The 922,746-nt window shown below is 41.7% G+C and carries 700 protein-coding genes, 14 tRNA genes, 3 rRNA genes, 4 pseudogenes and 1 riboswitch (2 of these 722 running past the window's edge); of the genes and pseudogenes, 439 read left to right on the forward strand and 282 right to left on the reverse strand.

The window, feature by feature from the left end:
• Together C2869_RS08420 and C2869_RS08425 are read left to right on the forward strand one after the other, a co-directional pair.
• A protein-coding gene (locus tag C2869_RS08420; RefSeq protein WP_108602511.1) for a GAF domain-containing protein crosses the window boundary here: on the forward strand, nt 1-902 show its 3' portion. The gene continues 184 nt to the left of window position 1, outside the view; only the last 902 of its 1,086 coding nucleotides appear in the window; the start codon falls outside the window, past its left edge; the stop codon is at nt 900-902.
• Nucleotides 877-1,065 carry a hypothetical protein gene (locus C2869_RS08425; protein ID WP_108602512.1) on the forward strand — a complete coding sequence of 63 codons (189 nt, stop codon included), beginning with the start codon at nt 877-879 and terminating at the stop codon, nt 1,063-1,065. Before C2869_RS08420 ends, C2869_RS08425 begins: the two co-directional genes overlap by 26 nt.
• 58 nt (nt 1,066-1,123) lie before the next feature.
• Here C2869_RS08425 and trkA read toward each other — a convergent pair whose 3' ends face one another.
• The 4 genes from trkA to def are packed head-to-tail and all read right to left on the reverse strand — an operon-like array spanning nt 1,124 to nt 5,331.
• Nucleotides 1,124-2,500 (reverse strand): Trk system potassium transporter TrkA, encoded by a 1,377-nt coding sequence (trkA, locus tag C2869_RS08430; protein ID WP_108602513.1) that lies wholly within the window; start codon nt 2,498-2,500, stop codon nt 1,124-1,126.
• Nucleotides 2,501-2,510: 10 nt separating this feature from the next.
• Nucleotides 2,511-3,809 carry a 16S rRNA (cytosine(967)-C(5))-methyltransferase RsmB gene (rsmB, locus tag C2869_RS08435; protein WP_108602514.1) on the reverse strand — a complete coding sequence of 433 codons (1,299 nt, stop codon included), beginning with the start codon at nt 3,807-3,809 and terminating at the stop codon, nt 2,511-2,513.
• A 10-nt stretch (nt 3,810-3,819) separates the two neighbouring features.
• A complete protein-coding gene (gene fmt, locus C2869_RS08440; protein WP_108602515.1) occupies nt 3,820-4,785 on the reverse strand; it encodes a methionyl-tRNA formyltransferase in 966 nt (321 codons plus the stop codon).
• Nucleotides 4,786-4,815: 30 nt separating this feature from the next.
• A complete protein-coding gene (gene def, locus C2869_RS08445; protein ID WP_108602516.1) occupies nt 4,816-5,331 on the reverse strand; it encodes a peptide deformylase in 516 nt (171 codons plus the stop codon).
• A gap of 399 nt (nt 5,332-5,730) precedes the next feature.
• On the opposite strand from def, the gene C2869_RS08450 reads away from it, so the two are divergent.
• From C2869_RS08450 to hemF, 6 genes are all read left to right on the forward strand, one after another.
• On the forward strand, nt 5,731-6,834 hold the full coding sequence (locus tag C2869_RS08450) for a LysM peptidoglycan-binding domain-containing protein (RefSeq protein ID WP_108602517.1): 1,104 nt from the start codon (nt 5,731-5,733) through the stop codon (nt 6,832-6,834).
• Between the two features lie 61 nt (nt 6,835-6,895).
• Nucleotides 6,896-8,023, forward strand: coding sequence for a DNA-processing protein DprA (dprA, locus tag C2869_RS08455; RefSeq protein ID WP_108602518.1), 1,128 nt, complete (start codon nt 6,896-6,898; stop codon nt 8,021-8,023).
• Nucleotides 8,016-8,489 carry a DUF494 family protein gene (locus tag C2869_RS08460; protein ID WP_108602519.1) on the forward strand — a complete coding sequence of 158 codons (474 nt, stop codon included), beginning with the start codon at nt 8,016-8,018 and terminating at the stop codon, nt 8,487-8,489. The genes dprA and C2869_RS08460 overlap by 8 nt, the downstream gene beginning before the upstream one ends.
• Before the next feature lie 75 nt (nt 8,490-8,564).
• The gene (locus C2869_RS08465) at nt 8,565-9,143 is read left to right on the forward strand and encodes a DNA topoisomerase family protein (RefSeq protein WP_108602520.1); all 579 of its coding nucleotides are present in this window, start codon (nt 8,565-8,567) and stop codon (nt 9,141-9,143) included.
• 45 nt (nt 9,144-9,188) lie between these two features.
• The gene (locus C2869_RS08470; protein ID WP_108602521.1) at nt 9,189-9,782 is read left to right on the forward strand and encodes an L-threonylcarbamoyladenylate synthase; all 594 of its coding nucleotides are present in this window, start codon (nt 9,189-9,191) and stop codon (nt 9,780-9,782) included.
• On the forward strand, nt 9,779-10,693 hold the full coding sequence (gene hemF / locus C2869_RS08475; RefSeq protein ID WP_108602522.1) for an oxygen-dependent coproporphyrinogen oxidase: 915 nt from the start codon (nt 9,779-9,781) through the stop codon (nt 10,691-10,693). Before C2869_RS08470 ends, hemF begins: the two co-directional genes overlap by 4 nt.
• Before the next feature lie 242 nt (nt 10,694-10,935).
• Here hemF and C2869_RS08480 read toward each other — a convergent pair whose 3' ends face one another.
• Entirely contained in the window at nt 10,936-12,102 is a 1,167-nt protein-coding gene (locus C2869_RS08480) for a substrate-binding domain-containing protein (RefSeq protein WP_159084101.1), read from the reverse strand.
• A 230-nt stretch (nt 12,103-12,332) separates the two neighbouring features.
• Between C2869_RS08480 and C2869_RS08485 the strand changes: the two genes are divergently transcribed.
• The 4 genes from C2869_RS08485 to C2869_RS08500 all read left to right on the forward strand — a co-directional run bounded on the left by C2869_RS08485 (nt 12,333) and on the right by C2869_RS08500 (nt 18,410).
• Complete coding sequence (locus C2869_RS08485) at nt 12,333-13,109, forward strand: OmpW/AlkL family protein (RefSeq protein ID WP_108602524.1); 777 nt, start codon at nt 12,333-12,335, stop codon at nt 13,107-13,109.
• Between the two features lie 241 nt (nt 13,110-13,350).
• Complete coding sequence (locus C2869_RS08490; protein WP_108602525.1) at nt 13,351-14,073, forward strand: magnesium transporter CorA family protein; 723 nt, start codon at nt 13,351-13,353, stop codon at nt 14,071-14,073.
• A 60-nt stretch (nt 14,074-14,133) separates the two neighbouring features.
• Entirely contained in the window at nt 14,134-15,951 is a 1,818-nt protein-coding gene (locus C2869_RS08495; RefSeq protein WP_159084102.1) for an Lcl C-terminal domain-containing protein, read from the forward strand.
• A 476-nt stretch (nt 15,952-16,427) separates the two neighbouring features.
• Nucleotides 16,428-18,410, forward strand: a complete 1,983-nt coding sequence (locus tag C2869_RS08500) for a reprolysin-like metallopeptidase (protein ID WP_159084103.1) — start codon at nt 16,428-16,430, stop codon at nt 18,408-18,410.
• Between the two features lie 7 nt (nt 18,411-18,417).
• Here C2869_RS08500 and C2869_RS08505 read toward each other — a convergent pair whose 3' ends face one another.
• Nucleotides 18,418-18,678 (reverse strand): DUF3081 family protein, encoded by a 261-nt coding sequence (locus C2869_RS08505; protein WP_108602528.1) that lies wholly within the window; start codon nt 18,676-18,678, stop codon nt 18,418-18,420.
• Nucleotides 18,679-18,912: 234 nt separating this feature from the next.
• Here C2869_RS08505 and C2869_RS08510 point away from each other — a divergent pair, with 234 nt between their 5' ends.
• Nucleotides 18,913-19,422, forward strand: a complete 510-nt coding sequence (locus C2869_RS08510; RefSeq protein ID WP_108602529.1) for a hypothetical protein — start codon at nt 18,913-18,915, stop codon at nt 19,420-19,422.
• Between the two features lie 63 nt (nt 19,423-19,485).
• Here the strand turns inward: C2869_RS08510 and lysA are convergent, their stop codons facing one another.
• Both lysA and lptM read right to left on the reverse strand, forming a co-directional pair.
• On the reverse strand, nt 19,486-20,730 hold the full coding sequence (lysA, locus tag C2869_RS08515; RefSeq protein ID WP_108602530.1) for a diaminopimelate decarboxylase: 1,245 nt from the start codon (nt 20,728-20,730) through the stop codon (nt 19,486-19,488).
• Nucleotides 20,731-20,734: 4 nt separating this feature from the next.
• A complete protein-coding gene (gene lptM / locus C2869_RS08520; protein WP_108602531.1) occupies nt 20,735-20,893 on the reverse strand; it encodes an LPS translocon maturation chaperone LptM in 159 nt (52 codons plus the stop codon).
• Between the two features lie 122 nt (nt 20,894-21,015).
• Between lptM and cyaY the strand changes: the two genes are divergently transcribed.
• The 11 genes from cyaY (at nt 21,016) to C2869_RS08575 (ending at nt 32,172) form a co-directional block, all read left to right on the forward strand.
• Nucleotides 21,016-21,375, forward strand: coding sequence for an iron donor protein CyaY (gene cyaY / locus C2869_RS08525; protein ID WP_108602532.1), 360 nt, complete (start codon nt 21,016-21,018; stop codon nt 21,373-21,375).
• 20 nt (nt 21,376-21,395) lie between these two features.
• A complete protein-coding gene (locus tag C2869_RS08530) occupies nt 21,396-22,067 on the forward strand; it encodes an alpha/beta hydrolase (protein WP_108602533.1) in 672 nt (223 codons plus the stop codon).
• Between the two features lie 12 nt (nt 22,068-22,079).
• Nucleotides 22,080-23,075, forward strand: coding sequence for a DUF2914 domain-containing protein (locus C2869_RS08535; RefSeq protein ID WP_108602534.1), 996 nt, complete (start codon nt 22,080-22,082; stop codon nt 23,073-23,075).
• A 78-nt stretch (nt 23,076-23,153) separates the two neighbouring features.
• Nucleotides 23,154-24,080: a hydroxymethylbilane synthase gene (hemC, locus tag C2869_RS08540; RefSeq protein ID WP_108602535.1), complete on the forward strand. Its 927-nt coding sequence runs from the start codon at nt 23,154-23,156 to the stop codon at nt 24,078-24,080.
• Nucleotides 24,070-24,846 carry a uroporphyrinogen-III synthase gene (locus tag C2869_RS08545; RefSeq protein ID WP_108602536.1) on the forward strand — a complete coding sequence of 259 codons (777 nt, stop codon included), beginning with the start codon at nt 24,070-24,072 and terminating at the stop codon, nt 24,844-24,846. The genes hemC and C2869_RS08545 overlap by 11 nt, the downstream gene beginning before the upstream one ends.
• 27 nt (nt 24,847-24,873) lie before the next feature.
• Nucleotides 24,874-26,424 (forward strand): uroporphyrinogen-III C-methyltransferase, encoded by a 1,551-nt coding sequence (locus C2869_RS08550; protein ID WP_108602537.1) that lies wholly within the window; start codon nt 24,874-24,876, stop codon nt 26,422-26,424.
• A complete protein-coding gene (locus tag C2869_RS08555; RefSeq protein ID WP_108602538.1) occupies nt 26,421-27,593 on the forward strand; it encodes a heme biosynthesis HemY N-terminal domain-containing protein in 1,173 nt (390 codons plus the stop codon). The genes C2869_RS08550 and C2869_RS08555 overlap by 4 nt, the downstream gene beginning before the upstream one ends.
• A gap of 400 nt (nt 27,594-27,993) precedes the next feature.
• Nucleotides 27,994-28,818: an arylamine N-acetyltransferase family protein gene (locus C2869_RS08560; RefSeq protein ID WP_108602539.1), complete on the forward strand. Its 825-nt coding sequence runs from the start codon at nt 27,994-27,996 to the stop codon at nt 28,816-28,818.
• Between the two features lie 120 nt (nt 28,819-28,938).
• Entirely contained in the window at nt 28,939-30,870 is a 1,932-nt protein-coding gene (locus tag C2869_RS08565) for a lytic transglycosylase domain-containing protein (protein ID WP_159084104.1), read from the forward strand.
• Between the two features lie 278 nt (nt 30,871-31,148).
• The gene (locus tag C2869_RS08570) at nt 31,149-31,973 is read left to right on the forward strand and encodes a DUF4097 family beta strand repeat-containing protein (RefSeq protein ID WP_108602541.1); all 825 of its coding nucleotides are present in this window, start codon (nt 31,149-31,151) and stop codon (nt 31,971-31,973) included.
• On the forward strand, nt 31,966-32,172 hold the full coding sequence (locus tag C2869_RS08575; protein ID WP_108602542.1) for a hypothetical protein: 207 nt from the start codon (nt 31,966-31,968) through the stop codon (nt 32,170-32,172). The genes C2869_RS08570 and C2869_RS08575 overlap by 8 nt, the downstream gene beginning before the upstream one ends.
• Before the next feature lie 552 nt (nt 32,173-32,724).
• Here C2869_RS08575 and metJ read toward each other — a convergent pair.
• Nucleotides 32,725-33,057: a met regulon transcriptional regulator MetJ gene (gene metJ / locus C2869_RS08580; protein ID WP_108602543.1), complete on the reverse strand. Its 333-nt coding sequence runs from the start codon at nt 33,055-33,057 to the stop codon at nt 32,725-32,727.
• A gap of 291 nt (nt 33,058-33,348) precedes the next feature.
• Between metJ and metB the strand changes: the two genes are divergently transcribed.
• The 7 genes from metB to argA all read left to right on the forward strand — a co-directional run bounded on the left by metB (nt 33,349) and on the right by argA (nt 42,464).
• The gene (gene metB, locus C2869_RS08585) at nt 33,349-34,503 is read left to right on the forward strand and encodes a cystathionine gamma-synthase (protein ID WP_108602544.1); all 1,155 of its coding nucleotides are present in this window, start codon (nt 33,349-33,351) and stop codon (nt 34,501-34,503) included.
• Nucleotides 34,504-34,765: 262 nt separating this feature from the next.
• Nucleotides 34,766-35,779, forward strand: a complete 1,014-nt coding sequence (argC, locus tag C2869_RS08590; RefSeq protein ID WP_108602545.1) for an N-acetyl-gamma-glutamyl-phosphate reductase — start codon at nt 34,766-34,768, stop codon at nt 35,777-35,779.
• Nucleotides 35,779-36,561: an acetylglutamate kinase gene (gene argB, locus C2869_RS08595; RefSeq protein ID WP_108602546.1), complete on the forward strand. Its 783-nt coding sequence runs from the start codon at nt 35,779-35,781 to the stop codon at nt 36,559-36,561. The genes argC and argB overlap by 1 nt, the downstream gene beginning before the upstream one ends.
• 34 nt (nt 36,562-36,595) lie before the next feature.
• Complete coding sequence (locus C2869_RS08600) at nt 36,596-37,504, forward strand: ornithine carbamoyltransferase (protein ID WP_108602547.1); 909 nt, start codon at nt 36,596-36,598, stop codon at nt 37,502-37,504.
• Nucleotides 37,505-37,643: 139 nt separating this feature from the next.
• Nucleotides 37,644-38,855 carry an argininosuccinate synthase gene (locus C2869_RS08605; protein WP_108602548.1) on the forward strand — a complete coding sequence of 404 codons (1,212 nt, stop codon included), beginning with the start codon at nt 37,644-37,646 and terminating at the stop codon, nt 38,853-38,855.
• A 238-nt stretch (nt 38,856-39,093) separates the two neighbouring features.
• Nucleotides 39,094-41,022 (forward strand): argininosuccinate lyase, encoded by a 1,929-nt coding sequence (argH, locus tag C2869_RS08610; protein WP_108602549.1) that lies wholly within the window; start codon nt 39,094-39,096, stop codon nt 41,020-41,022.
• Nucleotides 41,023-41,153: 131 nt separating this feature from the next.
• On the forward strand, nt 41,154-42,464 hold the full coding sequence (gene argA, locus C2869_RS08615) for an amino-acid N-acetyltransferase (protein ID WP_108602550.1): 1,311 nt from the start codon (nt 41,154-41,156) through the stop codon (nt 42,462-42,464).
• Nucleotides 42,465-42,752: 288 nt separating this feature from the next.
• Here argA and C2869_RS08620 read toward each other — a convergent pair whose 3' ends face one another.
• Complete coding sequence (locus tag C2869_RS08620; protein ID WP_228710801.1) at nt 42,753-45,488, reverse strand: penicillin-binding protein 1A; 2,736 nt, start codon at nt 45,486-45,488, stop codon at nt 42,753-42,755.
• A 151-nt stretch (nt 45,489-45,639) separates the two neighbouring features.
• On the opposite strand from C2869_RS08620, the gene C2869_RS08625 reads away from it, so the two are divergent.
• From C2869_RS08625 to C2869_RS08665, 9 genes are all read left to right on the forward strand, one after another.
• Nucleotides 45,640-46,719, forward strand: coding sequence for a pilus assembly protein PilM (locus C2869_RS08625; protein WP_108602551.1), 1,080 nt, complete (start codon nt 45,640-45,642; stop codon nt 46,717-46,719).
• Nucleotides 46,707-47,294, forward strand: a complete 588-nt coding sequence (locus tag C2869_RS08630; protein WP_108602552.1) for a PilN domain-containing protein — start codon at nt 46,707-46,709, stop codon at nt 47,292-47,294. The genes C2869_RS08625 and C2869_RS08630 overlap by 13 nt, the downstream gene beginning before the upstream one ends.
• The gene (locus C2869_RS08635) at nt 47,294-47,932 is read left to right on the forward strand and encodes a type IV pilus inner membrane component PilO (protein WP_108602553.1); all 639 of its coding nucleotides are present in this window, start codon (nt 47,294-47,296) and stop codon (nt 47,930-47,932) included. The genes C2869_RS08630 and C2869_RS08635 overlap by 1 nt, the downstream gene beginning before the upstream one ends.
• A complete protein-coding gene (locus C2869_RS08640) occupies nt 47,929-48,465 on the forward strand; it encodes a pilus assembly protein PilP (protein WP_108602554.1) in 537 nt (178 codons plus the stop codon). The genes C2869_RS08635 and C2869_RS08640 overlap by 4 nt, the downstream gene beginning before the upstream one ends.
• A 5-nt stretch (nt 48,466-48,470) precedes the next feature.
• Nucleotides 48,471-50,510 (forward strand): type IV pilus secretin PilQ, encoded by a 2,040-nt coding sequence (locus C2869_RS08645; RefSeq protein ID WP_108602555.1) that lies wholly within the window; start codon nt 48,471-48,473, stop codon nt 50,508-50,510.
• Between the two features lie 115 nt (nt 50,511-50,625).
• Nucleotides 50,626-51,141, forward strand: a complete 516-nt coding sequence (gene aroK / locus C2869_RS08650) for a shikimate kinase AroK (RefSeq protein WP_108602556.1) — start codon at nt 50,626-50,628, stop codon at nt 51,139-51,141.
• A 21-nt stretch (nt 51,142-51,162) separates the two neighbouring features.
• On the forward strand, nt 51,163-52,227 hold the full coding sequence (gene aroB, locus C2869_RS08655) for a 3-dehydroquinate synthase (protein ID WP_108605014.1): 1,065 nt from the start codon (nt 51,163-51,165) through the stop codon (nt 52,225-52,227).
• Between the two features lie 31 nt (nt 52,228-52,258).
• Entirely contained in the window at nt 52,259-53,587 is a 1,329-nt protein-coding gene (locus C2869_RS08660) for an SPOR domain-containing protein (RefSeq protein ID WP_108602557.1), read from the forward strand.
• Nucleotide 53,588: 1 nt separating this feature from the next.
• Nucleotides 53,589-54,419: a Dam family site-specific DNA-(adenine-N6)-methyltransferase gene (locus tag C2869_RS08665; RefSeq protein WP_108602558.1), complete on the forward strand. Its 831-nt coding sequence runs from the start codon at nt 53,589-53,591 to the stop codon at nt 54,417-54,419.
• 294 nt (nt 54,420-54,713) lie between these two features.
• On the opposite strand, the gene C2869_RS08670 is transcribed toward C2869_RS08665, so the two are convergent.
• From C2869_RS08670 to C2869_RS08680, 3 genes are all read right to left on the reverse strand, one after another.
• On the reverse strand, nt 54,714-54,890 hold the full coding sequence (locus C2869_RS08670) for a DUF2970 domain-containing protein (protein ID WP_108602559.1): 177 nt from the start codon (nt 54,888-54,890) through the stop codon (nt 54,714-54,716).
• A 674-nt stretch (nt 54,891-55,564) separates the two neighbouring features.
• Entirely contained in the window at nt 55,565-56,284 is a 720-nt protein-coding gene (locus tag C2869_RS08675) for a TorF family putative porin (RefSeq protein WP_228710802.1), read from the reverse strand.
• A 352-nt stretch (nt 56,285-56,636) separates the two neighbouring features.
• Complete coding sequence (locus C2869_RS08680; protein WP_108602561.1) at nt 56,637-57,338, reverse strand: TorF family putative porin; 702 nt, start codon at nt 57,336-57,338, stop codon at nt 56,637-56,639.
• Nucleotides 57,339-57,585: 247 nt separating this feature from the next.
• On the opposite strand from C2869_RS08680, the gene rpe reads away from it, so the two are divergent.
• Together rpe and C2869_RS08690 are read left to right on the forward strand one after the other, a co-directional pair.
• Nucleotides 57,586-58,263, forward strand: coding sequence for a ribulose-phosphate 3-epimerase (gene rpe / locus C2869_RS08685; protein ID WP_108605015.1), 678 nt, complete (start codon nt 57,586-57,588; stop codon nt 58,261-58,263).
• 57 nt (nt 58,264-58,320) lie between these two features.
• Entirely contained in the window at nt 58,321-60,918 is a 2,598-nt protein-coding gene (locus C2869_RS08690; RefSeq protein ID WP_108602562.1) for a S8 family serine peptidase, read from the forward strand.
• A 256-nt stretch (nt 60,919-61,174) separates the two neighbouring features.
• Here C2869_RS08690 and tesB read toward each other — a convergent pair whose 3' ends face one another.
• On the reverse strand, nt 61,175-62,035 hold the full coding sequence (tesB, locus tag C2869_RS08695) for an acyl-CoA thioesterase II (protein WP_108602563.1): 861 nt from the start codon (nt 62,033-62,035) through the stop codon (nt 61,175-61,177).
• 325 nt (nt 62,036-62,360) lie between these two features.
• Here tesB and ssb point away from each other — a divergent pair, with 325 nt between their 5' ends.
• On the forward strand, nt 62,361-62,981 hold the full coding sequence (ssb, locus tag C2869_RS08700) for a single-stranded DNA-binding protein (RefSeq protein WP_108602564.1): 621 nt from the start codon (nt 62,361-62,363) through the stop codon (nt 62,979-62,981).
• Nucleotides 62,982-63,324: 343 nt separating this feature from the next.
• Here the strand turns inward: ssb and C2869_RS08705 are convergent, their stop codons facing one another.
• The 6 genes from C2869_RS08705 to gpmM all read right to left on the reverse strand — a co-directional run bounded on the left by C2869_RS08705 (nt 63,325) and on the right by gpmM (nt 69,765).
• Entirely contained in the window at nt 63,325-63,888 is a 564-nt protein-coding gene (locus C2869_RS08705; RefSeq protein ID WP_108602565.1) for a phosphoribosyltransferase, read from the reverse strand.
• Nucleotides 63,889-63,924: 36 nt separating this feature from the next.
• Entirely contained in the window at nt 63,925-65,325 is a 1,401-nt protein-coding gene (locus tag C2869_RS08710; RefSeq protein WP_108602566.1) for an MATE family efflux transporter, read from the reverse strand.
• Nucleotides 65,326-65,442: 117 nt separating this feature from the next.
• Nucleotides 65,443-65,916: an EVE domain-containing protein gene (locus C2869_RS08715; protein WP_108602567.1), complete on the reverse strand. Its 474-nt coding sequence runs from the start codon at nt 65,914-65,916 to the stop codon at nt 65,443-65,445.
• Between the two features lie 12 nt (nt 65,917-65,928).
• Nucleotides 65,929-66,669 (reverse strand): divergent polysaccharide deacetylase family protein, encoded by a 741-nt coding sequence (locus C2869_RS08720; RefSeq protein ID WP_108602568.1) that lies wholly within the window; start codon nt 66,667-66,669, stop codon nt 65,929-65,931.
• 366 nt (nt 66,670-67,035) lie between these two features.
• Nucleotides 67,036-68,205, reverse strand: a complete 1,170-nt coding sequence (locus tag C2869_RS08725; protein ID WP_108602569.1) for a murein hydrolase activator EnvC family protein — start codon at nt 68,203-68,205, stop codon at nt 67,036-67,038.
• Nucleotides 68,206-68,220: 15 nt separating this feature from the next.
• Complete coding sequence (gpmM, locus tag C2869_RS08730; protein WP_108602570.1) at nt 68,221-69,765, reverse strand: 2,3-bisphosphoglycerate-independent phosphoglycerate mutase; 1,545 nt, start codon at nt 69,763-69,765, stop codon at nt 68,221-68,223.
• Nucleotides 69,766-70,271: 506 nt separating this feature from the next.
• On the opposite strand from gpmM, the gene C2869_RS08735 reads away from it, so the two are divergent.
• From C2869_RS08735 to hemN, 6 genes are all read left to right on the forward strand, one after another.
• On the forward strand, nt 70,272-70,793 hold the full coding sequence (locus tag C2869_RS08735; RefSeq protein WP_329604299.1) for an REP-associated tyrosine transposase: 522 nt from the start codon (nt 70,272-70,274) through the stop codon (nt 70,791-70,793).
• A 182-nt stretch (nt 70,794-70,975) separates the two neighbouring features.
• Nucleotides 70,976-71,404 carry a rhodanese-like domain-containing protein gene (locus C2869_RS08740; RefSeq protein WP_108605017.1) on the forward strand — a complete coding sequence of 143 codons (429 nt, stop codon included), beginning with the start codon at nt 70,976-70,978 and terminating at the stop codon, nt 71,402-71,404.
• Nucleotides 71,405-71,412: 8 nt separating this feature from the next.
• A complete protein-coding gene (grxC, locus tag C2869_RS08745; protein ID WP_108602571.1) occupies nt 71,413-71,667 on the forward strand; it encodes a glutaredoxin 3 in 255 nt (84 codons plus the stop codon).
• Nucleotides 71,668-71,687: 20 nt separating this feature from the next.
• Nucleotides 71,688-72,191, forward strand: coding sequence for a protein-export chaperone SecB (secB, locus tag C2869_RS08750; RefSeq protein ID WP_108602572.1), 504 nt, complete (start codon nt 71,688-71,690; stop codon nt 72,189-72,191).
• Complete coding sequence (gene gpsA / locus C2869_RS08755; RefSeq protein WP_108602573.1) at nt 72,191-73,198, forward strand: NAD(P)H-dependent glycerol-3-phosphate dehydrogenase; 1,008 nt, start codon at nt 72,191-72,193, stop codon at nt 73,196-73,198. Before secB ends, gpsA begins: the two co-directional genes overlap by 1 nt.
• 349 nt (nt 73,199-73,547) lie before the next feature.
• A complete protein-coding gene (hemN, locus tag C2869_RS08760; protein ID WP_108602574.1) occupies nt 73,548-74,927 on the forward strand; it encodes an oxygen-independent coproporphyrinogen III oxidase in 1,380 nt (459 codons plus the stop codon).
• A 168-nt stretch (nt 74,928-75,095) separates the two neighbouring features.
• Here hemN and C2869_RS08765 read toward each other — a convergent pair whose 3' ends face one another.
• Nucleotides 75,096-76,784, reverse strand: a complete 1,689-nt coding sequence (locus C2869_RS08765) for a methyl-accepting chemotaxis protein (RefSeq protein ID WP_108602575.1) — start codon at nt 76,782-76,784, stop codon at nt 75,096-75,098.
• Nucleotides 76,785-77,071: 287 nt separating this feature from the next.
• Between C2869_RS08765 and C2869_RS08770 the strand changes: the two genes are divergently transcribed.
• From C2869_RS08770 to C2869_RS08790, 5 genes are all read left to right on the forward strand, one after another.
• Nucleotides 77,072-78,202 carry an S-(hydroxymethyl)glutathione dehydrogenase/class III alcohol dehydrogenase gene (locus C2869_RS08770; protein WP_108602576.1) on the forward strand — a complete coding sequence of 377 codons (1,131 nt, stop codon included), beginning with the start codon at nt 77,072-77,074 and terminating at the stop codon, nt 78,200-78,202.
• Between the two features lie 14 nt (nt 78,203-78,216).
• Entirely contained in the window at nt 78,217-79,065 is an 849-nt protein-coding gene (gene fghA, locus C2869_RS08775) for an S-formylglutathione hydrolase (RefSeq protein WP_108602577.1), read from the forward strand.
• Nucleotides 79,066-79,671: 606 nt separating this feature from the next.
• Nucleotides 79,672-81,822 (forward strand): fatty acid oxidation complex subunit alpha FadB, encoded by a 2,151-nt coding sequence (fadB, locus tag C2869_RS08780; protein ID WP_108602578.1) that lies wholly within the window; start codon nt 79,672-79,674, stop codon nt 81,820-81,822.
• 18 nt (nt 81,823-81,840) lie between these two features.
• Nucleotides 81,841-83,004, forward strand: a complete 1,164-nt coding sequence (fadA, locus tag C2869_RS08785) for an acetyl-CoA C-acyltransferase FadA (RefSeq protein WP_108602579.1) — start codon at nt 81,841-81,843, stop codon at nt 83,002-83,004.
• Between the two features lie 493 nt (nt 83,005-83,497).
• On the forward strand, nt 83,498-84,250 hold the full coding sequence (locus C2869_RS08790) for a TIGR04219 family outer membrane beta-barrel protein (RefSeq protein ID WP_108602580.1): 753 nt from the start codon (nt 83,498-83,500) through the stop codon (nt 84,248-84,250).
• Between the two features lie 261 nt (nt 84,251-84,511).
• On the opposite strand, the gene C2869_RS08795 is transcribed toward C2869_RS08790, so the two are convergent.
• Nucleotides 84,512-84,925, reverse strand: a complete 414-nt coding sequence (locus tag C2869_RS08795) for a VOC family protein (protein ID WP_108602581.1) — start codon at nt 84,923-84,925, stop codon at nt 84,512-84,514.
• Between the two features lie 84 nt (nt 84,926-85,009).
• On the opposite strand from C2869_RS08795, the gene C2869_RS08800 reads away from it, so the two are divergent.
• Nucleotides 85,010-86,200: a mechanosensitive ion channel family protein gene (locus C2869_RS08800; protein WP_108602582.1), complete on the forward strand. Its 1,191-nt coding sequence runs from the start codon at nt 85,010-85,012 to the stop codon at nt 86,198-86,200.
• A gap of 23 nt (nt 86,201-86,223) precedes the next feature.
• On the opposite strand, the gene C2869_RS08805 is transcribed toward C2869_RS08800, so the two are convergent.
• Nucleotides 86,224-87,714 carry a GGDEF domain-containing protein gene (locus C2869_RS08805; RefSeq protein ID WP_108602583.1) on the reverse strand — a complete coding sequence of 497 codons (1,491 nt, stop codon included), beginning with the start codon at nt 87,712-87,714 and terminating at the stop codon, nt 86,224-86,226.
• Nucleotides 87,715-87,852: 138 nt separating this feature from the next.
• On the reverse strand, nt 87,853-88,485 hold the full coding sequence (gene crp, locus C2869_RS08810) for a cAMP-activated global transcriptional regulator CRP (RefSeq protein ID WP_108602584.1): 633 nt from the start codon (nt 88,483-88,485) through the stop codon (nt 87,853-87,855).
• Nucleotides 88,486-89,001: 516 nt separating this feature from the next.
• Here crp and C2869_RS08815 point away from each other — a divergent pair.
• The 6 genes from C2869_RS08815 to lepB (C2869_RS08840) all read left to right on the forward strand — a co-directional run bounded on the left by C2869_RS08815 (nt 89,002) and on the right by lepB (C2869_RS08840) (nt 96,706).
• Complete coding sequence (locus C2869_RS08815) at nt 89,002-92,637, forward strand: diguanylate cyclase (RefSeq protein ID WP_108602585.1); 3,636 nt, start codon at nt 89,002-89,004, stop codon at nt 92,635-92,637.
• Nucleotides 92,638-92,835: 198 nt separating this feature from the next.
• Complete coding sequence (locus C2869_RS08820; protein ID WP_159084105.1) at nt 92,836-94,077, forward strand: retropepsin-like aspartic protease family protein; 1,242 nt, start codon at nt 92,836-92,838, stop codon at nt 94,075-94,077.
• Nucleotides 94,078-94,149: 72 nt separating this feature from the next.
• Nucleotides 94,150-94,620 carry a GNAT family N-acetyltransferase gene (locus tag C2869_RS08825; RefSeq protein ID WP_108602587.1) on the forward strand — a complete coding sequence of 157 codons (471 nt, stop codon included), beginning with the start codon at nt 94,150-94,152 and terminating at the stop codon, nt 94,618-94,620.
• Nucleotides 94,621-94,679: 59 nt separating this feature from the next.
• On the forward strand, nt 94,680-95,015 hold the full coding sequence (locus C2869_RS08830) for a ribonuclease E inhibitor RraB (RefSeq protein ID WP_108602588.1): 336 nt from the start codon (nt 94,680-94,682) through the stop codon (nt 95,013-95,015).
• Between the two features lie 13 nt (nt 95,016-95,028).
• Nucleotides 95,029-95,976, forward strand: a complete 948-nt coding sequence (locus tag C2869_RS08835; RefSeq protein WP_159084106.1) for an endonuclease/exonuclease/phosphatase family protein — start codon at nt 95,029-95,031, stop codon at nt 95,974-95,976.
• A 55-nt stretch (nt 95,977-96,031) separates the two neighbouring features.
• Complete coding sequence (lepB, locus tag C2869_RS08840; RefSeq protein WP_108602590.1) at nt 96,032-96,706, forward strand: signal peptidase I; 675 nt, start codon at nt 96,032-96,034, stop codon at nt 96,704-96,706.
• An 8-nt stretch (nt 96,707-96,714) separates the two neighbouring features.
• Here lepB (C2869_RS08840) and C2869_RS08845 read toward each other — a convergent pair whose 3' ends face one another.
• From C2869_RS08845 to glnA, 8 genes are all read right to left on the reverse strand, one after another.
• Nucleotides 96,715-97,536, reverse strand: coding sequence for a transglutaminase-like domain-containing protein (locus C2869_RS08845; RefSeq protein WP_108602591.1), 822 nt, complete (start codon nt 97,534-97,536; stop codon nt 96,715-96,717).
• Between the two features lie 11 nt (nt 97,537-97,547).
• Nucleotides 97,548-97,778 (reverse strand): DUF350 domain-containing protein, encoded by a 231-nt coding sequence (locus tag C2869_RS08850; RefSeq protein WP_108602592.1) that lies wholly within the window; start codon nt 97,776-97,778, stop codon nt 97,548-97,550.
• Nucleotides 97,779-97,816: 38 nt separating this feature from the next.
• The gene (gene trmL, locus C2869_RS08855; RefSeq protein ID WP_108602593.1) at nt 97,817-98,302 is read right to left on the reverse strand and encodes a tRNA (uridine(34)/cytosine(34)/5-carboxymethylaminomethyluridine(34)-2'-O)-methyltransferase TrmL; all 486 of its coding nucleotides are present in this window, start codon (nt 98,300-98,302) and stop codon (nt 97,817-97,819) included.
• Entirely contained in the window at nt 98,296-99,267 is a 972-nt protein-coding gene (locus C2869_RS08860; RefSeq protein WP_108602594.1) for an alpha/beta fold hydrolase, read from the reverse strand. Before C2869_RS08860 ends, trmL begins: the two co-directional genes overlap by 7 nt.
• Nucleotides 99,268-99,365: 98 nt before the next feature.
• The gene (glnG, locus tag C2869_RS08865) at nt 99,366-100,772 is read right to left on the reverse strand and encodes a nitrogen regulation protein NR(I) (RefSeq protein WP_108602595.1); all 1,407 of its coding nucleotides are present in this window, start codon (nt 100,770-100,772) and stop codon (nt 99,366-99,368) included.
• 8 nt (nt 100,773-100,780) lie between these two features.
• Nucleotides 100,781-101,821, reverse strand: a complete 1,041-nt coding sequence (gene glnL / locus C2869_RS08870) for a nitrogen regulation protein NR(II) (protein WP_108602596.1) — start codon at nt 101,819-101,821, stop codon at nt 100,781-100,783.
• 99 nt (nt 101,822-101,920) lie between these two features.
• Nucleotides 101,921-102,436, reverse strand: a complete 516-nt coding sequence (locus C2869_RS08875) for a DUF4124 domain-containing protein (RefSeq protein ID WP_108602597.1) — start codon at nt 102,434-102,436, stop codon at nt 101,921-101,923.
• A gap of 137 nt (nt 102,437-102,573) precedes the next feature.
• Nucleotides 102,574-103,983 (reverse strand): glutamate--ammonia ligase, encoded by a 1,410-nt coding sequence (glnA, locus tag C2869_RS08880; RefSeq protein WP_108602598.1) that lies wholly within the window; start codon nt 103,981-103,983, stop codon nt 102,574-102,576.
• 477 nt (nt 103,984-104,460) lie between these two features.
• Between glnA and typA the strand changes: the two genes are divergently transcribed.
• Nucleotides 104,461-106,281 carry a translational GTPase TypA gene (gene typA / locus C2869_RS08885; protein ID WP_228710803.1) on the forward strand — a complete coding sequence of 607 codons (1,821 nt, stop codon included), beginning with the start codon at nt 104,461-104,463 and terminating at the stop codon, nt 106,279-106,281.
• Between the two features lie 230 nt (nt 106,282-106,511).
• Nucleotides 106,512-106,736, forward strand: coding sequence for a hypothetical protein (locus C2869_RS08890; protein WP_108602600.1), 225 nt, complete (start codon nt 106,512-106,514; stop codon nt 106,734-106,736).
• An 81-nt stretch (nt 106,737-106,817) separates the two neighbouring features.
• Here C2869_RS08890 and C2869_RS08895 read toward each other — a convergent pair whose 3' ends face one another.
• The 4 genes from C2869_RS08895 to C2869_RS08910 form a co-directional block, all read right to left on the reverse strand.
• On the reverse strand, nt 106,818-108,008 hold the full coding sequence (locus C2869_RS08895) for a hypothetical protein (protein WP_108602601.1): 1,191 nt from the start codon (nt 108,006-108,008) through the stop codon (nt 106,818-106,820).
• A gap of 175 nt (nt 108,009-108,183) precedes the next feature.
• On the reverse strand, nt 108,184-108,999 hold the full coding sequence (locus C2869_RS08900; protein ID WP_108602602.1) for an outer membrane lipoprotein-sorting protein: 816 nt from the start codon (nt 108,997-108,999) through the stop codon (nt 108,184-108,186).
• Complete coding sequence (locus tag C2869_RS08905) at nt 108,968-111,295, reverse strand: efflux RND transporter permease subunit (protein WP_108602603.1); 2,328 nt, start codon at nt 111,293-111,295, stop codon at nt 108,968-108,970. Before C2869_RS08905 ends, C2869_RS08900 begins: the two co-directional genes overlap by 32 nt.
• 149 nt (nt 111,296-111,444) lie before the next feature.
• The gene (locus C2869_RS08910) at nt 111,445-112,236 is read right to left on the reverse strand and encodes a TetR/AcrR family transcriptional regulator (protein WP_108602604.1); all 792 of its coding nucleotides are present in this window, start codon (nt 112,234-112,236) and stop codon (nt 111,445-111,447) included.
• Between the two features lie 308 nt (nt 112,237-112,544).
• On the opposite strand from C2869_RS08910, the gene C2869_RS08915 reads away from it, so the two are divergent.
• Entirely contained in the window at nt 112,545-114,059 is a 1,515-nt protein-coding gene (locus C2869_RS08915) for a YifB family Mg chelatase-like AAA ATPase (RefSeq protein WP_108602605.1), read from the forward strand.
• Between the two features lie 96 nt (nt 114,060-114,155).
• On the forward strand, nt 114,156-114,920 hold the full coding sequence (locus C2869_RS08920) for a DUF3108 domain-containing protein (protein WP_108602606.1): 765 nt from the start codon (nt 114,156-114,158) through the stop codon (nt 114,918-114,920).
• Nucleotides 114,921-114,985: 65 nt separating this feature from the next.
• Here the strand turns inward: C2869_RS08920 and prlC are convergent, their stop codons facing one another.
• Nucleotides 114,986-117,025 (reverse strand): oligopeptidase A, encoded by a 2,040-nt coding sequence (prlC, locus tag C2869_RS08925; protein ID WP_108602607.1) that lies wholly within the window; start codon nt 117,023-117,025, stop codon nt 114,986-114,988.
• A 252-nt stretch (nt 117,026-117,277) separates the two neighbouring features.
• On the opposite strand from prlC, the gene C2869_RS08930 reads away from it, so the two are divergent.
• The gene (locus tag C2869_RS08930; RefSeq protein ID WP_108602608.1) at nt 117,278-117,694 is read left to right on the forward strand and encodes a helix-turn-helix domain-containing protein; all 417 of its coding nucleotides are present in this window, start codon (nt 117,278-117,280) and stop codon (nt 117,692-117,694) included.
• A gap of 561 nt (nt 117,695-118,255) precedes the next feature.
• On the opposite strand, the gene C2869_RS08935 is transcribed toward C2869_RS08930, so the two are convergent.
• From C2869_RS08935 to pepQ, 4 genes are all read right to left on the reverse strand, one after another.
• Nucleotides 118,256-118,936, reverse strand: coding sequence for a DJ-1/PfpI family protein (locus tag C2869_RS08935; RefSeq protein WP_159084107.1), 681 nt, complete (start codon nt 118,934-118,936; stop codon nt 118,256-118,258).
• Between the two features lie 344 nt (nt 118,937-119,280).
• Complete coding sequence (locus C2869_RS08945; protein WP_108602611.1) at nt 119,281-120,732, reverse strand: TrkH family potassium uptake protein; 1,452 nt, start codon at nt 120,730-120,732, stop codon at nt 119,281-119,283.
• A 25-nt stretch (nt 120,733-120,757) separates the two neighbouring features.
• Nucleotides 120,758-121,363 (reverse strand): YigZ family protein, encoded by a 606-nt coding sequence (locus C2869_RS08950; RefSeq protein WP_108602612.1) that lies wholly within the window; start codon nt 121,361-121,363, stop codon nt 120,758-120,760.
• Nucleotides 121,364-121,635: 272 nt separating this feature from the next.
• The gene (gene pepQ / locus C2869_RS08955; RefSeq protein WP_108602613.1) at nt 121,636-122,961 is read right to left on the reverse strand and encodes a Xaa-Pro dipeptidase; all 1,326 of its coding nucleotides are present in this window, start codon (nt 122,959-122,961) and stop codon (nt 121,636-121,638) included.
• 213 nt (nt 122,962-123,174) lie between these two features.
• Between pepQ and C2869_RS08960 the strand changes: the two genes are divergently transcribed.
• A complete protein-coding gene (locus C2869_RS08960; protein ID WP_108602614.1) occupies nt 123,175-123,558 on the forward strand; it encodes a diacylglycerol kinase in 384 nt (127 codons plus the stop codon).
• Nucleotides 123,559-123,577: 19 nt separating this feature from the next.
• Here the strand turns inward: C2869_RS08960 and C2869_RS08965 are convergent, their stop codons facing one another.
• Genes C2869_RS08965 through C2869_RS08980 form a run of 4 tightly spaced genes read right to left on the reverse strand, consistent with a single transcriptional unit; the run spans nt 123,578 to nt 126,675 of the window.
• On the reverse strand, nt 123,578-124,105 hold the full coding sequence (locus tag C2869_RS08965) for an RNA methyltransferase (protein ID WP_108602615.1): 528 nt from the start codon (nt 124,103-124,105) through the stop codon (nt 123,578-123,580).
• Nucleotides 124,102-125,025 carry a sulfite exporter TauE/SafE family protein gene (locus tag C2869_RS08970; RefSeq protein WP_108602616.1) on the reverse strand — a complete coding sequence of 308 codons (924 nt, stop codon included), beginning with the start codon at nt 125,023-125,025 and terminating at the stop codon, nt 124,102-124,104. The genes C2869_RS08965 and C2869_RS08970 overlap by 4 nt, the downstream gene beginning before the upstream one ends.
• A 30-nt stretch (nt 125,026-125,055) precedes the next feature.
• A complete protein-coding gene (locus C2869_RS08975; RefSeq protein ID WP_108602617.1) occupies nt 125,056-126,282 on the reverse strand; it encodes a hypothetical protein in 1,227 nt (408 codons plus the stop codon).
• 12 nt (nt 126,283-126,294) lie between these two features.
• Nucleotides 126,295-126,675 carry a hypothetical protein gene (locus C2869_RS08980; RefSeq protein ID WP_108602618.1) on the reverse strand — a complete coding sequence of 127 codons (381 nt, stop codon included), beginning with the start codon at nt 126,673-126,675 and terminating at the stop codon, nt 126,295-126,297.
• 109 nt (nt 126,676-126,784) lie between these two features.
• Here C2869_RS08980 and ccoG point away from each other — a divergent pair, with 109 nt between their 5' ends.
• Genes ccoG through C2869_RS09000 form a run of 4 tightly spaced genes read left to right on the forward strand, consistent with a single transcriptional unit; the run spans nt 126,785 to nt 130,420 of the window.
• Nucleotides 126,785-128,218 (forward strand): cytochrome c oxidase accessory protein CcoG, encoded by a 1,434-nt coding sequence (gene ccoG, locus C2869_RS08985; protein WP_228710804.1) that lies wholly within the window; start codon nt 126,785-126,787, stop codon nt 128,216-128,218.
• 40 nt (nt 128,219-128,258) lie between these two features.
• Nucleotides 128,259-129,275: a serine/threonine protein kinase gene (locus C2869_RS08990; protein WP_108602620.1), complete on the forward strand. Its 1,017-nt coding sequence runs from the start codon at nt 128,259-128,261 to the stop codon at nt 129,273-129,275.
• 52 nt (nt 129,276-129,327) lie between these two features.
• Nucleotides 129,328-129,942: a thiol:disulfide interchange protein DsbA/DsbL gene (locus tag C2869_RS08995; protein WP_108602621.1), complete on the forward strand. Its 615-nt coding sequence runs from the start codon at nt 129,328-129,330 to the stop codon at nt 129,940-129,942.
• Between the two features lie 13 nt (nt 129,943-129,955).
• Nucleotides 129,956-130,420 (forward strand): DUF523 domain-containing protein, encoded by a 465-nt coding sequence (locus tag C2869_RS09000; protein ID WP_108602622.1) that lies wholly within the window; start codon nt 129,956-129,958, stop codon nt 130,418-130,420.
• A gap of 101 nt (nt 130,421-130,521) precedes the next feature.
• Here C2869_RS09000 and C2869_RS09005 read toward each other — a convergent pair whose 3' ends face one another.
• A complete protein-coding gene (locus tag C2869_RS09005; protein WP_108602623.1) occupies nt 130,522-131,595 on the reverse strand; it encodes an MJ1255/VC2487 family glycosyltransferase in 1,074 nt (357 codons plus the stop codon).
• 20 nt (nt 131,596-131,615) lie between these two features.
• Nucleotides 131,616-132,116, reverse strand: coding sequence for a phosphatase PAP2 family protein (locus tag C2869_RS09010; RefSeq protein WP_108602624.1), 501 nt, complete (start codon nt 132,114-132,116; stop codon nt 131,616-131,618).
• Nucleotides 132,117-132,290: 174 nt separating this feature from the next.
• On the opposite strand from C2869_RS09010, the gene rraA reads away from it, so the two are divergent.
• Nucleotides 132,291-132,800: a ribonuclease E activity regulator RraA gene (rraA, locus tag C2869_RS09015; RefSeq protein ID WP_108605018.1), complete on the forward strand. Its 510-nt coding sequence runs from the start codon at nt 132,291-132,293 to the stop codon at nt 132,798-132,800.
• Nucleotides 132,801-132,968: 168 nt separating this feature from the next.
• On the opposite strand, the gene C2869_RS09020 is transcribed toward rraA, so the two are convergent.
• The 8 genes from C2869_RS09020 to C2869_RS09060 form a co-directional block, all read right to left on the reverse strand.
• Nucleotides 132,969-135,416, reverse strand: a complete 2,448-nt coding sequence (locus C2869_RS09020; protein ID WP_108602625.1) for an EAL domain-containing protein — start codon at nt 135,414-135,416, stop codon at nt 132,969-132,971.
• Nucleotides 135,417-135,593: 177 nt separating this feature from the next.
• On the reverse strand, nt 135,594-138,437 hold the full coding sequence (locus tag C2869_RS09025) for an EAL domain-containing protein (protein WP_159084108.1): 2,844 nt from the start codon (nt 138,435-138,437) through the stop codon (nt 135,594-135,596).
• 223 nt (nt 138,438-138,660) lie between these two features.
• Complete coding sequence (locus C2869_RS09030) at nt 138,661-138,954, reverse strand: DUF3630 family protein (RefSeq protein WP_159084109.1); 294 nt, start codon at nt 138,952-138,954, stop codon at nt 138,661-138,663.
• Nucleotides 138,955-139,169: 215 nt separating this feature from the next.
• Nucleotides 139,170-139,463: a hypothetical protein gene (locus C2869_RS09035; RefSeq protein WP_108602628.1), complete on the reverse strand. Its 294-nt coding sequence runs from the start codon at nt 139,461-139,463 to the stop codon at nt 139,170-139,172.
• 96 nt (nt 139,464-139,559) lie between these two features.
• Entirely contained in the window at nt 139,560-139,850 is a 291-nt protein-coding gene (locus tag C2869_RS09040) for a hypothetical protein (protein ID WP_108602629.1), read from the reverse strand.
• Between the two features lie 664 nt (nt 139,851-140,514).
• Nucleotides 140,515-143,319, reverse strand: a complete 2,805-nt coding sequence (polA, locus tag C2869_RS09050) for a DNA polymerase I (RefSeq protein WP_108602631.1) — start codon at nt 143,317-143,319, stop codon at nt 140,515-140,517.
• Between the two features lie 543 nt (nt 143,320-143,862).
• On the reverse strand, nt 143,863-145,590 hold the full coding sequence (locus C2869_RS09055; protein ID WP_108602632.1) for a sensor histidine kinase: 1,728 nt from the start codon (nt 145,588-145,590) through the stop codon (nt 143,863-143,865).
• 10 nt (nt 145,591-145,600) lie between these two features.
• Nucleotides 145,601-146,149: a YfiR/HmsC family protein gene (locus C2869_RS09060; protein ID WP_108602633.1), complete on the reverse strand. Its 549-nt coding sequence runs from the start codon at nt 146,147-146,149 to the stop codon at nt 145,601-145,603.
• Nucleotides 146,150-146,346: 197 nt separating this feature from the next.
• Between C2869_RS09060 and C2869_RS09065 the strand changes: the two genes are divergently transcribed.
• Nucleotides 146,347-147,027, forward strand: coding sequence for a DNA-3-methyladenine glycosylase I (locus C2869_RS09065; protein WP_108602634.1), 681 nt, complete (start codon nt 146,347-146,349; stop codon nt 147,025-147,027).
• An 88-nt stretch (nt 147,028-147,115) separates the two neighbouring features.
• The gene (locus C2869_RS09070; protein ID WP_108605019.1) at nt 147,116-147,829 is read left to right on the forward strand and encodes a class I SAM-dependent methyltransferase; all 714 of its coding nucleotides are present in this window, start codon (nt 147,116-147,118) and stop codon (nt 147,827-147,829) included.
• 7 nt (nt 147,830-147,836) lie between these two features.
• On the opposite strand, the gene rsmD is transcribed toward C2869_RS09070, so the two are convergent.
• Complete coding sequence (gene rsmD, locus C2869_RS09075) at nt 147,837-148,427, reverse strand: 16S rRNA (guanine(966)-N(2))-methyltransferase RsmD (protein ID WP_108602635.1); 591 nt, start codon at nt 148,425-148,427, stop codon at nt 147,837-147,839.
• Nucleotides 148,428-148,573: 146 nt separating this feature from the next.
• Here rsmD and ftsY point away from each other — a divergent pair, with 146 nt between their 5' ends.
• The 3 genes from ftsY (at nt 148,574) to ftsX (ending at nt 151,745) form a co-directional block, all read left to right on the forward strand.
• A complete protein-coding gene (gene ftsY / locus C2869_RS09080) occupies nt 148,574-149,920 on the forward strand; it encodes a signal recognition particle-docking protein FtsY (RefSeq protein WP_108602636.1) in 1,347 nt (448 codons plus the stop codon).
• Nucleotides 149,921-150,072: 152 nt separating this feature from the next.
• Nucleotides 150,073-150,759: a cell division ATP-binding protein FtsE gene (ftsE, locus tag C2869_RS09085; protein ID WP_108602637.1), complete on the forward strand. Its 687-nt coding sequence runs from the start codon at nt 150,073-150,075 to the stop codon at nt 150,757-150,759.
• Nucleotides 150,756-151,745: a permease-like cell division protein FtsX gene (gene ftsX, locus C2869_RS09090; RefSeq protein WP_108602638.1), complete on the forward strand. Its 990-nt coding sequence runs from the start codon at nt 150,756-150,758 to the stop codon at nt 151,743-151,745. Before ftsE ends, ftsX begins: the two co-directional genes overlap by 4 nt.
• A gap of 27 nt (nt 151,746-151,772) precedes the next feature.
• Here the strand turns inward: ftsX and C2869_RS09095 are convergent, their stop codons facing one another.
• A complete protein-coding gene (locus C2869_RS09095; protein WP_108602639.1) occupies nt 151,773-153,005 on the reverse strand; it encodes an EAL and HDOD domain-containing protein in 1,233 nt (410 codons plus the stop codon).
• 557 nt (nt 153,006-153,562) lie between these two features.
• Between C2869_RS09095 and rpoH the strand changes: the two genes are divergently transcribed.
• Together rpoH and C2869_RS09105 are read left to right on the forward strand one after the other, a co-directional pair.
• On the forward strand, nt 153,563-154,417 hold the full coding sequence (rpoH, locus tag C2869_RS09100) for an RNA polymerase sigma factor RpoH (RefSeq protein WP_108602640.1): 855 nt from the start codon (nt 153,563-153,565) through the stop codon (nt 154,415-154,417).
• Between the two features lie 69 nt (nt 154,418-154,486).
• The gene (locus C2869_RS09105) at nt 154,487-154,738 is read left to right on the forward strand and encodes a YkgJ family cysteine cluster protein (protein ID WP_108602641.1); all 252 of its coding nucleotides are present in this window, start codon (nt 154,487-154,489) and stop codon (nt 154,736-154,738) included.
• Nucleotides 154,739-154,828: 90 nt separating this feature from the next.
• Here the strand turns inward: C2869_RS09105 and C2869_RS09110 are convergent, their stop codons facing one another.
• The 5 genes from C2869_RS09110 to C2869_RS09130 are packed head-to-tail and all read right to left on the reverse strand — an operon-like array spanning nt 154,829 to nt 160,672.
• Nucleotides 154,829-155,965, reverse strand: a complete 1,137-nt coding sequence (locus tag C2869_RS09110; protein ID WP_108602642.1) for an MFS transporter — start codon at nt 155,963-155,965, stop codon at nt 154,829-154,831.
• Between the two features lie 5 nt (nt 155,966-155,970).
• Nucleotides 155,971-157,347: a histidine kinase gene (locus C2869_RS09115; RefSeq protein ID WP_108602643.1), complete on the reverse strand. Its 1,377-nt coding sequence runs from the start codon at nt 157,345-157,347 to the stop codon at nt 155,971-155,973.
• Entirely contained in the window at nt 157,344-158,441 is a 1,098-nt protein-coding gene (locus C2869_RS09120) for a ligand-gated ion channel (RefSeq protein WP_108602644.1), read from the reverse strand. The genes C2869_RS09115 and C2869_RS09120 overlap by 4 nt, the downstream gene beginning before the upstream one ends.
• Before the next feature lie 13 nt (nt 158,442-158,454).
• The gene (locus tag C2869_RS09125; protein ID WP_108602645.1) at nt 158,455-159,141 is read right to left on the reverse strand and encodes a TorF family putative porin; all 687 of its coding nucleotides are present in this window, start codon (nt 159,139-159,141) and stop codon (nt 158,455-158,457) included.
• A gap of 13 nt (nt 159,142-159,154) precedes the next feature.
• The gene (locus C2869_RS09130; protein WP_108602646.1) at nt 159,155-160,672 is read right to left on the reverse strand and encodes a pyridoxal-dependent decarboxylase; all 1,518 of its coding nucleotides are present in this window, start codon (nt 160,670-160,672) and stop codon (nt 159,155-159,157) included.
• Nucleotides 160,673-160,925: 253 nt separating this feature from the next.
• On the opposite strand from C2869_RS09130, the gene C2869_RS09135 reads away from it, so the two are divergent.
• Nucleotides 160,926-161,771, forward strand: a complete 846-nt coding sequence (locus C2869_RS09135; RefSeq protein WP_108602647.1) for an HDOD domain-containing protein — start codon at nt 160,926-160,928, stop codon at nt 161,769-161,771.
• Between the two features lie 125 nt (nt 161,772-161,896).
• Here the strand turns inward: C2869_RS09135 and C2869_RS09140 are convergent, their stop codons facing one another.
• The 3 genes from C2869_RS09140 to C2869_RS09150 all read right to left on the reverse strand — a co-directional run bounded on the left by C2869_RS09140 (nt 161,897) and on the right by C2869_RS09150 (nt 167,012).
• Nucleotides 161,897-163,324: a PQQ-dependent sugar dehydrogenase gene (locus C2869_RS09140; RefSeq protein ID WP_108602648.1), complete on the reverse strand. Its 1,428-nt coding sequence runs from the start codon at nt 163,322-163,324 to the stop codon at nt 161,897-161,899.
• A 152-nt stretch (nt 163,325-163,476) separates the two neighbouring features.
• A complete protein-coding gene (locus C2869_RS09145; RefSeq protein ID WP_228710805.1) occupies nt 163,477-165,561 on the reverse strand; it encodes an alpha-amylase family glycosyl hydrolase in 2,085 nt (694 codons plus the stop codon).
• Between the two features lie 413 nt (nt 165,562-165,974).
• Entirely contained in the window at nt 165,975-167,012 is a 1,038-nt protein-coding gene (locus C2869_RS09150) for an alpha/beta hydrolase (protein ID WP_199915642.1), read from the reverse strand.
• A 283-nt stretch (nt 167,013-167,295) separates the two neighbouring features.
• Here C2869_RS09150 and C2869_RS22830 point away from each other — a divergent pair, with 283 nt between their 5' ends.
• Both C2869_RS22830 and ltrA (C2869_RS09160) read left to right on the forward strand, forming a co-directional pair.
• Nucleotides 167,296-171,582 carry a thrombospondin type 3 repeat-containing protein gene (locus tag C2869_RS22830; RefSeq protein WP_228710806.1) on the forward strand — a complete coding sequence of 1,429 codons (4,287 nt, stop codon included), beginning with the start codon at nt 167,296-167,298 and terminating at the stop codon, nt 171,580-171,582.
• 916 nt (nt 171,583-172,498) lie between these two features.
• A complete protein-coding gene (ltrA, locus tag C2869_RS09160) occupies nt 172,499-173,734 on the forward strand; it encodes a group II intron reverse transcriptase/maturase (RefSeq protein ID WP_108602649.1) in 1,236 nt (411 codons plus the stop codon).
• A 98-nt stretch (nt 173,735-173,832) separates the two neighbouring features.
• Here the strand turns inward: ltrA (C2869_RS09160) and C2869_RS09165 are convergent, their stop codons facing one another.
• The 7 genes from C2869_RS09165 to C2869_RS09195 form a co-directional block, all read right to left on the reverse strand.
• Nucleotides 173,833-175,242 carry a sensor histidine kinase gene (locus C2869_RS09165; protein WP_159084110.1) on the reverse strand — a complete coding sequence of 470 codons (1,410 nt, stop codon included), beginning with the start codon at nt 175,240-175,242 and terminating at the stop codon, nt 173,833-173,835.
• A gap of 11 nt (nt 175,243-175,253) precedes the next feature.
• Nucleotides 175,254-176,618: a sigma-54-dependent transcriptional regulator gene (locus C2869_RS09170; RefSeq protein WP_108602651.1), complete on the reverse strand. Its 1,365-nt coding sequence runs from the start codon at nt 176,616-176,618 to the stop codon at nt 175,254-175,256.
• 209 nt (nt 176,619-176,827) lie between these two features.
• Nucleotides 176,828-178,045 carry an ABC transporter permease gene (locus tag C2869_RS09175; protein WP_108602652.1) on the reverse strand — a complete coding sequence of 406 codons (1,218 nt, stop codon included), beginning with the start codon at nt 178,043-178,045 and terminating at the stop codon, nt 176,828-176,830.
• A 22-nt stretch (nt 178,046-178,067) separates the two neighbouring features.
• Nucleotides 178,068-179,393 (reverse strand): ABC transporter permease, encoded by a 1,326-nt coding sequence (locus C2869_RS09180; protein ID WP_108602653.1) that lies wholly within the window; start codon nt 179,391-179,393, stop codon nt 178,068-178,070.
• Between the two features lie 11 nt (nt 179,394-179,404).
• The gene (locus C2869_RS09185; protein ID WP_108602654.1) at nt 179,405-180,094 is read right to left on the reverse strand and encodes an ABC transporter ATP-binding protein; all 690 of its coding nucleotides are present in this window, start codon (nt 180,092-180,094) and stop codon (nt 179,405-179,407) included.
• 151 nt (nt 180,095-180,245) lie between these two features.
• On the reverse strand, nt 180,246-181,508 hold the full coding sequence (locus C2869_RS09190) for an efflux RND transporter periplasmic adaptor subunit (RefSeq protein ID WP_108602655.1): 1,263 nt from the start codon (nt 181,506-181,508) through the stop codon (nt 180,246-180,248).
• A gap of 258 nt (nt 181,509-181,766) precedes the next feature.
• The gene (locus tag C2869_RS09195; protein WP_108602656.1) at nt 181,767-182,669 is read right to left on the reverse strand and encodes a LysR family transcriptional regulator; all 903 of its coding nucleotides are present in this window, start codon (nt 182,667-182,669) and stop codon (nt 181,767-181,769) included.
• A 119-nt stretch (nt 182,670-182,788) separates the two neighbouring features.
• Between C2869_RS09195 and C2869_RS09200 the strand changes: the two genes are divergently transcribed.
• From C2869_RS09200 to cydB, 6 genes are all read left to right on the forward strand, one after another.
• Entirely contained in the window at nt 182,789-183,412 is a 624-nt protein-coding gene (locus C2869_RS09200) for a glutathione S-transferase family protein (protein ID WP_108602657.1), read from the forward strand.
• A 130-nt stretch (nt 183,413-183,542) separates the two neighbouring features.
• The gene (locus C2869_RS09205; protein WP_159084111.1) at nt 183,543-184,460 is read left to right on the forward strand and encodes a pyridoxamine 5'-phosphate oxidase family protein; all 918 of its coding nucleotides are present in this window, start codon (nt 183,543-183,545) and stop codon (nt 184,458-184,460) included.
• Nucleotides 184,461-184,476: 16 nt separating this feature from the next.
• A complete protein-coding gene (locus C2869_RS09210; RefSeq protein WP_108602659.1) occupies nt 184,477-184,680 on the forward strand; it encodes a tautomerase family protein in 204 nt (67 codons plus the stop codon).
• A gap of 453 nt (nt 184,681-185,133) precedes the next feature.
• A complete protein-coding gene (locus C2869_RS09215; RefSeq protein WP_108602660.1) occupies nt 185,134-185,673 on the forward strand; it encodes a GbsR/MarR family transcriptional regulator in 540 nt (179 codons plus the stop codon).
• 358 nt (nt 185,674-186,031) lie between these two features.
• Nucleotides 186,032-187,414 (forward strand): cytochrome ubiquinol oxidase subunit I, encoded by a 1,383-nt coding sequence (locus C2869_RS09220; protein ID WP_108602661.1) that lies wholly within the window; start codon nt 186,032-186,034, stop codon nt 187,412-187,414.
• Nucleotides 187,407-188,411 (forward strand): cytochrome d ubiquinol oxidase subunit II, encoded by a 1,005-nt coding sequence (cydB, locus tag C2869_RS09225; protein WP_108602662.1) that lies wholly within the window; start codon nt 187,407-187,409, stop codon nt 188,409-188,411. Before C2869_RS09220 ends, cydB begins: the two co-directional genes overlap by 8 nt.
• Nucleotides 188,412-188,866: 455 nt before the next feature.
• Here the strand turns inward: cydB and C2869_RS09230 are convergent, their stop codons facing one another.
• Entirely contained in the window at nt 188,867-189,181 is a 315-nt protein-coding gene (locus tag C2869_RS09230) for a heavy metal-binding domain-containing protein (protein WP_108605023.1), read from the reverse strand.
• Nucleotides 189,182-189,539: 358 nt separating this feature from the next.
• On the opposite strand from C2869_RS09230, the gene C2869_RS09235 reads away from it, so the two are divergent.
• The 11 genes from C2869_RS09235 to arsJ all read left to right on the forward strand — a co-directional run bounded on the left by C2869_RS09235 (nt 189,540) and on the right by arsJ (nt 204,344).
• Entirely contained in the window at nt 189,540-190,838 is a 1,299-nt protein-coding gene (locus C2869_RS09235; RefSeq protein ID WP_108602663.1) for an MFS transporter, read from the forward strand.
• 198 nt (nt 190,839-191,036) lie between these two features.
• Nucleotides 191,037-191,957 (forward strand): antitoxin Xre/MbcA/ParS toxin-binding domain-containing protein, encoded by a 921-nt coding sequence (locus C2869_RS09240; RefSeq protein WP_108602664.1) that lies wholly within the window; start codon nt 191,037-191,039, stop codon nt 191,955-191,957.
• Nucleotides 191,958-192,084: 127 nt separating this feature from the next.
• Nucleotides 192,085-193,365: an exonuclease subunit SbcD gene (gene sbcD / locus C2869_RS09245; protein WP_108602665.1), complete on the forward strand. Its 1,281-nt coding sequence runs from the start codon at nt 192,085-192,087 to the stop codon at nt 193,363-193,365.
• Nucleotides 193,362-197,192 carry an AAA family ATPase gene (locus tag C2869_RS09250; protein ID WP_108602666.1) on the forward strand — a complete coding sequence of 1,277 codons (3,831 nt, stop codon included), beginning with the start codon at nt 193,362-193,364 and terminating at the stop codon, nt 197,190-197,192. Before sbcD ends, C2869_RS09250 begins: the two co-directional genes overlap by 4 nt.
• Before the next feature lie 168 nt (nt 197,193-197,360).
• Complete coding sequence (locus C2869_RS09255) at nt 197,361-197,648, forward strand: Bor family protein (RefSeq protein WP_108605024.1); 288 nt, start codon at nt 197,361-197,363, stop codon at nt 197,646-197,648.
• Between the two features lie 443 nt (nt 197,649-198,091).
• Nucleotides 198,092-198,586 (forward strand): 5-(carboxyamino)imidazole ribonucleotide mutase, encoded by a 495-nt coding sequence (gene purE / locus C2869_RS09260; RefSeq protein ID WP_108602667.1) that lies wholly within the window; start codon nt 198,092-198,094, stop codon nt 198,584-198,586.
• Nucleotides 198,583-199,716, forward strand: a complete 1,134-nt coding sequence (locus tag C2869_RS09265; protein WP_108602668.1) for a 5-(carboxyamino)imidazole ribonucleotide synthase — start codon at nt 198,583-198,585, stop codon at nt 199,714-199,716. The genes purE and C2869_RS09265 overlap by 4 nt, the downstream gene beginning before the upstream one ends.
• Before the next feature lie 529 nt (nt 199,717-200,245).
• Nucleotides 200,246-201,253 carry an ArsJ-associated glyceraldehyde-3-phosphate dehydrogenase gene (locus C2869_RS09270; protein ID WP_108602669.1) on the forward strand — a complete coding sequence of 336 codons (1,008 nt, stop codon included), beginning with the start codon at nt 200,246-200,248 and terminating at the stop codon, nt 201,251-201,253.
• A 106-nt stretch (nt 201,254-201,359) separates the two neighbouring features.
• Nucleotides 201,360-202,499, forward strand: a complete 1,140-nt coding sequence (locus C2869_RS09275; RefSeq protein ID WP_108601389.1) for an IS110 family RNA-guided transposase — start codon at nt 201,360-201,362, stop codon at nt 202,497-202,499.
• Between the two features lie 361 nt (nt 202,500-202,860).
• Nucleotides 202,861-203,019, forward strand: a complete 159-nt coding sequence (locus C2869_RS22475; protein WP_159084112.1) for a hypothetical protein — start codon at nt 202,861-202,863, stop codon at nt 203,017-203,019.
• An 83-nt stretch (nt 203,020-203,102) separates the two neighbouring features.
• Nucleotides 203,103-204,344 carry an organoarsenical effux MFS transporter ArsJ gene (gene arsJ, locus C2869_RS09280; protein ID WP_108602670.1) on the forward strand — a complete coding sequence of 414 codons (1,242 nt, stop codon included), beginning with the start codon at nt 203,103-203,105 and terminating at the stop codon, nt 204,342-204,344.
• Between the two features lie 244 nt (nt 204,345-204,588).
• On the opposite strand, the gene C2869_RS09285 is transcribed toward arsJ, so the two are convergent.
• Nucleotides 204,589-204,960 carry a hypothetical protein gene (locus C2869_RS09285; RefSeq protein ID WP_108602671.1) on the reverse strand — a complete coding sequence of 124 codons (372 nt, stop codon included), beginning with the start codon at nt 204,958-204,960 and terminating at the stop codon, nt 204,589-204,591.
• A 160-nt stretch (nt 204,961-205,120) separates the two neighbouring features.
• On the opposite strand from C2869_RS09285, the gene C2869_RS09290 reads away from it, so the two are divergent.
• Complete coding sequence (locus C2869_RS09290; protein WP_108602672.1) at nt 205,121-205,366, forward strand: hypothetical protein; 246 nt, start codon at nt 205,121-205,123, stop codon at nt 205,364-205,366.
• Between the two features lie 35 nt (nt 205,367-205,401).
• Here the strand turns inward: C2869_RS09290 and elbB are convergent, their stop codons facing one another.
• A complete protein-coding gene (gene elbB / locus C2869_RS09295) occupies nt 205,402-206,052 on the reverse strand; it encodes an isoprenoid biosynthesis glyoxalase ElbB (RefSeq protein WP_108602673.1) in 651 nt (216 codons plus the stop codon).
• Between the two features lie 554 nt (nt 206,053-206,606).
• On the opposite strand from elbB, the gene C2869_RS09300 reads away from it, so the two are divergent.
• The 8 genes from C2869_RS09300 to C2869_RS09335 all read left to right on the forward strand — a co-directional run bounded on the left by C2869_RS09300 (nt 206,607) and on the right by C2869_RS09335 (nt 236,761).
• Nucleotides 206,607-208,379, forward strand: coding sequence for a ShlB/FhaC/HecB family hemolysin secretion/activation protein (locus tag C2869_RS09300; protein WP_108602674.1), 1,773 nt, complete (start codon nt 206,607-206,609; stop codon nt 208,377-208,379).
• Nucleotides 208,380-208,399: 20 nt separating this feature from the next.
• Nucleotides 208,400-228,934, forward strand: a complete 20,535-nt coding sequence (locus C2869_RS09305) for a YDG domain-containing protein (RefSeq protein ID WP_108602675.1) — start codon at nt 208,400-208,402, stop codon at nt 228,932-228,934.
• Nucleotides 228,935-228,952: 18 nt separating this feature from the next.
• On the forward strand, nt 228,953-230,341 hold the full coding sequence (locus tag C2869_RS09310) for a hypothetical protein (protein WP_108602676.1): 1,389 nt from the start codon (nt 228,953-228,955) through the stop codon (nt 230,339-230,341).
• Nucleotides 230,342-230,350: 9 nt separating this feature from the next.
• The gene (locus C2869_RS09315; RefSeq protein ID WP_108602677.1) at nt 230,351-231,526 is read left to right on the forward strand and encodes a CsgG/HfaB family protein; all 1,176 of its coding nucleotides are present in this window, start codon (nt 230,351-230,353) and stop codon (nt 231,524-231,526) included.
• Complete coding sequence (locus C2869_RS09320; protein WP_108602678.1) at nt 231,519-232,889, forward strand: tetratricopeptide repeat protein; 1,371 nt, start codon at nt 231,519-231,521, stop codon at nt 232,887-232,889. Before C2869_RS09315 ends, C2869_RS09320 begins: the two co-directional genes overlap by 8 nt.
• Before the next feature lie 9 nt (nt 232,890-232,898).
• Nucleotides 232,899-235,214, forward strand: a complete 2,316-nt coding sequence (locus tag C2869_RS09325; RefSeq protein WP_108602679.1) for a caspase family protein — start codon at nt 232,899-232,901, stop codon at nt 235,212-235,214.
• Nucleotides 235,215-235,742 (forward strand): CsgG/HfaB family protein, encoded by a 528-nt coding sequence (locus C2869_RS09330; protein WP_108602680.1) that lies wholly within the window; start codon nt 235,215-235,217, stop codon nt 235,740-235,742. It abuts the gene before it with no gap.
• 626 nt (nt 235,743-236,368) lie between these two features.
• The gene (locus C2869_RS09335) at nt 236,369-236,761 is read left to right on the forward strand and encodes a hypothetical protein (RefSeq protein ID WP_108602681.1); all 393 of its coding nucleotides are present in this window, start codon (nt 236,369-236,371) and stop codon (nt 236,759-236,761) included.
• A 220-nt stretch (nt 236,762-236,981) separates the two neighbouring features.
• On the opposite strand, the gene C2869_RS22480 is transcribed toward C2869_RS09335, so the two are convergent.
• The 4 genes from C2869_RS22480 to C2869_RS09350 all read right to left on the reverse strand — a co-directional run bounded on the left by C2869_RS22480 (nt 236,982) and on the right by C2869_RS09350 (nt 239,944).
• Nucleotides 236,982-237,152 carry a hypothetical protein gene (locus C2869_RS22480; RefSeq protein WP_159084113.1) on the reverse strand — a complete coding sequence of 57 codons (171 nt, stop codon included), beginning with the start codon at nt 237,150-237,152 and terminating at the stop codon, nt 236,982-236,984.
• Nucleotides 237,149-237,958 carry an ExeA family protein gene (locus C2869_RS09340; protein WP_108602682.1) on the reverse strand — a complete coding sequence of 270 codons (810 nt, stop codon included), beginning with the start codon at nt 237,956-237,958 and terminating at the stop codon, nt 237,149-237,151. Before C2869_RS09340 ends, C2869_RS22480 begins: the two co-directional genes overlap by 4 nt.
• A complete protein-coding gene (locus C2869_RS09345) occupies nt 237,955-239,193 on the reverse strand; it encodes a DDE-type integrase/transposase/recombinase (RefSeq protein WP_108602683.1) in 1,239 nt (412 codons plus the stop codon). Before C2869_RS09345 ends, C2869_RS09340 begins: the two co-directional genes overlap by 4 nt.
• 172 nt (nt 239,194-239,365) lie before the next feature.
• A complete protein-coding gene (locus C2869_RS09350; RefSeq protein WP_108602684.1) occupies nt 239,366-239,944 on the reverse strand; it encodes a hypothetical protein in 579 nt (192 codons plus the stop codon).
• Between the two features lie 114 nt (nt 239,945-240,058).
• On the opposite strand from C2869_RS09350, the gene C2869_RS09355 reads away from it, so the two are divergent.
• Nucleotides 240,059-242,785: a SpvB/TcaC N-terminal domain-containing protein gene (locus C2869_RS09355; protein WP_159084114.1), complete on the forward strand. Its 2,727-nt coding sequence runs from the start codon at nt 240,059-240,061 to the stop codon at nt 242,783-242,785.
• A 51-nt stretch (nt 242,786-242,836) separates the two neighbouring features.
• On the opposite strand, the gene istB is transcribed toward C2869_RS09355, so the two are convergent.
• Nucleotides 242,837-243,610, reverse strand: coding sequence for an IS21-like element helper ATPase IstB (istB, locus tag C2869_RS09360; RefSeq protein WP_329604269.1), 774 nt, complete (start codon nt 243,608-243,610; stop codon nt 242,837-242,839).
• A gap of 17 nt (nt 243,611-243,627) precedes the next feature.
• Entirely contained in the window at nt 243,628-245,148 is a 1,521-nt protein-coding gene (istA, locus tag C2869_RS09365; RefSeq protein WP_108601201.1) for an IS21 family transposase, read from the reverse strand.
• Nucleotides 245,149-245,244: 96 nt separating this feature from the next.
• Here istA and C2869_RS09370 point away from each other — a divergent pair, with 96 nt between their 5' ends.
• The 4 genes from C2869_RS09370 to C2869_RS09385 all read left to right on the forward strand — a co-directional run bounded on the left by C2869_RS09370 (nt 245,245) and on the right by C2869_RS09385 (nt 251,120).
• Nucleotides 245,245-249,486, forward strand: coding sequence for an RHS repeat domain-containing protein (locus tag C2869_RS09370; protein ID WP_159084115.1), 4,242 nt, complete (start codon nt 245,245-245,247; stop codon nt 249,484-249,486).
• Nucleotides 249,483-250,154, forward strand: coding sequence for a hypothetical protein (locus C2869_RS22485; protein WP_159084116.1), 672 nt, complete (start codon nt 249,483-249,485; stop codon nt 250,152-250,154). The genes C2869_RS09370 and C2869_RS22485 overlap by 4 nt, the downstream gene beginning before the upstream one ends.
• Before the next feature lie 279 nt (nt 250,155-250,433).
• Nucleotides 250,434-250,697, forward strand: coding sequence for a hypothetical protein (locus C2869_RS09380; RefSeq protein ID WP_108602688.1), 264 nt, complete (start codon nt 250,434-250,436; stop codon nt 250,695-250,697).
• The gene (locus C2869_RS09385) at nt 250,698-251,120 is read left to right on the forward strand and encodes an ABC transporter ATP-binding protein (RefSeq protein ID WP_108602689.1); all 423 of its coding nucleotides are present in this window, start codon (nt 250,698-250,700) and stop codon (nt 251,118-251,120) included.
• 214 nt (nt 251,121-251,334) lie between these two features.
• On the opposite strand, the gene C2869_RS09390 is transcribed toward C2869_RS09385, so the two are convergent.
• The 3 genes from C2869_RS09390 to yihA form a co-directional block, all read right to left on the reverse strand.
• Nucleotides 251,335-253,524 carry an adenylate/guanylate cyclase domain-containing protein gene (locus C2869_RS09390; protein WP_108602690.1) on the reverse strand — a complete coding sequence of 730 codons (2,190 nt, stop codon included), beginning with the start codon at nt 253,522-253,524 and terminating at the stop codon, nt 251,335-251,337.
• Nucleotides 253,502-254,104, reverse strand: coding sequence for a hypothetical protein (locus tag C2869_RS09395; protein WP_159084117.1), 603 nt, complete (start codon nt 254,102-254,104; stop codon nt 253,502-253,504). The genes C2869_RS09390 and C2869_RS09395 overlap by 23 nt, the downstream gene beginning before the upstream one ends.
• 240 nt (nt 254,105-254,344) lie before the next feature.
• Entirely contained in the window at nt 254,345-254,971 is a 627-nt protein-coding gene (gene yihA / locus C2869_RS09400; RefSeq protein ID WP_108602692.1) for a ribosome biogenesis GTP-binding protein YihA/YsxC, read from the reverse strand.
• Nucleotides 254,972-255,332: 361 nt separating this feature from the next.
• On the opposite strand from yihA, the gene C2869_RS09405 reads away from it, so the two are divergent.
• From C2869_RS09405 to C2869_RS09435, 7 genes are all read left to right on the forward strand, one after another.
• The gene (locus tag C2869_RS09405) at nt 255,333-255,956 is read left to right on the forward strand and encodes a c-type cytochrome (protein ID WP_108602693.1); all 624 of its coding nucleotides are present in this window, start codon (nt 255,333-255,335) and stop codon (nt 255,954-255,956) included.
• An 840-nt stretch (nt 255,957-256,796) separates the two neighbouring features.
• Nucleotides 256,797-257,357 carry a Der GTPase-activating protein YihI gene (yihI, locus tag C2869_RS09410; protein ID WP_159084118.1) on the forward strand — a complete coding sequence of 187 codons (561 nt, stop codon included), beginning with the start codon at nt 256,797-256,799 and terminating at the stop codon, nt 257,355-257,357.
• Entirely contained in the window at nt 257,357-257,833 is a 477-nt protein-coding gene (locus C2869_RS09415) for a DUF2489 domain-containing protein (protein ID WP_108602695.1), read from the forward strand. The genes yihI and C2869_RS09415 overlap by 1 nt, the downstream gene beginning before the upstream one ends.
• Before the next feature lie 371 nt (nt 257,834-258,204).
• The gene (locus C2869_RS09420; protein ID WP_108602696.1) at nt 258,205-260,028 is read left to right on the forward strand and encodes a coiled-coil domain-containing protein; all 1,824 of its coding nucleotides are present in this window, start codon (nt 258,205-258,207) and stop codon (nt 260,026-260,028) included.
• On the forward strand, nt 259,997-260,347 hold the full coding sequence (locus C2869_RS09425) for a putative signal transducing protein (RefSeq protein ID WP_108602697.1): 351 nt from the start codon (nt 259,997-259,999) through the stop codon (nt 260,345-260,347). The genes C2869_RS09420 and C2869_RS09425 overlap by 32 nt, the downstream gene beginning before the upstream one ends.
• A gap of 10 nt (nt 260,348-260,357) precedes the next feature.
• On the forward strand, nt 260,358-260,948 hold the full coding sequence (locus tag C2869_RS09430; RefSeq protein WP_108602698.1) for a YjaG family protein: 591 nt from the start codon (nt 260,358-260,360) through the stop codon (nt 260,946-260,948).
• A gap of 659 nt (nt 260,949-261,607) precedes the next feature.
• Entirely contained in the window at nt 261,608-261,823 is a 216-nt protein-coding gene (locus tag C2869_RS09435) for a hypothetical protein (RefSeq protein ID WP_108602699.1), read from the forward strand.
• Nucleotides 261,824-261,917: 94 nt separating this feature from the next.
• Here C2869_RS09435 and fre read toward each other — a convergent pair whose 3' ends face one another.
• Nucleotides 261,918-262,640 (reverse strand): NAD(P)H-flavin reductase, encoded by a 723-nt coding sequence (gene fre, locus C2869_RS09440; RefSeq protein ID WP_108602700.1) that lies wholly within the window; start codon nt 262,638-262,640, stop codon nt 261,918-261,920.
• A 52-nt stretch (nt 262,641-262,692) separates the two neighbouring features.
• Between fre and C2869_RS09445 the strand changes: the two genes are divergently transcribed.
• A complete protein-coding gene (locus C2869_RS09445; RefSeq protein ID WP_108602701.1) occupies nt 262,693-264,069 on the forward strand; it encodes an ATP-binding cassette domain-containing protein in 1,377 nt (458 codons plus the stop codon).
• A gap of 141 nt (nt 264,070-264,210) precedes the next feature.
• Here the strand turns inward: C2869_RS09445 and C2869_RS09450 are convergent, their stop codons facing one another.
• Nucleotides 264,211-264,495 (reverse strand): 2Fe-2S iron-sulfur cluster-binding protein, encoded by a 285-nt coding sequence (locus C2869_RS09450; protein WP_108602702.1) that lies wholly within the window; start codon nt 264,493-264,495, stop codon nt 264,211-264,213.
• A 166-nt stretch (nt 264,496-264,661) separates the two neighbouring features.
• On the opposite strand from C2869_RS09450, the gene C2869_RS09455 reads away from it, so the two are divergent.
• From C2869_RS09455 to C2869_RS09505, 11 genes are all read left to right on the forward strand, one after another.
• Nucleotides 264,662-266,746 carry a M13 family metallopeptidase gene (locus C2869_RS09455; RefSeq protein WP_108602703.1) on the forward strand — a complete coding sequence of 695 codons (2,085 nt, stop codon included), beginning with the start codon at nt 264,662-264,664 and terminating at the stop codon, nt 266,744-266,746.
• A gap of 54 nt (nt 266,747-266,800) precedes the next feature.
• A complete protein-coding gene (gene proB / locus C2869_RS09460; RefSeq protein WP_108602704.1) occupies nt 266,801-267,901 on the forward strand; it encodes a glutamate 5-kinase in 1,101 nt (366 codons plus the stop codon).
• Between the two features lie 79 nt (nt 267,902-267,980).
• Nucleotides 267,981-269,231 (forward strand): glutamate-5-semialdehyde dehydrogenase, encoded by a 1,251-nt coding sequence (locus C2869_RS09465; RefSeq protein WP_108602705.1) that lies wholly within the window; start codon nt 267,981-267,983, stop codon nt 269,229-269,231.
• Between the two features lie 898 nt (nt 269,232-270,129).
• Complete coding sequence (locus C2869_RS09470; protein WP_108602706.1) at nt 270,130-270,312, forward strand: helix-turn-helix domain-containing protein; 183 nt, start codon at nt 270,130-270,132, stop codon at nt 270,310-270,312.
• 370 nt (nt 270,313-270,682) lie between these two features.
• A complete protein-coding gene (locus C2869_RS09475; protein ID WP_108602707.1) occupies nt 270,683-272,197 on the forward strand; it encodes a TolC family protein in 1,515 nt (504 codons plus the stop codon).
• Entirely contained in the window at nt 272,194-273,390 is a 1,197-nt protein-coding gene (locus C2869_RS09480; RefSeq protein WP_108602708.1) for an efflux RND transporter periplasmic adaptor subunit, read from the forward strand. The genes C2869_RS09475 and C2869_RS09480 overlap by 4 nt, the downstream gene beginning before the upstream one ends.
• Entirely contained in the window at nt 273,387-276,500 is a 3,114-nt protein-coding gene (locus C2869_RS09485) for an efflux RND transporter permease subunit (RefSeq protein WP_108602709.1), read from the forward strand. Before C2869_RS09480 ends, C2869_RS09485 begins: the two co-directional genes overlap by 4 nt.
• A gap of 188 nt (nt 276,501-276,688) precedes the next feature.
• Nucleotides 276,689-277,228 (forward strand): cupin domain-containing protein, encoded by a 540-nt coding sequence (locus C2869_RS09490; RefSeq protein ID WP_159084119.1) that lies wholly within the window; start codon nt 276,689-276,691, stop codon nt 277,226-277,228.
• 4 nt (nt 277,229-277,232) lie between these two features.
• Nucleotides 277,233-278,348, forward strand: coding sequence for an ATP-grasp domain-containing protein (locus C2869_RS09495; RefSeq protein ID WP_108602711.1), 1,116 nt, complete (start codon nt 277,233-277,235; stop codon nt 278,346-278,348).
• A 386-nt stretch (nt 278,349-278,734) separates the two neighbouring features.
• Complete coding sequence (locus tag C2869_RS09500; RefSeq protein ID WP_159084120.1) at nt 278,735-279,331, forward strand: chemotaxis protein; 597 nt, start codon at nt 278,735-278,737, stop codon at nt 279,329-279,331.
• A 23-nt stretch (nt 279,332-279,354) separates the two neighbouring features.
• On the forward strand, nt 279,355-280,089 hold the full coding sequence (locus tag C2869_RS09505; protein ID WP_108602713.1) for an oxygen-binding di-iron domain-containing protein: 735 nt from the start codon (nt 279,355-279,357) through the stop codon (nt 280,087-280,089).
• A gap of 68 nt (nt 280,090-280,157) precedes the next feature.
• Here the strand turns inward: C2869_RS09505 and C2869_RS09510 are convergent, their stop codons facing one another.
• From C2869_RS09510 to C2869_RS09520, 3 genes are all read right to left on the reverse strand, one after another.
• Nucleotides 280,158-280,763 (reverse strand): DUF1287 domain-containing protein, encoded by a 606-nt coding sequence (locus C2869_RS09510; protein WP_108602714.1) that lies wholly within the window; start codon nt 280,761-280,763, stop codon nt 280,158-280,160.
• A 134-nt stretch (nt 280,764-280,897) separates the two neighbouring features.
• Complete coding sequence (locus tag C2869_RS09515) at nt 280,898-281,368, reverse strand: hypothetical protein (protein ID WP_108602715.1); 471 nt, start codon at nt 281,366-281,368, stop codon at nt 280,898-280,900.
• 45 nt (nt 281,369-281,413) lie between these two features.
• Nucleotides 281,414-281,761 (reverse strand): cupin domain-containing protein, encoded by a 348-nt coding sequence (locus C2869_RS09520; protein ID WP_108602716.1) that lies wholly within the window; start codon nt 281,759-281,761, stop codon nt 281,414-281,416.
• A gap of 437 nt (nt 281,762-282,198) precedes the next feature.
• On the opposite strand from C2869_RS09520, the gene C2869_RS09525 reads away from it, so the two are divergent.
• Complete coding sequence (locus C2869_RS09525) at nt 282,199-283,206, forward strand: IS110 family RNA-guided transposase (RefSeq protein ID WP_108602717.1); 1,008 nt, start codon at nt 282,199-282,201, stop codon at nt 283,204-283,206.
• A gap of 511 nt (nt 283,207-283,717) precedes the next feature.
• Here C2869_RS09525 and C2869_RS09530 read toward each other — a convergent pair.
• The gene (locus C2869_RS09530; RefSeq protein WP_108602718.1) at nt 283,718-284,638 is read right to left on the reverse strand and encodes a sugar phosphate isomerase/epimerase family protein; all 921 of its coding nucleotides are present in this window, start codon (nt 284,636-284,638) and stop codon (nt 283,718-283,720) included.
• Between the two features lie 149 nt (nt 284,639-284,787).
• Between C2869_RS09530 and C2869_RS09535 the strand changes: the two genes are divergently transcribed.
• Nucleotides 284,788-285,540, forward strand: coding sequence for an AraC family transcriptional regulator (locus tag C2869_RS09535; protein WP_108602719.1), 753 nt, complete (start codon nt 284,788-284,790; stop codon nt 285,538-285,540).
• Here the strand turns inward: C2869_RS09535 and C2869_RS09540 are convergent.
• Nucleotides 285,537-285,839: an antibiotic biosynthesis monooxygenase family protein gene (locus C2869_RS09540; RefSeq protein ID WP_108605025.1), complete on the reverse strand. Its 303-nt coding sequence runs from the start codon at nt 285,837-285,839 to the stop codon at nt 285,537-285,539. The genes C2869_RS09535 and C2869_RS09540 overlap by 4 nt on opposite strands.
• A 312-nt stretch (nt 285,840-286,151) precedes the next feature.
• Here C2869_RS09540 and C2869_RS09545 point away from each other — a divergent pair, with 312 nt between their 5' ends.
• Nucleotides 286,152-287,273, forward strand: a complete 1,122-nt coding sequence (locus C2869_RS09545) for a polysaccharide lyase family 7 protein (protein ID WP_108602720.1) — start codon at nt 286,152-286,154, stop codon at nt 287,271-287,273.
• Between the two features lie 60 nt (nt 287,274-287,333).
• Here the strand turns inward: C2869_RS09545 and C2869_RS09550 are convergent, their stop codons facing one another.
• The 3 genes from C2869_RS09550 to ilvY all read right to left on the reverse strand — a co-directional run bounded on the left by C2869_RS09550 (nt 287,334) and on the right by ilvY (nt 290,756).
• On the reverse strand, nt 287,334-287,903 hold the full coding sequence (locus tag C2869_RS09550; RefSeq protein ID WP_108602721.1) for an outer membrane beta-barrel protein: 570 nt from the start codon (nt 287,901-287,903) through the stop codon (nt 287,334-287,336).
• 83 nt (nt 287,904-287,986) lie between these two features.
• Entirely contained in the window at nt 287,987-289,453 is a 1,467-nt protein-coding gene (gene ubiD / locus C2869_RS09555) for a 4-hydroxy-3-polyprenylbenzoate decarboxylase (protein WP_108602722.1), read from the reverse strand.
• Nucleotides 289,454-289,871: 418 nt separating this feature from the next.
• Nucleotides 289,872-290,756, reverse strand: a complete 885-nt coding sequence (gene ilvY, locus C2869_RS09560) for an HTH-type transcriptional activator IlvY (protein ID WP_108602723.1) — start codon at nt 290,754-290,756, stop codon at nt 289,872-289,874.
• Between the two features lie 331 nt (nt 290,757-291,087).
• On the opposite strand from ilvY, the gene ilvC reads away from it, so the two are divergent.
• The 5 genes from ilvC to C2869_RS09590 all read left to right on the forward strand — a co-directional run bounded on the left by ilvC (nt 291,088) and on the right by C2869_RS09590 (nt 300,778).
• Nucleotides 291,088-292,575 carry a ketol-acid reductoisomerase gene (ilvC, locus tag C2869_RS09565; RefSeq protein ID WP_108602724.1) on the forward strand — a complete coding sequence of 496 codons (1,488 nt, stop codon included), beginning with the start codon at nt 291,088-291,090 and terminating at the stop codon, nt 292,573-292,575.
• A 787-nt stretch (nt 292,576-293,362) separates the two neighbouring features.
• On the forward strand, nt 293,363-294,634 hold the full coding sequence (gene ltrA / locus C2869_RS09575; RefSeq protein ID WP_108602111.1) for a group II intron reverse transcriptase/maturase: 1,272 nt from the start codon (nt 293,363-293,365) through the stop codon (nt 294,632-294,634).
• Between the two features lie 232 nt (nt 294,635-294,866).
• Nucleotides 294,867-298,637: a DUF1592 domain-containing protein gene (locus C2869_RS09580; RefSeq protein ID WP_228710807.1), complete on the forward strand. Its 3,771-nt coding sequence runs from the start codon at nt 294,867-294,869 to the stop codon at nt 298,635-298,637.
• 20 nt (nt 298,638-298,657) lie between these two features.
• Nucleotides 298,658-300,022: a DUF1552 domain-containing protein gene (locus C2869_RS09585; protein ID WP_108602726.1), complete on the forward strand. Its 1,365-nt coding sequence runs from the start codon at nt 298,658-298,660 to the stop codon at nt 300,020-300,022.
• A gap of 156 nt (nt 300,023-300,178) precedes the next feature.
• Nucleotides 300,179-300,778 (forward strand): MFS transporter, encoded by a 600-nt coding sequence (locus C2869_RS09590; RefSeq protein ID WP_228710808.1) that lies wholly within the window; start codon nt 300,179-300,181, stop codon nt 300,776-300,778.
• Between the two features lie 143 nt (nt 300,779-300,921).
• On the opposite strand, the gene C2869_RS09595 is transcribed toward C2869_RS09590, so the two are convergent.
• On the reverse strand, nt 300,922-302,184 hold the full coding sequence (locus C2869_RS09595; protein WP_108601012.1) for a hypothetical protein: 1,263 nt from the start codon (nt 302,182-302,184) through the stop codon (nt 300,922-300,924).
• 268 nt (nt 302,185-302,452) lie between these two features.
• On the opposite strand from C2869_RS09595, the gene C2869_RS09600 reads away from it, so the two are divergent.
• The 5 genes from C2869_RS09600 to C2869_RS09620 all read left to right on the forward strand — a co-directional run bounded on the left by C2869_RS09600 (nt 302,453) and on the right by C2869_RS09620 (nt 306,595).
• Nucleotides 302,453-303,187, forward strand: coding sequence for an MFS transporter (locus C2869_RS09600; protein ID WP_199915643.1), 735 nt, complete (start codon nt 302,453-302,455; stop codon nt 303,185-303,187).
• 178 nt (nt 303,188-303,365) lie between these two features.
• Complete coding sequence (locus tag C2869_RS09605) at nt 303,366-303,887, forward strand: sigma-70 family RNA polymerase sigma factor (protein ID WP_108602727.1); 522 nt, start codon at nt 303,366-303,368, stop codon at nt 303,885-303,887.
• Complete coding sequence (locus C2869_RS09610; protein ID WP_108602728.1) at nt 303,880-305,607, forward strand: LamG-like jellyroll fold domain-containing protein; 1,728 nt, start codon at nt 303,880-303,882, stop codon at nt 305,605-305,607. Before C2869_RS09605 ends, C2869_RS09610 begins: the two co-directional genes overlap by 8 nt.
• A 58-nt stretch (nt 305,608-305,665) precedes the next feature.
• On the forward strand, nt 305,666-306,178 hold the full coding sequence (locus tag C2869_RS09615) for a hypothetical protein (RefSeq protein ID WP_108602729.1): 513 nt from the start codon (nt 305,666-305,668) through the stop codon (nt 306,176-306,178).
• A 63-nt stretch (nt 306,179-306,241) separates the two neighbouring features.
• Complete coding sequence (locus tag C2869_RS09620; RefSeq protein WP_108602730.1) at nt 306,242-306,595, forward strand: hypothetical protein; 354 nt, start codon at nt 306,242-306,244, stop codon at nt 306,593-306,595.
• Between the two features lie 815 nt (nt 306,596-307,410).
• On the opposite strand, the gene C2869_RS09625 is transcribed toward C2869_RS09620, so the two are convergent.
• From C2869_RS09625 to C2869_RS09635, 3 genes are all read right to left on the reverse strand, one after another.
• Entirely contained in the window at nt 307,411-312,552 is a 5,142-nt protein-coding gene (locus tag C2869_RS09625; protein ID WP_108602731.1) for a DNA repair ATPase, read from the reverse strand.
• Between the two features lie 311 nt (nt 312,553-312,863).
• Complete coding sequence (locus C2869_RS09630) at nt 312,864-314,867, reverse strand: flotillin family protein (RefSeq protein ID WP_108602732.1); 2,004 nt, start codon at nt 314,865-314,867, stop codon at nt 312,864-312,866.
• 224 nt (nt 314,868-315,091) lie between these two features.
• Entirely contained in the window at nt 315,092-315,724 is a 633-nt protein-coding gene (locus C2869_RS09635; protein ID WP_228710809.1) for an OB-fold-containig protein, read from the reverse strand.
• A gap of 469 nt (nt 315,725-316,193) precedes the next feature.
• Here C2869_RS09635 and C2869_RS09640 point away from each other — a divergent pair, with 469 nt between their 5' ends.
• Complete coding sequence (locus tag C2869_RS09640) at nt 316,194-317,174, forward strand: ThuA domain-containing protein (protein WP_108602733.1); 981 nt, start codon at nt 316,194-316,196, stop codon at nt 317,172-317,174.
• Nucleotides 317,175-317,456: 282 nt separating this feature from the next.
• Here the strand turns inward: C2869_RS09640 and C2869_RS09645 are convergent, their stop codons facing one another.
• From C2869_RS09645 to C2869_RS09665, 5 genes are all read right to left on the reverse strand, one after another.
• A complete protein-coding gene (locus C2869_RS09645) occupies nt 317,457-318,257 on the reverse strand; it encodes a CLCA_X family protein (RefSeq protein ID WP_108602734.1) in 801 nt (266 codons plus the stop codon).
• A 326-nt stretch (nt 318,258-318,583) separates the two neighbouring features.
• Nucleotides 318,584-320,116, reverse strand: coding sequence for an alpha-L-fucosidase (locus C2869_RS09650; protein WP_108602735.1), 1,533 nt, complete (start codon nt 320,114-320,116; stop codon nt 318,584-318,586).
• Nucleotides 320,117-320,421: 305 nt separating this feature from the next.
• A complete protein-coding gene (locus C2869_RS09655) occupies nt 320,422-321,663 on the reverse strand; it encodes a malic enzyme-like NAD(P)-binding protein (RefSeq protein ID WP_108602736.1) in 1,242 nt (413 codons plus the stop codon).
• Nucleotides 321,664-321,847: 184 nt separating this feature from the next.
• The gene (locus C2869_RS09660; protein ID WP_159084121.1) at nt 321,848-322,648 is read right to left on the reverse strand and encodes a thermonuclease family protein; all 801 of its coding nucleotides are present in this window, start codon (nt 322,646-322,648) and stop codon (nt 321,848-321,850) included.
• A 527-nt stretch (nt 322,649-323,175) separates the two neighbouring features.
• Nucleotides 323,176-323,865: a hypothetical protein gene (locus tag C2869_RS09665; RefSeq protein WP_108602738.1), complete on the reverse strand. Its 690-nt coding sequence runs from the start codon at nt 323,863-323,865 to the stop codon at nt 323,176-323,178.
• Between the two features lie 423 nt (nt 323,866-324,288).
• On the opposite strand from C2869_RS09665, the gene C2869_RS09670 reads away from it, so the two are divergent.
• The 10 genes and pseudogenes from C2869_RS09670 (at nt 324,289) to C2869_RS09715 (ending at nt 336,584) form a co-directional block, all read left to right on the forward strand.
• The gene (locus tag C2869_RS09670) at nt 324,289-325,452 is read left to right on the forward strand and encodes a Druantia anti-phage system protein DruA (protein ID WP_108602739.1); all 1,164 of its coding nucleotides are present in this window, start codon (nt 324,289-324,291) and stop codon (nt 325,450-325,452) included.
• Nucleotides 325,453-325,524: 72 nt separating this feature from the next.
• Nucleotides 325,525-328,191 carry an ORC-CDC6 family AAA ATPase gene (locus C2869_RS09675; RefSeq protein WP_108602740.1) on the forward strand — a complete coding sequence of 889 codons (2,667 nt, stop codon included), beginning with the start codon at nt 325,525-325,527 and terminating at the stop codon, nt 328,189-328,191.
• Nucleotides 328,192-329,373: a hypothetical protein gene (locus tag C2869_RS09680; protein ID WP_108602741.1), complete on the forward strand. Its 1,182-nt coding sequence runs from the start codon at nt 328,192-328,194 to the stop codon at nt 329,371-329,373.
• A 55-nt stretch (nt 329,374-329,428) separates the two neighbouring features.
• On the forward strand, nt 329,429-329,842 hold the full coding sequence (locus C2869_RS09685; protein WP_159084122.1) for a hypothetical protein: 414 nt from the start codon (nt 329,429-329,431) through the stop codon (nt 329,840-329,842).
• Nucleotides 329,843-329,895: 53 nt separating this feature from the next.
• Nucleotides 329,896-330,633, forward strand: a pseudogene (locus C2869_RS09690) (IS982 family transposase); the annotation flags it as partial.
• Between the two features lie 388 nt (nt 330,634-331,021).
• A complete protein-coding gene (lexA, locus tag C2869_RS09695) occupies nt 331,022-331,645 on the forward strand; it encodes a transcriptional repressor LexA (RefSeq protein ID WP_108602743.1) in 624 nt (207 codons plus the stop codon).
• Nucleotides 331,646-332,296: 651 nt separating this feature from the next.
• Complete coding sequence (coxB, locus tag C2869_RS09700; protein ID WP_408011894.1) at nt 332,297-333,445, forward strand: cytochrome c oxidase subunit II; 1,149 nt, start codon at nt 332,297-332,299, stop codon at nt 333,443-333,445.
• A gap of 15 nt (nt 333,446-333,460) precedes the next feature.
• A complete protein-coding gene (ctaD, locus tag C2869_RS09705) occupies nt 333,461-335,056 on the forward strand; it encodes a cytochrome c oxidase subunit I (protein ID WP_108602745.1) in 1,596 nt (531 codons plus the stop codon).
• Nucleotides 335,057-335,107: 51 nt separating this feature from the next.
• Complete coding sequence (locus tag C2869_RS09710) at nt 335,108-335,719, forward strand: cytochrome c oxidase assembly protein (protein ID WP_108602746.1); 612 nt, start codon at nt 335,108-335,110, stop codon at nt 335,717-335,719.
• Nucleotides 335,703-336,584, forward strand: coding sequence for a cytochrome c oxidase subunit 3 (locus C2869_RS09715; protein WP_108602747.1), 882 nt, complete (start codon nt 335,703-335,705; stop codon nt 336,582-336,584). The genes C2869_RS09710 and C2869_RS09715 overlap by 17 nt, the downstream gene beginning before the upstream one ends.
• Before the next feature lie 83 nt (nt 336,585-336,667).
• Here C2869_RS09715 and C2869_RS09720 read toward each other — a convergent pair whose 3' ends face one another.
• Complete coding sequence (locus C2869_RS09720; protein ID WP_108602748.1) at nt 336,668-336,874, reverse strand: DUF2909 domain-containing protein; 207 nt, start codon at nt 336,872-336,874, stop codon at nt 336,668-336,670.
• Between the two features lie 27 nt (nt 336,875-336,901).
• Between C2869_RS09720 and C2869_RS09725 the strand changes: the two genes are divergently transcribed.
• The 15 genes and pseudogenes from C2869_RS09725 (at nt 336,902) to C2869_RS22845 (ending at nt 359,256) form a co-directional block, all read left to right on the forward strand.
• Nucleotides 336,902-337,744 (forward strand): SURF1 family protein, encoded by an 843-nt coding sequence (locus tag C2869_RS09725; RefSeq protein ID WP_108602749.1) that lies wholly within the window; start codon nt 336,902-336,904, stop codon nt 337,742-337,744.
• Nucleotides 337,720-338,253 (forward strand): hypothetical protein, encoded by a 534-nt coding sequence (locus C2869_RS09730; RefSeq protein WP_108602750.1) that lies wholly within the window; start codon nt 337,720-337,722, stop codon nt 338,251-338,253. Before C2869_RS09725 ends, C2869_RS09730 begins: the two co-directional genes overlap by 25 nt.
• Before the next feature lie 8 nt (nt 338,254-338,261).
• Nucleotides 338,262-339,332, forward strand: coding sequence for a COX15/CtaA family protein (locus C2869_RS09735; RefSeq protein ID WP_108602751.1), 1,071 nt, complete (start codon nt 338,262-338,264; stop codon nt 339,330-339,332).
• 29 nt (nt 339,333-339,361) lie between these two features.
• A complete protein-coding gene (gene cyoE / locus C2869_RS09740) occupies nt 339,362-340,297 on the forward strand; it encodes a heme o synthase (protein WP_108602752.1) in 936 nt (311 codons plus the stop codon).
• Nucleotides 340,298-340,346: 49 nt separating this feature from the next.
• Nucleotides 340,347-340,907: an SCO family protein gene (locus C2869_RS09745; RefSeq protein ID WP_159084123.1), complete on the forward strand. Its 561-nt coding sequence runs from the start codon at nt 340,347-340,349 to the stop codon at nt 340,905-340,907.
• Nucleotides 340,908-341,027: 120 nt separating this feature from the next.
• Complete coding sequence (locus C2869_RS09750; RefSeq protein ID WP_108602754.1) at nt 341,028-341,306, forward strand: STAS domain-containing protein; 279 nt, start codon at nt 341,028-341,030, stop codon at nt 341,304-341,306.
• Nucleotides 341,307-341,325: 19 nt separating this feature from the next.
• Nucleotides 341,326-341,688 carry a response regulator gene (locus C2869_RS09755; RefSeq protein ID WP_108602755.1) on the forward strand — a complete coding sequence of 121 codons (363 nt, stop codon included), beginning with the start codon at nt 341,326-341,328 and terminating at the stop codon, nt 341,686-341,688.
• Nucleotides 341,689-341,695: 7 nt separating this feature from the next.
• The gene (locus C2869_RS09760; protein ID WP_108602756.1) at nt 341,696-343,846 is read left to right on the forward strand and encodes a chemotaxis protein CheA; all 2,151 of its coding nucleotides are present in this window, start codon (nt 341,696-341,698) and stop codon (nt 343,844-343,846) included.
• 1 nt (nt 343,847) lies between these two features.
• Nucleotides 343,848-344,342 (forward strand): chemotaxis protein CheW, encoded by a 495-nt coding sequence (locus C2869_RS09765; protein WP_108602757.1) that lies wholly within the window; start codon nt 343,848-343,850, stop codon nt 344,340-344,342.
• Nucleotides 344,343-344,623: 281 nt separating this feature from the next.
• The gene (locus C2869_RS09770) at nt 344,624-348,130 is read left to right on the forward strand and encodes a methyl-accepting chemotaxis protein (protein WP_108602758.1); all 3,507 of its coding nucleotides are present in this window, start codon (nt 344,624-344,626) and stop codon (nt 348,128-348,130) included.
• Nucleotides 348,131-348,367: 237 nt separating this feature from the next.
• Entirely contained in the window at nt 348,368-349,222 is an 855-nt protein-coding gene (locus C2869_RS09775; RefSeq protein WP_108602759.1) for a type IV pili methyl-accepting chemotaxis transducer N-terminal domain-containing protein, read from the forward strand.
• An 873-nt stretch (nt 349,223-350,095) separates the two neighbouring features.
• Nucleotides 350,096-350,617: pseudogene (locus C2869_RS23180) on the forward strand (HAMP domain-containing protein); the annotation flags it as partial.
• Between the two features lie 294 nt (nt 350,618-350,911).
• Nucleotides 350,912-353,293: pseudogene (locus C2869_RS23185) on the forward strand (methyl-accepting chemotaxis protein); the annotation flags it as partial.
• A 453-nt stretch (nt 353,294-353,746) separates the two neighbouring features.
• Complete coding sequence (locus C2869_RS09785) at nt 353,747-354,754, forward strand: IS110 family RNA-guided transposase (protein ID WP_108602717.1); 1,008 nt, start codon at nt 353,747-353,749, stop codon at nt 354,752-354,754.
• Nucleotides 354,755-355,278: 524 nt separating this feature from the next.
• Nucleotides 355,279-359,256, forward strand: a complete 3,978-nt coding sequence (locus C2869_RS22845) for a methyl-accepting chemotaxis protein (RefSeq protein ID WP_108602761.1) — start codon at nt 355,279-355,281, stop codon at nt 359,254-359,256.
• A 121-nt stretch (nt 359,257-359,377) separates the two neighbouring features.
• Here the strand turns inward: C2869_RS22845 and C2869_RS09795 are convergent, their stop codons facing one another.
• From C2869_RS09795 to C2869_RS09825, 7 genes are all read right to left on the reverse strand, one after another.
• Complete coding sequence (locus C2869_RS09795; RefSeq protein ID WP_108602762.1) at nt 359,378-359,731, reverse strand: rhodanese-like domain-containing protein; 354 nt, start codon at nt 359,729-359,731, stop codon at nt 359,378-359,380.
• 204 nt (nt 359,732-359,935) lie between these two features.
• Nucleotides 359,936-361,222 (reverse strand): phosphoribosylamine--glycine ligase, encoded by a 1,287-nt coding sequence (gene purD / locus C2869_RS09800; RefSeq protein WP_108602763.1) that lies wholly within the window; start codon nt 361,220-361,222, stop codon nt 359,936-359,938.
• A gap of 14 nt (nt 361,223-361,236) precedes the next feature.
• The gene (locus C2869_RS09805; protein WP_159084124.1) at nt 361,237-362,079 is read right to left on the reverse strand and encodes a class I SAM-dependent methyltransferase; all 843 of its coding nucleotides are present in this window, start codon (nt 362,077-362,079) and stop codon (nt 361,237-361,239) included.
• A 454-nt stretch (nt 362,080-362,533) separates the two neighbouring features.
• Nucleotides 362,534-364,120: a bifunctional phosphoribosylaminoimidazolecarboxamide formyltransferase/IMP cyclohydrolase gene (purH, locus tag C2869_RS09810; RefSeq protein ID WP_108602765.1), complete on the reverse strand. Its 1,587-nt coding sequence runs from the start codon at nt 364,118-364,120 to the stop codon at nt 362,534-362,536.
• Between the two features lie 88 nt (nt 364,121-364,208).
• On the reverse strand, nt 364,209-364,499 hold the full coding sequence (gene fis, locus C2869_RS09815; protein WP_108602766.1) for a DNA-binding transcriptional regulator Fis: 291 nt from the start codon (nt 364,497-364,499) through the stop codon (nt 364,209-364,211).
• A gap of 23 nt (nt 364,500-364,522) precedes the next feature.
• Nucleotides 364,523-365,482 carry a tRNA dihydrouridine synthase DusB gene (gene dusB, locus C2869_RS09820; RefSeq protein ID WP_108602767.1) on the reverse strand — a complete coding sequence of 320 codons (960 nt, stop codon included), beginning with the start codon at nt 365,480-365,482 and terminating at the stop codon, nt 364,523-364,525.
• 299 nt (nt 365,483-365,781) lie between these two features.
• On the reverse strand, nt 365,782-365,970 hold the full coding sequence (locus tag C2869_RS09825; protein WP_108602768.1) for a hypothetical protein: 189 nt from the start codon (nt 365,968-365,970) through the stop codon (nt 365,782-365,784).
• A 157-nt stretch (nt 365,971-366,127) separates the two neighbouring features.
• On the opposite strand from C2869_RS09825, the gene murB reads away from it, so the two are divergent.
• The 22 genes from murB to C2869_RS09935 all read left to right on the forward strand — a co-directional run bounded on the left by murB (nt 366,128) and on the right by C2869_RS09935 (nt 388,252).
• The gene (gene murB, locus C2869_RS09830) at nt 366,128-367,126 is read left to right on the forward strand and encodes a UDP-N-acetylmuramate dehydrogenase (protein WP_108602769.1); all 999 of its coding nucleotides are present in this window, start codon (nt 366,128-366,130) and stop codon (nt 367,124-367,126) included.
• A gap of 53 nt (nt 367,127-367,179) precedes the next feature.
• On the forward strand, nt 367,180-368,172 hold the full coding sequence (gene birA / locus C2869_RS09835; protein WP_108602770.1) for a bifunctional biotin--[acetyl-CoA-carboxylase] ligase/biotin operon repressor BirA: 993 nt from the start codon (nt 367,180-367,182) through the stop codon (nt 368,170-368,172).
• On the forward strand, nt 368,169-368,957 hold the full coding sequence (locus tag C2869_RS09840) for a type III pantothenate kinase (RefSeq protein WP_108602771.1): 789 nt from the start codon (nt 368,169-368,171) through the stop codon (nt 368,955-368,957). Before birA ends, C2869_RS09840 begins: the two co-directional genes overlap by 4 nt.
• A 113-nt stretch (nt 368,958-369,070) precedes the next feature.
• Nucleotides 369,071-369,146: transfer RNA gene (locus C2869_RS09845), tRNA-Thr, on the forward strand.
• A gap of 18 nt (nt 369,147-369,164) precedes the next feature.
• Nucleotides 369,165-369,249, forward strand: a tRNA-Tyr gene (locus C2869_RS09850).
• 39 nt (nt 369,250-369,288) lie between these two features.
• Nucleotides 369,289-369,363: transfer RNA gene (locus C2869_RS09855), tRNA-Gly, on the forward strand.
• Between the two features lie 19 nt (nt 369,364-369,382).
• Nucleotides 369,383-369,458: transfer RNA gene (locus C2869_RS09860), tRNA-Thr, on the forward strand.
• 81 nt (nt 369,459-369,539) lie between these two features.
• Entirely contained in the window at nt 369,540-370,724 is a 1,185-nt protein-coding gene (tuf, locus tag C2869_RS09865) for an elongation factor Tu (RefSeq protein ID WP_108602772.1), read from the forward strand.
• Between the two features lie 80 nt (nt 370,725-370,804).
• Nucleotides 370,805-370,881 (forward strand) — tRNA-Trp (locus tag C2869_RS09870).
• 179 nt (nt 370,882-371,060) lie between these two features.
• Nucleotides 371,061-371,441, forward strand: coding sequence for a preprotein translocase subunit SecE (secE, locus tag C2869_RS09875; RefSeq protein ID WP_108602773.1), 381 nt, complete (start codon nt 371,061-371,063; stop codon nt 371,439-371,441).
• A gap of 3 nt (nt 371,442-371,444) precedes the next feature.
• Nucleotides 371,445-371,987, forward strand: coding sequence for a transcription termination/antitermination protein NusG (nusG, locus tag C2869_RS09880; RefSeq protein WP_108602774.1), 543 nt, complete (start codon nt 371,445-371,447; stop codon nt 371,985-371,987).
• Between the two features lie 166 nt (nt 371,988-372,153).
• Nucleotides 372,154-372,582 (forward strand): 50S ribosomal protein L11, encoded by a 429-nt coding sequence (gene rplK, locus C2869_RS09885; RefSeq protein WP_108602775.1) that lies wholly within the window; start codon nt 372,154-372,156, stop codon nt 372,580-372,582.
• 4 nt (nt 372,583-372,586) lie between these two features.
• A complete protein-coding gene (gene rplA, locus C2869_RS09890; RefSeq protein ID WP_108602776.1) occupies nt 372,587-373,291 on the forward strand; it encodes a 50S ribosomal protein L1 in 705 nt (234 codons plus the stop codon).
• Nucleotides 373,292-373,553: 262 nt separating this feature from the next.
• Nucleotides 373,554-374,048: a 50S ribosomal protein L10 gene (rplJ, locus tag C2869_RS09895; protein WP_108602777.1), complete on the forward strand. Its 495-nt coding sequence runs from the start codon at nt 373,554-373,556 to the stop codon at nt 374,046-374,048.
• Nucleotides 374,049-374,108: 60 nt separating this feature from the next.
• Nucleotides 374,109-374,477: a 50S ribosomal protein L7/L12 gene (gene rplL, locus C2869_RS09900; protein ID WP_108602778.1), complete on the forward strand. Its 369-nt coding sequence runs from the start codon at nt 374,109-374,111 to the stop codon at nt 374,475-374,477.
• Between the two features lie 194 nt (nt 374,478-374,671).
• Nucleotides 374,672-378,700: a DNA-directed RNA polymerase subunit beta gene (rpoB, locus tag C2869_RS09905; protein ID WP_108602779.1), complete on the forward strand. Its 4,029-nt coding sequence runs from the start codon at nt 374,672-374,674 to the stop codon at nt 378,698-378,700.
• Between the two features lie 111 nt (nt 378,701-378,811).
• Nucleotides 378,812-383,044 (forward strand): DNA-directed RNA polymerase subunit beta', encoded by a 4,233-nt coding sequence (gene rpoC, locus C2869_RS09910; protein WP_108602780.1) that lies wholly within the window; start codon nt 378,812-378,814, stop codon nt 383,042-383,044.
• Between the two features lie 238 nt (nt 383,045-383,282).
• On the forward strand, nt 383,283-383,657 hold the full coding sequence (gene rpsL / locus C2869_RS09915; protein WP_108602781.1) for a 30S ribosomal protein S12: 375 nt from the start codon (nt 383,283-383,285) through the stop codon (nt 383,655-383,657).
• Nucleotides 383,658-383,731: 74 nt separating this feature from the next.
• Nucleotides 383,732-384,202, forward strand: a complete 471-nt coding sequence (rpsG, locus tag C2869_RS09920) for a 30S ribosomal protein S7 (protein ID WP_108602782.1) — start codon at nt 383,732-383,734, stop codon at nt 384,200-384,202.
• 139 nt (nt 384,203-384,341) lie between these two features.
• Complete coding sequence (gene fusA, locus C2869_RS09925; protein ID WP_108602783.1) at nt 384,342-386,438, forward strand: elongation factor G; 2,097 nt, start codon at nt 384,342-384,344, stop codon at nt 386,436-386,438.
• Between the two features lie 62 nt (nt 386,439-386,500).
• On the forward strand, nt 386,501-387,685 hold the full coding sequence (tuf, locus tag C2869_RS09930; RefSeq protein WP_108602772.1) for an elongation factor Tu: 1,185 nt from the start codon (nt 386,501-386,503) through the stop codon (nt 387,683-387,685).
• A gap of 111 nt (nt 387,686-387,796) precedes the next feature.
• Nucleotides 387,797-388,252, forward strand: a complete 456-nt coding sequence (locus C2869_RS09935) for a cyclic nucleotide-binding domain-containing protein (RefSeq protein ID WP_108602784.1) — start codon at nt 387,797-387,799, stop codon at nt 388,250-388,252.
• A 175-nt stretch (nt 388,253-388,427) separates the two neighbouring features.
• On the opposite strand, the gene fusA (C2869_RS09940) is transcribed toward C2869_RS09935, so the two are convergent.
• Entirely contained in the window at nt 388,428-390,509 is a 2,082-nt protein-coding gene (fusA, locus tag C2869_RS09940) for an elongation factor G (RefSeq protein WP_108602785.1), read from the reverse strand.
• A gap of 236 nt (nt 390,510-390,745) precedes the next feature.
• On the opposite strand from fusA (C2869_RS09940), the gene arcB reads away from it, so the two are divergent.
• The gene (arcB, locus tag C2869_RS09945; protein WP_108602786.1) at nt 390,746-393,085 is read left to right on the forward strand and encodes an aerobic respiration two-component sensor histidine kinase ArcB; all 2,340 of its coding nucleotides are present in this window, start codon (nt 390,746-390,748) and stop codon (nt 393,083-393,085) included.
• A 269-nt stretch (nt 393,086-393,354) separates the two neighbouring features.
• Here arcB and arcA read toward each other — a convergent pair whose 3' ends face one another.
• Both arcA and C2869_RS09955 read right to left on the reverse strand, forming a co-directional pair.
• Nucleotides 393,355-394,065, reverse strand: a complete 711-nt coding sequence (gene arcA, locus C2869_RS09950; RefSeq protein ID WP_108602787.1) for a two-component system response regulator ArcA — start codon at nt 394,063-394,065, stop codon at nt 393,355-393,357.
• 90 nt (nt 394,066-394,155) lie between these two features.
• On the reverse strand, nt 394,156-395,808 hold the full coding sequence (locus C2869_RS09955) for an ATP-binding protein (protein WP_199915644.1): 1,653 nt from the start codon (nt 395,806-395,808) through the stop codon (nt 394,156-394,158).
• A gap of 234 nt (nt 395,809-396,042) precedes the next feature.
• On the opposite strand from C2869_RS09955, the gene C2869_RS09960 reads away from it, so the two are divergent.
• Nucleotides 396,043-396,471 carry a DUF3293 domain-containing protein gene (locus tag C2869_RS09960; RefSeq protein WP_108602788.1) on the forward strand — a complete coding sequence of 143 codons (429 nt, stop codon included), beginning with the start codon at nt 396,043-396,045 and terminating at the stop codon, nt 396,469-396,471.
• An 88-nt stretch (nt 396,472-396,559) separates the two neighbouring features.
• Here C2869_RS09960 and glgA read toward each other — a convergent pair whose 3' ends face one another.
• The 3 genes from glgA to C2869_RS09975 all read right to left on the reverse strand — a co-directional run bounded on the left by glgA (nt 396,560) and on the right by C2869_RS09975 (nt 400,295).
• Nucleotides 396,560-397,990, reverse strand: a complete 1,431-nt coding sequence (glgA, locus tag C2869_RS09965; protein ID WP_108602789.1) for a glycogen synthase GlgA — start codon at nt 397,988-397,990, stop codon at nt 396,560-396,562.
• A gap of 2 nt (nt 397,991-397,992) precedes the next feature.
• Nucleotides 397,993-399,225, reverse strand: a complete 1,233-nt coding sequence (gene glgC / locus C2869_RS09970) for a glucose-1-phosphate adenylyltransferase (protein ID WP_108602790.1) — start codon at nt 399,223-399,225, stop codon at nt 397,993-397,995.
• An 80-nt stretch (nt 399,226-399,305) separates the two neighbouring features.
• Nucleotides 399,306-400,295: a methyltransferase gene (locus tag C2869_RS09975; protein ID WP_108602791.1), complete on the reverse strand. Its 990-nt coding sequence runs from the start codon at nt 400,293-400,295 to the stop codon at nt 399,306-399,308.
• A 255-nt stretch (nt 400,296-400,550) separates the two neighbouring features.
• On the opposite strand from C2869_RS09975, the gene cysD reads away from it, so the two are divergent.
• The 5 genes from cysD to cysC are packed head-to-tail and all read left to right on the forward strand — an operon-like array spanning nt 400,551 to nt 406,201.
• A complete protein-coding gene (gene cysD / locus C2869_RS09980) occupies nt 400,551-401,459 on the forward strand; it encodes a sulfate adenylyltransferase subunit CysD (protein ID WP_108602792.1) in 909 nt (302 codons plus the stop codon).
• A gap of 2 nt (nt 401,460-401,461) precedes the next feature.
• A complete protein-coding gene (locus tag C2869_RS09985; protein WP_108602793.1) occupies nt 401,462-402,421 on the forward strand; it encodes an acetyltransferase in 960 nt (319 codons plus the stop codon).
• A gap of 12 nt (nt 402,422-402,433) precedes the next feature.
• Nucleotides 402,434-403,849 carry a sulfate adenylyltransferase subunit CysN gene (cysN, locus tag C2869_RS09990; RefSeq protein ID WP_108602794.1) on the forward strand — a complete coding sequence of 472 codons (1,416 nt, stop codon included), beginning with the start codon at nt 402,434-402,436 and terminating at the stop codon, nt 403,847-403,849.
• A 3-nt stretch (nt 403,850-403,852) separates the two neighbouring features.
• On the forward strand, nt 403,853-405,577 hold the full coding sequence (locus tag C2869_RS09995; RefSeq protein ID WP_108602795.1) for an SLC13 family permease: 1,725 nt from the start codon (nt 403,853-403,855) through the stop codon (nt 405,575-405,577).
• A 27-nt stretch (nt 405,578-405,604) separates the two neighbouring features.
• On the forward strand, nt 405,605-406,201 hold the full coding sequence (cysC, locus tag C2869_RS10000; protein WP_108602796.1) for an adenylyl-sulfate kinase: 597 nt from the start codon (nt 405,605-405,607) through the stop codon (nt 406,199-406,201).
• A 136-nt stretch (nt 406,202-406,337) separates the two neighbouring features.
• Here the strand turns inward: cysC and trmB are convergent, their stop codons facing one another.
• Nucleotides 406,338-407,060, reverse strand: a complete 723-nt coding sequence (gene trmB / locus C2869_RS10005; RefSeq protein ID WP_108605029.1) for a tRNA (guanosine(46)-N7)-methyltransferase TrmB — start codon at nt 407,058-407,060, stop codon at nt 406,338-406,340.
• Nucleotides 407,061-407,196: 136 nt separating this feature from the next.
• Between trmB and mutY the strand changes: the two genes are divergently transcribed.
• Both mutY and C2869_RS10015 read left to right on the forward strand, forming a co-directional pair.
• Complete coding sequence (gene mutY, locus C2869_RS10010) at nt 407,197-408,225, forward strand: A/G-specific adenine glycosylase (protein WP_108602797.1); 1,029 nt, start codon at nt 407,197-407,199, stop codon at nt 408,223-408,225.
• Nucleotides 408,226-408,245: 20 nt separating this feature from the next.
• Nucleotides 408,246-408,518 (forward strand): oxidative damage protection protein, encoded by a 273-nt coding sequence (locus C2869_RS10015; protein ID WP_108602798.1) that lies wholly within the window; start codon nt 408,246-408,248, stop codon nt 408,516-408,518.
• Nucleotides 408,519-408,847: 329 nt separating this feature from the next.
• Here the strand turns inward: C2869_RS10015 and C2869_RS10020 are convergent, their stop codons facing one another.
• A complete protein-coding gene (locus C2869_RS10020) occupies nt 408,848-411,652 on the reverse strand; it encodes a hybrid sensor histidine kinase/response regulator (protein WP_108602799.1) in 2,805 nt (934 codons plus the stop codon).
• 136 nt (nt 411,653-411,788) lie between these two features.
• Here C2869_RS10020 and C2869_RS10025 point away from each other — a divergent pair, with 136 nt between their 5' ends.
• The 6 genes from C2869_RS10025 to C2869_RS10050 all read left to right on the forward strand — a co-directional run bounded on the left by C2869_RS10025 (nt 411,789) and on the right by C2869_RS10050 (nt 417,658).
• Nucleotides 411,789-412,916: an EAL domain-containing response regulator gene (locus tag C2869_RS10025; RefSeq protein WP_108602800.1), complete on the forward strand. Its 1,128-nt coding sequence runs from the start codon at nt 411,789-411,791 to the stop codon at nt 412,914-412,916.
• A gap of 603 nt (nt 412,917-413,519) precedes the next feature.
• Nucleotides 413,520-413,595, forward strand: a tRNA-Phe gene (locus C2869_RS10030).
• 25 nt (nt 413,596-413,620) lie between these two features.
• Nucleotides 413,621-413,696 (forward strand) — tRNA-Thr (locus C2869_RS10035).
• Between the two features lie 44 nt (nt 413,697-413,740).
• Nucleotides 413,741-413,827 (forward strand) — tRNA-Leu (locus tag C2869_RS10040).
• A gap of 18 nt (nt 413,828-413,845) precedes the next feature.
• A tRNA-Phe gene (locus C2869_RS10045) sits at nt 413,846-413,921 on the forward strand.
• A 659-nt stretch (nt 413,922-414,580) separates the two neighbouring features.
• Nucleotides 414,581-417,658 carry a DEAD/DEAH box helicase gene (locus tag C2869_RS10050; RefSeq protein WP_159084125.1) on the forward strand — a complete coding sequence of 1,026 codons (3,078 nt, stop codon included), beginning with the start codon at nt 414,581-414,583 and terminating at the stop codon, nt 417,656-417,658.
• A 634-nt stretch (nt 417,659-418,292) separates the two neighbouring features.
• On the opposite strand, the gene C2869_RS10055 is transcribed toward C2869_RS10050, so the two are convergent.
• A complete protein-coding gene (locus tag C2869_RS10055) occupies nt 418,293-418,898 on the reverse strand; it encodes a Uma2 family endonuclease (protein WP_108602802.1) in 606 nt (201 codons plus the stop codon).
• A gap of 820 nt (nt 418,899-419,718) precedes the next feature.
• On the opposite strand from C2869_RS10055, the gene C2869_RS10060 reads away from it, so the two are divergent.
• The 14 genes from C2869_RS10060 to C2869_RS10125 are packed head-to-tail and all read left to right on the forward strand — an operon-like array spanning nt 419,719 to nt 435,073.
• Nucleotides 419,719-420,867 carry a polysaccharide export protein gene (locus C2869_RS10060; protein ID WP_108602803.1) on the forward strand — a complete coding sequence of 383 codons (1,149 nt, stop codon included), beginning with the start codon at nt 419,719-419,721 and terminating at the stop codon, nt 420,865-420,867.
• Between the two features lie 13 nt (nt 420,868-420,880).
• On the forward strand, nt 420,881-421,315 hold the full coding sequence (locus tag C2869_RS10065; RefSeq protein WP_108605030.1) for a low molecular weight protein-tyrosine-phosphatase: 435 nt from the start codon (nt 420,881-420,883) through the stop codon (nt 421,313-421,315).
• A 14-nt stretch (nt 421,316-421,329) separates the two neighbouring features.
• Complete coding sequence (locus C2869_RS10070) at nt 421,330-423,570, forward strand: polysaccharide biosynthesis tyrosine autokinase (protein WP_108602804.1); 2,241 nt, start codon at nt 421,330-421,332, stop codon at nt 423,568-423,570.
• A 38-nt stretch (nt 423,571-423,608) separates the two neighbouring features.
• On the forward strand, nt 423,609-424,361 hold the full coding sequence (locus C2869_RS10075) for a hypothetical protein (protein WP_108602805.1): 753 nt from the start codon (nt 423,609-423,611) through the stop codon (nt 424,359-424,361).
• Entirely contained in the window at nt 424,351-425,238 is an 888-nt protein-coding gene (locus C2869_RS10080; protein WP_108602806.1) for a hypothetical protein, read from the forward strand. The genes C2869_RS10075 and C2869_RS10080 overlap by 11 nt, the downstream gene beginning before the upstream one ends.
• The gene (locus tag C2869_RS10085; protein WP_108602807.1) at nt 425,231-425,905 is read left to right on the forward strand and encodes a hypothetical protein; all 675 of its coding nucleotides are present in this window, start codon (nt 425,231-425,233) and stop codon (nt 425,903-425,905) included. The genes C2869_RS10080 and C2869_RS10085 overlap by 8 nt, the downstream gene beginning before the upstream one ends.
• A gap of 22 nt (nt 425,906-425,927) precedes the next feature.
• Nucleotides 425,928-427,568 carry a hypothetical protein gene (locus tag C2869_RS10090; protein ID WP_108602808.1) on the forward strand — a complete coding sequence of 547 codons (1,641 nt, stop codon included), beginning with the start codon at nt 425,928-425,930 and terminating at the stop codon, nt 427,566-427,568.
• Nucleotides 427,562-428,791: a lipopolysaccharide biosynthesis protein gene (locus C2869_RS10095; RefSeq protein WP_108602809.1), complete on the forward strand. Its 1,230-nt coding sequence runs from the start codon at nt 427,562-427,564 to the stop codon at nt 428,789-428,791. Before C2869_RS10090 ends, C2869_RS10095 begins: the two co-directional genes overlap by 7 nt.
• A complete protein-coding gene (locus C2869_RS10100; protein ID WP_108602810.1) occupies nt 428,784-429,578 on the forward strand; it encodes a glycosyltransferase family 2 protein in 795 nt (264 codons plus the stop codon). The genes C2869_RS10095 and C2869_RS10100 overlap by 8 nt, the downstream gene beginning before the upstream one ends.
• Entirely contained in the window at nt 429,571-430,689 is a 1,119-nt protein-coding gene (locus tag C2869_RS10105) for a glycosyltransferase (protein ID WP_108602811.1), read from the forward strand. Before C2869_RS10100 ends, C2869_RS10105 begins: the two co-directional genes overlap by 8 nt.
• Nucleotides 430,667-431,839 carry an O-antigen ligase family protein gene (locus tag C2869_RS10110; RefSeq protein WP_108602812.1) on the forward strand — a complete coding sequence of 391 codons (1,173 nt, stop codon included), beginning with the start codon at nt 430,667-430,669 and terminating at the stop codon, nt 431,837-431,839. The genes C2869_RS10105 and C2869_RS10110 overlap by 23 nt, the downstream gene beginning before the upstream one ends.
• Entirely contained in the window at nt 431,820-432,815 is a 996-nt protein-coding gene (locus C2869_RS10115) for a glycosyltransferase family 4 protein (RefSeq protein ID WP_108602813.1), read from the forward strand. Before C2869_RS10110 ends, C2869_RS10115 begins: the two co-directional genes overlap by 20 nt.
• Nucleotides 432,802-433,893 (forward strand): glycosyltransferase family 4 protein, encoded by a 1,092-nt coding sequence (locus C2869_RS10120; RefSeq protein WP_108602814.1) that lies wholly within the window; start codon nt 432,802-432,804, stop codon nt 433,891-433,893. The genes C2869_RS10115 and C2869_RS10120 overlap by 14 nt, the downstream gene beginning before the upstream one ends.
• Nucleotides 433,883-435,073 (forward strand): glycosyltransferase family 4 protein, encoded by a 1,191-nt coding sequence (locus C2869_RS10125; protein ID WP_108602815.1) that lies wholly within the window; start codon nt 433,883-433,885, stop codon nt 435,071-435,073. Before C2869_RS10120 ends, C2869_RS10125 begins: the two co-directional genes overlap by 11 nt.
• A 14-nt stretch (nt 435,074-435,087) precedes the next feature.
• Here the strand turns inward: C2869_RS10125 and wecA are convergent, their stop codons facing one another.
• The 4 genes from wecA to C2869_RS10145 all read right to left on the reverse strand — a co-directional run bounded on the left by wecA (nt 435,088) and on the right by C2869_RS10145 (nt 441,493).
• Nucleotides 435,088-436,158 carry a UDP-N-acetylglucosamine--undecaprenyl-phosphate N-acetylglucosaminephosphotransferase gene (gene wecA / locus C2869_RS10130; protein WP_108602816.1) on the reverse strand — a complete coding sequence of 357 codons (1,071 nt, stop codon included), beginning with the start codon at nt 436,156-436,158 and terminating at the stop codon, nt 435,088-435,090.
• 373 nt (nt 436,159-436,531) lie between these two features.
• Nucleotides 436,532-437,698, reverse strand: coding sequence for a nucleotide sugar dehydrogenase (locus C2869_RS10135; protein ID WP_108602817.1), 1,167 nt, complete (start codon nt 437,696-437,698; stop codon nt 436,532-436,534).
• Nucleotides 437,699-438,032: 334 nt separating this feature from the next.
• A complete protein-coding gene (locus tag C2869_RS10140; protein ID WP_108602818.1) occupies nt 438,033-439,472 on the reverse strand; it encodes a phosphomannomutase in 1,440 nt (479 codons plus the stop codon).
• A gap of 608 nt (nt 439,473-440,080) precedes the next feature.
• On the reverse strand, nt 440,081-441,493 hold the full coding sequence (locus C2869_RS10145) for a mannose-1-phosphate guanylyltransferase/mannose-6-phosphate isomerase (RefSeq protein WP_108602819.1): 1,413 nt from the start codon (nt 441,491-441,493) through the stop codon (nt 440,081-440,083).
• Nucleotides 441,494-442,178: 685 nt separating this feature from the next.
• On the opposite strand from C2869_RS10145, the gene C2869_RS10150 reads away from it, so the two are divergent.
• The gene (locus C2869_RS10150) at nt 442,179-443,558 is read left to right on the forward strand and encodes an MBL fold metallo-hydrolase RNA specificity domain-containing protein (protein WP_108602820.1); all 1,380 of its coding nucleotides are present in this window, start codon (nt 442,179-442,181) and stop codon (nt 443,556-443,558) included.
• A gap of 114 nt (nt 443,559-443,672) precedes the next feature.
• On the opposite strand, the gene galU is transcribed toward C2869_RS10150, so the two are convergent.
• Complete coding sequence (gene galU, locus C2869_RS10155; protein WP_108602821.1) at nt 443,673-444,575, reverse strand: UTP--glucose-1-phosphate uridylyltransferase GalU; 903 nt, start codon at nt 444,573-444,575, stop codon at nt 443,673-443,675.
• 558 nt (nt 444,576-445,133) lie between these two features.
• Between galU and C2869_RS10160 the strand changes: the two genes are divergently transcribed.
• From C2869_RS10160 to C2869_RS10180, 5 genes are all read left to right on the forward strand, one after another.
• Complete coding sequence (locus tag C2869_RS10160) at nt 445,134-446,009, forward strand: hypothetical protein (RefSeq protein WP_108602822.1); 876 nt, start codon at nt 445,134-445,136, stop codon at nt 446,007-446,009.
• Between the two features lie 92 nt (nt 446,010-446,101).
• Nucleotides 446,102-447,415, forward strand: coding sequence for a DEAD/DEAH box helicase (locus C2869_RS10165; RefSeq protein WP_108602823.1), 1,314 nt, complete (start codon nt 446,102-446,104; stop codon nt 447,413-447,415).
• Between the two features lie 966 nt (nt 447,416-448,381).
• Nucleotides 448,382-448,720 carry a P-II family nitrogen regulator gene (gene glnK, locus C2869_RS10170; RefSeq protein WP_108602824.1) on the forward strand — a complete coding sequence of 113 codons (339 nt, stop codon included), beginning with the start codon at nt 448,382-448,384 and terminating at the stop codon, nt 448,718-448,720.
• Between the two features lie 39 nt (nt 448,721-448,759).
• Nucleotides 448,760-450,034, forward strand: a complete 1,275-nt coding sequence (locus C2869_RS10175; RefSeq protein WP_108602825.1) for an ammonium transporter — start codon at nt 448,760-448,762, stop codon at nt 450,032-450,034.
• A 158-nt stretch (nt 450,035-450,192) separates the two neighbouring features.
• On the forward strand, nt 450,193-452,523 hold the full coding sequence (locus C2869_RS10180) for a TonB-dependent receptor plug domain-containing protein (protein WP_108602826.1): 2,331 nt from the start codon (nt 450,193-450,195) through the stop codon (nt 452,521-452,523).
• A gap of 614 nt (nt 452,524-453,137) precedes the next feature.
• Here C2869_RS10180 and C2869_RS10190 read toward each other — a convergent pair.
• Nucleotides 453,138-453,674 (reverse strand): YfiR/HmsC family protein, encoded by a 537-nt coding sequence (locus tag C2869_RS10190; protein ID WP_108602828.1) that lies wholly within the window; start codon nt 453,672-453,674, stop codon nt 453,138-453,140.
• Between the two features lie 334 nt (nt 453,675-454,008).
• Here C2869_RS10190 and C2869_RS10195 point away from each other — a divergent pair, with 334 nt between their 5' ends.
• The 5 genes from C2869_RS10195 to dtd all read left to right on the forward strand — a co-directional run bounded on the left by C2869_RS10195 (nt 454,009) and on the right by dtd (nt 460,133).
• Nucleotides 454,009-456,708 (forward strand): ATP-binding protein, encoded by a 2,700-nt coding sequence (locus C2869_RS10195; RefSeq protein WP_108602829.1) that lies wholly within the window; start codon nt 454,009-454,011, stop codon nt 456,706-456,708.
• Nucleotides 456,709-456,777: 69 nt separating this feature from the next.
• Nucleotides 456,778-457,698, forward strand: a complete 921-nt coding sequence (locus C2869_RS10200; RefSeq protein ID WP_108602830.1) for a Dyp-type peroxidase — start codon at nt 456,778-456,780, stop codon at nt 457,696-457,698.
• Between the two features lie 3 nt (nt 457,699-457,701).
• A complete protein-coding gene (locus tag C2869_RS10205) occupies nt 457,702-458,496 on the forward strand; it encodes a YihY family inner membrane protein (protein ID WP_108602831.1) in 795 nt (264 codons plus the stop codon).
• Between the two features lie 176 nt (nt 458,497-458,672).
• Nucleotides 458,673-459,629 carry a prolyl aminopeptidase gene (gene pip / locus C2869_RS10210; protein ID WP_329604255.1) on the forward strand — a complete coding sequence of 319 codons (957 nt, stop codon included), beginning with the start codon at nt 458,673-458,675 and terminating at the stop codon, nt 459,627-459,629.
• A 66-nt stretch (nt 459,630-459,695) separates the two neighbouring features.
• A complete protein-coding gene (gene dtd, locus C2869_RS10215; RefSeq protein WP_108602833.1) occupies nt 459,696-460,133 on the forward strand; it encodes a D-aminoacyl-tRNA deacylase in 438 nt (145 codons plus the stop codon).
• A gap of 300 nt (nt 460,134-460,433) precedes the next feature.
• On the opposite strand, the gene C2869_RS10220 is transcribed toward dtd, so the two are convergent.
• Nucleotides 460,434-461,345, reverse strand: a complete 912-nt coding sequence (locus tag C2869_RS10220; RefSeq protein WP_108602834.1) for a hypothetical protein — start codon at nt 461,343-461,345, stop codon at nt 460,434-460,436.
• Between the two features lie 512 nt (nt 461,346-461,857).
• On the opposite strand from C2869_RS10220, the gene tatA reads away from it, so the two are divergent.
• The 6 genes from tatA (at nt 461,858) to hemB (ending at nt 466,599) form a co-directional block, all read left to right on the forward strand.
• Nucleotides 461,858-462,088, forward strand: a complete 231-nt coding sequence (tatA, locus tag C2869_RS10225) for a Sec-independent protein translocase subunit TatA (RefSeq protein WP_108602835.1) — start codon at nt 461,858-461,860, stop codon at nt 462,086-462,088.
• Nucleotides 462,089-462,093: 5 nt separating this feature from the next.
• Nucleotides 462,094-462,426 (forward strand): Sec-independent protein translocase protein TatB, encoded by a 333-nt coding sequence (tatB, locus tag C2869_RS10230; RefSeq protein ID WP_108602836.1) that lies wholly within the window; start codon nt 462,094-462,096, stop codon nt 462,424-462,426.
• Nucleotides 462,416-463,159: a twin-arginine translocase subunit TatC gene (gene tatC, locus C2869_RS10235; RefSeq protein ID WP_108602837.1), complete on the forward strand. Its 744-nt coding sequence runs from the start codon at nt 462,416-462,418 to the stop codon at nt 463,157-463,159. Before tatB ends, tatC begins: the two co-directional genes overlap by 11 nt.
• 158 nt (nt 463,160-463,317) lie before the next feature.
• The gene (locus C2869_RS10240; RefSeq protein WP_199915557.1) at nt 463,318-464,112 is read left to right on the forward strand and encodes a TatD family hydrolase; all 795 of its coding nucleotides are present in this window, start codon (nt 463,318-463,320) and stop codon (nt 464,110-464,112) included.
• A 21-nt stretch (nt 464,113-464,133) separates the two neighbouring features.
• Nucleotides 464,134-465,570: a sensor domain-containing diguanylate cyclase gene (locus C2869_RS10245; protein WP_159084126.1), complete on the forward strand. Its 1,437-nt coding sequence runs from the start codon at nt 464,134-464,136 to the stop codon at nt 465,568-465,570.
• A gap of 21 nt (nt 465,571-465,591) precedes the next feature.
• Nucleotides 465,592-466,599, forward strand: a complete 1,008-nt coding sequence (gene hemB, locus C2869_RS10250; protein ID WP_108602840.1) for a porphobilinogen synthase — start codon at nt 465,592-465,594, stop codon at nt 466,597-466,599.
• Nucleotides 466,600-466,647: 48 nt separating this feature from the next.
• On the opposite strand, the gene C2869_RS10255 is transcribed toward hemB, so the two are convergent.
• On the reverse strand, nt 466,648-467,595 hold the full coding sequence (locus C2869_RS10255) for a bifunctional GNAT family N-acetyltransferase/hotdog fold thioesterase (protein WP_108602841.1): 948 nt from the start codon (nt 467,593-467,595) through the stop codon (nt 466,648-466,650).
• 56 nt (nt 467,596-467,651) lie between these two features.
• On the opposite strand from C2869_RS10255, the gene C2869_RS10260 reads away from it, so the two are divergent.
• Entirely contained in the window at nt 467,652-468,320 is a 669-nt protein-coding gene (locus C2869_RS10260; RefSeq protein WP_108602842.1) for a spermidine synthase, read from the forward strand.
• Between the two features lie 259 nt (nt 468,321-468,579).
• Nucleotides 468,580-468,786, forward strand: a complete 207-nt coding sequence (locus tag C2869_RS10265; RefSeq protein WP_108602843.1) for a cold-shock protein — start codon at nt 468,580-468,582, stop codon at nt 468,784-468,786.
• Nucleotides 468,787-468,958: 172 nt separating this feature from the next.
• Here the strand turns inward: C2869_RS10265 and glnE are convergent, their stop codons facing one another.
• The gene (gene glnE / locus C2869_RS10270; protein WP_228710651.1) at nt 468,959-471,880 is read right to left on the reverse strand and encodes a bifunctional [glutamate--ammonia ligase]-adenylyl-L-tyrosine phosphorylase/[glutamate--ammonia-ligase] adenylyltransferase; all 2,922 of its coding nucleotides are present in this window, start codon (nt 471,878-471,880) and stop codon (nt 468,959-468,961) included.
• Nucleotides 471,881-471,967: 87 nt separating this feature from the next.
• Here glnE and C2869_RS10275 point away from each other — a divergent pair, with 87 nt between their 5' ends.
• The 7 genes from C2869_RS10275 (at nt 471,968) to C2869_RS10305 (ending at nt 478,240) form a co-directional block, all read left to right on the forward strand.
• A complete protein-coding gene (locus tag C2869_RS10275) occupies nt 471,968-473,008 on the forward strand; it encodes a hypothetical protein (protein ID WP_108602845.1) in 1,041 nt (346 codons plus the stop codon).
• 15 nt (nt 473,009-473,023) lie between these two features.
• The gene (locus C2869_RS10280; RefSeq protein ID WP_108602846.1) at nt 473,024-473,926 is read left to right on the forward strand and encodes a DUF350 domain-containing protein; all 903 of its coding nucleotides are present in this window, start codon (nt 473,024-473,026) and stop codon (nt 473,924-473,926) included.
• Nucleotides 473,927-474,021: 95 nt separating this feature from the next.
• The gene (locus C2869_RS10285) at nt 474,022-475,734 is read left to right on the forward strand and encodes a polyamine aminopropyltransferase (RefSeq protein ID WP_108602847.1); all 1,713 of its coding nucleotides are present in this window, start codon (nt 474,022-474,024) and stop codon (nt 475,732-475,734) included.
• A 297-nt stretch (nt 475,735-476,031) separates the two neighbouring features.
• Entirely contained in the window at nt 476,032-476,445 is a 414-nt protein-coding gene (locus C2869_RS10290; protein WP_108602848.1) for a YjfI family protein, read from the forward strand.
• Between the two features lie 16 nt (nt 476,446-476,461).
• Nucleotides 476,462-477,145 carry a PspA/IM30 family protein gene (locus C2869_RS10295; RefSeq protein WP_108602849.1) on the forward strand — a complete coding sequence of 228 codons (684 nt, stop codon included), beginning with the start codon at nt 476,462-476,464 and terminating at the stop codon, nt 477,143-477,145.
• Between the two features lie 103 nt (nt 477,146-477,248).
• Nucleotides 477,249-477,893 carry a hypothetical protein gene (locus C2869_RS10300; protein WP_108602850.1) on the forward strand — a complete coding sequence of 215 codons (645 nt, stop codon included), beginning with the start codon at nt 477,249-477,251 and terminating at the stop codon, nt 477,891-477,893.
• Nucleotides 477,893-478,240, forward strand: coding sequence for a hypothetical protein (locus tag C2869_RS10305; RefSeq protein ID WP_108602851.1), 348 nt, complete (start codon nt 477,893-477,895; stop codon nt 478,238-478,240). The genes C2869_RS10300 and C2869_RS10305 overlap by 1 nt, the downstream gene beginning before the upstream one ends.
• Before the next feature lie 388 nt (nt 478,241-478,628).
• Here the strand turns inward: C2869_RS10305 and C2869_RS10315 are convergent, their stop codons facing one another.
• Nucleotides 478,629-480,017 (reverse strand): hypothetical protein, encoded by a 1,389-nt coding sequence (locus C2869_RS10315; RefSeq protein WP_108602853.1) that lies wholly within the window; start codon nt 480,015-480,017, stop codon nt 478,629-478,631.
• 134 nt (nt 480,018-480,151) lie between these two features.
• Here C2869_RS10315 and C2869_RS10320 point away from each other — a divergent pair, with 134 nt between their 5' ends.
• The 3 genes from C2869_RS10320 (at nt 480,152) to C2869_RS10330 (ending at nt 483,414) form a co-directional block, all read left to right on the forward strand.
• Complete coding sequence (locus C2869_RS10320) at nt 480,152-481,003, forward strand: hypothetical protein (RefSeq protein ID WP_108602854.1); 852 nt, start codon at nt 480,152-480,154, stop codon at nt 481,001-481,003.
• A gap of 135 nt (nt 481,004-481,138) precedes the next feature.
• Nucleotides 481,139-482,125, forward strand: coding sequence for a glycosyltransferase (locus C2869_RS10325; protein WP_108602855.1), 987 nt, complete (start codon nt 481,139-481,141; stop codon nt 482,123-482,125).
• 11 nt (nt 482,126-482,136) lie between these two features.
• Nucleotides 482,137-483,414 (forward strand): 3-deoxy-D-manno-octulosonic acid transferase, encoded by a 1,278-nt coding sequence (locus C2869_RS10330; RefSeq protein ID WP_108602856.1) that lies wholly within the window; start codon nt 482,137-482,139, stop codon nt 483,412-483,414.
• Here C2869_RS10330 and C2869_RS10335 read toward each other — a convergent pair.
• Nucleotides 483,409-484,137, reverse strand: a complete 729-nt coding sequence (locus C2869_RS10335; RefSeq protein ID WP_159084127.1) for a 3-deoxy-D-manno-octulosonic acid kinase — start codon at nt 484,135-484,137, stop codon at nt 483,409-483,411. The genes C2869_RS10330 and C2869_RS10335 overlap by 6 nt on opposite strands.
• Before the next feature lie 318 nt (nt 484,138-484,455).
• On the opposite strand from C2869_RS10335, the gene C2869_RS10340 reads away from it, so the two are divergent.
• The 3 genes from C2869_RS10340 to C2869_RS23045 all read left to right on the forward strand — a co-directional run bounded on the left by C2869_RS10340 (nt 484,456) and on the right by C2869_RS23045 (nt 489,120).
• Nucleotides 484,456-485,544 (forward strand): glycosyltransferase family 9 protein, encoded by a 1,089-nt coding sequence (locus C2869_RS10340; protein WP_108602858.1) that lies wholly within the window; start codon nt 484,456-484,458, stop codon nt 485,542-485,544.
• Between the two features lie 316 nt (nt 485,545-485,860).
• Nucleotides 485,861-486,262 carry a c-type cytochrome gene (locus tag C2869_RS10345; RefSeq protein WP_108602859.1) on the forward strand — a complete coding sequence of 134 codons (402 nt, stop codon included), beginning with the start codon at nt 485,861-485,863 and terminating at the stop codon, nt 486,260-486,262.
• A 359-nt stretch (nt 486,263-486,621) separates the two neighbouring features.
• Nucleotides 486,622-489,120 carry a sensor domain-containing phosphodiesterase gene (locus tag C2869_RS23045; protein WP_159084128.1) on the forward strand — a complete coding sequence of 833 codons (2,499 nt, stop codon included), beginning with the start codon at nt 486,622-486,624 and terminating at the stop codon, nt 489,118-489,120.
• Between the two features lie 155 nt (nt 489,121-489,275).
• Here the strand turns inward: C2869_RS23045 and rep are convergent, their stop codons facing one another.
• Complete coding sequence (gene rep, locus C2869_RS10355) at nt 489,276-491,294, reverse strand: DNA helicase Rep (protein ID WP_108602861.1); 2,019 nt, start codon at nt 491,292-491,294, stop codon at nt 489,276-489,278.
• 1,013 nt (nt 491,295-492,307) lie between these two features.
• Here rep and C2869_RS10360 point away from each other — a divergent pair.
• Complete coding sequence (locus C2869_RS10360; RefSeq protein ID WP_108602862.1) at nt 492,308-494,521, forward strand: response regulator; 2,214 nt, start codon at nt 492,308-492,310, stop codon at nt 494,519-494,521.
• On the opposite strand, the gene recG is transcribed toward C2869_RS10360, so the two are convergent.
• The 11 genes from recG to C2869_RS10415 form a co-directional block, all read right to left on the reverse strand.
• A complete protein-coding gene (gene recG, locus C2869_RS10365) occupies nt 494,518-496,599 on the reverse strand; it encodes an ATP-dependent DNA helicase RecG (RefSeq protein WP_108602863.1) in 2,082 nt (693 codons plus the stop codon). The genes C2869_RS10360 and recG overlap by 4 nt on opposite strands.
• A 99-nt stretch (nt 496,600-496,698) precedes the next feature.
• Nucleotides 496,699-497,604, reverse strand: a complete 906-nt coding sequence (locus C2869_RS10370; protein ID WP_108602864.1) for a DUF6492 family protein — start codon at nt 497,602-497,604, stop codon at nt 496,699-496,701.
• 54 nt (nt 497,605-497,658) lie between these two features.
• A complete protein-coding gene (trmH, locus tag C2869_RS10375) occupies nt 497,659-498,369 on the reverse strand; it encodes a tRNA (guanosine(18)-2'-O)-methyltransferase TrmH (protein ID WP_108602865.1) in 711 nt (236 codons plus the stop codon).
• Nucleotides 498,370-498,750: 381 nt separating this feature from the next.
• Nucleotides 498,751-499,143 carry a RidA family protein gene (locus C2869_RS10380; protein ID WP_108602866.1) on the reverse strand — a complete coding sequence of 131 codons (393 nt, stop codon included), beginning with the start codon at nt 499,141-499,143 and terminating at the stop codon, nt 498,751-498,753.
• 12 nt (nt 499,144-499,155) lie between these two features.
• The gene (spoT, locus tag C2869_RS10385; RefSeq protein ID WP_108602867.1) at nt 499,156-501,261 is read right to left on the reverse strand and encodes a bifunctional GTP diphosphokinase/guanosine-3',5'-bis pyrophosphate 3'-pyrophosphohydrolase; all 2,106 of its coding nucleotides are present in this window, start codon (nt 501,259-501,261) and stop codon (nt 499,156-499,158) included.
• 304 nt (nt 501,262-501,565) lie between these two features.
• Nucleotides 501,566-501,838, reverse strand: a complete 273-nt coding sequence (gene rpoZ / locus C2869_RS10390) for a DNA-directed RNA polymerase subunit omega (protein ID WP_108602868.1) — start codon at nt 501,836-501,838, stop codon at nt 501,566-501,568.
• An 85-nt stretch (nt 501,839-501,923) separates the two neighbouring features.
• Nucleotides 501,924-502,547, reverse strand: a complete 624-nt coding sequence (gene gmk / locus C2869_RS10395) for a guanylate kinase (RefSeq protein WP_108602869.1) — start codon at nt 502,545-502,547, stop codon at nt 501,924-501,926.
• Between the two features lie 138 nt (nt 502,548-502,685).
• Nucleotides 502,686-503,030 (reverse strand): c-type cytochrome, encoded by a 345-nt coding sequence (locus tag C2869_RS10400; protein ID WP_108602870.1) that lies wholly within the window; start codon nt 503,028-503,030, stop codon nt 502,686-502,688.
• A 21-nt stretch (nt 503,031-503,051) separates the two neighbouring features.
• Nucleotides 503,052-503,630 (reverse strand): Tll0287-like domain-containing protein, encoded by a 579-nt coding sequence (locus C2869_RS10405; protein WP_108602871.1) that lies wholly within the window; start codon nt 503,628-503,630, stop codon nt 503,052-503,054.
• A gap of 23 nt (nt 503,631-503,653) precedes the next feature.
• Nucleotides 503,654-504,985, reverse strand: a complete 1,332-nt coding sequence (locus tag C2869_RS10410; protein ID WP_108602872.1) for an ammonia-forming cytochrome c nitrite reductase subunit c552 — start codon at nt 504,983-504,985, stop codon at nt 503,654-503,656.
• An 11-nt stretch (nt 504,986-504,996) separates the two neighbouring features.
• A complete protein-coding gene (locus C2869_RS10415; protein WP_108602873.1) occupies nt 504,997-506,940 on the reverse strand; it encodes an FAD-dependent oxidoreductase in 1,944 nt (647 codons plus the stop codon).
• Between the two features lie 431 nt (nt 506,941-507,371).
• Between C2869_RS10415 and C2869_RS10420 the strand changes: the two genes are divergently transcribed.
• The 4 genes from C2869_RS10420 to C2869_RS10435 all read left to right on the forward strand — a co-directional run bounded on the left by C2869_RS10420 (nt 507,372) and on the right by C2869_RS10435 (nt 509,800).
• Entirely contained in the window at nt 507,372-507,824 is a 453-nt protein-coding gene (locus C2869_RS10420) for a GNAT family N-acetyltransferase (protein ID WP_108602874.1), read from the forward strand.
• A gap of 11 nt (nt 507,825-507,835) precedes the next feature.
• On the forward strand, nt 507,836-508,414 hold the full coding sequence (locus tag C2869_RS10425) for a sugar O-acetyltransferase (RefSeq protein ID WP_108602875.1): 579 nt from the start codon (nt 507,836-507,838) through the stop codon (nt 508,412-508,414).
• Nucleotides 508,415-508,440: 26 nt separating this feature from the next.
• The gene (locus tag C2869_RS10430) at nt 508,441-508,890 is read left to right on the forward strand and encodes a DUF3574 domain-containing protein (RefSeq protein WP_108602876.1); all 450 of its coding nucleotides are present in this window, start codon (nt 508,441-508,443) and stop codon (nt 508,888-508,890) included.
• Between the two features lie 328 nt (nt 508,891-509,218).
• Entirely contained in the window at nt 509,219-509,800 is a 582-nt protein-coding gene (locus C2869_RS10435; RefSeq protein ID WP_159084129.1) for a hypothetical protein, read from the forward strand.
• A 321-nt stretch (nt 509,801-510,121) separates the two neighbouring features.
• Here C2869_RS10435 and ubiB read toward each other — a convergent pair whose 3' ends face one another.
• The 5 genes from ubiB to C2869_RS10460 all read right to left on the reverse strand — a co-directional run bounded on the left by ubiB (nt 510,122) and on the right by C2869_RS10460 (nt 515,318).
• Nucleotides 510,122-511,756: a ubiquinone biosynthesis regulatory protein kinase UbiB gene (ubiB, locus tag C2869_RS10440; RefSeq protein WP_108602878.1), complete on the reverse strand. Its 1,635-nt coding sequence runs from the start codon at nt 511,754-511,756 to the stop codon at nt 510,122-510,124.
• An 11-nt stretch (nt 511,757-511,767) separates the two neighbouring features.
• Complete coding sequence (locus tag C2869_RS10445; protein ID WP_108602879.1) at nt 511,768-512,394, reverse strand: ubiquinone biosynthesis accessory factor UbiJ; 627 nt, start codon at nt 512,392-512,394, stop codon at nt 511,768-511,770.
• On the reverse strand, nt 512,394-513,176 hold the full coding sequence (gene ubiE / locus C2869_RS10450; protein WP_108602880.1) for a bifunctional demethylmenaquinone methyltransferase/2-methoxy-6-polyprenyl-1,4-benzoquinol methylase UbiE: 783 nt from the start codon (nt 513,174-513,176) through the stop codon (nt 512,394-512,396). Before ubiE ends, C2869_RS10445 begins: the two co-directional genes overlap by 1 nt.
• Nucleotides 513,177-513,438: 262 nt before the next feature.
• A complete protein-coding gene (locus tag C2869_RS10455; protein ID WP_108602881.1) occupies nt 513,439-514,335 on the reverse strand; it encodes a DMT family transporter in 897 nt (298 codons plus the stop codon).
• 131 nt (nt 514,336-514,466) lie between these two features.
• Nucleotides 514,467-515,318, reverse strand: coding sequence for a helix-turn-helix transcriptional regulator (locus tag C2869_RS10460; RefSeq protein ID WP_108602882.1), 852 nt, complete (start codon nt 515,316-515,318; stop codon nt 514,467-514,469).
• A 167-nt stretch (nt 515,319-515,485) separates the two neighbouring features.
• Between C2869_RS10460 and C2869_RS10465 the strand changes: the two genes are divergently transcribed.
• Nucleotides 515,486-515,794, forward strand: coding sequence for a SemiSWEET transporter (locus C2869_RS10465; protein WP_108602883.1), 309 nt, complete (start codon nt 515,486-515,488; stop codon nt 515,792-515,794).
• 465 nt (nt 515,795-516,259) lie between these two features.
• On the opposite strand, the gene C2869_RS10470 is transcribed toward C2869_RS10465, so the two are convergent.
• A complete protein-coding gene (locus tag C2869_RS10470; protein ID WP_108602884.1) occupies nt 516,260-517,033 on the reverse strand; it encodes an outer membrane protein OmpK in 774 nt (257 codons plus the stop codon).
• Nucleotides 517,034-517,120: 87 nt separating this feature from the next.
• Entirely contained in the window at nt 517,121-518,386 is a 1,266-nt protein-coding gene (locus C2869_RS10475) for a multifunctional CCA addition/repair protein (RefSeq protein ID WP_108602885.1), read from the reverse strand.
• 112 nt (nt 518,387-518,498) lie between these two features.
• Between C2869_RS10475 and C2869_RS10480 the strand changes: the two genes are divergently transcribed.
• Both C2869_RS10480 and C2869_RS10485 read left to right on the forward strand, forming a co-directional pair.
• Entirely contained in the window at nt 518,499-520,205 is a 1,707-nt protein-coding gene (locus tag C2869_RS10480) for an ExeA family protein (protein WP_108602886.1), read from the forward strand.
• A complete protein-coding gene (locus tag C2869_RS10485) occupies nt 520,205-521,257 on the forward strand; it encodes a general secretion pathway protein GspB (RefSeq protein ID WP_108602887.1) in 1,053 nt (350 codons plus the stop codon). Before C2869_RS10480 ends, C2869_RS10485 begins: the two co-directional genes overlap by 1 nt.
• A 28-nt stretch (nt 521,258-521,285) precedes the next feature.
• Here C2869_RS10485 and C2869_RS10490 read toward each other — a convergent pair whose 3' ends face one another.
• Complete coding sequence (locus C2869_RS10490) at nt 521,286-521,756, reverse strand: DUF4442 domain-containing protein (protein ID WP_228710652.1); 471 nt, start codon at nt 521,754-521,756, stop codon at nt 521,286-521,288.
• Between the two features lie 208 nt (nt 521,757-521,964).
• Between C2869_RS10490 and C2869_RS10495 the strand changes: the two genes are divergently transcribed.
• Entirely contained in the window at nt 521,965-522,249 is a 285-nt protein-coding gene (locus C2869_RS10495; protein ID WP_108602889.1) for a GIY-YIG nuclease family protein, read from the forward strand.
• 621 nt (nt 522,250-522,870) lie between these two features.
• On the opposite strand, the gene C2869_RS10500 is transcribed toward C2869_RS10495, so the two are convergent.
• Nucleotides 522,871-524,340, reverse strand: coding sequence for a hypothetical protein (locus C2869_RS10500; RefSeq protein ID WP_108602890.1), 1,470 nt, complete (start codon nt 524,338-524,340; stop codon nt 522,871-522,873).
• A gap of 468 nt (nt 524,341-524,808) precedes the next feature.
• On the opposite strand from C2869_RS10500, the gene C2869_RS10505 reads away from it, so the two are divergent.
• From C2869_RS10505 to C2869_RS10520, 3 genes are all read left to right on the forward strand, one after another.
• On the forward strand, nt 524,809-526,263 hold the full coding sequence (locus tag C2869_RS10505) for a sugar porter family MFS transporter (protein WP_108602891.1): 1,455 nt from the start codon (nt 524,809-524,811) through the stop codon (nt 526,261-526,263).
• Between the two features lie 586 nt (nt 526,264-526,849).
• On the forward strand, nt 526,850-527,089 hold the full coding sequence (locus tag C2869_RS10515; RefSeq protein WP_108602893.1) for a hypothetical protein: 240 nt from the start codon (nt 526,850-526,852) through the stop codon (nt 527,087-527,089).
• Between the two features lie 376 nt (nt 527,090-527,465).
• A complete protein-coding gene (locus C2869_RS10520) occupies nt 527,466-527,993 on the forward strand; it encodes a hypothetical protein (protein WP_159084130.1) in 528 nt (175 codons plus the stop codon).
• A 136-nt stretch (nt 527,994-528,129) separates the two neighbouring features.
• Here the strand turns inward: C2869_RS10520 and C2869_RS10525 are convergent, their stop codons facing one another.
• From C2869_RS10525 to C2869_RS10555, 7 genes are all read right to left on the reverse strand, one after another.
• Complete coding sequence (locus C2869_RS10525) at nt 528,130-528,837, reverse strand: phosphatase PAP2 family protein (protein ID WP_108602895.1); 708 nt, start codon at nt 528,835-528,837, stop codon at nt 528,130-528,132.
• Nucleotides 528,812-530,449, reverse strand: a complete 1,638-nt coding sequence (locus C2869_RS10530) for an ArnT family glycosyltransferase (RefSeq protein ID WP_108602896.1) — start codon at nt 530,447-530,449, stop codon at nt 528,812-528,814. Before C2869_RS10530 ends, C2869_RS10525 begins: the two co-directional genes overlap by 26 nt.
• Nucleotides 530,409-531,290 (reverse strand): phosphatase PAP2 family protein, encoded by an 882-nt coding sequence (locus tag C2869_RS10535; protein ID WP_108602897.1) that lies wholly within the window; start codon nt 531,288-531,290, stop codon nt 530,409-530,411. Before C2869_RS10535 ends, C2869_RS10530 begins: the two co-directional genes overlap by 41 nt.
• On the reverse strand, nt 531,283-532,854 hold the full coding sequence (locus C2869_RS10540; RefSeq protein ID WP_108602898.1) for an ArnT family glycosyltransferase: 1,572 nt from the start codon (nt 532,852-532,854) through the stop codon (nt 531,283-531,285). The genes C2869_RS10535 and C2869_RS10540 overlap by 8 nt, the downstream gene beginning before the upstream one ends.
• Before the next feature lie 2 nt (nt 532,855-532,856).
• A complete protein-coding gene (locus tag C2869_RS10545; RefSeq protein ID WP_108602899.1) occupies nt 532,857-533,894 on the reverse strand; it encodes a glycosyltransferase family 2 protein in 1,038 nt (345 codons plus the stop codon).
• A gap of 160 nt (nt 533,895-534,054) precedes the next feature.
• Complete coding sequence (locus C2869_RS10550; RefSeq protein WP_108602900.1) at nt 534,055-535,029, reverse strand: lysylphosphatidylglycerol synthase domain-containing protein; 975 nt, start codon at nt 535,027-535,029, stop codon at nt 534,055-534,057.
• Complete coding sequence (locus tag C2869_RS10555; protein WP_108602901.1) at nt 535,026-536,000, reverse strand: NAD-dependent epimerase; 975 nt, start codon at nt 535,998-536,000, stop codon at nt 535,026-535,028. Before C2869_RS10555 ends, C2869_RS10550 begins: the two co-directional genes overlap by 4 nt.
• 332 nt (nt 536,001-536,332) lie before the next feature.
• Here C2869_RS10555 and C2869_RS10560 point away from each other — a divergent pair, with 332 nt between their 5' ends.
• The 4 genes from C2869_RS10560 to C2869_RS10575 all read left to right on the forward strand — a co-directional run bounded on the left by C2869_RS10560 (nt 536,333) and on the right by C2869_RS10575 (nt 540,571).
• Nucleotides 536,333-537,175, forward strand: a complete 843-nt coding sequence (locus tag C2869_RS10560) for a histone deacetylase family protein (protein ID WP_108602902.1) — start codon at nt 536,333-536,335, stop codon at nt 537,173-537,175.
• Nucleotides 537,176-537,330: 155 nt separating this feature from the next.
• The gene (locus C2869_RS10565) at nt 537,331-538,137 is read left to right on the forward strand and encodes a UDP-2,3-diacylglucosamine diphosphatase (protein ID WP_108602903.1); all 807 of its coding nucleotides are present in this window, start codon (nt 537,331-537,333) and stop codon (nt 538,135-538,137) included.
• Nucleotides 538,138-538,336: 199 nt separating this feature from the next.
• Nucleotides 538,337-540,055, forward strand: coding sequence for a GNAT family N-acyltransferase (locus tag C2869_RS10570; protein ID WP_108602904.1), 1,719 nt, complete (start codon nt 538,337-538,339; stop codon nt 540,053-540,055).
• Between the two features lie 129 nt (nt 540,056-540,184).
• Nucleotides 540,185-540,571, forward strand: coding sequence for an MmcQ/YjbR family DNA-binding protein (locus C2869_RS10575; protein ID WP_108602905.1), 387 nt, complete (start codon nt 540,185-540,187; stop codon nt 540,569-540,571).
• Between the two features lie 292 nt (nt 540,572-540,863).
• Here C2869_RS10575 and C2869_RS10585 read toward each other — a convergent pair whose 3' ends face one another.
• Nucleotides 540,864-541,127 carry a prevent-host-death protein gene (locus C2869_RS10585; protein ID WP_108602907.1) on the reverse strand — a complete coding sequence of 88 codons (264 nt, stop codon included), beginning with the start codon at nt 541,125-541,127 and terminating at the stop codon, nt 540,864-540,866.
• A gap of 380 nt (nt 541,128-541,507) precedes the next feature.
• On the opposite strand from C2869_RS10585, the gene folE reads away from it, so the two are divergent.
• Nucleotides 541,508-542,146 (forward strand): GTP cyclohydrolase I FolE, encoded by a 639-nt coding sequence (folE, locus tag C2869_RS10590; RefSeq protein ID WP_108602908.1) that lies wholly within the window; start codon nt 541,508-541,510, stop codon nt 542,144-542,146.
• The gene (folM, locus tag C2869_RS10595; RefSeq protein ID WP_108602909.1) at nt 542,143-542,853 is read left to right on the forward strand and encodes a dihydromonapterin reductase; all 711 of its coding nucleotides are present in this window, start codon (nt 542,143-542,145) and stop codon (nt 542,851-542,853) included. Before folE ends, folM begins: the two co-directional genes overlap by 4 nt.
• 19 nt (nt 542,854-542,872) lie before the next feature.
• Here the strand turns inward: folM and argR are convergent, their stop codons facing one another.
• The 3 genes from argR to C2869_RS10610 are packed head-to-tail and all read right to left on the reverse strand — an operon-like array spanning nt 542,873 to nt 544,637.
• Complete coding sequence (gene argR / locus C2869_RS10600) at nt 542,873-543,343, reverse strand: transcriptional regulator ArgR (RefSeq protein ID WP_108602910.1); 471 nt, start codon at nt 543,341-543,343, stop codon at nt 542,873-542,875.
• Between the two features lie 22 nt (nt 543,344-543,365).
• Nucleotides 543,366-544,298, reverse strand: a complete 933-nt coding sequence (locus tag C2869_RS10605) for a diguanylate cyclase (protein WP_108602911.1) — start codon at nt 544,296-544,298, stop codon at nt 543,366-543,368.
• A 15-nt stretch (nt 544,299-544,313) separates the two neighbouring features.
• Nucleotides 544,314-544,637, reverse strand: a complete 324-nt coding sequence (locus C2869_RS10610) for an Hpt domain-containing protein (protein ID WP_108602912.1) — start codon at nt 544,635-544,637, stop codon at nt 544,314-544,316.
• A 207-nt stretch (nt 544,638-544,844) separates the two neighbouring features.
• Between C2869_RS10610 and C2869_RS10615 the strand changes: the two genes are divergently transcribed.
• Complete coding sequence (locus tag C2869_RS10615; protein ID WP_108605031.1) at nt 544,845-545,039, forward strand: DUF1289 domain-containing protein; 195 nt, start codon at nt 544,845-544,847, stop codon at nt 545,037-545,039.
• A 62-nt stretch (nt 545,040-545,101) separates the two neighbouring features.
• Nucleotides 545,102-547,102 carry a DNA topoisomerase III gene (locus tag C2869_RS10620; RefSeq protein WP_108602913.1) on the forward strand — a complete coding sequence of 667 codons (2,001 nt, stop codon included), beginning with the start codon at nt 545,102-545,104 and terminating at the stop codon, nt 547,100-547,102.
• Nucleotides 547,103-547,470: 368 nt separating this feature from the next.
• On the opposite strand, the gene C2869_RS10625 is transcribed toward C2869_RS10620, so the two are convergent.
• On the reverse strand, nt 547,471-548,859 hold the full coding sequence (locus C2869_RS10625) for a PhoH family protein (protein ID WP_108602914.1): 1,389 nt from the start codon (nt 548,857-548,859) through the stop codon (nt 547,471-547,473).
• 376 nt (nt 548,860-549,235) lie between these two features.
• Between C2869_RS10625 and rapA the strand changes: the two genes are divergently transcribed.
• Nucleotides 549,236-552,148 (forward strand): RNA polymerase-associated protein RapA, encoded by a 2,913-nt coding sequence (rapA, locus tag C2869_RS10630; RefSeq protein ID WP_108602915.1) that lies wholly within the window; start codon nt 549,236-549,238, stop codon nt 552,146-552,148.
• A gap of 63 nt (nt 552,149-552,211) precedes the next feature.
• Here the strand turns inward: rapA and C2869_RS10635 are convergent, their stop codons facing one another.
• A complete protein-coding gene (locus C2869_RS10635; protein ID WP_199915558.1) occupies nt 552,212-552,505 on the reverse strand; it encodes a DUF1244 domain-containing protein in 294 nt (97 codons plus the stop codon).
• A 369-nt stretch (nt 552,506-552,874) separates the two neighbouring features.
• A riboswitch (molybdenum cofactor riboswitch) is annotated at nt 552,875-553,061 on the forward strand.
• Between C2869_RS10635 and moaA the strand changes: the two genes are divergently transcribed.
• Entirely contained in the window at nt 553,056-554,030 is a 975-nt protein-coding gene (gene moaA, locus C2869_RS10640) for a GTP 3',8-cyclase MoaA (RefSeq protein ID WP_108602917.1), read from the forward strand. (Overlaps the previous riboswitch by 6 nt.)
• Nucleotides 554,031-554,185: 155 nt before the next feature.
• Here the strand turns inward: moaA and C2869_RS10645 are convergent, their stop codons facing one another.
• The 3 genes from C2869_RS10645 to greB all read right to left on the reverse strand — a co-directional run bounded on the left by C2869_RS10645 (nt 554,186) and on the right by greB (nt 557,929).
• The gene (locus C2869_RS10645) at nt 554,186-556,057 is read right to left on the reverse strand and encodes a DEAD/DEAH box helicase (protein ID WP_108602918.1); all 1,872 of its coding nucleotides are present in this window, start codon (nt 556,055-556,057) and stop codon (nt 554,186-554,188) included.
• A 502-nt stretch (nt 556,058-556,559) separates the two neighbouring features.
• Complete coding sequence (locus C2869_RS10650) at nt 556,560-557,222, reverse strand: glutathione S-transferase family protein (RefSeq protein ID WP_108602919.1); 663 nt, start codon at nt 557,220-557,222, stop codon at nt 556,560-556,562.
• Between the two features lie 233 nt (nt 557,223-557,455).
• Nucleotides 557,456-557,929 carry a transcription elongation factor GreB gene (gene greB, locus C2869_RS10655; protein ID WP_108602920.1) on the reverse strand — a complete coding sequence of 158 codons (474 nt, stop codon included), beginning with the start codon at nt 557,927-557,929 and terminating at the stop codon, nt 557,456-557,458.
• Nucleotides 557,930-558,058: 129 nt separating this feature from the next.
• Here greB and C2869_RS10660 point away from each other — a divergent pair, with 129 nt between their 5' ends.
• Entirely contained in the window at nt 558,059-560,407 is a 2,349-nt protein-coding gene (locus tag C2869_RS10660; protein ID WP_108602921.1) for a Tex family protein, read from the forward strand.
• A 262-nt stretch (nt 560,408-560,669) separates the two neighbouring features.
• Here C2869_RS10660 and C2869_RS10665 read toward each other — a convergent pair whose 3' ends face one another.
• Both C2869_RS10665 and metK read right to left on the reverse strand, forming a co-directional pair.
• Nucleotides 560,670-561,575 carry a DUF4760 domain-containing protein gene (locus C2869_RS10665; protein ID WP_108602922.1) on the reverse strand — a complete coding sequence of 302 codons (906 nt, stop codon included), beginning with the start codon at nt 561,573-561,575 and terminating at the stop codon, nt 560,670-560,672.
• A gap of 782 nt (nt 561,576-562,357) precedes the next feature.
• Nucleotides 562,358-563,509, reverse strand: coding sequence for a methionine adenosyltransferase (metK, locus tag C2869_RS10670; protein WP_108602923.1), 1,152 nt, complete (start codon nt 563,507-563,509; stop codon nt 562,358-562,360).
• 342 nt (nt 563,510-563,851) lie between these two features.
• On the opposite strand from metK, the gene napE reads away from it, so the two are divergent.
• Genes napE through C2869_RS10700 form a run of 6 tightly spaced genes read left to right on the forward strand, consistent with a single transcriptional unit; the run spans nt 563,852 to nt 568,452 of the window.
• Entirely contained in the window at nt 563,852-564,010 is a 159-nt protein-coding gene (napE, locus tag C2869_RS10675) for a periplasmic nitrate reductase, NapE protein (RefSeq protein WP_108602924.1), read from the forward strand.
• 43 nt (nt 564,011-564,053) lie between these two features.
• Nucleotides 564,054-564,554 carry a ferredoxin-type protein NapF gene (gene napF, locus C2869_RS10680; RefSeq protein ID WP_108602925.1) on the forward strand — a complete coding sequence of 167 codons (501 nt, stop codon included), beginning with the start codon at nt 564,054-564,056 and terminating at the stop codon, nt 564,552-564,554.
• A gap of 7 nt (nt 564,555-564,561) precedes the next feature.
• A complete protein-coding gene (locus C2869_RS10685) occupies nt 564,562-564,834 on the forward strand; it encodes a chaperone NapD (RefSeq protein WP_108602926.1) in 273 nt (90 codons plus the stop codon).
• A gap of 17 nt (nt 564,835-564,851) precedes the next feature.
• Nucleotides 564,852-567,350 (forward strand): nitrate reductase catalytic subunit NapA, encoded by a 2,499-nt coding sequence (napA, locus tag C2869_RS10690; protein WP_108602927.1) that lies wholly within the window; start codon nt 564,852-564,854, stop codon nt 567,348-567,350.
• 10 nt (nt 567,351-567,360) lie between these two features.
• A complete protein-coding gene (locus tag C2869_RS10695; RefSeq protein WP_108602928.1) occupies nt 567,361-567,852 on the forward strand; it encodes a nitrate reductase cytochrome c-type subunit in 492 nt (163 codons plus the stop codon).
• Nucleotides 567,853-567,864: 12 nt separating this feature from the next.
• Complete coding sequence (locus C2869_RS10700) at nt 567,865-568,452, forward strand: cytochrome c3 family protein (protein ID WP_108602929.1); 588 nt, start codon at nt 567,865-567,867, stop codon at nt 568,450-568,452.
• Nucleotides 568,453-569,034: 582 nt separating this feature from the next.
• Here the strand turns inward: C2869_RS10700 and rpoD are convergent.
• The 4 genes from rpoD to rpsU form a co-directional block, all read right to left on the reverse strand.
• Nucleotides 569,035-570,867 (reverse strand): RNA polymerase sigma factor RpoD, encoded by a 1,833-nt coding sequence (gene rpoD, locus C2869_RS10705; RefSeq protein ID WP_108602930.1) that lies wholly within the window; start codon nt 570,865-570,867, stop codon nt 569,035-569,037.
• 164 nt (nt 570,868-571,031) lie between these two features.
• A complete protein-coding gene (gene dnaG / locus C2869_RS10710) occupies nt 571,032-572,792 on the reverse strand; it encodes a DNA primase (protein ID WP_108602931.1) in 1,761 nt (586 codons plus the stop codon).
• Nucleotides 572,793-572,921: 129 nt separating this feature from the next.
• Complete coding sequence (locus tag C2869_RS10715; protein ID WP_108602932.1) at nt 572,922-573,368, reverse strand: GatB/YqeY domain-containing protein; 447 nt, start codon at nt 573,366-573,368, stop codon at nt 572,922-572,924.
• A 16-nt stretch (nt 573,369-573,384) separates the two neighbouring features.
• On the reverse strand, nt 573,385-573,600 hold the full coding sequence (gene rpsU / locus C2869_RS10720) for a 30S ribosomal protein S21 (RefSeq protein ID WP_108602933.1): 216 nt from the start codon (nt 573,598-573,600) through the stop codon (nt 573,385-573,387).
• A gap of 176 nt (nt 573,601-573,776) precedes the next feature.
• Here rpsU and tsaD point away from each other — a divergent pair, with 176 nt between their 5' ends.
• A complete protein-coding gene (tsaD, locus tag C2869_RS10725) occupies nt 573,777-574,799 on the forward strand; it encodes a tRNA (adenosine(37)-N6)-threonylcarbamoyltransferase complex transferase subunit TsaD (RefSeq protein WP_108602934.1) in 1,023 nt (340 codons plus the stop codon).
• Between the two features lie 14 nt (nt 574,800-574,813).
• Here the strand turns inward: tsaD and plsY are convergent, their stop codons facing one another.
• Entirely contained in the window at nt 574,814-575,452 is a 639-nt protein-coding gene (gene plsY, locus C2869_RS10730; RefSeq protein WP_108602935.1) for a glycerol-3-phosphate 1-O-acyltransferase PlsY, read from the reverse strand.
• 220 nt (nt 575,453-575,672) lie between these two features.
• Here plsY and folB point away from each other — a divergent pair, with 220 nt between their 5' ends.
• From folB to C2869_RS10755, 5 genes are all read left to right on the forward strand, one after another.
• A complete protein-coding gene (gene folB / locus C2869_RS10735; protein ID WP_108602936.1) occupies nt 575,673-576,050 on the forward strand; it encodes a dihydroneopterin aldolase in 378 nt (125 codons plus the stop codon).
• Nucleotides 576,050-576,535, forward strand: a complete 486-nt coding sequence (folK, locus tag C2869_RS10740) for a 2-amino-4-hydroxy-6-hydroxymethyldihydropteridine diphosphokinase (protein WP_108602937.1) — start codon at nt 576,050-576,052, stop codon at nt 576,533-576,535. The genes folB and folK (C2869_RS10740) overlap by 1 nt, the downstream gene beginning before the upstream one ends.
• Nucleotides 576,536-576,797: 262 nt before the next feature.
• On the forward strand, nt 576,798-577,604 hold the full coding sequence (locus C2869_RS10745) for an undecaprenyl-diphosphate phosphatase (RefSeq protein ID WP_108602938.1): 807 nt from the start codon (nt 576,798-576,800) through the stop codon (nt 577,602-577,604).
• 26 nt (nt 577,605-577,630) lie between these two features.
• A complete protein-coding gene (locus C2869_RS10750) occupies nt 577,631-578,302 on the forward strand; it encodes a pseudouridine synthase (RefSeq protein WP_108602939.1) in 672 nt (223 codons plus the stop codon).
• Between the two features lie 65 nt (nt 578,303-578,367).
• Nucleotides 578,368-579,243, forward strand: a complete 876-nt coding sequence (locus tag C2869_RS10755) for a DUF3530 family protein (RefSeq protein ID WP_159084131.1) — start codon at nt 578,368-578,370, stop codon at nt 579,241-579,243.
• Between the two features lie 74 nt (nt 579,244-579,317).
• Here the strand turns inward: C2869_RS10755 and djlA are convergent, their stop codons facing one another.
• The 3 genes from djlA to C2869_RS10770 are packed head-to-tail and all read right to left on the reverse strand — an operon-like array spanning nt 579,318 to nt 581,855.
• Entirely contained in the window at nt 579,318-580,166 is an 849-nt protein-coding gene (gene djlA, locus C2869_RS10760; RefSeq protein WP_108602941.1) for a co-chaperone DjlA, read from the reverse strand.
• 4 nt (nt 580,167-580,170) lie between these two features.
• Nucleotides 580,171-580,833, reverse strand: coding sequence for an N-acetylmuramate alpha-1-phosphate uridylyltransferase MurU (gene murU, locus C2869_RS10765; protein WP_108602942.1), 663 nt, complete (start codon nt 580,831-580,833; stop codon nt 580,171-580,173).
• Nucleotides 580,833-581,855, reverse strand: coding sequence for an aminoglycoside phosphotransferase family protein (locus C2869_RS10770; protein WP_108602943.1), 1,023 nt, complete (start codon nt 581,853-581,855; stop codon nt 580,833-580,835). The genes murU and C2869_RS10770 overlap by 1 nt, the downstream gene beginning before the upstream one ends.
• A 323-nt stretch (nt 581,856-582,178) precedes the next feature.
• Here C2869_RS10770 and C2869_RS10775 point away from each other — a divergent pair, with 323 nt between their 5' ends.
• The 6 genes from C2869_RS10775 to C2869_RS10800 are packed head-to-tail and all read left to right on the forward strand — an operon-like array spanning nt 582,179 to nt 588,766.
• Nucleotides 582,179-584,479 (forward strand): LPS-assembly protein LptD, encoded by a 2,301-nt coding sequence (locus C2869_RS10775; RefSeq protein WP_159084132.1) that lies wholly within the window; start codon nt 582,179-582,181, stop codon nt 584,477-584,479.
• A 7-nt stretch (nt 584,480-584,486) separates the two neighbouring features.
• Entirely contained in the window at nt 584,487-585,776 is a 1,290-nt protein-coding gene (surA, locus tag C2869_RS10780; protein ID WP_108605032.1) for a peptidylprolyl isomerase SurA, read from the forward strand.
• 6 nt (nt 585,777-585,782) lie between these two features.
• Nucleotides 585,783-586,766 carry a 4-hydroxythreonine-4-phosphate dehydrogenase PdxA gene (gene pdxA / locus C2869_RS10785; RefSeq protein ID WP_108602945.1) on the forward strand — a complete coding sequence of 328 codons (984 nt, stop codon included), beginning with the start codon at nt 585,783-585,785 and terminating at the stop codon, nt 586,764-586,766.
• Between the two features lie 17 nt (nt 586,767-586,783).
• Nucleotides 586,784-587,608 (forward strand): 16S rRNA (adenine(1518)-N(6)/adenine(1519)-N(6))-dimethyltransferase RsmA, encoded by an 825-nt coding sequence (rsmA, locus tag C2869_RS10790; protein ID WP_108602946.1) that lies wholly within the window; start codon nt 586,784-586,786, stop codon nt 587,606-587,608.
• The gene (gene apaG, locus C2869_RS10795) at nt 587,589-587,969 is read left to right on the forward strand and encodes a Co2+/Mg2+ efflux protein ApaG (RefSeq protein WP_108602947.1); all 381 of its coding nucleotides are present in this window, start codon (nt 587,589-587,591) and stop codon (nt 587,967-587,969) included. The genes rsmA and apaG overlap by 20 nt, the downstream gene beginning before the upstream one ends.
• Before the next feature lie 2 nt (nt 587,970-587,971).
• On the forward strand, nt 587,972-588,766 hold the full coding sequence (locus C2869_RS10800; RefSeq protein ID WP_108602948.1) for a symmetrical bis(5'-nucleosyl)-tetraphosphatase: 795 nt from the start codon (nt 587,972-587,974) through the stop codon (nt 588,764-588,766).
• 256 nt (nt 588,767-589,022) lie between these two features.
• Here C2869_RS10800 and C2869_RS10805 read toward each other — a convergent pair whose 3' ends face one another.
• From C2869_RS10805 to C2869_RS10825, 5 genes are all read right to left on the reverse strand, one after another.
• Nucleotides 589,023-590,207: an alginate export family protein gene (locus C2869_RS10805; protein WP_108602949.1), complete on the reverse strand. Its 1,185-nt coding sequence runs from the start codon at nt 590,205-590,207 to the stop codon at nt 589,023-589,025.
• 96 nt (nt 590,208-590,303) lie between these two features.
• Complete coding sequence (locus C2869_RS10810) at nt 590,304-591,152, reverse strand: ABC transporter ATP-binding protein (protein ID WP_108602950.1); 849 nt, start codon at nt 591,150-591,152, stop codon at nt 590,304-590,306.
• A gap of 110 nt (nt 591,153-591,262) precedes the next feature.
• Complete coding sequence (locus C2869_RS10815) at nt 591,263-592,243, reverse strand: ABC transporter permease (protein WP_108602951.1); 981 nt, start codon at nt 592,241-592,243, stop codon at nt 591,263-591,265.
• 240 nt (nt 592,244-592,483) lie between these two features.
• Nucleotides 592,484-593,884 (reverse strand): CmpA/NrtA family ABC transporter substrate-binding protein, encoded by a 1,401-nt coding sequence (locus tag C2869_RS10820; protein ID WP_108602952.1) that lies wholly within the window; start codon nt 593,882-593,884, stop codon nt 592,484-592,486.
• Nucleotides 593,885-594,494: 610 nt separating this feature from the next.
• A complete protein-coding gene (locus tag C2869_RS10825; RefSeq protein ID WP_108605033.1) occupies nt 594,495-596,036 on the reverse strand; it encodes a DUF3369 domain-containing protein in 1,542 nt (513 codons plus the stop codon).
• Between the two features lie 383 nt (nt 596,037-596,419).
• Between C2869_RS10825 and C2869_RS10830 the strand changes: the two genes are divergently transcribed.
• A complete protein-coding gene (locus C2869_RS10830) occupies nt 596,420-597,760 on the forward strand; it encodes a sensor histidine kinase (protein WP_108602953.1) in 1,341 nt (446 codons plus the stop codon).
• 55 nt (nt 597,761-597,815) lie between these two features.
• Here the strand turns inward: C2869_RS10830 and C2869_RS10835 are convergent, their stop codons facing one another.
• Both C2869_RS10835 and C2869_RS10840 read right to left on the reverse strand, forming a co-directional pair.
• On the reverse strand, nt 597,816-599,033 hold the full coding sequence (locus C2869_RS10835; protein WP_108602954.1) for a glycosyltransferase family protein: 1,218 nt from the start codon (nt 599,031-599,033) through the stop codon (nt 597,816-597,818).
• Nucleotides 599,034-599,050: 17 nt separating this feature from the next.
• Nucleotides 599,051-600,829, reverse strand: a complete 1,779-nt coding sequence (locus tag C2869_RS10840; RefSeq protein ID WP_108602955.1) for an HAD-IIB family hydrolase — start codon at nt 600,827-600,829, stop codon at nt 599,051-599,053.
• A gap of 367 nt (nt 600,830-601,196) precedes the next feature.
• Between C2869_RS10840 and C2869_RS10845 the strand changes: the two genes are divergently transcribed.
• The 4 genes from C2869_RS10845 to C2869_RS10860 all read left to right on the forward strand — a co-directional run bounded on the left by C2869_RS10845 (nt 601,197) and on the right by C2869_RS10860 (nt 606,668).
• The gene (locus C2869_RS10845) at nt 601,197-602,909 is read left to right on the forward strand and encodes a sugar phosphorylase (RefSeq protein WP_108602956.1); all 1,713 of its coding nucleotides are present in this window, start codon (nt 601,197-601,199) and stop codon (nt 602,907-602,909) included.
• Nucleotides 602,910-603,206: 297 nt separating this feature from the next.
• Nucleotides 603,207-604,349, forward strand: coding sequence for a methyl-accepting chemotaxis protein (locus C2869_RS10850; protein ID WP_108602957.1), 1,143 nt, complete (start codon nt 603,207-603,209; stop codon nt 604,347-604,349).
• Nucleotides 604,350-604,397: 48 nt separating this feature from the next.
• A complete protein-coding gene (locus C2869_RS10855) occupies nt 604,398-605,237 on the forward strand; it encodes a nitrate- and nitrite sensing domain-containing protein (protein WP_108602958.1) in 840 nt (279 codons plus the stop codon).
• 102 nt (nt 605,238-605,339) lie between these two features.
• Nucleotides 605,340-606,668 (forward strand): EAL domain-containing protein, encoded by a 1,329-nt coding sequence (locus C2869_RS10860; RefSeq protein WP_108602959.1) that lies wholly within the window; start codon nt 605,340-605,342, stop codon nt 606,666-606,668.
• A 195-nt stretch (nt 606,669-606,863) separates the two neighbouring features.
• On the opposite strand, the gene C2869_RS10865 is transcribed toward C2869_RS10860, so the two are convergent.
• Nucleotides 606,864-607,469: an ANTAR domain-containing response regulator gene (locus C2869_RS10865; RefSeq protein WP_108602960.1), complete on the reverse strand. Its 606-nt coding sequence runs from the start codon at nt 607,467-607,469 to the stop codon at nt 606,864-606,866.
• Nucleotides 607,470-607,737: 268 nt separating this feature from the next.
• Here C2869_RS10865 and C2869_RS10870 point away from each other — a divergent pair, with 268 nt between their 5' ends.
• Nucleotides 607,738-608,736, forward strand: a complete 999-nt coding sequence (locus C2869_RS10870; RefSeq protein ID WP_108602961.1) for a glycosyl transferase family protein — start codon at nt 607,738-607,740, stop codon at nt 608,734-608,736.
• A 338-nt stretch (nt 608,737-609,074) separates the two neighbouring features.
• Here the strand turns inward: C2869_RS10870 and C2869_RS10875 are convergent, their stop codons facing one another.
• The 3 genes from C2869_RS10875 to C2869_RS10885 form a co-directional block, all read right to left on the reverse strand.
• Nucleotides 609,075-611,735, reverse strand: coding sequence for an ATP-binding protein (locus tag C2869_RS10875; RefSeq protein ID WP_108602962.1), 2,661 nt, complete (start codon nt 611,733-611,735; stop codon nt 609,075-609,077).
• 9 nt (nt 611,736-611,744) lie between these two features.
• Entirely contained in the window at nt 611,745-613,016 is a 1,272-nt protein-coding gene (locus tag C2869_RS10880; protein WP_228710653.1) for an ABC transporter substrate-binding protein, read from the reverse strand.
• 81 nt (nt 613,017-613,097) lie between these two features.
• The gene (locus C2869_RS10885) at nt 613,098-613,370 is read right to left on the reverse strand and encodes a hypothetical protein (RefSeq protein ID WP_108602964.1); all 273 of its coding nucleotides are present in this window, start codon (nt 613,368-613,370) and stop codon (nt 613,098-613,100) included.
• A gap of 286 nt (nt 613,371-613,656) precedes the next feature.
• On the opposite strand from C2869_RS10885, the gene C2869_RS10890 reads away from it, so the two are divergent.
• The 3 genes from C2869_RS10890 (at nt 613,657) to yegD (ending at nt 617,307) form a co-directional block, all read left to right on the forward strand.
• A complete protein-coding gene (locus C2869_RS10890) occupies nt 613,657-614,919 on the forward strand; it encodes a valine--pyruvate transaminase (RefSeq protein ID WP_108602965.1) in 1,263 nt (420 codons plus the stop codon).
• Between the two features lie 206 nt (nt 614,920-615,125).
• Complete coding sequence (locus C2869_RS10895) at nt 615,126-615,830, forward strand: phosphoglycolate phosphatase (protein WP_108602966.1); 705 nt, start codon at nt 615,126-615,128, stop codon at nt 615,828-615,830.
• A gap of 73 nt (nt 615,831-615,903) precedes the next feature.
• Entirely contained in the window at nt 615,904-617,307 is a 1,404-nt protein-coding gene (yegD, locus tag C2869_RS10900; RefSeq protein WP_108602967.1) for a molecular chaperone, read from the forward strand.
• Here yegD and C2869_RS10905 read toward each other — a convergent pair.
• Genes C2869_RS10905 through coaBC form a run of 3 tightly spaced genes read right to left on the reverse strand, consistent with a single transcriptional unit; the run spans nt 617,304 to nt 620,084 of the window.
• Nucleotides 617,304-618,260: a WD40 repeat domain-containing protein gene (locus tag C2869_RS10905; RefSeq protein WP_108602968.1), complete on the reverse strand. Its 957-nt coding sequence runs from the start codon at nt 618,258-618,260 to the stop codon at nt 617,304-617,306. The two genes, yegD and C2869_RS10905, sit on opposite strands and share 4 nt — an antisense overlap.
• Nucleotides 618,261-618,269: 9 nt before the next feature.
• Nucleotides 618,270-618,872, reverse strand: a complete 603-nt coding sequence (slmA, locus tag C2869_RS10910) for a nucleoid occlusion factor SlmA (protein ID WP_108602969.1) — start codon at nt 618,870-618,872, stop codon at nt 618,270-618,272.
• A 12-nt stretch (nt 618,873-618,884) separates the two neighbouring features.
• Nucleotides 618,885-620,084, reverse strand: a complete 1,200-nt coding sequence (coaBC, locus tag C2869_RS10915) for a bifunctional phosphopantothenoylcysteine decarboxylase/phosphopantothenate--cysteine ligase CoaBC (RefSeq protein WP_108602970.1) — start codon at nt 620,082-620,084, stop codon at nt 618,885-618,887.
• 169 nt (nt 620,085-620,253) lie between these two features.
• On the opposite strand from coaBC, the gene radC reads away from it, so the two are divergent.
• From radC to C2869_RS10945, 6 genes are all read left to right on the forward strand, one after another.
• Complete coding sequence (radC, locus tag C2869_RS10920) at nt 620,254-620,928, forward strand: RadC family protein (protein WP_108602971.1); 675 nt, start codon at nt 620,254-620,256, stop codon at nt 620,926-620,928.
• A 198-nt stretch (nt 620,929-621,126) separates the two neighbouring features.
• Nucleotides 621,127-621,363: a 50S ribosomal protein L28 gene (gene rpmB / locus C2869_RS10925; RefSeq protein ID WP_108602972.1), complete on the forward strand. Its 237-nt coding sequence runs from the start codon at nt 621,127-621,129 to the stop codon at nt 621,361-621,363.
• A gap of 11 nt (nt 621,364-621,374) precedes the next feature.
• Nucleotides 621,375-621,530 carry a 50S ribosomal protein L33 gene (gene rpmG, locus C2869_RS10930; protein WP_108602973.1) on the forward strand — a complete coding sequence of 52 codons (156 nt, stop codon included), beginning with the start codon at nt 621,375-621,377 and terminating at the stop codon, nt 621,528-621,530.
• Between the two features lie 95 nt (nt 621,531-621,625).
• On the forward strand, nt 621,626-622,108 hold the full coding sequence (locus C2869_RS10935) for a hypothetical protein (RefSeq protein WP_108602974.1): 483 nt from the start codon (nt 621,626-621,628) through the stop codon (nt 622,106-622,108).
• Between the two features lie 10 nt (nt 622,109-622,118).
• Nucleotides 622,119-622,934: a bifunctional DNA-formamidopyrimidine glycosylase/DNA-(apurinic or apyrimidinic site) lyase gene (mutM, locus tag C2869_RS10940; protein ID WP_108602975.1), complete on the forward strand. Its 816-nt coding sequence runs from the start codon at nt 622,119-622,121 to the stop codon at nt 622,932-622,934.
• Nucleotides 622,935-623,360: 426 nt separating this feature from the next.
• Nucleotides 623,361-623,633, forward strand: a complete 273-nt coding sequence (locus C2869_RS10945; protein WP_159084133.1) for a hypothetical protein — start codon at nt 623,361-623,363, stop codon at nt 623,631-623,633.
• A gap of 123 nt (nt 623,634-623,756) precedes the next feature.
• Here C2869_RS10945 and coaD read toward each other — a convergent pair whose 3' ends face one another.
• From coaD to C2869_RS10960, 3 genes are all read right to left on the reverse strand, one after another.
• Entirely contained in the window at nt 623,757-624,257 is a 501-nt protein-coding gene (gene coaD / locus C2869_RS10950) for a pantetheine-phosphate adenylyltransferase (RefSeq protein ID WP_108602977.1), read from the reverse strand.
• 540 nt (nt 624,258-624,797) lie between these two features.
• Nucleotides 624,798-627,425: an ABC transporter substrate-binding protein gene (locus C2869_RS10955; protein ID WP_108602978.1), complete on the reverse strand. Its 2,628-nt coding sequence runs from the start codon at nt 627,423-627,425 to the stop codon at nt 624,798-624,800.
• 131 nt (nt 627,426-627,556) lie between these two features.
• The gene (locus C2869_RS10960) at nt 627,557-628,438 is read right to left on the reverse strand and encodes a LysR family transcriptional regulator (protein WP_108602979.1); all 882 of its coding nucleotides are present in this window, start codon (nt 628,436-628,438) and stop codon (nt 627,557-627,559) included.
• 410 nt (nt 628,439-628,848) lie between these two features.
• On the opposite strand from C2869_RS10960, the gene C2869_RS10965 reads away from it, so the two are divergent.
• Together C2869_RS10965 and C2869_RS10970 are read left to right on the forward strand one after the other, a co-directional pair.
• Complete coding sequence (locus tag C2869_RS10965) at nt 628,849-629,373, forward strand: SRPBCC family protein (RefSeq protein ID WP_108602980.1); 525 nt, start codon at nt 628,849-628,851, stop codon at nt 629,371-629,373.
• A 276-nt stretch (nt 629,374-629,649) separates the two neighbouring features.
• Nucleotides 629,650-630,183, forward strand: a complete 534-nt coding sequence (locus tag C2869_RS10970) for a phosphatase domain-containing putative toxin (RefSeq protein ID WP_159084134.1) — start codon at nt 629,650-629,652, stop codon at nt 630,181-630,183.
• Nucleotides 630,184-630,209: 26 nt separating this feature from the next.
• Here the strand turns inward: C2869_RS10970 and C2869_RS10975 are convergent.
• The 4 genes from C2869_RS10975 to C2869_RS10990 all read right to left on the reverse strand — a co-directional run bounded on the left by C2869_RS10975 (nt 630,210) and on the right by C2869_RS10990 (nt 633,109).
• Nucleotides 630,210-630,284, reverse strand: a tRNA-Arg gene (locus C2869_RS10975).
• A 104-nt stretch (nt 630,285-630,388) separates the two neighbouring features.
• Complete coding sequence (locus C2869_RS10980; protein ID WP_108602982.1) at nt 630,389-630,724, reverse strand: hypothetical protein; 336 nt, start codon at nt 630,722-630,724, stop codon at nt 630,389-630,391.
• A complete protein-coding gene (locus C2869_RS10985) occupies nt 630,725-632,278 on the reverse strand; it encodes a diguanylate cyclase (RefSeq protein WP_108602983.1) in 1,554 nt (517 codons plus the stop codon).
• Nucleotides 632,279-632,566: 288 nt separating this feature from the next.
• Nucleotides 632,567-633,109, reverse strand: coding sequence for a hypothetical protein (locus C2869_RS10990; RefSeq protein ID WP_108602984.1), 543 nt, complete (start codon nt 633,107-633,109; stop codon nt 632,567-632,569).
• 52 nt (nt 633,110-633,161) lie between these two features.
• On the opposite strand from C2869_RS10990, the gene C2869_RS10995 reads away from it, so the two are divergent.
• Entirely contained in the window at nt 633,162-633,839 is a 678-nt protein-coding gene (locus C2869_RS10995; protein WP_108602985.1) for a response regulator transcription factor, read from the forward strand.
• A gap of 422 nt (nt 633,840-634,261) precedes the next feature.
• On the forward strand, nt 634,262-635,482 hold the full coding sequence (locus tag C2869_RS11000; RefSeq protein ID WP_159084135.1) for a sensor histidine kinase: 1,221 nt from the start codon (nt 634,262-634,264) through the stop codon (nt 635,480-635,482).
• A gap of 748 nt (nt 635,483-636,230) precedes the next feature.
• Here the strand turns inward: C2869_RS11000 and C2869_RS11005 are convergent.
• Entirely contained in the window at nt 636,231-639,425 is a 3,195-nt protein-coding gene (locus C2869_RS11005; RefSeq protein ID WP_108602987.1) for a TonB-dependent receptor, read from the reverse strand.
• A 447-nt stretch (nt 639,426-639,872) separates the two neighbouring features.
• On the opposite strand from C2869_RS11005, the gene C2869_RS11010 reads away from it, so the two are divergent.
• From C2869_RS11010 to C2869_RS11035, 5 genes are all read left to right on the forward strand, one after another.
• Complete coding sequence (locus C2869_RS11010; protein WP_108602988.1) at nt 639,873-644,486, forward strand: alpha-1,6-glucosidase domain-containing protein; 4,614 nt, start codon at nt 639,873-639,875, stop codon at nt 644,484-644,486.
• Between the two features lie 506 nt (nt 644,487-644,992).
• On the forward strand, nt 644,993-645,304 hold the full coding sequence (locus C2869_RS11020) for a helix-turn-helix domain-containing protein (RefSeq protein WP_108602990.1): 312 nt from the start codon (nt 644,993-644,995) through the stop codon (nt 645,302-645,304).
• Nucleotides 645,291-646,511, forward strand: a complete 1,221-nt coding sequence (locus C2869_RS11025) for a type II toxin-antitoxin system HipA family toxin (protein WP_456238816.1) — start codon at nt 645,291-645,293, stop codon at nt 646,509-646,511. Before C2869_RS11020 ends, C2869_RS11025 begins: the two co-directional genes overlap by 14 nt.
• Before the next feature lie 316 nt (nt 646,512-646,827).
• Nucleotides 646,828-649,956: a DUF3427 domain-containing protein gene (locus C2869_RS11030; protein ID WP_108602991.1), complete on the forward strand. Its 3,129-nt coding sequence runs from the start codon at nt 646,828-646,830 to the stop codon at nt 649,954-649,956.
• 44 nt (nt 649,957-650,000) lie between these two features.
• Nucleotides 650,001-650,255, forward strand: a complete 255-nt coding sequence (locus C2869_RS11035; RefSeq protein ID WP_159084136.1) for a hypothetical protein — start codon at nt 650,001-650,003, stop codon at nt 650,253-650,255.
• A gap of 94 nt (nt 650,256-650,349) precedes the next feature.
• Here the strand turns inward: C2869_RS11035 and C2869_RS11040 are convergent, their stop codons facing one another.
• Together C2869_RS11040 and C2869_RS11045 are read right to left on the reverse strand one after the other, a co-directional pair.
• Nucleotides 650,350-651,660, reverse strand: a complete 1,311-nt coding sequence (locus C2869_RS11040; RefSeq protein ID WP_108602993.1) for an ATP-binding protein — start codon at nt 651,658-651,660, stop codon at nt 650,350-650,352.
• A gap of 260 nt (nt 651,661-651,920) precedes the next feature.
• Nucleotides 651,921-652,787 carry a YicC/YloC family endoribonuclease gene (locus tag C2869_RS11045; protein WP_108602994.1) on the reverse strand — a complete coding sequence of 289 codons (867 nt, stop codon included), beginning with the start codon at nt 652,785-652,787 and terminating at the stop codon, nt 651,921-651,923.
• 136 nt (nt 652,788-652,923) lie between these two features.
• Here C2869_RS11045 and rph point away from each other — a divergent pair, with 136 nt between their 5' ends.
• Together rph and pyrE are read left to right on the forward strand one after the other, a co-directional pair.
• The gene (rph, locus tag C2869_RS11050) at nt 652,924-653,637 is read left to right on the forward strand and encodes a ribonuclease PH (protein WP_108602995.1); all 714 of its coding nucleotides are present in this window, start codon (nt 652,924-652,926) and stop codon (nt 653,635-653,637) included.
• Nucleotides 653,638-653,859: 222 nt separating this feature from the next.
• Nucleotides 653,860-654,501: an orotate phosphoribosyltransferase gene (gene pyrE / locus C2869_RS11055; RefSeq protein WP_108602996.1), complete on the forward strand. Its 642-nt coding sequence runs from the start codon at nt 653,860-653,862 to the stop codon at nt 654,499-654,501.
• Between the two features lie 237 nt (nt 654,502-654,738).
• Here pyrE and C2869_RS11060 read toward each other — a convergent pair whose 3' ends face one another.
• Entirely contained in the window at nt 654,739-655,191 is a 453-nt protein-coding gene (locus tag C2869_RS11060; RefSeq protein ID WP_108602997.1) for a YaiI/YqxD family protein, read from the reverse strand.
• 79 nt (nt 655,192-655,270) lie between these two features.
• Here C2869_RS11060 and C2869_RS11065 point away from each other — a divergent pair, with 79 nt between their 5' ends.
• The 7 genes from C2869_RS11065 (at nt 655,271) to ilvN (ending at nt 660,862) form a co-directional block, all read left to right on the forward strand.
• Nucleotides 655,271-655,762, forward strand: coding sequence for a LabA-like NYN domain-containing protein (locus C2869_RS11065; RefSeq protein ID WP_108602998.1), 492 nt, complete (start codon nt 655,271-655,273; stop codon nt 655,760-655,762).
• A 118-nt stretch (nt 655,763-655,880) separates the two neighbouring features.
• On the forward strand, nt 655,881-656,777 hold the full coding sequence (locus tag C2869_RS11070) for a phosphoribulokinase (protein WP_108602999.1): 897 nt from the start codon (nt 655,881-655,883) through the stop codon (nt 656,775-656,777).
• A gap of 245 nt (nt 656,778-657,022) precedes the next feature.
• On the forward strand, nt 657,023-657,418 hold the full coding sequence (gene maoP / locus C2869_RS11075) for a DUF413 domain-containing protein (protein WP_108603000.1): 396 nt from the start codon (nt 657,023-657,025) through the stop codon (nt 657,416-657,418).
• Nucleotides 657,419-657,526: 108 nt separating this feature from the next.
• Nucleotides 657,527-658,300 carry an AmmeMemoRadiSam system protein B gene (gene amrB / locus C2869_RS11080; protein WP_108603001.1) on the forward strand — a complete coding sequence of 258 codons (774 nt, stop codon included), beginning with the start codon at nt 657,527-657,529 and terminating at the stop codon, nt 658,298-658,300.
• Nucleotides 658,301-658,341: 41 nt separating this feature from the next.
• Complete coding sequence (locus C2869_RS11085; protein WP_108603002.1) at nt 658,342-658,539, forward strand: DUF1289 domain-containing protein; 198 nt, start codon at nt 658,342-658,344, stop codon at nt 658,537-658,539.
• A gap of 109 nt (nt 658,540-658,648) precedes the next feature.
• Nucleotides 658,649-660,364 (forward strand): acetolactate synthase 3 large subunit, encoded by a 1,716-nt coding sequence (locus C2869_RS11090; protein ID WP_108603003.1) that lies wholly within the window; start codon nt 658,649-658,651, stop codon nt 660,362-660,364.
• Entirely contained in the window at nt 660,365-660,862 is a 498-nt protein-coding gene (gene ilvN, locus C2869_RS11095; protein ID WP_108603004.1) for an acetolactate synthase small subunit, read from the forward strand.
• Nucleotides 660,863-660,889: 27 nt separating this feature from the next.
• Here the strand turns inward: ilvN and C2869_RS11100 are convergent, their stop codons facing one another.
• From C2869_RS11100 to C2869_RS11115, 4 genes are all read right to left on the reverse strand, one after another.
• Complete coding sequence (locus tag C2869_RS11100; RefSeq protein ID WP_108603005.1) at nt 660,890-661,705, reverse strand: spermidine synthase; 816 nt, start codon at nt 661,703-661,705, stop codon at nt 660,890-660,892.
• 197 nt (nt 661,706-661,902) lie between these two features.
• A complete protein-coding gene (locus C2869_RS11105; protein ID WP_108603006.1) occupies nt 661,903-662,931 on the reverse strand; it encodes an LPP20 family lipoprotein in 1,029 nt (342 codons plus the stop codon).
• Entirely contained in the window at nt 662,912-663,523 is a 612-nt protein-coding gene (locus C2869_RS11110; RefSeq protein ID WP_108603007.1) for a penicillin-binding protein activator LpoB, read from the reverse strand. Before C2869_RS11110 ends, C2869_RS11105 begins: the two co-directional genes overlap by 20 nt.
• An 84-nt stretch (nt 663,524-663,607) precedes the next feature.
• On the reverse strand, nt 663,608-665,353 hold the full coding sequence (locus tag C2869_RS11115) for a hypothetical protein (RefSeq protein ID WP_159084137.1): 1,746 nt from the start codon (nt 665,351-665,353) through the stop codon (nt 663,608-663,610).
• 452 nt (nt 665,354-665,805) lie between these two features.
• Between C2869_RS11115 and C2869_RS11120 the strand changes: the two genes are divergently transcribed.
• The gene (locus tag C2869_RS11120; RefSeq protein WP_108603009.1) at nt 665,806-666,381 is read left to right on the forward strand and encodes an LPP20 family lipoprotein; all 576 of its coding nucleotides are present in this window, start codon (nt 665,806-665,808) and stop codon (nt 666,379-666,381) included.
• A gap of 89 nt (nt 666,382-666,470) precedes the next feature.
• On the forward strand, nt 666,471-667,988 hold the full coding sequence (locus C2869_RS11125; protein ID WP_108603010.1) for a transglycosylase SLT domain-containing protein: 1,518 nt from the start codon (nt 666,471-666,473) through the stop codon (nt 667,986-667,988).
• A 99-nt stretch (nt 667,989-668,087) separates the two neighbouring features.
• On the opposite strand, the gene asnB is transcribed toward C2869_RS11125, so the two are convergent.
• Entirely contained in the window at nt 668,088-669,761 is a 1,674-nt protein-coding gene (asnB, locus tag C2869_RS11130) for an asparagine synthase B (RefSeq protein WP_108603011.1), read from the reverse strand.
• Nucleotides 669,762-670,276: 515 nt separating this feature from the next.
• Between asnB and C2869_RS11135 the strand changes: the two genes are divergently transcribed.
• The 12 genes from C2869_RS11135 to C2869_RS11190 all read left to right on the forward strand — a co-directional run bounded on the left by C2869_RS11135 (nt 670,277) and on the right by C2869_RS11190 (nt 714,819).
• A complete protein-coding gene (locus C2869_RS11135; RefSeq protein ID WP_108603012.1) occupies nt 670,277-698,719 on the forward strand; it encodes a tandem-95 repeat protein in 28,443 nt (9,480 codons plus the stop codon).
• Between the two features lie 123 nt (nt 698,720-698,842).
• Complete coding sequence (locus C2869_RS11140; RefSeq protein WP_108603013.1) at nt 698,843-700,993, forward strand: type I secretion system permease/ATPase; 2,151 nt, start codon at nt 698,843-698,845, stop codon at nt 700,991-700,993.
• A complete protein-coding gene (locus C2869_RS11145) occupies nt 700,990-702,432 on the forward strand; it encodes an HlyD family type I secretion periplasmic adaptor subunit (RefSeq protein ID WP_108603014.1) in 1,443 nt (480 codons plus the stop codon). The genes C2869_RS11140 and C2869_RS11145 overlap by 4 nt, the downstream gene beginning before the upstream one ends.
• Nucleotides 702,433-702,605: 173 nt before the next feature.
• On the forward strand, nt 702,606-704,054 hold the full coding sequence (locus C2869_RS11150) for a TolC family outer membrane protein (RefSeq protein ID WP_108603015.1): 1,449 nt from the start codon (nt 702,606-702,608) through the stop codon (nt 704,052-704,054).
• Nucleotides 704,044-705,249: an OmpA family protein gene (locus tag C2869_RS11155; RefSeq protein WP_159084138.1), complete on the forward strand. Its 1,206-nt coding sequence runs from the start codon at nt 704,044-704,046 to the stop codon at nt 705,247-705,249. The genes C2869_RS11150 and C2869_RS11155 overlap by 11 nt, the downstream gene beginning before the upstream one ends.
• Nucleotides 705,250-705,343: 94 nt before the next feature.
• Nucleotides 705,344-706,675: a TolC family outer membrane protein gene (locus tag C2869_RS11160; protein WP_108603017.1), complete on the forward strand. Its 1,332-nt coding sequence runs from the start codon at nt 705,344-705,346 to the stop codon at nt 706,673-706,675.
• A 98-nt stretch (nt 706,676-706,773) separates the two neighbouring features.
• A complete protein-coding gene (locus C2869_RS11165; RefSeq protein ID WP_108603018.1) occupies nt 706,774-707,073 on the forward strand; it encodes a hypothetical protein in 300 nt (99 codons plus the stop codon).
• Nucleotides 707,074-707,148: 75 nt separating this feature from the next.
• A complete protein-coding gene (locus C2869_RS11170) occupies nt 707,149-708,099 on the forward strand; it encodes a hypothetical protein (RefSeq protein ID WP_108603019.1) in 951 nt (316 codons plus the stop codon).
• An 18-nt stretch (nt 708,100-708,117) separates the two neighbouring features.
• Nucleotides 708,118-712,887, forward strand: coding sequence for an RHS repeat-associated core domain-containing protein (locus C2869_RS22865; protein WP_108603020.1), 4,770 nt, complete (start codon nt 708,118-708,120; stop codon nt 712,885-712,887).
• A 66-nt stretch (nt 712,888-712,953) separates the two neighbouring features.
• The gene (locus tag C2869_RS11180; RefSeq protein WP_108603021.1) at nt 712,954-713,289 is read left to right on the forward strand and encodes a hypothetical protein; all 336 of its coding nucleotides are present in this window, start codon (nt 712,954-712,956) and stop codon (nt 713,287-713,289) included.
• A gap of 273 nt (nt 713,290-713,562) precedes the next feature.
• Entirely contained in the window at nt 713,563-714,222 is a 660-nt protein-coding gene (locus C2869_RS22870) for an RHS repeat-associated core domain-containing protein (RefSeq protein WP_228710654.1), read from the forward strand.
• A 21-nt stretch (nt 714,223-714,243) separates the two neighbouring features.
• A complete protein-coding gene (locus C2869_RS11190; RefSeq protein WP_108603022.1) occupies nt 714,244-714,819 on the forward strand; it encodes a hypothetical protein in 576 nt (191 codons plus the stop codon).
• A 529-nt stretch (nt 714,820-715,348) separates the two neighbouring features.
• Here the strand turns inward: C2869_RS11190 and C2869_RS22490 are convergent.
• The 5 genes from C2869_RS22490 to C2869_RS11210 form a co-directional block, all read right to left on the reverse strand.
• Nucleotides 715,349-715,519 (reverse strand): hypothetical protein, encoded by a 171-nt coding sequence (locus tag C2869_RS22490; RefSeq protein ID WP_159084113.1) that lies wholly within the window; start codon nt 715,517-715,519, stop codon nt 715,349-715,351.
• Entirely contained in the window at nt 715,516-716,325 is an 810-nt protein-coding gene (locus C2869_RS11195) for an ExeA family protein (protein WP_108602682.1), read from the reverse strand. Before C2869_RS11195 ends, C2869_RS22490 begins: the two co-directional genes overlap by 4 nt.
• Nucleotides 716,322-717,560, reverse strand: coding sequence for a DDE-type integrase/transposase/recombinase (locus C2869_RS11200; protein ID WP_108602683.1), 1,239 nt, complete (start codon nt 717,558-717,560; stop codon nt 716,322-716,324). Before C2869_RS11200 ends, C2869_RS11195 begins: the two co-directional genes overlap by 4 nt.
• 172 nt (nt 717,561-717,732) lie before the next feature.
• Complete coding sequence (locus C2869_RS11205; protein WP_108602684.1) at nt 717,733-718,311, reverse strand: hypothetical protein; 579 nt, start codon at nt 718,309-718,311, stop codon at nt 717,733-717,735.
• Between the two features lie 347 nt (nt 718,312-718,658).
• Nucleotides 718,659-720,212, reverse strand: a complete 1,554-nt coding sequence (locus C2869_RS11210) for a sulfatase-like hydrolase/transferase (RefSeq protein ID WP_108603023.1) — start codon at nt 720,210-720,212, stop codon at nt 718,659-718,661.
• 298 nt (nt 720,213-720,510) lie between these two features.
• On the opposite strand from C2869_RS11210, the gene C2869_RS11215 reads away from it, so the two are divergent.
• Both C2869_RS11215 and C2869_RS11220 read left to right on the forward strand, forming a co-directional pair.
• Entirely contained in the window at nt 720,511-721,176 is a 666-nt protein-coding gene (locus C2869_RS11215; protein WP_108603024.1) for a transglutaminase-like cysteine peptidase, read from the forward strand.
• Between the two features lie 13 nt (nt 721,177-721,189).
• A complete protein-coding gene (locus tag C2869_RS11220) occupies nt 721,190-723,142 on the forward strand; it encodes a bifunctional diguanylate cyclase/phosphodiesterase (protein WP_108603025.1) in 1,953 nt (650 codons plus the stop codon).
• 26 nt (nt 723,143-723,168) lie between these two features.
• Here C2869_RS11220 and C2869_RS11225 read toward each other — a convergent pair whose 3' ends face one another.
• A complete protein-coding gene (locus C2869_RS11225) occupies nt 723,169-724,305 on the reverse strand; it encodes an anhydro-N-acetylmuramic acid kinase (protein WP_108603026.1) in 1,137 nt (378 codons plus the stop codon).
• Nucleotides 724,306-724,526: 221 nt separating this feature from the next.
• Between C2869_RS11225 and C2869_RS11230 the strand changes: the two genes are divergently transcribed.
• Nucleotides 724,527-724,850 carry a translation initiation factor gene (locus C2869_RS11230; protein WP_108603027.1) on the forward strand — a complete coding sequence of 108 codons (324 nt, stop codon included), beginning with the start codon at nt 724,527-724,529 and terminating at the stop codon, nt 724,848-724,850.
• Between the two features lie 161 nt (nt 724,851-725,011).
• Entirely contained in the window at nt 725,012-726,631 is a 1,620-nt protein-coding gene (locus tag C2869_RS11235) for a methyl-accepting chemotaxis protein (RefSeq protein ID WP_108603028.1), read from the forward strand.
• Nucleotides 726,632-726,703: 72 nt separating this feature from the next.
• Here C2869_RS11235 and C2869_RS11240 read toward each other — a convergent pair whose 3' ends face one another.
• Nucleotides 726,704-727,006 (reverse strand): YebG family protein, encoded by a 303-nt coding sequence (locus C2869_RS11240; protein WP_108603029.1) that lies wholly within the window; start codon nt 727,004-727,006, stop codon nt 726,704-726,706.
• Nucleotides 727,007-727,268: 262 nt separating this feature from the next.
• Here C2869_RS11240 and panP point away from each other — a divergent pair, with 262 nt between their 5' ends.
• Nucleotides 727,269-728,918, forward strand: coding sequence for a pyridoxal-dependent aspartate 1-decarboxylase PanP (gene panP, locus C2869_RS11245; protein ID WP_108605035.1), 1,650 nt, complete (start codon nt 727,269-727,271; stop codon nt 728,916-728,918).
• A 25-nt stretch (nt 728,919-728,943) separates the two neighbouring features.
• Here panP and C2869_RS11250 read toward each other — a convergent pair whose 3' ends face one another.
• Nucleotides 728,944-729,654, reverse strand: a complete 711-nt coding sequence (locus C2869_RS11250; RefSeq protein WP_108603030.1) for a hypothetical protein — start codon at nt 729,652-729,654, stop codon at nt 728,944-728,946.
• Between the two features lie 210 nt (nt 729,655-729,864).
• Here C2869_RS11250 and rnr point away from each other — a divergent pair, with 210 nt between their 5' ends.
• Nucleotides 729,865-732,336, forward strand: coding sequence for a ribonuclease R (gene rnr / locus C2869_RS11255; protein ID WP_108603031.1), 2,472 nt, complete (start codon nt 729,865-729,867; stop codon nt 732,334-732,336).
• A gap of 12 nt (nt 732,337-732,348) precedes the next feature.
• Nucleotides 732,349-733,092, forward strand: a complete 744-nt coding sequence (rlmB, locus tag C2869_RS11260) for a 23S rRNA (guanosine(2251)-2'-O)-methyltransferase RlmB (RefSeq protein ID WP_108603032.1) — start codon at nt 732,349-732,351, stop codon at nt 733,090-733,092.
• Between the two features lie 95 nt (nt 733,093-733,187).
• Here rlmB and nadE read toward each other — a convergent pair whose 3' ends face one another.
• The gene (gene nadE / locus C2869_RS11265) at nt 733,188-734,015 is read right to left on the reverse strand and encodes an ammonia-dependent NAD(+) synthetase (protein ID WP_108603033.1); all 828 of its coding nucleotides are present in this window, start codon (nt 734,013-734,015) and stop codon (nt 733,188-733,190) included.
• A 230-nt stretch (nt 734,016-734,245) separates the two neighbouring features.
• Here nadE and C2869_RS11270 point away from each other — a divergent pair, with 230 nt between their 5' ends.
• Complete coding sequence (locus tag C2869_RS11270) at nt 734,246-734,584, forward strand: P-II family nitrogen regulator (protein WP_108603034.1); 339 nt, start codon at nt 734,246-734,248, stop codon at nt 734,582-734,584.
• A 279-nt stretch (nt 734,585-734,863) separates the two neighbouring features.
• Here the strand turns inward: C2869_RS11270 and C2869_RS11275 are convergent, their stop codons facing one another.
• The 9 genes from C2869_RS11275 to bioH form a co-directional block, all read right to left on the reverse strand.
• Entirely contained in the window at nt 734,864-737,254 is a 2,391-nt protein-coding gene (locus C2869_RS11275; RefSeq protein ID WP_108603035.1) for a PilZ domain-containing protein, read from the reverse strand.
• Between the two features lie 196 nt (nt 737,255-737,450).
• A complete protein-coding gene (serA, locus tag C2869_RS11280) occupies nt 737,451-738,677 on the reverse strand; it encodes a phosphoglycerate dehydrogenase (protein WP_108603036.1) in 1,227 nt (408 codons plus the stop codon).
• Between the two features lie 113 nt (nt 738,678-738,790).
• The gene (rpiA, locus tag C2869_RS11285; protein ID WP_108603037.1) at nt 738,791-739,444 is read right to left on the reverse strand and encodes a ribose-5-phosphate isomerase RpiA; all 654 of its coding nucleotides are present in this window, start codon (nt 739,442-739,444) and stop codon (nt 738,791-738,793) included.
• Nucleotides 739,445-739,635: 191 nt separating this feature from the next.
• Nucleotides 739,636-740,247, reverse strand: coding sequence for a 5-formyltetrahydrofolate cyclo-ligase (locus C2869_RS11290; RefSeq protein ID WP_108603038.1), 612 nt, complete (start codon nt 740,245-740,247; stop codon nt 739,636-739,638).
• Nucleotides 740,248-740,270: 23 nt separating this feature from the next.
• Entirely contained in the window at nt 740,271-740,759 is a 489-nt protein-coding gene (locus tag C2869_RS11295) for a hypothetical protein (RefSeq protein ID WP_108603039.1), read from the reverse strand.
• A gap of 227 nt (nt 740,760-740,986) precedes the next feature.
• Complete coding sequence (locus tag C2869_RS11300; RefSeq protein WP_108603040.1) at nt 740,987-741,988, reverse strand: putative metalloprotease CJM1_0395 family protein; 1,002 nt, start codon at nt 741,986-741,988, stop codon at nt 740,987-740,989.
• Between the two features lie 61 nt (nt 741,989-742,049).
• Nucleotides 742,050-742,343, reverse strand: a complete 294-nt coding sequence (locus tag C2869_RS11305; protein ID WP_108603041.1) for a hypothetical protein — start codon at nt 742,341-742,343, stop codon at nt 742,050-742,052.
• 279 nt (nt 742,344-742,622) lie between these two features.
• On the reverse strand, nt 742,623-743,885 hold the full coding sequence (locus C2869_RS11310; protein ID WP_108601012.1) for a hypothetical protein: 1,263 nt from the start codon (nt 743,883-743,885) through the stop codon (nt 742,623-742,625).
• A gap of 273 nt (nt 743,886-744,158) precedes the next feature.
• On the reverse strand, nt 744,159-744,917 hold the full coding sequence (gene bioH, locus C2869_RS11315; protein ID WP_199915559.1) for a pimeloyl-ACP methyl ester esterase BioH: 759 nt from the start codon (nt 744,915-744,917) through the stop codon (nt 744,159-744,161).
• A 27-nt stretch (nt 744,918-744,944) separates the two neighbouring features.
• Between bioH and C2869_RS11320 the strand changes: the two genes are divergently transcribed.
• Complete coding sequence (locus C2869_RS11320) at nt 744,945-745,694, forward strand: ComF family protein (RefSeq protein WP_159084140.1); 750 nt, start codon at nt 744,945-744,947, stop codon at nt 745,692-745,694.
• 36 nt (nt 745,695-745,730) lie between these two features.
• Here the strand turns inward: C2869_RS11320 and C2869_RS11325 are convergent, their stop codons facing one another.
• Nucleotides 745,731-748,256, reverse strand: a complete 2,526-nt coding sequence (locus C2869_RS11325) for a M14 family zinc carboxypeptidase (RefSeq protein WP_108603043.1) — start codon at nt 748,254-748,256, stop codon at nt 745,731-745,733.
• A 137-nt stretch (nt 748,257-748,393) separates the two neighbouring features.
• On the opposite strand from C2869_RS11325, the gene nfuA reads away from it, so the two are divergent.
• The 3 genes from nfuA to C2869_RS11340 all read left to right on the forward strand — a co-directional run bounded on the left by nfuA (nt 748,394) and on the right by C2869_RS11340 (nt 750,641).
• Nucleotides 748,394-748,990 carry a Fe-S biogenesis protein NfuA gene (gene nfuA, locus C2869_RS11330; RefSeq protein ID WP_108603044.1) on the forward strand — a complete coding sequence of 199 codons (597 nt, stop codon included), beginning with the start codon at nt 748,394-748,396 and terminating at the stop codon, nt 748,988-748,990.
• A gap of 12 nt (nt 748,991-749,002) precedes the next feature.
• Nucleotides 749,003-749,272, forward strand: a complete 270-nt coding sequence (locus tag C2869_RS11335; RefSeq protein WP_228710655.1) for a hypothetical protein — start codon at nt 749,003-749,005, stop codon at nt 749,270-749,272.
• 310 nt (nt 749,273-749,582) lie between these two features.
• The gene (locus C2869_RS11340; protein WP_108603045.1) at nt 749,583-750,641 is read left to right on the forward strand and encodes a polysaccharide deacetylase family protein; all 1,059 of its coding nucleotides are present in this window, start codon (nt 749,583-749,585) and stop codon (nt 750,639-750,641) included.
• 15 nt (nt 750,642-750,656) lie between these two features.
• Here the strand turns inward: C2869_RS11340 and C2869_RS11345 are convergent, their stop codons facing one another.
• A complete protein-coding gene (locus tag C2869_RS11345) occupies nt 750,657-751,613 on the reverse strand; it encodes a hypothetical protein (protein ID WP_108603046.1) in 957 nt (318 codons plus the stop codon).
• Nucleotides 751,614-751,860: 247 nt separating this feature from the next.
• Here C2869_RS11345 and C2869_RS11350 point away from each other — a divergent pair, with 247 nt between their 5' ends.
• The 7 genes from C2869_RS11350 to C2869_RS11380 all read left to right on the forward strand — a co-directional run bounded on the left by C2869_RS11350 (nt 751,861) and on the right by C2869_RS11380 (nt 787,354).
• Complete coding sequence (locus tag C2869_RS11350; protein ID WP_108603047.1) at nt 751,861-755,052, forward strand: hybrid sensor histidine kinase/response regulator; 3,192 nt, start codon at nt 751,861-751,863, stop codon at nt 755,050-755,052.
• Nucleotides 755,053-755,300: 248 nt separating this feature from the next.
• Nucleotides 755,301-756,662 carry a porin family protein gene (locus C2869_RS11355; RefSeq protein WP_108603048.1) on the forward strand — a complete coding sequence of 454 codons (1,362 nt, stop codon included), beginning with the start codon at nt 755,301-755,303 and terminating at the stop codon, nt 756,660-756,662.
• 14 nt (nt 756,663-756,676) lie between these two features.
• Nucleotides 756,677-758,416, forward strand: a complete 1,740-nt coding sequence (locus C2869_RS11360; RefSeq protein ID WP_108603049.1) for a FecR family protein — start codon at nt 756,677-756,679, stop codon at nt 758,414-758,416.
• A complete protein-coding gene (locus tag C2869_RS11365) occupies nt 758,416-782,403 on the forward strand; it encodes a putative Ig domain-containing protein (RefSeq protein ID WP_108603050.1) in 23,988 nt (7,995 codons plus the stop codon). Before C2869_RS11360 ends, C2869_RS11365 begins: the two co-directional genes overlap by 1 nt.
• Nucleotides 782,404-782,460: 57 nt before the next feature.
• Nucleotides 782,461-783,309: an MBL fold metallo-hydrolase gene (locus C2869_RS11370; RefSeq protein ID WP_108603051.1), complete on the forward strand. Its 849-nt coding sequence runs from the start codon at nt 782,461-782,463 to the stop codon at nt 783,307-783,309.
• A 106-nt stretch (nt 783,310-783,415) separates the two neighbouring features.
• Nucleotides 783,416-785,653, forward strand: coding sequence for an adenylate/guanylate cyclase domain-containing protein (locus tag C2869_RS11375; protein WP_108603052.1), 2,238 nt, complete (start codon nt 783,416-783,418; stop codon nt 785,651-785,653).
• A gap of 21 nt (nt 785,654-785,674) precedes the next feature.
• The gene (locus tag C2869_RS11380) at nt 785,675-787,354 is read left to right on the forward strand and encodes an HD family phosphohydrolase (protein ID WP_108603053.1); all 1,680 of its coding nucleotides are present in this window, start codon (nt 785,675-785,677) and stop codon (nt 787,352-787,354) included.
• Nucleotides 787,355-787,404: 50 nt separating this feature from the next.
• Here C2869_RS11380 and C2869_RS11385 read toward each other — a convergent pair whose 3' ends face one another.
• Nucleotides 787,405-787,842, reverse strand: a complete 438-nt coding sequence (locus tag C2869_RS11385) for a hypothetical protein (protein ID WP_108603054.1) — start codon at nt 787,840-787,842, stop codon at nt 787,405-787,407.
• Complete coding sequence (locus C2869_RS11390) at nt 787,842-788,132, reverse strand: hypothetical protein (protein ID WP_108603055.1); 291 nt, start codon at nt 788,130-788,132, stop codon at nt 787,842-787,844. The genes C2869_RS11385 and C2869_RS11390 overlap by 1 nt, the downstream gene beginning before the upstream one ends.
• 225 nt (nt 788,133-788,357) lie before the next feature.
• Between C2869_RS11390 and C2869_RS11395 the strand changes: the two genes are divergently transcribed.
• Nucleotides 788,358-789,062 (forward strand): DUF445 family protein, encoded by a 705-nt coding sequence (locus C2869_RS11395; protein WP_108603056.1) that lies wholly within the window; start codon nt 788,358-788,360, stop codon nt 789,060-789,062.
• An 80-nt stretch (nt 789,063-789,142) separates the two neighbouring features.
• Here the strand turns inward: C2869_RS11395 and hemL are convergent, their stop codons facing one another.
• From hemL to C2869_RS11415, 4 genes are all read right to left on the reverse strand, one after another.
• A complete protein-coding gene (hemL, locus tag C2869_RS11400; protein WP_108603057.1) occupies nt 789,143-790,429 on the reverse strand; it encodes a glutamate-1-semialdehyde 2,1-aminomutase in 1,287 nt (428 codons plus the stop codon).
• A 14-nt stretch (nt 790,430-790,443) separates the two neighbouring features.
• On the reverse strand, nt 790,444-791,466 hold the full coding sequence (locus tag C2869_RS11405) for an aspartate carbamoyltransferase (RefSeq protein WP_108603058.1): 1,023 nt from the start codon (nt 791,464-791,466) through the stop codon (nt 790,444-790,446).
• A gap of 125 nt (nt 791,467-791,591) precedes the next feature.
• Nucleotides 791,592-792,023, reverse strand: coding sequence for a protoporphyrinogen oxidase HemJ (gene hemJ, locus C2869_RS11410; RefSeq protein ID WP_108603059.1), 432 nt, complete (start codon nt 792,021-792,023; stop codon nt 791,592-791,594).
• 41 nt (nt 792,024-792,064) lie between these two features.
• Complete coding sequence (locus tag C2869_RS11415; RefSeq protein ID WP_108603060.1) at nt 792,065-793,750, reverse strand: chloride channel protein; 1,686 nt, start codon at nt 793,748-793,750, stop codon at nt 792,065-792,067.
• 302 nt (nt 793,751-794,052) lie between these two features.
• Here C2869_RS11415 and C2869_RS11420 point away from each other — a divergent pair, with 302 nt between their 5' ends.
• Both C2869_RS11420 and erpA read left to right on the forward strand, forming a co-directional pair.
• Nucleotides 794,053-794,796 carry a DUF6776 family protein gene (locus tag C2869_RS11420; RefSeq protein WP_108603061.1) on the forward strand — a complete coding sequence of 248 codons (744 nt, stop codon included), beginning with the start codon at nt 794,053-794,055 and terminating at the stop codon, nt 794,794-794,796.
• A 73-nt stretch (nt 794,797-794,869) separates the two neighbouring features.
• Nucleotides 794,870-795,211 carry an iron-sulfur cluster insertion protein ErpA gene (gene erpA, locus C2869_RS11425; protein ID WP_108603062.1) on the forward strand — a complete coding sequence of 114 codons (342 nt, stop codon included), beginning with the start codon at nt 794,870-794,872 and terminating at the stop codon, nt 795,209-795,211.
• A 159-nt stretch (nt 795,212-795,370) separates the two neighbouring features.
• On the opposite strand, the pseudogene C2869_RS23145 reads toward erpA, so the two are convergent.
• Nucleotides 795,371-795,619, reverse strand: a pseudogene (locus C2869_RS23145) (group II intron maturase-specific domain-containing protein); the annotation flags it as partial.
• Between the two features lie 94 nt (nt 795,620-795,713).
• Here C2869_RS23145 and tnpA point away from each other — a divergent pair.
• From tnpA to tnpC, 3 genes are read left to right on the forward strand one after another with little or no spacing between them, the layout of a single operon-like run.
• The gene (tnpA, locus tag C2869_RS11435; RefSeq protein WP_108602337.1) at nt 795,714-796,013 is read left to right on the forward strand and encodes an IS66 family insertion sequence element accessory protein TnpA; all 300 of its coding nucleotides are present in this window, start codon (nt 795,714-795,716) and stop codon (nt 796,011-796,013) included.
• Complete coding sequence (gene tnpB, locus C2869_RS11440; RefSeq protein ID WP_108602336.1) at nt 796,010-796,345, forward strand: IS66 family insertion sequence element accessory protein TnpB; 336 nt, start codon at nt 796,010-796,012, stop codon at nt 796,343-796,345. Before tnpA ends, tnpB begins: the two co-directional genes overlap by 4 nt.
• A gap of 27 nt (nt 796,346-796,372) precedes the next feature.
• A complete protein-coding gene (tnpC, locus tag C2869_RS11445) occupies nt 796,373-797,920 on the forward strand; it encodes an IS66 family transposase (RefSeq protein WP_108602335.1) in 1,548 nt (515 codons plus the stop codon).
• Between the two features lie 7 nt (nt 797,921-797,927).
• On the opposite strand, the gene ltrA (C2869_RS11450) is transcribed toward tnpC, so the two are convergent.
• A complete protein-coding gene (gene ltrA, locus C2869_RS11450) occupies nt 797,928-798,932 on the reverse strand; it encodes a group II intron reverse transcriptase/maturase (RefSeq protein ID WP_108603064.1) in 1,005 nt (334 codons plus the stop codon).
• 900 nt (nt 798,933-799,832) lie between these two features.
• On the opposite strand from ltrA (C2869_RS11450), the gene C2869_RS11455 reads away from it, so the two are divergent.
• Both C2869_RS11455 and C2869_RS11460 read left to right on the forward strand, forming a co-directional pair.
• Nucleotides 799,833-800,936 (forward strand): efflux RND transporter periplasmic adaptor subunit, encoded by a 1,104-nt coding sequence (locus tag C2869_RS11455; protein ID WP_108603065.1) that lies wholly within the window; start codon nt 799,833-799,835, stop codon nt 800,934-800,936.
• Between the two features lie 2 nt (nt 800,937-800,938).
• Complete coding sequence (locus tag C2869_RS11460) at nt 800,939-804,130, forward strand: efflux RND transporter permease subunit (RefSeq protein ID WP_108603066.1); 3,192 nt, start codon at nt 800,939-800,941, stop codon at nt 804,128-804,130.
• Nucleotides 804,131-804,216: 86 nt separating this feature from the next.
• Here C2869_RS11460 and C2869_RS11465 read toward each other — a convergent pair whose 3' ends face one another.
• From C2869_RS11465 to C2869_RS11485, 5 genes are all read right to left on the reverse strand, one after another.
• The gene (locus tag C2869_RS11465; protein WP_108603067.1) at nt 804,217-805,116 is read right to left on the reverse strand and encodes an MOSC domain-containing protein; all 900 of its coding nucleotides are present in this window, start codon (nt 805,114-805,116) and stop codon (nt 804,217-804,219) included.
• A 72-nt stretch (nt 805,117-805,188) separates the two neighbouring features.
• A complete protein-coding gene (locus C2869_RS11470) occupies nt 805,189-806,022 on the reverse strand; it encodes a DUF2797 domain-containing protein (protein WP_108603068.1) in 834 nt (277 codons plus the stop codon).
• Nucleotides 806,023-806,117: 95 nt separating this feature from the next.
• Nucleotides 806,118-808,199 carry a GumC family protein gene (locus C2869_RS11475; protein ID WP_108603069.1) on the reverse strand — a complete coding sequence of 694 codons (2,082 nt, stop codon included), beginning with the start codon at nt 808,197-808,199 and terminating at the stop codon, nt 806,118-806,120.
• 2 nt (nt 808,200-808,201) lie between these two features.
• On the reverse strand, nt 808,202-808,747 hold the full coding sequence (locus C2869_RS11480; protein WP_108603070.1) for a polysaccharide biosynthesis/export family protein: 546 nt from the start codon (nt 808,745-808,747) through the stop codon (nt 808,202-808,204).
• Nucleotides 808,741-809,835 (reverse strand): hypothetical protein, encoded by a 1,095-nt coding sequence (locus tag C2869_RS11485; RefSeq protein WP_108603071.1) that lies wholly within the window; start codon nt 809,833-809,835, stop codon nt 808,741-808,743. The genes C2869_RS11480 and C2869_RS11485 overlap by 7 nt, the downstream gene beginning before the upstream one ends.
• A gap of 480 nt (nt 809,836-810,315) precedes the next feature.
• On the opposite strand from C2869_RS11485, the gene C2869_RS11490 reads away from it, so the two are divergent.
• Nucleotides 810,316-811,305: a Gfo/Idh/MocA family protein gene (locus tag C2869_RS11490; RefSeq protein ID WP_108603072.1), complete on the forward strand. Its 990-nt coding sequence runs from the start codon at nt 810,316-810,318 to the stop codon at nt 811,303-811,305.
• A 77-nt stretch (nt 811,306-811,382) separates the two neighbouring features.
• Here C2869_RS11490 and C2869_RS11495 read toward each other — a convergent pair whose 3' ends face one another.
• From C2869_RS11495 to dgt, 4 genes are read right to left on the reverse strand one after another with little or no spacing between them, the layout of a single operon-like run.
• Nucleotides 811,383-811,904: a TlpA family protein disulfide reductase gene (locus C2869_RS11495; RefSeq protein ID WP_108603073.1), complete on the reverse strand. Its 522-nt coding sequence runs from the start codon at nt 811,902-811,904 to the stop codon at nt 811,383-811,385.
• A gap of 1 nt (nt 811,905) precedes the next feature.
• Complete coding sequence (locus C2869_RS11500) at nt 811,906-812,346, reverse strand: hypothetical protein (protein ID WP_108603074.1); 441 nt, start codon at nt 812,344-812,346, stop codon at nt 811,906-811,908.
• 1 nt (nt 812,347) lies between these two features.
• Nucleotides 812,348-813,133 (reverse strand): hypothetical protein, encoded by a 786-nt coding sequence (locus C2869_RS11505; protein WP_108603075.1) that lies wholly within the window; start codon nt 813,131-813,133, stop codon nt 812,348-812,350.
• Nucleotides 813,126-814,574, reverse strand: coding sequence for a dGTP triphosphohydrolase (dgt, locus tag C2869_RS11510; RefSeq protein WP_228710656.1), 1,449 nt, complete (start codon nt 814,572-814,574; stop codon nt 813,126-813,128). The genes C2869_RS11505 and dgt overlap by 8 nt, the downstream gene beginning before the upstream one ends.
• Before the next feature lie 153 nt (nt 814,575-814,727).
• Here dgt and C2869_RS11515 point away from each other — a divergent pair, with 153 nt between their 5' ends.
• A complete protein-coding gene (locus C2869_RS11515) occupies nt 814,728-815,276 on the forward strand; it encodes a hypothetical protein (RefSeq protein ID WP_108603077.1) in 549 nt (182 codons plus the stop codon).
• 1 nt (nt 815,277) lies between these two features.
• On the opposite strand, the gene C2869_RS11520 is transcribed toward C2869_RS11515, so the two are convergent.
• The 5 genes from C2869_RS11520 to C2869_RS11540 form a co-directional block, all read right to left on the reverse strand.
• Complete coding sequence (locus C2869_RS11520) at nt 815,278-815,751, reverse strand: DUF4124 domain-containing protein (RefSeq protein WP_108603078.1); 474 nt, start codon at nt 815,749-815,751, stop codon at nt 815,278-815,280.
• A gap of 143 nt (nt 815,752-815,894) precedes the next feature.
• A complete protein-coding gene (locus C2869_RS11525) occupies nt 815,895-817,178 on the reverse strand; it encodes a sensor histidine kinase (protein ID WP_108603079.1) in 1,284 nt (427 codons plus the stop codon).
• Nucleotides 817,166-817,867, reverse strand: a complete 702-nt coding sequence (locus tag C2869_RS11530; protein ID WP_108603080.1) for a response regulator transcription factor — start codon at nt 817,865-817,867, stop codon at nt 817,166-817,168. The genes C2869_RS11525 and C2869_RS11530 overlap by 13 nt, the downstream gene beginning before the upstream one ends.
• Nucleotides 817,868-818,158: 291 nt before the next feature.
• Nucleotides 818,159-819,844 (reverse strand): ATP-binding SpoIIE family protein phosphatase, encoded by a 1,686-nt coding sequence (locus C2869_RS11535; protein ID WP_108603081.1) that lies wholly within the window; start codon nt 819,842-819,844, stop codon nt 818,159-818,161.
• A 40-nt stretch (nt 819,845-819,884) separates the two neighbouring features.
• On the reverse strand, nt 819,885-820,190 hold the full coding sequence (locus tag C2869_RS11540) for an STAS domain-containing protein (protein ID WP_108605038.1): 306 nt from the start codon (nt 820,188-820,190) through the stop codon (nt 819,885-819,887).
• 409 nt (nt 820,191-820,599) lie between these two features.
• On the opposite strand from C2869_RS11540, the gene C2869_RS11545 reads away from it, so the two are divergent.
• Genes C2869_RS11545 through ychF form a run of 3 tightly spaced genes read left to right on the forward strand, consistent with a single transcriptional unit; the run spans nt 820,600 to nt 822,929 of the window.
• Nucleotides 820,600-821,217, forward strand: coding sequence for a 50S ribosomal protein L25/general stress protein Ctc (locus tag C2869_RS11545; RefSeq protein WP_108603082.1), 618 nt, complete (start codon nt 820,600-820,602; stop codon nt 821,215-821,217).
• A 14-nt stretch (nt 821,218-821,231) separates the two neighbouring features.
• On the forward strand, nt 821,232-821,819 hold the full coding sequence (gene pth, locus C2869_RS11550; RefSeq protein WP_108603083.1) for an aminoacyl-tRNA hydrolase: 588 nt from the start codon (nt 821,232-821,234) through the stop codon (nt 821,817-821,819).
• Between the two features lie 18 nt (nt 821,820-821,837).
• Complete coding sequence (ychF, locus tag C2869_RS11555) at nt 821,838-822,929, forward strand: redox-regulated ATPase YchF (protein ID WP_108603084.1); 1,092 nt, start codon at nt 821,838-821,840, stop codon at nt 822,927-822,929.
• Nucleotides 822,930-823,006: 77 nt separating this feature from the next.
• On the opposite strand, the gene C2869_RS11560 is transcribed toward ychF, so the two are convergent.
• Complete coding sequence (locus C2869_RS11560) at nt 823,007-823,492, reverse strand: RNA recognition motif domain-containing protein (RefSeq protein ID WP_108605039.1); 486 nt, start codon at nt 823,490-823,492, stop codon at nt 823,007-823,009.
• 569 nt (nt 823,493-824,061) lie between these two features.
• Here C2869_RS11560 and C2869_RS11565 point away from each other — a divergent pair.
• The 5 genes from C2869_RS11565 to rrf all read left to right on the forward strand — a co-directional run bounded on the left by C2869_RS11565 (nt 824,062) and on the right by rrf (nt 829,410).
• Nucleotides 824,062-825,591, forward strand: a 16S ribosomal RNA gene (locus tag C2869_RS11565).
• Nucleotides 825,592-825,688: 97 nt separating this feature from the next.
• A tRNA-Ile gene (locus tag C2869_RS11570) sits at nt 825,689-825,765 on the forward strand.
• 140 nt (nt 825,766-825,905) lie between these two features.
• Nucleotides 825,906-825,981: transfer RNA gene (locus C2869_RS11575), tRNA-Ala, on the forward strand.
• Between the two features lie 308 nt (nt 825,982-826,289).
• Nucleotides 826,290-829,162 (forward strand): 23S ribosomal RNA (locus tag C2869_RS11580).
• Nucleotides 829,163-829,295: 133 nt separating this feature from the next.
• Nucleotides 829,296-829,410 (forward strand): 5S ribosomal RNA (rrf, locus tag C2869_RS11585).
• The 16S, 23S and 5S rRNA genes sit together here with 2 tRNA genes alongside, the layout of an rRNA operon.
• Nucleotides 829,411-829,542: 132 nt before the next feature.
• On the opposite strand, the gene C2869_RS11590 is transcribed toward rrf, so the two are convergent.
• The 12 genes from C2869_RS11590 to thpR all read right to left on the reverse strand — a co-directional run bounded on the left by C2869_RS11590 (nt 829,543) and on the right by thpR (nt 844,395).
• Nucleotides 829,543-832,620: an error-prone DNA polymerase gene (locus C2869_RS11590; RefSeq protein WP_108603085.1), complete on the reverse strand. Its 3,078-nt coding sequence runs from the start codon at nt 832,618-832,620 to the stop codon at nt 829,543-829,545.
• Nucleotides 832,621-832,631: 11 nt separating this feature from the next.
• Entirely contained in the window at nt 832,632-834,047 is a 1,416-nt protein-coding gene (locus C2869_RS11595) for a Y-family DNA polymerase (RefSeq protein WP_108603086.1), read from the reverse strand.
• A gap of 19 nt (nt 834,048-834,066) precedes the next feature.
• Nucleotides 834,067-834,792, reverse strand: coding sequence for a hypothetical protein (locus tag C2869_RS11600; RefSeq protein ID WP_108603087.1), 726 nt, complete (start codon nt 834,790-834,792; stop codon nt 834,067-834,069).
• Between the two features lie 491 nt (nt 834,793-835,283).
• The gene (gene panC, locus C2869_RS11605) at nt 835,284-836,132 is read right to left on the reverse strand and encodes a pantoate--beta-alanine ligase (protein ID WP_108603088.1); all 849 of its coding nucleotides are present in this window, start codon (nt 836,130-836,132) and stop codon (nt 835,284-835,286) included.
• 33 nt (nt 836,133-836,165) lie between these two features.
• Nucleotides 836,166-836,963, reverse strand: coding sequence for a 3-methyl-2-oxobutanoate hydroxymethyltransferase (panB, locus tag C2869_RS11610; protein ID WP_108603089.1), 798 nt, complete (start codon nt 836,961-836,963; stop codon nt 836,166-836,168).
• Between the two features lie 23 nt (nt 836,964-836,986).
• On the reverse strand, nt 836,987-837,469 hold the full coding sequence (gene folK, locus C2869_RS11615) for a 2-amino-4-hydroxy-6-hydroxymethyldihydropteridine diphosphokinase (RefSeq protein WP_108603090.1): 483 nt from the start codon (nt 837,467-837,469) through the stop codon (nt 836,987-836,989).
• A complete protein-coding gene (pcnB, locus tag C2869_RS11620; protein ID WP_108605040.1) occupies nt 837,469-838,770 on the reverse strand; it encodes a polynucleotide adenylyltransferase PcnB in 1,302 nt (433 codons plus the stop codon). The genes folK (C2869_RS11615) and pcnB overlap by 1 nt, the downstream gene beginning before the upstream one ends.
• A 203-nt stretch (nt 838,771-838,973) precedes the next feature.
• A complete protein-coding gene (gene gluQRS / locus C2869_RS11625) occupies nt 838,974-839,816 on the reverse strand; it encodes a tRNA glutamyl-Q(34) synthetase GluQRS (RefSeq protein WP_108603091.1) in 843 nt (280 codons plus the stop codon).
• Nucleotides 839,817-839,888: 72 nt separating this feature from the next.
• Nucleotides 839,889-840,338 carry an RNA polymerase-binding protein DksA gene (dksA, locus tag C2869_RS11630; RefSeq protein ID WP_108603092.1) on the reverse strand — a complete coding sequence of 150 codons (450 nt, stop codon included), beginning with the start codon at nt 840,336-840,338 and terminating at the stop codon, nt 839,889-839,891.
• A gap of 769 nt (nt 840,339-841,107) precedes the next feature.
• Nucleotides 841,108-841,683: a YceI family protein gene (locus C2869_RS11635; protein WP_108603093.1), complete on the reverse strand. Its 576-nt coding sequence runs from the start codon at nt 841,681-841,683 to the stop codon at nt 841,108-841,110.
• A 13-nt stretch (nt 841,684-841,696) separates the two neighbouring features.
• A complete protein-coding gene (locus tag C2869_RS11640) occupies nt 841,697-842,218 on the reverse strand; it encodes a cytochrome b (protein ID WP_108603094.1) in 522 nt (173 codons plus the stop codon).
• Nucleotides 842,219-843,765: 1,547 nt separating this feature from the next.
• Nucleotides 843,766-844,395 (reverse strand): RNA 2',3'-cyclic phosphodiesterase, encoded by a 630-nt coding sequence (gene thpR / locus C2869_RS11645; RefSeq protein ID WP_159084142.1) that lies wholly within the window; start codon nt 844,393-844,395, stop codon nt 843,766-843,768.
• A gap of 1 nt (nt 844,396) precedes the next feature.
• Between thpR and hrpB the strand changes: the two genes are divergently transcribed.
• The 7 genes from hrpB to ubiK all read left to right on the forward strand — a co-directional run bounded on the left by hrpB (nt 844,397) and on the right by ubiK (nt 852,601).
• Nucleotides 844,397-846,850 (forward strand): ATP-dependent helicase HrpB, encoded by a 2,454-nt coding sequence (gene hrpB / locus C2869_RS11650; RefSeq protein WP_108603096.1) that lies wholly within the window; start codon nt 844,397-844,399, stop codon nt 846,848-846,850.
• A complete protein-coding gene (gene mrcB, locus C2869_RS11655) occupies nt 846,847-849,192 on the forward strand; it encodes a penicillin-binding protein 1B (RefSeq protein ID WP_108603097.1) in 2,346 nt (781 codons plus the stop codon). Before hrpB ends, mrcB begins: the two co-directional genes overlap by 4 nt.
• A gap of 26 nt (nt 849,193-849,218) precedes the next feature.
• Nucleotides 849,219-849,536 (forward strand): GIY-YIG nuclease family protein, encoded by a 318-nt coding sequence (locus C2869_RS11660; protein ID WP_108603098.1) that lies wholly within the window; start codon nt 849,219-849,221, stop codon nt 849,534-849,536.
• 118 nt (nt 849,537-849,654) lie between these two features.
• Nucleotides 849,655-850,242 carry a D-sedoheptulose-7-phosphate isomerase gene (locus C2869_RS11665; RefSeq protein WP_108603099.1) on the forward strand — a complete coding sequence of 196 codons (588 nt, stop codon included), beginning with the start codon at nt 849,655-849,657 and terminating at the stop codon, nt 850,240-850,242.
• Nucleotides 850,242-851,690: a bifunctional D-glycero-beta-D-manno-heptose-7-phosphate kinase/D-glycero-beta-D-manno-heptose 1-phosphate adenylyltransferase HldE gene (gene hldE / locus C2869_RS11670; protein ID WP_108603100.1), complete on the forward strand. Its 1,449-nt coding sequence runs from the start codon at nt 850,242-850,244 to the stop codon at nt 851,688-851,690. The genes C2869_RS11665 and hldE overlap by 1 nt, the downstream gene beginning before the upstream one ends.
• A gap of 24 nt (nt 851,691-851,714) precedes the next feature.
• Nucleotides 851,715-852,272, forward strand: coding sequence for a D-glycero-beta-D-manno-heptose 1,7-bisphosphate 7-phosphatase (gene gmhB, locus C2869_RS11675; protein WP_228710657.1), 558 nt, complete (start codon nt 851,715-851,717; stop codon nt 852,270-852,272).
• A 50-nt stretch (nt 852,273-852,322) separates the two neighbouring features.
• On the forward strand, nt 852,323-852,601 hold the full coding sequence (gene ubiK, locus C2869_RS11680) for a ubiquinone biosynthesis accessory factor UbiK (RefSeq protein ID WP_108603101.1): 279 nt from the start codon (nt 852,323-852,325) through the stop codon (nt 852,599-852,601).
• A 133-nt stretch (nt 852,602-852,734) separates the two neighbouring features.
• Here the strand turns inward: ubiK and C2869_RS11685 are convergent, their stop codons facing one another.
• Both C2869_RS11685 and ygfZ read right to left on the reverse strand, forming a co-directional pair.
• Nucleotides 852,735-853,250, reverse strand: coding sequence for an FKBP-type peptidyl-prolyl cis-trans isomerase (locus C2869_RS11685; RefSeq protein ID WP_108603102.1), 516 nt, complete (start codon nt 853,248-853,250; stop codon nt 852,735-852,737).
• Complete coding sequence (gene ygfZ / locus C2869_RS11690) at nt 853,247-854,122, reverse strand: CAF17-like 4Fe-4S cluster assembly/insertion protein YgfZ (protein WP_108603103.1); 876 nt, start codon at nt 854,120-854,122, stop codon at nt 853,247-853,249. The genes C2869_RS11685 and ygfZ overlap by 4 nt, the downstream gene beginning before the upstream one ends.
• 191 nt (nt 854,123-854,313) lie before the next feature.
• Between ygfZ and C2869_RS11695 the strand changes: the two genes are divergently transcribed.
• Together C2869_RS11695 and C2869_RS11700 are read left to right on the forward strand one after the other, a co-directional pair.
• Complete coding sequence (locus C2869_RS11695) at nt 854,314-854,568, forward strand: FAD assembly factor SdhE (RefSeq protein WP_108603104.1); 255 nt, start codon at nt 854,314-854,316, stop codon at nt 854,566-854,568.
• Nucleotides 854,552-855,013 (forward strand): hypothetical protein, encoded by a 462-nt coding sequence (locus C2869_RS11700; protein ID WP_159084143.1) that lies wholly within the window; start codon nt 854,552-854,554, stop codon nt 855,011-855,013. The genes C2869_RS11695 and C2869_RS11700 overlap by 17 nt, the downstream gene beginning before the upstream one ends.
• Here C2869_RS11700 and nadB read toward each other — a convergent pair.
• Complete coding sequence (gene nadB / locus C2869_RS11705; protein ID WP_199915684.1) at nt 854,997-856,625, reverse strand: L-aspartate oxidase; 1,629 nt, start codon at nt 856,623-856,625, stop codon at nt 854,997-854,999. The two genes, C2869_RS11700 and nadB, sit on opposite strands and share 17 nt — an antisense overlap.
• A 189-nt stretch (nt 856,626-856,814) precedes the next feature.
• On the opposite strand from nadB, the gene rpoE reads away from it, so the two are divergent.
• The 13 genes from rpoE to C2869_RS11770 all read left to right on the forward strand — a co-directional run bounded on the left by rpoE (nt 856,815) and on the right by C2869_RS11770 (nt 868,742).
• Nucleotides 856,815-857,393 (forward strand): RNA polymerase sigma factor RpoE, encoded by a 579-nt coding sequence (gene rpoE, locus C2869_RS11710; protein ID WP_108603107.1) that lies wholly within the window; start codon nt 856,815-856,817, stop codon nt 857,391-857,393.
• Nucleotides 857,394-857,409: 16 nt separating this feature from the next.
• Nucleotides 857,410-858,024 (forward strand): sigma-E factor negative regulatory protein, encoded by a 615-nt coding sequence (locus C2869_RS11715; RefSeq protein WP_108603108.1) that lies wholly within the window; start codon nt 857,410-857,412, stop codon nt 858,022-858,024.
• Nucleotides 857,972-859,102 carry a MucB/RseB C-terminal domain-containing protein gene (locus C2869_RS11720; RefSeq protein ID WP_108603109.1) on the forward strand — a complete coding sequence of 377 codons (1,131 nt, stop codon included), beginning with the start codon at nt 857,972-857,974 and terminating at the stop codon, nt 859,100-859,102. The genes C2869_RS11715 and C2869_RS11720 overlap by 53 nt, the downstream gene beginning before the upstream one ends.
• A gap of 46 nt (nt 859,103-859,148) precedes the next feature.
• Entirely contained in the window at nt 859,149-859,598 is a 450-nt protein-coding gene (locus C2869_RS11725; RefSeq protein ID WP_108603110.1) for a SoxR reducing system RseC family protein, read from the forward strand.
• A gap of 54 nt (nt 859,599-859,652) precedes the next feature.
• Nucleotides 859,653-860,699, forward strand: a complete 1,047-nt coding sequence (locus tag C2869_RS11730) for a phospholipase A (RefSeq protein ID WP_108603111.1) — start codon at nt 859,653-859,655, stop codon at nt 860,697-860,699.
• Between the two features lie 159 nt (nt 860,700-860,858).
• The gene (lepA, locus tag C2869_RS11735; RefSeq protein WP_108603112.1) at nt 860,859-862,664 is read left to right on the forward strand and encodes a translation elongation factor 4; all 1,806 of its coding nucleotides are present in this window, start codon (nt 860,859-860,861) and stop codon (nt 862,662-862,664) included.
• 83 nt (nt 862,665-862,747) lie between these two features.
• Nucleotides 862,748-863,674 carry a signal peptidase I gene (gene lepB / locus C2869_RS11740; protein WP_108603113.1) on the forward strand — a complete coding sequence of 309 codons (927 nt, stop codon included), beginning with the start codon at nt 862,748-862,750 and terminating at the stop codon, nt 863,672-863,674.
• On the forward strand, nt 863,675-864,361 hold the full coding sequence (gene rnc / locus C2869_RS11745; RefSeq protein WP_108603114.1) for a ribonuclease III: 687 nt from the start codon (nt 863,675-863,677) through the stop codon (nt 864,359-864,361).
• On the forward strand, nt 864,351-865,256 hold the full coding sequence (gene era, locus C2869_RS11750; protein WP_108603115.1) for a GTPase Era: 906 nt from the start codon (nt 864,351-864,353) through the stop codon (nt 865,254-865,256). Before rnc ends, era begins: the two co-directional genes overlap by 11 nt.
• 33 nt (nt 865,257-865,289) lie before the next feature.
• Nucleotides 865,290-865,982, forward strand: a complete 693-nt coding sequence (recO, locus tag C2869_RS11755) for a DNA repair protein RecO (RefSeq protein ID WP_108603116.1) — start codon at nt 865,290-865,292, stop codon at nt 865,980-865,982.
• Nucleotides 865,983-866,047: 65 nt separating this feature from the next.
• Entirely contained in the window at nt 866,048-866,779 is a 732-nt protein-coding gene (gene pdxJ, locus C2869_RS11760) for a pyridoxine 5'-phosphate synthase (RefSeq protein WP_108603117.1), read from the forward strand.
• 2 nt (nt 866,780-866,781) lie between these two features.
• Entirely contained in the window at nt 866,782-867,165 is a 384-nt protein-coding gene (gene acpS / locus C2869_RS11765) for a holo-ACP synthase (RefSeq protein WP_108603118.1), read from the forward strand.
• A gap of 77 nt (nt 867,166-867,242) precedes the next feature.
• Nucleotides 867,243-868,742: an aminoacyl-histidine dipeptidase gene (locus C2869_RS11770; RefSeq protein ID WP_108603119.1), complete on the forward strand. Its 1,500-nt coding sequence runs from the start codon at nt 867,243-867,245 to the stop codon at nt 868,740-868,742.
• An 89-nt stretch (nt 868,743-868,831) separates the two neighbouring features.
• On the opposite strand, the gene tcdA is transcribed toward C2869_RS11770, so the two are convergent.
• A complete protein-coding gene (gene tcdA, locus C2869_RS11775; protein WP_108605042.1) occupies nt 868,832-869,626 on the reverse strand; it encodes a tRNA cyclic N6-threonylcarbamoyladenosine(37) synthase TcdA in 795 nt (264 codons plus the stop codon).
• A gap of 103 nt (nt 869,627-869,729) precedes the next feature.
• On the opposite strand from tcdA, the gene C2869_RS11780 reads away from it, so the two are divergent.
• From C2869_RS11780 to greA, 5 genes are all read left to right on the forward strand, one after another.
• Nucleotides 869,730-870,344, forward strand: a complete 615-nt coding sequence (locus tag C2869_RS11780) for a flavin reductase family protein (protein ID WP_108603120.1) — start codon at nt 869,730-869,732, stop codon at nt 870,342-870,344.
• Nucleotides 870,345-870,770: 426 nt separating this feature from the next.
• Complete coding sequence (gene dapB, locus C2869_RS11785; RefSeq protein ID WP_108605043.1) at nt 870,771-871,571, forward strand: 4-hydroxy-tetrahydrodipicolinate reductase; 801 nt, start codon at nt 870,771-870,773, stop codon at nt 871,569-871,571.
• A gap of 275 nt (nt 871,572-871,846) precedes the next feature.
• Complete coding sequence (gene carA, locus C2869_RS11790; protein ID WP_108603121.1) at nt 871,847-872,977, forward strand: glutamine-hydrolyzing carbamoyl-phosphate synthase small subunit; 1,131 nt, start codon at nt 871,847-871,849, stop codon at nt 872,975-872,977.
• A gap of 18 nt (nt 872,978-872,995) precedes the next feature.
• Entirely contained in the window at nt 872,996-876,214 is a 3,219-nt protein-coding gene (carB, locus tag C2869_RS11795; RefSeq protein WP_108603122.1) for a carbamoyl-phosphate synthase large subunit, read from the forward strand.
• Nucleotides 876,214-876,693 carry a transcription elongation factor GreA gene (gene greA, locus C2869_RS11800; protein WP_108603123.1) on the forward strand — a complete coding sequence of 160 codons (480 nt, stop codon included), beginning with the start codon at nt 876,214-876,216 and terminating at the stop codon, nt 876,691-876,693. Before carB ends, greA begins: the two co-directional genes overlap by 1 nt.
• A gap of 86 nt (nt 876,694-876,779) precedes the next feature.
• Here the strand turns inward: greA and yhbY are convergent, their stop codons facing one another.
• On the reverse strand, nt 876,780-877,076 hold the full coding sequence (yhbY, locus tag C2869_RS11805; RefSeq protein WP_108603124.1) for a ribosome assembly RNA-binding protein YhbY: 297 nt from the start codon (nt 877,074-877,076) through the stop codon (nt 876,780-876,782).
• Nucleotides 877,077-877,188: 112 nt separating this feature from the next.
• On the opposite strand from yhbY, the gene rlmE reads away from it, so the two are divergent.
• From rlmE to C2869_RS11905, 20 genes are all read left to right on the forward strand, one after another.
• Nucleotides 877,189-877,818 (forward strand): 23S rRNA (uridine(2552)-2'-O)-methyltransferase RlmE, encoded by a 630-nt coding sequence (rlmE, locus tag C2869_RS11810; RefSeq protein WP_108603125.1) that lies wholly within the window; start codon nt 877,189-877,191, stop codon nt 877,816-877,818.
• A 98-nt stretch (nt 877,819-877,916) separates the two neighbouring features.
• The gene (ftsH, locus tag C2869_RS11815) at nt 877,917-879,848 is read left to right on the forward strand and encodes an ATP-dependent zinc metalloprotease FtsH (RefSeq protein WP_108603126.1); all 1,932 of its coding nucleotides are present in this window, start codon (nt 877,917-877,919) and stop codon (nt 879,846-879,848) included.
• Nucleotides 879,849-879,931: 83 nt separating this feature from the next.
• Entirely contained in the window at nt 879,932-880,759 is an 828-nt protein-coding gene (gene folP, locus C2869_RS11820) for a dihydropteroate synthase (RefSeq protein ID WP_108603127.1), read from the forward strand.
• A gap of 18 nt (nt 880,760-880,777) precedes the next feature.
• Nucleotides 880,778-882,121: a phosphoglucosamine mutase gene (gene glmM / locus C2869_RS11825; RefSeq protein ID WP_108605044.1), complete on the forward strand. Its 1,344-nt coding sequence runs from the start codon at nt 880,778-880,780 to the stop codon at nt 882,119-882,121.
• 68 nt (nt 882,122-882,189) lie between these two features.
• Nucleotides 882,190-882,954 carry a triose-phosphate isomerase gene (tpiA, locus tag C2869_RS11830; protein WP_108603128.1) on the forward strand — a complete coding sequence of 255 codons (765 nt, stop codon included), beginning with the start codon at nt 882,190-882,192 and terminating at the stop codon, nt 882,952-882,954.
• A 24-nt stretch (nt 882,955-882,978) separates the two neighbouring features.
• Nucleotides 882,979-883,323 carry a preprotein translocase subunit SecG gene (secG, locus tag C2869_RS11835; protein WP_108603129.1) on the forward strand — a complete coding sequence of 115 codons (345 nt, stop codon included), beginning with the start codon at nt 882,979-882,981 and terminating at the stop codon, nt 883,321-883,323.
• A 7-nt stretch (nt 883,324-883,330) separates the two neighbouring features.
• Nucleotides 883,331-883,416: transfer RNA gene (locus C2869_RS11840), tRNA-Leu, on the forward strand.
• 122 nt (nt 883,417-883,538) lie between these two features.
• A tRNA-Met gene (locus C2869_RS11845) sits at nt 883,539-883,615 on the forward strand.
• An 81-nt stretch (nt 883,616-883,696) separates the two neighbouring features.
• Nucleotides 883,697-884,152 carry a ribosome maturation factor RimP gene (gene rimP, locus C2869_RS11850; protein ID WP_108603130.1) on the forward strand — a complete coding sequence of 152 codons (456 nt, stop codon included), beginning with the start codon at nt 883,697-883,699 and terminating at the stop codon, nt 884,150-884,152.
• A gap of 25 nt (nt 884,153-884,177) precedes the next feature.
• Nucleotides 884,178-885,683: a transcription termination factor NusA gene (gene nusA, locus C2869_RS11855; RefSeq protein WP_108603131.1), complete on the forward strand. Its 1,506-nt coding sequence runs from the start codon at nt 884,178-884,180 to the stop codon at nt 885,681-885,683.
• Between the two features lie 30 nt (nt 885,684-885,713).
• The gene (gene infB / locus C2869_RS11860) at nt 885,714-888,389 is read left to right on the forward strand and encodes a translation initiation factor IF-2 (RefSeq protein ID WP_108603132.1); all 2,676 of its coding nucleotides are present in this window, start codon (nt 885,714-885,716) and stop codon (nt 888,387-888,389) included.
• A gap of 73 nt (nt 888,390-888,462) precedes the next feature.
• Nucleotides 888,463-888,888 (forward strand): 30S ribosome-binding factor RbfA, encoded by a 426-nt coding sequence (gene rbfA, locus C2869_RS11865; protein ID WP_108603133.1) that lies wholly within the window; start codon nt 888,463-888,465, stop codon nt 888,886-888,888.
• Nucleotides 888,888-889,784, forward strand: coding sequence for a tRNA pseudouridine(55) synthase TruB (gene truB, locus C2869_RS11870; RefSeq protein ID WP_108603134.1), 897 nt, complete (start codon nt 888,888-888,890; stop codon nt 889,782-889,784). Before rbfA ends, truB begins: the two co-directional genes overlap by 1 nt.
• Nucleotides 889,785-889,888: 104 nt before the next feature.
• The gene (gene rpsO, locus C2869_RS11875) at nt 889,889-890,158 is read left to right on the forward strand and encodes a 30S ribosomal protein S15 (protein WP_108603135.1); all 270 of its coding nucleotides are present in this window, start codon (nt 889,889-889,891) and stop codon (nt 890,156-890,158) included.
• 328 nt (nt 890,159-890,486) lie between these two features.
• Nucleotides 890,487-892,586, forward strand: a complete 2,100-nt coding sequence (pnp, locus tag C2869_RS11880) for a polyribonucleotide nucleotidyltransferase (protein WP_108603136.1) — start codon at nt 890,487-890,489, stop codon at nt 892,584-892,586.
• 130 nt (nt 892,587-892,716) lie between these two features.
• Complete coding sequence (gene nlpI / locus C2869_RS11885) at nt 892,717-893,580, forward strand: lipoprotein NlpI (RefSeq protein ID WP_108603137.1); 864 nt, start codon at nt 892,717-892,719, stop codon at nt 893,578-893,580.
• Nucleotides 893,516-895,258, forward strand: a complete 1,743-nt coding sequence (locus C2869_RS11890) for a hypothetical protein (protein ID WP_159084145.1) — start codon at nt 893,516-893,518, stop codon at nt 895,256-895,258. The genes nlpI and C2869_RS11890 overlap by 65 nt, the downstream gene beginning before the upstream one ends.
• A 132-nt stretch (nt 895,259-895,390) precedes the next feature.
• The gene (locus tag C2869_RS11895; RefSeq protein WP_108603139.1) at nt 895,391-895,711 is read left to right on the forward strand and encodes a ComEA family DNA-binding protein; all 321 of its coding nucleotides are present in this window, start codon (nt 895,391-895,393) and stop codon (nt 895,709-895,711) included.
• 146 nt (nt 895,712-895,857) lie between these two features.
• Nucleotides 895,858-896,952 carry a hypothetical protein gene (locus C2869_RS11900; protein WP_108603140.1) on the forward strand — a complete coding sequence of 365 codons (1,095 nt, stop codon included), beginning with the start codon at nt 895,858-895,860 and terminating at the stop codon, nt 896,950-896,952.
• Between the two features lie 326 nt (nt 896,953-897,278).
• Nucleotides 897,279-899,393: a YjbH domain-containing protein gene (locus tag C2869_RS11905; protein WP_108603141.1), complete on the forward strand. Its 2,115-nt coding sequence runs from the start codon at nt 897,279-897,281 to the stop codon at nt 899,391-899,393.
• A gap of 65 nt (nt 899,394-899,458) precedes the next feature.
• Here the strand turns inward: C2869_RS11905 and C2869_RS11910 are convergent, their stop codons facing one another.
• Genes C2869_RS11910 through pspF form a run of 6 tightly spaced genes read right to left on the reverse strand, consistent with a single transcriptional unit; the run spans nt 899,459 to nt 905,876 of the window.
• On the reverse strand, nt 899,459-900,238 hold the full coding sequence (locus C2869_RS11910; protein ID WP_108603142.1) for a peptide ABC transporter ATP-binding protein: 780 nt from the start codon (nt 900,236-900,238) through the stop codon (nt 899,459-899,461).
• Between the two features lie 2 nt (nt 900,239-900,240).
• A complete protein-coding gene (locus tag C2869_RS11915) occupies nt 900,241-901,227 on the reverse strand; it encodes a peptide ABC transporter ATP-binding protein (protein ID WP_108603143.1) in 987 nt (328 codons plus the stop codon).
• A gap of 12 nt (nt 901,228-901,239) precedes the next feature.
• On the reverse strand, nt 901,240-902,127 hold the full coding sequence (locus tag C2869_RS11920) for an ABC transporter permease subunit (RefSeq protein ID WP_108603144.1): 888 nt from the start codon (nt 902,125-902,127) through the stop codon (nt 901,240-901,242).
• Nucleotides 902,128-902,135: 8 nt separating this feature from the next.
• The gene (locus tag C2869_RS11925) at nt 902,136-903,152 is read right to left on the reverse strand and encodes an ABC transporter permease (RefSeq protein ID WP_108603145.1); all 1,017 of its coding nucleotides are present in this window, start codon (nt 903,150-903,152) and stop codon (nt 902,136-902,138) included.
• On the reverse strand, nt 903,149-904,771 hold the full coding sequence (locus C2869_RS11930) for an ABC transporter substrate-binding protein (protein ID WP_108603146.1): 1,623 nt from the start codon (nt 904,769-904,771) through the stop codon (nt 903,149-903,151). The genes C2869_RS11925 and C2869_RS11930 overlap by 4 nt, the downstream gene beginning before the upstream one ends.
• Before the next feature lies 1 nt (nt 904,772).
• Complete coding sequence (gene pspF / locus C2869_RS11935) at nt 904,773-905,876, reverse strand: phage shock protein operon transcriptional activator (RefSeq protein ID WP_108603147.1); 1,104 nt, start codon at nt 905,874-905,876, stop codon at nt 904,773-904,775.
• A 185-nt stretch (nt 905,877-906,061) separates the two neighbouring features.
• On the opposite strand from pspF, the gene pspA reads away from it, so the two are divergent.
• The 5 genes from pspA (at nt 906,062) to C2869_RS11960 (ending at nt 910,062) form a co-directional block, all read left to right on the forward strand.
• Nucleotides 906,062-906,724, forward strand: coding sequence for a phage shock protein PspA (gene pspA / locus C2869_RS11940; RefSeq protein ID WP_108603148.1), 663 nt, complete (start codon nt 906,062-906,064; stop codon nt 906,722-906,724).
• A 15-nt stretch (nt 906,725-906,739) separates the two neighbouring features.
• Nucleotides 906,740-906,976: an envelope stress response membrane protein PspB gene (gene pspB / locus C2869_RS11945; protein ID WP_108603149.1), complete on the forward strand. Its 237-nt coding sequence runs from the start codon at nt 906,740-906,742 to the stop codon at nt 906,974-906,976.
• Nucleotides 906,969-907,373, forward strand: coding sequence for an envelope stress response membrane protein PspC (gene pspC, locus C2869_RS11950; RefSeq protein WP_108603150.1), 405 nt, complete (start codon nt 906,969-906,971; stop codon nt 907,371-907,373). Before pspB ends, pspC begins: the two co-directional genes overlap by 8 nt.
• 89 nt (nt 907,374-907,462) lie before the next feature.
• Complete coding sequence (locus C2869_RS11955) at nt 907,463-908,890, forward strand: YcjX family GTP-binding protein (protein WP_108603151.1); 1,428 nt, start codon at nt 907,463-907,465, stop codon at nt 908,888-908,890.
• Nucleotides 908,887-910,062: a TIGR01620 family protein gene (locus tag C2869_RS11960; protein ID WP_108603152.1), complete on the forward strand. Its 1,176-nt coding sequence runs from the start codon at nt 908,887-908,889 to the stop codon at nt 910,060-910,062. The genes C2869_RS11955 and C2869_RS11960 overlap by 4 nt, the downstream gene beginning before the upstream one ends.
• A gap of 5 nt (nt 910,063-910,067) precedes the next feature.
• On the opposite strand, the gene C2869_RS11965 is transcribed toward C2869_RS11960, so the two are convergent.
• A complete protein-coding gene (locus tag C2869_RS11965) occupies nt 910,068-910,445 on the reverse strand; it encodes a hypothetical protein (RefSeq protein WP_108603153.1) in 378 nt (125 codons plus the stop codon).
• Nucleotides 910,446-910,733: 288 nt separating this feature from the next.
• Here C2869_RS11965 and C2869_RS11970 point away from each other — a divergent pair, with 288 nt between their 5' ends.
• Nucleotides 910,734-911,081 carry an EF-hand domain-containing protein gene (locus tag C2869_RS11970; RefSeq protein WP_108603154.1) on the forward strand — a complete coding sequence of 116 codons (348 nt, stop codon included), beginning with the start codon at nt 910,734-910,736 and terminating at the stop codon, nt 911,079-911,081.
• 14 nt (nt 911,082-911,095) lie between these two features.
• On the opposite strand, the gene C2869_RS11975 is transcribed toward C2869_RS11970, so the two are convergent.
• Nucleotides 911,096-912,310, reverse strand: coding sequence for a hypothetical protein (locus tag C2869_RS11975; RefSeq protein ID WP_108603155.1), 1,215 nt, complete (start codon nt 912,308-912,310; stop codon nt 911,096-911,098).
• 220 nt (nt 912,311-912,530) lie between these two features.
• Here C2869_RS11975 and trpS point away from each other — a divergent pair, with 220 nt between their 5' ends.
• The 4 genes from trpS (at nt 912,531) to C2869_RS11995 (ending at nt 915,587) form a co-directional block, all read left to right on the forward strand.
• Complete coding sequence (trpS, locus tag C2869_RS11980) at nt 912,531-913,535, forward strand: tryptophan--tRNA ligase (RefSeq protein WP_108603156.1); 1,005 nt, start codon at nt 912,531-912,533, stop codon at nt 913,533-913,535.
• Nucleotides 913,536-913,700: 165 nt separating this feature from the next.
• Nucleotides 913,701-914,519 (forward strand): ion transporter, encoded by an 819-nt coding sequence (locus C2869_RS11985; protein WP_199915560.1) that lies wholly within the window; start codon nt 913,701-913,703, stop codon nt 914,517-914,519.
• A 75-nt stretch (nt 914,520-914,594) separates the two neighbouring features.
• Nucleotides 914,595-915,074 (forward strand): DUF3016 domain-containing protein, encoded by a 480-nt coding sequence (locus tag C2869_RS11990; protein ID WP_108603157.1) that lies wholly within the window; start codon nt 914,595-914,597, stop codon nt 915,072-915,074.
• Between the two features lie 39 nt (nt 915,075-915,113).
• Nucleotides 915,114-915,587: a peroxiredoxin gene (locus tag C2869_RS11995; protein ID WP_108603158.1), complete on the forward strand. Its 474-nt coding sequence runs from the start codon at nt 915,114-915,116 to the stop codon at nt 915,585-915,587.
• A 66-nt stretch (nt 915,588-915,653) separates the two neighbouring features.
• Here the strand turns inward: C2869_RS11995 and C2869_RS12000 are convergent, their stop codons facing one another.
• From C2869_RS12000 to priC, 3 genes are all read right to left on the reverse strand, one after another.
• Nucleotides 915,654-915,995, reverse strand: coding sequence for an outer membrane protein assembly factor BamE (locus C2869_RS12000; RefSeq protein ID WP_108603159.1), 342 nt, complete (start codon nt 915,993-915,995; stop codon nt 915,654-915,656).
• 104 nt (nt 915,996-916,099) lie between these two features.
• Complete coding sequence (locus C2869_RS12005; RefSeq protein WP_108603160.1) at nt 916,100-916,609, reverse strand: hypothetical protein; 510 nt, start codon at nt 916,607-916,609, stop codon at nt 916,100-916,102.
• Between the two features lie 122 nt (nt 916,610-916,731).
• Nucleotides 916,732-917,247, reverse strand: a complete 516-nt coding sequence (gene priC / locus C2869_RS12010) for a primosomal replication protein PriC (protein WP_108603161.1) — start codon at nt 917,245-917,247, stop codon at nt 916,732-916,734.
• 188 nt (nt 917,248-917,435) lie between these two features.
• On the opposite strand from priC, the gene tyrR reads away from it, so the two are divergent.
• Nucleotides 917,436-918,995 (forward strand): transcriptional regulator TyrR, encoded by a 1,560-nt coding sequence (tyrR, locus tag C2869_RS12015; protein ID WP_108603162.1) that lies wholly within the window; start codon nt 917,436-917,438, stop codon nt 918,993-918,995.
• A 3-nt stretch (nt 918,996-918,998) separates the two neighbouring features.
• On the opposite strand, the gene mutH is transcribed toward tyrR, so the two are convergent.
• Nucleotides 918,999-919,673, reverse strand: coding sequence for a DNA mismatch repair endonuclease MutH (gene mutH / locus C2869_RS12020; RefSeq protein ID WP_108603163.1), 675 nt, complete (start codon nt 919,671-919,673; stop codon nt 918,999-919,001).
• Nucleotides 919,661-920,515 carry a putative RNA methyltransferase gene (locus tag C2869_RS12025; protein ID WP_228710658.1) on the reverse strand — a complete coding sequence of 285 codons (855 nt, stop codon included), beginning with the start codon at nt 920,513-920,515 and terminating at the stop codon, nt 919,661-919,663. Before C2869_RS12025 ends, mutH begins: the two co-directional genes overlap by 13 nt.
• Before the next feature lie 297 nt (nt 920,516-920,812).
• Here C2869_RS12025 and C2869_RS12030 point away from each other — a divergent pair, with 297 nt between their 5' ends.
• Entirely contained in the window at nt 920,813-921,553 is a 741-nt protein-coding gene (locus C2869_RS12030) for a SapC family protein (protein ID WP_108603165.1), read from the forward strand.
• 156 nt (nt 921,554-921,709) lie between these two features.
• On the opposite strand, the gene rsd is transcribed toward C2869_RS12030, so the two are convergent.
• Entirely contained in the window at nt 921,710-922,186 is a 477-nt protein-coding gene (gene rsd, locus C2869_RS12035; RefSeq protein ID WP_108603166.1) for a sigma D regulator, read from the reverse strand.
• A gap of 142 nt (nt 922,187-922,328) precedes the next feature.
• Between rsd and nudC the strand changes: the two genes are divergently transcribed.
• Nucleotides 922,329-922,746, forward strand: partial view of an NAD(+) diphosphatase gene (gene nudC, locus C2869_RS12040; protein WP_108603167.1) — the 5' portion only. Its footprint extends 398 nt past the window's final position; 418 of the gene's 816 nt are visible here — the first part of the coding sequence; it begins with the start codon at nt 922,329-922,331; its stop codon lies beyond the right edge, outside the window.

The raw sequence follows: 922,746 nt of genomic DNA on the forward strand, positions 1-922,746 counted from the left end.
AGCCATTTTTTTATGCATTTGGTCTAATTTTTCTCTTAGTTCATCTTACTGTCGCTTATGTTGTTCATCAGAACAATAGTAAGTTTTCACTATATTCTCAAGCTGTAGAATTAGAACAAGAGTACTCATCTTCCCTAAGTGAGTTAAGAAGCGAGCTTGCTAGGTACAAGCATGGAGTTAAAACTTTATCTAAATTGTATAGTAATCAGCTAACTTCGCTCTACATTATTTCTTTTACAACGGATCAAGCAATTGGTTTATTTCAAAAGCTAGATAATAGTTTTAACGGAGTAAAGGAGAAAGACTTTTGGGATACTGTTAGGGAGCATCTTAATTCAATAATGATGCCTATTGTTATTGAGAGGGAAGCTTTATTTGATTTTAAGTCTGAGGACTTATTCAATGTAGCGCTATATTTCTACAATGAAGATGATGATCGACTCTTTGTTGTCTCAAGAGAGTGTGATAGTAGACTTCCACAAAGGAATAGACAGTGGAAACCGGGACATGGGCATGTAGGTTTATCTTTTTTACATAAAGAAGCAAAAATTTGCCCGGACATTACTTTAAGCCATGAACTAGCTAAAAGTGCTGAAGATGCTGATGATAATAGAAAGTATCGTAGCTTTATCTCAATACCGATATTGCGATGTGATGATAATGGAGATGTTAACAATGGGATTAATCCGTTGGGCGTCATTGTACTGACAAGTGCAAAAGTAGAGCAGTTTATTGAGGCAAGAGACTTACAGTTTCTAACTATTATTTCAAAGTTTCTTGCAATATACTTATCATCAGTAGATTCTTTTATTACTCATAATGATTTACATGCGGATGAGCTAGAAGAAAAAGCATACAGTAATCAAGGGGAAGAGCATGAAGTCGATATCAAATCAGAATAACCGCAAGGAAAGTAATTTGCGCTCTGTTAGTTTATCTACTGGGTATGACTTAGCTAAGGCAACCAATAGTGGCGAAAATTACAACCCATCTAAAATTGATAGCTGGTTTAGTGAACAACGAAAAAAATCCCTGAAATTTGCTCAAAAGTTTATTGAAAGCTAGTTATTTTATTAGTTGTCGTGACTGACAGTTTGTCGGGCTAACTTTAAGCCCGATCTACCTAAAAGAACAGTGCGCTTGGCTGGAACAGCTTTTCGACTTCCGTAATATACTTCTTATCAACTAAAAACATCACTACGTGATCATCGGTTTCAATAACCGTGTCACTGTGAGCAATCAGTACTTCGTCTTTGCGTACAATCGCACCGATAGTGGTTGCCGGTGGTAGCTTGATATCAGCAATTCGACGTCCGACAACTTTTGAGGTTTCTTGGTCGCCATGGGCGATAGCTTCAATCGCTTCGGCTGCGCCTTTACGTAACGAGTAAACGTTAACAATGTCGCCTTTGCGCACATGGGTTAGTAGCGCTGAAATCGTCGCTTGTTGTGGCGAAATGGCAATATCTATTTCGCCACCTTGCACTAAATCGACATAGGCACCGTGTTGGATCAACACCATGGTTTTTTGCGCGCCAAGACGTTTTGCTAGCATGGCAGACATGATATTGGCTTCATCGTCGTTGGTGACAGCGATAAAAACGTCAACCTGTTCGATATGTTCTTCGTTTAATAACTCGGGATCGGAAGCGTCTCCGGCAAAGACAATCGTACGTTCTAAGGTTTCTGATAAATAGGTGGCGCGCTCTTCATTGCGCTCAATCAGTTTAACGCGATGCGTTTGTTCTAATTGGCGTGCCAAACCGGCTCCAATGTTACCACCACCAGCAATCATCACGCGTTTATATGAAGCTTCAAGCTTTTGCAATTCACTCATGACAGCACGAATGTGTTTGGTGGCCGCGACAAAAAATACTTCGTCATCGGCTTCGATTATGGTTGTACCCATAGGGCGAATAGGTCTGCCTTGACGATAAATAGCCGCTACTCGGGTATCTACATGCGGCATGTGTTGCCGTAAAGCGGATAACGCATGGCCAACTAATAAGCCGCCATAGTAGGCTTTAACCGCCACTAAAGAAACTTTGCCACTGGCAAATGCCATGACTTGCAGTGCCCCAGGGTAGTCGATTAAGCGGCGAATATATTTAGTCACCAATTGTTCAGGGGCAATAATATGATCCACAGGGATATCGTGGTTTTTAAACAACTGTTTGCGAAATTGAATATATTCTTGTGAGCGAATTCGAGCAATTTTAGTTGGCGTGTGAAACAAACTGTACGCTATTTGACAAGCTACCATATTGGTTTCATCGCTACTGGTTACCGCGATCACCATATCCGCGTCTTCTGCGCCAGCCTTTTCTAAAATCGCTGGATGTGAGGCATGGCCAACAACCACTTGTAAGTCGAACTTATCTTGCAATTCACGCAGACGAGAAGTGCGTGAGTCGACAATGGTGATCTCATTTTTTTCACCAACTAAGTTTTCTGCAAGCGTGCGTCCTACGCGGCCAGCGCCTAAGATTATGATTTTCATATTGTTGTTTTTATTTCAATTTACGCAAGCGAGCGTAATAGAAACCATCCATATTCTGGCTACCTGGCAAAATCTGCCATCCGGGATCGGTTGCCGTTTCACTATCAAAAATAGGTACAAGCTCGGCGTCGCTTTGCTCTTGCAAAAAGCGCGTGATTTGCTGTTTGTTTTCAATAGGCAGCACCGAACAAGTTGCATATAGCAATATGCCACCGGGCTTAACAATTTGCCACATTTGCTTGAGGATTTTTTGTTGCAAATCAGCTAATACGCTAATGTCTTCTGGACGGCGTAAATACATAATATCGGGGTGACGACGGATCACACCAGTGGCAGAGCAAGGTGCATCAAGTAATACGCGGTCAAAAAGTTGGCCATCCCACCACTGATTGACCTGACTGGCGTCACCAGCCAATATTTCGGCTTGCAGTTGTAAGCGGTGTAAGTTTTCGTTAACCCGATTTAAGCGCTGCATATCTATATCTAACGCCACAACTTGGCCGACATCTGGGGTATGGCTGAGTATATGGGCTGTTTTGCCACCTGGGGCTGCACAGCAATCTAAAATACGCTCGCCGGCTTGCGCATCTAATAATAGTGCGGCTTGTTGTGCGGCTTTGTCTTGTACTGTACAGCTACCTTGGGCAAACCCAGGTAATTTATCTACATTCACAGCTTGCTCAAGCAATAGAGTGTTCGGGTGCTTGTCTTGCTGATACGCGATTTCGGCATCGGTCAATGCTTGGCAAAAATCTTCAGCATTGGTTACTTTGGTATTAACTCGTAACCAAAAAGGTGGATGCTTGAGGTTGGCTTTAAGTATTTTTTTAAAGCCTTTAGGGTAAGCTTGCTTTAACTCTGAGATCAGCCACTGTGGGTGATTACTCGATACCTGCAATCCAGCGTGTTGGGCCTTAGCAAGTAAATCATCTTGTTGACGTTGAAAGTTACGCAATACGCCATTGACCAAGCCAGTTAATTTTTCAAAACCCAGCTGTCGACAGGCTTCTACTGTTTCAGCAAGTGCAGCATGTTCGGCGACTCTTTCTGTACTTAATTGGTACATGCCCAAACAGATCAGATAACGAATAAGATTCAGCTCTTTCGCTAGGTTTTGCTCAGTTAATTGGTTTAAGCAAAACGAAAATGTTGGTAGCTGGCGCAAAGTTGAAAAAACCAGATCTTGGATCTGGCCTTTGTCTTGGGATTCGAGCTGATAAGTTTGCTTAGCAAGACTTTGACTGAGAGAAATGCCTTGGTCAAGGACTTGCAAGATAAGCTTAGCGGCTATGGCTCTATTATTTAACAAATTGTTTTCTCTAACTCGAAGGGTTCAGGTTACGCCCGACAGCAAACCACGCTTGACGAGCATTTAGCGCATCGGCCGCCGCAATGGCTTTTTTGCCTGGTAATTGAATTTGTAGCAAGCGCAAGGCTGCTTTACCGGTTTGAATAACGATGCCTTGTTTATCCGCTTGTACAATAGTGCCAGCGCTGTGTTGGCCATCGCTTTCTATAACTTGTGCTTGCCAAACTTTAATGGTTTGTTGTTGGCCTTTTTCATCTTCCAGTGTGAAATAACTGCAAGGCCAAGGGTTAAACGAGCGCACGCAGCGTTCAATAAATTCGGCTTCATGTTGCCAATCTATTTGCGCTTCTTGTTTTGACAGCTTCTTAGCGTAAGTGGCCAGCGTGTCATCTTGCTTAATCGGTTTTGCTTTTCCTGCCGCAATTAGGCTGAGCGCGTCGATGAGTGCATCTGGGCCAGATAAAGCAAGCTTGTCATATAAACTGGCAGAGGTATCTTCGGCTTCAATTGGAGTTTTGACAATGTGTAACATGTCTCCAGTGTCTAAACCTATATCCATTTGCATTATGGTCACCCCAGTTTCTGCGTCACCGGCCCAAATTGCACGCTGGATAGGGGCAGCGCCACGCCACTTAGGTAAAATGGAACCGTGTACATTGATACAGCCTAGCTTTGGTGTTTTAAGTACCGTTTCCGGTAATAACAGACCGTACGCGACAACGACCATGATATCGGCATCAATTGCCGCAAGTTCCTGCTGGGCGTCTGCTGATTTTAATGATTCAGGTTGATAAACGGCAATATCATTGTCCAGTGCCAATTGCTTTACAGGGCTGGCTTGCAATTTTTTACCGCGACCAGCGGGGCGATCCGGCTGGCTATATACTGCAACCACCTGATGCTCAGACTCGATTAGTTTGGCAAGGTGGCGAGCGGCGAAATCTGGTGTGCCAGCAAAGATAATTTTAAGCGCCAATGTTTAATTCCTTATGATTTGACAGGCTATTTACTTCGCTCGGCGAGCAGCTAATTTGGCTTCTTTTTCTAGCTTGGCTTTAATACGTTGACGTTTTAAAGGTGATAAATAATCTACAAAAAGTTTGCCATCCAAATGATCAAGTTCATGCTGTATGCAAATAGCCATAAGGCCGTCGGCATCCATACTAAACTCGTTGCCATCTTTGTCTAAAGCTTTAACCGTGACTTCATCTGCGCGCTCAACTTTGGCATAAACACCAGGAAACGATAAACAGCCTTCTTCATGTTGACGAATGCCGCGTTTGTCAGTAATTTGCGGGTTAATAAAAACTAACGGTTCATTTTGTTCATCACTACAGTCAGCAACAAAAATCCGTTCTATAATATCTACCTGAGTTGATGCTAATCCAACCCCCGACGCTTGATACATAGTTTCTATCATATCTGCGACTTTGGTTTGAATTTCAGGGGTGACTTGTTCAACGGCTTTGGCTACAGTGCGTAAGCGTTCGTCTGGATATTTAAGTACTTCTAATACGGCCATGGTGAATTTGGTTACTCAAAACTTTCATACTGGGTAAGGATGTGCTGTAATTCTAGCAAATATCGCTGGCGCACACGAGTGTAAAAAGATTGGCTTTTGAACCTTCTTCAATAGGGCATCAGCGCTTTCTATACAGTCTGGTATAGTCAAAGCGATCAGGTTTTAGGGGCAGGTTTCTAGTTCCAGACGAAACCTAAGTACCTACATCCATGTAGGCAAAGCCGTCAAGCTTTGAGACCCCATGAGCATATGCTCTATTATGTGATTGGGGCTGCCTAAAGGGATTTAGGTAGTAGGACGACGCAGGAGCCAAAGTCGAGAGCAAGCGCAGACAATGAACCATAAAATCTGAGTGAGAAGACTATAATAATGATAACAAAACGGGACAGGTTAAATTTCATGATTAAGTTGCTTCAAATAATAGCGTTGACCTTTTGCGTTCTTGGGGCTGCCCTTGCCGATCGCTTGACGATTAAAGATGATGCGCCAAGCCAATACATCGTGAAAAAAGGCGATACCCTATGGGATATTTCAGCGCTGTATTTAAATAGCCCTTGGCGCTGGCCAGAGCTGTGGGGGCAAAACCCACAAATCGACAATCCGCATTTAATTTACCCTGGGGATATTCTGCGCTTGGTCTATGACGCCGACGGCAACCCAAGGTTATTTATTGCCAATAGCGGAAAAGATATTATCAAAGTATCGCCAAGTAAGCGCACAACCATAAAGCGCTATCAACCTGTTGCGACTTTGCCGTTAAGTGTTATTACCCCTTATTTAAGTTATGAACGCATTTTAGTCGGCGAAGAGTTTGACCGTGCACCTATGCTGATTGGTGGCGATACTAACAGTAAACGTAAAGTCAGTGGTGATTTGGTATATGTTCAAGGCACCATGGATAAAGACCAAATGTATGGTGTTTACTCTATTAAACGCCAATATGAAGTAGATGAGCAAGCCTATTACGAGCTGAACTTAGCGGGAACTGCTCGCGTGGTTAACTTAGCCAAAGATGAAGATAATAAGCCTTTGCATTCGGTTAAAATATTGACCAGCCGTTTCGATATAGCCCAAGGCTTTCGTTTAGTGCCGTTATTGACCGACAAATCACTGCCTGCGAATTATACACTGACTCAACCAAGAGAAGGTATTCAAGCCAATGTGATTGGCTCTAGTTTAGATATTAGTGAGTTTGGTAAATTAGATGTCATCGTGTTAGATGCCGGTAAGTCTCAAGGTTTAGAGACCGGCAATGTACTGAGCATTTATGCCAAAAGCCCGACTGTGATGCTGCAAAAAGGCACACCTGTCTATGAAGAAGATGCTAGCCAGTTCACTAAAATCATCAACTTTTTTAAATCAGCAGTCACCTTTGAAGGTCAGCAAGAAGATGTTGGTAAAGTGGTGGTTTTTAAAGTGTATGACGACGTGAGCTATGCGTTAATCACAGAGGCTAAGCGTGCTGTGCGCAAGCATGATTCAGTGGGAATGCCGCGAACTTAAAAATTAATTTTTTTGCCTGAATATTTAAAATATTTAAAGGCTTGAATGTAAGGAAAACTCAATGACATTGCAGACGGAGCTGCGCAACTGGATTGTGATCAATTCGGTTAAATATCTTAAATTTAATCATTTACAGCAAATTTTAACTTGCCACTCGCCAACTGAATTATGCTCTCTTAGTCAAGCTGAGCTAAAGCAACTGGGATTAAATGAAAAACAGATCCATCAGCTACTTAACCCTGATACACAACTAATTGACGAGCTCATTGCGTGGCAGCAAGTGCCCGAGCAACATATTATTTATTTTGATCACCCCGCTTACCCTGAACAACTAAAGCAAATTGTCTCAGCACCCTTATTGTTGTTTGCTAAAGGTAATATTGATTTATTAGTTCAACCACAAGTGGCTATTGTTGGTTCGCGCAGTGCTTCGCATTATGGCTTAGATAATGCGTTTCAATTTGCCGCCGAGCTTGCCCGCAAGGGGATCGTGGTAACCAGTGGTTTCGCGACAGGGGTTGATGGCAAAGCGCATCAAGGCGCCTTGAGTGTCGAGGGCGCGACTATTGGTGTGCTAGGGACAGGGGTCGATATCGTTTATCCAAAGCGTCACCATGCATTAGCTCATCAAATTGTTGATAATGGTGGATTACTCTTGTCTGAATTCAAACCAGGCACGCCAGCGAGGGCTCAGCACTTTCCAAGGCGTAATCGGATTATTAGTGGCTTAAGTCTTGGGGTGTTGGTGGTTGAAGCTGCATTAAAAAGTGGTTCGTTAATTACCGCGCGATATGCAGCTGAGCACAACCGTGAAGTGTTTGCTATCCCTAACTGTATTCATGACCCCAGAAGTCGAGGTTGTCATCAGTTACTGCGCGATGGTGCTAAATTAACCGAGACGGTCGCCGATATACTAGAAGAGCTACCCAATACGCTTAGCGAGCAGCAGAGTTTGAATTTTGAGTTGCCTAGTAGCAATTTGATTGAAAAAAGTTCAAATAAAAACTTCACAACTGACGAATTGTTGGTTAACTTAGACTATAAGGCCACATCAATTGACGAGCTGGCATTTCGGAGTCAATTGCCAGTCGATGTTGTCTTAGCGCGACTACTAGACCTTGAAATGCAGGGCCTTGTAGCTGCAGTCTCCGGCGGCTATGTGAGAACGAGGAGAGATGAATATGTTTGATATCCTTCTATATCTGTTCGAAAACTACATCCACAGTGAAGCGGAAGTTTTTGTGGATCATGACGAGCTAACTGAAGAGCTAATTAAAGCCGGTTTTGAATCCGACGATATATATAAAGCTTTGGGTTGGTTGGAAAAATTGGCCGACTTGCAAAATGTTGAGACCATTCCTTATCTAACTAAGCATACCTCTGCTTCAGCGCGTATTTATACTGAAGATGAGTTATTGCGTTTAGATACTGAGTGCCGAGGCTTTTTATTGTTCTTAGAGCAAATTAATGTCTTGGATTTAGAGACTCGCGAAATGGTGATCGATCGGGTCATGGCGCTCGATATTCAAGACTTCATGCTTGATGATCTTAAATGGGTCATTCTTATGGTGCTGTTTAATGTACCGGGTCATGAATCAGCTTATACCCAGATGGAAGAGTTGATTTTTGATGAACCAGAAGGGCCGTTGCACTAAACAACAGCCTAATCTTGCATAAAGCGGAGTAGCGTTGTACGCTCGGACTTAGTGTAAATATATTTGTTGGTTTGCATGTCTGACGACACTCCGCTGTTTAACGCCAAACAACAGGCATTAGAAAAAGCCTATCAAACATGCCCTAACTGTGGGCAGCATCTTGTAATGAAAAATGGCAAGGCCGGTGCTTTTATTGGCTGTAGTCAATATCCCACGTGTAGCTATACTCGGGCACTGCATCCTGAGCATGATGATTTCGAAGCCAAGGAGATCCCAGGCAGTCAATGTCCTAAATGTGCTTCACCACTCGCTATTAAGAATGGCCGCTATGGTATGTTTATTGGCTGTACTAATTTTCCGGCTTGTCATCATATTGAGCATGAACACGATCCGGTTAATGAAAAGCACGTTCCTTGCCCGAAATGTGTTGGCGGAGAGTTAAAACATCGCACCAGCCGCTACGGCAAAAGCTTTTATGCTTGCGACCAATATCCTAAATGCAAATATCTCGTTAACTTTAAACCCGTGGCGCAATCTTGCCCTGACTGTGCTTGGCCCATTTTAGTTGAAAAATCGACACGAGGGGTTAAGCGCTTAGTTTGTCCACAGAAAGGCTGTCAATACAAGCAGGATATCGCCAGCGAAACGCTTTGACGTTATACTGACGCGCATTCAGTCTTTGTTCATGTATTTATTTTTATGTCTGACCGACTTAATTTGCCAAGTGACTTTGCAAGCCTGCCACCAATAGAACAAGCTGCGCAGATTTTTCAGCAAGGTGGTGTACTTGCTTACCCAACAGAAGCCGTATTTGGTGTTGGTTGTGATCCTGACAACCAGCAAGCGGTTGAGAAGTTATTGCAAATTAAACAACGGCCAATAGAAAAAGGCCTTATTTTATTGGCAGCGAATTACTCGCAACTGTTGCCTTATATTGATGATAAATCAATTCCACAAGATAAGCGCTATACCGTATTATCACGTTGGCCAAATGGCATAACCCAAATCATCAAAGCCAATGACAATACACCTCGTTTTTTAACTGGGCAGTTTGATGCTATTGCGGTGCGTATTACTGATCAACCCGATGTTGTCGCATTATGTAATTTGACCAATAAACCGATTGTTTCTACCAGCGCCAATTTAACAGGTGAAGAGCCGGCGCGAACATGGCAAGAACTGGATCCAAAATTGCTTGAAAAACTCGACTTTGTCATTAAAGGACAAACGCTGGGTTATCAGCAACCCTCGCAAATAATTAATGCATTAACCGGAGACGTTATTCGAGCATGATAGACATCAACCCTGTTACCCAATTATTACAGCAGCTACAAGACAATATTTGCCAAGCATTAGAGAATGCAGATGGTACAGGTAAGTTTGTTGAAGACAATTGGCAGCGCGAAGAAGGTGGTGGTGGTCGCACTCGAGTATTAACCGATGGCACCGTGATAGAGCAAGGTGGCGTTAATTACTCTTATGTGTCTGGCAGCCAACTCCCACCGTCTGCGACCGCTCATCGACCTGAATTAGCTGGGCGAAGCTGGCAGGCTTGTGGTGTGTCTTTAGTGATCCACCCGAAAAACCCTAATATTCCGACATCACACGCCAACGTGAGGTTTTTTATTGCGGAGAAAGACGGAGATGCACCGGTTTGGTGGTTTGGCGGTGGCTTTGATTTAACGCCTTTTTATCCGATTGAAGAAGATATTATTCATTGGCACCAAACCGCATATGATTTGTGCAAACCGTTTGGAGACAAGGTTTATGCTGAGCATAAAAAGTGGTGCGATGATTACTTTTATTTAAAGCATAGAAAAGAAACGCGCGGTGTCGGCGGGTTGTTTTTTGATGATCTTAATCAGTGGGATTTTGCAACCTGTAAAGATTACATTCAAGCGGTTGGTAATGGCTTTATCGACGCTTATGTGCCAATTATTAACAAGCGTAAGTCAATGACTTATACCGAGCAACAGCGCCAATTTCAGCTTTATCGTCGCGGGCGTTATGTTGAGTTTAATTTGGTGTTTGATCGCGGCACATTATTTGGTTTGCAATCAGGTGGACGTACAGAATCTATTCTTATGTCGATGCCGCCGTTAGCTCGCTGGCAATATAACTACCAGCCTGAAGCGGATAGTGCGGAAGCCAAGTTAAACGAATACTTAAAACCCATCGACTGGACTAATAAATTAGAACTGTAATGGTTATAGTCTTCTCTCTCAGGTCTTATGGTTCATTGTCTGCGCTTACTCACCCCAATCACATAATAGAGCATATGCTCATGGGGGTTCGAAGCTTGACGGCTTCCCCTAAAACCTGATCGCTTTGACTATATTAGTCTTCTCGCTTAGGTTTTATGGTTATACGAGCAATCTCGCGCCACTGTGTTTATGCCGAACAAAAATGCTTATTCAGTACAGAACGGTGGCCGCGAGGTTTAATATTAAGGGTTAACGCCAACACCGGCTTGCCGAATAAAATGCTCGGCGCTAAATAAATAGCGTTTTAAATTGGGGTTATAACGTTTAGCAAATGAGCGCAGACGACCTTCCTGCCATTCTGGTTGTTTAATGAATTGGCCTAAGCTATAAAGCGAACTTCTATCTAGTTTACTTAATTTGGTTTTAATCAACACGCCGCTATCTTGTTTAAAATCACGGCCACTTAAGTAGTCTGTCATTAATATTAATGCCCAGCCTGCCAACATAAAGTCACCACCTAAACTGAATTCCAGATTACCAAACTCGATTAAGTCGACAACATCATTTGACCAGCCGATTGCGCCCACTAGCGCGTGTTCACCAGCAATAAAATTATTGTAGCCCAAGCTGGTAACGGTTGCGCGGGCTATATCGGCGTCGGCAACCCAAAAAAGCTCCGCAGAGTTCTTTTGTAGCGCTTGATTCATCAGGCCATAGGCTGATTCCGGCGACCAATCAGAATTGATGGTTTGCACTAAATTGACTTGCTGACTGTACTTTAACGCTCTGCGTAACCCAGCTTCGCGTTGTTGGGCAATAGGACTGTATTGTTCACCACTAATTGCCATTAGATTAAAGCGGCATTCGGCTGGCTTGCATCCTGTGTGTTTAGCTGCATGATTGATTAGTTGTTTGGCCGCGACAAAGCCAGCGTATACATCGTCGATGGTGATATGACCTAACCATAATGGATAAGCTTGGCGTGGGGAGCTGACTTGATTGTCAAGCTGGCTCAAATTACTCTTGATAGACAACAGAGGAATTTGGCGCTTTTCGAGCGCTTGTAATAAGGCATTCTCATTTTGCTGGGGTAAGGTACTAATTACATAGTCGAACTTAACTTGGCTGGTGTCGAGCGTTTTACTGATGTGCTCAACTTCTCTTAAATGAGCGCGAACTTTAGGTGAAATATACTCGACGACGAGTTCTATATTGAAGCTTAATGCTACCGCTTGGGCAAAACCCACTTGTCTCTGCCAATAAGCATTTTTTTCGTCTGCATTAACAAACAACAAGGCACGCGCTTCCGGTTGAGCTTGGGCTGATGTTTGGGCTAGCAAGCTAGGCGCAAGCAAGCCGCTTACTAGATAAATACAATAGCTTAATAAAATGCGGGTAATTCGTTTCATAGCAACGCTTTTCTTCAGGTACAACTTTTTCCTGATAGTCATCTTGCCGACGATATCAATAGGTGCTCAGTTAATCAGTATAGCGGTATTGTCTTGTAGGTATAAACTGATCTCGATCAAATGTCTGATTTATCTTAAGTTTTGTGAACTAAGCAACTTGTTCTAAATCAATAATTTTTTATGGCTGGTGATTATTCTAATAACAGTTTTGAATATTAAAGGTAACTGTTATGAAAAAATCACTTGTTTGTTTGGCCTTATTGGCTGGAGTTGGTAGTCAATCGGCAATAGCTTATGAAGCTGGTGATATCATAGTGCGTGCGGGGGTGACTAGTGTACAGCCAGCTGATAATGATGCCATTATTTATGCTGCAAATAGTACAGTGCATTTATCGCAGGCTAGCCCAGCGTTAACAACCAGTGTCGATAGTAATTCGCAGCTTGGGCTTAATTTCGCTTATATGTTGACAGAAAATTGGGCGATTGAGTTACTTGCTGCCACCCCTTTTCAGCATGATATTAAAGTTAAATCTGGGGCTACCGAGCTTAAATTGGGTGAAACTAAGCATCTTCCTCCTACACTTAGTGCAATATACTTTTTTAAAAATCTAACCCCTAGCGTTACGCCTTATGTTGGGGTAGGTATCAACTATACGGTGTTCTTTGAAGATAATTTCGCGGCTAATATGCAAGATGACTCGATACAAGTTGGTGGCTTAAATAACACGGCAATTGCTGATTTGGCCAGTACTTTGGGGTTACCCGCGGGGACTCAGTCCGTTGGATTACGCGCTAAAGACTTGAAGCTGGACAACTCTTGGGGACTAGCGGCTCAAGTTGGTCTTGATGTTGCTGTGAATGATGATTGGCATATTAATGCGTCTGCGCGTTATATCGATATTAATACTACGGCGCATTTTAAAGCCACAGCATTAGAAGTTGCAGGCCAAGCGGATGTTGCAGTCGATCCTATGGTTTATACCTTATCCGTGGGGTATACATTCTAATATAGTCTTCTCACTCAGATTTTATGGTTCATTGTCAGCGCTTACTCGCCCCAATCACATAATAGAGCATATGCTCATGGGGTCTCGAAGCTTGACGGCTTCCCCTAAAACCTGATTGCTTTGACTATACACTGTAAGATAATATTGCGCGTCGAGCCACAATCGACTTATTGACAATAACGTGGGCTTTTCCCATTATGCCTAGCTAATTTTTATCTTAAACTGGATAAGGAAGCAAAACGTGTTGCCACGTAAATGGGATGTTGATAGTCGAATTTTGGCTCGATTGGGCAAAAGCGTTGGTAAACAACGTGTCATTTCTGAAAATGGTCAGCACTTGCTGATTTTACACGCCTTACCTGATAAGTCTGATAAACAACGAGAAGGCGTGTTTTTTTGGTGTAATGCCGCAGGAGAGTGGCAGTCGACATTGCGTGGTAGAGGGCTTGCACCTTTAATGGAGCATATCGCTAGCTTTGCGCAAAAGGAAGTGGAATTAGAAAAGACCTACCAGCAAGCTCAATCAGCTAAAACTTACTTTCAGTTAGTTGAGCAAATTGCGCCTGTGTTACGCGCGGTGAAAAATATGTGTTCCACATTACAATCAGCCCGCGAACAAATTGGTGACGAGTTAATTGATTTTCGCAATCAAGCAGAAGAGTTACAGCGCACATTTGAATTATTGTATCAGGATTGTCAACATGGTTTGGAGTATGCCATGGCACGAAAAGCCGAAGAGCAATCCGAGTTGCAACGCAAAGCATTATTGGCTGGTCATCGGCTTAATATTCTTATGGCGGTGTTCTTACCCTTAACCGCTTTAGCGAGTTTGTTGGCTATGCAAATTCCTGACAGTTTAGAACAGTTATTTAGTTTGGGCTTTGTTAGTGCGCTAATTATTGGTTTAGGCTTAGGCTTGCTATTGCGCTCTTGGGTAACTAAAACTCAACCGCAAGTCGAGTAATGAACTTTTTCTAGCTTATTGCATCTATAAAAGCTGTGTTGTCAAAATGGAATATTAACTGTGTATTTATGGAAGAAGTTTCAAGTTCTGAGTCGGCTTGGTCGTCTCAGCCCTTTTGCGCTTGTTTTTGTCTTATGTAGTTTGCTGAGTGCTTGTGGGTGCAGCTCTGGCTCCAATACACAAGGTGAAACTGAAGACAAATCCAATTCAAACGCGATAAACAGCGCAGCATCTTCGCCTTCCTCGTCTGCCTTTGAACAAGAAAAGCTTGAGCAAGCAGCGCGCAAATCAGAGTTCAGTACGGATCAAGCAGAACTAACGTATTTTGACATTCAAGGTGAGCAACATTTTGTGTCTGGCCAGCAAGTTGAATTGCCAGCTAAATGGTTAGGAAATACCGAAGCCAGTCATGTTGAATACCGTTGGCAGCAATTAACTGAGTTTGAGCTCGCCCAGCTAGTTGATGACCAAGCAGTACTGAGTTTTGTTGCACCGCAAGTAAACCATACAGAGCTGGTCATTTTTAATTTTTCAGCCCGTATCGGTGCTAAATTCATACAACAGCCAGTCCGACTTTTTATTACTCCTAAACCTAAATCAAATACTGCCGAGTCAAATGTGGCCCCTTGGCAGATAAACTTACCGCATGGATTAGTGATGCAGCCGGCTCAACAAAAAGTGCTTCGGCCTGAAATTTTAAGCCAAGACGAGGGGCTGGCCGTTAGTGCTTATACCTACCTTTGGCAGCAAGTATTGGGCGAACCCATTTTGTTAGAGCAAGCCAAAAGAGAAACACTTAACTTAAAAATCCCTGAAGACTATGAAAATCAGTTAGTTGAATTGAGCTTAACCGTGACTAATGAGCAAGGGATAAGTCAAGTCGCTTATATGCAAATTGATGTTGTTGCACCCGATAAGCCCCCACTCGCTCACGCTGGGCATACACTGTATGTTTCTGGCGGTGAAACTGTGATCCTTGATGCCAGCAAAACCCAAGATGAGTTGCCTGAATATCTGGAATATTACTGGCTACAAACCGATGATAGCGGTCTTGATGTAAACCTGAATGATCCTTATCAGCAAAAAACTAAATTTGTCGCACCTGAAGTGGAACAACAAACACGCTTGAATTTCAGCTTGGAAGTGACGGATCGCATGGGGCAACTCGATAGCGCGCTGGCTCATGTGGTGATCTTACCGTTTAACAAACCACAGAATAAAATTGATCGCCAAGTTCTTGCTGAGTGTGTTGATTTTGCCGCGTTTAATCGTGCTGATTGTCAGAGCATTCGCCAAGGTGGTGAAAGTGCGAATGCCATTTTCGGTAGTGAACGCAATATTGGCCATGGCTGGGTTGGTTTTTCTAAATTAGATGAGCAAGGGCGACCATTGGCAGATGATGCCCCAAGCTGGCATTGTGTTCGCGACAATAGCACAGGGCTAATTTGGCAAGTGAAAAAAGCCAATATTGACGCACTGCTCAGTGCTCATCATCGCTATTTTTGGCGTAAAGTAGACGAGAAAGTTAAAGCACGGCAGAACTTAAGCCGGTGTCGCCAGCAAGAAACTTGTTATGTTGAAGACTATGTGCGATGGATCAATAGTCAAAATTTTTGTGGCTTAAGTGATTGGCGCGTACCCAGCGTGGTGGAAGGTATGACGCTCTTGCATAACCATTATCGAATGTTACCCAAAGTAAAACAAAACTATTTGGTACCTGCTGGCATACGCAGTCGTTTTTGGGCTACGACTAGCAGTAACGCTTATTCACGGTTGCGCGTGCTTGGCATAGATAAAAATGGTCAGTTATCGATTGGTGTTGGTGCTTATTATGGTTCTCATGGACTTAGGCTTGTGCAGGGACATTTAAGCCAATAAATTTAAGCCAACAGTTACAAAAAATGACAATTTAATTGGCGGCTTTTTTTGAGCTTAAGGTTATAGTCAAAGTGATCAGGTTTTAGGGGCAGCTTCCGCATCCTGCTCACGCCCCTCGCTTAAAGCGCCTACTTTTGGTACCTGCATCCATGCAGGCAAGCTTCGAGACCCCATGAGCATATGCTCTATTATGTGATTGGGGCTGCCGCTCTTAATGGAAGAAAGTGAATTTAGGTAGTAGGGCGACGCAGGAGCCACAGGTTTCCTGTTCCCGACGAAACCTAAGTACTTACATCCATGTAAGCAAAGTCGAGAGTAAGCGCTGACAATGAACCATAAAACCTGAGCGAGAAGACTATATGCTCAATGCTAGCGACTTAGTAAGGATATTTTATTCAATTATGCGACATTCCCGACGGGCTATATGGATTAGAGCTCTGCTGGCTATCACAGGGCTATTGTTTAGCGGACACGGTTTGGCTGACATTCTTTTGAGTCAAGCAACTCAACAAAAGCTAGTGTCTCTATTAAATGCTTGGCAGCAAGATCCGTTTATTGACGCGCAAACTATTTATTTGCCGGATGCGAGTGGCCAACAGTGGTTTGCGTTTCAAGTGACTACAAGCAAGGTGTTATCTCAGCGCTCTCAGCAAAAATGGCCGAGCCTAGGTTTTTATCATGGCCAAAGTGAACATACCCCGAGTGACCTGTTAAGTCTGTCTTTTAGCTCTGACGGTATGTTTGCCAGTTATCAAATTCAAGGCGTGGCATTAGAGCTAAGCGTTGTTGATAACCAAGTCGAATTGAAAAAATTACCGAGCCACAACAATCGTATAAATGAAGAACTCCACACAGCTTATTGGCCTAGCTATCAAGCGCGTGGCCCGTATGCCACGCCGAGCCGCCGCTTGTATCATTCAACTTATCGGCTGGCGATCACGACTACCGGGGAATGGGGACAGTTTTTTGATAACCAGCAACAGGCGATAGCGGCAGTTGCGCGCATGGTTAATCAAGTTAACTTAGTATTTAAACGTGATCTGAATGTGTCATTTCAATTGGTCGATGATTTTGAACAATTGATTTTCGTTGATCCGCATACCGATCCTTTCACCAATATTTATGGCGAAGCTGAGCGGATAAAAGCCCAGCAAGTGATAGATGAGCGGATCGGTAGCGAAAACTATGACTTAGGGCATTTATTTCAAGTGACTGAATATGGCTATACTCTGATCGGTAATTTGTGCAATGCGACAACTAAAGCTCGCTCATCAAGCGGTTTCAAACAGATTTGGGGCGACAGTCGCGATAGTTTATTGCTTATGCATGAATTAGGGCATCAACTGGGTGCGAATCATTCGTTTAATGGCACAAGTGAAATTTGTCGCTGGCAAAACAAGGCCACGGCCATAGAGCCTGGCAGTGGTACCAGTTTGATGAGTTACGCCGGCAATTGTGGAGAGGAGAATACGGCTGTACGTCGCAATACCTATTTTCACGCATTCTCGATTGATGAAATTAATACTTTTTTGAATCAACCAGCCTTTATTTTTGCTAAATGTGGCATCGTTGAACAAAGTGCTAATCAGGCTCCAGATATCTTGCCGGTTGTTGATATTGTGGTGCCGGCCTTTACCCCTTTTTATTTAACTGCCGAAGCTGAAGATAGGGATGGCGATGAACTTACTTATAGTTGGGAGCAGATGGATATTGGCGAGCCGACAACATCAGCAGCGGAGCTTGAACTCGATAATGGTAGCCGCTCTTTGTTTAATAGCTATGACCCGCAGAGTCACTCTGTCCGAGTATTTCCAAGCTTATCTGGCGTGGTCAGTGGTAACTTAGCGAAGGGTGAGGCTTATCCTCAAACCGATCGCGACTTAAACTTTCGTTTGTCAGTACGTGATGGTCAAGGCGGTATCGGCAAAACCGATGTTAAAGTGACAGCAGTTAATACCGGTAAGGCATTTGAGATCACATCAGCTATCGCTATTAAGCAGCTTAACGCGGGTGAGTCATTAAGTCTTAGTTGGCAAGTGGCGAATACGGATTTAGCCCCAATCAATTGCCAGCAAGTAAAAATAGGCTTGTTGACTGAATTAGTAACCGCTCAGACCGTTATTCAACCCCGTTTAGATATTGTGGTTTTAGGACAGTTTGCTAATAACGGCCAAGCAAGCATAACCATGCCAAACCTCGATAGCCAACAGACGCGAGTGGTTGTTGAATGTGCGACTAGCCCATTTTTTGCGATTAGCCAAGACAGCTTTATTCTTATTGCCAATAAGCAAAACTCGGGTGGTGTATTGTGTTGGTTGCTCGGAGTGATGTTGTTATTGGCTTGTCAGCGATATTGCTTGGCTTATAGGGTTAAGGCGAGCCTTTATGCTTGTAGAGCTCGCAAACGATCCAATCTTTCGGAACTTAAATTAAAACTAAGCATTGTAAAAAGTCACTGATTAGCACTTAGTACTCATGAGTTTGAATGTAAGTCAGTTTATTGAGTAGTCGCTCTGAGGCGGCATTATCTGGTGTATCTAGTTGATATTTATTATGAAAAAACACGGTCAGTTGGCTAACGCCGTCAGATAAATAAACGGTGTAGCCATCAAAATCGCTGCTGGCCTCAATACCATCAAGCTTGTAGCCACTTTCGGTTCGTTGGCCGTATTGGCTAATTTTATTAAAAGCGGCTAACAGGCCACTGACATCTAACTGGTTTTTCATAATTTAAACTGCTAATTAGCAAAAGTCATTATCGTACTACGTAACAAACCCTAGGTTAGATTGATCTATTTTTCCAGTTTTGTGGATAAGTTTGTGGGTATCTTGTAGTTAACGTGTGCTTTCCTGTGATTATTTAACATAGATTAGCCTGAATTAAAAAAGGGGAAAGACCTATTGATTTAGAGGAAATAAGTCAATCATGGCCTTTTTAATACTTTAACAAAGGCAATACTTATGATGGGACGGCAAACTGATGCTCCAATTCCTGAAAAGTTGGAGTTTAATAGCGCAACGATGAATACTACATGTGCGTTAGTTGTACTTGATAGAAATGGCAATAGCACTGACGAAATGACGTTTACGAGTACAGGGGGGAACCATGCTGAAGAAAATGCAATTAATTGGCTGCAGGAACAGGTCAATAGTGGCTATTTAACGTCAAACGATGACGGTGATGCAGATTATCAGTTATTCTTCCAAGTATCTAAAAGCCCGTGTTCGTCCACAACCATACCTGCAACTCGAACAGATGGTCGCCTTGGTTGCAGCGAACGACTAGATAATTTGAGGCGGTATGGGCTTATTCGACCAGGTTTGAATGCAACTGCGGTTCGGTTCGTCGTATTAGTTGCAGCAACGAAAATTTATCAGCCGAAAATTAAAGGTGGTAAAGCAGCGGCTAAGGGGGATTATGATGACTTTGGTGATAACAACGGAAGTGGCAGTTACCCAGTCGTCAGATAAAGAGGTCAAGGATGAGTAACCAAGGTAGTTGATCTACCTTGGTTAATTTTATACTGCGTTTGCTTACAAGGCGCTTTCTCCGCGCCATAAGTCTTCTAGTTTTTCACGCTCACGTACCACATGGGTTTGTTCACCATCTACTAATAACTCAACAGGGCGAACGCGGCTGTTGTAGTTACTGGCCATGGTAAAGCCATAAGCACCTGCAGAACAAACCGCAAGTAAATCACCTTGCTCTAATCCCAGTTCGCGGTCTTTACCTAAGAAGTCGCCGGTTTCACAAATAGGGCCAACAATGTCATAGGTTTTGCTATCACGGGTTAAGCTAGCATCAACCGGTACGATACGTTGATAAGCGCTGTAGAGTGAAGGGCGAATTAAGTCGTTCATGGCCGCATCGACAATAGCGAAGTTTTTCTCTTCACCTTGTTTTAAAAATTCGACTTTAGTGACTAATATACCGGCATTGGCCATAATAGCGCGCCCAGGTTCAAAGACCAGCTGTAGATCGCGGCCTTTGATTTTTTCTAACATGACAGCTACATAGTCATCAATGGCTGGTGGTTGTTCATCAGTATAGGTTACCCCTAAGCCACCGCCGATATCTAAGTGCTTGATCTTGATGCCAACACTCGCTAATTCATCAATTAACACAAGTACTTTGTCTAACGCATCTACGAAAGGCTGTAATTCGGTTAATTGTGAGCCGATGTGGCAATCAATACCTACCACGTTTAAATGACTCATCGCCGCGGCTTTTTGATAAACTCGTTTCGCTTGCTCGCGTTCAATACCAAATTTATTGGCTTTTAAACCGGTTGAAATATACGGGTGGGTTTTGGCGTCAACATCAGGGTTTACGCGGATCGAGATCGGCGCTTTTTTACCGACTTCGGCAGCGACTTTGTTAATGCGATCAAGTTCAGCTTCCGATTCAACATTAAAGCAGTGGATCCCGGCTTCTAGCGCGTATTCTATTTCGGCTTCAGTTTTACCTACGCCACTAAAGACGACTTTCTTAGGATCGCCGCCGGCTTTTATAACGCGAGCCAGCTCGCCGCCTGAAACAATATCAAAGCCAGACCCTAACTTGGCTAGAACACTAAGTACGCCAATATTAGAGTTAGCTTTTACGGCATAACAGACTAAATGCGGATGTGATTTAGCAGCATTATCAAATGCTTGCCAGTGGCGCTCGATTGTCGCGCGCGAATAAATATAACAAGGTGTATTGTAGTTGTTGGCGATATCAGCAACGCTAACATCTTCAACAAAAAGGCGGTCATCGCGGTAATTGATTAAGTCCACGCTCTTAGTTCCCCTTTTGCTCAGACTGGGTTTCAGGTTTTACAGGTTGTTTGTTTTGCTCTGGCTCTTTAGGCATATACAAAGGGCCTTTTTGACCACAAGCGCTTAGGTTTATTAGCCCGAATATTAGGCAAATAGTTAAATAAAAAGCGCGATTTCTCATCGATAGGTCTTATATTGTCGAAAACAGCGCACTATAATCGCATTCAATAATAGAAAATCAAGCAATAACCGCGTGTAACACGCTATAATGTTGCCTTCTTACGCTAGAGCGAGATCCATTCGATGCTGGAATTCAAAAGCAAGCTTACCGATACCCAATATCACCAGATGGTTGATGCCATCATTTTGAAAATTGAAGAAGCGCTAGATGTGCTAGATGAAACTGATTTAGATTTTGACTATGAGTCAACCGGCGGCAAGTTAGATATAGAATTCGCTGATCGCAGTAAAATCATTATTAACAAGCAAGAGCCTTTGCATCAAATATGGGTAGCAACAAAGTTTAATGGTTACCATTTTAACTATCACCCTGAGCAAGATGCTTGGATTGACGAGCGTTTTGGTGATGAGTTTTGGCACTTTATAAACGAAGCGGCGACTAAACAAGCGGGTCGTGCAATATCGTTAAAAATTTCTGATTAATTTAGGACAATACAAACTAGATGGCTGACTTACTTCCTTTTGTCGATGTTGAAACGGCAGAGCAACCTGAATTTTTAGTTATTTGGTTACATGGGTTAGGCGATTCAGGACATGGATTTGCCCCCATAGTTCCAGCGTTTAACTTACCGGCAGGTTGCAAAGTTCGCTTTGTTTTTCCACATGCGCCTACCCGTCCTATAACGATTAATAATGGCATGAAAATGCCAGGTTGGTATGACATAGCCAGTATGGATATTGTTAGTCGAGCAGATGAAGCCGGCGTGCGTGAATCAGCCAGCCAAATTGAAGCATTAATTGATGCTGAATTGGCTAAAGGCTTTAAACCTGAACAAATGGTGTTAGCTGGATTTTCACAAGGTGGTGTCATGGCTTATCACATAGGTACGCGTTTACCCTTTAAAATTGCTGGAATTTTGTCGTTGTCGACTTATCTGGCTGTGCCTGAAAAATTAGCTGATGAAGTCGTTGCAGCTAATAAGCAAACCCCTATTCTAGCTATGCATGGAACTGGTGATGATGTGGTGCCGTTAAAAGCAGGGAAAATGGCAGCAGATACTTTAAAAGATTTAGGGTTTAATGTGACTTGGCGTGAATTTGCTATGCAGCACAATGTTTGCCCTGCACAAATTGCTGAAATAGGCAGTTGGTTACAAAAAGTTTTGAAAGCTTAAGGTGTAGCAGCGATGGCCAAATCGTCCATTCAGATTAAAATTAACCTGAATCATAGGCCCTCGCTGGCTGACTGTCCTGAGCCTGAGCAACCTCTACCGCCATTTTCAAAACGTAAAATTGCGATAGGTTTGCTTAGTGTGACTTTGTTAGTTGGCGGCGTGACGAGTGGTATTGTGCATGCATTATCCAGCAACTCGGCTGATGTTAAATTGGCTAAAGGGACTAATCCAGTTTCTCCTTCTAACCAAGCTTCTCAGCCACTTGTATCGGCTTCACTAGATGCTAATGCCAGTTTAGCTACTAATACACAACAAAATAGCCAATCTATGCTGGCTAAAGTGGATCATCAACCTGCGGCTAGCCAACCCAATACGGAGGAGCCGTTGTCAGGTGATCGCAAGAATATTGGTGAGCAACCTCGCCACAGCAATGACAAAAACAGTGGCGAAAATAATGACGAAAAATCCACTGGCACACAGGTTAATAGTGCTAAGCAAGCGGAGCAACAGCTAGGAGAAACGACTCAGGTGGAACAGGTGTTGGACTCTGTTGTTGGTGAAGTTCAGAGCCTTATCAATAAAACGGCTGAAGTCGTTGGGATCAAAGAAAAGCCCTCTAAAGCCAAAATTGACAATAAGCCCGGTGAAATAGCGTTGAGCAACAATGTTTCAGCTGAGCTAAATCAAATCACCCGCGTACAACTGGCCTACAATGTAAAAAATAAAGAACCAGTCGGTGAAGTACCTAAGTTTTTAGCGGCACAGAATAAAACCATTAAACTGTATTTTTTTACTGAGCTGGCCAATTACCAATTTCCCGTTGTTACCCATCGCTGGATCTGGCGTGATAAAGTGGTTTCAGAAGTCACACTGGATGTTAAAGCAAAAAATTGGCGTACTTGGTCAAATAAAAGGGTGTTATGGCGCTGGCAAGGCGATTGGCGGGTAGAGGTACTGGACGGCAATAATAACATTATGTTTACTCAACACTTTACATACGGCTCTTAAATTACCTGCCGTTTGTCTAGTATAGTCAAAGCGTTCCTTAATTAAATTCACGAAATTAACAAACACATTAAACCTATTATGAGCAAAACGTTACGTATCGCCACTCGAGAATCAGCACTCGCCATGTGGCAGGCAGAATTTGTTAAAGCTGAGCTAGAAAAGCATCATCCTGATCTAAACGTTGTGCTTCTGCCAATGAAATCGCAAGGCGATAAAATATTGGATACTCCTTTAGCGAAAATTGGCGGTAAAGGTTTATTTATTAAAGAGCTCGAGCAAGCCATGCTGGAAGGTAAAGCAGATATTGCTGTGCATTCAATGAAAGACGTACCCATGGAGTTTCCTGAAGGGTTGCAATTGGCGGTGATCTGCGAGCGCGAAGACCCGCGTGATGCTTTTGTATCAAACCAATACCAGAGTATCGACGAATTACCGCAAGGTGCTATTGTTGGCACTTCAAGCTTGCGTCGTGAATGCCAATTAAAGGCTTATCGACCTGATCTACAAATCAATTTTTTACGCGGTAACGTTAATACCCGCTTACGAAAATTAGATGAAGGCCAATACGACGCGATTATTCTGGCTTCTGCTGGGTTAATTCGTTTAGAAATGCCAGAGCGAATTAAGCAATACATTGCGCCTGAATTGATTTTACCAGCGGTAGGTCAAGGTGCTGTGGGTATCGAAAGCCGTAGCGGTGATGATGAAACATTAGCCCTGTTGGCACCATTAGCCCATGCGCAAACTACAGCGCGATTAACCGCCGAACGAGCTTTTAACAAGACCTTGAATGGTGGTTGCCAAGTACCCATTGGTGGATTTGCAACATTAGCGGGTGATGAAATCACGTTCCGTGGTTTAGTGGCTTCAATTGATGGTAAGCAGCGATTTGAGTTTCAAGCCAAGGCTCCAATTAGCCAAGCGGAACAGTTAGGTCAAAATGTGGCAGAGAATTTGTTGGCTCAAGGTGCTGGCGAGGTCTTAAAAGCCGTTTATGGCGACTAAATTACTTAGCGTTTTCAATCCAAGGTTTGGCTCCAAAGGTCAAGCCTTACATCAAGCACTGCAGAATGAAAACTTTACGCCCTTGTCGATCCCATTGTTGGCCATTGAAGTTGGTGTAGATAAAACGTGCTTTTACCATGCTATTCGCGATAGCCTTGCTCGCAATCTTGCACCAAGATTAATTGTTACCAGTGCTAATACCTTATCCGCTTTTGAACAGTGTGATGCTGCAATAAAAAAACAATTAATTAATTGGCCCTGTTTTGCTATAGGTAAAGCCACTCAGCAGGCTTTGTTAGCGTATGGTTTTAAACAGGTTTGCTGCGCCGATAGCGATACATCGGAAGCGTTACTCGCTAAAATTAAACTTGGATCTACTGATCAACAAACATATTGGATAATTAAAGGCGAAGGCGGTCGCAATACTTTGTTGCAAGGACTCAAACAACTAGACCATCAAGTTGCAACATTTGCTGTTTATAAACGCTGTTGGTTATCTATTAGTTATCAACAAGCTCAAGCAATTGCGCAACAAGATGCTTGGCTTATTACAAGTGGCGAAATGCTGTTACACTTACAACAAGAATTGCAAAATCATGGCGTAAGTTGTCGAGCTTCTACGTTAATTTTTGTACCGAGCCAACGTATTGTCGACATCGCTAGACAAAATCAAATTGAAAACGTGATCAATTGTCAAAGTGCATTAAACTCAAACATGATCACGGTATTAAAAAGTCTTAATAAGGGTTTTAGAGGTACAAATTAAGCCAGTGCCGCTAAGCAAGGTAAATGCATGACTCAAGAACAACAAAAGCAAGATACTGAAACAAACAACAAGCAATCCATTGAACGTGTTGAAAGTGTTGATAGTACTGATGCGCAAGGTGGACAGTCAGAAGCGGATGACAAACCGTCTCGCCAAGCCAGCAGCGAGGCGACTGCTGAACAAACTCAGGCACCGTCAGTTGACAATGCAGCTAGCAAAACCAAACCGGCAGTTGCTGTCGAGTCTGAGTTGCGTGGTGCAGCGCAAACTGTAGTGGTTAAAAAAGGCGGTGCCATTGCCTGGTTTGCCTTGCTATTGGCTTTATTCAGTATCGCGGCTATTGGTTTTCTAGGATGGCAGTTTTGGCTAAACCAACAAAAGTTTGATCAAAGCCAAGCTTTGCTTGAACAGCAACAGCAAAAGCAATCAGAGTGGCAAGCAACTCAAGTTAAAAATCAACAGGCATTTACCCAGCAAGTCGAACGCTTTATTGAGCAGTTTCAGCAACAAGCCCAACAGCAAGCGAGACAAAATCAAACTCAGCTTGATGCACTCATTAAAGAGATCAAGGCAAAAAGTGCTAGCAGTGATGAAGCTACTGCCAGAGCGGATGTTAAGCAACTGGTTTCAATAGCGGGACGAAAAATCTGGTTGGCGCAAGACTTAGTCGGCGCTATCAATGCGTTAGAAGCGGCGCAAGCTAGGATCAGCAAATATAAAAATGCTAAATGGTTACCTTTACGCCAAGCGTTAGCCAATGATATTGGTTTGATCCAAGGCTTACCTCGCCCAGCCACCGAGGACACTTACCTCCAGTTAGTCACCTTGGCTAATGAAATGGCCAGTTTTCCAATTTTTGTTGTCCCTGAGCCGCAGCAACCTAAAGAAGATTTAACCTTATCAAATTCGGTAGAGCATTGGTGGCCTAACTTACTTAAGTCAGCACGCAGCATGACCATAGGCTTTTTTGAAGTGAGCCAGCGGCAAAATATTCAGCCATTGGTATCTCCGAGCCAAGAAGCGAATTTACGCCATAATTTAGCCTCGAAAATGGTTTCGGCACAATTGGCTTTACTTAACAATAAGCAATCAGTGTACTCAGCGTCTTTACTGGATGCGGCAAAGTGGCTTAACGAGTATTACGCGCAAAATTACCCTCCGGTGCAACAAGCGATTAGCAAGTTGAATGAACTAGCGCTAATGCCGATAGTGACAAGCTTTGATCAAGTGAAACTAAGTAGCTTTATCCATGTTGAATCAACGCAACCTAAAATTATAAAAGCCTTGGCCGCACCTAAGTTGTCACAGCCTGCATCGCCGGCATTATCTCAGCCAGAATCTATGCCCGAGGCAGCCGGAACAAAACAAGGGTTGCAAGATAGCCAAGAGTCTCAAAACGAAAACAGTGACAATGCAACCCAAGCGAGTGAGCCACAAACTGGAGTCAGTTCTGAAGATGAGAAGCAATCAGACACACTTGAGCAACCAACGCAATCCAGCGATGGCGGGCTAGAACTGCAAGTAACTCCGAATCAGCCAGGCTCAACCACTGAAGATGAGAGCGAGGCTATTTTATGATCCGCTTAATCGGTCTTTTTCTGGTTTTTAGCATTGTTTTGTTTATCGGCTCGACTTTTTGGGGTGATAAGGGCTACGTGTTAATTGCGATGGGGCAAACCACGTTGGAAACAACTGTGGTCGCATTAGGTTTGATGATGGTGTTTGGTTATTTCGCTTTGCGCATTGTACTAAATATTGTTTTTGGACTTTTTCATGCTGGGCAATTGACCCGAGATTGGCGTAAAAAACGCCGCTATAGCAAAGTCTTAACTAAATTTGAAACGGCGTTTGAGGCGTTGTTAAACCATGAATATGCAGCAGCTGAGAAGTTAAGTTGTCAAACGGCAGAAATAAGCCCTATTAAAAAATCACATTATCTGTTGGCTGCGGAAGCTGCTAAGCAGCAAGGCGAATATGAACGTCAAGCGCAATACAGTTTACGCGCAGTTGAACAAGGTAGTGAAATTGAAAAACAGCTGGCCATTGCGCATACATTAAAAGAAGAAGGGCAAATTAATAAGGCAATCGAGAAAACCGAAGCTTTATTGAAAAAAGATCCCAAACAAAGCCAAACCTTAGTATTACTGGCCATGCTGTATAACGAAGCAGGGCGCTATTTGGCATTAAGTGAGTTGTTAAAGCGTGTAAAACAGTACACTAACTTGCCGAGTGAAATATTTGAAAACTTTGTAAAAAATGCCTACCAAGGCTTGTATCAAGATGCAGTGCAAGTTAAGGATTTAAAGCAAATACATCGTTTGTATGCGGCGGTTAATAAAATCAGTGAGTGGCCAGATAAGTTAAGTTGCTTGTATGTCAATGCAATGATCCAAGCTGGATTTGCCGCCGATGCGGAAAAGTTTATTTTGAAAGCCGCGAAAAGCCAATTAACTCCAGAGTTACTTGAAACAATTAAACGAGTACCCTTTCCGCAACCGTTAAAGTTAATTGCTTGGTTAGAGCAAGAAATTAAGAAATCGCCAGATAATATGTTACTTGTTTCCGCTTTAGGTTATGTCGCCTGTGGTGCACGTGATTGGCAATTAGCACGCAAAGCGCTAGACATAGTGATCCGTCACGAGCCGAGTGCCGAGCATTACTTTAAATTAGCTGATGTGTTAGAGCATTTACAACAGCCACAACAAGCACTTTCTTGTTATAAAAAAGGGGTTAAGCTCGCTGCTTAGTCTTTGGCTTTTATGTAAGTCGAGTACGACAGGTTTAATTAATTCAATTTACTTTAATACGTATTAGAGCTATCGAGTTACTGGATTTTGTTTCATACAAGTCCTAACTATTTACTAAGGGATCGTGGTTATTAAGGATCTGATTTTTTACAAAAATCGATAGGACAAGAGTTTGAATCTAAGCCAAGTTGTTGTTATTTTGTTAAGAAACGCGGTTTAGCATAACCAAAAAATCTAACTACACCTCCTGTTCAACTGATATTGCATAACATATATTTTATGCTTATTTATCACTCTCGTTCGTGGTTATAATCGCCAATTATAGATCATGGTATTGCTAGTTTTCGTCGTCATTGGGTTGATAGTGGCATTTCTAGCATAGTGATAATGGTTATAGAACATGAAATATCAGGCTTACTTAAAACGTATTGGTTACGTAGACCAGCCGCAAGCAGATTTAGCCACTCTAACCGAGTTACATCGTTTACACGCCTTTGCGATCCCGTTTGAAAACTTCGATGTCCATTTGAATAAGGGCGTTGAGTTAAATAAGCAGCATGTGATGAAAAAGCTGGTAGAGCTTAACCGTGGTGGTTATTGCTATGAATTAAACGGTGCGTTTCATGATCTACTGTGTGAAATCGGCTTTAATGTTAAATATCTAACCTCTCGGCCTATGTTTGGCTATGAAGAGGTTCGGCCGAAAACCCATATGATCTTGTTGGTCGATATTGATGGCGTCGATTATTTGGTCGACCTCGGATTTACAGGGCTCAACATAATTGAGCCCATTCCGCTGAGTTTTAATATTGAGCATTGGCAAGCTGGATTTGGCTTTCGCATCATTCAACAACACGATCCGGCATTTTGCGAGAAGGCGGAAGCGACTTACATTATGCAAACCTGTTTAATGGACAGCTCCGATTGGCTTAACTTGTTTAGTTTTGATTTGGTCGAGCAAGCTTATGTCGATTATATTTTACCTAATCACTTCAATTGCACGTCACACCTATCTATTTGTACTCATAAACTCATAGCGGCTATTTACAAACCTAATGGTCGTGTGCGTTTGGTCGATAATCAAGTTAAGTGTGAGCTTGATAATCAAGTGAGTACCTATGTCATACAATCCGCGGCAGAGTTAAAACAGCAATTATTACAGTGGTTTGGTTTAGCGGTTGATGATGAGCAAAGCCAAATTTTGTTTGATGTGGCGATGACATAGCTTGTGATTGTCAGTCAGCAATATCACTACACAAAACTTTACGCGGTTATTTAAGTCAATGGTAGTAGAGTATAGCTATAGTTATTACGACGCCTGTGAAGTACTTGATAAGAGAGGATTGTGCATTTGATTAAACAACGGCTTATTACGTTATTCTTAATCTTGGGTGTGGCTTGGAGTGGCCCAACACTGGTAGCGAAAGAGCTATCTTTACAAGAAAAACGTAAGCTATTTGCCGCCGCAGAATATGACGCCAGTAAAGGCCGTACCCAATCTTATCGTTCCGCTTTACAAAAATTGGGTGATTACCCGCTTGCTCCTTATGTTGAGATGGCTTACCTCAAACGCTATCCGTCATTAAAAAATAAGCAGCGGGTTCGAGAGTTTTTAAATCTGTATACCGGAACACCATTAGAGTGGCCGGTACGCAGTGCTTGGCTGAAGTACCTTGGTAAAAAAGGTGAAGCTGTCACTTACCTGTATGATTTTCGTAAAACCTCTAGTGCTGAATTAAACTGTTATAAGCTGCGTTCCGAATTAGCGATTGGTGGCAAGGTGAGTGTGATCGCTGAACAAATCGCTGATCTGTGGGTTGTGGGCGAGTCACAACCCAAAGCTTGTGATCCCTTGTTTAAACAATGGCAAGATGCAGGTTATCGTTCAGTAGAACACATTAAAAAGCGTATTGAATTAGCCGCTACAGGCGGCAAGCATACTTTATTGCCTTATCTTATTGGCTTGCTGCCGCAGCAAGATCAGGCATGGGGGCAATTATGGCGTAAAGTGAGACGTGATCCGGGGCAAGTGACTCGCCTTAGTCAATTCAAACGCTCAAATGATTACGCACCGATGATCGCGTACGGCTTGCAGCGCTATATATGGCGTAACGAAGATAAAAGCATAGCGACTTGGCAGCTCGCTCAGCAGCGCTACGCATTTACGGCTGAACAGGCATTGGCAGTTAATAAAAAATTTGCCTTAGCGTTGGCAAGCCAAGGTGATGAGCGTGGCTTAGATTACTTTAAACATATCCCAGTCAATGAATTAGACAGCCAGCTTAGACATTGGCATTTAGCTATATTGTTGAAACAGCAAGATTGGGTCGCCATTGCTAGCTTTGTGCAAAGTTTGCCACAAGAGGCGATGGCAGAGTTGTCTAACCAATATTGGTTGTCGCGCGCACAAAAGCAACTCGGTATTAAACACACGGCTGTTAACCGTTTTAAGCAAATTGCTAAAGAACGCCACTACTATGGTTTTTTAGCGGCAGCGCAGGTTGATCAACAAACTCAAATAAACAACTACCCTTACCAAGCACACTATAAACAGCTAGAGGAGTTATCTGAAGCTCCGGGTGCCAAACGTGCATTTGAATTTTTACAGTTGAAGCGCTATACCTCGGCGCGTCGCGAGTGGTGGCACTACAAGCGGACCTTGAGTGAAGACGAAAAAGCCACCGCAGCTATTATCGCCGCGCGTTGGCAATGGCATGATCAAGCCTTGCGAACTATCTCGCAAGCCGGTTATTTAGATGATGTTGATCTGCGTTTTCCGTTAGCATTTGAATCTAAATTTAAGCATTATGCCAAGCAATACAAAATTCCTACTTCACTGGCGTTTGCTGTCGCACGGCGTGAAAGTACTTTTATGACAGATGCCCATTCGAGTGCTGGCGCGCGTGGCTTAATGCAGCTAATGCCGGCTACCGCAAAACAGGTTGCAGGGCGAAAATTGTCGAGCCGTAAACTTTATGACCCCTCGACAAATATTAAGCTGGGTACCAAATATTTGCGTCAGTTGCTAAATAAAGTAGACGATGAATTACCACTAGCGATTGCTTCTTATAACGCAGGTTATCATAGGGTGCGTAAGTGGGTACCACAAGGCGAAGAGATGGATCTCGATCTGTGGATCGAAACTATTCCTTACAAAGAGACCCGTGAATACGTAAAAAGTGTTTTGGCTTACCAGCAAGTTTACTCACAGTTATTAGGCGATCAGCAAAACTTATTTACCCCGATAATTAACAAAAAAATGGGTGTGGTTAAATAAGCTAACTTTTAGCTTATTTAACCTTTCATATATTGTTGTTTATTACTGGAAGTTGTTTATCTAATTGAAATTTAAGGTTTATTTATAATTGGTATAAATAATGAAGTACCTTGTCTAGTTTTGTTAATTTTATAGTCAAAGCGATCAGGTTTTAGGGGAAGCCGTCAAGCTTCGAGGCCCCATGAGCATATGCTCTATTATGTGATTGGGGCGAGTAAGCGCTGACAATGAACCATAAGACCTGAGCGAGAAGACTATACTAGATAAGGGATTGAGTTATGAAAGCACCTATTATTGCACTGTTAGCCAGTGCGTTTGTTACGTTGTCCGGTTGTGTGGTTGTTATTGGAGATAAACAAGACTGGCATAGCAAGCGCCATCACATTGATATTGACCCTAAACAAGCTCAACAACTGCTGATTGATGCAGATGCCGGTAACCTGAATATCACAACGGATGCTAATGCTGCTGAAATTAAGTTAGTCGCCAAGATCCAATCGATAGATAAACATATTGATCCAGACCAAGTTATTCGCATTCGGCGAGACGAGGGCGTGATTTATATCGACTCCAATCAAAGAACCAGCTTCGATTACAGCTGGCGTAATCCGCAAAAAATTGATTTAACCCTTACCCTGCCAGAAAACATGTTGCTTAGTGTCAAACAAGGCAGTGGCGATATGGCGATCAAAGGTAATTATCAAGCGCTTAATATTACAGATGGTTCTGGTAACCTATTTTTAAATGATATTAATGGCCCAGTTGATGTTCATGATGGTAGTGGAAATATTAAGATTACATCAGTGTCTGGTAAGGTTAATATCGAGGATGGTTCTGGGCAAATCGATGCATCTCATATTACCGGTGATACGCAAATTAAAGATGGTTCGGGTGATTTAACCCTCAAAAATATTACTGGCCAGCTATATATTGATGATGGCTCAGGTGATATTAATGCAAGTCATATTCAGGGCTCGGTTAGCGTAGAAGATGGAGCAGGCGATATTAGGATCAAGCAAGCTAACAGCTTTACACTCATCCAAGATGGTTCTGGCGAGGTTAGTTTGAGTAATGTTAACGTTTCAGGAGAGCAAAATGGCTAGCGCAATACGTTTTTTAGTAACGCTTGGTTGTTTAGCTATTGCGTTAATTTTTATGAGCCAAGGCGCGGCACCTTTGGGTGCGGTATTTATTATTCTTGGTATTGTTTTTGAAGCTGTATTTTGGTGGCGTCTTGGCAAACATCTGGGTATGCACAAAAAGGCTAAAAAAATCCCATTAGCAAAAGCTAATGGGATATAAAAGGGGAGATATACAAACACATTTCAATCACAATATTCAGGACTCGTGGTTATTGGATTAGTTCCAAATAAATTTGATCAAAATTAAATTTATTTTTCCGCGGGTTGTAAAGTTGAAGTGTAAGCTTGCTAAGGATTGGTTGTTATTAATGTCACTGACTTATTTATAGTCAAAGCGATCGGGTTTTAGGGGCAGGTTTTTAGTACTGTTTCCAGAAAGAAATGATCAGTTGAATCACTCGCATAATTTACTATCACTAGTGATGTTTTTAGCCATATTTAGATTAAATAAACAACTTCAGGCTGAGCTTGTCGAAGTCTTATTACTTTCTAATTTACCGACACTTCGACTGCTTCGCGCTCAGTGTGAAAGTGATCACCAATGTTTTCAACTAATCAAAATTAAATTGAAAAGGTACTAGTTCCAGACGAAACCTAAGTACTTACATCCATGTAAGCAAAGTCGAGAGTAAGCGCAGACAATGAACCATAAAATCTGAGCGAGAAGACTATATTGAGCGAACTTGTAAGGTAAAAGCCTCACCCACCAAGATTACTCTTCGTCAATTAGTGCATCTTCATCACTAATATCGACATCCATCTCTTGCAAAATTTCGCGCACTAGTTCTGGAATTTTATGCGGATTGTTTTTTTCTAAATCGGTATCGGATGGTAGCGGTTGGCCAGTAAACGCATGGAGAAAGGCTTCACACAATAATTCACTGTTGGTTGCATGGCGCAGATTATTCACTTGGCGGCGGGTTCTTTCGTCAGTGAGTACTTTAAGCACTTTTACCGGAATACTGACCGTGACCTTTTTGACTTGTTCACTTTTTTTGCCGTGTTCCGCGTAGGGATGTATGTATTTGCCGTTCCACTTTGCCATAAAATTTTCTTAGTGCTGGTGCCACTTGCTATCTATTTTTTATTGCGGATAGCTCGGCAGTTGCTTTAACAGGGTTGAGTATTATTATGTAACTGCTTTACAAGGTATAGCAAAGCTACCCCAATATAAATCTAGGTTTTATTCTAACTTGCCGATATGCTTCGTCAAGTAGCGCATTAAATGTCGTTTTGCCTATTTTAATGGCATATATACCTAAATCGGTTTGACTCCGTTGGCTGCAAAGGCTAAATTCTGGCCGTATAGACGTCTGAAAACTCCTAGTAGGATCCCATGAGCAAGAAAACTCTAGCAACTATCGCGGTACGCGGTGGTATTGAAAGCGATAAAAATTACGCTGCGGTTGTGCCGCCCATTTATTTGTCTTCGACTTACGCCTTCGCTGGCTTTGATAAAAAAGGCCCATACGATTATAGCCGCTGTGGTAACCCGACTCGCGATATTTTAGCGGAAACCTTAGCAGAGCTTGAGCAAGGCGAGCATGGAATTGTTACCGCTACGGGTACGGCTGCGATCAACCTTGCTTTGCAATTACTTAGCCCTGACGATCTATTAGTGGTACCGCATGACTGCTATGGTGGTAGTTATCGCTTATTCGTTAATTTAGCGGACAAAGGTAACTTTAAATTAAAAGTTATCAACATGACTAACCAAGCTGAGTTAGATGCCGCGATTGCCGCTAAGCCAAAATTAATTTGGGTTGAAACGCCAAGTAACCCTTTATTACGCATTGTTGATCTTAAAAAAATCTGTGCTCAAGCTAAAGCACAAGGCGCATTAGTTGCCGTTGATAACACTTTCTTAACGCCAGTGTGTCAACAACCATTAACTTTAGGTGCCGATATTGTTGTGCATTCAGCAACTAAATATATCAATGGTCATTCAGATGTGGTTTCTGGGGCATTAATTACCAAAACCAAAGAGTTAGGTGAAGAACTAGCTTGGTGGGCAAACTGTATCGGAATTACTGGCGGTGCATTTGACAGCTATTTAACCTTGCGTGGTGTGCGTACATTAGTGCCTCGTATGCGTCAGCATCAAGAAAATGCCAATAAACTGGTGGCATTATTAGATGGTCATGCCGCAGTTGATACTGTGTATCACCCAAGTTTACCAAGCCATCCAGGGCATGAAATTGCCAAAGAACAACAGCATGGTTTTGGCGCCATGTTAAGTTTTGAACTTAAAGGTGGTGTAGAGCAAGTTACGCAATTTATTGATGCGTTAGAGCACTTTTCATTAGCTGAATCGTTAGGCGGTACAGAAAGCTTAGTTTGTCATCCATCCACTATGACCCATGCTGCTATGGATGCCGAAGCGCAAGCAAAGGCAGGTATTAGCCAAACCTTGATGCGTTTCTCGGTTGGTATTGAAGATGGCGATGAGCTTGTTGAAGATGTGAAGCAAGCGCTAGATTCATTAGTTTAGAGATAAAAATGCATTTAATTTAAATTTTTATTCATTTTTATTGAATAAAAATTCATTTAGATCTAGACTAACAAAAGTGGAGGAAAGCCCGTAAAGGCTTTCCTTTTGTCGTTTTTAATACTCATATTTTTAATTGGCCAAATATTCATCGCTTTTTTATTTTGCGCTGCTAGAATATGCGGTTTTTCAAAATAGTCGGCCATTTACTTAGCTAAGGTAGTTAAGTTGTAAAATTGGGTCAAAATAAGGATTGAAGCAGAAGATGATTAGAGTTTCGATTGTTGGTGCAAGTGGTTATACAGGTGCAGAATTAGCTGCATTAGTTCATAAACATCCACAGTTTCAAATTGCGGGTCTGTACGTATCAGAAAATAGCGCAGACGCATACAAGCCGTTCTCTTCTATTCACGGCCAGTTTGCTTATCAGATTGATCGCACTTTGATCCCAATTGCCGAAAGTCAAATTGGCAAAATTGTGTCTGAGTGTGATGCGGTGTTTTTATGTACACCACATGCAGCGAGTGTTGAATGGGTAGCACAAGCACGTCATCACGGTGCAGTTGTTTTTGATTTATCAGGTGCTTATCGTTTATCTGATTTAAATGTAATCAAAAAATACTATGGTTTCGACCACAAATACCCAGAGTTATTACAGCAAGCTGTATATGGTTTAGCTGAGTGGAACCACGAAGCCATTCGTAAGGCCGATATTGTTGCAGTACCAGGTTGTTACCCTACAGCGTCTTTGTCAGCACTTAAGCCGTTACAAGAAGCGGATCTTATTGATTCAAATGTACTGCCTATTATCAATGCAACCAGTGGTGTATCGGGGGCAGGCCGTCGTGCTAGCTTAACGTCTAGCTATTGTGAAGTTAGCTTAAACCCTTACGGCGTATTAGGTCACAGACACCAGCCTGAAATTGCTGAACATTTAGACCATCCGGTTATTTTTACGCCGCATTTAGGTAACTTTAAGCGTGGTATTTTAGCGACTATTACCTTGAAATTACGTGAAGGCATTAGTGAAAATCAAGTAAACGCAGCCTATGCGAGCGCATATGAAGGTAAGTCGATTGTGCGTTTACGTCAAAGCTGGCCATCAATTGCTGATGTTGAAGGTACACCTTTTGTTGATCTTCATTGGCAGCTTGACCCGCAAACTGGTTACTTAGTGGTTGTATCGGCTATCGATAACCTATTAAAAGGTGCCGCAGGCCAAGCCATGCAGTGTGCTAATTTACGTTTTGGTTATGCATCAAGCAAAGGTCTTATTTAATGACCTCAGCAGTAAAAACCTTAGTGATTAAAGTCGGCGGTGCGTTATTAGAAAACGCCGACTGTTTACGCGCTTTTTTAAAAGAATTAGATCAAATTAGTCAAAGTCAGCCAGTGGTTGTGGTCCATGGCGGCGGTGCTTTGGTGCAAAAGCTCTTGGCTGATTTAGGTCACAAAAGCGAAAAGAAAGACGGTTTACGTATTACCCCAACTGAACACATGCCCTACGTGGTTGGTGGTTTAGCGGGGACAGCTAACAAGCAAATGGTGGCTGTGGGTATCGAAGTGGGTGCTAAGCCGGTAGGTGTTTGTTTAGCGGATGGTGCTGATATTCAATGTCAGGTCAATGATCCTGACTTAGGGTGCGTTGGTGAGGTCGCGCAAGGTTCAGCTGGTCTTATCCAGCATTTGTTAGCGGGTGGTTACTTACCTCTAGTGAGTTCAATTGGCGCAACTGCTGACGGGCAATTACTTAATGTTAATGCCGACCAAGCGGCAGAAGCCATCGCCAAGATTTTAAATGGCCAGTTGGTTTTGTTATCAGACGTTGATGGTATTTTGGATGGTGATAAACAAGTTATCCCAACCATGACGCGTGATGTTGCCGATCAATTGATCGCTGAAGGTGTTATCACTGATGGCATGGTGGTTAAAGTTAATACGGCATTAACTACGGCTAAAACCCTACAAGCGCCAATTGGTATTTTAAACTGGCGTGAACCCAAACTTATTTCACAGTGGTTAGCTAGCAAAGATTGCGGCACCACAGTTGTAGCTGAATAGCCAAAGGCTTTGGCTCGTCAAAACAGGTAGCGAAATGGAAAACTTTTTATCAACTAAAGATCTAAGCAAAGAGCAGATTTTAGATTTAGTTAAATTGGCAGCGGATCATAAGCAGAATCCGGGTAAATATTCGCAAGCATTAGCGGGTAAATCAGTCGCCACTATTTATGAAAAGCCATCTTTGCGTACCCGAGTCAGTTTTGATGTGGGTATTGCCAAAATGGGTGGCCACTCAGTTTATCTTGACCAACAAAATGGTGCCTTAGGTAAGCGTGAGTCTGTTAAAGATTTTGCCTTGAATTTATCTTGCTGGGTTGATTGTATTGTTGCGCGTGTATTTAGTCACAATACCTTAACTGAGTTAGCTGAATTTGCGAGCGTGCCGGTTGTTAATTCGCTATGTGATTTATATCACCCATGTCAGGCGATTGCCGATTACCAAGCTTTGTATGAAGCGCGAGGTAATAGTTTAGAAGGCGCCTCGTTGGCTTATATTGGTGATGGCAATAATGTCACTCATTCTCTCATGCTGGCTGGCGCTATTTTAGGTTTGAAAGTGGTATCTGTTACACCAGTTGGCTATAGTCCAGACGCGCAAATTGTTCAGCTTGCTCAGCAATTAGCCGCTAAAAACGGTGGTGAAATTATTATCAGTAATGATGTTGCGGCGGCTAAAGGGGTCGATGCGATTTATAATGATACTTGGATCTCCATGGGTGACAGCAAGTCGATTGACGACATCAAGCAAATTTTTGCGCCATATCAGACTACAGGTAAGTTAATGAGTGACTTAGGTGCTAAATTCTTTATGCACTGTCAGCCGGTTTACCGCGGTATTGAAGTGACTGATGAAGTGGTTGATAGTGAGCAATCTATCTTAATGGCGCAAGCGGAAAATCGTATGCATGCGCAAAACGCCGTGTTAATGACACTGCTAAAATAATTGTATTTATTGTAGGTCGCCGAAAAATTGTTCCATACATTTTCGGCATTTCCTACATCCTTGTAGGTCGGGCAATTGTTGCCCGATAATGTAAAAGGTAATGTCGGGTTAAAACCCGACCTACAAAGAGAGTAATTTCATGTCAGATATCAAAAAGGTTGTACTCGCCTACTCAGGTGGTTTAGATACTTCGGCTATCATTCCTTGGTTAAAAGAAAACTACAATGGTTGTGAAGTTGTGGCTTTCTGTGCTGATGTTGGTCAAGGCGAAGACGAGTTAGAAGGCATTGTTGAAAAAGCCATCGCTTCAGGCGCTAGCGAATGTCACGTTGTTGATCTTAAAGAAGAATTTGTTAAAGACTATATCTTCCCAATCGTTAAGACGGGTGCGGTATATGAAGGTGAATACCTATTAGGTACGTCAATGGCTCGCCCAGTTATCGCTAAGGCGCACGTTGAAGTTGCGCTTAAAGTAGGTGCTGATGCAGTTTGTCACGGTTGTACAGGTAAAGGTAACGACCAAGTTCGTTTCGAATCTTGTTTCGCTGCGCTAGCGCCACAATTAAAAGTGATTGCGCCATGGCGTGAGTGGGACATGCGTTCTCGTGAAGACTTACTTAACTACTTAGCAGAGCGTAACATTCCTTGTTCTGCTTCATTAACTAAGATTTACAGCCGTGATGCTAACGCATGGCACATTTCACACGAAGGTGGTGAAATTGAAGATCCATGGAACGAGCCGTCTAAAGGCATCTGGACCATGACGGTTGATCCTATGGATGCTCCGGACGAGTCAGCTACCATCGAATTAAGTTTCGATAAAGGTGAGTTAGTTGCCGTTGATGGTCAAAAGTTATCGGCGCATGAGTCTCTAGTTTACTTAAACGAAAAAGCGGCAGCGCATGGTGTAGGTCGTATCGACATCGTAGAAAACCGTTTAGTGGGCATGAAGTCGCGTGGTTGTTATGAAACTCCAGGCGGTACTGTATTAATGAAAGCCTATAAAGCGCTTGAGTGTATGGTATTAGATAAAAACTCACTTAAGTTCCGTGAGCAAGTTGGTCTTGAATTCTCTCACGTGATTTATGACGGCCGTTGGTTCACGCCACTATCTAAGTCTTTATTAGCGGCTGCTGCTTCATTCGCTGAAGAAATCACAGGTGATATCGTCGTACGTTTATACAAAGGTAACTGTACTGTTATCCAACGTCGTTCACCAAACAGCTTGTATAACGAAGAGTTCTCAACTTTCGGTGAAGACGAAGTTTACAACCAAAAAGACGCAGAAGGCTTTATTCGTTTATTCAGTCTTTCAAGCCGGATCGGTGCTTTGAACAAAGCAAGCAAATAATTTGTAGGTCGTCGCTTGCGGCGACTTTGCAGGCTATTTAGCCTATTTGTTTCGGGTTAAATAACTTAAATCCTCTAGCGCGTTTGCTCTAGAGGATTTTTTACCATTTATTCAACTGAGTTTATTGCTTTGCTTTGTAGCTTGATTGTCGAGTGAGAAAAGCAATAAGCTCAACCAAATTTAAGGGTTTATCAAAGCCGATAAGCCCAGCATTACCTTTTATGCGAGGAGATCTAACATGGCATTATGGGGTGGTCGTTTTAAAGAAGCGGCAAGCGCACAGTTTAAGAAATTTAATGATTCACTGCCGGTAGATTACCGTATGGCCGTGCAAGATATTGTTGGTTCTATGGCGTGGGCTGAAGCCTTAAGTCAGGTTGGTGTATTAAGCCAGCAAGAATTACAAGATCTGCATAAAGCGCTTAACGAATTAAAAGACTCGGTTGAGCAAGATCCAAAACAAATTTTAACTTCAGACGCTGAAGATATTCACAGCTGGGTTGAAGGTAAATTAATTGAAGCAACCGGCGATTTAGGTAAAAAGTTACACACAGGTCGTAGTCGTAATGACCAAGTGGCAACTGACCTGAAACTTTGGTGTAAAGAGACTGGCGGCGAGTTATTGCTGGCATTAGTTAACTTACAACAAGCCATGACTGAGTTAGCCGAGCGTGAAAAAGACACAGTTTTACCAGGCTACACTCACTTACAACGCGCACAACCTGTGACATTTGGTCACTGGTGTTTAGCTTACGTTGAAATGTTCAACCGTGATATCGGTCGTTTAAAAGACGCTTTATACCGTGCCGATACTTCGCCATTAGGCTCAGGTGCATTAGCGGGTACAGCTTACCCAATCGATCGTGAAAACTTAGCACAAAACCTAGGTTTCCGCTGTGCGACATTAAACAGCTTAGATGCGGTTTCGGATCGTGACCACGTAATCGAGTTATTATCAACCGCTAGTATCAGCATGATGCATATGTCGCGTTTCGCTGAAGACTTAATCTTCTACAACTCGGGTGAAGCTGGCTTTGTGGAAATGAGCGACTTAGTGAGCTCAGGTTCATCATTGATGCCACAAAAGAAAAACCCAGATGCCTGTGAGTTAATTCGTGGTAAAGCGGGTCGTGTTGTCGGCTCATTATCTGGTATGTTAGTCACAATGAAAGCCTTACCTTTAGCATACAACAAAGATATGCAAGAAGATAAAGAAGGCTTATTCGATGCACTAGATACATGGTTAGAAGTCATGCAAATGGCGGTATTAGTGGCCGATGGCTTAAAAGTGAATCGCTCTCGTACACTGGCGGCTGCTCAGCAAGGTTACTCGAATGCGACTGAGTTAGCTGACTACCTTGTGGGTAAAGATATTCCATTCCGTGAAGCGCACCATATTGTTGGTGAAGCGGTATTAGCAGCGATTGATGCTGGTCACGCCCTAGAAGACTTCACATTAGCGCAGTTACAAGAGTTCAGCGATAAGATCGAAAACGATGTATATCAGTATTTATCAATCGAATCTTGTTTAGATAAGCGTGAAGCCCTAGGTGGTACGTCACGTGTGCAAGTGCAAAAAGCCTTAGAAAATGTGCAGGGTGAAAACGGCACGTTAAGCGCTAATGTCATTGGCGCACCGGGTAAACAACAAATTCAAACTGCATTAAAGCAAGTTAAGCAACGCTTGAATGCGCAACGAGCCGCCGCACTTTCTGTACGTCGTGCGCGCATGTCTGATGTTGATCGTATTTTTACGCTTGTTAACTTCTGGGCTGATAAAGGCGAGATCTTACACCGTTCACGCGACAATATAATCCATGATATTCAAAACTTTGTCGTGGCTGAAGTGGATGGTCAAGTGGTTGGTAGTGCGTCGTTATATATCTACCAAACGGGCTTAGCAGAAATTCGTTCAATTGTGGTTGACCAAGATTTCCATAATAAAGGCCAAGGTCGCGCTATGGTGCAATATTTACTGGAATTTGCTCACTCAATTGAACTACAAAAAGTGATTGTATTAACCTACGAGCCAGACTATTTCACTAAACTTGGTTTTGCTAAGATTGATAAAGATTCACTGGCTGAGAATATCATTGAAGACAGCGAGCAAAGCCCAGGTAAAGATCCAGAAGATGAGATCGCAATGGAGTACAATGTAGGTAGCTAAGGCTTATTGCTAGACCTGCACACTCTATTTCAGTAATGTTATAAGGGCGATGTTTTTATATCGCCCTATTTATATCTATCGACGACTAATTCAGTTGTCATACTCAGTTTTAATAAAGCTTGCAAATCATGATGGAAAACGCCGACCAAAACTACGTTAAATGGTTTAGAAATGCCGCACCTTATATCAATGCCCACAGGGGTAAGACCTTTGTGATGATGTTTGGTGGTGAAGCGGTGCAACACCCTAATTTTTCTAACATCATTCACGATATTGCCTTACTGCGTAGCCTTGGCGTTAAGCTAGTGTTAATTCATGGTGCTAGACCGCAAATTGATGCTCGACTCGAGCAGCGCGGCCTAGAGCAAAAGATTGAACACAATATTCGCATCACGGATACAGAGTCATTATCGGCGGTGATAGATGCCACAGGCTCGTTGCGTATTCATATCGAGTCTTTATTAACCATGGGGTTAATCAACTCGCCCATGCATGGTGCGCAAATACGGGTCAGTAGCGGCAACTTTGTTATTGCTAAACCTATTGGCGTGTTAAATGGTGTTGATTACAAACACACGGGGGAAGTAAGACGAGTTGATAGTGAGGGCATTTCTAGGCAACTTAAGGATGAATCCATTGTACTTATCTCGACATTAGGTTACTCATCGACCGGTGAGGTGTTTAACTTATCGTTGGAAGATGTAGCTACACAAACCGCCAATGCGTTAAAAGCCGATAAACTGATCACCTTTTCTGAATTTAATGGCTTAATTGATTCCGCTGGCGAGTTGATCCGTAGTTGTGATTTAAATACTGTGCATCGTTTGCTTAATCAAGATACGCCACACCCACAACGTGTGCTATTACGTGCTATTTTAAATTGCAGTAAAGCGGGTGTTGAACGTTGTCACAGTGTTAGCTTTTCCAGCGAAACGGCATTATTACAAGAGCTGTTTACCCGTGATGGTGCCGGTACCATGGTATCGAAAGATTATCGTGAGCGGATCAGTGTCGCGTCGATTGATGATGTTGGTGGTATTCTCGATTTAATTGCACCGCTTGAAGAAAATGGCACTTTAGTTAAACGTTCTCGCGAATTACTGGAAAATGAAATTTCACAGTTTACCGTGATTAAAAAGGAAGATGTGATTATCGCCTGCGCAGCTTTATATCCATACCCTGAAGCGAAAACTGGAGAAGTGGCTTGTGTGGTGATCCATCCTGAATATCGTGGTGGTAATCGAGGGCAGCGTTTATTGGACTCGATGGAAGCCGAAGCGAAAAAACAAGGATTAGAGTCAATATTTGTCTTAACCACGGTATCTGCCCATTGGTTTATTGAGCAAGGATTTGTTGAACAACCGATTAGCCGTTTACCAGAAGGTAAGCAGCAGATGTATAACTTTCAACGTAAATCGAAAGTTTTTATGAAACAGATATAAATTGGGTGTTAGAGCTGATTTAAAAAAAGGCGGTTAACTTACTAAGTTAACCGCCTTTTTTATTTGATATAGTCAAAGCGATCAGGTTTTATGGTTCATTGTCAGCGCTTACTCACCCCAATCACATAATAGAGCATATGCTTATGGGGTCTCGAAGCTTGCCTGCATAGATGCAGGTAAGGGGCGTGAGCAGGACGCGGTAGCTTTGACGGCTTCCCCTAAAACCTGATAGCTTTGACTATAAGTTAACCGCCTTTTTTTATTTGATAGATTGAAAACCGTAAGTTCTTAGAAAATACCTTCTTCAACCGCTTCGCTAACTTCACCGTCTAGTTCAGCGGTTAGCACATCAGGGGAAGGTGAGTTATCAATAAACTCATGCGGTTCAGTGCCTTCAATAAAGTACTCAAAGCGCGATGAATGATCCGTTTTTGATGATAGTTTACCGGTTTCTTGATCGATCCTAACCGTGATGATGTTGGCAGGCGCTTGCTTCGCTGATTTAGGCACGCCGTCTAAAGCCACTTGCGCGTAGTCGATCCAAGCGGGTAAAGCGGTTTTAGCACCAAATTCAGTACCAAATATTTGATCTTTGCCTAAGTTATTGTTGTATTTGGTTTTGCCTAACACTCGAGTGTGATCATCAAACCCGACCCAACTGGTGATAACCTCTTGTGGGGTAAAGCCGCTAAACCATGCGTCTTTAGCATCATTAGTGGTACCGGTTTTACCGCCTATATCACGCCGTTTTAATTTTTGAGCGCGCCAAGCGGTGCCATTCCAGCCGGTTTTATGCCGCCAACTACCACCGCCCCATATCGTACTTTTCATCGCTTCGGCAATTAAGAATGCGTTTTGCTCACTAATCACTTGCTTGGCTTGTAAATATTCGGGGACTTCTTGGCCTAAACTAGCGTATTGATTGTCGGGTGACTCATTAGCCAATTCATTGTTTAACTCACCACCTAGTTCATCATTTAATTCAACACTCAGTTCTGCTGCCAATTGGCGTTCAAACGCAGCTTGTTCTTCGGCTTCTAATCGGCAAGCTAAGCAGGCTAAAGGTGGGTTGGCTTGCCAAATGGTATCGCCTGCTTCATTGTTAATGGTTTCAATCACATACGGCGTGACAAGATGGCCGCCATTGGCAAATGTGGTATAGGCCGTTGCGACTTCTAATGGCGTAAATGAAGCAGAGCCCAAGGCAATAGATTCGGCGCGCGGGATATCATTCGGATCAAAGCCAAATTTAGCGAGTTGTTCGACGACTTTGTTTATGCCGACACTGCGTAATAAGCGAACCGAAACGACGTTTTTAGATTCAGCTAAGGCACGACGCATGCGAATCGGGCCATCATAGACAGGTGGCGAGTTTTTCGGACGCCAAGTAATGCCTTGACTGCGATCCCATTGATTAATTGGCGCATCATTAATAATGCTGGCTAATGTAAAACCATTTTCTAGGGCTGCTGAATAAATAAAAGGTTTGATATTCGAGCCAACTTGTCGTTTAGCCTGCGTGACACGGTTGTACTCACTCATACGGAAATCATAACCACCAATTAATGCGCGAACAGCGCCATTATCTGGATCTAACGAGACTAATGCCGCGGCAACATCAGGTAATTGTGCCAAGCGCCAACCATCATTGTTTTGATTGCGGCGAACTTTAATTAATTGCCCAACTTGCACCACATCTTGTATTGAGTTTGGCTCTTTGCCTTGCATGGTATCGCTGATATAAGGGCGCGCCCATTTAGCATCGTGCCAACTGACTTGGCTTATTTGTTTATCTTGGTCGATAAAAGTAAAGCTGTCGTTTTCTGTATCAATACTCATGACAACCGCATTTTTAATTAAGCCAAACTCAGGTAAGGTTTTTAGTTTGTTTTGGAGCTCATCATGACTCCAAGTGGGGTCTTCTTCTGCAACATCTGATTCTACAGCTTGAGTTGTCAGTGTTTGTTCATTAGCTTCATTGATTGTTTCACTATTGATGGCAGGTTTATCATCAGTTAAAGACTGTTTTGGCTCTAATGGTTGCCATAGTTGTTCAATTTCGTCATAACGATAGCCGTGTCTTTCATCGTAAGCGTGTGTATTTAGCCTGAGAGCGTGCTGGGCGGCTTGTTGAGAGCGAGATGAAATAGTCGTATAAACTTGATAACCGCCCGTATAGGCTTCGTCACCATAGGTTTGTACCATATGCTGGCGTACCATTTCAGCTATATAAGGCGCGTCGACTTCGATTTGCGCACCATGAAATTTTGCCGTTAAAGGCGTATTGATAGCAGCTTGATATTCAGACTCGCTTAAATACTTTTCTTCTTTCATGCGCCATAAAACCGTATCGCGACGCTGTTTAGCTAAAATTGGGCGACGTAATGGGTTGTACTTGGAAGGGGCTTTTAACAAGCCGACCATCATTGCTGACTCTGGTATTGTCACTTGCTCAATGGTTTTGCCGTATAACACCTCGGCAACTGCACCAAAACCAAATGCTCGATTACCTAATTCATTTTTATTTAAATACAGGGTTAAAATTTCGTCTTTACTTAATAGGCTCTCAATATGAAAAGCGATAAAGATCTCTTTGATTTTACGAATATAGGTTTTTTCACGGGTTAAGAAAAAGTTACGGGCTAGCTGCATAGTTAATGTACTAGCGCCTTGTGTGCGACGACCTCCGGCAGCGACGACAGCAACAGCTGAACGAACTAAGCCGACAAAGTCGACTCCAGGATGTTCATAAAAGCGCGAGTCTTCAGCGGCCAGTAAAGCTTTGATAAAATGATCAGGCGTTTGCTGTAATGTAATAGGGATGCGCTTTTTCTCACCAAATTGCGAGATTAACTTACCATCGGATGTGTAAACCCGCATAGGTGTTTGCAAACGAACATCTTGCAGCACTTCAACCGATGGCAATTCATCCTTGATGTAATAATAAATACCTGCGACAGTGGCGACACCTGAAACAACGCCAAACAAGCCTAAGTACAGGATTACTTTAAAAAATCTCTTCACTCGTTCACTCTAGATTAAAAAATGTGGAACAAAAATTTAATACTCGCTATAGTCCATGCTAGGGTTAATATACCCAGAGGTGTATTTTGTCACACTGGTGTCTAAATTGAATAGAATCATTAAAAAATAATAATTCCGATCGAGCGACAACATGCTTTCTTCGTTTTTTAGCCAAAGTAACACCACTATGGTTGGCATAGATATAGGTTCTTATGCTGTTAAAGCAGTCTTGCTTGAACAGGACGGTGAAACTGTGCGTTTGATCCAAGCCGTACAAGAACCCATTCCCAAAGGCATTATCAATGAAAGAGAAATTCAAGATATTGAAGCCTTAGGGAAAGCAATAGGCAAGTTACGTAAACACTTTCCTAAAAATATTAAATTAGCGGCTGCTGCTGTGTCTGGTTCAACAGTTATAACTAAAACCATTTATATGGATGTTAATCTGACTGAAGATGAAATGGAAAGTCAGATTGAAGTTGAAGCAGACTCACTTATCCCCTATCCATTAGAAGAGGTTAGCTTAGATTTTGAGCGGCTTGAAGTCAATGAAGCTGACCCGTCTAAAGTGAATGTGTTATTGAGTGCAGCCCGTAATGATAGTGTCCAAGCTCGTGTGGCGGCAATTGAGGCTGCAGGGTTCACGGCTAAGGTGATTGATGTTGAGTCTTATGCCTTGTCTCGTTCTGCTGATTTAATTTATGCGCAATTGCCAGATGATGCGGCCAATAAGCTGGTCGGCATTGTTGATATGGGGGCAAACATGACCCTAATGACAGTGTTAGAAGATGGTGAAGCCATATATACTCGAGACCAAAATTTTGGTGGCGAACAATATACGAAAAACATTGTTAATTACTATAATAAAAGTTTTGATGAAGCTGAGCTGGCTAAGAAAAATGGCGATTTACCGCCTAACTACACTTTTGAAGTGTTGGCTCCGTTTCAAACATCGGTTATTCAGCAAATACGGCGAGCCATTCAAATGTTTTTAACCTCAAGCGGTAATAACAAGCTAGACTATTTGGTACTGTCTGGTGGTACGGCCATGCTTGAAGGTATGAAGCAAGTAATTGAAGATGAGTTAGGTGTGCATGTTGTGGTTGCAAACCCGTTTGCTGGTATGGATATTTCAGGCAAAATCGACAGCACAACATTAGAACAAGGCGCAAGTGCTTATATGATTGCGGCAGGTTTGGCTTTAAGGAGTTTTAATCCATGCCACATATAAACCTGCTACCTTGGCGAGAAGAAGCAAGAGAGCTCAAGCAGAAGCAATTTGTTGCCGTGTTAGCCGTAACAGCCGTGATTGTTATTGTGATTGGCATGCTGATTAGCTCATTTTATTCTGGTCAAATTGAACAACAAAACAAACGTAACCAGTATATTCGCAATGAAATTGCCGTGCTGAATACCAAAATTGAAGAAATAAAAGAATTAAAAGCTAAGCGAGCCGATTTAGAAAAGCGTATGGGCTTGATTGCTGACCTGCAACGGAACCGAAATTTGGGTGCGCAGATCCTTGATGAATTAGTTAAGGTGGTGCCACCAGGTATTTATCTGACTGAATTGGAAAAACGTGATGCCTCGGTAACGGTAAAAGGCAAAAGCGAATCGAATAACCGTTTGTCGAACATGCTGCGCAAAATTGAATCGTCATGGTTATTGGGCGATCCCATATTAAACTCTATTGTTGCCGCGCAAGTCGAACCGCGTATTCTGAGTGATTTTCAAATGTCGATGAAAGTCAAACCCGTTAACCAAACTGCGGGTGCACAAGCTACTGACAAAAAAGGAGGTAGCTAATGGACTTAAAAAATATCGATTGGAAAAACTTAGATCTCAGTGATTTAAATAATTTAGAAATTGATGCCAATGATCTCGGTAGTTTACCGCTGCCGATTAAGATTATTTTCGCTGTGGTATTGGCTATTGTTACTGCTGTTGGTTACTACCAGTTATTTATTAGTGATCAAATAGAAGCTTATGATAATGCGCAAAAGCAAGAAGTGAGTTTGCGCCAAGAGTTTTCAAGTAAGTACCATGTTGCGGTTAACGCAGATGCCTACAAAGCTCAGTTAGATGAAATGGAACTTGAATTCGCCCAGCTACTTAAGCGCCTTCCTACAGAGCATGAAACGCCGGGATTACTGGATGATGTCAGTTTTGTTGGTACCACTAGCGGTTTAACCTTTACCAAGATTAATTGGGAAAATGAATTAGAGCAAAAGTTTTATACTGAATTACCGCTAAGATTAGAAGTTATTGGTGGTTATCATGAGTTTGGCGAGTTTTTGGGGCGAGTGGCCGCTTTACCACGGATCGTCACATTGCATGACTTTAATATTAAAGTACAAAAAGGTGAAACGCTGCAGCTAAACTTGCTGGCCAAAACTTATCGTTATAAAGAAAATGTCGAACAAGAGTCAGAGGGTAAAAAATGATAAAGAAACTCTCTGTCTTATTGACTACAATAGGGTTGTTGAGCGCCTGTGGTGACGATATGGCGGACATTCAAGAGTTTACGCAACAAGTAAAAAATTCTGCGCGAACCAGTATTGAACCCATACCTAAGGTTGAGGCATTTGAAAGTTTTGAATATTCAGTTAGTGGTTTACGTAGTCCATTTGTTGAACCTGAACCTGAATTAATTCAAGAGCAAATGGAGCAGTCACGAGATTGTTTACAGCCTAATTTTGCTCGTAATAAACAACCATTAGAAAAATACCCGTTAGATAATTTACGCATGCGTGGCACACTAGGTACAGATGGTGCACTGTGGGGCTTAATCGAAGCGGCCGACGGCGCTTTATTTCGTGTTCGCCCCGGAAGTTATATGGGCTTGTATCACGGGCGGATAGTTGCAGTCACGACTGAAAAAATAGAATTAGAAGAAATGATCCCAGATGGTACAGGTTGCTGGGAAGTTCGCGGTGCCAATCTTGCCATGGCGGACGATACTGATTTAGGAAGCTAAATAAAATGATAAATTGGATAACGTCTGTCAGAACAGCGTTAATTAAGTGTGTAGCGGTTTGCGGATTGGCCTTACTGCCGTTGCAGGCGTATGCGTTGTCAGTATTATATGAGATTCGCTACAACCCAGTGGTGGCAGGTGAGACTGAGCTTGAATTCGTGTTCGACCAAGAACTAGAAGCCGAGCCTAAAGTTCAAGTATTTAGTAATCCTGCACGTATTGAAGTAGAAATAAAAAATGCCGACTTTGAGAGTTATTTAACTGAAGTGCCAGTCAATATTGCTGGCGTAGAAAATATAAAGACGTCATTTGAAGATGAAACCGTGCGCATTAAGATACTACTTGATGCCTTAAAAGTTTATCAGACCCGCCTTGAGGGGGAACGTTACTTTGTTCATGTTTCTGATAACGCGTCATTTGAAAAAACAACATCTAAAGACACGGTAGAGTATTTAAACAAAATTCAAGCCATGGATTTTCGCCACGGTATGCAAGACAGTGGTCGCGTTCTGGTCTTTTTAGAAGATAACATGGCGGCAGTCGATGTTATTGAAAAGAATGAGAAAGTCATTATCGACTTCCATAATACGGATATTCTCCCCGATTTACTTTATAAGATGGACGTTACGGACTTCGGTACCGTTGTCGATAGTTTAGAAACCTTTAAAGATGGTGCATTAACCCGCATTGAAATTACCACTAACCGCCCATTTAAATACCAATACCAGCAATTAGAAAATATATTCACCATTGAAGTCACCGAAGACAAAATGGAAGGCGGTATCATTGGCTCAGAGCAATTTGAAGGTGATCCAATATCGTTAAACTTCCAAGATATTCCTGTTAGAACGGTTTTACAGATTATTGCGGATTACAACGGCTTTAACCTAGTTACTAGTGATTCAGTGGCAGGTAATATTACATTGCGCTTAGACGGCGTGCCTTGGGACCAAGCGCTTGATATTATTTTAAAGATCAAAGGCTTAGATAAGCGAATGGAAGGTAATATTTTGCTTGTCGCCCCAGGTGATGAAATTGCTGCTCGTGAGGCGCGTGAATTACAAGCCAAAAAGCAAGTAGCAGAGCTAGCGCCACTGTACACAGAGTACTTACAGGTTAACTATGCTAAAGCGCTTGAAATAGCTAGTTTATTAAAAGGTAAAAGCGCGATGCTGTCAGAGCGCGGCAGTTTGTCAGTGGACGAACGAACAAATACTTTATTATTGCGTGATACAACGGAAAGCATCAATAACATTAAGCGTTTAGTGGCGATCCTTGATATTCCAGTTAAGCAAGTGATGATCGAATCACGTATTGTGACAGTTAAAGATAACATAACGGATGAAATGGGGATCCGTTGGGGTATTTCCGATCAGCAAGGCAGCGATGGAATATCTGGCTCATTAAACGGTGCCGAGCAATTAGGCGGTGGTGCTATCCCAAGTTTAAATGACAGGTTAAATGTTAATTTACCGGTTGCAGCGCCAACTGGCTCTATTGCCTTTCATGTCGCGCGCTTAACGGATGGGACTATTCTTGATCTTGAGTTATCAGCATTAGAGCGTGAAAACAAAGGTGAGGTGATCGCCAGCCCACGTATTACCACTGCTAACCAAAAAACAGCCTATATTGAGCAGGGAACTGAAATTCCATTTGTGCAAGCGGCTTCAAGTGGGGCAACTGCGGTAACTTTCAAAAAAGCTGTACTCAGTTTAGAAGTGACTCCGCAAATTACGCCTGACAATAAAATTATCTTGGATTTAATTATTACCCAAGACTCACGTGGTGATACCGTTCAAACCGCAACAGGTTCTGCGGTGGCTATAGACACCCAAGAAATTGGCACTCAGGTTTTAGTCGACAATGGTGAAACCATAGTGTTAGGTGGTATATACCAACAATCGATTGTTAACTCGGAAAGCAAGGTTCCACTATTGGGGGATATCCCATATTTAGGACGTTTGTTTAAAAACACCTCAGATTTTACCGAGAAAAAGGAACTTTTAATCTTTGTAACGCCTAGAGTCGTCACTGAAGCATTATAAAACCACAGTTGTACTTGCAATTGCTACTAAAGAGCTGAGATAATCGCGGCTCTTTTTTTAAAGACGAAATTCACCCGGAGCAACTTAAACTAACTGTTGGTATAGATAGATTACAATGGCCGAGAAACGTAATATTTTCCTCGTTGGCCCTATGGGGGCCGGTAAGAGCACAATTGGTAGACAACTTGCTCAAGAACTTCACTTAGAATTTGTAGACTCTGATTCAGAAATTGAACGCAGAACCGGCGCGGATATCGCTTGGGTGTTTGATGTCGAAGGTGAAGAGGGCTTTCGCAGACGTGAAGAAAAAGTCATCTTTGAATTGACCGAGCAGCAAGGCATTGTATTAGCCACTGGTGGTGGCTCGGTAATTAGCAAAGAAGTTAGAAACCGTTTGTCAGCTCGTGGGTTTGTTGTGTACCTTGAAACAACAATCGATAAACAAGTTGCGCGTACGCAGAAAGATAAAAAGCGTCCGTTATTACAAACTAAGGATCCACGCCAAGTATTAATTGATTTGGCACAAGTACGCAATCCACTATACGAAGAAGTTGCAGATCTCGTTGTTAAGACAGACGAGCAAAGTGCAAAAGTGGTAGCCAAGGAAATTATTGACCGTTTAGGATTCTAAATTCATTTTGTAGCTATGAGCATTACACAATTAAATGTTGAATTGGGGGCTCGTAGCTACCCTATTCGTATAGGTTCTGGTTTATTGGCAAACAAACAAGAGTTTGCCAATGCCATTCCCACCAAAAGGGTAGTGGTTGTCACTAATGAAACCGTTCAACCCTTATACTTAGACACTGTATTAGCCAGTTTAAGCGATTTTGATACTAATTACTTTGTTTTACCTGATGGTGAGCAGTACAAAACGCTAGAGTACTTTGAAAAAGTTAACGCTTTTCTGTTAGAAAATAACTATGGTCGTGATACCACTCTTGTTGCCTTAGGTGGCGGTGTGATTGGCGATCTAGTTGGTTTTGTTTCAGCCTGTTATCAGCGCGGTGTGCCTTTTGTGCAAGTGCCAACCACACTGTTATCGCAAGTCGATTCATCGGTAGGCGGTAAAACGGCGGTCAATCATGCGCTGGGTAAAAATATGATCGGCGCATTTAAGCAGCCGGTTGCTGTGTTAATTGATACAGATACCTTGAAAACCTTACCAAAACGCGAGTTTGCTGCCGGTGCAGCGGAAGTACTTAAGTACGGACTGATTTGCGACAAACCATTCTGGCAATATTTAATTGCTAATCGCCAAGCAATCCAGAGCTTAGCTGAAGATGAAACTAAGTACATCTTGCAGAAATGTTGTCAAATTAAAGCCGATGTGGTTGCTCAAGACGAGACTGAAAAAGGCGTTCGAGCCTTGTTAAATCTTGGCCATACCTTTGGTCACGCCATAGAAGCCGAGTTGGGATATGGGCAATGGTTACATGGTGAAGCCGTTGGCGCGGGTATGGTTATCGCGGCTGAAGTTTCACTTAACCGTGGTTATCTGAACCAGCAAGAGTTTGACGAGATTAAAAGTGCCATTGCTGCCTATGATTTGCCAATTGCGCAACCTGAAAGTATGTCTATGGCTGACTTTGTCAAACATATGAAACGTGATAAAAAAGTGGAAAACAACGTCATGCGTTTTATCTTACCTAGTGAGTTAGGCCAAAGCGCAATATATGATGATGTCACTGAAGAAGAACTCGCTAAGGTATTGTAGCCTTAGACTTTAGTATTAAGAAGGATAGGTTATGCAAGATAGTAATGCTGAGCGACTATTGCATAACCTTCAATATTCTAATTCGGTTGTAGTATACACCGAATCTAGCAGCCCCATTCAACGTCACTTGCCTTTGTTTGGCGAACAATTCAACCTGTGTTACATCACGTCGACTGCAGACGACACCATGCAAAATGTGCGCGGGCAAATTATAAAGCAGTGGTTCCGTAACCCATTAATGGATCCTAACTTAACTTTAATTGAATCCTTTTCTCAGTTCGATAATGGCACTAATCAATATGTGCTTATCGTTAAAAATTGCTTTATTAGTGAGCTGATCCGCGAACTTATTGCTTTGCATCAACTGTTTGCCGGACGTGTGCGCGTTGTTATTGAAGTGGTGCCAGAAAAAGCCTCAGAGATCATTCGTAAGTTTAAAGCCGCCAAGTGTTCCGTTTTACTAATTGGTGAATTGTACGGCCCTATCACAGAAGAAAAGCCGAGTTTTGCTCATGTATATCAGCAAGAGACTAAGCGCTCACCATTCTCTTATTGGCTATTCGCGGCGGCTGGGCTCATTGTTGCGTCAGCAATCGGTTTAAGTATCTGGTTATATCAACCTAAGGTAACAGATGCACCTACGGAGCTTGAAGCTGGATCTGAAAATACCGTCTTAGCAGTAAAAGCTAACAATAAACTGAGTCAAGATATAGATAAATTAAAGAAAAATCGACCCGATTACACACTGGAGCGTGAGCCCGAAGCGCAACCTTCTGCGCGGAAGGTACTAAACCTAGAAGGTGCTGCTAATCAGCAACCTAGTCAACATACCGAACAGTCAGCTAAATTACAGGATCTTGAGGCGTCTTCTGAGCTTAAAGATGATGCCAAAGCTAATAAAGCGCAAGCTGTTAATACTAAGCAAGCTAATGAAACAAGCGCGACTGCTTCGTTAGCTGATATATCATCTCAAACGACAGAGCCCGAACTGTCGCCGTCAGATAAATCGCATTTACCTGTTGCTAATAATGCTCCAGCAAAAGCTGAGGCTGGTGTAACTTCAGACTTTGATAATGTATGGTTTGAACAAGCAAACCCCAAACATTATGTTTTACAGCTGGCGGTATTAAGCAATCAAAAAGTGCTTAATGACTATTTACAAGCTAATCAGTTACATAAACAGGTTAAAATTTATCATGCATTGACCGGCTATGGAGTTGTTTTTGGTGAATATGGCTCAATTAAGCAAGCTAAGCTTGCTATTAAAAACTTACCGAGTAATATCGATGCCTCAAAAGTTTGGCCAAAACCAATTTCGGCTATCAGAGAAACCTTAATCAACCAAACAGCTGCTAATTAGATTGAACAAGATAAGACCCTTCTTAAAATGGGCTGGTGGAAAGTTTTTACTGGCTGAAAAAATAAACAAGCTACTGCCGCAAGCAGAATGTTTAGTAGAGCCTTTTGTTGGGGCCGGTGCTGTCTTTCTCAACTCACATAAGTTTGAGCGTTATCAACTCAATGATATTAACCCAGACTTAATTAATCTTTATTTATTGCTGCAAAGTCAACCGGAAATCTTGATCAAGGAAAGTGCCAAATTATTTGCCGATAACCAGCACAACTCTGAACAACGCTACTATGAATTGCGTGATGAGTTTAATCAATCACAAGATAAGTTAGAGCGTTCTAGCTTATTTATTTACCTTAACCGGCATGGCTATAATGGACTCTGCCGTTATAACCGTACCGGTTTATATAACGTGCCTTTTGGCCGTTATAAGAAACCTTATTTTCCTGAGTGGGAAATGCATGCCTTTGCTGAAAAAGCGCAACAAGCCGTTTTTAGTTGTGTCGATTTTCAGCAAGCAATTAAAGCAGCTCCGGATAATAGTGTTATATACTGCGATCCGCCTTATGCTAGCCTTTCCAACAAGCCAGCACCTTCGTTTACCGGATATGCTGCGAGTGCATTTAATGATGAGCACCAACAAATTTTAGGTGATTTAGCCGCGACCAGTCGCGACGATAGGCAAATTAGTGTGCTAGTGAGTAATCACGATACTAAATTAACTCGTAAAATATATAAGCCAGCAACACGCCGTCGATATTTTCAAGTGGGCCGTTATATTAGCCGCAAAGGTCAAGACAGAAAGCCAGTTAAAGAAGTGTTTGCCTTATATAAGGCTTAACTGCATTTCCTACATTCATGTAGGTCGCCGTGCGCTGTTCCAGACGCTTTACGGCATTTCCTACATCCATGTAGGTCGCCGTGCGCTGTTCCAGACGCTTTACGGCATTTCCTACATCCATGTAGGTCGAAATTTATTTCGACAATAGCAGCAGAGCTGCGATATTGTCTAATATCAGCTATTCAGTAGGCACTTTAAGCAAGCTAGGATCTTCTACAAGTAAGATTTCAACTATTCAAAATTAAATGAAAAAAGTAATAGGTATAAATCCGCTACAAGCCAATGCACCAATATTTAATTGAGTACTAAGCTAACCGCTAGTACTAGAGCGATTATTAGCAAGCCAATACACATAATACCGATGATCAGAATATGAGGCAGAGACCCTTTAGCAAAATCGCTTTGTCTATTTTTATCTGATTGCACACCAAATAATGCCGATAAAACCGCTTTAACAGCACGTAGCCACATAATTGATTGTCCTCGCTGCCATTATTTTGCTTTTGCATAGAATAACCTCAACTCTGGATAATAAATTCGTTTCTGGAGGCTATTTGAACCAATTACTGCGTTAAGTTTACTTGCAATAGGCTAGCTATTGACGCGTAAACTTGCCTTGTTCTTGGCTCAAATTTCTCTCCAGAAATAAAAAAGAACAATTGTTGGGTAACACAACTTGTTTATTAACGGATACTAATGATAAAAAATCAATATCTTCGCAATTCTTAACCAGAGTTGAGGTTAATAAGTTATCTGATGTCTAAAAACGAATTCGAAAATGAGAGTGTATTTTGACTAAAATAAACCCTTAGACTACTACGCGCTCAGGGTGAAGCTAATTAACTCCGAGCCAAAAACAAAGGCTCGCTGAGCTCGTTTTTATTAACTATCTAAGTAGAAAGTGCGCAAGTTTAAATACTAGAGCTATTCCAATGTAGGGCCGAATTTATTTCGGCTAGTGCAAGGTTGGCCGATGTAAAATTAACCCTGTAATTTAGCAAATGGTTATCAATTCAACCGTGAAAAATTTTGGAATTAAGGTACTCGAACTCGGTGAGTAATCTTAGAACAATAGCGTAACAAGCAATAGATACAAAAATGCCTGCATAAAGCAGGCATTTATTATCAATATTAACCTAAGTTAATTATTTGAATTTTTTAGCTAAACCAGAAAGGTCGAAATCCATACCGTATGAAAGGTAAACTAAGAACCCGTCATCACCTGAATTTTTAGTCGCTTTAGAAAGGCCTAAAGTAAAGTTTTGTTTTGAAGCTGAAACACCGATATTGCTCCAACTACCACCAGCATCTTTTTGGTAAGTGCCAACGTGAGCTGCATATTCAACATCTTTAAAGAAGCCTGATGCTGGAATTGAGAAGCTATAGTCAGCTGATAAATAATAATCGTCAGCAAAACCAGCTCCACCTTCAGAGTCAACACCAATAGCAAGACCAACAGTTAATGCTTCCAATTCTTTGAAAGATACTGAACCGTACAGCTCACTAAAGTCTAAGCCATCTTCGTTGCTAAAACCTTCAAGATAAACATACTCAATATAACCAACATCGTATGTTAACGCAGCTGTTTCACCAGCATAACCTACATACCAATCAAATTCGTAGTCAAATTTGTCACCATAATCAACAGTAGACATCCAAACACCAGCGTAGCCGCCAGATTTGTGTGCATAGTCTAATCCGCCTTGGATCGCGAAACCGTCGTCAGATTGTGTTTGACCACGCCATAAGTAGTTAGTAGTTACAGCTGCATTTGCGCTTAGGCCTTCTACTGCCATAGCTTGAGTTGAAGTAAAACCTGCTGATGCAAGAGCAACGATGGCTGCAATTTTTGTTAATTTCATCATTATTCTCCCCATACCTTAGAATATGAAAGTTAATTTTCCGTATTACCGCTTGTTTTTATTTAAGCAATTTACTTAGTACAAGGTGTACTAAGTTGATGAAGCAATTATTACAAAGCTGTTTCTTGCGAATTAACAATTGAATCGCCTATAACATATTGCTAATCAAGGGATAATTCAAGTGATCTACTTCACCAATATAGAGTTTTTACACTTTTTTAGGGCAAATGACTGCCGCTCACCAAAATGGGGCGAAGAAGGAATAAGGGATTGATTTTTGGGTATAAAAAAACGCCCACCTGAGTGAGCGTTATTTAAAATAGAGGTTTGCAGTATAGACTGCAATAAGGCTATTTTATAGTTCGAAGTCTAATGCGTAAGAAACGTAAACTTTTAAGTCGTCATCGATGCCATTGTCATCAGATGCCATTTTAGATGCGCCAAATGTGAAACTATCTTTAGAGATAGAAACACCTAAATCGATTTGTGAATCTTCGCCAACGAAATCACCGTCGTACATACCGGCATGAAAAGCTAATTCAGCACCGTTACCCACTTCAACTGCGTAATCAGCTGATAGGTAAATAGAGTCGCCAAAGTCTGCACCGTCGGCGTCAGCTAACACAGCGAAGCCTAAAGATAAATCACCAAGTGAATAACTTAAATAAATCTCACTGAAATCTGGATTGTTACCGATAGCCGCATCATTCGCGTCTGGGTAAGCAAAGTATACAAAACCTACGTCTAGGTCACCTACACTGTAGCCGAAATACAAGTCTAATTCAGTTTCCATTTCGCCATCAACAGGGTTGCCATTTGAGTCTTCACCCATACCCCAAGTTGCATTTGAGGCCCAAGTACCAGCATAAAAACCAGACTCGTGAGAGTAGTCAATACCACCTGAAATAGCTGCATCACCACCGGTTTGCTCCATACCACGCCATAAGTAGTTTGAAGTGGCCGCGACGTTAGCTGAAAGTTCTGCTACAGCGTGAGTTGATGTAAAACTTGCAGATGCGATTGCAACGATAGCTGCGATTTTAGTTAATTTCATTATTTCTCCCCATAAATAATATGAAATTCAAATAGTTATAAATTGCTTATTAGCATAAGAGCCATAGCAGGCAATGTGCCAATAAGTTATATTAAATCGTGTCTTTTATTTTTTTTGTTTAATTATCATGGGTTTACGATGTTTAACTTGTCATGAGCATTAAAACCAAAGACAATGTTGTTAGTTAATTCAGTTTATCGCGCTGGGCTATTTTGGTGCTTGGTGCTCATTTATGGTGCAAGTGATGACAATGCCTAAAATTCAAATTTCCCCTTCTATTTTGTCTGCCGATCTCGCTCGCTTGGGTGATGATGTAAAAGCGGTGTTAGACGCAGGCGCAGATGTTATTCATTTTGATGTAATGGATAATCACTATGTACCTAATTTAACCTTTGGCCCAGCCATTCTGACCGCATTGCGCGACTATGGCATTACCGCGCCAATTGATGTGCACCTTATGGTTGAGCCGGTTGACGATTTAATTAGTCAATTTGCTGATGCCGGCGCTAATATGATTAGCTTTCATCCCGAGGCGAGCCAACATGTCCACCGTTCATTACAGCTAATTAAGCAGCGCGGTATTCAAGCCGGTTTAGTACTTAACCCAGGTACACCATTATCTGTGTTAGATGAAGTTTTACACGAGCTCGACTTTGTTTTAATTATGTCGGTTAACCCTGGGTTTGGTGGTCAACAATTTATCCCGCATTCACTTGATAAAATTAAACGCCTACAGCAATTAATTAATGAAAAGGAACTTAATTGTTATATTTGTGTCGATGGAGGAGTGAAAACTGACAATATTGCTGAGATCACAGCCGCTGGCGCTAGCTATTTTGTAGCGGGTTCAGCTATTTTTAATGCTGATGATTATCAACAAGCGATCAGCACTATGCGTGATAATGCCGAGCAAGCTTTGTCATCATAAAACTCGCAATAAAAAAATAACCACAATCCTTAAGATTGCGCTAACTGGAATGTCAGCATGAAAAAAATAGTTAACAATGTACTGGCTGCCGCTTTGATGTCGTTGATGGCATCAAGCTATGCCGCGACCGATTTAATTGTACAGTGGAACAGCCAGCTACAAAAAGTTCCGGATAAAAGCTGGTTAGTCGATGGGGTTGCCACAGAAGTTAAATTACTTGCGCCAGCTAATGGTCGAGCGGTTAAATTTTTAAAGCTGACAGTTAGTGACGATGAGCAAGTTGAAAAGGTTATTTTTCAACTACGCAAAACCCCAGCGGTTATCTCAGTCGAAAAAGACCAAGCAGTTAAGGCGCAAGTGGCACCGGACGATACTGACTACAACCAGCAATTTCATCATGATTTAATAAAATCAGAAACCGCTTGGAATACTCGTACCGATTGTTCGAGTTTAAAAATTGCCGTATTAGATTCAGGAATTGATCTTGACCACAGTGATTTGGTCGCAAATTTATGGACTAATCCCAACGAAATTGCTGGTAACGGCATTGACGATGACAACAATGGTTACGTTGATGACATTAATGGCTACGACGTTAATGAAATTGACAATATCCCAGAAGATGGTTATGGCCATGGTACGCATGTAGCTGGCTTAGTTGCGGCCGTCGCTAATAACGATAATGGTGTGGCGGGTGTATGCTGGCAAGCGCAAATCATTCCTGTTCGCGTATTGAATGATGAAGGCAAGAGTCAAGTTTCGCACCTAATTGCTGGTATTAACTATGCAATAGCGGTTGAAGCTGATATTTTGGTTATGTCGTTAACCTATTCTGATATTAGTGATGCGGCATTGAGTGCGCTTAAAACTGCGCAAGATAATCATGACGCCCTTATTGTGGTTGCTGCAGGTAATAGCGGTATAGATATTGATGATGGCTTAACCTTTCCCGCCGGATACAGCAACCAATTAACTAACTTAATTGCCGTCAGTAATGTTGAAAAGCTCGACACTAATACTCAATTAACTCGTTTTTCCGGCAGTAACTACGGACTGAAATTTGTCGATATTGCCGCACCGGGTGTCAACATTTATAGCACATGGCTAGATAATGGTTATAAAACGGACACTGGCACGTCAATGTCTGCTCCCATTGTAGCCGGAGCAGCGGCTTTAGCTTTGAGCGAAAAGCCAGAATTATCCGCTAAACAAGTGCGTGCGGCTTTATTGCACTCGGTTAATAAAGTTGACAATGACAACATCAAATACGTAACTAAATCGGGTGGTAGTTTAGCGCTAGAATTATTGTTCGATAACCTCAACAACATTCCAACCACGTTATTTTATATCGACCCTAGCGATGCGACGAAACTGCTTGGTTTAGGCTTAAGTGGCGCAACTAAAGTTGAATTTACGCCATTTACTGCTAATAACGACCAAGTACAAGAAGTGGCATATGTTGTTGATAGCGACAGCCAAATTACGTTGGGCAGCGCCGCGACTCGGCCTGGTGTTTATACGGTAACCACAAACTCATTTACTTCGAATCACGTTGCGACTTGGGCGCAACAAAAGCCAGCAGCCCCGAGCAATGTGGCGGTTGCATCGGCTGACTCCAGTTACGCTATCAGTTGGGACGACGAGCAAACCGCTGATTATTATATCGTTGAGCGCAGCGATGATGCTGGTGTGAACTTTAATGTGATTGCCGATACTGTCTCCAGTAGCCCGTATTTTGACATTACAGCGCCGCAGCAGGATGATTTGCAGTACCGAGTAACCAGTGCGTTTGATATTGTTCACCCTGTTACTACAGTAGACGATACCGAGCAAAAATTGACCACGCAGCTAAAATCGGATGCCTCGGCTACCGTAACTCCGAGCGGTTTAGCGTTTACCGGTAGTTGGTTAACTGAAAAGTTAGCCTCGTTTCCGGCCAATTATGACTTTATTAACTTAAGGTTAAAAACCTCTGCAGGTGAGGGGGTTAGTTATAAAGTAGCTGGCGGGACTTTACCTAATAATTTGTATTTAAGTGACGACTTTGGCCATATTGCCGGTGATCCCAATGAAGTGGGTAACTTTACCTTTAGTGTCAGTTTTACTAGCAGTGGTGATGCAACAGGCACACGTCAATTTATCTTAAATATTAATGAAGATAACGAAGTTCGCTTAAATGAGCCTAATGGCAATATTCCTATGAACTTTAGTTTAAGCCGTGGGCAAATTACCTCACTACAAAGTAAGTCTAATACTGACTTAGCCACTAAATCTATGCGATTGTCGGCCTATAATTTTGGTGAAGGGTTAGGCAACGTTATTATTAATGCTCAGCCGCGCGCTTATTCCGGTGGCACAATTGGCGAAATTCAAGTTCGTCTTGCCAGCGGCGGTTGGCAAACGTTAGATAGCGCCAGTGTGAATTTAGCTTTAAACAATGGTATGAGCTGGAACGTATTTGATAATTCTACTTTTGACTTAAACGAAAAAGACAATTTGATCGAAGTGGAATATGCCGTGACTTGGCAAACATTACCAACGCAAAACAGCAATGGTGATAGTTCGAATGACAGCGACTCAGATAGTTCAGGCGGCTCACTTGTTTGGTTATTGAGTTTAGTTAGTTTAATTATGCTGAGACGTCGCTTTAACTAAGCTTTATTGTAACTATTCAGTATTTCAAGCAACGAGCTTATAGCCATAGTTACAACATAATAAGGCTATTTTGCGAAACATGGCTTACAAGCCCCTACTTTTGGTGCATGGATGCAGGTACTTAGAAATTGTCGAGAGCAAAACTCTGTAGTTTTGCTCTTTAGGACAGAACGGTTTGCAGGCTCTGCAAGCATAAATGCTCGCCCACAAAAAGTCGCTCTTATTCTTATGCTTTTTCATTTCACTAAACCTTTCACTAAACTTTTATCCGCATTACCCCTTCTTGCCCAGCGCTAGCAATTAAATCACCTTGACGGTTAAATATTTGCCCGCGAACAAAGCCTCTAGCACCTGATGCTGATGGACTTTCTATTACGTAAAGTAACCAATCATCAAAGCGAAAAGGGCGATGAAACCACATGGAATGATCTATGGTGGCCACTTGTAAGCTTCTGTCCATAATGGATCGGCCATGCGGTTGTAGCGCTGTGGTTAAAAAATTAAAGTCAGATGCATAAGCCAGTAAATATTTATGCTGGTGTTGGCAATCGGGCATGGTGCCATTGGCTTTAAGCCAAATGTGGCGCTTAGCTGGCATGGCTTCAGGTTTTAACGGATTGACAAATTCGACGGGTCTCACTTCTATTGGTTTTTCGCGAGTGAATTTATCGCGTAAATGACTGGGTATTTGCTCGGCATGAGCACGAATAAAATCCAGTTCACTTGTTAAGCTTTCTGGCTCGGGTACGTCGGGTTTAGGTGATTGGTGATCAAAGCTTTGTTCATCCATTTGAAAAGACGCAGTTAAATAGAAAATGGTCTTGCCGTGCTGGATCGCTTCGACTCGGCGTGTGGCAAAGCTTTTACCGTCGCGAATATTTTCAACATCATAAACAATCGGGTGTTTAACATCACCAGGTCGTAAAAAGTAAGAATGAAAAGAGTGAACGCCTCTTTGTTCATCAACTGTTTGTTGTGCCGCAGACAAGGCTTGGCCTAATACTTGGCCACCAAATACCGCACCAAAGCCGAGATCTTGGCTTTGCCCACGGAATAATCCATGCTCTATTTTTTCTAAATTAACTAACCCGATAAGCTCATTTAATACAGCTGACATTGCGAACCCTCACTCCCAACTCTCTAAAGCAAAAATAGTCTTCTCGCTCAGGCCTTATGGTTCATTGTCAGCGCTTACTCACCCCAATCACATAATAGAGCATATGCTCATGGGGATTCGAAGCTTGACGGCTTCCCCTAAAACCTGATCGCTTTGACTATATGTAAACTTAAGCTTAGCAAATTACTAACTCATCCTACCAGTAGATTGCGTGCGATCGTGCTGGTTATAAGGTGAAATAATTTAGATTTAGCGACAAGCTAGAGTCTGATGATCAGCAGTGGTATGATTGCGATCATGTATAAAGTTACAGGAGAAGGCCACCATGGCTAGAGGTATTAACAAAGTAATTTTAATAGGTAACCTAGGACAAGATCCTGAGGTTCGCTATTTCCCTAACGGTGGCGCTATTTGTAATGTAACAGTAGCCACAACTGAGTCTTGGAAAGACAGACAATCAGGTGAGCAGCGTGAATCGACAGAGTGGCATCGTGTTGTATTTAATAACCGTTTAGCCGAAATTGCGGGAGAGTATTTACGCAAGGGTTCAAAAGTTTATGTTGAAGGTAGTTTACGTACGCGTAAATGGCAGAACCAGCAAGGCCAAGATCAGTACACAACTGAGATCCGTGCTAATGAAATGCAAATGCTAGATGCGCGCGGTGGTCAAGAAGGCGGATATCAACCTCGTCCACAAGGCCAGCAAGCTGGTTATCAACCACAAGCGGCAGCACCACAAGCACAAGGCGGCTACCAACCACAGCAAAGCTCGCAGCCTCAGCAAGCGGCTCAACCTCAACAGTCGGCTCAGCCTCAATATCAACCGCAGCAAAGTGCAGGTTATCAACCATCAAGTGCACCAGCGCAACCGGCAGCAGCACCATCGACGCCGCCGCCTGCGCCAGTTGAACCTAATATTGACTTTGATGACGATATTCCTTTTTAGGAATACGCCTAGTCATAGTAGATTAGTTAGATAAATAAAAAAGAGCGGCTTGAGCCGCTCTTTTAGTTTTTGTTATTTGTAACTATTCAGCGTGTTTTATATTGAGGGAAATTTCTCAATAGGTATAAAAAATTACCGTCATACCTGAGAAATCAGGTATCCAGTGCCTTTGTTAAAGTAAACGTAGCCCACATTTATTACACAAAGTCACTAGATTACCGCATTCGCAGGTTTCGTCTGGAACTAGAAACCTGCCCCTAAAACCTGATCGCTTTGACTATAAGTAAAGGATCGCTAATGCGGCATCGTCAATTTTATCTGTGTCTAATTCCATAAAACGCTCCTAAATTTGGTACTCGTCAAATAGGGCTTTAAGCTTGGGTTTATTGTCTAGTAATTCTTGATGACTTAAGCCATCTAACTCGTGGGGAAACACTAACCACTGGTCGGATTTATGTAAGTAATAATCCGGTGTTAGCGAAGTTTGGTTGTTACTGGGTTTAAACCAAGGCGTGGCGATACGAATATCATTTGGTGTATTGCGCCGGCATTTACGTTGTAGTTTGCACAGTAAAGCTTGAATGCTTAAACCCGTATCAAACACGTCGTCGACTATCAATAAGCTATCTTCTGCATTGATGTTCTTGATTATGTAATCTAAGCCGTGCACACGAACATGTTTTTCACGCTCACCAATACGACGATAAGACGATGTGCGAACACTAATATGATCGGTTGTGATCCCAGACGTTTGTAGTATTTCTTGCACAGCTATGCCGACAGGCGTTCCACCTCGCCATATGGCCACCATAAAGCTTGGTTTGAAACCACTTTTGATGATTTCTAAGCCTAATTTAAATGAATCGTATAGTAGCTCATCGCTGCTAATGAAATATTTTTCACTCATATTATTGCCAGACAAACAAATAATCTTATTAGCCGATTATAGTTCAAGTTGCTGTTTTACAGGTTCTTTTTCTGCTCGGATTGTTTTGCTGGTTAGGTTACGCATCCACTTTTTACTTTGTACGCGCCCCACAAATAAAAATGCTTTGGCTATTTCTTCTGAATACATGGCTAACGCTACCCAAATTAATGGCAAGTGTAAATGAAACGCTGCGTAGTATGTGAGTGGAATGCTAACAACCCACATGCCGAACATATCGGTAAACATGCAGTACTTATTGTCACCTCCAGCGCGTAATACTCCCATAGCTGCGGTCATGTTAATCACTTTTAGCCAAACGCTAAGGGTGATAACAACAAATACCTGTTGCGCTAAGTGTATTGTGTCGGTTGGCATCGAGGCGAACGGTAAAAAGATAAAGTCTCGGCCGAGTAACATAACAAGACCAAATACAAATGCACCAAACGGCGCACTAATAGCAAAGGTTCGTGCGGTTGACCATGCTTGGTCAAATTGGTTGGCTCCCAAGTTTTGGCCAACCATAATGGAACAAGCCGAAGCAAAGCCAAAAAATAAAGACATATAAATGCCTTCAATAGGCGTCAGCAAGCTCATAACAGCCAGCTCTTGGGTTCCCATTTGACCAAATATCAACTGATAAACAAAAGTACCTAACGACCACAAACCAAAGCTAAACATCATGGGCCAGACCAGTTTTATTAGTTTGCTCCACTCTCCTTGGTTGTTAAGTACAATAAAGTCTTTCGCTTTAGGAAAAAGCACATGCTTCACTTTTGCCAAGCAATACAGCATGAGCACGACATGGAAAATACGCGCAATAGTGGTTGCCCAAGCTGCTCCTGCCACCCCCATCGCTTCGACGCCTAAGCCGCCATTAATAAGCCAATAATTAAGTACAATATTAAGCAACATGGCGATGGAGCTAAATACCATAGGTAATTTGACTTGGTTAAGTGCGCGTAATGCATTTTCAAAGACAAATACAATAGCGACAAAGTACAGGCTAGGTAGGGTGATCCATAAATATTCTGTGCCCAAAACAATTAAGGTCTCATCACTGCTACCGAGTCGCAGTACGTCATCAGCCCAAAAATAACCAGCTAAGATAATGGGAGATAAGGCGACAACAGCAACTGAAATACCCATTAGAATGGATTGGCGGATTTTACGCTTTTGTCCTGCACCGAAATATTGGGCGCTAAGAATGCCGACACCCCAAGCCAAACCTAGCACGATAACCATGACAACAAATATCACTCGGTTGCCTAAGCCAACGGCGCCAATGGCGGCATCGCCTAAATGACCTACCATCATGACATCTATCATGGCGAGTAAGGTAACAAGCATATTTTGCAAAGAAATGGGCCAAGCGAGTTTAAGGCTATCGCGAATGGCTGAAAAATTGATATATCGCATGGCTAGGTGCGGCTAATTTACGGTCAAGTATTGTAGCTGTGATACGGACAACAATGCAGCTTAATCTCGACCAATTAACAGAAAAACAGTGTTTGTCAGTAGAAACAATGTAACAAGCTATTCTGAACCTAGCTTATTAAGAATAGCCAACCATTCTAGCTCCGCCACAGGCATAATAGATAGGCGACAGCCTCGTTTTACTAAAGCGAGTTGTTCGAGCTCTGGCATAGCTTTTAGCGTTTTTAGTGAAATTGGCTGGGTAAACTTTTCAACAAATTTAACATCAACCATCCACCAGCGTGGGTTTTGTGGATCAGACTTATCATCAAAATATTTTGATTCAGGATCAAATGCCGTGTGATCCGGATAGGCTTGGCTAGCGACTTCAGCTAAGCCGACTATAGCTGGGACTTTGCAAGCCGAGTGATAAAAGAAGATGCGATCACCCATCTGCATTTGATCGCGCATCATATTGCGCGCTTGATAATTTCTCACCCCATCCCAATGCTCGGTTTGTTCTGGTTTAGCGGCCAGATCATCTATGCTAAAGGCATCGGGCTCTGATTTCATTAACCAATATTGTCGACTCATGAGGCTTTACTCTTATAAATTGGCGGCATAAGCCGATGGTTTTTGCTTGGCTAATGGCATTTGAGACATGCGTTGTATTTTTACTTGGCTCTGTAGTTTGGGCAGCTCGTTAAATAAGACTTTCATGGTTTGCGGGTAAGGGTGACCAATAGCAACCGCATAGCCATGCTTTTTTGCACGTTGTACCAAATATTTTAACTGACGACTAACAAAGGCTTCCGTTCTGATTGAATCTAAAAAAACGTGGCGTCGATAATGTTTAACACCTTGTTCTTTGGCGACGGTTTCGGCCACTGTATATTTAGTGGTGCGACTATCTACAAAGTACAGGTCTTGCTTCTTTAAACTTTGCATTAAAGCCAGCATAGGCTCGCGCATTTGGGTTAATTTACTGCCCATGTGATTATTAACGCCAACCGCATTAGGTAACTCGTTTAAGCTCGATAGCAACTGTTGCTGGATGGCATTAGCTGACATATCACTGACAATGGCTCCTGGCCCAAGCCGTTTACCTGACAACGCTTCCATAGGTAAATGCAACATGACTTCACGATTGGCTAGGCCGGCTTGTTTCGCAATACTTTTACCGTGTGGCGTATGAGCTAATACTGAAATGGTAACTTCATTAGGTAGTTGTAAAACTTGTTGATCATGCTGACTATTACCCACATCGTCGATAATAATCGCTATGGTTGCTGCATGGCTAAATAAACAGGCAAAAGATAAAAGCAAGGTGATGCAAAATTTAGTCATGGGTCGGTAGTTTAGTAGATCATTGCGGTCAAGTTATTCAAGGGGCGTATTGTTACGTTTCGTCACCTAGCTTGCAATTCGATTTTTTAATGATGCAGGCCAAAAAGCTCTATTAACAGCGCAAAAGCCTTGCATTAAGTCATGCTTAAAAGGTCAGTAAAATTGCTGTTTTTAAATGTTAGGCATTGGTTTTGAAAACTAATGCCTCATACGTAATGGGGTGTAGGCGAGTTTTGCTAAAAATTACGTTTATTGTACTTAAGCATCACTTAGCTGAACCCCCCAATTTATTGGAACATTTTATGGTGAGTGAACCTTATCTTCCTTCTTGTTTTTCAGCCGGTTTCTGGTTAAGAAAGGAACAAGTTATTTGCACCAAGATTTAGGGTTAACCGGCTTACCTTGATGACGTAATTCAAAATATAAATTAGGGTAGGACTGGCCGCCTGATTGGCCAACTAACGCAATGGTTTCACCTGCTTCAACGGCATCGCCGACATCTTTTAATAGCGATTGATTGTGACCGTATAAACTCATGTAGCCTTCGCCATGATCAACCACTAGTACCAAACCAAACCCTTTCATCCAATCGGAGAAAATCACTTGGCCAGCATGAATATTTTTAACCGGTGCACCGAGCTTGCTATCAATTACCGTACCGCGCCAGCGGATTGGCCCGCGTTTACGCTTACCAAATAAGTTTTGTACTTTACCTGTTGCCGGCCAAGGTAAGTTACCTTGATAGGCTTTTAAGCCAGCTAAATTATCAAAAATAGGTAATTTAGCCACGGCGCTGGCTAAGGTTTCAATTAATTGGTTAAGTGAGGTTTCGCTATGCTTTAAACGATTTAGCTTGTCTTGTTCTGTTTTAAGTTGTTTGGCTAATTGCTTGAAGCTGGCTTTTTGTTGTTTGCGCAAGCTTTGTAACTCAGCTGCTTTTGCTCGCTGTTCATTACTAAGGCTAGCTAACGCATTTTGCTGCTCTAATAGCGCTTGCTTGTTGCTTTCTAGTGCCGTAATGGTTTGCTTTAATTCATCAACCGATTCGACTCGGGCTTTATTTAAATATTGGTAATAAGCCAAAGCCCGTTCTAATTTAGCGGGGGACTCTTGATTCAGCAGCATCATTAAGTAGTCGTGCTTGCCGGTTTGATAGGCGCTTTTAATTTGTTCGGCTAGAATATCCAGCTGTTGTTTTTTGTCGTTTTCTAATTTTGCTTGGCGTTTGCGTAATTCGCCTAACTTAACTCGCCCATCTCTTAATTGTTTATCTAATTTTTTTAAGCGCTTGGTAGTATCACCAATGGTGCGATCCGTATCTTCTATTGCCAGTTCAATTAGGCTGAGCTCAGTTTTATTGCGATCAATTTGTTGGCTTTGCTGGCTAATTTGCTTTTGAATGGCCAGCAGCTTTTGTTGTGCTTCTTTTTGCTCTTCAGTTTTGACTGTTGAATTAGCCCATGACACACAGCTGAATACCAATACAAAACAGCCAGTGATAACACTGGCTGTTTGCTTTGTCGTTAAACCGAACAAGGTGCTTAACCTAACTTACGCTAGCTGCATTATGGTTGAGCCAGTCATTTCTTCTGGCTGCTCCATGCCCATTAGGTGCAACATTGTAGGGGCAACATCACTTAATTTACCCGCTTTAGTCGCTACCGTAGCTTGGCGACCATAGTAAATGAATGGCACCGGCTCTGATGTGTGAGCTGTATGCGGTTGACCTGTAACTGGGTCAAGCATTAAGTCTGCATTACCATGGTCAGCCGTAATTAAACATTCACCGCCAACTTCATCTAATGCTTCAATTACTCGACCAATTGCTACGTCGACGGCTTCACAAGCTTTAACTGCCGCATCAAATACCCCAGTATGGCCTACCATGTCACCATTCGGATAGTTACAGATAATGGCATCGTATTTTTGACTACGGATTGCGTCGCATAACTTATCAGTTAATAACACAGAGTTCATTTCTGGTTGTAAGTCGTAAGTGGCTACTTGCGGCGAAGGGATCAGTTCGCGCTCTTCACCTTGGTATAAATCTTCACGACCACCGCTAAAGAAGAAAGTCACGTGCGCGTATTTTTCTGTTTCAGAAATACGTAGCTGGGTTTTACCGTGTTTCTCTAACCATTCAGGTAAAGTATTCACTAAGTCTTCTGGCGGGTAAGCCACTGACGCTTTAATGTCTGCTGCGTATTGCGTTAGCATTACAAAGTCAGATAAAGCCGGTGTTTTAGCTCGTTCAAAACCATCAAAATCAGCATCTACGAAGGCGCGTGTAATTTCACGAGCACGATCAGCACGGAAGTTCATAAAGATAACGGCATCACCATCGTTAACCGTTGCTGCATTACCTTCAGCATCAGTAATGACAGTTGCAGGTGTGAATTCGTCGTTCTTATCTGCTTCGTATACCGCTTGTAAACCTTCAAGCGCTGAAGCCGCTTTAAGCTCACATTTGCCTTCAGTGATTAATTCGTAAGCCGCTTGCACACGATCCCAACGGTTATCACGATCCATTGCATAGTAACGACCAATTAAGCTAGCTAAACGGCCATTACCCGTTTTTTCGAAAACAGCATTAATCGCTTTAATTGGATTTTCAGCGCTACGCGGTGGCGTATCACGACCATCTAAAAACGCGTGCACGTAAACTTCTTTAGCACCACGTTTAGTCGCTAACTCAATAGCCGCATGAATATGGCTGTCGTGGCTGTGAATACCACCTGGCGATAATAAGCCCATTAGGTGTACCGCTTTACCTGCAGTAACGGCTTTATCGATAGCCGCTAATAATGCTGGGTTTTCGTAAAAATCGCCGTCGCTAATCGCTTTGGTGATTTTAGTAAAATCTTGATAAACAATGCGGCCCGCACCTAAGTTTACGTGACCTACTTCACTGTTACCCATTTGACCATCAGGTAAACCAACATCCAAGCCCGAGCCTGAAATTAAGGTGCTTGGCGATTCTTGCCATAGCTTATCTAAAACCGGCGTATTTGCCGCTAAAATTGCATTAGACTCGGTGCTTTCACGGTAGCCCCAGCCATCCATAATAATTAAAACTAGTGGTTTCTTCGCAGCCATTTTTAATATTCCTCTAAAAGCGAACGCCGTTAGTGTGTCCGTTAGCCTGTTATGGTTTTGATGTCCTAGTGGCTTTTCACTATGGCTCGGCTAAACGGGTTTAAGACAAAACTAAAGCAATTCTACCCTAAATGAGTGAAAACACCTCATAAGCAAGTTTTATTACTTAGATTAACAGGGATTTATAATGGGATTGTGACGCATTGATAATATTCATACCCACCTCGTACGGCGCATAAAACGTAGGGCGGCAAGAGCGCAGCGATACCCGCCATTCATTCTACATCCAATATACCCGCTTATTTGAAGCCTGCCATACCGATGGTGGGCTTCTTTGTTTTTTGAGACATGCCACAAAGGTATCGTTTGTTTGCTTGGTTGACTTACAAAACTCAGGAGTGTCGCGATTCGCGAAACTCATGGCGACCTACGATATGCCTATGTTTGAGGTTAGAATTTTGTATGTCGAGAGGCTCGAATTCCTGCGCTATACTTGTCCAAGTTGCATGGATTTATTTGAAGGTTGGATGCCTAATTATCGTCGATTATACAAACAAGGTGGGATTTACTTTTTTACTATAAATTTATTGGAACGTGGCGATAATGATTTATTGGTGCGTAATATTGATTTGTTACGTGAATCGGTAAAAAGCGTCAAAGCTAGATATCCGTTTAATATTCACGCTTGGGTCGTGCTGCCTGACCATCTTCACTGCGTTATTGAGCTTCCGGCAGGTGATGATAACTTTTCTCTGCGTTGGCGGCAGATTAAATCGTACTTTTCTCGTAACCTCCCAGCCAATGAGCGATTATCTGCAACGCGCCAAAAACGTTACGAACGAGGTATCTGGCAACGTCGATTTTGGGAGCATTTAATTCGGGATGAACGTGATTATTGGCATCGTATTAATTATGTTCATTACAACCCGATGAAACATGGCTTAGTTAAACGTGTTGCCGACTGGCCATATTCAACCTTCCACCTGTTTGTTAAAAAGAAAATTTACGATATTCACTGGTGCGGATAACAATGTAATCAGCAAGATGGCAAGAGCAAAGCGATACGTGCAACTATCACCCGGCTTACGGTGCTACACAGCCTAAACCCATCTGCATTTGCGGCTTCTTTTACCATTATTCACTCTACCCTCGCATTCAACCGCTCTTCAAGGTTATAATCGCCGCCAATTTGAAAGATTGGAGTCAACTCGTGGAACAATATTTGGAGTTTATTCAAAACCATCCTATTTTAACTGGTGGCTGGTTAGTGATTTTCTTCGCCCTCGTTTATCAAACTATGCAGTCTAAATTTTCACGTTATGCGCGTGTTGATAACTCGCAGTTAACTCAGATGGTGAACAAGCTAGATGCAATTGTGGTTGATATTCGCGGTGAAGCGGATTACAAAAAAGGCCATATTGCCGGTGCTAAGCATATCTTGCTAAATACGATCGAGAAAGGTTCGGTGGCAGCGCTTGAAAAGCATAAAGACACCCCCATTGTTGTTGTTTGTACAGCAGGTTTAACAGCAGCTAAAGCCGCTAATAAACTGATTCAAGACGGCTTTACTGAGGTTAATATCTTAGAAGGTGGCATGAACAGCTGGAACAACGCTAATTTACCCGTAGCAAAAGCATAGGCATTATCATGGCCAGTATAACCATTTACACCAAACCTTATTGCCCCTACTGCACACACGCTAAACACGTATTGCAACAAAAGGGTGCTAAATTTAAAGAAGTTAATATTCAAGGCGATGCGGCGTTACGTCAGGAAATGATTAAGCGTAGCAATGGTGGTTATACAGTGCCGCAGATATTTATAGACAATAAGCACATAGGTGGATGCGACGACCTTGTTGCGCTAAATGCGCGTGGCGGGTTAGATCCTCTATTGAAGTAACGACAATTAAAGGTATTAACATGACAGATCAAGCAGCGGCTCCAGAACAAGCACAAGAAGGCCCACAATTTAATATTTCACGTATCTATGTACGTGATATTTCATTTGAATCACCTAATGCACCAGATGTTTTCACTGTTGAATGGCAACCTGAAGTTAATTTAGATATCGACACTAAAAGCAAAAAATTAGCTGACGATACTTACGAAGTGGTTTTATCTGTAACCACTACCGCTAAAGTTGGCGACAAAACAGCATTTTTATGTGAAGTACAACAAGCGGGTATCTTTAACTGCGCTAACTTCCCTGAGCCAGCATTAGCGCATTGTTTAGGTGCGACTTGCCCTAACATTCTTTTCCCATATGCGCGTGAAGCGATTGCTAGCTTGGTTAACCGTGGTACTTTCCCTGTACTTAACTTAGCGCCTGTTAACTTCGATGCTATGTTCGCGCAGTACATGCAGCAACAGCAAGCCGAAATTGCTCAAGCGCAAGCAGAAAAACCAGAAAAATTGGACGCATAATGGCCAACCCAGACTTTGATGTCGTTGTTTTAGGTGCCGGCTCGTACGGCACTGCAATGGCGCTTTGTATTGCTCGTAACAATCATAAAGTATTGTTATGGGGTCGTAACCAAGCGCATATTGCGGCTTTATCGGAAACACGTGAAAACGAGCGCTATTTACCCGGTGCAAAATTTCCAGACACCTTGAGTGTTACTGATGATTTAACCTATGCGGTCAGTCAAAGTCGCAATATATTAGTTGTTGTGCCCAGCCATGCGTTTGGTGACACCTTAGATCAAATAAAGCCTCATTTGCTTGATAATGCCCGTCTTGCGTGGGCTACCAAAGGCCTAGAGCCAGAAACTGGCCGCTTATTGCAAGATGTCGCACGTGAAAAACTGGGAGATCAAGTGGCACTAGCGGTATTGTCTGGCCCGACATTCGCTAAAGAAATGGCGCTAGGCATGCCAACCGCAATTTCGGTTTCAAGCTCAGATAAAGATTTCATTAAAACCTTGTCTGATTTATTGCATTGTGAAAAACGCTTTCGCGTATACCTAAATAACGATTTTGTTGGTGTGCAAATGGGCGGTGCGGTTAAAAATGTTATCGCCATTGGTGCCGGTATGGCAGATGGTATTGGCTTTGGCGCAAATGCCAGAACCGCATTGATCACACGAGGTTTAACCGAGCTTTGTCGTTTAGGTGCCGCACTCGGTGCTGAGCAGTCAACATTTATGGGCATGGCTGGCCTAGGCGATTTAGTGCTGACATGTACTGACAACCAGTCGCGTAATCGTCGGTTTGGTTTAGCGCTCGGCAGTGGCAAATCGGTTGATGATGCCATGCAGTCGATTGGCCAAGTGGTTGAAGGCTATCGCAACACCAAAGAAGTGTATACCTTAGCTAAGCGTGTTGGCGTAGAAATGCCAATCACAGAGCAAATTTACCAAGTCTTGTACGAAGGTAAAGCGCCGCAACAAGCCGCGATGGCTTTATTAGGGCGCGAGCAAAAGTTTGAATAAAGAGTCTTCACTATTACTGCGAATTCCATAAGCGCCGAGTTTTTTACTCGGCGTTTTTGTTTATTGTAGGTGAGCATTTATGCTAATGCCATTAAGTTAACGGCTTCTGGTTGGGCTGAAGAATGAAGCCCAACAAAACTGCGGCTTGTGTTGGGCTTCGCAAACTCAGCGCCAACCTACGTTGGCTTAAGTTAAAGGCATTGGTTTTAATCTGTAAGCTTAAGGTTTCATTTACAACATTGACCGCTCTTATACACCCACACATTATTGCGCTAGATCAGTAAGCTCATTTTCAAGCTTGATATACTGCTTAGCGAAATTAAGCGAATTTTCAGTTGGGTTGAGCGTGATGCAAACAGTAAATAATCAATGGTTGTGGGATCAAAAGTTAATCGAAAAATATAACTATAGTGGTCCACGCTACACCTCATATCCAACGGCTTTAGAGTTTGATGACAGCTTTAGCGAAGCCAACTTTCATCTTGAAGCGCAGCGTTACGCTGAGCGCAATTTATCTTTATATATTCACATCCCTTTTTGCCACAAGCTTTGCTATTTTTGCGGCTGTAATAAAGTGGTGACACGTCATCAGCATAAAGCCGATATCTATATTGATTACTTACTGAAAGAAATAGAGAGTCGAGCCGCATTATTTACTCAGCGCAAAGTCACACAAATTCATTTTGGTGGTGGTACGCCGACCTTTCTTAATCGTCAGCAGTTTGGCCGTATTATGCAGCGCTTGCAGGACTTATTTGCCATTCAACCACAAGCGGAAATCAGTATTGAAATAGATCCTCGCGAATTACCGCTAGATATGCTGGATAGCTTACGCGATTGGGGTTTTAACCGTTTAAGCTTAGGTGTGCAGGATTTTAATAAAGAGGTGCAACAAGCGGTCAATCGAGAACAAGATGAGCAAGTGATCTTTGATATTATTGCCCGCGCTAAGTCGCTTGGATTTGCCTCAACTAATATCGACTTAATTTACGGCTTGCCACTGCAAACCGAACAAAGTTTTATGTACACCTTACAACGGGTATGCGAGCTTAATCCTGATCGCCTAACCATGTTCAACTATGCGCATATGCCAAAACTATTTGCAGCTCAGCGCAAAATTAAAGAGGGACAACTGCCAAGCGCGCAAACCAAGCTGAATATATTACACGCAGCTATCGATTACTTAGGTCAACAGGGTTATCAATTTATCGGTATGGATCATTTTGCCAAAGTTGATGATGAGCTCGCAGTGGCACAACGCCAAGGTGAGTTGCACCGAAATTTTCAAGGTTACACCACGCAAGGCGACGCGGATCTATTAGGTTTAGGTGTTTCAGCTATTAGTCAGCTAGGCGACAGCTATAGTCAAAATCATAAAGAGTTGAAAGATTATTATCGAGCGGTGGATGACAAGCAAACCGCATTAACGCGCGGTATAGGATTGAATCGTGATGATAAAATTCGTCGCTTTGTGATTAAACAGCTTATTTGTAATTTTGAGTTAGATAAATGGCAAGTGGAACGGCAATTTTTATTGAATTTTGCTGATTACTTTAAAGCCGATCTTGCCTTGTTAAAGCCGATGGTTGCAGACGGGTTGCTCAGTTTTGAACAAGATAAAATAAAGGTTAACCCACAAGGTCGTTTGTTGATCCGTAACATTTGTATGTGCTTTGATGTCTATTTGCGTGAAAAAATGCGCCAACGTCAGTTTTCGCGGGTAATTTAAGCGCACTCTAACCTTTGTATTTACAGTACGCTAAACGTTGCGCTTAATCTTGTGTTTACTCGAATACTTAAGACGTTTGGCCTATTTCCCTATCGCCGTATTTGTATGAAACAACGTATACGGCTTTAGTTTGCGGCATTTTTATATAGTCAAACCTGAGCGAGAAGACTACACCTTAAATTTAGACAACACTTGCGATAGCTCAGTAGTTTCTCGATTCACTTGTTCTAGCAAATCGACAATCCCTACCAATTCTTGAATAGATGCACTTGCCAGATCACTTAAGTGCACAATGTTTTTATCCATTTCAACCGAGACTTCAGCTTGTTGCTCCATAGCGTGGGCAATGTTTTCAACGGCATCGTTAGCGCTGTGCTCTAAATTCATTGCATGTTTTAATTGCTGAGATACATTGAGTATATCGTTTTGGGTGGTCTCCGTTAATTGATTACCACTGGCAACTTTATTGACCGCTTGCTCGCCGATTTGCTGTAGTGAATGGACGGTTCCTTGAATTTGGTCAATAGATTGTTGAGTGCGGTGCGCTAAGGCTCTGACCTCATCTGCGACAACGGCAAACCCACGTCCTTGCTCACCGGCTCTGGCCGCTTCAATTGCGGCATTTAATGCTAGTAGATTCGTTTGTTCAGCGATGGCTTTAATGACATCAAGCACGACACCGATTTCTTTGCTTTCAGCACTTAATGAATTAATAACACCCACTGATTCTTCCATGACTTGCGATAGAGATTGAATATTGGCTACCGAATCATTCATCTGTTGGCTGGCACTATTTAGCTCGTTGTCGGTTTGATGGGTGTTGTGAGCGGCATTTTCAGCATTGTTTGAAATATCTTTAATACTGGATGTGACTTGATTAATAGCAGAAGCAATTGACTGTGTTTGGCTTTCCTGAGCGCGCAGTTTGTTACTGATTTCATCGGTGGCCGCTTTTACTTGGTCAACCGTGGTTGCGAGTTGGTGGGCTGTGGCGACAGTATTGGCAATAATGTCGCGAAAGCGGCGTAAAAATTGGTTAAATTGCCGAGCTACAGCACCAAGTTCATCATTCACCCCTTCATCTAATACTTGAGTTAAATCGCCTTCCCCTTGGGCTAATTTGGTTAGTGACACCTCTAGGCTTTTCGCGCGATTAAGCACGACTTTTTGAAATAAAATGACCAAGATGGCAAATAAAGCAGCGGCTATAACGATTGCGCCTAATACAATGTACATGCGCATACTTGCGGTCAGTGCATCAACTTGCGCCAAGGGTTTGGTTACTTCAAGCACACCACGCACTTCACCCAAACGCCAGTCATTTTTGGGTGTTTGTGGGTGACTATTGTGGCAATCAACACAGGCTTGCGCTTGCATTGTGTCTGCTACTGCAATTCGCATATAAGGTTTACCGTCTTGCTCGACAATATCCGTGTAGGAATCTTTGGGGTTACGGGTTAAGTATTGCCAAGCTCGTTTTTGAAAGTCATCCATGCGTCGCCCTTTGCGGTTAGGGAAGGGAAACTGGCTGTACAATTGAACTTTGCTACCTGAGCGAGAAATGAGTTCACTGAGTTCATGCACCATAGTTGCTGGCAATGGAATGCGCTTGGCATCATTTTTATGTTCAAAATGTGGCGACATGCCGAAAGCTTTGGCTTTAGCAATAACATTTTTGGTGTAGTAACCGCGTAAGGTTTTAAATTGATTAACCGTTGTTATTGCGTCAGCTTCGGTTTGTTGCAGTAAGGTGTTTTCAACCACGTTAGGTAAACTGATGGCTACAATGAATGCCATTACCACAATGACCCCACCAATCGGCAGGATAAAACGTTGGATCATGCTGCTATTATTCATGTGTCCATTCCTATTTGTGCGCCCTGTTGTTACAGGTAAAAACTGATATGGTTAAACCTTTTCACCCTAGATAAATTAAGTTTAGGTGCTTGCAGAAATTTTGTAGCTTTTTGTTATAAAAATCTTCTACTCAACGATCATCGTTGGGCTGTAAACTTTCTACAAAGTGATGAAAGTTTGATGTTTTAGTATTAATATTTGATATTTGAAAGTGACAATTTATGCGACGCTAGCGCGCATTAAAAAACTAACACTAAATTTGCGAAAGATAACGCGAAGGAAAATTCATGAGCGAAAACTTTATTAAATCTCGTGCTGCTGTGGCATGGGGACCAAACGAACCATTAAAAATTGAAGAAATTGACGTAATGCCGCCTAAAAAAGGTGAAGTCTTGGTTCGTATCGTAGCAACAGGGGTTTGCCATACCGATGCGTTTACTTTATCGGGTGAAGATCCTGAAGGAATTTTCCCTTCTGTTTTAGGTCATGAAGGTGGTGGTATTGTTGAGCAAGTCGGTGAAGGCGTAACGAGTGTTGCAGTGGGTGATCATGTTATTCCTTTATACACAGCGGAATGTGGCGAATGTAAATTCTGTAAGTCTGGCAAAACTAATTTATGTCAGGCGGTACGCGCCACTCAAGGTAAAGGTTTAATGCCTGACGGCACAACACGCTTTTATAAAGATGGTCAGCCTATCTACCACTACATGGGCTGCTCAACTTTCTCTGAATACACAGTATTACCAGAAATTTCATTAGCTAAAGTAAATAAAGAAGCACCTCTAAAAGAAGTCTGCTTACTGGGTTGCGGTGTTACCACGGGGATGGGCGCAGTACTAAATACCGCGAAAGTAGAAAAGGGCGACACGGTTGCGATTTTCGGTTTAGGTGGTATTGGTTTATCAGCCATTATTGGTGCGCGCATGGCTGGTGCAAGTCGTATTATCGGTATTGATATTAACGATCGTAAATTCGATTTAGCTAAACAGCTGGGGGCGACGGATGTGATCAATCCGAATGATTTCGACAAGCCAATCCAAGAAGTGATTGTTGATATGACAGATGGCGGTGTGGATTACTCATTTGAGTGTATTGGTAATGTTAACGTGATGCGCCAAGCGTTAGAGTGCTGTCATAAAGGCTGGGGCGAGTCAGTGATTATTGGCGTAGCCGGTGCAGGTCAAGAGATCTCAACTCGACCATTTCAATTAGTAACAGGACGTGTTTGGCGTGGTACGGCATTTGGTGGCGTAAAAGGTCGTTCTGAATTACCAGGTATTGTTGAGCAATACTTAGCCGGTGAGTTTGGTTTACAAGAATTTATTACTCACACTATGTCGTTAGACGAAATTAACGAAGCGTTTGAATTGATGCATAATGGCGAAAGCATTCGCAGCGTTATTCACTTCGACCAATAGGGCTGGACAGCACAATGGAACAAATTAGCTGCGCGAAAGTGTTTGATGGTGAACACAGGCAATATCAGCATCAATCCAGTGAATTACATTGCCAAATGCGCTTTGCTGTCTATTTACCTCCAGCGGCACTTGAGGCGGAAAAAAACGGCGATACTGTACCCGTACTTTATTGGTTGTCTGGGTTAACTTGCACCGATGAAAACTTTATGCAAAAAGCAGGGGCTTTTCGAGTTGCTGCTGAGCTTGGTATCGCGATTGTTGCACCAGATACTAGCCCGCGTGGCGAAGGTGTTCCGGATGATGAAAATGGCGCTTATGACTTTGGCTTAGGTGCTGGTTTTTATCTTAATGCTACACAGGCACCTTGGTCGACCCACTATCATATGTATGACTATATCGTTGACGAGTTACCCGAGTTAATTGAAGAAAACTTGCCTATATCCAGTGTTAAGTCTATATCCGGACATAGCATGGGCGGCCATGGTGCATTGACTATAGGTTTAAAAAATCAAAGCGCCTATTGTTCAATATCAGCATTTAGTCCTATTTGTAATCCTATGAATTGCCCATGGGGGCAAAAAGCCTTTGGGCTTTATTTAGGTAATAACCAAGCGGACTGGCAAGCCTATGACGCGAGTGTGTTATTAGCAAAAGAAAAAGCCAACCTACCTATCTTGGTTGATCAGGGGGATGCGGATAACTTTTTGGTGGAACAACTTAAGCCACAAGCTTTAGTTGAAGCTGCGCAACAATCCGGCTCAGATATCATATTACGTATGCAACCGGGTTATGATCATAGTTATTACTTCATTCAAAGTTTTATTGAAGATCATCTGCGTTTTCACGCCGAATCCTTAGTTTAGAATATTCAATAGATTGGGTGGATGAGTTTTTAAATCATCACCTAATCTATCTTTCCTCCCTGTACTATTTCAATTTACTTTTGATTAGTTGAAATCTCACTTGTAGATTGAGGCTCGCTTAAAGCGCTTGCTTTTGGTGCCTCGACAATGGCTGTAGGTATTAGGCAATATCGCGCCTAGAAACCAAGCCTGTAGCAGCTCTGCTGCTATTGTCGAAATAAATTTCGACCTACATGGATGTAGGGAATGCCGATAAGCGTCTGGAACTGCGCACGGCGACCTACATGGATGTAGGGAATACCGATAAGCGTCTGGAGCAGCGCACGGTGACCTACATTAATTGGTTTTTCTTACTACTTCGGTGCTTTTAACTGATCATTTATTTCTGGAAACAGCATTAGTTATTTGTACCAGTAGTTTGCCACGCCTGTTTAACTCACCGCTTTTGTTTGTATTAGTTTAAGTGATACCCCAAAACTATTTATTAAAATTTCAAACAAGTGTTTGAATTTTAGCCGTGAATAGTTAAACTCAGGTAAGACCAGTTAATAAAATGTAAAAATTCTGACTACACTTGTAGCGAATAATATTGAAGTGGTGCACAACATGATTTACCAAGGTGAAAGTCTTACATGCCAGATAGTGGAAACCGGCATTGCTGAGTTGCGGCTGGATTGCCCAGGTTCGGTTAATAAATTCGATCGTCAAACTCTGAATGAGTTTAAGTCTTGTATAGAGGCGCTTAATCAAACATCAGGTATTCAAGCTTTACTCTTAGTAAGCAGTAAGCCAGCATTTATTGTTGGCGCCGATATTACCGAGTTTATTGGTACATTTCAGTTAGCTGATGACGAGTTATTGCAGTGGATTAAAAACGCCACGGATATTTTTGATGCGCTGGAAGATCTGCCTTTTGCTACCATCAGTGCTATTAATGGCTTTGCTTTGGGGGGCGGATGCGAAACCATTTTAGCAACGGATTACCGAGTTGCTGATACCACCGCCCGCATAGGTTTACCTGAGGTTAAACTTGGCATTATGCCCGGCTTTGGTGGCACAGTGAGGTTATCTCGTTTAACAGGAGCGGATAACGCCATGGAGTGGATAACTACAGGTAAAGACCACAAAGCCGCAGATTGTTTAAAAGTTGGGCTTGTCGATGCCGTGGTTGCTCCAGAACATTTACATCAAGCCGCTTTGGATATTGCCCGTAATGTTGTTAACGGTGAATTTGACTGGCAAGCTAAACGGGCTCCTAAATTAACACCACTTACGTTATCGCGCATTGAGCGTGAAATGAGTTTTAACTTAGCTAAGGCGATGGTGTTTGGCAAAGTCGGTAAACATTACCCCGCGCCTTTTGCTGCGATTGACGCGATAGAAAAAGGTGCGACGCTCGACAGAGCGGGGGCGATGGCCATTGAAAATCAAATTTTCGCCAAACTGGCCAAAAGCAAAGAGGCTACCGCGCAAGTTGGGATCTTCCTAGCTGATCAATTAGTTAAAGGCAAAGCGAAAAAAGTCAGTAAACAAGCCAAAGATATCAAGCAAGCCGCGGTACTTGGTGCGGGGATCATGGGCGGCGGCATTGCTTATCAGTCTGCGTATAAAGGCACACCTATAACCATGAAAGATGTTAACCAAGCTGCGTTAGATCTTGGTTTAAATGAGGCTGCTAAGTTACTGACCAAGCAAGTTGAACGCGGTCGAGCAACACCCAGTCAAATGGCTGAAGTACTGAATAACATAGTACCTAGTTTATCGTACGATGCCATTAAAGACGTCGACATTGTCGTTGAAGCGGTAACTGAAAACCCTAAGGTAAAAAAATTAGTACTGGCGGAAACCGAACAACACATTCAAGAGTCATGTGTTCTAACCTCGAATACGTCTACCATCTCTATTAACGAGCTTGCTAAAGCGTTAAAACGTCCTGAGCAATTTTGCGGTATGCATTTCTTTAACCCTGTACATCGCATGCCATTAGTCGAGATCATTCGCGGCGAACAAACCTCTGATGAGACGATTTCGACAGTTGTCGCTTACGCTCAAAAACTGGGTAAAACGCCAATTGTCGTGAACGACTGTCCTGGCTTTTTAGTTAATCGCGTATTGTTTCCTTACTTTGCTGGTTTTAATCAATTGATAGTGGATGGTGCTGATTTTCAGCAGGTCGATAAAGTGATGGAAAAAGTCTTTGGTTGGCCAATGGGCCCTGCTTACTTGTTAGATGTGGTGGGCATCGACACTGTAGTTCATGCGCAGCAGGTTATGGCGGCAGGCTTTCCAGAGCGTATGGCGTTACCTGAAGTGAATATTGCCAAACATTTGTATGATGCGGGTTTATACGGTCAGAAAAACAAACAAGGTTTTTATCGTTATGAAACGGATAAAAAAGGCAAACCGAAGAAGACGATTGATCTTGAAGTGGTGCAATTACTTGATGATGTTTGTCAAGAACCAAGCTCCTTTAGCGATGAGCAAATTATTGCACGCTTAATGGTGCCTATGATCAACGAAATGGTACGCTGCTTAGAAGAGGGCATTGTTGCCTCGCCGGAAGAAGCCGACATGGCGGTGATTTATGGCTTAGGTTTTCCACCGTTTAGAGGCGGTATTTTCCGTTACCTGCAAACGCTTGGTTTAAAACAATATATTGCTACAGCCGACGAGTTGGCTGATCTAGGTGAGATTTATCAAGTGACTCAAGGTTTACGTGATAATGCATCGTTACAACAAAACTATCTTGGTCAATAACCGCAGAGGAAAAAAATCATGATTAATGTAGTCGTTATTGATTGTGTGCGTACCCCAATGGGGCGCAGCAAAGGTGGTGTATTTCGCAACGTGCGTGCTGAAGATCTATCAGCAGAAGTGATTAAAGGCTTGCTGGCGCGTAACCCGAAAGTGGACCCAGCTGAAATTGAAGATGTGATTTGGGGTTGTGTCATGCAAACCTTAGAGCAAGGCTTTAATATTGCCCGCAACGCAGCCCTGTTGGCTGGATTACCCAAATCAGTTGCTGCGGTAACGGTAAACCGTTTGTGTGGGTCATCCATGCAGGCGATCCACGATGCTGCTCGTGCCATTATGACAGGCATGGGTGATGTGTTTATTGTTGGTGGCGTAGAGCATATGGGGCATATTCCAATGACGCATGGCATCGACTTTCACCCGTTAATTGCTAAAAATGTAGCTAAAGGTGCAGGCTCCATGGGCTTAACCGCAGAAATGCTAGCGCGGGTGCATGGTATTAGCCGACAACAACAAGACGAATTTGCGGCTCGTTCTCATGCTAGAGCTCATGCGGCAACGCTAGAAGGACGCTTTGCCAATGAAATTGTGCCCGTTATGGGACACGATGCTAACGGTAATCTTGTCAAAGTTAAACAGGATGAAGTGATCCGCCCAGAAACCACAGTTGATGGCCTAGCGGCATTGCGTCCTGTATTTGATCCAGTTAATGGCACGGTTACCGCAGGTACATCATCCGCTTTATCTGACGGTGCATCAGGCTTGTTACTGATGTCTGAACAAAAAGCCAAAAGTCTCGGTTTGACGCCTATCGCGACCATTAAATCTATGGCCGTGGCGGGATGTGATCCCTCAATCATGGGTTATGGTCCGGTACCGGCTACGCACAAAGCCTTAAAACGCGCGGGTGTAAGTATTAACGATATTGATATTGCTGAGCTTAACGAGGCCTTTGCGGCTCAATCTTTACCTTGTGTTAAAGATTTAGGTTTGCTTGACGTGATGGATGATAAGGTAAATCTAAATGGCGGCGCTATCGCTTTAGGCCATCCATTAGGTTGTTCTGGGGCGCGTATATCAACAACCCTACTCAATTTGATGTTAGCTAATGACGCCAAGCTGGGATTAGCCACTATGTGCATTGGCCTTGGGCAAGGCATAGCAACCGTATTTGAGCGGGCGTAAATAAACGAGCATAAAAGCGAAAAGGATAAGATTGCGAGTGGGGATATTTATCCCCACTTTTGTTTGTTACCGCTGGTTTTACGGGTTATACAAATAATGCTAGGTAAGAAAAAAGGCAAAAAAATACCCATTAGCGACTAAACGCTAATGGGCTTATAGGGAGATACAAAAAACACATTCCAATCACGTTTAATATGACCAGCCTCTAAACCATTAGTTCCTCTAAATAGAAAATAAATAACAAATAATTACAGAAAAATCACAACTCATTGAATTTTAAATGTTTTTTGTTTTTCGACTTAAACCAGTATTTACTGCTAATTGATAAATCGTGCGCTTTTCAACGAAATTTAATAATAATGGCTTGGGGTAAGCTTTATTTATTCGATATTATCTGTCATAACTATACGCAAGCAGTACTGACTGCAACTAATTCTAGGCCTCTCAATGGCTTAGGCTATTTTGGAAAATAAACCAAAAAATAGGACTACACATGAAATTCACAAATATGGCAAAAGCAGGTGTGCTAGCAGCTGCATTAACCGCACCGATGGCAAATGCCGATATGCTTTATGGTATTTATATTGGTGCTCAAGGTTGGCAAACGAGTGCTGACGGTAGCTTTGGTCAAGATGCAAAAGATTCATCAGCAACATTCGACTTTGATGATAAAACTTCAACCTCGTTTTATGTTGCTTTAGAGCACCCAATCCCATTAGTACCGAATATTAAAGTTCGTCAGAATGATATTGAAATTGAAGGTTCAATTAATGGTCAGTACGACTTCTTCGGTAAAACTTATACATCACAAACCACGACTGATGCTAAATTAACCAATACTGATTTTATTCTTTATTATGAAATCTTAGATAATGACTTAGTATCATTAGATATTGGTTTCAATGGTAAGAAAATTGATGGTGAGTTATTTGTTGATGATTCAGTTGAAGACTCAACAACTAAAACCTTTAGCGGTGTTGTACCTATGCTTTACGGTGCTGCTTCAGTTGGTCTACCATTAACGGGTTTATCTGTTTACGCAGACATGAGCTATGTCGGTTATGACGGCAACAGCTTGTCAGATTTCAATGCCGGTATTCAGTATGAAGTGATTGATGTTGTCGCGGCAGATTTAGCTGTGCAATTAGGTTACCGTTCATTTGCATTAGAGTTAGATGACTTAGATGACATCGATACTGACTTTGATGTATCAGGTGCTTATGTTGGTGTGCAACTACACTTCTAATTTTGCTGTTTAAGCTTTTATTCGTTTTGTATAAAAGTTTAGATGTATAAAAAGCGCTAGCTGTAATAAGTTAGCGCTTTTTTTGTATTTATGTCGCTATTCAGCGTTATGAAATCATAAGCCATAGTTGGTTTAATATTTTTGTGGGAGAGCATTTATGCTTGCAGAGCCTGCAAACTAGCTGTATTCCTGCTGGCATCAAAAATACAGGCTTGTTAGTTACAAATGGTTAGATGCACACTGCTTGCTTGAAATGTATTTTTAAGTCGGTTTATGAGCTTTTAACTCTAATGTATTGCCGTCGGGATCTTGAATATAAATAGATTGACCAAAGCCCTGTGCGCCATAGCGTTCTGCAACATCGCCTACTTTTACCCCCTGCGCGGTTAAATGTTGGATAAGGCTAGGTAAATCGCATCCAGTAAACTGCAAACAAAAATGGTCTAAGTTGTTATTTTGTTGGCTTGGTGCTGTGCCCCCTAAGCGTCCCAACTCACTGTTTACATCGACTATATCGATTAACGTATTGCCCGCTCGCAACTGACTTAAGCCCACTTCTGGCGGTAATTGGCGCTCTAACGGGCAGGCCAATACATCTTGATAAAAAGCTAGCATGGCGGATAAGTTAGAAGTACGTAAAACGATATGATCTAAGCCAACGATTTTTAACGGCATTTTTCTCTAATACTAAGGTTCACTTTTGCTTAAGTATACTCTAGTCTTCTGCTTAATTTTTCAAATGCTAATACAGTGTCGGTGATGGAAAGGATAGAAGCTTGGTATTCGTTGTATCAGGGGTTGCCTGAGTTTTTACATTTGTTTGTCAATTTTTGCTTGTTAGTCATGTTGGCGTTATTTGCCTACTACACAACTAAAATTATATTGCGCCTATTGGCAAAGTTTTTAACCAAAGCAACCAAGGATTCATTTGATGCGTCGTTAAAGCGGCATAATGTTTTAAACAAAAGTGCGCGCTTAGGCAGTTTACTATGTTTAGTCGCCTTGCTAAATATTATTACCCAACACCCAACGGTAGGTGATGAGTTTATCTTGCTTGGGGTTGAATTATTTGCGGTATTCGTTTTTATCCAATTGGCCTTCGCTGGCCTCAATGTGGTTTCAGATAGCTATCGCCAGTTAGAAATATCGCGTGATGTCCCGATAAATGCCTTTGTGCAAATAATTAAGCTGCTGGTTGTTTTAGTGGCTTTAGTATTGGTTATTTCATTGCTAACCAGTAAGTCGCCGGTTTATTTATTATCAAGCTTAGGTGCCATTACTGCCGTGTTGTTGTTGGTTTTTCGCGATACTATTTTGGGGTTTGTTGGCGGCGTGCAAATTATTGCCAACCGCTTGATCTCAGTTGGTGATTGGATCGAAGTGAAAACCTTTGATACCGACGGCATTGTTTTAGAAATAGGCTTAAATACCATTAAGGTACAAAATTGGGATAAAACTATTTCTAGTATTCCGACCCATAGTGTGATGTCTAACTCCTTTAAAAACTGGAAAGGCATGGAGCGCTCTGGCGGCCGACGCATTAAGCGACCTATATTTATAGACATACAGACCATTACAGCGTTGGATGAAACGCTACTGGCTGAATTAACTAAAAAATTTCCTGAGTTAGCTGAGTGTGACACAAGTTTAGCCACGAGTAATTTAAGTTTATACCGACGTTATGTTGAGCTGAGGTTAAAACAGCACCCTAAAGTGAAGTCTGAATTTACATTGTTAGTACGCGAGTTAGCCCCTACAGCAGAAGGAGTGCCTGTCGAATTGTATTGTTTCACTAATGATAACGCGTGGCGTAACTACGAAGAGATACAAGCGGATTTGATCAACTATATGTTAGTGTTGTTACCTGAATTTGGCTTACGTGGTTTCCAACGAGCCAGTGGTGCTGATATTCAAACAGGTGTAAGCCAAGTCGCTCCAGGGGCTGAATAGTGCCCTTGTTGATTTAATAGAGACTAATCTAGCAGTAAGCCATAAGCTTGATCACGTCCGCCATTTTTCGCTTTATACAAAGCGGTGTCTGCTAATTGAATTAAGTCGCCTGACTTTAAGTTGGCGACTTTTTTGGCGCAGGCAACCCCTAAACTGACCGTAACATAGTCTGAATTAGGGTGTTCTGCATGCAGGATCCGCTTTTTAGTAATGGATTTACGAATGCGATTAGCAACAATTAAAGCCGATTCCAAATCGGTATCTGGCAATAATAAAATAAACTCTTCACCGCCAAAGCGCGCTGCGCTGTCTGAGGGGCGAAATAAACTGGTTTTGATAACCTGAGAGAGGGCTTTTAAGCAATCGTCTCCGGCGCAGTGACCATAAGTATCGTTAAAGCGTTTGAAGTAATCAAAGTCGAGTAAAATGACACTCAGCGGTAAATTGCTGCGCGCGGCAATCCGCCATTCGCGAATATAGCTTTTTTCAAAGCTGCGTTTATTAAATAAACCGGTTAAACCGTCAACATAAGCGTGACGGCTTAATATGCTAATGGCTTTGTGGGTATTGATCCGTTTTTTGATACGCGTTAACTGCACAGATACATCATCTTGCACCAGTAGCGTATCATTGGCCCCTAGGTTGAGGGCGAGCGACTCGACCGCTGGATTGGGATTATCCAGAATGCAGATAATGGGGTAATCTAAGTCGTTACGCTTGGCTTCGGCAACTGCACATAAAGATTGATTACGTTCATCATGTTCATCGCCAAAATCGACAAGAATGGCGTCAAATTGTTGGCCGCGGGTTTGGCTGTCGTACTGGCTGAAATCGTCAAATATAGACAGGTTAAAGCCATAGGTATCGAGCCGCCAGTCTTGCGCCAGTTTTGATTTGCCAATACAAGCAATATGATATTCACCGGAAAAGTCACAGCCTTCAGCGACAGCATCCGTATGTAATTCACCACCTAAAAACTCATCTAATTTTTCATTGCTGAGCAAACCTCTGGCGATGGCGCTGCCTTGACCGATTAAAACGGGTAAATGGTGCGAGTAGTCACCTTGCTGCCAATGTTTTTGTGATAACAATTGTCTGTGCTCGACATCGTTGTCGTAATCTAACCAAGGCGTGCTTAAGCTGGCCAGTATGGCATGCAAAGCGTCAAAGCGAGAAATATCAACACCATACTGCCAATAAGCGCGAAACAAGAATGATCGATATGAGGCTGCTTTTTGTGGATAGCATTTTTCCACCATCATTAGCGACAAAATAGCCAAACGACTATTGATACAAAATTCCGGTGCATTGATTGGTAGATTAGGCTCTATTTTTTTGATGGCATCAATATCTACTAGAAGTTGTGCATGGATTGTTGCGTGGTCTTGCGCTTCTAACGTGGGTAAATGTTCAACGTAATGCCATTGGATTACACTGTATTCAGGGTGATTGATTAGGCGCTCGTGCAGTATGTAGCTGTATGGACAATTAAGATCCAAGAATACTTGCAGCATAAGGGCCTACCAATTTGACGAATAGTGTTTTTAGTATAATTGGCTTGTTGGCGGGCGTCGACAAATAAAAAAAAGCGGAGCTTGCTAAACAAACGCCGCTTTAACAATTTTTACTTGAATAGTGAATTAGCTACAGGCTTATCGAGCACCGTGGATAACCATGGTTTTACCATGGGCTTCAACTAAGCCTTGAGTTTCCAATTCTTTAAGAACTCGGCCAACCATTTCGCGTGAACAACCCACGATACGACCCAGCTCTTGACGGGTAATTTTAATCTGCATACCTTCAGGATGCGTCATGGCATCTGGCTTTTGAGCTAGCTCTAACAAGGCGCGCGCCACTCGACCAGTCACATCTAAGAAAGCCAAATCGACCACTTTACGCGACGTATCACGAAGTTTTAGAGCTAGCTGGCTAGAAACTCGGAATAAAATTTGCGGGTTTTCCATACAAATTTGTTTGAATTTGGCATAGCCTATTTCTGCCACTTCACATTCAGTGCGTGCAGTAACACAAGCACTACGTGATCCGCCATCAAACAAACCTAATTCGCCGTAGAATTCTCCAGGATTTAAGTAAGCAAGTACTAACTCTCTACCTTGGTCACTCTCGGTTGTTACTGATACTGAGCCTCGTAACAATAAGTGTAATGTTTCTGGCTGATCGCCTTCGCGAATAATAATATGTTTTGCCGGAAAAACACGGCGCGTACAGAAGCTAACAAACTTATTTAGTTCTTCATCTGTCGCTAAAGAAAATGGAACAGGCATGTTGCCTCCAACCTTTTTATAGTCGTTATTACTGGGTTGTGCCCAAAAGCGCTATTTTAACCGTGTATGTTAAGTAGCGCACACATATAGATATACAGTAACAAAATTTGTTGACCTTAAAAACAGATTTAATTAGCCAATTGTTTATTTATTTGCACTTTCTTAACAATTTTCTTTAATCCCCATATTGTAAAAGACTAATCCATATTCATTAGCGAGATGAATATGCTATTCATAGCTTTTATACAGATAGATCAGATCTTATCCAGAGAGTTATGCACAGCGGTCATTCTATTGATGTATTAGGCTTTAAAATGGCATTTTTTATTGAGTTTTTTACTTGGCTCCTTGCAAAAATTCACCGGATATCCTTAACCTTTCAATATGTTTTCCTTATTAAATTCACAGATTTATCCACAGTGGTATTTTTGAACAAATACGTATGCATAGCACAGGAATCAAAAAGGCTTCTATACTGAATAGATGAATAATGTCACATTTTTTCATTAGGTTACTGTGCTGCGTTTTGCTCTTGTTACTGTTTTTTTACTCTTACCTGTTGCTGGCACTTGGGCGCTCAATTTGTTTGAGCAAGGTCAAGGGTATTTTGTTTCTGTTGGTAATGAAGACGCTTTGCCTGATAGTGTTATCTCTGATGTGATACAAGACCAGCAAGGCTTTATTTGGGTCGCAACCCCTACTGGATTATTTCGCTATGACGGTTACGAGTTTAAGCGTTATGCCAAAGCGTCTGATGGAACCCCTATACGTGTAATTCGCAGTTTGTGGGCTGGGATTGACGGGCGAGTTTGGGCCGGTTCACGCAATGATGGCTTGTTTGTTTATGATCCAAACACGTTAAAAATTGAGCATTACACTAAAGCTACGCCGGGCAAGAGCGGCTTGGGTGATAACTATGTACGAACCATAACCGGTGACAAGCATGGTCGAATTTGGTTTGGTACTGCCAACGGCGTGAGTTTTTACAACCCACAGACTCAAGATATAAAGCAACTTGATATTCGTACACAAATTAGTGGCAAAATTATACAAGCTTTGTTGTATGACGAGTCAGGGTTTTTGTGGGTGGGTAGTCGTAAGCAAGGTTTAAATCGTTTAAACCTGCAGAACATGCAATGGCAGCGAGTGGTGTATCGCTTCGATACACAAGATCCAGCTTCGATTATTGATGTGCGTTCATTGTATCAAACCGCAGATAAGCGTGTTTGGCTTGGCACTGCTAATTATGGGGTTGGAGTATTAACCGCCAACGGTGCATCACAACAAGCTTTGCAATGGTTGCAATTGACCCAGTTGGATAGCCCACAGCCCTTTATTCACAATTGGGTAAGTGATTTTACTCAGCCAGATAGTCAGCGCTTGTGGTTATCAACTACAACTGGCGGAATTTTCGAAATCGACCTGACAAGCCTGCAAACAAACCGACAATTTCAGCATGACCCCAGTATCAATACTAGCTTGAATGCGAATAATATCGACACGTTATACCGTGATCGCCAAGGGCTAATTTGGATTGGCACATGGGGCAGTGGCTTAAATTTATATAACCCGATTAATTTAACCATTCGTGGAATTAAGCCCAGTGTGTTTAAACCTAATTTTTTGCATTACGCCAATATTGGCTCAGTTACGCAATTAAGCTCAGGCGAAATTTGGGTGGGTACGCGTGGTCATGGTGTAACACGCTACGCTCAGCAATCGGGCCGTATTCAATTAGCTTCAGGTAAATTACACAAAGCCCATGTGATGTCTATGGTGCAAACTGACAAGCATCAAGTTTGGCTGGCGACAATTCATCAAGGACTCCTGCAACTAGACCCTTACACATTGCAAGAAACTTGGTTTACAGAAGCGCATGGCTTGGTTGATCACCATGTCAGGGTTTTGTTAGCTGGTGTTGATCAAGGCTTGTGGATAGGTACTTATGCCGGACTGAGTAAACGCTTAGCCGATGGTCGTTTTCAACAGTTCTATTATGCCGAGCAAGCTAATCTGACATTTGATAAAACGATTAATGCACTAGCTCAAACGTTTGATGGCACTTTGTGGCTGGGAACGTTTGATGGACTATTTTACGTATTACCTAACGATAATAAGGTTTATCGACTGCACGCGCAGCAGATTATTAAAGGTCATTTGTCGAGTTCGACGATAGGTGGGTTAACCGTTGATCGGCAAGGTAAATTATGGATTGCTACATCGCAAGGCTTGGATCGTTTACTGAGTTTCGAGCAGCAGCAAGCCGAGTTGCAATCAGTGAACCGTTTAGTGGGTATTCATGAGCAATCCCTCGGGGCTAACATGCTGCTAGATAAGCAAAACCGGATTTGGACAGAGGAGTATGTTATTGACCCTAGAGTCTGGCAGGCGCGTCATTTGACCCGAGCTGATGGCATTGATATTGGTAATAAATGGTGGGGGGCGCATAGCAAATTAAGTGATGGCACTTTAGTTTACGGAGGAAGTAAAGGACTCTTGCTGATCGATCCGGACAATATAGGTTTGCAAACCCTGCAACCGACATTGAGCTTTAGCCGATTTCAGCTCAGTGGCCAGCCGATTAGTGTTAGCCAGCATATAAGTCAACAGTTACCGCTAGAATTACCAGCTGATAATAAATCAATGACGGCAACTTTTGCGGCATTTGATTATTCGGCACCTAGCCAATTGCAATATCGTTATCGGCTTTTGGGGTTTGAACAAAATTGGCAAACGGTGAATATATATAACCGTCAACTGAGTTACACCAATTTGCCGCCAGGGCAATATCAGTTGCAGATCCAGTCAACAGACAGAGATGGCCACTGGTTGGAGTCAGGTTTAAGCTTGTCTATTAAACAAGTTCCTAAATGGCATGAATCGCGAGTGCTGCAAGTGATGGCGGTGCTACTGGTATTGCTTGTTTTATATTTATGGTATTTAAATCGCTTACGGCACTTTCGGCGAGTACGACGCCGGTTGGATCGCTTAGTCGCATTAAAAACGGCTGAATTAGAAACCATTTCTATTATTGGTCGTGAATTGAATCAAACGTTAGATGTAGAAGCTATTTCTAATGGGCTTTACAACAATATGCGGCAGCTAATGGATTGCCATGCTTTTGCTATTGGCATAGTACAAGCGGATACACAGCAAATATACATGGCATTTGCAATTGAAGACGGACAACGCCTATCGCCTTTTTATGAATCAATGCATGATGCCAGCCGTCCTGCCGCGCATTGTGTTGTCAGTCGCCAGCCCTTGGTTGTTGATCATTACCATAGTTTATTAGAGGCTGTTCCCGGTCAAGTGCAACCTAAAGTGGGGCACAGTATGGAGTCTATTATTTATATTCCATTATTAGATGCGGGTAATTTACCTATTGCGGTATTAACTGTGCAAAGCCCTAGAAAGCAGGCTTACAACGAAGAACAAGTTAACATGTGTAAGCTATTGGCTAGTTATACTGCAATCGCCCTAAAAAATGCATTACAAAAGCAAGAGCTGAGTGCGGCATTGGCTGAAATTCAAGAAATCAGCGTACATGACCAACTGACCGGCACTTATAATCGTCGCTTTGTTAGTCAACACTTACCAACCGAGCTAGCTAATTTAGCAAAGGCCCAGAGTCATCATGCGTCACTGGGAATTTTACTGATTGATATCGACCACTTTAAGCAAATTAACGACAGCTATGGGCATGAAGCCGGTGATAAAGTGTTGATTGCGCTAAGCCAATTGCTAAAGTCGCATTGCCAAGCAGAGGATTGGGTTATTCGCTGGGGCGGTGAAGAATTCTTGATTATTAGCCGCGGTAAAAGTCGTAGTCAATTATTGCAATTCGCGAGTGAGCTACGCCATAAAATTAGTGAGATGACAGTTGATATAGCTTGTCCTGCCCACTCTGTAACTGCGTCTTTTGGTGTAGTTGCCTATCCATTTTTAGCTAAGCACCCGAACGCGTTAAACTGGCAGCAAACTTTGAACTTAGCCGATATCGCCTTGTATAAAGCTAAGCATTCAGGCCGTAATGTTTGTTATTACCTACAGGCTGTAGATGAGCAACCATTTGAGCACATCTATGAATATATTCGTCATGATTTATCCGCTTGTTTGGATAAAAAGCTGGTTAGATTTGAATGTGCTTGAATGGTTATTAATGTTTAAGTATTGCTTGTATTTATTCTGCGTAATTAGTTTTACTCGTCTTGATGTGGCTAATTACCCTCTGCCTAAATCTACAGAACCGAGTTCTACCTTCATAAAGGGGTATTTAAGCGTCAATTATTGTTCCAATTAGCTTCACATGGTAAAACGGTTTTTGTTATATCAATAAAAGTTTGGATTATGTTTAGCCGATTGCTTGCCTGCGCCTTGTTGTTATCTTTAAGTGCCAATTTTATGCTGTGGCAACAATTAAAATTTCAAGATGAGCGTGGGTCAAAGCAAGAACATATATTGTTGCCTCATCATGCCAATCCCATGAGTTTGAAACCATCTGACCCTCAACAAAAGGCTTTAAACTCTTCGACTAGTGCTAACCAGACGCAGCAAACTGCACAATTTAGTCGCACAACATTGAATAGCCAGCAGGTTATTCAACAGGCAGAAGCAGCCTTTCAACGAGCTGATTATTACGTGGCGGTGGATTTATTGCAGGATGTGCAGCAGTTAGATGAAATTCATGCTTCGAATCATTTTTCTCAGCTGAAAAATACTTGGCTAGATAGTTTAGCTACCTGGATCAATCAACAAAATATCGAGCAATCGAGTCAGTTTTTAGCCGCTATGCTTAATTATTATCCGCATGATAAAGCTTTTATGCCTTTGCAAGCCGAGTTACATGTTGTGACGGGGAATATTCTTGAAGCCGTGCGGGTGTATGATGATTTATTACCCTATGCGGAAAACCAAAGTGAGGTTGATGCTTGGTTACAAACCAGTGCTAAGTTAGTGATAAGACAAGTTGAGTCTTTGGTTACTCGTGCGCAATGGCATGAATTAATTGATTTTATTGATATTGTCGAGGTGTTAAATGAACAGCTTATTGCGACACCCGCATGGAAAATAGAGGCGTTGATTGCGTTACAGAACTACGCTGAAGCTGAATATCAACTCGAGATCCTCAGTCATCAACCTGAGTTTAATGTTTTGGTTGATGAGCTGCGCGGTAAAATTATACGCCTACAAGCAGAAAGTATCGCCATACCTATACAGGTGTTAAATAATCAAATGGCAGTAACAGCTAGGCTTGATGAAGAGAGTGACGTAAAGCTACTGATTGATACCGGTGCGGCCATGACAGTGATCAGTGATGCGGCTTTTCAGCGTTTGCGTAGCCGCATGACATTCGACTTTGTGCGAGAACAACGCATGAATACCGCGGGCGGATATGCAAGCGCCGATATTTATCGAATTAATTTATTAAGCTTACAAGATGCCCGAGTTACGCCTATACAAATTGCGGTCATGCCGCTTAACTTGAATCATGGTTTGGAAGGCTTGCTAGGCATGAATTTTTTACGTTTCTATCAATTTCATTTTGAACGTCAACAAAATACCCTATGGTTGAAAGCGAATGGTACTTAACATTGAACGTATTAATCAGTACTAAAATGCTAACCACCTTGTTAAACAATTTAAACCAATAAGAAAATTACGATGCAAATTACGCTTGTCGATTTAGATAATCCCTTACATAGCCAAGCGGTTATGACTATGATGACCAATTATGCAACCGATCCTATGGGCGGTGGACAAGATTTAGCGCCTGACGTTAAAGCTAAACTGATTTCACAACTCAAAAAACAGCCTTTGTACAGTGGCTTTATTATGTGGAATGGTAAACAACCTATAGGTTTGGCGAACTGTTTTGCCGGATTTTCGACATTTAAAGCACAGCCTTTATTGAATATTCATGACTTTGCGATAAGTGAGGAGTATCGAGGTCAAGGATTAGGGCAGCAATTAATGCAATTTGTTTGTGAGTTTGCTAAACAGCAAGGCCATTGCAAAGTGACATTGGAAGTTTTATCTAATAATCAAGTCGCGAAAAATGTCTATGCTAAAGCTGGCTTTGCTCAATATAAGCTGGCGAGTGATGTAGCCGAGTTCTGGCAGAAATATTTGTAGGTTGTCTGGCTAGGCATTGCTACAATACGCGTTATTATTTGAGATAATTATTAAACCTTATGCAATTTCCTGATGATGAAAATGGCCAGTTATTGGCTGAAATGCAAGAAGCGGGCGTCGATTTTTCGCAAAGCTATAATGTCGATTTTTATGCTGCGTTTGAGTTTGAAGATCGTGCGCAGCAGGCATTAGAAATATTACAAAAAGCCAAAGTTGCTGGCCAGTCATTTGCCGATATCCGTATTCAAAAGCCGGAACAAGGTGGTGGTGTCGAGCTAGTTGCTACGATTAATATGCTGTTAGATCACCAAGCTATCACTGCGTTGGATGAAGACTTTACCGTGCAAATAGAAAAATTGCGTGGCTACGCCGATGGTTGGGGCGTCGATCTATAAAAATGGAATAATAATGAAGCTGTATCTTGTCGTTTTTGCTGTGGGTTTAACCCTAGCTTGGCGCGCAGCTTCCCATTGGCCACTGCCTATTTGGTGGTTAGAAAACCTCACTTCATTCCAATTCTTTCCTTTATTGCTGTGGCTGGTTGTTTTGTGTTGCATACTCCCTTGGCAACGCTTTTGTTATAGTCGCACCTTATTCCAACATGCGGTAAAACCAGCATGGAAATTGCCTGCTATTTGCTTGGTTTTTTTAGTTGAAGCGCTGGTTAATATCCTACCCACTCAAATCGTCAGTGATACAGCCCTGTGTCATACCAAGGTGAATATTTTACAAGCTAATTGGGCCTACCATTTTAATGCTCAACGGGATGTTGAAACCTTGCTTGCGAGCCAAGCCGACTTGATTGTTTTACAAGAAGTGAGTCAGGCTAGCATGGCAAAATTAAAGAATAAGATAACGCAAGACTATCCCTTTTCAGCCAACTTGCATGCTAATGGTCAGTTTTTACTGAGTAAAACGCCCTTGTTTTCTGCGCAAAGGCTTAATCAATTTTTGACTACGGCAACTTGGCAGTTGCCAAATACGCAGCCTGTTACCTTGTTTACCATGCATCCCCCGTCGCCACGCAGCGCTAGCTTATGGCATACCCGAAATACTGCTTTTGAGCGATTACAGGCTGAATCAGACAAGGCATTATTTGCTGAGCAGTTGGTTGTCGGTGATTTTAATTTAGCTAGTACCACAGGGCGTTACAAAAAACTAAGTCAAGGTTGGCATCATTTGCCGGTTGTGACATGGCCTGAATTCGGCTTGTTAAAATACTGGGGTGTGGCGATTGATCATTTATGGGTTTCCGGCTCATTAAAGGTTGTCACTCGTGCTTCTCAGGCACTATTTGATAGCGATCATCGAGCTGTCATGAGTTCGGTTTGTATTGATGGAACTATTGCGTTGTAGCGCACTCTAATAAGGAACTGTCTAGTACGATCACCATCACTTAAGGAAGAAAGTTATGCGAAACTCTGGGTACCTTGCTCTATTAAATTGTCATGCTTTAATTAAAAACCATGCGGGATTTATCTGTTTTATTTTATTGATGTCAGTCTTTCGGAGCGCCGTCGCGGATTGGAATGATGTGCCAACAGGTTCTATGCAGCCGACAATTGTTGAAGGGGACAGAGTTTATATTGATAAACTGGCTTATGATGTAAATTTGCCGTTTGCTCAGGTTTCTTTAGTCAAAGTTGCGGAACCACAAGCCGGAGAGATAGCTGTATTTAACTCGGCAGTGTCAAACAAACGCTTGATTAAACGCGTAATTGCTGTGCCGGGTGATACTGTTGCTATGTTGAATAATCGATTACTTATAAACGGCCAGCCACTTAACTATCAGTTAATTAGTCAAACCGAACAAGAATGGATTTGGCAGGAAGCCAGTCAGGCTAACACGCATTTGATCAAAACTCGTAAAGGAGGCTCGTCACTCGATTCCTTTCACTCAGTTGTCGTTCCTGCTGGGCAATATTTAATGATGGGTGATAATCGTGACAGCAGTGCTGACTCGCGTGTGATTGGCTTTGTCCCTAGGCATGAGTTTATTGGCCGAGCTGAATCTATCGTTTTATCATTCGATTACGATGATTATTATTTACCGCGCAAAGATCGCTGGTTTAAAAAACTCATGTAGTTAAGTGATTAAAGTTTTGGCTCGAAATAATGAAACTGACTTTGTTTTTGCCAGTTTAACCCTGCATATTGTGTTGTGTATTTTGAGCCGGTATTTTCCCAAAAATAATCACGGTTAAACATATAATTGGGATGATAAAGGGGAAATTGACTGGTTAATGGGTACGCTTTGTTACGGCTGAGGCCGCGTTTTCTTGTTGCTTCTAATAAATATTGCTTATTGTCTTTAAATAATACAACCCATGCATGACCTTCACCGTCATGATCGCCAATAACCACACGGGCATCTTCACCCATTGTTATTAACCAGTCGGCCAAAATTAACGCGTGGTCTTCACAATCACCGCGAGACAGTTCATAAGCTTGGCGACTGGTTTGCCATATTTCTTTAAGCCCGCCATATTGCTTTTCATCTAGTTGATAACTTTTACGCTGGGCTAAGGTATAAAGCGGTAGCATAACGTTGTCGACAGAAAAGGGTTGATAGCCTAATAAATAACTGTGTACAAAGTGGTGATGGTAGTCGGTGCCAGGGGCGGTAATGGTAAATACGACTTTCTTACTTTGCCGCGTTTGGCTATAGACGAGTAAAGAGTCTCGTGTTCTGGCCAACATAGGCGCTAGTTCATTTAATGGCCGATAATCAGTAAAGGCTATAATATCTAAGCCTTTGGGCTCACTATACACCAAGGGTGATAGTGAGGTTTTTTTAGGTAGAGGTGTTACCACAGGAGCATTTTGCTGTTGGCGTTTGGCATCGAAATACTGGCCGAGATAGACAACACAGATAATAAAGGCGAGGCCAAGTAAGTCGAAAATGCGATCTTTCATTGTTGCTGGATTTAGCCTTTAAAGCCAAACGCAACAATAATGGCGACAAATAACAAAATAGTCGAAGCGAAGATAGCAACGGCGATATTGCCATTTTTCATTTCTTGTTCAATATCAATATTTTTTAACAGTTTTTTGTCGACCCAAATCAAGCCATATACACCAACGACCAAGGCAATAATGGTGTAGCTTAAATTGATCAATAAATTGATTATAGAAGCCGAAAAGAATTCAAAGCTCATAGAGTTACCTTATTTAGAATACGTTACGTTAATAGTCATTAGTCAACGGACTTAGGTGCTTTAGCATTGGCATAACCAAGCTGTCGCCAGGCTTCATAAATAAAGACAGCAACTGAGTTGGATAAGTTTAAACTGCGACTTTCAGGCATCATTGGCAGTAGTACTCGGTTTTCAGGCTTGATTAACCCTTCTCTTATTTCAACCGGTAAACCCTTACCTTCTGAGCCAAACAGCAAAGTATCGCCCGCTTGGTAGCTAATATCTGAATGATAGCGGGTGCCATGTGTGGTGCATGCGTAAACGTTAGTCTCGCCAATTTCCGCTAAACAAGCGTCTAGGTTGGGGTGGCGTTTGACTTCAGCGAATTCTGAATAGTCCATTCCTGCGCGTCTTAAGCGTTTATCGTCCCACTCAAAGCCGAGAGGCTCTATAAGATGTAGCTTGAAGCCTGAATTGGCGCACAAACGAATGATATTCCCAGTATTTGGCGGGATCTCAGGTTGAAATAAAATAATATTTAACATAGTGGATCTTCAAAAAAGGCGTGGATTTGTTCAATGACAGGGCCACGGATCGTGTCCGATTCCATGAGTATTTCATGCTTTGCGCCTTTAACAAGACGTATTGTAATATGCGGATTACTTTGCTTTACTTTGGCTACCCAGTCGTTTTGAGATTGGTTTTTTACGATACTCTCCAGCTCAGCTTGCAATACTAAGCAAGGAACTGTGATGCTGGTGGTATTGGCGAAAACCTGTGAAAATTTAATAAATATTTGTTGTAGCCATTGATAGGTGACCCCGCCTAGGCGAATGACTTTGTCGGCCTGAATATCTTGGCTTAATTCGAATCTGGCTTGACTGCCACACAGTGAATTATTGGCAAATTCGGGTCTGTGATACTCGGTTTGATTAATAAAATACTCTGGGCATTTGATCCCCTGTAGCGCCATTAGTCCGTTTACAACCTTGAGTGCGTAGGTATGATTGAGTGGACCTGCATTAATACCAAGTAAAGGTGACGACATTGCCAGCGCATTAACCTTAGGTTGATAACGACTGACAAAATCAATCGCAATTAAGCTGCCCATCGAATGCGCCAGTATGTCAACTTGTTGGTATTGTTGAAAAATACGAGTTTGACAGCAAATGGCATGCAAGTCATCGGCATATAGATTGGCATCGCTAATATAGCCTAACTCTGGATCATCGGTTTCTCGGTGTGATAACCCTTGGCCACGATGGTCTAAAGTGAGAATGCTATAGCCGAGTTGATAGAAGTCGTAAGCGAGCTCTTTGTATTTTTTAAAGCTTTCAACGCGTCCGGGCAAAAGAATAATACATTTTTCACTTTGTGGATTTTCCAGCAGCGCATACTGAATATTAAACTGGCTTTGAGGTTGATAGACCCATTCAATAGCGTGTTGCTGCCAAAAAGGTTCAACGGTATTTTGCCAAAACTCAGCAAGGTAAGATTCGCGACTTTGCATTCAGAGGGTTTGCTTATTATTTTATGAGGTTATTCTATTCATAGAATAGCAGAAGGGAAGGCTTGGCTCGATTTTATCGAGCCAAATAAAGCAGGTTTCTAGAGATCAAGCTCTTTTAGTTTACGTGTGATGGTATTGCGCCCCCAACCTAAGCGTTTTGCAGCGTCTTGCTTATGGCCACGAGTATGATGTAAAGCGCGGCTGAGCATGATACGTTCAAATACAGGTTGTGCGTCATCTAAAATGTTATTGCGGCCTGATTTTAGCTGCTCATCAACCCAAGAGGTTAACATTTCTTGCCAATTACCACCGACTTGCACATCACTGGATTTAGTCTCTGTTTGCAACAACTCTGGCGGTAAATCATGAACTAAAACCTCTTGCGAGCTCGCCATAACGGTTAACCAGCGACAGGTGTTTTCAAGTTGACGAACATTGCCGGGCCAAGGTAGTTGAGTCAGATAGTCTGCTGCTTCTTTTGATAAGAATTTTTCTTCGACGGCCATTTCTTTGGCTGCGCGTTTTAAAAAGTGGCTGGCTAGTGTGGCTATGTCTTCACGGCGTTCAGAAAGTGTCGGAATATGAATGCGAATGACGTTTAAGCGATGGAATAAATCTTCACGGAACTTGCCGTCAGCAACCAGCTTTTCTAAGTTTTGATGGGTGGCTGCAATAATGCGAACGTCGGTTTTTAATGCCTCTTTACCACCAACGCGATAGAACTGACCGTCTGCTAAAACGCGTAATAAACGAGTTTGTACTTCTAGCGGCATATCGCCTATTTCATCTAAAAACAGCGAGCCGCCATTAGTCTGTTCAAAGCGACCTTCACGTACCGTATTCGCACCAGTAAACGCGCCTTTTTCGTGACCAAACAATTCAGATTCGATCAACTCGTTAGGGATAGCGGCCATGTTAAGGGCGACAAATGGCTTGTCAGCTCGAGGACTATGTTTGTGTAAAGCGCGTGCCACGAGTTCCTTACCTGTACCCGATTGACCATTAATCAGCACACTGATACTGGAGCGAGACAAGCGACCAATCGCGCGAAACACCTCTTGCATCGCTGGCGCTTCACCTATGATTTCACCGGACGTTAACTCTTCTTCTTTGCTGCGTCGTTTAGACGAGGTCTCTTTAACATGGGTGAGGGCTCGTTGAGTTAGCGCGACAGCATCGTCAATATCAAAGGGTTTTGGAAGATATTCAAATGCACCGCTTTGATAGGCGTTCACCGCAGAGTCGAGATCTGAATGCGCTGTCATTATGATGACAGGGATCTCTTCATCTATTTTGTGAATTTCATGCATTAGTGTCATGCCATCCATTTCTGGCATGCGAATATCTGAAATCACTACGTCTGGGCGAGATTGCGTCAGTGCCTGCAATAACTCCAGAGGGTCTTCAAAGGTTTGGTTACTAATATCCGCTGCGTTTAAGGCTTTTTGCATAACCCAGCGAATTGAACTGTCGTCATCAACGATCCAAACTTTACTCTCTTTCATTATCTATCCTACTTTTCAATCGGCAAGTAAACGGTAAATTCGGTATGTCCTGGCCAGCTTTCACAATCAATACGTCCTTGATGTTGCTGAATAAGTGTTTGGGCGATTGATAAACCTAAACCACTCCCTTCAGCTTTTGATGTAACCATGGGGTAAAATAAAGTGTCGCGAATATCATCTGGAATACCTGGACCTGTGTCGATAATTTTCACGACGGCCACTAATTTGTAATGCTGACCATGAATAACGTGACCACTGGCAATACGGGTGATCAAGCTAATTTTGCCTTGCCCCTGCATGGCTTGCATGGCGTTGCGGGCAATGTTTAAAAATACTTGATGCAGCTGCTCTGCATCCATTTCAAAATCGGGAATGCTAGGATCGTAATCACGGTATACCTGAATACTGGTTTCCGCTTCCATTTCCATTAGTTGACGAACCTGTTCCAACACTCGGTGAATATTGGTTATCGTGCGTTGTGGTAATTTGTTCGGACCCAGTAAGCGATCAACCAGATTACGTAGCCGGTCGGATTGCTCCATTATCATCTGGGTACATTCTTTGGAATCTTCATCGTCGACTAGACGATCGAGAATTTGCGCAGCACCACGAATGCCGCCAAGCGGATTTTTAATCTCATGTGCTAAGCCACGAATTAAGTCGCGTGAGGCATGTAGCTGTGATTGAACGAAGCTTTCTTGGCTAATGCGTTGTATTTGATCTATGGCTCTGAGTTCAAACAACACATAGGTTTCGCCTTGATGATAAATCGGGTTAACGCAAGCCTCAATTTTACTGTGTTGATCATCGACCGTAACAACCGATACTTCAGCGTCAGTAAAAGATTGATTTTGTTTAATCGCTTTTTCGACTCGATTCATGTCGAGAGTGATGTAGCGGAACAGTTGTCTAAATTCTAATTCTTTTAAGCGACGGACACTTAATCTAAAAAAGTGTTCAGCTGTTTGATTGGCATACAATATCTTGAGATCAGCATTGGTGATCACAATACTGCTACTGATATGGTTGACTATAAAATCGCTAAACACCTTTTTCTCCGCCGAAACACACTATAGGACTGATTATAGTGCCTGCACCAAAAAGGGTCATTAGGAGAAGAGGTAATAATATACCTCGACCTAAAGTCGCTAATTTACCGTGTTTCGGTGCACATAAAATGTGATGACTTTAGATGATGCAATTACCTTGCCTGTTTTATCAAGTAGTTGCATTTGGATGGTGTGCTCGCCGCGGAATACATTACGTAAGATTTGTGTGGTTCTACCAACAGGTTCGCCCTGAGGTACACCGTCTAATATAAATTGAATTTGGTGGTTAGCGGGCAGCGCTGGTGAAACTCGGCCGGAAACGTAAACTGAGCCAGTATTGTCACGGATTGTGGATTCCGCGCTGGGTTGTATGAGCTCAATATTGTATTCAACCACGGGGTTGTTACTGGCGGAACTTCGCGGGTTGAGAATGTCAGTTTTTTCGCGCGGGATAATGGTGGGTTTAGTATTTAGCTTTATTTCTTCAGCGTTATTATTTTGTGGGGTATCAGAGAATACTAGAACCCCCTCACTGTTACGGTAAACATAAACTTTACTCGCAAAACAGGCGCAGCTAGTTAGGGTTAATAGTAAAAAACAAAGGAAAAAGCGCATAGACCCAAATGGTTGCAAACTGCTAGGTTCGCTTAAAGTTGTTAATATTTGGTTAATTTACCTTTGTTGTTGAAAATTATCCATAAAAAAAGCCTGCATAAAGCAGGCTTTTCGAAAAAGTTGAACTAAAGCGTAAATTAAACGCTGTAGTACATATCAAATTCTACTGGGTGAGTAGTTTGATCTAACTTAACGATGTCTTCACGCTTAAGATCGATATAAGCTTCGATAGCGTCAAGGCTCATTACGCCAGTAGAAGAGATGAACTCGTGATCAGCTTCTAACGCGTCTAATGCTTGAGCTAATGAAGAGGCAACAGTTGGGATTTCTGCAGCTTCTTCAGCTGGTAAGTCGTATAAGTCTTTATCAGCTGCTTCACCTGGATCGATTTGGTTTTTGATACCGTCGATACCCGCTAATAACATTGCAGTGAATGCTAAGTATGGGTTAGCTGTTGGATCAGGGAAACGTACTTCGATACGACGTGCTTTCGGGCTAGGCACGAAAGGAATACGGATTGAAGCTGAACGGTTCTTAGCTGAGTAAGCTAACATTACAGGAGCTTCGAAACCAGGTACTAAGCGCTTGTAAGAGTTAGTTGAAGCGTTAGTGAACGCGTTGATTGCACGAGCATGCTTGATGATACCACCGATGTACCATAAAGCTTCTTGTGATAAACCAGCGTACTTGTCACCAGCGAAGATGTTAACGCCATCTTTAGCTAATGATTGGTGACAGTGCATACCAGTACCGTTATCACCAACGATTGGCTTAGGCATGAAAGTAGCAGTTTTACCGTAAGCGTTAGCTACGTTATGAACAACATACTTGTAGATTTGGATTTCGTCAGCTTTTTCAACGATGCTGTTGAATAAACAAGCGATTTCGTTTTGACCCGCAGTTGCAACTTCGTGGTGATGCGCTTCAACAGTTAAGCCCATTTCTTCCATGATTAAACACATAGAAGCACGGATGTCGTGAGCTGAGTCAACTGGAGGAACTGGGAAGTAACCACCTTTAACACCAGGACGGTGACCTAAGTTACCTTCAGCGTATTGCTTGCCTGAGTTCCACGCCGCTTCTGAAGAGTCTAACTTGTAGAAAGAACCTGACATATCAGTGTGGAAAGTCACGTCATCGAACAAGAAGAACTCTGGCTCTGGGCCGAAGAATACGTTGTCCGCGATACCAGTAGATTTTAAGTACTCAAGAGCGCGCTTAGCGATTGAGCGAGGGTCACGATCGTAACCTTCCATTGTTGAAGGCTCAACGATATCACAACGAATGTTTACTTGAGTCTCTTCAGCGAACGGGTCTAATACTGCAGTAGAAGCGTCAGGCATTAGGATCATGTCTGATTCATTAATACCTTTCCAACCAGCAATTGAAGAACCATCGAACATTTTACCTTCTTCAAAGAAGTCAGCGTCGATTAGAGCGGCTGGGATAGAAACGTGTTGTTCTTTACCTTTAGTGTCAGTGAAACGAAGGTCAACGAATTTCGCTTCGCTTTCTTTAATGAGTTCTAGAACCTTATCTGCAGACATGTGTCCTCCGATTAAAAATTATTAGATTTATTGAATAGCAATAAATAAGTCGCACAATAGTGTGTGCGGTACCAAGCAAGAAACGTACCAGAACCGTCACCCTATTGATTTCAAGCCTATCAGCTCGACTATCCTTGACTTTATCCAATGTGATGATCCATTTTGGTGCTTTAATGCACCTATATGGTGCTTAGCACCACAATGGTAATTAGGATGGTGCTAACATAGCTTATTTCCCATTGAATTGCACAAGTTAAATAGACGGATAATCAGATCGAATTTTGACTTTCATATAGAGCAAATGCATAAGTCATAGCCATTAAATTCAGTGTTTGACTGACTAATGACGCTTATTCATGTTTGTATGCTATCGCTAGGCTCTGCAAGTGTGTACAATGCGCGCAAATTTTACGCGACCTTAATAATTCCCAATGGATAAGGTCGTTTTAGATAGTGTTATAACTGCAGGTATATGCTGTGATTGAAAAGTTAAGAAATATTGCGATCATCGCTCACGTTGACCATGGTAAAACGACTTTGGTTGACAAATTGTTGGAACAGTCAGGCACGCTTGATTCTCGTGGTGACAATGAAGACCGTGTCATGGACTCGAACGATTTGGAAAAAGAGCGTGGTATTACGATCTTAGCCAAAAATACAGCGATCAAGTACAACGACTACAACATTAATATTCTCGACACTCCGGGTCACGCCGACTTTGGTGGTGAGGTAGAGCGTGTATTATCAATGGCTGATTCAGTATTGCTATTGGTTGATGCACAAGAAGGTCCAATGCCGCAAACTCGCTTTGTAACGCAAAAAGCGTTTGCGCATGGCTTAAAGCCAATTGTGGTTATTAATAAAATAGATAAGCCTGCGGCACGTCCAGATTGGGTTATGGATCAAGTATTTGATTTGTTCGATAACTTAGGTGCGACGGATGAGCAATTGGACTTCTCTGTAGTTTACGCGTCTGCAATCAATGGTTGGGCATCTTTAGAAGAAGGTGAAACTGGCACAGACATGACACCATTGTTTGAAGCCATTATCGACCAAGTAGAGCCGCCAGCAGCGGATCCTGAAGGCGCATTCCAAATGCAGATTTCACAACTAGATTATTCTAGCTATGTTGGTGTTATCGGTATTGGTCGAATTAAGCGCGGTTCAGTAAAACTGAATCAACAAGTGACTGTCGTGGGTGCTGATGGCAAAACGCGTAATGCTAAAGTCGGTCAAGTACTAGGCTACTTAGGTTTAGAGCGTTATGAGAAAGAAGAAGCTAGCGCGGGTGATATTATAGCGGTAACCGGTGCTGGTGAATTAAAGATCTCTGATACTTTATGTGATCCTAATAATGTTGAAGCCTTACCAGCATTAACAGTTGATGAGCCAACTGTAACCATGACTTTCCAAGTTAACACGTCTCCTTTCTGTGGACAGGAAGGTAAATTCGTTACATCTCGTCAAATCTTAGAGCGTTTAGAAAGCGAGCTAGTACATAACGTTGCGTTACGTGTTGAACAAACTGACGATCCAGACAAATTCCGTGTATCAGGCCGTGGTGAATTACATTTAGGTGTATTAATCGAAAACATGCGCCGTGAAGGATTTGAATTAGCGGTATCACGTCCTGAAGTTATCATCAAAGAAGATGAAAACGGCAATAAGATTGAGCCAATTGAAACCATGACGGTTGATATTGAAGAAGAACATCAAGGTTCAGTGATGGAAGCTTTAGGTTTACGTAAAGCTGAAATGACAGATATGGTACCAGATGGTAAAGGTCGAGTGCGTATCGACTTTACCGTACCAAGCCGTGGTTTAATCGGTTTCCAAACTGATTTCATGACCATGACCTCAGGCTCAGGTTTGATGTATCACTCGTTTGATCACTATGGTGAATATAAAGGCGGAACCATTGGCCAACGTAAGAACGGTGTATTGATTTCAAATGGTCAAGGTAAATCATTGACCAATGCTTTATTTACATTACAAGAGCGTGGTCGTTTATTTATTGGCCATGGTGTTGAAGTATACGAAGGTATGGTTATCGGTATTCATAGTCGTGACAACGATTTAACCGTTAACCCACTTAAAGGTAAGCAATTAACTAACGTTCGTGCTGCTGGTACTGACGATGCACAGGTATTAACCCCACCTATCGTTTATACCTTAGAGCAAGCATTAGAGTTTATTGATGATGATGAACTTGTTGAAGTGACGCCTGAAAATATTCGTATTCGTAAGAAGTTTTTAACTGAGAACGAACGTCGTCGCGCTTCACGTGAAAAATCTTAATTGATTTGTTGCTATTAGCTTAAAAAACGCCGATATCATCGGCGTTTTTTGTTTTTATTCCCTGCATTTACTCTCTGTCAGTCTCCGTTTATCTTGCCTTGGTTAATTAACCACCATCTACTATATTTAAAGTTGGATCATTGTTTCGGTTGTCTTAAGTGAGTAACCGTAAGTGAAATGAGAAATTGAGCTTTACTTGATCCTAGAGTGCTCTGTCATAGGAGGTTGTTATGAATGAGCGACGACACAATAAAATGGAAGCTAGGGATTGGTGGGGAAAGCTAAGTTATGCACAGCAAGCGACTGCAAACGGATTAACCAATGTCGGTTATGAATTAGCGTTTGTCCGTGGTGATGACAAAGATAATCTCGCAGTGTTTAAGTTAGACGACAACCTGATTACCGTTGATCGCGATGGCGATGCTGATTTAATGCCGAGCATACAAATAAGATAAATATTTGTAGGGCAGAATTTACTTCTGCCTAAGTTTGCTGATGTGAAACTGCCCTACAGTTTTATTTAAACAATAAGTGCATTAAAAATAGTAGCTAAAATCAACTTGGACAAAGTCATCATTGCGCACGGCGTAACTTAAATCTTGATCTGTATCTGCCGAGAAAAACCAAGCATCAACCGTGACAACAAGCGAATCACCCACTCGGGTTGAGCCTTCAACAAAGGCACTACGACTGCCAGAATGCTCAAGATCTTGACTAAAGCCAACTAAAAATTCAGTTGATTCAGCATCATTTAATGCCCAGCGGGTCGCAAATGAAATATCGTTTTGTCTGGGAGCGACGTTACTATCTCTATTGTCAAAAGCATATTCAACTACCCAACCGAGATCGATGGCTGTATCCAGTATACCCACTTGAGAATATTCAAAGCCACCGACAGCTGCGTTAATGTCTTGCATGGTATCGCTTTGTCGAGTGATCGCTTCTAACTTCCACAACCAATCTTGATAGATATACTGCACATCTACCCCTAATTGGTTAATTTGACCATAAAAAGGTTGCAGCTCTACACCAGTAGCTGAGGCAACTGGTTTAAAGTCGGCCTCTCTGGATGTTCCGTTAAACCAACTTAGGCCTAAATCCCAATCGTCGATTGAATGTGACCAACGCAAAGCGTAATCAATATGACTTTGACCATCACTTGATTCATAGCTCGCGTCTTCAATTATTTTTAATTGTGGACGTAAACGGCCTTCGTTACCGGCAAAGCTACGTTCGCGAAAACCCGGTAAAATAAAGGCATCTATCACTCCCCAGTCGTTTATTTGACTGTAGTGGATCATGGCTTGGCCTAGCTTTTCTTCACCGTCAAATGAGGCTAGGTTGTCAGTTTGATTAATAATGTCGACTAAGTGTAATGTCTCGGTTACGCCCCAAAATACCTTACCCAATCCAACTTTAAGTTCCCAATCATCACCCACATGCAGGTACATAAACTCGCGCAAATCAAATTGATTACTTGCGGCATCTTCGCTGTTGAGTCGTATATAGGGGGTAAAGGTGATGCCGTTACCATTCTCGCCAACTTCAAAATAAAACTCGGTTTCGGCATGTAAGCTGATTTGTTGATCAGCCTGCTCGGTATAGATAGGGTCTTGGGTATAGAGTCGGGTTTCGATGCCGATGTGACCACTTAGTTCGTCGGCAAAACTGATGTGAGATAAAAAAATGGCTGGCAATATTGCCAGCGCAGACTTTTTAAAGTTCATTAAATAAGATTCCGATAACGTTGAAAGCAGCCAAGCTAAGGCTGGCTAGCCCCGCTTGGATATAAACATCTAAAACTAAAACAATGCTCGTGCGTCGCACTTTTTGCCTGACTTATTTGCCATAAACTTTTTATGGTTTGATAAGCCTTACGCCAAGTCGACAACTCTTCCGACGTTATCGGATGCGCTTTAGCGAGTTTTTGTTAAAGTCACTGTCGGTTAGACCGACGTTAAATTTAATGTCGGATGTTTTTAATACAGTGCTTTTTCCTGTTTGGTGATTGACCACTGTCATGGTATGAGCCCGCCAAAACTTATTTTGGTATTGCTTAAAGTCTTCAGCTGTTAAGGTTTTTAACAGTGACTTTTTACGGTCGTAATAATCGACTTTATGCATGCGATATTCAGCAGTATCAATCCAAACATGAGTTTTACTGTAACCAGAAAATTTGTCGGTCGGAATTGATTCAATGACAAAGCAATTAACACTGGTATCAGTAGGACAAGCTTCGTCACGTAAATAGGTAAACTTGTATTTTTCGAGTTCAAATGAGCTTAAGTCTTCATAAGCAAACTCACTGCCCATAAATGGCCCTGATTTATTGCGTGATGAAATTCGCTTAACCCGTTTTAACGCTGGTAAATATAGCCATTGATCATCCGCTTCGTTAATGTGCGAGAATGACAAAAATGCCGTGCCTTTAACGTCGCGCGGTTTATCAAATACGGTTAAGCCTTTATCACCATCACCAGTGACTTCTAAATTTTTACTGCGCATTTCGCGTACACTTTCATCGCCTTGCGCATTACGTAAAATCATTTGCATGCTTTGTTCGCTGCTTATCCAGCCTGTATCGCGTACTTTTCGTTCTTTAGCAATGGCATAACCTTTTTGGGCCGCTTCATCTGCGATTGCGGTTAATGGCAAGCTCGCAACTAACGAACCTACCAAGAATGTTTTAAGCCAAGCTTGCAGTTTGTTGTGTTGCATTTTGCTTTTCCTCAGTAACGTATTGTTTTTTATCAGTTAAAATTAAGAATGCGGGTAAGAATAAAAAGTCGATGATTAACGCAATCAGTATAATAAGTGCAGTGAGTAAGCCCATATTGCCATTCAATGCGAATGCGGATTGCGCTAAAACCATAAAGCCTGTTGCTAATACTAGGGTGGTGATCCATAGCGCACGACCTACACTAGCAAAGGCATAGCGCACTGCATCTTCAGCTGTTTTACCTGATACACGAGCACGTTTATATTTGGCTAAAAAGTGCACTGTATCGTCAACAACAATCCCCAAACTCATGCTGACAACTACTGATAAGCCCAAGTTAACATTGCCCGAGTACAGTGCCCAAAAGCCAAAGCCCATGCCTGCCGGTATCATATTAGGCAGTAAACTAATCACCCCTAATTTTACTGAGCGCAATGCAAAAACAAGCAACAAAGAAATGAGTACCATAGCCACTGTTGTGCCGATTAGCATACTGCTCATATTGCGCTCACCAATATGACCAAACATTAAAGTAGGGCTAGCTGCGGTCACTTTGTATTGCGGCGCATTAGTTGCAAACCAATCTAATACCGCGTTCTCCATCGCAATTACCTCTTTCGAGCCAATATTGTCCATGGTTACCGTGACGCGAACCGCTGACTTGTCGATATTAAGTTGGTTGTTTAAATCTAAGCCATAAGGCAATGACATTTCATACATCAGCAAGTATTGCGCGGCCAGCTCATGATCTTCAGGAATGGTGTAATAGGCTTTGTCGTCACCATGCATATTTTTATTTAGGTTTTTAAAGGTGTCTGACAAGGTATATACGTGATCGACAACTTCTTGCCCACGTAACCACTGGGTAAAGTCAGATAAGGTCTTTAAATATTCTGGTTTATTGACACCATTTTCTTCACCAGAATCAATCTCAAAATCAACACTCGATACGCCCATCAAGTTCTCATCCATAAAATCAGATGCCTGACGGAATGCAACGCGTTGATCAAAATAATCAACCGCGATGTCGTTAGTTTGATTTAGAGGCACTAGTGAAGTTACAGCTACAATAATAATCGTTGAAATTACTAACACGGGTGTGCGCTTGGCAATTACCCACTCACCAAATTTTTCCATAGCTCCAGTACTTTCCGTTTGCTTAGGTATGCGTACTGGCAATATTTTTAATAATGCAGGCAATACGGCAACGGATAAAATAAAGGCCAGCATCACACCCCAAGCCACCATATTGCCTAAATCACGCAATGGCGGCACGTCAGAAAAGTTAAAGGTTAGAAAGCCAATTGCGGTTGTCGCACTGGTAATAAAAACGGGGCCAATATTGATTTCTAACGACTGGGTGATCGCGTCGATCTTTTTCATACCCTGACGTAAGTTATAATTCATAGAGGCGATGATATGCACACAATCAGCAACCGCTAAGGTCATCACCAGTACAGGCACGTTAACCGTTGGTGTAGACATATAAAAACCTGCCCAACCTGCACCACCCAAGGTAGCGATAATAGAGAGTAGTACAACGAGCAAGGTAGAAATCATGCCTAAGAAAGAGCGTAAAAACACGGTTAACATCACTAGTATGGTGATATACATAAAGGGAACCAAAGTTTTACTGTCATTTATCGCTTCTTCCAGAAAAGAATTGTTCATCATGACAATTCCGGCTAAATGAAAATCGATATTAGGATGGCTAGCCTTATACTTAGTGACAATATCTCGCGTAAAGCTAGATACCTCGATCACTTCCTCATTTTTGTTTTTTTCCGGCATTTGCACCGTAACGTTGATCATGGTGACATGACCGCTAGGTGATATTAGACGGTTAACCAACATAGGCTCATTGGTTGAAACGGCTTTGATTTTGGCAATTTTTTCAGCTGTTAAGTCAGCAGGATCAAGCAGTAGGTCTTCAACCAAAAGATCATCATCTTCTGCTTCGGTATGTTGATAATTGGTGATCGAGTCAATTCGGGTGGAATAGGGGGTTTGCCAAGCTTCATCGGTGATATTATATACCAGCTCTAGCACTTCAGGTTCGAATACATTGCCCGATTTAGGCGCAATAATAATCGATACATTATCGTTTTTATTAAAGGTTTTTTGCATGGCTTCAAAACCCTGAAGCTGTGGGTTTTCTTCACCAAAAAACACTTTGTAGTCGCCGCGAAAGGTTAAATTGCCTGCTCCAACGCCTAAGCCCATCACGACTAGTAAACTAGTCAGTAATATAAGCCAAGGCTTTTGCAGGATTAATTGTATAAATCCTAGTTTCATTTTTCAGTCCAATTGTTAATTTATAAAAGTGATAAAGAGCTTAGTGTTTATTACTTAAATACCGATTAGGTTAAAAACACCGAACTCAAAAAGCGTTACCTATTTGACGAATCGTCACTTAACTGTAAATTTTTTAAGCTATTAGCGCGCTATTGCGAGTCTAATAGCTCAATATATTCAGAGAAATAATCCTCTAAACGCTGCCATGTCCGTGTGTAATCAAATTCACTAGACAATGGCAACCAATTCATACCGTCGCACATAATATTCATATTGCGTAACAGCACGGTTTTAATTTCAAGCCTGTCTATGCCTTTTGCTGCGCGAGCATTAACGATTAAAGCATTGGTGCCAAAGGTCATGGCCCACATAGCAAAGGTTAAGTCTGCTACGCCTGTGGTTGATGATAACTTTAAGCTGCCATCGGCTAAGCCGTCTTCAAACATTTGGTCACACATGGCGGTACATTGCGCTTCTTTTTCTATCATGCTGGCGAGGCGTTCAGGCGATGATTTTTCCATAACCGCTGGTGTTTTTGCTGTTAACACACACATAAATAGCGTGGGCTCTAACTGACTATATAAAAAGTAAGCAAAGCCACGTGCCAGTGCTTTTTCGCGTGAATTACCTTCAAACTTACTGGCCTTGTTAAACATATCGATAACTAGGTTTAACGAGCGCAAGCTTAATGCCGAAATTAAATCTTCTTTACTAGAAAAATGGTTGTATATCGTGCCTTTAGAACAACTGGCTTGCTTGACTAATTTATCCATAGTTAAGCCAGCAAATCCGACTTGATCGACGAGCTCATGGGCTAGAGTAATTAGCTCTTCTTCACGCTCAGCGATCTTTTGCTGCTTACGCTGCGAGCCAGAGCAGAACGATAAAGGACATTCCCCTTTGGCATGCAACTTTTTAATATGTTTTAACCAATAACCCATTAAGCTACCTAAAATGACAGATCGTCAATTTGACGTTTCGTCATTTTAGTTCAAAAAATCAGCATGTCAACCCAGTTTTTGACGGATCGTCAAAAAACGTACAAACCATAAAGAGCTAAATAAAATGATTCAAGAAATGCACGATAAAAAGCAGGCTATTAACGGTCAGTTTATTATTCGCTATGCAATTTAGTTGCTTGTGGTGGATGGCGTGTTTCTTAATGACTGGATGCTAACTAAAAGTGGACTTGCAATCTAAGTTAAATTTATTACCCTTAAAATAATTCGTTTTATTCAAGGAAGAAGTTATGTCGTTAGCTGTGCTATATAGTCGAGCGCGTATTGCGATTGAAGCCCCCTTAGTAACAGTTGAAGTGCATATCTCCCCAGGAACCCCAGGTTTTAACTTGGTTGGTTTACCTGAAGCATCCGTCAAAGAAGCACGTGACAGGGTGCGTAGTGCGATCATTAATAGTCACTTCACTTTTCCTGGTGAAAAAATCACAGTTAATTTAGCACCGGCGGACTTACCTAAAGAAGGTGGGCGGTTTGATTTACCAATCGCTCTTGGGATTTTAATTGCATCGGGGCAATTACCGGCAGTGGGGATCGATCAGTTTGAATTTGCTGGCGAGTTGGCCTTAACCGGCGAGCTACGCTCAGTTTTAGGTGAGATCCCATTTGCCATGGCTGCTGCCAAGCAGGGGCGGGTGGCTATCTTACCAGCAGATAACGCCAATATTGCTTGTCATATTCAAGAAGCACAAGTGGTTGCGGCTAACCAATTAACCGATGTGTTTTTTCACTTAACGGGACAGCAAGCCTTAGCATTTTCTAAACCAGAGAGGATCCAGCAACATGTGCAATCAGAGCGTGATCTGCAGGATATTATTGGTCAGCCTATGGCTAAGCGCGCATTAGAAATTTGCGCAGCTGGGGGCCACCACTTGCTAATGCTTGGCCCTCCGGGAACCGGAAAAACTATGCTAGCTTCACGCTTGGCTGATATTTTACCACCGATGACAGATAACCAAGCGCTTGAAACGGCTGCGGTGCATTCTATTGTCGGTATGGCGGCTGATATAGAAGATTGGCATCGACGACCTTTTCGCGCACCTCATCACACCTGCTCAGCCGTTGCTTTGGTGGGAGGCAGTTCAAACCCAAAACCGGGAGAAATATCCTTAGCGCATAATGGCGTTTTATTTTTAGATGAGCTGCCAGAATTTGATCGCAAAGTGATTGATGTATTACGTGAGCCGCTGGAATCGGGCATGGTGACTATTTCTCGTGCCGCCCGCCAAGCCGACTTTCCGGCTAAATTTCAGTTGATTGCCGCATTAAACCCTAGTCCATGTGGTCACTATAACGACGATAAAATGCGCTCGACACCGGACCAAATGTTGCGCTATTTAAATAAGCTATCTGGACCTTTTTTAGATCGCATTGATATTCAAATTGAAGTGGCGCGTTTACCCAAAGGGGCTTTAACTGAGAATCAAGATAGAGGTGAGCCGTCTAGCGTGGTGCGTGAACGGGTTATTTCAGTCCATCGAGTCCAGCTTGAACGCCAAGGTAAATTGAACAGTGAATTGTCGACTCGGGAAATTGATCAATACTGTGCATTAACTAAAGCGGATGCCGACTTTCTCGAAACCGCCATTGAAAAGCTGGGCTTATCGATTCGTGCTTATCATCGTATTTTAAAAGTGGCGCGCACGGTTGCAGATTTAAGACAACATCAGCACATAGAGCGTAGCCACCTTGCTGAGGCGCTGGGTTATCGTGCAATGGATAGGCTACTAGCCAGTTTGCGAAATTAAAATGTGCAACTTTTTTATAAATAGTTAATCTAAATGACTATTCTTTTAAAAAAATCAGGTTAATCTTGGCGTTAATTGCAGTTAACTATTTTCTTTATGTTGATTTCTCGTTTTAAAGTACCTGTTGGTATTTTTCTGTTGTTGGCGTCTAGCCAATTATTTGCCAATTCGCTAGCGCAAAAACAGGCGCTTGGCAGTGAAAGTGTAAATAATGCGCCAATTTTATATAAAGCCGATTATATATTGTCTCGCCGTGGTTCAGATTACGGTAATGGCTCGCGTCAATTAATACAATTGGACAATCAACGTTATTTATTTAATTACTCATCACAAGCGCGTTTTTTATTTTTATCTGACGAGCGTAGTGAAACCAGTCAATTATGGATAGATAACAATCAAGTGAAAGTGGATTGGTATCGCTATAAGCGAGAAGGTACAGGCAAAGACAGAGACTACCATTACCAGTTTGACCATCAAGCCAAGCAGGTGCTGGATAAAGATAACAAGCCGACGGTAACCAATACTGATTTGGGCTACCGAGTTTTGGATCAACTCAGCTATCAATTGCAGTTAGAGTTAGATTTAAAAGCCGCTCCACTGCAAGATAGTTACTCTTATCAAGGGATTAATCGCGACGGCCATATTCGAGATTATGAATTCAAAGTGGTTGAGCAACCGACAATTAGCACTCCTAAAGGACAATTTAAAACCATCAAAATGCAACGTATCACCGATAACGAAGATCGAGTCACATACGCTTGGTTTGCACCTGAATTGAATTATGTATTAGTGCGTTTACAGCAAATGGAAGATGGTGATGAAAGCTTTAATATTAGTTTAAAAGAGATTGAATGGTTGTAAATTATGTCGATGTCGACCGTGACAAGGTTAATAAACCACGGCAGACATCGAATGTAATGTTTTAATTATACCTCAATACCCGAATGGGCTAACAAGGCATCAACCTTAGGTTCGCGGCCTCTGAAGGCTTTAAACAGCTCCATGGGCTCTTGTGAGCCGCCTTTTTCCAAAATATGCTTAAGGAAAGACTGACCTGTTTCAGTATTGAAGATGCCTTCTTCTTCAAATCGTGAAAAAGCGTCTGCTGATAACACTTCAGCCCACTTGTAGCTGTAATACCCTGCAGCATAGCCCCCAGCAAATATATGATTAAATGAATGCTGAAAGCGATTGAAGCTTGGCGGTGTAATGACGGCCGTTTGCTTGCGTACATCATCCAACGTGGCTTGCACAAAGTCTTCGCTTGCATTGGTTGTATATTCATGATGAATACGAAAATCAAATAATGAAAATTCTAATTGGCGCACCATCATCATTGCTGATTGAAAATTTTTCGCGGCGAGCATTTTATCAAGTAGAGCTTTGGGTAAAGGCTCTCCTGTTTCATAGTGGCCGGAAATATAAGCGAGTGCTTCTTCTTGCCAACACCAATTTTCTAAAAATTGACTGGGCAGTTCCACGGCATCCCAAGCGACACCACTAATACCCGATACGGCGCTAACCTCGATTTGGGTTAGCATGTGATGAATGCCGTGACCAAACTCATGGAATAGCGTAACGACTTCGTTATGGGTGAATAGGGCAGGTTTGTCACCCACGGGTTTGTTGAAGTTACAAGTTAGGTAAGCGATAGGGTGTTGGATGTTGCCAGCAGCTGTTTGGCGACGAGAGACGCAAACATCCATCCAAGCGCCACCACGCTTATTTTCACGAGCATATAAGTCAAGATAAAAGCGTCCGCGTTGTTGGCCTTGTGCATCGGTGATCTCAAAAAAGCGCACACTGTCGTGCCAAGTATCAAAGTCTTTTATTTCTGTGACTTGAATGCCAAATAGTTTATTGACTGTGGTAAATAGGCCATTTAGTACCTTATCTTCAGGAAAGTATGGGCGTAGTTCTTCATCTGAAATAGCGTACTTTGCTTGTTTTAGTTTTTCTGAATAATAAGCTGTATCCCAAGCTTCTAGCTGCTCAATACTGTGTTCTTGTTTGGCAAAAGCCAGTAATTCGTCTAGCTCGCTTTGCGCTTGTGGTTTAGATTTAGCGGCCAAATCATTTAAAAAGCTTAATACTTGCTGTGGCGTTTCAGCCATTTTTGTCGCTAGCGACTTTTCCGCAGCATTAGCAAACCCGAGTAGTTGGGCGAGTTCATGTTTTAATGCCAAGGTTTCGTTAATAATGGCTGTATTATCCCATTCACCGGCATTCGGGCCTTGATCTGATGCTCTGGTCGCAAATGCCGTATACATTTGCTGTCGCATGTCTCGATTATCGGCATACATCATCACTGGCAAATAGCTTGGAAACTCTAGGGTGAATAACCAACCTTGTTTGTCTTTGCTTTGCGCGGTGGCTTGAGCTGCTGCTAATGCGCTTTCAGGTAAACCCGCAAGTTGTTTTTCATCAGTAATGTGTAATGTCCAACCTTGAGTGGCATCTAACACGTTATTAGAAAATTGCGTGCTTAATTCAGACAAGCGTTTACTAATTTCACCGTATCTTGTTTTTTTGTCGGCATCTAAGCCAATGCCTGATAATTTGAAATCACGTAAAGCATTGCTAATGGATTTTTGTTGAGATTGATTGAGTGTTTTAAACTCTTCGCTGTCAGCTAAAGTCTGATACGCTTGATATAACCCTTCGTGTTGGCCAACCCAAGTACTAAATTCTGATAATAAGGGCAAACAAGCTTGATACGCTTGCCTTAGCTCGTCTGAATTGACGACAGAATGCATATGGGAAACCGGTGACCAACGACGGTTTAATAAATCATCAATTTCGTCCGTTTCGACTACCAAATTATGCCAATTGACTTCTTTTGATAGAGCACTCTCAATGGCTTTTTTACAATTGGTTAAACTTTCTTCAATTGCTGGCTGAATATACTCTGGTTTGAGTTGCGAAAAATGAGGTATCTCAAAATCAGATAGTAAGGGGTTTGTCATGGTCTTACCTGTTATTGGAATGTGATTATTTATATCTATGTGGCGTAATTGTTAATTAACAAGCATAGCTGAGTTAATAAATTTTAAATTAAGTTTTTAAAATCAACTTCATACTTAAAAATAACGCAAATTGTTAGAAATAAGCTTGATCAGCCGCCACAAAATAGGCAAAAATGAGCTCGCAACACACGATCTGGTAACCATCGATAAGCCTTAGTAAGCATTATCGCCCAACTCGAAAATGTGGAGATTATGGAAAAGTTTTTAAAGGAACTAAGTTCTCTTGTAAACCAACATACTGAAGCGGCTGAACAATTCTTTCGTTCTTGCACGTCTAATGTATCGGGAGATGAAGACCTGATCAAGCGTGCTGAATTGATGGAAAAAATGGAACAAAGTAGCTCTGCTACTCCTGCATTGATGCATCTCAGCAATGCTTTACTTGATCAAGTGGAAAAATACGAATACCAAGCTTTGCCTTCGGAACCTCGTTTAGTTCTACGTTATTTGATGAAGTCAAATAAGGTTAAGCAAAGAGACTTAGCGGATATCGCAACTCAGAGTATCATCTCTGAAATTCTCAATGGTAAACGCCGTATGACTGTTAAGCAAATCAAAGGTTTTGCTAAATACTTTGATGTGCCCGTACATGTATTTATGAACGACTAGCTGTTGCTGTAATGAGTTGTTTAATACGGTGAATGATTCTACATAGTAACGGCTTCGTTACTATGTATAGTCAAAGCGATCGGGTTTTAGGGGAAGCTGTCAAGCTTCGAGATCCCATGAGTATATGCTCTACTATGTGATTGGGGCTGCCTAAAGGGATTTAGGTAGTAGGACGACGCAGGAGCCAAAGTCGAGAGTAAGCGCAGACAATGAACCATAAAATCTGAGCGAGAAGACTATAGTAGCCTTATGTCTCTGTTGATGCATGCTAATACAGGTGCTCAATAGAACAACTTTTGACGAATAATCTATACGTTACATTTAGTCTGGTCTAAGGTCTAACCACTTACAGTGAATGGTTAATGTTATTAACCTTTGCTTTTCCCGATTTTACTTTGATAGCTTGGTATAAATAATCAAAGTTACACGCTTCTTATTACTACTGAAACAGTGTTAACTGTAATCTGCGCTATTTCTGCTTTTTTATCGTGCCACTCATCCATGTCGACAGAACTCGTCGACGAAATTAGGATGAGCAGTGCACAAAAAGTAGAGACATTGTTAGTTTTGATATTCCATGTAACCTTGAGTCGCTTTGCGGATCTCACGCGAGGTGAGTTTTTCAATCATATAGAGGCTCATGTCTATGCCTGCACTTGTTCCCCCGCAGGTAATAACATCTCCAGTATCGACAAAGCGTGAGCCTGTCAGCACTTGGCAGCTAGGGTCTATTTCTGCTAGCCATTCAAAGGCCTGATGGTGTGTCGTGGCTTGGCGGTGTTTTAATATGCCCAATTTGGCTAGTACTACCGCGCCTGTGCAAACGGATAGCACGTATTGCGCTTCGGTCGCTAATCGTTCGATTTGGCGCAATAGGCGTTTATTTTTTAATACTTGTTTTACGCCATCGCCGCCAGGGATTAGTAGTAAGTCAGTTGTTTGGACTTCGTCTAAGGCAACGTCAGGGCTAATGCTCAGACCATTTTTGGCCACGACACTATCACCACATAAAGATGCTGTTTGTACTTTAAATAGTTTGTTATTGTTGAGTTGGCGCGTAAGTGAGAAAACCTCATAAGGGCCGGCAAAATCTAGTACTTCGACATCATCGAACAAGACTAAGGTTACGGTTTTAATCGCCAACTCCAGATTATCATCGACAAGTGGTTCAATATTTTTGTTGGCGTTGTAAGTTAATTCAGTTTGGATTGCATTGATAAATTCATTGTTTAAGGCGTCCATAATGACACTCCTGATACTCATTGTGCCCGAAAAAATAGAATGCGCGGGCGTGTTAAGCTGCAACTGATGGAAGGTAAGAAGGCGCCATCAGTTCGTTATCGATACTATACGAAAACACTCTGTTTCAACTTGTTTGTACTGTTAAACTTTTTCAGCAAAGTGCTTGGATATAGTTGTAACAAAAACAGTATCGATGACACTATAACTCAATTGGTTAAAAAACACGCTATCTATGCATACGAATGGTATCTAACTTATTGCGTGGTAATTGGCTATAAGTTTGTGTTATTAGCGAAGAATGCTGATAAAAAAAGGTGGGTGATTAAATCTCCCTCAAGGCGAGCTTAGGCTCGCCAAAAGGTCGGGGTAAATAAAACGAGTAATGTGAATATTTCAAGTCGACCAAATACCATGGCGACAACTAAGATCCACTTACTTGCATCAGGTATACTGCCAAAGTTAGCGGCAACCTCACCTAAACCAGGGCCTAAGTTATTTAAGCAGGCTGCGGTTGCTGAGAATGCAGTAATATTATCAAGCCCAGTGCCAAGCAAAGCCAGCATAATGACAATAAAGACAACGGCATAAGCCGCGAAAAAGCCCCAGACAGCGTCTACCACCCTATCTGATAATGCCTTGCCACCTAGCTTAATTGAAAAAACAGCTTTAGGGTGGATCAAGCGGTTTAGTTCGCGTACCCCTTGTAAATACAACAAAAGTACCCGCACCACTTTCATGCCGCCGCCGGTTGAACCGGCACAACCACCAATAAAAGATGAAAATAGCAGCAGTAGTGGTAACAGTAACGGCCAACTCGCAAATGAATCGGTGGCAAATCCGGCCGTAGTGCTAATAGATACGGCTTGAAATAAAGCGTGGTTCATCGCTTCTTCTGGGTTTGCATAGTATTGAGTTTCGAGTAAAACCCAAAAACAGCCTAGGGTTAATATTAACTGAATACCAATAAAAACTTTAAACTCAGGGTCGCGAATGTAGCCCATAATGGAGCGCCCGCGCACGGCTGCATAATGTAATGCGAAATTAATACCGGCGATGATCAAAAAGACGACACAAATAATATTAATAACAGGACTATTGAAATAGCCCATACTCGCATCATGGGTTGAAAAGCCGCCAATGGCGATTGTCGAGAAAGCGTGACAGATAGCGTCGAATAAACTCATGCCAGCAAGCCAATAAGCTGCCGCGCAGACCGTGGTTAGCGTTAAATAAATCATCCATAAATGTTTGGCAGTGTCAGCAATGCGAGGGGTCATTTTGGAATCTTTAACAGGGCCAGGTGTTTCAGCTCGATAAAGCTGCATGCCCCCGATACCTAGCATAGGTAGAATGGCTACGGCTAGTACGATGATCCCCATGCCCCCCAGCCATTGCAGTTGTTGGCGGTAAAACAAAACGGCTTTGGGCAAATAGTCTATCCCCGTAATCACGGTTGCCCCTGTGGTCGTTAAGCCAGAAAAACTCTCAAATATGGCATCAGCTAAATTCATATCCGGAGATTCAAGTAGCATAAAGGGCAAACTACCAAATGCACCCAGTACCACCCAGAACGCGACGACAATCAAGAATCCCTCGCGCGCTTTTAAATCGGCTTTGTGGTGCCGATGCGGGTACCACATAAATAGACCCGCGAAAATACTGAAAACGAAGGCTAATACAAAAGCTAAACCACCGCCGTCTTTATAAATAAGGGAAACAAGCGCTGGTGGGATCATGGTTGAACTAAATAAAGCCACCAAAAGGCCGAGGATACGGATTATAGAGCGGTATTTCATTGGCTAACGCTTTGAGTTATTTTTGTTATGATTTAAGAGCCTTTAACGATAATTGCATATCGCGCAGACGAGTATTTAAATTTTCGCTATTCGTGACACTAAGCGCAAGCTGTAATTGCACTGATTGCGTATATTCTGCATTAACTATCTCGCCATCTTCTTGGGCCAGCCAATATTGAATTTGCTCCCATTGGCTATAACTGCAATCGAGAGTGAATATTTGTTTCTCTACTTTCAGTTGGGTTTGTAAAACCTCAAGCGCTTGTTTTACCCCGCCACCATAGGCTTTAACCAAGCCGCCTGTGCCTAATTTTATACCGCCAGAATAGCGCACAACAACAGCTAGTACATGACCTAACCCTGAACCTTGCAGTACCGCTAACATGGGTTTGCCGGCTGTGCCACTGGGCTCGCCGTCGTCAGAAAATCCATATTGATTGGAGTCATGTGGGGCTCCAGCGACAAAAGCGGAGCAATGATGTCTGGCATCTTTAAACTCTTGCTTAATCTCGGCAATAATTTGTTTGGCTTGCTGGCTATTTTGTACAGGAATGAGTCGTGTGATAAATCGACTTTTTTTAATGGTTTCTTCTACTTCACACGTTGCTGCAGGGACTAAGTATTGACTCATGTAAATTGATAAACAAATACGGCAAGCGCTTAGTTTAACAAAATTATAGTCTTCTCGCTCAGGTCTTATGGTTCATTGTCAGCGCTTACTCTCGACTTTGGCTCCTGCGTCGTCCTACTACCTAAATCCCTTTAGGCAGCCCCAATCACATAGTAGAGCATATGCTCATGGGGTCTCAAAGCTTGACAGCTTTGCTTACATGGATGTAAGTACTTAGGTTTCGTCTGGAACTAGAAACCTGCCCCTAAAACCTGATCGCTTTGACTATATATTTAAGCAAGCCCCGCTTGTCGGGTGAGATTGATAGTGCTGGTTGTTTGTACTAACACATTATCTTCAATGCGGATGCCACCAAAAGGGATAAAGTTGTCTACGCGATCCCAATTAATGTATTTGCCCTGATCTGATTGCTTTAGTTTATTAAGCAGGCTTTCAATAAAATACAAGCCAGGTTCAATAGTGACTAACATCTTGTTTTCTAGCTTACGAGTGGTACGCAAGAATGGATGGTCTTGAGGTGCTGGCATGTGCGTACCGCGGTCGTCAGCCATAAAGCCACCGACATCATGTACTTGTAATCCTAAGTGATGCCCCAAGCCGTGCGGAAAAAAGCTATTGGTGATCCCTTGTTGCAAGCTATCTTTGGCTGAAAGGGTAACAATATCTAATTCGACCAGTAATTCGGCTATTTTAACGTGACATTGATGATGTAAATCGCCAAAGCTGAGGTTGGGTTTGACTAAGTCAATTAATTGTTGCTGTATAGCGGCTAGGCGATTAATGACCTGTTGGAATTCATTGTTTTTATAGCTATAAGTTCGCGTAATATCCGCGGCGTAACCATTAAACATGGCTCCAGCGTCAATTAATAAACTCAATGGGGCTGAGGGAGCTAGCCTTTCATGCTGTGTATAGTGCAATGTCGCAGCGTTTTGGTTAAATGCAATGATATTAGGATAAGGTAAGTCCTGCTCTACCATTTGCCCTGCGGCTAAGTAAGCATAGTGCACATCCAACTCACTTAAGCCATTTAAAAAAGCCTGCTTAGCGGCTAAATGACATTTTACGGCTTTTTCAGTGGCTAACTTGATGCAAGTGACTTCGTAATCAGATTTATATGCGCGATGATAATGAAAGTAATTGAGCACAGGTTCAGGGTTGATTTGCTCAAAACCGAGCGCTTTGGCCACTTCGATATGTTCACCTATATAGGCGTAACGGTCGACAATGCGCGGCAGTAACTTTTCAACCTGATTGGCTTGAGTTAGCACATGGATATCATAAAAATCAGTCCAGTAGTCGTCTTCGAGCGTATCTGTTTTGTGCCAAAAATCATCCGGTTGGTAGTAAATCAGGGTTGGTTTGTCTGTGCCATTTACGATCAACCAGCAGTTCGCTACATTGACGGGTAACCAAGCTTTAAAGTGAGGATTAGCTTTGAAAGGGTAATCTTGGTCATCTAGGAAGTAACGCTTGGTTTGTCCTGAATGGATCACTAACCCATCAACTGGCTCAGTTTGCAATATGTGTTGTACGTGACTTTGCAATTGTGCGACATGTTGTCGATAAGTCTGGGTTAACTGATCTTGTACCTGCATAGTAGCGCCTAGGTTACTGTCCTTTATTATCAGTATATATCCAATATTTCGCATTTACCCAATCAAAGTGGTTGATGGTCGTATGTCATAAAAAAATCACTGGTTTTGCTACGCTCATGTAATTAGACTGCTGGTAAATGCCATTAGGTATACTAGTACTCCGACACAAAAGTTAAGACTAGGTATACGACAAAAGATATAAGTAATAGGATTATGTCAGAGAATTTGAAACCGAATGGTCAGGGACTATCTCGTATCTATCGCGCAACAATCTGTTCAGCGCAAGGTATTCAAGCCGCTTATCAACATGAGGCCGCATTTCGTCAAGAGTTGACCTTAGCGGTTATATTACTGCCAGTCGCATGGTTTACGTCTGCCACTTTCGGCCAGTTCGTCTTGTTGATTGCCAGCTTACTATTTGTTCTGATTATTGAGTTAGTCAATTCCGCCGTAGAAGCGGTTGTTGACCGCATTAGTTTAGAACATAGCGAGCTAGCCGGTAGAGCAAAAGACATGGGTTCGGCTGCAGTCACATTGGCACTGCTAGTTTGCTTCTTGGTGTGGGCTCAGCATTTCTATCGCTTCTTTTTTGCCTAAATAGCTAAGGCACTGCGTTTTAGCGTTTGATTTTATTGTTATTGTCGCGACTGGCTTGAATTAAGGCTTGGCTGTAATCCGCTAAGCCTGATTTGGCTAAACGGTCATAAAGTACAACGTTAACTGTTGCGGCTAAGTTCATACATCCTGTGGTTGGGATGTAAACCACATCATCAACCCAATCCAACACATCTTTGCCGATTGAACCATCCTCAGGGCCAAAAATGTAAAAAGCATTGTCAGGGTGTTGATAGTCAATAAGCGGTGTGGCGCCTTCTATTAATTCGACAGCGACTGTTTTAGCACCTAGCGGGATCACATCGTTTAATTCGGGTACACCCATTAACGGAATGCGTTGATAAACTTTTTGCGTATCGGTGACAAATTCCCTTGCGATTGCGTAACGTCGCCCAGTATAAAATACTGAGTTAACATGATAGCAACCGGCTGCGCGCATGATACTGCCTACGTTTTCAGGGCTTTTCGGGTTGAGTAAACCAATGCAGGAAAATTGATTTATTTTGTTTGGATTTTGCGAGGGACTCATTGCCACCAACTTTTAATTAAATCTGGGATGCCTGACGTACTTATGCCGACGATCAGTATCCATAATGCAAAGAAAATTTTAAGACGTCTTGCGGGTAAGTAAGACACAACTTTTCGACCAGCCACACCACCTAGTAATGCACCAGGACCGGCGAATAATATCACCTGCCAGTAATATTGCGGGTCAATCAACCAATGTTGCACAGTACTCGCCCAGACAGTAAAGGCTGAAACTAACACAGCGGTCGCAACGGCAAAAGCGACTTCATAGCGGCGAATAATTAAATAGATAGCCATTAATTCACCGACCCCAACCGACAACCAAGCTGTGATCAAGCCACCAAAATAACCAATTAAGGCCAGAGCGATTAAATCGATAAATGGCGCTTTTTCTCTCGGTTTACCTTGATGCGCCACATAAACAGAGACGAGTATGCCAATGCCTAGCGCGATAGAAAATAAACTAAAGGACTCGTGCAGTGCTGCTGGTGCGTGAATATTGGATAAATAAGCCGTCCATAAACCGAGTATCGAGGTTAAGCTTGTCACCATAATTATTGGCCAAAAAGATTGCCAAGTCGCCAGTGGTTGAGTTTCTTTTTGGTAACTTCTAAACCAGGCGAGTGCGCCCGCTGTCATGCCAAAGCACTGAATCGAAAAGCTGGTTGCAACGGCTTGTATGTCAGTAAAGCCTAACTGGTTGAACATTGGAATAAATACTACGCCTCCGCCAGCTCCCGTCGCGTTGGCGAAAAGTGCGCCTAAGATGCCAAGAAAGAAAAAAGAAAAATAGTCGCTAATAACAGCCAAATTATCGGGAATTGAAGATAGCGTGATGGTCCACAGGATAAAAAACACGGCCAATACATGACTGCGATTTAAACCCAAAGGCATGTGTTTAATTTTATGAGGTGGTTTCACGCGATATTGTTATTGGCTGAAAATGAATGGTTAATCGCGCATTTTGTACAGGTTTATTCGGGCAAAATCAATGTTTTGCAGTACGTCTAAGCTTACTTGATCAATATTATGAGCCTTTAAAAAGCCATTGGCTTGTTCAGGTTCGATCAGTTTGGCTGATAATAATAAACGAAATGTGGCAAACCCTTGTGCGCGGCGCAATAATAATTGGCGGTCTTCAAAGCCTGATTCACCCTCAAGTGTGGAGACAGCGGGCAAATGTATTAGGTTAAGCGAGTCAATCGCCAGTGTAGTAAAGCTCGGTGCAAAGTGATAAAGCTTATACAAAAGTTCAGAGCCAGGTTCGTAATTATCTAATACAGATAAACGAAAATCATCTTGTAAGGACAAGGCTTTGTTGTATGAAGCTAGTTTGGCGCGTTTGGCTTCGCTGGTATACATATTCAGGAACGCCATATAAGGTAGCGCACTTAGCGCACTGGTTAAAAATAGGTGGTCGCCGTCCAAGCCAAAATGACGAGCAAGTTTATATGCCGCAATAGAACTGAGTTGCTGAAACTTGATTAGGCGATTCCACATATCTTTGGCTAGCCCAGCATGCTGACGATAGTTGTATTCGATTATCAAACGAGGGAATAAACAGCTGGCGTTGGCAACCCCAAGGATATTGATCGCTGATTTTACATCCGTTGCTTCAGGCGCATTAGTGGCTTGTAAGTCTGACCTAACCATCGAATTATTAGCAATACGAATATAGTCTTGGGTTATCCAACTACAGCTTTCAACAATACCTGCAAATTGATTAACCGATAAATGCTCTGCGCCTAGTTCTGAACAAATCACTTTGTAAAAGCCCAAATCTTTATGATTACCAATAAATTTGATGGGTTTATCAAGGACTTTTTCTAAATTATTGCCGAGCATTAAATCGACACTACGATAGGCTGCTTCGATTTTTTCTTGTGCTTGACGTTTTTCAAATTGCCGGCGCTTGATCGCCTCTATTTCAACATCAAGACGTACTCGATTCAGTTCTTCTTGTTCGCTCTCGTCAATAACCGCTTGTTCAGGCGGTTTGCCATAGGCTAAAAAGCGGGTGAGTAACTCGTCAGCCGGTGATTGTTGAAATTCAGGCTGCTCTAATAATTTCATTGAATAGTTGATATGGGTGCGACGTACCTTTTTTAAACTTTCGGGTAACGGCTTGCTGGTATCCCCATCAAATGGAATATCTTCTATTAATGACTTGTCACTCACCTTGTAACCTCATTAGTTAAAACTCAGCACTTGTTGCATACTATTAATTTTAGTGCAAACCTGCTCTTTACTCTTGTCTCTTAGCACAGGATGTAAGTAGCTGTTACCACACCATTCTTTTTGAAAATCCAGTACAGCCTGACGACTCGTCACCATTTCTTCAAGAAATATTTCTTCCATCTTGTTCATATCAGCAATGCTGTCCAATAACACACTTTTTAACTGATTGACTGACAAGGTTTTAAACTTGGGGGCGTTGGACTGCGCGGTAGCGATGGCTTCCCCTTTGGCCATTGCGATATAGTTTTCAATTTGTTGGCGTATATCTGGGTCTTTCCATGCGTAATGCGCTCCGGCTAAGACTACAACCCAAAATAAGAGTTTCTTTAGCATATTGTTATGTATTCACTGTTTAGTTCATGATCTTACGCATGTTTTACACGAATAGACATTCATTATGTGCCTTCCTTCGCGCTATACTATTCTCGTCCCTAGATAAAAATTGAGCCATCTTATCGTGCAAGACAATGACGTTGTTAAGCCACAAAAAATAAAAATCCACCAGCCTAAACATGCGGGTTCTGAGCGATTGAGCTCTCGCAATCGTATATACGTTCGCGCCGTTCAAGGTTTATATCAAACGGTTCGGCGCCGCATGGGCATGGTCTTTATGGCTGCGTTTATGTTACTGCCATGGTTACAATACAATGGTCAGCAAGCCATATTATTTGATCTAGCCGAGCAGAAATTCAACATATTTGCGATATCTCTTTGGCCGCAAGACTTAATGTTGTTGGCTGCACTGTTTATTATTGGCGCTTTTGCCTTATTTTTTGTCACCACATTTATTGGTCGAGTATGGTGTGGCTATTTGTGTCCACAAACCGTTTGGACCTTTATTTTTATTTGGTTTGAGGAAAAACTAGAAGGGTCTCGCCATCAACGAATGAAGTTGGACCAAGCGCCATGGAGTGTTAATAAAATCGCGCGCAAAACCGCTAAACACACCTGCTGGATTTTATTTTCTTTGTATACCTCAATAACCTTTATTGGTTACTTTACGCCTGTAGATGCTCTATTCATCGACTTTTTTACCTTGAGTGCAGGGTGGGCGTTATCGGGTTGGATATTGTTTTTTACCTTTTGTACCTATGGTAATGCCGGATGGATGCGCGAAATTATGTGTACGCACATGTGCCCCTATGCGCGTTTTCAGTCGGCTATGTTTGATAAAGATACCTTTACGGTTTCTTATGATGTTGCGCGTGGAGAAAAACGTGGCCCCAGAGGACGCAAACAAAAACCGCAAGATCTGGGGTTAGGTGATTGCATTGATTGTAACCTATGCGTACAAGTGTGCCCAACAGGCATTGATATTCGCAATGGCTTGCAGTATGAATGTATTAACTGTGGCGCTTGTATAGATGCTTGTGACGGCGTCATGAGTAAAATGAATTATAAAAAAGGGTTAATTAGCTATACAACAGAACATGAATTAGCTGGCGGCAAAACGCATATTTTTCGCGGTAAGCTTTTAGGTTACGCCTTGGTTTTAGTAACCATGATGGGCTTGTTTGCTTATGAATTAGCCACGCGGGTGCCAATGGATTTGGATATTATTCGAGATAGAGGGCGTTTGTATAAAGAGCTATTTACTGGCGAAATGGAAAATGCCTACACGCTTAAATTACTTAATAAGTCGCAATTAACGGCAACTTTTAGTGTGACAACGGCTAATCTGCCCAATGCTAAATGGAAGGGAGACAAGCAAATTCAAATCAAAGGCGGAGACGTTGCCGTGCTACCGATTAGTTTGATTGCCGATCCTTACGATTTAGATCAGCAAATTACCGCCTTTGATTTTGTGGTCACCGCTAACTTTTCTGATGGTGAACGTGTTAGCATGACGCAAGAAAGTCGATTTGTTAAACGCTAATCTGCGCGCTTGGGTGTTCAGTTTAGCTTGCGAGGTTTAAGTGAATACTCAAGATCCCACCGAATTTGCGTTTGGTTCCTTATCACCGGACTTGATTTTAGATGCGATAGAGTCGATTGATTTGCGTGTCGAGTCAGGTTTACTGGCGCTGAATAGTTATGAAAATCGGGTATACCAGTTTAGAGGCTTAACGTTTGATGCCTTGCGAGAGCAAAAGTATGTGGTTAAGTTTTACCGGCCACTACGCTGGACTGACCAACAAATACAAGAAGAGCATGATTTTGCTTTTGCACTGCAAGACGCAGAAGTACCGATTATTGCGCCATTGCAATTCAATAACCAGAGTTTACATCACTACCAAGGCCACCGATTTGCTATATACCCTTGCCGCGGTGGTCGCGCCTTTGAAAATGATAATTTAGATCACCTTGAATGGATGGGGCGTTTTATTGGTCGTATTCATATGGTGGGGCAGGCTTTTGACTTTAAGTACCGACCGGAAATTAATAGTCAGGTATATTTGCATACAGCCAAGCAACACATTGTTGATTCGCAGATGATCCCGCCACAATTAGAAACGTCTTTCTTTACCATTTTAGATATGGTGATAGAAAAAGCACAAGGTCTTTATCAACCTCAAACTAATCGTGCGTTAAGCTTGCACGGTGATTGCCATGCCGGCAATATTTTATGGACAGACGATGGTCCGCATTTTGTCGATTTAGATGACGCGCGAACCGGGCCCGCAGTTCAAGATTTATGGATGATGCTGTCGGGTGACCGCCAACAGCAAGAATTACAATTGGATACCATGATTGGCGGCTATGAAGAGTTTTGTGACTTTGATGTCAGTGAACTCAAACTGATTGAACCGCTGAGAGCTTTACGCATGGTGCATTACATGGGGTGGATCGCCAATCGTTGGCAAGACCCAGCTTTTCCGCGTAATTTTGCTTGGTTTCAAGAGGCAAAATACTGGGAACAGCAAATACTCGCGTTAAAAGAACAATACGCTGAGTTAAACGAAAAACCAATCCGCTTGCTGTCAGGCATGTAATTAATTACTCTAGGCATATAACAAGCTAAATGCTTATAACACAGGATATAAAATGAAAAAAATTGCTCTTGCCTTTATTGTTGCTATTTTCTTGCCATTGCAAGCTTGCGCTGACACTTTTCAAGAAGGTAAACATTACGAAGTCTTAGATTTTCCAGCTACTAAAACGCCAGAAGTCACTGAGTTTTTCTCTTTCTATTGCGGTCACTGTTTTCAATTCGAACCGTTAATTGGCTCGTTAAAGAAAAGTCTTAAGCCTGGAGTTAAATTTAAAAAGAGTCATGTTGACTTTGTTAGAGGCCCTGAAAAAGCCGATTTGTTGACTAAAGCTATGATCGCGGCTGAGTTACTTAAAGTGGAAGACAAAGTCATTCCTAAACTGTTTAATGCTATTCATGTCATTGGTAAAGGTCGAGCGATTTTAACTGAAACGACAGTGCGTGGTATTTTCTTAGATGCGGGTGTTGAACCTAAAAAGTTTGAAGGCGCTATCAATAACTTTATGGTGGTTGGCCAAGTTCAACAAATGAAACAAGCGCAGAAGAAAATGAATATTCGCAGTGTGCCAACAGTGATTGTTAACGGTAAATACAAAGTGATTTCGAAAGAATTAAAATCAGAAACAGATTATATTGCGCTGGTTAATCACCTTACGACACTAAAATAAAACATTAAAATAAATGACATCTAAGGTACTTGTTAGTGCCTGTTTGCTTGGTCAGCCTGTACGCTATGATGGGCAGGCCAAGCCAGTTCATCATCCTTTTCTTGAAACCTTACAGCAACGTAATCTTATCATTCCCTTTTGCCCAGAGTGTGCGGGTGGTTTACCTACGCCTAGACCGGCAGCAGAAATACAGCCTGATGGCTCGGTAAAAACGCAACGAGGAGGCGATGTCAGCGCGCAATTTCAACTAGGTGCTGAGCTTGCATTAAAACTTTGTCAGCAAAACGCGATCCAATTTGCCATTCTTAAAGAAAGTAGCCCTTCGTGTGGTAGCAACTGGATTTACGACGGCAATTTTTCCGCGGTTAAAATAGCGGGTAAAGGATTAACTGCAAAACTGCTTAGTCAACACGGCATTAAAGTCTTTAGTGAAGAAAATTTACAACAATTGATGTTAGAAATGAACTTAATGAAATGACTGAAGTCATACCTTTTAACTTTGTTGTTTTATGTGTACTTAGTTGTCTCCATGTTGTCTTTGCCCGATACTGCACAAGTAGTAGCGGGCTTTTTTTTACCCTAAGCGGCTTTTATACGGGCTAAATGATCAGACACAGCTTGTGGAAAATCCACTTGTGACCATAGTTTATCTTTTAAAGGCTGAATATTGTCCCATTCACCTTTTAATATCCATTCGGCGAAAGGTTGTGGGTTGCTTGGAAAGCGAACCTTACCAGAGTAGCTTTTTTGCAGCCAAGACTCGATTGCATCCATATCAAGATCATCAATGACGTCGGCTAGGCCAAGTAACGCTAGCGTATGGGCGTTACTGCTTTGCTCAAATTGCCCAGATAAAGGTTTGAGTAACAGCTGTTTTCCGTAAGTAATGCACTCACTGGATAATTCAAAACCGGCGTTAGCGATCACGGCTTTGGCTGTTGCTAAGTCGTATTTAAAGGTCTCACGTGACAAAGGTTTAAAAATGATGTTGTCCAACTCCAAATGTTCAGCATCTGGGTGGTAGCAACAAAATTCGTAGTCACTTAAACCGGTTAATATGGACGTGACAAATTCTAATGATTCAAATGGCAAATAGACTAATATGCGTCGTGAACTACTATTGAGCAGCTCGCTTTCTGCCATGGGTTCAATGAAAGGTGGAATAATGTTGTAGCCAAAGTGATACCAATGCACACCCAGTTGAATATCTGATGGAGCAAAGTGACGCAAAATGGCCTTATCAACTAGGCTCATACCTTTACTGGGAATGGGGCGCAAAAACGATGCTTGGTGACTAACAGACATACAGGGCACTTTTTGCCGTTTGGCTGCCCAAGCACTAATAGGTTCGAAGTCGTTGATAATCAAGTCATAGCTGGATACATCTAAGCTTTTTACATCTTGAACAAATTGATTGAGCTTTAATTGGCGCAGTGTTTCAAGGTGTTTAACTTTACCATTCGCGCTGATAAAGGAAATGCCGGTGCGAGTTCGATAGTCACCAAATACTTGCATATCGAAGTATTTCTCTGGCGGGCGGCCAGAGAATAAATAATCCACATCGGCGTCCATGGTACTAAATTGTTTAGCCATAATGCGGGCTCGGCTAATATGGCCATTACCCGTGCCTTGCACGCCATATAAAATTTTCATGAATACGATCCTTTAGCAAACTAGATCAATTGAATGCTTAACCAAGCACAGCTCATACCAAGAGCGGCTCCACAAAACACATCAGAAGGGTAATGCACCCCGAGTAATACTCGCGATAAACCGATTAAGCAGGCCCAAGCAAAAATAAAAGGCGTTAAAAAGGGCCAGTAAAAACTAATTACGGTTGCCATAACAAAGGCGGCTGCGGTATGCCCAGAAGGTAAACTGAATTTGTCAGAAGGTACGATATGAGCACTGATAATGACATCAGACGGTCGTCCCCGTTTAAATACGTTTTTTAGGATAATGTACAGCGGCAATTCAAACGCAAAGGCTTGCAATCCGGTTGCAACAAAAGCATGTCCTTGTTCAGCGAAAAAAAACAGAATGATAGCGGCGAACGTATAAATTGGGCCGTCACCAGTTTTTGAAATTTGTTTAACCCAAGACATTGAACGATTTTGCGTTCTAGCAAAAAGCCAGTAAAACAATTGGGTATCTGCGTTTGTGACTATATTCATCTATTTAATAGGCTTGTCTGTCATTATCGACTATAGAGTAGGCCCTTTATATGACGAATTATTGACCGAAAGGCTGCAAAATGATGACATCAACATGCGTGCGATATCGATATGGTGTTTTTGATAGACGGCAGCATTAGTTGCGATATACTGTTGAAAAAAAAGGTGTTTGCTATGGAATACAGTACCTCAGAGTTATGTGATCTCTATACAGATATGGTTGATGTGGTTGAGCCCATATTCAGTCATTTCGGCGCGTTATCGGCATTTTCAGGTGCGTTAGTTACCGTTAAATGTTTTGAAAGTAACGGTTTAATTAAAAATGTATTGCAACAAGATGGTCAAGGCCAAGTCTTACTTATTGATGGCGGTGGCTCAATTCGCCGTGCATTAATTGATGCGGAGATAGCTGAATTAGCTGCGAGCAATAATTGGGCTGGTATTGTTTGTCATGGTGCGGTACGCGATGTTGACCTAATTGAAGAAATAGAGATAGGCATTATGGCTTTAGTGTCTATTCCTGTCGGTGCTGATGATGATACTTATGGTGAAGAGAATATCCCAGTTAACTTTGCTGGGGTGAGTTTTTTACCACAAGACATGCTATACGCAGACTCAACTGGCATTGTTTTGTCGGCAGAAGCGCTTGAACTGGTTGAAGACGACGAAAGCGAAGACGAGTAAGCAGACCAATTGTTCTATTTATAGTCTTCTCGCTCAGGTCTTATGGTTCATTGTCAGCGCTTACTCGCCCCAATCACATAGTAGAGCATATGCTCATGGGGTCTCGAAGCTTGACGGCTTCCCCTAAAACCTGATCGCTTTGACTATATCAAGAATTAAGCCTTAAACCTATAGCGGGTTATAAGGCTTAAATTCTATGGTTTGTTGCTGCTTCTGTTTTTGTTTCTGCTGCCATTGCTGAGTCCAACTGACAAAACCCGCTAAATCAAATGGCTGACTGTATAAAAAGCCTTGTGATAAGTTGCAGCCCATGCGACGCAGCTTGTCTTCGACTTCTTCATCTTCCACACCCTCTGCAACGACATCTAATCCTAGGTTACGCCCCACATCGACAACAGTGTTGACTATGGTTTTAGCTGTATCGCCTTCTGTTAAACTTTTGACAAAGCTGCGGTCGACTTTCAGGCCCTTAAGAGGCAGTTCTCTAATTAATCCCAAGGCACTCAAGCCAGTACCAAAGTCATCAATTACCGTGTGCACACCAAGTTTATCTAAGCGAATTATCGCGTCATGTGCTTGTTGCGGATCCGCTGTAATAGCCCCTTCACGGATCTCTAATATCAGTTTATTTGCCGCTACATTCGCTTTATTGAGTTGTCCGGCAATAAAATCAATAAGCTCATGTTGCAATAGATCACGATTGGATATGTTGACCGAAATTTGACATTGAATATTCGCTTGCTGCCATTTGGCTAATTCTTGAATAGCTGCGCTTAATACCCAACGTGTAAGACCGTAGATGACGCCGGTTTTTTCTGCAACGTGAATAAAATCTTGTGGTGAAATTAAACCGCGCTGTGGGTGGCGCCAGCGAATAAGGACTTCACCAGCCACGACTTTACGATAATTGATTTCAACAATCGGGTGCACCATGAGTTTCAGTTGATCGTCATTAATGGCTTGTTTTAACTCGAGTGCAAGTTGTTTTTGTTCAGGGGTGATGGGCTCTTGCTCTGGGCTGAACTCGGTTAATAATTGATTGGTTTGGCTACCATAATCCAGAGCAGTTTGAGCTGAGTTTAATAGGGCTGTTAAATCTTTGCCATCGTTCGGGTAATACGCAGCACCTAAGCTAATATCATTTTCAACAATAATACCATCCATTGAAATCGGCTCTGGTAACTGCTGACGTAATTGTAGCGATAAGTTTTCCAGTAAATGACTTTGTTTTGAAACATCTAACAAAAAGGCAAATCTCACGCCGTTTAACGCTGCTAGAGCTAATTTCTCTTGTGCTTGATTTTGTTCAATACAAATGACTTCTTGGCGCTCTAATAGCAAGCGATTTAGACGACGAGCCATTTGAAGTAATACCATGTCGCCAGTGCTAAACCCGAGTGTGTGATTAAGCTGGGCAAAGTTATTTATTCTAATTACCACTAACGCAATTTCGTGATTTTTATTGGCTTGCGTGAGTTGTTGAAAGTGCTTTTCTAAAGCCAGTTGGCTCGGTAGCCCAGTCAATTTATCATGCAGGGCTGCATACTGTAATGATGCGTCTTTCACTCGGCGATTTTGTGCATGCAATACGGTTGAACGCAGTTGGCCAACATGACGTTCAGCTAGGCTTAAGGCCATGCTAAATATATGCAGGGTTATAGCCGCAGGCAGTAAGAAATTAACCGACCAATTAACCGGTAAAATGCTGATCATCAACATAAAGCCAATCGCAAATGAAAATAGTAGCCAGCTACTTAAATAACCGCGTTGTGAGTTTTTTCCTTGTTTAAGTGGGCTAGATAGGTAACTAAAATAGCTGCATATTAATGAACTAACTAAACAGGCAGCAAAGGAAAGATAGTAAGCATAAAGTGTCGGCAGTAAAATTGTGCAAATAGCGATAGCAGCTAGAACCACAATTAAGATATTAAAAAAGCGACGATAACGTTGAATGTTTTGCTTAAAAACTAAAACCGTTTTGCTTAAGCCCACAAAACATAACATCATGAGCACAATGGATAAGCTATATAAACTGCTACTGGCCACGCCTTGCGGTAAACCAAACCAAGTGTTCAGTAAGCCGGAATGTAAGCTAATAAATAACAAGGCCGTAACGCTTAACGCGGTAAACCAATATTGCATGGTTTGTTGCCACCAACTGCCACTAATCAAAGCGTAAGTTGCTAGCACAACCAGAATGGTGACAATAATGCCCCATACCCAAGTTTGATGTTGTTGCAAACTGACTAGTTGCTCAGCTGACAATAGATAAATTTGGCTGAAAACCGGTAGGCGGGATGTTAATTGGAGTGTCGCGGTTGTTTCTGGCGTCAGTTTGTATACTTGTCCCAACGCGCCTTTAAGCGGGGTGACATGTTGCGGGACGTTAATTTGTATTTTAGGGCTTGATACATAAAGAAATTGCTGTTCGGGCTGAGGTGAAACTTGTACGTTTTGTGAGACATTAGGTGCGAAACGGATACCGTTTTCGATTGTTTGCCATGACTCAATATCGGTTTTTACACTCAAATTGGCAAGTGTATTGGCGCTAAAGGATACCCCGACAAGCAGCAGAAAAAAGCGCAAGCATAAATCATAGAAGCGGCTGCAACTCATATTGTTAAATTCCTCAGCAAGGCGACTGAATAAATGTGGCGACTAAGCTCTTTTTGAATCATTAGTTAGCCTAGCGTAATTTTATTTATAGTAAAGCTTTCAATAGCTTATCAATAGACGACGATAAGGGCTACGGGCTAATGTGTAATTATGCTAACAATTTCACGCTCTAACTGTTTATAAGTCTTTGAGGTGGTCAATAGGTTTCGGCTTGTTAACGAAGTAACCCTGAGCGTAGTCTACGCCTATCGCTTTTAAATCAAGTAAGATCTCTTCTGACTCGACAAACTCAGCTATGGTTTTCATGCCTATGGCTTTAGCCACTTCATTAATCGACTTAACCATAGCGTGATCAATGGGATCAATAAGCATGTCTTTAACAAAGGCGCCATCAATTTTAAGATAATCAACAGGAAGATTTTTTAAATAACCGTACGAGGAAAAACCGCTGCCAAAATCATCAAGCGAGAAGCGACAACCTAAATTGCGGAATGTTTTAATAAAGGCGAGAGTCTTATCAAGCTGAGTAATAGCAAGGCTTTCGGTTATTTCAAAGCATATTTTTTCGTAGGGAACTTGATATGTTTCAAAGGCATTCAAAATGTAAATTTGCATATCATCGTCGGCTAACGAAGGACCGGATAAGTTAATGGCGCATTTTCCGACTTTTTCTAGGTGTTCGGGGTTAGCTTGAAGCCAACTAAAGTAATGATTAATAACCCATTGGTCGATTTGCGCCATTAAGTTATAACGTTCCGCGGCTGGCAAGAAGAGACCTGGCGGTATGCGCTCGCCATTTTCACCCTGCATACGAATTAATAATTCGTAATGAAATTTATCATGCTCGGCGATAGGCATAATCATTTGGAACTCTAAGAAAAATCTATCTTCTTCCAATGCTTTATTTATTTGAGTGACTTGCTCCATTTCTGCGTGATGGCGTTTCACATCTTCATCTGATTCAGTGTAAGAATGGATGCGATTGCGACCTTTCTCTTTAGCGGTGAAGCAGGCTGTATCGGCAATACTTAATACTTCATCAATGGAGTGATTGTTTTCATTAACTTCAACCATGCCAATGCTCACGCCGACCGTGAATACCCGACTATCCCAAACAAAACGGAACTCTTGTACCACTTGTTTAATTTGATATGCAATTACAAAGGCGGCGTCACCAATGCAATTTTCTAATAGCACGCCAAATTCATCGCCACCGAGGCGGGCTATAACACCTTTATCGTCTACGACATCGCGCATTTCATCGGTTAGTTGTCTCAATAAAATATCGCCAGCTTTATGACCACAAGTATCGTTGACGACTTTAAATTGGTCTAAATCCATGTACAGCAAGGTGTGTGAGACATTGGGCTTACATTCACATAAGGCCGTATTTAAGCGTTTCTCAAACTCTCGGCGATTATAAATACCGGTTAACGCGTCATGTGTCGCCATGAATTCAAGTTGCTTTTCAGCACGCTTTTTCTCGGTAATATCAATAATCGAACCGATAAGAACATTGCCATCAATAGTATTGGGTTGATAGCGTAAGTTGATTGACACCCATATATTACGACCATCACGCCGCCGCCACTGAGCTTCGTAACCTATCATGGTGCCCAATTCTTTAGCTTGCTTTACCAGTTGTTCTCGTGCGGTTACGTCAAGATAGAAGTGCGCCATATTGGTGTCTTCAGCCAAAAGCTCTTCTATTGTGTTGTATTTTAATAGTTCGACAAATGCTTTATTACCACGCACAATTCGGCCATCTTCCGTTGTTGTGTAATGCGCCTCAACAGCATGTTGGTATATATCGTGAAACATTTGATAATGGCGCATGGCTTTATCTTGCGCTGCTACTATTTGAATTCGCGCTAAACGCACACGGCCCATTAAGGCGTGAAATATAACGATAAAGCTGGCTAGCTGCCCCAACATAAAGGCGTATTCTGTGAGCATACTTCTTTCAATTAGGCCAGAGCGGTTGCCAACCATGATTAGCACACCACAAGAGAAAATTAGCCAGCCAATTAAGAAGCGTTTACTGCCATCGACTTGGCGTTTAACCGCGTCAATTGCAACGTAAATAGACGTAAAACAGACGACAACGGCGAGTACCATGCCGACAATGACGCGTTGGATATGTGGCATAAAGCCAGAAGCAAAGGCTAAAATCAGCGATGACACTAATAAAATACGGAGCAAACGGTATATGTAGAAGTGCTGTTGTTTAATTCGCAGGAACTTTATATTGAATAAACAGAGGGCGGCTAAGGCTAACCCCATAAACAATATAATCAGGTATTCGCTGGCTTCAGGCGTTGAAATCCAAATGAACTGATGCCCAAAGCCTTTTAAGGCGATATAGAATACGAAAAAACACAATGCGTAAATTGAGTAATAGACATAAGCGGTATCTTTTACCGCAGTAAATATAAATAGTGAGTACAAACTTACGGCAATGATGAGCCCTGACAATAGGCTAATAATGGCGATGGAGTATGATTCAGCTTCGTTAAATGCATTTTCTTGCCAAATCGTCATTGGTAATTGAATGAAGCCATCATTGGTTACCCGTACGTAAATTTCAGCTTGTTGTTGAGCTTGCAGAGTAAATGGAAATACAAAATTACGATTACGTACGCTTCGTTCGTCTACAGGAACATGTATACCTGAGCGGCCAAGGTATTTTATTTGACTGCCGTCGTCTGAAACTAAATAGGTCGTGACTTCATCTAGCACAGGCAGCGCAATATTGAGATAGCGGTCAAGTCGACTAATACTGGTATTTTTAACTTTAAACTTTATCCAATAGGCATTATCGGAGCTGTTAAGCGATAAAGTTTTATTTTGGTTGTGTTGCCAATGGATATGCCGGCTATTTTTAAGTAGCTGGTCGATGGACAGTTCAGGATCGGCTTCAACATATGAGATTTGTTTATTTATGGCAAACTTGGTTTGCGTTTGGCTTAATTCAGCAATAGGTTGCTCAGCCAGTGCTTTAGCCGTGAATAGGCAAAGCAAAACAAGCTTGCTAAAAAATACCAGCAAAAAAATAAACTTATGTTTCATAAAAGCTAAGCGCAATCGAACTCTGGAGATAGTTTTGATTAGATTATGAAAAAATCACTACAGTAGGCAATGATAGCACAGAGTGGCTTATTTACTCAGCTTTAGGAACATTTATATTAGAAAAAATAAATATTTAAGTTACAAAAAAACAAACTTTTTATTACTTTAGTTTGCGTTACAAGCCAAGTTTTATCGCATTGTAAGTGACTTTATCGTCTGTTTCGAACCAAAACGATGTGGTTAGCAATTCTACATGGAACTGAGCCGTTAACCCAGCCAAGTCTAGTCGCCATGTAAATCGATCGGCACCATACATAAACTCGACAATAGAAAAACCATTCTGGATTAAAAAAGCTTCTACTGGTTGCTGCAGTTCATCCCAATCTGGTGGGCTTGTGACTTGTAGTTCAATAATGTATTCGTTAGTACTTTCTTGACTGCTGTAGGCTTGTATATTTAATGGCTGCACACTTTGCCCTATCCGTTAATTTATCTCGGGCATATCATACTTTAAGTTGGCTGGCGGCGTTAGAATTGATTTTCTTCTGACTAGCAGTTGGTTGACTGCGTGTTGTGCTAGGTCATGCTTTTAGCAACGCGATTGACGTTACAGTATTGAAATGGTCGTTACTTGTGATACCCCCCAGATTTCGAGAGCTAAACGTAAAATCGGTATCGTTATGATCACAGCCATTGGCTGTTGGCCTTTTCGTTCATTCGACTTGGCAATGTGACTAAATAACCGACCGCACAGAAGCAACTTAAGGTTAGTAAACTACCAGCAAACCAGCCTAAAAAACGGATTGCGCAACTTGCGGCTAACACTAGTAAGACAAACCCAGTCAATTGATAAAGGCGGGATGGAATACTCGCCAGTGCGACACGCGGACTTAATGGCAGCTCTTTGCTAGCAATTGCAAAACAAATAACTGAGATTAAACAAAGAATATTAGTCGCGGTTAACAGAAATAAAGACATGTGTTTGCCTTGTTGATTAAAACGTAAGGCAAGATTAGCAGGTAACCACCACTTTGTAAATGATAATTATTATCATTTGTGTTTGGTTTTTAGTGTTTAGATGTCGCTTGGATTTTTAACCATTTCAAAATGTAAATCAGGTTCGGTTGGTAAACTTGGCTGTTGGTTTAATTTGGCTTTGTGGCGCATTACTAAACGACGATGACGGTTTAATTTGATCCTTGGCACGATGGAAACATAAACCAGCCATGCAAACCAGCTAAAAAACATGGTGGCGATTAACCATGCATTCTTTTCATTTCCTTTGGAATATCGGTCAGCGACGATATACGTGATGGGACCTAAATAAAAACATAAAGCAAATATTTGCAGTGCTAGCTTTTCCATTCTCATACAACCAAACAACCTGAGATTGTATTGTTATCGGCGTTTAAAATAGAAAGTTAAGCCATAGTGTGTGATTGCTTGGTAGTGGTAGCGTTTGCCAGTATTGGGTATATCTTACGATGTGAATTTACCTAACGCTTTTTGTTAACTGACTTAGATGATTTGACGGTCGAAATAAATAACAGCCAGCCTAGCCATGAAAATAATAAGGTTACCAGCAGCCACATGTTTTTTTCTTGGCCGCGGCATTTTTTACTATTTATTACCAGGCTGATAGGCGCCAAGTAAATAATAATAGCTAGTAGATAGATGAGTAAGTCGGTTGTCGTACTAGACATATAGTCTTCTCGCTCAGGTCTTATGGTTCATTGTCAGCGCTTACTCTCGACTTTGGCTCCTGCGTCGTCCTACTACCTAAATCCCTTTAGGCAGCCCCAATCACATAATAGAGCATATGCTCATGGGGTCTCGAAGCTTGACGGCTTTGCTTACATGGATGTAAGTACTTAGGTTTCGTCTGGAACGAGAAACCTGCCCCTAAAACCTGATCGCTTTGACTATAATCAGCAATTAAGTATTCGGGAATGATAAAAGTGTAGCTTGGATTATTGAGGAAGCAAAATAGCCACCAATGCGAGTGGCTATTTGTTTAATGTTGGCTGCTTTAGTGAGCTTGCTGCCAATTATCACCTACACCAACTTCAACAACCAGAGGAACGTCAAGAGACATAGCTTGTTCCATGGTTTGCTTAATTAGCGAACTAGCGGTTTCAACAAAACTTTCTTTGACTTCAAATACTAATTCATCGTGAACCTGCATAAGCATGCGAATGTCATTCGGGTTTTGTTCGGCTAAGGCTTTGGCCATGTTGATCATAGCTAATTTTATAATATCGGCCGCGGTTCCTTGCATTGGTGCGTTGATTGCTGCTCGCTCAGCGGCTTTTTTACGAGCTTGGTTGCGTGCTTTGATTTCAGGTAAGTGTAAACGTCGACCGTTTAAGGTTGAAACATAGCCATTTTGTTCAGCTTGCTCACGGGTGCGCTCCATGTAGTCTAATACACCAGGGTAACGTTCAAAGTATAAATCCATATACTTTTGCGCTTCGCCTCTAGGGATCCCTAATTGACGAGATAAACCGAAAGCTGACATGCCGTAAATAAGGCCGAAATTTACTGCTTTAGCACTTCGACGCTGATCGGACGTCACTTGATCAAAAGGGGTGTCAAACACTTCTGCCGCGGTAGCTTTGTGAATATCTAACCCTTGGCTGAATGCATCAACTAAGCCTTTATCAGCAGACAAATGCGCCATAATACGCAATTCAATTTGTGAGTAATCAGCCGCTAATACTTTATAGCCTTCTGGGGCAACAAAAGCGTGGCGTACTTTACGACCATCTTCTGTGCGGATAGGAATATTTTGTAAATTAGGATCGGTAGACGATAAGCGCCCAGTGGCTGTAACCGCTTGATGGTAAGACGTATGAACTCGCCCTGTTCGATTATTGACCATGAGTGGTAATTTATCAGTATAAGTTGACTTTAATTTACTTAAACCGCGATGCTCAATAATGACCTTCGGCAGCGGGAAGTCATGCGCCAGTTCTTGCAAAACTTCCTCTGCGGTTGACGGTGCCCCTTTTGGCGTTTTTTTCAAAATAGGATGATTGAGCTTGTCAAACAAAATACCTTGTAACTGCTTAGGAGAGCCTAAGTTAAACGTTTCACCGGCAATTTCGTAAGCTTGTTGTTCTAATTGACTTAAACGGATCGCAATATCCTGACTTTGTTGAGCCAGTTGGTGGATATCAATCAGAACCCCTTGGTGTTCCATTTGTTTTAATACAGGAATTAACGGCTTTTCGATATTTTGGTAAACGTTTAGTAGTTCATTATCGGCTTGCAGTTTAGCAAATAAGGTCTGATGTAAGCGTAAGGTGATATCAGCGTCTTCTGCTGCGTAAGGGGCCGCTTGCTCTATTGGTATTTGATTAAAGGTAAGCTGTTTAGCGCCTTTGCCGGCAATTTCTTCAAAGCTGATGTTTTTATGTCCCAAATACTTAAGTGCCAAACTGTCCATATCATGACGGCTACCAACACTGCTAAATACGTAAGATTCAAGCATAGAATCATATTCCATACCTGCTAGCTCAATATCGTAATTTGCTAAAATATGCGCATCGTATTTCAGGTTTTGGCCAATTTTTGCTTTGTTGGCATCTTCCAGTAAGGGTTTTAACTGGGTTAATACCCAATCGCGATCTAACTGTTCAGGTGCGTCTGGATAATCATGAGCCACAGGAACATAAGCAGCTTTACCAGCTTCTATTGCAAAGGATAAACCGACTAATTCGGCATCCATATAGTTAAGAGATGTGGTTTCCGTATCAAAGGCAAATGCATCGACATTTTGTAATTGTGCTAACCATTCGTTAAAGGTGGCTTTATCAAAAATGCATTGATAATCAGCTTCAATGGCCGCAGTGTTTTTTTCTGCGTCGCCCTGTATTTTGCTGCTTGTGGCTGGGCTACCTGTGGATAATTTGGGCTGCGACGATTTAGTTGATGTTGACGAACCGTCTTGTTTACCTAGCGCTTCAGCTAACCAACGACGAAATTCTAATTCACCAAATAGCTTGATGAGTTGATCATTGTCCGCTTCTTGTTTAGCCAACTTTTCTAAGGGCAGATCAAGCTCAACATCGAGTTTAATAGTGGCTAATGTGTAGGACAGCTCAGCCGCTTCTTTATTTTCGATAAGTTTCTTCGGCATACTTTTCGCACCGCGAAAACCTAAAGTCGCCACTTTTTCAGGGTCTTGATATAGCTGTTCAATACTGCCTATACCTTGCAGCATGGCGAGGGCGGTTTTTTCTCCGACCCCAGGTAAGCCAGGAATGTTATCGACCTTGTCACCCATTAAAGCGAGATAGTCGATAATTAACTCCGGCGGAATACCAAATTTATCGATAACCCCTTGAGTGTCCAAAATGGTATCTGTCATGGTATTGATTAAGGTTACCTTGTCATTCACCAGTTGCGCCATGTCTTTGTCGCCAGTACTGATTAAAACGTGTTGGCCTTGTTCACTAAGTTGCTTAGCAAGAGTACCTATTACGTCGTCAGCCTCAACACCTTCGATGGAAATTAGTGGTAGGCCCATTGCCTTAATGACTTCATGTAATGGGGCTATTTGGCTGCGTAGATCATCAGGCATAGGAGGGCGATTAGCTTTGTAATCAGCATATATATCGTTGCGGAAGGTTTTACCTTTGGCATCGAATATCACCACAATATGACTTGGCTGAAAGCGATTTATTAGGCTGTTCAGCATGTTGATAACACCGTAAATCGCGCCCGTTGGTTCACCCTTGGAATTAGTTAAGTGAGGTGGTGAATGGTATGCGCGGAATAAATACGAAGAACCATCGACAAGAACAAGAGGATTTTCAGGGATTGCAGGCATAGAGGTGCATTTTTTTACTTGTAGTTAGATGGCGCTAAGTCTGCCACAAGCCCTTTTCCATTGCCAATTAATGCAGGCGGTTATTGGTTAATTGTATATAAGCTAAACAGTTAACTAACTCAGATTTAATGACCTTTGTTTATAAGGTTAACAAAATGCTAACAGCTAAGCTTATTAAGTTATGCAGGATAAGTTAGTTACAGGTGCACAAAATGACAACAGGTTGTGGATAACTTTGTTGGTATCTAAAAATGCATTCTGGGGATAAGTCTGTTAACTAGTTGTGTTTTTGTTTTAAGTTGTTGTTTTTATTGGTTTTTTATTCTTATATTTATTGATTTTTGTTTATTTTGTTGATGTGGAAAAATTCGACTTAAATAGCAAGTCATTTAATTTGGGCGCACAATGTACTGATTATTTCGCTAAAGATCTAGCAAAATTTAACCAATGTTTAACACAAATAATTGTGTCATAAGTCGAAAATATTATATGCGGATGATTGAACCTAGTTTGAAGTATTAAAGTGTGAATTCAGCCTAACTTTTACTGGGCTTGTTCAGCGGGTTTCGCTTCGGTTTCACCTGATGCGGCCGGTGGTCTCGGCTTGCCATTACGCGGCACAGACAAGGTCACACGGGTGAATTTACTTTGCTTGCTTTCGATTTTAATACTGCCGTGTAAATGACTAACGGTTCGTTGTGCACAAAGTTTGAGGCCAACTGCTTTGCTACTGTCCAATCCTTTTGATAGATCGGCTAATAAAGCTTCGTCAATCCCGCAGCCATTATCTTCAACGCGAAGAGAAATCATGCCTTTTTCTGGCCCTTTAAGCGCTTCGATCATAATTACGCCTTTAGCACTGCGCGCTAAGCCATGACGGATCGCATTCAGCACGATATGAGTTAATACTAAGCTGAGACTGCCTAGTCTGATCGTTAAACGAATGTCTTCAGGAATATTTAAGATAAATTTGTGTTCACGACGCTGTAGCTGCGGTTGTAACAGCGAAATCATCTCGTCGATATAATATTTTAGGGTGATTTTTTCAGCCGTGTCTGTTTGTTGATATTCACAAATCTTGGCAATATTAAACAGCTGCTCGGTCGATTGCATAATATTTTGCACCGAGTTTTGGCATATTTGGGTGGTATTTTCGACAAAACTGTTCAATTGGCTGCGGCTAACTTTGTTGCTCTCTAACTTCTCTTTAAATATAAAAGCGACTTCTTCCAGTGAGCTAATTGTTGAAATACTTTTACTGAGAGGCTTGGTGACTTTTTCGGCAATTTTAGGCAGTAAGATGCCGTTAATGGTATTTTCAGCGTTGTTTTCTAAATTATTTTGCAAGTATTGCGTTAACTCGCGACTCGCTTTTAACTGCGCTGCACAGCGTTCTAATGCTTTTGCGGCTACGCCGCCTAAAAACGCAATAGCACAAACAATCACAATGAGTATTAGGCTTAACACTAAAGCCAGGGTAAAGCGGGTACTGGCTACATCCGTGTTAATGCCACCAGCAAAGTCAGCATCGGGTTTTACATTAAAATGCCATTCGCCAATAGGGTTGGCTTTTTTGATTGTAGCGGGGTAATCCGTCACTTGTCGCTCACCAATAGACAATTTAAACAGTTGCTTGTCTTCTTGTTGCAAGTGGATATCCAGTTCAAACCCTTGAGGTTTGAAAAAGTAGGTTAAGCCGGTGTCTAGCATCGAAATATTAACCACAGAAACTAAAATCAGAGTTTGCTTGTGTGCTTCAAAGGCTAGGCTAAGTAAAGCATTGTCTTCAACGTCGGAAAACTCAGGCAAATGGGTATAGTGGATAGCATTTGGTGTTTTACTGGTTTTATATAAAGCTAAACGCAGGGCGGTACGCTCAGCTGCACTAGCGGTAAGCTTTTCAGCAGCTTGAAATTGCCAAAATGGACTAACGCGTTGATCAGCAATTTGATAAAGGCCCAAAGCTATTTCATTATTTAGGGCTTTTTGTTGCTGTAATTCTTGTAGTAAGGCGAACAACTTGGGTTGCTCAGCTTGGATTAAATTGGGATCTATTTTAATCAGGTTTTTAACCTGCTCTAACAATCTAAATTCCTGATTTAAAGTATCAGCAACTAAATTGACAAAGCTTTGGCTTTTGTAATGTACGCGGTATTTCCATTGCTGCTCGGCTACTTTTAGTGCTTGGCTTTTCAATCCACTACCGGCCAATATACCGATAATGAGAATGAGCAGACTCAGCCCAGCGGCTATACCAATAAATTTTTTCACCTTGAGTTCCCTAGAATTTTTTGGCGCGTGCTATGAGGCGCTCATCAACTTTGAGTAGTCGAGCTCGACGAAACTGAGTTGAAGACTGTAAATGACTGTCGCGTTTTTGTTCGCCAATTAGGCTTAACATGCCGCCTTTTTCAATAAATAACGTACCGTGACCCAGAGTCAATATGGCTCGACTGTAGCTCATCTCAGTGATTGTCCCAAAATTAAAGGTACTAAAAATGGGATCTAAATAGTAAATATCGCAGCCAAATTCACGATCATAATTCAGTGCCTCTTTAATTGAATTACTAAAGTGCACGTGAATAGGTTGGCGTTTACTGGATAAGCCATATTTACTGGCCAGTACGTGTGCGACAGACTCGGACGAACTAGTTAATGCGCATAAATTAAGTTGAGGCGCTTTAGAATTAGGCCAATCTACCATAAATAACGCGTGGAAAAGCAATTCTGCTTGACGTTGAACAACAGGGTCAACTGCAAAAGCTTTGCTCGGTATAAAAACGAGTAGTAATAGTAAATATAATGGTTTGGCAGAACGAAAAATGCGCATGATAAACAGTGTAATATATTCGATTATGCTTCACGGCGTTACAATTGCCGATGAACTCACTATACTGCCCGAAATTTAAAACTTGATTGCAGTTTCTTTTAATGAGGAACTTAGCGATCTTCGACCCTATGTGAATAGCAAATTAATAGCATAGTCGTCGCAGTAAATCATTATTTTTGCAAAGAATATTGGGTTCAATGGAAAAATTTACGTTTATTTTTGAGCGCGCTGCCGAACGAAAGGGTGGTGAGGCCAGTGTCATGGCTCGAGTGGCCAAGCCGCTATCCAGCAAACAAATTGCGCAATATGATGATAGTCAATTGCTTGCTGAAATGTCGAAAAAAGTCTTTCAGTCTGGTTTTGTGTGGCGGGTGGTCGAGCAAAAATGGCCTGGGTTTGAAGAGGTCTTTTTTGATTTTAATATTGAAAAAATCCTTATGATGCCAGCAGAAATGTTGGAGCGAAAAGCCAGTGATGAGCGGATTATTCGTAATTATCGTAAAGTGTTGTCCATTCGTGAAAATGCTCAACTCTTGCATGAATTACAGCTAGAGCATGGTTCAGCGGCTAAGTGGCTTGCTGAGTGGCCAACGCATGATATTGTGGGGTTGTGGCGTTACTTAAAGAAAAATGGTTCACGTTTAGGTGGCAATACAGGGCCTTATGCTTTACGTAAACTAGGTAAAGATACCTTTTTATTTAGCCAAGATGTTGAGGCGTATTTACGGGCACAAAAAATCATTGATGGCGGCATAGGGACTAATAAGACGTTAAATGCGGCGCAAGATGCTTTTAATGTATGGCAACAAGAGTCTGGCTTGAGCTTTCAAGAAATAAGCCAAGTGATTGCTATGAGTGTCGGCGACAATTATGTGTAGTGAAAAATAGATTAGGTACCTGAGATTGCTGAATGTAAGTTTATATTGGCCAGATGCCGAGACACCTCCTGCTTCCCTTGCTGCGCTTATCGCCGAGTTTAACCTTAGCTTAAGCAAGCAAACTGAACTGCCATTTCAATTAATTTGGCAAGATCACAGTTTACGCTTGTTACAGACGGAAATTGCTAAGCAGGGCGCTATTTGGGTTGACTTTAGCAGTCCACAATCAGACTACCGACGCTTGCAAGTCAGTATCAAAAAAGAGGCAATTGCTAGAGCCGTTGGTTTAAAATCGGGCAAGCGGCCACGGGTATTGGACGCAACGGCTGGGTTAGGCCGTGATGCGTTTGTGCTAGCAGCGCTAGGCTGTCAGGTTAAATTAGTAGAGCGTCACCCTGTGGTTGCCGCCTTGCTGAGCGATGGTTTACGGCGAGCCAAAGCGGAACCAACGGTTAGCGATATTGCCGAGCGTATGGCGTTAGTTAATCAATCTTCTTTAAGTTATTTGCAGCAAACTGCATTGTTGTCAGCGCAAGATAAGCCGCAAGTTGTATATTTAGATCCTATGTATCCGCATCCTGAAAATAAAAAGAAAGCCGCGGCGGTTAAAAAGGAAATGAAATCTTTTCAGTCGTTGGTCGGTGCGGACTTAGATGCGGATGGTTTATTACAGCCAGCTTTGGCTAGTGCAACTGAACGAGTGGTGGTCAAACGGCCAGAATACGCTGAACCTTTGGCTCAACAAAAACCAAGCCATGTGATCAGCGCTAAGAAGAACCGTTTTGATGTTTATATGGTTTAGGCTTAGGCTAAGTATTCACTTTAAATAAGCGGCAGGACACCTGCCCCGCGTTTTTTTCTTTGATTAATTGCCAATCTTCAGGCCAAAATGGACTTGCTAACTCTTTTTCGGTTTCAACATAAACTAAGGCTTGGTTATTTAATGCTTGATTATCAACTAGTGCTTGAATGGTTTTTTCGGCTAAGCCGCACCGAAAAGGTGGGTCAATAAAGACGAGATCGTATGCTTGTTTATTTTGTGCAATAAACTGCAAGCTGTCGTTATGAATAACTTGTAACGCATTGGGATTTAGTAAGTCAGCATTTTGGGTTAATTGTCGAGCGGCTTGTTTATCTTTTTCTATTAGAGTGACATGTGCCGCGCCGCGAGACAAGGCTTCGAAACCTAGAGAGCCTGAGCCTGCAAAGCAGTCTAATACTCGATTATCCGCAACATCAAACATTAGCCAGTTGAATAAGGTTTCTTTTACTCTATCTGTTGTAGGGCGTAAACCTTGGCTATCCAAAACGGCTAATTTTTTGCCTTTCCAGAGGCCGGCGATAATGCGTACGGTTCCAGATTGAGTTGCTTTTTTGGTATTTTGCCGAGATCTAGCCATAGTGAAGTTTTTGTCTTATTGGTTGGCGTGGTAAACTAGCCGCATTCTAACAATTATACCTGTGGCCGACTACGCTAAACTTGCTTAGTGTTACTGTCATTGCAGCAGGTCAAAGTTTATATTTCCAAGTTTAGGACTAACGCCTAATGTCTAAGAAAAAAGGTTTTTTCGGTTGGTTTGGCCGCGATCGCACGCCTGAAGCAAACGAAGTTGAGGAAAAAGACAGTCAAACTGCAGTTGTCGAACATGAAACTCCGCAATCAAACAGCGCTGAACCTGATGATCATGCGGTTGAGAAAACTGAAGAAAAAGCGGTAGAAAAAGCGGCCGTAGAGCAAGCTGTTACTGAAACATCTTCTATTGAATCAGATGAGGCTGTAGAGGCTGCGCCTGCCAACGACACTTGCCACAATGACCTTAGCGCAAACAATGATAGAGAAGATAATCGAGGTGAGGTTAAGTCTAAGTCTGATCCTTTAACAGCGCCTAGTGATCAAGTCGCAAATGTTGAGCAATCCCCAATTGTTGGCTCAGAGTCGGATGATAAGGTAGACGAGCAACCAGAAAAACTGGGCTTCTTTGCTCGATTGAAAAAGAGCTTAAGCCGTACTAAAGCCTCATTAGGTTCTGGTTTTGCTAGTCTGTTTAAAGGTAAAAAAATTGATGATGAGCTCTATGAAGAGCTTGAAACTCAGTTATTAATGGCGGATGTCGGTGTCGAAACCACCTTGAAAATCATGGACAACGTTCAGCAAGGGGCCGAGCGCAAAGATTTAAAAGATGCAGAAGCGCTATCTGACATTTTAAAACAACAGATGGCTGATATTCTCACCGAGGTTGATCAACCACTGAGTGTTGAAAATAATGACGGGCCATTTGTTATTTTAATGGTTGGGGTCAATGGTGTCGGTAAAACCACCACCATAGGTAAAATGGCCAAGCAGTTCCAAGCACAAGGAAAGTCAGTTATGTTAGCCGCGGGTGATACATTCCGAGCGGCAGCGGTTGAACAATTACAAGTTTGGGGTGAGCGTAACGATATTCCAGTTGTTGCACAACACACTGGCGCTGACAGCGCCTCCGTATTATTTGATGCTTTAGAATCAGCGAAAGCGAAAAATGTTGATGTATTAATAGCGGATACAGCAGGGCGTTTACAAAATAAAGCGCATTTAATGGAAGAATTGAAAAAAGTCGTGCGCGTAATGAAAAAAATTGACCCGAATACGCCACACGAAGTCATGCTAGTCATTGATGCGGCAACTGGCCAAAATGCTGTTAGCCAAACCAAGTTATTTAGCGAAGCCGTTGGTTTGACGGGGATCAGTATTACTAAGTTAGATGGTACCGCTAAAGGTGGGGTTATCTTTGCGATAGCTGACCAGTTTAAAGTGCCGATCCGCTACATTGGTGTTGGCGAAGGAATTGATGATTTGCGGCCATTCAACAGTAATGACTTTATCGATGCGCTATTTGATCAAACAACTGAATAAAATTAACGACTAAGTTTTGAATTTAGCGGCCGAGTGCCGCTATAGTATTGCTACATAAAAATAATAGTCAAAACTATCGAATTTAGTGTTAAGCAAAGTGTGCTCTCTAAACTTGTTGGATAAGACTATAGATAATAAAAGTTGATGCTATCATGATCCGATTGGAGGAAGTGTCAAAAACCTATTTAGGTGGACACCAAGCATTACAAAAAGTGAACTTTCACCTGCAAGCGGGAGAAATGGCGTTTTTAACCGGTCATTCCGGTGCGGGCAAAAGTACGCTACTTAAGCTGATTTCATTAATGGAACGCCCGTCAGCAGGCCAAGTGTGGATCAATAACCACGATATAACGCAAGTCGCCCGCAAACATGTCCCCTATATTCGCCGTGATATCGGCATGATTTTCCAAAACTACCGCTTACTGCAAGACAAAACAGTATTTGATAATGTGGCTTTACCTATGGTGATTGCCGCGTGTTATAGCCCAAAAGAAATACGTAAACGGGTACATGCGGCATTGGATAAAGTCGGGCTGTTGGATAAAAGTCGCTATTACCCTGTGATGCTATCGGGTGGGGAACAGCAGCGCGTGGGTATTGCTCGTGCCGTTGTCACTAAACCACCTATCCTGTTAGCCGATGAACCGACGGGTAACCTCGATCCTAAATTGTCGATGGAAATTATTCAGTTATTCGAAGAATTTAACTCGGTAGGCGTTAGCGTATTAATTGCGACACATGATTTAGGGTTAATTGCCCGCATGAAATACCGCACTTTAACTTTAAAGCATGGCCGAATGATTAACGATGGTTTGGGACCGGAGGCGACTGAGCTATGAGTTTTTTGTTTAAAGAGCGTCAGCAGTCGGGAGCACAAAGCCAGCGTGTTTCATTGTATCAACGCTTTGTTGGTGCGATTGTTGGTTTTATTCGGCAATGGTTAGCGTCGTTAGGCGAAATTTGGCGAGATCCTATTCCGTCTATACTGACTATTGCTGTTTTAGGCGTTAGCTTAACTTTGCCTGCTACTTTGTATGTGGTGGTGAAAAACGCCGAATCGGTCGAAAGTAATTGGGAATCCGCTTCTGAAATCTCACTTTTTTTTCATAAACATGTTTCTAAACCCCAACTAGAAAAAACCGTTAAACAAATCGAATTAATGGCGCAAGTCGAGAGTGTTGAATTTATCTCAAGCCAAAAAGCATTAGCGGAATTTGAACAATTATCAGGGTTTGGTGATGCTTTACAGTATTTAGGTGAAAACCCGCTACCCGATGTGCTAATTGTGATCCCACAAGCGGAATATGCCTCACCTGGCTTGGCAGGAGAACTCAAACAAGAGTTAGAAGCTCTGCCAGAAGTCGATTTCGGTAAGTTAGATATTGAATGGTTACGTCGCTTGGAGGCGGTAGTCGGTTTAATAAATGACGCATTAACCAGCTTGGCTTTGTTGTTAGTTGTTTCAGTTGTGCTGATTGTTGGTAATACCATTCGCTTATCCATTATTAATCAACGGGAGCAAATTGAAGTATTAAAATTGGTCGGGGCTACCGATGCGTTTATTCATCGACCGTTTTTATTTACCGGGATTTGGTATGGTTTCTTTGGCGGTGTTATTGCTTGGATCGCGATTGAACTTATGTTGTTATGGATTAGTGTTGCCATTGAGCGATTAGCACAGCTATATCAAGCCGATTTTGCCTTACAGGGTTTAAGCGCTGGCGATATGATGCACTTATTATTGATTAGTATGTCGCTGGGGTTGTTTGGCTCTTGGTGGGTTGTGCATCGGCAAATCAAATTAATAGAGCCGCAGGCAACTTAAATATAGCTATACTTAAGGTAGGTGCAGCTATGCTGCTGCACTACCTGCTTGTACTTTTACCGTATCAAGCCATTCAATCGCTTGGTTGTATACACTACCAACAATATCAACGGATAAGCTTAAGTCATCGGCACCGGATTCTACAGCTGACCAATTAGCGGTTTCATAGTCTTTTGCTAATTGTAGATACATACCTAATTTGCCAACACCTTGCGTTAACGCTTGCTTTATTTCATCTAGCACGGGAAGCTTTTCAATTAATGACACCATTTCTTCATCTAGCATGGCGTCGACCAATGAGAACATACCGGTTAAAAAAGCAGTCGGTGGGTTTTCGTTATCCCCTCTTTGCTGAGCCAGCAAGCCACAGAAGCGTGCACGTACAACTGAAAGATTCAATAATTCATTTGGCTTTTCATCATTTAAGTTGGCAAGCGCAAGTAAGGATATGAATTTTTTCAGCTCGGCTTCACCCATATAAATTAAAGCGTGCTTGAGCGAGCCGATTTTTTGACTACGACCAAACGCCGAGCTGTTAATGAAGCGTAGTAGTTTGTATGACAACGCAACATCACGCTCGATAATGTCAGATACTTTTTCAATGTCGATTTTCTCTGAGCATGAAGCACTGATAAGCTCTAGTAAGTTTAATTTATTGCTGGTTAATGTTTTACGTTTCATTATTTCCGGTCTAGCAAAAAAGTAACCTTGAAAATAATCAAACCCGAGCATTTTGAGTTGTTCAAATTGCTGAGGGGTTTCTACCCGCTCTGCTAATAGTTTAACCCCAGAGCCGTCTATGCGTTTAACGTATTTAGCAATTTGTAACAAGGTGAAATCTTGTACATCGATTTTGACTATATCGACATAAGGTAAAAAAGCATCCCATTTGGGGTCAAAGTCATGATCATCCAATGCCAATCGATAGCCTTGCTTTTTTATATGGCGACAAGCCTTGAGTAACTCAGAACTGATGGGAACTGACTCTAATATCTCAACCACGGTATTTTCAGGATCGAGTGATGTCGGGAAGCGATGAAGCAAGGTATCTTCGTAAAAATTAACAAAAGCGGTTTTGCCTTGGGTAATCGTTTCCAGCCCAGTCATTAAATGATTTTGGGTTAATATTTTTGATGTGGCTTGATCTGGGCACATATCTGCCGGAAAGCAGTTTTCTACCCCATCTCGAAATAACAGCTCATAAGCGATTACTTCTGCTTTGTCATTGAGTATTGCCTGACGGGCAACGTATGTTTCCATAAACTTAAATAAACCTATAAAACCGAGTTTACATCACACTCCAAATTCAGGAGTGGTAATGATGTTTGTATCTGAATTGCAGTCCTTATCAATTACAGAGCTCTACTCAACTAGTGTCTAATTTAACAACTAATGTTCGACTGGAAGGCTAGCTTAGCTAGTAATGTTGCAATCGAAAAGCGTCGCATGTAGCAGAATTATGTAACGGCAGGGTTATGAGTATATTCCTATGTGTGAACTAAATGTAAGTCATTTGTTTAAAATAAAGCGTTATTAAAAATTAATAATAGTGATAATTAAGATCTAACCACGGCTACAGCCCATATAAAATAAGGCTTATAACTGTTATTTAAAAAATAATGTGATGAAATGCCAATAAAATCCGATAAAAATTAGCAGTCTCCCTAGTAGAGTGCTAGATTCTTAGCACTCTATTTGTTAGAGTGCTAATCATAGGTTGATAAATGATCGCTAAGCCACGCCACATAAGGGTTGGTAGCGATAAGACAAAAAACTGTTTTTGTCTAATTTGAGTTAAGAGTAAATAGGAGTTCTGCATGACTACAACAGCATTAGCTATCGTACCTCAGGTCGGCAGTTTAGATTCTTACATTCAAGGTGTGAATAGCATCCCTGTTCTAAGTGTTGAAGAAGAACGCGAGCTATCAAAAGATTTATATGATAACCAGAATTTAGAAGCTGCTCAGCGCTTAATTATGTCGCACTTGCGCTTTGTTGTGCATGTTGCCAAAAGCTATTCTGGTTATGGTTTACCTCAAGCTGACCTTATTCAGGAAGGTAATGTTGGCTTAATGAAAGCGGTTAAGCGTTTTGACCCTAGTGTAGGTGTGCGCTTAGTGTCTTTCGCTGTTCATTGGATTAAAGCTGAAATTCACGAATACGTATTAAAGAACTGGCGTATTGTTAAAGTTGCTACCACTAAGGCGCAACGTAAATTGTTCTTTAACCTACGTAAATCGAAAAAGCGTTTAGGCTGGTTTAACCAAGACGAAGTCAAAGCCGTAGCGGAAGATTTAGGTGTATCAACATCAGAAGTATTGGAAATGGAATCGCGCATGAGCAGCCAAGACCAAACTTTTGATTTACCGGTTGATGACGATGACGGTTCTGCCTCTTTTGCTCCCGCTCAATACTTAGAAGATTCATCTTCTGACGTAGCTGAGAGTGTATCTGGTCAGCAATGGGAAGATCACGCTAATACACGTTTATTAAGTGCAATACGCACCTTAGATGAGCGTAGCCAAGATATTATTCGTGCTCGTTGGTTAGACGACGATAGCAAAATGACATTGCAAGAGTTGGCGGCTAAGTACAGTGTATCGGCTGAGCGTGTTCGTCAGTTAGAAAAGAACGCAATGAAAAAATTGAAGAATGCCATGGGTGAGTTATAGTTCCCCATTCATTCTGTTTATAATAAAAAGCCGAGCTTAGCTCGGCTTTTTACTTTCTGGATTTAATTTATGCAGTGTCGACTCGGCTGTGGTGCTTGCTGCATCGCGCCTTCTATTTCCGCCAGTATCCCCGGAATGCCGAATGGTAAACCGGCCGGTGTGCGCTGTATTCAGTTAGATGAAAATAACTTGTGTAAAATATTTGGCCAACCTGAGCGACCCGCAGTGTGTAGTCATTTTAAGCCAGATATTGATGTATGTGGCGATAGCAACGAGCAAGCTATGACGATTATTACCGAGCTTGAAAACTTAACGTCTTAAGCTTGTTTTTATTTTTTAGGCATTGGTTTTAAAAACCAATGCCTCATTAGTAAAGGCTTGTAGCCTTATTTGCTATAAAAACGCTCAATTTCATTCAAACATTTTTTGCCGGCCAATCATTTGCTGTACAGTGTAAATTAAGAATGTACACCCTGCCGCGACAATAACGTAAGCCATGCCGTCGTTACCTAATAAATCGATAAATAGGCCGATGAGTACCAAGCCTAAAATGCCACCTAATGAATCCATTAAGGTGTAACTCATGTTGCTCGACATTTGATCTTGGCTATGAAAGCGTTCGCCTATTACGGTTAACCCCATGGCGTAAATTCCCCCCATACAACCGCCCCAAATAAACAATAAACACAGAGCAAATAGATAATGAGCATACACGGCCAGCGATAAAAAGACGGCGCAAACTACCGCGACAAATACACAAAGCAACACCAAACTTTGGCGATTAATAAAGCTAGAGCAAGTGCTGATCAACATACCTAAAATGACGCTGCCCATCATAAACGCTGTCATGAGTAATGTGGCTTGCTGGTCATTCAAACCGCTGTTTATGCCGTATAACGTCAGGAAGTTGGGCAAGCCGTAAAAACTAATACCGCCAACTAGTGCTGAGAATAAAATGATTTTCGCGTGGCGATAAATAAAACGCACGCGAATTTGACTATCCACACTGAAAATTTGCTTTTGACCACCTAAAAACAGCATTAAACACATCGGCAGTAAAATCAGTACTGAGTTAAAGTAAAAGCGATTGATCGTTGCTGGTAAAGATTGCAAAACGACCGGACCTAAGGCCACGCCGCTAGATAAGGCCGAGGAGAATAAGCCCATTAACAAACCTTTTGATTTACCTAACGTAAAACTGGCCAGCCAAGTTTGAATTAATACAATCAGCATGCCTGTGGTGGCGCCGTAAACAAAAATACCAGCAAGCCATAATAAGTAATTATCGTTATGCGCCAATAAAGCAATGGCGATAGCGCGTGAGCATGACAGAATAACTAGCGTGCAAAATAACCCTAACTTTTGAATTAAACGCGCGAGCTGCGAATAAAGCATCAGCATGGCCAGTATTTCAAATGACATGGCAATACCAATTAACATATTGCTGATCCCTTGCAGGCTCAGGATCACGGGAAAGGTGACGTAGTTGATGCCAGAGGACAGTTGTACCAGTAAGGTCACAATAATCAGTGTAATGGCAGTTTTCATCTGGCTTACACCTTGTCGACTGTAAAGAGCAAACTAAACTGCCAATTTACGGCGGAAAGAGTTTGACGTTCATAACTTTCTAATTGATAGCTGGTGTCAATATTTGATAAGCCATTGCGCACTTGATGTAGCCACAACCAAGCTTGGTTTTGTTCGCTTATTTGCCAAGCTAAAGGTAAGGTAAATGCCTGCGGATCGCCCGTTAACACCTTATGTATTGCATCCGTCAACTCGTTTGACTGGCAAGTGATCCGTAATTTTAATTGCCATGTCATAACTTGTTCTTCGCTAATCATTAGTTGGCATTGATTAATTGGGTTAAGTCTATCGAGTGCTTGCAACAATAAGCTTAACTGCTGTTTTATAGGCTCGGCATACCCTTTTACACATTCAGGTAGTTCTTCGCTATATTGCATTGTCGGCTTATGACTTAATTTTGCAACAATACCTGTTAGCAGATCTTCAGGGTCAAACTCTTGCTTAGCACTTGGCTTTTGTTGCACAAAACTCAAGCCAAACGATTGCAATATAGTTAATTGTTTAAGATAAGTCGCCGTGTCGATTTGTTGTTGGTTAAAGCGTTCTGTTAAGTTTTTTTGCATGTCTAAATATAGTTGGGCGCTCAATTTATCGGTTTTCTGCTGGTGCTTAACTTGCTGTTTTAACGACGTAAAATTTTCCAGCTCGTTAATCGCAGAGCGGCGCATAAACCACACAGCTAAGCCAACCACTAAACCTAAAAACACTATGGTGATGGTGGCTTTTTCAAAGACGATATTTATTTTTTCAAGGCGCTGATAAAAACCGCTCAGCTCCAAATCCATCCCTAGGGTGCCAACTTGCTGACCTTGGCTGTCATAAAAAGGCGCATAGGCACTAATAAAGGTTCCCCAAACATCTGTGTAGGGCAGCTCGTTAACAAAAGCCTTGCCCAATGTTAATGCTTGCATTAATTCCTCAGAATAATCAGGGTAGGGATCCATTAATGCAGGCGCTAAGTCTGGCTGGCCATCACCATCCCCATCATTTTGTGGGCTAGGGTTAACCACAAAATACACTTTGTCGCCTTGTAGAATATTAGTGTAGATATAGCGCACATCTTTAGATGCTTGGCGAACGGCTTCTAATGGTTGCGCTTGGCTTAGGTATTGCGGATCATCGCGAGGAGTGTCACGAGTAAAGGTTTTATGCAGATCACCATCAATACGGCTTGCCGCAGATTTCACATTCGACAAAAGACCAATTTTAATTTCTTGGTCTAATGTGCTGAGCGACTTGCTATAAACTAAAAATGTCGAGCTACCTAGCAAGGCGATAAACACCAAGGTAACGCCAATCGCTTCTAATAACACTCGGGTTTTTTTATGCTTCAAGGTTTTCATAAATTTTGATTCCACCAAATGAGTAAAGCCATCATCAAGATAAAGCCAATGGGAAACAGATAGCGGCAAGTTTTAATTAAACGCGTATTGGCACTGTTTTCAGGATGACGAACACGATTGATGACTATGAGTAAAATAGCCGCGAAAATGCTGACATAACTAAATATCACCAGCCGTTCGATTAAAGTGGTGTAAGGCAAGTGAGGCAGTAAATTACCTGTATAAAAGTTATAGGCAACAACGGTTAGCATTAGGGTAAATGAGGTTCCTAGGCGTTCACCAAAACCGGCGATCCAGAACACAGCCCATGAGGCGATAATGATCAGGGTTAGTGGCAAAATAAACTGCCAAATATAAAAGTCGGATTTACGCGCTACATCAACCGCAATTGTTAGGCGTGAAAAATTGACATCCGGCTCACCATTATTAGATAAATGCGAATAAGACTGACGACTCACGCTGGCCTGCGGAGCGGATAATTGGCTCCATTGACCATCTAAAGCGTTACCTAAAACTTTAGGAAAAACCTGTGCTTTGCTGATCACTAGCTGGCGTTCGTCGTAGGTAAAGGGCTCCATTAAAACGCTAAATGTTTGTTGATCGAACGGGAATTGCCTAAAGTCCATATCCGTTGTAAACGTGGTAGTAAAACGTTCGTTATATTCAACCCAGTTGTCTGATGAAATGGTCACTCTTTGGTTGGCGATTTCACGCCGCCCTAAAACATTAATAAACTCAATAACGGGCAACCATAAGCCAAACTGTCGAGCTTGCTGGACCTGAATGTTCTCAAACACGCCTGGTTCAATCGTATTGTCTGGCTTATGCCAACGCATAACTAAGTAAGCATCTATTTTGAAACTCTCGTTTTTGGTTTCGACTTGATATAACTTGTTGATATGCAGTGATATTTCTACATGCGTGGCTTGCTGTTGCGCTGAGCTATCTGTGTTTGTTACTTGACTTGCCGCAGTCGGCTCAAGCCTTGGACTAACATTGACATTAACGTGGACATTAGCGTGCACGTTAGCCATACAAAGCAGTGAAGTGATAAACAGCCAGCTAGCTAAGTTCGAGAGGTGCCGATCCCACATAACGCCTCCTTTATTAAAAGGCGTAAGTCAGGGCCAGATACGGCGTGACTTTTTGCCAATCACCATCAAGATGATCGTTATGGCTTTCTAGCGCGACTTGTAACTCAAGCCAATCAAAACTATAGCTAACACCTAAACTGGCGTGGTTATAAAACGCTTTATTAGCATTTTGATAGGCATTGGTATCGTGGTTATAGAGCAAATTGGTGGTGGCAATTAATTGGGCTTTTTCATTAATTGCGTGGCTATACGATAAAAGCAAAATGCTATGCTTTTGACCAACACCGGCGTAGTCGGGCGCAAACCAGTATCCGAATTGCCAATTGTCATTGACTGTGGCTTGTAGGTAAATTTCAGCGTAATTAAGGCTGTTATTCGGGGTAATATCACCAAAATAGCTATAGCTAACTACCCCAGCGTTAAGCGCTAACTCATCGTTAACTTGCCAGCCATAGCCTGTATATAAATCGAGTTCGCTATTGGCGCCAGCAAAGTCGACATTTGACGCCCAAGCGCCCATATACCAACCGGAATCATGAGTAAGATCTATGGCACCACTGAGCGCCGCTTTTTCATTGGTGAGGCTTTGGCCTTTAAATAAATAGTCATTGCCTAGCGTTATGTAACCTGATGTGGTGGCCTGCACGCTACAACTGGTCAGGGCTGTCGCCAATAAGATTTTATTGATGTGATTGGTCATGTTTAGTTCCTTATTAAATTAGCGTAATTGGCTTGGTTTTTTGCGATGTCGTAAGCTTGCTTGTTGGGCTTTGCTCAAGCTGAGCTTGCAACTCTTGCTTTAATGCCGTGACGAATAAATCAATGGTGCTGTGGCTAACGTGCTCCAATATCACTAGGTGACTCATGCGCATCGATTGGCCATTGATTTGTTGCAGATCAGAACACAGCGAAAATCGCTGCATTAGGCCTTGGCTGGGGGCTTTAAAAACAATGATATTGGCATGTGGAATACGTGGCTGTAGGCATAATACTTGTTTGCAGGTGTCTGATAATTGCTCAAGTGTTTGTAATTGCTGATAGGCATATTGCGTGAGTTGTTCAATTTGTTGGCTTAAAGCGATTAAGCCAGATGTGCCTAAGCGAGTGACTTTGTCCCACAGTAATAACGCCGAAAAACCATTGCGCGAACCCGATAGGGTTGTATCGTAACTGCCTATGTAATGTGGCCGGTGCGCACCGGCACTATACAAAGAACGCCGTGTCATAAATAAACCATAAGGCCACGGCGAGCCCAGCCACTTATAAGGGCTGACAGAGATAGACATAACTTGTGCATAGCGAAAATCAAAGCCGGGAATAGGTGATTGCGCAACAGTGCTGGCTTGTTTGCGGCTTGAGCTAAATGTTGAATTTGGGGTTGAGCTGCGCGCCGCATTGAGTTCGATAAAAGGGATGTAGTTAGCCGCGAGTGCGCCATCGACATGCAACCAGTAATTGCGTTGACCACTGCTGTTTTCTTGCTTAAGCACGTGCTGCAATTGTTGGATCGCCAACGGAATATCATCAAACGCGCCGTTAAACGTAGTGCCAAGATTGAGATTCAGAATAATAGGGTGACCCTGTGCCACAAAGAACTCTGCTAATTGGCGTAATGCCGGTATATGTATGCTGCCATCGGCATTGACAGGAACCGCTCGTGGCCATGACTTGCTACTATCTTTAATGCCTGTAGCATCTTCTACACGAATAGGGCAAGCTCCTAATGCCGAGCCAATATCGGCCATATTGTCTAACTGTAATAAGCGACATGCCTTGTTGATGGAGTAGTGGGTTCGCTCAGAAAACAAGACAACAGGTGTTTTAGTGAAAGCTTGACTTAAATATTCACGCGCATTCCACAAGGCGCATAAGTTACCTTCCGTCGCGCCCATGTTGGTTAAATAGCCCCAGTATTGCCGCTCGCTGATATGTTCGTTTTTTGTCGTTCCACTCAAGTGCCAAAGGCGGGCATAAAACTGAATAATGGCTCGCTCAAAAACTTTGGCATTGATGCGGTAATCGCCATCTTCAAAGCCATCGCCAAGGTTGAGCAAGTTCATTGTTAAAAAAGGCTTTATTTCATCTGATAACTGACAATGCTGGTTGGTTTGATAGCCTAAAAAATGCTGCTTAGTATTTTGTAGTTGATGTAAGTACTCGCCAATTAAAGCTTGTTTATCTTCTTTGTTTAGCGGTAGTTCCTTAACCTCTAGTAAGCTTTCGTTCAACATAGAGCGCGGCTATCCTGTTAGCGGGTGATTAGCATGGAGGCTTATGCTAGGGATTGCGTTATGGATTTACTGAGGATTTCTTATGGCAAATTCAGGGGGAATAAATGAATTCGTTAAAAAATGCTTGTTTTCTAACCTGAATAGACAGCAAATGGCTAAATATCTGCTATAAATTTAGTAATAGTCACGGCATTTGTTACAGGCTCTAACAAAAGTCCTAGCAAAAGTGCCAGCAAAAGGAAGTTAAGGGATCATGGTCGTCAGTGATGAATTAATAATGGAAGATTTGGATATTCCCGCCAAGCCAGATCTACTAATCGAAATCGATAATCACCTAAAAGAACAAGAGCCTTGTTTAGCAAGCTTATCCGCTATTATTGCTCGTGATGTGGCGGTGTCGGCGCAAATTCTTAAAATTATCAATTCCTCTGCCTATGGCTTAAGTAAACCTATGGCTAATATTCGTCAAGCGGTGGCGTACATTGGTATTAGTGGCACAATTAATATTGTTAAAAGCTTTGCACTTAAACAGAGTGTGTTACAAGAGCAATGCGCATTAAACCTTGGCCGATTTTGGGATACCGCAGAAGAGCTCGCAAATGCCTGCCTGTATATAGGTAAGCAAGTTAAATCCGATGTACCGGAAGACTATTTTTATGTGTTTGGTTTGTTTCACAATATTGGCGTGCCAATTATGGCCTGCAATTTTGCCAAATACCCCAAAGTACTGGCTAAAGCTAATGAGGATAACCGTTTTAGCTTAGTACAACTGGAGCAAAAGGTCTTTCAAACACAGCACACTAAAGTGGGTTACCATTTGGCTTGTTCGTGGAATTTGCCCAACGAGATCAGTCAAGTGATACGTCATCATCATAATCGTCGCTATTTAGCAAAGGTTGACGATCCTATCTGCGCCCAGTTGTATGCCGTATTTCAATTAGCCGAGAATCTACTCAGTCAAGATCGGCGTTTTATCGATGCGCCAGATTGGCCTTATGTCGAAAAAGCCTGTTTGGATTTGTTGCATATTGATCAAGAAGAGTATGAGCATCTACAGGAAGAGTTATCAGATTTAATGCGCGAAGTCGTTGAGTTTTAGCGCTCTTAGCACCCTTATAACTCACAGTGTCATAACGTTTTTAACGCCATCAGCCGCTAGTTGATCTTTAGACATAATGCATAAGACAAGCGGTTGATGACGATTTCGCTATTATATTGCGGGCTTTACGACTTCTTTACCACTTTGAAAATTTTACCTTTCGGGCTGGAACCATTAATTACCAAATACAGCTCGCCACTCGGTGAAACCGCTACATCGCGTATGCGTTGCTCTATTTTCATGACAACTTCCTCTGCGACGACCTTATTGTCTTGCAACGTTAAACGATGTAACGAGCGAGTAGCCATTCCGCCAACAAATAAATTATTGCGCCATTTAGTAAAGTGCTTACCTTGGTAAAACGCCATGCCGCCAGGTGCAATTGACGGCACCCAGTAATGCTTAGGTTGCTCCATTCCGGCTAACGTGGTTTTGTCTGATATCGGCTTGCCATTGTAATTAATACCATGGGTAATAGTCGGCCAGCCATAATTTAGGCCTTTTTGCACAAGGTTAATTTCATCGCCGCCTCTAGGGCCATGCTCTCCCGCCCACAGTTGCTGAGTTGTGGGGTGGGCGACTAAGCCCTGCGGGTTGCGGTGGCCATATGACCAAATACTTGGCAGGGCATTTTTGTTTTTAACAAAAGGGTTGTCATGAGGAATACTACCATCGTGATGTAAGCGGTGGATTTTACCGTTCGGTTGGCTTAATTCTTGGGCTTGCTGCATATTGCCGCGATCACCAATCGAGAAGTAAACATATTTACTATCCAACACAATTCGCGAGCCAAAATGCACGCCTTTGCCAGTATAAAATTGCTCGTTCGCTTTAAACAAGGTTTGCTGATTAACCCATTGGCCATTGTTGATTTGGCCACGGACTAAGGTGGTCATTGCTTGGCTGTCATCATCTTGGCTAGCTTGTGAATAAGTAAAATAGAGCCAGCCATTTTTAGCGTATTGTGGATCCGGTACTATGTCGAGATACCCGCCTTGGCCTTTAACGCGTGCTTTAGGCGTATTGGTGATAAGTTGCTTGTCTTTATTGGGTTGTTTTAACCAGATCTTGCCCGCTTTTTCTGTCGCGACCCAGCCGCCATTAGGTAAAAAACTTAACGACCAAACCGTACTATCAAATTCGGCGATGCGCTGTAAGCTAAAGTCATGGTGTAAGCTATTAAACACAGTTTCATCAAGCGCGGTCGTTGTGGCTGGCCGTTGTTGTTGCAAGAATTTTTGTTCACGAATAAACACCACCATGGCGCGAATTTCTTTATCGCTTAATGTGATTTTCCAAGCTGGCATTCCAGCGTCGGTTTTACCTTGCTTAATGATGTTGATTAAGTCTTGATCGGTACCGCCAAACTTCCAAGTATCGTCGACTAAATTACTGCCTAAGCCACCTTGTAAATTTTTACCATGGCAACTCGCACAGTGTTTTTCGTAGGTTTTTTGTATTTGACCTTCACCTACGCCAAAACCAACGGCTGAGCAGACTAAAGGCAAGAGTGATAGCAGTAAACAATAGGCTTTTAAATAGGGCTTTACCATCTTTTTATTCTCAAATTGTGTGGCGCACAATGTCCTGTGCAGATAAGGAGATTATTTTAGGTTTAGTGTGGGAAGTAAATAAAAAAATGGAAGTGACAACGCACTTCCATTTTTTAGGGGGGCAACGGCTAGCTAAGCTAGCAGACTAGCGATTAATCAAAGCTGAAGCTATGCATAGCTTCCACTACTTCGCCGTTAAAGTTGGTGGCTGACGTTTTCACCTTAACCACAGAGCCTTTGGCTAAACCTGAAATATCAAATTGCGCGGTTAAAGGCAGAGTATTGTCGAATGAAACCTTTTTAAAGCCTGAGCCCGTATCAATTAAGGTGGTTAACTCAAATACCGGCACAGGGTTTTGCTCTATATTTGACAACGCGTACTTTAACTCGACATCAGTACCTTCTTTAACTGGCTCGCCAATTAGGCTGAGTTTGCCTAATTTACTGGGCTTGATCGCCGAGTTAGCTTTTAATATTTTGTAGGTCAGTGGCGCTACGCTAACATTTACCTTACCGCCAGAGGTGGCTACCGCTTGGCCGGACAGCACGTCGCTGTAGCCATTGGCTGTGGCTTGTAAGCTTACCGATTTGTCTGCCAATGAGGTATTAAATACCAATAGATACTCGACTGGGTTATCTAACTCAACACGTGAAAATGCATAAATGCCAGGGCCATCCGTTGTTACGTAGCGCGTGTGATGTTCGCCACGGCGCAAGGCTGAATGAGCTTTGTAAATGCTGCCAAGTTCAGCAAAAGCTTGGTACAAGGGGTGATCTTTATCAAAGTTATCATCGGCTGGGGTTTTGTCTGTACCGACTAAATCTTCGCTGGCAAACTCAGCTACTTTAGATGGCATCATATCTTGGCGGGCTGCCATGTCGTTACCTTTACCAGCAAAGCCTTGCTCGTCACCATAATATATGACCGGAATACCACGCGAGAAATACATTAGCGCATGCGCGACAACGATTTTATCTATTTTTTGTGCTTCGGTTAGTGGCGTTTTTACTTTATCTAAAAAGTGTGCAAAGCGCCCCATATCATGGTTGCCAATAAAGGTTGGGTTAAGGTGAACGTTGCTATCTCCGTCGTTATATACGTCGTCTTGGTCAATTAACTCTTTAAGCTTATGAGTACCACTTTCGTTAACGAATAAATCGTAAGCAGCGCCTTGGAAGCCAAAGTCTAAGATAGCCGGCATATTGCCGTCAGACGTATAGTGACTGAGTATTTTCGGGTTACCGTCATACACTTCACCAAAAATATGGAAGTTAGGAATACCTGCATCTTGCGCGTGCTTCATAATAGCCGGTGTGAACTCAGCCCAAAATTCCGTGTTGACGTGCTTAACCGTATCCACTCGGAAACCATCTGGTTTAAAGTCGTCTACAATATCTTTAAAGATCTCTATCATGCCTTTGACAACACGCGGGTCATCTGTATTTACATCATCTAAGCCTGCAAAGTCGCCGTATACAGAGCTTTCGCCTTGCCAAAAGCTATCGCCTTGGTTGTGATAATAGATAGGATCATTGAGCCACTCTGGCACTTTGATGTTTTCAGAGCCTTCAGGAATGACGATAGTATAAGGATTGGTTTTAATTTCTTCTTTGCTACGGAAAGGACAAGAACCGGAATCAAGCGACCATTTTTCGCCTTTTTCACCATGACATTCAGTGTATTTGATAACATCAGCAGTGTGATTGGTAATGATGTCGAAGTAGACTTTCATACCACGAGCATGAGCCGCATTGATCAGGTTTTTTAGATCTTGGTTGCTACCTAGATGCGGGTCGATTTCAGTGAAGTCCAACACCCAATAACCATGATAGCCGGTGATATTGCCTTGCACAGCTTGGTTACGCAAAATGGGGGTCATCCAAATGGCGGTTACGCCCATGTCTTCTAAATAATCCAGCTTGTCTTGCAAGCCTTTCATATCACCACCGTGAAAGTGGCTCTTTTTACTCGGATCAAACCCGCCGTATGATTCAGGAATGTCTGGGTTACCCATGTCATTACTGGGATCGCCGTTATGAAAACGGTCTGGCATCACAAAATAAAAAACATCGTCACGCACATCTCGATTTAAATAATCAGCATAGATATCTTTTTTTACGGTAGTCGTTTTGGCTTGATCGACTTGGCTGCTACAGCCCGCTATGCCGAGAGCCATTGCTAAGCTGGATGCTAAAGCAATTCGGTTCAGATTGAATTTATTGAAGTTTTTTATCATGTGTGCTCGCCAATTGCTCGAAAGTTAATCAGTTGTTAATAGATGTAACTATAAACAAAGAATTGGCACTTGGCTGTTTTTTGCAAACGTATGCGGTTAAATTAATTCGAGATTATCGCCTTGTCGCTCAAGTTTAGAGTTTCATTGTCTATTCTAATTTTCGACTTTGCGCGCATTAATTTGCTCTGTCTTTTCTATCAATATCAATTTACTCAAGCTAAAAAATCGATGAGAAAAGTGGATTGCGAGTAGGATTTTATTTGCGCTTTTTTTTGCATTTTTTCAGCTCCGTTATCCATGTTTTTTTAGTTTTTAGCAGCTTGTTATTAAAAGTTAGGCATTGGATTTGAAAACCAATGCCTCATTCATAAAGGGCTGTAAGCCTATTTTGTTGAAAAACGTTAATTTAAAGATTATTTGCCCAACAAAAATATCAATGGAATATGCAAGCGTTGCTGCCAGTCATTTTCTGTATGGGCTGCGCCGGCAAAAAATTGGGTTTGCCAATGTTTTTTATCATAGCCTTTGGCACTAATTAGTGTATCAACTTGTTGCTGTAATGCCGGATAAAGCGCATCTAAGGTTTGATCACCATAATCAAAATAGAGTTTGTGCGCACCTGCAGCGGGTAAATACTGTTCAACATATTGATAAAAGGCTTGCGGGATCGGGTTGTTATCTAATGTATGCTTGCCCGGCCAATGGGTCGACATACAAGCCACGCCGCCGAATACCTTGGGGTATTCGCTAAGCGCGTACATTGAAATTAAGCCTCCCATACTCGAGCCAAGCATAAAGGTATGTTCGGCGTTGCTATGTACTGCGTAATGTTGGTCAATATAAGGCTTAAGCTCAGTTACAACGAACTTGAGAAAACTATCGGATTGTACTTTGGCACCAAACAATTTTTCATTATCACTGCGCATCGTGCCATATAGTGCTTGCTGTTGTGCGTGAGACAGTAACTCAAACGCTTTTTGCGGAAAGTATTCAGCCCGACGTAAATCAACGCCGCCATTATCAATGCCAACGATAATAAAAGGCTTAACATTATTGGCTTTAATTAAATCCGCAGCCACATTATCCGCCGCCCATTCTTGACCATTCCACGTGATACTGGCATCAAATAACATTTGGCCATCGTGCATGTATAGCACCGCGAGTTTGTCACCCTTGCTTGCTAGGTCTGTGTATTGTTTGGGTAACCATATGCGGATAGAGCGGGGAGCAACATATTTAGATGGAAAATGATTGATGATAGTTAATTGACCACTATCGATTTGTCGTGTTGCAGTGATTAACTTTTCAAGATCAAGCGGGAGTTCATTATTAGTCGACTGAGCTAATGTTTTATGTGGCAGTAGGCCAATACTAATTAGTAGCGCAGATAATGAAGAAAGTAATTTTTTTAGCATAAGCAATAAAAACAAAGCAAGCAGAGGTTTAAGCATAATTGAGCCGGCCTAAAAGTGCGAATGTTTGCCAATTTTGCGGTTACTTCTTCAACTGAAATTAATCGTTATTTATAACAAAGCAGAATAAAAACGAGGTAAAAAAACTTAGCGTAAATTTAAAAAATTGTTAAATTAAACGCTGGTCAGTTATAACTAAAAATATATGGACAACAGTGACATGGAAATAATACCCCTCACCACACTAAGCGTGCAGGAACGAATCACGCATTATGCCAAACCCAATTAGTTCTTAACCCTTATAGCGACAGCAGGGAATTTTATGAAACATAGCTTATTTGCCGCCTTGTTACTTAGTGTGGCGTCAATGAGTAGTTTGCAAGCTGCATTACTACCCAGTAAAACACATGGCAATACGGTTTATTTTGCCGATGATACATCGACCCAGATTCAACGTTATTCACTTGATGAAGAAAAGTTTTTAACTGAAATAACCTTAAGTGCAGCACCTAATGCGCTGCATGTTGATGCTTCTGGTATTTATGTCAGTATAGGTAATGATATTGTCAAATTATCGTTAACTGGCGATACCAGCACTACGCTAAGAACCACCAGTAAAACGGTAACAGGTATCACGGCGTCAGATAATTATTTGTATTTATCGGCGGGTGGTTATCTGCAATCACTCAATAAAGTCGATGGTTCTTTTGTACAAGAAGCTAATGTTTGGCCGTATTCTGATTCATTTGACAGTGCTCTTTCTTTATCTGCTGATGGCCAATATTTATTGGCTAATTCAAAAGGTTATTCGCCGGCTGATGTTTATCGCGTCACGTTAGATACCGAAGGAACCTTTGGTAGTTTATCTGAGGCCCCCTATCATGGTGATTATTCGATAGGTACTCGCTTTCAATCATTTCCCACTTTGCATCGAGCAACAGATACCTCGGGAAATGTTTATAATTTAAATGATTTAACTCATGCCGGTGATCTAGGCGGTGAATATAGAGATATTGCTTTTTGGCAAGGTGTACCACTTGTACTACGCGATAATAAGGTTTTTTCTTATGATCGTTCACTAAGCGAAAGCGGTCAGTATGCTCTCGGAGATAGCCTGTGGGCGCAGCAAGTGGTGGTATATCAGGATAAGGTGTTTGCTTTTCAATTAGATAATAGTGAAACACCAAGCGATGTGACATTAAACCCTGTGCCTAGTTTACCTAGTGTTCAGGTTATTGATGTTAGCCAAACGGGTGTGGTGGACCCGAGCGTGGTTATTGATTCTTCTACAGTGGAGTTTCAGCCAAGTGGCGCTGTCATTAACCCTACAAGTGATGTTATTTACCTATTAGATAAGCAAACATTGGCTGTGCATCGTTGGTCAGTAGCGGCTAAGCAATACTTATCTCCTTTATTACTAAGCCAAGCGCCTAAGTCTATGCTGTTTTCGGCGGCTCACAATCGTGTTTATTTAGCCTATGGTGATGGCAAGTTAACGTATATTGATTTAACCGATAACAGTGAACATGATTTTTATCAGTTTTCAGCAATTGGAGATCTCATTTCCGCTGGCGAATTTATTGTCGTGGCTGGAGGGAGCTATGGCAATAAACAGATTGTTGTATTAGACAAAACAGCAGCGGTTAAAGCGAACAAGTTTTCAGGTTATATCAACTATTTAGCTTGGAACCCGCAATATTCAAGCATTTACCAATCACATAGCCATTTGTATTATCAAGCCTATTTAGACCCAGCAACGGGTGCCTTGGGTGAGTTTAAATTCGCTAGTTCAGGTAGCTGTTTTGATTCAGCACCAATAAAAGTGAAAAGTAACGGTAAGTATTTGGCGTTACGTACGGGCTGTGTAGCTGATGGTATAACCTTAGCATCTCAGACCGACATCAATGATGGTCAAGATTTTCAAGATGTCGCCTTTTTATACGATGGGTTATTTTCGTTAGCAGGCGTCGACTCGAATACCTATAGTCAATTAAAGCGTTGGGATAACACATTTAGCGAAGACAGCAGTGCATTTGACGAAATTCAAGGGCAGCCTTATGCCTTATTAGCGAATGAAACGACAGGTCAGTTACACCTTGTTCATATTGTTAATAATAAACCGGCCATTAAGTCATATACTTTCACTTCGCAAGATGACGACAATGACGGCTACGATAACCATTTAGATGCGTTTCCAAGTGATGCCAGTGAATGGGCTGATTTTGATAATGATGGTATAGGTAACAACGCCGATACCGATGATGACAACGACGACAGATTAGATGTTAATGACCGTTTTCCGTTGAACGCCAGTGAATGGCAAGATACCGATGGTGATGGCATTGGCGATAACTCAGACCTTGATGTTGATGGTGATGGTGTTCTAAACACGGACGATAGATTTTACTTAGATCCTAATGAAAGCGCCGACTTTGATTTTGATGGTATCGGTGATAACGCCGACCCCGATGATGACAATGATGGTTATCTGGATACGGTCGATAAATTCCCATTTGATAGTAGCGAGTGGTTTGATATTGATGGCGACGGTATTGGTAACAATCAAGATAGCGATGATGGTGAATTTGCGGTTAAAGCAACAGCAATTGATGCGTTAGGCGACAAAATTTATTTATTAGACGATGAACTCGCGCAGATCCATGTTTGGTCGGTTAGTCAAAGTGCTTATTTAAGCCCTATTCCCATTACTAGCCAAGCCAACGATATGGTGTATTCGGCAAAGCATGATCGTTTATATTTGTCTTATGCGGATGGCAATATCCGTTACATTGATGTGAGTGATAACTCGGAGCATGCTTTTGTCAATATCGGCTCAAGTTTATCGGCTATTACCGCGGCGGGTGATTATATTGTAGCTAAGGGTAGCGATGGCGCTTGGGGTTCGTTTAGCATTTACGATGCTACTGGTCAACGTACGCATTGGGAAGATTGGGTTGCGCCTACCTACTTTATGACGTGGAATGGGGTACGCAATCGCCTTTATTATATTAGCCGCTATTCACCATCAGATCTGCGCTGGAAGCAACTCGACCCAACTACAGGTAAAATTACCGGTGAATATGAAAGCCCTTATCATGATAGCGACGGTTGGGTTGACCCGATCCGTGTATCAGAAAATGGTAAAATGGCCTCGTTAAATTCAGGCCGAATTGTTAATGCGCGTAGCTTAGAAACAAAGACTACGCTAACAAACGCCGAAAACCTTAAAGACACAGCGTGGTTGTTTGGCAATTTATTTACCCTGCAAGCCAATAACAACAATAGCCAGTTAAAACGCTACCTCAGTGACTTTACTCTTGATCAAGCTAACAGCCATGACATTACGGGTGAGCCTATTGCGTTATTGCCAAGTGACAGTACAGGCAAAATTCATGTTATTTATAATGCGCAAGGGATCCCTAGCTTTAAAAGCTATGATTTTGTCGCGGCAGATGATGATAACGATGGTTATTTAAATCACCTAGATGACTTCCCTAATGATAGCGCCGACTGGGCTGATTTTGATGAAGATGATATTGGTGATAATACCGACACTGATGATGATAACGACGGCCGTTCTGATCTAATTGATGCTTTCCCATTTGATAAACATGAGTGGCAAGATACCGACAGTGACGGTTTAGGCGACAACAGTGATCCTGACGATGATAACGATGGGGTTGAAGATGCGGAAGACCGTTTCCCAACCGATGCATCTGAGTCGTTAGATTTTGACAATGATGGAACCGGTGATAATGCTGATACGGATGATGACAATGATGGTATCAGTGACAACGATGATGCTTTCCCATTAGACAACACTGAATGGGCAGACACGGATCAGGATGGTATTGGTAACAATACGGATACGGATGATGACGGTGATGGGGTTAAAGACAGTCAAGATTTTTATCCTACCGATGCAACGCGTAGTGCAATTGTTGCCGAGGACTTTTTCCCAACGAATGCGGGGAGTACTTGGAACTACAATGGTAATCGTGCAAGTTTAGGCAATGCTATTAATGTCGCCGGACAAAACATAACGCCATTGACGTTTAGCTCGCGCTCGCGCTTGTACTTAAAAGTGGATAACAATCAAATCAAGTTATACGGTTTTTATTTACCGAATGTTTCAACCGGTTATGGTGATTTTGCGACAGATATTAAACTGGACCAAGGGATTAATATTTTAGCGAGCCGCAACACTAGGGGTAACGGTGAAGTCGATATTTCGCCAACCTATGGCAAGCGAGGTATTAATTGGTCAGCTCAGGTTAATTACTTAACACCTGAGTCCATATCAACAGCCGCAGGGCAATTTGATGCTTTACGTACTCATGTGTCGTTCAATGGCACCGCTAATGTTGATGGTGCGCACGTTGACTTGTATTACGATGTCACTTTCTGGTTAGCCGAGAACGTAGGTATTGTTAAATTTGCTGAATACGGCTGGGAATCAGAGCTGTTAAATTACAACATTAGCTCGCAGAAACCCAGTGATGAAGGCGATGCACCTTCGGCTGATGGTGAAGGTGGCGGCGGTAGTCTAGGATGGCTACTAGTTGGCGTGGGTTTAATCGCCTGTCGTCGATTTAAGCGCGCAGCTTAATAACATAAAAAACCTGTGGGCAGATTGCGGCGAACGCTGCAATCTGCTCGCTTCTTTTTGTTACACATCCCACAATAAATACACCGTAGGTTGCCATGAGCGCAGCGAATCGCAACACGAGCATGTTGCAGGTGTAAGCCCAACAGATAGAAGTTTTGCCATTGGTTTATATTAACAATGGTGCGGTTCGTGAAACTCACATCACCCTACATGCAAATGGATTGAACCGTCATGTATATGCATCAATAAATACACGTAGGTTGCCATGAGCGCAGCGAATCGCAACAGGATTATGTTGCAGGTGTAAGCCCAACAAATAGAAGTTTTGCCATTGGTTTATATTAACATTGGTGCGGCTCGTGAAACTCGCAGCACCCTAGTGTGTTACGAGTTATCAACAATAAATGGAGGTATTGGACGATAACGCAACTATATAAAACATGATGGTTTGGCCCATCCCATCGGCATTCAGGTGCAGGTGGAAACCACCTTATGCGGCTTTGGTAAAGAGCCATCGTCGTGAGCGATAAGGAAAAGGCAAACACAATGATTTGTCAGGTGTGAGTTAAAGAGACGAACAGTGTAGGTGTCGAAACTGGAGAACGTTGTATCCCGAAACCAAACGACTAGGGTGCGTTTGGGAAGAGCTTAGAGGTCACCTGATTACCAACTAAGTGGGAGCCGGCATAGAGCTGACGTGAATTTAACTTGGGGTTTTATATGGAACGTAAGAACCAGTCGCTTTGATGTTAACAGATACCCTCGAATGGTAACCCCATGAGAGTCAAATCTGGATGCAAAGCACTGGGGCGGAGCAACTCGTAGTAGTGATGATGATAGCTGTAATGGTTATTTAGCGAAGGGGTTGCCTTGTTTTAAATGAAATATTCATCAACTGCTACAGCAGGAGGAATGATTGATTTCAGCAAAACCATTTAGTATTTCGAAATGGACAGTTTATGAAGCCTGGTTACGTGTAAAAGCCAACGGTGGAGCGGCTGGTATTGATGAACAGTCGATTAGTGATTTTGAACAGGACTTGAAAAAGAATCTGTACAAGATTTGGAATCGAATGTCATCAGGAAGCTACTTTCCACCAACGGTGAAGCGAGTCGAAATCCCCAAGGATAAAGGAATTCGAGTACTAGGCATACCCACGGTCTCAGACCGAGTGGCACAGATGGTCGTCAAGATGGAGCTGGAGCCTGAATTAGAATCGGTATTCGATAATGATTCATATGGCTACAGACCTAACCGCAGCGCGCATGATGCACTTACCATCACGCGCAAGCGTTGTTGGCAATACGACTGGGTGATTGATTTAGATATCAAAGGCTTCTTTGACAATCTGAATTGGGAATTATTGGGTAAAGCGTTACGCAAACATACCAATAACCCATGGGTATTACTCTATATCGACCGTTGGCTTAAAGCGCCAATGGAAACCTCGGATGGTCTGATAATAGAGCGAACGAAAGGGACACCACAAGGAGGCGTGATTAGCCCATTATTGGCGAATTTGTTTCTCCACTATGCATTCGACATGTGGCTGCGAAGAGAACACCCCGATGTTCAATTTGCACGCTATGCGGACGATGCAGTAGTTCACTGTCGTAGTGAGCAAGAAGCAAGGGCGTTAAAGCATGCAATAGAGCAACGCATGTTGGATTGCTGTTTAGAGTGTCATCCAGAGAAAACCAAACTGGTTTACTGCTTTGATGCTAAAAGACGACAACCATATGATGTTGTTAGTTTTGACTTTCTTGGTTACTGTTTTAGGCCAAGGCTGGTAAGAAGCCGCTGGAGTGGAATGTTCGTGAGTTTTACGCCTGCAATAAGCCCTAAGGCCAAGCAGAAAATTAGAACTCAGATTAAAAGCTATGAGTTACACAGGCGAACAACACTCACTATCCGTGATTTAGCGAACAAGCTCAATCCAATTTTAAAAGGCTGGATTGAATATTATGGGCGTTATTGGAAAACGGAGTTGAAGTCGGTGTTTTATGTGCTTAATCAAAGGCTATTGAAATGGGCGAAATCGAAATACAAACGGCTGCGAACAAGTAATCCGAAAGTGAACAAATGGTTGATAGGTGTTTACCAATCGCAACCAAACTTGTTTGCACATTGGCAGCTTGGTTGCAGACCGTAAATGGTGAAACGAGAGGAGCCGTATGAATCGAGAGGTTCACGTACGGATCTGTGAGAGGCTGAGGGGGAAGTTCCCTCGGTCTACTCGACCGTTTCGACTCACTCCAACGGCAAGCCAATCCTCACCTGTAACCCACCCTCAACTTTATTCTGCAAACTAATCTGGCCATGGTGAGCTTCGACTATTTCGCGACATAAGGCTAAGCCTAAACCCGTACCTTGCTGTTTGGTTGAGTAAAACGGAATTAACGCGTTTTGTAGTTCTTGCTCATTCATGCCTTTGCCCGCATCTTCTATGGTTAACAGGGCTAGTGATTGACTAGTTTGGGTTTGTAAATCTAGTTTAATTGCATCTGGTTTAGAGCCTGATTCATGGGCATTTTTAAGTAGATTAATCAGTAATTGCTCAAACTGGCTAGGGTCAACTTTGAGTTGCTGTAAGTCTTGCTGTTCGGCCTGTATTTGAAAGGTAAATTGAGTTTGTTGCTGTAGCTCGTTTAAAAAGGCTGGCCAGTCTAATACTTGACGTTGTGGTTCAGGTAAGCGGGCGAACTCGGCGTAGCCAGCGATAAACTGGCTTAAATGTTTGATGCGTTTATCTATGGTGTTAAACACCAAACTAAGCTTTTCGTCGCCTTTTTGCTCGATCAGAATTTTACCTGAATGGGTCATTGACGAAATAGGGGCAATCGAATTATTGATTTCATGGCTGATCACTCGAATGACCTTTTTCCAAACACTGACTTCTTGACGGTTAAACTCACGGGTTAGCTGTTTAAATAAATACAGTTTGTGTTGCTGGCCGTTAAGCTGAAAATCACCGGTGGATAGGTGCCAAGTTTGGCTTTCGGCTTTATGCGCTTCTTGGCTATTTTTTGGGGAGTTGGCTTTGGCATTTTCTTTCTCTTTCTCGCCGTCGGTTATTGGCTCCAAGGTAAATAAACCGTCTTGGCCATGTTCTATTGCTTGGCTAATGGTTTGTGGCCAGTTTAGGGTCAAATCACTCAGTAAACTGCCATCTTGATTATGGCCTTTATTTAGCCACTGCCGAGCGGCTAAATTACTATAGATTAGGCGTTGATTTTGGTCGAACAACAGCATTGCTAAAGGCGAATTTTGATTAACCTTATCTAGCAGTAATTCGCGATGGTAAATATTTTGTCTTTGTTGGCGTAATGCCGCCGCAACTTGATTGACCTGTTGGCTAATCTGCCCAAACTCATCATTACTGGTTTGACTGACGGTAGCGTTAAACTCACCATCCTGCAAATTAAGTAAGCTAACTTGTAGTGCTTGAATGCTCTTGTTGAGGTTTTTAAGTAATGCGGCAGACACCAACCAGCTTAGTGCTAACGATAAAGCCAGTACCCAAGTGATTAATGATTGGCTAAGGTCAACATTTTTAAAATAGAGGATCAGCAATACGAGTGACGTAGCGATTAAGCAACTACAAATACAGGCTGTGATTAAACGAGAATGTAAGGTTTTAAACCTAAGCTTGCTAAGCATTTTAACCGTCACTATTTACTGTCTTCTACCGTTAATTTGTACTTACTAATACGTCGATATAAAGCTTGGCGGCTTAAGCCCAAAGATTTAGCAGCACGGCTAATATTGCCTTGGGCATTATCTATAGCTTGTTGAATACTTTGTGGGTCAATGTCGTTAGCAGCGCTTGGCTTTTGTTGCTCGCCTTCTGCGTTTAGGGTTAAACCAAAGTCTTGAGCTTGCAAGGTTTCGGATTGGCTTAATATCATTGCTCGTTGGCAGGTGTTTTGTAATTCACGTACATTGCCCGGCCAGTCATGCTGTTCTAGTGCTTGTTTAGCTTGGCTACTTAGCTGCTTTTGTTCACCAATAAAAGCTTCGGCTAATGGGATAATATCGGCTTGGCGTTGTTTTAATTCGGCAACATTTAGCTCAATCACATTGAGGCGATAGTACAGATCTTCGCGGAACTTTCCTTGTTGAATATCTTGCTTAAGATCGGCATTGGTGGCACTGATTATTCTGACGTTAACTTTTTGGGTTTGATGGCTACCTAAAGGTTCAAACTCACCGGTTTGCAGTACACGCAATAATTTAACTTGGCCAGATAAAGGCAAGTTGCCGATTTCATCTAAAAACAAAGTACCGCCATCGGCAGCGGTAAAGCGGCCAACCCGTTTTTTAGTTAACCCTGTATAAGCGCCTGGCTCAGCGCCAAATAGTTCCGCTTCCATTAAATCGATTGGCAGCGCGCCGACATTAACCTTAACAAAAGGTTGGCTGGCGCGTTGTGAATTAGCTTGGACTATCTCGGCGATCTTTTCTTTACCTGCGCCGTTAGCGCCTGTGATTAATACTGGAATATCGGCTTTGGCAACTTGCACTGCCATATCAACTAAATTGCGCATCACTTGGCTGGCAAAAATCAAACCACATAGATTAGGCTGATCTGAATGGGTATTGGATGAAGTGCTTGTCAGTTGTTGATGCAATTGCTGGTTTTGTTGTCTTAGCTCCAGCATTTCTAGCAGATTTTTAATACTGGTTAACAGCTTACTGTCATCCCAAGGTTTGCTTAAGTAATCGGCTGCGCCGTCTTTGACTAGTTCAACCGCGGTTTCTAGCTGCGCCCAAGCCGTGATTAGGATAATTGGCAGATCAGGATTAAGGTCGCGCAATTGATAAAACAATTCACGACCTTCAATACCGCTTGTGGTGTCTTGGCTAAAGTTCATATCTTGGATCACCAAGCTAATGCTTTGAAACATCACGGCTTTAACCGCATCGGCAGGATTGCTACAGATCACCGTTTGATAACCGTGAATATCCAGCAGTAGATCCAATGCCTGACAAACATCTGGATTATCATCAACGATTAGAATTTTATCCTTGGTCACAAGTGGTTCCTGTTGTTTTTTTGTACCTAAATCAAGATTAAATACTTATCTTCACCCTGAGCGCGAAGCAGTCGAAGGGTTCATTTTATCTAAGATACACACGACCCTTCGACTTCGCTCAGGGTGAGTATAAATAGTAGGTGAGCATTTATGCTTACAAAGCTTGCACACGGAATGTAAGGCTAAAGCCTCACCCACAACGAATACAATTAAGCCGTTCTGGTTGCGATGGCTGGCGATATATTGGCGGCGCGCAGTGCTGGCCAAAATGTCGCTGCTTGGCCAATAAACAATATGGCTAACAGCGCCCATAATAATTGTTCGACCGGTAATTTCGCTACTTCAAAGTATTGAATTAACTGGTTATTTAAGCCAATCGCTAAGGCGATACCTAGTACTATTCCGGTAAACAATAGAATAAGGTTTTCTAGCATAAAGTGCAGCACTATATCTTGTTTGCTAGCGCCTAATGCGCGGCGTGTACCAATTTGTTTTATACGGCGATTAATATTAAACAAGGTCATGCCAATAATGCCGAGTGCGGTAATCATTAATAGGGCAACAACCAAGGTCATTAGCACATTGCGTAACAGATAATCACGTGAGTAATAGTCGTTTTTCATCTTGCTAAATTTCTTAGGTTCACTGATCACGGCCTTAGGGTTGGCGGTACGTAATGCTTGTTTAGTTTGCTCCATTACGGCCAGCATACCTTTGGTATTGGTTCTGATTAGATATTTTTGCGGAGCAAACAAGACGATATGGTTAAGCAACATGGTTCGTTCCGCCGTTCCCCATTTAGGACTGTAACCATGCAGCGTTTTTACAATACCGATTATTTTCGCTGGAATAGGCCCTTGGTAAATGGTTTTGCCAATGGCGTCGCCATTTTCAAATAAGGCGTCAGCAAATGCTTGGGTGACGATCACATTAAACTCAGCACTAAATAGCTGGCGTTGGTTTTCAATTAGCGTAACTTCATCGGCATTAAAGTTGCGTCCTGCTACCAACTCTAAGCCTGCTGTATAAACAAAGTGTTGCTCGGTAAAAAAGATACTGGCATTAGCGCTTTTGGCGTTTGGATCATTGTCTGTGGTTAATCTAAAGCCTGATGTGCTGCCGCCGCCACTTAGCGGCAATGAATCAGACAGAGTAACATTCTCAACGCCCGGCACTGCGCGAATTGCTTGTAAGTCGCGAATAGGATCCGCTTCACCTTTATTTGGCGAAACGGTAATGGTAAATAATACGTCTTCATCTAAGCCTGTATCACGTTCAATTAATGCGACACGTTCTTGAGTAATAAATAAGGCATTGCTAACAATCGCTAGGGTTAAAGCGATCTGCGCGATAATAATAATCGCAGATGTTTTATGGCGTAATAATGCCGAGATTATCGGCAAAATAGGTAATCTGGATACATTCATGGGTAAACTTCCTTTTCGACGATTATTGGCTTTTTAAATAACGTGCGGGTTGCGTTTGGCAAATACGCCAAGCCGGATATACACCAGCCAGTAAGGTCACACCAATAGCTAAAGCGGGAGCTATCAACATCATCTGTACGTCGAGCTGTGCTAGTAACTGATATTCACTGTTATATTGCTTGAGATGATTTAACGCGAAGTAGCTGAGCAATAAGCCTAAGCAACCGCCAATTAGGCCGAGTACGCCTACTTCAACGAGATGTTGGATAAAGATTTGGCTGCGATTAGCGCCTAACGCACGGCGCACACCAACATCTGGAGCACGGCGTAAAAACTTACTTAGCATTAAGCCCAAGGTATTAACTAAACACACAGCTAAAAATAAGAAGCTTAGCACCAGAAGAATATAGTTATCCGTGCCGACAACTTTGCGGTAATTAAGCCAAGTCATTACGTCTTTTAGATCATAAGTTGCGTCTTCTCTGGCAAAGCGACCTAGCTGTTGTTGCTGGTCAATATAACCTTGGATAAAAGTAGCAAAGTCTTGTTTTTGCTGTTCAGATTCAAACTCAGCCCAAGCATGCAGCCAATGTGACTCCGAATCCAAAAACTGCTGATAAACATTGATAGATTCATTGTTCCAGCTTTCGACATTGCCCCAGTTGTTATGCCATGTGTCTAACTCGTTGGCGCGGGCATGAGAGAAGGGCACAAATACTTGTTCGGTATGATTAAAGGCGCCGACAATAGTGTCGTAGTACTTAGGTACAGGTTGCCAGTTATCCAGCACGCCGACAATTTCAAAAATATTGTTTTGAATGAGTATCTTCTGGCCAACACTGTTTTCACCACCAAACAATTGCTGGTTAAGCTGGCGGCCAATTACAGTTTTCTTTTCCGCATATTCATCGGCTTTAGCATCCCAAGCTTGACCGTATAACAGAGGCGCTTCAAACATGCTAAAAAAGTCGCTGGTGGTGAGTAACACGGCTTTTTTACTCGGTTCTTTACCCGGCTCTAAACTTTCAATTTTTAGGCCTGCGCGATACATGGCGGTGCTACGCTGGGGAATATCCGATTCTAACATAGCGACCGTATCGTGATAGGTAAGCTGTTTGTGCAGGTTATCCGATGAACCAAAGTTGGCGTGTACGCCCTGACTTTGTAACTGAATAACCGCTAGTTTGTCGCTTTTATGCGGAATCGGATCGGCGGAGCGCATGGTGTGCAACACTAAGGTTGTCATCGAAATACCGATACCTATGGCGATGGCTAACAGCATAAGTGCTGATACTGCCGGGGTTTGCCGTAAGCTCACCAAGGCTAAACGTAGATAATAGAAAAACATTAGCTGACTCCTTATACCGCTTGTTTTTGGTAAAAGGTGTAGTCGCACACTTGGCCATCGACTATTTGGATATTGCGCCCAGCGCGACGGGCGAGCTCAGGATCATGGGTAACCATAACGATAGTAGTGCCTTGCATGTTGATCTTCTCAAGCAACTCCATGACTTGGCGTGCCATTAAGCTATCTAGGTTACCGGTTGGCTCATCGGCAAATAGGATTTTCGGTTGACCAGCTAGCGCGCGAGCAATCGCTACGCGTTGCTGTTGTCCACCGGACAATTGGCTCGGTACATGCTTCATGCGGGCTGCGAGGCCAACTTGTTCTAATGCTTGTTCTATACGTTGTTTACGGTCTTGGCGATTTAGGCCTCGGTAGCGCAGCGGTACTTCAACATTTTCATATAGGCTTAAATCTGGGATTAAGTTAAAGCCCTGAAAGATAAAACCGATTTTTTCATTACGTAGTTTGGAGCGGGCTTTATCGCTAAGTTGATTAATCAATTGCCCGTCTAATTCATAGTTACCGGCGCTGGCAGTTTCTAGCAATCCGGCGATATTTAAGAAGGTAGTTTTACCTGAACCCGAAGGGCCGGTAACGGAAACGAATTCGCCTTTTTCAACATTTAAATCAAATTCACGTAGCGCGTGGGTTTCGACCAAATCAGTTTGGTAGATTTTACTAATTTTTTGCATAGTTAACATGCTAAGTTCCTTATTTGAAATAGCCTTCTCGCTCAGATTTTATGCTGTATTGTCATCGTTTTTCGCCCCAATCACATAATAGAGCATATGCTCATGGGGTCTCAAAACTTGACGGCTTTGCCTAAAACCCGATCGCTTTGGCTTATGCTCTCTATCTGATTAATACAGTGTTGAAATCGTTAAACGGCTGCAAAGACGATATTACGATCTGTTCGCCTTCTTTAACACCGGATACGATCTCTATATGGGTTAAATTACTGATGCCAGTGACAAGGTCGGTACGTACCGCTTGATCATGCTCAAGTCGATACGACCACTTGCCGCCACTGGTGGTGACAAACTGGCCGCGTTTCACCATTAGCACATTGGGCTTTTGCTCCAAGGTGATGGTGGCGGTGAGTCGTTGATTCTGTCTAAGTTCAAGTTGGGCTGTGTTGTCTAACGCGACGCGAGTGGCGACAGCACCATTTTTAACTTCTGGTGAGATTGCACTAAGGCGACCGTTTAGTTGGTGCCCGGCAGCGGACAAACTGACTGGCATATCTAGTGCGAGTTCGTCGGCAAAGCTTTCGCTGATCGCCAGTTCTGCTTCAAACTGAGTCAGGTCAATGACAGTCATTAGCGCTTGGTTGATTTGAATTTGTGCGCTTTGTTCAACCAGCCAGTTACCTAACATGCCATCGACTGGCGAGCGAATTTGTAACTCCCGAATGCGTTGCTTGAGTTCGTCGACAACAATTTGTTGGTATTCAACTTGGTAGGCTTTGGTTTGATTTTCAAAGCTTAGACTTTCTCTTTGAATTTCAATATCTTGCTTAGCATGTTGATAGGCTAAGTTGGCTTTAGCTAAGGCGTCTTGGGCACGCTCAAAGTTTTGTTGGCTGATCAGCTTGTCGCCAATAGAATCGTTAGCGCGCTGCATTTCTCGCTCGCTGGCTTGCCATTCCACTTTGGCTTGTTGTTTACCTTGTTCTAGTGCCAGTAAATCACGCTTCATTTGTAAGGAATGACGCTGAAAGTCGATTTGCAAACTCTTAAGATTGGCTTGCTGCTTTTTTAGCTCATTGGCTAATTCGACACTGGTGACTTCAGCTATCGGTTGGTCTTTTTCGACCTTGTGTCCGGGGCGGACAAGTAGCTTAATTTGTCCGCTTTCTGGGCTATAAATAATGGGGGCATGGGCGGCAACAATTTTGCCTTGGCTGTTAATTTCTCTAGTGATAGTGCCACGCTCAATCGTTGCCAACTGAATATCATCGCGACTCATCACAAATTCAGTGGTATTCCACGCCCATAAGTGTTTAAGCACGAATAGACTGGCGATTGCCGCTATCACAAAAGGTAGAGCGCGACGCCATAGCGGCTTAGCTTTCGCTTGGTTAATGACATCCTGTTGGCTGGTATCGCGGATCATGGTTAGCTCCTATTAGCTTTATACGCGAATTTGCGGATCTAAAACTAATAGAGCAGAGGATGTGCCATGTTTTTATGTGGTTGAATTTAAATGAGTTTTTGGTTTGGTGGGTTTGTGTTCGGTGTCCGCGGACAGTGGAAAAGTGTCCGCTTTTGTGGGGGGGCGGACACTTGCTGTTATTGTCGGTTTAAATTGTTTTCGACAATTAAAGTCACGGGCTCTGGCTATTTGGCATGCAAATGTCAGCTAGTTGTTTTGCTAGTTTTTTGTTAGTTGTTCTGCTAGTTTTTCCATTAAAAAATCGACAAAACATTTCACTTTTTGTGAAACATGCTTGCGATGTGGGTACACGGCATACAGGCCAAATTGGTCACTTGTATAATCGTTCATTACCTGTACTAGACGACCGTTAGTGACATCTTCATGGATGATTGAACTGGCAATCAAGCCAATTCCCGCACCGGCTGCCACCATTTCAGCTATCGCCATTGGACTATTTGACGATAGAGTTGATTTTACCTTTATCGAATGTCGTTCGCCTTGCTTATCAATAATTGGCCAGTGATTGCCATAGCTAAAATTCATATCTATGATGCAGTTGTGCTGCTCTAATTCAGCGAGCGTTTGTGGTGCGCCGTGCTGTTTGATGTAGTCAGGCGAGGCAACAATGTACAAAGGATAAGTTTGAATATGGCGGGCAACCATATTGGAATCTTCTAAAATGCCAGAGCGGATCCGCACGTCGATCCCTTCTTCAATCATATCAACTGGTCTATTGCCCAACAGTAAGTCGATTTTTAAATCGGGATATTGCGTCATAAACTGCGGTAGTAGTGGCGCCAAAGTACGTTCACCTAATGTCACCGGACAGCTGACTCTGAGTAACCCTTTGGGTTTCACCTGTTCATCCATAACCACATCCAGCATATTGGCATATTGGTCGAGCATTAGGCGCGCTTGCTGATAGTAACGTTTGCCAGCCTCGGTTAATGAAATACGTCGGGTAGTACGGTTAAATAAGCGCACGTCGAGCTTATCTTCCACTTCGCCAACATATTTGCTGACTAAGGCTTTTGACATTTGCAGGCGCTCACTGGCAGCGGTAAATGAGCCAGTTTCGACTACGGCAATGATGGTTTTTAGGCCGTCTAAAGTATCCATTATTGAACACGTTATGTTGACAATGATTCAATATTATCAATATTTATCGAAAATCCATAGTCCGCATAATAGACATCAATTCAAACAAACACTTAATTTTAGAAGCTATGGGAGAATAAATTGTGGCTATTAAACTTTATACCTTTCCTTTATCCGGTCATGCCCATCGCGTGCATGTGTTCTTATCTTTATTAGGTTTGGACTTTGAACTGGTTAATGTTGATTTACCGGGCGGCGAACATAAGCAACCAGCGTTTTTAACTAAAAATCCATTTGGCCAAGTGCCGGCGATTGATGATGGTGATTTATCGCTAGCGGATTCAAATGCGATTTTACTTTATTTGGCTAACAAATATGACGAGTCGGGCGAATGGTCGCCACAAGAGCCCGCCGCAGCGGCACGCGTGCAACAGTTCTTGTCTTTGGCGGCTGGCAAAGTGGCGTATGGCCCAGCCGCTGCGCGTTTATGTACATTGTTTGGTGCCAAAATGGATCATCAGCAAGCTATCACTATGGCGCATGCAGTATTAACAGAGTTGGAGGCTTATCTTGAAGGTAAAGATTGGCTAGTTGGTGATAAACCGACGATCGCTGATGTGGCTAACTATACCTATATCGCACACGCACCTGAGGGCGACGTGTCGTTGCAAGATTACGCCAATATTCGAGCTTGGTTAGCTCGCTTTGAAGCACTACCGGGGTTTGTACCAATGCAAAAATCAGCTGTAGGTTTGGCTGCTTAAGGTTATTTGGGGTAGGGCAGAATTTATTTCTGCTGGTATTTTACGCTTTGTATAGCGAGCTGTTTGCAGGTGTAAAACCCGTTGTAGGTGAGCATTTATGCTTACAAGGTTTGTTACAAAAAGGTCCCCCATGAGCACTAAACACGCCTTTCATGCCGGCGAGCGCAAGATCCATCAGGCCTTTGGTATTGAGCAACAAATGCAAGATATAGGTTCGCGAGTTATTCGTGATTTTATGCCACAGCAACATAGTGATTTCTATCAACAGTTGCCGTTTATCTTGTTAGGGCATGTTGATGTTAGAGGCCGACCTTGGGCATCTATGCTGACAGGACAAAAAAACGGTCAGTTTATATTCGCACCTGATAATAAGCACCTTGATATTGAAGCTTCCGCAATTGCAGGTGATGAGCTGCAATATTTGGATGTTGGTCAGCGGGTTGGCATGTTAGGCATAGAGCTGCATACCAAACGCCGCAACCGTTTAGTAGCGGAATTGCAGCGTGATAGTGGTTGGCAGTGGGCATTCAGTGTCATACAAAGCTTTGGTAATTGTCCTAAATATATTCAGCTAAGAGAGCTAAGTTGGATACCTACCACTGAACGTCAACCTATTCGTAAACAAGCTATTAAGCAACTGGATAAAGCCAGCAAAGCCTTAATTCGCCAAGCAGATACCTTTTTTGTGGCCAGCTATTTTGTTGATGAGCAGCAATTAGATCTCGCTAGTAATGGCGCTGATGTTTCACATCGAGGTGGTGAACCCGGCTTTGTTGAGGTTGCTGATTCTGGCTTACTGACTATTCCCGATTATGCTGGCAATCATATGTTCAGTACTTTAGGTAATATAGAAAGCAATGGTAAAGCCGGTTTACTATTTGTCGACTTTGAGAATGGCCATCTATTGAGTATGACTGGTAAAGCTTGGGTTAACTGGCAAACGCCACAACCAGAACAATATCCAGCAGCCGAACGTTTATGGCATTTTCAACCCAGCCAAGGTTATTGGCTATATAACGCTTTGCCATTTCGATTTTCTCGGTCGTAATTTAACAGGAAGCAGCATGCCCTATATCAATATTAAAGTTACCAATGAAGGTGTAACTCCAGAACAAAAAGCTGAATTGGTGGCTGGGGCGACCAATCTAGTGCAGCAAGTATTAGATAAAGACCCATCAACAATTTTTGTGATCATTGACGAAGTTGATACTGATAATTGGGGTATTGCGGGGCGGTTAGTGACTGAGCGTCGTAAAGCTTACGGTTAGTGTTCATGCCAATAAAAAAGCGCAACTTGTTACCAAACTTTTAAAAGAATAAATCACTACAGGGCATCGTAGCAGGATCTAGCTTTTTTAAAAGGCCTCTCAGGCAACAAGGCTTTTGCAAACAAACTCATTTTGTTTGGTACGCGCATAAAGTGTGTGTGCAGCATTTCATTCGACCTAAGCGGCTTACACAAGTATTCAAATAGAGAAAACCGCTAACAGTGTGTAAAACATTATAATCTCCCGTGGTTAATAAATAACCATGTAGCATACGTATGCGTTAACAACATACGTATGCACATGAAAGGTTTTTAACACATCCCAATCTCGCGTAAATCCTGACTTAATTCTTTTTTCTCGTTAAATGATCAAACTTTCGGCGAGTTTTTCTTGATCTAAATTAATAAAGATTCTAAACTTTCAGAAAATATTGAAAGTTTAGAATCTTTAAACATGATACTGACACCGAAACTAGAATCTTTTGTTATGCACTGCGGAGAAATGGGCAGTCGTTGGGGCTTTAACCGCACAGTTGGCCAAATGTATGGTTTGCTGTTGATTAGCGAACAGGCCTTGCATGCAGTGCAGATCAGTGAATTACTTAATATTTCACGCGGTAATGTCAGTATGGGAATTAAAGAATTACAGTCTTGGCGTTTGATCCAAGTAACCCACAAACCCAAAGATCGTAAAGAATACTATGCGCCGGCTGGCTCTATCTTTGAAATGGCATTGCGTGTGTTTGAAGAACGCCGTAAGCGTGAGGTCGATCCAACATTATCTTTATTACGAGATAACTTGTTGGATAAGCCTGCCAATGAACAAGAAGCGTACGCGCAAGGTAAGATGCACGAGATCCACGAGTTATTAGAATCTCTAACAACTTGGGCTAGTGAGCTACAAGGAATGAGCCCAGAAAAACTCGATACCTTAATGAAGTTAGGCTCAGGGGTTGCCAAGGTGATTGAATTTAAAGACAAGCTAATTAAATAAACCACTTATTTATAGTTGTTATGTTAATTGGCTCACTATGCTTGTTTGTAGGCGAGCATTTGCCTGCATGGATGCAGGTACTTAAGATTTGTCGGGAACAAAATCTTGTATGCTTGCAACGCCATTGCAGGTACTTAAGATTTATCGGGAACTAAGAACCCGCTGACCAATATTTACACCAATGTAACTAGCGTACCCATCGGCCTAAAGACCGACCTACAAAAGATTCAACCAATGCCTTGTTGCATGGCGCAGTTATAGGCTAATAGCGCATTGTATTGCCGCTTGCTAACACGTCTAACATTGGTAAGCCGCAATACAAACAAAAGGTTTCTTAAATCTGACATGGAGAACGATCATGCTTGATACGTTTCTACCCGACACCTTAATGTTATCTCGCATTCAATTTGCGGCTAATATTAGTTTTCATATTTTATTTCCCACTATCACCATCGCCTTGTGTTGGTTCTTATTCTATTTCAAATTAAGGTTTGATCTGAGTGGCGATCAGGTTTGGATGCGCGCCTATCGCTTTTGGGTCAAGATCTTCGCCCTAACGTTTGCCCTTGGTGTGGTATCTGGCATTACCATGTCGTTTCAGTTTGGTACTAACTGGCCTGGGTTTATGGAAACCGTGGGTAATATAGCCGGGCCATTACTGGGTTATGAAGTGCTGACTGCCTTTTTCTTAGAAGCAACTTTTCTTGGCATTATGCTATTTGGTATGCATAGAGTGCCGCAATGGCTACACACAGTATCGGCTTTAATAGTGGCGCTTGGCACCAGCTTATCAGCCTTTTGGATACTGGCTTTGAACTCTTGGATGCAAACCCCAGCTGGGCATGAAATGCGAGATGGTGTGGCTTATCCTATCGATTGGCTGGCGATTATTTTTAACCCTTCTTTTCCGTATCGTTTGAGCCATATGCTATTGGCTTCTGCTATTACCGCGGCTTTTTTAGTGGCGGGTATTAGTGCATATCGAATTTTGCGCGGTGATCAAAAGCGCGCCCCTAAACTGACCTTAAAAATAGCGATTACCGTCGCTTGTGTATTAATGCCGTTACAAGTCTTTGTGGGTGATCTGCATGGCCTCAATACGCTTGAACATCAACCGCAAAAAGTAGCTGCGATGGAGGGCGCTTGGCAAACCGAGAAGGGCGTACCTTTGCTAGTGTTTGCCATTCCAGATGAAGAACAGCGCACCAATCATTTCGAGGTGGCGATCCCTAATCTGGCGAGTTTGATCTTAACCCATGATCCACAAGGTGAAATCAAAGGCTTAGATGAATTTAAAGGTCAGCACCCACCCGTCGCGCCTGTGTTTTATGCTTTTAGGATTATGGTTGGCTTGGGCTTCTTAATGTTAATTATCGCAATGCTTAGCCGCTACAAATTATGGCGGGCAGATACATTACCTAGCTGGTTATTAAAAGTATTAGTGGCAATGAGTTTTTCAGGTTGGGTGGCAACTTTGGCAGGTTGGTATGTTACCGAAATAGGCCGCCAACCTTATCTAGTGTCAGGGATTTTAACGGTTGAACAAGCAGCAACGGATATTGCACCTGCCAACGTCGGCTTTACTTTGGCTTTATACCTTACGGTTTATAGCGCTTTATTAATCGCTTACTTGCATACGGTATTTGTGATGGCGCGGCGTGCAATTGAAGTTGAAGAAATTCCCGACACACAAAGCATTGAAACCATTACCCAAAAAGAATTGGAGGTCGCTCATGTTTGATCCAGATAGCTTAGCGTTGATTTTTGCTGGCTTAACCGCCCTTGCCGTTCTGCTGTACGCAATATTGGATGGTTATGATTTAGGGGTAGGTATTTTATTGCCATTGGCAACCGAGCATGACCAACAAGCCGATATTATGATCGCATCAATTGGTCCATTTTGGGATGCCAATGAAACTTGGTTGGTATTGGCGGTCGGATTACTACTTATTGCCTTTCCAAGTGCGCACAATATTATTCTGCAAGCCTTATATATTCCTGCGGCCATTATGTTGGTGGGCTTGATTATGCGTGGCGTCGCGTTTGATTTTCGAGCCAAAGCCGCATTTAGCCACAAGCCAACCTGGAACCGCGTGTTTAAAGCCGGCTCTATTTTAACTGCGTTTACCCAAGGCTATATGTTGGGCATGTATGTTATGGGCTTTACAACAACAATCGAAGCTTATCTGTTTGCCTGTTTAGCTGGTGTTGGTGTTATAGCCGCCTACGCATTTATCGGTGCTTGCTGGTTGGTGATGAAAACTGAACATGACCTGCAAAAACAAGCGGTGCGTTGGGCGCAAAAAGCGGGTTGGGCTTGTTTTGCTGGTGTGGTCTTGGTATCGGTTGTAAATCCAATCATCAACCCTGATGTGCTTAATCGTTGGTTTAGTTGGCCTTATGCCATGCTTATGCTGCCTTTACCGCTGATTTGTTTTGCCTTATTTGTGGTGATAGAGCATTTATTAAAACGCATGCCTTTAGCAAATGATGCTATGAGTTGGATGCCTTTTGCGGGCGTTGTCACTATCTTCTTTCTCAGTTTTTATGGCTTGGCTTTTAGTTTTTATCCTTACGTTGTGCCCGGTAAAGTTACCATTTGGCAGGCGATGTCAGCACCTGAATCTTTACGCTTTTTATTGTACGGCGCGCTTGTGGTTATCCCCGTTATATTGGCATATACCGCGTTTTCTTATCGGGTTTTTTGGGGCAAGGTTAGAGAGTTGAGGTATTACTAATCTTTTGTAGGGCTGGCTTTATGCCAGCTAACTCAATGTATCAAATAGCCATTTGCTTGGTGGGGGTAAACCCCACCCTTGATATTGTTTTTGTAGGGCTGGCTTTATGCCAGCTAACTCAATGTATCAAATAGCCATTTGCTTGGTGGGGGTAAACCCCACCCTTGATATTGTTATTGTAGGGCTGGCTTTATGCCAGCTAACCCAGTGTATCAAATAGCCATTTGCTTGGTAGGGGTAAACCCCACCCTTGATATTGTTTTTGTAGGGCTGGCTTTATGCCAGCTAACCCAATGTACCAAATAACCATTTGCTTGGTGGGGGTAAACCCCACCCTTGATATTGTTATTGTAGGGCTGGCTTTATGCCAGCAAACCCAGTGTACCAAATAACCATTTTCTTGGTGGGGGTAAACCCCACCCTACAAGGTTAGGCTTTATTAGCCAACGATTTGTCTATTTCAACTTTACCGCCGTACCAAAAGCTAAAATTTCAGATGAACCTTCCATGATCGCGGCTGTAGTAAATCGCACACCGACTACAGCGTCGGCATTCATTTTTTGCGCTTCATCTAGCATGCGTTGCACAGCAACTTGCCGTGCTTCGACTAACATTTCGGTATAGCCTGCAATTTCGCCACCAATTAAGGTTTTAAGGCTAGCCATGATATCGCGCCCTAAATGTTTGGATTGCACTATGTTGCCTGTGACAGTACCGAGGGTTTCAATGATTTCTTGGTTTGCTAGGTGTTCTGTTGTTGTATAGAGCATGTTGTTTTCCATATAGGTTATCTATATATCCTGTTTTACCCAAAAGGCGCAAAATAACGCTGACCTTAAGCTTTAAGCTTAGTTGGTAAATTGCAGGCTGCCAGTTAGTCAATTTGTCTTTACTTTTTAATGAATTGCTATCAGTTTTAATGTTGTGTCGCGTGACCAAATTAGATTTGGCAACTATAGCGCGTCAAACATGAAAGTTAGATTTTCACTAGGTGACAGTTTGGTTGAAAGCATGGGGCAATTTGATTGCAGACTAACAAATACAGGAGCGTTATTCGCTTTGTTCAAGTCGCGACATTGTTGGCCTAGCTTGCTATAGTTAGCGCATCTTTGCCAAGGGAAAATAATAATGACAAAAGGCACCTTCTCTCTATTTTCACAGCGCCGATTTTTACCTTACTTTTGCACCCAAGCGTTGGGGGCATTTAATGATAATGTCTATAAAAATAGCTTTTTGTTGCTTGTCGCATTTATGTCGGCAGCTAACTTACCTATTGGCTCAGATTTAATTATTAATTTAGCGGCCGGTTTGTTTATTTTGCCATTTTTTATTTTTTCAGCGCATGCTGGATTATTAGCCGATAAATTAGAAAAATCGGCCTATATTCGGCGAGTTAAACTTTTCGAAGTTTTCATTATGGCGATTGCCGCGGTTGCGTTACTCACCCAGCAAGTTATTTTGCTACTGCTGTTGTTGTTTTTAATGGGCTGTCAGTCGGCCTATTTTGGTCCCGTTAAATATGCCTTATTACCGCAACATTTGGCAAAAGACGAGTTAGTTGCAGGTAATGCCTTGGTTGAACTGGGCACTTTTTTAGCGATTTTATTGGGCACTTTGTTAGCCGGTGTCATTATGGCGCAAAGTAGCGGAGCGACTGTAGCAGCGGTGTTGGTTGTTGTGTTTGCGCTATTGGGGTATTTGGCGGCACGAAAAATTCCCTATGCAGCGCCGATTGCACCAGAGCTGGAAGTGACTTTTTCTCCCTTTAAGCAAGGTTGGCAAGTAGTTAAGCAATGCCGCCAACAAAAGTCGATTTTTATCGCAATTTTGGCGATCAGTTGGTTTTGGTTTTATGGGGCTACATTTCTTACCCAATTCCCTAATTTAGCTAAGCAATATTTGCAGTCATCGCCGCAAGTCGTGTCAGTATTGTTAGCTATATTTTCTGTTGGAATAGGCCTTGGTTCTATTTTGTGTAGTCGTTTGTCGCAAGGAAAAGTTAAACTGAATTTAGTGCCCATAGGTGCTTTGGGGTTAACCTTGTTTGCGATACATATTTACTGGGCCATTCCAGATTACGGCTTTTTAGCGGGACAAGTGCAAAATGCTAGTCAGTTTTTAAGCTTTGGGCGCAACTATTATATTATGTTGGATCTGCTGTTAATCGGCGTTTTTGGTGGTTTATACATAGTGCCGCTTTATGCTTATATTCAGCGAGAAGCAAAACCAGAACAACGCGCCCAAATGATTGCAGCTAACAACATTATTAATGCTTTGTTTATGGTGGTGAGTGCAGTGTTTGCCATTGTACTTTTATCTGTCGCGCAGCTTACCATTCCAGCCTTGCTCGCGATAACAGGGGCTATTAGCGCTGTTGTTAGCGGTTTAATTTTTTTCGCGCAGCCTGAGTATTTAAAGCGAAATTAGCCGTTGACGATAATGGCGTTTGTTTTTGAATTTTGGGGTGAAAAACCAATAATAAGACTAGCCGTTTTCGTTGACAGCCGATAATAAAAACAATATGCTTATTTTAACAACTGACCCTTTCTCCGGTGCGGAATTGCCGCCTTGAGGTTGGGGGAAAAAGCCGACGAAAGTCGGTTTTTTCATATTTGCAGCTCAAAAATGGATGAGTTAAATTTGCAATTAAGGACACGCATTTATATTGATGGGTATAACCTTTATTATGGTCGGCTTAAAGGCTCAAAATATAAGTGGTTAGATTTACATAAGCTTTTCTTTGATAACGTATTGCCGTACGTTTTAATTCCAGGTTCAACAAACAAAATCACCTCAGTAGCGACACAATCAGCCGTAAAATATTTTACTGCAGATATATCAGAGAAGGTTGCAAAAGCAGGTGACTCAGTTGATTCTCAACGAAAATATCACACCGCACTTAAAAATCACCTCAAAGATAATATTGAGATCATTAAAGGGTATTATTCTATTGTAAAAAGCCATGCTAAGTTGGTTGATCCTCTAGATGACAGTATCCCGCCTAAAGATTGTCAAACCGTCAAAATTTGGAAAATCGAAGAAAAACGGACAGATGTTAACTTGGCTTTACAGGCATATCACGACGCCATTACGGGTGAAATTGACCATGCAGTTTTTGTTACAAATGACACAGATATAGCAACCTCATTGGAAATGATAAGAAAGCATACCGCTGTAAAAATAGGTGTTGTGATCCCGAGATGGGATGCGAGGGAACCAAACATGGAATTGATTCAGTTGGCTCACTGGAAGCGGGAATGTATAAATGAAGATGAATTAAAGCGCAGTCAATTACCAAGAGTCATTTTAGGTAAGAGAAAGTCTAGTGTTAAACCTTTATCTTGGTATGCTCAACCAGAGCGGCTGCAATCAATAATAGATGAAGCCAAACCGGTAATGCCGAAAGTTGGGGAGTTATTTAAATGGCTTGAAAAAGAAAATCCGTATTTAAATAATCAAAAGCCAATAGACATGATTGAATCTGAAGATGGTTATTACAATGTTTTAGCGTATATCCGCTCTTATATAAAAAGTAAGAAACAATAAACAGTCCCTATTTTTGTCAATATACCTAAAAGCTTTTGCTTATTTGAACCTCGTTAAACAAGGTACATAAAAGTTCAAGCAAATATAATACACTTGCAGCGTAAACTCGATTGCACTTACAAAATCTATGAAAATAATTCACACGTCTGATTGGCATCTAGGTCAATCTTTTTACGGCAAAAGCCGTGAAGCAGAGCACAAATCGTTTCTTGATTGGTTATTAGAACAAGTCGAAATACGGCAAATAGACGCCATTATTGTGGCCGGCGACATTTTTGATACAGGCACGCCGCCGAGTTATGCCCGCGCTTTGTATAATCAATTTGTTGTCGCCCTGCAACGTTACCGCTGCCAACTGGTTATATTGGCAGGTAATCATGATTCAGTCGCCATGCTGAATGAATCTAAGCAGTTATTTTCTTATTTAAATACCCACTTAATAGCGGATGTACAGCCTGATAACCTTGAGCATACCCAAGCGCAAATTGTTGAATTAGATAGTGTTTATCAAACCAGTTTAAAGGCTATGACCAGTATTGGCGCTATTGTTTGTGCTATTCCGTTTATTCGGCCGCGCGACATTCAGCGCAGCCAAGCGAGTATATCGGCTAAACAAAAACAACAGGATTTACAGCAAGCCATTGCTGAACATTATCAATCCTTGTTTGAAGCTGCCCAGCAGCGCGTAGCTAAATTGGGGTATGACGTGCCGATTATTATGACGGGGCACTTAACCACAGTTGGCGCAACGAGTTCTGATTCAGTGCGCGATATTTATATTGGTACGCTGGATGCGTTTCCGGCCAATGCTTTTCCTAATGCGGATTACATTGCGCTAGGGCATATTCACCGCAGTCAAGCCGTTGCAAAATCGGCGCATATTCATTATTCCGGCTCACCCATTGCCCTGTCGTTTGATGAGTTGAATCGCGCTAAATCGGTTAATTTAGTTGAATTCGCTGAGGGTAAGTTAACTCAGGTGCAGGCCATTGAAGTACCTGAGTTTCAGCCGATGCAAGTGATTAAAGGTGATTTGGCGACGATTACAGCGCGGCTTAATGAATTTGAAGCTGATGATGAACAGGGGCTAAATACTTGGCTCGATATTGAAGTCAGTAGTCAAGACTATTTGAATGATCTGCAAAGCCGTATTCAAGCGTTATGTGCTGATAAACCGGTAGAAGTGTTAGTGATCCGCCGCGCCCGAACTCAAGCTGAAAGTAGTCTTAACCAGCAAGACAAAGAAACCCTAGCTGAATTAAATGTTAATGATGTTTTTGAACGCCGTTTAGCCCTAGAAGATATTAGCGAGCCGCAACGTTTAACCCGCTTACGTTCTTGTTTTCAGCAGGCCTTTAGCCAAGTCGAGCAACAAAGTGCGCAAGATAAATTGGAGGCAAGCCGATGAAAATTACCAGCTTGCGTTTTAAAAATATCAATGCACTAAAAGGCGAGTGGAAAATCGATTTTCGCCAAGAGCCCTTTGCTAGTAACGGTTTGTTTGCGATCACAGGGCCAACTGGTGCGGGTAAAACCAGTATTCTGGATGCCATTTGTTTAGCGCTTTATCACGAAACACCGCGCTTAAAAGTGTCGGCCAGTAGTAATGAGTGCATGACACGCCATACCGCCGAAAGCTTGGCTGAAGTCGAATTTGAAGTGAAAGGCACAGCTTATCGAGCATTTTGGAGCCAGCGCCGAGCGCGCGGCCAAGTTGATGGTAAGCTGCAAGCCCCGCAAGTGGAGCTAGCCCAAGTTAGCGATGATAAAATCCTCACCAATAAAATTAATGATAAACGCGAGTTAATTGCGGAGTTAACCGGTTTGGATTTTGCGCGTTTCACCAAATCCATGTTGTTATCCCAAGGTCAGTTTGCCGCGTTTTTAAATGCCGATGCTAATGACAGAGCTGAATTACTCGAAGAATTAACCGGCACCGAAATCTATGGTTTGATCTCCCAACAAGTGCATGAGCAGCGCAAGCAAGCAGAGCAGCAGCTCAATGTGCTTAACGAAAAACTGTCGGTTGTCGCCTTGATGAGTGAGGAGGAACGCCAGCAATTAGTGTCGCAAGTCGAGCAATTGACAGAGCATGAAGCCAATAGCCGCTTGCAACTCAAGCAAAAGCAAACGGTACAGCAATGGTTAAGCCAGCAACAAGCGTTACAAACTAAACAGCAAGCGTATCAACAAAGTTTTGACCAAGCGCAAAGCCAAGCGCAGAGTGCGAAAGGCGACTTACAACGTCTTGCGGCAAGTGAACCCGCAGAAAAATGCCGAGCAACTTATTTACAGCATAAAAGCTTAAAACAAGATGTATTTGATAGTAAAAAGCAGCAAATAGCCCGGATTGCCGAGCTAGAAAAAAAGCAAGAATTGAGTCAGGGTTTTGTACAAACATTAACTGACAAACAAGCAAGGTTGGATACGGCGAAACACCAGCAGCAGGCTAACGATACTATTATTGAACAACAAGTTATTCCGCTTGATCAGCAACTCAATCAACTTAACGCGGAGCAGCAGCGTTTACAGCAAGAACAACAACAACAGCTAACTCAACAACAAAAATTACAAACCGCCTCTGAGCAGCAAAACCAGCAACTGACCGAACAGCAAAGCCAATATCAGCAAGTGACAAGTAAGTTGGCAACCGCGCCCGAGCCGCAAGCGTTGTTAAATCAATGCGCGACTTGGCAATCAGAACTCAAGCAAATGCAAGCTTTGCAGCAAGAGGTAACACAGTTAACCTTGCAACAGAGTGAGTTGGACAAGCAGTCGTCTGAGTTAAAGCAAGCCAGTACTCAAACCGAGCAACAAGCCATAGAGGCGAGTCAGCAGTTTGAGTTGGCGCAGAATACCAGCTTGCAGCAGGCACAACAGTTGATAACAGCTTGTCAGTTACCTGAGACTTTAGCTGCGCTTGCCCCTTTTGTTAGTTTGCTTGATCAGCAACCTAGCCAACCATCACAAGTGGCTAGTTATAAGCTTTTACTTAATCAAATTCAGCAAGAGTTGCAGCAACAAGCTCAGGTTTGGCATCAATTACCCTTACTGGCCAAGCAGCAACAAGCACGGCGTAAAGAAAGCGAGCAGCAGCAACTCAAGTTGCAAACACTGCTGGCAGATAATCAGCAAATTGAGTTGATATTAAAAAGCAAAAGGCAGGAGTATCAGCAATTAAAAACACATGCTGCTGACTTAAAATTGCTGGTGCAACGCGAGCAACAAATCGCCTCGCTAGAGGCCGAGCGAGCCAAGCTGCAAGCGGATCAGCCTTGTCCTTTATGTGGTTCAATCGAGCATCCTGCCGTTGGTGAGTATCAGCAGCTTAATATCAATCACAATCAACAGCGTTTGGATGAATTAGAGGCCAAACGCAACGCCCTCGAGTTAGAAGGCGGTAGTTTAAAGGAGCGCTTAGCCCAGCAGCAAAAGCAAGTCCAAGAATTAGAAGCTCACCTAGCCGAGCTGCAGCAACAAATAGAGCAAACCGCACAAGATTGGCAGTCGCTAGTTACACCATTGAACGACGCTAGTCATTTAGTACTAAGCAATGTTGACGCTATCGAACATTATATTGCTCAGCAGCAAGTCAATTTAGAGACTTGTTTGTCTTATATTGAAGCGTTAAATCTTGCCGAACAGCAATATCAAAACAGCTTGTTAAAAGCGACTGAGTTGCAAACCCAGTGGCAGCATTTACAAAATCAGCATCAGTTAAAACAGCAGGCCTTGGTTAGCTGCTTGGCGCAAGGCGAGCAGGTATCGCAAAAGTTACAAACCACTCAAGCCTCGCTGCAAGCATTAGCTCAGCAATTAGCGCGCGATATACAAACCCAGCTTGGTGTTTTGACTTCTGTTACAAAGCAAGCGCTAAAAGCCGAATTTGACGATCTGCAACAAGGGGTGAACGTTTTAGTTAGCCAAGCGCAAGTCTTAGTTGCAGAACAAAAGTTGTTAGCTGAATTGGATAAAAAAATAGAAATTAGCCGACAACAATGCGGGCAACATCAGCAGCAGCTAGATGTGATCAAGCAAAGCTTATTGTTGCTAGACCAGCAGATCGCTAGCAATGGCCAAGCATTACAGCAAGCGCAGCAGCAAAGAAAGTCCTTGTTTGCTGGGTTAACCGTGGTGGAAATTCGCCAGCAAGATAGGCAAAAAGTGGCAGAAGCTGAGTTGGCGTTACAGGCTGAACAGCAACGCCAAGCTGAATTTAAATCACAGTTAGAGCAATTGCAGGGGCAAGTGCATCATGCTCAACAACATATCGAACAGCAAGATGCCAAACTAAATGATGTTAGCCAAGAATATTCTCAGCTACTTGAGCAAAGCCCGTTTGCTGATGAACAAGCGTTACTAGCGGCGTTACTTCCTGAATCAGAACAAAAGCGCTTGGCCTTATTAAAACAAGAAATCGATCAAGCTTTGCAATCGAGCCAAACGTTAATGAAGCAAGGTGAGCAAGATTTACAAAGTCATCAACAAAACAGACCTGAAACATTAAATTGGCCAGATAGCGACGAGCCGACGCTTGATGTGGTAAATGAACTGCAATTAGTGGAACAAGCGATTGAGACGCTAAGCCAACAAAACAAACAACAAAATAATCAACTCGGACAACTCACCAGCCAATTGGCTGCCGACCAACAAGCGCAAGCAAAACAGCAAAGCTTGTTAGCGCAATTGGCTACTCAACAGCAAAACTACGACGACTGGGTGCATTTAAATAGTTTAATTGGCTCGGCAGATGGCGCTAAATTCCGTAAGTTCGCGCAGGGGTTAACCTTAGATCACCTGGTGTATTTGGCCAACCGCCAACTGCAGCGTTTACATGGCCGTTATTTGCTTAAACGCAAGCAGGACGCCTCGTTACAATTATTAGTTGTTGATACATGGCAAGCTGATACAGAGCGTGATACCAAAACCCTTTCCGGCGGTGAAAGCTTTTTAGTGAGCTTAGCACTAGCTTTAGCTTTATCGGATTTGGTCAGCCACAAAACCAGCATTGATTCACTGTTTTTAGATGAAGGCTTTGGCACCCTAGACGCTGATACATTAAATATTGCATTAGACGCACTCGATGCACTCAACGCCAGCGGTAAAATGATTGGTGTGATCAGTCATGTTGAAGCGCTAAAAGAGCGCATTCCGGTGCAGATCCAAATTAGTAAATCGGCTGGATTAGGCGTGAGTCGTTTGGCTGATGAGTATTATAAGAAAGGGAATATATAATTTTTATTGAATTTGACGTGATTTGTAGTCGATACTCAATTTATAATTTTTTATAGCAAGATGTTCAGCTGTATTAAATGCTTGGGTAAGCAGTTAATACGATACATTGAGGTGTTGACCCCACACTACCTTGATAATATTAACTTAATAGGGGAAATGGAGAAAATAATGAAAAAATTGGCCATATTAATTTTAAGCGCCTCTTTATTTGGATGTGCAACTCAAACCTACCATATAAATGGCGGTGCAGGTAAGGAAGCAACTAAAGAAGAAATGCAGGCTTTTTTCGTTAGTGGTTTAGGGCAGACTCAGGAGATGGATGCAGCAAGCATTTGTGGTGGAGCAGATAAAGTGGCAAAGGTTGAATCGCATATGTCATTTCTTAATGGGTTATTGGGTGGTATCACTTGGGGGATATACACACCAAGACAAGCGAGAGTTTACTGTAAGAAATAAAATGTAAAAACACACAAAGCCACTTTACTGAACTAAGTGGCTTTTAATGGGAATAAATTATTATGGAGCAATTAACGCCATATGCGTGGGGATGGGTTTTTGGTTCATCGTTCACTTTATTATTTGGAATATTTTTTCTTTATCGAAGTTATAAATTAAAGAAAAAGTCAGGTTCTACTATTTTGATAAATTCAACTTTAATACTAGGGGGAGGGTTTGTGTTATTCTCTTTAATTAGTATTAGCAATGTTATTAAAGAGGCTTCAATTATTTAATTATACTCTACTGATTATAATTGTTGGAGTCTTAATAAGAACTAAAAATTTCATTAGAAACTCACTTTCATCTACCTATTGGCAGTAATTCGGGTTAAAATCCGCCTTTTTTCCTAATCAAATGTCCGGCGAAAAGTTAGTCGGGATCTAAGGATACAGAGGTGTATTATGGCAGAAGTTGCCATTGTCATGGGCTCGCAATCAGATTGGCCTACTATGCAAAAAGCCGCTCTTATTTTAAAAGAGCTGGGTGTTGAATTTCACGCGCAAGTGGTTTCAGCGCATAGAACACCTAACTTATTAACAGAATTCGCAGAAAGTGCGGCCGATAAAGGCTTTAAAGTCATTATTGGTGGTGCGGGTGGTGCAGCGCACTTACCAGGTATGATCGCTGCACATACGCATTTACCTGTATTGGGTGTGCCTGTACGTTCAAGCCAGTTGAGCGGGTTAGATTCGTTATTGTCAATTGTGCAAATGCCAAAAGGTGTTGCGGTTGGTACGTTAGCCATAGGTGAAGCGGGTGCAGCAAACGCAGGTTTGTTAGCGGCGCAAATTATTGGCACCACTAACCCAGATGTTGCACAAAAAATTATTGAATTCCGTACTAAACAAACGGAAACCGTTTTAGCTAACTCAACATTGGAGTTACCAGAAGTATGATGATAGTGGTGCTCGGTTCTGGGCAATTAGCGCAAATGATGTATTTAGCGGGTACGCCGCTAGGTCTAAAAGTGGTGGCGGTTGATCCGGTTGCTAACACGGTTGTGCATCCGGTTGAAAAGAATCCGTTACCACTTTCTGTTTCTGACGCTTTTGCCCAAGCAAATGCGATAACGGCTGAGTTTGAACATCTTTCTGCCGAGATCCTTGAGCAAGCAAACGCGACTGGTAAGCTTTATCCTTCGGTTGAAGCCATTCAAACCGGTGGCGATCGAATTAAAGAAAAGAACTTGCTTGATTCGTTAGGTATTGATAACTGTGCTTATCATGCCATTTACCAAGTTGAGCAATTAGATAAAGCGTTTGCTGATATTGGTCCTGAGCTTATTGTTAAAACCAGTAAAGATGGTTACGACGGTTATGGTCAGTTTCGTATCAACAATGCTGCCGATTTAGCCGATGTAAAAGCGCAATTGGCTCAACATGATTTTGCGCGCAATCCGTTAATTGCAGAACAAAAGTCTAAATTTGATCGTGAAGTTTCTATTGTCGGCGCACGTAATGGCCGCGGTGAAATTGTTTGTTACCCGTTAGCGGAAAATCTGCATTATCAAGGTCAATTACGGGTTTCGTTAGCACCAGCACCTCGAGTGTCGGAAGCGGTACAACAACAAGCGGAAACTGCTTTTAAAGCGTTAGCCAACAAATTGGATTATCGTGGTGTATTGGCTATTGAGTTTTTCCAAGTTGGCGAAAAGTTATTGGTTAACGAGATTGCTCCTCGCGTGCACAACTCGGGTCATTGGACTATGCAAGGCACATCGTTCTGTCAGTTTGAAAATCATTTACGCGCTGTGGTTGATTTACCACTAGGCACAACTGATACCCCAGGTGTGACTACCATGATCAATTTAATTGGCTGCGAGAAAACCATAGGTTTACAAGTGGCTGATTTAGGTGGCCACTTACATTGGTACGGTAAAGATGTTCGCGCCAAACGTAAGGTTGGTCACGTTAATTTTACGGCTAATACAGTGGCCGAAAGTATCGAGCGTTTAAAAGCGGTACAAGCACTCAATCAACCAGATATGTTTCCGTTAATTGATGACGTGATTGCTGACTTAAGTTAAGCGTTAGTTTTATTCGAATAAAAAAAGCCCGGATTTCCGGGCTTTTTTGATCTTATGCTTTTGGTTATCAAACCTTCATCAAATATTCTTTGAATCTTACGCTTACCTTATATATGATTTTTGTTATATAAGGTTGTAGGTAGATCTAGGGCAGGTTTTACATCAGCTTACCTCGACCCTGTCTCTTGATCACAAGTTTCAGAAGCGATTTTTTACGTTAATGGGTTGAAATTTTATAACCTTGGCATAGGTAAATACACTCGTCATCCTCGCGCATGCGGGGATCTAGCGACTTTTGTTGGATAAACATAGTAAGGTTAAAGCAAAAGACACTGGGTTCCTGCCTTTGCAGGAAAGGCGATACTTTTTTAAGTACTGAGTACTACCGCCTAGTAAAGTTTTTCTATCTACTTTTGGTCAGTTTGTACTAATTAATATTTGTGTATAAGTGACAGACCTTGACCTTATCAGGTATAAAACCTGAAACAAGATAATGCATAGCATGTAAACAATGACAGAGGACAGATAAATGACAATTAAAGTGGGTATTAATGGTTTTGGTCGCATGGGGCGTTTAACACTTCGTGCGGCGTGGCAGTGGGAAGATGTCGAATTTGTGCAGATAAACGATCCCGCTGGTAATGCCGAAACTTTAGCTCACCTACTTAATTTTGATTCTGTTCATGGTCGTTGGCAGCACAATGCTGAATTTTCCGCTGAAGAAATTATTGTTGGTGAACAAAAGATTAAATGTACCCAAAACAAGACTATTGCTGAAACGGATTGGTCGGGCTGTGATGTGGTGATTGAAGCTTCAGGCGTTATGCGCAAAAAGGAACTGCTACAAGCTTATCTTGATCAAGGTGTTAAACGCGTAGTGGTGACAGCTCCGGTTAAAGAAGACGGGATTTTGAATGTTGTGGTTGGCGTTAATGAAAATCTATATGACAGAGAGCAGCATCGTATTGTCACTGCGGCATCTTGCACGACTAACTGCTTAGCACCAGTGGTTAAAGTGATCCACGAGAACATTGGTATTAAGCATGGTTCAATGACAACCATTCACGATATTACTAATACGCAAACCATTATTGATGCGCCGCATAAAGATTTACGTCGTGCACGCTCATGCGGTTCAAGTTTAATTCCAACCACAACAGGTTCTGCTACGGCGATCACCCATATTTTTCCTGAACTAAAAGGCAAGTTAAATGGCCATGCGGTGCGTGTTCCTTTAACCAATGCTTCATTAACCGATTGTGTATTTGAAGTTGAACGTGAAACGACAATTGAAGAAGTAAACGCGTTATTAAAAGAGGCTGCAGAAGGAGAGTTAGACGGTATTCTGGGTTTTGAAACCCGACCTTTAGTGTCTATTGATTATCGTACTGATCCACGTTCAAGCATTATCGATGCACCTTCGACTATGGTGGTCAATGGCACTCAAGTTAAATTATACGTTTGGTATGACAATGAGTGGGGTTATTCAAACCGTACGGCAGAGCTCATGCGTATTGTCGGCCAGATGGATCTGTAGGCGAGCATTTATGCTTGCAGTGCCTGCCAACGATTTCTGGTAGAAACTATGAAGGACAGTATATCGACTAACCTTAAGGTGACAAAACCAAAAAAGGTGAATAAAGATGAATACTGTCCTTCAAGATAAAGATAACGCAAATTCAAATATTTTGTACCTTGCTTTTGAATTAAGTGCAAAAAGCTGGAAGCTAGGATTTAGTAATAAAGTTAAGCTCAGACAGAAAACGATTGATGCTGGTGATTGGAATAGCCTACTTGCAGAAATTGAACTGGCAAAAGAAAAACTAAAATGCACACCAGACTGTCCGGTTTTTAGCTGTTACGAAGCGGGTCGAGATGGGTTTTGGATACACAGAGCATTGGAAAAAGAAAATATCACCAATTATGTGATTGACTCAGCCGCTATTGAAGTGAATCGGCGTCAACGCCAAGTCAAAAGTGATGGTGTGGACGTAAAAGCCTTAAACAGACTACTCATTCGTTATTGTTCAGGTGATTTGACGGCAATGAGGCCTGTTAGAGTCCCGACTATTGAGCAAGAAGATAAACGACGATTACAACGCGAACGAGGGCGATTAATCGAAGAGCGAGGGGCGCATTCAACAAGGATAAAATCTTTACTTTTTCTGCATGGCATACGGCTAGCAAACATAAAAGATTTAAAAACATTACTGCCTAAACTTAAAGGCGCCGTCACGGGGTATGACATTCCAGTTGATACGAAGAACGAATTACAACGCGAATACGAGCGCTATGTCATGGTAGATAATCAAGTGAAAGAACTTGAAGCGTTACAAAAAGAGCGAGTTACCCAAGCCCAAGACGGCAGTATGGAAAAACAGATAGAGCAAATGATGCAACTCAAAGCCGTAGGATGGCAAACCAGTTGGTACTTAGTTGCAGAATTTTTTAGCTGGCGAGATTTCAAAAACGCTAAGCAAGTGGGGAGTTGTGCGGGATTAACTCCAACACCTTATGACAGCGGAGACAGCCAACGCGAACAGGGAATAAGTAAAGCAGGCAATAAGCGGGTGCGCAAGGTCATGATAGAGTTTGCTTGGCTGTGGTTACGTTACCAAAAAGGCAGCAAATTAAGTCAATGGTTTAAGGAGCGCTTTGACAAAGGCAGCAAGCGGATGCGAAGAGTGGGAATAGTCGCGCTCGCGAGAAAATTATTAGTGGCTCTGTGGCGTTACCTTGAGCATGGTGTTATTCCCGAGGGTGCACAATTAACGGAAGGTTAATTGCACAGAGGCAGTCACAAATGACAACAAACACATAAGGAATTAACGTTAACGATTGTGAGAAGGTGCTCGTGCCCAACCTTGGTAAGCCAAGCTTGACCGTTTTTGTAGAAGGGGCACCTTCAACCAGATTTCACTGCACATACGAATGCAGTTTGAGGTAGCCAGCTTAGGGCTGGAACGGATAGAAGGTGGTTGCGCTCACACTTGATGTTGAGTAGCACGAATAAATTAATCTGGGCAATTGATTAACTTCAAAAATGGGAAAAAGCTTATGGTTTGAAGAAAGAGCATAAGAGATTTTTATAAATTAAAGGTTGGGTATTGACTTCCTGTCCTTCATAGAAGGTTGGGCTGAAGAATGAAGCCCAACAAAACCGCGGCTTGTGTTGGGCTTCGCAAGCTCAGCGCCAACCTACGTCAGCTTAAGTTAACGGCATTGACATTTATGCTTGCAGAGCCTGCCAGCCATCTTGGTGGCTGGTCAACAGCAAAAGCTAAGCTCAATGCGTTAGCTTAAGCTTGTAGGCGAGCATTTATGCTTGCAGAACTTACCAATGAATACAGAACAACATAAAAATTATCTGATTAAAGACTCTAACCATGCTAGCTAATCTTTCGCAAGATATTCGCCAATACCTGTTTATTACCGGTAATTATTGGGCTTTTACCTTAACTGACGGCGCATTGCGCATGTTGGTTGTTTTGCATTTTTACGAGCTAGGTTATAGCGCATTGGCAATCGCCAGCTTGTTTTTGTTTTATGAGTTTTTTGGGGTGGTGACTAATCTGCTAGGCGGTTGGCTGGGCGCGCGCTTGGGGCTTAATAAAACCATGAATATTGGCTTGGGTTTGCAAATTGTAGCTCTGTCTATGTTGCTGGTGCCTGCGGATATGTTAACTGTGATCTGGGTGATGGCTGCGCAAGCCATGTCGGGGATCGCTAAAGATTTAAATAAAATGAGCGCCAAAAGCGCGGTGAAAACCCTGCTCCCAAAAGATACTGGGGCTAGCGAAGCTGAAAGTCAGTTATTTAAATGGATTGCCATATTAACCGGCTCAAAAAACACCCTTAAAGGTGTTGGCTTTTTTATGGGTGGCGCTTTGCTAACTTGGTTAGGATTCACAGGCGCGATAGCCGCTATGGCTATCGCTTTAGCCTTAGTATTTATTACCAGCCTAATGGTTTTGAAAAAGGATTTAGGTAAAGCGAAAAACAAGCCTAAGTTCAAAGATCTGTTCTCTAAGAGTAAAGCCATTAATATGTTATCCGCCGCAAGACTGTTTTTATTTGGCGCGCGTGATATCTGGTTTGTGATCGCCCTGCCGGTATTTTTAGCCAGTCAATTGGACTGGTCTCATACTGCGGTTGGCAGCTTTTTAGCTTTATGGGTAATTGCTTATGGTGGTGTACAAGCTTTTGCGCCTAGCTTAACCGGCAAAAAATCAGGTCAAGTACCCGATGGCAAAAGTGCGTTTTTCTGGGCCGCGTTATTAACCTTATCACCAGCGTTAATCGCCTTAGGGTTAATGGCTGAGTTATCTGCTGTGTATATTGTGATTGGCGGTTTGCTGGTGTTTGGTGTGTTGTTTGCCATTAACTCATCTTTGCACAGTTATTTAATTGTCAGTTACGCCAGTGATGATGGCGTATCGTTAGACGTTGGCTTTTATTATATGGCGAATGCCATGGGGCGTTTAATTGGCACTATTTTATCTGGTTGGGCATTTCAGATTGGTGGTTTAACCTTATGTTTGTGGCTATCTAGTGGCTTTTTGCTGGCCGCGTCGATTATATCCTTGGCGTTGCCTAGACATTCGACTCACTCGACACAGGAATTATAGTCAAAGCGATCGGGTTTTAGGGGCAGGTTTCTAGTTCCAGACGAAACCTAAGTACTTACATCCATGTAAGCAAAGCCGTCAAAGCTACCGCATCCGTGCTCTCGCCCCTCGCTTAAAGCGCCTACTTTTGGTACCTACATCCATGTAGGCAAGCTTCGAGACCCCATGAGCATATGCTCTATTATGTGATTGGGGCGAGTAAGCGCAGACAATGAACCATAAAATCTGAGCGAGAAGACTATAGTTAATGGCTAAGTAACCAACTTAAGGCATCATCTACCTTGTTAAAAATTTTTATATTGTAAAAGCCGCGATTGTGTACCACAGTTTCGCCGAATTTGGCGGCAGGGTAAGTGTTTGGGTTGTGGTCGACATAGGCCACTCGGTGTTTATTGGTTAAACCCACATCCTTTAATAATTGTACATGGTCGTAGGCCGCCATGGTGGGTAATGGATTATCCATGTAGCCCTCAACCAAACAGTGAAATTGTTGTGCTTGCTGACAGGTATCGACTAAGGTTTGCCAACCGAATTTACAGTTTTCAAAGTTGTTTTCGCCTGAGACTTGTATGTGAATGTATTCGTTTGTGATATTTACTTCAATTGGTTTAGTCAATATTGCTTCTCGCTAAATGCTTGCGGATATATTCAAAATATCTAATAGATCCATGATCCAGATCATTATACAAAAATTGCCTATAAAATAAGCGTAGCAAAGGTAGTTTGTTTTTGTTCCCTCAGTTAGTATGTATTGTTCAATCACATAGGAGGTTACCATGAACAACTCAACTAATATCGCAAACATTTTCCGTACCCTTGGTCGTATTATTGTGCGTATGGTGGCGATGTTGAGTGTGGTCTGGCTAGCCATTTTCTGTGTGAAAGCGCTCGATCCGGCATTTAAACCCGATGCCACAAAACCTAAACTGGCCATCAATTGGTTAGATGCCAAAGCGGTGCATCATGAGGCGCGACATATTGTCGCGACTCTTACCAGAAAACTCCTGCATTCCCTGACATAGTCGGCACACCTAAGCTTAATTCAAAGCTTGTCTTTTTAAGCCAGATCTAAAATGGCTTGAACTAATTTGTTCGCACCGTCTGCGATTTGACCTATATTGGCGTCCAGCATGTAGCAAGGTGTCGTAACAAGCTTGTTTTCTTTATCAATCACAATTTCGCCATGTGTTGTATTTTCATGCGTACAGTTAAGGCTTTCTATTGCCTGAGCCGTTGCTTGATCACTGCCTATGGTTAATTTGGCTCCAGTGATCAATTTAGCCAGTAATACAGGAGCGATACATAACGCGCCAATAGGCTTTTGTGCCTGATAAGTATTATTAATGGCTGCGCTTACATCGGCATTAACTGAGCTGTCAGGACCTTGTAAGGCAAAATCAGATAGGTTGAGCGCTGCACCAAACCCACCAGGAAAGATAATCGCATCGAAGTCGTTAGCTGAGTACTCGGTCAAAGGTTTTATATCACAACGCGCTATGCGCGCAGCCTCAACCAATACGTTACGTGATTCGGATACTTCTTGTTGTCGATAGTGATCGACGACTTTCAATTGAAGTATATCCGGCGCAAAGCATTGGTAGTTTGCCCCTTGCTGGTTAATGGCTAATAAAGTGAGTACCGACTCTTGGATCTCGGCTCCGTCTTGGTAGCCACAACCGGATAAAACCACTGCGATATTTTTAGTCATATGAAATCCTATTTGTTAATTACTCTATAACTAGTACTGTTTCCAGAAAGAAATGATCAGTTGAATCACTCGCATAATTTACTATCACTAGTAATGTTTTTAGCCATATTTAGATTAAATAAACAACTTCAGGCTGAGCTTGTCGAAGTCTTATTACTTTCTAATTTACCGACACTTCGACTGCTTCGCGCTCAGTGTGAAAGTGATCACCAATGTTTTCAACTAATCAAAATTAAATTGAAAAGGTACTAGTTTTTATTGGTCTAGCTGAGCTTGCATTGGGTATATCGCTAACTCTGCATTATTTCCAGATTATTGTCGTGTTTTTTTATATTTTTTTGCTACAAAGGATGGAATGTTAAAAAAGCTAACTCTTTATTTTTAATCAAGATTTAGCTTCTTTATATAGCTATATGGGATAAAGATAAGGGCGTTCAAAAAAAAATAATAAATTGCACAAAATACCAGCAGATCTACCTACTAAATTTCATAATCGTCAACTAACCTTAAAGGATTAATGAACGGAATTTCAATGGGTTTGGAAAGGCTTAAAAATGGCATTTACCTCAAACAAAAACACCCAACGAAAAGCCAAGTTAAATAAGCTGTTATGTTGTCTGCTTGTCAGCTCGGTTTTACCTAGTTTTTTTGCTCGCGCGGCGGCTCCGCCTAATGCCGGTGATCTGTTGCGTGATTCTCAGCAAGCTGAAAGTCAAAATCAGCGGCAACAATCTGAACAATCAGCTGTGGTTGACAAAAACCTACCTCGACCTTTGCTCTCCTTACCTAAAGGCGTTTCAATTGCTGTAAAACAATTTCGTATTACTGGCAACACTCACATTGCAACAGACAAATTGTTGCCCTTGTTAGCGCCATGGACTAATCAAAAATTAGATGTCGATGGCTTAAACCAAGCGACCGGTATTATTACCCGTTACTATCAAGAGCAAGGTTATATTTTAACCTATGCTTATTTGCCGCAGCAGAAAGTATCTGACGGTATTATCGAAATCGCTGTTTTAGAAGGTAAAGTGGGCAACGTCCAGTTAGTGACAGCGGAAGACGTACGCTTAAAAAATGACGTGATCAGTGGCTATGTCAGTGACTTAACGGGCAAAACCGATTTAAATCAAGCCCAAGTCGAAGAGCGCATTTTGCTGTTAAATGACATTCCTGGTGTTGTCGCGCGGGCGGCATTTGCTCGAGGTCAGCGTCCCGGTACAGCGGACATGATAGTGACGGTAGCTGAAGATGAACCACTAACGAGCCGTGTCACTTTTAATAACCATGGTAGTAAATCAGTTGGTGAACATAGGTTAGCTGCGCGTTTTCATTTAAAGGATGTATTCGGTTATGGTGATAATACTTTAGTAAACCTACAAGTGGCAGAAAAAGGCCAATTTGTAAATGGTTCGGTGACAACACGCATCCCCTATGGCAAGGGGGCTAATTTTGATTTTAGTATTGGTCGATTAACTTATGAGCTCGGGGCTCCGTTTGATGCATTGGGCGCGCGAGGTAGCGCAATATTTGCCAGTACAGGGTTGAACCTACCGCTTATCCGCTCTACTGCTAACAATGCCACTTTACGAGTGAGTTACCAATATAAAACCCTGCAAGATATTATCTCATTAGTCAGCACATCTAATAAGCAAAGCCAGCAAATTGGCCTGGGATTAACCTATACCCGACAAGGCAATTTTTGGGGCGGGTATTATTTATATTCGCGCTTAGATTACGCTGGCGGTGAAATAGACCCGGCACCGGGTGACAATGACGGGATCGATACTAATCAAACCTACAGGCATTTTCACAAACTTAATGCTGATGTTAGCTATCGCCAGCGTTTGAATAGTAACTGGTTTACTAACTTACGTTTATTTGGTCAGCACGCGTTTGATAATTTAGATAGCTCGGAAAAGTTTGGCATGACAGGCCCATACACCATGCGCTCATTCAAACCGGGTGAAGCTAGCATGGACACGGCGATTATTTTTACATCTGAGCTTGGGTATAGCTGGTTAATGACAGGTTCAATACTAACCTTGTCTGCTTTTCATGAAGTTGGCGAGGGGGGATATTTTGCTGATCCTTGGCAAACACCAGCTCACAAAACATTAGTAAGTAACGCGCGTATTCTACGCGGGCAAGGACTGAGTGCTAAATGGCAACAAGGCCGAGATTTGATGCTTGATTTGAGTATAGGTTGGCACAGTAATAGTTCTCATGAAGATGTATCCGTTGCCAATAATCAAGTCATTGTAAGTGATCCGCTCGATCAACAGCGCAATCCTTTTGTTTATTTTCAATTAAGTTCGACGTTTTAGGCTCTGGCAGGAGAAAGAACATGAACAACAATTATCGACTAGTCTGGAATCATATAAGCCAAGACTGGCAACCTGTATCTGAATTAAAAAACCGTCGTACTAAGCCTGGTGCGGCCATGCTAGCACCTAGCTTGTTAGTTAGCTCGCTGCTGGCTAGTGCATCTGCCTTAGCTGAAACCAATCAAGCCTTAACGACACCCGCCGCTTACTCGGTTAATTATCAAGCTATTGCGCAAAATGTCGCGCCAATTGCCATTGATAAATCGACCTTGCCGACACAAGGCGAAATCAAAGTGGGTCAAGGCGCGATCCACTCGCACAACAGCGACATGGTGATCAATCAAACCAGTCAAAAATTAGGCATAGATTGGCAAAGCTTTAGTATAGGTAAAGATGCCAGTGTTACCTTTGTGCAACCGGGGCAAGATGCCGTCGCATTGAATCGCGTTGTTGGTCACGATGTCTCTTACATTTTCGGTAAACTCAGCAGTAACGGCCAAGTCTTTTTAACCAATACCCAAGGTGTGCTATTTGCTGAAAATGCGCAAGTCGATGTCGGCGGGATTGTGGCGTCTGGTTTGGACTTATCGCAAGCGGATTTTGCTAACGGCAATTATCATTTTACCAGTGAGCTTGCCGGTAAAGTCAGTAACGAAGCTGATATTAATGTTGCAGTGGGTGGTTACGCGGCATTATTCGGTAGTGAAGTGGAAAACAACGGTGCTATTAACGTGCCGTATGGCGAGGTTATTTTAGCCTCTGGCCGCGCAGTTGCTGTCGATATTACCGGCAATAACTTGATCAGCGCAGTTATCACTCAAGGCGCGCACGACGCTAAAGTGACTAATAGTGGTGAGCTTATTGCCACCGCAGGTACCGTACGCATGGACGCTCAGTCAGCGCAATCCACAGTCGGCGCCATTGTTAATAATGATGGCATTATTCGCGCCAATTCGATTGTCGAGCAAAATGGCGAAATTTGGCTAATGGGCGATGTGGTGTCGTCGGATGGTGAATTAAGTGCTGATGGCGCTGATTCTGCACAAGCAGGTCATATTCATATTCAAGCCAATGCCGTCGCCTTGGGTGGCAACATTAGTGTTGATGGTAGCGAAGGCGGCACAGTTAATGTGGTTGCAGGCGATCGTTTATCTTTAGCGCAAAGTATTACTGCCCGAGGATATACCGGTGATGGTGGGCATATAGAGCTCGCATCGGCTGGTGGCATTATTGAAAGCAGTTCCAGCGTAGTCGATGCTCGTGGCCAGCAAAATGGTGGCGAGTTACATATTGCCGCGGCGGCTGGTATAGCGTCATCAGGTAAGTATTTAGCTTCCGGCCAACAAGGCAATGGTGGGCAAGTTGATGTAACCGCAAATAGTATTCATATGCTAAGCGCCAGTGTTGACGCAAGTGGTGCTAAGCAAGGTGGTTTAGTGCGCATTGGCGGGGAGTTTCAAGGTGGCAAAAACAATACGCAAAATAGTGAAGAGATTGAATTAGCCTTTGTTGAACGCTGGCAAAATCAAGCCGAGCTCACCAACGCAAGTCGCGTATTTATTAACGACGGTACCCAAATTGATGTTAGCGCTAGTCAAGGTCAAGGCGGTACTGCTGTTGTTTGGGCTAATGACGAAACGACCTTTCTTGGCCAAATCGATGCTCAAGGTGCTGCGGGCACCCAGTTAGGTGGTGCGGTTGAAATATCGTCTGGCCAAGATTTGAAAAAAGCCGAACTAAGCCAAGTACACATTGGTCAAGGCGGGCAACTATTACTGGATCCCAAAAACCTTATTATTGGCAGTAGTGATGATTTATCAAACTGGCAGTATCAGGCCGTTTTAGAAAGCGTTTATGCATGGAAAGCCACCACAGCCCAAATGCAAGATGGTGATCAGCTAGGTAGTTCATTGGCACTAAGTGAAGATGCTAGCCGACTAGCAATTGGTGCCATGGGTGATGATGGCGCGGCTAACAACCGTTCTAACGCTGGTGCTGTGCATTTATATCGCTTTACCGACAGTAACTTTTCTGGTGGCGAACTAGTTGGTTCGATCGGCCAAGGTTACCTTGGTGGCGACAACATTAATATTAGCTTAGATGCCCAAGATAATTTTGGTTCCGCGTTGGCATTTGATGATGTTGCCGAACATTTAGTTATCGGATCGAAAGGAGATGATGGCCTAAATAACAGCATTAATGATGCCGGTGCTGTGTATTTGTTTACCTTTGCCGAAAGTGATTTAACCGGTGGTCAGCATATTGGCACCCTAGGTGCGGGTTATACGGGGGTGGCTAATGTCAGTTTAGAGGCATTTGATCAGTTTGGCTCTTCTGTGGCGTTGAGTGATAGCGCGGGCTATTTAGCGGTTGGCGCTCAAGGCGATGATGGGCAAGACAATAGTGTTAGTGGTGCAGGGGCTGTGCACTTATTGACGTTTGGCGCAGACAGTTTTGCTAGCGCAACAATGTTAGGAACAATAGGCAGTGGCTATACAGGCACCAATGATTTCAATATTAGCTTAGACAGTAATGATAGCTTTGGTGCGGCAGTAGCGCTTAACAGTGCGGCTACATCTTTATTGGTTGGTGCTAGCGGTGATGATGGTTCCGCCAATAGTGTGGCTGATGCAGGGGCGGTTTATCAAATTAACTTTGGTGGTGGTGCCTTTAGTTTACCCTTCATTAACCGAACGATGGGAGCAGGTTACACAGGTACGGATGATATTGACCTAAGTTCAGTGTTGGACGCAGATGACGCTTTTGGTAGTGCAATAGCTGTTAGTGACTCAGCTACAGAGTGGTTAATTGGTGCGCCAGGGGATGATGGCCAATCTAACGTATTAAGTAATTCAGGTGCGATTTATTTATTTGATTTTAGTTATTCGCAAAATCATCGCGCAACGCTAGGGGTTGATTACAGCCATACTAATAGCTTGGATTTACTCTTAAGGGAAAATGATAATTTTGGTTCAGCCATCGCGGTTAATAGTAATGCGACTCGGGTGGTAGCCGGTGCGGTTAATGGGGTTGAAGACAACTCACTTAGTTCTAGCCCTGGCTCTTTGCACTTTTTTAACTTTTCTACATCGGGCTTTAATAGTGGTTCGTTAGTGGCGCGTTTAACTAATCAAGTCTCGTATCAATATCAGGCCTCTAGCAGTACCAACAATGATTCTGATTATATAGGCACATCCGTTGTATTAAGTGACGACGCTACTCTGTTGGCAATTGGAGCTAGTGGTGATGATGGTTTTGATAATTTAGCCGCCAATACTGGGGCCGTGTATTTAATTAAATTTGCTGATGGTAATTTCGCCAATGCCGATTTGATTGGAATTTTAGGTGAAGGCTATAGCGGGGTTAACAATCTCGATATTGATTTAGATGGCAATGATCAATTTGGTTCGTCTATCGCTTTAAGTGGTGATAATCGTAACTTAGTGGTGGGAGCTCGGCGTGACGATGGCTTCGATAACGAGAGTACAGATAGCGGAGCAGTTTACTTATTTAGATTTTCTGATGCGGCATTTAGCAATATTGCGCATTTAGCCACGATAGGCGATGGGTATAACTCGGGTAAAGATGTAGATGTCGCGCAATTAGATAGTGGTGATCACTTTGGCGCAGCTGTTGCGTTAAACGAAGATGGTAGTGGTTTAGCCATTGGCTCACCATTGGATCGTGGCCTAAATAATAGTGGTTCATATCAATCAGGTTCAGTCTATTTATTTAGCTTTACCGATGCGGCTTATACGGACGGTAGTCACGTTGCAACCATAGGCGATAACTATATTGGTACGAATGATATTCAAGTATCACTCGATAGCTATGACTACTTTGGCCAAGCCATTAGTTTAAATAGTGATGGCACACGGATGGCGGTGGGGGCGTATGGCGGTGCTGGAGCCAGCAATGCAGCAGGCGATAGTGGTGAGGTTTACCTATTTAGTTTTACCGATAGCAATTTTACTTCCGGCACTCACAGTGGCACGTTAGGGGTAAATCACAGCGGCACACGTGATTTAGACGTTAGTAATCACATTGCCAATAGTGACTACTTTGGTTATTCACTGGCTTTAAATGCCGATGCTAGCCGACTAGTTGTTGGGTCTTACGGTGATGATGGCGCGAGTAACAACTGGGATTCAGGTGCGGTTCATTTAATTACCTTTAGCGACAGTGATTTTAATAACGCGGCTCATGTAGGAAAAATCGGCTTTGGCTACCAAGCAACAGGTGATTTAGATTTAACCAGCCATCTTAATAATTATGATTATTTCGGTGCGGCAGTTGCATTAAACGCAGATGCGTCGCGTCTAGTGGTCGGCGCTAATCGTGATGATGGTCGTCAGGGTAATACATCTGACTTTGGCGCTGTGCATTTAATTAGTTTTACCGATACTAGCTTTAGCCAAGCCAGTTTAAGCGGCAGTATAGGGGATGACTATCAAGCGGCGGCGTCACAAAGTTTTGATCTGGTCGATAATGTAAACTGGTCTGCCGACAATATTGGTGATGCGATTGCGTTTAATGCCGATGCTAGCTTATTGGCAATCGGTGTCTCGGGCGATGACGGCTTTGGGGTTAACAATTATGCAGACTCAAATTACGGTGCCGTACATTTAATTCAGTTTGCTAACAATGATTACACACAAGCTAGCTTGATTGGCACCCTAGGCTATGGCTACGTGGGTAGTCAAGATCTCGATTTAACCACACAGCTCGATGCTAACGATAATTTTGGATCTGCGGTTAGTTTAAATGCCAGTGGCGATCGCTTAGCCGTTGGCGCGCAATTCGACGATGGCGCCAATAACAATGATACTAATGCTGGTGCTGTCTATTTATTTAGGTTTACAGATAACTCTTTTGGCGGCGCAAGTCACTTTGCGACAATAGGTGAAGATTACACAGGTAGTAATGATTTAGATTTAAGTGCGGTACTTGATAGCTATGATAATTTGGGTAGCGCACTAGCTTTTAATGCCGATGCCACACGCTTGGCGATTGGGGTCAGATACGATGATGGTTTAAATAATAGTTATTATCGCAACGGGGCGGTTTATTTAATTGGCTTTAGCGATAGCGATTTCGCGGCAGTTAATCATATTGCGACATTGGGCTCAGGCTATGTAGGCACTAACGATATTAATCTGTCTGCACATTTATCATCTTCCGATTATTTTGGTTATAGTTTGGCGTTTAACAGTGTGGGTGATCGTTTGGTGGTCAGTGCCCAACTAGATGATGGCGCGAGTGATAATGTTTGGGATAGCGGCGCGGTTTATTTACTGAGTTTTACCGATACCAGCTATAGTGATGGGTTGTTGGTGGGTAAAATAGGTGACGGCTATAGTAACACTGGAGATATTGACTTTAGTGAGCAGATAGATAATTACGATTATTTTGGCTCGTCACTGGCGTTAAGTGCTGATGGTCGCAAATTAGTGATAGGCTCGCGCTACGATGATGGCTTTGAAAATGCATTTTCTAATCGAGGTGCGGCGTTTATTTTAGACTTTGCTGATACGTCGTTTGCATCGGGCACGCTCAGTCAAACCTTGGGTGCAGGCTACATAGGCACTAATGATATCAATATCCACCTTAATGCATCCTATGAATTAGCAAGTGCTTTGGCTTTAAGTGCCGATGGCCAGCGTTTGGCTATAGGTGCTCAATCCAATAACGCGGATAACTTGCTACTGTTTGATTTAAGTACGACGCAGTCCGATGAATTTTTGGCTTTAAGTGCAGATATAACTGACGAGCCATTATCCGTGATTAGTATGCGGCAGTTTAATGGCTCGCAAAGTGCTTATGGTGAATTTTTAGGGCAAGCATTAGCTTTAAGTGATGACGCTACGCGCTTAGCGATTGGCGTGCCAGAAGATGATGGCTTTAACCCTAACGGTCCTTTTGATGTTAATGATCGCGGCTATGGCGCGGTGCATTTAGTCAGCTTTACCGATGGCAACTTTGCAGGCGCGAGTTTAACCGCCACTATTGGCAGCGGTTATGTGGGTAGTAAAGATATTGCGCTAAATTTAGATAGCTACGACTATTTTGGTTATTCAGTGGCGTTTAATGCTGATGCCAGTCGCTTAGCGGTTGGCGCGTTATTGGATGATGGCGATGGTGGCTCGTCTAATTCGGGGGCAGTGTATTTATTTACCTTTGACGATAGCGATTTTAGCAATGGCCAACATCAAGCCACTTTAGGTGAGGGTTATTCAGGCGCTAAAGATCTCAATCTCAGTTTAGATTCTTCCGATTACTTTGGTGCATCAGTTGCCCTTAATGGCTTGGGTGATCGTTTAGCGGTGGGGGCCGAGCGTGACAATGGCTTTAATAATACACTTGATGATCCGGGAGCTGTGTATCTCTTTACTTTTACCGATACCGAATTTGGCGGTGTGTCACATGTTGGTACTTTAGGTGAAGGTTATGTAGCTACAGGCGATTTGGATTTATCAGCTAGCTTAGATAGTAATGACTATTTCGGCGCATCGCTTGCGCTGAGTGCCGATGCTACGCGCTTAGCTATTGGTGCTAAATATGACGACGGCTTTGAAAACTCAGGCAGTACGGCTGGCGGTGCGGTTTATTTAATTAGCTTTACGGACAGCGCATTTGCGGGGGCGACCCATACTGCCACTATAGGTGAGAATTATGTTGGCACCAATGATATTAATATCGACAACAATAGCTTTGATTATTTGGGATGGTCTGTAGCGTTAAGCTCAGATGCCAGTCGTTTAGCGGTAGGCGTACCGGATTCTGATGGTTTTGAGTTTGCTACGTTTACATCCGGCCGAGTCGATCTGTTTAGCTTTAGTGATACTGCGTTTAGCTCAGGCAGTCGTATCGCTATTATTGGCGACAGTTATGTTGGCGAGAAAGACTATAATCTCAACCTAGATGCTGACCGCTTTGGTTATTCTGTCACTTTGAATGGTGACGCATCTCGATTAATGGTTGGCGCCTTAAATGGTGATGGCTTAAATAATCAAGAATTAGAAACAGGTGAAATATACGGCTTTAGTTTCAGCGATACTGATTTTTCCGACGCTAGCCAAGCCCTAATTATAGGCAGCGGTTATGATGGAGCTAATCGTTTTAATAGCCAATCCTTTATCAGTGGTACGCGCCATTATGCGGGGGATTCATTAGGCTCTGCGGTTGCATTAAATGACTTAGGTAATTTAATGGCGATAGGTGCTGCGAATGCTAGTAGTGCTACGTTGGATTATTTGTCCTACGGTGCGGTGTATTTATATGAATTTGCCAGCGATGACTTTACCCGAGCCACTTTGAAAGGGGTTATAGGTAAAGGCTACTCAGGCGGTAATAATCTGGCGCTTGATCTTGACGTAGCAGATGGCTTTGGCAGTAGTATTGCGTTAAATGCTGACGGTTCGCGTTTAGCGGTTGGCGCACCGCAAGATGATGGTGCCAATGACGATATTAGTAATGCTGGCGCTGTGCATTTATTTAGCTTTAGCAATACGCAGTTTGCTGGTGGACAACATGTTGCGACTATCGGCGCACAATACAACACAGGTCAAGATGTTGATGTGGCGCTAAATATTGAAGCTGAAGATAACTTTGGTGCGAGTGTTAGCTTGAGTCATGACGCAAGTCGCTTAGCGGTTGGGGCAACGGGTGATGATGGCTTTGATAATACAGGTGCTTTCAATGATGGCGCCGTGCATTTGTTTAGCTTTGCAGATAGCGCTTTTGCCTCGGGTAATTTGTCGTCGACTTTAGGTAATGGCTATATTGTTAATAATGATTTAAACATTAGTTTAGATTTTGCCGACAATTTTGGCTCGGCAGTGGCGTTTAGCTCAGACGCTAGTCGCTTAGTGATTGGTGCTATCGGCGATGATGGTAAAGATAATACCGGTTTTGGTGGCGGCGTTTATTTAATTAGCTTCTCAGATACTGCATTTAGCTTGCCTGTCATAACAGGCATGATAGGTCATGGTTACGACGGTGATAATGACATTGATATCAGTAGCCAACTGAACTTTTCCGATAACCTAGGCAAGGCGGTCGCCCTAAGCAATGATGCCAGCCGCTTAGTTGTCGCAGCCAATGGTGATGATGGCTTGGCAAACTCGGCGAGTGAAAGTAGCGGTGCTGTGCACTTGTTTAGTTTTGCTAATGGCTCGTTTGGTTCAGGTTTGTTAACTGCGTCCATCGGTGAAGCTTACGTTTCAGGTAAAGACCTTGATCTTGAACTGGATTCTTATGATTTATTTGGCTCGGCGTTGGCTTTAAGTGGTGACGCTCGCCGTTTAGTGGTTGGCGCACCAGGTGATGATGGCTTTGCAAATAATGCGAGCTCCGCGGGTAGTTTTTATTTAATCGAGTTTAATGATACGGCTTTCTCGCAAGGTGAAGTTAACTCGTTAATAGGTGATGAACATCCAACCATCATTACCGAATTAGATACTATTGTGCATGGTAGTGGCTCGGTGCAAACTGAAGCCTTAGGTGCTGCGGTTGCGGTTAATGCGGATGCAACATTGATGGCGCTAGGTGTGCCGCAGGGCGTGAGTGGCAGCGGTAACTTATTTGAAGATAATTTAGGTTCGGTGCATTTATTCCAATTTGCGCAAGCTGGCGATTTTTCAGGCGCGACATTAATCAGTAATATCGGTCATCAATATTTAGGCTCGCAAGATATTAATCTCGACCTAGATGCGGATGATAGATTTGGCTCTGCGCTTGCTTTAAACGCCACGGGCGATCGTTTGGCGGTAGGCGCTGAATTTGACGATGGTTACCGCAATCAAGCTGATAATACCGGCGCGGTTTATTTATTTAGTTTTACCGATGCCGCGTTTAGTAATGGCTCGCATACAGCGACAATAGGTGAAGGCTACGCCAATACCTTAGATATTAATTTATCTGACAAAATCGACAATCATGATTACTTTGGTTCTTCTGTCGCTTTAAGTGCTGATGCCAGTCGTTTGGTGATAGGTGCTAGAGAAGATGATGGCTTTAACAATACCGGACCTAGCTTTTCAGGAGCGGCTTATTTAATTAGCTTTAGTGACAGTCATTTTGGTGGTGGCAACCACACTGCGACGATAGGTGCCGGTTATGTAGGCGCTAATGATCTCGATTTGAGTAGCAAGCTGGATTATAACGATGGTTTTGCAGCCTCGTTAGCATTGAGTAATGATGCGACGCGCTTGGTTGTTGGTGCTTATTTAGATGATGGTTTTGAAAATACCGGCGCTAACGACTCAGGCGCGGTTTATTTAATCAGTTTTGCTGATGGTAATTTTAACACTCCATCTCACACAGGCACCATAGGTGAAGGTTATCAAGCCAGTCATGATTTATCGTTAGATTTAGATGGTGATGATCATTTTGGTCGTTCTGTTGCTTTAAACGGCAGTGCCAGTCGCTTAGCGGTTGGCGCTCCGCGTGATGATGGGGCGAATAATCAAAATGGCTATGTTGGCGCCGTTTATTTATTTAATTTTGGTGATGGTCATTATGCTAATGCACAACAAGTTGCAAGTTTAGGTGTTAACTACCAAGGCTTAAATGATTTGGATATTGACCTTAGCAACTCAGATTATTTCGGCTCGGCGTTAGCGCTATCTGATGATGGCCAAACCTTATTTGTTGGCGCAACGGGGGATGATGGCGCATTTGATAATAATGCAGAGTCGGGCACGATTTATTCTGTGCGCTTCAGTGATTTGGCATTTTCCAATGCCGAGCTTATCGGTAATGTAGGTGAAAACTATATAACGGCCAATTCATTATCATTGGACAATGAAACCAGTGACATCATAGGTGAGCAATTTAGCCAAGTCGGACAGGCCATCGCTTTAAATAACGACGCTAGCTTGATGGCTGTCGGTATGTGGCAAAACGATGGCTATCAAGTTTCTGGTTTATCTAATACCGGAGCGGTTTATTTATTTTCCTTTAACAGCAATAGTCAAGCTAGCGCTTCGTTGCAAGCGATTATTGGCAAAGGCTATAGCGGCGGCAAAAACTTTGATTTAGACCTAGAGCAAAGCGATTATTTTGGTACTTCAGTCGCCTTTAATGGAATAGGTAATCGCTTGGCAGTTGGTGCAACCGGAGATGATGGGTTTAGCCAAACGCGCAGTGGCTCAGGAGCTGTGTATTTATTTAGTTTTAGTGACAATCAATATAACGATACAAGCCATGTAGCGACGCTTGGCTATGGTTATACTGGAACGGGCGATCTCGATTTCTCTAACAATATTAGTTATTCCGACGAATTAGGGTCAGCACTCGCATTAAGTCAAGATGGCACGCGCTTGGCTATTGGCGCCCACTTGGATGATGGTTTCGGTAATACGACAAGTAATGTTGGGGCTGTGTATTTAGTGAGTTTTGCTGATGGCAATTTTGCTAGCCCAAGCTTAACTGGTGTTATCGGGCATGGCTATACGGCAGATAATGATTTAGACCTAAGTGCTAACTTAAATAGTTACGATTATTTTGGTGGTGCGCTAGCGCTTAATGCGGATGGCAGCCGTTTAGCTATTGGCGCTGTTGGTGATGATGCTGCGGACGATTTAGCAACTGAATCTGGGGCTGTGCATTTGATTCGCTTTGCTGATACCAGTTTTAGTTCACCGAGTCACTTTAGTTCTGTTGGCGTGCGATATACAGGTGATAACGATATCGACCTAGATGGCAAAGTTGATACCTATGATAGCTTCGGGTCGGCTATCGCCTTAAGTCATGATGCCAGTCGTTTGTTTGTTGGCGCGCAATACGACGATGGTTTTAGTAATAATTATAGTGGTAATTCAGGGGCTGTTTATCAATTTGATTTTGCCGATTCAGCTTTTAGTAATGGTCAGCATGTCGCTACTTTGGGTGAGGGCTATGTTGGGGCGCAAGATTTAAACTTATCCTTGGCTGGCGCTGATTACTTTGGTAGTGGTTTGGCGCTGAGTGGAGATGGCTCACGCTTAGCTGTGGGCGCGACGGGCTCGGATATCACTGTCAGCAGTGGCGGCGCAGTTTACTTATTTGCTTATAGTAACGAGCAAATTGTCGATTGGCATTTGTTACCGTCTGCCAAACAAGTGGCGTTTTCTACGCTTTCTTATGATCCCGCAGATGCTTTTGGTTCGGCATTGGCCGTAAACGATGACTTTACCCGCTTGGCAGTTGGCGCATCGGGAGATGATGGTTATTTAGCGCAATCGGCCAATAACGGAGCTGTGCATTTGTTTAGTTTTGCCGCCAATACCTATAGTGGTGCCAGTCTAAATGGCACTATCGGCAAGGGTTTTAGTGGTGGTAATAATTTAGATATTAATTTACGTAGTGGCGATGGGTTTGGCTCTGCATTGGCGATGTCATCTGATGCCAGCTTACTCGCGGTTGGTGCACCATTTGATGATGGCTCGAGTGGCGACTTTGTTAATACCGGCGCGGTTCATTTATTTGGCTTTAGCGACAGTGATTTTAGTGGGGTACAGCGTTTAGGCTCATTGGGTGCTGATTACGCTGGCGGTAAAGACTTAACGGTTGATGGCCTATCACACAATGATAATTTTGGTAGCGCTTTGGCCTTATCTGGCAATGGTTTGCATTTAGTGGTAGGTGCCACAGGTGATGATGGCTTTTTTAATGATGCAGCTGCCGATACTGGCGCCGCTTATTTATATACATTTACCAGTGATAACTTTACCGGTATTAATCAAGTCGGGATAGCGGGGCGTGGTTATCAAACCTCAGGAGATATTAACTTAGGGTTAGAGGATGGCGATAAGTTTGGCTCTGCCTTGGCGTTGTCAAACGACGCCTTGTTATTGGCGGTTGGCGCAACGGGTGATGATGGTAGCGCAAATGCGACAATAGATGCCGGTGCGGTTTATCTCTATCAATTTGCCAGTACAGGTTTCACTGGCGCTAGCTTAAATTCGACGCTAGGAGCGAATTATACAACGGCTAACGATATTAATCTGGCTACGTTTTTAGACAGTAATGATGCACTAGGTAGTGCGTTAGCGTTAAGTAACGACGGCAATGTATTAGCTATCGGTGCGCAATATGATGATGGTGATTTAAACGCTGTCACCAATAGTGGTGCGGTTTATATTTATGACTTCATTAACAGTGATTTTTCCAGCCCAACTTTAGATAGTAAGTTTGGCCGTGGTTATACCGGTTCGGGTAACCTTAATGTAGCCGTTGAGCAAAACGACCGATTTGGTGCTGCGTTAGCATTAAACGGCGTTGGCGACAAAATAGCAGTGGGGTTACCTGGGCGTGATTTAAGCTCAGGCTTTACCCTCAACAATACTGGCGGCGTATTCTTGTTTGGTCCGCCATCGGTTGATTTAAATGGCTTTAATTTTGCTGACGACCAATCCGCGACCGGCAGTGTGTCGATTGAAAGCTTAGTCTCGGTTTTAAGTGCCGGTACAGATATTACCTTGCAAGCTAACAACGATATTACGCTAGCGAATGATTTAGTGGTGAGCGGAACAAACGGCGGTAATATTAGCTTTATGGCTGGCCGAACTATCGCATTATTTGGTGATTTAACTTCGGCAAATGGTGATGTATTACTTAAAGCCAATGCCACCACCACAGATGGTGTTATTGCTAGCGAGCGTGATACGGGCGCAGCCGGTATTAGTATGGCCAGTGGCACTAGTATAAACGCCGGAACGGGCGCTGTTCATGTGTTGTTGGCTGATGGTGATGGCTTAAATGACAACACTTCAGGTGCAATCAGTCTACGAGACATCACTGCACAAAGTATTGTTGTGGAAAATCTAGGCCCAGCAGCCGGCAGTGACTTGGTATTGGATGGGGTGCTAAGTGCGACCGACGATGTGTTATTAGCCACCTTGCAAGGTAATTTACAGAATAATCACGGTGCTGATGCTGTGAGTTCATCATCTGGCCGCTGGTTGATTTATACCGGCCATTGGCAAGATAGCACCGAAGGTGGCTTAGTGGGTGTCGCGGCTAGCGCTGCCCCGCGTATTTACAACACGACTTATGTTGATCAAACAACAGCTAATGGGGCTCTAGCGGGTAATCATATTTTCTATCGTAGTCAGCCGACGGTTGATATTGCCGCAGATGATTTTGCGTTTAACTATGGCGACACGGTGCCAACCTTTACTTATCAAGTAAGCGGTTTGGTGGCAGATGATGGTGTAACAGATACCTTAAGTGTGGCGGGTATCTCTGCCGTTACGCTAAGCGAACCAACCGTCAATAGCCAAGGCCGCCACGATGCTGGCATTCATGCTATCACGGTGAATACCACACAAGATTTAACTAACTACGGCTATAACCTGACGACAGACAACGGCCAGTTAACCGTTAATCAAAAGCACTTAACCTTAAGTGACGCTGTGGTTAGCACTAAGGTCTATGATGGTTTAACCAGTGCCACAGTCGAGCAAATAGGCACTATTTCTGGCGTATTGTCAGGTGACGATGTCAGCGCGGATCTGTCTGGCGCTATCGCCAATTTTGTTGATAAAAATGTGGCGAATGATAAACGGGTTGGTATTACTAATGTTAGTTTAAGTGGTCTATCTGCCGGTAATTATAGCGTAACTGATTTAAGCGCCACGGCGTCGATTACACCTAAAACCGTCACCTTATTAGACTTTACCGCCAATGACAAAGTGTACAATAACAACAATATTGCCAGCTTTAACTATGGCTCGCTTGATGGCTTGGTTGGTACAGAAACGCTAGGTATTTTTAGTAGCTCAGCCACCTTTACAGATGACAATGTTGGAACAGATAAAACCGTTACCTTAACGGGCGGACAACTCTCTAACGGTTTAAATGGCGGTCTTGCGGCTAACTATGTATTAGCCGATGTTAACTTAACTGATACCGCGAATATAACACCGCGTGATCTCACCGTATGGGTTAGTGCGATTGACAAGGTTTACGATGGCAGCACAAGCGCCGATGCTCAAGTCACGCTCTATTCGTTTAATGATTATTCTTCGGATGACTTAACCTTTAGCGGCGATGCGACTTTTGCTGATAAAAATGTCGGTGTCGATAAAACGATCACGGTTAATAATATTGGCTTATCGGGGGCCGATGCCGCTAATTACAATCTTCTTAATGTCAGCCAAACTTATAATTCTGCAGATATAACCCAACGTGAATTGCTAGTAACGCTAGATGCGCAAGACAAGGTTTATGATGGCACAACATCCGTCGTGGTTAATTTAACGGATGATAGGGTATTGGGTGATAGCCTAACCATTAATGGCGATTCGGCTTTTCTTGATAAAAATGTCGCTAGCAATAAAACGGTTGCGCTGACTAATGTGTCTTTGTCGGGTGCGGATGCGGGCAATTACTCTGTGTTAACGTCATTTACCAGTACCGCCAATATCACAGCTAAGGATTTAAGTTTAGCCGGTGTTAAAGTTTATGATGCGACCACTCTCGTTGCGGCCAATGACTTAGGCTTTGTCGGGCTGGTACTTAATGACGATGTGACTCTTGCGGGTACAGGTTTAACCCAAGATAAAAACGTGGCAACGGGCAAAACCCTAACCCTAGATAGTTTTAGCTTAGCGGGTACGGATGCGGGTAATTACAGCTTAAGTAGCGGTCAGGTTGATATTACCCCTAAAGCCATCCCAGCGTTTGGTAGCCAAGAATATGATGCCAGCATTAACGTGCAATTTGGCAATTTAGCCTTAAACGATATACACGAAGGTGATGTGATTAGCCTTGGTGGTAGTTCAACCATGGCTGATAAACATGTTGGTCAAGCTAAGGTGTTAACAACCGGCTCACTAACCCTAAGCGGCACAGATGCCGCTAACTATAGTTTAGCCAGTGCAACCGTCGATATAACACCTAAGATTTTAAGCGTGACTGGCGTAAGCGCTAGCGATAAAGTTTACGATGGTACAACCAGTGCGCAGATCAGTGGTTCGGTTAACTTTAGCGCTTCGTTTATCGACGGAGATGATGTTGCCTTAAATCAAGCGGCCAGCATAGACGTCGAGTTTATCGATAAAAATGTTGGGCTTGATAAAACCTTAATTATTACTGGCGATCTGTTAACGGGTAGCGATGCCGCTAATTACCAAGCGACAGCAACCGCAACTGCGAACATTAGCGCGCGTGATTTAAATGTTAGCTTTAACGCAGACGACAAGGTGTACGATGGTACAACCGCGGCGGTTAACACTATTAGTAGTGATGACAGAATACTGGGTGATGAGTTAACGATCACCGGTGAGGCTAGCTTTAGTGATAAACATGTGGGTACGGATAAAACCGTTACGCTTAGCAATATTCAAGTTACGGGCGCTGATGCGGGTAATTACAATGTGGTGAGCGATCCCACCGCGCTTGCCAATATTACCAAGCGCGATCTAGCAGTAACATTTGAAGTTGATAACAAGGTTTACGATGGCACAACAACTGGCTCAGCATCCAATTTTGCTGATGATAGAGTTGTCGGTGATACCTTAACCCTTGCGGCCGACGCTGTTTTTGCTGATAAAAATGTTGGAGTGGGTATCGCGGCCACCTTGAGTAATGTCTTACTGTCAGGCGATGACGCTAATAATTATCAAGTGGTGATCAATCCTAACGCCAGTGCCGATATTAGCCAACGCGCACTGAATATCGATTTCAGCGCGACCAACAAAATCTATGATGGTAATACCACTACAACCTCGACAATCACTGGTGATGACAGAGTCGCGGGTGATGATTTAAGCCTAAGCGCGACAGCCGCTTTTGGTGACAAAAATGCCGGTATTAACAAAGCTGTCTTTTTATCTAATATTCAAATTAGTGGTAATGATGCGGCTAACTATCGTATCGCCACCGCGCAAACCGCATTGGCTGATATTACGCCGCGCGACTTAAATGTCAGTATTAATGCCCTAGACAAAGTATACGACGGGACTACGACCGCGTTATTTACCGCAACTGATGATAGGTTAGTTGGCGATCAATTGTCAGTAGGCGGTAATGCTAATTTCAGTGATAAGCATGTTGCAGTAGATAAGGCCGTGTCGATCAGTGAGTTCGTGTTAACTGGGGTCGATGCCGGTAATTATAATGTCATCACGCAAATAGCCAATTCGACAGCGACTATTAGTGTGCGAGATTTACAAGTTACCTTTGACGCTTTAGACAAGGTGTATGACGGAACGAATGCCGCGTTATATAACAGCAATTCAAATCTTGTCGTGGGCGATGATATTCAAATATTAGGCGATGCGGTTTTTGCCGATAAAAATGTCGGCACTAACAAGCAAGTAAGTTACAACGTCAGCTTATCCGGTGCGGATGTGAGCAACTATAATTTAGTTAACGCTAATTTAACCGATACAGCGGCAATCACGCCAAAAGATCTGGCTTTAAGCTTAAATGCCGAAGATAAAATTTACGATGGTACGACAAGTGTCATCTTTAGTCTGAGTGACGACCGAGTTGTTGGTGATGATTTAACCATTAGCGCCGATGCCGCATTTGCAGACAAAAACGCTGGGCAAGATAAGCTAGTTAGCTTAAGTAATATTGCACTGACAGGGGTTGATGTTGGTAATTATATTGTTAGCCAAAATGTCACAGACTTAGCCACCATTAATCGTAAAGAGTTGTTAGTGACAGTGGGTGTGGCAGATAAAATTTATGATGGTACTCGCGATGCTAGCTTTACTGAAGCGGCGCAGCTTAGTGGCTCTGTGATTGATGGCGACGATGTGACGGTGGGCTCGGTGGATGATTTAGACATTTTGTTTAGCGATAAGAATGTCGGTACAGACAAAGCCATGGTCTTGGTTGGTGACTTATTTAGCGGCAGCGATGGCGACAATTATCAAGCGGTTACGCATTCAACGGCTTCTATTACACCAAGAACCCTCAATGTCACCATTAGCGCCGATGATAAAGTTTATGATGGTACAACCCTAGCGACTGTTAATACAGCCGATGACAGAATTAATGGCGATGATTTATCTATTGTCAGCACCGGCTTGTTTAATGATAAAAATGTCGGGCAAAGTAAAACAGTTACCTTGTCTACCGCTGAACTTGGCGGTGATGATGCGCTTAACTATATAGTGACAGACTTTAGTGCGACCACCACAGCCAGTATTACGCCAAGAGACTTAAGTGCCAGTATTACGGTAAACGACAAGATCTATGATGGAACTCGACTGGCTAATATCACCATTAATGACGATCGCATTGCCGGTGATAGCTTAACCTTAAGTGGTGACGACAGCCTATTTGCCAATAAACATGTTGGCGAGAATAAAGACGTTACATTGAATAATATTCAAGTGGCTGGAATTGATGCGCTTAATTACAACTTGATAACGAGCTCTGCATCTGGCCAAGGGCGCGTAACACCGCGCGACTTAAATGTTAGTATTACCGCGCAAGACAAGGTGTATGACGGTACAACAAGTGCAAGTGTCAGCCAAACTGATAACCGTGTGACAGGCGATGATTTAACCCTGAATGTCGGTAATGCTAGCTTTAATGATAAACATGCCGCAACTAATAAACTTGTGACTCTCAGCGGTATTAGCATAAGTGGCGCTGATGCCGATAATTATATTGTTAATCAAACAGCAAGTGATTTTGCCGATATAACGCAACGAGAACTTACGGTTACCTTAACGGCAGACAATAAAGTTTATGACAGTTTAACCACGGCGGTTGCCAATATTACCAGTGACAACCGGATTGCTGGTGATGAGCTGAATTTTGTACCAACGGCTGAGTTTGATAACAAGCATGCCGCAAGTGGTAAAACCGTAAGCTTAACTCATATTGCCTTATCCGGTGCTGATGCGGGTAACTACCAATATGTGTCGGGTTCAGCTACCACAAGTGCCGATATTAGCCAGCGTGATCTGCTGGTGACTATTGAAGGCCAAAATAAAATATACGATGGCAGCACAACGGCAATATCTAATGTGGTCAGTGATAATCGTATTTCGGGTGACGATATTAGCTTTAACCCGCTGGCTAAATTTGCCGATAAACACGTAAGCCAAGATAAAGCCGTAACCTTAACCAGTATTGGCCTAACAGGGGCTGATGCGGGTAACTATAATGTTGCAGTGGATGCCACTGCGTTGGCTACGGCTAGCATTACCCCGCGCGACTTAACCATAGGTATTAATGCCTTAGATAAAATTTATGATGGCACAACCTCAGCCGTCGTCACGCCATTTGACGATCGCGTAGCGGGTGACGAATTACTTATCATGGCAAATACCGCCAACTTTGCCGATAAAAATGTTGGCAATAACAAAGCGATCACCTACAGCCAAATTGTTATTAGCGGTGCGGATGCCGGTAATTATAACTTGTTAAATACCACAGCTTCGACATCAGCTAATATTACGCCTCGTGATTTATTAGTGAGTATTAGTGCCTTAGATAAAATTTATGACGGCACAAGTTTAGCGTCGGCTAATGTAGTCTCTGACGATAGAGTGGTGGGGGATGATTTAACTTTTGCCCTGAGTGCTTTATTTAACGATAAACATGCCGCCAATAATAAAACCGTTACCTTGACTGATCTTGAGCTGAGTGGCGCGGATAAGAATAACTATCAAGTAGCGAATACCCTTGTCGCGACCACGGCGAATATTACACCTCGACCATTAAGCCTAACAATTCAGGCAGAAGATAAGATTTACGATGGCCTAACGAATGCTAATGCGACTGTGATAAGTGATAACCGCATAACGGGCGATATTCTGGGTTTTGTAGTTAATGCTGATTTTTCTGATAAACAAGCGGCGCAAGATAAAACCGTTAGTTTAACAGGGATCAGTTTAACAGGGGCGGATAGTGCTAACTATGATGTGACAGCCACTACGGCCACCACCACAGCTAACATTAGTCAGCGAGATCTCGATTTAAGCTTGTCGGCGCAAAGTAAAACTTACGATGGTAACACCTTGGCTACGGTTGACCTTGTTAGCGATAACCGAGTGGCGGGAGATGATCTTGGCTTTGATATTAGCGCCAGTTTCGCCAATAAAAATGCGGCACTTGATAAGGCAGTGAGTTTATCTGCGGTTAATCTAAATGGTCAAGATGCGCCTAACTATCGAGTCGCGTCATTCACAACGGATTTAAGCGCGACTATCCATAAGCGCGATTTGACCTTAGCGGCTAGCGCAACGGATAAAGTTTATGACGGCAATACTAACGTCAATGCTGTGATCAGTAGTGACGATAGAATAGCTGGTGATGACTTAAGCTTTGTGTTTGACGCTGCATTTAGCGATAAAAACGTTGGCAGCAATAAATCGGTTACCTTAAGCAATATGTTGCTTAACGGTGTGGATGCCGGCAACTATCAACTGGTTGCTAGCTCTATTGGCTCGACCGCCTCAATTACAGCACGAGATCTTAATTTAACCTTAGGTGCTACTGACAAGGTTTACGATGGCTTAACCACTGCTAATGCGAGCGTAATCTCTGATGATCGTATCGCCGGTGATAACTTAGCCTTTAGTCACAATGCGGCATTTAACAATGCCAATGTAGGTAACAATAAACCTGTTACCTTGAGTGATTTTGTCATGTCGGGTAGCGATGCGCTTAACTACAAGGTTGTGGGGCAAACTAGCTTAGCGACTGTGGCTAATATTAGCCCAGCACCACTGACGATTAGTGCGCAAGATGCTAGCCGAATTTATGGCGATGTTAATCCAAACTTTAGTTTTGCGATTAGCGGTTTTGTTAACGGCGAAGATGCGAGCAGTGCTGGCTTAAGTGGTGATGCAACATTTAATGTCAGTGCTGATCCAACAACCGCAGTCGGTACATACAGTATTACTCCAGCGGCTGGTAATTTAACGGCCGCTAATTATCAGGTCGTCAACTTTAATAATGGCAGTTTAACTATTACTCCACGGCCATTATCCATTCTGGCGAACAATGTGGTGCGTTTTCCTAGTGAAAGTGATCCTCAAGTGTTTGGATTTTCAAGTGCTGATGGTGGCTTAGTTAATGGTGATACCTTGGCAGCGGTTACAGTGCCAACCCCTGACGGCAGTGCCACAGCGGTTGGTGGCGATGTGCTAGTACTGTCACCGACTAATGCAACCTTTGCCACAGGGAATGCCGCCAACTATCAAATTGAATACCTTGACGGTTATATGATTATTTTGCCAGAACCTATTGTTAATAAAACGGGGCAGTCTCAACCGCAAGATCAGGCTTTCTTCCTTGAAATTGATCCTGAAGAGATCGCCACGGTTAATAACGAGTTAGAGCAAGTGGAATCTGTGGTCACTAGCCAAGCCGAAACCACCTATAGCGAAGTGACGGCTCAAGTTTCTGTGGTTGAGCCAACTAGTGCAACAGATAACAGCGCGGTAGCAACGCCGATCACTCGCGCTAGAGTCACACAAATTTCGCAAGGGGTGTCGGCTGATATTATCGACCAATTACGCAGTATGCCTATGGTTAGTGTTAGCGGTGCGACGAGTATGGGTGATTTGTTTGGTTTGACCACGGCCAATAATCGCTAGTCTAATTAAGGAATAAAAATGATAAATAAAAACATCCATTTGACTCGGCAATTGACAGTTAAATTGAATGCTTGGCTTAAGACAAGTTTGGCGCTGTTAATTTTAATCAGCTCCACCTTGGCGTTTGCCGATGATAAAACCAGTGTGTATGACGATATGCGTAAGTTGTTAGGTGCCGAGGATTATCAAGCGGCTTATGTTCTAGGCTCTCGTTACAAACTATTGCAAGGTGAACCGCACTTTGATTATTTGTATGGTATAGCGGCCATTAACTCAGGGTATTTACCTCAGGGTATTTTAGCGCTGGAACGATATTTAAAAGCGGTGCCAACTAATGACAGAGCTCGATTAGAATTAGCCAAAGGTTATTACGAAATTGGTGCCTATGCTCGAGCTCGTCAAGAATTTGAATTTGTTTTGCGTTACAACCCGCCGGCTAATGTACGTAATAAAATTCAGCAGTATTTAGATGCTATGCAGGCTGATAGCTTGATCAGTAAACGCAACAAAACAGGTAGCTATTTTGAATTAACGGCAGGTTACGATAGTAATTCTAATGCGGGTACTTACAACAACGAAATCGAATTTGGTTCTAATACGCCTGATCTCGCGGTGCGCACGGCCATTACCGATCCAGATGCCAAAGAAAACCCCAGTCGCTTTGTGCAGTTAACTTTGGGCAGTCAATTTTTAAGACGTGTGGGCGGAGGCTTAGGGGTTTATGCCGGATTAGATTTAGACACCAAGCATTATTTTTCAGCTCAGCAATTTGATACTGACACGCTAGCAGCTTACACCGGATTTTCTTTTTTAAAAGGTATTGGCCTGTATCGCTTAACTTTGTCTGGCTCTAAGTTTTTTGTTGGTGGTAACGAGTACCGCAATACCTTGTCTTGGAATGGTGAAGCGCGTTATGACTTAGGAAGCGGCTACGAAGCTAGCGGTATTGCCCAATACTCTGAGTTAAAACATGCTGATGCTTCTAGTAGTCAAGATGCCACAGTATTCACCCTAGGTTTAGGTTTGAGTAAACAGTTTAATACCAGTTGGAAACCTAGGTTGGTGTTGCGTACCACTTGGTCGCAAGATTCCAATTTAAACCAAAGGGTGGACCTTGATAAACAAACAAAATCACTACGTTTATCTGCCAGTGTAACCCCTTCAGCCAAAAGTAATTTAGCGCTTAATCTCGCTTATCAAACTGCCGATTATGCCGATTCATTTTCTAACGACTTTAAAAATATTCGTGAAGATGAATTGTGGCAAACCTCACTTAATTACAGTTATTTACTGAATAAAAAATGGTTGTGGCGCACCAGCTTAAGTTGGGCTGAAAATGATTCAACCCGAGATATATTCCCTTATCGCCGTGGCACAGCATCTATGTCACTTAGATACTTATTTTAGGAGAGGCAAATGAAAAAATTACTAACCTTATTTGCCGTTAGTGTACTGGGCATATTGCCAGCTAGCCATGCGGTGCAAGTAATATCGGTGGCCGGAAAAGCTGAACAAGTGACAACAACTTCAGCTAAGCCACTAGAACACAGAGAGACTTTACCTTCTGGTATTATTTTTCAAACCGGAAAAATAGGTAGCGCGCAATTACTGCTTAACAAAGGTGAAATTGTAACATTGCATAGCGAGAGTACCGCGCGTATCGACGATAAAGCCCGAGTTAACATTAAACTAACTCAAGGTGGGCTTAACGTATTGAGCGATAGCGGCTCGTTACAAATTGAAGTCGATAATTATTTGATTAATGTTGGCGGTTATTTTGTGATTAAGCTTTGTGATGAAACTTGCCCTGATAAACAAGGTATTTATGGCAAAGTGATAGGTGGCGAGGCAGTTATTGAATATCCCGGTGGGCGCGTTGTCATGCAAGACAAACCCTTCTGGATGCCATTTAATAATAGTGGTCAGCGGCCCACTATGTTGGCTAAACAACCGGATAGTTTAACTGAAACTGCACAACTTGCCGCAGCCGAAAAAGCCAAAGTGCAATTGGCAGATAAAATTCGTAAAGGCATGGCGGCTTTCAAAGCGGGTGATAACCGCACCGCGTTAAATCTATTACAAGAAGCAAAAAAACAAGCGCCATCAGAAAGTTTAACTTCTTATTATTTGGGATTGGTTTATTTAGAAATTGAACAAAATGATTTGGCTTTAAAGCACTTACAAGATTTTCAAAAAGACGCACCACAGCAAGCGAAAGATCGCGGCGTTAATCAAATCGTTACCCTATTACTGACCAACCAATTACAAGATGAAGTGAGTCGCGCCTTGGCGTTAGAAAATCAACTTTCTCAACAACCGGTTGAGCCGGGCTCGGTCGCGGTACAGCCGTTTGCCAATAATAGCGATCCGCGCCACAACGTATTGGCTAAAGGTATTGCCGCCATGATTATTGCTGATTTAAGCCATGTACCGGGTTTAAAGGTATTGGAGCGGCAAAAAGTTCAGCAACTCACCAACGAAATTAAACTCAGTGACTCAGGCCTAGTTGCGCAAGATGCCGCAGTAAAAGCTGGGCGGATTATACGAGCTGAGAATATCGTAATCGGTAACTTTGGAGTCGACAATGAATAAGTTCAAACTATGGTTAGCCAAGTCAGCCTGTTGTGTTCCTTTGCTGTTACTGAACAATACCCTGTTAGCTGAGGATTTTGCCCTAGAGAGTGCCATTATCAATAGCACAACTCAGCAAGCCATTGGCGGGACAAAAGAGACCGGCAGCATTAACCAATTCTTTGTTGCGCAAAAAAAGGTTGTGTACTCGGCGTTACAAGGCTTAGGTGTCGATTTTGATCAATTGCCAGCGTCAATTAAACGCAAAATTGAAAAGTTTCACACCACTAATTTTGAAGCCTTTCATATGTTTTCGATGGGGTTGGATGCCCAAGACCAAGGTAAGTTTGCCGAGGCTAAGGCCTTTTTTGAAAAAGCCATAGAGCTTGATCCTGATTTTGGTTTAGCCGGTGACTTAAGTGTCGCGATGCCGCCAACCAATGTGCAAGGTAAGGTGCAATTACGTGCCGCTATCACGCAAGCGTCCAAAAACGCCGCTAGCGCCGGTAAAGCGTCAATTGAAGTGGATATGTCAAAAGCCATGGCGGCCTTAGCCGCGGGGCGTAATGTGGTTGTAGGTACTAAAGAAAACGCGCCGCGCCCTGAAAATAAACCTGGCGAAGCGTTTACCAGTAATGAAGCCGGTGATGAATCAGACTTTTTACCGCCGAATGTGATTGGTTTAAGTTACGAGCAACTGGTTAACGCTAATGCAGTGGTATCTATAGCCTCAGTGAATGCTGTGGACAAAGACAATATAGGTTATACCGCGCAAGGTGAATTGGAATCTTTTGGTAGCTCAGAAGCGCTGCTCGCTCAGCGCAATAATGCCAGTAATAGCGTAATAGATTCGTTAACCTTAGCTGATGGCAGTACAGTGCAATGGGGGGCTTGGAATAGTGCCGATGGCAATGCTTTTTCACTAACCAAAGAAGGTCAAACCATAGCTAACTTGCAGCCTGAATTGCGTTACATGATAGGTGAAGGGACTAGGCAATTACCGGGAACCGGCAGTGCGACTTTTACTCCAGCCGGCGGCCATTTAAATAATGTATCTGGCAATATTAATGTCGATTTTGTTAATCGAACCGTGCAGCTTAATGAGTTGGGCTTTGATATAGGTGACATTTCCTTTGCCGGTTTAAACAGTTCGACAACCTATGATGATAATGTGTTATCACAAGGGTTTAACGGCAACTTTGAATCGGGTAGCTGCATTGGTTGTCGCTCGTTTTCAGCCGAGGCGAGTACCTACACAGGCAACTTTTTAGGCAATAACGCCGATGGTGTTATGTTGTCGACCATGATGACTACGGTATCAGACAACCAAGCCGGCACGGTGGACGCGACAGTGTCAGGAACCCATGTTTTTATTAAGCAATAAGGTACGAAAATGAAAACTTCAATATTCAAACCTATCTACATCTTATTGTTGGTGTTTTGCGCCTTAGTCAGTGCAAAAAGTGTTGCGCTTGAAAAACGTATCGCCTTGGTGATAGGGAATTCGGATTATCAATTTGCACCGCTAAAGAATCCAGTAAATGATGCTGAAACCATGGCCAGTACACTAAGCCAATTGGGGTTTGAAGTTGATAAGTACACGGATCTGAATCGAGAGCAAATGGAGTCGGTGATAGGTAAATTTGGTCAGCGCTTAGTTAATAGTAAGGTCGAAGCTGGCTTGTTTTATTTTGCTGGCCACGGCGTCAGTGTTAAAGGCGTTAACTATTTAATTCCGATTGGCGAAGGATATAGTGACGAGTCCGACGTGGAAAGCAAAGCGGTTGACGTGAGTTTAGTCATGAGCAATTTTACTGGTGGCAAATTATCTAATGCGTTTGTTGTGCTCGACGCCTGTCGCAATAATCCTTTTGGTTCGGGTACCGCGTCATCGCTGCGCCAAGATGGTTTATCACGCATGATGGCACCTTCTGGTACCTTGATAGCCTATGCCACTATCCCTGGTGCAACCGCTAGTGATGGCGCAGGAGACAATGGCTTATATACCTCGCATTTAGTGAATAGCTTACGCGTCCCGGGGTTAAGTGCTGAGCAAGTATTTAAACGCACTCGTGAAAGAGTCGAAAATGAGTCGAATAACAGCCAAAGCCCGCGTGAAGAAAGCAGTTTAAAAGGTGCTGATTTTTATTTTTTACCGCTTGATACCAATGGCAAAATTATGCCTGAAGCTGTGGAGCTAGCCTATTGGAACTCGATTGTTGATAGTCAAAGTGTTGATGATTTTAGCGCCTATTTAGCAAAATACCCCAAAGGGCAATTTGTCGCATTAGCGCAAAATAAAATAGCCCGTGCAGAGCAACAAGAGTTAGACAAGCCCGGCATTATTAGAGCTGCGTCTGGCTATGCAGCATTGAAAAAACGCCAGTTTGATAAAGCCCGCAAAATATTTGAAAAGTTAACCGACAGCGAAAACGAAGCCATGTATGTACGTGGTATTGAAGGTTTAGCGCTTGTGTCTTTTGAGCAGGGTAAAGTCGATGAAGCACAAGAGTTTGCCAATGAAGTGCTCGATTATAATGATAAAAGCAGTGTGGCTTTATTGGTTAAAGCCCGCGTAGCCTTCGCCAAAGGTAAAGCTGACGAAGCCTCTGATTACTTAAATAGTGCAACAGCCAAACAGAGTACGGCTGATTTTTCATGGCAACGCGCGCTGGCGGTTGTCTCGAAAGGCAATGCTAATCGCGAGAAAAACCCTGAAGTAGCGAAAAAAGCCTATCAGCAAGCCATGCAAATAGATAAGTATTCTGTTAGCGCAGTCACTAATTTAGCCACTTTATTACGAGACGAAGGAAAGCAAGAGCAGGCTTTAAATGTACTTAATGCTAACCAACATGTTGCGACCCAAGACCGCATCGCACAATCTTTAGCATTTCAGATCCAACAAGAGCAGAAAGAGCGCAATGATCTGGAGCGCCAAAAGCAAATCGACAACAGTGTTAAAGAACTATTAACGCGCTTTGAACAACAAAAATCGCAGCCGCAAGACACTAGCGACCCTTGGACTAGCCGCCCAGTTGCTATTTCTGTATTGGGATTTCAAGAAAAGTCAGTGCCTTTAACGGGGCGTATCGGCATGGCTGATTTACTTAGCCAAGAAATGCAACGCGAATTAAGGGTTGAGAATGTTAAAGTGGTAGATAGGGCACTGATTGATAAAATTTTAAATGAACTTAAGCTAACTTCATCGGCATTGGCGGATCCGCAAACTCGCTTAAAGTTAGGGCGCTTAACCGCAGCTCGGGTGATCAGTTTTGGTAATATTTACTATATGAATAACAAAACCTTAGTGTCATTTCGATTAATTGATACCGAAACAACCCAGATCATCAAAGCGGTGACTGAGACGATCCAAGGTGAGTTTGACCCAACCCTGATCAGTGCCACCATAGCGCAAAAAACAGCCGAGGCGATGGCCAAAGCGTATCCACGCCAAGGTCGTATTGCTATGGTCGAGGAAGATACTGTGATAATTAACTTAGGCCGCGATCACAATGTATTTGCAGGTGATTTATTTAATGTTTTAGGCGCCCCGCAAGAGGTGAAATTTCAAGGTAAAGTTATAGGCAAAAAAGATCCTGATTACGGCCAATTACGTATTGCCAGCGTGCAAGATAAAATGGCTTTTGCTGTGCCGATTGAGAAAAAAGGCGATTGGTCACAAAACCTAAGAGTAAAAGCGAGCTTTTAAATGCTATTTCGTCAGTTGCTTTGCAAACTAGCCATCTCAGTTTCTGTTAGTCTGAGCTTGCTACTGTTTATTTTACCAACCAAAGCTGAACAACAAGCGCGACTGGCTATTTGGCCGATAGATTCTACCGTTTATGGTCAGGAAATGGATCTCGATACCAAGCAAATGATTGAGCAATTGGTTCCTGATTTATTGACTGCGTCATTGAGCCAACTGCCTATCACCATTGTCGAACGGCAAAAGTTATTAGAGATTTTAAATGAGCAAAAACTCAGTAGTTCGCAACTAGCTGATGAGTCTACCCGCATTCGCTTGGGTAAGTTACTCGGCGCACAATACATGTTATTTGGCACCTATTTAAAAATAGGCCCGCAAGCGCAAATGGAATTGCGTATCGTTAATACTGAAACAACCGAAATAGTCGCTACAGCTTCTGCCGAACAAGGCCACAACGATTTACTCACCACCACTGAAACCATAAGCCAACAACTATCCCTATCCTTTAAAAAATGCTGTTTGGCTAAATAGAATGTTGTTTACAAAATTAATGTCATAGCTTTCGCCAAATTATTTATCGAACGATTTGGCAAGGTTATGACGTTTTTGCCCTCCATGGATGGAGGGTAAGGGAGTAACGCAGGGAGCAGTTACTTTTACCACGATAATATCGACCGATTTTTTCGCCTTACCAAATTCTTATTGCACGATCTCCCAATCCCGATCATAACCCTTCTCAAACTGCATCATATTTTTAACCAAACTGCCGTCAGATATGATGATTTTAGTCATCTGAATATGATTAAAATTTCGCTATGACCAAATGTTGTTTACCTTAGCGGCTTCTAAATAATGCGCGACTTAATATAGTCAATTAACGTTAAGCGATAGATAGTGTAATAAATCGGGTTGGCCGAATAACACCAAGTTGTGCTTTTTGGGTAGCACACAGCTCACTCTGCTACACCAAAGCCTTATACTCAAAATATCAATAGTTTGTAATGATGTGATTTTAGTATCAAAATGATGTCTTTTGGGTTGGGAAAATAACTCAAATGATCTATTGTAAATAGTTAACTAAATTGGGTATATTTAGTGTTATCTTATTATTGCCCCATTCGGAGCAACTGTTTTCAAAAACATACGGATTAAAAAATATGAAGATTAAGGGATTAGCTCTTTTGCTTTTTAACGAGGTAGCTTGCCTAGTTACAAGAGACTTGTGGCAGAAAGCATTGAGTAATAGAAAGCAAATAAAACTCAATAACTGCAACACATTTATTCTAATTTTTTTGAGTATTGCCCTAATTTTTCCCAATGTGTCTTATGCTGAAGCTCCATCTTTGACAATTGAAGAATTTGGTGGAAATGGCTCTGGAAATTACACAGTAAGCTGGCCTACGCCGAATAATTACTGGGAATTGTATGAAAGAAAAAATGGTGGAGATTGGGTTTTTATCCATAGTGTTGTTTACCAAAATAATGTCATAGCTTTTGCCAAATTATTTATCGAACGATTTGGCAAGGTTATGACATTTTTACCACGATAATATCAACCGATTTTTTCGCTTTACCAAATTCTTATCGCACGATCTCCCAACTTCGATCATAACCTTTCTCAAACTGCATTATACTTTTAACCAAACTGCCGTCATATATGATGATTTTGGTCATCTGAATATGATTAAAATTTCGCTATGACCAAACGTAAAACGCCCGAGGTTTTAACTCAGGCGTTGGCTTTATGATGATCTGGCGTATTAGATTTAACTATTCATCATCTTTCAGCTCATATCTCTCCAACTTTAAACGACTGCGATGATGTTGGCGTATTTCTTCACCATAACTTGCGACCAGCATTTCGCGGATATCATCCAAGAATCGTATGATGGACTCGGCGTCTTCCGCACTTAGGTATTGGGTGGTTTGCATGATCTTCATGATGCCACCTGTTGCTTAATTAAGTCTTCATGGCTGCGCCAATGGGGCTGGATAAGCACATTATTAACGTGGCTGATAGTGACAATCTTTTTGGCTTCGCGACAGGCTTCGATAAGGCTGGCATAACACAGGTTACGACATAGGCGTAAGTTACCATTGCTGGAGCGCAATATGACCTCAATAGCGGCACTATCGAAGGTATTAATACCCATCTTGGCCGCTTCTAATTCTTTGATGATATAACACTCAAGGTCATCATCATTCAGCGGTTTGATGGATTGGGAAAAAGTAATGCGCGACTTAATATCGGCATTAACGTTAAGTGATAGATAGTGTAATAAATCGGGTTGGCCGAATAACACCAAGTTGTGCTTTTTGGGGAACTTCTCAAACAACAAGCGCAGTTTGCGTAACACCTCAATATTGAGTAAATGGGCTTCATCAATCAGGATATACAAGGTTTTACGCTGGCGGATATGCTCATAGGCCGCTTTAATTAACTCGGCTTCTAAGTCTTTGGTTGGCACATCTAATTTAAACGATAAGGCCAATTGTTTAAGGATATTGATGTACGTGTGCATGGTTCTGGAAATGGCCACGACCGTGGTATCGCGCTCGTTATGCCAGTGTTCAATATGCTCGCGCAATACACTTTTACCGACACCCGGTTCACCGATAATCACGGAAAACCCACCTTGAGAGGCGTGGATTTTAATGACATCGCTGATGTGTTTCTGTTGTGATAACAAAGCTAAGTTTGAGCGATTAAACGGCTCTTTCGTGATAGCGAAGATACTGGAAATCATACATCACCTCGCAAGTGTCTAATGGCATTGGCGTGTAAGTCTAAGTGTGAGGCTTGCCCCATACGTTGGCCTTGATAATAGACAATAAACTTATCTTGAGCGGAACGATTAAATCTAACCTGTACTGTTTTCCCGCGTAAATCGACTGGGCATTCAAACTGTTGTTTGTTGATGGAAAAAACATTCGTTTTACTGACTTTACGGTCTTGCTCCACAAAGAAGACTTCTTCTGTAAACTCATCATCGGCCATAAATTGAATGCGGTTTAAATCGAGGCTAAACCTATCGAGCGGTGTCATTTGAATACCGGAGTGAAACTGACTGTTGTAACTGACTTCTACCCAATCATGGGACTTATCATTCAGTTCATCAAGGGTGGTAATATCAGGATTATCCACTAAGAACTGGTCACGGAAACGCCGGAAAAAGCGTTCAATTTTACCTTTAGCCGCGCCATCGCGAATAGGGGCATGAGACAGGTGAATATCCAAGCGCACACAAGCTTGTAGAATTTCTTTAGAGGTGTAATTACTGCCATTATCAAAGTATAAGCGTTCGGGCTTGCCGCGCTTAAACAAAGCGGTGCGAAAGGCATCACACATATTGACCGTGTTGTCGGCATAGAAAAACTCAGCATGGGTAATTAACCTTGAAGCATCATCAATGAAAGCGATTAAAAAGGTTTTACGTTTATGGCCATCACTATCGATAACCCTAGGGCCGTACATGGTATCAGCCTGCCACAATTCATTAGCAAACTGCATGGCGAACGATTGACGCAGTTTCTGGCACTGCTCACTATCCAGTAAGCCATGGTTGCGAACCATGCGGTAAAACGAAGTTTGAGACAGCTGCGAACGTTTAAATAACCCCGAGCTTAACAAGCGTCGATACAACGCCATTTTAGGCACAGAGCCATTTTTACTGCGGCCTAAATACGGCAATACCTCATGAATACCCTCGGCCAACTCATTAGGTTGCACCTTACGGTAACTGTTCTTATCTCGGCGGGTTTTATTATCCAAGGTCGTCACACCATTGCGCTTAAATCGATAATGCCAAGTGCTAATGGTGCGCCAAGTAAACTGATACTCCACATTGGTTTGCTTATCAACAAAGGTGCGCGTTGCAACAGACTTAATACGCTCACGAATACTGTTACCAGGCGCATAATCAACTGCGCTTAGCACTTGCAGTCTAATTTCTAATGGGGGCTTGTTAGCTTTCATCTTCATTCAGTGGTTCTCCTTGTGTTTTACCTGAGGGTAGCGAAAACCAAGGTGGGAGCCGACTGACCTCTCATGTGGGGCGAAGAAATCCCTCAACGAAATAACTCAGTGACGAAGATAAAGTGGCAAATTGAATAATGAAAAAGCCGTAATAAACCCTGACATCCCCATCAATAGGTTAGATAAAGGCGGTTTGTGCGGATAATTGAAACGCCAGACAGACGGGTGCTGTTAAACCATTCACAAGTGCACAAAGGGTCGCAAAAACAGGATGAGTACAACGCCAAGAAGAGGTAACAGAAACGGGTGACTTAAGCCTTAATCGATACTGCATGATATTACGTTTTAAAGCGGCAACCCAACGCCAAGCCTGACGGGTACTCACTTGTTCAGTGGCTAGTTGATAAGCTTTAACCACAGCGACATTAGCCAGTAACAACACAATAAACACACTCAATTGCCAAGCGCTGTATTGGCGATTAGGTAAACATTCAGCCAAGACTAACTGAGTGGTACGGCCACAACCGGAATGACCGAAACGATTAGAACAAACAACTCGCTTGCCCATGGTTTTACGCTCATGCATAGACAGCTGTTTGTAAATAAAGCCATGGCTAATTAAATGCCCACCTAAACCACAATGTTGACAGGTCAATGAATAATAACGATGACAAGGCTCAAGATAACGCTCAATATCAGATAAGGATTGAAAGAATGTTTGCATACCAGCATCAAACAAAAAATCTCGACGTGACACAAGAAAAATATTCAGCAGTGTAAATAAAAATCTTAATTCCCAAATTACACGTTATAACAATGAGTTATCCGTTGTTTGCAGTTTGGCTGGTAAGTCAATTATGGAGTGATTGGATTGTGGGAATTAACACATAGTCCCGAAAGTGCTAGTGACATTAGTTTTACAGTTACCAATAAAGAGCAAGGGACTTATGACTATCGTATGGCAAGCCTAGTGTGGGCAACTTACGATTTTGAATATGGACCTATTGAGACCGTGACTTCGGATCCCTCAGCAATTCAAGACTTACCACTAAGTAATGATGTACCATCTCGATTCCGTTTTCCTCTAGATAGTTCTGGTAGCTTGCCTAACTTAGGAGAAGGAGAATTTGTTGGCACTAGTTCAGGCACTGCAGCCGTAACTCAATCAGGGGCTGCTAGATACTCGGTTCCCATTCATTTGCCGTATAAAAAATATGGCATTAACCCTAGTTTAGCGATTACTTATAGCAGTAGGACTTTAAACTGTATTGCTGGTCATGGTTGGACGTTAACAGGATTATCAACAATCACTCGTTGCGACAAATCATTCGCAACAGAAAAAGGGTTAGCAGCAGGATCTAACCCTAGATTAACGGCAGCTGATCGACTTTGCTTGGATGGCAGTAAATTGTTGCTAAGCGGCGCCGGTGGGGCTGCCTCTGATGCAGAATATTGGGCTAGCAATGCCACATACCACATAGAAGGTGACGAATTTACTAGAGTGGTTGCTGATCGTTATGGTAACTACCCGTTTATTGTTAATCGCAGAAATGGCGTTGTTGAACGCTATTCTGGTTTGATTCAAGATGGTGCAAGTCAGGTGTACAAAGTTTGGGGCATTGACTCTGCGTATACAAGTGCTGGTTCAGGCTACAGTGTTGAGTATCTTGTTGATAATGATGGTTCATACAGACCTGATAAAATTAACCTTGGTGTCGGTCGAATTGAATTTGATTACAAAAACAAATTTAGTTATCTGAACAATAATCAAAATGATGGTATTGAGGTCCGCTTTGAAAACGGTCAACGCATAAATAATGAGTCTATTTTAGTCGGAGTGAAGACTTACGCAGCTTCTTCCCTAGCCAGAGAGTACCAACTAACCCATACGCGTAGCCCTCAAACAGGGCGTTATCTTCTGGAATCAATGAAAGAGTGCGACGGCACAAATTGTACACTACCGCTTGTCATGGAGTACAGCAATGGAGGATCAGGTTTTGTAGTCAACGAGGGTCTAAATAGTTGTTTGGCTCAAATGAATACTCCACGCTTTAATAGAACTGAAGGTAACTTGACTCGCCACTCGGTGGATATTCGCCAGATTATCGACTTGAACCAAGACGGTTACGATGATCTTATTTGGACGGAGAACTATGAGGAGTACTGGGTTAATGAATTAGGTACACCCGTTACGAGGTTGAGTGGTCCCGTAACGACTGGTTATTACCGAAATGGCTACTGGATGCAGTATTTTGGAACCAATCCAGGAAGAACAAAAATAAGCTGGACTGACTGGCATATCGCTTGGGGTAAAAGTGATGATTCAGGCTGTGGCTTTACGTTCGATGATGATGATTGGGCGTTGAATATTCCTAACAATTGGCAAAAAAGCTCGTTACCGCTCAAGAGGTCAGATTTTGATACAAGTGGCATTTTTAGTGATGGAAATGATCGTATAGCGTCGTTGAAACCTTTTCGTACCGAAAATGGGTATGCGTTATTAATCCAACGCAAAAAAGTAGACACCAGTAATTATGCTAGAAACAGGCAAGATGATGTTGAGATTTGGTTTCCTGATTACCAAAGTAAATTGCTAAGTGATAGAAAAGTCCATCAGACAAATAAGAAAAGTGAAGCCAGAGAAGTACCAATTGAATACCATAGGGGGGAGATCCACTCTGGCCATCATTTAATTGTAAGTGACATTGATAAAGATGGCTTAGACGATTTCCTACTGCAAGGCAACAACTGGACTCTTGGTGTTGATTTACAGCATGAAAGGTCAGACCTTTATGGTGAACCCCTTCATCAAGGAAATGCTTTTAACAGTCCTCTGTATTCAGAATCTTTTCTAGAGGATATAAATAATGATGGCATTCTGGACGTTTTTGGATTGGAGTTGGTGCGTAACCCCGAAGAAGGACCGAACTACAATACAAATATCATAGATTATACTGGACACATACCTTCTATTGATGGAATTAGATTAGGATTAATAAGTAGATACACAAACGGTTCAGACGGAATTGCTTTGCCAAGAAGCAATGCTCGTTATCACATGATGGATCTTAAAACGCCATATGAAATAGCATATGATTTACCATCTAAAGAACCTGAAGATAAAACGGGATTTCAATACTACAATGCATATAAAAATTTGTCTGCTGGAGGTGGATTACTGCAAACTGCATCAGGGCTTTATTATGTTCTAGGTGACTTCAATGGTGATGGATTACAGGATTATGCTTTTCACCGTATGCCAAATCAAAATGATGATGTTAAATATTTCCCTGACAATATTGGTTCATGCCCAATCGTAATTATCTACTGTAAGGAGGATGAAGGTCGCTGGTATGTAAAGCTTAATAATGGTTATGGATTTGAAGACAGTGTTGATATTGGTATAACCGCTGGTCACTGGACTAACCAACCTGCAGCTGTATTTGATTACAATAATGATGGGTTAAGTGATCTTCTTTATTTGCAAGATATCGGACTAGATGCAGGCGTGTGGCGTGTAGCGTTAGCTGGCTTTATTGATGGTAAACTTGAATTTACACCTACTGTCGATTTGCACCCTAACAGATCCAGTGATTAGCGGCGTAATGGATCCACTTAAAACGGTCATTTTTGCCCTCAGACAAGGTGATTATTTCTCGCTTTTTTCTCCTAGTCCAGTGTGATCATTATTTTCTCGTAATTTGCGGTAACTTTCTCCTTCTAAAACCAGGCGATAGGCGTTGTGTCTAAGTCGATCAAGGGTGGCTGCTCCAAGTAATTTATTGGGGAAAGCTTGTCCCCATTCACTGAAGTCTAAATTACTGGTAATGATCGTTGATTTTTGTTCATATCGTTCGTCTATCAGATCATGAAGATCTTCATCTTGAGGTGACTTCAGCGGCTTTAAACCGAAGTCATCAATGATAAGTAAATCAACTTTTGCTAGTGCTTGAAATCGTTTCTCGTAAGCATTGGTTGCTCTGGCTGCGTGTAAGTTTGAAAGCAATTTAGCTTGCGTGAAGAACAGTGTATCAATGCCTTTTTTCACCGCGCAATGGCCTATCGCTTGGGCTAAATGGCTCTTCCCTGTACCACAAGGCCCTGCGATTAAGACGGCAACATGCTCTTCGATAAACCGGCAGTCGGCCAGTTCATTGATATAAGCTCGATTCAAGTTGGGGTTGGCATTTAGATCGAAGCTTTCCAGTGTTTTGTTCCCCCTAAAGCCTGCTCTGCGCAGCCGAGTCGCGTATTTCTTCTGATCGCGCCGTGCCACTTCATCTTGGATCAATAAAGCAAGGAAATCTGGGTAACTAAGCTGGTGCTCAATGGCTTCTCGATTGCGCATGGCCAACGAGTCCGTCATACCTGATAAACGTAGTTGTTTTAGTAAGGGGGTGAGTTCCGGAATTGGGTTTATCATTGTTTTTTCCTTGTTATTTAATGAGGGAGAAGTTTGTTGGGATCGCGGTGGAAACGGCCACCACCTGTGTATACGTCACTTAAGGTATCGAATGCGTTAGTTTCATTGGGTTGTTGGTCTAACCCTTTTTCAAGGATCTGTTTAACCGCGCTATAGCGCACGTTATCGAAGGTTAAAGCCCGTAAACACGCCGCTTCAACCCGTTTATCTCCATAACGTTTGGTTAACCCCACGACACCTTGGGCTGCCCGCAAGTTATCTAATACTCGACTGGCAAACAGCCTTTGAATAAAGAGGTAGCAAGACTCACCAATACGTTTTGATTGAGTTAAACAATATTGAGGATCGCGCATATTGTAAGCTTGTGCCTCAGGTGGTTGATGTTCTGGTACGGTTGAACGGCCGCCTTGATGAAATAAGCGAGGGTGTGTCGCTTTGAGTTCATGCTCTTGATAGATCCGTATCATATTATCCGTCGCTTTGAGCCATACGGTTTCACGAACTAGCGTGTAGGGAACTGAGTAACGACAATGTTCAAATTGCACGTGGCCATCACCGTGAACTTTAGCTTTAGCCCAGACCGCTTGCTCAGGAGGGATCTCGGGGAGTGGTTTTAATAGTGCTTGCTCGATCTCACTAAAACGTTCAAGAGGCTGACATTTAGTGGTGCCGTGTTTGCGATTACCGGCGACTGACAATAACCAATCCTTAAGCTGAGCGTTCGCATCACTTAAGCCTCGGAAGTCTTTCAAGGGCACAAAGCTATTCTTAATGTACTTCACATTAGATTCTACGCGGCCTTTTTTCTGAGGATCGCGTACAGGACAAGGTGCGATTAAAAAGCCATATCCTTCAGCACATTCACCGTATGCGCGTTGCACTTGTGGATCATGGTAGCAAGCCTTAGTGATGGCACATTTGGGATTATCGATAATGACGCGCTTGGGAACACCTTTAAACCATTCAAACGCCCGTCGATGACAGGCCAGCCAAGTTGCTGTGCTTTGGTCGCGGATAAACTCTGCGTAAATATGTCGGCTCCATGAGAGCGTCATTACAAAGATCCAGCTTTTACGCAACTCTCCGGTACGAGTATCAACGATTAGCGGGCCAGCACCGAAATCCACTTGCGCCGTATCACCAGGCAAAAAATCGATAACGGTTGTCGCTTTTGGTGCTTTCTGTGACAAGGCTTTAAGGTAACGACTGACTGACCAGTAACTTCCCTTGAAGCCATATTTATCCACTAAAGCTTGATGGATTGTTGTGCCTTGGATCCCTTGCTCATACCACCGAGTAACTTGTTCAGCATAAGGCTCTACATAAGACGTGGTGGTTGGGGTTGGTGCTTTCTCGCCCAACAGTTCAGCCAGTTGGTTGTTATCAGGCAAGTCATTGTCAAGGTTAAGCCAGCCTTGTTCCTGCGCTAATTTCTTGATGGCCTTAACTTTATTGCGTCCAGCTAAGCCGCTATCGGCAATAGCTCGATTGGAATCTCCCATTCGCATGCGAACGAGGATCTGTCTGTATTGGTACATTTCAAACCTCCGGTTTGCCATGCCTATCTCCTGACTGAAAAAACAATCAAAGATACGCTAGATTAACGAAAGTCTGAGGGGGAAATTAGGTCAAAAGTGGATCCAATAAGCCGCAAATGTGGTGGATCTATTACGGTGCTAATTGGGTGGATCTATTATGCCGCAAATGAAATGGATCCATATGGGTGCAAATTAACACCTACCGAGATCAACCCTTTTTATAATGGTGGAAATGAATACTCATCAGCCAGCGTGCCGTTATTCAAGTGGGGGGCTTTTCCTGGAGATTCGATTCCATTAACAGGAGACTTGAATCATGATGGGCTTCCTGACGCAATAATAAAGTATGCTAACGAGAATATTAACAAATCGTTTACAAAGGTTGTTGAACAACCAGACTTACTGACAAGTGTTACGGACGGTTTTGGGGCTAAAATTAGCTTTGAATATTCTACATTGACGGATCGCACACCTGATAATCTTCGCGTGCTTTATCAAACTTCATCAGAGTCTCCTAAATTTCCACTTTCAAGAGCCAATCGAAATACTCGTGTTGTGCATACTTATACCGACAAACTGGGTAATGCGTCGCATTACCAGTATCAGGATGCAATCTCAGATTTACATGGCAGAGGTTTTCTTGGGTTTAAACAAATTACAATTAATAAGGTTAACTTAGGACAGACAGAAGTAACCAAGTATGCCATGGGATTCCCACACAATGGTCAAGTAGTCTTCCATTCAACCGAGAAAGCAGATGTCTATATGGATTATACAACACCTGCAGATATGCCAACGACCAGCGTAATTCAAACTCGACACACAGAAAAATACAGTATAGGAAGCGGCTATAGGTACCTCGCAGGCGCTTCAAAAGAGTTTTATCAATATGCTTCAGAGGGCTACTTAACTCACCTGTCGGTAGCTGAAGGAGATCGTTTTGCATCAAGTGCGCATAGTTTTACGAGTGTAATAAATAATATTCAGCGGCATAAAAATATTACTTTTAGTGATTTCAGTTGGGATACCAGCAATTGGCTACTTTATGGCGGTAAAACTGTCACTACGACCATTGATGGCAAGTCATCGACTCGCAGTGTTGAGTTAAAGCAGGGCACACTAGATGTTGAAATCGAAACTTTATATAAAGGAACTGCGAATCAAGTAATAACAACAAAAACATTCGATTATGCAGGTAGAATTGAGAGTGTCGAGACCGTTGCGGCAGATATTTCAACGCAACATAGTTCTTCCTCTATCCGGAAGCATGAGGAACTGGGCTTCTCAGCTGCAGGTCTACCTAAATTAGTGATTAATGGAGCTCAGCACGAGGCCAGATATAAATATGATAATCGCTTTGGATTACCGATCGAACAAAAAATGTATTCAAATAACCTAGCCACCTATATCTCTTATGACTTTTTAGGGCGCATGGTATCAACGGTTAAGCCAGATGAATCTCAAATATCAGTTATACGCTACTATTGCGATAATGCTGCCACAGGTATTGTATGTCCTGATACAGGTGTATACTTTAAAGCCATTCGAGTGACTAGCCCGACGAACGACAAACTTGGAGCACCCTTAACAATTGCCTTTTTTGATAAGTTGCAAAGAAAAGTTAGGGAGCAAGTGTATAACGTAAATGGCGAACCTATTAGTACAGATACCGAATACTATGACAATGGTTATGTGCATCGTGTTTCAGCTCCTTTTATGGGAGTACAGGCTCAGCATTGGCATACAATGAGCAATTATGATGTTGTTGGAAGACCACTACTGGAAGTAGGCGTAGATGGCGGAACAAAAACAACGACGTACGGGAGCTACTTAGGGTTCGTTACAAAAGGAGTTACAGTTAGCGTAAAAGATGAGAACGGTGTAGAGCTTTCCAGTCAAACAACGCTTGAGCAATATGACAATTTGGGGCGTACCTTCAAAATAACTGATACCTACCAAACAGAAGTGGAGTATGGTTATGATGGTTTTGATAACCTGACCAGCACCATTGTAAATCAGGATCAAGATACTAAAATTACCATTGAATATGATATCGCTGGTAATAAAACGCTAATCAATGACCCTGATGCAGGCGAAATTAATTTTGAATACAACGCTTATGGTGAACTACGGCGACAAACTTGGGCTCCTGATACAAGCGCCCAAAAATATATGGAAGTAAGCTATGATAGCTTGGGTAGAAACACGCTAAGGTATGAACAAAATTACAATAGCCAGGCTAAAATTCACCGTTGGTATTGGGATGAAGGTAAACTAGGTACTTTAAGCCGCAAAACAACGGGGGGCGATTTTCATGAGGCTTATTCTTACGATGCTCTTAACCGACTCGAGTCTCGTGTAGTGTCGGCAAGCGGCATGACTACAGCTACCTTCGATTATACCTATGATGCCTTTAGTCGCCAATTGACTGTTGAATATCCAACAGGATTAAAAGTTAAGCATGAATATCATACAAATGGAGAGTTAGTTAGAACACGAAATGCTAATGATTCTAACCAAGTTTTCCGAATTATTGGTAATCAGTACGATAGTCGAGGACGGCAAACTGAATTTTGGCTAGGCAATCAAGTAAAAACAGAATATAGCTACAACCAACGTAGCGGTCTTGTTGCCGATATTACCACAGGAAAACTTGCTGCGGGAACTGACGGCTCAAGTGTCACAGGTAACATTCAACAATTATCGTATCAATTTGACTCGATAGGTAACTTGAGACTACGCTCTTCTATGCGTCATGAGATAGGGCAGTGGTCACAAGAGGATATAACTGAACAGTTTGATTATGATGATTTGAACCGTCTTACAGGAGCCAACACATATGGTATAGGTGCAATCCGCACACAACTTTTTGATTATGATGAACTTGGTAACTTAACGCTAAAAACCGACAGTAGTATTGGATTAAATCAGGTTCTTAAATACGAAAAAATAGGTAATGCGGGAGTGCATGCCGTTACCAGTGCAGGAGAGACGAAATACAGTTACGATGCTTACGGCAATATTAAAAGCAAAATATTAATCAATGGTCAGGTAACTACGCTTGACTATAATGTTTTTAACAAGCCAACTCGAATTGATAATGTCAATTTCAAGTATGGGCCTGATCAAAAACGATATCGCCAAGACAATTCTGATGGGATCACTTATTACGTTGATGATTACCAAGAACAGATTCGTGGTAACCAACGAATTCAAAAAGTGTATATTGGTGACTATTTGGTCGAAACTAAATTTGCGAGCAATTCAACTTTACATTATCTACATCATAATCATTTAGGCTCAGTTGAAGCCATATCAGATGAAAACGGTAACTATGTTGACAGAATGAGGTTTGATGCGTGGGGAAAACGACAACTCAGCAATTGGACAACAGGTACGCTTAATGTTGCGCTTTTACGAGATATTTCCACTAAGGGTTTTACAGGCCATGAACAACTAGACGATGTAGGTTTAGTACATATGAATGGCCGAGTATATGATCCTGAAATTGGTCGATTTCTAACACCTGATATAATTATTCAATCTCCTAAAAATAGCCAAAGCTTTAATCGCTATAGCTACGTTTTGAATAACCCTTTAAGTTTAGTCGATCCTACAGGGTTTACGGCAGAAGAATGTAATAGTAGTGACAAAGCCTGTACTGATACAGAAGATGCTGCAAAAAAAGGCGTAGAGGAAGATGCTGAGGAAAAGGCTCGAGAATTAGCAAAAAGTAAAGTGCTTGCAAGGATGAGATTGGCATGCGGTGTTTGTGCAATCGGGGCTAAGATAGAAGTGAACTTTGCAAAAGCAGAACAAGGTGTACAAAAGGCGCATAGCTCTATGGTTGGAGTATCTGACGTTACCAATGAGGGGACTGCGGCATCGAGGCTTAAAAACTTTAATAATGCTGTTGGTTCTGAGAAAAATATTTCTTTGGATGATAGATACTTTGTTAGGTTTGTTGACCCTACTACTGGAAACTTAAAGCAGTTTAAAACTGCTAATGCTTCACAGGTGGTTGCTCTGTTTAATGCGGGTGTGAAGATGGGTTTTGTGCATGCTCAAACTAATAGATCATCTGGGGCGATTACTTTATTCCGGTCTGCAACGATTGGGTTCCAAGGAAGTTACTCATATCATAATGCTCATGGAGCTTTGTCGACATCTGCATTAGTTACTTTTACGGGAGCGCAATTTGCTTCTTTTAATGTTGGTCATGAGCTAAATCACAGGGCTGGTAGCGAATTCGGTCTATTTAACCAGCCTCACCCAATTTCAAATAATCGAGGCCTAAGTCGTTGCCAGAGTCAGCATGGTCAAGGAGCTTGTCAGTGATTAGAATTTTATTAAGCGTTTCATTTATCTTATTTATGTCGTGCTCTATAGCATCTAATGATGTTCAATTTAGTATGGTGTCGACGGACAGCTATTTGTCGGCTACATCGAATATACTAGTTGGCCGAGTTGAAAAAGTTCATCATGTCTCGGGCTTAGAAGATCAGTGCTCGTTTGTTCAGTATGAGGTTTCTATATTGGATGAATTCAGGGGGGATGTTGCCTTAAGGAAAATCTCAGTTGTTATGGTTGGTTTGTCGTCACATAGTATCCGTGAAGGTGACGAGCAGTTGCTTTTTGTAGAAGAGATTGATGATGTTAAAAATGATGTTTGCTTATCCAGAAGTAGCCATTTATCTAATGATATAAGGCTATTTAGAGTGGTTAATCGTGAGGGTGGTATGTTTGTTCTTGAAAATGAATATTCCAAAGGAAGTGACGGGACCGTTTATTCTGTTAAATGTTCGAGCGATTACGGTTTTTTATTCAATGATTTTAGATATAAGGGGTTATTAAAGCTGGAAGCTTTTGAGCTGGACGGTAGTGGCTGTGTTCGGGCGAAAGGAAGCCTGGGCTCCATATTAAACTTGGTGCCTTCCTTTCCAGATTTCTTAGATAGTGATATCAATGTTAATGATATTTTTAATCAATCAAATGATATTGAGTGAGTTAGTCTTTATTCCGAAGCGCCCTAGCTAACTGTAGTGTTGTTTACCAAAATAATGTCATAACTTTTGCCAATTTAAATATCGAACGATTTGGCAAGGTTATGACGTTTTTACCACGATAATATCGACTGATTTTTTCGCCTTACCAAATTCTTATCGCACGATCTCCCAACTTCGATCATAACCCTTTCCAAACTGCATCATACTTTTAACCAAACTACCGTCATATATGATGATTTTGGTCATCTGAGAGGTGTAAAAGGAAATGAATCACACCATATGCCTGCTGATTCTGTAAGCCCTTTATCCAAAAAAAAAGGACCTGCAATTTCTATGGACAAGGCAGATCATAGGCAAACAGCTAGCTGGGGGAACTCTAAGGAAGCTAAAGCATATAGGGCGCAACAGAAACAATTGATTGATAATGGACAATTTAAAGAAGCTCAGCAAATGGATGTAAATGATGTTCAATCTAAGTTTGGAACAAAGTATGATTCTGCTATAAAAGAAATGCAGGAATACACCGATAAGTTGGATAAATAAATGAAATTTAATGTAACGCCATTGATAGGTATAGATGAGATTCAATTCGGAATGTCGTTGAATGATGCTCGAAATGCGATCAACAGCTCTTATAAGTCATTTAAAAGGACTCCTAACGCTGCGCACCCTTGTGATTTTTATGAAAATATTGGCTTGTTTGTATATTACGACAGCTCTTCAACTGTAGAGGCATTGGAGTTTTGTGAGCCTGCACAACTAAACTTTAAGGGTATTGATTTAATTACTTCCAGCTTTGAAGATATTGTAAAGCTTCTTAAGTCTCTTGATAACGTAATTGAGTTAGAAGGTGAATCATTTACCTCATATTCTCTAGGGTTTGGAGGATATGCTCCTGACTTAGACGAAGATCCCAATAGTGTTTGTGAGAGTGTTATTTTGTTTAAAGATGGCTACTACGATTAATCACACTATAGTTTGACGTTTTTGAATCCACCGCGACCGATATTTTTAAATCGTTGCTATACGTACCTATTGGCCTAAAGACCAACCTACAGTTCATAGCTGAAATGGCTGTACTCAACGGAATATCAGATAGCCTATGATTTGGGCTGGTTTAACTCGAGGGGCCATAATCAACCTTCTAAAATACCTTGAGGCATAGTTGTATTAGCCGCGGTTATTTTTGTTCGAGTTGGATGGAGCCGTCCCAATCGGCGGGCAGGTCGGTGTTTTTTAAATCTTCAATTCTGCTAAGTAAGCTTTGCGCGGCTAAGTCGTTGGGTTTGTTGGTTAGGGCTTGTTGCAAAAAGTCTTGCGCTTGTTCGAAATTACGTGACAGGTAGGCACCGAAGGCTTGTTGATAAAGTAAATGATAGTTTTGGATCGCTTGTGGTAATTGGTGTTCTGCTTGCGCTAAAACTTCGAACACTTTAACCGGTTGGGTTTTGCCTTTGACTTTGATCATATCCAGCATGCGTGTATGGAATTTGTCTTGTGGTAATAGGCGGTTGGTCGATTCCGATATCATGATTTCGGTATCGTATATTTTATTGGCGCCTTCTAGTCTCGAAGCTAAATTAACATCGTCGCCAATTGCGGTGTAGTCAAACACGCGACTTGAGCCCATGTTACCAACAATGACTTTTCCCGTGTTAACCCCGACACGGGCGTATAGTTCGGCTTTGCCTTGTGCGCGCCACTCTTCACGTAATTCAGCCAAGCGTTGCTGCATGCGTAACGCGGTTTTAACCGCCTGCTCGGCATGTTGTTCGTGGCTTACAGGCACTCCAAACTCGGCCATAATGGCGTCGCCTAGGTATTTGTCGATGATCCCGCCTTCTTCTAGCACGATATCTGTCATTTCGGTTAAGTATTCATTGAGTAATTCAACCAGTTCAGCCGGAGGCATTTGTTCTGATATTGAGGTAAATCCTTTTAAATCAGAAAACAGTATGCTGACTACACGTTCTTCACCACTTAAGCGCAGGCTATCGGGTGACAGCAGCAGTTGGTCTACCACTTTTTGTGGTAAGTATTTGGCAAACGCTTGTTTAATAAAGCGTTGATCTTTAGCTAGCAATAAATTGGTTAATAGCACTAAGCCCGCAAATAATAGGGTGTAGCTAATGGCTATTGTGGTAATCGGTATCAGGGTAAAGGCGGTAAACGATTGATAACCCCAGTAAACCAGTCCGATTAAGCTACTGACATAAAAACCATATAGGTATGCTGAGTTTTTTATGCAGGCAAATAACGCAGTTAAGATAAGTAGGCTTAATATAATCAGGTAGGTTAGGTTATTGTCTTGTTTGGTAAAAAAGGTATTAGTTAAAAAACCGTTTAACATGGCGGTATGTAAGGCTAACAGCGGAATTTCATGGTCAACTGTGGTCGAGCCTAAATCCGAGATCCCTGTGGATATGTCGCCAACAAACACGTATTTGCCTGCAAAAATCTCCATAAGTTGTTCTTGCGCTTCCATGTCGTTGAATAGCTCAAGTACTTTGTGCATTTCTATTTTGGGAAAATCATTTTGCCATTGATTGCTAAACGGGATGTAAATTAAGCCGTTGTTATCGATAGGAACCAACATATCTTGTTCAAGAAAGCTATCGCCAGCGGGGATTTTGATGTGTTTACCTAGCTCGACTTGAATGCTGTCTTTTTCGATTTCCATCGCATCTAAAAATACGGACAAGGAAATAGTCGGAACATAATAGTCTGCTACTTTGATAAAACTGGCTAAATGGCGATATATACCATCAGGGTCAACAAATGAGCTAATGTGTCCCGAGCCTCCCGCTGCGTTGGCAAATTCGGGCTTTTGTGTGGTAATGGCGCTGGCAATAAAGGCTTGGGTTTGGTCTTTAAATTGCGGTTTAAAACCTAATTTAGGTAATAACTGTATTTCGTGTGGGCGTAAATAATCTTGTTTAGCTTGGCTGGTGGCGTCGTAAGCTAAGCCTGCGGGTAAATAGGCGTTAGCGGTATAATCAAACGCCTCGGTTAATGCTTCGTCGGCATCCGGAGAGCTTGGAAAAGCAAAAACAATATCGTAAATAACGGCTTGCGCGCCTAATTCATATAAATAATTTTGCAGCAAGGCCACTTGGTGGCGATCTAAATAGTTGCTTTCAATATATCGATAAGTTGCGTCGGTAATAACAACAGAGACTATTTGGTCTGAGCTGGCGGGCGCTTTTTTATCTTCAAGTGCTTGTTGGTAGTACTTATCAATTAAGTTGTGGTCTAGCTGGGTCCAAAATGAGTTTGCCAGTTGCCACACTAGCGTTTCAGCCAGTGTGACAAGCGTAAATAGCGCAACTATGGCTTTGAGTTGTTGTTTACTTCTTAACGGTAAAAACATAATTTCTGACGATTATATCTTTACCGGCATATTCTTTTAATGCAGAGGCGGCATAACCACTGCCCAAGCTGCGTACATTACCCGCCATGGCAATATGTTTTTCAGGTTTGTAATCTAATTCTAATGCTGGTTTTTTGCTGAGTGATTTGGCGAGCTTTTTCCATTGTTTTAAGGGAATGGACGCATTACTAAAACTAGACTCGATAGCCTCGAGCGGTTTGTTACTGGCGACAATGGTAAAGTTCTCTTTTGAACTATTGCCGTCTAACTGATACATGTTGTTGTTATCGGGCAATGTAACCTGAGTCGTAGCTTGATTAGTTGAACCGTGATTGAGTAAGGTGGCGGTGCTTTTATCAAAGTGCACCACATACACATAGCTTTTATCTTTAGTGAGTATTTGTGGTTGCAGTTGGTCACCAGCCCGCAAGCGTTGGAAAGGTCTGGCTTGAAAGTCTTTACTTTGGCTAGAAACCATAATGCCAATTTTGGCTTTAAAGTCGGACTCGGCTATAGATAGTGAGCTAACTAAGGTTAGCGCAATAAGCAAAATGAATTGACGGATATAAATAGGTAACACAACTGCCTCCATATAAAAACGTCATGTTGAAACGTAACCGTAAAATCGGTTTTTAAAAGGTTACTTTTCAATCTAATATATGGTTAATCCTAAACCATAGCCGGTTATATACCAAACAAATTAAACGCCTTTGTGATGCGCTTTCAACTAGTTCAAAAATAAAAAAGTTTTGTGTGATAAGGGTCACGACCTGAACAGATAATCAGGTCGTTTATTTTATAACACCATGACTAGCAGGGTTTAGGCTTCTGGGGTGTCAGTGGCTTCGTTGTCTTGTGGGCAGTACCAAGTGGTGAGTTTTTTCTCTAATTCTGGCAAGCCAATGCCATTGTGTGAAGAGAAGGCCATTACCTCAACATTGCCACCAAAGTTTTTACTGGCTTGGCGTACTTCTAGTACGGTTTTTTTGCGCTGCCCTGGTTTTAATTTGTCGGCTTTGGTTAATAGAATAACGACAGGTAAGTTAGAGTCGACCGCCCAAAAGACTAAATCTTGATCTAAATCTTTTAAAGGGTGGCGAATATCCATCAATACGATCAAGCCCTTTAAGCATTCGCGCTCTTGCAAGTATTCTGACAATGCGGCTTGCCATTTACGTTTCATGGCTTCGGGTACTTTAGCGTAACCATAGCCGGGTAAGTCAATCAGGCGGCGCGTTTCATCTAAATCAAATACATTGATTAATTGCGTGCGTCCTGGTGTTTTACTGGTACGAGCCAGACTTTTTTGTCGCGTTAGCGTATTCAGCGCACTAGATTTACCCGCATTCGAGCGACCGGCAAATGCCACTTCAATACCCGAATCGGCAGGGAGTTTAGTTATATCTGGCGCACTTGTCGTAAACTTGGCTTTTTGAAAGTGGATCATGCTTGGCTCAATAAATCGCGTTGCTAAAAAATTTGGCGCATAGTTTACTGGTATTTAAACAAAAACTGTATCTTAAAGCGTGTATTGGTAAAACTAACTGGAAAAACTTAACGCGGATCAATTAATTCCGACTAAATCCTGCTATTGCTGGTTTTGTCTTGGCGTGTTTTGTGTAAGAATAGCGCGCAAAATTTACCGTGCCGACTATAACTTAGCCTAGTAGCGTATTTTTGACTAAATAGGGTGCCTGCCATTATCACACTGTCAATGTTGTTAGTTGATAAAAATAGGCCGCATTAAGCGATATTCATAACGGTTTCACGGATATCAGGATTTAAAAATTTTAATTGAGATTTGAGCCATGAAAAAAATCGCAATCGCATTTTCTTTATTGTTGGGTTTAACCGCTCACACCAATGCTGCACCGCAAGGTGACGCACAAGCTGGCAAAGCCAAGTCTGCAACCTGTGCAGCTTGTCACGGAGCCGATGGTAATAGCATGATCCCAGCCAACCCTAACTTAGCTGGTCAAAGCGCGGCTTATTTACTTAAGCAATTAAAAGAGTTTAAGTCAGCGGCTACTGGCGGTGAAGGCCGTAAAAGTGCTGTTATGGGCGCTATGGCCATGCCATTATCCGAGCAGGATATGGCCGATTTAGCTGCTTATTTCTCTAGCCAAGAGCCAAAACCAGGTGCAACACCTGAAGATGTCATTAAAGCAGGGCAAAAATTATATAATGGTGGTGATACCGAGCGTGGTGTAACAGCTTGTATTGCTTGTCATGGCCCACGTGGTAACGGTATGGGATTAGCGGGTTTCCCGAAAATTTCATTCCAACATGCTGACTATGTCGCTGCGCAGCTTAAGGCGTTTAGAGATGGTTCGCGTGATAACGATTTAAACGGCATGATGCGCGATGTCGCTGCTAAATTATCGGATAAAGATATCGAGACCTTATCTAAGTATGTTGGTGGTCTTCACTAACCTTAGTCTCTCTGACTTCGTTTGAAAAAAGCCGGATTACATCCGGCTTTTTTGCTTATTAAGTTGGCCTTCCATAACCCCATAATCTCAAACCCACCGCTAATCACACTTCCTTTAAATTGAACTTAATTGCTGCACAGCGTTCTTAACCGTTAGCTGGTCTTAATCGCTTTGAATACACTCTATATAGCTGATAATTTACACTTAGTTTGCTCATCTAACATTCATTTTTCTTGTCTTGTGAGATATATCTTACGAAGTGTGTGAGATATAGGCCTACCCTTGTTGTGCGTAAAGTCTCAAATAAAACCCTTTATATAAATTTTAATTTAATGAAAACATAAACTTAACAATGTGGCATTAATATAACACCTTATCGTATATAGATATGTGGTTGTGAAGCAATAGGCCCTAGATTAAAGTGTAACCACTCGCTAGGACAGCGATACAACTAATTGAAATATGGGATTTACAGGCTAAGGAAGCTAATTACAGGATGTACCCGCTCTGCAAGGTGCAGTTTATTATAAATAACACGGATGGTTGATTATTGCTAAGGGTGGCAACTAACATTGCGAAACATGGATGATTTTACAAAGTGTCAAGACGACCGAGAATGTATAAATTAGTAGGGAAGCACTAAAAACATTCGGAAATCATAGACTGGGAAAGTCACGCTAACCAAAGGAATTTTGGAAACGATATTTCACTGTCGAGAGACAGAACTAGAATTGCAGGCGACGTTTGTCGCCTTTTTTGTGCCTGAAATTCGTCTAATCCTGTTCGATCCCTTACATTTAGGCTAAAATGCCCAGCAATTTAAGCTGTCCTGCAAAGATCATGAGTCGTAGAAAAAAATCTCGTAAAATTGGCCAATTAGCGCCGCGTAAAACCGATACACCGAAACCGGTTAAAGAAAAACGTTTGTTTGTTAAAAAACGCAAAGGTTTAAAAGCGGGTACTCGTAACACCGACGAAGATAATCAATTAACCGGTATTGGCAGTGGGCAAACGAATCAAAATGATCCGCGAGTGGGTAGCAAAAAACCTATTGATTTACATGCCACGACGAAAACCACTCAAGGGCCTGAGCCTGTAGCTGAAAAGCCGTTGCCAGATACTAAGCCTAAAGCCAAATTGGTTAATGAATCTAATGATGATGCGCAAATAAAGCAATGGCAACAAGAGTTAGCTAAGCTAGAGCAAGATCAAGAATTACAAGATTTATTAGAGCGCTACGAAAATGATGAAAGTTTATCGCCACAGCAACTTGCTAAAATTAATAAGATGACGGCTCGTCATGCAGACTTATTAGAAAAATTAGGCATTGATAGTGATTTTGAAGATGATGAAGACCTATACGATGCTTGGCAAAATAGTGAGCAAGGCAAGGATTGGTAATGGATAACCTTTGGTTGATAGCTATAGTGCTAGGGGCTTTGCTGATTATTGGTTTGGCATTTTATGCCGGTAAATTGTTGTTTAAACTGCAATTGCAGAACAAAAAAGAACAAGCCTTTCTTGATGAAGTTAAAACTAAGCAGGCGGCAAATAATAAGCACTTAATAGAGAGTGTGCGTTATATTGCCAAAGCGGTTAGAGAAGAGCAGTGTGAATTGTCTGAAGGGGCGATCCGTATTTGTACCATGTTAAATAACTTTGCTGGTCAAGAAGACGCTTATTTAGAAACCTATCCGGGCTTTTATCAGTTATTCAACGCTATTAAAGATTTTCCGACTCATCAAGCATTTAAAGATTTATCTAAGCAAGAGCGCATGAATCAAAACATGAAGCGTTGGAACTTTGAAGCTGATGTAAAAGAGCAAATGCTAGAAGAAGCTAAGTTGTTACAGAGTTTTCAGAAGAACTTGAACTGAGTTGGCTGTAATTCAGTTCTAACTTAACTGCCAGACAATAATGTTTTAGTGAGCAAGACTTCGTGCTTGCTCATACGGGGGAAGCGAGACGTTAGTCTTGCGCTCTTCCTGCGGATGGTTGATAAACCTAGCCATTGTTCGTTACTCACTACATTCAACTCTACTCTCTACATTCAACTCTACTCTCTACATTCAACGCTACTATCAAATCAAAGATATTAACCCCTTTGTGTTGAACCTTATCAATTGCGAGACTTTGGTCTTGTACTTTTTCTCTGGATGTTGCTCACCGTTATTGTGGTTTTGATAAACTTGGGTCTAAACTAGTATTAGTTAAAACTCAGAATACGCAATGAAGTGCAAATATCACTATGACAGAGATAAAGGAACAAGTCATTAACGCCGGATTGTCACTGCGTGAGCAAGGGCAGCTCGTTACGCCCTGTAACTTAGCTGAGCAATTATCTATTGATTTGCAGGCGGCGCAACAGGCTTTTGAGTCTTGGTTAGCTTTTGCTGAGCAAGAGAGCAATAAAGAAAAACTAACAGAATCTAATCAACAGCGTTTAATGGAAAACTTGTTTGCTATTACCAATCAATTGGCTCAGCAACAGCAAAAAAGTTTGTTAGATAGTGAGTTACAAATTCGTACCAACCTCCAACAGCTGCAAGCCTCAACAGAAGAAAATAAACAGTTAAGTCAGCGCTATGTTCAAGTTGAAAAGGAGCATAGCCGTTTACAGCAAATATTTAAGGAGTTGGAAGAAAAATACGCAGGCGCGCAACAGCAATTGTTAGACCAAGAGTTATCATTGTCAAAGCAAGCTGAACAGCACAAGCTCTTGAATAAACTCGATAATCAATCAATTATTATTGATGAACAAAAAGATAAGTTAAATGCCCAAGAGCAGCTTATTTATGAGTTACGCAAACAAGTGGAGTCGCTTTCTGTAAAAGAGCAAAAAGCCAGCGAGCAAGTCAGTCACTTGCAACAAACATTAACCGATGTCAGTCACGACTTGCAGCAACAAACTGAATTAACCCATGGTGTTGAGCAAACGGAGCAGCAACTGCAGCGCCAAGTGATTGACTTAACTCGTTTACTTGAAGACAAAGAAAAAAGTTTAGTTGCCAGTCAATCAGACCTCGAGGCGCTCTCCAAACAACTAGAACACAATGCCATGGTGGCTATGCAGTCTAAGCAAGCTACCGACAGTGAAGCTGAACGTTTAACCCGTGAATTAAATGAAAGCAATAGTCGACTACGTGAAGAGCAAACTTTAGCTCATCAATTAAAAATGCAGCTAGAAGGCGTGCAAGAGCAAGCTGAAGTTCAGCAGTTGAAGTTTGAGCAGCGCCTTGCTAATGAGCAGCGTGACTTTGCTGACAAGCAAGATCGTCAAAATAAAGAGATTGCTAATTTAATTGCAGAAAATCGTGAGCTATTGCAAAAGCAAGATCAATTAGCCGAGCAAGAGCGCCAGCTTAAACAGCAGCTTAAACAAGCGACTGATAAAGTGGCGGCGATGGAACGTTTGTTAGAGAGAAAAACATCTGACCTTGAACATAACCAGAATATGTTTAACGAAGCGCGGGAAAACTTTAAGCAAACGTTAGAAGAGGTTAAGCAGAAGAATAGCTTGCTGAGTGACACGGTAGTTGAGCTTGAAAGCCAACAGTCTGCCACTGCCAGTGAATATCGACAACAAGTTGATAGGTTAGAAAAACAACTACACAGTGACAGTCAAGTTCATCAACATGAACTGCAATCGCTACATGAACAAATTGCTAGTGGTGAACGGCATGTCGAGCAGCAACAACAAGCCTTACAGGTAGCAAATGGTAAAGTAGATGAATTGTTACAGCAGCTTAAGCAACAAGAAACCGAACATAAACAGCAAAACCAAGCGCAAGATAAAAAATTACAAACCATAGAGCTCAACCTGCGAGACACCCAAGAAAAAGTACAATGGCTTGAGGGTGTTAATGCTCGTTTGGAAAAAGCACGCGACACTAAGCAACAGCAAAAACAAGATGAAGAAGAACAAGTGCGCGAAACCATTCGTGACTTACGTAATCATATACACACACTTGAGCAGCAGTACATCGAACTTGAGCAAAATAGCCAAGAGCGGTTGACAGAATATAGGTTGAAATTTGAATATGCACAACGCCAACTTGAACAACATCCCTGACACTTGGGTTGTCGCTTACCGAGCGGCAGATCAAATTCAAGCAAACTGTTTAGTTGGTTTGCTAAAACATCATGGTATTAACGCACATTTACGTGGCGAGTCGTTAAGTGGTGCGGTTGGTGAGTTACCTATGGATGCATTGCAAGTAGAGATAATGGTAGACAAGGCTGATTTTGTTAAAGCGCGACATATAGCGATGGAGGCCGATAGCGCAGTGCTGGAAGACGATTGGATTTGTGTAAAATGTAAAGAAACTAACGCCGCAACATTTGACCTTTGTTGGCAATGTGGTCATGATCCGCAAAACGATCGAGAATAATCATTAACTAATGTCAAAACCCTCTACTTTTGCCCGAATTCGCGAGTTAAATCGCCGTCAACAAACTGCGTTTAATGCCATGCTATTAGAGCGCATGTTACCCAACTATAATTTATACGCTGAGCTAACCGAACAAGGCGATCCTAGCGTGTTACGCACCGCTTTGGATGTAATTTGGCAGCAAGTTTATGACAGTAAAACCAAGGTTAATTTAGAACTTCGCCAAGAAAAAGTGGAAGCTGAAATCCCTGAAGAGACAGACAGTGACAGTATTGGTTTATATGCAGCAATCGATGCAGGAATGGCTTTAGTTACCACTTTGTCTATTATGCAGACTCCACCGCAGGAACTTGGCAAAGAACAAACTTACGTCAGTTTAATGTCGCAGGGCACCATTGAGCGATTGCTTATTATGAATGGCGAAGCTGAGCACAGTAAAGAAGCGCTAGAGCACCCGCATATGCAGTGGGAAATAGCATGCCAAAATGAGTTTTTAGACAGCATAGAAAAAATCCAAAACTTTGATAGTCAAATAGTACGAACGCTTAAAGAGCAGGCTTTAGAAGAAGGGATCAGCAATTTAGGTATTGAGATTAGTTAAGCCTAGTGTAACTATTCAGCATTTCAAGCAACAAGCATCAAACCACCTAAAAGTTATAAGCTTGCTGTAGGCGAGACTTGGCTTTCAAGCCCCTACTTTTGGTAGTCTTGCTCTTTTGGACAGAAAAGTTTGCAGGCTCTGCAAGCATAAATGCTCGCCTTGATACTTTAAAACTGCCTTTTTCACAAAAGCTTATAGATTAAAATTACCTTGTTCGAAGGTATGAAACGGCCTATGGCTTGTCAATTTGATTACGCTGAATACATACAGCCTAGCTTGATTAGCCGGCGTTGAATACAAGATCGGTCTTTAGGCCGATGGGTACGCTAGCTGCATCGGTTTAAATATTGGCTAAAGGGCTCTGTTTTAGGCGTTTTGACAAAAGTGGCAAATCTAAGACAATCGGCAATGGTGCGGCAAGAAAGAAAGCAAGCTCAAAGCAGCTTAGCTGCTATTGTCTAAATAAATTTCGACCTGGCTTTTTCTATCACCCGTTTTCTTAACGGTTACATTTGTCGACTGCATTTGTCTATTAACAATGACCTCAATCACAAAATGTATTTCATATAAATTGTTGGTGTACTTATTGCTTTTAATCAATAACAAACGAGCAATACGCTTAAAACGTCAATTTTTTGATTTATTTTTGAGGTCGCACCATGATTAGTATTAATTCTCAAACATCAACTGCTTTTGCCAATCTTAATACACAATCAGTTACGGCAAACAATGCAAATGCTAAACCGTCAGGTTTAACACCAAGTCAAGCTCAGGCTTTGGCACAAAATATTGCTAATGTTGATCCAGCCAGTTTATTGCAAGCAGGCGCGAATCGCACAACAGGTTATGCCGAAGCGCTTAGTTTAATTGATTAGTTGGTAAATATACGCTTACTGACGCAAGCGTTAAACAGGGTAGGAGTTGGGCGCGCAAGTCGCCCTTCGAGCTGACTATATATGTGAGTGAAGGTTATTTAATAAAGGCGAACGCGTCACCAAACATCTGTTCGCGAACTAGGCCTTTTTCTAAAAACATTTCTCGGGCTTTACCAACCATTTCAAAACGACCCGCACAGTACACATCGTACTCGGCAAATGATTCAACATCATTCATAACCGCTTCTAATAAGTTACCGCTTTTACCCTGCCAATGGCTTGGCGCGTTGTCGACAACAGGAATGAAGTTGAAGTTAGGATGCGCATTATGTAAGGCTTGCCAATGCTCAAGCTCGTATAAAGCGTCTTCACTGCGCACACCCCAATAAAAAGTGATGGGTTGAGTCGCGTCTTCTTCAAGTAATTCTTCTGCTATGGCTTTGGTGTAGGTAAAGCCGGTACCACCCGCAACTAAAAGAACCGGACGTGAAGAGCCTGACCGCAGTTGTGCGTTACCACCCGCAGCTTCAATAACCACGGTTTGGTCATTGTCTAACGCGTCTTGTAAATGTTTAACCGCGCCCATTGCGTAGCCATCTTCATTGCCAGCACCTATGTGTAGTTCCAACAAACCAGACTTCTCAAACTGGATTGGTGCATTAGCGATAGAAAATGCGCGTTTATCTTCTTCACCAAGAACCAACATAAGATATTGCCCAGCGGCGTAAGCTAAATTTGTTTGTGGTTTTAATAAAACCTTGTAAACAAATGGCGTTAATGGCGAAATAGATATAACTTGAGTTTGAATGGCTTGCATTAGGGTCTCGTAAGGCCTTAGTTTAATTGCCGCGCATCATAACGAAATACCAATGTTAATTCAGCAATTAGAAACGAAAAATTTAAGTATAGGCTATTGGGATCTAAAACGAGAGGCTTGGTTGGTCTTTGGTGATAACAATAGTGGCAAACATTTATTGTTTGATAACCTGATTGATTTTCTAAAACAGCAACAGCCGGCAATTGAGCGAGTCGCTTGTGTTAATTTCGCTGAGCAAGAACGCTTAGTGTTGCGAGAGCTCGAGCGAGATGAATCTGATATTACGGATATCATCACTCCCGGGACTTTGGTCGAGCAGATGTTAAGTGAAATTGAGCCTCAGTCGACTATTTATTTACCCATAGCTAAGCAGCTTGGGTTGGAAAACAAATTGACGCTAGGCTTTCGCTGCTTGTCGACAGGGGAAACACGTAAATTATTACTTGCCCGAGCACTATTAGCTCAACCAGAACTTTTACTTGTGGAAGACATTCTTGATGGCATCGACACGGATACTCGAGAATGCATTTTAACTGTGCTTAAAACCTTTACCCAAGGTCAACGGCAATTAATTATGCTGGTCGATAGATTGGCAGATATTCCGGCCTTTATTACTCATTATGCACTTTTTTCTGAAGGGGAGTTAACCCTTGCTGCAACTAAAAAGCAAGTTGAGCAAGACAACCTTTGGCTTAAGTTACAATTAAATAAGCCGGCTAAACCTTTGCCTGATACCTTATATGAGCGCCCAGCCCTTAACTCTGATGAGCCTATTTTTTCGCTTTGTAATGGCCGTGTATCTTATGGTGATAATGTTGTGTTTTCTGGCTTAAATTGGCAAATCAAGCAAGGAGAGCATTGGCGTATTCTTGGGCGCAACGGCGCAGGTAAAAGTACCTTGTTAAAGTTGGTAACTGGCGAACACCCGCAATGCTATAGCAATCAAATTCGGCAATTTGGTTTTCAGCGAGGTTCGGGTGAAAGCATTTGGGATATTAAACAACACTATGGCTTAGTCAGTGCCGAGTTACATCTCAATTATCGAGTGACAGTTAATGCGCTGACCGTGGTGGTATCGGGCTTTTTTGACTCGATTGGTGTTTATCAAGCGGTTAATCAGAGTCAAAAAAATCAGGCATTAATATGGTTAGATTGGTTTTGTATTGGTCACTTAGCTAATTTGCCTTTCCAATCTTTATCCTATGGGCAACAGCGCTTAGTGTTAATTGCCCGAGCCTTGGTTAAAGCACCAAGGCTACTGATTTTTGATGAGCCAATGCAAGGCTTGGACGAGGCTAATTGTCAGTTAGTGATTTCGGCCATCAATCGTTTAATTGCAAGCAAGGCGTGCCAATTACTTTATGTCAGTCATAGAGAGGAACCTGAGCTACAACCTGTGTTTAAAACGCTGAAATTGCCAATAGAATAATGTTATAGTCAAAGCGATCAGGTTTTAGGGGAAGCCGTCAAGCTTCGAATCCCCATGAGCATATGCTCTATTATGTGATTGGGGTGAGTAAGCGCTGACAATGAACCATAAGACCTGAGCGAGAAGACTATATAAACTAGATTATTTTTCAATGTTTGGGTGATATAGCACAAGATCAGATAATGCATGACCAATACAGCAAAAGGTATAGCCTTTTTCTTCTTCGTCAGGCGTGATGACCGGAGGCATATCACCATAGCTAACTTTGCCGCCGTTTTTATTAATACAAACACAGGCTGTGCAAACACCTTGTCGGCAGCGGTACGGAAAATCGATACCTGCTTTTTCGGCGGCTTCTAAAATACTATCAAATTCTTCAGCTTCAAATTCAAGACCGGCTGGCTCAATTTTTACTTTATGTTTCATCGCTATTTTTTATCTATGGCTTTTAGCTACACTTTAACCAGTTTTAGCAGCAAGGTCGAAATAATATTATCTGAGCAGAGTTAAAAGCTAGTTTTCAAGCATCGTCAGCAAACCAAAACTTCAGCTATAATCCAAGGCAACGCCAATATAAGAATTATTAAGCAATATGTTCAAGCACTTAGGGTTTCTTCGTACGTCTAGTTACATTGCCATTTTTACTATACTGCTCGGTTGTTCTAATGAGCAAAGCGAAACATCGGCATCTAAGTCAGTGGAAAAAGTTCAACTTAGTTCAGGTATCGATAAACAAAATATGGATTTAGCGATACGCCCTCAGGATGATTTTTATCGCTATGTAAACGGCACTTGGCTGAAAACAACCACGATCCCAGCGGATAAATCCAACTATGGCGCTTTCACCACCTTGGTGGAAAACTCGCAGTTAGCATTGCGCGAGATTATCGAACAAGCCGCTAGTAATACTGAGGCTGCAATTGGCTCTGAGCAAAAAAAGCTAGGTGACTTTTATAACGCTTATATGGATCTTGCCACAGCTGAACGCAAAGGTATCGCACCTATTCAACAAGAATTAACAGCGATCCAAAAAGTCACTAACCACACACAGTTAACTCTGGTTTTTGCTTTACTTGATAAAAGTGGCGTTAAAACGCCATTTGGTTGGTATGTCAATAATGATGCTAAGCAATCAACCGTTAATGCCTTATATGTGCTGCAATCGGGTTTGGGTATGCCTGATAGGGATTACTATCTAAAAGATGCCGACAAGTTTAATAAAATTCGCCAATCGTACTTAACTTATGTTCAAGATATGTTGGTTTCAGCTAATTATAACCAAACTGGCCAAGCTGAATTGGCAGCGCAGCAAGTTATTGAACTTGAAACCAAGTTAGCGCAAGTGCAGTGGACTCGAGTGCAAAGCCGCAATGCTGACAAACGTTATAACAAGCTGGAAAAAGCACAGCTAAACAAATTGCTCGGCGCCAACTTCGACTGGAATCTATTTGCCGAGCAAGTTGGTTTTGCCCATGCTGATACGGTAATAGTCGCCCAGCCATCATTCTTTGAAGGGGTTGGCCAGTTACTTATCTCAGAGTCAATCGAAGTGTGGCAAGCGTACTTAACTTTTCATGTGATAAATAGCAAAGCCAAGCTACTGAATAAAGATTTGGTCGATCGCCATTTTGCTTTTCATAGCAAGGTGATTAGCGGCATAGAGCAACAAAAGCCAAGATGGAAAAAAGCGGTCGACAGTGCTGATGATGTTTTAGGCGAAATGGTAGGTAAGTTGTACGTAGAAAAACACTTTAAACCTGAAGCCAAGCAAAGAATGCAAGAGTTAGTGGCTAATCTAATCCAAGCATTTGATTCGTCGATTGATAATCTAGCTTGGATGTCACCAGCCACTAAGCAGGCGGCCAAGCTTAAATTAAGCAAATTCACCCCGAAGATTGGCTACCCGGATAAATGGAAAGACTACTCCAATTTAACCATTAAAGCCGATGATTTAGTCGGTAACTTTGTGCGTTACAACCAATGGCTAACCCAAGAATACGTGTCACGCATAGGTAAGCCTGTCGATCGCAGCGAATGGTTTATGACACCGCAAACCGTTAACGCTTATTTTAATCCCGTTAATAACGAAATCGTGTTTCCAGCCGCCATATTGCAACCGCCATTTTTTAATTTAGAAGCTGAAGACGCAGTTAACTATGGGGCGATTGGCGCGGTTATCGGTCATGAAATCGGTCATGGATTTGATGATCAAGGTGCCAAATATAATGGTGATGGTAATTTACAAAATTGGTGGAGCCAAAACGACCTAAACGAATTTCAAGCCAGAGGCAGAACTTTAGTCGAACAGTTTAACGGCTATAAGCCATTTCGAGATGTTAGAGTTAATGGCAAACTCACCTTAGGTGAAAATATTGGTGATCTAGGTGGTTTAACCGTCGCATTAAAAGCTTATCTGCTCTCGTTGAATGGTAAGCCGGCACCTGAAATTGATGGCTTTAGTGGCACGCAACGTTTCTTTATGGGCTGGGGGCAAATTTGGCGTCGTTTATACCGTGAACCTGAGTTACGTCGTCGTTTAGTTACCGATCCGCATTCGCCAAGCGAATATCGAGTTAAAGGCATCGTGCCTAATATCCCAGAGTTTTATCAAGCTTTTGACGTTAAAGCCGGTGATGGTATGTATATAGCGCCAGAAAATAGAGTGAAAATATGGTAGCAACCTATATAATTACCGCCCTTTGGCGTTATTAGGTATTTGGAACATTCTGTTATGGCTTCGGTAGATTGGCATAGAGCCGTCATAAAAGTAGGTAGTGCATTAATTTCACCCAATGGTGATGGCTGTAGTGGCCAGTACCTGTTGCCAATTGCGCGTTATATTTCAGAGTGTCGTCAACAAGGCAAAGAAGTTATTTTAGTTTCAAGTGGTAGCGTGGCGGCCGGCCGTAGTTTGATAGCGCATGGCGACACACCATTGTTGGCCGAGAAACAAGCCATGGCCGCCGTTGGTCAAACGCTAATGATGGCCAATTGGCAGCGCTTTTTTGATTTTCCTTGTGCGCAAATTTTGGTGACCCACGGCGATCTGGCTGATCGCGAACGCTACCTCAATATACAAAATACCATCCGCACTTTGTTAGACAATGGCATTTTACCAATCGTAAACGAGAACGACTCGGTAACTACCAAAGAATTAAAAGTCGGCGACAATGATAATTTGGGCGCATTAGTGGCGCTCGTGTCTAGTGCTGACATGCTCATGATTTGCAGTGACATTGATGGTTTGTTTAACAAAGACCCGCGCTCTAACCCTGATGCAACTTTAATTCCCGTCGTTGAGAAAGTCGATGAAAGCATCTATAGCCTAGCCGGCGGCACATCAAACAAACTGGCTACGGGTGGTATGCGCACTAAAATAGAAGCGGCTGAAAAAGCAACGGTTGAAGGCATAAACACACTGATTGTGAATGGTACGAAAAGCCGAGTATTTGATGATCTACTTGCCGAGGTTGATACCGGCACGTTATTTAAGCGCCAAGCGTCACCGAAAAAAGCCCGTAAACATTGGTTACAGCATGGCCTAAAAAGCAAGGGACAAATTGTAGTTGATGCTGGTGCACAGTCGGCGTTACAGAAAAAGGGCGCATCATTATTGAGTATTGGTGTGACAGCGGTAACAGGTGATTTCCATAAAGGCGACGCCTTAGAAATCGTTAGCCTTGATGGTAAACTCATTGCCAAAGGTATAGGTCAGTACCACAGCAATGAATTGCAGCAAATAAAAGGCCAGCAAAGCCATAAAATAATTGATATTTTAGGTTATTGCCCAAGTGATGTGGTGATCCATCGCGATGACTTAGTGGTTTTATAGTGACCGATGCACTTTAGTTACTGAGCAGAGTTAAATAAAATGTTGGTTTATCAACCAGCGATAGGAACAGGATTAAAATATGAGTTTTTCAATTGCCGAAATGGCAAAAGCAGCGCGTAAAGCCTCTTTCAGTGTGGCTAATTTAAATCAGCAACAAAAGAATGATGCGCTAGAAGCCATGGCGCAGAAGCTGATTGAGCGCACTGAGCTGATTTTAGCGGAAAACGAAAAAGACTTAATCGCAGGTAAAGATAATGGCCTGACTGATGCCATGATAGATCGTTTGCGCTTAACGCCAGCTCGTATTGAAGATTTAGCAGGCGCACTACGCGAAGTGGCACAGTTGCCTGATCCAGTGGGGCGGATCTCTAACGTTAATATTCGTCCTAATGGTATTCGCGTAGGTAAAATGCGCATTCCATTAGGCGTTATTGCCATGATTTATGAATCGCGTCCTAATGTAACAGCAGAAGCCGCCGCGCTTTGTTTAAAATCAGGTAATGTTGCGCTATTGCGTGGTGGTAAAGAAGCTTTGTTTTCAAACTTAGTTATCGCTAAGTGTTTGCATGAAGCGTTAGAAGAACAAAATATCGATCCTAATGCGATTTGTGTCGTGCCAGATCCTGATCGCGCTGTAATGAATGAATTAATGACGTTATCCGATGATGTCGATTTAATTATCCCTCGTGGCGGTGAAGGTTTGATCCGCTTTGTGACAGAGAATAGTCGTATTCCGGTTATTCAGCATTTTAAAGGCGTTTGTCATTTATATGTTGATAGCACGGCTGATACTAATATGGCGTTAGAGCTGCTGCTCAATGGTAAAACGCAGCGTACCGGCGTATGTAACGCATTGGAAACCTTATTAGTCGACAAAGCCATTGCCGAGCAGTTTTTACCATTAGCGGCGAAAGCCCTAGCTGAAAAAAATGTAAAAATTCATGCTTGTGAACAAAGTATTGGCTATTTTGAGGGCGCTGAAGCGGCAACCGAAGCTGATTGGGATGCAGAGTATTTAGCCTTAGAAATTGCAGTACGCGTAGTTGATGACTTTGATGCGGCGATTAGTCATTTAGAAGTTTACAGCTCGGGCCATACGGAAGTTATCTGTACCCAAAACTATGCTAAAGCTAACGAATTTACCCGCCGAGTTAACTCAGCTGTTGTCATGGTGAATGCGTCTAGTCGCTTTTCTGATGGTGGTCAATTAGGTTTAGGGGCTGAAATTGGTATTTCAACGTCTAAGTTACATGCCTATGGACCTATGGGGTTAGAAAGCTTGACGACTGAAAAGTTTGTTGTGCAAGGGGATGGTCAAATCCGCGACTAATCTTACTATAGTCTTCTCGCTCAGGCCTTATGGTTCATTGTCAGCGCTTACTCGCCCCAATCACATAGTAGAGCATATGCTCATGGGGTCTCGAAGCTTGACGGCTTTGCCTACATGGATGTAGGTACTTAGGTTTCGTCTGGAACTAGAAACCTGCCCCTAAAACCTGATCGCTTTGACTATATTTAGTATGTTGCTTGCTGGGCTTATTGGGCCAGCAAGCATTACTGTTTTTTTGTAATTATTCAGCGTAATACATTTGCTAACGTTGAATACGGTAAATAATCAACCGACTTTTGTCGAAAATAACCATTTAAAAATATCAAGTTTGGTAGGCGAGCATTTATGCTTGCAGAGCCTGCAAACCTAATTACTAAAAGAACAAAATAAGCAAAAGTAGGGAGCTCACAAACCAAGTCTCGCCAATAATACAACCTAATTCACCTATAATAAGGCTAATTGTGTTGTAAATTATAGTCTTCTCGCTCAGGCCTTATGGTTCATTGTCAGCGCTTACACTCCCCAATCACATAATAGAGCATATGCTCATGGGGATTCGAAGCTTGACGGCTTTGCCTACATGGATGTAGGTACTTAGGTTTCGTCTGGAACTAGAAACCTGCCCCTAAAACCTGATCGCTTTGACTATATAAATAAGCAGAAGTCCGTAGTTTGAGATGCTCAATAGTTGCGTTTCTTTTTCAAATCCCTTTTCTCATTTTTCTTTTATCATTGACTTCCTTAGCTAAAATTTAAATTCAGTGCCTGCAAGTTTCGCTTTGCTATCTAAAAATTGTTATCTTTTTGTTGGTTTTTTGCGACAAGTTCTTTTCATGTTGCGCTTTTTGGTCTTTAATTGAGAATTATTCCTTTAATAAAATAACAAATGGGGACGAATATGAGCCTGATGAGTGTATCAGAAGTAGCTGAGTTTCTAGGAATTCAAGAGATCCGTGTAGAGCGTTTGGAGCGAGAAAGCTTGTTAGTCGCTTCAGATAAAGATGGTGAAGGTAAGCCTTTATTTAAAAAAGAAGATGTTGAGCGCTATAAAGTATTTGCCGAGCGCATCGGTGGTATTTAGCGCCAATAATGCTTTGAACAGCTGCAGTCTTAAAGTGGTGTTATTGGAATATTTTGATTAGGTTCACTTTTTGTACTGCAGCGCTTAATTTATACAACCTTAATTTCCTTTCTTTTAGTTTTCCTCAATTTATTCCCTAACTTTTATAACTAAAGTCTATTGATAATGGTTTTGCTATTGCAATGGGTTTATAAGCTTCCTTTTAGTTTTCGCAATTTTATTCCCTAACTTTTATAACTAAAGTCTATTGATAATGGTTTTGCTATCGCAATGAATTTATAAGCTTTTTTTGAGGTTTTCCCAAAAAATGAACTAGCCTTAATGTACGGCTAGTTACGTTGTCGGCCAGAAATTAAACTGAGGTATTGGCTTGGCTGGGATTATCTATTTATTAAAACGTTATATTGGTTTTTTAACGCTGTTGCTATTGTTAGCCTGCAGTCATAAGCCGCCAATTACGGTACATGATAAATTGTCGGTGCCAGCCGATTGGCAGCAACGCAGTGAGTTAACCCAAGCAAGTTTGACCACGGAACAAGCAAGGTTAAACAATAGTTACCAGCTAAAGCATTTACCTTGGTTGTCGCAATTAATTGGAGCTGAGTCGGCGAACTTTGTATTAACTGGGGTTAATCAGCAGCAGGACTTATCTAATCGATTAGCAGCCATTCAGCAAGCTGAGTTCGCCATTGATATTCAAGATGCGAGCTTTTTCCCTTCACTGAATGCTTCTTTTGGCCTTGCGGCTAAAAATGATGGAGTTAAACAATATGACCTTGGCTTATCATCAGGGTTACCGCTTGATATCTGGGGTAAATTGTCTGAGCAAAGTCGACAAAGTGTTATTGACTGGCAAAGCAAAGTTATTGCCTATCGCCAGCAACATTTTGCTCAGGTTGTTAAGTTACTCAAAACCCTTTTTTCGTTGCAACAAAATCAGCAAATATTAGCGTTAGGGCAATTAAGAAAAAAAAATCTAGCAAAGCAGTTGTCGAGCATAGAACTGCGTTATCAAGCTGGGCTAACCAATTTATTAGATGTGTATAACGCCCGTACAAGTTTGCAGGCAATTAGCAGCCAAGTGCTACAAACTGAAAAACGGGTTAAACAGCTGCAACGTGAATTGCCTCTATTGTTTGGTTTACCTGCTCACCATCCAATCCATGCTTTGTTACCGACTAACGGCCCGCAAGCTCTGCCTGAGCTTTTACTTGAGCAACCACCTGAACTGCCACAAGTGCTACCAGCTGAGTTGCTTAGTCAGCGCGCGGATATCCATTTAGCTTGGTTGACTATTTTAAAGCAACAAGCGGCCGTCGCTATTGCCTATAAAGAGCGTTTCCCTAGCTTTAGTTTGACCGCCAATGTAAATGAATCGAGTGACGATTTAGGCAAATTAATTGCGCTTGGTGATGTATCTTGGCAATTAAAACTCAACTTATTTGCACCTCTTTTTGATGCAGGCAAGCGCAAAGCTAAAGTTGAGCAAGCGCGTTTAGAGTTTATTAAAGCGCAAAATAATTATGGACGAGTGACATACCATGCTTTTGTCGAGGTACATAATGCGTTAGCACAGCGCTTGTTAACGCAACAAGAAATTGCGCTTAACGAGCAGTCTTACCTTAATGCTGAAAAATCCGCCTTGTTAGCCAAACGCCAGTATCAACAAGGCTTAATAAACTACCGAGCGATGTTGGCCAATCAACGCAGCTTGTTTTCAGCCAAGCTTAATCGATTAGCTTTACATTACCGAGCACTCAATGATTATTTAGATTTACTTGCGGCGTTAGGCGGTGGATGGTTCTCGGCAACAGAAAACGTAGATTCGCCTCGGCAATTCCTGTCAACTGCGACCCAAGCTCAATTAAGGCCTAATATCAAATGAAAGACAGTTTTCCTTTAGTACTTATTACCTTATTCAGCTTTTTTATCGCCTTGTATTGGTTTACTGATAGCCAAGATGAGAGTTTTAAGTTGCCGCAAAAAGCCAAAATAGATGTGGTGGTTGAGCTGGTCGAATTACAAACCTTTACGCCTATTATTGAATCTTACGGTCGAGTTCAAGCTCGAACTCGAGGTCAAGTTGTGAGCCAGGTTCGTGGTGAGGTGACTTACGTTAGCCCTAATTTACGCAGTGGTGGCTTTTTTAAGAAGGGAGAGTTATTAATAGCGATAGACAAACGAGATTATCAAGCTAATGTTAATGTTGCTAACGCAGGGTATTTGGATGCCAAGCAAAAATTTTTGCATGAGCAGGCATTGGCTAAACAAGCCATTGCTGATTGGTATTTGGATAATCAACAACCGCCTTCGGAATTAGTTAGTCGACAACCGCAGCTGGCGTCGGCCGAAGCTAAGCTATTGTCATCACAATCTGCTTTGGATAAAGCAAAGTTAAATTTGCAGCGTACCGAAATACGCGCACCTTACGACGGTCACACCTTAAAAAAGCAAGTTTCTATTGGCCAAGTTGTTGCCGCTAACGCTGTACTGGGTGAGATATATGCAATTGATGCATTGGAAATTCGCTTACCTTTAAAAAATAACGATTTGAATTATGTTGAATTGCCTAAAATCCGTTTAGAGCAAGAATCAGCGAATAGCGCAGAGCCATTGGCTATCGTTGATATCTATTCCACATTGGGACAGGCTGAGCATTGGCAAGCAGAGCTTATTCGCACTGAAGGTGAAATTGATCAAGCCAGTCAGCAATTGCATGTCATAGTGCAAATACCTGAACCGTTTGCTCAGCAACACAAAAATAAACGTGCACTTAAAATTGGTCAGTATGTTAATGCGAAATTTAATGGTATTGGTATTCCTAATGTGGCTGTAGTACCGCTGCAGGCGCTATATCAAGATAAGTTTGTTTTCTTGGTTAAAGATGAAAATCAATTGATCCAGCAGGAAGTCGAAGTTGCTTGGCGCAACAATGAAGTGGCTGTGATTAAACACGGCCTGCAGCAAAAAGATGTTTTAGTGGTCACGCCATTAAGTAGTATTGATAAAAATGTGTTAGTTAACCCCTACTTAGCGGATATTGCTGTTCATGCCAAACCTGAGGCTAGTGCCTTATGATAGCTTGGTTTGCTAAAAACGACATTGCCTCTAACTTATTGATGATAGCGCTGTTATTGGCTGGCGCTTGGTCATTAGCATTTAATTTACCCCAACAAGTGTTTCCCAACTTAGAGCCCGCGCAAGTCGAAGTTAAAATTAACTACCCTGCAGTGAGTGCCCAAGATGTCGAATTCAAGGTTACTCGGCATATAGAGCAAGCCATTAAAGATATTGTTGGTGTTAAAAGTATTGCTAGCGAATCTCGCAAAGGCGGTGTGCAAATTTATGCAATTTTGCACAAAGGCTATGATCCGCATGATATTTTGAGCAAGGTCAAGCATAGAATCGACGCAATTAATACCTTACCCAAAGATATTGATAAACCATTAGTGCAGATCCGCAACGAGTTTGCGCCAGTGATCAGCATGGTGGTATATGGCGAGCAAACGCCTTTAATGTTATTAACCGCGGCCGAGCAAATTCGCGATGAGTTAGCCAGTCAAAATAACATGAATATGTTAGTGCTGCGCAATGTTGCTGAGCATGAGATAGCGATTGAAGTGTCGAACGAAAATTTGCAACGCTATCAAATTAGTTTGCAAGATATTGCGCAAGCGATACAGCGCAATGCGCAAGATATATCAGCGGGTAATATTCACGCTGCTGGTGGGTTAATTACTATTCGCTCTAGGGGCCAAGCCTATACTGCTCAGCAATTGGCCGATGTGGTGGTTAAGTTTCAAGCTAACGGCAGTACGATTAAATTAAGGCAAGTGGCGAATATCCGCGACGCGGTGGCGGACAGTCAGGTACAAACGCGTTTTAATGGTTTGCCCGCTGTGTTTGTGGATGTTATGCAAAATGACCAGCAAAAAGCGACCCAACTATCGCGTATGGTCAAACGTTTTGTGGCGGCTAAACAATCGCAAATGCCGGAATCAGTGCAATTAGCCTACTGGCGTGACCATGCTGAAATTTTACAAAATCGGCTTGAAGGATTGGCGGTAAGTGCCATTTATGGTGGTATCTTGGTTTTTCTTATTTTAACCCTGTTTTTACGCCCTGCTGTCGCTTTTTGGGTGTTCATCGGTGTGCCTGTTAGCTTTATTGGCGCTTTTTCCATTATGCCGATTTTTGGGGTTAGCATTAATATTGTCAGCGTATTTGGCTTTATTTTAGTGCTGGGTATGGTGGTGGATGACGCAATCGTCACCGGCGAAAATGTCTATAGTCATTTGGAGCATTCCGAAACCGGTTTACATGCGGCGGTGTCTGGCACAAAAGAAGTCGCGCAGCCTGTTACATTAGGTGTGTTGACCAGTATTGTGGCTTTTATGCCTTTGTTTTTTGTGGATGGCGCACAAGGTGTGATTTTATCGCAGATCCCCGCAGTGGTGATCCCTGTTTTAATATTGAGTCTTATTGAATCAAAATGGGTTTTACCTTCGCGTTTAAAATTTGTGCGTTTGCGCCCTTCTACTAACCCACGCTCTTTATTAGGCTGGCAACAAAAGTTTGCCGAGCGATTTGAAGCTGGCATAGGTCATTACTATAAACCGGCTTTGCAGTGGTGTGTACACAATCGATTTAACTGTTTAATTATATTTGTTGGTTTTTTATTGGTTGTTTTGTCTGGGGTTTTTACGGGAGAAAACAAGTTTGTATTTTTTCCTAAAATTACCGCTGATAAAGTCGTGGCGACAATTACTATGCCTTCTGGTACACAGTTTTCGACCTTGGATAAATATGTACAAACCATTAGCCGTCATGCTGAAACGTTGCAACAGCGCTACATAGATGAGGAAAGCGGCAATTCTGTGATCCGCAATATTGTTTCTGTTAGTGGTGCGAAAATCGGTAGTGAACAACAAGGGCAAGTTGGGCAGGTTAGCTTTGAGCTTTTGTCGGAAGAGCTGCATGGTGTCAATATTAATAGTTTGCAATTGGAACAAGCTTGGCGAGATTTAGTTGGCTCTTTGCCGGGAGTGGAAAGCCTAGTGTTTGAAGCGCAATCAGCACAACTTCACAAGTTTATCGACATTCGTTTACGAGGTGATGATTTAGCTGAACTGGAAATTGTTGCAGATAAAATTAAAACTAATTTTTCAAAGTTTAGTTACATAGAGGATGTGGCGAAAAATTACGAAAGTGGTTCACAGGAACTGTTTTTAGAATTAACTCCCCTAGCTAAAACCTTGGGCTTAACGCGTGTGGCGTTAGCTGAGCAAGTGCGAGCCGCATTCTATGGTATTGAGGTGCAACGCTTATTGCGTGGTGAGCAGTTAGTTAAAGTGATGGTGCGTTTACCGTTAGATGAGCGAAAGTCCTTAAGCGATTTGGAACGTTTTCTGATTCATTTACCTGATAATCGTTTGATCCCACTCTCGCAATTAGCTGATTTTCAAATCGTAAATAGCCCAGCCGTGATCTTTCGTGTTGATCGGCAGCGCAGTATAGATATAACCGCAGATTTATCGAATGCTAAAGTTGGGCTTCATGCCCTAAATAAACAGCTAAACCACTATGTCGCGAACTTGCAAATCCAACATCCGACTATTGATATTTCACTGGTAGGCGAAAGCACTGAGTTAATGAAAACCTTGGATTCACTCAAGTGGAGCTTGCTGTTAGTCATTTTAATTATCTATGGCATATTGGCTATTTCATTTAAATCCTATAGCCAACCTTTTATTGTTATGTCGGTCATTCCATTTAGTATTATTGGCTCTATGGGAGGGCATTGGTTAATGTCGCTTAACTTAACCATGATGAGCTTTGTTGGGTTAATGGCGTTAATTGGGGTGGTGGTTAATGATGCTGTGGTGTTGGTTGATTTTATTAATAACCAACTAAAACGGGGAGCAAGTTTGCATAACGCTATATTGCAAGTAACCTCAACTCGTTTCCGGCCGGTTGTTCTAACGTCTTTAACAACCTTTTTAGGCTTGCTACCTATAGTCTTGGATCAATCCAGCCAAGCGCAATTCTTAGTGCCCATGGCTGTTTCGTTAGGCTTTGGTATTTTATTGGCACCTTTTATCACTTTAATTTTGGTGCCAGTTAATTTCATGATTTTGCAGCAAGTTAAACAGTGGTCAAATCAAAAGTGTTTTTATTTTGGTAAGTAATCCTGCATATTATAGGTAAAGCGATCAGGTGTGGGCTGTTAATGTGTGCATCCATGCAGGTAAGTTGTTGGGCGTTGAGAATTAGCGCCGACAATCAAGCTCTAAACTGAGTAAGAGAATGAACACGAAAATGAGCACTAAAATAAGTAATAAAACAATATCCCTTTTCAAAATTAATGGATCCCCAAATGCCACTGTTTGCCTTTAAAACATTACTCATAACACTTTGTATTGCTTGCTTAGGCGGCTGTCAAACCACCTTAGCGGATAAAAATTCTAGTAGCCAATCTCAGAACGTATCAGCGCAAGGCGAAGTTGCTGACTTATCCGCTGTTGCTCATTTTTCAAATGTTAAACCAGCACAGCAAACGCAAGGAATTGGCGGGGTTAAAGTGCTGGGGCAGTTGCCGCTTGCACAAGAGCTGGATTCTATTGATGACAAGGCTTTACGGGTTCGCGAGTTAATTATGCTGCCTGGTGCTACTGTTGCTGTGCATACTCATCAATATCGTCCCGGTGTGGCTTATATATTACAAGGTGAAGTTGTCGAGTATCGTAGTGATTCATCAATTCCACTTACCCGTAGTGTGGGGCAAATTGTGTTTGAAAAACATGACTTAACTCACTGGTGGCACAATCAATCGCAACAAACGGTTAAAGCCTTAGTGGTCGATATTATTGCCGCACCTACACCCGCTGCGGGCAAAGCGTCAGGAAATAGTAAATAAGCTTATGCATATTGCTGTGATCAGCTATAGTCATGATGCTTACCAAGTATTGCGATTACCTGAAATTTTGCATAAGTTAGGTTGTGAAATTACCTTGATTTGTGCCCCGCCATGTTTGTTATTGCAAAGTATTTATCCCAAGCAAGCATTTGTTGATCTCGCTCCTAGCTTTGCCAATGTAGACGAGCACCAGCGGCGAATTCATTTTGCTAAGTTATTGTTAAAAGAGAAGGTTAATTTCTTATTACCAGTCAAAGATCAGGAACATAACGATGTTTTTGCGATTTATGATTTTGTGTTGGAGCAGGATTGTTTTTCTCAACAAGAAAAAGCGCAAATAAGCCGTTTATGGTTTGATTCATTTGGTGATCTATATTTAAGACGAGGCTTAGCAAGTCGGTTAAATTTTGTCGATATTTGTCAGCAACTACAATTGCCGACGCCGGCGTTTGTTGATATCAGAGATACTGAGCAGGTTGAGACGTTACTGCAACAATCGTCAAGTATTATGCTGAAATTGGATGGCTCAGTGGGCGGTAGTGACGTTCATAAAATTCATGACTTAGAGCAATTAAAACGCTTTTATCAAGCTAACCGCCAATATAGCGGCATAGCTCAAACTTTTATAAAAGGTAAAGTTGGCTGTTTTGCCTTTGCTGCTTGGCGAGGTCAATACCAAGCTGGCAATAGTGCTTTAGTGGATGCGACTTTACACCATGAATTTAGCCAAGCGTCACGTTTTGCAGTGACTCATATTGCAGCGCTTGAAACGTATGCGCAAAAACTGGTGCAAGCCACTCAGTATTCGGGGTTTGGCAGTATCGATTTTATTGTCAAAGAAAATGGTGACGTTGAACTGATTGAGTTTAATGCTCGTATCACCAAATTAACCACACTGGGGGACTTTTGGCGATGCGATCCTATTGCGGCTTTAGTGAATAAAATGCTCAATAAGCCTTGGCAATCTAGTGGTAGAGATTTAGGCAAAAAAGTATCTTGTTTTCCTTATGAGTGGTTAAAAAACCATAAAGCAGATGGCTTAAGTGACAATGTACTGGACATTCCATGGAGTGAAGTACATATGCTGCAGGCTTTAATTAAGCAAAAGCTAAATGCCTAATCAGCTATAGTCTTCTCGCTCATGTCTTATGGTTCATTGTCGGCGCTTACTCTCGACTTTGGCTCCTGCGTCGTCCTACTACCTAAATCCACTTTCTTCCATTTAGAGTGGCAGCCCAATCACATAGTAGAGCATATGCTCATGGGGTTTGAAGCTTGCCTGCATGGATGCAGGTAAGGGGCGAGAGCAGGACGCGGTAGCTTTGACGGCTTTGCTTACATGGATGTAAGTACTTAGCGTGAGCAGGATGCGGAAGCTGCCCCTAAAACCTGATCGCTTTGACTATTGAATACGCAATATTTGCTAGCTTGTGGTAAATCAAGCTGCTTTTTCAATTATCGACTATATTTAACACAAACCATTAAATTTGAGGTTCACTAAGGGATATGAGCCAACCTATGTTTGTAGTGGCTGCACGCATCGCCTCGCATTTACACAAAGCGACTAAAATTGCCGAAAATTTATCTTTAACAGCAAAGAATGCTAAGGCAGTAACCGTGCGAGCCGGCGAGCAAGCGGCAGGATTTGCCGCATTAACTGATTTTATTCAGGAACTGGCAAGCTCAACGATTAGTTTAGCGCAAGCGGTTAATAGTATTGCGATTAATATTTCCATGCGAGCAACGCGGTTGGAGCGAGTTAAGTTGGCCAATTGCCGATTTAAATTAGCCAATCATTTAGGTCAAGATGCATGCTTTATTGCAGATATTCAGCCTTTTTTACAAAAGACCGAGGCGACATTAAAAGCTCTGCAAGATGAATTTATTGAGCTATTGGCCAAGTTAAATCAATTGGTTGAAGATACGCATAGGCAAATTCGTTCAGCTTCGGTTATTTCAACTATGTCTAAAGTTGAAGCATCCAACTCAGGGCCTTATAAACCTCAACTCGAGGTGATTTCGGACAATATTGCTCAGGCCGCCAATGCGATCCGTAAAGAACTTAATTGTGCAGAAAGTTTGCTGCACAGTGCTAAGGTGTAACTGGTTACAAACAAAGGAATAAAATGAAAAACGTTGAAGTCGTCAGCAATAAAAAAGCAAAATGGTTAATGTTTGGCCGCGATGCAGATAAACCAGAAAAAATTATCGATACTAATCAATATATGGTGGTAACGGGCAGTCGAGCTTTGTTGCTTGATCCTGGTGGAATAGAGTTGTTTGCGCCTATGCTGGCTTCAGTATTGCGCCATACATCGATTGAGCAACTGACGGATATTTTTGCTTCGCATCAAGATCCGGATATCATTTCATCGTTAGGCTTGTGGGATCAAGCCTTACCGCACGCCACACTGCATTGTTCTTGGTTGTGGGAAGGATTTGTTCGTCATTTCGGAATGCAAAATATTAAGTATCAAGCCATAAAGGACGAGGGCGGTTATATTGACCTTGATGGTTATACTATTCAAATGTTGCCCGCTCATTATTTACATTCTTCAGGTAATTTTAATATCTACGACCCACAAACTAAGTTTTTAATGAGTGGTGATATTGGGGCTGCTTTAGAACCGGTTGATGCTCCTTTGTATGTAGAAGACTTTGAGTCACACATTCCAAAAATGGAAGGCTTTCACCGCCGCTGGATGCCATCTAATACGGCAAAAAATGACTGGGTGCGGCGTGTTCGCAACTTAGAAGTTGATTACCTTGCCCCGCAGCATGGACGTATTTTTACCGGTGAAAATGTTGGTAAGTTTTTGGATTGGTTTGAGCAGTTAGATGTAGGTAGTGCACTACGGTAAATATTAAGTCAAAAGAGCGGATTGATAGTTTTGCTTATCAATCCTTATCTTGCACTTTGTTTTGCTCATTACAGGGATGGCTTTGGCATATAGCGATAATGGCCTGAAATGGGATATTCAAATAAAAAGTCTTCTATTTGTGGGCCCAAACCCACATTATGTACAATTAACGGGTTGCCAGAATCCGGATCTTTGTTATCAATAACAATGCCGATATGAGGCAAGTTACCGGGTAAAACCCAAGTGACTAAATCACCTGCTAAATAATTTTTCGCTTGGTTCGATACGGTTAAGCGAGTGCCGTGTCGACTAAAAAAGGTTTGCAAATTGGGTACTCGCCTATGGTCTATGTTGCGATCGGTGCGGGTTAATCCCCAGATCCGCTTTGAAGGGTATTGGTTAAAATGACTCCGCATGTCTTCATGAACTAGCTGTTGTAAATCGATCCCAATACCACGATAACTGCGGATCACCACATCGGTACATACGCCAATATTCTCGGGTACATCACCATTTGGATAATCAATTTTCAAATAGCGGCCATCATAGGTCACCTTGTGGCGAGTACGTTCTTTGGCTGCTTTAACCAGTGAATCAGCTGAGTAAACTTGACTAGCATGGCTAAACGTACAAACCGTCAATAGTACAAGTGGTGACAGAGTTAATCTAAGCAAAATGCCTTTCCTTGCGCGACTTTCCTATCGCGAATAAGACTAAAAGAATTAGTGACTCATTTATTAGTCTATCGCTACGAAAATAGGTTCCATTGCAGCGCAGATTTTCTGTTTTGTAAAACCCAGTGAACGACTTAATCATACAACTCAAGCCAACCTGAATCAGGATCATTACCAAAGCAATCTAATCCGGCAAATGCATAATAGGTGTGTTGGCAATGGCGGCCGCGATAAATATTTGGCGCGTTGCTTGGCAATTCGACTTGTATTTGCCATTCGTATGATTGATTGGCTTCTAACTTTTGACCGCTAGCAACAGTGAGTTCCATTTCCACTGTTTTATGCTGGGCGTGGATCGTTTCAACCCGTCGATCAACATCACCGTCTCGGTCGTAGATCACATCCACATCTTGCACTTCTATTTCTTCGGCGCCTTTGATCTTTAAATAAACCCGATCACAATCAATATCAGCGTCGTCTATTTCGGCGCGTACTGTTATGGTAAATGGCTCGTTATAGCGAAGTGGCTCGCTATCGAAATAGACTTTTGCTGCGCCACCAGTCATGACATTTTTCACGGCTTTTAATTTACTAAAAAATCCCATCTTGCTTATCCTTTTCAATACGTTAGTACCAGTGTAGAAGCTGATTTAACAATTTACAGGTGTTAAAAGACCAAAATAAGTGACTTTGAGAGGTTTATCTCCTGTATTGCGTAATTCATGCCAGTCTCCTGGTTCAATAGTTATGCAAGAGCCCGCGGTTAGTTCGATAATTTGTTTATTGATAGCAAACTCGCCGTTGCCTGAATCAATGAAAAATACCTCAGTCATATCATGATGAGTATGGCCGGCGGCAATCTCACCTGGGGGAAAGCAAGCTTTAGAAAAGTACACTAGATTATCAATTTGCCCAGAGCTGATCATGGTTTGTTTATCTATGGCAGAGTTGTGAGAGACTTTAGTGGTAGGTTGTTGATTTAAATGCGTATATTTCATCTTTTTAGCAAAGCAAACGCTGTTTGTTTTGAATGAAAGTAGCGTGTTTAATCTAAGAAGTAAACCCGTTATCTCTTACCTCTAAAGATAACGGGCACCAACTATAGTCTTCTCGCTCAGGTCTTATGGTTCATTGTCAGCGCTTACTCTCGACTTTGCTTACATGGATGTAAGTACTTAGGTTTCGTCTGGAACAGGAAACCTGCGGCTCCTGCGTCGTCCTACTACCTAAATCCACTTTCTTCCATTAAGAGCGGCAGCCCCAATCACATAGTAGAGCATATGCTCATGGGGTCTCGAAGCTTGCCTACATGGATGTAGGTACTTAGGTTTCGTCTGGAACTAGAAACCTGATAATCCTCTAAGACAGCCTCGCAGTATCGTCTGACTTTCAGTACTAAACTGAAAGGTGAAGCTAAAACTTTACCGGAGGCTGTATGAAATATTTTAGCGCAATTGATCTACATTCGAATAATTCTTATCTGGTTATTTCTGATGAAGAGGATCGCAGTATGGTTGAAAAACGTCTAGCAAATGATCTTAAGTTGATATTAAGGGAATTGGAACCATTCAAGTCTGATATCCAAGGGATCGCTGTTGAATCAACTTATAACTGGTATTGGTTAGTTGATGGGTTAATGGACGCCGGTTATACACTCAAACTTGTTAACACCTCAGCTATCCAGAGCTATTCAGGACTTAAATATACCAATGATGTCCATGATGCTCGATGGCTGGCCAAGTTACTTAGACTCGATATTTTACCAACAGGCTATATTTACCCGAAAGAGCAACGTAAAGTGCGAGACATACTGCGTAAACGGGCAGGCCTTGTTCAACAACGTTCTTTAAATATTACCAGCTTCAAAAGCATGTTTGCGCGCCAGTTGGGGTTCACTATCAAATCCAATGATATCCATAAAAATATGGAGCAATTTTGTTTTGAAGATCCAATGCTAGAAGCTTGTTGTGCTCCGCACAAACAACTCTATAAAGTATTGACAGAAGAAATTGATAAGCTCGAAAAGTTAGTTGGCTCACAACTCAAAGAGTCATCGATATACACCCAGCTACAAACAACACCGGGGATAGGAAAAATTCTAGCGGCTACGATTTCATTAGAAACAGGCAATATTAGTCGTTTCAATAAAGTCGGTAACTATGCTTCATATTGCCGTTGTGTTAAAAGTACAAGGGTTAGTAATTATAAAATCAAAGGGAAAGGGAATGCCAAATGTGGCAACAAGTACTTATCTTGGGCTTTTTCCGAAGCAGCTCATTTTGCTATACGCCATTACAAGCCTATAAAATGCTTTTACGATCGTAAGAAACGTAAAAGCAATGGCATAATTGCAATGAGAGCTGTAGCTCACAAGCTAGCGAGAGCGTGTTACTTTATTATGCGAGATAACGTAGAGTTTGATATGAAATTAGCTTTTGGTTGACGGAAAGTGGTGAGCCAGCTTTAGGGGGTGGATTTAAACCACTAAACCTGATTGGACACCACTTTCCACTTTTTATCTAGCTTCGCCCAATAAGTAAGCCATAGAAGGGTTGGACAAAGAGCCACCAAACGCTGTGCGTTGATTGGATATTTATTGGTACCGGAAAATTTTTGAGGCGAGAGCCAAGGCGATTACAGCAGTTAGGTAAAAGCCTAATTCAGATGGGTGACTGATGCGAAGTTTTTTCGTAATCAGCAGAGTAAAATTCGAGTCGAATAAGACTAGAGAAAAGACGGGACTTAGGTGTACTGTAAAGTTTGATAAACAAATTTATTGTGTTATTCGTCCATGAAAAACGCAATAAATTCGCTTGTGAATTTGACACCGGCTGCTTAATGGGTGACACCGGCTGCTTAATGGGTGACACCGGCTGCTTAATGGGTGACACCGGCTGCTTAATGGGTGCCCCTAAAACCTGATCGCTTTGACTATATATGGTTTTAAAGTTGGTTTAAAGTTGCTTGAGTATATTATCCAAACCCGCTTTGGATAAGGCAACGGATTCCAATGGGGTTAAACCTTCAGGGTAGGTTTCCTGCTCAACGACAAACCATTCGGTTCCGCCGACAGCGATATTAGCTCGACTTAAATTCAACCAATCAATCATGTCTTGACCTATTATGGCTGAGTAGTTTTGAGGATTCGATTTTGGCAATACTATTTTGTAGTGGGTGGTTTTAGTGCGCCCTGGGTAGCGTTTTACATACTCTATCGGGTCTTTACCTGCATATTGCACCCAGCCAACATCGAGTTGTAGAACTACATCATCAGTCGTATTGCGCGCTAAGTAGTCCCAATAAGTTGCTTCTTCATAGTCAGCAAACTCTTGAGCATGATTGTGATAACCAATTTGCATGCCATAGGGTTTCAGTTTTTTAGCCAGTGTGTTTAAGTCATCAGCGGCTGCTTGCCTATTTTTAGCTTGCCATACCCGTTCTTCCCAAGGGTCAATTAATGTTTTTACGCCTATGGTTTGGTAAAAATTAACGGTTTTTTCAAACTGGCTACCTAACAATTGATCCATGCCAACATGAGCTGCACTGGCTTGTAAACCAAGTGAATCAAGAAAGGCTTTTAAACCTTGAGGATCTTGCTTAAATCGACCAAATTCGCCAGCAAATTCAACACCTTGAAAACCCATGCTGGCTAACTGTGTTAACGTACCTTCAAAATCACGTTTAACGGCATCTTTGACTGACCATAACTGCACACTGATTTTAGGCATAGTTGTGCTGTCATATTGTAAAGGCTTACTTGGCGTTACATGAGTTGATGATGAATGGGCAGGGTTTGAGTTAGATTGGCAAGCACTCAGCAAGAGACCAATGCCAATTGTACAACTAGTGGCTAATAGTTTTAGAGAAGGTGACATGTATTAATCCTTATTGGCAGCACAAGTTAATTATTAGTTGAATATAGGTTAAATATATTATGTAAAGATACGCAAGAGTGTTAAAAGTTAATCGGATCTCTATGCAATAATATCGGCGTTTATGGTTTTGGGTGTTAAATTGAAATAGCATGGCTGATAATATTTTAGAGCAACAGGCAGCGCTGCTGCAGCAAGCGGGGCTAGAGCAAATTTTAGGTATGTATGATTTGGTGCCCGATATTTTATTTTGGGTAAAAGATAATCGACATCGTTTTTTATTTGCTAACCAACTTTTACTCAGCCACGTAGGTTTAACTAGATTACAAGACTTGTTGGGCAAAACGGATTTTGATTTTAGCCCTCACTATTTAGCTGCTCAATACGCCAAAGATGATGAAAAAGTGTTAGCAGGGCAAATCGTTAATGAGCGATTAGAAATGAATATGTGCCTAGATGGTGAGATAGCTTGGTATCTGACCTCGAAGCGGCCTATTATCAATTCTCAATCTGAAATTATCGGCTCTTATGGCATTACACGCCATTTACAAAAAACTGCCAGTACTTTGTCAGGCATTAAAGCGGTTCAGCAGCCTGTTGATTACATACGTGAACATTTTCAATCTAATATCACAATTGAGCAACTAGCTGAACTTGTACATGTTTCGGTTAGTGCGCTTGAGCGTCGCTTTAAAAAACATCTTAAAAAAACGCCGTGGCAGTTTTTAACTGAAGTACGATTAGAGAATGCGCGGCGTTTGCTGGTAGAGACAGATTTACCAATCTCGCAAATTGGCTACGACAGTGGTTTTTCTGATCACAGTTATTTTGCCAAGCAATTTAAATTGTTTTTTGGTGAATTACCCTCGATATTTCGTGAGCAATACCAGAAAAAATTAGGCTAATCCTCTGCTGTAGGGAAACTGTATTGCCGTTTTACTTCGACAATTTGCACTTGATAACTTTCATACCATTGCTCTTGGCCATACTTTTGCGCGAGCAAGTGCATGGTATCTTGCTTCCATGCTTGTATAGATTCTTCATCTGGCCAATAAGATATGGCAATTTCTTGCGGCCCCTCAGTCGCACTCACAAAGTCCAAGCAGCCATATTGCTCAAACGCTAGCTTCCGCAGTTCGCTGGCTGCATTTAGGTAACTTTGATCTTGTTTTCCGACCTTGGCAATAAAAATAACGGCTAACATATTTAAACTCGTACTTTGTTTTATTGGCAGTTTACCCAATTAGCTGCATTTTTAAACATAGCTGGATAAAAATTTAAGGTTAATCTGTCATGTTCAATACCAGCTCATATGCCCAATCTTTGTAACTTTTCGTTTAACTCGTTTAAAAAATTATAACATCACTGATATTGGTATGATTGATTAATTGAGATTAGATGCTAGTATAAGGTTTATTGGTAATATCAATTGGTTTTATTTTTAGAGTGTATGATTAATTTTGGTAAACCAAGATTATTGATCACTCAAGTCAGATCAATAAATATAGAGAGACTTATGAAGCACATAACTCATCGTAAAACTGCACTTAGTATTTTGGTTTTAGCATCAGCCTCGCTAGCAGTTGGTTGCTCAAGTACGAGTGATAGCAAAGTCAATTCAACACCGGTAAAAAATAGTAGCGTTAGCGCATCTGTACCGGCAAGCAAGTTTGATTTAAGCCAGTGGAAGATCACTGTACCGTTAGATGAAGACAAGAATGGTAAAATTGATGAGATTGACGTTAAAGCTATCCAATCTTACTCTCACCCAGATTATTTTTACCTAGATGATAATGGCCATATGGTATTTGCTACGCCAAACAAGGCGACAACAACCAGCGGTTCGTCTAACACTCGTAGTGAGTTACGCCAAATGTTGCGTGGCGATAATACAAAAATTAAAACCAAAGGTCCTGGCAATAACTTTGTTTTAGCTAAGCACTCGTTAGCTAAACACTTTGCTGCCGTTGGCGGAAAAATGGAAGCCAGTTTAAAAGTTGATCATGTGGCTCGTCGCGCGGGTCATCCAGATAAGCCACCAGCTTACTCTGTGGTTGTTGGCCAAATACACGCAGGTAAAGACAAAAACCTGTTAAAGAAAACCAACAACTTGTTTGGTTGGGGTAATGAGCCAATCAAGGTTTATTATAAAAAGTGGCCACATCACGACACAGGCTCGGTTTTTTGGAACTATGAGCGTAACTTAGCGAAAGACGATCCTAACCGTACTGATATCGCTTATCCGGTATGGGGTAATACATGGAAAAACCCAGCTGATCCAGGAGCTGAAGGTATAAAATTAGGTGAAGAATTTAGCTATGTGATCAATGTGCATGAAAATGTGATGCATTTGGAGTTTAGTGCTAAAGGTAAGCCTACCGTTAAGTATTCAATTGACCTGACCAATAATGTAGATGCATACGGTAAAGTTGATGAGTTAGACAACCCACATGGTTACACATTAGATTGGAATTACTTTAAAGCCGGTGCCTACAATCAATGTAGTACTAAAGATGCCCCTGGCGGTTGGTATACCGCTTGTCCAGGAACTGGTGACTGGCAAACAGATAAAGCCAATGGTGATTACACTCAGGTAACCTTTACTCGTTTAAAATTGAGTGAAAGTACAGCGCCTTAAACTAAGCTTGTAATTGGTGAGTAAGCATTCGTTTACTCGCCAATAAAAGTGCTTGAGCACTTAAAAATAGTAGTAATAGCTCGCTCCAATATGCGAACCATCAATGGTTAAATAGCCATTGCCTATTTCATATTCAATTGAGGTGTAGCGAAATGTTACGTCTTGATGATAGTCAATTGAATAAGCCCCTTCTAATACTAAACCTGTCGCTGTATCTAATCGGGTTGTTCCACCACTATGGTTAAACTCTTCTTCATATTCTGGCGATATGTGTCGTGTAAAACCAGCAAAGGCAGTCCAATTTTCATTAAATTGATAGCCAGCTAACGCATCAAAAGTAATACGGTCAAACGTGATGTCGGCATTGGTCGCTGTTGCTGAATCAAAGTGATAAGCTAAATTGGCCTTGTAGCGAAAGCCGACTTCTTCATCGAGTTGGTTAGTTAGCGAACCGCCAAAAACAAGTAAACCACCTGCTTTTACTGTCGCGGTATCACCATTTTCGTAACGTAATCCACCGAGATCGTCACCACCGTAGGTTAAGCCAGCGTACACGCCAAACTTTAGGTCAGCTAATGCCGGTGTTGAGAACAAGCTTGCAGCAAGAGCGAAGCCGATTAATCTTTTCATATGCCATCCTTATGTTTTATATATTCCAGAAAAATCAGCCAGCACTGTAACAATCTTGTTATAAGAACGCGAGCATTATCACTTTAAAGAATATCTAGCTCATCCCAAATATCGTCAATTTTCTGTTTAACTTCTTCAGGCATTTCAATCGGCACACCCCATTCCCTGTCGGTTTCCCCTGGCCATTTATTGGTGGCATCCATACCCATTTTGGAGCCTAAACCTGATACTGGTGAAGCAAAGTCTAAGTAATCAATTGGCGTATTTTCAACGAAGGTAGTATCGCGGGCAGGATCCATCCGCGTGGTGATCGCCCAGATCACATCTTGCCAATCACGCGCATTGACATCGTCATCGCAGACAATCACAAACTTGGTATACATAAACTGGCGTAGGAAAGACCAAACACCCATCATTACGCGTTTAGCATGACCCGGATATTGTTTTTTCATAGTCACCACTGCGAGACGGTATGAACAACCTTCCGGTGGTAAGTAAAAGTCGACTATTTCAGGGAATTGCTTTTGTAAAATAGGCACAAACACTTCATTTAGCGCGACACCTAATACTGCAGGCTCATCCGGCGGACGTCCGGTATAGGTACTGTGATAAATTGGCTTTTTGCGATGAGTGATATGAGTCACGGTAAATACAGGGAAATCATCAACTTCGTTGTAATAACCGGTATGGTCGCCATAAGGCCCTTCTGGTGCCATTTCATCCGGTGCTATATAACCCTCAAGCACAATCTCTGCACTGGCTGGTACCTGTAAATCATTACTTATCGACTTAACCACTTCGGTATTATTACCACGCAATAACCCAGCAAACGCATACTCGGATAAGGTATCTGGTACTGGCGTAACGGCGCCTAAAATAGTGGCTGGATCTGCGCCAAGCGCTACCGAGACTGGGTAATTCTCGCCCGGATTGGCTTTTTTAAACTCTTGAAAATCTAAAGCGCCACCGCGATGTGACAACCAACGCATGATGACTTTGTTTTTACCTAAGACTTGTTGACGGTATATGCCGAGATTTTGTCGCTCTTTATTTGGCCCGCGGGTTACAGTTAAGCCCCAAGTGATTAATGGTGCGGCATCGCCCGGCCAACAATGTTGGATCGGCAACTTAGTTAAATCGACTTCTTCACCTTCCAGTACCACTTCCTGACACGGGGCTTTTTTGACTTGCTTGGGCGGCATATTTAACACCTGCTTATAAACAGGTAGTTTTTGCCAAGCGTCTTTTAAACCTTTAGGTGGTTCGGGTTCTTTCAATGTCGCTAGTAACTTACCGACTTCACGCAGTGACTCGACCGAGTTTTGCCCCATACCCATGGCGACTCGCTCAGGTGTGCCAAATAGATTAGCCAATACTGGCATATCAAAACCTTTCGGGTTTTCAAATAGCAAGGCAGGCCCGCCAGCGCGTAGGGTGCGATCGCTGATTTCTGTCATTTCCAAATAGGTATCAATCTCTTTAGTGATACGCTTGAGTTGGCCTTGTTTTTCAAGGCCAGCGATAAAATCGCGTAAGTCTTTATATTGCATGACAAATTCTTTTCAAAATAATTGCGCGCATTATACGCCGAAATATAGTCAAAGCGATCAGGTTTTAGGGGCAGGTTTCTAGTTCCAGACGAAACCTAAGTACTTACATCCATGTAAGTAAAGCCGTCAAAGCTACCGCGTCCTGCTCTCGCCCCTCGCTTAAAGCGCCTACTTTTGGTACCTGCATCCATGCAGGCAAGCTTCGAGACCCCATGAGCATATGCTCTACTATGTGATTGGGGCTGCCGCTCTAAATGGAAGAAAGTGGATTTAGGTAGTAGAACGACGCAGGAGCCACAGGTTTCCTGTTCCCGACGAAACCTAAGTACTTACATCCATGTAAGCAAAGTCGAGAGTAAGGGCTGACAATGAACCATAAGACTTGAGCGAGAAGACTATAAGTGTTTTTGATCTGAGCTTAGGTTATAACTTGCGCTTCTTGCCAAAAGGCATTGATTAATGGGTCAGATAGTTTCTTTTGTAAGCAACAGACACCCAAGGCAAAAGGATCGATCTTAACTTGGGTATTAAGCAATCTGACCTTATCCCGTACTGGACTATTTTCTATTACCACTTCGGGTGCAAAGCCTATGCCTAAGCCCAATGCCACCATAGAAACTATGGCTTCATTACCGGCCACTTTGGCATAAACATGCGGTTTAAATTGCATATGTTCAAACCACGTGTCGCTGCGGAATTTAGTTAGCCCTTGTTCGGCAACAATATAAGGTAAGTTAGGCCAGTCGATATCCGCTTGGTCAAGTTTGCCAGAAAGCTGACAACCTTTATCTGGGCCAATTAGCAAAATAGGTACACTATCAAAATCAGCAAAGGCAACATTGCTTGGTAAATTATCTGGCCGCGCTGAAATCGCAATATCGGCTTCGCCATTACTGACTTTATGAATAGCGGAGGCCGCGTCACCAGTAGCGAGGTTAATATCTATCTCCGGATGTTTAGCCGCTAAGCGATTAAGTATAGGTGGCAAATGCGAGTAGCTAGCCGTAACCGAGCAAAATACGGTGAGTTCACCAGTTAATTTGCGCTGGTCGGTTTGTGTATCTTGTTGAAACTGTAACCAAGCATCTAAAGTTTGATTGGCAAAGGTGCGATAGGCTCGCCCTTGTGGGGTGAGTTTTACCTTGCGGTTATCACGCTCAAACAGCGGTACCCCAGCTTCCAACTCAAGGCGCTGAATGGTGCGACTTAAAGTTGACGGGCTAACATGCATAGCCTCACTGGTTTTGCCAAAATGCAGGCTATCGGCGAGGTGTAAATATAACTGTAGAGATTTTAGTTCCATAGTTTTTTGTGGGTGAGGCTTTAGCCTTACGTTAGATGAACTAGCTTGCAGGTTCGTAAGCATAAATGCTCACCTACAACAAGTAGGCGAGCCTTTAGGCTTGCTTTTGTCGAGGCAAGCCTCGACCTACAAAAAACATTTCATAATGTGAAATACAGTCTTGCTAATATATCACTTAACGCAAAACTAAAGATAGTGTAGAGTGCCCAGCATCCCAAATTAGACTCAAATTTTTGTTTAATTTGGCTGAGTTTTTACAGAAAGATTTTATTACTGATCTGGCAGTGTGCGATATGTCGGATTAATTAACATTACTTTGATAGGAATTATCATGGGTCAAAATTATTTCAACACGCTTACTTTGCGTGAGCAGTTAGACCAATTAGGTCGTTGTCGTTTCATGGAACGTTCAGAGTTTGAAAACGGTTGTGAAGCACTTAAAGGTAAAAAAGTGGTTATCGTTGGTTGTGGTGCTCAAGGTTTAAACCAAGGTTTAAACATGCGCGACTCTGGCTTAGATATTTCTTACGCTTTACGTGGTGCGGCTATCGCTGAAAAACGTCAATCTTGGAAAAACGCAACTGACAACGGTTTCACTGTTGGTACATACGAAGAGTTAATCCCAGAAGCTGACTTAGTTTGTAACTTAACGCCAGACAAGCAACACACAGCTGTTGTTGGTGCGGTTATGCCTCTTATGAAGCAAGGCGCAACTTTAGCTTACTCTCACGGTTTCAACATCGTTGAAGAAGGCATGCAAATTCGTGAAGACATCACTGTTATCATGTGTGCACCTAAGTGTCCTGGTTCAGAAGTACGTGAAGAATATAAGCGTGGTTTCGGTGTTCCTACCCTTATCGCTGTTCACCCAGCAAACGACCCACAAGGTCACGGTTTAGAGTGGGCTAAAGCGTACGCTTCAGCTACTGGTGGTGACCGTGCTGGTGTTCTTGAGTCTTCTTTCGTTGCTGAAGTTAAGTCTGACCTTATGGGTGAGCAAACTATCCTTTGTGGTATGTTACAAACTGGCGCGATCTTAGGTTACGAGAAAATGATCGCTGAAGGTGCTGATCCAGCTTACGCTTCAAACCTAATCCAATACGGTTGGGAAACTATCACTGAAGCCCTTAAGTACGGCGGTATCACAGGTATGATGGATCGTCTATCTAACCCTGCTAAAATCGAATGTTTCGCTCTAGCTCAAGAATTAAAAGACATCTTACGTCCTTTATTCTACAAGCACATGGACGACATCATCACTGGTCACTTCTCTAAAACTATGATGGAAGACTGGGCAAATGGCGATGCAAACTTATTAAAATGGCGTGCAGAAACTGCTGAAACTGCTTTCGAGAAATCTTCATCTGAAGGCGTTGAGATCGACGAGCAAGAATACTTCGACAACAACATCTTATTCGTCGCTATGGTTAAGTCTGGCGTTGAATTAGCGTTCGAAGCAATGACTGAATCAGGTATCATCGATGAGTCAGCTTACTACGAGTCTCTACACGAAACTCCATTAATTGCTAACACTATCGCACGTAAGAAGTTATACGAGATGAACGTTGTTATCTCTGACACAGCTGAATACGGTTGTTACTTATTCGCTCACGCTGCGGTTCCACTTCTTAAAGATTTCGTTAACGATTTAGATCCAGCATTCATCGGTAAGTATGTTGCTCCTAAGTCTAACTCTGTTGACAATGCTTTATTAGTTAAAGTTAACGAAGAAATCCGTAACCACCCTGTTGAGTGGGTTGGTCAAGAGCTTCGTGGCTACATGACTGATATGAAAGCTATCGTTGATTCTTCAAAATAAGAATTAACCGCTTTATTGCTTTGAAGAGCCCAGCTATATGCTGGGCTTTTTTGTTTGCCCAGCGAAGCTGGCAAACCCGCTAGGTTGAAAGAAACCTAGATCACCCCGACTGAGGGGAAGATAATCCGAATCGCAAGGGCGTTATTGGCCAACGATAAGGTCTGAAGGAAGCGATAGGAAGTTAACAGTACGCAATGAAAATGAACCTGTTTCGGCAGTTTAGGTGGGTAAGTTTGCAAAATAGCACGAAGCCCGATACTCAGTCAGACCTAAACTGTGTTTGAGGGTGGCATTGTTAACAGGGCGTCAGTGCAGTAACTGGGGAAGCCTGGCATCTACTCCACTTATGTGTGGAAACATCAGTTCAAGAAGTGATTCGAGAATGATGTTGGTGTGAGGTGGCAGATGAACCCGTAGTAGTGATAAAGCCTCGGCCGATGAAAGCCAGTAATGGTGTGGAGGACAAAACCAAGGCGACCATTAGCGAAGAGTCTAATGGCATTTGTCAGTATCAAAAGTACGACAAATGGCGAAGGGGGGAAGTATTCTTTAAAGGTATCGAAAGCACAATTTTTTTTTTTGCAGAGGTTCATAAGCACCCTGACGAGGGTGGACACCGCAGACTGGAACACTAGGAATAGCGTATCTGGACTGACGGGTTGAATGTGGAGTAATGGTTAACCGCTCAGGCAGATTGCCGATAGGCTAGCACCCCTGAAGTTAACATGAAGCGTCAGCTCTGCAAGAAACAAAGTGACATTAGATACCGCAAGTCATAAGGCAATAGATGAAGGTATATTACAGTCTGTATAGTCGTATACTCAACGCAGATGCGTTATACAGCGCTTTCAAAAAAGTGAATAAAAGCAAAGGCGCGGCCGGAATAGATAGGCAGAGCCTGAGTGATTATGCATCTGATTTGGATAATAACCTGAATACGTTGCTAATCGAACTGCAAACGAAAACCTACCAGCCACTACCAGTCAAACGGGTAGAAATCCCGAAAGACGATGGAGGGATCAGGCTGTTAGGTATCCCCGCAGTGAGAGACCGTATAGTCCAGCAAGCATTAAAACACGTGCTTCAACCGATTTTCGACCCTGAATTTCATCCATCGAGTTATGGATACAGGCCGAAAAGAAGTTGCCATGATGCTATCAGCAAAGCGACGCTCTTTATCAGAGAGTACCGTCGTCAATGGGTAGTGGATATGGATTTGTCTAAATGCTTTGACCGACTCAATCATGAGTTGATATTAGCAGGCGTTAAACGCAGAGTGACAGATGGCAGTATTTTAAGGTTGATAAAGCAATTTCTAGACAGTGGCGTGATGATTGGTGACTTCTGGGAAGCGAGTGAAGAAGGCAGCCCGCAAGGCGGAGTGATAAGCCCGTTACTGGCGAACATCTACCTAGACGCATTTGACCAAGAAATGAAACGGCGAGGTCACAGGATAGTGAGATATGCCGATGATATTTTGATTTTATGCAATAGTCAGGCAGGGGCGAAGAACGCCTTACTCAAAGCGACCTTGATACTAGAAAAGGAACTGAAATTGACCGTTAATAGAACGAAAACGCACATTGCGCACAGTGGTGATGGTGTTAAGTTTTTAGGTGTTGAAATCGGTAGCCAATATACACGGATACAAGATAAGAAACTCAAACGGTTCAAAAGCAAAGTCAAAGAGATCACCAAACGTAATCAAGGACGGAATATTGAGAGTGTGATTAAGGAATTAAATCCAGTGGTGAGAGGCTTTGTAAACTATTTCAGAATTGCGAACTGCAAAAGGGAATTTGATAAGCTAGCAGGATGGATAAGAAGAAGGTTAAGAGCGATCCAATTGAAACAATGGAAACGGCCAGCGAAGTTACACAGGCGACTTAAGCAATTGAAGTATAAACCGCCATTTAAGTTCATCAAGATGAACTCGTGGCGCAATTCAGCGAGCCCATTGTCGAGCTTTGCGATGCCGAATAGTTGGTTCACAGAACTTGGCTTATTTAATCCTTCGGAAGTTAAAACGGGATGGCTTGTCTTAACCGACAAGATATGAAGAATACATGAGCCGTATACGAGGCCCGTACGTACGGTTCTGTGAGAGGGCTGAGGTGTAAACCTCACCCTACTCGATATGCCTGCTTTTTGTGTACTTTTGTAAAAACCAACAATTCCATAAATAAATTGAAACAAAACCTGACCTCATAACAATTTAGTTAGTAACGGGCTGGCTATGCCTTTTTAAAATAACAATTTTTAGCCAGCTTAAATTTTGTTACGGAGGTTTTGTGCGCTTACTTTCTCTTATTAAACCGGTTTGGTTGCTGAGCTTAATGGCTGGTATTTTGTTGGCTGCGGCTGCTATGTTGCCATTTGATGGTCAGCCCGGTGATGGATTGGCTCGTTTTGTTGGGCGTTTCCATGTTTTGCTGCTGCATTTCCCTGTAACTCTACTTTTACTCGCGCCGTTACTGTCTTTGGCCTCGCGTTTTAATTTTCTACCTAATGCTAAACCTTTTGTGCGCTTAGTTTGGTGGTTGGGTTCTATCGCCGCTTTTTTTACGGTTGGCATGGGCATGCTGTTAGCAGCTAATGAAGGGTACGCGTTAAACGAAGTGCGCGAGCATATGCTTGGCGGTATTTGTGTTGCATTGTTGGCATTTATTGCCACAGCTTTGTATGAGAAAAATAGCCAGTCTAAGCAAGATAAAATCAGACAAAACCAAGTTACACCCAACAAGGTTTGGTTTAACACTATTTATGGTTCGGTTAGTTCTGCTTTAGTTGTCGCTATTTTTATTGCCGCGCATGCTGGCGGTAATTTGGTGCATGGTGACACTTACCTAACACGCTTTGCTCCCGAACCCTTTGGTACTTGGTTGCGGCCTGAACAGGACGGATCGGCACTACAAGCAAGTCAATTAGCGCAAATTGACGATGCGCATTTTAATCAGAAAGTTCGCCCTTTGTTGGATAAATATTGTTTTGGTTGCCATGGTGCTGATACGCAAAAAGGCGGCATTCAACTCGATAATTTAAGCCCAGACTTTGTTAATAGCCATGATGCGCCGAACTGGCATGCCGCGCTAGATATGATCAACACAGGTGAAATGCCACCCAAGAAAAAGCAGCAACCGAGTGATGCAGAGCGGCGTATTTTAGTTGATTGGCTAACCGAAGGTATTTTGCTTGCTAAAGAAGCGAAGAAGGGCGAAAGCAAGCAAGTTATTCGTCGCTTAACTAAACAACAATACTCTAATACTTTGCAAGATTTGTTGGGTATCAATGTCGATTTTGCTGATCTGTTGCCAGATGATCCTTTATCGCATATGGGTTTTAGCAACAGTGGTGAATTACTCCAAAGTTCGACTCTGCACTTAGAAACGTTCGAACAAATCGCTAGAAATGCTTTAGACAAGGCGATCGACCCTGAACAAAAGCCCAAAGTGCATCATTACCGTATGGTGTTCGGCAAAGACCAAGGTATCGGCGAGCCGCATAGTTTATCGCGCGGCTATATGGATGTTCCGGTATCGACAAATGATTTTTACGTTGAAGTATTAAAGCAAGATGACGCGGAAGCTGCGTCTACGCCAGATGCGATTAAAAATGTGAAAAAGTATTTTAGCGCCAGCATGCGTGGCTCTTATGCGCAGCATTTTAAAACACAACAACAGGGTATTGATCTGTATTCGGCGACCCCGCATGTTGAGATTGTTAAATCGGGTAAGTATGGCACTTGGAATACGCCGTCGCCTAACTTATCCATGCAAATAAAGGATCATTATCCGCTCAGCGGTGATTTTATGATGCGGGTTAAAGCTAGCAAAGCGAATGCTTTTTCGGTGACATTGTCGGGTGTTGCGGCCACTCAAGCGATTCCACCTGCTATAACACTGGATAAGCACGGGCAACCTAAATTAGCTAACTCGGTTAATTTTGCGGCGCAAGTTAAAGCCAATTTCGCGGTTGAAGGTTTTAGTTTAGATAAACACAATCCGGAACTAGCCCGTCCAGAAAAGGGTAATGGGGTTAAAACCATTCAATTGCCGCTTAAATTGGCGCAAAGTCGTACACCGAATTTTTATCAAATAGATATGGTGCATGAAGGCGCGACTCAACCAAGCGAGTTTGAAGTCAGCCTTAATTATAAACACAGATTTAAGGTCAAATTACCAGCTGCTGCTAAAGCTCAGCAAGGCAAGCTAATGGTGTCGTCATTGGGTGTGGCATACATAGGTGGCCGTAATCATACCGTGGTGGTTAAAGGCACAGATAAAATCCCAGCGTTTACTGATGTTGTATTGACTAAGGTAGATGCAGATTCGGCTGTAGCTAAGCAAATGCCCCTAAAAACGGTTAACCATAAAATAGCACAAAACAATCAGCCTATTTTGATGCCTTACGTTGGTACGCGTACCGATGATGGGGTGGACTACAAGCACTTTGCACAAGGTCAAGTGGTTAAAGGTGAGGTTGGCGATAGCCAAGTTTATGAGTTTAAAGGCCGCTTAGAAAATCTACCCATTCCACCGCATGGCACTTTAGGTGACAACATTACTAGTAGTAGCCTTAAGCTTGGCGTTTGGAATGACGACAAGGTTAAAACCCAGCAGCAAAAAGGCTCAGTGATTAATGTGGAATATATTGAGTTTGAAGCGCCGTATTTTGAATCTTGGCCGACGGCCAGTCATCAGCAAATATTTATTGATTCTAATCTTGAACAGGGAAGCCAAGCGTATGCAGAACAAGTTATTCATGCCTTTGCTAATCGCGCATTTCGCCGTTCAGTAACCAAAGACGAATTGGCGCCTTACTTGGGTTTCTACCAAGAAATAGCTTCAGAATTCCCTCGTTTTGAAGATGGCGTAAAAGAAGCCTTGGTTGCCATATTATGCTCGCCAAACTTCTTATACTTGGCTGAACCCAACATAGAATCGCAACTAGCCGATACAACAACAGAAATGCCGAGTGCGGTTTCGCAATTCGCCGAGTTATTCGGTTTTAGTCAAGCGCAAGCGAGCAGTTCAAGCAATTCAAACAGTCAAGCGATTAGTGAATATGCGCTGGCCAGCCGCTTGTCTTACTTTATATGGAACTCCGCGCCAGATGCGGAATTATTGAAATTAGCCAGCCAAGGTGAATTACGTCAGCAATTGCCACAACAGCTAGCGCGCATGGTTGGCGAGTCAGATAAGTTAAATCGCTTTGTGAGTGTGTTTGCCAAGGAATGGCTGCGTTTAGACCGCCAGCAAATGATGACAGTTGATGCTGAAACCTTCCCTGACTACACGCGTTTTGTGAAGCAAGATATGGCTCAGGAGACGGTGCAATTTATTCAAACCCTTATTCAGCAAGACTTAACTGGCTTGAACTTAATTGAATCGGACTTTGCCGTACTTAATCAAAATCTAGCTGAGTTTTATGGCATTGAAGGGGTTAAAGGCAATACATTCCGCCAAGTGCAATTAGATGACTCACAACCGCGTGGTGGTTTATTAGCGCAAGGTGCGTTTTTAACCGGTCATGGCGATGGTGTGCATAGCCATCCAGTTAAACGCGCAGTGTGGTTAAAGTCGAAAATATTGGGTGACGAGCCTCCACCACCGCCGCCCAATGTACCTGAGTTGGATCCTGAAACCCCAGGTTTTGAAAAACTAACATTGAAACAGCAGCTTGAGTTACACAGAGATAAAGATTCGTGTCGAGATTGCCACGCCAAGATAGATCCTTACGGTATCGTGTTTGAAAACTATGATGCAGTGGGCCGTTATCGCGCTGAATACAAAGGTGCGCCGGTCGATTCGCTATCAGTGTTGCCAGACGGTGCCGAAGTGGCCGGTTTACAAGAGATAAAAGCGTATTTGCTCAATGAGCAGGCTGATAAGGTGATGTTGTCTTTGACCAAGCACCTGTTTGCCTATGCATTAGGTAAAGATGTGAGCTTTCATGATGATGCCGAATTAGCAGCTATTTTAGCCGCCGCTAAAGATGAAAATTATCGTATGCAAAGCTTGTTATTGGCGATAGTGACAAGCCCTTCGTTTAACCAGTCTTAGCCAACAAAAGGAGAATTATAATGAAATCGGTTCGACCATTTAGACTTAATCGTCGCAGTTTTATTCGCGGTGTCGGTGTTGCCGCCTGTTTGCCTTATTTAGAATGTATGGCTAGTTCTGGTTCGATTACACAACCCGGACAAAGGCTAACAGCACCTAAGCGTATGGCTTATGTATATGTACCCAACGGCGTTGGCTTACCTGGCTTAGATTCACAGTACAAGCAATGGCATTGGTTTCCCGAAGGCGAAGGCAAAGATTATCAATTTACCAATGTGTTAAGTTCACTAGAAAAACATCGCCAAGATATTTCGATTATTGGTGGCCTAAGCCATCCAAAATCACGCAAACTGCTAGGCCATATTGCCGGTGATACTTGGCTAACCGGCGGCGATGTGCGTGGCGATTATAAGAATACCATCTCGGTTGATCAATTTGCTGCCCATGTGAAGAAAGATAACACGCGCTACCCTTCATTAATTTTATCGGCTGACGGTGGGGTTGGTTTTAAATCTCGCGCATCGACTTTATCGTTTGACAGTCGTGGTCAAGCCTTACCATCAGAGCATAGTCATCGCCAGATCTTTGAGCGCTATTTCTCGGTTAATGGCCAAGGTGCTAGCCAAGAACGTAAGCAAAGTTTGCATCGTAAACGTAAGATCGTCGACCTGATTTTAGAAGACTCAAAGCGTTTGCAACAAAAACTAGGCGCAAACGATAAACTAAAAATCGACGAGCATTTAGCCTCACTCAATAGTTTAGAAGAACAAATTCAACGTAACGAAGCTTGGTTAGATATTCCGCTAAAAGACTTTAACGCTGATCAGTTGGATTTAATGGTGGATGCTAAGGTTGATCCGCAAGCTTATATTCGTTCAATGTTTGACCTAATGGTACTGGCCTTTCAACTCGATTTAACTGAAGTGATTAGCTACATGATTTCGCGTGAAGACGGTATGGGCTTTGGTGAAGCTTACCCCAAACTGGCATTGGGCATTAAAAAAGGCCATCACAAGATTAGTCATGACAAGTCGGATGGCCATTGGGTTAAGTGGGGACAATACGACCAATGGTTAGCCAGCCAGTTTGCTTATTTCATTGACCGCATGAAAAACACTGAGGACGAATTCGGCTCGTTGTTAGATAACACGCAAATTCTCTATGGCAGCTGTTGTAGTACCACGCACAATGCGCGTAATTATCCGTTGATATTAGCCGGCGGTAAAAATATGGGATTACAACACGGAAGTTATGTAAAGTTTACTGATAAAACACCATTATCAAATTTATTTGTTAATATGTTGCAATCTGCTGATGTGCCAACCCATAAATTCGCCGACAGCAGTGAAGATATGAGCGGTATGGAGCGCTTATTTAAGGCTTAAGATAATAATCGAATTACCTTCAGACTGAGCGCGAAGCAGTCGAAGTCTTGATACTCATCCAAATTCTATAGCTTCGACAAGCTCAGCTTGAAGATTTTAAATACTTTGGGATGAGATTTTTCGCAACACAACAATTTCAATAACTAGAGAATAACAATGCAAACAGATGCAACACTACAACAAGATGAAGAGTCAACAACGTCTATAGAGACGACCCGCAGTTCAGCTAAAAAAACACCTATTATTCAACCTGGCCTACTGGTGCCATTTGCTTTAATTACAGCTTGTTTTGCCTTATGGGGGGCAGCTAACAATATGACTGATTTGCTAGTACCTGCCTTCCAAAAGGTACTAAGTATGACGCAGTTACAGTCATCATTTATTCAGTCTGCATTTTATGGCGCTTATTTTGTCATGGCACTACCAGCGGCTTTCTTAATTCAAAAGTTTAGCTACAAGAAAGGTGTTTTAACCGGTTTAAGCATTTATGCGCTAGGTGCTTTGCTATGTTATCCCGCTAGCCAAGTAATGAGTTTTGAAATGTTCTTACTGGCATTCTATGTATTTGCTTCAGGTTGTGCGATTTTAGAAACCGTAGCGGCACCTTATATTATGTCGATGGGGCCAGAGGAAACCGGCACGCAACGGATTAACTTGGCACAAGCCTTTAACCCAATTGGCGTATTAATGGGCGTATTCTTAGGTAAAGAGGTTATCCTAAAAGGCTTAAATTCGGCAACCAGCAATTATTGGTGAAGCTGTATATGCAAGCACTGATGGCCTTTTTACTGTTATTTTGCCAAGTTAAGCCATCTTAGATTGGTGGGACCCATTTAATCTCTATGCTTCGCGCAGGGGTGAACCTATGCTTCAGCATCCTTTATTCACAATTTCTCTACTTAAGGTCGATAATAAGCTTCCTCTGTAATTTCATGGTCTGTGAGTAGATGAGTCATTAAATCTGCCCATGAATCAAACAAAACATACCGGATTGTGACTCTGAAGTTTTCCCATAAAAAACGCTTTGAACCGTACTCTTGCCGACACTGTTGGTACGCTCCATCTGTCAATTCAAAGATTTGATGGTAGAAAAAGGCAAGCAAGGTCAGTAGGTACATGTTGTAACTTAAATTCTCGTGGCCATGACCGTAGTTATGTTCAACTTCATACCCTTGGTTTTTAAGGCTGTTGAAGCATTCGTTTTCTATTTTCCATCGACAGCGCCCTGCTTTCGCCAACGCAATCACATTGTCTTTATTTATCTCAATGTCACTGACCCAGCTACCAAGATATGTCTGTTTACCCTTTTTGATTTGCCGATATTCTAGATAATTGACATGGATACTCTTTTCGCCACCATGAAGTGGCACATCATTTTGCCAACTAAATTGGTGAGTCACGTCTTTTTCATCTGTGTATGACTGACTAGATAGTGACTCATAAGCCGCTAACCAGTCATACAGGTACTTATGGTCATCTTTCTTTGCCATAAATAGAAAGCTAAACCCTTCTGCCAATGTCGATTCGATTAAGGGTTGTTTCGACATTAAACCGTCACCGCAAATAATAAAGGATTGACGAGGGTGAGCTTTTTTCAGCCTTTTTACAAAGCGCTTAGCCGCATTCATTTCACAGTCTTGTTTTTTCGCACCGTCTGTATTTTTTATGGCTTCAGGCATAACCGGAATAACCTGTCGCTGACTTGGATGCATAATGGCACCTTGTAATACCGCATGGTTATAGGTGATTTCGCCATTACGATGTTGCTTCGTTAGGCAGCCGTCACAGTGGACACTTTTGGAGCTGTGGTATTGAGTTCCATCAATGGCACAAAGGAGTTTACCAGGTAGCACTTCAAAGCTTTGTAAGTGATGATGACGTCTAAGTCGTTCAAAGTAATCTTTAAAAACCGGTGCAAAGCATTCACTGTCTATGGTATCCAGAATGTCTTTCATCTGGTTGTCTTTGGGCGTCTCTTTGATACGAAATAGGGTATTTAAATTACTTCGTTGATACTTTCTCTCTAGTCTTTTTTGGAATTGAACCAGCGAAGGGTCTTGAAAATACATACAAGCAAACGCACTCATGACTGTATCGTGAAGGGTGTACGTGCACTTGCCTTGTTGACGAGGATCATCAAAACTTTCAATATGCGATGACATGGCTTTTCGCAACGCATCGAAACTAAGGTGCTTTTTACTTTTCGTTAAAGAATTCAAAATTATGCAAGCCAATTAATTATGGTATTAGCATGCAACACTTAAATCATTTTGTCTGTGATCTTTTTCCACACTTGTTGTGATCGATTGACCTATCTCGACAAATTTAGCGCGAAAACTTTATTTTTTAGTCCCTTGTAAACCTTGAATTCCTTGGCGTTGTGTATTTACCAATAATTGCTGTTCGGCAACCGAAGCTGAACGTGCCAGTATGGCTGCTGACCAGTTGGCCGCCATTCAAGGTCAAGAATTAGGTAATGTTGTCACCGCCTATCTGATTGTCGCTTTAGTGGCTTTAGGTTTAGCGGCTTTAATTTTGTTTACTAAATTCCCTGCAGGTAAGTCGAGCGATAATTTTGGTGAATTAAAGCAAGCCTTTGGTCGCTTAAAGCAAAACGCTAACTGGAAGTTTGCCGTGGTCGCGCAATTTTTCTATGTCGGCTGTCAGATCGGTGTTTGGACTTACGCTATAAAGTACATTATGGACAACCACGCGGGTGTAACGACCGAAGCACAAGCCGGTGACTATGTGTTCTATGGCTTATGTGTATATGCCGCTTTTCGTTTTATCTGTACTGGCTTAATGAGCTTTGTTAGCCCAAGCAAATTATTGTCTATTATGGCAATTATTGCGATAGCCCTTATTTCGACTGCTATTTTTATTGGTGGTGAAATCGGGACTTATGCATTACTCGGCAGTTTTACTTGTATGTCACTTATGTTCCCGACTATTTACGGCTTAGGTTTAACCGGCGTTGGCGAAGATCGTAAATTAGGTGGCTCATTTATTATTATGGCTATTCTTGGCGGTGCGATATTGGTGCCTTTACAAGGTTGGGTGATTGACGTTACCGGCAGTGTAAACGTGAGTTATTTAATTCCGTTGACTTGTTTTAGCATAGTACTAGGCTTTAGCTTATTCTCACGTAAGTATTTAAAGCAGTAATACACCTAGTTAAAGATATATAGGGTATATGTGAAGTTAATAGACTTCACACTGAGCTTGTCGAAGTGTTTATATTCTCAAATATATAGAGGCTTCGACAGCTTCGCGCTCAGCCTGAAGTATTTGTGCTTACATAGTAATTTTAATATTTCATAGATTATTGAATTTTAAGTTTTAAATGGATAAACAACACGCACTATTCGCCGCCTTTATTCGCCAATATCAAGCTGGTTTGCGAGCGTTTGTGCGTGGCTTAGGCGTGCAAAGCCATGCGGTTGATGATATCGCCCAAGAAGCCTTTTTAGTGGCTTATCGCCAACTCGATAAATTTGATCAAGATTTAGATTTTGGTAATTGGCTGCGCGGCATTGCGCGTAACATTGTACGGAATGAACTACGTAAAAATGCCCGGCAAAACCGCATAATGGATGAAAGCTTAAGCCACTTTCTGATCAACGAATTTGAGCTTAACTACGAGCCATCGGATTACGATGGCGACGAAGTTAAAGCCTTAACCGAATGTATAAGCGGCCTACCCGATAAGAGCCGCAGTTTGATCGTCAAAAAATACTCAGAAGAACAAAATACTCAAGCATTATCAGAACAATTTAATATGACGGCTACAGCTATACGATTAGCGCTAATGCGCATTCGTAACAAGCTTAAAGCCTGTGTTGATTATAGGTTAGGTTATGAGTAGTAATAACGACAGCCAAAAACGTTTTGATGAACTCCTGTGTTTAGTGGTGGAAGAGCAAGCCACCACTGAGCAAATAACTGAGTTGTTAGATATCGCCGAGCATGATGCTGAACTTAAGCACAAGTTAAAAGCGCAACTCGAAATTGACTTTTTACTCAGTCAAGTTGAACAGACTGAGCAAAAAGCTAATGTATTTGTCGACGCGGTGTTGCAAGCTTCAGCATCGGAATCCCAAATTAAAGACTTTGAAAAACAAGTGATTGGCGCGATCCAAGCAGAAGCTGATGCCGCCAAGCAACAAGCGCTAAGACAAGAGCAACAAAATCAAACGCCAATCGACAATAAAGTCGTATATCTACCTTGGGCCATATCGGGCTTTAGTATGGCTGCTTGTGTGCTTCTGTCGGTATTGTTTTTCTTTTATGGTGGCCGGCCAATTACGGTAGCACCCATGGCGCAAGTGCCCGTTGTCGAGGTTGAAGATAACGGTGTCGCCGTTGTGGTTAACACAGTGGCGAATAAACGAGACTACCGCATAGGTCAAACCATATCACCGGGTAAACTCAAAATTGAGCAAGGCTTTATGGAATTGGAATTCTATAATGGCGCGCAACTGAAAATTGCAGGCCCTGCTGAGCTTGAAGTGATTAGCGCACAGCGCGTGAAGTTACTTAGCGGTAAAGTGATGACAGATGTACCGCATGTGGCCATTGGTTTTACCATTGATACGCCCAACTCTGAAGTGGTCGATTTAGGCACGGCGATTGGTGTATCAGTCGATGAAAATGGTCAATCGCAAGTTCACGTTTTTGATGGCTTAATTGAAGCGGTTGATAAAGACGGTAATAAGCAACAGATTGCTAAAGGTGAAGCTTTAAATATAGATGCCCCAAAAATGAGCGAGTGGCAGCAAACTAAAGCCAAAGCCGGACAATTTTCAGAGTTTTCTGAAATTGCCGATCTCACAGTGTTTGCGATTGATCAAAAGCATCAGCGCTGGTTAGAAATGCGAGACTTGATTATTCAAGAGCCAAGTTTGGTGGCCTATTACGATTTTGAAAAAGACAGCAGTAAACCCAGAATTTTAAAAAATGTCGCCAATACCAGTGAAGAGTTTAATGGTGCTATTGTCGGAGCAAAATGGGCTGCAGGGCCTTGGCCAGGCAAATCGTCACTGGATTTTAAACGTTCAAGTGACAGAGTGCGGGTTGATATTGATGGACGCTTTGATGAATTTACCCTAGCGGCTTGGGTGAAAATTGATAGTCTTGATCGCACCTTTAGCGCTTTGTTGTTAACCGATGGTTATCGCCCCGGTGATATGCATTGGCAGTTAGGCCAGTTTGGTCAATCGCGCCATGGTTTAATTGTACTCGGATTGGCGGCTACGCTGGAACAGAAAGGGGCTTATAAAGGGCGTAACTATAATTACGCCCCATTTTTCTCGGTTGCTGATTCCGGTACTTGGTATCACTTAGCAACATCGGTCAGCCAAAACAGCAAAGAGGTAAAAACCTACATTAACGGTGAACTCGTTAAACGTCAGCCACTGCTTTATTTTTCTGATTTTTGGCGTATCGAGAAAGCTAATATAGCCAACTGGAATAGCAAAAAAAACGCCAACCCATTGCGTAACTTAAATGGTAGTATGGCTGAAATGATGATTTTCTCGCGTGCCTTAGGTGATGATGAAGTGGCACAGATAGCGTTGAAGGATTAACCTCTAATGTTTTGGAAAATATTGGGCTTTATTCTTTAGACCAACCTTGGGTAAATAAATGTCTCAACAAAACGCTATCAAATCTTGGGATGGTAAGTCCAAAGACGATATTCAAGCCATATTTGCTGAATACTCTGCCCAAGACGACTTTATCTATTCATTAATTTGTGGTTTAACAGAGCCTGAAATTCAAGATGGCGCTTCGTGGTTGCTTAAACATTTTCTTGAAGCGAAAAAGAAGCCAAAGAACAACCATTTAAACCCAGCGCAAACTCAGCAAGTTTTATCTACTTTACACCAGCTAAATACTTGGCCATCACAGCTGCATATATTGCAATGCTTACCCTATCTGACATTAGATAAAAACAGCAAACAATCACTAGCAGCCTTTATTCGTTTGACCATGCAAAGCGACAATAAAATGGTGCGCGCGTGGGCGTATAATGGTTTTTATCTACTAGCACAAACATTTACTGAGTACCAAACTGAAATGCATGACTGCTTAACCTTAGCGCTTAACGATAAAGACGAAGCCGCGTCGGTTAAGGCTAGGATCCGTAAACTCGTTTAAACTTGCCTAATTGATTAGCAAACGATAGGCTAAGCGTAATCACTCAGTAAATGGAATTTTATTATGCGGACGTTAGTTTTTGTCTTATTTGCTTCCACACTAATGATGCCCAACGCACACGCCAACAGCTTTCGTTCAGGAGTATTAGAAGGCTTCAAAGAAAAGTGTTTAGCCCGTTATAAAAATAAAGACATTGATGAAAATAAAGCCATAGAGATTTGCCAATGCGAAACTAAAGTACTGGATGACAACAATAGTTCTTGGGATTTTATCGTTCTAGGGGTTAAATCCGCGATAGGCTCCGATGTTAAAAATACGGAAAAGGCGAAAGCAATACGCAAAGATATGGCGAAGTGTCGCCAACCGAAAAACAAAAAGACCGAACCTCAAGCACCAAAAAAAGATGAGCGAGTTTAACCTTAGTAAATGCTCGCTAGATGGTGGTTTAGCCGACATTGAGCAGACGTGTTTAAGAAAGTTTTATTAAAGTGCCCGTTTTGTATAAAAAATAAACACAAACAGCTATTTGTTAAATGATTTTCTAACCTAGTTCATTGCAGGATAGTTGTTGTTAGTTTTCCAATACAAATTTGATCAACTTATTCAGAATTCGATTATTCGGGAATTTATAAATGTCGATAACTTCGCCTAAAGTACGAGAAATTGAATTGATAAAAATGGAAAAATCGCCGTCTGATCTGATCAATGTCAGGTGAATGAAAAGGTGCGGACGATAATTGACCTTTGCAAAGTAGGTTGCCCAGAGCGCAGCGAATCGCAACACGACCATGTTGCAGGATTAAGCCAATCAAATAGACATTACTTTTGTGGGCGAGCATTTATGCTTGCAGAGCCTGCAAACCTACGCGGGTAAAAGAGCAAGGCAACCAAAAGTAGGGGTTGGTAAGCCAAATCTTGCCTACAATAAAAGACTGCTTTGAGCACAAAAGCGGACATAAACAGATTTGGAAAAATTACCCGTAGGTTGCCCTGAGCGCAGCGAATCGCAACACGAGCATGCTGCAGGTTAAAACCAATTTAATAGACATTACATTATTGGGTTCTCAACAAGAACGGTGCGGTTCGTTATACTCACAGCCGCCGTCTCAAAACAATTCGCAAAAACACAGAACAAACCAATGAGGCATTGGCTTTAGAAACCAATGCCTCATTCGTAAAGGGCTGTAAGTCTATTTTTCTATTTTAGGCTGAAAAACAGCCAAGTTTTAGACTTACTTATCGGCCTTTGGTGAACCCATCCAAGCTCGGCCTAAAGCACGCATCGCTTTGCCTATTTCGTTAATTGGCTCAACTAAATCTGTGCCATTACCACTAAGGTTTTTCTGAATATCACCTAAGGTTTGTGCCACGGCAGCGAGTTGATTAGCCATTTGCTGCTTAGGATCGGATTCATCACCTAAAGCTTGTTTACGGTTATAGCGGCTACAAATTAATTGCCAACGTTCCTGTTCGGTTTCGCTCATTTGTCCGCGTAACTGCGCTAGCTTTAATAGGTTTTCCTCCGCGCCCGAGGTTAGGGTTTGCGCCTCACCAACATAGTGATCACCAATTAAACGCATCAGTTCGTCATGGTTCATTACCGACGAGACTTTTTCCGCCATCTTGTTCATATTTCGGTATGAACCTTGAAGCTTAAATGGCGGCTCGGTGCGGTACTCTTCCGCGGTAGCGGCTGACTCAATATATTGCAGGTTAACTTTCAAGATCACTTCCTGAATGGCTAGCATATGTTTAAGGACAGAAACTATCTCGTTTACTTCGGCACCACTGTAATCATGGCTTAAGTCGGTGCTGGCGATTTCCGCACCTTGTGCCATATCGACAAACTTATATACGTCATCCATATCGCGTAGCGCTAATGGCGCTAGCACAGGATTCGAGGTTAAGCTGTTTTCGATATAACTCAGGGCGAACTGCTTTTCTTTACCGCCCAATACGTCACCTAAGTTGTAGATATCGGCACGGTTGGCAAGCATGTCCGGTACTTTAAATACGTCACCCGATTCTGTGTATGGGTTACCCGCCATACAAACACAGAACTTCTTGCCACGCATATCATAGGTTTTGCTTTGGCCTTGCCAAATACCTTCAATACGGCGCGTACCGTCACACAGCGAGATAAACTTCTGCAAAAACTCTGGGTGAGTATGCTGAATATCATCTAAATACAGCATGACATTGCTACCCATCTCTAAGCCTAGGTTAAGTTTTTCTAGCTCTTGGGCGGCAGTCGCATTTGGTGCTTGGTTTGGATCCAGTGAGGTGACATCATGACCTAACGACGGGCAGTTTATTTTCATAAACACCAAACCAAGGCGATTAGCCACATATTCCATTAAGGTAGTTTTACCGTAACCTGGCGGTGAAATAAGTAACAACAAGCCCATTAAATCGGTACGTTTGTTATCACCTACTGTACCCATCTGCTTGGCGAGGTTGTCGCCAATAATATGCAAATAGACATCGTTGATAAGCTTGTTACGCACGAACGAACTAAGCGGATTGGCTTTAAAGGCTTCTAACTGCAGTTCAGAACGATAGCGTTCGACCAACTCGTGTCTTAGCTCATGATAGCGATTAAAGTTAGCAACGTCTTGCAGACTAAATTCGGCTAAGCGTTGGCTAAATTCATCCAGAGTTAGTGCTAAGGTGCCGCTTTCAACTCGCTTATGATCACTTAATAAGCCTTGTACCTGAGCATCAAGTTGTACCTGAGTCACGGTTCGTGGCAGTGATTGGCAGATCAAGATAGCCGCCGCTTCGGTCAAATAATGTTGGCTCGCAGCCGAACCTTCAGTTTCGCTAGTTGCTTGTTTTGTGACAAAAGCGCTGAGCCAAGACAAACATAACTGCCATTGTTCTTTAAGACCACTAATGCTGTTTGCTGTCGTTTGAACTTTTTTCGACTTTAAACGGGTTTGTTCTATTAACTCGGCAAACTGAGTCATGGCAGTGACATAGTCTTTGTGATGACCGATCTGCTGCAAATATTCAACAAACTGATTAGCCAGTTGCTGACCGGCTTGGCTTTGCTCAAGGTTTAATTCAGGCTTAGCTAGCTCTAAACTAAGGTAATTAGCGGCATCTAAACACAGCTTTTTGTTTAAGCTGCTGTCATCGGCTAAACCGAAGGCCAAGCTAAAGGCTTGCAAGGCGCTGTTTAGCTCTGAAATTAACTGTTCAAAACCTTGGCGACTGCCAAGCGATTCTGCCAACAATGCGGCGCTTTGTGCGTGACGTTGCCAAATAGTTTGCTTGGCTTGTACTTGTGCATCGAATTGCAAAAATAGTGCGGCTAAGGCTCGACAATCGGCATTAAAGCGCAATAGGCCTGCTTGCTGGTGAATCGGTAATAACGCAGATAAGATCTTCACCGCATCATTGTCATGAATACCTTTTTCGTAACCTTCTTGGTAACGCGGCGCGATAAATTTACGTACCACATCGACCAATTTATCTTGCTCAGCAACCCAGCCGTACAAGTCTTTTAAGCAGTAACCATGTACTTGCTGTTCGGCATCTTGAATGATTTGATAAGCCAAATACTCGGCGCGACAGACTTTGTCGTTTTCCGATACCAGATTTTGCTGCCAGTACGGCTTTAGTTCTGTAATTTCTGGTTCGTTAACCGCTTCAAAATAGTCAGTACCCGTTAGATGCTTAACCATTTTGCCTTCACGCGGTAATAAGGTGAGATCCAAGACTTGTGAGTTTACACTAAACTTGTGCTTACCTAGCTTGATCACCGAACCGCCATCTTCAAAGATATCTTGCTTATCGCGCAGGCTACGAATGGCTTGTTCTTTGGCGGCTTTTACCTTGGCTTCAATATCGTCAGCTTTAACTTGATCATCTAAATCACGTAGTTGCTGAGTCAGTTCACCGAGTTTAAGCACCATAGGATCAGAGGCAAAATAGGTATTTAACTGATCGGTATCTTGGAAACTGCTAGCACGACGGTTAACCCCGCTGATAATCCGCTCGGCGGCACTTTGCAGGTTTTGAGCGCGACGCTGACGTTCTTCCAATAAGGTTTGTTTACGACTTTCAAACGCGTCGTGTAACTCTTCACGCTTGGTTAGAATATCGGATAAGAACTGATCGTACTCACTGAATTTAGATTCTAGTTCTTCTAATTGCACTAACAGGCGAGATAGCTGTTCGTCGGCCTTTTCTGGCGTATCCGCCATGGCTAACGCACTATTAATGCTTTGTCCGAACAAACGGAATTGTGCGGCAAACTCAGCAACAGCTTCGCCTGAACCCAAGTCTTTTTGACGATTACGGCCAAGCGCTTTAACTTGGTTAAGCTGGGCGTAGATCTCGGATATATCATCTAAGATCTGGGTGCGTACCGTGGCATCTTCGACTTTTAAGGTATTAAGGATCTCGGTTAATAGATCTAAGCCTGCGGATAATTCAGCTAGCTTGTCGTTAAGTGGTTTCAGTTCTACCACTAATTCGACGTGTTCTATTTTGTCTTTTAGTTCGCTGATCTGCGTATCGTATGGGGCTAGCGCTTTATCACCGGCTAAAAAGGTGACCGTAGCTTGGCTAACTTCGTCATAACGTTCGGCGACTTCATCATCAAGCTGCTGCAAACGTGTGGTATTGATATAGCGTTGTTCTTTTAAGCTAATCAAATGACCACGCTGTTGGCGCAATTCGTTTAGGCAGGCCACATATTCTTCGGGTAGTTTCCAATCTGGAATGCGAATACTGCTGATGATGGCTTGCTGTTTTTCTTCTGCTTCGCTTAAGGCTTTTTGCGCTTGGTTACGAATTTGCTCAACTTTAACAAACTCGTCGATCACTAGATCGGCATTGCCACTTATTTCGCGAACTGTATTGCCGATACCCGCCAGTTCTTCGTCATCTAACCAGTAAAACGCATCAAATAATGATTTACTGTTAGCGATTAAATCTTCATACAAGCGGCGACTTGGATTCGGATCTTGGATCATGCGATGTAAGCTGGTTAGCTCACTAATACCACGCACTAACTCTTTGTTGCCGATACGACTGTAAAAAGTATCTTTACTCGGCTGTTTAGCGGCAAACTCTTGGCTGAAGTAGGGGGTATTCCACACTTGCATTGGATGCACGCGAGTTGGCTCTTCTTCGGCACTAAAGATCAGCGCTTGGCCATCTTCATATAAACAGTAACCATGACCGTAAATTGGGTTTTGCAGCTCTTTACGGATCAGGTTATACGAGAATAAACCGACTAAACCTTCTTCTGGCTCGTAGAATACGAACAAGACATCTTCGCCATTTGGTGAGCGGATCGCTCGTTTAAATGCCAGCCCTTCAATTTGATCAGGGAAAGATTTGGTTTCACCATTTTGCAGGTAGTAACCACCCGGGAAAATAATACCGTGATCTTCAGGTAACGAAATACACGCGGAGCCAATTGCATCAATACGATTGACTTGATTGTTGCGGGTATTAAACACCAAATAGCGGATCTGCTTTTCCCGATAGGGTTGGATCTTTAATAAGATCAAGCTACCGACTTCGGCGTAATGGATCTGGGCGTCGGCTAAGCTTTGGGTTTTATCTTCGACAGGTTCACGATAAATGCCTTGGCCATCTTCGGTATTGTCTTCAACCTTGATGGTCAGGTCGCCACCCACAGTTTCAACAAATACTTTATCCAGAATACTGATATGTGGATGCTTACCGGATACATGGTCTTCACGCGATACGGCTTGCCATTCAAAGTCATGCGACGCCGACTTTTTGATTGCCCGCTCACCACGGTTATCGATATAAGTGGCAGTACCATCTTTATTGATTTGCCACTGGAAGACGCGAATATCGGTAACTTGGCGGCCAATTTGGAAAATGGCAAATAGTTGCTCGCCTTGCACCTTTAATTGGATCAAGCGCGAGCTTTTGTAGTAGATATAAAGCTCTTGGAATTCTTGCTGGAATTTTGCATCGGCTAAAAAGGTACCGTCGATAGGTACATCTTGAATATCCACTTTCTGTTGTTGTGAAGAGCTATCGTCGGCATTACTAAGCTTGTATAAGCTAAATACATCGCTGACTTGGGTTTCTTTTTTAAGACCAATAAAGACGTTGTAACCAAATAATAATAAGTCGCCAACTCGAACAATATCGCGTGCTACACAGTTGTTTTCGGTACGCACTCGAATACGGCTAGCCACTTCCAGTGGAGCTTGACCAAACTCGTCGATACGCGCTTGGTTTAAAGCATCAACTTGGTTTTTCAGCTGTTGCGCTTGTTCGTTAAGACGTGCGCAGATCACTTCATAAGCGCCACCTTGGGTGACAGCTGAATCTAAAACGCTTTCTTCAAGGTTTTCGATTGAATTAGGTTCTGACATAAATACAGACTCTTGCTAAATTCATTATGTTTGTGGGCGAGCATTGTCGAGATAAATCTCGACCTACAAGGTTATTTGTAGGTGCGTTCGACAAGGGGAGGTACCTACTAAATCAGCTAATTAGCTTAATGGCTTGGCTGTTTATTGTAGGTTCGACGCTGGCGTCGTATTTGAAACGATGACGAAGCAGCAGCTTCGACCTACAAAGGATTTAGCAAACTATTTAATTTAAATAAGCACCCAAAGGGTTATTTATAACCCTTGTCGAGGCGCCAAAAGTAGGCGCCTTAAGCAAGCCTCGACCTACAACTTTACTTTTTACCCGCTACCGCTGATGAAATAAGGTTCATTAGCTCTGGGTTTTTATCTGCGTTTTGCAGGAATTTAGCAATTAATGCTGTGGTGGCGGTGTCTTTGATTTCACCAGAGGCACTACCAAAACCCGCGACTAGTTCTTTGGCGTCTTCCACAAAGCTGGCATCGCCGTTGAAATGGTCTTTAAAGGCTGTGGTTAAGGTATGGCTTTTATTAATGGTTCCGTCAATTGATTTACCCACAGATAACGATTTAACAAAGCTGTCGAAATAAGCGGTATCGCCACCTACAATATCGATATTGGCTTGCTTAAGTGCTTCGGCCAGTACAACAGCTTGTTCTTTAGCAATGCCGACATTGGCTTCGATAGACTGCAATACTTGCTCATGCTGCTTGTCTAGCTTCATGCGGAATTCTTCGTGTTCACGCTGCTGCTCAGACATAGTTGCCATGGCTTCAAATTTCTTAGTCATACCTTCCGCCTCGGCAGCGGCTTTCTCAGCAAGTACCTTAGCGTTTGCTAACCCTGTTTTCTCAACTGCATCGGCTTGAGCTTCGGTTACGCGAACCTCTGCCATACCTTCTTTTTCAGAGGCAATGGCTTTGGCTTCCATGACTTTGGCTTGCGCTAAACCTTCTGCCGCTTTAAGGGCTTCTAAACCTTCGGCTTCGCGTTTTTGGGCTAAGGCGTTTTTCTCTGCCACTTCTAGCTTAGCTTGAGCAAGCATGGTTTTCTCTTTAGCGGTGAATTCAGCTGATTTCTCGGCCGCTTGTGCTGCTTTGATTTCGCGTACTAAGTCTTGCTCGGCTTTGGCTTCTGCTTCAATGATTTGCGCTTGTTTTTGACGATCGGCTTCTGATACTACACGAAGTTCTTTAATTTCTTCTTCACGTTGTGCCACAGTCTTATCAACTTCTACGCGGCTACGCACCACTTCGGCAATCTCGCGTTTCTCGTGTTCGATCAATTTTTCGTTGGCAATTTTTTGTAGCGAGGTTTCTTTTTCGCGCTCAATTCTTTCAAGTTCGCGCGCTTTAATCACACGCTCTTCTTCAATTGCCACAGCGCGTTGTTTGTTGTTTTCAGCCACTTCAACTTCACGCTGTTTGTTTTGCTCTTGCACTTCAAGCTCTTGTTCAGCTTGTACACGAGCTTGTTCCGCTTTTAGTTTTTCTTCGTGCTTAACCCGTTCGGTTTCTGCTTGTTCACGTGCTTGAACGGTTTCAACTTCACGTTTTTGCTTAGCTTCAGCATCGGCTTGTTGACGTTCAAGTTCTAAAATAGCTTCGCGGGTTTCAACGTCTTTGCGCTTGATCTTCATTTCTTCTTCGCGCTGGAATATATTAGTTTGAATGTTTTGCTCTGCGGTTAATTCGGTGATCTTACGAATACCTTGTGAATCCAAGATATTGTCTGGATCTAGCTTGTTGATTGGAGTTTGTTCAAGGTAGTCGATGGCGGCATCTTCTAAAACATAACCGTTTAAGTCAGTACCAATGTTATCGATAATCATGTCGCGGAAGTTATCGCGTTTGGCATAAAGGTCGATAAAGTCGAGTGATTTACCTACGGTTTTTAACGCTTCTGAGAATTTAGCGTTAAACAAATCTTCAAGCGTTGCTTGGTTAGACGCGCGTTCACAACCTATGGCTTGAGCAACTTTTAATACATCGTCGCGGTTTTTGTTAACGCGTACGAAGAATGCCACTTTAATATCGGCGCGAATATTATCTTTACAGATCAAACCATCGGTACCGTTACGGTCGATTTCGATAGTTTTTAATGAGATATCCATGATTTCCATTTTATGGAAAACCGGCACAACCACTGAACCAGTGAAGGTTACTTTAGGTTCAGAGCGCATGGTATTAACGATCATAGCTTTACCTTGTTCAACCTTACGGTAGAGGCTTGCTAAGAAAAAGATAATACCTAATCCAAATACAAATACACCGACTGCCAGTGCAACCCAGAATTCCCAACCGTTGCTTAATTCCATATAAAACTCCTTCGCTTACATTAATTTTTGGTTGTTTTGTTAGTCATTGAAGCTAGAGCTTCAATCCGGTGGCTTTAAGAGGAATAAGCTGACGAGTTTGACTGTTGATAATCCGCTTATTTTAATAAAGTCACTAGATACCAGCTTTCGCTGGTATGACCATATTTTTTAATCCTTTGCGTATTAGTTGTTCAATTTTTTTCTAATACGCTTTGACTATACTTTTACTGATTTAATAATTGTTGTTCGGTCACAACAAGGTAGGTGTCCTTGTTGTTGTCATAACTAATTAACGCCACGCGCTCGCCTTTGCTTATAGTGTTTGGCTCATCGGCTCTAACACTTAACACCATGGAGCCATCTTCGGTTATGGCTTGGCCAAAGCTTTCTGTCACTTTTAACGTTGTTACGGTACAAATGGTGCCTGTAATATCACATTTGCTAACCGCTTCATGGGTATGAAAGAAGCGGCGCAGTGGTTTAACACTGAGCGTGGTTAATGGTAAAGCAATTACAACTGCAGCCATGGCTAATAAGCTGCCCATAGCTGTTGCGGTTAGCATTTCATCTGCTAACGGCATTAGATACTTACGCCCCAAGTAAGCAAAAATTAAGGCGTAAAAATCGATTAGGGTTATGACTACCATCAAAGGTACGCCATCTAACCCCAACTTTTGTAACCATGAGGTTTGGCCTGACTCAGCATCAGTATCGACTTCGATATCTGGATCAATAATTTCGATATCGACTAAACCTAAAAATGATACCAACCAAAAAAGTAGCAATATGACGAATAGGGTAGAGAAAATATTGAGAGGGAAGCTAAATACTTCGTTTAAAAACATGTCCGTCATCATAGATAAGTGCACTCCTTTATGGGTTAGTGAATGTACCTTATTTTTAACGCCTTGTTAACAGAGTTTCTGTTAAATGGAATTAATCTTTACCAGTGGCTAGCATAAGCACTCGTGGCAGACTAAATTATATGTAGGATGCGCTAAAGCAACCTTCTTTAATATTTAACCTACTCAAATAAGGTTATTTTTATTGACATAATATGTCAATGGTTTTTGGCCGTTATGTCGATATAACATATTCTGGCTGACAAATTTTATACCTAAAATGTGACAATTCGGTCTGTAAAAAATGTGTGAATACAATTAATGTTGTTTGCATGTAAAAAAAATGTATTTTCCCTATTTGGGGTTAATACGATACTCAAGCCGATGCGCACTAGGGCCTTTTTGCAAGGAAGTAAGCAAAACAGTCTGGACCAAGCCCCACTACTTTACACACTAGTCGAAACTAATTTTGATTGAGAGAAATATGAAAAAACTACTCCTATTATTGGCAAGTTTGAGTTTAGTTGCCTGTATGAGCACAGGATCTGCACCTGAAGCACCAGCTAAAAAAATAAAAGCACTTATTGTTGATGGCCAGAATAACCATGGTCATTGGCCCAAAACGACCTTTATGATGAAGCAGTACTTAGAAGAGACTGGTTTATTTGAAGTTGATATTTATCGAACGGTTAATACTTGGAAAGGTGGCAAGCTGGTTAAGCAGTTTCCACTGAACGATGGCAAAAATTATCAAGATTTAAAGCAGCCGAAATCAGATCCTACCTTCGTACCTAATTTTGCTGAATACAAGGTTGTCGTATCAAACTTTGGTTGGAAAGCGGCCAACTGGCCTAAAGCCACCGAAAAAGCTTTTGAAGCGTATATGAGCAATGGTGGTGGTTTAGTGTCTGTGCATGCGGCAGATAACTCATTCCCTAAATGGAAAGCCTATAACAAGATGATCGGCCTTGGCGGCTGGGGTGGTCGTAATCATAAAGATGGCCCTTATGTATATTATGATGATAACGGTAAGCTAGTGCGTGATATGAGCCAAGGCGGTGGCGGTGGCCACGGTAAACAACATAAATTTGTTGTGCAAACCCGTGATGCCAGTCACCCTATTATGCAAGGTATTCCGGAAAAATGGTTACATGCCAAAGATGAGTTGTATTGTAAATTGCGTGGTCCAGCTGAAAACATGACGGTATTGGCAACCGCGTACGATAATCAAAAATCTAAGCGCCATGAGCCAGTATTAATGGCGATTGATTATGGCAAAGGTCGTATCTTCCACTCGACTTTAGGTCATGCTGATTATTCTTTTGAAGGTGTTGGTTTTATTACTACTTTCCTACGTGGTACTGAGTGGGCAGCAACGGGTAAAGTGACTATTCCTGTACCGACTGATTTCCCAACTGAAACTCAAAGTGTTTCACGTAAATTTGCATTGAATCAAGCCAAGTAAACTCTTATAGGAATGTCGATGGCTGTTGCTGATAGTTTTCGACATTCCCCCCACCTTGTAGGGTTGAATTTATTCGACCAACGCATGCTTTATGACTAATTCTTAGTTGTCACCGCCAAATTAGGTGGGGAAGATGGATGAAAATGCATACTGTCAGATGGGATATTTGGCGGGTTCGCAAGCATAAATGCTCGCCTACGATATTTGGCAGGTTCGCAAGCATACAAGATTTTGTTCCCGACAAATCTTAAGTACCTGCTATCCATGCAGGCAAAGTCTCACCTACGACATTTGATTCGCCAAACATCTACCTAGCAAAGCAAAATATTCACTAAAATACCTTCCCACTTCGACTCTATGTTCGTCTAACGGGTACAGCCCAACCTTAGCTTCATCAGACTGTTTTGTGCCTTTAACCAGAAACTCGTTACTTAATCGACTGTCTTGAATATAAGCCTCAAACGCTCTGGCACACATCTCTTCTGGTAAGGCGTAGTAAACCTGATTAAGTTGTTTATCTACTTGTGCGGCGACTTGAAAATAACGACTCGATTTATGCTTTTTACTCGCATCTAAGAAAATATGCGAGAAAGCTTTTTGCAAAGCTTGGTTTAAAGGGTGATCGATCTTTTCTTCACCTAATAACCAAGCATGCGATGCAAATTTGGATTTAGGCAACTGCAAGAACTTACTACAGATATAGTGATCAAAAGCATGGAACCATTCATGTGCTAAAGCGCCGCCACCGGCATTTTTAGCCAAGGCTAATTCTTTGGTGCCGACATTATAGTGCGCCATATTGTGGCGTTGGCCACCAGTACCAAAAGCTAAAGACAGGGTACTGCGTAGGGAAATCACTTGCCTAGGCACTTGCAGAATTAGCGCGAGATCCGCCAAGGCATCAAAAATAAGATTGGCGGCGATTTGTTGTTCTTGTTTGGTTACCCATTTGCCTAATCGAATACAGCGAAAACCAAACTCTTGGCGAATATCGGTAAAGCTAACATCTTGGTCTTGCCTATGATTAGGGCCTGTACGGTAATAACCGCGTTTAAGCCGGTTGGTTTTAGCAGGTTGTTGCAAAGTAATCTGATTTTAGTTTGACGGGCTAACGATGGGGATAGGATAGCAGAAGTATGATGATAATGATGTAGGCCAACTTTTAATTGCGGTAGTGTAGAGTGCTTTTCACCCTGAGCGCGCAGCAGTCGAAGGGTTCATTTTATCAAAGGTAAGCCCACTTCTTCGACTATTAGTTTATGCTGAGTTTATCGAACTATTCAGGATGAAAAATCGAATTATAAATCAAACTTTTAAACGTCAGAATGCTTATTTCTATCGAACGTTATAACCATGCTGAGAGACAGCTTGAGCAGACTTATTAGGCCTGTTCAAGCTAGATAATAAGCTTAAATATCCAACTTAAAAGCAAAAGCGTGTTTACCGGGTTGGTATTTAGGTACTTGGATGGTTAAACCATCAGCATCTTGGTTCCAGCTGATTTTCTCATCGCTACCCAATAAGCTAACGCTGCTAACTTTGTGCTTACCTTTGGCTAACGCTTTGATGGTGACGGGTTCGGTTGGCCAATCTAAAACTATGGCGTAAAGGTCGCCGTCTTTGGTGGTGAAGCGAATGTCTTTTTCTGTATTGTCCTTGTTCTTAAATTCACTTAGGTGACCTTCTACGACTTTCGCTGGCCCTTCACCATAAGTATGCCAAGTACGGGTGCCATATATGGCTTCACCGTTTTGTTCTAACCATTCGCCCATTTCCAGTAATCGAGTACGTACCTGTTGTGGTATGACCCCTTGCGCAGTTGGCGTGATATTTAGCAAAACTGCACCATTTTTACTCACAACATCGACTAAAAAGTCGATCAAGCGATTAGTTGTTTTGTAGTTCGGGTTAGCGATATGAGTCCAAGAGTTCCAGTCGATAGAATCGTCGGTCATCCATGGAAAGTCTTTTTTCTCGCTCATGCGTGAGCGTTCTAAGTCTAATACGGCAGAGCCTTTGGCGAGATCTTCACCTTTATAGGTAACCATCACATCACGGTTTTGTTTAACACCTGCGTTATATACGTAACTAAGCATATCTAGCCTGTGCTGCTCACTAATGATGTCCATTTTGTTATCAAAGTACACTAAGTCAGGCTCATACTTGTCGACCACTTCTTTAACGCGATCTAACCAATCATCATTAAACGCTTTATCTGGTAAAGGATTAGTCGGTTTGTTGGCTAACACAAAGGTGCCTTTTGGAACTTTAGGGCCATAAAGCTTTTCGTATTTGGGATTTGACGCATCGGTATTTTCATCCCAAGTTGGATACCAAGCGTATTTCCATTGGTGATGGAATGTGGCGATAAACTTCATATCTTGGTCGCGGATTGCTTTGGCCATTTCGCCTACCACATCGCGTTTGGGGCCCATATCCTTGGCATTCCAAGGTGTAATCTCGCTGTCCCACATGGCAAAACCATCGGCATGTTCAGAAACTGGGCCAGCAAATTTGGCACCTGATTTGGCAAATAATTCCGCCCATTCTTGTGGATCAAAATGTTCGGCGGTGAACATGGGAATAAAATCTTTATAGCCAAATTTATCTAGGCTGCCGTAGGTTTCTTCATGGTATTTACGAATAGGATGGCCCTCGCGATACATCCAAATTGAGTACCATTCGGTTTTATGGGCCGGAACTGAGTATGGCCCCCAGTGAAAATAAATACCGAACTTGGCATCTAAAAACCAGTTTGGTGTTTTGTGCGTTTTTGTCGATTGCCAAGTTGGCAAATAAACCTTGGTTGTCTGTTGGCCTGAAGTTGCATGTGCATCTGTATTTGGTGCTAGATGAGAGCAGCCTGCTATTAACCCTGCCACAGACAGACTCAATGACAAGCCTATGGATAGCTTAAGTGGCGTTAAATTGAGTTTATTCATGTTGTTTTCTATTAGTGCTATTAGTTAAGCAAAGTGTGGCAATTACCACTTTTGTTGTCAAAATAATATTTTGTGTTTATTTGATTTTTAAATGTTGTAAAATCCTGTTTTAAAGGATTTTTGTTGTGTAAATGCGGGCTTGGCTATATCAAAAATATTTGAACACACCCTAAATTTAACTAAATACTAGCTAAGAACAGAATTAATGAAATTGATTTCTATTTGTACCATTTTGATATGGTGGCTTGGTGTGAAGTCGACAATAGGCTCAAGCGAGCTTGAGCCTTATAATCAGAAAGTAGGCCTTAGTCCATATATCCGTCAGGCAAATCAATGCGACTTACACCTGTTTCTACAGCTGCGACAGCAACCGCTTTAGCGACGCGTTTAAGTAAACGCGGATCCATAGGTTTAGGGATTATATAGTCACGGCCAAACTCTAGCTTATCGGCACCACTGGCTTTGATCACTTCTTCCGGAACAGCTTGCTTGGCGATCTCGCGAATGGCATTAACCGCAGCAACCTTCATTTCATCGTTGATCACAGATGCGCGAACATCTAAGGCGCCACGGAATACAAACGGGAAACACAGTACATTGTTGACTTGGTTAGGGTAGTCAGAGCGTCCTGTCGCCATTATTAGATCATCGCGAGCTGCATGCGCTAGCTCTGGTTTTATTTCAGGATCAGGGTTTGAACAAGCGAATACTACAGGGTTGTTGTTCATTAATTTTAACGCTTCAGGTGGTAACACATCAGGACCTGATACCCCAACAAATACATCAGCACCTTGCAAGGCATCTTCTAATGTCCGGCGGTCGGTATTGTTGGCAAATAGCTTTTTGTGTTCGGTTAAATCTTCACGGCGAGTATGGATCACACCTTTACGGTCTAGCATATAAATGCGTTCGCGTTGGGCTCCACATTTTATTAGCAATTCCATACAGGCTACGGCTGCTGCACCGGCACCCATACACACAATGATCACATCGCGAATATCTTTACCTTGGATCTCTAATGCGTTCAGCATGCCAGCCGCTGTAACAATAGCGGTACCGTGTTGATCGTCATGGAAAATAGGCACTTTACAGCGCTTGATAAGCTCTTGTTCTATTTCAAAACATTCTGGCGCTTTAATATCTTCTAAATTGATACCACCAAACGTATCGGCAATATTGGCAACTGTATTGATAAACTCCTCAGTGGTGCGATGTTTGACTTCGATATCAATCGCATCCAAATGAGCAAAGCGTTTGAATAATAAGGCTTTACCTTCCATAACCGGTTTGGAGGCCAAAGCACCAAGGTTGCCTAAGCCCAAAACTGCAGTACCATTGGAAATGACTGCAACTAAGTTGCCCTTGGCCGTGTAGTTATAAGCTTCTTCTGGGTTAGCGGCTATCTCGCGGCACGGTTCTGCGACGCCTGGACTGTAGGCTAATGCTAAATCGGCGGCGTTTTCTGCTGGTTTTGTCAGTTCTATACTGATTTTACCGGGCGTCGGTTTGGCGTGGTAATCCAATGCTTTTTGACGAAAGTCAGTCATTTTTTATCCTATCAATCAATTCAACTAGATTGGGTAGTTGAAGTTAGTAGTTCGGTTACCACTCGCTTCTTTGCGGGTCGTAACTTTTTAAGCGTAGCAGTAAAACGTCAAGTCAGCCTGTGCGTATAAAGAAATAAATCTAAATTGACGTGTCTACAGTGATTTAATAAGTTGTTGTTTTAAATTATTTTTCTTGTGGTTTAGGCAAGATTGCAAGTTCGCCGGGCATCATAATCTGATAAGGATGAGTTAAGTTTATTCGCCAGCGACCTTTATGGTGGTACGGCTTGCCTTTAACAATAGCCTTACCTCCAACCCAAGAGCGATTTAATTCGTATAATCGATGGATGTTGCGTTGGTTTTGCTTAACGCCGATATATAGAGCGCGATTCAGTACAATCCAGGTTGTATTGTCTTCATCAGTCCAAACATTGCTGATTTGGCCTATGTATTCATGATAGCGTTTTGAGTTTAATGTATGGTCAGCGACAACTTTAGGTTGCCAAAACTTATCTGTCCAAATACCGCGTTGTGCATTACGTGCTGCCGTTTCATGCTCGCGGTAGCAGCGCCAAAACTTATCATTTTTACCTATGACAATCTGCTTAGCTAAACCTTTATCCAGCATAGCGGCTTGCAAGTTTTGACCTTTTTCGTTGTGGATATGCGCCAACATACGGTTATACACATCGATTATATCTTTGTCGTATACCAGTTTTACGGTTTTGCTTGGGCCGATAAGTTGCTCTAGTTGCTGTTTGGCTTGGTGCGCAAACGGTTCTGAATTCTTTGTCGATTTATAGTCTATTTCAGGGGCATCGATACCAATAAGGCGAATTTTATTGCCATCCTGCAAGCGTATGGTGTCCCCGTCAATAACTTGTTGTACACGTTCAGTTTGTTCAAAGTTTTTCGGTTGGCATGAATGAGCCGTGGCATAGGTACTTAATAAGCTGAGGCTAAGCGCAATAAATAATGGTTTCACAACTGTCCTTGCCATTTGACGATATGACTAAAGTGTAGGAGATAAAGATTAAAGTTTTATTTGCTATTGCGTCAAGAGCAGCCAAGCGGTTGTGTGGGATCCGTTTTAAACATAAATTTTCCATTAGATAAATAGAGGCCTGGAGGTCGATAATTTATTTAAATTATCGCGAAAATCCGCTTTATCGTTAAACCGGCAGGTATAGATCCGCGTTAACGTTAAATTGGTATTCGTTTTAAAAGAGAACTGAGTCAACAGTATATAAGCTAGTTGTAGGCGAATTATTTTTAATCGTATCAGAAACTAACGAAGATTCAATTTGAAAAATTTACAATAGATCACGTTTTAATTACTTACAGATCTAACAAGGAAAGTTTTTGTGTTGTATGTAGAAATTTGGGGGGTAGATATAAACACCTAAAAATTCACTTCGCAACTCAGTCACGAAGTGAAATTTAGTTTAATTTTCAAGCGGTTTTTGGAAGGGGAACTACGCTAATTTGGTAAACATAAATAGTGTTTAAACACTAAGCTACGGATAGTGAAAAGGACGATTGCTGAGGAGAAGAAAATGCTCTAGCAAGATTGTCGTTTGAGGCTGCCGCTGATCTTTTATTTTTTGAGAAGTTCAATTCGTATTGTTTCACCACACTTTCTAGTTTTGAAGATTTTTCGAAGATATGTAACTTCGTTGTTTGCTCATATTGGTTAGCGATACAATCGAGGTTGTGACTCAATAAATATCGATACAAACTAGCTTTTGAATACCCTCTTTGAGCACACCATTGGTCTAATAATATATAGTGCTCATTAAACCTTTGTATGCAAATGGGGGGGTATTGTGCACTTGCTCTGTTTACTTGTATGCTCTTCCACGAAAATAGTTTCGCCATTGTTCTAATTTTCACGGGCTGAACACAGAAATATTTGCTCAACTCAGATATCGATAGCAAACAATTAAATTTATTCTGCTCGCTTGATTGCAGATGGCGGATTGCTTCTGATTTTTTGACATAAAAGTTCCCCAGCTTTTTAGAATGCAAAGGCTGATGGAGTTCTACACCTTTTTCGATTAGCAACTTGAAAGCATCACCAAAGCTGTATAAATATTTTTGGCTGATTGCCTCTAACTCTGTAATTGTTATCACCTCTTCACTGGAGCAAAATCGAAGTGATGGTTTGGTAAGTTTCGTTAGTAGTTGGTCTATATATTCCAAAGCATATAGGGTTACCTGTTTGACTTTTTAGCTTGATAGTTTTTTTTTAACAGTGTGATAAATTAGGCTTTGTAAAGCAAACAGTGCGAAATGGGGGGCGGAAATTCAGACTCCACTGCTAGTTGCACTATTATGAATCATTTTTAGTTGTTCAGAGTGCAATCTGCAATAACCACATTGTTAAAATGCACTGAAAAACCCGTGCAAACGAAGAAAAAGCATGCAGATGAATATTTTTTGAATTTTTATTTTGAGTGAGGAGGGATCCGAGATTATAGTGGTAAATATGTTTTTGCCAAGTTGATGTGTTGATAAATTTACTTTTTATTAAATATTCATTTCAACCGTTATCTTACTGAATAAAACAATGGGAATATTAAGCTTGTATTAGAAATACATTGAAAATATCGATAGAATCGCGTCATGCAGAATACTTTCCAAAAAACTTACCAAGATGATGATACTGAAGGCCTTAGTCAAAACGATTTGGATTGTCTTAGAGATAAAATCCTTCGAAGCCATCATGAATTTCGAAGCTCGGTTAAGCAGGGAGATAAAGATTACATCAGGGAATTACACAAATATTCTAAATTTAAACAAGATGAAAAAATCTTATCTCGCTTAGACACCGACTATAAAAAATTGTCAAAGTATTTTATATGCGCATCAAAATTAGAAGTGGCAAGAATAAAGCCTCGACTGATTAATGTAGATGAAAGTAATTTATTTAAACGGCTCTTTAAACTGGTAAGACATTCTTGGTCTATGCCTTATTCAAAAGGGTATGGTCGCCGAATTAGATTTATTGTTTGGGATGATTTTCACGACTCTGTTATTGGGATTATAGGTTTACAATCCCCCCCAGCTGATCTAAAAGCAAGAGATCAGCTTTTTGATTACCCCGAAAATCAGAAATTACCACTTGTTAATCAAACTCTGGATGTGTACACATTAGGTGCAATCCCCCCGTATTCCAATTTATTGGGGGGGAAGTTGGTCGCTGGACTTGTAGGAGCTGATGCAATTAGGCAAGTATACTGGTCAAAATATGCTGGAAAGAGATCGCAAATCAATAATGTATTAGTGGAACAACCGCTGGTTGGTGCTACTACAACTAGTGCTTTTGGGCGTAGTTCGATATACAACAGGCTTAAATATCAAGATAGACTTTTAGCAAGACCAATAGGTTATACTCGAGGATATGGGACAATACATTTAGAACCATATTTTGAGGAGCTTACTGGAATACTTAAGGCGCATAACATATACCACAATGGCGGCTATGGAAAAGGGCCAAAGCCTAAATGGCAAAATGCAGTTAGAGCATTGAAGATATTAGGGCTTAACTCTGAGTATCTGCAGCATGGGCTTGGAAGAGAGGTATTTCTTTTCGAGTTTTTTGACGATTTAAAAACTGGGATGTCAGGAGGTAGTTTTGGTCGAGCGCTTCTACTAGATTCTGAAGAATACTCGCAATACTGGTTAGAACGATGGGCTGAGCCTAGAGCTATAAGATACCCTGATTGGAGATGCTTTGATGTAAATGGATACTTCCTTAGTTGCTTTACCTCTAATTACTCGGCTTAGGGTTAGAATTTAGTTGCATTTTAGTTTTTTTTGCGTAACTTTAAGGGGACTGTGACCAAATAGGGAAATATAATGCGTATCCAAATGTCTGATCGTCTGCGGACATGGCTTAAAGACTCTCCTATCCTTCCTGAACAATTTACTTTAAAATCAGCATCAGGTAACAGTTCATCTCGATATCAGATCCAGGAAAGGGATGAAAGCGGCAAAGTTTCTAATGTATCTGGTAGAATTGGTTTTAAGGGTTTTGTTCTTAAAGTTAAAGATATCGATACTCATGCTATATATGCGGCGAAATTTACTATCCCCCAAGACTACGATCACAGTCGTGATGAATTTCATGAATCCCGTTTAGCAACCCTACTGCAGCCTGCAAGCAATTTGTTTTCTATTCCTAAATCTTGTGGCAGGGTGAAGTTTTTTGAGGGAATGCCAAAAGAAGATTGCTTTGATGAATTTGTGTGCTTTATTTCAGATTGGGTAGAGGGAGAAACTTTGGAGTCTTTGTTAAATAGAAGAGACGACATAGTTTCACCGTACTTTGCCAGCAAGTTGTCAATTCAATTGAACAAAGCTCTGGGTTTTCTAAATCGAGTTAATTTAAAACATGATGACTTGCATTATGGAAATGTAATGGTGTTGACACCGGAACGTGATCTAATATTTGATGATGAAGACAGAGATCAATTAAATATAAAAGTCATAGATACTGGTAGCTTAAAGCCATATAAACAAGAAAATAGTAAGCCATATGATGATTTACTCCACTACACAAAAATACTAGTCGATATCTTCAACGTCCTTATTAAAAATAGAAGAACGGTCTCAAATAACAGGCTTTTTTTCGAACATTTTGAAAGAGTAATAAAGTCCCTAAATTGTGATGATCCTCAGCGATTTTTCCCAAATCTATATGCTGATATTCAAAGTGAACTGAAAAAGCTTGAGCATTACTTGAGTTACCAAGACAGTGAGTTTGAAGAAACTTTCCATCCATTCGATGCTATTTCAGCTGAACAACTGGCAAGTGATCAAATGCTTTTGGATTTATTTGTAGATAACATCCCATGGATGGATGATGTAACATCTAAGGCTTCAATTGTACTTACCGGTCCAAGAGGATGTGGTAAATCAATGATGTTACGTTATTTGAGTGTACGTGCTCACCTACATAACCAAACTGGTAATTTAGAGCAAATTCAATCTCTTCCTTTCTTTGGCGTTTTTGTTAGTTGCGCCACAGAATTACAAAATAGCCTTTCGATTTTCTCAAGAGACAAAAGTGGAGACTTGCTTGATAAATATAGCGATGAAGTCGTAACTTTTTTTAATATAGTTGTAGCGCGAGAATTATTCAGAAGTATCGCAAGTGTCAAAAAAAATCAGGTAGCAAGTAATTATTTTTGTATTTTAGATTCGACCGAAGAGGAATTAGTCAACATAACTAAGTCTTATTTGGGAGATGATTGGCTAAGCAGAAGATTTTCAGGGACTCCATTATCTTGGCAAGCTGCGGAATCTTTAGACAAGCTAAGGCTTAAGCTAAGTGCATCTATGCTAAATGGTACCAAAACCTGTAAAAAGCTACCTGATAACTATTTAGCTGAGCTAACATCTTCATTAAGCAGCAGTTCGAGGTATTTTCGAGTAAATCCAGTTGCCTTTTTATTGGATGATTATACTAGTTATAGGATACCAATAGACGTTCAAAAATTAATCAATAAAATTGTCTTTGAAAGAAGAGCTTCACACATATTTAAAATTTCTTGTGAAAAATACGGCTTTTCTCCCAAAGACAACAGCAATATCCGTATTGAAGCAGACCGTGAATTTCATGAAATTGACGCTGGAGCACATTTACTAAGTGCGCTTGGGTTAGCTGAAACCACTTCTGCTAAACGCAGAAAAGATGCTCAACATTTTATTGAGAATCTAATTGATCGCCGTTTACGTATGGCAAAGTGGTCGGGCACAACAAAATCACTAATCGGTAAAAGTGATTATGACACATATATATCTGTTGCTAGGGCTATACATGCTAACAAAGGTGTCAAAAATGAAAGTATTTATCATGGGTTAGAGGTGTTGGCCGACATTTGGAGCGGTGATATTGCAACAATCTTGCAGGTAGCTAGAACGATGTTTTCTTTAGCGCAAGTCAAGAAAGTTACGACAAAACAAATTTCTAAAGCAGTACAACATCGATCCATTGTAAATATATCTAGGTCTTACTTGGAGAGAATTGAAGCTTTTCACCCTAATGGACCTGAGTTACAAGAGGTCGTAAGAAATTTTGGTGCGACTGTCACCAACCTGCTTATTCATGGAGATCTTGTTAACAAAAAAAGCAAATCGATTAACCCAAGAATGGTTCCTAGGATTGAAATGACTTTGGACTTTGGGGATGATTTAATGCTGCAGTTGAAAGAGCAAAACCCGTTAGCGGCGCAAGTTGCGAAGGAGTTATTGAGGAGAGCTATATTCATTGAATTAGATCATGGTAGGAGCAAAGAAAGTAATAAGAAAGGCACACTTAGATGGGAGTTTCGAAGAATATACCTTCCTGGAGCTGGAGCTGCGCTAGGGAAAAATCATTACATTGAAATAAAAACAGTTAAAGAATTGATAATGCTTCTTACAGATCAAGCTCAGTTTAAGAGCATTATGGATGGTAGGTATCTAAAAAATAAAGGAATGGACGATTTATTCTCAGAAGAATATGAAACGGAGGATGGTTAAATGGTTAGGCGACGTTCGGGTATATTAAATAAATTCTCAGTCAGTGAAGCCTGTATAGACCTTCCTGATATTACGCTTTTCAATCATGATAAAATTAAAACCTTTGATTTAGTTATAACTACAGTTGGGTTTGAAGATAGAAGTCTTGCTTTTGTTCAAGAAAGTTGTTCTGAGTTTCAATGTGAATATGCTTTAGTTGGGAAATATAAAACAAATAAAGTAGAAAATGAGATAAACGAAGCTAGTATAACTAATTTTTTTATGTCCCACTCAATCCATACTAGTGAAGTTTGTGCCGATAGTCCGTTAGCTATCAGTAAAAAAATCAATGAAATATTAGACAATATTAGTCAAGAAAAAAAAATCATCCGTTGTTTCTTTGACATTAGCTCAGCCTCCAATAGATTTATATTGTCCGTGTTGCAAACACTTACAAGTTCAAATCTAGAGTTAGGCTTAAGTATATTTTATGCAGAGCCGACAGACTACTTCCCCCAAAGCTCAGAATACCATTCAAACCCAGAGGCTTGTATAAGCGAAGCGTTAGCTAGTTCTTCGAAAGAGCCATTAATCGAAACTGGCGTAAGTGCGGTAAATGAGAATGAATTATACCCTGGACATTTTCCTGAAGTTGGCAAGCCTTTCCTAATATCTATTCCTTCATACCGTATGACTAGAATGGGGAGGTGTATCCAGCAAATTGATGAGCAACTTCTTTCTTCTTCAAACAAAGATAGTTGTTTCTGGATATTTGGTGAACCCAAAAAAGAAATTTTAAAATGGCGTACGATGTACCAAAAAAGTATTGTTGAAAACTATTTGAAGAAATTCACAACCGAAGATTCAGATAGTTATCAGCCTCCCTTAACTGAAGAAAATAGTAAGCGTTGTTGTACTTTAAACTATAAGGAAATCCTGGCTGCTTTGATTGAGCTGGCAGATAGTAATTTGGGTAAAAGGATAACTATTGTTCCTATGGGATCAAAGCTTCAGGCTGTTGGGGTGGCATTGGCATTGTACGCTAGAAGCGAATGTTCTGTGCTTCATGCGTCACCAGGAGCATTTAACCCAAACCGATACTCCAATGGAATTGGAGACAAATGGCTCTTGGAGTTTGAAAGTATTAGTAACGTTAAACGAATAGTTAGTAAAATTGGCGAGTTAGAGTTAACGCCCATATAAGAATAAGAGCTTTATATTAATTTAGAGACAAAAATAGTCGAATAGAGACACTTAAATGGAATGCAAAAATCAAACATCGACGCCAAGTACATTGATTGACGAAATAGACAAGTCAATTAATAAGTCACTTAAACATGCTAGAAAAAATTACTACTATTCTAGCGTACTTATAGTTACATCAATATTGGCAAGCTTTTTAACGGCAATAGCTGTTGCTGATGGAACAGAGCTGTTTAGTAAATTTCAGATGGCTTTATTTGCGGCTATTCCTGGAACCGCAATTACACTGTCTTCAAGAATGAAATTTGAAGAGAAATGTAAATGGTATTATAAGAAGTTTCATGACATAAGCGCATTAAAACGCGATATTGAATATAACAATTTCCCGAAGGAAGAAGCATCTAAAAAACTATCCTTAATACTGAGCCAAAGTGAAAAACTCTATCCTGGATTTGGCTCTAATGATTAGTAAACTTAACAGCCCTATTCATAACTCTATTATCAAACAGCTATTTAGGACTGGCGGGTTATCGAGATTTCAAAAATTATTACCTTCACTACGTTTGCCGGCACTTGAAGTCTTATTTTCCTAGATTATTAAGCTATACGCGGTTTATTGGGATTGCTTCTAGTGTCGTTGTTCCTATGTGTAGTTACTTAACATCTAAGCTTGGTAAACCAACCGGTATCCAATTTGTCGATTCTACAAAAATAGAGGTTTGCCATATTATCAGAGCCAAAAGAAACAAGGTGTTTGAGGGAGTTGCTAGACATGGTAAAGGCACAATGGGATGGTCTTTTGGTTTTAAGTTACACTTAGTTATCAATCACTTCGGTGAAATAGTTTCATTGAAACTAACAGAGGGGAACATAGATGATCGCAAACCAGTCCCTGAAATGACAGAGTCACTATTTGGTAAACTTTATGGTGACAAAGGTTATATTAGCAAAGCGCTATCGGGAGAGTTGCTTGAAAAGGGAGTTGAATTGATAACAACAATCCGTAAAAACATGAAGAAAAAATTCATCTCATTATGGGATAGAGCCATACTTAAAAAGCGGTTCATAATAGAAACAGTGAATGACCAATTGAAAAACATTTCGTACATTGAGCACTCCAGACACCGCAGCGCACATGGCTTTATGCTGAATTTGCTTGGCGGTTTAATCGCATATAGTTTAAAATAAGAGAAGCCATCATTAGATTTAACAGCAGAGGAACTGGAGCTATTAAATAGCAACAATTTAATGCTGGCTTAACCAGAGCTCAGGTTAATTATTGAACTAGAGTCATGAGCAGTGCTGAACTCTTTATAACAGCTTGTTATCGGATTAAAGAGGTAAATTCTGAACTATTACCAACTTTAGAAATGACTTAATGTTCATTACTTTTAGTAAATCAAATTCTGCCAAAATGATTTTTGGTATCTAAATATATAGCTAAAACCCTCAAAAGAGCTTATTTATTCAAGTTTTGACCTATTTAGTCTTTTTGGCTACGCGGTAAATTTGTAAAAGTTTATGTGCCCTGGATTTTTTCAGAAATAAACTGAACCCGACAGATCAACAATAATTTTTTATTGAATGTTTGCGTATTTGTACAGCCTGTATATACTAACAGGTAAGCAGCCATTACGGATCCACTAAAATGAAGCCACTTACTCCTCGTCAAGCAGAGATCCTGCAACTAATTAAAGATAATATTTCAGAAACTGGTATGCCGCCAACACGAGCTGAAATAGCTAAAACATTAGGCTTTAAATCACCTAATGCAGCGGAAGAACATTTAAAAGCGTTAGCACGTAAAGGCGCTATAGAAATAATGCCGGGCACGAGTCGTGGTATTCGTCTAATTGGCGCTGCTAATGATGAAAGTGAAAATGAAGGTTTGCCTTTAGTGGGTAAAGTGGCTGCGGGTTCACCTATTTTGGCGACAGAGCATGTAGAAAGCCGCTATCAAGTGGATCCCAACTTATTTAAGCCAAATGCTGACTATTTATTGCGGGTTGAAGGCGAAAGCATGAAAGATATTGGTATTATGGATGGCGATTTATTGGCTGTGCATAAAACGCAATCGGTGCGTAATGGTCAGGTTGTGGTGGCTCGAGTGGAAGAGGATGTCACGGTGAAGCGTTTTGAGAAGAATGGTGGTGAAATTTTACTTCATGCTGAAAACCAAGAGTTTGCGCCTATTAAAGTGGATTTAGCCTCAACACCTTTTGAAATAGAAGGGATTGCCGTTGGTGTTATTCGCAACACGACTTGGATGTAATAAAACCTGTTTGTTGATGTTATAGTCAAAGTGATCAGGTTTTAGGGGAAGCCGTCAAAGCTACCGCATCCGTGCTCTCGCTCCTTACCTACATCCATGTAGGCAAGCTTCGAGCCCCCATGAGCATATGCTCTACTATGTGATTGGGGTGAGTAAGCGCTGACAATGAACCATAAGACCTGAGCGAGAAGACTATATAGCCGTGCGTATCTTACGCATGGCTTGTTAGTTTCCCTTCAGTGCTTGGCTAAATTGCTGCTTTAGGCAATTGAGTTACCATTTTCTATATTGGCATCAGTGGCCTATTATCTCTTTTCATTTTTAATATCTATTTCTAAGCTTCTTATAGTAAAAAAATCCAACTGCTAGATATTTGTTCAGATAAGTAGCGAAAACCTACGTTTTTAGCGGCTTTTAGCTCTTGTTTGCCTTTCTTAAAACCTCTTTTAATTCAATAACCTTGTTAAAAAAATGTAAGTTTATTGGACGTATATCAAATTACTGTCTAATTTTTATTTGTCGGCTGACTAAAAAAGAATCAGCCACCCAGTTTATTTATTACTAGATACTGAGCTTGTCACAATAAAAAGGTGCGAACTAGCCATAAACCATTAGAGCTAGAGCGCGATTGCCAACAAGGGGAGTTGCTTGGTGAAAAAGGTTATTTTATCTCTACTCGCTTTTATTTGCTGTACGGGAGCTGTGTTAGCTGCATCTCCAGAATCGGCACCTATGCCATTAAACATGACGCGAGGCGTTACCTCTATTAGCGCAGATGTGTATGACTTACACATGCGAATTTTCTACATATGCACGGCAATTGGTGTTGTAGTGTTTGGTTTAATGTTTTGGGCGATGATTTTTCATCGTAAATCACGCGGTCATAAGGCGGCTAATTTCCACGAAAGTGTAAAAGTAGAAATAGCATGGACCGTAGTGCCGTTTATCATCTTAATTGTCATGGCAATACCGGCTACGCAGACGTTAATTGCAATGGAGGACACGTCTGAACCTGATGTCAGTATTTTGGTGACAGGCTCTCAATGGAAATGGCATTACAAGTACATGGAAAATGATATTGATTTTTACAGTGTGCTTGCAACACCTACAGAACAGATCACGGGTAAGTGGGATAAAGGGGAAAACTACTTACTTGAGGTAGATCGACCATTAGTTATCCCAACGGGTAAGAAAGTTCGTTTTTTAATGACGTCTGATGACGTTATCCACTCATGGTGGGTGCCAGACTTCGCAGTGAAAAAAGACGCTAATCCCGGTTTTATCAACGAAGCTTGGACAAAGGTTGATGTACCTGGAATTTACCGCGGTAAATGCGCTGAACTTTGCGGTAAAGACCATGGGTTTATGCCTGTTGTGGTTATCGCTAAATCACCAAGCGATTATCAAGCTTGGGTGGATATGCAAGTTGAGCAACGCCGCAAAGCCAAAGAGGAAGAGCAACGTTTGTTGGCCATGAATATGTCTATGGATGAGCTAATGGCGGAAGGGAAAAAGGTTTATCTGGCTAATTGCGCAGCCTGCCATCAGCCCAATGGTGCAGGATTACCAGGTGTATTCCCTGGGTTAGTGGGGACAGGTGTAGTGACAGGGGATATTAATACTCATATTAACGTTGTGGTTAATGGGGTCGGTGGAACGGCTATGCAGGCATTTGGTAAGCAATTAACTAAAAAACAAATTGCCGCAGTAGTGACTTACGAGCGTAACGCTTGGGGCAACGATACAGGCGATCTGGTTCAGGTCAAAGATGTATTCGAATTTATGAAAAATAGCTTATAGGGACGGTGAACAATAATGACAACATTAGTCCACGACAACGAGCAACACGAAGAGCATCATCACCATGGTGCGCCAAAAGGGATTAAGCGCTGGTTACTGACAACCAACCATAAAGACATTGGTACTTTGTATTTATGGTTTGCTTTTATTATGTTTTTAATTGGCGGTGCCATGGCTATGGTGATCCGCGCAGAATTATTTCAACCTGGGCTACAAATTGTTGAGCCGCATTTCTTTAATCAAATGACCACTGTGCATGGTCTAATCATGGTATTTGGTGCGGTTATGCCTGCCTTTACTGGGCTTGCTAACTGGATGATCCCTTTGATGATAGGTGCGCCCGATATGGCGTTGCCTCGTATGAATAACCTAAGTTTCTGGATCCTACCATTTGCTTTTTTCATTTTATTATTGTCTTTGTTTATGCCAGGTGGCGGTCCCGCATTTGGTTGGACATTCTACGCACCATTATCAACCACTTACTCCAGTGATTCGACAGCGTTGTTTGTATTCTCTGTGCATATCATGGGTATCAGTTCAATCATGGGTGCTATTAATGTGGTGGTAACTATATGGAATATGCGCGCACCGGGAATGACATGGATGAAAATGCCTTTGTTTGTCTGGACATGGTTAATTACCGCTTTCTTATTAATTGCAGTTATGCCGGTACTGGCTGGTGTAGTCACTATGGTGTTGACTGACAAATATTTTGGCACGAGTTTTTTTGATGCCGCTGGTGGTGGTGACCCCGTTATGTTCCAGCATATTTTCTGGTTTTTTGGTCATCCAGAAGTGTACATCATGATATTACCAGCCTTTGGTGTAATATCAGCCATTGTTCCTACTTTTAGTCGCAAAAAATTATTTGGGTATTCGTCAATGGTTTATGCGACCGCTTCTATTGCTGGTTTGTCATTTATCGTATGGGCGCATCACATGTTTACTACCGGAATGCCGGTGTTTGGTGAACTGTTTTTTATGTATTGCACTATGCTGATTTCGGTTCCAACTGGGGTAAAAGTGTTTAACTGGGTGGCAACCATGTGGAAAGGCGCAATCTCGTTTGAAGTGCCCATGATGTTTGCTATCGCCTTTATTATTTTATTCACCATTGGTGGGTTTTCTGGACTGATGTTAGCGATAACGCCAGTCGATTTTCAATATCATGATACGTATTTCGTTGTTGCACATTTCCATTATGTGTTAGTGACGGGAGCAATCTTTTCTATTATTGCTGGCGCTTATTATTGGCTACCTAAATGGACTGGCGTTATGTATGACGTGGGGTTAGCAAAAACGCATTTTTGGTGCTCTCTCATTTCGGTTAATGTGCTGTTTTTCCCTATGCATTTTGTTGGCTTAGCGGGTATGCCGAGACGTATTCCTGATTATTCAATTCAGTTTGCTGATTTTAATCAATGGATCAGTATTGGTGGCTTTGCGTTCGGATTATCGCAATTGATCTTTTTAGCTGTGTTAATCAAAGCGTGTCGTAAAAAAGGTGAACCTGTCGATGCTCAGGTTTGGGAAGGCGCAGAAGGTTTAGAGTGGCAGGTGGATTCCCCCGCGCCTTATCATACTTTCGATACACCACCTAAGATTAAGTAATTAGCGCAAGAGCCATTAACAAACACAGCTTTCATAACTGAGTACTTAGCTATGAGTGAAAAAAAGCAAATCAGTGAAAACAGTAAGCAGCAGCTTGAGGCTAATAACGGCAAGTTAGTGGCTAAATTATGCTTCGCTGTGTTAGCTATGTTTGGCTTTGGATTCGCCATGGTGCCTTTATACGATGTGTTTTGTGAAGTTACGGGGATCAATGGCCGTGTTGTGGTTAAAGCTAACAGTACGGATGTTGATCCTATTGATGAGAGCCGCATTGTCACAGTCGAGTTTATTACTCGTATAGCTAATGGTAACGACATGTCGTTTCAAGCATTAACCCAAAAAGTGCAACTGCACCCTGGGCAAATGAGTGAAGTGGCTTTTAAAGTAAAAAACCCTAGCCAGTACAAAGTGTTTGCTCAGGCTATTCCTTCTGTCTCACCAGGGCAGGCTTCTTTGTATTTAAACAAGACAGAGTGTTTCTGTTTTACTCAACAAGAACTTCAAGGTAAAGAAGAAGTGACCTATCCAATGAAGTTCTTTTTAGACCAAGACCTTCCTGAATCGATAACACTGTTAACGGTTTCTTACACGTTATACAAAGTGGGTTCAGAACAATTGGCATCTGCCGCTACGGAGGATAATCAAGATGTCGAGTCAATATGAAAAATACTATGTTCCACCACAAAGCCCTTGGCCAATAGTTGGCGCCACAGCGTTATTTCTTGTCGCTTTAGGGGCGGGGACCACGGTCTCTAAGATACATCAAACTGGCGATCCCGGTTGGGGTAAAACTGTACTGATTTTGGGGATTGTTGTATTGCTTGTGATGATGTTTGGTTGGTTTCGCGATCAAATTAACGAATCACGTGCGGGTATGTATAGCGCGCAGCTAGGCCGCAGTTATCGTCAAGGCATGCAGTGGTTTATCTTTTCGGAAGTGATGTTTTTTGCTGCGTTTTTTGGTGCATTGTTTTACGCAAGATTGCTATCGATACCTTGGTTGGATGGCGCATCGAATAATGCTTCAACCGCTGCAATTCTGTGGCCTGAGTTTCAAGCGACTTGGCCGCTAATAAAAACGCCGGGGGGAACCGAAACCACGGCCATGGGGTGGGCGGGGCTGCCTTTAATTAACACGGTTATTTTAATTGCATCTTCGTTTACGGTTCATATAGCACATGTGGGATTAGAGAAAAATAAACGTAAGCAGCTTACTACTTGGTTAGGTATTACGGTTGTACTTGGTTGTATTTTCTTGGTACTGCAGGTCGAAGAATATATTCATGCTTATCGTGATTTAAACTTAACCTTAGAGTCAGGTATTTACGGCAATACCTTCTTTTTATTGACTGGGTTTCATGGTTTGCATGTCACCTTGGGAACGATCTTTTTAGCCGTGATGTTTTTCCGAGTTCTTGCTGGGCACTTTAGTCACGATAATCAATTTGCCTTTCAAGCTGCGAGTTGGTACTGGCACTTTGTTGATGTGGTTTGGCTGTTCTTGTTTGTATTTGTTTATGTTCTTTAAATAGTGTTTTGGGCAATCAAGCCTGCTTTTGACAGGCTTGGTTGCAATGGTGAATACCATGCTGAATATAAAGCTGAGAAGCATCAGTATGGGGTTGGATTAATCTGTATCAATCCCAATGCGGCACTGAGGATGATTAGTAAAATGATTGCCGCAGAAAAAAGTAGTCGTTTACCTAAGTAGTGACTCATTGCGACTTCTTTTTCGTTTCTAACCATAATCATCATGGCACGAAATAAATTGTACAAAACGAATAGTAGAGCAATGACAATAACAAGTTTGATCAACATAACGCATTCCTTTAATTAGAGGTGGTCTTGCAAATTACTTTAGGTGGCTTTTGGCCTAACGTACAAGTTTTAACCACAATATTTGTGATTAGTGTGTTTACGGCTTTAATGAGTTTAGGTTTTTGGCAGTTGGATAGAGCGGACTTTAAGCAACTGCGCATGGAACGGATTAATGCTTTACAAGGGCAGCAAGTCATAGGCATTAATCAATTACCGACTCAACCTGAGATGGCACAAGACTATATTGTTGTTGTCGAAGGACAATTTAAACCTGACTTTATGTGGTTGTTAGAAAACCAAGTTGTGAATAAAAAAGTGGGTTTTGATGTTATTGCACTTTTGGCATTAGTTAACGGCCAGCATGTTTTAGTGAATTTGGGGTGGATACCGGCAAACCAGAATATGATGCCGATGACCAACATTCAGCTGCCATTAGACAAAGTACTTTTTCAAGCTGTTGTTCATTACCCCAAAGTGAATTTGCTACAAACGGAACTGCCGTATACGTTTAAAACGAGTGAGCGTTTACAGCAGGTTATTCCTAGTGTTTTGCAAGAGGTGCTAAATGTTGAGCTATTACCTTTTGTTTTACTCAATCGCAATTTGCAAAGTAAAACAGCAAATGAAGTCGAGCTTTTGCAGGGTAATCCGATTCTTGCGGATAAAGTGGCGGATAAAAGTGCGGAAAAAGTAAGCCATCAACAAAAGCCATTACAACCCAGTTATTACATTAGTCATTGGCAACAAACGGTTATGCCAGCTGAAAAACATAAAGCCTATGCAGTACAGTGGTTTGCACTAGCAGCTACTTGGCTAATTCTTATCTTATGGAGGTTCACCAAGCAATGTCGAATAACGCCAAAAAATTAAATATGTTGCTCATTTCAGCCTGCTTTTTACTACCCGTGTTGTTGGCTTATATTGTGTTAAAAATGGGATGGTTTAATCCGAGTAGTACCAATAAGGGAGAGTTGTTAAGTCCCTTGCGTTCCCATCATTTGGCTATTCATTCTACAGAGAAAAAATGGTTGGTTATGTATCAAGTACCTGAGGTATGTAACCAGCAATGTCAAAACAATTTATACGTAATGCAGCAAACGCATACCGCATTGGGTAAAAACCAAGATAGAGTCAGTACGGTTGCCATTAATGCCTCTAGCCAATTGGTTCAAGGCAGCCATTTACTAGGTATATCAGTAGCTGACATAAGCAAATTGAGTTTTATGCATGACAGTCCGCAAGCGCTTTATATTGCCGATCCCATGGGGAATGTCATGATGCGTTATCAGATTAGTGAAGATAAACAGCAGGCTATTATGGCCGCGAGAGATTTACTGAAAGACTTAAATAAAATGCTTAAGTTGTCTAAAGTCGGGTAGGAGGTGTCATGAATAAATTGGTTAAATTATGTCTCATCCTTACTTTAGTGGTAGTTGTACTTGGTGCCTATACTAGGCTGACGGATGCTGGACTGGGTTGTCCGGATTGGCCTGGTTGCTATGGTTTGTTAACGGTTCCGCAAGGTGACGAGGTTGCCTCAGCCCAACAACGTTTCCCTGATAGAGTGATAGAAGCTGACAAGGCTTGGAACGAAATGGTTCACCGATATGTTGCAGGTACGTTGGGCTTGCTTGTTTTTGGCTTGATGGTTTGGGCAATTAAACGTCGCCAGTATGTAAAGCATTGTTTAGCTTTAAGTGCGGTTATTATTTTTCAAGCTGCGCTGGGTATGTGGACTGTGACACTGAATTTAATGCCAGTCGTGGTTATGGGGCACCTTGCTGGTGGCTTTAGTGTATTTTGCTTATTGCTACTGTTGGCATTGCGGCAAAGTGAGCGTCGAGTTGAGCTTTCAACAAAAGTACTGTTCAACAAGTTTGCGTTGCATAGTCGGTTTGTTTTTCGGTTAGGTGTTATTGCTACATGTGTGCTTGTTTTACAAATTTTACTTGGCGGTTGGACGTCAGCCAATTACGCAGCTTTAGTGTGTACAAGCCTACCCGTTTGCCAAGGCGATTGGCTCAGTTTATATGAGCCGAAAGCGGCGTTTTCTTTGATTAGCCCAATGGCTGACACTTATGAATATGGCGTGTTAGATCACGCGCAAAGAGTGACAATTCATGTTACTCATCGGATTGGGGCTTTAGTTACAACCTTGGTTGTTTTGCTATTTTCCTTAGCTCTTTGGTTTATCAGTCAGTCACCATTGGCGAAAAAAGTGGCGTTGGCAATAACCGGATTATTAACTCTTCAAGTGAGTTTAGGCGTGAGCAATATAGTATTTATGTTACCGCTAAGCGTAGCTGTGTTGCATAACTTAGTGGCCTTGTTATTACTGGGTTGTTTAGTTATTAGTCTGACTTTGATTTATCAGCATCTAAAATTAGAGTTGTCGCAACAACAAAACTCCCGAATCTTTTGCAAACCAATTGATAAACAAACTGCGTTAGTTAACTAACCTATGGAACTGGCCGGAGTATTATAAATATGCAAATTAATCACGCATTGTCTTCTTTAGTTCAACAAACTGAGCAGTTGAGTAGCCGAACTAAGGACTATATCGAAATCACCAAGCCTAAAGTGGTTTTATTGATTTTATTGACCGCTTTGGTGGGTATGTTATTAGCTCTTCCACAATTTCCAGAGCCATTGTTAATCATCGCAAGTTTAACTGGTATTGGCTTATTGTCCTCGGCCGCGGCAGCAATTAATCATTTAGTTGATTATCGTATTGATGTGCAAATGGCTCGTACCAAGAACCGACCTGTTGCTAAAGGCCGAGTTACCCAATCTCAAGCTTTTATTTTTGCAGGTGTCATCGGGTTTGTCGGGTATGCGATTTTATATTTAGCGGTTAATCCATTAACAGCACATTTAACCCTGGCTTCCTTAGTTGGTTATGCAGTGGTTTATACCTTGTATTTAAAACGCGCTACACCGCAAAATATTGTTATAGGTGGATTGGCTGGGGCTATGCCTCCGTTATTAGGTTGGACATCGGTTACCAATCAAATCGACCCCAATGCGTTATTGTTGGTTATCATCATTTTTACTTGGACACCTCCGCATTTTTGGGCGCTAGCTATTCATCGACAAAAGGATTACGCTCGTGCGAAAGTGCCTATGTTGCCTGTTACGCATGGCCTTGAGTTTACCAAAACCATGGTATTACTCTATTCAGCGTTACAAATGATAGTCGGGCTTTTTCCATGGTTATTTGGTTTGTCTGGTGTGTTATATTTGCTTGGTTCAACAATATTAAATGGTTACTTTTTATATTTGGCTTGGCAATTGAAGTTTAACGATTCCACCGGTTTAGCATTTAAAGTTTTTAAATTCTCTATTTTTCATTTAATGTTGTTGTTTATTGTTTTACTTGTCGATCACTCAATAATAACTATTTATGAATCGCAGCCATATTAGCTTTGCCTTATTGTGCGCGCTTATTTTCGGGGTGCTATTAGGCTTTTATTTGAATAATAAGCCTATCCCTGAAGATACGTTGAGCAATGTACGTATCTATCAGCCTGAACGTAACCTTTCACCTTTTCAGCTAGTGGATCATACGGGAAAAGTATTCACAAACGCTGAGCTGCAAAATAAATGGAGCTTTGTGTTTTTAGGCTATACTTATTGCCCAGATATATGCCCGACGACTATGCAAGGCTTAGCCAGTGTTTATGCGCATCTCCAGGCTGTTGACCAGAATGTTCAAGTCGTGATGATTTCGGCTGATCCGCAGCGTGATAGTGTAGAGGTTTTAGGGCAATACGTACCGTTTTTTCACCCTCAGTTTGTAGGTGTAACGGCCGAACACAAATATTTACTTCCTTTTACCCGAGAGTTGGGGTTGGTATATTCGATGACTGAAGGGACAAGTCAGGATAATTATTTAGTTAACCACTCTGCGTCAATCGTATTAATTAATCCGCAAGGTAAGATTGCAGCTTTAGTCAAACCAGACTTTTCTTTGACCCCACCTGTGGTTGATTATGCGAAATTGGTCAACCTGTTAGAAATAGTGAAAGCTTAAATTCGTCATAAAAATGAGTAAGTTAAAAAAATCATGGCAATTTTTAGTAAGCATTCTAATATTGAAATACACAGGCCGCATAATTTTATATTTAGGACAGGACATTAGGTTCTTTTTGTTATGGCAGATGAAGTGATTATTGAGCTTGGCGCGACGGCAACTATTGCTCAGGCAGAAGCTCTTTTACAAGAGTTTAACGAAATCTATATTTTAGGTCGTTGTATTACAGTTGATGCAAGCAAGGTTGAAAAAGTCGACTCTGCGGTACTGCAATTACTTGTATCATTAAAAAAATCACTAGCGGTAGATGATAATAGAATAATTTGGCGGGAACCCAGCCAAGTTTTTGTGAGTTCGGCGACAGCTGTTGGTCTCGACGAATATTTAGAATTAAATTAAGAATAATAGGAATCGGAAAATGAAAAAAATTCTTGCTGTAGACGATTCAGCTTCAATGCGTCAAATGGTGACCTTTACGTTAAAAAAAGCGGGTTTTGACGTAACGGATGCAAAAGACGGTGTTGATGCATTAGAAATTGCTAAAGGTGCAGAATTTGATTTGATCATCTCTGATGTCAATATGCCCAACATGGATGGTATCACCCTTATTAAAGAGCTTAGGGCATTGCCTAAGTTTAAATACACGCCAATGTTGATGTTGACCACAGAATCAGGGCTAGATAAAAAAGCGGCAGGTAAAGCCGCAGGAGCCACAGGATGGATTGTTAAACCATTTAATCCAGACCAACTACTTGCGACAATTAACAAAGTTTTGAGATAACTTTATTATGAGCGTTGATCTCAGTCAGTTTTATGAAGTTTTCTTTGAGGAAAGCTTTGAAGGCCTTGATGCCATGGAGTCCGAGCTGCTGGATCTGCAGCCGGGCACACCGGATAGTGAAACCATTAATACCATTTTTAGAGCTGCGCATTCGATCAAAGGCGGTAGCGGTACTTTTGGTTTTACGTCGGTATCTGAATTTACTCACGTAGTCGAAACTTTATTAGATCAAATTCGTGATGGTCAACGCCTGCTAACTCAAAATCAAATTGATTTATTTCTACAGTCGGTAGATTGTTTACGGGATATGCTGGGTGCTTTACGTAACAGTGAAGAGCCTGATACCCAAGTGAGTGGAGAGCTCAAAGCAGCTTTTGAACAAATCCTTAATGGTGGCGAAGACAGCCAGCAAGCCTTAACGTCAGCAACAGAATCTGAACCACAGCCCGAAGCACCTGCCGGTAATGCTCATTGGTCAATATCGTTAAAGCCGGGAATTGATATATTAAAAACCGGTAATGAACCTATTTTCATGATGCAGGAGCTAGCTGAGTTAGGTAAAACCAAGCTTGCAATAGATGTATCTAAAGTACCCACATTAAATGCAATTGAAGCTGACAACTTGTACCTTAATTGGCAAATTGAATTAGAGTCGGGTTGTGATGAAGCCGCGATTAATGAAATCTTTGATTGGATAATTGATGAATCGGATATTCAAATTCAAAAGGTGGAATCAGCTCAGTCAGCGGGGGAAGGTAATGATAGCTTTGATGTAGAAGCTGAAAGTGTTGCTGCTTCCGCTAGTACAAACGAGCAAACTCCAGAGTCAAAGCAAGAACCAGAAAAAGGCGAAGAGCCTCAAGCCGTTGAGCCACCTAGTGGCACAGATGTAAAAGCCGCTCCTGCAAAAAAAGAAACCCCGAAAGCTAGCACTGAATCCAGCTCTATTCGAGTGAGCATAGATAAAGTCGATTCCTTAATTAATATGGTGGGTGAGCTGGTTATTACCCAAGCCATGCTGAATCAATTAACAGATGGTGAGTTTGACCGCGATAAGCTTTCGAGTATTCAAGAAGGCATGGCACAACTTGCGCATAACACACGGGATTTGCAAGAAAGTGTGATGCGCATTCGAATGTTGCCTATCAGCTTTGTATTTAGTCGTTTTCCGCGTTTAGTGCGTGATACAAGTAAAAAGCTAGGTAAGCAAATTGAACTTGTGTTAAAGGGCGAAAGTACTGAGCTAGATAAAACCGTGATGGAAAAAATTTCCGATCCCATGGTTCATTTGGTACGCAATTCAATGGATCACGGGCTTGAAACGCCTCAAGACCGTTTAGCTGCTGGCAAAGATGAAACGGGAATTTTAACGCTTAATGCCTATCACCAAGGTGGTAATGTTGTCGTTGAAATTATTGATGACGGGCGAGGTTTGAATACAGATAAAATCAAACAAAAAGCGCTTGAAAATGGTTTGATTAAAGACACAGATGAATTGACTGAGCAACAAATTAACGAGTTAATTTTTGAGCCAGGTTTTTCAACAGCAGACGCAGTCAGTGACTTATCTGGACGAGGCGTTGGAATGGATGTTGTTCGTCGTAATATTCAAGCGTTAAATGGTTCGGTTGAATTAGAATCGCGTCGCGGTGAAGGCGCAACTTTTACCATTCGTCTACCGCTCACCTTGGCCATACTTGACGGTCAATTAATTCGTGTTGGTGAGCATGTTTATATTATCCCGTTAATAAACATTATTGAGTCGCTGCAAATAAACCCTGAAACGGTTAATAATGTTGGCGGTGAATACGATGTATTGCGGTTGCGAGAAGAGTACGTACCCATTATCCGTTTGCACCAAGTGTTTAATCATGAATCAGAAAGTAAAAAATTAGCAGAAGGCTTACTGGTTGTGGTTGAAAGTGATAATGGCAAAGTGGGGATTTGGGTGGACGAGCTGCTAGGGCAACAGCAAGTTGTAATCAAGAGCTTAGAGGCTAATTACCGTAAAGTGGATGGGATCTCTGGAGCGACTATTTTAGGTGATGGTACAGTTTCTTTGATCATTGATATAGGTGGTTTAGTTAAGCTTGCTGGTTTACGAAAAGCCGTTAGAGTGAATGCATTAGCAAATAATCAGGCAGCGGAGGCCATCTAGCATGAACATAGAAGAATTAAATGCTCGCTTGGTTGAGTCAAGTGAAGAGGGCGACGAGCATATTGGTGATTTACTGCAATACTTAACCTTTATCATGAATGGTGAAGAGTACGGTGTTGATATTTTATCGGTACAAGAAATTAGAGGTTGGGAGAAATGTACATCAATTCCTAACTCACCTGACTATGTCCGTGGCGTTCTCAACTTACGAGGAACTATCGTTCCTGTGATTGATTTAAGAGTGCGTTTTGGTTTAGCCAATGCTGAATACAGTGCGGTGACTGTGGTTATCGTACTTAAGTTAAAGCAGGACGATAAAGATAAAATTATGGGATTGGTGGTGGACGCTGTGTCAGATGTACATGCGATTAGTGAGAGCCAAATAAATGTATCCCCCGATTTGGGCGACAATCAAAATAGTGAATTTATTACGGGGTTAGGTCAGGTGGGCGATAAAATGTTAATCCTGCTCGATTTGAATAATATTCTTGATTAGAACAACCCTTGAGTAGAAGTGAGCCTTCTACTCTTTTTTATTAGTTCTATATTTGTCCTATTTTATTCGTCCGACTTACTTGGCTTTTCTAGCCATTATACTAGCTGCTTGCATCTTCCTTCATCATTTTATTTTTTGCAATTTCACGCAATAAAACAAGCTAATCAATAAGTTAGTTATTAAATTTCATTTCTATTTTCTGGTAATTGTCATAAAGCTCGACTAACTTTAAAAAACCAAAATTGGGAATTTAATATAGTCAAACAGAGGTGGTGATCCACATGGGATGGTTTGGTAAACAAGAATCTAAGCAAAAGTCGATTAGCGACTTAGTGCTCGCATCATTAGACAAGTCTCAAGCAGTTATTGAATTTAATCCTGATGGAACAATCATAACAGCGAATGCGAACTTTTTATCTGCAATGGGTTATCGACTAGAAGAAATTCAAGGTCGACACCACAGTATGTTTGTTGATCCTCAATATGCCAATGGACAGGATTATCGAGACTTTTGGGCCAAATTAAATCGTTGTGAATTTCATCAAGGTGAATATAAGCGCTTTGCTAATGGTGGACGAGAAATTTGGATCCAAGCGTCGTATAACCCTGTTGTTGACGAACAAGGACGCTTAATTAAGGTTATTAAATTTGCAACTGATATTACTTCGCAAAAATTGGCTGCGGCTGATAATCAAGGCCAACTTGATGCTATATCCCGCTCGCAAGCCGTTATTGAGTTTAACCTTGATGGCACCATTATTACTGCGAATGATAACTTCTTAAAAACGGCAGGCTATAGCTTAAGTGAAGTACAAGGCCAGCATCATAGGCTGTTTGTCGACAAAGAGTATGCACAATCAGCAGACTATCAGGCTTTTTGGCAACAACTAAGTCAAGGCCAGTTTCTTGCTGGTGAATTTAAGCGAGTCAATAAAGCAGGGCAAACGGTTTGGTTGCAAGCCTCTTATAATCCCATTTACGACATGGATGGTAAGCCGTTTAAAGTCGTTAAGTACGCCTCTGATATTACACAGCAAAAAGCAGCGGAACAAAAAGCTAAGCAAAATGCCAATATTGCTAATGCGTTGAATGTCTGTCAAGCCAACGTCATGCTAGCAGATAATGAGCTTAATATTGTTTTTGTTAATCACGAAAATATGAGCATGCTTAAGTCGCGTGAAGCTCAATTACGTCAAGCGCTGCCTAATTTTAATGCTGATACGCTGGTCGGGACTTGTGTCGATATATTTCATAAAAACCCAACACATCAGCGTACTATGCTCAAGGCACTTCGAGAACCCTACAAAACTAAGATTAAAGTGGTGGGCTTAACGTTTCAGTTAATTGCTACACCTTGGAATAGTATTGACGGTGAAAGACTTGGGACCATTATTGAATGGCAAGATATGACAGAAGAGTTAGCGGCCCAAGAGAAAGCGGAAGCGCTAGCTGCAGACAATGCGAGAATTAAGTCGGCGTTAGATAAATGTCAAGCTAATGTCATGATGGCTGATAATGACTTGAATATTATCTATCTCAATGACTCTGTTAAGCAGATGATGAAGTCAAACGAAGCCAAACTTCGCACCGCATTACCTTCGTTTTCAGCAGATTCCCTGATTGGCACTTGCGTGGATGATTTTCATGCAAACCCAAGTCATCAACGCAATATGTTAGCGACCTTAGATCAGGTTTATCGTACACGTTTACCTGTTGCTGGTTTAACTTTTGATTTAATAGCCACCCCAGTTTTTAATGATGCTGGCCAGCGCTTGGGAACCGTTGTTGAGTGGAATGATATTACAGAGCAGCTAGCTAAGCAGGAAGCTGAGCAGCAACTCGCTGCTGAAAATGCGCGAATTAAATCCGCGTTAGATGTTTGCCAAGCTAATGTGATGTTAGCTGACAATGACTTTAATATTGTTTATACCAATGACTCAGTCAGTCGTATGTTGAATGCCAATGAAGCCAAGCTTAAGACTGTTTTACCACAGTTTAATGCTTCTCAATTGATTGGCACTAATATCGATTTTTATCATAAAAACCCAGCTCATCAACGTAAGTTACTGGACGAAATGACCAGTGAATACCAAACCGATTTAAAACTAGCTGGATTGACATTTGGTTTAATCGCAACTCCAGTTTACAACAATGAAGGTGATCGAGTGGGTACCGTCGTTGAGTGGGAAGATAAGACTGAGTTGCTAGCTCGAATTGAACAAGAGCGAAGTGTTGCGAAGGAGAATTTACGCGTCCGCCAAGCGCTGGATAATGTGCAAACCAATACCATGATCGCTGATGATACTAATGTTATTGTGTATATGAATGAGGCTATTCATAGCATGATGCGTAACGCGGAATCAGATATTCGCCAAGCATTGCCGAATTTTAATGCGCAAAATTTGTTGGGACAAAATATGGATGTATTCCATAAAAACCCAGCACACCAGCAGCGTTTGATTGATAGTTTAACTACAACTTATGCAACAGAAATTAGCGTAGGGAGTCGCCGTTTTTCACTGGTAGCTAACCCCATTATCAGTACTGATGGTGAGCGAATAGGTACCGTAGTCGAGTGGAACGATAGAACAGCTGAAGTGGCTATTGAAAAAGAAATAGACCAACTGGTAGATAGTGCCGCAGCTGGTGACTTAACCGCTAGAATAGCGACTGATGACAAGGATGGATTTTTTGCAGGATTAAGCAATGGTTTAAATCGGTTAGTTAGTGTGTGCGAAGGCGTGATTGACGATACAGTCGAAATGCTTGACGCCATGGCACATGGTAATTTGACTAAGCGAATTGAAGGTGACTATCAAGGCGCTTTTGGTAAGTTGAAAGAAGATGCTAATCAAACCGTGACCAAACTAACCGAGATTATTGCGCGCGTGAATCAATCGGCCAATACGGTTGCCTCTGGTGCTGATGAAATTGCCCAAGGTAATGCTGATTTAAGCCAGCGCACTGAAGAACAAGCTTCTTCTTTAGAAGAAACCGCGTCTTCAATGGAAGAGATGACCAGTACGGTTAAGCAAAATGCAGACAATGCCGGTGTGGCTAATGAATTGGCTGCAGATGCGCAATCTAAAGCGATAGAAGGCGGACGTGTTGTTGAACGAGCTGTTAATAGTATGGCTGAAATTAACGACTCGAGTAAACGTATTGCTGACATCATTGGCGTTATCGATGAAATAGCATTCCAAACTAACCTGTTGGCACTTAACGCGGCAGTTGAAGCTGCACGAGCGGGTGAACAAGGTCGAGGGTTTGCAGTTGTCGCAGGTGAGGTACGCAACCTAGCTCAGCGTTCAGCGGAAGCAGCGAAGGAAATTAAAGATCTTATTCGTGATAGCGTGGCTAAAGTGGAAGATGGCTCGTCTCTTGTTAATGAATCTGGCGAAACGCTAAAAGAGATAGTGCAAGCTGTTGAAAAAGTGAGTCAGATGATTGCCGATATTTCAGTGGCCTCGAATGAACAAAGTTCGGGTATTGAGCAAGTCAACAAGGCGGTAACCCAAATGGATGAAATGACTCAGCAAAATGCCGCGTTGGTTGAAGAGGCTTCGGCAGCCGGTGAGTCTATGTCTGAGCAAGCCAGAGCGATGAAACAATTGTTGTCGTTTTTTACAGTCGAAGGTGGGGGAGATAGTCGTCATGTGGAATACGTTAGTAATGCACCCGATTCCGTTGCGCCGGTGCCAAGTCGAAGTTACGACAAAAAAACACCAGCGCCAGCACCGGCAGGTTTATCGTTTAAAGAGTCCGATGAGGAGTGGGAAGAGTTCTAACATTTTGTGTCACTTTAACACTTTTAGTTAAAAAAACTGGAAACGCCAGATTGCATTTAGTAGTCTGGCGTTTATGCAATTATGCGTAATTTCTCTTTTGAAATAAGTTAGTTAGATTGGCTAACAGTTGTTGTAAAACGTAATAATAATCAGTCGGCGGTTGAGTCTGCAATAAACTGAGTTAGTGCGGCAGAGTTAAGCAACAACTAAGTCATGACTCTAAACTAGAAAATAACAATGAATGTTCGAAAACTTTTAGCTTTAATGGCGTTATTCCCTTGTTTAATGCTGCCATATACTTCCTATGCTAGTACGCCTGATGCTGTTGATATTGCTGGGCGGCAGCGGATGTTAACTCAAAAAATGACCAAGGAAGCACTGCTGGTTGGATTGCAACCTAATACAGCTTCGTATGTTCAAGCCTTAGTTGCCAGTCAGACTTTATTTCATTCATCTTTACAAGCATTAAAAAGCGGCGATAGCCGGCAAAATATTCCCAAACCAAGCTCAAAAGAGTTACGCCAGATAGGAGAAATTGAACGTCTATGGCAGCCATTTTCGTCTGTTATTGATGAAATAGCCCAGGCGAAATTTGCCTCGTATTCGGCTATTGAACAGTTAATTTCTACTAATGACAGTTTATTGAAAGAGTCAAATAAGCTAGTGCAAATCATGGCTTCAACCGTCGAAGATGAGCAAGATGAAGCGAAAGTTAATCGAGTTAATTTAGCTGGGCGGCAGCGTATGCTAAGCCAACGTTTAGCTAAACAAGCGCTGTCAGTTTGTTATCACGTTGATTTTTTCCAAAATAAAAATACAGCTACCCAAACGACCAGTACGTTTGACTTAGTGTTAAACGGCCTAATTAATGGTAGTGAGCTTTTAGAGTTAGAAGAATCAACTACTAGTGATGAAGAAGATAAGCTAGATGAGGTGTACCGTTATTGGAGCGATTACTTGGCGGTGATTAATCCTGTTCTCGATATATCGTATTCAGTCTGCTCTGTTCAGCAAATCGCGTTAATTGATAAAAGAAGTTTAGACGTTTTAAAAAATATGAATCAGGCCGTGCAAATAGCCAAGGCTAATTAGGATACAAGTATGAATTTTTTTCAAAGCCTTAATTTAGGACAAAAATTAGTTTCTATTTTACTGATTTTCGGCCTGCTGCCGATGACCATTCTCGGTATCGTCGCGACAAATTTAGCGTCTAACTCATTAACAGAGCAAGCAAAGGATAATTTACTGGCGGTGCAAAAAGCGCGCAGTAACGCATTAGAAACTTATTTTGAAACCTCAAAACGCAATTTGGAAGCAATGGCTGAAAAGCCGAGTGTGGTCGGCGCTAGCTTGGCATTTAACCAGTCTTTTTTCAAATTCATGTTTGAAAATCAAATGACGGATATTGCATCATTTAAAGATGAATTATCGGGTTATTATACGGGGGAGTTTGCCCCTGTATATAAAGATAAAAATGCGGGAGAGAATGCACCACTCTCCGCTATGATGGATGGTTTAAGTGATTTTGCGATTGGCTTGCAGTATCACTATATTTATCAAAACCAGTATCCATTGGGTGAAAAAAATGGACTAACGCAAGCCAATGATGACTCTACCTATTCACGCGTTCACAATACCTATCATCAAGTTTTCAATCAAACTCTAGAGCGATTTGGCTACTACGATATTTTTCTAATTGAGCCTAAATCAGGTCATGTCGTGTACTCGGTATATAAAGAATTAGATTTTGCGACCTCTTTAAGTACTGGACCTTATAAAAACACTAATTTCGCCGATGTATATCGCCAAGTTGTGGCGTCAGGTGAAACGGTAATTGCAGATTACCAACAGTATTTACCTTCGTATATGGCGCCGGCGTCTTTTATTGGTACTCCGGTTAAGTCAGCAGGTGAAGTGGTTGGTGTACTTATTTATCAACTGCCTTTTGATACGATCCAAGCCATTATGAAAAGTCGCGATGGCTTAGGCGATACAGCTGATGTGTTTATTTTTGGTAGTGATTTATTGCCACGTAGTGATTCGAGTTTAGGCATAGAAAAGATAAGTTTGGAGAACGCATTTCGTAACCCAGCCCAAGCTAAATTGCAGCACGAGGCAGCTAAACTTGCTGTTAGTGGGGTAGAGCAAACCATTGTGACTGAAGATGAGTTTGGTGAAAATATAATCGCGTCTTTTGGTAAGTTGAATATTAAAGGACTTAACTGGTTTATCAGTGCCGAAATTAAAACAAGCGAAGCATTAGGCGCGGTCAACACCTTGTTTTATAGCAGTTTGTTTATTGCAGCGATTGCCTTGCTTCTAGTTATTGTCCTTGGGGTGCGAATTGCCCGTTCTATTGCCCAACCTATTCAAGATATTTCACAACTGATTAATAAGGTGGCAGATACAGGACAACTCGATTATCGCAGTGATTACGCAGTTGACAATGAAACAGGCTTGATGGCCAGTGCCTTGAATCGATTGATGGATAATTTGCAGTCTACCTTTAACTCAGTAAGTGAAGTTCTGAGTAACACCAGCCAAGGGCTGCATGGGCAGAGGGTTGATATTCAGGTGTCTGGAGACATGGCGCTATTAGCGAATAATGTTAACAAAGCAGTAGAGATGATTGAAGTCTCTACTGAACAGGCAAAAAATGAGCAACAAAAAGCCATGGCGGCAGCTGAGCAGGCTAATCAACTCGCTGAAGAGGCAAAAGTTGCTGAACAAGACGCGTTAGCAGCAGGTGAAGAAGCGAAAAAATCGGCAGAACAAGCCGCACAAGCCGCCAAGCATGCAGAAGAAGTTGCAGAGCAAGCTGAGCGCCAAGCCAGAGCTGCATTGCGAATTAAGCGAGCATTGGATGCTTGTAATGCAAGTGTACTGGTTTCTAATAACGCAGGTGAAATCATATATGCTAACCAAGCGTTAGAAACTATTTTCTCTTTGTATAGCCAACAAATATCAAATGTACTAGCAGGGTTTAATGCTAAGCAACTTGTGGGTAAACAAGTTGACCAATTGCGAGCTATAGATAATCAAAAAATCCCTAGTTTTAAACATATTCAACAAACTCAGCATGTTCATATTGAGTTTAATGAATTGGTTTTTGATATTGTTGCTTCGCCTATAATGGATGAGCATGGAGAGTTAATCGGCCATGTTTATGAATGGCGAGATCTTACAGAGCAAACTCGCAAAGCCAGAGTCGAAGCCGAACAAGCCGCTGCCAATGCGAGAGTGAAAACGGCACTAGATAAATGCCAAGCTAATGTCATGATGGCGGATAATGAGTTAAATATTATTTATCTCAATGATTCTGTGCAGAGTATGTTAGCGGATAACCAGTCTGCGTTACGTCAAGCTTTGCCTAACTTTAATGCTGATAATTTAATCGGTGCCAATGTTGACGTATTCCATGCTAACCCGAGTCATCAACGTAACTTAATTGGTGATTTGGAAAGTGTTTATCAAACTCAAATAAACATTGCAGGGTTAACTTTCAATTTAGTTGCAACACCGGTATTTGATAATAGCAATAAGCGAGTGGGGACCGTTGTTGAGTGGGACGATTTAACGGAAGAGTTAGCCCGCCAAGCAGAAGAAAAGCGGGTTGCTAACGAGAATTTACGTGTACGCCAAGCACTAGACAATGTGCAAACCAATACCATGATTGCGGATGCAGATAACAAGATTATTTATCTTAATACCGCTATCCAAGATATGATGCAGGGCGTTGAAAGCGATATTCGCCAAGCGTTGCCTAATTTTGAGGCGCGTAGTTTGCTGGGGCAAAACATGGATGTCTTTCATAAAAATCCACATCATCAGCAGAACTTGATCGCTCGCCTGTCTTCGGTTTACCAAGCAGAAATTAAGGTTGCGGATCGCACCTTTAGATTAGTCGCTAATCCCATTGTAGCTTCCGACGGAGAGCGTATAGGAACTGTGGTCGAATGGAGCGATCGCACTGCTGAAATCATAATAGAAAAAGAAATTGATAACTTAGTTGATGCCGCGGCCGCAGGTGATTTAACGCAGCGCATTCAAACTGAAGGTAAAGATGGCTTCTTTAGAGGGTTAAGTGAGGGCTTGAACCGTTTGGTATCAGCTTGTGATGGCGCGATAAACGATACGGTTAAAATGTTAGATGCTATGGCGCATGGTGATTTAACTAAGCGGATCTCAGGTGAATATCAAGGTACTTTTGCTAAGCTTAAAGAAGATGCGAATGCAACTGCGATTAAGTTAACTGAAATTATTAGTCGAGTTAATCAATCGGCTAATACCGTCGCTTCGGGTGCAGATGAGATCGCGCAAGGTAATGCTGATTTAAGTCAACGTACAGAAGAACAAGCGTCTTCACTTGAAGAAACCGCATCCTCGATGGAGGAAATGACAAGTACAGTTAGGCAGAACGCTGACAACGCTGCAGTCGCCAATGAATTAGCCGCGGATGCGAAGACTAAAGCGGCGCAAGGTGGACAAGTTGTCGAGCGTGCTGTATCTAGCATGGCGGAAATCAATGATTCAAGTAAACGTATTGCTGACATTATTAGCGTGATTGATGAAATTGCCTTCCAAACCAACTTGTTAGCGCTTAACGCTGCGGTTGAAGCGGCACGAGCTGGTGAGCAAGGTCGAGGTTTTGCCGTGGTCGCTGGTGAGGTTAGGAATTTGGCGCAACGTTCAGCTGAAGCGGCTAAAGAAATTAAAGACTTAATTCGTGATAGTGTAGCTAAAGTAGAAGACGGTTCCTCTTTGGTCAATGAGTCAGGTGAAACATTAAAGGAAATTGTTCAGGCAGTAGAAAAAGTTAGCCAAATGATTGCTGATATTTCTGTAGCATCGAATGAACAAAGTTCAGGCATTGAGCAAGTTAATAAGGCTGTTGCGCAAATGGATGAAATGACCCAGCAAAATGCAGCATTAGTGGAGCAGGCATCCGCTGCTGGTGAATCCATGTCGGAGCAAGCGCGGGGCATGAAACAAATCTTGTCTTTTTTCCGCACAGACGTATCTTCTGAATTTGCGCGAAGTGAATATGTAGTACAAGCGCCAACGCATCCAAACGCATCCGCATCTTTGCCTAAGTCCAATACTAACTCAGTACAGTCTAAAGCCATTTCATTTTCGAGTGATGATGAATGGGAAGAGTTTTAGTCATAGGCTAAATAACTTAAATTTGAGAAAGGGTTAGCGAAAGCTAGCCCTTTTTTGTTTTAGGATCTATCTTGATATTTATAACAATTTTACAATATTGTTATATAGTCTTCTCGCTCAGGTCTTATGGTTCATTGTCTGCGCTTACTCTCGACTTTGGCTCCTGCGTCGTTCTAACACCTAAATCCATTTAGGCGGCCCCAATCACATAATAGAGCATATGCTCATGGGGTCTCGAAGCTTGCCTGCATGGATGCAGGTACCAAAAGTAGGCGCTTTAAGCGAGGGGCGTTAGCAGGACGCGGTAGCTTTGACGGCTTTGCTTACATGGATGTAAGTACTTAGGTTTCGTCTGGAACTAGAAACCTGATAATCCTCTAAGACAGCCTCGCAGTATCGTCTGACTTTCAGTACTAAACTGAAAGGTGAAGCTAAAACTTTACCGGAGGCTGTATGAAATATTTTAGCGCAATTGATCTACATTCGAATAATTCTTATCTGGTTATTTCTGATGAAGAGGATCGCAGTATGGTTGAAAAACGTCTAGCAAATGATCTTAAGTTGATATTAAGGGAATTGGAACCATTCAAGTCTGATATCCAAGGGATCGCTGTTGAATCAACTTATAACTGGTATTGGTTAGTTGATGGGTTAATGGACGCCGGTTATACACTCAAACTTGTTAACACCTCAGCTATCCAGAGCTATTCAGGACTTAAATATACCAATGATGTCCATGATGCTCGATGGCTGGCCAAGTTACTTAGACTCGATATTTTACCAACAGGCTATATTTACCCGAAAGAGCAACGTAAAGTGCGAGACATACTGCGTAAACGGGCAGGCCTTGTTCAACAACGTTCTTTAAATATTACCAGCTTCAAAAGCATGTTTGCGCGCCAGTTGGGGTTCACTATCAAATCCAATGACATCCATAAAAATATGGAGCAATTTTGTTTTGAAGATCCAATGCTAGAAGCTTGTTGTGCTCCGCACAAACAACTCTATAAAGTATTGACAGAAGAAATTGATAAGCTCGAAAAGTTAGTTGGCTCACAACTCAAAGAGTCATCGATATACACCCAGCTACAAACAACACCGGGGATAGGAAAAATTCTAGCGGCTACGATTTCATTAGAAACAGGCAATATTAGTCGTTTCAATAAAGTCGGTAACTATGCTTCATATTGCCGTTGTGTTAAAAGTACAAGGGTTAGTAATTATAAAATCAAAGGGAAAGGGAATGCCAAATGTGGCAACAAGTACTTATCTTGGGCTTTTTCCGAAGCAGCTCATTTTGCTATACGCCATTACAAGCCTATAAAATGCTTTTACGATCGTAAGAAACGTAAAAGCAATGGCATAATCGCAATGAGAGCTGTAGCTCACAAGCTAGCGAGAGCGTGTTACTTTATTATGCGAGATAACGTAGAGTTTGATATGAAATTAGCTTTTGGTTGACGGAAAGTGGTGAGCCAGCTTTAGGGGGTGGATTTAAACCACTAAACCTGATTGGACACCACTTTCCACTTTTTATCTAGCTTCGCCCAATAAGTAAGCCATAGAAGGGTTGGACAAAGAGCCACCAAACGCTGTGCGTTGATTGGATATTTATTGGTACCGGAAAATTTTTGAGGCGAGAGCCAAGGCGATTACAGCAGTTAGGTAAAAGCCGAATTCAGATGGGTGACTGATGCGAAGTTTTTTCGTAATCAGCAGAGTAAAATTCGAGTCGAATAAGACTAGAGAAAAGACGGGACTTAGGTGTACTGTAAAGTTTGATAAACAAATTTATTGTGTTATTCGTCCATGAAAAACGCAATAAATTCGCTTGTGAATTTGACACCGGCTGCTTAATGGGTGACACCGGCTGCTTAATGGGTGCCCCTAAAACCTGATCGCTTTGACTATAGTTCAACATTCAAGCGCAAAGTTTGCTTTAGTTGAACCCAAGGAACTAATAATTAATCAAAGGTAAGAAACATATGCTCTCATTTGGCAGTACGGCTAATAAAAACAACCAATATATTCTAAATGCACTTGATAAATCGCAAGCGATTATTGAGTTTGAGCCAAATGGCACTATTGTTCGAGCGAATGAAAACTTTTTGCAATCTATGGGCTATCAATTAAAAGATATTCAGGGGCGGCACCATTCGATATTTGTTGAATCTGAGTATGCAAATAGCGCTGAATACCAAGCATTTTGGCATAAATTGAATCAAGGGGAATTTCATTCAGGGGAATACCTGCGCATAGCTAAAGGTGGGCGGTTAGTCTTTATTCAAGCTTCGTACAATCCAATTAAAGATAAAAATGGCAAACTGTTAAAGGTTGTTAAATTTGCCACAGATATTACAGAGGATAAGCTTCAATCACTTGATAATCAGGGTCAAATATCGGCTATTAATCAAGCACAGGCGGTTATCGAATTTAACCTTGATGGCACTATTATTACCGCCAATGACAACTTTTTAACAACTATGGGCTATAACCTTGAAGAAATAAAAGGTCAGCATCATAAAATGTTTGTCGAACCCAATGAGGTTGATAGTGCAGAGTATCAAGCTTTTTGGAATGAGCTTGCAGCGGGTAAGTTTCAGCAGGCTGAATATAAGCGGTTAGCGAAAAACGGCCGAGAAGTTTGGATTCAGGCATCGTATAACCCCATACTGGATTTTAATGGCAAGCCGTTCAAAGTGGTAAAATTTGCCACAGACGTGACTGTGCAAAAATTAAATAATGCCAACTTTGCCGGTCAAATCGCCGCAATAGGTAAAGCGCAAGCGGTTATCGAGTTTAACTTAGATGGCACTATTCTTAATGCCAATGATAACTTTCTGACAACGACAGGCTATCAATTAGATGAGGTGCAAGGCAAACATCACAGTATGTTTGTTGAACCAAGTTATGCTGCTAGTTCTGAATATCAAGCGTTTTGGCAACGTTTAGCACAAGGGAAATTTGAGCAGGCTGAATATAAACGGCTAGCAAAAGGAGGGCGAGAAATATGGATCCAAGCGTCTTACAATCCAATCTTAGATTTAAATGGTAAGCCTTTTAAAGTCGTTAAATTCGCCACAGAGATCACAAAACAGAAGATGCAAACCGCAGATTTTAATGGTCAGTTGCAAGCGATTAGCAAAGCACTGGCGGTGATTGAATTTAACCTAGACGGCACTATTCGTTACGCGAATGATAATTTTCTAAATGCGATGGGTTATGCATTGGACGAAATTAAAGGTCAGCATCATAAATTATTTGTGAGTGCCGATTACGCTGATAGCCAAGAGTACGCTGATTTTTGGGCTTCTCTAGCACGTGGCGAGTATCAACAAGCAGAATATCAACGTTATGCTAAAGGTGGTAAAGAAATTTGGATCCAAGCGTCTTACAACCCGATTTTTGATATGAATGGCAAGCCGTTTAAAGTCGTTAAATATGCGACAGATATTACCCAGCAAAAATTGAAGAATGCGTATTACCGAGGGCAGATTAAAGCCATAAGCTTGTCACAAGCGGTTATCGAATTTGAGCCTGACGGTACTATTGTAACTGCCAATGATAACTTTCTCTCGGCAATGGGTTATGAACTTGCTGAGGTTCAGGGGCAGCACCATAAAATATTTGTTGAACCTAGTTACGCGCAAAGTGCTGAGTATCTGGCATTTTGGCAATCTTTAGCGCGAGGTGAGTATCAGCAAGCTGAATATAAACGTTATGCCAAAGATGGCTCAGAAGTTTGGATCCAAGCGTCTTACAACCCGATTTTGGATGTGAATGGTAAGGTGTTTAAGGTTGTAAAATACGCATCTGATGTGACCGAACAAAAGTTACGCAACGCCAATTTTACCGGTCAAATCGAAGCCATTGGTAAAGCACAAGCGATTATCGAATTTGAGTTAGATGGCACTATTATTACTGCCAATAATAACTTCTTAAGTGCGTTGGGTTATGAATTATCCGAGATCCAAGGCAAACATCATAGAACATTCGTTAAACCTGAGTTTGCGCATAGTATTGAATACCGCCAATTTTGGGATAGTTTAGCGCAAGGGCAATACAAGCAGGGTGAGTTTGAGCGTATTAGCAAAGATGGTAAAGAGATTTGGATCCAAGCTTCTTATAACCCGATATTAGATATGAATGGTAAGCCATTCAAAGTGGTTAAATACGCAGTTGATATTACCGAACAAAAAATGCGCAACGCTGACTTTTCAGGTCAGATTGCTGCAATAGGCAAGGCGCAAGCGGTTATTGAGTTCGATTTAGATGGCACGATCCGCTCGGCTAACGACAACTTCCTTAACGCATTGGGTTATAAGCTGGAAGAAATTCAAGGCCAGCATCATAGTTTGTTTGTTGAAAGCCAGCTAGCAACGAGCTTTGAATACAAGGATTTTTGGGCGCGTTTAGCTAAAGGCGAGTATCAACAAGGCGAATATAAGCGTATGGCTAAAGGTGGACGAGAAATTTGGATCCAAGCGTCGTACAACCCGATTTTGGATATGAATGGCAAGCCATTTAAAGTGGTTAAGTACGCAACTGAAGTGACTGATGATAAGTTACGCAATGCTAATTTTAGTGGACAGATAGCAGCTATTAGTAAATCGCAAGCGGTAATTGAGTTCAATATGGACGGTACCATCATTACTGCCAATGATAACTTTTTACAAGCTGTGGGTTATAGTTTGGCGGAGATCCAAGGTAAGCATCATAGCTTATTTGTCGAGGCTATATATGGTAATAGTACTGAATACAAACAATTCTGGCAGCAGTTAAATCAAGGGCAGTATCAATCTGGAGAGTTCAAACGAATTAATCGCAATGGTGAAGAGGTTTGGATCCAAGCTTCCTATAACCCGATATTAGATCTAAACGGCAACCCTTTTAAAGTGGTTAAATACGCAACAGATATTACAGGCCGAGTTAAAGCGATAAATGCTACATCAGTTGCGTTACAAGCGTTGGAAAAAGGGCGATTAGATTCACTGATTGATATTGAATTTATTCCTGAGTTTGAACAGTTGAAGCAAGCCGTGAACAGCACAGTTAATCGTTTAGCGGCAACCGTTGGGCAAATCAGTAATGCGTCATCTAAAGTGACTTCAGGCATTGAAGAGATAGCGCAAGGCAACATCAACCTAAGTCAGCGAACGGAAGAGCAAGCCTCTTCGTTAGAGGAAACAGCATCGTCAATGGAAGAGATGACCGCTACCGTTAGGCAAAATGCCGATAATGCCAATGTCGCTACAGAGTTAGCCACAGTCGCTCAGCAGAAAGCAAAACAAGGTGGTCAGGTGGTTGAACGTGCGGTGACTAGCATGAATGAAATCAACGACTCTAGTAAGAAAATTGCTGACATTATCGGTGTTATTGATGAAATCGCTTTTCAAACTAATTTACTTGCATTAAACGCGGCAGTAGAGGCAGCTAGGGCTGGTGAGCAAGGTCGAGGCTTTGCGGTAGTCGCCGGTGAGGTACGAAATTTGGCGCAGCGGTCTGCGGAAGCGGCTAAAGAGATCAAGGACCTAATCCGTGACAGTGTGACTAAAGTGGAAGATGGTTCAAGGTTAGTCAATGAATCAGGTAACACGTTAAATGAGATTGTTTCAGCTGTAGAAAAAGTCAGCCAAATGATAGCTGACATTGCTGTGGCTTCAAAAGAACAAAGCGCAGGCATTGAGCAGGTCAATAAGGCGGTTGCAGGCATGGATGAAATGACACAACAGAATGCAGCGCTTGTTGAGCAAGCCTCCGCCGCTGGCTCGGCTATGGCAGAGCAAGCACGTACAATGCAGGATTTAATATCTTTCTTTTCGTTAAATCAGCAAGGTCGATCACATGATTTAGCTGTGCCAGCAAGGCAAGTCACTTCGTCGGTCAAGTCCGCTTCCTCTGTAGAAGGCTTTTCAGCTCAGGCTTTAGCTTTTAGTCAAGAAGAGGAGTGGGAAGAGTTCTAGCTGATAACTCACTTATATGAGAATGAGCGTACTAAGCTTAAAAATTTAGCTCTAAATTGAAAATAAAAAGCCCAGTTGTTAATAATACAGCTGGGCTTTTCTGATCCTAGGATTAACTAAACTATTTTTGCCAGTCTAAAATACCACCTGCAAGATTGACGACATTTTTAAAGCCCATGGTTTGCAGTGTGTCCGCAGCGAGTACCCCGCGAGCACCACTGCGACAAAAAATTAAAAGAGGCAAGCATTCAGGGGTGCTAGCGGTCTTGATCTCTGGTTGTAACAGGATCTGACTTTCTAGTACACCTCTTGGAATATTGCGTGCCCCTTCTATCGTGCCAACTGAAAACTCATTGGGCTCTCGTATATCAATTAAGATACCTTGACCTTTACTTATTAGTTCAGTAAAGGTTTGGCGATCAACATTGGTTGTATTCGGTCGAGCAGATGCAATTAAATCTTCAATAGTTAGCATGGCTTAGTCAATCATTAATCATGTACTATAGTCAAAGCGATCAGGTTTTAGGGGAAGCTGTCAAAGCTATCGCATCCGTGCTCTCGCTCCTTACCTACATCCATGTAGGCAAGCTTCGAGACCCCATGAGCATATGCTCTATTATGTGATTGGGGCGAGTAAGCGCTGACAATGAACCATAAAGCCTGAGTGAGAAGACTATAATTACTTTTCCTGCTCGCGAGCAATGGCACGGTATGCAATATCGTTCCGGTATTGAACACCATTCCATTGAATTTGTTTAACTAATTCATAAGCCGCTTGTTGCGCTTCGGTTACCGTATTGCCTAATGCGGTAGCACATAGCACACGACCACCATTAGTGGTAACCTTACCATCAATGTCTTTTGTACCCGCGTGGAATACTTTAAGGCCAGCAGCTTCTTCAGGTATTCCTGTGATCACGTCGCCTTTCGGATATGAACCTGGGTAACCACCCGCAGCTAACACCACACCAACAGACGCTTTTGAATCAAATTTAGCTTCGCCTTGGTCTAATTTACCTTGGGTTGCTAATAAACACAGCTCAACAAGATCAGATTGCATACGTAGCATAATAGGCTGAGTTTCAGGATCACCAAAACGGCAGTTATATTCAATCACTTTAGGCGCGCCAGACTCATCGATCATTAGACCAGCGTATAGGAAACCAACATATGGGTTACCTTCATTCGCCATACCTTCAACCGTTGGCATGATCACTTCATCCATAATGCGCTTGTAGACTTCATCTGTGACGACGGGGGCAGGCGAATAAGCCCCCATTCCACCTGTATTTGGACCTTCATCACCATCATAAGCACGTTTATGGTCTTGGCTAGTCGCCATAGGTAATACGTTTTTACCGTCAACCATGACTATAAAGCTAGCTTCTTCACCGGTTAAGAACTCTTCAATAACCACTCGGTGACCTGCATCACCAAAAGCGTTACCCGCAAGCATGTCTTTAACTGCTGCTTCAGCTTCTTCTAGCGTCATTGCAACGATTACACCTTTACCCGCAGCAAGACCGTCAGCCTTAACTACGATAGGTGCGCCTTGCTCACGTAAGTAAGCAAGTGCTGGCTCGACTTCAGTGAAGTTTTGGTAAGCACCTGTAGGGATCTTGTTACGCGCTAAGAAATCTTTAGTGAAAGATTTTGAACCTTCTAATTGAGCGGCTTTTTCACTTGGACCAAAGATAGTTAATCCTTCTGCTTGGAACGCATCAACAACCCCGATAACTAATGGCGCTTCTGGGCCAACAATTGTCAGCTCGATGTTATTATCTTTAGCAAATGCGACTAAGCCTGCTTTATCTTCGACATCGATATTTACGTTTTCTAATTTGGGTTCAAGTGCTGTTCCAGCGTTACCTGGAGTTAAAAATACCTTTTCTACATTGGCTGATTGCGCTGCTTTCCAAGCTAACGCATGCTCGCGGCCACCGCCGCCAATCACTAATACTTTCATTGTTTACTCGATTGTTATTGATTGGGTTTTATAAATTTTAATGTGAATCGTGTTGACTCACCGACATTTAATAATTTGGGATCTTTTCCTCTATGTACAGGAAGTAAGCTCCATACCCCATTGGCGTGATCGGCATCATCCAATGGGTTGAGATTAATATTGCTATCGCCTACCAACTTAAAGCCGGCTTGCTCTGCAATTTCAATGGCTAGGCTTTTCTTTAGATAGCCTGATTTTAACCATTGCTCTTGATCGCGATCCTCGGGTAATTGATGATCGACAATGCCTAATATACCACCTGGTTTTAGGGCTTTGTAAAAGCTATCGAAAGCTTGGCGCATACCGGCTTCTTGGTTATTCATGTACCAATTATGTAAGTTACGAAAAGTCAGTACGACATCTGCGGAACCGGCTGGAGCGATTGCGTAAGCTTTATCTATATGAAATTCTGTTAACTGTGTTTTGCTATAAATAGGGTTGCTGGCTAATTTTTGCTTAAAATTAGCCAAGTGCTTGTCAAAGTATTTTACCCCAGAATTAGCAGGAAAGTGGGCCGCGTAAAATTGGCCTTGCTCTTTTAAATAAGGCGCTAAAATTTCACTATACCAACCTGCGCCAGGCCAAATTTCTACAACATGACTATTGGGTTTTACACCTAAAAAAGCCAATGTTTCAGCAGGGTGGCGATATTTATCGCGAGCTTGATTTTTAATACTTCGATGAGACGCGTTGAGTTGCGCACTAATAGCGGCTTTTATTTTTTCTTTTTCTGAGTTGCTGTTTTCAGCATGGGTTAAACTACATCCAGTACAGGTTAAAACAGCGAACAAGCTTATGATAGATAAAGTAATTTTCACGTGCTTAGTTTCCATTGTATTAATAGGACAGGTCGAAGTTATAGTTTAACAGAGGATGATGTCTTTGCAGAAAAACATCGATTATCGAATCATATTGAACGACAAACTCTTTAAATAAGACATATATTTGTAGGTCGGACGTTTACGTCCGACGCTAATATGCAGGTTCAAACTTAGTCGAGATAAATCTCGACCTCCATTATCTTTTTTAAACGCTTGAATAGAACCTGCCATTTATCAATAAAGCTTTAAGCCTCATTGCTTGAACTTGCCATTTACCATTATTTAGCTGCTTAGGTGACTTATATAAGCGACTAATCAAAAGATAAACTAACCAAAGTAGTTGGCGTTCAGACAAGGCGCCTTTAAATTACGAGACCCTAGGAGCATACGTTTTTGTATGTGACTAGGGCGAGTAATAAAGGCAACGCAGTATCAACGCCAAATACGAAGGTTAGTGGCGGAAATGACGCATACCGGTGAATACCATCGCCATCCCATGCTCGTCCGCCGCCGCGATAACTTCTTCATCGCGCATTGAACCGCCTGGTTGGATGACTGCAGTAATACCAGCTTGTGCCGCAGCATCAATACCATCACGGAATGGGAAGAATGCATCTGATGCCATAACCGAACCTTTAACTTCAAGGTTTTCGTCAGCTGCTTTAATACCAGCGATTTTAGCACTGTAAACACGGCTCATTTGGCCAGCGCCAACACCAATAGTTTGCTGACCCTTGGCGTAGACGATTGCGTTAGATTTAACAAACTTAGCGACTTTCCAGCAGAATAATAAGTCTTTTAACTCTTCTTCTGTTGGTTGCTTTTTAGTAACCACTTTAAGGTCATCTAAGCCAACCATACCTTGGTCGCGATCTTGTAATAATAAACCGCCGTTAACACGCTTATAGTCTAAGCCAGTTGTCTTGCTTGACCATTCGCCACATTCTAATAAACGAACGTTTTGCTTAGCGGCAACAATTTGTGCTGCGGCAGCTGAAATGCTTGGTGCAATAATCACTTCAACGAATTGACGAGAAATAATCGCTTCTGCTGTTTCTGCATCTAATTCTTGGTTGAATGCAATAATGCCACCGAAAGCTGATGTAGGATCCGTTTGATACGCACCTTCGTATGCGGCTAGGATGTTATCACCAATCGCAACACCACAAGGGTTAGCGTGTTTAACAATGACACAAGCTGGCTCATCAAATTCTTTAACACATTCTAATGCTGCGTCAGTATCAGCAATGTTGTTATACGAAAGCGCTTTACCTTGTAATTGCTTAGCTGTTGAAACAGAGGCTTCTTCTACGTTAGCTTCAACGTAAAAAGCGGCAGATTGGTGGCTGTTTTCGCCATAGCGTAAATCTTGTTTTTTAACTAGTTGAGTGTTGAAGGTACGTGGGAATTGGCTGCCCTCAGCTTTTTCAGTGTGGTAATCAGGCGTTAACTTACCGAAGTAGTTAGCGATCATACCGTCATACGCAGCTGTGTGCTCGAACGCAGCGATAGCTAAATCAAAACGAGTCGCATGGCTTAATGAACCTTGGTTATTGTTCATTTCAGTCAATACGCGATCATAATCTGACGCGTTAACCACGATAGTCACATCTTTGTGGTTTTTCGCAGCAGAGCGAACCATAGTCGGTCCACCAATATCGATGTTTTCAACTGCATCTTCTAATGTGCAATCAGGTTTAGCGACTGTTGCTGCAAATGGGTACAAGTTAACCACGACCATATCGATTGGCTTAATTTCGTTATCTGCCATTACAGCTTGGTCGATATCGCGACGGCCTAAAATACCACCATGAACTTTAGGGTGTAACGTTTTAACCCGGCCATCCATCATTTCAGGGAAGCCAGTATAGTCAGATACTTCAACCGCTTTGATTTGATTTTCAGTTAATAGACGGAAAGTACCGCCAGTCGACAGGATTTCAACCCCGTTGTTTGCCAGTTCGCGGGCAAATTCAACGATACCCGTTTTGTCTGAAACGCTAATTAGCGCACGGCGGATTGGTCGAGCTTGTTCCATTTATTTGTTTACCTTAGATAAAATTTAAAAAAGAAATTACTAGAAACGAAAAAAGCACCCAAGGGTGCTTTTTGACGGTAAAGTCGGCTTAGTTCATGCCGTATTTTTTTAGCTTTTTACGTAAAGTACCACGATTGATACCTAACATAGTGGCTGCACGCGTTTGGTTACCACGAGTATACTGCATTACTTCTTCTAGTAACGGAGCTTCAACTTCGGCTAAAACTAACTCGTAGAACTCTTCAACGTCTTGACCGTTTAACTGTGATAAGTAATTGCTGATCGCTTGCTTAACTGAAGAACGTAAAGGCTTATTATTGGTTTCTGAGCTTAATAATGGGCCAGTGACTAATTCTGGAGTTACATTTTGGTCGAACATAATGACTACTCTTTTCTCTTTAATTAATGGTCAAAAAATTGTTGAAGGCTATCTAATTGCTGTTGGGCATTTTCAATAGCGTTAAAAGTTTTTCTGTATTCACTGTTAAGTGAATGGGCGGCGAAGTACCAGCTTACGTGCTTGCGAGCAATACGTAAGCCTTTACCTTCACCATATAATTCATGTAGCTCAGCTACATGATGTATAACCGTATCGCGAATTTCTTGGCGATCCGGTTTTGGCAAATGCTCACCTGTTAACAGGTAATGATTAATATCAGCAAAGATCCAAGGGTTACCTTGAGAACCTCGACCTATCATCACAGCATCGGCGCCGGTATAATCTAGTACGTATTTAGCTTTCTCAGCTGATGTAATATCGCCATTAGCGACGACAGGCAGCGAGACAGCTTGTTTAATCGCCTTAATTGTGTCGTACTCAGCTTCGCCTTTGAATAAGCATGCACGGGTTCTACCATGAACGGCTAATGACTGAATGCCACATTTTTCAGCTAGCTGAGCGATTTCAATTCCATTGCGATTGTCTGGATCCCATCCAGTGCGGATCTTTAATGTGACAGGCACATCAACCGCATTTGTTACTGCCTTTAAAATCCGCTCGACTAACGCCGGATCTTTAAGTAATGCAGAGCCTGCCAATTTTTTATTTACCTTTTTGGCAGGACAGCCCATATTGATATCAATAATTTGGGCACCAGTTTCGGCATTAAATTGGGCTGCTTGAGCCATCAAGTCAGGATCGCAACCAACAATTTGTACTGCTTGGATCCCTGTTTCACCGCTGGTTTCCATTCGCTTCTGAGATTTTGCTGTTTGCCAAACATCAGGGTTAGAAGACAACATTTCACCATAAGCCAAGCTACAACCATTTTTACGACAAAGCTGTCGATAGGGTTTGTCAGTTATTCCCGCCATAGGCGCTAAAATAACCGGCGCTTTTAATGTATAAGACGCAATTTGCATAAGCTTAAATTGGTTAAAACATCACCACCTGCGAAAAAGGGCGGCTAGTGTACACGGCTTTATTCAAGCTGAAAAGCTTATTTATTAAGCAATTTGTAATTTTATTTATGTCAATAGTTATTCGCCGTATGCCAGAAAAAAATGCAGTTATTTTTAGTTAGAATCGCTTGATTTTATGGCGGAATATATGGCTACAAAGCAGAGTATTTAAGGAATTTGTTAAAAATTGGTAAAAATAAGGATGTGCAGCAGAGGGGTAGATAGCATGCAAGCATGCTATCTGACGAAGGTGCCCGTTTTTACATTAAAAACAGAACAAGAAAAGCGACAAAACTTGAAGTAGCGAAAAAGCCATTTTCGATACGAGCTTCTATGAGTTTTGTGGCGCTATCTGATCTTTCAATTACACCTAAAACAGTAAAGGTGACAGCTAAAATTAATGCTAATAGCATTAAGTTAACTTCTAAGGCGCTTAGGATGTTTTCCATGTTGTAGCCTTCTTATTAATCGGTTGCTGAAATAAAGTGGCGCTATTTTAGTAATTGCGCGACTCGATTGCCAATTTAATTTTAATTTACCGTAAGTTTTTATGATGTAGCACAAAGCTGAGGTATTATATCGGCAATATTTTCTACCCTCTTTATTATGCATATACCGAATACATTCGGCCTAGACGTTTCAGGGCCAAATATTATTTATATTGATGAAACTACCACACCAAATGACTTACCTGATAATTTAATCATGGTTGGTGAAGGCTCTAACTTATTGTTTACTGTGTCGCAAATAAGTTTTCCTATTGGTATTTGTCAGCACCAAGTGTTTGATATAGCAGAAACGGAACACTTTTGGCTTATTCAGTTAGGTGCAGGGTTAAATTGGCATCAAACGGTCGCTCGTTTATTAGATCTCAATGTAACTGGTTTGGAAAATCTGGCACTAATACCTGGGTTAGTGGGTGCAGCACCCGTACAAAATATTGGTGCTTATGGCTTAGAGTTTAGCCAAGTGTGTCAGTCAGTCAGCGGTATTGATTTAATAGATAAGAAAAGAAAAACACTCACAGCACAAGAATGTTGTTTTGCTTATCGGGATTCTGTTTTTAAACATAGATTGAAGCATCAGTTTATTATTGAACAAGTCGAGATTAAATTAAGTAAGCATACTAAACCTCGCGTTGATTATGGGCCATTGCAAAAGTTAGGTGAGCAAGCAACGGCGAAACAAGTCTTTGATAAGGTATGTCAAATTCGCAGCGAAAAATTACCTAACCCTAATATATTAGGTAACGCAGGCAGCTTTTTTAAGAATCCTATTGTAACCCATCAAGAGGTTAAGCGACTTAAGAAAAAGTGGCCTGACATGCCTTGCTATGCGGCTAATCACGACCAAACAAAATTAGCCGCAGGTTATTTGATAGACCAAGCTGGATTAAAGGGCTTACAAGTTGGTGGTGCGTCTGTTCATGTCAATCAAGCTTTGGTACTGGTCAATAATGCCAATGCTACTGGTAATGATGTTGTTGAGTTAGCTAAGCGGGTTAAGGCTAAAGTGTTTGAGATATTTGGCGTGAATATAGAAGCCGAAGTGCGTTTTTTTAATAAAGATGGTGAAATAGCGTCTGAGTTAATACTTGGCAATTAACGTGTCCTGTCCTGCTTTCCAAACTGATTAATACGAGTTTAAGAGATACCATTATGAGTGAACAAACTCATTTAACCGCGGTAGAAGTTGCACTGCTGTCGATCTTATCCAACAACCAATTTCATTCAGGCGATAAGCTCGCTGAGCATTTTGACGTGAGTCGTGCTGCTATATCTAAATGGATTAAACAACTCAATGAAAAGCAAATCGCTATACATTCGGTTAAAGGTAAAGGATACCAATTGGCGCAATACATCCAGTTAATTGATGAGCACAAGCTCAAACAGCAACTATGCGAGCTATTAACTGTGGATTATCAAGTGGTGAGTGATTCCACCAACGACACAGTTAAGCAGTATTTTAAAAACAATCAGTCTAATATTCTGGCAATTACAGAGCAGCAGTTGGCAGGCAGAGGGCGACGAGGTCGTCAATGGGTATCGCCTTTTGCTCAAAACCTATACTTTACTTTAGGTTTAGAACTCGACTTGCCTATTAGTGAATTATCCGGATTAAGTTTGGCAGTTGGTTTGAGTTTAACTGAAACCTTAAATCGCTTAGCTATTCCAGCCAAATTAAAGTGGCCGAATGACATATATATAGAAGGTAAAAAAGTTGCAGGCATCTTAGTTGAGCTTGATGGTGCTTTTGACAGCCCGTGTCGAGTAATAATCGGGGTTGGAATCAATATTAATATGCAAGTGGGACAACACACTCAAGCGATCGACCAAGATTGGACGAGTCTATCTATATTTAGCGGTAAAATTTGGTCTCGCACGCAGTTAGCACAACAATTAAGTGAACCTTTGTATCAAGATATTGAATTGTTCACTCAGCATGGGTTAAAAAATAAAGTTGAATTGTGGCAATCCTATGATCATTTTTACCGTCGCCCGATAAGATTAATTATGCCTAATAATGAAATTGCAGGAGTCGGCAGGGGTATAGATGAAAGTGGGGCTTTGTTATTAGAAACGGCTAACGGAATAGAGCGATTTATTGGTGGTGAGATTTCAGTTCGAGGCATGGTTGGGCAAGAAAAATGACCATTTTATTAGTTGATGAAGGTAATACTCGAATTAAATATGCCGAGCTAGACACAAATAGCGGTTTTATAAAATTGCTCGACAGCCACTTGCTCAGCAAAGCGAATTTAAACACTCAAAACTACCTAGCGATATATGCCTCTAGTGTTAAAAGTGGAGCTGAATTGCAAAAAATGTTAGCAACTCAGTTTAGCTGTCCGATTTATATTATCGAAACACCGGATTCAAAGTATGGATTAACTATAGCTTACGCTGATAAGACACGTTTAGGTGTTGATCGCTGGTTAGCTATGTTGGGAGCTTTTTGTAATACGGTCGATTTAGCTGGTAAAGCGACGGGTGAGGTCGCGCAAAACACCAAGTATTGTGCGCAGTTAGTTGCTGATTTTGGTACCGCTGTGACAATTGATGCGATTGAGCAAGATGGCACTCATATCGGCGGATGGATTATACCCGGTCTGAATACGGCAAAAAGTGGCTTGCTGGGCAAAACAGCGTCGATCAAAATAAAAACAGATGTCTGTCATAAAGCTGAGTTTGGCGATATGACAGAATCTTGTGTTAATAACGGCATATATGTCAGCATACTTTCAACGATTTTTTATGCTTGCAAATTATTGTTAAAAAAGGCGGAAACGATAGATATTTATCTAACCGGAGGAGATTGTGAGCTTTTTTATGCTGAATTAGTAACACAGCTGAACGAACAAAATATTAATATTTACCAAGTTGACGACCTTGTTTTTAAAGGATTAGCGCAATACGCTGAGTTAAACGCTCAGTAAATAAGCAAAAAGTGCGCAAGCTTTGAGAAAATAGTGATTTTTTTAATTTTTATCGTAAAAAGGGCTTGCAAGCTTAAAAACGATTAAATAGAATGCGCTCCACTTTTTGCAGAGCCGGCTTAGCTCAGTTGGTAGAGCAACTGACTTGTAATCAGTAGGTCGCCAGTTCGATTCCGGCAGCCGGCACCATGCAAAATAAAAGAATTTGGAGGGGTTCCCGAGTGGCCAAAGGGATCAGACTGTAAATCTGACGGCTCCGCCTTCGGTGGTTCGAATCCACCTCCCTCCACCACTTTTCCAGACTTGAGGCTGACCTGATTTAACGGATAATGCGGGTGTCGTATAATGGCTATTACCTCAGCCTTCCAAGCTGATGATACGGGTTCGATTCCCGTCACCCGCTCCAATTCCTGATTAGTGCAGATGCTGATATAGCTCAGATGGTAGAGCGCACCCTTGGTAAGGGTGAGGTCCCCGGTTCAATTCCGGGTATCAGCACCACTTCTAATAAATCTTATCTGTCTCAAATTTAATGTTTAATAATTCGGGTATGTGCCTGATTTATGAGTTTTGAGGTCTACGATGGCTAAAGAAAAATTTGAACGTACGAAACCGCATGTTAACGTTGGCACAATCGGTCACGTTGACCACGGTAAAACTACATTAACAGCAGCAATCACAACTGTTCTTGCAAAAGTACACGGTGGTGAAGCTAAAGATTTCGCATCAATCGATAACGCTCCAGAAGAGCGTGAGCGTGGTATCACAATCTCAACTTCTCACGTTGAGTATGACACACCAACTCGTCACTATGCACACGTAGACTGTCCTGGTCACGCCGATTATGTTAAAAACATGATCACAGGTGCTGCACAGATGGACGGCGCTATCTTAGTAGTAAGTGCTGCAGATGGCCCTATGCCACAAACTCGTGAGCACATCCTATTATCACGTCAGGTAGGTGTACCTTACATCATCGTATTCATGAACAAATGTGACATGGTTGATGATGAAGAGTTATTAGAATTAGTAGAAATGGAAGTACGTGAATTACTTTCAGAGTATGACTTCCCAGGTGATGACTTACCACTAATCCAAGGTTCAGCGCTTAAAGCGTTAGAAGGCGAGAAAGAGTGGGAAGACAAAATTGTTGAGTTAGGTGAAGCACTTGATTCATACATCCCAGAGCCAGAGCGTGAAATCGACAAGCCATTCCTAATGCCAGTTGAAGACGTATTCTCAATCTCAGGTCGTGGTACAGTAGTAACAGGTCGTGTTGAGTCAGGTATCATCAAAGTTGGTGAAGAGATCGAAATCGTAGGTATCCGTGAAACGCAAACTACGACTTGTACTGGTGTTGAGATGTTCCGTAAACTTCTTGACGAAGGTCGTGCAGGTGAGAACATTGGTGCCTTATTACGTGGTACTAAGCGTGACGACGTAGAGCGTGGCCAAGTACTTTGTAAGCCTGGTTCAATCACACCACACACTAAGTTCGAGTCAGAAGTATACGTACTTTCTAAAGACGAAGGTGGCCGTCATACTCCATTCTTCAAAGGTTACCGTCCACAGTTCTACTTCCGTACAACTGACGTAACTGGTGCAGTAGAGTTACCAGAAGGCGTAGAAATGGTAATGCCTGGCGACAACATCAAAATGGTTGTTGAGCTAATTGCTCCAATCGCGATGGACGAAGGTTTACGTTTCGCTATCCGTGAAGGTGGCCGTACTGTTGGTGCTGGCGTTGTAGCTAAGATCATCGAATAAGATATTGTTCTTATTTTTAAAGCCCCGATTGTTCGGGGCTTTTTGCCTTTAGTAAATCCTAGTTATTTACTTGGCAGGTTAGGGGTGTAGTTCCAATTGGTAGAACAGCGGTCTCCAAAACCGATGGTTGGGGGTTCGAGTCCCTCCACCCCTGCCAACTTTATCTTTTGGCTTAATAATTAAATAGCGGACATTAAAGTTCTTAGTAGAACATAGGCGCGTTAATTGCTAGTATCGGCGATTAATTTAATATGACCTATGCTTTACTAAGCATTTTATGTAGTTAAGGCTCAGTCTCAATGTTTGAGAATAATGAGCACAGAATAAGGTTTAATCATGGGCGTTGAAGCTGAAAATCAAACAAATAGCCTTGATGGTCTAAAATGGACTGTAAGCTTTGCCATTTTAGCTGCGATTGTTGCGGGTAATATTTATTTTGCCGAACAAATTTCAATTTTATGGCGAGCAGTTGCTATAGTTGTGGGTGTAGGTGCAGCATTATTTGTAGCTGGCCAGACAGCAAAAGGCCAAGATGCATTGGTATTTGCAAAAGATTCGCGCACTGAAGTACGTAAAGTGGTTTGGCCTACTCGTCAAGAAACCTTACAAACAACTGTGATCGTTATTATAGCAACTTTGATAATGTCTCTTATCCTTTGGGGATTGGACGGTATCATGGTTCGTGTTGTTGCATTTTTAACTGGATTGGAATTATAAACCATGTCTGAAGCAAAACTTAGATGGTATGTTGTTCAAGCGTTTTCGGGATACGAAGCGCGTGTAGCAACTACTTTAAAAGAACATATCAAGTTACACAGCATGGAAGATTACTTTGGTGAAGTTTTAGTACCCACTGAAGAAGTCATTGAGATGCGTGCTGGCCAAAAACGCAAAAGTGAACGCAAATTTTTCCCAGGATATGTTTTAGTACAAATGGTCATGAATGATGATTCATGGCATTTAGTTAAAGACACGCCTCGGGTACTAGGTTTTATTGGCGGAACATCGGATCGCCCAGCACCCATTTCTGATAAAGAAGCACAAGCTATCTTAAATCGTCTTGAAGAAACAGCTGATAAACCTACACATCGTCACTCGTTTGAGCCAGGCGAAGTGGTACGCGTTATCGATGGTCCATTTGCTGACTTTAACGGCGTTGTTGAAGAAGTCGATTACGATAAAAGCCGCTTAAAAGTATCAGTTCTTATCTTTGGTCGTTCAACACCAGTCGATTTAGAATTCTCGCAGGTTGAAAAAGGCTAAAACTTAGTCTATAATCCGCACCCCTTTGATTCTTGAATCAAAAAATATCAAGCGCTATCAATATGATAGTGCTTGTTTGTATTTACGTTTAAACAATTTGGGAAGCCGCTCGAGTATTTTGTTCCTCGCAAATTACGAGGCGTTACACCCATAAGAGGTTTTTGACATGGCTAAAAAAGTCCAAGCCCTTATCAAGTTGCAAGTAGCAGCTGGTATGGCTAACCCGAGTCCACCTGTTGGTCCAGCTCTTGGTCAACACGGTGTTAACATCATGGAATTCTGTAAAGCGTTTAACGCCAAAACAGACAGCCTAGAAAAAGGCGCGCCAGTTCCTGTTGTTATTACAGTTTACGCTGATCGTTCTTTCACTTTTGAAACTAAAACTCCACCTGCTTCATTCTTATTGAAGAAAGCGGCTGGTATCAAGAGCGGTTCTGGTAAACCACACGTAGATAAAGTTGGTAAAGTAACTCGCGCTCAATTAGAAGAGATCGCTAAAGTGAAAGAACCAGACTTAACTGCAGCTGATTTAGACGCAGCTGTTAACACTATCGCGGGTTCTGCTCGCTCTATGGGTATCGTGGTAGAGGGTTAATCTGATGGCTAAATTAAGTAAAAAAGTTCGCGCTATTCGCGAAAAAGTTGAAGTAACTAAAGAATACGATTTCAATGAAGCGGTTGAGCTTCTTAAAGAATTTGCTACTGCAAAGTTCGTTGAAAGCGTAGATGTTGCGGTTAACTTAGGCATTGATGCACGTAAATCTGATCAAAACGTTCGTGGCGCTACTGTATTACCTAATGGTACTGGCCGTGAAGTACGCGTTGCTGTTTTCACTCAAGGTGCTAACGCAGAAGCTGCTAAAGAAGCAGGTGCTGATTTAGTCGGTATGGATGACTTAGCTGATCAAGTTAAGAAAGGCGAAATGAACTTTGACGTTGTTGTTGCTTCTCCTGATGCAATGCGCGTAGTTGGTCAATTAGGTCAAATCTTAGGTCCACGTGGTTTAATGCCTAACCCTAAGACTGGTACTGTTACTCCTAACGTTGCAGAAGCTGTTAAACAAGCTAAAGCAGGTCAGGTTCGTTACCGTAACGATAAAAACGGTATTATCCACACTACTATCGGTAAAGTGGATTTTGAAGCAGACAAACTGAAAGAAAACTTAGAAGCTTTATTGGTTGCGCTTAAGAAAGCTAAACCAAGCCAAGCTAAAGGTGTTTTCTTGAAGAAAGTAAGTATTTCAACCACTATGGGCGCTGGTGTAGCCATCGATCACAGTGCATTGGATACTTCTGTAAGCTAATTTTTCGATACAGTTTTAAACTGTATTGATTTGGAGTTGGAGCGTAAAGTTTAGCTTAGCGCTCCCGTCCAAGACCCTAAGTGCTGTAGTCAGTTTAAATAACTAACCAAAACTTATAAGTTGGATGTTAGGGCTTAGGTAGACGGTGTAGGAACTCATGAAGAATTTCTCTTCTGGACCCGAAACCGTAAAGGCCTTACTGCTATTCAGTAAGATTTATGAAAATCTGGACATATTGTCCGGGGAATCCAGGAGTAATCCAATGGCATTAGGACTAGCAGGCAAGAAAGAAATTGTCGCACAGGTCAACGAAGCTGCCAAAGGTGCACTATCTGCAGTTGTAGCCGACTCTCGTGGTGTTGAATCAAATGATATGACAGCTCTACGTGCTCAAGCACGTGAAGCAGGCGTAAGCTTGCAAGTTGTTCGTAACACTTTGGCTCGCCGCGCGGTTGAAGGTACTGACTTCGAATGTTTAACTGAAACATTTGTTGGTCCTACCTTGATTGCATTTTCAAACGAGCACCCAGGTGCTGCTGCGCGTATCTTTAAAGATTTCGCCAAGTCTAACGACAAGTTTGAAATTAAAGCAGCTGCTTTTGAAGGCAACTTAGCAAGCGTAGAAGTATTAGCAACTTTACCAACTTACGACGAAGCTATCGCCAAGTTAATGGCGACTATGAAAGAAGCTTCTGCTGGCAAATTGGTACGTACTCTTGCTGCACTTCGCGACCAAAAAGAAGAACAAGCTGCTTAATTATTGCATCGCAGCTTAATCTAATACATTGAAACTTATTTAATTTTAGGAATTTGACTCATGTCTATCACTAAAGACCAAATCATTGAAGCTGTTGCAGAAATGTCTGTAATGGAAGTTGTTGAACTTATCGAAGCTATGGAAGAAAAATTCGGCGTTAGCGCTGCTGCAGCTGTTGCTGCTGGTCCAGCTGCTGGTGGCGAAGCTGCTGCTGAGCAAACTGAGTTCGACGTAATCCTTAAAGCTGCTGGTGCTAACAAAGTTGCTACTATCAAAGCAGTACGTGGCGCAACAGGCTTAGGTCTTAAAGAAGCTAAAGCACTAGTTGATGGTGCTCCAGCACCAATCAAAGAAGGTGTTGAGAAAGAAGAAGCTGAAGCACTTAAAGCAGCTCTAGAAGAAGCTGGTGCAGAAGTTGAAGTTAAGTAATTTATTTTATTAAATTACTTGCCTTAAAAAGGCATCGGGCTGATGGTTTTTGCCATCAGCCCTTTTTGCGCTGTAGAGATAGTGTATAAAAACCTTTACAGTGATTGTATAAAAACGATATCGATAGACGGCAGAGCACAAGCACAAGCTTTTTGGTAGGCGTGTGTTTTCGTTCAGCAAGCTAGAGGAACCCCATGGCTTATTCTTATACCGAAAAGAAACGCATTCGTAAGGATTTTGGTAAGCGTCCCCAGGTTCTGGATGTACCTTACTTACTTTCCATCCAGCTGGATTCTTTCCGAAAATTTATTGAACCTGATCCAGATGGTCAGTATGGCTTCGAAGCCGCATTCCGTTCCGTATTCCCTATTGCCAGCTACTCTGGTTATGCCGAATTACAATATGTAAGCTACAAACTAGGCGAACCAGTATTTGACGTAAAAGAATGTCAAATTCGTGGCGTAACTTACTCGGCACCATTACGCGTTAAATTGCGTTTAGTTATTTATGATAAAGAAGCGCCTGCCGGCACTGTAAAAGATATCAAAGAACAAGAAGTTTACATGGGTGAAATCCCATTAATGACAGACAACGGTACGTTTGTTATTAATGGTACTGAGCGTGTAATCGTTTCTCAGTTACACCGTTCTCCTGGTGTATTCTTTGACCATGATAAAGGTAAAACGCATTCATCGGGTAAGGTTCTTTATAATGCTCGTGTTATTCCTTACCGTGGTTCATGGTTAGATTTCGAATTTGATCCTAAAGATGGATTATATGTACGTATTGACCGTCGTCGTAAATTACCAGCGTCGATCATTTTACGTGCGTTAGATTATAGTACTGAAGAAATTTTAGATATGTTCTTCGATACAGTGTCGTTTGAATTAGTTAACGATAACTGCATGATGGAACTTATCCCTGAACGTTTACGTGGCGAAACTGCATCGTTTGACATCATCGGTGGTGACGGCAAAGTCTTAGTCGAAAAAGGCCGTCGTATTACAGCACGTAATATTCGCCAGCTTGAAAAAGCAGGCGTAGATAGTATCCCTGTTCCAGTAGAGTACCTAGTTGGTCGTACTTTATCTCATGCTTACATCAGTGAAGATACTGGTGAAATCATAGCAGATGCGAATACTGAATTAACGCTAGAAGTTATTGCTGAATTAGCGCAGGCAGGTCATAAGAAATTAGATACGCTGTACGTTAATGACTTGGATTGTGGTCCTTACATGTCAGACACTTTACGTGTTGACTCTACCAATGACCGCATTGAAGCATTAGTTGAAATTTATCGCATGATGCGTCCTGGTGAACCGCCAACGCGTGATGCTGCAGAAGCTTTATTCGAAAACTTATTCTTTAACGCAGAACGCTATGACTTATCGACTGTTGGTCGTATGAAGTTTAACCGTCGCGTGGGTCGTGAAGAACTAACGGGTGAAGGTACATTATCAAACGAAGATATCATTGCTGTCATGCAGACTTTGATTAGCATTCGTGATGGTAAAGGTGAAGTGGACGATATTGACCACTTAGGTAACCGTCGTATACGTTCAGTTGGTGAAATGGCTGAAAACCAATTCCGTGTTGGTTTAGTCCGTGTTGAACGTGCTGTTAAAGAACGTTTATCTTTAGGTGACTTAGATAATATTGCACCACAAGATTTAATTAATGCTAAGCCTATCTCTGCTGCGGTTAAAGAATTCTTTGGTTCATCACAGTTATCACAGTTCATGGACCAAAATAACCCATTGTCAGAAGTTACGCACAAACGTCGTATTTCGGCATTAGGCCCAGGTGGTTTAACACGTGAGCGTGCTGGTTTTGAAGTTCGTGACGTACACCCAACTCACTATGGTCGTTTATGTCCAATCGAAACGCCTGAAGGTCCAAACATCGGTTTGATTAACTCATTAGCTAGCTATGCGCGTACTAATGATTTTGGTTTTATCGAAACACCATATCGTAAAGTTATTGATGGTGTCGTTACTGAAGAAATCGAATACCTTTCAGCGATTGAAGAAAATAAACACGTTATTGCTCAGGCCAATGCGCCTGTAGACGCTGAGCTTCGCTTAACTAGCGACTTGGTTCCGTGTCGTCATCAAAATGAATTTACTTTGATGGCTGCTGAAACAGTTGATTATATGGATGTTGCTCCGCAACAGATCGTATCGATTGCAGCTAGCTTAATCCCGTTCCTAGAGCACGATGATGCTAACCGTGCATTAATGGGATCGAACATGCAACGTCAGGCAGTACCAACATTAAAAGCGGATAAGCCTTTAGTCGGTACTGGTGTAGAGAAAACCGTAGCGGTTGACTCTGGTGTAACTGTTGTTGCTAAGCGTGGTGGTGTTGTTGATTACGTAGATGCAAGTCGTATCGTAATTAAGGTTAATGAAAACGAAACCGTTGCTGGTGAAGCCGGTATCGATATTTATAACCTAACTAAATACACACGCTCTAACCAAAATACCTGTATTAATCAGAAACCAACGATTGCAATGGGTGACCCTATTGTGCGTGGTGACGTGTTAGCTGATGGTCCTTCGACTGACTTAGGTGAATTAGCCTTAGGTCAAAACATGCGTGTAGCCTTCATGCCTTGGAATGGTTACAACTTTGAGGATTCAATCCTTATTTCTGAGCGTGTTGTGCAAGAAGATCGTTTAACAACTATCCATATTCAAGAGTTAAGCTGTATTGCGCGTGACACCAAGTTAGGTCCTGAAGAGATCACGGCTGACATTCCAAATGTCGGTGAATCTGCATTAAGCAAACTTGATGAATCTGGTGTTGTTTATATCGGTGCCGAAGTTAAAGGTGGCGATATCTTAGTTGGTAAGGTGACACCTAAAGGTGAATCTCAGCTTACGCCAGAAGAAAAGTTACTACGTGCTATCTTTGGTGAAAAAGCATCTGATGTTAAAGACAGTTCACTACGTGTACCAAACTCAGTAGTCGGTACAGTTATTGATGTTCAAGTATTTACACGTGACGGCGTTGAAAAAGACAAGCGTGCTAAAGAGATTGAACAATATCAAGTAGAAGAAGCGAAGAAAGATTTAACCACAGAATTCAAGATCTTAGAAGACGGTGTATTTGCTCGTGCTAAATCATTACTTATTGCAAATGGTATTGATGAAGCTATCTTGGATAACTTACCGCGCGATCGTTGGTTACTTCAAACCTTAGCTGATGAAGCTAAGCAAGCTGAATTAGAACAAATTGCTGAACAATACGAAGAGTTACGCGCAGACTTCGACAAAAAGTTAGAAGTTAAACGTCGTAAGATCACTCAAGGTGATGATTTAGCGCCAGGCGTATTGAAGATAGTTAAAGTTTACTTAGCGGTTAAGCGTCGCATCCAACCGGGTGATAAGATGGCGGGTCGTCACGGTAACAAGGGTGTAATCTCAACTATTGTGCCTGTAGAAGATATGCCACATGACGAAAGAGGTACGCCAGTTGATATCGTACTTAACCCGTTAGGTGTACCATCACGGATGAACGTTGGTCAGATTTTAGAAACTCACTTAGGTATGGCCGCGCGCGGTATGGGTGAGAAAATCGACGAAATGATCAAAGAACAACGTGAAGTCGCACAGTTACGTGAGTACTTAACTAAAGTTTATAGCTCAGGTGAAAGTCGCCAAGAAGTGGATATTGAAAGCTTCACCGATCATGAAGTTAAGCGCTTAGCTGAAAACTTGCGTAAAGGTGTTCCTATTGCGACTCCTGTTTTTGATGGCGCAATTGAAAGCGAAATCAAAGAGCTTCTAACTCTAGGTGGCATCCCTGAAGATGGTCAAGTACAACTGTTTGATGGTCGTACTGGTAATGCATTCGAGCGTAAAGTAACTGTAGGTTACATGTACATGCTGAAACTAAATCACTTAGTTGATGACAAAATGCATGCTCGTTCTACTGGTTCTTATAGCCTAGTAACGCAACAGCCATTGGGTGGTAAAGCTCAATTCGGTGGTCAGCGTTTCGGTGAGATGGAAGTATGGGCACTTGAAGCATACGGTGCGGCTTATACACTACAAGAAATGTTGACGGTTAAGTCGGATGACGTTAACGGTCGTACTAAGATGTATAAGAACATCGTTGATGGCAACCATACAATGGAACCTGGTATGCCGGAATCATTCAACGTATTGTTGAAAGAGATCCGTTCACTAGGTATCAACATTGAATTAGACGAAGATTAATCTTCGTCTATGCCGAGTAGCCTAGGCTACTAAAGATTTTTACGGGCTGTTGCTTAGTTCTTGTTAAGAACAAGCAGCAGTTGAGGAATTAACTCCGACAGGAGAGAGAGCGTGAAAGACTTACTAAAGTTTCTCAAGCAGCAAAATAAAACTGAAGAGTTCGGCGGGATCCGCATCGGTTTAGCGTCACCTGATCAAATTCGTTCTTGGTCATTTGGTGAAGTTAAAAAGCCAGAAACTATTAACTATCGTACATTTAAACCTGAACGTGATGGTTTATTCTGTGCGCGTATATTTGGTCCAGTTAAAGATTATGAATGTCTTTGTGGAAAATATAAGCGTCTTAAGCACCGTGGTGTTATTTGTGAAAAATGTGGCGTTGAAGTTACGTTAACTAAAGTGCGTCGTGAGCGCATGGGTCACATTGAATTAGCAAGCCCGGTAGCTCATATCTGGTTCCTTAAATCATTACCATCTCGTATTGGTTTGATGCTTGATATGACACTGCGTGATATCGAACGTATTCTTTACTTTGAATCATACGTTGTGACTGAAGCTGGCATGACATCGCTTGAGCGCGGTGAAATGCTAACGGAAGAGAACTACTTGGATGCGTTAGAAGAGCACGGTGACGAATTTGAAGCTAAGATGGGTGCTGAAGCCGTTCTTGCTTTATTAAAAGAGATCGATCTAGAGAAAGAAATCTCTATGATGCGCGAAGAGTTACCAGAAATTAATTCTGAAACTAAGCGTAAGAAGATCACTAAGCGTCTTAAATTAATGGAAGCATTCCACCAATCAGGTAACAAGCCTGAGTGGATGATCCTTGATGTGTTACCGGTTCTTCCACCTGATTTACGCCCATTAGTACCGTTAGATGGTGGCCGTTTCGCGACTTCTGATCTTAACGACTTATACCGTCGTGTAATCAACCGTAACAACCGTTTGAAGCGTCTATTAGACTTAGCAGCTCCTGATATTATCGTACGTAACGAAAAACGTATGTTACAAGAAGCGGTTGATGCTTTATTAGATAATGGTCGTCGCGGTCGCGCTATTACCGGTTCTAACAAGCGTCCTCTTAAGTCGCTTGCTGACATGATTAAAGGTAAGCAAGGTCGTTTCCGTCAAAACCTTCTAGGTAAGCGTGTTGACTACTCTGGTCGTTCTGTAATCACGGTAGGTCCTACTTTACGTTTACATCAATGTGGTCTTCCTAAGAAGATGGCATTGGAATTATTCAAGCCTTTCATCTACGGAAAATTAGAGCTTCGTGGTTTAGCTACGACAATCAAAGCGGCTAAGAAATTAGTAGAGCGTGAAGCACCAGAAGTATGGGATGTGTTAGATGAAGTTATCCGTGAGCATCCGGTACTTCTAAACCGTGCACCTACACTTCACCGTTTGGGTATTCAAGCGTTTGAACCTGTTCTAATTGAAGGTAAAGCTATCCATTTACACCCATTAGTTTGTTCAGCTTATAACGCTGACTTCGATGGTGACCAAATGGCGGTACACGTACCGTTAACGTTAGAAGCGCAATTAGAAGCGCGTGCGTTAATGATGTCGACCAACAACATTCTTGCGCCAGCGAATGGTGAGCCAATCATCGTACCTTCACAGGACGTTGTATTAGGTCTTTACTATATGACGCGTGACCGCATTAATGCGAAAGGTGAAGGCGCAGTATTTAAAGATGCGAAAGAAGCAGAAAAAGCCTATCGTACAGGTACTGCTGATTTGCATGCTCGCGTAAAAGTCCGTATCACTGAATTAGTTATCGGTGAAGATGGCTCACGTACCGAAAAAACGGAAATTAAAGATACGACAGTGGGGCGTGCAATTTTATCTTTAGTATTACCTGAAGGTTTACCATTTGCACTTATCGACCAAGCGATGGGTAAGAAGCCTATCTCGCGTATGCTTAACGCTTGTTACCGTTTATTAGGCTTAAAGCCGACCGTTATTTTTGCTGACCAAATCATGTACACCGGTTTCCATTACGCCATGTTATCAGGCGCGTCAATCGGTATTAACGATATGGTTATCCCTGATGCGAAGAAAGAGATCATTGCAGAAGCTGAAGCTGAAGTTACTGAAATTCAGCAACAGTTCCAATCTGGTCTTGTAACGCAAGGTGAGAAATACAACAAAGTCATCGATATTTGGTCAGCAGCGAACGAGCGTGTTGCTAAGTCGATGATGGAAAACTTGTCGAAAGAGACAGTTATCAACCGTGATGGTGAAGAAGAAAGCCAAGATAGCTTTAACAGTATCTACATGATGGCCGACTCAGGTGCTCGTGGTAGCCCAGCTCAGATCCGTCAGTTAGCGGGTATGCGTGGTCTAATGGCTAAGCCAGATGGCTCAATCATTGAAACGCCTATCGTCGCTAACTTCCGTGAAGGTCTAAACGTACTACAGTACTTCATCTCAACTCACGGTGCGCGTAAAGGTCTTGCCGATACGGCACTTAAGACGGCTAACTCGGGTTACCTAACTCGTCGTTTAGTTGATGTTGCTCAAGATTTAGTTATCAATGCTGAAGATTGTGGTACTCATAACGGTTTCGAAATGCGTCCGCTTATTGAAGGTGGTGACGTTGTTGAACCTTTACGTGAACGTGTATTAGGTCGTGTTGTAGCACAAGACTTATACAAGCCAGGTACGAATGAAATTCTAGTTGAGCGTAACGTTATGCTTGACGAAAAACTGTGTGATATTTTAGAAGAAAACTCAGTTGATGAAGTTATCGTACGTTCAGCTATTACTTGTGATAACGACTTTGGTGTTTGTGCTAAATGTTACGGTCGTGACCTAGCTCGTGGTCATATTGTCGGTCCTGGTGAAGCTGTTGGTGTTATCGCTGCTCAGTCAATCGGTGAGCCGGGTACACAGCTTACCATGCGTACCTTCCACATTGGTGGTGCGGCATCTCGAGCGTCTGCAGAAAACAGTGTTCAAGTTAAGACTACGGGTTCAATCAAGCTTAACAAAGCGAAATTTGTTAAGAACATTGATGGTAACTTAGTTATCACTTCACGTTCTACAGAGCTAACCGTTATCGACGACATGGGTCGTGAGAAAGAGCGTTATAAAGTGCCTTACGGTGCAATATTAAACCGTGGCGATGCTGATGCAGTAACCGCTGGTGATGTGGTAGCTAACTGGGATCCGCATACGCATCCAATTATCACAGAAGCTGCAGGTAAAGTTCAGTTCCAAGACATGATTGAAGGTGTGACTATTACTCGTCAAACAGATGAGTTAACTGGTCTTTCTTCTATTGTGGTTATTGATGCTAAAGAACGCAGTACCGCTGGTAAGGACATGCGTCCAGCTATTCGTTTAGTTGATGCTAATGGCGATGACTTAATGATCCCAGGTACTGAAGTGACAGCACTTTATTACTTACCTGGTAACGCACTTGTTAACCTTGAAGATGGTGCGGAAGTGGGTGTGGGTGATGCATTAGCACGTATACCACAAGAAAGCTCGAAAACACGTGATATTACCGGTGGTCTTCCACGAGTTGCTGACTTATTCGAAGCGCGTAAGCCAAAAGATCCAGCTATCTTAGCTGAGATTTCAGGTACGATCAGCTTTGGTAAAGAGACTAAAGGTAAGAAGCGTTTAGTTATCACACCTACCGATGGTTCTGCTCCGCATGAAGAGATGATCCCTAAATGGCGTCAACTTAACGTGTTCGAAGGTGAGAACGTTGAAAAGGGTGAAGTTATCGCTGATGGCCCTGAGTCATCACATGATATCTTACGTTTACGTGGTATTGATGCTGCTGCTAACTATATCGTTAATGAAGTACAAGACGTATACCGTTTACAAGGTGTAAAAATTAACGATAAGCACATCGAAGTTATCATTCGTCAGATGCTACGTAAGTGTACTATCTTGACTGCTGGCGATACTGATTTCTTAGAAGGTGAAACGGCTGAAGTGGCTCGCGTTAAGATCGCTAACCGCGAACTTGAAGCGCAAGGTAAGATCCCAGCAACGTTTGAATACCAACTGTTAGGTATTACTAAAGCGTCACTTTCAACAGAATCGTTTATCTCTGCTGCTTCATTCCAAGAAACAACACGTGTTCTTACTGAAGCTGCGGTAAGTGGTAAGCGTGATGAATTACGTGGCCTTAAAGAGAACGTAATTGTTGGTCGCTTAATCCCTGCAGGTACAGGTTTTGCGTATCATCAGAAGCGTGCTCAAGAGCGTCAAGTTGATGTTGAAGAAGTTGTAGAGCCGCAAGTGACTGCCGATGAAGCCGAAAGTGCACTAATTGATGCATTAAATGCGGATTTATCAGATGACAATATTGGCAATATCTAATCTTGCCGATAGGTTAAGGGTCTAAAACCCTTACTTAAAGTACAAAAAGAAGCCGTTAAGTGAAAAACTTAGCGGCTTTTTTATTGGATCATTGACAGTTTAATCCTTGACCATTAGAATTCCGCGTCCCTAGTTTCTAGGGCGTAGATTTTTCACTTTTAACGCTTATATTTTCTGGCTTTGATCAATTATTTTCATCGTTAGTTAATATGCATTTTTAACAATTTAGGAGCAGTTAATGGCTACTATTAACCAGCTCGTGCGCAAGCCTCGTGTAAAGCCAGTTGTAAAAAGCAACGTTGCCGCTTTAGAAGCTTGTCCACAGCGCCGTGGTGTATGTACTCGTGTTTACACGACTACACCTAAAAAACCAAACTCAGCTTTACGTAAAGTTTGTCGTGTTCGCTTAACTAATGGTCATGAAGTTTCTTCATACATTGGTGGTGAAGGCCATAACTTACAAGAGCATAGTGTTGTACTTATTCGTGGTGGTCGTGTTAAAGATTTACCAGGTGTTCGTTACCACACAGTACGTGGCGCACTTGACTGTGCTGGCGTAAATGATCGTAAGCAAGGTCGTTCTAAGTACGGTACTAAGCGTCCTAAGTCATAATCGGTTCTTTGATCCGAGTAAGGCCAAACAAGAATTTTAGTTTTGGGTAATCCCTGAAATATTGGAGAATTGAGATGCCAAGAAGAAGAGTCGTAGGACAACGTAAAATCCTACCAGATCCAAAGTTCAAATCAGAACTTTTAGCAAAATTCATTAATGTCGTTATGTTAGACGGCAAAAAATCTGTTGCAGAGAAAATCGTTTACGGTGCACTTGATATTGCAGCAGAAAAAGCTACTAAAGAACATTTAGATGTTTTCGAAGGTGCTTTAGATAACGTTCGCCCAAGCGTAGAGGTTAAATCTCGTCGTGTTGGTGGTTCTACTTATCAGGTTCCTGTAGAAGTACGTCCTGTTCGTCGTAATACTTTAGGTATGCGTTGGTTAGTAGATGCAGCTCGTAAGCGTGGTGAAAAATCTATGGCTCAGCGTCTAGCCGCCGAAATCATTGACGCAGCGGAAAACAAAGGCTCAGCAGTTAAGAAACGTGAAGACGTTCATAAAATGGCTGAAGCTAACAAAGCTTTCGCACATTACCGTTGGTAATATCCTTAGGGCTGCTGCTCAGCAGCCCTTTCCGTTTTTTCACTTTTCTTTTAATTTTGTACGACTACACTTAACGGTTAAATAAAAAGTTGTTAAGACAGTTTTTTATTTAAACGTTAATAAAAATGAGGACGTCACTTTGGCTCGTAAAACTCCCATAGATCGTTACCGCAATATAGGTATTTGTGCCCATGTTGACGCCGGTAAAACGACGACGACCGAACGTGTATTATTTTATACTGGTTTATCTCATAAAATCGGTGAGGTTCATGATGGCGCGGCCACTATGGACTGGATGGAACAAGAACAAGAGCGTGGTATTACCATTACGTCTGCAGCTACCACTTGCTTTTGGCGTGGTATGGACGCGCAATTTGACGAGCATCGCGTTAATATAATCGACACCCCTGGGCACGTTGACTTCACCATTGAAGTAGAGCGCTCATTACGTGTTTTGGATGGTGCTGTGCTGGTTTTGTGTGGCTCGTCTGGTGTGCAACCGCAAACAGAAACCGTATGGCGTCAAATGGAAAAATACCGTGTACCACGCATGGTTTTTGTCAATAAAATGGATAGAGCCGGTGCCGACTATATACGTGTAATCGAGCAAATGCGTGACCGTTTAAAAGCGAATCCTGTTCCTATTCAAATAGCGATTGGCGCTGAAGAAGAATTTAAAGGTGTTGTCGATCTCGTTAAGATGAAAGCCATCAACTGGAACGAAGCGGATCAAGGTACTACATTTGAGTACGAAAATATTCCAGCAGATTTACAAGACCTAGCTGAAGAATGGCGTGAGCACTTGTTAGAAGCTGCGGCTGAAGCCAGCGAAGATTTAATGGAAAAATACCTTGAAGAAGGTGATATACCAGAAGAAGAATTAAAAGCAGCTATTCGTCAGTTAACGATTGATAACCAAATTATCCCATGTACCTGCGGTTCAGCGTTTAAAAACAAAGGTGTTCAAGCGGTACTAGATGCTGTCGTTGAGTATTTACCATCGCCAACCGAAGTTGAAGCGATTAAAGGTATTAACGAAGATGAAAGCGAAGGTGAGCGCCCATCTGATGATGACGCGCCGTTTGCAGCGTTGGCATTTAAAATTGCTACTGATCCATTTGTTGGTACGTTGACTTTCTTCCGAGTTTACTCTGGTGTGGTTAATCAAGGCGATGCTGTCTACAACCCTGTTAAAGGTAAAAAAGAACGCTTTGGCCGAATAGTGCAGATGCACTCTAATTCGCGTGAAGAGATTAAAGAAGTTCGAGCAGGTGATATTGCAGCAGCAATTGGACTTAAAGATGTCACCACTGGTGATACGCTTTGTGATCCTGAGAACATTATCACACTGGAACGCATGGAGTTCCCTGAGCCAGTAATTTCTGTTGCGGTAGAGCCGAAAACGAAAGCTGACCAAGAAAAAATGGGTATTGCTTTAGGTAAGCTAGCGGCAGAAGACCCTTCATTCCGCGTTGAAACCAACCATGAAACGGGGCAAACTATTATTTCTGGTATGGGGGAGTTACACCTCGATATCATTGTTGACCGCATGAAGCGTGAATTCAAAGTTGAATGTAACGTAGGTCAGCCTCAGGTGTCTTATCGTGAGACAATACGAGGTTCTGTTGAAGTCGAAGGTAAGTTTGTTCGTCAATCAGGTGGACGTGGTCAGTTTGGTCATGTTTGGTTGAAAGTTGAGCCGTTACCAGAAGGCGAAGGCTTCGAGTTTGTTAATGAGATTGTTGGTGGTGTGGTTCCAAGAGAATACATACCAGCAGTTGAGAAAGGTTGCCAAGAGCAAATGCAGGCGGGTGTCTTAGCGGGTTACCCTCTTCTTGACGTTAAAGTGACATTATACGATGGTTCGTACCATGATGTTGACTCTAACGAAATGGCGTTTAAAATTGCTGCATCAATGGGCTTTAAAAAAGGCGCGTTACAAGCTAACCCTGTATTACTTGAACCTGTTATGCAGGTTGAAGTTGTCACTCCAGAAGAAAATATGGGTGATGTTGTGGGTGATTTGAATCGACGTCGGGGCTTGATTGAAGGCATGGACGAAGGTCCGGGTGGTATGAAGCAAGTTAATGCTGTTGTACCACTAGCTGAAATGTTTGGTTACGCGACTGATTTGCGTAGTGCAACTCAGGGGCGTGCATCCTATTCGATGGAGTTTAAGCAATATGCTGAAGCACCAAAGAATGTTGCTGATGCAATAATCGAAAAAAGAACTTAATTTCATATGAAATCGTTTATTTACGCGCGTGTAAATAAACACTTAACTAAAGGTACTGGAAAGTGGCTAAAGAAAAATTTGAACGTACGAAACCGCACGTCAACGTTGGTACTATCGGACACGTTGACCACGGTAAAACTACATTAACAGCAGCAATCACAACTGTTCTTGCAAAAGTACACGGTGGTGAAGCTAAAGATTTCGCATCAATCGATAACGCTCCAGAAGAGCGTGAGCGTGGTATCACAATCTCAACTTCTCACGTTGAGTATGACACACCAACTCGTCACTATGCACACGTAGACTGTCCTGGTCACGCCGATTATGTTAAAAACATGATCACAGGTGCTGCACAGATGGACGGCGCTATCTTAGTAGTAAGTGCTGCAGATGGCCCTATGCCACAAACTCGTGAGCACATCCTATTATCACGTCAGGTAGGTGTACCTTACATCATCGTATTCATGAACAAATGTGACATGGTTGATGATGAAGAGTTATTAGAATTAGTAGAAATGGAAGTACGTGAATTACTTTCAGAGTATGACTTCCCAGGTGATGACTTACCACTAATCCAAGGTTCAGCGCTTAAAGCGTTAGAAGGCGAGAAAGAGTGGGAAGACAAAATTGTTGAATTAGGTGAAGCACTTGATTCATACATCCCAGAGCCAGAGCGTGAAATCGACAAGCCATTCCTAATGCCAGTTGAAGACGTATTCTCAATCTCAGGTCGTGGTACAGTAGTAACAGGTCGTGTTGAGTCTGGTATCATCAAAGTTGGTGAAGAAATCGAAATCGTAGGTATCCGTGAAACGCAAACTACGACTTGTACTGGTGTTGAGATGTTCCGTAAACTTCTTGACGAAGGGCGTGCAGGTGAGAACATTGGTGCATTATTACGTGGTACTAAGCGTGACGACGTAGAGCGTGGCCAAGTACTTTGTAAGCCTGGTTCAATCACACCACACACTAAGTTCGAGTCAGAAGTATACGTACTTTCTAAAGACGAAGGTGGCCGTCATACTCCATTCTTCAAAGGTTACCGTCCACAGTTCTACTTCCGTACAACTGACGTAACTGGTGCAGTAGAGTTACCAGAAGGCGTAGAAATGGTAATGCCTGGCGACAACATCAAAATGGTTGTTGAGCTAATTGCTCCAATCGCGATGGACGAAGGTTTACGTTTCGCTATCCGTGAAGGTGGCCGTACTGTTGGTGCTGGCGTTGTAGCTAAGATCATCGAATAATAAAGAATTTATTTTCTTTTTCTAAAAAGGTCGCGCAAGCGGCCTTTTTTGTATCTAATATTAACTATATTCAGTTTACTTACCTGACTTATCTATACAGTCCTTTGTTATATGCGCCGCATCGATAAAATTAATAAGCTTAAATTAGCTGAAATTTTAAACCGTTTAACTTTTTTCGCTAAATTCTCTATCGAGCAGCGGGAGGTGTTGTTAAGTGCAATTGATAGCTTCTATTTTTGCAAGAAAGGCTTTCCTGTACAGGAAGAAGGCGAGTTAAGCACTCAATTTTATTTGATTCTATCTGGTACCTTGGTTATTAGTAAATCTGGCTCTGATAAAGTATTAGGTAAAGTCAAAGCAGGAGAGTTTATCGGCGAAGGTAGTTTCATTGGCATAAGAGCAAAAAGCGCGACAGCTCGAGCTGAGGAAGACGTCATTGTGATGGCGATAGAACGATTAGAATTAGATAAATTACCTTCAACGATTAGAGAAAAATTTAAAGACGCGATCATAGAAGGTATGGCAAAGCGTATTGTTTATCTGTCAGATATTATCCAAAAAGCGTAATTATTTAATACCTTAAGCAATGAGCTGCTAACCAGACTAAAAGTATCAAAATTACAAATATTGTGATGATGAGACTTGGCTTGCAAGCTCTGCAAGCATGAATGCTCGCCTACGATAATCAGACAATAAAAAGCCCCGCATAGGCGAGGCTTTTTAGCAGAAAAATTAAGAAATATTACTTCTTATCTTTTTCTTTAGAAGCAGCGATTACTTCGTCTGCAACGTTTTGTGGACATGCTGCGTAGTGGCTGAATTCCATAGAGAATTGACCACGACCAGAAGTAATAGTACGTAAGTGACCAATGTAACCAAACATTTCTGAAAGAGGAACATCACCTTTAATACGTACGCCAGTTGCGCCAGCTTCTTGGTCTTTGATCATACCACGACGACGGTTAAGATCACCGATTACGTCACCAACATTGTCTTCAGGAGTGAATACGTCAACCTTCATCACAGGCTCTAATAATTGAGCGCCCGCTTTAGGGATTGATTGACGGAAAGCACCTTTAGCTGCAATTTCGAATGCAACAGCTGATGAGTCAACTGCGTGGTATGCACCGTCGAATAATTCAACTTCAACGTCTAATACAGGGAAGCCAGCTAACACACCTGTTTCCATCATTGATGCGAAACCTTTCTCAACAGCTGGGAAGAATTCTTTAGGAACGTTACCACCAACAACTGTAGATGTGAAAGTGAAGCCTGAGTTTGGCTCACCAGGCTTAATACGGTAGTCGATTTTACCGAATTGACCAGAACCACCAGATTGCTTCTTATGCGTGTATGAATCTTCAACTTCTTGCGTGATTGTTTCACGGTAAGCAACTTGTGGTTGACCTACATCTAACTCAACGCCGTAAGTACGCTTAAGAATATCAACTTTGATATCTAAGTGAAGTTCACCCATACCAGATAGGATTGTTTCACCTGAATCTTCATCAGTTTCAACGCGGAAAGACGGATCTTCAGCAACCATTTTACCAATAGCGATACCCATTTTTTCAGTTGAACCTTTATCTTTAGGCTTAACCGCAATTGAGATAACTGGCTCTGGGAATACCATGGCTTCAAGAATACAAGGGTCTTTCGGATCACATAAAGTGTGACCAGTTTGCACGTTCTTCATACCTACGATAGCTATGATGTCGCCCGCTTGTGCTTCTGATAATTCATTACGATCATCGGCTTGCATTTCAACCATACGGCCAACACGCTCAGTTTTACCTGTTGCAGCGTTAAGAATAGTGTCACCTTTCTTAAGACGACCAGAGTAGATACGTACGAAAGTAAGAGCACCGAAACGGTCATCCATAATTTTGAATGCTAAAGCACGTAATGGCTCATCTGCGCTAACCGTTGCAACTTCGCCAGTTGGTTCACCTTCTTCATCAGTAAGAGGTTGAGGATCAACTTCAGTAGGCGCTGGTAAGTAATCAACAACAGCATCTAGTACTAATTGAATACCTTTGTTTTTGAAAGCAGAACCACAGAAAGTAGGGAAGAACAATAAGTCACGAGTACCTTTACGGATACAAGCTTTGATTTGCTCTAAAGTTGGCTCTTCACCTTCCATGTAAGCCATTAATAATTCGTCATCAGCTTCTAAAGCTGTTTCGATTAATTGCTCACGGTATTCAGCAGCTTTCTCTACTAAGTCAGCTGGAATATCTTCAATTTTGTAGTTTTCAGGAAGACCTGTGTCATCCCATACGTAAGCTTTTTGGCTTAATACGTCAACAACACCAACGAAGTCATCTTCTTCACCAATTGGTAATGTCATAACAAGTGGGTTTGCACCAAGTACATCTTCAACTTGCTTAACAACACGGTAGAAGTTAGCACCTAAACGGTCTAATTTGTTTACGAAGATAACACGAGCTACTTCTGAGTCGTTCGCGTAGCGCCAGTTAGTTTCTGATTGTGGTTCAACACCACCAGAACCACAGAATACACCGATACCACCATCTAATACTTTTAATGAACGGTATACTTCAACTGTGAAGTCAACGTGACCAGGAGTATCGATAACATTTAAACGGTGATCGTTCCAGAAACAGCTAACAGCAGCAGATTGAATAGTAATACCGCGCTCAGCTTCTTGTTCCATGAAGTCAGTTGTCGCTTCACCTTCGTGTACTTCACCAGTTTTGTGAATTTGACCAGTAAGTTTAAGGATACGTTCTGTAGTGGTAGTTTTACCAGCATCAACGTGAGCGAAGATGCCTATATTTCTGTATTTTGACAAGTCAGCCATTGTCTTACTCTATCTAGTTTGAATTGGTTTAAAAAAAACCGCGCGAGTATATCATTTATTCAACAAAACAACACAGAGTTTTGTAATAAAGCTGGGTGACAGTTTTTATTACTCGAATTTTAAAGCGCTAAATGCAGGTTATGATTAATTTTCCCTATTGAAAACAATTCGCTACAATCTAACTATTCACGCTATCGCTTAGCATTTTGTAAATAAGCCGCAATTTTAATCACGATATGAGCAAAAAACGAAAAAGTTCCCGTTGGCCAGAAAACATCGCCAAAATTATCAAGCAATTTGGTCCAGTGAAAACTAGCCTCATTTTTATTGCTGTCGCTATTCTTGTCACCTTGGGGGAAACTTCATTTATCAACTATTGGATTGATGAAGGGGTAGCGTATCGCGATTATATTTCAGGCATGGTATTAACTTTGGTGATAGCACCTTGGTTACTATTTTTTGTGTTTGAATTGATCTCTCGGTTGCAAGATTCGCGTGAAGAGCTGACTCAGGCTATTTTTGAGCTGGAAGATCTGCGTACACAAGACAGGTTATCAACAGAATATTTACGCAAAAATATCGAAAAACTGAACTTTGAAATAGAAGAGCGTAAGCGAGCTGAGTTGCAACGAGAAGAAGCAATCGCATTATTGCAACAAGAAATAGAAGAGCGTAAGCGTACAGAGCGCCACTTATATGAACAAAGTGTTTTGTTGCGCTCTAGTTTTGATTGTTCGCCTGATATTATTTATTACCGAGATGAAAACGGTCGATTTGCAGGCTGTAATAAATCGTTAGAAGCCTTAACCGGCATGACCGAGCGCGAGATGATAGGCCTAACGCCTTGGGATGTTTACCCTAAAGACGTTGCTGAGCAGGTTATTGACTCTGACGAGGAATGCTTCGCCAGTAACACCAGCCTATCGTACGATATTTGGTTAACTTTCCCTGATGGTATGAAACGCCTTTACGAATTTAAAAAGGTGCCATTTTTTAATGAAGATGGTAAACGTATTGGCTTGCTTGGCTTTGGGCGTGATGTTATGGAGCGTAAACTTGCGCAAGATGCATTGGAAAAAGCTAGCCGTGATAAAACCAAATTTATCTCGACAATTAGCCATGAATTAAGAACACCACTGAACGGTATTGTCGGTATAAGTCGTATTCTGCAACAAGAGAAATTGTCCTTCCAGCAAGCGAAGCATGTTAAAACGATTTACGCTTGTGCCGTTACTTTAGGCAACATTTTTAATGACATTATTGATTTAGACAAAATCGAACGAGATAGATTAGAAATAAACAACACTGTGGTTGATTTAGCTAATTTAACGGAAGAGCTAGCAACAGTGGCAGAGTTGCAAGCAGAACAAAAAGGTTTACAGTTTAAGTTTAAGCACAATTTACCGCTAGAGTTATGGTCGGTTGCTGATCCAACACGTTTACGTCAAGTGCTATGGAATCTATTAGCTAATGCGGTTAAGTTTACTTTGAAAGGCTGCGTTGAGCTTAGAGTAGATTGCCAAATAAGCAATGGTGCAGCTTGGATAGACTTTGAAATTGAAGATAGTGGGATAGGCATTGATGAAAATGAGATCGCCAATATCTTTGCTATGTACTATCAGGTTGATCGTAAAGAAGTGAGTGCCAGTATGGGCACGGGTATTGGTCTTGCCATTTCTAAAATCTTAGTTGACGCCATGGGCGGTCAAATTGAAGTTTATAGTGAAATGAATAAAGGCAGTGTTTTTACGGTTTCAATTAAAGTCGATTTAGCCGAAAAACCACCTGAGCCTCTGTCTGAAGTGGATATTCCGCCACTCCATATTATGTTGGTAGAAGATGTTGAACTGAATGTGCAAGTGGCTACCGCATTGCTTGAGAAAATGGGGCACACCATAGAAGTGGCCATGACAGGTCAAGCAGCGAAAGAACTATACCGCCCAGATACGTTTGATTTAGTTTTACTTGATATTCGCTTGCCGGATATGACGGGCTTCGATGTTGCTGCTTATTTACGTGAAACTTATGATGAATTGCCGCCTATGGTGGCATTGACCGCCAACGTAGTGAAAAGCAAAGAAGCTTACACAGATAAAGGATTGGAAGATGTCATTGCTAAACCTATCCAACTGAACCAATTAGAGTCAGTATTTGCGCGTTTGTTTGATCGTCGTACCCCTATCGAACCTTTGAATAAACAAGCATTACAATCGGCGTCTAGTCAAACTGATAAAGTGTTAAATCAAGAGTTCATGTCGCAAATGATTGAGACAATTGGCTTAGAGCGTATTCAAGACAACCTAGTGTTGTTTGAAAAGTTAATTGCTGATTATTTAGTGGTATTAGATACGAATTTGATTGCTGGTGATAAAGATGAAATTGGCTCACAAGCTCACAAAATTAAAGGTGCAGCAGCCTCAATGGGCCTTAAGAACATACAAGAGATCGCTAATCAAATACAAGAAACCGATACGCCCGCTTGGTGGGATAACTTAGAGCCTAGAGTTAACCTATTGAAGAAAGGTTGTGATAACGATATTGAAGTATTGAAAGCTTGGTTAAAAGAGCAAGAGTAAGTGCTTTTTTATGTTGTGGAAGTGTTCACAAGCATAAAGTCTCGCCTTGTGGCGAGACTTGGCTTACAAGCCATTACTTTTGGTGCCTGCAGGGGGGGAGGTACTTAGTATTTGTCAGGAACAAAACTCTGTAGTCTTGCTCTTTTGGGTTAAGTTTGTAGGCTTGGTTTGCAGGCTCTACAAGCATAAATGCTCGTCTACAACGAAAGAAACAGACATAAAAAAACGGCTAATTAGCCGTTTTTTTATGTTCGAATGACTGAAGCCGTCTAGTCTAACTGACCAGAGAAACGATAGCCTTCACCGTGAATAGTTGAGATTATTTCTGGTGTGTCAGGTACATCTTCAAAATGTTTACGTAAGCGACGTATAGTTACGTCAACCGTACGATCATTCTCTTTTAATTCGCGGCCTGTCATTTCTTTAATAAGCTGGTCACGAGTAAGGATTTTACCTGGGTTATCTAGTAATAATTTTAATGCGCGGAATTCACTCTTAGGTAAACGTATGCTGTCTTGGCTTGGTGATACTAAAGAGCGTGAATCACAATCCAATACCCATTTATTAAACTTGTATTCAGAAATTGATTCAGTTGATTCAGTTTTCGCTGTCTCAATTGAACGGGCTAAAATGTTGCGCGCGCGAATAGTTAACTCACGAGGGTTAAATGGTTTAACTAAATAATCATCAGCGCCAATTTCTAAGCCTAATATACGATCTACATCGTTATCACGGCCAGTTAAAAAGATAAGGCCAATGTTCTTTTTCTCGCGTAATTCACGCGCTAGCATTAAGCCATTTTTACCTGGTAGATTAATATCCATTATCACCAAGTTGATTGCTTCATCAGTCAGAAGCTGATGCATTTCATCACCGTTCTCGGCACAGTAAACTTGGTAACCTTCGGCTTCAAATAAGCTTTGTAAGGTACTGCGTGTGACCGCTTCGTCTTCTACAATCAGGATTTTTTGAGTTTGCATGATAATGGTTTCTTTTGCTTAGGTTGCTAAAAACAGAACTAACTGGTTGTTAATTATAATGTTCTAGTTGAGTTGACTCAACGGCTTAGCTTAATTTGTAGCCGAATTTGTATTAATTTCTTTCAATTGTACCACACGAACAGGGAAACTAATGTCAAATTGGATACCTTGGCCTTCCTCACTAGCTACCGTTATATTGCCTGCTAATGCTTGGGTAATCAAGTTGTAAACGAGGTGCATGCCTAATCCGCTGCCACCTTCGCCTCTTTTTGTTGTGACAAAGGGGTCAAATATACGTTTTCTTAACTGTTCGTTGATACCTTTACCGTTATCAGAGTAAGAAATATTTAGCTTGTCATTATAAAATTTAACGATTATTTGGATTTGCCCAGCTTCTATACCTTCAAAACCATGAATTAAAGAGTTCATGATTAAGTTAATTAAAATTTGATTAAGTGGCCCTGGTTTACTTTCAATCATCAGAGATTGTTCGCATTCAATGACAATTTCATGTTGATGGTTTTTCAGTTTAGGGCGAAGTGACAGTAATACTTCTTGGATTAATTGATAAACGCCAAATTCTCGATTAGTTTCACTGCCTTGATCAACCGCGACTTGTTTAAAGCTACTAATTAACTCCGCTGCCCGATTCAGGTTACGATAGATAATATTAAGATTTTCTTCGCCGTCACTTAAGAATTTATCTAGTTGTTGAGCGGTTAACTTTTTATTTTGTAAGTTATGTTGAATGTCTTTGATGCGGTCCATTAACAAAGTTGAGGCGGTAACACCTAAACCTATAGGGGTGTTAACTTCATGAGCGATCCCCGCAACCATATCACCCAGTGAGGCCATCTTTTCATTTTCAACTAATTGGTTTTGATATTGATGCAGTTTCTCTAAGGTATTCATTAATTCAGCATTGGCATTTTTGAGTGCAACGGTGCGTTGGCCAACTTTGTCTTCTAAATTTTGATTGAGTTTACGGATCTCGGTTTCGGCATTTTTTTGTTTTTCTAAATTGGAATGAATGCGATCTAGCATAGTATTAAACGAAGAGCTCAATGTACTTAGCTCTTGTAAAGTCTGCTTGGGAGCTCGCGCCGCGTAGTCTTTTTCGTTAGTCACACGTTTAAACAGCTGTACTAACTCTTCTAGTGGTTGGGTGATATTGCGCTGGAAACGCAATGCCAGCAAGAAAGAGACAAATAGTGAGGCGACTAGCACAGTGATCTTTAAATAGAGGGTATTATAAATTCGATTGTTTAATGCTTGTAATGATCCTCTAAGATACAAGTAGCCGATAATTTTACTCTCGTATTTGATAGGTCTTATTAACTCTAAATGGCTTTCTCCAAATCTAGGTTCGAGTAATGATTCTAGTTTGGCAAATTTAGCGGGAACCGGAGGAATACCTTTTTTGTTGTAGCTAGCAAAAAATTCAAGCTCGCCGCTAAAGTCATCTATTTTATAGACATGAATATTTTCGACAAAAGGGGTTAGCTCTAATGCTTTAAGACGGCTCGATTCTGTTTTGGGATCGTCAAGCAGTATGCTGGCGCTAGCATTAAAGGCAATAATATCGGCATAAGATTTAGCTTCAGACTCATGATTTAACTTTTGCTGTTTGATTTCTAGCCAACCATTAACAATAAATGCCGCGATCAGCGATAAAGCTGAGATCAGCATAACCATAAGTACAATGGTGTTTTTAATAGATGATGATGGACGATTGGCGGTCATTTTTTGTTTTGTTTATTGGAGTGAAGCTAACTTCTTATTAAGACTGGTTAATCACTTGTTAACAAGTGTATGTAGATAGCTCTATTTTAACAAGTTTTCTTTGTTAACTTTCGCTGTTAGTTGGTTATTATTATCCATATTCAATTTAAGTGTAGATGTGTATCTATCGTTTGTTGTTTTTATTGAGGTCATAGCAGCAATGAGTAGTGAGTGTAAGTAACGATATGGTGAATAATGCAACCGTCTAGTTCGCAATTGTGGTCATTATACAAAACGACGCAGTTTGTAATGGCGCAATCTTTATCACAAAGTTTGAATTTTGCCATTATTACGGCTTTTAATCCTTTGGGACAATTGAGGTCTCCTTCTTTCAATACCATTCAAGATAAAGCGCTACAGTATGATATTCAGCGTTTGAACACAGTTTATCGTAGTATTTATGGCTGCTCAGCGGATTTGAGTTACAGTGAAAAGAGTTGGTTAGTTGCAATTGAACAAAGTACAGCTATCGATCTCGCTATTGAGTATAAACAAAATGCGATTTATTTTGTTAATGGGGATAGATTGAGTTTAGTGCCCTGTTTGTTGGCCGATCAGCAAGAGGATTATATTGGTTCATTCCAGCAGAGAACTCGAATTTTTCCTGCTAATGTTTTTCGATGATGATGTGCTTGGCTTGGCTTGGTCGGTATGTGTTGAAAGCTAATAAAAAAGCGGAGAAAACTCCGCCTTTTCATCGAAATAATGACCATTACTTCATAGAGTTGTATACCGCAAGGTATTGTTGAGCGGCAGCATCCCAAGTAAAGCGAGTTTTAATTGCCCGATGTTTTACTGTGTTAAATACCTCAGGGTACTCATAGTAGAACAAGAGTGCTTTTAAAACACAGCTAAGCAGATCTTCAGGCTCAGGGTGGTGAAAAACAAAGCCATTACAGGTTTCAGGATCAGCCTCGTAATCGACTATTGTATCTTTTAAGCCACCAACCGCACGGACTATAGGTAATGTACCATAGGCCAATGAATACATCTGATTTAAACCACAAGGCTCAAATAGCGAGGGCATTAAGAAAAAGTCACTACCCGCGGTAATCAAATGGGCAAAGCGTAAGCTAAAGTCATTTAAAAAGTAGAACTTGTTACGATACTTTTCACTGAGCTCTTGAAGCTGGCCAACAAACTGAGGATCACCAGTACCACATAACACAATTTGCACATTATGGTGCAAAATATTCTCTAAAATAGGGAGTAGGTAGAAGAACCCTTTTTGGTCGGTAATTCGACAAACCATGCCTATAATAGGAATACTGTCATCGACAGGCAGGTGGCTTTGCTGTTGCAATGTTGCTTTACAAAATGCTTTACCTGACATGTCATCGGCGTTGTAGGTGCTTGGCAATAACTCATCAGTTGCAGGATCCCATTGGCTATAATCACAGCCATTAAGTACACCTGTAATATCCGCACTACGTTGACGGAACAAGTCTCCTAAATGATGTGAACCAAGGTCAGTTTGCAATTCCTGCGCATAACTTGGGCTAACAGCGACTAACTTATCGGCATGTTGAATAGCTATTTTTACCCAGTTAACCATACCGTGATGTACATATTGATGGTCAACCCCACTTTTTAGTAAAAAGGGGACTTGCTCTAAGTTAAATACACCTTGGAACGCGCCGTTATGTACAGTGTAAACTGATTTGGCTTCACTTAAGTAAGGATCTGAATGCCAATGCTTTTTCATAAAGTAGGGAATTAAGGCTGTGTGCCAGTCGTTACAATGAACAACATCCACTTTAAATTGTAAAACATGGGCTAAATGTAAAGCGGCCATGCTGAAAAACGCAAAGCGTTCGCCATTGTCAGCATAAGCATCATAGCCGTCACTATAAATACCTTCTCGATCAAAGAAATCACCTTGGTCGATGGCATACACTGTGACACCGTGTAAGTTGATTTCTTTTACCGAGTAGTAATAGCGTAGGTCGCCAGCGATGACTTCTAAGTTTTCAAATACCGTTTTAGCTTGATCGGCGTTGGCTGTCGTGCGGTAAAACGGCGTAACTATTTTAACGTTTTGATCTAGCTTGCTTAAAGCAATTGGCAGCGCTTTTGCAACGTCTGCCAATCCACCTGTTTTCGCTAAATCTTCAACTTCAGAAGAAACGAAAAGAATATTCATACTTAATCTTCGAACCCAATGCGAGCACCTTTAGGTACGGTTACTATGCCACTTTTAGACACGGTAAAACCGCGTTTTTCATCAAGCTCGCGATCAACTCCGATTGTTGTGCCTTCGGCTAATTGAACGTTCTTATCGAGTATGGCTTTTTTCAGCACGCAGCCTTTACCTATGACAGCATCACCCATAATGACACTTTCAGAAATTTCTGAACGTGGTTCAATTCGTACATTAAAGCCTAATACTGATTTCTCTACTTTAGCGCCGCGTAATAAACAGCCTGACGCAATTGATGAGTTAACAACAGTCGTTTGTGTGCCTTGTGATGTTTCTAATACTTGTGCAGGTGGTACTGTTGGATGATAAGTGCGCAATGGCCATTTTGCATTGTAAAGGTCAAATTCACTGTCTTTTTCAAGTAAATCCATATTGGCTTGCCAGTACGAATCTATCGTACCTACATCACGCCAGTAGAAAGCATTGCCTTTTTCGCCTGGAATTTTGTTATTAGTAAAGTCATAAACGTAAACATTACCTTCGGCCATTAAGCCTGGAATAATGTTTTTACCAAAGTCGTGGTCTGAATTTGGATCTTGAGCATCTTCTTTTAATGTGCGATACAGTTCATCTGGATCAAACACATAGTTACCCATTGAGATAAGGGCAACGTCAGGGTGGCCAGGAACACACTTAGGATTAGCTGGTTTTTCTTGGAAGCCAATCATTTTGCCTTCTTCATCAATTTCGATAACACCAAATTGATGTGCTTCTTCAATGGGTACACGAATACCTGCAACAGTTAATGAGGCTCCTTTGGCTTTGTGGTAATCCGTCATTTGGCGCACATTCATTTTGTAAATGTGGTCTGAACCAAATACACAAACTAACTCAGGCTGATGGATCTCAATTAATCGCAAGTTTTGATAAATCGCATCGGCTGTGCCTTCATACCAACGCTTACCCATACGCATTTGTGCGGGAATTGGGTCAATAAATTGGTCTGTTAAGCCAGAGAGATGCCAAGCTTGGCGGAGGTGGATATTAAGTGACTGAGATTTGAATTGCGTTAACACATAAATTTTTAGTAAATCTGAATTAACGAAGTTGTTTAAAACAAAGTCAATTAAACGATATTGACCTGCGAACGGAACAGCTGGTTTTGTACGAGTTTCGGTTAGTGGAAATAAACGAGTACCCGCACCGCCAGCTAGAATCATGGATAAGATCCCTGCCATAATGATGCCCTTTATTTGTTAGTTTTAATCTACTCACTTTTTTGCTATGCCATTTTTGTGCCATAGATTAGTGAGCATTCCTACGAGCAAACGTAAAGCTTAAACTTATTGTTTTGGGCTATTACGTCGACACGTTGAAAGTGTGTTTGCAATAGTGGTGGATATTTCAAGAAACTATTCGCGACTACGACTAACTTGCCATTTGGTTTGAGCTTAGCCTTGCAGTCCCTGAAGAAAGCCACGGTTATATCGTAGTCGATCTTAACCCCTGTGTGAAAGGGGGGATTGGTAAAAATCCAGTCAAATTTAGATGAAATTTTCATTAATCCGTTGCTGGTTATGCATTTTCCCTGAACATCGTTCAGTTGTAGGGTGTTTTTGGCAGATTCAACAGCAAAACAATCAATATCTGATAAGACCAGTTGGTCTATTTGATAGTGTTTTGCGATGTAGGTGCCAATGACGCCACAACCACAGGCTAAATCATAAATATTGCCAGAAATAGCAGAAGGTAAATTTTCTAGTAGTAGTTGCGTACCTTCATCTAATCGACCATGGCAAAATACGCCAGGTAAACTTGCGACCGGCATTGGGGTGGTATTAATTGTAAATTCAAATGGTTTGGGCTGAACATCACTAGCTTGATAATCTGGTATTAGACTGGCTCTGTATAACAAACAGTGTTTGCCTGAAGCTAATTTGTTTACAAACTGTAGGGCATGTGTAGATTGTTTTTTTAGCGATTTTATTCCGCCTTTATTTTCCCCAACAAATAGGATCTGACAATTGTCGTGACAGTAAGGGGATAATAAATCTATTAACACATTGAGTTTTTCTTTGGACTTTGGATAAAAAACAATAATGTTATTGTATTTTTGCGCTGGGCTGTTGGGGTATAAGTAAGAGGTGCCTTTACTTGGACAGTCAATATCGCGCAGTAGCCAAGTGTCCATTTCAGGCCAATGGGCTTGAGTAAATTGGTCACTGACTAAAGGATCAATAACCAGCGTGGTGCCAGAGATTAAGAGTTCTAAATGTTTTTCGAGTAATTGGCTAGGTGCTGATAGCATGGCAAACTTAATTTGTGTCTAAGATCGTCTATAATAGCGAGTTAATTTTATTCCTCAAAGCAAACAAGGTTTGTTTTGAGGAAAGCCCGTAGTCAAATTATAAACTTAAAGACAGCGCGGAAATATCACATAACCATTTGGATTATGGGTTTCGACTATGCTGATTTATTATAAGACTACTTGATTTTATAACTTTGTTGAATCTGTCTGGTTAAGTATTTCTTAGCCCGAGACAACTAAAGAAGCAGCCAAATTATGTTAGAACACAGATTGACCCATTTGAAGCAGCTTGAAGCTGAGTCTATTCACATTTTTAGAGAAGTTGCGGCTGAGTTCGAAAACCCAGTAATGCTTTACTCTGTCGGTAAAGATTCGTCGGTTTTATTACATTTGGCCCGCAAAGCTTTTTACCCAGGTAAAATACCTTTTCCTTTATTGCATGTCGATACAGGTTGGAAATTCCGCGAGATGATTGAATTTCGTGATCGCATGGCCAAAGAGTTAGATTTTGAATTATTAGTGCACCAAAACCCTGAAGGGTTAGCTCAAGGTGTTGGGCCGTTTAGTCATGGCAGTGCTGTGCATACTGACATCATGAAAACCCAAGCATTAAAACAAGCTTTAGATAAGTATGGTTTTGATGCCGCTTTTGGTGGTGCTCGTCGTGATGAAGAAAAATCGCGTGCCAAAGAGCGTGTATATTCGTTCCGTGATAAAAAGCATCGCTGGGATCCGAAAAACCAACGTCCAGAGTTGTGGAATATTTACAACAGTAAAGTGGCCAAAGGTGAAAGCATTCGTGTTTTCCCATTATCAAACTGGACTGAGTTAGATATTTGGCAATACATTTACTTAGAAAATATTCAAATTCCTGACCTTTACTTCTCTAAAGAGCGTCCAGTCGTGATGCGTGATGGCGTGAAAATTATGGTTGATGATGACCGTATGCCATTAGAAGAAGGTGAAAAGCCAGATATGGAAATGGTGCGTTTTAGAACGTTAGGTTGCTACCCACTAACGGGAGCAGTTAACTCTGAAGCAGCGACATTGCCAGAAATTATTCAAGAAATGCTGTTAACGACAACATCAGAGCGTCAAGGTCGAGTGATAGATAGTGACTCTGCTGGCTCGATGGAAAAGAAAAAAATAGAAGGTTACTTCTAAGTATGCCGCATTTCGACGTTTTTAATGGCGACGCCGATGGTATTTGCGCACTATTACAGTTGCGCTTAGCGCAACCGCGTGATGCTGAGCTTATCACTGGGGTTAAACGCGACATTAAATTATTAAGCCAAGTTAAAGGGCAAGCAGATAGCTTGGTTACTGTGCTTGATATTTCAATGGATAAAAACCATGACGCTTTGCTTGCCGTATTAGCTGATGGTGCTCAGGTGTTTTATTGCGACCACCATTTTGCTGGTGATATGCCTCAGCATGCTAATTTAGAGACGTTAATTAATACCGCGCCAGATACTTGTACCAGCTTATTGATCAATCAATATTTAAATGGTGCTTATGCTAATTGGGCGATTGTTGCCGCTTATGGTGACAATATTCTCACGGGTGCTGAAGCTTTAGCTGATCAACAAGGCTTATCGCAAACGCAGCGTGAAACATTAAAAGCTTTGGGTATTGCGATAAACTACAACGGTTATGGTGCGAGTTTAGCAGATTTGCATATAACACCGGCTGAACTATTCAAACGTTTATTGGCATACCCAGATCCACTTGAATTTGCTGAGTCAAAAAATAGCTTATATCAAACGCTATTGGCCAATTACCAAGCCGATTTAGATAAAGTGAAGACAGCTCAATTAGTACACGAGTCACCTACAGGACGTATATATCAGTTGCCTAATCAAGCATGGGCGCGACGTATATCGGGTGTATGGGGTAATGACTTAGCGAATGAGCGCCAAAATTTAGCACATGCGGTATTAACAGATTTAGACCAAGGGGGTTATTTGGTTTCGGTGCGAGCACCAAAAAATAACCCTTTAGGTGCGGACGAATTATGTCGTCAGTTCGCAACTGGCGGTGGCCGCAAAGCGGCTGCGGGTATAAACAATTTGCCCAACGACGAATTACAACGATTTATTACAACGTTTGAACAAACGTTTTCGTAGAGAGGATGACTCATGTCACATCAATCTGATTTGATTGAAAAAGATATTCATGCCTATTTAAAAGAACATGAAAGTAAAGAGCTATTGCGCTTTTTAACCTGTGGTAGCGTAGATGATGGTAAAAGTACCTTAATTGGCCGTTTGCTACATGATTCAAAAATGATCTATGAAGATCAGTTGGCCGCAATTACTAAAGATAGTAAAAAAAGCGGAACAACAGGTGAAGAAATTGATTTAGCCTTGTTAGTTGATGGCTTACAGTCAGAGCGTGAACAAGGTATTACTATTGATGTAGCTTACCGTTATTTCTCTACGTCAAAGCGTAAATTTATTATTGCCGACACCCCTGGTCATGAGCAATATACGCGTAACATGGCAACCGGCGCCTCGACTTGTGATTTAGCTATTATCTTAATTGACGCGCGTTACGGTGTACAAACGCAAACACGTCGTCATAGTTATATTGTATCTTTGCTAGGCATTAAGCACGTTGTTGTTGCGGTTAACAAGATGGACTTAGTTGATTTTAGTGAAGAGCGTTTTGAAGAAATCAAAGAAGCTTACCTTGAGTTTGCTCAAGAATTAAATATTCACGATATCCGCTTTGCGCCTATTTCTGCGCTTAAAGGCGATAACGTCGTTTCTCGCAGTGAAAGTACGCCTTGGTATAAAGGTGAAACTTTAATGCAGGTACTGGAGAATGTAGAAATTGTTGCTGATCGCAACTTAGCTGATTTCCGTCTTCCTGTGCAATATGTCAATCGTCCAAACTTAGATTTCCGTGGTTTTGCTGGCACAATCGCTTCAGGCATTGTTAAAGTTGGTGATGAAGTTAAGGCTATGCCTTCTGGTAAAACCTCTAAAGTTAAATCAATCGTTACATTTGACGGCGAAATAGAAGAAGCGTTTGCGCCTATGGCGATTACGTTGACGCTAGAAGATGAGATTGATATTAGCCGTGGTGACGTGATTGTTCCGGTTGATAACGAGCCTAAAGTCACGAATGCCGTGCAAGCACATATCGTTTGGATGGACGAGCAAGGGCTACAACCTGGCAAGGTTTATGACTTTAAGTTGGGCTCTAAATCGACTGCAGGTCAGATAGATAAAATTGACTACCGAATTAACGTTAATACATTAGAGCATGAGCAAACAGAACAGCTAGCGTTAAATGAAATCGCTTTATGTGATGTTAGTTTTAATGCGCCAGTTGCAATTGACCGTTATAACGACAATCAATTATTAGGTAGCTTTATTATTATTGACCGTATTAGCAATGTTACTGTTGGTGCAGGCATGATAGTTGAAGCCATTGAAAGTCAAGTTAGCGCTAGTCAGTTCAGCGAGTTTGAACTTGAGTTTAACCAATTAGTTCGTAAACATTTCCCTCATTGGCAGGCGATTGACCTAAAAGAACTAATTAAGTAAAACATGTCTCTTGAGCAAATAATAGTCGCGATAATTTTTATCGCGACTATATGCGCACTGATCTTTACTCATGTGCGCCCTACCTTAATTTTTACTTCTACGCTGACTGGGTTGATCTTAACCGGCACGTTAACACCCGAACAATCCTTGATTAATGCTGTAAACCCAGGGGTTGCGACACTCATTGCCTTGTTGTTAGCTTCGCGCGCGTTAGAACGCACCAGTTTATTAAAGCAAATTGCCCGTTTGGCACTGCGCGGTAGCGACAAGCTTACGGTGATCAAACTGACGAGTTTTGCCGCGCTATTTTCATCTTTTTTGAATAATACGGCGATAGTGGCGACTTTAATTCGGCCGATCAAATCTCAGAATCGATATCCGGCATCTAAATTACTGATGCCTTTAAGTTATGCAGCCATACTCGGTGGCACAACAACCTTAATTGGCACTTCAACCAATATGGTTATTAATAGTTTCTGGATGAGTGAGGGCAACCCATCGCTGAGCTTTTTTGCCTTTTTCCCGCTGGGTATAGTTTTGACCTTGGTGGGGATTGTGATCATCGTACTACGGCGTAATAGTTTGCCGCATTGTGAATTAGACAATAGCCAAAACAACTATTTTGTCGATGTTAAACTACGTGATAACTCAGAGCTTTATGGCAAAACAGTAGAAGAGGCTAACCTAAGAAATCTTCACTCGTTTTATTTAGTTGAGTTGTTACGCGATGGTCATTCTATTTCTCCTGTTTCGCCGACAACCGTATTGCAGCCTTGTGATCGGCTTATCTTTTCAGGTGACGTTAAAAATATTGAAGAGTTGCAACAGTTACCCGGCGCGAAAATTTTTGCTGAACATACAGGCTTGATGAGTGAAAACCTAGTGGAAGTCGTAGTGGCTGAGCGCTCGTCATTGGTCGGTAATACCCTTAAAAATAGCGGATTTCGCGCTATGTTTGATGCAGCAGTAGTTGGCTTAAAGCGCAACGGTTTAAATATTCCGGGTAAACTAGGGGAGATCACCTTACGCGAAGGTGACAGCTTGCTGTTAGCCGCTGGCCCTGATTTTAAGCAACGTAAAAATTTGTCGAAGCACTTTTTTGTTATTTCTGACATGGTGGTCGATCAGCCATTATCGAAAAAACAAAATGCCGCTATTATTGGTGGGTTTGCAGCGGTACTGGCAACAAGCATTGCTGGGTTTACTTCTTTGCTTACCGGATTAGTGCTATTTATTGTTGCGTGTTTGTTTAGTCAAATTTTAAAATCCAATGAGCTGAAGCGGTTATTTCCATTTGATTTATGGTTAATTATTACCGCCGCGTTATCCTTAGCACAAGCTATTAGCTTAAGCGGCTTAAGTGATTTGCTCGCCACCCAAATTCACAGTGTTTTTAGTGGTCATTCGGCACTAGCTGCATTAATCGGTTTATTATTGGTCACTATATTATTTACCGAAGTGGTAACCAATACTGCGGCGGCAGCACTGATGTTTCCATTGGCAATTGGCCTAGCTAATAGTTTTAATGTTGATAGCTTGCCCTTTGTTATGGCGGTAGCTTTTGGTGCTAGCGCCTGTTTTTTAAGCCCGTATGGCTATCAAACTAACTTGTTGGTATTTAATACCGCGGGTTATAAATTTATTCATTTTATTAGATTTGGCTTGCCGATCACTTTGGTTTACATAGTGCTTTGTGCGGGCTTAATACCCTATTTTTACCCGTTTTAAATAAAGACGGGATAAGAGAGATGCATAATGAACGAAAATATTGTTTGGCATAACACATCCGTTAGCAAGCAGCAAAGAGCTGAGCAAAAGCAGCAAAAGCCTTGTATTTTGTGGTTTACTGGATTAAGCGGCTCAGGTAAATCGACTGTGGCTAATGCGGTCGAACAGAAATTGTTTGATGCAGGCTGTCATTCTTATTTACTTGATGGTGATAATATTCGCCACGGTATTAATAAAGGCTTAACCTTTAGTGATGAAGACAGAGTAGAAAATATTCGTCGTATTGGCGAAATCAGCAAATTGTTTGTTGATTCGGGCTTAATTGTATTAACGGCTTTTATCTCGCCTTTTCAAGCTGATCGCCAATTAGTTCGTGAATTAGTCGGTGATGCTGAGTTTTTGGAAGTGTTTATTGATACACCGATCGAGGTGTGTGAACAGCGCGACCCTAAAGGCCTGTACCAAAAAGCACGTAAAGGTGAAATAAAACATTTTACTGGCATAGATTCACCTTACGAAGCACCAGAAAATCCTGAAATTGTGGTTAAAACAGCTGAACTCAATATCGAACAATGCGCGGAGCATGTAGTTAGCTATTTAAAAGAACATGGCTACTTAAAGTAATCGGTATTCATATTGTCCAGATGTAGGGGGTGTTTTCCCCCACTGTCTGTATGTAGGGTGGGGTTTATCCCCACTAACATAGAGTCAATTTAATAAATCGCGTTCGCTGGTTTAAAGCTAGCCCTACCAATGCCAATCATACTTTCTCAAAAATTAAATCCCAAACGCCATGCCCCAATCGATGGCCGCGCTCTTCGAACTTCGTTAATGGCCGATAATCAGGTCTTGGCACGTAATCGCCTTCGGTTGCAGTATTTTTAAAGCCCTCAGCTTGTACCATAACTTCTAGCATGTGTTCTGCATAGTTTTGCCAATCGGTCGCCATATGAAATTTGCCACCCACAGCCAGTTTACTGCGTAATAGCTGGACAAACTGTGGTTGAACAATGCGGCGTTTATGGTGACGCTTTTTATGCCAAGGATCAGGGAAAAATAGCTGTACTCGAGCTAAGCTGTTGTCGGCGATCATATCCGCTAGTACTTCGACAGCGTCATGCTCAAACAAACGTAAATTAGTCACACCTTGCTCATCAGCTGTTTTTAAACACGCACCAACACCAGGTTTGTGTACTTCGATCCCGATATAGTTTTTATCAGGATTATTGGCCGCCATTTCAACTAAAGATGCACCCATGCCAAAACCAATTTCCAAAACTACTGGATTGTTATTAGCAAATAGATCGCTAAAGTCGAGTGCTTGCTTAGCGTAATTGACACCCATGGTTGGCCAAAAGTCATCAAGCGCTTGTTGTTGGCCTTTGGTTAGGCGGCCTTCACGTAATACGAAGCTTTTTACTTCGCGAATTTTTCGACCATCAGCGATGGCTTTTTGTAATCTGGCTTGAGAAGTTTCTGACATAGGTAATTCTGGCAATGGCTCAATATTAACAACAGCGCTATTATCTACAAATCGAAAAACCACACAAGTTTAAACTGGATTTTCCTTGTACTGACAGTATCCTAGGCGCAACTTTTTTACTAAAGATACGAGATAAGTGAAAAATAGTTTCTCTGAACGCGTTGTGTCCTGGCATGATAAACATGGCCGCAAAGACTTACCTTGGCAGCAGGATAAAACCCTGTACCGAGTTTGGGTTTCTGAAATCATGCTGCAGCAGACACAGGTCAGCACTGTCATTCCTTACTTTCAACGCTTTATGGCGCAATACCCCACGCTGCATGATCTAGCCAATGCTAATGAAGATGATGTGTTACAGTTATGGACTGGACTTGGGTATTACGCTCGAGCGCGAAATTTGTTAAAAGCTGCAAAGCAAATGGTCGAACAATATGGCCAGTTTCCTGAGCAATTTACTGAGGTGGTTGATTTACCCGGTATTGGCCGCTCGACCGCGGGCGCAGTGTTGTCGTTAACCTTAGATAAACCCATTGCCATTTTAGATGGCAATGTAAAGCGTGTGCTGGCTCGCCACTTTATGGTTGATGGCTGGCCAGGGCAAAAACCGGTAGCGGATAAGCTGTGGGCTTTGAGTGAAGAAGTAACACCTAAGCAGCAAACCAGTGTGTTTAATCAAGCTATGATGGATATTGGCGCAACTATATGTAAGCGCGGTAAACCGTTATGTGAGTTGTGCCCTGTGCAAGATACCTGCTTTGCTAAAGCCAATAATTTACAAACGGCTTACCCACAACCCAAGCCGAAAAAAAATATCCCTGAGCGACAAACGACTATGTTGATCATGCGCTGTGAACAACATATCTATTTGCAACGTCGTCCAACATCAGGAATTTGGGGCGGATTGTACTGTTTCCCTCAGTTTGATGACGCGTCAGCGTTAGACGAGTGGTTACAAACACAGCAATTACAGATTGCTGATAAAACCCAGTTAGCCGCATTTCGCCATACATTTAGTCATTTCCATTTAGATATAACCCCGATAGTCATCGATCTTACGTCGCGACCATTATTGGTTAACGATAGTGAAGATATATGGTTTAATTTACAACAACAACGCGAGTTTGGTGTTGCGGCACCAACCCAGAAATTATTATCCCAGCTATAGATAATTAAGGTATTTAGAACATGGCCAGAACCGTATTTTGTCAATTACTGCAAAAAGAAGCAGATGGTTTAGATTTTCAACTTTATCCTGGTGAATTAGGCAAGCGCATTTTTGACAATATTAGCAAAGAAGCTTGGGGACAGTGGCAAGCTAAACAAACTATGTTGATCAATGAAAAGAAACTAAACATGATGAATGTTGATGATCGTAAAGTGATTGAGCAAGCCATGGTTGAGTTTTTATTTGAAGGTAAAGATGTAGTGATTGAAGGTTATACACCACCGGCTAAATAACCTTATTTTAATGTAGGGCTGGCTTTATGCCGGCTAACCCAATCTATTAAATCGATGCTCGGTTTGTGGGGATAAATCTTTCTCTACAAGTTCGCTACAAGATGTGTTTTTTTGTAGGGCCGGTTTTATACCGGCTAACCCAATCTATTAAGTCGGCATTCGGCTTGTGGGGATAAACCTTTCTCTACAAGTTCGCTACAAGATATGCTTTTGTAGGGCCGGTTTTATACCGGCTAACCCAATCTATTTAATCGATACTCGGCTTGTGGGGATAAACCCCACCCTACAAGGTATGCTTTTTTGTGGGGATAAACCCCACCCTACAAGTTTTACATTTTCGTTTGATTGTATAATTTAACCTGCTCAAACTTGGTTTCGACATCTTTCACCAATACGCTTAAATCACCTTCACGTTCGTGCTTAATGGTATGTTCCAAAGTTTCAGATGCGGTAGCCAATGGTAAAGCACCAACCGTTTTCGACGCCGACTTCATTTGATGGGCAATACCTTGAATATTGGCTTTGTCCATAATAGTTAAACTATCTTTAATTCGGCCGATTAAATCAGCGCCATGGCTGATAAAGGTACTTAAATACTCTTTGTGTTTACTGCTATCATCACCTAAAAAGCTGGTCATGGTTTCAATGCAAACCGCATCATCAGCAAACTCAACACTATCTGATTTGGCTGGTGCTGTTGCCGCTATCGCTTTTTTGTCTATTGGTAGCCATTTATGCAGCAGTTTGTCTAAGGTGACGAGTTCAACCGGTTTGGTAATAAAATCGTTCATACCTAGCGAGAAGCACTTTTGTGCTTCACCTTTAAGCGCATTAGCGGTAATGGCTATGATGTAGCTACTTTTTTCATAGTCGTTAGCACGTTCTTCTTCGCGGATCGCTTGGCTTAAATCGTAGCCTGTCATATGTGGCATATGAATATCAGTTAGCACTAAAGGGTAGTGCTCGGCTTTCCACATTTTTAAGGCTTCTTGACCATCGTTAGCCACTTCTGAGGCATAGCCCAACATGCTAAGTTGATCTTGTAGTACTTTTTGGTTGAGCGGGTTATCTTCAACCAATAGTATCAAGTTGCCTTGCGCGCGAGCTTCTTCAACCGTAGGCGCTCTTACTACTTCAACTGAATTGATATCATCGCTAACGTTATCTTGTTTCGGTGCGCGTTTGCCGGTGGCAACTGCGGTGGCATCAATAAAGTTGGTGAGGCATAACGGTGTCGCGACTAAGAATACAATGCGATCAGATTCAATATCGTTAAATTGGGTGGGATCTGTTGTGATGATCACAAATTTACAGCGATTAACGTAGTTACCGTCAACCAATGCTTGAATTAGCTTTTTGGTTTCGTTTATAGAGTATCTAGCATCGAGTAATAAAGCATCCAGAGCGGCAGATTCATTCGCGTATTTTTGCACTCTATCCAATAAAGCACCATCACTTTCAAAAAAACGGTACTCAGCTTGGAAATAGGTTAAATAGCGCTGGGCGTGGTTGCGATCTTCTTTATCTGGGAATACCCCCCAAATCTGCTTACCACTAAACAGCTCCGCAGGTTGGTTTTCCAAGTCATTTGATAAATGCATTGGAATATCAACAATAAATGTAGTGCCTACTCCAGGGGTCGATTCAAGCTGGATTTTACCATACATTAATTCAGCTAAACGCTGACAAATGGACAAGCCTAAGCCAGTGCCGCCAAATTGGCGGGTAATACTGCTGTCGCCTTGATTAAATGGCTGGAATATTGTTTGCGTTTGGCGTTTGCTCATTCCGCGCCCTGTGTCTGAAACAGTAAAACGAATATCTGCAAAATCCATGGTTTGGTTGTGCAATTCGGCGCTGATCACCACTTGCGCCATATTACCGTCTCTATTATCGGTAAATTTTAAGGCGTTACCGGCTAGGTTATATAAAATTTGGCGGATGCGCACAGGATCGGTGATAAGGCCATTTGGCACGTTAGGGTCGACAAAGACTTTAAGGGTGATCTTTTTCTCAATTGCAACTGGTTGCAGAATACGAGCCACAGCTTCGACTATTTCAGTCACCGAAACAGGAATTTTTTCAATTTCCATTTTGCCGGCTTCGATTTTAGAAAAATCGAGAATGTCATCGATAATGCGCAGTAAAGCAAAAGCAGATTCGCGTACGGTATCTGTCATGCGAAACTGCGGTTTATCTAATACCGTTTTGCGTAATAAATCTAACGTACCAATAATACCATTCATCGGAGTGCGAATTTCATGGCTCATGGTGGCCAAGAAAGTCGATTTAGATTCACTGGCTTTTTCTGCCGCTTCTTTAGCTGCAGTAAGCTCGGTTGTGCGCTGTTTAACTCTTTGCTCTAGGGTTTGATTAAGCTCTTCAATTTGTAATTGAACGGCATTTTGGTCTTGCGCTTTGCCCTCAACTTCATCCATTAGCTTATTAATACTTAATGCTAAGCGCGAAAATTCACGATCGACATCTTCACTGTATCTTAGACTCCAGTCTTTTTTCTTAACTATTTGATTAGCGATTTGCTGAAACTTATCAATTTGCTTAAGTACTGATTTGCGCATATTGCCGGCTAGCATTGAGCCCAGCAGTGCAGCTAAAACAATGGCCACAAAAGCCAGTAACAACCATTTAAAGTTAACAGAGTTTTGACCTTCAAGATAATTGCGCACTATTACTAAACCAATCGGCTTATTGTCGCTTGAATAGATAATAGATGAAGATTGTAAGTAATCGGCGTGCTCTGTATAGGCTTCGGTGGATGGCGGGTTTTGCGGAATATCGATACCCACTGCACTTGAGTGGCCATATAAACCAAGCGTATTGTCGCCTTGTAAACGAAATGCCATCACTGCAATATTAGGTGATGCCTCTGTAATGGAGCGCAGAATAGTATTGTTATTTTGCAGCATAACGTTTTTCTCAACAAAGGGCGCTAACGAGGTAGCGACGGACTTTGAGAAGAAAACGGTAGATGCTTTTGCATCACCTTTGACCGACATTTTGTGCAGAAAAAAACTGGCTGCCAGTAATATTAATGACAAACCTACGATCGATGATATTGCAAATATTGACATGCGTTGGCCGATAGGCGCTTGCTCATGGTATTGTGAAGGCATTTACATTAATTCTATTGTTGATTTATCAATCATTTTAACAACAGAATTCAAAATTAAAATATACTTACGCTATAGTTAGGTAAATAAGTTTTTGTTACTCAGCAAAAAAACAGCTTTTAGTCCTCAAGGAAGCCCAATGAAGCTAGCATATAACTGCGCTGTTGCCATAGATGACGATGAGTTTTCGTTAACCTTCATAAACGAGCAATTAGTCAAAGCCGGTATCAAAGATATTGATTGCTTTAGCGATCCCAAACAAGCATTAGATGCTATTGCCACACGCAAGGTTGAACCTGAGTTATTGATCCTTGATTTGCAAATGCCGCAAATGGATGGCATTACGCTACTCAATCATTTGGGAAATATTAATTTCGAAGGCGCAATTATTATATACAGTGGGTTTGAACCTAAAGTATTGAGCTTGGCTGAGCAAATAGCCTGCGAAAATGATTTAATTATTTTAGGATCACTGCCCAAACCTTTTACTAGCGCGCAATTAGAAGAATTGTTGATCACCCATCAAGTTAATGACAACAAACCTTTGGCGCCAGATGTGATCGCATCATTTTGTTTAAGTAATGGTGAGTTAGTATTAACCCGTCAACCACAAGTGTGTTTAAAAACGGGGGATATTGTGTCTTACGAAATATTATCGCGCTGGCGTAATAATAGTGGCGCGATTTTGCCACCGACGATATTTATCAATAAATTGGAAGACAGTGGTGAAATAGTCGAGTTTCAAGAGCAACTATTTGATTTAGCGATGCAGAAAATATCGGAAGATAAATCTGACGCTAAATATTCTATCAACTTGTCGATGAATAGTATTGATACGCAAGATGTACCGCAGCTAGTTTGCCAAAGTGCCTACAAATATAATGTGCCGCTAGATAGGATAACGGTCGAAGTAACCGAGTCACGCGTTGCTAACGATATGCAAAAAGCCAAAGAAGTTTTGATCCGCTTAAGAATAATGGGCGTCATGCTGGCTATTGATGACTTTGGCACTGGCTATTCGACATTAGACAAACTATGTGACCTGCCTTTTAAAGAAGTTAAACTGGACAGGCGTTACATTGAAGACTGCCATAACAGCCCAGAAAAACGTGCGATTATTAAAAGTACGGTTGATATAGCCAAATCAATGGGCTTAAGAACGGTAGCAGAAGGCATGGAATGCAAAGAAGAAGTGGAAGTTGTGAAAGAACTTGGCACAGATATAGGCCAAGGTTATTACTTTTCAAAACCGCAAATGTGGGTGTAGCTCGAATTTATTTATTACAACAACACACCCCTTGAAGGGCCGGCTTCAAGCCGGCAAACCGCACCTGTTAATTTATCGTAATTATTCAGTGTAATGAAATTGAAAGCCATAGGCCTTTTATTCTCTTTACTGACGGTAATTAACCTACCGACTTTTGTCGAAAAATAGCCGTTTAAAAGAATCAATTTTTGTGGGTGAGCATTTATGCTTACGGAGCTTGCAAACCTTTCTATCAAAAAGAGCAATACAACAGAACTTTGTTCCTGACATGTTGGGCCGGCTTCATGCCGGCAAAGCAAACTTACCTGTTTTACGATTCAAATAATTATGGATTGTACAAAAAACACCATAAAATTGGCTGATAAATATAAAAAATACAATTAACTAAAAAAAACCTTAAAAAAGCGTTGACTTGCATAGGCAAAATCCGTTTAATACACGCCGCGCAGCGCCGCTAAGGTGTTGATGCAGGTAAGCCCAGATAGCTCAGTCGGGCAGAACCGAAGCATAGCTTCGCAGTCTGTTGAGGTGGAGGCAGGACGCCGACAGGAACCCACCTTTAGGATGAATTAATATGAGCCGTTGTTAAACGTTAAAGTAAACGCCCAGATAGCTCAGTCGGTAGAGCAGGGGATTGAAAATCCCCGTGTCGGTGGTTCGATTCCGCCTCTGGGCACCATTTTTTGGTGTAAGCACCTTTGTGTGCCGACTTAGCTCAGTTGGTAGAGCAACTGACTTGTAATCAGTAGGTCGCCAGTTCGATTCCGGCAGTCGGCACCATTTCTTACATAAGTTCATCCACAATGAACTCTAAACCTCGTGTCGCCCGGGTGGTGGAATTGGTAGACACAAGGGATTTAAAATCCCTCGTTGGTAACAACGTGCCGGTTCAAGTCCGGCCCCGGGCACCATTCACGTACTATCTATGCGCCCAGATAGCTCAGTCGGTAGAGCAGGGGATTGAAAATCCCCGTGTCGGTGGTTCGATTCCGCCTCTGGGCACCATTTCCTATTTTTCCTTATCAATACCATTCAACGCCTTATGTAGGTCGAAATTTATTTCGACAATCCATACCTTTGTAGGGCCGGCTTTATGCTCACAGGCCAAATTAAAAAATTACACACTATTTGCTAATGAAACGGTGCAATTTCCTCAATTGTAGGCCGGTCTTTAGGCCGATGGGTACGCATATTTTATCGGTTTAAATATTGGCTTTGAGGGATATTCTCAGGCTAACTTAAAGCCGTCAGTCTATCTCGACATCGCACACCTCTTGTAGGGTTGACTTCACGCCCACAAACCTTAACAACATGTATCTACTCAGCGTAATTTGTTTTACGCGCCTTAGTATTGCTAATTACCTCGTCTTTGCCGTGCCTACAGGACGTAGGTACTTAGGTTTCGTCTGGAACAAGAAACCTGCGAATGCGGTAATCTAGTGACTTTGTTTAGTGTATGCGAGCTCAGTTTACTTTAATAAAAGCGCTGGATACCTGAATACTCAGGTATGACGGTGATTTTTTATACCAGCGGGAGAAATTCAATTCTATTTATAAGCACGCTGAGTAGTTACAACAACATTACATATATTGGTTCACCTTTGTTGGTTTATTTGCCAAGATACGCCTATCTCACAGAACTTGATAAAAATAGCCTTTGCAGCATGATAGAGCAGACTCAATATTTAATCTCTAGCGAAAACATTCAATCACAAACATCAGAAGCAACTTATCGGCAAGGCTTGTTTTACTTCAAACAAGATAGGGTGTTTGAATGCTCACAATCACAAGGTGAAATATTTGCGCAAGTCGAAGGTAAAGACAGTGAGTTACCCTACAATGTGTATATTGATATTAAGCAAGCGGGTAATATAAAAGCCGGATGCGAGTGTGATGATGTGACATCACCTTTATGTAAACATGCTGTCGCTGCATTATTGGCTTATATTGATGATACGCAAGAAGCGCAAGAGCATAACCGCTTTGTTAATTTGAAAGAAACCGCTATTAAAGACCGCATCAAGCGTGGACAAAGCGAAGTTAAAATAGAGCACCTTGATGGCCACCCTGTATTTGGCTTGTTCAAAGCAACCAGTTTGGCTGAAAATACCCCTTGGGCTCGCTCATATACTGTTCATATTCGATCGTTACAGCAAAAGAAAAATTACTGTGACTGTCCAGATTTATTACATAACCAATTAGGGACATGTAAGCATATCGAAGCGGCACTTCATTATATTAATTTACAATCATCAGCTAAAACCTCGACTGATCCGCAAAGCTTAGCCTCTCCTTTACCCTTTATTTTATACGACAGTCAAAGTGATAGCAAAATACAATTGCAGCGTACTGCTAACATGAACGCTTCTCTTAATGCGGTATTGGATAAATACTTTGATAAGCAAGGCAACTTTGTTGGTAAATTACCTGATGATTACTTTTATCTCGAAAGTGAGCTGTATGGTAATCAACACCTTCTTTTCGGTGAAGATGCCAAGCGATATTGCAAAGAGCTAGCGCAAGAGCAGAATCATTACTTACAAAAGCAAATCATTCGTCAGCAAATTTTTGCTTCCAACGGCAAAATAAAAGGTGTGCAAGCGACTTTATACCCGTATCAAATAGAAGGCGTTGCGTTTTTAGCTGCGAATGGCCGCGCGCTTTTGGCTGACGATATGGGGTTGGGGAAAACCCTGCAGTCTATCGCTGCCGCACAATGGTTAATTAATAGTGCTAATGTAGATAAAATTGTCATCATTTGCCCAACTTCGCTTAAGCAGCAATGGGCACGTGAAATCGAAAAGTTTACCGGCCATAGGTGTCAAATAATTCAAGGTGGCGCCGACAAGCGTCAGGCTCAATATCAACAGTCTGCAACCTTTTACATATTGAACTATGAATTGTTATTACGCGACTTAAATGTACTTAATGAGAATTTGGCACCTGACTTATTGATCCTCGATGAAGCGCAGCGTATCAAGAACTGGCGAACTAAGGTTGCAACCGCGACCAAGTTAATCAACTCACGTTATGCTTTTGTGTTGTCGGGCACACCACTAGAAAATAAACTTGAAGAGCTATATAGCTTGATGCAGGTGGTCGACCCGAAAATTATCGGCCCATTATGGCGCTACTATTCTGATTACCATGTGCTGGATGATAAAGGCAAAGTACAAGGATATCGCAACCTGTCTGAGTTAAGAAAAGTGGTTAACCCGCACATGTTGCGCAGAGACCGTTCCATTGTTAGTGATCAATTACCCGACAGAACTGTATTGCGAATTGATACGCCTATGACCAGCAAGCAACGTGAGTTACATGACTCAGGCTTATCAACCGCTAGCTATCTAGCGGATATTGCCAATAAACGACCATTAACGCCATCTGAGCACAACAGAATGATGGCCGCATTGCAGCAAGCGCGTATGGCTTGTAATGCTGCCGGTTTAGTTGATAAAGAAACCCAAGGTGCGCCCAAATTAAATGAATTAAAACGTTTAATCACAGAGCAATGTATCGAGCTAGGCGAAAAAATGGTTGTTTTCTCGCAATGGAAGGGAATGACGACCATGGTTGAAAGCATGTTGCAACAAATGAAGGTTGGATTTGTTCACTTACATGGCGGTGTACCAAGCAATAAACGTGGCGACTTAATGCAAAAATTTAGTCAAGAGTCGCAGATAAAAGTGTTTATTTCGACCGATGCGGGTGGCTCCGGTTTAAACCTACAAAGTGCGACTATGTTGGTTAATTTGGATGTGCCTTGGAATCCTGCCGTACTAGAACAACGAAATGCTCGTATTCATCGTTTGGGACAGCGTAAAAAAGTCAGTATCATTTTAATGGTTGCTGAAAACGCTTATGAACAACGCGTTTTACAGTTAACCCAAAAGAAACAGGATCTGTTCGACAATGTCGTTAACCCAGAAGCTGAGCAAGATGTGGTTGGCATAAGTAAACAAAGCTTAAAAGAAGTGTTGAAGGATTTAGATAAGCACAAAGACCAGACTCAAGAAACGGAAAGTATCTCATCCGATGAAATGGGTGTTGATGGCCAAATAATACAGACGCAAGACATTGACGATGATTTAGAACAATCGCCAACGACAGTGGTTGAAATGACGGATGATGAATCGACCGAAAATTCAATTACAAGCTTGATCGGTCAAGTGCAAGTAGAGTTACAATCAAACTTGAAGCAAGTGTTAACGCAACAAGGCGGATTATTATTTGTTGTTGACCAAGTTAATGATGAAATAGAAGCTTATTTTGCTAAGTTAGATACAGATATTCAGCACGCGGTGATAGACAGTCGAACGCAACGCCAACTTGCTAGGTTAGGCAACGCCAATCCAATCGCTGCGAGCGAAGTTATTCCGTTAACAGCATTGGAACCGGAAAGCAGCCAAAATATTTGGCTGAACCAAAGTAAGAAAAAACTGGCAGCAGCAGAACATTTGTTACAAGCCGAGCAAGATGGTGTCATGGATTTGTTAGTTGCCAGTATTACGGCATTGATTACTTGGTTAGCAGATAAACCAGAGTTGATGAGCGACACTGATATCCCTATTTGGTTATACAGTGAAGCGACGCAAAAACAGCTGTTAACCCCACAACAAGCCGCAAACTTTAGTCAAATAATGAGCTTTAAAATGGCGACCGACTTACCAATAGTGATGCAACAGCAATTACTCGATGACTACAAAAGCTTAATCAAAATAGTAGAAAGCGCAAAATTGTAGTTCGAAATTTATTTCGCCACCGCTCTTTTGTAGGGCCGGCTTTATGCAGGCAAACCATATTCTGTGCAATGAAATTGAAAGCCATAGGTCGTTTCTTATCTTTGCTGAAGGTAATTAATCTACCGACTTTTGTGGAAATATAGCCATTTAAAAGAATCAATTTTTTGTGGGCGAGCATTTATGCTTGCGGAGCCTGCAAACCAAACCTTTCTAAATTAACACACTATTTGTTAATGGACGCAGCCTTGTAGCTCGAAATTTATTTCGACACTGCTCTTTTGTGGGGCCGGCTTTACGCCGGCAAACCATATTCTGTGCAATGAAATTGAAAGCCATAGGTCGTTTCTTATCTTTGCTGAAGGTAATTAATCTACCGACTTTTGTGGAAAAATAGCCATTTAAAAGAATCAATTTTTTGTGGGCGAGCATTTATGCTTGCGGAGCCTGCAAACCAAACCTTTCTAAATTAACACGCTACTTGTTAATGAACGCAGCCTTGTAGCTCGAAATTTATTTCGACAATTCACACCATGTAGGGCCGGCTTTATGCCGGCAACTCAATTATTGCTTAAAATTGTAGATCGGTCTTTAGGCCGATGGGTACGTGGGTACGCATATTTCATCCGTTTAAATATTAACTTTGGGGATTGTTCTCAGGTTCTTTAACCGCAAAATACTCAATTACATCCTGATTTTCGACTCTGTAATATATTTCTTCAACCGCTAAAGTTAGATTAATAGATTCAAATGTGATTAGATCCCCAAGAAAATAATGCACACAGCGCCAATCATCGCTTTTACGATAAACAGTGACATCAGCTACATCTTGTTCAATAAGAACATACTCCTGTAAAGTCGGGATGTTTAAGTATTCGACTAGCTTTTTTGTTTCATCTAAGCGTCGAGTAGAGCGAGATAGTACTTCAACAATAATGACTGGAGTTTCAGTATAGTAGGGGGTTGTGGAGTCGAAGTTGCAATCAACTAAAACGTCAGGGTAATAAAAATTGTCTATAACTTTAACCTTCATATCCGAAGCTAAAGGTTCGCAGGGACTTCCTTTAAGGTGATTTCTTAATTCACCAAAAATATTACCAGAGATTCGTTCATGATTTATACTGGCGCCAGCCATTGCATAAATACAACCATCAATAAATTCATGCTTTGTATCTCTTTCAAGCTCGCTAGCAAGATATTGCTTTACACTCATGCTCATAGTTCTGTCTTCTGCAGTCGACATTATTAAGCTCCTTAAATTGGCTGTGTGTTGGAAAGTCAAAACATACAGTTTTTCGCCTAACTCACTCTTATTTAGCCTGTAATAGCGAAATTAATCAAACACCAGCAAGGCAAAAAATAAAATTCAAGCTTGCATTGGAAGATAAAATTGGTGAACAAAAAATAGATATTGTTCTTCATCAAACTAATTTAGAGCTTCAACCTATACATGATTGGGCAAAATCCACGGGTATTCAATTGTGCTAGCTAATTAACACGCTATTTGTTAATTAATACAACTCGTGTATACCGAAACTTATTTCGACACCGCTATTTTGTGGGGCCGGCTTTACGCCGGCAAACCGAACCTTTCTAAATTTCCACTACATTTGTTAATGAAACTATGCAATTCTGCACGCCGAAAAGGTCTGCCTTTAGGCCGATGGGTACACATATTTTATTGGTTTAAACATCAGTTTACGGAAATACCTTTTCAGGCCAATTAAAAACCCAAACCGCTTCGACACATCCAATTTCCCTCACCCACCAAAAACAAACGCGCAAACTTAAAACCTCATTCTCAATCAAACACCCACAAAACCAGTCTACCACCCCACACCAAATTACTATTTTTATAACCAAACGCACAAAAATCGCTAATTAATAAAACATTCATTTATTTTAAAAAAGATAAGCATTATTATTCCCCGCTAATTGCAGACGGCTACTATTACTCGTGAATGCACTATATATAACTTCTTAGCATAGTACTTCCTCTTGGTTAGTTTTTACTTCTAGTGATAGTATTGCCACCGTTACGTAAATAGGAAAAATTAAGAAATATGTTTTGGGATAAAAGCATAAAGCGCTATACCAACCTGATTTGCCTTTCCGCTGCACTTCTTTCCGGCTGTTCAGTTATACCAGGTAGCCATATCGAAGGTTTGCAATATCAAGAGCCTAATGACAATAGCGAGCAAGCATTACAAAATGTAAAAGTGCAAGTGATTAACTCGCAACTGATCGCCAGTCAGAAGGCTAGCAAGGCGCAAACTAAAACGCAGCCCAAAACAACAACTGACCTAGAACTAAGTAATTATGAATATCGCTTAGGGGTTGGCGATGTGTTAGCTATAGGTGTTTGGGATCACCCTGAATTAACCATTCCTGCAGCGGTACAACGCTCAGCTGAATTTGATGGTTTTCGAATTCAAGCTGATGGCACCATTACTTATGCCTATGTTCCTAAATTACCAGCTGCGGGTAAAACCATTAATGAACTGCATGCTGATCTAGTTAAAGCATTAAGCAAGATCATTGAAAAGCCGCAAGTCGATATCAAAGTGGTTGGTTTTAACAGCCAAAAAACTTATATAACAGGTGAAGTTAAGAAGCCTGGTATTTACCCCATTACCGAGATCCCGCTAACTTTGATAGACGCTATTTCAAAAGCAGGCGGAATAACACAAGAAGCCGACTGGCGAGAAGTTAGTTTAACGCGTCAAGGTAAAACCGAAGTTATCAAACTTAACGAATTTTATGCTAATGGCGACACAAGCCAAAACCGCCTATTAAAGCACGGCGATGTAGTGCATGTAACACGAACTGACAAACAAAAAGTATACGTGTTGGGCGATGTTAACGAGGTTGGTGTTGTTCCCGTACATAGATATGGCTTATCACTGGCGGAAGCATTAACGCAATCTGGTGGCTTAAATGAGCAAAGTGCAAACGCCAACGGAATCTTTGTATTGCGCAAGCGCCAAAATAATAATACTGATGATGTTGTGGCCGATGTATTCCAGCTACATGCGAAAAATGCCGTTGCTATGTTATGGGCTAATGAGTTTGAATTGCAATCGCAAGATATAGTGTATGTAACGACTGCACCTATCGCACGCTGGAATCGTTTAATTAGTCAAATTCTCCCAACAATTACAGCGATAGATTATATCACTGAAGTTGATCAAACTATTCAGGCAGCTAGGTAGTAATAGAATGGCCATGTTTAATTCCATATTAGTTGTATGTGCTGGCAATATTTGTCGTAGCCCAACAGCGGAATATCAATTAAAAACGCTGTTAAAAGATACAAATATCCAAGTGTCGTCGGCCGGTTTAACCGCATTAGTTGATAAGCCTGCTGATGATATGGCAACAACAATAGCTGCTAGCCAAAATATTGATTTATCAACCCATAAAGGGCGTCAACTTAGTTCAGTACTTGTCGCTGAAAATGATTTGATCTTAGTGATGGAAGAACGCCACATTAGCGATTTGTGCGCTAAATACCCGCAAGCGCGTGGTAAAACTTTTTTATTGGGTAAGTGGCTAGACAACAAAGAAGTGCCTGATCCCTACCGTAAAAGCCAAGAAGCATTCGAGCATGTCTTCTCTCTTATTCAAGACGCCTGCAAAGCTTGGCTAAAGTATTTATAAGGATGCCCGTTTAAATGAACGCCCAATCTAACCTTTTCTCCAATAATAAAACGGGCAAAGCAACCGCTAGCCAAGATAGCGATGAAATAGACTTGTCAGCCCTGTTTGGCGCATTAATAGATCGAAAGTACTTCATCGCTATTGTTACAGCCATATTCGCAGCCTTAGGGGTTGCCTATGCCATGTTTAGCACACCTATATACCAAGCAACGGCATTGATACAGGTAGAGAGTAAAGGCGCTTCTGTACCTGGTTTTGATGATATGTCAGGTATGTTTGAATCTACATCTGCTGCAGTAACAGAGATTGAATTGTTAAAATCACGAACAGTTATAGGTGAGGCAGTAGATAATCTAAAATTGCATACAGTAGTAGAGCCTAAACTGTTTCCTGTTGTAGGAGGTCGCTATTATCGTAAATTCTTTACGACAGATGAAAATGCGTTAGCAATACCTAAGTTTTGGGCTAACACCTACGCTTGGGGTGGTGAAAGTATAGATGTATTTGATTTTAAAGTACCTAGTCACCTATTAGGTACAACATTTGAACTAGTGGCGAAAAGTGGTAATCAAATAGAATTAAAATTAGGTGAAAATACAGTATTAGCAGGAGTGGTTGGTCAAACAATTAATCAAGGTGAATTTTCACTGACTGTACGCAGTCTTAATGCCCGAGCAGATACACGTTTTTTATTGAAGAGAAACGATAGACTAAGCACTATCTTATCCTTGCAAGGGGCAATATCTGCATCCGAAAAGGGCAAAGACTCAGGTATTGTTACTCTAAGCTATCAAAATAAAGATGCTGCCTTTGCTAAAACAGTTTTGGATGAAGTCGCTGCTATTTATGTTAGGCACAATGTGGAGCGCAATTCGGCTGAAGCTAAAAAATCCCTCGACTTTTTACAAGTGCAATTACCGGAAGTGAAAAAACAACTGGAAAGAGCAGAACAAAAATTGAATGATTACCAGAAAAATCAACAGTCAGTAAATATCAGTTTAGAAACCCAAGGTGTACTTGAGCAAATAGTCGAGCTAGATACAAAATTGCAAGAGCTTGAGCTTAAGCGCCTTGAGGTATCACGTAAATTTAAACGTGAACATCCACTATACCAAAGTGCAGTAGATCAAATAAAAGTAGTACAACGGCAAAAGCGAGATTTAACATCAAAAGTAACAGACTTACCAGAAACCCAACAAGAGCTATTTCGTTTAACGCGTGATGTTGAAGTTAGTAACGAAATTTACATGTTGTTACTATCAAAAACGCAAGAGCTTGATATTGTTCGTGCCGGTACAGTAGGCAATGTACGCGTAGTTGACAGCGCAGCTGTTGATTACTCAAACCCTGTAAAGCCGAAAAAAGCGTTAATAGCTGTTATGGCGACTATGTTAGGTGGTATTTTAGCGGTCGGTATCGTGTTGGTGCAACGGGCGTTACACAAAGGTATTGAAGATGCTAGCCAAATAGAAGCATTGGGTTTGCCCGTTTATGCTAGTGTGCCATTTTCAGAGTCTCAAGAAAAACTTACTGGTATTGCCAAACTAAAAAGTAAAAACAAAAATAAAACCGGTGAGTTACTAGCATTGTCTAACCCGACTGACCTTTCAATAGAGGCGTTACGTAGCTTGCGTACTAGTCTGCACTTTGCACTCATGGATGCTAAAAATCATGTGGTTTCCATTTCAGGCCCATCACCAGGTGTTGGTAAATCTTTTATTTCCGCCAACCTTGCTGCTGTATTAGCACAGAGTGACAAAAAAGTGTTATTGATAGATGCTGATATGCGTAAAGGTTACCTACAAAAACACTTTAATATAAAAGCAAAAGTGGGTTTGTCAGATTATTTGTCAGGTAAAAATACCCTAGAGGATGTCACGTTAAAAACAGATATCGAAAATCTTGCGTTTATAGCGCGTGGCGCAGTACCGCCTAACCCATCAGAACTATTAATGCACCACAATTTTAGTGATTTAATTGAAATTGTAAAAGAAAAGTATGATTTAGTCATAATCGACACGCCACCTATTTTAGCAGTAACTGATCCCGCAATTGTCGGTAACCATGCTGGAACAACTCTATTGGTTACTCGATTTGGGCAAAATCACGTAAAAGAAGTAGAAATAACCCAGAATCGATTTGAACAAAATGGTGTGGATGTAAAGGGCGTTGTGTTTAACGGTGTGGTTAAGAAGGCAAGTAATGCTTATGGGTATTATGGGTATTACAATTATGAATATAAAACGGAAAGTTAGACGGTGTCTTGGTTTGAAGCTTTTATAGTTGACTTAGGATGATTGACGGACTCGCAGGTCGTTTAGAATACGATATTGAATATGGCAACGCTACCAGCTTTTACTCTGGAGCTAAATCAAAAACACTCCCTTATTTGAGTGAGTACTATTCAAACTTAAGACCAGATGGAAACTCTAAAAATTATGAGTGGAAAGGGATACTAGAAAGAACAAATTTAGTTATTACTGAAGACTCATTTTTGGATAATGCTAATAGGTTATTCAGAAGGGTGGAGTTTGAGGCTTTATCTGAATCTAATTTGTTTGATATGGTTAGTCGTTTTGTTGTCTATTCTGATTGTGCTGATGCTGCCCTTATTGCTGGGTTGCACTATCCACACAAATCTTCAAATTTATACTATCAATTCGAAAACTTCGGTTCGGTTGAAGTGCCAGTATCAAAAACAAAAAAACTCATATTTAAATCTGGGCAAAGTAAAGTGCCCGCTGGATTTAAAGAAGTCTTTTATATACGTGATGAAGCCAAAACAGAGCGTGGTTACAGGTGGATTGTTCACCATCGCTTAATTGTTGATCCCAAAGAATGTCAGTTGGTTTTGCGTTGTTGCAATCCTCGGTTGGAAGGGGCTTTGCCATTTCAAAAAATGATTCCTAATTGGTTCAAAAGAATATTCTTTAGGATTAGAGAGGCGCGTTACCCAAATTTTCCATTTATGTCTGTTGGCGAATATATACTTCAAAAGCATGACAATGCAGTTATAGAAACAATGGTTGAAATACATGGTCGTTAGCTATAAGCAAAGCTCGTTAAAGTTAATTGAACATTTAAATACTAAAATGGACGAAAATGGCTATCCAGATGAGCCAAGTTGGGGTTATGCGTTTAGCTTGCTAGCAGCGTTGGAGCTAGAACATGAGCAATTTGCAGCTAAATCACTGGCACTTTTTAACCGCCAAAATAAAAGTTCCGCAAATTACTCGTGGGAATTTGTTATTTATGCACTTCAGCGTGCCAAAAAGCTAATCCAAAACACCAATGCAACCAGTTACGTTTATGCAGAGAAAGGCACCCGAATGGTTAATTGGACTTTGTTGCGCCAATTAAACCGAGTCAATGAAGGTAGAGACTCACTAAAAGTAAAAATGATACTTTGGGGGATTAAGAAAGTATTTACTCACGAAAGCGGGCAGATATTAGATGAATTAAAAACGCGCTCTTTACAGTATCATGCATTTTGCCTTTTTGTGCTAGCAGAGTTGGACCAAACTAAATACCACCCGTTAGCTAAAAGTTGGTTGATCAAAGGTTGTCAGCATGCCATTAAAATGATGAGAGCAGATGGTTGTGCTTTGTATATAGGAAGAGGGCAAGAGCAAATTTTTGGCTACGGCTCACTAGTATTTGCACTTGAGTACACTAATACGAAGTACCAACTTAACTTGAATGCTAGCATTGAAAAACTTTGGAGTTACGTGCAGTCGTTCCAAAGGGAGAATGGTTCTTACCCGTTGGTGTTAAATCGCGAACAACCGGAAAAAGAAAATGTAACATTTAACTTGGATAAACCCCACGGATGGTATGGCTATAACACACTTTACGATTACCAACCGTTTTTGGCTTATTGCTTAGGTAGAGCTGATAAATTCAAAAGAGGTGATTATGAATAGTGCTTACCTAATGCCGATTAATACAATACTTGCTAATGGAGCTGAAGTTACCTATGCGGTGCCCACTAGTGGTTATGGGCATTTGGCTGATGAACAACCTTTACCATATATTAGGTTGGCTGGTCGTTCCTTAACCCCAAGGTTTGGTGGAGATGAGCCTAGTAAAGAATGCAGCATAGATAGTATTCCATTACCTTTTGGTATCCTTGATTCAAATTGGTCTATTAAGCAGATGCTTTTCAATTTATTTAGGCGAAGAATAAATATATATTGGAGAAATATATTCGAGTCTTTTAATAAAGATAACCCTAATTTCTATTTCCTTAGGCAATTAAAGTATAGGGCTACAAGTGAGGGGTTTGAGGGGGAGAGCCCTCTTCTTTTGTTTAAAAGGTTAATTCGAATAAAAAAAGATGCCGTAATAGTAGAAGATAAAATTGTTTTTAAATCTGGTGTGTACTTTAAGCTTTTAAAATTTGCACACATAGCAACTTTTGAAAAGGATGGTGTAGATTGTGAAATAAACTATGCTTCCCACAAACAGAAAATAATAAAAAAATGTAGCTCATCAACGGGTAGTTATTTCCTTTCGCACTACATTATAAGAAACCACATGTTTAAGGCAGGAGAGGTTTTAGTTTCTAAATATGTATACTCAATATCTTAATAAAATGGAGCCGGAAACTTAAATGACTACTACCTTTTGCTTACATATTACGCCTTTGAACCAAGTTGTAACCTTGGATGGTAATGAACTTATTGATGGTTGCCAAACAAGTATTTGCGAATCTCAAAAGCACGAAAGCTTTTATCAAGTGAGAATTGAAAATGGTTTTTTAGAACTTGACAATTCTTGCTTTGGGTTTGAAAAAATATACTTCCAAAAAAAGAATTCAAGTTTTGTCATAACTAATGATGTGTCACTATTAGACGTAAATGGATTTGTTTCTGAAGGAATTGCTTCAATTTTAACTTTTGGATATTTACTGCCTACTTTAACTCTATATGAGGGTATTAATGTATTGCCTGTTAGGGCAACGTTAAAATTAAATTTAGCGACACTTAGTTATGACATATTGGATAAGGGCATTAATAGCCCTTCAAGTGTTGAACGCTCAACTGTCAAAAGTGTTGAGAGCTTTTTGAAATTAAACAATGTAGATTGCAGCTCATTCTTAATGTCGGGGGGAAGAGATTCAAGAGTAATAGCTGCTTTGAATCCATCAGACGTAAAAAAAACGTTCACTTTTATGTTGGAAGGCTTTAAACCTGATATAGATGATTTAAATAATGTTCTTAGTTATAACAATTCTATAATTGGTAACCATAAGGTAATTCGTGCTGATACTAAAGATAAAACGTTATGTGATTCCTATAAAACTAGTACTATAGAGGCTTTTGATCACGTTCACGCAGGGCGTTGGAAGTTTGATTACTTTATAAAAAACGTGAGTTCAGAAAATGAAAGGCTGACATTTGTTAATGGGCAGACAGCGGATACTATTATTTGCTTAAACTTAACTGGTAATGATGTTGTTAGTCGTATTCGACGTGCTGCATTTTATGGTAAATACTCTCACAGAGCTGTTAAGTTTCTTTTGAAACAATTGTCACCCGTCTTGGGGATGTTTCCAAATAAGTATCAAATGTACTTTCAAGGCCTAAGTCAGGCTAAAAACGATGCTGAGTATTATGCTGGATATATTCTTAATGACATTGAATTTCCAGGGATAGAACGCTCTAAGCAAAAAAGGTTATACAAGATACTTGGCTCAGCTGCTATGGAAAATCTTTATGCTAAAACTAAGCGTTTCGTTGATGGTAAAATAAGTTTATATGGTAGTGGGGAAACTCATGCTTTTATGCTTGATCTGTGTTTGAGTACCTTTATTTGGGGAATGGATATGCGTGGCCTCAGAGAGGCCTGTCATCGTTATGGTCATTCAACAAATTTTTTATTTATGAATAATGAATTAATTCGAAATTTATTATCACTCCCAGCTAAATATACATCCCCTCTATCTCAATATAAGCGGGTCTTAAGTGATATTGAACGTAAATACAAGAAAAGTATCTTTAAAGATAATCCCACTCAAACATCAATACCATTAGCTGAGCAGTCATTTGAAAAACTTATAATAGATGGTTGTATTGGAGATTATTGGAAAGAACAGTTTAGTACTAAGGAATTTGAAGAGTTTGTAAAGTATATTTTACATCAACACCAAATTGATTTATCCGGTATCGAAATCTCTACCACTAATTATACGTTAGTTGATCGGACGATGAGTTTATTTCTTTGGTATAAAAAATATATTAAGTCGTGTTAAAAAGCATTGTACAGCTAGCTAGTGGAAATGGAATTGCACAGTTTGCAGCATTTTTAAGTGCTCCACTACTCACAAGATATTATGGTGCTGATGTTATAGGTGCATTTGGACTTATGGCAGCAGTTAGTGGTGTGCTCTTGCCTTTGTTTACTCTAAGGTTGGAGCTTAGTTTCCCTAGTGAAACCTTAAAGTCAAATGTTATATCTGGTTGTTCAACAATCTTTTCTATATCTCTCTTATTGGCTGTGCTTTATTATTTTCTATATGCTCTTAGCTTTTTTTATTTAGAAATGGACTTAAAGTTACTAGCTTTAGGGTTTGTCCCTATCTGGTGTATCTGGCTCGGTTTCTCCCAAGCTTTTACTTACATTTTCGTTAAAGATGGTGAATTCACAAAACTTTCTTTTTTCAACGTATTAAGGGGGGGGATTCAAAACACCATCGTGTTTGCTCCTTTGTACTTCAGCAGTCATTTTTTTGTTTTTATTGGTTCAAAAATAGTTGGGGCCGCATTGTTGTTGGGGTGGTTATCTTTACAACTTAAATTAAAGCTCATTGATTTTGTCCCCATGAGAATAAATTTTAAATATATAGCGAGGCGCAAAGATTTTGCATTGCATGGTACATTTCAAGCTGTTTTAAATGGTATAGGCAGTTATTTGCCACAGTTCGTGTTTGCTCTACAATTTCCAGTTGCTGCTTTAGGGCAATTAGCAATGGCATTTTTTATTGTACAAGCACCTACTGGGTTGTTTAGTCAAGCAATTAGACATGTATTTCACCATAAACTAGCCGAGCTTTATGCCAACTCTCGTAGCTCTCTTTTAGTGTTTTATATTAAAAACGTAGTTATATTATTGGTCCTGTATTTAATTGGGGTTATTGTTTATTGGCTTTTTCTAAAGGGAATTATACTTTGGTATTTAGGTGAAGGTTGGGGGGATGCCTATGAATATTCTAAGTGGTTGGTTCTTTGGTTTGGTTTAACAGTTATCAACCCACTTCCAACAATAATAATCCAACTAAGTAAAAGGCAGAAGATATTAACTGTTTATGAAATTACCTACACACTTTCGAGGTTATTTTGTGTAGTGCTAATTATTAAGATCATGAATTTGACTGATGTTGATATGGTAAAGTATCTAAGTTGTATAGGGTTTGGGTTCAATCTAGTTTTGATTGTTATTGGCTGTAAATTGATATTAGAGGATAGGAATGAATAATAACATTTATATATCTGTAGTTGTTCCAACATTCAAAAGACCTGATTTATTGGTACGCCTATTGAGCTCAGTGAGTAAACAAACATTAAAACCAGATGAGGTAATAGTAATTGATGACTGCTCTAAGATGGATGAAGAATATGCTGCAGTTGTGAATATCTACAAAGAACAATTTAAAAATTTTCATTTTATATCATTAGATAGAAATTCGGGTGCGCCAACCGCACGCAATGCTGGTATTAAATTGGCAACGGGTGATTGGATCGCGCTTGTAGATGACGATGATGAATGGTTGCCTGAAAAACTTGCAAAACAGCAAGCCTTAATTGAAAACAGTACAGTTGATAATTTGGGGTTTGTATATACCTGGACAACAGCCAAGGGCCAGAAAGGTCAGGAATCTTACGAAAGCCGTATTAGCGTGAGAGGATGTTCAAAAAAAGCTTTGCTTTCTACCAACTATATAATGTCTGCTTCGGTTGTAATAAAAAAAGAAGCGTTAGAGCGCACAGGTGGATTTCAGGTCGATTTCCCAAGTTGTCAAGACTGGGATGCTTGGATCCGAATTGCTTTACAAGGTTATGGTTTTGACGTAGTTGAAGAGGTTTTAACGGTTTATCACAGACATGGCGGTGAGTCGATAGGTTTGTCACCAAGAGCGAAGTTAGGCTACAAAATGTTATTAGAAGCACATTGGAAAGCCATATTAAAATACACTCAGCCTATAAACTGGCTTAAAAAGACCGTGTTATATATAAAGGTCTGGGGGGCAACTCGAAATGCCTAACCAGCGCAACGAAAAAGCAAAAAAAGTAGCTATATTAACTAATATGGTTGCACCTTATCGCGTGCCATTTTTTAAAGAGCTTGCCAAGTGGGAGCAAATAAAAAAATTAGACATTTTAACTTGTGTTGAACGAGAAGTAGACCGTCAGTGGCAAGTTGAAAACGATAATAGCTATCGTACCATTTGTTTATCTGGTGTTACTTTAAATTTAGCCAAGGGAAAAGACGCAAAGCGTATTTTACATTTTAGATTTGGCATTATTACCTACCTATTATTTAAACGCCCCGATTTACTTATTATTGGTGATGCATCTTGGACGTCTTTTATTGCGGCTTTTTTCTGCCGGTTATTTTTTATTAATTATTTTGTATGGAATGAAATAACCACAACATCTAAGGTATCCGCTGGATTGGTGGCTAACCTGAGGCACTGGATGTATAAAGGGGCAAAACATATTATTGCTTCTTGTTCAATGGCAAAAGATTACTTGTTAAATAACGCAGTGCCGAATGAAAAAATTAGCATAGTCAATAATGCGGTTGATAACGACTTTTATCTACAGCAAAAAGCGAAATGGTTACCGCAGCGTGCAAAGTTACGAAAGGCGCTCGGTATTGAAGAAGACAGCTTTTGCTTTATTTATGTGGGCCAATTAATTTCGCGCAAGCGGGTAATTGAAACCGTTGAGCTGTTAGCTCAAGTAAATAAACAAACAAAAGTGCATCTTATAGTTGCTGGAACAGGTATTTTAGAAAATGAGATGAAAGACACTGCAGCAGAAGTGAAGTTCTCTAATATTTCTTTTTGTGGTTATGCCAATCCAGCGCGCTTGTGCCAATTGTATACAGCAAGCGATGCACTTATTTTATTATCAGAAGATGAGCCTTGGGGGATGGTGGTAAATGAATGCCTGTTAATGGGTAAACCGTATATTGTGAGTGATAGTGTTGCTGCAGGTAAAGAGTTTTTAAGGCGGGGGTGTCTTATTGTTGACTATAACTTTTTAAGCTTGACACAAGTGATGGGGTTTATTGAAAATTGTCAAAGTGTTCATGATTCTTCTGTTTTAACACCTAAAGATATGAGTTATGAATTTCTTAAAAAACTCTAGTATTTATTTAGCTGCGCTTGTAAGCATTCCAATACATAACTTTAATATTAATCTTGGTTTTATGCATTTAAAAGCTTTCCAAGTTTTTACTGTAATATTTTTGTTTTCTTGCTTTTTAAAAAAACAAGCATTTATAGCTAAAGGGCAATACCCCAGTGTATTCTTCTTTATTTGTTTTTTATGTTTGGTTGTGTTTTCAAGCATAAACTCCATCACTATTGAGCGTAGTTTTTCACTTACCTTTGCTTTAGTGTTTTGTTTCCTGTTTTTTATAGCAAGTCTTATATTTTTGAATAATTATGGTTTAAACGCATTTATTAAACCTCTTATTTACACAGGCTCTTTATACGCCTTGTGGGGGGCGGCGCAATTAATATTGTTTTTCCTTGGTTTCCCTGCACATGTGAATTTTGAAGCCTGGGATGTTGTTCCTCGAGTCCCTTATTTTTCTTCAGAGAATGTTCATGCTGCCTTTGCCGTCATTACTGCGTTATGTGCTTTATTTGTTTTGTTAGAAGAAAGAAATATAGTGGTCGGCGGATTGTTTGTTTTAAATGTTGTTGGTCTAGTCGCAACAGGAACACGAGGTGCGATGCTTATGTTTTCTATCTCTGCATTGATTATATTGATAAAGTATTTTATCTCAGTGCCAAAGAGTAGGCTCATACTGGGCATATTTAGTTGTTTTGTTATACTGGGGGTGATCTTTTTTTGGGATATTCTTTTTATAAGATTTAACTCGTTAGGTTCTGGTGATGATGGTACGAGCCGAGTGAGGCTCCATCATTTTGAGGAGATATATCACTATTTTATAGACAATGTTCATACTGGTGTTGGCTTAGGAGGCTCTCCTATTTTAGCTAGTACTAATCACGATCTACATAATGTATTTTTAATGGTGCTTTTTGAAGCAGGTATTTATAGCTTTTTTATGTACGTTTTACTTATCTCATATTGTTTATATTACTATTTTTGTAATGTATCTTCTAGACGGAAAGATAATAGGTTGTTTTTAGTTCTGGTATTGTTTATAGCGGTATGGGGGCAGGCAATGTTTGAACCATCAACGTATTTTTTTCATTTGTATTTATCTCTAGCATTAATTATGTATAAGCCTGAATTGTTAAAAAATGAAAATAATTATTCTTAATTACTCGAGTGTGTTTGGTGGTCAGGAAAGGTATGCAGAGTCTCTTATTAATCAATTGCATACGAAGAATGTTTTAACGTCTTTTGAAGGCGGCCCTGAGTATTTGAAAAAAGTAAGTTTGGATAAACTACCTTGTACCGACATATTAAACCCAAGCGCAAGGTTATTTAATGGTAATGCTGCATTATATCAGAGCATGACGTTAACTAAAGGTAATGAGCTATGGGTATACGTGCAACATAGTGATATTAACGATGGTCAGCAAGCTAGCTGGAAGCGATGGGTTAGAAAAGCTCTTATATATATTTTGCTAAAACGTTTTGATTTGGTAATTAGAGTCTGTAATAAAGCGCTGCCAGATTGTTATGCAAAAGGAAAAATAAAAACTATTTACAATGGTGTTTCAGTGCCTGAATGTTACAAAAGCGTTGGCATTCAAAAAAAAATTAAATTGTTAATGGTCGGCGCTATTAATGCAAATAAAAATCAAAAAATGGCCATATCTGTACTTCAATATTTACCTAATGCTGAATTATCAATTATTGGATCTGGCGAGATTAAGCAAGATTTAGTCGAGCTTGCCGAGACTATCGGTGTTAACTCTCAAATTAGCTGGGTGGGGTTTGTTGAAAACTTAGAGCCGTATTACTTAAATGCGGACTTATTATTAATGTTGTCTCACTACGAGGCCTTCCCCTATGCTGTGTTAGAAGCAATGTCGTATTCCGTACCAGTGGTTACAGTGCGAGTTGGGGGGGTGCCCGAAATTATTTCCAATAATGAAAATGGTTGGTTATTAGATGATTATGAAATTGAAACTTTAGTAGATACACTGAATGAAATTAATAACTCACCTGATTCCTACAAGGAAGTGGCTCAAGCCGCACGCGCTACCATAGAGAAAAATTATACAGTAAAGCATATGACCAATAACTTAATTGCTGCAATTGAAGAGAAACTTAATGTTAAAAGATAAAGCAGTTATAGACATTCGCTGGATGGTTGGCAATGTCCGAGGAATGGGGCGTTATGCATACCAACTTATAGAACCTATACAGAATAGTGTAACTGGGGTTGGCCCACATAATTATGTTTGTGAGCGTTTGCCTTATCAGACCATCGGCAATGGTTTTTTTCCATGGTGGGAGCAGTATATTTTCCCCAAATTCATAAAAAGGCAAAAAGTTGCTCGGGTACTTTGTCCTTATAATACAGCCCCTATAAAAAAACTAGATGCCCAGCTTATTTTGGTTGTTCACGACTTAATTTACTTAAAGTCATGGCGTGACTTACCCCCTTCAGTTTCAATATATCAAACGCTTGGGCGTATTTATCGTAGGTTTGTGGTTCCTAAAGTCATAAAAAACGCAGATGTACTATTAACTGTTTCAGAGTTTACAAAAAGCGAAATTGTAGAAAGATTTGCTATTTCTCCCGAAGCCATATCCGTTGTGCCGAATTCGGTTAATAGTACATGGTTTGTTGATACCCCTAGACCTATTACAGGCAGAGATAATTATTGTTTGTCGGTAGCCGGTGAAGCACCAAGTAAAAATGTTAAAAAATTAATAAAAGCATTTTCATTAGCAGCGCCTGACTTGCCAAGTGACTTTACCTTGAAACTTGTTGGCATAAGAGTGAGTCAGCATGAGAAATTTAAAAATGTTGCAGCTCAATTTCATGTAGAAGATAGAGTTGAATTTGTTGGTTTTGTTACCGATAGTGAGTTAAAAAAATTGTATAGGAATGCAAAGAGTTTTGTATTTGCGTCACTATTTGAAGGATTCGGTATTCCGTTAATTGAAGCTATGGCAAGCGGAACTCCAATAGCCTGTAGTGATACAACTTCAATGCCTGAGGTGGTGGGAAATGCTGCTGTACAGTTTGATCCGCTCGACGAAAGCGCTATAGCTGAAGCCTTAGTTCAAGTTACTAACAACCAAGAGTTAGCACAGACTTTAGTTGATTTTGGGTTAGAGAGAGCTAAATTATTTAACGAGCAAGCAGTAGAAGCGCAATTTAAAGCATTTTGGAACAAATTAGATGCAAGATAGAAAAAAAATTTTAGTATTAACCCCACGCTTTCCATACCCAGTTATCGGTGGAGACCGTCTTCGTATTTACTATATTTGCAGGGAGCTAGCTAAAGAATATGATCTTACTCTGCTCAGTTTATGTGAATCACGCGAAGAAATGGAAATGGATATACCATTAGATGGTGTGTTTTCAAAAATAGAAAGGGTGATGTTGCCTAAATGGAAATCGTATTTAAATTGTTTGTTTAGTTTGCCTACAAATACACCATTACAAGTGGCGTACTATTCGTCACAAGCGTTTAAGAAAAAAGTTGATGAACTGCTCTCCAAACATGATCTGGCATTGGCCCATTTAATTCGTACAGGACACTATTTACGAGATTTCGATACACCAAAAGTGTTGGAGATGACTGATGCTATTTCAATGAACTATGAACGAGTTGGAGCAATTGAGAAATCCTCAGGCTTTAAAAATTTGGTCTATTCAGTTGAGCAGGATAGATTAAAAAAATACGAGCAGTCAATTGCTCATTATTTTGATTTGTCGGTTTTCGTATCTCAAGTTGATAAAGATTATTTATATCCCAAAAACTCAGAGGTGCGAAACAAGGTTTTGGTCTGTTCAAATGGCGTTAGTTTTGACGCACTACCGTGTAATTATCAGCCTGATGGTAAGACAATTGTTTTTATCGGTAATATGACAACCGTGCAAAATTTAGATGCAGCACGTTGGTTTGCAAAATCTGTTATGCCAGGACTTACGAAAATTGGTGATTATCAGTTTAAAGTGATCGGTCGCATAAAAGAACAAGTGAAAAACGAGTTTAATCGTTACGCTAACACAATTGCCACAGGTAGCGTTGACAGTGTTGCTGAAGCGGCTGCAGGAGCTATTACTGGTGTTTGCCCAATGCGCTTAGGTGCTGGAGTACAGAATAAAGTTTTAGAGTATATGGCATTGGGTATGCCGGCTATTACTTCTTCTGTTGGACTAGAAGGTATTGAAGCCGAAGTTGGCAAAGAAATTTTAGTCGCTGATAGCGTAAATGAGTACATTAATATGATACAAGAGATTACCAATAACATTAAATATGCAGAAGAAATAGGGTACAAAGGAAATCAATTTGTACTTAAGGAAAACACTTGGTCCGGCAAGCTAAAACCTTTGATTGAGAAAATAAATAAACTAGTTCTTTAGTCTTAGATTGGCTATTAAGCCAATCTGATTTTTTTTAACTTACTCGCTCTTCTTAACACCCTTATGCGTTTAACTAGCTTCCATACATGAACAATCGCGTGATTGTACGCAAGAAACATTGCGATAAATAAAACTAGCATTAACGGCTCAGGCCATTGGTATATTTCTGAAATTATCCCTACTAAAGACAACATTACAGATGCAGTGCAAATAATCATTAGAGATTGTCTTGCAGTGAAGCCTGCACGCATAAAAATATGATGTAAGTGATCTCTATCAGGCTTAAATGGTGATTGACCTTTGCGAATTCTTCGGTACATGATTGCTGCCATGTCCATGAGTGGGATAGCTATTATCCACAATGCGGTTACTGGTCGAAATGCTGCATTTTCACCTTGTGTGCCAATAACTAGTATCCAAATAACGCTTAAGCCTATAAACATAGAACCTGCATCACCCATAAATATTTTACGAATATTGCCAGGGAATAGGCTTAAGTTAAATAATAAAAACGGAATAACAGAGAAAGCTATAATTAAAGGCAGAGTTACATGCTCGCTATTATTTCCTAGATAGAACAGTATCGCTGAAGAGCCAAAAGTGGTTAATGCTAGGCTACCCGCTAGTCCATCGATACCGTCAGTCATGTTAAACGCATTAATTGCAGCAATAACTGCGATAATAGTAAATAAGGTTCCAATAGTACCTAAATACACATCGCCAAAACCAAACAAGTTACCTAAATTAGCTAAATATGCTTGTTCGCCATAAACTAGAATGCAGGCTATCAGTATTTGGGCGATTATTCTCAATTTAACTGATAAATCATGGTAGTCGTCCATCACACCTAGCAATACAATTAAACCAGCAGATATTAAGAATAGTTGAATTAGGTTGTCGTTTGGGAATGCCATCATGCAGGCTGTCATGGTACCTAAAAATATTGCTATACCACCAACTAAAGGCACCGCACCATTGTGATGTTTGCGGGCGTTGGGTAGGTCAACTAAACCTACCTTATCTGCAATAGGTTTTAAAAATGGAATAATAATAAGGGTTGTGAGCAGTGCGGTTAAAAATTCCACGAGGACTCTCCATCTTGTTCCTTGCACTAAAATCTATCTTATTATAGTTGCTTTTATTTTAAAGCAATATGACTAATTGGGAATTAGTTAGAAATATTGCGACATGCAGCGCATTGAAGCAGAAATTTAAACGAATGCGTATCTACTCAACGTAATTTATTTTTCGCGCCTTGGTATTAATTCCCTGTCCACGTCAACTCTGTCTTTGCTGAGAATGTGGTAATTTAGTGACCTTGCTAAGTAAATGTGGGCTAAGCTTACTTTAATAAAGGCGCTGGATACCTGAATTCTCAGGTATGACGGCATTTTTTATACATGTGGTACAAATTTCCCTCTATATACAAACATGCTGAGTAGTTACAATCTGAATAGATCAATCGTTACCAAATAAGTCCCTTGTATAGACTTTTTCAACGACATCTTTAATATCATCAGTTAAGCGGTTGGCAACAATTACATCTGATATTTTTTTGAATTCTTCTAGGTTATTTATGACTTGAGAGTTGTAAAAGCTTTCTTCTTGTAATACTGGCTCGTATACAATTACTTCAATGCCCTTAGCTTTTAATCGTTTCATAATACCTTGAATGGCAGAGGCTCTAAAATTGTCAGAGCCCGATTTCATAATTAAACGATATATTCCTACAACTTTAGGGTTACGCTCTAATATTGAATAGGCGATAAAGTCTTTACGCGTGGTGTTGGCGTCGACAATTGCGCGGATCATGTTGTTAGGTACATCTTGATAATTGGCCAGCAATTGTTTTGTATCTTTAGGTAAACAATAACCACCGTAACCAAATGATGGGTTATTGTAGTGGTTGCCTATTCTTGGGTCTAAGCCCACACCTTCAATGATTTGTTTAGTATTTAAACCGTGTGCTTCAGCGTATGAGTCTAATTCGTTAAAATAGGCGACTCGCATAGCAAGGTAAGTGTTTGAAAATAGTTTTACAGCCTCAGCTTCTGTCGAGTCCGTAAATAATGTTGGTACATCTTGCTTTATCGCTCCCCGCTGTAATAACTGAGCGAAAACTTGCGCTCTTTCTGATTGTTCGCCAACGATAATGCGTGATGGGTGCAAGTTGTCGTACAGCGCTTTGCCTTCACGTAAAAATTCAGGTGAAAAAACAATGTTGTTACAACACAACTGTTGTTTAATTTGTTTAGTGTAACCAACAGGGACGGTTGACTTTATTACCATAATTGCTGTTGGGTTTATTTCTACTACTGTTTTTATTACGGCTTCTACAGATTTGGTATTAAAGTAGTTTGTTTGTGGGTCGTAATCTGTTGGGGTTGCGATTACAACGTAGTCAGCACCTTGATACGCTTGTTGTGGGTTTAACGTCGCTGTTAAATTCAGTTCCTTGTTGGATAAGTACTCTTGAATCTCTTTATCTTCAATAGGTGACTTTTTATTGTTAATTAAGTCTACTTTTTCTTGAATTATATCAACAGCAACCACTTCGTTGTGTTGTGCAAGTAAAATGGCGTTAGAAAGGCCAACATATCCGGTACCGGCAACAGCAATTTTCATTTGTTATTTTCTCTATGTTTTTTATTTTGGCGATTAAACCAAGCTAGCTGTTGAAAGAAATTTCAACCTACAAAATTTAGACGTTTGAGATGAACATAAAATTTATGTATTTATACATAGTTTATCTAATTAGCTGGCTTGGTGGTAGTGGTATTTGGTGCGGGTAAACCACACCTTATAAGGGCTGGCTTTATGCCAGCTAACCTAATGTATTAAATAGCTATTTGGTTGGGGGATGAACCCCACCCTTGGATATTGTTTTTGTAGAGCTGGCTTTATGCCATCTAACCTAATTTATCAAATTGACACTTGGTTGTTGGGGATAAACCCCACCCTACAGGGTTTGAATAGCTGTTAGTGTTTTATTAACCAAGTTTTGCGCTGTGATTACATCGTTTGCCTCGGCGTAGCAGCGTAATTCTGGTGCGTTACCTGATGGGCGAAGATGTACTATGTTACCGTCGCTTAAGGTCATTCGCAGGCCATCAGTACTGTTGATGTTTTTTATTTGAATTTCGCCAAAACCTAGGCAGTGTATTAACGCGTCTGGTTGTTTTAAGCCATCAGTTATAATGGCTTGGCTTTTTTCGGTTGCAAAGTTTTTGATTCTATCACTAGCGGTATAACGTTTAGGTAATGCGTTAACTACTGACTTAACTCCCTGTTTAGTGGAGGCCATCATTAACATTAATGCGGGTAATACTGCGTCGCGAGTCGGTAATGCAGTTAATGTTTGGTTATTTAGCTTAATGTCGCTACCTAATAAGTAGCCGCCATTGGCTTCAAAGCCTGCTATGGTTTGATACTGCTTGGCTAATTCCGCAAATTCAGCGATGACATAAGGCGAACCTATTTTGGTGCGGCTTATGGTGTTAAATAGCTGACTGGCTTCGATAGCTGTGTTACAGCTAACCGGTACTGCTAATGCTTCAACCTTGAGTTGGGCTGAACAAATTAAACCGAGTATGTCACCGCGTAACCATTCGCCATTTTCCCCTGCAATTAAAGGTCGGTCACCGTCACCATCGGTCGAAAATAAAAAGTCGAGTTGATGCTCTGTTACCCAATGTTTGGCGCGCGCTACATCTTCATCTGATACCGCTTCAGTGTCTATTGGCACAAACTCATTACTGCGCCCTAAACTAATGACTTCTGCACCAAGTTGGCTGAACAACTGGCTGTATAGATCACGGCCCGCGCTAGAGTGTTCATATATACCTAAGCGTTTCCCCGCTAATATAGGAGCACTAAATAATGACAAGTAGCGGTCAAGGTAAGAATTGGCGGCGCGGTCGTCAATTTGTAAATCGGGTAATTGTTCTATAGCGCTAAATGCGACTTCAGCATTTTTGATAGCTGTTTCATCTGATTTGCTAATTTCGCCATCGGGGCGATAAAATTTTAAGCCATTGCGATCAAATGGGATATGGCTACCTGTGATCATGATTGATGGCTGTTTATCTTGCATGGCTTGATAAGCTAATGCAGGTGTCGGAATAACGCCATAGTAGTTAACTTTTATGCCTTGTTGTTGTGCGGCTGCAGCGCAGGCTTGTGCCATGGCATAGCTGCTAGGTCGATTATCAATGGCAAATGCGATGCTATCAAATGTAAAACTTTGTTTGGCAACGCTGATAAAAGCATGGGTGAATGCTGCACAAGCATTGCTGCTAAATTGTGTTACCAGGCCACGCGCGCCACTAGTACCAAACGCAATACCGCTGGTTTCGATGACTTGGTTTGTTTGTAAGCTTGTTGTTTGTGATGCGCTCATTGTTATTTTTTCCGTTAGGGTTGGGCGTTTAGTTAATAAAAGTTTTGAATGGTTGAATTTAGTTTAATGCTGCTTCCAGAAAGTAATGATCAGTTCGATTTATTCTCTCGGTATACAAAACGCACTAAGATCCTAATATTTTTAACCATATTTCGATTAAACGAACAACTTCTGGCTGAGCCCGTTGAAGTCTCGTTACTTTTTTAATTTACCGACACTTCGACTGCTTCGCGCTCAGTGTGAAGGTGCTCATAAACCTAATACTTATGTTTTGATCGCTACAGCTTTCAATGAATCAAAATTGAAACCTTTCTAGGTTGTATCCACATGTAGCAATCCGTGTTTATCGGGCTACAAGCTGAGTTACATAGTTTTGTGAACAAAGCTAAGAGTAGGCTTTGAAACAATACTTATCCATCGGCCTAAAGACCGACCTACAAATTTTATTGCTGCGATGCATCGATCTTAAGGCTAATTTATTGTTAATTTTGCAAGCATAAATGCTCGCCTACAGGGCTAAAGGCTAATCTATCGTGATTTGTAGGGTCGATTTTTCATCGACAAACCTTGTGTTAGTCGAAATAAATTCGGCCCTACAAAAAAACAGCTTATTTGCTGACGCGTCCGTATATGTCTTCAAAACGAACAATATCGTCTTCACCTAAGTATGAACCCGACTGTACTTCAATTAGTTCCAGTGGCACTTTACCCGGGTTTTCCAGTGCGTGTACAACACCAACGGGTATGTAGGTTGACTGGTTTTCGGTGAGTAATAGCGTTTGTTCACCATTGGTTACTTTGGCTGTACCAGATACAACAATCCAATGTTCGGCTCTGTGGTGGTGCATTTGTACTGATAGTTTTGCGCCTGGTTTTACGGTAATTCGTTTAACCTGAAAGCGCTCTCCGTTGTCGATTGAGTCATAGCTGCCCCATGGGCGATAGACTTCGCGATGGAATTCAAATTCGCTACGTTGGTCGGCTTTTAGCTGATTGACAATGGCTTTTACTTGTTGGCATTTATCTTTATGGGCAACAAGAACCGCGTCTTTGGTGTTTACCACCACTAAATCGTCTACACCTACGGTTGCTATTAACTTTTCACCGGCAACAACTAACGTGTTGTTGGTATCTACTGATTTAACATCACCGATAAATGCATTGCCTTTATCATCTTTTTCTTTTACATCCCACAATGCAGCAAAACCACCAACATCGTTCCAGCCAGCATCTAAAGCTACTACTACGGCGTCTTGGGTTTTTTCCATAACAGCGTAGTCAATGGAATCATCCGGACAGGCTTTAAAGGCTTCTTCGTTTACGCGCACAAAGTCTAAATCGGCGGCTTCCTGCGCCATGGCCAACTCGCATGCTGAATAAATATCAGGGCGATGAGCTTTAAGTTCTTCTAGGTAACGGCTGGCTTTAAATAAAAACATACCGCTATTCCAGTAATATTGGCCACTGGCTAAATAGTCTTCGGCTGTGGTTTTATTCGGTTTTTCGACAAATGAATCAACCGTAAATTGTTGTTCTGCTTCAAGCGGCTCTCCACGCTTAATATAGCCGTAACCAGTTTCAGCATGACTGGGTACAATACCAAAAGTAACCAGCTTGCCAGCTTCTGCCAATGGTAGGGCTGATTTTACTACGTCACAAAATGTATCGGCTTGTTTAATATCATGATCGGCAGCTAGTACTAACAATAATGGATCTTCTCCACTATTAATTGCTTTTATAGCAGCCAAGGCGATAGCCGGAGCCGTATTGCGCCCCACGGGTTCAAGAATGATAGATGAATTTTGTTCAATTTGGCGCATTTGCTCAGCAGCCATGAATCTGTGGTCTTCATTACAGATTAGCATTGGTGCTTTAGCGTTTAATGCGCTTAAGCGCAATGCGGTTTCTTGCAGCATGCTGTGCCCAGAAATTAACGGAATAAACTGCTTGGGGTATTTAGAACGCGATAAAGGCCACAAACGAGTGCCTGAACCACCCGCCATTATTATAGGTAAAATCATCCTGAGTTACTCTTGAACTAATTAAAATTTAACTTGGATTGTTGTCTTATTTCAGTTTGAATTAGACAACACGAACAAATAAATAACAGCATTGTAAAGTAGCAAACCCAGCTTAGCTATAGCCGTTCGGCTATAAATTAGAATTTGTGAGCAATTTTGCTATAACTTATTGGTTGATTGTTGGGGGGTTGTGTTTTTTGAGCGGATGTTTGCCTTACACGTGCCAATCCGGTTTAGTTTAAATTCTGCTCGCCGAATAAATAATTCGAACTTATCATTTATTTCTAGTACTGTTTCCAGAAAGAAATGATCAGTTGAATCACTCGCATAATTTACTATCACTCCTGATGTTTTTAGCCATATTTAGATTAAATAAACAACTTCAGGCTGAGCTTGTCGAAGTCTTATTACTTTCTAATTTACCGACACTTCGACTGCTTCGCGCTCAGTGTGAAAGTGCTCACCAATGTTTTCAACTAATCAAAATTAAATTTAAAAGGTACTAGAAACTCTATTAGCAATATCAACGTTTCTAGTTTTTATGGTTAAAACCCCTTGTTTTTTATGTTTTATCTCTTGCGCTCGATAGGCTAAATCATCTAGTATCTTGGTTATTATTGGTGATGATTAACTTGGTTTTTCTTTCGCCTTTATGTTGGTTAGGGGAATTTAAAAGGATTTTGTTATGGATATTTTGCATCATGGTGCAGTGGACGGGGTGACAGGATCTTGTCATCAATTGGTGGTGAGTGATTGCCAGTCGTATTTAATCGATTGTGGCGCGTTTCAAGGTGCAGAGGTATCAGCCAAAGGCGCTGGACATAATCAACTTGAAATAGAGTTTGATATTAGCACTGTACAGGCGTTAATTGTTACCCATTGTCATATTGATCATGTTGGGCGTATACCTTACTTAATCGCTGCTGGTTTTAAAGGCGCTATTATTTGCAGTCGCGCGTCAGCTCGTTTATTGCCATTGGTTTTACAAGATGCTATCGAGCTATCACTTACGCGTAACAAGAACTTAGTTGATGGCTTTTTACGGCGCATTGAAAAGCAAATGATAGCGCTGGATTATAAAACCTGGTTTACCTTACCCGGTAACCAACCGGTTGCTATGCGTTTACAGCGCGCTGGGCACATATTGGGTTCTGCCTATGTTGAATTTGATATTAAGCAAACTGATAGCCGAGTGGTTTTTTCGGGTGATTTGGGTGCACCCTATACGCCTCTGTTACCCGCTCCTCAAGCCCCGCGTCGGGCTGATATATTAGTCATTGAAAGCACCTATGGTGATCGCTTGCACGAAAAACGCAAGCAACGTCGGCAACAGTTAAAACGCGTAATAGAGCGAGCGTTAGCTAATAAAGGGACTGTATTGATCCCAGCTTTTAGCATTGGTCGTACACAAGAGTTGCTGTATGAGTTAGAAGATATTATTCATAAAAGTAAACATGGGCAGCATGGTAAAGCCAATATATGGCAACATATTGATGTGATTGTTGACTCGCCATTGGCCGCTAAATTTACCGAGTATTATCGAGAGTTGTCTTTGTTGTGGGATGAAGAGGCTCGCGCAAAATTAAAGTCGGGGCGGCATCCACTCAGTTTTGAGCAGCTATATACAGTTGCTAGTCACGATGAACATGTGCGTGCGGTTAATTATTTGCATAGCACAGGTAAACCCGCCATTGTTATTGCCGCGTCGGGCATGTGTGCAGGGGGACGAATTGTGAACTATTTAAAGCAATTATTACCAGATGCTCGAACCGATGTGTTGTTTGTGGGTTATCAAGCGCAAGGTACATTGGGGCGTGATATTCAAACTTATGCACCACGCGGCGGTTATGTTTTTATTGATGAACAAAAAGTCGAGATAAAAGCGCAAATTTATACTTTGTCAGGTTATTCTGCGCATGCTGACCAACAAGATCTGATCAATTTTGTGACTCGCATTAACAAGCCGCCACAGGAAATACGTATAGTACATGGCGATAATCAAGCTAAGTTAGCTTTGCAGCATAAGTATTCTGAGTTGGGGTTCAATGCTCGGGTGATGTCGTAGAGTGGATGATACTATTTTTGTAGGGCAGGTTTACACCTGCCACTCGAATTTGCTTGTTGAAATAAATTTCGATCTACAATGAGATAAGCTTAAGCCTATCCAAATACAAAAGAATTATTTGATTGATTGAATAAATTCGCTAAATTCTTCGCCGTGTACTCGATGACGCATACTGTATTCAACAAAGGCTTTCATGTAGCCAAATTTATTGCCGCAGTCGTGGCTTTTGCCTTTTAGTACGTAAGCGTTAACTTGCTCCCAGTTCATTAAAGTGGCAATTGCGTCGGTTAATTGAATTTCGTCACCAGCGCCTGGGGCTGTTTTGTCTAAAATATCCCAAATTTCGGCAGACAATACGTAACGGCCTACAACGGCAAGGTTAGATGGAGCCTCTTCTTGTTTGGGTTTTTCAACCATACCAAACATTTTACCTGATTCACCTTCACCTAATTCAGCTCCTTGTAAATCGACAACGCCATATTTACTCACTTCTTGCTCGGGTACGGCTTCAACCATAATTTGATTTACACCATCTTCTTCATACTGGCGGATCATATCCGCTAAGTTCTCAGTTTTGGGGTCGTGGGTAGAGTCGTCAATTAATACATCAGGTAACACAACAACAAAAGGTGATTTACCCACCATAGGGCGTGCGCATGCAATAGCATGGCCTAGGCCTTTAGCAACACCTTGACGTACGTGCATAATGGTAACGTCTTTCGGAATGATACTTTGAACTTCTTCAAGTAATTGACGTTTAACGCGTTTTTCTAATATAGATTCTAACTCAAAGCTAGTATCGAAGTGGTTCTCAATCGAGTTTTTACTTGAGTGAGTAACAAGAATGATCTCTTTTATGCCAGCTTGTACTAGTTCGGTAACAACGTACTGGATCAGAGGTTTGTCTGCGATAGTTAGCATTTCCTTAGGGATCGCTTTTGATGCTGGTAGCATACGTGTCCCCAAGCCAGCGACAGGAATGACTGCTTTTTCTACGCGTTGTGGTTTATAGCCCATAATTTTTACCCTTATATTGTTGCCTAACTTACTAAGTTCATGTTTATTGTTGGTCGCTGGTATTTTTACCACTACGTAGCAACAAAAACGGGCTGGAACTCGTCAGGCTTATTCCAAAATTGCATTCCGTGCGTGATGTTCCATTAATTTGACTATAACAAGAAGATTTAGTTGTTGTATAGCTTTTTATTTAACCAGTTGCTGTCTTGCAGGTTCACAAGCATAAATGCTCATCTACAGGGGGATAGATTGGTCAGCCTTGTTTTGCGCTTAATATTTATCCATAACACGCAATGGCAAATCACTAGCGTGAGACATATCTCAATCACTCGGTTGTTAACTCTGATCTGCAGTAGCGTGATTGAATTATGTTAATAGAAGTGAAAACGCGCTTAAATTATAAAAAACTATCTAAATCAAATGTATAAGTTAACAAAGCTTGTCGATATAGCGATTAATCGTAATGCTAGAACAAGCAGTTATCGCCATTTCATTAACCAGCTTCACTATCCTTAGTCTTGTCCATTCGGATCACTAATTAAAGGGCAAGGGATAAGTATGAAGCGGGTCATAGTGCATTTATTATGTTTGTTCACTACGCTGATTGGCGGGTTTGCTAATGCGCAGCAGGTGATTTTACCTCAAGCGTATGACGATAAATCAAGCTTGGCTTTATCGGTAATACAAAGCGCGTTGCAAGTATCTGAACAGCGTTCTCAAGTGAGTATTGCGGATCATCAAATTGCAGAGCAAGGTTTAGCTGATGCATTAAAGAGTCACGAAATTTCGTTATTTTGGGCGAGTACCACTAATGAATTAGAAACTGAGTTTTTTCCGGTTCGGGTTCCTTTGCTTAAAGGAATAGACAGTTATCAAATATTGCTGTGCCGTGCTGAATCCATACCTGAGCTTAATTTAATTCGTCATGCTGGTCAGTTACGCCAGTATAAAATGGGAGTGTTAAACGCATCTAACAACGCTAATGTGTTTCAGCGCAATGGCTTAAATACGGTGGCAACCAGTAAATGGCAAAACTTAGTGTATATGCTAGACGGCCAACGGTTTGATATTATGGCCACTTCTGTTTTTGATATTGCTAAAATTCAAGCCTTACAAAATCAGGTTAAATACCCGATAAACGCTAGCACATTACAAGGCACTTTAATTTCATATCTTGCACCAACTTACATTTTTACCAATAACGCGCAGTTAGCCGAGCAGATTAAGCAAGGGTTAGAGTTATTAATCGAATCAAAGCAGTTGGATGCCATTTTAAATGCCGATGACAGCTATCGGCAGGCGTTAGCATTATTGGACGAATTTAATGGTGAAGTTATTCAATTGCAAAGCCAGTTACAAGCAAACGTGCAACCGTTGGCGCGTCCTGAGTTATGGGTGCATTTAGCTAACCAATCACTCTTAGCCAAAAATTAGCGTTAAAGCTAACGCCAAGCTGCAACAGTTAGGTATAATCGCAATTTTTATTTGCCCGTATTCGGTTTAATTGGGCTAGTGAGGTATTGCTGTTGCAGTTTTCTGAATTTCGTTTGCACCCTTTGTTGCTTAAAACCATAGATCATTTAGGTTTTACGCAAGCCACTGAGATCCAACAATTTGCTATTCCAAGTGCTTTACAGGGTGCTGATCTCATCGCGTCTTCAAAAACAGGCTCAGGCAAAACCTTGGCTTACCTTCTACCTTTGTTAAATCGATTGTTTTATAACCGAGCGTTAAGTAAACGAGACCCGCGTGGGGTTATTTTAGCGCCAACGCGTGAACTGGCTAACCAAGTTTATGCCCAAGTTCGTTTGTTTACTGCCAATACGCAATATTCGGCAGCTAAATTAATTGGCGGTGATAATTTTAATGATCAGGCCAAAAAATTACGTAGCAATCCTAAAATTATTGTCGCGACACCAGGGCGCTTGGCTGATCATCTAAGCCATCGTCATGTGTTTTTAAATGGTTTGGAAATGCTGGTATTTGACGAAGCCGATCGTATGCTTGATCTGGGTTTTATTGAGCAACTTACCGCTATACATAAACAAGCCGATCATCGTAAGCGGCAAACTCTGATGTTTTCTGCCACTATGGATAATCTCGATGTGGTTAAAATGGGGCAGCAGTTTCTTAACCAGCCTAAGCGTATTGCGGTGGGCGAGGCAAACCAACCTCATCAAGATATTCAACAAAGCTTTTATTTATCAGATGGCTATCCACACAAATTAAAACAGTTAGCGCATTTAGTTAGCTTGCATCCGCAAGAGCAAATTATCGTTTTTACCGCGACGCGAGACTCAACTCAGGAGCTTGCCAAATTTTTACAGGAAAATGGTAAAGACGCGACTTTCTTATCGGGAGATATGACCCAAGCTAAACGCAATCAAGAATTAGATGGCTTTGCTCGAGGTCGTTCACAGGTGTTAATTTCGACAGATGTCGCCTCTCGTGGATTGGATTTGCGCAATGTTGGTGCAGTAATCAATTTTGATTTACCTAAATTTGCTGAAGAATATGTGCATCGGATTGGTCGTACTGGACGCGCTGGATTTAAGGGCGTTGCTTATTCTTTAGTGTCAAAGCGCGACTGGCCAAGCTTTGAGTTGCTACAAGCATTTTTGCAGCAATCAATTACTTTTGAAAATATAGAGGGCTTGGCTGCTAAGTTTAACGGTATTAAGCCACAAGCGAAAAACGAGTCGAGTCAAGGTAAAGACAAAAAGTCATCTACCAGTAAAGCCGCCGGCAATCGTAAAAAGACTGTTTCGAAACCGAAAAAACAAGTTAATTTGGTTAAACCTAAAATTGATTTGGATGCGCCACCTATGCGCAAAAAGTAATTGTGCGCATTAAAGCTGTCTTGTAGCGGGCTTAATGCCTGCTTCGCGTTTGGTGCTTACTTTTGTATGTCGGTCTTTAAGCCGATGGGTAAGCGAGCTATGCAGGTTTAATATTGCCTTGAGGGATGGTGTATCTTTTCGTCTAAATAAATTTCGGCATACACAAGATTTTGTTTTTATTGAATATTTTTAATTGTTCTGGGTAATAAAATTAATAAGCCATAGATGGTTTACAATCTTTGGATAAGGTAATTAATCTACCGATTTTTGTGGAAAATAACCGTTTCAAAGTACAAGTTTTTGTTGGCGAGCATTTATGCTTGCAGAGCCTGTAAACTTTTCTGACTAAACGTAGCAGAACTAAAGAGTTTTGTTCCTGACAATTTCTATGTACCTGCATGCAGGCGCCAGAAGTAGGGAGGGAAGCTAAGTCTCGCCAATAGCATGGTTCAAATTAAAACTTGTCTACTCAATGAATAAATGGTTGTTTCAACCACCTTATTGACTGCATTATATTTCAATAATTTACCCGCTACGGATTTGTTTTAACTCAATTTGTCGGGCACTAAAATGGTGCCCATCGAAGTATTCACCTTTTTGGTGAGTTTGTTAATGAATTTTTAACAACTCTATTCAGTTAAAAAAGATTTGTTCATTTTATAAAACTCTCTCTAAATCATTGTAATCTATTAAAATAGTTGGTTTTTTGTTCAGGCTGGCTACAACGTTTTTATTTCGAATGTAAACATAAAATAACTAAAAAGCCGGGATGTGATGACTCATTCTAGTTATTTGCTTTATTTTTGTGCATTAAAACTTGCTTCTGGTGCATTGTTTTGGTGCCTTTATAGTCATCTTATATGTTGGTTGTGGTCAAGTTGTTGATTTTTATTGCTTTTTACTTTTTGGCATAACTGTTGAATAACCACTTCCGGGATTAATTTTTTATTAATTTGGAGCAATGCAATGAAACTGGTCACAGCGATCATCAAACCATTCAAACTGGATGATGTCAGAGAAGCTATCTCTGAAATTGGCATCGACGGTTTAACCGTGACTGAAGTTAAAGGCTTCGGTCGTCAAAAAGGTCACACTGAGTTATATCGTGGCGCAGAATATCAGGTAGATTTTCTTCCTAAAGTAAAATTAGAAATCGCTATCACAGACGACAACGTTGAACGTCTGGTTGAAGCAATTTCTTCTGCGGCGCAAACGGGCAAAATCGGCGATGGTAAAATCTTCGTTTACGATTTAGAGCAAGTTGTGCGTATCCGTACTGGTGAAACTGGCGATTCTGCTATTTAAGCCTAATCGAATTTATAAGAATATTTTGGGGAGAATATAATGGAAAACAACATATTCCACTTACAATATGCTATGGACACCTTTTACTTCTTAGTATGTGGTGCTTTAGTTATGTGGATGGCGGCTGGTTTCGCCATGCTAGAAGCGGGTCTTGTGCGCGCTAAAAATACAACAGAAATTTTAACGAAAAACGTCGCGTTATTTGCGATCTCTTGCATCATGTACTTAGTTGTCGGTTATGACATCATGTACGGCGGTGGCGTTTTCTTAGCGGGTATCGAAACGGTTGATTCAGCAGCTGTTTTAGGTGACTTCGCAGCACGTGAAGGTGGTTTTACTGGTGGTTCTATCTACTCTGGTGCTTCTGACTTCTTCTTCCAAGTTGTTTTCGTAGCAACTGCAATGTCAATCGTATCTGGTGCGGTTGCTGAGCGTATGAAGCTTTGGGCTTTCTTAGCTTTTGCTGTTGTAATGACTGGTTTCATCTACCCAATGGAAGGTGGCTGGACTTGGGGTGGCAATGAAGTATTTGGCATGTTCAGCCTAGGAGATGATTTTGGTTTCTCTGACTTCGCTGGCTCAGGTATCGTTCATATGGCTGGTGCGGCTGCTGCTTTAGCGGGTGTTTTATTGCTCGGCGCTCGTAAAGGTAAATATGCTGCAGACGGTTCAGTTAAAGCTATTCCAGGTGCAAACTTACCATTAGCAACTTTAGGTACTTTCATCCTTTGGATGGGCTGGTTCGGTTTCAACGGCGGTTCAGTACTTAAATTAGGTGATATCGACAACGCTCATGCTGTTGCTATGGTATTCCTTAACACTAACGCAGCAGCTGCTGGTGGTGTTGTTGCAGCTTTAGTTGTTGCTCGTATCTTATTCAAGAAAGCGGATTTAACAATGGCATTAAACGGTGCATTAGCAGGTCTTGTTGCTATCACTGCTGAGCCTTCTACTCCTACAGCGCTTGAAGCGACTATCTTCGGTGCATTAGGTGGTGTTTTAGTTGTTTTCTCAATCGTTTTCTTAGACAAGTTAAAAATCGACGATCCAGTGGGCGCTATCTCTGTTCACGGTACAGTTGGTTTATTAGGTCTATTATTAGTACCATTAACAAACGATGGTGCGTCTTTCTCAGGTCAAATTATCGGTGCCTTAACTATCTTCGTTTGGGTGTTCGTAACAAGCTTTATCGTTTGGTTTGCTCTGAAAGCTATTATGGGTATTCGTGTCTCTGAAGAAGAAGAGTACGAAGGTGTTGATATCGCTGAGTGCGGTATGGAAGCTTACCCAGAATTTACTTCAGGTACTAAGTAATAAGTTAGCATTTGATTAGTACTTATAAAGCCTCGGTTAATACCGGGGCTTTTTACGTTTTAAGCCCTTATTTTTACGACAGATTTTCGCGACATCTGCTTAAATCTATGTAAAAATTAAACGAAACCCCCACTTACAAGCTATAAGCAGATAAAGTCATGGATGCAGATAAAAAAACTTTATTCGTTACTGGTCTTTTCTTTAGTTCAATTTCCTTTGCTTCCAGTCATAGTCACAATGATCTCGCTTCATTGTCTATGGAACACCTCGAATCTATGTCGTTATCTGAGTTGTTGGAATTAAACGTGATCACTCCATCACGTACCAAGCAAAAATTGATTGATGCGCCTGCTAATATTCAAGTCATTACTCAACTGCAAATAGCTCAGCGTGGTTACGCTAATTTGGTTGAAGTGCTGCAAGATTTACCTGGGTTTGATTTTTCTACTTATGAAGATGGTGGTGGCGAATACCCTACACATAGCTCAAATAGAGGCTTAGGTGGTGGTCCTGGCAACCCTAAGCTATTAATTTTGTTAGATGGCGTAGTGCAAAATCATGTGGCATTTAATTGGTCGCAGTTGTGGGGAGAAGAAAACATTATTGAAGACTTGGACCGGATTGAAATTATTCAAGGTCCAGGTTCTGCTGCTTATGGCGCTAACGCGTTTTCAGGTGTTGTTCATTTAATTACTAAAAAACAAGTAGCCGAAGAAAACACTAATTTACATGTCTCGCTAGGAGAGGGTAAACAGCGCGGTTTTACCTTAACCCATCAAAGTATGTACAAAGATCTGCATATGAATGCAGCGATAAAGTCGTATCAATATGATGGTGACTCTGGGCTTGGCCGTTACGATCCGGCTGGTTATTTTTCTGGACAGCCATGGCCCAATACTCAGGTCGAGTCTTACGATAACCAAGGGCAATATCAAACGAACTCTGTAAACCCATTTGCAGGTCAACAAATGCCAGCCGGTTTTAACACCAGTAAAGACATATGGGCGATGCGGGCGAACGTCAGTTACTTTTCTCCGGAAGAAGAAAACTTATTAAAAGGCGTAAGTAAAATTAGTTTAGGTTTTTACCTTTGGGATAAAACCGAAGGTTTAGCCAGTTACGTGCCTAATTACGAGTATCAATCTTGGCGCAGTGATTTTGTTTCGCACCATACCGGCAAGCATATTTATCTTGATGTCGATTATCGTTTTAATGACAAATGGTTGTCTCGTACACGGGCTTGGTATCGTGAAAATCGACAAAAGCCAGATACAGGTTTTCGCTATACTTACCGTTTTGCTGAACTCGCTAAAACTTACCACAGCTTTAACCATCAAGTGGGTATTGAAGAGCAATTAGAATGGCAACAAAGTGATGATTCGTCACTGGTGTTAGGTGCGAGATTGATGGAAAGCGATAAAATGAACCAGATCGCATCTCTGGGGCGTAACCAAGCAGGGCACGATCCTATGACCAGTTCGTCATGGCGTCGAGCGACCCAAGATGACTTTCAGCTTGGCTTAGCTGAGTCGCAAGATATTGATGTTGTCGCTGAATCAGCGGTTTACGCTATTTATGACTCGGCTTTATCTTCTCGTTGGAACTACAGCTTAGGTTTGCGTTACGATTACAGTGAAGACTTTGGTAATACATTTAATCCGCGTTTAGGCTTTATTTATAAAATGCCGTCAGACTTTTTTGAAAAGTTGAACGTTAAATTTTTGTATGGTCAGGCTTTTCGTGAACCGTCTATTTTTGAGTTAACGGATGAGCACCGCGGTAATAGTCAGTTAAAACCGGAAGAGGTTGCTACTTATGAAGTGATTGCTCAAGGTAACTGGCAAAATAGTGATCAGCAAGGTGTTGTTGAAGCATTTAACTTTACCAGTAGCGTATTTTTATCGGATATGACAGATGTGATCTCGCTAAATACTGCCGCTGCAAGAGATATTCTAGGTGACAGTGGTTCGCATTATTTTAATGCCGAGCGACAAAAGGTCATTGGTTTTAGTTTGAGCTCTGACGTGCAATTTAGCAAAGGGGTCAAAAGCTATATTAATTACCACTTTAACAAGGGCGATGGTTCATTAGGCGATAAAGGTTTAAGCAATGTTGCTGATCATAAAGTTAATATGGGATTAAATTACGACGCAAACGCATTTAATTTAGATTTACGCCTTAACTATGTCGGTAAGCGTAATGTCCCTAGCACCAACACCTATTTTACCGATTGTCATGCCCCTGGTTACACCAAGCTCAATCTGCACTTACGTGGTAAAAAGCTTAATTTAGCTGGTTTTAACATTAAACCTTCTCTTAAAATAGAAAACCTATTGGATGAAGATTACTTTGGGGTGGGCCGCCAAGACGGTTCTAGTGATGTTAATGCCTACGATGCCCAAACCAATATCAATCCGTCAGGCTTTATTCCAGCTTACCATCCACAACCCGGCAGGCAGATTTTTATTAAATTAGAAGCCGACCTTTAATTGTCGGCGCAATGATGCTTGCTGAGTTTGAAAGAAGTCTTTTGTGGGCGAGCCTTTAAGCTTGCAGAGCCTGCAAAGTAACCTTTTGTGGGTGAACATTCATGTTTACAAAGCCTGCAAACCAACCCTTGTAGGCGAACATTTATGTTTGCAGAGCCAGCAAAGCAACCTCTTGTGGGCGAGCTTTTAAGCTTGCAGAGCCTGCAAACCAACCCCTGTAGGCGAACATTTATGTTTGCGAAACCCGCAAACCAACCTCTTGTGGGCGAACATTTATGTTTGCAAAACCTGCAAACCAACCTCTTGCGGGCGAACATTTATGTTTGCAAAGCCCGCAAACCAACCTCTTGTGGGTGAACATTTATGTTTGCAGAGCCCGCAAACCAACCTCTTGCGGGCGAACATTTATGTTTGCAGAGCCTGCAAACCAACCTCTTGTGGGCGAGCTTTTAAGCTTGCAGAGCCCGCAAACCAACCCCTGTAGGCGAACATTTATGTTTGCAGAGCCTGCAAACCAACCTTTCGTGGGTGAACATTTATGTTTGCAGAGCCAGCAAACCAACCTCTTGTGGGCTAACATTTATGTTTGCGAAACCTGCAAACCAAATTAGATCTTAAGGAAAGGTGGTAACTATTTTCAGTACTTTAGGTTTCCATTTTAACTGCGCTGTAAACGAGCTAGTTAAGTTTAAATAAAACTTGGCTTTGCCTTTGACTGTACCTGTCCCTATGGTTGCACCTCGTTTAACTAACTCAGTTTTACCTGTGGCAATAATAGCTTTGTGTTTTTCTGCATATTTAAGCGCATCAGATAAGTATTTTTCGTCATTGATATAAACAATCGAATACGTTGCAGTTGGCAATGAGTCGCCTTGAGATACACGCTGAATTTTGACCTTGCCTTTGGTTGATGTGCCAGTATTTTTTAAGCGACTAAAGGCTTGATACATTTCGCTATTATCAACCACGAATACGCTAATTTGACTATGGTCTATGTTATCTTCGTAAGCGAGAACCTTGGTCAGTAAAACGGCTTGAATATTGGCGGGTAACTCAACAGCGTTGCTTAAATAAGAAATGGTTAGCAAGCACACGCATATAAAAGCTTTGCTTTTAGTTGATAGTCCTTGTAACTGTTTACCCATTTGCATGCGCGCGTTCGACCTAGTTCCGTTAAATCATTAATTAAAGTGTAAAGCGTTGTTAGCCGTCTATACTAACACTGATTTTTTTAGTAAAAAATCGTTACTTGATGAATCTTGCTAATTAACGATTTAATCTGGCAAATATTAAGTAATAAATAAGACTCTATCGTTATTTACCTAGTTTACTTTATGAATTAACCAATATGTAACTTTAATTTTACGCAATCGTTACTCAATGGCGCGATAGGCTGTTTATCAAGTGCAAATCATGCTATAACGTTAGCCAATCTTCAGGGACGTTTTTTGTTAAAACGAGTTAGGATTGTCAAGCAAACTAAACATGAAAAAGCCAAAGCTCAGTTATAAAGTCATTCGATACGTTATACCTTTGGTTATCGCTCCGCTTATCGTGTTGGGCGGGTTTGCTTTAATCAATTCTAATATCGCCTCTAAACAACAATCTGAATTAGTTGTCGCACATGGAGTCGCGCAAAATAGTCAAAAACTGACAAACTATTTATCTGTTTTCGGTCAAACCATAGGTCTGCTTTCTCGTTCGCCAGTACTTGAACATTTAATGTTAACTGAGCAAGGGTCCAGTGATTTCCAAATAAAATCTGGTGATTTACTTGCTGTATTTGCCAGTTACACAGAAGCCTACCCTGATATATCCAGTATTGAACTGTTGGCGATTGACGGTCAAAACCTCGCTTTTTTTTCCAGTGATTTATTTGCTGAATCTGAATCAGCTCGATTAACTTCTCATTTACCCAATGTTAATGATGAACAAAAGCTTGTCGTAACTAAGGATGAAAGTGGCACGCGGATCCACTTTGTGCGGCGCGTTAATTTAAATGATTTTGAAAAAGGCGTTATTAAGCATTGGGGCTTTTTGGTAATTAACTTGCGGTTTGATCTGATCCCTGAAAGTATCAATGCTTTGATGTTTGAAGGTAGCGTTAACCTATTGTATTCAGAGCAAGGTCACGTTGTGTTTAGTTCTGATCCGAGTTTAACCGGTGTGCAACTGCCGGAAAACGAAATCGCCAAACTAAATAAAGTGGCAAGCGATGGTAAGCCAATTGCCAGCCAGCTTAGTTTTCTGCCGGAACAAAGTTATGTGCATTTTAATGCTGAACTAAAAGACGGTTTACGCTATTTATCTGCTGTACCTTATAAACAGTTATATGACGGCGCACAAAAAATTACGTTTTTGGCGTTAGTTTTGTTGATGATCAGTATTTTTGTCATCCCAACGTTGATCTTTTTAGTGCTAAAACGGATCTTAGTAGAGCCGATTGAAGAGTTGGGGCGGGCGAGTAAAAAAGTCGGGCGAGGCGATTTTAATCTCAAATTTAACTTTTCTAGTCAAGATGAATTAGGCGACTTGTTTAAAGATTTTCAGTCAATGACGGTGCAATTAAAAGATTACCAAACGAGATTAGAAGACTATAAACAACATTTAGAAGAAAAGGTGCAACTACGTACAGAAGATCTACACACTGCGAATGAGCAATTAAGACAAGCTATTATTGAAGCAGATAATGCCAACCAAATGAAAAGCCGCTTTTTGGCGAATATGAGCCATGAAATCCGCACGCCTCTGACTGCCATTATCGGCTTTACCGAACACTTATTAAATGATGATCCCGATCCTGAACAGCGTCAGAAAAACCTGTCGACAGTATTACGCAACGGGACGCATTTATTAGAACTGATTAACAACATACTCGATCTTTCTAAAATTGAAGCGGAAAAAATTAAAATTGACCAACAGCCAGTCGACTTAATTACCATCATAGATGATATTAATGCAGTAATAGCCCCCAGCGCGGTGAATAAAGAATTGGTTTTCGATATTGATTACCGCTTTCCATTGCCTTGTAAAATTGAATCTGACGACACGCGTCTTAAACAAATTTTACTTAATGTTTGTACTAACTCGGTTAAATTTACCAAAGAAGGTCAAATTAAGCTGACAGTACGATGCGACACAGCCACACACCAAGTCATTTTTACGGTTACTGACACTGGTATCGGTATGACGGCCGCTGAATTAGAAAAAATATTTAATCCATTTGAACAAGCCGATACCAGTACCACACGTAATTACGGTGGAACAGGTTTGGGTTTATGTATATCTAAGCACTTGGCTAATTTGTTGGGCGGCGATATTCGCGTTAAAAGTGAAAAAGGCAAGGGCTCTGAATTTGAGATCGCCATTGCAACCAATATGGATAATATGGATATCGATTGGATTGAGTCACTGCCTAATGCTGCATGCAAAGATGTCAGTGCACCTAATAGTGAGCAATTAGCGACTTTGGGCACAATCTTAGTGGCTGAAGATAACCCAGATAATCAGAATCTTATTCGCTTGTTGTTGGAAAAACGGGGTTTTGAAGTCGACATTGTTGAAAACGGCGCAATGGCGGTAGAGGCTGCATTAATTGAAGATTACGATCTTATTTTAATGGATATGCAAATGCCCGTGATGGGCGGGGTAGAAGCCACCACTATGTTACGTGGTGCGGGCTATGATAATCCTATAATTGCCTTAACAGCCAATGTAATGAAAGACGATATCGCTCAATACGAAGCTAATGGCTGTAATCACACTGTTGCTAAGCCCATTGATCAGCAAAGTTTATTTGAAGCCATGCAAATAGTGTTACAGGAAAATCAAGCGCATTTATCGAGTTTAACTGAATTTGAAAATGTTATTCAAAATAGCCAAGAGTATGCATCTATCAGCGCGACGTTTCTCGATAATTTACCGAGTAGTTTGCAAGCGATAACGAGTGCATTCTCATATCGAGATTGGACTCAGTTGGCCGCAAATGCCCATAGTTTAAAAGGCAGTGCAGGGTGTTTTGGTTATCCACAATTAACTGAATTGGCTGCCCAAATAGAGAAACAGACAAAAAATGAAGAGTTAGGCCACGCAGAAAAAATTGCTACGCTACAACCGCTGATTGAACAGTTACAAAGCCAAGTGGCGACGACAATTGAACAATCCAGTACGCTAATGACTGAATAATTTGGATTAGCGCTTCATGCTGAGTTATGCTTAGGGTCTTAAGTTACTCAATAATAAAAACATTTATTCATGGCACGCCCGCAACCAGGGCTTCTTGCAGAAGCCAATCTACAAAGCTTGTATTTACTATTTAAAGCGGTTCCTGGCACCGAGGCGCTGATCCGCCATCATCTTGCTTGTTTTCATCCTATGATCAATGACTATTGCGATGAATATTCAGAAAGTGAGTTGAGTGCGTTTGTAGCCATTGGCAGTGAATATTGGCGTACATTGTTTGGGCAACATGCTCCTAAGCGTTTAAAGCCCTTTCCTGAAATGGCCAAAGATACGCGGGTAGCTCCACATACACCTTATGATGTTTTTATTCACATTCGTTCTGATCGGGTTGATGTTAATCACTTAGTTGGCTCTCATGTTTGTGAGTTATTCGCAGATTCGTTAAAGCTAGTTGAGCAGGTAAAAGGCTTTCGTTATTTAGATGGTCGCGATTTAACTGGGTTTGTTGATGGTACCGAGAACCCGCATGGTGCTAAACGGCGGCAAGTGGCTTTAGTTGATAAGGCTGACGATAGTGATTTTGCTGCAGGTAGCTATGTGCATATCCAACGTTATCGCCACCAAATGGAAAGATGGAATGAAACGCCAACCATTCAGCAAGAAGACATTATTGGCCGCACGAAAAGTGATAACCAAGAATATCCGAGTGAGAAAAAATCAGCATTTGCCCATATTAAACGCACTAACTTAAAAGATGCGGCGGGTAACAGTATAGAAATACTGCGTCAATCTATGCCTTACGGTACTATGAAAGTTCAAGGGCTTTTCTTTATTTCGATTTGCCATAGTCCAGAGCCTTTTGAGCTTATGTTAAGTAGTATGATCAACGGTGATGAGCATGGGGTTTATGACAAGTTATTGGATTATACGCGGCCTGAGACAGGTGCAGCTTTTTTTGCTCCGTCACTTGAATTTTTACGGAAAAATATTTAACCCATGAAGTTAGCGTTGCGCGCATTTTGGTTAAAGTGCCAGCAAGATCAGATTGCTTTAGCGGCAGGGCATTTATCCTTCATTTCATTGCTCGGTTTAGTGCCTTTTTTTGTTATTTCTTTATCCTTACTCAATTCTTTACCCGGCTTTTCTGATCGGGTTAACGATCTAGAATCGGTATTGGTACAGCACATGTTGCCCGAAGCGAGTCAGCAAATCGTCGCTTACTTACATGATTCCATTGCCGCGTTGGATACCATCTCTGAGTTAAGTATTGTGGCATTATTCGTGATTGTGTTTTCGTTATTACGTAACGTTGATCAACAAATTAATCGAGTGTTTTGCAAAGGCAACTGTCGTTCATTGCGCCGTTCTTTGGTGGTTTATTTTAGTATCTTGCTATTTGGCTCTATTTTATTAGCTGCCAGTTTTGTCTTGACCTCGATCGTGGCTGCGTCGAGTTTTGTCAGTCAATGGCTGCCGAGCTGGGTTATGGTACTCGCTTCTGGCTTTTTACCCATCTTGTTATCTGTCGCTTTCTTCATGCTGCTATACTATGGATTACCGTTAACGCCCGTTAAGTTTCTTGCCGCGTTGCAAGGTGCTTTGTTAGCAAGCTTGCTGTTTGAAGGTTGTAAGTGGCTGTTTAATTTATATTTACTTTATGTGCCCACTTATAATGAGCTGTATGGTTCGTTAGCCATTTTGCCTATATTTTGCCTTTGGCTGTATGTCATGTGGAATTTAGTGCTGTTGGGAGCGCAATGGGTGTATTGGTTTAATTCTCGCTTGAATTAAACGGTTGCTGTTCCTATTAGTGAGTCGATACAAAAGTTATTACATGTAGAGTTTGTTGCTATTAACAAACGTACAAAATTAAGAAATCAGAATCATTGTAGGGCCGAATTTATTTCGGCTAACACAAGGTTTGTCGATGTAAATCATTCGTCTATTAAAAAGTTCAGGTAATGACTATGGTATACCCACAAATTAAGCCTAATGATACCGAGTGGTTAAATGTTGGCGACGGACATGAAATATATATAGAACATTCAGGTAATCCGGATGGCTTACCGGTTATTTATATTCATGGTGGTCCTGGTGGTGGTAGCTCGCCTATCTATCGCAGTTTGTTTGACCCAACAATTTATCGCATTATTCAATTTGACCAGCGCGGCTGTGGCCAATCTAAACCCTTGCTGTCTTTACAGAACAATAATACAGCAAGTTTAATTGCTGATATTGAGCGTATTCGGCAACATTTAGCTATCGACAAATGGTTAGTCTGTGGCGGCTCATGGGGCACCACGTTAGCCTTATTATATGCTTTGCAGCATACCGAACGTGTGTCTGGTATGATTTTGCGCGGTATCTTTTTAGCGCGACAGCAAGACATCGATTGGTTATACGGTGATGCTGGCGCGGCTCGCTTATTTCCTGATTATTATCAGCAATTTCAACAACCGATAGCCAATGATAATCGGAGTCCTATTCAAGCTTATTGGCCATTATTGAATTCAGATAATCAGTTGCAACAATTAAACGCTGCTCGGCAATGGTCATTGTGGGAATATCGTATTTCCCGTTTAACTTTTGCGCAAAGCACCGAAGCTGAGCTCGTCGAGCCGCATTTGTGTTTACCTATGGCTTTGTTGGAATGTCATTATTTTCTTAATCACAGCTTTATTGAGGAAAACTATATACTGAACAATATCGGTAAGCTTAATGCGATCCCAGCTACGGTGATCCATGGTCGTTATGACGCTGTGTGTGATGTTGGACAGGCTTGGCAACTGGCTGAAAAATGGCAAAGTTGTAAATTAATGATAGTGCCAGAAGCCGGACACTCTATTGCCGAACCCCAAATTGCTGCGGCTTTTTGCCAAGCCACTCGGGCGATGGCCAAATATATGCAAGAGCAAGGTTGTTAGAGCGTCTTATTACAATAGATAAAAATTGATGTTCGTTTAAGTTGGTTACAAAAGAAATAAATTAAAATGAAAGCATTATTACAGCGTGTAGCGCACGCCGAAGTAGTTGTTGATGGGCAAATCGTTGGCAAAATAGATCAAGGTATTCTGGTATTGTTGGGTGTCGAAAAGGGCGACGACGATGCGAAAGCTAAGCGTATGGCTGAACGAGTAGCTGGTTATCGTTTGTTTGAAGATCAAGCTGGCAAAACCAACTTAAGTGTTAAAGATATAGCGGGTAGTTTACTAGTCGTATCCCAATTCACATTAGCAGCGGATACGCGTAAAGGCATGCGCCCCAGTTTTTCTAATGCAGCTGAGCCAGCGTTAGCAGAGCAATTGTATTTAAATTTTGTTGAATACGCGAAACAACAAGGTGTACCCGTACAAACTGGAACATTCAGAGCGGATATGAAAGTCAGTTTGCTAAACGATGGACCAGTGACGCTTTGGTTGGAGTTATAGTTATAGTTAGAGATTAGAGTAGAAGTCTCGTGGCGAGATGTGGCTTACAAGCCCTTGTTTTTGGTATCTGCATGGATGCAGGTAATTAGAATTTTTCGGGAACAAAATGCTGTTGTTTTGTTCTTTTGGACAGAGAGGCTTGCAGGCTCTGCAAGCATAAATGCTCGCCCACAAAAACTTGATATTTTAAAACCGCTTTTTTACCACAAAAGAGTCTAGATTAATTACCTTCTTTGAAAATATGCAACGGCTTATGGCTTATCAATTTCATTACGCTTTGACTATACATCCTTTGCGGACTTATTTATTTTCAAACATGCCTTCAACCCGTAAACCTATGCCCAAGGTTTGTGAAAAATTGTACTCTTCAGGCCAATGAACAAAGGGTTCAACTTCAAAGTAAATCCATTTACGTAAAGATTGCCAACGATAACGAAAAAAGATGCCTTGGTTTTGTAGGTGATAGCCTTGGTTAGTGATACCAGAAGCAAATACACCGGAAATTAAGGCTTGAGTATGGGTTAGTTGCTTGTAGTGTAATAGGCTGTGTGTCCAATCGACTTGGTTATCAATTTCGGTATAGCGCCAACTGTTGTTTTGTTGCAGCATATCCGTGCTTGATAGGCTTATTTCAAAATTAGCGGAAAATCGCTCGGCATGACCTTGATCCAAGTAATAATAAACTGAGGGTTGTAATACGAGGTTAGTGCTGTCAGAGGTAGCATAAATATAACGGTAGAGTGCACGTACATACATATCAGGTTTGCTAGCTAAACCGACCCGTGTTGAAAAATAATGATTTTTATCTGATTTATGGATCCAGCGTAACGCGACGTTCACATCACTTTCCGTTGGCTTGGTTTCTCTAAGAACTTCGTCCGCTACCCCTTCTTGTTTAAATTCATCGTAATCATCAAAAATCAGATCCACTTTCTTTTGTAAATTCGCTAACCGCACGCGTAATCGGACTCGTAACTTTAATCGGGTAAGATCTTGCTCTCGTGGCTCCCAACCGAGTCTTAACTTAGCTGATGCTGCGGTATTTTTGTCTTTTGTGCCGTCCTCGGCAAAAAAACGGTCAAACCAAGCTGCACTGTTATTCAGTGAGCCGGCTACGCCGCCGTGTAAATCATCTAACCATGCATAGCGCGGTTTAGGTTTGCTTGCCGGCTTAGCATCTTCATTTGCGTCGTTATTTGCTTGGCATGCCAAACTGATTAAGCATAATATGAACAAGATCAAAGACTTTATTGGTAAATGCACTCAGGCTCCATTAACATATACGGCAAAGTGTATTGTGAGCGTGTTATAGTCTTGCCTTTCAGGTTTAAGGACTTCATTGTTATAGTCTTCTCGCTCAGGTCTTATGGTTCATTGTCGGCGCTTACTCGCCCCAATCACATAGTAGAGCATATGCTCATGGGGTCTCGAAGCTTGACAGCTTTGCTTACATGGATGTAAGTACTTAGGTTTCGTCTGGAACTGGAAACCTGCCCCTAAAACCTGATCGCTTTGACTATAGCTTTTCATCCCAATATCTAGCAACTCAAACTAGAGTGGCCGTTGATGGGATGCGAAGTTTGACTACATTGTCTAAACCCAGATAGTTTTGACTATATTTTTTATACACATAATAACAAAGCATAGTAAACTTTAGCCTTGATGACGAGTAGTCATCAAACATGAAATTTGCATTATACAGAGTAACTTAAAGGTAAATAAGTATGGGCGGCATTAGCATTTGGCAATTATTAATCATTTTACTTATCGTTGTGCTGGTATTTGGTTCAAAAAAGCTCAGTTCTTTAGGTAAAGATTTGGGTGGCGCAGTGAAAGGCTTTAAGGATGAATTAACACCTGAAGAAAAAGCCCAAGAAGCGGTAAAAACCGTGGAAGATAAAACTGACAATAAAGCCGAATCTGTAAAAGCAGAAGAGAAATCTAAAGCAGAGTAACATTTGTGTTTGATATTGGATTTTGGGAGCTCGTTTTTATTGGAGTGATCGCGCTACTGGTGTTAGGGCCGGATAAGTTACCCGGTGCGATCCGCTCGTTCAGTAAATTTGTAAGCTCATTTAAGCAAACGGTTAATTCGGTTAAATCTGAGATAAACCACGAGTTGCGTGTGCATGAGTTACACGAACAACTTAAGCAAGCCGAGCAAAAAGGCATGCAAAATTTAACGGGACGTGAATCCAATGCAGTAGCTGAACTGGAGCAAGCTGCAAAGGAAGTTAATTCCACTATCCAATCTGTACAAAAAGAAGTGAATAAAGATACAAATGGACAGTGAACAACAACCCTTTATTAGCCACTTAGTTGAGTTACGCAATCGCCTTTTGCGTATTGTGTATTCTGTACTTATTGTATTTTGCTGTTTGGTATATTTTGCTAATGATATTTATGGCTATGTATCTAAGCCTTTATTAGATGTTATGCCTGAATCAACCAGCATGATAGCAACCGGTGTGGCTGCACCGTTTTTAACCCCGTTTAAGTTAACCATGGTGTTATCTTTTTTTGTTGCTATTCCTGTGGTTTTGCATCAAATATGGAGCTTTATCGCCCCAGGTTTGTATCAGCATGAAAAACGTTTAATTGCCCCTTTGCTAGTAACCTCATCTTTATTATTTTATGCCGGCATTGCGTTTGCTTATTACGTTGTTTTTCCTTTAGCGTTTGAATTTTTTACTACCATTGCACCTGAAGGTGTCACTATTGCTACAGATATCAGTAGCTATCTTGATTTTGTGCTCAAAATATTTTTTGCATTTGGTTTAGCATTTGAGATCCCTATTGCCATTATCTTGATGGTTTGGGCTGGCGTGACAACGGCTGATAAGCTAATTGAAAAGCGCCCTTATGTGGTTGTTGGTGTATTTGTGATAGGTATGTTGCTAACCCCTCCCGATGTGATTTCTCAAACGTTATTGGCGATACCTATGTGGCTGCTATTTGAAGTCGGTGTCATTTTTAGTCGTTTTTATCGCCCTCGCGATGAAGCGCAAGCTGACGTGCAAGAATAATACGCGCAAGCTGACGTGCAAGAATAAGACGCGCAAGCTGATGTGCAAGATTAATACGCGCCAACTGATGTGTGAGAGCAAGAAGTACAAGATGAATTTGTGGCTGTCAAAAGTGAGTTTAATATGAGCTTTAGTATGAGCGAGCGTTTTCCTAAATAATGTTACCTGTTTTTGATATTGGGGTTAATTTAACCAGTTCGCAGTTTGCCAAAGATTGCCCAGAGGTAATCGACTCTGCTTTACAAGCAGGGGTAGCAGGCATGATGGTCACAGGGACGACATTGGCTGAGTCACAAGCAGCGAGCCAAATAGCCCAGCAATACCCAAATCAATTATTTTGTACCGCCGGAGTTCATCCTCATTATGCTTGTGAGTTTCAACCTGAGGACCTTGATAAACTGCGGGCTTTGCATGCTTTACCGCATGTATTGGCTGTGGGTGAGTGTGGTCTCGATTTTAATCGGGATTTTTCACCACGAGACGTGCAACAAGCGGTATTCGAACAGCAAATTCAGTTGGCAATTGCATTAGGTAAACCCATATTTATGCATCAGCGCGATGCGCATGATTGCTTTATGGAAGTTATTCAGCCATATAGTCAGCAATTGAAAAGTGCCGTTGTGCATTGCTTTACCGGTACTCAGCAGGAAATGCAGGATTATTTAGATTTAGGTTTTTATATCGGTTTTACCGGCTGGATATGCGATGAGCGCCGAGGTGTTGAGGTAAAAGCTTTAACCGCACAAGTGCCTGATAATCGTTTATTAATAGAAACAGACGCTCCCTATTTACTGCCGCGTGATTTAAAGCCCAAGCCTAAGAGTCGTCGTAATGAACCTAAATTTTTACCCCATATATTAACGACAATTGCAGACGTTAGAGGCGAAGCACCGGAAGCATTAGCTGAGCAAATATGGCACAATAGCCAAAAATTTTTACAAATAACCCTTTAATCAGTTAGCTCGGTGTATTTCTTGAACGCTATTAATAAAAGAAAGAAGTACGTAAATCTCAGCAGTTTAAGATTTATTTATTTTATTATTCTCAGTTTGATTGGCTCTTTACCGAGTGTCGCGGCTAGCGAAACGGTTGTGGCTTACAACCATACCGTACTGGGTTTTATGTTAGCAGCAGGCTTTGCCAGTCTACTTTTATGGTTTATCACCAAAGGCATTCGTTGCCTATTTTATGGTTTGTATATTGTACTGGCGATATTTTGGTTAAATAGTTTACAGCCCAATTATAATATAGCGATAAATCAAATAGGCCTTCATTGGTCTGCACCCATACTTACAGCGTTAATTTTACTTAGTCAGTTATTTACCCCAACATTTTTCCGCCAATCAAATGCATTTTTGCAGCTTATCGATAAGGTTTTACTGTATTTACCGGCAAGTTGGTTACTCATTGTTTGGTTTTTACCCAGTGAATGGGGCATGATGGGCACGTTAACTTTAGCTTTGCTTAATATTGTGCACTTATTGAGTTTAGGTATTTTGACTCGTCGTTATCAAACTGTGGGGGTTGATGCGTACCTAGCCGCTTGGGGGTTACCTTTAACTACCCTGTTGTACTTTTTCGTTAGTTATCTGCATTTAGCGCCTTTCGTTTTGTCGGTTAATTTGGCGGCATTCTGTTTATTGGGACAGACGGTGTTTTTGGCAATCGCTTCAGCCTCGGTTTATGGACAAGAAAGAAATGAAAAATTAGCGGCTCAAGAAAATGCTTTGCAACAGGCTAAACAAGCCAGTGAAGCGCAACAGCAGTTGATCCAGCTACAGCAAGAACAACAAGAAGAGCTAGAAGCTATGGTTCGTGAGCGCACGTTTGAATTAGAAGTCACGTTGCGCGAACTACAAGATAAGAATCAAGAGTTAGAAGAAAAAAACACCTTAGATCCACTCACTGGCATTCGTAATCGGCGCTTTTTTGATAAAAAATTGTTAGCTGAATATCGCCGTTCCCGTCGTGAATTATCTGAACTGACGGTGATGATGTTGGATATTGATCACTTCAAATCTGTCAATGATAATTATGGTCATCAAGCTGGGGATGATGTGATTCGATGTGTTGCGAAAATAGCGGAACAAGCTGCAAAAAGGCCATCTGATAGCGTATGTCGTTATGGCGGTGAAGAGTTTTCGTTGATCTTGCCCGCGACCGAACCACAAGGTGCAATGCAGATAGCCGAAGCCATTCGCCGCGCTATTGCAGAACATCCTATTCATACGTCGGCAGGACCATTGTCAATCACAGCTAGTTTAGGCATTGCAACTCGCGTAGCGTCAGTGCAATTTACAGAAAAAGATTTATTGCAATTGGCTGATGACGCTTTGTATCAAGCTAAGCAAAATGGCCGAAATCGTGTAGAAGTTGCGCAAGACGACAATAATACGCTTAAACACACTTAACGTTTAATGAAGGAGTTAAACATGACAAACCTTTTTAATCAGTTTCCAGCATCACGCAAACGTAGAATGCGTGCCGATGACTTCTCTCGTCGATTAATGGCTGAGAATCAGTTAAGTGTAAATGATTTGATTTACCCCGTTTTTGTGGTTGAAGGTAAAAATCGTGTTGAAACGGTAGATTCCATGCCGGGTGTTGAGCGTAAGTCGATTGATTTACTGTTAAAAGAAGCGGAAGAGTTAGTGAGCCTTGGCGTGCCTGCGGTTGCTATATTTCCGGTTGTTGATGAATCAATGAAATCATTAGAAGCGGAAGAGGCTTACGCCAGTGATGGCTTGGCGCAAAAAGCTATTCGTGCTTTAAAAACCGAGTTTCCTCAACTTGGTGTGATCAGCGATGTTGCATTAGACCCATTTACCGAACATGGGCAAGACGGCATTATTGATGAAAATGGCTATGTACTCAATGATAAAACGGTTGAAGTATTAGTTAAGCAAGCGCTATCACATGCTGAGGCCGGAGTTGATATTGTTGCACCATCTGACATGATGGATGGCAGAATTGGCGCTATTCGCCAAGCGTTAGAAGACGCGGGGCATATCAATACCAAAATACTCGCCTATTCAGCTAAATATGCATCAAGTTATTATGGGCCGTTTCGTGATGCCGTTGGCTCGGCTGGCAATTTAAAAGGCGGCAATAAATATAGTTACCAAATGGATCCAGCCAATGGTCAAGAAGCATTGCATGAAGTCGCGCAGGATCTACTCGAAGGTGCTGATATGGTGATGGTTAAACCTGGAATGCCCTATTTAGATATTGTACGCCAAGTTAAAGACAACTTTGCCGTGCCGACATTTGCTTATCAGGTATCAGGTGAATATGCCATGCACATGGCGGCAATCCAAAATGGCTGGTTAGAAGAAAAGTCTTGTGTTTTAGAATCGCTATTAGCTTTTAAACGTGCAGGCGCTGACGGTATTTTAACTTACTTCGCACTGCAAGCTGCACGTTGGCTAAACGAAAAGTAATTGTCGCAATTAAGTGTTGGATAAAGTGCCCATTTTACAATGGGTACTTTAGGCTTGTTGCTTTCTTTCGGCCGCTTTGGGCTCAGCTTTATCTTTTTTACTCGGTGGTAGCACTACAAATACACCGAAAAATTCAGCTACGGGTTTGTCTTCATCGAGAATATTCACTTTCAGTTTAACCCTAACTTTTCTGCCACGCTCTAGTGCCTTTAAATTACCTTCTACTGAACTGACATGACATAAGGCTCGCGGAACATGGGTCAGTGGTTTGTGATAATGAATATTACCATCGCCCAGCACAATCTCGCCTTTTAGCCCTTTTTCTTTGAGCATTAAGAAAATCAGTCCCCAACCGCTCAGGGTTGCCAAAGAGTAAATTGAGCCAGCAAACATAGTGCCGTGCAAATTTAAGTTAGCGTTTAATGCCGCACGCGTTTCGAGTACGTAGCCTGTAAATTGGTGAACTTTGATACCCATTAAATGGGCGACAGGGATCTCAGTATCCCAAGTATCTTGCAATTCTTGACACCAGTTGGGGTGGCGCAAGAAACGCGGTTTATCTGGAATGTCTTTAATCATTTGGCAGCGCTCAACCCCGCCAACTTCTTTTGGCGCTTCGCCAGCAATTTTATAGCCACACTTTTCGTAAAAACCAATAGAATCGGCGCGAGCAAATAGGGTTACGCGCTTAACACTCATTTTTTTTGCGGCTTCTTCTAAGGTTGTCATGAGTAAAGAGCCAAGCCCATTGCCTCTTTGTGTTGGCTCGACAGCAGTATGACGAATTTGAACCTCATCACTAGAGTTTAGGTGTAAACGAGCAACCGCTAATACAACGCCGTTACTGTCAATGATCATTCTATGTTCGGCTAAACTATCATATTCGTCTTTTTCTGAACCGGGTGGCATACCTAAAGGTTGGCGCAACATACGGTATCTAAAGGCAAAATAATCGTTAAGTTCCAGTTCCGTTTGTGGTGTTATTATTCGATACATGGGCAATTTAATGCTTTAATTGCTTTATATAGTTCTTGAGAGTAAACGCTTTAATTGTGCTTGTCGACCTGAAAAATAGTTTAGCAGACGGTCATTTATTGGCATTACAAGTTGAAAATGACATTCGCTGGCAGGTAATGGAAAATAATACTTATCGCTGGTTAACGCTAAACCATACAGTACAAACAGTGATGGATAAGCAGGATACGACTTCTTTATTGTTTCCGCATCAGCAGCCTTTAGTCAGTCATTTACCTGCTTTACCGCCTAATCCAAAGGTGTTAGAGATAGGTTTAGGTGGTGGCAGCCAATTTCGCTTTTTAAAACAATTATACCCAGCAGCAAAGTATAAGGTGGTAGAACCTAGCCAGATCGTGATAGAGCTGTTTCAGCAATATTTTAATCCCAGTAACTTAGCTTTACATTGTGCGTTAGAAATGGGACAGAACTATTTGAGCCACACTCAGCAAACGTATGATCTTATTTTGAGCGATATCTACAGCCATCAATCTTCCAGTATGAACCTATTAACTCAGGATTATTGCCAACTTTTAATAGAAAAATTGGCTATAAAAGGGGTTGTTTTTATAAATTTAATGCCTGAAACAAAATTTGAAATAGCCTTACTAATGGCTAATTTTTCAGCAAAATGCATGAAATTGTTATATTCTGACAAAATAAGTGGTTATAGAAATCACGTAATGTTATATCAAAAGATCAGTTAGCTATTTGGCCATCTGCTTGAACAAAAAGTTTCATATTTTAGCCAGTGTACACAAGCAAATACTGGTTTATACTGAATTTGCTGGTAAAGATTACAGCCGCTTAAGTTTTAGCAGTTTCGATGACAATTCTGGATATCGCATCTTGTTCAACCCTAAGTTATATAGTCAAATCGAGAAGACTATACCTGCATCTTTCAGCACCTCATCGATCTGGCTGGTCAGCCATCGATATGATAAACACATAAATTGGAGTTAAAATATGGCTACAACTACTGGCCGCGTTAAATGGTTTAATGAAAAGAAAGGCTTTGGCTTTTTAGAGCGTGAAGATGGCAATGACGTATTTGTTCACTTCCGCGCTATTATTGGCGAAGGTTTTAAAACATTAGCCGAAGGACAAGCGGTAGAGTTTGAAGTTGAACAGGGACAGAAAGGCCCTCAAGCAGCTAACGTTAAGCCTTTATAAGGGTTAAAAACGCTAACGATAAAATACTAAGATTTCTGGTTGCTTGGCTCAAATATCAACCAGTTGTTGTTCCAAGCAACCTTGATCTTTTCTTGTACTTTATAGTTTGTAAAGCGCCTATGCTTATTTAAAATTTAATTTCACCTAATGGTTTACAAGCCAGAGGTTTCCATTAAAGCCATTCTGCAAATACACTTTGCCATACCTCAGTCACACTTGCCGCTAACTGTCTAAATTCACTTGCATCAGTAATGACTGCCTGTTGGGCTAATGCTAGCTTATGTCCGCGATTACGCAGGGTCAGGTAGCTGTCGGTTAAGGTATTAACTTGCTCACCTATTAATATCCCCTTATTTAATATTGTTTGTAATATTCTAACGTTGTCCGACCACTCGGTTAAATCCGGCTCTTGATGACTGTTATTCAGTACTAAGAACTGAGTGATAAATTCAATATCGGCAATTCCGCCTTGCGCTTGCTTAAGATCAAACTCACCCTCTTTGGCTTTAACAAGGTGGTCACGCATTTTTTGCCGCATGGCTATGACATCTTGCGCCAGTTTTTGGCTGTCCCGCTGAGTGGCTAAAATGGTGTGACGAACCTGTTTGGCTTGTTGCATTAGTTCAGGATCGCCGGCGATAGGGCGACATCTCACTAATGCCTGATGTTCCCAGGTCCAAGCATCTTTTTCTTGATATTCAGCAAAGCCTTGTAAGCTGGTAACAAGTAAGCCAGAGTCGCCAGAAGGGCGTAAACGCATGTCTACTTCATACAAAATACCCGAGTGCATGCGTGCTGATAGAATATGAATAATTTTTTGCGCGTAGCGTGTGTAAAACTGAATATTAGTGACGACACGTTTGCCATTACTATCGCCTGTCGTCTCTTGATAACCATCTTGGTTATGGACAAAAACCATATCCAGATCACTGCCATAGCCAAACTCCCAGCCACCGAGTTTGCCATAGCCTAAAATAGCAAAGCCTTTGTTATCAGTCCCTTCAAGTGCGCTCGGGCATCCATGTTTGTTGACGAGAGGTTGCCAAGCCAAATTCATGACTTGCTCTAAAATAACTTCAGCTAACCAAGTGAGTTGGTCGCTTACTTTCATAACCGGTAAAATACCGGTGACATCGGCCGCTGCAACACGCAATTGTTGAATATTTTTAAATTGACGTAAGGTCTCCATTTGCTGCTCTAAGTCATCTTCATCAACTCTTAGCAGTTTTTGTCTAAGCTCGTCGGCATATTCTTGTTTATTGCAAATATGATAAAGCTGGGTTGGGTCGATAAGCTCATCAAGTAAGATGGGGTGTTTACATAGTTGCTCAAATATCCATGGGCTGGCGGAAAGCAACTTAATTAGTTGGTCGGTTGCACAGGTATTTTCTAACAATAGTTCTAAATATGCTGTCCGCGTAGCAATAGCGGCAATAAAGTCGCTAACACGTTGTAAGACCATTAAAGGTTTAGGACTATTGAGAATAGTTTCAATCAAGTGTGGCATTAATTTGTCCAGCACTTCGCGGCCACGTGGGCCGACTCTTCTTTTTATCAGTTCTTGCTTGGTTTGATTGATCTGTTTGTATAGTAATTCGGGATCAATATAGGGATGATCTGAGCTTAAATGCGCAGTTAAAGTTTCTTCATCTAAGCCGTCTAACCAATAATCAAATTTGACAGCTTGTTGCTGTTCATCATGCGGATCAGCAATAACCGATTGGAAAACGTGATTAACTTGTTGTTGGCAGCGCTCAAGCGCGGTTAAAAATTCAGAGTAACTCGCAAAGCCGACGAGGTTAGCTACTCTATTCTGGTTCTCAATGTCATGCGGTAAAGTTTGGGTTTGCGCGTCGCTCAATTCTTGTAACACATGCTCAGTTTTTCGTAAGAAGTGATAGCAACTTAACAAATTATCGACTTGCTCTTGCGGTAAATCACAATGTTTAGGAATTTCTAATAGGGCGCTGCGGGTACTTTGCAAACGCAATTCAGGGATTTGGCCGCCGCGGATCAATTGAAAGGTTTGCGCAATAAATTCGACTTCACGAATGCCACCAGCACCGAGTTTTATATTGTCTTTTAAGCCTTTACGTTTGACTTCTTGATTGATTAACGCCTTCATTTTTCTTAATGATTCAATGGCTGAAAAGTCGATGTATTTGCGATAAACAAACGGGCGAAAGAGATCATACAATGCTTGATACTCAGGAAAAGCGTGCCATTGTTTAGGTGCGATAATACGGGCTTTTAGCATGGCGTAGCGTTCCCAGTCTCGACCTTGAGATTGGTAATAGTCTTCCAACATAGCGTAGCTCATGACTAAAGGGCCAGATTCACCATTAGGGCGCAATCGCATATCAACTCGATAAACAAAGCCATCCATGGTTGATTGACTTAAAGCCGAAATGAGCTTTTGTCCGAGGCGAGTAAAGAATGTGTGATTGTCTAATACTTTGCGACCCCCTTCGGTCTCGCCATCTTCTGGGTAACAAAAAATCAGGTCAATATCAGACGAAAAATTAAGCTCTTGTCCGCCAAGTTTGCCCATGCCTAATACATACATAGGCTGAGTTTTACCGTGTTTGTCGGTTGGTGTTCCCCATTGTTGGCTGTAAAATTGATACAACCAGCCAAGCGCTTGGCTAATCAGTAACTCGGCCAAACCTGAAATCTGTTGAAAAGATTCATTTAAATCCGCTGCACCACACAGATCACGCCAAGCTATCATTAACATTTGCTGACGTCTGACTTGACGGATAAGCTGTTTTAAACCATCTTCACTGGTGATTTTGCTTAGTTTGTCTGTTAACTCTTGGGTTACACTCGGTATTCTGTCGTCAATATTGGCAGGCTGATCTAATAGTTGCTTGAGTGTATCGGGTTCTTTTTGGCAAGATTCAGCAATAAAGCGACTATTAGCAAATTGCCATTTGATCATGGTTTGTTGAGCTGTGGGTAATTGTTCAAATGACGGGTGGTGTTTTATCAGGTTTTGCCAATGCAACTCACCCTGTTGTTGCGCTTGAGTCGATAATTTACACCAGTCGGTCGTTTTTGGTTTAATATGCGCTGAATATGGCTGTGACATCATAGTACAAGAATTTTCTTTTCGTTTAGCTAGAGTGTAGCTAATCTATTGAACGTTATATATAAATTATAATAAAAGGGAGATACGACCTTGCCAACTATAAAGTGGCTGTTGCTGTTGGTTCCTTTGATCTGGCTCACAGGCTGTGGCGATCCGCTGCAAGCTAAGATTGAGACTCAGGTTGAATTAGTCGATATGCAAATGAATAAGTTAACTCAGCGCTTAGAAAACGGCCAGATCCGCAACGCGAATCTGATCCGTGAGTATGCTCGGCAATTACAAACCATGAAGCCTGAGTATGCGACTATCGTTAACGAGTTAGCCCGTGATGCAACCAGTCGTGGGCCTATTTATACTAATCTTGTTGATCGAATTGATGCAGCCCGAGTTGCTTCCGGTGTTTTTTCTAGCCCAGAGGAAAGGCTACGTGAGCTAGAAAACCTATATCAAGCCGCCAGTCCAGAGCTGTTTAACGATGCTTTATCTGATCCTCTCAATGTATTAGCGGATTTAAGCCAAGGCCAGTTAGCAAGAGTGAATGCGATTAGCCGTGAAGCCAGTTTAGCGGCTAATGGTGCGCAAGATTTTGGGGCTGGTAGTCAGTTAATTGGTAACCCAGCCTACGGCAACTGGCAAACGGGTAGTAATGGCATGTCATTTTGGGAATGGTATGGCATGTATGCGTTAATTAGTAACATTGGCGATATGTTTGATAGCCGCAGGCGTGTGTACTATGGTGATTGGTCACGCGGGCGTAATTATAGTTACTATCATGACTATGGCCGTTATCGTTATTCCTCACCGAATCAAATTCGCAAGCAACAACAAACCGAACAACGCGCGGCTAAAAATTATCGTGGTGGTAAATTTACCAGTGCTTATGCAAAAAGTCGTACCGGTGCTAGTCGTGTATCGTCGTCGAGCTTGAGTTCACAACGAGCAAGCAAAATGTTCCAGAGTAGTTATGCTAAAAAGCCGACAACGTCAGTGACGAACTCGGCGACAAAATCAACCAACAATCCCGTTAATAAGTCGTATAGCAAACCCACAACAAATAAGTCTAGTTATGGCTTTAACTCAAGCTTTCGTAGCAGCAAGAGTAGTTCTCGTGGTGGTTTTGGTGGCAAATAATAAAAGAGCAAACAGATGAATTTATTAAACAATGCATTTTTTCTTACTCCTGAGTTGATCACCATATTGGTTATAGATTTGGTGATCGCGGTTATTCTGTTATCTGCGGTACGATACTTAGCTGGTTTGTGGATGGGGGTTAATACCAAAGATGAACTGGCACATAAAGACAATTATGCTTTTGGCATTAGCATGGCAGGCAGCGTTGCTGGTGTTGGTATTGTACTAACCGGTTCGATTACTGGTGAAGCCGCCAATAGCTATGTGACTGAAGCGGTTGGCGTGCTGAGTTATGGCGTGCTGGGTATTATCCTAATTAAGCTAGGGCGTATTATTCACGATAAAGTTGCATTAAACGAAGTGAATAAAAAAGCTGAAATTAAGCGTGAAAATATCGCTGTCGCCATAGTCGACGCTGCTGCAACGATTGCCACAGCTATTGTGATCCGCGCCGTTTTATTATGGGTCGAAGGTTTAGACGGTTACACTGTGATTGCTGTACTTTCTGGCTTTATTGTTGCGCAAACTTTGTTAGTTGTCGTGACCCGTATTCGTGAAAATATGTATGCCAAGGCAAATCAAGGTGATTCATTGCAAGAGGCTTTACAAGGTGGCCAAGTGGCGCTGGCTTTACGTCATTCAGGGCATTTAATTTCTACTGCTTTGGTTGTTAAAGCAGCAAGCTACTTTTTGATTTATGAGCCGACGGCTATTGTTTCTAACCTTATTGGCTGGTTAGTTATTTCACTTATTATGGCGGTGGTGATGTTTGTGATTGGCCGCATTGCTAAACATATTTTGTTGTTAGGCATTAATGTCGCAGAAGAGATAGATCAGCAAGACAATATTGGTTTAGCCGCAATTGAAATGGCATTGATGATCACTATTGCTCTTATGTTGGGTGCATTAATGGTATAAGTTTTTTACTAGGAGCGTGAAGCACTTACGCTCCTAACCTATTTGCTTAAAACTCAATCAACATCGCAATTTATTGCGCCTCAGTACAGTACCTTATGTTATCTATCTTGCAAGCCGCCCGCGTTAACCCCCAGTTATTTATTCGAGACTCATTACTGATATTAGTCATGGCCATGCTAGCTGGTTGTGGTTTGGTGTATGAGTATTTGCTATCGCAATACGCAGGGCGGGTGTTAGGCGCCTTTGAGTCTGCCGTTTATACCATGATTGGCTTAATGATAGTGTCTATGGGCTTGGGGGCGTTTGCTGCTCGTAAAGTCAAAGATGCTTACAAAGGTTTTGTCTATTTAGAAATTGTTATTGCGATTTTAGGTGCGGGTTCGGTATTAGCAATAGCAGGTTTGATAGGTTGGACATATACATTGCCACAAGTATTAGCTGATACTTTTGGTATTCCACCAGATGCTTTACCCCGTGGTGGCTGGTTTGGTGCCATTCATAAAGCGGCTTTGCAACTGCCTTATATCGCAGGTGTTTTGCTAGGCTTGTTTATTGGCATGGAGATCCCGCTTATTGCTCGGGTGCGTGAACAAATGTATGGCGAGCATTTAACCCATAATGCCGGCACAATATATGGCGCAGACTATATTGGTGCGGGTATTGGGGCAGCTATTTGGATCAGCCTTTTGATGAGTATGGAAATTAGCCAAGCCGCAGCGTGGACGGCAAGTATCAATGTATTGGCTGGTTTTTTATTCTTAGTTTTGTACTGGCAAAAATTAGTTTGGCGTAAACTGTTAGTAGTTATCCATCTAGGATTGGCTGTTATGGTTTGCGTAATCGGTTTGAATGGTCAATCTTGGTTGGCTAGCTTTACCGATGCGTTATACAAAGACCAAGTGGTTTTTCAGCAACAAACACAATATCAGCAGATTGTTTTCACCGAGCGCCAGCTTGGCCCTGAAATTAACCCTGTGCATCAGTTTTATTTAAATGGCCGCTTACAGTTTTCTAGTCAGGATGAATATATTTACCATGAAATGCTCGTTCATCCTGTAATGGCGTTGTCGGCACGCCAAGATAATATACTCATTATTGGCGGTGGAGATGGCTTAGCATTACGCGAAGTTTTGAAATGGCAACCCAAGCAAGTCACTCTAGTGGATCTTGATCCACAGTTAACCCATGTTTTTCAACAGCCAAATGATAAGTTACCTCAGCGCTTGGCACAGCAGGTTACACAGCTTACCCAAAATAGTTTGAATGATCCCAGAGTCAGCGTTATCAACCACGATGCATTTTTAATGGTTGATGAACTACTGCAACAACAAAAAAGTTTTGACAGCATTATTGTTGATTTACCTGATCCCAATCACCCTGATTTGAATAAATTGTATTCAAGGCATTTTTATCTGCGTCTCAATCAGTTGTTGGCGGCTGACGGAGGCTTAGTTGTGCAGTCCACCTCGCCTTATCATGCTAAACATGCATTTTTAGCAATAGGCAAAACCTTGCGTGCGTCAGAGTTTCAACATGTTGAGCAATATCATCAAAATGTGCCGAGCTTTGGTGAATGGGGCTGGACCCTTGCGCATAAACTCGTTGCGCCTCAACAAAACTTGAAAAATACACAACTGCCAATATCTACAAAATGGTTAACGCCGAGTTTATTGCAAGCCTCATTTGCGTTTCCAAGTGGTTATTTTGATGTTTTAAACGATATTCAAGTCAATGATTTGGGTAGCCATGTGTTGTATCAATATCATTACCAAGCTTGGCGGCAACAATTGGGTACGGTTTTTCAATAGTTTTCTGTTGCGAACGACTGTCGTGCTAAACGTTACGAATCTAACCAATATATGTAGCAGGAAATATTCGTTTTAATTCGAGAAATGAGCTGATAACCGCTACCTTTAAACGGCTTATCGCAATTTCTTAAAAATCATGAAAAAGGGTTTGACATAAAATGTCACTCTGCTATCTTAATTTGCAGATGACATAATATGTCTCTTTAAATAAGCGTGGCGACTTTCTTTCCATTGTTCTTATAAATGGCTGCGAAACAAAAGGAAGTGCTGCGGATTTTTTAATAACTGAGGATAGTTATGAACATTCATACAATAGCGCAATACTTAAATGATTTAGGTGACCAAACCCATACTGGCTACAGCTTTGATTGTCAGCCCATTTCAGGCGAGGTTGATGTGCTGCAAGTGACGGTAGAAGGGCGCGAAGAACTGCCTATTTTTGTATCTGTCACTGACGATCAAGTACTGTGTATTACTTATTTATGGGGCGAGGAAGAAGTCCGTTCTGAAAAACGTGGTGAAATGTTGGAGTCGATGTTGGAAATGAATATCCCTATGCCGCTTTCGTCATTTGCCAAAATTGAAGATAAATATGTGGTATTTGGTGCCTTATCAACTAACTCATCAATGGAAGATATTGAACATGAGTTAGTCGTATTAAGCGACAATGCGATCGATGTAATTGATGATATGTCAGACTATTTGAATTAATAGCGGGAGAATTTAAATGAGTATTTTTAAGAAAATTTTAACAGCGATCCGTGGCGGTGCAACTGAAGTAGGTGAAGCAATTGTTGATGCCAATTCAACCCGTATTTTTGAACAAGAAATTCGTGATGCTGAAAATCACCTAACTAAAGCCAAGCGCGATTTAACTGATGTGATGGCCAAACAAATGGCGGCTGCACGTGAAATCGAGCGTTTAAAGCGTGAAGTCACTGAACACGAAGGCTATGCGACTCAAGCACTTGAAAAAGGCAATGAAGCCTTAGCATTAGAAGTGGCAGAAAAAATTGCTTCGTTAGAACACGAATTAGCTGATCAGCAAGGTGCGCATGACCAATTTGCTACTAACGTTACACGCTTAAAAGATTTAATTAAAAAGTCTGAGCGTCAGGTGACTGAATACAAGCGTCAGTTAAGCATGGTGAAAACCACTGACAGCGTGCAAAAAGCAACGGCGGCTATTACCGATAACTTCTCGTCAAGTAACGGTAAGTTATTAAATGCCAAAGAGTCATTAGAACGCATTAAGGCTAAGCAACAAAGTTTTGATGATCGTATGAAAGCGGCTGAGCAATTAGAATCAGAAACAGGTGATTCATCGTTAGAGGCCAAGCTGAAAGAAGCAGGAATTGGTGCAAAAGAATCTGACGCAAGTGCAGTTCTGGCGCGCCTTAAAAAGCAATAAGCTGAACTCAGTTAAGTAACTTGCAAAAATAGGCCAACACTTCTTATGAAGTGCTTGGCCTTTTTTGCCTTGTTCCGTTTAGGTTGAATGTAAGGAAAATTTAATGGGTTTCTTCAAGTCTTTGTTTTCAAGTGCTAATGACAAGCCGCTGCGCAAGGTTGAGCATGTTAGCCAATTACAAAAAGGCGATGCGGTTGAATTTAGCGATACTTTTGCCCTACCTGAGTTACTGCGCAAGCAAACCTTTGTTGTCGAAGATGTCAATACGTATCAGTTTGAACATAAAGCGAATAATGAATTTGTATTGCAGGGTACGACGTCGGAAAAAGTCTATTTAAGTTATGAAAAAGATGACGAAGAGTGGCTGAATATCTCTTTGAAAATCAATCGTGAGCAAGTAGCAATTTTATTCAATCTCGAGCAATTTGCAGCCATGTTTGAAGAAGGTAGCGCTGGTGAGCTTAACTTAATTGAACAGCCTAACCAGTTTGATAACTGGCTGGCACCAATATACTTTCGCCATAGCTTTGCCGCGACTGGCTTTTTTTACAACAAAGATTTTCGTCCTGGCAAGCCTCCTAGTTACCAAGATGATGCCAGCCTTGAATTAAATTATTTTGGCCTAAGCAGTGCGGATGAAAAATATTCAGTCGAAATGGAAGTATGGCCAGATGGTGACACAGATGTGATGTTAACCATTCATCGCCCAATGTCTGATGTGATTGCTATGTACCCAGGAGAGGCTTAATGAGTCAAGACAAGCCAACGGATGATAAATCGAAATGGGAAAGCAGTCGTAAAGCGATTAAAGCGACTCAAGTGGCATTTGATATGGATGAAAAACTGCAATATGTGATCCGGCGTAGTGCACTCGATGCTGGTGTAGGACCACCTGAGCAGATCCGTAAAATATTAGATTTACCCATCAATAAACGTCCTAAACGCCCACGTTTGACAGTGTCATTGTCGGTGGAAGATTATCATTTGTTGGCCGAGCGTTATGGCATGGCACCTGAACAGCAATTAGAAATCAAGCGCCGCGTTATGGATGAATTGATTAATTACGCAAAATCTGAAATTGAAGACCAGCGTTAATTGATAACTCAAGCAGGGCTGGTTAAACAACCAGCCCTGGCCAGTCAGCCGACACAAAACCATTGTAGAGCCGAATTTATTTCGGCTAACACAAGGTTTGTCGATGTGAAATCGACCTTAGTCAATTTAGCAAATGGTTATAAATTCAACCGTTTAAATGTACTAGTACTGTTTCCAGAAAGAAATGCTCAGTTGAATCACTCGCATAATTTACTATCACTCGTGATGTTTTTAACCATATTTAGATTAAATAAACAACTTCAGGCTGAGCTTGTCGAAGTCTTATTACTCTCTAATTTACTGACACTTCGACTGCTTCGCGCTCAGTGTGAAAGTGATCACCAATGTTTTCAACTAATCAAAACTAAATTGAAAAGGTACTAGTATATTATTGATTATCAATGGTTAATTGAAACTCACCATTAACTTGTTGTAGTACTAAATATTGATTACCTGAGTTTTTGTCTAATGTGTAGGCTTGTTTAATCAGCAATTCTCTGCTGTCAGCATCGCCGCGCGTAACAAAAATATTGTAATCGCCATTGGGTAAAATAACTCGTTGCATTTCCGCTAAATCAACATTACTTAGGTAATACGGGGTCGATTCAATGGTTTCACCTGCTTTGACATAGAACACATCAAATTCTTCATCTATTTGGTCTTCTTCGTCTATGTCGTCTTCATTAATAACTTCGACTAGATTGATAAATTTTATGTCATGTTCATAGAAGCTTACTTGGTTGTTGTTATCCAAGGTGATTGCCCAATACGTATCAGCCACCGAATATAAAAAGGTCGTGTTATCTTCGTTGGGGTTTAACGTTAGCAAGTAGTTTTGTACCGCAAATTCATCTGAGTTAGCTAATTTAAAATTCAAACTATAATCGCCAACCTCAAGCTCGGTAGCCGTACTAAAGCTATTCGATGCTATGGCTGATATTTCAGGTGTTTCATCTATATTATCTATGTATAAATCAACCGCTTGTTGGTCAGCTAAACCATTAAAAATTTTATACTCGCCTGCGGCATTGATATCACGGTAAGTGAGTGTCGATGATGTACTATCAATTCTCTGTAATAGGAATGGTGATTGACCTGGGGAGTTGCTCGGTAATACAGTAAACACATAGCTTTTGGCGATAGAGAAGGTGGTTGTGCTGCTTTCAAACAGTACGGTATTGGCTCCAGCTTGGGTGATGTAAAACTTATATTCATCAAAGTCTAAGTTAAAGCTATCAGATAGGTTATTCGCTACGAAAGTACCGATTAAATCAGCGTCAGCAAAACTTTTTTCACTAGGTGATATATATAGATCCAAAGTTTGACCTGTGAGAGGTAAAAAGCGAAACTCGATTTGTTCCTCTGGAGTATCTTCTTGGTAATTAAAGCTTAAGAAGGTGGGGTCATCGATATTACCAGCAACAACGACGAGGTTTGTTTGATCGGCTGTGATAGTGTCGTTAAGTTCATTTAAAGTTGCGTAGCTATTCGCGTCTTCTAACCATAATAAATCGGCGCTGAATTCTCCGCTTGCGTAAGTATAGCGGCTACTCGCATCGCCATAACTACTGCTGGCAAGAATAATATCTTCGTCATCTTCTTCAACGGCATTCATTTGCCAATAAATGTTGGGTGAATTGGTCGCGGCATTATAAAATTGTACAAAGCCAGTTTCGTTTGCATCTTCATCACTTGAACTACAAGCACTTAATAAAGCGCTGATAACGAGAGTGGGTAGCAAGGTGAGGCATGAAGAATTTGCAAAATTTTTGAGCATAGGATTGTCCTGTCGTTAAAATACTAGAAAGAAAAGCCGATCTTTCGTTAAGATCTGGCAAATACAGACGGAATAAAATGCAAAAGGTTGCAGATAATCCGTAAAATTTACATTGTTTTACAAGTTCACGACATTTGATTACAAAATCCGCAAAAATAAATGCAACTTCTGCGAAGATCCAAGGTCAACAGACTCGCGGGAAAACCGCGCGTAATCGTTTAAGGCAGATTGACTACATTACGCTGCGTTATGATCGCCACGTATTGACTCGTAAAGATGGGCTTTTTGCACAAGCAGCTTGGTTGGATCTCGGCTATGGCGCAGAGCCTTTTACAACTTTGGAAACCGCTCGGCGATTTCGTCAGGCACACCGAAGTTTACCGGTTATCGGGGTAGAAATTGCGCAAGACCGAGTGGCAAGGGCCTTACCTTACGCTGATGACAAGACAGACTTTCGTTTAGGTGGCTTTAACTATCCATTACATGATGGTGAAAACATTCGAGCTATTCGCGCTTTTAATGTATTACGGCAATACGAAGAGCAAGCCGTGTTAGACGCTTACGATGCTATGTGTCAGCAACTATTGCCAAACGGACTGTTAGTTGAAGGCACTTGTCACCCTTTTGGTCAATATAGTGTGACAAATATGGTGCGACGTGTGGCTAATAAGTCAGATGGCCATAACGGTCAACATTACTGGAAAATTGAAGCCATGGTATTTGCTCATCGTTTTAAAACGGCGTTTTCACCTAGCGATTTTCAAACGGTACTGCCGAAAAACTTAATTCACAAAGTCACCCCTGGCCATCATATATATGACTTTTTTCAAGATTGGAAAAAACAAGCCAGTTTAAATAGCCATTTAAAAACTTGGGGTCATAGGCAGTGGTTTGTTGGCACGGCAAAAGCCTTAGCACAAGACGGTTATCATATTGATTGTCGTAAATGGTGGCTAAGGCATGGGATATTGATATGGCGTCAATAACGTAATTTTATTGAGCGTACTTTAGTTGATCGAGCTTTAATGCTTTAGTTTTAATGTATCTGTTGTAGGTGTTTGATATTATGCTTGAAAAATAAAAGTGGGTTAATTATTCACACTGGTTAAATAGGTTTAAATTTGAAAATTCTCCACGTTTTATCCTCCCGCATATCATTACCGCCAGAGAAATATGGTGGAACAGAGCGCGTTATTTGGTCGTTGGCAAAAGCTCAAATGGCGCAAGGTCACCAAGTTAGGTTTTTGTGGGGTAATGCTAAAACAGTCCCTCAAGGTACAATACGTTTTCAAAAAGGTGTGCCGTTAAATCAACAAATTGGTGATTGGCCAGACATTGTCCACTTTCACAGAGACTATAAAGAAAGTATCGATAAGCCTTACGTTATCACTGAGCATGGTAATGCAAGTGAACCTAAAGAATATGATGCTAATACCATCTTTTTATCACGTAAGCATGCTGAAAATGCCGGTGGAAGTTGTTTTGTCTATAACGGTTTAGATTGGTCAGAGTATGGTGAGCCTAATTTAAATCAACCTAAAGATTACTTTCACTTTTTAGGTAAAGCGCGGCACGCGATTAAAAATTTAGACGGAACGCTGGAAACCGTCGAGCGAGTCAATGGCAAACTCGCGGTTCTTGGCGGCAAACGTTTTAGGCTAGGTAAAGGTGCGTATTGTTATTTTAATCGCAAGGCACGGTTTTACGGCATGGTTGGCGGTGCGAAAAAGCATGAGTTGATTTGTAACTCCTTAGGCTTGGTGATGCCGGTACGTTGGCATGAACCTTTTGGCTTAGCGTTTACCGAAAGTTTATATTTAGGTACGCCTGTATTTGCTACTCCTTATGGTTCCTTACCTGAGTTAATTGATCAACCTGAAATCGGATTGTTGTCCACGTCTGGGCAAGAATTAGCTGAAGCCATGTCAGATTTATCGCGTTTTGATCGAAAAATGTGCCACGAAGTGGCGAAAGAGCGTTTTGGAGCTGATCCAATGGCTCGGGGTTATCAAGTTTGTTACGAGAAAGTCTTGAGTGGTCAGCCATTGCATAATGGTAAGCCTAGTACTCAAGGTGGCTTGTTAGACTTACTACCTTACAATGCCTAGTTTTATTTTTAATGATTAATCGCTTTGTTTATAGCCTGCTTCTTTATCTAGCTTGGCCATTGATCCTTGGCTATTTTGTTAAGCGAATGGTCAAAGAGCCGGCTTATCGGCTCGGTTTTGCTCAGCGTTTTGGTTTGGGTTTACCGCGCTTAGTTAATCAGCCTGTTATTCATTTCCATTGTGCATCGTTGGGTGAAGCAAAAGCTGCTGTCGCGCTAATTCAAACTACGTTAGCAAACTTGTCTGAGTACCAAGTCGTGGTGACAAATACAACCCCAACAGGTGCTAACGAGATTAAGCGCGTATTTGCCAATAACGTTTTGCAGCTAATGGCACCCATTGATATGCCGCATATCACTAGACTGTTCGCTAAACGAATTCAGCCGGTTTTATCTGTGTTTATCGAAGTTGAGCTTTGGCCTAATTGGTTGGCAAGCCTAGATCAGTTAGGCACTAAAATACTGATTGCTAATGGCCGCATGACAAAAAAGTCGCAACAAAGTTATGCCAATAAATCGCGTTTGTTTGCTCCTTTGTTTAAACAAATTAGCTGGGTAGGCGCTCAATCAACAATTGAAGCGACACGCTTGCAAAGCTTGGGCTGTCAGCAAGTTGAAACTACGGGTAATATGAAGTTTGATATGCCATTGCCTGCTGATTTACCAACAAAAACTGCTGAGTTAAGGGCGTATATTAGCGATAAAAGACCGATATTTGTTGCTGCTAGTGTTCATCCTGGTGAGTATGAGCAAGTTATAAGCGCGTTTACTCAGGTTCAATCCAAGGTGAGCAACTTACTGCTGGTTATAATTCCGCGCCATCCCCATCGCTTTCAACAAGTGGCTGACTACCTGCAAGCCGAAGGTATACCGTTTGTACGCCGCAGTGAGCAACAAGCGGTGTTAGCAGAGCATCAAATTTGGTTGGCGGATTCGATGGGGGAAGTAATGGCTTTTTATCAATTGGCCGATATTACCTTTGTTGGTGGTAGTTTAGTGGATGTTGGCGGGCACAATCCGTTGGAACCCGCTTTACTAGCCAAGCCTATTTTAATGGGGGAGTACGTGGTTAACTGTGCTGAAAGTGTCGCCATGTTGCAAGAAAATTCGGCTATTGTGTTGGTAAAACAACAGAGTGATATAATCACGCAATTGCTCGCGTGGTTGGATAATCCAACGCAAGCTAAGGCTGTAGGTCTAGCAGCACAGCAGGTGGTTAAAGCCAATAGTGGTGCTGTTTTATCGACGTTTTCCCGTATTAATGCGCTATTAAGCTCGCAAGGTTTATAAAAAACGCTTTTGATAGGCTTTAGATAAAGTGCGCCAATTATCTTCTTTATAAAACATATTGGGATGTTTGGCCTTTTCTTTATCAAATGAACGTTTTAAGCGCAGCATATTACTGTGTTGCCAGCTGAATTTGGGTTGTGTTTGACGGCCGCGGTCAAAGTCGATTACCCAAACTTTACCGCGCATATCCATCATAACGTTGTGAATGTTTAAGTCAGCGTGAAATATGCCCGCTTTATGAAAATCAGCCAGTGTACGGCCAATTCTATGCCAATCGGCTTTTTCTAATTCTGTGTGTTGTAATAAGTGATATAGATCTTCAGCATCTGGGATCTGTTGCATAATTAAATCACCACGATATAAATGCTTATCACGCAAAATACGCGCGCCTATCATTTTGGGTGCTGGTAAATCTAGCTGTTGTAGTTGCTCAAGCAGGCAAAACTCTTTGTACATTCGCGTGCGCTTTAAACCCGCATAAACATAGGTATCGTTAAAAATTTTGCCGGGTAGACCGCCACGGTAATAGTGGCGTAGCACATATTTGTCTGATCCTTGCTGAAAAAAATAAGTGGTGTTGCGGCCTATTGATTGACCAATGACTTTATTATTTTTTTGCCAATATTCAGGCGTAAAGCTGTCTGAACTGATCTCAAAACTGGCAGGATAGTGTTCAGAAGTAATAATGGTTTCTTGATTTGCGAAGGTCTGTATTAACGGCACTGTGCTTTCCAATTGCGTAAGCTAATGTTATCCAACTGTATAGTCTTCTCGCTCAGGTCTTATGGTTCATTGTCAGCGCTCACTCTCGACTTTGGCTCCTGCGTCGTTCTAACACCTAAATCCATTTAGGCGGCCCCAATCACATAGTAGAGCATATGCTCATGGGGCCTCGAAGCTTGCCTACATGGATGTAGGTAAGGAGCGAGAGCACGGATGCGGTAGCTTTGACGGCTTCCCCTAAAACCTGATCGCTTTGACTATATGATGGCGGTCATATTCGGCTATACTGGCGACTTTTAGTTATAGTTTACGAAATTTATGGCTCAAGCTCATCCACAATATCATTCGATTTGCATTCTTCGGCTTTCCGCTATAGGGGATGTTTGTCATGCGGTTGCGTCTGTTCAAGCGATCCAGCGGACTTATCCTCAGGCGCAAATCACATGGGTGATAGGTAAAGTTGAAGCTATGTTACTGGGTGACTTGCCAGGCGTAAAGTTTGTTATTTTTGATAAAAGCCAAGGTTGGCGCGCTTTTTTGCAATTACGTCGTGCCTTGCCGCAAACCTTTGATGTGTTACTGCATATGCAAGTGGCATTACGCGCTAATATTGCTGCGAAAATGATCCGTGCTAAGCATAAAGTGGGTTTTTCTAAGCAATTGAGCAAAGAGCTGCACTCTTGGGTTGTCGATGAGCATATTAATATGCCGGCTAGACCGCATGTATTAGAAGGGTTTCAGGCGTTTGCCCATGCTATTGGCGTACCTCGATTCGAAGCAAGGTGGCATATCCCTATTAGCCAACAAGATATGAATTGGGCTTTAAACTATCGTCAGGCTGAAAAACCCTTGTTGGTTATTGCTCCGGCAGCCAGTAAAGCGGAGCGCAATTGGCTAGCAGAGCGCTATGCTCAATTAGCTGAACACGCTGTTGCAAAAGGCTTTCAAGTGATATTAACCGGTGGCCCAAGCGAGATGGAAAAGGCACTGGCTAAGGCGATTGAATCTTTTTGTTCTGCAGACGTACTAAATTTGGTCGGCCAGAGTCATTTAAAGCAATTATTGGCGATGCTTAATGTCGCTGATGTGGTTGTTGCGCCCGATACAGGTCCTGCGCATATGGCTGTCACCCAAGGCACGCCAGTGATAGGTTTATATGCGCACAGTAATCCAGCGCGTACTGGACCTTACACTTGGCAAAGTTATGTCGTTGAAGTTTATCAGCAACATGTAGTGCAACAGCACGGCTTGCCTGTAGAACAGTTAGCTTGGGGAACCAGGGTGAAAGGTCAGGATTTAATGGCTGATATTTCAGTGCAGCGCGTAGTTGATATGTTTGATAAAGTGACTGAAGAACACGGCCTTTTAATCAAGAATACGCAAACAATGGCAGAAAACTTGATCTAAATAAGCCACTAACTGAGTCACACGCCTTCAACATATGCAAAATTCGTTTATAATTGCCTCAAATTTTTTAGAAATACAGTGTCGTTTTTTTGAGTAATATGTAGTTATAGTCAAAGCGATCAGGTTTTAGGGGAAGCCGTCAAGCTTCGAATCCCCATGAGCATATGCTCTATTATGTGATTGGGGTGAGTAAGCTCTGACAATGAACCATAAAGCCTGAGCGAGAAGACTATAGTCTTTTCTGACTTGCGTTAACAACGATGTCAATGTTACTCAAACTGCGATTGTAAAAATATTAAGCTACGGAGTAATCTTAGTGAGCCATTCCAAATTGTTAGTTGCTAGCTTGGCAGCAACTTTGTTCAGTACTAGCTTGTTTGCTGGTGACGATGACTTAAGTGAAGCTGCGGTCAAAGAACGTACAAAACCAGTAGGATCTGTTTATATTGCAGGAGCCGAGCCGGTTAAAGCGGGTGGCGCGCGTTCAGGAGCCGATGTTTATGGTGCTTCTTGTATTGCTTGTCATGGTGCTGGTGTTATGGGTGCGCCTAAACCGGGTAATGCCGATGATTGGGCACCACGTAAAGAACAAGGTTTTGATGTGTTATTAGAACATGCTATCAATGGCTTTAAAGCTATGCCGGCAAAAGGCTCGTGCATGGATTGTTCAGATGACGAAATAAAAGCTGCCATTGAACATATGTTGGAAGGTGTTTAAATCTCTTTCAAGCGAGTTAATATCGATATTTGATATTACTGTTATAACGCCAAAATCATTAAAAAGCTGCTCTTAGCAGCTTTTTTTATACCTGTTGCTAAATTGTTAATTATTGTGCTTTTTTCCTTGCTTAACTAGTTAACAAAGGGCAAAAAAGCGCCTATTATGTAGCCAATAACGTTTAGCTATTTCCTGATTGTGCCTAAGAAAATGCAGGTGAGCTAAAACATAGGAAGTGCCTTATCAATTATAAGGTTGCGCTTTTCTTTAAATAATTTCAGAACCTATTTGCTATGGATGTAAGTATTAGGGCTTCTCGATCTAAATTAGTCTCTAGTTTGTATAAGCGAGCGCGCAGTGTGCAAGATGCGCTTATGGCTGTGTCGGAGTTGGCCAGCAATGTAACTGACTTAAACCAATTTTACCCGCAAGCACATCAAGTGGTGGCAGAGCTAATGTCTGTGCCAAATTTTTATATTGTGTTTCAGGATAAGCCGCAAAAAAAAGTCAAATTAGCTTATTTTTTTGATGAGTTCGGCGAAGATGAGGGCGAATTTTTACTGGTATCTTCCCTGTTTGAGTACGGGTTAACCGGCTGGGTGTTACGTAATGGCGTGCCTTTATTATGTAATCCGGAAAATAAGCGACAAATGTTGGAGTCGGGGCAGATCACGCAAATAGGTAAAGCGTCGCACAGTTGGTTAGGGGTGCCCCTTATTCGCCAAGGGCAAACCATAGGTGTCTTGGTGATCCAATCGTATAGTGAATCAATTACGTTTAGCCCCCGAGATACCAACGTTATGCAGTTTGTGGCTGATCATATTGTGCATGCTATTGAACGCGTTCAGCAAAAGCGAGTATTAGAGTTAGAAATAGAAAAACGAACTCATGAGTTAACGCGGGCTAACAATGAGTTAACCGCTGAAATACATCAACGCGAACGCTATGAACAAATACAAAATGCACTTATTGAAATCAGCGAGTTGTCTTGTACTGGGCAGAGTATTGAAGGGTTTTATCATGCGGTCCACCACCTTCTGTCGCGCTTGGTTTATGCAGAAAACTTTTATATCGCACTGATAGCGAAAAACGGCCAAGACTTAACTTTTCCTTACTTTGTTGATACTTACAAGATTTCGATAGAACCACGACCTTTAGGGCGTGGTTTAACTGAGTATGTGCTTAGAACAGCCGAAACTCAGTTGTTTGATTTAGAGCGTATATTAATTCTCAACGCGCGAGACCAAATTTCGATACCTGAAAGTGAAATTAGTCGTATGCGTGATCAAGGGTTTAGTGCTTGGCTAGGCGCGCCATTGACGATAGATAACGAGGTGAGAGGCGTTATTGTTGTGCAAAGTTATCAACCGAAAATTAGCTATTTTAAACAAGACATTGATTTATTGCGCTATGCCTCTAATCATATCGCTTTGGCTTTAAATCGTTTACTTTCTCAGCAAGCTTTAACTCGATCAAATGAAGAGTTGGAGCGCATCGTTACCGCTCGAACCGAAGCGCTATACAATGTTAATCAAGACTTATTTCAGCAAATAGAAGAACGTAAAAAGATTGAAGCTAAGTTGTATCATGAAGCTTTGCATGATGCGCTAACCGGCTTACCTAATCGCGCTTATTTTAACCAAGCGTTAAGTGACACCATTAAGCATTGGCAACAAGATAGTACGGCTCATTACTTTGTATTGTTTATTGATTTAGACCGTTTTAAAGTGATTAACGATACCTTTGGTCATAACGTTGGCGATGAGTTTTTAGTTAAGGTGAGTCGACGAGTTGCGCAGAATGTGCGCAATGAAGATATGTTGGCGCGATTAGGCGGCGATGAATTTGTTATTTTGTTGCACTCGGCTAACTCATTGGCTGAAGCCGAATTAATAGGTAAAAGCATTGTTGAGAGCCTAAGCCAGCCATTTATGATCCAAGGTAATGAACTGTATGCCGGTAGCAGTATAGGTTTGACCGGTTCGGACTACGGCTATACGACAACAACCGCTGTATTACGCGATGCCGATGCAGCTATGTATGAAGCTAAGTTACGCGGGCGGGGACGCTGTGTGGTGTTTGATGCTGATTTACATCAAGCGCTGATTGATAAACTTACCTTAGAAACAGAGTTGCGACGAGCGTTAAATCGCAACGAAATTGACTTTGTTTACCAACCTATTTTTGATTTGCATAGCCATGACATTATGGCAATAGAGGTGCTGGCGCGCTGGGATCATCCAACGCGTGGCTATTTGGTTCCTGACGATTTTATGGAACTAGCCGAGGAAACAGGGGTTATTTTTGATATTGATATTTTGGCGTTACAAGCGGCTTTTCGTTTACTCAAAGATCATCAATTTGCCACAACCCCCTATGTAGCCATTAATATCAGCGGACGTAGTGCGCATAATAATTCACAGCGCAAAGCGATAATGGCGTTAATTAATCAATCTGGTGTGGATAAGCGAAAATTAGTTTTAGAGTTTTCAGAAAGCAGCTTAACCACGTATGAACTTTCCAGCCAAATGCTGCAGGCTTTTCATGGTTTAGGGGTTAAGTTAGCATTGGATGATATTGGCGCTGAAAGTGGCTCACTAAAATTATTGTTTTCAGCTCCAATTGATTACGTCAAAATTGATCGCACTATTGTTGGTCAAATGGATCACAGTGAACGCATACGTGATTTTATTGAAGTCTTGTGTCAAATTGGCCGCAAAGCCGGCTTTTTTACCATAGCGGAAGGCATAAGAACCGCAGCGCAAAAAGCTCAACTCACCCATTTTGGCTGCCAGTATGGCCAAGGGGAAATTTTTCAACTACCCGTGCCACTGCCTGATATCAAGATTAAATCTTAATTTTGTAATACCGTCGTGGGCGAGCATTCATGCTTGCAGAGCTTGCAAACCTCTCTCTCCAAGAGAGCAAGACTACCAAAATTGAAAGCTAAGTCTCGCCTTGCAAACCTTAGTAGGTAAACTTCATACTGGCTGAGTAGAAAGCTTACCTTGTACTATTTATTCAGCATAGACATTAAATTGGCAACATGCGCTTTGCCTTTTTCTTTGCGCTGCTCGTCAGACTGCTTACGTTTCGTCACTTCCCAATCTAAATCATCGACTGGTAATTCATGTAAGAAGCGGCTGGGTTCTGTTTTAATCAGTTCACCAAATTGTCGACGCTCTTTCGCCATAGTGAAAATTAGTTCATGCTGCGCTCGGGTTATTCCTACGTAGGCTAAGCGACGCTCTTCTTCATCTGACCCTTCATCAATACTGGTTTGGTGGGGAAGTAGCCCTTCTTCCATGCCAACCATAAATACGTAAGGAAACTCCAACCCTTTGGAAGCGTGTAATGTCATGAGTTGCACTTGATCCGCTTCATCTTCATCATTGCCTTGCTCCATCATTTCGCGCAAGGTCAGGCGGGTTACCACTTCTTTCAGATTCATTGGCTCAATGCATTCCGCTTCGTCGCCTTTTAACATGCCGCTGATCCAGCCAAATAGTTGGCTAACGTTTTTCATGCGCATTTCTGCGGCTTTACCGCTAGGAGAGGTTTCGTATAGCCACTCTTCGTAGCCAGACTGTTTAATTAAATCGCGTACGGCTTCGAGTGGTTCTCCACGTTGTGATTGATCGTCAAGTTCGACTAGCCAGCGAGTAAAACGCTGTAAATTGACTAAACGTTTGCCAGTGAGTTGCTGTTCTAAACCAAGCTCAAAGCTAGCCGCAAACATACTAATGTGACGCATGTTGGCGTATTGCCCGAGCTTTTCTAAAGTTGCAGGACCTATTTCTCGGCGCGGTACGTTAACAATGCGCAAAAATGCGTTGTCATCATCAGGGTTCACCAATACACGCAAATAAGCCATGATATCTTTAATTTCAGAGCGAGCGAAAAAGGATTGACCACCACTGATTTTGTAGGGAATACGGTTGGTCATCAGCATTTTTTCAAAGACACGAGCTTGATGGTTACCACGATATAAAATCGCGTAGTCTTTATAACTGGTTTTTTTCATAAAGCGGTGGCTGATTAATTCAGCGACGACTCGTTCAGCTTCATTTTCTTCGTTTTTCGCGACAATAACCCGTAAGATCTCACCATATTCCATATTGGATTTTAGTTTTTTGTCATATACATGTGGGTTATTGGCGATAAGAATATTCGCGGCGTGTAATACTCGGCCACAAGAACGATAGTTGTCTTCAAGCTTAACGAGTTTAAGGCGGGTAAAATCTTCACCTAGCTTCACTAAGTTTTGCGGTTTAGCACCGCGCCAGCTGTATATCGATTGGTCATCGTCTCCCACCACGGTAAACAAACCGCGTCGTCCTACTATTTGCTTAACCAATTCGTATTGGCTGCTGTTGGTATCTTGATATTCGTCTACCAGTAAGTAGCGAATACGTTGTTGCCAGCGATCCCTTACTTGCTCATTTTGCTTGAGTAATAACGTGGGTACTAAAATGAGGTCGTCAAAATCAAAGGCGTTGTAGGCCGCTAGCAATCGGTTATATTTTTCGTAGCACTCGGCTAAAAATACTTCATCGTTGTTAGTAGTATGCTTTTTCGCTTGCTCGGGCAGGACTAGATCATTTTTCCAGTTAGAAATTTGATTTTGCAATAAGCGCAGTTTGTCTTTGTCGCCTTGCAAGGTTTTTTCTGTTAATTCTTTTAATAAGGCCATGCTGTCTTGGTCATCAAATAATGAAAAACCTGATTTAATGCCAAGTGTTTTGATTTCCTTTTTGATTATTTCCAGACCGAGTGTATGAAAAGTGGAAACAATCAAACCGCGGCCTTTGCCTTTAGGTAAAGTTTGATTGACTCGCTCGCGCATTTCACGCGCAGCTTTATTGGTAAACGTGACTGCGGCAATATTTCGCGCATTGTAGCCACAATTTAAAATGAGATGCGCAATTTTATTGGTGATAACCCGGGTTTTTCCACTGCCGGCGCCAGCCAAGACTAAGCAGGGGCCTGTAACATATTCAACAGCTTCTTGTTGGGCGGGGTTTAATTTCATGGGGTGTTCCGAGTATTGGCATTGGCGGGGATTTTAAACTGAAGCGAAACATTGCACCATGCTTATTCGGCTATATGGCATGAGAATTTATAGTCTTCTCGTTCAAGTTTTATGGTTCATTGTCGGCGCTTACTTTCGACTTTACCTGCAAGGATGTAGGTCTGTCTTTTGATTACAAGTTTCAGAAGCGCTTTTATACGTTAATGGGTTGAAATTTTACCACCCTGGCTTAGGAAAATACCCTTGTCATCCTCGCGCATGCGGGGAACCAGTGGCTTTTGTTGGATAAACATTGTCTGGTTTAGCAAAAGCCACTGGGTTCCTGTATAGGCTTTCACAGGAAAGACGGTACTTTTTTAACCACTAAATACTATTTACGATCCGAATTTTTCTTCGACTTTTGGTTAACTTGAGATGATTAATATTTGTGTAGAAGGTACAGGGATTTAGGTTTCGTCTGGAACCAGATGCCTGCCCCTAAAGCCTAACCGTTTTGACTATAGATTTTGTTTAGAGCTGGTCAGTTGTTTTTGAGCGATTTGATTAAATCACTTGAAAATCGCCGCCTTCCTTAGCAGCCTAGTTGAGACTCTGTACTATAGTCTTCCTGCTTTGACTATATAAATAGAGTATCCTCAATAACGCCAGCTCAACGTTATTGAGGATAGGCAAGTAAGGGACCTGAATTCTTACTCGCCCAGAACCAAATATGCTTTCTAGCACTTAAATGCAAACTCGTCATACGCAGAATCAATAAAGAAAAAAGCGCCGACCACTGGAGCCATCACAGGGGCGACGCTTGCCACGGAGACTATCAATCATTATTTGGTAATGATAATGATTATCAATTAGTTTTTAGTATAAGGGAAACTTTGCCGATTGCAACTGGTAAATGAAAATAATTATCATTTATTTTCATTGGCGGCTGTTGATTAAATGATCGTTGTTGATTAAGCAAAAGTTCAGAACTCGTATAGACTGATTATCAGGCTAGTTTTAAATGTGGTTAGGGTGTGTCTGAAACAAAATCAATTGCGGTGTTGAAGAAAGCAGTCCGTCGTAAATATTGCGGCGCTTTAATCGTCATTGCTCTTTTAATATCTATGTCTAGTTTAACTATGATGTGGATGGTGAGTGCTAAACAAGGAGATGCTGAAAAAATCAATACCGCGGGCATGCAGCGCATGTTGTCGCAAAAAATAGCCCTACACGCTAATAATCTTATTCATACGGTTGATAATAAGGGGGTTCTTGGTGAAAAGCGCGCTTTGGTTTCGGCTGTTCATCGCTTTGAGCAAAATCATCAAATTTTACTGAAAGGGGCAAATAGTGCTGAACTGGCGACTCACTTTTCTCCTACAGTACAGCGCCTTTACTTTTGGGGCCAACCGAGTTTACATAATCGAGTAATCGATTTTATTGCTACCACTAAGCGTTTATCCGCGCAACCTCATGATTCACACCAACATGCTGAATATTACACTACCGCCTATACCGACGCCTTGTTATACGATTTAAACCAAGTGGTGGTACGCTTCGAATTGGAAGCGCGGCAGCGATTAACTCAGTTAAGCCAACTGCAGGTTTTAATTTGGGTCGTGTCGTTGATTATTTTGATATTGGAAGCTGTGTATATATTTGCACCAATGGAAATGCAAATTATCGGTAACTTGCGTAAACAGCGCCAGGCCAAGCGGTTGGCGCAGCAGTTACAACGTGAAGCCGAGTTGGCGAGCCAAGCCAAGTCGGAATTTTTGGCCAACATGAGTCATGAATTGCGCACGCCAATTAATGGCTTATTTGGCATGATAGAAATTGCTAAAGTGGAAAAAAACCAGTCGCAACGAGAGCAATTGTTAGATCAAGCCAAAACGTCGGGGCAGCAATTACTGACCTTGATTAACGATATTTTGGATATTTCTAAGATTGAAGCCAATAAGCTCAACATTGAACGATTTGATTTTCAGCTTCCGCAAATTCTCGATAATTGTTTTGCCCCTATTGCTGTACAGGCTGAACAAAAAGGCATTGCTTTTGATTATGAATGCGAGACAAATTTACCTGAATGGGTTAAAGGTGATGCAGTCAGGTTAACTCAAGTTATTAATAACTTATTGTCAAATGCCGTTAAGTTTACCGAGCAAGGCCATATTAGTGTAAAAGCCAGCGTGATCGAACAGGAAGCCGAATATTGTTTTACATTGGCGGTGACCGATACTGGTATTGGCATTAAGCCAGAGCAGATAGAGCATATTTTTGAAAGTTTTACCCAAGCTGATTCGTCAACAACCCGTAAATACGGTGGTTCAGGTCTAGGTTTGGCTTTGTGTAAACGCCTAGCCGATTTAATGTCAGGCCAACTCAGTGTCAGTAGTGTTATTGGTCAAGGATCTAAATTTGAACTGAGTGTACCTTTGTACCCTTCGGCAGTATCGGTAAACGATTTACCTAAAGCGAACATTCGTTGTGCGATTGTTGATGACTTGGAAAGTTCGCGAGCTTATCTTAAATTAATAGTAGAACAACTCGGTATTGAGCCTGATGTTTTCGCTGGCGGCGCTGCGTTAATACAAAGTTTGAATCAAGGGCATTACGATTTAATTATTACTGATTTATTTATGCCTGAGGTTGATGGCATTAACTTGGTAAAAAAAGTGCAAGCGATACAGCAAGGTGGGCAGTTTATCTTGGTTTCTGCTGCCGCTGATATTGTACAAATGTCGCAAGAAGAGAAAGGTCTGTTTAATCGAGTATTCAGTAAGCCAATTGATAAAAAAGCGTTTAAAAGCTGTTTAAAGTCGCTTGTATTGGGTAAGGAGTGTGGTTCGCCGTCACAAGCTATTGAGCCACTAACAATATTGTTAGCAGAAGATAATGATATCAATGCTCATATTGCTGAGCATATGTTAACGACTGAGCAGCATCAGGTCACTCGAGTTGCTGATGGTTCGCTTGCCGTTGATATTTTACGTCATCAAGTGTTCGACTTAGTTTTAATGGATATTAATATGCCAGTGATGGACGGCTGGCAGGCCTGTCAGGCAATTCGCAATGAGCTTAAATTAAATGTGCCAATTGTTGCGTTAACAGCTAATGCGTTTGAAAAAGATAAACAAAAATCGACAGAGGTTGGTATGAAATTTCATTTAACCAAGCCTATCGATAAACAAGCTTTGCTAGATGTAGTTCACCAAGTCGCGTTGAGTAAAGACAGCTTGTCGGCTTAGGCGTTGTTATATATGGTGCGTTCACCAATCCAGCGCTTGATGAGAGCATGTGATTGTTCAGGGAACTGTTGTAGCATGCTAGGTGCCGCCTCCCTGACTTTGGGAATGAGCTGACTATCGCGGATTAAATCTGCGATTTTAAATTGCATTGTGCCGGTTTGTTTGGTGCCTAATAGCTCACCAGGCCCGCGGATCTCTAAGTCTTTTTCAGCAATATAAAATCCGTCTGTGCTTTCTCGCATAACCGCTAAACGCTGCTGTGCCACTTTGGATAACGGGTTATTGTACATTAAAACGCAGTGACTAGCGGTTGCTCCACGTCCAACTCGGCCACGTAATTGATGTAATTGAGCAAGGCCTAGCCGCTCTGGATTTTCAATAATCATTAAGCTCGAATTGGGGACGTCAACTCCCACTTCAATTACTGTGGTTGCGACCAACAAATGCATATTGCCTTGTTTAAACTCATCCATGACCTGTTGTTTTTCACCCGCCTTCATTCTGCCATGTACTAAGCCAATTGATAATTCAGGTAATTGTTGTTTCAGTAGTTCGGCTGTATCTTCGGCGGCTTGACATTGTAGGCTTTCCGATTCTTCAATCAAGGTGCACACCCAATAGGCTTGTCTATTTTCCTGTAAGCAGGCATTTCGTACCCGTTGGATAATTTCGTCTCGGCGGGTATTGGGAATGACCACGGTTGATACTGGCGTTCTACCTGGTGGTAATTCATCAATCACAGAGGTTGTTAAATCAGCATAGGCAGTCATTGCCAGCGTTCTTGGGATGGGAGTAGCGGTCATAATGAGTTGATGTGGTGCAAACCCATTTTTTTGACCTTTTTCACGTAAACTAAGCCGTTGTTCAACTCCAAATCTATGCTGCTCATCTACGATAATCAGCGATAACTGGTTAAATTCAACCTTGTCTTGAAAAAGCGCATGTGTACCCACAACAAGCTGGGTTTCACCGCTTTGTAATCTTTCAATGGCTTGCGTTTTTTGTTTAGCGGTAAGTTTGCCTGCTAGCCAGTCTACTTTGATGCCAAGTGGGGTTAACCAATTGGCAAAGTTTAATGCATGTTGTTCGGCCAAAATTTCTGTTGGTGCCATTAAGGCAACTTGGTGGCCTCGTGCCAAAACCGATAAGCTGGCTAATGCTGCGACAAGCGTTTTCCCTGAGCCCACATCCCCTTGCACAAGGCGCATCATGGGGTGATCTTTAATCATATCCGCTTGTATTTCGTTTACTACCCTTTGTTGGGCTTGTGTCGGCGCAAAAGGTAATGTAGCTAAAAACTGATCATTTAATTTATCGGCTTTGGGATAAGCAATTGCTTGGTGGTTTTGAGCTTGTTGGCGCGTTACTAACATGCTTAAGTTGTGCGCCAGCAACTCTTCAAATGCCAGGCGCTTTTGGGCCGGATGCTGACCATTTTCTAATTGCTCGAGTGATACATCGGGTGGCGGACGATGCAGTAATAATATGGCATCGGTTAGTGTCATGCCGTTGTCGGTTAATGCATACGGTACAAGTTCAGTAATATTATTGAGTTTGAGTAGCTTAAGTGCTGCATCGGATAGTTTACGTAGCGTGGCTTGTTTGACACCCTCTGTTGCTGGGTAAATGGGCGTCATGGCTTCTTCAACGTTAGGTTGGCTGTGATCGTCGCTAATTTTATATTCGGGATGAATTATTTCCCAACCATTGCGCCCGCGTTTGACTTCGCCAAATGCTGTGATATGGCGCCCAGCTAACATCTGATTTTTTTGGCTTGCATTGAAATTGAAAAAACGTAGCGTAAGGGTGCCGCTACCATCACTGACGCGGCATGTGAGCATACGGCGTTTGCCAAATACAATATCGGCTTTGTCTATCGTGCCAGAGATTGTCGCGTAAATATCGGGAATAAGATCAAATATCGGATAAATACGCGTACGATCTTGATAGCGAAAAGGTAAATGAAACAGCACATCTTCAATTGAGTGCAGGTGCAAATTCGCCAATTTTTCAGCGAGTTTGGGCCCAACCCCAGGTAAATTAGTGATAGGTGAGTTAGCCAAGCTACCTAAACTCATGTTGTCCTCATACTTATTATTTAATAAAGAGTACTGTTTTTATATACATGTTTTAGGTTAGCATGAGTTTAACTGTTAGCCAAGTTAGTCGATTAAGCCTTAGTTGCTATAGGGGATGTATTTCGCTATTTTTTGCCAAACGTCGGCTGGCTCTAAACGGGTTTTGCTGCCCACAACACAAAATAGCCCGTTACGCTCGGGGGCGAAGCTTTTGGCTACATCCCATTCTGCATAAGGGTGGGAATCATGGATGAGTAACTCTTGAGGTAACTCGGTTGTGCCACAGCGAATATGGTGATTATCCAGCGCGTTATTCTTCATAGCGGCTAGATAATAGAGTGAATATTCAGTCCATTTATTTTTTAAGTAACGGCCAATCCACCAGTTTTTCGGATTGCTTGGTTTATGCAGTGAACATAAATAATCAGCCCAGTTACGTTTTTTACCGCCAATTTCTGCCATGGCTAACTGACATAACTCTGTTGACATGAGGGCTGGCGTGACTGACATACCAATTTGGGCATCGCCGACGTTAGGATTCATGTTTAAAATACGGCTTGAAGACTTCCACCACTTAGGGTGCAACGCGCGGGCTTCGTATTGCAAAATGGCTTTGTTGTTGACAATAAGATCGTCATAAGCAAGCGGCCGTAAACAAATGACATCTGCATCAAAGGTGATAAAAAAGTCGCGTTTTATGACCCTTGCGGCAGCTAGCTTAACTAGCTGTTGTTTGCGCCAACCTCGAACGTGTGGATGATTTTTCATTTCAGGTACGAGATCTTCTTCGCTCAAAACTTGAATGTTGAATAACTCAGTCCATTTACCACACTTTTCACGAACGATATCGACTTCATGCGGAGGAGTCACAATTAAAAAAGGATCGATTAAACCTGGCTGCATAAATGCGGCTAAAGATTTAAAGAGTATTTCCGTTCGACCTAAATCATCAACATCGTATGAGCCTGTGATGCATAGCGGTAAAACGGCACCTATTTTATTCATCGTTCGTTCCTTGTTGTTTGTTACTGGTTTATATATTGGTATGGCTACTTGGTGTTACTCATCATCAATATGCTGCCACGCAGATTGATCCATTTGCATTTTTTGCCACCATTCATCACTAGCAATAATCTCTCCATTTTCATCAATTGCAGGATAAGGCAATCCTTTACGAATACAGGCTTGGGCAAAGATAGGGTGGCCGCCCTCAAATAGCACTCGGTCACGCTCAGCTTTTGCGAGGCGTGGTGTGTCGTACATACCAGCAGCTTGGCGTTGACGTTGCGCTTCGTATAGTACCAAGGCATTGGCCACCGACACATTTAATGATTGCACCATACCCACCATAGGAATAACAATACAATGATCTGCGGCGGCGATTGCTTGCTCTGAAATACCAAACTTTTCGGTGCCAAGCATAATCGCTGTTGGCTTGGTGTAATCAATTTCGCGATAGTCTACCGATTCGTCAGATAAATGGGTGGCGAGTATTTGCATATTCTCAGATTTGAGGGTTTGTAGTGCGTCATCCAATGAATAATGATTGGCGACATCAACCCATTTTTGACTACCACTGGCGGTTGAATTACCTAAATGAGCGTTATTACGCGACCATATTGCATGTACACGGTGCACACCAACAGCATCCGCTGTGCGGACGACAGCTGATAAGTTATGAGGTTTATGCACGTTTTCCATGCAAACAGTGAGATCGGGTTGACGCTTATCAAGCAATTGGTTGATGCGGGCTATGCGGTTTGAAATCATGGCGGTACTTTTACAATTATGAATAGGATAATTTACAGGCGGCCGAGCTTAACGATTCGGCCTTAATTCAAAAGTTTTGAGCGGCTGCATTATAACCAAGTGGCAATTTGTAGGGGCAATTTCACATTGACCAACATTGTGTTAGCCGAAATAAATTCGGCTAACTCAAGGTTTTGATTTTTTAATCTTGCGCTTTTCTATGTATAGTCTTCTCGCTAAGGTCTTATGGTTCATTGTCAGCGCTTACTCACCCCAATCACATAGTAGAGCATATGCTCATGGGGACTCGAAGCTTGACGGCTTCCCCTAAAACCTGATCGCTTTGACTAGAGGTTGTTAATAGAAACGAGCGCAACATGTCAAAACTTTTGTATCGCAGTACTAGTTAGTGCTTGGCAGCTCTAGTACGCCATCAATTTCAATTTGTGCACCACGTGGTAACTGGTTAATACCAATGGCAGCACGAGCTGGGTAAGGCTGTTTAAAGTGTTTAGCCATAATTTCATTGACGGTGGCGAAGTTGCCTAAATCCAATAGGAAGATATTAACTTTAACCATATCTTGTAATTCACCACCGGCCGCTTCGCAAACCGCTGCTAAGTTTTTAAATACTTGCTCTGCTTGCTCAGCAAAATCTTCACTGTTTAGCTCCATGGTTTTTGGATCAAGTGGAATTTGACCTGAAAGGTAAACGGTAGTACCGACTTTGACTGCTTGGCTGTAAGTACCAATTGCCGCTGGTGCATCATCTGTAGATATAATTTGTTTTGACATTAGAAACCTCAATTATTTTTTGTGGCGCACAACGCGTCTAACTTCGTCGATTATGCGGACTTTTTTGATTATTTGAGCTAAGTGAACGCGATCTCGCACTGTGGTCACTAACTCTACATTATATAAATAGCTGTCTTTCTCTTCCGAGTTCATACTAATGATATCTGACTCTAGTCGAGCGATAGCTGCGGTTATCTTGGCTAGTGCACCTTGCGCATTGATTAACTCAATACGTAGGTAAACAGGGAATTCCTCTTCTGGCACATTATCCCAACTTACGTCGATATATTTTGATGGCACATCATGGTGGTCTTTGACGTTGTGACAAGATTCTTGGTGCACCACCAAACCTTTACCTGGGCTAACATGGGCGATAATGTGGTCGCCTGGAATAGGGCGGCAACATTTACCAAAACTGACGAGTAAGCCTTTTGCTCCCTTAATCGCAACTTTATGTATTGTTGGATCCATATCGTCATCATCGCCAGAACCTAATAACTTTTGCGCGACAACCATGGCCATTAGGTTACCTAAACCAATTTCAGCCAGCAATTGGTGGAAAGTGTTCAGCTTAGCTTCTTCCAGCACGCTATTTAAGCGTTCTTCAGGGATCATGTTGAGATCCATATCACCCAATGCCACTTTCAACAACCGCTTACCCAGTTCAACCGATTCTTCACCTTTAAGGTTTTTTAGGTAGTTACGAATACTTAAACGAGCTTTGGCGGTAATGACAAAATTAAGCCAATTGGCGTTAGGCCGCGCACCCGGCGAGGTTTTAATTTCTACCGTTTGGCCTGTTTTTAATTTTTGGTTTAGTGGATGAGGCTTTCTATCTACTCTTGCGCCAATACAAGTATGGCCCACATCAGTATGCACAGCATAAGCAAAGTCGACAGGCGTAGCCCCTTTAGGTAGCTCGATAATGCGGCCATCTGGGGTAAATACATAGATTTCATCGGGGAATAGGTCCGATTTTACCGTGTCGATAAATTCAAAAGAACTACTGGCGTTTTGCTGTAATTCCACTAAGCTTTGCATCCAACGGCGCGCTCTAACCTGAGCTGTCGTGTCAGATTCGTCACATTCTTGCTTATACAACCAATGCGCAGCGACACCCATATCCGCTATGGTTTCCATATCGTGAGTACGAATTTGGATCTCAAGTGGAATACCATGCGGACCAATCAAACTGGTATGTAAGCTTTGATAACCATTAATGCGCGGAATGGCGATATAGTCTTTAAAGCGAGCTTCAACGGGCTTGTACAAGTTATGTGCAACCCCTAAAGTGCGGTAACAAGTGTCAATGTCGTCAACTATGATGCGAAATGCGTAAATATCCATTACATCATTGAACATTAACTCTTTGTTTTTCATTTTTTTGTACAAGCTGTACAAGTGCTTTTCACGGCCTTTAATCACACAGTTGATGCCACATTCTTTAATGCGCTCGGTGATTTCCGTTCTAATTTTTTCAATGACTTCTTTTCTGTGTCCGCGTGCTTTTTTTACCGCATTGCCCAAGGCTAAATGGCGCATGGGGTGCATGGCCGCAAAACCTAAGTTTTCTAATTCGTTTTTAATGTCGTGAATACCCAACCTGTGGGCAATGGGAGCGTAAATATCCAGTGTTTCACGGGCTATGCGCCGGCGTTTTGCCGGCCGCAAGGCTTCGAGCGTGCGCATATTGTGGGTGCGATCGGCTAACTTAATCAAAATTACCCGAATATCTTGCACCATCGCCATCATCATTTTACGGAAGTTTTCAGCTTGGAATTCTTGCTTACTACGAAAATGAATTTTATCTAACTTACTAACCCCTTCCACTAAATCGGCTACGGTTTGGCCAAATTGTTCAGCTAAATCATCTTTGGTTAGGTCTGTATCTTCAATTACGTCATGCAATAATGCAGCAGATAAGGTTTCATGATCCAAGTGCATTTCAGCTAAAATCTGAGTGACGGCAACAGGATGGGTGATATAGGGTTCACCGCTGGAACGATACTGACCTTCGTGAGCATCACGCGCGACAATATAAGCCTGACGAATTTGTTCGACAAGCTCGGGCGCTAGATAGCTGGCTACTTGGGCGTGTAAGTTTTCAAATAACTCCACTCTTACTCCAATGGTTATCCGATGGCTTATTAAAGCAATAGTCTTCTCGCTCAGGTCTTATGGTTCATTGTCAGCACTTACTCGCCCCAATCACATAATAGAGCATATGCTCATGGGGTCTCGAAGCTTGACGGCTTCCCCTAAAACCTGATCGCTTTGTCTAAAGAAATATGCATTAGTTGATGCTATTAAAGTTTAGCGTTTAGTCAACTACTTAGCTTAAATTCACAGTCAATTGATGAAAAAAAGAGCAAAAAAAAACCGAGCTGCTAAAACAGCTCGGTTTTCTGTAAATGATTTGGTTTTAGTTGGTACCAGCAATAGCGGCAACAGCTGCTAGTTCGTCCGCTTCTTGGCGCGCAGTTTCTTCGCGCTCGTAGGTATCCATAATATCGTTGCTGATCAAACCTTCTTCGATTTCACGTAGAGCAACAACAGTCGCTTTGTCATTACCTGCTTCAACTAATGGCTCTTTGCCTTCAGAAGCGATTTGACGTGCGCGACGAGCGGCAGTCAAAATTAAATCAAAACGGTTTCCAACTTGTTCTACTGCATCTTCAACAGTTACGCGAGCCATTCAATTCTCCGCTACAAACGTTAATTCTAGAAATTTAGCTCAATTAAATGAGCTTAGAACGCGATAGTTTAGCCTAACATTGCCCTTACGCCAATAGATCTTGTAACAAGTTATGGTACTTTTTAGCTTGTTTGGTTTGTTTCGTGCGTTCAGCGCGTAAAATAGCCGTCATATCACTTAATGCTTGGTCAAAATCATCGTTAATAATGACATAGTCAAATTCATTGAAATGCGACATTTCACTTTGCGCTTTATCCATACGCTTAGCTATGGTTTCAGCGCTGTCTTGGCCACGACCGGTTAAACGACGTTCTAATTCGGCTTTTGAAGGCGGTAGAATAAAAATAGTTTTAGACTGTGGCATAGCCTGTTTAACTTGGCGAGCGCCTTGCCAGTCAATATCTAAAAATACATCTATGCCATTGTTAAGTTGCTCGTCGATGGCTAACTTTGATGTACCGTAAAAATTGCCAAATACTTCAGCCCATTCAAAAAAGGCTTGTTGTTCAATCAGTTGTTTAAATTCGTCTTGCGTGACAAAGTGATAATGTTTACCGTTTTCTTCGCCTGGCCGTGGTTCGCGTGTGGTATGAGAAACCGATACACCCGTTAATTTATCATTTTGTTGTTCAAGATAAGCTTTAATTAAGCTTGATTTACCTGCACCACTAGGGGCAGACACGACATAAAGGGTACCTATTGCGCTCATACTTTATATTTCACGGTCAAACTGGAAAGGCCGCATATAATAGCCAAAAACAGCACAAGAGCCTATAGATAGCGTGAATAAATGTTTGCAGAACGGAAGGGCGCGAGCGCCCATAATATAAAGCTAAAGGTTAGTGAACTATCCTTTACTTTGACTAACCATATAATCCACTGCTAACTCAATTTCAGCGTCGGTTAGGGCTGGATTACCGCCTCTGGCTGGCATTTCACCAGTTTCACCAGAAAAACCATTTTTGGCGTGGCTATATAATGTCGGCATACCTTTCGCAATACGCGGCGCCCACATTTTTGTGTTACCGATAGGTGGCGAGCCAGCTAAACCTTGCGCGTGACAAACGGCACAAGTTTTAGACCAGATCACTTTACCTGGATGTACTTCGGCAACCGCAGCTGGCTCGTCATCCGAACAAGCTGCTAAGCCAAACATGGCGGCGATTAGCGTGAGTTTATAACTATTTTTCATGCTAGCTTCGCCTTTTGTTGATTAACCTAATGGTACACGGATAACAACACCACCCATAACATCACCCACTTTAAAGTCGGTTTTAGGTGAGTCTTTGTGTTTGTTATGACAGCTAGCACAGACTTCAACAACCGCAACGTCTGGGTAGATAGCAGTGAAGTATTTTTGACCACCTAATGTTTCTTCTTTATAGAAGTTTTGGCCAGGGTTGTCGTTGATAAACTTCAAACCTTCTTTTTCGACATCAGTACGCGGTGCGTTTTGCGAGTTGATTGGGAAAAGAGATTGTAGTGAGTAAGAAAACTTATCTGTTTTTTCTGCGACACGCTCAGAACCAAAACGGAACATTTGCGCTGGCAAAGGTAAGGCTTTGTCATCTTCAAAGTGCTCTGATGCTTTAATGACTTTCTCTTTTTTAGTTAAACGGCCAACGACTTTTTTAGTGTAAACCGCACGGTCAGAATCCATCACTAGGTGTAACGCATCAGTAAACTGCTGCGGAGAAATACCACCTGCTTTTTCTTCACCACCACACCCTGTCAACGCCGTTGCTGAACCGAGTAATGCAGTACCTAGAACGATTGCATTTAGTTTTTTCATGTTTCCATCTCCAATGGCTATTTTTATTGTTTGGTTCGCTTAACCGCCATATCAATACTTTCGATATGTTGGCTTGGCTTACCGATGAAGTTACTTTTAATTAGTTGCTCATCCGCTAATGCATCAATTGAAAACTCTAAGCTGTGACAGTTCATGCAAGCACTGCGGATCATTTTTTCATTCGGACGCAAGTTATGATTTTGGTTATGCATAACACGCACTTCGCCACCTTCTTCGTACTTCGGCATATGGCAAGTCGCACAAGTCACGCCCGTTCCTTCGGGCACGAGTCCTTGTTGTTCTTGTTGCCATAAGGCAAAGTGTTTAGATTGCGTGAAGTTGTTGGTATGTTCGTCGTTGTGACAGCTCATACAGGCGTCAACAGCGGCAAATTTAGTATCTGTGGTGTGTGGATCATGACAACCGCTACAGGTTAAGTCTTTGTCCATCGCTTCTTGATGGAATGGTAAACGTGACATCGCTGGTGTCATTGGCGATAAGCTAATATCTACCTTGTCTGATAAACGCATACCGTGATGACTTTCAGTAAACTGCGTCCATTCGTCTTGATGACAGTTAGAGCAAACGTCAAGTTTTGGTTGTGGTAGCCATTCGTCTTGCTCATTGTTATGACAAGCTGTGCAGTTAACCCCCACTTGGGCGTGTACAGTAGCGGCCCAATGCTCGGTAATGGTTTGATCTTGCTCAGATACTTGTTGTGTTGGGATATCGGCGTCATCAGCGATTAACGCTTTTACGTCTGGATGTTCTGCCAAATAACTAGTCACATTATCGTTTACTAGTTTCATGGTTTCGCTCAGCATGTCAGGTTTGCCTGCATGTTTAACCAGAAAGTCTTCATACAGAGCGCGGTTGTCGTGGTAGTTGTGACAGCCAGCACTGGCGCAAGTTTCAAAGCCCATACCTTCATGTGAAGGACGATTCTCGGCGACATCCTGATGACAGTGAAAACAAAAATCATCCGGCAAGGTAACCCCCATTGCCATGGTTTGTTCGTGTTGGTGTTCGCGATGGCAAGTTACACAATCTTTAGCATTTAGAATTTCTAAGCGATCGGCATTACGCGGGTCGGTAAATTTTTTCACCGGATGCGAGTCGTTCGCGGCTTCGAGTTCTTGTTCGTGGCAATTTAAGCAAGCATTTTGCAAAATCTCGGGCCCACCGAATGGTGAGGTATGACAAGACTCGCAAGCCAGCTCAATTTGAAAATGGCCATGCGTAGGCGCGCCCACAATGAATTCGGTTTTATCTTCCGCAGCCACTAAGGTGTAACCAAGGTACCCTGACAAAGCTAGGGTTAGTACAGTCCAAATAATCCAACTAAGACGTTTCACAACTCACCCTCTTAAAAGTAATACACAGAAACAATATGAAAGGTAAGTAGAGTCGGCAGAGGCCAAGACGCGAGTACATGCCCCCAATAACTCATCTTGCGAAACAATTTGGCGCTGCTATCCGATAATTTATGCTCTAAGGCAACAGATACACCGGCAAATACCCCAACCAAACTCACCGCGATATAACTGATCATTAGTGCAAAGTTAAGATTACTGCCCATTTGTAGGCCGGTATGGGTGACCAATACCATAAGTAACACTATGCCAAGCGCGGTATGGATCACCCGCCATATCGGGTACGACAACCATTTAAATTTTTTGATACGTTTACGAAACGACAACAAGGTAATAAACACAGAAAGAGCGAGTAAGCTAAAGCCTGATATTTGCTTGTAAAGACCATCGACCCAAAGCTTGTCTAAATTCATGCCCTGTACTGAGGTGGAATAAGCAATCGCAGGTAACAGTAAAAACACAAGGCTTAGTACTAATGTGGCGGTACAGGTTTGCAGTAACACTTTCCATTTAGGATCCGGTTCGCGTTTAGCTTTTGCACCGAGTAATTGCACAAGTAAGGGTTGGCAACTGCCGCAAACTGTGCCAGCACCGGTTTGCGCACCTAGATCTTTTACGGTTTTACAGCCTGATTGCACACAACTCATTAATCGGCCTTTTTGCACGGCCATACATTGGCAAATAAAGGTGTCGTCTGGCCAATTTTGAATGGCGTTTTCGTTTTCAGGAAATAAGTTGCCAGAAAATTGAAAGCGTAATAATTGCCAAAACCATAAGCGCTTTTTCGTGGTGAGCATTTCCTGAATGCGTTTAGATTCGTTCCAGTCGCCAACGGCTTGGGCACCAATAATTTTGCCGCGACGGGTAATTATTTTGCGGTATACTCCATCTTTGTTGTAAACCCATTCTTTAACAAACGGTGCACGTGGGCCATACAATTCACCAATCGAGAAAACTTGCTCGCCAACCACTTTTAATTCGGCGGCTGTTGTCGAGCCTAAGTAACTCGATTTGTCGTCGTTTTCGTAAATATGTCGAGCCGCGATAGCGGCCTGCTCAAAACCTGGGGCAACCAAGCCATAAGTCATTCCAGCATGCTCGGCGCATTCGCCAATGGCATAAATACTGTCATCAGAAGTTTGTAGGCTGTTATTAACTTTTATGCCTTTACCGACGGCTAAACCGGCTTCTAATGCTAAACCACGATTGGGGATGATCCCGGTGGCTAGCACAACCGTGTCGCAGCTAAATACTTCACCATTACGGAATTTGATGCCTGTTAAGCCCTTATCGTCGCGTAAAACTTCGGTCACACCCTGGCCGCAAATAACGTTTACGCCTTCGGCTTCAACGGTTTTTTGTAGTAGCGCGGCGGCGGTTTCATCTAATTGGTTATTCATTAAATGTGACGAGCGTTGAATAACGGTCACTTGGGTATTATGGCGACAGAGCGCTTTCGCTGTTTCAAGCCCTAGCAAACCACCCCCTAATACACAAATATGGCGGCTGCGCACATTACGGGCAATTAAGGCTTGCACATCGTTTAGGTCGCGAAAGGTGTACACACCTGTCATTTCTACATTTGGAATATTAGGTATGTATGGGCGCGATCCTATCGCCATGACTAATTGGCTATAATGGTGCTCAACCCCATCGGCATCAACAACGATGCGCTTTTCTTTATCAATACTATTGATCGGACAATTGAGATGAGTCGTGGTATTGCTGTCGGTTTGGATCGCAGCCCAATCTTTACTGGTAATGTCGTCCCACGACATTTCATTCGCTAACAACGACGATAATTTAACTCGGTTGTAAGGTTGCCATGGTTCGTTACCAAATAATAAAATCGGCGTTTCAGCATCAAGCTTGCGTAGCTCTTTGATAAAACGAATGCCGACCGGCCCCGTACCAACGACAATAATGGGATGACTCATATTTCGCCTCAAAACTTCTCCGTACACAGTAGGTAACGCGGTTTTGAGAACATTTGATAGGATGATCTGATAAAATACGGGCGCTGACACTACTGTAAGTTAAAAACTGATGTGAATAGACAATAGCCGCCACAGACAGAACTGTTGGAGGGGGAATGTCGATTCAAAGCATCTGTGCTTCAGTAGCTCAACGTTGAGCTGAAATGACTCTAAATTTCAGTTCTACACTTAGAGTAAGCAGATAATGTGCCAGAACAACTTTAATGGTTTTAGGTTGTTGATTTTAAAAGGTAAAGTTTATAATTTGTCGTTGGTTATGCTTTACTATATTGTTGTTTTCTGCACAGTTTTTGTCGCTTTGTACGACTTTTACGCATGAATTTTATGCAGCCCCATAATTGAGCAAGAAAACGTAAAAGGCTAAACCTTTAATGACAACATCTTTGCAATACCTGCCTTTGGAACCCGTTAAATTACCTTTGGTCAATAAGTTTTATCGAGCCAATAATGGGCGTGGTTCAGCGATAAAGTCTGATTTGATCTGGGTTGCAAGGAAGCACAACGATATTGTTGGCACGTTGCGCTTTAGTGCGCAACAGGATGCTTGGTTGTTAACTGGTGTGTTGGTATCTGAGCTTTATCAAGGTCAAGGTATTGGGACTCATTTGCTTGGCTCAGCGCTCAATAAATTGGATCAATTTGGTGCAAAGCCGGTTTATACCTTTCCTTATCAACATTTAGTACCTTGGTATCAAAAACTGGGTTTTTGTTGCGTCGAGGTAGAAAATTTACCCAGTCTATTATTGGCTAAATTGACAGCATATCGCCGCCAAGGGCGCAACATAAGTGCGATGGAATATAAACGCGATGGATATAAAACTTAGGCCTGAAGAGTATGAATAAGTTGAATAAGCAAGACAAACATAGCGTGGAGCTATCAGAGCAATATTATGATGCAGCAGATAGCGAGTTAATTAAAGCGCGCCTTAAAGCCCACAAATTGTGTGCTCAGTATAATGTGTTAGCATCGGGCCGAGGCAAACAGCAAAAGTCAATTTTAAGCCAGTTGTTGGATTCTAATCTATCAAAACAGAGTGACTACTATATTGAACCGCCTTTTCATTGTGATTATGGTTTTAATATTCACTTAGCTGATGGCGTGTATTTTAACTTTGGTTGTACCTTACTCGATGCTGCGCCAATTCATATTGGCCAGCGAGTTAAACTTGGGCCAAATGTGCAAATATACACTGTGGGTCATCCGGTGGATGTTGCACAACGTGCAAGCGGTGTTGAGTTTTGCTTGCCAATTACAATTGAAGACGATGTGTGGATAGGTGGTGCAGCCATAATATTGCCAGGTGTAACCATAGGCGCAGGCAGTGTGATTGGCGCAGGCTCTGTGGTTTCAAAAAGTATTCCCGCTAACGTGGTTGCGGTTGGTAACCCTTGTCAGGTTATTAAACCAACCTAGAGAAGGGATAAATTAAGGAAGATAGTATGTTTGTGACAAAATTGATGGTGGCGTTAGTTTGTGGGTTATGGCTTATTGGCTGTCAATCGACTTATAAACAACAAGCAGTCAAAGACTCACTTGATAGTGTTTCATCTGTTTCAGCAAAAAGTCTCCAATCTCAAACTATTAAAGTGCGTTTATATTTTGGTTTATCGATACCAAGCGGTGGCTTAGTCACAGCTAAGCAGTGGCAAGCTTTTGTTGATGAGGTGATCACTCAGCAATTTAAAGGTTTTAATATTGTTGATTCAACGGGCTATTATTTAGGTAAACCAGAGCCTTCGAAAATCGTTACGATAATAATACCTGAGGCGGATTTACCTAAAGCACAAACTGTTGCGGCCAGCTATGCCAGTCGTTTTAAGCAAGACTCGGTTATGCTGGTTAAGTTGCCAGTATTGGATTGGCAGTTTGTGACAGCGCCAAGCCGATAAAATATAGTCTTCTCGCTCAGGCCATATGGTTCATTGTCAGCGCTTACTCTCGACTTTGGCTCCTGCGTCGTCCTACTACCTAAATCCCTTTAGGCAACCCCAATCACATAATAGAGCATATGCTCATGGGGATTCGAAGCTTGCCTGCATGGATGCAGGTAAGGGGCGTGAGCAGGACGCGGTAGCTTTGACGGCTTCCCCTAAAACCCGATCGCTTTGACTATACCGGCAAATCACGGATAGTGTTTCGTGGATTAACCTCAGTATTTTCAGGATTGTCTTTTTAGACTAGAACCGATCGAATCTAATGATGAAAATAACGAGGTTAATGATGAGCGAAACTCCAGCCAATACCAATTCACCACAGCAAACCGCCACCACCCAGACCACTGCAGAACAAGCTGTTAATAGCATGCCAGAGTTTATTGTTATTTGGGCTAATTATGGCTCGGTTAATAAATCGGTTGATGTGACCTGCATAGTACAAGCTTTAGTGACGGAATTGCTGGCCAAAGGAGAGCCGGTAAAATTTAAAGTCAGTAATGATCATATGGGCTGTAACCCAGATAAAGCCGTCAACAAATCTTTTGCTATTCAATTTAATTATCAAGGACAAAATTATAGTTTGGCTGCCATGGAAGGAGAAGAAGTCGACTTGTCGTTGGTGGCACCAACGATTAACGTTTTGGGGGCTGTGTATGGTTGTAGCAAAGGATGCTTTGATGTTACCGCTAAGGTGAGTGCTTTGCTGGATTCCGTTGGCCCAACACGTATTTTCGCCGACAATGCGACATTTGGCGACCCTTGCAAAGGGGTTAAGAAGAGTTTCTCGGTGCGCTATGCCATTGGTGAAACCATTTACACTCGCACCTGTAAAGAAGATGAAAGTGTTGAATTAGCCGCAAGTTAGGGCTAATTCAATTGTAATTATTCAGTGTAGCTGGTTTTACAAGCCAAAGGCCGTTTCATACCTCCGAACAAGGCAATTAATCTATAGGCTTTTGTGAAAAAGGCTGTTTTATAGTATTAAGTTTTTGAGGGTGTTAACTGTGGGCGAGCATTTATGCTTGATGCCTGCAAGATAAATAATCGGAACCATTGTGGGCCGAATTTATTTCGGCTAACACAAGGTTTGCCGATGTAAAATCACCCCTATCAATTGGCGAATGGTTTTAAATTTAACTATTCTGCAAAAATTGGGCTGGTGAAAGTTAGGCCGGTTATAACCAGTCTAACTTTTCTTAAACCAATGACTACTCCAACACCCAACTGCAGCTAGCGCTAGCCAGATAATATTCGTGTCTGGGTTTTGGCTATATAGAATTGCTGCGGCAATGGCTAGCACGTGGCCGATTTGCGGCAGAATATTCTTTTTCTTTTCGGTGAGTTGTTCGTTTAATGTTTGGATCAACAAGGTTTGCTGTTGTTGGTGAACTTTATGATGCTTGAGCATGCCATATACGAGATCAGGGATCTCGGGCAGTTTTTCACCCCAAAATGGCGCGTTGTCTTTTAAGTGATGCCAAATAGCCATAGGACCAATTTGATCGCGTAACCAGTTCTCTAAAAAGGGTTTAGCAGTGGTCCATAAATCGAGTTGTGGATAAAGCTGGCGACCCAAGCCTTCAATGTAAAGCAAGGTTTTTTGCAGTAACACTAATTGCGGTTGTACTTCCATTTCAAATCGCCTAGCGGTATTAAATAAATTCATTAATACATGGCCAAAAGAAATTTCAGACAGAGGCTTGTTGAAAATGGGTTCGCATACGGTGCGAATAGCAAATTCAAATTCTTCAATATTGGTATGGGGCGGTACCCAACCTGAATCCACATGTAACTCGGCAACTTTGCGATAGTCGCGATTAAAAAAGGCGATAAAGTTATCCGCTAAATAGCGTTTATCATCTTTGTTTAGTGTTCCGACAATACCGCAGTCGATACCGATATAAGTTGGGCGTTCAGGGTTTTCATACGAGACAAATATATTGCCTGGATGCATGTCGGCATGGAAAAAGCTATCGCGAAAAACTTGCGTGAAAAATATTTCAACACCGCGCTCGGCCAATATTTTCATATCAGTGCCGTTGGCTACCAGTTCGTCGACATTCGCGACAGGTATGCCGTAAATACGCTCCATAACTAAAATGTTTTCACGGCATAAATCTGAGTAAACATCCGGTACGTATAAACGCTCGTCTTCTTCAAAATTGCGTCTAAGTTGAATGCTATTGGCGGCTTCGCGCATTAGATTCAACTCGTCTTTTAAGGTTTTTTCGTATTCGCGTACAACCTCGATTGGGCGTAAGCGTTTGCCATCAGGTAAAAAGCGCGCGACAAACTCGGCCATGACTTCCATTAAGCCTATATCGGCATTAATAACCCGAGCAATATCCGGACGAATGACTTTGATAACGATATCTTTATGCGCAAACGAACAGGAATCTTTAAGGGTCGCGGTATGCACTTGCGCAATAGAGGCTGATGCCAAAGGCTCAATAGAAAAGGATTCAACAATTTGATGAATATCAGAGACTTGCCAAGCTTGTTCAATCAGTTTTTTCGCTTGCTGGCCTGAAAATGGCTGTACTTGGTCCTGTAGCAAAGCTAGCTCATTGGCAATATCTACCGGCATTAGGTCACGTCGCGTCGACAACATTTGGCCAAATTTAATAAAAACCGGGCCTAAATGTTGCAGCGCTAAGCGTAAGCGCACGCCTAAGGCTTTATCTGGGTGTTTATTGCGTAACCAAAATAAACTGGCGCGCAACGCTTTGACATACCAAGGCTTAAATCGCTCAGGAATGAGATCATCTAAGCCATAAATTAAGACCGTACTGACTATGGTATAAAGACGGGTAATACGCACGAGATCCCTTATTATTGTTTTGGCGATTGTTCAATGAGTTTGGCAAGACGTTTAGTGCGAGCGGCTAACCTGTCGTAGTCTTGGCGTAAAACATTAACTTCGAGGCTAAAAACGTCAAATTCATCAGGATGCGGCGCTAAGCGCTTTTCGTGCCAAATGGCATTTAATGCCGTGGCCTTTTCCTGCTCAACCCGTTGGCTAATAGCCTGTTGTGCCTGCTCACCTGCGTGAATTAATTTATAGCAGGCGATGTCGCCAACTAAGCCAGCAAGTACATCTTGCCAACGCGATAAGCTAGACTTTAACCAATCGGCAAAACTTTGCGCTAGCTGTACATCACCTTCAATATCCAATTCGCCAGATTTGATCAGTTTGGTGATCTGGCTACTGTCTTGCAGTTTTTGTAATGTGGTAATTTGCGTGGTGATTTTACAATCGGCAGAATCAACGTTAGCTAATACACTAATTTCGCCTTGGGCATTGATGGCAAAATTGAGTTGGAGCTTGATGTCAGTGAGTAGCACAGCAACTTGCTGGTCTACTAAGTTAGTGGGTAATTGAACTCGCGCTTGGCTTTGTTGCAACCAAGCGTTTAGCGTGTGTTCGACAATACCTGTAATGATAGCCGCGGCTGGCATTAGAACTTAAACCCTTTGTGTAATGCGACAATACCACCGGTTAAATTAGCATAACTACATTCTTCGAACCCAGCTTGCTCCATCATACCGCGCAGCGTTTCTTGATCGGGATGCATGCGAATTGATTCAGCTAAATACTGATAGCTTTCGCTGTCGTTCGCCACCAGTTCGCCCATTTTCGGCAGTATTTTAAATGAGTAGGTATCGTAAGCTTTGCTTAATGCTTCGTGCGTGGGTTTGGAAAATTCTAGCACCAATAAACGACCGCCAGGTTTTAATACGCGGTATATTGAACTTAGGGCGGCATCTTTATTGGTAACGTTGCGCAGGCCAAAGGCAATAGTCACCACATCAAAGGTGTTATCGGCAAAAGGTAGGCTTTCAGCATTGGCTTGTACGTATTCAACATTGCCAACAATACCCTTATTGCGCAGTTTATCTCGGCCAACATTCAGCATAGAATTGTTTATATCGGCTAAAACCACTTGGCCACTTTCACCGACAATACGGGAAAACTTAGCCGTTAAATCACCCGTGCCTCCGGCGAGATCTAATATTTTTTGTCCTGCGCGCACGCCTGAATTATCAATAGTGTAGCGCTTCCATAAGCGGTGAATACCAAACGACATTAAGTCATTCATGATGTCGTATTTCGCGGCAACAGAATGAAAAACTTCCGCTACTTTATCGACTTTTTCAGCGGTTTTGACTGTTTGATAACCGAAGTGAGTCGTGTCTTGTTCGGCTGAATTTTGTTCTGGATTTGTAGTTGGATCTGACATGAAACTGGCTAATACCTTTTTTGATAGCGAGAGTTTACCTTAAAACGCAATTTACTGTCTTTACTATATGGATAAAAAAGCGGGTTAGATCAAATCCCGCCCGCTTATTTAGCGCTTGCTGCCGCTTTAATATAGTCAAAGCGATCAGGTTTTAGGGGAAGCTGTCAAGCTTCGAATCCCCATGAGCATATGCTCTATTATGTGATTGGGGTGAGTAAGCGCTGACAATGAACCATAAGGCCTTAGCGAGAAGACTATAAGTTTAGGTTGCTTTGGCTTTACTTAGCAGGCTAATACCTAAAAGCACCAAAAACATGCCTAAAGCATGAACCCAAGTAAATACTTCACCGAGAAAACCAACCGCGAATAAGGTTGTGATAACAGGGGCGCTACTGCCGAGGATCGCGGTTTTATTGCCGCCAATACGCGCAATGGCCGCGTTCATTAAAAACGATGGCAATACGGTAGCGACGATGGCGATAGCTAAGGCGATCCACAATACTTCAACCGGCTGATTGAGCTGAGCTAAATCATGGTAAATTAAAAAATGCAGGCAAATTGCGGCGCTCGCGGCAAGCATACCAATACAGGTAAAATATTTACTGCCAATACGTCGACTATATTGCTGACTACCGACGACATAACCCGCAAAACAAATTGCACTTGCCAGTACTAATAAACTACCCCATAGCACCTCTTGGCCAAGACGTTGTAAATCAAATCCAAAAATACCGAATAAGCCTGTGTAGACCACACTAAGCGCGATAACTTCAGCGCGATTAAAAGGTCGTTTGTTTAACACAGCATTGATGATTAATACGAAAATAGGGTAGGTGTATAACACTAATCGCTCAAAATGTGCGGTAATGTAATTGAGCCCAGCTAAGTCTAACCAACTGGCACCGTAATAGCCTAATATGCCCAATGCAATGACAGGCAATAAGCTAGATTTATCTTGCTTGGCAATGGGCTGTTGGCGCCACAATAATAATAGAATAACCGCATAAATTGGGGCGGAGAAAATCATACGCCAAGTGAGTAGTGTTGTGGTGTCGACACCGTATTGATAAGCCCATTTGATAAAAATGGATTTAGTGGAAAACATGGCGGTGGCGGCAAAAGCTAATAAAAACCCTGAGTACTGTCCTGTAACGGTCATTCCTGTTCTTCTAATTTAAGATTTGGCTGCTAATTGTAACCTGAATTGACAGTTATAATTTGTATGTTTGTCGCGTGAAAGCTTTGGTTCGAGGTGTTTGTTGTCTTTTCGTTCAAGTTTATTCAGGGTTGTTAGCGCTTTGTTTGTCTAAATTGCCTTTGTCTAAATTGCCCAGGGGCGATGCCAAGCGATTTTTTAAAACGTTTAGAAAAATTAAATACGTCACTATAGCCTACCTGCTCGGCGATCAGCTCAATCGACCAGTCACTATTTTGTAATAAGTATTTGGCGCGTTCCATACGCAAAAAAATCAACTGCTGCAGCGGACTGCGCTGGAAGTGATTTTGAAATAGACGATGTAAATGTGGTGTTGAGTAATTGATCTGCTTGGCCATTTCTTGCACCGTCCAAGGGTAATGTAGGCGCTTTTCTAAATCTTGTACCAATTGCCAGATGCGTTGTGATTCCAACGCCAATTTGTTGGGTTTATCTAAGGTTTTATTTAAGTAGGTGTGCAGCTGGTTGACAGCCGGTTGGCGTAGCTCGGCATTGGCTTCGTAATATATGAGGCTCAGTAAGTGATATATTTGCTGGTTCATATCACAAAAAGACACGCTAGGTAGACAATTAACTAAGCGGTCCCAGTGGGAGCAACTGTCGAGATGAAACCAAACAATATCGAGTTGTTTTGCCTCAAGCTCCATAACAAACGGTTTGCCTGCTGGCAGCGCAATTAAATGGCATTTTTCAACACTTTGATGTCCTTGCTCAGTATAGAGCTCCACTACACCGGCCACGGTAAACACAATGCCATGCCATTCTGGCTTTGAGCGGGCCACGCGATAACGCCCAGCTAAGTTAGATATACCAGATACTTTGGCTCGCAGTGGCTGCATTTCCGGCACTTTGTCGTACTCAACAAATCTTTCGTCACATTCTGGGCCTATTTCCAGTAAATCGGGCCAATCACAATATTGATGCATTTTTTACTAAAATATAACAATGATAGAAATGGATAAAAATAATGATAGGTTAAACCATAACGAATTAGCAAGGTGCTGTTTAAAATAGCCGCAACTTTTAACGAGGTAGGTGGAAAGGACTTATCGCGTTGTTATTTTTTGTCATTATTGATTTAGAGGTGAATATTATGACGACAATTGAAATTATTGGCTTTACTTCAGCGTTTTTAACGACATTTTCATTTTTACCTCAAGCTATTCAAGTGATCAAAACACGAGATACCGCATCACTTTCGTTAGCTATGTATAGTATTTTTACCCTAGGTGTTGCTGGGTGGTTAGTTTACGGTTTGATAAAACAAGACGCCGCTATGATAGTTGCCAACATGGTTACTTTTGTTTTAGCGGGTGTGATTTTATCGATTAAATTGTATAACGAATTTAACCAACGTTCAGAGAGTAAAGCCAGCGCTCAATCGGCAGTAATTGATTGCTAGATTTAGAAAATTTTGTTTTTTGGATAGAAAGGTTGGCAGGCTCTGCAAGCATACAAGATTTTTATTCCCGATAAATCTTAAGTACCTGCATCCATGCAGGCAAATGCTCGCCCACAAAAAATTGATTTTTGAAAACCGCTATTTTTCTACAAATGTCGGTAGGTTAATTACCTTATTCAAAGGTATTCAATGACCTATGGCTTATCAAATTCATTAGGCTGAATAAGTACTATACGTATATAAATGAGCAAGTTGGGGGACTCTTGCTCATTTTCTATGTGTTTAGCTTTATAGCCAAAGCGATCGGGTTTTAGGGGAAGCCGTCAAAGCTACCGCGTCCTGCTCACGCCCCTTACCTGCATCCATGCAGGCAAGCTTCGAATCCCCATGAGCATATGCTCTATTATGTGATTGGGGCGAGTAAGCGCTGACAATGAACCATAAAATCTGAGCGAGAAGGCTATGCTATAAGCGCCAAACAACCAGAGCTTGTATAGTATTCTCGTCGGTAAAATCGTCGCCAAGTTTATTAATCCACATCTGATACTCAACTCCTACGTAGAGTTGGTCGGCTTTGTTCCATAAGTTATTGCCTAAGTCGTAGCGCAGTTGTGGCTGAGCCAGTAGCCATGGCTGGCGGTAACCGCCACCGTTAATATTGGCGTCGCTAATATATTCCGCATGGCCAGTTAAACTGAATTTGGCCGATCCTATTTCAAAGGGTAATGACCAAGCAAAGTCCATCATATAGCCTGTTTCTTGCTTAGGTTGTTGGTCAGAATTGTGGATATAAGCCGTGATATCGAATTTAGCAAAAGCAAAATAAGGTAAGTCTAAGTTTATTCTCACACCTGGTAAGTAATAGAGGGTGTCCACTTCCGGTGCAAAATTAAAGCCTGCGACTAAGCCAATATCTTTTAATGGACCAAAGCTAACATCGATCCCTGTGGTTTTTTTTAGGCTTAAATGACTATAAAACTCACCATAAAAGGTGCTGTCATCACTGTCTAGTTTACTTTTAGCACGGTGCGAGGCGTGGTCAATAAAGAAAAAATTGTCACCATATTGCCAACCGCTAGCATGTTGAAAGGTTAAAATAGTGCTTTGTGTTTGATGGTTGGAATAAGCTCGGTCAAATGTCGCGTATTGTAAATGTAGCTCAGTGGTACTCCAATCTGCGGCATTGGCGGCTTGGGTTAGCAGTAATAAGCAATATGGCATCAGGCGCGCTAATGGCATACACACTCCAAAAAATTAGCTTAGGTTATGTAACTGAGCATAGACCTCAATTGGCAATATTGCTGCGAAATTGCGGTTAAACTTAGGTTAAATTACCGTTTGATAGCCTTGCTTGATTTGCATAATTTGTTGAGTACGTTGTTTATTTAATTCATCGCGGATCGCAGCGCCTTTAACACCTGTGGCCAGTATGGTTTGAATATCAACACGACTGGCGGCGTTAAGACATTCTCGCAGAAAATCGGTTTGCGGGTACGGGCGGTCAGTAAAATGTAGGCGTCCGGTGAAGTCTGCATGACAACAGAGTAAAAATTGTTCAAAGCGTTGCGGTTTGCGCCATACATCCATACGATTGAAAACCTTTAATATAGTGCTGGCTTTTAATTCGAATGCCTTGTGGGTGTGTAAGTGAAATTCACTAACCAGCATAGCTAAATCTTTATATTCATTGGGCACGCGTAAGCGTTCGCTGACTTGTTTAACTAATGGTACTCCCGTTTTTTCATGGCCGTGATGGCTTGGCCATTCTTCTTTGGGGGTGACACCCTTGCCTAAATCATGCAATAGGGCAGCGTAACGCACGGCTAAATCGTCACTGAATTTACAAGCCTGTTGTAAAACCAACATGGTATGTTCACCAGAGCAGATCTCTGGGTGCCACTTGGCGGGGTTGGGTACGCCCCATAAACAATCCAGTTCAGGAAATAATATTTTTAATGCCCCGCAATCTTTTAAACTTTCAAAATAAATACGTGGGCTTGGCTCTTGTAACGCTTTACTGGTTTCTAGCCAGACGCGTTCAGCGGTGAGGGTATTAAGTTCTCCTGACGCGACTAAGGTTTGCATTAGCGCTTGTGTTTCATTGGCTATGCTAAAACCTAAGTGAGCAAAACGGGCGGCAAAGCGAGCGACCCGTAATACGCGTAATGGATCTTCAACAAAGGCTGGCGACACATGACGTAAACATTTGTTGGCAATATCTTGTTGACCGCCATAGGGATCTACTATTTGCCCGTCTTGATCTTGTGCCATAGCATTGATGGTTAAATCGCGCCTCAGTAGATCTTCTTCAAGCGTGACATCGGGTTCAGCGTAGCAATTAAAGCCGGTGTAGCCACTACCCAGTTTGCGCTCTGTGCGGGCTAAAGCATGTTCTTCTTTACTTTGCGGGTGTAAAAAAACCGGGAAATCTTTGCCAACTTGTTGATAACCGGCGGCGAGCATTTCGTCGACAGTTGCTCCAACCACGAGCCAATCTTTGTCTTTTATTTTAATGCCGAGCAATTGATCTCGCACGGCACCGCCGACTAAATAACGTTTGTCTTCGATCTGGGCTTGGTTTTTGGGGCTCATATCTCTAATATTGGCTCAATCTTGTTAGTTGGCGCTAGTACAACATAAATGAACTTGCAGGTTATTTTGCTGTCTACGCCAAGGTTTTCGTTATTCTAGGCTTCGTTGCGTTATGTACAAAGGATTTTTTGGTTTAAAAGAAACGCCATTTTCGATTGCGCCCAATCCGCAATATTTATTTATGAGTGATCGCCACAAGGAGGCGTTAGCGCATTTAATGTTTGGCCTGCGTGAAACCGGCGGGTTTGTGCTATTAACCGGTGAAGTGGGTACCGGTAAAACTACCACATCGCGATGCTTGTTAGAGCAAGTGCCTGACGATACTCAAGTGGCGTTTATTTTAAACCCCACTTTGTCTGAACATGAGTTATTGGCGACGATCTGCGATGAGCTAAAAATTAAAACCCCAGCTGATGCAACGCTAAAACAATTGACCGACTCCATTCGCGATTTTTTACTAGCCAATCATAAAGCTGATAAAAATGCGTTATTGATTATTGACGAAGCGCAGCATTTACGTGCTGAAGTACTTGAGCAATTACGTCTGCTAACCAATTTAGAAACCAATACCAAAAAATTATTGCAGGTGATTTTAATTGGTCAGCCTGAATTACAAGATTTATTAAAGCGTCGCGAGTTACGCCAACTGGCGCAACGCATTACCGCCCGTTACCATTTGCTGCCATTAACCATTAATGAGGTGGCGGCGTACATTGTGCACCGCTTAGCGGTAGCTGGGTGTGAGCGCAGTATTTTTACCCAATCGGCCATTAAACAAATTCATGCGTTAAGCGGAGGGATCCCGCGGATCATTAATTTGTTATGTGATCGAGCCTTAATGGGTGCCTATGGTCAAAGTAAGCTTAAGGTCGATGCTAAAATTATTCGCCAAGCGGCGGTAGAGGCATTAGGTCAAGATGCGATTATTGATAAGCCCTTAGCTTTGAGCCGTCGTCAGTGGCAACTGATTGCAGCTGTGGGGATTTGTGCTTGTTTAGGTGCCGGTTGGTGGCTCGGTCAAGCGGGTAGTACTAGCGAACCGACTGTATCTGTGCAAACGCCAGTTACTAAGACTAACTCGACAACCAGCACTACGACTAGCATTAATGACGCAGACAACAGCACAAATCAAAACTCAAATAAAACCGCACAAGCGATGGACGCGCAACCTGCGACCGTTGAAATTGATTTTGCCAAAGCGAGCTCATCGGCATTAGCGTTTAAACACTTACTACAAGCGTGGCGAGTTGAAATTGACGGCGAAATGACAGAGCCCTGCCAACAAATTAATGAATGGCAGTTAAATTGTTACTCCAGCAAAGGAAACTTACCTAATTTAGTTTCGCTTAATTACCCAGCGTTATTACAACTTTACCAAGCCAATGGCGAGGTGTTTTATGGGGTACTTGAACATGCTAGCTTGCAAAACAATGTTTTTTCAGTGGTGATAGCTGGCCAACAACATCAAGTTGATCGCACTTGGTTTGATCAATATTGGCGTGGTGGGGCGGTTATTGTTTGGCAGCAACCAGAAGGCTATCAAGGGCAAATAGATGCCAACAGTGGTATTGAAAGTTTGCAATGGCTTGAAAACAGTTTGGCGTTTCAACAAAATCGTCGTGCACGAAAAATAGGTAGTTTTGACAGTCAGTTACAGCGCAAGTTACATCAATTTCAAAATGAATTAGGTTTGGCTTTAACTCCATTTGCTGATGAGGAAACCTTAATTGCTTTGCATCATCAAAATAGCAATGACGGCCCAACTTTAACCGCTACTAAGCAAGCGTCGCTCGACAGCGTGTTTCAAGGAGGCAGTTAATGTCTTATTTATTAGATGCGCTGAAAAAATCTGAACGCGATCAGCAGCAAGAGTTGCCTAGTATATTATCTGAGCAGATCCATGTTGATGTTGTAGACGATGAAATTGAGCAATCTGCTAGCAAGCCAAATACAGCTAATCTCGCGTTAATAGTTGTTTGTGTGGTGTTGGCTTTGGCGGTGGCATTTTTATTGGGTCGCGAGTTTTCTGGCAATAGCCAGCAGAATACGTCTACCGTTGCTGCGATAAATAACCCTTCTGCTACTGCCTCTTCTGCGCCATTACAGACGCCACCACAATCACCAGCGCAGCAAGCCAGTGCTAATCAAGCTAACAGTGAAAATTCAAGTGCTAGTCGAGCAGCAGCGCAGACATTATCAACTACAGAGCTAACTGAGCCGACTTTAGATAAAAAGCCGCAAGCGACAAAAACAGAGGCTGCAAAAATAGTAAGTAAAGAATCAGAATCTGATGTATTCGCGAGTGCATTTGCTAACCCCAATCAGTTTAATCAAAACCTAAAACCGGCTAGCAAACAGCCCGAGTCGCTAACGGATAAAAGTACCAAGCAAAGCCGTTTAGACAAAAATTCAAATCAAACAAAACACAAGACAAGTCAAATACCCGAAACAAGCGTTGCTCAGCAAGCTGAACCGGAAGCAGAATCAGGTACCTTGCTAACCGGCAATGACACCTTGGCGAGTCAATCAACCTCTGAAATATCTTCAAGGTTACTCAAGCAGTTTGAACGCGCCGTAGCTGAAACCATGCAATTATCCGATGAAGAGATCTATCAAGCGCAGCGAGCCGACATTGTCGCGCCGTTAGTGGATATGCCACAAAGCATTCAACAACAAGTGCCGAGTTTGAGTTTTCAAACTCATATTTACTCGTCAATTGCCAGTGAGCGTTGGATAAAGGTTAACGGCAGAGTGGTAAAAGAAGGTGAAATGGTCGCACCTAATGTACGCTTGGTAGAAATACAACCGCAACAAGTTATATTGGCCGTGCAGGAAGACGAGTTTTCATTACCCGCATTGGCTGATTGGTAGAGAGTATTGTATTGCGCCTAATTAGGTTTTAGCGCTTAATTTTAATCGACAGGGTGAGGCTAAATTTCGCTACTATGTCGTCACTAATCGACGGACATTGAGCGCTGACATTAACCGGAATATTGACTCTTTGCTGGCTAGAGATAGCTTGTTGCAGTGCCATAGCAATTTGTTGACCGGCTTGACAAGTAAAGACAACATCGGCTTCAGGTCGTTTGATAAAGTCGGCTTGTACCGCTTTAAACGCAAATGACAAATTGAGTTTTTGTTGCTGAGCCATCACATAAACTAAAAAGCCACCGGCTAAATCAGCCCCCACACACAAGGAGCCAAAATACATACTGCGTAGATGGTTACGAGTCAGCCAGCCTAATTTGATCCTTAACGCTATCGCATCGTCACTCAGCATGAGTATTTTGGGCCTATGGAAGGCAATCAAAGGCACATAACGCCAAGCAAAGGCTTTTAGTTGCCAGTTAGCTTGATTCAAGGTTGGCAAAGCGACACCTATTAAAAAATAAAGGTCTGTAAAATTTAGAGGTCTGACCAGGTTGTGTCAACTTTTTCTTCGCTCACCTTTTCTTCACTCAACCTTTTCCTCGCTTAACACAGGCTTGGCTTTTAAGTAATTGAAGCGTATTTATTGCGTGTGTATAAGTTAAATGTAATTATTGTCTGTAATAGATCTAGAATTGGTTATTTTAAGGATGAAACAACCAGCTGTTTATATTTTAGCGTCAAAACGTAACGGAACCTTATATATTGGGGTTACGAGTAATCTTAAAACTCGTATATGGCAGCATAAAAATCACCTAGTTGATAGCTTTACTAAGCAATATCAAGTTTATATGTTGGTTTATTATGAGAACCATTCAAGCATGTATGAAGCTATTTCCAGAGAAAAATGTCTAAAAAAGTGGAAAAGGAGTTGGAAAGTTAAACTAATTGAGGAATTTAATCCTTATTGGCGAGATTTGTATGACTCAATTTAGCAACATGCTCAAGCTTCTTAAATGTTTGTAACATCCAATAAAATCTCAGATGCGTTTTTATATCAATGAGTTAGGTTTTTATCTCCATGGTTTAGGTAATTACCCTCGTCATTCTCGCGCATGCGGGAACCTAGCGACCTTGGTTGGATAAACATTGATAGGTTTAAGAAAAAGGCACTGGGTTCCTGCCTGCATGGATGCAGGTACCAAAAGTAGGCGCTTTAAGCGAGGGGCGATAGCAGGACGCGGTAGCTTTGCTTTCGCAGGAAAGACGGTACTTTTTTAACCACTAAGTACTACTTGCTAATCCGCATTTTTCTTCGACTTTTGGTTAGCTTGAGATAATTAATATTTGTGTATAAGAATAGACAGGGACTAATGTCTGACTCTTATACACAAATTTCAGAAGCGCTCTTTACGTCAATGAGTTGAAATATTATCACCATGGCTTAGGAAAATACCCTCGTCATTCTCGCGCATGCGGGGATCTAGCGACTATTGTTGGATAAACATAGCCTGGTTTAAGCAAAAGCCACTGGGTTCCTGCCTACGCAGGAAAGACGGTACTTTATTAAAGCTAGAGTAGTACTGGGCCAGCTAATCTACATTTTGCCGTCTTAATCAAACATAACGACATTGACCGTCTTTAGACCAAAACCGGCTTGAAGGCACTTGCACATCCCACACTTCGTTTGCGTTCCATATTGGGGTTTTGTGGGTTTTTAAAAAGGCTTGTAAAGCACGGCCTGTTTGTTTGGTGCTTTGCGTCGGAAAAAACACATTGTTTTTACGGCTTACCACTATTTCACTATGGCTTAACGACTGCATTTGATAACGGGTGATTTGCTTGCAGACGGGTTCATCTGCATGTTCAGGCTGCAGTGAACAGACAATGGCTTTTTCAACCGTGTTGGTATCTTCAGAGTAAAAATAAATACCACAGCCAAGTGGAAAGCGCCCCACTAAGTTTAAAAAGCGTTTGGCGTAGTCGCTAAAATACAATTTACGCGTAATGGCCATTTCAATGGTTTGATAAGCTTTTATGGTTGTGTCGTATTCAAATTCTGGTTTAGTCGACAGTAAATAACTGGTGTAAACCATGGGGATCTGCATTAGATCACGCAACTCATAATCTGATTTGTCGCGGTGTAAAATTAAGCTTTGCATAAACTGCAAACGCTTGGTTTGCTGAAACTGATATAATTCTGATTCTTGGCGTGAAACAAATTTTTGTTCAGGCACGCCTAAAGCGAGCTGAATATATTCAAGCGATTTTTGCTTGGTTATTTTATTAAGTAATTTACGCTCTTCTTTATTTAATGCTCTAAACCGGTCACCGCGAAAAATATTTTCCGCTTCAGGCGCATAACTACCTATGGTTTGTAATAGCATGGCGCTTATTAAAGGCGCCAGAATGTCTTCTTTGTAGTCGCTTTGCTCTTCTTTTGGAATATCGGCATCTAAAGCATCCATTACTTCGCGAATATAGTCGTCTTCAAAAGTGTAATCCGCTTGAATGTGCTGAAAAAAAGTGGTGACTAAAGCCGCAATATACAAAGGCTTGTATCTTTCGTTACGTGAGCAGCGCACCTTTTCTTCGGGTAAGGGGGCTGACAATAAAATAGTGCCGAGTAGCTGAGTTGCGCTTTTATTGGAAATGAGCAAAGTTAGCATTTTGCGCACAATTTTATCGAGCATATACCAACGTTGTTGCTTAGCTTGATTTAAACGCTGGTTTAAGTTGCGATACTGTTTTTTTAGATCGAGTACTTGTTGCTCAAGCCGCGCGACACTTTTTACTGGGATTTTGCTTGGGCTTGCTGCTGCACGCAGTTTACCTTTATGCTGGGCTTTAATTTGATTAAGCAACAACTGGTTTTGTCGCAAGGTGCGGTTAATGTCGTTCAGTTGCTGATAATCACTCTTATAGCCAGAAAAAAAGTCTACAGACTCATCAGTGAGTTTTTTGTAGGTGGCTAAAATATCAGAAAACTGACGAGATATATGGCTGGACTGCGGTGCTAATTCGACCTTGGTATCCTGCCATGGCTTAATATTATTTTTTTTCGGTGACGCTGAATCCAACAACATAATAACACTCGCTAATTAAACTCGGGACGACTGGTTTACAACAATTAACTGTGATGCAACTTATGTATCGGATATTTTAGGTCGGACTTTATTTAGTTTGAACATAATGTGAGTAGATTCACATTCTTTCCTTATTTGCTTTAGCTGTTTAATTCAACACAATGCCGCTGGATACCAATTCCCCCCTGTCAATCGCGCGATCTCAACGCATCCTCATCGCGTAACATCAACCTAATGTCACTTTTGCAATTACCTAAAATTAATGCGATTTAACCAACCCCAAACCACTAATTATTTGAAGTGTTAAACTCATATATAAATTGTGAAATATTGCACACTAATTACAATATTTATCACTTGTGTTGTTGTTGAAAAAACGGCATTTTCTCGTTAATTATCTTAACAAAGCTTTAACGTGCTTAAGAAGGTTTTGGGTTTTGCCAAGCGTTAAAGTACAAAGGGGATCTCATGAGTAGCGATAGCCTTGATTTAAATGATGTAGACACAACACCAATCCAACCCGCTGTTACCAATAGCGAAAATATCGGCTTTGTGGTTTTTATTAGTTGTATTGCCACTATAGGTGGTTTTTTGTTTGGCTTTGACAGTGGAGTGATCAACGGCACGGTTGATGGCTTACAGCAAGCTTTTAATTCCAACAGCGTTGGCACAGGTTTTAATGTAGCTTCCATGCTATTGGGTTGTGCCGTCGGTGCGTTTTTCGCCGGTACTTTAGCGGATGTTTATGGACGTCGCGCTTTGCTTATTGTTGCCGCTGTGTTGTTTATTATCAGCGCTTGGGGCTCTGGCGTTGCGGGCTCATCTTTTGAATTTGTTATTTATCGAATTATTGGTGGCTTGGCTGTTGGTGCTGCTAGCGTCATGGCCCCCGCTTATATTAGTGAAGTCGCTCCCGCGCAATACCGCGGTATGCTGACTACTATCCAACAAGTCGCTATCATTTTTGGTTTGTTTATGGCGTTTGTTAGCAATTACTTACTTGCTGATGTGGCCGGTTCTGCGGTGACACCATTATGGCTAAATTTTGAAGCATGGCGCTGGATGTTTTGGATAGAATTAGCACCAGCGACTTTGTTTTTATTCGCTTTATTATTTATTCCTGAAAGCCCTCGCTTTTTAGTAGCCAGTGGTAAAAAACAGGCTGCGCAAAAAGTGTTGGCTAAATTATACGGCTCTGACAATGCAGTTTTAAAAGTTAACGAAATCGATGCGTCACTAGCCAAAGATCATCATCGCCCTAAATTGTCTGACTTAATCGACAAAGTCTCTGGCAAAGTTCGCCCAATCGTTTGGGTTGGTATTGGTTTAGCCGTATTCCAGCAACTGGTTGGGATCAACGTCGTGTTTTATTATGGTGCGGTGCTTTGGCAAGCCGTAGGCTTTTCAGAAAGCGATGCCTTATTAATTAATGTGATCAGTGGCGGTGTGAGTATTGCCGCTTGTATTATCACCATGGCCGTTATCGACAAAGTTGGCCGTAAACCATTATTAGTGATTGGTTCTATCGGTATGACAATTACCTTAGCGGCCATGGTATTTGCCTTTGCTAACTCGGCAACTGACCCTAACGGTAACTTGGTACTAGGTGGCTTAGGCACCTTGGCTTTAATAGCGGCTAACGCCTATGTATTCTTTTTTAATATCTCTTGGGGCCCTGTAATGTGGGTGATGCTAGGCGAAATGTTCCCCAATCAAATTCGTGGTTCAGGCTTAGCAATAGCCGGTTTAGCACAATGGGGAGCGAATTTTGCCATTACTATGACATTCCCAATTATGTTGGCTTCCATTGGCCTAGCCGGTGCTTACGGCTTCTATGCAATATGCGCACTGATCTCAGTTGGTTTTGTATTTAAGCTAGTACACGAAACCAAAGGCGTAGAGCTTGAAGATATGCAGGGCTAAGTTTGAATAGCTTATTGTTAGTCTCTGCAGTTAAAGGCTGCAGTTAATACCTGTTATTAAAACCTGCAATTAATACCTGTCGTTAAGGTGGCTGAATAAGGGAATATATTGGCCATCTTTTATCCTATCTGTTGTCACGAAAAGCTGTAGTGGCATTGATGTTACTTATATAACTAATATGTCAAAGTATTAGATTTTTTATTCTCTGGTGGCATAATTACAAACTAAATATAATTTCCCCTTATCAAAAATCGTTTCAGTATGAGTGGATGCAGCTGAGCTAATAGTAATGAGACCAAACTATTTAAACCCTGATAAGTTTGCTGAGTATCATTTGTATCGGCATGGCGATACTATAATGAAAAAGGAGTAGCACCATGGAAGTAAAAAGATTGAACAGAGTTTTAGTTAGCATTTTATTTTTATTTATAATCTGTGGTTGTCAAAAAAATGAGGGTTATAAACCAGTATCATTTGAAAATCTTTTTGATGGCTTTCGACAATTTGATGAAAAAAAATATCTATCGAAGGCTTTTGGGTCGTCCGTGGTAAAGGTTTTCAAGGTAAAAAATTTGTTCATTGGCTTGTGGAAAAAGAAGAAGATTCTTACTTGAAATTTGACTCTTCTAGAATTTTATTAGCTGGTCAAATTAGTGATGGTAGCTATGTTGATTTAAGTTTGTGTTATGGAAAACGAATCAAAGTTTTTGCAAAATTGAAAATTGTGAATACTGATGAGAAATATTTGTTGATCGACTTAGAGCAAATTCTAGAAGTTGATTCTGAAGGCTTTATATCGGGAGAGTGTTTTAAACGTACCCCGTAAGGTGGTTTAAGAGCCATCAGGTCTTGATATTTGCATTATGTCTTGTCTTGGATTTAATGAACGGAATTGACGTAGGGTGGTTTGGTCTTCTAGTTCAGAAAAGCTAAGACGAAAGTGGGGTAAAGATGATTTTGTGACTACGATTATAGCGGAAATCCCAGCTGGACCGGTGCAAGGGCTAAAATACTAGAACTAGAAAAATTCAATGCTAAACATCTAAAACCTGAGAATTTAACAGATCCTTTCTATCACAAGAGGTTGTAGGATGATAGTTAACCAAGTGTATATGACTTTGGAGTCTTCTGCCTATTCACCAATGGTTAGGTCGAAGTACCAGTTTTTATCTAATTATTTAACGTTATTTATTTCAGATTTAATGAAAAAAAAGCAAATTAATCTGGGGCGATTTAACAGAATTGTATTTCAAGAAGGTGCGAAATATGACATGTGCACTGTCGGTGATAGGGCGTACTGCGTTAATTTAACCAATGAATTTAGAGGTTTGGAATTTTTCAGTAATGAAAATGAAGTACACCGTTACTTTATCCGAAAATATTTTGAAGGTTTCAAAAAAATAGACCAAGAATTTAAAACCGAATTAGTAGCTGAATTAGAAGAAACCATTGAAAAGCAGTTTAAGTTGGCTATTTATTATGACGTGAAGTCAAAGCAATTTGCTAACTATGGCTATCTAATATTCAGATATAGATATAACAGTTTCCAGTTGGTAGCTCAATGTAGTCGAGGTGACAAAAATATTGGATTGGAGAAAGTATTGTATGAATGTGAGCCTGATCCATTTAAAGTTCATCACGATATACACAAAATAACTGTGGATAACGGTGAAGTTATAATTACGGGTTTGCTAAATGAGAATATAGGAACATTTACATTCCCTATTTAAGAATCTAGGAGCAGATCTTGTTAGTTGCATTATGACTCGATTGATATTGTTTATTTTTTAAAGATGCAAATCTTCGGGTTAATGCGGAAATCTTTACCTTCAAGCCCCTATTTAAGGTCGCTATGCTGATTTGGCATTAAGCTAAGGCGGGTTTTGCCTCTGGGGTTGGTTTCGCTTTAAAGTTAAACTTATATAAATAAGCGCAAGTTAACCCTGTAAAATAGACAATCCAAAAGCTCATCATTACGTCACTTAAAAAGTGACCGCCTTGCATAATACGCACCGCACTGACGATAACACCTATGGTCAAACCGGCAATAAATGTTTTATGGCAACGGAATAACCAGCCAAACACCATGAAGAAAAAAACCACCGCAGCATGGCCACTAGTAAACGAGCAGTTTTTGTTACAATAGCCTGAATAGACAAAAGCAGGGGTAAATTGGGCATCACCACCAAATTGTTCTAAGTGCACTGGACGTGCGCGGCCAATGGAATTGTCTTTTAATGCTAAATTGACAAAAATCCCCGGTGCTAATAATAAAACTAGCAAAACATAACGTAAGCGTTTACGAACATGAGCACTGTGTGAATTGTGCTTATGGTAGATTACAAAACCGACAATAATAGCCAGCAATACCAGTAAGTGAATTTTGGCGAATGTCCAATAAATGATGCGTACTATGAGGTTGTCTTGCAGATAAAAGCGCTGGCCATCATGAAATTGTTGCGCAACCCATAGATCGATTTCCGGAATTAAGTAAAACAGGCTAGCCATTAATACACATAAAATGACATCCCAGCGGCGTACTAGATCGTTAGTTTTTTTGATTACAGAATTCATAGCCTTTAAAGCCTGTTACTTGATATAAATAAATTTGTCGGTTTAAGCTTGGATAAACGGCATACGTGATAGTGCTAAGTTGTTGAACATTGCTAAAGCATGATTGAGCAGTGAAAGGCTGCTCGCTCACGAATAGGTAGTTTTGTTCAGCTTGGTTGAGGTTATCATTTTGGGCTAAATCAAATTTTAAATCGTAATGATGATCAACTCGGCCATCTCTATTAAAGCTCAAAACTTGCGCTGTTTTTCCTGCCGCAAAATCTGATAAGTAGTAATGAATATACGATAAAAGTTTACGCGAATCGCTTAGCCAAATTACCTCGGCTTTTTGGTTAATTTGTGGTGTGTGTTGTATATATTCCTGCAATAACAAGGTGGTTTCTCGCCAACCCGTTACTCGGTGAAATGGATTATTATTGCGTTTTGCTTCGATACCTAAGATGTTTTGCAGCGGTTGATAGCCATAAAATAGCAACATTAATCCTAGGTTGATTGATACCGCCACCATTAAGAGCTTACGTCGATTAAATTGTGTTAGGTAGTAAGCAATGAGTAAACTTGCCGTCACATAGGTAGGTGCGGCCCAGTTGACATGGGCACGGGCTAGAAATGCTTGAACACAGAAAAAAATCAATACGGGTATTGCCACGGCAATTAATAACCAAACGCCATCATTAATATTGGCTAAGTGATTAGGATCTGAGTGAATAGCTGCTGAGTGTTTTGATGGATCAGTACCCAGCTTTCGAGCCTGCCAAGAACGCCGCCAGTAACTAATAAAAAGCCACATTGAGAGAGGGCCAAATACAAAAAATTGCCCAAGAAAAAACTCAGCAAATTTATCTGGATGCAACAGGGTTTGGTTTAGTTTGGCGATCTCGGAAGTATGCTGAAAGCTAATAAAATCATGTTGGTAGTTCCACCACAGATTAGGGGTAAATACCAAGGCGGCAATAACTGTCGCTAGCCACATGCCAGGTTTAGTTAATGTTAATCGTGTTTGACGATTACCCAATACATATAAAAGTAACCCTAACGCTAAAAAGCCCATGGTGTACTTAGACAACAAGCCTAAACCACCAGCGATGCCAGCGAGTGCCCATAATGGCAGTTGACCTTGGGATTTAGCTAAAATAAATAGCCACAAGGTGATACTCCAAAACAGCAGTAAAGGTGCGTCTGTCGTGATAAATAAGCTATTGACGGACACTAAGGGCATGGTAAAGAACAATAGTGCGGCAACAATACCGGTTTGCTGATTAAATAGCTGTTGGCCAATTTTTTTGATTACTATGGCAGTTAAGCAATAGCAGATGGGCGCGCCTAATTTGGCTGTCCATTCACCCTCAAAACCCACAATACTCGTTGTTAAATGGATCAGCCAAGCGACCATTGGCGGTTTAGAGTAATATCCCCAGTCTGGGGTTTGTGCCCAAAGATGATAGTAAGCTTCGTCATAAAACAAAGCCAAATCAGATACAGGAATATAAGTTAGGCGGATCAGAAACAGGCTGGCAATGGCCCACCAAAATAGCTTTAATTGCTCTGTCGAGCGCCAAAAACCAGTTAAGTTAACCGATTTGTCTGGCTGAATTGAATTTTGCTGAAGCATAAGGCGTTACAAAATATTCCGAAATAAAGAAAGCGAGAGCAGAGGTGGCTAATAACCACGCAAACGGAGTTACCGCAGGATAGCCACCGTCGTGGCCAAATAATTTAATCGTTGCGATCAACATTAAGCTAAGAACGATAAAATGGACTGGTAACACCATGCCCACTAACCAGCGCTTTGCTGTGTAAACAGCGGCTAACGTCACCAATATACCTAATGCGCTACCTACTAAGGTATCAACGGGCCAATGGGCGGCCACCATCACGCGGCTACAAGCGACAATTAAACCGAAGGCGACTAAGCACACTCGCGTGCTTGTCTGTTTTGAAAAGTAATAGCAAGTAGTCACAAAAACGAAAATGCTAAAACTATGGCCTGAAGGAAAACTGCCTTTGGTAAATGCGTTACCAATTAAATGATAGGTTTCAGGCTCTAGCACTGCCGGAGGGCGCAATTGTCCAAATCCTGCTTTCATACCATGGGTGACCACAAGACCATACACAGCAGCAATAAAAATAATCCACAAGGCGGCTGGAAAGCGACGCGCGAAAAATACCATTAAGCATAAACAAGTGGCGGTGTCGCCTAAGTAGGTTGTCATTTGCCATAAATCACTGGGTAAATAATGCCCCAGATCATTTATCGTATAAAAGCCAACATGATAGCCCTGAACAGAATACAAAACGGCAGCTAACGCCAATAAACCAAAAGCCACAAAGCTTAACTGACTAAATAAGTGTTCGTCATTGGCATTAATTAATTGGCGTTTACCATGAGCTAACTCTAAGCGTAACCCCTTGACTAAGTAACTGTTGCGAACGGCAGTGACTGGATTAAGCATCTTTGATCTCCACTAAAATTATTCCGCCCTGTTGATAAACTATCGTTAGTGCGTTTTCACTGTAGAGTTGTTGCAACTTGCTGAGTCGGTCAACGCGGGTGAAAACTAAATCGCCACTTTGTGGTGTGCGCCGAGCAGTAATGGCTTGTCGGTAAACACTAAAGCTGGGCATTTTTATTTGGTACGACACGACAGAGTCTTGAGGATATTGTTTCGCTATTTCAGCTGCTTGTTTTACTGGGGTTTGTTGTAAATAAGCGATATTTTCAATTAAAACGAGAAAAACAAACGCGGTTTGTACTACGCCTATCGCCACTAGCTTTTCTGCTGTTTTCCATTTTGTTATAAAGTACATCGCTAGAGCCAAAGCCGCGAAAATCCCTGTAATGACATAATATTGCCAATCAAATAGTTCGGCGCCTTGGGCAAATAATTGCTGCTCGTAAGCGCGTTTCGATTGCTCAGCGGCTAAAGCCACTAATGAAGGTAAAGCGAGCATTAACGCAAAAAAGCCAGCAGGAAATAGCAGCACCCACTTACCTTGAGTTAACTGAGTACGATAGTTGGCGAATAATATTAGCAAGGGAGTAACGCCATACATGACATAGTGCGGTAGCTTAGTTTGAGACAAACTAACTAATACAAACACCACCGCAAACCAAATGAGTAAAAAGCGATTTATGGGCTGTTGCCACCAAGCTTTAACTTGACTGATGCCTTTTATTAATAAGCCTGAATACGGTAATAGGATAAGAGGCAATACCAAAACATAATAAAGCCAGCTACCACCATGGCCTTCACGTTCTTGACTGAAGCGTTGAACGTTATGATCCAGTAAAAAGCCTTTAAAGAATTCAATGCCTTGATCTTGATAAACTAAAACCAGCCAAGGGGAGACCACAATCATTAAAACTAACCAGCCTATGGGATTAGTCACCGCACTTAACCAGAAACGCCATTGTCCTTGGCTGATAAAAAATATAGCCGTTGCGATAAAGGGGATCCCCGCTGCAACCGGCCCTTTAGTTAACAAGCCAAGCGCCAACCAAATGTAAACCCGCAGTAGACAGCTAAAGCGTTTATGTTGTGAATAGCGCCAAATATCAAAGAAAGCCAAACAGATAAATAGGTTTAACCAAGCGTCGGCAATTGCTGCTCGACCAATAACACAGACCCATAAAGTGGTTGCAGTTATTAATAAGGCAAAGCGTGCCGACTCTTTACCCCATTGTTGGTTAGTAAAGCGATAAATTACAATAACCCAAACTGTTGCCGCAATGGCCGATGGCAGGCGAAAAGCAAATTCATTTATGCCAAAAATGGAAACGCTAAGGGCTTGAAACCAGTAACTTAATATAGGTTTATCAAATCGCGGCAGTCCATCAAGGTAGGTTGCTGCGAAATTACCTGAAACCAACATTTCGCGAGTAGCTTCAGAAAATGCACCTTCATCTAAGTCAAATAAAGGCACGCCCCAAATATTAAGAAAAAACGCGATAAAGATAACACCTAGGTACAAGGCGTTATCGAGGGTGAAATAGGGCCAGCGCCGATAATCAAGCATACTTATACCGCTTGGGCTATATTGTTTTTGTCTTCATTATTTTCTGGGTTTGGGGGTGTTGCCACATACCACTGCTCTTGGTTGTTTACCAAGTTTGGCGTACGCAAACTGTAACCCTTGGCATTGGTGGCGTGAAAAAAGACCCGAGATAACATTTCTGCTAAAACCCCTGTTGTTAAAAATTGCAGTGAAGCAACCAGTAAAAAGATACCCACAAAGAACAACGGCCGGTTACCTATGTCTTCACCCAGAATAAATTTAACCGTGGCCATCCAGCTCATTATCAAACCACCAATAGCTCCCATGGTTAAACCTAAGTAACCGAAAAAGTGGCCGGGGCGAGCACGAAATTTAAGAAAGAAGAAAACCGCGAGTAAATCCAGTACCACTCTAAAAGTGCGAGAAATACCGTATTTAGATTCGCCAAACTGACGGGCGTTATGCTTGACTATGGTTTCGCCAATTCGATTGGGTTTGGTAACTGAGGCAACCCACACTGGAATAAAGCGATGCATTTCACCAAATAAACGAATTTGCTTAATGACACTGGCGCGATAAGCCTTAAGGCTACAACCATAATCATGCAATTTAACGCCAGTAATGTTAGCGATTAAACGATTTGCAATACGCGACGGTATTTTGCGCCATAATAAATTGTCTTTGCGATTTTGCCGCCAGCCTTGCAACATATCTAAGTCGCGCTCTTGCAATTCAGTTACCAAGCGAGGGATATCGGCAGGATCGTTTTGTAAATCACCATCCATAGTGACAATAATCTCACCGCGAGCCGCATCAATTCCGGCTTGCATGGCGGCGGTTTGTCCAAAATTACGTTGTAATTCGATAATACGAACGTGCTCACCCCATTGTTGCTTGGCTTTGTTGAGCTCGTCTAAGGTGTTGTCTGGGCTACCATCATCTACACAAATAAGTTCCCATGGCGATGGGTAACTTTCTAAAGCACTGTGTACCGCTTTAACTAGGTGAGTGACGGTTTCTTCTTCTTTATAAAGGGGGACTACAATGGAGAGCTGGCTCATAAAATGACATCAGAAATTTGATTTATGCTCAGTGTGCGAGCCAAGCATTTAATTGCAATTACAGCCGAGTTACTAATTCGGGTAAATCCAATGACAGTATGGTTAAACTAACAACAACAGCGATATATTGTGATTGTTGGAGAGAGCGAGCTTCTATTGTTTACGTTGTCGAAGGGCTGGTTAAACACCGTGTGTAGTAATGATAAAGCTTTACCCACAACCAGCCAAAGCCTGCTGCTAGCATTGCAATAACTAATAGGTACATGTGCAACATGACTGCCGCAGCTAACAGCTCGCTGGTTTTAGCTTCTAGCCAAGCGCTGCCTAAAACAAATGCCCCTTCGTATGTTCCTGTACCCGCTAAGCCATGAATAGGCAAGACTGACGATAAATCGGCTAATACTATGCTTAAGGTCGCGGTTAAAGGTGATAAGTCGGATACATGTAGAACCAAACCAAGAAATGCCACAATTTTAGCAAGCCATATAACATAGGTTGTCAGCACGACTTTATAAAACGGCTTACCTTGCGTGGGTAAGTCAGATAGTGAATTTGCGAGTTTATGTAAAATAGTTGGCTTACATTCGGTTAGTAAGGAAACAATGGTTTGTTTAATTCGATTGGCAGCTAATAGCAATAACACAAGGCAAGCTATACATAAGCTTAACCACAGCCATTGCTGTAAGCTAGCGAGTAAAATGACAGCCCCAATACTGAGTAAGGCCAATAAGTCTAATAAGCGAAATAACAGTAACATGGTGCTACTGTTGAAAAGATTGATACGCAAGTGACGTTTCATCAATATAGGAAATGCTAATTCGCCAGCGCGCATGGGTAATAAAATATTGGCAAAATTATGCGCGGTACTAATATGAAACAACACAGGCGAATGATTAAAAGGTAATGAAAAGCCCACTTGAATGCGCACCGCTCGCATTAAATAACTAAATAAACTGAGCAGGCTGAGCCAAATGAGTAATCTAACGTCGACTGTTTGCCAATTTAACCACAGGTTTTGCCAGCCGACTTGCCATTCGATAACCGCAAGTGTAACCAGCAATAATAACGCTGCCAGCAAGGTGCGTATTGTGATTTGGGCCGCTGTTGTTTGTCTGTCGGCGCTGTCTTTAATCATGCCTGATAATAATCTCGGTACCAATCAACAAACTTAGCGACACCCGTTTGCAGATCCATACTGGGTTTATAGTTTAATTCTTGTGCAAGTTGGCTGGTGTCGGCCCATGTGCGATAGACATCGCCAGCTTGCATCGGCATCAAATTTTTAATGGCTTGTTTATCTAATGCTTGTTCAATTGCATTAACAAAATCCAGCAGTTTAACTGGCGAACCGTTGCCAATATTGTATAAACGATAAAGTTCGTGTCCCGTTTCTTTGTTTGGAATATGGCTTGCAACTCGCAATACACCTTCAACTATATCGTCTATATAGGTGAAATCTCGCGCTAAATTCCCTTCATTATATATATCGATAGGCTGGCCATTTAAAATGGCTTTGGTGAATTTGAATAACGCCATATCGGGACGTCCCCAAGGGCCATAGACAGTAAAAAATCTAAGTCCGGATATGGGTATCGCAAATAGGTGAGCATAAGTATGAGCCATGAGTTCGTTTGAGCGTTTAGTTGCCGCGTAAAACGAAACTGGCTTATCGACTCTGTCTGCGGTGGAAAATGGCAGGCTATCATTTAAACCATAAACAGAGCTGGAAGATGCATACACTAAATGTTTAACTTGTGTATGGCGACAACCTTCTAATATGGCTAAGTGGCCAAGTAAATTGGCGTCAGCATAGGCGTAAGGGTTGTCAATTGAATATCTTACGCCGGCTTGCGCAGCTAAATGAATGACAATGTCAAACCGCTGTTCGGCAAATAAGTCGGCCATTGCGTCTCGGTCTGCTATATCTAATTTGATAAAGACAAAGGAATCAAACGATTTGAGTTGTGCCAAGCGAGACTCTTTGAGCGTAACTGGATAATAATTGTTTAAGTTGTCAATGCCGACAACTTGATGTCCTTGCTTTAACAATTGCTGGGCGCAATGAAATCCTATAAAACCGGCGGCCCCAGTGACTAAATATTTCAAATTTTGTACTCAGCTTAAGCTTACTTTTGTGTAATTCCACTAAAGCAATCCAACATATATTAGATAAGTAAAATAGGGTTGAGGTGTGACTGTGAATTTGCATTTAAGCGAATAATCGATGACGTATCGTTTGCAATTTAATGACAAGCTCAGAGGGGAGAATGATTAGTAAGCTTGCATCGTGATGCTAAACGTTGGTATAGCAAGTTGGCACAGCAAACTTGTCACGATAAAATGCGCTTAGTTCTTCACTAAGCGTTTTTTATATTTTGATCCCACTTGTTACCAATCCTGTCTATTCCTATCCATTTCCGCACAAACATCGTTTTCCAATGGAAAAGTTTGCTTTGTTGCATGCTTACCTGCAAGAAAAAGGCTTAGCAACGCGCGCCAATACGTTTCGACCCGGCAAAGCTAAAATGGAGTTGTTGGCATTAGGCCATTGTCCTGATTATTTGCAGCGCTTTTGTTTTAACCAGCAATCTGATAAAGAAGTGCGCCGAATGGGATTGCCATGGAGCGAAGGGTTAGTTAAACGTACATTAATTTCGCCCAACGGTACTTTTTTAACTGCGCAGTTGGCGTTAAAGCATGGTATCGCTTGCCATTTAGCCGGCGGCACGCATCATGCTCATTACGATTTTGCTTCTGGCTTTTGTATTTTGAATGACTTGGCGGTGACAGCAAAAGCGATGTTAGCGTTGGGCAAAGTAAAGCGGGTGCTTATTTTTGATTGCGATGTTCATCAAGGCGACGGTACAGCGACTATTTTGCAAGATGAACCAGCCATTTTTACCTGTTCGATCCACTGCGATAAAAACTTTCCCGCCCGTAAAGCTAACAGTGATTTAGATGTCGAAATTGCCAAAGGGGCTGCGGATGATGACTACCTGCAAGCCGTAAATGATACTTTGCACACTTTACTACAAGAGTTTAAACCAGATTTAGTTTTGTATGATGCTGGGGTTGATATATATCAGCGAGATCCGCTTGGCTTATTAAATATTAGCTGGCAGGGCATACAAAAACGCGATCAGCTCGTATTGCAGTTATGCAAACAGCATTCTATACCTACGGCTACTGTTATTGGTGGCGGCTATGACGACGACCGACATGCTCTAGCCAAGCGCCATGCCATTCATGTTGAGCAAGCTTTTCAACTTTATACTGCCTAGTCATTATGTTTTCAATCTCAGCCTTCATAATTTATATGACATTTCGATGAAGATAGCCGCTACTAGCTGCAAGTAATCCAATTTTAATCTTTTGGTCAATTAATCGTCATTATCTCTGATCAAGCTAGTTGTCAAAACACAGAGTGAGTCTGACAATGGCAAGAGTAACAAAACGTTTTAATGCCGTATGGCTGTCCGATATCCATTTGGGATGTAAAGATTGTAAAGCAGAGTTTCTACTGGATTTCTTAGACAAAGTTGAGGCAGATGTAATTTATTTGGCTGGCGATATTGTCGATTTTTGGGCGCTTGAAAAACGCTTCCATTGGCCAGATTCGCATAATCAGTTAGCGTACAAGTTAATTGATATTGCTCGTAGCGGCACTAAGGTGATTTATGTGCCGGGTAATCATGATGAGAAAGTGCGTAAATATGTCGGCATGACCTTTTCTGATGTTGAAATTCACCGAGAATATATTCATGAAACAGCCGAAGGAAAACGCTTAGTTATCTCGCACGGAGATGATTTTGACGGAGAAGTTTGTTTAGGTAAGTTTCACGAATTTGTTGGCGATGTGATGTATGACTTTTTACTGTATTTAAACCGCTGGTGTTATCGCATTCGCAGTAAATTTGGATTTGGTTACTGGTCGCTAGCCGGTTACATAAAAAGTCATGTCAAAGGGGCTAACGAGGCGATAGAGCGGTTTAAACACGCCGCAGTTAAATACGCAAAAGACAAAGGCGTTGACGGCATTGTTTGTGGTCATATTCATCAGCCTGACTTAGAAGAGATTGATGGCACGTTATACTGTAATGATGGCGACTGGTTAGAAAACTGCACTGTACTGGTTGAAAATCATGATGGTTCGTTGGAGTTACTGTATTGGACTGAACAGGTACGAAGCTTAAGTCAGTATGCAAACAAGCCCGTGCTTATTCCTAGCCAGCGAGCGGCATAATATAGTCTTGGTCTTCAGTTTCTAAAGCCCTATCGTTTTATCTCTTGTAGCGCTTCACGGCTTGTATTGGCCAAGCCGTGAGGGATTTTATTGAGCAATGGATGACACAAAACTGCCATAAAAATAACCACGTATCGTAACAAAAAATCCATACATTCCATTCGGTAATCTTATTGTTATATTATTGGTTGGAAAATCTATGTTCAGTGTCGATCAAGTCATTAAACAAACTTACCCTCAGCTCGAGCAACGACCTATGTTTGGTTCGATTGCTAAGCGTGTGTTGCGTGGCTTATTGCATGAAAAAGACTTTGTCGAGTTTGGTGAGCAATACCCGCACTTAACGGGGTTAGACTTCGTAGAGCAGGTGCTTGAGAAGTTTGAATTTACTTATACTATTCGCGATAAAGAGCTTGAACGTATTCCGGCAACTGGTCGCTGTGTCATTATTGCTAATCATCCTATTGGTACGCTTGACGGTTTAGCGTTAATTAAACTCGTGAGTGAGGTGCGCAAAGACTTCAAGGTCGTCGCTAACCAAGTATTAATGGCAATCGAACCGCTGCATAGTTTGTTATTACCCGTTAATAATATGAATGGCGGCACCCCGAAAGAAAATATTCAACGTATTCAGGATTATTTATCCAACGAAGGGGTTGTCATTATATTTCCGGCGGGCGAAGTTTCGCGTTTAGGCCCGAGCGGGGTTAAAGATGGCGACTGGCGTGGCGGATTTTTGCGTATGGCAACAGCGGCGCAGGCACCGATTTTACCTATTTATGTTAATGGTAAAAACTCTCCGTTATTTTATGGCTTGTCGGCAATTTGTAAGCCGCTGTCAACTATGCTGCTGGTAAAGGAAATGTTTAAGCAACAATCAAAAACCTTACCGATGCGCATTGGTGAGTTGATCCCTTACGAAAGCTATCGTTCATTGCCTGTTAGTAATAAAGAGAAAGTAAGGATTTTTCGTCGCCATTTATATCGGATCGCCAAAAAGAAAAAACCATTATTTGTCACGCAAAGTGCTATTGCTCATCCTGAACCCCGTCAAGAGTTAAAAACGGCCATCGAAGAATGTGAGCACATAGGTGCGACAGCCGACAATAAGCAAATATATTTATATCAATATCAAGGCAGCTCGCCCATTATGCGCGAGATTGGCCGCTTACGAGAAGTTGCATTTCGCGCAGTTGGTGAAGGCTCTGGTTTGCGTCGCGACGTTGACCGTTATGATTCTTATTATGAACACTTAATACTGTGGGACGCTAACGATTTAGAGATTGTTGGTGCATACCGATTAGGTGATACTGCCCGCATATTAGCTAATGGTAATAAGCTTTACACCGAAACCTTATTTAATTACCAACACGGTATGCAAAAGTATTTTGACCAAGGGTTGGAGTTAGGGCGCAGTTTTGTTCAACCGCGTTATTGGGGTAAACGTAGTTTAGATTACCTTTGGTATGGAATTGGCGCTTATTTGGTTAAGAACCCGCAAATTCGCTATATGTTTGGTCCAGTGAGTATTAGTGATGCTTTGCCCAAAGCCGCTAAGGACTTATTGGTTTATTTTTATAATTTACACTTTAGTGATGACAGTGTTGAATTAGCCCGCTCTAAAATTCCGTATGATTTACCTAAAGACTTTGCGGAAAATATTCAAGCGCAAATAACAGGGCAAGATTACAAAGCCGATTTTATGGCGTTAAAAGACTTACTTGCCAATATGGGCTGTAATGTACCGACGCTTTACAAGCAATATAGTGAAGTGTGCGAACCTGGCGGTGTGCAGTTTTTAGATTTTAATGTCGATCCAGATTTTAATGATTGCGTTGATGGCTTAGTGCTAGTGGACACGCAAATGTTAAAAGCAAAAAAACGCGCCCGTTATATGGCAGGAGCCGCGGATTTATAAACGACGGATTAGTGCCTCTTTTAACGTTTCTTGTTACGCAATCACAGCGCGCCTTATGGCGCGTTTGTTGTTTTTACGCCACAATAACTGACTTCAATCACATCAAATTTAATAAGGTTGCTAACGCAGATGAATGCGCAACAAGCTGAAGTTTATCTACTCAGTAAACCCGAATCTTCAATCGATTATCCGTTTGGTGACGAGGTTAAGGTTTTCAAAGTCAAAGGCAAAATGTTTGCTACTTTGGCGATTGGTAAAATGGGCAAGGGTGATGATGAAGGTAAGCAAGATTGGTGGATGAATTTAAAATGTGATCCCAATGAAGCCTTTGCGTTGCGTGATTTATTTGAGGCGGTTATCCCTGGTTATCATATGAATAAAAAACATTGGAATACGGTAATTCTTAACGGCAGCATACCCGTTGGTGAAATTGAGCGTATGATAGATAATTCATTTAGCTTGGTGGTGAGTAAATTGAGCAAAAAAGATCAAAAATCGATTTTACTTCATCTGTAGTTTTGTGCTGCCTTTATCGATAGAGATCATGATCACCAACATCAATTAAAAGAATCTTGCCGTCTTCTAAAAATTGAAGAGTGAGTAGAACTCGATACTTCATATTAATAGAGATTGAATGACAATTTTTGCTTTTTATTTCATGTAGTCTGAGTGATGGATGATTGTGGTTTAAACTTAATAGTTGAAGTGATTTTGTATATTGATTAATTAATTCAGGATGCTTTTTAAAAAACTTTTTCTCTCGCTTTTGGTAACTTAGTGGGCGAATTATTTTTGGCACAATCGCTCCCTAATCCTGTTTAAGCTCTTTAGCTAAAGCTTCAAAGTCATTGACTTCATCATAATTACCAGTGAGATAATCGGCCTTTGCTTCAGCAATAGCTTTGTCTAATTCATATTCGCGGTAAGCATTGTATTCGTCAATTTCTAAGACGATATATTTAGCCTTCCCTCTCACATCAATTACCACTTGTTTATCAGAGTCGCTCTGCATAGCTTTATCTAAAGCCGTTACTCCGCCTTTTTTAAGTTCATTGGCTGTCAGTGAAAACATGGTCGTTAACCTAAATTTAATTGTATAGTACTGATTATAGTACGGTGATGGATACTGTAAAGCGTTGTGGAAAGAGAGATAACTCATTCAACAAAGTGGTGAGTCATTTGCTGAAGAAAGCGCATATTTCTAATTGGGTTCTTCTCTAACTTAAGGCGGTAAAAATTTTAATAGGCGGGCTTTCATGCTGAAACATTTCTAACTTTAACAAGAGCAAGCTGCTTCATTCTGGCTATTGCATTGCTATTTGATTTAATTCAAGGATTTACATAGGATGTGATCCAATAACCGTTTAAATGCGTAGTTATATATATGGCCTAAAACAGGGCGAAAACTATGTAACCCAGAGTGCCTTTATCAGCCCTTAGAAGGAGCCTAGTATGATCACTGCCGAAGCAAAACGTGTTCGCGATAAGCTTATCGAAAAAGGCCTTGAAACGCCTTTAGTTGCTACGTCATTGTCCAGTGAAGAAAAATATCAAAAGTTAAAAGGATTATTAACTGAGGTAGTAGCAACCTTAGGTTTAGACTTAACGGATGATAGCTTGCAAGAAACACCGCACCGTATTGCCAAAATGTATGTTCACGAGATATTTTCAGGCTTAGATTACCAAAACTTCCCATCGATAAGCCTAATTGAAAATAAAATGGCGGTTGATGAAATGGTTAAAGTCTCTGACATTAATTTAACCTCAACCTGTGAGCATCATTTTGTGACGATTGATGGTTTAGCTAAAGTCGCTTATATCCCTGAAAATAAGATAATTGGTTTATCGAAAATCAATCGGATTGTGCGCTTTTTCTCTCAGCGACCGCAAGTGCAGGAGCGATTAACTCAGCAAGTATTAGTTGCTATCCAAACTCTCACTGAAACTGAAAATGTAGCGGTTTCGATTGATGCCACGCATTACTGTGTTAAGTCACGTGGGGTGATGGATGTGAATTCAACCACATCAACTACTGCACTGGGTGGTATTTTTAAAACTAACCCGCAAACGCGAGCCGAATTTTTACGATGACCAATAATGTATTAATTACAGGTGTGGGAAAACGGTTAGGTTTTGTTTTAGCTAAACACCTTTTGGCAAATAAGGTTAACGTGATTGGCACATACCGTACAGATTATGCGCAACTAGATGAGTTAAGAGACGCAGGTGCGGTGCTTTATCAATGTGATTTTTATCAACAAGCCTCGGTTGACGAATTGATCGAGACTATTCTACAGCACTATTCGTCACTGGCTGGCATAGTGCATAATGCATCTGATTGGTTACCTGATAATGCGGATTTGCCGCACTCTGAAATTATGCAACGTATGATGGCGGTGCATGTATCTGTGCCTTATCAATTGAACTTGGCTTTAGCAAACTTGCTGCAGGCTAATGCTAGTGAGTGTAGTGATATTATACATATAAGTGATTATGTGGCTGAGAAAGGCAGTAAAAAGCACATTGCTTACGCTGCAAGTAAGGCGGCGATGAATAATATGACATTATCGTTTGCGACGTTATTGGCGCCCAAAATCAAAGTGAACTCTATTTCTCCTGCCTTGCTTAAATTCAATCCTGACGATGATGATGCTTATCAACAAAAAGCGCTGAGTAAAGGGTTAATTCAAACGCAAGCGGGTTTTGAGGAAGTGATTAAGGCTATTGATTTTATACGATCCAGTCGTTTTATGACGGGACGAAACTTACATTTAGATGGCGGCCGCCATCTAAAATAAACTGAGTTGATTATTCGGCCTAGGCGTTTTCAAATAACTCCTCAATCATATTCAAGGTGTCATCAATTTTATCTATATCCGTTGGCGCAATAAATATAGTGTCGTCACCAGCTATCGTACCCAGTACGCCATCGTGTGGGCTCAATGAATCTAACATTCGGGCAATTAATTGCGCAGCGCCAGGGGAAGTGTGAATAATGATCATCACTTTGTTGTGCACAATATCGAGTACTAAATGTTTCAGTGGGCTTTGTGCGGTGGGGATCCCCAACTCTGGTGGTAAACAATACACCATCTCTTGTTTGGCGTTACGTGTCCGTACTGCACCAAACTTGCTCAGCATACGTGACACTTTAGATTGGCTAATATTGTCGAACCCTAGGTCTTTTAGTGCGTTGACTATTTCACCCTGAGAGCTAAAAGATTCTTCTTTTAATACAGATTTAAACGCTTTAACTAATGCGTCTTGTTTACTATCTATTTGCGACATGGATTACGTTTTTTAAACTTGCTTAGTCAAACCAATTGTCATCGGCTGGAACAGCCACGACTTGATTACGACCTTCATTTTTAGCGCGATATAACATCTTATCGGCTTTATTTTGTAGGGTGATGGGCTCTAAATCTTCACGCGGGATACAATACGCTAAGCCTAAACTGATAGTGACAAAGTCAGCGGCTAAATTGTATTTATGAGGAATTTGCGCTTCAACTATTGTATTACGCAGTGATTCGGCCACATAAACAGCAGAATGAATTTCAGTTTCAGGCAATATAACAACAAACTCTTCACCACCATATCGAGCAACAAAGTCACCACCGCGCTTGAGCTCGTTACTTAAACGCTCAGCTACTTTTTTTAATACTTCATCACCTTTACTGTGACCATAGTTGTCGTTGTATGGTTTAAAGCAGTCAATGTCTATCATGATCATTGAAAGTGGTGCTTGAGCGCGTGTACAGCGACGCCATTCGCGAATAAAGGCTTCATCAAATGCGCGTCGATTAGGAATTTCGGTTAAGCCATCAATAGAAACCAGTTTTTCTAATAAGTCGGCTTTTTGTTTCAACGCCAGTTGGTTACGTACTCGCGCCATCACAACTGGAATGTTAAATGGTTTGGTGATGTAGTCCATTGCACCGAGTTCTAAGCCACGAGCTTCATCTTCAGCGCCGTCTCGGCCTGTAATAAAAATAACCGGAATGCTTTTGGTGCGATCAGATTGCTTGAGCGCTAGCAAGACTTCGTAGCCGTCTATATCTGGCATTTGAATGTCAAGTAGCAGTAGGTCTGGCGTTTCTTCGCCCTGAGCTATTTCTAATGCTCGTGTGCCATTAATAGCTGTCTTGACTCGATAACTACCGGATAAGGCTTGGCCTAATACTTTAATATTTAACGGTTCGTCATCGACAATGAGTATGGTTTGCTTGGCTGTAACGCTCATGTAAATTATTTATTATTAGAGTTGTTGGCTTGCGCTGACAACGGCTTGATAAGCGTTATCTAATTCAGATATTTCGCTGTCAGTTAAACTGTTATTCGCGCGTATATTATCTTCACATACTTTAGCGGATTGCATTAAATCGTGCATTCCCAGATTGGCCGCGGCACCTTTAATAGAATGGACATAGCGCAGGGCTTCTTCTGTATTTCCGGCAGCTAAAAACTGATTAATATCTTGTGGTATGGCTTGGTAGTCACCAACAAACTTGGTGACAAGCATTTTTAATAAGTCGATATTACCACCTAATCGATCTAACGCTTCTTGTTTATCCAGTACCATGTATAACGTTTCCAGAAGTTGTTTTTAATATATCTAATTGAAAATATTAGATTTCAATCAAGGATTAAGCAACTAACCCGCTTAAAAAGTTACCTATTAATTTAACATAGTTTAAAACGCATTTTGCTTAATTTATCGACCTATTTTGCATATTTATTTAAATAATTGGTTACAATAACAGCCTATTTATTTGTCGTTGGTAAACTCTTGAACACATTCAATCGTATTCCTAATCCTTGTATTGGCTATTGTAAACTCAATGAAGATGGCATCTGCGGAGGTTGTGGACGCACGAAAAGCGAAAGAACCGATTGGATATTTTTACAGCCAGCACAACAACAAGAAATTGTTGATAAGTCTAAACAGCGCTTAGCGGAACTGAAACAGCAAACTGAAAAATAAACTGTATATATAAACAGTTTTATTGTGCTAGACTGACAACAAAGTCATAAATTTGTTGTCTCGTGAAACTGTATATTGCTGAAAAACCGAGTTTAGGTCGCGCTATTGCCGCTGTACTGCCCAAACCACATACAAAAAATGACGGCTATATTCAGGCCGCTAACGGTGATGTGGTCACTTGGTGTATCGGTCATATTCTGGAACAAGCTGAACCAGAAGCATACAACTCTGAATTTAAGCAATGGCGCTTTGAGCACCTACCGATTGTGCCACAGCAGTGGCAGCTTAACCCCAAAGCTAAAACGAAAAAACAACTCGGAGTGATCCGCAAATTAGTTAAGCAAGCCACAATATTGGTTCATGCGGGTGATCCAGACCGTGAAGGGCAGTTGTTAGTTGATGAGGTGATTGACTATCTTAATGTTCCTGAGGTGAAAAAGCGTAATACAAAACGTTTACTGATTAGCGATTTGAATGCGTCGGCCGTTAAACGAGCATTACAGCAATTAAAAGATAACCGCGACTTTGCAGCGCTGTCTGTATCGGCACTGGCACGCTCGCGAGCCGATTGGCTATACGGTATAAATTTAACGCGCGCCTATACGTTACAAGGGCAAAAGTCCGGATTTAATGGTGTGTTGTCAGTTGGTCGAGTACAAACACCGATATTGGGCTTGGTGGTGCAACGCGATCAAGATATAGCCTCATTTGTTCCCCATGATTATTATGAGGTTTTGGCTGATATTCAAACCCCAGCAGGCGAATGTTTTAAAGTTAAGTGGCGTCCAAGTGAAGCCTGCCGACCTTATATGGATGACCAGCAGCGCGTTATTGTCAAAGCCTTAGCCGAAAATGTCATTCGTCGTATTCAAAATCAAGCGGCCACGGTGACACAGTTAAAGCAGCAACAGAAAAAACAAAATGCACCGCTACCGTACAATTTATCGGCGTTGCAAATTGATGCATCCAAACAATTCAATATGAATGCCAAATCGGTACTGGATACTTGTCAGAGCTTATATGAAAAGCATAAGTTAGTGACATACCCGCGCTCGGACTGTCGCTATTTACCTAAGGAACATTTAAATCAAGCCCCCAATATTATTGGCCAATTGAGTCAATCGTCAGAAAAATATGCAGATTGGGCAAAACAAGCCGATTCCAGCTTAGTCAGTAAAGCTTGGAACGACAGTAAAGTTGGTGCGCATCACGCTATAGTGCCGACAGAAAAATCGGCGGCCAATATTACCCTTAGTGCTTATGAGCAAAATGTCTATTTTTTGATTGTACGCCAGTATTTGGCACAGTTTTATCCAGCGTATTTGTATTTGCAAACGCAAGTCGAACTTGAAATCGCCGGTGGTAAATTTGCAGTCACGGCCAACACCCCGCAACAGTTAGGTTGGAAAACACTTTTTGGCAAAAAACAACAGGCTAAAAAACATCAAGTAGAGCATACGGCGCAAGTTAGCCGTAATACAAGCAGTAATAAGCAAGGTTATTCAGATAACCATATGGAGGATAGTCAAGGGCTAGAGCAACAAACCTTGCCGCCTTTAGTGGAAGGGCAAGTATTGCATTGCTTACAAGGCAATTTGCTTAGCAAACAGACCCAACCGCCAAAGCCGTATACCGATGCCACTTTATTGAGTGCCATGACAGGTATTGCCAAGTTTGTTAAAAACCCAGATATTCGCAAAATATTAAAGGAAACCGATGGTTTAGGAACAGAAGCAACTCGGGCTGGTATTATCGATTTGTTGTTTAAACGCCAGTTTTTACAAAAACAGGGCAAGAGTATTTTGGCTACCGAGTTGGGTAAAGCTTTGGTAAATGCCTTACCAGACACTGCAACGACGCCAGACATGACGGCGCATTGGGAGTCGACATTAAATGCCATAAGTGAGCGACAAACTCAATATCAGGATTTTATGTTGCCTTTACAAGCGAGTTTGCAGCAGTTAGTGCAACAGGCTCAGCATCAAGTCATGACTAACTTACCTAAACAACAGCAAGCAAAAGGCAAAAAACGCTTTTATAAACGTAAAAAGAAAGCCGCTTAATATCTTCAAAGTATAAATTGAATGTAACTACTTAGCGTGTTTATTAATAGTAAGGAATTTCTCCCGCAGGTATAAAAATTACCGTCATACCTGAGTATTCAGGTATCCAGCGCCTTTATTAAAGTAAACGGAGCTAGCGTTTACTAAACAAAGTCACTAGATTACTGCATTCGCAGGTTTATTGTTCCAGATGAAACTTAAGTTACCTAGGTCCTGTAGGCACGGCAAAGACAAGGTAATTTGCATTACTAAGGCGCGTAAAACAAATTACGCAGAATAGATGCATTTGAATGTTAACAGAGCGGATTAGCGCTTTTGCTTGTATGCAAGCAAGGTTGCGCTTAATCCGCTATTTTTGTTTATGCTCGTCAGAGGTGTTCCTCGGCAAAGCTTGCTAAACGTGAGCGCATAACCCCTGCGATATTAACGGTTGCACAACCTTCAAAATCTTTAAAGCGTTCCACGATATAGGTTAGCCCCGACGTTAATGGACTTAAGTAATTACTGTCAATTTGCGCTAAGTTACCGCAGCATATTAACTTTGTCCCTTCTCCCGCTCGCGTGATGATGGTTTTCAGTTGCGATGCCGTCATGTTTTGACATTCATCCAAAATGACAATCGACTTTTGAATACTGCGGCCACGCATAAAGTTAACGGACTTGAACTGAATATTGGCTTTTTCCATAATATAATTCATGCTGCTTTCGCGGCACTCATCATGGCGATGTAAAAAGTCCAAAGAATCGTTAATGGCTGCTAACCAAGGTGCCATTTTTTCTTCTTCTGTTCCAGGTAAAAAGCCAATCGATTCGGCAATTTCAGGCGTATTCCGAGTGACAATGATTTTTTCGTAAATGCCTTTTTCAATGACCATTTCAAGAGCACTTGCCAAGGCCAATAAGGTTTTACCGCTACCGGCAGGGCCTGTCAGTAGAACAAGATCTATATCCGTATCGAGCAGTGCATCCATTGCCATGGCTTGATCAAAGTTCTTTGGTGATATGCCCCACGCTTGGCGGTGCATCATGCGCTCTTTACCCAAGTCTTTAATTTTGACTGAGTCTTTATCATGTGCAATCACTTTAGCTGCGAACTTTTCACCTTCATCGTGCAGGTATTCATTGATAAAAATGGTATTGGGAAAAATATCCCGCGGCAGAATATGTGAGGTTTCTCGCCCTTCAGTTTCGCTTTCGCAATCTTCGACACTCGCCCAAAAATCACCATCAAATTGGTGGTGGCCTTGAGATAAATATTTAATGTCAGAGATAAGTTGGTCGGTTTTATAGTCTTCAACATGCTCTAATCCTGCACCTTTCGCTTTTAAGCGCATGTTGATGTCTTTGGTAACAAGAATGGTGCGTTGCGGTTTGAATTGTTGTTGAAGATGAAGAGCGGTATTGATGATGCGGTTGTCGTTTTCTTGACCTGGAAGTTGAGAAGTGTTGAATTCCAGTAGATGGTCAGGAAATATGGCTAAGGTGCCTTTGTCGTGTTCCTCCTCATCATGCTGTTTTAAACTGACCCCTTCAACAATTTCCTCCGGTGTAGCCTCGTGCATGATTTCTTCAAGGGACCGGATGGCTATTCGGGCATCTCGGGCGACATCTTTTTTCCTGTCTTTTATCGCATCGAGTTCTTCCAATACTGTCATCGGTATGATGACGTCATGTTCTTTAAAGTTTAAAAATGCAAATGGATCGTGCAGTAGGATGTTGGTATCGAGGATGTATTTTTTTCTTAGCTCTGGCGCCATTCAGTGCTCCTTGACGTTGGTAATTGTCACTAAAGTCACATCAAATAAAACAGCATTTTGAGAGGTGGCTTAATTCTTAGTATGTCGCACTTTTTACTGTTCAGCCAGTCATGAATGATCACCAATTGATCTAAGAATATAATTTTATGGTTTTGGTAGAGTTTTATTTTGCTGAGCAATAGCAAGATCCGCCGCAGTGTTCTTTAATAAGAAGGTAGTGGGCTAGGGATCATCAATGAAACATTTTTTGCATAAAAACCATTGCATGCCGAGCCGAGTACGGTAGCATACGCGCCCCTTGTGGTTTCAACGCTAATGCGCATGAGCATGGCGAGTGATTTCAGGTAACGATTAAATAATTGCTGGAGCAAAACAAATGACAGATTTCGCCTTAGGTCAACGTTGGATTAGTGACTCAGAGTCAGATTTAGGGTTGGGTACGGTAGTCGCAATTCAAGGTCGGCGGATTTCCATGCTGTTTCCAGCAACCGGCGAGCAGCGTGAGTATGTATCGGATACGGCGCCCTTAACTCGCGTTACCTTTAATAAAGGCGATAAAGTCGATTCGGCTGATGAATGGTCAATTATTGTTGAAGACATTGAAGAAGCCGATGGCCTGTATATTTACTTTGGTAAAAATGCTGATACAGGGGAAGACGCCTCACTTATCGAAACGCGTATCAATCATCATTTAAAATTAAATAAACCACAAGATAGATTATTTACTGGTCAAATTGATCGTAATGATTGGTATGACTTACGTTATCAGTCACGTAAATTCCAATTTAATTATCAAACCAATGATTTGGTCGGTTTAAACGGCGCGAGAACGTCACTTATTCCGCATCAGTTACATATCGCCAAAGAAGCCGGTCAGCGTTTTGCACCGCGTGTTTTATTGTCAGACGAAGTGGGTTTAGGTAAAACCATTGAAGCAGGTATGATTATTCACCAGCAAATCCTGACTGGACGCGCGAGTCGCGTGCTTATTTTGTTACCTGAAACACTGCAGTATCAATGGCTAGTTGAAATGCTACGTCGTTTTAACTTGTCGTTTTCTATATTCGATGAAGAGCGTTGTGCTGAATATGCCGAGTCGGGTGAAAATCCGTTTGAAACCGAGCAATTGATTATTTGCCCGTTAAAGCTATTGAGTGAGTCTGAACAAAGACAAAAACAAGCCTGTGCCGCCAGTTGGGATTTAGTCGTAGTCGATGAAGCGCATCATTTAAAATGGTCACCAGAACAACCAAGTGCAGAATATAGTTGTGTTGAACAATTAGCTGCGATTAGCAAAGGCTTGTTATTATTAACCGCGACGCCAGACCAACTAGGGCATGAAAGCCATTTTGCTCGTTTACGCTTACTGGATAAAGAACGCTTTTATGACTACGAGTCGTTTGTTAAAGACGAAGCATCCTTCAAACAAACGGCCGATCTCGCCAAAGCCTTAATTGGTGAGGGCAACTTAGCAGCAGATGATATTAGTCAACTTAACTCGCTTGATGCGAACAATGGTGAAATTGAACAAGCATTATTGACCGTCAATAGTCAGGATGCTGAAGAGCGCCTAACTAGCCGCAAGGTGATTTTAGCGAATTTAATTGACCGCCATGGCACGGGGCGAGTGTTGTTCCGTAATACCCGCGCTTCTGTGCAAGGTTTTCCTCAGCGTCATGTTAACCCTGTTGAACTCGATTACCCAGAAGAGTATTTGTCATCTACCCGCTGGTGGTTAAATCGTCATCAAGATCAACCTAAAGTGCAAGATGTTGCGGCTTTATTGACCCCTGAATTTGTATATGAAGCAGAAGGCCATGAAGATCAACCTTGGTGGTTAGTTGATCCACGAGTTGATTGGTTAAGTGAAAAAATTAAGGCTGACAAATCCAATAAGTATTTAGTGATTTGTGCCAAGGCGTCGACCGCGTTAACGCTTGAAAAAGCCTTTCGTACTTTACAAGGCATTAACTCAGCAGTATTTCATGAAGGCATGAGCATTATAGAGCGAGACCGAGCCGCAGCTTGGTTTGCTGATATGGAAGAAGGCTGTCAGGTGTTAATTTGTTCAGAAATAGGTTCTGAAGGGCGTAACTTCCAGTTTGCTAACCAGTTGGTTTTATTTGATTTACCGCTTAACCCTGATTTATTAGAGCAACGTATTGGTCGTTTAGATCGTATAGGTCAGCGTAACGATATCGATATTCATATTCCTTACTTTAGTGGCACTGCGTCTGAATCCATGTTCAAGTGGTTGCACCAAGGGATCAATGCGTTTGCCGATACTTGTCCTGCTGGGGTTAATGTATTTGAGCAGCAAGCGGATGGTTTATTAGATGCATTATTCCAATTAGAGCATGATGATGCGGTTGTTGCGCCATTCATTGATCAAGCGCAAGCGATTATTACTGATCTGAATAAACAAATGGAACAAGGCCGCGATATTCTACTCGAGCTTAATTCGAAAGGAACTGACGGCGAAGCCATTGCTGACGCGATTTTAGAAATGGATGACGATACCAGTCTTATCGCCTTTATGTTTCAAGTATTTGATGTATATGGAGTGCAGCAAGAGGAAAAAGGTAACCAGTGCTTGGTGGTTAAGCCAACTGAGCATATGTTAGAGCCGCACTTTCCAGAATTGACCGATGAAGGCATGACGATTAGTTTTGATCGTGAAACCGCGTTAACACGCGATGATGTGCGCTTTGTTAGCTGGGATCACCCTATGGTGCAAGGTTGCTTTGACATGATTGCCCGTAGTGAAGTGGGTAATAATGCGGTGAGTATTTTACCTAATAAAGCGCTCCCAGAAGGAACCTTCTTTGTTGAGTTAATGTATGTCGTTGAAACTGCAGCGCCTAAACATTTGCAACCAGGACGTTTTTTACCGCCAACTCCAGTTCGTTTATTACTGGATAAATCGGGCAATAATTTAGCTGCTAAAGTGGCGTACGAAGGATTTAATAAACAACTTAAGCCGGTAAACAAGCAAACGGCTTCGCAGTTGGCAACGGCACTGCAAACCGCCGTGCATCAATTAATTGGTGTCGGTGAAGGTATTGCTCAGCAACAAATGCAACAAATTGTTGAGCAAGCGCAAGAAAGGGTAGAAGTGAAATTGGCTGCTGAATTAAGCCGCTTGCAAAGTTTGCAACAAGTCAACCCAAGCATTCGTGATGTAGAATTGACCGCGTTAGAGCAGCAACGCGCTGAGCTAAAAGACTATATCGGCCAAGCGGGTGTGCAATTAGATGCAGTGCGCTTAATTGTGGTTAGCCATCAGTAAGTTTGTCGTGGGTGAGCATTTATGCTTACATTGCTTGTAAGCATAAATGCTCATTTACAGAAACTATTTTTTCGCCGCTTGAATCGCTTCAAATTTTGCAAGCTGTTCAGGGGTTGCGGGTAACTGATGGTTGGCCTTCCATTCACTGTAAGGCATACCATAGACCAACTCACGCGCCGCATCGGCATCGACTTCTTGACCTAATTTCTCGGCTTCGGCAACGTACCACTTAGATAAGCAATTACGGCAAAAACCAGCAAGGTTCATGAGTTCAATATTTTGCACATCTTTGCGGCTATCTAAGTGCGCTAATAAACGACGAAATACCGCCGCTTCAATTTTATCGTTTTGTTCCATTATAAAAATACCTCGAAAAAGCGTTCTAGTTTTGCTTAAAGCCGTATTGGCAATAGAAAGTGCAATCTAGATCAATAGAATAATTTACTCGACAAGTATACTGCGCTTTATCAAAGGAGATAAATAGTCTTCTCGCTCAGATTTTATGGTTCATTGTCAGCGCTTACTCTCGACTTTGGCTCCTGCGTCGTCCTAACACCTAAATCCCTTTAGGCGACCGCAATCACATAATAGAGCATATGCTCATGGGGTCTCGAAGCTTGACGGCTTCCCCTAAAACCCGATCGCTTTGACTATAAATAGACTTAACAATTGCACAGATGAAATATCTGGCGAATAGGGGTACAATAATAGCCGCTTAGCAATGTTGCTATGCGATAACTCCGAGCTTGATTGTCTACCACAACTAAAAGTTGTAATGAGAGTTAAGCCGAAAACGTCTTGTAGTTGTCTCGTATTATAAAAACTGAGCGAGAGGGTTAAAGGATGTTTTCCAGGGTGATGAAAGAAATGCCATCACCTCCCGTATTTGGAAAGGTGTTAACAGAGAATGCTTACTGATAACTTTCAACGAAAATTTCGTTATTTAAGGTTATCTATCACTGATGTTTGCAATTTTAAGTGCGAATATTGTCTGCCTGATGGCTACCAATGTGATAGTGACCGAGACTTTTTGACATTAGACGAGATCCGTCGCCTTGTTGCTGGCTTTGCGGCAACCGGTGTGAGTAAAATTCGTTTAACTGGTGGTGAACCCGCCTTACGTAAAGACCTACCTGAGATTATCCGCGCCGTTAAACAAACGCCGGGTATCGAAACCGTTGCCTTAACCACTAATGGCTATAACCTGACGAAAAAGATTGAACAATGGGCGGATGCCGGTTTAGATGCCCTTAATGTGTCAATAGATAGCTTACGCCCAGAAGTATTTCAGCAAATAACCGGTTTTGACAAACTGAATGAAATATTTCGTGGCTTAGAAATGGCAGAAGAGTTGGGTATTAAAACCATTAAGGTTAACTCAGTTTTGTTAAAAGGTTTTAATCATAATCAGCTTGCGGAATTTATGGCTTGGGTTAAAAACCGCAAGGTGACCATGCGCTTTATTGAGTTGATGCAGACAGGTGACAACCAAGAGTATTTTGCCAAACGTCATGTCAGTGGTGACGGTATTAAGCAAACCTTGTTACAACAAGGCTGGATTGAAAAAATTAAACACAAAAACGCCGGCCCAGCCCAAGAGTTTAGTCATTCTGACTATCAGGGCAATATTGGTTTAATTATGCCTTACAGCAAAGATTTTTGTGACAGCTGTAACCGTTTGCGTATTAGTGCATTAGGTAAATTGCATTTATGCTTATTTGCTGAGCAAGGTTACAGTGTTCGTGAATGGCTACAAAGCGACGAACAGCTAGATGAGTTAGTGGCTCAGTTATATCGCTTGCTTGATGATAAAACAGCTAGTCATGATCTACATAATCAAAATACCGGAGCGACTACGCATTTAGCTATGCTTGGTGGCTAATTTAGCAAGTGGTTATCAATTCAACCGTTCAAAACGTTTGAGTTATTAATATAAACCCTCACTACCTTTGCAATATTCCAATAAAAAAGCCGACTTACGTCGGCTTTTTTATTGTATTTAAAGATAAGCTAAAGGCTTATCTTTAAGCAATCAACTTAGAACGAAGGACGACCACGACCGCTGCGATCACTGCGGTTACCGTCATCGCTGAAACGACGCTCGCGATTCACAGCAAATTCACGGTTGCCTTGTGGCTTTTTGCTTTTACGCTCGAAGCTACGACGGTTACCACGATCATCATCACTACCACCTTTGTTACCTTTTACTAACTGAGGTGAGATCTTACGCTTGCGGATAAATACGGTTTGTAACTTATCAAACTGCGCAGATGGCATACCTTTAGGTAAATCAACATGGGCATGGTTGCCGTATAAGTTAATTTGACCAATGTTTGACGAATCAAGGTTGATTTCGTTGGCAACAGCACCGACGATATCACCTGGGCGTACACCGTGGTCACGTCCCACTTCAAAGCGGTAGGTATCAAAGTCAGCATTGTCACGACGTTGACGGTTGCCACGCTCACCATCGCGGCCACGACCACGACCTTCGCGGCGACCATCACGCTCTCGACCGCCAAATTCACGACGGCCATCGCGTCCATCACGACCGCCACGGTCATTACGCTCACGTTCAACCGGATCGGCTTTCGGGAATAAAGGTAATTTGAATTGACGTTCAAATAACATGGCAGTTGCTAGCTCTTCTACAGATAAACCAGTTTCTTCAGCCATTTTAGCGACAACTTCTTGGAATTTCTCTAATTCTTTACCTTCAACAACCGCTTGTAACTGTTCTTGAGTGCGCTGAATGCGTGATGCACCTAGCTCTTCGGCTGATGGCATATTGAATTGTTCAATTTTACCTTCAGTTGCGCGCTCTAAGCGGAACAAGCTACGCATTTCACGGCCTGTTGCGAAAAGGATAGCTTCACCTTCACGACCAGCACGGCCAGTACGACCAATACGGTGTACGTAAGACTCTGAATCATGCGGTAAGTCATAGTTAATAACGTGCGAGATACGCGGAACGTCAAGACCACGAGCAACAACGTCTGTGGCAATCAAAATCGAAATACGACCATTTTTTAATTGGTCAACAATACGCTCACGATCTTGTTGTTGCATATCACCATTAAGTGCAGCTGCAGGGAAGCCTTTGCTGACTAAATGTTCCGCTAATACAATAGTATCATTACGGGTACGTACGAAAACGATCATCGCATCGTAATCAACCGTTTCGGCAATGCGCTCTAAACCGGTTGTTTTGCCTATACGGCTAACACGCCAAGCTTTTTGGGTAATGTTAGGCTTAGCGGCTTTAACGACAGGGATCTTAACGTGTACAGGATCTTTTAAGAACTGCTTAGTAATTTTACGAATAGGTGCAGGCATAGTTGCCGAGAAAAACGCCATTTGGGTATCTTCTGGTAACTTTTCAAGGATCCACTCAATGTCTTCTAAAAAGCCCATGTTTAGCATTTCGTCAGCTTCATCGAGAACACAGGCACGTAAGCTGTCCATTTTTAGACGCCCTTTGGCAATGTGATCCATCATACGACCTGGTGTACCGACGACAATTTGCGGACCGCGCTTTAAGTCTTTAAGTTGAGGTGTATAAGATTGGCCACCATAAACAGTAGCGACAAATAAGCCTTTGATCTTTTTCGCGAAATCAGTGATTGCTTCAGCTACCTGAATAGCAAGCTCACGAGTTGGGCAGACAACTAACATTTGCGGTTCGCGTACGCTAGCATCAATACGAGATAACAAAGGTAAACCGAATGCAGCGGTTTTACCTGTACCTGTTTGTGCTTCACCTAAAACGTCATGGCCTTCTAATAATGCAGGAATGGATTTAGCTTGGATTGGGGTTGGTTCAACGTAACCCATTTCAGTAATTGCAGCTAAAATTTCGTCAGCAAGGCCAAGCTCGTCAAAGCGAACCGAAGTAGTAGTATCAGTCATTTATTCTCTCTTTTAGATACGCAAGACAACAACAGCCCGTCTCGATTGCAAGCAATCAAGGCGCAGATATTCTAGTCTTGTCATGTTGCCTGCCTTCTAATGGCAGGATCAGAAATGAGGTTCAAGAACCTGTGTAAGACTTCCCATTGATTAGCAGTACCTTAATATGTACTGTTGTTGGCGCACATTAAATGTGGCTCATCTCAGTCTTAGTTTGGCAAATGGTAATTGCGTTTGGCAGAATTTTCATGCTGCGGTAGGCGCTTTAAACCTCGGTTTATAATGTCTCTATGAGACTGCAGCATTCGGGCTGCTAACCGACTATGGCTTAAAATGGCTCAGAGCGAGCGTCCCCCAGCACTTGTCGGAATGGCGCGCATAATACAGTAATTGTATTAAAGTGCAAGCGGTTGGTGAAAAAATAGACTGAAATGTTACAAAATAAAGAGCCACTTTTTAAATATTAAGTGGCTTACTGCGGTTTTTGAACAAACGACAGGTCTTAGGCGTTCGGCTTATTAACGATATAACTATCTTGCTTGGCAAAATAATCGATAAATAAGCTGTCAAAATCTGCCACTACCGATTGGGTAACCGAATCCAATGCCATGTACTGCTCAGACAAAGCCTGCAATTTAGGATAATTCGCTAAAATATTAATACCTTTTTGCTTTTGCAAAATAGCGAAACGATGGAAAAAAGGTGCAAGGGAAGAGTCTACTAGGCTGAAGTCGTCACCATTAAAAAATCCCTGCTCTGGGACTTGCGCTTCTAAACGAGTCAGTTTGCTATGCAGTGCGGTTTGCTGTTTATCTTCCTCAGCTGCGTTTGTGGCGTTAAGCCACGTATACTGATTCATTAAACATTGGCTGGTGTATTCTATCCAAGCTCGATCTTTGGCTTTGTTGATTGGTTCATAAGGCATTAATGTCGGCGGTGTGATCTCGTCAAGAAATTCGTTAATCACGGCTGATTCAAACAATACCTCGTCGCCATATTTCAATACAGGTACTTTGCCAAGTGGTGACATGGCTAAAAACCAGTCCGGTTTATCGGCCAGATCGATATAAGTAATGGCAAATTCAATGTTCTTCTGTTTAAGCGTAATAACTGAGCGTTGAACAAAAGGGCACAATTTAAAACTAACAAGTTCAATGGGTAACACAGGATGTCCTTAATTTATGTTAATGTGGATATAAGTTTATAGTCAAAGCGATCAGGTTTTAGGGGAAGCCGTCAAGCTTCGAGACCCCATGAGCATATGCTCTACTATGTGATTGGGGCGAGTAAGCGCTGACAATGAACCATAAGACCTGAGCGAGAAGACTATATTATGAGGCTGAAGTTAAGGATCCCAATGCTATCTAAAGTGCCTGATTGTTAAACGGTCGAGCGTGTTTATTTGTAGCGAATTGCATTAACGTAATAAACTTTGTCGCCGTCAGGTGTTTTAACTAACACTTCATCATCCACTTGCTTGCCAATTAATGCGCGTGCCATTGGTGAGTCTATGCTAATAAAACCTTGCTTGGGATCAAACTCATCTGAGCCAACCAAGCGATAACAATATTGGTTTTCATCATCGTCTTCTAAATCAACCCAAGCGCCAAAATAGACTTTGCCTTCTTGCTGAGGGTTGGGGTACACCACTTGCAGTTCGTCTAAGCGCTTAGTTAAATAACGCACGCGACGGTCTATTTCACGTAGTCGTTTTTTGCCATAAATGTATTCGGCATTTTCACTGCGGTCGCCTAGTGCTGCTGCTTCAGAGACAGATTGGGTCACTTTTGGGCGCTCTTCTTTCCAGAGGTATCTTAGCTCCCGTTCTAATACGTCCCACCCTTCACGTGTGATGTGATTACTGCGCGCCATTTTTCCTCGTTTTTCCGGTTTTCTGCTCTAGAATTATTACCAATCGTCCATATATACGATGGATTATCGATAAAATCCAGTTTAGCTGTCCGACAAAGACGTGGATAGCATTAGCTACAGGACACATGTATGTCAGAAATAGTTCAGGTTATTGCCCAAGAACTGAATGTTCAACCTTTGCAAGTTGCCGCCGCGGTCAAGCTATTAGATGAAGGTGCAACGGTGCCGTTTATCGCCCGTTATCGTAAAGAAGTGACGGGTGGTTTAGATGATGGTCACTTACGTACGTTGGAATCACGCTTAATTTATTTACGTGAATTAAATGAACGACGCGCAGTGATTTTAAAAAGCATTAAAGAGCAAGAAAAGCTGACGCCACAACTTGAAAGTTCAATTTTAGCGGCAACCAGTAAAACTGATTTAGAAGAACTGTATTTACCCTACAAACCTAAGCGTCGTACCAAAGGGCAAATAGCGATAGAAGCTGGCCTTGAACCTTTGGCAGATAGCTTATTGGCAGATCTAACGTTAAACCCAGACAACGAAGCAGAAAAATATTTGAATGCTGAGCACAATATTAATATTGGCAAAGATGCATTAGATGGTGCTCGCTATATTTTAATGGAACGTTTTGCCGTTGATGCTGAATTGCTCAAAAAGATTAGAACCTATTTATGGCAAAACGCCACGCTAGATAGCGCCGTTATTGAAGGTAAGCAGCAAGAAGGCGCTAAATTTGCTGATTACTTTGAGTTTTCTGAAAATCTTAATAGCATTCCATCGCATCGAGCATTAGCCGTGTTTAGAGGGCGTAACGAAGGCATTTTAACCGCGACACTTAATGCTGATCCGCAAGCTGAAGAAGGCGCAACCCACTCTGCCGTTGAAGTGATGATTGCTGACCATTATGGTTTTGAATGGCAAGGCCGAGCTGCGGAAACTTGGTTAAAGCAAGTGATCAAATGGACATGGCGCATAAAAATTAGCACGCATATGGAAACGGAGCTTTTTGCCCAAGTGCGTGATGGTGCGGAAGACAATGCGATTAAAGTATTTGCGACCAACTTAAAAGATTTATTAATGGCGGCACCGGCGGGAGCTAAAGCCACTATCGGATTGGATCCGGGTATACGTACCGGGGTTAAAGTCGCGGTTGTCGATAATACCGGCAAAGTATTAGATACCGCGGTTATTTATCCACACGAGCCACAAAATGCTTGGGATAAATCAAAACGTACTTTAGCTAACTTAGCTCGCAAACATAAAGCGCAATTGATTAGTATTGGTAACGGTACAGGTTCGCGTGAAACTGACAAGCTTGTCGGCGAATTAATGAAAGACGAAGCCGAATTAAAGCTGGTTAAAGTTATGGTTAACGAGGCGGGTGCATCTGTGTACTCGGCAAGTGAGACAGCTGCGCTTGAGTTTCCAAATATGGACGTTTCATTGCGCGGTGCGGTATCTATTGCGCGTCGTTTACAAGATCCATTAGCCGAGCTAGTAAAAATTGAGCCTAAGTCTATTGGTGTGGGGCAGTATCAGCATGATGTGAGCCAGAGCATGTTAGCGCGAGCGCTAGATGCTGTCGTGGAAGATTGTGTTAACGCGGTGGGTGTTGATTTAAACATGGCATCCGTTCCATTATTGACTCGTGTCTCGGGTTTAAATAAAACCTTAGCGCAAAATATTGTTGAATTTCGTGACAGTAATGGCCGATTCCAAAATCGTAGTGAGTTGAAAAAAGTCACACGTTTAGGGCCAAAAGCATTTGAACAATGTGCTGGCTTTTTACGCATTGCTGATGGCGACAATCCACTTGATGCCTCGTCTGTACATCCAGAAGCCTATCCTGTCGTTAAGAAAATTGTTGAGGCTAACCAAGTCGCGGTTAACGAATTGATCGGCAACAGTACTAAATTAAAAGCGTTAAAAGCGGCTGACTATACTGACGAAAAGTTTGGTCTGCCGACGGTTACTGACATTATTAAAGAGTTAGATAAACCGGGACGCGATCCGCGCCCTGAGTTTAAAACAGCCACCTTTAAAGAAGGGGTGGACTCCATTAATGACCTAAAAGTGGGAATGAAGTTAGAAGGTGTGGTGACCAATGTGACCAACTTTGGGGCTTTTATTGATGTCGGCGTACATCAAGACGGCCTAGTACATATTTCAGCCATGTCAGAAACCTTTATTGATGATCCGCGCAAAGTAGTTAAAGCGGGTGACATAGTTAAAGTGAAAGTCACAGAAGTGGATGTGGCGCGTAAGCGTATTGGTTTTACTATGCGCTTAAATGACGAAGTTCATGCCACAGCGAGCGACAATAAAGCGAAAGGTAATCCAAATCAAACCAAACGTGGTGCTGGTAACAACCGCGGTAAATCTGGCGGTGGTCAGAAGAGTTTTGGTGGTAATAGCCTAGGTGGCGGTGCTATGGGTAACGCCTTTGCTGAAGCGTTTGCTAAGGCTAAAAAGTAGTTAATTCAATCCCCTTGATTTTATAAGCGGTGGCTCGATGTCGCACACCGCTTATATTTTGTCTCTCATACTACCCGATTCGACCTGCATCAATATTATCTTTTTTAGGTGGAAGTTTGGGTAAAAATACCGATTTCTGAGCACAATCTATAAAATTTTAGTTAGCTATGAATTACACTATTTGGCTGTCCTTTGACTCATTTAATTAGTGTATAATTGACGATAGAAGTAATTCCCCCTCAAGCCTGAACAATATTGGCTACTAGCCCCTTTTGTTTTTTTGTTTTTTATCAAGCTGAAGGCAATCAAAGTCTCGGCGTTCTTTCCATCGTTCTTCCAGTTCAACGAGATTTGAAAAAGTTTTCTTTGATTTGTTTCTAGCATAGGAAACTATTTGCTCAGCTCTTTGGTAGTGACCAATAACAACAGCCCCAATTGTTTGAAACAACAACTCCTCATCCAATACACCTGATTTTATGCCATAAGCTAGAAATTCATAGTAGTTAAGTAAGTAAGAGTGAGCAGATATACTTTGAATTTTTTTTTGTGTATCAGTTAAGTCGGTATTGCTTAAGACTGTATTACTTGAGTGATATGTTTCGACGTCTTCCTTGCTTATTGTTGTATGGCTTCTACTAGGATAATACCTATTGGCTAAGCGAGTTTGCTCTTGAAATTCTTCCGAAACGCGCATTTGCAATAACACATTTAGAGAGTGATTGGTCTTGTTGTGTTGCCTAGTCAATTGATGCTGGACGAACCACCCTAATATCACAAGAGCACCTGCTGATGTATAACCAAGCAGGTCTATTGCCTCTGAATTCATTTTTGATGCACCACCTTGAGGGATTGCACTTTGCCAAATAGCTACTACTAAGAATAAAAGTGCTAACCCTAGAACACCAAAACCACCCCAAAAAAAACGTTTACCATAAGGTAAAAATTTTGCTTTATTAAGAGGAACAAACACTCCTATAAAGAAGAATAAATAAGAAGCTATCCAAAATATCAATTTATTATCAGCATAGAACCCTTCAGAATGCCCATTCGCACCACATGCAAAAGTAGCTATTAATAAACTTATTGCTATTGATGTGTAGTTGAAAAAGTTTGCTTCGCGTTTAATGATGGAATTAATGGTATCCGATATTGTGTAATGATCTTCCATTGTGTTACTCGCAGTATCCCAAAAACCAAAAAGCCTCCAACAGGAGGCTTAGTACTTAAGTGTGAATGGATATTAGTCAAGATATCCATCTTGTAAAGGAGTGTCTAAATAGCCTTCGTCAATAGAAGGACTTAGAGCAGTCCCATTAATGGCTTTGTTTAAATATATATTTTTCATAACAATCTCCTTAAAATACATTCGTATAACTTATTTATACGTAAGCTTTACGAATTTAGATTACCTCACCTATTATAGGCTATCGGCGCGAGAGTATATAACTTTATATATCAGCCCTGCAATTTATTTGAGCGGCATAAATATTATTGAATATACTCTTAGTACATTTAAGCGTAGTTTAATTGCGCTTAAATGACAGTTATTAATATCAGTTCTTGCTACAGAGTAGAAATTAACTTTGATCTAAATTTACCGCAACAATAACTAGTTCGTCAACAATTACACTGCGATTAATGTATTTAAACGTATTTTAAAGTGTTTAAACTGTCTTTAAATGTTTACGAATAAGATTTTATTAAAAATTAAAACCACGTCCTCTGGGTGTGGATCCTATTTTAATCCAAGTTAGAATGAAAACGTGAATTGATGGAGTCTCAAATTAGTAGCTAAAGTAGAAAGCCATAGTGGCAATGAGGGAGTGGTACTTTGCTCAATTGAACGAGAGGCGCTTGGGTTATGAGGTAGGGGTAGTTGTTAAGTTTAAAATGTTAGCCTAATCAATTTGTTAGGCTAACTAACATTTACTAAAGCTAAATTTGAGCCTATTACAGACCAGCAGCTGCTTTTAATGCATCAACTTTGTCGGTTTTTTCCCATGGAAATTCTTCGCGACCAAAATGACCGTAAGCAGCAGTAGCTTGGTAGATAGGACGCTCTAAATCTAACATGGTTAAAATACCATACGGGCGTAAATCGAAATTAGCGCGCACGATATCCGTTAACTTGTCTTCGGCAATTTTACCAGTACCGAATGTTTCAACACTGATCGAGGTTGGTTCTGCAACGCCAATCGCGTAAGACACTTGAATTTCACAACGGTCAGCTAAACCTGCCGCAACAATATTTTTGGCTACGTAGCGTCCCGCATAAGCTGCAGAGCGGTCAACTTTAGATGGATCTTTACCAGAGAAAGCGCCACCGCCGTGACGTGCCATACCGCCATAAGTATCTACAATGATTTTACGGCCAGTTAATCCGCAGTCACCCATAGGACCACCAATAACAAAACGGCCGGTCGGGTTAATATGGAATTGGGTTTCAGCATTTAACCATTCTGCTGGTAACACAGGCTTGATGATTTCTTCCATTACGGCTTCGCGTAAGTCAGGTGTAGAAATACTGTCACAGTGCTGGGTTGATAAAACTACCGCATCAATACCTGTGATTACGCCATTTTCATAAGCAAAGGTAACTTGTGATTTAGCGTCAGGGCGCAACCAAGGAAGAGTACCGTTTTTACGTACTTCTGCTTGGCGTTTAACCAAACGGTGAGAGTAAGTAATAGGAGCAGGCATTAACACGTCAGTTTCGTTCGATGCATAACCAAACATTAAACCTTGGTCGCCGGCACCTTGGTCTTCTGGACGAGAACGGTCAACACCTTGATTAATATCAGGTGATTGCTTACCAATGGTGTTTAGAATGGCACAAGAGTCAGCATCAAAGCCCATGTCGGAATGAACGTAACCAATTTCGCGCACGGTTTTACGGGTGAGTTCTTCAATGTCTACCCATGCAGAAGTGGTTACTTCACCACCTACCATGACCATGCCGGTTTTAACATAAGTTTCACAAGCAACACGAGCCTTTGGGTCTTGCTCTAAGATGGCGTCTAATACGGCATCAGAGATCTGATCAGCAATTTTATCCGGATGGCCTTCAGAAACTGATTCTGAAGTAAATAGATGTTTAGCCATGGCTTTATCCTCTTGGTTTAGCAGTCTTTAGCAAACTAACAAGTAGTTGACTGGATAAGTCGGTTATTTCGATGGTTTTTTAGCCATCGACAAAGTGCGCACAGTGTATTCATTTTAAATTAATTTGCAAGTTTTTACGTCTAGACGTCTAAACGTCTTTATGTGAAAACGTCTAAGCCTAGTTTGCTATCGACGATACGCGGTAAAACTTGATGTAGATCAGATCAATTGAGCTTAACGCTGACTCTATTCAAGTCGCTGGCCAAAAATTGATCTCACGCAAAGTTCCTTTTTTAAGAGTTGTTAATTTGATCACCAGCAAAGAAGCTAGATAGGTGATCTATGAACCAAGAACAAACTTCAGAGTTGAAGAGCCGAGAAAGAAATACCTTTCTGTTTTTGACTATTTTTCTCGCCCCCATTTTGTCCATCATTATTGTTGGTGGCTATGGGTTTATGGTGTGGATTAGCCAACTGTTATTTGGTCCTCCAGGCGCATAAGTCTGGTGGATGACTATTTTAGGAATGGCAAGGTCTAACCCGCATGATTAATCGTAGCCGTCGCGGATTTTTAACCGGTAAGCGTCATTGGCAGCCAGCCATGCGTTTACCTTGGTTGAAAGATGAGCAAACATTTTTCAATTTATGTGATCAATGTGGTGATTGTATTGCAGCGTGTGAAACTCAGCTTTTAAAGCGTGATAAACAAGGCTGGCCACAAGCTGATTTTTCAACTGCAGAGTGTACATTTTGTCAAAAATGCGTTGCCGTTTGCAGCAAGGCCATGTTTGTTGATGACAAGAGCCAAAAACCCTGGTCTGCCAATATTCAAATCAACGATAAATGCTTTGCCAGTCATGATATTTATTGTCAAAGCTGTCGAGACGCGTGTGATTCCAGGGCCATTCACTTTCGTTATATCGATTCAGCTATTCCTAAACCTGAAATAAACCTGACCGATTGCAGTCAATGCGGCGCTTGTATTGAGTCGTGCCCGCAGCAATCAATCGACTTTAATCTAACTCAACCCTCTACCACGGAGTAAATGAGCTATGTCCGCAGTACAAGAAGCGAGCCAGCCCGAGTACCACGTAGCCAGTTTTGTTGCTCAGGCGATACCGGCACAAATTCAAAAGGTGCAAAACAGCATTTTAAGCCAAGCCGGCAGCGAAATTCACGCGGTAAGTGATGAAGGCAAAATTGTTTTTACGATTGAAGCTGATAGTCAAAATCGCATTGGTAAAACCATTGATGACATCAAACAAGATAGCGCCATTTTGACTTTGGCGCCGGTATACCACCAATTTTTAACAGAACAAGTTTAATTTCACTGGGGAATAATATGACTATCAATCGCCGAGAATTTATCAAAGCCAATGCGGTAGCTGCCGCGGCGGGCGTTGCCGGTGTCGCGGTACCCGCAAAAGCCAGTAACTTAATTACAAGTAGTGAATTTACCAAACTAAAATGGGATAAAGCCCCTTGTCGTTTTTGTGGAACGGGCTGTAGCGTAAACGTAGGTGTTATGGACGGTAAAGTTGTAGCCACTCATGGTGATATCAAATCACCGGTTAATAAAGGCTTAAACTGCGTTAAAGGCTACTTTTTATCTAAAATTATGTACGGTAAAGACCGTTTAACCACGCCATTATTACGTAAGAAAAACGGTAAATTTGACAAAAATGGTGATTTTGAACCCGTCAGTTGGCAAGAAGCTTTTGACATTATGGAACAAAAAGCCAAAAAAGCCTTACGTGATTCTGGCCCAACAGCCATCGGCATGTTTGGTTCAGGTCAATGGACAGTGATGGAGGGCTATGCCGCCGCTAAATTGTATAAGGCGGGTTTTTTATCAAATAATATTGATCCCAATGCTCGTCATTGTATGGCATCAGCTGTTGGTGGTTTTATGCGTACCTTTGGTATCGATGAACCTATGGGTTGCTATGACGACATTGAAGCAACAGATGCCATGGTGCTGTGGGGTTCAAACATGGCAGAAATGCATCCTATTTTATGGACTCGTATTACCGATCGTCGTTTAAGCGCTCCGCATGTCAAGGTTCATGTTCTTTCTACTTTTGAACACCGTAGCTTTGATTTAGCCGATAACGGCATGATTTTTACCCCCCAAACTGACTTAGCCATTCTTAACTATATTGCTAATTACATTATTCAAAATGACAAGGTAAACAAAGACTTTGTTAATAAGCACACTAAGTTTGTTAAAGGGCAAACGGATATTGGCTATGGTTTACGCCCTGAGCATCCGTTAGAGCGCAAAGCGAAAAATAACAATAAAACGGCAGGTTCATCTACTCCGATCAATTTTAAGCAATATGCCGAGTTTGTTAGTACTTACACAGCCGAATATACGTCTAAATTATCAGGGGTACCTGTTGATAAGCTTGAACAATTAGCCGAGTTATATGCTGATCCTAAGCGCAAAGTTTGTTCTTTTTGGACGATGGGCTTTAACCAACATACGCGCGGTGTTTGGGCTAATAACCTGATTTATAACATTCACCTATTAACCGGGAAAATATCTACGCCGGGTAACAGCCCATTCTCATTAACCGGTCAACCATCAGCTTGTGGTACGGCTCGTGAAGTTGGCACGTTTGCTCATCGATTACCGGCTGATATGGTGGTAGCCAAGAAAGCTCACCGAGATTATGCCGAAAAAATCTGGCAATTACCTGAAGGGACTATCCCGCCGAAACCGGGTTACCATGCGGTTTTGCAAAACCGTATGTTAAAAGATGGCAAGCTGAACTTTTATTGGGTGCAGTGTAATAACAATATGCAAGCGGCTGCCAATATGATGGAAGAGGGCTATCCGGGTTATCGCAATCCTAAAAACTTTGTTGTGGTATCAGACCCATATCCAACTGTCACAGCGCAAGCGGCAGACTTAATTTTACCAACCGCAATGTGGGTAGAAAAAGAAGGGGCTTATGGTAATGCTGAGCGTCGTACTCAAGCTTGGTATCAAATGGTTAAAGCGCCGGAAGGGGCTAAATCTGATTTATGGCAATTAGTTGAATTTTCAAAGCGTTTTAAGGTGCAAGATGTTTGGCCTGCTGATTTGCTAGCGAAAAAACCAGAATATCGTAATAAAACTTTGTTCGATATTTTGTATGCCAACGGCAAGGTCAATAAGTATGGCTTAGATGAAATCCCAGACGATCGCTTAAATGATGAAGCGCGCGAATTTGGTTTCTACATTCAAAAAGGTTTGTTTGAAGAATATGCCAGCTTTGGGCGCGGCAAAGCTCATGATTTAGCACCGTATGATGTGTATCACACTGTGCGCGGTTTACGTTGGCCGGTTGTTGACGGCAAAGAGACGCTATGGCGTTTTAAAGAAGGTTCAGACCCTTATGTTAAACCAGGGAAAGACTTTGAGTTTTACGGCAAACCCGACGGTAAAGCCTTGATATTTGCTCTGCCTTACGAGCCGCCAGCAGAATCTCCTGATGAAGAATATGACTTATGGTTGTCTACAGGACGGGTGTTAGAGCATTGGCATTCAGGTTCAATGACTCAACGTGTGCCCGAGCTTTATAAAGCCATACCCGATGCATTGATATATATGCACCCAGATGACGCGCGTGCTCGTGATATGCGCCGAGGCGACCTAGTTAAAATTGTTTCTCGGCGCGGTGAGGTGCAAACACGAGTTGAAACACGGGGCCGCAACAAGCCACCTAAGGGTCTAGTGTTTATGCCTTGGTTTGATGCGAGTCGCTTAGTTAATAAAGTGACATTGGATGCCACAGACCCGTTATCAAAAGAAACAGACTTTAAAAAATGTGCTGTCAAAGTGGTTAAGGTTTAGGAGAAAAACAATGAAACTTATTAATAAAAAGTGGTTAAGTATTGTTGCTGTCGCGTTTGTGTTACCTACCTTAAGTGCACTGGCGGGAGATTCTGAAATAGCAACGCTGCGTAAGGATACGCAAATCGAACAGCAAAAAACGCCGAAAGTGATCCCCAAAGTGGTCAATACCGACGTTAAGCAAAAACGTAGTTACCCGATGCAGCCACCAGTGATCCCGCATCAAACGCGTAATTATGAAGTGAACTTAAATGCTAATAAGTGCATGTCTTGCCATAGTCGCGAACGCACCCAAGAGTCTCAAGCGCCTATGGTGAGTGTGACTCACTTTATGGATAGAGATGGTAACTTCTTGGCTGAAATTTCACCGCGACGTTACTTTTGTAATCAGTGCCACGTAACACAGAAAAATGCGCAACCGCTCATCGATAATAACTTTACCGATATGCAAAGCTTGATGAAAGACAAGTTAACTAATACCAAGTTACCTAAAGCCAAATAGTAGGAGGCTAAAATGAAAAGACTTTTACAAATTGGCTGGCAGACACTTAAAAAACCCAGTGCCTGTTATAGCTTAGGCTTTTTGGTTGTTGGTGGTTTTGTCGCGGGTATTATCTTCTGGGGGGGATTTAACACCGCCCTAGAAGCAACCAACACAGAACAGTTTTGTATTGGTTGTCATGAAATGGAAGCGAATGTGTATGAAGAAATGAAAAGCACTATTCATTTTTCAAACCGTTCCGGTGTACGTGCCACATGCCCAGATTGCCATGTGCCGCACAATTGGACAGATAAAATAGCTCGTAAAATGCAGGCTTCTAAAGAAGTGTGGGGTAAGATCTTCGGCACCATTAATACACGCGATAAGTTCCTTGATCATCGTCGCCGTTTGGCAGAAAACGAATGGCACCGTTTAAAAAGTAATGATTCTTTGGAATGTCGTAACTGTCATAACTTTGATTACATGGACTTTACATCACAAAGCCCACGTGCAGCCGAGCAGCATTCAACCTCGTTAAAAGCGGGCGAGAAAACTTGTATAGATTGTCATAAGGGTATAGCGCACCAGTTGCCTGATATGACTGGTGTCGAAGGCTGGTAAATTTCTGCCTCAATGCACTTTATGCTGCGTTCGACCGCAATTTCTACCCAGGTCACGTACTCGCTGTACGCTCCCTGGGTTAGAAATTTTGTCTGCCTTGCCTAAAGCACATTGAGTTTGAAATTAAGCTTTTAGTGGGCGAGCATTTATGCTTGCATTGACCTGCCAAATATATTGGCAGGTCAATGCAAGACTACCAAAAGTAGGGGCTTGTAAGCCAAGAGCCTTACCTACGATAGGAATTTTGTCTGCCTTGCCTACTAAAGCTCATTGAGTTTGAAATTACATTTATAAGGCGAGCATCGATGCAGATACTTAAGATTTGTTGGGAAAAAATCTTGAATGTTTGCAGAACAGAACCTGAGAACCGGCCAGTAAAATAACCATTTATATCGCCAGCTAATAAAAGTTTCCAACTCCGTGGTTTGGGTGCTCAATTGAGTGCCCTTTTTTCTTTCTTATTTCCTCTTTCTGAGAAGGGGGCGGGAAGAGGAATGTTTGTCGTAACGGATAATATGCAGATACAAAAAACGCGACTTAAAGTCGCGTTTTTTATGTTCGTCTTTTGCTACAAGCGAAAGATTATTCGTCTAAGAAGCTCTTAAGCTGCTCTGAGCGAGACGGATGGCGTAGTTTACGCAATGCTTTTGCTTCAATCTGGCGAATACGTTCACGTGTCACGTCAAATTGTTTACCCACTTCTTCTAATGTGTGGTCGGTATTCATATCAATACCAAAACGCATACGCAAGACTTTAGATTCACGTGCAGTTAAGCCGGCTAATACGTCACGAGTGGCGTTTTTCAAGCTTTCTGAAGTAGCTGAATCAACGGGTGAGTCGATTGTAGCATCTTCAATAAAATCACCAAGATGCGAATCTTCGTCGTCACCAATAGGTGTCTCCATTGAGATTGGCTCTTTAGCAATTTTTAACACTTTACGGATCTTGTCTTCCGGCATTAGCATTTGTTCTGCTAATTCTTCCGGAGTTGGTTCACGACCCATTTCTTGCAACATTTGACGAGAAATACGATTCAATTTGTTGATCGTTTCAATCATATGCACAGGAATACGGATAGTACGCGCTTGGTCAGCAATTGAACGAGTAATGGCCTGACGGATCCACCAAGTTGCGTAAGTCGAGAATTTATAACCACGACGGTATTCAAACTTATCAACCGCTTTCATTAAGCCAATGTTACCTTCTTGGATAAGATCCAAGAACTGTAAACCACGGTTAGTGTATTTCTTGGCAATTGAAATAACCAAACGTAAGTTAGCTTCAACCATCTCTTTCTTGGCTCGGCGAGCTTTCGCTTCACCAATTGACATGCGGCGGTTAATGTCTTTAATCGCGTGGATGTTTAGCTGGGTTTCTTCTTCAATTGACTTAAGTTTAAGAATGCTGCGTTCAATATCTGGGCGTTGGCGCTCAAGTGCTGGCGCATAATCTTTACCAGAAGCAACCGCTTTGCTTAACCATTCAGTTGACGATTCATCACCGGCAAATGCTCGCATAAATTCCACTTTAGGCATTTTTGCGTACTCAACGGTTAACTTCATGATTAAACGTTCTTGAGTACGAACACGATCCATCATGGTGCGCATGTTGCCGACTAGCAGATCAAACTGCTTGGGAACTAAACGGAACTCTCTAAATAACTCTGTTAATGCTGCAATAGCTAATTGAGATTTGGTATCTTCACGGCCATGAGCGTCAATATGACTACAGACAAGTTCATATGCCTTGCGTAATTCAGTGAACTTCTCTTTGGCTTCCTCCGGATCGATACCTGTATCTTCTTCTTCCTCTTCGCTGTCGTCATCGTCTTCATCATCTAAATCTTCATCCGATAACTCAGAGCCGACATGCGTGGCGGTAGGTGCGATATCGTCTACTTCATTGGGGTCGATAAAGCCAGTGACGATGTCAGATAAGCGAATCTCTTCTGCTTCGTATCTGTCCCACTCGCTTAATAAGTGAGACATTGAATCTGGGTATTCAGCAACTGAAGATTGTACTTGGTTAATACCATCTTCAATGCGCTTGGCAATTTCTATTTCGCCTTCGCGAGTGAGTAGTTCAACGGTACCCATTTCACGCATGTACATACGCACAGGGTCAGTCGTACGACCAATTTCACTTTCTACCGTTGCAAGTGCTTGTGCGGCCGCTTCAGCCGCATCTTCATCGGTAGTATTGGTTTCTTCAGCCATCAAAAGTTGATCGGCATCAGGTGCTGTTTCAAACACCTGAATACCCATATCGTTGATCATACCAATGATGTCTTCAATTTGATCTGAGTCGACAATTTCCTGAGGAAGGTGATCGTTGACTTCAGCATAGGTTAAATAACCTTGTTCTTTGCCTTTAGCAACGAGAAGCTTTAGTTGTGACTGGCGGTTTGGCTCCATACAGGCTTCCACTTATAATCTTTAGTTGGTCAAAATACGAGGACAGTAAACGACCAATTATAACACGGTCTGTTAATTACTGTATTAAAAATAATGCATTTTATATGCATGTCTATTTAACATGCGCTTTGATGCTAACTATAGGCGCTGTTTGCTAGCTTTGCCTACATTTTTAACAATTGCTCTAGCTCTTGTTTTTCATTTTGTCGAAGGAGGTTCATTCGAGCTTTGTTCATTAATACTTCTTTACGCTGTTTGACAAATAAAACCAAAATATTTTCCATGATATCGAGAAACACCTGTTGTTGGTTTTCTGGAGCTACATGGTGTTCCCAAGCCATCACTTTAGCTAAGGTGGCTTGATTAGGGCTTTGACGCCAATGTTCCAATACTTGGGCTGCATTACAATCGGGATGATTCCGGCAATACATGAGTACTTCTATAAAGAGATTCACGCCGGCCATATCCACTTGGGAAAATGCCAAAATTTGCGCATCCGTCATATGTTGTAATGTGCTGGCTAATTTGGGATTTTCAAGTAGCAGAGCTAAAGCTTTACGTATAGGTGTGGCTTTGCTGTTGGTTTTTTCGTTATACAAAGCTCGCTTTTGTTTGGCATGTTTTAATTTATCTGTATTAGACGTTCTTGCTTTTTCTACTCGTGTCTTTTGTTCCAGCTTATCTATCAATAGACGTTTAACTTCACCATCCGGCATTTGGGTTAATATTGGGGTTAGCAGCTCATTCAGCTTGGCTTTACCTTGTAAACTGTCAATATTGGCTTGTTGCGCGAGTTCTTCAAATAAAAAAGTCTCTATTGGCGTGGCTTCGTCAATCAGCTTTTCAAATGCCTGTTGGCCAATTTGTTTGACTAGGCTGTCTGGATCTTCTTTATCCGGTAAAAATACAAAGCGCATTTTTACGTTATCGGTTAAATAAGGCAGGGCATTTTCTAAAGCGCGCCAAGCGGCTGAGCGACCCGCTCTGTCGCCATCGTAACAGCAGACAATTTCTGGTGCATAACGTAGCATTAGTTGGATTTGTTCTGGTGTGGTTGCGGTGCCAAGTGAGGCAACAGCATAACCTATACCCGCTTGTGCTAATGCAACCACATCCATATAACCTTCTACAACTAATAAACGCTCTAAGCGGCGATTATTTTGCCGTGCTTGATATAAGCCATATAGCTCTTTGCCTTTATGGAAAATTCGCGTTTCCGGTGAATTGAGATATTTGGGCGTGCCGTCGCCGAAAACTCGACCACCAAAACCAATACATTTGCCACGGCGGTCATGAATAGGGAACATTAAGCGATCACGAAAACGGTCGTATAAGCGTTTGTTATCATTTTCGATCAGCATGCCTAAGTCACGCAGTTGATAGGCAGATTGCTGATCACGGCCTAATGTTTTGAGTAAGCCATCCCAACCGTCGGGGGCGTAACCGATTTGAAAACGCTCGACGGTACTTTGGTCTAACCCACGGCCTTGAATATAGGCTTGCACATTAGCTGAATTTGGATGCTGAACTAACTGTTGCTGAAAAAAAACAGCGGCATTTTGCATAACATCCCAATCGGCTTTAATTTGCTGACTTTTGTGCGCGTCTTGCGGATTGCCACCTTGTTCACGGGGTACTTCCATACCGTGCATACCGGCAAGTTCTTCAACGGCATCAACAAATTCTAACCTGTCATGCTCCATCAAAAACGAAATTACATTGCCATGGGCTCCGCAACCAAAACAATGATAAAACTGTTTATCAGGTGCGACAGTAAACGAGGGTGACTTTTCGTTGTGGAATGGGCAGCAGGCTTGATAATTACGCCCTGCTTTTTTTAGACGAACACGGCTGTCGATTAATTCAACGATATCGGTTCTAGCAATTAGGTCATCTAAAAAGGGGCGAGGGATGCGGCCAGCCATATTGGTTACTTCAGTTTTTAGCGATTGATTAACCCAGTTATCTTAGAGGGTTTTGCTTTTGTTGTCAGTCAGAAAAAACAAAACCGCAACGAGTGCGGTTTTGTGAAAGTCGTATTTGGAGAAAGGGTATTAGCTATTTAAAGCAGCTCTTACCTGCTGACTTACGGCACCCATATCGGCGCGGCCTTGGATCTGGGGTTTTAACACGCCCATGACTTTCCCCATATCTTGCATACCTTGTGCACCTGATGATGTGATGGCAGCAGATATCAATTCTTTAATTTCGGCTTCGCTTAATTTAGCAGGCAAGAAACCTTCAATTACTTCAATCTCGGCGGCTTCGTTAGCAGCTAAGTCTTCGCGGCCAGCATCTTGGAATTGGCTAAAAGAGTCTTTACGTTGTTTAACCATTTTGGTTAAAACGGCGATGACATCGTCATCATTCAGCTCTTTTTTCTCGTCGATCTCAATTTGTTTGATCGCGGCTAAAGCCATACGAATAGTTCCAAGGCGAGCTTTATCTTTCGCTCGCATCGCGTCTTTTTGTGCGTCCTTTAACTGGGCAATTAAGCTCATGAGTTGAATCTAATTCTTAGTAAAGACGAGTACGACGTGCGTTTTCGCGAGCTACTTTTTTAGCAGAACGCTTAACTGCAGCAGCTTTTTTACGCTTACGCTCAGAAGTTGGCTTTTCATAGTGCTCGCGACGACGAACTTCTGAAAGGATACCCGCTTTTTCACATGAACGCTTGAAACGGCGTAAAGCTACGTCAAACGGCTCGTTATCTTTTACCTTAATAACTGGCATTAAAAATCACCTCAAGGATGTTAATTTAAACTCGCTCTGCCTAAATAATGAACGAGTGACTAAAAAATGGTGCGGCATTCTAAACCCAAGGCCTTATGCTTGTAAAGCAACTTTTGTTTGAAAAAAATGCCAACGTCGCTAAAATGCGCGGCCAGCCTGTTTTAAGAGTGTAACTTATGCGAATTATCGGTATTGAAACTTCATGTGATGAGACCGGCATTGCGATTTATGACGATCAGCAAGGCCTGTTAGCCCATCAATTATATAGTCAGGTTAAGTTACATGCCGATTACGGTGGTGTGGTGCCAGAGTTAGCCTCTCGCGACCATGTGCGTAAAACATTACCCTTAATTGAAGCCGCGCTAAAACAGGCCAATTCATCCAAGGACGATATCGATGGTATTGCTTATACGGCGGGCCCTGGTCTAGTTGGTGCATTATTAGTGGGCTCAACCGTCGCGCGAGGATTAGGCTTTGCATGGCAAAAGCCTGTTGTCCCAGTGCATCATATGGAAGGACATTTGTTAGCGCCAATGCTGGAAGATGATGTACCTGAATTTCCTTTTATCGCTTTGCTTGTTTCTGGGGGGCATACTTTACTCGTTGAAGTACAAGGCATTGGCCAATACCGAATTTTAGGTGAGAGTATTGACGATGCGGTGGGTGAGGCCTTCGATAAAACCGCTAAATTAATGAATTTAGATTATCCAGGTGGGCCAAGGTTGGCCAAATTAGCAGAACAAGGTCAAGCTGGGCGCTATAAATTTCCACGTCCAATGACAGATCGTCCAGGGTTAGACTTTAGTTTTTCTGGGTTAAAAACCTTCACAGCTAATACATTACGCGCGGAAGGGGGTGTGGATAATGCAGATCAGCAAACATTAGCTGACATCGCCTATGCATTCCAAGAAGCCGCCGTTGATACCTTATTAATTAAATGTAAGCGAGCGTTAAAGCAAACAGGGCTTAAGCGATTGGTCATTGCTGGTGGGGTGAGTGCCAATGTCTTTTTACGTGAGCAATTAGCTGAGTTAATGCGTAAGTTAGGCGGGCAAGTGTATTATCCGCGTACTGAATTTTGTACCGATAACGGCGCTATGATTGCTTATGCGGGCATGCAAAGGCTTAAAGCGGGCCAAACCACTTTGGATGCAGTGGTTAAACCGCGCTGGCCAATTGAAGAGTTGCCTGCGGTTTAAGTTTTAGGCGGAGATCAAGGATCTTTTCTCTTCGCTTTTCTTTTTAATTTTCGTAAAGCGGATAGATGTTTTTCATCCATTGTTCTTTCATTGCCATCTAGTAAGCGTCGAATATTGGCGGTGTGACGGCCGACAATGAGTAAACATAGCATTAAACTTGGGTATACATAGTCTGGCTTTAAGAAGTAAACATATAGCGGCGCAATTCCCGCTGTGGTTATCGACGCTAAGGAAGAAAAGCGCGACTTGTATAAAACTGCGGTCCAAGTTGTCACAAGCAGTAAGCCCAAATCTAATCCCAGTGGAAGCATTGAACCAAATGCGGTTGCGACCCCTTTTCCGCCTTTAAAGCGGTAATACACAGGCCAAATATGGCCCATACAAGCGATAATCGCGATGATACCTAACTCAATTGGTGGTAAGCCAAGGAAGTATGAGCCATAAACAGGTATAACCGCTTTAAATGTATCGAATAAAAAGGTGAATGCCGCCGCTTTTGCGCCACCGATACGGTACATGTTGGTTGCCCCAGGGTTTCCTGAGCCATGTGTGAGTGGGTTGGGGGTACGAAAGAATACATGCGCCAAGCGAGCGCCTGATAATGAACCTATCAAATATGCAATGACCAGCATAGGCCAGAATAAATTCGTCATCAGTCCTGTATTTTTCCTTTTAGTAAAATAGGGTAAACTTGTCAGCTTAGACTCGCTACCACTTTTTGGCTGATTCTTATCTAACGATAACTTAGTTGATTGACTTGATTTTAATTAAGTCTTTGAGCCTTGTTGCCGCTTAATCTGCCTGAATATTTTATAAATGACACTTGCTCAGTTTTAACGCAGGCAAGAATAGCAAAGAATTTGACACTTCACTATGGCAATTGTTTTTATTGAGAACTTGAGCGTAGATTCCTGTATTGGTGTTTACGATTGGGAAAAGCGCATTCGACAAAAATTAATTTTTACGATTGAAATGGCTTGGCCTAACAAACCCGCCGCGCAAACCGATGATATCAACTTAGCATTAGATTATGCCAAAGTCTCGCAAGCGGTTTGTGATTTTGCTAGCTCACGCCAGTTTGAGTTAATTGAAACCATGGCTGAACAGGTCGCTGCTTTAATTATGCAGCAATTTAATGTTTCTTGGTTGAAAATTAAATTGGCTAAACCAGGCGCTGTTAAACAAGCCACTAGTGTCGGGGTCATTATTGAACGAGGCACACTCACGGCTGAAAATGGAGTGAGCAACTAATGGCGCTGATCTTCATTAGTATTGGCAGTAATGTAGAACGAGAACAGCATATTTTAAACGGCGTTAATGCACTTAAGTTGGCGTTTGAAAATGTTGTTCTTTCGCCAGTATTTGAAAGTGAAGCTGTGGGTTTTAATGGTGATCCTTTTTTAAATCTCGCAGCGAGTGCGCAGACAGATAAATCAATTGCTGAGGTGGTTGCTTTACTCAAGCAAATTGAGGATAGCAATGGTCGTGTACGAAAGTGCGAAAAGTTTAGCTCACGAACCTTGGATTTAGATCTGCTTACCTACGACCAATTAGTGGTATCTGAGCCCGTTGTTTTACCGCGAGATGAAATTACCAAAAATGCCTTTGTTTTGTGGCCTTTGGCTGAATTAGCGCCAACGGAAATTCACCCAACAGTGCTTAAAACGTATCAGCAAATGTGGAATGAATACGACAAAACACAGCAAAAATTACATATTGTTCCGTTTAACTTTTAGTTCAAATATAGTCAAAGCGATCAGGTTTTAGGGGCAGGTTTCTAGTTCCAGACGAAACCTAAGTACCTACATCCATGTAGGCAAAGCCGTCAAGCTTCGAGACCCCATGAGCATATGCTCTACTATGTGATTGGGGCTGCCTAAAGGGATTTAGGTAGTAGGACGACGTAGGAGCCAAAGTCGAGAGTAAGCGCCGACAATGAACCATAAGACCTGAGCGAGAAGACTATAACATAACATTTAACAAGGACAGGGATAGAGAATGACAACCCTTCAGATTATTGTATTGGCTATAATTCAAGGTATTACTGAATTTTTACCTATATCGAGCTCTGCTCACCTTATTTTACCGGCGCAAATTTTAGGTTGGCAAGATCAAGGCACTGCATTTGATGTTGCAGTTCACGTTGGCTCGCTGTTAGCCGTTTTGATTTATTTTCGTAAAGAAGTCGGTGATATTTTATTTGCTTGGTTAAAGTCACTGTCAACGAAACAGCAAACGCAAAACAGTCGTTTGGGCTGGCTTATTATTTTTGCAACTGTTCCAGGGGTGGTTTTTGGCTACCTAATGACGGGATTTGTTGAAGATTACGCGCGTTCTCCTCTCGTTATTGCTTCGACTACGATAGGCTTTGGTTTGTTATTGTGGTGGGCAGATGCTAAAGCTACGCAAGTTAAAACCTTGGATACATTAAATTGGAAGGTTGCTATGGGGGTCGGTTTTGCCCAAGCGTTAGCCGTGATCCCTGGTACATCTCGTTCAGGTGCAACCATTACAGCGGGTTTGATGCTGGGGTTAACTCGAGATGCCGCAGCGCGTTTTTCATTTTTACTGTCAATTCCTATTATTTTAGCGGCGGCGACTTACTACAGTTTAAAACTGGCTACGGACGAGGCAGAGCCCGCTATGGATTTGATGGCGATGATAACCGGTGGCTTATTTGCCTTTGTCAGCGCTTATGCTTGTATTCATTTATTTTTAAAAGCCATTAATAGCATTGGTATGTTGCCTTTTGTCATCTACCGACTCATTTTGGGCGCTGCGTTGCTAGCTTTTGTTTATCTTTAAATTTTAGGTTATTTGCAGAATTAATTATGTCGTCGTTTGTTTATAATCCACCGTTAGAACCGTATTTGAATATTTTGTATGCGGATGATGACATTTTAGTTTGCGACAAACCTAATGGGCTGTTGTCGGTACGAGGCAAAGCGCCTGAACACCAAGATAGCTTAGAGGTACGAGTTAAGCGGGTTTACCCAACGGTAGGCATTGTTCATCGGTTGGATATGTCAACGTCTGGCATCATGTTAATGGCGTTAAATAAACCTGCGCACAGTGCGTTAGCGCGTCAATTTCAGGAGCGCCAAACCAGTAAAACCTATATTGCCCGATTATCAGGCCATCCACATTCAACACAAGGTATTGTCGAATTACCTTTAATTTGTGATTGGCCTAACCGCCCTAAGCAAAAAGTTTGTTTTGAAAGCGGTAAACCGTCGACGACCTACTGGCGATTAATGGATAAAGGCGTAGATGCTCAAGGGTTTAAGTTTTGTCGAGTGGCCTTAACGCCTGTTACTGGGCGTTCTCATCAATTACGCGTGCATATGCAGCAAATTGGTCATGCTATTCTTGGCGATAAATTTTATGCAGAGCCTGATGGTTTTGCCGCGGCTTGTCGATTGCAATTGCATGCTGAACAATTGGGGTTTTATCATCCGGTTAGCCATGAGTGGCTAGATTTCAATTGCCCTTGTCCATTTTAATTCGATAGCTTTTTTCACGGTTACTTTTCAGTAAAGCTTAGTCTTTGATTGCCGATAACTTGGTTATGAAAGCACGTAATAATTTATCTTGGCTAGCTGTATTAGTCCTAATTTCAATCACCTATTGCTTAAGTGCGTCGCTAGCGGCTGAGCAAAAATTGATATTACCGACGGCGAAAACACAGTTATTGAGTCAAGATCTTAAAAGATTTGGCGATAGTGACGAAGTTAAAGAGTTGGTAGCTGGGGATTCAACTTTTGTTGCCTTAGTGAGTGAGCAAGATACGTCGTTCACACGGGGTGTGGCGATCTTGATGGCAGACTCGTCACTGAGCCAAATGCAAACTCAAGCATATGGGCATTTACGTTATTCGTTAAATGCCCATGGCTGGGTTACCATTGCCGCCGGAGCGCCTGAACCTTATCATGAACAGGGGCGAATTAACGATAGCAATCGCGAGACTTATCTACAAAGTGCCTATCAAAGCGCAGAGTTTATTTCGGCAGAGGGGCAAACTCAGCAAAAGCAAAAATTACAAATTAGAATGCAAGCTTTGCTTAATATGGCAGGCGATTATCCGGGAATTATTATGGTAGTGGCCCAAGGTGCAACCGCCGGTTTTTTAACTGAGCTATACCATGCGCAAACTCTAAGTGAACCGGAAATCTTTGTGTTAGTGCAGCCTTACCTTGCTGATTATAAAGCCAATAAAGCCTTACCTAAGAAAATAGCTGAACTGCAAACTCCGATATTGGATATTTGGTCTGACTACGATAATCCATGGGCTAAAGCGACAGTGGCTAGCCGTAAACGTTATGCGCGTAAATTACTCACCATGCACTATCGCCAGCGCCAACTATTTGGTGATAGAGGTTGGGAGCAAAGAGATGCTCGCTTAACCAAAGAAATTGTCGGTTATATTGCTTATCTCGGTTGGTAGTTAATATCGTAGGCGAGCCTTTAGGCTTGCAAGTTCTGTGAGTCAACTCGTTCCGCAAAGAACGGTATAGTCGTTTACCAACCTTTATGTTCTTTAATTAACTGCCAAGCGGCTTGAATATCTTGCGCTTTCTCTTTGGCTAATTGCAAAGCTTGTTCTGGTAATCCTTGAGAAGCCAGTTTGTCAGGATGGTGTTGTGCCATGAGCTTTTTGTAGGCTTTCTTGGCTTGTTTCTCTTCACAATTCTCATCCAGCCCTAACATTTGATAGGCAGCGGGCAGCGCAGAAGTGTTGTATTTAGGCTGTTGTGTGCCTTGATGGCTATTGCGCTTGGCACGATCAGACTCTTGATGGAAGCGGTTTGCCGCGATCACCTGCGAAATGAGCTTATGTAACTGGTCTTGACTGTAGCCGAGGATTTTTCCTACGGTATGTAAAATATCTTCTGCTTTCGCGTTTAATTGACCATTTATCAGTGCCGCTTGGATTTGGATCTCGAGATACATTTGAATGAATTCAGCTTGCCCAGCACAAAAGCGTTTAAACTCTTTTGCCGTTTCTTTAACTGGAAAATCACTTTGTTTACCTTCTCTGTATGCTGCTTGAGCTTCTTTTTTCAGTTCGGCGGAAAGGCCCAAGCGCTCCATTAATAAACTAGCTAGTGCAATATCCGCCTCGGTGACACGGCCGCCTGATTTTGCGATATGCCCCATAATTGAGAACAAGGTATGAAAAAATAAGGCGCGACTTTTTAAGCTATTTTTATCGCGTAACAAGCTAGCGAAGCCGCCGACTCGATTAAACGCAGAGCTATAGCCCTTATCAAAAGAATGGCCAACTAAAACGCCGAGAATAGCGCCCGGTATTTTGGCAAACATGTAACCAAAGATAAGGCCAATGACTTTGCCCCAAACGTTTTGCATTAATTTACTCCACTTGTTGTTTTAATGAGGCTAATCGTGCTGGCGTGCCTACATCACACCAGTCGCCTTCATGTAATTCGGCACACACTTTTTGTTGTTGTATGCTGGCCTTAAGCAAGGGGCCTAAAGGAGCCGGTACCTGCTTTACCGCTTGAAAGAAGCGAGTTGAAAACCGGCCGATGCCAGCATAGGTGTATTTTGGCAATGTGTTTAATGAAGCCAAACCATTGTCAATGGCAAAGTCGCCCGCTTTATGGTGTTCAGGGTTATTAACTAAAACCAACTTGGCCTCAAATTCATTTAAGGGTTGTTGCAAGCGGCTAAAATCATAGTCTGTCCATACATCGCCATTAACGAGTATAAATTCTTCATTGCCAAGTAGAGATAAGGCTTGTTTGATGCCCCCTGCGGTTTCTAGCGCGTCCACTTCTTCATAACTGTATTGAATATGCACCCCAAATTTTGTGCCATCGGCAAAATAGTCTTCAATTTTTGACCCTAAGTAAGCCAAATTAACCACAAATTCTTTTATTCCTAACTGGCGCAATGCTTCAATATGGTACTGCATGAGTGGTTTGTTATTAACCGTCAGTAAAGGCTTTGGGGTATGCAATGTCAGCGGTCGCATTCGTTTTCCTTGACCGGCCGCGAGTATCATGGCCTTCATTAGCGGGTGTACTCCATGTTTGCCTGTTCTATGCGCGGTAATACTTTTTGTTGCAACCACTCACTGAAAGCCTGTAATTGAGAATACTGGCCTGCTACGTCAACGACGTAACTGAGTGTACGTGGAATATCCGCAAGATAATGAGACTTACTATCCCTATGATGTAAACGCGCAAATATGCCAGCGGCTTTTAAGTGGCGTTGCATACCCACTAGATCAAACCCTTGCTGCCAAAGTTTAGGCGTTATGTCAGGAAAATGAGCTTGGCGATAATTTTCACTGAGTTTTAAGACTAAGTCATCGGGCCATTTTAGGTAGCAATCTCTTAGCAGCGACACAACATCATAAACAACAGGACCGATTAATGCGCCTTGAAAATCAATTAAGGCAATGTCGTCGACAGAGTTTGGCTTGGGATCGGTCAGCATAATATTACGGCTATGAAAGTCGCGGTGCACAAAACCGGTTGGCTGCTTTTCAAATATCTGAGTTAAATAGCTAAAAGTATTCTTAATGAGTTGTTGCTCATGTTGATCCAATTGTATATCAAGGTGCTTGGTAATTAACCAATCATTGAAAATGGCTAATTCAAACTCAATCAGTTCGCGATTGTAATGAGCTATTTGCCCTTCACTAGAGCGAGAAACTGAATGTAATTTTGCTAGCGTTGCTAAACACAAGGTATATAAATGTTCAGCGTTATCAGGTGTGATAATATCTGCGATATGTTGGCTACCCAGGTCCGATAGCAGCATGAATCCCTGGTCATAGTTTGTCGCTAACACTTGTGGGGTATTGACCTTGGCATCGGCTAGCGCCTTTGCTAAAGCAACAAATAAAGGGTTGTTTTCTGTCGTGGGTGGCGCATCAACCGCTATCAAGTTTTGACCATGCTGGTTCTGACCCCGAAAGTAGCGACGAAAGCTCGCATCACCGCTAATCAGTTGAAAACTAGTTGCCTTGATATTGGGCTGTTGAGTAAGCCAAGCTTGCAAAGCATCCAATCGTAAATCGCACTGCATTTTTGTTATTATCTTGCTGAGTTTGGCTCAAACTATACTAAGCGTGAATAATGTTGCAATGCTTGAATCTTGAGAAAACGGAAAATTGTTATAAATGTTTGGTTAATTCGATAGAAATAAAGAATATTTCGTTGAATCTTTTACCCCAGCCTCGCTTATTTAGCTTGTTCGAGTATATAATTCGCCCCCATAGCGATGAATACAATACAACTACCTTTAGGAATGAGTTCAGGTGTCTTTTAATTCTTTACATGAGCTTTTATGTAAATTTTCCCGCAAACCTGCTCAATCAGCTATTTAGATTAGGATTTTTTCTCTTTAATATGTTTGGTATCCCGTGCTTTTTAATTAGGCCTTTAGTCTCTGTTTTACTGATTAGTAGCGCTTTTTCTTTGGTTGCTGCAGAAAAAACTGCAGAAAAAGTGTGTTTTGCACCCGAAACACCACAACAGAGAAAAGCCGAGAGTGAAGGGGATAGCTCGCAGTTGGCATTGGACATTACTCGCCAATCAGTGGTGATCGAAGCTAATTCTATGAAAATGGCACAGGATGGTTCTGCCAGCTTTCATGGCCAAGTTAACCTGACTTATGGTGATAGCCAAATATCCGCCAATACAGCCACCACAGATAGAGATAAAAATAAAATTATTGCCCGCGGCGGCATACAATTTGACAGCGATGTTGTTGAGGTGACTAGCCGCAACGTTGAAGCTGATATGACATTGAAAAGCCTAGAGTTTGTTGAATCAAATTACCGCTTTAAGCAAACCCCAGGGCATGGTAGTGCTAAGTCACTCAAGGTATCTGATACGGATCAAGGCGTCACATTGTCTGAAGCAACGTATACCAGTTGTCCGCCATCCGATGAACCAGAATGGCAATTGCGCTCTTCTGAAATATTTTTATCTGCCGAAACTGAGCGAGGTGAAGCTTGGCATAGTCGGGTTGAAGTATTAGGCGTGCCAGTTCTTTATTTACCTTATGTTTCTTTTCCGCTGTCAGAGAAACGGGCGTCGGGTTTCTTAATGCCTGAAATTGGTAGTTCTAGTCAGAACGGTGCCGATATACTGATCCCTTACTATTGGAATTTAGCACCTAATTATGATGCTACTACAGAGCTGCGTATGATGACCAACCGCGGACTCATGCTTAATAACGAAGCGCGTTATATGGGTAGCCAAGGGACAGGCATGGTGACTTTTCATTGGTTAAATAACGATAAGTCGTTTAATGGCGATGCGCGCAACGCAATGCAACTTATGTATAACGGTCAAGCTTGGGATGATTGGCAAGCCTATTTAAATATTAATAATTTTAGCGACGACAGCTTTGTTAGCGATTTTGGCTTTTTGAGTTATAACCGCGTTGATACGCATATTGAAAGTGTACTGAGTTTATATCAGCAGCAAAAAGATTGGTCGGTGGAAATAAATGTCCGTCAGTTTGAGGTATTTGGTGATCACTTAAAACCTTATCGAGCATTACCTGAAGTTAAATTTGAATATTTCCCTGAACTGGCTTGGCCGCACGTATCAGCTCGCTTACCGGCTGAATTAGTTTACTTTGACACGAATGAAGAGCAAAGAGGCAGTGCGTTACGTGTACATACTGAACCAACCATGCGTTGGCATAAATATGAACCAGCTTGGGAATTAAGTGCCGAAACAAGTGTGTTAGCCACGGCTTATTACCAAGAGCGGTTACAGGAAAATAAACACGATACCATTACGCGGGTGTTACCTCGTGTTCGTTTGAACGGTCAACTTTTCTTAGAAAAACCGATTAGCTGGTTTGGTAAACCTATGACCCAAACACTAGAACCGCGCGTACAATATTTGTGGGTGCCTCAGCATGACCAAGATGATATTCGTTTTTATGATTCCACTTTATTGCAAGACGACTTTCACGGTTTATTTAGAGTGAATCGCTACTCAGGAGTGGATCGCATTTTAGAGGCGAATCAGTTAACTATAGGTGCGACTTCTCGTTTAATTAACGATCGTAACCAAGAAAAGCTAGAGTTTAGTATTGGTCAAATACTGTTTTTCAACGAGCCTAAAGGTAATATCGTTGATGAAAACGAAGAGTTAGCTCGTGGTGAATCCGCAGTGGCCATGGATTTGAGCGCAGATATTCGAAATACTTGGTTTTTACATTATGGTTTACAGTACGATACACAGCTTGAACAAACTAAGAAAAGTCAGTTAACTATTGACTATCGGCGGGATGATGGTCATTTTGTGCAGTTATCACACCGTTATGCACCAAACATATCAAATAATAAAATTAATATGGCTGGTGCATTAGGGCAGTGGACTATAGATCAAAACTGGCAGGTTTTTGCTAGTTATTATCATGATTTAACATTGTCACGGAACTTAGAGAGTCGCTTAGGGTTCCAATATCAATCTTGTTGCTGGGGCATTCAATTTTCTTGGCAGTCAAGCTTATTGAGTGAGCTTGAAGCAGATAGCCTTGCACAGGATGAATTCAGTGATGAATATGATCGTGGATTTATGTTACGTTTTACTGCTGGCTTTGGTGGTAACTCGCGGTCTAATCAACAAAGTTTATTACAAGATGGTACCTTTGGTTATCGTCGACCCTATTTTTTGAATCAGTGAGATGGGTATGAAATTTAAAAAAGCACTTGGGCTTTTAGTCGCAACCTTATTATGTAGTCAGGCTTTTGCGGCAAAATTATTGGATAAAGCTGCTGTTATTGTCGACAGAGGTGTAATTTTAGAAAGTGAAATCGCCAGTATGGTGACAGAAATTAAGGCGAATGCGTTAAAAAATAACCAAAAACTGCCTTCTGACAAAGCATTGCGTACACAGGTAACGGAACGTTTAATATTACGAGAGCTACAAATGCAAATGGCTGAACGTGCAGGCTTTCAAGTTAGCGACAGTCAGCTACAAGATACTTTGGTGAATATTGCACAAAGTCAAGGCATGACGATAGAGCAACTGAAACGTACTATTGACGCCGCAGGTTTACAAGGCAAAACGTGGGAAGCATTCCGAGATGAAATCCGCATTGAATTGATTACCAATGAAGTCCGCCGTAGTTCAGTATCACGCCGCGTGTATGTATCGCCACAAGAAATTAACTCTTTAGTTGAAGCACTTCAGCAAAAAGGTCGTGAAAATGATGAATATCATTTGGGCCATATTTTAGTTGGTTTACCTAGTGAGGCGAGCGCCGAAGATATTGAAGCGTCTAAAGGCCGAGCTGAAAAAGTATTGCGTTTATTAAACGATGGCAGCGAATTTCGTAAAATGGCCATCGCATCGTCATCGGGTGAAAAAGCGTTAGATGGCGGTGATTTAGGCTGGATGAATATTAATGAAATGCCAACCTTGTTTGCTGAAGCGGTAGAAGGCGCTAAAAAAGGCGCATTTATTGGTCCAATTCGTAGTGGTGCTGGCTTCCATATTTTAACCATATTCGATGTACGAGGTCGTGAGATAGTTGAAGTGACCGAGACCAACAGTCGACATATTCTTATTAAGCCGTCTATTATTTTAAGTGATGCTAAAGCGAAAGAAATGTTGCAGACGTTTTTAAAAGATATAAAAGCGGGTGAAGCCGATTTTGCTGAATTAGCTAAAAAGCATTCAGCGGATCCCGGTTCCGCGGCTAAAGGTGGTGAGTTAGGCTGGGCTGACCCAAATGTATTTGTGCCTGAATTTCGTGATGCGTTAAACTCGTTGCAAAAAGATGAGTTTACAGGCCCATTTAAAACCGACCACGGTTGGCATATCGTGCAATTAATTGATCGCCGTAAACAAGATAAAACCCAGAGCATGCAAGAAGAACAGGCCTATCAAATGCTATTTAAACGTAAATTTGCAGAAGAGTCTGAAGCTTGGTATCGCTCAATACGTGAAAACGCATTTATCGAGATTTTGGATTAATTCATTATGACAATGAAGATAGCAATTACCCCTGGTGAACCGGCGGGGATTGGACCTGATTTAGTATTAGCCTTAGCTCAACAAGATTGGCCTGAGCAGTTAGTGGTGATTGCGGATCCACAAATGATGCTACAGCGAGCCGAAAAATTAGGGATTGATGTTCAATTTGAGCAATATGATCCTCAGCAAGCCGCTAAACCACAAGCTAAAGGCGTGATCACAATTTTGCCGGTTGATATCGCCGAACCCGTTGTTTGCGGCGAGCTCAACGCGGCTAATGGCCATTACGTAGTGGAAACGCTACGCATTGCCTGTGAAAAAAACATGGATGGCGAATTTGATGCTGTGGTTACTGGCCCAGTACATAAAGGTATTATTAATCAGTCAGGCATATCTTTCAGCGGCCACACAGAATATTTTGCCGCGCAATCAAATACTTTAGATGTTGTTATGGTATTAGCAACAGAAGGGTTGCGTGTCGCCTTGATGACAACCCATATTCCATTAGCTTATGTTTCTCGGGCGATCACCCCAGAGCGCATTCATAAGATAGTCGACATTCTTCACCATGACATGCAAACCAAATTTGGCATTGCGCAACCGAAAATCTATGTTTGTGGTTTAAATCCGCATGCTGGAGAAGGTGGTCACTTAGGCCGAGAAGAAATCGACGTGATCGAGCCTGCGTTACAGCAATTGCGCGAAAAAGGCATTGATCTCATTGGTCCTTTGCCAGCCGATACGTTATTCCAACCTAAATATCTGGAAAAAGCCGATGTTGTATTGGCAATGTACCATGACCAAGGGTTAACCGTATTAAAGTACAAAGGGTTTGGTAACTCAGTGAACATTACCTTAGGGTTGCCATTTGTACGTACGTCGGTCGATCATGGTACTGCGACAGACTTAGCGGGGACTGGCGAAGCCGATCCTGGTAGCTTTGTGGTCGCACTCAATACCGCTATAGAAATGGCCAATAAACGCAGTTAAGAGAAAGATAGAAATACATGAGTGATAATGTTCACCTAGGTCACCGTGCGAAAAAACGCTTTGGCCAAAACTTTTTGCACGATGACGCGATTATTAGTGATATCGTGCTTGCTATAGACCCGAGTGATGATTATGAACTGGTTGAAATAGGCCCTGGTTTAGGTGCGTTAACTGAGCCCGTAGCTGAGCAATGTAGCAAGTTAAATGTGGTTGAGTTAGACAGAGATCTTGCTGAGCGCTTGCGCCATCATCCCTTTTTAAAGCAAAAACTGGTGATCCATGAAGCGGATGCCATGAAGTTTGATTTTTCGAGTTTGTTGCAAACAGATAAAAAGCTCAAAGTTTTTGGCAACTTGCCCTACAACATTTCGACCCCATTGATGTTTCATTTGTTTACTTATTGCCAGCAAATTGCAGATATGCATTTTATGTTGCAAAAAGAAGTGGTCGACCGTTTGTGTGCCGAGCCTGGGACTAAGGCTTATGGCCGTTTGTCTGTCATGGCGCAATATTATTGCCATGCTGTACCGGTATTAGATGTGCCACCAGAGTGTTTTAAACCAGCACCTAAAGTTGACTCGGCTGTCGTGCGCTTAATACCAAAAAGCCCAGAAGAAAAAGTGGCATTAGATACTGCTCTATTGTCTTCTATTTGCCACAATGCATTTAATCAACGCCGTAAAACCTTGCGTAATAGCTTAAAGCAATTGATTAGTGCAGAAGAGTTAGAGTCGCTGGGAATTGATGTTACATTGCGTGCAGAAAATATCTCATTAGACAGTTATATCCGTTTAACTCAATATTTGACAGAAAAGAAACAGAATGACGAATCCAATCAATAATATACAAGTGGAAGCGGTCAGCCGTTTTGTACCGGATCAGTCGCAGCCTGATGCGGACCGTTATGTATTTGCGTATACGATAACTATCACTAATAAAGGCCAACAATCAGCTAAGTTAATCAACCGTTATTGGTTGATCACAGATAGTAATGGCAAAAAGAACGAAGTGAGTGGGTCGGGCGTTATTGGCCAGCAACCTAAATTGTTACCCGGTGAAAGTTTCGAATATACCAGTGGCTCTGTGGTTGAAACGCCAGTCGCGACAATGCAGGGGTATTATGAAATGGTGGGTAATGATGGAGTACCATTTAAAGCACCAATCGATGTATTTCGCTTAGCGATCCCTAATATTCTGAACTAACCATGGCAAGCTATTTTGTTGGTGATATCCAAGGCTGCTACGGCAGCCTTTGTCGTTTATTGGAACAAGTAAAATTTGATCCCGCACAGGATATTTTGTATCCAGTAGGTGATTTAGTCGCGCGCGGTGAAGACTCATTGAGTGTGGCTAAATTAATGCTTGAGCTAGGCGCAAGTGTTAAACCTGTATTGGGTAATCATGATTTACACTTATTAGCCGTTTATAGCGGTTTGAAAAAAGCCAAAGACAGCGACAAGCTACAGCCATTATTAACCAGTCATATTATTGATGATTATTGCTTTTGGTTACGCCAGCAGCCATTAGTGATTGCATGGCAGGATGTGGTTGTGAGTCATGCAGGTTGGTATCCGCTATGGGATAAAACGACATTATTAAATAACGCTCAGCTTGTAACTCGACGCTTACAGTGTGACGATTTTGTTTATTGGCTGGAATTGATGTACGGCAATAAGCCTAATCACCCTAGTGAAGTTGAAACCGAAGTTGGCCAATTTCGTTTTGCAGTCAATGCCTTAACGCGAATGCGTTACTTAACTAAAAAAACTGAGCTAGAGTTAAAAGCCAAAATGCCAGTTAAGGATGCACCAAAAACTTTAAAGCCATGGTTTAAACTGCAGTCAGCAGAAATGCGTAAGCACACGGTAATCTTTGGCCACTGGGCTTCATTACTGGGTAAAACTGGCCAAGCTAATTTATATGCGTTAGATACAGGCAGTGTGTGGGGCAATCAAATGACAATGTTGAGGTGGCAAGATAAAGCGTTGTTTAAAGCTTAATATATGCTCGCTGTCAGTGTCGTGACAATTTATAGTCTTCTCGCTCAGGTCTTATGGTTCATTGTCTGCGCTTACTCTCGACTTTGGCTCCTGCGTCGTCCTACTACCTAAATCCCTTTAGGCAGCCCCAATCACATAATAGAGCATATGCTCATGGGAGCTCGAAGCTTGACGGCTTCCCCTAAAACCTGATCGCTTTGACTATAAAAAGGCGCCAATTGGCGCCTTTTTAGTAATTAAGCGGTTAAGCTTGAGTTTAGAATTTAGCTTCTACCCATGCCCAAACGCGGCTTGTATCAACACCAAAATCGTCACCCGCACTGTAAAATGCTGCTTTAACACCAGCTGTGTACACTTTACTAATAGGTTTAACATAAAGTAAGTCTAACTCACTACCTAAGTCACCATTACCTGAGTCAGCATCGAATAAGTGGTAAGCAGCAACTACTTTACCGCCCATAGCTTTTGTTGCGACAGAACCATAAAGATCAACTAAGCCGGCATCAGGTGTTTTAAGGAATAAATCAGCCCAACCGTTAAATTTATGACCAGTCGCTAATGGTGTTTGGAATCCGTATGCTCCACCGTCAGAACCAAGAGATTCATAACCTAATTTAGCGGTAATACCGTCAAAGTTATATGAACCTTCCAAGAATAGGTAATCAGCATCAGCGTCCATTGTGCCTTTTTCGTAGCTTTGTGTAGCGAATTCTACTGTATAGCCAAAGTCACCAGCCTTACCAGTATAGCTAACACCAAAAGTACTTAATTCGTCTTCTGCACCTGGGTTTTCACCTTCAAGTAAATAGGCATAACCGACTAATTTTCCAGCACCTAGCTTTAAAGAGCCATTGAATAAGTGGTCGCTAGAATCTATATCAGCTGCTTCAGCAAAGATACGGTTACGTTGATTAATATAAGCATAGCTTAGTGAGTAATCGCCTTCGGTGTAATTTGCACTGAAACCATCAAACGTTTGACGGTTTTGGCGCCAGCCAACGTGACCAATGTGACGGTGACCGTCGAACGTAATAACTTGGTTACCTAATTTAGCCGTTAAGCCGTCAGCTTTGTATTGAATGAAACCTTGGTCAATTTCAGTGGTTTCAGGATCGGCAACAACAGCATATTTAGTATCACCAGTTGGTGTTTTGTCATTGTAGCTATCTAAAATAGCGAAAGTGTTTGTTACACCAAATACAGCTGAGAAACCATCAACTGTACCAGTTGTATAAGTGAAACGGGTACGAGCCGTTAATGCAGTTGCAGTATCTTTGTTTGGAATATCTTGATCGGCACCTTCAAAACGAACATTAATTTCGCCTTTAACTTTACCGTTAACTAAGGCATCTGTGTATTTGTCAGCATACGCAGCTGGATTAACAGATAACGCTAGTAAAGTAACAGAAGTACTTAGAAGTGTTTTTTTAAGGTTTTTCATTTTTATTTCCCCAAGTGATTAAACTAATAATTTTAAAATAGGTTGTCGGGCAAGAGTGGTATGGGAGTACTCAAGCCCAACGTTTAATTGTTTCAATTAAGCAGCGGCGGTTTCTGCTTTTTTCTTTTGTTGTTTTTTATTGTCAATTGGCTCTACTTTGCGCTGCTTCTCGTATAAGAACTTCAATACTTCAGAGCGGTAGTGCACGTATTTTGGATCTTCAGCTAATTCAAGGCGATTTCTTGGACGCGGTAAATCTACGTCTAAAATTTCCCCAATAGTCGCTGCTGGGCCATTAGTCATCATTACAATGCGATCTGATAACAACACTGCCTCGTCAACGTCATGCGTAATCATAATAACCGTGTTACCTAAATCTTTTTGGATCTCCATCAAAGAATCTTGTAAATGTGCACGGGTTAGCGCGTCCAATGCGCCAAAAGGTTCGTCCATTAGCAAAACTTCTGGCTTCATAGCTAAAGCACGAGCTATGCCAACTCGTTGTTTCATACCACCAGAAATTTCATCTGGGCGCTTATCAGCGGCATGAGACATGTGAACTAACTCTAGGTTGTGATTCACCCAATCTTTCATTTCACTTTTACTCATGGTCTTATTGAAAACTTGCTTAACCGCAAGCTCAACATTTTCATAAGCAGATAACCAAGGTAATAACGAGTGGTTTTGGAAGACAACAGCACGCTCAGGACCTGGCTCGTTAACTTCTTTATTGTTAAGTAATACACCGCCTTCAGTTGCTTGATACAAGCCGGCAACAATGTTGAGTACGGTTGATTTACCACAACCTGAGTGGCCAATTAATGAAACGAATTCGCCTTTTTCGATAGCTAAATCAACATCACGTAACGCGCGAAACGGACCTTTAGGAGTTGGAAATTCAATACCGCACTGCGAAATTAATAAATGTGGATGTTCTACTGACATGATAGGTTCTCCATCTTAAGCTGCTGAAATTGTTTGTTTATTCAGCAGCTTAGGTAAAATTTGTTTAGTTAAAGTGTCTTGTTTTGGTTCGTTGCTATTTAATGGTGCAATTAACGTAAAGTGGCATTTTTGTCCCAGCTTACGTACTTTTGTATCATCAGCATGACGCGGTCTAAGATGAAACCGATAATACCAATCACTAATACTGCAACCATGATGCGAGCTAGTGAGTCTGAGCTACCATTTTGGAACTCGTCCCAAACAAACTTACCTAAACCTGGGTTTTGCGCTAGCATTTCGGCGGCAATCAATACCATCCAACCTATACCAAGCGATAAACGCAGACCGGTGAAAATCATTGGGATTGAACAAGGCATAACTATTTTTGCAACATGACCAAAACGACTTAAACGTAATACTTTACTGACATTGATTAAATCTTGCGGCACGGCAGATACACCCACTGCAGTGTTAATCAAAGTTGGCCATAAACAACATAGTGCAACTGTCAAAGCAGATGTTAAGAATGATTTTGAGAACATAGGGTCATCAGAAACATACACTGCACTGACTACCATGGTCACTAACGGCAACCATGCTAATGGTGATACAGGTTTGAATAACTGAATAAGTGGGTTGATCGCGGCATAGGCGCTTTGGCTAAGACCACAAACAATACCTAATGGAACAGCAATGACAGACGCTATTAAGAAGCCCACCATAACTGTGTATAAACTGGTCCAAATTTGATCAAAGAAAGTTGGCTTACCCGTATAAGGGCGAATTTTAACTTTTGCGTCAGGATTTTTTTCTAATTTCTTTGCATTACGCTTTTCTTGACGTTCAATAAATGCGACTTCTTTTTCGCGTTCTTCGTAATGTTCGTCAATTAATGTTTTGGCTTGCTCAAAAGTTTGGGTTGGGCCAGGAAATTGGCCTAATGAGGTATCAATACTTTTGGCGACGATATGCCAGCAGAAAAGAAAAACTACGAGACCTGTAATTGGTAATAAGGCAACGCGTGTCCAGTAGTTGACGACTTCACTGGTTAGAAAAGTCTTTATTTCGGGAAATTTTGCTAATGTACTCATGATGAACCCTTTCGATAAACGTCTTTGTTAGTACCCTTTGAACCCGCTGCTATTGTTGCTGGGGGAGTGCAATCGGGTTTGGCTTCTTTGCCGTAATCGTTTATGTCTTTAAAATTAACGACTTGTTGAGTGCTAACCACCACAAATCATAGTGGCTAGCAATAAAGTTGTTGCGGGTTTGGATGAAACACTTTTGTCCGTAAAATCTATCCAAACCGATTTCCTGTGTTGAATTTTCGCTTAAAGTTTAGTGCTACCTTTAAGACCGATTTCGAACTGCTCTAAGTAAGCGTTTGGCTTAGTACCGTCATACACAATGTTGTCGATGAAATGTGTTTGTTTTGGTTTGTAGCCTGTTTCAGTTTTAAAGTTAGGGAAATCAGAAGCTTTAGCTACGCCGTCTGCCACTAATGCTTTAGCTGCTTGAGCATAGATGTCTGGACGATAAACTTTTTTAGCAATATCTTTGTACCAAGTGTCTGATTTCTTCTCTTCGATTTGACCCCAACGACGCATTTGCGTTAAGTACCAGATAGCATCTGAGTAGTAAGGGTAAGTCGCGTTATGACGGAAGAATACGTTGAAATCAGGTACTTCACGCTTGTCGCCTTTTTCGTACTCGAACGTACCTGTCATAGAGTTAGCGATTACGTCGTAATCAGCACCAACATACTGGCTCTTAGATAAGATTTTTACTGCTTCTGGACGGTTAGCATTGTTGTTAGCATCTAACCACATTGCTGCACGGATCATCGCTTTAACTACGCGGATGTGAGTGTTAGGGTATTTATCAGACCATTGCTTGTTAACACCGAATACTTTTTCTGGGTTGTCTTTCCAAATTTCGTAGTCAGTCACAACGGGAACACCAATACCTTTAAATACCGCTTGTTGGTTCCAAGGTTCACCTACACAGTAACCGTAGATAGTGCCCGCTTCCATAGTGGCTGGCATTTGTGGTGGTGGTGTAACAGAAAGTAAAGCATCAGCGCCGATTGTACCTGATGTATCACCTTTGTGCGGTGCGTAGTAACCAGGGTGAATACCGCCAGCTGCTAGCCAGTAACGTAATTCATAGTTGTGGGTTGATACTGGGAATACCATACCCATGTTGAAAGGCTTACCTTCGTCTTTGTATTTTTCAACAACCGGCTTTAACGCATCGGCTTTGATTGGGTGAACTGGACGGCCATCAGCCATTTTTGGAATGTTTGGCTTCATTTGTTTCCAAATTTCATTAGAAACCGTAATGCCGTTACCGTTTAAATCCATTGAAAATGCAGTAATGATGTCGGCTTGAGTACCGAAACCTATGGTTGCACCTAAAGGTTGACCTGCAAGCATGTGAGCACCATCTAATTGACCATCAATTACGCGGTCAAGTAGTACTTTCCAGTTAGCTTGCGCTTCTAAAGTTACGTATAAACCTTCGTCTTCGAAGTAACCTTTTTCATAGGCTACAGCTAAAGGCGCCATATCAGTTAACTTGATGAAACCGAATTTTAAATCTTCTTTTTCTGGTTCACCTAGTTCTGCTAGGGCATTACCACTGATTGCCAATGAGGCAACCGCCGAAAGTGTTGCAACAGTTTTTAGCGCTTTGCGAACAAAAGTGCTTGTAACCTTTTTAGTGAATTGCATTGTATTCTCCTACCTTAAAAACGAAAAAAGCCCGTTTCGCTGATCTAGGAACTATCAATAGATAGACTCCGTGATCAGAGAAGCGGGCTTCGGTGCCAGGTATCTATAACGACACGCCGTTGTGCCAGATACCAATATCAAATTGTTACGTTTAGGTATTAGCACCTAATGTGCCAGTTTTAAAAAGTTTAATAAAAACAGTGGTTTATGTGTTTTTGGTGGTGATTGGACACTAAAAGGCTGGGTTAAAGGTGATTGCTTGTGCGCATTATTGGGGCAGGTATTAATATGCTTGAATGATTAAAAATGCTAACGGATCTTCATTTTTAGCTATATAAAAAGCCTGTAATCGGCTTATTACAGCTTATCCAATTCGCTTGTAACGCCTAATTTACTTGCCTTATAGCTAAATGATGCAACTTTATGATTATTTTTTGAACGTTTATTAAACAACGACACATTTTAGGGCATGTTCAACTTGGTGCATGTTCAGTGTTTAGTTAAACAGCGTTGTAAAATACGGGGTCTAGTGGCAAAAAAGCATGCCTGTTTTTAATGCATGCCTTTCATTTGTGCATATTATCACTTTGAGTCGTTATCGCTCGGGGGGTTAAGTGTCAGGGTCGGGGAAAGCATCACGGATGGCTATAAACTCATCTAAATTATCGAGCAATAAATCGACTAGCTGAGGATCAAAATGTTTACCACGTTGATCTTTAAGTAAATCGATGACTTTGTCTAATGGCCAAGCGGGTTTATAGCAACGTTCGCTGGCTAATGCATCAAATACATCCGCCAGCGCGGTGATACGCCCAACAATGTGGATATCGTTGCCCTGTAACCCTTGTGGATAACCAGAGCCATCCCATTTTTCATGATGTTGATATGAAATGACCGCGCCTAGTTGTAAGATCTCATTAGTGGATTGGCTCAACACGTCATAACCCAGTTTGGCGTGGGTTTGCATAATGGCCCATTCTTCATTATCTAATTTAGCCGGTTTATTTAAAATTTTATCTGGGATCCCGACTTTACCGACATCATGTAATGGAGAGGCCAGCTTTATATGCTCGCATATATTGGAATCTAAGCCACTGAGTTTGGCTAGCATATAACTGAAATTAGCCACTCGTTTAACATGGCTACCTGTCTCTTTTGAGCGTTTTTCTACTGCTTCGCCGAGTATATAGCTCAGTTCTTTTTGCGAATCCTTAATTAATTCGCGTAAACGAATGTTGTCATAAGCCACCGCAAAGTTATTCGAGAAAAACTCTAATAAATCATGCTGGGTTTGTTCTAATTTCTCGCTGTTTCCAACATACAGTAAATTTTCTAAACCACGTTGCGTAGTAAAGTAACCAATAAAAAAGTCTTCACCATGAATAGAAGTTTTTTGATTGTGCGCTTGCTCAAATAAAAGTTGAATATTATCCGGTATCTCTGTTGAGCTAGAACGGGTAGGGTAATCAGGGTCACATAAGGCAAGTAAACGAAAATCAATGTCGTGTTTGTCATCATTGACCGCAGCACAGCAATATATTTTATCGTCTTGCATACCTAATAAATTGGCAACTTGCTCAAGTACCACCGAGCCAAAAGCACTAATTGAGTCACATTCAAGAAAATTCATCGTGGAGCCTATTATTTTCTCTAAGCCTTTTTGATGCTCTTGAATAGTCTTTAAATCTCGGTACGAGCGCAAGGCAGCGTACATTAAAGTTTTTAACTTAATGTCGGTTAGTTCAGTTTTATTTTTATAGTCGTTAATATCATAGTCACGAATAACCGCTTCTTCTGGCGCTTGACCAGGTTGCCCCGTGCGCAGCACAAGACGGATAAGCTTGTTTTTAAGATCTTGACGAATATATTTAACTAACTCTAGACCCGCGTGGTTAGTTTCCATGACAACGTCGACAAACGCGACAGCAATATCATCATGTTGAGCTAATACCTCGCGAGCTTCCTTGGCTGAATAGGCACTAATAAATTCGAGGTCAGCCTCTTCCAATTGGAAGCCCCTTAGCACCAATTTGGTTACTTGGTGAACATCGGCTTCGTCATCAATTATTAGTATTTTCCAGCTTTTTTGCGGGGCAGACACTACCTCTTCAACTAAATCATTGTCGTCACAAAAAAGAAAGTCGTTACTCATTAACATGCTCTCAATTACATTGATATTAACTAATATAGCTGGTGTTGGTAGATTTGCTTAGTTTGTATACAGATACTATTTTAATAATTGAGTTAGTCATCAATAGTCTTCTCGATCAGGTCTTATGGTTCATTGTCAGCGCTTACTCGCCCCAATCACATAGTAGAGCATATGCTCATGGGGTCTCGAAGCTTGCCTGCATGGATGCAGGTAAGGGGCGTTAGCAGGACGCGGTAGCTTTGACGGCTTTGCTTACATGGATGTAAGTACTTAGGTTTCGTCTGGAACTAGAAACCTGCCACTAAAACCTGATCGCTTTGACTAAATATTGTGACTGTTCACTAAATTATCTAAACCTAACTTATAGTCAAAGCGATCGAACCATGCCAAGTGATCGAGTAGAAAGACAGTTATCTGATTTTGAGTCGCGTATGGCGATTGCCATGGAAACGACCAACACCACGTTCTGGGAATTAAACTACACCAGTCAGCAATATTATGTGATTAAAGCGGATAAAGGTCATTGCACCAATATTGTTAGCCCTTGGTTAGGCGAAGAAACACTTAGGTTGTTTATGCATCCTGATGATGTGCAAATGGCCTATAAGGGGTTGCAGGATGTTGCTGAAATTGGTGGGCAAGTGATGGAAATGCGTTGTCGTGTGGCTAAGCATGCATTGCAAGCCAGCCGCTATTTACAGTCAGATGTGCCAAAAGAATGGGAGTGGATGTTATTTAGTGGTAGACGGGTTGATGCCAGTAGTTTAGGTGCCAATGATAACCATGTTGTTGTAGCCGGCAGTATGCAAAACATAGCGCAATTACAGCAAGCGGAAGATTCATTAACTGAATTAACCCATGATTTAGAAAAGCGAGTATCAGAGCGTACCGCTGAGCTTAATCGCTCATACCAAGAAGTGGCAGATAGCATATTAGAATTACAACAAGCGCAGGATCAGCTAGTTGAGTCAAAGAAAATGGCAGCCCTGGGCTCCATGGTTGCCGGTGTGGCACATGAAGTGAATACCCCTTTGGGTATTTGCGTCACGGCACTGAGCCATATTAAAACAGTAGTTGATCAGTTAGAACAAAAGTACAAGCAAAATAAATTGAGTCGCACAGACTTGGAGCATTTATTTTCTGAGACACAAGACGGAGTGAGTTTAACTTTATCTAATGTTGAGCGCGCCAGTAATTTAATCAAAAGTTTTAAACAAGTATCGGTTGAGCAGTCTAACGAAGATGCACATGAGTTTGAACTTGTCGAGCTGATTAAGGATTCCATTGATACGGTGCGGCCAAGGTTTAAAAATAGTGTGCACCAAGTTAAATTTGACGGCCAATTGCCAATCAATATGTGTAGTCATGCGGGGGCTATTTCGCAAATTATTATTAATTTTATGATTAACTCATTAACCCATGGTTTTGATAATGAAAAGCCAGGAGAAATGGAAATTCTGGTTTCAGAAGTGGGTGATGATGAAGTGCTATTGATTTATCGTGACAATGGTAAAGGAATTAAAGCGGAAAACTTATTTAAGATTTTCGACCCGTTTTTTACAACCAATCGTCAACAAGGCAATACAGGCCTAGGCATGAATATTACCTATAACTTGGTTAATCAAAAGCTCAAAGGTCAGATAATTGTCAATAGTCTTGTCGATCAAGGTGCTGAATTTTATATTCGCATTCCCAAACGTTTAGACAAACTTAAAAAAAAATAATGCATCGTTGCGGCATAAACCGCAACAATGCAGGGTAAGCGTGGCAAGTGGCCAGCTAGTAGTTTGAATTATCTAGCTCAACCGCATCATAAATTTGCTCAAAAATGTCGGGTTCGGCTGCTTGAATGCGATTCCAGCTTGGAATAAAAGGCGTTTCCATGGGTTTATCTAAGTACTGTTGACCTGCTTCCATTATATTTTTAGCAAACAATTCAACCGCTTCTTCTTCACTATGACGGTCTATTTGTAAGCCGTTGAACATTGCATCATTGTAGTACATTTCAACAAAGTCTAATGCGATCCTGAAATAGCTAGCTTTAATGGTGCGGAAGTGCTCTTCGGTAAATACAAAGCCATTGGTAGCGAGTTTACGAAAAACAGCTTTAGTAATATCCGTACTCATTTTGGACAAGCCTTTTTCGGCATCTTCTTTAGATAGTGGCTGGTGTTTGTGGTCATAACAATCAGCAATGTCAACCTGACAGATATTGCGTTCGTTATAATTACGATGCAATTCAGATAGCACACCTATCTCAATGCCCCAGTCACTTGGAATACGCAAATTGCGGATCACGTCAGTACGCAGAGCAAATTCACCAGATAGTGAATATTTAAAGCTATCTAAATATTCAATATAGTCATTGCTGCCGCAAACTTGCTTTAATGCCCGTAGTAAAGGTGTCACTAACAAACGACAAACCCGACCATTTAATTTACCGTCAGCGTATCGTGAATAAAATCCTTTTGAGAATTGGTAACGGAAAGACGGATTAGCCACAGGATAAACTAAACGCGCGAGTAAGCTGCGGTCATAGGTTTTAATATCACAGTCATGCATAGCAATGACTTTTGAATTACCTTGGGCTAAGGTGTAACCATAGCAATACCAAACATTACGACCTTTACCTGGCTCCTTTGGTGCAAGATCAAGTTTTTGTAATTTCTCGTCTACCGCGCGTAAACGTGGGCCGTCATTCCATAAAATCTTTAATGGTTGAGGCAGTCGGCCAAAATATTCTTTGGCATGTTCAAATTCTTCTTTAGTGGCTCGGTCTAAGCCCACGACTATTTGGCTTAAATAAGGTACATCTTTTAGTTGTTGCACTATACCTTCGAGTGCATCAGTTTGTAGCTCTGAGTACAGTGAAGGCAGCACCAATGTCATTGGCATGGTGCGGGAAAAACCAACTAGTTCGCGCTCTATGTCTTCAGTTGTGCGATCAGCTAAATTGTGTAGCGTCGTTATTGTACCGTTTTGATGAAAATCACCCATGCTCGGCCTCCTGAGCGTTAACTAAGAATAATATTAATAGCTTGTGTGACCCCTTCGAACCATCCGGTTGATCCTTGTGAAAGGGGATTAATTTGTAAGTTGGAGCTGGTTAGTTCCAAGTGTTCACCGTTGGCATCACGAATACAGATTGCAATATCTGTTTCGCTTAGCATGGCAAAATCATTTGGGCTATCGCCAGCAGAAAAGGTATTCCAAACCACATAAGGGTTTTTAGCTTGGTAAACTTTTTGTAGCCATTGAATGCCACTAGCTTTGTTTACTTGGCCTAATACGTGATAAAAGCGGCCACCTTTTAATAAGGTGAACCCTGCATCACTAATTTCGTGTTTAAAACGTTGTAGTTTTTCTTCACTGTCTTGCCAGGTCAGAGGTTCGCTAGCAAAACGTTGCTTGGCCATTTTGGCCTTATATAAAGGCAAATCGGTTGCTTGCGCCACTTCTTCCGCGGTGAGCTCGCTAAAACCAGTAAATTTAAAATGATACTTGCGCTTAAGCTTTTGTAGTAGCTGAGTAATCGCTTCTACGCTTTCACCTAAATTGACCATTTGATAGTCGTCATACAGGTTTATTTGTACATCTTTTTTCAAATGTTCTGGAATTTTAAATTCTTTAGGCACACAAACTAGGCTGCCATTTTCGATGACAAAAGGCGCATTGTTTTCTAGTTCGATATTAAAAGCCTGTACTTCGGCGAATGTTTTACTCGTATTAAAAATGACGGGAATATTGAGTCGTTGTAATTCATTGTAAGCCGGCATGGCGGCTTGATAATTATAATCGTGGTGATCTAAAAATGAGCCATCTAAATCAGAGAACATTAACCAGTGAGTAAATTTATCGTTTTGCTTATGCGGTAATTCTATGTGCGTTACTTTTTGTTGGGCATCTAGCTCAAGTACCGCATCTGATAATGCTGGCAAGCGGGCTAAGTTATCTTCGGTGATACGTTGATAATGTTGAATAAAGGTGGCGACTTGTGCGTCTGACATACCGGCATCTAAGCCTTTAATTGCCTTTAATCTGTGCTCTTGTTTAATACGCCAGTTAACCACTTGATCAAAGCTAGGCGCTTTTAGCATGATGTTGACGTCAATTAAATCGAATAATGCCGGATAAACACAACGCAGTTGACGATTGACCCAGCCGCGCCAAATGGCGTGTGGATCTTGTTCTTTTTCTAATGGGTTGACCGGTTTATCAAGCAAGTCTGCTTCTACCGCTTGGCTATTTACACACCAACCTTCCAAGAAAATAATATCGGGTTGCTCGGTGATTGTTTGCCATTCACTTTCAGAGGCACGATCGTCTACTGCTTTATCGAAGATAGGAAGCTGAAGACTAAAATCGGCTGGATATTTGGCTTGCTTAAGCTGACTAATCAGTGAAACGCCTAATTCTACATCGTGAGTGCCGGGCACCCCGCGTGTCGCTAATAATGGGTGAACTGTCTCAGCCAGTTGTTGGCGCTCGTTTTTAGTTAGGTATAAGTCATCAATCGACACCACGACGGATTTTTTGTAGAAGGCGTGTGCCAGTAACCAAGTGAGTAGGTGACAAAGTGTTGATTTTCCCGAGCCTTGCGTACCATTAACACCAATGACAATCGGTTTATTTTGATGAAGCTGATTACAGTAAGACGCCAGTGGATAATATACTGTGTGCAGCTGCTTGCTAAGGCTTTCAGGGTAATGGGCCTTGCGCAAAAATTGTGTGAACTTTTGGGCAAAAAGTTCGCTTTGTATTTTTGTATCCATACAGGTTGGCTGCTTTATCATATTTTTCCACCTACTGAGTTAACCTGCTTAACAAGTCAAAATAGTGTCGTTGCGAGCATTTACGTCTTGTTACTCCACATAGCAAAATAGTTTCCAGTTTTTAAAAGTCCAATAAAAACAATTGGTTATGTTTGTTTTTGTTGTTTAATTAGTAAAAAGATAGATGATGCTTAGCATTTTTGCACCAAATTGGATCTTTAAGTGGTTACGCATTATTTGATTGCAAACACGAATTACACATGCCTTAACGCTAGGAATGATAATTGCACAGTAACAGTTTAGTGCATTTGCCTAAGTCGACATATTTTGCGGTTAACCACTGACTAAAACTGTCGGATTAAAATTACAATACGAGCTAGGGGATCTTATGACTGTTGAGTTTACTGCTGATTTCAAACGTACCATAGAGCAGCGATTAGCCCACCTATATAAACCGGATGATAAAGCCCAAGCATTGGATGCTTTATTGAGCATGTTGGCTAAGTATCAAGCAATATTCCCTAATAAGGTGCAAGGACATCGCTGGAATGAAGAGGATATGATCTTAATTACCTATGGTGATTCTGTTTGTGGCCTCGAAAATAAGCCGTTACAAAGTTTATATAAGTTTTGGTTAGAATATTTAGATAAGGTACTGCCTTGCATTCATATTTTGCCGTTTTATCCGTTTAGCTCAGACGATGGTTTTTCTGTAATTGATTATAAAATGGTCAATCACGAATTAGGCAGTTGGCACGATATTATGCAAATCAGCGACAATGTAGACCTGATGTTTGATTATGTGCTGAATCATATTTCGCGAGAAAGTTTATGGTTTGTTGACTATGTGAGTGGCAACAAACCTTACACAGATTACTTTATTCAATTACCGCCAGAAACCGATACGCATTTAGTCACTCGGCCACGAAATACGCCCCTGTTGGCGCCAATACATACTCGTCAAGGGTTAAAGTACGTTTGGGCAACCTTTAGTGAAGATCAAATTGATTTAAACTACGCTAACTGGCGTGTGCTTATCGCCATGATTGATGTTTTCCTATTTTACATTAGTAAAGGAGCGCGCTTTGTGCGGCTCGATGCGGTGGCATTTTTATGGAAACAGTTAGGCACCAATTGCATTCATTTACCCGAAACACATGAAGTTGTTAAATTACTGCGTGATATTATTGATGAGATTGCACCTTGGGTGGTGATTATTACCGAGACGAATGTGCCGCATAGTGAAAACCTCAGTTACTTTGGCGCAGGGGATGAAGCACATATGATTTATCAATTTGCTTTACCCCCATTAGTGCTCTTTACCATGCATCGTGGTAACTCAGAAACACTAACCTCATGGTGTATGAGTTTAAACCCGCCACCAGACAACTGTACTTTCTTAAATTTTACCGCTTCTCATGATGGGGTGGGTTTGCGAGCGCTTGAGAATATTTTGCCGCCACATGAATTAGAAAGCTTAGTTGATTCTATGCATCAGTTTGGCGGTTTCGTGAGCATGAAAAGTAATAGCGACGGCACTGAAAGCCCATACGAGATCAACATCTCTTATTATGATGCTATGTTAGGAACCCGCACGGGCCCTGATCAATGGCAGCAACAGCGCTTTTTGTGCTCACAAACCCTGATGATCAGCTTACAAGGGATCCCCGCTATATACATTCATAGCTTGTTAGCTACGCCGAATGATTTAGAAGGGGTTGAAAGTACAGGGCGTTTACGCTCAATTAATCGTAAAAAATGGCAGGCAGTTGATTTAGATAAACATTTATCGAGTCGTGATGGTTTAGTGTTTAAAGAATACAAAAGACGATTACAGTTACGAAAAATGCAAAAAGCTTTCTCTCCTGACGCTGAACAAAAAGTATTTGATATTAGCAGCCAATTATTCGTTATTAGGCGCAGCCATAAGCAGCAAACCCTATTTGCTATTTATAATGTGACGAGTCGCATAGTGGAACTCGATTTACAAAAGCTATATCACGGTAATGATGCAACATTAATTGATGTATTGTCAGGTACTCAGTATCAAGCCGACAAAACGATTAAAATTGAGCCTTATCAGGCATTGTGGTTAAGTTAACTCATTAAACGCACTACGGATCTTTTTGGTGCATAATCGGTTGGTAATTCGCCAAGTTATATTTTGGTGCGTTACCAACTCTGACCTAAATTAATAGAAATAAAAAAATATTTCACTGCTCCTGCCCCGTATTATATGTGAATATCACTTTTTTATATGACATAAATTGTTATAACACAACAAGCTGGAATGAAGCTTGCTATCTTAGCAATGAATGCAGCCCCCCAGTTGCTGTATTCAGACAAGATACGGTTAAATTAGCAATGTCGCTAATCGAGATGGTAAGGAAGGTAACGTATGTCATTTTTAATGCAACCAGCCTATTTTTTAATTAAAGGTTTTGGCTTAGTGCGCTACGCGCTTTTGCTGGTATTGTTATTTGTGGGTGTGGTTTGTGCCGGCGTGTGGTTAAGTACGGATCTATTTATTGCCTTGTCTGTTATCTATCTTTATTTATTTTTTGGTGCATTTTTACGCATCTTTTCAGAGATCAGTGAATTTAAACATTTAGTACGTAAAGTCGATGTTAAAGATGATTTTGATTATCGTACCCTTAAATTTGATTCATTGTTATACACCCAGTCATTTGCTGAGCTATTGCGTACTTATCGTGATATGTCACGTATTAACGATGCTTATTCTGATCGAATGAGTGAAGTTGAGCATTCCTCAGCGCAAGTTATTGAAACCGCTAATCAAGTATCGAGTAATGTGCGTCGTCAGTCTGACTCAACTCATTCGACAGCGGCAGCTATTGTTGAAATGACCCAGTCGTTAGCAGAAGTGAATGATAAAATTGTTAATGTTCACAATGCAGCTGAGCAGGCCAGTCAAGTCGCTAAGCAAGGACATGATTATTTAACGCAACTGCACAATGAAATTCAGCAAGTTGAAGAAGAAGCAGAGCGTACCCAACAAGAAATGTCGACTTTGGATAAGTCGACTGAAACCGTTATGCGCATGTCCGAGTCCATTCGTGAAATTTCTGAGCAAACAAATTTATTAGCATTGAATGCATCAATTGAAGCGGCTCGAGCCGGTGAATTTGGCCGTGGTTTTGCGGTAGTCGCCGAAGAAGTGCGCGCTTTGGCGCAGCGCAGTAACGAAACCGCTAGCAGTATTATTGGTAGTATTGTTGATGTTAAGGAGCAAAGTCAGCAAATTGTAGACAGTATGAATAATGTCGTTGAGCGCTCGCAGTCGTGTTTAACACAAGCTCGCACGGTGGATGATGTATTAAAACAAATTGAACAAGAGACTTTTTCGGTACAAGAACAAATCGGTATCGTTTCAGCGAATGCCGAGCAACAAAAAATGGCGACACAAGAAATATCAGAACATGTTGAATTAGTGGTTGAAGGGGCAAGATCAAATGCAGATATTGCCGACCAAGCCGAGCGTGTAGCCAGTCATTTAAAGAATCTAACTCAGCTTGCTTAACAACGCCGTTAAGAAACAAAAAGACATTGAAAGTAAGAGGTAAAAATTATGGGGATGCTAGTTATTGGGATAATCTTGGGGTTGATTGTGATTGCCGTGTATGGCGCGCAACGTAAACAGCGCAAGATCCTCAACGACCAAAAATCTGGCTTACGCCATATCAAGCAAGTTAAGTTGCTTATTAGTTTATTGCAAAAGCACCGAGGTTTGAGTGCAGCTTGGTGCCAAGGCGACTCAAGTGTAATGGCTGAACTTAATCTGTTAAAAAGTGATATTCGCAAGGTCGTGATTGAATTAGAGGGCCATGGCTTAACGCAACAATTTGATCGTTTTGCTGCTTTTCAAGATCACTGGTCTCGCTTAGCTAAACACAAAGATGATTTAAGCGCAGAAAGTAGTTTTAAACAACATACGCATATGATTGCTAATGTTTTGTACTTACTCGAAGATGTGGCAGAGAAATATCACTTAAGCCAAGAGTTTTTACCTGAGTTTACCCATGTTGGCTACTTGTGGCGTGAATTACTTGCTGTAACCGAGAGTGTCGGGCAGTCGCGCGCTGTCGGTACTAGTGCTGTTACCGCTAAGCAATGCTCAAGTGTCGAGCGTATTCGCCTTAAGTTTTTACGCCAGCATATTACTCATGTATCTGAGAAAGTGCTGAAGCAAATGAAAACAGGCAGTGATAGTGAACTGAACAAATTTATAGATCAAGGTGTACAACATACTCGATATTTAACCTCAGCCATAGTTAACGAAATATTGGAGCCAGAAGAAATTGTGATGCAGCGCTCAGATTATTTTGATTTAGCCACTCAGACTATGGATTCGTTATTGAGTATTTTTGACCATCAAGTTTTGCAAATTGAGCTCGCCGTCACTAAATAGTGACATAACTTGGATTATAATTTGTAAACACAGGGAAGCACTCTCATTAACCGTGGTTACTTAAGCCACGGTGTTGAGATTAAACAACTCATAAATAAGATAATGAATCAAAATCCGCGCTTAGCGCAAAATCAAAGCCGCTCGATAGTCAAACAGCAAGGTAGTTTTAGTGGATGGTTTGATAAGTGGCAAGTTAACAGCCATTTTCAGCCTATATATTCGATTGCCCTACAGCGTGTCGTGGGTTACGAAGGTTTAATGCGCGTTAACGACAATGGCCGCGCTATTTCCCCCTTAGTAGCGTTTGCTAGCTGCAATAGTATTGATGAAACCCTTAAGCTTGATCGTTTAAGCCGAGCATTGCATTTACTTAATTTTAAGTCAGTACAAAGTCGAGGCCAGTGGATATTTTTAAACTTACGTGGTGAAGAAATTTGTCAGCGTAACCTTGACCCTAGTGACTTAGTTGAGCAGTTAGCGCGTCATGGGTATCAACCTCGACAAATCGTGTTAGAGATCCTAGAAGATCTGATTTTGGATGATCAGTTACTAATTGAATTCGTCGCCAACTATAAGGCGGCAGGTTTTATTGTCGCGATTGACGACTTTGGAGCTGGCTATTCTAATTTTGATCGTATTTGGAAATTAAACCCTAATATCGTCAAGCTCGATCGTTGTATGATCGCTAGCGCTGTTGAAGAGAACCGTGCGAGACGTATTTTTTCTCGCTTGATTAGTTTAGTACGCGAAACCGAAAGCCTAGTGCTGATTGAAGGCATTGAAACACAAGACGAAGCTTTGCTTGCTATGGATAGTGAAGCCGATATGGTGCAGGGCTATTATTTTGCTAAACCTAATTCGATGGACGAAGTTCGTGATTGCGATGCGTTAATGTCGTTCAAGCGCCTAGGCAATAAGCTGAATCATCAAAAAGCGAGTCAAGATTTACAATATCAGAGCAAAGTTAAAGTTTACGAAAGCCTGTTAAGTCATTGTGCCAATATGCTGCAATTGGGCGTTGGTTTTAAAGAGAGTTGTCAGCATTTAATTAAAAAGCAAGGTTGTAGTTGTGTTTACATGCTCAACCAAGAGGGTTTTCAAGTCACAACTACATTAAAAGGCATTGCAGCCGAGGCAACGGACACTCACTATCAACCCTTTGCAGACAATGAGGGTATTAACTGGGCTCGGCGCGAGTACTTTAGCAAAGCTATTTCAGCGATGGGCAAAGTTTATATTTCACAGCCTTATTTAGCGTTACCTGATGTGGCGATGAATGTTACCATTTCACTAGCCTTTTCTGCTAAAGGCCAATCCTACGTTTTATGCTGTGATGTGGATTATAAATATTTGGAAGTTGCTGATGAGCAGTCGACGTTGCCAACTGATCTAGGGGTAGATTTAGATTTAGGAAATATGCTGCTAGGTTAGGGGTTGTTTATCTTGCGGCTGGCACAAGGTTTGTCGATGTGAAATCGACCCTACAAGTTAGTAAATGGTTATAAATTCAACCGTTCAAAACTTTTGAGTTAAGGTAATAGTTTAGCGCCGATAAGTTAATTATAGTAAGCAAAAAAAGCGACAATTTGTCGCTTTTTTTAGTTGCAAAATGGGGCTTGAGTTGGGCTAACTAAACGCCTCCATATACGACACGAGATCGCGCGCCACAACGTCCATTTTTTTACCTTTATCCATGGCCATTTTGCGCAGCATTTTATGAGCATCATTTTCTGAAATGCCTTTTTGCTGCATGATTAAACCTTTTGCTCGATCTAACCACTTCCGATTTTCTAGCTTATCTTTGACTTCTGATAATTCACTACGTAATGCTTGCACCTCGTTAAATCGGGCAAAGGCAATTTGTAGTGTCGCCTCAACGTGATAAGGCAAACGATCAGACGCAATATAAGCGTTTATTTTCGAGTCGATTACGGCCTTGATCATATCGTGGGTTGGGTACTCAACATAAAACACGATAGGTTTAGGTGTGATCTGTTGAATAATGTTTAACGTCGCGATATGACTGGGTTTTATCCGGTCGACATCCAAAATAATGACATCAGGGTCGAATGATTCTAGTTTCTGTAAAACGAAATTATCGACCACCATAGGCAAGACGCTGTAGCTTGCCGTGAGTAGCGCATCTTTGATGCTACGTTCAAATTCTTCAGATTCAACAAATAACAGCGCTGTTTTGTCACTTTGAACCTGAGGATGGTATATGTTTTCCATAATAACTAACTTTTATTGGAGACTGAAAACTAAGCACGCCATTGTGCAAATAGGTTTAAGCAAAAAATATACCTATATGTAATTCCCTTTAATATCAGTGGGTTGTATCTGTGGTTGTGACGATTTTGGTGCGTTTTCACTCATTACCCCAAATTAGTGCACCAGATTGGCAAATGATTTTTTTCTTATTTTGCTGTTGGGGTAAATCTGGTTTCTAATCCTGCTTACGAGTATAGTTGCAACATTCATCGACTTGTGGGGTATATCGGTGGCAGAGCCATTTAAAAATTACATAAAAGCCGTAGGTAAAGGGCACAAAGCAGGACGTTATTTAACTCAGCTAGAAGCTGAAGATGCAATGGCGCAAATGCTCAGTGGTCAAGCGACGCCAGAGCAACTGGGTGCATTGCTGATGCTGTTACGCGTTCGTGAAGAATCAGTTGAGGAATTAGCGGGTTTTTTAACTGCCTGTCGTAGTGCGGTTAAAGACGAGTTTAAAGCGCTGGATTGTGTCGATCTTGATTTGGGTTGTTACGCTGGCAAGCGCCGTCATTTGCCTTGGTTTGTATTAGCGGTTGTGGCATTAGCGCAATCTGGTGTGCGCGTGATGATGCACGGTACGGCTGAACCGGAATCAAAGCGGTTGTATCTCAAACAAGTATTTGGAGAACTAGGCTGGCCCATTGCGTCAAATGCCCAGCAAGTACAAACGCATATAGCCCAACAAGGCTTTGCTTATGTTGATTTACAAGATCTCCATCCACAGTTGGATGAATTAATCCAATTACGAGCGTTGTTTGGTTTACGCTCATGCACTAACACATTGGCGCGTATGCTTAACCCAACAGGCGCTAAAAATAGCTTTCATGGTGTTTTTCATAAAGAGTTTGATGCGCGCCACGCTGAAGTCGCCGCTCAGCTAAAGGACAATAATGTGTCTTGTATTCGTGGTGAAGGGGGAGAAACCGAAGTTAACCCTGAGCGCGAATGTGTTATGCATATTGCGCGCGCTGGGCAACTAGCGACAGTGCAGTTACCTATTATGTTGGAAAAGTGGCAAATAAAACCGCGTGAATTATCGAGCGTTGAATTAGCTGATTTCTGGCGCTTATCTACCGCTGAGCAACAAGCTCAGAACCCATATGGTTATGCTGCTGTTATCGCTACTTTATCGAGTTTTTTAATTTTGATTGAAAAGCTCGATTTTGAATCCGCGCAGCAAAAAGCTTTGTCTGTTTGGCAAGCTCGTCAGCACTTTCCCGAGTAATGAATGGCCTGAGAGAGGGGGGATACCTTGTAGTGTCTTCTCACTCAGGTTTTATGGTTCATTTCTTATGGGTATTATTATTGTGGGCGAGCATTTATGCCAATGCCATTAAGTGGCTTGTGTTGGGCTTCGCAAGCTCAGCGCCAACCTACGTTGGCTTAAGTTAACGACATTGGCATTTATGCTTGCAGAACCCGCAAACCTTTCTGGCCTAAAAAAGCTTACCAAAAGTAGAGGAGCGTAAGCCAAATATCACTTACAAAAAGGCTAATGACTTTGTAACTATTAATTGGTTATCTGTCCGCAGCTTGAGATGCTAACAGTTATATTTACTCAGCCTACGCCGCTTCAGCTAAATATTTATGTAAGATAGCTTGTACGTCGGCAACTTGTAGGGGTTTGGTTAAATAGTCAATCATGCCAATTTCATAGGCTTTATCTATATCTTTTTTCATGGCGTTGGCCGATAAAGCACATATTTTTAATTGAGTAAAACCTTGCTCAAAGATTTTTGTAGTGGCTTGATAACCGTCCAAAATGGGCATTTGAATATCCATTAAAACCAGATCATAGTGTGTATTGTTGTGCACCATATCAACCGCTTCTTGACCATTTATCGCCTCGTCGTAGGTCACGCCAAATGTGCTTAGCATTTCACCTGCGACAATACGATTAATGTCATTGTCGTCAACTAATAAAACATGGCCGCTAAATTTACTGCGTGCTTTAGCTGTATTGGTATGCGTGTCGGTGAATTTTTCTGGGCTCCACACTTGATTGAGTTTATTGATAATTTGCTTAGGCGTAGCAGGTAACATTAATCTTTGAAAATGTTTCGGTAATGCGTCATCGACTATTGAGTTATCAATAATCAGTAGCAACTTTGTGTGCTGATTTACTTGGTTTAACCACTCCTCTAATGTGTGCCAATGGTCTAGCTTAGCAACTTCAACAATCAGTAACGAGGGCTGTTGAAATGTATGATCTTGATAATTGTCGTGGGTTAAATGGATTAGGGTGAATCCATAGTCTTGTAATTTAATTGGCGACAGTAGTGAAGTGCCATCATTAGCCAAGTAATAGACTGGGCACAATTCGCATTCAAGGTTTTGTAAAAAGTTGGGACTCGCTAAAGCTTGTAGTTTTAAAGTAACCGTAAATGTTGTGCCTTGTTGCGGTGTTGATTCGACATTAATCTCTCCCTGCATTAATTCAACTAATTGTTTGACTATGCTTAGGCCAAGACCTGTGCCGCCGTATTTACGACTGGTGCCTTGGTCCGCTTGAGTAAAGGATTGAAATATTTTATCCAGTTGAGCCTGAGACATACCTATGCCGGTATCTTTGATTTGTATTTGCAGCAATAAACTTTTGTCGCGAGAATGCTGGCTAAAATCAAAGGCGAGTTGGATAAAACCTTGTTCAGTAAACTTGATGGAATTATTGGCTAAATTGAGGATCACTTGACTAATGCGCAGCGGATCACCCATGAGTTGTTGCGGCATGTTTGGGTTGACGTTTAATTTAACCTTTAATTGTTTTTCTTGCGCTTTAACCCCAATGTTAGCAAGTAAGGTTTCCAAAATTTGATCAAGTGGGAAACCGACCGATTCGATATCTAATTTACCGGCTTCAATCTTTGAAAAATCAAGAATGTCATTAATGACACTCATTAATATTTGCCCTGAAAATAAGGCTTTCGACAAATATTCTTGCTGTTGTTCACTTACGTCGGTTCTCAGGCACAAATCAACCAGTCCAATCACGCCGTTTAATGGCGTTCTTATTTCATGGCTCATATTAGCCAAAAACAAGCTTTTTGATTCGGTGGCTTGTTCTGCTTTAATTTTAGCTTCAGCAAGTGCGCTATTTAGTTCTTGCTGGCGCTCATTTTGACTTTGCGCTTGAGCGAGTAATGTTTGGGTTTGTTCATTTTTTTGTTGGAAAACACTGGCTGCTTGTGCCAATTCTCCAATTTCATCTTGGCGGTCGAGGGAAGGCAATGTCTCTACATGCTCGCCAACGGATAATTTACGAAATATTTTAGACATGGATTTGATTGGCAATAAAACTCTAAAGCCTAATATGAGCGCCGAAATTAGGGTTGTAGTTATTGCCGCAGAGGCCAGCAGGATGTTTTTAAACAGGATGTCATCGGCGTTTTTTTGGGTTTGTTGGTTAATTTCTGCTTGTTGTGCCTCAACGAGTTCGACAAGTTGTTTGGTTAAAAACAGGAATTCGTTAGCTGAACCTGTCATCACTACATTGACTAAAAATACGTAACCCGTAGTTAATTGAGTTAATCGATAAAAGTTTTTTTTGCTGGCAGTTGTTTGCTGCAATATGGTTTCAATATCGGCATTTTGTTCACTTAACGGTGCTAAAGCGTGTTGAAACTCAGTTAATGCCAAATTAAAACGCTCAATATATTGGTAGTCGGGGCTGGCAATATATTGAAATGCGGCATTTTCAGCCTCTAATAAGTAACGCAATAATTGTGAGTGTAGACTTTGTGAAATAGCTTGTTTAAAGGGATATAGTGATTTTTGAGTTTGTTCCAACGCATTAATCACATGGGTTTGAAATAACCCTTCTTGGTTTTGCCTGCTGTTCACCACTTGCGCGAAGTTTTCTTGATAGGCTTGTAAATGTTCCAACATGCTGGCGACATAGTCAGAAAATTGCTGCTGATTATGGGTACCAACATGGCTGTTATCTAGTGTTTTTAATTGCTCAACTAATCCGGTTACTAACTCACTAAAGCGTTCACTGGCTGATTCGCTGCCGGTTTGTTTGTATATCAGCACATTGCGTTGTAGGTCGATAACTTGGGTTTGCAAGTTTTTTACCGTGGCAATATTAGTTAATGAGGTTTGCGTTAAGGCAAAGTTATCCGAATAGGAACGGCTCGATTGCACTGAAAAATATGCTTGAGCTATGGTTAACGACAATAACAGCGTTAATATAACGTATACTTGGCTTTTAATTGATGTCAGCATTGGCTTGCCTTAGGTGCTGATAAACTCATACCATTTTTGCAAACTGTACTCATAGGTTGGCATAACCGTATTCCATACAGCTACATTACTTAGACGTTCTATATAGCTACCGCCTGTGCGTACATTATTCTTTTTAACTGATACTAGGCCGTCAGTTCCAGTGAGATCTTGCTCTGCGGGTTTGCCTAAATACCAGTATTTCCACTCGGCTGGCGATAGTTGTAGTTTTGCACGCTGTGGATTGGAAATATAATAGCCTTGGCGGGCAATAAATGCCCCCGCCCAACCAGATAGCCACCAATTCATATAGTCGTAAGCTGCGTCTTTTACTCGCCCTTGAGCGGCGGAAGACAAGCACATAACCCCATGCCAGCCTCGATAACCCTCTTTAGGTGCGGCATAACGCACTGGTACATTCTGGCCGTTGAGTGACGCAACGGCGGGAGAAAACATGCTTTCAATGACAACCCGGCCACTTCGCATAAATTGCACAGATTCAGGTACAGATGTCCAATAGCCGCTAAAGTGTTGTTGTCGTTTGTATTGACCCAGTATGGTAAATAATTTATCAAGCTCGGTTTTACTGATGGCGCCAATATCATTAAATTCAATAAAGCCTTTAGCTTGTGCAGCTAATGCTAAGTCAAATAGGCCTATGGTTGGCGCATTGACTATACCAACTTTACCGCGATAGGCGTCATTTAATAACCAACCCCAGCTTTCGGTTTTATAAGGTTCCCCAGCGGCGATAACATTAGTGTTGTAGCCAAAAGAGTCAACGTTATGCACATAAGGTAAAAAGCTAATTTGCCCTGTAAAGTTAGCGCCTAATTGCCCATTTTTTTGAATATTGAGAATTTTCGATGGCGCGTCACCGGCCCCTAAATTGGCATTCGTCGTGAGCTTACCGGTTTTAGTTAAGTCGTTAATTTCATGCCAATAAGTGAGTCGTTTCGTGTCAATGGCTTGGATAGCTCCTGAACGCCAAAGTACGTTAATACTGTTAGACCATTGTTCGTATAGGTCAAACTGTTGTGGAAACATAGAGGCTTTTTGTAATACCGCAGCACTGCCTTTGGCTTCAAACGCAAGGTCAATACCAAGGTCTTCCATGGCTTTCTTGCGTATCGCTTCTTGTAATGTGACGTGCGTACCTAATATACGCAGTAAGGGCTTGGTGCGAGCAAATACATAGGGGGCTTGGCTATAAACGCCAACAGCCGCACTGCCCAGTAGTATTTTTTTTAGTGTACGACGTTTGCTTTGGTTCAATGTTGACATTGATGCCAATCTCACCATTTTTTTGGTTATTAGCTCAAAGCCTAGTCAAAGTTTATTGATTTAACCAATGCACCCTTAAAATTATTGTTCAGTTTTGCGTCTGGCAATATAGCCTTGCACCATGGCTAAGGAAAATTCATCAAAGCCGTTGGTATTAAGTAATTTGATGACATCTGGGTTTTCATTGGCAATGGCTTCAAATAATACAGTAATTGCATTGAGTGTTGCTTCGCGACTAATCACACAATCACGCGATGATTCGAGCATCATGTCTAATAATAATTGGCGTGAACACGCTGCGTGGCTGGTTGATGGCAGCTCTTGTTGGGTTGGGTTAAGTTCTACTACGTTCATTTTGGTTTCCTAAGTCGGATTGAGACTGAACTAATTTTGTTAATGATTCTTTTTCGTCTCAAACTGTAATACCTAACATTATTTTTATTTTTCAGATGGTATCTGCGACGTAGCGCACGAAAGTGTAAGCTGAGCTGATGCAAGACAGTGTTTGTTTTCATTTTGTGACGCCTTTCTTACCTTTCATAAGCGCGATATTCAGTGGTAAATAGCGCTATAATGATCAGTGTGTATACGAAGCTTTACACGCCTTAGTTTTCGCTTTTCTGTTTTTAGTGTGAGTAATATGAAATTATCTCAATTTGGTCAGCAGCTAACGTCTGATTCTGGCATAGTCAATTTAATGGCCGACCTCGGTAATGCGCTTAATGTGAATCCTAATCTGTTGTTTCTCGGCGGTGGTAATCCTGCCAAAGTCGATGAGTTTGAGTTACTGGTTAGTCAATTACTGAGTGAAATTGCGCAAGATCCGCAAGCATTACATAAATTGGTCGGGGTTTATCAATCACCGCAAGGTGCTGAAGATTTTATCCAACAGTTGAGTCACTATTTTCAGCAGCATTGTGCATGGCAAGTCGCAGACAAGAACATCGCTATCACCAATGGTAGTCAGTCGGCGTTTTTTATATTGATTAATATGCTAGCTGGCCAAGCGGCAGATGCGACGCAACACAAGCATTTTCTTTTTCCGTTAATGCCGGAGTATTTAGGTTATAGTGACCAAGGGGTAGCAGATGACTATTTTGTTGGCGCTAAACCGCAAATAGAAGAAATTGGCCCAGATTTATTTAAGTACAAAATTGATTTTGACAATCTGCATATTGATGACAAAGTGGCGGCAATTTGTGTATCTCGACCGACCAACCCAACCGGCAATATGATCACAGACGATGAATTAAACCAATTGTCTGATTTAGCTAAGCAGCACAATATTCCGCTAATTATCGATTGTGCTTACGGTGAACCTTTCCCAGGGATTGTTTATCAATCATCAAACTACCAATGGCAAGATCATCATATTCTGGTATTGAGTTTATCAAAATTAGGTTTGCCCGCGACGCGTACGGGAATCGTGGTTGCGCATCCTGATTTAATCCAACGAGTGGTGAAAGTGAATACCATCATGAGTTTGGCCAATGGTAATTTAGGCCCTGAACTAATGACGCGCATGCTGGCGCAAGGCAAAGTAAAATCAATTTGTAAAGACATGCTATTGCCCTTTTATCAGCGTAAACGAGATGTGCTGATGAATGCGTTACGCAATGAGCTGCAAGGTCTGCCTTATCGTATTCATCAACCTGAGGGTGCATTCTTTTTGTGGTTATGGCTAAAAGACTTGCCAATAAGTAGTGCCGATTTATATCAAAGGCTGAAACAGCAAGGGGTATTGGTCATGGATGGCTCGCCTTTCTTTTTTGCATTAGATGACGCGTGGCAGCATAAACAAGAATGTTTACGTTTGTCTTATTGTCAAAGTGATGAGGTGATTGAATCGGCTGCTAAAATTATTGGTCAAGAGGTTAAAGCTTTGTACAGTAAACAAGCATAACTTATTGCGTTAAATTTGCTTTACTTTGATTGGAGTTGCGTAAACTAACGATATAGTCTTCTCGCTCAGGCTTTATGGTTCATTGTCAGCGCTTACTCACCCCAATCACATAATAGGGCATATGCTCATGGGGATTCGAAGCTTGACGGCTTCCCCTAAAACTTGATCGCTTTGACGATAATATCAGCGTTAGAGAGTAACTCCAGATGATAAAATTAGCTGTTTTTGATTTAGATGGCACCTTGATTGATTCGTTGCCAAGTATTGCCCATGCGCTAGATAGTGCCTTGGCGGCAATCAATTATCCATTGGTTGGGGAAGATAATACGCGCCAGTGGATCGGTAATGGCAGTGATGTTTTGGTTGCCCGCGGTATGAGCCGAAGCCGTCAGATTAATGCTGATTTGCCACCAGAGCTGTTAGCCAACGCCCGCCAAATTTTTAATCAAACCTATCAAGCCGCAGGGCATCAATTTGATCGAATTTACCCTAACGTGGCGCCAACGTTAGATAAATTGGCGGCTAAAGGTATTAAAATGGCGGTGTTGACCAATAAAACTGAGTGTTTTGTTGAGCCCATATTGCAACACTTTGCTATTGATCAGCATTTTAAATACGTGATTGCCGGTAACACCCTAAGCGAGCGCAAACCTTCACCTTTAGGGTTGCATTGGTTGGCAAATAAGTTTCAAGTGACAGCGCAAGAAATGCTGATGGTAGGTGATTCTGAAAACGACATTAAAGCGGCTCAGGCAGCCGGCTGTTTGTCGATTGGCTTAACTTATGGTTATAACTATGGGGTGCCCATTAGTGAGGCGGACCCTGACTTTGTTATCGACGATTTTGCTCAATTGCTTGATATTCCAGCACTTAAACATACGCAACACGCGTTGCTAGAGGAAACTGTTTAATTCCTTGTTATACTCGCGCTTTTTTGCGTATTAGTGCCGGTTGTCAATGGCGTGGTGATAAGGGGAATTGATTATGAATTGTGGATTAGATTTTGGAACGTCGCATTGTGCGCTTGGTGTCAGTTATGGCCAGCAAACCGAAATCGTTCCCTTATTTACACATAATGATAAGCCCACGCGTTTCATGCCATCAACCTTGTATGCATTCGAGCGAGGGCTAATTAGTGACTACATATATCAAGCGTTAAGCTCGCAACCTGAACTGGCAACTGGTTATCTGCAAGCCCGTAAACTCGCTTTGCAAAAAGCGCCAGCCCTACGACGAAATCATGATTTAACTGCTAATGAAACAGCTTGTTTTGTTGGTCATGAGGCCATTAGCGAATATTTAGAGTTTCCAGAAGAAGGCTACTTTGTAAAATCACCAAAATCATTTTTGGGTGCCAGTGGCTTACAGGCAAATCAAATTGAATTTTTCGAAGATCTGGTCACGGCTATGATGCTGTCTGTTAAAAATCAGGCAGAAAAGCATTTACAGCAAAGTTTGCAAAATGTGGTAATTGGCCGACCGGTCAATTTCCAAGGCATTAATAGTGAACACAGCAACAAACAAGCCATAGATATTTTAACATTAGCGGCTCAGCGTTGTGGCTTTCAACAGGTTGAATTTTTGTATGAACCTTTAGCCGCGGGTATTGATTTTGAGAGCCAGCTCGATCAAGAAAAAACCGTACTTGTGGTTGATATTGGTGGTGGTACAACCGATTGCTCCATGGTGATCATGGGACCCGATCGCCAGCAACTGACTGAGCGACAAGGCGATTTTCTAGCTCATACCGGTAAACGGGTAGGCGGTAATGATTTAGATATCTTTTTTGCGTATAAACAGCTTATGCCATTGTTTGGTTTAGGTAGCGAGTTTAAAACGGGTAAAAGTTTACCAACACGCATTTTTTGGGATGCGGTAGCGACGAACGATGTTGTTGCGCAAACTGAATTCTACAGCCGCAGTAACGCCAACGCACTCGACCAACTAACTCGAGACGCTGCACAAGGCCATTTGATTAAGCGCTTATATCAACTCCAGCAAACTAAACAAAACAATCGCTTAGTGCGCAGCGCAGAACTGGCAAAAATCCAGCTTAGTGAGCAACCTCAAACCCAAGTGGAATTAGACTATATTTCGCATGGTTTAAACCAACAACTGACACCGCAAGATTTTGCTGATGCTATTCAAGCACCTATTAAGGATATTCAAAGCTTGATTGTCGAAGCGATTAATCAAGCTCAATGTCAGCCTGATGTTATTTATTTAACTGGCGGTAGTGCTAAGTCGCCAGTATTGCGCCAAGCAGTACTCGATGCAGTTCAACAAGCGCATCAGCAATCAGAACAAGCTATCCCTTTACTTGATGGTGACTATTTCGGCAGTGTTACGGCTGGGTTAGCTAAATGGGCATCGCGGATTTACGCTTAAGGGATACGCCATTGTTCGGCTAAACCATAGCTACTTTCAGAAATTAAGGTTTGATTGTCTTGACTAAAAGCAAAGTCCAGAATGGTGACACCTAGGCTGTCACCTTCATAGCGCCATTCAGCTATTTTTTCGCCGTTGTGGATATTCCATAGTTTTATTTTTTGGTTAGGTGCACCTGTCGCTAGTGTCGCGCCATCATGTGAAAAAACCGCACTGGTGAATATTTGCTGACGCATAGGGTAGATTAATTGCGATACTCGCTTACCGCTTTGTAGGTGCCAAATATAAGACTCTTTAAAACTATTGGCGGTAAAGGCATATTGACCGGATTGGTCAAAAGCGACTTGGGTTACTCGGCCTTCATGTTTGAATGTTCGTAATATTTTTACCGTTCGAGTATCCCAAAAGTGGACTTCACCCGCATAGCTACCGGTTAATGCAAAATGACCATTATCAGATAAATCGACTCGATTAATTCGTTCAGTATGGCCTAAAAAACGAACACGACGGCCAGTGTCCAATTGATAAAACTCGACAACCCCATTTAGCAAGCCAATTAATAATGCTCGGCCTTGATTAGCAACTTTAATATCGACAATGCGGCTTTCATCTATTTGCCAAAAGCCTTTGTTGTGGCCAGTTGCCATGTTCCAAAGCGCAATTTCTGCGTTGGTTGCTGTCACTACATGGCTATTGTCGCTAGCGATATCGACATGGACTACTTGATTGTTTTTGTCGTTGTGGTGCCATAAGTATTTGGGGTTGTTTTTGGCCATTTCCCATAGGGTGATACCAGTATTGGTCGATACCACAGCGTATTCACCAAATTTAGATAGATCAGCTGCATAAGCTCCATTTTCTGTATGAAGCCATACCTTTTGCCGATTTTCACCGACTTTGGAACAGGCTATTAAGCTAATACTTATGACAACTAAGCTAATCCATCTCAACATTGCAATACCTTATGGGTTGGCGAACAACACACTTTCAAATATAGCCCACTGAGCCAGAAGGTGTTCAGACGGCTTTTTCTGATAGTCACTGCGGACAAATTGGCTAATATGCCCTGCAATCCAACAGACTAATTGATTGGCAACAACTGCTTCGTTATAAGGGAAGTCTTTGCCTTCACGTAATTTTCGTTCGCGCAGTATTTGTTTAAATTGCACTTCAAGCTTATCGTAAAATTGATTAACTCGTTCACGTAAACGTGCTTGCTCACCCATTAGGGCTTCGCCGCTTAATAAACGCGATATTCCAGGGTTACGCTCGGCAAATAAAATGACTAATCGACAAGCTTGAAACGAGCGGGGAGCAGCTTGTTTTTCTTCTTCTAGTATGGTGTTAATCCGACCTAAAATACTGTCCTCAATAAAATCGAGCAATCCTTCATACATACGGGCTTTGCTGGGAAAATGCCGGTAAAGCGCAGCTTCGGTGACACCCACAGCCGTCGCTAATTTTGCAGTGGTTATACGCTCGCCAGGGTTGGTTTCTAGCATTTGCGCTAATGCTTGCAATATTTGATGTTTGCGTTCGCCTTTTTTCTTGGTTTGAGTTGGCATCGAAATCTCCAATTATTTTTTATTGATATGCTCGGCGATCAACAGCATTAATTTGGTGGCGAGTGCTGTTTTATCGGCAAGTTCTAATGTTTGTTTACCTTGAGGCCAAAAAACCTGCAACGCATTTTGGTCAGCGCCAAAACCTTGGCCAGTCAATGCAACGTTATTGGCTGCAATCATGTCGAGATTTTTGCGTTGCATTTTATCTAATGCGTATTTTTCTATATCTTGTGTTTCTGCTGCAAAGCCAACGGTAAAGGGCCTTTTATCGAGCGCCGCGACGCTGGCTAAAACGTCGGGGTTGCGGGTTAACTCAATGGTCATAGTGGCTTGTGACTTTTTAATTTTATGCTGAGCCTGATCCGCGGCTCGATAATCGGCAACTGCGGCACAACCAATGAAAATATCGGCGTTATTCACTAAGCTTAGGCTTGTGTCTAACATTTGTTGTGCTGATACAACAGAGTGACGATTGACGCCGTATGGACTGGGTAGATTACAAGGGCCGGAAACCAGCTCAACCCGACAGCCTAATTGCTGCGCGGCTGCGGCAATGGCATAGCCCATTTTGCCAGAACTGTGATTAGAGATATAACGCACTGGATCAATGGCTTCTTGTGTCGGTCCGGCGGTGATGACTAGCTTTTTGCCGGCTAAAGGTTTGGGAGCCAATATCCCTTGTAAGCCAGCAATAATGTCTAATGGCTCCGACATGCGCCCGACACCCACATCGCCACAAGCTTGCTCGCCAGAGGCAGGGCCGAGCACTTGTTTGCCATCGTCGATTAAAGTGGCCATATTGCGTTGGGTTGCTTTGGCGGCCCACATTTGTTGGTTCATAGCAGGGCAAACCACAATGGGAGCAGGCGTCGCTAAGCATAAAGTTGACAGTAGATCGCCGGCTAAGCCATTAGCAAGGCAGGCTATGGTATTAGCGGAAGCGGGAGCGACGATAACGACATCTGCCCATTTAGCTAACTCAATGTGCCCCATGGCGGCTTCTGCTGCCGGATCGAGTAAAGAGTCGGAAACTGGGTTGCCGGAAACGGCTTGCATGGTCAGTGGTGTAATAAAGGCCTTGGCACCTTGGGTCATGACCACTCTAACATCTGCGCCTAGATCTTTAAGGCGGCGGGTGAGCTCTGCGCATTTATAGGCGGCAATTCCGCCGGTCATACCCAGTAATATTTTTTTCTGGTTAAGGTAATTCACTTAAACCCCATTGAAAAAATGTTAATTTTCCTTGAAACTGCAATAGGAAATTAGATAGGCCGCTAAAGATCGTCAAAATAGTTGAGCCTGTCAATGAATTATATACCTAAGTTGTTTAATTTATTAGCTTAAACAGTAAGTAAGTACTTGTTTCGAATAAAGGGATAATATGAGCATCAAGGATTGGCCGGCGCAAACTCGCCCGCGTGAAAAACTACTCATGTTGGGCGCAGATAGCCTGACCGACGCTGAGCTACTAGCAATATTTCTTAGAACAGGAGTGCAAGGTTGTTCAGCTGTGCAACTCGCTCAAGAGCTACTCGGCCAATTTGGTAGCTTACGAGCGTTACTGGCCGCCGATGAGCAAGCTTTTAGTTTAGGCAAGGGCTTAGGGTCGGCAAAATACGCCCAGCTTCAGGCGAGTGTTGAAATGACCAAGCGCTATTTGGCGGAAACCTTGCAACGCGGTGATGTTATGGATTCGCCATTGGCCTGTCAGCAGTTTTTAACCGCGCAGTTGCGTGACGAGCCAAACGAGGTATTTGCGGTTATTTTTCTCGACAATAAAAACCGTGTGATTAAATATTTACCTATGTTTTATGGCACGATAGATGGCGCAGCGGTTTATCCAAGAGTTGTGGTGCAAAAAGCCTTAGAGCTGGGCGCAGCAGCGGTTATATTGGCGCACAACCATCCTTCAGGTATTGCCGAGCCTAGTATGGCAGATAAGCAAATTACTCAACGCCTAAGCCAAGCGTTAAATTTGATTGATGTTAGAGTGCTCGATCACTTTGTGATAGGTGATGGCGATGTGTTATCGTTTGCTGAGCATGGTTTGCTTTAGGGTCGATTTTTTCTAAATTTGTCTAAAAACGAACAGCTTAAGCGTTAGTCGAGATTAAATGCTAATTTTTTAAGCAATAAGTTTGAATTAAGTTGACTTTAAAAGTGTTTCTCTGTATAAATTGCGCCCTCTTGAATCAGGGTACGCAGAATGTATTTTTCAGGTTGATGACCTGAAAACGTAATTGGAGACACAGTAATGTCTAGAGTATGCCAAGTTACTGGTAAAAAGCCTGCGGTAGGTAACAACCGTTCGCATGCTAAAAATGCAACTAAGCGTCGCTATTTACCTAATTTGCAATCACACCGTTTTTGGGTTGCAAGTGAAAATCGTTTTGTTAAATTGCGTTTATCAACCAAAGGTATGCGTATCATTGACAAAAAAGGTATTGACGCTGTTTTAACTGAAATCCGCGCGCGCGGTGAAAAAATTTAAGGTAGCCGAAAATGCGTGATAAAATTAAATTAGTTTCAACTGCTGGTACAGGTTATTTCTATACCACAGATAAGAACAAGCGTAACATGCCTGGTAAGTTTGAGATCAAAAAGTTTGATCCAAAAGTACGTAAGCACGTTCTTTTCAAAGAAGCTAAAATTAAGTAAGCTTTTTTGTGATTTTGAAAAAACCCGGCTTGACCGGGTTTTTTATTGCCTGAAATTCGTATAATTGGCCTTTTCTGATTAAGAATCAATAAACCATGATCCGACTCGACCGCCGCGGCTGGAACAATGTGCTTATTTTTGCCAGCTTAACCATGATACTGCTGTTTAATGGTGTGCATAACAAATTACTGAATAATGAACCGGAATTGGGCAGTATGCATGCTGTTTTTCCTAGCGAGCAGATATTATTAACCTTGGATATGCCTGGCGTATCAATAGAACGTGTCGGCCGAGGTTGGCGTGCCAACCCTGCAAAGCAATATACAGAGCAACAACTCGAAAAATTGATAGTGGCTTGGCAAGCCATGCAAGGCGAGTTATTGAGTGCGACACAAGCAGCTGCTTATCAAGTTAATACTCATCCTGATTATGTGGTAACAGCTTGGTTTGCCGGACAAAGACAAGGCTATGTTTTACAGATTTATGTTGAGCAAACGGGGTTATTGATTAACGACATTCAACAAGATGTTTGGCTGCGAGTCGATGATGCCAAGCTAGACACATTATTTATCAATTAAGTTTGCTGCCATGCCTGAATTACCTGAAGTAGAAGTCACTCGACAGGGTATTGAACCCCATATTAATCAACAAACTATCACTAAGGTCATTGTACGTCATCGCCAAATGCGCTGGCCAATACCTGAAGAAGTTAGCTTACTACAAGACCAAATCATTCTGTCAGTTAAGCGCCGAGGTAAGTACTTATTAATTAATACGGCAATTGGCACGCTAATATTACATTTAGGCATGTCAGGTTCGTTAAGAATACTGCCTGTGACTGCTGAAATTAAAAAGCATGATCATTTTGAGTTGCAGCTTAGTAATGGTCAGTGTTTACGTTTAAACGATCCGCGGCGCTTTGGCGCTGTGTTATGGCAAAATTGGCAGCAAACAGAGCCATTGAGTCAATTAGCCAGTTTAGGCCCTGAGCCTTTGTCGGATGACTTTAATGCAGCTTATATCAAGGATAAAGCCAAAACCAAAAGTATTGTGATTAAAAACTTTATTATGGACAGTAAAGTGGTGGTAGGTGTAGGCAATATTTATGCTAACGAGTCGTTATTTTTAGCCGGTATTCACCCTAAACGGCCAACCAATCAAGTTACAGAGCAAGAGTGGCAACAGCTTGTTAGTGTGATTAAGCAAGTGCTTGCGGCTGCAATTAAGCAGGGGGGTACTACGCTAAAAGATTTCACCAATGCAGATGGTAAACCGGGTTATTTTGTACAGTCACTTAATGTATATGGCCGTGGTGGAGAAAACTGTGTCACCTGTGGCCAAGTGTTAAACGAGTGCAAAATAGGCCAACGTGCCAGTGTGTTTTGTGGCTTTTGTCAAAAGTAACGGTCAAAAATAGCGGTCAAAAGTAATGGTCAAAAGTAATGGTCAAAAGTTTCGCTCAAAAATAACAGAATGGTTTAACTTGCATTAATTTGGGTCAAAATTCGTCGATTTGTCATATTTTCGTAAGATATATCCCACAGCGAGATACTAATAGTAATTTAAATCAGTAACTTAGCTTTTTTGTTACAATAATATTACAGGTGAGATTGTTGGCGTATAGCACTTTCCGATACACTTTTGTTTTTTCTCTTCTACAATAAACAGCTCACGTCGCATAATAATGTCTGGAGCATGGAGTTATGTGCGGCGGATATAAAACTAAAAACAAGTACGAACATTAAATATCAGTTTCAACCCCATTGAAGAAGGATGTTCTTCGATGAGTGAATTCAGTATCCGGTTGCTTACATGACTGGGTAAGAATGAGTGCTGGATCTGATTAGGTTGGGTTATGCAGTGGTGCATGGCAAATCTTGGTTTGTGCAAAATAAAGGAGCTGTACCCGTGGTTGTCATTGTCACTTTATTTGTTGTTGCCGCTATTGTACTTGCCTCGTTGCTGGTATTACACCTGTATGATCAATCCCATAAGGATGAGAATCCGGACACTGACGATGGCGTACTAAGCCAAGCGGAAGCCTACATAGCGAAAATTAAGCCAAAAGATATATCCGCTCAGTCATCTAAATCATGGCGTTAATTCAAGCCCCCAAATGGCTTAAAAAATGAATTGTAAGTTGGCTTAATAGATATTCAGTGGCCGACAATTATTGTTTTGTAGGTCACTGAAAATTGTTGAATATTTCCCCTAACCTCACTTAAATTATACTGACTCCTTGCCCGCAGTATTGAGTTTGTTCAACAATTGAACTTCTACTGGTTTAGGTACAAAACCACTAATATCCCCGTGGTGTAAGGCTATTTCTTTCACTAAGGTTGATGAGATAAAAGAGCATGATTCGGAAGGTGGTAAAAAAACACTTTCGAGCTCATGGTTTAAACGCTTATTGGCTGAAGCTAACTGCAGTTCGTATTCAAAGTCGACCGTGGTGCGTAAACCGCGCAATAGTACAGAGGCATTTTGTTGTTTAGCAAAGTCGACTAGTAAGCCAGTAAACCCCACAACCTCGACACAGGCCATATCTTGAGTGACTTGTTGTGCAAGGGCGACTCTTTCCTCTAGGCTAAATAAAGGCTTTTTATTTGGATTAAAAGCCACGCCAATAATAACTTTATCGAACAGTTTGGCTGCTCGGGTAATTAAATCAGTATGGCCATTGGTAATGGGGTCGAATGTGCCTGGATAGATGGCAGTAATTGGCATGCGTTGTCCTTACTTAAACAATAACCGCATTGGTAATATTAACCATAATTGTAACAGTTAACTTTTTGATACCAAAGGTGAATAGAGGAGGAGTCATGTATTCAATAAAAGATACTGATATAGTCTTCTCGCTCAGGTCTTATGGTTCATTGTCAGCGCTATCTCTCGACTTTGGCTCCTGCGTCGTCCTAACACCTAAATCCATTTAGGCGGCCCCAATCACATAGTAGAGCATATGCTCATGGGGTCTCAAAGCTTGACGGCTTTGCTTACATGGATGTAAGTACTTAGCGTGAGCAGGATGCGGAAGCTGCCCTTAAAACCTGATCGCTTTGACTATACTTAAATTTCGCTTCGAGCCTCTACTAACCTTTGTCGAAAATAAGCGTTGTAAAATATCCAATTTTTGTGGGCGAGCATTTATGCTTGCAGAGCCTGCAAACCTTTCTGACTAAAAGAGCAAAACGACAAGATTTTGTTCCAGACAAATCTTAAGTACCAGCTATCCGTGCAGGCACAATTTTTTGTTCCAGGCAAATCTTAAGTTCTTGTTGGATCGACAAGATCGTTGGACGATAAAGCTAAGTGGATGTGAGTTGCTTTATACAGCTCCGCCAATTCAATTGGCTTACCGACATGTCCATTAAAGCCTCGTTCTTTATATTTTTTAATGTCTTGTTCAATGACATTGGCTGTTAACGCGATAATGGGTAAATTGGGGTGTTGCTCTCTTATGCGCTCGCAAGCTTCAAGGCCGTCCATTTCTGGCATTTGAATATCCATAAAAATTAGTTCAGGGGCAAACTCTTCAACTAAACTAATCGCTTGTAAACCGTTGGCTGCCACTTGGATGTCAGCATGGGTTTTCGCCATCATAGAGACAAAAATAATTTGGTTTATTTCGTTATCTTCTGCTAATAAAATTTTGCGGCCGGTTAAGTCGGGTATTTGTTTGGTGGTGTTTGTGGTTGTTTCACATTCAAGCGAGGCAGTTGGTAAAGGCAGGCAGACTTCAATTTTAGTGCCTTTGTTTATCTCGCTATTCACCTGGGTATAGCCTTGCATTTTTTCAATTAATTTACTGCAAATTGCCATACCGAGCCCAGTTCCACCGTATTTACGCGTAGTCGAGTTGTCTGCTTGTTCAAAGCGGCTAAATAACTTATCAACGGCTTGTGGATCCATGCCGATACCATTGTCTTCTACGCTAAATTTAAGCTCAGATTTGTTTGCCGTCAGCGAGCTATCAACATGAATGCGCACGACCCCCATTTGAGTGAACTTAATCGCATTAGAGACTAAATTAACTAAAATTTGTCTTATTTTGGTTGGGTCGCCTATCCAGCCATCGGTGTAATCCTTCGCAATGTCTATTTCTAATACGGTCGACTGTTGACTGGCTTGGTGATCAAACTCATGTGCCACTTGCGTCACAATCTCTTTGAAGCTGAATCTAACTTGCTCTAAGCTCATTTTTCCAGCTTCTATCTTAGAAAAGTCTAAAATATCGTTGATAATCGCCAATAAGCTTTTACAAGACAAAGTTGCGTTATCGAGTAAGGCCTTGTCATTGTCCGCGACACTATTGGCTAATAATTGTAGTGTGCCGTAAACGCCATTCATCGGCGTACGAATTTCATGGCTCATATTTGCTAAAAATTCGCTTTTAGCGTGGCTGGCCGCCTCAGCCTCTTTCGATAGAGTGAGTAAATGTTGCTGTTGTTCAAGTATTTCTTGCTCGGCTAGGCGCTGTTTAGTGACATCGTAACCAATGGCTATTGCCGCGCCACTTGGCAGTTTAAAGTTAGCCCACATTTGATAGCGTTGTTTACCATTGCGGATCTGAACTTGGTATTCACGAAAGTGTCCATCTGCTTTATTAATGTCTTGGTAAACTTGCTGTTTTATTGCATCGTCAGGATAAAACAGGTGCATGGGATCGTCGCAGTCAATAATGTCTTGATGCGAATACCCTAGGGTTGATACACAACAACTATTCCATAATAAACATACGCCTTGTTCGTCGAACGAATTAATCATAATAGGGGCGTGCTCAATAATGGCTTTAAATTTAGCTTCATTTATATTGAGTTCAGCTGACTTTTTGTCTATCGCTCTTTTTAAACGCCAGTTAAAAAGAGACAATAAAGTAATCGATAGCAACAATAGCCCAACAACGGCTAAGCCGACATACAGCCAGTGTGCGCTAATCGACGCCTGTGGTTTTTCATATGATGCGAGCAACAAGCCTTCAATGCTAGCGTCATTTGGTGCCATATCTAACTCTTTATAAATGGCGGCAATACGAAAAAAGCGCTCTTTAATCGTGGTGCCAAGCGGAATGACATCAGCATTAATTAATGGCGCAGAGGTTTTTGCTTCATGCAGCAGCTTTTGTTTGTCGGCATTAGGTGCGTATTTTTTAATAATAAGATTAGTGATTTCTTCAGGGTTAGCCAGTGCATATTGCCAACCTTGTAAACTGGCGCTAGCAAATTCGCGCGCTCGCTGCGGGTATTTTTCAGCGTAATCTTGTCGAGTAAAAATAAGATCGCCGTAAAAATCGATGCCGTAATTGGCAGGTTCAATGATTAAGGTGTCGACATTTTTTTGTAAATACAGGTAAGGTTGATCTGTGGTGTAGACTGACATAGCGTCAGTCACATTATTATGCAAAGCCAAATCGTCGAAGTTATGCGGGATAAAATTAAATTGCTCTTGCTTAATACCTAGGCGATTAAACATGGCGGTAATGGTGGCGCCATCTACCCCTTTTTGAAACATAACTCGTTTATTAATTAAATCGTAAGGGCTGCGGATATTAGATGAGCGTTTAACCATAAGTGCCAGCGGACTGTGTTGAAAAACACTGGATACCACTACAAAAGGTTGGCCGTTAAGTCGCTTTAACACAATGCTTGAGTCTGCAATAGCAAAATCAGCTTTACCCAGCAGGATATTGTCGAACGGCGTAGATAAAGTATCACGTTCCTTAATTGTCACATCAAAGCTGGCGTTGGCATAGTAGCCTTTTTCTAACGCTGCATAATAACCGGCAAACTGAAATTGATGTTTCCATTTTAGCTGCAATATAACGGACTCTGCCGCATGCAGCCAATAGCTACAACAGGTGAGTAAAATAAAGAGAAAAGTTTTATTAGTCGCCACAATACAAATACTTGGATAAATCCCTGTAACAAATATAGTTTGTTTTTGGCAGTTAGCACTGCTAACCCGCTTTTTGTACGAGCATTTATGTTTACTTACCGAGCCTGCAAACCAAGAGTATTTTTATAAAATTAAAATCGATGAAAGAAGTTAGATTTGCCAATATGTTGCTCAAAGCAATGATTAATACAGTCAAACACGCATTTTACCCGTTCAACACCACGGAGGTCAGGATGTTTTAATAGCCAAAATTGACCATTTAGTTCTTCTATTACAGGGCTCAGCCTCACTAAATTGGGGTTACCTTCCTCAACCCAAGGAACTAACAAAGAGACCCCAGCACCAGACAATACAAATTGCTGCAAAGCGTGATAGCTATTGACGCGAATAGCAGTGGTAGTTTGCTGAATGTGTTGGTCAATCCATTGCTCAATAATATGAGCGCGATAATGTTTAGGCCAACGCACCCATGGCGCAGTTTGCCAATCTTGGTAGATAGGTTGTTTCTGTTTTTGGCAGTAAACGGCAAAATCTAAATGCCCAAGCGGCCTTCCGATTAAATGTTCTGGTGGTTGTTGACCAAAGCGGATGACAATATCCGCTTCGCGCTTATCGATATTCGCATTATGGATATCGGCATTTAAATGTAAGGTCAGATTGGGATGTTGTTGGCATAAATTACTGAGTGCTTCACTGACTATGGGTATAAAAATATCGGCTAAATCAAGATATACATCCCCTTCGATGATCTGATTTTTATTTTCAACAACTTTGACACAGCCTAAAGTGAGAGACTCAATTTCTTCCGCTGTCTGTTTCACCTTTAAACCCGCCTCGGTCAGAATATAGCCTTGTGGACCTCGTTCATATAAATTGACATTTAACCTGCGTTGAAATTGCTCAAGGCGGCGCGAAACCGTACTGTGGTTTACATTTAATATTTGAGCCGCTTTACGCACCGTGCCTTGGCGGATCAAGGCTAAAAAGTATTGATAATCATCCCAGTCTGTCATGTTTTCCTGCTTTGCTTATATAAGTTTTTTTGATATGCCGTGCTTGTTTTTATTAACAATCTATATAACAACGGACAAGTTTAAAAAACATCACCCGTGTAGGTCGAAATTTATTTCGACAATAGCAGCAGAGCTGCTAAGGACTTGGTTTCTAGGCGCGGTCTTGCCTAATATCTACAGCCATTGTCGAGGCAATCTTCAACTTACAAGTGGGATTTCAACTAATCAAAATTAAATTAAAACAGCCATAGTGTAATCCACTCTGTTAATTCATACCAAGTTTGTGTTGCAAATTTGCAACGGTGTGGGCGTTTATTGTGTGCATATTTCTCCAAATAGAGCTGATACAGTTTTATCCGTGTTACAGCTTAAAGCTAGAAACCAATAGTCAAAGAGAAGGGGATTTATAGATGGAACCACCAAAAAAGCACTTTTTACACCGTATTGACGAAACATTAATTATTGATAAAAGTATCGAACAAGTTTGGGATGTGTTGCAGGATTTCAACAACGTTTATACATGGGCACCTGCGGTCAGTCATTCTCACGGTATTACTGCGCAAACAAAGGGCCAAGATTGCGGCCGGCGCTGCACCATAGACGGATTAGGCACCGTCGATGAAAAAGTTATCGAATGGCAGGAAGGTAGGGGTTTTACGTTTGAAGTGACACCACTTGGGCCATTGGATGTGTCACAAAGCCGTTGGTATTTACACGCTCTTAGCCCTAACTCGACCGTATTAACCGCCAATTTTACTTACAACCTGCGTTTTGGCATGTTAGGTAAAGTTTTGCATAAATTGCTCATGCGTAGAAAACTCGCAACAACCTTTAAAGAGGCTTTATACGCACTAAAGACACGAGTTGAAACCGGCCAATTGGTGCGCCCTCATTTAGCAACAAATGAAGCACAAGTAGAGCAATCAGTGACTTAATTATTTTTTAACTAATTGATCGGCAGGGGGTGTTACTCCCTGCGCCTATGTCTTATATGCTTAAGTTTCAGAGCGCTCATTTACGACAATGGGTTGAAATTTTATCACTGCGGCTTAGGATTATTCTCTCGTCATTCTTGCGCATGCGGTGAGCCAGTGACTTTTGTTGGATAAACATTGATAGGTTTAAGTAAAAGACACTGGGCTTCCAGCGCTGAAATGCATCATTAACCTGAGCGAGAAGACAAGACAAAGCTTTACCAACTAGGACCGCGTTTGTACACTAACGCCCATTATAAATTCAACCACAAAATCACTATGCACCCTACAGACAAACTGCCACTAGAAAATGGCGCAGCTATATATTTAACCCCTTGTCCTGGTACTAAAGGTTTAGCATTACGTGAAACTATCAAACAGTTTGCAGAGCAAGGAATTAAAGGCTTAGTGTCATTAACGCCTAAACCTGAAATGGCAAAACTCGGGGTCGCGGATATGCCACAAATATGCAGTGAATTGGGTATTGCATGGTTTTACGCGCCAATTGATGATCACCAAGCGCCAAGCAATGAGTTTGATATTGAATGGCCATCGCAAAAAGATCAGGTTCATGCCATTTTAGATAAGCAACAAGGCGTAGCTTTACATTGTATGGGCGGTCAAGGTCGAACGGGTACTATTGCAGCGCAGCTATTAATAGAACGCGGACGTGATTACGAACAAGCAAGGGCAGAAGTCAAAGCAGTTAAACCCGGCGCACTGACTATTGAAAAACAAACGGATTATTTAAAAGCGCTAGCGGCTAAGTAAGAGGTCAGTGGTAGTCAGTAGAATAATGGCGCTCCCATCAGGAATCGAACCTGAACTTCAGCTTCCGGAGAGCTGCGTGATATCCATTTCACCATGGGAGCGCGAGATGTCGAAAGGACGCTGCGATTCTATATAAAGGTTAACAAAATCGCCAGCGCTTTTAGGCTAAGTCATTGAATTTGTGTTTAACTGCTGTTTTTTTGTTCTAATCAAATACATCACTGGGATCTGTGCCGTGGCGAAATTCTTCGCTGAGCTTTTCCAGAAGTATTGCGTCAACTAAACCTTGATGGCGCATTTGTAATAATTGCAGTGCCGCTTTTGAACGACAAAGATTATCAAACAAGTTCGCGCATAATTGGTCTCGCTCTATAACAGCCTCATAATGTTTGTCGTACCTCTCTTTCAGTGATAGGCCGCTGTTTTCAGTTATTGTTTGAAATTGAGTGAGTGATTCACGATAAAATTGCTCCAATGCTTGTTCGCGGATCTGTTTAAATATTTCCCAATCGGTTTCTTTCATCCAGTTTGTTTCGTTCATCTAAATTTTCTCCGGTTCTGGCCCTTGTGTTAAAGCTTGGGCGTATTCAGGGAGTGGTATTACGGCTTGGAAACTTTGGTTTCGGCCATTGGATTTACATTGGTACAAGGCTTTATCAGCCATTTGGATCATTTCTGTTGGTGTATGGTCAGCATGAGCTTGCGCGGTAACTCCGCCAATACACACTGTGACAACTCTGTCTTGGCTGGCAATGTTACGTTCATGTTTAAGTGCTAAATCGGCGATGGCGTTGGTTAAGCGTTTAATCACTTTGCTTAAGCCGGCTTCGTCGGTGTCTGGTAAAAGGATAAGAAACTCTTCGCCGCCAAAACGCGCGACCTGATCACAAGGCCGTTTTACTTGGGCTTGCAGTGTATTGGCAATGGTTTTTAAGCATTTGTCGCCAGCACAGTGACCATATAAATCGTTAAAGCCTTTAAAATAATCAACATCCAACATTAAGATAGATAGGGTTGATTGGTCTCGGCAGGCTTGGCGCCATTCTTTTTGTAAATTATCGGCTAATGCCCGTTTGTTTAGCAGGCCAGTTAAGCCATCAATTAGCGCATGTTCAGACAAGGTGCTGAGTATTTGATAGTTAGTTATTCTGGCATGAATAATCGGAAATACATTTTTATCCATATTATCTAATTCAAGTATATCGCTGGCACCCAGTAAAAATCCTTGTTTTAGAATAGGGCTGTTAGTAAAGGGGGCGACACCTATCACAGGAACAAACTCTTTGACGCCTGGGTCTTGTTTAAGACGGCCTAAATCAACCCATGGATCCATCATGCTGACATCGATATAAAAAATTATGGCTTTAACAATGTGGCGATGCTTGTATAACCTGAATTCCGATACGTTTTTAAAGATTAGTGTGTGCAATCCGGACTCTTCAGCAGCAAATAATGGCTCAAGGTTGGGTAAACCGATTAGGGCTACGACAGGTTTACTACCTGCTTCACAAGTTGCGGGTTCGGGATTATCGGCTTGATAAGTACCACGAATAAAGCTTTTAATATTATTGATATGTTGTAAGCCGAGTAAAACTCCATTGCTTTCACATACCATAGCAGGTAGTCGTTTTTCTGTATCATGACTGGCCCAAAATTGTTGCCATTGGTTGAATGTATCAATAGCGCTATTGGACACTTTTAAGCTGCGCTTATTAACATGCTTGAGTAGATCGGACAGTACATATTGGTCGGAAATATCGAGTCCTTGTTGCCAATAGGCGCGAAAAGCATGAGTGCGAAATAGCGCGGCTTTGGGTTTGTCTATTTCGTAAAGAGAAATGTAATACAGGATAACCAGTTGCGTGTTTACGCATAGGCTGGGCTTTTTGATAGAGACTTCAGCAGCGCGTTGTTTAAGCAAAGTAAACTCGTCATGCAGTTGTTTTTTTTGCTCTAGGGTATTCGCCGTGCTGACAATTTGTGGGTTGTGTTCGATAAAACACCATTCCACTTCGTTTGCTAAGCCCAGTTGCGTTATTCTTTCATGCTGGGCAAAACAAAACGGGCAATTAAAATCACAAAATATCTTCACCATAACAGTGTTCCGAGTTAACTGCTGTTTACACTCAAGCAGGTGGGCGATTGATTTTTTATACAAACATAGTTGACCACGAACTTCAGTAAGTAAAGGTAATATGCCGAATTAATTGATTTATTCTTGAAGGTGAAATGGAAAATATTGTAAGTGGTTGTTTGTTAAGCGTTAGTGTAATACAGTATTTCTTGATTTTTGTCAGGGGCTTAAAAACCTGTGTGAATACGTATTCAATGCAAATTCAATGGGGCTTTGGTTAATGATTGGTTATGCTTGTGTAAAATTTGTTCACAACGGTGTTTGACTAAGTTGGGTATAAAGTAATGCGCTGGGCTTAAGTTCGCTATTGGTGATCTTAACCGCAAACGATACGTACTTGGCTTGAGTGTTGTGCGGCAGTTCAAGGCTTAAATTACTGGCATTAGACGAGTAAATTAGCTGAAAAACCACGCCGTCACTGGCCGTCACACTGTAAACCGATTCGTCAGGGTTGACGCGCATATGGCCAAAGCCAAACTGGTGATGCCAGTCGACATTGGAAATTTTAAAATCGAGGGTGGGGCTTTTCTCATCCATTCGACTGAGTTCGATGTTTTTCAACCAATATATTTGCTGGTTAGCATCAAAGGTGAATTTAAATTCGTCAACATGGCTCCAATAGTTGATATGACTAGGCAGGTATAAGTCGTAATCCAGCTTGAAGCCCGGCAGTTGAGCAAATTCGGCAAAGGATAGCGACTTTGTCACAGGGTCAGACAAGGTAAAAACCTTGTCACAGCCTAATGTGGATAAAATTAAGCACACGAAAATAACAAGACGCTTGATATTCATAATTGGGTTGTTGGCATTTTTTGAAAGCAAACGATACACAGGTGTTTAAAGAATGACAATACGCGTTTTATTAGTTGAAGATGATGCTAGATTAGCTGACTCAGTTATGCAATTTTTTGAACTGTTCGATATCGCCGTCGACCCTTGCAACAATGGTCGGCAAGCTGTGTCTTTAATGCAGGCTAACGACTATGATGTCGTGGTTAGCGATGTCAATATGCCAAAAATGAATGGTTTACAGTTTTGTAAATATTTACGTGATGAAGGCATTAACATCCCATTTATCTTTGTTTCCGCCAACGACGATATCGAAGATAAATTAGCTGGCTTTGATACGGGTGCCGATGACTACCTAACTAAACCGTTTGAATTACGTGAATTAATGGCGCGTGTTAACGTATTGTCCAAGCGTCGTAGCGGCCAATCAAATAAATTGTCGATTGATGAATTTCCACTGCATATCAACTTTAATCAGCGTGTAGCTACGCGTGATGATCAGCAACTTAAGCTAACCCCGTCTGGCTGGAAAATGCTTGAAAAATTAGCGCGTAATTATCCAGAGCCCGTTAGCAAAGCCGACTTAGAATTCGCCATTTGGGGTGATGAATTACCCGACAGCAACGCCCTAAAAGTGCATATTCATAACCTACGTAAAAGCATAGATAAACCCTTTACCTTCCCCATTTTACAAGCGGTAAATGGCTTTGGTTTTAGATTGGCTCGGTGTTAGTATTGTTTGCTTGTTTGTAGGCGAGCATTTATGCTTGCAGAGCCGAATTTATTTCGGCTAGCACAAGGTTTGTCGATGTAAAATTGACCCTACAATTTAGCAAATGGTTAATTGAATCTGTTGTAGAATTGACTATCACTCGTGATGTTAGATTAAATAAACTACTTCAGGCTGAGCTCGCTTTAGGTGCCTACTTTTGGTGTCAAAGTCTTTTTACTTTCTGACTTATCGACACTTCGACTGCTTCGCGCTCAGTGTGAACTTACAATTAATCAAAATTTACTGAACTCGTACTATGATGGCAGGTTCGCAAGCATAAATGCTCGCCCACAAATAAAACCAAACCAATAACAATGCATACTTTAAGCAAATCATACCGCTACCATCTAACCCTTTGGGTCGCCTTATTAGGTGCGCTACTCGTGTGTCTGTTTATTGGTTTTAAGTTTGTTCACTTTCATTTCCAATTAGCTCAGCAACAAGCGGTGCAACTGAGTGAATTTACCCGTCGCTCGATTACGCGTTTAGAAGCTAACCCCAATAAATTTATTGGGGATAACCCTGTTAAATTGGGTAATCGAAAAATGCAGTTGGTAGCGGGGTATGATCAATTAAAACAGTATGTTCCTTACATTCCTGAACAGTTAACTAAGCTTGAAAAAAACAAAGTCAGCATGGTGCTTGATAGTTTCAATGGCTTATTTGCGATCGCTAACTTTTCGATTGTTTATCCAGTGGTTTTTCAAGGTCAAGATTACTTTGCGTTTTTTCGTTATAAACCCGATTTTAACGACGAGCACCTAGAAGCCGAGCTCGCGCAAAGCTTACAGCCTGTTATTTTTACTTCAGCTTTTATTATTGCCTTGTTGTTTTTTGTGCAGTTGATTTACACCTATAAAATGGATAACAACGTGCGTGAATTGGCTGATTGGGCGCAAAATTTGTCGATGAAAAATCAGCCGCAAGCGCCGCCGCAAATGCGTGTGCAGGGTTTGAACCCATTAGCCACTATGGTTAATAACAGCTTACAAGCCTTTAATACAGTATTAGAAAAAGAGCATTCATTTGCCCGTTTTACCAGCCATGAACTGCGCACCCAAGTGGCTATTTTGTCGGCCAATATGGAAATTCTTGATGCTATTATGGCTGATCTTCGTCCGTCTGAACGCAAAGTTTTATTCCGTATGGAGCAAGTGGTTTCGGACATGAAATACCAAACCGAAGCGCTATTGTGGATTAGTAAGCAGGCTGAAAAAGACATTGAGTTTAGTGATTGCCAATTACGAAAAATGATTGACAAGTCAGTGACTGATAATCAGCCGCTGTTGTTAGATAAGCCGGTATCTATTGAAATTGTCGGTGCTGATCAAGTTATTTCCTCTCATCCTACTTTATTGCAAATTGCCTTGAATAACCTTATTCGTAACGCAGTGCAAAATACTCATCAAGGTAAAATTGTGATCAGCCTTGATAACCACAGTTTAACCATTCTCAATCAAGACATGACCCAAGATGAACAAGCTAATAGCACTGAAGGCTTCGGTATAGGTTTAGTCATTGTCGAAAAAATTGTCGAGCGTTTAAAGCTTAGCTACCAAGTTGAACCATTAAATAATGGCCGTTGGGTTAAGTTAGTTTGGTAGTTGGCTATGGCTGGATATTTAGCCGAAAACCCCGTTTTTGTGGCGAGCATTTATGCTTGCAAAACCTTTGTAGGGTCGATTTTACATCGACAAACCTTGTGCTAATCGAAGAAAACCCAGCCCTGAAATGACAAAGTGTTTGCAGGAATAAATCCTGCCCTACAAAAATTCTGACTTTTTATCATTTGTAGGGTCGATTTTATATCGACAAACCTCGTGCTAGCCAAAGTGAATTTGGCTTTATATTATTAAACACCTTGCGAACCTTTCGGGGGTTTTTTACACCCTCTAACAATAGGTTTTTAAATGACAACGTGTTTGCAGGAATAAATCCTGCCCTACAAAAGTTCTGACTTTTTATCATTTGTAGGGTCGATTTTACATCGACAAACCTTGTGCTAGCCGAAGAAAACCCAGCCCTGAAATGACAAAGTGTTTGCAGGAATAAATCCTGCCCTACAAAAGTTCTGACTTTTTATCATTTGTAGGGTCGATTTTACATCGACAAACCTCGTGCTAACCGAAGAAAACCCAGCCTTGAAATGACAAAGTGTTTGCAGGAATAAATCCTGCCTTACAAAACATCTGACTTTTTTCATTTGTAGGGTCGATTTTATATCGACAAACCTCGTGCTTGCAGAATATGCAAACACAAAAAAGCCCCAGCAAGCGTTAACTTGCTGGGGCAACACTCACAAGGAGTATACACAACTGAGAGCTGCGTTCTTTATTTCAAAGAACAGAGCTCTTAGAAGCTGTAGTTCATACCTAAGAAGTAGTTACGACCAAAGTATTGGATCGTACCTGTCTTGGTCTTATCGCCGAAGTATGAGCGGTTAGCTTCGTCAGTTAAGTTGTTGATAGATAAGGTGACATTTAGGTTATCGTTGACACTGTATTTCACCTGATAATCTAAAATTGTTTCTTCAGTGAAGTAGGCTGATTGGTCTTGGCCGGTAGCAATTTGCCGACCTAAGTAGCCTTCACGATGGCGGGCATTTAAGTAGGTATCGATAATGCCTTCGTAGTTGTAGAACAAGGTAAAGCTATAAATATTCGGCGATAAACCTTCAATCGGGGTATTAACATCGCCTTGGCCATTACCAATATTTATAGTGCGCTGAATTTCACTTTCAGTATGTGAGTAACTACCGGTAAAGCCTAAGCCAGACCAAGCACCCGGTAAAAACTTAAAGGTTTGCGTATAGCCAATTTCATAACCACGGACATAACCACCTTTTTCGTTGTTTACCGTTACGCTTAAATCACCAGGTTCAACCGCTTGGCCGCTATCATTGGTCTCAGGTAGTTCGATGCCCGCCGCCGCGAAATCAAAATCAAAGATAGTGGTTGTATCGGTAAAGGATTCAATATCTTTGTTGTACAAGGCGATAAATAGGTTACCGTCGGTCTCTGCGAAGTAATGCTCAAATGACAAGTCCACTTGGGTTGCTAAAAACGGCTCAAGATACGGGCTGGTTGTCATATCGACGTTAACTACGTTTTTGCCATCGCGCGGTCGTTTGTTTTGGTAATTGTAGTTACCACTGACTGCCATTTGCGCCATATCAGGTCGTGCCATCACGCGAGCTACCGCAAATTTGATGTAGTCGTTGTCAGTAATGCCTAAGCTTAAGTTAAGTGAAGGTAAAATATTGTCAAACTTGTGACTAATTTGCGTATATCGGTGTGATGCTTCAGTTTTTCCAACATCATCCGTAATTGGGTCACCGGTTTCAATTGTTTCGAGAATTTGTTGGCCATCTTTATCTTCAACAATATTGCCATCAGCATCGCGTTTAAATTCACGCGAGCTAGGTGCCGGTGTAACGCCAAAGGCGGTTTGTTCGGTTTCAACCCAACGTACGCCAATATTACCGGTTAATGGCATGTCGAATACTGTGGTGTCGATATTAGCCATAAAGAAAGCGGAAGTGACTTTTTCGGTAATGTCGCGGTCGTTGGTTATAGTCCAATCGGCACCATCCCATACATCTACTGCCTCGCGGCTTAATGGATTACCTTGAGAGTCAACTAACCATTTATCAAGAATGGCTTCGTTATCAATGGCCAAAAATGAAGGTAAAGAGCTAAATTCGCCACCTAAATCTACCACTGTCACTTCGTCAGCACTAAGTTGATACGGGGCAAAACGGTGCTTTTCTTTTCCCCCTTCCCAAACAATGTAATTACCGGCACGCATGTCATCCCATGAACGCTTATTTAGGTGCTGACCGTCTTCAAAGTGACCTGGACCACCATACGACCATACCCCACGCTCTAATGTGTGGGTACGCTTAGATGCACGAACGCCTGCTTCAAGGCTACTTAAGAAGTCGTTGTCCATAAAATATTGAAAATCCAAACGAACGGCATCGGCTTGGTTTTCTTCAAAGCGCGGGAATTGAGAATAGCTGGTAACCATCATTTTATTAATGTCGGTAAAGTCGATAGCTTGACCCGCAGCATTGCTAATATTGACTTGTGGCACTTGCAAGGCATTCATTTGGTACTGCATAACCAAGTCGGTTTCAACTTTTGGCGTGGCGGCACTTGCGTCTTCAAACATCAAAATGCTCATGGTGCGGTCAAATGAATCTTCTGACGCTTTAGAATGCGATAAATCTAAGCTGACTTTAAACTCGTCATTTTGCCAAGTGGTGTTAAAGCCTAAGGTTAATACTTCACTATTGGTGGTGGCATCGTCGGCCATATTGGTGATGTGTAGCGGATTAACACCACTATTGCCGTTGGCATCTTGACAAGGGGCTTGAACTTTACCATTTGAAATAGCTTTACATGGCTCGTTAGCATCGTATTGGGCAAACGGGTTGCTTAATGAAGCATGATAGGTACCACCAATTAATGAGTAGCCGTTATCTTCGTTACCAATAACAATGGGGTCGCTCAGCTCTAGCGTGCGTAAGTGCTCTGTCGAGTTAACGCCCCACAAACCGTTTACAGATAAACCGCGATCCCATTTTTTTGAATCAAATTGCGAGTAAAAAGCATCGGCTTTCATGGTTAATTCGTCGGTCGGTTGCCATACAATGGCCGACATCACACCGTTGCGCACATCTTCACCACCGCGCGCCATCATTTCAAAGCCGCTACTATAAGCTAAACAGCTATTTTCACGCCAAAACGCATCGGTATCTGGGTTGCCACAATCACTTTTACCGGTAATACCGTCGTAACGCACTTGATCGTAGTTAAAGTCGTAACCAACAAATTGGGTTGAAACACTGGGTTGGAATAAGCGAGCAACGCCTAGCGCCACGCCTAAGGTTTCGTCTAAAAATTTACCTTGATAGGATAGGCTTAATCTATGGCCGACAGAGGCGGCATCAGGGTGATCACCCGCGCGAGAATTTGAGGTGAGCTGAGCATTTAAATTAAACTTTTGCTCTTCACTAATATTAAGCGGGTTGGCGGTTTGTAAATCGATAGTACCGGCAACACCACCTTCAATTAACGAAGCCTTTTGTGATTTGTGTACCTGAGCTGTGGTAATTAACTCTGAAGGAAATTGTGAAAACTCAACGGTACGGCCACCGGAAGAAGAAACTTGCTCGCGACCATTCAAGGTTGAAAATACATATTGACCTGAAAGACCACGAATATTCAGTTCGCTTGATTGACCACCATTACGCACTGAGGTTACCCCAGGTAAGCGGGATAATGCATCGGCAATGGACAAATCAGGTAATGAACCTAAATCATCTGCGGTAATTGCATCGACCATGGTATCGGAGAAACGTTTCATGTTAACCGATTCGATAACACTGCGTTGGAAACCACGCACTTCAATAACTTCGGTATCTTGTGCTTGTTCTTGAGCAAGCTGCTCGTCGTTTTCTGCTTCGTTAGCCAACGCTTGGGTCGCAGATAGGCTAGTCGCTAAAACCGCCATGGTGATTAAATTAGGTTTAAAGTGATTCATTGCGTCTTTATCCTCAATTTCACTTACGTGATCCGCTTTCAGCTATTATTGTGCAGTTAACACTTTGATTATTAAGCTGAAACCTTATTCGTAACTTGACTGCCGAGCGTGCAATTAAGCTTGTCGCCAGTCGATAAGCTTTTTCAGGATTGGCACATTACGCTAGAGAAAGTTAAGAAGCGGTTAAGAAAAACGGATAAACCCTGTTTTTTTCTTAACCCAAGCTTAACGGCTTGTTTGCTGGTGTTTGTTGTTAAGTTTATGAAAATAAATGATTTTTATTTAAATTTGATACTGTAATCAAACAAAATTCAATTAATTAATTTTCTTAACCGTTTCTTAACTTGCGACTTTCTATCCTTTACCCACTAACTAGAAAAATCGATTTAATGAACTGTTATAAACACTCTGTTTACAGCGGTAGAAAAATAGGATCGGAGTAAGAAAATGATACATAAGCAGGTGACATCCTCCGCCATTGCTCTGGCATTGGCCTCGGTACTAGCCGGATGTAATACATCTAACGAAGAAAGCTTAGCTAATGTGCCGGGTTCAGAAGTGGTCGACATTCCTTTAGTCTGTCGCGCACCGGATACGATTAAAGTAGACAGCTTTGGTAATCAAATGTTTGATACCGATGGTGCACTTATGTGTGAAAGGGTTGAGTTGCCTTGTGTTGGTCAAGATTACGATCCTATTAAGCACACTTGTAACTCTAAGGGCCGCCATCCTGACGCGCCTGATGAAGTTGATGGTGCAAAAACATCCGTCATTGAAAACGAGCTAAACGATGGTTCGAAATACGCAACCATCTTTTTCAAAACGGAAGAGATAACAACTAAAGATCAAGCTGATGCTGCTGGTATTATTATCCATGCATGGAATAGTGCAGATTGTAATGCTTACGACCCTGACTTTTTTGAAAAAGGCGCGACTCAAGATCCTGACAATGATAATTATTGGGCCACGGATTGGGCAACTGGTGTGTTACATAGTGGTTTCGATGATAACTATGGTTTGTATTGGCGCTTTAAGTTATTAGATGATCATAGTGATTGTGCCAACTTTATTATTCACAAAGGCGATACAAAGTACCCTGACGGCGACATGAAAGCCTATTTGGGCGGTGAAGAAGACACGCCACGTTTTAATGTCGACCGCATGAGTTATGTGGAAAATGGCATTACTAAAGTCGGCAATGCATCTACTTTTCCATATTATGTGCCAGAAGATGAGCCGAGTGATGGTATTCGTGTCGCATCAAAAGATAGAGCAATTCATTGGTTCAACGCTGATACCTTGTTGTTTAATACGCAAAGTGATCAGGCGCAAACTATTCGTTTATATTCGACTACCGCTGTTGCAAAGTTATTTCCGGGTGAAGGCTTTCGTAACATGGATGATTACCTAATTGGTGATTATGTTGAGTTTACCCGTACAAGTGACAGCTTAGATGCCGACGAATTAGAGCGAGCGAAATATCGCCGTGACTTTGCGCAATTTTCCGTACAATTGAATACGGATGAAAACGCCACTGACGAGCAAGTTAATCAAGCGAAAACGAGTTACATAAGCCAAGTAAAAGAGTTACTCAAAGGTCGTGTTATGGCGATCCTTTACGATAAAAAGGGTGACCCGTTTATTAGCTATTTGGTACAAACCGCAGGTGTGTTAGATGATCTTTATACAGGTGAAGAGGATAAAGCGGATACTGTTAAATTAGGCGCAGATTATCACAATAACACTATCACGACTTCGGTGTGGGCTCCCACAGCTAGCCAAGTTAAATTAAAACTGTATAACGATAAAAATAGCAGTGGTGAGTACACGGAAATCGCCAGCAAAGACATGGCGTATAACGATGTATCAGGCATTTGGTCTTATACAGGCGATACTGCCGAGTTAGACAGAAAATTATTTCGTTACGAGGTGAGCGTGTATCACCCAATGACAGATAGCTTTGAAGTACACGAAGTGATTGACCCTTACGCGCTAAGTGTCACAACAAATGGCCGCTATGCACGCTTTGTTAACTTAAACGATAGCGACTTAAAGCCAGCAGGGTGGGATAATCACACTATTCCAGCCGGTCAAAATCCTGAAGATATTGTGGTTTATGAAGGGCATATTCGTGACTTCTCGATCCTTGATGACAGTACAGCCGCTGAAAACCGCGGTAAATATTTGGCCTTTACCGAGGTCGATACCGCACCGGTTAATCATCTTAAAAGTTTACAACAAGCGGGTTTAACTCACTTTCAAGTATTACCAGCTAATGATATTGCTTCAACTAACGAAGATATTAGCCAGCAAGTGAATGTGACTGACACAGTGGCGGATTTGTGTGCCGTTAAAGCCGATTTAACCATTTGTAGTGAAGCCAGCGCGACAGCCGTTATTCAAGATGCACTAGCGGCAATGGATCCGGCGAGTAATACGGTCAATCAAACCTTACAAGCCTTACGCGGTTTGGATGGCTTTAACTGGGGCTACGATCCTTACGCTTACAATGTGCCAGAAGGTGGTTACTCGAGTGATCCTGAATCAGTCGCACGTATTGTTGAAATGCGTAGCATGGTACAAGCCTTACATGAAGCTGGCCTGCGCGCATCGATAGATGTTGTTTACAACCACACTAGCGCTTCAGGTTTATGGGATAACTCAGTATTTGATAAAATTGTCCCTGGCTATTACCACAGACTGAATGTCGACACGGGCGCTGTGATTGATAACAGCTGTTGTCAGGACACCGCGGGCGAAAACGCCATGTTTGCTAAGTTTGTGAAAGACTCTTTAGTCTCTTGGGCTGAACACTACAAGTTTGATGCGTTCCGTTTCGATTTAATGAACCTATTACCAAAAGATCTCGTATTAGAAGCACGCGAGGCTGTATTAGCGATTGATGATGATAACTACTTTTATGGTGAAGGTTGGAACTTTGGCATGATCGCTAACTTTGGCGCGGTAGAAGAGCAAATGGCGGGTACGCAGTTTGGTACTTTCTCTGATCGCCAGCGCGATGCTGTACGCCATGCTGCGTTATTTAATCAAGGTGGTAACGGCGCTGATGTTGACACTATTCGTGTTGGCTTAGTGGCTAATCTTGAAAATTATACGTTGCAAAATCATCAAGGTAATTTTGGTCGATTAAGTGCTTTACCTAATGATGATCACGGTTATGCGAAAGATCCTGCAGACATCGTAAATTATGTTGGTAAGCACGATAACGAAACCCTTTGGGATCAGCTACAACTTGGCTTGCCTGATGATTTAAGTTCAGCTGAACGCGCTCGTATTCACGCGGTTGCAGGTTCATTCCCAATCCTTAGCCAAGGTATTCCATTTATTCAAATGGGGCAGGATTTACTTCGCTCTAAATCCATGGATCGTAATACCTATGACAGTGGCGATTTACTCAATAAAGTTGATTTTACTAAACAAGATCACAACTGGAATATTTCATTCCCGCTGGAATATTCATGTTGGGGTGATGAGTCTGCCGATAATTGTAAAGCGCGTTTACAAGGCTTATTAGCACAGGATAGCCGTAAAGCACAAAGTGTTGATATTGAATGGGCCAGTGCGGTTTATCAAGATTTCTTAAAAATTCGTAAAAGCTCTAAATTATTCCGCTTAACGTCTGCTGAGCAAATTATGGACCGCGTTGGTTTTCATAATACAGGTTCCAGCCAGACTCACGGGGTGATCGTGATGAGTTTAGATGATGGCGCGGGTTGTAAAAATGGCACTAAAGATTATGCCGGTAATTGTGATGTCACAACTGATTTACGTGCGGATTTAGACCCTAACTACGATGGCTTAATTGTGGTGTTCAATGGTACAGCCACAGAACAAACAATGGTGGTACCGACTGCGTTAGGCTTTGCGTTACATGACGTGCAAGCTAACTCTGACGACTCAGTGGTTGCTAGCGCAAGCGTGAGCGAAGTAGACGGCAATGGTCAGTTTACTGTGCCAGCTTATACCACTGCGGTATTTGCTAAAAAGCAAGACGGCGCACAAGGTGCAGGTATTAATATTTATGCCACAGTGGGTGAACCCGATATTCCACCTTATGACGCAACCACCATTTACCTACGCGGTGATATGAATGAGTGGAGTGAAAACAATGCTTTTGAATATAAAGGAGCGGGTATTTACGAGACTGTCGTTGAACTAGCTGCACAAGACTATAGCTTTAAAGTAGCAGATGCCAATTGGAGCTACCCTAACATAGGTGGCGGTGTGAATGTGGCGTTGAATACCGCGACTACATTGGGTGCGAATGGCGATGACTTGTCAGTGACAATTTCTAAAGCTGATAAATACAAATTTGTGCTAAACGCTAAGAACCCTAATGCACCTATATTGACTATAGAGTCGAGTATTGAACAACCCGCGTACGGCGCAACACCAGTCTATATTCGTGGAGGCATGAATGGTTGGGGGGCGGCAGATCCTATGTTGTTTGTTGGTAACGCAACCTATGTGATCCGTTATCAATTAGCAGCAGGCGACCACAGTTTTAAATTTGCCTCTGAAGATTGGAGTGCGGTGAATTTTGGCGCAGGTAGCACAACCAATACGACAGTTGATTCACCACTAACCTTAGATGGCGGAAGTGATGCGACGATTAGCATAGCGCAAGATGGTATGTATACTTTTAGTATTAATGCATCTAACGCCAGCGCACCAATTGTAACCGTCAGCCGCGATGAACAGCCGTATTTAGGTGGTGCCGTATATTTACGTGGCTATCAAAACAATTGGGACAATACGACGCCAGCCAACCAATTTACCTATTATGGTAACGGATATTATGCAATTACCATGGCGCACACCGGTGATACGCAATTTAAAATAGCCTCTGAAGGTTGGTCGCCAGTTAATTTTGGTGGCTCAGGCTTAGCGTTACATGAACCGCTAACGCTTGAGCATAATGCAGGCGATATCGCCTTAACGGGATTAGATGCAACCAATGTGCAGTTCATTCTCAAAGTGAATGATGAAGCAACACAAGATGCGACGATTACCGTTATTGATTTAGCCAATTATCAATAGTGTAACCTTTTCAAGCAACAACACATCCCAGTGTGTAAGCAGCCTTCGGGCTGCTTTTTCTTTTTTTAACTAACCATTTTAAAGTATCAAGCTTTTTGTGGGTGAGTGTGGGTGAGCATTTATGCCAATGCCATTAAGTTAACGACTTTGGCATTTATGCTTGCAGAGCCTGCCAACTTTCAGTCTAAAAGAGTAAATCTTAAGTACCTGCTATCAATGTTGCCACTAGAAGTAGTCGGTTGTAAGTCAAGTTTTGCCAATAAACCTCATTTATGTGCAATTTATAAATGGTTAGAGCCTAGTAAAGCCAAAATTCGGCGATACTAGAACTTGGTAAAGGCTTAGAGTATGTAACACATGTTATGATTATCTATAATTGCATATTAAATGTTTAATTTGATATGCAACAGGTAATCATAATTGTGCTGTTTTGGTTGAGGTGATATGTTTATACATATAGTTTTAATTGGGTTATGTATTAAAATGTATCAACATGAGCTATCAATATGAGCTATGTAACAGAGCAGATATTACAAGACATTCGAGAAGCTCGGGTACGTAAGGGCTTTAGTCAGAGAGAGCTCAGCGCGCGTTCGGGGGTTCCGCAAAGCCATATTTCGAAAATCGAGTCTGGCGGTGTTGATTTAAGAATTTCCAGTTTAATCGCGCTTGCTCGAGTACTTGATCTAGAGTTATTGGTCGCCCCTAAAAAGTCTGTTCCTGCCATCAAGTCAATCATTCGAAGCAGCCAAGGGATTAGTCATGTAAGTGAGCAAATGTTGCCGGCATATCAGTTAGATGGAGATGATGATGCCTAATCATGTCTCTACGTTAAACGTTTTGCTCTATGGGGAACCCATCGCAACGATCACCAACGTAGGTAATGACAGAACGTTATTTGCCTTTACGGATCCATATATTAACGACGGATCACGGCCCGTATTAGGGCTTGGCTTTAAAGATGCGCTAGGTGGATTGCTGACTAACTTTAAACCTACCCAAACCAAGTTAACCCCATTTTTCTCCAACCTTTTGCCTGAAGAAACTATGCGCAATTACCTTGCTGAGCGTGCTGGTGTGAACCCAGAGCGAGAGTTTTTTTTATTGTGGGTGCTAGGACAGGATTTACCTGGCGCTATCATGGTTGAATCGGCCGATGGGGAAGCGTTGCCAACTAATATACATCAAGGCATTGATGATGATACAAACGTAGATGCGCCAATGCGCTTTTCATTGGCGGGTGTACAATTGAAGTTTTCAGCAGTACAACAGGCGAACGGTGGTTTAACCATCCCTGCTACGGGTCAAGGAGGGGCTTGGATAGTGAAATTGCCATCGTCTCGATTTGATGCTGTGCCCGAAAATGAATATTCGATGATGGAATTGGCTCGAATGTTGGGAATGGATGTGCCAGAAACTCAGCTACTTTCTATTGACCAGATTACTAACATTCCACAAGGTATTGGCAAATATGGTACTAGCGCTTTTGCTATCAAGCGGTTTGACCGTGTTGATGGTCAAGCTGTACACATTGAAGACTTTGCACAAGTGTTTGGGGTTTATCCTCAAGATAAATATAAAAAAGCCAGTATGCGCAATATTGCTCAGGTTATCGGTATTGAAGGTCAAGACGAGGACATTGCCGAATTTACCCGCAGATTAGTGTTCAATACCCTAATTGGTAATGCGGATATGCATTTGAAGAATTGGTCTGTAATCTACAAAGACAAGTACACCGCATCGATAGCGCCGGCTTATGACCTTGTTTCGACCATTCCCTATATTCCAGATGATAGTGCATCGCTAAAGGTTAGCCGCAGTAAAAAATTCAGTGATTTCACGCTAGATGAATTATCACACCTAGCCGCTAAAGCCATGTTGCCAGAAAAATTGGTATTGGATACAGCCAAGCAAACTGTAGCTGACTTCTACGAAGTTTGGGCTAAAGAAAAAGCACATTTATCACTTACCAAGTCGATGATTAAAGCTATCGATACCCACTTGCTAAGCATACCGCTACGTTAAATTGGCCGCCATTTCGGTATTTTTAAGTATTAACAAACTCTGAATTAGGTAGGTCGGAAATCGTAACCTTCTTTGACTATATGTAAATTTTATAAATGCGCAGACTTCTGCTTGACCGGTGCTGTTTACAGGTTGATTAACAAATCTATTAATTGAGTGAGCGTTTATCTAACAACACTGCTAATGCAAATAAGGCAATCAATATAATCAGCTTGCTCAATTATAAGTGGTTGTTAATATACGCTAAAGGAAGAAGCAGCTACGAAAGCTTCGCAGGACCTCCATCAAACTATTATCTCCAAAATAACAGGCACTCATGCAACAAATAGGAATATATGAGCAGCTAATAACGCAGCTTATTGCCAGCCGAATTGACCGAGAACGATTCTATATAGGCGATCGACAGTTAAATAGTAACGAAGCATCCATTTGGTTATCGCGTTTTCTATCACATATTTTGGAATATGCTATCGAGTCAGTCCCTGTGGGTGAAGATCGTCTTCAACAGCAAATTACCCTGTCTAACCAATTGTTACTCTGGCTGAAAGATCAAATCAAAGACAACGATTTCATTCAAGATAACTTACTTAGTAGCCAAGGCAAAATTCTGACAGCTTTGTATGAACTGGAAAACCCTGTAGCGGCTAATTTAAAAAACTATGTTAGTGAAATATTTCCTTTAACGGGGCTAACTCAAAGCGAACTATTTTGTGGTAGTAATGCCGGACTTTCGCTTGAATCTGAGCTTAAACGAGAAATTTTATCTGCGGATAAAATCTATTGGTTGGTGTCATTTATTAAATGGGCGGGAATTCGGATTTTTCGTAATGAACTTGAAAAATTTACCTCCAATGGACGCGAGCTGAGAATAATTACTACCTCATATATGGGAGCTACAGATGCTAAAGCGGTAGAATTTTTAGCGTCATTGCCAAATACTGAAGTTAAACTCAGTTACAACACCAAACGTGAGCGCTTGCATGCTAAAAGCTACTTGTTTTTGCGCAATACCGGCTTTCATACGGGGTATATTGGTTCTTCTAATTTATCGCATTCTGCGTTGACTAATGGCTTGGAATGGAATTTAAAAATAACTTCGCAAGAAATCCCTCACATCATTACTCGCTCAATTAATACGTTTGAGAGCTATTGGAACTCTAACGAATTTGAATTATTCGATGGCAAAGCAGATGCGAAACACAAGTTAACTACAGCATTAAAGCAAGCTCGAATGGGGGATAATATAGATGAACCCTCGGTACATTATTTTGAGATCAAACCATTTACTCACCAACAAGAAATTCTAGAGCAACTAGAAGTTGAGCGGTCGTTACATAAACGATTTAAAAATTTAGTTGTCGCTGCTACGGGAACCGGTAAAACGCTAATATCAGCGTTTGATTTTGCGCGTTTCTTAAAACAAAAGCCGAATGCTAAATTTTTATTTGTCGCGCATCGCGAAGAGATTTTAAAGCAAGCTAGATTGGCTTATCGCGGCGTGCTAAAAAGTGAAAATTTTGGTGAGTTGTGGGTAGGCAATCACAAACCTGAGCGTTATGAACAATTGTTTGCCTCCGTACAAACTCTTAATAGCCAGTTATCAGGATTAAGTTTAACCGCAGACTATTATGATTATATTGTCATAGATGAAGTACATCACGTAGCAGCTAGTTCTTACCGAAGTATCTTAGCTCGATTTAAACCACAGATTTTACTTGGTTTAACGGCCACGCCAGAAAGGCTTGATGGGGCGAATATTCTCGATGATTTTTGTGGTGTTATCGCGGCGGAAATACGATTACCTGAAGCGATTAATCGTCGGCATTTATGCCCGTTTCAATATTTTGGCGTCGATGATGATACCGACCTGCGCAATATTAGTTGGAGTCGAGGTCGTTACGATATTGCACAGTTGACGAATCTTTACACTCATAACCAGCAACGAGTAGAAAAAATATATCAAACCCTAGATGAACTTATTACTTCAATTAGTCGCATGAGAGCGTTGGCTTTTTGCGTTAGCCAAGAGCACGCAGAGTACATGTGCCACAATTTTATACTCAAGGGTATTAAGTGTGATTATCTCACGAGTGACAATAGACAAGATCGAGCGCAAAAGCAGCAAGCGCTGCGCAGTGGCGAAATAAACATTTTGTTTGTTGTTGATATTTTTAATGAAGGTGTGGATATACCAGAGGTCGACACTCTATTGTTTTTGCGGCCAACAGAAAGCTTAACTATTTTTTTGCAGCAATTGGGACGGGGTTTGCGTTTAGCTGATGACAAAGAAGTGTGTACCGTATTGGATTTTGTTGGCAACGCGAATGCAGATTATGATTTTGCGCATAAGTTTCGTGCGCTAGTGGGTAAAACTGATGGTTCTATTAGTGATGAAATAAAAAATGGATTTCCACATGCACCGCTAGGTTGTCGAATTGAGTTGTCAAAACAAACTCAAGACGTAGTGCTGCGAAATATCAGAAATGCAACACTGAGCAAGCAAAGGTTAATCGGTTTAGCTCGCTCGTTTTCGCGAGATTCAACACTGGAATTTAACCTAGCCAACTTTATTAAGGTATACCCACAAGTTGAAGTAGAAGCCTTGTATAAAAGGTTTAGTTGGACCGAGCTTTGTGTAGAAGCGGGTTTGTTAAACGAAACTAATCCTGAGCTTACTCGTAATTTTGCTCGAATGGTAAAGACAAGGTTGTTAGTGAGCGATGATCATAAGTACTTAAGTAGTTTACATAACTTCGCTACCAAAGGTTTGATTGCTTCTGAACCTTTTCAATTAATGCTGCATTATGATTTTTGGCAGCAGTCGGGTGAAAAGCTTGGTTTTAAAAATATAAACGACAGTTTAGGCAGACTTGAACACTCGTGGTTAAAAGCAGAATTAGCGAGCCTAACAGCTGTACTTATCGATCGTATTCATCACAAACAGGAAAACATGCCGTTGATGGGGGAACATCCAATTAAGCTGCATGCGCGTTACGCTCGTGAGCAAATATTAGTTGGTTTCGGCGCAACAACCTTTGAGAAACAACCAAACTCGATGGAAGGGATTTATAACATCAAACAACACAACATTGAGTTGATGTTTGTTACCTTAAATAAAAACGATAAGCAGTTTTCGCCAACCACTATGTATCATGACTACGCTATCAATGCAGATTTGTTCCACTGGCAAAGCCAAAATTCGGCGAGACCCGATCTCGGTAAAGGCTTAGAGTATGTAACGCACAAAGAAAGAGGCAAAAGGCTTTTCCTTTTTGTTCGAGAGCACACTTACGATGAGCACAGGAGAACTATGGGCTTTGTGAATTTTGGTGAAGTGGAGTATGTATCGCACTCAGGGAGCCAGCCTATGAACATAACTTGGAAGTTGCGAAATACAATGCCAGCATTTATGTGGAAACAAGCCGCAAAATTAGCAATGGCGTAAATGATAATTGTGCGGGCACTAAGGCGATAGCAAAGGTATGGCCAGTGAAACAGGTTGCAATTTTACCTCGTAGCTCCATTACTGCTGAACAGGCAGGCAAGTCTGTCGATTCGTATGAGCTCTATTATCTTTTTCAATTAGGTAAGCCGTTAACTCTTCAGAACCCTGTAACCCATGTGCCTCTACGAAACTTTAGCCACTCGCTGAAACTCACAACTTTAACTCGCCTTGAGAATGTCACTAAGTTTACAGAGATTGAAAAAGTGTACGCTGAGGCAGTGAATAACAAAGGTTTTTGATAAGCCTGAGTGTCGAATGGTAAGCATTAGGTCTACAAATTGTTACTCATAAGGTAGCTTTATGTAGACCTAGGGGGTAAGCAACGCGCCTTTACTATCTCTGAGGTAAAAACTGCGTGAAATACAAAGGCATCACGATATTGGTTTGTTCTAACGCTGAAGAGCCTTGTGTACCTGTTAACTTAAAGGTTTTACTTGGAGTACATTTTTTAACGTAGGATGCCAACGATTTTGCTCTTGTACGTTTACCACTTTTGACTTCAACAGGGAGGATATCGCCTTCATCGGTCGCCAAAATAAATTCGATTTCAGCGCGGGCGTCATTCCATGAGTAGCTTGGTTCAACACCAATAGCTGTTAACTCTTGCTGAACAAAATTTTCAGCTACATATCCCTTATATTCGTAGTTTTGATGTTTAATTTCTTTGTAACTACTGCCTAGCATATGGTTGAGTAAACCCACATCAAACAAAAATAGCTTAACCATATTTTCTTTTTTATAGGCCGCCAACGGTGATTTCGGCAATCCTTCAACAGGGTAGTTTGGTAAGGCTAAGCGACAGCAGTTAAGCCAATGGATCGCGGTTTCAAAATCACTATAACGAGATTTACGCTCATGCACATGCTTAAATTTAAAGCGTTTAACAGACTCATCGTTCACAAGTGATAGCTGCGCTGGAATGCTATTAAACACAGATTCAATCACGGTGGCATCGACCTTGCCCGCGTACTTACCAAAATCGCGGCGATAACCTTCAACTAAATCAGCATGAATTTTTGTGACTTTTTCAACACGCTGCAAAATACTCGACTCTTTATACTGGTACCAAGCAGCAACAGCCTCTGGCATACCACCGGTAAAAAAGTAGTCTGTTAGTTTATCCATCAATTTAGTGTGCACTACTGGAGTGCTTGCTTGGGCATCAAATGCTTTGATCAGCGCTTGCTCGTTTGATGCATAAATAAATTCTTGGAAGGTCAGTGGTCGTAAATTGTACTGTTCTACCTTTCCCACGGGGAAGGTTTTGAGCAAACCAATGTTTGAGCCGCTGGCTGCGACAAAATAGGATGGTGCTTTTTCGGCAAAATACTTAAGTGAGGTAACGGCACGCTCACACTCGCCAATCTCATCTAATATCAGCAGATCGGTTTGTGGGTTGAATGCCTGATTGGTTAAAAGCTCAATGTTCATTAGTAACTCGTCAGGTGACAGTGAGCCATCGAACGCTTCTTTGTAGGCGGGATTTTCAAGAAAGTCGATGCGAAGGGTGTTGGCAAAGTTGTTACCAAACAATTTTTGCAGCAGATAGGTTTTACCCGTTTGCCTTGCTCCATCAATCAATAATGGTTTGCGCAAAGGTTGGTTTTTCCATTCCAATAGAGCGTTAAGTAAATAGCGCTGCATAGTCACTTCTAGCCAATTAAGATTATTATTGGCCTACACTATAACTCATCTTACACTTTTATGCGCATATAAATGTAAAAATACACACTTTTATGCGCATAAAAGTGTGGTGGTTAACTGAGGGTAGAGGCCTTTTAAAATAATTTTAGTAACCATTTATTCATTAACTTTAGCGAACAATCTGGAACCATAGTAACAAAAAACCTAGCGATAGCTAGGTTTTTCAATGACTTACGAACATGTAAAAACAGTAGAAAACACTATTCTATATTCTGAATTTGCTCACGCATCTGCTCAATTAAAACCTTAACTTCAACCGCGGCATTGGTGACTGTGGTGTTAATTGATTTTGAGGCTAGGGTGTTGGCTTCGCGGTTGAATTCTTGCATCATAAAGTCTAAGCGGCGACCGCAGGCTCCGCCTTTTTTCAGGATGGCTTTGGTTTCTTTAATATGCGATAGCAAGCGGTCTAGCTCTTCGGCGACATCTAGCTTTTGTGCTGTGTAGATTAATTCTTGCTCTAAACGGGCTTGGTCGATATCGGCTTGTAACTCTTCTAGGCGTGAGGTGAGTTTTTCGCGTTGCCATTCCATGACTTGCGGCATTTGCTCTCGTACTATCTCTACTTGTGCGCTAATACCAGCTAAGCGTTCTTCAATCATGGTTTTTAAGTTGGCGCCTTCAGAAGCGCGTGCCGCTAAAAAGTCACTGATTAGTTGGTCGAACTGGGTGCTTAATTGGCTTTTAACTACATCTAAGTCTTGCTCTTCGGCAGATAACACGCCAGGCCAGCGTAAGACATCAATCGGGTTTAATTGGCTGTTGTTGGCTTGTTCGCCAACCCAGTTAGCACTTTCGATGATTTGATTAGCAAGTTCTTGATTTAGTACCAGTTGGCCGGTTTTTGCCCCGTCATCACTGACTTTTAAGCTGCATTCTAATTTACCGCGCTGCATGGCTTTTCTTAGCTTTTCGCGTAATACCGGTTCTAGGCTGCGGTGTTGTTCAGGTAAGCGAAAGTAGGTTTCTAGGTAGCGTTGATTAACTGAGCGAAGCTCCCAAACACTCGTGCCCCAGTCGTTTTTTGACTCTAAACGGGCGAAAGCGGTCATGCTGTGAATTGGCATAAAAATATTATCAGTGATCAAAAAACTTGATTATAGCTGTGCTTATTAGGGATTGGTATTGGTTAATCGCAGATTGAACACTATAATAGCCGACAATTTTTAAAAGCCCTCTCAATTCCAACTCAAGGAGAATTCCATGCGTCCAAGTGGTCGTACTAACGGTCAAATCCGTCCTATCAATATTACCCGTAATTTTACGTCTCATGCCGAAGGTTCAATTTTGGTTGAGTTTGGTGAAACTAAGGTAATTTGTACCGCGTCGGTGGAAGTGGGAGTACCACGCTTTATGAAAGGCCAAGGTCAAGGTTGGATAACAGCTGAATATGGTATGTTGCCACGCTCGACCCATACTCGTAATAACCGTGAAGCGGCACGAGGCAAGCAAGGTGGTCGTACTATGGAAATTCAACGTTTAATTGCTCGTTCGTTACGTGCGGCGGTTGATTTAAAAGCGTTGGGCGAGAACACGATTACCGTTGATTGTGATGTGATCCAAGCCGACGGTGGTACTCGTACTGCGTCTATTACTGGTGCTTGTGTTGCCTTAGTTGATGCGTTAACGCATATGCGTAGCAAAGGTTTAATTAAAACTAATCCGCTTAAGCATTTAATCTCAGCTATTTCGGTTGGTGTTTATAAAGGTGAAGCGATTGCTGATTTAGAGTATGTAGAAGACTCTGAAGCTGAAACCGATATGAATGTCGTTATGACAGAAACCGGTAAGTTAATTGAAGTGCAAGGCACGGCAGAAGGCGAACCGTTTAGTTTTGAAGAAATGGCTGAAATGCTTGAGTTAGCGAAACATGCTATTCGCGAAATTACTGATATTCAAAAAGCGGCTTTAGCGTAAGTCGTTTTCAATATGTAGGTCGAGTTTTAACTCGACATTGTGGTTTATTAAAGAAAATCCAGTTGTCGAAATAAATTTCGACCTACAGGGATGTAGGGAATGTTGTAAGTTGTCTGGAACAAGCGTCGACGACCTACAGGGATGTAGGGAATGTCGTAAGTTGTCTGGAACAAGCGTCGACGACCTACAAGGATGAAATATCCAATTACCAAATAAAATATTATGCAAGATTATCAAAAAGAATTTATCGAGTTTGCGTTATCGCGTAACGTATTACGGTTTGGCGAGTTTACGTTAAAATCTGGCCGTACGAGTCCTTATTTTTTTAATGCCGGTTTATTTAATACGGGCCGTGATTTGGCTAAATTAGGCCAATATTATGCGGCTGCATTACAAAGTGCGGGTGTGGATTATGACTTATTGTTTGGCCCTGCCTACAAAGGTATTCCAATTGCCACTACTACGGCAGTTGCTTTGTCTGAGCATCATGATAAGGATGTTCCTTACTGCTTTAACCGTAAAGAGAAAAAAGATCACGGTGAAGGCGGTAATTTAGTCGGCTCTGACTTAACTGGCAAAGTTATGTTAGTTGATGATGTGATCACAGCGGGTACAGCGATCCGTGAATCGATGCAAATTATTCAAGCCGCTGATGCGACATTATCAGGTGTTTTAATTGCGTTAGACCGCCAAGAAAAAGGCAAAGGCGAGTTGTCGGCTATTCAAGAAGTTGAGCGTGATTTTGGCACTGCGGTCATTTCTATTGTGACTATGTCTGACATCATTAGCTACCTTGAAGAACAAGGTGATAAAGCTGAGTATGTAGAAAAAATGCAGGCGTATCGTAGCCAGTACGGCATCTAAGTATAGTCTTCTCACTCAGATTTTATGGTTCATTGTCAGCGCTTACTCACCCCAATCACATAATAGAGCATATGCTCATGGGGATTCGAAGCTTGACAGCTTCCCCTAAAACCTGATCGCTTTGACTATACAGTAACTCCTAACCAGAGTTATGGTAGATTAAAGTCGGGCTTTTTTGTCCGACTTTTCATTTCAAATTGTCACACCTAAAGTCACTATTGCTTTAATACTTAATATTTAGCGCTTTGCCTTAGCTAAAATTCTGTCTAAATGATTAGCAAAGTTTTGTCTATCAGACTGACTTAACGGTGGAGGTCCGCCGTGGGTTTCAACGCCACTTGCGCGCATGGTGTCCATAAAGTCACGAATGTTCAGGCGGGACTTTATGTTTTCTTTAGTAAATAATTCGCCACGTGGACTCAATGCAAGTGCGCCTTTATCAATAACTTCGTCGGCGAGTGGAATGTCGCTGGTGATCACTAAATCTTGAGCTTGGCATAATTCGACAATTTTGTGATCGGCAATATCAAAACCTTTTTCAACAACTAATAGGCGAATATAAGGAGATTGCGGATAGCGCATGGCGTGGTTGGCAATGAGTGTGGTGGCTGTTTGAGTGCGATTAGCGCATTTGAACAAAATATCTTTAATTACAACCGGACAAGCGTCGGCATCTACCCAAATTTTCATTTAATTTTGTCATTGGTTATTCGTTGTGTATTCAGGCATGATAACTGAATTATTTACTTTTTCGCGATAATTTATTTTTATGAGTTTATCTTCTGCTCAACCTAAGGCCGCCATTTTTGTTGATGTGCAAAATATTTATTACACCTGTAAACAGGCTTATGGTCGCCAATTTAACTATCGGCAATTTTGGCAACAGATAAATTATCAATTTGATATTGTGGCCGCCAATGCTTATGCCATTGCCAGTAAGGACGATGGCCAACGTAAATTTCAAGACGCGCTACGCCATATAGGTTTTAATGTAAAATTAAAGCCTTTTATTCAGCGCAGTGATGGCTCAGCCAAAGGCGATTGGGACGTCGGGATCACAGTTGATATGATGCTGCTGGCACCCGAAGTGGATTATGTGGTTTTGCTGTCTGGCGATGGCGATTTTGATATTTTATTGCGAACCGTGAGTGATAAATTTCACACCAAAAGCCAAGTTCACGGGGTAGAAATGCTAACAGCCGACAGTTTATTGATTGCTTGTAATCAGTTTCAGCCGATATTACCCGCTGACTTGCTGTAACGAATCTATTACATCTTAGCATTCATCAGGGGTGTAACCTCATAACTAATTAGCTGTTGCCATTTTATGATTGCCCTGTATAAATTTGCGTAATTAAATTTTTATTGAAAGGCTGCGTATGTCTGCCAAACATCCCATTATTGCGGTGACAGGTTCATCTGGGGCCGGCACGTCGACCACAACTAAAGCATTACGGCATATTTTTCGTAATCTGGACTTATCGGCTGCCAGTATTGAAGGTGACAGCTACCATAGATTTACTCGTCCTGAAATGGAAGTGGAAATTCGCAAAGCGCAAGAGCAAGGCAAGCACATTAGTTATTTTGGTAAAGAAGCTAATGATTTTGCGTTACTAGAAGAAACATTTAAAAGCTACCATGAAACGGGACAAGGCAAGTTTCGGCGCTATCTACACACGTTTGATCAAGCGGTGCCTTATAACCAAATGCCGGGTACATTTACCCCTTGGCAAGACTTACCCGACGATACCGACCTATTGTATTACGAAGGATTACACGGTGGAGTGGTAACGGATGAAAACGATGTTGCCAAATACGTTGATTTGCTTATCGGCTTAGTGCCGATTGTTAACTTGGAATGGATCCAAAAAATTATTCGCGATACGTCGGATAGAGGGCACTCGCGTGAAGCTGTTATGTCGTCCATTATTCGCAGTATGGATGATTATTTTAATTACATTACGCCGCAATTTAGTCGTACGCATATTAATTTTCAACGTGTCCCCACGGTTGATACATCTAACCCCATATCGGCTAAAGATATTCCAACCGCCGATGAAAGTTTTGTTGTTATTCGCTTTCGAGGCATGAAAGATGTGAACTTTCCGTTTTTGCTGAGAATGATTGATGGCTCGTTTATGTCGCGCATTAATACTTTGGTGGTGCCGGGTGGCAAAATGGGATTTGCCATGGAGCTTATAGTGACACCTTTGATTGAAAAACTCATGGAGAAAAAACAACTGCACTTAACTGGGTCTTTACCTTTAGGTTTATAGTGTACGTTGTAGCAAGTAGGCTTATTCATGAGCCTCTTGCTTCTCATCATCATAATTGCCTGCCTTATTCCAATAATTCAATGTTTATCTTCTAAACGACTTAAATTTGTCATTTAAAATTTGTTGACAAGAAATTAATCTGCAACTAAAAATTCAGTTAATTCAGAGTCTGATGATGCTCTTCTGCAACTCCATCTGAATATTTTGTTTTATTGTCGTTTTTTTGTTTTTGAACGGAGAAGATGATGGCAGCGCCAACAAAGCAAGAATTACTTTCACGTATATATGCTGATCATAAAAATTACCCTCGTGGTTTTCGTCGCTCTGGCGATTTTTCTATTAAAGAGGCTGATGCTTTAGAAAAGTTCGGGACCTTGATTGTCGCGCTCGAAAGCGGTGCTTATGCGCCTGCGGACGATGAAGATACGCACTTTGTTGCTGTATTACGTGGTGAACAGGAACCTGATGATCTGGCTACCAAAGCTTGGCGAAAATACATTGCACGTATTAACCGTCCTAAGTTGGGTAGTATTTATGGGTCGAGGATTGACACATCACAAGTGGATGACGGCGGTTCGTCCGACGATTTGGATAACATTGATTTAGGCAGTACGAATACAGAAGAGGAAGTTGAAGATTAGCATGGTTGCCACAAAGTGCTTAGGCGCTTTGTGGCATTGAACGCGCTATTTTGGTTTATTGGTCTACACTCTAAATTAACGAGTGTCTGATATAGCAAAGTAGCAGTCATGAAGCGACATGCCAGCCAGTTACATCATTATTTTTCAATTGATCCTGATGAATTAAGCTATCACCTTGCTAGTTTATTTTTTAAAGCTGAGCAACGAGCCACTCGGCCGCGAGGATTAATTGTTCCCCATGACCCTGTTTCCCTTAGTGGTTATGTTGCCGCTAAAGCTTATTTATCGATTAGGCGCTACGCGAATACTATTGACCGTGTTATTTTGCTTGCCAATCATCCGTCTGTGCAGGCTGACTATTTAGTCAGTTCAGGGGCGCGTTGTTTCTGTTCACCTTTGGGAGATGTTGATTTAGATAAGCAAAGTGTTAACGTTGCGGCGCAGCAGGGGTTATTAACGATCCAAGAAGAGGTGTATGCCAATGCGTTGTCATTGGATGTGCAAATTCCTTTTTTGCAATTATGCTTGTCGCGCTTTTCGATTGTACCAATTTTAGTCGGCGATAACGCGCAAGCGGCGCTGCACGATTTATTAGATCAGATTTGGTCTGAGCGCAGTTTACTTGTTGTGTGCAGCAATTTAAGCCAAGGTATTGATTACCCAGATGCTTGTGCATTTGACAAAGCAACTAGTGATGCAATTTGTGCCAATCACGAATTGGCAATTAATCAAAGTACCAGTGCAACTCATATGCTGAATATGCTGAGTTTGTATTGGAAGCAAAACAAGGTGCTACTAAAGATGATTAATTATCAGCACAGTTATGAAGTTAATCCTGATCATAAACCTTATACAGGTTATGGTAGCTGGATGTTGTATTAAGAATTTATTCATTTTGCTATTGAATATTGGTGTAAACAGTAATGGAAAAGTCGGTTCAATCTCCCTGTGTAAGAAACTGTTGCCTAAATCAGCAGGACATCTGTGTGGGCTGTGGTCGTACTTTGCAAGAAATTACGCATTGGACTCAATATTCTACGCAACAACAACGGCAAATTGTGATAGCATGCCGAGCTCGTTTTGCGGCTTTACAGGCGCAACTAACACAAAGCTTTAAATAATAGTGAGATAAGGATTGTTTTTGCGGAATAATCCTTTGAAAAACAGTGTGTTTTTTCATTCATTGTCTTGCTATTCTTCCGGCCTAAACAGTTGAGAGGAACACCTATCGTGGAAATGATGTCGGGCGCCGAAATGGTGGTACGCGCACTTAAAGATGCTGGGGTAGAACATATCTTTGGATACCCTGGTGGAGCTGTTCTTGATATTTATGATGCTTTATTCGCTGCTGATGTAAAGCACATATTGGTTCGTCATGAACAAGCAGCCGCACATATGGCTGACGGGTATGCAAGAGCAACCGGAAAAGTGGGTACGGTATTAGTGACTTCTGGTCCTGGTGCTACCAATACTTTAACCGGTATTGCGACCGCTTATATGGATTCAATTCCTATGGTTGTGTTGTCAGGACAAGTACCAACTAGTGTCATCGGTGAAGACGCATTCCAAGAATGTGACATGGTCGGTTGTTCTCGCCCTGTTGTTAAGCACAGCTTTTTATGTAAAAAACCTGAAGATATTCCAGTGATGATAGCTAAGGCTTATCACATTGCGGCAACTGGACGTCCTGGTCCTGTTGTGGTTGATATTCCTAAAGATATTGTCAACCCGAAAGAATCGCATCCGTATGAGTATCCAACGGATATTAAGATGCGCTCTTACAATCCGACGGTTAAAGGCCACAAACGCCAAATTAAAAAGGCGCTTGAGATTTTAGTTGAAGCAAAACGCCCTGTACTTTACGTCGGTGGTGGTGCCATTAACGCTAATTGCAGTGAAGATATTATCAAGCTTGCTGAAACGCTTAATTTGCCGGTGACGAATACTTTGATGGGTTTAGGGGCTTTCCCTGGAACGCATAAGCAATGCCTAGGTATGTTAGGTATGCACGGTACGTTTGAAGCAAACAAAACCATGCATCACTCAGATTGCATTTTAGCTTTGGGTGCTCGTTTTGATGATCGTGTCACCAATAATACGCAAAAATTCTGTCCGGATGCGACAATATTGCATGTGGATATCGATCCTGCTTCAATCTCTAAAACCATTAAAGCGCACGTGCCTGTTGTTGGTTCGATTTCTGACGTGGTTAGCGATATGTTGGACATGCTGGAAGAAAATCATTCTACTAACGATAAAGAAGCGTTAGATGCATGGTGGCAACAAATTGCAGGCTGGCGCGCGCGCCAATCACTGTCTTATGAAAAGAGTGATAAGGTGATTAAGCCGCAGCAAGTTATTGAATCTATGTATCGCGCAACCAAAGGTGAAGCTTACGTTTCTTCAGATGTAGGACAGCATCAAATGTTTGGTGCGTTGTATTATCCGTTTGATAAACCGCGTCGTTGGATTAACTCAGGTGGCTTGGGCACCATGGGCTTTGGTTTACCGGCTGCAATGGGCGTTAGTGTGGCATTGCCTGATGCTATCTCGGTATGTATTACTGGTGATGGTTCAATTCAGATGAATATTCAAGAGCTATCAACCTGTATGCAGTATGGCTTACCAGTGAAAATCATTTCATTGAATAACCAAGCCTTAGGTATGGTACGTCAATGGCAAGACCTCAATTATGGTGGTCGTCATAGTCAATCTTATATGGAATCTTTACCGGATTTTGTTGCGTTAGCTGAGGCTTATGGCCATGTCGGTATGCGTGTAACTGATCCGGCTGACTTAGACGAAGCAATGGATAAATGCTTTGCGATGAAAGATAAGTTGGTATTTATGGATATCAATGTTGATCAGTCAGAACATGTTTATCCGATGCAGATTAAATTTGGCGCGATGGACGATATGTTATTAAGCCGTACGGAGCGAACGTAAATGCGTAGAATTTTATCTATTTTATTAGAAAACGAACCGGGTGCACTTTCACGTATTGTTGGTTTATTTTCTCAACGTGGTTATAACATTGAGACCTTAACGGTTGCCCCGACAGAAGATGAAAGCTTGTCACGCATTACCATTACAACGATTGGTGATGACAGAGTCATTGAGCAGATCACTAAGCAAGTCAACAAACTGATTGATGTTTTGAAAGTATCTGATTTGACTGAAGGTGAGCATATTGAGCGCGAATTAATGTTAGTTAAATTACGCGCATCAAGCGCTAAAGTACGTGACGAAATCAAACGTACTGCTGATATTTTCCGTGGTCAGATTGTTGATGTTACGCCAAATACTTACGTGGTACAGTTAATTGGTACTAGCGATAAGTTAGATGCTTTTATTGAAGCGGTTAAACCAGAAACGGAAGTAATGGAAACTTCACGTACTGGTGTTACCGGCTTAGCTCGTGGTGAGAAGGCATTGCGTATCTAGTAGCCGTTGCTTGTACTAAGCGCAAAGTTATAAATAATGGGCGTTACAAATACTCGTTTGTAACGCCTTTTTTGTATCTGGGGCAAGGGTTACGCTTTGCGTTAAGGCTTGGAAGTTTTGCTTTAATTGTTGTTGGCAAAACGTTTGCTGGCGGGCGAGTATAACAATGTTTTTGCAGCCATTAATATCGAGTATAACTTGATGTGCGAAGTGCTGACGAATAGCCTGCATTATATTGAGTAGATCTTGTTGCTGATCGACTAGGGTATTAAGCGCTAGGTAGCCAGCGTTGTCGTTAATCAGGCAAGCTAAATCCTTATAAAATTCGGGTTTAAGTAAACAGCTTGGTACTTGGCTGTTGGCAAACAGATCACCCAAAATCAAATCATAGTGACTGGCTTGCGGTATTTTAGGCTTTGGCAATTTAGCCACAAGGTTGGCGGCATCTTCAATTATTACTGGGTGAGTCGGGCTTAATTCGAAGTATTGACGTGCTATATTGACCAATTCAGTGTCAATTTCGACACTGTCTACCGCCACTTTAACATTCGCAAAAAAGCGTTCAAACCCAGCTAAGCCCATTCCTAAATTTAATACTTTGGCTTGATTTTGTGTGTGGTTATCATTGTTATTCGCCAATTGCCAACCCGCAAGCATAGCCCATTGATAGTCAGCGCTCAGCTGCTCTGGGTGGGTTAAATCCATTACCGACAATAATGTGCCTGAAGCATGATAAAGCCAACGCCAGTTATGCCATTGATGGATTGAGTAAGATTTGAATGTTGCCAAACAATATTCGTTTTGTTGGCTAATGCTAATTAGTTGCTCAGGGTTAAAACTCATTATGCTTTGTTTTATGGTTGACTGTCAGCGCTTATGCTCGACCTTGTGAATATAAACAATCCATACAGAAAAGCGCGCAAGACTGAAGGCTAGAACTATTGTTGGACCGAATTTATTTCGCTAACACAAGGTTTGTCGATGTAAAATAGCCCCTATAATTTGGGAAATAATTTGCTCTTAAAATCCGATCATGTTGACTATAGATGCGTCAATAATTGCTTAGAAATGGCTTGGCTAAAGTCGTCACCCAATTTTTCAATGGCTTTGTCTTGAGCTAACCCCGCATCGCTGGATACCCCTTTGGCTTTTTGACGAAAAGTACTTATGACTTTTTGTGCTTCAGCAACTTTAATGGTTGCTGTGGCAAAGCTATAAAACAGTTCATTGCGATTTAAATCGCGCCATTTAACATTAAAGCTTAAAGTAAAATCACCGTTTGTATCTTTAGTGATATTTAGCCCTTTTTGGGATAACACATAGGCAACTTTATTGGCTAATGCTTGATCGGCTTGTTTATCAATTGCGAAGGTCAGTTGATTAAACACAGCATTTGCTTGCGCTTCTAGCGCTCTGCCTTGTTCACTAAGCTCAACTTGATTAGCCTGAAAGTCGACAAGTTGTTGGTTTAAACTTTGCCGCTTACTCAGTTCAGTTTTAATGTGTATAGCTTGCTTTAAACGCACCGATGCAATGGCGTTGCTATCAACAGCTTTATGACTGAGCTCGTTATCTAGCGTCATAATTTGTTGTTCAATATCCATAATAGCCATATGTTTATCAAGCTTTGCTAGCGCATAAGCCGTTTTACTGGCTTTGTCGATGTAGTTATCAACAATAGATAAACCTTTTAATTCCAGTTCAGGAATTTTATTGCTAATGAGTTCATCGAATTTAAATGCCATGCTGCCATCTGATTGGGCAGATTGTTTGACTTGAGTCGTGGCCGAAACATTGAGCTTAATTCGCTTAGCTAATTCTGCTCGGGCACTTTCGCTTGCGGCTAAAGTTGCGTTAGCTTCAGTGCTATTAATCGGCGCCACGCCGACAGCATAAAGTAACCCAGCGGTGGAAGGCGGTTGTTTTACCCAATCGGGTGTTGCGTAAAATTGTTGCGCAATATCGCTATTGGATTTTGATGTTGTCGATTGGCAACCCATCAGCGCACCTAAGGTTAAACATAACCCTAGTACGAGTTGGGTTTGCCGTTTATAAACTATAGCTAGCACGTTTTAAAAACTTCTTAATTTTTTTCTGACCATTCCATACTTCACGATTTGATGTCATATCAATCAAACGTAAATCGACTTGGTAAAAGGTAACGCGTTGTCCGTCGGCTTGGTCTACCGTAGAGTTGATGCTGCCTGATAATGCATAATCAGCGCCGGTTTCTTCACCCATGGCGTTTTGCGTATCGATACTGGCGTTTAATTCTTGATCGGCCCGTTCTTTACGTACGTCTTCTCTAATGTCATTGTTGGCGACAAAATCGACTCGGCCACTGCGCAACATGGCGCGTTTTAAGTCATTTAAAAAGGTTTCGACTGGAATATGTTCATGCGATTTATTGCGTACGCGCTGAATGATCACGGCTGGACGATTTTGTTCTTTTTGTAAGTGTTGGTCGATCCAAGGAAAGCTCAACATATCTTCTACCATCGCACTGGCGACAAGTTGTGAGTCTTTATCGTTCCATTTGTCTGTCAGGGCAATTTCTTTATCGGTTTCTACTCGCTCTATAGAAGTCGTTGATTTACATGCACTTAATCCTACGGTACTTAAGAATATGAGTCCTAAAGAGATTAATTTATTTTTTGTCATTATCGTTACCCGATCCTTGATAGCTTTATTTTTCAAAATCATAGAGTGAATCTTGCTATTACTCTAGGGAAATTATCGTTAAATTTATTCGATTGAACTGATTTGCGACACATGAGTTGGTTTTGCACTTGAATTAACCAGATTTGTCGGCTTATTAACCGTATTTGCCTGCTCCGCATAGGTTTTCGTTTGTAATATATAAGGTTGGTCAGCGGCGACTTTAACTGTGTAGGTTTGGTTGATATTTTTGCCGTCGCTTGTTTTGCTCATTAAGCTAACTTTGTGTTCACCCACGGGTAAGTTAAACCGCGCCAACTTGATACTTTCGGGTAAGGTTAACCAGTTTCGGGTGTCGGCTTGTGCAGTTAATATGTTAACTAATGCGGTGGCGCCTTTGGCTATGTCACCCCAAATCCCTTTATCTAATAACCCTGTCTCTTTTAACGCTTTGTGGGCAAATATCGCCTTAACTATCTCGCGAGTGAGTGACGCATAAATAAATTCATTGGCGCTGCGAATTTGCTCTTGCAGGGCTATTAAACTGAGTGATTCCACCGTTTCGAGTTCGGCGTATTTTTTTCCATTGATATACACAGAAGACCCACTTAGGCTGGGTTTTATCGCTGGATAATATGGAACGGATACCGTAATAGGGGTATTTAAGGCATCTAACATGCCAATATCTTCTGCCAAATTCCATAAATCGCCACCTAAAGGAATGCGTTTTTGCTGTGTTCCCATTACAGCAGCAGGAATGTCGCCAGCGATGTAATTTTTAATAATATCGAACAGTTGATTATCCGCATAAAGCATTTGAAACCAATAGGCTTTTTCGCGTCTTTGGGCAAAAGGCCCACTTAGTATCGGGCTGAGCACTAAAGACTTCGCTCGTTTATCTAAGGTGAGTAAAATGTTAATGCGCTGGCGTTCAGGCACTGTACCCACATGTTGAATGATAACCAGCTCTGCTTGTTGACTGGCTTTTACCACTTTTTGCGCTTGTTGCTGATTTAACTTTTGATTGATCAGGCGTTTAGCTTCTTGTTGGTAGCCGCCGTCTTTAAGCATGACTTTAATTGTGTCAAACCAAGCTTGTTGAACTACCTTGTTATTGAGTTGGTATTGCTTAGCAAAACCGTTCTCATAGGCTGTCGCGGCTTTTTTATATTCAATTCGTGCGCTGTCAAAGTCGCGATTAGTTTCATACAGTAAACCAGATAGGTAGTGGGCAAAGGCGTCGTCTTTATATTCCAATTCTAGCCCTGCTGTTGAGTTCCCAAATGCACGTTTAAATAAGTTGTATATTTCTGACGCGGTGGATTGCTTTTTATCTGTGTTGTTTGTTTGGGCATAACCACCGGTTTGCCGAGTGAGCTCAGATAAACGTAATCCAAGGCGACGGATCTCGACTAAGGCGGCATCAATTTCGGTGGGTGATAATTTGTGATCCTCTTGCCCTTTTTTTAAGTAATTAAGCGCTTTAAAGTAGTTAATAAAGGTGTTTTCAAACACAAATCCCTTATAGGTTGTGTATTGTGGGCCGGTTAGCAGCTCGGCTGCTTTTTCAGAAATACTGGTCGTATAAAATTCTTCGCTGAGTTGCTCTGCGGCACTAAAGTGAATATTACTTTGCGTGTAGTTACCCATTAAATGGTTAATGGTGCCAAGCTCAAGATGATGTAGTAGACGATCTTTGCCTGAGTCTGAATAGCGCAAACGGAAGGTGGTTTTAGCCGCTAATAGCTGGCCATTTTTAACCTGACTCGTGGGCGATACGTTATAGCCTTGTCGTGTCGTTACACAGCCAGTCATTAAAGTGATGGCTAGCAAACAAATCCACAACGGCTTTATCAAGTGAGTCTTTTTCAAACGCTTATTCGTCCATGTATAGTCTTTTGGCTCTGACTATTGATTATTAGTAAGTCGAGGTGCTAATTAAAAACTAACCTTAGTTAATATTCAAATTTTGTGCGATGAAACAAAGGTTTAATGCTGGTATATAGGCTATATTGCTTTAGACTATAGTCTTCTCGCTCAGATTTTATGGTTCATTGTCAGCGCTTATTCGCCCCAATCACATAGTAGAGCATATGCTCATGGGGTCTCAAAGCTTGACGGCTTTCCCTAAAACCCGATCGCTTTGACTAGAATTAAAAAACGAGCGTTTTCAATTGACGGCGTTCATCAGGATAATTTGGTTAATCGTAGCATTTTGCTCGCCGAATTTAATTTACTACATAAAATTACAACAATATCTACTCCGTGACTAAAGGAAATTAGGAATGAAATTACAGAATTTATTAATTGCGACTGCAGTAGCTGGTTTGTTAACGGCTTGTGGTTCAACAGAACAGGTTAGTAGCAAGCCGTCTGTCAACATACCACAATGGGTATTAAATCCTGTTGTTGAGAATGGTATTGCTGCGGCAGACTGTATTAAGTTTTCTGGTAATGTTTCAGTTGACCAAAAAATGGCTCGTGCCAATGCACGTTTAGCTTTAGCACAACAAATAGAGACTAAAGTTGAAGGCTTAGACAAAACGTATGCTCGCCGAACTGACGCCACTGATGAAACATCAATTGGCACAAATTTCAGCTCAGTATCTAAGCAAATCACTAATCAAAAATTAGTTGGTGCGCGCGTTGAAAAAGCGGATATTGTCAATATTGCTGGTAAGGATCACTTTTGTGCCTTGATGGTGTTAAGCCCTAATACCACTAAAGAGTTATTTGATTCTATTGTTAAAGAGTCTGGCCGTAAGGTTAATCCACAAGATGAAAAGTTCTTATACGAAGAGTTTAAAGCTTTTAAAGCAGAGCAAGATTTAGATAAAGAAATTGCGCGTTTAACCGATTAATTTCGCGGGTTTGTTTTAAGTTAAAAACGTGCAAATTCAATGAGTTTGCACGTTTTTTTGTATCTGGATTTTGTGTTTAGGGAGAGAATATGCGAATAGTTGCAACTGGGGTAATTTCAAGTTTTATATTATGGTCGGCTGTGGTTTACGCCAATGGCCCTGAGAGTGCATTTGCTCAATTAGAAGCTGAAATGGCTCAACAACCAGCCCCAGCTGATAAAAATGGATCTAGCAAGTCAATCGACACGCAATCTCAGCAGACATTTGATCAATGGCGAGATGATTATTTATCTGAATATTTAGTGTTTAAGCAAAATCATTTTGCTGAATATGACAAAATGCGTGATCAATTGTTTTTGGAGTGGGGTGAATCAGAGCAAACGGATCAGACTAAGTTAGTCGATTATCAACAAGGTGGTAATATTAAAACCGTTGTTGATTATCAAAAACAGGAGATCCGCGTCAGTATTAAGCATCAAGCGAATCAAAAAGTTGATCGCAAACAGGTATACCAATCTTTGCAGCAATTTAATCAGACACAGGTGCTATCTGTTCCAAATGAACGGTCTTCGCCCCAAGGAAAATCGACACAAGATGGAAAGTCAACAATAGAGAAGACGCAAGCCAGTATTTTGCAGTTAGTAACAGATAAAAATCTTACGAAAACAGATATTGCTAAAATGGTGTTAGCAGCCCAGCAGACAACCCAACCATTAGATTTAACCTTGTCACAAGCCAAACAAGTGGTTGAACAGACGAAAATCATTCGTAAACAAGCTGAGCAACAAAAAATAGAGCTTGAGCGGGTGCAAGATATGCAGCACTTAAAAGCAAGTGAATTGGCGCAAGTTAATGTTAATAAGCTTAAAAAAACGCCAGTAATTTTGCCGCAAGATCAGGTAGAAGCGCAAAAACAGAAAATAGACAATCTTGCTCAGCAACGCATTGAGCAACTCAATAAAAGCGCACAAGCGGCTGCGGCAAAGCAGTATTTACAAGCCCCCAGTGTTCAACAACAAATTACCTCGTACACCATTAAATTTCCAAGTAGTCAGCCATTTAAACTAGCCAAACCTTATTTAGCTGACGTAAGCCAGCAAGCCAAGCGTTGGCAACTGACACCGAGTTTGATGTTGGCAATTATGCATACCGAGAGTTATTTTAATCCTAAAGCACAATCACATATTCCCGCTTATGGTTTGATGCAAATAGTGCCTTCAACCGCAAGTGTTGATGTTAATCGTTTTTTGTATAAAAAAGATAAAGCCATGTCTCGCCATCAATTGTTTGATTCGGGCAAGAATATTGAAACCGGTATCGCTTATGTCCACATTTTAAATAGTCGCTATTTAAAGAACATTAAGCACCCGTTGAGCCGCACTTTTTGTGTTATTGCGGCCTATAATACGGGAGCAGGAAATGTCGCTAAAACCTTTAATAAAGATGGTACACGAAGCTTAACCAAAGCGACTAAGGTGATTAACAGAATGACGCCACAGGAAGTTTATCAAACTTTGGTTGAAAAATTACCTTACAAAGAAACGCGTGATTATTTGCGTAAAGTGACTAAGCGCACTTCACTATATCGAGAGATAGATAAAGCGTAAGGTTTTATCGTGACGAAACGCCTAGGTGAGTAAACAAAACATAAACCCTATAAACAAAAAAGCCCGCAGTAGCGGGCTTTTAGCAGATAAGGGTGTTACTTAGGCTTTGTAAGCGTCATCGTGAACGCCTGCTACTGCACGGCCTGATGGGTCAGCCATGTTTTGGAAGCTAGCATCCCATGCCAAGGCTTCAGGCGTTGAACATGCAACTGACTTACCACCAGGTACACATTCTGCACATGATGGGTGCGGGAAGTGACCTTCGAAGATAGTACGGTAGTAGTAAGCTTCTTTAGTATCTGGCGTATTGTGCGGGAAGCGTTTTTCAGCATTCGCCAATTGATCATCAGATACGTTAGCTTCACAGTGCTCTTTAAGTTTGTCGATCCAGCTATAACCTACACCATCAGAGAACTGTTCTTTTTGACGCCATAATACTTCGTCAGGTAAGTAACCATCTTTAAATGCTTCACGTAAGATGTTCTTTTCAATCTTACCGTCTTTGATCATTTTACCTTCTGGATTAATGCGCATTGCGACATCCATAAAGTCTTTATCTAAGAATGGTACACGAGCCTCAACACCCCAAGCTGACATGGCTTTGTTGGCACGTAAACAGTCAAACATGTGTAGTTTGTTAAGTTTACGGTTAAGTTCTTCGTGGAATTCTTTAGCGTTAGGTGCTTTATGGAAGTACAAGTAACCACCAAAGATTTCGTCAGCGCCTTCACCAGAAAGTACCATTTTGATGCCCATGGCTTTGATCTTACGCGCCATTAAGTACATTGGAGTCGATGCGCGTATAGTGGTTACATCGTAAGTTTCCAAGTGATAGATAACGTCTTGTAGCGCATCAATACCGTCTTGAATGGTGTATGTCATCTCGTGATGAACAGTACCAATCGCGTCAGCGACTTTTTGTGCTGCTTTTAAGTCTGGTGCACCTTCTAAACCCACTGCGAATGAGTGAAGTTTCGGCCACCAAGCTTCGTTTTGATCATCTTCTTCGATACGGCGTGCCGCAAATTTTTGGGTAATCGATGATACAACTGAAGAGTCTAAACCACCTGATAATAATACACCGTAAGGTACATCAGACATTAAATGTGATTTAACTGATTTTTCTAGTGCAACGTTAATATCTGCAGCGTTGGCAGTATTGTCTTTTACTGCATCATATTCCATCCAGTCACGTGTGTAGTACTCACGTAATTCGCCGTCAGCGCTATGTAAGTAATGCCCAGGAGGGAACTCTTTAATGGATTTACATGCAGGTACTAATGCTTTCATTTCTGAAGCTACGTAGAAGTTACCGTGATCGTCCCAACCCATGTAAAGCGGGATAATACCAATATGGTCACGAGCAATTAGGTATTCGTCTTTAGTTTCATCATAAAGAATGAAAGCGAACATGCCTTTTAGCTCGTCAATGAACTCTATACCTTTTTCTTGGTATTTAGCTAAAATAACTTCACAGTCAGATTTTGTTTGGAATTCGAAGTCGACAGTTAAATTCGCTTCTAGCTCTTTGTGATTGTAAATTTCGCCGTTGACCGCTAAAACGTGATTTCGATTTTTATTGAAGAGAGGTTGGTCACCAGAATTTACATCAACAATTGCTAGGCGCTCGTGCGCTAGAATTGCGTTGTCGCTTGCATATACACCTGACCAGTCTGGGCCACGGTGGCGTAGTAATTTAGACAGCTCAACCGCTGACTTTCTTAGTTCGGCTCGATCTGTTTTCAGATCAAGAATACCAAAAATGGAACACATAGAGTTTTCACTCCCTCTCTTCAAATAATGTCTTCAAAAAATGCTTTAAAAATATCGAAATCAATAGCGGGATTTTCCCGAACGTGCAATGTGCCAGTTTTCGAAGAAAATTCAAGGTTAGATGGTGAGTTTTTATGTTTTTCTTATGATTAATGGTTATAAAAATGCCCAAATGGTCATTTTTCACATCTATTTCTACAATTTTATTTTAAATATTACGAGTTAATTGCGGTTTAGTTCACAAAAGTCTTCGCCAGTGAATCAGTTAAATACGCTATAATTAATGATATTTTTTGGTTAATTATTGTCCGATATTAACCCCTCTTTATGCCCTTAATTGCAGTACTGGCGTAAGGTCGGAGTAAGTGACTAAAATTGTTAGAAAAAAACCTTATTTTTCTTGCAGTTTTGGCTTTCTCGCACTTATCCGATCAGTTAGTATTGTACAAGAAGTCGTCTAAATTTGATTTGCTGCAAAATGTTATAAAAATGTGGCAGGGTGTGGAGTAGTAAACATGGCAACAGAGTATTTGTTGAAAGAGTCGGGCAAGGTCGTCGAAATCAAAGGTTCAGTCTTTTTATTGAAAGATGGAAAATTATTACCTTTGAAGGTCGGTGATTCCGTTTTTGCAGGCAACACAGTTGTCGCTGAAGAAGGCGCTGAATTCAGGCTGCAGTTAGAAAACGGTGAAGAGCTTATCTTTCCTAATGCTTCGTTAGCAGAGGCATTATTCGATACCGATGCTGAGAACGCCGAAATTGCCGCTATTCAAGAAGCGATTAGCTCTGGTGATATGTCCAATGTAGAGGCAACTGCGGCTGGTGGTTCTTCTTCCAGTTCGGGTAGTGATGGTCCTGCAACCATTTCTTCTTCAGGCAGTGAAACTATTGCACGCTCTGGATTTGGTACGGGGGCTGGTAATGGTTCTCATGATTTCAATAATACGACTTTGCCAAATGGTAATGCCCTAGTTGTATTAGACTTTGACGCACCAGATGCCACATTTGAAGATTCATCTGTTAATACTACAACACCAACATTAGATGGCGGGATAGACGACGCCGACGCTTCTGTTGTTGTGATTATTAACGGTGGTGATCCTGTTAATGCAATCAATAATGGCGATGGTACATTTACCCTACCTCCTGGCGTGGAGTTAAACGAAGGTGAAAATGAAGTCACTGTCATTGCCACCGATCCAAATGGTAATACAGATGAAGTCACCGGCATTGTGACGGTTGATATTACCCCACCCACTGGAACCGTCGATAGTTTTACCACTGAAGATACCACACCGCCTTTAACGGGTACCGTTGATGACCCGACTGCTACTATTATCGTTTCGATTAATGGTGAAACTTTTCAAGCCATTAATAACGGTGACGGTACTTGGGTATTACCAGATGATATTGTCGCTGAGTTAAATGAACAAATTTACGATGTTAATGCGGTTTTTTCAGACGACTTGGGTAATACCACCACAGCTCAAGGTCAAGTTGATGTACAAATAAATGAAGCGCCTACTGCGGTAGATGTTAATTTTGGTGACATTAATGAAGATGGTTCAATAGTATTTACTGAAGCCGAGCTTTTAGCGAACTCGACTGATCCGGATGGTGATCAGTTATCTATTACTCAGGTTAGTTTAGTTAACCCTGCATTAGGAACATTAACTGATAACAGCGACGGCACTTGGACTTTTCAGCCGTCAGCGGAATTTAATGGTCAGGTTGTTTTTGATTTTACCTTAACGGATGGCGAGTTTGACGATTCAGCGCAAGCTCAACTGAATGTTGTGCCAGTTAATGATCCACCTGAGATTACAGTTACGGGCGCCACCATTATTGAAACAGAGGTAACACAAGGTACGGTTGTCGCTTCGTTTACGGCATCTGATATTGATACCGCGGCTGAGAATTTAACTTTTGCGATTGTTAATAATGACAATGGCTATTTCGCTTTAGACGGCTCAAGTGTGGTGTTGACCCAAGCTGGGGTTGAAGCGGTTGATAATGATGAATTAGATTTAGAATCAATTGATATTGAAGTGTCGGTTAATGACGGAGAGTTTACCGTTAGTGATATAGGCACTGTGGTTATCAATCGAGTTGATGATACCGCGCCAATTGGCCAAGATGACTCAGGTGAAACTGATGAAGGTGCTTCTGTTGTCATTAATGTATTAGCGAATGATAGCGATGACGAAGTTGGACTTGATGTGAGTTCAGTACAAGTCGTTGCTGATCCAGCTAACGGCTTTATCATTGTTAACGATGATGGCACAGTGACGTACCAACATGATGGCTCGGATACAACTAGCGATGTTTTCACTTATACGGTAGCTGATTTAAACGGTAATGTTTCCGATCCTATTACCGTTAACGTGATAGTCAATCCTGTTGATGATGCTGCACCTATTGGTCAAGATGATTCGGGGTCATTAGATGAAGGTGCCACAATTAATATTAATGTGGCGGCGAATGATGCGGATAGCGAGTCTGGCCTTGATCTCAGCTCAATTGTTATTATTCGCCAACCGAATAATGGCTCAGTTACGGTTAATAGTGATGGAACGGTTGACTATCAGCATGACGGTAGCGACACCACTGCGGATGATTTTATTTATACGATCGCTGATTTAGACGGCAATGTTTCTGATCCGATCTCCGTTAATTTGGTGGTGGCCTCTGTCGATGATACTAACCCAATAGGTCAAGACGATAGCGCGCAATTAGATGAAGGCGCAAGCGTTGTTATCGACGTGGCAGCCAATGATTCTGATACAGAATCAGGTTTAGATTTAACGTCAGTGCAAATTGTTAGCCAGCCAAACCATGGTCAATTGGTGGTTAATGACAACGGTACTGTTACTTATCAGCACGATGGTTCAGATACGACAAGTGATATCTTCACTTATACCATTAAAGACAATGACGGCAATATTAGTGATCCAATTACAGTTAATATTGTTGTTAATGCAGTAGATGACACTAAACCTCTAGGTCAAGACGACACGGCTGATGTTGCTGAAGGGCAGCTTATTAACATTAACGTGGCGGCAAATGATAGCGATACAGAAGCCGGTTTAGATTTAAGCTCAGTTGTTATTGTTAGCCAGCCTAGTTTTGGTTCATTAGTGGTAAATGCTAATGGTACGGTCGATTATCAACATGATGGCTCTAATACGACGGCGGATGTTTTTACTTATACGATCACGGATAATAATGGCAATGTAAGTGAACCGATTACGGTTAACATTGCGATTGCTTCAGTCGATGATACAGCGCCGATTGGAATTGATGATCAAGCATCACTTGATGAAGGCGCTAGCATTAATATTAATGTAGCCGCTAATGATAGTGATTCAGAGTCGGCGTTAGATCTTACATCTATTCAAGTCGTTGGGGCACCAGCCAACGGCCAAGTAACCATTAATGATGATGGTACGGTTGACTATCAGCACGACGGTAGTGATACAACATCAGATATATTCACTTACACCATCAAAGACAGTGAAGGGAATATTTCGGATCCTATCACGGTTAATTTGGCTATAGCATCTGTCGATGATACTGCTCCAATTGGTCAAGATGATAGTGCCTTTGTTGTTGAAGGCGCTTCTGTTGTCATCAATGTTGCTGCAAATGACTCTGACAGCGAATCAGCGCTTGATTTATCTTCTATTCAAGTGGTTAGCAACCCTGAAAATGGTCAAGTCACAGTTAACGATGATGGCACTATTACTTATCTGCATGATGATTCAGATACCACCTCAGATGTATTTACCTACACCATCACAGATGCTGCAGGTAATGTAAGTGATGCCATTACGGTCAATGTCGCCATTGCAGGTGTAGAAGATGTTGTCACTGCAACGTTGTCGGCCACGGAAAGTGTCTCAGAAGATGGTGGTAATGTAGAGTACATTGTTAAATTGACCGATGCTGACGGTAACGCGATCAGTACAGCTGAGCCAGTCGTAGTAACCTTAGCTAATGGTGAAACGATTACCATTGCTAGCGGACAAGATACTGGTAGCGTCACAACGTTAATCAATCAAGATGATGTGTACATTGACGCTACGAGTATCAGCAACACTATAACTAATATTTCCGGTGGCGAATCATTTGAAAAGCTAGTGTCAGCGGGTAATTCTGTTACTACTGCCATTACTGATGATACTGACCAAGTTACGGCTAAACTAACGGCCACACAGTCAACGTCTGAAGATGCTGGCAATATTACTTACACTGTCAGCTTAACTGACGCTGATGACAACTTAGTGGTTGCGCAATCTGATGTTGTTGTAACGCTCGACAACGGAGAAGTGGTTACAATATTAGCAGGCCAGTCTTCCGCTAATGCCGTCATTACTGTTGATAGGGATGATGTATTAGTTGAAACGGATAGTGTGAGCAATAGCATTACCGCTATTACTGGTGGCAATGAGTTTGAAAGCTTGATTGCTGATACAAGCGTCATCCGCACATCTATTGTTGATGACTCTGATGTAGTACTTATTTCTATTTCAGGTGACAGTCAAGTTGTTGAGGGCAGTTCAGCTAACTATACCGTATCTATTTCTCATGCCCCAGTTAATGATATTCAAGTTGAGGTCAATTACTCAGGTACAGCAAGCGATGGCACAGATTACAATGGTGTAACCAGTGTTACCATTGCAGCAGGAACCACAAGCGCTAGCTTTACTTTAGCAACATTGGACGATGTATTAGCTGAAGGCTCTGAAAGTATTGTGATTTCGTTAGGCAGTATTTCAGGTGGCTCAGAATTTGAAGGCATTGCGTTAGATGATACGGCAGCGGAAATTACCACCACATTAGTTGAAAGTGAAGATATTGTAGAGGTTTCATTAACTGGTGATAGCCAAGTCGTAGAGGGCAATAGTGCCTCATACACAGTTAGCGTAACAGAAACACCAACAACAGATATCACCGTTAATTTCACCTATTCTGGCATAGCAGCAGATGGCAGTGATTTTACAGGCGTCGCCAGTATTCAAATCGCCGCAGGCACCACGATCTCGCAATTTGATTTAGCTACTCTTGACGATGCTTACGCTGAAGGAGCAGAAAGCTTTACTATTGCTATTGATACTGTGTCTGGTGGTGGTTTTGAAGCCATTGGCGCAAGCTCTACTCAAAGTACGGTCACTACGACGATTTATGATTCACTAGATGATGGTGATCCGAATACTCCACAAGAAGATCCTGATACCGTATTAGTGTCAATTTCCGGCGATAGCCAAGTAGTGGAAGGGGAAACCGCTAGCTACACCCTTAGCGTGGACACAGCGCCTGTTTCTGATGTTACTGTTGTTGTGACATACAGCGGCACTGCAGCAGATGGTAATGATTATACCGGTGTTAGTACAATCACGATCCCGTCGGGTTCAACATCAACTAATTTTGATGTTAGTACTATTGATGATGTATTCGCAGAAGGTGCAGAAGATTTCACTATTACTATAGATAGTGTTAATGGTGGTGGTTTTGAAGCCATTGCTGCAGATGAATCTAGCAACTCTGTACAAACGACGATTTATGATTCACTAGATGATGGTGATCCGAATACTCCACAAGAAGATCCTGATACCGTATTAGTGTCAATTTCCGGTGACAGCCAAGTGGTGGAAGGTGAAACCGCTAGCTACACCCTTAGCGTGGACACAGCCCCTGTTTCTGACGTTACCGTTGTAGTGACTTACAGCGGCACTGCAGCAGATGGTAATGATTATACCGGTGTTAGCACGATCACTATCCCGTCAGGTTCAACATCAACTAATTTTGATGTTAGCACTATTGATGATGTATTCGCAGAAGGAGCAGAAGATTTCACTATCACGATAGATAGTGTTAATGGTGGTGGTTTTGAAGCCATTGCTGCAGATGAATCTAGCAACTCTGTACAAACGACGATTTATGATTCGGTCGTTAATGATCCAAACGATCCGAATGAACCGAAAGAGCCAGCGGATACGGTTTACGTCTCGCTAACCGGTGACAACCAAGTGGTTGAAGGCGAAAGTGCCTCTTACTCACTATCGGTTGAAGAAACACCAACTTCCGATATTACCGTGTCTTTCACTTACTCAGGTACGGCGGCTAATGGTGATGATTATACGGGTGTCGCGACAGCCACGATTGCGGCCGGTAGCACCACAGCTGAATTTGATATTGCCACGATTGATGACGTGTTTGCAGAAGGTGCGGAAAACTTCACTATCACAATTGATAGCGTCACTGGCGGCGGCTTTGAAGCGATTGCGGCGAAAGACGGTGCTAACAGTGTTACCACGACAATCTACGATTCAGTCGTTAATGATCCAAACGATCCGAATGAACCGAAAGAGCCAGCGGATACGGTTTACGTCTCGCTAACCGGTGACAGCCAAGTGGTTGAAGGTGAGAGCGCAAGCTACACATTATCGGTTGAAGAAACTCCGACTTCCGATATTAGCGTATCTTTCACTTATACCGGCACAGCGGCGAATGGTGATGACTATACCGGCGTCGCGACGGCCACCATTGCGGCAGGTAGCACCACAGCTGAATTTGATATTGCCACGATTGATGACGTGTTTGCAGAAGGTGCGGAAAACTTCACGATTAGTATAGACTCAGTCACTGGCGGCGGTTTTGAAGCCATCGCGGCGAAAGATGGTGCCGACAGCGTTACTACGACGATTTACGATTCAGTCGTTAATGATCCAAACGATCCAAATGAACCGAAAGAGCCAGCGGATACGGTTTACGTATCGCTAACTGGCGACAGCCAAGTGGTTGAAGGCGAAAGTGCCTCTTACTCACTATCGGTTGAAGAAACACCAACTTCCGATATTACCGTGTCTTTCACTTATAGCGGCACAGCGGCGAATGGTGATGACTATACCGGCGTCGCGACAGCCACCATTGCGGCAGGTTCTACCACAGCTGAATTTGATATTGCCACGATTGATGACGTGTTTGCGGAAGGTGCAGAGAATTTCACTATCACCATTGATAGCGTCACTGGCGGCGGCTTTGAAGCGATTGCGGCGAAAGACGGTGCTAACAGTGTTACCACGACAATTTACGATTCAGTCGTTAATGATCCAAACGATCCAAATGAACCGAAAGAGCCAGCGGATACGGTTTACGTCTCGCTAACCGGTGACAGCCAAGTGGTTGAAGGCGAAAGTGCCTCTTACTCACTATCGGTTGAAGCCACACCGACTTCCGATATTACCGTGTCTTTCACTTATAGCGGCACAGCGGCTAATGGCGATGACTATACGGGTGTCGCGACAGCCACGATTGCAGCGGGTTCAACCACAGCTGAATTTGATATCGCGACCATCGATGACGTATTTGCGGAAGGTGCAGAGAACTTCACGATTAGCATTGATTCAGTGACTGGCGGCGGCTTTGAAGCGATAGCCGCGAAAGACGGTGCCAACAGCGTTACCACGACAATCTACGATTCAGTGATCAATGATCCAAACGATCCAAATGAACCGAAAGAGCCAGCGGATACAGTTTACGTATCGCTAACTGGTGACAGCCAAGTGGTTGAAGGTGAGAGCGCAAGCTACACATTATCGGTTGAAGAAACTCCGACTTCCGATATTAGCGTATCTTTCACTTATAGCGGCACAGCGGCGAATGGTGATGACTATACCGGCGTCGCGACGGCCACCATTGCAGCGGGTTCAACCACAGCTGAATTTGATATCGCGACCATCGATGACGTATTTGCGGAAGGTGCAGAGAACTTCACGATTAGCATTGATTCAGTGACTGGCGGCGGCTTTGAAGCGATAGCCGCGAAAGACGGTGCTAACAGTGTTACCACCACTATCTACGATTCAGTCGTTAATGATCCAAACGATCCGAATGAACCGAAAGAGCCAGCGGATACGGTTTACGTCTCGCTAACCGGTGACAACCAAGTGGTTGAAGGCGAAAGTGCCTCTTATTCACTATCGGTTGAAGAAACACCGACTTCCGATATTACCGTGTCGTTCACTTACACAGGTACGGCAGCTAATGGTGATGACTATACTGGCGTCGCGACAGCCACCATTGCGGCCGGTAGCACCACAGCTGAATTTGATATCGCGACCATTGATGACGTATTTGCGGAAGGTGCAGAAAACTTTACGATTAGCATAGACTCAGTCACCGGCGGCGGCTTTGAAGCGATTGCCGCAAAAGACGATGCTAACAGTGTTACCACCACTATCTACGATTCAGTCGTTAATGATCCAAACGATCCGAATGAACCAAAAGAGCCAGCCGATACAGTTTACGTATCGCTAACTGGCGACAGCCAAGTGGTTGAAGGCGAAAGTGCCTCTTACTCACTATCGGTTGAAGAAACACCAACTTCCGATATTACTGTGTCTTTCACCTACACAGGTACGGCGGCTAATGGTGATGATTATACCGGTGTCGCGACAGCCACGATTGCAGCGGGTTCAACCACAGCTGAATTTGATATCGCGACCATCGATGACGTATTTGCGGAAGGTGCAGAGAACTTCACGATTAGCATTGATTCAGTGACTGGCGGCGGCTTTGAAGCGATTGCGGCGAAAGACGGTGCTAACAGTGTTACCACGACAATCTACGATTCAGTCGTTAATGATCCAAACGATCCAAATGAACCGAAAGAGCCAGCCGATACGGTTTACGTCTCGCTAACCGGTGACAGCCAAGTGGTGGAAGGCGAAAGTGCCTCTTACTCACTATCGGTTGAAGAAACACCAACTTCCGATATTACCGTGTCTTTCACTTACTCAGGTACGGCGGCTAATGGTGATGATTATACGGGTGTCGCGACAGCCACGATTGCGGCAGGTTCAACCACAGCCGAGTTTGATATTGCCACGATTGATGACGTATTTGCGGAAGGTGCCGAGAATTTCACTATCACAATTGATAGTGTCACTGGCGGCGGTTTTGAAGCCATCGCGGCCAAAGACGGTGCTAACAGTGTTACCACCACAATCTACGATTCAGTCGTTAATGATCCAAACGATCCAAATGAACCGAAAGAGCCAGCCGATACGGTTTACGTCTCGCTAACCGGTGACAGCCAAGTGGTTGAAGGCGAAAGTGCCTCTTACTCACTATCGGTTGAAGAAACACCAACGTCAGACATTACCGTGTCCTTCACTTACACAGGTACGGCAGCTAATGGAGATGATTATACCGGCGTGGCGACAGCCACGATTGCGGCGGGTTCAACCACAGCCGAATTTGATATCGCGACCATTGATGATGTGTTTGCGGAAGGCGCAGAGAACTTCACGATTAGTATAGACTCAGTCACTGGCGGCGGCTTTGAAGCGATAGCGGCGAAAGACGGTGCCGACAGCGTTACTACGACAATTTTTGAATCCGAAAATGCAGTTTATGTTGGGATCAGCGGTGATAGCCAAGTCATTGAAGGTGAAGCTGCAAGTTACCAATTAAATGTTAATGAAACCCCAGCAACTGATATTACTGTTAATCTAACTTATACAGGTGTTGCGCAAGACGGTACCGATTTTACCGGTGTGACCACGGTCACTATCGCGGCGGGTAGCACCACGGCAGCATTTGATATTACCACTATTGATGACGTATTTGCGGAAGGTGCAGAAAGTTTCACTGTGAATATTGATTCGTTATCCGGTGGTGGATTTGAAGTCCTTGTACGTGATCCTGACAATCAAAGTGTCGAAACCACAATCTACGATTCTGTAGTTAATGATCCAAACGATCCAAATGAACCGAAAGAGCCAGCGGATACGGTTTACGTCTCGCTAACCGGTGACAGCCAAGTGGTTGAAGGCGAAAGTGCCTCTTACTCACTATCGGTTGAAGCCACACCGACTTCCGATATTACCGTGTCTTTCACTTATAGCGGCACAGCGGCTAATGGCGATGACTATACGGGTGTCGCGACAGCCACGATTGCAGCGGGTTCAACCACAGCTGAATTTGATATCGCGACCATCGATGACGTATTTGCGGAAGGTGCAGAGAACTTCACGATTAGCATTGATTCAGTGACTGGCGGCGGCTTTGAAGCGATAGCCGCGAAAGACGGTGCCAACAGCGTTACCACGACAATCTACGATTCAGTGATCAATGATCCAAACGATCCAAATGAACCGAAAGAGCCAGCGGATACAGTTTACGTATCGCTAACTGGTGACAACCAAGTGGTTGAAGGTGAAAGTGCCTCTTACTCACTATCGGTTGAAGAAACACCGACTTCTGATATTACCGTGTTTTTCACTTATAGCGGCACAGCAGCGAATGGTGATGATTATACCGGCGTGGCGACAGCCACGATTGCGGCGGGTTCAACCACAGTTGAATTTGATATTGCCACGATTGATGACGTGTTTGCAGAAGGCGCAGAGAATTTCACTATCACAATTGATAGCGTCACTGGCGGCGGTTTTGAAGCCATCGCGGCGAAAGACGGTGCTAACAGTGTTACCACCACTATCTACGATTCAGTCGTTAATGATCCAAACGATCCGAATGAACCAAAAGAGCCAGCCGATACAGTTTACGTCTCGCTAACCGGCGACAGCCAAGTGGTTGAAGGCGAAAGTGCCTCTTACTCACTATCGGTTGAAGAAACACCGACTTCTGATATTAGCGTGTCTTTCACCTACACAGGTACGGCGGCTAATGGTGATGATTATACCGGTGTCGCGACAGCCACGATTGCGGCGGGTTCAACCACAGCCGAATTTGACATCGCGACCATTGATGACGTGTTTGCGGAAGGCGCAGAGAACTTCACGATCAGCATTGACTCAGTCACTGGCGGCGGTTTTGAAGCGATAGCGGCGAAAGACGGTGCTAACAGTGTTACCACGACAATTTACGATTCAGTCGTTAATGATCCAAACGATCCAAATGAACCGAAAGAGCCAGCGGATACAGTCTATGTCTCGCTAACCGGTGACAGCCAAGTGGTTGAAGGTGAGAGCGCAAGCTACACATTATCGGTTGAAGAAACTCCGACTTCCGATATTAGCGTATCTTTCACTTATAGCGGCACAGCGGCGAATGGTGATGACTATACCGGCGTCGCGACGGCCACCATTGCAGCGGGTTCAACCACAGCTGAATTTGATATCGCGACCATTGATGACGTATTTGCGGAAGGTGCAGAAAACTTCACGATTAGCATAGACTCAGTCACCGGCGGCGGCTTTGAAGCGATAGCCGCGAAAGACGGTGCTAACAGTGTTACCACCACTATCTACGATTCAGTCGTTAATGATCCAAACGATCCGAATGAACCAAAAGAGCCAGCGGATACGGTTTACGTATCGCTAACTGGCGACAGCCAAGTGGTTGAAGGCGAAAGTGCCTCTTACTCACTATCGGTTGAAGAAACACCAACTTCCGATATTACCGTGTCTTTCACTTACTCAGGTACGGCGGCTAATGGTGATGATTATACGGGTGTCGCGACAGCCACGATTGCGGCCGGTAGCACAACAGCCGAGTTTGATATCGCGACCATTGATGATGTTTTTGCTGAAGGTGCGGAAAACTTCACTATCACAATTGATAGCGTCACTGGCGGCGGCTTTGAAGCGATTGCGGCGAAAGACGGTGCTAACAGTGTTACCACGACAATCTACGATTCAGTCGTTAATGATCCAAACGATCCGAATGAACCGAAAGAGCCAGCGGATACGGTTTACGTCTCGCTAACCGGTGACAGCCAAGTGGTTGAAGGTGAGAGCGCAAGCTACACATTATCGGTTGAAGAAACTCCGACTTCCGATATTAGCGTATCTTTCACTTATACCGGCACAGCGGCGAATGGTGATGACTATACCGGCGTCGCGACGGCCACCATTGCGGCAGGTAGCACCACAGCTGAATTTGATATTGCCACGATTGATGACGTGTTTGCAGAAGGTGCGGAAAACTTCACGATTAGTATAGACTCAGTCACTGGCGGCGGTTTTGAAGCCATCGCGGCGAAAAACGGGGCTAACAGCGTTACCACGACAATTTACGATTCGGTCGTTAATGATCCAAACGATCCGAATGAACCGAAAGAGCCAGCGGATACGGTTTACGTCTCGCTAACCGGTGACAACCAAGTGGTTGAAGGCGAAAGTGCCTCTTATTCACTATCGGTTGAAGAAACACCGACTTCCGATATTACCGTGTCGTTCACTTACACAGGTACGGCAGCTAATGGTGATGACTATACTGGCGTCGCGACAGCCACCATTGCGGCCGGTAGCACCACAGCTGAATTTGATATCGCGACCATTGATGACGTATTTGCGGAAGGTGCAGAAAACTTTACGATTAGCATAGACTCAGTCACCGGCGGCGGCTTTGAAGCGATTGCCGCAAAAGACGATGCTAACAGTGTTACCACCACTATCTACGATTCAGTCGTTAATGATCCAAACGATCCGAATGAACCGAAAGAGCCAGCGGATACGGTTTACGTCTCGCTAACCGGTGACAACCAAGTGGTTGAAGGCGAAAGTGCCTCTTATTCACTATCGGTTGAAGAAACACCGACTTCCGATATTAGCGTGTCTTTCACTTATAGCGGTACAGCAGCTAATGGCGATGATTATACTGGCGTCGCGACAGCCACGATTGCGGCAGGTAGCACCACAGCTGAATTTGATATCGCGACCATTGATGATGTCTTCGCTGAAGGTGCAGAGAATTTCACGATTAGCATAGACTCAGTCACCGGCGGCGGCTTTGAAGCGATTGCCGCAAAAGACGATGCTAACAGCGTTACTACGACGATTTACGATTCTGTAGTTAATGATCCAAACGATCCAAATGAACCGAAAGAGCCTGCGGATACAGTCTATGTCTCGCTAACCGGTGACAGCCAAGTGGTTGAAGGTGAGAGCGCAAGCTACACATTATCGGTTGAAGAAACTCCGACTTCCGATATTAGCGTATCTTTCACTTATAGCGGCACAGCGGCGAATGGTGATGACTATACCGGCGTCGCGACGGCCACCATTGCAGCGGGTTCAACCACAGCTGAATTTGATATCGCGACCATCGATGACGTATTTGCGGAAGGTGCAGAGAACTTCACGATTAGCATTGATTCAGTGACTGGCGGCGGCTTTGAAGCGATAGCCGCGAAAGACGGTGCTAACAGTGTTACCACCACTATCTACGATTCAGTCGTTAATGATCCAAACGATCCGAATGAACCGAAAGAGCCAGCGGATACGGTTTACGTCTCGCTAACCGGTGACAACCAAGTGGTTGAAGGCGAAAGTGCCTCTTATTCACTATCGGTTGAAGAAACACCGACTTCTGATATTACCGTGTTTTTCACTTATAGCGGCACAGCAGCGAATGGTGATGATTATACCGGCGTGGCGACAGCCACGATTGCGGCGGGTTCAACCACAGTTGAATTTGATATTGCCACGATTGATGACGTGTTTGCAGAAGGCGCAGAGAATTTCACTATCACAATTGATAGCGTCACTGGCGGCGGTTTTGAAGCCATCGCGGCGAAAGACGGTGCTAACAGTGTTACCACCACTATCTACGATTCAGTCGTTAATGATCCAAACGATCCGAATGAACCAAAAGAGCCAGCCGATACAGTTTACGTCTCGCTAACCGGCGACAGCCAAGTGGTTGAAGGCGAAAGTGCCTCTTACTCACTATCGGTTGAAGAAACACCGACTTCTGATATTAGCGTGTCTTTCACCTACACAGGTACGGCGGCTAATGGTGATGATTATACCGGTGTCGCGACAGCCACGATTGCGGCGGGTTCAACCACAGCCGAATTTGACATCGCGACCATTGATGACGTGTTTGCGGAAGGCGCAGAGAACTTCACGATCAGCATTGACTCAGTCACTGGCGGCGGTTTTGAAGCGATAGCGGCGAAAGACGGTGCTAACAGCGTTACCACGACAATTTACGATTCGGTCGTTAATGATCCAAACGATCCGAATGAACCGAAAGAGCCAGCGGATACGGTTTACGTCTCGCTAACCGGTGACAGCCAAGTGGTGGAAGGCGAAAGTGCCTCTTACTCACTATCGGTTGAAGAAACACCAACTTCCGATATTACCGTGTCTTTCACTTACTCAGGTACGGCGGCTAATGGTGATGATTATACGGGTGTCGCGACAGCCACGATTGCGGCAGGTTCAACCACAGCCGAGTTTGATATTGCCACGATTGATGACGTATTTGCGGAAGGTGCCGAGAATTTCACTATCACAATTGATAGTGTCACTGGCGGCGGTTTTGAAGCCATCGCGGCCAAAGACGGTGCTAACAGTGTTACCACCACAATCTACGATTCAGTCGTTAATGATCCAAACGATCCAAATGAACCAAAAGAGCCAGCCGATACGGTTTACGTCTCGCTAACCGGTGACAGCCAAGTGGTTGAAGGCGAAAGTGCCTCTTACTCACTATCGGTTGAAGCCACACCGACTTCCGATATTACCGTGTCGTTCACTTACACAGGTACGGCAGCTAATGGTGATGACTATACTGGCGTCGCGACAGCCACGATTGCAGCAGGTTCAACCACAGCCGAATTTGATATCGCGACCATAGATGACGTGTTTGCAGAAGGCGCTGAGAATTTCACTATCACAATTGATAGCGTTACCGGCGGCGGTTTTGAAGCGATAGCCGCGAAAGACGGTGCTAACAGTGTTACCACCACTATCTACGATTCAGTCGTTAATGATCCAAACGATCCGAATGAACCAAAAGAGCCAGCCGATACAGTCTATGTCTCGTTAACCGGTGATAGCCAAGTGGTGGAAGGCGAAAGTGCCTCTTACTCACTATCGGTTGAAGAAACACCGACTTCTGATATTACCGTGTTTTTCACTTATAGCGGCACAGCAGCGAATGGTGATGATTATACCGGCGTGGCGACAGCCACGATTGCGGCGGGTTCAACCACAGTTGAATTTGATATTGCCACGATTGATGACGTGTTTGCAGAAGGCGCAGAGAATTTCACTATCACAATTGATAGCGTCACTGGCGGCGGTTTTGAAGCCATCGCGGCGAAAGACGATGCCGACAGTGTTACTACCACTATTTACGAATCTGAAAACGCTGTTTATGTTGGAATTCAAGGAACTGAGCAGTTAGAGGAAGGTGAAACGGCTAGCTACACGTTGACCGTTGGTGAAACGCCAATTTCTGATATTGTCGTCGACATTAAATATACAGGTGTAGCAGAGGATGGTTCTGATTTCACTGGTGTAGCTCAAGTTACTATTAATGCAGGTTCAAATACTGCTTCATTTGATATTTCTACAATCGATGATTCAAATATTGAAGGTAGTGAAAGCTTTAAAGTAGACATCGATTCCCTAAGCGGCGGTGGCTTTGAAGTATTAGTAAGAGATCCAGATAACAGCAGTGTAACCACTACCATTATTGATAATGAAATAGATGCTAAAGCAGATAGTGGCACAACAGATGAAGATACAGTATTAACTGTATCAAGTGAAAATGGTGTCTTAGCTAATGATCAATCTTTGGCTGGAAAAGCTATTAGTGTTGTTGCTGTTAATGGTGTGGCAAATGCAGTGGGTAATGCAACCGTTTTAACTAGTGGTGCTAAAGTAACACTTAATGCGGATGGTAGTTATAGCTATGATCCGAATGGTCAATATGAATATTTGGCGGATGGCGAAAGTGCCAATGACTCATTTACCTATACCGTATCAGATAGTGAAGGTAATACAGCGACCAAGACGGTGACTATTTCAATAAATGGTATTGACGATGACACCACATCGAGCGACCTGACTAACCAAAGCGGTGTTGATGCTGAGTCCTTCGAATACGACGTGAGCGGCAACTTCAACGATGTGGATTCCGACCTGACCTACAGTGTGACTGGCTTACCGGCTGGCTTAAGTATCGATGAAAACACCGGCGTGATCAGCGGTACCATCGACAACAGCGCGTCGCAAGGTGGCACCGATGGTGTGTACACCGTGACGGTAACGGCGACGGGTGATGGCGCACCGGTGAGTGAAAGCTTCGAACTTAGCGTTAGCAACCCAGGGCCAGACTTTATTAATGAAACCAGCGGTCAAGACGATGACGCCTACAGCTTCAGTGCCGAAGAAGGCACCAGCCAAGGCAATGTTGTAGGCACCGCCGGCGCGAGCGATACGGATAACGACGACCTGAGCTACAGCATTGTCAGTGGTAATGACGATGGCCTATTCGCTATCGACCCAGACACGGGTGCCATCAGCGTCACCAAAGACATCGACGATGCCGATTTAGGTAACTACAGCTTAAGTGTTCAAGTGAATGACGGCGAAGGTGGGTCAGACACGGCGACGGTCAGTATTAGCTTAACCAATGTTGACGATGACACCACATCGAGCGACCTCACTAACCAAAGCGGTGTTGATGCTGAGTCATTCGAATACGACGTGAGCGGCAACTTCAACGATGTGGATTCCGACCTGACCTACAGTGTGACTGGCTTACCGGCTGGCTTAAGTATCGATGAAAACACCGGCGTGATCAGCGGTACCATTGACAACAGCGCATCGCAAGGTGGCACCGATGGGGTGTACACCGTGACGGTAACGGCGACGGGTGATGGCGCACCGGTGAGTGAAAGCTTCGAACTTAGCGTTAGCAACCCAGGGCCAGACTTTATTAATGAAACCAGCGGTCAAGACGATGACGCCTACAGCTTCAGTGCCGAAGAAGGCACCAGCCAAGGCAGTGTTGTGGGCACGGCCGGCGCTAGCGATACCGATAACGACGACCTAAGCTACAGCATTGTTAGTGGTAATGACGATGGTCTATTCGCCATCGACCCAGACACGGGTGCCATCAGCGTCACCAAAGACATCGATGATGCTGATTTAGGCAACTACAGCTTAAATGTTCAAGTGAACGACGGCGAAGGTGGCACAGACACGGCGACGGTCAGTATTAGCTTAACCAATGTTGACGATGACACCACATCGAACGACCTCACTAACCAAAGCGGTGTTGATGCTGAGTCCTTCGAATACGACGTGAGCGGCAACTTCAACGATGTGGATTCAGACCTGACCTACAGTGTGACAGGCTTACCGGCTGGCTTAAGTATCGATGAAAACACCGGCGTGATCAGCGGTACCATCGACAACAGCGCATCGCAAGGTGGCACCGATGGGGTGTACACCGTGACGGTAACGGCGACGGGTGATGGCGCACCGGTGAGTGAAAGCTTCGAACTTAGCGTTAGCAACCCAGGGCCAGACTTTATTAATGAAACCAGCGGTCAAGACGATGACGCCTACAGCTTCAGTGCCGAAGAAGGCACCAGCCAAGGCAGTGTTGTGGGCACGGCCGGCGCTAGCGATACCGATAACGACGACCTAAGCTACAGCATTGTTAGTGGTAATGACGATGGTCTATTCGCCATCGACCCAGACACGGGTGCTATCAGCGTCACCAAAGACATCGATGATGCTGATTTAGGCAACTACAGCTTAAATGTTCAAGTGAACGACGGCGAAGGTGGCACAGACACGGCGACGGTCAGTATTAGCTTAACCAATGTTGACGATGACACCACATCGAACGACCTCACTAACCAAAGCGGTGTTGATGCTGAGTCCTTCGAATACGACGTGAGCGGCAACTTCAACGATGTGGATTCCGACCTGACCTACAGTGTGACAGGCTTACCGGCTGGCTTAAGTATCGATGAAAACACCGGCGTGATTAGCGGTACCATCGACAACAGCGCGTCGCAAGGTGGCACCGATGGCGTGTACACCGTGACGGTAACGGCGACGGGTGATGGCGCACCGGTGAGTGAAAGCTTCGAACTTAGCGTTAGCAACCCAGGGCCAGACTTTATTAATGAAACCAGCGGTCAAGACGATGACGCCTACAGCTTCAGTGCCGAAGAAGGCACCAGCCAAGGCAGTGTTGTGGGTACGGCCGGCGCTAGCGATACGGATAACGACGACCTAAGCTACAGCATTGTCAGTGGTAATGACGATGGCCTATTCGCTATCGACCCAGCCACGGGTGCTATCAGCGTCACTAAAGACATCGACGATGCCGATTTAGGCAACTACAGCTTAAGTGTTCAAGTGAATGACGGCGAAGGTGGCACAGACACGGCGACGGTCAGTATTAGCTTAACCAACGTTGACGATGACACCACATCGAGCGACCTCACGAACCAAAGCGGTGTTGATGCTGAGTCATTCGAATACGACGTGAGCGGCAACTTCAACGATGTGGATTCAGACCTGACCTACAGTGTGACTGGCTTACCGGCTGGCTTAAGTATCGATGAAAACACCGGCGTGATTAGCGGCACCATCGACAACAGCGCATCGCAAGGTGGCACCGATGGTGTGTACACCGTGACGGTAACGGCGACGGGTGATGGCGCACCTGTGAGTGAAAGCTTCGAACTTAGCGTTAGCAACCCAGGGCCAGACTTTATTAATGAAACCAGCGGTCAAGACGATGACGCCTACAGCTTCAGTGCCGAAGAAGGCACCAGCCAAGGCAGTGTTGTGGGCACGGCCGGCGCTAGCGATACCGATAACGACGACCTAAGCTACAGCATCGTTAGTGGGAATGACGATGGCCTATTCGCTATCGACCCAGACACGGGTGCTATCAGCGTCACCAAAGACATCGATGATGCTGATTTAGGCAACTACAGCTTAAATGTTCAAGTGAACGACGGCGAAGGTGGCACAGACACGGCGACGGTCAGTATTAGCTTAACCAATGTTGACGATGACACCACATCGAACGACCTCACTAACCAAAGCGGTGTTGATGCTGAGTCCTTCGAATACGACGTGAGCGGCAACTTCAACGATGTGGATTCAGACCTGACCTACAGTGTGACAGGCTTACCGGCTGGCTTAAGTATCGATGAAAACACCGGCGTGATCAGCGGTACCATTGACAACAGCGCATCGCAAGGTGGCACCGATGGGGTGTACACCGTGACGGTAACGGCGACGGGTGATGGCGCACCTGTGAGTGAAAGCTTCGAACTTAGCGTTAGCAACCCAGGGCCAGACTTTATTAATGAAACCAGCGGTCAAGACGATGACGCCTACAGCTTCAGTGCCGAAGAAGGCACCAGCCAAGGCAGTGTTGTGGGCACGGCCGGCGCTAGCGATACCGATAACGACGACCTAAGCTACAGCATTGTTAGTGGTAATGACGATGGCCTATTCGCCATTGACCCAGACACAGGTGCAATCAGCGTCACCAAAGACATCGACGATGCCGATTTAGGCAACTACAGCTTAAGTGTTCAAGTGAATGACGGCGAAGGTGGCACAGACACGGCGACGGTCAGCATTAGCTTAACCAACGTTGACGATGACACCACATCGAGCGACCTCACGAACCAAAGCGGTGTTGATGCTGAGTCATTCGAATACGACGTGAGCGGCAACTTCAACGATGTGGATTCCGACCTGACCTACAGTGTGACTGGCTTACCGGCTGGCTTAAGTATCGATGAAAACACCGGCGTGATCAGCGGAACCATCGACAACAGTGCGTCGCAAGGTGGCACTGATGGCGTGTACACCGTGACGGTAACGGCGACGGGTGATGGCGCACCTGTGAGTGAAAGCTTCGAACTTAGCGTTAGCAACCCAGGGCCAGACTTTATTAATGAAACCAGCGGTCAAGACGATGACGCCTACAGCTTCAGTGCCGAAGAAGGCATCAGCCAAGGCAGTGTTGTGGGTACGGCCGGCGCTAGCGATACCGATAACGACGACCTGAGCTACAGCATTGTCAGTGGTAATGACGATGGCCTATTTGCTATCGACCCAGACACGGGTGCAATTAGCGTCACTAAAGACATCGATGATGCAGATTTAGGCAACTACAGCTTAAGTGTTCAAGTGAACGACGGCGAAGGTGGCACAGACACGGCGACGGTCAGCATTAGCTTAACCAATATTAACGAAGCACCGGAAATTACCGTTACCGCCAACGACTTCACAGAAGATGCTGGCGCGCAAGTGGGTGATACGGCCGGTACCTATGTGACCTCAGATGAAGACGGTGATGACCTTACCGTGACATTCACAGCTGGCACCAACACCAACGGCCACTATGCATTACAAGATGGCAAAGTGGTGTTAACCCAAGCCGGTGTTGATACCATCAATCGCGGTGGCGATTTAGATGAAATTAACCTAACCGTTTCGGATGGCAGCTTAACGGGTCAAGATGCCGATACACCTGTGGTCACCGATGTTAACGATGCACCAGAAATTACTGTCACTGCCAACGACTTCACAGAAGATGCAGGCGCACAAGTGGGTGACACTGCCGGTACCTATGTGACCTCAGATGAAGACGGTGATGACCTTACCGTGACATTCACAGCTGGCAGCAACACCAACGGCCACTATGTATTGCAAGATGGCAAAGTAGTGTTAACCCAAGCGGGTGTCGATACTATCAATCGCGGTGGTGACTTAGATGAAATTAACCTAACTGTTTCCGATGGCAGCCTAACAGGTCAAGACGCCGATACCCCTGTGGTCACCGATGTTAACGATGCACCTGTTGGTCAAGACTTTACGGTATTGTTAACTGATCGAGATAGAGCCAAGGCGATAGACTTTGGTATTGATAATAGCGGTGATAATACGGATGACGTAACCGATGAAGAGGATGATGCAGATGTTTCAAAAGAGACTCTCGTTGTGCTTAAATCTTTACCGACTACAGGCAAATTGGTCTACACCAATGAGCAAGGTGATCAAGTTGAAGTAACGGCAAGTGATTTAAATAGCACTGAATTTTCAGTTGGCGATTTAAGTTACGTTGCTGGTGAAAGTGATGACCAACCGGTTAGCGTCTTGCTTGGAACTAAAGGTGGCGAGCAGCTAGGGCTGAATAATTGGGGCTCTGCTGTTGAAGAGTTAAATGGTGAAGATGTTCCAGATAACAGTGTATTTGAAACCACTCTATCAAATGGTGGTGTAATACAAATTCGCAGCTACGAAGGTGATGCAAACGACATTGATAACCTGAGCAGTCTTAAACAATATGATCGTGAAGAAAATCATATTGGTGTGGGTATTGGCAATACAGACGGTAGTGGTATTAATGATGGCGAATATGTGGTTATCGATTTTGCTTCGAACTCTGATACACCAGATGTAACATCGGCTGAAATCGGCTTAGATGGTATGGGTGGCTTATTTGTTGATGGTGAAAATACCCGTGTTGAAGTCACAGTAAAACTTGATGATGGTACTGTTATCACTAAGTTCTTCCAAAAAGAGCCTGGTATTGAAGGTAATGACAACCTGTTTAACATCATTACAGTGGGTCATGGTGTACAACATGACTTTAATATTGATAGTGATCAAGCCATTGATTCTATTAGCTTTAGTACGGATGGAACAGGTAACTGGGAACTGAAATATGTAGACGCCCAATTCGCACAATCAGACTCATTTGATTATGCACCTGTTGATTCTGATGATCTTGAAGGTAATCAATCAACTGTGACTATTGATATCCGTCCGGATCTAAGTGGCAATTTAGCACCAGTTGCCACCGAAGATAAAATTACAGTTGTTGAAGATTCAACTAATAACTCAATTGATGTTCTTAATAATGATGCTGATCCAGACGGTGATGACTTAACGGTTACCAGTGCTAGTGCCGAAAATGGAACCGTCACAATTAACCAAGATGGCAGCCTGAGTTATACCCCAGACGAAAATTATAATGGTTCAGATACCATTACTTATACCATTAGTGATGGTAATGGAGGTACGGACACAGCAACCGTAGCCGTTACAGTGACGCCAGTTAATGATGGTCCGGATGCGGTAAATGATACCGCGACGACTAACGAAGATACAGCAGTTACCATCGACGTATTGCGTAACGACACTGATCCAGAAAATGATACGTTAACTGTTACTACTGCATCAGCACCAAATGGTACGGTAACCATTAATGATAATGGCACTATTCAATACACGCCTAATGAAAACTTTAATGGTAGTGATACCATCACTTACACAATTAGCGATGGTAATGGTGGAACCGATACGGCAACAGTTGCAGTTACGGTTAACGCAGGGCAAGACGCACCAATAGCTGTTGATGACAGCTATACAGTGGTTGAAGATGGTAGTGTTGCACTTAATTTAATCGCCAACGATATTGATACCGATGATGATGGCCTGAGTGTTAAGTCTATTAATGGTGAAGCGCTAACAGGCTCTGCACAAACCATTAATGTTAGTAATGGCGTGGTTAAAATTAGCGCTGAAGGTGCAATAAGCTTTGAGCCCGCAGACAACTTTAATGGCGATATCGACTTTAATTATGTGGTAACCGATGGTTCGTTAGATGATGAAGGCAAGGTAAGCATTAAAGTCACACCAGTTGACGATAGCTTTACTGATGCAAACGAAACTGTCAGTGTGGCTGAAGATTCGACTAACAACACAGGTAACGTATTAACCGGTACCTCAAGTGTGGATGGCGATGTCTCTGTCACCCAGTTTGTTGTTAACAACCAAACCTTTACTGCCGGTCAAACGGCGACTATTTCTGGTGTGGGCTCGATTAGTATCGATAGCGATGGTGACTACAGCTTTACCCCAGTGGCTAACTACAATGGTGACGTACCGACCATTACCTATACGGTAACTGATGGTTCAGGTACGGATGATACTTCAACACTAGATATTACAGTGACACCAGCTGACGATAGCTTTACTGATGCCAACGAAACCGTCAGTGTGGCTGAAGATTCAACTAACAACACAGGTAACGTATTAACCGGTACCTCAAGTGTGGATGGTGATGTTTCTGTCACCCAGTTTGTGGTGAACAACCAAACTTATACAGCAGGTCAAACCGCGACTATTTCCGGTGTGGGCTCGATTAGTATCGACAGCGATGGTGATTACAGCTTTACCCCAGTGGCTAACTACAATGGTGACGTGCCGACCATTACCTATACGGTAACTGATGGTTCAGGTACGGATGATACTTCAACACTTGATATTACAGTGACACCAGTTGACGATAGCTTTACTGATGCTAATGAAACCGTCAGTGTGGCTGAAGATTCAACTAATAATACAGGTAACGTATTAATCGGTACCTCAAGTGTGGATGGCGATGTCTCTGTCACCCAGTTTGTGGTGAACAACCAAACCTTTACTGCCGGTCAAACCGCGACTATTTCTGGTGTGGGCTCGATTAATATCGACAGCGATGGCGATTACAGCTTTACCCCAGTGGCTAACTACAATGGTGACGTGCCGACTATTACCTATACGGTAACCGATGGTTCAGGTACGGATGATACATCAACACTTGATATTACAGTGACACCAGTTGACGATAGCTTTACTGATGCTAATGAAACCGTCAGTGTGGCTGAAGATTCAACTAACAACACAGGTAACGTATTAACCGGTACCTCAAGTGTGGATGGCGATGTTTCTGTCACCCAGTTTGTGGTTAACAACCAAACTTATACTGCAGGTCAAACCGCGACTATTTCTGGTGTGGGCTCGATTAGTATCGACAGCGATGGCGATTACAGCTTTACCCCAGTGGCTAACTACAATGGTGACGTGCCGACTATTACCTATACGGTAACTGATGGTTCAGGTACGGATGATACTTCAACGCTTGATATTACAGTGACACCGGTTGACGATAGCTTTACTGATGCTAATGAAACCGTCAGTGTGGCTGAAGATTCAACTAATAATACAGGTAACGTATTAATCGGTACCTCAAGTGTGGATGGCGATGTTTCTGTCACCCAGTTTGTTGTTAACAACCAAACCTTTACTGCCGGTCAAACAGCGACTATTTCTGGTGTGGGCTCGATTAGTATCGACAGCGATGGTGATTACAGCTTTACCCCAGTGGCTAACTACAATGGTGACGTACCGATCATAACCTATACGGTAACTGATGGTTCAGGTACGGATGATACTTCAACACTTGATATTACAGTGACACCAGTTGACGATAGCTTTACTGATGCTAATGAAACTGTCAGTGTGGCTGAAGATTCAACTAACAACACAGGTAACGTATTAACCGGTACCTCAAGTGTGGATGGCGATGTTTCTGTCACCCAGTTTGTTGTTAACAACCAAACCTTTACTGCCGGTCAAACAGCGACTATTTCTGGTGTGGGTTCGATTAGTATCGACAGCGATGGTGATTACAGCTTTACCCCAGTGGCTAACTACAATGGTGACGTACCGATCATTACCTATACGGTAACTGATGGTTCAGGTACGGATGATACTTCAACGCTTGATATCACTGTTACACCGGTTAATGATGCCCCAGATGCGGTTGATGATGGTCAAGGGCCAGCCAATGGTGCATTTAAAGATTTAGTCTCAGAGTACTATGGCTATGAGCAAGGTAGTGGAGCGAATTTATCTAATATAGCGCAAGTGGAAGGTATTATTGATAGCAATGATCCGGATGCAACCTTTACCGCTACTCAAATTAATTACGCTGCATTAGGCTTAGATGATTTAGGTACGGGGACCACACTACAAGAATTTTTAGCCCATGATGCGGCTAGCTTGAGTACAGATCCAAGTGATACCTCAGACGGTATTATTAACATCAATGGTCAGGTCTTCTTGGCAGCAGGAGAATACAACTTTAGAGTGACCGCTGACGATGGTTACAGTATTCGTATTGATGGTGTTGATGTTGCTCAATTTAATGGTAATCAAGAGCCAGCAACGGCCACACATGACAGCTTTACGGTTAACGAATCAGGCTATCATACCCTAGAGATTATTTATTGGGATCAAGGTGGTCAATCACAGCTTAAAGTCGAGTTAGGCGAGCATAATGCTGATGGATCTGTTAATTACAATATCTTAGGTAGCCAAGGCACTGAAACTTTTGCTATTGATGAAGATACCAGCTTCACAGTCAGTGATGCAGCATTGCTACTGAATGACACGGATATTGATGGTGATGACTTAACCGTTACGAGTGTAAGTAACCCTTCAACGGGCTCGGTTAGCTTAAGTGATGACGGTATTGTTACCTTTACCCCTGCGGCTAATTTTAATGGTACAGCCACGTTCGATTATACGATTAGCGATGGTAATGGTGGTACGGATACCGCAACCGTGACCGTTGTGGTTAATCCTGTTAATGATGCGCCTGAAATTTCAGTGACCGCGAACGACTTTACGGAAGATGCTGGCGCGCAAGTGGGCGACACCGCCGGTACCTATGTGACTTCAGATGAAGACGGTAATGACTTAACTGTCAGCTTTACCTCAGGCTCCAACACCAACAGCCACTATACATTGCAAGATGGCAAAGTGGTGTTAACCCAAGCGGGTGTTGATACCATCAATAGCGGTGGCGAGTTAGATGAAATCAACCTAACTGTTTCCGATGGTAGCCTAACAGGCCAAGACGCTGATACCCCAGTAGTCACCGATGTTAACGATGCACCAAAAATCACAGTCACAGCCAATGACTTCACAGAAGATGCTGGCGCGCAAGTAGGTGATACAGCCGGTACTTATGTGACCTCAGATGAAGACGGTGATGACTTAACAGTCAGCTTCACCACAGGCAGCAACACTAATGGCCACTATGCATTGCAAGATGGCAAAGTGGTGTTAACTCAAGCGGGTGTTGATACTATCAATGTTGGTGGCAGTTTAGATGAGATTAACCTAACCGTTTCTGATGGTACGCAAACAGATCAAGATAATGACACACCAGTCGTGACTGCAGTCAACGATGCCCCTGAAGCTGTTAATGATGTGGCTACCACCAATGAAGATACACCTGTCACTATTGATGTATTAGCCAATGATAAAGATGAAGATGGCGATACTATTATTTTCAACGGAACCCCAAGCGCAGCAAACGGTACAGTACAAATTGTTAATGGTCAGCTAGTGTATACACCGAACGCAAACTTTAATGGCACTGATACCATTACTTACGGTATTAGTGACGGCAAAGGCGGTACTGACTCAGCAACAGTTACAGTAACTGTAAATGCGGTTGACGATATATTAAAAGCCAACAACGAAGAGCATGTGTTGGATATTGACAATGGTAAAGTCACCAGCAACTTGTTTGATAATGACGTGTATGAGGATGGTTTACATGCGGTACCTGTACCACAGATAGTCGTGGATGGTAAAACCTACACGTACGACGGTACCAATGTAAGTCAAGGCAACACAGTTGTTTCCAGCAACAGTTCAAGTGTGCAAATTGAAACCAATGAAGGTGGCACACTCATTGTTGATATGAAAACCGGTGATTATAGTTATGAAAACCGCGTTGAAGTTATTTCAATGGGTGGAGGTGTTGAAGGTAATACTTGGGATGTGCTTAATCAAGGCGCAGGTTTATATGGTTTTGCTAAAGACGACAGCCCAGTCACCAATGCTAACCAGTTAGATTTAAGTGAGCTTGACCAAGACGCGACCGACAATGTGTACATAGGTACTAACGATAATAACGCCGGTTTAGGTAATGATATTGTTGGTGTGAAATTGGCGACAGGCCAATCACAAGGTCAAATCGAAGAAGACGGTTCAGGTAATTCTGAGACGTTAGTCATTGATGTAGGCACTTCAACAGTCACAGCTGATATCTCATTTATGCGCTTGTATAGCAACGAGGGCGACGATGGTGAGAAAGGCTTAATTCGTGCCTATGATGAAAATGGTAACTTTGTAAAAGAATGGAATATTGAAGGTCAAAGCAATGGCGAAGTGAAGGACATGACTTTACAAGCCAATGGTACAGCCTTTAAGTATTTAGTCTTTACTGCACTGGATATGTCAGGTTCTTACAGTGACTACTATGTACATAAACTATCGATTTTACCTGTAGGCTATGACGATTCATTTGAATATACGTTACAAGATACGGATGGCGATACAGATACCGCAACTGTGACTTTCCGCTCTGATATTGCTCCGGATATTGCAGATGGAACAGCAACTGTTTCTGCTACAGCTAAAGTCGGTGATTCGGTTTATGACGTTAATGAGGCATTTACTATAAGTGATAAAGACAGAGATGATCAGTCTATTACTTATGAAATTGTTTCAGGTAATGATGATAATGGATTCGCAATTGATGCCGCTACAGGTGTCATCACAATTGCTAACGTATCAGGACTTGATAGTAGTGAATCACTTGTTGTAAAAGCCACTGATCCTGATGGCAATTCAGATACAGCGACGATATCGGTTTCTGTTGCTGAGGCTGTGCCAGATGCCATTAATGATACCCCACAGGTTCTAGCGATTCATGGTGAGAAAGTTTCAGGTAATGTACTTACTAAAGAGAATGCGGGGGATACTAGTGATGATTTTGGTAGAGATGGACAAGGCTCGCCAAGTATTACCCAAATTAGCTATCAATCTACTACTAAAACGTTTGGAACAGATGCGTTTGATGGTAACGATAGTAAGGGCAATTACTATGAAATAGATGCAGATCATGGTGTATTGAAGTTCTATGAGAATGGTGACTATGAATACACAATTGATGCTGTATTTGGTGGTGTAGCGAATAATACAGACGAATTAAAAGCACTTTGGAATGGCATTAATACTTTTGCGTTTAGTGGCGATGAAGATGTTTTTGATACTTCCAAGAATATATTGACTCAATTGTATGATGATGACGGTGATTCTCGCGCCAATGACAGTGTGTCATATAAAGTACTTGGTGGAGGTAATAATCCTTCTACGGGTATTGGTGTGAGTGACGGCGATTATCAAATAGGTCACGAAGAATATTTAGTTATGGACTTTAGTTCTGGGGCGACTATTGTGTCACTCATACTTGGCCAAGTTAGTGAAAGTGCTCAGGAAATAGAAGTACACGCGTATGATGCTAACGGTAATCATGTGAATGTAGCCGTTATCGCGGGTAATGACGCAAATGACGCTCGCCCCGTAACGGTGGAAAGCTTAACGGGCGGTAAAGATTTCCAATATTTGGTATTCACATCAGCGGAAAACAACGGCAAGTTTTATATTCATGAGCTAGAAATGCAATGGGCAACTCCTGATGGAGATCCATTGTCAGATGATTTCACTTATACCATTCAGGATAGTAATGGTGATACTGACAGTGCTGTCTTGTCTGTTGAATTAGCTACTGAAATTAAAGGTGATTTTGGTGGTGATGATACTATAGTCGTGTCAGGGGATGGCGAGACAATAGATCTAATGACTGGTGCCTACTATGAAGATGGTGGTTCATGGCATACGTTTACAGACGCTGAAATTATTAATTCAGGGTTTGATAACGTGACTAGCAATAGCGGTTCTCAGGTTCAAGCGTCTACAGATTATGAATCTGAAGGCGTTATTCTGGATGGTGGTGCTGGAGCTGATCACATTGTGGGTGGTTCTGGTGATGATATTATTATTGGTGGATCTAATGGTCACGGTACTTCAGGCTTAGCGAATAACCAATATGCTGGCGATTATATGGAAGGTGGAGATGGTTCTGATACTTTCGTGTGGTTAGCAGGTGATGATGCTGAAAATGGATTTACCGATGGTATTACAGATCCAAGTGTTGCCACTGACACAATTGGTGATTTCACGATTTCAGATGCTGAAAACGATGGCGATATTCTTGATTTAGGCGACTTATTGCAAGGCGCCACTCAAGAAACGTTAGATGACTACCTTGATTTCACAACTGTTACAGATGGTGATGGTAAAACTTCAACGGTAATTGATGTTGATAAAGATAAATCAGGTAGCACGGATATGAAGATTGTCTTGGAAGGCACTGATTTAACATCGTTAGGTGAAACAGATGCTGAAATAATCAATAAACTGCTTGAGAATGCGCAGTTGAAGTACGATTAAGTATTGCCCTTACTCACTGGCTAAAAGCAGGCTATACGCCTGCTTTTTTGTGTTTGTGCTAGAAAAGGGTACACTTAGCATTAATTAGGTAGCAAGCCACAATCGTTTTAACAAAAGGTTGATATGGAAAACCACGATCGCTTGAAAGAACAACTTGAGATCCATACCGAATTTCAAGACCCGTTACTAAATAGCTTGGCATTTTTAACAAAGTACTACGGAAAACCTTTTTCTAATCAATCTTTAGCAGCCGGCTTACCTTTGATCGATGGAAAATTAACGCCTGAATTATTTCCAAGAGCGGCTTTACGAGGCGGTTTAGATGCCAAACTGGTTAAAAAATCTATAACCGACATACCTGCGCTGCTTTTACCTTGCGTACTGTTATTGAGAGATGGTCGTTGTTGTGTGTTGTTATCACGCGACAAAGATAAAATACAGATCGCCTGGCCTGAACTAGAAGGCAGTCATGACGAAATTGAACTTAGTGCTTTGGATGAGCTATACACAGGGTTTACCTTCTACGTACGTAAAAAATATCGCTTTGATGAGCGCAGTAAAGAAACGCTCACTACCACTCACGGCCATTGGTTTTGGGATACCTTAGGCCGCTCAATACCGATATATCGCGACGCGCTAATTGCCGCGTTGTTTATCAACCTTTTTGCGATTGCCTCGCCTTTATTTGTCATGAATGTTTATGACAGGGTTGTGCCAAATTTAGCGGTGGATACGCTGTGGGTGCTGACCATAGGTATGGTTATAGTCATGATATTTGATTTTGGTTTAAAGGAGTTACGTTCCCATTTACTCGATTTAGCCGCGAAAAAGTCAGATATTTTATTGTCTGCCAAGTTATTTGAAAAAGTGCTGAACATTAATATGGCCAATCGACCTGCGTCGGTTGGGGCGTTTGCGCGCAACATTCAAGATTTTGATTCGATCCGAGACTTTATCACCTCCGCCACTATCGCCGCCTTGATTGATGTCCCTTTCTCTATTTTATTTATTTTTATAATTATGCTGGTGGCTGGTCCATTAGCGATTGTGCCATTGCTAGCCATTATTGCTATGCTCGCCTATTCATTCTGGATTAAAGGTAAAATTCGAGTTGAAGTAGAGCGTGGCGCGCGCTTTTCAGTGCAAAAAAATGCGCATCTCATTGAAACTTTAACCGGTATTGAATCGTTAAAATTAGCTGGTGCGGAAAGCCAATTTCAGCAAAAATGGGAAGATTTAGTCGGCCATATCTCTAATTGGAATTTAGCGATCCGCAAATATGGTACGTCAGTCTCTACCGTTACCGGCTTTATTACTCAACTGTCGACCGTTTTTATTGTAGTTGTTGGTGTTTACCAAATTATGGAAGGTAATATCAGCATGGGGGCCATGATTGCTGGGGTAATGTTAACCGGTCGCGCTTTAGCGCCATTCGCTCAAGTGGCTTTATTGGCAACGCGCTATAATCAAGCCGAATCGGCATTAACGGCACTTGAAGAGGTGATGCAACAACCGGATGAAAATTTTGACCGTTATTTACATCGGCCGTACATTGAAGGGGCAATTCAATTCAGTAGAGTTAATTTCGCTTACCCGAATACTGAATACAATGTTCTGAATAACATTAATTTAGGTATCAAACCGAAAGAAAAAGTGGCCATTATTGGCCGAATTGGTGCAGGTAAAACAACCATAGAAAAGCTACTTCTGAGCTTTTACCAACCACAGCAAGGTTCAATCCGCCTCGACGGGGTTGATATTAATCAAATTAGTCCAGCGGATTTACGCCAAAAAATCGGCTGCTTGCCACAAGATATTAGCTTATTTTATGGCAGTATTCGTGAAAATATCACGCTGGGTGTACCACATGTCGAAGATGAACGAATTCTTCGCGCGGCTCGTCTGGCTGGAGTCACGTCGTTTACCGATGTTGATCCTGAAGGTTTAGATAGGCAAGTGGGTGAACGCGGCGCATTTTTAAGTGGCGGCCAACGTCAAGCCGTCGCATTGGCACGAGCATTGCTTTTTAATCCACCGATACTGGTATTAGATGAGCCAACCAGTAATATGGATAACCATTCTGAGCAATTGGTGAAACAAAAATTAGCTTTATTGGCGCAAGATAAAACGTTAATTTTGATCACACATAAATTTTCTATGTTGGATTTAGCGGATCGCGTTATTGTAATGGAAAGAGGCAGTATAGTGGCAGACGGCCCGAAAGATGCGGTGATGCAAGCCTTACGAGAAGGTAAAATTAAGGCGCCATCATGATCAATCTTAAAAATATAAAAATACTACTCAAAGCGCTATTTGCCAAAGAACCACGAGATGAACAAGTAGAGCAAATTGACCAAGCTGATTTAAAGTATGTCGATGATCTAAACTCGGCTATTTTATTAAAATCGCCGCATCAATCACGCCGAGTTATATACATGGTGGCTGGCTTTATGATAGTCGCTATTGTTTGGGCAGGCTTTGCAGAAATTGATGAAGTCACTGTTGGTGAAGGTAAAGTCATTCCATCGCAACAAATTCAAGTGGTGCAAAATCTTGAAGGCGGTATTTTAAAAAGTATCTTTGTCAAAGAAGGGGATACTGTTGAAATTGGTCAGCGCTTACTGACTATAGATGAAACACGCTTTCTATCAGATTACCGCGAACAAGAAACTCAGCGATTTACGTTAGGGGCACGAGAGTATCGTTTACGTCAAGAATTAACCAGCGTAGTGATTTCGCAAATCGACGGTCAATACGAGGTTAAAATTGAAGAACAGTCACTTGCGTTTCCTGATCTTGATCCGGTCAAACATAGTGAGCTTATTCAACGCCAGCGTTCAATATATGACGAGCGAATTCGTAATTTGCGCAATCAATTGCAAATACTGCAGCAGCAAGTTAATCAAAAGCGCACCGCATTAGCTGAGCTGTCATCTAAAGTTGGTACGTTAGAGCAAAGTTATAAATTGGTCGCTAAAGAATTAAGCTTAACAAGACCTTTAGCAAAACGTGGTGTGGTATCAGAGGTAGAATTAATCAAGCTTGAGCGTACGGCGAATGACGTGAAAGGCGAGCTGCAAAGCGCGCGTATTTCGATGCCTAAATTGGAAGCAGAAATACGCGAAGTGACCAATAAACGTGAAGAGGTGGCGTTAAAATTCAGAAACGACACGCAAGAACGTTTACAAGAGGTTGAAGGCACGCTGGCCGGTATGGATGAAATTTTAATCTCTTTACGCGACCGTTTAACTCGTACTTTAGTGGTGTCGCCGGTTAAAGGTACGATTAAAACCATCAATATTAATACAGTGGGTGGCGTTATTCAGCCCGGTATGGATTTAATTGAAATAGTCCCTATTGAAGACAGCTTGTTAATTGAAGCTAAAATACTACCAAAAGATATTGCGTTTTTACGGCCAAATTTAAATGCCGTGATAAAATTAACCGCTTATGACTTTGCAATATATGGTGGATTAAAAGGTAAAGTTGAACATATCAGTGCAGATACAATAAAAGATGAAGAAACTGACGAAAGTTATTATCATATAAAGGTAAGAACGGAAGACAGCTATTTTGACAAAAATAACGACCCTTTACCCATCATACCGGGTATGACAGCCTCGGTGGATGTAATAACGGGTAAAAAAACCGTTTTGGACTATTTGCTAAAACCTATAATAAGAGCAAAACATAACGCGTTACGCGAAAAATAAACAATCAAACATAATAATAAGCACTAAAATTATACAATTCTCCGTTAGTTTTTAAGTAGTAGCTGATCGAAGGGTTATTAACTGAGCTTTCTAAGTGAAAAGGATTACCTTTATTTAAAGGTGACTTAGAGGGCTACTTAAAAACAGATAACAAAATTTAATAGAGATTATCCATGAAATTGTTAAGACAAACGTATTTGTTTGCCTTATTCGGTGTCGCCTTGTTTGTACCCGGTCAATCGCTTGCCAAGTCATTGGAACAAGCTGTTGCGACTGCGTTTAATACTAACCCGGATTTAAAAGAAATTTTCCACAACTACAAAGCTTCTCGGCAAGAGCAAGAAATTGCTGAGGGCGGTTGGTATCCATCCATAGATATTAATGCCAGCGTAGGCGCTGGTATTCAAGATACGCCAGAGTCCCGTTTAAATACACCCAATGCGCAAAGTGAGGATATACGTCCCGTTACTTATGGTATTTCACTAAGCCAAATTTTATTTGATGGTTTTTTTACCTCAGAAAACGTTGAGCGTACATCGTTTGAAGCGCAATCTGAGTTGTATGCTTTGCAAGCCGCAGCAGAAAACAAAGCGCTCGAAGTGGCTAATATTTATTTAAATGTTATTCGCGATGCCAAGCTTGTTGAGTTAGCTACTAAAAACGTTAATTCGCATACCACGATCCATGAACAAATTAAGCTACGCACAGATAACGGATTGGGCTCAGCGTCAGATTTGTCGCAAGCGACAGGGCGTTTAGCGCGAGCGAACGCAAATTTAATTACTGCGCAAAATAATTTATATGATTCGACAGCGGCTTATATTCGTTTAGTGGGTGAAAAACCTGAAGAATTAATTTTACCTGTGCCGGATAAGCTTATGTTACCGGCGTCGGAAGGTTTGCTATTAGACAAGTCAATGTTAAACCATCCAACGGTTAAATCTGCAATCGCAGATATTAAAGCCGCAGAAGCACAGTTGTCGCAAAACCAAAGCTCGTTTATGCCAAGAGTGACGTTGGAAGTTGGCAAGAACTATACAGCTGATCGCGCTAACGACGGTATTGAGCGTGATACGTTACGGGCTGATATTGTCATGAATTACAACTTATTTCGTGGCTGGCAGGATTCAGCATTAGAAATGCAAAATGCTTATCAAATTGAGCAAGCCAAAGACATTAAAATGTCAGCCGAGCGGCAAGTGATTGAAGGCGCTAAATTTTCGTGGAACTCTTATTCATTTACTGATCGTCAGCTTGAGTTTTTAAAGTTACACGTTGAACAAAGTTTTTTGACTCAGCAGGCTTATCAAGAGCAGTTTGAACTTGGGCGTCGTACATTATTGGATTTACTCGATACCGAAAATGAATTATTTGAAGCTCGGCGTAACTTTGTCACCGCGGAAACCGAATATTTACATGCTCATTATCGTGTATTTAATGCGATGGGCGATTTACTCAAAGCGCTACGCATTCAAGGTGACGAATACTGGCGAGATACTATCGAAAAAGAGCAAGTCGGTACACCACAACAACCCCAGCAACAAAAAACCACCAGAAAATCGGCTTCAAGTCGTTTAGAAAGATTTTTAGGAATTCATGGAAATGATGAAGATGAAGGCTAACAGCTCTCTAATAATAATTATCAGCTTGTCCCTGTTTGGCTGTTTATCAACTCCAGAAATTGACCAGTGGCAACCTATTAGTGAACAAAGCGCTAAACGCTTAATCGATCATGACGATGATGGCGTTATCATGGCGCGTGATTTATGTGATGGCACAACCTTAGGTCGTGATGTTAGTAACGATGGTTGTTCACCAGAATCGACTAAAGATGTCTACTTTGAGCATCATATTGATTTCCAGCAAGGTTTAACTAGCTTACACGGTAGTATGGATGATGAATTTAATGCATTTTTATCAACCTTGGATAAAAGTCAAAAATGGAACATTTTAGTACAAGGCTATACCCATAAAGATGGCGATATGTTGTACAACAAGGTTATGGCTAAAAGACGTATGGCTTATGTAGCAGAACGGGTGAGTCAAACGCTGGGCAGCGAGTTAAACGACATTCGCTCGCGGTTACTTGATGGTGAAAAAGTCAGTGAAGAGACCACATCAGAAGTGATTAAAGCTAATACACCAGACGATGAAGATAACGACGGCGTGTTAGATAACTTGGATCAATGCCCTGGCAGTGATTATAAGTATTTAGTTGATACCAAAGGTTGTACTGCATTTGAGAATCGCTTAGTCACTCATACATTGACGGTTCGTTACCCGCGAGGCAGCGCGACGATTGACCCTATGTACAACGATAAAGTGAAAGAACTGGCTGACTACATTGCTAATTACAATGTGGAAAAAGTTGAAGTATTTGGTCATACCTCGGCTCCAGGTTCAGCCGCGTTTAACCAGAAATTGAGTGAGAAACGGGCTAAATCTGTGGTTGAGATGTTAGTTAAAGAATACGGGGTTGATCGCAAAATATTAGTACCAATTGGTAAAGGCGAATCGGAGCTATTAGAGAAAACGCAAACCAAGCAGGCTAATACACTGAATCGCCGAGTTGAAATTACCCTTTCGGAAACCTTACGTGTAGAGCGTAAACGCGATTTAGGTATTGCAGATGCCGACGAGTTAAATCGTCGTGTTGTGGTTTATGCGCAATCATCACAACTGCAATTTAAAGATCGTTGGCATATTTTCATTATGGAAAATCCAGCTGAAATTCAAGAACAAGAAAACACCGCTGGTGGTGATGCCAGTGGCTGGGAATTTGATGAAGAGGATGCTGCAGAAGCATCTGGTTGGTAATTTGAAGCACTTTAGCCTCTAACCATTCGAGGCCTTTTAAACGGAGCAAGGTAGTGTAAGTCTCTGTTACCTTTTATATTGATTTATACAAAGAATGAAAAAAATAATAAACAGAGTTGCTTATGCAACCTTAGCGCTTGTACTTTGCCAATTTTCTTTTAGCGTTTATGCTCGTTCTCTGGAGCAAACGGTAGCGGTGGCATTTAATACTAATCCAGATCTAAAGCAGGTATACCATAATTACAAAGCGGTTTTGCAAGAGCATAATGTAGCGCAAAGTGGTTGGTATCCGACGCTTGATCTTGAAGCTAGCATCGGAGTTGGTCGTCAAGATAGCCCAGAATCACGAGCCAGTTTGCAAAATGAGTCGATTAAGCCATTAAGCTATGGCCTTACACTGTCCCAGCTTTTATTTGATGGCTTTTTTACTAGCGAAAATATCAAACGAACGGACTTTGAAGCGCAATCAGAACTATTTCAATTAAAAGCGGCGGCAGAAAATAAAGCGCTGGAAGTTGTGAATGCTTACTTAAATGTCATTAAGGATCAAACCTTAGTGGACTTGTCGCTGAAAAATACTGAAACCCATCAACAAATCCAACAACAAATTCAACTGCGCCACGATAATGGTTTAGGTTCAGTCTCTGATCTGTCACAAGCTAATGGTCGTTTAGCGCGAGCACAAGCGACTTATTTTACTGCACAAAATAACTTAGCAGACTCGGTAGGCGCATTTATCCGCTTAGTGGGAGAAAAGCCAAACGAACTGATTTTACCTGTACCAGACGCCGTTATGTTACCTGTGTCTGAAGGTCAATTTTTAGATAAAGCAAAATTAAACCACCCAACCATTAAATCTGCGATAGCCGATATTAAAGCGGCACAAGCGCAACTTGAAGTGAACAAAAGTCCTAATTTACCCACATTAACCGCGCAACTGAGCCACACTCATACAGATGACAGAAATAATGGTGGGTTAGAGCGTACCCAAACTCGGGCGGATTTGGTTTTAAGCTACAATCTGTATCGCGGTGGGCAAGACCAGGCACGCGTGAAGCAGTTTGCGTATGTGGTTAATCAAGCGCAAGATATTAAAGATTCAGCTCAGCGCCAAGTGGTTGAAGGTGCGCAATTTTCATGGAATTCCTATAGCTTTGTCAGTCGCCAAATAGAGTTTTTACAAACTCATGTTGAACAAAGCTTTATCACCAAGCAGGCTTACAAAGAACAATTTGAATTCGGCCGTCGTACTTTACTCGACCTTTTAGATACTGAAAATGAATTATTTGAAGCGCGCCGTAACTTTGTCACCGCAGAAACCGAATACTTACACGCACATTATCGCTTGTTTAATGCCATGGGCGAATTACTCACCGCTTTACGCATAAATGGCGATGAATACTGGCAGTTAAAGATCGAAAAATAATCAAGAGGGAATTTTTAGTTAGATACTCGAGGTAATATTTGTAATCAGGTTGTCAATTGTATACAGTGTACATATTGTTAGCTAAATGGATTTATACAATGATTCATCCTTTTACTTGGCGAAATACAGCACTAGTTATAATGCTTTCTTTGCATGCAAACCAAGCCTTCGCATCTGAAATTTCAGAAGAAAAAATAGATAACCAATCTCCCCAATACAATCAGGGTAAAACTCGTAATACCAAACAGCTTTTTAAACCCCCTCTTCGTCAACGCCGAAACGCTATGATTGAAATACTGCAAGCTTGCAAAAAGGAAGCTATTAAAAAAAGTAAAGGTGATAAAACCGCCAAAACTAAGGCATTTAAACAATGCCACCATAAAAAAAGAAAGAGTTGAGAAAACGAAAATAGCGCTAGATACCAGTTAAGGCGTGCTTTACCTCGGCTGTAATGGAATAAATAGGGAATAATAATGAAGCGTATATTAAGTATAATTTTTTTTATGCTGGTAGTAACACGAGCCCACTCGTATGGAGGTACTCTTTATGATGTGTCTGTTCCCGCCACTAGTGGTGATGGAAATATAACCATTTCTTGGTCTGTCACACCTGATGATGACATAGCCCAATGTGATCATGTTGAAATAGGGCTATCTTTCAATAGTGATATAGTCCAATTTGAAAGTCTAGATTGCACTCAAACCTCTTATACTTTTTCCAACCTAGAAAGCGGTCAATATACTATTGATCTTCTTTCTTTTGTATATGTACCTGACATGGGGAGTGTTGAACTTGATACTTGGCTAAACTTCAATATTGAAGTTACTAATTCTGGGACACAGGCTCCTGTTGAGTTATCTCCCCTGAGTTTTGAAAATGGCATTGCCGATTGGATACAAACAGGTAGTTACCAATGGCTTAATCGTTCAGGAGGAACTTCGTCAAGTTATACAGGGCCTTCAAGTGCAGCTGAGGGTAATTGGTACGCCTACATGGAAACGTCTAGTGGTTATGCCTATAACGACGGCGATACTGCTGTGCTAGTTAGTCCTGAATTTATCCTTCCACCCTATAACTCGTTAAAACTGAATTTTGAATACCACATGTACGGTACCAATATTGGTACCCTTTATATTGATATTTTGGATAACGGTGAATGGCAAACTATTTGGCGAAGAACAGGCCAGCAACAAAGAAGTTATACTGAGAATTGGAATAAAGTCACCATTCCGCTAACCAAGGCACCTACCAGTGTCACTACTAAACTTAGATATCGCGCGGTGGCAAAAGGGGGATACATGGGAGATATAGCTATCGACAATATTCGTATTGATGAAGAAGGCTATGAAACAACCCGAAAACGCCGCATTAGCTATATCCATACTGATGTATTAGGTAGTCCAATTGCTGAAACCAGCCACTAATCAAGGAGTGAAATAGTGATGTCACAATTCTACAAACTTGTAAATAACCTATTTTTTACAGCTCTAAGCTTACTTACTTCATTTTCTTTATTTGCTAATAGCTTACCGGCTACGCCTCAACAACTAATTGCATTAGACAAAATGTTGGCAGAAATAAGAGCAAATCAAGCTGCAGGGTTAAAACAGTTAGGCGCTGGTTTAGCGGGTGATAGATTTGACCCTGCAACAGGCTCACTTAGTTTTTATCGACCAATCACAACGCTCTCGACAAACCATATCCCTATTCAAGTAGGACAAGTATTAAAAGATCGCCGAGGTTGGCTAGATGATATACCGCATATTCGAACTAAAGTCATAGCTAAACAAGGTATCCATGATGTTCGTGAAGGGCAGTTTTGGGGCAAAGATAGATGTACTCAATATAATCAGTCTTATAACGAATATGTATCTTTGATGGGAACAAGACGATACTTTAGGCAAGATTATTCAGGGCCTCAGGCAATACAAGTCCCCTATGAAGTCCCTGTTAATCCGTCTTTTATTCAAGATGGTCTTACTATGATAACCCCTGGCGGCAATGTTCAAATGCTAGAGCATGCCCCTGCACCCAGTCTATATACATTTCCTAACCAAACACAGCAGGTTTTTTATACTACTAAAAATAATTGGCGCATCACATGTAAAAACGATATTGGAGATAACAAGGGCGAAGGATTTATAGCCACTTCACCACAAGGACTCACTTATCATTTCGACGTTCTGGCTTATGTTGATTATCCCGTTAATCATCGCTCTGAAAGAAAATATTGGCATTACTATAAAGAAGATCCTCAAATTCAATTTGAAGGGATATGGGTGGAAGATATCCCTCTACAAGACGCTATTCTTTATGCCTCAAAGATAACCGATGTGTATGGTAACGAAATTAACTATACCTTTACGCCATCAACTGAGCATACTAAAAGATACTCTAAGGTAGTAATTTCTAGCGATCAAGGTCACGAAGTATCCATTGATCTAACAAGCACGGGTATGAAAGGTTATCGTTATACCGTTGACGATAGGGAATGGACGGTTGATCCAAATGGCACATTAATGCTTCCTGATAAAAAATCCTATTGGACTTCAAGTGGCACTAATCTTCATGGTTACTCTTCAAGCTTTTGGGGACTACATGGAGATATGGAGAAGGAGTATTACTGTCAGGGGCGAAATTGGGTTAGTCAAGTTAGCCACCCTAATGGAACAGTGGTGGAGTTTTATTTCGACTCGATTAGGTCTTTCTATCAAGACACTGACCATGAAGAAAACCAAACCCTCGATGCATGTGAATCAGAGGTTCTTCACCCACTTTACATGGGAGGAAAAGGAGTAAGAACTTACAGGCTGGTTAAAAAGCGGATTATCTCGCCTGTTGATAATTACCCCAATAATCGAAAAACCTATACTTGGGAGTACGATTATGATTACGAATATTACACAGACTCTGAAGGGGTTGTACGGGTTTCTGCATATAACAACACTGTCTATAATCCGAATGGCAGTGCAACTGAATATATAGTAAATAATGATAATTCTTCATGGCTTTATGGGCATACAACACAAATCAATGTCTATCAAGATTCGCAGAAAAACGTTTTATTAGAGTCAAAAACTTTTGATTTAAGTGCAGGTTTATTGACCCCTAATGCCAATACAGATGCATTAGGCGGAAAAACGCCTGTTCAAGTCATTACTGACAAAGTTGTTCTGCAGCGTGGTAACGATGTTTTTACCACGGAATACAAATATAAAGAAAACTTGTTTGAAGATAGTTATAGCTATGGTTTGCCCACTCAGATTAAAACTTACAGTAACACTCAGGACAAACGTGAACGTATTCAAGACATCACTTATAAACATTTACGTGAGCCATGGATCATTGGTTTACGCGATACCACTACTTACAACAACCGCTTATTTATTGATAACGCCTATAATGATTTAGGACAATTGATATCTGTTAGTCAATTTGGCCAAGAAACAGATAGTCTTACATATCATACATCTGGTGATTCAAAAGGCAGGATTAAAACCCGTACCCGAAATTTAACATCGGGAATAAATTGTAACCCTGAAGATATCACCAGCGAAGATTGCCGTACAACAACATTCGAAAACTATGTTAATGGAGCTCCTACCAGTATTAAGCGAGCTGATGGCGTATATGAGTATATGTCTGTCAATCAGTGGGGCTTAACCGAAAGCTATACAAATGGAAAAAATTTAACTGTTGAATATAAATACAACGATTTTGGCTGGTTAACTGATATTTACCAGCCTAATTTGGCAGCTAACACCAAAATAACTTACACAAACTTATACGAAGGTGTTATAGAAACAGCTACCTTAGGTGATGAGCAAATTATTACCAAGTATGATCTTTACTATCGACCTATTAGCCGTGAACAAAAAGATAAAACAGGAGCACAATCGAGTATTTACCAAACTTGGAGTTATGACGGTAAAAATAGTAATGGCATGACAGTCAACTTTGCATCGTACCCAAGTACTACCAGATTAGAAGCTGAAAGCAAAGGAGTATGGCGTCAATACGATAGATTAGGTCGCCTAACACAGCAAGACAACATCAAGTATGAGTACCTAAATAATAATGAAGTGAAGGTGACCGATGGCGATAACAATGTCACAACCAAACGCCTGAGTGGTTACGGCTCTCCAAATGACGGAAATATTATCTTCATAAAGAGTCCAGAAGACACCAATACGGAAATGAAATACGACATATGGGGTAATTTAACCTCTGTGCGGCAATTTGGTAGTCATGGAGACGTTTATAGAGATAAAACCCAAAGATTTACTTACAGCGAGCAAAATAGACTATGTCGAAAATCGATCCCAGAAGCTGGCGATAGCTTGTACTTATATAACCAAATTGGTGAACTAGAGTATTATCAAGATGGCCAACCTACCGGAATAAATTGTCCGAATGCAAATATTAAAGCAGCAAGTGTCCAATTAACCTACGATAAGATGGGACGAAAAACCCATATTGACTACCCAGATGAAACTCCAGATGTTAATACATATTATGATGATGCTGGAAATGTCGAGAAAGTTACTCGAGGGACTACTGAGTGGACCTACGGCTATGATATTAACAATCTCGATACGTTATCCCGAGAAACCTTGTACATTGATGGCAAAACTTTTTCTACTTTCTATGAAATTAACTCTCGCCAACAAATTGAAGGAATCAGATACCCTTCGAAAGACTTAGTTAAATTTAATCTGGATGCGTTTGGACGCCCCAATCATATAGAGAGGAAGAATTGGTCCGAAGAAACCGAAACGTATGCCAATAACTTTGACTATCACGCTAATGGAACCGTTAAGTCATTCACTTATGGGAATGGAGCTAAATTCGAACAAACTTTAAACAACAGGCAATTACCTGAAATCCGTAACGTTACGTTTAACGATGGCCGTTCAGACCCCATGCGACTAACCTACGACTATACAGCGGGAGACAATGTTAAAACTATTACTAATGGTTTATATCCTAGCCGCACCATTACCAATACGTATGATGGTTTAAATCGATTAAATACCTCAACTAGCGCAGCTTGGGGAGGGAAAATCGCATTTAAATATGATTCATTGGGTAACATTCTCGAACGTGCAACGCCCAACGATGTTATCGGTATTAATTATCATGACTATGTAAATAGGTTGGATTACGTAACCAGTAATTCGAGTACCCATGTATTCTCTCACGACAACTATGGCAACGTAACCAATAATGGCCGTCATCAATTTACTTATGACTTAGCACATCAACCAATCACAATAAGTGGTAATCAAAATGGTAGTTTCGTTTATGACGGCAATTATAAGCGGGTTAAACAAACTATTGATGGCAAAACTATTTACTCGGTATACACCCTAGGGGCAGGCTTAGTTTCGCAATACAACTTAACTGAAAACCTCCATACAGACTATATCAATGCAGCTGGCACTAGTATCGCCAAAATTCAAAGTTTTGGCAGTGATGTCAATCCGGATAGCCAAGCATTCGGCGAAGATATATCGCCGTTAGGCGATTCTGGTAGCATTATCGGCAGTGAGCATTACAAGCCTTACGGAGAATCATCACAAAACCCTGCTGATAGTGTTAATGACATTGATTTTACTGGGCATGTTAAAGATTCATCTGGATTGGTGTACATGCAGGCACGATACTATGATCCAGTCATAGGTCGGTTTTACTCGAATGATCCGGTAAGTACAATTGAAGCCATTAGTAGAGGGCGTCCTGTATACGGTTTTAATAGATATACCTACGCCAACAATAATCCATATAAATATACTGACCCTGATGGTGAATGGTCTGTTGTTACCATTTTAGCTGTAGTTGGTGTGGTTGCATTAGGTGGTTACGCTGCTGGTGACACAGTAAAGAAAACGATCGCTTCTATCACTGAACATCGTAAAAATGCACATGAAGCTGCAGCAGAAGGAGATTTAGATAAAATGAATACAGAAATGGATAAAGTTAAAAAAGCAGCTGATTTGATGCAAGCGGCACCTAAATTTGTTGATATGAGCCAACAGCTAGGAAAAGGTATCCCCAGTGATACCAAAAAAGCAAAGTTATCGTTAATAGGTAAAATTAAAAAAGCTTACAAAGAGTGGTCTAAAGAAGAAAGTACGTCAAGTGACCAGAATAATAATACTGAAGACGTGCAAAACAATAATTGCGCTGGAAAAGACCAAGAAAATTGCTAATTAGGATTAAGTTAGCCGCATTCAAGATATTTTATTGTTGCGTGTAATTATTTTTGGAGGAAAATTGTGTTTAAAGAGTTAATTTCTAGAGTCATTATTGTCATTGTCTCTGTAATAATTGTTTCAAGTATTGTTTTTAAAGTTAATGGTTTTATTGAGGAATACGAGAAAGGGCATGCTCAATATCAACTGCAATTGAATGAAGATATTAAAAATATTCGCCATAGCAAAGAAGAGTTAGATCGTGATGTCGTAGCTGGCTTATTAACGGTTGCTTCAAATCGAGATCTTGAACTAGCGGTAATTTATTCGTTATATAAATATTTTTTAATATTTATATTTATGTTTTTAGGAACTTTGGTGGGATTATTATTTGTTGATTATCTCAGGTTGAAACGGTAAGGATCTACCAAGATTAAGCCTTTACTATTGGCCTTATTAAAATTAACCACTTGCAGCCCTGTAAGCTTAATTCGTAAAGCGGGTTAAACATGTGTTGCTAATGGGAGAGTAGCGAAGCGTAAGCAACCTTACAAAAAAGCCAATGTGGGTTCAAACACATTGGCTTTTGCGTTTTCTACTCAAACATCTCTCAATTAACCTATAATTATAAGTAACTGTATTAATTGGTTTTTTTAATCAGATAGCAGTGGATCGTAATTACTATTACTGTATATGCAGGCACGATACTATGATCCAGTCATAGGGCGTTTCTACTCGAATGATCCGGTTGGGTTTATGGAGCATATTCAACGAGGAAACCAAGCTGTACACGGGTTTAATCGGTATGCCTATGCAAACAATAATCCTTATAAATACACAGATCCTGATGGCGAGTTTATTCAATTTGTAAGTGCTGGTATAGGTGCTTTTACTGCAGCATCGGCTTATAAAGATGCGAATCCTAATGCGTCAAAAATGGATATCGTAGCTGCGGGATTAGCTGGAGGTGCAGTTGGGTTTCTTACTGGCTCTGGAATTACTACATTAGTTGCTAAAGCTGTAACGACTGGTGCTAGAATTGCCGGTAGTTCCAGTGTAATTGCCTCTAAAGTTGGTGTAAAAGCTTCTGAAAGCTTGATAACTTCAACTGTTGCAGGAGGGGCTACAGGAGCTGGCTCTAGTACTGGAACTCAGTACTTTGTTGATGGAAAAGTTGACGCGCAAAAAGTATTTGAGGACGGTATAAAAGGTGCCGCTTTAGGTTCTATCGGTGGTGCTCCTTTAACAGCCTTAAAACCTAATGCCTCGGAAGCAGCCAAAGACTTAGCTAAACTAGTTGGCACCGCTGCTTCGGCTGCAGTTGAACTCGCGCAAGTCAAAGATGATGATTAAAAATTTTTGTATAGGTAAATTATGAACTTATTAGCAATTAATTCGACTATATATAAGTTTTTAAGATTGAGACATAAAGTTTTGATTGGATTTATCCCTGCTTGCATGTTAGGAGCAATGGTAGGCTTACTCGTTTCAATTGAATTGAGTAATGTTCCTAAGGTTGTTTCATTGTTCTTAATGTTATCAAGTTTTATTTTCTCTTTTTTAGTAGGATGGAGCATCAATGCACTTGTAGTCATTATTTTTTTAGGTTGGCCGGTTGCTAAGCTAAAATCCGTTTTTGGGAATTCGGACATTCCAAGCGAATGGTTTGTTAAGGACGGTCAAAATCTATATATACATGAATTGCATCAAGAGGCTCGTCATTGGGAAAATGAACGTAAAATAGGTTTTTTGAGGTTTATTATTTTTACCGGTGTTGTCAGAATTGGTGGCGTAGCACTATTCTCAATCGGCCTCTATACATATTCTGTAAGTGAACCCCTAAGTCTTGTTAACGTCGCGATAAGTTCGTTTAGCATATTGGCATTGTGCAGTTTAATTGCGTCAGCAGTTTGGTATATTGCAGAAATGCGCTATAAGATGAATAAGTAATTGTTGCAACTACAACTACGGGTTCAGATCCTGATTGCTCCCCATAAATAGTTAAGCTATATCAAAGGGCTATGATTAACGATTGGATGGGAACATGGTTAAAGGCGATCATATCGGTCGACCAAAACTAATAAAAACCAATAACCGTTGTAGGTTGCAACGGCTTAGAAATGAGTCGATTAAAGGAAAGTTTTCCAAATTTAAAAAATAGCTACGTTAGTTAATGTTGTTTACCAAAATAATGTCATAGCTTTTGCCAAATTATTTATCGAACGATTTGGCAAGGTTATGACATTTTTACCACGATAATATCAACCGATTTTTTCGCTTTACCAAATTCTTATCGCACGATCTCCCAACTTCGATCATAACCTTTCTCAAACTGCATTATACTTTTAACCAAACTGCCGTCATATATGATGATTTTGGTCATCTGAATATGATTAAAATTTCGCTATGACCAAACGTAAAACGCCCGAGGTTTTAACTCAGGCGTTGGCTTTATGATGATCTGGCGTATTAGATTTAACTATTCATCATCTTTCAGCTCATATCTCTCCAACTTTAAACGACTGCGATGATGTTGGCGTATTTCTTCACCATAACTTGCGACCAGCATTTCGCGGATATCATCCAAGAATCGTATGATGGACTCGGCGTCTTCCGCACTTAGGTATTGGGTGGTTTGCATGATCTTCATGATGCCACCTGTTGCTTAATTAAGTCTTCATGGCTGCGCCAATGGGGCTGGATAAGCACATTATTAACGTGGCTGATAGTGACAATCTTTTTGGCTTCGCGACAGGCTTCGATAAGGCTGGCATAACACAGGTTACGACATAGGCGTAAGTTACCATTGCTGGAGCGCAATATGACCTCAATAGCGGCACTATCGAAGGTATTAATACCCATCTTGGCCGCTTCTAATTCTTTGATGATATAACACTCAAGGTCATCATCATTCAGCGGTTTGATGGATTGGGAAAAAGTAATGCGCGACTTAATATCGGCATTAACGTTAAGTGATAGATAGTGTAATAAATCGGGTTGGCCGAATAACACCAAGTTGTGCTTTTTGGGGAACTTCTCAAACAACAAGCGCAGTTTGCGTAACACCTCAATATTGAGTAAATGGGCTTCATCAATCAGGATATACAAGGTTTTACGCTGGCGGATATGCTCATAGGCCGCTTTAATTAACTCGGCTTCTAAGTCTTTGGTTGGCACATCTAATTTAAACGATAAGGCCAATTGTTTAAGGATATTGATGTACGTGTGCATGGTTCTGGAAATGGCCACGACCGTGGTATCGCGCTCGTTATGCCAGTGTTCAATATGCTCGCGCAATACACTTTTACCGACACCCGGTTCACCGATAATCACGGAAAACCCACCTTGAGAGGCGTGGATTTTAATGACATCGCTGATGTGTTTCTGTTGTGATAACAAAGCTAAGTTTGAGCGATTAAACGGCTCTTTCGTGATAGCGAAGATACTGGAAATCATACATCACCTCGCAAGTGTCTAATGGCATTGGCGTGTAAGTCTAAGTGTGAGGCTTGCCCCATACGTTGGCCTTGATAATAGACAATAAACTTATCTTGAGCGGAACGATTAAATCTAACCTGTACTGTTTTCCCGCGTAAATCGACTGGGCATTCAAACTGTTGTTTGTTGATGGAAAAAACATTCGTTTTACTGACTTTACGGTCTTGCTCCACAAAGAAGACTTCTTCTGTAAACTCATCATCGGCCATAAATTGAATGCGGTTTAAATCGAGGCTAAACCTATCGAGCGGTGTCATTTGAATACCGGAGTGAAACTGACTGTTGTAACTGACTTCTACCCAATCATGGGACTTATCATTCAGTTCATCAAGGGTGGTAATATCAGGATTATCCACTAAGAACTGGTCACGGAAACGCCGGAAAAAGCGTTCAATTTTACCTTTAGCCGCGCCATCGCGAATAGGGGCATGAGACAGGTGAATATCCAAGCGCACACAAGCTTGTAGAATTTCTTTAGAGGTGTAATTACTGCCATTATCAAAGTATAAGCGTTCGGGCTTGCCGCGCTTAAACAAAGCGGTGCGAAAGGCATCACACATATTGACCGTGTTGTCGGCATAGAAAAACTCAGCATGGGTAATTAACCTTGAAGCATCATCAATGAAAGCGATTAAAAAGGTTTTACGTTTATGGCCATCACTATCGATAACCCTAGGGCCGTACATGGTATCAGCCTGCCACAATTCATTAGCAAACTGCATGGCGAACGATTGACGCAGTTTCTGGCACTGCTCACTATCCAGTAAGCCATGGTTGCGAACCATGCGGTAAAACGAAGTTTGAGACAGCTGCGAACGTTTAAATAACCCCGAGCTTAACAAGCGTCGATACAACGCCATTTTAGGCACAGAGCCATTTTTACTGCGGCCTAAATACGGCAATACCTCATGAATACCCTCGGCCAACTCATTAGGTTGCACCTTACGGTAACTGTTCTTATCTCGGCGGGTTTTATTATCCAAGGTCGTCACACCATTGCGCTTAAATCGATAATGCCAAGTGCTAATGGTGCGCCAAGTAAACTGATACTCCACATTGGTTTGCTTATCAACAAAGGTGCGCGTTGCAACAGACTTAATACGCTCACGAATACTGTTACCAGGCGCATAATCAACTGCGCTTAGCACTTGCAGTCTAATTTCTAATGGGGGCTTGTTAGCTTTCATCTTCATTCAGTGGTTCTCCTTGTGTTTTACCTGAGGGTAGCGAAAACCAAGGTGGGAGCCGACTGACCTCTCATGTGGGGCGAAGAAATCCCTCAACGAAATAACTCAGTGACGAAGATAAAGTGGCAAATTGAATAATGAAAAAGCCGTAATAAACCCTGACATCCCCATCAATAGGTTAGATAAAGGCGGTTTGTGCGGATAATTGAAACGCCAGACAGACGGGTGCTGTTAAACCATTCACAAGTGCACAAAGGGTTGCAAAAACAGGATGAGTACAACGCCAAGAAGAGGTAACAGAAACGGGTGACTTAAGCCTTAATCGATACTGCATGATATTACGTTTTAAAGCGGCAACCCAACGCCAAGCCTGACGGGTACTCACTTGTTCAGTGGCTAGTTGATAAGCTTTAACCACAGCGACATTAGCCAGTAACAACACAATAAACACACTCAATTGCCAAGCGCTGTATTGGCGATTAGGTAAACATTCAGCCAAGACTAACTGAGTGGTACGGCCACAACCGGAATGACCGAAACGATTAGAACAAACAACTCGCTTGCCCATGGTTTTACGCTCATGCATAGACAGCTGTTTGTAAATAAAGCCATGGCTAATTAAATGCCCACCTAAACCACAATGTTGACAGGTCAATGAATAATAACGATGACAAGGCTCAAGATAACGCTCAATATCAGATAAGGATTGAAAGAATGTTTGCATACCAGCATCAAACAAAAAATCTCGACGTGACACAAGAAAAATATTCAGCAGTGTAAATAAAAATCTTAATTCCCAAATTACACGTTATAACAATGAGTTATCCGTTGTTTGCAGTTTGGCTGGTAAGTCAATTATGGAGTGATTGGATTGTGGGAATTAACAGTTAATGCAATAGTTAAATGTGCTTAATGAAGTGTATGTCTCCGATTAAATAAGCCAATATGGGTTTAATCATATTGGCTTTTTTCATTTTCCACTCTGACTTCTTCTTGCTCTGACTTCAGTCGATTAGCCTATAATTATAAGAGACTGTATTACGAGCATGCGTAACTAAAGTATGATCTTGCCCTGTTAAGTATTAGGTTTTTGGCAAGCATGCATTACAGCAAAGACTGCATGGCGCTAATATCGAGTTCGTCTTGCATTTCTTTTTGTAAATCTAATAAATCATTGAACAACTGCTTGGCTTTTTGACGATATTGTGGCTTAGCAAACAAGTTGTGTTTTTCATCTTTATCATTTTGTAAATCAAACAACTTGATGGTGTTTGCGGTTGGATAAACAATGAGCTTATAGCCACCCTTTTTGATCATGCGCTGACTTTCACGATAGGCGCCGTAGATACCGTTGTAATGACTGGTGTTGGTTTTTCCTTTTGCTAAGTCTAATATTGAATTGAAATATACATGCTCGGGTTTAGTGGCACCGGCTAACTCTAGTGCTGTGGCCATGGTATCTTGCAAATAAATGTTGGCATCCACCACTTTGCCCTTTTCTAACCCAGGCCCCCAAATAATGTAAGGTGAGCGGATTGAGTGCTCGTACATATTTTGTTTACCAAATAAGCCATGTTCACCCACAGCCAGACCGTGATCGGCGGTATAAACAATATAGGTATTGTCAAACTTACCTGATGCTTTTAACGCTTTGATAATCGCTCCTATTTGTTCATCCAAATGGGTGATTAATGCGTAGTATTCCTTTAAATGCACCTGAGTTGCGTATTCAGTGCGGGGGAATGGCGCAAGCGCCGCATCGCGTAGACTCGGGCCATTGCCGATTTGGTCTTTCTCTGGGTAGTTAGCTTGCCAATTACTCGGTAATGGTAATTGTTCAGCTTGATACATATCTTGATACGCTTGAGGGGCTTGGCGTGGGTCATGCGGTGCATTGAATGCTAAATACATAAAAAACGGCTTATCTTTTTGCGCGGCGCTATTAATAAAACCGAGTGCTTCATCTTTAACGACTTCACTCCAATGTTTACCACCTTGATAAAAACCGCCAAATTTCGGATCCGTGGGAGACCAAGAATCATCATTTTTGTTTAGTGGTCGATTGTAGCCGACAGGCATTAGCTCTTCTGCTGATTTGGCTTGACTGGTGCCGTTTGCCAATGCTTTAAACGCAGCAACCATTTTATGATGTTGCCAATAATCTTTTGGCATTCCGCCGCGTACGGTTTTTGCGGTATTAAAAATTTTATGAGCTGGGGCGTGAACATGCCATTTACCTGTCATGTAAGTGTCGTAGCCCTGTTTTTCCATGAGCTTGGACCAAGTTTGTTGCAAGCCTTGACCATTTTTGTAGTTTTGGTCTTGTTGCTTGGCTTGCCAAACAGATAACCCTGAGTTCAGCATGGTACGCGAGGCTAAACAAACCGCACCAGTCCATGACCCCATGTTGTGAGCATTGGTAAAGTTGACGCCGTTATTAGCGATTTCATCTAAGGTCGGTGTTTTAATATGTGGGTTACCGTAGGCTCCAATTGTTTTAGGTGACTGATCATCGGCAAAAATAAACACAAAGTTAGGCTTGGCTGCTTTGGCTGTGGCCTTGTTTTGACTCTCGTTAGAAGTTGATGTTTGTGAAGAGCAGGCTGTTAGTAGAATTGAGCCTGCAATGCAGAGTTGTTGTAATAAACGCGCCATCATAACGGGGTGGAATAAATTAATTGTGAGTTAAGGCTATCATAGCTAGTGTTGTTTTGTTAATGATACTTGTTGTTTGTATATAAACTTTACATTTGTAATGGATAAATATTCGTTTTTACGGCAGTAACTCTTTGAACTATTTACGTGAGTTGTTTACTCTTAACCTATTGAATCACAATATTAATGAGCCTATTAAGCGTGTATTTTTAACCTAGTGACTCATCGCAGATTGAACAAAGCGATTTTGTGTTAAGAATATTGATAATGAGTGGGCTTACTTTTTAAACAAAGGCAAAACATGTATAGCAAGTTCAGGATAGTCGCTATCACCAGCATTATCGTTTGCTCTGTTTCTGTGTTTTATGCCTATGCCAAACCCAAACTTAATCTCAATAAACTTTTACAATACGTTGGTGTTAAGTACGACAATACCGCGCAAAAGCGGGTTAAAGCTTGGCGTAATATAGTCGATACCAGTCAAGGATTAACTGACAAACAAAAGTTGGAAAAAGTGAATCGTTTTTTTAACTTATTTGATTTTGTCAATGATATTGACCACTGGGGTAAAGAAGATTATTGGGCAACGCCGATAGAATTTATCGGTACGAAAGCCGGAGACTGTGAGGACTTTTCGGTTGCTAAGTATTTCACCTTGTTAGAGCTAGGTGTGCCAATTGAAAAGCTGCGTTTAACGTATGTTAAAGCCGTTAAATTAAATCAGTTTCATATGGTACTAGCGTATTACCCGAAACCGAAATCCATTCCTATGATATTGGATAATATCGACGGCAAAATTAAACCCGCACATAAGCGTAAAGATTTAATCCCTATTTTCTCGTTTAATGGTCAAAAGCTTTGGCTCAATAAACAAAAAGGTAAAGGTCAGGTTGTTGGTGGCTCAGAGCGGATCGACAACTGGGACAATCTAAGTAAACGCTATCAACTTGACGAATTTATGGAATAGAGGCCAACCAAACATGACTCTGTTTAGACAACTCCTTATGGTGATCGTACTTAGCTTTTTAGCTAACTTAATTGGCGTGCTTTGGCTGCAGTTTGAGTCAACACGCGATTATTTAACTAATCAGTTAGAGTCTGATTTAAATAATACTTCCACGTCCTTGAGTATGGCGTTGACTCCGCATTTGGCCGAAGGCGATGCTGTGCTGGTTGAATCGACTATTAATGCTTATTTTGACGGTGGCTATTATTCTAAAATCGAAGTGGAAATTTTGACGACTGAACAAACGGTTAGTAAAGCGATCCCTGTGCGTATTAATGGTGTGCCTAGCTGGTTTGTTGATTTAATTGAGATCAATGTGCCAGACGTTGAAACCACAATTACGGATGGCTGGTTACAGGCCGGTGTATTGCGTATACAAGGCCACCCAGGCTTTGCTTATAAGCAATTATGGGAAGCCTTTGTATCTATGTCGAGCTTGCTCAGCATGTTGTCTTTAGTACTGATTGCCTTGGCATCCATTGGTATTAACTTGGTATTGAAACCGTTAGCGCGGATCCGTAAAAAAGCCCAGCAGATCCAAGAGCGTAAATTTGGTGAGCCTTTACCTTTACCCCAAACCAAGGAGTTAAGGTCCGTCACTAAATCAATTAATCAAATGACGGTTAAACTAAAAGAGCAATTTGAAGAAGAAGCGCGTTTGCATAACAAATTAAAGGAACAAGCGTTTCAGGATGCGACGACTGGTTTTGGTAATCGCGCCTTTTTTAATCGTCAATTACAAGCTTGGTTAAGTGACGAGCCCAGTGGTGCTGTAGTTTTTCTTGAGTTGTTAGGTATTGACGAAATTAATAAAAAAGATGGCTGGACCAAACGTGATGATGTAATTAAAAGTGCCGCTAACTTTATTGACGGTAATTTTAATGACGAAAGTGGCGCGGTTAAGTGTCGTTTATCGGCTCATGAATTCGCGTTAATTTTAGATGGTTTAGACAATCAGCAAATTGAAGAGCAATTGAACAAGCTGGCGTCGCATTTTCAAAATACTAGCTATCGCGAAAACTTTTACCAAGAGCGTATTTTCAACATGGGGGCTGTGCATATCACTGCCGGTGCTAGCAATGGTGAAGTCTTGTCGTTGGCTGATAATGCCATGCAACAGGCCCGCAGTGAAAATAGCGGTATTTACATCGCCAAGCAAAGTCAGCAGCAACAAACTAAAATGGCCAGAATGGAAATTAAAGATGCCATTGAAAAAGCCATTGATGCCTCAGCTTTAGGTTTTACCCGCCAACCCGTATACGGTTTCAAAGGGGCTGACAAGCCGTTGCACTTTGAAGCTTACGCCAAGTTGAATTTAGAAGATATGGGCGCGGTGAATGCAGGGATCTTTATTTCTGTACTTGAAGAGTTTGAGTTAGGTGATCAATTTGATAAGAAGGTTATTGAACTGGTTATTGAGCATTTAAAAGCGGGCTCAGAGCAAGTCTATGCGGTTAACCTTACGGCGTCGGCGTTAAAGAATGACCAGTTTATTGATTGGATGATCGACGCGTTGAAAGCGATACCACAATATACGACTCAAATCTGTTTTGAATTTACAGAAGAAAGCGTTATTTATAACAGAGAAAAAATAGAAGCCATGTGTGCCCAGTTTGCCGATTTAGGCGTACAGTTTGGCGTTGACCGTGTAGGCCGCAATTTCTCATCACTTTCCTACTTGCAGAGCTTGCATCCAAATTATGTAAAAATTGATCATGCTTATACACAAATGGCGTTAAGCAGTGATAACGATGCTTACTTTGTTGGCTCGCTATGTACCACCATCCATAACTTAGATGTCGATGTGATCGCGACCCGTGTTGAAAACGAAGAACAGCTCAATATATTAAAAGAATACCATTTTGATGCTTACCAAGGCTTTATTTATAAGCCTGAACCATTTGAAATCGGTAAAGAATCAAATTAAAAGCGAGATGATGCCGAGAAATGCCGCTAAATTGGCGGCAAGGTAATAGAGCCACATATCGCGGCTTGCGCCGCGCCTGTGACTTGTGGGCTATTGCCGGGCAATTGATTAACACAGCGATATGCTAACCACGCAAAAGCCATGGCTTCCATAAAATCACCATCAATAGCGACTTGCTCAGTCAGTTCGATAGACCAATTGGCTAATTGGCTATTTAATTGAGCTAGCAAAGTTTGGTTATGGCTGCCGCCACCAAACACCAATAATCGGCCATGCGGTAAATGGCGGATACTTTGACTAATACTGTGAGCGGATAGGGCACATAATGTAGCCATCACGTCTTGCGGAGCAAATTGCTCTCCCGTATTGGCTATTATCTGTTCTAGCCAAGCTAAATTAAAATGTTCACGGCCGGTACTTTTCGGTGGTGGTAGGGTGAAATAATCGTCATTGAGCAAAGTCTTTAATAAGTTTGATTGGACTTTACCTTGCGCAGCAATCTCTCCGTTTTTATCGAAGCTTACCCCGTAGTGTTTCTCTGCCCAGCCATCCATTAATACATTGCCAGGACCAGTATCAAATCCCAAAAGGGGTTGAGGCTCTATAATTGAAATATTGGCTATGCCGCCAATGTTGAGTAAAACGAGTGGTTTATCGCCTTGGTTTTGTATGTCTCGGCTTTTTTGCAATTGCTTTTTTAGGCTTTGATGAAACAAAGGGACGAGTGGTGCACCTTGACCGCCTAAGGCGATATCCATACTGCGAAAATCATGTACCACTTTTATACCGGTTTTAGCGGCTAAAAGAGCGGGGTTCAACAACTGCATACTAAACGCATGTGGGGGATTAGGTTGATGGTAAACTGTTTGGCCATGACAACCGATAGCAATAATATCATTGGCTGTCAGGTTTTCTTGTTTAAGTAAATTATTAACCGCATCGGCATAAGCTAGGGTTAAGCGCTGCGTTAGTTTACCTAGAGCTAACAGTGAAGTGTGTTGTGATTGACACAGGGTTAATATTTTATCGCGAATATCTGCTAAGAAAGCCTGAGCAAGGGTTGCTGTTAAATGCGTATTATCTTGTTCAATCTGACACAGAGCAACGTCAATACCATCTGCACTGGTGCCTGACATTATACCAATATACCGTTTGGCAAGCATATGGATTTACCTATTGATTGAGTGAAAATTGCCTTTCATGTTTTGCTATTGCTTGGCAGCCTGTCTTTAAATAAGTTTAATTTGTCCATAAATTGGGTATGGTCTTACCTAGCAAACGCAGCGTTTATATGTTGACGAATACTTAGGGCTAATACAAGCGTTAGCCGCACAGTTTTGTTATAGTGACGACCGTTTTCAGATTAAAGTAGTGATTTAGGTAAATGAGTGATTCTAATTTAGTGTATTCGACTGGGTTAGGTCGAATTAAACAAGAAAAATCCGCACCACAAGCGCAAATTTTTGATGATGGTTTTGTTCGTGTCCGTCGAGAAACAAAAGGTAGAAAAGGTAAGGGTGTGATCACAATAACCGGCGTACCGCTTACGGGTACCGAATTAAAAACGTTAGCACAAAAACTAAAAAAGAAGTGTGGAACCGGAGGCTCAATTAAAGACGGCGTGATCGAAATTCAAGGTGACAAGCGAGATGTCATTAAAGCAGAATTGGAAGCGAATGGTTATAAAGTTAAATTCTCTGGTGGTTAAATTATCAACAGTATATTAGTAATAAATTAGCATAATTTTCAGATTGTTATCTATACTAAATTGAAAACCCAATAGACTGGGTTGTTTTACCTCAAAGAGTGGAAGGGAGTTTCCCAAGTAGTCTTGACGTTTTTTGACAAATAAATATTAAAGGCATCTCTATGGCTTGGTTCGGTAATCTTAAGATATTTCATAAAATATCTTTGATTATTATTTTAACGATAGCAGCGTTTGCTGCCATTATCGTGATTAACGCGTCTTCGCAAAAGCTCACACAACAAGATCTTGCGTTTTTAGAAAGCAAGGTATACCCGATTGTGCAATTGGCAACGGTCAATGAAGTATTACTTGAAAAGGCTGATGATTTATTTACTCAATCAGTGTCTTTTGGAGACGAAGAGTTAAAAGCCCAAGCGGTAGCGGCACTTGCTAAACTAAAAAGTAATTTACAGCGTGTGCAAAGCCTCGACAGTAAGAATGCTGCCGTAATTCGTAAACATCTTAGCCTAGTAACAGATTACCAAACACAATCGTTAGAGATTGTTGATGGTATGCTAGCTGAAACTATAGACTTTTCCGCATTGCCAGCTAAAACCCGTACTAAATCTGAAACGTTAGAAAAAACCCAAGAAGGTTTAAAACAATATAAACAATCGATAGACCAATTACTTAAAGAGACGATTGAGCAAGCCAGAAGTAGTGGTGAAAATGCGCTGCAATCGACAATTTTCTTTGGCGTAGTAATGATTGTTATAGTGGCTTTAATTGCCATTTATGTAGCCCGTTCTATTAGTACAACTGTATCAGAATTGCGTGATTCTCTTGCTGAATTAGCCAGTGGTAAAGGTGAGCTAAGCCATCGATTACAAGTTAGGAATAAAGATGAGTTAGGGCAGTTAGCCACTAACTTTAATCGATTTATTGATACATTAAGCCAATCTATTTCTGATGTGATGGGCGTTTCTCACCCCTTGCTTGATACGTCTACCCGCTTAATTTCTAATACGGAACAAGCTCGCACTTTGACTTCGCAACAAGCTGCAAACGCTGCGCAAACTCAACAATCTATGACTGAGCTTAATCAATCGATTGAAGGGATTAGTGAGTCAGCAGGGCTGGCTAACTCAGCGGCTAATGAAGCTGAGGTGGAAGCGAATAATGGCTTAACTGTGGTGGAAGCCACAATAGAAAACTCGAAAAAACTCAATGAGCAAATAGACACTACATCCAAGTCGATCCACAGATTAGCACAGGATACAGATAGTGTAAGTTCGATCCTTGATGTGATTAACGCTATTGCGGAACAAACCAATTTATTGGCACTTAATGCGGCAATTGAGGCGGCTCGCGCCGGTGAGCAAGGCCGAGGTTTCGCTGTGGTTGCTGATGAAGTAAGAACATTAGCATCGCGCACAGGTGATGCCACCACAGAGATCCGTGATTTGTTAGATAAGCTGCGCAATGCAGCAAGTGAAAGTGTGACAATGATGGGGCAAGCGGAAACCTTGTCGTCAAGCAACGAAGAGTTTGCGATTAAAACCGGTTCGGCACTTGAACAAATTAAAGGCAGTGTGGAAAATATTTCAATGATGAATAACCAAATTGCCACTGCGACAGAAGAGCAAAGTGTAGTTGCCAACCATGTGGTTGATATTATTAATACAATGTCGGAAACCGAACAGCAAATTCAAGGCACATTTAGTTCACTGGAAGAAGTGTCGCATCAATTGCATCAAGCTTCAGACGACTTAATGGAAGCCACTAGCCAATTTAAGCTCTAGTGTCATATGCCATAACAACAAAAGGCGAGAGGTTAATATAGACCGTCTCGCTGTTTGTTATTGGAAAGAAAGCTAATTTGTTGCGTTAATCGGGGTGACGTTTGAATCTTCAGTCTCGTCAGCATTAACACTTTTGCCAACTTGCTGTAACTCGTCAACTTTACCTTTAAACGCGTTACTGAACGATTCTTTATTTTCCGCAATTAAGCGACCAATATTTTCAACTTGTGATTCAGACAAGCCTTCAACTTGCTGTTCAATGACTTCAGAAATAACCTCGGCCAGTTCTAGCATTTTATCGTAAGCGTCTGCTTCTTTTTTACTGGTAAACATTTTGCCGTCTCTGTCGCATTGCCATAAAGCTCTTACACCCATAACTCACCCAATATGTAACTGTTTTTATGTACAGTATATCATGCAGATTTATATTGCAAATCTAATTTAAGAATTTGTTTTAGTCTAATTTAGCCGATTAAATGCGCAAAACGTAAGTTGTGGTTTAGACTTTAATCAAATAAGTATATTTGCAGTCCATTTATTTATTTTTAATGACATAAAAATACTGATTATAAGCAGACAAGTGATTAAAAACGGATTAAAGTTGGCGCATCAAAGCAGTGTGAGTAATTTGAGTCAGGTGAGAGCAGAAACCAACAAGCAAGCAACAGCGAATGAAGAGTCCTTGCTGCGTATTTTTACCGTGCCAGAGGCGCCTGATTCTACATTGGGGCGTATAGAGCAGGAAATTTCGCAAAATTTAAATGGCTTTCTTTCAGAGCATTTAGTGGCTAAAGAGCACAAACTGAGTGAAATTGAAAAAGATTTCTCTGATGCACAATTACCTGAAGAACCGCAGTTTGTTTCTGATCACACCAGTTTTTTGTTAGATAAATTGGTAGCTCAATCCGTTCACACCTCTTCTCCTAGCTTTATTGGACATATGACATCGGCGTTGCCCTATTTTATGTTACCAATGTCAAAAATTATGATTGCTCTCAATCAAAACCTAGTCAAAATTGAAACCTCAAAGGCGTTTACGCCGTTAGAGCGTCAAGTACTGGGTATGATGCACAATTTAGTTTATGGCGGTGCATCGAGTTTTTATCAAGAATATATGCACTCTGAACAGTTTTCACTGGGCGCATTCTGCTCGGGTGGAACAATAGCGAATGTAACTGCGTTATGGGTTGCTCGTAATAACTTGTTTAAGCCAAGTGGCAATTTTAAAGGTGTTGCCCAAAGTGGTTTATACAAAGCCTTATTGCATTATGGCTATAAGGGCGCTGCAGTTTTAGTGTCGGAGCGCGGTCATTATTCATTGGCTAAGTCAGCCGATTTACTCGGCATTGGCCGTGAAGATGTCATTGCAATTCCAACCGATGCTAATAACCGTGTCGATATTGATAAGTTACGCAGCACAGCAAAACAGTTGCGTGATAATGGTATTGCCATTTTAGCTATGGTTGGGGTTGCCGGTACCACAGAAACCGGTAATATTGATCCACTGGCTGAGATGGCTGCAGTCGCGAGTGAAGTTGGGTGTCATTTTCATGTCGACGCGGCTTGGGGTGGTTCCACCCTGTTTTCGCATAAATACGCTTCCTTACTGGCTGGCATTGAGTTGGCTGATTCTGTGACTATTGATGCCCATAAACAAATGTACGTGCCTATGGGTGCGGGCATTGTTTTGTTTAAAGATCCTTCCTTGGCAGGACATATCGAGCACCACGCAGAATATGTACTAAGAAAAGGTTCAAAAGATTTAGGTAGCCATACGTTAGAAGGTTCGCGTCCTGGTATGGCCATGTTGGTCTTCGCCAGTATGAATATTTTGGGCCGAAAAGGTTATCAATTGTTAATCGACCGAAGTATTGAGCAGGCACGTTACTTTGCGGAATTGATAAACCAACAAGACGATTTTGAGTTGGTCTCTCACCCTGAGTTATGTTTACTGACTTATCGTTATGTTCCTGCGCCACTTAAGGCGATTTTACGCAGTGGTAACCAAGTACTTATTAGTCAGGTTAATGAGTATCTTGATGACTTAACTAAGTATGTGCAAAAGCGCCAACGTGAAGCCGGAAAATCATTTGTTTCTCGAACTCGTATTAATCCGAGTATTTATCAAGGGCAATCGATTACGGTTTTTCGAGTCGTGTTGGCTAATCCACTAACAACGCAACAGATTTTACAAGATGTTTTGCAAGAGCAGCGAGAATTAGCGCAAACCAGTCAAATTGCCCTGCCAATGTTAATGAAAATGTTAGCGCAATGGCAAGCCGCTTAAGACCTTATATATTAAACTAACCGTCTTACATCGACATTATACCGAGTGATTTTTCGTACTCTTTACGATGAAGCTCGCGAAGCTTAGACATGTAATTTGATTCACTGGGTACATCAATGTAAGGTAATATCTCGCGCACTAAATTATCGGGCGCAGCTAAATTGTTAGCATTCGGCTGACTAATTCTGAATTTGATAAATTTGTCTTTTTGAACAAATAAATAAGAGTAGGATGTGTATTCTAAGCCGGATAATAAATAAATTTTTGTTTTGGCTTTGAGCCCTGAATATTGCTTGCCGTGCCAATAAAATTGGTAAACCGACACTTCTTTTCCTTCACGTTTTTGATACAAACCTTGGGCTACGGCGTTATCTATTTCTGAAAAAATATTGCGCATTTCACTGCTAAGTAAATAACGATTATGCTGCCAAGAGAAGTGGCGGATCGGATAGGTGTATATGGCAATTTCGTCTTCATCGTAGTAGCGATTTTCATAGCGAATGCTGGCACCGAGTAAGGGCTCTTCGTAGGTATGTCGCTCTAGCATGACTAAGCTAGCAGTTTGGTCTGGAAACTTTAGATCTTTGTCATAGTTGCTTGGGATCACTGGTAAAGGTTTAGGGGGTGCTTTTTCTGTTACCAGAATGGGATTTGTGACTTGGTTATTTTGTTGAGTGCTGTTGCAACTCAATAAAGCCAAGGGAATAAGTAAAACTTGGCAGATAAACTTCAACATCAGCCGCACCTTAAAATATAACCACAATTGTTATAATACTAGTTAATATTGCTAGTTTAGATGGACTATTTTTAGCCTTATAGCGAAGTATTCTCAGCCAGAACTGCTAATAACATAGCTTAATTAAAAATCGAGTTTTCTTGCTTGTCTGCTCGCATGTTAATTGAGTTCGCGTATACTTATAGATAATTGACACAAAAGAATAAATTTATGGCCAAACCTGCCAATACTCCTCAATATCACCCATTACTGGCTGAGAAAGTCGCAGCCTTTGTTGAACAATCACTGGCTCCCGTATCGTTTGAACAACTCTGCCATCAGCACAATACGTTAGATAACCATGCCCAACGTGAAATGCACGCTTGTCTGGAAGCGTTAGATGCAGAAGGGCGGGTGATTTTGGCCAAAAAAGACCAATATTCTACCCCTGAAAAATTGGGCTTGGTCACAGGTAAGGTTATTGGCCATCGCGAAGGGTTTGGCTTTTTAAACTCGGGTGCAGGCAAAGACTTGTTTATAGCAGGCCACATGATGACTGCTTATATTCACGGTGATTTTGTATTGGCTAAACTAGGCGGTTCTGACAAGAAAGGTCGACGTGAAGCACGTTTAATTCGTGTTTTACAAAGCCGTCAAGAAGCCATTGTCGGCCGCTATTTTGTCGAGCATGGTTTAGGGTTTGTCGTACCGGATGATAGTCGAATTCAACATGAAGTGATTATAGAGCCGGGCAACAATAAAAATGCCCGTCACGGCCAAATGGTGGTGGTTGATTTAATTAAACGCCCGTCAAAACGCACCAGTGCGATTGGTAAAGTATCGGAAGTATTGGGTGATCACATGGCACCGGGTATGGAAATTGACGTTGCTTTGCGCAATTACGATATTCCGCATAGTTGGTCGCGCAAGGTGCTTAAAGAATTAGATAAAATAGCGGACGAAGTTCCTGAACAAGCTAAATTAGAGCGACAAGATCTACGTCAGTTACCCTTGGTGACCATAGATGGTGAAGATGCCCGCGACTTTGATGACGCGGTTTATTGTGAGCGTAAGCGTTCTGGTGGTTGGCGTTTATGGGTAGCGATTGCTGATGTGAGTTATTACGTGCGGCCAGGTACCGAATTGGATAACCAAGCACAAGAAAGAGGCACATCCGTATACTTTCCTGAGCAAGTCGTGCCTATGTTGCCTGAAAAGTTATCTAACGGCTTATGTTCACTTAACCCTAATGTTGATCGCTTGTGTATGGTCTGTGAAATGACCATTAGTGAAGCTGGTAATTTGTCGGGTTATCAATTTTACCCTGCGGTGATGAATTCACATGCACGTTTAACTTACACTAAAGTGGGTAAAATTTTAGATGGTGATGAAAAGTTACGTGAGCAATATCAAGCTCAAGTACCACACCTAGAAAATCTGCACCAAATGTATCTGCGTTTAAAAGAACGACGCATGGAACGAGGTGCTATAGAATTTGAAACGCCAGAACCCAAATTTATTTTTAATGCTGATCGCAAAATAGATTCGATAGAGTTGGTTGTACGAAATGACGCTCACAAGCTAATCGAAGAAAGTATGATTTTAGCGAATGTTGCGGCGGCGAAGTTTATTGAAAAGCATAAAGCACAAGCGCTATTTCGCGTACATGAGCCGCCAGAAGGTGAGCGTTTAACTAAATTTATCGGTTTCTTAGGTGAACTTGGCATTACAGTCACTTTAGATAATCAAGATATTAGCCCACATACATACAAAGCTTTAGTCGAGCGCATTCAAGGTCGGCCTGATCAAGAGCTGATACAAACCATGATGTTACGCTCTATGCAGCAAGCTATATATAGTGGTGATAATCAAGGACACTTTGGCTTAGCGTTGAAAGGTTATTCGCATTTTACCTCGCCTATTCGTCGTTATCCTGATTTAGTTTTGCACCGAGCGATTAAATCTGTGTTGGTACAGCAAAAAGCCGCCAAGCGTCAAGGTGGTGAGTTTCAATACCAAGCGGAAGATATTGACCAGTTAGCTGAGCATACTTCAATGACTGAGCGCCGAGCTGATGAAGCCACGCGTGATGTGGCTAACTGGCTTAAATGCGAATTTATGCGTGACCATATTGGATGTACTTATGGCGGTGTTATTTCTGCGGTCACGAGTTTTGGCTTTTTCGTTCGTGTGCATGATTTGTACATTGAAGGTTTAGTGCATATTGGCTCCTTGGGTAACGATTACTATATTTTTGATAATGCCAAGCAACGTTTGGTTGGCGAGCGTACGCGTCAGGTTTATAAATTGGGAGATGAAGTCGTCATTCAAGTAACATCAGTAAACCTTGAAGAAAAGAAAATAGACTTTATCATAGCGCCGCCCGACGCTAAGTTGGATGAGATTGATGATAGGCGCGCGTCAGCCAGTACTAAGCAGCCGTCTAAGTCAGAACAATTGCGTAAAGAAAGTAGCGGCCAAGAACGAGCTGGATCGCGAAGCGACAAGAAAAACTCAGCTAAAAAGAGCCGTCGTTCGGGCAAAGGTAAATCTAAAGCCAAAACCAAAGGTAGTCGCACGCAACAATTAATGCAGCAAGAAAAATCAAAAGGCAAGGCCGGTAAGAAACCGGCAGCTAAGAAAAAAGCAGGGGCTGCGTCAAGCGGCGCCTCTAAAACTAAGCGCAAAAGTAAAAAGCGTTAGGAGATACAGAGTTTGAGTAAGTCTGAAACCATTTATGGTTTACATGCAGTTGAAGCGGCTTTGCAAAATGAACCTGAGCGATTCATTGAATTGCATGTGCTTAAAGGTCGAGAAGATAATAGATTAAATAGTATTTTACACTTAGCTAAGCGGATTGGTTTGCCGGTGCAAACGGCTAACCGACGGGCATTAGATGAGAAAACCCATAATGCGAGGCATCAAGGTGTTGTCGCGCGTGTAAAAGCCGCGCCTACATTAAATGAATCAGATTTAGATGTGATCCTTGATAAAAAAGGCCAATCTATCTTTTTACTTGTGCTCGACGGCGTGACGGATCCGCATAATATTGGCGCTTGTTTACGCACGGCAGATGCAGCAGGTGTAGACGCGTTAATTGTTCCAAAAGATAAATCAGCTAGTTTGACATCAACCGCACGCAAGGTGGCGTGTGGTGCTGCAGAAGCCGTACCTTTTATTCAAGTGACTAATTTATCGCGTACGTTAAAACATATACAAGACAAAGGCATTTGGATAGTGGGTACCGCAGGTGAAGCAACATCAACTTTGCATCAAGCTAAGTTAACCGGACCTATGGCATTGGTTATGGGAGCAGAAGGTAAAGGCATGCGCCGATTAACTCGTGAAAACTGTGATGAACTTATTTCTATCCCGATGGCGGGTGAAGTGTCTAGCCTGAATGTGAGTGTCGCGACGGGGGTTTGTTTATTTGAAATAGTGAGACAACGAAATTTATAGTTTTCTTGCTTGTTGCAACCTTGTTTCGTTGTAAAATAGCAAGCTATTCGTGCTGAGTGATAGCACAAATAGCTTGCAACCAATAAGATTGACCTTTAATCGTATATGGTTGGAATAGCTTGGCGTTTATGCTCTGTTTTGCGGTAGATATCGATAAGTTTATTGGCAACGTCTTCGGCTACCGCTTTCCCTTCTAAAAAGTCATCTATTTGGTCGTAGGTGATCCCTAACGCATTTTCATCTTCTTTTTGTGGGTCTAACTCTTCTAAATCAGCAGTAGGTGCTTTAGTGATTAAGTGCTCTGGTGCACCTAACTCTTTGGCTAATGCTCTGACTTGGCGTTTACTCAAGCCAAATAATGGCACTAAATCACATGCACCGTCACCATACTTCGTAAAGAAGCCAGTGATATTCTCAGCTGAATGGTCTGTACCTAATACTAATCCACCTAACATACCGGCAATCTCGTATTGAATGACCATGCGTGTACGGGCTTTGACGTTGCCTTTTACAAAGTCGATTAACTCATTTGATTGTGGTTTTAAACCCGCTAAGTTTAATTGACTTAGGGTTTCACTATGAATGCCATCTGCTCCCGGTTTGACATTGACGGCTAAGCTTTGTGAAGGCTGGATGAAATCGAGGGCCATTTGCGCATCGGCTTCGTCTGCTTGAATATCGTAAGGTAAACGCACAGCAACAAATTGATAGCCTTGACCATTTTCATTGAGTTCATTAACGGCTAGCTGGGCTAATCTGCCTAGCGTGGAAGAGTCAACTCCACCACTAATTCCCAGTACCAAGCTTTTAACACCGGCACTTTTCATTTGTTGTTTGATAAAGTCGATACGGCGGCGGATCTCAAATTTTACGTCTATTTGAGGCTGAACTTTCATTTGTTCTACTATATATGCTTGGTCCATATTCTTGATTTAGTTGGGGTAATTGACAAGATATATTCAATAATATCTAAAAAACTTGATCGAAACGACAATAAGTTAGCTATTATTGAGTATAAATAAAGTGAATCTTACTCAAGTCAATATTTGTTAAGGGAGTGAGTAGCCAGTGATACGTGTACAAATTTAAACATGATCAGTTGAGTTATCGCTTTTAAACAACAATTAAACCAAATAGGGGAAGGAAAATAATAATGAAATGTGTAACCGCTATTATTAAACCGTTTAAGCTAGATGATGTACGCGAAGCGTTAGCTGAAGTGGGAGTGACAGGCATTACCGTTACTGAGGTAAAAGGCTTTGGTCGTCAAAAAGGCCATAAAGAGACGTATCGCGGTGCTGAATACAGCATAGATTTTTTGCCTAAAGTGAAGTTAGAGATCGTACTGGCTGATGATCAAGTTGAAAAAAGTATTGAAGCAGTCATGAATGCCGCGAGCACAGGTAAAATTGGTGATGGTAAAATATTCGTGACCAATGTTGAGCATGTGATCCGCATTCGAACTGGCGAAGAAAACGAAAGCGCCTTGTAATCGGTTAAATCATACAAGTTATAGGCAAAGCGATCAGGTTTTAGGGGAAGCTGTCAAAGCTACCGCGTCCTGCTCTCGCCCCTTACCTGCATCCATGCAGGCAAGCTTCGAGACCCCATGAGCATATGCTCTACTATGTGATTGGGGTTGCCTAAAAGGATTTAGGTAGTAGGACGACGCAGGAGCCAAAGTCGAGAGTAAGCGCTGACAATGAACCATAAGGCCTGAGCGAGAAGACTATAGCTAGGATAATCTAGCTAACTTAACTAACGCTATTGATTAATTATTGTATTCAAACTCCAACTCTCCAACTTGATGCCAAAAATGGCTGGTATCCACCACTTCTACTAAACCGGCTAGCGAATCAGAAAACTTTTCAATTTCTTCTGCTTTATGTGGGTTGAATTGGCGAATGTAGTTTAACTGTTGGTCTATTTGTGCCAGATTGCTTTCTCCAACGGGCAAAATGTTGAGCCACAAGCTGCTTAATTGTGCTTTGTTCAACGTTTGACGAATAAAGTGCTGAATATTTCTTACGTTGGCGCCCGCTCGCGATTGCTTGGGTATGTCGACTTGATTTGGCTGTATTTGGAAGATTAATTCATCTTGTATCGCTTTGCCATTACGACTAAATAAATCAATTGAGCGAATTAATGGCGGTTTACGTTTGTCATCATGGATGATTTGAAAAACTGAAATTCTGTTTTTATTGACCGGCGACTGCAGTTTGGTCAGTGTTTTGAGCTCTTGCGTTTTATAGTCAGCGACTAACAGGCGATCAAAATAAAAACCTTGGCGATTTTTAAATATGCCATAGCCTATACTTGGATAGAAGTTAATAAATAATGTACGTAGTGCGCGTTGCAGTAAGACAAATTTATCGTACTTGTCGTTAACCTTTAATCGCTCAGCATTAGATTCAAATAGCTTTTGCATAAAGCCAACGACTTTTTCTTGCTGTGGATCAACCAGCTCAAGGTGTAGATCCATACTTTCTAAATTGATCCCCACAACGCGATATAAAGTTTTATTTAATGCATTAGCCTCGCCAAATTTAATAAAGTCACTCGCGGTAACTTGTACCACATCACCTTGTACTAAAGGCAAGCTCATGGTCGAGGCTCGCACTTTTAAGCCGCAGGTGGACATATCCATAGAAGTGCAAGCCATCGTATCAGAGTACTTTTGATGCGTTAATGCTAAACGAGTTTGATAAAAGTAGCGGATTTCTTGGCGCGCGCATTGCGGCTCAACACTGAGTATAGATATATTGGCGACTTTTAAACGTGGTGCCATTAACGATGTCAGTTTTTGAGTATTCTCTGCGGTTAATTGATATTTAGCTGGAGGAACAAGTAATTTTTCATGCTCTGTTAAGCGTTGCAGCATGACACAATGGGTTAAATTATTAATTGGCTCTAAGGCCGTATTCGCGTCCTCTTCACTGCTATACCAGTTATATTTAATGGTGTGGATATCCTCAGGTGCAATTGCAAACGCTTTAACACTGAATACAGCGAGTGTTCCGTGTTTTTTAGCAAAGGCTAAAAAGGGCATTAATAAATCTTTTTGCTGCAGTTCACTGAGTGTGGCCGATAAAAAAACAACTTTATCTTGGCGAATAAATTTAATGGCTAATAAGGTTTCATTTTGCGCGAGTGGTAATTGCGGCCAATTTGCATAAATGATTGAATGCAGGCGTTGGGCTTTTCGCTCATCTTCAAAAAATGTTAACTCTTGCTTGGTAAATTCATTAGTCAGGCAGTGACGTACAGCTGTGGCTTGATTATCTTTTACACTAATAAATATGGGTAACCAATGGGTTTGCTTTAATAAGTGATCTTCAATTAAGCGGGATTCAGCTAAATCTTTTGCGTTGGCAATATCAACTTTAAAGCGCGCTCTGTTTTCTGTTATGTAGCCATCTAAAAAACTAGCCCAGTCAAAGGAGTCACTTTTTAATGCGATACCGATTTTTTGACTACCATCAGGTTCAGGCTTATTGGAAGTGAACATCACTTTGTATTCAAACGTAGGCTCACAATCGAATGTATAATCACGAGTTAAAGAGTGAAAATTGACTTGAATGGTTTGCCCTAACTTTATTAAGCCAAATGGCTCAACTTTGAGCTGGCAGCCGCTGCGTGAAATATTCGAGGTAAATAGCTCAGTAGGCTCTAAATCGGGAGCTGAGACAATAACGGGTTTAGACAGGTAAATGCGCTCTTCCAGACGGCGCGTGGTGCGTCCTAAAACCGTCATTGGTACTTCATATTCTTTTATTGCCTGCTCATATTTATATTGTTTTTCGTACTCTTGATATTGGGCGGGGTCGGTGATTGCTTCGTATACACCTTCGGTATATTGATTGCCAAACTTTTCGACTTCTAAAACAAACATACGCTTGCCGACAGGATCTAGGTAAAAGCGTTTGTCACCCCAATTAAATTCACTGACGTCGTATTCACTGAAGGTCGACATGTCGATAGAGCGTTGGAATGGTTTAAATAATCGCGCTAATTCGCCCTTAATTGAAAACTGTTGAGGTTTGGTTAGCCGGCTGCAGGTTTTATCAAAGGCCAGTGGAAAAGTAGATTTATTGTAATAGGGGATAAGCAGATCGACGAATTTGCGAAGTTTAGGATCCAACTTAGCAGTATTACTAACCATACATCATTATTATCAATTATTGGTTTGCTGAGTATAGGTGATAATACGAGCGGTTGGAAATAAGTAAAGTGACTGATTTTCAGTTAAATGGTCGATTAAGCTGAAAATAGCTTGTGGTAAATAAAAAGTAGAGAGATAGATATAAAAAAGGGTGCTCATTGGCACCCTTTTATGACGTTTAAGGAGCATGTGTTAATTAATGTAGTACACGAGCTCGAATAGTACCGTCAATTTGCTTTAATTCTTCTAACGCTGCTTCTGCGTCATCTGAATCAACTTCAATCACTACATACCCAATTTCGGCATTGGTTTGAAGGAACTGAGCTGAGATATTGATGTTTTTCTCAGCAAACAATAAGTTGATTTTTGTTAACACACCCGGTTGGTTTTTGTGAATGTGTAACAAGCGGCTGCGACCTGCATGCTCAGGTAGTGACGCTTCAGGGAAGTTAACCGCAGAAAGCGTAGAGCCGTTGTCGCTATATTTAGCCAGTTTACCAGCTACTTCGATACCGATATTCTCTTGCGCTTCTTGAGTGCTACCACCAATGTGCGGCGTCAAAATAACATTGTCTAAACCGCGTAGTGGCGATTGGAATTCTTCATCATTACCTTTTGGCTCAACTGGGAATACGTCAATAGCTGCGCCAGACAGTTTGCCACTTTTGATTGATTCCGCTAATGCATCAATATCGACCACAGTACCGCGTGAAGCATTGATTAAGATAGCACCTTGCTTCATGGCTTCTAAGTCGGCCGCACCAAACATGTTTTTAGTTTGTGGCGTTTCAGGTACATGAAGTGATACCACGTCAGCCTTGGCTAATAGATCTAACTTAGAGACTTGCTTAGCGTTACCTAAAGGTAGCTTATCTTCTACATCATAGAAAATAACCTGCATGCCGATAGTTTCAGCCAAGATACCTAGCTGCGTGCCGATGTGGCCATAGCCGATAATACCTAGCGTTTTACCACGGGCTTCGTATGAACCTACAGCTGACTTATCCCAGCCACCACGGTGGGCTTTGGCATTTTTAGCAGGGATTTGACGTAATAATAATAAGGTTTGGCCTAATACTAGCTCAGCTACGCTACGCGTGTTTGAAAAAGGAGCATTAAATACAGGTACACCTAAGGCTTGTGCTGCACTTAAATCAACTTGGTTAGTACCAATACAAAAACAGCCTATGCCAACTAATTTTTCAGCAGCGTTTAAAACTTTTTCGGTTAAGTGAGTACGAGAGCGAATACCAATAAAATGAACGTCCTTGATTTTTTCAATCAGCTCTTCTTCAGGTAATGAAGTTTTCAAATACTCAATATTTGAATACCCATTGTTACGTAAGGTTTCCACGGCTGTTTGATGCACGCCTTCTAGTAGAAGGACTTTGATTTTATCTTTAGCTAAAGAATAGTTGCTCATTTTCTCTGACCAGTTGGGTATCGTTTACTACGCAAATAACTAGATATTCTGGTTGCTTGCGCCTCACGTACCGTAAAAATACATAAAACGAATCGATATAATTGTACTGTTTTTTATATCTCTTTTACACCGTTATTATCGGCGACCAACACGATATCTGCGCCGCGATGCGCAAACAAACCATTAGTGACAACGCCGACTATTTGGTTGAGTTGGGTTTCTAAGTGCATAGGGGCATCTATGCGTAAGTTGTGAACGTCTAAGATCACATTGCCGTTATCGGTAACGACCCCTTGGCGGTAGACAGGATCACCACCAAGACTGACAATTTCTCTGGCTACATAACTGCGTGCCATCGGGATAACTTCAACAGGTAGAGGAAATTCACCTAATGTGTCTACCATTTTGCTGTCATCAATTATGCAAACGAACTTTTTAGCGACAGCCGAAACGATTTTTTCTCGAGTTAACGCTGCACCACCGCCTTTGATCATGGCTTTATCCGCGTTTATTTCATCTGCGCCATCAACATAAACATCTAAACTATCTACGTCATTTAAGCTATATACTTCAATACCGAGTGCTTTTAATTTTTCGGTGGACGCTTCTGAGCTTGACACGGCACCTTTTATTTCATGCGCGATTGGCGCAAGTGCGTCAATAAAATAATTTACGGTAGAGCCAGTGCCAACACCAATGATGTCGCCTGGTTTGACAAATTTTACTGCGGCTTCGCCCACGGCTTTCTTTTTTTGATTTTGATCCACGTTTGGTTTACCTGTCGCTGGTTTATTAGTGTGTCTGACATTAAAACAAAAGCTTTTGCGGCTTATTGGCGTGCGCTAGCTTACTTGAACCAAGCTCTTTGATGGCTTGTTAATCGATGAGAAAATTTTGGCGGGTATGATACGTGAAAGCCTGATTATTCGCCATAAAAAAAGCTGTTATTCAAGCATGTTTAAAATGAAAATATTTCACTTGGGGTAATAATTGTCGGTAATGGCACATCCCAAGCTTGATTTGGTAAAGAAGGTAGATATTGGCAGTCATGCGCTAAGCCCACTAGTAAGGGTTTAGTTTGTGGTTGCAACAAGCTAAATGCGAAGGTGCGATCGTAATAGCCACCTCCCATGCCAAGCCTTTGCCCTTGCTGGTCAAAGGCGACTAATGGAGTAAAAACCACATCCAATTCTTTAACGGGACATATTGCTTGGCTTGATAGCTGGGGCTCACTAATACCAAATTTATTCAGGATTAAAGGCTCGTCTTTTTGGTATTGTAAAAATAACAGATGACCCGCTGTAAAAGGGTGCAATACCGGTAAATAAACCGTGATATTTTGTTGCCATAACCAATCAATAATTAAATGCGTATTTAGCTCACCATCATTGGCGAGATATATAGCCACGTTTTTAATTGGCTGTTGATGGCAATGCGAGTTAAACCATATTTTTACTTGCTTGAGTATAGATTGCGCAGCCGCTTGTTGCTGTTGTGGAGTCAGAGCTTGACGAGCTTGGCGTATTTGTTGGCGTAGGGCTTTTCTGGGTTCGAGAGCTTGTTTGGTCATCTTTGGTTTTATATTAATAGCGTTTATTTAATCAATGTCACGTACGACAATTGCTGGGTTATTAACAGGCGAAGATCATCGACTTGCTCTACAGGAAAAAAGAACTTTAATTGACCACCTTTGGTATAAGGGAAATGCACCAAGCCAACTTGATTTTGATCAGTTAGCCAAGCAAGTTGGCCGATGTCATAGTGAGTCAGATTTTGCTTATTAATTTTATCCAGTACCACTTGGCTTATTTGCTTGCCAGATAATTTGTGTTCATTAACTATGATGGCGTCGGGTGTCACCTGAATACAAGAGTGAATATTCTCAACCCATTGCTCAGATACTAATTTTTCGCTTGGCAGAAAACCGCCAATAAATGCGCCAATGAGCACAAAGCTAATCGCGCTAGCATATTCTTGGTTTGTGCAAACATAAATACTGGCGATTAAGGTAAAAAAACAAAATTGTTTTTGCCAATAAGAAAGGTGTAACCAGCGTTGTTTTATCTTTTGCCAAATGGGCATGTTTCATCCTGTGAGTATATAACCACTTGCTAAATTGTAGGGTCGATTTTACATCGACAAACCTTTCGTTAGCCGAAATAAATTCGGCCCTACAATGGAACGGGTCTTTAATCTCGCACGCTTTTCTACTTAGGTTGCTAATAAAACGAACTCAACAACATGTCAGAACTTTTGTGTCGCAGTACTATTATACGTCCTGATTCAGGTCTTGTTAACTCAAACTGGAATTAAGCGTAAGCCGAAATATGGGTTTCGCGAGGTAAGCTATTAGTGTGGTAATGGCGCTGTATTTTGAGTGCGCGCGTAGTGATACGTTCGTCAGCTTGGGCAATCGTATCGCTAAAACGTAGTGTTGCTTCAGAAGAATTTGCTGTAGCGGTTACGTTATTATCTTGATTAAGTGCGGCCGTTTCTTCATAGGCTAAAGAGGCTTTGGCTTCAAATACCGGAACAGGCTCAACGTTGATATTCTCAGCTTCTATTGCATCGGCTTTAATAACCTTGGCAGGTGCACTAGGTTGGCTGGGCGTTGCAGCGCTAACGTCGGGCGAATTTTGACTTGACTCTATTGTGTCTTGTAGCATTTCAGCTTGCGCTGACTGGCGTTTAGATGCCGCTTCTGCTGCAACACGACGATCCTGAGCTGAAGGTTCAGCAGGCGCTAGTGCGGCTCTTTGCACTTGCTCCATTTTACGGGCTGTAGCCTCAGGGTCGTTAGGCACTTCCGACACATCAATTTTGACTTCACCACCGACAGCGTAGCGATTACCATCAGGGCCTTTTTCATATTCATAGCTAGGTGAACCCGCATATTGGCCACCGATAGATGCGTGTGCTTGTTCATGCGTTTTGACTTCGCGATCACGCTCTTTTAATTCGGCTAGTTGTTGGCGTTCTTGCTCTTCTTGTTGAGCTTGCTGACGATCTTTACCACGATTTTCTTGATCGTCCGTCGCGTCTTTTTGTTCGCCTTGGTTTTGTACATCTTGCTGGCGTGACTCTTCAGCCTGAGCTTGTTGTTGTGATTTTATATAATCGTAGGTAAGAGGCTGCTGTCGGCCAGCTGCTTTTTCGCTATCTGAGCCTAAACCACGCTCGGCGGCGGAATTTTCGGATTCAGTGGTTTGCGGAATTAATTGACGGGCAAGCGCATCTTTACGGGCCTGCTCTGTGTGCGGGTTTGCCGTATTGAGATTTAAGTTAACAGGAAACTGGGTAACTATGTTCATGGTCAGTCAGTTTGCTCGTATACGCGCCTATCAAATTAAAAAACTATCGAATTAATCAGCGTTAAGCTTTTAAGTCGATAATTTTACCAATTACTTCGTCAGTTGTTTGTAACGCTTTGATATTGGCACTCGCGGCATTACGTTGCTCTAACAAAGAGGTTAATTTATCTGTAGTAGACGTTATTGGCTCACGGTTAGCGTTTTCAGCTAAGCTTTGTTCTTCTGCTTTGCTTTGTAATGCTTCGCGTTGTTGCGGCAAACTTTCTGATGCAATTTTGTGGGAGGTTTGGCTTATACCCTCTGATGCTTTTTGTAACCCTGCTAAACTTGTATTAAAAGCGGATCCAATTTGCATACAACCACCTATTGCAAAAAAACATATTGTTTGGCTGTGAAAAAAATCACATACCGACTACTACACCTCTTTCTATTATCGTATAAAAATCAGACAAATTAAAGTTTTTGATAGATCTTACAGCAATTATTGGTGAAGCTGTATATGCAAGCACTGATGGCCTTTTTACTGTTATTTTGCCAAGTTAAGCCATCTTAGATTGGTGGGACCCATTTAATCTCTATGCTTCGCGCAGGGGTGAACCTATGCTTCAGCATCCTTTATTCACAATTTCTCTACTTAAGGTCGATAATAAGCTTCCTCTGTAATTTCATGGTCTGTGAGTAGATGAGTCATTAAATCTGCCCATGAATCAAACAAAACATACCGGATTGTGACTCTGAAGTTTTCCCATAAAAAACGCTTTGAACCGTACTCTTGCCGACACTGTTGGTACGCTCCATCTGTCAATTCAAAGATTTGATGGTAGAAAAAGGCAAGCAAGGTCAGTAGGTACATGTTGTAACTTAAATTCTCGTGGCCATGACCGTAGTTATGTTCAACTTCATACCCTTGGTTTTTAAGGCTGTTGAAGCATTCGTTTTCTATTTTCCATCGACAGCGCCCTGCTTTCGCCAACGCAATCACATTGTCTTTATTTATCTCAATGTCACTGACCCAGCTACCAAGATATGTCTGTTTACCCTTTTTGATTTGCCGATATTCTAGATAATTGACATGGATACTCTTTTCGCCACCATGAAGTGGCACATCATTTTGCCAACTAAATTGGTGAGTCACGTCTTTTTCATCTGTGTATGACTGACTAGATAGTGACTCATAAGCCGCTAACCAGTCATACAGGTACTTATGGTCATCTTTCTTTGCCATAAATAGAAAGCTAAACCCTTCTGCCAATGTCGATTCGATTAAGGGTTGTTTCGACATTAAACCGTCACCGCAAATAATAAAGGATTGACGAGGGTGAGCTTTTTTCAGCCTTTTTACAAAGCGCTTAGCCGCATTCATTTCACAGTCTTGTTTTTTCGCACCGTCTGTATTTTTTATGGCTTCAGGCATAACCGGAATAACCTGTCGCTGACTTGGATGCATAATGGCACCTTGTAATACCGCATGGTTATAGGTGATTTCGCCATTACGATGTTGCTTCGTTAGGCAGCCGTCACAGTGGACACTTTTGGAGCTGTGGTATTGAGTTCCATCAATGGCACAAAGGAGTTTACCAGGTAGCACTTCAAAGCTTTGTAAGTGATGATGACGTCTAAGTCGTTCAAAGTAATCTTTAAAAACCGGTGCAAAGCATTCACTGTCTATGGTATCCAGAATGTCTTTCATCTGGTTGTCTTTGGGCGTCTCTTTGATACGAAATAGGGTATTTAAATTACTTCGTTGATACTTTCTCTCTAGTCTTTTTTGGAATTGAACCAGCGAAGGGTCTTGAAAATACATACAAGCAAACGCACTCATGACTGTATCGTGAAGGGTGTACGTGCACTTGCCTTGTTGACGAGGATCATCAAAACTTTCAATATGCGATGACATGGCTTTTCGCAACGCATCGAAACTAAGGTGCTTTTTACTTTTCGTTAAAGAATTCAAAATTATGCAAGCCAATTAATTATGGTATTAGCATGCAACACTTAAATCATTTTGTCTGTGATCTTTTTCCACACTTGTTGTGATCGATTGACCTATCTCGACAAATTTAGCGCGAAAACTTTATTTTTTAGTCCCTTGTAAACCTTGAATTCCTTGGCGTTGTGTATTTACCAATAATTGCTGTAGATCTTAATTGACTAAAGACGATCTTTTTACTCATTTTAAATTTTGGCTAAACCGAATTATTTCTTCAATAAAATCATCAAGATGCGAAATAAAAGGCGCGTGAGAAGCTTTAGCGAAAACTACTGACTCGGCAGAAGGTTGAAAAACTTTAATTTTTTCTATGGCTTTTTGCGGGACAAGCGCATCTAAGCGTCCATATAAACGCAGGGTAGGTAAGGTAATATTACTTATGTTTTTCCGTAAATCAGCTTGTTCTAATATGGTTAATCCGCCTTTTAATGCATTCAAATGGGGCGAAGGATATTCGAGTAATTGCTGTTTCAATTGGCGAATATCTTGTTTTGCAGTTGGGCTGCCCATGGCTTGAATGGCTAAAAAGCGTTCAAGTGTGACTTGATAGTCTTGTGCAAGCTGCTGCTGAAAACCGCTTAATACAGCGGGTTTAATACCTGGCCAGTCTGTTGTTTGACAAGCTTGAAAGTAAGGCGTGCTGGCAATGGTGATAAGTGCAGTGAGTTTACTTGGGTGGTGCAGCGCTAAGTACTGAGCTACCAAACCTCCCAGAGACCAACCAGCAATTATGCCAGGTTCATTAATATCATTGGCAATATCGTCGCTGATTGCCGCTAAAGTGTACGGTTCTAAATCACGCTGACTTTTATTACCAAATCCAGCAATATCTAAGCACTTTACGCGAAATTTAGTCGATAATTTTTCGACGACAGGTAACCAAACAGCTTGGTTCATGCCCCAACCATGGACAAAATAAATAAGCGGTTTATTATTCAAGTTATACTCTCAATCAAGGATGACACTATGCGATGGCCGCGCAGTCTAGCACAATTTTCGATAGGTAAGGGTGCAATGTCTTTACCTTGTTTACTGTGCGATGAGCCGCAAAACAATCATCATCATATATGCGATACTTGCTGGCACGACAGTTTACAGTTCAGCCTATGTCACTCTCCTATCGAATTAACACAACATCCACATGCATTAGCAACTATGGAGCTAAAGGCGATAGATGGTTTATGCGTACCTTTTATTTATCAGTGGCCGTTAAGCCATTTGATAACTGCATACAAATATCAGGATAAAACAGCTGTACGTGGTGCATTATCTGCGTTTGCGCAACAAGGCTTACAGCAATGGCAACTAGCAGGTGGTGTTGGAGGAAATGGTGAAGAGTTAAGTATTGACTTTAACAAAGCACCAGACGTTTGGACTCTGGTGCCAAATCATGCTTGGCGTTGGCTTAAGCGCGGGTTTAATCATCTCGATTATTTACAAACGATGGCACTGAATATATCTAATATAAAAGACGTGAGTGGCGGGATAACTCGAACCAAACATACCCATTCGCAAGCTAAATTAACTGCGCATAAGCGGCGTAAAAATTTAGCCTCGGCTTTTCAAGTGAATGTTGATCTGACAGGGCAGCACATTTTGTTGTTAGATGACGTGGTAACCACAGGAGCCACATTATCCTCTCTTGCCCAAACCTGTAAACAGGCTGGGGCTGTCAAAGTTTCAGCTTTTTGTTTAGCTTGGGCGCGTTTAGATTAACGCGCCTTAAAGCTTACTAAAAACAGCACGCTCAGCTTAAGGTTGTAGCATGCTACTGCTAAGCAGCAAGGCGTTATTAAATAACCGCTCAGTTCCTTTCCAGTATCCTCTGAACAGTAAATTATCAGTCCAAGCAATGATTAACCCGTGCTCTAACTTGTGGGCTGTCATTGCGGTTGAGTTATCTATCAGTTGCTGATTGGGCTGACTGGCGTAACCGGCTAATAATGAAGCCGAAGGATAGTTAATTATGTCACTAAATGGCGTTGCGGCTTCTTCCATGACAAGCTGCCTATTTTTAAATAGGGCAATTTCTGATTGGCTATAGCCAAAGGTTAAAGGGTGGCTGGTATCTAATACCCCTTGGAAAACGGCGCCACTAATGCGTTTTAACCCTTGTAGTTTTTCGCGTTCATTGAAAGCAAACTTGTCGTTTTCAAAGTAATTGTTTAACTCTTTGCGAGTTAAAAATGCATTATTAATTAATCCTTGATTGGCACACCATTTTGCAGCGCGTTTTTGTGCCAGCAATATTCCGCCATTTTTTACCCATGCCTGTATTTTTTCTGTAATGCTTTTTGGCAAGTCATAGTAGTAGCCGTCTGGCATATATAAATGAGTGTAATGCTTTAATTGGTATTGTTTTAAGCGATGGATATCTAATTTAACTAAAGGTATTTTTAGTTGGCTGTCGAAATGTTGCCACGCTTCTCCTGCTTCGTACGTATTAATGCCAGAGCCGACTAGCATGGCAGGGTTAATGGCTGTTAACGGCTTAAAGCTACTGCTGCCAAGGTCAACCCCGTTGACGCTTGTCCCGTGGTTAACCGCAGTAATTGTGGTGTGGTGTTGTTTACTGAATTCCGTCAGGTTTGTTATCGCTTGTTCTATATTGGTTTGGCTTTTGGGAAAGATCAATAATGTGCCAGCAGGGTATGTTTGATTTTGGTCGGCGACTTTAATGGTGAAATTGTCATAGGCGACTTTCACTTTAATGTTTGATTGTAATAACTTGGCCAAAAAGCTGGCGTTATTGCTGGTTTGCCAGTCGATGAGCCAAGCGTAATCTGTGTTGCTTAGTTGAGTTTGAGGTTGATAACGGTTGTTTGGTCGCCAAGCATTTTGTGATGATTTTATGCGGTGGAAACTACTTTGGATCGCAATCGCCTCAACACCATGAGATAGCGCTAAATTCCAGTTACTGACATCGTAAAATGTATTGTCTTTAAAGGTTTGACGTAAACTCAATAGGCTTTTTAGTAAGCGATATTGGCTTTGCTGCACGGGTAGCCAATATGAAGATTGGCTGGCATATTGTTTATCTTCATATTTGTAATCGCTGACCAGTGGATACACTTGGATTTTATGCCGATGTAATAAAGTCAGAAGATGCTCAATGTTGGCTGGATCTTTGCCGTGCAACAGGTAACCTACGGTATCGTCTCGTTTCGCTAATTTCTTACTTTCGGCAAAAAAGTTTCGTTTGTAATCGAGTAAGGTAACGCGGTTTTCGATGGCTGCGTCAACTAGGCTTTGCCCAGCAGTAAGTTGATTACGAATGGCTTGGGCAAAGGTGACAGGACCATTATGGCTGTCAATAACTTGTCCTAATGTTGAACCTTGTTCGTACAGAATACCAATTGACCCTTGCAGGTCAGGATAACTAGACGCCTTGCCTAAGTAAAAATCGTCAAATCGTTGCTTGCTAAAATAAGGTTGTTGTTGTTTATCGAATTTTTTTGCCGTGGCATCGGTTAGTAATTTGGTTAGTTGCTGATTTTTTTCTGGGGTTAGCGGGTTAACGCGGCTGGCGATTCCAGGCTGAAAAAAGTAACTATGTGCATGATGCATTTCGTGAAAGTCAGCGACAACATTAGGTCGGTAATGATGAAAAAAGCTTAAGCGTGCTTGAGTTTCCGGTTGATTCGCAGGGACCCAATCGCGGTTTAAATCAAACCAAAAATGATTGCCACGGCCTTTTAACCAGTTTTGTTGGTGTTCAATATGTTGCGCGTCTGCCACAGGATGTAGGCTAGCGTGGCTATTAGCCCATGTGGAATACCTAGCGTAACCATCAGGATTAATTACCGGTTCGATAAATACCACAGCATGCTGTAAATAGTCATCAATATCTGGGCGCGATAGCAGATTGTAGGCCAATTGCACAGCCGCATGAGCGCCGCTGGCTTCGTCGCCATGCGCGGTATAGCCCATCCAAATAAACAGCGGTAACTCGGTAACAACCGGTTTTTCCGCATTTGGGTTAGATAATTGCTCATGCCTGACTCTTAATTCATCAAGGCGTTTTATGTTTTGGCTATTAGAAATGGCATAAACGCGTAAATCTCGTTTTTCATGGCTTGAGCCTAAAGATAATATTTTGACGTGGGAATTATTGTCGGCCAGTTCATTTAAGTATTGGTGAATTTGATCAAACCGTAAATGGCGCGAGCCTAATTGCTCGGTGAAATAAGCTTGAGGTGAAACAATTTGTGCCCAACTACTGAATGCAGCTAGCAAGCTCAACAGAATGGCGACAGTTTTTAAGCATTTGAAAAACATATCAAAAAGAAATTTTATAAGCTGAATGCATAAGCAACTTGGATAATATAACCCAAGGTTACCAGAAAGTTGGCATCAAAGTCCCGAAAAGAGTATCATGTTTAATAATTTCCGAGTAATTTAGTCAGGTAATTGGTATGTCTGAAAACAGCCCGCTTATTAGTATTTCCGAAGCCGCCCAAGGCCACTTTGCCAAGTTATTAGAAACACAACCTGAAGGTACGCAAATTCGTGTGTTTGTGGTTAATCCTGGCACGCCAAATGCCGAATGTGGTGTTTCTTATTGTCCAGCTGATGCAATTGAAGATAAAGATATTCGCATCACTTTTTCAGCATTTGATGCCATTATCGATCCGGACAGTGAAGCTTATTTAGAAGAAGCCGTCATTGATTTCACAACCGATCAAATGGGTTCGCAACTAACACTTAAAGCGCCAAATGCGAAAATGCGTAAAGTGGCAGAAGATGCCCCTTTGCAAGAGCGTGTTGAGTATGTGTTAGAAAGCACTATTAACCCGCAATTAGCTAATCATGGCGGTAAGGTGATGCTGGCTGAATTGACTGAAGAAGGTGTTGCCGTACTACAATTTGGTGGTGGTTGTAATGGTTGTTCTATGGTCGATTTAACTTTAAAAGAAGGTATCGAAAAACAGTTGCTTGAGCAATTTCCCGGCGAGTTAACGGGTGTTAAAGATGCGACTGACCATGAGCATGGTGATCACTCATACGCGTAAGCATCGTTAAGCGTGAAGCCAAAGTTTAAAAAATGGATATATCAATTGGGGGCTAATCCACAACGTAGCGCCCAATTTTTTTGGCGCGGATTCGTGGCCTTTTGGCCTTGCGCCTTTTTAATTGCCTATGGCGCGGTTAATGAAAATATTTGGTTTTACCTTGGTATTACTTTACTGATCCCTGCTTTTATCTGTGCTATTTATGGCTATATCGGTATGTTGGCCAATCGTTTTGCACAAGTTATTGGGCATGCAGATAAGGCTAAGCAGCTTTTTGATTAAATATAGTCTTCTCACTCAGGTCTTATGGTTCATTGTCAGCGCTTACTCTCGACTTTGGCTCCTGCGTCGTCCTACTACCTAAATCCCTTTAGGCAACCCCAATCACATAGTAGAGCATATGCTCATGGGGATTCGAAGCTTGCCTGCATGGATGCAGGTAAGGGGCGTGAGCAGGACGCGGTAGCTTTGACGGCTTTGCCTACATGGATGTAGGTACTTAGGTTTCGTCTGGAACTAGAAACCTGCCCCTAAAACCTGATTGCTTTGACTATAAAACTTAATCCCAACCCACTTCATCACGGCATTTGCTATGTTCATTTTAAGTTTAATGCGTCAATCGCTTCGTTTTTGTTTTCTTTCGCTCGCTTTATTGACCTATTCGGTTAGCTGTTTTGCTCAACAGCATGCGGTGATATTGCAGTATCATCATGTTGCCGAAAATACGCCACCTGTCACCAGTATTAGCCCAACTGGCTTTAGTCAGCATATGCAATATTTGGCTGATGAGGGGTATCAGGTACTCGCATTACCTGACATAGTACAGCGGATTAAAAGCAACCAAGCATTACCGGAAAAAGCCGTCGCCATTACTTTTGATGACGGTTATGCCAACCTAATGGAGCATGCTATACCTGAGTTAATCCAGCGGGGGTGGCCGTATACTATTTTTATCAACCCTGGCTTAGTTGGTAAAACGATTTATATGGATTGGCCGCAAATTAAAAATGTGGCTAAGCAAGGGGCAACAATTGCTAATCATGGCTGGCAGCATGATTATTGGGTGCGGCCAGAACAAGGCATGAGTCAGCAAGCTTGGCGAGATAAAGTTGAGCAACAAATACTCACGGCCGAACAGGAAATCGCCAAGCAAACCGGTCAGCGTCATAAAATGGTAGCCTACCCTTATGGTGAATATGATTTGTCATTAGCCAATTGGCTGGAAGAGCAAGGTTTTATTGCCTTTGGTCAACATAGTGGCCCAATGAGTCGCTATAGTCATTGGCAAAGTTTGCCGCGATTTCCCGCCAATGGCATTTACGCTAACTTAAATACATTAAAAACTAAATTGGCCAGTTTACCGTTTCCAGTTAAAGCTACTCGCTATATTGAACCTGTTGTTAAGCAACCATTTAAGCCAGTGTTAGATATTGAGTTTGAGCAAGTGCAAGATTTTAGCTTACAGCAAATAAACTGCTTTGTGGCGGGGCAAGACAAACCAAAAGTGACAATAGTGAATACTAAACACATTCAAGTACAAGCCTCTCAGAGCTTAACTGAAGGCCGTCATCGTTATAACTGTACTGCGCCGAGCCGAGCTAAACCTGGGCAGTATTATTGGTTTTCGCAGCCGTGGTTGCGTGTGCCTTGATTAAGCATATTGTGGTTAGCGAAAAGGCATCATTTCTACGGTAAAAGCGTTACCCGCGATAAAGCGTTTTGAATGCTCCGAAATGCGAGCGGCAGGTAATAAAGCAGGGCCAGTAGGCTCTGCTAGTACATAATGTGTACCGTCTACCTCAACATAATCATCAGATTTTTGATAGGGAATTTGTATACCTATTAATGCATGGTCGGGGAGCAGAATAATCGCAATGCCAACCCGAGGAAAAACTCCGCGTAATATACTCGCCATTAACGTGGATTTACTATCGCAATCGCCTTTGTTTTCTAGCAACAGTCGGTTAGGTGGATTAAAGCCAGCACCATGTGAGTCGCGGCGATTTTCTAAATCTTGGTAAGGAATGCTTTGCACAAACGCCAATATATAGTTAATGATATAACGAGTGGGGTAACCGCCATACTCGGTTGCAATGTATTGATTGAGTGGGGTTAGTAAGTTCATTGACTCGATTGCAAAGCGAGTGTAAGCCGGTTTGATACCTAGGTGGCCATAGCTATCTGTCGTGCGCTCGTAATAAGAATCCAGCAAAAATTGATTTTCTATTTCCTGCTTGGTTTGTAAAGCTTGTTGTAAAATCTGACTGGTTTTTTGTTTATTTCTTCCTTTAACTTGGATCTCTAATTCACCAGAACGTTTTAAAACATACACTTGCGCGCCGCGTTTAGATAGTTTGGGTAAGCTTTTTCGCAGTCCGACTTCTATGTTGCGTAAAGCAACAGCCGGTTTGTAGCGTTTGAAACTACGAAATGTGTCATGCATTTGCTGAGCGTCAAAAGCCAGTTCAATTTTATGGTCTTTATTGTCTAAGCCTTGCCAGCCATAGCTTAAGGTTACGGCATTTTTACCCACTTTTTTGTTGAATAAGGTTTGTTCAGCTTGGATTGCCAACGGGCAACATAAAGCCAAATAGCATAGGTAACGCCGAGTGTTAGCTAGCATAATTTTGCTTTTAATTCTCCAGTCTAGCAATTTTATATAATTGCACTATTATAACATTGGATTAACGAAATCTTATCCAAATCAACCATTTGTAAACTATAGTATAGTCAAGCCATTCAGTTTTAAGCTCCCTTGATATTTATTCAATAGAATGACAGGAGCGAAACACGGTTAATGAAGCCTTAAACTTAACGGTAAGACTATATATTCGTTCTAAATCTAATTTGCCAATGCCTTTGGAGTAGCAGTGGACCTGAATGTCCTTAAACAGTTTCGGCAAGCCTTCGCGAAAACATTAGCGACAAATGCACAATTGAGTGTAATACAAACGATCCAGGCGTTTGTTGCTAATTGGCTAACGAACGCAAAATTGATTGATATTCATGTGGTCACTGTCAGTCAGGACTACGACGTAAGCGTGATGGATAACGGCTTTGATATCCTTATAAACGTCGAAGGCGGCGTTTGCCTTTCCTATACAGATTATCAACTGAATCTTGAACAACAAGCTTGGATGTTATCGGCCCTAGCTGATATTTATGAGGCAAGTGATAATCAGCAAGTAAACTCTGAAGTTAGTACTTACATACCAATCGAAACTGCGCTTATTGAAGTGCCTGATATTGTTTATAGCTTGCGCTTAGTTCAAGACCAGCTTATTTACGAACAGGCTAATTCTGCATTGGCTAATATGCTCGGCGTAACTATCGATGAAATTCTTGGTAAAACAGAACAACACTTTTTAATTGATGAGCTAGTAGAGATCAATTTAGAGCATTACTGGCGAGTACTTAATGGTGAATCTGATGTTATTTTAGAACAAGAGTGGCAGTTTAAACATCAAGATGGCAGCCGAGTTTTGGAATCGCGATTGGCACCTAAGGTTAACCCTCAAGGGGAAACAGAGGGGGTTTTGGTCATTAGCCGCGATGTTTCTTACCGAAAACGTCAATTTGTGGTCCAGCAGCTTGTGTTTGATAACTCAGCCAATGGTTTGCTGATGTTAGATAAAAAAGGCATTTTTCGCGCTAATCAGCAAGCACTCAATTTATTGCAGCTTGCCAATGAAAAAAGTCTTATTGGCCAAACCTTATTAAATTTAAGTCCTGAAAAGCAACCCGATGGTCAACCATCAGATAAAAAATTAGCCATTATGGAAAAATTGGCTGACATGTGCGGCCAACATAAATTTGATTGGATGTTTCAAAGCGCGACCGGCCAAGCTTTTCCAGCTGAAGTTAATATGCATCGAGTTTGTGAAGAGCAGGACTCGTGGTGGTTGATCACTTGGCACGATATATCAGAGCGCAAAGCCAAAGAAAACCGCCTACGAGAAGACAGAAAACAAGCCAGAGCAGTCGCAGAAGCGAAAAGTCAGTTTTTGGCCAATATTAGCCATGAAATTCGGACTCCGTTAAATGCGGTGATTGGCCTAACTCAACTTTGTATTACAGAAAGCCCTACCGGTAAAGTCGGTGATTATATCGACAAAATATACAGTGCTTCCCAGTCGTTATTGTCACTCATTAATGATGTATTAGATTTTTCTAAAATCGAAGCGGGCAAAGTTGTTCTTGAAAATATCGAGTTTTCAGTAACAGATATGTTGCAGGCGTTAACTGACATCTTTTTGCGTTCAGCGAGAGAGAAAGGTTTAGATTTTGTGTTTGATGTTTCGCCTGATGTACCGGCATTTTTGCGCGGTGATCCGGTGCGGATTAAGCAAATATTTATCAATTTAATTGGTAATGCGATTAAATTTACTGCCAGTGGTTCGGTCAAGGTAGTGCTGAGCATGACAACATTGGAGAAACAGCAGTGGTTGCTTGAAGCGAAAGTTGTTGATACGGGGGAAGGTGTAAGTGCTGAAAAACAATCTGCGCTGTTTGACGCTTTTACGCAAGCTGATTCGTCAACCACACGTCATCACGGCGGCACAGGACTTGGTTTAGCTATTTGTAAGCGCTTATGTGAAATGATGGAAGGTCACATAAGTGTATCGAGTGAGCAAGACTTAGGCAGCGAATTTCATTTTAATGTTAGGGTGAGTGAAGCCAAACGACAAGAACAGCAAGAGGCGAACCTCGCGCAAACTGAGCAAAGAGTTTGTTTAGTGGCAGATAACAGTGATGAATCGGTTTGGTTGCAAAAATGGTTAACCCATCAAGGCACCAATTTACATATTGTTGCGCCGGACACCTCCTCATTAATGGTTGACGATATTATTATCTTGCCGACGCCTTTGTTGTTAACCGATTACTTGTTTAGTTTTGATAATCTTTTTGTGTGTTGTTACTTTGATGAGCTACCTCTTTTACAAGCTAATTTTGGTGTTCACCACAAGCAAGTGATTGAAAAACCCTTGTTAGCGTCGCAGCTTGTGAAAAGATTAGCTCCTACTCAATTATTTGTTGAAACTAAACAGCTTGTACAAAGTCAGCAACCTAAACCGGTATTTGATGGAGAAAAAGTGCTGGTGGTGGAAGATAATCAAATTAATCAAATTGTGGCGGTGGAGTTGTTGAAGCAGCTTAATATTCAAGCTGATGTGGTTGATGGGGCAAAACCAGCTTATGAGGCGCTGCAAGATCACAATTACAGTTTGATTATTATGGATATCCAAATGCCGGAAATCGATGGCTACGAAGCGACGCAATACATTCGTGAACATATTTCCCAGCAAATCCCCGTTATTGCTATGACGGCAAATGCAACAGATGAAGATCGGCAAAAAAGCAAACAAGTGGGGATGAATGGTTATGTAACCAAACCGGTCGACTTAAAGTTACTGCGCGACGAGCTTTCACGATTTCTGCTTAACAAACAAACGGATGAAGTCAAAGCCAGCCATAGCCAAATGTCAGGTTTACCGAAAATATTACCTGGCTTAAATGCCCAGCGAGGCTTGCATCAATTATCGGATAGTGAGTTAGCTTATGTGTCCGGGCTAAAGCGTTTCCACCGAGCCTATCTTAATTTTGCTCAGCAAGTGATTGCATGGTATCACGAGGGCAACGTTGGTTTGCTGGAAAACAAATTATTTGAAGCGCACGCCGCAGCTGACACGATTGGTGCTGAAAAGCTTTCAGCCGCATGCGAGGCTTGGTTACATCCGCAAGGGCGTGATCACGAAAGTATCATTCACGGCTTTGAAGCAGCATTGAGTGAAGTGTTAAATACTATTGAGTTTGTATTAAAACAAACCGAAGTTGAAAGGCACCAACAGGCATTACTTACCCAAACTGAGCTTGGTGCATTAATTGCCAAATTAGTCGATAACGAATTTGTTGATATGGAGCTAGTCAGGCAGATTTCCGATAAAGTTCCGGATAAATATCGCGCTAAATTCGACAAAGCGCAAAAATACATTGAAGATTTTGACAATCAAGCGGCAATTGACGCACTAAATAAGCTTGAGCAATCCATGTTTAGTCAATAATATAGATCTTAATTGACGTGTGTCAGCTGAGCTTTATAAAAAATTTTACAAAAATGGAATTGAGATAACCCCTCTATCTATCATTTTTTGTCATTAGTAAGTTTCTGCTTACCCTGTCACATATTCAAAACATAACAATAAGTTATTCCTATTTTGCTGGCTAGTACACTGACTATTTACACTGGGCTGGTTTAAAATATATAGGATGCTATCTAACATTTATCTTTACTATACATTGGAAACCCGACATGCGTAACGCTGGGATACTTCGCCCTCTAGGCTTTTTACTGGTTGCAAGCCTTTGCTCTTGGTCAGTATTAGGTCAATCATTTGATCCTCGACCTCAAATGACTACTTTCATGGAAAGTAAGCAATTTGCTGAAGCTTACCAGTTAGGTGAGAAGTATTTTGATGAATGGGCAGGGGATACCAAATTTGATTTTTTATATGGTATCGCCGCGCGTAAAACGAATAATCACCAAAGTGCTATCTTTGCTTTTGAGCGGGTGATTATAAACTTACCCAACGATATTCGCGCCCGTGTTGCGTTAGCTATTGCGTATTTTGAGTTAGATAACTTTAAAGCGTCGCGTCGAGAGTTTTTACAAGTACTAGAAAAGAACCCACCCAATCATGTTGTCGCCCAAGTAGATCGTTATATAAATTTGATGGATCAAAAAATTCGCATGCAGCGTATGCGCTTGTATGGCAGTTTTTCAGCCGGCATTGGCTATGACGATAATGTGTCTTCTGGGTTAGAAGAAGGCTCAGTTAAAGTTGTACTGGGGAATCAATTGCTTTTTGATGTGCCACTTCCAATTCAAAGTGATAATCAGAGACAGGTAAACCTCAATTTAGCTTTCGATTATCCAATTACTAAAGATGACACGATTTCTATTAGTCTAGCCGGTGGTGACACTAGCTATAGTGAACTGGATGATTATCAAAAAACCTTTGCTGATATGAAGTTATCATATAATGGTGTTTTTGAAGACTCGATTTACTCCTATAAATTAACGGGTTCATTTCAGCCATTTTGGTTAGGCGGTGAAAAATATCAAGACACTTTGGCCATTATGCTTGATAACACTTGGCGTTTAAGTAGCGGCTCTAGTGTCGGATTAAATCTAGCGTATAGCGACGTGGACAATACCGAGAGCGATAACCTTGATTTAAATACAACTTCTATTCGAGTTAGCTATTTAACTTTCGCGTTTGGCTCTGCTCATGTATTTGCTGTGGGCGGTGCGGCCGATCGCGTCAAGCAGTTAGATGAAAAGTCGCAACATAATGAAAAAAATGCATTAAGTCTCAGTTATCGCAATATTTGGCCATTAACCTCAAGGGTTAGGTTAAACAGTATGTTGAGTTATACCAATAGTAAATATTTGAAAGCGAATGTTGCATTACCGTTGGCCGACGAAAACGAATTGCCTTTTACTATTGTTCGTAATGATGACACTGTATCCGCTTCGCTTGGAGCCGATTTTAATATCAATGATGATTGGGTTTGGAATAGCAAAATCAGTGTCGTTAATAAGTCGAGTAATCACCCGTTATATGTATTTGACAAGCAAGTGATTACAACTGGCGTTAAGTTTAAGTTTTAGGTGTGGACAGACTCATGAGTAGATTATTTTCCATAAAAACATGCTTTCTGGCATTAATTATTGCCAGTACACCTTTAACCTCCTTTGCGGCAGAACCGGCTGGTAAAACTATTTTGGCTAGAGGCGATGTGCAAGCCATTAGTGGTGATAAATCACGCAAACTGCGCCGTCGCTCCCCCATATTTAACGTGGATATAGTAAAAACTGGCGCTAACAGCCGAGCGCAATTGCGTATGACTGATGGCGGTATGGTTGCTTTACAAGAAAATACGCAACTAGAAATAGCTAAATACGAATATGACGCGGAAGTCAACGAAGGGTCGGCAGTCATGAACTTGATTTCAGGTGGTATTCGTACCGTAACTGGTAAGTTAAAAGCCGAAAATGGCGATTATAAACTGGATACACCAGTGGGCAGTATTGGTATTCGCGGTACTCACTACGAAGTTGAAATTGTCGGCAATGATCTTTTTGTTGCGGTTTGGGACGGCGCGATTGATATGGAGCTAAATGTTGGTGGTAATGAAGTTTCGCTGTCTTTAGGTGAAAATGCCGACTTTAACTATGTAAAAGTCACGCCTGAAGGTGAAATAGAACCATTTACTGAAATACCAGATAACTTTAAAGACGGTCATACCGCTAATGCTAATGATGCGCCGTCTGATAATGAAGAAGAACAAGATAATACCCAAGAAAATGAACAGCAAGATGACGGCCAAAACCAAGGCCAGCAAAATCAACAGCAGACTAACAATGCTCAAGCCAATAATCAGCAACAGAATGATGGCAGTGAAGGTGAAGGAGAAGGCGAGCAGCAAAACCAGCAAGGTGATGAGCAAAACAATTCGCAACAAAACCAGCAGCAAGATGGTAATGACAATCAAACCAATAATGGCGGTGGTCAGGCTAATAATGAGCAACCTGCTGAAAACCAAAACACAAATGGTGACGGCGGAGATAACGTTTTAGCTAGTAATAACGAAACACCTGCTGAGCCAACAGAGCCTGAAAATAACCAAAATACCGGCAATGACCAAGCCAATAGCTCACCAAATGAGCCAGCTCAGCAACCAGAAAATCAAGTCGTACAAACAGACACTTCTGTTGAAGTGATTACGGATAAGAACGAGACAGATGCGTTTGATTTAGGTGGGTTTAATATAAGTGTGACAACAACGGATAATGAAACCAATCCAGATGATGTTGCGAATACTAATGATGGCAACAGTAACCAGAACAATCAAAATAACCAAAATCAAGGTCAAAATGCTCCTGTTGTTACTAACACTGATAATCAAAATCCAAACTCAAACCCTCTTCCAGATGAAGAACCTGAGTTTGACCCAAATGAGTTAGCTAAGGATGACTTGGTTGAGGATATTGTAGACAGGACTGGTACAGCGACTTTTGACGTTCTTTCTAGTAACACTATCAGCAGTTCAGTCGGGGAAGTGACTAATATCAAAATGAGTATGGATGTTAATTTTGACGCCTTGAGAGTTAATAATGGTCGATTATCATTTAATGATGCTGAAGGTGAATGGTTTGCGGCGTTTGATGGCGTAATAACTTCCAATACTGTGGATTTGGGGGTTAACCATGCTAATCATGGCGAGAAGTTAGCGACCGGTACCATAGATGGTATTTTTGGTGCATCAGGTGAACAAATTAACGGTAATATCAGCTTACAAGAAGTTGAAGATGAAAGTAAGAAAGCCAGCGGCTCTTATACCTTGGATGAGGCAGGTAAATAATGAATAGGTATAGGTACTTTAGATTATTAGTACAGCAACTGACTGTATTATTGTTGATTAGTTGTGGAGGTCAAGACAATGACTCTTCACAGTTAAATTCAACGCCAGATAATAGCTTGGATTCAGGTCAATCTGCGACGCAATCTACAATACAATCTGTTAGCCAATTAGAAAAGTCAGACACTCAAGTTCCTCACTTGTTTAAAGGAGGCTTGCCGGTTGCTAGGCGTAGTGTACTTAATGGCGAAAGCTCAGAGGTTAAAGCCGCCTCAACCGGTATATTTGAAGAAGCCAGTAATAACAATGTTACTGTTGGCGTTTTTAAGTTACTGGATAATGATTTTGATACCACGACTGAGGCTTTTACATACAAAGGAAACTTAACGTTACAACTAAGTGATATTAGTGACCCTGATGGTATTCATGCTGTTTATCTTAGTTTTTCTGATTCTGATACGACTTTAGCTGTATGTAATAATTCAGGTAGCCAGCCTTGTCCAGACGGTACTTTTAGTCAGGTGGTTACCGGTTTAAGCCCTTACCAATTTGGTTTAAATGCCAATCAAGCATTAACGCTTGAAGTTTGGGTGCAAGATAAAGTTGAGGGTTTATCTTCAACGCCAGGTAAAGTTCAGGCTGCTGCGGCTATTCCGTTTAATTGGCAATCACAAACGGTTGATGGTCTGAGTTTGCAATGGCTTAACAATGAAACGCAAATTCAAGTTAACTGGAATCAATCTAGTGATTTCATTCGTTATAACGTTTATTTAGCCAAAGAGCCCATTACTGATCATAAAAGTGTGCTTTCTTTAGCCGGCGGTCAGCAAGACTTAGCGGTTGATGGCAATAGCACAACTTTTAATGTAACCGATGATAGCGGCTATTATGTTTTGGTAACTGGGATAGATGGCAGTGGTGAATCGGGTTTTTCATCGCTTATTACTCTGGCCTTACCGCAAAATGATCCGCCAACGGTACCGACATTAAGCTTATCAACCCAAGAAGACACCGCCTTATTGGCTAATGTGCTTGAAGGCGCGACCGATCCAGATCAAGATACGCTCAAAGTGAAATCACCAACGGTATTTTCTGCTGAAGGTGTACAAGTTAATATTTTAGAAACAGGCGAATTTACCTATACGCCTAAGCCTAATGTTTTTGGTATTACCGATAGTTTTTCTTTTATCGTGACTGACTCAAAAGGTCATGATGTTACTAGTAAAGTTAATATTTTTGTGTCGCCAGTTAATGATGCGCCGCAAGCGAATCCTGAAACCTTGCAAATAGTGGCGCAACAGGCAGGTGTGTTTGTTGTTCCAGCCCCAGGCCTTCTCAACAATGATAGTGATATTGAAGGTGATAGTTTAACGGTTAATACAACTTTAGTTTCAGCGCCTTCTGCTGGTACGGTTGTCGTTGCTGAAAATGGTGGCTTTGCTGTCACTTTAAATAATGCTGATTTACTGCAACCTGAGATCAGTTTTGTGTACGCGGTAGAAGATAGCGCAGGAGGCCGCTCTGAAGCCACAGCCACAGTATTGATTAACCCTTCATCACCAACGATCCAGCTAGCATCAGATAGCTACGCTATTGACGAAGATACGGTATTGCAAACCAGCGTTAGTATTTTTGATAATGATCAAATTCCTAACCTCAACGAAGTTAGTGTTTCTTTGGTAACGACACCATTAAATGGTGTGATCACCGCGTTTGATAACGTAACCGGTCAGTTTACTTATACGCCTGCTGTTGATTTCGCAGGGACTGACTTTTTTGTTTATCAGGTTGATCAAATTATCGACGATAACACAGCGATTATTTCGCGTGCTGTTGTACTCATTACGGTTAACCAAATCAATGATGCGCCCAATTTAACTGATGATGGCTTTACCGCGACGTTAGTTAATGATGTCTCGCGAATTTACGAAATTGCTGCGCCAGGTGTGCTGGCTAATGACTTTGATGTTGAGACAGAACGTTCACAATTTCAATCTGTCTTAGTGACGACAACGTCTAACGGTTTTCTAGAATTAAAAAGTGATGGTGGCTTTATATATAGCCCTAACGTTGGCTTTGTCGGCGTAGATACCTTTACTTATGAAGTGGCCGATGAGCAAGGCTTAAAAAGTAGTGCGACTGTATCTATTACCGTGACCAATGATGGAGTGCCGATTGCCAACCCAGATACCATTTCGGCTAGTGAAGGGTTTGTTGCGTTATTAACCCCATTGGATAACGATATTGGTGGTGCAGAATTACGTATTACGCAGCCGACAAGTGTGATTGGCTTGGAAGAGGCATTTGTCGAAATCATTAACAATGGTCAGGCTTTGAGCTTTACACCACCAGAGAATTTTGACGGCGTCGCGACTATATCGTATTCAATTACCGATGAAAGCGGCATTGTTGTTGCGGATACCTACACTGTTACTATGGTACCAGAAGACGATGCACCGGTTATTTCTGGTACTCCGCCGACAACAGTGGCGGAAGGTGATAGTTACTCATTTAAGCCATTTGCTAGTGATCCGGATTTTGGTGATACCTTAACCTTTTCAATTGAAAATAAACCTAGTTGGGCTTTATTTGACACGACTACGGGTGAATTAAAAGCTGAGTTAGTCGGGTTTGAAGATGCCGGTGTTTATTCTGGTATTGTTATCACAGTCACGGACAGTAGCGATGCTAAGTTAAGTGCATCATTACCTGCTTTTAGTATTGAAGTTACCAATACCAATAATAATCCTTTTATAAGTGGTACACCGTTAGCGGGTATTAATGAAGATAATTTTTACCAGTTTATTCCGCAAGCAACGGATATTGATTCAAATACCGTTTTAACTTTTAGTATTGTAGGTAAGCCAGATTGGGCGGAGTTTAACTCGCAAACTGGCGAGTTATCTGGGATCCCAAGCAATGCTAGCGTGGGTCAATTCGATAATATTCAAATTAGTGTTTCGGACGGCGAAGCTAGCGTTTCATTACCCGCATTTACGTTGTCGGTATTTAACGTTAATGATGCGCCAACTATAGTCGCAGATGGTTTAGTTACGTCGGTTAACGAAGATAGTCTGTATGATTTTACTCCGACAGCCAATGACGTTGATCTTGGTGATAGCTTAACCTTTGCCGCGGATAACTTACCGAGTTGGCTAACTTTTGATAGTTCTTCGGGGCGAATATCCGGTATACCGACTAACGAGGATGTTGGCACCTATACTAACATCAAACTCAGCGTAATGGATTCAAGCGATACACAAGTATCGCTTGATGCGTTTAGTATTACTGTAATTAACACTAATGATACCCCTAATATATCTGGTTTACCTTCGGCGGTTGTTAATGAAGATAGCGTTTATCAGTTTATTCCCCAAGTCAGTGATGTTGATGTTGGTGATTCGTTTACCTTTAGTATATTCAATAAGCCAGTATGGGCTGACTTTAATGAAGCAACGGGTGAATTAAAAGGAACACCAGAGAATCAGCATGTTGGTAACTATAGTGATATTCAAATTGAGGTCATTGATTCGGGTAATGCCAAAGCTATTTTAAATGCGTTTGCCATTGAGGTTATCAATGTTAATGATGCGCCTGTCATTACCGCCATTCCTCAGACTTCAGTAAGCCAAGATTCACCTTATTTTTATGCGCTAAATGCGATTGATGATGATGCTAATACTGTTCTGACTTATAGCGTTGGAACATTGCCTTCATGGTTAACCTTTGATGCTGATAAAGGGCAAATAACAGGGACACCGACCAACGACGATACCGGTAAACACCCGATTCAGCTTTTTGTCAGTGACGGAATTGTTACCGTTGAAAAAAGCTTCGAGCTGAGTGTTGATAATGTCAATGATGCTCCTGTGGTTGTTTCTTCCCAAGTAACCAGTGTCAATGAAGACGAAGTTTATGCTTACCCGTTTGTTGCGACCGATCCTGATGGTGATCCAATAACGGTAACGATTGAGCAATTACCAACATGGTTAAATCATGATGTTACAACTAATGTGATCAGTGGTACACCGAGTAATGATGAAGTCGGTGATCATCAGATTCAGATCAAGGTAAGTGATGGCGTATTAAGTGTGACAGAAAGTTTTGTTGTCACTGTTAATAACGTTAACGATTTACCGGTTGTTGAGTTGCCGACTAGCGTCACCGCAGTGGAAGATACAAGTTATGATGTTGATATTAAAACCAGTGATGTTGACTTAGGCGACTCAGTAACATTAAGTTTTCCTGTATTACCAACCTGGTTAACGTTCGATTCGATAAATAATAAATTATTGGGTACACCAACCAATGCGGATGTTGGGGTTCACCCATTAACGGTTAAAGCGCAAGACAGTGTAGGCTTTGTCGAGCATCACGTTGAGATCACTGTTGTTAATACCAATGACGCTCCGACCATTGATAGTGCTGCTATCACTTCTACAAATGAAGATGCGCCTTATTTTTATACTATTTTTGCAAGTGATGTTGATGTAGGTGATGTATTAACGTATTCAGCGCAGAGTTTACCTTCGTGGTTAGTTTTTGATGCGACTACACGAACTTTAAGCGGCACGCCGACTAATAAAGATGTTGGTAAAACGTCAATTCATTTAGCTGTGTCTGACGGCACTATTACTGTTGATCAAATTTTTGATTTAGACGTTGTTAATGTTAATGATGCACCTTTAGCGGCTAGTGATCCATCATTAACGGCGAATGAAGATACCCCGCTTGTTATTGCGTTGGACGCTTATGTTTCCGATGTTGATGTTGGTGATAGTTTCACCATTACCTCTGCAGCGGCAATTAACGGTAGTGTGACTATTGAAGGCTCAGCACTTACCTATACACCTATTACTGACTTCTCTGGCGCTGATTCTGTTGCTTATATGATCCAAGACAGCGCCGGTGCTGTGGCCTCTGCAAGCATTGCAATTACTGTTGTTGCCGGTAATGACGACGGCGACAATTTTGATAATGCGCATGACAATTGTATAGCGGTTGCTAATAATGATCAGCTCGACACAGATGGTGACGGGGCTGGTGATGCTTGTGATAGCGATGATGATAATGATGGTGTTGAAGATGGATTAGATGCGTTTCCGTTAGATCCAGCAGAAACGAATGATTTTGATAAAGATGGTATTGGCGATAACGCTGACACCGATGATGATAATGATGGGGTGCCAGATAGTGAAGATGCCTTCCCATTTGACGAAACACAAAGTGTTACCTTTAATCCTGCTGGTGGCGGTGTTAAAGGGCCGATGGCTTTTGCAACAGTAAACTTATATCAAATAGATTATGCGGCAGAAGACTATAAGAGCACGTTAATAACGACTGCAGAAACCGATAGTACAGCGGCAATAGTTGGTTTGAACTTTACCGATCAATTCTCTCCGCCTTATTTACTCGAGATAGTCGACGATGCCGATACTATTGATATTACGACTAATTTAGAGCCGGTTATTACAGCGGTTAGTAATATTATCACCCAGGATATGATAGATAGTGGTGATAAATTATATGCCACTCCGTTAAGCTCTATGGCTGCTACTTTGGCGTTATATAAATCAAGTAATGACGAAGAGCTAGCAACAAATTTAGCGGCAGCTGAACAGCAAGTTAAGTCGACAATGGGATTCGGTGCAGATAAAAATATTGATATTTTTAGTACTCCGCCGATTTTAAACAATGCGACAGATTCAGCTAGCAAGCAAGTCAATACAACCCAATACCGTACCGCAGTTGAAGCTTTCACGGCGGTTATTTATCAGATGCTGGCCTTGAGTAGTGATGACAATGTTACCTCTACGCAAATTATTCAGGCCATGGCTAAAGATTTATCTGATGGAGCAATTGATGGTCAAATCAATGGTGTTGCGGTTACCGAATACAACAATAATGCGTTAGAAATTATTGAACAAGATCCATCTACCTTGGTTGTGCCTAATGCGTTTGATGATAATGGCGATCCATTAACGGTTGCTGGGGTTAAAGCCTTAGTTATTGCTGAGCAAAGTAAAACAGGGCAAACAGGCTTAGATACAACTACATTGGCGAGTGATGAAACTGTTATTGCAGTTAAAGTAGCAGAAACTAACCCTGATCGTGACGGAGATGGTGTTTACAATTCTAATGATGCTTTCCCTGATGATGCTAGCGGCGATAGTGATTTTGATGGCGATGGCATTCCCGATATAGCATACGAGTTAGATGCTTTAGGTGTAAGAACCGGTTCAGAAAATACCGCTAAATCCGACCCTGATGATGATAATGATGGTGTCGATGATGACATTGATGCCTTCCCTTATGATCCTTCTGAAGTCATGGATACTGACGGGGATAAAATTGGTAACAATGCAGACACTGATGATGACGGTGACGGTGTTATTGATTCAGAAGATGATTTCCCGCTTGATAAAACTCGGTCTAATAAGTCTGATCAGGACAATGATGGTTGGCCTAATGGTCAAGATCCAGACGACAACGATAATACTAATCCTGGCACCTTATTTATTGATACCGATAAAGATGGTGTAGGCGATACAACTGATACCGACGATGATAATGATGGGGTTGAAGATGCAAATGATAAGTTCCCATTAGATGCGACGGAGACCAAAGATTTTGATGGTGATAACATTGGTGATAATGCTGATCCTGATGATGACAATGATGGTGTAAATGACGTTGATGATGCGTTTCCATTTGATGATACAGAAAGCGCAGATTTTGATGGCGATGGCATTGGCGATAACGCAGATCTAAATGACGATAATGATGGTTTAACCGATCTTGAAGAAGCTGAGCTAGGTACTAACCCTAAAGACATTGATAGTGACGATGACGGGGTTATTGATGGCACAGATGCCGTGCCATTAGATCCAACAGAAAAATTCGATTCAGACAATGATGGTATCGGCAATGAATCTGATAACTGTCCCGTTGATTCTAATACCACTCAAGCCAATAACGACGGCGATGCACTGGGTGACATTTGTGATCCTGATGATGATAACGACGGAGTGTTAGATGTTGACGATGCATTTCCTTTTGATTCGTCATTATCAGGTGTAACTGATGCAGACGGCGATGGTTGGCCTGCTGGTCAGGACGCAGATGACAATGATAAGTCTGTTCCTGGCATTGATTTTGTGGATACCGACGGTGATGGTATTGCTGATATTAATGATCTTGATAATGATAATGATGGCATTGCTGATACATCGGATACCGATATAGGCAATGATGGTATTTTAGATAGCTTGGCATTGACAGCTTATGAAGATGTCGCGAGCACTTTTAGCTTATTATCGAATCAGGAAGCGGTGACATTATCTGAGCTTGGTGCCGGTAATGGTGTTGTTAGTATAAATGATAATCAAACCATTGCTTATCAACCTAATAGTAATTTTAACGGCACAGATACTTTAAGCTTTTCATTCACTTCTAGTCTTGGCGTAAAAACATCAACGTCGACTTCTATTTCAGTATTTGCAGTGAACGATGTTCCAGTGATCACTAGCACCCAAGTGACATCAGCCAGCGAAGATAGTCCATATACCTATACCTTTGTTGTAACGGATATTGATACAAATGACAGCTTAACGCTAAGCGCCCCGACGCTACCAAGTTGGTTAAACTTTAATGTCGCGACCGGTGAATTAACGGGTACGCCGACTAATGATGAAGTCGGCAGTCACACGGTTAAATTACGGGTCAATGATGGCACAGTCGACGTAGAACAAGACTTCAGTATTACGGTTGCCAATGTTAATGACGCACCGGTGATCACCAGTAGCGAAGTCACTACTGTTAACGAAGATGTCGCTTACAGCTATATCTTCACAGCCAGTGATGTTGATACAACCGATTCTTTAACTCTGAGCGCCCCAACGTTACCTTCGTGGTTAAACTTCAATGCTGCGACCGGTGAACTCAGTGGTACGCCGACTAATGATGAAGTCGGCAGTCACACGGTTAAATTGCGAGTTAATGATGGCACGGTTGACGTAGAACAAGACTTCAATATCACAGTGGCTAACGTTAACGATGCACCTGTGATCACCAGTAGCGAAGTCACCAGTGTTAATGAAGATGTCGCTTACAGCTATACCTTCACGGCCAGCGATGTTGATACAACCGACAGCTTAACCTTATCTGCTCCGACCTTACCATCATGGTTGAACTTTAATTCAGCCACGGGTGAACTCAGTGGTACGCCGACTAATGATGAAGTCGGCAGTCACACGGTTAAATTGCGAGTTAATGATGGCACGGTTGACGTAGAACAAGACTTCAATATCACAGTGGCTAACGTTAACGATGCACCTGTGATCACCAGTAGTGAAGTCACCGCTGTTAATGAAGATGTCGCTTACAGCTATACCTTTGTTGCAACGGATGTCGATACAACCGACAGCTTAACGCTAAGCGCCCCGACGCTTCCAAGCTGGTTAAACTTTAATTCAGCCACGGGTGAATTAAGTGGTACGCCAACCAATGACGAAGTCGGCAGTCACACGGTTAAATTACGCGTCAATGACGGCACGGTTGACGTAGAACAAGACTTCAGTATTACGGTCGCCAATGTTAACGATGCACCGGTTATTACCAGTAGCGAAGTGACATCCGTTAATGAAGATGTGGCTTATAGCTATATCTTTACAGCAAGTGATGTTGATACAACCGACAGCCTAACTTTATCCGCTCCCACCTTACCAAGCTGGTTGAACTTTAATGTCGCGACGGGTGAACTCAGTGGTACACCAACCAATGATGAAGTCGGCAGTCACACGGTTACATTACGCGTCAATGATGGCACCGTCGACGTAGAACAAGACTTCAGTATTACGGTCGCCAATGTTAACGATGCACCGGTTATTACCAGTAGCGAAGTGACATCCGTTAATGAAGATGTGGCTTATAGCTATATCTTTACAGCAAGTGATGTTGATACAACCGACAGCCTAACTTTATCCGCTCCCACCTTACCAAGCTGGTTGAACTTTAATGTCGCGACGGGTGAACTCAGTGGTACACCAACCAATGATGAAGTCGGCAGTCACACGGTTACATTACGCGTCAATGATGGCACCGTCGACGTAGAACAAGACTTCAATATCACAGTGGCTAACGTTAATGACGCGCCGGTTATTACTAGCACTCAAGTAACGGATATCAACGAAGATGTCGAATACAGCTATACCTTTGTTGCAACCGATGTTGATACAACCGACAGTCTAATTTTATCAGCCCCAACTTTACCAAGTTGGTTGAACTTTAACGTCGCGACCGGTGAATTAAGCGGTACACCAACCAATGATGAAGTCGGCAGTCACACGGTTAAATTACGCGTCAATGATGGCACTGTCGACGTAGAACAAGACTTCAGTATCACAGTGGCTAACGTTAACGATGCACCTGTGATCACCAGTAGCGAAGTGACATCCGTTAACGAAGATGTGGCTTACAGCTATACTTTCACGGCCAGTGATGTTGATACAACCGACAGCTTAATGCTAAGCGCCCCGACGCTACCAAGTTGGTTAAACTTTAATGTCGCGACCGGTGAATTAACGGGTACCCCAACTAATGATGAAGTCGGCAGTCATACGGTTAAATTACGCGTCAATGATGGCACAGTTGATATTGACCAAGACTTCAGTATTACGGTAGCTAACGTTAACGATGCACCGGTTATTACCAGTAGCGAAGTGACATCCGTTAATGAAGATGTGGCTTATAGCTATATCTTTACAGCAAGTGATGTTGATACAACCGACAGCCTAACTTTATCCGCTCCCACCTTACCAAGCTGGTTGAACTTTAATGCCGCCACGGGTGAATTAAGCGGTACCCCGACTAATGACGAAGTCGGTAGTCACACCGTCAAATTACGGGTCAATGATGGCACCGTCGATATTGACCAAGACTTCAGTATTACGGTGGCTAATGTTAACGATGCACCGGTTATTACCAGTAGTGAAGTGACATCCGTTAATGAAGATGTCGCTTATAGCTATACCTTTGTTGCAACGGATGTCGATACAACCGACAGCTTAACGCTAAGCGCCCCGACGCTTCCAAGCTGGTTAAACTTTAATTCAGCCACGGGTGAATTAAGTGGTACGCCAACCAATGACGAAGTCGGCAGTCACACGGTTAAATTACGCGTCAATGACGGCACGGTTGACGTAGAACAAGACTTCAGTATTACGGTCGCCAATGTTAACGATGCACCGGTTATTACCAGTAGCGAAGTGACATCCGTTAATGAAGATGTGGCTTATAGCTATATCTTTACAGCAAGTGATGTTGATACAACCGACAGCCTAACTTTATCCGCTCCCACCTTACCAAGCTGGTTGAACTTTAATGTCGCGACGGGTGAACTCAGTGGTACACCAACCAATGATGAAGTCGGCAGTCACACGGTTACATTACGCGTCAATGATGGCACCGTCGACGTAGAACAAGACTTCAGTATTACGGTCGCCAATGTTAACGATGCACCGGTTATTACCAGTAGCGAAGTGACATCCGTTAATGAAGATGTGGCTTATAGCTATATCTTTACAGCAAGTGATGTTGATACAACCGACAGCCTAACTTTATCCGCTCCCACCTTACCAAGCTGGTTGAACTTTAATGTCGCGACGGGTGAACTCAGTGGTACACCAACCAATGATGAAGTCGGCAGTCACACGGTTACATTACGCGTTAATGATGGCACGGTTGATATTGACCAAGACTTCAGTATTACGGTGGCTAACGTTAACGATGCACCGGTGATCACCAGTAGTGAAGTCACCAGTGTTAATGAAGATGTCGCTTACAGCTATACCTTTGTTGCAACCGATGTTGATACAACTGACAGCTTAACTTTATCCGCTCCAACCTTACCAAGCTGGTTGAACTTTAATTCAGCCACGGGTGAATTAAGCGGTACGCCAACTAATGATGAAGTCGGCAGTCATACCGTCAAATTACGCGTCAATGATGGCACGGTTGATATTGACCAAGACTTCAGTATTACGGTGGCTAACGTTAACGATGCACCGGTGATCACCAGTAGTGAAGTCACCAGTGTTAATGAAGATGTCGCTTACAGCTATACCTTTGTTGCAACCGATGTTGATACAACTGACAGCTTAACTTTATCCGCTCCAACCTTACCAAGCTGGTTGAACTTTAATTCAGCCACGGGTGAATTAAGCGGTACGCCAACTAATGATGAAGTCGGCAGTCATACCGTCAAATTACGCGTCAATGATGGCACGGTTGATATTGACCAAGATTTCAGTATCACGGTAGCTAACGTTAACGATGCACCTGTGATCACCAGCAGTGAAGTGACATCCGTTAATGAAGATGTCGCTTATAGCTATACCTTTGTTGCAACGGATGTCGATACAACCGACAGCTTAACCTTATCCGCTCCGACCTTACCATCATGGTTGAACTTTAATTCAGCCACGGGTGAATTAAGCGGTACCCCAACCAATGATGAGGTCGGCAGTCACACGGTTAAATTACGCGTCAATGATGGCACGGTTGATATTGACCAAGACTTCAGTATTACGGTGGCTAATGTTAACGATGCACCTGTGATCACCAGTAGTGAAGTCACCGTTGTTAATGAAGATGTCGCTTACAGCTATACTTTCACGGCCAGTGATGTTGATACAACCGACAGCTTAACCTTATCCGCTCCAACTTTACCAAGCTGGTTGAACTTTAATGTTGCGACCGGTGAATTAAGTGGTACCCCGACTAATGATGAAGTCGGCAGTCACACGGTTAAATTACGCGTCAATGATGGCACGGTTGATGTAGAGCAAGACTTCAGTATTACGGTGGCTAATGTTAACGATGCACCTGTGATCACCAGTAGTGAAGTGACATCCGTTAATGAAGATGTGGCTTACAGCTATACCTTTATTGCAACGGACGTTGATACAACCGATTCTTTAATACTAAGCGCACCAACGCTACCAAGTTGGTTAAACTTTAATGTTGCGACCGGTGAATTAAGTGGTACACCAACTAATGATGAAGTGGGTAGTCACACGGTTAAATTACGCGTCAATGATGGCACAGTCGATATTGACCAAGATTTCAGTATCACAGTGGCCAATGTTAACGATGCACCGGTTATTACCAGCAGCGAAGTGACATCCGTTAATGAAGATGTCGCTTACAGCTATACCTTTGTTGCAACGGATGTAGATACAACCGACAGCTTAACTTTATCCGCTCCGACCTTACCATCATGGTTAAACTTCAATGCTGCGACCGGTGAACTAAGTGGTACCCCAACCAATGACGAAGTGGGCTCTCACACGGTTAAATTACGCGTCAATGATGGCACAGTCGATATTGACCAAGATTTCAGTATCACAGTGGCCAATGTTAACGATGCACCGGTTATTACCAGCAGTGAAGTGACATCCGTTAACGAAGATGTCGCTTACAGCTATACCTTCACGGCTAGCGACGTTGATACAACCGACAGCTTAACGCTAAGCGCACCTACATTACCAAGCTGGTTGAACTTTAATTCAGCCACGGGTGAATTAAGCGGTACCCCGACTAATGATGAAGTCGGTAGTCATACCGTCAAATTACGCGTCAATGATGGCACGGTCGACGTAGAACAAGACTTCAATATCACAGTGGCTAATGTTAACGATGCACCGGTGATCACCAGTAGTGAAGTCACCGCTGTTAATGAAGATGTCGCTTACAGCTATACCTTTGTTGCAACGGATGTAGATACAACCGACAGCTTAACGCTAAGCGCCCCGACGCTACCAAGTTGGTTAAACTTTAATGTTGCGACCGGTGAATTAAGCGGTACCCCAACTAATGATGAAGTCGGTAGTCATACGGTTAAATTACGGGTCAATGACGGCACGGTTGATATTGACCAAGACTTCAGTATTACGGTCGCCAATGTTAACGATGCGCCGGTTATTACTAGCACTCAAGTAACGGATATCAACGAAGATGCGGCTTACAGCTATACCTTTGTTGCAACGGATGTAGATACAACTGACAGCTTAACGCTAAGCGCCCCGACGCTACCAAGTTGGTTAAACTTTAATGCCGCCACGGGTGAATTAAGTGGAACGCCGACTAATGATGAAGTCGGCAGTCATACCGTCAAATTACGGGTCAATGATGGCACCGTCGATATTGACCAAGACTTCAGTATCACAGTGGCTAACGTTAACGATGCGCCGGTGATCACCAGTAGTGAAGTCACCGCTGTTAATGAAGATGTCGCTTACAGCTATACCTTTGTTGCAACGGATGTAGATACAACCGACAGCTTAACGCTAAGCGCCCCGACGCTACCAAGTTGGTTAAACTTTAATGCCGCCACGGGTGAACTAAGCGGTACGCCGACTAATGATGAAGTCGGCAGTCATACCGTCAAATTACGGGTCAATGATGGCACCGTCGATATTGACCAAGACTTCAGTATCACAGTGGCTAACGTTAACGATGCGCCGGTGATCACCAGTAGCGAAGTGACATCCGTTAATGAAGATGTGGCTTACAGCTATACCTTTGTTGCAACGGATGTAGATACAACCGACAGCTTAACTTTATCCGCTCCGACCTTACCATCATGGTTGAACTTTAATTCAGCCACGGGTGAACTCAGTGGTACGCCGACTAATGATGAAGTCGGCAGTCACACGGTTAAATTACGCGTCAATGATGGCACGGTTGACGTAGAACAAGACTTCAGTATTACAGTCGCTAATGTTAACGATGCACCTACAGATCTATTTATTAGTGCCAATACAGTGGCTGAGAATTTAGATTCTAGGACGGCGATCTTAGTTGGTGAGCTTAGTTCTACTGACCCAGATGTCGGTGATACCGCCGCGTACAGCATTACTGGCGGCAGCGATTCAGCTAGCTTTACTATTAGCGGCAGCAACTTACAAATTGCCCAAGGCGTGAGCTTAGACTTTGAAAGCCAAAGCAGCTATGCGGTCGAAGTGACGGTCACCGATAGCGATTCGGCGACCTATGCAGAAACCCTGACTATCAGCTTGACTGACGTTAACGATGCACCAACCGATATTGCTATCTCAGCCAGTAGCATTGCGGAAAATACCAGTACCGCCAGTGCGGTGACGGTCGGTAGCTTAACCAGCACAGATCAAGACAGTGGTGATACCGCCGCGTACAGCATTACTGGCGGCAGCGATTCAGCCAGCTTTACGATCAGCGGCAGCAACTTACAAATTGCCCAAGGTGTGAGCTTAGACTTTGAAAGTCAAAGCAGCTATGCAGTTGAAGTGACGGTCACCGATAGCGATTCTGCCACTTATGCAGAAACGCTAACTATCAGCTTGACTGACGTTAACGATGCACCAACCGATATTGCTATCTCAGCGAGCAGCATTGCGGAAAATACCAGTACCGCCAGTGCGGTGACAGTCGGTAGCTTAACCAGCACAGATCAAGACAGTGGTGACACCGTCGCGTACAGCATTACCGGTGGCGCGGATTCAGCCAGCTTTACGATCAGCGGCAGCAACTTACAAATTGCCCAAGGTGTGAGCTTAGACTTTGAAAGTCAAAGCAGCTATGCGGTCGAAGTGACGGTCACTGATAGCGATTCGGCGACTTATGCAGAAACCCTGACTATCAGCCTGACTGACGTTAACGATGCACCAACCGATATTGCTATCTCAGCCAGCAGCATTGCGGAAAATACCAGTACCGCCAGTGCGGTGACGGTCGGTAGCTTAACCAGCACAGATCAAGACAGTAGTGACACCGCAGCCTATAGCATTACTGGCGGCAGCGATTCAGCTAGCTTTACTATTAGCGGCAGCAACTTACAAATTGCCCAAGGTGTGAGCTTAGACTTTGAAAGTCAAAGCAGCTATGCAGTTGAAGTGACGGTCACCGATAGCGATTCTGCCACTTATGCAGAAACGCTAACTATCAGCTTGACTGACGTTAACGATGCACCAACCGATATTGCGATTTCAGCCAGCAGTATTGCTGAGAACACCAGTACTGCCAGTGCAGTGACGGTGGGTAGCTTAACCAGCACAGATCAAGACAGTGGTGACACCGCCGCGTACAGCATTACTGGCGGCAGCGATTCAGCTAGCTTTACGATCAGCGGCAGCAACTTACAAATTGCCCAAGGTGTGAGCTTAGACTTTGAAAGCCAAAGCAGCTATGCGGTCGAAGTAACGGTAACGGATAGCGATTCGGCGACCTATGCAGAAACCCTGACTATCAGCTTGACTGACGTTAACGATGCACCAACCGATATTGCGATTTCAGCAAGCAGTATTGCTGAGAACACCAGTACTGCTAGCGCGGTGACGGTGGGTAGCTTAACCAGCACAGATCAAGATAGTGGTGATACCGCAGCCTACAGCATTACTGGCGGCAGCGATTCAGCTAGCTTTACTATTAGCGGCAGCAACTTACAAATTGCGCAAGGTGTGAGCTTAGACTTTGAAAGTCAAAGCAGTTATGCGGTAGAAGTGACAGTAACGGATAGCGATTCGGCGACTTATGCAGAAACCCTGACTATCAGCCTGACTGACGTTAACGATGCACCAACCGATATTGCTATCTCAGCGAGCAGCATTGCGGAAAATACCAGTACCGCCAGTGCGGTGACAGTCGGTAGCTTAACCAGCACAGATCAAGACAGTGGTGACACCGCAGCCTATAGCATTACTGGCGGCAGCGATTCAGCTAGCTTTACTATTAGCGGCAGCAACTTACAAATTGCGCAAGGTGTGAGCTTAGACTTTGAAAGTCAAAGCAGTTATGCGGTAGAAGTAACGGTAACCGATAGCGATTCTGCCACTTATGCAGAAACCCTAACCATTAGCTTGACTGACGTTAACGATGCACCAACCGATATTGCGATTTCAGCGAGCAGCATTGCGGAAAATACCAGTACCGCCAGTGCGGTGACAGTCGGTAGCTTAATCAGCACAGATCAAGACAGTGGTGATACCGCCGCGTACAGCATTACTGGCGGCAGCGATTCAGCTAGCTTTACTATTAGCGGCAGCAACTTACAAATTGCCCAAGGCGTGAGCTTAGACTTTGAAAGCCAAAGCAGTTATGCGGTCGAAGTGACAGTAACGGATAGCGATTCGGCGACCTATGCAGAAACCCTGACCATCAGCCTGACTGACGTTAACGATGCACCAACCGATATTGCTATCTCAGCGAGCAGCATTGCGGAAAATACCAGTACCGCCAGTGCGGTGACGGTCGGTAGCTTAACCAGCACAGATCAAGACAGTGGTGACACCGCCGCGTACAGCATTACTGGCGGCAGCGATTCAGCTAGCTTTACTATTAGCGGCAGCAACTTACAAATTGCCCAAGGTGTGAGCTTAGATTTTGAAAGTCAAAGCAGTTATGCGGTAGAAGTGACGGTCACCGATAGCGATTCGGCGACCTATGCAGAAACCCTAACCATCAGCCTGACTGACGTTAACGATGCACCAACCGATATTGCTATCTCAGCCAGCAGCATTGCCGAAAATACCGATACTTCAAGTGCGGTGACTATTGGCACATTGACTGGTACAGATGAGGATTCGTTAGAGCTGTTTAGCTACTCAATTAGTGGAACGGACGCGGCTACTTTTTCATTAGGTGGTGATCAAAATGATGAATTGCAAATTGTCGCTTCAACCGTTATTGATTATGAAGCGAAATCCAGCTACGACATCACGATCACGATTACGGATAAAGAAAGCCTCACTTTTGATAAAGACTTCACAATAAACGTAACCAATGTGGCACCTGCAATCAAAGTTGATGACGTTGATACGGTTATTACCGCTGTTACATTGGATGAAGACGGTTCGCCAACTGCTTTTGAATTAAGCGGTTTGACGGCTGATGAAAATGATGGCGGTAATGGTAGTGAGTTAACATGGTCGCAAGCGACTGCGCCTAGTAACGGTTCGTTATCTATATCAGGTAGTGGTAGTTCGCCATCTGAGTTTACTTACACACCAACGTTAAACTATAACGGCTCAGATAGTTTCCAAATTCAGGTAACGGATGGCGTTAATACTGATACCTTGTTAGTTAACTTAACGATTGATCCGATTAATGATAATCCGCAATTTGACTCTGTCGAGTTGACGTCAATTAATGAAGATGCCGTGTACACATATAACATCACCTACTCAGATGTTGATGGCGATGGTGTTTCATTAGTTGGTTCAACTATCCCAAGTTGGTTAACGCTGACTAATGTTGATAATCAAGCCGGTACAGCAACCTTAACCGGTACACCGATTAACAGTGAAGTGGGTAACCATAGTGTGTTACTTGATTTATCTGATGATGCAGATCCTAATGGCTCTGCGCAACAAAGCTTTAGCGTTGCTGTTGCAAATACAAATGATGCGCCAGTCTTAACGGGGGACAGCTTTACTATTCCTGAATCAGTAGCAAATGGCTATGTTGTTGGTAGCGTTACCGTTGCAGATGACGATTCAATTCATGGCGAAACCTTTAGCTATGCGATAACAGCAGGTGATAGTAACAACGCTTTTGCCATAGATTCCGCTGGGCAAATTACAGTTGCTGACAAATCTAAAATTGATTATGAAACCGCGACTAGTTTTGCACTAACCGTGCAAGTCACTGACAGTGGGGCAGCTACCGATACTGATCCAGTTAATCTAACTATTTTAGATGCGGTAGAAGTATACAATTTAGCGTTAGATACCAATTATGGTGATTCAGGGCATAGTAAATTTAGTTCACATCTTTCAACCCTTAAATCTGAGTTTGTGGCTATTAAAGCGCAATCGGATGGCAAACTTATAGCTCTAGGTGCAGGTTCTGCTGAGTTATCAGAGAATGAAGTGGTTGTTGTGCGTTTTACTGCAGATGGTGTTATCGACAGAAGCTTTGGTGATAACGGCTTTAGTCAATTTGATATGTTGCCATTAGAGTTAAAAGCGCAAGATTTCGCTATTTTTAACGATGATATCTATGTGCTAGCGAATACTTATAGTGTCAATGAACAACCTGTTTTACTTAAGTTTAACGGTACAACAGGGGCTTTAGATACCAGCTTTGGTAGCTCAGGTATTGGTGGTTATGACTATGGCAATAACGTATACGCACGCAAAATATTACTGCGTGACAATGACGACAACGGCACGCTTGACGAAATATTGCTAGCTGCGGAATCAGAAAATGGTGGATATAAAGACTTTGCCCTTATCAGCCTAGAAGCCGATGGCACTTATGATGTAGAAAATTCTTATATATCTGAATACACGCCTTCTGGTGATTCAGCTAGCTTAAATCATAATGTCACCTTTATGGTGGAGCAGGCTAATGGTCAGATCCTTATAGGTGGCTATGCGCAAAACGTTAGCTCACTTAGTGTAGGACGCATTATTCGTTATAACGCAATAGGTACGCACGATACGACATATGGTAATAGTGCGTCTCAAACCTGTAGTGGTGCCACTTACGAAGCAGGAACCGCGATATTCTGTATATCTGGTGATACAGAAGCTGCATTTAATGATGCAGTGCTATACAACAATGGTACTGAAGATCAGCTAATTGTTGCCGGTTATACTGAAAACAATAGTGTTCATAAACCACTTATTGCTCAATTTACTAATGCCGGTGTGTTAGAAACTGGTTACAACAGTACTGGTTATCGTGTCATTTACGACGATTCAAACCCTGCTGAAGCCACTATGGTTACCGTTATCGGCACAGAGGTATTTGCCAACTACGAAGCGGTCGCAGATTCAGCTGCTGACTTTATTATGCTGAAAACACCGATTGATGGTAGCTCAGTGCAAATTGCCAACGCTGAAGAGATATCCGATTCAGACAGTGTTAACTATCCAATGGCAGATCGAATTAATAGTGTTTATGTTGATAGTTCTAACAATTTAATCGTTGTTGGTTCAGCACACGAAGACCAAGATCAAGATGGTAATAGTGAACGTCAAGTTGCGGCAATTGCTAGCTTTGATTCGAGTAAGGTAAGTTTTGTTAGCGATGCGCTAGAAACAACGTTTGCAGTTAATTTTGCGGATGACAGCAATGGTTTCCGTAGAGTTGGTTTAAGTACAGCAGTTGAACATTTCTTGTACTGGGATAATTTCGGCTTCCAAGACTATGCACACTTAGATGGCTCAAATAACCTTTATATATTGGGTGATGGTGCAGATGGTAATGAGGGAACTTCGGTTGCCATTAATAAACTTGATACTACAGGTAGTTTGACAGACACCTTTGGTTTTAATGGTCAAACTGTACCAATACTAGATCGCAGCACGCAAAACCCAGTTGAAATTGCTGTGAGTAGTGATGGTATTCAATACCTATTAGTCGAGGAAAGTGGGGCCAATTTGGCTATTCACAAATATGATGCCAATGGTGATCTTGACGCAACATTCAATAAAGATGTTAGTGCATCGGAAGGCGCATATAGCGGTTCTGATCTAACTCTGGACAATAGCGGCAACGTAGTGTTTGTTGGTATTGATGGCGCTATTAGTGACTTAGTGGTTAAAAGTTTTACGCCAGCAGGAGCTAGTTTGCTAGATGTCTCTATTGACTTTAGTGACTATGCAGATCCACTGATCAATGTAGAGGTTGATTCTTCAGGCAATATTATTGTCGCCTATATTGAAGACTATGATTACAAACTACGTATTGCCCGTATCACGAGTACAGGCAGTTTAGATACCACTTGGGGTGATAGTGATGGTCAAGGTGGATATACCGGTATTTTGACAGTCAATGTTGATGCGAATGGGCAAGAGGGTGATGACTCTTTTGATAGCCCATCAGCGATGACTATTACTGATGATGATTCTATTATCTTTGTCGGTTTAGACAACTCAACTCCTGTTGTGGTTGGCGTTAATTCCGATGGTTCGTTAATTAGCACAGGTAATTGGAGTGCTGGGGTGCTCGAATTAGCAATAACAGCAGACGAAAATGATTTTGAAGTACTGCAAGATGTTAAAGAAATTAACGGTCAATTAGTTATCGCTGGCTCTTTGTTAACTTTCACCCAACAAGAAACGACCTTAGGTGATGGTTTTATCACCATGGTGGATATAACGAGTGGCACTATTCCGGCCGGAGCATTTGCGGGCGCAGGTTATGTTAGCCAAGACTTAGTTGAAGACGAATTAGTGCATAATCTAGTGGTTGATTATGAGCTAGGTCAAATCTCTGCTTGGATCAGCACTGTTATTAAAGGTTCGACAGATGACAAAGAGTTTTTGGTTGCCTCTAAATACAACTCAACGACAAGCTTTGCTCCTGTTGTATTGGAAGGCCAGACAGTGGTTAATACCTACAGTGAAGATGCTGCAGCACAAGTTATTAACTTAACCGCTTACGATGGAGATGGCGATTCTATTACTTGGAGTATTTCGACAGATGCTAGTAATGGTACTGCGGTATTAGTTGATAGTGATACCTCTGCCACATTAACTTACACACCAAGTGCTAACTTTAATGGTAGTGACACGGTTGTGTTAACGGTTAGTGATGGAACCAATAAAGATACAGTTACGCTTAATTTCACGATAGATGCAGTTAACGATTTACCTGTTATCTCTGAAGGTACTACTTTAAGTCAAGATCTTGAGCAAGATACTAGCTTCCAGCTTACGCTAAATGCGACAGATGTTGATAGCTCTGATGTATTAACTTGGTCTATTACTACGGATGCTAATAATGGTTCAGCTTCGTTATCTGATTCGACAGGTAATGATGCTGTACTCGATTATACGCCAACGGCGTCATTCTTCGGCGACGATTCTGTAGTGGTTACTGTTAGTGATGGTAACGGTGGAACCGATGCTATTACTATTGACATTGACGTACTGGAATTTAATAACCCACCAACGGCCAATGATGCGGATTATACTATTTATGAAGCGGCACCAAACGGCACAGTGATTGGCACTTATAGTGCGACGGATATTGATTTAAATATCGTTACCTACAGCATTACCGCCGGTAATGATGATGGTATTTTTGCCCTTAATTCGTCAACCGGTGAGTTAACGGTTGCTGATGGTTCGCAGTTAGATTACGAAACATTAGATAGCTATAGCTTAACGATTGGCGCTACCGATAATGCAATTATTAGCAAAGTCACTTCAGCTACAATTACTATCGGGGTTGACGACATTACAGAGAAGGATACGCCAAGTATTGCTACTGATTTTGGCGATAACGGCGAGCAAAGAGTCGAAGTTTATGGCGGGAATGTTGAAGACGAGTTAATGACAAGCAATATTGCAACATTGCAAGCCGATGGAAAGCTATTAGTTGTCACTCGTCAAGATTCCACTAATGCGGTGATCACCCGCCACAATACAGACGGTTCTATTGATTACAGCTTTGCTGATCAAGGTACAAAAGTCATTGCGATGGGACAAATGGGGGCCATTACGCCAACCGCTATTGTCGCGGCAATTGATGATTCAGACTCATCTACCGAGTATATCTATGTAGTGGGTTATGGTTTCATTAACTATTCCACAGAGTATGAGTCTTTTATCGCTAAATATGATCTGGACGGTAATTTAGTCACGGCATTTGATACGGATGGTTATCGAACCTATGTTTCAATTGATGCTGGGGTTAACGATTACGCGCAGGCTATTTTCGTGCAAGATGATTACATTTACTTGGCAGGCTATGGTCGTGATTCGGATCATGATGGTTATGTAGCTCGTTTTGATGATACAACAGGCTTATTGGATACCTTAGGTGGTTTTGGCACCGGAGGCCAAGTCGATTTCGCCACAGGTACTACCTCGTTAACGAAAATGGATTTACATGTCATACAAAACGGCTCGCACGCTGGTGATGTCGTTGTATCTTACAATACAGGTTATTTATTCCGTTATGACGTATCTGCGACTGCCACGCAAACGACATTTACAGCAGATGAAAAACCATATGCAATCGCTGAACAATCAGATGGCACTATAGTGACGGTTGGCCAAAGTAATGGTGCAGGTTATGTGCTGAGTTATTCTGTTGATGGCGGCAGTGGTTTGTTTGTGACTAGCGGCAGTGCAATTACCATTAGTAATAGTGGATTTTCATCACAGTCAGAAGGGCAAACCGCGATATCCAGCTATTTAAATGATGTCACTATTAATGGCAGCGACAATGTATATGTTGCTGGCGCGGTAACTTTCTCTAGCTATACAGCTAACTTAATTGGCTATTCAACCTCAGCAATTGCTTGGGATACCAGTTTGGCAGGTGACGCAGATAATCGTGGCTATATTACTCAAACCGGTGTGGGCAATTTTGATGAAGGTAAAACCGTCATCCTTGATGGTAATGATGAACTATTTGTTGTTGGTACGTCCAAAGACGCTAGCGATAATCAAGATGTGGGTTTAGTTAAATTACAAAGTGATGCTTCGTTACAATCATCCTTTGCAGGTAGTGGTCAAGTCGCGGTTAATTATGGTTCAGAGAGTGACTATGTTGCTGCAGCCAAAGTGACTACTGGCAACGATATTTTCTTTGTCAGTGATTACAGATTTGATTCATCCGATTATGATGTCGCTACAACAAAAGTATTAAGCAGTGGTGATATTGCAAGTGACGTGGGTGTTATAGGCCATATCAAAGATGGTTATAGCGCTAACAGTTATGATTATGCGTTAGACGTACATTATTTATCTGACAATAGTGTTTTGGTATTGTCCGTTGCAGAAGATGCGAACGTGGTGCTATCTAAGTTTAATTTAGATGGTAGCTTAGATAGTAATTTCGGCACTGGCGGGCAGGTTGTGTTTGCGCCAGGCAGCAATACGCTAGGCTCCCCAGGAACTATCGCGGTTGATAGTACAAATAATATTTATATTAGTGTATATGATGGCGAAATATCAGACAGCTATCTAGTAGCTTACGATAGTGCAGGTAATGGTCGTAATATTTTCTCAAGTAACACGGTAAATTCTTTAGATTTGGCCATCAATAGTTCAGCTCCTGAAATCTATGACATGTCTGTCGATGCTAACGATGATTTATTTGTTGCCGGCAAGCTAAGCGGAGATGGATTCATTGCTAAAATTAACCCGAGCGCTGACGGAGTCGAAAGTAGCTGGGGGACAAATGGTTATGTTACAGTGGATGGTGTTGGCTTCAGCGGTGATGTTTTTTATGAATTTGTCTTTGATTCAAGTAGCAACATCTATTTAGTTGGTAAGCTAGATATTAGTGATTTTGTATTTGGGGCGTTAACTAAAGTCACAGCAGATGGGAGCTCTGTTAATACTATCACCTTTGCGGAAGATGGAGCGGGTACAGATGTTGCGTTAGGCGGTGAAAATGGGTCTGCCAAATTAAAAGGAATTTACATAGCTAATAATCAGCAAATTTACATAACAGGTGAAGTTGATAATGACTTGTTGTTAGCTAGAGTGTTAAAAGAGACTCTGTCGATAGATACTACATTTAACTCAACGGGTTATGTTCGTAAGTCTGCCACTGGTAGTTATGGTATGTTAGCGGTGCGTGAAGATGGTAACTTGGGTATTCGTGTTGCGGGCAGCTATACTGAGTCTAGTAGTACGGATTTATTAGCGTCTAAATATAATATTAGTCGTGAATATCATCCGCATATTATTGAAGGCGCGAGTGATCCGACAACAGTTGTGTGGAGCTCGGCGGATAGTGGAGTATGGAACTTAACTGCTGATGACGTGGATGGCGATAAGTCTAATTTAATATGGACAGTATCTGACACTTGTGATTCGTCAATATCCACTTCACTGACACAAGGTGTTGGCAGCTCAACATCCTTAAATGTATCTTATGATGGGTTAAGTGGTGGTAGCTGTGCAGTTACAGTGACAGTGACTGACGGACAATCATTAACCGATACTTATATTGTTAATTTTAGTAATACAGGGGGCCAGAGTTAAATGAAGGCATTACTCTGTATTAGGTTAGAAAAGTCGAATTTGCAGGAGGCAGTTTAAATGCAGGTAGTATTTTACGGCGTTAGAGGCTCTACCCCTGCACCAGGTGCCGAGTTTGCAAGGTATGGCGGTAATACTGCGTGCGTGCATGTTAAGTTGTCGGACGGCACGCAATTAATATTAGATTCAGGTACGGGCATCAAAAAATTGGGTCATGTGTTAGCGCAAACTCAAGATGATATTCATTTATTACTGTCGCATAACCATTGGGACCATATTCAGGGTTTTCCGTTTTTTTTACCCGCGTTTCAACCGAAAAGAAAAATTTATATAACCCCAGGCTTAACCACGCCGTATGAGCCGGAGGCGATATTAAATCAAATGTCGGGTTCTTGGTTTCCTATTACGCGTAATGAACTATTGGCTGATATTGAAATTGTCCAGCAGGATGTTGATGTTGAAAGCTGGCAAATTGGCTCAGCCACCATTAGTCGACGTAAAATGAATCATCCTGGCGGTGGTTCATCTTACTTGATAGCGGATAACGGCACAAAGTTAGCCTATGTTACCGACAATGAATTATTCCCTCCTTATCGTGTTGAAACTCAATTTTCAGAATGGCAGTCTTTTATTCAAGATGCTGATTTACTCATACATGACGCACAATACACAGATGTAGATATGCCTCTAAAACACGGTTGGGGGCATAGTTTAATTGAGCAAGCGGTTGAGTTGTCTGTGTCTGCTGGTGTTAAGCGCTGCGCATTTTATAGTCATGACCATACGCGCACAGACGATGCGATTGATGCTTTACTTGAGCAAATTCAAGTGAAAATGGCAGAGCGTGATAATCCATCTGCACCAGAGATTTTTGCCGCTTATGAAGGTCAGGTTGTTGTTTTAAAATAGAGGGCCTGACTAAAAAGCAGACCCTCCATATTTCGTTCACAATTGTTAGGCATTTTAAACAGGATTTATCGCTTTGATGCAGGGAATTTAGCTATTAGGAAACCATATGCTTAAATACCTTAAGCTATCTTTTAATCAACTCTCTATTCTTACCAGCGTGGTTATCATGACGTTATTGATCATGATGCAATCATCAATGCTGGGTGAAGAAGCCACCACCTTTTTAAAACGCCTTGATGGCATGCTCTATGACGTGCGTCTAAAAGCGACCCTTGAACATAGACCAAGGTACGATGAGACTAAAATAGTTATTATTGATTTAGATGAGAAAGCTTTAAAAGAACATGGGCGGTGGCCGTGGAGCCGACGTAAAGTTGCGGATTTAATCAATAAGCTGCTGGATGCTGGAGTGATTGTAATTGCATTCGACGTTTTGTTTGCAGAACCTGAGCGAAATCCTGTAGATGAGCTGGCTAATGAATTTGGTCAGTCAGTCATAAGTAAGGGGGGACTGGGGCGCTATAGAGATGCTATAGATGGTGATCTGCGTATGGCAGAAGCTTTGCAGAATGGTGATGTGGTACTCGGTATATTATTTGAAGATCAAAAAGAAGTTAGTAAGGGAATATTACCTGATCCGGTAATTGAGCTGAGTCAGGATGTACCCGTCAGAAAGACAACCGCTGTTCCTCTCAGTGGTTATATAGGTAACATCTCTGTTTTGCATGAAGCGGCTTATGGCAAGGGTTTTTTTAATGCGGTGCCAGATGAAGATGGATCAATCCGTAGAGCCGCTTTATTGATTAGACATGAAGATGAAATATACCCTTCGTTAGCACTGGAAGCCGCACGGCTTTATTCACTTGCAGATACCATAAAAGTTGATTTGGTTGATGACTGGGGAGAAGGATCGTTTCATAGTATCAGAGGCGTGCGTTTAAATGATAAAACTATCTATACTGATCAAAATGGGAGAGTGTTGATTCCCTATCGTGGAGGCAGTCACAGCTTTAAATATATATCAGCCGCAGACGTTCTCTCTGGTGAGATGGATCCCGAGGCGTTGCTTGATTCTATTGTTTTCGTGGGTACATCGTCGGTTGGTTTAGCTGATTTACGAGAAACTCCGGTTGGTATCCAATACCCAGGAGTAGAGGTTCACGCAAATGTTCTGGAGGGGTTGCTGCATCCAGATATATTTGCTTATCGTCATGAATTTGCTGATATCTTTACCGTGTTCTACTTACTTATCTTTGGTTTAGTGATGGCATATTTTTTCCCTCGCTTAGGTCCAGGGCAAATGGCGTTGTACGGCGGTGTGTTGGTAGCTGTCACTATTGCCATCAATAGTTTTCTTTGGACAAATGAAAAAACATCGTTACCTTTAACTACGCCAATTTTGCTATGTTTCTTTATTACTGTCATCAATATCGCTTTTGGTTTCTTTGCTGAAAATAACCAAAAGAAAATGATCAAAGGCATGTTTGATCAATATGTACCGCCGGCGCATATCGATAAGATGCTGCAAGACCCATCTGCTATTAACATGGATGGTGAGCGGCGTAATATGTCGGTTTTGTTCTCTGATATTCGTAGTTTTACCACGATCTCTGAAGGCCTGTCTGCAAATGAGCTCAAGCTGCTACTTAACCGTTACTTTTCACCGATTACGCGCTCAATTGGTGAGTACAATGGCACCATAGATAAATACGTTGGCGACATGGTGATGGCATTTTGGGGGGCGCCGTTAAAAGATAAGCAGCATGCGATTAATTCCATTCATTGTGCCTTTGATATGTTAAAACTCACCGCTGAGTTACGTGAGGAATTTTTAGCTGAAGGTTGGCCCGAAGTTCGCATAGGTATTGGTATTAATACCGGTGACATGAATGTTGGCGACATGGGATCGGATTTACGTAAAGCCTACACCGTATTAGGAGACTCGGTTAACTTGGGTAGCCGCCTTGAAGGGTTAACCAAATTTTACGGTGTGGAGTTATTAGTTAGCGAATTTACCCTTGAACAAGCGAAAGATGCCTTTGAGTTTCGCCCGATAGATAGAGTGAAAGTTAAGGGTAAAAATAAAGCGGTGGCTATTTTTGAACCCATTTGTGAAAAGGGTAAATTAAACGAGCAAGACAGCGCAGAGTTAGCGCAGTATAATAAGGCTTATGCGCTATACTTAGCTCAAGACTGGCCAGCAGCAGAGTTGGCATTTGCTGAACTAATACGTTTAAACGATAAACGTTTAGTTTACCAAGTTTATGCAGAGCGAATATTGCAATTGAAAGATGAACCTAAACAACAGGATTGGGATGGTTCATTTACGCATACCAGTAAATAAATTTAATAAGCGGAATAGCTAATGAGTTCATTAACCGAAGCCCATCATGAAAATATCGCTGAGATCCGTCTCCGGCAGATAGAACGCATGATAGAAGTTGGGCAGGCATTGTCGGCAGAAAAAGACACGACAAAGTTGCTTGAACAAATTTTATTAGCAGCCAAGGATATTACTCATTCTGATGGCGGCACTATTTACTCAGTTAACGAGCAAGGTGAATTGAAATTTGAAACCTTGATCAATGACACCTTAGGTATGTATATGGGCGGCACGAGTGATAAGCCGATCCCTTTCCCTGCCATTCCGTTAATGGTCGACGGTAAGCCTAATTTAAGCGCCTTGGTCGCTTATGCTGCCAATACTGATCAAGTGATTAATATTCCAGATGCTTATGAGCCGTTTGACGGTTTTGATATGTCTGGTGCCCGAGCGATGGACGCGAAAATAGGCTATCGTACACGCTCGGTATTAACCGTTCCCATGAAAAATCACGAAGGGGAACTCAATGGCGTTCTGCAATTAATTAATGCCCAAGATTGTGATTTAGTTGGCAATATTGGCGACATTATTGAGTTTGATGCCGATATAGAGCGTATTGTGGTGGCTCTTGCTTCCCAAGCTGCGGTTGCGTTAACCAACCGCCAGTTGATTGATGATATGGAAGAGTTATTCCAGTCATTTACCAAACTGTTGGCGAAATCGATTGATGAAAAATCACCTTATACAGGAGGCCATTGTCGTCGAGTACCTGAAATCACCATGATGCTGGCGCAGGCTACCCATAATACTAAAACTGGCCCTATGGCTGATTTTAGTATGACGGAAGAAGACCAGTATGCACTTAATATCGCCGCTTGGCTGCATGATTGCGGTAAAATTGCCACGCCTGAATATGTCATGGATAAGGCGACTAAACTTGAAACCATTTTTGACCGAATTGAATTGGTTGAAGCTCGATTTGAAGTGGCTAAACGTGATACGCAATTGCTTTATGCCAATAAAATAATTGAGCAAATTAAAGCCGGTAATTTTGAAGCAGAAGCACAACTCAATGCAGAATGTGAGCAAAAGCTCCATGATTTAGAAGAGCAGATGGATTTTCTGGCACATGCCAATATTGGTGGCGAATTTATGACGCCAGACGACCAACAAAAAGTCCGCGATATAGGTGAAAGTTATCATTTAGATATTCGTCATCGAAAGCAGCCCTTGTTGGAAGAAGATGAAATTACCAACCTTAGTATTGCTCGTGGCACGTTAAATAACGAAGAACGGCAAATTATCAACCGTCATATTAATATCACCATAGATATGTTGGAGGCGTTACCGTTTCCTCGTCATTTGCGCAATGTACCAGAGTACGCAGGCGGCCATCACGAAAAAATGGATGGTACAGGTTATCCTAAAGGCTTAACACGTGATGAAATGTCTGTACCTGCTAGAATGATGGCAATAGCGGATATATTTGAAGCGTTAACGGCATCTGACCGCCCTTATAAACCAGCGAAAAAACTGTCTGAATGTTTGAAAATTCTTGGCTTTATGAAAAAAGATAATCATATCGATCCTGATTTATTCGATATTTTTGTTGATAATAAAATTTATGAGCAATTTGCCAAAGAGTTTTTAGATGATACGCAGATTGATGAAATAGATGTTAATAAGATCCCCGGTTATGTCCCACCTGAACAGCGAAATTAACAAGAGTCATTAAACGTTAAAATAAGATTTTCTGTTAGCGTTTAGGCTGACTAAATTTTGTCTAAATCTATGGTGGGCTCCATGCGGACGCTCGCTTTTGGCTTTGCTGTCGCGACTTTATCTTTTCTTTGTTTCTCAGCTCCAGATGTTGTTTGATTGGATGAAAATGCCGTTTTATTTAATTCTTTAAATTCTGCCTTAGGCTGCCTTTGTGCGTGGGGTTCTGGTGCGTGAGGCTCTTGTACGTGATGAAGAATGGTTTGCTGATTATATAATTGAGCAATTTGTGAAGAAAATTGTTGATGCAGCTTTTGCTGCTGTTCTTGGGCTTTTTTTAGCTGCTGGTTAATTAAATGTAGCTCTTTACTCATTTGGTCAAACTTAAGATACCAAAGCAAGAAAGGTCGTAAGGTAAATAGCAGCGCTATCGCACCTATGATAACAAGTAAAATATTGATATAGGCACGATATTCGAGAATGAAGTCCATTAGAACTTCATTGTGGTAATAGGGTTTTCTTCGTACTTCAGGTCAATTTGATATTCTACGTCGCCGGCTTTGACAAAGAAAAACGTTTTATCGCGTTTGAATACTTCATGTAAAAACACATTTTTCATACCCGAACGCTTAGTTGGTCCCATATCGACAAATTTAACCTCATAGCGTGATACCAAAATATTTTGGTATTGAGGAGGTGTAACCAAAAGAAGTTCTTTTTTCTCATCGCGCAACACTATGGTGCTGTTATTTACTGAATAGGTTACTGAATTTTCAAGCAAGTGGGTATCTCCCTTAATTCATTTCGTGTATTGCATGCTAGTCCAGAGCCTTATACGGCCTATAAATGTTATTTTAGCATCGCTTAGGGGTAAAAAGTAGCACTGACTATTTAGTTATAGCATTTTATTAACATATTAATGCACTTTGCTGTAAATTGTTTGATTTAAATTACGCAATTAATCGCGGTAGAATGCACAAAATTGAAATTAACCTATTAAATGTCAATGAATAAAAGCTTAATTACTAATATTGCCGCTGCGGCGTTTTTAGTTGCAGGTTATCTATTAGCTAATGCCTTGTTATTAAGTGTTGGTGTATTTGCTTTGGCGGGCAGTGTAACTAACTGGTTAGCCGTGCATATGTTGTTTGAAAAAGTACCAGGTTTATATGGTTCAGGGGTGATCCCAGCCAGATTTGAAGATTTCAAACAAGGTATTAAAGAGTTAATGATGACGCAATTTTTTACTGCTGAAAATATCGATAACTTTTTAACCCATGGTGGTGTCTCTCAACAGTTAGATTTAGCTCCGGTTATTGAAAATACTGATCTTTCTCCCGCTTTTGATTCACTGGTTAAAACAATTGAAGAATCTTCATTTGGTGGCATGTTAGCTATGTTTGGTGGTAGTGAAGCACTAGTACCATTGAAAGAGCCTTTTATTAATAAAATGAAAGCAGCTTTATTGGACATTGCACAAAGTGAAGCCTTTGCAGATAACTTGGTTAAGCAAGTTGAACAACCTAGTGTGATGGGGGGAATGCGTGACAAGGTGGAAACGATTATTGAAAAACGTTTGAATGAATTAACCCCACAATTAGTTAAGCAGATTATTCAAGATATGATTAAACAGCACCTTGGTTGGTTAGTTGTTTGGGGTGGTGTATTTGGCGGTTTAATTGGTTTGATTGCTGCGTTACTGGATTTTTAACCTTCAATTAAAAAAAGAGCGGTCATAGACCGCTCTTTTATAACCTGCTCTTTTATAGCCTATTACGGTTTAACTTCATTTTACAACTTAGCAAATGCTCGACCCGCTGCAGCAATTGTGTTGTTGATGTCTTCATCACTGTGTGCGGTTGATGTAAAACCGGCTTCATACGCGCTTGGTGCTAAATAAACGCCTTCTTCAAGCATCAAGTGGTAGAACTTTTGGAATTGTTCCATGTTGCATTGAGTTGCTTGCTTGTATCCTGTTATTTTTTCATCAGTTGAAAAAAAGAAGCCGAACATGCCACCGACTTGGTTGGTGGTTAATGCCACACCCGCTTTATCCGCTTGTGCTTTAAAGCCTGTAACCAGTTTTTCAGCTTTAGCTGTTATATCTTGATAGATAGATTCTTGATTTGTACTGAGTTCGGTTAGGGCTGCGATACCAGCGGCCATTGCAATTGGATTACCTGATAAGGTCCCTGCTTGGTACACTGGCCCTTCAGGTGCAATACAAGCCATTATTTCAGCTTTACCACCAAAAGCACCAACTGGCATACCGCCACCTATGACTTTACCTAAGGTTGTTAAATCAGGGCAAATATTATAGTGAGCTTGCGCTCCGCCTAAACTGACACGAAAGCCTGTCATAACTTCATCAAAAATCAGTACAGCTTGATATTCATCGCAAATCGCGCGTAACCCTTCAAGAAAGCCATCTACTGGTGGTATACAATTCATATTGCCTGCAACAGGCTCAACAATGATACAAGCAATATCATCGCCAAATTCTTGGAATAAAGCTTTTACTGAATCTAAATCATTAAAGGTTGCGGTCAGTGTGTGCTTGGCGACATCTTCGGGTACACCCGGAGAACTAGGCTCACCTAGGGTTAACATACCTGAACCGGCCTTAACCAGTAAGCTGTCTGCATGGCCGTGATAACAACCTTCGAATTTCAGTAGTTTATTCTTTTTTGTGTAGCCGCGAGCTAAGCGGATCGCTGTCATGGTTGCTTCGGTACCTGAATTAACCATGCGTACCTTTTCCATCGAAGGCACAAGCTTTTTAACTAGCTCTGCCATGACAATTTCGTTTTCAGTGGGGGCACCGTAACTTAAGCCGTTATCTACTGCTTTGTGTACGGCTTCGCGGATTATTGGGTTGTTGTGGCCCAAAATCATCGGTCCCCAACTGCCAACATAATCAATATAAGCTTTATCGTCAGCATCATATAAGTACGCACCATCGGCTTTAGATACAAAAAGTGGATCGCCACCGACACCTTTAAAAGCGCGTACAGGTGAGTTAACCCCACCAGGAATACTTTGTTGGGCTTTAGCAAATAATTGTTCTGAACGTGTCATGTTAAGTCCTCTTTTTATAATCCTGATTCTGCTTTTTGGCTATACCAAACGATACCGCAATCATGGTGACTAACCACTTGTTCGACACCTAAAGTTGTGGCGAACAAAGCCATACGTACTAATACGCCGTTATCCGCTTGGCGGAAAATGGCTAGGTTAGGGTTGTGGTTCATGTCGTTGTCTAACTCATTAGCATCCGCGCGTGAATCGCGAGGCAATGGATGCATGATCACTGTATTAGATTTACAGTGCTGCGTATAAATACTTTGATTTAAACGGAATTTTCCTCGGTATTTATTGGCTTCATCTTCTGACGGAAAACGCTCTTGTTGAATACGTGTTTGGTAAACAATATCCGCGCTTAAATTACCTTCTAGCTGGTCTGTGATTTCGTATTTATGACCGGCATTATCGATAGCATCAATAATATAGTCAGGCATAGCTAATTCGTTAGGCGAGACAAAGGTAAAGCGAATGTTTTGGTACAGACAAAGTAGCTTAGATAATGAATGAACAGTTCGGCCATATTTTAAATCACCCACCATGGCAATGTGCATACCGTCAATCATTTTGCCATTATGTGCTTGTTCTTTACTAATAGTATATAAATCGAGTAGAGCCTGAGTTGGATGCTCATTGGCACCATCACCACCATTAATAACTGGGACTCGGCTACCTTCTGCAAACTCAGCGACAGATCCTGAATCAGGGTGACGCATGGCGATAACATCGCTATAGGAACTTAATACGCGTGCGGTATCGTACAAAGATTCCCCTTTAGCAAGCGCTGATGAACTTGCACCTACCGTTTCTCTTACATGACCACCCAATAAATTGAAGGCAGTACCAAAACTAACCCGTGTTCTTGTGCTGGGTTCAAAGAAAAGGTTACCTAAAATTGCGCCGTCCAAAACACGTGTTCGCTTTTCTCTGTGCGCATAGGGGCGCATGGTATCGGCGACAGTAAATAAATATTCGATGCTAGCTCGGTCGAATTGATTGACGGATAAAATATCCGCACCTTGAAACTTAAACATGCAATTTAATCCCAAAAAGAGGTGATTTAAAGAGTCAAAACGCGGGTGGAGGTCACCCTAATGCTGGGCGCTCACTCTAGCAAAAAAGCATAGGGTTGTCTGCTAAAGTGAGTGAAAAATAGGGATTAAAATGGTTTGACGACGGCTAAGATAATAATGGCAAACAAGGCTATAACGGGGATTTCATTAAACCAGCGATAAAATTTTGCCGATTTAGTGTTTCGGTCGTTTTTAAAGTCGTTTAGCAACTTAAAGCAGTAAGCATGATAAATATATAACCCGACTACAAAGGTAAGTTTTGCATGTAGCCATGCGCTATGTTTAAACCAATCCAATCCATAATGACCAATCAGAGCAACACCAAAAATTAAGGTCAAAATTGCCCATGGCGTCACGAAATAGAGTAATCGACGTTCCATTGTTTTAAAAATTTCGTTGGTGTGGCTATCTTTATTTTCGGCGTGGTAAACAAAAAGACGCGGTAAATAAAATATACCGGCGAACCAAGCTACCATAAAGGCAATGTGCAAAGCTTTAAACCAAAGAATTGTTGTCATGCTATTTTTCCGAGAGTATGAATATTGGCTATTATTTATTACTATTGAATGGTGCCTTTGATGAGCCGTGAACGTACTTCAGTCCAACTCATCACGCCAACAATATTGTCTAGCTGATCTTCAAAAACATATATAGAGCCGTCGCGTTTATCTTTTAAAATGTCGAAAGGCTCAGCAAGAGTATACCGTGAGTCTACACCTTGAATTAATTCAAATTCAAATGGCGATTCTGGATCAGGATCTAAGCTGACATTGTAGTGCACTAAATAAAAGCTGGCCTCTAAGCCACTCTTTTCTCTTAGCACGACAGGTCGATCGCCGGCGTTGTCTAAAGCGTTACGAATGATGTTTTCGTCTTTAGAGGTAACTAAAACGAAATCACGGTTCATGTCGGCTAATATGCCAATTTTTTGTAGGGCTTCAAACGCCGGTGGGTTTTGATACTCGAGCTTTTGAAACTCTAACTGCATCAAGAAGACAGAGCGGTTACGGAAAAATTGCACAGAGGCAACATGAGCCGTCACAATAACTAACATTGCTGGCAAAATAATATCAGGGCTTTGGGTTAATTCTAAAACAGCAACAAGTGCCGCTAAAGGCGCACCTAGAGTCGCGGCCATTAATCCAGCTAAGCCTAACGCACCATATATATCCGCGTATTCGTGCATATCACCAATAAAAACTGAGCCCATCATGGCTAGCAAAGTCCCCAGCATCATGCCTAAACCGAGTATGGGACCAATTATTCCACCTGGAACCCCTAAACCGATAGCAAATACGGTAAGAATGGCTTTACAAACAAATACTGTCATTAACAAGTTTGCATTGTCGTGCACACTTTGTGTGAAGGATATTGCCCCTAAACCATTACCCATAGCTTCAGGAACAAAAGCACCAACAGAAGCGGTAATTAATCCTGCTAGTATTAATCGCGGCGCCATTTTAAAAGGTTTAAACGAGCGTAAAATTTCAAGGAGCTGGCGGTTAAAAGCAAAAGCAAAAGCAGCAATAACCCCACCCATGAAAACTAAAAAGGGATAGTGAACCGCGCTTAATTTATCAAGTTGTAGGTCGGTTAACTCGTGGCCAGTGCCAAATACCGCTTGGGTAAGAATAGCCCCCGCCACAGAGGCCAGCATGACAGGAATAAATACATGGGTTTTATACTCACGAACCACGACTTCCATAACAAAAATGACCGCGGCCAGTGGCGTGTTGAACGAAGCTGATATGCCTGCTGCTATACCGCATGCACTAAGCGTTTTAACTGAGTTGTACGGTAGTTTAAGCCAACTACCAATAAAGCTAGTGCCCGCCGCACCGAGGTGCACTGATGGACCTTCTCGGCCGACCGAGAAACCAGTGGCCAATGCGGCAATACCAGCAAAAAATTGGTTGATGGTGTTTTTTAGCGGCATCATGCCGTAAAAGCTTTTCATTCGATAGATAACGAATGGAATACCAGTACGTGCCACTTTAAATTTAGTGACTTTAGCAATTAATAGAATGGCGGCCACACCAATTAGTGGTAATGCAAAGCGTTGCCAAGTAGAAAGTGACGAAAATTTGTCCACTTCATCTAAATAAAGAAGTTGGATGTTTTCGATTGACCAACGAAAGGCTATGATAAGTAAAGCAGCACATATACCCCCTAGCAATCCGAGTAGAGCTAGCTGAATAGATGTTTTAGGAACGGCGAGTTGTTGTCTTAGTTTAGACAGTTGCATTGCGCTTTATTACTTCTTGTTAGATTAACGACGTGTCCGTTATGTTTATTTCTAGTCAAAGCGATCAGGTTTTAGGGGCAGGTTTCTAGTTCCAGACGAAACCTAAGTACCTACATCCATGTAGGCAAAGCTGTCAAGCTTCGAGACCCCATGAGCATATGCTCTACTATGTGATTGGGGCGAGTAAGCGCCGACAATGAACCATAAGACCTGAGCGAGATGACTATACCTGATGCTGATCAGATAGTGGCTAGCAGTGTATCATATTAACCATAATAAAAATAAGACAGAGAATCAAAGCTTTGGAAAATAAACCTAACAAACTGGTTTACCATAACCTAGACATAATTTGGCATAACCTAAAGCACTTTTATACCGGACTTTATGGTGTTTTACTTTTAATTGCGATCGGCTTGCTAGGTTATTGGATAGCCAGTAAGCACTACAGTGATCTTGAAGCTGAAAAAACACATTATGTTGATCTTATCGCCCAAAGGGAGGCTGAGCTTGCAGCCGCTAAGCAAGAACTAAATTATGTTCGAGTTGAGTTAGAAGTCGAAAAACTTGCAGCACAAACGGTGCAAAAAGATTTGAATAAATTGAAGCAAGAAAATACTCAGCTGAAAAAGGATATTAGTTTTTATCAAAATGTCATGGCGCCAGAAAATAGCGCCGAAGGTGTCATACTTGAGCATTTTATTATTGAACCCACATTGGTGAGTAATCGCTTTCGTTACAAGGTAACGCTAGTGCAAACCCGTAAACAAAAGCGTTTCGCCAAAGGCTATATTGGGATTTTGCTCAAAGGTCAAAAAGCGCAAGTTAAACATGAGTTGAATATTAGCGAGCTTGGTATATTTGATGAGGGCGCTTTAAAATTTAGCTTCCGTTATTTTCAAATATTAGAAGGTGAATTCACCTTGCCTGATGACTTTACACCAGAGCGAGTATTTTTAAATATCACCTTACCTAAGTCTCGTTGGCAACAAGCGGGAAAACTTAATGCTGACTTTGCTTGGACACCGGGTATAGAACATGTGGAATAAACTAGTTATTTCTATTAATTGACTGTTTTACTCAGGTATTAGATAATTTCAATATTAAGAAAAATGATTGTAGGTGTATTCAGTGGATTTACCGATTACTTTTAGTGATAAAGCCGCTAGTAAAGTGAAAGCTTTGATCGCAGAAGAAGAAAACCCAGATCTTAAACTTCGTGTGTATATAACAGGTGGTGGTTGTTCAGGTTTCTCATATGGTTTTACTTTCGATGAGAAGGTAAACGAAGGCGATACCGAAATTGAAAAACAAGGCGTTAGCTTAGTAGTCGATCCTATGAGTTTGCAATACTTGGTAAACAGTGAAGTGGATTACATGGAAGGCTTAGAAGGTTCACGCTTTTTTGTTAACAACCCTAACGCGACAACAACTTGTGGTTGTGGCGCTAGTTTCAGCGTATAACTTTTTATAACAAGGCCTGATCCTCAGGCTTTGCTTCTCTACATTTAATTTTCTGCTATTAATTTTTTTGGTCGAGTAGGCCGAGGGAGCTTCCCCCTCAGCCTCTCACAGATCCGTACGTGAACCTCTCAATTCATACGGCTCCTCTCGTTTTACCATTTACGGCCTGCAACCAAATTGCCAATGAGAAAATAGATACGGTTGTGTATTACACACCCTTTGCATCCATTTTCTTGCTCTTTGGTAACTGAATTTCAGCCGTTTGTATTTCTTCTTCGCCCATTTCAACAATTTAAGGTTTATCCAAGACATAAGTGGCCTTAATGCTGTTTTCCAAAACCGACTGAAGTAATTTATCCACCCGCTTATCATCGGATTAAGCTTATACGCCAACTCTTGTATCGTTAACCCCGTTTGCTTAGTAACCGATCAATTTAAGCCGTCTTTAAAGCGATCCCAACTCGCGTAAACTGTTTGCCAACTTAATCAATGAGAAACGAAGATGGGAAAACAACGTACAATTGAAGACTGGCAATTAATATTTAGTCAATTCCACGCCAGCGGATTAACCGTCACTCAATTTTGCAAACAACACAAGCTGACAATTTCCAACTTTTACAAATGGCGAAAGCGGATCGAGCCATTACCTGCGACGAATAGCGAGAACGATATTGAGTTTTCAGCGTCAACTGACCATTGGCAAGCTATATCAGTCAATCATCATTCAACAGATACCAAACAATGGAATATTGAATTAACCCTTCCTGGTGGCGTAGTGCTGAATATGCGAGCCACCTCTTGATTAACTTGCATTGTGACTTACCCATTTGGCTCTACAACCAACCCGTTGATATGCGTAAACAATTTGATGGGTTAGCCGCGTTAGCGCAAACCAAGGTAGGCAGACGTGCCAACAGCGGTGAGCTGTTTGTATTCGTCAATCGAAAGCGTACCCACATTAAATTACTCTATTATCAGCAAGGTGGTTATTGTTTATGGGCAAAGCGATTGGAGCGAGGTACCTTTCATACCGTCAAAGGTGATGAGCCAAATGTTCAACTGGATTGGCCACAATTACAATGCTTGATTGGCGGAATAAAATGGCAAGAAAAACCAAGGAATACGCGACTTTAAAGGGGGATTTTAGTATAATTACGCCCCATGAAAACAAGTCAAATCAGTCACTTAAACACTGTTGAAAAAGATGAGGTTATTACTCAATTAGTTGAGCATAACGCCCACCTTCAGCAACAACTCGACTGGTTTAAACGTCAGCTGTTTGGTCAAAAGTCTGAAAAGCAATTAGTCGACAACCCACATCAATCCACCTTATTTGTGGGAGATGCACCAGAAGGCCTGAAACCCGAGGCCACTGACGTTAAAGCGCATAAGCGCAAGTCTCATACCCAGCGTACCGGTGATGAAGTCAATGACTCTGGGTTACGCTTCGATGACACTGTCCCTCAAAAAGTGATTGAGCTATCGGCACCAGAGTTACAAGGTGACGATGCAGAACAGTATGAAATTATAGGCTTTAAGGACACCACGCGTTTAGCGCAACAGCCTGGTAGTTATACGGTACTCATTTACCGTCGCCCTGTTGTTCGCCATAAAGCCAATCAAACCGTGAATACACCAGCAGCGCCGACTAATGTCTTAGACGGCTGTTATGCTGATGTTTCCTTGCTAGCTGGTTTACTGGTTGATAAAGCGGTTTACCATTTACCCCTGTATCGCCAACATCAACGTATGCTAGATGCGGGAGTACAAGTGAGTCGAGCCAGTTTGATTAACTGGGTACAAAAAGCCATCGACTTACTCACACCTATTGCCCAAGCCATGAAGCAACACATTCTGCAAAGCAATGTATTGGCGATGGATGAAGTGCCGATAAAAGCGGGACGAAAAAGCAAAGGCAAAATGAAACAAACCTACTTCTGGCCCATTTATGGTGAACAAGATGAGGTGGCGTTTACTTGGTCGATAAGTCGAGGAAAACAGCATGCGATTGAACAGCTTGATGGCTTTAATGGCACCTTGCTGACAGATGGCTATCAGGCTTACACTAAAACCGTACTTCAGTTAAATGAACAAGACCAAACTGTTATGCATGCCGCCTGTTGGGCGCATACTCGGCGAGCCTTTGATAAAGCATTGAAAACAGAGCCTGATGAGGTACAACAAGCGTTAGCCTATATTGGCGCACTGTATAAAATTGAAGAAGGCTTACGCCAAAAACAAGCTTGTGCTGAGCAAATACAAGAAACACGCACTAAAGATAGTGAACCCGTTGTTAGCGCCTTCTTTAACTGGGTTTACCAACAACGCCAACGGCCAGAATTACTGCCTAGCAATCCATTAAGTAAAGCTCTCAATTATGCGGCTGAACGTGAAACAGAGCTGAAGGTATTTCTGGCGAACCCCAATGTTCCTTTGGATACCAATCATCTTGAACGTGCATTGCGTGTTATTCCAATGGGGCGGAAAAATTATCTATTCTGTTGGAGTGAAATCGGTGCCAAGCAATTAGGTTACTTACAAAGCTTGATGGTGACTTGTCGCTTACAAGGCGTTAACCCTTACCATTACTTAGTTGATGTATTACAACGCGTCAGCTTGCACCCTGCCAAAGATGTTATCGATCTAACCCCTCGTGTGTGGAAAGAGAAATTCAAAGATCATTTTATAACGTCAGATCTAGCTGAATAGGGAAGATCTAACTGCTGATTGATCGGTTACTTTGCTTATGTAGCTTGAGCGCTTTAACTTTCTCTCTAATTTTCTGTTTCGCTTTAGGGCTAATAGCAGGTGTAAAGCCAACAAACATGCGACCCCACCGATTCCTTACTAACCTTGGCCTGAAACAGTAACTAAGAAAATCAAAGCTAATGACTTCATGTGCTTCTTGTCTACCTTCATCAAAGCAGTAAACCAGTTTAGTTTTCTCTGGATGACATTCTAGACAACAATCTAACATGCGTTGCTCAATAGCTTGCTTTAACGCCTTTGCTTCTTGCTCACTACGACAGTGAACCACTGCATCATCCGCATAGCGTGCAAATTGAACATGTGGATGTTCTCTTCGCAACCATTTGTCGAATGCGTAGTGTAAAAACAAATTGGCTAGCAATGGGCTTATCACGCCTCCTTGTGGTGTTCCTTTCGTTCGCTCTATTATCTGACCATCCGAGGTTTCCATTGGCGCTTTAAGCCAACGTTCGATATAGAGTAATACCCATGGGTTATTGGTATGTTTGCGTAACGCTTTGCCCAATAACACCCAGTCCAAGTTATCAAAGAAGCCTTTGATATCTAAATCAATCACCCAGTCGTATCGCCAACACCGCTGGCGCGTTATCGCTAATGCATCATGTGCACTGCGATTAGGTCTGTAACCATAAGAATCATTATCGAATACCGATTCTAATTCAGGCTCCAACTCCATCTTGACGACCATCTGTGCAACTCGGTCTGATACCGTGGGTATGCCTAGTACTCGAACGCCCTTATCCTTAGGGATTTCGACACGCTTCACCGTCGGTGGAAAATAGCTGCCCGATGACATTCGATTCCATATCTTGTACAGGTTCTTCTTCAAGTCCTGTTCAAAATCACTCATCGATTGCTCATCAATTCCTGCCGCTCCACCGTTGGCTCTTACACGTAACCAGGCTTCATAAACTGTCCATTTCGAAATACTAAATGGTTTTGCTGAATTCAATCATTCCTCCTGCTGCAGCAGTTGATGAAAGTTTCATTTAAAACGAGGCAATCCCTTCGCTAGATAACCATTACAGCTATCATCATCACTACTACGAATTGCTCCGCCCCAGTGCTTTGCATTCAGACTTGGCTCTCATGGGGTTTCCATTCGAGGATATCTGTTAACATCAAAACGACTGGTTCTTACGTTCCATATAAAACCCCGAGTTAAATTCACGTCAGCTCTTTGCCGGCTCCCGCTTAGTTGGTAATCAGGTTGCCTCTAAGCTCTTCCCAAACTCCACCCAGTAGCTTGGTTTCGGGATGCAACGGTTAAATATTTCGACACCTACGCTGTTCGTCTCTTTAACTCACACCTGACAAATCATTGTGTTTGCCTTTCCCTTATCGCTCACGACAGTGACTCTTAACCAATGCCGCATAAGGTGGTTTCCACCTGCACCTGAATGCCGATGGGATGGGCCAAACCATCATGTTTTATATAGTTGCGTTACCTTCCAGCCTTCCTTGTACTGTTGGTAACTCGTAACACACTGGGTGAGCATTTATGCTTGCGAAGCCTGCAAACTATTCAACTCACCATTCAACTCAAATCTTTCTTATTTTAGCGAAGAAAGCTTTTATCTCCCCAAATAATTTGCTGATATACAGCTCAATAATTATTAGACCTAATTGGTGCAATAGTTCGGCGCAATCAATAACAACAAATTCAGCAATGCCAGTCAGGTTATGAAATTTTACGTGTGCCATACTGGTGAAATTAGGTAGCCGCTTTGCGGCGTTAAAAATACCTTAATGACCTATAACTCATTGATTAGGTATAGCGTTACAGAGTTTTACAATTTTATTTTTCGTTTTTTGATACATTGTTGTATCAGTTATAAGTAAAGGAAGAAAAATGGCCTCGCTTCGCACGACACTTGCCAATAAACCTTGGATTTTGGCATTAATCATTAGCATAGCCTTTGTTGTATGGATGAGTTCTGGGGCTAATTCTGCCTCAGCAGAATCAACTGACAAAGGACCTGAAGTTGGCGCAGAAACTAAGAAACAAGCGACTGTGCAAACCGTCGCGGCGCGAACGTTTCACGCTGAGCAAGTCGCTAAAACATTAACTTTGTATGGACGAGCAGAACCTGACAGGCAAGCACAAATCAAAGCAGAAGTGAGTGGCCAAGTAGAACAGGTTTTTGCAGAGCGTGGTAGCAAGGTAGCCAAAGGGCAGTTGTTGATTAAGATTGCCGAGAATGATCTACCCATTCGTTTAGAAAGTGCGGAGGCGTTAGTTAAACAACGGCAAGTCGAATACAAAGGCAGTAAATCATTAACCGATAAAGGCTTGCAAGACGAATCTCGTTTAGCACTAAGCTTAGCCAATTTGGCGCAAGCGAAAGCCGAAGTCGCGAGATTACAATTAATGTTGGATAAAACTCAAGTTGTCGCGCCATTTGATGGTGTGTTAAACGAAAGGTTTGTTGAGCAGGGTGATTATCTACAAGTTGGTGACCCAATCGCGCAGTTTGTTGATTTAGATCCGTTAATTATCCGCGCTAATGTTAGTGAGTTTGACGTTAATGAATTACAAATAGAGCAAGTTGCGACTATCGCTTTTGTAAATGGCCAGAACTCACAAGGTAATATTCGTTATATTGCCTCGGTCGCAGACTCACAAACTAATACTTATGAAATCGAAATTGCCTTACCTAATCATCAAGGAACTTGGCGCGCAGGCACCAGTGCTGAGTTAGAAATCCCATTCAAGCAGCAATCAGCCATTCATGTTTCTCCTGCGGTATTGGCATTAGATGAAAATGGATCGGTGGGGGTTAAAACCGTGTTGGATAGTACCGTTATTTTTCATCCTATTGACATTGTTAAAACCAATGAAAACGGCATGTGGTTGGCCGGACTAGGGCAGAGTGCCAATATTGTTGTACGCGGGCAAGGTTTTGTACGCCATGGTGACCAAGTGGATGTTAAATACCTAACTGAGGAACAATAATTATGCTGAGCATGATAGATACAGCATTATCACGTTCCCGAACGGTATTGATGGTTTTTATTCTGCTATTGATAACAGGCAGTGTGACCTATAGTAATATTCCGAAAGAATCGAATCCAGATATCACAATCCCTGTTGTTTATGTTTCGATCACCCATGATGGTATTTCACCAGAAGATGGTGAGCGTATGCTAGTGCGTCCAATGGAGAAGGAATTGCGCTCGATTGAAGGCTTAAAGGAGATGAAGGCCACGGCGAGTGAAGGACATGCCTCTATTAACCTAGAGTTTGTCGCCGGTTATGATGTCAATGTCGCGTTAGCAGATGTGCGTGACAAGGTAGCGGTTGCTAAAGGTTATTTACCGCAAGACACAGAAGAGCCAACTGTGCATCAAGTGACTATGGCTAGTATGCAACCAGTGTTGACCGTGATGCTATCAGGACCGATAAGTGAACGAGGCTTGCTAACGGTTGCGCGCGAGCTTAAAAATAAGCTTGAAGGAATGAATGAGGTACTAGAAGTATCCATAGGTGGTGATCGCCAAGATATTCTCGAAGTGATAGTCGATCCGCTTAAGTTGGAAAGTTATGGCCTTGAACAAGCGGATATTTTTGATTTAATCAGCAAAAACAATCGTTTAGTGGCCGCTGGTACGTTAGATGCGGGTCAAGGTCGGTTTGCTATTAAAGTCCCCTCTGTTTTTGAAAGCTTGCAAGATATTTGGCAATTACCGGTCAAAATCAATGGCGATCGGGTGGTTACCTTTAAAGACGTCGCAGAAGTGCGCCGCTCTTATATGGACCCAACTACTTTTGCGCGACTCAATGGCGAGCCATCGGTGTCGTTAGAAGTTAAAAAACGACCAGGCGAAAATATCATTCAAACAGTCGAGAAAATTAAGCAACTCGTCGAGACCGCCAAGCAGTTACCGATTTGGCCCAATGCGTTAATTGTCACTTACACAGGTGATCAATCAAAAGACGTGAAAATGATGTTGACCGATCTGCAAAATAACGTGTTATCTGCTGTGCTGTTGGTTGTGATTGTGGTTGTTTCAATTCTTGGCGCGCGTACGGCTGCCTTGGTTGGCATTTCAATTCCAGGTTCATTTCTAACCGGTATTTTAGTGTTATCTATTTTTGGTTTAACTATTAACATTGTTGTGCTTTTTGCCTTAATTATGGCGGTGGGAATGTTAGTTGATGGCGCCATAGTGGTCACTGAGTATGCCGATCGCTGTATGAGCGAAGGCATGGATAAACGCAAAGCTTATATTGAAGCTTCACGTCGTATGGCTTGGCCTATTACTGCATCAACAGCCACGACACTCGCTGCTTTTGCGCCATTGATTTTCTGGCCGGGGATTATGGGGGAGTTTATGAAATACTTGCCAATCACCCTAATTGCTACTTTGGCCGCATCTTTGGCTATGGCTTTAGTATTTGTCCCGACGTTAGGTTCTTTATTTGGTAAAGCTCGGCCGGTTAGTGCCCAAACTCGCAAGCAAATGATCCAAGCTGAGCAGGGAGAATTAACAACACTAACAGGCTTTACGGGTAAATATGTACGAATGTTACACACAGCCATTCGTCACCCAATTAAAATATTATTGGCTAGTATTGTTATCGCTGTATTGGTTTTTATGGCTTATGGTGCTTCCAAGCTAGGCGCTGAGTTTTTTCCTGATGTAGACGCTGGTGGCGTGAATATATACGTACGCTCAGAAGGTGATTTATCCATTTACGAAAAAGATAAAATTTTAAAGCAAGTGGAAGCGCGTATAGATTCGATGCAAGAAGTGGAAACACGCTATGCACTAAGCGGACAATACGGCAATGTTGGTTATATTCGTCTCAATCCAGTTGATTGGCAATATCGTCGTAAGTTGGATGCGATTGTTGAAGAAGTCTATCAACGAACCGAAGATTTATATGGCGTCGAATTAGAAATTCGCCGTGATGAAAACAGTCCTGGCGGTGCGGCTAAAGACGTTAATATAGAGCTTAGCTCTCGTTACCCTGAACGTGTTGCCGATTCAGTTAGAAAAATGAAAGCCGCGTTAATGGCTGACGATGCATTCGTTAATGTGCAAGATGATGCTAGTAAACCAGGTATCGAATGGCAACTGAAAGTAGACAGAGAAAATGCCGCTCGTTTTGCCGCAGATGCTTTGTTAGTGGGTAATACAGTGGCAATGGTCACTAACGGTTTGCGGGTTGGAGAATTTCGGCCTAATGATGTCGATAAAGAAGTGGATATTCGTGTGCGTTTTCCGGTTGAAAATCGGCATTTAGGCAAAATTGACGAGCTTAATGTACAAACACCTTATGGCTTAGTGCCAATCGAGTATTTTGTTGAGCGAGTCGCTGCGCAAAAAGTGGATAGTATTAAAAAAGTAGATAGCCGCCAAGTCATATCTGTAACGGCGGACATGGCGCCGGGTTATTTACTCAATCAAGAACTACCACGCATGCAAGCAGCTTTTGCAGAATTGGGTATTGATCCTACTGTGGAAGTGCGGGTCAAAGGACAAAACGAAGAAGAAGCGGAATCATTGGAGTTCTTAAAAAAAGCCTTTTTGGTTGCCTTGTTTATTATGGCGATTATTTTGGTGACTCAGTTTAATAGCTTTTATCAAGCGTTTTTAATTCTTAGCGCGGTGTTATTCTCTACTGTCGGTGTATTCTTGGGCTTGCTCATCGCACAAAAGCCTTTTGGTATTGTTATGTCAGGAATTGGCGTCATTGCACTGGCAGGTATTGTCGTGAATAACAACATTGTTCTCATTGATACATACAATGTATTACGCCGCCAAGGTGTTGCCGCCATGGAAGCAATAGTTAGAACCGGAGCGCAGCGCTTACGTCCGGTACTGATGACTACAGTCACTACCATACTTGGTTTGATGCCTATGGTACTGGAAATGAATATCGATTTGGTCAACCGTACGACTGAATTTGGTGCTCCTTCCACCCAGTGGTGGTCGCAGTTAGCGACGGCGGTGGCTGGCGGATTAGCGTTTGCTACTTTGTTGACGTTAGTACTTACTCCGTGTTTATTGGCGCTAGGGCATAATGTCCATATTAAGTTTACAGGTTGGCGACAGCGTCGTGCTGAGAGTAGGCAGCGTAACGCATTAGATGCAAATGAAGGCGTTACAGATACTCAAGAGAAACTAAAAACAGTGGCTTAATAGTCAGAAATAATAGACCCTAAATTAGGCTGGTGTTGCCCAGCCTAATTTACTAATAAAATAATCCAATACCAATTGAAAGCGCTTTAGCTCGTAGTGGATTTATTTGTAAATTCAAAAGCTGATCCAACGTCAATTTCCAACTTATCACCGTCTAGTAATATCGCATTTTGGCCAAAGTAAGCGCCTTTAAAATTCACTTGAGTGTCCATCGTTGATAAGGTTTGTAACGGTTCTTGCTTATCTGGAACTTGAGCGGTTAATGGGTCAATTTTGGTTATTGGGCAGCGCTCGCAAGGCTTACATAGAGCAAAACGTATTGCCTGTTTACCTTTAACGGCAATGGTGTCGATATGGTTTTCTTGCCAAGCCGTTAAACCTTTTACGACAATATTGGCACGAAAACGGGTTATGGCTACACCTTGTGAACCGTTTTTTAACAACTGCGTGTTTAGATCAAGCAACGAATCTTCACTGGCTATTAAAAATGGAAAACCATCAGAGTATGCGGTTTGGGTACTTTCTGTATCTAGGCTGGCATTGTAGTCAGATTGTTTGGGAAGGTAATTGCTGTCGACTTGGCGGTGTTCACCATCCGGCATGCGCACAAGTTGTAATGGTTGACCACGATAGAGGCCTAATGCTCTAGTTAACCATTCTGATGCTTCCAATCCTTCGTTTAAGCCTTGTACCTTGTCGCGCCATACCTTGGTTAAGACTTTGTCTGAGCTGGAAAACGTTTTATCCAATGGAATGATTAAATCTTCTAAACCGACTTTACTTAGCGTTAAGTGGCTGTCGTTTAACCATACTTCAATTAATGCCATTTCAGCCAGTGAACGCTGGGTAACAAATTCATAATTTTCGTCAGTGATCATCCAGTGTCGATCATAGGCAAGACCTCGAACACCTAGTTTGGCTGACTTGAGTTTGATTCCCCCAAGAGATTTGACTGGGTAAATATAGATTGCGCTAATTTCTGGCATTTTGATTAATCCCTTATGTTTATGTTGTTTTGCTCGTGTAAAGGCATTCACTAGAAAAATTGGAGTTGGTAATCAGTTATCAGCCTCGCAACTGAACTCTATTTGATAAGAGGTAAATTTGCGCATATTAATTACGCCTGTGTCCAATATTAAATACTGGCCTTTTATCCCTTGTAAAATACCTGAAACCTCTGGGTTTTTATCAAAGTTAAAAGAGGTGACTTTGCTTGGATATTGTTCAACCGGAAAATCTAAATCGACAACGTCAGCATTTAACTCTTCTATGGCATCACTGCCATACACACTTAGCAGTTCTGTTAATTTTTGCTGAATCTGGGGTTTTAGCTCAGTTGCCGCTTGTTTTAGGTCTATTTGCGGATTTAGGCCTTTTAACATAGCGCGCCAGTTAGTTTTATCAGCGATAAATTTAGCGAGTTCAACTTCAACTAAGCCTGAAAGCTGGCGGGTTTTTACTTGGAATATAGGTAACGCTTGCGTGGCACCTTGGTCAATCCAACGTGTTGGAATTTGCGTATGGCGTGTTATCCCGACTTTTAAACCTGAGGTATTTGAAAGGTAAACATAGTGCGGGATCATGCAATTGGCTTGGCCCCATTCGGGTTCACGACATGTGCCTTGCTCATAATGACAAGTTTCGGGCTTCATAATGCACATATCACATGACGCTAATTTTTGCATACACGGGTAACAATGACCTTGCGAGAAGCTTTTTTTGGTTTTTCGGCCACAATGACAACAAAAAATTTCACCTGTGTAACGCATTTTTATTGGTTGGCCAATTAATGGGTTAAGCTCGATAGCATCGTCGCTCAAAGGTAATTGATAAGTGATTTTATGAGTGTTGCAGTCCAGTTGGGCGGTAAGTTTTTTTATGGTGCCGAGCATAGTCAATGATTATTGAGAAGAATAACCGTCTATTTTAAGCGCTTAGCTGTACTAGACACAAATAAAAAGCACAATAAGATTAACGCGTTCTAAAATTAAGCGCGCTTAAGGTTACCTTGCGGCACCGAAGGTACACCATAGTAACGTTTACTTGATTCACTTTTAATGCGATTAAGGATCACACCATTGACTTTAGTGCCGGAATGCTTGAGTAATTGCAAGTCATGGTTAAGTTTGGCGGGTGTATTTTGCGTGACATCGGTAACTAAGTTAATGCCATCAACATATTTGCTAATGAGCAAAGCATCACTAACAGACAATATCGGCGGACATTCAAGAATAATCCTATCATATTTAGTCTGTAATACTTCGAGTAACTTCGCAAAGCGTTTGTGCGAGAAAAATAGCAAAGGGTTACGTGGCTTACGGCCACAGGTAATGACGTCGGCACCTAAGCGTTCGTCATAAAACTTACATTCTTTGAAACTATGAGTTTGTGCGAGTAAATTGGTTAACCCTGGTCGCCCGAGTGGTTGCTGTAAAGTTTCGGCAATTGAAGGCGCACGTAAATCGGCATCAATAATAACCACGCGCTCTAGTTCACCAAACGATTTTGCTAAGTGAAGACAGGTAGTGGATTTACCTTCATTAGGCATTAATGAACTTATTGCTAATATTTTGGTATGACTGAGTTCGGGGAACAAGGAAAAACGCGTACGAATGGCATGGATAGACTCTTTATATATTTCAAATTGATTCCCTGCGCCGGTTAAAATGGGTAAGTGTTTTTTCTTGCGACTAATGCGTAATTTGGGTAACTCACCTAATACTTTGTAACCATTGCTGATGATGGTTTGACGATGTCTGACATGACTGTCGGTGAAAATGCGTAATACTAAAGAGATAGCGATGGCAATGATCATGCCTAGCATACCCGCCATAACAATGATTAACTTCTTTTTCGGTTTTATCGGATGCTCAGGTAACGACGCAGGGTCAATGATGATAATGCTTTTGGTGTGATCCATATCTTGGATCAGTTCCATTTCAGTTTTCTTTTTCGCTATCGATTCAAGTAACTGCATGTCTTTTTCGATTAGCTTTTGTAATTTCGTTTGCTCTGCACCAAGGTAAATGGTTTCTTCTAATTCTCGATTGACTTTCCGTTGGCTTGCGCTGTTCTCTAAAATGAGATCTTGAATTTCTTCTAAGCGACTAATGTAACGCATTTCAAGATTTTTAACTGCCACTTTTAGTTGGCTTTCGGTCTCTTGAATGCGCTTAATGATTGATTGATGCTTGGGGTGTTTGTGCAAGTATCTTAGTTGGATCTGTGCAAGTTCAGCTTTTTGGATGGCTAATGTATCTACCAGTTTTTTTAATACAGCTGAGGCGGCTAAATTGTGATTACCGCTGATTAACGAAGGCGTTTGTTTAGCCAGTTCAATTTGTTCTAGTAGCGAGTTGAGTTTAGTTTTTTCTTTGGTGAGTTTTCTGTCTTCACCAATCAATTGTTCTAGTTCAGTTTTTAATTGTTTTGCATAGCCTGCTAAATCGATAATGCCATGTTGCTCGCGCATTTCGGCCATTTGATTTTCATAAGTTTCAATTTCACGAGTAATTTCATCAATCTTTTTGTTAAGCCATGCGCTATTTTCTTGGCTTGTTGGTTTGAGCATGCGCTGTTGAAAGCCGGTTAAGTTATCGACAACTAAATCGACCACTTTTTTAGTTAAGGCAGGGGAGGCATGTTCAAATTTTACTTCAAGAATATTACTTTTTTTCGTGGTGTTGACCGATATACCATTTTGTAATGCAGTGGGTGTCCAATTGGGGTCGGTTAAATTAAACTGCGTTACGTCAATTAGGTAAAAAAGTTCGTTAGCAAATTGTTGTGACTTAATGACTTTAATGATGGTGTCCATTTGGTCATTTGAACCACCTGTTAGCTCAGGGATCATACCCGCTAGTGGGTTTTGGCTTTTTTGGCCTTGAACCATTACCGAAGCTTTAGCTTGATAAATATTTGGTAAGCGTTTAACAACCAGTAGTGCCGCGACCACTGCAATACTGGTTATGATAAGGATAAACCACTTTTTAGACCATAGAAAAGCGAGAAGTTCGCCTAGGTCTATCTCGTCTTCTGCCTGAGTCGTGGGCTGCGCATTTAACGACATTATTAGAAGAAGCTTTTATCTATTTTAATGATATCGCCAGGTAATATAACCGTGTGGGGTTGTGCTTTAAATGTTAACTTCCGTGAGCCACGTTGAATGGTCCATTGCTCACGCGATGCACGATCTTTTAGCCCGCCTGACAAGGCAAGAACTTGTTCAAGGGTGATATCGGGTTGATAGTCATAGCTGCCAGGGTTACGTACTTCCCCATAAATAAAGAATGGGCGATATTTTTTAACTTGTATGGCAACAATAGGGTTCACTAAATAGCCATCACGGAGCATTAACTCTAACTTTTGCTTAGCTTCGGTTTGAGTCAAGCCAGTAAAATCGACACTGCCTAATAGAGGAAAGTCAATTTTACCTTCTTGGCTTATTTGACCATCGTAAGCTAAGTCAGGCTCTAAGTATACCGACACTTTTATATTATCACCTGGGCCAAATTTATAGCCTTGTTTTATTTCTTCCGCGGTGACTAAAGCTTGAGTAGAGAAACTCAATAAACTGAGGATGAGGCAAAGCAAGCTAAGCGTACGAGTTATCACCATGAGAAGTGTCCTCTAATGCTAGCTAAGGTTTGATCTATTTTTGCGTCTATGTTGGCAAAATCGTATTTAGATTGATTAGTCTTGATAGATGAACTAACACTGAAATAGTCCAATAATTGCCAATGCCACCCCAGTGATAAATTGATTTGACTGCTAGTTTGGCTGTCGTTTTCTAGCTCAACTTTATTATGACTTAAACCAATATTTAATTGATGCTCGTTTGAAGCGATGTAAGTTAGCCCCGCTGAATTTTGAATACGTAATTGGCTTAACGAATTGGTTTCGTAAGAGACCTCAGACAATTGATAACTCGATAAAGTTAAACCTATGTTTTCAGCGATTTGCCAATTATCTTGTAATTGCCAATAAATACCATCTTGACGGTTATCTTGTTCACGCTGGTATTTACCAATGATAAAACTCAAGTTATGAGAGCCGCCCGCTTTGGTGTAAAAACCTAAGCCCAGTTGACCATGTTGGCTATCTTGTTGCTGGCGGCTTTCGTCATCAAAACCTAAATTACTGAGAAAATAAGTATCTTCAGAAATTTTAAAACCATAGGTCAGTGCAAGTTTTGCAGAGCGTATTTTTTGTGCTTGATTGTTTTCGATAGAATCACGGCTTCGTTCTGTTAACGCTAATTGACTATTTAAAAATGCTTGTTGCGGTGCTTTACCTAATTTTAAGCCGACAGATGCGCTTTGGTTATCTGTTTTATAGATTGCCGCATTTTGGTTGAATTCGTTAGCTTGTTGCCCTGGTAATGAGTAAGTTTCAGCTTTATAAACGTTAAATTCTAAATTAGATGATTCGCTAAGAAACAAACGGGCTGCGGGGGATACTGAGTAAGCTGTATTATTTAATTGTTTGTTATCTTGATAAGTTACACGGTTAATATTGACTGGTAGTTGAATACCATAGCCTTCAAAAAGTTTTACCAAATTGTAGTCAGCCGCTAGCCTCAGACTTGAATCTGCAGTTTTAACTTGGCTGTTGAATAAATTGCTATTGTGCTCGAATGTTAATGAGCTGTTAAGCTCATTTTTTTCCTTGTTCCAGTTGTCAGCGCTAACCGGGATACTAAACATTAGAAGCCATACGCAACATACTCTGATTATCGACATATGTTTGGTATTTTCTATTTTTTATTTTGGCTTAAATATTGAACAAGGGATTTTAAGGAAAAACTGAGGGTAAGTCACCAAAAAAAATAGAATTTGACCTTTTTTGGTATAATGTAATGCGATAAATTTAGAACAAAATGTTTCTAATAGTTATATAACAATGTAGGTCAAAGTTATAAATGACCGATACACATAAGAAAAGTTAGGTAAATGATTAAAAAAGGTAGTTGAAGATTAAACTTTATAAATGCGTGGATGATATAAAATGCTATAGATTTAGTTTTATCACTTTTGATGTTTTTTGAGTAATTGTTAATTTTTAGCTATATGGACATAGTTTGCCAATGAATATGGCGTTTTTAATGGTTTGTTGAGATTGCTGTTTAAAAAAATATACATTGTTAGTTATGCTGTTGAGATTTGAATAAGCGGAATATCGTTAATATGAGTGCTTCTTTTCGTTGGGGTGTTATTGGGCCTGGTCGTATCGCTAATCGTTTTGCTTCGGCATTAACGGCTAACTTTGTTGGTGAGTTGTATGCAGTGGCGAGTCGGGATTTGGTTAAGGCTCAACTGTTTTTGCAAAAGCACAACGGCAAAGTTTGTTATGACAATTATCAGCAACTGTTAGCTGATCCTAATGTTGATGCTGTTTATATAGCTACGCCGCATCAATTTCATTTTGAACAAGCAAAAGCGTGTATTTTGGCTGGAAAATCGGTGCTGGTAGAAAAACCTCTTACCGTCAACGCAAAGCAATCGATAACCCTAATGGATCTTGCCAAAAAGCATCAAGTCTTTTTGATGGAGGGAATGTGGAGTTTGTTTTTGCCTAGTTACAGGCAAGTAGACGATTGGCTGAGTGCTGACAAAATAGGTCGTATTAAATTTATCACATCAAGCTTTGGTTGTAAGATTGACAGAGATGAAAACGATAGGTGGTTGAATCCAGCATTGGCCGGCGGTGTTTTACTGGATATGGGCGTTTACAATGTTGCTACTAGTTTGTGGTTTCATAAGCAATCTGTTGAAACAATGCAGGCGAGCGGCATTGTTGGTAGCACAGGAGTTGATGAGTTGTGCTTGATGAATTTTAAGCACAGCAATATGAGTTATAGTCAGTTGTCTTGTAGCTTTTTAGCTGACTTACAAAATGATTTAGTGATCCACGGCGAAAAAGGGAAAATTCATATCGGACCGTTATTTTGGGAAGCTGAAACCGTTACTTTACTAGTTGATAATAGCGAACTCAAAATACATACTCCTTTTGCTGTAAACGGTTTTGAGTATCAGATTGCTGAAGTAGAAGCTTGTGTTAGAGCAGGGCAATTACAAAGCTCTATTATGGATCATCAGCGCACACTGCAAACTATGCAGATAATGGATGCTGTAAGGCAACAATTAGGTGTTGTTTACCCCGCTGAGTTGGATTGAATGTTATCTGCTGATCAGTGTCTTTGAATAAAGTGAATGATTTTACAGCGCTGATCTATTTATCTTTTTTCTGCTTGTTAACTTTTTAAGAGTTTATCTAATCTTTGCTTTAATTCATGTTTGCTTGCTTCTTTAAATCCCATTTTTTGATGTATCACTTGTCTATTTTGATCGTAGATAATTAGCATAGGTAAGCCTGATATATTGATAAATTGGTTTGTTTTATTATTGGGATCAAAGAAAATTGGCAATGCGTTTAAGTTATTATCGTCTAAAAACTTTAATGCTTGGCTGTTATCGATATCTAGGTTAATCGTGATAAAACGGATTTTTTCTTTTGGGTACTGATCAAATAGTGATAGGTAATACGGCAATGATTTGGCACAGGGTTTACACCAACTAGACCAAAAATCGAGAACAAGGTAGTCGCTATTAATTTGCCCCAGTTGAGTCTCTACAATATTCGTGTCGTAGGTGAGATGCCAAAGTGAACTGTTATTATGTTTATTTGCTATTAAAAGGTTGGCCAAATAAATACCACCTATAAATGCAAGTGCTAGCGCGATGACGTAATACAGGGTTATTTTCTTTTTATTCATACTAAACTGTTTTCGGGTGAGTGAGTTGGCAAAGCTTGGGGACTTTATTTAATAAGTTAGGGCAGTTGCCATTTTTAACTTTGCGCTTTCGACATTGTGAAACAGACCAGCTGACCGTACCAAAGTAGTCTTCAGCCATTGGCGCTTGTTGACAAAGGTCTTGTGAATACTGGCTGTTAATAAAGCATTGAGTGAGAAACTGGTCGTGTTCAGCGCTGCAAGTAGCATCTCGGCATTCACTTATTTTTTTGATCGCTTGTTCTAAGCAGTCGTTTTGATTTTTGCCTTTGGCAAATATTAATGCTTGTTGTTTTCCTTGTTCAACCGCTTGGCTAATATTTTCTTGGTTTTCAGAAAACCAAATTTGAAATGACAAGACAGTCAAAACAAAAAATAGGATACCGGCAGCGCAAATTAAATATAAAGGTTTGATATTGGGCATGTTATTGGTCGTCGATCAAAAGAGGTAAATTTTTTTCAGAGCCAAGCCATTTAACCGGTGTTGATTGGTTGTTTTTTTGAGTTTGCTCTAACGCTTGCCAATTGAACTCTTGTAGGTAACAACTGGAAAAGTGCTGTATTTCGTACTTTATCAGTTCATCATGAGTGAGATAATTATTGGCATTTAAATAGTGTCGTAAACTTAAACTGAGTGAATCTACTTTTTTATTGGCTAGGCATCGTAATACTCTAACATATGCTCCTATCGGGTTTGGATTGGAGACTAGGTTAATATCTAACAAACCTTGCTGAAGTTGTTGAAAATAGCCATTTTTATAACCGAGCTGTTCGGTTTGCATATCGAAAATAATGGCATCCCAGTTAAGTATGGTTGTATTGAGTAAGCTTTGTGGAGATTCCAGTTTAACAACTCCTTGCTTAAAAGCCCAAGTATTAGATAAAGCCCAAATATCCAACCACCATTTACTACATAGTAAACGATAACCTCCGAATTTATTTTTGGTCACTGGGTAAGTTTTGCTTAAATGCTGCATCAGCGTGTCGAGATCACTAGGTACACAATCTACGACGAAATCCAAATCAGAGTAAAAATTTCGGACGCCTTCTAATGCAATATCTCTAATTGCCCCACCAAATAAATAAACCTTGCCAATGTCGAGCAATTGGTTGGTTATTTCGCTAACTTGGCGGCGTCCTGTATTGTGCGAATAAAAAAAGCGCCGTAGGCGTTGGGTTAGTGCCGTACGGTTAACTGCTGTTTTAGCCATAGAGTGCTTTTAACTCGTCATGTACTTGGATTAAATAGTTATCCGTCATACCTGATATTGCATCGGTTAATAACTGTGCTTTTCGGTATGCAATTGGCATATGGGTGTCGCCTTGCTCAAATACACGTCGATAGTTTTCCGATATGCGTTGATAAGCATATTTACTAAATAAACTGGGGTGTTGGCCATTGTGCATATTTTCGATACCGTGCCACAACATGTCCATAATGTTGTGTATATAATTATTACCTTTTAGTTCTAATTCTAAGACACTTTTGTGGTTGTAGCCGTGAGCCCGATCAAACTGTTTCATTGAACGACAAAAATCTCGGGCTGGTGAACTGCTGATCAAGTCGTAACTTGGCGGCGCTTCACCTGATAATATAAAGTCTTTGTCTTCTATAAACTGGTTAATAGTGGCGTTGACTAATGCGGTTATGGCGTAAACGCGGAACATTTGCATTGATACATCATTAAGCTCTTTTGGTGACAAGCGTTCAGCCTTAAATTCACTATTTTTAACTTTTGCGTTCTTGGTGACCCAATTTGTGACAGGATCTTTTTCTCTGAGTGAATCTAAATGATCAATGATATCTGAAAATGAGGCAAAGCCCTTTTTTACGATATCTTCAGAATCGAGTACAGAGTAGGCTATGTCATCGCAGGCTTCCATAAGGTATGTGAATGGGTGACGTACATCTTGGTTTAACCCTGTTTCTTGCCAGATATCTTTTATAATATCGGTTTCTGATGCAAAGTAGCCGTGTTTTTTCCAATCCGTATCAGCTAAATGTTGGCTGTCGATGGGGTATTTAATCATTGATGCTAACGTGGCATAAGTTAAGTTCAAACCAAAACTATCGTTGAGCACCTGTAATTTTGTGACTAACCTGAATGTTTGCGCGTTACCATCAAAATTGACAAAGTCATGAGCTAATTTTGATTCAGTACCGAATATAGATTGTTGGTTTTTTCTAAACCATGCCTGTATAGCAGCTTCTCCTTGGTGGCCGAATGGCGGGTTACCTAAGTCATGAACTAAACCTATGGCAGAGAGAAGAGCAGGCACGCAGCGTATCATCATCATTTGGTCACAACCGTCGAAGATTGATTCTCCGTGTTCAAAGGCTAATCGCGTGCCAATACTACGTGCTAAGCTGGATACTTCATGGGAATGAGTTAAACGGTTACGCACACTGTCGTTCCGTTCCAGAGGGAATACTTGTGTTTTATCAGCCATTCTACGTGTTGGGGTCGCAAATAATATGCGATCATAATCACGCTCTAGCTCCACTCTGCCATTGGCCGAGTGAACCTGACTCGCTGTGCCAAACTTATCTTTACGCCTTTTGGGGTTCAAAAGGTTTTGCCATTGCAACATAATTTTCCCTCTGTGTATGCCGTCTTGAGCCATGTTAATTTTGTCGTTGCTTGAGTGCAAGTTCCTCCGTTAGTTTTTACAAGCGCTTTGAATGGATAAATAGTTCAATTAGATAAATAGGAATGATATTTTTTATTAAAATCCCCTTTGCTGCTTGTTAAATGCTTGAATGCATTTATATTTAATACATCAACGTGAACGGAATAATGTTAAATGACAGATAAAAAAGTGAGCCTTGGCTCTGAATCAGAATGGTGCTTCCGTTCTGAAACGACTACTTTACTTGCCCTATCAATTGCTCAAATTCATATGAGTTTGACTGAAGGGGATAACTCTATTAATACTCTGTCAGCTTCGTTTCAAGAATTAGCTAATATTTGTTTGAATGTAGAAAAACTGGCTAAAAATGATGAAAGCACATCTATGGCTTCTATTGTAGGTGAAGTTGAAAATATGTCAGGGCAAATTAATAGTGCTATTGTGGCATTCCAATTTTATGACCGCTTATGTCAGCGGATGGAGCATGTCGCCTCTAGTCTAGAAAACCTAGCTGAACTGTTGACTGACGACGGCAAGTTTATTGATGCTCAGGGTTGGCAAGCGCTTCGTGAGAAAATTAAACAACACTATACGATGAAAGAAGAGCATTTAATGTTTGAAAGTATCATGAAAGGTTCGAGCGCGCATGAAGCGATGGAAATTTACCGCCAGAGTTTATTAGAGTCAAAAGCCAATGAGGATGATGACATCGAACTCTTTTGATTTAACGATAAAGGTTGGTGATACATTGTCCTCTTTTTAGATAGCGGTAAGTGCTAGCTTTTTCTTTTTGCATTAAGGTCATGGTTTGCCCTTTGTAGTTTTTAATAAGCCAATGACCTAAACTGGAATTGCTTATTTTTATTTCATTGCCAATCAATTTATATTCACCGACAAGTTTTTTCGTTTGGCCTGGCACAAAAAATTCAATGCGATTGTGATTTTTAAATCGCCATTGTCGAGGACTGGTTACTGAACGTGGTGCGATTTTTTCTTTAGCTGTAGCATATTGGCACCAAAGCCCTTCAATTTTATACTCTCGATTGTTCTTGTTTTTGGTATCGTTCTTAAATTGGGCGGTATTAGAATGTGCTGATGGTGTTTGATAATGGCATGGTGTGTCTCTATATTCTGTTCGATTACCATTTTGACATTTATACACATTGGCAGTCGCAACTTGACCTGCAAGTAGTGCCATTAAGATAAGTAGTAATTTGAACTTGTGGTGAAAAAAACGGCTTATTTGCAATGTGTTTTACAGGTTTTAGGTCTTATTTAGACAAATTGAACAATATGATTTTATTTTAGCAGGAACTCAGTGCTAGATTAAAGCGGCTAGGTTTATACTTTAGGCAAGTTAACTTGTACACATAACCCTTTACTGGGCAAATTGTAAGCTAACACGTCTCCTTCCAGTCGAGCCACGGCTTTTTGAACTATAGCCAAACCTAGCCCAAAGCCCTGTGAATTTGTTTCTCCACGTTTAAATGGCTTAAATAAATCTTTTATTAACGTTTCTGGGATACCGCTACCTTCATCCATTACTTTTAATTGCCATTGAGTTTCCTGTTCTCTAATTTCAATGGTTATATCACTTTCCGTATGTTTAAGTGCATTGTTCATTAAATTTGTCAGAGTGATAATAAACAGCTGTTTGTCTATTTGCGTACTGCCTTCATCACCAAGCAGCTTTATGTTGCGATGAGGCCAAGTATATTGATAAGCATTGATTTCTTCGGCAGCTAGTTGCTTTAAATCGTGCTTTTCTTTCTTTTTAATTTCGTCACCGTGTTCCATACGAGCTAAAGATAACAACTCGTCAATCATATTGGTTAGATGCACAATATCTTTATCAATGCGAATTTGATTTTTTGTGCTCATTCCAGCTTGTTCAGCTATTTGAGCTGAAATTGCGTTTGCTACCTGCATGCGGGCTAATGGGGCTTTTAATTCATGGCTAACGTCATACAGTAATTGTTGTTTATCATTAATCAGATTGGCAATTTTATCTGACATGAAATTAATCGTAGTGGCTAGCTGCCCAATCTCGTCTTTTCTTTTGGTTAGCGTACTCGATACTCTGGCGTCCAAATCACCATCCGCTAATAGTGATATATGTTTTTTTAAACGCTTGATGGGTTGAGCGACCAATCCTGTAATAATAAAACTGAATAAACTAATGACGACTAAACTGATTATTAATCTATCATTAGAGAATTGCCGAGATAAGGTTTTAATAATTTCGCGATTGAGTGGAACTGGTACATAGCGGATTAAGAACTCTCTTCCCGAACCGGTATCTAATTTATATTCGGCAATGTTGGCCATTTGCGCTTGCGGAATACGGCCATACACTACTTTGCTTTTCGCTACCTCATATACATCGAGAAACTGAGTTAACTTTTGCTTCGCTTTAGGTACGCGACCGTTGTCTTCGTAACGTAAGACAATTGGCAAAATATTTCGCTCTAAGTAGCGCTCAAATTTTGCTTGTTGTTTTTCTTTCTCTAAGCTGAGTACAAACACCACCATAGTTGCGCCAATAATAACGAGGTTTGTTAACCATACTAGCGCAAATATTTTCCAAAAAAGGGTTTGTTTTGGCTTATCGATTAGGTTACGCATTGATACCCTTGACCACGAACAGTTTTAATAATGTCTTTATCAAACCCAGCTTGTTTTAATTTTTGCCTAACTCGGCTGACGTGTACATCAATACTTCTGTCGTAGGCCGTTAATTTTCTGTGTAATATTTTTTCTGTCAGTATCTCTTTGCTCAACAATTGTCCGGCATTTTTCATTAACTCGGCTAGTACAGAAAACTCAATACCGGTAAATTCAATCGGGGTGTCTAGGAAATGACACGTTAGCATGCCAAGATCTAATTTTATACCGTGCAAGTCTATTTTGTTATGAGTTGCGGCTGGCTCGGGTGTTGCTTTATGTCGACGGACAACAGCTTGGATCCGAGCCATTAATTCACGTGGGTTGCATGGTTTAGCTACATAATCATCCGCACCCATTTCTAAACCTATTATTCGGTCTATTTCATCACCTCGCCCAGTCAGCATAATAACTGGCGTATCAGTATGACTACGAATAGCAGGAAGCAGTTGCAGGCCACTTAACCCCGGCATCATTATATCAAGCACCATAATGTCAGAGCGTTGACCAGAACTTAGTGCGTTGAGTAAAGGTTGGCCGCTATTAAAAGACTGTACGTTATAGTCATTCGCAGATAAATATTCAGTTAGTAATTCTGTTAGTCTTTCGTCGTCGTCGATTAGCCAAACTTTAATAGTAGATGTTGTCATTATTAATATTTTCCTGTTACTGGTTTCAGCAAATGCAAAGCTGACTTGTTTGCATATAAAGTGTAACGTTTGCTGAAGGTTACGCCAATAAATTAGATGAGCTCTAAATGCAGAAATTAAGCTTATATTTGTCGAAACTGAAACAATGATATTCTGCAATTTAAGCGATCAAATAAGGCTTAAGTTGCCGTAAGTGTGGCATAGCCTCGCGCTAATAATTGTTAGAAAAGTGTAAAGTAAGGTAAATGCTTATGCAGCTTTATAGTAATTGAGTATCAAAAATACATAAATTTATATTGAATAATGCATATCTTCAGCTGAAGTCGAATCGGTGGAGTATTTAACTTCGACTTTAGTTCCGTTATCAGAGTATGCAATACTTTGGCAGAGCTCACCAATTAAGCTAATGCCTCGACCATGCTGGTTGTCTAGGTGGTTTTCTTTATTTACTGATCCACAGTTAAAACCTTTGCCAGTGTCTTTTACTATAAAGCAAACTAAGTGCTCATCAGGGTCGTATGACGCGGTTAAGGTGACTTGCCCGCTGGTAAGGTTGTCTAATGCTTCCTGACGTTGCATGTAATAGTTAAAAAATCCGTCTTCACCGTCTTTTAGCTTAGAGTCAAGGTTAAGTAAACCGTGGTCAACGGCATTATTGTATAATTCAGCTAAGACCAAAAATAATGTTGATCTATGCTTCGTCATACCTTTAATACCAGAGATCATATCAAGGATATGAGAGACTGGATCGGTTTCTCTTATATGATCAGGGCAAACGTTTAATGTAAACTGCCAAGGCAATGGCGCGAGCTTTTCTTCTGGATCGCGATATTCATCTTCAATTGGCAAGCAGTTTACTTGACACATTGATACATCGTCTTGCTGTTCAATATCTCCGCAAAACGCTCTTAAGGTTTCTATTACATCACTTATATTAGCCTCAGGATTGCTTTGGTATAGTGACTCTAAGCGCTCCTGACCAAACATAACATCACGCGCGTTATGCGCTTCGATAACACCATCAGTAAAGGCGATTAATTTATCTAGTGGGTGAACTTCAAAATTGTATGAATCAATATCAAACTCATCATCCTCTAAAATCCCTAATGCCATGTGTTGAGAGGGAATGCGTTGCTTGATGCCACTTTCTTTGTTGATTAGCAGTACATCAGGCATGCCTCCGCTCCAAACGGATAATGCTTTGCCGTGACTTGAAAGTTCAATGATGCAAGCCGCGCAAAACATATCGTCTGGCAATAAGCGAAGCAATTGCGAGTTAATTTCTTTGGCTATATCTCCAACCGCTAACCCTTTCGCTGTCATTGCAAAAAATGTTTGCGCAGTTGGTAACGCTCCAACTGCAGCGGCTAAACCATGCCCCGTAAAGTCGCCGAGTAAAATATAAGAACCACCCATAGGTGAACGATTGGCTAAGAAAAGGTCACCGTTAAACATGGACGCAGGAGAAAGGTGATAGTCGACTATATTTTCAACAAAATTATTGTTGTTTAGTGCATTTGAAAATATATGCTCAACTATAAGGTGTTCGCGTTCGGTTTGGTTTTGATGGTAAAGAAGTGTTTTATTTTGTTCAGTAACGCTTTGAGATAGTTCGCGGTTACGTTGATGAGCGCGGATTTTAGCGGTTAGAATGACCTTATCGAATGGTTTAGCTAAAAAGTCATCTCCACCGACTTCTAAACACTTAAGCATGGATTTTTGATCATCTAATGCCGTGATAAAAATAATCGGTAAATGTATGTCACCCGCTTTTTGCTTTAATAACGGCGCTGTTTCATAACCGTCCATTACAGGCATGACAACATCAAGTAATACGATATCAGGTTGAACATCATCAAAAATATCAATGGCTACTTTACCATGTTCGGCAAGTATTACCTCATATCCTTCCGATTCCAACATAAACTGCAACATGGTGCGGTTTAGATCTTGGTCATCGACAACCAAAATACGCATACTTAATTTTTCCTTTCAGCCATACAAATGATTAGTTGAATTAATCAATCTCAAATTTTTTGTCGAAGCGAGAAATCTGTAGAATTTTCTTGATTTGTGGCCGGCAATTGGCAATTCGAATACCCGATACTTTACTACCTAGATTCTTTTGCATGTTGAGTAACATCCCTAAAGCGGAAGAATCCATATATTCAGTTTCGCGTAAATCAATAATGACTTTTGGCGAACTATCCCCTATATCGGCATAAGCAGCGCGAAAATCTTGAACTAAGTTGAAGTCAAACTTACCTTTAATTTGAATAGTAAAAGTAGAGCCGTCTGCAGCTAAGCTTTTGGTCAAACTCATTTTTTTTTCCTCGTAGACATAGCCTGTTAAATGCGCATTAATCACTAATATAGCTGGAAATAATTATATTTCGCTATTGCTGTTACATTAAAAAGCAAAAAGTTTAGGGTATCTGCTCATTTTTTCGATTAAAACTAACAGTGTTATTCATATTTTTAACTTATTTAGTCAGAACTGCAAAGTTAATTTTTATTGTAATTTCAATTTACTATAGCTGAATTCCCTGATCTTGACACCTATATTGAAGCTAAATGCGAGGTGAGTGTGATTACTTAATTAATTTCACTGTATCTTAGTCCTTTTTGTTGAGACAGTTTGTTCAAGGTGCTAGAATGCGCCGCCCTTTTTTCAGGGTTAGTGTTATTTTTGGTCGCGAAAATAACAAGTCTATAATTATTAAATTGGAGAATTGCAAATGGCAATTTATGAATTAAATGCAGCTGTACGTACAGAGTTAGGGAAAGGTGCGAGCCGCCGCCTACGTCATGCTGATAAAGTACCAGCTGTATTATACGGTGGTGAAAAAGATGCTGTTTCATTAACACTTGAGCATAACAAAGTTGCTCAAGCAGCTGAGTTTGAAGGCTTTTACTCACACATTTTAACGCTTAACGTTGATGGTGAAAAAGTTGAAGCACTTTTAAAAGATATTCAGCGTCATCCTTTCAAGCCGAAAATTATGCATTTAGATTTTCAGCGTGTAGATGCAAATCATAAAGTACACACGTCTGTACCAATTCACTTCATTAACGAAGAAGGCGCTCCTGCAGTTAAAGCAGGTGGTGTTATCGCGCATCATGCAAACGAAATTGAAGTGACTTGTTTACCTAAAGATTTACCAGAGTTCATCGAAGTTGACGTGGCTAAGGTAGAATTAGGTCAAACATTACATTTATCTGACGTTGTATTACCTGGTGGTGTATCTTCAGTTGAACTTGCAAAAGGTGAAAGCCATGATGTTGCAGTTGTAACGATTGATAAGCCTAAAGGTGCTGCAGAAGAGTCAGACGAAGACGCTGCTGAATAAGTAGTTGATTCGACATGGCTGAATTTGCCAAACTTATTGTGGGCCTGGGTAATCCAGGCTCAGAATATCAAAATACCCGTCATAACGCTGGCGAGTGGTATGTTCGCCAACTCGCGAAAGATCATAACGCCTTACTTAAAGTAGAGCCAAAACATCATGGCTTAGTCTCTCGTATTACATTACAAGGCAGAGACGTTCGTTTATTAATCCCAACTACTTTCATGAATCGCAGTGGACAAGCTGTATCTAGCCTTGCCCAGTTTTATAAAATTTCACCGGAAGAGATCCTAGTCGCTCATGATGAAATGGCAATTGATCCAGGAGTCGCTAAGTTTAAGCGCGGTGGAGGTCATGCCGGTCATAATGGATTGAGAGATATAATTAGTTGCTTAGGAAATAATAAAAACTTTTTACGCTTGCGTATAGGTATAGGGCACCCCGGTGATAAAAATCGCGTATCGGGGTTCGTTTTAGGTAAAGCTTCTCAATCAGAACAAAATTTAATTGATGCGGCTATTGATGAGTCATTACGTTGTACAGATATTTGGTATAAACAAGATCTGTCAAAAGCAATGAATAGATTGCATTCGTTTAAAGGTTAAATTATAGGACACAAAATTATGGGTTTTAAATGTGGTATTGTTGGTTTACCAAATGTAGGTAAATCCACTTTATTTAATGCATTAACTAAAGCTGGTATCGAAGCAGCAAACTTTCCGTTTTGTACAATTGAACCTAATACAGGGGTAGTACCAGTTCCGGATACGCGTCTTAATGCATTAGCTGACATCGTAAACCCGCAAAAAATATTGCCTACAACAATGGAATTTGTTGATATAGCCGGATTAGTGGCAGGTGCATCTAAAGGTGAAGGTTTAGGCAACCAATTCTTAGCTAATATTCGCGAAACTGATGCCATTGGTCATGTAGTTCGTTGCTTTGAAAATGAAAATATCGTTCATGTTGCAGGGCAAGTTGATCCGTCTGAGGACATAGATGTTATAAACACTGAACTTGCTTTATCGGATTTAGATACCGCTGAGCGTGCTATTCATCGTCAAAGTAAGCGAGCTAAAGGTGGTGATAAGGATGCTAAGTTTGAAGTTCAGGTGCTTGAAAAAATTAAACCCACATTAGATGAAGGTTTAATGCTGAGAACGTTAGAATTAAGTAAAGAAGAATTAGAAGCAATTAGCTATCTAAACTTTTTAACGCTTAAACCGACGATGTATATTGCAAACGTTAATGAAGATGGCTTTGACGATAATCCTTATCTTGATAAAGTTCGAGAGATTGCAGCTGAAGAAAATGCCGTTGTGGTCGCAGTTTGCGCAGCAATAGAAGCTGAAATTGCTGAATTAGATGACGAAGAGCGCGATGAATTTTTAGAAGACTTAGGTATTGAAGAGCCAGGTCTAAATCGTGTGATCAGGGCAGGCTATGAATTACTCAATTTACATACCTACTTCACTGCTGGTGTGAAAGAGGTAAGAGCTTGGACAATACCCGTTAACTCTACAGCACCACAAGCCGCTGGAAAAATCCACACTGACTTTGAAAAAGGATTTATTCGAGCTGAAGTGATAGGTTATGACGAATATGTTGAATTTAAAGGTGAAGCAGGTGCTAAAGACGCTGGTAAATGGCGTTTAGAAGGGAAAGACTATATAGTTAAAGACGGCGATGTCATCCACTTCCGTTTTAATGTTTAGTTAAGATTACTGTTAACGGACATAAAAAAACTCGCCACGGCGAGTTTTTTTAATTTTAAAAGCTCTATCTAATTAGATCATTCAGTTGCTAATTTTGCATCATCCTGCTGTTGAGGTGCTGGTCGATCTTTTGCTTCACGAACTTTAAGCGTACGTTGTTGAAATTCAGCGTCATTTAATGCACTAATGGCATTCTCAGCGTCTTTTTCAGCAATTTCAACAAAACCAAAGCCTTTACGTTTACCAGTGTTTCTGTCTCTCATTAATCTAACTGATACGACCTTAGCGTGTTTACTAAATAGCTCTCTTACTGCGGCTTCATTGGCGCGATAAGGTAAGTTTCCAACATATAATGTTTTTGATGCACCTTTGTAAACCTGAGGAGAGTCAGTACTATCTGAATCTGAACTGCTAGGTATAAAGGACACTATAAAGCCACCAATTAAAACACCTGCAGCTAAAGCAATATTTGTTTCTAATTGCAAACCTAACACAGGCAATAAAATAAATACAACGACAGCTAAAATAACTGTAACTGCTAATTGTTTAGTAATATTTGACATAAATTTAATCCCAGAAGCGGAAATTTTAATTCTCATTAATTGAAAAGATAAGCTAACCAACAGACTTAATAAATGATTTGAGTATAAGAAAAGACTCATTAAATAAGTAGCTAACAGTCGATTAGTATAAATAATGAGCATTTAAGAGTAAATCTAAAAAAACTATTATTTTTTACTAATTTTTAGTTGACCTAATTAAATTCCTCCCTATAATGCGCCCCCACAAACGAGGCGGCCTCAACAAGAGTTGAAACCAAATCGACAAGGTTAAAATTAATTTTAAATGTTTTGAAAATTAAAGTTGACTTTGAAAAATAAGGGCGTATTATTCGCGTCCCGCTTTGAGAGGAATGCCTCACAAAGCAGTCGAAACAAATCGGTTTATTCCCAAAGGTTTCGGCAAGTTCTTTAACAATTTGGTAGCTTACTTATCTGTGTGGGCACTCGTAAATATTCAGGTATAAAAAATTACTTGATGAAGAATGAGTGACTTATACAGTCTTAAAACTTGCTTCAACGACTTTGGTTGTTGAGTAAAAAATCAGAATTCATTGAGACCCAGATTTACTTTTTTGAAGAGTTTGATCATGGCTCAGATTGAACGCTGGCGGCAGGCCTAACACATGCAAGTCGAGCGGTAACATTTCTAGCTTGCTAGAAGATGACGAGCGGCGGACGGGTGAGTAATGCTTGGGGATGTGCCTTAAGGTGGAGGATAACCATTGGAAACGATGGCTAATACTGCATAGAATCTTCGGATTAAAGGGGGCTTTTAGCTCTCGCCTTTAGATCAACCCAAGTGGGATTAGCTTGTTGGTGAGGTAATGGCTCACCAAGGCGACGATCCCTAGCTGGTCTGAGAGGATGATCAGCCACACTGGAACTGAGACACGGTCCAGACTCCTACGGGAGGCAGCAGTGGGGAATATTGCACAATGGGGGAAACCCTGATGCAGCCATGCCGCGTGTGTGAAGAAGGCCTTAGGGTTGTAAAGCACTTTCAGTTGTGAGGAAAGTTGTGCGGTTAATACCCGTATGATGTGACGTTAGCAACAGAAGAAGCACCGGCTAACTCCGTGCCAGCAGCCGCGGTAATACGGAGGGTGCGAGCGTTAATCGGAATTACTGGGCGTAAAGCGAGCGTAGGCGGCTAGATAAGTTGGATGTGAAAAACCGGGGCTTAACCTCGGCCGTGCATTCAAAACTGTCTGGCTAGAGTCCTGTAGAGGGGGGTAGAATTTCAGGTGTAGCGGTGAAATGCGTAGAGATCTGAAGGAATACCAGTGGCGAAGGCGGCCCCCTGGACAGTGACTGACGCTGAGGTTCGAAAGCGTGGGTAGCGAACAGGATTAGATACCCTGGTAGTCCACGCCGTAAACGATGTCTACTAGCTGTTTGTGTTCTTGAAACGTGAGTGGCGCAGCTAACGCACTAAGTAGACCGCCTGGGGAGTACGGTCGCAAGATTAAAACTCAAATGAATTGACGGGGGCCCGCACAAGCGGTGGAGCATGTGGTTTAATTCGATGCAACGCGAAGAACCTTACCATCCCTTGACATCCTACGAAATTAGCAGAGATGCTTTTGTGCCTTCGGGAGCGTAGAGACAGGTGCTGCATGGCTGTCGTCAGCTCGTGTTGTGAAATGTTGGGTTAAGTCCCGCAACGAGCGCAACCCTTATCCTTAGTTGCCAGCGATTCGGTCGGGAACTCTAAGGAGACTGCCGGTGACAAACCGGAGGAAGGTGGGGACGACGTCAAGTCATCATGGCCCTTACGGGATGGGCTACACACGTGCTACAATGGACGGTACAGAGGGTGGCGAGCCAGCGATGGTTAGCGAATCCCTTAAAGCCGTTCGTAGTCCGGATTGGGGTCTGCAACTCGACCCCATGAAGTCGGAATCGCTAGTAATCGCAGATCAGAATGCTGCGGTGAATACGTTCCCGGGCCTTGTACACACCGCCCGTCACACCATGGGAGTGGGCTGCACCAGAAGTGGATAGCTTAATAATGGGCGTTCACCACGGTGTGGTTCATGACTGGGGTGAAGTCGTAACAAGGTAGCCCTAGGGGAACCTGGGGCTGGATCACCTCCTTACCTAAGACTTGAAATTTACTGAGTGTTCACACAGATAAGAAGTTACCAAAGTGGTTGAAGAGAGAGTCATTCGGCTGAGTGCCGAGGCTGAAGATTTAGGTCTGTAGCTCAGCTGGTTAGAGCGCACCCCTGATAAGGGTGAGGTCGGCAGTTCAAGTCTGCCCAGACCTACCAAAATCTCTTGTATACTGCGTTGTTTGAATCGTCGTTTAGTGAACTAAACGTCCTCATCAAACGCCTTGTCTACAAAAGATTTAAATCTAAAGTTAAAAAGACTCGCAACTGTTTTTAGATAGTTGATCTATCGGGAAAATGGGGCTATAGCTCAGCTGGGAGAGCGCCTGCCTTGCACGCAGGAGGTCAGCAGTTCGATCCTGCTTAGCTCCACCAACTCCTTTCTTAGGGATTGGTCATGGAAATAAAAACACATTAACTCTACACAAGAAACCAAACCTAATCGATTGATAGGTTCAGTAATGAATTTACCTCGTTTGATTATGTTTGGTTTTTTATTGTCGATTTTTCATTGTGAAGGTCGATATCTTACGAAAGTAAGCAACCAAATGTTCTTTAACAATTAGGCAAAAGTAATAAGTTCATCCATATAGTGAATTTAGTATTCAAAATTTAATAGGCGCGTGAAAGTGTCATTTTGATTTATACGATTTGAATAATCGAAAGGTTATTTCGGGTTGTATGGTTAAGTGACTAAGCGTACACGGTGGATGCCTTGGCAGTTAGAGGCGATGAAGGACGTGTTAATCTGCGATAAGCCTGGACGAGTTGATAAAACGCGTTGAGTCCAGGATTTCCGAATGGGGCAACCCACTCTTAGGAGTATCTTGCACTGAATACATAGGTGTAAGAGGCGAACCCGGAGAACTGAAACATCTAAGTACCCGGAGGAAAAGAAATCAATTGAGATACCCTTAGTAGCGGCGAGCGAACGGGGTTCAGCCGAGATATTACACTTCAGCAGAACATTCTGGAAAGTTTGACCATAGTAGGTGATAGTCCTGTATGCGAAAAAGTGTAATGTCCATATTAAGTAGGTCGGGACACGTGATATCTTGACTGAAGATGGGGGGACCATCCTCCAAGGCTAAATACTCCTAACTGACCGATAGTGAACCAGTACCGTGAGGGAAAGGCGAAAAGAACCCCTGTGAGGGGAGTGAAATAGAACCTGAAACCGTGTACGTACAAGCAGTGGGAGCAACTTCGTGTTGTGACTGCGTACCTTTTGTATAATGGGTCAGCGACTTATATTCAGTAGCAAGGTTAACCGTTTAGGGGAGCCGTAGCGAAAGCGAGTGTTAACTGCGCGTTGAGTTGCTGGGTATAGACCCGAAACCCGGCGATCTACCCATGGGCAGGTTGAAGGTTGAGTAACATCAACTGGAGGACCGAACCCACTAACGTTGAAAAGTTAGGGGATGACCTGTGGGTCGGAGTGAAAGGCTAATCAAGCCGGGAGATAGCTGGTTCTCCCCGAAATCTATTTAGGTAGAGCCTCGGACGAATACCATTGGGGGTAGAGCACTGTTAAGGCTAGGGGGTCATCCCGACTTACCAACCCTTTGCAAACTCCGAATACCAATGAGTACTATCCGGGAGACACACGACGGGTGCTAACGTCCGCCGTGAAGAGGGCAACAACCCAGACCGCCAGCTAAGGTCCCAAAGTCATAGTTAAGTGGGAAACGATGTGGAAAGGCATAGACAGCCAGGAGGTTGGCTTAGAAGCAGCCACCCTTTAAAGAAAGCGTAATAGCTCACTGGTCGAGTCGGTCTGCGCGGAAGATGTAACGGGGCTAAACTATGCACCGAAGCTGCGGCTACATGCTTTGCATGTGGGGTAGGGGAGCGTTCTGTAAGCTGTTGAAGGTGAGTTGTAAAGCTTGCTGGAGGTATCAGAAGTGCGAATGCTGACATGAGTAACGATAATGGGGGTGAAAAACCTCCACGCCGAAAGACCAAGGTTTCCTATCCCATGCTAATCAGGGTAGGGTAAGCCGGCCCCTAAGGCGAGGCCGAATGGCGTAGTCGATGGGAAACGGGTTAATATTCCCGTGCTTGAATATATTGCGATGTGGGGACGGAGAAGGCTAATTCATCGTGGCGTTGGTAGTCCACGTGAAAGTATGTAGGCTGGAAAACTAGGCAAATCCGGTTTTCTAAGGCTGAGATACGAGACGAGACTCTACGGAGTTGAAGTGAATGATGCCATGCTTCCAGGAAAATCCGCTAAGCTTCAGATATATTCGAACCGTACTCCAAACCGACACAGGTGGTCAGGTAGAGAATACTAAGGCGCTTGAGAGAACTCGGGTGAAGGAACTAGGCAAAATAGTACCGTAACTTCGGGAGAAGGTACGCTGTTGTTTGTTAAGCCTTTACGGTGTAAGCGAACGACAGTCGCAGTGACCAGGTGGCTGGAACTGTTTATTAAAAACACAGCACTGTGCAAAATCGCAAGATGACGTATACGGTGTGACACCTGCCCGGTGCCGGAAGGTTAATTGATGGGGTTATCTTCGGAGAAGCTCTTGATCGAAGCCCCGGTAAACGGCGGCCGTAACTATAACGGTCCTAAGGTAGCGAAATTCCTTGTCGGGTAAGTTCCGACCTGCACGAATGGTGTAATCATGGCCACGCTGTCTCCACCCGAGACTCAGTGAAATTGAAATCGCAGTGAAGATGCTGTGTACCCGCGGCTAGACGGAAAGACCCCGTGAACCTTTACTACAGCTTGGCAGTGAACATTGAGCCTACATGTGTAGGATAGGTGGGAGGCTTTGAAGCAGTGTCGCCAGATATTGTGGAGCCATCCTTGAAATACCACCCTTGTATGTTTGATGTTCTAACCTCGTTCCCTGAATCGGGAATAGGGACACTGCCTGGTGGGTAGTTTGACTGGGGCGGTCTCCTCCCAAATAGTAACGGAGGAGCACGAAGGTTGACTAAGTACGGTCGGACATCGTACGGTTAGTGCAATGGCAGAAGTCAGCTTAACTGCGAGACAGACACGTCGAGCAGGTGCGAAAGCAGGTCATAGTGATCCGGTGGTTCTGAATGGAAGGGCCATCGCTCAACGGATAAAAGGTACTCCGGGGATAACAGGCTGATACCGCCCAAGAGTTCATATCGACGGCGGTGTTTGGCACCTCGATGTCGGCTCATCACATCCTGGGGCTGAAGTCGGTCCCAAGGGTATGGCTGTTCGCCATTTAAAGTGGTACGCGAGCTGGGTTTAGAACGTCGTGAGACAGTTCGGTCCCTATCTGCCGTGGGCGTTTGAGAATTGAGAGGGGCTGCTCCTAGTACGAGAGGACCGGAGTGGACGAACCTCTGGTGTTCCGGTTGTATTGCCAAGTGCACTGCCGGGTAGCTATGTTCGGAATCGATAACCGCTGAAAGCATCTAAGCGGGAAGCGAGCCTCGAGATGAGTTCTCACTGGACTTTAAGTCCCTAAAGGGTTGTTGGAGACTACAACGTTGATAGGCAGGGTGTGTAAGAGTTGTGAGGCTTTGAGCTAACCTGTACTAATTGCCCGTGAGGCTTAACCATACAACGCCGAAGTGGCTTTGTGTGAGATGACACTAAAGACCCTATTAATAAATACTAAACGAACTATAAAGAACGAACTTATTACAAGCCTAATTGGTATTTAACTCAAGAGTTGAATACATAACAGTTTATGCCTGACGGCGATAGCATTGCGGAACCACCTGACTCCATCTCGAACTCAGAAGTGAAACGCAATTGCGGCGATGGTAGTGTGGGAGGTCCCATGTGAGAGTAGCACACTGTCAGGCTCTTATTCCAAAAGAAGCCCTTAGCGTTAGCTAAGGGCTTTTTGCGTTCAGGCTAAAACTATACCGAGGTAGGCGAGCATTTATGCTTGCAAGCTCTATTAACGATTACCTATCTTCTAGACTGAATTATCCTTACCTAAAGTCACGTGAGCGTGTATTAAACCCAGTGAGTAAATGTGTGTAATCTCTAAGTTTTCCTGCAATCACATGGATGACTTTACCTTCTCTTTCTAATATGCCTTTTACCATGAGTATCTTTGATGTTAAAAAGTGCTTTTTCTGTTCTTTGCCCGTTGCTTTCCAAACAACAACATTTATGTTGCCCGTATCGTCTTCTAAGGTAACAAAGGTCACCCCTGCGGCTGTTCCAGGGCTTTGTCGCCCCGTTACTACTCCGATAACTGTGACTAATGACTTATGCCTAAGTGACTCTAGTTGATTAGCAGGTGTATGTTTTTGGAGTTTATTTTGCTGTTTTAATAGTTTGATAGGGTGTTGTTCTAGGCTTAAGCCTATTGAGGCATAATCTTCGATAAGATTATCGAATTGGCTAGGCGATAAATAATAGGCATCGTTATTGGGAGTTAACTGTAATAACGGTAGTTCATTTTCATTATCCATTAATTGCCAACGTGTTTTGTAACGATTATTGCTAATAGAAGAAAAGCAATTAGCGCTGGCTAAGGCTTGCAGTTCATGATGACTAATACCTAATTGTTTTAGTTCAGATATATGTTGATAGCCTGATTTTGAACGCTGTGATGCTATAATTTTAGCGCTTGTCTGATGTAGTCCTTTTACTAATCTCATTCCTAGCCGCAGGCTTAATTTCCCATTAACATACTCAACTTGGTGATCCCATTCTGAATGATTAATACATATGGGTGAAATATTTATATTATGCCGCTGTGCATCTTGAATTAATTGTGATGGACTATAAAACCCCATGGGTTGACTGTTGAGTAGAGCACAATAAAAAACTTCTGGGTAATAGGTTTTTATCCAAGCTGATACATAGGCCAGTACGGCAAAACTGGCGGAGTGAGATTCTGGGAATCCATACTCGCCGAAGCCGCATATTTGATCAAAGATCTTTTCTGCAAATGCGAGTTTATAGCCGCGCTCTTGCATTCCATTTAATAATTTATCTCGAAATTGAAGTAACTTTCCGTCCCGTCCCCATTTTCCCATAGCTCGTCTGAGTTGCTCTGCTTGTCCTCCTGAAAAACCAGCGGCAACCATAGCTAATTTAATCACTTGCTCCTGAAATATAGGCACGCCTAATGTACGATCCAGTACGCTTTCTACTTCTTTAGAAGGGTAATCTATTTTTTCAATCCCATCTCGTCGTTTTAAATAGGGATGCACCATGCCTCCTTGGATTGGTCCCGGCCTAACTATCGCTATTTGAATCACGAGATCGTAATAACATCTGGGTTTGAGACGTGGCAGCATACTCATTTGTGCACGGGATTCGATTTGAAACATACCAACCGTATCTGCCTGTTGGATCATTTGATAAACTTTTGGATCATCTTGCATCGCTGTGATTTGGGCAATGCTCAAAACACGCTGGTAGTGCTGAGCAATTAAAGCAAAGCTTTTTTTAATTGTTGTTAGCATGCCAAGCGCTAATATATCTACTTTTAGTAATTCTAGTGTTTCTAAATCATCTTTGTTCCATTGAATGACAGTTCGCTCTTCCATTGCGGCATTTTCGACGGGGACAAGTTCATAGAGCGGGCCAGATGAAATGATAAAACCACCTACATGCTGAGATAAGTGTCGAGGGAAGCCACGGATCGTATCTACCAGAGCAATAAATTGTGCCCCTTTTTTACTGACCGGAGATAAGCCCAGTTCAGAAATTTGCTCTGCCCAAGAATCTTGAAAATGACGCCGATTGATGTGTTTAATAAAAAAATCGAGCTGACTTTCTCGAATACCGAGCGCTTTACCAACTTCTCGTATTGCACTTTTTAAACGGTATGTCACAACAGTTGAGGTAATCGCCGTGTGTTGACGGCCGTATTTTTTGTAAATGTATTGAAAGACTTCTTCCCTTCGTTGATGCTCAAAATCGACATCAATATCTGGCGGCTCTGCGCGTTCTTTGGAGATAAAGCGTTCGAATAAAACAGATATTTGTTCAGGATCGACTGAAGTGATTTCTAAGCAGTAACACACAACTGAATTAGCTGCAGATCCTCGGCCTTGGTATAAAATTTTTGCGGATTTAGCAAACTGCACAATGTCGTAAATAGTGATAAAAAAATGTTCGTAGCCTTGTTCGGCAATGAGTGTGAGTTCTTTTTCAATTATGGCGCGAATGTGAGGTTTAACTCCGTGCGGAAAACGAAATTGGATGCCTTGTTCAACAAGTTGACGTAAGTATTCAGAGGCACTTTTGTTCTTAGGTATTAGTTCTGATGGATACTCATATTTTAACTCGCTCATATCAAACGAGCATGCTCGCGCAATATTAATAGATTCTTGTAGCCAACTTGCTTTATAAAGTTTACTCAGTTTACTAGTTGATCTGAGGCAAGATTCAGCGTTACTCACTGTGTTGGTGCCTAGTTGTTCAACGGTACAGTTTTGCTGAATAGCATGTAAAATGTGTAGTAAAGGTAAACGTTGCTGATCGTGCATCAGTACGTAACCGGCTGCTGTGATAGGCAATTCAAATAGTTTGGCAAGGGATTCCACTTGATTAATATATTTGTGTTCGTTAGCAATGAGGTGGCGTTTAATCGCTAGCCATAAACGTGATTTGATTGATTTGTTGACGGTTAGCAACCAAGTCAACCATTCTTGATTTTGTTTTTGCTCTTGGCTGGGTAAAAATAAGAAAAAACATTTTTGAATAGCACGTATATCCCATTCTAATACTTCGTACTCCCCCTTGCTTTTTCGCTTTCTACAATTAGTAATGGTACGACATAATTCAGCATAAGCTTGGCGATCAGGCGCCAATAATACAAAGTTAAGGGTTTGCTGATAGGTAAATTTAGCCCCTATAATTAATTTAATGGGTAACTTGTTTTGTTTGATATGGGCATAGGCTTTGACTACGCCAGCGACAGAGCATTCATCTGTGATCGCTATGGCAGAGTACCCGTAAAAACAAGCTTGTTGAACTAGCTCTTCAGGGTGAGAAGCGGCTTGTAAAAACGAATAGTTTGTTTGACAAACGAGTTCAGCGTACATTTTTTAAACTCCTAAGCAAATAAACCATGCGTGAACCAATTTCCATTCGGTTGGCGATAGATCCAATGTAGTTGTCCGGCGTTATTACGAGCGACAAAGTAGTCTCTATATAGTTCGTGCTTATCCCACCAATTTGTTTGTACGCGCTCGGGTCCTAATACTAACTCGACCGGTTCGGATAATACTTGTGGTTTATTTAGGACAAAGCTTGGTCGTAATGGCCTGTTTTGCTTGTTTAAAGGTAAAGCTGAGTGTACAGCTGAAATCGCTTTTTGCTCGTGGCTAGCTAAGGCAGGGTGGAAAGTGTCTTTTAACGATAATTTAAATATATAGTCTTCACCTAGCTTTGCTTCGAGTTGGTTGATTAACTCATTTGGGGCGAGGCCAGACTCTTGTTGATTAAACATATCTTGCATGATGGAATGTTGCGGCTCAAACTGATTGCATGATAAGCAGATGTCTGTAACTGGGCTTTGTAAAACGACAGATTCGAATTTGAGTTCAATCAAACGTAGCCATGCTGCGGCCTGTTGTTGACCTTTTGCGCTTGCTATATTTATTTGTAAGGCATCATGATCTTTTTGTGTTAAGTGCAGCTTGATATTCTGCGTGACTAAATTGCGTTGTATTAAAAATAGAGTTAAGCGCTTGAGTAGCGCTTGAATGGGAGTGAGTAATAAATTGCTATTGGTCACTTCAAATAGTAATTCTAACGCTTGTCTGAAAATTAGAGTTGGTTCAAAAAAAGTTAAACCATGATGCTGTTGTCCGCTAAGCTGATAAAGGCGGTTGATGGTGTTCTTATCAAAACGTCTATTCAATTCTTTAATTGGTAAGGTTTGCAACTGACCAATCGTATTAATGCCAATACGTTGTAGTTGTTGGACTGTTTTTCGTTGTTGGAATAGTACTTCTATTGGCATGCATTTTAGTTGTGCTTGTTGCTGTGTTTCTTTTAATAGAAAGGTTTGGCTACGAGTACTAGCCAAAATTTTTGCCGCTAAAGGTGTTTTCGCAACCGCATAATTAAATTGATAGTTTAGGCTATTGAGTACTTGCTGAATGTTTTGCCAATAGTTTGCAAAATTACCGTATAAAGCTAGCATGCTATCCACTTTTAAATACAGGCCTTTAGGTGAATTAAGTGCGATATCGGCACTGTATTGATAGAGCCATTCAGCAATTTGCTTAAGCTGTTGATGTTCTAGTTGCTCGTTGTACTCCAAAGGATGTAAATCATGATGCAATGCCAATGCGGTAGCTAGTCCCATGTTCGGCTTTATACCGGCATTAAGTGCAGTTTGGTTTAATTGCACTATATTATTTTCGCTAGCATCAATAATGATGATTGCCACTGACTGATTGGCTTGCTCTAGTAGTAAGTTATCTAATTGGATTTGAGGGAAATCAAGATATAACCACAACATAAAAATTGACTGAGATTATTTAATGCAACTGCTGGCGTTGTTGTAACGCTACTTTTTCTGCTATCAGGGTTTGATTAGTGTTAGGTATGTATAAGTCAGCCCAAACGTTTAAGTAGTCTATATGAAATTTCGTTAACGCTTGGCCGCCTTTTTGTTTAATCACTTGCAGCCACAAACCTGATTTGGAAGGTGTAAGGTTTATTTTTAATGTGATAGGCAAAGATATTGTTGAAATTTGAGGGGAGTCTATTATGGCTAAATCTACAGAACGCATCTCCTGTGCAAATAACAATAGACTAGTATTTTGTGACTCTGTTGCTAACATGTAGCGTCGGGCTTGAGCTTGACTTATATTACTTCCCCAATAACAAACTGTAGCGCAACAGCCGCTTTTTAAACATTGCTCGACGCACCACAAATCACTTTTTACGTCTTTATGTTTAACGATTAATATATTTTGTAAATCTATATTTTGCTGGACAAAAAATTCGGCATTTAATGCATTGGGAGGATTGACGAAAACGATTAATCCTAGATTTTGCTTATGTTTTAAATACGGTATAAATAAACGTAATTCACCAATGCCAGTGACAGAATCAATTTGGATTACCCCTTGTTCAGGCAAACCGCCTTGTAATTTTTCATCCAGTTCAGGATATTGACTGGCAATACGTGATATTTTTCGTTGTGATTGTAAGCCTTGCCAAATCAAGTTTTGATTTTTCAGTTGTTCTAATGGATCCATAATAACACTAATATTTAACTGTGTTTATATACAGTATAATGTTGGTGTTAAAATTTGCCAAGTTGATTTTGTCTAGTAATTAACCTCAACTCTGTTTAAGAATTGCGACAATAATTATTTTTACCGTTAATTTCAGTTAGTTAACAAGTTTTGATAACCAACAGAATTCCCTCCTATTTCTGGAGAGAAATTTGAGCCAAGAACAAAGATAATTGCTCCATGCATTATCTCTTACCCTCCATCCATGGAGGGCAAGGCAAGTTTACGCGTCAATAGCTAGCCTATTGCAAGCAAACTTAACGCCCAATTTTTTACAAGAGCTTGGTTCAAATAGCCGCCAGAAACGGATTTATTATCCAGAATCGAGGTTATTTATACGGATAGCATTATTTTAAGATTTAGAAAAAGTAACAGGCAGAATTAATATAAAGCAATGATCGTTGGGAAAGGAACGAACGCTACCATAGACCAGGTAGCGTGTAACAGGTAAGCTAAATATCGAAGTAAATATTATCGATTAATCGGGCACTGGATAAATAGGCGGCAACGAGAACAACAAAACTTGTTGTATTATGGTTAGCTTCTAGCAGGGTATTAGCGTCACGAAACTCAACATAGTCAAGGCGCATTTGTGATTGCTCAATATTGGTTTGCATGGCTTGCTTAATATGCCGAAAATCTCTATGGCCTTGTTTAATGTAATCTCTGGCGTATTTTAAACTTTTATACAATGCCGTTGCTTGCTGTTTTTCTTCGTCACTTAAATAGCCATTGCGACTACTCATGGCTAAACCAGACTCTTCGCGTACTGTTGGTACTCCTACAACTTCAATAGGCATTGAGAGGTCTTCTACCATGCGCTTAATTAAAAATAGTTGTTGGAAGTCTTTTTCACCAAAGCAAGCGACATCAGGTTGCACTATGTTGAATAGTTTATTAACTATGGTGGTAACGCCCCGAAAATGGCTATTACGACTTTTTCCACAAATAATATTACCGAGCTCTGGTACTTCAACATAGGTTTGCTCAGCGAGTGGCCGAGGATAAATATCTTTTACTGTTGGGGCGTAAAGTAGATTAACGCCACGCTCTGCTAGCGCTTGGCTATCGGCTTCCATTGTTCGCGGATAGGCATCCAGATCTTCATTTTGGCCAAATTGCATTGGATTAACGAAAATACTGACGATAACAATATCGGCTCGCATAAACGCGTTATCAACCAAGCTTAAATGACCGTTGTGTAAATTACCCATGGTAGGTACAAAGGCAATTTTTAATCCTTGTTGTCGCCAATTAGCCACTTGATTACGTAATTGTTTAATATCTGAAACTGTTTGCATCATTCACTCTAGGAATAGGAGGCGTTAATATTATTACTCAAAAATATGTTCAGTCGCAGGGAAAGCACCCTCACTGACTTCTGTGATAAATTGTGTAACAGCTTTACGAATATCGCCTGTTTCAGTTAAATAGTTTTTAGAAAATTTAGGAATATAACCACTCGAAATACCTAAAATGTCGTGCATTACAAGTACTTGACCGTCAGTGTCTGCACCTGCACCAATCCCACAAACGGGTACAGAAACTGCTTCTGTAATAGCTTTAGCGAGTGAGGCCGGTACACATTCTAATAAAATCATTTGCGCGCCGGCTTTTTCTAAATCAATAGCATCTTGGATCATCTGTTGTGCAGCATTGTTTTCTCTACCCTGGATTTTATAACCGCCAAACACATGTACTGATTGTGGGGTTAAGCCTAAATGCGCACAAACGGGCACGGAGCGTTGAGTTAATGTTTCTATCGTTTCTTTTAACCAAGCGGCGCCTTCAAGTTTGACCATTTGCGCACCCGCTTGCATTAATTTTGCAGCATTTAAACAGGCTTGTTCTGGCGTGGCATACGACATAAATGGCATATCAGCAAGAATAAAAGCTGAACTTGCGCCTGCAGCTACACAGCGAGTGTGGTAAGCCATATCATCAATGGTGACTTTTAACGTGTCATTATTGCCTTGTAACACCATGCCTAATGAATCACCAATTAAGATCACATCTATCCCTTGCTCATCAAAAATTTGCGCAAAGCTTGTGTCATAAGCGGTTAGTGCTGTAAATTTTTCACCGTTTTGTTTTTTCTTTAAAAGTGAAGTAATGGAAGTCTTTTTTTTCATTGCTCATTCCGCGTAAAGGCAGTTTAGTTCAGCTTTTTAAGGCCATTAATAGCACACGCTTTTAACAGAGCGCTAATCGGTTGCCCAGAGGGTAATATTAGATTAGGTGCTATTTCCGCTAAAGGGTATAAAACAAATTCTCGTTCGTACATGCCGTAGTGAGGTACGATAAGTCGAGGGTGGTTAATAGTTTGCTCACCGTATAATAGTATATCGATATCTAATGTTCTTGGCCCCCAACGTTCAGCTTTGCGTACACGGCCTTGGGTTAATTCAATGTTTTGCAAGGCGTTAAGTAATTCAATGGCTTCTCCTTGCCACGTTAAGCAAGCGACCGCATTAACATAGTTAGGTTGATCTTGTGGCCCCATGGGTAAGCTTTCGTAAAAAGAAGAGCAAGATAGGTCACAGGCTTTATCTAACTGAGCTATTGCTTGCAAAGCATGATTGAGTTGCTCAATGGGTGTCGCAAGATTAGAGCCCAAACCCAAATATACAGTTATCATTATTCAGAAGATGCTGGTTTACGTTTTCTTGGGACTCGACGTCGACGACGGCGTGGCTTTTTATCATCGCTGGTGTTGTTATTGCGCACGCTACTACGCTTTTGTGCATCATCAAGGGTTTGAAATTCCGTCCACCATTGTGCGAGTTCGACTAGGTGACCTTTCTCTACTTCTGCACGCAGTAATAAAAAGTCATAAGCCGCGCGAAATTTAGGGTGTTCTATTAACTTAAATGGCTTATTGCCATGACGTTGCTCTAAGCGAGGCTGTAACTGCCATATGTCGCGGATCATAGATGCAAAACGTTTTGGGATCATGACACTTTTGGCTGCCGTATCTAAAATATCACCTAGGGCAACTTGATAAGCATCATAAGTGGATAAGCCCCCTTCGTTTTGTAATTCATGTTTTCTTGCATCAATTAAGTGCCAATATAAAGTGGCGAACAAAAAGGCTGGAGTGACGCGTTTACCGGCAGAGATCCTGTCATCGGTATTAGCTAGGGCTAAGCTGAACATTTGATATGGATGGCCTAGCTTATCTTTCATGGTGTTTTTTAGTGGCCAAAAAATTTGTTGAAACAATTCATACTTTAATAAAGCATCAAATGTCGCTTGACCTTTACCACCTAAAAATAATTTAAGGCATTCTTCGAAAATACGAGCTGGTGGAATATTCTTAAGCAAGCTGGCTAATTCGTTAATGGGGTCGGCTGTCTTTTGTGCAATTTGCATATCGAGCTTAACAGCAAACCGGACTGCACGTAACATACGGACAGGGTCTTCGCGATAACGTATTTCTGGATCACCAATTAAACTAATTTCTCTGTTAGCAATGGCTTGTACACCCCCCCAATAATCACGGATGGAGTAATCAGCTACACTGTAATACAACGCATTAATTGAGAAATCACGGCGTTCAGCGTCTTCGTCTATACTGCCGTATACATTATCGCGTAGTAATTGACCGTGCTCATTTTGATGAGAGACGGCATCTTGCTGTTTAGCCGGTTCATGGTGGCCACGAAACGTGGCTACTTCAATAATCTCACGGCCAAATACAATGTGAGCTAAACGGAAACGTCGGCCAATTAAGCGGCAATTATTAAATAGTTTTTTTATTTGCTCTGGAGTGGCGTTAGTCGCTATATCAAAATCTTTGGGGTTTAAACCAAGCAATAAATCACGAACGCCACCACCGACTAAATAAGCATCATAACCTGCATCATTTAGCCGATATAAAACCTTAAGGGCATTTCTGCCTATATTTTGACGGGAAATATTGTGCTGGTCGCGAGGAATGATTTGGAGCTTGCCAGTGTTGCTACCTGATCGTTTGGCTCCTTTACCGACCACTTTTTTACACAATTCTATTACTTTTCGGATAACGCTAATCTCATTGCTATACACAATCCACAGTGGCGCTAATGATATACCAGCTAAGGTTTTTTGCAAATCCCGTATGCAAGAGAAATAAAGGGACTGCGAGAATTATTACCTATTTTTTATATAAAATTTAGCGGTTGCCAGTTTTGCGTCGCTAATGTTAGCAATTTGTCAGGCGGAACTTGCTGGTATTCATCCAAAATGGGTTGCTTAAGAAATCTTAACGCATTAACTAATAGTTGGCTTTTTTCAGCTAAGCTAACGGCAGGCGCGTGGTTTTGTTTGCTTAATTTTCGACCATCTTCAGCCATTACTAGAGGAATGTGGCAGTAGGTGGGAGGTGTTTTATGTAATTGATGAAATAGGACTATTTGCCAAAAGGTTGTTTCGAGAATGTCTTGTCCGCGCACAACATGAGTGACGCCTTGTTCAATATCATCGAGTACTACGGCTAATTGATATGCAAATAAACCATCACGCCGGTGGATCAAAAAGTCTTCACTAAATTTAGTATTTTTCGCTATTTGTTTACCGAGAAAACCATCGTTAAATTGCTGAATGGGTGAATGATTAAGAAAACGCACGGCATTGCCGCTTATCGGTAAGTTGGCTGTAAGGCAATGCTGATCATATTGACCACTCAAGCTTTTTAAGCGTCGCCGAGTGCAGCTGCAGGCATATGCCTGCTTTGTGGCTAACCAATCATTTAATTGTGTTAAATAAGCTTGATTGCGCTGGCTTTGATAAAAAACACTATCGTCCCAATGTAACCCTAGGCTATCTAAAGTAAACAGTATGCTATCGGCGGCACCTTTAGGTTCGCGTGGGGGATCGATATCCTCAATACGGACAAGCCATTTTCCATGGTTGGCTTTGGCATCTAAGTAACTCGCAAGGGCTGCGACAATTGAACCAAAGTGCAAAGGACCAGAAGGTGAAGGGGCAAAACGACCAATGTACATAAGCTAATAAATGCAAACAAAAAAGCTTCGCATAGCGAAGCTTTTTATATTAATAAAGGAGCATATTTTTGATTAACCCGCTAACTGTTTCTCTTTTATTTCAGCTAAGGTTTTACAATCAATACATAAATCAGCTGTCGGACGTGCTTCTAAACGACGGATACCGATTTCAATGCCACACTCTTTACAGAAACCGAATTCGTCTTCTTCGATTAGCTGTAATGTTTTCTCAATTTTTTTGATCAGTTTGCGCTCGCGGTCACGGGCTCGCAATTCTAAACTGAACTCTTCTTCTTGAGCTGCACGATCGACAGGATCTGGGAAGTTAGCTGCTTCATCTTGCATATGGCTCATGGTTTTGTCTACTTCTTGACGAAGTTGGCTGCGCCATGCTGCTAAAATCTTTTTAAAATGCTCAAGTTGAGCTGGACCCATGTATTCTTCGCCTGGCTGCTCTTTATATGGCTCTAGGCCAGCGATAGCCATAATACCTAATGATTTTTTTTCTGTGCCAGTAGGCATAATTCCGATTCTCCTAATTGCTTTGTCGTTAATAACAAAGCAAACGCTGTTAGCATATTACTTGCTTGAGATTGTTGTTTGTGCGTGCAGCACCTAATAAACGCAAATATGGAGACAAGATAATAAAACTCAACCCCATAAATAGTTTTTGATTAAAAAATTAATCAATCAAGCATTTGTATTAAAAAGCTGGCTATCTATAGCAGAAAGGTTTTTGGGGTGCAATTTATTTTTTAACAATTTGTTAATATTTGCAGGTGAGGAAGGGGATTATTGCAAGTACAAATAAAAAACGCCCGTAAACGGGCGTTTTGATAAACGGTTAGCTGCTTTTATTCCTTAATAGAGGATCCTACCTCTAGCTCCATGCATTAATCATCCTGACTAATTTCGCGTCTTGCTTGTCCTTACATCCTTGTCTCCAATCTTCCTGATTAAGAGAGCTGTCCTTCATTTTTTCGCACCAACCCTGTGCTTACTTCCTGTATTCTGTTATCACTCTCCTTGAGCGACCAGTTCCTTTTCAGAAGATGATTTAATAATAGCTTGTGGTTGAATTACTGCAATTGCTTAAAACAAACAATAAATGTACTTTTTGAGAGGAGTGGATAATGGAGGTGGTTAAAAGTTGTTTTATATCAATGGCATAGAATATGTTATAGGTAATTGACGGGTGGTCAAAACCACTGTTTCCTACAGTATTGTAAGATATATCGCACACGTTTTGTTGTTAAAACGTCGTACGTGTGCGGATATTAGTCAGAAAAGATTATTTTTTAATCCCCTCTATATTCAATGTAATAAAAATATTGGCTGACGCAGGACCGAGATCGTATGTCATATCGTAATCTGCTAGTTTAAATTCTGTTGTACCTGTAAACCCGACACGGTATCCGCCCCATGGGTCTTTGCCTTCGCCCACTTTTTCAGCATTGATCACAATAGGTTTGGTGACACCATGCAAAGTGAAGTCGCCATATACTTTGAGTTTACCGTTACCTAGGTCTTCGATTTTACTGCTATTAAATTTGGATTCTTTAAAGTAGTTAACAGCAAGAAAGTCTCGACCTCTAAGGTGCTTATCTCGTTCTGCGTGGTTAGAGTCGATACTGGCAGGGTCGATAGTAACTGATATTTTCGCTTGCTCAGGGTTAGCAGCGTCATAACTGAAGTCACCTTCAAAGCGATTAAAACGTCCGGTCAGCCAACTATAGCCTAAATGCTTTATTTTAAATTCAATTGATGCATGCGCGCCACGTGTATCTATTTTATAGTCAGCAGCTTGTGCAGTACTGAAAATAGATGTTCCTAATGCCAACACACTGGCGATAATGGTTTTATTCATAGTGGTTTTTCCTTTATAACATACGTTTAAGGGTGTCGTTACGGTTAATAAAATGGTGCTTTAATGCGGCTAAAGCATGCACAATAGCAAGACTAATTATGCTGTAAGCTAGATATTCATGAACTAAACCAGCCAGTTCAGCTTGGCTTTCTCCTTGGCTTAATAGTGCTGGAATGTCAATCAAACCAAAAATAGAGATAGCTCTACCGTCGGCGGTTGAAATTAAGTAACCTGAAACGAGTAAGCAGAATATCAGTAAGTAAAGAAGGCAATGAGTGCCTTTTGCGATGAGTACTTGCCATTTTGCAATATCGGGCGAGAGCGTGAGTTTACGGTGTTGAGTTATGTTAATTAGTCGGATGACTGTGATTAGCAAGAGTAGCATACCTAGGCTTTTATGAATATCAGGCGCTGTTTTATACCAGTCGTGATAATAATTGAGATCAACCATCCAAGTGCCTAGAGCAAACAGGCTTAATAGGATTATCGCACTTAGCCAATGCAATATGCGGGTTAAAATTGAGTATTTAGTCATGCCTACCGATTGCCGCAAATAATTTAATCAAAACTATATACGATTAAATCGGTAAAAAAGTGCAATGTATAGTTTAAATTTTTGATTTAATTACATATATGGTTATATCACTGCGGCAGCGTGAATGATGGGGTGTTATCTTTAAAGAGGAGGCGCGTTCATCATACCTGATGTAAAATCCGTGTTTAACGCGCTTAATAAATGTATTTGTATCGTCCTAATACTTCTTCCATGATACTCCTTTATGCAACCTTGCTTCTGTCTTCCTATGACTAAATCCTTATCCCAATCCTTCTTTTCATGTTGTCCTTTTGCTCAAACTCCTTGAGTATTCCGTTAAGCTGTCCTGCTTCTACATTCCATTGCTTAATCCAACTGTATCCTAGTCAATCCTGACTTTGTCCATTATTTCCTGAGCTTCCTGCTAAAGCCTTTCCTAGGCTGTATCCTGCTTTGTCCTGAATTTATTACCTTATTACCAAACCGTGTCTTACTTCCTCAAATGCCGTCCTAGCACCTTTTCGACGATGATTAGTGTATTAAATTCGTTTTTTATTGCCATCATGTTTAATCAATAAAAATAGTCGTCATTAAGGTTTCATAATTTAAATTGGCAGATAAGGTAATGAAATAAAAGGCTATTTTAAATTTTTTATGGTGTGGGACGTCAGATCTTTCCCGATTTTCCTACGTAAATGTGAGATATTTCTTACATTGCTACCTGCATATAACGCAATTGGTAATATTTTACCGCGTTAATAGCAATATCAACTATGTGATTTTAAAAATTCAGATGACTAAAGGTAAGTTATAAACAAACTGTAGTGACTCGGAAAATGAGTCATTGGAGGAAATCATTAGCAATGAAAGGGGATAAACACAATGTGAAATGAAAATGATAGAAATGAGGTAGCTTATATTGAGGCGCGCTCATCAACCTTGATGAAAAATATCCTGTATATACGCGCTAACTCAAAAAGCCCTTATGTTACATCCTATAACGAAACAGCAGCCATGCTGTCACCATTGTTATCCATTCGTGTCCTTGACGCATCCAATGCTTGGTTTCTTGTTCTATCCTGTTAACAATGACTGGTCATCCAAACCAGACCCCATCCATATCGGTTTTTTGTCCGTGGTTTGCTTCATGCAAACATTTTCCTTTTGCTTTCCTAGCGATTGCATCCTGCAATTACCTTCCTTGTTGTTCCATTTTTCCCTACTGTCCTTAGCTAACCGCTTCCTACGGTTGTTCCTATTCCTGTTACCTAATTTTTCCTTAATGCCGATTGTCCTTGAATTGCTTTCCTAGCACCGTTTCGACATGAATAAGTCTATGTTATTGAAACTTTTTTACTAGGCCACCATAACCAAAAAATAGTGATTGTATCATTAGTGTTTTGAAATAAATCAACGTAAGTTTATGTAAAATATAGTTATTTTTTGTTTTGTGTAGTTAAATTCAAGTTGAATTAACCTAGTTATCTTACGATTTTGTGAGATATTACTTACAAAGGGTTGGGATAAAATATATGCATCACTCAAATTTAGTGTTTAGGTTCTAAGCGGAAGCTATTTAAAATTTGGTATTTACTTCCATCAGAATTTGGTTGTGATTGATACAAATGAAATTGATTAACAGACCAAAGCCATTCAGGCGGAGGATCTAACAAAGGTAGTGATTTAACTTTACGAAAAAGGCTAACATGGGGTTGATAACTTGCGTGAAGAGTATATTGGATACGTCTATTTAGCTCGGGGAATTGTTGTGCAATAGTTTGGTTAATAACGTCAAATAGATGTAAATGACTGGGGCTGCAACTTGTAGATAGGTATAAAACTTGTGGTTTTATAAACAAATTAAGAGCTTGTGTTGCAATAGTAAAAAAGTGAACGGGTAAATGAGATAGGCACGTGGATAATTCGTTTACCTCTTTATCATTAAGGCAACCTAAAAACCTTAACGTCACATGTAAATCATTTTGGTGAACAGCCTGCCAGCGAGTATGTTCATATACAGAAAACGCTTGTCTTCGCCATTGGCTTATTGCGAGAGAGATGTCTTTTGGTACTTGGATACCAATAAAAAAGCGCTTCTGATAATTGTCCTGTTTCATACCTGTTAATTTAACCAGTTTTGGCCTAAGATAGCGGCCACCTAAGGTTAGTTTTCCCAATGTGCTTTTGTTACCTATAGAGTCTAGCTTTTCTGAGATAAAGCAAGCCATTTCTCTTGATAACCAATTGATTATTCAAGCCCCCCCTGGTGCTGGTAAATCAACTTGGTTGCCCTTGCAATTATTAACGCAAAATGTGGTTGCGGGTAAAATTTTATTGCTTGAACCAAGGCGTGTTGCTGCCCGTTCAGTAGCCAATTATATGTCGAGCTGCTTGAATGAAAAAGTCGGTGAGACAATAGGGTTGCGAATGCGCGGGCAAACGCAAGTGTCTGCCGCGACCCGCTTAGAGGTGGTAACGGAAGGGGTGCTTACCCGTATGTTGCAAAGTGATCCAGAGCTAAGCGGTTACGATTTAATTTTGTTTGATGAGTTTCACGAGCGTTCATTGCAAGCCGATATGGCGTTTGCCTTTGCGTATGAAGTTCAGCAAGGTTTACGAGATGATTTAAAGCTCGTTTTGATGTCCGCGACATTAGATTTGCCACTAGCGCAAAAAATATTACCCGCAGCCAAATTGATCCAAACAGAAGGTCGTCAATTTCCTGTTGAGGTTGCGTATCGGCCTATGGGCAGAATGTCATGGCAAGACAAGCTGATACAGGTCGTGCGTGAGGCATTAGATCAACAGGGAAATATATTAGTGTTTTTACCTGGTATTGGTGAAATCAATCGAGCGCAGCGCGCATTGATGCCTATTCTGCCAGCAGACATTGTTTGTCAGAGTTTACATGGCCAGCTTGCTTTAAATGACCAGCAACAAATTTTAAGTTTGGATGAGCAAGGAAGGCGAAAGTTGGTATTGTCGACCAATATTGCAGAAACCAGTTTAACTATTCCGGGCATTAAAATTGTGATTGACTGCGGTACACATAAGCGAGTGCGATTTAATCCCAAAAATGGTTTTAGTACATTATTTACCGAGCGGATATCTCAGGCGTCAGCAGAGCAACGCAAGGGGCGCGCAGGGCGGATCGAAGCGGGGATAGCTTATCGGCTTTGGTCACGAGATGAACAGCAAAGAATGCGCACACAATACCCAGCTGAGATAGAAACAGCAGATATTAGCGAAGTGTACCTAGAGTTACTTAACTGGGGAGCCCAAAGTTTTACCGAGCTCAATTGGCCAACACTTCCTAGTGATAGCCAAATTAACCTAGCTATTAGTTATTTGAAACAACAAGGGTTGATAACCGAGCAATTGGGGAAAAACAAGCTTACCTTGTTAGGCCAACGTATAGCTTCACAAGGTTTACCTATTGATATCGCGTTAGTTCGTCAGCAAGCGAACTATTCTTCTCAAGTGCTCGCGGCTTGGTTGTTTGAACAAATGCCTCGAGGTCAGGTGGGACGAGATGATATTAACGTGATAAATCAGATCCAATCGAGTTATAAATACTACTCCAACATTAAAGGTTTGCTTAAACGCTGGCGAACTAGCGATAAGTATACGCCTAATCACATCATTCCAGATGAGCTAGTGCAAGCAGCCTTGGTGGCTTATCCTATGCGAGTGGCCAAAAAACGCGGTGCAGGATATCTAATGGCCTCAGGTACTGCGGTTTCAGTTCCTGCCGAAAGTCATATAAGTCAAGACATTGAATTTATCCTTGTTCTAGGCGCTAGCTTTTCCGATAAGCAAGCTTCCGGTGTGATCCGCCAATACCTAGCATTAACCAAGCAAAATGTTGCTGAATATATTGAACCTGCAGCTAATTTAACAACCCATTTAGAAATAAATAATAAAAGTGGTCAATTGCAGTTTTATGAAGTTGTGCGTTATGGCAACTTGGAGTTAGACAAACGTTTAATGACATCTAAACCCAGTACCCAGCAACTGCAACAAGCTTGGTTGGAATATATTCAAAACCAAGGGTTTAAAGAGTTTAAGCAATGTGAAAAGCTGCAGCAGTTATTGGCTCGGTTGCGTTTAGCTAATCAAATTAATTCGACATTATTTCCTAGTGTAGTCACTAGCGACGAGTTACAAAACAACGCGCAACATTGGTTTGGTCTACATTTAACGCAAATAAAGAATCTGCAACAATTATTGAATTTAGATTTGATAAGCTGTGTTACCAGTGGCTTACAATATGAACAGCAAAGCTGGTTGAAACAGGCATTACCTAGCCAATGGCAAACACAGGATGGTAATCATTATCGACTGGACTATGCAGGGGAGCACCCAGTTAAAACCAGTTTACGATTGCAATCTTGTTATGGAATACAACAGCATCCTTGTGTTGCTGATGGTAAAATAGCAATAACACTGGAGTTATTATCGCCAGCGCAACGTCCCATTCAAACGACTAACGATATCAATAGTTTTTGGTTAGGTAGTTATAAAGACGTGCAAAAAGACATGAAAAGTCGATACCCCAAGCATTTTTGGCCAGACGAACCACAACATGCTGAACCGGGATTACAAACTAAAAGACAAAGGACTAACTCGTGAGTAAACAAATGATCCAGCCAAGGCGATCTTGGCCTGTGCGTTGTTGCTTTTTTCTCATTAAACTCAGCTTAGTTTTTATTTGTATTTTGGCGTTTTGGGGCATCTATTTAGATGCACAAATTGAACGCAAATTTGATGGTAATAAATGGCAATTGCCCATCGAAGTATTGGGTGCTCCTATGATGTTCACAACGGGAGACGCAATTAATGCTAACGCGTTGCAGGAATATTTGGGGCGGTTAAATTACCGTAAGGTTAAGCAGGTGCGTCAGCCGGGGGATTATAGTTTTACATTACAAAGTATTGTAGTTTACCGACGCGCATTTGACTACGCTGTGGCAAAACAGCAGGTTGAGCAACAACAATCGGCCACTTTGCTCAAAGTTGATTTTCAACAAAACCGTATAAAGCGGGTAACAGATTTGACGATAAATTCGACTGTTACCGCATTTCGATTAGAGCCCTATGTGATTGACAGGTTACAAACGTCTACTTTAGAAGATCGTGATTTTATTGCATTGGCTGATTTTCCTGAACTTTTTAAAGAAACCTTACTGTTAGTCGAAGACAGGCATTTTTATCAACATCATGGCGTATCTCCGCTAGCCATTATTCGAGCATTGCTGCAAAACATAAAAGCAGGTCGTACAGTGCAAGGTGGAAGTACATTAACTCAACAGTTAGTTAAAAATATGTTTTTAACTAACGAGCGGAGCCTGTGGCGTAAGTTAAAAGAAGCTTATATAGCGTTATTACTGGATGCACAATACAGTAAAGAAGAGATTTTAGAAGCGTATGTTAACGAAGTTTATTTAGGACAAAATTACGCGCGAGGGGTTCATGGCTTTGGCTTAGCTGCGCAGTTTTATTTTGGTAAAAATGTAAATGAACTCGCACCTGACGAAATAGCGCTGCTGGTTGGTATTGTTAAAGGTCCGTCTTATTATAACCCAAGAAACAAAGCGCGTATTGCGCTTGAACGACGAGATTTAATATTACGTTTAATGGTGGAAAATCGCTTACTGAGTCGAGAGCAGTACGAATTGAATGTGGTAAAGCCGTTGAAAATTATTGATTTGGCAAAAGTGTCAAGCGGTCGATATGCCAGTTACATGACGCAGGTAAAGCAAGAACTCAAATTACTGTTAAAAGAAAAAGCGCATCAATTTAATGGATTAAAAGTCTACACTCATTTTGACCCTGTCGCCCAGCGTCGTGCGCAGTTATCAATTGATAAACAGCTGCCTTTGCTAGAGTCTAAGAAGCAAGTGAGTGATTTGCAAACCGCTGTCGTGTTAGTTGACAGCTCAACTGGTGGGATCAAAGCTATTATTGGTGATAAACAAGCCCACTACAATGGTTTTAATCGAGCCTTATATACTCAACGCAATATAGGCTCGTTAGTGAAACCGGCCATTTATTTAGCCGCGCTTCGTCAACCAGAAAAATATGGCTTAGCCACGTTAATAGATGATAAACCTATTACCCTAACCAGTGATCTAGGAAAAGTTTGGCAACCACATAATTATGATAAAACCTTCTTACAGCAAGTAACATTACTTGACGCTTTAGTGACAAGTCGTAATGTACCGGCGGTTAATTTGGGAATGCGCCTTGGTTTAAGTTCAGTGTCACAACAATTGCAAGAGTTGGGGGCCTATTCACCTATTCCGCAGTATCCAGCCATGTTGTTAGGCTCGGTTTCAATGGCGCCGATTGAAGTTGCTCAAGTTTATCAGCCGCTTGCCAATCAAGGGTATAAGTTTTCACTTAATGCTGTGATAGGCGTGTATTTTCAGGGTAAAAAAGTGGCGGAAAATAAGACAGCAAAAAGCCAAGTTTTGACTGCTGAAAGCGCGTACTTAATCAATTATGCCATGCAAGAAATTACGCGCAAAGGTACCGCGCGCTGGTTGGGTAATATGTATAGTCAAACTCGATTTGCAGGTAAAACGGGTACGACAAACGAATTACGTGATTCTTGGTTTGTTGGTTATGATCAGAACGAGTTGGCGGTGATTTGGGTAGGCAAAGATGATAATACCAGTACTCAGTTGACCGGTTCGTCAGGCGCTTTACGTATTTTTGGTGAATATCAAAAGCAACGTCAACCTGTCAGTTTAGTGGTTCCTAAACCACAAAGTATAGCGATGCGCTACTTCAGCAGTGACTCTGGATATCATGTCGATCCTGGTTGTCCTGATACTTTGTTATTACCTGTTATTGAATATGGGTTGGCTGCGCCAATTGCCTGTGAAGATGCGCCGAGTATTGAAGAAGTTATTGCCGCCCCGAACAAGCCGCAAGAAAAATCTTGGCTTGACGATTTATTGGGTTGGTAAGTGTGACGGTAAAGGAAATTGAAAAAATGAACATTTCACTTGCTAGGTTAGATGCAAGAGAAAAGTGGAGTGTATATTTGATTTTGGCGAGCGACACGAGCTTATATTGTGGGATCACCAATGATGTTGAACGGCGTTTTAAACAACATCAAACCGGTAAGGGCGCTAAATACTTTAGAGGCCGCCAACCTGTGAAAGTCGCTTGGCAACTTAATAATTTAACTCATCGTCAGGCTGCAGCAATCGAGCCTAAAATCAAAAAGTTAAGCCGTAAACGCAAATGTCAGTTGGTTAATCAACAATCAAATTATTCTGAGTTAGAACAAATTTTAGCGACAAAATAACAGAATATTTGTCGCCAGCCTCATGCATTCTGCGCTGCCAATTGATATAGTTAGTCAATTGATATTTAGTGTGGCAGTGATGTTGAAGCGCTGCCATCTTTCAAGTAAGAAATCATATATGACTGATTTGCAGCAACTATTTGAGCGTAATTTACAAGCGCATCAAGATGTTTTTGCTAAACTTCCGGTGCTTGCTCCGCAAATATCTCAGTTGACTCAACGTTGTTATCAAGCGTTGCAGCAGGGCGGAAAAATTCTTTTCATGGGAAATGGCGGCAGTGCAGCTGACAGCCAACATCTTGCGGCTGAGTTTGTCGTTCGTTATAAAAAAGAACGCAGAGCTTTAGCCTCTATTGCACTCACTACAGACACATCTATCTTAACCGCAGGGGGTAATGACTATGGTTTTAACCAAGTTTTTGCTCGCCAAGTTGAGGCGCTCGCTAAGCCTGAAGACATTGTTATAGGCATTACAACGTCAGGTCAAAGCCCTAATATTAATTTAGCGTTGGAAGCGGCTAATAATATTGGTGCATATAGTGTTGCGTTTACTGGGCGTGACGGCGGTGCGGTTAAAGATATAGCGCAATTGAGTTTAATTGTTCCCAGTGATGTGACCGCCCATATTCAAGAAGCGCATATTTTTATTGGTCATTATATCTGTGAAGCGATTGACGAATTAGTGACAGCGGGATCAGATAGCTAATGGAATTGAGTTATTTTCAACGTTTATCACAAGCCAATATTTTGGTGGTTGGTGATGTTATGCTGGACCGCTACTGGCAAGGTGATACGTCGCGTATTTCACCTGAAGCGCCAGTTCCAGTTGTTAAAGTGGCGAGCTGCCAAGATAAAGTCGGTGGCGCAGCCAACGTTGCGCGTAATATTGCTCATTTAGATGGCAAAGTTGGCTTACTTGGCATTATTGGCACGGATGAAAATGGTGAAATTTTAAAGCAACAGCTTATTAAAGATAACATTGACTCACAGTTAGTTGAGCAGCCGGAACAGCCTACGATAACTAAGCTACGTGTATTGAGTCGTCAGCAACAAGTGGTTCGTTTAGATTTTGAGCAAACATTTAGTTTGCAAGCCGCCAATGCGTTGCAAGCAAAGTTTAAGCAAGTTGTAGCCAATTATGATTGCGTGGTATTTTCGGACTACAATAAAGGCTCCTTAGCCCACGTCACATCAATGATAGCTGATGCGCGAGCATTGGGTAAATTAGTCTTAGTCGACCCTAAAGCTAAAGATCTATCCAAATATGCGAAAGCCAGTTATGTCACGCCAAACCTGAAAGAATTTATTGATGCTGGTGGTGAATCGGGTTCTGAAGACGCGATAGCACAGAGTGTACGTGGAATAATCGCCCAGCATAATATCGATAATATGTTACTGACTCGTAGTGAGCAGGGCATGTCGTTAATTAATGCCCAGCACAAGGTCGATTTACCTGCTCAGGTGTTGGAAGTGAACGATGTAACAGGTGCTGGCGATACGGTTATTGCAACTTTGGCCTGTTTCCTAACGGTTGGTGCTGAGCCTGCCTTAGCCGCTAAACTTGCCAATTTAGCTGCCGGCATTGTTGTGGGTAAATTAGGTGCCGCTTGTGTGACCCCAGAGGAGCTAATGCGTCGTGTTAATCAAACTCGGGATAAGGCTCAACAACATTATCAAGTGCCATTTGAAGATGTGTTACAACATATTGAATTTGCCCGTCAGTGTGGCGAAAAAATCGTTTTTACTAATGGTTGTTTTGATATATTGCATGCGGGCCATGTATCTTATTTAGAACAAGCACGAGCCTTAGGTGATAGATTAGTACTGGGTTTAAATACTGACGAAAGCATTCGCCGTTTAAAAGGTGAGGGCCGTCCAGTTAACCCGTTAGCGCAACGCGCTACCGTGATGACAGCATTACAAGCCGTTGATTGGGTTATCCCTTTTGGCGAAGTCAATGGCAACGAATATGATGATACACCGTACGATTTGATCAAACAGGTTAAGCCTGACGTATTAGTGAAGGGTGGGGATTATACGCCTGATACCATTGTTGGCGCTGATATAGTTTGGGATAATGGCGGTGAAGTGAAAGTAATTGAGTTTGTTGATGGTTGCTCCACAACGAATATCATTAACAAGATTAAAAATTAGCTTGGGTGTTTGCGTGTGATTAACTTGGCTAAAAATAAAGCTCTGTTTCTTGACCGAGACGGGGTTATTAACTTTGATCATGGCTATGTTAGCCAGATAGATCAATTTGAATTTATAGACGGTATTTTTGAAATATGCCAAGCCGCTCAAGCTAAGGGCTATTCGTTGATTATCGTCACCAATCAATCTGGTATTGGGCGAGGCTATTTTTCACAGCATGATTTTGACGTATTAACCGAATGGATGGTTGATCAATTTGCTGCTAATGATGTGCAAATTAATGACATTATGTTTTGCCCGCATCACCCTGAAAAAGCGGTTAATGAATACAAAACAGATTGTGATTGTCGTAAGCCTAAACCAGGTATGATCCTAGAAGCGGCACAACGGCAAGGTATAAATATAGCTAAGTCGATAATGATTGGCGATAAAATATCCGATATGAAAGCCGCAGATTTAGCTGGGGTAGGTACTCGTATTTTACTCGACTCTCACTATAGTCGAGGTCAAGATGATCTCGGACTAGCAACACATCGTATCGAAGCCTTAAATGAAATATTTAATTTAGGTGTATTGAATTAGTGCGCAACCCTTAGGAAGCGTAGCGTTAAACTCTTATTGAAAATTTTCTTATGATAGATACCAAAAAACTCGAAGAAATTGCTAAGCAAGTGACAGATAACTTGCCCACTGGGGTTAAAAAATTTGCAGAAGAAGTGGAAGATAAAACTAAGCAAGTTTTGCAAAGCCAGTTAAATAAGCTTGATATGGTGAGTCGCGAAGAGTTTGATGTACAAACTCGGGTATTGATGCGCACTCGTGAAAAATTAGTAGACTTGGAAGCGAAAGTTGCAGAGTTAGAGCAGAAAATAGTCGCTGGTGCCTCAAGTAAAATTGAGCAGCAAGATTAGCAGTCTGCTATTAATAGATTAAAGAGAAAAGCCCAAACAGGTTATCGGTTTGGGCTTTTTATTAATTTAAACGTTTATTTAAAATTGATTGTTACGCCAATCTAAACTGATAACTAACCTCAACTCTGGTTAATTAGTGCTTATTACTACTACAACCTGAATCATTGCAGCAGCTTGCTTTTTCTTGATGTACATGGCCGTGCTTGATTTCTTCTTCGGTTGCTGCTCGCACATCAACAATTTCAACGTCAAACTCAAGATCAATACCCGCTAACGGATGATTGCCATCAACTGTGACCGTATCTTCTGCTACGTCAACTACGATCACTGTTTGCTCGCCACCGTCTGTACTGGCACGTAGTTGCATACCAATATGTATTTGGTCTTCAAACCCTTCAAACATGGAAAGTGGTACTTCTTGAACAAAGCCGTCGTGTCTTTCGCCATAAGCATTTTCAGCATCTACAGCCACGCTAAACTTTTCACCGGCTTGGCGATCGGTCAATGCTTCCTCTAAGCCTTTAATTAAAAAACCTTGACCTTGTAGGAAAACCAGTGGCTCACCATCGAAAGAACTGTCTATGTCCGTTCCTTCTTTGTCTTTAACTAAATAATGTAAGGTTACCACTGAGTTGTTTGCTATTTTCATTCTGATGCCTTGTATTCAAGAGTGTAAGGCAGTTCACTTAACGTGAATTGACTTGTATCTTGGTTTTTTAACTTAAGTTGAGTATTTAAATCTAAATCTGCTGCACATACTGCCATGCCATACATCTGGCCGTCAATTGCACATGCGCTAACTACTGTACCAGCGCGTCGCCAATTTTCACCTGCAGGCATTTCTAATGTATCACCAACATTTATATTGTCGGCATGACCGCTAAAGGGAAATGCAGCGCGTTTATTCTTACCAAGGTAACGCATCCGAGCCACGGTTTCTTGGCCCATATAACAGCCTTTGTTAAAGCTAATACCGTCAATGGCTTGCAGGTTAAGCATTTGTGGCACATATTCACCTTGCTGTTCAGCATGCAAGAAAATAATACCATTGTCGATTAAGGCCTTTTCAAATAATGCTTCATTGTTATTAGCATCAAGTTGCGTTTCAGTTGCAATCAGTGTGATGTTTGACGAGAGCGCTACACGATAGGTCGTGTCGTCTTGCGATACTTGGTTTATCTCAAGTTGGTTATTGCCAAGCTGAGCATACCAATGAAGTTGGGTGTTATGTGTGATATCAGTGCGAGAAAACACACCGTATTTATTGAGCTCGGCGAGTGATTTTTCTATTGTTGATTGGCGTTGAAATAATTGGCAGTCATCACCGGTTGGAACAAAGTAAAAATGGCTCCAGCTTTTGCCTTTTGCGTCACAGTGAGCGGCAAAGCAAGCTTGTTGCGCTGTTAAGTTACTAATGTGTGCAGTTACTTGGCTATTTAAGTAGGTTCGACTGTCGGCTCCACTCATTTTAATGGCGCCCCAACTGGATAGTTTGATCAAGGATGAGCTTTGTTCTGACATAGATATCTGAATTATTGAACTAATGAGTCTTATATTAGGGCAAAGACTTAAGCTTACAAGTCTAATCCATATAAGAATCCATCTAACAAAGGGTATAGTGGTGATTTATGTAGGTTATAAATCAAGGTATTTGGTTTATCTGCGATGAATTGCTATATTTGCTGCAATATTTTTCTTAAAAGAAGTGATACATGTCAGACATCCCATTAAATAAAGTACGCTGGGCTTGCCGTCGCGGTATGCTGGAGTTGGATGTAATTTTTAATCCGTTTGTTGAAAATCATTATTCTAACTTGCCTGAAGAGGAGCAAGTGACGTTTCGTAAGTTACTCGTCTGTGATGATCCCGAGTTGTTTGCTTGGTTTATGGGACATGAAGACTGCCCAAAACCAGAGTTTGCCGCTTTAATTAAAAAAATCCACAAACTCAATGGTGCCAAGGTTTAGCCTTAAGTTTACCTCAGGCAAGGCGTATTCTCGCTTTGCCATTTTGTTGTGTTTAATTATTTATCTGTGCCTTTTCAGTTTGATTTTTGAGCCACTTTTTATTTGGCAAATATTCGACTGGTATTTAATTATCTATTTAGGTTTATTTGCGCTCGTTGCTTGGGGTTGTGTAATCTCTATTGGTAGGCAAGCATTAATATCCCAGCAGGTATGGTCATTAGCGCTTAACGGTAACCTTGTGATTGAAGATGTAGAATATCAGCTTTCACCACAATCCAATTATTTTTTGTCTTGGATATTTACAGTTTATGTTAGTCAATTAAGTCAAGAAAAAACCTATTGTTTATTTGCCCCTGATAATATGGAACCTGTCGCGCGTAGTCGCTTAAAACGGGTGATTAAACGACTACGGGCTCAGCCTTTAGAGGCTAATCAGCAAAATTAATCGGACAGTTATCTGGAGTTAAAACGGTCGGTTTACTGCGACTTTTCGTTTTAGGGTAATCTTGATTGTAATGTAAGCCACGGCTTTCTTTACGTGATATCGCACTGCGCACAATGAGCTCTGATACATCTAATAAATTTCTCAGTTCCAGCAAGTTATTGCTGACTCTGAAATGAGAATAGTATTCTTGAACTTCTTGTTGTAGTAACTCAATCCGTCGCATAGCACGCTCTAAGCGTTTATTGGTGCGAACAATCCCGACGTAATCCCACATAAATAGGCGCAGTTCGTGCCAGTTATGTTGAATAATGACAGCTTCGTCAGAATCACTGACTTTACTTTCATCCCAAACCGGAATGACTGCGCTTTCAGCTTGATGATAGTCATGCTTTTGAATGTGTTTAGCTGCAGACTCGGCAAAGACTAAACATTCTAATAAAGAGTTACTCGCCATGCGATTTGCGCCATGCAAGCCTGTGTAAGCAACTTCACCCACCGCATATAAATTATCTAAATCTGTTTTACCGTTGAGATCGGTTTTTACCCCACCACAAGTGTAATGGGCGGCTGGTACGACAGGCATGGGTTGTTCATGCATTTTAATGCCCAGCATTCGACATCGGCGATAAATGGTCGGAAAATGTTTTTTGATAAAAGCTTTATCTTTGTGGCTGATGTCCAAAAACATCGAGTCAGCCCCAAGGCGTTTCATTTCTTTGTCTATCGCACGGGCGACAATATCTCTTGGCGCGAGTTCTGCCCGTTCGTCATATTCAGGCATAAATCGACTGCCATCTGGACGTCGTAAATAAGCGCCTTCGCCTCGCAAGGCTTCGGTGAGTAAAAAGTTTTGCGCATCGGCATGAAATAAACTAGTTGGATGGAATTGATTAAATTCCATATTGGCTACGCGGCAACCCGCACGCCAAGCCATAGCAATACCATCGCCACTGGCAACATCTGGGTTAGATGTATATTGATAGACTTTACTTGCACCACCCGTAGCAAGCACAACAACGTTGGCTTTAATCACTTCGACTTGCTCGGTGTTACGGTTCCAAACGTAAGCGCCATATACTCGCTTGTCAGAGGCGTTGTCGCCAAGTTTGGCACCTGTGATTAGGTCTACGGCATTGTAACGTTCCAACACGCGAATATTGGCGTGCTGCTTGGTGGCATTATTTAAAGTATTTTGTACTGCTTTACCGGTTGCATCGGCAGCATGTAAAATACGCCTATGGCTGTGTCCACCTTCGCGAGTTAAATGAAATCGCTCATCGCCGTCAGGTGTAGTTTCTTTGTCAAAAGGTACACCATAGCTTATTAAGGTTTCCAAGCTGGCTCTGGCATTTTCGGCAGTAAAACGCACGGCTTTTTCAGAACAAAGTCCAGCTCCGGCTATGAGTGTATCTTGTACGTGAGATTCAACACTGTCGTTTTCATCATAAACCGCCGCGATCCCCCCTTGAGCATAATAGGTGGAGCCTTCGCTTAGGTTGGATTTACTTAAGACAATAATGTCAGACTGGTCGGCAAGGCGTAAAGCTAGGGTTAACCCAGCTGCTCCGGCGCCAATCACCAATACTTGGCACTGATGTTCAATTTTTTCCATCTGCATGAGTAACCGCTAAGCCTTTGATTATTAAGCAAACACGGCCTTTTGTTACGTTTTGATTGCAACTATTTTCGCACTTTCTGCAGATTTTGAGAACTTTTTTAAGTAGGCTCAGTCTACTATTAGCAAATGAGCAGTAAAAACTGCTGAGTTCAATCACACTTTTATGGGAGTACCGACTCGGTTATGAGTGTCGGATATACAGATCAACAAATCGTTGAGCGTGTTCAGCGCGGCGATAAACAGGCATTCAATTTGTTGGTGCAAAAGTATCAACATAAAGTGATTAACCTGATTTCGCGATATGTTCGTCAACAAGGCGACGTAGCTGACATAGCTCAAGAAGCTTTTATTAAAGCTTATCGTGCAATTCCAAGCTTTCGTGGTGAAAGTGCTTTTTATACTTGGCTGTATCGGATCGCTGTGAATTGTGCAAAAAACTACTTAACGTCTACTGCTAAAAAAGTAGCGTCGAGTGATATTGAGGTTGAAGAAGCTGAGTTTATTGATTCAGCAACTGGGCTGCGAGAATCTGCAACGCCAGAAAACTTGTTGTTAACAGATGAAATCAAACAGGTGGTGTTTAGCACCATTGATACATTGCCGGATGATTTAAAAAATGCCATCACATTACGCGAAATAGACGGCATGAGTTACGAAGAAATTGCTGAAATCATGGATTGCCCTGTGGGCACTGTGCGTTCACGTATTTTTCGCGCTCGAGAAGTTATCGACAAAAACCTGAAACCAATTTTACAACGCTAATTACGAGTTGATTTATATGAGTCAAAAAGTTAAACAAAACGTGTCTGCCTTTGTTGATGGTCAGCCGGAGACAGCCCAAGTCATTGATAGTCTCAAGCAAGATAAAGAGTTAGAAGGCGCGTTTGGTCGTTATAACTTGATAGGTGATGTTTTGCGCAATGAAGCGCCAGAACATATTCATCTTGATTTGGCCGACTCGATTGCAAATGCAATCGAAAAAGAGCCTGTTGTCTTGGCACCGAATGCGGCGTTTGCGGCCGCTGTGTCTGAGCAGACTTCACATCAAGTTCAGCCTTCCACAAAAGCAAAAGTGATTTCATTTTTTAAACCTGTTGCGCAATATGGTATTGCGGCCTCGTTTGCCGCTGCTTTAGTGGTGGGTTTTCAAGCTGAGCAGGTAGAAACGCAAGAAGCTGGTTTTGAGCCAGTGTTGCATACCATGCCGTTGGCAACTAGCTTAGATCCTGTTAGTGCAGAAAGCTCGCGTACTGTTATCAATCCAGTGGGCATACAAGAGCAACAACGTCGTGTAAACTCTTACCTACTTGATCACTCTCGTCAATTAAAGAATCGACAGCATGCAGTTTCTGAACAGCCACAGCAAAACCCATCCGCACAATCTGTTCAATAGCTTGATATCTCTAGCAAGTGGCTATTTTAGGCCACTTTGCTCCTTTCTCTTACTAATTAGCTTTTCTGTTACTGGTCAAGAACCGTCAGGTTCTGCATATGATTGGCTTAAACGGATGCAGGTCGCGATTCAGCAGCTAAATTACGATATTTCGCTAGTTGTGGTTGAAGATAACAAAGTGCACCCTTGGCACTGGTTACATGGTGTCGAGCACTTATCTAATCTTGATAGTAGTGTTGATAGCCGTGTTGATAGCCATGCAACAGAGCAATTACCCACTAATAGCGAAGCGCAAGATTTACCTGTGTCAATGTCATATCGAGAATTAGAGTTATTAACCTCGCTCAATGGGCCGACTAAACAAATCGTACGTATGGGAGATATGATCACCTATTTAGGTTTCGGTCAGCAGCCATACAGTGTTAAAGCCAGCCTGTCACACAGTCCGTTGCCGGATATTTTACGCACCGATTTACAACAGGTTGGCGCAAACTACGAATTTACGAGTGTTGGAAAAAGTCGGGTGGCGGGATTTAAAGCGCAATTAATAAGGATAGTTGCCCGTGATAACACACGTTATTCAACTTGGATATGGTTACACGAAGAGAGTGCCCTACCGCTTAAAATGGCTATTGTTAGCAGTAAAGGTGAAGTTCTGCGCCAAGTTCAAGTGACTAGCTTTGTGGTGTCACAGGATGTTGATCCTGTGATCAATGAATTAGCTGCCATGGAATTGCCCACTCAAAATTTAGTGCAAGTTCAGCAGAATATTAGTGACTTCGACTGGCAATTGCGTTGGGTGCCGAGAGGGTTTGTTCCTACTAAATTAAATCGTCACCGATTAATGGGCGACCGAGAATGGGTTGATTATGTGATGTTATCTGACGGTCTTGTTTGGTTTTCGGTTTATATTCGTGATTTAGGTCAGGTTACGGATGCAAATGGTCATAGTACTTATTTAAGTTCTGGGGCTGAAACCTATATTACTGAAGTGGTTGGCCAGTTTGAAGTGACAGTGATTGGGGCAATTCCTATGGTGACTGCGAAAAAGCTAGCGCAGTCGATTACTCAACGTTAATACATGCTAGGCTGTTAGTCAGAGTGACATAGGAGAAAATGATTTTATGTTGTACGAAAATGCCACATTTATTGAGCGTATAGATAAGCACACTATTTGGGTCGAAACGCAAATTAAAACCAGTTGTAATGCTTGTCAGCATAATAGTGAGTGCGGCACAGGTGTTATTGCTAAATCATTGACCCCAAAAAGTAATCGCGTCAAAGCGCTGTGTAGTCATACATTAGCGCCCAAGCAGCAAGTGGTTTTGCAAGTGAGTGAACAAAATATGCTGGCAGGGGCTTTTGTGTTATATGGCTTGCCATTAATTATGATGATTTTGCTCATGTTAGCCATTGAGTGGCTTTTGCAAAATGAGTTAGCCAGTATTGTCGCCGGTTTTATAGGCCTCGCTTTGGGATTATTTATGGCTAAGGGAATTAGCAAAAAATTTAATCCTTATCCGCAAGTGGTTGAACAGCCTAATACTTCCATTTTCACTTGCATTGAACCTTAACTTGAACACTGTCATAGTATCCTAGTGATAATTACATGCATGTAGAGGAAGGTTGTGAAATTCAACTGGGTTATTTTAGGTTTCTTTTTCGTTAATTTCAGTTGGGCAAATGAGTTTACAGAATATAAGCGCTGTTTAACTGACCGAATTGCCAATCAACCTAAAGTGATTGATATTGTTGCGCTGGATAAAATTTGTAAACGAGAAAGTTCGCTTATTGCTAAAAATAAAAAAGCGCTTGCTGGTAAAGTTGTAAACGAAGCCGATCTTGTTGAAGATTTTAATCCTGGTGCTTTATCAAGACGTTTGATCCACGAAAGCGGTACGCAATTTAGCCCTTATGTGCTGACGCCCCATCTTACCAATTATATTTTACCTGTTTATTATACGTCGTCCGTCAACCGGGAACCCTACCAAATATTGGATAATGCGTTTGCCGAAAACTTTAAAAATATTGAATCTAAATTTCAGCTGAGTTTAAAAGTACCACTTAACTACGCTGATTTATTGACCGAGTATGACGGCTTATATTTTGCGTTTACTATTCAATCTTGGTGGCAGGTGTATGCTAGCGAGATTTCGAAACCTTTTCGTGAAACCAATTACCGCCCAGAAATTTTTTACCTAATGCCGCTAAACTGGCGATTTGCTGGCGGCAATACCGCTTTGGCTGTTGGTATTGAGCATCAATCCAATGGTCAAATTAATGGTATATCGCGTAGCTGGAACCGCGTTTACTTGAATTTATTGTATGAAAAGCAAAATTTTGCTTTGTCTTTTCGGCCTTGGTGGCGCATAGAAGAAAGTGCCAAACAGTACCCGTTAGACCCCAGTGGTGATGATAACCCAGATATTGCGGATTACTTTGGACATTATGAATTAAGTGGAGCCTATAGTTGGACTCATTATGAAATAAGTGCTGTTCAACGTTTAAATTTTGCGACAGGAAAGGGAGCGATTGAGCTTGGCTTTACTTTCCCTTTGTTCGGTAAGCTGCGCGGATATGCGCAATTATTTAATGGCTATGGTGATAGTTTAATTGATTACGATCATCAGCAAACGCGATTTGGTATCGGCATCGCGCTTAATAACTTACTCTAGCTCAACATTTTATATTTAGTGAATATATGCGTAGCTAGTCGCTTTACGTGTTTCCCATCTAAATTTAGCATACGCAAAAATTCGCTTCACGCCAGATATTCCGGTAAAATCGGCGCCCTTATATTGTTAGACAGTCTTTTTTAGTGGTATTTGCCTTTTATGAAACACGAACATATTCGCAACTTTTCGATCATCGCCCATATCGACCATGGTAAGTCGACTCTGTCGGATCGCCTTATTCAGCACTGCGGTGGTCTTTCTGATCGTGAGATGGAAGCGCAAGTACTTGACTCGATGGAGTTAGAGCGCGAGCGCGGCATTACCATAAAAGCGCAAAGTGTTACGCTTAATTATCAAGCGAAAGACGGTGAAACATATCAGCTTAACTTTATCGATACGCCTGGCCATGTTGATTTTAGCTATGAAGTATCACGCTCATTAGCGGCTTGTGAAGGCGCATTATTGGTTGTCGATGCGGCGCAAGGTGTTGAAGCGCAAACCTTGGCAAATTGTTACACCGCGATTGAAATGGATTTAGAAGTAGAACCTATCTTAAACAAGATTGACTTACCACAAGCCGATCCTGATCGCGTAGCAGAAGAAATTGAAGATATTGTCGGTATTGATGCGACAGATGCTGTGCAGTGTTCAGCCAAAACTGGTATTGGTATTGAAGATGTATTAGAAGCCATTGTTAGAAAAATCCCTTGCCCTGAAGGCGATCGTGACGACAAGTTACAAGCGTTAATTATTGACTCTTGGTTTGATAACTATCAAGGCGTTGTGTCTTTAGTGCGTATCAAGCATGGCGAGATCCGCAAAGGTGATAAGATGAAGGTGATGTCGACTGGACAAGTCCATGTTGTCGACAAAGTCGGGATCTTTACTCCTAAACAAACGGATACCAATGTATTAAAAGCCGGTGAAGTGGGTTATATCATTGCCGGTATTAAAGAGATCTTAGGCGCACCAGTCGGGGACACCATTACTTTAGCAAGCGCGCCTGCTGAACAGCAATTACCCGGCTTTAAAAAAGTCAAACCACAGGTTTATGCCGGTATTTTCCCTGTTTCTAGTGACGATTACGAAGATTTTCGTGATGCATTAACTAAGTTAAGCTTGAATGATGCGTCTTTGTTCTATGAACCAGAATCATCAACCGCTCTTGGCTTTGGTTTCCGTTGTGGTTTCTTGGGTATGCTACACATGGAGATCATTCAAGAACGCTTAGAGCGTGAATATGATCTGGACTTGATCACTACAGCACCGACCGTGGTTTATAAAGTATTAACTACCAAGCAAGAAGAACTATTGGTTGATAACCCATCGGCTTTACCGCCAGTTAATGATATTGAACAAATATACGAACCCATCGTTGAAGCCAATATTCTCGTGCCACAAGAATACCTAGGTAATGTCATTACTTTGTGTGTTGAAAAACGCGGTATGCAAACCAAAATGAGTTACCACGGTAATCAAGTGGCGGTGACTTATGAAATTCCGATGGCAGAAGTTGTTTTGGATTTCTTTGATAAATTGAAATCAACTAGCCGTGGTTATGCGTCGCTAGATTATAACTTTAAGAAGTTTGAACCAGCCGACATGGTGCGGGTAGATATTTTGATCAATGGTGATCGCGTTGACGCGTTAGCCATTATTACCCACAGAGAAAATTCACAATCACGTGGCCGCGAATTAGCAGAAGCCCTACGTACACTTATTCCTCGTCAAATGTTTGATATTGCTATTCAAGCTGTAATTGGTACCCATGTTATTGCCCGAACAACTGTTAAGCAGTTACGTAAAAACGTTATTGCCAAATGTTACGGTGGTGACGTGAGTCGTAAGAAAAAACTACTGCAAAAGCAGAAAGAAGGTAAAAAACGTATGAAGCAGCTGGGTAACGTTGAAGTACCACAGGATGCGTTTTTAGCTGTACTGAAAGTCGGTTCAGGCTCTAAATAATACGTTTTATCGAAAGCAAGGCTAGCCAGCGATGCAGTTGTGCTAGCGTACACACTTATTACAAAATAATGGAAGCTGTTTAAATGGCTGGATATTTTTCAATTTTCCTATTTTTTGCCACTTTGGTGACAGGGGTAGTTTGGGCGTTAGATAAATTTGTTTGGGCACCAAAGCGCAAGCTGGCAATTGCAGATGCTGAAGCCCAAGCGGGCGGAGAATTACCGCAAGAAGCGGTTGCCAAATTTAATAAACAAAATGGTGCGTCAGAATTTGCCATTGAAATTTTTCCTGTCGTTGCGTTTGTTTTTGTATTGCGCTCATTTTTATACGAGCCTTTTCAAATACCGTCAGGCTCAATGATGCCGACATTGTTAGTTGGCGATTTCATTTTAGTTGAGAAGTTTAGCTATGGTTTAAAAAACCCGTTGGACTCATCAAATTTAGTGGAATTTGAAGGCCCGCAGCGTGGTGATATTGCCGTTTTTAAATACCCTGATAACCCGACTATTGACTACATTAAGCGAGTGATTGGTTTGCCGGGTGACCGCGTGATTTATCGCAATAAAAATTTATATATTTTACCTAAATGTCAAGAAGGCCAAGCTTGTTCTAAAAACTATCAACAAGTGGCGATGGAGCCAGTTGAAAGCGAGCAGGTTTTTGCTAAAGGCTCTTATCGCTTACAAGAATTACATGAAGATTTATTAGGTGAAAAACAACACAATATTTTAATTAGCCCTATGCAGCCTGATTTTGTTAATGCTTATTTTGAGCAAGCATCGACGCAGCGCGATGAATGGGTGGTGCCGGAAGATAGTTATTTTGTGATGGGTGACAATCGCGATAATTCGCAAGATAGTCGTTTTTGGGGTTTTGTCCCACGGGAAAACCTCGTCGGTGAAGCGGTTGCTATCTGGATGAGCTTTGAATTTGAGCGAGAAGCCGATAGTGCGCTGCCGCAATTTATCCCAACAGGCGTACGGTTTGAACGGATTGGTGGGATCGAATAAATGCCAGTCGTAAAAAACTATAAACCACTGCAAAAAATATTAGGTTATCAGTTTAATAATATTGATTTGTTGGTTCAGGCTTTAACCCACCGTAGCGCAAAAGGCTTGCATAATGAACGTTTGGAATACTTAGGTGATTCTATACTGAGTTTTGTCATCGCTGATGCTTTGTATCATAAGTTTCCTTCTTGTGCAGAAGGCGACCTGTCGCGCATGCGTTCTACATTAGTGCGCGGCGAAACCCTAACTAAAATGGCTAATCACTTCTCGATAGGTGAATATTTATTGTTAGGCCCTGGCGAGTTAAAGTCTGGTGGCCATCGTCGCTCGTCGACATTGGAAGATGCTGTAGAAGCGGTAATTGGCGCGATTTATCTTGATTCAAATCTCGAAAATACCCAGCAGATTATCCTAAACTGGTATGAGCAGCATTTAGATGCAATAGAGCCAGGTCAAGCGCAAAAAGACAGTAAAACCCGTTTACAAGAATGGTTACAGCATAGAAAACATGCGCTGCCTGAGTATTCAGTAGATAACATTAGCGGTAAAGAACACAATCAAACCTTTACCGTAACCTGTGATGTGACTGCGTTAGAGATGCAATTTGTTGGGACAGGAACCAGTCGACGCAAGGCTGAACAAAACGCAGCTAAAAAAGCTTTGGACAAATTGTTAAATGACAAATGATACGCAATATGCCGGAATAGTAGCAATAGTCGGCCGGCCTAATGTTGGTAAATCGACATTATTAAATCAGATTATTGGTCAAAAGGTCAGTATCACTTCACGTAAACCACAAACAACACGCCATCGCGTGTTAGGTATTCATACTGAAGATAATTATCAGATGGTGTTTGTCGATACACCTGGCCTGCATTCTGAAGAAAAACGCGCCATCAATCGTTTAATGAACCGAGCGGCTAGCAGTTCATTAGATGAAGTCGAGTTAGTGCTATTTTTAGTTGAAGGTAACCGTTGGGAGCCGGACGATGATATGGTTTTGCAAAAAATCAAAAAATCCGGATTGCCTTGCGTGCTGGTTATCAACAAAGTTGATTTATTAAAAGAGAAAGAAGAGTTATTACCTCATTTGCAGGAATTGGCGACCAAGCATGATTTTGCCGCTATTTTACCAATTTCAGCCAGCCAAACTGACCATGCTCAGCGGGTTGTTGATTTAGTGCGTGAGCGTTTAAAACCTTGTGAGTTCTTTTTCCCTGAAGAATATTTTACTGATCGCAGTACCCGTTTTATGGTTAGTGAAATTATTCGTGAAAAACTGATCCGTAATACAGGTGAAGAGTTACCTTACGATGTGACAGTTGAAATAGAGCGCTTTGAGTTTGGCGACAACGGTGTTTGTTACATTAACGGCTTATTACTAGTAGAGCGCAGTGGTCAAAAAGCCATTATTATTGGTAAAAAAGGCGAGCGCTTAAAAACCATAGGCCGAGATGCGCGTAAAGATATTGAATATTTGATAGACAATAAAGTGCATTTAGAGCTTTGGGTTAAAGTGAAATCGGGCTGGGCTGATGACGAGCGTGCTCTACGTAGCCTAGGTTACGGCTCAGATTACTGATTTTTATCTATTACTATTGCTTAGGTGTAACACATGACGCAGCCAACAGAGTTTCAAACTGCATATGTGTTACACGCTAAACCTTATCGTGATTCCAGCCTGATATGTGATCTATTGACCGAGCAAGATGGTCGTGTTGCGGTATTAGCGCATAAACATAAATTCACTAATCCTTTTCAAGTTTTTACCCCACTTACACTCAGATTAAAAGCAGGCCACGGCGAGTTATTTTTTATTGAAAAGTTGGATAGTGTCGGCGATACCCTAGCTTTGCAGGGTAACCGTTTATATAGCGCTTATTATGTTAATGAGCTGATCGTCAAACTATTAAAACGGACAACTGATAGCGAATACTTTTTTCAGCAGTATCAAAATACTCTCAAGGCGATAGTCAGTGATGGCTCGTTAGAACAGCCATTACGCCAATTTGAGATGACGTTGCTGGATGAAATGGGTGTCTGGCCGGATTTAACTTGTGTCACGGAAACCGGTGAGCAGATAGAAGATAGTTGTCTGTACCATGTTGATCCTGAATTAGGCACACTGCTTGGCTGGGACAGGCGGAAAAGTCAATATTCAGGCAAAGTGTTAAATGCAATTCAGCAACAAGATTGGCAGGTAGAATATGCTCCACAATTGGCTAAACGTTTAATGCGCGAGCTCATTCAATTTCATCTGAAAGGTCAGCCGCTTAATAGCCGAAAATTTTTTGCTCAAACAAAGTAGTCGCACCCGACTGACCAATTGCTTATACTGCCGCCATCTAAAATTAATTCCTTATTATTGTAGTCATGAAAGACATTTTACTCGGCGTTAATATTGATCATATTGCTACCATTCGTAATGCCCGTGGCACCCATTACCCCGATCCCGTTCATGCTGCTGCGGTAGCTGAGCATGCCGGAGCTGATGGTATCACGGTTCATTTACGTGAAGATCGACGCCATATTAAAGATCGCGATGTTAATTTGCTTAAAGATACGCTAGCAACACGCATGAATTTAGAAATGGCAGTAACGGAAGAAATGCTAGCTATTGCTGAAAATATTAAGCCGGCGTTTTGTTGTTTAGTGCCAGAAAAGCGTGAAGAGTTAACCACAGAGGGGGGGTTAGAAGTGGCAGGGCAGCTAGATAAAATCACGGCTGCGGTTCAACGCTTAGAAGCCGTTGGCACGCAAGTGTCGTTATTTATTGATGCAGATAAAGCGCAAATTGATGCAGCAAAAGCATCGGGTGCACCTTATATTGAGATCCACACGGGCTGTTACGCTGACGCAACAACAGAAACCGAAGCTGAACAAGAGCTAGAGCGTATTCGCCAAGGCGTGCAATATGCTCATTCGATTGGTTTAAAAGTTAACGCAGGCCACGGATTGCATTATCACAATGTTAAACCTATTGCCGCTATGCCTGAGATCATCGAGCTGAACATTGGCCACGCTATTATTGCTAGAGCAGCAATTGATGGCCTAGCCAATGCAGTGGCTGACATGAAACGTTTAATGTTGGAAGCGAGAAGCTAAGCATGCCGATAATCGGTTTGGGAACGGATATAGCTGAAATCGCCCGCTTTGATAACAAACAATCAGAGCGCCTTGCTAAGCGCGTATTAACTAGCAATGAGTTAGTGCAGTATCAGCAACATGCCCAACCACACCGATTTCTTGCTAAACGCTTTGCTGCGAAAGAAGCCGCAAGCAAAGCGTTAGGAACAGGGATCGCTCAAGGAGTAACGTTTCATGATTTTGAAATTCACAATAATGAACTCGGTGCGCCTATTTTAACGGTGTCAGGCCAAGCGGCCCAAATTGCGCAAGCTAGGAGTCAATCTGCTGTTAGTTGGCTGTTGTCTCTTAGTGATGAGAAGCATTATACGGTGGCGACGGTTGTATTAGAGTCAGTCGGTTAAGCCTTACTAACCTTGAAACCCCTATACTTATTCAGAATATAAGCGAATTTTAAACGCCTCTCTAACGGTGAAATCTCATGTCTAAACCAGTTCAATCTATCCGTGATTTGCAGCCGAGCCGCTTATGGCATTGGTTTGCCGATATTTGTGCTATCCCACATCCATCAAAGTATGAAACACAACTAAAAAGCTATATTAGTCAATGGGCATCGCAACAGGGTATTGAATGGTTTGAGGATGAGATTGGTAACCTGATATTGCGTAAACCCGCAACAAAAGGCATGGCGCTACGTAAACCTGTGGTGATCCAAGCGCATTTAGATATGGTACCGCAAGCTAATGCGGATAATCCGCATGACTTTACCCGCGATCCCATTCTAACTGAGATAATTGCCGAAACAGAGCAAGGTAAAACTGACCTATGGGTGCGGGCTAAAGGCACTACATTGGGTTCTGATAACGGTATTGGTATGGCATCAGCCTTAGCGGTACTGGCAGCAGATGATATTGCTCATCCCGCTTTGGAAGTGCTGTTAACCGTCGATGAAGAAGCCGGTATGACGGGGGCATTTGGTTTACAAGCCGAAACCTTACAAGCCGAAGTGTTGATCAACACTGATTCTGAGCAAGAAGGCGAAGTTTACATGGGCTGTGCGGGTGGAGTTGATGCGAATTTTAGTTTGCCTGTGGAATATGAGCCCATCATGGCAGACGTTGTTTGGTATCGCTTAGCTATTTCAGGACTTCGTGGTGGTCATTCTGGGGTTAATATTGAATTAGGCCGTGCAAACGCCATTAAGTTGTTGGCGCGTTTCTTTTATCAAACGCAAACCGAGTTACAGCTGAGTATTGCGCAAGTAAAAGGCGGCTCGTTGCGCAATGCTATCCCGCGTGAAAGTCAGGCTATATTTGCTATCCCTAAGAACAAAGAAGCGTTGTTAAATTTGTCTTTATCTCGCTTTCAGGCTGAAATTCAACAAGAGTTTGGTCTAGCTGATCCTCATTGCCAAGTGCAACTAATAAAAAGTGAACCAGTTGATCAAGTGATAAGCCAGTCTAGTCAAAAACAACTCATTGCGCTACTGCATGCTTGCCCTAATGGAGTAATGCGTATGAGTGATGAGATCAGTGGCGTAGTTGAAACGTCAACTAATATGGGAGTGCTGTCCCAGAGTGAAAATGCGCTTGAACTATGTTGTTTAATTCGCTCACTGGATGATAGTGGCCGAGATAATTTAGCGACTCAACACCAAGCTTTAGCCGAACTAGCTGGAGCCGCGTTTACATTATCAGGCGCATATCCAGGTTGGAAGCCTAATAATGATTCGCCCATTATGGCGATAGTGCGTGATGTCTATGAAGATTTATATGGTCACAAACCTAAGGTTATGGTGATCCATGCAGGATTAGAATGCGGCTTATTTAAACAGCCTTATCCTGATATGGATATGGTGTCGATTGGCCCTACAATCCGCTACCCGCATTCACCTGATGAAAAAGTCAATGTGCGAACGGTAGAGCTTTATTGGCAGTTGTTATTGGCGTTACTAAAAAATATTCCAGAAAAAACGGGTTAAGCATTTAAACTTAGGGTAATAATTCAACCGGTTTAGTTACAGCGAGCTAATCTCGTTATGAATAACTGTAGAATGTACTTTCATTAGTATTACACTACACCGCTGATTTTATTAATCACTCTGCTAGCAGCAAAAAAACCAAACGTAGCAGTAACAACTGTACTGGCACCAAACCCAGATGCACAATCTAATTTAGCTGGGCCGCTATTATCGGTGACTTCAGGCTTTTGTAAACACACTTGACCGTCACTTGTTGGATAACGTAATTGCTCTGTTGAGAATATGGCTTCTACACCAAATTTTCGTTTCGGATTTTGGCTAAAGTTATTGTAGCGGCGCAAATGGCTTCGCACTTTGGCTAGCAGTGGATCTTGAATGGTTTTGGCAAGATCACCTATTTGGATCTGCGTTGGGTCAATTTGCCCACCGGCGCCGCCTATGGTTACTATTTTAACTTTATTACGCTTACACCAAGCTATCATGGCGGCTTTAGCTTTGACACTGTCTGTCGCATCAATCACATAATCAAAATCCGTTGTGAAGACTTCTCTAACATTGTCGCTCGTTACAAAATCCTCAATTTGATTGACGTGACAGTCTGGATTAATAAGATTGACTCTTTGTGCCATGGCTTCTACTTTATCTTTACCAAAGTTTCCACTATGGGCGTGAATTTGGCGGTTGGTGTTAGACACACAAATATCATCTAAATCAAACAAGCTTAGCTGGCCAATAGCTGTGCGAGCGAGTGCTTCGACTATCCATGAGCCTACCCCGCCCATACCGACAACTGCTACGTGAGCGCGCTGTAGTTTTTCAATACCTTGTTGACCATATAAGCGGCTAGTGCCGCCAAAGCGATTTTCAAATGTGTCGGGTCGCATGCTGTAAATTTCACTCAATTTTGGGGCGCGCAGTATATTAAATATGTCGGCTGAATACTAATTTCGCTACACTGTGCTTAATTTAGCTTTAGGTAATAATAAAATGATTATCGATTTCAATCAGTTATCCGCTAACAATATTTATCATGTCATGACGCAAAGCGTAGTACCGCGACCGATTGCATGGGTGTTGTCAGAAAATGAATCTAATGGATATAACTTAGCTCCTTTTTCTTACTTTACGGCAATAAGTAGTGCGCCACCTATTTTAATGTATTCGACAGGTAAAAAAACTAATGGTGAACGCAAAGACTCGTTTCGTAATGTGGTTGAACGAAAAAATTTAGTGATCCATATCGCACATGCTGATCTGGCGCAACAAGTGACACAATCAGCATCTAGCTTAGATTATGATGAATCTGAATTAACGCTAACTAATCTGGAAGTGACAGAATTTGCCGGCAGCCCATTACCACGAGTCACACAAGCGAAAATAGCTTTTGCCTGTGAGCTGTATCAAACCCAAGAAATAGGCGATACGCCAATGCAGTTGGTGTTTGCCAAAGTTAATCAAGTGTATGTCGATGATGAAATAGTGACTTTAGATGACAAACAGCGTGTCAAAATAAATGCCTTGCAACTTGACCCATTAGCTCGCTTGGGGGCTAACGAATATGCTGATCTTGGGCAAGTATTTAAGTCAGATCGTCCTAAGTAACCTCAACTCTGGATAATAAATCCGTTTCTGGAGGCTATTTGAACCAATTACTGCGTTAAGTTTACTTGCAATAGGCTAGCTATTGACGCGTAAACTTGCCTTGTTCTTGGCTCAAATTTCTCTCCAGAAATAAAAAAGACCTATTGCTGGGTGTCAAAAGTTGTTAACTAACTGAAATTAATGATAAAAATATAGTATCGTCGCAATTCTTAACCAGAGTTGAGGTTAAGTAAATTGTTTTACCCTAATGCATGTTGAGGTTTTTCGGTATTAAAACCTGTTGTCTTGGCTTAACCCCAGATCGCTTTGACTATAATAAAGAATGAATCAGTTTAATTGTTGCGTGTTATGTAGTTTAAAAATGGCATTGAAAAGCATAAAATCGCGGCAATTTTGCAAGTAAAGGTTTAAGTTGTGAGTCAAGCAATCAAAGTCGGTATTTTCGGTGCGAATGGCCGCATGGGACGAGCGTTAATTGAAGCCGCCCATAATAATGAAGACGCAGATATAGCGCATGCATTAGTGAGAGAGTCATCTAGCTTTAAAGGGATTGATGCCGGTCAAGTTGCCGGTATTGGTAATATTGATTCAGCACTAACGACAATTAAAGCGATAGATGAACTTGCAGACGTGTATATCGATTTCACGTTACCTGAAGCCTGCATGAATAACTTAGCTTGGTGTGTCGAAAACAAAAAGCCGGTTGTTATTGGCACAACGGGCTTATCAAAAGAACAACTTGCAAAAATTGATGAGGCAGCCTGTCAAATTCCAGTAGTTTTTGCTGCTAATATGAGTGTTGGTGTTAATTTATTAGTTAACCTGCTCAAAACGACGGCTAAAGTCATGGGGCAACATTCAGATATTGAAATTTGGGAAGCGCACCATAGGTTTAAAAAAGATGCGCCATCAGGTACCGCTTTAATGCTAGGTAAAGCCATTGCTGATGAATTAGATCGAGATTTAGATAAAGTGTCGGTTTATGGACGAGAAGGGGATACCGGTGAGCGTGATCGTGAAACGATTGGCTTTGCGACCATTCGAGCCGGCGATATTGTTGGTGAGCATACCGCTTTGTTTGCCGATATTGGTGAGCGGATTGAAATCACACACAAAGCGTCAAGTCGCTTAACTTTTGCTAAAGGTGCTGTGCGTGCAGCAATTTGGTTAAAAGATAAATCTACTCGATTATATGATATGCAAGATGTGTTAGGTCTAAAAGACTAGTTATATTATCGAAAGATATAAATCTACAAGTTGAAAAATAGCCTGTTGGTTATAACTTATTTGCTATTTTTAAAGGTTTTGTGTTGATAATCTACACAAAACCTTTTTTTTAGGCTTTTTCTAAATTTATCTAGCTAAAGCTCAGTAGATAAACTAGAATACGCAAGATTTACCTTATACAAAATTTAGTTGGCTTTTTTTGAGCTATACTTTGAACTTTTATTAAGCGGGTAGTCCATATTAGGAGCCCGTTTTTTACTATTCAGGAGGTCGTTTTGGCTAAAACCGCCCTGCTGGTACTAGAAGATGGTACTGTGTTTAAAGGCACTTCTATAGGTGCTGAAGGCGTTTCTGTTGGTGAAGTTGTATTTAATACTTCGATGACAGGTTATCAAGAGATCTTAACCGATCCTTCTTATGCAGAGCAGATTGTGACTCTGACATACCCTCATATCGGTAATACGGGTACAAACGAAGAAGATGAAGAATCTTCACAAATCTGGGCTAAGGGCCTAGTCATTCGTGATTTGCCTCTATTAGCGTCTAACTTTCGTAATCAACAAAATCTAAGTGAATACTTAGCTGAGCGTAATATCGTAGCAATAGCTGATATTGATACGCGTAAGTTGACACGTATTTTGCGTGAAAAAGGTGCGCAAAACGGTTGTTTGATTACAGGTACTGACGACGCGACTGACGCTCTTGAACAAGCCAAAGCGTTTCCGGGCCTTAAAGGTATGGATTTAGCTAAAGAAGTGACAACTTCTGAAACTTACTCATGGACTGAAGGGACTTGGGAGCTTGGTAAAGGTCATGTAACGCCTGAATCTGAAGGTCAATTTCATGTAGTGGCATACGACTTTGGTGTTAAACGTAATATTTTACGTATGTTAGTTGACCGTGGTTGTAAGTTAACGGTTGTTCCGGCTCAAACGCCGGCTAGCGAAGTCTTGGCATTAAATCCAGATGGTATTTTCTTATCGAATGGACCGGGTGATCCAGAACCTTGTACTTATGCGATTGAAGCTATCAAAGCCATTTTAGAAACCGATATTCCGGTTTTTGGTATTTGTCTTGGTCATCAGTTACTTGCATTAGCCAGTGGTGCGCAAACCGTGAAAATGAAGTTCGGTCATCACGGCGCTAACCATCCTGTACAAGATTTAGAAAAAGGTACAGTGATGATCACCAGTCAAAACCACGGTTTTGCAGCTGATGAAGAAACGTTGCCAGCTAATTTGAAAGCAACTCACAAATCATTATTTGATGGTTCATTACAAGGTATTCATCGTACAGATAAACCGGCGTTTAGCTTCCAGGGACACCCTGAAGCCAGCCCAGGTCCACACGATGTAGCACCTGTTTTTGACCACTTTATTGAATTGATGCAAGCCCGCAAGGCCTAAGTGAGAGACTAAACAACCATGCCAAAACGTTCTGATATACAAAGCATTTTGATTTTGGGTGCTGGTCCGATTGTTATCGGTCAAGCTTGTGAGTTCGATTACTCAGGCACACAAGCATGTAAAGCACTACGAGAAGAGGGTTATCGAGTTATTCTAGTTAACTCTAACCCTGCAACGATTATGACTGATCCTGAAATGGCTGATTCGACTTATATCGAGCCAATTCATTGGGAAGTAGTTGCAAAAATTATTGAAAATGAACGCCCAGACGCGGTTTTACCGACAATGGGTGGGCAAACGGCACTAAACTGTGCGTTAGACCTTGAAAAGCACGGCGTGCTTGAAAAGTTCGGCGTTGAGATGATAGGTGCAACGGCAGACGCGATTGATAAAGCGGAAGACCGTAACCGTTTTGATAAAGCAATGAAAGCGATTGGTTTAGAAACCCCACGCGCTGAAGTTGCTCATTCAATGGAAGAAGCCCTCGACGTTAATTCGCGTATTGGTTTTCCATGTATTATTCGTCCTTCTTTCACTATGGGTGGTACCGGTGGTGGTATCGCTTATAACATGGAAGAGTTCGAAGAGATCTGTACTCGTGGTTTAGATCTTTCACCAACCAATGAATTATTGATTGATGAATCATTAATTGGTTGGAAAGAATATGAAATGGAAGTGGTTCGCGACAAAGCGGATAACTGTATTATTGTTTGTGCGATTGAAAACTTTGACCCTATGGGGATCCATACTGGTGACTCAATCACAGTTGCCCCAGCGCAAACGTTGACTGACAAAGAATATCAAATCATGCGTAATGCCTCTATGGCGGTATTACGTGAGATCGGTGTTGAAACGGGGGGTTCAAACGTTCAGTTTGGTATTAACCCAGATGATGGCCGTATGGTTATTATCGAGATGAACCCGCGAGTATCGCGTTCATCTGCATTAGCATCAAAAGCCACTGGTTTCCCAATTGCTAAGATCGCCGCTAAATTGGCTGTTGGGTATACGCTTGACGAGCTTAAGAATGATATTACTGGCGGTGCGACGCCGGCTTCATTCGAGCCTTCGATTGATTACGTTGTGACTAAGATCCCGCGTTTCAACTTTGAGAAATTCCCAGGTTCCAATGACCGCCTTACTACTCAGATGAAATCTGTTGGTGAAGTCATGGCGATAGGCCGTAACCAGCAAGAATCATTACAAAAGGCTTTACGTGGCTTAGAAGTTGGTGTTTCTGGTTTTGACCCTATTGTTGATTTAGAGGCTCCTGATGCATTAACTAAAGTTAAGCACGAGTTAATGGATGCTGGCGCTGAGCGTATATGGTACATCGCAGATGCTATGCGTTTAGGGTTATCAGTCGAAGATATCTTTAAATTAACTAAGATTGATCGTTGGTTCCTAGTTCAAATCGAAGACCTAGTATTAGCTGAAAAGCAAATCACTGAAAAAGGTTTGGCAGGCTTAGACAAAGACTTCTTGTATAGCTTAAAACGTAAAGGTTTTGCCGATAAGCGTATATCAGACTTGATTGGCGTATCTGAAAACGAAGTTCGTAAAAAGCGTCAAGCATTAAAATTATTCCCAGTTTATAAGCGCGTTGATACCTGTGCCGCTGAGTTTTCTACTTCTACCGCTTATATGTATTCAAGCTATGATGAAGAGTGTGAAGCGAACCCATCAGATAAAGATAAAATTATTGTATTGGGTGGTGGTCCAAACCGTATCGGCCAAGGTATAGAGTTCGATTACTGTTGTGTTCATGCCTCAATGGCATTGCGCGAAGACGGTTACGAAACCATTATGGTTAACTGTAACCCAGAAACTGTGTCTACAGACTATGATACTTCAGACCGTTTATATTTTGAGCCTGTCACGTTAGAAGATGTATTAGAAATAGCGCGTCTTGAAAAACCTAAAGGTGTCATCGTTCAGTATGGTGGTCAAACACCGCTTAAGTTAGCTCGAGAGTTAGAAGCGGCGGGTGTACCTGTTATTGGTACTTCTCCGGACGCGATTGACCGCGCGGAAGATCGTGAGCGTTTCCAACAAGCGGTTGAACGCTTAGGCCTTAAACAGCCTATTAATGCCACGGTTAAAAATATTGATGAAGCGTTAACAGAAGCGCGTAAAATCGGTTTCCCTATGGTTGTTCGTCCATCCTATGTATTAGGTGGTCGTGCGATGGAAATCGTGTATGACGAAGCCGATTTAAAACGTTACTTAAACGAAGCGGTTCAAGTATCGAATGATTCTCCAGTATTGTTAGATAAATTCTTAAACAATGCGGTTGAAGTTGATATTGATGCAATCTGTGACGGTGAGCAAGTCGTCATTGGTGGTATTATGGAACACATTGAACAATGTGGAGTTCACTCTGGTGACTCAGCTTGTTCTTTACCTCCGTATACTTTGAGTGCAGAAATGCAAGATCGCTTGCGTGAACAAGTACGTAAGTTAGCATTTGAGTTGGGTGTTAATGGCTTAATGAATACTCAGTTCGCAATTAAAGACGATGAGATTTATTTAATCGAAGTTAACCCGCGTGCGGCTCGTACAGTTCCGTTTGTCTCTAAAGCAACCGGTGTGCCTTTAGCGAAAATTGCGGCGCGAGTGATGGCCGGTCAATCACTAGCAGAGCAAGGGTTTACGCAAGAAGTTATCCCACCTTATTACTCTGTTAAAGAAGTGGTTATTCCTTTTGCCAAGTTCCATGGTGTTGACCCTATCTTAGGCCCAGAAATGCGCTCAACAGGTGAAGTCATGGGTGTTGGTAGCTCGTTTGCTGAAGCATCAGCCAAAGCCAGCTTAGGTGCTAATGACACGGTACCTAAGTCAGGTCGTGCACTTATTTCTGTTAAAGACAGTGATAAACCACGTGTGGCAGAATTAGCCGCTAATCTTGTCGAGTTGGGTTATCAATTGGATGCAACAGGTGGCACAGCCGATTTACTTGCTGAGGCTGGCATTGAAGTCCGCCGTGTGAATAAAGTATTAGAAGGTCGTCCTCATATTGTTGATTACATTAAGAATGATGAGTACAGCTATATCATTAATACGACAGAGGGTCGTCAGGCTATCACTGACTCTGTACAAATTCGTCGTAGTGCGCTACAACATAAAGTAGCCTATACCACTACGCTGAATGCAGCCTTTGCGGCATGCATGGCTCATAAAGCGGATGATCGCAATACAGTGACTTCTGTACAAGAACTACACAAGAGACTTCAATAATGTCGACTCAATTTCCTATGACGGTCGCGGGTGCTGATGCGCTACGCGAAGAACTGAATGAGCTAAAAACTGTTCGTCGTCCGAAAATCATTGCGGATATTGCAGAAGCTCGTGAACACGGAGATCTTAAGGAAAATGCAGAATACCATGCAGCTCGTGAGCAGCAGGGATTTTGTGAAGGCCGTATTCAAGAAATTGAAGCAAAATTATCCAATGCACAAATAATTGATGTAACTAAAATGCCAAATAACGGACGTGTTATATTTGGTGCTACGGTAACTATCGTTAATTGTGATACCGATGACGAGTCTACCTATACCATAGTTGGTGATGATGAAGCAGATATTAAAGCTAGTAAAGTTTCAGTTAATTCACCCATTGCGCGAGCTATGATAGGTAAAGAGCGCGGTGATGAATTCGTACTAAAATCACCTAGTGGTGATGTCGACTACGAAGTATTGGAAGTTGAGTACGTCTAGTACTTTAAATTACCAGATAATAAAAAGCCGACTCTTTGTCGGCTTTTTTGTTCTTTACTTATGATCCTTATAAGGGGTGTTGGCGTTTAGCCTTTTGGTAAAGTAATCTTGGCATCGTCTGATGGTTTGTAAAGCACAAGTGTATGCCCTATGGTTTGGACACGCTCAGCTTCGGTTTCACGCACGATGGCATCCATAATTAATTGTTTCTCTGCGCGGTCATCGGTTGGCACTTTTACTTTTATTAGCTCGTGATGGCTAAGAGCAAATTCAATTTCAGCGATGACACCTTCAGTTAAACCGTTACCACCTAACTGAACTAAAGGTTTTAAACTATGGGCTTGGGCTTTTAAAAATTGAACTTGTTTTTTAGTTAAACTCATTGTTGATACTAATTCGCCGTAGAAAGGTTGAATTTCTGTATTTTAACGCTATCTATGGTTTATTACTAATTAAGTCGTAATTGTTTTTAGCGTTACGATAGTTGTATTTAATATGTCACAGAAAAAACATACCGCTAGTAGTAAGCGGTGGCTGCAAGAACATTTTGATGATCATTATGTTCAAAAGGCACAAAAGCTCGGCTTACGTTCGCGTGCCGTATTTAAAATTGAAGAAATTCAAAATAAAGACAAATTACTCAAACCGGGTATGACAATAGTTGACTTGGGCGCTGCTCCTGGAGGCTGGTCGCAATATGCCGCTGATGTGGTTGGTGATGACGGTAACGTGATCGCTTGCGATATTTTAGAAATGGACCCGATTGCCGGTGTAGATTTTTTGCAGGGTGATTTTAGAGAAGAAGCCGTGTTAAATGCCTTATTGGACCGAATAAGTGGCAAAAACGTGGATATTGTGATGTCCGATATGGCTCCCAATATGAGCGGTAACTTAGGTGCTGACCAACCAAGAGCGATGTATTTAGTTGAATTAGCATTGGATATGTGTCATCAGGTTCTGAAAAAAAATGGATGTTTTATTGTTAAGGTTTTTCAAGGAGAAGGGTACGAACAATTCGTAAAAGATGTACGCGATGCGTTTAAGGTTGTAAAGACTCGAAAACCGGATTCTTCACGCGCGCGATCACGAGAAGTCTATATTGTTGCAACTGGTTATAAACATTAACAAAAATAAGCGTTATACTCGGTTAAATAAACATTTATCAAATTTATGATTTGAATAGCAAACTTGGGGTTTGTTATTTAGTTTAAGAGGTTAGTATCTTGAGTGATATGACAAAAAATCTGATCCTTTGGGTCGTAATCGCTGTCGTGTTAATGACGGTTTTTAAGAGTTTTACACCTGGAGGCGGCAGTGCAAAAGCACTTGATTACACCAGTTTTGTAAAGGCAGTTAATCAAGGTTCGGTACGTGACGCTCAAGTTAATCCTCATACAGGGATCATTAAAGGCACAAAACGCAATGGCGAAGAATTTGAAACGGTAATGCCATTGCGTGATGAGCGTATTCTCGATGAAATGATTGACAAGAATGTTAAGGTTGAAGGGGTACGACCGGAAGAGCCTAGCATTCTAACTTCGATTTTCATTTCATGGTTCCCAATGTTATTGCTAATCGGTGTATGGATATTTTTCATGCGTCAAATGCAAGGTGGTGGCGGTAAAGGCGCCATGTCATTTGGTAAAAGCAAGGCTCGTTTAATGAGCGAAGACCAAATCAAAACCACTTTCACCGACGTGGCCGGTTGTGACGAAGCGAAAGAAGAAGTCGCTGAATTGGTCGACTACTTACGTGACCCAACTAAATTCCAAAAGTTAGGCGGTAAGATCCCGACAGGTGTTTTGATGGTTGGTCCTCCTGGTACGGGTAAAACCTTATTAGCTAAAGCGATTGCTGGCGAAGCAAAAGTCCCATTTTTTACTATATCGGGTTCAGATTTCGTTGAAATGTTCGTTGGCGTGGGTGCATCGCGTGTACGTGATATGTTCGAGCAAGCGAAAAAATCAGCACCTTGTATTATTTTTATCGATGAAATCGATGCCGTTGGTCGTCAGCGTGGTGCTGGTTTAGGTGGTGGTCATGATGAACGAGAACAAACACTAAACCAAATGCTAGTTGAAATGGATGGTTTTGAAGGTAATGAAGGTATTATAGTTATTGCCGCCACTAACCGCCCAGATGTATTAGATCCTGCATTATTACGTCCTGGTCGTTTTGATCGTCAAGTTACTGTCGGTTTACCCGATGTGCGTGGGCGTGAGCAAATTCTTAAAGTTCATATGCGAAAAGTACCGCTTGGTGATGACGTTGAAGCGGGGGTGATAGCACGTGGTACCCCAGGTTTTTCTGGTGCAGATTTAGCCAATTTAGTTAATGAAGCAGCGTTATTTGCTGCCCGTAGCAATAAACGTTTAGTTTGCATGGAAGAGTTTGAAAAAGCTAAAGACAAAATCCTAATGGGTGCTGAACGTAAATCTATGGTGATGAGCGAAGACGAGAAAGAGATGACTGCTTATCACGAAGCGGGCCATGCGATTGTCGGCCGTTTAGTACCTGATCACGATCCTGTTTATAAAGTCAGTATTATACCTCGTGGTCGAGCACTTGGTGTCACCATGTATTTACCGGAGCAAGATAGATTTAGCCATAGTAAACAACACTTAGAAAGTATGCTTTCTAGCCTATATGGTGGGCGAATTGCCGAAGACATTATTTATGGTGATGAAAAAGTGTCTACAGGGGCTTCCAATGATATTGAGCGTGCAACTGATATTGCGCGTAAAATGGTTACTCAGTGGGGTCTGACAGAAAAATTAGGGCCTTTGTTATATGCTGAAGAAGAAGGTGAAGTTTTCTTAGGGCGCAGCTCTGCAAAAGCTAAGAGCATGTCAGACGATACAGCTAAAGCGATTGATGAAGAAGTTCGTAAAATTGTTGATCGTAATTACGACAGAGCAGAGCAACTATTGCGTGATAACATGGATATCTTGCATGCAATGAAAGATGCATTAATGAAATATGAAACGATTGATGCTAAGCAGATTGATGATTTAATGGCGCGTCGCCCAGTGGGAGAGCCGCAAGATTGGAGCAATCAAAATAACTCGGGTAGCAAAAAAGATGACAACAGCTCTAGTACTAGCGACAAGGCAACATCATCGGATAGCGAACCTGATCAAGACATCATTCATTAATTCTTTTTAATTATCCAATTTTAAAGCTCGCTGCCTTAGTAGTGAGCTTTTTTATTAAATAGATTCTTCCGTAAATTTTCTGCATGTCATTAATAACACAAATTCAACAATCTCAAATTCCTTTGATTATGGGAATTTTAAACGTGACGCCGGATTCATTTAGTGATGGCGGTCAGTTTACGCGTATTGATAAAGCTCTGATTCAAGTAGAAAAAATGCTTAATGAAGGCGCTGACATAATCGACGTAGGCGGAGAATCGACCCGACCAGGAGCCTGTATTGTTTCTATTGAAGAAGAGCGTCAGCGTGTTGTTCCGGTTATACAAGCAATTAAGCGAGAATTTGATGTTTGGGTATCTGTCGATACATCGAAACCTGATGTTATGCAGCAAAGTGTTGACGTGGGTGCGGATTTAATCAATGACGTGAGGGCTTTAACAGAGCCTAATGCTTTAGAAACCGCAGTAAAGTGTCAAAAGCCAGTGTGTTTAATGCATATGCAGGGGCAACCGCAAAACATGCAAGACAATCCGCAATACAGTCTGGTCGTTAACGATGTTACTCAGTATCTTGCTGAGCGAGCGCAGGTCTGTATTGAGGCCGGTATTGATCGTCAGCAGATACTAATAGACCCTGGTTTTGGCTTTGGTAAAACAGCGCAGGATAACTTTAAATTACTTAACCAACTGAATAGCTTAACTGAACTGGGTTACCCTATTCTTGCTGGCCTTTCGCGTAAGCGCATGATAGGGGAAGCAACCGGTCAAGATGTTGAAAAACGTATTTATGGCAGCGCTGCTGGGGCATTAATTTGTGCGCAAAAAGGCGCTAAAATTATCCGTGTCCACGATGTAGAAGCAACGCGCGATGTATTAGCCGTTTGGCACCATACACAAATAAATAAAAACTGATTTTTAGAGATGACTAAAATGGAAAGAAAATATTTCGGTACCGATGGTATCCGTGGCAAAGTAGGTGAAGGGAACATTACACCTGAATTCGCATTAAGATTGGGCTGGGCGGCTGGTCAAGTGCTTTCGCGGCACGGTAATAAAAAAGTCTTAATAGGTAAAGATACACGGATTTCTGGCTATATGCTTGAATCAGCTTTGGAGGCTGGCTTATCTGCTGCCGGTATCAATGTTTGTCTATTAGGGCCCATGCCAACGCCTGCGATTGCTTATTTAACACGCGCGTTTCGAGCTGATGCTGGCATTGTTATTAGTGCTTCTCACAATCCTTTCTATGACAATGGCATTAAATTCTTTTCTGCTGATGGTATGAAGCTAGATGATGATATTGAGTTGGCCATTGAAGCAGAAATTGATAAACCTATGACTGTTGCTGAATCTAATTGTCTTGGCAAGGCTGTACGTATAGAAGATGCAGCAGGGCGCTACATTGAATTTTGTAAAAGTCGTTTCCCGAGTGAATATTCATTAAGATCACTGAAAATTGTTGTTGATTGTGCTCACGGAGCAACCTATCACATAGCACCAAAAGTTTTAGAAGAGTTAGGCGCTAATGTCATTGCTATCGGTGCTACGCCTGATGGCATTAATATTAATGAAAAATGTGGTGCGACATCATTAGCCGCACTGCAAGAAAAAGTAATTGAGGTGGGTGCCGACCTTGGTTTTGCTTTAGATGGTGACGGTGATCGCGTGATGATGGTTGACCATAAAGGCAACAAGGTGGATGGCGATCAAATCATGTTTATATTAGCTCGAGACGCCCTTAAACAAGGTGATCTGCAAGGTGGTGCTGTTGGTACCTTAATGAGTAATCTTGGTCTTGAAGTCGCGCTGAAAAACCTTGGTATACCTTTCGCTCGCTCTAAAGTGGGTGATCGTTATGTATTAGCATTGTTACAAGAAAAAGGCTGGTCTATCGGTGCTGAAAATTCAGGGCATGTTTTGGATTTAAAGCAAACCACAACGGGTGATGGCATTATTGCTGGACTACAAGTGTTGAAAGCCATGGTTCGCTCTAGTATGTCGTTGTTTGATTTGTGTTCTGGCATGGAGCTTTATCCACAAGTACTAATTAATGTTCGATATCAAGCTGGACAAGCGTCGCCGTTAGAAGCTGAGCCTGTTTTACAAGCCAAGGCGCAAGCTGAACAAGAACTAGGTGATACTGGCCGCGTATTATTGCGTAAGTCGGGAACAGAGCCTTTAGTGCGCGTTATGGTTGAAGGTAAAGATAAAGACTTAGTACAACAATCTGCTGAAAAAATAGCCGAAGTGGTTAAGGAATGTATAAATTCCTGATTAAGGCTTGTAACTATTAACAATGCCCGTTAGAATCTCGCCCGCTCAAGATTAGGAGCTATGATTTTATGGGCATAAGAAAGCCTGTTGTTGCTGCGAATTGGAAAATGAATGGCAACAAACAATTAGTCACTGACTTTTTAAAAGCAGTTGCTGATTCGGGAGCCTCAACAAATATTGATATTGTGCTGAGTCCTCCGGCGACATTACTTGATTTTACACAAACACAACGGGACAGTTTGTGTAAAGACGTTATTCTAGCGGCGCAAAATATGAGTCAGTTAGATAATGGTGCTTATACAGGCGAACTATCAGCTCAGCTTTTTAAAGATGTTGGTTGTAACTGGGTTTACTGTGGGCATTCAGAACGCCGCCATAAGTATGGCGAGTCGTCTAAACTTGTTGCTAAAAAATTTATCCAAGCTAAAAAAAATGGCTTGGTTCCCGTTTTATGTGTGGGTGAGACAGAAGAGGAACGAAAAAAAGGTAAAGCTTTTTCTCGTTTAACTTCGCAAATAGAAGCCGTTATTAATTTAGCAGGAAAAGACTGTTTTGATAACGCTATCTTAGCTTATGAGCCTGTATGGGCCATTGGTACTGGCAATGCAGCGTCGCCAGAGATCGCTCAAGAAGCACATAAATTTATCCGAGGTATGGTTGCGGCCATGAGGCAAGAATGCTCGGAGAATATACGCATTTTATACGGTGGAAGTGTTAAACCGGAAAATGCCAAAGAATTGTTTAGCCAACCAGATATTGATGGTGGTTTAATTGGTGGAGCTTCTTTGAAGCCTCACGATTTTGTAGAAATTTGTCAGGCTGCTAAAGCCTAGATAAGCATTTGGACAAAACTTAAGATGTACGAAATTCTGCTTGTTTGTTTTTTAATTGTAGCGATTGCCTTAGTTGGTTTAATTTTAATCCAGCACGGTAAAGGGGCTGACATGGGCTCGTCATTTGGCGCGGGTTCATCGCAAACTATGTTTGGCTCGTCGGGTTCTGGTAATTTCCTAACTCGCTCAACAGCTATTTTGGCTACGATATTTTTTGTTTTGAGCTTGGTGTTAGGTAACTTATCGAGCAAACAAACTAAACAAACTGATGAGTGGGCTGATTTAGAAGCTAACGCCACTGAGCAAGTAGAAGCGTTAGTTGAAGATGTGCCAGAGACGACTAACAAAGAGTCTGACGTTCCAGAATAAAATATTTGCCGTGGTGGTGGAATTGGTAGACACGCCATCTTGAGGGGGTGGTGAGCTATGCTCGTGCGGGTTCAAGTCCCGCCCACGGCACCAAATATTTAAAGCCGAAGCTCGAAGCTTCGGCTTTTTTATTGGCGCATAAAAATTTAATCCAGCAAATTAGGGTGACTGGATTGAAATTACTAGGCAAGGTCTTTATAATGCACGCCCATTGACGCGGGGTGGAGCAGCCTGGTAGCTCGTCGGGCTCATAACCCGAAGGTCGTCGGTTCAAATCCGGCCCCCGCAACCACATTACCGGTTTTATATGAAACGAAGCCCCGGTCAGTTGATTGGGGCTTTTTGTTTGTGGCGTTTAAGAAAATTTTAATACATGGCTAAATTGGATTCATCTTTAGAAGAAATGATTGCCCCAGCAGTGGCTGCAACAGGCTTTGAACTGTGGGGAATAGAATTCGTTCGTGCTGGTCAGCATTCCACTTTACGTGTGTATGTAGATGGTGAGAACGGCGTAACAGTTGATGACTGTGCGGAAGTGAGTCGACAACTCAGTGCTATTTTGGATGTTGAAGATCCAATCAGTAGTAATTATTTGTTGGAAGTGTCGTCCCCTGGAATGGATAGAGTTTTATTTAAATTAGAACAATATCCACAATATCAAGGGCATAAGATGACAGTTAAGACACGATTACCTGTTGATGGCCGTCGTAAGTTCACCGGAATTTTTCTAGGTCTTGAGGGGGATTGTGTGGTTGTTGAAGTCGACCAACATGAGTATTCAATACCTTATAAAAACATCGATAAAGCTCAAATTATACCGCAATTTTAATGGATACTAGGTAAGCAGGCTTAACATGAATAAAGAAATATTATTAGTCGCAGAAGCGGTTTCGAATGAAAAAGCTGTTCCTCGTGAGAAAATTTTTGAAGCACTAGAATATGCTATTGCTACCGCTACTAAGAAAAAATACGAAGGCGATATCGACGTTCGTGTCAGCATAGATCGTAAAACAGGTGATTTTCGCACTTTCCGCCGTTGGTTAGTTGTCGAAGATTCTGATACAGGTTTAGAGAACCCATATTCAGAAACTGGATTAGAAGTGGCTCAATATGAAGATCCTGAAATTCAATTAGGAGACCATGTTGAAGAAGAAATTGAATCTATTGCCTTTGACCGTATTACGACGCAAACCGCTAAGCAGGTTATTGTTCAAAAGGTACGTGAAGCTGAACGTGCGCAAATTGTAGAAGAATATAAAGATCGCTTAAATGAGCTTTTAACCGGTGTTGTTAAAAAGGTTAATCGCGAAAGTGTAATCTTAGATCTTGGTAATAATGCTGAAGCCGTTATCCATCGTGAAGAGCTATTACCACGCGAAACATTCCGCCCAGGTGATCGTGTTCGAGGTCTATTATACGACATCAAAGCTGAAGCGCGTGGCGCACAATTATTTATGTCGCGTACCCGTCCTGAAATGTTAATTGAATTATTCCGCATTGAAGTGCCTGAAATTGGCGAGGAAATGTTGGAAATTAAATCAGCCGCGCGCGATCCAGGTTCAAGAGCGAAAATATCGGTTAAAACCAATGACAAGCGTTTAGATCCTGTAGGTGCTTGTGTTGGTATGCGTGGCTCTCGAGTGCAAGCTGTATCAGGTGAGTTAGATGGAGAGCGTATCGATATCGTATTGTTTGATGACAATCCTGCACAGTACGTGATCAATGCTATGTCGCCTGCAGAGGTTGCATCAATTATTGTTGATGAAGACTCTAACACTATGGACATTGCCGTAGAGGCAGATAACTTAGCGCAAGCCATTGGTCGCGCCGGTCAAAATGTTCGTTTAGCAAGCCAACTTACCGGTTGGGAGTTAAACGTCATGACGGTTGATGACATGAATGCTAAGCATCAGGAAGAATCGAAAAAAGTTGTAGATTTATTTATGGAACGTTTAGACATCGACGAGGACTTTTCTCTAGTGCTTGTTGAAGAAGGTTTCTCTTCACTTGAAGAGATTGCTTACGTTCCGGTAAATGAGTTGTTAGAAATTGATGGTTTCGATGAAGACTTGGTTGAAGAGTTACGAAATCGTGCTAAAGCGGCATTAACTACACAAGCTTTAGCGAATGAAGAATCGTTAGAAAAATCAGAACCAGCTGAAGACCTATTAAACCTTGAAGGTTTAGAGCGTCATAGAGCGTTTGTTTTAGCCAGTAAAGGTATTTGTACTTTAGAAGACTTGGCTGAGCAAGGCGTTGATGATTTAGTTGAAATTGCTGAGCTTGAAGTTGATGAGCAAGCTGCTGGTGACTTGATTATGCAAGCCCGTAACATTTGCTGGTTTGGTGACGAAGAGTAAGAATTAAACGGACACTCGGAGGTAAACTGAATGTCAGATGTTTCGATAGAAAAATTAGCCGCTGATATAGGGACTGATGTAACTAAGTTACTCAGTCAATTTTCAGAAGCAGGTATCAAAAAAGATACTAGCAGTATGGTTAGTGAGGAAGAAAAGCAAACTTTGCTAGATCACCTTGCTAAAGCTCATGGGAGCGCTACAGCCGCACCTAGTAAAATGACTTTAAAGCGTAAAACCAAAAGTACGCTAAGTGTTTCAGGGGCACATGGTCAAAAATCAGTGCAGGTTGAAGTACGTAAAAAGCGCACTTACGTTAAGCGCAGCGCCATTGAAGAGCAACAAGAAGAAGAGCGTTTAAGAAAAGAAGCTGAAGAACAAGCGCGTTTAGAAGCTGAAGCAAAAGCGCAAGCCGAAGAAGAAGCCAAGCGTAAAGCAGAAGAAGCAGCTAAGAAAGCTCAAGAAGAAAAAGAGCGTAAAGAAGCTGAAGAAAAAGCTAAGAAAGCTGCGCAGGTTGCTAAGGAACAGGCTGCTAAAGAAGCTCAAGCCTCTATGACAGATGAAGAGCGTGCAGAAGCTGAAAAAGCGGCGCAAGAAGCGGCTGAAATTAAGCGAGCTCAAGAAGAAGAAGCTAAGCGTAAAACTGAACAAGAAGCTGAAAAACAAGCTGAAGAAGCGCGTCGATTAGCGGAAGAAAATGCCGCTCGTTGGGCTAAAGAAGAAGAAGAGCGTAAAAAGCAAGAAGCTGCTGATGTTCACCTTCACTCTTCTAAATATGCGCAAGCTGCAGAAGACGAAGCGGATGAAAAAGAAGAGCGTAGCTCACGTCGTAAGCGTAAGAAGAAAAAAGACGATTCAGACGAGCAGAAGCAATCTCCTCGCGGTAACAAGCGCAATAAGCGTATGCAAGCACCTAAGAGTATGCAACATGGTTTCCAAAAACCAGTAGCGAATGCTGTGCATGAAGTTAAGATAGGTGAAGCCATTACAGTGGCAGAGCTTGCACAGAAAATGGCGGTTAAAGGTGCTGAAGTTGTTAAAGCGTTAATGAAAATGGGCACTATGGCTACGATTAACCAAGTGCTTGACCAAGACACGGCAACCTTAGTTGTTGAAGAAATGGGTCATAAAGTCGTTATCGTTAATGAAAATGCGCTTGAAGAGTCAGTACTAATTGAGCGTGACCATGACGCTGAAGAAGAGAACCGTGCACCGGTTGTTACTATTATGGGTCATGTTGACCATGGTAAAACTTCACTACTAGATTATATTCGTCAAGCTAAAGTGGCGTCAGGTGAAGCGGGTGGTATTACTCAGCACATTGGTGCTTATCACGTCGAAACTGAAGGCGGCATGATATCTTTCTTAGATACCCCAGGTCACGCGGCATTTACCTCAATGCGTTCTCGTGGTGCTAAAGCGACAGACATTGTTGTTCTAGTGGTTGCAGCTGACGATGGTGTAATGCCACAAACTAAAGAAGCTGTGCAACACGCTAAAGCAGCTGAAGTGCCTTTAGTTGTTGCAGTTAACAAGATAGATAAAGAAGAAGCTGATCCCGATCGCGTTAAGAATGAATTAAGCGCATTAGACGTTATTCCGGAAGATTGGGGCGGTGATGTGCAGTTTGTTCATGTATCTGCTAAATCTGGCGAAGGTATCGACGAGCTATTAGAAGCTATCTTGTTACAAGCTGAAATGTTAGATCTTAAAGCGGTTCATACCGGTATGGCTTCTGGTGTTGTCATTGAATCTCGTCTTGATAAAGGGCGCGGTCCTGTCGCGAGTATTCTTGTACAGCAAGGCACATTGAACCAAGGCGATATCGTATTATGTGGTATTGAGTATGGTCGTGTTCGTGCGATGCGTGATGAAAATGGCCAACCTATTGAACAAGCGGGTCCATCAATTCCGGTTGAAATTCTAGGTTTATCTGGCGTACCTGCAGCAGGTGATGAAGCTACTGTGGTGGTCGATGAGCGTAAAGCACGTGAAGTAGCAAGTCATCGTCAAGCTAAACAACGTGATATTAAGATCGCCCGTCAGCAAAAAGCTAAACTAGAAAATATGTTTGCTAACATGGCTGAAGGTGAGGTTCAAGAAGTCTCTGTTGTACTTAAAGCGGATGTTCAAGGTTCACTTGAAGCAATTGCTGAATCATTAATGAAGCTATCTACTGATGAAGTTAAAGTTAAAATCATTGGTAGTGGTGTTGGTGGTATTACCGAAACGGATGCTACTTTAGCCGCGGCTTCAAATGCTATTATTCTTGGCTTTAATGTTCGTGCCGATGCATCAGCGCGTAAAGTGGTTGATACTGAATCAGTTGAGTTACGTTACTATAGTGTTATCTACGACTTGATTGATGAAGTTAAGCAGGCTATGTCTGGTAAGCTAGCCCCTGAATTCAAACAAGAAATTATGGGTCTTGCTGAAGTTAGAGACGTGTTCAAGTCGCCTAAATTGGGTGCTATCGCCGGTTGTATGGTGGTTGAAGGTAACGTTAAGCGTAGTAATCCAATTCGTGTATTACGTGAAAACGTGGTGATTTACGAAGGTGAATTAGAATCACTACGTCGTTTCAAAGACGATGTGAGTGAAGTACGTAATGGCATGGAATGTGGTATCGGTGTTAAGAACTACAATGACGTGCGCGTTGGCGATATGATTGAAGTATTTGAAATAGTAGAAGTGAAGCGAGAGCTTTAATCGCCTTCTAACTTTTCAGTTCGATTTTAAAAAAGGGCTGTATAGCCCTTTTTTGTTATAAAAGATTATTGTAATGAAAAGAAATTTTTCCCGACCTGATCGAGTGGCGCAGCAAATTTTAAAAGAAGTTGCGTTGATCCTCCAAAGAGAAATTAAAGACCCACGTTTAGGTATGATCACAGTAGCTGATGTGGAAGTCTCGCGTGACTTAGGCCATGCAAAAGTATTTGTTAGTTCATTTGAGCAAGATGCTGACAAACAAAAAGAGGTGGTAGCTGCGCTTAAGGAAAGTGAGCCTTACGTTCGCAGCTTATTAGCTAAAGTGATGCGTATGCGCAGCGTACCTGAAATTCACTTTCATTTAGATACCAGTTTAATTGATGGTATACGCATGTCGAATTTAGTGGATCAAGCATTGGCTAAAGATAAGGCGCTCGCTAACCAACATGGTACGACATCGGATGTAGATGAAGACGACGAGCAAGGCAACAATCAATAGTGGCTAAGAAAACCTTCAGAGATTTAAACGGCGTTATCTTGTTGGATAAAGCTCAAGGCGCGAGCTCAAACAATGTTATGCAGCAAGTGCGTTATTTATTTCAAGCTAAAAAAGCTGGGCATACTGGAGCACTCGATCCTTTAGCGACTGGCATGTTACCTATCTGTTTTGGTGAAGCGACCAAGTTCAGTCAGTTTTTGTTAGACGCTGATAAAGGCTACGAAGTCACTGCATTACTTGGTGTACGCACAGATACAAGCGATGCCGATGGTGAAATTGTCGAGCAACGTGAGGTTAATGTAGAAGCACAGGAAGTGATTGATGCCGCTCACAGTTTTATTGGTGAACAGCAGCAAACGCCATCTATCTACTCAGCACTGAAGTATCAAGGGAAACCGCTATATTATTATGCTAGACAAGGCATAGATGTGCCGCGGCCAACGCGAACTATTCACTTTTATACTATCGAAGTGTTGGAGGTTGCTTTACCTGTTGTGAGAATGCGTGTTATTTGCAGCAAAGGCACTTATATTCGCACTTTGATAGATGATATGGGTGAGAAGTTGGGCTGCGGTGCACATGTCACTCAACTGCGTCGTATTAAAGTTGGTGATTTTCCCGTTGCACAGATGCTGACTTTCGAGCAAATGCAGGCAATTAGCATGGACGAATTAGACAAATTGCTGTTGCCAATGGATATTGCAGTACAGGCTTTACCGTCGATAGACATTGATAGTGAACATGCTGAACGTTTGCGGCAAGGGCAACGATTTTATAGCCCGAGCGGTACTCAACTAGGCTTGCACCGAATTTATTGTCAGGCACAATTTTTAGGCTTGGTTGAAGTCAAAGACAATGGTTTAATTCAGCCTAAACGTTTGCTTTCGACAAATTAACAACTTTCACTTGCGCTTGGGCTTGATTGCATTACAATACGCGTCCTCTTGATTGGCTGAATTAGTGATCGGCTAATCGTTAATTTAAATATTTGGAGTCAAATATGTCACTAAGTGCACAAGAAAAAGCAACAATCGTTGCTGAGTACGCGACAAAAGAAGGTGATACAGGTTCACCAGAAGTTCAAGTTGCTTTGTTAACTCACAACATTAACAAGCTACAAGGTCACTTCGCTGATCATAAAAAAGATCACCACTCACGTCGTGGTTTGATCCGTATGGTTAACCAACGTCGTGGTTTACTTGATTACTTAAAGCGTAAAAATGCTGATCGTTATCAAGATTTAATTAAACGTTTAGGCTTACGTCGTTAAGTTTTACGTTTAAACAAAAAAGAGCCGCAAGGCTCTTTTTTGTTATATGGGTTAGGCTAGCTCATTTTGATGCGCTATTTTTAAGCAGTTGTCATTAAATTACCTAGTTTTTTGCCCGCATTAATTGTGGTTCTAAAATCTTTTCGTATACTAGCCACACTTTATTTAGGTAACTTGAAAGCAAATTCACCCGTGCTAAATACTTGATCTCAGTAGCTAGTTGAAAGTACTTTTTTTAAGAGTACTTTCATCTAGCTAAGTCCTGTATTTAGATGAGTGAAATTGGGTAACGGTTACTCATTTTTCATTTAAAAATATAAGGATAACTATGTTAAATCCAATTACACATTCTTTTCAGTATGGCCAACATACTGTTACTTTAGAAACGGGTATGATTGCCCGCCAAGCAAGTGCCGCTGTTATGGCCAGCATGGACGACACATCAGTACTCGTTTCAGTTGTTGAGAAAAAATCGGATGAACCGCGTGACTTTTTCCCATTAACTGTAAACTATCAAGAAAAAGCCTATGCTGCAGGTAAAATTCCAGGTGGTTTCTTTAAGCGTGAAGGTCGTCCAAGTGAAGGCGAAACCTTGATAGCACGTCTTATTGACCGTCCAATCCGTCCTTTATTCCCTAAAGCTTATTGTAATGAAGTACAAGTTGTGATCACTGTGGTTTCAGCTAACCCAGAAATTCCAACTGACGTTATTTCAATGATAGGTGTATCTGCGGCATTATCAATTGCTGGAACGCCATTCCAAGGCCCTGTTGGTGCTGCTCGTGTTGGTTATAAAGATGGTCAATACATGTTAAACCCTGTTATTTCTGAATTACCAAGCAGCCAACTTGATTTAGTGGTTGCTGGTACTGAAAGTGCAGTGTTGATGGTGGAATCAGAAGCTGAAGTATTATCTGAAGATGTCATGCTTGGCGCTGTTGTTTATGGTCATGAGCAATCTCAAGCTGTAATCGAAGGTGTTAAAGCATTTAAAGCAGCGGTTAACCCAACCGAATCAGATTGGGTAGCACCAGAAGTTAATACTGAATTAAAAGAGAAAGTGACAGCCGCTTCTAAAGACGGTTTTACAGCAGCCTATCAAATCACAGATAAAATGGCGCGTTATGAAGCTGTAGGCGTAGTTAAAGCCGAAGCATTAGCGAAATTGCTAGCCGAAGATGAAGAGCTTGATGAAGGCGAAATTGGCGACATGCTAAGTTCAGTTGAAAAATCAGTTGTACGTGATCGCATTATCGCCGGTGAGCCACGCATTGATGGTCGTGATCCTGAAAGTGTTCGTGCTCTTGATGTTCGTACGGGTATTTTACCACGTACACACGGTTCATCTTTATTCACTCGTGGTGAAACACAAGCTATTGTCGCAGCGACGTTAGGTACTCCACGTGATGCACAAATCATCGATAGTCTAACGGGCGAGTCTACTGATAACTTCATGTTGCACTATAACTTCCCTCCATACTGTGTAGGTGAAACTGGCATGATAGGCTCACCTAAGCGTCGTGAAATTGGTCACGGTCGTTTGGCTAAGCGCGGCGTACAAGCGGTTATGCCAAGCCTTGACGAATTCCCATACACAGTTCGTGTTGTATCAGAGATCACTGAATCAAACGGTTCAAGCTCTATGGCTTCTGTTTGTGGTACCTCTTTAGCACTTATGGATGCCGGTGTACCGATTAAAGCGTCTGTAGCGGGTATTGCTATGGGTCTAGTTAAAGAAGATGACAAGTTTGTCGTGTTATCAGACATATTAGGTGACGAAGACCACTTAGGTGACATGGACTTTAAAGTAGCGGGTACCCAAGAAGGGGTTACAGCGTTACAAATGGATATCAAAATTGAAGGTATCACTAAAGAGATCATGCAGATTGCTTTGAACCAAGCAAAAGCGGCTCGTTTACATATTTTGAATGTTATGGATGAAGCGATTTCTGGTCACCGTGAAGAAGTTTCTGAGTTTGCGCCTCGCATATACGAGATGAAGATTGACGCTGATAAGATCCGTGATGTTATCGGTAAAGGTGGCGCAACAATTCGCCAGCTTACTGAAGAGACAGAAACCACAATCGAAATCGAAGACGATGGTAAAGTTAAGATCGCAGCAACTGATAAATCTAAAGCAGAAGCAGCAATGGAGCGCATTAAGCAAATTACTGCTGAAGTTGAAGTGAACCAAGTTTATCAAGGTAAAGTTGTACGTATCGTTGACTTTGGTGCCTTTGTTGAAGTGTTACCGGGTAAACAAGGTCTTGTTCATATTTCACAAATCTCTGAAGAGCGTGTTGAAAAAGTTCAAGATTACATTCAAGAGGGTCAAGAAGTCACTGTTAAGGTACTTGAGATTGACCGTCAAGGCCGCGTACGCTTAAGCATGAAAGCGGCAGTTGAAAAGCCTGAAGTAGCTGAATAATCGATTAATTTTAATACTCGATTGTAAAAGGGAGCGTTTTAGCTCCCTTTTTTGTTTTTGTAGCACTGACAATCTTGTCTTCTGCTTGTATAGTGACGTTATAGAGGTCATTACTAACAAGAAACACTATATGTATTTTAAGTTGGGCGCCATGCTAATGCTTATTATCAGTTTAGCGGCCTGTAACAGTACACCTAAAAATAATGAGCAGCAGATGCTCTTTGTTAAACCGCTGCAAGTTTCTACCCAGCAGCAACTAGCCATTAAACGTTTGTCTGATATTTTAGGTCATGTCAATTTGACTGAAGAGCAGCAAGCTGAAGTGTATTTTCAACGTGGGCGGCGCTATGACGAAATAGGCCTTAACCAGTTAGCTCATTTCGATTTTAACCAAGCATTAAGGCTTAAACAGAATTTAGCTGAAGCCTATAATTATATTGGTATTTACTACACGCTAGAACAAGACTTTGCCAACGCCTACGATGCCTTTGATTCGGTGCAAGAACTCAAGCCTGGGCATAGTTTTGCGTATCTTAATCGTGGCATTGCGCTGTATTACGGTAAGCGTTATGAGTTGGCGGTTGATGATTTACAAGCCTTTATTAAAGAAAAACCACAAGACCCGTACCCCGTAATCTGGCTTTATTTGGCCCAAAGGGAAGTCAATGCCGAGCAAGCATATCAGGGACTGCAACAAGCTAAAGCCCAGCTTGATCCCAATAATTGGGCAATAAGTGTAATCGATTTGTACTTAGGTAAGTCGTCACCAGACGATTTTATTACAGGGTTACGTCACCTCAATTCAGCAGAGGTTGACTTAACGAAACAGGCTTGTGAAGCTTATTTTTACCTTGCCAAATATTATCAGCAAACTAATGAGCCATTAATGGCAGAAACTTACTTTAAGCTCGCTTTAGCCACCAATGTTTATGAATATGTTGAACATAGATACGCTAACTTGGAACTTACCCGTATTAATAGTTCAAAAAACTGATAAGCTGAGGCGCTACAGCCTTTGTGTATTGTGTTGCTTTATTTTTATTGGCTGTAAAGACCTTGGCTTGGCTAGTCAACAAGCAGAATATAAAATAGCACAGTATATTAAGCGTGCGTTGATTTTTGATTCAGACAACACATTTAATATACAAGTCGATAAACTACCTAGGTTACCACATTTCAGCTCCGCGGCTAACATTCGTCAAGAGCTTAAACGCCTAACATTGGATAATCCAGCCAACAAGGCGCAACTACAATTTAAGCAAAGTCAAGTTACCAAACACGTTGCAACTTGGCTGGAGCTATTTGCTCGCTTAGGAAACCCTGATGCCCAGTTTAAGTTAGCAAAGTACCTAAAATCTGGTTATCAGGCTTCTTATTTTCAATTATCAAGCAATCAATCATCAAGCAATCAATCATCAAGCAATCAAGCATCAAGCTATCAAACATCTAGTAATCAGTTATCTGCTAATCAAGCCAATCAATTATTAGTAGATGAACCGCTTACGGAAAAAGCCAATAAGTCTACAACCGCAAGTCACTATTGGCTAACAAAGGCAATTGAGCAAAATTATTTACCGGCCCTGCGTTTTCGCGTTTCGCAACTAATTGATTCTCAAGCTTTTAGTGAGTTAGATAACTTTGTTAAAGCAAATACATTTTCTGAACAGGAAAGACAAATTTATCAGCTTTATGTGGCTGTTGGGCTAGCAGAGCCGTACTGGCAAGCCATGCTGCAACGCGTATTGGCTCGTACAGACATTCGCGATGAATTTTTATTAAGCCTTAAACAGCGAATATCACTGCTAGTTGATGAATATTCTAATCCTGTATCTAGTGCGCATTTTCAGAATGGATCTGCTTGTCAATTAATGTTGCATGTTTATGCGAAAAACCCATGGCAGTTAAAAGCGCTAGACTCACTGTTAAATGAAACGATCAATCAGACCAAGCTTAAATTATTTAATATTTGTATTGCCAGTTATCGTTGGGGGTTGGGAGCCACTGTGCAGGGAAAAGAAATGCAGGAAAAAGATAGGCAGGGAAAAGAGATACAAAGAAAGAACAAGCGTAGCAAGAACACGCAACACGTGGCAGAACAAGCTGAGAGCTCTGTAACGGCTATCACCCCTCCTTACACGTTAACTTGGCAAGCAATGCCACAGAAGAAAAAATCTTATGTACAAGGGCGAGGGATATATTTAAATCAGCAGGCTGATCGACATGTACTTAAACATGAAATAGGTCATTTGCTCGGTTTTGAAGATGAGTATGAATTGGCTAGCCAGATAAAAGCTAGGGTTTGTCAGTTACCAAAAGATCAACAAGTTAAACGCTTAGGCGCCAATGTGGTGATAATCGATAAGGCCTTGTCGTTTGCTAATCAGCAACAAGCGCTAGATTTTATTCAACATTCGATACCATGGGCCGGTATGTTGCGTGAGCATTTGGATTGGAATAATTGGCTGGTTAAGCAAGGCGAGCGATTTGTGTTGCAGATCCAAAGCGGATCCTTGGAATTAGAACAATCTATTAATCAGAGTGTCGGCTTATTTGCCAGTCAAACCTGTCATGGCTCATCAGTTCAGGCGATTAAGCCGTGGGCTAATGTGAGTTTTATGGAATTACATACCCAACCTATTACAAGAAATTATCGCTCACTTTTAGCAAATTAAAACTGGCAGAAAAGTAATTTATATATTTTAATTGAGGGGTAAATTGTGTTTGTGGCGTTAATCACTAAACACCTTACATTAAAACGTTATATATTGATAACTTTTTGGATTTAAAAATTTAAGGATAAACCTATGCTAGTTAAAACTCTCACGTCTTGTATTTTCAGTCTGACATTTGTTCTACTTTCTCAAAGTGCAATTGCGCAAAATAGCGATATACAAAAAGCGCAAAATATTGTGAAGCAAGTGCAACAAAAGCTTGATATTAACCAAGTTACGGCTGAGCAATTAAGAATACCTAAGCTTATTGGTAAAAAGCGCGCGGCAGCGATTATTGCTTGGCGGGATAAAAATGGGGGAATCAAGTCGTTTGATGACCTGTTAAAAGCAAAAGATCTAAACTTAGGAGTAAAAATAATAACGGAATTGCAGAAAAAATTTGTTATTAATTAGTTATTTAGTCTAATTTTGCGTATTAATTACAATGTTTAACATACTTGCCATCAAATAGGCTTGCATATTTGTTGGAAGTGTTTTTTAATTGAGTAGACAAAAACCTAATTCCTAATCAAAAAATTTTTTACAAGGAAGCTCATAAAATGAAATCCCTATTCAAAAAAACAACTGCTGCTGCAGCTATCGCTGCTTCACTTGCATTAACTGCATGTGTTGATTCAACTGATTTTGGTAATACCGATACTACACCTACAGCAGTAGTTACATTAAGTGGTACTGCGACTAAAGGTGTTTTAAAGCAGGCAACGGTTGTAATCTGTGCTGTTAACCCAAAAGAATGTGCGAACACCGTTAGTACTAACAATGGTGCTGATCTAAGTGGTACTCAAGGTTATATCGGTACTGCGCAAACTAATGATGATGGCGATTATTCTTTTACTGTCCCAGAAAAAGATCAAGGTACAGCTGTCATGGTGCGTATGTTTGCTGTGCCAGGCGTAACAAAGATGGATTGTGACTTTGACGGTTGTACTGACACTCAAGACTTATCTGGCTTGGAATTAAAAACAGTGGCTTTTGTTGAAACTCCTCTACCGGGTGTTGATGCGACAGTTACGGCTAGTGCTTCTGCATTATCGACTGCTGCAACAGATACCTTGATTGAACTTGGTGGTGGTATTGATGGCCTAAAAGATGTTACTACAAAAGAAGTTTTCAAAACAGTGACAGATACTGCATCTAAGTCAGTTGCAACTGTACTGGGTATTGATACTACTACAGCAAGTTCTGTTAACTTGTTTGAAGTTAAAATTCCTAACGCAACAGCTGGTGATAGTAAATTTGATGAAGCTGATGATACAGTTAAAGCATTATCAATTGTAAACGCTTCATTAGCTAGTGTAATTGGTGTTAAGGTAGATGCAGATGAAGACGCGCCAGCTACGTTAGCGGCGGCTATCAAGAAAGTGACTTCTACTGTTTCTCAAGCGGTCACTAAAGGTAGTTCAGATAAATCATCTACGACTTTAGGTCAAATTACTCAGACAGCTAAAACCCAAGCTGACGCTAAAGTAAATGCGATAGTGGCAAGTAACCCTAACTCTACTTTAGATACAAAAGTTAAAGTGCCTACTGCAGATGAAGTTAAATCGAAAGTTGATGAGTCTAAAGCCGAAGTAGACAAAGTTAAAGATACTGTTACTGGTGGTACAGGTACTGGTGCTACTGGTGCACAATAATCACTTTTACTGATTGAATAAAAACCCGCTATGGCGGGTTTTTTTATGCCTTATAGCATAACGATTGGCTAGTTTTATTAACTTGCTGAGCGAATTAGCCGATAATAGTCAAAGGTAAGGTGTGTTTAGGACTTTGCGCTTGAGTCAATGTGCTACATACACGACAAACAGAAATTTGTCAGTTTGCTTGCTTTAACATATTGCCTTCCAGTGATTTTTATAGAGATCTGGCACATGGTTTATTAGTGAAACAATAAACGAAACTAAGCCTCTGTGTTGTATACCAATTCACAACGACTCACATTTTGTAAAATAGAATAACGATAATGAAAAAACTCGCTTTAACTTTGGGGATCACCAGCATCCTGTTGACTAATACTTGTTTAGCTGTTGATGAAAAAATAAATTTTCAAGGGATCACTGGGGCTGTCAATACGCCGTCTGCCAACACATTACAGCCTGGCAGTTTTAACTTTTTTTATTCGAAGCCGGTTGAGCGTGGTAATCGTTATTTGGATAACCATAGCTTTGTGTATAGCTTTGGTTTATATGACTTTTTAGAAGTGAGCGGGCGCAATGCCAGTTATTCAAGTGATTTGGGTAAAGGGTCTGATTTATCAGCCAATATCAAGTTAAAAGCCAGCTTTATTCCCAAGGATTGGTTTAGTTTAGCGATTGGCTCACAGGATTTAGGCGGTGCCGCCAATAATTATGGTGCTGATTATGTTGTGCTGTCTAAGTCCTTGTTTGATGACAGTCTGTCTATTTCTGCTGGCGTAGCAAAAAGTGATTCACTGTTAGGCAGAATGAACGGTGAGTTTGGCTCTATACGTTATCAACCCTTTGAATGGTTACAACTGCAAGCCGATTATGATGCGGCTGATACACATACTGGTTTGGTTTTTTCTACACCTTTGGCATGGTTAAATAATCAAGCACAGTTTAATGCGTCTATTATTACTTCATCCAGTAATGAAGATTTAACGGATAATGTTTCATACGGTATTGGCTTTACCTTGCCTATGGGCTCATCAATACCCACATCTTTAGCGCATAGCAGTGAATATGAAATTCAACAAAGCAATGCAGCTCGTACTCAAGTTCAAGTATTGTCAGGTCAACAAGAAAACCGTTTATTTGAGCAATTAAAAAGTTTTAAACAAGGCTTAATTGACTTTGGTCTGGAAGATATCTCCGTAGGATATGATGTTAACAATAAGGTATTTGTTCGGGCGACGACCTTATCAACATTTGGTCGTAACCGTTTAGATGCAGTTGGTTACATTTTAGGCACCTTGGTTAATGAAGTGACAGCCAGCAAAGAAAGCCAGTTTGTATTAGAGATCACTGAAAATGGCTTAGTTGCAGAAAGTTACAGTGGTCAGTTTGCCCAATATCATGCTTTTCTACAGCAAACCTCGACATCAACTGGCTTACGCGTGATCAAAGGGGGACAAAGTCAAACTGCCAATGTCAATTGGATCGGTGAGCAAAAACAAAATTCATCGTGGTTTAAGCCTAGGATCACCTTATCGCCAGACGTCAACTCCACCGTAGGTACCGAAGTCGGGGTTTTGGACTTTTCCGTGGCGTTGGCTGCGCGCTTGGAATTAGACTTGTGGTCAGGCGCGACATTCTCTTCAAAATATTTAAAGCAATTTTACGAAACCAAAGATTTTAAAGATGGTTATATACTAGCTAATTCGCGGCAAAACTCCGGCTTGTATGAACTGGGTTTACATCAAAGTTGGACTTTACCGTTTAATATTTTCAACATGACTAGTGTCGGACGCTACCGAGAAAATTGGAATTATATTAGCCATGAAGCCTATTGGGCGTCACAAAGTGGCCGTAATATTTTTCAGTTGAAACTCGGCCGCTATGAACTCGATAAATTTGAATCGCAAATTGATTGTATTACTTTTTACAAAGTATGTCGCGAGGCTAAAGCTTGGGAAGAAGCCAATACGCCAAAAGAGCGTGATGTTGCTGTTGCCTCTTATAAACACTATGTCCCTGAATATGATTTGTTATTGCGGGCCGAAGCAGGCCAATTTTGGCAAGCCGATACTGGTTTTACGTTACAGTTAGAACGTCAGTTCGGCGACACGACAGTACGTTTACGCTACAAAAATACCGATGCTGAGTCTGGGGTCAATAATGAATTTATAGGTTTGTCTTTCTCTGTGCCGTTGACTCCACGTAAAGATTATAATTTTAAACATGTGACACTCCGCGGGGAAAATAAATGGACTTATGGTATCGATACGTTAATTGGCAAAAATCATAATCGATTAACGCCAGGCACCGCTGATATTGCTTATGTATCAACTCGTAATTTAGCCAATATCTATTTTAATAACTTTAGATCAGGTCAGGCTTATCTTGAACGTAACAAAGCACGTTTGATTGATGCCTATTTAACATTTAAAGACCAGTAAAACCCATATTTATGCGAATACCAGCTTGGTATTCGCATCTTTATTAAAATAGCGACTGTCTATATTTAGCTGACTTTTAACATTTGTTGGCTATACAAGAGTTTGCGCGTGATATTGTGGCGCGGATCTGAAAATACTTCACTGGTTAGCCCTCTCTCGACCACTTTACCTTCACTCATAATAAATACGTAATCGCTAATGTGCTTAACGATATTAAGATTATGAGAAACGAAAATGTAGGTTAAGCCAAAGGTTTGTTGTAATTCTAAAAACAAATTGACCATTTGTGAGCGAGTGGAGGGATCCATAGCCGCAAAAGGTTTATCGGCAATAATGACTTTAGGATCAAGAATAAGAGCTCTAGCGAGCGCGACACGCTGTTTTTGGCCACTGGATAACATGTGTGGGTAGAACCACATATAATCCGGTAATAAACCGACTCGTCCAAGCGTTTTTTTGATTTTATCTTCCCGCTCTTTGGGCGACATTAATGTGTTGAGTTTGAGCGGTTCCTCGAGCATTTGCCCTATGGGAATACTTGGATTGAGAGAAGTCGCCGGATCTTGAAAGATCATGCGGATATGGCGTGATCTATGTTTAAAGTTTTTGGTATCGAGTTTTTGACCATTCAAATAAATTTTGCCGCTAGAGGGTTTTTCGGCACCGGCGAGTAATTTTGCCAATACCGATTTACCTGACCCCGCTTCGCCAACAATAGCTAAGGTTTGGAATGGGTCTAAACTAAAACTGACTTTATCTAAAACGATTTTACTTTCTTTTTTCCAAGGTAAAGTCCGTTTTTCATAGGATTTTGACAGCTCGACAACATCCAATAACTTACTCATTACTACCTCACATTAATCGGAAAGTGGCAGTTAAACACATGGCCTTTGACGCGATTGGCTTTGGGGGCAATAACACAATTTTTTTGCGCTTGTGGGCAACGGGGGCCTAAACGACATCCTATTGGTAAATGCTGCAAAGGAGGTGTTGTACCTTTTAGCGTGGTTAATGGCGATTTGTGGTTAGCTTGTTGGGTAAATTGCGCCAAGTTTTGAAATAAAGCCTTGGTATAAGGATGAAATGGATTAGCGACTAACTCTTTTACATTACCCGCTTCTACACTTTGTCCTGCATACAAAATTGTCATGTTTTTTGCCCAGTGAGTAACGGCTTCCAAGTCGTGGCTAATTAACAAAATAGCCATGTCTTGTGTTTCATTTAACTTTTGCAGCAAGCGCAATATTTGTACCTTAGTGGTGCTTTCCATTGCATCTGTCGGTTCATCCGCTATGAGCATTTTGGGTTTACGAGCTATGGCCATGGCAATCATTATTTTTTGACATTGACCTTCACTGAGTTCATGTGGAAATGCGTCAAGACAAAAATCATAACTTTTAATGCCGACTTTTTTTAACAGGTTTGCTGCGTATTGGCGTCGTGCTTGTTTACGAGCCCAAAAAGAACATTTAAGTTCTGATGTCGGGATCACTTCAGAGAGTTGATCAAAGATAGGTGCAGTTGGATCTAAGCTGCGTGATGGTTCTTGAAATATCATCGCGATATCACGATTAATCACTTCGCGGCGCTTTTCTGCCGACATTTTGAGTAAATCTCTGTCTTGCCAAAATAAGCGGTCTGCTTTTACTGTCCAACGCTCGTCAAGGATCCCCATCAATGCTTTGGCAAATAGGGTTTTACCTGAGCCTGATTCACCGACTAAGCCATGAAAGCCATTTTCTCTAATCGTTAGACTCATTTTATCGATGGCATGAATGGAATCGAGATCATCATTTAAAGTCACGGTTAAATTTCGGACATCAAGTAGTGCCATATTTAATCACTCTTATTCTGATTGAAATTTAAGGACTTTTTCTAAACTGCTACCGACAATATTAACGCATAGCAGGCAAGAAAACATGAAAATACCGGGCAAGGTGACTAACCAAGAGGCGCGATACAGTAGATCGATCCCTTCGCGTAACAGAGCGCCCCATTCTGGCGACGACGGATCCGCCCCCAAACCGAGAAAGCCAAGAGCGGCAATATCCAGCATGGCAACAGATACCGCAAAGGTAAATTGTAAAACAATGACGTTAATAATATTCGGTAAAATGGAATGTACCAAGAGCTGCCAATCGTTGGCGCCATCTAGCTTGGTGGCAATAACGTATTCTTTCTTTTTTTCTGCGGCAATCGCATTACGTGTTCGATGGACAAATTGTGGGACTAAGGCGAGAAATACTGCCCAAATCGTATTATTTAAACCCGGCCCTAGAACCGCGACGATAATTATGGCTAACAGTAAAGAAGGGATCGACAAGATCGCGTCAAGCAAATGGTTAAAAATGCTTGATTTAACACCGCGGCTCATGCCCGCCAATGCGCCCATAGCACAGCCTGTTAACATAGCACAAAATGCTACCACTACCGCGCTGCCAAACGTCAATCTTGTACCATAGAGCAAGCGGGAAAACACGTCTCGGCCTAAATCGTCAGTGCCCATTAAAAAATATACGCTACCGGCATCGTTCCAGCTGGGTGGCAATAGCAAGCTATCAGGGTGCTGAGTAAAGGGAGAATAGGGCGCTATCAATGGCGCAAGTATGGCAATGGCAGAGAAAGCGATGACAACCCATAGTGAGATCCACGCGACATGTATTTTGGTATAACTGCGCCATATTTGTGCTATCGGGTTGGGTGAAGTCATCTCTTCATAGATATTATTGGCCATGAGTCGTCCTATAACTTTCTATACAAGGGATTGGTAAACGCATGCAGTAAATCAATACAAACGTGAATAAATACGATAAAGGCAGATACTACAAGTAATCCGGCTTTTATCACGGGGTAGTCTCGTTGGTATATGGCTTCTATTAACCAACTGCCCATTCCCGGCCAGCTAAAGATCACTTCGGTCACCATGACACTCGTCATTAACACATTAAATGCTAAGGCAATTTGCGGAATAACCTGCAACATGGTGTTACGAAATACATGGCGCTTTGCCAATTGCCAAGTGCTGAGCCCTTTGGTTTGAGCCGCTTTAATATAATTGGTTTGCATCACTTTTATTACTGTATTCCTCGTGGTGGTTAGCAGTAAGGTGATGGGTACCATGGCTAAAGTAAGCGTAGGCAGGATGAGATGAGCCAGCGCATCGTATAAAGCTTGCGATTTGTACGGTAAATCGGACTTAAGAATATCGTATAAAATAAAGCCGGTTGATTGTGGGATCTCATAAAGTAAATTGATGCGGCCAGACATAGGTAACCAATTTAGATTTAGAGAAAACAACAAAATAAACATTAGCCCCAACCAGAATAAGGGTATAGAGTTACCTATTACGGATAAAGAGTACAAACTATAATCAATCAATTTTTGATGGCGCAGCCCAGCCCAAAAACCCAGTGGAATACCGACTAAAATTGCCAATAGCATGGCGTAAATACTCAATTCAATAGACGAAGGTGCGACTTTAAATAACTCATCAATAACGGGGGATTGCGAGTTGAATGACACACCTAAATCACCATTAAAAACTTGGGAAATAAATGCCAAATATTGCTGAATATAACTGCCATCGAGTTTATATTTTTCTTGTAAAATTGTGTATTGCTCGTAATCAAACTCGCGCAAACCAGAAAAGTTTTGCACGGGATCGCCGGGAAATAAATGTCCCAAACTAAAGGTGATAATACTCAGTATAAATAGAGTTGAGAGTAATAAATTAAGGCGTCGTACTAAATAATACATCATTGGTTTTTCTCCACTTGGCTAAAGCCAATACTTGAATAAGGAGAAAAATTGATGTTATACACATTGTCTTGCTTAGCTAAATACCGAGTTGAGTGAGCGATGGGCACAACAGGCATTTCGAAGTCCAATATTTTTTGCGCTTTCGCATAATAGCGTTTACGGTTTTCACGGCCCTCTACTGTTAATGCTTGGCTTATGGTTTCATCAAATTCGGTATTACACCAAGCTGCTCGATTTGAGCCGACAATAGCGGATGCACAACTTAGGATCGGACTAAAAAAATTGTCAGGTTCAGGGGTATCGGCCGCCCAACCAATTAATACAGAATCATGCTTTTGTTCACTGAGTAAACGACGAAATGTATTCCATTCATAGCTGACAATTTTGACTTTGATACCCACTTCTTTCAGGTTTTCTTTTATGAGTTCCGCCATCTTACGTGCATTCGGGTTATAAGCTCTTTCAATTGGCATCGCCCAAATATCCATTGTAAAACCGGGCTTAATCCCAGCTTCACTTAGCAAGCGTTTAGCGAGATCAGGGTTATAGCTGGCATTAGGTTTATTGCCTTGCTTGGGGGCTTGATAAGCCCAAGAAAAGGGGGGTAATATCGAGTTAGCTTCACTTGCCGAGCCATAATATACGGCTTTAAGTATGGTTTGTTTATCAATGGCAGCAGCAAGAGCACGCCGTACATTGGGATTATCAAATGGCGCTTTTAATGTATTAAAGGCCCAAAAGCCAACATTAATGGCGGGTTGCGCTTGCAATGAAACTTTATCTTCATTGTTTAAGATTGCCATTTCGCTAGTCACAGGATAAGCAATGACATCGCATTCACGTGTAATGAGTTTTGCTAAACGTAACGAGCTTTGGCTCGTTATATCAAATACGAGATTCTCTATGTTGCCTTTTGTTTGCCAATATTGAACATGGCGTTTAAAACGAATATAAGCGTCTTTTTGATAATGAGTCAGAATATATGGCCCTGTACCAACCGGTTGCATATCAATTAATTCAGGGGTGTTTTTTTCTAGCAAATGGTCTGCATATTCGGCCGATAAAATGGCGGCATAGTCAGTGGCAAAATGTGATAAAAATGAAGAGTCAGCCCGATAAAGTTTAAGGCGAATCACTTTACTGGATACAGCCTCAATAGTTTGTATATTTTCACTTATTTGAATGCTGTCAAAATAAGGGTAAATACCGCCGCCAATGTGATGAAACGGATGATCAATATCGAACCAACGCTTGAAACTAAACAAGACATCTTTAGCGTTAAATGGCCTGCTTGGTGTGAAATAACGTGTTGAATGGAAAGCGACATTATCGCGTAATTTAAAAGTATAGGTTAAGCCGTCTTCTGATACTTGCCAGTACTCAGCTAAACTCGGTTGTAAGCTACCATCAACTGGATCAAATTCTAGCAAACGGTTATACAATTGGCGTGAAATGGCATCCAGTGTGGTGGCAGAGGTAACTAGCTGCGGGTTAAATGTTTCTGGGCTGCCCTCTGAGCAATAAATTAAACCTTTTTCCAAGATCGACGAGCTTGGCGGCTTACACCCTGTTAATAAAAGTGCGATTAGCAAGGCACTAAAAAGTGCAAGAGAATTCATATTAGCTATTTGATTGTTCGAGCAAGTTATATTTTTTTAAGTAACCGCGCAATTGATGATAAGTGACGCCTAAAATGTCTGCGGTCTTTCTCTGATTGAACTGAGCTGATTTTAACGCGTTTTTTAAAATATTTATCTCATAATTTTGAGTTTGTTGCTTAAAATCAAGCGGAAAGACGAATTCTTGTGGGCTAGCACCGGTCTTTTGCCGTGTTTCCGTGTTAATTTCAGCTTGTTCGTTAGTTTGTGGTGATTTTTGTGACGATACTTTTGACGAGAGAGACGATGACGCTGTTTGGTTTAAGCTATCTTTGTTGGGGCGATAAGGAGAAGCAAAGGGATCCAATATCAAATGCGTAATGGGTTTATCAATATTAATATTGCGATATACCGCACGTTCAACCACGTTTTTTAATTCACGAATATTCCCTGGCCAATGGTAGCTCATTAATTGACTACAAGCCCGCGGGCTAAAGCCGGCAAAAAAGGCATGTCCAAGCTCTTTAGCCATGTCAATTGCAAACTTTTCTGCAAGCAAGAGGATATCTTCAGGCCTTTCACGCAATGGCGGCAAGGTAATGACATCAAATGATAAGCGATCAAGCAGATCCGAGCGAAATTTTCCTTGTTCAGCTAAGGTTGGTAAATCTTCATTGGTGGCGGCAATTAAACGCACATTAACTTGGATCGGCTTAGAGCCACCAACGCGTTCAAACTCTCCATATTCGATTACCCGAAGTAACTTTTCCTGAACTAAGCTAGGGGTATTGGCTAATTCATCTAAAAATAATGTGCCGTCGTCTGCACGCTCAAAACGACCGTGATGGCGTTTACTAGCGCCAGTAAATGCTCCGGATTCATGGCCAAATAATTCACTTTCTAATAAGGCTTCACTGAGTGCAGCACAGTTCAAGCTAACGTAGTTTTGTTGCCAGCGCTCCGATAAAAAATGCAGTCGTGCCGCAATCAATTCCTTACCTGTACCACGTTCACCTATGATTAAAATTGGTTTGTTTAATGGCGCGGCTCGAGAAACTTGGTCTAAAACACTTAAAAACGCATCTGATTGACCAAGTAGGCTTTCATTAGTTGGCGAATTTCCCATATTCAGTTAGTAAATATCGCTAATAGTTGGTTAAAAATATAATAGTCGAAAAAGTATACATTGTCTTTAATTAAAAAATATCAATAAAAACAGTTGGTTAAATATTGTGTAAACCTTGGCACAGAATATGTAATCTATTTAGGTGTATTAATTATTCTGAGTACTAAATCAAGAGGTTACACAGTATGGGTATTTTTTCTCGTTTTGCAGATATTGTAAATTCGAATATCACGGCGTTATTAGATAAAGCTGAAGATCCGGCTAAGATGGTTCGATTAATTATTCAAGAGATGGAAGACACCTTAGTTGAGGTTCGTTCAAACTCTGCCCGTACCTTGGCAGAAAAGAAAGATTTAACCAGACGTATAGCGCGCATTGAAGACGCGATAGCTGACTGGCAAGCGAAAGCCGAATTAGCCTTAAGTAAAGAGCGTGAAGATCTGGCGCGTGCAGCCTTATTGGAAAAATCTCAGCTTGAAGAGCAAGTTAAAATCATGTTGGCTGAGCTTAATTTGGTTGATGAAAACATGGGGCGCTTACAAGATGAAATTTCACAATTGCAAGAAAAACTCAATGATGCAAAAGCTCGTCAGCAAGCGTTATTGTTACGTCAAAAAACTGCGAAATCTCGCTTAGACGTTAAGCGGCAGTTAGACTCAAACAAAGTGCAAGATTCCATGAACCGCTTTGAAAATTATGAGCGAAAAATTGATGATATTGAGGCCAGTGTCGAGTCTTATGACATGGGTAAGAAAACATTAAATGATGAATTCGCCGAATTGCAATCACAAAGCAAAATAGACAGCGAATTGGCGGAGCTCAAAGCTAAAATGCAAGAAAAGCAATAAGCGGAATAAGACGACATGGAAATTACAGAGCTTATATTTGTGCCAACCATATTATTTATGGTGGTGGTTGCCCCGATATGGTTGGTTCTTCACTATCGCTCAAAGCGGCAAATAGGTCAGGGGTTAAGTGAAACGGAATCTTACGAGTTAGAAAAGTTAGCTAAGGATGCTGAGCGCATGGCGCAGCGTATTCAATCTTTAGAGCAAATACTCGATCAAGAATCACCGCAGTGGAGACGACATCATGAGTGAGAAAAAACCGACTAGTATTAAACGCGATCCGGATCGCGGAAAATTGGGTGGTGTGTGTGCCGGAATTGCCAACTATTGGGGTTGGGAGCTATGGCTTGTGCGTATTATCGCAATTAGTGGTTTATTCCTCTCAGGCAGTTTGTTTTTTTGGGGGTATATTGCATTGTGGATAGTATTGGATAAACAAGCTCCAGCCAAAGACTGGCAATCTCAGGTAACAGCTCAGCCAGTGCATTTTGAAATCAAGTCGCAAGTATGGAAAGCAGGCCAGCCGCCGCGTCGGGCCTTTCAAGATATCAAAGCAACATTTGATAATTTAGAAACACGCTTGCAAAAACTGGAATCATACGTCACGTCTAAACAGTTTTCGATTGCGCGTGAAATTAATAAATTGTAAATGTTTGATTCAGGGTTTATCCGTCTGGCTCTTGACGATTGAACACGCGATAGAGTAAACACAACATATAGTTAAAGCGATCAAGTCTTATGATACAAATACCCAAAGGAATGCAAGCTAAGCTGCACAGCAAATTAAGTCATTGGCAAAATAAAGCAATAAAGGCTGGGCGTCGAGCGCTGGATGTCGATATAAACTTAGCTGTAACGGGTTTAAGTGGTGCAGGTAAAACAGCATTTATTAGCGGCCTGGTTCATCACTTGCGATTTGCCAGCCAAACGCCGCAATACCCTTTTTGGCAGGCCGCTCAACAAGGGCGCTTATTAGGCTGTAAGCGCAATTTACAGCGCGATTACCATGTGCAGCGTTTTCGCTACGACGAAGCAATAGCGTCATTGTGTCACAGTTCGCCAACATGGCCAGCAAGCACGCAAGGCACAAGTTCAATTTCATTGTCACTTAAATATAAAACGCAACAACAGCTTAAATCTTGGCTTGGTGATACGCATTGTTTAAACATTAAAATTACCGATTATCCAGGGGAGTGGTTACTGGATTTACCTTTATTACGTTGGGATTTTAAGCAATGGTGTGAAGTTATCGACTCTCGATATCAACATCATGCTGCCTATCAAAACTTTAAGCAAAAATGCCGAGAAATAAATTGGCAAGGTGGGGCAGATGAGCGGGTTTTAGAATCCTTATCAACTGTTTATACGCAGTTTTTACTTGAGTTAAAACAACAAGGGTACTCTTGGATCCAACCTGGGCGTTTTGTATTACCTAGCACATGGCAAAATACACCCGCATTGCATTTTGTCCCTTTACCAATCGAGCTGATTGACAATATTCAAGATGGAGCGCAAAGCTTATTACAATTGAATATGAAACGATATGCTTATTATGTGGAGCATATTGTAAAACCTTTTTATGTCGATCATTTTAGTGAATTTGACCGTCAGGTTATTTTGGTTGATGGATTAAGTGCGTTGAACTTAGGACAAGCGCATGTGGAAGACTTACAGTATTCGCTGAATGAGTTAAACCATAGTTTTCGTTATGGCAAACAATCTTGGCTAAGCCGCTTACTTAATCCCAAGATAGATAAAGTTTTGTTCGCTGCGAGTAAAGCGGATCAAATCACACCAGACCAATATGCTAATTATCAATTGTTTATTCAGCATCTGAGTAGCCAACCGGCTCAAGAGCTTAATTATTCAGAAGTTGAAATGCAGTATTTAGCGCTGTCTGCGATAAAAGCCAGTCAATTAGGCTCTGCCAAACACGAAGGTCAAGATTATCAAGTGTTAACAGGTCAATTGAAGTCAAATCAACAAACCGTATGTTTATTTCCTGGTGAGGTACCCAAAAGCGTGCTATCGACTAATTTTTGGCAACATAATCAATTTGATTTTGCTAGTTTTTTACCACCCACAGGATTATCGGAACAAGCGGCGTTTCCTCATATTGCCATGGATAAAGTTTGTGAGTTTTTATTGGGAGACAAACTACAATGAGCCAAAACGACCCATTTGCCAATTTGGAAAATCGAGAAAATTCATCGCTAGCTCAAGCAGCGGGCTCGCAGCAAAATCTTAATACCTCAACAAATACTCAGAACAAGCTGCGTTCAGCGAAAAATTTTGAACCGCAACAGCCAGATCTCTCATTATTGGAAAAACAAGCCAACGAGAAACTGTTGAAAGCGCATATGTTTGAGGCAACAGAAGTTAAAAATGAGCCAGAGACCAAGGCAACAGTTAGTAGTGAGTTAGCCAATGACGAAAACCTAGCACTCAGTGAAAAATCCAGTTGGTTTAAACCTATACGCTTATTTAATCCGTGGACATTATTAATCGTTAGTATTGCTGCTATTTCCGGGTATGAATGGTTAGATATGCTGGTGAATCAATTTACATCCAGCCCTGTTTTAGTGAGTTTGTATTCGGTTTTTTTCGCGAGCCTAGCCTTTATTGTTGGCAAACTCGGTTGGCAAGAATACAGAGCACTCCGCAGTTTAAAAAAACAAACCGCATTACAAAGTCTGTCGAGTGATCAGGCGCAAGCATCGTTTAGCAAAAGACAAGCTGTGCAGTTGTGTGAAGCACATTACGCAGGCTTGCAAGAGGTGACATTAACCAGTCAGAGTGAAAAATTTATTAGCCAGCAGCAACATTGCCAGCATGCACAAGATGTATTTGAGTTATATCAAAGTACAGTATTGACTGAATTGGACAAGCAAGCTCATCGCTTAATTGCTAAAACCGCGACAGAAACGGCAGTTATTACCGCTTTGAGCCCATTAGCTATATTAGACATGCTGGGTGGCGCCATTAAACAGATCCGCATGGTTAATCAGTTAGCGCGTTTGTATGGTGTCGAGTTTGGTTACATTGGTCGTGTGCGCTTAGTAAAGCATATATTGCTCCACATGTCGCTTACAGGCGGTAGCGAGCTGTTGACTGATTTGGCGGCGGATTCTCTCAGTGTGGATTTAACCGGACGAATTAGTTTAATGGCGGCTCAAGGTTTAGGCGTCGGTTTACTAACAGCGCGTTTAGGAGCAAGAAGTGTTCAGGCAATTCGGCCTTTTACGCATAACGCCAGTGCGGTTATCAAATTAACTGACATACGCAAAGCCTTGATTAAAGAGTTAACGGAAAAGCTAAAAAGTAAAACAAAGTCGTGATTGTGTTAGAGAGAGTGAAGCCATTCTAGCGCTTCTGATTCGTTTGAAAAAATACGTAAGTTTTGCTCTAAACGTGAAGGTATGCGGTTGTCACTTAGGCTTTTTAGGGTAAGTGACTGCATGACATTGGCTTTACCTTTCATCGGTTTAGTATTGAGCCATTGATTTAATTCTTCAAATACTTGGTATGAATCATTTAATGCGCCACCAAAGGCTAATGCATTAACTAAAATCGAAAAAGGCTGGTTGCCAAAGCTTTGTACAGTGTCTTTAATATCTGTGACGAGCTGTGTTGTATGTTGCAAACTAAACCCGCCTTTAATTCTAATAAGAATGACGTCTTCATCTAAATCGATGCTGTATTCACCTTGTGGCAGTGCCATAAATTTTACGTTCCAATAACCCTTTGAGTTTTTTATAACTGCTTTTTGTTAAATCTTCCACATTGTTTACACAATAGTTGCCAATTTTTTACCATTTTCAGCGTTAAGCTAAGTTTACGACCACAAAATAACCAATGTGTTGTATATAGTCTTCTCGATCAGGCTTTATGGTTCATTGTCTGCGCTTACTCGCCCCAATCACATAATAGAGCATATGCTCATGGGGTCTCGAAGCTTGACGGCTTCCCCTAAAACCAGCTCGCTTTGACTATAGCAAAGGGGGGGGATTTGAAATTTGCTAAATTGGTTTTTATTTTTACGCTTGGCTTTGTTTGGCAAATGCCGCAAGTGCAGGCCGTACCTTTAAAAGACAATAAGGTTCAACGTAAAGCAAAGTGTTGCCAAGTGCAGCGCTTGAAGCGACCTGCATTTAATCGGCTAGATAAAAACGCTAACGGCCAACTTGAATTTAACGAGTTTGCTCGTTACAAGTTGCCGTTAGGTAAGCATAAACGTTTATTTAGATTAATAGACGAGAATAATGACGGGAAGATCTCTCGACAAGAGTTTGTCAGTCATCAACCTCCGCGTCATTTAAAAAAGTTGTTTGAGTCGCAACAAGCTAATCGCAAGTAACAAACAAGGATTGATTAGCCAAAAATACTGCGTAATAAGCTGATGACCTGATCGACACTTTTACCGGCATTGACTTGGCTAATTATCGACTCCCTTTTGTCCTTTAAATAAGCTGGAATATCATCTGCCGCTAATGCGCGGTCGACTAATACTTCAATTGATTCTTTGCTGCGAGTGCGTTTCGAACCAGTTGTCGTTGCGCTTGATTTAGCTCTAGCTGGCTTGTTTTTTAACAACAAGTAATTCGATTTTTCTGCACTGTCCGGTGAGTAATAAAAGAATAGATCAACTAAAATAGCGCGATTGCGCCATAAAGTCGTTTCATCTAAATGTTCGCTCTCGCTTTCTTCACTCGTTTCATGGTCTATTTCAGGGCATGGAGCTCGCCACCACGGACATGACTGAATACAGGTGATTAAGTCTTGCCAATAAGCTTGGAAATCACGATTGTTAAATTTACCTATGCTTAAGCCATTACATAATGCATCTATTTTATTGTTGCTGATCACAACAAACACATCAGGACGGCGCATGGCAAGTAGGCGCGTTGCCGCAGGCAAACTTGGCTTTTCTTCTGGTAAGTTGTTGGCAAAAATTTGCAAATAGGCAATTACAAATGCTTGGTAATGATCTTGCGTGACTTCACCTTCTAACGGGATATTGTCCAGCGCTTTGTCAAACTGTTCAGGAATTTGATTGAGTAATTGATGAAAAGCGCGCGCAGCTTTGGTTGAACCAAACCATTCAACATCATAATTGTAAACCGATACATCGTGTTGTTGTGTGTGTTTACCGGCGAAGGCTAGCCTGTCTTCGTTAATCATGTCTGCTAGCGGCTGGCTTTTAATGCTAGCTAGGTGTTTTAGAAGGCGCAAGCGTTCGGTAATCGCTAATCCTGCAGCGTTTTGTTTAATAAAGCCAACAAACATGGGCCAAGGCGTAATACGCAACATTTTTATTTGGTTTTGGCTGACAGCCGCTGCGAGCGCGCTTTTAAATTTCTCTAAAACAGGCAGTTGTTCAGGCTCTAGTAAATCCATATTCAATTGGCTATGGCAAATATCCAATAGCTGCAAACACCAAGACAGAAAATCAGTGGCGCGTTCGTCCACTTTGACCGCCATTAAATTGAGCGTGATATCAGGCACGAATTTAAGGGCATTTTGATAATGTTGGTTGTCACTGGCAGACAAATTCATTTCAGTTGGGGCGGCTAGCAATTTGCGCATAAAGTTTGATTACCTCCACTGGTAAGCGGCGCTAAAAAGCGCGCGATTGTACGGGTATTTTGTCACCCTGCAAGCCTATTTTGAGCTTGGGTATTTAAGTGTAGATTATTTGAGCGAAATGCAGACTTAATAAGCAATAAATAACGATATTTCGCTTGAAATTAATCGATTGGCCGTAGATCATAGCGACCCAATTTTGAATAACGGAAACAGAGGCAAAATGACAAAGCCAATCGTATTAAGTGGTTGTCAGCCAAGCGGTGAATTAACCATAGGTAACTACATGGGGGCCTTGCGCCAGTGGGTCGCAATGCAAGAAGATAATGAATGTTTATTCATGTTGGTTGATTTACACGCCATTACCGTTCGTCAAGATCCCGCTAAATTACAAAAAGCTTGTTTAGATGCCTTAGCACTTTATTTAGCTTGTGGTATCGATCCTAAGAAAAGCACGATATTTGCCCAATCGCATGTTGCTGAGCATTCGCAATTATCTTGGGTGTTAAATTGTTACGCGCAAATGGGTGAGCTAAATCGCATGACTCAATTTAAGGATAAGTCAGCGAAAAATGAAAACAATATCAACGTCGGTTTATATACTTATCCTGTATTAATGGCGGCTGACATATTGTTGTATCAAGCTAATAAAGTACCTGTAGGCAGTGACCAAAAACAGCATTTAGAATTAAGCCGTGACATAGCTGTGCGCTTTAACAATTTGTATGGTGATGTGTTTAAGGTGCCTGATCCTTATATTCCGCAAACGGGTGCCCGCGTGATGAGTTTGCAGGATCCAAATAAGAAAATGTCTAAATCGGATGACAATATCAATAACTTTATTGGTATGTTGGAAGAACCGAAAAAAATCACTAAAAAGATCAAACGCGCGGTAACGGATTCCGACGAGCAAGCTCGTATTTATTATGATTTAGAAGAAAAAGCAGGCGTATCAAACCTACTGAGTTTGTTGTCTTGTGCGACGGGTGAAAGCATTGAGTCTTTAGTGCCTAAATATGAAGACAAAATGTACGGCCACTTAAAAGGTGATGTCGCAGATGCGGTTGTTGGTTTAATTGAGCCTATCCAAGCGCGCTTTGCCGAAATTCGCGACGATCGTGCCTATTTAGATCAAGTCATGAAACAAGGTGCTGAAAGAGCATCTGAACGTGCTGCTAAAACGTTGCGTAGTGTATATGACGTATTAGGTTTTGTACCCAAGCCGTAAGTTATTTAATAATGAGCTTGCAAAAAAGAGCCTGTAGGCTCTTTTTTTATACTTAAAAAATTCCTTGAACTGCAATTGAAATCCAGGCGCGCTGGCCTTATTTTGTCGATGGAATTTAACGTCATAATGTCTAATAAAGACTAATAAATATTAAGAGAAACTAAAGTGGAAAATGTAACTTCTTTTCAAACTATACAAACGCAGTTTGAACGTCTGAAAAGTAATAAAGCGTTTGAATTGTTTGTTATTGGTGTCATTGTTGTTTCAGCTCTACTGATAGGCGCAAAAACCTATACCTTGCCGCAGTCTGTGGTTGATGCAACTATCGCGCTTGATTATTTTATCACTTTGTTTTTTTTGGTAGAGATCACGATCCGCTTTATTGCTGAGCAAAACAAAAAGCGCTTTTTTCATAGTTTTTGGAATACCTTTGACACCTTGATAGTTGTAGTGAGTTTAGTGCCAATTGATAACTCTGAAATGGCGGTGGTTGGCCGATTGATCCGCGTATTTCGGGTGTTGCGCATGGTGTCAATTATCCCTGAGCTGCGAATACTACTGACTTCACTGGTTAAAGCCTTACCGCAACTGGGCTACGTTATGTTGCTCATGTTTATTATATTTTATATATATGCCGCGGTTGGTAGCACCTTGTTTCATCATATTAATCCTGACTTGTGGGGTGATATTACAATTTCCTTACTAACACTATTCCGTGTCATGACCTTTGAAGACTGGACTGATGTTATGTATGAAACAATGGAAGTTTATTCACTAAGTTGGATTTATTATCTTACCTTTATTTTCTTGTCGGCTTTTGCGTTTTTAAATATGGTGATAGGTATTGTTGTTAATGTCATGGAACAAGAGCATGCCAAAGCGCGAGCTGACAAGCTCAAAGAAAATGGTCAAACAGAAGTGACAATGCAAGATTTACAACAGCAAATTGCCGAGTTAAAAATGATAATTCAAAGCAAGCGTTAGTGTTTACGTTACGAGGCGGATATGGCTGCCTCGGCTATAATTAATGTACTCATTCAGTTGTAGGGAGTCTTTACCATGCGTTTGTGCTATGTATTTTTTGTTTTAGCAGGCTTATCCTTTTCTTTACCTGCGGCTCAACTGCATATTGAGTGGCAAAGTCCAGAAAAATATACCGACATTCGCCCTGGTAATTGGGGAAGCAAAACCAAGTTTCAGCAACATGTGACAGCCAAGTTAAGTGCTCATTTTGAAAAATTGGCGGAGCAATTACCAAAACAGCAACGACTCAATATTCAAGTGACTAATTTAGATTTAGCGGGTGATGTTCGCATTGGTAGCTTCAATGAAATACGTGTGATCCGCAGTATTGATATTCCACGTATTCAATTCACTTATCAGTTATTGGATGACAAAGGTAATGAATTGGTTCGTGATCAGGTCAATTTAAAAGACATGGGGTTTGATATTAGAACTAATAAATATAGCCACAATAGCTTTAAATATGAGTATCAAATGTTAGATAACTGGTTTAATCAAACCTTTGTTAATCCTTAAAATATACACTTTTCTTTTCTATCAATAAGAGCTAATAACATGATTAAAGTAGACCAAGCATTACCGGATATAAGCCTACAAGTTCGCGACGAGAATGGTACACATACCTATACCAATCAGGATTTATTTATAGGTAAAAAAGTCGTGGTGTTTGCCGTACCCGGTGCATTTACACCAACGTGCTCTGAAGCGCATTTGCCCGGTTATGTAGTACTGGCTGACAAAATTAAAGCCAAAGGGGTAGATGCTATTATTTGTGTATCAGTTAATGATGCCTTTGTTATGCAAGCATGGGGTAAAGCGCAAAATGCAGATGAAATCATTATGGCAGCCGATGGAGATGCCAGTTTTAGTCAGGCATTGGGGTTAGCTAAGGATACCGGTGCTTTTGGCGGTATGCGCTCAGTACGCTATGCCATGATTGTTGACGACAATGTCGTGACGACACTTAATGTGGAACCGCCAAAAACATTTGAGTTAAGTAAAGCAGAAACGATTCTAGCCTTACTTTAAATATACATATTTGACCAACAAAAAAGGAAGCTCACGCTTCCTTTTTTGTTGTTAAATTTTATGGCGTTATATGCTTAAAGGCTGCTCAAACTCTTCTGGCTTTTTATAATCGCCTGTCATGGTTTTCAATCGACCATCTTCAAAATTGAGCACTAGTTCTAAACGCTTTTTACCGCCTTTCCCATAACGAACTTCATAAATGTAATACCAAGTGTCTTTATTAAATGCATCTTGGACAACGGGGCGACCCAATACGTAAATAACTTGCTCGTAAGTCATTTCGACACGTAATTTATCCACATCGTCTTGGTCCAAAAAGTTGCCTTGCAATACGTTAATGCGGTATGCGCAAGCTGAAATAAAAAAAGCAAAAGCGATAATAAGAAAATGTTTTACGTTGCGATTCATAACTTTGTGTTGTTACCTGTAAAAAGACCGCACGGATGATAGCTAACTTGGCGGTTTAACAAAAGCGGAATTTGGAGATTGGACAGATTAATCGTCAAATAGTTCTAGCGACCAATGGCTAAATCTTTGATTGCGCCGTCTAACTCTATATGTGAAATGCCAGTATCCGAAAAATGAAGGACAATTTGCACCGTTTTAGCGTCAAAAAGGTAGGTTTTACCATCTACTCTAAATTCATATTGGCCTTTCACTTTACGATTAGGCACTTTGACTAGGTCAATCTGATGATCACCTAGTTTGTAACTAAACTCTTTAAAATAACCTTGACCAAACTCTTGAACCCAAGCGTAATCTTTATTTTTATTAGCGACATGATGCAGCAAGACGGCAATGGAATATTTTTCAGGTGCTGACGAGGTTGCCATTTTAAAAGGTCCGGCAATAAAATGGGTTTGGCCGTCAATCGCTTTAAACTCAAAATTAAAGTCGACAGTTTTCTTTACACCGGACGGGTACGTAATTGTCGCTTTACCAGGTATAGTGAAAGTAGCCCAAGCGGGTAGGCAAAATAAAAGAGCTAGGCTGGTGATTACTATTTTGATTAATTGAGTCATTCGATACGTCACTGTGATTCCAATTCGCCGCTGCTTAATTTAAGTTTTGTAAGCTTAATACAAAACAACTATACCTTAACGGCAAAATGGATCAATTAAAGAGCGCGGCAATGAGTCTTTATTTATCTTGTTTTACCATACAGATGGTGCTTTTCAGAAAAGGCGAGCTTTTTCTCAAGTTGTTCAATAGCGTTTTGGCAATTGGCTCGTCGTTGTTGTAATTGATTAATTTGCGCAAGGTACTGCTCTTGATAGGGAGCTAGTTGGAATAGCTTGTCGTCGAATTGCCTTAAGTAACTGCGGTATTGCGCAAGCGTAGCGTGCATTTTACCTATGGTGTTATTGGCTGGGTGCGCATTACTTTGATCGGAATGTTGAATGCGTTGCGCTTGAGCGAGTCGCGCTAATACTGATATTTGGTCGAGTAGTTTATCAGCAATTTTTTGCTCATTGTCACTGATAACTCGTGCCTTAAGGTTGACTTGACTTAGGAGGAATTCTGTTTCAGAAAAATAATCTTCTAAGGATTCAGATTGACAAACAAAGCTGCTATGCAGTTGCAACTGACTAATTAAGTTATATTGGTTTTTTTGGTCGCGCAGCTTTTGTTTTATATCTGCTAACTGTTGTTCAAGCATTGTCTAACAGTCACTAAGTAATATGCATAAATATAGCCTGAGTGTAACACGTTGGCGCATAGAGTGAGCGTTTTGCTTGGGCTTTTTATCTGTCTACAGTCCAAATGTCACATTTTTTTTACATTTAACTATACTTGACCTAATAGTCAGTTGTAGTACTGATTGCCGTTTACAAATTAGGTGACGACATGCGCTTAGAAATTACAGCCAGCGATCGCTTAGGAATAGTGCAAGATATATTGGATATCTTGGTTCAACATGGAATTGATTTACGTGGCATCGAAGTTTATCAAGGCTCTATTTACCTTAACTTTCCTGAAATTGATTTCTCCGAATTTCAACATTTAATGCCGGAAATGCGCCGTTTACCTGGCATTGAAGATGTTAAAACAACCAAGTTTATGCCGTTTGAGCGCGAGCATTGCGAATTTGCTACGATATTAAGAGCGATGCCCGATCCAGTTTTCTCGATTGATAGCAAAGGACACGTACAAACCGCTAATGACGCAGCACTGCGTTTGTGTGGTGATAGTTTAACTCAAGTTTACGACGAGCCGATTAGCCATTGGCTAAAAGGTTTTAGTTTTTCGCGCTGGCTCGATCATGAACAAATTGAAACACTCACTAAGCGAGTACAGTTAAACCATCAAGAATTTTTAGCTGATATTTACCCAATTTGGGTGCCAGATGGCGATAATAAACAAGTGTTAGCCGGAGCTGTAATCAGCTTGAAATCAGAGTTACGTTTTGGTGAACAAATTTCCGCATTCCGTCGCCCTGAAAGTGATACTTTTGGCGCGTTTATATCGCATAGCTCAGCAATGCGTAAGTGTATACGCGAGGCGAAAAAGTTGTCAGTTATTGAAGCGCCTATGTTGATTGAAGGAGAAACCGGCGCGGGCAAAGAGTTGTTAGCGAAAGCTTGTCATAAAGCTAGTAAACGGGCTGATAACGACTTTGTTGTTTTGAATTGTGCATCATTACCCGATGAAGTCGCTGAAAGTGAGTTATTTGGTTACGCTGCGCATGCCTATGAACATCATAGCTTAGCTAAAAAAGGTTTATTTGAAATCGCCAATGGCGGCACGGTATTTCTCGATGAAGTCGGGGAAATGTCCAGCGCATTACAAGTTAAATTACTGCGATTGCTGCAAGATGGCTGTTTCCGGCGTATTGGTGATGATCAAGAAGTACAGGTCGATGTGAAAATTCTATGCGCTACGAAAAGAGATTTATCATTACTTGTGCAGGACGGTACGTTTCGTGAAGACCTGTTTTATCGTTTAAATGTTCTCAGCGTGAAAATACCACCTTTACGCGAACGCAAAGCCGACATTATTTCGCTCGCTGAGCTTTATATCCGCAAGGTAAGTCAGCAATCTGGACGTGCAGCACCACGCATGAGTAAAGCTTGCCAAGATTATTTACTGCAATACCCTTGGCCTGGTAACGTCCGTCAACTAGAAAATACAATTTATCGAGCAGTGTCGTTATTAGACGGTGATGAAATGGCCAGAGAGCATGTTGAGTTGCCCGCTTATGCTAGTGACTTAGGTTATGTTGAGAGTGAAGTGCAAGGTACATTGGAAGAGTCAATTAAACGTTTTGAAAGTAGTTTATTAAAACGCTTATACCCTTCTTATCCCAGTACGCGCCAGTTGGCGAAAAAACTCGGGTTAAGTCATACCGCGATCGCCAATAAATTGCGTGAGTATGGAATCAATAAAAAAACTATGAAGACTTATTGATCTTTAAACTGTCGAATTTCGCAATATAGTTTGGGTAAAATTTTTTTTAAGGTAAAACCCGCGCGGTAACGCTTCAATCGGTTGGCCATGGTGACCAACCGCCGCAGTGCGTATGCTGGCATTGGCTGCTTTAGGGCGAATTTGCATTACTTCACCATGCTTGGCTGTAATTTGTTCTATTTGACCTAGAGCTATCATTTCCATTAATTCTTCCCAGTCTGCTTGTAAGGCTTGCTCCTCTTGAGCTGATGGACTCCAAAGTAGAGGATACCCAATAATGCGCTCGGCAACTGGAATTGTCCTTTCTGCAAGAATCGGGATCCACAGTACGCGGCTTAGTTTTTTCTTAACTACACTGTCTTGCCAAGTTAGGCCGGCCACATTGGTTAACGGTGCTACACACACGTAGGTTGTTTCGAGGGGCGAACCTTGGCGACTAATAGGTAAGGTTTTAAGCTCAATATTAAGATGTTCAAAATCGGGTACGGGCTTGGAACCGGCATAAGCACCGAGTAAGCATTCTAATAATTGTCCAGCCCAGCCTTTCTCTTTTTGCAAGTTGCAAGGCACAGACACGCCCGCCATATCGGCCAATTGAGCTAAATTGAGTCCTGCTAAATTAACCGCTCTGTCGAGTAATTCTTGTTCGCTTTGCGGTTCGTTGACTATTGGTTGCATGTGGTTGCAGGTGTATCACTTAAAGTTAGTTGATATAAAATAACGTCAATCGTGACAGTTAAGCTTTCAAGTTGTTGGACATTTTCTAACCCCTGCTTGGGGGCACGATATAAATGCGGTGTCATGGCTAGCAATTGTTGTAGTTCAGCTTGCTTAAGTGTCAGTTCAAATCGAATATTTTGTTGGTCATTGAGTGTAAACCCACAATCGAATGCCGGCTGTAAATCGATTGCCGAGTAAGCTTTAACACTAGGATACAAGTGTTGGCGTAATTCAATTTGGTGATGTTCGCCGACTTCCAGTAGCAGTAATTGACCATTATTTTTGAGTTTATTTGCAAACTCTTGATAAACAGGAAAACCAAAGGCGCAAAAAATGGTATCAAAATAATGTTCAGGGAAGGGTAATTGCTTATTACTGGCGACAAGCCAAGTCGCAGTTTTATTACTTTTTGCCGCCGCTTGAATCGCAAACTTTGAAATATCAAGCCCACAAGCTTGAAGATTGATATTTTGCTGTTGAGCTTGTGTCAGTAACTGATTGAGATAATATCCTTCACCGCAACCAGCATCTAAAATGTTTGAATGATTCAAGTGCTTAGCCAAGATCGTTTGATTAAGTGTTTGGCTAATGGCTTGATAGTAGCCGTTATTTAAAAAGGTGCGCCGTGCATTAACCATTTCTTTGTTATCCCCAGGTGCTTTTGAGCGTTTATGCTGCACAGGTAACAGGTTAAAGTAACCTTGTTTCGCGCGATCAAAACTATGGCCTTGCTCACATTTTAAGCAGTGCTCTTGAGGGAATAAGGGCAATTTATCGATTGGACAGATTAAATCTGGCATTGGGCTTAGCATTTTGTCTATTTTTTCCGTAACGGCCTTGAAATTCTGCTTAAAATAACCATTATACCTGTACAAAACTAAAAACGTTATTTGAATACGTACAATTGTTAGTACTAGATATAGCTCTTCGATTCAGGTTTTATGTCTTGTTTGTTTAAGTTTTAATCTGATAGCTTTAGCTCAGCTAATGTTAGCGGTTATTAAAATTTAACTAACTTTGCCAAAACTTGTCTGTTTAGACTGTAAATAGCGCTACTTCAGATAACTAATAACACTCAAGTGTAAGGAATAAACAACATGTTTAAAAAACTCGTACCTATTAACGCTGAAGCGCATAAGAATGCCAAAATCCAGCCGGTTAATTCTTTTGATTTTGCGCGCAGTTTTCACATTGCCAGTGTTAACGTAAATGAGTTTCCTCGTGCCGCCGCTAGTTTCCCAATTGTTTTCGTAAAATCACCAAACGGTGAAGAATATCGCCCAATTGCTTTATTCGGTACTAACGAAGGTCAAAACAGCTTTATTGATGAAGATGGTAAATGGGATGCGCCTTATATTCCGGCTATTCTTCGTCGTTACCCATTTGGTGTTGCACAAGTTAATGATAAAGATGATGAAACGTCATTTGCAATTTGTGTTGATGAAGAAAGTGATGCCTACAACGAAACTGAAGGCCAAGCTTTATTTAATGAAGATGGCAGTGCCACTGAGTTTTTAGAAAAGGTTCGTGATTTCTTAACTGAGTTACAAAAGCAAGAAGTTATGACCAGCCGCTTCTGTGAGCTTTTAACTAAGCACGAATTACTGATTGAGCAAACATTAGAATTAACCTCTGCTGATGGTTCAAAGAAACGCTTGACGGGTTTTTACTTAATTGATGAGAAGAAGTTCCGTGAATTACCGGATCAAACTTTCTTAGAATTCCGCCACAAAGGTGTATTAGACGCTATCTATAGCCAATTATCTTCATTGGCTCAAGTACCACGTTTAGCTCGCCAATCTTTCGCAAAAGCAGCAAGCGAAGAAACAGAAGCTTAATTTGACTGCTACTTTTAAAAACCGAGGCTTAGTGTCTCGGTTTTTTTTAGTTTAGTTGAGCAAGTTCTTGTTGGTTATTGGACTTGCCGCTCGTTAAATTAGAGCGACAAAAAAGGAGAGCCTAGGCTCTCCTTTTTAATTTGCAATTTGTAGCAATTAGGCTGTTTCTGTATGTTTGGTATACAGTGTGTGGATTAGCTTATCTTCGTATTCGAAGCGCTCTTCCATTTGTTGGCCTAGTGTCGACAAATCTTCGTCAAAAGGTTCATAGTCGTCATCGCCGTTTGCTTCAGCGTACTTGTCGTTAAATGACACGGCGATCTCGGTTGAAGCGGCTATTTTCGGTGTTAGGCTGCGAGCGAGTTCAACACTTTCGCCACCATGGACTTCACATTTGGAAACGATTTGATCGTAAATCTCAAAGTGACCGGCAGACAGGTAATCCATCATCACTTGGCAAAAGGCTTGTACTTCAGTTTGGTTGGGTAAAGCGGCAGCGTTTTTTTCAAAAGGCGGTAGACCCGCTAGTTGGCAATAACGCACTAACCATTCTTGACGCTCCTCTAACCAGCTGTCGATAACTTTGCTGGCTCCTCCATACTGAGCTTGTGTGCTCTCTAAACGGCTTAACATATTTCTTACTCGTTATTGTTTTTTGGTCTGCGCTCAATCTAAAAAAAAAACGGGGCAAAGGTCAACTAATTATTGCGAAAATATGCTAAGAATATGTTAATGATAGCTAATTCATATAGATGCGAATTTTTTAGGAACAATAATGCTTAAAAAGCCCTTGCGTAATGAGCGCCTTTCTGAGCCAGTTTTTTGGGTGATTGTTGATGGTAGCAACGTATTTCAAACTTTATCTGGCGACTTGCCGTTTTTTTGCATTGATAAAGGTCAAATTGCTAAGCACGCGCTGCACCTTGGGGAATTAAAGGGACAAGCGGTATATAGTATTGATCGGTTTAGAGTGACTGAACTGCCGTTAGAGCAAGGTGAATGGATAAATTTGAAGCTGTTAATTCAATCACTTGACAGTGCTACGTTTGAACTTGTATCTAAAGCTGTGACTTTCAGTCATTTTTATCAAACGCATCGTTTTTGTGGGCGCTGTGGCTCACGAATGCGCACTATTCATTGGGAAGTGGCAAAACATTGTGATAAGTGCCGACATCGGTGTTACCCGCGGCTCA

The sequence above is a fragment of the Saccharobesus litoralis genome (assembly GCF_003063625.1).
Taxonomy (GTDB): domain Bacteria; phylum Pseudomonadota; class Gammaproteobacteria; order Enterobacterales; family Alteromonadaceae; genus Saccharobesus; species Saccharobesus litoralis.

Coding starts and splice junctions, on each gene's coding strand:
- C2869_RS08425 (WP_108602512.1), top strand. CDS start 877: ATGAAGTCGATATCAAATCAGAATAACCGCAAGGAAAGTAATTTGCGC.
- trkA (WP_108602513.1), bottom strand. CDS start 2,500: ATGAAAATCATAATCTTAGGCGCTGGCCGCGTAGGACGCACGCTTGCA.
- def (WP_108602516.1), bottom strand. CDS start 5,331: ATGGCCGTATTAGAAGTACTTAAATATCCAGACGAACGCTTACGCACT.
- C2869_RS08450 (WP_108602517.1), top strand. CDS start 5,731: ATGATTAAGTTGCTTCAAATAATAGCGTTGACCTTTTGCGTTCTTGGG.
- dprA (WP_108602518.1), top strand. CDS start 6,896: ATGACATTGCAGACGGAGCTGCGCAACTGGATTGTGATCAATTCGGTT.
- C2869_RS08460 (WP_108602519.1), top strand. CDS start 8,016: ATGTTTGATATCCTTCTATATCTGTTCGAAAACTACATCCACAGTGAA.
- C2869_RS08465 (WP_108602520.1), top strand. CDS start 8,565: ATGTCTGACGACACTCCGCTGTTTAACGCCAAACAACAGGCATTAGAA.
- C2869_RS08470 (WP_108602521.1), top strand. CDS start 9,189: ATGTCTGACCGACTTAATTTGCCAAGTGACTTTGCAAGCCTGCCACCA.
- hemF (WP_108602522.1), top strand. CDS start 9,779: ATGATAGACATCAACCCTGTTACCCAATTATTACAGCAGCTACAAGAC.
- C2869_RS08480 (WP_159084101.1), bottom strand. CDS start 12,102: ATGAAACGAATTACCCGCATTTTATTAAGCTATTGTATTTATCTAGTA.
- C2869_RS08485 (WP_108602524.1), top strand. CDS start 12,333: ATGAAAAAATCACTTGTTTGTTTGGCCTTATTGGCTGGAGTTGGTAGT.
- C2869_RS08505 (WP_108602528.1), bottom strand. CDS start 18,678: ATGAAAAACCAGTTAGATGTCAGTGGCCTGTTAGCCGCTTTTAATAAA.
- C2869_RS08510 (WP_108602529.1), top strand. CDS start 18,913: ATGATGGGACGGCAAACTGATGCTCCAATTCCTGAAAAGTTGGAGTTT.
- lptM (WP_108602531.1), bottom strand. CDS start 20,893: ATGAGAAATCGCGCTTTTTATTTAACTATTTGCCTAATATTCGGGCTA.
- cyaY (WP_108602532.1), top strand. CDS start 21,016: ATGCTGGAATTCAAAAGCAAGCTTACCGATACCCAATATCACCAGATG.
- C2869_RS08530 (WP_108602533.1), top strand. CDS start 21,396: ATGGCTGACTTACTTCCTTTTGTCGATGTTGAAACGGCAGAGCAACCT.
- C2869_RS08535 (WP_108602534.1), top strand. CDS start 22,080: ATGGCCAAATCGTCCATTCAGATTAAAATTAACCTGAATCATAGGCCC.
- hemC (WP_108602535.1), top strand. CDS start 23,154: ATGAGCAAAACGTTACGTATCGCCACTCGAGAATCAGCACTCGCCATG.
- C2869_RS08545 (WP_108602536.1), top strand. CDS start 24,070: ATGGCGACTAAATTACTTAGCGTTTTCAATCCAAGGTTTGGCTCCAAA.
- C2869_RS08550 (WP_108602537.1), top strand. CDS start 24,874: ATGACTCAAGAACAACAAAAGCAAGATACTGAAACAAACAACAAGCAA.
- C2869_RS08555 (WP_108602538.1), top strand. CDS start 26,421: ATGATCCGCTTAATCGGTCTTTTTCTGGTTTTTAGCATTGTTTTGTTT.
- C2869_RS08560 (WP_108602539.1), top strand. CDS start 27,994: ATGAAATATCAGGCTTACTTAAAACGTATTGGTTACGTAGACCAGCCG.
- C2869_RS08570 (WP_108602541.1), top strand. CDS start 31,149: ATGAAAGCACCTATTATTGCACTGTTAGCCAGTGCGTTTGTTACGTTG.
- C2869_RS08575 (WP_108602542.1), top strand. CDS start 31,966: ATGGCTAGCGCAATACGTTTTTTAGTAACGCTTGGTTGTTTAGCTATT.
- metJ (WP_108602543.1), bottom strand. CDS start 33,057: ATGGCAAAGTGGAACGGCAAATACATACATCCCTACGCGGAACACGGC.
- metB (WP_108602544.1), top strand. CDS start 33,349: ATGAGCAAGAAAACTCTAGCAACTATCGCGGTACGCGGTGGTATTGAA.
- argC (WP_108602545.1), top strand. CDS start 34,766: ATGATTAGAGTTTCGATTGTTGGTGCAAGTGGTTATACAGGTGCAGAA.
- argB (WP_108602546.1), top strand. CDS start 35,779: ATGACCTCAGCAGTAAAAACCTTAGTGATTAAAGTCGGCGGTGCGTTA.
- C2869_RS08600 (WP_108602547.1), top strand. CDS start 36,596: ATGGAAAACTTTTTATCAACTAAAGATCTAAGCAAAGAGCAGATTTTA.
- C2869_RS08605 (WP_108602548.1), top strand. CDS start 37,644: ATGTCAGATATCAAAAAGGTTGTACTCGCCTACTCAGGTGGTTTAGAT.
- argH (WP_108602549.1), top strand. CDS start 39,094: ATGGCATTATGGGGTGGTCGTTTTAAAGAAGCGGCAAGCGCACAGTTT.
- argA (WP_108602550.1), top strand. CDS start 41,154: ATGGAAAACGCCGACCAAAACTACGTTAAATGGTTTAGAAATGCCGCA.
- C2869_RS08625 (WP_108602551.1), top strand. CDS start 45,640: ATGCTTTCTTCGTTTTTTAGCCAAAGTAACACCACTATGGTTGGCATA.
- C2869_RS08630 (WP_108602552.1), top strand. CDS start 46,707: ATGCCACATATAAACCTGCTACCTTGGCGAGAAGAAGCAAGAGAGCTC.
- C2869_RS08635 (WP_108602553.1), top strand. CDS start 47,294: ATGGACTTAAAAAATATCGATTGGAAAAACTTAGATCTCAGTGATTTA.
- C2869_RS08640 (WP_108602554.1), top strand. CDS start 47,929: ATGATAAAGAAACTCTCTGTCTTATTGACTACAATAGGGTTGTTGAGC.
- C2869_RS08645 (WP_108602555.1), top strand. CDS start 48,471: ATGATAAATTGGATAACGTCTGTCAGAACAGCGTTAATTAAGTGTGTA.
- aroK (WP_108602556.1), top strand. CDS start 50,626: ATGGCCGAGAAACGTAATATTTTCCTCGTTGGCCCTATGGGGGCCGGT.
- C2869_RS08660 (WP_108602557.1), top strand. CDS start 52,259: ATGCAAGATAGTAATGCTGAGCGACTATTGCATAACCTTCAATATTCT.
- C2869_RS08670 (WP_108602559.1), bottom strand. CDS start 54,890: ATGTGGCTACGTGCTGTTAAAGCGGTTTTATCGGCATTATTTGGTGTG.
- C2869_RS08675 (WP_228710802.1), bottom strand. CDS start 56,284: ATGATGAAATTAACAAAAATTGCAGCCATCGTTGCTCTTGCATCAGCA.
- rpe (WP_108605015.1), top strand. CDS start 57,586: ATGCCTAAAATTCAAATTTCCCCTTCTATTTTGTCTGCCGATCTCGCT.
- C2869_RS08690 (WP_108602562.1), top strand. CDS start 58,321: ATGAAAAAAATAGTTAACAATGTACTGGCTGCCGCTTTGATGTCGTTG.
- tesB (WP_108602563.1), bottom strand. CDS start 62,035: ATGTCAGCTGTATTAAATGAGCTTATCGGGTTAGTTAATTTAGAAAAA.
- ssb (WP_108602564.1), top strand. CDS start 62,361: ATGGCTAGAGGTATTAACAAAGTAATTTTAATAGGTAACCTAGGACAA.
- C2869_RS08705 (WP_108602565.1), bottom strand. CDS start 63,888: ATGAGTGAAAAATATTTCATTAGCAGCGATGAGCTACTATACGATTCA.
- C2869_RS08710 (WP_108602566.1), bottom strand. CDS start 65,325: ATGCGATATATCAATTTTTCAGCCATTCGCGATAGCCTTAAACTCGCT.
- C2869_RS08715 (WP_108602567.1), bottom strand. CDS start 65,916: ATGAGTCGACAATATTGGTTAATGAAATCAGAGCCCGATGCCTTTAGC.
- C2869_RS08720 (WP_108602568.1), bottom strand. CDS start 66,669: ATGACTAAATTTTGCATCACCTTGCTTTTATCTTTTGCCTGTTTATTT.
- gpmM (WP_108602570.1), bottom strand. CDS start 69,765: ATGGCTGCGAAGAAACCACTAGTTTTAATTATTATGGATGGCTGGGGC.
- C2869_RS08735 (WP_329604299.1), top strand. CDS start 70,272: ATGGATTTATTTGAAGGTTGGATGCCTAATTATCGTCGATTATACAAA.
- grxC (WP_108602571.1), top strand. CDS start 71,413: ATGGCCAGTATAACCATTTACACCAAACCTTATTGCCCCTACTGCACA.
- secB (WP_108602572.1), top strand. CDS start 71,688: ATGACAGATCAAGCAGCGGCTCCAGAACAAGCACAAGAAGGCCCACAA.
- gpsA (WP_108602573.1), top strand. CDS start 72,191: ATGGCCAACCCAGACTTTGATGTCGTTGTTTTAGGTGCCGGCTCGTAC.
- hemN (WP_108602574.1), top strand. CDS start 73,548: ATGCAAACAGTAAATAATCAATGGTTGTGGGATCAAAAGTTAATCGAA.
- C2869_RS08765 (WP_108602575.1), bottom strand. CDS start 76,784: ATGAATAATAGCAGCATGATCCAACGTTTTATCCTGCCGATTGGTGGG.
- C2869_RS08770 (WP_108602576.1), top strand. CDS start 77,072: ATGAGCGAAAACTTTATTAAATCTCGTGCTGCTGTGGCATGGGGACCA.
- fghA (WP_108602577.1), top strand. CDS start 78,217: ATGGAACAAATTAGCTGCGCGAAAGTGTTTGATGGTGAACACAGGCAA.
- fadB (WP_108602578.1), top strand. CDS start 79,672: ATGATTTACCAAGGTGAAAGTCTTACATGCCAGATAGTGGAAACCGGC.
- fadA (WP_108602579.1), top strand. CDS start 81,841: ATGATTAATGTAGTCGTTATTGATTGTGTGCGTACCCCAATGGGGCGC.
- C2869_RS08790 (WP_108602580.1), top strand. CDS start 83,498: ATGAAATTCACAAATATGGCAAAAGCAGGTGTGCTAGCAGCTGCATTA.
- C2869_RS08795 (WP_108602581.1), bottom strand. CDS start 84,925: ATGCCGTTAAAAATCGTTGGCTTAGATCATATCGTTTTACGTACTTCT.
- C2869_RS08800 (WP_108602582.1), top strand. CDS start 85,010: ATGGAAAGGATAGAAGCTTGGTATTCGTTGTATCAGGGGTTGCCTGAG.
- C2869_RS08805 (WP_108602583.1), bottom strand. CDS start 87,714: ATGCTGCAAGTATTCTTGGATCTTAATTGTCCATACAGCTACATACTG.
- crp (WP_108602584.1), bottom strand. CDS start 88,485: ATGCCTGTTCCATTTTCTTTAGCGACAGATGAAGAACTAAATAAGTTT.
- C2869_RS08820 (WP_159084105.1), top strand. CDS start 92,836: ATGTTTAGCCGATTGCTTGCCTGCGCCTTGTTGTTATCTTTAAGTGCC.
- C2869_RS08825 (WP_108602587.1), top strand. CDS start 94,150: ATGCAAATTACGCTTGTCGATTTAGATAATCCCTTACATAGCCAAGCG.
- C2869_RS08830 (WP_108602588.1), top strand. CDS start 94,680: ATGCAATTTCCTGATGATGAAAATGGCCAGTTATTGGCTGAAATGCAA.
- C2869_RS08835 (WP_159084106.1), top strand. CDS start 95,029: ATGAAGCTGTATCTTGTCGTTTTTGCTGTGGGTTTAACCCTAGCTTGG.
- lepB (WP_108602590.1), top strand. CDS start 96,032: ATGCGAAACTCTGGGTACCTTGCTCTATTAAATTGTCATGCTTTAATT.
- C2869_RS08845 (WP_108602591.1), bottom strand. CDS start 97,536: ATGAAAGATCGCATTTTCGACTTACTTGGCCTCGCCTTTATTATCTGT.
- C2869_RS08850 (WP_108602592.1), bottom strand. CDS start 97,778: ATGAGCTTTGAATTCTTTTCGGCTTCTATAATCAATTTATTGATCAAT.
- trmL (WP_108602593.1), bottom strand. CDS start 98,302: ATGTTAAATATTATTTTATTTCAACCTGAGATCCCGCCAAATACTGGG.
- C2869_RS08860 (WP_108602594.1), bottom strand. CDS start 99,267: ATGCAAAGTCGCGAATCTTACCTTGCTGAGTTTTGGCAAAATACCGTT.
- glnG (WP_108602595.1), bottom strand. CDS start 100,772: ATGAAAGAGAGTAAAGTTTGGATCGTTGATGACGACAGTTCAATTCGC.
- C2869_RS08875 (WP_108602597.1), bottom strand. CDS start 102,436: ATGCGCTTTTTCCTTTGTTTTTTACTATTAACCCTAACTAGCTGCGCC.
- glnA (WP_108602598.1), bottom strand. CDS start 103,983: ATGTCTGCAGATAAGGTTCTAGAACTCATTAAAGAAAGCGAAGCGAAA.
- C2869_RS08890 (WP_108602600.1), top strand. CDS start 106,512: ATGAATGAGCGACGACACAATAAAATGGAAGCTAGGGATTGGTGGGGA.
- C2869_RS08895 (WP_108602601.1), bottom strand. CDS start 108,008: ATGAACTTTAAAAAGTCTGCGCTGGCAATATTGCCAGCCATTTTTTTA.
- C2869_RS08900 (WP_108602602.1), bottom strand. CDS start 108,999: ATGCAACACAACAAACTGCAAGCTTGGCTTAAAACATTCTTGGTAGGT.
- C2869_RS08905 (WP_108602603.1), bottom strand. CDS start 111,295: ATGAAACTAGGATTTATACAATTAATCCTGCAAAAGCCTTGGCTTATA.
- C2869_RS08910 (WP_108602604.1), bottom strand. CDS start 112,236: ATGGGTTATTGGTTAAAACATATTAAAAAGTTGCATGCCAAAGGGGAA.
- C2869_RS08915 (WP_108602605.1), top strand. CDS start 112,545: ATGTCGTTAGCTGTGCTATATAGTCGAGCGCGTATTGCGATTGAAGCC.
- C2869_RS08920 (WP_108602606.1), top strand. CDS start 114,156: ATGTTGATTTCTCGTTTTAAAGTACCTGTTGGTATTTTTCTGTTGTTG.
- prlC (WP_108602607.1), bottom strand. CDS start 117,025: ATGACAAACCCCTTACTATCTGATTTTGAGATACCTCATTTTTCGCAA.
- C2869_RS08930 (WP_108602608.1), top strand. CDS start 117,278: ATGGAAAAGTTTTTAAAGGAACTAAGTTCTCTTGTAAACCAACATACT.
- C2869_RS08935 (WP_159084107.1), bottom strand. CDS start 118,936: ATGGACGCCTTAAACAATGAATTTATCAATGCAATCCAAACTGAATTA.
- C2869_RS08945 (WP_108602611.1), bottom strand. CDS start 120,732: ATGAAATACCGCTCTATAATCCGTATCCTCGGCCTTTTGGTGGCTTTA.
- C2869_RS08950 (WP_108602612.1), bottom strand. CDS start 121,363: ATGAGTCAATACTTAGTCCCTGCAGCAACGTGTGAAGTAGAAGAAACC.
- pepQ (WP_108602613.1), bottom strand. CDS start 122,961: ATGCAGGTACAAGATCAGTTAACCCAGACTTATCGACAACATGTCGCA.
- C2869_RS08960 (WP_108602614.1), top strand. CDS start 123,175: ATGTCAGAGAATTTGAAACCGAATGGTCAGGGACTATCTCGTATCTAT.
- C2869_RS08965 (WP_108602615.1), bottom strand. CDS start 124,105: ATGAGTCCCTCGCAAAATCCAAACAAAATAAATCAATTTTCCTGCATT.
- C2869_RS08980 (WP_108602618.1), bottom strand. CDS start 126,675: ATGCTAAAGAAACTCTTATTTTGGGTTGTAGTCTTAGCCGGAGCGCAT.
- C2869_RS08995 (WP_108602621.1), top strand. CDS start 129,328: ATGAAAAAAATTGCTCTTGCCTTTATTGTTGCTATTTTCTTGCCATTG.
- C2869_RS09000 (WP_108602622.1), top strand. CDS start 129,956: ATGACATCTAAGGTACTTGTTAGTGCCTGTTTGCTTGGTCAGCCTGTA.
- C2869_RS09005 (WP_108602623.1), bottom strand. CDS start 131,595: ATGAAAATTTTATATGGCGTGCAAGGCACGGGTAATGGCCATATTAGC.
- C2869_RS09010 (WP_108602624.1), bottom strand. CDS start 132,116: ATGAATATAGTCACAAACGCAGATACCCAATTGTTTTACTGGCTTTTT.
- rraA (WP_108605018.1), top strand. CDS start 132,291: ATGGAATACAGTACCTCAGAGTTATGTGATCTCTATACAGATATGGTT.
- C2869_RS09020 (WP_108602625.1), bottom strand. CDS start 135,416: ATGAGTTGCAGCCGCTTCTATGATTTATGCTTGCGCTTTTTTCTGCTG.
- C2869_RS09035 (WP_108602628.1), bottom strand. CDS start 139,463: ATGTCTTTATTTCTGTTAACCGCGACTAATATTCTTTGTTTAATCTCA.
- C2869_RS09040 (WP_108602629.1), bottom strand. CDS start 139,850: ATGGAAAAGCTAGCACTGCAAATATTTGCTTTATGTTTTTATTTAGGT.
- polA (WP_108602631.1), bottom strand. CDS start 143,319: ATGCCTGCAATCCCTGAAAATCCTCTTGTTCTTGTCGATGGTTCTTCG.
- C2869_RS09060 (WP_108602633.1), bottom strand. CDS start 146,149: ATGCGCATTTTTCGTTCTGCCAAACCATTATATTTACTATTACTACTC.
- C2869_RS09065 (WP_108602634.1), top strand. CDS start 146,347: ATGGAAAAATTTACGTTTATTTTTGAGCGCGCTGCCGAACGAAAGGGT.
- rsmD (WP_108602635.1), bottom strand. CDS start 148,427: ATGGCTAGATCTCGGCAAAATACCAAAAAAGCAACTCAATCTGGAACC.
- ftsY (WP_108602636.1), top strand. CDS start 148,574: ATGTCTAAGAAAAAAGGTTTTTTCGGTTGGTTTGGCCGCGATCGCACG.
- ftsE (WP_108602637.1), top strand. CDS start 150,073: ATGATCCGATTGGAGGAAGTGTCAAAAACCTATTTAGGTGGACACCAA.
- ftsX (WP_108602638.1), top strand. CDS start 150,756: ATGAGTTTTTTGTTTAAAGAGCGTCAGCAGTCGGGAGCACAAAGCCAG.
- C2869_RS09095 (WP_108602639.1), bottom strand. CDS start 153,005: ATGGAAACATACGTTGCCCGTCAGGCAATACTCAATGACAAAGCAGAA.
- rpoH (WP_108602640.1), top strand. CDS start 153,563: ATGACTACAACAGCATTAGCTATCGTACCTCAGGTCGGCAGTTTAGAT.
- C2869_RS09105 (WP_108602641.1), top strand. CDS start 154,487: ATGCAGTGTCGACTCGGCTGTGGTGCTTGCTGCATCGCGCCTTCTATT.
- C2869_RS09110 (WP_108602642.1), bottom strand. CDS start 155,965: ATGAAAACTGCCATTACACTGATTATTGTGACCTTACTGGTACAACTG.
- C2869_RS09115 (WP_108602643.1), bottom strand. CDS start 157,347: ATGAAAACCTTGAAGCATAAAAAAACCCGAGTGTTATTAGAAGCGATT.
- C2869_RS09120 (WP_108602644.1), bottom strand. CDS start 158,441: ATGTGGGATCGGCACCTCTCGAACTTAGCTAGCTGGCTGTTTATCACT.
- C2869_RS09125 (WP_108602645.1), bottom strand. CDS start 159,141: ATGACCAATCACATCAATAAAATCTTATTGGCGACAGCCCTGACCAGT.
- C2869_RS09130 (WP_108602646.1), bottom strand. CDS start 160,672: ATGTTGAACGAAAGCTTACTAGAGGTTAAGGAACTACCGCTAAACAAA.
- C2869_RS09135 (WP_108602647.1), top strand. CDS start 160,926: ATGGTCGTCAGTGATGAATTAATAATGGAAGATTTGGATATTCCCGCC.
- C2869_RS09140 (WP_108602648.1), bottom strand. CDS start 163,324: ATGGTAAAGCCCTATTTAAAAGCCTATTGTTTACTGCTATCACTCTTG.
- C2869_RS09145 (WP_228710805.1), bottom strand. CDS start 165,561: ATGATAAAAAACTTCAATAAATTCAATCTGAACCGAATTGCTTTAGCA.
- C2869_RS09150 (WP_199915642.1), bottom strand. CDS start 167,012: ATGCTTAAACCTCTGCTTGCTTTGTTTTTATTGCTTATGCTAAAAAAA.
- C2869_RS22830 (WP_228710806.1), top strand. CDS start 167,296: ATGAAACATAGCTTATTTGCCGCCTTGTTACTTAGTGTGGCGTCAATG.
- C2869_RS09165 (WP_159084110.1), bottom strand. CDS start 175,242: ATGCTTAGCAAGCTTAGGTTTAAAACCTTACATTCTCGTTTAATCACA.
- C2869_RS09175 (WP_108602652.1), bottom strand. CDS start 178,045: ATGAATGTATCCAGATTACCTATTTTGCCGATAATCTCGGCATTATTA.
- C2869_RS09180 (WP_108602653.1), bottom strand. CDS start 179,393: ATGTTTTTCTATTATCTACGTTTAGCCTTGGTGAGCTTACGGCAAACC.
- C2869_RS09185 (WP_108602654.1), bottom strand. CDS start 180,094: ATGTTAACTATGCAAAAAATTAGTAAAATCTACCAAACTGATTTGGTC.
- C2869_RS09190 (WP_108602655.1), bottom strand. CDS start 181,508: ATGATCCGCGATACCAGCCAACAGGATGTCATTAACCAAGCGAAAGCT.
- C2869_RS09195 (WP_108602656.1), bottom strand. CDS start 182,669: ATGGATACTTTAGACGGCCTAAAAACCATCATTGCCGTAGTCGAAACT.
- C2869_RS09205 (WP_159084111.1), top strand. CDS start 183,543: ATGAGCACTAAACACGCCTTTCATGCCGGCGAGCGCAAGATCCATCAG.
- C2869_RS09210 (WP_108602659.1), top strand. CDS start 184,477: ATGCCCTATATCAATATTAAAGTTACCAATGAAGGTGTAACTCCAGAA.
- C2869_RS09215 (WP_108602660.1), top strand. CDS start 185,134: ATGATACTGACACCGAAACTAGAATCTTTTGTTATGCACTGCGGAGAA.
- C2869_RS09220 (WP_108602661.1), top strand. CDS start 186,032: ATGCTTGATACGTTTCTACCCGACACCTTAATGTTATCTCGCATTCAA.
- cydB (WP_108602662.1), top strand. CDS start 187,407: ATGTTTGATCCAGATAGCTTAGCGTTGATTTTTGCTGGCTTAACCGCC.
- C2869_RS09230 (WP_108605023.1), bottom strand. CDS start 189,181: ATGCTCTATACAACAACAGAACACCTAGCAAACCAAGAAATCATTGAA.
- C2869_RS09235 (WP_108602663.1), top strand. CDS start 189,540: ATGACAAAAGGCACCTTCTCTCTATTTTCACAGCGCCGATTTTTACCT.
- C2869_RS09240 (WP_108602664.1), top strand. CDS start 191,037: ATGGATGAGTTAAATTTGCAATTAAGGACACGCATTTATATTGATGGG.
- sbcD (WP_108602665.1), top strand. CDS start 192,085: ATGAAAATAATTCACACGTCTGATTGGCATCTAGGTCAATCTTTTTAC.
- C2869_RS09250 (WP_108602666.1), top strand. CDS start 193,362: ATGAAAATTACCAGCTTGCGTTTTAAAAATATCAATGCACTAAAAGGC.
- C2869_RS09255 (WP_108605024.1), top strand. CDS start 197,361: ATGAAAAAATTGGCCATATTAATTTTAAGCGCCTCTTTATTTGGATGT.
- purE (WP_108602667.1), top strand. CDS start 198,092: ATGGCAGAAGTTGCCATTGTCATGGGCTCGCAATCAGATTGGCCTACT.
- C2869_RS09265 (WP_108602668.1), top strand. CDS start 198,583: ATGATGATAGTGGTGCTCGGTTCTGGGCAATTAGCGCAAATGATGTAT.
- C2869_RS09270 (WP_108602669.1), top strand. CDS start 200,246: ATGACAATTAAAGTGGGTATTAATGGTTTTGGTCGCATGGGGCGTTTA.
- C2869_RS09275 (WP_108601389.1), top strand. CDS start 201,360: ATGAATACTGTCCTTCAAGATAAAGATAACGCAAATTCAAATATTTTG.
- C2869_RS22475 (WP_159084112.1), top strand. CDS start 202,861: ATGAAGCCCAACAAAACCGCGGCTTGTGTTGGGCTTCGCAAGCTCAGC.
- arsJ (WP_108602670.1), top strand. CDS start 203,103: ATGCTAGCTAATCTTTCGCAAGATATTCGCCAATACCTGTTTATTACC.
- C2869_RS09290 (WP_108602672.1), top strand. CDS start 205,121: ATGAACAACTCAACTAATATCGCAAACATTTTCCGTACCCTTGGTCGT.
- elbB (WP_108602673.1), bottom strand. CDS start 206,052: ATGACTAAAAATATCGCAGTGGTTTTATCCGGTTGTGGCTACCAAGAC.
- C2869_RS09300 (WP_108602674.1), top strand. CDS start 206,607: ATGGCATTTACCTCAAACAAAAACACCCAACGAAAAGCCAAGTTAAAT.
- C2869_RS09305 (WP_108602675.1), top strand. CDS start 208,400: ATGAACAACAATTATCGACTAGTCTGGAATCATATAAGCCAAGACTGG.
- C2869_RS09310 (WP_108602676.1), top strand. CDS start 228,953: ATGATAAATAAAAACATCCATTTGACTCGGCAATTGACAGTTAAATTG.
- C2869_RS09315 (WP_108602677.1), top strand. CDS start 230,351: ATGAAAAAATTACTAACCTTATTTGCCGTTAGTGTACTGGGCATATTG.
- C2869_RS09320 (WP_108602678.1), top strand. CDS start 231,519: ATGAATAAGTTCAAACTATGGTTAGCCAAGTCAGCCTGTTGTGTTCCT.
- C2869_RS09325 (WP_108602679.1), top strand. CDS start 232,899: ATGAAAACTTCAATATTCAAACCTATCTACATCTTATTGTTGGTGTTT.
- C2869_RS09330 (WP_108602680.1), top strand. CDS start 235,215: ATGCTATTTCGTCAGTTGCTTTGCAAACTAGCCATCTCAGTTTCTGTT.
- C2869_RS09335 (WP_108602681.1), top strand. CDS start 236,369: ATGAAGATTAAGGGATTAGCTCTTTTGCTTTTTAACGAGGTAGCTTGC.
- C2869_RS22480 (WP_159084113.1), bottom strand. CDS start 237,152: ATGAAGATCATGCAAACCACCCAATACCTAAGTGCGGAAGACGCCGAG.
- C2869_RS09340 (WP_108602682.1), bottom strand. CDS start 237,958: ATGATTTCCAGTATCTTCGCTATCACGAAAGAGCCGTTTAATCGCTCA.
- C2869_RS09345 (WP_108602683.1), bottom strand. CDS start 239,193: ATGAAGATGAAAGCTAACAAGCCCCCATTAGAAATTAGACTGCAAGTG.
- istB (WP_329604269.1), bottom strand. CDS start 243,610: ATGATAAACCCAATTCCGGAACTCACCCCCTTACTAAAACAACTACGT.
- istA (WP_108601201.1), bottom strand. CDS start 245,148: ATGTACCAATACAGACAGATCCTCGTTCGCATGCGAATGGGAGATTCC.
- C2869_RS09380 (WP_108602688.1), top strand. CDS start 250,434: ATGCCTGCTGATTCTGTAAGCCCTTTATCCAAAAAAAAAGGACCTGCA.
- C2869_RS09385 (WP_108602689.1), top strand. CDS start 250,698: ATGAAATTTAATGTAACGCCATTGATAGGTATAGATGAGATTCAATTC.
- C2869_RS09390 (WP_108602690.1), bottom strand. CDS start 253,524: ATGTTTTTACCGTTAAGAAGTAAACAACAACTCAAAGCCATAGTTGCG.
- yihA (WP_108602692.1), bottom strand. CDS start 254,971: ATGATCCACTTTCAAAAAGCCAAGTTTACGACAAGTGCGCCAGATATA.
- C2869_RS09405 (WP_108602693.1), top strand. CDS start 255,333: ATGAAAAAAATCGCAATCGCATTTTCTTTATTGTTGGGTTTAACCGCT.
- yihI (WP_159084118.1), top strand. CDS start 256,797: ATGAGTCGTAGAAAAAAATCTCGTAAAATTGGCCAATTAGCGCCGCGT.
- C2869_RS09415 (WP_108602695.1), top strand. CDS start 257,357: ATGGATAACCTTTGGTTGATAGCTATAGTGCTAGGGGCTTTGCTGATT.
- C2869_RS09420 (WP_108602696.1), top strand. CDS start 258,205: ATGACAGAGATAAAGGAACAAGTCATTAACGCCGGATTGTCACTGCGT.
- C2869_RS09425 (WP_108602697.1), top strand. CDS start 259,997: ATGCACAACGCCAACTTGAACAACATCCCTGACACTTGGGTTGTCGCT.
- C2869_RS09430 (WP_108602698.1), top strand. CDS start 260,358: ATGTCAAAACCCTCTACTTTTGCCCGAATTCGCGAGTTAAATCGCCGT.
- C2869_RS09435 (WP_108602699.1), top strand. CDS start 261,608: ATGATTAGTATTAATTCTCAAACATCAACTGCTTTTGCCAATCTTAAT.
- fre (WP_108602700.1), bottom strand. CDS start 262,640: ATGCAAGCCATTCAAACTCAAGTTATATCTATTTCGCCATTAACGCCA.
- C2869_RS09445 (WP_108602701.1), top strand. CDS start 262,693: ATGTTAATTCAGCAATTAGAAACGAAAAATTTAAGTATAGGCTATTGG.
- C2869_RS09450 (WP_108602702.1), bottom strand. CDS start 264,495: ATGAAACATAAAGTAAAAATTGAGCCAGCCGGTCTTGAATTTGAAGCT.
- C2869_RS09455 (WP_108602703.1), top strand. CDS start 264,662: ATGTTCAAGCACTTAGGGTTTCTTCGTACGTCTAGTTACATTGCCATT.
- proB (WP_108602704.1), top strand. CDS start 266,801: ATGGCTTCGGTAGATTGGCATAGAGCCGTCATAAAAGTAGGTAGTGCA.
- C2869_RS09465 (WP_108602705.1), top strand. CDS start 267,981: ATGAGTTTTTCAATTGCCGAAATGGCAAAAGCAGCGCGTAAAGCCTCT.
- C2869_RS09470 (WP_108602706.1), top strand. CDS start 270,130: ATGAGCCTGATGAGTGTATCAGAAGTAGCTGAGTTTCTAGGAATTCAA.
- C2869_RS09480 (WP_108602708.1), top strand. CDS start 272,194: ATGAAAGACAGTTTTCCTTTAGTACTTATTACCTTATTCAGCTTTTTT.
- C2869_RS09485 (WP_108602709.1), top strand. CDS start 273,387: ATGATAGCTTGGTTTGCTAAAAACGACATTGCCTCTAACTTATTGATG.
- C2869_RS09490 (WP_159084119.1), top strand. CDS start 276,689: ATGCCACTGTTTGCCTTTAAAACATTACTCATAACACTTTGTATTGCT.
- C2869_RS09495 (WP_108602711.1), top strand. CDS start 277,233: ATGCATATTGCTGTGATCAGCTATAGTCATGATGCTTACCAAGTATTG.
- C2869_RS09500 (WP_159084120.1), top strand. CDS start 278,735: ATGAGCCAACCTATGTTTGTAGTGGCTGCACGCATCGCCTCGCATTTA.
- C2869_RS09505 (WP_108602713.1), top strand. CDS start 279,355: ATGAAAAACGTTGAAGTCGTCAGCAATAAAAAAGCAAAATGGTTAATG.
- C2869_RS09515 (WP_108602715.1), bottom strand. CDS start 281,368: ATGGGATTTTTTAGTAAATTAAAAGCCGTGAAAAATGTCATGACTGGT.
- C2869_RS09520 (WP_108602716.1), bottom strand. CDS start 281,761: ATGAAATATACGCATTTAAATCAACAACCTACCACTAAAGTCTCTCAC.
- C2869_RS09525 (WP_108602717.1), top strand. CDS start 282,199: ATGAAATATTTTAGCGCAATTGATCTACATTCGAATAATTCTTATCTG.
- C2869_RS09530 (WP_108602718.1), bottom strand. CDS start 284,638: ATGTCACCTTCTCTAAAACTATTAGCCACTAGTTGTACAATTGGCATT.
- C2869_RS09535 (WP_108602719.1), top strand. CDS start 284,788: ATGGCTGATAATATTTTAGAGCAACAGGCAGCGCTGCTGCAGCAAGCG.
- C2869_RS09540 (WP_108605025.1), bottom strand. CDS start 285,839: ATGTTAGCCGTTATTTTTATTGCCAAGGTCGGAAAACAAGATCAAAGT.
- C2869_RS09545 (WP_108602720.1), top strand. CDS start 286,152: ATGAAGCACATAACTCATCGTAAAACTGCACTTAGTATTTTGGTTTTA.
- C2869_RS09550 (WP_108602721.1), bottom strand. CDS start 287,903: ATGAAAAGATTAATCGGCTTCGCTCTTGCTGCAAGCTTGTTCTCAACA.
- ubiD (WP_108602722.1), bottom strand. CDS start 289,453: ATGCAATATAAAGACTTACGCGATTTTATCGCTGGCCTTGAAAAACAA.
- ilvY (WP_108602723.1), bottom strand. CDS start 290,756: ATGGAACTAAAATCTCTACAGTTATATTTACACCTCGCCGATAGCCTG.
- ilvC (WP_108602724.1), top strand. CDS start 291,088: ATGGGTCAAAATTATTTCAACACGCTTACTTTGCGTGAGCAGTTAGAC.
- ltrA (WP_108602111.1), top strand. CDS start 293,363: ATGAAGGTATATTACAGTCTGTATAGTCGTATACTCAACGCAGATGCG.
- C2869_RS09585 (WP_108602726.1), top strand. CDS start 298,658: ATGAAATCGGTTCGACCATTTAGACTTAATCGTCGCAGTTTTATTCGC.
- C2869_RS09590 (WP_228710808.1), top strand. CDS start 300,179: ATGCAAACAGATGCAACACTACAACAAGATGAAGAGTCAACAACGTCT.
- C2869_RS09595 (WP_108601012.1), bottom strand. CDS start 302,184: ATGTCATCGCATATTGAAAGTTTTGATGATCCTCGTCAACAAGGCAAG.
- C2869_RS09600 (WP_199915643.1), top strand. CDS start 302,453: ATGGCTGCTGACCAGTTGGCCGCCATTCAAGGTCAAGAATTAGGTAAT.
- C2869_RS09605 (WP_108602727.1), top strand. CDS start 303,366: ATGGATAAACAACACGCACTATTCGCCGCCTTTATTCGCCAATATCAA.
- C2869_RS09610 (WP_108602728.1), top strand. CDS start 303,880: ATGAGTAGTAATAACGACAGCCAAAAACGTTTTGATGAACTCCTGTGT.
- C2869_RS09615 (WP_108602729.1), top strand. CDS start 305,666: ATGTCTCAACAAAACGCTATCAAATCTTGGGATGGTAAGTCCAAAGAC.
- C2869_RS09620 (WP_108602730.1), top strand. CDS start 306,242: ATGCGGACGTTAGTTTTTGTCTTATTTGCTTCCACACTAATGATGCCC.
- C2869_RS09625 (WP_108602731.1), bottom strand. CDS start 312,552: ATGTCAGAACCTAATTCAATCGAAAACCTTGAAGAAAGCGTTTTAGAT.
- C2869_RS09630 (WP_108602732.1), bottom strand. CDS start 314,867: ATGGAATTAAGCAACGGTTGGGAATTCTGGGTTGCACTGGCAGTCGGT.
- C2869_RS09635 (WP_228710809.1), bottom strand. CDS start 315,724: ATGATGACGGACATGTTTTTAAACGAAGTATTTAGCTTCCCTCTCAAT.
- C2869_RS09640 (WP_108602733.1), top strand. CDS start 316,194: ATGAAAAAACTACTCCTATTATTGGCAAGTTTGAGTTTAGTTGCCTGT.
- C2869_RS09650 (WP_108602735.1), bottom strand. CDS start 320,116: ATGAATAAACTCAATTTAACGCCACTTAAGCTATCCATAGGCTTGTCA.
- C2869_RS09655 (WP_108602736.1), bottom strand. CDS start 321,663: ATGACTGACTTTCGTCAAAAAGCATTGGATTACCACGCCAAACCGACG.
- C2869_RS09670 (WP_108602739.1), top strand. CDS start 324,289: ATGCAGAATACTTTCCAAAAAACTTACCAAGATGATGATACTGAAGGC.
- C2869_RS09675 (WP_108602740.1), top strand. CDS start 325,525: ATGCGTATCCAAATGTCTGATCGTCTGCGGACATGGCTTAAAGACTCT.
- C2869_RS09680 (WP_108602741.1), top strand. CDS start 328,192: ATGGTTAGGCGACGTTCGGGTATATTAAATAAATTCTCAGTCAGTGAA.
- C2869_RS09685 (WP_159084122.1), top strand. CDS start 329,429: ATGGAATGCAAAAATCAAACATCGACGCCAAGTACATTGATTGACGAA.
- lexA (WP_108602743.1), top strand. CDS start 331,022: ATGAAGCCACTTACTCCTCGTCAAGCAGAGATCCTGCAACTAATTAAA.
- ctaD (WP_108602745.1), top strand. CDS start 333,461: ATGACAACATTAGTCCACGACAACGAGCAACACGAAGAGCATCATCAC.
- C2869_RS09710 (WP_108602746.1), top strand. CDS start 335,108: ATGAGTGAAAAAAAGCAAATCAGTGAAAACAGTAAGCAGCAGCTTGAG.
- C2869_RS09715 (WP_108602747.1), top strand. CDS start 335,703: ATGTCGAGTCAATATGAAAAATACTATGTTCCACCACAAAGCCCTTGG.
- C2869_RS09720 (WP_108602748.1), bottom strand. CDS start 336,874: ATGTTGATCAAACTTGTTATTGTCATTGCTCTACTATTCGTTTTGTAC.
- C2869_RS09730 (WP_108602750.1), top strand. CDS start 337,720: ATGTCGAATAACGCCAAAAAATTAAATATGTTGCTCATTTCAGCCTGC.
- C2869_RS09735 (WP_108602751.1), top strand. CDS start 338,262: ATGAATAAATTGGTTAAATTATGTCTCATCCTTACTTTAGTGGTAGTT.
- cyoE (WP_108602752.1), top strand. CDS start 339,362: ATGCAAATTAATCACGCATTGTCTTCTTTAGTTCAACAAACTGAGCAG.
- C2869_RS09750 (WP_108602754.1), top strand. CDS start 341,028: ATGGCAGATGAAGTGATTATTGAGCTTGGCGCGACGGCAACTATTGCT.
- C2869_RS09755 (WP_108602755.1), top strand. CDS start 341,326: ATGAAAAAAATTCTTGCTGTAGACGATTCAGCTTCAATGCGTCAAATG.
- C2869_RS09760 (WP_108602756.1), top strand. CDS start 341,696: ATGAGCGTTGATCTCAGTCAGTTTTATGAAGTTTTCTTTGAGGAAAGC.
- C2869_RS09765 (WP_108602757.1), top strand. CDS start 343,848: ATGAACATAGAAGAATTAAATGCTCGCTTGGTTGAGTCAAGTGAAGAG.
- C2869_RS09770 (WP_108602758.1), top strand. CDS start 344,624: ATGGGATGGTTTGGTAAACAAGAATCTAAGCAAAAGTCGATTAGCGAC.
- C2869_RS09775 (WP_108602759.1), top strand. CDS start 348,368: ATGAATGTTCGAAAACTTTTAGCTTTAATGGCGTTATTCCCTTGTTTA.
- C2869_RS09785 (WP_108602717.1), top strand. CDS start 353,747: ATGAAATATTTTAGCGCAATTGATCTACATTCGAATAATTCTTATCTG.
- C2869_RS22845 (WP_108602761.1), top strand. CDS start 355,279: ATGCTCTCATTTGGCAGTACGGCTAATAAAAACAACCAATATATTCTA.
- C2869_RS09795 (WP_108602762.1), bottom strand. CDS start 359,731: ATGCTAACTATTGAAGATTTAATTGCATCTGCTCGACCGAATACAACC.
- purD (WP_108602763.1), bottom strand. CDS start 361,222: ATGAAAGTATTAGTGATTGGCGGCGGTGGCCGCGAGCATGCGTTAGCT.
- purH (WP_108602765.1), bottom strand. CDS start 364,120: ATGGAACAAGCTCGACCAATCCGCCGTGCGCTAATTAGCGTTTCAGAC.
- fis (WP_108602766.1), bottom strand. CDS start 364,499: ATGTTCGACCAAAATGTAACTCCAGAATTAGTCACTGGCCCATTATTA.
- dusB (WP_108602767.1), bottom strand. CDS start 365,482: ATGCAAATTGCGTCTTATACATTAAAAGCGCCGGTTATTTTAGCGCCT.
- C2869_RS09825 (WP_108602768.1), bottom strand. CDS start 365,970: ATGGAAAACATCCTAAGCGCCTTAGAAGTTAACTTAATGCTATTAGCA.
- murB (WP_108602769.1), top strand. CDS start 366,128: ATGCATATACCGAATACATTCGGCCTAGACGTTTCAGGGCCAAATATT.
- birA (WP_108602770.1), top strand. CDS start 367,180: ATGAGTGAACAAACTCATTTAACCGCGGTAGAAGTTGCACTGCTGTCG.
- C2869_RS09840 (WP_108602771.1), top strand. CDS start 368,169: ATGACCATTTTATTAGTTGATGAAGGTAATACTCGAATTAAATATGCC.
- tuf (WP_108602772.1), top strand. CDS start 369,540: ATGGCTAAAGAAAAATTTGAACGTACGAAACCGCATGTTAACGTTGGC.
- secE (WP_108602773.1), top strand. CDS start 371,061: ATGGGCGTTGAAGCTGAAAATCAAACAAATAGCCTTGATGGTCTAAAA.
- nusG (WP_108602774.1), top strand. CDS start 371,445: ATGTCTGAAGCAAAACTTAGATGGTATGTTGTTCAAGCGTTTTCGGGA.
- rplK (WP_108602775.1), top strand. CDS start 372,154: ATGGCTAAAAAAGTCCAAGCCCTTATCAAGTTGCAAGTAGCAGCTGGT.
- rplA (WP_108602776.1), top strand. CDS start 372,587: ATGGCTAAATTAAGTAAAAAAGTTCGCGCTATTCGCGAAAAAGTTGAA.
- rplJ (WP_108602777.1), top strand. CDS start 373,554: ATGGCATTAGGACTAGCAGGCAAGAAAGAAATTGTCGCACAGGTCAAC.
- rplL (WP_108602778.1), top strand. CDS start 374,109: ATGTCTATCACTAAAGACCAAATCATTGAAGCTGTTGCAGAAATGTCT.
- rpoB (WP_108602779.1), top strand. CDS start 374,672: ATGGCTTATTCTTATACCGAAAAGAAACGCATTCGTAAGGATTTTGGT.
- rpsL (WP_108602781.1), top strand. CDS start 383,283: ATGGCTACTATTAACCAGCTCGTGCGCAAGCCTCGTGTAAAGCCAGTT.
- rpsG (WP_108602782.1), top strand. CDS start 383,732: ATGCCAAGAAGAAGAGTCGTAGGACAACGTAAAATCCTACCAGATCCA.
- C2869_RS09935 (WP_108602784.1), top strand. CDS start 387,797: ATGCGCCGCATCGATAAAATTAATAAGCTTAAATTAGCTGAAATTTTA.
- fusA (WP_108602785.1), bottom strand. CDS start 390,509: ATGGCTGACTTGTCAAAATACAGAAATATAGGCATCTTCGCTCACGTT.
- arcB (WP_108602786.1), top strand. CDS start 390,746: ATGAGCAAAAAACGAAAAAGTTCCCGTTGGCCAGAAAACATCGCCAAA.
- arcA (WP_108602787.1), bottom strand. CDS start 394,065: ATGCAAACTCAAAAAATCCTGATTGTAGAAGACGAAGCGGTCACACGC.
- C2869_RS09955 (WP_199915644.1), bottom strand. CDS start 395,808: ATGACCGCCAATCGTCCATCATCATCTATTAAAAACACCATTGTACTT.
- C2869_RS09960 (WP_108602788.1), top strand. CDS start 396,043: ATGCAACCGTCTAGTTCGCAATTGTGGTCATTATACAAAACGACGCAG.
- glgA (WP_108602789.1), bottom strand. CDS start 397,990: ATGAATATTCTTTTCGTTTCTTCTGAAGTTGAAGATTTAGCGAAAACA.
- glgC (WP_108602790.1), bottom strand. CDS start 399,225: ATGGCAGGGATCTTATCCATGATTCTAGCTGGCGGTGCGGGTACTCGT.
- C2869_RS09975 (WP_108602791.1), bottom strand. CDS start 400,295: ATGCTATCAGCACCTAGCCAATTACTCGAAAAACATTTAGAACTCTTA.
- cysD (WP_108602792.1), top strand. CDS start 400,551: ATGTTAGAACACAGATTGACCCATTTGAAGCAGCTTGAAGCTGAGTCT.
- C2869_RS09985 (WP_108602793.1), top strand. CDS start 401,462: ATGCCGCATTTCGACGTTTTTAATGGCGACGCCGATGGTATTTGCGCA.
- cysN (WP_108602794.1), top strand. CDS start 402,434: ATGTCACATCAATCTGATTTGATTGAAAAAGATATTCATGCCTATTTA.
- C2869_RS09995 (WP_108602795.1), top strand. CDS start 403,853: ATGTCTCTTGAGCAAATAATAGTCGCGATAATTTTTATCGCGACTATA.
- cysC (WP_108602796.1), top strand. CDS start 405,605: ATGAACGAAAATATTGTTTGGCATAACACATCCGTTAGCAAGCAGCAA.
- trmB (WP_108605029.1), bottom strand. CDS start 407,060: ATGTCAGAAACTTCTCAAGCCAGATTACAAAAAGCCATCGCTGATGGT.
- C2869_RS10015 (WP_108602798.1), top strand. CDS start 408,246: ATGGCCAGAACCGTATTTTGTCAATTACTGCAAAAAGAAGCAGATGGT.
- C2869_RS10020 (WP_108602799.1), bottom strand. CDS start 411,652: ATGCCTTCACAATACCATGAGCAAGCGCCTATCGGCCAACGCATGTCA.
- C2869_RS10025 (WP_108602800.1), top strand. CDS start 411,789: ATGAAGCTAGCATATAACTGCGCTGTTGCCATAGATGACGATGAGTTT.
- C2869_RS10050 (WP_159084125.1), top strand. CDS start 414,581: ATGATAGAGCAGACTCAATATTTAATCTCTAGCGAAAACATTCAATCA.
- C2869_RS10055 (WP_108602802.1), bottom strand. CDS start 418,898: ATGTCGACTGCAGAAGACAGAACTATGAGCATGAGTGTAAAGCAATAT.
- C2869_RS10060 (WP_108602803.1), top strand. CDS start 419,719: ATGTTTTGGGATAAAAGCATAAAGCGCTATACCAACCTGATTTGCCTT.
- C2869_RS10065 (WP_108605030.1), top strand. CDS start 420,881: ATGTTTAATTCCATATTAGTTGTATGTGCTGGCAATATTTGTCGTAGC.
- C2869_RS10070 (WP_108602804.1), top strand. CDS start 421,330: ATGAACGCCCAATCTAACCTTTTCTCCAATAATAAAACGGGCAAAGCA.
- C2869_RS10075 (WP_108602805.1), top strand. CDS start 423,609: ATGATTGACGGACTCGCAGGTCGTTTAGAATACGATATTGAATATGGC.
- C2869_RS10080 (WP_108602806.1), top strand. CDS start 424,351: ATGGTCGTTAGCTATAAGCAAAGCTCGTTAAAGTTAATTGAACATTTA.
- C2869_RS10085 (WP_108602807.1), top strand. CDS start 425,231: ATGAATAGTGCTTACCTAATGCCGATTAATACAATACTTGCTAATGGA.
- C2869_RS10090 (WP_108602808.1), top strand. CDS start 425,928: ATGACTACTACCTTTTGCTTACATATTACGCCTTTGAACCAAGTTGTA.
- C2869_RS10100 (WP_108602810.1), top strand. CDS start 428,784: ATGAATAATAACATTTATATATCTGTAGTTGTTCCAACATTCAAAAGA.
- C2869_RS10105 (WP_108602811.1), top strand. CDS start 429,571: ATGCCTAACCAGCGCAACGAAAAAGCAAAAAAAGTAGCTATATTAACT.
- C2869_RS10110 (WP_108602812.1), top strand. CDS start 430,667: ATGAATTTCTTAAAAAACTCTAGTATTTATTTAGCTGCGCTTGTAAGC.
- C2869_RS10115 (WP_108602813.1), top strand. CDS start 431,820: ATGAAAATAATTATTCTTAATTACTCGAGTGTGTTTGGTGGTCAGGAA.
- C2869_RS10120 (WP_108602814.1), top strand. CDS start 432,802: ATGTTAAAAGATAAAGCAGTTATAGACATTCGCTGGATGGTTGGCAAT.
- C2869_RS10125 (WP_108602815.1), top strand. CDS start 433,883: ATGCAAGATAGAAAAAAAATTTTAGTATTAACCCCACGCTTTCCATAC.
- C2869_RS10135 (WP_108602817.1), bottom strand. CDS start 437,698: ATGAAAATTGCTGTTGCCGGTACCGGATATGTTGGCCTTTCTAACGCC.
- C2869_RS10140 (WP_108602818.1), bottom strand. CDS start 439,472: ATGAGCGCATCACAAACAACAAGCTTACAAACAAACCAAGTCATCGAA.
- C2869_RS10145 (WP_108602819.1), bottom strand. CDS start 441,493: ATGATTTTACCTATAATAATGGCGGGTGGTTCAGGCACTCGTTTGTGG.
- C2869_RS10150 (WP_108602820.1), top strand. CDS start 442,179: ATGGATATTTTGCATCATGGTGCAGTGGACGGGGTGACAGGATCTTGT.
- galU (WP_108602821.1), bottom strand. CDS start 444,575: ATGGGCTATAAACCACAACGCGTAGAAAAAGCAGTCATTCCTGTCGCT.
- C2869_RS10160 (WP_108602822.1), top strand. CDS start 445,134: ATGAAGCGGGTCATAGTGCATTTATTATGTTTGTTCACTACGCTGATT.
- glnK (WP_108602824.1), top strand. CDS start 448,382: ATGAAACTGGTCACAGCGATCATCAAACCATTCAAACTGGATGATGTC.
- C2869_RS10175 (WP_108602825.1), top strand. CDS start 448,760: ATGGAAAACAACATATTCCACTTACAATATGCTATGGACACCTTTTAC.
- C2869_RS10180 (WP_108602826.1), top strand. CDS start 450,193: ATGGATGCAGATAAAAAAACTTTATTCGTTACTGGTCTTTTCTTTAGT.
- C2869_RS10190 (WP_108602828.1), bottom strand. CDS start 453,674: ATGCAAATGGGTAAACAGTTACAAGGACTATCAACTAAAAGCAAAGCT.
- C2869_RS10195 (WP_108602829.1), top strand. CDS start 454,009: ATGAAAAAGCCAAAGCTCAGTTATAAAGTCATTCGATACGTTATACCT.
- C2869_RS10200 (WP_108602830.1), top strand. CDS start 456,778: ATGGCACGCCCGCAACCAGGGCTTCTTGCAGAAGCCAATCTACAAAGC.
- C2869_RS10205 (WP_108602831.1), top strand. CDS start 457,702: ATGAAGTTAGCGTTGCGCGCATTTTGGTTAAAGTGCCAGCAAGATCAG.
- pip (WP_329604255.1), top strand. CDS start 458,673: ATGGTATACCCACAAATTAAGCCTAATGATACCGAGTGGTTAAATGTT.
- dtd (WP_108602833.1), top strand. CDS start 459,696: ATGAAAGCATTATTACAGCGTGTAGCGCACGCCGAAGTAGTTGTTGAT.
- tatA (WP_108602835.1), top strand. CDS start 461,858: ATGGGCGGCATTAGCATTTGGCAATTATTAATCATTTTACTTATCGTT.
- tatC (WP_108602837.1), top strand. CDS start 462,416: ATGGACAGTGAACAACAACCCTTTATTAGCCACTTAGTTGAGTTACGC.
- C2869_RS10240 (WP_199915557.1), top strand. CDS start 463,318: ATGTTACCTGTTTTTGATATTGGGGTTAATTTAACCAGTTCGCAGTTT.
- hemB (WP_108602840.1), top strand. CDS start 465,592: ATGACAAACCTTTTTAATCAGTTTCCAGCATCACGCAAACGTAGAATG.
- C2869_RS10255 (WP_108602841.1), bottom strand. CDS start 467,595: ATGTATCGAATAATAACACCACAAACGGAACTGGAACTTAACGATTAT.
- C2869_RS10265 (WP_108602843.1), top strand. CDS start 468,580: ATGGCTACAACTACTGGCCGCGTTAAATGGTTTAATGAAAAGAAAGGC.
- glnE (WP_228710651.1), bottom strand. CDS start 471,880: ATGATGTCACAGCCATATTCAGCGCATATTAAACCAAAAACGACCGAC.
- C2869_RS10280 (WP_108602846.1), top strand. CDS start 473,024: ATGAATTTATTAAACAATGCATTTTTTCTTACTCCTGAGTTGATCACC.
- C2869_RS10285 (WP_108602847.1), top strand. CDS start 474,022: ATGTTATCTATCTTGCAAGCCGCCCGCGTTAACCCCCAGTTATTTATT.
- C2869_RS10290 (WP_108602848.1), top strand. CDS start 476,032: ATGAACATTCATACAATAGCGCAATACTTAAATGATTTAGGTGACCAA.
- C2869_RS10295 (WP_108602849.1), top strand. CDS start 476,462: ATGAGTATTTTTAAGAAAATTTTAACAGCGATCCGTGGCGGTGCAACT.
- C2869_RS10300 (WP_108602850.1), top strand. CDS start 477,249: ATGGGTTTCTTCAAGTCTTTGTTTTCAAGTGCTAATGACAAGCCGCTG.
- C2869_RS10305 (WP_108602851.1), top strand. CDS start 477,893: ATGAGTCAAGACAAGCCAACGGATGATAAATCGAAATGGGAAAGCAGT.
- C2869_RS10315 (WP_108602853.1), bottom strand. CDS start 480,017: ATGCTCAAAAATTTTGCAAATTCTTCATGCCTCACCTTGCTACCCACT.
- C2869_RS10330 (WP_108602856.1), top strand. CDS start 482,137: ATGATTAATCGCTTTGTTTATAGCCTGCTTCTTTATCTAGCTTGGCCA.
- C2869_RS10340 (WP_108602858.1), top strand. CDS start 484,456: ATGGCTCAAGCTCATCCACAATATCATTCGATTTGCATTCTTCGGCTT.
- rep (WP_108602861.1), bottom strand. CDS start 491,294: ATGAAATTAAACCCCGCCCAACAAGAAGCTGTTGAATATGTTACAGGC.
- recG (WP_108602863.1), bottom strand. CDS start 496,599: ATGAGTTTAGGTAGCTTGGCTAACTCACCTATCACTAATTTACCTGGG.
- C2869_RS10370 (WP_108602864.1), bottom strand. CDS start 497,604: ATGAATAAAATAGGTGCCGTTTTACCGCTATGCATCACAGGCTCATAC.
- trmH (WP_108602865.1), bottom strand. CDS start 498,369: ATGATTTCAAACCGCATAGCCCGCATCAACCAATTGCTTGATAAGCGT.
- C2869_RS10380 (WP_108602866.1), bottom strand. CDS start 499,143: ATGTCAAAACAAATTATATCTACAGATGATGCACCAGCGGCAATTGGT.
- rpoZ (WP_108602868.1), bottom strand. CDS start 501,838: ATGGCTCGCGTAACTGTTGAAGATGCAGTAGAACAAGTTGGAAACCGT.
- gmk (WP_108602869.1), bottom strand. CDS start 502,547: ATGAGCGCAATAGGTACCCTTTATGTCGTGTCTGCCCCTAGTGGTGCA.
- C2869_RS10400 (WP_108602870.1), bottom strand. CDS start 503,030: ATGAAAAATAGTTATAAACTCACGCTAATCGCCGCCATGTTTGGCTTA.
- C2869_RS10405 (WP_108602871.1), bottom strand. CDS start 503,630: ATGAAAAAACTAAATGCAATCGTTCTAGGTACTGCATTACTCGGTTCA.
- C2869_RS10415 (WP_108602873.1), bottom strand. CDS start 506,940: ATGAGTCATCCCATTATTGTCGTTGGTACGGGGCCGGTCGGCATTCGT.
- C2869_RS10420 (WP_108602874.1), top strand. CDS start 507,372: ATGACAACATCTTTGCAATACCTGCCTTTGGAACCCGTTAAATTACCT.
- C2869_RS10425 (WP_108602875.1), top strand. CDS start 507,836: ATGAATAAGTTGAATAAGCAAGACAAACATAGCGTGGAGCTATCAGAG.
- C2869_RS10430 (WP_108602876.1), top strand. CDS start 508,441: ATGTTTGTGACAAAATTGATGGTGGCGTTAGTTTGTGGGTTATGGCTT.
- C2869_RS10435 (WP_159084129.1), top strand. CDS start 509,219: ATGATGAGCGAAACTCCAGCCAATACCAATTCACCACAGCAAACCGCC.
- C2869_RS10445 (WP_108602879.1), bottom strand. CDS start 512,394: ATGCCAGCCGCGGCTATCATTACAGGTATTGTCGAACACACGCTAAAC.
- ubiE (WP_108602880.1), bottom strand. CDS start 513,176: ATGTCAGATCCAACTACAAATCCAGAACAAAATTCAGCCGAACAAGAC.
- C2869_RS10455 (WP_108602881.1), bottom strand. CDS start 514,335: ATGACCGTTACAGGACAGTACTCAGGGTTTTTATTAGCTTTTGCCGCC.
- C2869_RS10460 (WP_108602882.1), bottom strand. CDS start 515,318: ATGCATCAATATTGTGATTGGCCCGATTTACTGGAAATAGGCCCAGAA.
- C2869_RS10465 (WP_108602883.1), top strand. CDS start 515,486: ATGACGACAATTGAAATTATTGGCTTTACTTCAGCGTTTTTAACGACA.
- C2869_RS10470 (WP_108602884.1), bottom strand. CDS start 517,033: ATGCCATTAGCGCGCCTGATGCCATATTGCTTATTACTGCTAACCCAA.
- C2869_RS10475 (WP_108602885.1), bottom strand. CDS start 518,386: ATGAGCCCCAAAAACCAAGCCCAGATCGAAGACAAACGTTATTTAGTC.
- C2869_RS10480 (WP_108602886.1), top strand. CDS start 518,499: ATGTACAAAGGATTTTTTGGTTTAAAAGAAACGCCATTTTCGATTGCG.
- C2869_RS10485 (WP_108602887.1), top strand. CDS start 520,205: ATGTCTTATTTATTAGATGCGCTGAAAAAATCTGAACGCGATCAGCAG.
- C2869_RS10495 (WP_108602889.1), top strand. CDS start 521,965: ATGAAACAACCAGCTGTTTATATTTTAGCGTCAAAACGTAACGGAACC.
- C2869_RS10500 (WP_108602890.1), bottom strand. CDS start 524,340: ATGTTGTTGGATTCAGCGTCACCGAAAAAAAATAATATTAAGCCATGG.
- C2869_RS10505 (WP_108602891.1), top strand. CDS start 524,809: ATGAGTAGCGATAGCCTTGATTTAAATGATGTAGACACAACACCAATC.
- C2869_RS10520 (WP_159084130.1), top strand. CDS start 527,466: ATGAAAAAAAAGCAAATTAATCTGGGGCGATTTAACAGAATTGTATTT.
- C2869_RS10525 (WP_108602895.1), bottom strand. CDS start 528,837: ATGAATTCTGTAATCAAAAAAACTAACGATCTAGTACGCCGCTGGGAT.
- C2869_RS10530 (WP_108602896.1), bottom strand. CDS start 530,449: ATGCTTCAGCAAAATTCAATTCAGCCAGACAAATCGGTTAACTTAACT.
- C2869_RS10535 (WP_108602897.1), bottom strand. CDS start 531,290: ATGCTTAATCCAGTCACTGCCGTTCGCAACAGTTACTTAGTCAAGGGG.
- C2869_RS10540 (WP_108602898.1), bottom strand. CDS start 532,854: ATGCTTGATTATCGGCGCTGGCCCTATTTCACCCTCGATAACGCCTTG.
- C2869_RS10545 (WP_108602899.1), bottom strand. CDS start 533,894: ATGAGCCAGCTCTCCATTGTAGTCCCCCTTTATAAAGAAGAAGAAACC.
- C2869_RS10550 (WP_108602900.1), bottom strand. CDS start 535,029: ATGATTAAAGACAGCGCCGACAGACAAACAACAGCGGCCCAAATCACA.
- C2869_RS10560 (WP_108602902.1), top strand. CDS start 536,333: ATGGAAAAGTTTGCTTTGTTGCATGCTTACCTGCAAGAAAAAGGCTTA.
- C2869_RS10565 (WP_108602903.1), top strand. CDS start 537,331: ATGGCAAGAGTAACAAAACGTTTTAATGCCGTATGGCTGTCCGATATC.
- C2869_RS10570 (WP_108602904.1), top strand. CDS start 538,337: ATGTTCAGTGTCGATCAAGTCATTAAACAAACTTACCCTCAGCTCGAG.
- C2869_RS10575 (WP_108602905.1), top strand. CDS start 540,185: ATGAATGCGCAACAAGCTGAAGTTTATCTACTCAGTAAACCCGAATCT.
- C2869_RS10585 (WP_108602907.1), bottom strand. CDS start 541,127: ATGTTTTCACTGACAGCCAATGAACTTAAAAAAGGCGGAGTAACGGCT.
- folE (WP_108602908.1), top strand. CDS start 541,508: ATGATCACTGCCGAAGCAAAACGTGTTCGCGATAAGCTTATCGAAAAA.
- folM (WP_108602909.1), top strand. CDS start 542,143: ATGACCAATAATGTATTAATTACAGGTGTGGGAAAACGGTTAGGTTTT.
- argR (WP_108602910.1), bottom strand. CDS start 543,343: ATGTCGCAAATAGATAGTAAACAAGACGCATTAGTTAAAGCGTTTAAA.
- C2869_RS10605 (WP_108602911.1), bottom strand. CDS start 544,298: ATGAGCGTTACAGCCAAGCAAACCATACTCATTGTCGATGACGAACCG.
- C2869_RS10610 (WP_108602912.1), bottom strand. CDS start 544,637: ATGGTACTGGATAAACAAGAAGCGTTAGATCGATTAGGTGGTAATATC.
- C2869_RS10625 (WP_108602914.1), bottom strand. CDS start 548,859: ATGGCGCCAGAGCTAAGAAAAAAATACATCCTCGATACCAACATCCTA.
- rapA (WP_108602915.1), top strand. CDS start 549,236: ATGACAGATTTCGCCTTAGGTCAACGTTGGATTAGTGACTCAGAGTCA.
- C2869_RS10635 (WP_199915558.1), bottom strand. CDS start 552,505: ATGGAACAAAACGATAAAATTGAAGCGGCGGTATTTCGTCGTTTATTA.
- moaA (WP_108602917.1), top strand. CDS start 553,056: ATGCTTACTGATAACTTTCAACGAAAATTTCGTTATTTAAGGTTATCT.
- C2869_RS10645 (WP_108602918.1), bottom strand. CDS start 556,057: ATGACTGATACTACTACTTCGGTTCGCTTTGACGAGCTTGGCCTTGCT.
- greB (WP_108602920.1), bottom strand. CDS start 557,929: ATGGCGCGCAGTAATCACATCACACGTGAAGGGTGGGACGTATTAGAA.
- C2869_RS10660 (WP_108602921.1), top strand. CDS start 558,059: ATGTCAGAAATAGTTCAGGTTATTGCCCAAGAACTGAATGTTCAACCT.
- C2869_RS10665 (WP_108602922.1), bottom strand. CDS start 561,575: ATGGAAGATCATTACACAATATCGGATACCATTAATTCCATCATTAAA.
- metK (WP_108602923.1), bottom strand. CDS start 563,509: ATGGCTAAACATCTATTTACTTCAGAATCAGTTTCTGAAGGCCATCCG.
- napE (WP_108602924.1), top strand. CDS start 563,852: ATGAACCAAGAACAAACTTCAGAGTTGAAGAGCCGAGAAAGAAATACC.
- napF (WP_108602925.1), top strand. CDS start 564,054: ATGATTAATCGTAGCCGTCGCGGATTTTTAACCGGTAAGCGTCATTGG.
- C2869_RS10685 (WP_108602926.1), top strand. CDS start 564,562: ATGTCCGCAGTACAAGAAGCGAGCCAGCCCGAGTACCACGTAGCCAGT.
- napA (WP_108602927.1), top strand. CDS start 564,852: ATGACTATCAATCGCCGAGAATTTATCAAAGCCAATGCGGTAGCTGCC.
- C2869_RS10695 (WP_108602928.1), top strand. CDS start 567,361: ATGAAACTTATTAATAAAAAGTGGTTAAGTATTGTTGCTGTCGCGTTT.
- C2869_RS10700 (WP_108602929.1), top strand. CDS start 567,865: ATGAAAAGACTTTTACAAATTGGCTGGCAGACACTTAAAAAACCCAGT.
- rpoD (WP_108602930.1), bottom strand. CDS start 570,867: ATGGAGCCAAACCGCCAGTCACAACTAAAGCTTCTCGTTGCTAAAGGC.
- dnaG (WP_108602931.1), bottom strand. CDS start 572,792: ATGGCTGGCCGCATCCCTCGCCCCTTTTTAGATGACCTAATTGCTAGA.
- C2869_RS10715 (WP_108602932.1), bottom strand. CDS start 573,368: ATGAGCTTAATTGCCCAGTTAAAGGACGCACAAAAAGACGCGATGCGA.
- rpsU (WP_108602933.1), bottom strand. CDS start 573,600: ATGCCAGTTATTAAGGTAAAAGATAACGAGCCGTTTGACGTAGCTTTA.
- tsaD (WP_108602934.1), top strand. CDS start 573,777: ATGCGAATTATCGGTATTGAAACTTCATGTGATGAGACCGGCATTGCG.
- plsY (WP_108602935.1), bottom strand. CDS start 575,452: ATGACGAATTTATTCTGGCCTATGCTGGTCATTGCATATTTGATAGGT.
- folB (WP_108602936.1), top strand. CDS start 575,673: ATGGCAATTGTTTTTATTGAGAACTTGAGCGTAGATTCCTGTATTGGT.
- folK (WP_108602937.1), top strand. CDS start 576,050: ATGGCGCTGATCTTCATTAGTATTGGCAGTAATGTAGAACGAGAACAG.
- C2869_RS10745 (WP_108602938.1), top strand. CDS start 576,798: ATGACAACCCTTCAGATTATTGTATTGGCTATAATTCAAGGTATTACT.
- C2869_RS10750 (WP_108602939.1), top strand. CDS start 577,631: ATGTCGTCGTTTGTTTATAATCCACCGTTAGAACCGTATTTGAATATT.
- C2869_RS10755 (WP_159084131.1), top strand. CDS start 578,368: ATGAAAGCACGTAATAATTTATCTTGGCTAGCTGTATTAGTCCTAATT.
- djlA (WP_108602941.1), bottom strand. CDS start 580,166: ATGCAAAACGTTTGGGGCAAAGTCATTGGCCTTATCTTTGGTTACATG.
- murU (WP_108602942.1), bottom strand. CDS start 580,833: ATGAAGGCCATGATACTCGCGGCCGGTCAAGGAAAACGAATGCGACCG.
- C2869_RS10770 (WP_108602943.1), bottom strand. CDS start 581,855: ATGCAGTGCGATTTACGATTGGATGCTTTGCAAGCTTGGCTTACTCAA.
- C2869_RS10775 (WP_159084132.1), top strand. CDS start 582,179: ATGTTTGGTATCCCGTGCTTTTTAATTAGGCCTTTAGTCTCTGTTTTA.
- surA (WP_108605032.1), top strand. CDS start 584,487: ATGAAATTTAAAAAAGCACTTGGGCTTTTAGTCGCAACCTTATTATGT.
- pdxA (WP_108602945.1), top strand. CDS start 585,783: ATGACAATGAAGATAGCAATTACCCCTGGTGAACCGGCGGGGATTGGA.
- rsmA (WP_108602946.1), top strand. CDS start 586,784: ATGAGTGATAATGTTCACCTAGGTCACCGTGCGAAAAAACGCTTTGGC.
- apaG (WP_108602947.1), top strand. CDS start 587,589: ATGACGAATCCAATCAATAATATACAAGTGGAAGCGGTCAGCCGTTTT.
- C2869_RS10800 (WP_108602948.1), top strand. CDS start 587,972: ATGGCAAGCTATTTTGTTGGTGATATCCAAGGCTGCTACGGCAGCCTT.
- C2869_RS10805 (WP_108602949.1), bottom strand. CDS start 590,207: ATGAAAAACCTTAAAAAAACACTTCTAAGTACTTCTGTTACTTTACTA.
- C2869_RS10810 (WP_108602950.1), bottom strand. CDS start 591,152: ATGTCAGTAGAACATCCACATTTATTAATTTCGCAGTGCGGTATTGAA.
- C2869_RS10815 (WP_108602951.1), bottom strand. CDS start 592,243: ATGAGTACATTAGCAAAATTTCCCGAAATAAAGACTTTTCTAACCAGT.
- C2869_RS10820 (WP_108602952.1), bottom strand. CDS start 593,884: ATGCAATTCACTAAAAAGGTTACAAGCACTTTTGTTCGCAAAGCGCTA.
- C2869_RS10825 (WP_108605033.1), bottom strand. CDS start 596,036: ATGAGTAACGACTTTCTTTTTTGTGACGACAATGATTTAGTTGAAGAG.
- C2869_RS10830 (WP_108602953.1), top strand. CDS start 596,420: ATGCCAAGTGATCGAGTAGAAAGACAGTTATCTGATTTTGAGTCGCGT.
- C2869_RS10835 (WP_108602954.1), bottom strand. CDS start 599,033: ATGGGTGATTTTCATCAAAACGGTACAATAACGACGCTACACAATTTA.
- C2869_RS10840 (WP_108602955.1), bottom strand. CDS start 600,829: ATGATAAAGCAGCCAACCTGTATGGATACAAAAATACAAAGCGAACTT.
- C2869_RS10845 (WP_108602956.1), top strand. CDS start 601,197: ATGACTGTTGAGTTTACTGCTGATTTCAAACGTACCATAGAGCAGCGA.
- C2869_RS10850 (WP_108602957.1), top strand. CDS start 603,207: ATGTCATTTTTAATGCAACCAGCCTATTTTTTAATTAAAGGTTTTGGC.
- C2869_RS10855 (WP_108602958.1), top strand. CDS start 604,398: ATGGGGATGCTAGTTATTGGGATAATCTTGGGGTTGATTGTGATTGCC.
- C2869_RS10860 (WP_108602959.1), top strand. CDS start 605,340: ATGAATCAAAATCCGCGCTTAGCGCAAAATCAAAGCCGCTCGATAGTC.
- C2869_RS10865 (WP_108602960.1), bottom strand. CDS start 607,469: ATGGAAAACATATACCATCCTCAGGTTCAAAGTGACAAAACAGCGCTG.
- C2869_RS10875 (WP_108602962.1), bottom strand. CDS start 611,735: ATGCTGACATCAATTAAAAGCCAAGTATACGTTATATTAACGCTGTTA.
- C2869_RS10880 (WP_228710653.1), bottom strand. CDS start 613,016: ATGTCAACATTGAACCAAAGCAAACGTCGTACACTAAAAAAAATACTA.
- C2869_RS10885 (WP_108602964.1), bottom strand. CDS start 613,370: ATGAACGTAGTAGAACTTAACCCAACCCAACAAGAGCTGCCATCAACC.
- C2869_RS10890 (WP_108602965.1), top strand. CDS start 613,657: ATGAAATTATCTCAATTTGGTCAGCAGCTAACGTCTGATTCTGGCATA.
- C2869_RS10895 (WP_108602966.1), top strand. CDS start 615,126: ATGATAAAATTAGCTGTTTTTGATTTAGATGGCACCTTGATTGATTCG.
- yegD (WP_108602967.1), top strand. CDS start 615,904: ATGAATTGTGGATTAGATTTTGGAACGTCGCATTGTGCGCTTGGTGTC.
- C2869_RS10905 (WP_108602968.1), bottom strand. CDS start 618,260: ATGTTGAGATGGATTAGCTTAGTTGTCATAAGTATTAGCTTAATAGCC.
- slmA (WP_108602969.1), bottom strand. CDS start 618,872: ATGCCAACTCAAACCAAGAAAAAAGGCGAACGCAAACATCAAATATTG.
- radC (WP_108602971.1), top strand. CDS start 620,254: ATGAGCATCAAGGATTGGCCGGCGCAAACTCGCCCGCGTGAAAAACTA.
- rpmB (WP_108602972.1), top strand. CDS start 621,127: ATGTCTAGAGTATGCCAAGTTACTGGTAAAAAGCCTGCGGTAGGTAAC.
- rpmG (WP_108602973.1), top strand. CDS start 621,375: ATGCGTGATAAAATTAAATTAGTTTCAACTGCTGGTACAGGTTATTTC.
- C2869_RS10935 (WP_108602974.1), top strand. CDS start 621,626: ATGATCCGACTCGACCGCCGCGGCTGGAACAATGTGCTTATTTTTGCC.
- mutM (WP_108602975.1), top strand. CDS start 622,119: ATGCCTGAATTACCTGAAGTAGAAGTCACTCGACAGGGTATTGAACCC.
- coaD (WP_108602977.1), bottom strand. CDS start 624,257: ATGCCAATTACTGCCATCTATCCAGGCACATTCGACCCCATTACCAAT.
- C2869_RS10960 (WP_108602979.1), bottom strand. CDS start 628,438: ATGACAGACTGGGATGATTATCAATACTTTTTAGCCTTGATCCGCCAA.
- C2869_RS10965 (WP_108602980.1), top strand. CDS start 628,849: ATGGAACCACCAAAAAAGCACTTTTTACACCGTATTGACGAAACATTA.
- C2869_RS10980 (WP_108602982.1), bottom strand. CDS start 630,724: ATGAACGAAACAAACTGGATGAAAGAAACCGATTGGGAAATATTTAAA.
- C2869_RS10985 (WP_108602983.1), bottom strand. CDS start 632,278: ATGGTGAAGATATTTTGTGATTTTAATTGCCCGTTTTGTTTTGCCCAG.
- C2869_RS10990 (WP_108602984.1), bottom strand. CDS start 633,109: ATGAATATCAAGCGTCTTGTTATTTTCGTGTGCTTAATTTTATCCACA.
- C2869_RS10995 (WP_108602985.1), top strand. CDS start 633,162: ATGACAATACGCGTTTTATTAGTTGAAGATGATGCTAGATTAGCTGAC.
- C2869_RS11005 (WP_108602987.1), bottom strand. CDS start 639,425: ATGAATCACTTTAAACCTAATTTAATCACCATGGCGGTTTTAGCGACT.
- C2869_RS11010 (WP_108602988.1), top strand. CDS start 639,873: ATGATACATAAGCAGGTGACATCCTCCGCCATTGCTCTGGCATTGGCC.
- C2869_RS11020 (WP_108602990.1), top strand. CDS start 644,993: ATGAGCTATGTAACAGAGCAGATATTACAAGACATTCGAGAAGCTCGG.
- C2869_RS11025 (WP_456238816.1), top strand. CDS start 645,291: ATGATGATGCCTAATCATGTCTCTACGTTAAACGTTTTGCTCTATGGG.
- C2869_RS11030 (WP_108602991.1), top strand. CDS start 646,828: ATGCAACAAATAGGAATATATGAGCAGCTAATAACGCAGCTTATTGCC.
- C2869_RS11040 (WP_108602993.1), bottom strand. CDS start 651,660: ATGCAGCGCTATTTACTTAACGCTCTATTGGAATGGAAAAACCAACCT.
- C2869_RS11045 (WP_108602994.1), bottom strand. CDS start 652,787: ATGCCAATTCACAGCATGACCGCTTTCGCCCGTTTAGAGTCAAAAAAC.
- rph (WP_108602995.1), top strand. CDS start 652,924: ATGCGTCCAAGTGGTCGTACTAACGGTCAAATCCGTCCTATCAATATT.
- pyrE (WP_108602996.1), top strand. CDS start 653,860: ATGCAAGATTATCAAAAAGAATTTATCGAGTTTGCGTTATCGCGTAAC.
- C2869_RS11060 (WP_108602997.1), bottom strand. CDS start 655,191: ATGAAAATTTGGGTAGATGCCGACGCTTGTCCGGTTGTAATTAAAGAT.
- C2869_RS11065 (WP_108602998.1), top strand. CDS start 655,271: ATGAGTTTATCTTCTGCTCAACCTAAGGCCGCCATTTTTGTTGATGTG.
- C2869_RS11070 (WP_108602999.1), top strand. CDS start 655,881: ATGTCTGCCAAACATCCCATTATTGCGGTGACAGGTTCATCTGGGGCC.
- maoP (WP_108603000.1), top strand. CDS start 657,023: ATGGCAGCGCCAACAAAGCAAGAATTACTTTCACGTATATATGCTGAT.
- amrB (WP_108603001.1), top strand. CDS start 657,527: ATGAAGCGACATGCCAGCCAGTTACATCATTATTTTTCAATTGATCCT.
- C2869_RS11085 (WP_108603002.1), top strand. CDS start 658,342: ATGGAAAAGTCGGTTCAATCTCCCTGTGTAAGAAACTGTTGCCTAAAT.
- ilvN (WP_108603004.1), top strand. CDS start 660,365: ATGCGTAGAATTTTATCTATTTTATTAGAAAACGAACCGGGTGCACTT.
- C2869_RS11100 (WP_108603005.1), bottom strand. CDS start 661,705: ATGAGTTTTAACCCTGAGCAACTAATTAGCATTAGCCAACAAAACGAA.
- C2869_RS11110 (WP_108603007.1), bottom strand. CDS start 663,523: ATGACAAAAAATAAATTAATCTCTTTAGGACTCATATTCTTAAGTACC.
- C2869_RS11120 (WP_108603009.1), top strand. CDS start 665,806: ATGAAATTACAGAATTTATTAATTGCGACTGCAGTAGCTGGTTTGTTA.
- C2869_RS11125 (WP_108603010.1), top strand. CDS start 666,471: ATGCGAATAGTTGCAACTGGGGTAATTTCAAGTTTTATATTATGGTCG.
- asnB (WP_108603011.1), bottom strand. CDS start 669,761: ATGTGTTCCATTTTTGGTATTCTTGATCTGAAAACAGATCGAGCCGAA.
- C2869_RS11135 (WP_108603012.1), top strand. CDS start 670,277: ATGGCAACAGAGTATTTGTTGAAAGAGTCGGGCAAGGTCGTCGAAATC.
- C2869_RS11140 (WP_108603013.1), top strand. CDS start 698,843: ATGGAAAACCACGATCGCTTGAAAGAACAACTTGAGATCCATACCGAA.
- C2869_RS11145 (WP_108603014.1), top strand. CDS start 700,990: ATGATCAATCTTAAAAATATAAAAATACTACTCAAAGCGCTATTTGCC.
- C2869_RS11150 (WP_108603015.1), top strand. CDS start 702,606: ATGAAATTGTTAAGACAAACGTATTTGTTTGCCTTATTCGGTGTCGCC.
- C2869_RS11155 (WP_159084138.1), top strand. CDS start 704,044: ATGAAGGCTAACAGCTCTCTAATAATAATTATCAGCTTGTCCCTGTTT.
- C2869_RS11160 (WP_108603017.1), top strand. CDS start 705,344: ATGAAAAAAATAATAAACAGAGTTGCTTATGCAACCTTAGCGCTTGTA.
- C2869_RS11165 (WP_108603018.1), top strand. CDS start 706,774: ATGATTCATCCTTTTACTTGGCGAAATACAGCACTAGTTATAATGCTT.
- C2869_RS11170 (WP_108603019.1), top strand. CDS start 707,149: ATGAAGCGTATATTAAGTATAATTTTTTTTATGCTGGTAGTAACACGA.
- C2869_RS22865 (WP_108603020.1), top strand. CDS start 708,118: ATGTCACAATTCTACAAACTTGTAAATAACCTATTTTTTACAGCTCTA.
- C2869_RS22870 (WP_228710654.1), top strand. CDS start 713,563: ATGCAGGCACGATACTATGATCCAGTCATAGGGCGTTTCTACTCGAAT.
- C2869_RS11190 (WP_108603022.1), top strand. CDS start 714,244: ATGAACTTATTAGCAATTAATTCGACTATATATAAGTTTTTAAGATTG.
- C2869_RS22490 (WP_159084113.1), bottom strand. CDS start 715,519: ATGAAGATCATGCAAACCACCCAATACCTAAGTGCGGAAGACGCCGAG.
- C2869_RS11195 (WP_108602682.1), bottom strand. CDS start 716,325: ATGATTTCCAGTATCTTCGCTATCACGAAAGAGCCGTTTAATCGCTCA.
- C2869_RS11200 (WP_108602683.1), bottom strand. CDS start 717,560: ATGAAGATGAAAGCTAACAAGCCCCCATTAGAAATTAGACTGCAAGTG.
- C2869_RS11210 (WP_108603023.1), bottom strand. CDS start 720,212: ATGATGGCGCGTTTATTACAACAACTCTGCATTGCAGGCTCAATTCTA.
- C2869_RS11215 (WP_108603024.1), top strand. CDS start 720,511: ATGTATAGCAAGTTCAGGATAGTCGCTATCACCAGCATTATCGTTTGC.
- C2869_RS11220 (WP_108603025.1), top strand. CDS start 721,190: ATGACTCTGTTTAGACAACTCCTTATGGTGATCGTACTTAGCTTTTTA.
- C2869_RS11225 (WP_108603026.1), bottom strand. CDS start 724,305: ATGCTTGCCAAACGGTATATTGGTATAATGTCAGGCACCAGTGCAGAT.
- C2869_RS11230 (WP_108603027.1), top strand. CDS start 724,527: ATGAGTGATTCTAATTTAGTGTATTCGACTGGGTTAGGTCGAATTAAA.
- C2869_RS11235 (WP_108603028.1), top strand. CDS start 725,012: ATGGCTTGGTTCGGTAATCTTAAGATATTTCATAAAATATCTTTGATT.
- C2869_RS11240 (WP_108603029.1), bottom strand. CDS start 727,006: ATGGGTGTAAGAGCTTTATGGCAATGCGACAGAGACGGCAAAATGTTT.
- C2869_RS11250 (WP_108603030.1), bottom strand. CDS start 729,654: ATGTTGAAGTTTATCTGCCAAGTTTTACTTATTCCCTTGGCTTTATTG.
- rnr (WP_108603031.1), top strand. CDS start 729,865: ATGGCCAAACCTGCCAATACTCCTCAATATCACCCATTACTGGCTGAG.
- nadE (WP_108603033.1), bottom strand. CDS start 734,015: ATGGACCAAGCATATATAGTAGAACAAATGAAAGTTCAGCCTCAAATA.
- C2869_RS11270 (WP_108603034.1), top strand. CDS start 734,246: ATGAAATGTGTAACCGCTATTATTAAACCGTTTAAGCTAGATGATGTA.
- C2869_RS11275 (WP_108603035.1), bottom strand. CDS start 737,254: ATGGTTAGTAATACTGCTAAGTTGGATCCTAAACTTCGCAAATTCGTC.
- serA (WP_108603036.1), bottom strand. CDS start 738,677: ATGAGCAACTATTCTTTAGCTAAAGATAAAATCAAAGTCCTTCTACTA.
- C2869_RS11290 (WP_108603038.1), bottom strand. CDS start 740,247: ATGACCAAACAAGCTCTCGAACCCAGAAAAGCCCTACGCCAACAAATA.
- C2869_RS11295 (WP_108603039.1), bottom strand. CDS start 740,759: ATGCCCATTTGGCAAAAGATAAAACAACGCTGGTTACACCTTTCTTAT.
- C2869_RS11300 (WP_108603040.1), bottom strand. CDS start 741,988: ATGAACATAGTTACCCAGTTTCCTGTTAACTTAAATCTCAATACGGCA.
- C2869_RS11305 (WP_108603041.1), bottom strand. CDS start 742,343: ATGCAAATTGGATCCGCTTTTAATACAAGTTTAGCAGGGTTACAAAAA.
- C2869_RS11310 (WP_108601012.1), bottom strand. CDS start 743,885: ATGTCATCGCATATTGAAAGTTTTGATGATCCTCGTCAACAAGGCAAG.
- C2869_RS11320 (WP_159084140.1), top strand. CDS start 744,945: ATGCGATGGCCGCGCAGTCTAGCACAATTTTCGATAGGTAAGGGTGCA.
- C2869_RS11325 (WP_108603043.1), bottom strand. CDS start 748,256: ATGTTTTTCAAATGCTTAAAAACTGTCGCCATTCTGTTGAGCTTGCTA.
- nfuA (WP_108603044.1), top strand. CDS start 748,394: ATGTCTGAAAACAGCCCGCTTATTAGTATTTCCGAAGCCGCCCAAGGC.
- C2869_RS11340 (WP_108603045.1), top strand. CDS start 749,583: ATGTTCATTTTAAGTTTAATGCGTCAATCGCTTCGTTTTTGTTTTCTT.
- C2869_RS11345 (WP_108603046.1), bottom strand. CDS start 751,613: ATGCTAGCTAACACTCGGCGTTACCTATGCTATTTGGCTTTATGTTGC.
- C2869_RS11355 (WP_108603048.1), top strand. CDS start 755,301: ATGCGTAACGCTGGGATACTTCGCCCTCTAGGCTTTTTACTGGTTGCA.
- C2869_RS11360 (WP_108603049.1), top strand. CDS start 756,677: ATGAGTAGATTATTTTCCATAAAAACATGCTTTCTGGCATTAATTATT.
- C2869_RS11365 (WP_108603050.1), top strand. CDS start 758,416: ATGAATAGGTATAGGTACTTTAGATTATTAGTACAGCAACTGACTGTA.
- C2869_RS11370 (WP_108603051.1), top strand. CDS start 782,461: ATGCAGGTAGTATTTTACGGCGTTAGAGGCTCTACCCCTGCACCAGGT.
- C2869_RS11375 (WP_108603052.1), top strand. CDS start 783,416: ATGCTTAAATACCTTAAGCTATCTTTTAATCAACTCTCTATTCTTACC.
- C2869_RS11380 (WP_108603053.1), top strand. CDS start 785,675: ATGAGTTCATTAACCGAAGCCCATCATGAAAATATCGCTGAGATCCGT.
- C2869_RS11385 (WP_108603054.1), bottom strand. CDS start 787,842: ATGGACTTCATTCTCGAATATCGTGCCTATATCAATATTTTACTTGTT.
- C2869_RS11395 (WP_108603056.1), top strand. CDS start 788,358: ATGAATAAAAGCTTAATTACTAATATTGCCGCTGCGGCGTTTTTAGTT.
- hemL (WP_108603057.1), bottom strand. CDS start 790,429: ATGACACGTTCAGAACAATTATTTGCTAAAGCCCAACAAAGTATTCCT.
- C2869_RS11405 (WP_108603058.1), bottom strand. CDS start 791,466: ATGTTTAAGTTTCAAGGTGCGGATATTTTATCCGTCAATCAATTCGAC.
- hemJ (WP_108603059.1), bottom strand. CDS start 792,023: ATGACAACAATTCTTTGGTTTAAAGCTTTGCACATTGCCTTTATGGTA.
- C2869_RS11415 (WP_108603060.1), bottom strand. CDS start 793,750: ATGCAACTGTCTAAACTAAGACAACAACTCGCCGTTCCTAAAACATCT.
- tnpA (WP_108602337.1), top strand. CDS start 795,714: ATGGGAAAACAACGTACAATTGAAGACTGGCAATTAATATTTAGTCAA.
- tnpC (WP_108602335.1), top strand. CDS start 796,373: ATGAAAACAAGTCAAATCAGTCACTTAAACACTGTTGAAAAAGATGAG.
- C2869_RS11455 (WP_108603065.1), top strand. CDS start 799,833: ATGGCCTCGCTTCGCACGACACTTGCCAATAAACCTTGGATTTTGGCA.
- C2869_RS11460 (WP_108603066.1), top strand. CDS start 800,939: ATGCTGAGCATGATAGATACAGCATTATCACGTTCCCGAACGGTATTG.
- C2869_RS11465 (WP_108603067.1), bottom strand. CDS start 805,116: ATGCCAGAAATTAGCGCAATCTATATTTACCCAGTCAAATCTCTTGGG.
- C2869_RS11470 (WP_108603068.1), bottom strand. CDS start 806,022: ATGCTCGGCACCATAAAAAAACTTACCGCCCAACTGGACTGCAACACT.
- C2869_RS11475 (WP_108603069.1), bottom strand. CDS start 808,199: ATGTCGTTAAATGCGCAGCCCACGACTCAGGCAGAAGACGAGATAGAC.
- C2869_RS11480 (WP_108603070.1), bottom strand. CDS start 808,747: ATGGTGATAACTCGTACGCTTAGCTTGCTTTGCCTCATCCTCAGTTTA.
- C2869_RS11485 (WP_108603071.1), bottom strand. CDS start 809,835: ATGTTTAGTATCCCGGTTAGCGCTGACAACTGGAACAAGGAAAAAAAT.
- C2869_RS11490 (WP_108603072.1), top strand. CDS start 810,316: ATGAGTGCTTCTTTTCGTTGGGGTGTTATTGGGCCTGGTCGTATCGCT.
- C2869_RS11495 (WP_108603073.1), bottom strand. CDS start 811,904: ATGAATAAAAAGAAAATAACCCTGTATTACGTCATCGCGCTAGCACTT.
- C2869_RS11500 (WP_108603074.1), bottom strand. CDS start 812,346: ATGCCCAATATCAAACCTTTATATTTAATTTGCGCTGCCGGTATCCTA.
- C2869_RS11505 (WP_108603075.1), bottom strand. CDS start 813,133: ATGGCTAAAACAGCAGTTAACCGTACGGCACTAACCCAACGCCTACGG.
- C2869_RS11515 (WP_108603077.1), top strand. CDS start 814,728: ATGACAGATAAAAAAGTGAGCCTTGGCTCTGAATCAGAATGGTGCTTC.
- C2869_RS11520 (WP_108603078.1), bottom strand. CDS start 815,751: ATGGCACTACTTGCAGGTCAAGTTGCGACTGCCAATGTGTATAAATGT.
- C2869_RS11525 (WP_108603079.1), bottom strand. CDS start 817,178: ATGCGTAACCTAATCGATAAGCCAAAACAAACCCTTTTTTGGAAAATA.
- C2869_RS11530 (WP_108603080.1), bottom strand. CDS start 817,867: ATGACAACATCTACTATTAAAGTTTGGCTAATCGACGACGACGAAAGA.
- C2869_RS11535 (WP_108603081.1), bottom strand. CDS start 819,844: ATGCGTATTTTGGTTGTCGATGACCAAGATCTAAACCGCACCATGTTG.
- C2869_RS11540 (WP_108605038.1), bottom strand. CDS start 820,190: ATGAGTTTGACCAAAAGCTTAGCTGCAGACGGCTCTACTTTTACTATT.
- pth (WP_108603083.1), top strand. CDS start 821,232: ATGGCTGAATTTGCCAAACTTATTGTGGGCCTGGGTAATCCAGGCTCA.
- ychF (WP_108603084.1), top strand. CDS start 821,838: ATGGGTTTTAAATGTGGTATTGTTGGTTTACCAAATGTAGGTAAATCC.
- C2869_RS11560 (WP_108605039.1), bottom strand. CDS start 823,492: ATGTCAAATATTACTAAACAATTAGCAGTTACAGTTATTTTAGCTGTC.
- C2869_RS11590 (WP_108603085.1), bottom strand. CDS start 832,620: ATGTACGCTGAACTCGTTTGTCAAACAAACTATTCGTTTTTACAAGCC.
- C2869_RS11595 (WP_108603086.1), bottom strand. CDS start 834,047: ATGTTGTGGTTATATCTTGATTTCCCTCAAATCCAATTAGATAACTTA.
- C2869_RS11600 (WP_108603087.1), bottom strand. CDS start 834,792: ATGGATCCATTAGAACAACTGAAAAATCAAAACTTGATTTGGCAAGGC.
- panC (WP_108603088.1), bottom strand. CDS start 836,132: ATGCAAACAGTTTCAGATATTAAACAATTACGTAATCAAGTGGCTAAT.
- panB (WP_108603089.1), bottom strand. CDS start 836,963: ATGAAAAAAAAGACTTCCATTACTTCACTTTTAAAGAAAAAACAAAAC.
- folK (WP_108603090.1), bottom strand. CDS start 837,469: ATGATAACTGTATATTTGGGTTTGGGCTCTAATCTTGCGACACCCATT.
- gluQRS (WP_108603091.1), bottom strand. CDS start 839,816: ATGTACATTGGTCGTTTTGCCCCTTCACCTTCTGGTCCTTTGCACTTT.
- dksA (WP_108603092.1), bottom strand. CDS start 840,338: ATGCCTACTGGCACAGAAAAAAAATCATTAGGTATTATGGCTATCGCT.
- C2869_RS11635 (WP_108603093.1), bottom strand. CDS start 841,683: ATGAATAAAACCATTATCGCCAGTGTGTTGGCATTAGGAACATCTATT.
- C2869_RS11640 (WP_108603094.1), bottom strand. CDS start 842,218: ATGACTAAATACTCAATTTTAACCCGCATATTGCATTGGCTAAGTGCG.
- C2869_RS11660 (WP_108603098.1), top strand. CDS start 849,219: ATGAACATTTCACTTGCTAGGTTAGATGCAAGAGAAAAGTGGAGTGTA.
- C2869_RS11665 (WP_108603099.1), top strand. CDS start 849,655: ATGACTGATTTGCAGCAACTATTTGAGCGTAATTTACAAGCGCATCAA.
- hldE (WP_108603100.1), top strand. CDS start 850,242: ATGGAATTGAGTTATTTTCAACGTTTATCACAAGCCAATATTTTGGTG.
- ubiK (WP_108603101.1), top strand. CDS start 852,323: ATGATAGATACCAAAAAACTCGAAGAAATTGCTAAGCAAGTGACAGAT.
- C2869_RS11685 (WP_108603102.1), bottom strand. CDS start 853,250: ATGAAAATAGCAAACAACTCAGTGGTAACCTTACATTATTTAGTTAAA.
- ygfZ (WP_108603103.1), bottom strand. CDS start 854,122: ATGTCAGAACAAAGCTCATCCTTGATCAAACTATCCAGTTGGGGCGCC.
- C2869_RS11695 (WP_108603104.1), top strand. CDS start 854,314: ATGTCAGACATCCCATTAAATAAAGTACGCTGGGCTTGCCGTCGCGGT.
- C2869_RS11700 (WP_159084143.1), top strand. CDS start 854,552: ATGGTGCCAAGGTTTAGCCTTAAGTTTACCTCAGGCAAGGCGTATTCT.
- nadB (WP_199915684.1), bottom strand. CDS start 856,625: ATGGAAAAAATTGAACATCAGTGCCAAGTATTGGTGATTGGCGCCGGA.
- rpoE (WP_108603107.1), top strand. CDS start 856,815: ATGAGTGTCGGATATACAGATCAACAAATCGTTGAGCGTGTTCAGCGC.
- C2869_RS11715 (WP_108603108.1), top strand. CDS start 857,410: ATGAGTCAAAAAGTTAAACAAAACGTGTCTGCCTTTGTTGATGGTCAG.
- C2869_RS11720 (WP_108603109.1), top strand. CDS start 857,972: ATGCAGTTTCTGAACAGCCACAGCAAAACCCATCCGCACAATCTGTTC.
- C2869_RS11725 (WP_108603110.1), top strand. CDS start 859,149: ATGTTGTACGAAAATGCCACATTTATTGAGCGTATAGATAAGCACACT.
- lepA (WP_108603112.1), top strand. CDS start 860,859: ATGAAACACGAACATATTCGCAACTTTTCGATCATCGCCCATATCGAC.
- lepB (WP_108603113.1), top strand. CDS start 862,748: ATGGCTGGATATTTTTCAATTTTCCTATTTTTTGCCACTTTGGTGACA.
- rnc (WP_108603114.1), top strand. CDS start 863,675: ATGCCAGTCGTAAAAAACTATAAACCACTGCAAAAAATATTAGGTTAT.
- era (WP_108603115.1), top strand. CDS start 864,351: ATGACAAATGATACGCAATATGCCGGAATAGTAGCAATAGTCGGCCGG.
- recO (WP_108603116.1), top strand. CDS start 865,290: ATGACGCAGCCAACAGAGTTTCAAACTGCATATGTGTTACACGCTAAA.
- pdxJ (WP_108603117.1), top strand. CDS start 866,048: ATGAAAGACATTTTACTCGGCGTTAATATTGATCATATTGCTACCATT.
- acpS (WP_108603118.1), top strand. CDS start 866,782: ATGCCGATAATCGGTTTGGGAACGGATATAGCTGAAATCGCCCGCTTT.
- C2869_RS11770 (WP_108603119.1), top strand. CDS start 867,243: ATGTCTAAACCAGTTCAATCTATCCGTGATTTGCAGCCGAGCCGCTTA.
- tcdA (WP_108605042.1), bottom strand. CDS start 869,626: ATGCGACCCGACACATTTGAAAATCGCTTTGGCGGCACTAGCCGCTTA.
- C2869_RS11780 (WP_108603120.1), top strand. CDS start 869,730: ATGATTATCGATTTCAATCAGTTATCCGCTAACAATATTTATCATGTC.
- carB (WP_108603122.1), top strand. CDS start 872,996: ATGCCAAAACGTTCTGATATACAAAGCATTTTGATTTTGGGTGCTGGT.
- greA (WP_108603123.1), top strand. CDS start 876,214: ATGTCGACTCAATTTCCTATGACGGTCGCGGGTGCTGATGCGCTACGC.
- yhbY (WP_108603124.1), bottom strand. CDS start 877,076: ATGAGTTTAACTAAAAAACAAGTTCAATTTTTAAAAGCCCAAGCCCAT.
- rlmE (WP_108603125.1), top strand. CDS start 877,189: ATGTCACAGAAAAAACATACCGCTAGTAGTAAGCGGTGGCTGCAAGAA.
- folP (WP_108603127.1), top strand. CDS start 879,932: ATGTCATTAATAACACAAATTCAACAATCTCAAATTCCTTTGATTATG.
- glmM (WP_108605044.1), top strand. CDS start 880,778: ATGGAAAGAAAATATTTCGGTACCGATGGTATCCGTGGCAAAGTAGGT.
- tpiA (WP_108603128.1), top strand. CDS start 882,190: ATGGGCATAAGAAAGCCTGTTGTTGCTGCGAATTGGAAAATGAATGGC.
- secG (WP_108603129.1), top strand. CDS start 882,979: ATGTACGAAATTCTGCTTGTTTGTTTTTTAATTGTAGCGATTGCCTTA.
- rimP (WP_108603130.1), top strand. CDS start 883,697: ATGGCTAAATTGGATTCATCTTTAGAAGAAATGATTGCCCCAGCAGTG.
- nusA (WP_108603131.1), top strand. CDS start 884,178: ATGAATAAAGAAATATTATTAGTCGCAGAAGCGGTTTCGAATGAAAAA.
- infB (WP_108603132.1), top strand. CDS start 885,714: ATGTCAGATGTTTCGATAGAAAAATTAGCCGCTGATATAGGGACTGAT.
- rbfA (WP_108603133.1), top strand. CDS start 888,463: ATGAAAAGAAATTTTTCCCGACCTGATCGAGTGGCGCAGCAAATTTTA.
- rpsO (WP_108603135.1), top strand. CDS start 889,889: ATGTCACTAAGTGCACAAGAAAAAGCAACAATCGTTGCTGAGTACGCG.
- pnp (WP_108603136.1), top strand. CDS start 890,487: ATGTTAAATCCAATTACACATTCTTTTCAGTATGGCCAACATACTGTT.
- nlpI (WP_108603137.1), top strand. CDS start 892,717: ATGTATTTTAAGTTGGGCGCCATGCTAATGCTTATTATCAGTTTAGCG.
- C2869_RS11890 (WP_159084145.1), top strand. CDS start 893,516: ATGAATATGTTGAACATAGATACGCTAACTTGGAACTTACCCGTATTA.
- C2869_RS11895 (WP_108603139.1), top strand. CDS start 895,391: ATGCTAGTTAAAACTCTCACGTCTTGTATTTTCAGTCTGACATTTGTT.
- C2869_RS11900 (WP_108603140.1), top strand. CDS start 895,858: ATGAAATCCCTATTCAAAAAAACAACTGCTGCTGCAGCTATCGCTGCT.
- C2869_RS11905 (WP_108603141.1), top strand. CDS start 897,279: ATGAAAAAACTCGCTTTAACTTTGGGGATCACCAGCATCCTGTTGACT.
- C2869_RS11910 (WP_108603142.1), bottom strand. CDS start 900,238: ATGAGTAAGTTATTGGATGTTGTCGAGCTGTCAAAATCCTATGAAAAA.
- C2869_RS11915 (WP_108603143.1), bottom strand. CDS start 901,227: ATGGCACTACTTGATGTCCGAAATTTAACCGTGACTTTAAATGATGAT.
- C2869_RS11920 (WP_108603144.1), bottom strand. CDS start 902,127: ATGGCCAATAATATCTATGAAGAGATGACTTCACCCAACCCGATAGCA.
- C2869_RS11925 (WP_108603145.1), bottom strand. CDS start 903,152: ATGATGTATTATTTAGTACGACGCCTTAATTTATTACTCTCAACTCTA.
- C2869_RS11930 (WP_108603146.1), bottom strand. CDS start 904,771: ATGAATTCTCTTGCACTTTTTAGTGCCTTGCTAATCGCACTTTTATTA.
- pspF (WP_108603147.1), bottom strand. CDS start 905,876: ATGGGAAATTCGCCAACTAATGAAAGCCTACTTGGTCAATCAGATGCG.
- pspA (WP_108603148.1), top strand. CDS start 906,062: ATGGGTATTTTTTCTCGTTTTGCAGATATTGTAAATTCGAATATCACG.
- pspB (WP_108603149.1), top strand. CDS start 906,740: ATGGAAATTACAGAGCTTATATTTGTGCCAACCATATTATTTATGGTG.
- pspC (WP_108603150.1), top strand. CDS start 906,969: ATGAGTGAGAAAAAACCGACTAGTATTAAACGCGATCCGGATCGCGGA.
- C2869_RS11955 (WP_108603151.1), top strand. CDS start 907,463: ATGATACAAATACCCAAAGGAATGCAAGCTAAGCTGCACAGCAAATTA.
- C2869_RS11960 (WP_108603152.1), top strand. CDS start 908,887: ATGAGCCAAAACGACCCATTTGCCAATTTGGAAAATCGAGAAAATTCA.
- C2869_RS11965 (WP_108603153.1), bottom strand. CDS start 910,445: ATGGCACTGCCACAAGGTGAATACAGCATCGATTTAGATGAAGACGTC.
- C2869_RS11975 (WP_108603155.1), bottom strand. CDS start 912,310: ATGCGCAAATTGCTAGCCGCCCCAACTGAAATGAATTTGTCTGCCAGT.
- trpS (WP_108603156.1), top strand. CDS start 912,531: ATGACAAAGCCAATCGTATTAAGTGGTTGTCAGCCAAGCGGTGAATTA.
- C2869_RS11990 (WP_108603157.1), top strand. CDS start 914,595: ATGCGTTTGTGCTATGTATTTTTTGTTTTAGCAGGCTTATCCTTTTCT.
- C2869_RS11995 (WP_108603158.1), top strand. CDS start 915,114: ATGATTAAAGTAGACCAAGCATTACCGGATATAAGCCTACAAGTTCGC.
- C2869_RS12000 (WP_108603159.1), bottom strand. CDS start 915,995: ATGAATCGCAACGTAAAACATTTTCTTATTATCGCTTTTGCTTTTTTT.
- C2869_RS12005 (WP_108603160.1), bottom strand. CDS start 916,609: ATGACTCAATTAATCAAAATAGTAATCACCAGCCTAGCTCTTTTATTT.
- priC (WP_108603161.1), bottom strand. CDS start 917,247: ATGCTTGAACAACAGTTAGCAGATATAAAACAAAAGCTGCGCGACCAA.
- tyrR (WP_108603162.1), top strand. CDS start 917,436: ATGCGCTTAGAAATTACAGCCAGCGATCGCTTAGGAATAGTGCAAGAT.
- mutH (WP_108603163.1), bottom strand. CDS start 919,673: ATGCAACCAATAGTCAACGAACCGCAAAGCGAACAAGAATTACTCGAC.
- C2869_RS12025 (WP_228710658.1), bottom strand. CDS start 920,515: ATGCCAGATTTAATCTGTCCAATCGATAAATTGCCCTTATTCCCTCAA.
- C2869_RS12030 (WP_108603165.1), top strand. CDS start 920,813: ATGTTTAAAAAACTCGTACCTATTAACGCTGAAGCGCATAAGAATGCC.
- rsd (WP_108603166.1), bottom strand. CDS start 922,186: ATGTTAAGCCGTTTAGAGAGCACACAAGCTCAGTATGGAGGAGCCAGC.